Origin of the sequence: Leifsonia poae (assembly GCF_050632195.1) — a bacterium.
Lineage (GTDB): Bacteria > Actinomycetota > Actinomycetes > Actinomycetales > Microbacteriaceae > Leifsonia > Leifsonia poae_C.
Window position 1 is genome coordinate 1,008,911 of the sequence record NZ_CP192580.1, and the last position, 907,001, is coordinate 1,915,911.

The window sequence follows — 907,001 nt, forward strand, 5'->3', positions numbered from 1 at the left end:
GAACCCGTACTTCGCGCCGTACCCCAACCCGGTGGTGGCGCTGAAGCTCAAGCCGACCTCCTGATCGGCTGACACCGTGGGCGGTCCGGATGCTCGGACCGCCCGCGGTGTGCAACCTCTGCGCCTCGCAGTTCCAGACTTTCCGCACTTTCCGCACTTGCCGAACTCAGAAATCGAGAGATGACCGACACCCGCAACGCCCTCGTCGTCGTGAACGGCGACGACATCCACCACGACCTCCTGAGCGCCTCCCAGGTGTTCCAGCAGCTCGGCATCGAGGCGGGCCTGGTGACCCGCCGCTCGATGGGCCTCAACCGATTCGTCGACGCGCGTCCGGAAACCGCTGACGCCGATGTGTACCTCTTCTACACGGCGGGCGGGCAGTTCCCGACCGCGCAGCAGGAGGCGCTCGCCGCGGCGGTCGCCGCCGGCAAGGGACTCGTCGGCGTGCACGGAGCCAACATCATGGGTTGGGCCGGGGACGGTATCGACCCCGCCGACCGGCCGTACTTCGACCTGCTCGGCAACCGGTACCTCTCGCACGGCCCCGACCATCACGAGGGCCGGCACACGATCGAGATCGTGGGCGAGCATCCCATCACCGAAGGGCTCGACGACTTCGAACTGTTCGACGAGTACTACGAATTCGAGTTCGCGGACGACGACGTGCAGGTGATCGCTCAGCGGCACCGGGCCGACGGCGAGGTGATCCCGGTCATGTACGTCCGCACGGTCGGGAAGGGCCGGGTCGTCTACCTGGCGCTCGGGCACGACATGCGGTCGTGGGGTGAACCCGCGGTGCGTACCCTGGTTCGGCGCGCGCTGGCGTGGGCTGCGGGCATCCTGTGACCGGATCGCGCCCCGGCCTCGCGGTGATGGCCTACACCGTGCTGGAACAGGCGAAGGCCGATCTGGAGGGCACGCTCGCGCGGGTCGCCTCGATCGGGTACCTGGGTCTTGAGACGTACGGTCTCGTCAAGACGTTCGGACCGACTCGGGTTCGGGATGCTGCGGCCGCCGCGGGCCTGACCATCACGAGCGCGCACACGCCGTTCCCCGCGGGCGCCGAAGCCGAGCGGTTGCTCGACGAGAGCGCGGAGCTCGGTGCGACGACTCTGGTGTGGAGTCTCGAGCGCGAGGAGTTCGACTCCCCGGCGACCATCGCCGCGGGTGTCGTGCGCGTCAACGAAGCGGCCGCGCTGGCCGCCGAACGCGGACTCACGATCGGCTATCACAACCACTTCGCGGAGTTCCAGAACTCCTTCGACGGACGTCAGGCATACGATCTGCTGCTCGAGCTGCTCGACCCCCGGGTCGTCGTCGAACTCGACGCGTACTGGGCCCGGATGGGCGGAGCGGACCCCGCCGAGGTGCTCACCCGGCTCGGCGACCGCGCCCGCTTCGTGCACATCAAAGACGGGCCTGCCGTCAGTTACGAAGACGATGTGATGGTCCCGATCGGCGAGGGCGCAATCGACTGGGCCGGGGCGCTCACAGCGCCATCCGGGCTGCAGTGGCACATCGTGGAACTCGAAAGACTGCACGTCGACACCTTCGACGCGCTCGAATCCAGCTACCGCTACCTCGTCGGGCACGGCCTGTCGCGGGGGAGCGTCGAGGTCGAGGAGGCCACGGTATGAGCACGCGCATCCTGTTCCTAGGCGGTGCCGGGATGATCGGCTCGGCCGCCGCGCGCGAAGCGGTGGCGCAGGGGGCCGAGGTCACCATCGTGACCCGGTCGGAGCCGCGCCGCCCGGTCGCCGACGGCATCCGTCAGCTGCGCGGAGATGTGCGCGATCCCGAGTTCGTCACATCGCTCACCACGGGCAAGGCCTGGGATGCCGTGGTCAACTGGGTGGGCTTCACCCCCTCCGACGTCGAGGGGCACATCGATCCGTTCCGGGAGGCGACGGCGCAGTACGTCTTCATCAGCACCTGCTCGGTGTTCGCCCGCCCAGTGCCGAGCCTCCCTATCACGGAGTCGAGCCCGCGCAAGCAGCCCGTGTTCGGGTACGCACGGGACAAGGTCGCGACGGAGGTCTTCCTCGAGGAGGCGTATCGGTCCGACGACTTCCCGCTCACGATCGTGCGGCCCTTCCACACGTACGACAGCACGACCATCCCGATCCTCTCGGGGTGGACCGCGATCGACCGGATGCGCGCCGGCAAAGGTGTCGTGGTGCACGGTGACGGCACCTCCCTGTGGTCGCTCACGCACTCCAGCGACTTCGCACGGGCGTTCGTACCGCTGCTCGGCAACCAGCACGCGATCGGTGAGAGTGTGAACGTGGTGAGCGGCGACATCCTGACCTGGGATCAGATCCACCTGACGCTCGCCGCCGCAGCAGGTGTTCGATCGCCGCGACTCGTGCACCGGTCGAGCGAGTCGATCGCGACCGAGGTGCCCGGATGGGGCGAGGTGCTGGAGCACGACTTCCGGCACACGATGCTCTTCGACACCTCCAAGCTGCGCCGGCTGGTCCCCGACTTCGCGCCGCGGGTGAGCTTCTCGCAGGGAGCGCGAGAGATCATCGAGCACCACGAAGCGCATCCGGATGCCCGGGGGATCGACGAGAAGCTGGCGGCGGCGTTCGACCGGCTGATCGAGCATCCCTGAGTCGTGTCGGGCGGCCGGGCCGCTGCGGCGCCGGAATATTCCTACGCCGGACGGCGCCGACGCCGATCACCAGAGGTAACAAGTGGTATGAATGAGGCGTGCATTGGGCCAGTGGAGGGTGTCGCCTGTGATCGACGAACTGAGTGACGGGGGCGGAACCGCCACCGCAATCCGCCCTGACTACCCGGAACCCCTGTGGATCCAGGCGGTCAACCTGATCAACCGTGAAATCGCGAGCGGGGTACTCAAGCCAGGGATGCGATTGCCACCCGAGCGCGAGCTCTGCCTGCAGCTCAACATCTCCCGGGTGACACTGCGCAAGGCGCTGAACAAGCTCGTCGAAGACGGGGTGCTGAGCGCATCGCACGGTCGCGGGTGGTACGTGGCCGAGACGGCGGGGACGGCAGGCAAGGAATTCCCGAACAGTCTCGAGTCGTTCACCGAAACGGCAGCACGGATGGGTCTGGTCGCGTCATCCCGGGTGCTGCGGGCGGAGACCAAACCGGCCTCGCTCGACCAGGCCGAAGAGCTGTCGATCGCCCCGGGGACGCCGCTCTTCCATCTGGAGCGCGTGCGACTGCTGAACGATGTGCCGATCGCGCTGGACGTGACGCGCATCCCGGCCCAGTTGGCGCCGACCCTCACAGACGCGGACTTCTCGGTCGACTCGCTGTACGAGAAGCTGGCCGAGGCGGGCATCGAACCGCTGCGCGCCGATGCCACGATCGAGGCGCGGGAGGCCGATCCTGAGGCCGCGGAGAATCTCGACCTGGCCGTCGGAAAGCCGGTGCTCGTGATGCGGCAGCTCGCGGTTGACCGGGCCGAGCATCCCCTCTTCGTCTCGACCATCACCTACGCCGGCGACCGCTACCGCCTGCGCACCTTCTTCGCACGCTCGCGCTGACCCCGCACCCCCGGTCCAACGCAATCGACTCCGGGAAGAATCCCCGTTTCACGTCGTGAAAACGGGATTCTTCCCGGAGTCGATCGCGTTGGGGTGGACCAAGAGGTAGCAGGAGGTATTTATTTAGGGAGCAATTGCGGGCTGGATGTAGACCAATGACGTACCACCTGGGTACGATGTGAATCACAGCTTCAGTTGGAGGAAATGTGATTCGTGTCGGTCTGCTCGGTTCCGGGTTCATCAGTGACACCTACGCGGATGCGCTTCAGGATGTGCGCAACGCCGAGATCGTCGCGAACTACTCGCGAGACCTGCAGCGCGCGGAGGACTTCGCCGAGACGTGGGGTCCGATCCCGAACCAGTACGACTCGATGGAGGCGCTCTGTGCGAATCCTGATGTCGACCTCGTCGTGATCGCGCTGCCCAACGAAGTGCACGTAGAGGCTGTACGCATCGCCGCCGCGGCGGGCAAGGGCGTCGTGTGCACGAAGCCGCTCGCACGCACAGGCGCAGAGGCGGCCGAGATACTGAGGATCGTCACCGAGGCCGGCGTCTGGCATGGCTACGCCGAGAGCTCGGTGTTCTCGCCGAACATCGCCAAGGCCCACCAGATGGTCGCGGCGGGCGCTATCGGCGACGTATTGACGATGCGTGCCCGCGAGGCCCACTCGGGCCCGCACGCACCGCACTTCTGGGACGCCGAGACCGCCGGCGGGGGCGCCCTGCTCGACATGGGCTGCCACACGGTCGAGTCGGCCCGGCACTTCTTCGGCAAGGACAACCCCGTCACCGAGGTGTTCGCGTGGGGCGCCACGATGGCCCACGCCGACAAGACCACCGGTGAGGACACCGCCATCGCCCTGCTCAAGTTCGCGGGCGGCCAGCTGGCGCAGATCGAGTCCTCGTGGATCGAGAAGGGCGGCATGCAGCTGCGCCATGAGCTCGTCGGGAGCGCCGGTCGCATCGTGACCGACACCTCGCAGACTCCGGTCTGGGGTTTCATCGAGAACCCCGCAGGCTACCTTGTCGAGAAGGCGGACGCGGACACCGGATGGGTGTACCCGGTTCCCGAAGAGGCGCGCGCCTACGGTTTCAGCCAGGAGATGCGGCACTTCGTCGACAGGTTCGCCGCGGGGAGGCCCCGATCGAGACGTTCGACGACGGATTCGTCGTGAACTGCATCCTGGACGCCTGCTACGCCTCGATGAAGACGGGCACCTGGGAGAAGGTGAGTCTCGACCGATGAGCACCACGCCCCCCATCACTCCGTCGCCGTCCGTCGGCGAGGTCACGATCCGCACCGACTACCCCGACCCGCTTTGGGTGCAGGCGGCGGATGCGATCCGCGACCAGATCGCATCCGGCTCGCTGCGCGCAGGCTCGCGACTCCCACCCGAGCGCGAGCTGTGCCTGCGCCTCGGGATCAGCCGGGTCACCCTGCGCAAAGCTCTTCAGACCCTCGTCGAGGACGGGGCGCTCACCCCCTCGCACGGTCGCGGCTGGTACATCGCAGGGGCGACGGATGAGCGCAACGAGTGGCCGAACAGCCTCGAGTCGTTCACCGAGACGGCCGACCGGATGGGACTGGTCGCGTCTTCGCGTGTCCTCCGGGCCGAGGTGTCGAGCTCGTCCATCGACGAAGCCGAGAAGCTCGGCATCGCGCCGGGCACGCCTCTGTTCCGGCTGGGGCGCGTGCGCATGCTCAATGACGTCGCCATCGCGGTGGACCTGTCGTTGGTTCCCGCGTCCCTGATCCCGAATGCTGCGCGGCACGACTTCCGCGTGCACTCGCTCTACGGCGCCCTCGCCGAGGCGGGTCACGACCTCGCGAACGCGGAGACCACCATCGAGGCCCGGGAGGCCACCAGCGAGATCGCCGCGCAACTCGACGTGATCGTCGGCACGCCGACGCTCGTGATGCATCAGATCGTCAGTGGTCGCGCCGACCGTCCGGTGCTCGCGTCGACCATCCAGTACGCGGGCGACCGCTACCGTCTGCGCACCTACTTCGCCCGCCACAACCGAACGGAGCTCCAGTGACCGACACCGCCACGACCGGCACCGCCGCGACCGGCACGGCCGCGACTGCAGCCCACGCCGCTCCGCCGACCACTGCCGCCGCCCTCGCGTCGATGCAGCCCGCCGAGATCGCCGCCGCCCGAGCCATCCTCGTGCGCGAAGGCCTCATCGGCGAGAACACGCATGTCTCCTACTTCGGCCTCCTCGAACAGGACAAGCGCACCCTACTCGGCCCGGGCTCCGCCCCCGACGCCCGACGCTTCCGCGCCATGCTCGTCGACTTCGGGTCGGGCGCGTCGCACGACGTGGTCGTCTGCCCGGCCGAGGACAGCATCCTGTCGGCCCGCGAGCTCGACCCGGCCGAGGGGCAGGTGCCCGTGGTGCTGGCGGAGTTCGGTCTGGTCGAAGAGATCGTGCATCAGGATGAGCGCTGGCTCGCCGCCATGGCGAAGCGCGGGCTCACCGACCTGAGCACGCTGCGGGTCAACCCGCTCTCTGCGGGAGTTCTGACTCCGGATGAGCAGGGTCGCCGCATCCAGCGCTGCTTCACCTTCGTGCAGAAGACGCCCGACGACCTCGGCTGGGCGCATCCTGTCGACGGCGTGACGGTGATGGTGGACGTGGTCACGCGCGAGGTGCTCGACGTGATCGACTACGTCGACTTGCCGGTGCCGCAGGAGGACGGCAACTTCCACCTCGCCGACTGGGTCGGCCAGCCGTCGCGCGCGGGTCTCAAGCCGATCGAGATCACCCAGCCGGGGGTCCCAGCTTCACGATCGACGACGACGGCGTGCTCTCCTGGGCGGGCTGGAACCTGCAGGTCTCGTTCGACCAACGCGAGGGTCTCGTCTTCCACAACATCTCGATCGACGACAACGGTGTGCAGCGCCCGATCGTGTACCGCGCATCCATCGCCGAGATGATGGTGCCGTACGGCGACCCGAGCCCGCAGCGCTGGTTCCAGAACTTCTTCGACTGCGGCGAGTACCTGCTCGGCGGGTTCGCGAACTCGCTCGAGCTGGGCTGCGACTGCGTCGGCGACATCACGTATCTGGATGCGGTGCTCGCGGACAACGCCGGCAACCCCCGCGTGATCCCGCAGGCGATCTGCATCCACGAGGAGGACACGGGCATCCTCTGGAAGCACTTCGACAACTGGAACGGGTCGAGCGACTCCCGCCGCAACCGCCGCCTGGTGGTCTCCTTCTTCGTCACCGTCGGCAACTACGACTACGGCTTCTACTGGTACTTCTCCCTCGACGGGACCATCGAGCTGGAGGTCAAGGCGACCGGGGTGGTCTTCACCTCGGCGTACCCCGGGCCCGGCTATCCTTACGCCTCGGAGCTCGCGCCGGGCCTCGGCGCCCCGTACCACCAGCACCTGTTCAGCGCCCGCCTCGACATGATGGTCGACGGTGTCGCGAACGCCGTCGACGAGTTGGAGGCCGTGCTCGTGCCGCGCGGCGACGCCAATCCGACCGGCACCGGCATCACGCAGACGGTCGAGCGGCTCCGCACGGAGTCGGAGGCTCAACGGATGGCCGACAACACCCGCGGGCGGGTCTGGCTCGTCTCGAATCCCGGCGTGAAGAACCGCCTGGGCGGTAGCGTCGGCTACGTGCTGTATCCGGAGGGCAAGCCGGCACTGTTGGCGGATGAGCAGTCCGACATTTACGCGCGTGCCACGTATTCGGCCAACCACCTGTGGGTGACGCCCTACGAGCCGAGCGAGCTGTACCCGGCCGGCGACTTCGTGAACATGCACCCCGGTAGAGCGGGCCTTCCGGCCTGGACCGCCGCCGACCGCAATGTCGACGACACCGACATTGTGCTCTGGCACACCTTCGGGCTGACACATTTCCCCCGCATCGAGGACTGGCCGATCATGCCCGTCGACTCGACAGGTTTCGTGCTCAAGCCCCACGGATTCTTCGGCCGCAACCCCACACTCGACATTCCCGCCTCGACGAGCGACCATTGCGCGCCCGGCGAGACGCACCACCACCACCACGAAGGACACCACTGATGACCGGTCCCCTGGGCGTTCAGCTCTACAGTGTCCGCGACGACATCGGCCCGGATGCGCTCCCCGCCACCCTCGGCCGCCTCGCCGCCGCGGGCTTCACGCACGTCGAGCCGTACGACATCCTGAGCGACACCGAAGGGCTTGCGGTCGCACTCGACGCGACGGGCTTGCGTGCGATCACGGCGCACTCGAAGATCACCGAGCTGGATCGGGATGCTGTGCTCGCCGCCGCGACCCGCCTCGGCATCGAGACGGTCATCGTGCCCTGGGTGCGTCCCGATTCGATCTCGACGCGGGAGGGTGTGGAGGCGCTCGCCGCGGCGATCAACGACGCGGCTGCATACGCTGCAGGCCACGGCATCCGGGTCGGCTATCACAACCACGATTTCGAGTTCGCGCAGAAAATCGACGGGGTGCCCGCATACGAGCTGCTCGTCGAGCTGCTCGACCCGGCCGTGGTGCTCGAACTGGACACGTACTGGGCTGCGGTCGGCGGCGCAGAGGTGACCGAGCTCATCCCGCGCCTGGGAGATCGCGTGCGCTTTCTGCACGTCAAGCACGACGATGAGAACCCGTTCGATATCGCCGAAGTGTTGCCGCTCGCGGGCAGCCTTGAGCTCGCGGTCGTGGAGGTCGTCGTGCACGAAGGCGACGTGTTCCCGCTCGTCGATCGGAACGCGGCCTACTTTCTCGGGCTGGTGACCGCATGAGCGCCGTCGGCATCGGCATCATCGGGGCAGGCAACATCTCCGACGAATACCTGCGTTCGCTCACCTCGTATCGGGATGTGCGGGTCGTCGCGATCGCGGATCTCGACGTCGCGCGCGCCGAGGCCCAGGCCGCCGAGTACGGCATCCCGTTCGCCGGACCGGTGGATGCGCTGCTCGCGCTCGAGGCGGTAGAGATCGTCGTCAACCTCACGATCCCCGCGGCACATGCCGAAGTCGGCATGAAGGCCGTCGCCGCCGGCAAGCACGTCTGGGGGAGAAGCCGCTCACGCTCGACCTCGCCAGTGCGAAGGAGTTGCTCGCCGCCGCTGAGAGCCGGGAGGTCGTCGTTGCGAACGCGCCGGACACCATCCTGGGCGAAGGGATCCAGAACTCGCACCGGCTGCTCGCCGACGGTGCGATCGGCACCCCGCGCACCCTGCTCACACTCATGCAGGGACCGGGTCCGGATGCGTGGCACCCGCGCCCGCAGTTCCTCTTCGCCCGCGGCGCCGGCCCGCTGTTCGACATCGGGCCGTACTACGTCAGCACGATGGTGCAGCTGCTCGGCCCCGTCGAATCGGTCGAAGCCGTCGGCCAGACTCCGCGCGCAGAGCGTGTGATCGGGTCGGGTCCGGATGCGGGGCAGACCTTCCCGGTCGAGGTCAGCACCCACGTCAGCGTGCTCACGCGCTTCCGCTCGGGAGTCGTCGGAACGTCCATCTACAGCTTCGACTCCCCGCAGCGGCGGCAGACGTTCGAGATCACCGGCTCGACCGGCGTTCTCGGCGTGCCGGTCAGCGGCTTCGATGGCCAGACACGGCTGCTCGCGGGTGACGACAGGGAGACGGACTGGGTCGAGATCCCGCCGCCCGGCGCTCACCGCGACCGTGGGGTCGGGGTGCTCGAGATGGCGCGCGCCATCCGGGACGGTCGGAAGCCACGCGCCAGCGGCGAGCTCGCCTACCATGCACTCGAGGTCATGCTTGCGATCGAGGAATCGATCGAGACAGGGCTGCCCGTGCGCATCCGGAGCACCGCTCCCGCGGTCGAGCCGCTGCCTGCGGACTGGGACCCGACGGTTCTGACCGTTGCGCCGGGAACCACCGAGAGCGCACCCGATTCCGCCCAAGCTTCCGCGGCAGGCATCGCCGCCGCGGGCACGACGACCGCCTGAAGGGGACAAGCATGAATGGGTACAACACGTTCGCGGCCGCGCGAGCGACACAGGCCGAGGAACTGGGCAGAGCCATCCCGCTGATCGCCGCACAGATCGCCGATCGTCAGGCGGCCGGTGAACTTGAGGGCCCCGGGCCCGTGTTCGTCGGGATCGGCGCGAGCCTCGCCGCTGCCTGCGCGGCGGTCTGGGAGCTGCGCTCGCGCGGCATCCACTCCTGGCGGCTCGGCGCGGGCGATCTACCGCTGCCCTTTCCCGAGAGCACGCATCCGATCGTCGCCATCTCGCAGAGCGGCCGCAGCGCCGAGACGCTCGCCGTTCTCGAGTCCGTCGCGCCGGAGTTGCGGCTCGCCGTCGTGAACACCGAGCCGTCGCCGATCTCGCAGATCGCCTCGAGCATCGCGCTGGGCAACCTCGCCGACAGCTACGCATCCACGATCGGCTACACGGCGACGGTGGCGGCCCTCGGGATGCTCGCCGACGCCTGGGACGGCGGTCGCATCGACCCGGCGTGGTTCGGCCTGCACGAGACCTTCGCCCGTGTCGAGGCGCAGCTCGCCGACCGCGTGGATGCGCTCGCCGAGCTGTTCCGAACGGTCGCGTCGAGCGACTTCGTCGGCGCTGGACCCGCTGTGGGCTCGGCCGAGGCCGGTGCGCTCCTGTTCCGTGAGGTCGCGCGCATCCCTGCCACGGGCATGAGCACACGTCAGTACCTTCACGGCTCGATGGAGTCGGCAGGCGGCGGGGTGCACGTCGTGTTCGGCGATAGCCGCGAGCTCGATCTGGCGACGACGCTCTCCGAGGCGGGACACCACGTCATCCTCATCTCGGGCGAGCCGGTCGACTCCACCGCGACCCTGCACGTCGTGCAGGTGCCCAAGCTCCCCGCCGCTCAGCGGGCCGTGATCGAGGCGCTGGTCATGCAGCTCCTCGTGGGCGCGGTCGCCGCCGTGCGCGGGATCGAGGTCGAGGAGTTCGTCTTCCACAACGAGGACACGAAGGTTCCGGTCGACGCAGGCGGTGCCGCGTGACCGATGTGATCGTGGGCTTGGATGCCGGTGGCACCAAGCTCGGCGTGCGGGTCGTCTCACTCGACGGCTCGCGGATCGCCGACGTCTCCCTGCCGGCCGAGGATTGGAGCGCCTCGCCGGCAGGGGACGCCGCTCGCTGGCTGATCGCCCGCATCGAGCGGGTCGTCGCATCCGGAGACCGGGTGGTCGCCGTCGGTGTCGGGGCCCAGGGATGCGACACGGTCGAGCACTGCCACGAGCTCGCACACGAATTGACCGCGCTCGGATACTCGGCGGTGGTCGTCAACGACGCCGCGCTGCTCGTTCCGGCGGCGGGGTTGCAGGCGGGGATCGGCGTCATCGCCGGCACCGGATCGATCGCGGTCGGGCAGGACGAGACGGGGAGACCCTTTTCGCCGGCGGCTGGGGCTGGGTGATCGGCGATGAGGGCGGAGCACCCGCGCTCGTTCGCGAGGCGACCATCGCAGCGCTCGCCGCTCGGGACGAGGGGCTTCCGGATGACGGACTCCTGCCGGCCTTGCAGCAAGCGTTCGGCGTCGGCTCGGCACCGGCACTCGCGCGAGCCGTCAACGACACTCCCACTCCGGAGAACTGGGGCCCGCGCGCGATCGCCGTCTTCGCCGCTGCAGACGCGGGGTCGGCGCTCGCGGTCGAGGTCGTAGAACGCGCGGCCGATCAGTTGGCTGTCCTTGTAGACCGGCTGGTTCGGCGGGGGGCTGTCGGGAATTCCGTGGTGGTGGCGGGGAGTGTCATCGCGAACCAGCCGCGGTTGTTCGCGGCGCTCTCCGCTCGGGTCGCGGCCGCGCATCCGTCGCTCGATGTCGTGCTGCTGGAGGATTCGCCCGTGGCCGGCGGGGTGGAGCTGGCGCGGCGGCTCGTCGCGGGCGGCTGAGCGGACCCCCGTAGCCGCCGTCGGAGCGTCACCGAGAATTCCCCCCAGCAGTACCAGCACCATCGCAGCACCATCGCAGCACCATCGCCAACCGCAGAACAAAGGAGTCAGCATGGCCATCGCCACCGTCAACCCGACCACCGGCGAGACGCTCAAGACGTTCGAACCTCACACGGCCGAGCAGATCGAGGCGATCGTCGCCGCGGCGCACGACACCTACCGTGCCCTCTCCGCGACCACCTTCGCGCAGCGGGCCGAATGGATGCGCGCTGCAGCCGACCTGCTCGACGCCGAACTCGACGAGGTCGCCTCGCTCGTATCCACCGAGATGGGCAAGACGATCGGAACGGCCAAGTACGAGGTGTCGAAGTCGGCCCGCGGGATGCGCTGGTACGCCGATCATGCGGAGGAGTACTTGGCCGACGAGCATCCTGTGCAGCCCGGGGATGTGGGTGCTTCCGCCGTGAGCGTGCGGTACCAGCCGATCGGTGCGGTGCTCGCGGTCATGCCGTGGAACTACCCGTTCTGGCAGGTGATCCGCTTCGCGGCGCCGGCGCTCATGGCCGGCAACACGGGCATCCTGAAGCACGCTTCGAGCGTTCCGCAGAGCGCGCTGTACCTCGGCTCGTTGTTCGCGCGCGGCGGGTTCCCGGTCGGCGCGTTCCAGACGCTGCTCGTGGAGGGCGGGGCGGTTGCTCCGCTGCTCGACGACCCGCGCATCCGTGCCGTCACATTGACCGGTTCTGTCGGCGCTGGATCGTCGGTGGCCGAGGCAGCCGGGCGGAACATCAAGAAGTCGGTGCTCGAACTCGGCGGCACGGACGTGTTCGTGGTCATGCCGTCGGCGGATGTCGCCGCGGCCGCGACCGCCGGGGTCAACGCCCGCGTGCAGAACTCGGGACAGAGCTGCATCGCCGCCAAGCGCTACTACGTGCACGAAGATGTCTACGAGGAGTTCGAGGCGGCGTTCGTCGCCGGGATGCGTGCGCAGGTCGCCGGGGATCCCTTCGACCCTGAGACCTCGTTCGGACCCCTCGCGACCGAGCAGGGCCGCCGCGATGCCCACGACCTGGTTCAGGATGCGCGCGACCGCGGGGCCGACGTCCTGACCGGCGGTGCTGTACCCGAGGGTCCCGGCTGGTTCTATCCGGCGACTGTGCTGACGGGGGTGACGCCCGAGATGCGGATCTACCGCGAGGAGTGCTTCGGACCGGTCGCCTGCCTCTACAAGGTCTCGAGCGCCGCGGAGGCAATCGCTCTGTCGAACGACAGCGACTTCGGGCTGAGCTCCAGCGTCTGGACCACCGACGACGCCGAGGCCGAGCTGTTCCAGAACGGGATCGAGGCGGGAGGCGTGTTCGTGAACGGACTCACGGCGTCGTTCCCGCAACTTCCGTTCGGCGGCGTTAAGGACTCCGGCTACGGCCGCGAGCTCTCCGCTCTCGGGATCCGCGAGTTCACCAACGTGAAGACCCTCTGGCGCGCGTGAGCGTCGCCGCGCGTCCTGTCGTGCGAAACGTGGGGTTGCGGGGTGTTGGGCCGCACTTTTTGCACGACTCGACGCCGGGCGCGGGTGCGGCGGCGCATCCTGTCGTGCGAAAAGTGGGGTTGCGGGATGTGGGACCGCACGTTTCGCACGACTCGACGCCGGGAGGGGAGGCGCGAGCGGTGGGGTGGGCGCTGGCGCACGAAGTGATTCCGGCGGGCGTGATGGTGTGGGCCGTGCTCGCCGGCCACACGCCGGCGCCTATGGTGGTCGCGGCTGTGACGCTTGCGCTCGTGTCATTCGCCTACGCGCCGTTCGCCCGCACCCGCGCCTGGGCGCGCGAGCACGTCGTGGACCTCTGGGCGATGCTCCTCCTCATGTCGGTCATGGCAGTGGGGGTGTCGAGTCGCGTCGAGAGCAGCTTTCCCGGGGCCGCGAACCTGCAGTCGACGCGACTCACCGACCACGCACACAGGATGGGCGGGATGGGCGCGGGAGCGGGAGCGGGCGTGGGCGCAGCGGCAGCGGCGGCAGCGGTGATCGTGGTCGCGTGGGTGCTTGCCCGGGTGCTCCTCGCACGGCGCGGCTGGCGCATCCACTCGATCGTCTCGTTCGGGATGTGCGGGGCCGGCCTCGCGTGGATGCTCGCCACCTGAGCCGCCCGATCCCGTCTCCTACCCGCCCATATGACACTTGTCGTCGTTCTCACGCGCTGAGAGCGACGACTACTGGCAAACGGAGGCCGTGCGGCCCGCGCGAGGCCGAGGCGAGCCGCGCGCAACCCGCCCAGAAACGCGCGGGCATCCGCATTCCCGCGGGCCGCGAGGTTCGGTAGGCTGGGGCCGTGACCGAGACTCAGAGCGACGCAGGGCCGCGCCGGCCGGTCACGCTCGACGACGTCGCACGGCACGCCGGGGTATCGCAGCCGACCGCATCCCGGGTGCTCAACGGCAGCGATCGCAAGGTGGCCGAGAGCTATCGCAAGCGTGTGATGGATGCCGCCGACGAACTCGGGTACACGCCCAACTTGGCGGCGCAGGCGATCGCGCGCGGCACATCCCGTACCGTCGCCCTGGTCATCAGCGGGATCTCCGATCCGTACTTCTCCGCGATGGCGGCCGCGATCATGCGGCAGGCCGAGTCCGCGGGCCTGCGGGTCTCGATCGCGGTGACCGAGCGCAGCGTCGACCGCGAGCTCGAGCTCGTGCGTGAACTACGTGGACAGCAGCCGCGGGCGATCATCCTCGCCGGCACCGGCTACGTCGATCCGCCGTCCGGCGACCAGCTCGTCGAGGAGCTGCGGCGCTACGAGGAGACCGGCGGCCGGGTCGTGCTGATCAGCCGCAGCGACCTGCCCTTCGAGACGGTCACGTTCGACAACCACGAAGGCGCCCGCCAGCTCGCTGTCGAACTCGCGGTGCTCGGCTACCGGCGCGCCCTGGTGCTCGGCAGCGCCACTCCGCTGCTGTCGATGCAGCAACGCGTGGAGGGGTTCGTCGCCGGGCTCGCCGAGTCGGGCGCTGACGGCGTCGAGACCGTGGTGCGGCATCCGGAGTTCAGCTGGCAGGGAGCGCGGGAGCACATCCTGAGCCTCGACGAGAACGAACTCCAGCGGCTGCAGCTCGTGTTCGCGATCACCGACGACATGGCGCTGGGGGCGATCGCCGGTCTGCGCGACCGCGGTTTGCGCATCCCTGACGACATCGCGGTCGCCGGTTTCGACGACATCACGACTTTGCGGGATGTGGTCCCACCGCTGACCACAGTGCACGTCGCCCTCGACGAGGTGGCCTCCGAAGCCATCGAGCGCGCACTGAACCCCGCCTCGAGCGATCGCACGGTTCCGGCATACCCGATCATCCGCGCCAGCACCCCGGCCATCGAAGCACCCGCTCTGTAGGGTTGAGCCGTGACTGAGACCGCGGCGACCCTGGCGCAGGTCGCTGCGCATGCGGGGGTGTCGCTGGCGACCGCATCCCGGGCCCTCAACGGCAGTACGCGCAAGGTCAACGCCGAGCTGCAGGATCGTGTGCTCGCTTCAGCTGCGGCGCTCGGCTACAGCGCGAACGTGCAGGCCCAGGCGGTCGCCCGCGGGACGACGAACACTGTCGCGATCGTGGTTGGAGACATCGCCGACCCGTACTTCTCGAGCATCGCCGCGGGCGTCATCCGGGTCGCTGACGAGCGCGGCCTGATCGTCACGCTCACCGCAACCGGCGCCGACGCCGCGCGCGAGGTGGCGACGCTCAGCGCCCTCAAGGGTCAGCGACCTCGTGCCGTCATCCTTGCCGGCAGCCGCCACGCGGATGCCGTCGGTGCGCCGTCGGGGAGCGCCGCCGAACTCGTCGCCATCGAGCGCGGTGGGGCGCGGGTCGCCATCATCGGTGCGGCCGCCCCCGGGCTGCGGTCGGTGCCGGTGCAGAACCGGGAAGGCGCAGCATCCCTCGCCCGCGCCCTGGTCGAGCGCGGCTACACCGACTTCGTCGTGCTGGCGGGCCCCGAGAACCTGCTCACGGCGCGTGATCGGGCGGACGGCTTTCGAGATGTCATTCCGGATGCGCAGCTCATCCCGGGCGCCTTCACCCGTGACGGCGGCTACGAGTCCACGGCGGCGCTGCTCGCGACGGGTGCGCGTCCAGGCTGCATCTTCGCCGTCACCGACGTGATGGCGCTCGGCGCGATGACCGCGATGCGAGACGCCGGACTGACCCCGGGCGTCGACATCGCCGTGGCCGGCTTCGACGATATTCCGCTGGTTCAGGATGTGACGCCCTCGCTGACGACCGTCGCCCTGCCGCTCGCCGAGATCGGCGCGCGGGCGCTCGAGTTGGCGCTCGCCGATTTGCCGCAGGCCGTCTCCTCGCTCGCCTCGCCGGTGGCCGGAACGGTCACACTCCGCGCGTCGACGCCCTGACCCGATAGTGTCGGGGCGTCCACTGTCGGGACGCCCAGAATCGGAGCGCCCGCAATCGGGGCGTCCGCGGTCGCGGCGTCCGCCAACGAGGAGAACCCATGCTGACGTCCTTCCCGCTCGACGACCTGATCACCACCCAGAGCACCGCGTTCAACCCGGTGCCGTCGTTCACCGGTGGTCTCATCGGATACCTGCTCGTCGTGCTGGCGCTCTGGCCCGTGTTCACGAAGGCCGGAAAGCCCGGCTGGGGTGCGCTCATCCCGATCTACAACACGTACCTGCTGGTGAAGATCGCCGGGTACCACGGCGCGCTCGTCATCCTCTACTTCATCCCGCTCGTGAACATCGTCGTGGCGATCATCGTCGCATTCGGGGTGGGTCGTGCGTTCGGCAAGGGCGGAGCGTTCAGCTTCTTCCTGCTGTGGCTCTTCGCGATCATCGGCTACTTCATCGTCGGCTACGGCCGCGCACAGTACGTCGGCCCCGGCGGCAAGCGCGACACGTACCCGGGCGGCAGCCCGTCCATCGCCTGAGCGGCGTTAGATCTTCACGCCGCCCGAGATGAGATCGATCTTCCAGTAGCGCTGCAGCGACAGGAACAGGATCGCGAGCGGCACGATCGATACCAGCACACCGGCGATCACGATCGAGTATTGAGCCGCTTGACCGCCGGTGATGATCATCAGCCCGTACAGGCCGAGGGTCAGCGGGTAGAGCTGGTCGTTGTTGAGCATCACGAACGGCAGCAGGAAGTTGTTCCAGATGCCGATGAACTGCAGCAGGAACACGGTCACGAGGGCCGGCATCATCAGCCGCGACCCCACGGACCAGAAGATGCGCCACTCGCTGCCGCCGTCGATACGCGCCGCCTCCATGATCTCGTCGGGCACGGATGCCTCGGCGTAGATCTTGCAGAGGTAGATCGCGAACGGCGAGACCAGCTGCGGGAGGATCACCGAGGCGTAGTTGTTGGTCATCCCGAACTTGGCGAGCAGCAGGAACTGCGGGATGGCCAGCATGATCTGCGGCAGCAGCACGGCGGCAACGATGAGGCGGAAGATCCACTTCGACCCGCGGAAGCTGTACTTGCCGAGCGCGTATCCCGCGGCCCCGGCGACCACGGTCGACAGCACGCCGCCGCCGATCGCGTAGATCACCGAGTTGAACGCCCAGCGCCCGAAGATGCCGTTGTTGTAGGTGAACAGCGCCTGCATGTTCGTCCAGAACCCGCCGTTGAACACCGGGAGGAACGGGGGAGTGGAGAACAGCTCGTCGTTGGTCTTGGTCGCGGCGATGACGATCCAGAGCACCGGCAGAACGCAGTACAGCGCACCGACGATCAGGATGAGCGTGGGGACGATGTGCAGTCCCCTGCGGGTTCGCAGCGGCCGCGCATCCTTCGCCACTGTTCGTCCAGCGGTGGACGTGAGCGTGGTCATTTGGTTTCCCTCCGCGCGAAGCGCCGGCCGATGACGTTGACGAGCACGGTGGCCGCGACGGTCATGATGATGAGGATGAACGAGGTCGCCGCCCCCTCGTAGATGCTGTTGTTGACGAAGGCGTCGGTGTAGACCCGCATCAGCGGGACCCAGGTGGACGAGATGGCGTTCGCGAGGGGCTTGAGGGTCGTGGGCTCGTTGAAGAGCTGGAGTGCGCCGATCACCGAGAACAGCGCGACCATCGTGATGGCGGGTGCGATCAGCGGCAGCTTGATGCGCAGGGCGATCTGCAGCTCGGAGGCGCCGTCGAGCTCGGCCGCCTCGAAGAGGTCCTTCGGGAGGCTGCGCACGGCGGTGTACAGGATCACCATGTTGAAGCCGACGACACCCCACACGGCCACGTTGGCCACGGAGAAGAAGATGCCGGTCGCGCCGAAGTAATCGATCACCTTGCCGCCGATCGGGCTGGTCGCCGGCAGGTACATGAAGCCCCACAGCAGCGAGGCGACGACGCCTGGAACGGCGTACGGCAGGAAGATCGCGAGGCGGGTGAATCCGACGAGTCGAGCCTTCTTGGCGTCCAAGCACAGGGCGAACAGAGTCGCGAAGAAGATGGTGAGGGGAACGCCGATGACTGCCACGATGAGCATGCGGCCTATGCCCGCCCAGAACTCTGGATCGCCGAGGGTCGAGATGTAGTTGGCGAACCCGGCGAAGACCTCCACCGTTCCGCCGGCACCGAGCAGACCGCCGCCCACCTTCACCTGAAGGAAGCTGAGGATCACGGCATAAACGCCGGGGGCGATCGTGAACAGCAGCAGCAGGATGACGGCGGGCGCGACGAGCAGGATCGGCAGGATGCTGCCCCGGGGTTTGCGACGTCGCTCGGAGGTGGGCGTTCGCGACGCCGGGCTCGTTCGTGCTTCTAGGACGGCCATGAGGTGATTCTCCTCGAACGGGGAAGGGAGCGAAGGCGGGAGAGGGGGTGCGGAGGCACCGGCGCCCCCTCCCGCCTGATCGTGGGATCGGTCGGCGATCAGCCGGTGACCTTGAAGCCGATCTTCTTCATGTCGGTCACGGTGTCGGTCTGCATCTTGTCGAGCGCGGCCGACAGCTGCGTCTTGTTCTGCAGTGCGGCGGCGAACGAGTTCGAGTACGAGTCGAACGTCACGTTGGCGTTCGGTCCCCAGATGTCGAACGTGCGCACGCCCTTGGCGGCCGTCGCCATCAGGGTGTTGTAGTCCGGCTGGTTGGACATGAACGGCGGCGGGGTCTCCAGGGCGGGCAGCGTCTGGTTCGGGATGCTCGCGGGGAAGACCTGCACGTTCTTGATCAGCGAGTTGACGCCGTCTTTCGACGAGTTCATCCACTTCACGAACTTGGCGGCCTCGGCAGGGTGCTTCGAGTTCGAGGTCACAGACTCGGTCTCGCCGCCCCAGATGCCGACGGTGTCGTCGCCGGCGGTCCAGGCGGGGAGCGGTGCGGCCTCCCACTTGCCGGCGGTGTCCTTCGCGATCGAGGGGAGCTGGTTGGGGCCCCACTGCGCACCGACCCAGCCGACGAGCGTTCCGTTGTTCATGTCGGTGTTCCACTGAGCCGACCAGTTCGGCTCCGGGCTGACGACACCCTTCGTGATCAGGCCGTCCCAGTAGTCGGCGACCTTCTTGCTCGCGGCGTCGTTGATCGCGACGGTCCACTTGTCGCTGCCCGAGGTGGTCCACCAGTTGGCGCCCGCCTGCTGCGCCAATCCGGCGAACCAGCCGGGGTCGGCCGCGGTGAAGTTGCCGATGTACTTGCTCGGGTCGGCGGCGTGGATGGCGGCGGCGTCGGCCGCGTACTCGTCCCACGTCGTCGGGGCCTTGAGCCCCAGGGAGTCCCAGATGTCCTTGCGGTAGAAGAACACCATCGGGCAGACGTTCTGCGGAACGCCGTACGTCTTGCCCTCGAACTGCACCTGGGCCAGCGTCGACTTGGAGAAGTCGCTGGAGAGGTCGCCGACGTACTTGTCGATGGGGATGACGACGTTGTTCGCGATCAGGGCGGGGAGCGCCTGATACTCAACCTCGGTGACATCCGGGTTCGTACCGGCCTTGTTGTTCGTGATCAGCTTGTTGTAGAGGGTGTAGCCGGTTCCGGATGGCTTCGTCAGCTTGACCTGGATGTTCGGGTTGGCCTTGTTCCATTCGTCGACGACGGCCTGCATGCCGCCGTCCCAGTTGACGTAGTTCAGGGTGACCTTGCCGCCCGAGGTGTCGCCGGATCCTGAGCCCGAGGCCGAGCATCCGGTCAGGACCGTGGCCGCGGCGGCGAGAACGCCGACCGTGGCGCCGAGGGTCCTCAGCGTTGTCTTTCTCACTGTGTACATCTCCTTTGATGGGGTTTCGTGTTCGTGGTGCTGATGGGGGTGCGGAATGCGGGTGGTGCAGGCGTCGGGCGGGTACGTCAGGCCTCGGCCCATGCGGGGTAGCTCGTCGGCGTGGTCTGGATGCCGATCCACTGCCGATGCGTGAACCCGGCGAGCTGTCCCTCGCCGCCGTGTCGGGCGTATCCGTCGTTCACGTGCACCTCGTTGCTCTTGACCTGTTCGGCGAAGGCGAGCCCCCGCATCGGGTCACCGGTGAAGACCGAGTTCATGAGCGAGCGGTGCCGGTTGACGAGGGCCAGCGCTTCGGCCTCGCTGTCGACCACGGTGATCGGCATCACCGGGCCGAAGATCTCTTCGGTGAAGACCGGCATCTCCGGGGCCACCCCGGTGAGCACGGTCGGCTGGTAGAACAGGCCGTCGTAGCCGCCGCCGATGGCGACCCGCGCCCCTGCGGCGAGCGACGGCTGCACGAGTCCGTCGTGGAACCGGCGCAACTGCGTCTCGCTGATGATCGGCCCCAGGTCGACGTCGTCGTCCAGCGGGTTGCCCACCCGCAGCTTGCTCACGCGTTCGACGACGGCCTCGGTGAACGCATCCGCGACCGATCGGTGCACGATGTGCCGGCCGGCGCTGATGCAGGTCTGGCCCTGATACCAGAGGGAGGACCACACGGCGCAGCTGGCCGCCTGGTCGATGTCGGCGTCGTCGAGCACGACGAAGGCGTTGTCGCCCCCGAGCTCGGTGGCCACCGGCTTGAACGAGCGAGCGGCGAAGTTGGCGATCTGGTGGCCGACCTCGAACGAGCCGGTGAAGTGCACCAGGTCGAGCTCAGGATGCTCGGAGAGCGTTCGCCCCGTCGTCGGCCCGTCCCCGGGCACCACGTTGAAGACCCCGGCGGGAACACCTGCCGCCTGCGCGGCCTCGGCCAGGATCTGCCCACCGGCGAACGGCGTCAGCTCTGCCGGTTTCAGCACGACGGCGTTGCCATAGGCGAGGCCGGGCGCGAGCGCCCGCATCGCGAGGCTCATCGGGTAGTTCCACGGCACGATCAGGCCGATGACGCCGAGCGGCACCGCCCGGGAGAGGGAGATCTTGCCGTCCTTATAGGGAGGCAGGATCGCGCCGGCGTTCTCGGTGAGCTGCGTGGCCGAGTTGTTCAGCTGCGTGATCGCCTGGCCGAGTTCTTCTTCGGCCTTCTCCGTCGTGCCGCCGGTTTCGCGGATGATCAGAGTGATCAGTTCGTCGCGCCGTGCCTCGAGCTGCTGCCCGAACGCCCGGATGATCTCGCTTCGGCGGTTGGCGTTGACGTCAGCCCATCCGGGCTGCGCCGCCTTGGCCACCCGGACGGCGCGATCGACCTGCGCGGCCGAGGCGTTACCGTACGTGCCGAACGGAACTCCGGCGGCCTTGTCGAGCACGGGAAGGTCGCGGTCGCCTTCGGGCGCCTCGAACCGGCCGTCGATGAAGACGTCTGCCTGGTAGTCGCGGAGTTGGTGCATTCGGGCCTCCTGGCGCTCGGATGAAAGGGGTCGGTTCACAGTCTGAGTCAGGTTCTCAAGCAACGGCGATCAGAGCTTCTTTCGTGACAGGATGCTCAGCCGGTTTCCCAGCCACGAACAGTTCGACCTCGCGACGGGCGCACTCGCCGAGCCTTCTCAGCTCGGTGCCGAGGGCGCCCGCGACGTGCGGGGTGATGACGACGCCCTCGAGCGCCCGCAACGGATGATCCGCCGGCAGCGGCTCGGGATCGGTGACGTCGAGGATCGCGCGGAGCCCGCGCTCGCGCACGGCGGCCTCGAGCGCATCCTGATCGACGATGGGCGCCCGGGCGGTGTTGATCACGGTCGCGCCATCGGGGAGGAGGGCGAGCTGGTCGGGGCCGACCATACCCACTGTCTCCGGCAGCAGAGGGGCGTGGATGCTGACGATGGTCGACGTGGCGAAGAGCTCGTCGAGGGTCACCTGCCGGGCGGCCGTGTGCACGGCGTCATCGGCGGAGAGGTACGGGTCGTAGAGAAGCACCTCGACATCGAACGGCTGCAGGAGTTCGATGACCCGCCGCCCCACTCTCGAGGCGCCGACGATGCCGACGGTGCGGTTGAAGTTGCCGATCTCGGGATTCGGGGACTCCTCGTAGAGTGCGGGGTCGGCCGCATAGCGACGGATGTAGTCGGGCACGCGTTTGCCGGCGAGCAGGATCATCGCGAGCGTGTACTCGGCGACGGGATACGCGTTGGCGCTGGCCGCGCTGGTCACGCGGATGCCACGGTCCCAGGCTTCGTCGTCGAGGTGGTCCTTCACGGTTCCGGCCGCGTGCACGATCGCACCCAAGCGGGGCATCGCGGCGAGTTCTGCCCTGCCGATCTGCGGCGAGCCCCAGCCTGTGATCAGCACGTCGATCTCGGCGAGGGTCGCGGCGTCGACGGCGGCGAAGTCCTCGATGGTCGCGGTCGTGTCGAGGCTCAGGATGTCGGCCAGCGCCACGAGGTCGGCCTGCGAGAACAGCAGGGCCGGCAGATCGGGGCGCATCGCGAACGCGGCGACGGGTTTGCGTCGTGTTGTCAACGTCGACTCCTTGGGCTCCGGTGCTTGGGATTGCGCATTCCCAGAATGCGCATTCCCCATCATGCGTCTTCGTTCCGGATCCGTCAAGCGCGAATTCCGATCGCGCTGGCCAAGTCCCGAGAAAGCGCTTACCATGTGCGTATTGTCGCGGCGCCGTTCGCGAACGTCACACCATGGATCGACCCGCCGGGAGGCCCTGCTTTGTCCAGTCGAGCTCTCATCCTCAGCGGTGCCGGGCGCTACGGCGACCCGTGGCATCCGTTCCCCGACACTTCTGCTCGGCTGGAGGGCATCCTTCAGGCCGAAGGCTACGAGGTCGAGGTGTCCGAGGATGTGGATACGCGACTGGCGACTCTCGGCGGCCCCGACGCCCCCGACCTGCTCGTGCTCAACTTCGGGGATCCGTCGCTGACCGACCCCGAGCATCCGGAACCCGTCGCCGAGCGCCGCGGCCGCGACGGGTTGCTGGCCTACCTCGCCGACGGCCGGCCGCTGCTCGCGATGCACGTGACCTCGACGTCGCTGCGCGGGGTTCCCGAATGGGAGGGGATCCTCGGCGCGGTCTGGGTGCGCGGAACCACGATGCACCCGGACTATTCCACGGCGAGCATCCACGTGCATCCGGATGCCCACCCGATCGTCGCGGGCCTCGCCGATTTCGAGGTCGAGGATGAGCGCTACACCTACCTGCGTACGGCTCCGGATCTCGTCCCGCTCGCGAGCCACGAGCACGAGGGCGCGGAGTACCCGCTGCTCTGGGCGCGCACCTACGGGGACGCCCGCGTCGTCTACGACGCGCTCGGCCACGACACCGCGTCCTACGACTCGCCGACGCACCGCGCGATCATCGCGCGCGCCGCCCGCTGGCTCACCGACCGCTCGGAGTGAGTCGCGGCGAACGCAGGTGCGCGCTCATCCGGAAGCTGCGTTTGACGCGACTCACGGTTCGTGATTAGGCTGGTAAGCGCTTTCCCGCGCACATCGCGCCACACGCTACGAAGGAGTTCCCGTGTCAGAGTCGACCATCGGCATCATCATGAACGGCGTCTCGGGGCGCATGGGGTACCGGCAGCATCTGCTGCGGTCGATCCTCGCGATCCGCGAGCAGGGCGGCGTGCTCCTCGCCGACGGCAGCCGGGTGCAGGTCGAGCCGATCCTGGTCGGGCGCAGCGAGGCCAAGCTGGCGGAGCTCGCGGCAAAGCACGGCATCGAGAACTACACGACCGACCTGGATGCGGCACTGGCCGACGACCGGTGGCAGATCTACTCCGACTTTCTCGTGACCAAGGCCCGGGCATCCGCCATCAAGAAGGCGATCGCGGCGGGCAAGGCGATCTACACCGAGAAACCGACGGCGGAGTCCTTCGAGGAGGCCCTCGAACTGGCTCGCCTCGCCCAGGCCGCCGGGATCAAGAACGGCGTCGTGCACGACAAGCTCTACCTGCCCGGCCTGCGCAAGCTCAAGCGCCTGATCGACTCCGGCTTCTTCGGACGCATCCTGTCGGTGCGTGGCGAATTCGGCTACTGGGTGTTCGAGGGCGACTGGCAGGCCGCTCAGCGCCCCAGCTGGAACTACCGAGCCGAAGACGGAGGCGGCATCGTCGTCGACATGTTCCCGCACTGGTCCTACGTGCTCGAGAACCTGTTCGGACGCGTCGAGTCGGTCTACGCTCGCGCCGTCACCGAGATCCCCACCCGCGTCGATGAGGCAGGCAACGAGTACACCGCGACCGCAGACGACGCGGCGTACGCCATCTTCGAGCTGGAGGGCGGCATCACGGCCCAGCTCAACTCATCCTGGACCACCCGGGTAAACAGGGATGAACTGGTCGAGTTTCAGGTGGACGGCACCCTGGGCAGCGCCGTCGTCGGGCTCTTCGGCTGCAAGATCCAGCCGCGGAACGCCACGCCGAAGCCCGTGTGGAACCCCGACATCGCCGACGAGCACGACTACGACACCGACTGGATCGAGTCGCCCGCCAACGACGTCTTCGAGAACGGCTTCAAGACCCAGTGGGAGGAGTTCATCCGTCACGTCGCCGAGGATGCGCCCAACCCGTACGACTTCCTGGCCGGGGCGCGCGGGGTGCTCCTCGCCGAGCAGGGCTTGATCTCCTCTCGCGAGGGCCGTCGCATCGAGCTGCCCGAGGTCGGGATCTGATGAGCGACCTGGTCCTGCTGAACGGAGACGGCACCACCGCATCCGTCGGGCTGGGGGAGGCGCCCGCGTACTCGAAGCCGACCGGTGCGCTGACCTCGCGCACCGCATTCGCCGCCGCGCACGTCGTGCCGAAGCCGTGGGCAGAGAACGTGCCCGGGGCACCGGCCGATATCGACTGGGATGCGACCCTCGCCTTCCGCCGCCACGTCTGGTCGTGGGGCCTCGGCGTCGCGGACGCGATGGACACCGCCCAGCGCAACATGGGGCTCGACGCCCGCGCCACCCGCGAACTCATCACGCGCAGTGCCGCAGAGGCGCGGGCGGTCGGCGGAGCGATCGTCGTCGGCGTCAACACCGACCACGTCGACGACGAGGTCATCTCGCTCGACGCGGTGATCGACGCATACAAGGAGCAACTGCATTTCACCGAGGACGCGGGGGCGGGCGTCGTCCTGATGGCCAGCCGGCACCTCGCACGGGCCGCGACCTCGGCGGCCGATTACGAGCGCGTCTACCGCTCGGTGCTGGAGGCGGCGACGACTCCGGTCATCCTGCACTGGCTCGGTGCCGCCTTCGATCCGGTGCTCGCCGGCTACTTCGGTTCGCACGACTCGGCGGTCGCGAGCGAGACCGTGCTGCGCATCATCGGCGACAGTGCCGACCGCGTCAGCGGCATCAAGATGAGCCTTCTGGATGCGCAGGCCGAGATCGCGCTGCGCGCACGCCTCCCGAAGACCGCGGCGATGTTCACGGGCGACGACTTCAACTACGTCGGCCTCATCGAGGGCGACGACTCCGCGCACTCGGATGCGCTGCTCGGGGCCTTCGCGGCCCTCGCACCGAGTGCATCCGTCGCCATTCAGGCGCTCGATGCGGGGGATAAGGAACGGTACCGTTCGGTGCTCGCGCCGACCGAGGAGCTCTCCCGGCAGATCTTCGCGGCACCGACCTTCTATTACAAGACGGGCGTCGCGTTCCTGTCGTGGCTGAACGGGCACCAGGATTCCTTCAGCATGATCGGTGGTCTTCATGCCGCGCGGAGTCTGCCGCACCTGTCGGAGATCGTGCGGCTTGCGAATGCGTCGGGGGCTCTTGAGCGGCCTGAACTCGCGGCGGCGCGCTGGCGAGCGTTGCTCACACTGAACGGGGTGCGGGCGTGACCGCGGGGCCGGTCGGGGCGCCGGACGCGGAGGCGCAGACTCAGGCGTTCCCGCCCTCGCAGCCGCATTCTCGGTTGTCGATCAACCAGGCGACCGTGAAGTACGCGGACCTGCCGACCGCTCTCGACGTGGTATCCGCGGCGGGGGTGCAGAGCATCGGGCTGTGGCGAGAGCCCGTCGCTGAGGTTGGGCTGCAGCAGGCCGCGGCACTCGTGGCCGACTCGGGGTTGCGAGTGTCGAGCCTGTGCCGAGGCGGTTTCTTCACCGCCGTCGAGGGGCCCGAGCGGCGCGCGTCGATCGACGAGAACCGGCGCGCCATCCACGAGACCGCGACTCTTGCGGCTGCCGGTGCCGACGGATCCGCCGCCGTGCTCGTCCTCGTGGCCGGCGGCCTCCCGGCCGGATCGACCGACCTGCGCGGTGCCCGCGAGCGGATGCGCGACGCGATCGCCGAGCTCGAGCCCGAGGCCCGCGCATCCGGAGTCACACTCGCCCTGGAACCCTTGCATCCCATGTACGCCGCCGACCGTGCCGTGCTGTCGACGCTGGGGCAGGCCCTCGATATCGCCGACCAGTTCCCGGTCGAATCGGTTGGCGTGGTCGTGGACACGTTCCACATCTGGTGGGACCCGCAGGTGTTGGAGCAGATCGCCCGAGCGGGCGCATCCGGACGCATCGCCAGTTACCAGGTCTGCGACTGGGTAACGCCGCTGCCTCAGGATGTGCTGCTCGCGCGCGGCATGATGGGCGACGGTCACATCGACTTCGCGGCACTCACCCGCGCTGTGAACGACGCCGGGTACCGGGGCGACGTCGAGGTCGAGATCTTCAACCAGGCGATCTGGGATGCGGACCCCGCGTCCGTGGTCGCGCGGACCGTGCGGGCATTCGCCGACCACGTGCCACTCGGTGACGTGCCACTCGGCGACGTGCCACTCGGCGACGTGGCACTGTAGAGGGATGCCGACCACCGTTCTCATCGCGCCCGACTCCTTCAAGGGGTCGGCGTCCGCCGCGACGATCGCCGGAGCGCTCGCCGCTGGCTGGACGTCGGAGCGTCCGGCGGACCACGTTCTGCTCGCGCCGATGGCCGACGGCGGCGAGGGAACGCTCGACGCGTTCGAGGTCGCCGTGCCGGGAGCCGTGCGGCATCCCGTCACCGTGCTCGGGCCTGCGGGGCGAGAGGTCGACGCGTCCTGGCTGCAGTTGCCCGACGGTACCGCCGTCGTCGAGTTGGCGGAGACCAGCGGGCTCGCGCACATGCCCGAGCTCGCGCCGCTCGACGCACACACCTTCGGCTTCGGGCAGGCGATCGGTGCCGCCCTCGACGCTGGGGCGACCGGGCTGCTCCTCGCGATCGGCGGCAGCTCGTCGACTGATGGCGGGGTCGGCGCGCTCGCCGCACTCGGCGCACGGTTCACGGATGCGTCGGGCCGCCCCATCCGTCTCGGCAACCGTGGCCTCGGGGCGCTCGCCCGGGCCGACCTGAGCGGACTGCCGCCGTTGCCGGCGGGTGGGGTGCGCATCCTGAGCGATGTGACGAACCCGCTTCTCGGACCGTCGGGCGCCGCGGCGGTCTTCGGCCCGCAGAAGGGCGCGAACGCCGACCAGGTCGTCGGCCTCGAGTCGAACCTCGTTCGGCTGGTGCGGGTACTCGGGCGTCGTCCCGAGGTCGTGGGTGCGGGTGCTGCGGGCGGAACCGGGTACGGCCTGCTCGCGTGGGGAGCGCAGCTCGCTCCTGGAGCGGCGGCGGTCGGGGCGGCCTTGGGCCTGCCTGCTCTGATGGAGGGGGCGGATGTGGTGGTCACCGGCGAGGGGCGCTTCGACTCCCAATCGGCAGCGGGCAAGGTTCCTGCTTACGTAGGTGAGCTGGCGCGCGCGGCGGGAGTGCCCGCGCTGCTCGCGGCCGGAGCGATCGACGCGCCGACCGACGACTTCGTCGGCGCGGTGTCGCTGAGCGGCCTCGCGGGCGGCTCCGCCGCCGCGATCGCGGACGCGCCCCGCTGGGCACGCGCCGCCGGCGCCCGCCTCGCGGCGCTGTACGCCGCGCGCTGACCGCGCGACCGCGCCGCCGCGACGCGTCGCGCTGCCCGCGTCGACGCGCGCGCGGGCGTCGAGTTGCGGCGAATCGACCTTCCGGATGCGCGGGAGGGTCGATTTGCCGCAACTCGCGGCGCCGGGCGCGCGGGCGGTCCGGCGCGGGTCAGGGGGTGGCGGAGGCGTACTGGGCGCGGATGTGCGGGCGCGCATCCGGGGCCAGCTCGGCCGCGAGGGGAGAGGCCAGGCGGGGCGCGTGCCGGTCAGGGCCCAGGCCGCCTGCACGGCCGCGCCGTCGGCGACGTACTCGCCCGGGGACGGGACGACGATCGGCGCGTCGAAGACCTGCGATGCAACGGTCGCGACGGCAGGGTTCTGCGCAGCTCCGCCGATCAAGAGGATGCGCTGCTCGCGCACGCCGACCGCGCGCACGGCGTCGAGTCCGTCGGCGAGGCCGCACAGCATCCCCTCGATGGCGGCGCGCGCGAGGTTCTCGGGACGGGTCGAGGCGATGGTGAGGCCGTGGATGCTCGCGGTCGCGTCCGGCAGGTTCGGTGTGCGTTCGCCCTCGAAGTACGGGACGAGCACGACGCCGTCCGCGCCGGGCGAGGCGGTGAGGGCGAGGCTCGCGAGGCCGTCGTGGTCCACGGAGAGAAGGGATGCGATCGATGAGAGCACGCGCGCTGCGTTGAGCGTCGCGACGAGCGGCAGGCTCAGGCCGCTCGCATCGGCGAAGCCGGCGACCGCGCCGCTCGGATCGGCGACGGGTGCGTCTGTGACGGCGAACACGGTTCCGCTGGTTCCGATCGAGACGACCACGTCGCCGTCGGCCGCACCGAGTCCGAGCGCCGCGCCGGCGTTGTCCCCGGCGCCCGGGCCGACCAGAACCCCGGCCGGCGTACGCCCAGCGGCCTCGCCCGGGCCGAGCACGCGCGGCAGCACCACCGCGGCACCAGCAACACCAGTACCATTACCAGCACCAGCATCGGCCTCACGCCCCGCGCGCCCCAACGCCAACTCGAACAAACCCATGTCGTACGCGCCGCTCACTGCGCTCCAGTACGCTGTCCCGCTGGCGTCCGACCGGTCGGTCGTGAGCTCCTCCAGCACGGGGCCGAGCTCGCTGTCGTCCGCGGGCCCGTAGCCGCGAAGTCGCCACGTCAGCCAGTCGTGGGGAGTGCCACGGCGGCGACGCGGGCCGCATTCGCGGGCTCCGCATCCCGAAGCCAGCGCAGCTTCGTCGCGGTGAACGACGCGACCGGCACGACGCCGACGCGCGACGCGTACTCCTCCGCCCCGACGGCGGCGATCAGGTCGAGGGCGGCCTGGGCGCTGCGGGTGTCGTTCCAGAGCAGTGCGTCGCGGATGACGCGGCCCTCCGCATCCAGAACCACCATGCCGTGCTGCTGGCCGGCGATCGAGATCGCGTCGACGTCGGAGAGTCCACCGGCGTCGGCCAGGGCCGTGCCGAGCGCGGTCCACCAGGCGGCCGGGTCGACCTCGGTGCCTTCAGGATGCGCGGCACGCCCGGTGCGCACGACCTCTCCCGTCGCGAGGTCGCGAACGACCACCTTGCAACTCTGCGTCGACGAGTCGACTCCGGCCACGAGCGTCATCGCTCTCACTCTCTTGCTGAAAAACGGAAACGGAACCAAACAAACAGAACTGACAAAACAGAACTACAGAACTAAGCAACCCGGTGAGGGACGCGCTGAACGCATCCCTCACCGGGTGGCGCGCCTAGCGGGCGCCGACGAGGTGCTCGAGGGCGAGTTGCTGAAGGCGAACGAAGCCGAAGCCCTTGCCGCCGAAGTACGCGTCGGCGTCGAAGTCTTCGTAGGCGGAGCGGTCGGCGAGCAGGTCGTCGTACGACTCACCGGCCGACAGGGTCGACTCCGAGAGCTGGGTGACGCGCGAGGCCTCGAGCGCAGCCTGCACCTCGGGGTCGGCGCGGAACGCGGCAGCGCGCTCCTTGAGCAATAGGTAGGTGCGCATGTTCGCGGCGGCCGAGTCCCACACGCCGGTGATGTCCTCGGTTCGCGACGGCTTGTAGTCGAAGTGGCGCGGACCCTCGTACGACGGGCCGCCGTTGGGGCCGCCGTTCTCGAGAAGGTCGACGAGGGCGAACGCGTTCTGCAGGTCGCCGTGACCGAAGACGAGATCCTGGTCGTACTTGATGCCGCGCTGGCCGTTCAGGTCGATGTGGAACAGCTTGCCCTGGTAGAGGGCCTGAGCGATGCCGGCCGCGAAGTTGAGGCCCGCCATCTGCTCGTGTCCGACCTCAGGGTTGACGCCGACGAGTTCCGGGCGCTCAAGGGTCTCGATGAAGGCCATCGCGTGGCCGACCGTGGGCAGCAGGATGTCGCCGCGCGGCTCGTTCGGCTTCGGCTCGATCGCGAACTTGATGTCGTAGCCCTTGTCGGTGACGTACTGACCGAGCAGGTTGACGGCTTCGCGGTAGCGCTCGAGCGCGGCCCGGATGTCCTTGGCGGCGTCGTACTCGGCACCCTCGCGGCCACCCCACATGACGAACGTCTTGGCGCCGAGCTCGGCGGCGAGGTCGAGGTTGCGCAGCACCTTGCGGAGTGCGAAGCGACGAACGGCGCGGTCGTTGGACGTGAAGCCGCCGTCCTTGAAGACCGGTGCGCTGAAGAGGTTGGTGGTGACCATCGGGATGATGAGGCCGGTGTCGCTGAGGGCCTGCTTGAGGCGGTCGATCTGCTTCTGGCGTTCCGCATCCGTCGACCCGAAGGCGAACAGGTCGTCGTCGTGGAAGGTGAGGCCGTATGCGCCGAGCTCGTTGAGCTTCGTGACCGCCTCGACCACGTCGAGCTGCGGGCGGGTGGGGCCGCCGAACGGGTCGGTGCCGTTGTAGCCGATGGTCCAGAGGCCGAATGAGAACTTGTCGGCGCGGGTGGGTGTGGTGCTCATGGTTTTTCCTTCAGCATCGTTGATGATTTGTTGTGGCAGTAAACTTATCAGCTAACGGGCGCTGCCGAAACCCCGAAGCAGCCCGGCGACTTGCGGGCGCTTTCTCGGCGGCGTTACCGTCGTGAGCCCGATGCGCGAAGGAGCGACGATGAACGCGAACACGAAGAAGACCCTCGGCGTGGCCATGGTGGGCTACGGCTTCATGGGAGCCGCCCACTCCCAGGGCTGGCGCGTCGCGCCCCGGTTCTTCGACCTGGACGCCGAGCCGATCATGCACACGATCGTCGGCCGCGATGCCGCGCGAGTCGAAGAGGCGAGGGAGAAATTCGGCTGGCAGTACGCACAGACCGACTGGCGTCGGGTGATCGAAGACCCGGCGATCGACATCGTCGACATCTGCTCACCGGGCGACTCGCACGCCGAGATAGCGATCGCCGCCCTCGACGCCGGCAAGCACGTGCTCTGCGAGAAGCCGTTGGCGAACACGGTCGCGGAGGCCGAGCGGATGGCCGCGACCGCCGAGAAGGCCGCCGCATCCGGAGTCCGCGCGATGGTGGGTTTCAGCTACCGCCGCGTGCCCGCGATCGTCTTCGCGCGGCAGCTCGTTCAGGATGGCCGTCTCGGCGATATCCGCCAGGTGCGCGCGCAGTACCTGCAGGACTGGCTGACGGATGCGGACGGCCCGATGACCTGGCGCCTCGACAAGAAGCTGGCCGGCTCGGGTTCCCTCGGCGACATCGGTGCACACGCGATCGACCTCGTCGAGTACCTCAGCGGTTCGCAGTTGCAGAGCGTGAGCGGCACCCTCGAGACTTTCGTGACCGAGCGCCCCTCCTCGGCGAAGGTGTCGGACTCTCGGGTACCGCGTCGGACAAGCGCGGACAGGTCACCGTCGATGATGCGGCGTGGTTCACGGCCCGTCTGGTCGGCGGCCGAGCCGATCGCGCGATCGGCGCGTTCGAGGCCACACGCTACGCGACCGGTCGCAAGAATGCCCTCCGGGTCGAGCTCAGCGGATCCCTCGGAGCGATCGCCTTCGACCTCGAGGCGATGAACGAGCTGCAGTTCTACGACGCGACCGCGCCGGCGGGGGAGCAGGGATTCAAGCGGATCCTCGTGACCGAGCCCGAGCATCCGTACATGGCCAACTGGTGGCCCACCGGGCACGCCATCGGCTACGAGCACGCCTTCTCACACGAGATCAAGGACTTCGTCGACGCGATCACGCGCGGGGTCGACCCCGACCCGTCGTTCGCCGACGGACTGCACGTGCAGCGGGTGCTCGCGGCCGTCGAGAAGAGCGCCGCCCACGGCAGCGCGTGGACGGCGACGACCGCGTGAATGAGACGAACGGCCGGCCGAGTCCTGGACTCGGCCGGCCGTTCGTTGGTTCGTTCCAGCTAGCGAAGCTCGATGTTGTCGACAAGCAGTCGGGTACCGCCGTTGGCGGGCGGTGCCGTGAGCGTCAGATCCTGGATCCCGGCTGTCTGCTTGAGGGATCCGGAGACCGCGGTGAAGTAGGACGCCGAACCCCCTGCAGGCACTGTCAGCGTCGCCACAATGCCGCCGTCGACTGTCACCGTGATGTGTTGTGTCGATGCCGATGGATTCTTCACGGTTGCCACGATCGTGCTGGGGCCCACGCCGAAATCGACTCCCGACAGCTTGATCGGATGGCCCACCTTCAGACTGGCCCCGGCGCCGGTGCCGCCGGGGGCGACGTCGAGATGACCGTTCGTCGTCCCGCCTTCTGCCTCTGCCAGCACCCCCGCCCGGGTGAATGAGAAGTAGTCCATGTTGCCGAAGCCCGGCTGCCCGCCCGGAGCCACCAGGTAGACCGCGTGGTGGCCGCTCGTCGGAGTGATCGACGCAGACTGGAGCGACAAGGTGTCGAAGCCACCCGTTCCCGATGGGTACAACGTCCCGATGAGTGTGCCCGTGAGGCTGTCGAGATGGATCTCGACCGGCTTGTTCGCGTACACGTCGTCGACGCCGAAGAACGCGGTGAAGAGGTTCGCGGATGTTCCGAAATCGACGTCCGCGTAGCCCATCCAGTCGCCCCCGTCGAAGCTGCCGACGACTGTGCCGGTGCCGGCGGGGTGGGGCGCGACGCCGTTGCTCAAGGTGTATGACTCCGCTTCCACCTGTGCTCCGACCCGCGACGAACCGGCGGTCCACTTCGGAGCTCCGTATTGGTATGCGCCGATGCTCGGGTGCGGGTCGGTGAACCCGTCCGTCGCCGGTGACTCCACGATGCCTGCGTTGCGGGCCGGTGATGTCGCCGTCAGGGTGAAGTCGTCGGCCGCCGGGTTCGTGAACTGCGCGCTGCTGACGGGCGTGAGGTTGTTCGAGTTGGTGATGCCGGGATCAGCTCCGGTGACGCCCACGTTGTTGATGATCTGGGTGTCGGTGTAAGTGCCTCCGAACGTGCTCGCGACGTTGGTATCCGTCCCCGAGGTGTTGTTGAAGATCCGATTGCCTGAGGTGCTGGCCCCACCGGGGTTGATCAGCACGGCACCGTAAGTGGTGCGGTTCCACGCGACGTTGTCGTAGACGGTCGCGTTATACGTGGCGTTGTCGAGATACACCCCGGGCGCCGGGGCCGTGTGTGCGAAAGGCGACGGGTCGTGGAATTGGTTGTGGTGGATGACCGTGCCCGCGAGGTCCACGGAGCAGCATACGTAGATCGCGCCGCCGTCGACGACGAGATTGCCGTAGTTGGACAGGTCGTTGTACGAGATGTTGTGTCCGGCGGCGACGGAACCGGCGACCTTGTTGTCGATGTTGATGTCGCTACGGCCTGAGCCCTGAATGGTGTTGTGGGTGATCGTGTGCCCTGTGCCCAAGAGGTTGACGCCGGCGGCATAGCTGCCGAGCGTGTCGACGTGGAGGATCGTGTTGTTCGTCACAGTGTTGCCCGTGCCGAAGACCGCTACGCCATTGCCGGTGCTGCCGTCGATGAGACTGTTGCGCAGCACATTGCCGGTGCCTTTGAGCAGGATTCCGGATGTCGTCTCGCCCGCGGTGAGCACGGCACATCCGTCGGGCGCGGTCACCATGTTCGGGTCGGGCTGAAGCTGCGCGTCAGCAGAGATGTCTTTCGCCACGATCCCGTCGAGGACGTCGCCCGTGGACGATGATGAGGTCTGTGCGGTGGCGCCACGGATCCCGAGGCCGACCACCGAGACATAGGAACGGCCACTGAGATCGATCGCAACCTGACGCTGCTTCGCCGCTACGTGCGTTCCCGGGCTCGATCCGGTCGGGGAGTACACGTAGAGAGTGTGACTCGAGGCCTGGTAGAACCACTGGCCGGGGTGGCCGAGGGACTCGATCTTGCCCTTTAGCGAGTAGTTGGTGCTCTGGTTCGGGCTGAGGCCGACGCAGGTGGGAAGGCCGCTGGAAGTAATGGTGCCGACTTGCGAGTCGGTGACTACTCCCGTCTCGCTGACGAACCAGTTGTGCGCCGTAAGCAGCGCACCGTTCCAGTAGCCGGCCGGCTGCGTGAGCGCCGAGTCGGACAGGCTGTCGGTCGTGCCGGACTGCGCCGACGCCAGCTGGGGCACGCTGACATTCGCGCCGGGGTATGGCCATTGGGCCTCGATCTGTGCTTCCCCATCCCAGAACACCTGGTTCCCCGGCAGGCTCGGATTGAGTGTGACGTTCGCCTGGTAGACGTTGCCGGTACCGACCGCGTTCGCGAAATCCGACCCGGCGATGAAGGCATCGTGCGCTTCAAGCGATGTGAGGTCGGATCCGGCGACCGCGCTCCAACCGGTGACCGTGTCGGCGCCATCGACGATGACCTGAGCGCCTGGGGCGGCGGTGTATGTGATGCGCGAGCTCGCGGTACCGCTGTGCGTCGGCGCCAGCGTCTCCCGGTAGGTGCCCGAAGCGATCACACACGTGTCCCCGGCACCCATCACTGTCGAGCACTTCTGGATCGACTTGAATGGCGCGGCCTGCGTGCCGGCGTTCGCATTCGATCCCGTGGGCGAGACGTAGTAAGTAGTCGGACTTGCGGATGCACTCGCTGCGGTTGCGACACCGCCGATCCCCAAGATCATCACGGACGTGGCGACAATGGCCAGTCGTGATCCGAAACGGTTCTTCATCATCTTTGACTCCGATCGACAATCGATTATCGCGACTATATCGACAGAGGCGCAGCTTCGCCATGTCGGCATTCAGGGGGACACGGCGACGTCGACGAGCGTCGACCTGAAACGGAGTCAGGTGTGCGGGAGCGGGTCGGACATCTGAGTCGTGCCGTCCATGCCCCACACCAACGGGAGAAGGGCTGACGCGTCTTCCGAGGGGTCGATGAGTGTCGCGATCAGCGCATCCCAGTCCGGATCGATCGGGCCGAGCGCGGCCATCTTGCGCCCCATCTCGTCGCGGCCGCGCGTCGTCTCGATCATATGAAAGAGCGTTTGCCCGTCGCGCCAAATGCGCCATTGCACGACCCCGGCACTCCTCAGCGCGGAGGCTATCGGATCGGCAAGTCGGCTGTGGACGCGCGAATAGAGCTCTTCTGCGCCGGGGAGAAGTCGGGTGCGCCACCCCACAATCTCAGTGCGCGTCGGCTTGCCGGGCACGAGGGCCCTCCTAACTGGACTAGGTTTGTCGATTATCGATTCAACGAGGAGCAGCATGCCCGGCCTTACCAGGGAACTTCTGTCGGACCAGGTCTACGACCTCATCCGCGCCTCGATCCTAGACGGGACCCGGGCGCCGGGATCCCGTGTGGTCGAGTCCGAGATCGCTCGTGGTCTCAACATCAGTCAAGCGCCGGTCCGCGAGGCCGTGAAACGACTGGCCCACGCCGGCCTCGTCATTTCCGAGCCGCGCCGGGGCAGCTACGTCACCAATATCACCGCAGGCGAGTTTGCCATCGCGCGTGAGCTCAGGGCTGCGGTCGAGCGCATCGGAGCGCGGGCCGCGGTGGAGAAGGTGCGCCCTGAGGACCTCGTTGAGCTGCGGCAGCTCGTTTCCCGGATGCAAGCAGCGGTGGACGCGGGGAGTCCGCAGAGTTCAGGTCTCTCGACATGCAGTTTCACCGTCGGGTGCTCCTGATCGGCGACGGGGCGGTCCTCGGCCGCGTCTGGGATGCGCTCGAACCGCTCCTCATCAGTCAACGCGCGATCGGCGACCCCGCGTATGCGGGCGACCGGGCAAAGGTTGTTCAGTGGCACGCCGACTTGGTCGACGCGCTCGAGACCGGAGACCCCGAAGCCGCCGCAAACCTCTTCTTCGTGCACGCCTCGGGCGCCTTGAGCTGACGCTCGCCACGCGAGCTTTGACAGCGAGCTTCGCCCCGGAGTACCATCGCCATACAATCGGCTATCGATAGTCGATTACATAGGTCAAGGAGGATCATTTGAGACACAGCACCCGGGCGGTCAGAACCGCTCTCGCGATCGGTCTTGTGGCCGCATCCGCAATCACACTCTCGGCCTGTTCAGCGTCGGGTTCTGCCGACGACGGCAAGGCCAACATCCGCGTTCTCGCCAACATCACACCGGTGTTGACGAAGGCCTACTACCAGAAGCTCGTGGATCCGTTCGTCAAGAGCCACCCCGGAGTGACGGTCACGATCGAGTCGCCGTCGGGTAAGGACGTCGTCTCGACCCTGCAGCAGGAGCTTGCATCCGGTGACACGCCGGATGTGGTTGCGAGCAGCCTCGACCCTGTGCTGGCACCGCAGATGGTCGCGTTCCCGGACGAGAAGTGGGTCAAGGACACCCCGCTCGTCGACAGCAACACCGTTGACGGGAACATCTGGTCCGTCGCAACGGGCGTTCAGATCAAGTCGCTCGTCTTCTACAACGAGACCGCGTTCGAGAAGGCCGGGATCACGACCCCGCCGAAGTCGCTCGACGAGTTCACTGCCGATCTCGGAAAGCTCAAGGATGCCGGTTACGTGGGGCTTCAGACCTCGGGCGAATGGGCTACGTCAGCACAGTTCGGCATGATGGCCGACCCGGCAGTCCTGGGCAAGAACTTCAACTGGTTCGTCGACCGCAACAAGAAGAAGGTGACCTTCGCCTCGAGCGCGTATGACACCTATCTGAAGGCGTACTCGGGCTGGATCGAGAGCGGAGTGGTACCGAAGGACTCGCTGGGTCTCACCTACCAGAACTCCATCGATGCGTTCCTCGCCGGGAAGTCCGGGACCTACATCATGGGCAACTGGTTCGTCGCCAGTGCCGACCAGGCCAAGAACCTGCCGTTCAAGATCGGTGTGTTCCCGACGCCGACGCCGGACGGTTCCACGCCGAAGCAGGAGGGTGGCACGGCTCAGCCGTACTCGATCCTGAAGACGTCGAAGCACCAGGACATCGCGATGGATCTCGTCAAGTACCTCGTGACGGACAAGGATGCGGTGGAGGCCTCGCTGAAGTCCGAGGGCAACTTCCGTCCCGGCTTCAGCTACGCCGGCAGTGAGTTGAACACCGCCGTGGGCAAGCTCCTCGACGATGCGCCGGGAACCTTCAACGGCACTGCCCCTGGCCAGATCCCGGCCTTCGGGAACCAGCTGAACACGGTGGTCCAGTCGCTGTACACGGGCACGTCAGCGACCGATGCGGCCTCTGGACTCGACACGTGGTGGGATGCAAATGCCAACCAGTAGTTCGATCATCGACGGGGCGGCCGTGCTTGCGGCCGCCCCGGCGGTCGCCGCCAAACCGCGACTCGGAGCCAGGCGGGCCCGTCGGCGTGAGACGTTGGCCGACCTCGGCATGATGGGGCCCGCGCTGTTCCTCGTCGTCGGCCTGATCATCATTCCGATCTTCATCGCGATCTACCTGAGCTTCACGAACTGGGACGGCTTCACGCTCCCCGCCAAGCTGGTCGGCGCGCGCAACTACATCCACCTCGTGCAGGACCCCGCTGTGATCCGAGCGGCCGGCGTGACACTCCTCATCACCGTCATCGGGGCGGTCGCTTGTAACGTCCTCGGACTCGGTCTGGCCATTCTGCTGAACCGCAACACTCGGCTGAACTCGTTCCTCCGGGTACTGGTCTTCTATCCCTATGTGGTCGGCCCGGTCATCCTGGGGTTCCTCTGGTCGTCCATCCTCGGCACCAACGGCGCCGTCAACTCGCTCCTCAACTCGATGAAGCTGGAGTCGCTTCCGTTCCTCTCCGACCCGACCTGGGCGATGACGACTCTCATCGCCGTGATCGTGTGGTCGAGCTTCGGCGTGAATGTCGTGCTCTACCTCGCAGGACTTCAGACCGTCCCGGATTCGTTGATCGAAGCCGCGACCATCGACGGCGCTACGCCGTGGCAGACCTTCTGGCAGGTCAAGCTCCCGCTGCTCGCTCCGACCGTGACGCTCAACGTCGTGTTGACGGTGATCGGGCTCTTGCGGGTCTTCGAGCTGATCCTCGCTCTGACCAAGGGCGGTCCCGCCGGCACGACGCAGAGCTTCGTCTACAGCATCCTGACCTCGTCGTTCCAGAACTACCAGCTCGGATACGGCGCCGCGCAGTCGATCGTCCTCATGATCGTCATCGTCATCGTCACGGTCGGCATCACACTCGCCCGTCGACGGAGTGAACAGGCGGTCGCCGCATGATCGCCCGCAGAACCGGTCGCACCATCATGGTGGTGCTCGTGGTACTCGTCATGGTCGTCCCGCTCTATCTCTTGGTGACGAACGCCTTCAAGTCCCAGCACGACATCACGACCCAGCCGTTCGGATGGCCTTCTGAGGGCTTCTCCTTCGAGTACCTGTGGCGCGCGCTGACCTCGCCCGACTTCAACGTTGTGGCAGCCTACGGAATCACGCTCCTGTTCGTCGTGGTCGTCAACGTCTTGTGCCTCGTGATCGTCGGGCCGGCGGCCTACGCCATCTCCCGGGGGACGGCCAAGTATCACCGCGCGGTCCTTCTGGTGCTCCTGGCAGGACTGTTCATCCCCGGGTCGACGATCGTCATCCCCGTGATATTCGTGTTGAAGACCATCGGGCTGATCGGCACGGTCGCCGGATTCTTCCTCTTCGAGGTGACGCTGACCATCCCGACGACCCTGTTCCTCTTCGTCGCGTTCATCCAGAGCATTCCCCGGGAGCTCGACGAGGCAGCGCGAATCGATGGGGCAAGCCGTGTCGGCACGTTCTGGCGGGTGATCTTCCCGCTGATGAAACCGGTGGTCGCGACGGCGGTGATCCTGAACTCGATGTTCGTCTGGGGCGACTTCGTCAACCCGCAGTTCCTTCTCGGGCCGACGTCCGGCGTCTACACGGTCACCACGGGTATCTACGCTGCGATCAGCAAGCTCTCCACCGACTTCACGATGGTCTACCCGAACATGCTGTTGGCGGCTGCGCCGGTCGTCATCTTCTACATCTTCATGCAGAAACGCATCATCGGCGGGCTGACGTCCGGCGCGATCAAGGGGTAGCACGTGAACGACGAGAACCAGATCCCGCGTATCGCGGCGACCGTACCGGCGCGTGAAACACCACGGTGGGCCGTCCTCCAACGTCGGCTTTTCGACATGCTCGACGGTGCGTGGCGCGAGTTCGCCGCAACCTACTGCGAGCCCGACGGTCGGCTCAAGTACGCCGGCCGGATGTTCCACCGCGACGGAGTCGACGACTTCTACGAACCCTTCTTCAACTGGCCGGTGCTGTATCGGTTGGGCGGTTCAGCGGACCTTCTTCCCGCAGTCAAACATCACTGGGCGGGTGTGACCGCCCAGATGACTGAATTCGGTTTCGTGAAGGACGAATACGAGCTCGGCTACGACTGGTTCCACCAGGGGAGTCGCTCATCTTCTTCTACGCGATCTGCGCCGCCGATCCCGATGACGCTGAATTCCGCGAACGCGCACTGCGCTTCGCGCGGCTCTACTCCGATCCGTCGTCGGGCAACTACGACCCGGCGACGCAGATCGTCGTCGCACCTCACACCGGCTCCGGCGGACCGCGCCCGGGGCTCGGAACCGAGTGGATCGAGTACCGCGCAAGCCAGACCGGAATGAAGCCGTATGGTCTTCCCCTCGACGACCTCGAGGGAATCGAGGAATGGGATGACCTCGCGACAGACGAGAACGCGCGCCGCATGGGTGACGCGATCCAAGAGCGATTGGGTCGCGGAGACACAGCCGCGAACCTCTCCTCGACATCGCTCGTCACCAACGCCTGGCTTTACGACCACGATCATGAATTCGCCGCCTGGGTACTCGAGTACGTGGCCGCGTGGAGGGAGCGCGCCGAGTCGAACGGCGGCTTGATCCCCGACAATGTCGGTCCTTCCGGCGCTGTGGGTGAACTGCATGACGGCCGGTGGTACGGCGGCCACTACGGCTGGGCTTGGCCGCACGGGCTCCCCACTGTGGAGACCGGCGCTCTCGTGGCGGTGATCAACGAATCGATCATCACGGGAAGGACCGACCAGCTCGACCTGGCCCGTGCGCCCCTCGACACCGTGATTGCCGAAGGCATCGTCACGACGGGCGCCGAGGCCGCGAAGAAGATGGGCTGGGGCTGGGTGCAGAAAGTCGGGTTGGAAGAGGATGCACCGATCCAGCTCGTGCCGTACCGGCACAACACGAGTGGTTGGTTCGACTTCAACCCGGTTCAGCTGAGCTTTCCGGTCTGGTTGTGGTGGCTTTCCAACGAGGCATCCGATCTCCATCGTCTCGAGTCGATCGAGGCTGAGTCCGGCTTCGACTGGCGAGCGACCCGGTGGTTCCACGACAAGGAGGAGCAGGGACACGAGGCACCGTGGGTGTCGTACCTCCTCGGACGCAACCCCGGTTACCCGGAGGACGCCCTCGAGATGGCGCTCGGCCAAGTGACCCGACGCCTGGCGATGATGCGGGCGACCCCTTATGGGCCGTCGGACGATGACATCCATTGGTGGCAGCGACTGAACCCCGTCGCAACGGAGGTACTCACCCAACTGACCACGGGCGCGCCGCCGGCGCTCTACAACGGCGGACTCTCGGTGGCCCGCGTCGTCTTCGGCGACGCCGCAGCCGCCCGCCCCGGATTGCCGGCTGATGTGGCTGCACTCGTCAGCGAAGTCGACGCGCACGGTGTCCGCCTCGAACTGGTGAACCTCAGCGAACACCAGCCACGCGAGGTCATCGTGCAGGCAGGCGGTTTCGGTGAAGACCGCATCGATGCCGTCACCTACGACGAGCTCATTGACGGATACCCGGGTAGCGCACGCGACTACCTGATACCGCAACCGAGCCTGGGTTCGACCACTCTCACCGCGTCGACCTCGAGAATCACGGTGGTCCTCCCACCCCTGAGCGCGATCGGGATGCGGCTCGACATCACTCGCCGCGCCTACGCACCAGCCCACCGCAGCTTTTCCCGTCCGAACACCTGGAGTACTTACTGATGGACACTGAGAACCCAACTTCCGCCTGGCCGATCCCGGTCCGAGGACCGAGCTTCGAGCGCGCCGGCGCCGACATGCTGCGACGTATGGATGCGATCAGCGCCGCCACGGCCTGCGCGAAACTGCACGGAATGGGCATCACCCGCACCGCGGTGCAGGGCCCGACCGCGCTCGAGACCGGCAGTCGCGTCGTCGGATCCGCAGTCACACTGCAGTTCATGCCACAGCGTGAGGACGTCGCCAGTGGCCTCGGCCAGGAGTATGTCGAACGCACCACGGCCCTGTGGGCGGTGCTCGAGACCATCCAGCCAGGTGACGTGCTCGTCGTGCAGGCGTGGGGCAGCTCGTTCACGGGCTGTTTCGGCGACATGCTCGTGCGCTATTTCAAGCGCCGTGGCGGTGCCGGCATCGTGGTCGACGGTCGCATCCGCGATGCCGCGCGTGTGCGTGAGCTCGGTGTTCCGATCTGGTGCACCGGCACCACCCCGCACTACGCCTCGCAGACCGACCTGTTCCCGTGGGCTTACGACGTGCCTGTCGCCGCGGGCGGTGTGCTGTGCCTTCCCGGTGACGTGGTCGTGGCTGACGATGATGGCGCCGTCATCGTGCCGGCGACGCGTGCACTCGAACTCGTCCAGGATGCCGAAGACCACGAGGATTGGGAGTCGTTCAGCCGGATGCGGCTCGAGGAGGGCGCCAGGCTCTCCGACTACTACCCGCTGACCCAGGACAGCCGCGCCGAGTACGAGGCATGGCGGGACAGTCAGGTGAGCGTTCCCGCGCGATGATCGACGCCCACATCCATCTCTGGGGAGCCGAGGTCGCCGCGGCCGGTTGGCTGGCCGGAGAGCGCACCGCGGCGATCCGTCGCCCGATGGCGATCACCGAGTACGTGGCGGGCGCGGGTCCTGAGGTCGAGGGGGTCGTGCTGGTGACGGCCGAGCAGTCCGTAGCAGAGTCCGCGCGGCTCATCGCGACGGCCGCAGCAGAACAGCTCGTTCTGGGTGTCGTGGGCTGGGTCGATCTGGCGGGCGGGTTCAACCCAGACGATCTCGCTGGTCTGGTCGGCATCCGGCATTCCGTTTCCGCGGAGGATGCAGGCTGGCTGGGCCGTTCCGACGTCAGGACGGGAATCGCGGCGTTCGCCGTCACTGGACTCGTACTCGAGGTTCTCGTCGCCGCCCGCGATCTCGCCGACGTTGCTGCTCTCGCGGCCGAGCATCCGGCCCTCGCGATCGTGGTGGACCATCTCGGTGACGCGTCCGTCGGCGGCCCGGCTTGGGAACTCGGCATCGAAGCACTCGCAGCGTGCCCCAACGTGCGCGTGAAGCTCTCAGGAGACCACGCGACCTCCCCGGCAGCGCGCGTCGTGCTCGACAAGCTCGGTGCCGGCCGTGTGATGATCGGATCCGACTGGCCGGTGTCATCGCTACGGCAGCCGGTCGACACGGAGATCGCGTCGCTCGTTGCGCTCCTTGACACACTCACTCCCGAAGACCGGGACCGCGTGCTCACCGGCACAGCGCTCGACACGTACAGGCTCGGGTCGTGAGAGCGAACCGATTGGGAACGTCAGGCGTGCGGGTCACAGCGATGGGCCTCGGCACGGCCCAACTCGGCGACCTCTACGAGACGATGAACCAGGAGCGGGCGACGGCGATCGTGGACGCGGCGTGGGACGCCGGGATTCGCTATTTCGACACGGCACCGCACTATGGAGTCGGTCTCGCCGAGAAGCGGCTCGGCGTCGCCCTGAGCGGCCGCGCGCGTGATGAATACGTGCTGGGGTCCAAGGTCGGCAGACTGCTTGTACCCGGCAAAGACGGCGACCTGGTCCGCGAGTGGGACTTCAGCGCCGATGGTGTCCGGCGAAGCGTCGAAGAGTCGTTGACCAGGCTCGGGCTCGACAGGCTGGACTTCGCCTTGTTGCACGACCCGCAAGAGCGCCTCGGCGTCGCTCTGCAACACGGCCTTCCGGCGCTCGTGAAGCTCCGCGACGAAGGCATTGTCGGAGCGATCGGCGTCGGCACCGGAGACGTCGACGCACTCACCGCGTTCGCTGACCGAGGAGAACTCGACGCGCTCATGATCGCGGGCCGATACACACTCCTCGAGCACCCCGTCGTCGCCGAGGTGATTCCCGCGGCTCGTGCCGCCGGAATCTCGGTGATCAACGTCGGGGTGTTCAACAGCGGCCTCCTCGCCCAAGTCCAGCCAACCGTCGACGCGCACTACGAATACGGTGCCGCACCCTCAGAGGTTCTTGCACGGGCCCAGCGCCTCGCCGAGCTTGCGCTCGCTGCCGGAACTACGCTGCCTCGCGCCGCACTCGCGTATGCAGCTCTCGATCCGCTCGTCGCATCCGTCGTGGTGGGGGCGGACAGTCCCGAGCAGATCGCTGCGAATGTGCGGATGGCGAGCGATTCCCATCCACTCGACGACCTCTGGGCCCGGCTATCGGCCCTCGGCCTGCTCACCGACTAGACCACCCCGACCAGGAAGACCACTCATGAGATTGATGCGTATCGGCGACCCCGGATCAGAGATCCCGATCGTCGAGCACGAAGGCGTTCACTACTCACTTCAGAGTCTCACCGCAGATTTTGATGGTGGGTTCTGGGCCGATGGCCCGCATCGCGTGCGCGCCGCCCTGGACGCGGGAGACCTGAAGACGATCGATATCTCCGGCCGACGGATCGGGTCCCCCATCCCCAGGCCAGGCGCCGTGATCTGCGTGGGCCTGAATTACGCAGCACACGCGGCGGAGTCGGGCGCACAGCCGCCCACGCACCCTGTCATCTTCCTCAAGACTCCGAACACGGTTGGCGGTCCGAACGACGACGTCGAGATTCCCGAAGACTCGATCAAGACCGATTGGGAGGTCGAACTCGGCGTCGTGATCGGCACCACCGCCGCCTACCTCTCGTCGCCCAACGATGCTCTCGCTTCCGTTGCCGGCTTCGTGCTCATCGATGACCTCTCCGAGAGGACCTATCAGATCGAGATCTCCGGTGGCCAGTGGAGCAAGGGCAAGTCCCTTCGGGGGTTCACGCCGACCGGCCCGGTGCTGGTGACGCGGGATGAGCTCGACCACCACGACCTGCGGCTGCGCAGCTTCGTGAACGGTGAGCCGCGGCAGGACTCCTCGACACGGGACATGATCTTCGGTGTTGCCGAGCTCGTTCAAGACCTCAGCCGCTACATGCAACTCGAACCGGGCGACCTCATCATCACGGGCACTCCGGAGGGCGTCGCGCTCTCAGGCCGGTTCCCCTACCTCGACGATGGCGACGTGGTCGAGGTCGAGATCGAAGGCCTGGGACGACAGCGGCACCGCATTGTGCGCCGCGCCACACACACGACGGAGAACTGAAGCATGGGCGATTTCAATGGACTACGCGCCGTGATAACGGGAGGCGCATCGGGTATCGGGGCAGCGACCGCCCGCCACCTGCTCAACCAGGGCGCCACGGTAGCGGCGCTCGACATCGCACCGCAGAACGCGCCTGTCGGCGTTGCGGGCGTGCGCTGTGATGTGGCCGACACCGAGTCCGTGGAGGCCGCGATCGCCGAGGCAGTCGAACGACTGGGCGGCATCGACATCCTCGTCAACAACGCCGGCATCGGCGCGCAGGGCGACATCGCGGCGAACTCCGAGGAAGAGTGGCGCCGCGTGTTCGAGATCAACGTGCTCGGGATCATGCGCGTCACCCAAGCTGCGCTGCCGCATCTCCGCATCTCCGCGCATCCGGCCATCGTCAACACTTCTTCGATCGCCGCAACGGCCGGCTTGCCGGAGCGTGCGCTGTATTCGGCGAGCAAGGGCGCGGTCCACGCGCTCACGCTGGCCATGGCAGCCGACCACCTCCGCGAGGGAATCCGCGTCAACGCCGTGGCACCCGGCACAGCAGATACGCCGTGGGTGGGGCGTCTGCTCGACAACGCGGCGAACCCCACGGCCGAGCGCGCCGCACTCGCGGCGAGACAGCCGCACGGGCGCCTGGTATCAGCCGACGAGATCGCAGCCGCCGTGGCCTACCTCGCAAGCCCTGTCAACGGATCGACAGCGGGAGTCGTGCTTCACGTCGACGGCGGCATGGACTCGCTGCGACTGCGGCCGTAACGTGGTTTCTTGAGATCAGGCGAAAGGTTTCGCCACCTTTGTGGGACAGTGTGAGCATGTCCGATCGAAACCGACCGACACTCGCGGCGGTGGCACGCCAGGCTTCCGTCGCATTGTCGACCGCTTCGAAAGTGCTCAACGGTCGGCCAGGGGTTTCCGCGGCTACGCGACAGCGGGTAGAGCAGCTGCTGCGTGAGTCTGGATACGCCAGGCGCAGCCTCGATCCCGAGCCTGGCGGATTGGTCGAGCTCGTCGTCGAAGACGTGCTGAGCGAGTGGTCGATCGAGATCATCCGCGGCGTCGAGAGGATCACTCGCGAATCCGGGTACGTGCTCGCCCTTGCCAGCCTCGGCGATCAGCACGCGCCCCACGACGAGTGGATTACCGGCGTGCTGCAGCGCAAACCGGTCGCGGTCATCCTGCAGTTCTCCGACCTCACCGCCGAACACCGGCAGCAGTTGCGCACGAGGAACATCCCCTTCGTGGTGGTGGATCCGGCGGGCGACCCTCCCGCGGACGTTCCGGCCGTCGGGGCGACCAACTGGGCGGGCGGCGTCACGGCGACCAGGCACCTGATCGGACTCGGCCACAGGAGGATCGGCGTGATCTCCGGTCCGACCGACCTGATGTGCTCCCGCGCGAGAGTCGCTGGATACCAATCGGCACTCGCGGAGGCCGGCCTCCCTTATGTGGTGGAGCTGGCGGGATCCGGCGCGTTCAGCCAAGCCGACGGCGAACGAGAGGCGAGACGGATGCTGGCCCTCCGCGACAGGCCGACGGCGATCGTCGCCGGCAACGATCTGCAGGCGCTCGGCGTCTACGACGCCGCTGCTGCGCTCGGCCTGGAGATCCCAGCGGATCTGTCCGTGGTCGGCTTCGACGACGTCCGGCCGGCACTGTGGGCCAGGCCACCGCTCACGACTGTCAAGCAGCCGCTGCAGGAGATGGCGGAGGAGGCGACGAGGATGGCGCTGCGCCTGCGCTCAGGTGACATCGACAATGCGCGCCTGGAACTCGCGACGTCACTTGTGGTGCGGCAGTCGACCGCCGCACCCGCATCCTGAATCACGAAAGTTTTCTAATCATCCACCGAAACTTGTGAGCGAAGCGCGGACCCGCTTAGCGTCGAACAGCGGGCTCGGACGAACGCAGAACGGATGGAAAGGACCAGATGACCAAGCAGGCCCTGATCGTGCGAGGCGGGTGGGACGGGCACATGCCGGTCGAGACCACCGACTCGTTCATCCCGTTCCTGGAGGCGAACGGATTCGTCGTCCGCGTTGAGGAGTCCCCGGCGATCTACACCGACGCCGACTTCATGGACACCGTCGATCTCGTGCTCCAGATCAACACCATGAGCACGATCGAACCAGAGGAGTTCGCGGAGCTGCAGCGCGCCGTACTGAACGGCACCGGGATGGCCGGCTGGCACGGCGGGATCGCCGACTCGTACCGCGACAACGCCGACTACCTGCACATGATCGGCGGCCAGTTCGCCCACCACGCGGGCAAGGATCCGGCCGAGCGCATCGGCGAGCAGTCCGACAACTACATCCCGTACACCGTGCACATCACCGAGTACGGCAAGACGCATCCGATCACCGAGGGCATCGCCGACTTCGACCTCGTCACCGAGCAGTACTGGGTGCTGAGCGACGAGTACAACGACGTGCTCGCGACGACGACTCAGGATGCGCGCCCCTGGGATGCCTGGAACCGCCCGGTCACAGCGCCCGCCATCTGGACTCGCCAGTGGGGCGAAGGTCGCGTCTTCGTCTCGGCACCGGGGCATCGCCTGGAGATCGTCGAAGACCCGAACGTCCGCACCATCATCGAGAGGGGCCTCCTGTGGGCAGCACGTTGAACATCGGCGTCGTCGGCGTCGGCAACATCAGTCAGCAGTACTTCGCACAGCTCCCGAAGCTGCCGAACCTGTCGCTGACCGCGGTCGCCGACCTCGACCTCGCCCGGGCCGCCGCAGTCGCGCAGAGCCAGGGCGTCGAGTCGCTGAGTGTGGATGCGCTCCTCACCGACCCGCGCATCGACGTCGTGCTCAACCTGACCATCCCCGCTGCGCACACCGAGATCGCCTTGCGTGCCCTCGACGCCGGCAAGCACGTCTATGGCGAGAAGCCGCTGGCCCTGGCGACGGCGGATGCGGCGCCCGTGCTGGCACGCGCGGCCGAAGCCGGCCTGCGGGTCGGCAGCGCCCCCGACACCGTGCTCGGGACCGGCATCCAGACCGTCCGCGCCCTGCTCGACGACGGACGCATCGGATCCCCGGTCGCCGCCGCGGTGGCGTGGACAGCTCCGGGGCACGAGCTGTGGCATCCGGCACCCGCGTTCTACTACCAGCCGGGCGGCGGCCCGCTGTTCGACATGGGGCCGTACTACCTGACAAGCCTGGTGACGTTCTTCGGGCCGGTCGTGCGCGTATCCGGAGCCGTCGGACGCTCGTCGCGCGAGCGCACCGTCGCGACCGGCCCGCTCGCAGGCACGCCCATCCCGGTGGATGTGGACACCCACGTCACTGCGATCCTCGAGCACGCGAACGGCGTCATCTCGACGGTGACCGTGTCGTTCGAGGTGTGGGAGAGCCGAGTCCCGTTGTTCGAGGTCTACGGCACCGCCGGGACCATCTCGGTGCCCGACCCGAACATGTTCTCCGAGAGGGTCGCGATCGCGACCGTGGCGGATCGCACCTGGCAGGACGTCCCGGTTGCGGCGGGCTATGCCGATGCGGGTCGCGGCGTCGGCCTCGCCGACCTGGCGCGGGCCGTCGAGACGGGGCGGCCGCATCGCGCATCCGGCGAGCTCGCGTTCCACGTGCTCGAGATCATGGAATCGGTCATCCGTGCGGGGCGGAGCCACGAGGTCGTCACGCTGACGTCGACGGTCGCGCGCCCTGAACCGGTCGGGTTCGGCACGCGTCCCGAGAGCTGGTGACGATCGGTCAGAGAGCCGGGCGTTCGATCCGGATCTCTTGGCGCTCAGTCGCGATGGTGAACGGGAGAGATGCGCCACCCGAGCGCAGCTCGTAGCCACCGCGGAATCCCCCGACCGTGATCCGGCCGTTCGCGTCGGTGACGACGGTCGTCGGGGCGAGCCACCACTCGTCCTTGATCAAGCGGCGCAGCGCGTCGTATGCGGGTTTCGGTGTGCCGTCGGCATGAACGAGGCCGATCGGCGCGCCGAGCCAGGCGCCCGCATCCGTGATTCCCCAGTATGTGATCGCCTCGACCGACGGATGCGACACGAGCGACCGGTAGTGCCGCTCGATCTCGTCGGCTTGTCGCGCCTCACCCTCGGGCGTCGACGGCCACTCGGGCACCCGGTAGTCGTTGAGGTCCACGATGTCCGCGGGCATCAGCTGCCCCGACACCAGGGACGACTCGGTCAGGTGCAGAGGCAGACCGTACCGGGCGAAACGGTCGACCATCTCGAGCATCGCATCCTCGCCCCAGTAGCCCTGGTGCATGTGCGTCTGCAGCCCGATCGCATCGATCTCGATACCGGCCTCGAGCACGCCCTCGATCAGGCACTCGTATGCGCTCGACAGGTCGAAGTCGTTGAGCAGCAGGCGGGCATCCGGATTCGCGGCCCTGGCCTCCTCGAACGCCAGCCGGACCATCGGGATGCGCCCTTTGGCGCGGGCGAGCGGCGTGATGCCGTTCTCCCCGTTGGCGAACACGGGCATGATGACGACCTCGTTGATCGCATCCCAGGTGTCGACGAGGCCGGCGAAAGCGCTCACGTCGCGGCGGATGCGCTCGCGCTGCAGACTCTCCACCTCCTCGAGCGGAAGGCCCAGCAGCCAGTCGGGCTGAACGGTGTGCCAGACGAGCGGATGGCCTTTCAGGGCGACCCCGCGATCGTGGAACCAGCGCGCGGTCTGCATCAGGCGGGCAGTGTCGGGTTCGCCCCGGCGCGGCTCGAAGCGGCCCCAGTAGAACGGCAGCGTCGCGGTGTTGAAGACGTCGGTGTAGAGCTCGGCAAGTCGCTCCGCAGCGGCGGTGCCGCCGGTGGTCTCCTCCGGCTCGCCGTTCGCCAGGCCGATGAAGTCGAAGCCGATGTTTCCGAAGGTGAAGTCGTGGGAGGTCTGGGCGACGACGACCTCGGTGTGAGGCAGGGGAGTGTCGGACGCATCCGTCACCGTGATGGAGGTTTCGCCGATCCGATGACGCGGCACGGAGGTCGGTGCCGAACGCACGGAGCGCGCGTCGGTCACTGTCCGGGCACCGGGCCGGTGCTCCCGCGGACCACGAGTTTCGCGGGCAGGTGCACGCGCTCGGGAACGTCGCCGCCGCCGAGAAGCTCGATGAGCATCCGGAGTGCCTGGGCCCCGATATCGTGCAAGGGCTGTGCCATCGTCGTCAGCGGCGGAGTCGCTCTGGCGGCTTCGGGGATGTCGTCGAAGCCGATGACGGACAGGTCTTCGGGAACCCGCAACCCCAGCTCGTGGGCCGCCTGGAGCACGCCGATGGCCGACATGTCGTTCGCTGCGAAGACGGCGGTCGGCCGGTCTGCCCGGGTCAACAGCTCGAGCGCCGCCGCGGCCGTCTGTGCGGTCTGATAGCCGCCGTCGAGCACCAGCGTCGGGTCGAACTCGATTCCGGCCTCGGCCAGGGATTCGCGGTAACCGGCCTCGCGGAGCTGCGCCGACGCGAGGTCGCTGCGGCCACGGAAGTGGGCGATGCGGCGATGGCCGAGCTCGATGAGGTGCCGGGTCGCGACCCGCGAGCCGCCGAGGCTGTCCGAGTCGACCGTCGCCGGGCCGCCCTGCCCGGTGTGCGGATCGATCGCGACGACGGGGATGGAGGTGGTCGGGATGAGCACGGTCGGCGTGACGATGACCGCGCCGTCGATGAGGGTTCCGGCGAGCCGGGACAGGGATCGGCGTTCCCAGCCGACGGAACCGTTGCCGGCGACGAGGCCCGAGTATGCAAGCAGTTCGTAGCCGGCCTCGGCCGCCGCGGCGGATGCGCCCTTGAGCAGCTCGACGGAGAACGACTCGAACTCGGCGACGAGGATGCCGATGACGTTGGTGCGCTGACGGCGCAGGCTGCTGGCCACGAGTGAGGTCTCGTAGCCGAGTTCTTCGACGACGGTCATCACGCGTTTCAGCGTGGCGGGGGCCACGCCGTAGCGACCGTTCACGACCTTGGAGACGGTCGGAACGGAGACCCCGGCCGCCCGCGCGACGTCGCTGATCGTCACCCGCCCGAACGTGGGGGCGGGGATGGCATCGGCTGGCATGGTGTCACCTTACCTCTCGTGGCGGCGCCGACACGGCGTTGCGGTTACAGTTGACACTGCTTTGGACATCGTTGTCGACATCGATGTCGAAATCGTTATCGATATCGTTGTCGATATCGATTGACAAACAACATATCCGGGTGCGAGGCTCTGTGCTGCGGCAGGTGGCTGCCGCAGTGTCTCCAATCACTACCAAGGAGTTTCCACAATGAAGAGGAAAATTCGAGTCGCGGGCGTGCTCGCCCTTGTCGCGGGTACCGCGCTACTCGCCACGGGCTGCAGCAGCAGCGGCGACAGCTCATCGAGTGACGGCAAGGTCAGCATGACCTTCTGGCACAACTCGACCACCGGCCCCGGTGCGGAGTTCTGGAAGACGACAGTCGCCGACTTCGAGAAGGCCAACCCGAACGTCACGATCAAGATCCAGGCGATCCAGAACGAGGACCTCGACGGAAAGCTCCAGACGGCGCTCAACTCCGGCGACGCCCCCGACGTCTTCCTGCAGCGCGGTGGCGGCAAGATGGCCGCGATGGCCGACGCCGGCCAGCTGATGGACCTCACCGGTTCGATCGACGCCGCGACGAAGTCCGTCGTCAGCGATGGCGCGATCAAGGGTTCGTCGTACGACGGCAAGGTGTACTCGATGCCCGTCGACGTCCTCCCCGAGGGCATCTACTACAGCCAGGATCTGTTCAAGGCCGCAGGCATCGACGCTCCGCCCACCACGATGGATGAGCTCAACGCCGACATCGCCAAGCTGAAGGCAACGGGTGTCGCACCTGTCGCCGTCGGCGCCAAGGATGCCTGGCCCGCCGCGCACTGGTACTACAACTTCGCGCTGCGCGAGTGCAGCGAGGACACCCTGGCCAAGTCGGCCAAGGACCTCAAGTTCGACGACTCGTGCTGGACCAAGGCCGGAAACGACCTCGACGCGTTCAACAAGACCGAGCCGTTCAACCAGGGCTTCCTCACCACGGCCGCCCAGCAGGGCGCCGGCAGCTCGGCCGGTCTCGTGGCCAACCACAAGGCGGCCATGGAGCTCATGGGTGCCTGGGACCCGGGAGTGATCGCATCCCTGACCCCCGACCAGAAGCCGCTGCCCGACCTGGGCTGGTTCCCGTTCCCCACCATCGACGGTGGCAAGGGCGACCCGGCCTCGATGATGGGCGGAATCGACGGGTTCTCCTGCTCGGCCAAGGCGCCGAAGAAGGAGTGCACCGCGTTCCTGAACTACATGACCACGAAGAGCGTGCAGGAGGCGTACTACAAGGCCTTCAACGCGATCCCCGTGAACAAGGATGCTCAGAGCATCATCACCGAGCCCTACCTCAAGTCGGTTCTCGAGGCGTACAACAAGGCTCCGTTCGTGTCGCAGTACCTCGACACCCTGCTCGGCCAGAACGTCGGAAACGCGATGAACACCGGTGTCGTCGACCTGCTCGCAGGCAAGGGTGACGCCGCAGGCATCATCAAGGGCGTCAACGAAGCCGCAGCAAAGGGATAACCAGCACCATGAGCAGTTCCCTGGGAACGCAGCCGATGACCGAGCAGCAGCCGCCACAGGGCACGCAGAAGGTCGGGGGCGACGCCATCACCGCGTCGTCCCCGGCCCCACGGCGGCCCAAGCGCGTGGCTGACTGGCGCAAGCGCTTCGAGATCACGATCCTCTCGGGGCCCGCGATCGTCGTCTTCGTCGCTTTCGTCATCTTCCCGGTCGTCCTGGCCGCCTATTACGGCTTCTTCCGCTGGAAGGGCTACGGAGCGCCGACCGACTTCATCGGACTCGGCAACTACGCGATCATCTTCGCCGACACGGCGTTCCATGAGGCGCTCCTGCACAACGGCATCATCGTCGTGCTGTCGCTGATCATCCAGGGGCCGGTCGCGATCGCGCTGGCACTGCTCCTCAACCAGAAGATCCGCGGCCGCACGATCATCCGCATCCTGATCTTCGTGCCGTACGTGATCTCCGAGGTCATCGTCGGAACCGGCTGGAGCCTCATGCTCCAGACCTCGGGTGCGGTCAACGACCTGCTGGAGACGATCGGTCTCGGTGCGTTCAAGGCCGACTGGCTGTCCGACCCGAAGATCGCCATCTGGTCGCTGATGGTCATCATCTCGTGGAAGTACATCGGCTTCGCCGTGATCCTCTTCCTCGCCGGGATGCAGTCCATCCCCGAGGAGCTCAACGAGGCCGCGCAGATCGACGGCGCGAGCTACTGGCAGATCCAGCGCCGCATCACGCTGCCGCTGCTCGGCCCGACCATCCGCATCTGGGCGTTCCTGTCGATCATCGGCTCCCTGCAGCTGTTCGACCTCGTCTACATCATCTGGGGCCAGTACGTCGCATCGACGGCGGGCACCTCCACCATGGCGACGTACATGGTCGCCAACAGGCGCACCTCGGGCAACTACGGCTTCGGCAACGCCGTCGCCGTGGTGATGTTCGTGATCTCACTCGTGATCGCCCTGATCTACCAGCGATTCGTGCTGCGGCGCGACATGGCCGGCGCAATAACCGAGAGGCAGAAGTGATGTCAGCAACGACGCTTGCCAGGGCACCACGTGCCACGCAGAAGTCCCGATCCCGAACCGGCGACAAGTGGGGCAGCCCCGTCACCTACTTCATCGCGCTGATCTTCATCGCGGTGTGCCTCGCCCCGATCCTCTACATCGTGCTCGGTGGTTTCCGCGATAACTCGCAGATCACCTCCTCGCCCGCAGGTCTGCCCAACCCGTGGCGGATCGACAACTACCTCAGCGTCCTCACCGGGTCGACCTTCTGGATCGAGATCGGCAACTCGGTCATCGTCGGTGTCACCACGACGGTCGTCGTCGTGGTTCTCGGACTCATGGTGAGCTACGTGCTCGCCCGTTACGAGTTCAAGGGACGTGGTGCGATGTACGCCCTGTTCGCGGCGGGCCTCATGTTCCCGCTGACGGTCGCGATCACGCCGCTGTACATCCTCGTGAAGGATCTCGGCCTCACGAACAACCTGGGCGGCGTCATCCTCCCGCAGATCGGGTTCGCCCTGCCGACCACGGTGATCATCCTGGTCCCATTCATCAAGGCGATCCCCGTCGAGCTCGAGGAGGCCGCAGCCCTCGATGGGGCGAGCCGTCTCGGATTCTTCTTCCGGATGGTCATGCCGCTGTCGATCCCCGGCGTCGTCACGACGGGCATCCTCGCGTTCATCGCCAGCTGGAACAACTACCTGCTGCCGCTGTTCATCCTGAACGACCAGTCGACGTTCACGCTGCCCCTCGGCGTTCAGGCGTTCTCGTCCCAGTACTCGGTGGACACGGCCAAGGTTCTGGCTTTCACCTCCCTCTCCATGCTCCCTGCGCTCATCTTCTTCGCTCTGTTCCAGAAGCGCATCGTGGGCGGACTGACCGGAGCCGTCAAAGGGTGAGCCCGCCGGCGCCGCACGAATCCGCCCCCGGGCGTCGTGCCGGTGCCGACCGGCTCCCCTCCTGGCCCTGTGAACGAAAGTGAAGAATCCGTGACCGTTGTCGTCCCCGCCATGCCCGAGGTGTCCGAGCGCGTTCGTGCGCTCCACGCCCGCATGACGCTCGAAGAGAAGCTCGCCCAGATCGTCGGGTACTGGCTCGACCAGAACGGCGTCGTCGCGCCCATGCAGGGCGAGATGGCCTCGGCTCAGGATGCCCGGGGCGACCTGACCGAGGTGACCAGGCACGGCATCGGTCACTACACCCGTGTCTACGGCACCCGACCGGTCGAGCCGGCGGAGCGCGCGGCGTGGCTGTGGGCCGAGCAGCGCCGGCTCAAGCGCGAGACGCGCCTCGGCATCCCTGCGCTCGTGCACGAGGAGTGCTTGACCGGGCTCGCCGCGTGGAAGGCGGCGACGTTCCCGACCCCGCTCGCCTGGGGCGCATCCTTCGACCCCGAGCTGGTCGAGGAGATGGCCCAGGCGATCGGCTCCTCGATGCGCGAGCTCGGCATCCACCAGGGCCTCGCGCCCGTGCTCGACGTGATCCGCGATCCCCGGTGGGGCCGGGTCGACGAGTGCATCAGCGAAGACCCGTACCTCGTGGGCACCGTCGGCACCGCGTATGTTCGCGGGCTTCAGGATGCGGGCGTGCACGCGACCCTCAAACATTTCCTCGGGTACTCGGGGTCACGCGCCGGTCGCAACCACGCTCCCGTGCAGGCCGGTCCGCGCGAGATCGCGGACGTCTTCCTGCCCCCGTTCGAGATGGCGATCCTCGACGGGGGAGCTAAGTCGGTGATGAACTCGTACACCGATGTGGACGGCATCCCGATGGCGGCGAACCCCGACTACTTCACCGGAGTGCTGCGCGAGAAGCTGCGCTTCGACGGCGTCGTGGTCGCCGACTACTTCGCCGTCGCGTTCCTCGAGGTCATGCACGCCGTCGCCGCCGATCAGGGCGGGGCCGCAGCGCTCGCGCTCGAGGCCGGCATCGATATCGAGCTGCCGACGGGCAATGCCTACCTCGAGCCTCTGGCGGAGCGCATCCGCTCGGGCCAGTTCGACGAGGCGTTCGTCGACCGCGCCGTGCTGCGTGCCCTCGCTCAGAAAGAGGAGCTGGGGCTGCTCGACGTTGGAGCGTTCGAGGGTGCCGCGCCGACCGAGATCGACCTGGACTCGCCACGTCACCGCGAGCTCGCCCGCCGGCTCGCCGAGGAGTCGGTTGTGCTGCTCTCGAACGACGGACTCCTTCCGCTCGGCGCGCGTTCAGCACCGCTCTCGAAGGTCGCGGTCATCGGCCCGAACGCACACCGCGCCGAGGCGCTCCAGGGCTGCTACTCGTTCGCGAATCACGTTCTCGCGACCCACCCGGAACTTCCGCTCGGCTTCGAGATCCCCACCGTTCTGGAGTCCCTTCCGTCTGCGTTCGCCGCAGCAGAGCTGCCCGTGCCCGAGTTCGTCTACGCCGAGGGTTGCGAGGTCGAAGGCGACGACGAGTCAGGATTCGCGGCTGCTGTCGCCGCCGCATCCTCGGCCGAGCTCGCGATCGTCGTCGTCGGGGACCAGGCAGGGCTCTTCGGTCGAGGAACCGTCGGAGAGGGAAACGACTCGGAGTCGCTGGAACTCCCGGGAGTGCAGCGCCGCCTCGTCGAGGCGGTCGTCGCATCCGGAACCCCCGTCGTGATGGTGCTGCTGACCGGACGGCCCTATGCGATCGGCTGGGCCCTCGGCGATGACGACAACGCGCCCGGGGCCGTGCTCCAGGCGTTCTTCCCGGGCGAGGGCGGCGGTCTCGCGATCGCCGACATCATCACCGGCACGGTGAACCCCTCCGGCCGCCTCCCCGTCTCGATGCCGCGCTCGGCGGGCGCGCAGCCGTACTCCTACCTGCACCCGATCCTCGGCGGCCCATCGGATGTGACCGCGACGGATTCGACGCCGCTGCTGCCCTTCGGGTTCGGGCTGTCGTACACCTCGTTCGACTACACCGACCTGGTCGTCGATCCATCGGTCCAAGCCGGGGGCACGTTCACGGCGGCGGTGACGGTCACGAACACTGGAGTCGTTCGCGGGACCGACGCGGTTCAGCTCTACGGGCACGATGTTCAGGGATCGGTGACCCGTCCGGTCGCTCAACTCCTCGGCTACGCGCGTGTGGACCTCGAGACGGGGGAGTCGCGCCGTGTGACGTTCACGGTGCCCACGACCCGGTTCGCCTTCAGCGACCGCCGCATGGTCAGGATTGTCGAACCCGGCGATGTGAGCGTCTGGGTCGCCTCCCACGTTGCGGCCTCCTCGACCGCTCGGGCGATCGACGAGACCACGGGTGGCGCGATCGTCAGCGAGAAGCGTGCCACGGTACGGAGCCTTGCGGGTGCCTCGACCGCACGCGTCTCCGTCGCGATCACCGGGGCCGTGTATGAGGTCACCCCGGCGTCCGCCCGCCTCGTCACGGTCGAGCAGGAGTCGCCGGCGCTGGTCATTCTCTGACGCTCTCGCCGCAAGGGAGTGAGATGTCGGCGGATGGTTCGATGGTTCGATGGTTAGCGGAAGAGCGCCTTTTCCTGTGCTCGCGGGCTGGGCTGTAGGGTGCGAGTGAGATGAAGACTTCGGGTGGGATCAGCGCGGGCACGAATCTGGACGCGATGCGCAGGCACAACCTCGCAACGGTTCTCCGGATGGTGCACCGCGCGGGCGCGATCCCTCGGTCGGCGCTCACGCAGGCGACCGGTCTCAACCGGTCGACCGTCGGCGCGCTCGTCGGTGAGCTGGTCGAGCTCGGCCTCGTCGCCGAGCGGGAGCCCCAGACCAGCAACCGGGTCGGACGCCCGAGCCCGGTTGTCGCGGCCGACGCCCGCGTTGTCGCGCTCAGCGTGAATCCTGAGATCGATGCGGTCACTGTGGGTGTCGTCGGCCTCGACGGATCCGTGCTGCACCAGGTGCGCTCGGCGACCGATCACGTGCCGTCCGCTACGGAGGCAGCAGCCATCGCCGCCGCCGTGATCGACGACCTCCGCCCCGACCTCACCGAAGCGCGAGTCGTCGGAATCGGCGTCGCCGTGCCGGGGCTCGTACGGGGGAGCGACGGCGTCGTCCGTCTCGCGCCGCACCTGGAATGGGTGGACGAACCGTTCGCTGCCCAGCTCGCCGAGGCGACCGGTTACCCGGTGCACGCGGCGAACGACGCAAGGCTCGGCGCCAACGCAGAACGGCTCTTCGGAGCAGGCCGGGGCGCGAGCCACCTCGTCTACCTCAACGGCGGTGCCTCCGGTATCGGCGCGGGCGTCATCGTCGGCGGCGAATCGCTGACGGGCGTCTCCGGATACGCGGGGGAGCTGGGCCACACTCTCGTCAACTCGGCGGGCATCCGGTGCCACTGCGGCGCGATCGGCTGCCTCGAGACCGAGGTCAGCCAGCACGCTCTGCTGGCCGTGCTCGGCCTGACCGCTGCAGACCCCGACGAGCTCGACCGTGCGCTCGCCGCCGCGGTCGAAGCGGGTGAGACGGATGTGCTGGCCGAGATCGAGCGGCAGCTCGGCTTCCTCGCCACCGCGCTCCGCACCGCGACGAACGTCTTCAACCCCGAGCTGATCGTGCTCGGCGGATTCCTGGGCTCGCTGCACGCCGTCGCGCCGGACCGCCTCCCCGCCCTGGTCAGCGCGCAGGCACTTCGCGCCTCGGCCGAGAACCTCGCGATCGTCCGCGCCGAACTCGGCTCCCGCATCCTGACCATCGGAGCCGCCGAGCTCGCCTTCGCGCCCCTCATCGCCGCCCCCTCCGGCCCGCCGGCCGTCTGACGCTCGCGTGCGCGCGCTTCGCGCCCGCCCGCACCTCCCGAGTTGCGCCAAATCGACCTTCCGGAAGCCCGGGAAGGTCGATTCACCGCAACTCGCTCCCTGGCGACCGCATCCTGAGACCGGTCGCGCACCGTGAGTCGCGGCGTGGAGCGCGCATCCCGAGGCCCGGTCCCGACGCGCCCGCGCGCGGTGAGTTGCGTCAAGTCGACCTTCGGAAGCCCGGGAAGGTCGATTCGCCGCAACTCACACGGGTGGGTCGCATTCCGAGGCCCGTCGCGCACCGTGAGTCGCGGCGAACGCACCTTCCGCGGCCCCGGGAAGCCGTTCTCGCCGCGACTCGCCACCTGACGACCGCATCCTGAGCCCAAGACCGCGGGTGGGACCGCGGCCAAGTGAGTTGCGCCAAATCGACCTTCCGGAAGCCCGGGAAGGTCGATTCGCCGAAACTCGCGACCTGGCGACCGCATCCGGGGCCCAAGACCGCGGGCAGGAGTGAGTCGCGGCGAACGCACCTTCCGCGGCCCCGGGAAGCTGCTCTCGCCGCGACTCGCGGCGAGGAGCGCGCATCCTGAACCCAAGACCGGCGCGACTCAGCACCGCGCACCCAGCGCGAAGTGACCAGAAGTAGGGGGATGTGCACGGTAACATTGCGCGCCTGTTTCCGATAGGATTGCAAGTGTTCCGCACTCGAATCGATTCGATCGGTCCGGAACGCGCTCCGCCGAACTCCGGCACCACCCCAGCACCTCCCTTCCCACCGCGGCCCCGACCGCGGTGTTCGTTTTCTCCCTGCAAGGATTTCTGTGACTACCGTCGTTCACCCCGGTGACTCGCTCTCCGGCCGTCAAAGGCTGGCCTACATCCTGATCCTGGGCGCTCTGACCGCGCTCGGGCCGTTCACCATCGACACCTACCTCCCGGCACTGCCGACCCTGGAGAAGGAGTTCGACGTCTCGACGGCAGCGATCCAGCTCACTCTCACCGCCACGACGATCGGCTTCGGCGTCGGACAGCTCGTCGTCGGCCCTTGGAGCGACAAAGTGGGTCGCCGGCTGCCGCTGATCCTCGCGACGATCGTGCACATCGTGTCGTGCCTCGGCGCTGCCGTCGCCCCGAATGTCGAACTGCTCGGCGTCGCGCGCGCGTTCCAGGGAATCGGCGCTGCGGCGGGTGGTGTCGTCGCGATGGCCATGGTCCGCGACCTCTTCGGCGGACGGCCTCTCGTGCGCATGCTCAGCCGGCTCGCACTCGTCAACGGTCTAGCGCCCGTGCTCGCCCCGGTTCTTGGCTCGCAGCTCCTGCTCATCATGCCGTGGCGCGGCATCTTCGTCGTGCTCGCGTTCTACGGCCTCTTCGTGGTGATCTGCGTATCCCTGTGGATCGTCGAGACTCTCCCCAAGGCACGGCGTCAGGATGCGGGCCACTCCACTGTCGGGCAGCGCTACAAGTCGGTGCTCAGCGACCGCGTCTTCGTGGGAATCGCCATCGTCGGCGCGATGAACTTCACCGGACTCTTCTCCTACCTGTCGTCGAGCTCGTTCGTGTTCCAGGATCTCTACCAGTTCGACGCCCAGCAATACGGACTGCTGTTCGCGGTGAACTCCATCGGCATCATCATCGGCGTGCAGTCGGCGGCGCGCCTGACCAAGTACTTCGGGCCGCAGTGGATCCTCGCCGTCTCGACGATCGTCATGTTCGTCTCGGCCGTCACGATCGTCGTGCTCGATCAGGCCCACGCCGGCCTGTGGGGTGTCGTCATCCCGCTCTGGTTCTTCATCGCCGCGTGTGGATTCGGCTTCCCGTGCGTTCAGGTGATCGCGCTCAACGGCCACGGACACGAGGCCGGCACCGCTGCATCCCTGCTCGGAGCGGTGAACTTCGGCCTCGCCGGAATCATCTCTCCCGTCGTCGGCCTGCTGGGCGTGGCCAGCGCCGCGCCGATGGGGCTCGTCATGGCGATCTGCTCGGCGATCAGCATTGCCGCGCTCTGGCTCATCGTGCGTCCCCGAACCGTGCCCGAACTGGCTCACTGAGCCGACCGGGCCTCACTGAGCCGACCGGGGATGCGCGTGCGGTGCCGAAGAGACACCGCTCCGCGCCGACCGGCATGCCATAAAACCGCCGACAGACCGTGCATCCAAACCGCCGACGGGTACCGTTGACGGCATGGAAGAGCACACCGACGTCGCGCAAGCAGCGAGAATCGCCCGCCGGTGGCCGGTGGTCTCCGCCTCGGTGGCCGTCGGGCTCGTCGTACTGCTGGGTGTGATCATCGCCTTCCGACCCACCGAGCCTTTCGCGATCGATGCGGAGTGGATGGGCGAGATCGTCGAACACCGGTCGCCTTTCTGGCTCGGTCTGTCGCTGTTCTTCAACTACGCGGGCGGCGGGATCATCGGCTCGATCGTGATCCCGGTGCTGATCTTCCTGACACTCCTGGCTTTCCGACGGCCGTGGGGCGCTACCTACTTCGCGATCGCGAGCATCCTGTCGGTGCTGTGCGTGCAGATCCTGAAGGTCACGGTCGGTCGCGCGCGGCCGACGGACATCCTGGTGCAGTCGGACACGGGTTCATTCCCGTCGGGGCATACAGCCAATGCGGCCACCATGGTCGTCGTGCTCGGGATCATCTTTCCGCGGGTCTGGGTGTGGGCCGCGGGTGCCGCTTGGGCCCTCCTGATGGCCTTCAGTCGCACCTATCTGGGCGCGCACTGGCTGAGCGACACGATTGCCGGTCTGTTGATCGGCTCCGGTATAGCGGTCATCGTCTGGGCGCCGTTGGCGTACCGGATCGCTCGCGAACGCTTGGCACCGCATCCCTTCTTCCTGGTGAAACCGAAGCCGATACCGGAACCATAGGATGTGCGAATGAGCACCCCGGCCGCCCCGGATTCCACGGTCGTCGGCAGCGCGGCACGGGTGATGCTCGAGATCCTGATCCACGGCCCGCTCTCCCGCGTCGAGCTCGCCGAGCGGCTCGGCCTCTCGGGCCCCAGCCTCACCCGGCTGACGAAGCCGCTCATCGCCGAGGGTCGTCTCTTCGAGGGCGCGCCGCAGGCGCGACCGGCCGGTCGGCCGCTGCAGCCGCTCGACCTCGACCCCGCCTCCGAGCACTTCGCGGGCGTGAAGCTGACGGCGGATACGGTCTACGCCGTGATCACCGACCTGCGTGGCGCGGTGCGCGCTGAGGAGGAACAACCCCTCACCGACCACGCGCCCGACGTCGTCGCTGACGCCGTAGCTGCACTCGTCCGTGGTCTCGGCGCCCCCTTCGGCCGGATCAGCGGCGTCGGGATCAGCCTCGGCGGGAACAGCGCCGACGGCCGAATCGTGGGGAGTCACAGTTTCTCGACTGGACCGGCGTTCCCCTCGCCGACCTCGTCGAACAGCGGCTCGGCCTGTCGGTCGTGGTCGCCAACGACGTCAACGCCCTCACGCAGGCCCAGCACTGGTTCGGCGCCGGCCGCGGGCTCGACACTTTCGCGGTTGTGACCATCGGCGCGGGCATCGGGATGGGTCTGGTCGCGGGCGGCGAACTGGTCACGGGCGCGCACGGCGCTCTCGGCAGCATCGGCCATCAGCTGCTCACCCACTCCGACGCGGTCTGCCGGCTCGGTCACCGCGGCTGCGCGAGCGCCCTGCTGACGACGGATGCGATCGAGCGCGCGGCCGCGGCCGTCACCCCGGGCGCGCCCACCGACCCAAACGCGTCGGATGCGGCCGTCGCGTCGGACGCGACCGCCGCACTCGACTTCGCCGCCATCCTGCGCGGCGCCGAGCAAGGCGACCCGCAGCTTCGCCTCGTCGTCGAGGAGGCGGGCACCGCCCTCGGGCTGCTGCTCGCATCCGTCGCCAACACCGTCGACCCGCAGAAGATCCTGCTCGCCGGAGAGGGGGCCAGGCTCGGCATCGTCGCCGAACCCGCCATGCTGACCGCGTTCGCCGACGCGACCGTCTGGAACAGCGTGACCGCCCCCATCGAAGTGCAGCCCTTCGCTTTCAACGAGTGGGCCCGCGGCGCCGCCGCCACCGCGATCCGCACCCGCATGCTCCGCGCGTACCCGGCCTCCGAGCCCATCCGCGATCGCTGACCACATCCGCAATTCCGGAGGTTTCACCCCCTCAGGCGCGTTTCCTCCGTAATTACGGACACCGCCCCGGCGCGCCGCGCAAACCTTCCGGAGTAACGAACGCGGCGCCCGCCCGCGCGCCGGCCCCTCAGACCGCAGTCACCTCGATCAGCCAAGCCTGCTCCGGATACGACATCGGCGCCTGCAGGCCCGCCACCTCGAGCGCGCGCCCCGTCATCACCACTCCGGAGGGCACAGCCCCCTTCGGGATCGCCACCGACCGCGGCGCCAGGCCCTCCGTCGTGACCGCGCCCGCAGCATCCGGAACCCCGAACCACGGAGGCACCCGGTACCCGTGCGCAGGGTCGCCGATCGTCAGCGGTCGCACGCGGTAGCGGCGCTCGGGGTCGAGCCCGCGCAGGGTGAACCGCCCGAGCGGGGCCGCATCCGACCGTCCGAGATACGCCAGCGAGAACAGCGCCGCCGAGCGGTCTTGCGCGACCACGCCACTCACCCAGAAGGTCGGGTCGACCTCGTCCATGCGCACGATGTCGCCCGTATGCAGCAGGTCGCGCCGCGAGCGGTACAGCGCGATCCACTCTGCGAGTTGCGAGAGCTCGGCAGGCGACGCCTCCGACAGGTCCCACTCGATGCCCAGGTGTCCGAACAGCGCCGTCGCCGCTCGAAAGCCGAGGTCGTGCACGCGCCGCGTCGTGTGCGAGCGTCCGGATGCGATGTGCGAGCCGAGCAGTTCGGGCGGAAGCAGCTGCAGGGTCCAGCGGTTCATCTGCTGCCGATCGAGCGGGTCGATGTTGTCGGAGACCCAGACCCGGTCGGTGCGCTCGATCACCCCGAGGTCCACACGCGCACCGCCTGACGAGCACGACTCGATCTCGAGCCCGGGGAAGCGCTCCTTCAACTCGTCCATCAGCCGGTAGGCGGCGAGCGTCTGCAGGTGCACGCCCGGCTCGCCGCCGGGCCAAGTACCCGCATCCACCAGGTCGCGGTTGTGATCCCACTTGATGTACGCGATCTCGTTCGTGCTCAGGATGTCGACCATCCTGTCCCGCACATAGGCGTAAGCCTCGGGCAGCCCCAGGTTCAACACCTGCTGGTGCCGCGACGCCACCGGGATGCGCCCACCGGTCTGCATCACCCACTCCGGACGCGCGCGCGCCAGGTCGGAGTCGAGGTTCACCATCTCCGGTTCGAACCACAGCCCGAACTCCATGCCGAGTCCGCGCACCCGCTCGATCAGCGGGGTGAGCCCGTTCGGCCAGACCGTCTCGTCCACGTACCAGTCGCCGAGTCCGGCGCGGTCGTGGCGACGGTGCCGGAACCAGCCGTCGTCGAGTACGAACCGCTCGACGCCGATCGCCGCGGCGCTCTCCGCGAGGGCGAGCAACCGGTCGAGGTCGTGGTCGAAGTACACCGCCTCCCACACGTTCAGTGTCATCGGCCGGGGACGTCGGGGATGCTGCGGCCGGGCCCGCAGGTGCCGGTGCAGCCGCCGAGCCTGGTCGTCGAGCCCCTGACCGTAGACGGCGTAAACCCACGGGGTGCGGTACCTGTCGCCCGGGCCGAGGATGATCTCGCCGGGCAGAAGCAGCTCGCCGCCGCCGGACACCTGCTCGCCGGTCGGCAGCCGCTCCGCGTAGTGGCGATGGTTGCCGCTGTAGCCGACGTGCACGCCCCACACCTCACCGTGCGCGAAGCCGAACCCGGGCTCGCCGACACTCAGCAGGGTCGCCGCATCGGCGCCGGTGCGCCCCTTGCGACCCTCGCGCAGGTGGATGCCTACGCCGAGCTCGCGACGCTGCGGCGTGCGTTCCTTGCCCCAGCGCCCCGCGAAGTCGAGGATCTCGCGGGCGCGCGGCGGCACGGGGAAGGCCAGGGCGAGGTCGTCGAGCCGGTAGACGTCGCCTTGGTTCTGGAGCTCGGCGGAGGCGCGCAGCACACCGGCGGGGGAGAGCTCGAGCTCGATCGTCACGGCGAGTTCGGCTTCCGGATCGACGGCCTCCACGCGCAGGCGGCCACCCGTTGCGAGGGTGCTGAGCCGCGCATCCGTGCCGTCGGTAGTGTCAGTGATTTCGGCGGTCGTGCCAGCGCTGGCCTCAGGACGCAGCCACAGCCCGGTCGTCCTGAAGCGCGGGGCCCAACCGCGACCGTCGCGACTTCCGCTCACGCCGGGCCTGCCGGTCCACCCGGTGAGCGACTCGGGCAGGATCGCCACGCGCACCCGCTCGTCGACCGCGTTGCTGATGTGGGGCTGCATGTCGGCCAGCGCGAGCGCGACGGCATCGTCGGCGCTGACCTGGCCCAGGTCGGCTCCCCAGTGCACGACGGATGGCAGCAGTCCGCCGCGCAGGTCGAGCAGAACGCTCACTCCGCCCGCACGCAGGTGCACGAGGCGGTCGGCATCGCGCATCCCTGCTCCCGCCTCGTCGTCGGCGATCGGTTCGGCGGATTCGGGGCGAGAGTCTTCGGGCAGCATCGGTGCTCCTGATCGATTTACTTTCTTGGCAGAAGTATCGTACGCCCTGGTTGGCGTCGGTCGGGGGCGATAGCGTTGCGCCCATGAGAATCCTGCTCGTGGGCGCCGGCGGCGTGGGCGACGCCATAGCCAAGATCGCCGCGCGACGTTCGTTCTACGAGACCATCGTCGTGAGCGACTACGACGTCGCGCGCGCCGAGCGCACCATCGCCTGGATCGCGGCGAAACACGGTGACGAGACCGCTGCCCGGTTCACCGCGGCCGCGATCGACGCCTCCGATCCGGATGCGGTCGCCGCCGTCGCGCGCGAACACCGCATCACCCACGTGATGAACGCCGTCGAGCCGAAGTTCGTGCCGACCATCTTCGCGGGAGCGCTCGCTGCCGACGCCGACTACCTGGACATGGCGATGAGCCTGTCGGAGCCGCATCCCACAGACCCCTATTCGCGAACCGGGGTCAAGCTCGGCGACGACCAGTTCGCCCTCCGCGGCGACTGGGAGGCGGCGGGCCGGCTCGCGCTCGTCGGCATGGGCGTCGAGCCGGGGCTCAGCGATGTGTTCGCCCGCTACGCGTCCGACAAGCTGTTCTCGCACATCGACGAACTCGGAACCCGTGACGGCGCCAACCTGGTCGTGCGCGACTCGGAGGGCAACGAGATCTTCGCGCCGTCGTTCAGCATCTGGACCACGATCGAGGAGTGCCTCAACCCACCCGTGATCTTCGAGAAGGATGCCGGGTGGTACACGACCGAGCCGTTCAGCGAGCCGGAGGTGTTCGAGTTCCCCGACGGGATCGGGCCCGTCGAGTGCGTGAACGTCGAGCACGAGGAGGTGCTCCTCATGCCGCGCTGGATCGACGCCGAACGGGTGACCTTCAAGTACGGTCTCGGCGAGGAGTTCATCGGCATCCTGCGCACCCTGCACCAGCTCGGCCTCGACTCGACCTCGCCCATTCGGGTGCGCAGCGACAAGGGACCGGTCGAAGTCGCGCCTCGGGATGTGGTGGCCGCGGCCCTGCCCGACCCCGCGACCATCGGCCCTCGGATGACCGGCAAGACCTGCGCCGGAGTGTGGGTCACGGGCACCGGTCTCGACGGCAACCCGCGCGAGGTGTACCTGTACCACGTCAGCGACAACGAGTGGACGATGCGAGAGTACGAAGCCCAGTGCGTCGTGTGGCAGACCGCGCTGAACCCGGTGATCGCCCTCGAACTGTTGTCGACCGGCACCTGGAAGGGCACGGGCGTCCTCGGCCCCGAGGCCTTCGACGCCGAGCCGTACCTCACCCTGATGGCCACCCCCGTCGAAGACGGCGGTTACGGCCAGCCCTGGGGCCTCCGCGAGGGCTGACCCGCCCTTTTGGCACGACTCGCCGCGCGTGCGGCCCTGTGCTGGGTGTCGAGTCGTCCGAAAAGTGCGTTGCGGCAGCCGCGAAGTGCACTTTTGGCACGATTCGCCGTGCGCGCGGGCCTGCGGTGGCTGTCGAGTCGTGCGAAAAGTGCGGTGCGGTAGCCGCGAAGTGCACTTTTCGCACGATTCGTCGCGTGCGGCCCTGCGGTGGGTGTCGAGTCGTGCGAAAAGTGGGATGCGGCAGCCGCGAAGTGCGCTTTTCGCACGACTCGCCGCGTGCGGCCCTGCGGTGGGTGTCGAGTCGTGCGAAAAGGGCTTCACGGCAGCCGCGAAGTGCACTTTTCGCACGACTGGGCAGCGGTCGTTGGGGGCATTCGGTGCCTATCGGGGCATTCGGAGGCGTGGCTAGAGTGAGCGCATGAGTGACGCCGACGCACTTGCGAAAGCCCAGGCCGACGCGGCAGCCGCCGCCGATAGCGCCGCGAAGTTGCAAGCCGAGGCCGCCGAGGCGTTGAAGCGGGCTCAGGATGCGGCAGCCGCCGCCCAAGTGCAGGCCGAGGCCGCGCATGCAGCAGTGGCCGCGGCGCAGGCACAAGCCGCCGCAGCCACGACCGCCTCCGAGGCCACCGCGCCACCCGCCGCGCCCGCCGCCCCCTCACCCGCTGCCACCACCCCACCCGCCGCGCCCACTCCCGCCTCACCCACCCCACCCGCCGCGCCCACTCCCACCGCAGCCACCTCACCCACCACCCCCACCACCCCCACCGCCCCGCTCTCCGCAGACCAGGTCGCGGTGATCCGCGACGGCTACGCCTTCGCCGGCGCAGCGCTCGAGATGGGGGCGCTCGTCAACGGGGACGCGCAGCCCGACGTGCCCGTGCGCATCCCTCTGGCCATGACGAACCGCCACGGACTCGTCGCCGGCGCCACCGGAACCGGTAAGACGAAGACCCTCCAGGTGCTGGCCGAACAGCTGGCGGCGGCCGGCGTGCCCGTCTTCGCCGCAGACATCAAGGGCGATCTTTCGGGGATCGCCAGCCCGGGCGAGCCTAATGAGAAGCTGCTCGAGCGCACGAAGGGGATCGGTCAGGACTGGACGCCGCGCGCATCCGTCACCGAGTACTTCTCGCTCGGCGGAGTCGGCAAAGGCATTCCCATCCGGGCGACCGTCGCCGGATTCGGGCCGCTCCTGCTGTCAAAAGTGCTCGGTCTCAACGACACGCAGGAGTCGAGTCTCGGGCTCGTCTTCCACTACGCCGACAAGGCGGGGCTCCCGTTGCTCGACCTCAGCGATCTGCGAGCGGTGCTCACCTTCCTGAACAGTGCCGACGGCAAAGCCGAGCTCACCGATCTGGGCGGTCTCTCGAGTGCGACGGTCGGGGTGATCCTGCGCGAACTGATCACGTTCGCCGACCAGGGCGCCGACACGTTCTTCGGCGAACCCGAGATCGACACGTCCGAGTTCCTGAAGATCGCGCCGGACGGGTCGGGCGTCGTCAGCCTGCTCGAGGTCCCGGGCGTGCAGGACAAGCCCGCGCTGTTCTCCACCTTCCTGATGTGGCTGCTCGCAGACCTCTTCAACGACCTGCCCGAGGTCGGAGACCTCGACAAGCCCAAGCTCGTCTTCTTCTTCGACGAGGCGCACCTGCTGTTCAAGGATGCGTCGAAGGACTTCTTGGCGTCGATCACCCAGACCGTGCGGCTCATCCGGTCGAAGGGAGTCGGCATCTTCTTCGTCACGCAGACGCCGAAGGATGTGCCGTCCGAGGTGCTCGCGCAGCTCGGCTCGCGGGTGCAACACCAGTTGCGCGCCTTCACTCCGGATGACGCGAAAGCACTCAAGGCCACGGTCTCGACGTACCCGAAATCGGGCTACGACCTGGCCGAGGTACTGCAGTCGCTCGGCACCGGCGAGGCGATCGTGACGGTCATGAATGAGAAGGGAGCGCCGAGCCCCGTCGCGTGGACACGCCTCCGCGCACCTCAGGGTTCGATGTCGCCGACCCCCGAGGCGCAGATCGACGCGACCGTCGCCGCTTCACCGCTGATGGCGAAGTACGGCGCGGCCATCGACCGCGACTCCGCCCGTGAGATGCTCGGCCGCAAGCTCGATGCGGCGGCGGCCGCGGCCGAGGAGCAGGAGCGCATCCTGGATCAGGCGAAGGCTGCCGTGGATGCGCAGAAGGCGGCCGACAAAGCGGCGGCCGCGCAGGCCAAGGCTCAGAAGGCGGCGGAAGCCGAGTATAACCGCCTGCTCAAGGCCACCGGACCGACGGCCCGCGCCAAGCGCACGACCTCGAAGCCGCAGCCGAACATCCTGGAGCAGGTGCTCGGCTCGAAGGCGACCAGCAGCATCCTGACCGGCGTCGTCGAAGGCATCTTCGGCACCCGTCGCCGCCGCTGACCGGGCGCCCGCCCGCCGGCCGCGCCTCGGGCCCTATTTGCCACTATCCGTCACTCTCAGCCGCTGAGAACGACGACAGGTGGCAAACGAGCGCGCCCGACCGTCAGTTCAGGATGCGCTGGGCGTGCATCCCGAGCGCAAGCGTGTGCTCGACGTCGAGACCAGAACCCTCCGACCAACACGACGACAGTCCGGTCCAGGCGACGGCCCACCGCAGCATCCGGTCGCGGTCGATGCCCGTCTCGTCGCTGATCACGGCGAGCTGCCGCTCGAACCGGCCCGGCGTCAGCGCGACCTCAGCAGACGGGTTGCACAGGATGTTCGCGAAATCGAACCCCGGATCGCCCACCACGTGCTTCGGGTCGATAGCGAGCCAGCCGTCCACCCCGAAGTCGAGCACGTTGCCATGGTGCAGGTCGCCGTGCAGCACGACGTCACCCGTCGGTGCTTCGAGCAGCTCCCGCGCGACAACCGCCGCTCGCGCATAGAAGCCTTCCCGGGCTTCCGGATGCTCGGCCGCGAGCTCGAACAGCTCACGGAACCACCGGTCCAGCCCGACCACCCCCGCAGGCAGCGGCCGGTCGTCGACGGCGTGCAGTCGCAGCCCGGCACGGCACAGGATGCGTGTGGCCTCGTCGTCGCCTTCGGCGCTCGCCGTCGCAAGCCGCTCCAGACTCCGCGAGCCCGTCGCGCGTTCGATCACCAGCGCGTCGCCCTCCGACGCGAGGACCGTTGCGGCCCCACGCCCAGCCCACCACACCATCACGCGCCCGCCGGCGCTCTCCTCGTCGACGGTCGCGACCTTGAGGAACGCCTCGCGCCCGGCGAACCGCACGGGCTGCAGCACGCTGCTCGGTGTCGCGAACGCATGGCCGTCGGGGATGAGTGCCCATCGGCTGATCCACGGCGCAAGCAGGCCTGTGGTCGCCTCCGCTCCCATCAGCGCGCCCGAGCCGAATGCGCTGGAGCAGCATCATCCGCGCCAGCCGCCCCAGCCACCCCAGCCGCCTCCGCGAGATATGCTCCCGGCGTCCACCCGATCACGCTTTTGAACTCGCGCCCGAAATGCGCCTGATCGGCATACCCGAGCTCCACGGCCAGGTCCGCCAACGCCGGCGGCGAATCCGACCGCAACGCGGCCGCGGCCTCCTGCAGCCGGTACCGCTGGATGAGCCACTTGGGCCCGAAGCCGATGTGTCCGGCGACGAGTCGCTGCAGGTGCCGCACCCCGATCCCGAACCGGTCGGCGAGCTGCTCGACGCGGGTGATGCCGCGGTCGTTCTCGACGGCGCCCACGATCGCGTCGACGAGCACCGCATCCGCGCCGGGTGACGGGATGCTCGCGACCAGCCAAGCTTCGAACGCCGCGATCGCGCCCGCGTCGTCGCCCGCCGCCATATGCGTTCTCACCGCGTCGACCGCATCCTGAACCCCAGGGACTCTCAGGGCGCTCAACGGTATCGACGGCGGGAGAGTGCGCACGCTGACGTCGACGAGCGAGCGTCCGGTTCCCGGTCGCAGCATCGCCCCGAACGCCCAGCTCTGGCCGGTGAGGATGCGCGCGCTGCGTCCTCGACGGGCGCGGTGCAGCATGGCTTCGCCGGGTTCAATCACGAGATTGCTGGTCGGATACTCGAGCACGTCCTGCCGCAGGGTGGAACCGGCGGGGAGCTCCCAGCGCGGCAGCCAGTAGTGGCGCACGAGGGGTGCGAGCTCGTCGCTCGGCCAGTAGCGCGCGATCCTGACCGGCCTGGCCGCGTCATCCGGAGTCAGCAGGCCGTTGCTGCGCGGCCCGGCAGACCCGGCGGAGGCTGCAACAGAGCTCTCGGCGGTGGCGGCAGCGGTGGGGACGGGCACGCTGCAATACTTTCACGGTGACTGCGATCCGTGCCTACCGTCCGAGCGACCGCGACGCCGTCGACGAGATCTGCGTGCGAACCGGCGCGAGCGGCAAAGACGCGACCGGTTTGTACAGCGACGACAGCCTGCTGCCCGACATCTTCGCGGACCCGTATCTGACCTACCAGCCCGACCTCGCGTACGTGGTCGACACCGGCGATCACGTCGCGGGTTACATCATCGGCGTCGCGGACACGGTCGCCTTCGCAGACTGGTACAAGCGCGAATGGCTCCCCGGATTCACGAAGCGGCACCCACTCGAAGCCGCGGCGACCGACGACGAGCGCGAGATGATCCGGTACGGCCTGAGCTACGGCAGCCGCTTGGTTCCCGAGCTGGGGGAGTATCCCGCGCACCTGCACATCGACCTGCTTCCCGAACTGCAGGGTCAGGGATTCGGTCGGGCGCTCATCCGTCGACTGCTCGCCGAACTCGAAGCGCGTGGCGTGCCTGCCGTTCACCTGGGTGTCTCGGGCTCCAACAAGTCGGCGCGCGCTTTCTACGACCGGCTCGGCTTTCACGAGCTGCCGTCGAGCAGCCCGGAAGGTCCCTCGCTCGGGATCGCCACCAGCGCCGTCGTCTAGCGCTAGAGCTGCCCCTATCGGCTGACGCGAGGAAAGCGCTCGAACCAGTACAGCAACTCGGGCGACGTACGTCGAAGCTCTGTGAGGGTGACGGATTCGGCGCGCTTCGTGATCGGCACGTCGAGCTCCTCGGCCACCCGCTCCATGTCGGCCAGGGCCCAGAACTGCCCGCGCATCCGGATGAGCACCCGCCCGTCCGTTCCCGTCACGAACAACTGCGGCTGGGTGTCGAGTGTGCTGCCCTCGTACAGATCGATGAGCACGATCGCGCCGACCATCGAGTGCCGCACCTCGATCGTGCGTCCGAAGAACCCGCGTTCGCGGACGCCGTCGTGGACGAACTGGATCGTGGTCGAGAAGTACGAGAGAACGGCCAGGGTGACGACGACCACGACGAGGATGTGGATTGCGAGCACGAGCGGCCAGACCCCATCCGGAATCGTCAGCCAGTACAGCACCGCGAAGACAGGGGTGGTCAGCGCGAAGATCGCGATCAGCCCACGCTTGAACAGGTGCGCGTGAGGGCGCAGCACGGTGCGCGACGGCGTCACGACCTTCTCCTGCTCAAGCGATTGCCCCTTCATTCCACTGAGCCTCGCTTATTCGCAAGCGCGCCGGTAGCGGCATTTTGGGGGACATGACCCCTTTTTCTGGCCCGTAACCAGGGCACACCGAGGGGAGGCGTCAGGGTGTGACGACCACCTCGACGACCTCGACACCGGCGAGACGGATGCGCTGCAACTCCTCCTGATCGGCCGTGCTGTCGGTGATCAGCAGGTCGATCTCCTGGATGGGGCAGCACTGCGCGAGGGCGGCTCGGCCGATCTTGGACCCGTCCGCGACGACCACGGTGCGCTGGGCCTTGCTCACCATCGCATGATTGGTTCGCGCCTCGGTCTCGTCGTGCGTGGTCACGCCTGCGGCCGCAGTGATGCCGTCGGCGCCCAGGATGGCCGTGCCAACGTTGACCGAGTTGAACGTGCTCTCGGCGAGGGCTCCGACCAGTTCGAGCGACTGCGGTCGCAGAAAGCCGCCGGTCATGATGACGCGCACGCCCGGATACGCGCTGAGCAGTCCGGCGATGGTGAGGGAGTTCGTCACGACCGCGATGTCCCGGTGGCCCGCGAGCTCGCGGGCGACGCTGGCCGTCGTGGTGCCGCCGCAGAGGGCGATCACGTGGGGCTCGGCGGGCAGTCGCGCGATGAGGGCGCGGGCGATGGCTCGTTTCGCATCCTGGAACCGGGTATCACGCAGGGCGACGGGTAGCTCGCGCCCGCGGCTGAGAATGGACGCCCCGCCGTGGGTGCGCAGGATCAGGTTCTGGTCGGCCAGGTCGGCCAGGTCGCGTCGCGCCGTCGCGGGGGAGATCGAGAGCGTCGTCGACAGCTCGTCGATGCTGAGCGACCCGCGCTCCTCGATCAGGTCCAGGATGCCCATCATCCGCTTCGCACGTTTGCCGGAGGTCACGCGCGCGAGCAGCGTCTCCGTGGCGGGTGTGACCATCCGGAATCCTCTCGTTGGCGGTCTCAAATGATCAGTCGAAATGACCACTTTTGCCGCGATTCGCTCATTCTATTGTGCAAATCGCGAATTCGGCATCATGATCTGTTCATGCCTCAGATTGTCTTCCTCGGCGCGGGAAGCGTCGTCTTCACCCGCCAGCTGCTCGCCGATCTCTACCGCTTCGACGACCTGCCATCGCTTCGCATCGTGCTGCACGACATCGATGCCGAACGCCTCGCCGTCGCCGTCGGCACGGCCGAGCAGGTCGCCGCCCGCTTCGGCCGCGAAACCGAGATCGTCGCGACGGAGAACCGGCGGGATGCGCTGCGCGGCGCCGACTTCGTCATCAACATGATCCAGGTGGGCGGCATCGACGCCACCCGCAAAGACCTCGAGATCCCCGCTGCGGCAGGGTTGCTGCAGACGATCGGCGACACGACCGGCGTCGGGGGCGTCTTCCGCGCCCTCCGCACGTTCCCGGTGCTGTCGGGGATCGCCGCCGACATGCTCGAGTTGTGTCCTGACGCGTGGTTCCTCAACTACACGAACCCGATGGCCATGAATGTCTGGTGGCTCTCGGTCGTCGCGCCGCAGCTGAAGGTCGTCGGCCTGTGCCACAGCGTGTACTGGACCGTGCACGACCTCTGCGAGCTGATCGGCGTCCCGCTGGAGGGCACGCACTTCCGTGCCGCCGGCGTGAACCACCAGTCGTGGCTCGTCGAGTGGTCGCGCAACGGGGAAGACCTCTACGGGCGGCTGCGCGAGCGGATCGCCGCCGATCCCGAGCTCGAACGCCGGGTGCGCGTCGAGATCTTCAAGCGCATCGGCTTCTACCCGACCGAGACCAGCGAGCACTCCTCCGAGTACCTCTCCTGGTTCCTGCGCTCGCCTGAGCAGATCGAACGGTTCCGCCTGCGGCCGCTCGAGTACGTCGGCATCTCCGAGGAGAACGTGGCCGAGTTCGAGCACGCGAAGGCCGCGCTCGCGACGGGCGAGCCGCTCGAACTCGAGGAAGGCGCCGCCGAGTACGCGCCCCAGGTCATCCACTCGATCCTCACGGGAACCGAGCGGGAGATCCACGCGAACGTCGTCAACCGCGGCCTGATCGACAACCTGCCCGAGGGCGCCGTCGTCGAAGTGCCGACCCTCGTGAACGCATCCGGCCTGCACCCGCAGGCGGTCGGCCGCATCCCGGAGCAGGGCGCTGCCCTCAACCGCACTTACCTGTCCGTCGCGGGCCTCACGATCGAGGCGGTGAGAACCGGCAACCCGGAGCTCGTGCGCCAGGCCGTGCTCATCGACCCGAATGCCGCATCCTCGCTCACGCCCGAGGCGATCTGGGCCCTGTGCGACGGTTTGACCGCCGCTCACGCCGACGTGCTCCCCACTGCGCTCGGCGGGCGGCTCGAGGCCACTCTCTGACATCTGTCTGTAACAAACGATCAACCGAACTGATCGATGTGGGCAGTTTTCTTGTCAAACGCTCACAGTGAGCCAATGATGAGTCAACGGCTTTGCACATCGCCCGGCAGTACCCGAACACAGGAGTTCACGTGTCCTTGACCCGCACCGAAATCGACAGCCAGCCCGCGATCTGGCGACAGGCCCTCGAAAGCCATTCCGAGCGGGCCACCGAGCTGCTCACGCTCCCGGGCGCCAGTGTGCTCGTGCTGGGCTGCGGAACGTCGGCGTACGTCGCCGAGTCGTTCGCAGCGCTTCGCGAGACCGCCGGCTTCGGCGTGACCGACGCCGCTTACGCATCCGAGCCGTGGCCATGGCGGAACTACGACGCGGTCATCGTGCTCAGCCGCTCGGGCACCACCACCGAGGTCGTCGAGGCGCTCGACGCCCTTCCCGAGGGCGTGCGGAAGATCGCGGTCACCGGGGTCGCGGACTCGCCCGTCGCCGACCGCGCCGACGACGTGCTCCTGCTCGATTTCGCCGACGAGGAGTCTGTCGTGCAGACGCGCTTCCCGACGACGTTCCTGCTGCTCGCTCGCGCGGCGCTCGGCGAAGACGTGACCGCACTCCCCGACCTGGCAGAGGCGGAACTCGCCCGGCCCCTCGGCATCGACCCGGCGAACTACGGGCACTTCGTCTACCTGGGCAGCGGATGGACGTACGGACTCGCGCAGGAGGCCGCACTCAAGATCCGCGAGGCCGCCCAGGCGTGGTCGGAGTCGTACCCCTGCTCGACTACCGTCACGGCCCGCTCGCCGTCGCCGACTCGAGGTCGCTCGTCTGGATCATCGGCCGTGTTGAGCCGTCCCTGGTCGACGACATCGAGGTGACCGGCGCGAGCGTCGTCGCGGGCGCGAACGACCCGCTCGTCGAACTGGCTCGGGCGCAGCAGCTCGCGGTCGCGATCGCCGAGCACCGCGGGCTGAACCCTGACAGCCCCCGCAACCTCACGCGTTCCATCGTTCTCGGCTGACCCCGCCGAATCACAGCACCAAGAGAGGAACTGAAGATGACTAGTCCACTCCGTAAGCGGGCGAACCTCAGACGAGCACTCCGCGTCTCCGGCATCGTCGCCGCGACGTCTCTCGCGGTCGCGCTCGCCGGTTGCAGCGGGTCGCAGGGCGCCACGACGCTCGACACCAAGGCGAACGTGAAGATTGAGGTCTGGTCGGGCCAGGCCGACGAGGCCGAGAAGCTGATCGAAGGCCTCGCCAAGGACTTCGAGAAGCTGCACCCGAATGTCACCGTCGACCTCTCGCCGGGTGCCTCCTCCACCGACCAGCTGCTGCAGAAACTCTCCGCAGGGTTCGCCGGCAACCAGTACCCCGACATGTCGTATGCGTTCGGTTCCTGGGCGGGCCAGCTCGAAGCATCCGGTCGCACCCTCGACATCTCGGATGCGATCAAGAAGCCCGACGTCAACTGGGACGAGTTCACCGCGGCTGCCCGCGGCACCGCGCAGCCGACCGGCAAGAAGGTGATCGGCTTCCCCGCCGTCGTCGACAACATCGGCCTCCTCTACAACAAGACGTTGTTCGACAAAGCGGGCCTCGCCTACCCGACGAATGACTGGACGTGGGACGACTTCCGCTCGGCAGCGAAGAAGCTGACCGACTCGGCCAACCACGTCTACGGCTACGGATACTCGGTGTCCGGCAGCGAGGAGACGACCTGGCAGTTCTGGCCGCACCTTTGGCAGAACGGCGGGAGCATCCTGTCGGCCGACGGTAAGAAGGCGGAGTTCGCTTCGCCCGCCGGTGACGACGCGCTCTCCTTCCTGCGCTCGATGGCGGTCGACGACAAGAGCGTCTACCTCGACCAGACGGACACGAAGTTCGGCCAGCTGTTCGTCAGCGACCGCATCGGGATGATCACCTCCGGGCCCTGGCAGCTCTCCGACCTGAAGACGGGCGGCACCAAGTACGGCGTGGTCAACCTCCCCGGAACGGATGGCGACCACCAGACCGTGTCGGGCCCGGACATCTGGGCGCTCTTCGACCACCACGACAAGAACCGCGAGTACTGGGCGACGCAGTTCGCCAGCTGGCTGACCTCGGCCGAGCAGGACGCGAAGTTCAACGTCGCAGTCGGAAACCTGCCGCTGCGGTCGTCCGAGGCGGGATCGGAAGCCGTGAAGAAGGAGGCGGCGCAGTATCCCGGATACGACGTGTTCGTCGCCAACTCCAAGAACGTGAAGCAGACCCGCCCGACGACGAAGGGATACGCAGCCCTCTCGGTCGAGATCGGCAAGGCGATCTCCTCGGTCCTGCAAGGACAGGGAGAGCCGGGGCCCGCGCTCGACGACGCCGCGAAGGCGGCTGACAGTCAGATGACGAAGTAGCCGTGGGCCAGGCGACACTCATGGCCGAAACGGTCAGCCCACCGATCAGGCAGCAGGAACCGGCGCGGGAATCGAACCCGCGCCGGGTCCGCCGCCGGCAGGGTCTGAAAGCGGCGCTCACAGGATGGGGGTTCGTCGCCCCGGCGACGATCATCATCCTGGGGCTCTCGATCTTCCCTGCGGTGTGGGCGTTCATCCTGTCGTTCCAGAGCTGGGACGGCTTCAGCCAGGCCACCTGGGTCGGCGGCGCGAATTACGCCCAGCTGGTGACCGACGCCGACTTCTGGAACGCGGTCGGCAACACGTTCGGCTTCACCCTGCTGTTCGTTCCGTCCTCCGTGCTGCTCGGGCTCTTCCTCGCGGTCGCCCTCAACCGGCGGATCCGCTGGATGGGGTTCTACCGGACCGCGATCTTCGTGCCGTTCGTGGCGTCGGCGGCGTCGACGGGCATCCTGTCGACTTACCTCTTCAGCCCGCAGTTCGGCCTAGTCAACAACGTGCTCCGGATACTGCACCTGCCGCAACAGGGCTGGCTCGACGACCCCAAGCAGGCGATGCTGGTCATCGCGATCATGTCGTTGTGGGGATCGGCCGCGTTCACGACGGTCATCTATCTTGCGGCGCTTCAGGATGTTCCGTCCGACCTCATCGAGGCGGCGCGCATCGACGGCGCCAACCCGTGGCAGACCTTCTGGCGGATCGTCTGGCCGCAGCTCGCGCCGGTGACCGTCTTCGTGACGATCTGGCAGACCATCCAGGCGATCCAGCTGTTCGACCTCGTCTACACGACCACGCGGGGTGGTCCGCTCGACGCGACGAAGACGATCGTCTACTTCCTCTACGAGAAGGCGTTCCGCTCCCTGCAGTTCGGGTACGGATCCGCGGCGGCATACGTGCTCTTCGCCGTCACGCTCCTCATCACGATCATCGTCGTCGTCTACTCTCGGCGCCGCGGAACGGAGGCCTTCTGATGGCAACGGTTTTCGACGAGGTCTCCGGATCGTCGCTCGAGGTCGCCTCGCGCATCGGAGCCGACCGCGGTCGGCACAAGCACAGGATGAGCGGATGGCACTTCGTGCTGTTCCCGATCGCCATCCTGTTCCTGGTGCCCTTCCTGCAGATGGCACTCGCATCCTTCTCGCCGGCCAAGGAGCTGGTCGCGTTCCCGCCTCCGTTCATCCCTTCGCACTTCACGATCGACGGCTATGTCCAGCTGTTCGGTCAGACGGACATCCTGCTCTGGCTGGGCAACACGGTCGTCGTGTCGACGACGGCCATCGTGTCCAATCTCGTGCTGTGCTCGCTGGCCGGGTACGGGTTCGCCCGTCTGAAGTTCGCCGGGCGCAATCTGGGATTCCTGATGATCCTCGCGACCATCATGATCCCGACCCAGTTGCTGATGATCCCGACCTACATCCTCTTCGCCAACCTGGGTCTCCTGAACGGGCTCGGAGCGGCGATCGTGCCCTGGCTCGCCACGGCGTTCGGCATCTTCCTGATGCGGCAGTTCTTCCTGTCGCTTCCCGCCGAACTCGAGGAGGCCGGCGCGATCGACGGCTGCAACCGCTGGCAGATCTTCTTCCGGATCGTGCTGCCGCTCGCGCGCCCCGCGCTGGCGACGCTCGCGATCTTCACCCTGCTCGGCGCCTGGAACGACCTCGTCTGGCCGCTGATCGCGATCAACAACCAGCAGGCGTTCACCCTGCAGCTCGGCATTGCGAACTTCCAGGGGATGCACCAGACCAACTGGAGCCTCATCATGGCCGGCAACGTGGTCGCGACGCTTCCGCTGATCCTGTTCTTCCTGTTCGCACAGCGTCAGTTCATCGCGACGATGACCTTCTCTGGTCTGAAGGGATGAGCGGGATCGACGTCCTCGTCGTCGGCGACGCGAATCCTGACCTCCTTCTCACCGGTGATGTCGTGCCTCGATTCGGGCAGGCGGAGCAACTGCTGGACACCGCCGACCTCGTGCTCGGCGGCAGCGCGGGAATCGTGGCGGCGGGGCTCGCCCGACTCGGAGTTGCGACCGCGCTCGCCGCGGTGGTCGGCTCCGACCAGTTCGGGTCGTTCGTGCTCGATCGGCTGAACGAGCGCGGGGTCGACACCTCGGCCGTCACCGTTCGCGACGGCATCGCCACAGGTGTCTCGATCGTGCTGTCTCAGGAGAACGACCGGGCGATCCTGACGTTGCCCGGTAGCATCCCGATGCTCGGTGCGGATGCGGTGCGCGAGGCGGTCCGCCGCCTCCGTCCCCGGCACGTGCACGTCGCGTCGTACTTTCTGCAGCCCTCGCTCGCACGCGCGCTTCCGGTGCTCATCGACTGGCTCGCGGGCGAGGGGATCACGACCAGCCTCGACACGAACTGGGATCCGGCCGAGCGCTGGGAAGGCGTCGGCGATCTCCTGCCAAAGGTCAGCTGCTTCCTGCCGAATCGCGAGGAGGCTCTGGCTGTGTCGAGCGCCGTCGCCGGTCGCGCGATCTCGGACATCGACGAGGCCGGCGCACTTCTCTCGGCGCTTGGCTGCCGGGTGGTCGTCAAGGCCGGATCCGACGGCGGCATCGCCTACGAGGCTGGCGCCCGGTCGGCAGAGGCGCCAGGACTGATCCTGGATGTGGTGGACACGACCGGCGCGGGCGACAGCTTCGACGCCGGCTACCTGGCGGCCATGCTCGGCGGCGTCGATTCCGAGCGCGACCGCCTGCGCTGGGCTGCCGCATCCGGATCCCTCTCGGTTCGCGGCCTCGGCGGCACGGCGGCGCAGGCGACGCGGGCGGACCTGGAAGCGCTGCAGGCGGCCTGACCCGGCCGACAGGATAGGCCACGTCGGGACCAAGAACGGAGCGCAAGCCCTCGCGCGCGCCTCGGGTGTTCAGGATGCTGAGCCGCGGGATGCCGCGCCCGTCGCGTCATCCCTCCAGGAGGTTCAGCCGCACGACCTTGCGCACGGCGTCGATCCGCGAGGTGGCGCCGAGTTTGGCGTAGATGTTCGAGGTGTGCCGTTTGACGGTGCCTTCGGTGATGTTCAGCCGTTCGCTGATCTCGCGGTTCGTGTATGCGTGGGCGATCATCCCGATCACCTGGAGCTCGCGGTCGGTGAGCACCCTTGTCGCAGAGGCCGGTTCCGGTTCGTCGGTCACCCCTGATACCGGCCGGACGGAGGAGATGAGTTCCCTGAGCGAGCGGTCGTCGATGCTCTTGTCAGCGAACGCGGAAGCACCGGCGCGCAGCAGTCGACGGCGGAGCACCGCATCCGTGTGCATGGTCAGGATGATCACGGCCGTCGACGGGGAACGGCGGCGGACCCGGCCAAGCGTCTGCTCGGCCGAACTTCCCGGCATCTCCACGTCGAGGAGGAGAACGTCGGGTGCCTCGCGCTCGACGAGGGCGATCGCCTCGTCGCCGTCGCTGGCCTCCCCGACGACCAAGAAGTGAGGCTCGATGAGGGCGCGCACGCCTTTACGGAAAAGCGAGTGGTCGTCGGCGAGCACGATCCGGCGCGTCATCCTCGCTCGCCCGTCATTCTCGCTCACCCTTCAGTGCGATCGTCAGCGTCACCGTCGTGCCCGTCCCCGGTCGGGTCTCGATCGCGAGGTCGGCGCCGATGAGTTCCGCTCGTTCCTGGGCGGCGATGAGCCCGAGCGCGCCCGGTCGGATCGTGTCGCGTTCGAATCCTGTGCCGTCGTCCGCGATGGCGATGGTGAGCCGGTTGGGCGTCCAGATGGACGTCACGCGGATGCGCTCGGCGCGGGAGTGGCGACGCGCGTTGTGGATCGCCTCCCGCACGATGACGAACGCCTCCTCCTGAACCCCGGTCTGGAGCGTGGCGCGATCGCCTTCGCTCCGCGCCTCGACGACGGGCGGGTCGGCGCCGAGGTCGGCGACATAGTCGGCGATAGCCTCGTCGAGGTGCTTGTCGCCGACAGAGTGACGCAGGTCCAACGCGAGGAAACGCGTCTCGTCGAGCGCCGACTCGAGGAGCCCGAGTGCTTCGGTGATGCGATCGTGAGCCGAGTTGGCCGGTTGGCGGCTGAGCTGGATCCTCTGGATGCCCGCCGCGATGCTGTGGGCGACCCGGTCGTGGAGTTCGCGCGAGATCCCGAGCCGCTCCTCGCTGTGCGCGACAGCCAACCGTTCGAGCAGGATGTCGACGTAGGACAGGGACGCGGGAACCACCTGTTCCATGATCGACGCATTGAGCGCGCGCGCGACGTCAGCTGGATCGTGGTCGGCGAGTTCGGCTTGCAGCTCTCCGAGGGCGATGTCGAAGAGAAGAGTGGCGGCGGCGAGGCTGTCTGCCGGGTGGATGTTCTGGCGTGCCCGCGCGCGTCCCACCGCTGACCCGCTCGCCGGATCCTTCCGCGCCTCTTGGGGGTGGCCCAGCCGCTCGAACGTCCGACGCAGAATGGTGTGCACCTGCGACCTCAACTGCGTGACGACGGTCGGGTCGGCAGTCAGCGCGCTGCCCTGCTCTGCCAGCCGCCGGACCAACTCTTCGACGACCCGCACCTCGCCCTCGACATCATTCGAGGGCGGTTTCGGACTCACACGACAATCATGGATGCTCGGACCGCCCACAACCGGTTGCCACAGATGTGACTTTCGGTACATTCCAGCCCGATTGGACGGGAAATAGCCTCGGTGTGTGCGTCGATTCGGGGGAACGCGACGCAAGGGTGGCAGGACTCCGGGGGAGCCTGCCGCCCCACCCTCCGGCCGCACGGCATACTCACTCCAGCGATTACGCGCGACACACCGCGTCATCAAGGCCCTGGCGGGAGCCGGGATGCGGTTGACTGTGGCCGCTCCATCTAGAAGCCACCGCTCGGAAGGACCCACTCGTGACCACACCTCAGAACTCCGAAACCCCGCTGTGGTTGCCGTTGTACGGCGCCTCGTTCGGCGACGCCGTCCGCCGGTTCTTCCGGAAGTACACCGACTTCACCGGACGCGCGAGCCGCAGCGAATTCTGGTGGTGGTGGCTGCTGTCCGTGCTCATCGCCGTCGTCTTCGAGATCCTCCTCCTGACGCTCGGGAACGTCGGCGGAGTAACGACCAGCGACGGCACGCGGGCCCTCGGCCCGATCTCCTGGATCCTGCTGGTGGCCTACCTGATCTGGGTGGTCGTGATCGTCACGCCGTCCATCGCACTCATCTGGCGACGACTCCACGACGCCAACCTGGCCGGCCCGTTCTTCTTCCTGGGATTCATCCCGGTAATCGGCGGCATCCTCTTGCTGGTCTTCTACCTGCTGCCGTCCAAGCCCGAGGGTGCGAGGTTCGACAGGCAGCGCTGACGCCGCCTAGTCTGCGCGATGCGGCGCGTCGGATGATTCCTTGAGCACCTTCAGAAGCGCATCCAGCTGCGGTTTCGGCTGCAGGTCCGCGTTGTAGAGGTCGGCGGCGCCTTCCCCTTTGAAGGTGTTGGGCACCCATGACGTGCCGTCGTCGAAACCCCACACCGTGAACGAGACGCATCGCCGCACCGCGAGGCAGGCCTGGAGCGAGCGGCTGTATTCGGCGACCTGCGCGGCCTGGGCCTCGGGGGTGACCGGCAGTGGCGTGCGCACGTCGACCTCGGTCTCGGCCACGTCGAGGTGGAGGTCGGCGAAGCGCTGCATGTTCTTCTGCAGATCCGGTACGCCGTAACGCGTGTCGAGATGGGTCTGAAACCCGACCCCGTCGATCGGTACGCCATCGCCCTTGAGCTTCTTGATCAAGGCGTATGCGGCATTGCTTTTGGCGCCCGAGAACTCCAAGTCGTAGTCGTTGTAGAAGAGGAGTGCATCAGGATCGGCGTCCCGCGCCCACCGGAAGGCATCCGCAATGTAGTCGGGGCCGAGCTTCTGCAGCCACAGGTTGTCGCGCAGGTTGCCTTTGTCATCGAACGCCTCGTTGACGACGTCCCACTGCCAGATCTCGCCCTTGAAGTGCTTCATCTCGTCGAAGATGTGCTTTTTCAGGATGGCGCGGGTGGCGTCGGGTGTCAGGGTCGCGGCTTGGGCAGTCAGCCAGCCGGGGAGTTGCTTGTACCAGACGAGGGTGTGCCCGCGGACGAGCTGGTCGTTCTGCTGGGCGAACGCGACCAGTTCGTCAGCGGCCGCCCAGTTGTACTTCCCCTGCACGGGTTCGACCGCCGACCACTTCATGGCATTCTCAGCCGTGACGGATGAGAACTGCCCGGCTGCGATGGACCGGTACGCGGTGCTGCGCGCGAGGGTGTCGTTGTTGATCGCGGTGCCGATGCGCAACCCGATCGGAGCGGCGAGGTCGCGAAGCGACAGCGCGGTCGGGGTGGGAGACGGGGTGAGCGTGTGCGGAGTCGGCTTCGGCGTCGGCGTGCTCGAGCATCCTGTCATCACCAGTGCGAGCGAGGCGCAAACCGCGACAGCCCCGGCAAGGAGAAGGCGGGAAGGATGAGGGGGCACCCCTTGATTCTGCACGGTCAGTCGTCCGGTGGTCGACGGAGGCGCTTGACGTCGGTGCGTCGCTTCTTCTCTTCTAAGCGCCGGAGCTTGGAACCACGGCTCGGCCTGGTCGGTTTTCGCGACGGTGCCGGTGGCAGGAGGGCCTCTGCCACGATCTCGGCCAGGCGTGCGAGCGCAGCTTCCCTGTTGCGCAATTGCGCGCGGTGCTCCGATGCGGCAATCGTCAGCTTCCCGTCGACGACGCGACTGCTCAGACGTTCGAGGATTCGCTCCCGTTGGAGCGCCGAGAGAACGGTGGAGCCTGCCACATCCCACACCAGTTCCGCGCGAGAGTCAGCAGTGTTCACACCCTGTCCGCCGGGCCCGGATGACCGCGAGAACCGCCAGGTCAGCTCTGCCTCGGGGATCGTCAGCCCGGCGTCGACCCGAAGACCGGGACGGTGTGCAGCAGGCATGGTTCCATCATCCCGGAGAATGCAGGATTCGAACCGGAAGGAGCGGCCTGTTCGTCACCCCACCTCACTGTGTTCAGTGGTCGTACTGTTCCCAGCGCCCTTCGCTGATCACCTCGACGCCGTCGCCGATGACGGCGATCGCCGTCTGGTCGTCGATCGCATACGAGCGGCCTGGGATGCGCTCCGCCCAGCGCCGCGCGGCATCAAGCGTGTTGGCCGACCATCCCGGGTATTCCAGGTGCGGGAACATCGAGAAATCGACGAGCCCCAGGGTGTCGTCGGGTCCGTCGGGCTGCCAGTCGAGAAACTCCTTGCCGACGCGCGGAGTCATCACCATGCTGCCGGCACTCACCCCGACCCAGACCGTGTCAGGGAGTTCGGGTAGCAACGCGGCCAAGCCCGACTCTTTTATCCAGTTGTAGAGATATCTCGCCTCACCGCCGTCGACCAGCAGCACATCGGACTCACGGACCCACGGCATCCAACGCTCAGTTGCGAGGCTCGGCAGGGCGGTCAGCTCGAGCACCCCCACCGACTTCCAGCCGAGGCCGACGAGGCCAGGATCGTCGTCCCAGCGCCCCGCAGTCGATCTCCAGACGCTTTCGGGGCCGCACGCGGGCTGCCCCCATTGCGCGGTAGGGATGAAGAGCGCGTTGCTGTCAGCGATCGGTTTGCCGAGCATCCGGACCAGAGTCTCGCGGATGCTTGCGTTGGTCACACCACCCGACGTGAGTAACAGCTTCATCTTCGCCCTCCCACCGCGCTGAACCGCCCCCACTGTAGGCCAGTTCGAAGGGACGACAAAGCGGTTGCTCCGGCCGAAGATACGAATCTGCCCGAGCGAGGAGCGGGGGCCACAGCTTTCGCGAAATCACGCGAACCTCAGAGCCCTCGACGATGGGGATAACTGGCGGAGAATGGGGGATTCGAACCCCCGAGGGCTTGCACCCAACACGCTTTCCAAGCGTGCGCCATAGGCCACTAGGCGAATTCTCCAGGCGATTGTCGTTCCTGTCCGGAACAACGCCAGATAGCATCCTACCGGTTCCCGAGGGCGCCTCGTGACACGCGAATCCGGTAGACTTTCCGAGGCTCCCCACGTGGCGCCATCCAGGCCAACTCCCCCAGGGCGGAAACGCAGCAAGGGTAACCGGGCTCTGGCGGGTGCGTGGGGGGTCTTTTCTTTTGCGTCTGCGCGCAGCGCCCGCACCACGCGGTCCGGTCGAACGGGTCTGCGCTTTCCCGGCCGTCTCCCGGCTGCACGACGATAGATTTGCGTTGTGGCGCGTTCCCTTTACATCACATCGGCCGAGGGTCATACCGGCAAGTCCACCGTCGCCCTCGGCGTCGTCGAGGCGCTGTTGCGCGCGGTCGGCCGGGTGGGCGTCTTCCGCCCGATCGCCCGGTCCACCGAGGAGCGCGACTACGTGCTCGAGCTGCTGCTCGACCGCATCACCGTTCCGCTCGACTACGACGAAGCCATCGGCGTCACTTACGACGATGTGCACACGGATGCGGACGCAGCCCTCTCCGAGATCGTCAGCCGGTTCCGTGCGGTCGAGGCGAAGTGCGACACCGTCGTGATCATCGGGTCGGACTACACGGATGTGGGCAGCCCGACCGAGCTCGGCTACAACGCGCGAATCGCGGCCAACCTGGGCGCACCCGTCCTGCTCGTGCTCGGCGGCCGGATCGGTCAGGGTCTCGGAGAGCGTCTGGGTCAGGCCGCTCCGCGCACCCCCGAGGACCTGCGCCAGCTGACCGACATCGCTATGGCGGAACTGCGCGACGAGCACGCCTCCCTGCTCGCGGTGATCGCGAACCGCGCCGATCCTGACAACCTCGAGGCCACCATCGCGGCCGTGTCGGCCGCGGTGAGCTCCGCATCCGTCACCTCCGCACCGGTGATCTCAGGATCGTTCGAGGGCCGACGGGATGTGCCGGTCTGGGCGATCCCGGAGGATCCGTTCCTGGTCGCGCCGAGCATCCGGTCGGTCATGGAGGCCACAGACGGCACGCTGCTCGCCGGCGACGAGGCGCTGCTCGCCCGCGAAGCGCTTGGCGTCGTGGTCGCTGCGATGTCGATGAACAACGTGCTTCCGCGTCTCATCGAGGGTGCCGTGGTCGTCGTGCCGGGTGACCGCACCGAGGTTCTGCTTGCCGTGCTGATGGCGAACGCCTCGGGTACCTTCCCGTCGATCTCGGGCATCCTGCTGAACGGCGGGTTCGATCTGCCCGAGCCGATCGAGCAGCTCATCTCGGGTCTGCGGTCGACGCTTCCGATCATCAAGACCGACCTCGGCACCTACGACACCGTGGTGCGCATCACGCATGCTCGAGGCCGGCTGGCGGCGGACTCGCAGCGCAAGTACGACACCGCGCTCGCCCTGTTCGAGCGCAACGTCGACGCCGAAGCACTCCTCGCCCGACTCGATGTCAGTCCGCGTGACGTGGTCACCCCGCTCATGTTCGAGTACGACCTGCTCGAGAGGGCACGCGCCGCGAACAAGCACATCGTGCTCCCCGAAGGTGAGGACGACCGCATCCTGCGCGCCGCCGCGACACTGCTCGCACGCGGGGTCGCCCGGCTCACGATCCTCGGCGAACCCTTCGAAGTGCGGGCACGCGCGGTCGAGCTCGGTCTGGACATCTCTGCCGCCGATGTGCTCAGCCCCTTCGACGACGTGCTCCGGATGCGCTTCGCCACCGAGTACGCCAAGCTGCGGGCCCACAAGGGCATCACTCTCGATCAGGCGTCCGACACGGTCACAGACGCGTCGTACTTCGGCACGATGATGGTGCACCTCGGACTGGCCGACGGGATGGTGTCCGGTGCGGCGCACACGACGGCCCACACCATCCGGCCGGCCTTCGAAATCATCAAGACCCGTCCGGAGGTGTCGGTGGTGTCGAGCGTCTTCCTGATGGCGCTCGCCGACCGGGTGCTGGTCTACGGGGACTGCGCGGTCATCCCCGACCCGACCTCGGAGCAGCTCGCGGATATCGCTATCTCGTCCTCCGAGACCGCCGCCCAGTTCGGGATCGAGCCTCGCGTCGCGATGCTCTCGTATTCGACCGGCGAGTCCGGAACAGGAGCCGACGTCGACAAGGTGCGTTCGGCAACGGCCCTGGTTCGCGAGCGCGCTCCCGAGCTCCCCGTCGACGGTCCGATCCAGTACGACGCGGCAGCGGATGCGGCCGTCGGCGCCGCTAAGCTCCCCGGTTCTGTGGTGGCTGGCCGGGCGACGGTGTTCATCTTCCCCGACCTCAACACGGGCAACAACACGTACAAAGCCGTTCAGCGAAGCGCCGGCGCCGTGGCGATCGGCCCGGTGCTGCAGGGTCTGCGTAAACCGATCAACGACCTCTCTCGAGGCGCGCTCGTCGACGACATCGTCAACACTGTCGCGATCACGGCGATCCAGGCGGAACTGTCATGAGCGCCGTCCTCGTCATCAACAGCGGCTCGTCGTCGTTCAAGTACCAGCTGATCGACATGGACACCGAGCGCCCGCTCGCGAGCGGACTGGTCGAGCGCATCGGCGACAGCTCGGGTCACACCACCCATGAGGGGCCGAACGGAAAGTCCGAGCGCACCGTGGACATCCCGGATCACACCGCCGGCTTCCGCGCGATGCTCGATGCCTTCGAGGCGAACGGTCCGAGCCTCGACGAGTTCCCACCCGTCGCAGTCGGACACCGGGTGGTACACGGCGGCAAGCGGTTCTTCGAGCCGACCGTCGTCACCCCGCTCGTCGAAATCAACATCGAAGACCTGGCCGATCTCGCGCCACTGCATAACCCCGCGAATCTCGAGGGCATCCGGGCGGCCGAGAAGGCGTTTCCGGATGTGCCGCACGTCGCGGTCTTCGACACCGCCTTCCACCAGACCCTGGCCCCGGAGGCGTTCACTTACGCGATCGACGCCGACCTCGCCGAGAAGCACCGGGTGCGGCGCTACGGTTTCCACGGCACCTCGCACAAGTACGTGTCCGAGAAGGCCGCAGAGTTCCTGGGACGCCCTCTCGGCGAGCTGAAGCAGATCGTGCTCCACCTCGGAAACGGCGCGTCGGCGTGCGCGATCGACGGTGGCCGCTCGGTCGACACCTCGATGGGGATGACTCCGCTTGAGGGGCTCGTCATGGGCACTCGGTCTGGCGACATCGACCCGGCCGTTCTCATCCATCTCGCGCGTCGGGCGCACCTCGACACGAACGGGCTCGACGAACTTCTCAACCGCAAGAGCGGCTTGCTCGGCCTCTCGGGCCACGGCGACATGCGCGACGTGCAGGCGACGGCAGACGCTGGTGATCCGGATGCGCGGCTCGCGCTCGACACGTACTCGCACCGCCTCAAGCACTACATCGGCGCGTACATCGCGATCCTCGGCGGGCTCGACGTGCTGAGCTTCACCGCCGGCGTCGGCGAGAACGCACCGGCCGTGCGCGCCGGGGCCGTCGCGGGGCTGGAGGGCCTCGGGATCCGGCTCGACGCATCCCGAAACGCGGAACGGGGGAGTGGCGTGCGCGTCATCTCCACCGACGACTCGCCCGTCACCGTGCTCGTGGTGCCGACGAACGAGGAGCTGGAGATCGCCCGGCAGACGCTTGAGGCGATCGACGCCGGGTAAAGCCGGGCGGCCCGAGAGGATGACGGTGAGGTCATGCGGTGGCGACGGGATGCGCGGCGGGCGGCGATAGCGGCCGCCTTCGCGCTCGTTGCCGGCCTCGTGCTGAGCGGATGCTCGGCCCCGAGCACGCCCGCCGGCGGGATCGGCCCGCGCTTCGTCACGCCCCCGCTCATCCACTACACGTCGGTGCTCTGGCCGGTGCCGCTCCAGTTGGTCGGCGCGGAGCCGGGGAGTCGCGTACAGCTGGTGGCGTCGATGCCCACCCCGCGCGGTCGTTGGTCGTCCGAGGCGACGTACACGATCCCGGTCTCGGGCGTTCTCGACCTCGCTCGTGCGCGCCCGCAGCTCGCACCGTTCTCGAGCCCGGACTCGGCCGGCTTGTTCTGGTCGTTGCGCGGCCCGGAGCTCAGCGTCTCGGATCAGATCGGAATCTGGATGGGGTCAACCTCGAAGGTGACGATCGAGGCCGTGCAGGGCGGCCGGATCGTCGCGAGTCGGCTCTTCCGCCTGGACGGTCTCGGTGCGACCTCGGGGCCGTCCCGCGTGTCCGACCGGGCGTTCGTCGCGGCCGCCGTCGCCGCGGGGGATGAGGAACCACCGCATCCCGGAGCCGACCCATTGGTGGGCGCGCGAGAGAACGGACCCGTCGCCGACTTCTACAGCGCCCGCTCGATCGAGCGCCCCCGCACGCCGGCGGTCATCGTCTTCGACGACACCTCGGCCGGTGCCTCCTCCGACTTCGTCGCCCCACTCATCGCGGAATTCGGCTCGTCGGTGCTCGTGCTTCCCGCGGGGGGCGCGGCCAACGGTGCGCAGACCGTGAACGCCATCAACGCGTCGACTGTGAGTGCCGCGCTCGACTGGCTCGACCAGCGTGAGGACATCGACTCGCGCAACATCTTCGTCTACGGCACCGGGCAGGCCGAGCAGTTCGCACTGTGGTCCGCTGTGAGATTCAGCGATCGGGTCGCGGGCGCCTTCGGTGCGGGAGGATCGACGGCGTTGCTCTGTCTCGCGGGAGGCACGGTCTCGTCGGCCTTCGAAGACGGGATCGGCGTACCGTGCGAGGCGGATGCGGGCAAGGTCGACCGCTCGGCCGTCTTCCCGCTCGACGCCGTGCGCGGCCCGGTGGTGCTCGGCTGCGGGACGAACGACGAGGTGCTCCTGAACGCGTGCCGCTGGCTCGACGCGGCGGCGGACGCCCGGGGCCCGCGCGCCGGCGACGGGATCGTGCGAGCGGAGGGGGCAGCGCATCCGATCACCGTGCCGCCTGGGTTGCCGATCGATCTGCCCGACGCCGCGAGCGCCGAGGCCACGGAACACGCGCGGATCGCCTTCTGGAATGCCGTTGCCCGAGTCCTCCTCAGGGCGGCGAGAGAATGATGCGGCACCGGAGGCTGGTGGCGGCTGCCGCCGTGCTCGTCACCACGGCGCTGGCTGCAGCGCTGTCCGGATGCGAGTCGACCGGCGGGCTCGGCTCGGCCAGGTTCGTGGTGACACAGCTTCGTTCGGGGATCGCAGATCCTCTGGCCGTCTCCGTCGACGGGCTCCAGCCCGGCCAGACGGCTGTGATCTCGGCCACCGCCGATGTGGAGAGCGGCAGATATCATTCCCGCGCGGTCTACACGGTCCCGCCCGACGGCGCTGTCTCGCTGTGGAACGCCCGCCCGCTGCTCGCCCCGTTCTCGAAGCCCGATCCGGCGGGCCTGATCTGGAGCCTCGACGGCCCGTCCCAGAGCCAAGGCGAACTCGAAGCGGCCTGGGCGAACGACGACGTGAACATCCGTCTGACCGCGACGCAGAACGGACGCCAGGTCGCCGCGACGACGATCCATCGCACCGGGTTCGCACACCAGATCTCGACCCGTGCGATCTTCGCCGGCGACCTCATCCGCACGACCGACGGAGGGTCACCGGGCGGCACGACCTACGACGTCAGGATCGGGACGTACTACGAGCGCGATCCGAATCCAGCGGCGAGTCGGCCTGCGGTCGTGCTGATCGACGGTGACGACGGAGGTGGGTCGGCGGCGTTCACCGCAGCACAGCTCGCCTCGATCGGATTCTCCACGTTCGTGCTTCCCGCCTTCGGCCCCGAGGGGCAGATCCCCGGATCGTCCGCCCTATCCGTGGAATCATTCGACCTCGCGGTCAGCTGGTTGCGGTTGCAGCCGACCGTCGATTCGGCACGCATCTTCACGTTCGGCACTTGGCGTGCCTCCCAACTGGCGCTGTGGTTCGCGTCCAACCAGCCCGAGCAGATCTACGGTGCCATCGCCGCTAGCGGCACGACCGCGCTCCTGTGCACCTCGTCCGCGCTCACTCCGGTGCTCACGGCCAACGGGCTCCCCGTGCCGTGCGAAGACCCCTCACGCACGATCGCCGACACGGCTCAACTGCGGCTCGACCGCATCCGGGGCCCCGTCATGCTCGCCTGCGGTGAGAAGGATGAGATCCTCGCCAACGCCTGCGACTGGCTGGCCGCAGGCCGCACCGTTCGCGGCGGCAGGCCGGGTGACGTCTTCACGGTGGAGCCCGGGGCAGCCCACTCGATCAGCACACCCCCGATCGTTCCCGTCGGGCTGCAGAACCTGTCGACGGCGACCGCCCAGGCGACCGAGGACGCCCGCGTCGAGTTCTGGGCGCGTGTCACCGAGGTCCTGCAGTTCGCCGCGCGATGATGGCCCGTACGATGAAACGTTCTGTGGTCCGGATGCTGGCGGCGCTCTCCGCGGTACTACTGAGCACTGCGGCGGTCTCCGGATGCGCGGCCGCCTCCGGCCGAGTCGGCCCCCGCTTCGTCGTCGGCGGCAACCCGAGCGACGCATGGGATCCGGTGCACATCCGGATCCGCGCGCTCCCGCCCGGACAGCTCGTCACGATCACTGCGACGACGACCGAGGGCTCCGTCTGGTCGTCGCGTGCCGTCTACGCCGTGCCCGCCGATGGCATGGTCGACCTCTCGACCCAGGCTCCGGTCGAGGCGCCGTTCACGGGCGCGGACGGAATGGGACTGTTCTGGTCGCTCGCCAACGAGTCGGGGGCGCCGGCGACGTCGGAGGAGATGTGGGGAGAGTCGACGCTCACGGTCGACCTCGCGGCGACAGTCGGGGCCAGGACCGTCGCGAAGACCGCGCTGCGCCGCGTCGGCCTGGCCGCATCCGTGCAGTCTCGTGCCGTCTTCGACGACGGGGTCACCGGGTCGCTCTTCGAGCCTCCGATGCGCGCTACCGGTTTGAAACCAGCCGTGATCGTCTTCGACAACACCGACAACGGCACGTCGACGGGCGGGCTCATCGCCTCGCAGCTTGCGGCGCTCGGCTACCCGACGCTCGCGCTCTCGACCTACGGGTCCGCGGGCCAGCTCAATCCCGCGCGCACCCTCGAGGCGGAGACCGTGGTCTCGGCCGTATCGTGGCTCCGGTCGCAGCCGGGCGTCGACCGCGATCGCATCTTCACCTTCGGCAGCTCGCGGGGCGCCCAGTTGGCGCTATGGGCGGCCGTCGCATACCCGAACCTCGTCTACGGCGCCATCGCGCCGGCGGGCACGACCGGACTGATCTGCAACTCCCCGGTTCCCAGCCCCGCTGTTACCGTCAATGGCAGCTGGGTGCCCTGCGCGTCCGGAACCGACGACGTCAATTCGGCGGCGGTTCTCGCGCTCGCCCGCATCCGGGGCCCGCTCGTGCTCGGTTGCGCCGGTCACGACGAGCAGCTGGCCAACGGATGCGCGTGGCTCGACGCCGGACGCAAGGCGCGCGGCGAGCACTCCGGCGACCAGTTCGTGGTCGCGCCGAACGCGACGCATCTCTTCTACGTGCCGCCGTACTCCCCGCTCTACCTCCCCGGCGCAGAACGTGCGCAGGCTACGGAGGATGCACGCGTGGCCCTGTGGAAGGCGATCGCGGCCGCCCTCGCGGCGCCGTCGAGCATCCCCGGCCGCTGAGTACTGATCCCGACCGGGATGTCAGCCGCGGGAAGTAGCATGAGGGGGTGGTTACCGCACTGTATCGCCGCTATCGGCCAGACACCTTCGCCGAGATGATCGGGCAGTCGCAGGTGACCGAGCCGCTCATGACCGCGCTCCGTACCAACCGGGTGAACCACGCCTATCTTTTCAGCGGCCCGCGCGGCTGTGGAAAGACCACGTCGGCCCGCATCCTGGCCCGCTGCCTCAACTGTGCAGAGGGCCCGACAGACACTCCCTGTGGAAAGTGCTCGAGCTGCATCGAGCTCAGTCGCGACGGCAGCGGTTCGCTCGATGTCGTGGAGATCGACGCGGCCAGCCATAACGGCGTCGACGACGCGCGCGACATCCGCGAGCGGGCCATTTTCGCCCCGGCGCGCGACCGTTACAAGATCTTCATCCTCGACGAGGCGCACATGGTCACGCCGCAGGGCTTCAACGCCCTGCTCAAGATCGTCGAAGAGCCGCCGGAGCACGTGAAGTTCATCTTCGCGACCACCGAGCCCGAGAAGGTCATCGGCACGATCCGCTCGCGCACCCACCACTACCCGTTCCGCCTGGTGCCGCCGGCGCAGATGCTTGAATACGTGCAGACGCTCTGCGACACCGAGGGCGTCTCCGTTGCTCCCGGTGTACTGCCGCTCGTTGTCCGAGCCGGCGGGGGATCGCCGCGCGACACACTGTCCCTGCTCGACCAGCTCATGGCCGGCTCAGACAACAACTCCGTCGACTACGAGCGCGCCGTCGCCCTTCTCGGCTACACGCACGCTGCCCTCCTCGACGAGGTCATCGACGCCATCGCGGCTCGGGATGCGGCGGGCGCGTTCAACGCCGTCGATCGCGTCGTGCAGACCGGCCAAGACCCACGCCGCTTCGTCGAAGACCTGCTCGAGCGCCTTCGCGACCTCATCGTCGTCGCGGCGACGAGCGCCGAGGGAGCAGCTGCGGTCCTCCGCGGAATGCCTCAAGACGAGCTCGATCGGATGAGCGTTCAGGCCATGAAGTTCGGCGCGGCCGAGCTCTCCCGGTCGGCCGACATCGTCAACGCCGCGCTCACCGAGATGACGGGCGCCACCTCTCCGCGGCTTCACCTCGAACTGATGATCGCGCGCGTGCTCGTGCCGTCGAGTGACGAGACCGAGCGCGGCGCGCTCGCCCGCGTCGAGCGGCTGGAGCGCCGGGTCGGTGTGAGCGACGGGGCCGTGGCGGATGCAGCGCCCGCTGCTGTGCCGGGTGCCACACCGGTCACTGCTCCGCGTCCGGCCGAGGCTCCTCGAATTGCTGCGGCGACACCCGCGAAGGCTCCCACGGTAGATGCTCCGGTCTCTTCGGAGAAACCCGCCGCAGCCGCTCCGGCTTCGGCCCCCGCAGAGCCCGCAGCGGCTGCAGCGCCGGTCGGACCGGTCACCACGCAGCAAGTGAAGGATGCCTGGCCACAGATTCTCGACGCCGTGCAGAAGGCCAAGCGCAGCGCCTGGATGGTCGTCTTCACCGCCCAGGTGCGCTCCCTCAACGGCGATGTCCTCACCCTTTCGTTCCCGAGCGACAACGACGTGGCGAACTTCAAGCAGCAGGAGTCCGGCGGAGCGCTCGGCGTGAGCGAGTACCTTCGCCAGGCGATCGTCGACGTCCTCGGCATCCGGGTCAAGTACATCGCCCGGGCCGACGGCGCCTCGTCGGGTTCTGCCGGGGGTGCCGTTCCGCCGGCGTCGCCGACCGCGCCCGCAGGGTCCTCGCCGGTTCCCGCCTCGACTCCGACGCCACCTGCACCCTCGGCCGCTCGGTCGACGCCGCCTGCCGCGTCGTCTCAAGCGTCGTCTTCCGTTTCGGCTTCCTCCGCGCCGTCTTCGGCGTCGTCTTCTTCGACGAAGCCCCCGGTCACCTCGGCCTCGACCACAGAGTGGGCGACCGTCGCGATTCCGGGAGCGGGCGCATCCGGAGCCCCTATCGACGCCTCGGCACCGACCGGCCTCGCCGCGGCCCCTACAGCTTCACCCGTTGCCGTCGCGTCGGCGAGCCCGACCCGCTCGGGTGTGGGAACACTCGAGCGCGAGCCGGAGCCGCCCTACGACGACATGGCCCCGCCGGAGGAGACCGAACCTCCCTTCGAGCCGCCTCTCCCCGACGAGCCCGCGGGCGACTGGGCAGCGGCACCCACCGAGACGGCAGGGGGCGGCGCTCCGGCAGTCACCAGTGCGCCGGCGGCCACGCGCGCACCGGCCCGGGAGGCTGCTCCCGCGCGCCAGGCGGCATCGGCGGCTCCCGCATCCGGTGCCCGAACCCCCACTTTCCAGGAGCCTCAGCGGTACGGCGAGGCGGTCGTGCGCGAGATCCTCGGCGCCACCTTCATCGAAGAGCAGGCCGCGCCGCCTGCCGGATCGAGGTAGCTCGTGTACGAGGGCATCGTCCAGGAACTCATCGACGAACTGGGCCGGCTTCCCGGTATCGGACCGAAGTCGGCGCAGCGGATCGCGTTCCATATCCTGCAGACCAAGACCTTTGACGTCACCCGCCTGGCCGAGGTGCTGCTCGAGGTGCGTGACAAGGTGCGCTTCTGTGAGATCTGCGGCAACGTCTCGGAGCAGGAGACGTGCTCGATCTGCCGTGACCCGCGCCGCAATCCGGCCCTGATCTGCGTGGTCGAGGAGGCGAAAGACGTGGTCGCCATCGAGCGCACCCGCGAGTTCCGCGGCCTCTACCATGTGCTCGGCGGGGCGATCAGTCCGATCGACGGCGTCGGCCCCGACGACCTCAGCATCCGTCAGCTCATGCAGCGCCTCGCCGACGGCACCGTGCAAGAGGTCATCATCGCCACCGATCCCAACCTCGAGGGCGAGGCGACGGCCACCTACCTGAGTCGCCTGCTGACCACGATGGAGATCCGCGTCACCCGGCTCGCCTCAGGCCTCCCCGTCGGTGGCGACCTCGAGTACGCCGACGAGGTCACCCTCGGCCGCGCCTTCGAGGGCCGCCGCCTCGTCACCTGACCCCGCGGCCCCTCACCACCTCTCAGCCCGTTCGCAAATCCGGAGAAAACGGCCCACGAGGCTGGGAGTCTCCGTCATTACGGAACAATCGTCGGCGCGTCGCCCGAACCCTCCGACATTGCGAACGCCCCGCTCCGTCATATTCCAGGAGGGGCACGCCCCGCTGGCTAGAATGGGATTTCCGGCTTTGACAGCCACCAATCCCAGGAGTGTCCGTGGCCCTTATCGTGCAAAAGTTTGGCGGATCGTCCGTCGCCAACGCTGAGAGCATCAAGCGTGTGGCGAAGCGGATCGTCGAAACCCGCAAGGGCGGCAACGAGGTCGTGGTGGCCGTTTCCGCCATGGGCGACACGACGGATGAGCTGCTCGACCTCGCGCACGACGTCACGCCCATCCCCGCCCCGCGCGAACTCGACATGCTGTTGACCGCGGGCGAGCGCATCTCGATGGCACTGTTGGCGATGGCCATCCGCAGCATGGGCTACGACGCCCGCTCGTTCACGGGCAGCCAAGCCGGCATGATCACGGATGCGCAGCACGGCGCCGCGCGCATCGTCGACGTCACGCCCGGCCGCATCCGCGACGCCCTCGACGAAGGGGCGATCGCGATCGTCGCCGGCTTCCAGGGTTTCAACCGCGATACCAAAGACATCACCACGCTCGGCCGTGGCGGCTCCGACACGACCGCCGTCGCCCTCGCGGCCGCCCTCGGCGCCGAGGTTTGCGAGATCTACACAGACGTCGACGGAGTGTTCACCTCCGACCCGCGGGTGGTTCCGAGCGCCCGCAAGATAGACCGCATCACCAGCGAGGAGATGCTCGAACTCGCCGCCGCGGGCGCGAAGGTCCTGTATATCCGCGCGGTGGAATATGCCCGTCGACACAACGTCACACTGCACGTGCGCTCGTCGTTCAACAACAACGAGGGCACGCTCGTTCTCAATGAAGCTGCGGTCGAAGCCGCGAAAACCAAGGGAGAGCACGTGGAAGAGCCCATCATCGCCGGGATCGCCACCGACCTGAGCGAAGCCAAGATCACCGTCGTCGGTGTTCCGGATGTTCCGGGCAAGGCCGCGCAGATCTTCAAGATCGTCGCCAAGACCGAAGCGAATGTCGACATGATCGTTCAGAACGTGTCGGCCGCATCCACCGGTCTCACCGACATCTCGTTCACCCTGCCCAAGTCGGAGGGCCAGCGCGTGCTCACCGCTCTCAAGGCCGATCAGGCCGAGGCCGGCTTCCAGACCCTGCAGTACGACGACCAGATCGGCAAGCTCGCACTGGTCGGCGCCGGGATGCGCACCAACACCGGCGTCTCCGCCAAGCTCTTCTCCGCGCTGTACGAGGCGGGCATCAACATCGAGATGATCTCCACCAGCGAGATCCGCATCTCGGTCGTCACCCGCGCCGACAGTGTGAACGAGGCAGCCCGCGTCGTCCACTCCGCGTTCGGGCTCGACGGCGACACCCAGGCCATCGTCTACGCCGGCACCGGCCGCTGAGCTGGTGAAAACCGCCGCGGTGGGAATCCTCGCGGCGTCTCCATCGTTCGAATCTGCAAGACCACTGATCTGAAGGGCACCATCGTGACCGACACCACAGGACTGACCGTCGCCGTCGTCGGCGCCACCGGCCAGGTCGGCAGCGTGATGCGCCGCCTGCTCGAGGAGCGCGACTTCCCGGTCGGCCGCATCCGTTTCTTCGCGTCCGCCCGTTCCGCCGGCACGACGCTGCCGTTCAAGGGCGAGCAGATCGTCGTCGAAGACGCCGCGACGGCCGATGTCGCCGGCATCGACATTGCCCTGTTCTCGGCCGGAGCAACCGGCTCCAAGGCGCAGGCGCCTCGCTTCGCCGAGGCTGGCGCGATCGTCATCGACAACTCGAGCGGCTGGCGCATGGACCCGGACGTTCCGCTGGTCGTGAGCGAGGTGAACCCCGAGGCGATCCAGGATGCACGCAAGGGCATCATCGCGAACCCCAACTGCACCACGATGGCCGCCATGCCCGTGCTGAAGGTGCTGCACGAGGAGGCCGGCCTCGAGCGCCTCATCGTGAGCACATATCAGGCGGTCTCGGGATCCGGTCTGGCCGGTGCCGAGGAGCTCGCAAGCCAGATCCGTGTCGCGGTCAACGACGAGAACCTGCTGCAGCTCGTGCACGACGGCTCGGCTGTGGAGCTGCCCGCCCCGGTGAAGTACGTGCGCCCGATCGCGTTCGACGTCATCCCGCTGGCCGGCTCGATCGTCGAAGACGGCGCCAACGAGACCGACGAGGAGAAGAAGCTCCGCAACGAGAGCCGCAAGATCCTCGACCTGCCGGAGCTGCTGGTGAGCGCGATCTGCGTGCGCGTCCCGGTGTTCACCGGTCACTCGCTCTCGATCAACGCCGAGTTCTCGAAGCCGCTCTCGCCCGCCCGCGCGGAGGAGCTGCTGGCCGACGCTCCGGGTGTCGTGCTGACGGATGTCCCCACGCCGCTCGAGGCCGCAGGCAAGGACCCGAGCTTCGTCGGCCGCATCCGTCAAGACGAGGGTGTGCCGAACGGTCGCGGTCTCGCGCTCTTCATCAGCAACGACAACCTGCGCAAGGGTGCAGCCCTGAATGCCGTGCAGATCGCCGAACTGGTCGCCGCGCGTCTGGCCTCACCCGTCGCCACCGTCTGAGCCGGGCGTGCGCGCCGTCGATTCGTGGCGGTCTACGAGCGCATCCGGTGAACGTAGGATTGTCTGGTGAGTAATTCCCCCATCGACGTCGTCTTGATCGGCGGCGGCATCATGAGCGCCACCCTCGGAGCCTTCATCCAGCGCGTTCAGCCCGACTGGAGCATCCGTCTGTACGAGAGCCTGGGTGAGGTCGCCCAGGAGAGTTCGAACCCGTGGAACAACGCCGGAACCGGTCACGCCGCCCTCTGCGAACTCAACTACATGCCCGAGGCGCCGGACGGGTCGGTCGACCCGGCCAAGGCGATCAGCATCAACGAGCAGTTCCAGCTGAGCCGTCAGTTCTGGTCGAGCCTGGTCGAGGCGGGAGACCTCCCGGAGCCGTCGACGTTCATCAACACGGCACCGCACATGACGTTCGTGCATGGCCGCGACAACGTGACCTACCTCCGCAAGCGCTTCGAAGCGCTCAAAGACCAGCCGCTGTTCGAGGGCATGGAGTATACGGAAGATCCCGCTGTGATCGCCGAGTGGACCCCTCTCATCACCAAGAAGCGCAATCCCAAGCAGCGCGTCGCGGCCACCCGCGTACCCGCTGGCACGGATGTGGACTTCGGAGCGTTGACCCGCTCGCTCGTCGACAACATGCAGAGCCGCGGCGCGGTCATCGCGCTGAACCACAAGGTGCGTTCGATCAAGCGCACGAAGGACGGTCTCTGGCGCATCAAGGTTCTTCACCAGGTCGGCCACACGCCGCACGAGGTCACCGCCCGTTTCGTGTTCGTCGGTGCGGGCGGCGGCGCCCTGCACCTGCTTCAGAAGTCGGGTATCCCGGAGATCGACGGATTCGGCGGCTTCCCGATCTCTGGGCAGTTCCTCCGCACGAGCGACCCGAAGATCGTCGCCCAGCACCAGGCAAAGGTTTACGGCAAGGCTGCCGTCGGTGCCCCGCCGATGTCGGTCCCGCACCTCGACACCCGTGTTGTCGACGGTCAGGCCTCCCTGCTGTTCGGCCCGTACGCGGGATTCAGCCCCAAGTTCCTGAAGACCGGCACGTGGTGGGATCTTCCCGGCTCGATCCGCCCGAAGAACCTCATCCCGATGCTCGCGGTCGCGCGCGACAACTTCGACCTGATCAAGTATCTCGTCACCGAACTGCTCGCCAACCGGGCCAAGAAGGTCAAAGCTCTGCAGGAGTTCATGCCCACCGCCAAGAGCGAGGACTGGGAGCTGATCACCGCGGGCCAGCGCGTTCAGGTGATGAAGAAGGATGCGAAGAAGGGCGGAGTGCTGCAGTTCGGCACGGAGGTCATCGCGTCCGAAGACGGCAGCATCGCGGGCCTGCTCGGGGCGTCCCCGGGCGCTTCGACCGCCGTCCCGATCATGCTCGACGTGCTCCAGCGGTGCTTCCCGGATCAGTACGCCGGTTGGGAGCCTACGTTGAAGGCGCTCATCCCGACCCTCGGAACGACGCTCAACGACCGACCCGCCGAGGCCACCAGAGTCATCACCTCGACGGCGGAGGCCCTCAAGATCTCGCTCTGAGCTGATTGCGGGCGCGCCGGACGGCTGGTATGGTCGTCAGCGCTATGAAGTAGAAAACCCCTTTCGTCCCGCGTCCGAGGCTCTGTGTACTCGTTGACGCCGTCGACAAAGCGGTTCGGGTGCTCCGGCGCTGACTGTCGACGGGCATGCCCGCGCGGGAACCGGCTCTTCGGAGCGCTCGAAAGGCGGTTCTCTTGACCCAGGCATTCTCATCCCCACTCACCGCATCCGTCGCCGACTATCTCAAGGCTGACGGCATCTCGCAGAGCTACGGCGATCATCGCGTGCTCACCGACGTCTCACTCACCATCGCTCCGGGCGCTCGCCTCGGGCTCATCGGCGAGAACGGCGTCGGAAAGTCGACGCTGCTGCGCATCCTTGCAGGTGCTGAAGCGGCGGATTCCGGTGTACTGACGCGACCCCTGCGCACGGGCATCCTCTGGCAAGAGGTGCGCGCCGAGCCGTCGGATACGGTCGGTTCGGTGATCGAGCGCGCCCTCGCCGAGGTGCGCGAGATCGAACGCACCCTCGAGCGCTCGGCAGCCGAGTTGTCGGGAGACGATCCGAGCGCCGCAGCCGCGTACGAGAAGGCGCTCGACGCCGCCGAGCGTGCCGACATCTGGAGTGTGGACGCGCACCGCGACGAACTGCTCGACGGTCTCGGCGTCGGGCATCTCGCGCTCGATCGCAAGCTCTCCGACGTCTCCGGTGGCCAGCGCAGCCGGTTCGCGCTGGCGGCACTGCTGCTCGAGCGTCCGGATGCGCTGCTCCTCGATGAGCCGACCAACCACCTCGACGACGCCGCGGCTTCCTTCCTGGAACGGCAGCTCGTCGCATGGCGGGGACCGGTCGTCTTCGCGAGTCACGACCGCGCCTTTCTCGACGCGGTCGCGACCGGTCTGCTCGACCTCGACCCGTCGCGTTCTGGCACGACGGTGTTCGGCGGAAACTACAGCGCATACCTCACTGCGAAGGCAGACGAGCGGGCGCGCTGGGAGAAGCAGTTCGCCGATGAGCAGGACGAGCTCAAGGCGCTGAAGTTCGCGGTCGACGTGACCGCGCGCGGTATCGCTTGGTCGGGAAAGGTGCGCGACAACGACAAATTCACCAAGTCGTACAAGGGCAACACCCTCGATCGTCAGATCAGTCGACGCATCAAGAACTCGACGGGCCGCCTCGAGGAACTGAAGGAGAACCAGGTGCGCAAGCCCCCGGCGATCCTCAGCTTCGCGGGCATCCCGAGTGGGTCGCAGGCACTCGGCGAGGAGACGGGACTGCTGCTGCAGGCGACGGATGCGCGAGTCGGCGACCGCATGAACGTCGCGACGTTCCGGGTGGAGCCGCAGTCGCGCATCCTGATCACCGGTCACAATGGAGCGGGTAAGTCGACGCTGCTCACGGCGCTCGCCGGCGGGCTGGCGCTCGACGGCGGTTCGATCACGCGCCGGAAGGGCCTGCGCGTCGGGCTGCTCGAACAGGACGTCCGTTTCGCCGATCCGACGTCGAGCCCCCGCCGCATCTACGAGCAGATGCTCGGGGAACGGCGCGCGGAGAGCGTTCCGCTCACCGGGCTCGGTCTGATCGCGCCGAGGGACGTCGACCGGCCGGTCGGTCGGCTCTCGATCGGCCAGCAGCGGCGGCTCGCGCTGGCGCTCATCCTGGCCAAGCCGCCGCACGTGTTCCTGCTCGACGAGCCGACCAACCACCTCTCGCTGTCGCTCGCGACGGAGCTGGAGGAGGCTCTCGGCGGATACCCCGGCGCGGTGGTCGTGGCAAGTCACGACCGCTGGTTGCGGTCGAACTGGACGGGCGAACGCGTGGCGATGGCCGACGGACGACTCGTGGCGTGAACAGCGTGAACAGCGTGGCGCGAGCCGCGCGTCGTGGGCCGCGCGTCGTGGGCCGGAATGGGTGCGCTCATCCGGCCCACGACCGCCCGTCGCCTTGACGAATATTCGAACGTATGTTCGAATGAAGACATGAGATGGAGCGGGCAAGAACTGACGACGGAGGAGCCGTCGACGCTGCCCGGGCTCGCGCGGCTCAACAACCTCGTGCGCTCGGTGCGCACGCCGGAATTCGCGGGAATCACCTTTCACGAGGTGCTCGCCAAGTCGGCGCTCAACAAGATCCCGGGCGGGGGCGGGCCGATGCCGTTCGGCTGGACGATCAATCCGTACCGAGGGTGCAGTCACGCCTGCGTCTACTGCTTCGCCCGCCCGACGCACGCCTATCTCGATCTCGACGGAGGCAAGGACTTCGACAACGAGATCATCGTCAAGGTGAACGTAGCCGAGGTGCTGCGCAAAGAACTGACCAAGCCGAGCTGGGGGCATCACGCGGTAGCGCTCGGCACCAACACCGATCCGTATCAGCGCGCAGAGGGACGGTATTCCTTGATGCCCGGCATCATCGAAGCGCTGGCCGATACGCGCACGCCCTTCAGCATCCTGACCAAGGGGTCGCTGCTGCGGCGGGATCTCGACCAGTTGGCAGATGCCGCGCGGTTCGTGCCCGTCGATCTCGCGATGTCGATCGCCGTGTACGACGACGAGCTGCAGCAGTCGGTCGAGCCGGGCACCCCGTCAACGAAGGCAAGACTGGCTACGGTGACGGCGGTGCGGGAGCACGGTCTGAACTGCTCCGTTTTCCTGATGCCGATCCTGCCCTACCTGACGGATACCCGGGCGCACCTCGACGAAGCGCTGCGACAGGCGGCGGAGGCCGGCGCGACGTCGGTCCTGTACACCGCGCTTCATCTCAAGCCGGGCGTGAAGGAGTGGTACTACCTCTGGCTCGAACGCGAGCATCCACAGCTGCTTCCGGTCTACCGGCGCATGTACGGGGGCGGGGCACACGCGCCCAAGGGATACCGGCAGTGGCTCGCCGCCAAGATCAAGCCGCTCATCCGTGCGCACGGGCTCGAACAGGGGCGGGAAGATCCTGTCACCGGGGGAGTGCGATCGACCGCGCTCAGGATGCTCCGCGACGGCGACGGCGAACGCCGCGCCGTCGGGTCGGCCGGCTCAGCGACAGCAACACGGGTCGGCACGGCTTCCGACGGCCCGGCGTCCGCCGTCGCCGGCCCCGCCTTCGCCGGCCCTGCCTTCGCCGCTGAGGAGGTGCCCGGCGAGGCGATCGGCGTGACGATGCTGGGGGTGCAGCCCACGCTCTTCTGATGAGCTCTCGCCCCCCTGCGTTTCGGGGTACATGTGCCCATAAGTCGGGGTACAGGCGCGCTCGGATCGGTGTCATAATCGCGAGGGGCATGACCATGCCCACAGCGAGAGCCGACGGGAGTGCACATGTCTCTCGGCCTTCCGAGCCATCTGTCTCGCGCCGCCAATTCGCGAGCACTCGCGGCGGCGGCGTGCTGGGCGGCGCTGGTCTGCCTCGGTGCGGCTGTGATCAACATCGCGGTCTCCGGAGTGGGCAAGGGCGATCCGCTCGCGTGGTTGATGGTCCTTGTGCTCGCGCCGATGATCGCGCTGCTCATCCTGCTGGCGCGCCGACGAACGCTGGTGCTCACGATCGCGTATCTCGCGGTCGGAACGCTGGGCACGTACTTCTACGTCCTCACCCTCCTCACCGAGAACGTCAGCTATCGCGACACGAACCTGTTCGTCGTGGCCCTTCCGATCGTTGCCATGACCCTGGTCGGCGGCACCGGTACCGGTGCACTGGTGGGCGTTCTCTGGGGCACCCTCGGGTTCGCGCTCGCGGAGGCCGCCGTCTTCTTAGCGGCGCACAACGCCGGTCGTGAGTTCCGCACCGATGCGATCTCGCTCGGCGCCTACCTGCTGCTCATCGGCATCCTCACCTTCGACGGCCTCACCCGCACCGGGCGGAGCCGCCCGCAGTCGGCGATCCATCGTGCGGTCCGGGATTCGCGGCTCGTCGAGATGCGCCGCGATCTGATCGCAGACTCGACCGCCGACCTCCACGACACCGTCCTGAGCGAACTCGTGGCCATAGCCAACGCCGAACCCGGACCGTTGTCGCCGAAGCTGCGGGACCGGCTCGAAGCCGACCTGCGTACGCTCGGGCGGGATCCCAGTGACTCCGCCCATGGCGAGGAGCCGAGCATCCCGGGCCCGTCAAATCCGCCGCCGACGCCGAGCCGACCGCGTCCTGGATTCAGCCCCGGAGAGACCGTCGGCGCGACACCCGGTGGCACGGACGCGGGCGGCGCTGTCCTCCCGCTGATCCTGCACCTGGCGGTCCCCGCCGAATTCTCGTTGCCGTTGGCGCCGTTGTCGAACGTGACGACCGATGCTTGGTTCGACAGTGAGCTCCACAACGCGATCGAGCTCGCCCGCGATGAGGGGCTGTCCGTCGATATCTCGGGTGACCGAGACGCGCTGGCGCAGTTGAGCCTCGACCGTCGCCGGGCCATCGGCCTGGCGACGAGGCAGTGCCTCGTCAACGTGCTGCGCCACTCGGGCAGTGCGACCGCCGAAGTCGCGGTGTCCGCATCGTCGGATGCGGTGTCGGTGATGGTGGTCGACAGTGGCCGAGGGTTCGTGCAGTCGTCGACCGCGTCCGACCGCCTCGGACTGCGACAGTCCGTGCAGGACCGCATCGAACGGGTCGGGGGCACGGTCACGGTGTACTCGATTCCGGATGTCGGCACCACCGTGTTGATGATCGTGCCCACCGGCGAAGACGAGGCGTCATCGTGACGGCGACAGGCGAGACCCCGATCGTGCGGCAGCGGTCGCTGCCGTTCGAGCGAACCCCTCAGCGACTCGACCCGCTCGGCGTGCAGTCGGCATGGCTGCTCGTGCCGATTCTCAGCGTGGTCGCCGTTGGATATGCCACCTATTCGACGATCAACCACCTCGATCAGATCCGCGACCCCGTACTCGCCTGGCTTGCACTCGGAACCCTCGTGCTGGCATCCGTCGTGTTCATGATCCGCACTCATCCGGCGCGGGCGCCGTTCGGCCTCTGGTCGCACGTGTCCATCATCGGAACGAGCGTGATCGCGGCAACACTGTTCTCGCTATCCGTCTGGGGGGACAACGACCGCATCCAAGACGACTGGGGACAGGTGGTCGTCGCCATGTTCCTCACGGCGATGGCGCTGTACCGACCGATCCCCGAAGTGATCGCGGTCGCGGTGCTTTCGGCTTTGGTGCTCGGAGCGACGGCGGCGCTGGAGGCGCGGTTCCTGGAGATCGGCAACCTCCCCATCGTCTACTTCCTCGTGGCGGCGACGCCCGTGATCGCGCTGGCCTGCGCAGGATGCGGGTACGCCTGGACGATGACGGGGAGACCCTGGCCTGGCGCGAGGTCGCCAAGGCCAGTCAGGCGAGACTCGAGCCCGAGCTGCGCGAGACCGCGCGCCGGATGGTGAACCAGGAACGCATCACCACGCTCAACCAGGCCACCGTCCCCTTCCTGGCCGACCTGCTGCGGCGGGGAGAGGTGACCGAGGAGGATGCGCGCCGAGCTCGTGAGCTCGCCGACGGCTTGCGCGACGCATCCGTCGCCGCGGTGAACCGCACGTGGCTGGGGGAGACGTTGGCACAGGTTCTCGCCGCTCGAGGCGAGGAGGCATCCGCGTTGCAGACGGCAGCGCGGGTGACCGATCCGCACCGACTGGAGCGCAACTTCACCAGCGAGCAGCGGGCCGTGGTCGGTGCTCTTCTGAGCACGATCGCCAAACTTCCGGGACTCGACCCCGGGTCCGTGCTGATCGAGGCACGGGACCCTGAATACCCGGCATTCGAGCTGACCTGCCGGGCCTCCGACGGGCGGCGCCGGCTCCGTCGCGAGCTGCTGCCGTTCCTCAGCGTGCTCCGCTCCGTGGGAATGGCGGCGTCGATGCGGGTCTCCAATGACAGATTGTCCGTGCGTTTCTCGTACCCTGGAGGGGAGAACCGATGAGTACCAGTACCACCGCCCCCGCATCCCCGACCGTCCCGCCCGCAGCGCCGATCCGTCTGGCCCTGCTCGACGACCACGAGCTTTTGCTCGACAGCCTCGCCAGTTGGATCGAGAAGCACGCGCCCGAGTTCGATCTTGTCGTGCGCGCAAGCACCTGGCTCGAACTTGTGCACAGCGACGCGTTCCCGACCGACCTGGTGATCATGGACTTGCAGTTGCGCGAATCCGTGTCCATCGGTGCTCGGGTGCGAACCTGCCGAGCGGCTGGCGCGAAGGTGATCGTGCTGAGCGCCGTCGATACCCAGGAGGACAGGGATGCGGCACGCGCGGCTGGCGCCGTCGCCTACCTCACGAAGACTCAGCCGATGGTCGAGGTGCTCGATGCGGCGCTCGCCGCGATGGGACGCGGAAGCGCCTCCGAGACCGGCTCGACAGAGGCGGCCGGAGAGCAGACCGCCGAGGCGTGGCGCCCGCGGCCGAGCATCCCCGAGTCGGCGAAGCCGCACCTCAGCGACGGCGAACGCCAGGCTCTGACCCTCTACGCCGACGGGCGGACGACGTCCGAGGTCGCGCGGGAGATGAACGTGCAGTACGAGACCGCCAAGACCTACCTGCGCCGGGTGCGCGAGAAGTACGGCAAGGTCGGACGGCCGACCAGTTCGCGCTCGGACCTCATCCGTCGGGCCGCCGAAGACGGCTACCTGACCTGAGCCCGGGCGCTTGAACAGAGCCCCGTCCCTGAACGATGTCATCAGGTCCACCCCGTAGGATCGACGCGTGGCAAAACTGTATTTCCGCTATGGCGCGATGAACAGCGGCAAGAGCACTGCGATGCTCCAGGCTGCCTATAACTATGAAGAGCGCGGTCACCGGGTTCTGCTGGCCAAGCCGGCGATCGACACCAAGGGCGACATGGGCATCCTGTCCCGCCTCGGTGTCACGCGCGAGGTCGATTTTCTCGTCGGACCCGAGACGGATGCGTTCGGCAAGTTCCAGCAGCACCGCGAGCGCACGATCAAGCGCTACGACGTCGATGTGAGCTGCCTGCTGGTCGATGAGGCCCAGTTCCTCACCGAGGCGCAGGTTGACGACCTGCTGCGCATCGCCATCCTGGAGAACATTCCGGTGCTGGCATACGGAATCCGCACCGATTTCCAGACCGTCGCCTTCCCGGGCAGTCGGCGACTGCTCGAGGTCGCGCACAGTCTCGAAGAGCTGAAGACGATCTGCCGCTGCGGCCGCAAGGCGATCTTCAACGCCCGCAAAATCGACGGGATCTTCGTCTTCGACGGCGACCAAGTCGCCATCGACGGCGCCTCGGTGAGCTACGAGTCGCTGTGCGGGGCCTGCTACCTGCAGGAGAGCCAGGGCGTGCTGAACAACGGCCGCCGCCGTTGGCCGCTGGAGGCCGCATACGTGGCCGAGCCCGACGTCGACTTCACCTGATCCGACGATTGCCGCAGAAACGGCGAGACTACGGAGTGCGACCATGAGAATCTCGGTCATCGGATGCGGCTATCTCGGCGCCGTACACGCTGCGGCCATGGCCGAGCTGGGCCACGAGGTCGTCGGGATCGACGTCGACGCGGCGAAGATCGCCATGCTCAGTGCGGGAAGGCCGCCGTTCTTCGAGCCGGGGCTTCCGGAGATACTGGCGTCGTCCGTCGCGAGTGGACGCCTTCGCTTCACGACCGACATCAGTGCGGTCGCTGACGCCGACGTCCATTTCGTCGCCGTGGGAACACCGCAGAGCGCGGATGGAGACGCAGCAGATCTTCGCTTCGTCGATGCGGCGTTCCGTTCGCTCGCCGACCATGTGAAGGCCGGCGACCTGATCGTCGGCAAGAGCACGGTGCCCGTCGGCACGGCCGCTCGCCTGGCCGAGGAACTTGCTGTCGCCGCCCCGGGAGTGACCCTCGTCTGGAATCCCGAGTTCCTCCGCGAAGGTTTCGCTGTGCAGGACACGATCGGCCCGGACCGGCTCGTCTACGGAGTCCCTGACGGCGACGCCGGAGAGCGCGCTGCGCGCATCCTGGACCATGTGTATGCCAACGCGGTCGCCTCGGGCACCCCGGTCATCGTGGCCGACTACGCTACGGCCGAGCTCGTGAAGGTCTCGGCCAACGCCTTTCTCGCCACGAAGATCTCGTTCATCAACGCGATGGCCGAGATCGCCGAGGTCACGGGTGCAGATGTGACCAAACTCGCGGATGCGATCGGCCACGACGCGCGTATCGGGCGTCGCTTTCTCAACGCCGGCGTCGGTTTCGGCGGCGGTTGTCTGCCGAAGGACATCCGTGCCTTCAGCGCTCGTGCGCGCGAACTCGGCAAGGGCGAGGCCATCGCCTTCCTCGACGAGATCGACAAGATCAATCTCCGCCGACGCTCCCGTGTGGTCGAACTGGTCGAGCAGCAGTTGGGCGGCGATATCGTCGGCAAGCGCGTGGCGATGCTAGGTCTGGCCTTCAAGCCGCACTCCGACGACGTGCGCGATTCGCCGGCCCTCGAGGTGGCGATCCGTCTCGTCGAGGCGGGGGCGGATGTCGTTGCGACCGATCCGCAGGCCATCGAGAGTTCGCGTTTGCGCGCGCCCCAGCTGAAATTCGAACACTCCCTCGAGTCGGCCTTGCGGGGCGCTGAGATCGTCGTCCTCCTCACCGAGTGGCCGGAGTTCGTGAGCCTCGACCCCGACGAGGCGGGCGATCTCGTCGCGAGCAAGCGAGTCGTCGACGGGCGCAACAGCCTCGACCCCGCGCGCTGGCGTGCGGCCGGGTGGCAGTACACCGGCCTCGGGCGCTGATTCGCAGTCGGCGACCCCCGCTTACGGGTGCAGGAAACTCAGCCGAAAAAGTGAGGAATTGTTAGATTAGACGCATGGCGTCTTCCGAACCCACCGACCCGGCGCGCGCGAGCGCGCTGAGCACGTCCCGTGACCCCCGGCGGCGCACGCGGATGATCGTCGGCTGGAGCGTCGCGGGCGTCGTTCTGGTGCTGTTGATCGCAGGGGCCTGGGTGGGCATCCGGGGCCTGCTGGCGAGGAACGCGCTCGAGAGTGCGGTGCCGGATGCGAAGATCGTCCGTTCATCCATTGCCGCCGGGGATGTCGAGAAGGCGTCGGCGGCCGCGGCCAGACTGAGCGATCGAGCACGGGAGGCCGCCGCGCTCACCGACGATCCGATCTGGCGGATCGCGGAGACGTTCCCGGTGCTCGGCTCGAATCTGACGGCCGTCCGGGTGGCTTCATCATCAACCGCTACGATTGCGGCCGACGTGATCCAGCCGCTCGTCGGAGTCGCGAAGCAGGTCGACCCCGCACGGCTGAAGCCGGTCGACGGCGCCGTGAACCTCGCCCCGCTCATCCAGGCCCAACCAGCAGTGGCGCGCGCTCAGAAGGCGTTCGACGGAGCCTCCGCTGCGGTCAGGGGTATCGACGACAGCGCCACGATCGGGCCGGTGACCTCGGCCGTCGAGCAACTGAAGCAGCTGCTCGCTACGTCGACGCCTGCGATCGAGGCGGTCGGCAACAGTGCGAAGCTGCTGCCCGGGATGCTCGGAGCCGACGGACCACGCACCTACCTCCTGCTCATCCAGAATCCTGCGGAGCTGCGTGCGACCGGTGGACTCGTCGGCGCGCTCGCGCTCGTGACCGCCGACCACGGCAAAGTGTCTCTTGCTGCTCAGACCTCGGGCACAAGCATCCAGCCGACCGTGGAGCCCGTCGTCGCGATTCCTGCTGCGACCCAGGGGCTCTACGGCCCGCTGGTCGGCCGCTTCATCCAGGATGTGAACCTCACGCCCGACTTCCCCTCGCCGCTTCGACAGCGACCGCGATGTGGAAGGCGAAGTTCGGCGGCGTCGTCGATGGAGTCGTCACCGTCGATCCGGTGGTCCTGTCGTACCTCCTGAAGGCCACTGGTCCGGTCTCCGTGTCGACGGGGGACACACTGACGTCCAAGAACGCCGTGCCCGTCCTGCTCAGCGAGACCTACTCGCGCTGGTCGAATCCCGAAGACCAGGACAGGTTCTTCGCGGCGGCGGCCAGTGCGGTCTTCTCCAAGGTCGCCTCGGGTTCCGGCGACGGCACGGCCCTCGTCAAGGCGCTGGCTCGTGCGGGCGAGGAGCGACGGATGCTCGTGTGGAGCGCGCATCCGGATGAGCAGAAGGTGCTCGCCACCACGACGCTCGCTGGCACCCTGCCGGCCTCGACGACCTCCGCGGCTGCGCTCGGCGTGTACTTCAACGATGCGACCGGCGCCAAGATGGATTACTACCTCAAGACCCACGTCGAGGCAGGAACCGCGTTCTGCCGAGCCGACGGCATCCCCAGCAGCAAGGTCACGGTCACACTGACCAACACGGCTCCGGCGGACGCAGGGACGGCGCTCCCCGCCTATGTGACCGGCGCGGGCACATACGGAGTGCCGCCGGGAACCATCCGCACGCGGGTCGCGGTCTACGGACCGGCGGGTGGGCTGCTCGCCGCCACCACCACCAGCAGCGGCGACGACTATCCCGCACTATCGGGCACGGACGGGGCCCGACCGGTCAGTCTTTTCACTGTCGATCTCGCACCGGGTGAGTCGAAGACAGTCTCCGTCGACCTGCTCGACGTCAAGCAGAAGACCCCCGGAATGACGGTCGCTGTCACCCCGACCCTCTCCGGCGCGACCCCCGATGTGGGGGCATCCGCGGGCGCGTCGATCATTGCCCTCGACTGCGCGACGACGGTAAACTGAGAAATAATCACATTAGGCTCCCGGGGGTATCGCACCGGGCTGTCGGAAGGCTCCCGAATGGCCAAGAAGAAGGTTCTCGCGGCACTGCTCGTCGGTGTTGTCATCGCGCTGGCGGCGCCCGCCGCAGCGAACGCAGTTCCGTACACCAAGGGCAGCTCGTGCAGCCTCAGCCCCACGACCGTCACAGCCGGCGGAACGGCGACCCTCACCTGCACGGCCGGAACCTTCCAGGGATCCGAGCCTGTGCAGTACACCGTCTCCGGTGAGAACGGCGCGAACGCCAACCTCGCCTCGTACCGCACAGCGACCAGCAGCGCGCACGCCACCAAGGTCGCAGCGGCCGACGGCGGTGCGGTGCTCATCGTCACCGTGCCGAAGGATGCGAACGGCGCGTACACGATCACAGGAACGGGCTCAACGAGCAAGGCCGCGTCTGCAGCGACCGTCACCGTTCTTCCCGCTGACGCTCCTGCGGCCGCCACGTCCAGCTCGACGGGCAGCAGCACGATCGCGAAGACCGGGTCGAACATCGCCGGGTACATCGCCTGGCTGGGCGGTGCGCTGGTCGTCGCAGGTCTGATCGTGCTCGCCGCACTGGCCGGCTCGCGCCGGCGCCGCACCACACCCTGATCGCACCAGGCCCGGCGCATCCGGCACTCGTCCGGGTCCACCGAGCCACTCCGCTCGTCGAGGCGGCCCTTCCGAACCCCTGGAGGGTCGCCTCGTCGCTGCGTTGACGGCGCCCGGAAACGCATCCTGAGTGGAATCATCTGCCACCCGCGGTGGTTGGGATGAGGGTGAGTACTGAGCCCCGCATCCCCCTCAACGTTCTCGATCTGGCCAACCGCCCCCACGATGGCACCAATGCGGATGCCGTGGCCGGCACCATCCGGTTGGCGCAGGCCGCAGAGCAGCTCGGCTACCAGCGCTTCTGGGTGGCCGAGCACCACGGAATGCCGGCGATCGCGTCCAGTGCACCCGCGGTGCTGATCGCCGGAATCGCCGGCGCGACGTCGCGCATCCGGGTCGGCAGCGGTGGCGTGATGCTGCCCAACCATGCCCCGCTCGTCGTCGCCGAGCAGTTCGGCACGCTGCGCGCTCTCTACGGCGACCGCATCGACCTCGGGATCGGTCGAGCGCCCGGTACGGACGGCGCGACCGCGATGGCGCTTCGCCGCAGTACCGAGGGCCTCAGCGTCGACGACTTTCCGCAGCAACTCCTCGACCTGTTCGGATTCTTCTACGGCGGGATGAGCGACGCGAACCCGCTGCACACGATCACCGCCGTCCCCGGGCTCGGAGATGCGCCCCAGGTCTGGCTGCTCGGATCGAGCGGCTACAGCGCCCAGGTCGCGGCCGCGCTCGGTCTCCCGTTCGCCTTCGCCCACCACTTCGCCGGTGAGAACACGGAGGCAGCGCTCGACCTCTACCGGTCGCGTTTCGAGCCGAGCGACATCCTCACCGAGCCGCACTCGATGATCGCGGTCAACGTGATCTCTGACGACGACCACGAGCGCGTGCGGGCGCTGTCGCTGCCGGGCCAGCTGTCGTTCCTTCGGATGCGCCAGGGCGCCAAGCCGCAGCCCGTCAGCATCGAGGAGGCTTTGGCCTACGACTTCTCCCCGCTCGAGCAGGAGTTCATAGCTACGCGTAACGCGCGTCAAGCGGTGGGGACCCCGGATGAGGTCAAGTCCCGTCTCGAGTCCCTTCTCGCCTCGACCCAGGTGGACGAGCTGATGGTGTCGTCGGGTGCGGCGACGATCGAGGGGCGCATCCGGTCGCTCGAGGTCGTGCGCGAGGTGCTGAGCTAGAGCAGACTGGGCGAATGCCGATCCTGCCGAAGGAGCGAGACCCTCGTCTGATCACCATCCGTCGAGGCGGGACGTTGACGGATGAGGATCATCGCCTGCTGGCCGAATGGTCGGTGGCGTGTGCCGAGCACGTGCTCCATCTCTTCGAGGCGGAGGCGCCCGACGACCCTCGCCCGCGACATGCGCTGGATATCGCTCGCGCCTGGATCAGGGGTGAGGTGCCCATGACGGTCGCGCACGACACCGCTTTCACCGCGAATGCGGCCGGCCGCGACCTGACGCCGCCCGCCAAGTTCGCCGCGCTCTCCGCGGGCCAGGCGGTCGCGGTCGCGCACGTCGCCGCCCACGATCTCGGCGCGGCGGCGTACGCCATTCGTGCCGCGCAGGCGGCAAGTCCCGGGGCGCTCGCTGAACATGCGAGGATCGCCGAGCGTGATTGGCAGCGCTCACAGTTGCCCGCTCCCGTTCGCGCTCTGGTCCTCGAGGATCAGGGCCTGCGGAGCGCCATCTGCTGGAACGTCTTCGACGACTGACGACCCGCAGAGCTCATCGTGCGGATTAGCGCTGACTGCCGCCGCTGCCACCGCTGCCGTCGGGAGTCGGCGTTATGACCTGACCCGCTCCGCGTCTCCTAATGGTGAACGGCATCAATGCTGTTTCGGTCGTCGGCAACGATCCTTTGTCGCAGCGGATCGGGTCCACGCCGTGTACTAACGAGAGTTGGAGCGGTCAATGAGTCTGAGAACACCAACAAGGCGCCTTGGGGCGAGCGCAGTCGCGATCGTGGTTGCCACAGCGCTTGCGCTGACGGGTTGCGTAGCGACCTATAACGAGGCGGATCATGGCGGATACAAGAGCTGCTCGCCCGCGTACAAGGCGGACTCGCAGATAGGCAACTTCACAATTCAGCAGTCCGCACCGGGACGATCACTACAGTGGGGCGCCTATCCATACAAGCAATACAGCGGTACCTGGTACAACGTGATCGTGTACGCCGGCGGCGTCAAAATCGACGCGAAGTCACAACCCTATGCACCTCACGGTTCGGTCGGCCAGGACCGGAGAGACTTGACTGGTTCGCAGCCTTCGATCGAGGATTCATGATGACTCTGGCAGGGATGCTAGTTGCGTTGCGCGATGACATCGCGACCATCGATAGTGAGACATCCGAGTTCACTGTTTGGGACCTGCGAACTAGGCAAGTCGTCGACGGCTTCGCCGGCGCCGCAGCGACGCTTGATGGTTTCGCTGCTGAGGGTTATGCCGTCCAGGTCGCGGGCAGCATTACTGATGTAGGCGATGGCACACCCGCCGAAGTGGCCGTTGCGGTCGCGGCGGCGATACAGGGTCATGTGATCGACCAACTCGGGCAAGGATGGCCTGAAGTCCATCGAAATGGACGTTTCATCGGTCTGATACAGCCGGGTGTATACGAGAGCCAGCCCGCCTGGGTCCTCCGAAAGGAACGGTGTGAATTCGGTGCGCTCTCCCACGCGTTCGGCGCAGACATTCGCCCTACGAGGTAAGCAACTAAGCGCGCGTCTCCCGGAATTCGGGCTCGCCGCCTTCCTTGCCAGCCTCGCATTTAGTAGCACAACGTTCGTCACAGCTCTGATCGGGGTGGCCATCCTGATTCTTGAACGGCGATTCCCCGTGCGGCTTCTTATTGCGGTAATCAGCACGGGCGTTTTGCTTGCGGTCCCATGGATTGCGGTGGCCTTCGTAGCTGGTGTGAGCTGGCTCGTAGCATCCGAGCCGACCGAGAGGTTAGCTGCACGACAAAACCCCGACTAGGGATCTTGGCTGGAGTATCCGTAGCGGGACTGCTAGCGGGCGCGATCGCTTCCTCTATTGCTCTGGGATGGATGATCGCCAACCCAATCGTGCTTCCATTTCCAACCCCTCCACCCTTTGTCGTGTTCCCTGCTATAGCTGGACTTGCAGCGGCGAACGCCATCGGTGAGGAACTCGTCTGGCGAGGGGCGTTGGCACAACAACTCCGAGCGGCTCCGCTGTCTTGGCAATACGCAGCGCAAGCCTTGACCTTCGGGCTGGCCCACTACGCAGGAATCCCAGCCGGCCCTCTGGGTGTGCTAGCTACGGGCGTATTCGGCATGGCAGCTTTCTACACGCGCAGAAGATACGGCCTCCGTAGCGCGATTCTCCTGCACTTCAGCGCAGACCTCGTGATCTTCGGCACGGCTCTAACTCAGATTCACAACGAATACATTCTCATTAGGTGAGGCCGCCAGCCCGCATGAACTCGGTGTTCGCGCGCTGATTTGTGTCCAACTTTGGGACATGTCGCGGGCACACGATCTCGGCTGTGCCGCATATGCCGTTCGTTCTGCGCAAGCAGCGAACCACGCGGATCAGCGCTGGCTGCCGCCGCTGCCGCCGGGGGCGGGATCGCGGAGCATGTCGAACGCGCGGGGGTCCATGCCTGTTCCGGTCCAGGCGACGGAGGGGCGTGGATTGGGGGAGGGCGGCACGACACCGAACTCCGCACTCGGCTTGCCCGGTGCAGGACGGGCCAGTCTCCGAGCGGCGGCGACGAAGCATGCAACGGTCGCGACAGCGAAGACGCTGCCGAGAATGACGAGCACCCACCCCAGGGCGTTGCCCCTGGTGACCTCGATGATGCCGATCGGACCGGTCAACCAGATGGCGGCGAGACCGGCGACGCCTCCGACGAACAACAGCGCGGTGGTGCGTTGGTACTTTCCTTGAGCCTCGAGTCGTTGCATCAGCGTCATGATGACCCCTTTGCATCAGCATAGGGGCGCCGAACGACGGGGAGAAGGATCGTGAGCCGCGCAGATACGACAGAGGGCCGGAGCAATAACGCTCCGGCCCTCTGCGTGGTCGGGGTGACAGGATTTGAACCTGCGACCTCTTCGTCCCGAACGAAGCGCGCTACCAAGCTGCGCCACACCCCGAGTGGCCCGAAGGCCTCAATAAGAATACACGAGGCTGGAGGGAGCCGTTGACCACCTCTGCACGAGCATCCTCAGGATGAAGGGGTCAGGGTGACCAGGGTGGCCTCAGGCCGACAAGCGAATCTCACCGGGGCGTAGATCGAGGTGCCGAGGCCGGCAGACACGTTGAGAAAGGCGGAGCGGAACGCGTGACGCCAGATGCTCAAGCCCTTGACCTGCTTGCGCGGGATGTCGCAGTTCGTCACGAGTGCGCCGAAGCCCGGGACGCAGACCTGGCCGCCGTGCGTGTGCCCGGCGAAGATCATGGCAGCGCCATAGGTGACGAATGCGTCGAGGACGCGGCGATACGGGGAGTGGGTGACGCCGATCGTGACGGTCGGGCGATCGGCACGGGGCGCATCCTCAGGCCATGTCGCATCGTCGGAGTACGGGTCGTTCTCGCGCAGTTCGTCGAGGGCGCCCGGAATGGCCTCCACCCGGTCGAACCCGATGTGCGGGTCGTTGACGCCGAAGAACTCGAGGTGGGTGCCCTTGACGTCGACGGCACCGGCGGCATTGTTCAGGTCGAGCCAGCCGAGTCCGCCGAAGTACGCGTTGAGCGCTCCGTTGTCGAGTCGGGGAGCGGTGGACGATCCCTTCTTCGACGGCCCGGTGAAGTACTTGAACGGATTCTTCGCCTGCGGTCCGTAGTAGTCGTTCGAACCGTGGGCGAAGACACCAGGAATGCCTCGGAATCGCTCGAATGCGCGCTCGATGCCTTCGAGTCCGCGTTCATGACCCAGATTGTCTCCGGTGTCGACGATCAGGTCGGGCTTCAGATCGGCGAGCGAACGGACCCATTCCTGCTTGTCCCGCTGCCACGGAGCCATGTGCAGGTCGGAGAGGTGCAGGACCCGGATCGGGTCGGAGCCGGGCGGCAGAACCGGAACGCTGACGCGACGCAGAGTGAAGAGCCTGCGCTCGATCAGCGAGCCCCACGCGAACGCACCGGCACCCGCAACGGCGAGCACCGCCAGAGCGGTGCCCGCCGTAGTACGTCGGGGGGCGGGTGCCACTGCTAGCCGCCTGCCGGTGGCGATGCCTTGGTCGTCAGGACGACCTCGGAGCCAGGCTTCACGGGTGTGCCGGCCGCAGGGTTGGTCGATTCGACGATGCTGTCGCCGTTGCCGTTGCCTCCGTTGCCACCGCCGCCTCCGCCGCCGTTCGCGACCGTGACGGTGAACTGCGAGAGCGCCTTCTGCGCGTCGGACACCTTCTGCCCGACCACGTTGGGCAACGCGACGAGCGCGCCGTTGCTGGTGTAGACGGTGACGACCGTACCCTTACCGACGCTCGCGCCGGCAGCCGGGTTGGATCCCGAGATGGTCCCTGCCGCCTGGGTGCCGTCCTGCTGGCCGCCGTCCGCGAAGTCGAGGCCGAGGCCCTGCAGGATGTTCTGCGCGTCAGCCGGAGACTTGCCTGTCAGGTCGGGGATGGTGACCTGAACACCCTGGGTGAGCTTCTGCGTGGGACTCGCGAACTTGTCTCCGCCGTACTTGGCGACCGCGGCACTCATCATCGTTCGCATCACGGAAACACGCGCGAGTGCGGGTGTCGTACCGTGGGACGGACGGATCTTACGCATGTCGGCCTTTCCGACCCAGTTACCGACCCAGTACGCGCCGGCGACCTTGGTGGTCGCGGCAACGAGCCAGAGCTGCGTGCTCTTGTCGGTGGTACCGGTCTTGGCGAGCATGTCCTTGCCGGTCGTGTTCATCCCGCTGGCGGTGCCGCCGCCCTTCGTGACGCCCTGCAGGGCGTACGCCATCGCGTTCGCGACAGCAGGCTCGACGGACTGGGTGCACTTCGAAGCCGGCGGCGTCAGTTCCTTGCCCTGCGAGTCGACGATCTTGTCGATAGCGATCGGCGTGCAGGTCATGCCGTTGTTGGCGATGCCGGCGAAGGCCGTCGCCATCGTGAGCGGTGCGATGTTGTTCGTACCGAGAACGCTCGCCGGGTTGGTGGCAAGCTCACCGCCGCCCGCCGGATGCACGTCGAACGACGCGGCTGTGTTCCTGATGCCGCAGAGGTCGAGCTGGAAGGCCATGGCGACGAACGCGGTGTTGATCGACGCAGCGGTGGCGTTCATGGCCGTCCGCGGGCCTTCTTCGCCCGGAGAGTCGTTCGTGGGCTTGTACGGGCCGGTCCACGGGCCGTTGCACGAGTCCTTGAACTGGGCCGAGTTGTACGTGCGGACGTTGGCGTTCACCGACTCGTTCAGTGAATGACCTTCTTTGAGCCATTCGGCGAGGGTGAAGGCCTTGTACGTCGATCCGACCGGGAAGCCGGACGAGCCGCCGTACTCCTTGTCGGTGCTGAAGTTGATCGACGAGTACTTGTCGCCGCCCGTCGCGATGACGTCAGGGTCCTGCGTGTACAGCTTGTTCTGGGCCATGTAAAGCACGCGACCAGTGCCCGGCTGCACTCCGACGAGCGAACCGCCGAGCTTCGCACCGCCGTACTCCATCGGCACATAGCTGTCGAGAGTGTTCTGCGCGGTGCCCTGCAGGTCGAGGTCGAGCGTCGAATAGATCTTGTAACCGCCGCGGTTGAACGCAGCGATCCGGGTGTCCTGGTCCTTGCCGAAGTTCGGGTCGTTGAGGAAGACCTTCTGCACGTAGTCGCAGAAGTATGCGGCGTTGCCGGCGGTCTGGCAGCCGCGGACCGACGGCGTGATCACGGGGGTGATCGGGGTCTTGAGCGCCTCGTCGTACTGCGCCTTGGTCAGCTTCTTGTACGTGTACATCTTGCCGAGGATGTAGTCGCGGCGGTCCTTGTTGGCCTTGTAGCCGTTGGCGGCGCCGTTCGTCTTGCTGGCTGGGACGTCGAGTCGGAGACTGGTCGGCTCGTTCACGATCGCGACGAGGCTGGCGGCCTGGGCCGGCGTGAGTGCTGCCGCGGTGACGTTGTAGTAGTAGCGCGCTGCGGCCTCGATGCCGTAGACCGTGCCACCGAACCCGGCGATGTTGAGGTAGCCCTCGAGGATCTTGTCCTTCGAGAACTTCTTCTCCAGACCGATGGCGTACTTCATCTCCTTGATCTTCCGATCGGGGGAGACGCCGGTCGAGTCGTCGACGCAGGTGGCCTTCTTCTTCTTCTCCTCGTCGGTCTTGACCGGCATCGCCTCGCACTTCTGCAGGAGGACGTTCTTGACGTACTGCTGGGTGATCGAGGATCCACCCTGCACGTCGTGCCCGACGACCGTGGAGAGGGCGCCGCGGATGGTGCCCTGGATGTCGACGCCGCCGTGGCTGTAGAAGCGAGGGTCCTCGCCGGCGATCGCCGCATCCTTCGCAGCCTGGGAGATCGCATCGAATCCGACAGGAAGACGGTTCTGGGAATAGAAGGTCGCCAGAGCGACGTCCTGGTCGCCCTGCTTGGCGTAGATGGTGGTCGGCTGAGCGAGGTTGTCGACCGAGAGATACTCGGGCAGACCCTCGAAAACGCCGATGCTGTCGTTGGCGGCCATGCCTGTCACCGCGATGGCGGGGGTGACGGCGGCCGTGACCAGGAGGCCGGCAACGGCGCTCATTCCGATGAATGCGCCGAGTGCGCCGAGCACAACTCTAGCCTGTGGTTTTTTGGCAGACATATGATCAAGCGTAGGTGACAAACCTGATAAACCCCCCGAACGCTAGGAGCACAATGCCGCGCTGGGAATACCTCACGACCCCGCTGATCATCCACAACACCGCCGCGATCCTCAACAACTGGGGCTCGGAGGGCTGGGAGCTCGTCCAGGTCGTCGCCGGTCCGGAGGGGGGCCTCGTGGCCTACCTGAAGCGTCCGGTGGCCGACGAGGCGGGCGCCTGATGGGCGCCGTCGAGACCCGCCTGGCCGAGCTGGGCATCCTGATCCCGGAGGTCGTCCCGCCTGTTGCGGCCTACGTCCCCGCCGTGATCGATGGCAACCACGTCTACACCTCGGGGCAGCTCCCGATGGTCTCGGGCTCCCTTCCGGCGACGGGCAAGGTCGGCGACGGACACGGACTCGTGCCGGCCGCCGACGCCAAGGAATACGCGCGGATCAGCGCCCTCAACGCCCTCGCGGCGGCGAAGAGCGTGCTCGGTTCGCTGGACCGCGTCACGCGGATCGTCAAGGTCGTCGGCTTCGTCGCCTCCGACCCAGCGTTCACCGGGCAGCCGGGCGTGATCAACGGGGCGAGCGAGGTGCTGGGCGAGATCTTCGGTGACGCGGGCATCCACGCGCGGTCCGCTGTCGGCGTCGCGGCACTCCCGCTCGACGCGCCGGTCGAGGTGGAGTTGATCCTCTCCTTCGAGTAGATCGGTCAACGCGCGAAAGGGCGGCGGATCCGGTCGGGTCCGCCGCCCTTTCGCGTCGCGCCCGACTCTTAGGAGAGCTTCTGCTGGATCGAGCTCATCACGGCCGTGTCGGCCAGCGTGGTCGTGTCGCCGACCTCTCGACCCTCGGCCACGTCTTTCAGCAGGCGTCGCATGATCTTGCCCGAGCGCGTCTTCGGCAGCTCGTTGACGATGAAGATCTCCCGCGGGCGGGCGATCGCGCCGATCTGCTCGGTGACGTGCTTGCGCAGCTCGGCGGCCACATCCAGCGACTCGGCGGTCTTCAACTGGCTCTGCTTGATGATGACGAACGCGACGACCGCCTGGCCCGTCGTCTCATCGGCAGCACCCACGACCGCTGATTCGGCGATGAGGGGATGCGCGACGAGCGCCGACTCGATCTCGGCGGTCGACAGGCGGTGGCCGGAGACGTTCATGACGTCATCGACCCGCCCCATCAGCCAGATGTCGCCGCTCTGGTCGTAGCGGGCGCCGTCGCCGGCGAAGTACTTGTCGCCAAACTTCTCCCAGTACGTCTCCTTGAAGCGCTCCGGGTCGCCCCAGATGCCGCGGAGCATCGACGGCCACGGTTCCGTGGCGACGAGCAGACCGCCCTGGTCTTTGCCGACGGGCACGCCCTTGTCGTCCAGGATGTCCATGGCGATCCCGGGAAGGGGTACCTGCGCCGAGCCCGGCTTCAGCGTGGTGATCCCCGGCAGGGCGGACACCATGATCGCGCCCGTCTCGGTCTGCCACCAGGTGTCGACGATCGGGGTGTCGCCGCCGCCGATGACCTCGCGGTACCACATCCATGCCTCGGGGTTGATGGGCTCGCCCACCGACCCGAGCACACGCAGGCTCGAGAGGTCGAAGTTCTGCGGGATCTGACGTCCGAGCTTCATGAACGAGCGGATCGCCGTGGGCGCGGTGTAGAAGATCGAGACCTTGTACTTCTCGATGATCTCCCACCAGCGTCCCGGATGCGGGGTGTCAGGGGTGCCCTCGTACAGCACCTGGGTGGCGCCGTTCGCGAGCGGGCCGTAGACCACGTAGCTGTGGCCGGTGACCCAGCCGACGTCGGCGCTGCACCAGTAGACGTCGGTCTCAGGATGCAGGTCGAACACGTTCTTGTGCGTGTACGCGGTCTGCGTCAGGTAACCGCCCGACGTGTGGAGGATTCCCTTCGGCTTTCCGGTGGTGCCGCTCGTATAGAGGATGAACAGCGGCTGCTCGGCCTCGAACGCCTTGGCGACGTGGTCGGCATCGACCTGGGCGATCTCGTCGTGCCACCAGAGGTCGCGCCCGTCTGTCCACTCCACGTCGTTCTCGCCGCGCTTGACCACGAGCACGTGCTCGACCGTGGACTCGCCGTTCGCGAGTGCGGCATCCACCGCGTTCTTCAGCGGGAATACCTTGCCCTTGCGCCAACCGCCGTCGGCGGTGATGACCAGCTTCGCCTCGGCGTCGTCGATGCGCGAGCGCAGGCTCTCGGCGCTGAAGCCGCCGAAGACCACGGAGTGCACGGCGCCGATGCGCGCCACGGCGAGCATGGCGATGACGGCCTCGGGGATCATGGGCAGGTAGATCGCGACGCGGTCGCCGGCCTGGATTCCGAGGCTGGTGAGCAGGTTCGCAGCCTTCTTCACCTCGGCGGTGAGCTCCGCGTACGTGATCGAGCGGCTGTCGCCGGGCTCGCCCTCCCAGTGGATAGCGACCCGGTCGCCGTTGCCTGCCAGCACGTGCCGGTCGAGGCAGTTGTATGCGACGTTCAGCTCGCCGTCGTCGAACCATTTCGCGAATGGAGGATTCGTCCAGTCGAGCGTTCGGGTGAACGGCTTGTGCCAGTGGAGGAGTTCGCGGGCCTGGTCGGCCCAGAACCCGAGTCGATCCTCCGCTGCCCGCTCGTACAGGTCGGCTTGTGCCACTGCGTTCGCGGCGAACTGATCGGTCGGCGGAAAGCGCCGTACTTCGTGGAGCAGGTTGTCGATTGTGTTGCTCATGGGGAGTCTGTTCGCTCCTTTGCGATGCTGGAATTCGAGTCGTGGCGCGACAATGCCTGACTCTACAACGTGCCGGTGACGAGCTTCGGCCAGACTTGCGTTTGCATCGATTCCGCGTAAACTAATCCACGGCCGAATATTAATTCTGGCGTGCGGCGCAAACGATTCCCCCCAATCATGTGCCGTAGTGGCCGCACCTGTTCCCCCCAATAGGTGCGGCCCCCTTTTAACTGCGCGTCTGATCGTGCGCCTGTGACCGGCTCGTCGGGATCCGTCATCCCGTGTTCGACCTTCCTCCCCAGGTTCGTTTTGCGAACGTCTGTCCACCGACTTCGCCACGCCTGCTCGCAGAAGTTCTTCCCCTTTACTGTCGGCTCATGGAAAGTTCAGAGCCACGCCAGAGTTCGTCGACGGATGCGCCTCCCGGGCTCGACCCTCCCACGCCTTGGCAGACCTTCGGCCCGCTCGCGCCCTACCTGATGCGCGGCGGGATCACCGACCTCTTCATCAACGGCGCGGGCGAGCTCTGGGCCGACGGGGGTCCATCCGGACTCCGTCGTGTCGATGGCTGGAGCGCAGACGAACGCTCCACCAGAGAGCTCGCTGTGCGGCTCATTGCACGAGGCGGCCGGCACGTCGACGAGGCGACCCCGTTCATGGACGTCCGGCTCGACGGAGGTGTGCGGGTGCATGCCGTGCTGCCTCCCATTTCCACCGGCGGAACCCTGCTGTCGATCCGCATCCCGAGCCCGCTTCGACCACAGCTGAGCGACTTGGTGGCAGCCGGCTCGATCTCGCCCCCGCAGTACGGTGTGCTCGTCAATGCCATCGCCGCGCGCACGAACCTGCTCATCACGGGCGCGGGCGGTGCGGGCAAGACGACCATGCTCGCGGCGTTGCTCGCCCATGCCCCGCCAGAAGAGCGGCTCGTGCTCATCGAAGACGTCGCCGAGCTGCGCGTCGATCATCCGCACGTCGTGGGACTCCAGACCCGCCAGCCCAATCTCGAGGGCGCCGGTGGCGTCGACCTGCGCCGCCTCGTTCGCGAAGCGCTCCGAATGCGCCCCGATCGTCTTGTTCTCGGTGAGTGCCGCGGAGCCGAGGTCCAGGATCTCCTCTCAGCGCTCAACACCGGCCACGACGGGGGAGCGGGAACCCTCCATGCCAACTCGCTCGCTGATGTTCCCGCTCGGCTGGAGGCGCTCGGCTCTCTGGCCGGGCTCGGCGAGCGTGCCCTCGCCCGACAAGCCGTCAGTGCGATCGGACTGGTCATGCACCTGGAGCGCGTCGGCGGGATGCGCAGGATCGCCGGATTCGCACGCCTCTCGATCCGCGACGACGGGCGACTGGGGGTGGCCGAGATTGCCACTGGGAAAGTTTCGCAGTGAGAAGTTCGGCAAGGAGAAGCCCGGTCAGGAGAGCGACGAAGTCGCCGGGGTCGTCGAGCGTCTGGCGATGTTGCTCGAGGCAGGGATCGCGCCGGATGCGGCCTGGGGCTACGTGGGTGAGTTCAGTTCGCATCCGGTCGCCGGCTCCGTCGCGAGATCGGTCGGTCTCGGCGCGCGGCCGGTCGATGTGTTCAGTGCGAGCAGCGCATTCCGGCGGAGTGGAGCCGGGGCGTGGCGAACGCTCGCGACGGCCTGGGCGGTCGCCGACGCATCCGGAGCCCCTCTGGCACCGAGTCTGCGTCAACTGGCGAGCGCTCTGCGGGACAGGGCAGAGACCGAGCGGGACATCGAAGTGAGTCTGGCGGGACCGCTCGCGACGGCTCGCCTCGTCGGATGGTTGCCGATCGTGGGATTGGGGTTCGGGATGCTCATGGGTGTGGATGTGATCGGCACCCTGCTGGGCGGGATCCTCGGCTGGGGCGTCCTCGTGGCCGGGATTGTCTTGCTGGTGGGCGGTCGTCTCTGGACTCGGCGACTGGCCCGGCGTGCCGCGCCCGAGTCGGCGGTGGCCGGGGTCGATCTCGATCTCGTCGCAGTCGCGCTCACGGGCGGAGTGTCGGTCGCGCGGGCCAAGGCGATGGTGCGCGACGTCTCGATGACGTATCGGGTCGGGGCGGCGACCGAATCCGGTCTCGACCGAATACTCGGGCTGGCTTCGCGAGCGGGTGCACCGGCCGTCGACCTGCTGCGGAGCGAGGCGCAGCAGGTGCGCAGGGATGCGCGGATCGAGGGTAAGCGCGCGGCCGCGACGCTCGCGGTGCGGCTCATGCTGCCGCTGGGTGTGTGCGTGCTGCCGAGCTTCATGCTCCTCGGGGTCGCGCCGGTCGTTCTCAGCATCATCTCCTCCACACTTCGCGGATTCTGAATGTTCTCCACCGGTTCTCGTCGGCTCGGGGGATCAGGTGTGCGTCCCGCGACCATGAAGCGAGACATCAGAGGCGGGCAGCTGGGGATGTCGCACGAATCGCAAAGTAAAGAAGGGGAAGAAATGGGAGTGACCAAGCTGATTCTCGACGAGAGAGGGTCTGCGACGGCGGAGTACGCCGTCGCCACCATGGCCGCAGTGGGGTTCGCCGGACTCCTCGTCGTGCTGCTGCGCGGGCAAGAGGTTCGGGCGATGCTCACCGACTTGATCAAACGTGCCCTGTCGACGGCCGGATGATGCGAACGGTGAACGGGGCAGCGTCACCGCCGAGTTCGCGGTTGCTCTGCCGGCGGTGCTCCTCTGTCTTGCGCTGTGCCTCGGCGCGGTTCAGGTTGCGATGCAGCAGATCCGCCTCAGTGGCGCGGCCGCCACCGCCGCCCGGATGATCGGCCGAGGGGACGACGCCGCTGCGGTCCTCTCCCGCTCGGGCGCAACCTCATTCGACTCCGTCGGAAAGGGAGGCCTCCGCTGTGTGCGCTTGTCGGCCGACACCTCGGTGGCCGGAATCGGGGCGCTGGGCGTGAGTCTCACGGCGCGGGCGTGTGCCATCGACGAAAGAACAAACGTGAACCTGAGTCAAGAGAGTGGGGAATGACGATGAAGGAGCTGCGACCGGACAGTCAGCGCGGATCAGCCACGGTGCTGGCACTCGGCATCGTCGCCGCGCTGACCTGCCTCACCGGAGGAGTGATAGCGGTTGCCGGGGCCACGGTAGCGAAGCAGCGAGCGATGGGTGCCGCCGACCTCTCGGCACTCGCGGCGGCAGATGTCGCCAGCGGGGCGCATCCCGGCTCGCCTTGTCCAGAAGCGGAGAGGGTTGCGAGGGCGAACGGTGCGATGCTCGCCGCATGCGACGTTGTAAGGGGAATCGCGACAGTGACGGCGTCGCTCGATTATCTGGGATTTGGAGTCGACGCCCAGGCGCGAGCGGGGCCGAGTCAGTCGAAGACAGCCTCGAGGTAGCGATACTCGACCGCGCTGGGTCGCTCGTCGAGCCCGTCGTCGGAGGCGAATTCGATGCCGGAGGAGCGCACGTAGACATAGCGCTTGGAGTCCGAAGCAGAGGGGAGTTCGATGCGCGGGCGGGGGACACCCGCGTCGAGGAATTCGGTGGTGACGGTCGAGCCCTCGAGAGGGCCGTCGGTGAGCTTGGCGGTGTACGTCGTCGTTGAAGTGGTTGCCATGCTCCTCATTTTCCTCCGGCGCCGGGCAACCGCAAGGTCTGCGCCGAGGGCGAACGGGACGGGAAGGATTAGGCAGACAAGCGGCTCAGGTGTGTATGGTGTGCCTGACGGGCCGTGTGGCCCAGCCGGCCGCGGGGATGCGGCGCTCGGGGGAGCGCGCTTTCAAACTTCCACTGTTTAATGCAGTGCGTATATAAGAGGGATCAGGTGTCTGACACGAAGAAACTCGTCATCGTCGAGTCGCCGAACAAGGTGAAATCCATTGCCCAGTACCTGGGTGACGGATACGAGGTCATGGCCTCGGTCGGACACATCCGCGACCTCATCGAGCCGAAGAACCTGCCGCCGGAGCTGAAGAAGGGCTCACTCGGCAAGTTCTCGGTCGACGTCGAGAACGACTTCGAGCCTTACTACGTGGTCTCCGATCAGAAGAAGAAGACCGTCGCCGACCTCAAGCGCGCGCTGAAGACGGCCGACGAGCTCGTCCTCGCAACTGATGAAGACCGCGAAGGGGAGGCCATCGCGTGGCACCTCATCCAGGAGCTCAAGCCGAAGGTCCCGGTCAAGCGCATGGTGTTCCACGAGATCACCCGTGAAGCCATCGAGAAGGCTCGTGACAACACCCGCGAGATCGATATGGCTTTGGTCGACGCTCAGGAGACCAGGCGCATCCTGGACCGTCTGTACGGCTATGAAGTGTCGCCGGTGCTCTGGCGCAAGGTCGGACCTGGACTGTCCGCAGGGCGAGTTCAGTCCGCTGCCACCAGACTGGTCGTCGACCGCGAACGCGAACGTCTCGCGTTCGTCGCTGCGTCGTACTGGGGACTCACCGCGCATTTCTCGCCCGAAGCCGAGGCTGCGGCCACGACTCAGGGGCCAACCGGCTTCGAGGCCCGACTCGCACGGCTCTCCGGCGAACGCGTCGCCACAGGGCGCGACTTCGACGACCGCGGTCAGCTGACATCGTCGGCTCGCACGCTCGACGAGGCGGCGGCCAACGCGCTCGCCGAGTCGATCGCGCTCGCCAGCACCCGGATCACGGTGAGCAAGGTCGAATCGAAGCCATACTCGCGTCGCCCGGCGGCTCCGTTCACGACGTCGACCATGCAGCAGGAGGCGGCACGCAAGCTGCGCTTCTCTGCTCGTCAGACGATGAGCGTCGCGCAGTCGCTGTACGAGAACGGCTACATCACTTATATGCGTACCGACTCGGCCTCGCTCTCGCAGCAGGCGACGAACGCAGCGCGATCGCAGGCGGCCAAGCTGTACGGCCCCGAGACCGTTCCCGAGAAGCCGCGCACCTACGCCTCGAAGAGCAAGAACGCTCAGGAGGCGCACGAGGCGATCCGTCCGTCGGGCGAGACGTTCCGCACGCCCTCCGAACTCTCCTCCGTTCTCCGCGGCAACGACTTCAAGCTGTACGACCTGATCTGGAAGCGCACCGTCGCCTCGCAGATGGCGGACGCGAAAGGTCAGACCGCATCCGTCACCGTCGAAGCCGCGATCGCTGAAGGCGTCAACGACGGAACCGTCGCCGAGTTCACGGCGAGTGGCACGGTGATCACGTTCCGCGGATTCCTCAACGCCTACGAAGAGAGCAGAGACGAGGAGCGCAACGCGAACGCCGAGCCGAGCGAGGCGAAGCTCCCGCCGCTCGAGGTCGGTCAGTCGCTGAACGTCGAGGACATCGAAGCCGACGGTCACGAGACGACCCCGCCGCCGCGCTACACCGAGGCGAGCCTGGTCAAGACGCTGGAAGAGCTCGGCGTCGGGCGTCCCTCGACGTTCGCGAGCATCATCTCGACGATCGTCGACCGCGGGTACGTCACCCCGCGCGGTCAGGCACTCGTGCCGAGCTGGGTCGCCTTCTCGGTCGTGCGGCTGCTGGAGGACTACTTCGGCGACCTCGTGCAGTACGACTTCACCGCCGAGATGGAGAACGACCTTGACCGTATCGCCGACGGCGAGGCCGAGCGGGTCGACTGGCTGAACAGCTTCTACTTCGGCAGCGACAAGCACAAGGGCCTGCGTCGTGTCATCGACAACCTCGGCGAGATCGACGCCCGGGGCATCAACTCGATCGCGATCGACGACGGCATCACGCTGCGCATCGGCAAGTACGGTCCCTACCTCGAAGTCGCCGAAGAGGGCGCAGCTGAGGATGCGACGCCGCGCCGGGTGAACATCCCGCCGGAGCTCGCCCCCGACGAGCTCACCCCGGCCAAGGCCCACGAGCTGATCGAGGCGCCGGTGCAGACGGACCGTGTGCTCGGCGTGAACCCCGACAACGGCAAGAACATCGTCGCCAAAGACGGTCGGTTCGGCCCGTACGTGACCGAGCTCGATCCTGAGCCCGAGACTCCCGAGGGCTCGCAGGTCGACACGGCGACCGGTGAGGTCACCGAGGCACCGAAGAAGAAGACCACGAAGAAGGCGGCGGCGGTCAAGCCGCGCACCGCATCCCTCTTCAAGTCGATGGATCTCGCGTCACTCGACCTCGCCACCGCGCTGAAGCTGCTCGACCTGCCCCGCACCGTCGGGGCGGACCCCGAGAGTGGAGAAGAGATCCAGGCCCAGAACGGGCGCTACGGTCCCTACCTGAAGAAGGGCACGGACACGCGGTCGCTGACGAGCGAGGACGACATCTTCGACGTCGATCTGGCGGGTGCCCTCGAGCTCTTCGCACAGCCGAAATACGGCAACCGCCGTGCGTCGAGTGCGCTGAAGGAATTCGAGGCCGACCCGGTGAGCGGCAAGCCGATCAAGATCAAGGACGGCCGATTCGGACCGTACGTGACCGACGGCGAGACCAACGCGACGATCCCGCGCGGCGAGATGGTCGAAGAGGTGGACTTCGACCGCGCCGTGCAGATTCTCGCCGACAAGCGCGCGAAGGGGCCGGCCAAGAAGGCTCCCGCCAAGAAGGCGCCGGCCAAGAAGGCTCCGGCGAAGAAGGCTCCCGCCAAGACGACCGCGGCCAAGACGACCGCCGCTAAGACGACGGCCGCCAAGAAGCCGGCGGGCGAGTGACCGAACAGCACAACGGTCCCGGGCTCTTCATCACCCTCGAGGGCGGCGACGGATCCGGTAAGTCCACCCAGGCTGCGCTCCTCGAGCAATGGTTGATCGACCTTGGCCGCACCGTCGTGCGCACGCGCGAGCCCGGGGGCACGGATGCTGGAGTCGAGATCCGAGAGATCGTTCTTCACCACCGCGGCGACATCTCGCCGCGCGCCGAAGCACTTCTCTATGCGGCTGACCGTGCGCACCACGTCGCAACGCTGGTGCGTCCGGCGCTCGCGCGTGGAGAGGTCGTGCTGCAAGACCGCTACCTCGACTCGTCGGTCGCTTATCAAGGTGCCGGGCGTGTTCTCGACGCCGATGAGATCCGCAGACTCTCGCTCTGGGCGGCCGAAGGCCTGCTGCCCGATCTGACGATCCTGCTCGACCTCGACGAGACGTCCGCGCGGGCGCGACTCGACACATCCCGCACCCGGTACGACCGGCTGGAGGCCGAGAAGAGCGAGTTCCATGCCCGTGTGCGCGCCGCTTACCTCGACCTGGCCGCGGCCGAGCCCGAGCGGTTCCTCGTGGTCGACGCTTCCCGTCCCGTCGAAGAGATCGCCGCCGACATCAGGCAGCGTCTCGCTCCCCGCCTCTGAGCCGGTCAGTGTCCGCGGCGAACGCTAGCCTGGAAGGCATGGCAGTGTGGGACGACCTGACGGGTCAGGATGACGCCATTGCCATCTTCAAAGCGGCAGCGGCAGGCGGCAGCCGCAGTGGCGCAGCCGGATCGACGGCGGTGTCCGGCAGCGCGATGACCCACTCTTGGCTGATCACCGGTCCTCCTGGCTCCGGCCGCTCGAACCTGGCGTTCGCCTTCGCCACCGCACTGCTGAGCCCGGGCACCCCCGAGGGCGACCTTGCAGCACAGCGGCAGGTGGAGGCCCGCACGCATCCCGACCTCGCCGTGCTGAGCACCGAGCGGGTCATCATCTCCATCGAGGAGGTGCGTTCCCTCGTCGCGAGCTCGCAGTTCTCGCCGTCGGTCGGCCGTTACCGGGTGATGATCATCGAAGACGCCGACCGGATGAGCGAGCGAACCTCGAACGTGCTGCTGAAGGCACTGGAGGAGCCGCCGGAGCGCACCGTCTGGATCCTCTGCGCACCGAGTGACGCCGACCTCATCCCCACGATCCGCTCCCGCGTGCGCACCGTGCGTCTGCGGGTGCCGAGCGTGGCCGATGTCGCCCGCCTCATCGAACGTCGTGACGGTGTCGACTCGGTCGCAGCTGAGCGAGCGGCACGCCACGCGCAGAGCCACATCGGCATGGCGCACCGTCTTGCGACCAACGAGGAGGCGCGGCGTCGCCGAGATGACACGCTGAGACTGGCTCTCGACATCCGGACCGTATCGAGTGCCGTGCAAGCGGCCGCGACCATGCTCGAGATCGCGGGCGCCGACGCCAAGGCCATCACCGAGGAGCGGGACGCGGAGGAGCGCGAGCACGCCCTGCGCTCGCTCGGCATCGAACCCGGTGGCACGATCCCGCCGGCGCTCCGCTCGCAGATGCGTCAGCTCGAAGAAGACCAGAAGCGGCGGGCGACGCGCAGCCTCCGTGACGGGATCGACCGCATCCTGGTCGACCTGCTCTCCCTCTACCGCGATGTCATGATGGTGCAGCTCGGAAGTTCGAGCGAACTCGTCAACCTCGAATTGCGCGACAGGCTCGACCTTCTCAGCACTCACACGAGTCCCGCCGCTACGCTCGCCGCAATGGATGCGATCGCCACGGCGCGTGAGCGGATCGAGTCCAACGTCGCGCCGGCTCTCGCACTAGAGGCGATGCTCACGAGCATCCTGCGGGGAGCCACTGGAAAGGGGACTACTCAGTGACCACCCGACCCGACCGCCGGGGTCCGAGCCGTCTCGGTCTGAGCCGTCGTCCGAAAGGCCGCGCCAACCGCGCCACGCGCACCGCACTCGTCGCGATCGCTGCGATCACCGCGCTCACCCTGACCGGATGCGTGACCTGGTTCATGCCCTCCAAAACCTCGCAGACCTCATCCCCGGTCAAAGAGAGTGTCGCCCCCGACCTGAAACCGTTCTATGACCAGGTTTTGGAATGGAAGAGCTGCTCCAACGGCAAGCAGTGCGCGACCGCCAAGGCCCCGCTCGACTGGTCCAACCCGTCGGCCGGAGAGGTCGATCTCGCCCTCATCCGTCAGACGGCGAAGGGCACCAAGCAGGGCTCGCTGCTCGTCAACCCCGGCGGGCCGGGCGGCTCCGGATACGACTTCGTCGCGAACTCGGTCAACTACGCGACCGACGCCAAGCTGCAGGATTCGTTCGACGTGGTGGGCTTCGATCCGCGCGGGGTCGGACGTTCGTCGGCGGTCAAGTGCTACGACGCCAAGCAGATGGATGACTATCTGTACGGGATCACGCCCGGTGTTCGTGGCTCCGACCAGTGGATCGCGAGCAACGCGGCCAGCTCCAAGGAGTTCGGCGACGCCTGCAACAAGAACACCGGCGCTCTGCTCGAGCGCGTCGACACGATCAGCGCGGCTCGCGATCTCGACCTGCTCCGCTCGATCCTCGGCGACAAGAAGCTGAATTACCTGGGCTACTCCTACGGCACGTACCTCGGTGCGATCTACGCCGACCTCTACCCGGGCAAGACCGGGCGGCTCGTCCTCGATGGCGCGCTCGATCCTGCAGCGAGCAACTTCGACGTCACCAAGGTGCAGGCGCAGGGATTCGAGAGCGCACTGCGCGCCTACCTCGCCGAGTGCCTCAAGCAGAAGAACTGTCCGTTCACGGGCAGCGTCGAGAACGGGATGTCGACGATCTCCAGCCTGCTCGCCGCGGTGGAGCGGAGTCCCATCCGCAACAGCGACGGGCGTGAGCTCGGCGCGAACACCCTCGTCACGGCGATCATCTACCCCCTCTACGACGCGACCGCCTGGTCGTACCTGACCGATATGTTCACCTCGGTGATGAAGGGCGACGCCAAGTTCGCGTTCACCCTCGCGGACGCGTACAACAACCGGCAGGAAGACGGAACGTACGGCGACAACTCCACCGAGGCGTTCATGGCGATCAACTGCCTCGACTACACCTACGACGACGATCCTGCGCTCATGCGCCAGCAGGCCGCCGAACTGACGAAGGATGCACCGGTGATCGGCCCGTACATGGCATACGGCGACATCGGCTGCAGCAACTGGCCGTTCAAGAGCACGTACGAGCGCGGACCGATCGCTGCGAAGGGGTCGGCCCCGATCCTCGTGGTCGGAACCACGAACGACCCGGCGACTCCTTACGTGTGGGCCAAGAACCTCGCCGGCGAACTCGAGAACGGCCACCTGCTCACCTACAAGGGCGAGGGTCACACCGCTTACAACAAGTCCAATTCCTGCGTGAACGACAGCGTCGACGACTTCTTGCTGAAGGGCACGCTCCCTCCTGACGGTAAGACGTGCTGAGCGTCCCGACGAAGGCTGAACATCTCAAAACTAAGTGGTGCAAGTTTGCACCGGATGCAATAATTGCATTATGAGTGTGGCTGAGGAAGAGCTGGGTCTCCGCGAACGTAAACGCCTGGCGACCCGTCGGGCCATCCAGCTGGCTGCCGTCGAACTTGCGAGCCAGCGCGGCTTCGACCGGGTCACCATCGATGAGATCAGCCATGTGGCCAATGTCTCCCCGCGAACGTTCTTCAACTACTTCCCGTCCAAGGAGTCAGCGATCATCGGCGAGCTCCCCGAGCTGCCGGACGAGGCGCGCATCGAGCGCTTCGTGAATGCGGGGCCGGAGCCGATCCTCGACGGCATCAGCGAACTCCTCATCGCGGCGATCGACACGGGCGAGCTCGCCGGCGACGTCGACGCGTCGAGCGACACGGCGCGAACGGTTCAAGAGCTCCACAAGCTCCGCCGCGCCCTTCTCAAGGACAATCCCGAGCTCTTCGCCCAGCGCATGGCCAGCATGCATCAGTTCGAGGATGCGCTCAGTACGATCGTGCAACGCCGCCTCGCTGAGGACGATCCTTCGCTCCTCAGCGACCCCGAGGTGCTGCATCAGCGCGCACGACTTGTCACCTACGTCTCGTTCGCCGGCATGCGGCATGCCTGGTCGTGCTGGGCCGACCATGGCGGTATGGAGCCACTCGCCGACCGCCTCCGCAGCTCGTTCGCCGAACTCCAGGCCCTCGGCGCACACGTGCGCTGAGGTGGTCCAGACCGGTCCCTCGGATCGGGTAAGCTATCTAGCTGTGCGTCGCGCTCGCGAGAGTAGACCCACGCCGCCCTAGCTCAGTCGGCAGAGCATCTCACTCGTAATGAGAAGGTCAAGGGTTCGATTCCCTTGGGCGGCTCCACCAGAACCCCGGTCATCACTTGGCCGGGGTTTTTCGCGTCCGCGGTTCGCGCGGTTGCGGGATGCGTTCCGACCGAGCAGTTCTGAAGAAGCGCCCGACTGTCATAGCTCTCTACCATGGGAGCATCAGTTCGCGCAGAAGGGAACCTCCGATGGCCGGCACGACGAAGTCCACCAACGACGGTGAACCCGAGGGGTTCTCCGCCGAGGAGCGGGATGCGATCAAGGAACGCGCCAAAGAGCTCAGGAAGGCGTCGCGGCGCAAATCCGCCACCGCAAACGTCGACACTGAGAGCGAGGTGCTCGAGACAATCGCCGCACTGCCGGACAATGACCGTGCCATAGCCGAGCGGTTGCATGCGATCGTCAAGGCGGCCGCTCCAGGACTCGTTCCGAGGCTCTGGTACGGGATGCCCGCATACGCGAAGGGCGGCAAGGTGCTCTGCTTCCTGCAGCCGGCCAGCAAGTACAAGACCCGGTATTCGACGCTGGGATTCAACGATCTCGCGCCCCTCGACGACGGCATGATCTGGCCGACGGCCTTCGCGATCACCGAGATGAACGCCGACGTCGAGAAGAAGCTCGGCGATCTCATGAAGAAGGCTGCCGGATAACACCCCGCGCAGTTCGGATGCACAGGTGCGGTACGCCGGAAAGAAGCGTACCCTCGACATATCAAAACCTGAGAAACATTCACGTTTGAGACCTATGCATCCGAGGTTGTCATGCGCAGCACAACGAAGTCCATCCCACGCTCGCTCGGCGTCCTGACCGCGGTGATCACCGCGATCGGCCTCGTCTTCGGAGGATTGGCGCTCGCGACGCCGGCTGTCGCCGACACCGCGCCCGTGGATCCGAACAATCCGGCGACACCACCGACGGTGAGCGCGGATGCGCTTCCCACGACCCAGATCGACGGCGTCGCCTGGGCGCAAGTCGTGGTCGGGAACACGGTCTACGTCGCGGGCAAGTTCACCACCGCACGCCCCACGGGGGCTGCAGCCGGAACGAACACCACCCCGCGCAGCAACCTGCTCGCGTACAACGTCACCACAGGAGCTCTGATCAGCTCGTTCAACGTGCCGCTGAACGCACAGGCGCTGGCGATCACCGCATCCCCCGACGGATCACGGGTCTACGTCGGTGGTGACTTCACCACGGCCGGGGCAGGCAACTACTACCGCATCGTCGCGATCAGCACCGCTACAGGCCAGGTGATCAGCTCCTTCCGGCCGATCATGGAAAGCCAGGTCAGAGCGCTCGCTGCGACGAACACGGCGGTGTACGCCGGTGGAACGTTCTCGAGTGTCAACGGCACAGCTCGAGGATTCGTCGCAAAGATCAATGCCTCGGACGGCTCGCTCGACACGGGCTGGAACGCCAGCACTGACGCCGTCGTCGACGCGATGGCTGTCAGCCCCGACGGCACGAAGGTCTATGTCGGTGGTCGCTTCAAGAACGCGAACGGCGCCGCCCACTACGGACTGCTGATGACGAACGGTACGAACGGCAGCGCCCTCCCGTTCGGAGCAAACTCGCTCATCCGGGATGCGGGCACCCAGGCCGGCATCACGGCCCTCTACGCGACTGCAGACCGCGTTTACGGCTCCGGATACGTCTTCGGCGCCGGCGGCAACCTGGAGGGAATCTTCTCGGCCGACGCAGCCGGCAACCTTCAGTGGGTCGAGGATTGCCACGGTGACACGTACTCGGTCTTCCCGCTCGGGGATGCCGTCTACGGCGCAGGTCACCCGCACTACTGCGGGAACATCGGCGGGTTCCCGCAAACCGACCCGTGGACGTACCACCACACCATCGGCTTCTCTAAGGCGACTACAGGCACGGTCCGTCCGAACTCCGAGGGCAACTACTTCAACTTCGGCGGTCAGCCCGCCCCGAGCCTGCTCAACTGGTTCCCGCAGTACGTGACCGGTTCGTACACCGGCCAGGGCCAGGCCGCCTGGAGTCTCGCAGGCAACAGCCAATACCTGGTCGCAGGAGGCGAGTTCCCCTACGTCAACGGTGTCGCCCAGTACGGCCTCACCCGTTACGCGATCAATTCAGTGGTCAAGAGCAAGGTCGGACCGAACGTCAACACGCCCCTTACGCCGAACGCGGCATCCTTCGCGGCAGGTCAGGCGAGGGTCTCCTGGACCGCGACCTACGACCAGGACAACGTGAACCTGAACTACAAGCTGGTGCGCGACGGCAACACAGCCAGCCCGGTCTACCAAACCAACCTCGTCTCGACCTTCTGGCAGCGAGCGGCGATGGGCTTCGCGGACAACGGGTTGGCGCCAGGCAGCACGCACTCGTATCGCCTGTATGTGACGGATCCGGATGGTAACCAGATCTCCCGGCTCGGAAACACGGTGACGATCAGCGCCAGCAACTCGGGCGGTCCATATGCCAATTCGGTGACGGCCGCGGGAGCGTCCTCGTACTGGCCGCTCGATGAGTCCAGCGGTGCGACCGGGTTCGATCACGTCGGGTTCAACGACCTGCAGGTTCAGGCCGGGGTGACACGCGGGGCAGCGGGCCCGATCAGCGGGGTGACCGCGTCGAACTTCAGCGGCGGGTCGACCGGCTGGGCGGTGACCCCGTCGAGCGTGCCCGGACCGAACACCTTCACCGCGGAGGCCTGGTTCAAGACGACAAGCACCAGCGGCGGCAAGATCATCGGATTCGGTAACGCCAACGTCGGAACGTCGTCGTCGTACGACCGCCACGTCTACATGGACAACGCCGGCAGGATCTACTTCGGCGTGTATCCCGGAGCCGTCCGAACCGTGAACACGACGGCCTCGTACAACAACGGGCAGTGGCATCAGGTCGTCGCCTCGCTCGGCAGCAACGGCATGCACCTCTACATCGACGGAGTGGAGCGGGCGAGCAGAACGGATGTCACGACCGGGCAGTCGTACTCCGGATACTGGCGGGTCGGCGGCGACAGTCTGGGCAGCTGGACAGCCCAGCCGAGCAGCAACTTCTTCGCCGGAGGCATCGGTCAGGTCTCGCTGTACCCGACGGTGCTCTCGTCCGGGACGGTAGCCAACCAGTACGCCGCAGCCACGAGCGCACCGCCGCCCAACCAGCTGCCGGTCGCGTCGTTCACGGCGACGCCGAGCGGGCTCACCGCCTCGGTCGACGGCACGGCATCGAGCGATCCCGACGGTTCCATCGCCTCGTACGCCTGGAACTTCGGCGACGGCGGCACCGCAACGGGCGCCACGGCGAGTCACCTGTACGCGGCAGGCGGCACCTACACGATCGGCCTGACCGTGACGGACAACAAGGGGGGCCAGGGCTCGACGACCCGATCGGTGACGGTGACGGCGCCCGCCGGCAACACTCTGGCTCAGGATGCGTTCACGCGCACGATCAGCAACGCATGGGGCACTGCTGATGTGGGTGGGGCGTGGACGGGAGCCGGTGCCGCCACTGCTTATGGGGTGGCTGGCGGCACCGGGCAGATCGTCGATCCTGCCGGCTCGACCAAGACGCAGACGCTGAACGGCGTCACCGCCACCAGTACGGACACCTCGGTCAGTTTCACGACCGACGGGGTGCCGACCGGCGGCGGAACGTTCGTCTCGGCGATCGGACGTCTCGTGGGCTCGACCGCATACGAGGGACGCGCCCTCCTGCAGGCGAACGGGGCAGTGCAGCTGCAACTGCTGCAAAGCGGCAACGCATTGCAGGTGCTGACCGTCGCCGGTCTGACGTACACGCCGGGGCAGCAGCTCAGGATGCGCGTGCAGGTGTTCGGCACGTCGCCGACGACCGTGCGCGCCAAGATCTGGCAGGCCGCGCAGGCAGAGCCGGCGGCATGGCAGGTCAGCGTGACCGATTCGACCGCAGCATTGCAAGCCGCGGGAACGATCGGACTCCGCAGTTATCTCTCCGGGACCGCTACAACGACGCCGGTCACGGTCTCGTTCGACAACTACGCGGTGATCGTCGCTCAGTGACGACCGGTCTCCTGAACCTGCCCGTAGTTGCCCGGGCAGTGCAGGTAGGAGTGTTCGCCGTCCCGTTCGACCTCGTGCTCGCGCATCGGCGCGCTGCAGAGCGGACAGGTGGCGTCGAGCGGATCCTGACTGGCCGCGTCGCCGTACGGGCCGAGCGGTGGTGGCCCGAGCACGGGCATGAGTTTTCCGTCGAGCCAGTCGCTCGCCCGCCAGAATCGTCGTCCCTTGGACGCGGTGGGCGGGTCGTTGTTGCGCGCCATCGTTCTCTCCTCCGTTTGCCCGGTCCCAGTCAGGGGCCGGGATGGCCCCTTGGGGGCATCGGAGGGTCAAGGCGTCGAGAGAGGCGGTCGCCAGTTCGATGTCCGCCTGGCTCAGACAGTAGCCGCGAGGGGGCTGAGAAGCTATCCCTTCGACGTAACGATAAGCGTCACAGCGTCCGCATCAGACCGCGACGTGCACGGCCTCCTCTGCGTGGTGGCAGGCGACCGTCCGGGTGTCGCCACCCGGGCCCCCGAGGAGCCGCAGTGCCGGAATGACGGTGCGACACTCATCCGTCGCCATCCAGCACCGAGGATTGAAGCGGCACCCCGCCGGCGGGTCGACGGGTGAAGGGGGTTCGCCCCCGAGCACCCGGCGTTGGGCGAGCCGACCGCGCTCGGCGCGGGTGGCGGTCGGCGTGGCCGACAAAGAGCCTGCGTGTACGGATGCGATGGCTCGTCGTACAGCGTGTCGGTGTCTCCCAGCTCGGCGATGCGGCCGAGGTACATGACGGCGACGCGGTCGGCGATGTGACGGACGACGGACAGGTCGTGGGCGATGAAGACGATGGCGACGCCCAGACGCTTCTGGATGTCCCCGAGAAGGTTTATCACCTGAGCCTGAACCGAGACGTCGAGGGCCGACACGGGCTCGTCGCAGACCAGCACGTCGGGGTCCAGCGCGAGCGCTCGGGCGATCCCGATGCGTTGACGCTGGCCGCCGGAGAACTGGTGCGGGAACCGGCTGAGCATGTCCGCGTTCAGGCCGACCAGCTCGAGCAGTTCGGCCGCGCGGTCGCGTCGGGCGGCCCGACCCATCTTGTGGGCGGCGGCGATCGGTTCGGTGATGATGTCCTGCACCGTCATACGCGGATCGAGGGATGCGTACGGATCCTGGAAGATCATCTGCACCCCCTCGCGCAGGCGCTTGCGATCGCCGAGCCGGCCGCGGGTGACGTCGCGGTCGCGGTAAGTCAGGGTGCCGGCGTCGGGCTTCTCGAGGCCGACGAGCATCCTGGCCAGCGTCGACTTGCCGCAGCCGGACTCGCCGACGATTCCGAGTACCTCACCCGCGTGCAGCTGCAGGCTGACCCCATCGACGGCCGAGACCGACGCAGGTTTCAGCCGCGACCCGGTCGCGAACGTTCTGGTGAGTCCGGATGCCTCGAGAACGACAGGTCGCGCATCCGTCGCCGGATCGGTGAAGGCGCCCCGGGCCGGGCCCCCGGAGGATTCGGGCACGTCGATGGATGCGCTTGTCACGCCGGATGCGCGGGTGTCAGTGGACGGGTTCACCGATGAGCTCCTCGGATCGGAGGCAGGCGGCGCGCCTGCCGGGGGCGACCTCCGTGAGGAGGGGACGGGTGGTGGCGCAGGCGTCGACGGCCCAGTGGCAGCGGGGGTGGAACGAGCAGCCCTGAGGGATGCGCGCCGGGCTCGGCGGCGACCCGGGAATGGTCAGCAGGTCTGACCCGCGCATGGCGGCCTGCGGCACCGAGCGCAACAATGCCTCGGTGTACGGATGCGCGGGGTGCCCGAGCACGGAGTCCGCGTCGCCGCTCTCCACGATCCGCCCGGCGTACATCACGGCCAGGCTGTCGGCGACCTCCATCACAACGCCGAGGTCGTGGGTGATCAGGAGCACGCCCATCCCGAGCTGGTCGCGCAGCGAGCCGAGCAGGTCGAGGATCTGCGCCTGCACGGTCACATCGAGGGCGGTGGTCGGTTCGTCCGCGATGAGGAGCGAGGGCTCGAGGGCGATGGCCATCGCGATCAGGATGCGCTGCCGCATCCCCCGGAGAACTGGTGCGGGTAATCGTTGACCCGCTTGGCCGGTGCCGGGATGCCCACAAGCCCGAGCAGTTCCGTCGCCTGGGCGCGCGCCTGCTTGCGACTGGCGCCTCGGTGGACCCGGAAGAGCTCACCGATCTGGTCGCCGATGGTCATCACGGGGTTGAGGGAGGAGAGCGCATCCTGAAGCACCAGGCTCATGCTCTCGCCGCGCAGCCGCCGTCGCTTGTCTTCGCTGAGGGTGAGGAGGTCGGTGCCGGCCAGACTCAACTCGTCGGCGGTGACCCGCGTGTGCTCGTCGGCGAGGCCCATGATCGCGCGGGCCGTGACCGACTTGCCCGAGCCGGATTCACCGAGCAGGGCCACGAACTCGCCGTGGCCGACGGTGAGGTCCACCTCGCGCACGGCAGGGATGTCGCGCTCGCCGGTGAACGTCACCGAGAGATTGCGTACGCGCAGCGCGGGGAGGGCGCTCGCCGAGATCCTGTCCACTTCTTTGCTGTCCACAGGGCCATCCTTGCACGGGAGTCGTTACCGGAATGTTTCAATCAGAAAACATTTATGCCGATTTTCTAACACAGTGTTGACATTGTTGCCGAATATCGGCGAGATTGTGTCCTGTTGCGCCTGATTGCGCAGCGCAAACACCAACCGCACCACGAAGGAGAGACGCGTGCTCGAACCAGCAGAGCGCTACACGGGCTACACGGCCTACGACTATCTCGAGGCCGGCAAGGACTACCGCCCGTTCACCTACGCGAAGCAGATCAACCGGGTTCCCGAGTACGCGGGCCTCGAGCTGAGCGACTCGCAAGCCGAGCGCACGACGACCCTCCTGCGCGAGTCGACGGTCATCTCGCTGCATGACCACGTGCAGGTGTTCCCCGACGACATGACGCAGCTTCGCGACCACATCCGTCAGGGCCGCGAACCAACCGGCTACCAGGGCCTCTCGCGCTCGGGCATCACCGCCGTCTTCGACAACGGGATGGACGGCACCTGCTGCATCTCGAGCGACGCGGGCTGGAAGTACCAGGATGTGCTCTTCGACCTCGGCGTTCGCATGGCCGACATCGCGCACCAGGACTTCGTCATCAAGGGCGAGACGATCAAGGACATCGAGTACGCGGCGGCCACCGGTCGCATCGCCCATGTCTTCGCACTGGAGGCGGCCACCCCGATCGAGAACGAGGTGGACCGGCTCGACGTGCTCTACGGGTTCGGCGTACGTCAGATGGGCATCGCATACTCCGAGGCGAACTACCTCGGCTCCGGCCTCAAGGAGCGCGGCGACGGCGGACTCACCTACTTCGGCGAGCGCGCGATCGAGCGCATGAACAAGCTAGGCATCGCCATCGACGTCTCCCACTCGGGTGACCGCACGGCAGTGGATGCCATCAAGGCGTCGACCAAGCCGGTGTTCATCACCCACGCGGGTGCCCGCGGCCTGTGGCCGACCAACCGGATGAAGACCGACGAGACGATCATCGAGGCCGCCAAGCGCGGCGGCGTGATCGGGATCGAGGCGGCGCCGCACACGACGCTCTCGCCCGCGCATCCCCGTCACTCGCTCGAGTCGGTCATGGACCACTTCAGCTACTGCGTCGACCTGGTCGGTCTGGAGCATGTCAGCTTCGGTCCGGACACTCTCTTCGGAGACCACGTCGGACTGCACGACGCGTTCGCGTCGAACCTGTCTCTCGGGCAGGCGCACGGCAAGGTCGAGTACGAGAAGGTCGCGTACGTCGACGGCATCGAGAACCCCGCCGAAGAGTTCTACAACATCATCGGCTGGCTGGTGAAGCACGACTACTCCGACGATGAGATCCGCGCCGTCGTGGGTGGCAATACTCTGCGGGTCCTGAAGGAGGTATGGGTGTAATGAAGTCTCGAAAACTCGTGCTCGCAGCGGCCACCCTGGCTGCCGCGGCTCTGGCGCTCAGCGCCTGCGCACCGAGTGGGCCGACCGGGGGTGGCGGGGGAGCGACGACGAAAGCCGGCTCCGAGACGCTCACGGTCGCCACCACCACGGACGTGGTGAACTACAACCCGCTCATCGGCAACAGCCGCAGCGACTACTGGATCACCAACCTGATGTACCCGCACCTGCTCGGGATCGCCAACGACGGCTCGAAGGAGCCTCAGGTCGCAACCAAGTGGGGCTACGTCAACGACACGACCGGGTTCTACGACATCCGCAGTGACCTGAAGTGGAGTGACGGCGAGCCGCTCACCGCGGAGGACGTGGCGTGGACCATGAACGCGGTCAAGAAGGACAAGCCGTCGGGCACCTTCTACGGTCAGCTCACGAACCTCGACGAGGCCAAAGCCGTCTCGAAGACCCGCGTCGAGTTCACGCTCACCAAGCCGGACTCCAGCATCGTCGAGGAGATCGGGTTCTGGGGCAACGTCGTTCCGAAGCACGTGTTCGAGAAGGCGCCTTCTGTCGCCACGTTCGCGAACGACGGCAAGGACGGCGGCTGGGTCAGCTCGGGTCCGTACGTGCTCAGCACCGTGCAGGTCGGCCAGAGCTACACGCTCGACCGGGTCGACGACTACCCGCTCGTCGAGGGCGGAACCCCGCTCTCGGCCAAGGTGGTCTACCGCGTCTTCCCCGACGTGAACACGGAGATCCTGGCGCTGCAGAGCGGCGAAGTGGATGCGATCGCCAACGCGCTCCCGCCGGCGCAGGTCGCGAAGCTGCGGAGCACATCCGGAATCAAGGTCGAAGAGTCCGTCGGTCTCGGCTACGCGCACATGACCTACAACATGAAGAATCCGGATCTGGCCAAGCTCCAGGTGCGTCAGGCGCTCGCGCAGTCGGTCGACTACAACGCGATCCGCAAGGTCGTGCTGCAGGGTCAAGCCGTCTCGACCGGGTCGAGCCCGCTCATGCCGGTGCTGAAGGACTACTACGACGACTCGATCAAGGAGTACAAGTTCGACACCGACGCCGCTCGCTCTCTCATGGAGAAGGCGGGATACACGGCAGGGGCCGACGGGATGTTCCCGGTCAAGTTCCGTCTGATCTACTCGCTGCAGGACAGTGTGACCAGCCAGTGGGCGACCCTGGTGAAGGACAGCGCTGCAAAGGCGGGCATCCCGATCGAATTGCAGGGTACGGAGCGCAACACGTACCTCGCGATGACGGCCAAGGGCGACTTCGACATCTATGCCGGCAACTTCGCCATCATGGACGACCCGGTCACCAACATGACGCTCACCTACCTGCCCGGAGGGGTCATCAACTACAGCTACGTGGATGACGCAAAGCTGAACACGTTGATCCAGAAGGGCACGGCGACGACGGACAAGAAGGAGAAGGTCTCGCTGATGCAGGATGCGGCGAAGATCGTCCGGGACAACGTGTACGACAACATCATGTACACGCAGAACCTCTACTTCGCGCACAGCGACAAGTGGACCGGGTTCGTCAGCAAGCCGAGTGAGCTCCTCTCCATCGTCAACCCGGTGTCGCTGGCGAGCGCCCACCTGGTCGGCAGCAAGTAAAGACAGAAAGGCAGGTACGCCCGCGTGTCACGTTTCATGTTCCTTCTCCCCAGGCTCGGGAGGGGTCTGCTCACGATCTGGTTCGCCGTGACCGTGACCTTCCTCCTCCTCCGACTCCTCCCGGGGGACCCGGCGCTGGCGATAGCCAGCCCCAACATGACCGAGGACACGCGGGCGGCCCTGCTCAAGCAGTACGGGCTCGATCAGCCGCTGATCGTGCAGTACGGCCTCTATCTGTGGCAGTTGCTCCAAGGCAATCTGGGGGTGTCGTTCACGCAGTCGATTCCTGTGCTCGACGTGCTTCTGCAACGCCTCCCGTGGACGCTGCTGCTCACGGGCACCGCGCTCGTGGCCACGGTGGTCGTCGGCATCCCGCTCGGGGTGCTGGCGGCCTCCCACCGCGGCAAGTTCCTCGACAAGCTCGTGCAGGTCATCGGTGTCACGGGTCAGTCGCTCTTCGTCCCGAGCATCGGCGTCTTCCTGCTCTTCGTCTTCGGCCTCATGCTCCACTGGCTGCCGATCGGCGGCGCATACGACACGGATGCGTACGGCCTGGCCTGGTACGGCAGCGTCGCGACCCACCTGATCCTACCGGCGCTCTCGCTGATGCTGATACAGCTCGGTTCCTACGTTCTGACCATGCGATCGACTCTGATCGACGCGCTTGGCGAGGACTACACGACTCTCGCCAAGGCCAACGGCGTCCCGTATCGCCGTGTGCTCTGGAAGCACGCGCTGCGCAACGCCCTCTTGCCCACCACGACCCTGATCGGCCTGCAGCTCGGCTTCCTCGTCGGCGGCGCGGTGCTCACCGAGACCGTCTTCGCTTACCCGGGCATCGGCCGAGGGATCTACGAGGCCGTCACGCAGCTCGACTTCCCGGTGCTGCAGGGTGCGTTCCTGATGCTCGCGGCCACCGTGGTGGTCGCCAACATGCTCACGGACACCGTCTACGGTTTCCTCGACCCGAGAGTGAAGACCTCATGACGACGGTCGCGATCTCCGACATCAACCCCGACCTGGAGCCGGTCGCCACCGAGAGCGGCCGAGCGGGACTCCACACCTGGCGCGCGTTCCGGCGCGAGCCGCTCGGGCTGATCTCGCTCGGCATCCTGATCCTCCTCGTGCTCGTCGCAATCTTCGCGCCGCTGATCGCGCCGTATCCGCCAAGCTACGGCGACCCCGTGCTCGCGCCGCCGAGCGCTGCGCACTGGTTCGGCACGGACAGTCTTGGCCGCGACGTCTTCGGCGAAGTGGTGTGGGGATCCCAGCAGAGCATCATCGTCGCCGTCGCCGCATCGGCGATCGCGATCATCGTCGGCACGATCGTCGCCGTTGTCGGCGCGTACTTCCGTAAGCTCGACGGATTCGTCGGCGTGATCGTCGACCTCACCCTCTCGCTCCCGGTACTGCCGCTGATGATCCTCATCGCCGCACTCGTGGGGCCGAGCACGACCACGATCATCCTGGTCGTCGCCGCGTTCTCGTGGCCCGAGGTCACGCGGCTGGTGCGCTCCCAGGCGCTCACCGTTGTCGGACTTCCCTACGTCGACGCGGCCCGACTGATGACCACCTCGCCGTTCTGGATCATCGCGCGGCACATCGTCCCCGCGGTGACGCCCGTCATCGTGGTGTCCGTGGTGGTGACCGCATCCCGTGCCGTGCTGTCGGCCGCTGGACTCGCCTTCCTCGGACTCGGCGACCCGAACGTGTGGTCGTGGGGCCGCATCCTGTACGAGGCTCAGCAGTCGGGCGCCATGTCGAGTGCCTGGTGGCTGACGCTGTTCCCGTCGATCGCCATCCTCCTGCTCGTGCTGTCGGCCACGCTGCTCTCGATCGCGTACAACGACGCGCGCAACCCCAAGTCGCGCCGCCGATGAGCTCGACGACGACAGCGACCACGCCGACCACGCCCGCGAACGCGCCGAAAGGGCAGCCCATGTTCTCGACCCGCCTTGCTCTTCCCGTTCTCGACCGGCTGCAGGAGCGACTGCGCGACCGGATGATCGAGGCGGGTTTCGACGCGATCCTCACCGATTCACCGGAGGACGTGGCATACCTCACCGGCTTCTTCCACCATCCGTGCGAGCGACCCGTCGCGGTCTGGCTCGGCGCGGACGGGGAGCGGGTGCTGCTCGTTCCCGAACTGGAGCGGGAGAACGCCGAACGGCAGCACGCCCGAGCGGAACTCGTGTCGTACCCCGAGTTCCCGGGAGTCGTGCCGCCGTTCAGAGCGCTCTCCCAACGAGTCGGGTCGGCCGGTCGGTTCGGGCCGACCGGCCGGGTCGGCTTCAGCACGAGCATGACCTGGGAGCGGCAGGCCGCCGCCATGGCCGAGTTCGACGGCGCGCGCTTCGAGGCGACCGATCTCGTGACGGTCGCGCGGTTCGTGAAACTGCCCGAGGAGATCGAGCTCCACGCCGAGGCGGCGCGGATCACCGACCTGATGCTCGACTCCGGGGTGGCGCTCATCCGGGATGCCATCGCATCCGGTGGTCGCATGCCGAGTGAGGCCGAGCTCGCCTCGCACGTCGGCGGTGTCGGGGTGAGCACGATGTACGCGGAGCACGATGACGTGGTCGTCGTGTCGCCGCTCGCCGGCGGTCTCGTCTACGCGGGCGCCAACTCGGCGTACCCGCACGGCCTCCCCTCCGGCTACCGTCTACAGCCAGGGGACACGTTCATGCTGTCGCTCGGCTGCGCCGTCGGCGGGCGCTTCGTCGAAGGCGAGCGCACCTTCGTGCTGGGCGAGCCGACCGCCGATCAGCGCCGCTACCACGACGCCGTCCGTGAGGCACAGGCGATCGGGGGCGCCGCCATCCGTCCGGGGGTCGAGTGCCGCTCGGTCAACGCGACCTGCCTGCAGGTGATCCAGGATGCTGGGCTCGGCCAGTTCCTGCGGCACCGCCAAGGACACGGCATCGGGCTCGGGATGCACGAACCGCCGTGGCTCGAGGGCGGCGACGCGACCCTGCTCGAACCGGGCATGATCGTCTCCAACGAGCCGGGCATCTACATCCCGGGTCACGCCGGCTACCGGATTTCCGACAGCATGGTCGTCACCGAAGACGGCTCCCGGCCGCTCACGGCGTTCCCCCGGGGACTGGACGTGTGCGCGATCGAGCTGTGACCGCATCCGGAACCCCCAGACCATCAGAGACACGACATTCAGAGACACGACACGCAGAGAAAGGACAGCCGATGACGGAACAGAAAGAGGTCTCGCCCGAGTTCGCGGCGGCGACCACCACGGCCCAGCTGGTCGAGATCAACGGGAACCGCCTCGCCGTCGAGGTGCTCGGCCCGGAGGGCGCGCCCGTGATCATCACCCACCACGGCGCACCGGGTCTCGGCTCGCGCGCCGAACCCCGGGCGAGTTTCGGCCGGCTGGCCGACGAGTATCGCGTCGTCGTCTTCGACGCCCGCGGTTCCGGCGAGAGCGAGGGCAACGGCGAGTTCAGTCACGAGCAGTGGGCGGCCGACATCGACGGATTGCGCGAATGGATCGGCGCGGAGACGATCATCATGGCTGGCGGATCGTACGGCGGCTTCATGTCGCTCGAGTACGCCACCCGCTACCCGGAACGCGTGCGCGCTCTGGTTCTGCGTGACACCGCCCCGGACAACACGCATGCCGCGCTGGCCCGAGCGAACGCGCTCGCGAGCGACCGTGTCGTCGTCGACATGGAGAAGTTCGACCGGATCGACGACGGCAGAGTGCGCGACGATGACGACCTGCGCGACTGCTGGCGCGAGATCCTGCCCCTCTACGACTTCGTGTACGACCCCGAAGCCGTGGAGCGCAAAGTCGCCGCCACGCCATACCGCTACGAAGCGCACAACTACGCCTTCTCCAAGAACCTGCCCAACTATGATCTGAAGGGCGTTCTTCCCGGCATCACTGCGCCGACCCTGGTGACCGTGGGCCGCACGGACTGGATCACCCCGGTGTCGTGCAGCGAGACGATCGCGGAGTTGATCCCGGATGCCCGGCTCGCGATTTTCGAGAAGTCGGGACACTCCCCACAGATCGAGGAGGCGGAAGCATGGACGGCCACCGTTCGAGCGTTCCTGGCAGAGGTCATTCCGACCTCGGAGATCCCGGCGACCCGGGAGTGAAGACACTCGACGCCCTCGACGACCTCGATCGCAAGATCATCGTCGCCATGCAACACGACGGTCGGGCCAGCTGGACGGCGATCGCCGAGATCGTGGACAGTTCGGTAGCCACCGTCGCCCGACGGGGACAACAGCTTCTGCACGACGGCGTGCTGCGCATCGCGGTCGTGCCCGCGCTCGGCAGCACCGGCGACGTCGACTCGTTCCTCGTTCGCATCAACTGCAGGCCGGGCTCGCAGCTCGACGTCGCCGCAGCCCTGGTCGAGCACGAGGATGTCCGGTTCGTCACGCTGGTGACCGGGCAGTACGACATCATGGCCGAGCTCATCGTGCGCGGGGGAGCGACGCACTACCCGCAGCTCATCCAGCAGCTCCAGTCCATCTCAGGCATCAAGCGCTGGCGCAGCGACCTCATCATGCACGTCTATAAGGTCGGACACGACTGGAGTCGGCAGCTCTACGCCGAGACGATGAACCTTCCCCGCGACGAGCTCGGATCGCTCACCCTGGTCGACTCGGACTATTGCGAACCCGACCACCTCGACGATGCCGACCACAAGATCATCGCGGCCCTCCGCGACGACGGCCGGGTGACCTTCCAGGCCGTCGCCGATCAGGTCGGCATGAACGAGAGCAGCGTTCGCCGCCGCTTCGACCGGATGCGCACCAACGGCTGCCTTGACGTGCTCACCCTGGTTCCCGCTCCCGCCCTGGGCATGGGCGCGGAGACGCTGCTCCTTGTAAAGGTCGACCCGGCGAGACTGGATGCTGTGGCGAGAGAGCTCTCGCAGTATCCGGCCGTGCGCTACCTCGCGGCCACGCTCGACGAGAACTCCCTCTTCTGCGAGCTGATCATGCCGTCGGCGCGGGATCTGTACGGTTTCGTCACACAGGCCGTGGCCACACTCGAGGGTGTGCAGGGTTGGAACGCCTCGATGGAACTGCTCTTCATGAAACGCGGCTTCGTCGAGACACCCTGGTGGCGCTCGCAGGTCGGGTTGGAGTGAGGGCGCAGGTCCGTGCCCGGGAGGTGACGCTCCCAGAGAAGGCCTGTACTATGCCCGAATGCGCGAATCGGACCAGCCCGACCCTGGCCTGCCCGGCGACAGCTCGAACGAGGCCGGTGAACCGGTGACTTCTTCGCGACGCCGAGCGGCCGAGCCCAGCGAGAACGCGGGGGCGAAGTCTTCGCCGCTCACGGGCATCCTGACCGCCATCCGGAGCCACCCCCGCGCGTGGATCATCGCGGGCGCTTCGGCGGCGTTCGTCCTTCTCGGCGGCGGAACAGTCGCCCTCGGGGCCACCGTCGGCGCGTCGGCCGAGGCGGTGCCGACCTCGAGTGTCTCGCCGAGCGCAACCAAGACCCCCGTGCCGACAAAATCGGCAGCGCCCGTGCGCCCGGTTCCGGCCAACGCGCCCGCAGCGAGCAGGATCCGCACGTGCTCGGTGGCCGGCCTGTCGCAGGATCGTCGTCTCGGGAACTTCGAGGGTCAGGTCGTCAACGCGAAGACCGGCGAGGTGCTGTTCGACCGCAACGGTTCGCAGCCCGCACCGACCGCGAGCGTGCTGAAGACGCTCACCTCGGCCGCCGCCCTCAAGATCCTCGGCCCCGACTATCGCGTCTCGACGACGGTGGTCCGCGGTTCGACACCGGGCCAGATCGTGGTCGTGGGCGGTGGGGATGTGACCCTGTCGCGTCTGCCCGCAGGCCAGGCCTCGTTCTACCCGGGCGCTCCGAAGATCCAGGATCTCGCGGACCAGGCCAAGGCCGCCATGAACGGTGAGCCGATCACCTCCATCGTGGTCGACACCTCCCTGTTCGGTGGACCCGTCTGGGAGCCCAGCTGGAACGAGCAGTCGGAGCGCATCGGCGAAGGCTCCACTTCGTACATCACCGCCCTCCAGGTGGACGGCGACCGCAACAACCCGACCGCGATCGAGTCCCCGCGCAGTGCTGACCCGGTCGGCCGCGCGATGCAGTTCTTCCAGCAGTACCTCGGCACGAACGTCCCGGTCACCGAGGGCAAGGCCCCGGCGGGCGCTCAGCAGATCGCCGCGGTGCAGTCCCAGCCGGTCACGGCCCTGGTCGACCAGGCCATGCGGGTCTCCGACAACACGATCATGGAGGAGCTCGCGCGCCTCGTCACGATCAAGACCGGCGCGGGCAACACCTTCACGGCTGAGAACGCTGGAGTCACCTCGGCGCTGAAGGCGTACGGGATCGACACCGCGGGCATCCACATCGCCGACGGTTCAGGGCTCAGCCCGAACAACGCCGTGCCGCCGTCGTACCTGACCCGCCTCTTCATCAAGGTCATGAACCGCGAAGACGGCCTCGGCGTCGTGTACGACGGCCTCCCCGTGTCGGGCAAGTCGGGAACCCTCGCCCCCAGCTACGCCCGGTTCACCGGCGCCAACGCCGTCGCTCGCGGAGCAGTGCACGCGAAGACCGGGTGGATCACCCACGGTTACACGCTGTCCGGCATCATCAACTCGGCCGACGGCACCCCGCTGACCTTCGCTGTGTTCGCACTCGGACCGGTCAGCGATAATGCTAAGCAGGCGATCGACACGCTCGTCACCGGCATCTACAAGTGCGGTGACAACCTCTCCAACAACTGACGGAGGCGGCCATGAGCAGGGCACTGTTCATCATCGACGTGCAGAACGACTTCACCGAGGGCGGTGCGCTCGGAGTGACCGGGGAGCCGCGGTTGCCGAGGGGATCACGAGCTACCTCGCCGAGCACGCCAAGGACTACAAGATCATCCTGGCGAGCCGCGACTGGCATGATCGCGACAACGACAACGGCGGACATTTCGCGACGGATGCGGAGCCCGACTTCGTCGACACCTGGCCTGTTCACTGCGTGGCCGGCACGACCGGTGCCGAGTACCACCCCGCGCTCAAGACGGACAAGGTGAGTTACCACATCCGCAAAGGCCAGGGGTTCCGGCGTACTCGATCTTCGAGGGCCGCACCGAGGCCGGCTCCACGGTGCACAACCTGCTCGACGAGCACGGCATCGACTCGATCGACGTCGTCGGAATCGCCACCGACTACTGCGTGCGGGCATCCGCTCTGGATGCGCTCTCCCACGGCCAGCGCGTCCGCATCCTGACCGACCTCGTCGCGGGCGTCGCTCCGGCATCCTCGGAAGCCGCCCTCGCGGAGCTGGTCCACGCGGGCGCCGAACTGGTCGACACCGGCGCCTGACTGCGAGGATAAAGTCCTGGCTGTGCCGTCGCTAGCTGGCGCGGGCGACTCGGATCGGTCCGCCAGTTCAGGGTCGTCGATGGCGTCGCATATCGCGGGAGGGGCGGGGCCGTCGCTCCTGCGGTGCTCGATTCCTTGCCCTCGGATCGCGCTACCGCGCTCCCAAGTTATGTTGCGTATTCAAGTAAAGTCGGCACTTCGCGCCGAACTCACCTCGCGGGCAGCCCACTAGTCCGATTCAATGCCATCTTCCTCCTCTTGAGGCTCTACATCCGCAGGATCGACGTTTTGAGCGGCGATCAGCCTCCGTCTCTTAGACCATCTCAAAAACTCGGTACCGAAAGGTGTCAACGACCAGTATTCGCTGGTGTCCTTCAACGAGTGCTTGAGAGACGAGGGTGCGACCAGGTCGAGTGCCATCAGGTCGGCGAAGAGGTCCTTCATCAGATTTATGGGAACGATATCGGTAGCCCTGGAGTTATCTGACCGCACATGGATTGCGAGCAAATGCGCGCAATCTTCAACAGAATACTCTGGAATCAGTGACGCGCCGAGGACGTTGAAAATCCAACGGAGCGACACCTTTTCAGCGTCTTCCATCCACTTGGCCGAATTCCTGTATCGGTATGTGATATCCCGTTTTTGATGGCTGAGAGTTGCCCGCATCTCCTGCATGGCCCGGTTCTGATCGGCGCTCGACTCTTGGTTGAGCGCGTCCACCTCGCGTCGCAGGCGAGCGTTCTCAGCGCTTAGGCGGGAAAGCTCAGCGGTCACCTCTGGTCCAGTTGAGGCTGAGGCCCGCACCCATCCGTCGCGCGGAGTTGCAGTAAACGCCTTCATCAACGCGACGACTGCCTTTGAGTGTAGGTCCTCGGCGTTCTTCCAAAAGCCAATCGGGCGCTTACCTGCCTGAGCCTTAAATTCATCCAGCAATAGTTTGGTCTCGCCATCGGTGTCAATTCGATCCGCGGGCCAGCTGGCGGTCGGCTCAATAACAAACCCGAGTGCCGGGACGCCTGTGGCCACGGCGTAGTCATACTCCTTGCGGGTGTAGCTAATCCCGTCCGTGATGGATCCGTACCGATGGGCAATAATCACGAGGTAGTAATCACTCTCGTCAATATGGCGTTGAATGATCTTCCACTGTTCTTCGTCGGCCGCGCTAAACATTTCCATGCCGACAGGAATATGTCCCATCTCAAGGATTGCCTTAATTACGGCGTCGCGTTCGTCGACGAGGTCTTCGTAGGTGGAACTCACGAAGATCTGATATTTGGTCGCCACTGGTCTCCTTTACTCAGTCCTTGGTTTACCACGCGATGATGGCAGGTCTGCACTGGCGCGCAGCTCCTACGCTGCGAAACATGACCTTTGTGCGCCGAACACTGTTCATATCTGTGCCTCCACTAACTCGCAGGGACGGTATTAACGATTTGTTCCGTTGCCGAGGCGAGGCCAGCCAAGGGGGACCTACTAACTGATGTGGGGGGATTGGGCGTAAGTGTGTGGGCGATTTCCGTTAGGTGCTGCAGAGGTGGCGCCGAATGTGGGGACATTCCTTCCCGAGTTGTGGTCGAGCGGCCGGTGGGTAGGCTGGCGGGGATGGTTCGGGCGCCGACAGGCTCGAAGCATCGGCGAGGCTTGACGTCGACGAGGGGGTGACCGGCCGTGGCGGCACCGACCTGCGAGAGCTGCGGGCGACCCACGAAAGCGGTGACCAATCCGTACTACGGAAAGTCACTTGCGGTGCACGATCACATCTTGGTGTGCCCGAGCTGCGGTCATGTGCAGTTCGAGGCGACGGACCGGGAGCGGCCGCAATCTCCCTCGCGCAAACACCGCGGACTCTTCGCTCGACTCGGCGACTGGTTCTCACGCTAAGCTGTTTACTATCTAAGCTAGCTAAATCAAGGAGTCGCCGATGTCCCCTCGCACCGACTGGACTCCCGCCCGGTGGCTGCGGATCGTTCTTCCCGCGGTCGTCATCCTCATCTGGTTCGCCGCCGCGAGCTTCGGCGGCCCGACGTTCGGCAAGCTCTCGTCAGTCTCGAGCAACGATCAGGCGTCGTTCCTTCCAGCCAGCGCGGAGTCCACCGAGGTGCAGGACTGGCAGAAGAAGTTCACCGACTCCGACGCGCTACCGGCGATCGTGGTCATCGAATCCGAGTCGACGATCACCCAGAGCGACCTCGCGGGCTACGCCGCGCTGGGCGAGAAGCTCGGCGCCGTCGACGGTGTTCAGGAGCCGGCCGGGGATGCGAAGACCAGTGTCGCCGGTCCCATCCCGTCCAAGGACGGCAAGGCCGTCGAGTTCGTTGTACCGATCACCGACACCGAGAACGTGAAGACGGTCGTCGCCGACCTCCGCAAGGTCGTGGACGACAACCTGCCCTCCGGAGCCCAGGGCTGGGTGACCGGACCGGCCGGGCTCACGGCCGACCTCGTCAGCGCGTTCGGAGGGATCGACGGCATCCTGCTGCTCGTCGCGGTCGGCGCCGTCTTCGTGATCCTGCTGCTCGTCTACCGATCGCTCGTGCTGCCGTTCCTGGTGCTCTTCACGTCGATTTTCGCGTTGTGTGCGGCGATTCTGGTCGTCTACCTGTTCGCGCTCTGGGGCTGGATCAAGCTGAGCGGGCAGAGCCAGGGCATCCTGTCGATCCTGGTGATCGGCGCCGCCACGGACTACTCGTTGCTGCTTGTCGCCCGGTTCCGCGAGTCCCTCGAACACGTCGAATCGCGGTGGGCGGCTATCGGGCGAGCTTGGCGCGCGGCCCTGGAACCGATCGCGGCCTCCGGAGCGACGGTCATCCTGGCGCTCCTCTGTCTGCTGTTCTCGGACCTCAACTCGAACAAGAGCCTCGGACCGATCGCTGCGATCGGCATCGTGTTCTCGCTGCTCTCGGCCCTGACCCTGCTGCCGATGCTGCTGGCGGTGTTCGGGCGGGTCGCGTTCTGGCCGTTCCGTCCGAAGTTCGTCGGTGAGCATCCCCACGAGCACAAGCACGCCAACGAGGCGCAGATCGCGGGGCTCGAGGATGTGCGCGGGCTTTGGCGCCGTGTCGGTACGCTCATCGCGCGTCGGCCCCGGGTCACCTGGATCGCCGCCCTGGTTCTGCTCATCGCCTGTGTGGCCGGTTTGACCCAGCTCAAGGCGAACGGCGTTCAGCAGACCGACGTCGTTCTGACGCAGTCCGACGCCGTGGACGGCCAGAAAGTCGTCGCAAAGCACTTCGACGCCGGCTCGGGCAGTCCGGTGGTGATCGTTGCGACAGAGGACAACGCGGATGCGGTGCTCGACGCGGTCAAGGCCACCGACGGCATCAGCACGGCCACGATCTACGTCGGCAATGTGAACCCGACCGTTACCGGGGGAGCGGCGCCAGCCCCGTCGTCAAGGACGGGCACGTGCTGATCAACGCCACACTCGCGTCCGAGGCCGATTCCGCCGAAGCCGAGCAGGTGGTGCGCGACCTGCGCGAATCCCTGCCCAAGGTCGACTCGACCGTGCTCGTCGGCGGCGTGACGGCGATCGCGCTGGACACGAACGTGACAGCGCAGAGCGACCTGATGAAGATCATCCCGATCGTGCTCGCGGTGATCCTGATCGTGCTGATGCTGCTGCTGCGGTCGATCCTCGCGCCGGTGCTGCTGATCGCCAGCGTCGTGATCTCGTACGCTGCCGCGCTCGGAGTGTCGGCGCTGGTCTTCAACAACGTGTTCCACTTTCCGGGGGCGGATGCGGCGGTGCCGTTGTTCGGGTTCGTCTTCCTCGTCGCGCTCGGGGTCGACTACAACATCTTCTTGATGACGCGCGTGCGGGAGGAGTCTCTGAGGATCGGAACACGACCGGGCATCTTGCGCGGGCTCGGTGTGACGGGCAGCGTGATCACCTCGGCCGGTGTCGTGCTCGCGGCGACCTTCGCCGCACTCGCGGTCATCCCCATCCTGTTCCTCGTGCAGATCGCGTTCATCGTGGCCTTCGGGGTGCTGCTCGACACCGTGGTCGTGCGGTCGCTGCTCGTTCCGGCGTCGGCCTACGACATCGGCAAGGCGATCTGGTGGCCGTCGCGGCTGTGGCGGGACAATGTGCACAACAATCTGCCTCGCGGATCCGTCGAAATGGACAGAGTGAGCAGCTCGAACTAGGCGGGTTGCCCAGTGTCATCCTCGCTGCGAAAGTGGCGGGATGACCCTGATGACTCCCAGCCCGACGGCCGGGACCCCCGACGCGACGGCGACCACCGGCGAGGACGCAGCGCTCCTGCGCCGTCTCTATCGCACGATGGTCACCGTGCGCAGTCTCGACCTCGACGGCGTCGCGATGCAGCGCCAGGGGATCGTGCCCGGATACGCGCCGATGCGAGGACAGGAAGCTGCCCAGGTCGGCAGCGCAGCGGCGCTCGATCTCGCCCGCGACTTCGCCTTCCCGACCTATCGGGAGCTCGGCGTGGCGGTGACGATGGGCATCGATCCGGTGGCCTATCTCGCCTCGCATCAGGGCGCTTGGCACGGCGGGATGTGGGATGCGGCCGCCGCTCGTCTCGCTCCGATCAACGCGGTGGTCGGTGGGGCCGTGACCCACGCGGTCGGCTGGGCGCTCGGTGCCAAGCTCGACCGCTCGGGCGGCGTCGCGGTGGCCTACTTCGGTGACGGCGCCAGCTCGCAGGGCGACATCCACGAGGCCATGAACACGGCGGGTGTGTCGCGTCTCCCCGTCGTCTTCTTCTGCCAGAACAACGGCTGGGCGATCTCGGTCCCCACGGAGAAGCAGGTCGCGGGCGGTTCCGTCGCAGCTCGAGCAGCGGGCTACGGGATGCCCGGCGTGCGCGTCGACGGCAACGACGTTCTCGCGGTCTACCGCGCCACCCGCGAGGCACTCGACCTGGCGCGTTCCGGCGGCGGACCGACGGTGATCGAGGCCATGACCTATCGCTCCGGCCCGCACTCCACCTCGGACGACCCGGGGCGCTACCGCTCGCTCGACGAGGAGCAGAGCTGGTTGGCCCGCGATCCACTCGCGCTCTGCGAGGAGATCCTGCGCGCGACCGGAACGGTCGGCGACGACTTCTTCGCCGAGGTCTCGGACACGGCCGCCGCGCTGACCGAGCGCGTCCGGGCCGACGTCGCCGCTCTGGGCGGGCGCCCGGGCGAGGAGATGTTCGACTTCGTGTTCACGAATCCGCCGGCCGCGCTGCTCGGTCAGAAGCGCGCCTGGGAGGAGAGCCGCCGTGGCTGAAGTCACCACCATGCAGCGCGCCCTGAATCGCGCGCTCGACGAGGCCCTGGCATCCGACGACCGCACGCTCGTCTTCGGTGAGGACGTCGCAACACTCGGCGGTGTCTTCCGCGTGACAGACGGGCTCAAGGACAAGTACGGCGACGAGCGCGTGTTCGACACGACGCTCGCCGAATCGGGGATCATGGGCATGGCCGTCGGCCTCGCGATGGCTGGCTGGCGCCCGGTTCCCGAGATCCAGTTCGACGGCTTCTCGTATCCCGCGATCGATCAGATCGTGAACCAGGTCGCGCGGATGCATTACCGCAGTCGCGGGGCGTTCAGCATGCCGATCACGTTGCGGCTGCCGAGCTTCGGCGGCATCCGCGCACCCGAACACCACGGCGAGAGCCTGGAGGCCTTATTCGCGCACGTGCCGGGACTCAAGGTGGTCGCGCCCTCGAGCCCGGCCGAGGCGTACACGCTGCTCCGCCAGTCGATCGAGGATCCCGATCCGGTGATCTTCATGGAGCCCAAGTCGCGGTACTGGCACAAGGCAACCGTCGAGGAGGCCGAGTGGGACGAGCGCCTGCCGATCGGCACCTCGCGGGTCGTCCGCTCTGGAAAGCACGTGACCCTGATCACGTGGGGCGCGATGGTCGCGCGCTGTCTGCAGGCGGCGGAGCTGGGCGCCGAAGACGGCGTGGAGATCGAGGTGGTCGACCTGCGCTGGCTGAAGCCGATCGATGTGGCCGGGCTGACCGCATCCGTCGCCCGAACGCGTCGAGCGGTGGTCGTGCACGAGGCGCCGCTGACCGCGGGCCTCGGAGCCGAGGTGAGCGCGCTGGTCACCGAGAACTGCTTCGGCGAGCTGCGGGCGCCGGTTCAGCGTGTCGGCGGGTGGGACGTGCCCTATCCGTCTCCCGTGCTCGAAGACGAGTACCTGCCGAGCATCGACCGCATCCTGGAAGCCGTTCAGAAGACCCTGGAGTACCGCCGTGGCTGAGATCACTTTCGCACTGCCCGACCTGGGCGAGGGACTGCAGGAAGCGACGGTGCTGGAATGGCTCGTCGCCGAGGGCGACTTCGTCGAACGCAACGCTCCGCTCGTCGAGGTTGAGACGACAAAATCGGCTGTCGAACTGCCGTCGCCGCAGTCGGGCACCGTTGCCCGCTTCCAAGTGGAGGAGGGAACCGCGCTCGATGTCGGGGCGCCCCTGATCACGTTCACGGTGAGTGACGACCAGGCCGGCATCGTTGGGACGGTTCCGGTCGAGGCGGCGCCCGAGCGCCGCGTGCGGCTCCAGCTGCCGGAGGACTGAATGAGCGTGACGATGCGGGAGGATGACAGGGTGACCTCCTTAGCGCAGACCACCGATGGGCTCAGGATCGCCTACGAGCGGCATCCGGGCGAGAATCCCGTTCTCCTCGTGCACGGTTTCGCAACGACCGGCGACCTCACCTGGGGCGCAACGGGATGGGTGCGGGCACTCGCCGAGGCGGGTCGCGGTGCGATCGTGGTCGACCTCCGCGGGCACGGCGCGAGTTCGTCGCCGCACGACCCCGCCGCATACTCACCCGATCTGCTGGCCGGCGATCTCGTCGCGGTGCTGGACGCCGAAGACCTCGACAGGGTCGACGTGATGGGCTACTCCATGGGCAGCTGGGTCGCGTTGGCGCTCGTCGGCCTGGCTCCCGCCCGCGTTCGACGCGTCGTCGTCGGCGGCGTTGGAACGGTCGAGCAGTTCGCACGCTGGGGGTGGATGCGGTGCGAGCCGCGCTGCTCGACGGCGCCGACCCGGCCACGCTGGGCGACTCACCCCTTGCTCCGCTGCTCGCCTCCATCCGTCAGGCTCCGGGGGTCGACCGGGAGGCGCTCGCAGCGTGCGTGGGGGCATGGCCGCGCATCCGTTGCCCCTGGCCTCGACCGTGCCCACGATGTTGGTCGTCGGCGACGCGGATCCCGTGACGGAGGGCCGCGACGAAGCTGCCGCAGCACTCGGCGCAGAGCTGGTCGTGCTGCCGAAGCGCAACCACGTGACGACTCTGAGTGCGCGCGGATTCAAGCAGGCTGCGCTGCCCTTCTTGGAGGACGCTGTCAGGGTGTAGTCGTTCCGGGTCGATGGACGTACGCTGTGCAAGGACCATCGGCGAGGACCGCGGAAGCGGCCGAGCGGGGCCGCACGCACGGAACGCACGCAGGGCGAGGGAGGCCGCATGGCGATCGACAAGCTGGACGCCGACCTGATCTCCCTGCTGACCGACGAACCGCGCCTCGGCGTGTTCGAGGCATCCCGCCGTCTCGGTGTGGCTCGCGGAACGGTGCAGGCGAGACTCGACCGGCTCCAGCGAACCGGGGTGATCAGGGATTTCGCGCCGACGGTCGACAGCGAAGCGCTCGGATATCCCGTCACAGCCTTCGTGACCGCTGAGATCGCGCAGGGGGACGGGGACGTGACGGTCGTCGAGCATCTGCGCAGCATCCCCGAGGTGCTTGAAGTGCACACGATCACGGGTGCCGGCGACCTCATGATCCGTGCCGTCGCCCGTTCGAACGCCGACCTGCAGCGGGTCATCGACCGGATCGTCAGCGACCCGAACATCACCCGCACGTCGACGGTCATCGCGCTGGCGACGAAGATCGTCCACCGCTCGGTGCCGCTGGTGGCGGCATCCGTCGAGGTTTGAAAGGAAGAGGAAGCATGACTGACAACGCTCCGCGCGAGAAGGCTCTGCTCGAGAAGGTTCCCGACGGCTTGTTCATCGGGGGTGACTGGGTGCGGGGGAGCTCGGGACAGTTCGATGTGACCGACCCCGCGACCGGAGACGTGATCAAGACGATCGCGGATGCGTCGGTCGAAGACGGCAAGGCCGCCCTCGACGCCGCCGTCGCCGCGTCGGCTGAGTGGGCGGCGACCGCGCCCCGGCAGCGAGGCGAGATCCTCCGTGGGGCGTTCGACCTCCTGCAGGAGCGCCGCGACGAGTTCGCGCTGCTCATGACGATGGAGATGGGCAAACCGCTGGCGGAGTCCAACGGCGAGGTCACCTACGGGGGCGAGTTCCTGCGGTGGTTCAGCGAGGAGGCCGTGCGGATCACGGGACGGTACGGCGTGAATCCTGAAGGCACCGGACGGATGATCGTTTCGCAGCATCCCGTCGGTCCCAGTTTCTTGATCACCCCTTGGAACTTCCCGCTGGCGATGGCCACTCGCAAGGTCGCTCCGGCGCTCGCCGCCGGATGTACGGTCGTCGTGAAGCCCGCAGGCCTGACGCCCCTGACGACCCTCTACTTCGCCAAGCTGCTTCAGGATGCGGGACTGCCCGCCGGAGTGCTCAATGTCATCACAACCTCGTCCTCCGGCAAGGTCTCGGGCGCGATCATCAGCGACCCGCGGCTGCGCAAGCTCTCGTTCACGGGGTCGACCGAGGTCGGCCGCAAGCTCCTCGAGCAGTCGGCCCAGAACATCCTGCGCACCTCGATGGAACTCGGCGGTAACGCCCCGTTTGTGATCTTCGAGGATGCGGACCTCGACAAGGCGGTCGACGGCGCGATGGTTGCGAAGTTCCGCAACATCGGCGAAGCCTGCACGGCTGCCAACCGCTTCATCGTGCACGCGTCCATCGCGGACGAGTTCGCCTCGCGCGTCACCGAGCGGGTGAAAGCCATGCGCATCGGGCGTGGCACGGAGGAGGGCGTGACCATCGGCCCTCTCATCGACGAAGACGCCGTAGAGAAGGCGTCGACGCTGCTTCAGGATGCGGTCTCACGGGGTGCGAAGGTGCTCACCGGCGGCTCGCGGACCGATGGTCCGGGCACGTTCTTCGAGCCGACCGTCGTGACGGATGTGCGCGTCGGCAGCGACATACTGCACGAGGAGATCTTCGGCCCGGTGCTCTCGATCGTGACGTTCGAGGACGAGGACGAGGCGGTGCGCCTGGCGAACGACACAGAGTTCGGACTGGTCAGCTACGTCTTCACCCGCGACCTCGCTCGCGGGCAGCGGATGATCGACCGCCTCGAGACCGGGATGATGGGCCTGAACGTCGGCGTGGTCTCGAACGCGGCGGCGCCGTTCGGTGGCATCAAGCAGTCGGGCCTCGGTCGCGAGGGCGGATTCGAAGGGATCCACGAATACCTCGAGACGAAGTACACGCTGACCCCGAGCCCGTTCGGAGCGTGACCATGGCCGGCACAGACGCAGTGATCGTCGACGTCATCCGCACCCCGTCGGGTCGGGGCAAGCCGGGCGGCGCGCTCTCGGACATCCACCCCGCCGACCTGCTCGCGGGTGTGCTCGTCGAGCTGCTGCACCGCAACGACCTCGACCCCGCCCTCGTCGACGATGTGATCGGGGGATGCGTCACCCAGTCGGGCGAGCAGGCCGGCAACATCACCCGCACGGCCGTGCTGAGCGCGGGCTTCCCCGACAGCGTTCCTGCCGTGACCGTCGACCGGCAGTGCGGATCGAGTCAGCAGGCGGCGGCGTTCGCGGCCCAGGGGGTGCAGGCGGGCGCCTACGACATCGTGATCGCGTGCGGTGTGGAGTCGATGAGTCGCGTGCCGCTCGGGTCGAACCTGGGCAGCGCATCCCTCGGCGGGGCATTGCTCGCGCACCGCTACCCCGACGGTCTCGTGAATCAGGGCGTCTCGGCCGAGCTCATCGCTCAACGCTGGGGGCTCGAACGGGCGGAGTTGGATGCGTTCGCCGCCCGGTCGCACGCGCACGCGGCCGCGGCCGCCGCATCCGGAGCCTTCGAGAACGAACTCGTGGCGGTGCCGACACCCGACAGCGGAAGCGTGACGGCCGACGAAACGGTTCGCCCGTCGACGACGGTGGATGGCCTCGCCGGCCTGAACCCGTCGTTCCGCACGGATGCGCTCGCTGCTCGGTTCCCGGAGCTCGACTGGCGGATCACGCCGGGCAACTCGTCGCCGCTCACCGACGGGGCGTCGGCGGCCCTCATCATGAGCGCGGCAATGGCGGAGCGGCTCGGCCTGCGCCCCCGCGCCCGCTTCCACACGTTCGCCGTCGCCGGGAGCGATCCGCTGCGGATGCTGACGGGCATCCTGCCGGCCACCCGCAAACTGCTCGACCGCAGTGGCGTGCGCCTCGACGAGATCGACGCGTACGAGGTCAACGAGGCGTTCGCGCCCATCCCGTTGCTGTGGCAGCGTGAGTTCGATGCCGACCCCGACCGGCTCAACCCGCACGGCGGCGCGATCGCCCTCGGGCACGCGCTGGGGTCGTCGGGGACGCGGCTTCTCGCGACGCTCGTGAACGAGCTCGAGGCATCGGGTGGCCGGTATGGGCTGCAGACGATGTGCGAGGGCGGCGGCACAGCCAACGCGACGCTCATCGAAATCCTCCGCTGACCTGGATTTTTCGCTCTCGCTCTCGCTCGCTCTGGAAAGGAACCCCATGAACATCGACGGATGCTCGGCCATCGTCACCGGCGGCGCCAGCGGCCTCGGCAACGCCACCGCTCACGCCCTCACGGATGCGGGAGCGCATGTCGTCGTGCTCGACCTGCCCACCTCGGAGGGCGAGAAGGCGGCGACGGCGCTCGGTCCGACGGCGCGCTTCATCGCCGCGGATGTGTCGAACGAGGAGCAGGTCCAGGCAGCCGTCGATCTGGCTGCAGAGCTCGGCTCCCTGCGGGTCGTCGTGAACTGCGCGGGAATCGCGACTCCGGGCAAGGTGCTCGGCCGCGAGGGGATCATCCCGCTCCAGCAGTTCGAGCGTGTGATCAGGGTCAACCTGATCGGAACCTTCAACGTCATCCGCCTGGCCTCCGCCGCAATGGTCAAGACCGACCCGGTGGGGGAGGAGCGCGGCGTCATCGTGAACACCGCATCCGTCGCCGCATTCGACGGCCAGATCGGTCAGCCGGCGTACTCGGCATCGAAGGGCGGAGTGGCCGCGATGACCCTGCCGATCGCCCGTGAACTCGCCCGCGACCTCATCCGGGTGATGACGATCGCGCCGGGCATCTTCGAGACTCCGATGATGGCCGGCCTGCCGCAGGCGGCGCAGGACTCCCTGGCTGCGCAGGTGCCGCATCCGTCGCGGCTCGGCAAGCCCGCGGAGTACGCGGCCCTCGTGCGCCACATCGTCGACAACCCGATGCTCAACGGCGAGGTCATCCGCCTCGACGGCGCCATCCGGATGCAGCCCAAATAGCCGCTCGCCCGGCCCAACGCAATCGAGTCCGGCCAAAATCCCCACTTCACCCTCTCGATGACGGGATTTTGGCCGGAGTCGATTGCGTTTTACGAGGCGGAGTGCGCCTCGAGGAACGAGTAGACCTCGGTGTCGTCGACGCCCGGGAACGAGCCCGACGGCAGCGGCGACAGGATGTGCGCGTGCAGCCGCGCGCTCGGCCACGCGTTCCCGGCCCAGCGGTCCGCGAGCCCCTCGGCGGGCCGTTTGCAGCACGACTCGTCGGGGCAGCGCGACTCCGCACGGGCGACCGTCTCGCGTCCGCGGAACCATTTCGCCTGGGCGAACGGCACGCCGACCGAGATCGAGAATCCGCCTGCGGAGGTCGTTCCCGTCTGGGTTGCACACCAGTACGTGCCAGCGGGAGTGTCGGTGTACTGGTACATCTCGGTTGTTCGGTTCGTGTGCGTGAAAGCGCTACGGGCGCCCCACTTGCGGCAGACGATCTGGCCTTCGATCGACCCGGTGACGTCGGTGGGCAGGGGAGCCCGTCGTTCTCGTACCCCTTGTAGAGTGCGCCGTCGTCGCCCACCCGGAGGAAGTGCAGCGTCATGTCGAGGTGGCTGGTGGCGAGGTTCGTGAGGCGCAGGGCGGCCGCTTCGTGTGTGACGCCGAACGCATCCCTGAAGTCCTCGACGGCGAGGTCGCGGTCGTGTTTCGCCTGCTGCAGAAACTCGACCGCCGCATCCCGAGGCATCAGACAGCATGCCGCGAAGTAGTTGATCTCGAGGCGCTGACGCAGGAAGTCGGCGTAGCTGTCGGGTCGCTCATGGCCGAGCAGGCGATGCGCCATCGCCTGCAGAGCCATCGAACGCAGACCGTGGCCGCCGGGGATGCTCGCCGGGGGCAGGTAGATGCGTCCGTTCGCAAGGTCGGTGATCGATCGAGCGGAGTGCGGGAGGTCGTTGACGTAGAGCAGATCGAATCCCAGCTGCTCGGCCATGACGCTCACCTCGCGGTGGGTGAGGGCGCCGTGCGTGTGTCCGGATGCGCGTACGCGCTCCTCGGCCAGCTGCTCGATCTCGGGGATGTAGTTGTTCTGCGCCCGCATCCGTTCGCGCAGTTCGGTGTTGGCGCGGCGGGCTTCTTCGGGCGTTGCGATCGCCTCGTTCGCTCGGCGGGCGAGTTCGCGGTGCAGTCCGACAACCGCTTCGAGGGTCTCGGTCGGAGTCCCCTTGGTCGGTTTGATGGCGGGGAGCCCTAGGGAGGCATAGAGGCTGCCGCGCTGCGCACGGGCGAGCTCGATCTCGAGCGCGGCACGGGCATCCGGCGGCTCTGCCGAGAGCAGGTCGGCGAGCTGCACGCCGAGCGCGCCGGCCAGGGTGGTCAGCAGCGAGATTCGCGGCTCGCGCTTGCCGTTCTCGATGAGCGAGAGCTGGCTCGGCGCGACCCCGGAGGCGGCGCCGAGGTCGTCGAGGGTGAGCCCTGCCTTTGTACGGAAGTGACGGATGCGGTGGCCGAGCGTCGTCGCGTCGGCGGTGGACGAGTCCATCCCTTCACGATAGCTAAAGAATGCCGATTCTTTCCAGAGAATTCTTCCGTCGGTCCGTCATTTCCTCTCGCATGGTGGATGTACAGACATTCTTGCGATCGAGAGGAACCGGAATGACCATCGCCGAGCTGCCGCTCACGGATCTCGACTTCGAACCCGAATCCCGAGGACTCGAGGCCCTGCGCGCCTGGGTCGCCGACATCGCCGCACTCACCGAGCCCGACTCGGTCGAGTGGTGCGACGGGTCGCTCGTCGAGGGTGACCGCCTCACCAAACTGCTCGTGGCGGAGGGCAAGCTCATCCGGCTGAACCCCGAGTGGCGGCCGAACAGCTTTCTGGCGCGCACCGATCCGGGCGACGTGGCCCGGGTCGAGGACCGCACCTACATCTGCTCGACGGACGAGGCGGATGCCGGCCCGACCAACAACTGGCGAGCCCCGGCCGAGATGCGCGCAGAGCTGCGAGGCGTCTTCGAGGGGAGCATGCGCGGACGCACGATGTACGTGGTCCCGTTCTCGATGGGTCCGCTCGGCGGCCCGATCTCGCAACTCGGGGTTCAGGTCACCGACTCGGCTTACGTCGCGGTCAGCCTCGGGATGATGACCCGCGTCTCATCCGGAGTGCTCGACCTCATCGACGCCGGGCAGCCGTGGGTCGCCACCGTGCACAGCGTCGGGTACCCGCTGACGGATGCGCGCGACCGGCAGCGCGACGACGTCGCGTGGCCGTGCAACGAGACGAAGTACATCGTTCAGTTCCCCGAGTCGCGCGAGATCTGGTCTTACGGATCCGGGTACGGCGGCAACGCCATCCTGGCCAAGAAGTGCTTCGCGCTGCGCATCGCCTCGGTGATGGCGAGGGATGAGGGCTGGCTCGCCGAGCACATGCTGATCGTGAAGGTCACCTCGCCCGAGGGCAAGGCGTACCACGTGGCCGCGGCGTTCCCGTCGGCGTGCGGCAAGACGAACCTCGCGATGCTGCGGCCGAGCATCCCGGGCTGGACGGTCGAGACGATCGGGGACGACATCGCCTGGCTGCGGCAGGGCCCGGACGGGCGTCTGCGGGCGATCAACCCCGAGGCCGGATTCTTCGGCGTCGCGCCTGGGACCGGGCCGGGGACGAATGCGACCGCAGTGGACACCCTCTGGGGCAACACGATCTTCACCAACGTCGCTCTGCGCGACGACGGCGACGTTTGGTGGGAGGGCCTCAGCGAGGAGCCTCCTGCGCACCTGATCGACTGGCGCGGCGAGGACTGGACGCCGGAGTCGGGACGGCCGGCAGCGCATCCCAACTCCCGGTTCACGGTCTCGGCGGCACAGTGCCCGGCGATCGCGGACGACTGGGATGCGTTCGACGGCGTGCCGATCGACGCGATCCTGTTCGGCGGGCGGCGCGCCACGAACGTGCCCCTGGTCGCGCAGGCCCGCGACTGGAAGCACGGGGTCTTCCTCGGAGCGACGATCTCGTCGGAGCAGACCGCGGCGGCCGAGGGCACGGTCGGCGAACTGCGCCGCGACCCCTTCGCGATGCTGCCGTTCTGCGGCTACAACATGGCCGACTACTGGGGCCACTGGCTCAGGATGGGCGACAAGCTCGGGTCGAACGCGCCCGCGGTGTTCCAGGTGAACTGGTTCCGCAAGGGCGAGGGCGGTTCGTACCTCTGGCCGGGATTCGCCGAGAACGCGCGCGTGATTGAGTGGATCGTGCGTCGGGTCGAGGGCTCGCTGGGGGCGATGGATGCGCCGATCGGCCGCCTGCCGATCCCCGGCGATCTGAACGTCGACGGGTTGGACCTGCCGACTGCGGATGTGGACGCGCTGTTCGCGGTGGACCGTGCATCCTGGCTCGCCGAATGCGACCTCACCGAGGAGTTCTTCGCCCGCTTCGGCACCCGCGTCCCGCCCGCCCTACGCGCCGAACTCGCCTCGCTGCGCTACCACCTCCGCGCGTGACCGCTCGCGCTCGCTCCGCTCCGCGTGCTGCGCTCGCGCCGCTCTCGCTCCGCTCGCGCTCGCAAACGCAATCGAGTCCGGGAGAAATCCCGCTTCGGGAGCCCCGATAGCGGCATTTCTCCCGGACTCGATTGCGTTGGACGCGAGCGCCGCGCCGCGGAGCGGAGCGGAGCGAGCGCGAGCAGGCGCTAGACGAGGAGCTGGTGCTTCGCGAGGTCGCGGTAGAGCGGCGTCGAGACGACGAGTTCGGAGTGCGTTCCCGAGCCGATGACCTGGCCGTGGTCGAGCACGACGATCTGGTCTGAGTCGACGACCGTCGAGAGACGGTGCGCGATCACGATCAGCGTGCGATCCACCGCGACGGCGTCGATCGCCTCCCGCATCATCTGCTCGTTGCGTCCGTCGAGGCTGGACGTCGACTCGTCGAGCAACAGCACGGGCGCGGCCGAGAGCAGCGCGCGAGCGATCGCCAGGCGCTGACGCTCGCCGCCCGAGAGCATGATGCCGTCTTCGCCGACGGGCGCGCTCAGCCCGAGGTCGTTCCGCTCGAGCACCTCGGTGAGGTTCACAGCGTGCAGAACGTCGATGCAGTCGGCGTCGGTCGCATCTGGAGCAGCAAGCGTGAGGTTGTCGCGCAGCGAGCCGGCCAGCACCGGTGCGTCCTGCTCGACGTAGCCGATCTGCGCTCGCAGAGCGGTTCGGTCGAGCGTGCGCACGTCGAGCCCGCCGAACCGCACCTCACCGGCGGTGGGGTCGTAGAAGCGCTCGACGAGGGCCAGGATGGTCGACTTCCCCGCCCCGGACGGCCCCACCAGCGCAGTGCGCTTGCCCCGAGGCGCCGCGAAGCTGACCCCGTGCAGAACGCCGCCGTGCGGTCGCGCGTCGGCATCCGGAGACCCGAGCCCTGCCGCCGCTTCGGCCTCCGCCACGGTGTCTGCGCCCTCGAAAGCCTCGACGACCGCGCGCTCGACGGATGCGTTCGCACCGCGCGCCACCCGCGCACGTGCCCCGCCATCCAAACCATCCGCCGCGCCGCCATCCGCTGCGCCGTCAGCTGCACCGCTCCGAACCGCGCCGTCAGGATACGCGAACCGCACGTCCACGAACTCGATAGCCGGGGCCTCGGGCGCTAGTCCCTCGTTCGCAGCACCCACCGTCATCGCCAACGGAGCGATCTCGCGGTCGAACTGGTCCTCCGACGGAAGGTCGATGATCTCCTGGATCCGTCCCAGCGCGCCCAGCGCCGAGTTCACCGCCGTGAGCGCTCCGAACGCCTGTCCGAGCGGCAGGATCATCATGAACAGGAACAGGATGAACGCCACCAGGTTCGCGACCGTGATCGCCCCGCTCGCGACGCGGTATCCGCCGACACCGAGCACGACCAGGAACGAGACCTGCATGGCGATCCCCGCCACCGGAACCACCAGCGATGAGATCTTGGCCACCTTGATGCCCATCTGCCACGCGCCCTGGGCGTCCGCCTCGACCGCCGCGATCTCGCGTTCGGTCGCGTTGGATGCGCGGATCGTGCGCACCGAGCTGATCGCCCGCTCGACGGACGCCGCGAGGTCGCCCACCTTGGTCTGAGCCTTCTGGCTGGCGACCCGGATGCGCCCCGACAGCAGGGTGACGACCACGATCGACACCGCGATCACCAGCACCGTCAGCCCCAGCAGCACCGGGTCGATGATGAGCATGGCGATGAGCGCTCCGATGAACGTGAGCGCCCCGCCGATCGCCTCGACGAGACCCTGCGTCAGCACGGCGCGCAGCAGCGTCGTGTCCGAGCCGACCCGCGAGACGAGGTCGCCCGTTCGCCGGGTGTCGAACTCGCTGATCGGGAGGCGCAGCATCCGGCCCACGAGCCGGCGCCGGGAGGAGAGCACCACTCCTCACCTGTGCGCTGCAGCAGGTAGTGCTGGTAGCCCGAGATGAGGGCCGAGACCACGACGAGGGCCACCAGCAGCCAGACCAGAGGGCCAAGCGGATCGCCCTTGCCGACGATGTCGATCACCTGCGAGACGAGCAGCGGCTGCGCGAGGCTCGCGGCGGCGCCAAGGATGCTCAGCACGACGACGACCGCCAGTACGCCCCGATGTTCGAACAGGTAGGGCAGCAATTGGCTGAATTTGGCGCGCGGTCCTTCGTCGCCGTCCTTGCCCGGGCGGCCGAGTCGGCGGCGCGATCGTGTGGTCTGTTCGGTGCTCATGGGGTTCTCGTTCGTTTCTGGCTCGGCGGTTTCGAGTGCTGGGTTCAGGATGCGGGAGCTTCCGGATGCGTGGGTTCGACGCCCGGGTTCAGGATGCGCGCATCCCGCTACATTCGACCGTACTTCTTATGGACCGCTTGTTTGCTGACACCGAGTGCGAGCGCGATGAGCTGCCAGGTGGCGTTGGCGTTGCGAGCGCGCCGCACGGCGACCGATTCGACCCGGTCGAGCTCCCGGTGCAGCTTGGCGATCGCCCGGAGGGCGACGATCGGATCGTCCGACCCGGCGTCGCCGGCGAGGGTGTGTATCGTGCTGACGTCCATGTCGTCAACGTTAGTTGACCGCCGAGCACCCCGTCAACTCTGGTTGACTTCGCCTCTGGCGAACGCGGCTCCGGGCGGTGTAGGTTCGCGTCAACCGGTCGAGAGGGGTAGACGTGAACGGTGTCATCGGCGACATACTGCCCAGTGCTCTGGGAATCGCGATCAGCCCCATCCCGATCATCGCGGCGATCCTCATGCTGCTGTCGCCGAAGGCCCGCGGCACGAGCGTCGGGTTCATGGTCGGTTGGATTCTCGGCATCGTCGTAGCGGTGGTCGTCTTCACCTTGCTCTCGGCGATCATCCCGGCCGCCGATCCGTCGGCGTCGAAGCCGGTCGCGGGGGTCATCAAGATCCTGCTCGGGCTCGGGCTGCTCCTGCTGGCGTGGAGTCAGTGGCGCAAGCGTCCTCATGCGGGTGAGGCGGCCGCGACGCCGAAATGGATGTCCGCCATCGACACGATGAAGCCGGTCGCTGCGCTCGGGCTGGGCTTTTTGCTGGCCGCGGTCAACCCGAAGAACCTGCTGATGGCGGTCGCCGGAGGCCTCGCGATCGGCGCATCCGGACTCCAGGCGTGGCAGCAGACGATCGCGATCGTCATCTTCGTGCTCGTCGCTGCCTGCACCGTCGTGGTTCCGATCGTCGCCTATCTCATCGCCGCGAAGCGGATGGCCGGCCCGCTGGACGCCCTCCGCGGCTGGCTGCTCGCCAACAACGCCACGATCATGACCGTGCTGCTCCTCGTCATCGGCGTCGTACTCATCGGCAAGGGGATCGCCAGCTTCTGAGCCGAGCCGAGCCGAGCCGAGCGGAGCCGCACCGGGCAGCCCTGACAATGTCGTCGGCGCGGGCTACAGTTCTGAACTATGCCGACGCCCGTCATCACAGCGAACAACCTTGTCAAAAAGTACAAGGAGTTCGCCGCCGTCAACGGAATCTCCTTCGAGGTGGCTCCGGGGGAGTCGTTCGGGCTGCTCGGTCCGAACGGGGCAGGCAAATCGACGACGATGCGGATGGTCGGGGCGGTGTCGACGCGCACGGAGGGCGATCTGAGCATCCTGGGTCTCGACCCCAACAGATACGGTCCCGAGATCCGTTCGCAACTGGGCGTCGTGCCCCAGGCGGACAACCTCGACATGGAACTGCGCGTACGCGACAACCTCATCGTCTACGGCCGGTACTTCGGTCTGCCGACCTCGCACGTGCGCAAGCGGGCGGATGAGCTGCTCGCGTTCGCTGAGCTCGAAGACAAGGCGAAGGCAAAGGTCGACGACCTGTCCGGCGGCATGAAGCGAAGGCTCACGATCGCGCGAGCGTTGATCAACGATCCTCGCATCCTTCTGCTCGACGAACCGACCACCGGCCTCGACCCGCAGGCGCGGCACATCCTGTGGGACAGGCTGTTCCGGCTCAAGGAACAAGGCACCACGCTCGTGCTCACCACGCACTACATGGATGAGGCCGAGCAGCTCTGCGACCGTCTGGTCGTGGTGGACAAGGGCACGATCATGGCCGAGGGATCGCCGGCCACGCTTATCCGTCAATACTCGTCGCGTGAAGTCCTCGAGGTGAGGTTCGGATCGGAGCGTAACGCCGAGGTCGCTCAGCAGCTGGAGGGGATCGGCGAGCGGGTGGAGGTGCTGCCCGATCGCATCCTGGTCTACAGCGACAACGGCGAGGCCGAGCTCGTGAAGATCACCGAGCGCGGCCTGCATCCGATGACGAGCTTGGTGCGTCGTTCGAGTCTCGAAGACGTCTTCCTGCGCCTGACAGGCCGGAGCCTGATCGAATGACCGAGACGACCACAACGCTCGCCGAGGAGACGCGAGAGGCGCTCGTCGGCGCTGTGAAGCCGCGGCGATTCGGTGCCTGGTACATCGCCGAGCATCGCTTCCGCGTGATGCGCTCGTACTTGCAGACGCTCCTGCTCACCGCTTTCGGCTACCCGCTGCTGTACCTCTTCGCGATGGGCATCGGCCTGGGCGGGCTCGTCAGTCAGAACCTCGGCGACGAGGGCGTCGGCGGGGTGAGCTACCTCGTGTTCGTCGCGCCGGCTCTGCTCTGCACGGCCGCCGTCACGGTCGCGAGCGAAGAGTTCACCTACCCGGTGATGCTCGGCTTCAAGTGGAATCCGACCTTCTACGGGATGAACGCGGCACCGATCGCGCCCGGCCAGATCATCGACGGCATCGTCATCTCGGTGGCCGCGCGCCTCCTCACCGCAAGCGTGATCTACTACGTGATCATGCTGGTCTTCGGCGCGTCGCCGTCGCCGCTCGGCTTCCTCGCGATCCTCGTCGCAACCCTCGGCGGCCTGGCGTTCGGCACCCTGATCATGGCCTACGTGTCGACGCTCGAGCAAGACACGGGGCAGCTCGCGCTGGTGATGCGTTTCGTCCTCCTGCCGATGACGCTCTTCTCGGGAACGTTCTTCCCGCTGAGCGCGATGCCGTGGTTCCTCCAGTGGATCGGCTGGCTCTCGCCCTGTGGCACGCAGCCCAGCTGTCGCGCGTCTTCACCTACGGGGCCGCCGAGCCGATCTGGTTGACCGTGACGCACATCCTGTACCTCGTCGCGCTCTTCGTGGTCTTCTGGATGTGGGCCCGCCGGATCGCTGCGAGGAGGCTGAACAAGTGACCTCCACCGAGCAGCAGCTGATTCCCGCGGTCGCCGGTGTTCGGCCGATGCGTTCGCTCTACGCCGGCAACGCCACCTCCGTGATGCAGCGCGGCTGGTTGGCGACGCGCAGCACCAACTGGCTCGTCGTGGTGAGCGGCTTCTTCGAGCCGATCTTCTACCTGCTCTCGCTCGGGATCGGTCTGGGCTCGCTGGTGGGAACGGTCACGACCTCGTCGGGGGAGCCGGTGCCGTACGCCGCGTTCATCGCGCCGGCGCTGTTGGCCACATCTGCCATGAATGGAGCGGTCTACGACTCGACGTGGAACGTCTTCTTCAAGATGCACTTCGCCAAGCTCTACGAGGGGATGCTGTCGACCTCGCTTGGTCCGCTCGACGTAGCGCTCGGCGAGATTCTGCTTGCGCTGCTGCGAGGTGCGTTCTACGCGGTGGGCTTCATGCTGGTGATGCAGCTGCTCGGACTGAACCTGTCGTGGTGGGCAATCCTCGCTCTGCCCGCCGTACTGCTGATCGCCTTCGGCTTCGCCAGCTTCGGGATGGGCGTCACCAGCTACATGAAGACGTTCCAGCAGATGGACTGGATCAACTTCGTCATGCTGCCGATGTTCCTGCTCTCGGCGACGTTCTACCCGATCACGGTCTACCCGCAGTGGGCGCAATACTTCATCCAGGCGATGCCGCTCTGGCACGGCGTCGAACTCGTCCGCGGCCTGACGACCGGGGCGGTGAACATCGGGATGCTCTGGCACGTGCTGTACTTCGCCGTGATGATCGTGCTGGGGCTGGTGCTCACCACACGGCGGCTTCGGGCACTGTTCCTCGACTAGCTTCCGTCGCCCTCGCCGTCGATCTCCAGATGCATCACATCGGGCGGGGATGCGCACCACACGTCGAACGGGTCGTCGGCCACGACCGCGAACACCTGGTCGTGCGACGCCTCGAAGGCTTCGCGAGACTCCCAGAGAGCGATGCCGACCATCCTGTCGCCGTCGGATTCGTCCCACGCGTCGACCCGGACGATTCCCGGGCACGCGCGAGCCGCCGCATCCACCCGCCGCATCGATGCTCGCAACTCGTCGCGGTACTCGGGTCGCGGAAAGTGGATCGCCAGGTGGGTGAACATCAGGCCGCGCCGGCGTTCGCCTCGTCGACGAACCAGCCCAGCAGCTCGTTCCAGCCCGCCGTGTAACCGCCCGCGCCGGCGTTCGCCTGCGTAATCGTGCCCCATCCACCGTGGCGCACGGTCACGGCCGTGCCACCGTCGACGGCCTCGAACCGCACGTCGACGGTCGTCACGCCGTCGACGTTCCAGGATTGCTCGCGCCAGGTGAAGGTGAGGCGTTCGCCGGGCTCCCAGGCCGTCACCCGGCCGATCTCGTATGCGCCGTCTTCGTAGATCTCCTGGAGGCGTCCGCCGACACCGGGTTCGAACTCGAGCCGTTGCCCACGTTCGCTGTCGTTCCAGTAGATCGTCCCGCGGTGCCACCACGTGCCGATGTTCTCCGTGAAGACGCGGAACGCTCGGTCGGGGTCGGCCGTGACGGTCGTGGTGGCGACGGCTTCGTCGCTCGTCGTGGTGTCGCTCATTGCTCTGTCCTTCCCAGTTCGCCGGCTTCGGATTCGTCGACTGCCCGGCTGAACGCATCCAGCCGGTCCCGCCAGAACGCCTGCACCTGGTCGAGCCAGGCGCCGAGGTCGCCGAACGGTTCCTGCCGCAGTCGATACACCTTGACGCGAGCGTCGTCGTCGACCCGGACCTCTTCGATGAGTCCGGCCTGGCGGAGCACACGCAGGTGACGGCTGATGGTGGGCGCGGCAACGGGGAAGCTGTCGGCGACGGCTCCTGCGCGCATCGGCTGCTGGACCAGAAGTTCGACTATGCGCCTCCTGGTCGGGTCGGCCAGCGCATCCCACACCACATCATTAGCCACATCGTTAATATATAGCGACTTGGCTAAGTATGTAAGAGGTCAGCTCACATTCTCGGCGAAGTCGATGTCGCGGGTCTCTTTGCTGAGCAGCAACGCGATCAGGGTGAGCACTCCAGCGAGACTGAGGTAGATGCCGACCCAGATCGTGCTGCCGTCGGCGAGGGTCCACAGCCAGACCGCGATCGTGGGTGCGACCGCTGCACCGAGCACGCTCGAGAGGTTGTAACTGATGGCTGAGCCGGTGTAGCGCACGTTCGTGGGGAAGAGCTCGGGCAGCTCTGCGCCCATCGGGCCGAACGTCAGCCCCATGAGTGTGAATCCGACGATGAGCAACGCCATGGTCCCGATGAAGCCGCCGCCGAAGAGGGGCACGAAGAGGAGGCCGAACACGATGATCCCGATCGTCACCCAGATCAGCGTCTTGCGCCGACCGTACCGCTCAGCCAGCGGGCCGGCGACCAAGGTGAAGATGCCGAAGAACACGACGCCGACGATGAGCATGATGAGGAACTCGTTGCGGCTGTAGCCGAGACCCGCGGGCTTCGCGGACGTGCCGTAGGTGAGCGTGAAAGCGGTCATCAGGTAGAAGAGCACATACGTCGCGAGCATGATGAACGTGCCCAGGATGATCTGCCGCCAGCTGGTTCGGAAGACCCGGGCGAGAGGCAGCTTGGCGACCTCGCCGGTGTCGACCACCTTCTGGAACGCCGGCGTCTCGACGAGCTTGAGCCGCACGTAAAGACCGACGATCACGAGCACGGCGCTCAGCAGGAACGGGATGCGCCAGCCCCACGCCGCGAAAGCGTCCGCGCTGATCGTCAGGTTCAGGATGAGGAACAGCACGTTCGCGACGATGAACCCGATCGGCGCGCCCATCTGCGGGAAGGTCCCGTAGATCGCGCGCTTCCCGGCGGGAGCGTTCTCGGTGGCCAGCAGGGCCGCGCCGCTCCACTCGCCGCCGAGGCCCAGGCCCTGGCAGAACCGCATCACGACGAGCAGGAACGGAGCCCAGAACTCCCATCCGGGGGCCTGTGCCGTGGGCAGGCATCCGATCAGCACCGTGGCGATGCCCATCGTCAGCAGGGAGCCGACGAGTGTGCCCTTGCGCCCGATCCTGTCGCCGAAGTGACCGAAGAGAATCGACCCGATCGGTCGCGCGATGAACGCGACACCGAAGACCGCGAACGAGGCGAGGAGGGCGGTGGTCGGGTCCTCGTTCGTGAAGAACAGCGACGGGAACACGAGCACGGCGGCGGTCGCGTAGACGTAGAAGTCGTAGAACTCGATCGAGGTGCCGATGAGGCTGGCGAGGACGACCCGGCCGCGGGTGTTCGCGGTGGCCGGGGTGGTCGAGGTGACGGAGGCCGTCGAAGACATGCGGAGCTACTTCCAGGTACGGGTGCGGACGGCCGGACGAGTACGGGCGTCGGTCGGGCGTCGACTCGAATCCGGCGGTGGAGAAGAAGAGCTGCTTGTGGCGGCATTTCAGCCTACGTCACCCATTCGAGGGTCGCGAAATCACGTCGCTCGCTAGGCTGGATGCATGGATACTCTGTTCGCGATTCTGCACGTCGTCACGGCCGTCTTCATCGTCGGTCCGATGGCGATCATCCCCATGACGGCGATGCGCGCTGTTCGCGCGGGCAATGCTTCGCAGGTGCGCACGCTCGCGAAGTCGACGAATCTGCTCTCGCTGCTGTCGTTGCTGACGGTGCTGTTCGGCTTCGCGGTGATGGGAATGAGCGACCCCAAGTTCAATCTCTCGGTGACGACCCCGTGGATCCTGTGGTCGATCATCGCCTACCTCGTGGCGCTCGCCCTGACGCTCTTCGTGGTCGTCCCGACCATGCGCAGGGCCGCGGATGCGCTCGACTCCGTCCCCGCCGCCGCCGCTCCCGCCGCCGCCGCCGCCGCCGCCGCGGCACCTGCTCCCGCCGCTGCCGCTACCGCTGATTCGCGCGGCTACCCCGCGATCGCCGCCGCCTCCGGCGTCGCCTCCCTGCTCCTCCTCCTCGTCGTAGTCCTCATGGTCTGGAAACCCTGACGCTCTGCTCCGCGCTCTCGCGCTCGCGCTCCGCGCGCTCGCGCTCGCGCTCCGCGCTCCGCGCTCGCGCTCCGCGCTCCGCGCTCGACAAACGCAATCGAGTCCGGGAGAAATGCCCCTAAATCCACGATTTAGCGGGCTTTCTCCCGGACTCGATCTCAATTAGGCCGCGAACGCGCGCGACTCGATTCGATTCGACGCACTCGTCTCGGGAAAGCAATCGAGTCCGGGAGAAGTCCCCCTAAGATCGCGGTTTAGCGGGATTCTTACCGGACTCGATTGCGTTTCGAACGCGAGCGCAGCGAGCGGAGCGCGAGCGCGCTAGCGCAGCGAGCGCAGCGTCAGCGCCGTCGTCAGCGCAGCGTGGGCGGCCTCGGCGCCCTTGTCCTCGCGGGAGTCGGGGAGGCCCGCGCGGTCGAGGCCCTGGGCCTCGTCGTCGAGAGTGAGCACGCCGAAGCCGACGGGCTTGCCCGTGTCGAGCGCGACGCGCGTCAGGCCGTCGGTAGCAGCCGACGACACGTACTCGAAGTGGGGTGTGCCACCGCGGATGATCACGCCGAGCGCGACCACCGCATCCGCCCCCGACTCGAGTGCCACCTTGCTGACCACGGGGAGCTCGAAGCTTCCCGGAACCCGCACGACGCTGTAGTCGGCACCGGATGCGCTGAGCGTGCGCTCGGCGCCCGCGATCAGCCCGTCGGTGATCTCTTCGTGCCAGGTTCCGGCGACGACGACGACCCTGAGGCCGCTCCCGTCGATCTGTTCTTCGCTGTTCGGGGCTCCTGCTCCGCTCATCGTGTGGTCCTCTCCGCTGCGATCTCTTCTTGGGGGATGTCGTGACCCATACGGTCACGCTTGGTCTCGAGGTAGCCCTCGTTGTACACGCCCACGCCGACGACCAGGGGAACCCTGTCCGTGACCTCGATGCCGTGCTCTTCTAGCTGGCGCACCTTCTCGGGGTTGTTGGTAAGCAGGCGCACCGACTCGATGCCCAGGTCCTGCAGGATGGCCGTGGCGGCGCGGTAGTCTCGCGCGTCGATCGGCAGGCCCAGGGCGAGGTTCGCATCGAGCGTGTCGAGGCCTTCCTCCTGCAGCTTGTACGCGCGGAGCTTGTTGATGAGCCCGATGCCGCGGCCTTCATGCCCGCGCAGGTATACGACGACTCCGCCCTCCTGCTGGATCGTGTCGAGTGCGGCATCCAGCTGCGGTCCGCACTCGCACTTGAGCGATCCGAAGGCTTCGCCGGTCAGGCACTCCGAGTGGACGCGCACCAGCGTTCCATTCGCCGACGGGTTGCCCGCGACGATCGCGACATGGTCGGCCCCGGTCATCCGGTCGCGGTACGCCCGCAGCTTGAACGGCCCGTGCGTCGTCGGCACGGTCGTCTCGACCTCGAAGATGACCCTCGAGGTCTCCGGGATGGGCGTCACCGTTTCCAGAGGCTGGTCGCAGTGGAACTCCTGCAGGTACGCGATCAGGGCTTCGATCGTGATGACCAGCACATCCTCGCGCTCACCGAGTTCGATGAGTCCGGGGAGGCGCATCATCTCGCCGTCGTCGGCGACGATCTCGGCGATGGCCGCGACCGGTGTGAGCCCGGCGAGCTTCATCAGGTCCACCGCAGCCTCCGTGTGCCCGTCGCGTTCCCGGACGCCGCCTTCGACCGCCCGGAGGGGCAGGATGTGCCCCGGCCGGTGCAGACTGCCAGGCGTCGAGTCGAGGTCGGCCAGAACGCGCAGGGTGTGCGCCCGGTCGGCGGCGCTGATGCCCGTGCTGAGCCGGTCGGCGGCGTCGACGCTCACGGTGTAGTTCGTCCCGCGCGAGTCCTCGTTGTTCGCGACCATGACGGGGAGGTTGAGGCGGTCGGCGATCTCGTTCGTCATCGGCGCGCAGATGAACCCCGACGAGTTCTTGACCGTCCAGGCGATCCATTCCTGGCTGGCGAGTTCGGCGGCGATGATCACGTCGCCTTCGTTCTCACGGCTCTCGTTGTCGGCGACGATGACCGGCTTGCCGGCACGGAGGTCGCTGAGGGCCTGAGGGATGGTGGCGAGACTCATGATGCGCTCCGCTCGGTGGCAGGGACAGGGGTGGGGTCGCTGAGCGACGACGGCAGCACGGATTCGCGTGCACCGTAGCCGAGGCCGAGCATCCGCTCGACGTGGCGGGCGAGGATGTCGGTCTCGATGTTCACTCGGTCGCCGACGGTGCGGTCGCCGAGGGTGGTGGCTTCGAGGGTCTCCGGGATGAGCGACACTTCGAACCAGCCGTCGTCCAGTCCTCCGCCGACCTCGCTCACGGTGAGGGAGACTCCGTCGATGGCGATGGACCCCTTGCGTGCGACGAGCGGGGCGTGCTCGGGGTCGAGGCTGAGCCGGACGACCCGCCACGCGCTGCCCTCGGTGATGGCGAGCACGGTGGCCGTGCCGTCGATGTGGCCCTGCACGATGTGCCCGCCGAGGCGGTCGCCGACCTGCGCCGCGCGTTCGAGGTTGACCCGACGTCCCGGCTGCACGCCGTCGAGGGTGCTCATCGCGAGTGTCTCCGCCATCACGTCCGCCGTGAAGCTCTGGGCGTCCTGGTCGATGACGGTGAGGCAGACGCCGCTGACCGAGATCGAGTCCCCGTGTTTCGCGTCGCTGACCGCGAGCGGTCCGCGGACGGTGACGCGCGCGGCATCGTCCGCCCAGTCGACCGCGGTGATCTCGCCGAGCTCTTCGATGATTCCGGTGAACATGCTCAGTTTCCTTCTTTCTGCGCCGACCCGTTGTGGGCCGGCACGGCACGGATGAGAAGATCGGCGCCCAACTGCTCGATCGACAGCACCTGGAGCTTGCGCTGCTCGTCGATGCTCGTCACCTCGATGTCGGTGAGCGCAACTCTCGGGCCGCCCAGCAGGGTCGGAGCGAGATAGATGGCGTATTCGTCGACGAGCCCCGCGGCGACGAATGCGCTCGCCAAGGTGGGACCGCCTTCGACGTAGACGCGGCGGAAGCCGCGCCCGTGGAGGTCGCGCACCAGCTCGGCCACGTCGTGGGTTCCCTCGAAGATCACGGGATGCGGGTGGTGGAACACCGCCGCTTCGCGCGGGATCGCGCGCACCCCGACCACGACCGGCGTCGGCTGCGTGGCGAGGAGCTCGCCCGCATCGCCGCGCGCCGTGAGACTGGGGTCGTCGGCCAGCACGGTTCCGGTTCCGACCACGATGGCGTCGGATGCCGCACGCTGTTCGTGCACGCGCTGGCGGGCCGCAGCGCCCGTGATCCACTTGCTCGTGCCGTCTGCCGCTGCCGTTCTGCCGTCGAGGCTGCTCGCCCACTTGACGGTGATGTACGGACGGCCGAGGGCTGCGGCGGTGAGCCAATCACCGAGAAAGGCTTCGACCTCGTCAGCGAGCACTCCGCCGACGACCTCGACGCCGGCCTCGCGCAATCGCGCGGCCCCGCCGCTCGAGGCGTGTCCCGGATCGCTGACCGCGTAGACGACGCGTGCGACTCCCGCCTCGATCAGTGCTTCAGAGCAGGGGCCTGTGTGACCGGTGTGATTGCACGGCTCGAGGGTGACGACAGCGGTCGCGCCGGAGGCTCCGCCCTCGGGAAGCTTGCTGAGCGCATCCACTTCGGCGTGCGCTGTTCCGACTCCGCGGTGCCAGCCTTCGGCGATCACCTCGCCGTGCTCGTCGAGGATGACGCAGCCCACTCGAGGGTTCACCCCGGTCGCCGGACCGTTGTGCGCCAGCTCGATCGCGGTGCGCATGTTCGCAACCCAGCGGATCGTATCGGGCGCTGCCGCATCCCACGTCATCCCAGTCGGTCCCGTCTCTCGTTCCGAGACGTTCTCCGGGGTCGAGCGACAGGAGTCACCCGCGCAGGGCGGTCGCGAACGACGCCCTGCCGTGCTGCCTCCCATCCGGACTGAGCGATCAGGCTGCTGCCTGACCCCATTACCGTCGGTGCCGGAATTCCACCGGCTCAGCAGGCCTGCTCTCGCAGTCCCGCTCGCGGACTATCACCGCCGGTTCGGACTTTCACCGACCCCGGAGCACGTTTTATGTTGTCGAGTCTAGATCAACGCGTTCGGGGGCGGTCTATTCCCACAGACTGTTACAGCGGGTGGCCGACCTGTTACGCCGGGGTGCCGACCCAACCCGAGGTGAGCCCCTGAACCGCCGACCCGTCGAGATCGGCGAGCTTGACCCCCGCGAAGCGGGTGGCTCCGACGGACGTCTGGATGCGCGCCGGCGGCTCCGCAGCGCTCAGCACGTCGATGATGACATCGGCCACGCCCTCCGCGGTCTGCGCGTTCGTCGGATCGAAAGCGGCCGCGGTGCGCTCAAGATAGGCGCGGAACGCCGGCTCGTATGGTGTCCCATCGGTCGGCTGTGCTCCCGTTGCTCCCACGTTCGCCACGAACTCCGTCGTCACCGCGCCCGGCTCGACGATCGTCACGCGCACGCCGAGGGTTGCCGCCACCGGGGTCAACGATTCGAGAAAGCCCTCGACGGCGAACTTGGCGGCGCAATACGCCTCGTTGAACGGCTGTCCGACCACGCCGCCGACGCTCGAGACGCCGATCAGTCGTCCGCGGCTCTCGCGGAGCAGCGGCATCGCGGCCTTGGTCACGGCGGCGACGCCGAAGAAGTTGACCTCCATCACGGAGCGAAGCACGTCGAGGTCTTCGACCTCCACGGTGCCGACGTGCCCGGCTCCCGCGTTGTTGAGCACTGCATCCAGTCGCCCGTATGTCGAACGGATGTGCGCGAAGCAGGCTGCGATGGAATCGGCGTCCGTCACATCCAGAGCCCGAATGTCCAGTTCGACGCCTGCTTCGGCCGCGGCCGACTCGAGTGCCGCTGCCTTGCCGAGGTCGCGCATGGTGGCGACGACGGTGAATCCGGCGCGAGCGGCTGCGACCGCGGTCGTGAGGCCGATGCCCGTCGAGGTGCCGGTGATGAGAAGGACGGATGCTGTCATGACGTCAGTCTTGCACCGGCCGCGGCGAAGTGGTCAGGCCAGCGTGACGAGTGCCCGTGCCGTTCCCTCATCCACGATCAGGTCCGTGATCAGTTCCGCCGCCAGGGCGCCACGCAGACTGTGGACCTTCGACGGTCCCGACACCACGCACACGCGCCGCGGCACCCGCTTGATCAGGTCGATATCGGGACCGCTCGCGCGCTCGTTCAGCGGAATGCCGTGGTGGCTGCCGTCCTCGCGGAAGAAGACCGTAGCAACATCCCCGACGACACCGGATGCGTCGAGCGAGGCGTAATCGCGCGGCTCGAGGTAGCCACCCGCGTACACGTGCGAACGCACCTCGGAGAACGGAGAACCGAGACCGAAGATCGCCGCATCCATCCTCTCCTGGATGTCGAGGATGCGTCGGGTGCTGCGCTCGCGCCACATCGCGATCTTGGTCTGAGGGTCGTCGAACAGCGCAGGTACAGGAAACTCCTGAATCGTGCCAGAGAATGTGTCTCCGAACCGGCGCAGGATCTCGCTCGCGTAGAGCACACCGGTCGTGTACGTGTTGCCGGCGCCGTTGAGCTGAACGAACTCCACGTTGTGAAGATCCTTCGGGATGAGGTGCCGGCTCAGGGCGCTCATAGTGGAGCCCCAGGCGAGGCCGACCGTCATATTCGAGTCGATGAAGCGGTCGAGAATTCGTGCAGCGGAGATGGCGACGCGCTCCAGACGGTCGACGTCGCTGATGGCGCTCGGCATCGGCACGATGTGGGCGGCGATGCCGTACCGCTCGTGGATCTCCTGCTGGATGCGCGTCGCACCTTCGTGCGGCTGAGCGATCTGGATGGTGACCAGCCCCGAGGCCCGCGCGTAGCTGAGCAGCCGGGACACGCTCGATCGCGAGGTGTGCATCTCGTGAGCGATGGCCTCCATCGTGAGGTCCTGCATGTAATAGAGGTGTCCGGCCTTCAGGGCGTCGCGCGTCTTCTCGGGGAGGTTCTCGGTCTCGGGCTGGACCATGGCAAACCTTTCTCATCGCTGCGCGGGATGCACGTATGTGCACCGAGCTTGAACATTGTGTCCACGCATCGAAAACTATAGCTGCACCAGTAACAACCGCCACAGATGTACAGGAGAGTCCCGTGACGACGCAGTCGAACACATCCGGTTCCCGCAGCGAGGTCGAGCGGCTTCGCGAACGCCCCAATGCTCAGGTCCTGGTCGTCGGCGGCGGCATCAACGGCATCGGCACCTTCCGCGATCTCGCGCTGCAGGGCGTGGACGTCGTGCTCGTCGAGCGCAACGACTTCGTCTCCGGCGCGTCCGCCGCGTCGAGCCACATGATCCACGGTGGGGTGCGCTACCTCGAGAACGGCGAGTTCCGGCTCGTCAAGGAGTCGGTCACCGAGCGCAACGGGCTGCTGAAGATCGCGCCGCACTACGTGAAGCCGCTTCAGACGACGATCCCGATCTTCTCGACCTTCTCGGGCATCCTGGCGGCGCCGCTGCGCTTCCTCACGCACAAGCAGGGCAAGCCGAAGGAGCGCGGCGCGTTCCTCATCAAGACCGGCCTGACCATTTACGACGCGTTCTCGCGCGACGGCGGCACGGTTCCGCGCCACCAGTTCCACGGGCGCAAGAAGTCGCTGCAGACGCAGCCCGAGCTCAACCCGGGCATCAAGTACACGGCCACCTACTTCGACGCGTCGGTGCACGATCCTGAGCGGCTCGCGCTCGATGTGCTCGCCGATGGTCTCGCCGCAGGGCCGCACGCCCGCGCCGTGAACTACGTCGAGGCGATCGGCGTGCGCGACGGGGGAGTGCTCGTGCGCGACCGCGAGACCGGCGTCGAGTTCTCGATCGTCGCGGATGTGGTGGTCAACGCATCCGGACCGTGGACCGACCTCACCAACCAGGCTCTCGGCGAGCCCACCGAGTACATGGGCGGCACCAAGGGCTCGCACATCGTGCTCGACAACCCGGAGCTGCTCGCGGCATGCCAGGGGCGTGAGATGTTCTTCGAGAACAACGACGGACGTATCGTGCTGATCTACCCGCTCAAGGGGAAGGTCATGGTAGGCACCACCGACCTCGAGGCCGACATGTCGGAGCGCGCCGTCTGCACCGATGAGGAGATCGACTACTTCATCGAGCTGGTCTCGCACGTTTTCCCACAGATCCCGGTCACCCGGTCGCAGATCGTGTACACGTTCTCGGGCGTTCGCCCCCTCCCGCACCACGACGACACTCAGCCCGGATTCGTCTCCCGCGACTACCGGATCGTCCCCGGCACCATCCCGGGGCTCGGAACCACCCAGGTGCTGTCGCTCGTCGGCGGGAAGTGGACGACCTTCCGCGCCCTGAGCGAGCACCTCGCGAACGAGACGCTGCAGGCGCTCGACCTGGAGCGCACCGTCTCCACGGCTGGTCTCGCCATCGGCGGAGGGGCCGGATTCCCAGCGACCCCGACCGCCGAACGCGACTGGATCGCGCGCTACGGGGCCGACGTCGGAACAGAGCGCGCGAGCCAGTTACTGCACCGCTACGGCACCAAGGCGACCTATGTGATCGACGCGATCGCCGGATACGACGGCGATGACGTGCCTCTCACCGCCGCCCCCGAGTTCTCGCGCGCCGAGATCGAGTATCTGGTGCGAACGGAGCATGTCGTGCACCTTTTGGACGTCTTCCTGCGCCGGACGAGCCTCGCGTTCACCGGTTCGATCTCGGGCTCGCTCGTGCGCGAGATCGGGGAAATCGCGGCTGCAGCGCTCGGATGGTCGCCAAATCGACGTACGGAGGAGGAAGATGCTGTCATAGCGGACCTCGCCGACGCCCACCGGGTGCACCTCGAGTCGGAGGACGGGAGCGAAGCCGCGGCGCTCCGATAATGCACAGACGTGCATAGCACGGTCCTTGTCCCGGTGGACCGGACGCGAATAGCGTTCAATTGCCCACCCTGACAAGTACCACCGGTAATCGCACAACAGGGTGCGGATCAACTGAACAACTGGAAGGTCAACGTGGACAATATCGGTGTAGATTTCCTGTCGGAGTTGGTGGGCACGGCAATGCTCGTCCTCCTCGGTACCGGCGTCGTAGCGAACGTCGCACTCATCAAGAACAAGGGCTTCAACGGCGGGTTCTTGATGGTGAACATCGGCTGGGGCCTCGCGGTCTTCTCCGGTGTGACGGTCGCCTACAACTCTGGTGCGCACCTGAACCCAGCAGTGACGCTCGGTCTGGTCGCCAACGGCGCAAAGACATTCGGTAGCGCGGCGACGCACACACTGGTGGCGGTGAACCCGGGAACGATTCTGTTGTACATCCTGGCGCAGATGCTCGGCGCGATCATCGGCGCCGTCTTCACGTGGCTGGCATACAAGCAGCACTTCGACGAGGAGCCGGAGCCCGCCAACAAGCTCGGCGTGTTCTCGACCGGCCCGGCCATCCGCAGCTACGCCTGGAACCTGGTGACGGAGATCATCGGTACCTTCGTGCTGGTGTTCGTCGTCATCGCGTTCGGCAAGCAGCCCGGTGTCTCTGGCCTCGCGGCCCTGGGCGCATTGCCCGTCGCCCTGCTGGTTATCGTCATCGGTACCTCGCTCGGTGGTCCTACGGGGTACGCCATCAACCCAGCCCGTGACCTCGGTCCTCGTATCGCCCACGCGATCCTGCCGATCAAGGGCAAAGGCTCGAGCGACTGGTCGTACTCCTGGGTTCCGGTCGTCGGCCCGATCATCGGTGGTCTGCTGGCCGGCTGGTTGGCGCTCGTACTGCTACCCGTCATAACCAAGTAGTCCTCAGTATCAGCGCGCCGGCCCCGATCGGCGAGGCCGGCGCGCCACGCCCCACCCCCAAACAAAGGAGTTACCTATGGCCGACTATGTTGTCGCCATCGACCAGGGCACGACCAGTACCCGGGCGATCATCTTCGACAAGTCCGGATCGATCGTCTCGTCCGGCCAGTTGGAGCACGAGCAGATCTTCCCGAAGGCGGGGTGGGTCGAGCACAACCCCGTCGAGATCTGGAACAACACCCGCGAGGTGATCGGCCAGGCTCTCTCCAAGGCCGACCTGACGCGCCACGACATCGCCGCGGTGGGCATCACCAACCAGCGCGAAACCGCTGTGGTGTGGGACAAGAACACCGGCGAGCCGGTCTACAACGCCATCGTCTGGCAGGACACCCGCACGCAGCCGATCGTCGACCGCCTGGCGGCTGACGGAGGCGTCGAGCGCTTCAAGCAGATCGTGGGCCTTCCGCTCGCGACCTACTTCTCGGGCACGAAGATCGTCTGGATCCTCGAGAACGTCGAAGGGGCGCGTGAGCGCGCCGAGGCGGGCGACCTGCTCTTCGGTACGACGGACAGCTGGGTGCTGTGGAACCTGACCGGTGGCCCGGACGGCGGCGTTCACGCCACCGACGTGACCAACGCATCCCGAACCCTGTTCATGGACCTCGAGACGCTCAGCTGGCGCGACGACATCCTCGAGGTGTTCGGCGTTCCGAAGTCGATGCTCCCGGAGATCAAGAGCTCGTCCGAGGTCTACGGCCAGGTCGAGGCGTCCAGCCTGCTGCGCGAGGTGCCCGTCGCGGGCATCCTGGGCGACCAGCAGGCGGCCACCTTCGGCCAGGCGGCGTTCGACACCGGCGAGTCGAAGAACACCTACGGCACGGGCAACTTCCTCATCTTCAACACGGGTGAGGAGATCGTCCACTCGAAGAACGGTCTGCTGACGACGCTCGGCTACAAGCTCGGCGACGCCAAGCCGCACTACGCGCTCGAGGGCTCGATCGCCGTGACCGGTTCCCTCGTGCAGTGGCTCCGTGACAACCTGGGCCTCATCTCGAGCGCCCCGGAGATCGAGGAACTCGCCAAGACGGTCGACGACAACGGCGGTGCGTACTTCGTGCCGGCGTTCTCGGGACTCTTCGCGCCGTACTGGCGGCCGGATGCGCGCGGCGCGCTCGTCGGCCTCACCCGGTACGTGAACAAGGGCCACATCGCCCGCGCAGTGCTGGAGGCGACAGCGTTCCAGACCCGCGAGGTGCTGGAAGCCGTCAACGCCGACTCCGGCGTCGACCTGACCGAGCTGAAGGTGGACGGCGGCATGATCGCCAACAACACTCTCATGCAGTTCCAGGCCGACATCCTCGGTGTCCCCGTTGTGCGTCCGGTCGTCGCCGAGACGACCGCGTTGGGTGCCGCTTACGCGGCGGGCCTGGCGACGGGCTTCTGGGAGAACCTGGACGACCTGCGCAAGAACTGGCAGGAGGACAGCCGCTGGACCCCGCAGATGGACGAGGGTGAGCGCGACCGCCAGATCCGCCTCTGGAAGAAGGCCGTCACGCGCACGTTCGACTGGGTCGACGACGACGTCCGCAACGCCTGACCTGCACCACCGTTGAAGCGCCGCCCGGCCTCGCCGGGCGGCGCTTCCGCGTTTCCCCGGGTGCCGGCGTCGCGCTTCAGCGGGTGAGCAGCGCGGGCAGCTCGGCGAGGGATGCGATTTCGAGCACGTGTGCGGCACGCGCCTCCGCGGCCTCGTCCTCGGCGGCCACGACGCCGGTGCGGTTCAGCCACACGCCCGTGAGGCCCGCATTCGCCGCCCCGATCGCATCCGTGCGCAGGCGGTCGCCGACGTATGCGCCCTCCGCGGGTTCGACGCCGAAGACCTCGCACGCGTGCAGGAAGATCGCGCGGTCGGGCTTCACGATTCCCAGTTCGCCGGATGTGATGACGTGCTCCACGCGCTCGTCGAGCGCGACGGTCGTGATCTTGCGGGTCTGAAAGGCGAGGTCGCCGTTCGTGATGAGACCGAAGCGTACGCCGGGGATGCGCTCGGCCAGCTCATCGAGGCAGGGCAACGCATCCTCGTGCAACGCCCAACTCTCGACGTACCGCTCGAAGTAGGTCGCGAACCAAGCGCTGGCGGCTTCGTCGTCGAGCGCGACGCCGTGACGGGCGGCGAAGTCGCGGGCGCGTGCCTGCCGTTGGCCTTCGTAGTCGAGCGTGCCGGCGAGGTACGAGTGGTAGTGCCGTTCCTCCAACTCGTGCCAGAAGTCGACCGTGGATGCTGTCGGCAGCGACCCGTAAGGCTCACCGAGAGCGGCGACATGCGCCTCGATCCCGCGCGCCACCGCAGCGCGGTGTGCGAACAGGGTGTCGTCGAGGTCGAACAGGACGACACGCGGAGCAGTCATGGGCGAGGGGACTCCACCTGTACGTAAGTCTCGTCGGGCCAGTCGCTCACCGGATCGCGCGGGTCGTCGCGCAGCAGGGCGGCTTGCCAGTCATCGAGGCGGCGTCCGCGCTGGATGCCGCCGAGACGTCGAGTGCCCTCGTAGCGGAAACCCGCTCGGCGGGCGACGGATGCGCTGGCTGCGTTGCCGACGAAGGCACGCCAGACGAGACGGTCGAGCGCCAGTCCAGAACGACCCTCTGCGCCGCGCTGGGCGAACCCGTAGTCGACGGCCAGCGAGACGGCCTCGCTCATCAGCCCCTGTCGACGGGCCTCGGGCGCCAGCCAGAAGCCGATCTCCGCGTCACCGTCGCTGATCCCGTCGATGCCGATCATTCCGACGAGCGGACCGCCGGATTCGCGGCGGATCGCCCAGGTGCAGTGGGTGCCGTGCGCCCAGCCCCGCGTGACCATGCCGAGCACGAAGTTCTCGGCATCGCCGCGCGAATACGGCACTGGGACTGTTGTCCACGCTGCGACGGCAGGATCTCGGCACAGCTCCGCGATGCGATCGATGTCAGCTTCGCCGGGGATCGAGAGCACCACACGGGAGCCCGTCAGCACGACGGGCTCCCGCGGCGGCACTGGCGTCATTGCTCTGCGCTCATCGAGCCGGACGCAGCAGCCCGACGCGGTCGTAGACCTTGGCGAGCGTCGCCTCGGCGATCTCGTTGGCGCGGTCGGCATTGCGGGCCAGGATACGGTCGAGCTCGGCCGGGTCGGCCAGCAGTTCGAGGGCACGATCGCGCACGGGCGCGAACGTCTCAACCACGACCTCTGCGAGGCCCTTCTTGAAGTCGCCGTAGCCTTTGCCGTCGTACTCGAGTTCAATGGCCTCGATCGGGCGCCCGCTGAGCGACGAATAGATCGTGAGCAGGTTCGAGATGCCGGGCTTGCCCTCGCGATCGAACGAGACCAGCCCGTCGGTGTCGGTGACGGCGCGCATGATCTTCTTCGCGCTCTTCGACGGTTCCTCGAGCATCTGGATGAGTCCGGCGGGCGACTCGGCCGACTTGGACATCTTCGAGGTCGGGTTCTGCAGGTCGTAGATGCGGGCGCTGTCCTTGAGGATCATCGCCTGTGGAACCACGAAGGTGTCGCCGAACCGGCTGTTGAATCGCATCGCGAGATCGCGGGTGAGCTCGACGTGCTGGCGCTGGTCGTCACCGACCGGCACGACCTCGGCGTCGTAGAGCAGGATGTCGGCCGCCATGAGAACCGGGTAGCCGAACAGGCCGACCGAGGCCGCATCCGTGCCCTGCTTCGCCGACTTGTCCTTGAACTGCGTCATGCGCGACGCCTCGCCGAACCCTGTGATGGTGGTCAGGATCCACTGCAGCTGAGCGTGCGCCGGAACGTGCGACTGCACGTAGAGTGTCGACGCCGACGGGTCGATGCCGGCGGCGATGTACTGCGCGGCGGTGCGTCGGGTCTTCTCGCGGAGCTCGGCGGGGTCTTGCGGAACGGTGATGGCGTGCAGGTCGACCACGGAGAAGAAGGCGTCGTGGTTGGACTGCAGTTCTTTCCACTGGAGCAGCGCGCCGATGTAGTTGCCGAGGTGCAGCGAGTCGGCGGATGGTTGCATGCCCGAATACAGGCGGGGGAGTGCGGTCATGGGATTACCTCGAGACGAGAGTCGGATGGGTTAGATGGCGTAGTCGACGACCACAGGAGTGTGATCGGACCATCGCTCGTCGTAGGCCGCAGCGCGGTCCACCGCGTATGACGTGGCCGTTGCCGCGAGGGCGGGAGTGGCGAGCTGGTAGTCGATGCGCCAGCCGGAGTCGTTGTCGAACGCCTGGCCGCGCCAGGACCACCAGGTGTACGGACCGTCGACGTCGCCGTGGAACTTGCGTCCCATGTCGACCCAGCCGAGGCCGGCTCCGGCGTTGTAGTCCGCATCGCCTTCGGCTCCGACGAAACGGTCGAAGTACTCGCGCTCCTTCGGCAGGAAGCCTGCTCGCTTGACGTTGCCCTTCCAGTTCTTGATGTCGAGGGTGCGGTGCCCGACGTTGAGGTCGCCCATCACGACGGCGTACTCGCTGTGCGCCTGAAGCTGCGGGAGGCGTGCCTCCATCGCATCCAGGAACTTGTACTTCTCGACCTGCTTGGGGGTGTCTGCCTCGCCGGAGTGCACGTAGGTGCTCACGACGGTGATGATCTTGCCGCCCACCTCGTAGTCGGCCTCCAGCCAGCGGCCGGCGCTGTCGAAGTCGTCTGATCCCAGCTCGACGCGGTGAATGGATGCGCGGTGCCGGCTCGCGATCGCCACGCCCGCCCGGCCCTTCGCCGTCGCCGGGTCGTGCAGGATGTCCCACTCCTCGCCGAGCAGCTCCTGGATGTCTTCGGTCGACGCCCGAACCTCTTGGATCGCGAGGATGTCGACGTCACGCGTCTCGAGCCAGCCGCCCATGCCCTTGCGGAAGGCGGCGCGGATGCCGTTGGTGTTGATCGTGGCGATTCGCAGGGGCTTCGAGGGCATGGAATCAAGCCTAGCGGGGACTCCCGACGGTTCCCTCGTCGAGGATGTCGTTGAGCCGGTTCTGCGCTTTCTCGACCTCGCGCTGGGCGGCGAAGCGGGTGAGCCAGCGGGATTTCGCGAGGTCTGCCTGCGCATCCTTCAACTCGGCTCGGGCCACGATGACTCGCGCGTCGTGCTCGGCCGCTGCCTTCTCAGCCGCGATCTGCTCGGGCGTCACCAGCCGCGGCGACAGTCCGCGGTCGAACATCCCAACGGCGATCCAGGATGCGCTGAGCAGGATCACGCGTGCAACCAGGTTGAACCAGAGCAGCAGCCCGATGAACACCGTGAAGGTGGCCAGCAACGGGTTTCTGGTAGCGCCGCCGAGCAGAACGCCGCCGAGCGCGCTGAGGCCTGCGAGAGCGGAGGCGCCGAGAAGCGAGCCGAAGAACAGGTTGCGCCACGGGATGGCGACGCGCGAGAGCACCCGGAACATCGAACCCAGCGTGAAGATGTTGAGGATCACCGAGACGAAGAGGCCCGAGACTCGCGCGACGAATGCCGTCCAGAACGAGTCGGCCAGGCCCATCAGCCCGAGGAGGAAGGTGAGCGCTTCGGTGCTTGCTATCGTCAGGAGCGCTGAGACGATAAGTACGATTCCGAACGCCAGAGCGAGTCCCAGGTCGCGGATCTTCTGCAGCACGTAGTTCGTGGTGTCGCGCTGCAGGCCGAACACTGCGCGCACCGCCTGACGGGTGTAGTAGAGCCAGCCGATCGCCGTCCAGAGCAGACCGATGGCCGCGACGATACCGGCCCAGCCGAAGCCCGACGCATCTTGGAGTTCTGCCGAGTTGATGGCCCCGGGTTGCTCCGGCGTGGAAATGAGGCCGGGGACGGCGCGATTGATGATGGAGACGAGCGCTTCGTACAGCTCGGGATTCGAGCTCAGCCAGATACCCAGCACCGAGAAGCCGAGCCAGATCGCCGCGAAGATCGCGAAGATCGACTGGTACCCCATCCCGCCGGCCCGCAGATTGCCGTCACTGTGCGAGTAGTTGATGTAGACGCGGTACGGCCGGAGCTCTTTGATCCACTTGACCCAGCCGGTCACCTTGGCAACCGGCTTCTCGAACCGCTCCCGCAACGGTTCGAGGGTCCCTGCGGCGCGCTGAACAGACGGATCGGGATGCGTGCGCTGCACGTCCTTCTTCGTCTTCTTGGCGGCCACGGCCTCAGCCTAGCGACCGCGGAACCGCCTGCCGATAAGGGTTATCGGCTGCCGCGCATGATCGCCTGCTTGACCTCGGCGATGGCCTGGGTCACCTGGATGCCGCGGGGGCAGGCGTCGGTGCAGTTGAAGGTGGTGCGGCAGCGCCACACGCCTTCCTTGTCGTTCAGGATGTCGAGACGCACCTGCGAGTTGTCGTCACGCGAGTCGAAGATGAAGCGGTGTGCGTTGACGATCGCTGCCGGGCCGAAGTACTGGCCGTCCGTCCAGAACACCGGGCACGACGAGGTGCACGCGGCGCACAGGATGCACTTGGTCGTGTCGTCGAAGCGAGCGCGGTCCTCGGGGGACTGGATGCGCTCCTTGTCCTTCGGCGGCGTCGAGTTCGCGACGAGGAAGGGCTGCACCTCGCGGAAGGACTCGAAGAACGGGTCCATGTCGACGATGAGGTCCTTCTCGAGCGGCAGGCCCTTGATCGCCTCGACGTAGATCGGCTTCGAGATGTCGAGGTCCTTGATCAGCGTCTTGCAGGCGAGGCGGTTGCGGCCGTTGATGCGCATGGCGTCGGAGCCGCAGACGCCGTGGGCGCACGAGCGGCGGAAGGTGAGCGAACCGTCCTGCTCCCACTTGATCTTGTGGAGGGCATCCAGGATGCGGTCGGTCGGGAACATCTCGACGTCGAAGTCCTGCCAGCGCGGCTCGGTGTCGGTGTCCGGGTCGAACCGGCGGATGATCAGGGTGACCGTGAACGACTGGATCGGCGCTTCGGGGGCCGGAGGAGTCTCGAGAACGGCTGTCGACATCAGTACTTCCTCTCCATCGGCTCGTAGCGGGTCACGACGACCGGCTTCCAGTCGAGACGAATGTGGTCGGCCGCGTCGGACGAGTGCGGGTCGCCAGACAGGTAGGCCATGGTGTGCTTCATGTAGTTCTCGTCGTCGCGCTTCGGGAAGTCGTCGCGCATGTGACCGCCGCGGCTCTCCTGACGGTTGCGGGCCGAGAAGACGACGACCTCGGCGAGGTCGAGCAGGAAGCCGAGTTCCACGGCTTCGAGCAGGTCGGTGTTGAACCGCTTGCCCTTGTCCTGCACGACGATGTTCTTGTAGCGCTCGCGGAGGCTGTGGATGGTCTCGGTCACCTTGGCGAGGGATTCGTCGGTACGGAACACCTGAGCGTTCTTGTCCATCTCATCCTGCAGCTCCTTGCGGATGGCCGCGATGCGCTCGGTGCCGGTGCCCCCGCGGAGCCCCTCGAGCAGGCCGCGCACGTAAGCGGCCGGGTCTTCGGGCAGCGGAACGGCGGTGGCGGTCTTGACGTACTCGACCGCGTTCCGACCGGAGCGCTTTCCGAACACGTTGATGTCGAGCAGCGAGTTGGTGCCGAGACGGTTGGAGCCGTGAACGGAGACGCAGGCGCACTCGCCTGCGGCGTAGAGGCCGGGGACGACCGTGGTGTTGTCGCGCAGCACCTCGGCGTTGTTGTTGGTGGGGATGCCGCCCATCGCGTAGTGCGCGGTCGGCATCACGGGCACCGGCTCGACGACCGGGTCGACGCCCAGGTACGTGCGGGCGAACTCGGTGATGTCGGGGAGCTTTGTCTCCAGCACCTCGGCGCCCAGGTGAGTGCAGTCGAGCAGCACGTAGTCCTTGTGCGGACCGGCACCGCGGCCCTCCGCGACCTCCTGCACCATGCAGCGCGCGACGATGTCGCGGGGTGCCAGGTCTTTGATGGTGGGGGCGTAGCGCTCCATGAAGCGTTCACCGCTCGCGTTGCGAAGGATCGCGCCCTCGCCTCGGGCGCCCTCGGTGAGCAGGATGCCCAGCCCGGCCAGTCCGGTCGGGTGGAACTGGAAGAACTCCATGTCCTCCAGCGGGAGCTTCTTGCGCCAGATGATGCCGACGCCGTCACCGGTGAGGGTGTGGGCGTTCGAGGTCGTCTTGTAGATCTTTCCGAAACCGCCCGTGGCGAAGATGATCGCCTTCGAGTGGAACACGTGCAGCTCACCGGTGGCGAGTTCGAACGCGACGACACCGGCGGGCTGGTCGACCCCGTCCACCTCGTTCATGATCACGTCGAGCACGTAGTACTCGTTGAAGAAGTTGATGCCGAGCTTGACGCAGTTCTGGAATAGCGTCTGCAGGATCATGTGGCCGGTGCGGTCGGCCGCATAGCAGGCACGGCGAACCGGGGCCTTGCCGTGGTCGCGGGTGTGTCCGCCGAAGCGCCGCTGGTCGATCTTGCCCTCGGGCGTGCGGTTGAACGGCAGGCCCATGTTCTCGAGGTCGATGACCGCGTCGATCGCCTCTTTGGCGAGGATCTCGGCGGCATCCTGATCGACGAGGTAGTCGCCGCCCTTGACCGTGTCGAACGTGTGCCACTCCCAGCTGTCCTCTTCGACGTTGGCCAGCGCGGCGGCCATGCCGCCCTGTGCGGCGCCGGTGTGGGAACGCGTCGGGTACAGCTTGGAGATCACCGCGGTCTTGGCGTGCGGACCCGCTTCGATCGCCGCTCGCATCCCCGCGCCGCCGGCGCCGACGATGACGATGTCGAACTCGTGGTAGTGGACGCCGTCGATGACGGTGGATTCAGACGTTTCAGTTGTCACAGCGTTTTCCGTAGTCGTTGGCTACTTGAGGGAGTTAGTTGACCGGGCAGAACGACGGCAGAAGATCGGCCGGTGCGCCTGCGGGGCAGGGTTCGAAGGTGAAGATCACGAGCGTGCCCAGAACGACGAGCACGACGACGGCAGCGGCGATGGCCCACTTCAGGATGCGGTTGACCGTCTTGTTGTGTGCGTAGTCGTTGACGAGGGTGCGCATCCCGTTACCGCCGTGGATCAGTGCGAGCCACAGCATCAGCAGGTCCCAGACCTGCCAGAACGGCGTGGCGTACTTGCCGCCGATGAACGCGAAGTCGATCTGCTTGACGCCCTCGCCCATGACCAGGTTGACGAAGAGGTGGCCGAAGATGAGGACGATCAGGATGATTCCCGAGATCCGCATGTAGATCCAGCCCCACTTCTCCCAGTTCACGCCCTTGCGGCGCGCGGGACGGGCGGGGCTGCGGGGAGCTTCGATGGTCGTCATGACTAGTTGGCCTCCCCGAAGATGTGGATGAGCTGAACCGGCACGAAGCCGGCCATCAACACGACCCAGAGCACGATGACGATGTAGAACATCGCCTTCTGGTACTTGACGCCCTTGCTCCAGAAGTCGATCGCGATGATCCGGAGCCCGTTGAAGGCGTGGAAGATGATGGCGCCGACGAGAGCGATCTCGCCGAGACCCATGATCGGGTTCTTGTATGTGCCGATCACCGCGTTGTACGCCTCCGGGCTGACCCGGATGAGCGAGGTGTCGAGAATGTGCACGAGAAGGAAGAAGAAGATGGCGACGCCTGTGATGCGGTGCAGCACCCAGGACCACATTCCCTCTCGGCCCCGGTACAGTGTTCCGCCCGGCCGGTTCTTGGTCGGTTGCAGGGTTCCTGCCGCTTGGTCTGGCACGAACAACCCTCCCTGGTTGTGATCGCAAAGAACGCGCGAGAGCGCAGTGCAAGTGTATGCCGCCCACGCTGGAGCCGCTGGTTAGGGATGCCTAACTATCTCGACGTCAAGAGATATTGAGGGGTCGCAGGGGAGGCTTGCGCGGCCCCGTGAGGGGCGTACCGTCCGTCGCATGACCCAAGACGAACCGATCATGGACGGAAGCACGGAGGCCGGCGAAGACGCCAGAGTGCAGGGGATCGTCGACCAGTTGACGGCCGACATGCAGCTGCGTCCGCAGGAGGACAGCGAGAAGCTGCTGCGGCAGCGGCTTCAGGATGCGGGCATCCAGCTCGGCGACGACGAGATCCACCGCATCGCTGCGAGCGTGCAGCAGGGCCCCTCCCAGGTGGACTGACGCTCCCGCATCAGAGGACGTCGGTGGAGCCGGTGAGCTTCAGGGCGTCGACGACGGCCTTCACCCGCTGGGCGTTCTCGCTCGTGGTGACGAGCAGCGCGTCCGGGGTGTCGACGACGACGATGTCCTTCACGCCGATCAGGCTGATCACGCGCCCGGACTGGCTGATCACGATGCCGCTCGACGCATCCGAGAGCACCCGGGCGTTCTCGCCCAAGATGGCCAGGTCCGACTTTCGGCCGCCCGAATTGAGCTTGGCGAGGGATGCGAAGTCGCCGACGTCGTCCCAGTCGAAGTACCCGGGGATCACCGCGAGATTCCCTTCGGCCGCTGCCGGCTCGGCCACGGCGTAGTCGATGGCGATCTTCTTGAGCCCGGGCCAGATGCGGTCGACCGCTGGTCCCCGAGTGGCGGGGTCGTCCCAGCCATCCGCCAGTTCGAGCAGGCCGGCGAGCAGTTCGGGCTCCGACCGTCCGATCTCTTCGAGCAGTCGGTCGGCGCGAGCGATGAACATCCCCGCGTTCCACAGGTACGAGCCGCTCGCGACGTAGCCCTCGGCTGTCGCGAGGTCGGGCTTCTCGACGAATTTCGTGACCGACAACGCGCTCGGGGCGCCCTCGATGATCATCTCGGCGCCGGTGTGGATGTACCCGAAGCCGACGGCCGGCTCGGTCGGCCGGATGCCGATGGTGGTGATGTAGCCCGCATCGGCCGAGGCGACGGCCTCGCGCACCGCGGTGGCGAAGAGCCGCTGGTTCTTGATCACGTGGTCGGCGGCGAATGATCCGATGATGACGCCGGGTTCGCGCTTCTCCAGGATGGCCGCGGCCAGCCCGATGGCTGCTGTCGAGTCGCGCGGCTCCGACTCGAGCACGACGTTCGGGTCCGCGAGCGCCGGAAGCTGGGCCTCGACGGCCGCTCGGTGTGCGCGCCCCGTGACGACCATGATCCGCTGCTCGCCGGAGAGCGGGGCGAGCCTGTCCCAAGTGTCGCGCAGCAGCGTCTGTCCCGACCCCGTGAGGTCGTGCAGGAACTTCGGCGCGTCGGCGCGCGACAGCGGCCACAGCCGGGAGCCGATGCCGCCGGCGGGGATGACGCTGTAGAAGCGATCGATCGGGTTGTGTGCACGAGCCATGCCGAAAGGATACAGAGCGGTGCCGGACACCCACTGTTCACGGGTCGGCCACTCGGCCGCCGTAGCGTGCGAAGCATGCGGATCGCCGTCGTCAGCGAGAGCTTCCTCCCCACGGTCAATGGGGTCACCACGAGTGTCTGCCGGGTGCTCGATCACCTGGCCGACGAAGGTCACGAGGCCATTGTGATCTGTCCCGACGCGGGAGCGCCGGCCGAGTACCGCGGCTTCCGCGTGCACCAGGTGCCGTCGTTCGCGTACCGGCAGTTCCCGGTGGGGCTGCCGAGCCCGCAGGTGCAGCGCATCCTGAGTTCGTTCGGCGCCGATGTGCTGCACGCGGCCTCTCCGTTCCTGCTCGGCGCGCAGGGGATCGCCGCGGCGAATCGACTGGGCATCCCGTCGGTCGCGATCTACCAGACCGACGTCGCGGGATTCGCCCGCCGCAACGGTCTCGGGATGACCTCGGCAATTGCCTGGAAGTACGTGCGGTGGGTCCACGATGGAGCCGACCTCACGCTCGTGCCGTCGTCGGCGTCGGAGTACGACCTCCGTACGGCGGGCGTGCAGCGGCTCGCGCGCTGGGGCCGCGGCGTCGATCTCGAGCGCTACCACCCCAATAACCGCCGCACCCGCGCGGCAAGCGACCTGCGCGAACAGCTCTCGCCCGACGGCGAGCTGGTCGTCGGCTATGTCGGCAGGGTCGCTCCCGAGAAGCAGGTCGAACGCCTGGCGGCGCTCCGCGGGATGAGGGACGTGCACATCGCCATCGTCGGCGACGGTCCCGCTCGCTCGACGGTCGCCTCGGCGATGCGCGGGATGCCCGTGACCTGGCTCGGACGCCTCGGCGGCGCCGACCTCGCGGCCGCATATGCCGCGTTCGACATCTTCGCCCACACGGGGTCGGAGGAGACATTCGGCCAGACGATCCAGGAGGCCCACGCATCCGGTCTCCCCGTTGTCGCTCCGCGGGCGGGGGGCCCGATCGACCTCGTCGAGCACGGTGTCGACGGCCTCCTCTTCCCCTCGGGCGACGACAGTGCGCTGAGGGCGGGCGTCGGGATGCTCGTCTCCGACCCCGGACTCCGGCTCAGGATGGGGGAGGCGGGCCGTCGTGCCGTCCTCGGCCGCTCGTGGTCGGTCATCTGCGAGGAGCTGGTGCACCACTACGAACAGGTCATCGTGACGCGGGCGGACGCGATCCAGCGCATCGGCAGGGAGCGCGCGTACAGTTAGGTGGCTCTTCAGAAGGGCCGACCACCGCACTGTCGAACACCTGATCCACGGAGGTGACCCATGGCCCCCAACACCAACCGACGCATCCCGATGCCGTTCGTCTCCCGGGCACGACGCGTGGATCCTCCATCAGACCAGGCGGCGACCGACCTCGAGCCCCGCGACCAGCGGCCGAGCATGGTCGACAGTGCCATCTACTCACAGGGACGTCGCGTCGCTTCGCCGCGCTCGCTGGCTGAGACCTACCGTGCGCTCGACGCCACGCCGGACGGCGTCGCCTGGATCGGTCTCTACCGTCCGAGCGCTCAAGAACTCATGTCGCTGGCCGACGAGTTCGGACTGCACCAGCTGGCCATCGAGGATGCGATCGTCGCCCACCAGCGTCCCAAGCTGGAGCGGTACGACGGCGTTCTCTTCGTCGTCCTGAAAGCGGCGAACTACCTCGACGTCCCCGAGGAGGTCGACTTCGGCGAGCTGCACCTCTTCGTCGGGCCGAACTTCGTGATCACCGTCCGGCACAGCGAGTCGCCCGACCTCTCGCATGTCCGTCAGCGCATGGAACGCGAACCGGAGCTTCTCGCTCTCGGCACCCAGGCCATCCTGTACGCCATCATCGACGCGGTGGTGGATGCGTACAGCCCCGTCGTCGCCGGTCTCGCCAACGACATCGACGAGATCGAGACGCAGGTGTTCGGCGGGGATGCGCTGGTGTCGCGACGTATCTACGAACTGTCCCGCGAGGTGATCGACTTCCAGCGGGCGACGCATCCGCTCACCTCGGTGATGATCGCGCTCGAGCACGGGTCGGAGAAGTACGGCGTCACGCAGGAGCTGCAACGTGCGCTGCGTGACGTTGCCGATCACCTCATCCTGGTCAACGAGCGGGTCGACGGATTCAGGCAGCTGCTGCGCGACATCCTCACCGTGAACTCGACCCTGGTGTCCGAACGACGCAACGAGGAGATGGCGCGGCTCGCGCACTCGACGCATCGGCAGGGGGAAGAGGTGAAGAAGATCTCGTCCTGGGCGGCGATCCTCTTCGCGCCGTCGCTCGTCGCGGGCATCTACGGCATGAACTTCACCCACATGCCAGAACTCCAGTGGCAGTTCGGTTACCCGCTCGCCGTGCTCGCGATGCTCGGGTTGAGCAGCGTCCTCTACCTGGTGTTCCGCAAACGCGGCTGGCTGTAACCCGGGCAGGGGACAGCCGATTGTCGCCTGCTCAAATGAGCAGGCGACAATCAGGCGCGCGTTTGTAACGCTTACATGAAGATGCCGAATATTCGAACAAGGCAGTTCGTCACATTCGGTAACGTGAAACCAAATGGCCTCACCCGTAGGCCTGCATCTTGGAGGACACCACCTTGACAACCACAGCGCGTAAGGCCGGCCTGCTCGGCCTTGCGGCGATCGGCGTTATGTCGCTGCTCGCCGCTTGTTCGTCGGCACCGTCGGACACCTCGACGTCCGGCGCAGCGAAGAGCGACTTCCTGCCCTGCATGGTCTCCGACTCCGGCGGATTCGACGACCACTCGTTCAACCAGCTCGGCTTCGAAGGCCTCAACCAGGCGGCGGACAAGCTCGGCGTGAAGCCGAAGTCGGCCGAGTCGAAGAGCGAGAACGACTTCGCTCCGAACATCCAGAGCATGGTCGACGCCAACTGCAACCTCGTCGTCACCGTCGGCTTCCTGCTCGCCGACGCCACGAAGAAGGCTGCCTCGGCCAACCCCGATGTCAACTTCGCCATCATCGACGACAGCTCGATCACGGCTAAGAACGTCAAGCCGATCATCTTCGACACCGCTCAGGCCGCGTTCCTCGCGGGCTACGCATCCGCCAGCTACTCGAAGACCGGCATCGTCGGCACCTTCGGCGGCATGCAGATCCCGACCGTCACCATCTTCATGGACGGCTTCGCCGATGGCGTGAAGTACTTCAACGAGCAGAAGGGCAAGTCCGTCAAGGTCGTCGGCTGGGATGTCGACGCACAGAACGGGCTCTTCACCGGTGGCTTCGACGCCAACGAGACCGCAAAGAACACCGCGCAGGGCGTCATCGACCAGAACGCCGACGTGATCATGCCGGTCGGTGGTCCGATCTACCAGAGCGCCGCAGCGGCGATCAAGGACTCGGGCAAGCCGATCGCGATGATCGGTGTCGACGCCGACGTCTTCCAGTCCGACCCGAGCGTGAAGGACCTGCTCCTCACCTCTGTCATGAAGGGCATGAAGCCGGCCGTCAACGACGTCGTCACCACGGCCGCCGACGGCAAGTTCGACAGCGCCCCCTACGTGGGAACGCTGAAGAACGACGGCGTCGGGATCGCCCCGTTCCACGACTTCGAGTCGAAGGTCGACCCGGCGCTGCAGGGTGAGCTCGACAAGATCAAGGCCGGCATCATCGACGGCTCGATCAAGGTCACCTCGCCGTCTTCGCCGAAGTAGCCAGTAGCACCGAGAGTGTCGGGGAGGTCAGCGAAAGCTGGCCTCCCCGCATTTTGTCCCTCTTACTGTGTTTACCCTTGTGATGGTTGCTCAAGTGAGCACACACTGACATATGTGCAAAAGGTTAGGGTGAAGACGCGCATCGAGGCCCACCTGCCGTTTCGCGCGCTTTCGCTCCACCCGGGCGAGTAGAGAAGGAACCCCACCCGAATGAAGCTCGAACTTCGCGGCATCACCAAACGGTTCGGTGCCCTGGTCGCGAACGACCATATCGACCTGGTCGTCGAACCCGGCGAGATCCACTGTCTCCTCGGAGAGAACGGCGCCGGCAAGTCCACCCTCATGAACGTCCTCTACGGCCTGTATCAGGCGGAAGAGGGGAGATCCTGCTCGACGACGTCGTCCAGCACTTCTCCGGCCCCGGTGACGCCATGAAGGCGGGCATCGGCATGGTGCACCAGCACTTCATGCTCATCCCCGTGTTCACCGTGGCCGAGAACGTCATGCTCGGCCACGAGCAGACCAAGTTCGGCGGCCGACTCGACCTGCCCGCCGCCCGCAAGCGTGTGCGTGAGATCTCCGCCCGCTTCGGCTTCGATGTCGACCCCGACGCCCTCGTCGAAGACCTGCCCGTCGGTGTCCAGCAGCGCGTCGAGATCATCAAGGCCCTCTCACAGAACGCGAAAGTGCTCGTGTTCGACGAGCCGACCGCCGTGCTGACCCCGCAGGAGACAGACGAGCTGATGGGCATCATGCGCCAGCTCAAGGAGCAGGGCACGGCCATCATCTTCATCACCCACAAGCTGCGCGAGGTGCGCGAGGTGGCCGACCGGATCACGGTCATCCGTCTCGGCAAGGTGGTCGGCGAGACCGAGCCCACCTCGACCAACGCCGAGATGGCGTCCATGATGGTCGGCCGTGCGGTGTCTCTGACAGTCGAGAAGCAGCCGGCCACGCCCGGCGACGCCGCACTCGTGGTCGAGGACCTTTCGGTCATCGACCCGATCGGGCAGTTGGTCGTCAACCGGGTGAGCTTCGAGGTCCGCGCCGGGGAGATCCTGGCCATCGCCGGAGTTCAGGGTAACGGCCAGACCGAGCTCACCGAGGCGATCCTCGGCCTCCAGCCCCGCGTCGAGGGCAAGATCCAGCTCGACGGTCAGAGCATCCAGGGGCGCAGCGTTCGCCGGGTGCTCGATGCGGGCGTCGGCTTCATCCCCGAAGACCGCAACGAGGACGGGCTCGTCGGCGAGTTCTCGATCGCGGAGAACCTCATGCTCGACCGGTCGAGCGGTGCGCCGTTCGTCAAGGGCGCGAACCTGCAGCTCGGCTACCTCAACGAATTCGCCGACGAGAAGGTGCGCGAATTCGACGTGCGCACCCAGTCGATCGAGACCAAGGTGGGTCGTCTGTCGGGCGGTAACGCCCAGAAGGTCGTCCTGGCGCGCGAGCTCAGCCGTGACCTGCGGCTCTTCGTCGCGGCTCAGCCCACGCGCGGTCTCGACGTCGGTTCGATCGAGTTCGTGCACAAGAGGATCGTCGAGACCCGCGACTCGGGCATCCCCGTCATCGTCGTCTCAACCGAACTCGACGAGGTGGCCGCCCTGGCCGACCGCATCGCGGTGATGTACCGCGGCGGGATCGTCGGAATCGTACCGGGAGACACCTCGCGCGAGGTGCTCGGCCTGATGATGGCCGGCGAGTCGCCGGCCGACGCACAAGCAGCAGTGAACGGAGCGGCAGTATGAGCGGGACCGAGACGGCCCCGGGCCTGACCAAGCAGGAGACGCCTGGCGAGGAGCCATCGCGCTGGAACAAGGCCGCGCGCGAGATCATGGGCGGCCCCGTCGTCATCTCGATCCTCGCGGTCGTGCTCGCGCTGATCGTGGGCGCGATCCTGATCGCGATCACCGATCCTGAGGTTCAGAAGGCAGCCGGATACTTCTTCGCTCGCCCGGGCGACACGTTCGTTGCGATCTGGAACTCCGTGTCGAGCGCGTACACCTCGATGTTCCAGGGCGCCATCTACAACTTCCGCCGTCCGTCGTTCTCGGCGGGCATCCGGCCGCTGACCGAGACGCTGACCTTCGCCACCCCGCTGATCGTGGGCGGCCTCGGCGTCGCCCTCGCGTTCCGCGTCGGCCTGTTCAACATCGGCGGCCAGGGACAGATCCTCATCGCCGCCGCCTGCGCGGCATGGGTTGGGTTCTCGTTCGACCTGCCTCCCGTGCTCCACCTGGTCCTCGCCGTGCTCGCCGGTATCGCCGGTGGTGCGGTCTGGGCCGGAATCGTCGGTCTGCTGAAGGCGAGAACGGGCGCGCACGAGGTGATCGTCACGATCATGCTCAACTACATCGCGTTCTACCTGATCTCGTACATGCTGCGCACGAAGGGCCTGCTGCAGGCTCCCGGTTCGAACAACCCGAAGGCGCCGCCCATCAAGGACAACGCGATCTTCCCGCCGCTGTTCGGGCCGCAGTACAACCTGACCTGGGCCCTCATCGTCGTCATCGGCGCGACGGTCTTCGTGTGGTGGCTGATCAACCGGTCGAACCTCGGCTTCCGCTTCCGCGCGGTCGGCGAGAACCCGAACGCCGCCCGCGTCGCCGGTATCAACGTCAAGAACATGTACCTCTACTCGATGCTGATCGCCGGTGGCCTCATCGGCATCGCGGGTGCGAACCAGGCGCTCGGCGTGTTCCCCTCGGGCATCAGCTCGGGCGTGGATGCGGGGATCGGCTTCGATGCGATCACCGTCGCGCTGCTCGGGCGGTCCCGGCCGTGGGGCGTGTTCGTCGCCGGCCTGCTCTTCGGCGCTCTGAAGGCCGGTGGCTACACGATCCAGGCGGCCAACGACATCCCGATCGACATCGTGCTCGTTCTGCAGTCGCTGATCGTGCTGTTCGTCGCCGCGCCGCCGCTCGTGCGCGCGATCTTCCGTCTCCCCACTCCGGGGCAGACGCCCCGGAGAGAGTCCCACCGTCACGAAGGAGGTGGCGGCCAAGTGAGCACCGCGACACCGGTCATCCCCGACTCGTCCCCGATCGTTCTCGAGAAGGCGCAGATCCGCAGCTGGAAGGCGCCGATCGCTTTCGGCATCTTCGTGCTGATCAGCCTGATCCTGTTCTTCGGCTTCCCGCGCCACGGAACCAGCACATTCAAGTTCACCGAGACCACCGACAAGGTCGCCCTTCCGAACCTGGTCGTCGACACCTTCAGCACGACGGTGATCGTCACGATCATCCTGGCGATCCTCACCGCAGTCGCCTTCTACCTCTCGTGGCAGGCCCGCAAGGTGAGCCTGTGGCTCGTCATCGGCTTCGCGCTGGTCTTCATGTTCGGCTTCCTGGCCTGGGCGGGTTCGGGCGAGCTGCCCGTTCCCATCACCGGCCTGCTGCTCGGAACCGTCAGCCTCTCGGTGCCCCTGGTGTTCGGTGCCCTCGGCGGTGTGATCTCCGAGCGCGGCGGCGTCGTGAACGTCGCGATCGAGGGCCAGCTGCTCGCCGGCGCGTTCGTGTCCGCCATGACCGCCACGCTCACCGGCAGCTGGGCCGTCGGCCTGATCGCCGCGATGGTGGCCGGCGTACTGGTCTCCTTCGTGCTCGCCGCGTTCTCGATCAAGTACCTGGTCGACCAGGTCATCGTCGGTGTGGTGCTGAACGTGCTCGTCACCGGACTCACGAGCTTCCTCTACTCGAAGGTGCTCGCTCAGGATGCGGCACTGCTGAACCACCCGCCGCGCCTGCCCGAGTGGCCGATCCCAGTGCTCAGCGACATCCCGATCATCGGGCCGGTGCTGTTCCAGCAGTCCATCATCGAGTACCTGATGTACATTGCGATCTTCGTGGTGTGGTTCGGGCTGTTCCGCACGCGGTGGGGTCTGCGCCTGCGGTCGGTCGGCGAGCATCCTGAGGCCGCTGACACCGTCGGCATCAACGTGAACAGCACGCGGTTCTGGAACGTCTCGCTCGCGGGCGCCGTCGCCGGCCTCGGCGGTGCGTACTTCACCCTCGGATCGGTCGGAGCGTTCTCGAAGGAGATGACGGCCGGTCAGGGCTTCATCGCGCTCGCCGCGGTCATCTTCGGACGCTGGGATCCCATCAAGGCCACGCTCGCGGCCCTGCTCTTCGGCTTCGCGACGAACCTGCAGAACGTGCTCGGGACCATCGGCTCGCCGGTGCCCAGCGAGTTCATGCTCATGCTGCCGTACATCGTGACGATCTTCGCTGTCGCCGGTCTCGTCGGGCTCTCCAGAGCTCCGGCGGCCGACGGCAAGCCGTACATCAAATCGTGACGGCCGTGACAGCTCCCGGCAGCATCGCCGTCGATTGGGATGCGCTGCGCGCGGCCGCTTCCGAGGCGATGACGCACGCATACGCGCCGTACTCGAACTTCCCGGTGGGCGTCGCAGCACTCGTCGACGACGGGCGGGTGATCGTCGGCTGCAACGTGGAGAACGCCAGCTACGGCGTCACGCTCTGCGCCGAGTGCGGGTTGGTCTCGCAGCTGCACATCTCGGGCGGCGGCCACCTCGTGGCGTTCACCTGCGTCGACGGGCACGGCAACATCCTGATGCCCTGCGGCCGGTGCCGGCAGCTGCTGTACGAGCACTCGGTCGAGGGGATGCTGCTCGAGACGGTCTCCGGCATCCGCACCATCGACGAGGTGCTTCCGGATGCGTTCGGTCCGCGCCAGCTCGTCGAGTACGCGGCGGAGGAGATCGCGGAAGACATCGCCGATGTCATCGCTGAAGAGATCTCCGAAGACACCGCAAAGAACAACGATTAAGGACACTCCGACTTGACCAGCACCTCCGGTACCGTCGAGGCTTTCGACGCCGTCGACCTCATCCACGCCAAGCGCGACCGCGGCGAACTGTCCACGGCCGAGATCGACTGGCTGATCGACGCGTACACGCGCGGATACGTCGGCGATGAGCAGATGGCCGCGATGACGATGGCGATCTTCTTGAACGGCATGACCCGTCGCGAGATCAAGGACCTCACGATGGCGATGATCGCCTCGGGCGAGCGGATGAGCTTCGAGGGTCTCGGCAAGCCGACCAGCGACAAGCACTCCACCGGTGGCGTCGGCGACAAGATCACCCTGCCGTTGATGCCGCTCGTCGCGACGTTCGGCGTCGCCGTGCCTCAGCTGTCGGGCCGCGGGCTCGGGCACACGGGCGGCACGCTCGACAAGCTGGAGAGCATCCCGGGCTGGCGAGCCAACCTCAGCAACCAGGAGATGTTCGACCAGCTGCGCGACCAGGGCGGCGTGATCTGCGCCGCGGGTTCGGGGCTCGCCCCGGCCGACGGCAAGCTGTACGCACTGCGCGACATCACCGGAACGGTCGAGGCGATTCCGCTGATCGCCTCCTCGATCATGAGCAAGAAGATCGCCGAGGGCACGAGCGCGCTCGTGCTCGACGTGAAGTTCGGCTCGGGAGCATTCCTCAAGGACATCGAGAAGTCGCGCGAACTGGCGCGCACGATGGTGGCTCTGGGCAAGGATGCGGGCGTCGCGACCTCCGCGCTGCTCACCAACATGAACGTTCCGCTCGGACTCGCGATCGGCAACGCCAACGAGGTCCGCGAGTCGGTCGAGGTTCTCGCCGGCGGCGGCCCCGCCGACGTCGTCGAGCTGACGGTCGAGCTGGCTCGCGAGATGCTCGCCCTCGCAGGCAAGACCGACGTCGACGTCGAGGCCGCCCTCAAGGACGGCCGGGCGATGGACAAGTGGCGCGAGGTCATCCGGGCTCAGGGCGGCGACCCCGATGCCGCGCTTCCCGTCGCGAAGGAGACGCACACCGTCGTCGCCGAGCGCGACGGCGTGCTCGTCGAGCAGCAGGCGCTCCCGTTCGGCATCGGCGCCTGGCGTCTCGGAGCCGGTCGCGCACGCAAGCAGGACCCCGTGCAGCACGCCGCCGGCATCGACCTGCACGCCAAGCCGGGCGACACGGTGGTCGCGGGCCAGCCGCTGTTCACCCTCTCCGCTGACGAGCCGGCGCGCTTCGAGCGCGCCCTCGAGGCCATCGAAGGCGCGTACCGCATCGGCGACGCGGGCGACCCCGTGCTCACCGGCGGCCCGCTCATCGCCGACCGCATCTCCTGACACATCGCCGACCGCGTCCCTGATCGCATCTCCTGACACCTCCGCGCACCGATAGATTGAAGACCATGACCGACGAGAACGAGAACTACCGGCTGGCCGACGGAACGGACATCCTGTCCCTGCCGAAGGTGTCACTGCACGACCACCTCGACGGCGGGCTGCGGCCGGCCACGATCGTCGAACTGGCGGGCGGGATCGGCCTCGATCTTCCGGCGACGGATGCGGGGAGCTCGGCGCCTGGTTCGCCGAGAAGTCGAACTCGGGTTCGCTCGTCGAGTACTTGAAGACCTTCGACATCACGACCGCGGTCATGCAGACCCGCGAAGGCCTTTCCCGCGTTGCCCGTGAGTTCGTTCAGGATCTGGGTGCCGACGGCGTCGTCTACGGTGAGATCCGCTGGGCGCCCGAACAGCACCTCGGCGCGGGTCTCAGTCTCGACGAGACCGTCGAAGCCGTGCAGGACGGCATCGAGCAGGGCATCGAAGACGTGCGCGGCACGGGGAGCCCCATCCGGATCGGCCAGCTCGTGACGGCCATGCGCCACAACGACCGCGGCCTAGAGATCGCTGAGCTCGCCGTGCGTCACCGCGAACGCGGCGTGGTCGGCTTCGACATCGCCGGACCGGAGGCGGGCTTCCCGGCCTCGAACCACCGGGCGGCTTTCGACTACCTCGCGTCGCAGTTCTTCCCGACAACCGTTCACGCCGGCGAGGCCGACGGGCTCGAGAGCATTCGCGGCGCTCTTCTCGACGGGCGGGCCCTGCGGCTCGGCCACGGCGTGCGCATCGCCGAGGACATCGTCATCGAGCGCCAGGACGACGAGAACACCTACGTCACGCTCGGCCTGCTCGCCCAGTGGGTGAAAGACCGGGAGATCGCACTCGAGACCAGCCCCTCGTCGAACCTGCAGACCGGCGCGATCGCCGCGTGGGGCGACGACATCCTGGACCACCCGTTCGACCTGCTCTACCAGCTCGGGTTCCGCGTCACGGTGAATACGGACAACCGCCTGATGAGCGGAACGACACTCACCCGCGAGCTGAGCATCCTGGCCGACGCATTCCAGTACGACCGCACGGATCTCGAGGTCTTCCAGCTGAACGCGGCAGCGTCGACGTTCCTCTCGCTGGAAGAACGCGAAGAGCTCGCCGACATCATCACAGCGGGTTTCGAGGGTTCCTAGTTCTCCGACCGATACGCTGAATGCATGCCTCTTCCTCCCCTCCCCGATTCCGCCATCACCGTCGGAGCCCACGCGTCCGACTGGCGTGAAGCCGTGGAGCTCGCGGGGGAGGCGCTCGCCCGGTCCGGCGCGACCGAGGAGGGCTACGCGGCCCGCATGATCCAGGTCATCGACGAGTACGGCGCGTACATCGTCATCGCACCGGGGCTGGCGCTCGCGCACGCTCGTCCGGGTCCGGATGTGCTCACCGACGGCCTCTCGGTCGTCACCCTCGCCGAACCGGTCGTCTTCGGGCACCCGCACAACGATCCGGTGGGCGTGGTGATCGGTCTAGCCGTCGCGACTCCGGATGCGCACGTGACCTCGGTCGCCGAGCTCGCGAACATCTTCAACGACCCGGGCGCGATCCCGGCGCTCGCCGGCGCAGCCGACGTCGCCGAGGTGCAGCGCATCATGGCCGCCAGCGGCGAGGGGGCTACCCCATGAAGATCGTCGCGATCTGCGGTGCCGGAGTCGGCACATCCGGAATCCTCAAGGTCAACGCGGAGCGCGTGCTCAACCGGCTCGACATCGACGCCGACGTGACCGCCTCGGACCTCGACAACGTGGCCAGCGCGGCGGCGAACGCCCAGGTGATCCTGACGTCGCCCGAGCTGGTGGACCGGATCGGTCCGACGAACGCCGACGTGGTCGTCGTCGACAACTACTTCGACCTCGACGAGATCGAACGCAAGCTGGAAGAAGCGCTCGGTTAGACCGCGCCCGCGATCAGTGCGTCGACCAAGCCAGGAAACCGGTCGTCGAGTTCGCGGCGGCGCAGCTGGATGGCGTGGGTGCGCCCGCTGACGATCGTCAGCGTGACGCCTGCCTCGCGCAGAGCTTTGAAGTGGTGGGACAGCGTGGACTTCTGCACGTCGAAACCCCATTCGGCGCCGCTCTTCGAGTGCGGCTCACCGTCAGCGAGGACGCGCACGATCTGCAGCCGGATGGGGTCGGCCAGGGCTCGAAGCACGTCGACGAGCTGCACGTCTGACATCTCGGGCGCCGGGTAGTCGGCCGACATCGTTCCTCCGTCGGGGTCGGTTCGCGAACGGGATCTCCGAAATAGTTTGACAATCATCGAACTATTCTCTACAGTCATCGTATGATCTCCGTCGAACAATCATATCGCAGATCCACTCTGAGCCTGCTCGTGCTCGCACTCGCCATGTTCGTGGTCGGCACGAACGCCTTCGTCATCGCCGGCCTCCTCCCCGACATCGCCGACAACCTCGGCGCAACGCCCACGGATGTGAGCTACTCGATCACGTCGTACTCCCTCGTCGTCGCGATCGCGGCTCCGATCATCTCGATCCTGCTGCCTCGCGTGCCGCGCGCCATTCTGATGGCGGCCGGGCTCGCCGTCTTCGCCGTCGGGGGCGCGATCGCCGTGTCGGCCGCGTCCCTACCACTCTTCATCGCAGGACGGACACTGTCCGGAATCGGCGGTGCCGCGCTCGTACCGACCGCGACCGCGGCAGCGGCCTCGCTCGCGCGCCCCGAGCAACGCGGGCGCGCTCTCGCCATCGTCGGAGCGGGATTCACGCTCGCGACAGCGATCGGCTCGCCCTTCGGCACGGCCCTCGGGGGAGCGGCCGGTTGGCGGCTTCCGCTCTGGCTCCTCGTCGGCATCGCCGTCGTGCTCGTCGTCGCGATCCCGTTGGTCGTCCGCGGCGTGCCGATCGCGCCGGCCGTCACCATCCGTCGCCGCCTCGCCCCGCTCGTCGACCCGCGGGTGCTCGCGCCATTGGGCACGACACTCCTGATGATCGCCGGCTTCAACATCGTGTACATCTTCAGCGCATCCGTCACCCACGCATCGACCGGCGGATCGGGCGCCTTGCTCGCGACGCTCCTCCTCGCCTACGGAGTTGCCGGGATCGCAGGGAACATCTTCGCAGGGCCGCTCACAGACCGGTTCGGCAGCCGGAAGACCGCCGTCATCGCGCTGGCGGGCCAGATCGTCGCGCTGGCCGTGCTTCCGTTCGTGGAGTCGTCGTTCGCGGCGTCGATCGTCGTCTTCGCGGTCTGGGGGATCGCGGCGTTCGCGATCGCGATTCCGGTGCAGCACAGGCTCGTCACGGTTGATCCGGCCTCGTCGGCTCTCGCGTTGTCGTGGTACTCGACGGCTATGTACGTCGGGATCGCCGTCGCACCGCCGATCGGCTCTGCCGCGCTCGCAGTGGGCGGGCCGGCCGCCGTGCCGGCTGTCGGGGCTGTGGTGACCGCGCTGGCACTGGTGCTGTTCCTCGCGGGATACGCGCGGCGTCGGGCGGGAGTGCCCGCGCCCGCCGCCGCGCCCGAGACGTCGCCCGAGCCCATCGCATCCTGAGCGACGGCGACGGCGACGCCGACGCAGCGCCGACCTCGGCTAGGCCGCGGTGAGCTCGCGCATCGCGGCTCCGAGAGCGACGACACGCGCTTCGGCGATCGCCTTGCGCTCCGCAACCGAGCCCTGGTCGCTCGAAGCGTCGATGTAGATCTTGAGCTTCGGCTCGGTGCCGCTCGGTCGCACCATCACTCGTGAGCCGTCCTCGAGCAGGATGCGCAGCACGTCGCTCGGGGGAGCGAGCCGAAGCCGTCGGACAGGTCGTCGATCTGGGTGACCTTCACGTCGCCGAGGGCCGCCGGCGGGGTCGCCCGAAGCGAAGACATGATGCGGTCGATCTCGCTGAGGTCGGTGACGCGGATCGAGATCTGGTCGGAGGCGAAGAAGCCGAACCTCTCGGCGAACGCCCCCAGCCGGCCCTCGACACTGTCGCCCTCGGCGGCGAGGGTCGCCGCGAGATCGAGAAGCGCTGTGGCGGCCGAGATGCCGTCTTTGTCGCGGACGGTCTCCGGGTTCACGAGATAGCCGAGCGCCTCCTCGAATCCGTAGATGAGGCCGGGAGCGCGCGAGACCCATTTGAAACCGGTGAGGGTGTCCTGGAAATCGAGACGGTATGCATCCGCCACCGCCTTCAACGCCGGAGACGACACGATCGAGCACGCCAGGGCACCGAACGCAGCGCCGTCAGACGAGGACGCGGCCGCAGACTCGGCGAGTTCGGCAGCGCGCCAGCCGAGCAGCGCGCCGACCTCGTTGCCGCTGAGGCGACGGTATCCGGCCTCGCTCGACGAATCCGGAATCGCCACGGCGAGCCTGTCGGCGTCAGGGTCGTTCGCGATCACGAGAGCCGACCCGGCCGCTCTGGCGGTCTGGAACGCGAGGTCCATCGCACCCGGCTCCTCGGGGTTGGGGAAGGCCACGGTCGGAAACGCGGGGTCGGGATCGATCTGCTCCGCGACGAGCGTGGGCTCAGCGAATCCCGCCTTTGCGAAGACCTGCTGAGCGGTGCGCCAGCCGACGCCGTGCATCGCGGTATACGTGAACGAGACCGCATCCCGAGGCGCCGACGATGTCGCGACGGCGGCCGTGGCGGCGATGTAGTCCTGCTCCACCGACTCGGGCGCGATCTCGTAGGTCTCGGCCCGCGGCAGGTCGCTGATGCTTCCGGCGGCGACCTCCAAGATGTGGGCGGCGATCTCCGCGTCGACGGGCGACACGATCTGGGAGCCGTGGTCCTCCCCACCCAGGTAGACCTTGTATCCGTTGTCGTTCGGCGGGTTGTGGCTCGCCGTGACCATGACGCCGGCGCTGACGTCGAGGTGTCGTACGGCGAAGGCCAGCACGGGGGTGGGCATCAGCCGGGGAGCAGGATGGCGCGCACGCCCGCGCCCGCCATCAACTCCGCCGTGTCGCGGGCGAACACGTCGGAGTTCTTGCGCCCGTCGTAGCCGATGACGACCGACGGGGTCGAGCCTTCCGCGTGCTCGAGGAGGTAGCGCGCGAATCCTGCCGCCGCCTGGGCGACGAGCACCCGGTTCATCCTGTTCGGGCCACCCGCGATCTCGCCGCGGAGACCCGCAGTACCGAAGGCGAGGCGGGTGTCGAAACGCGAGTGCAGGTCGTCGAGCGCCGGCTGCGAGCCGCTCTCGGCTGCGACGGCGAGCTCCTGCAGCTCGTCGCGGGTCTCAGGATCGGGGTCTTGCGCGATCCAAGAACGTACCTGTTCGAGCAGATCTGCGTTGCCGTCGACAGCGGCGTCTCCGGAGTGCGCGGCGCTCACAGTGCGCCCACGATCTTCGCGAGGAGCGCCCCGATCACGGACTCGGCTTCGCGGCCGGCCTCGATGACCTCCTGGTGGCTGAGCGGGGTCTTCTGGATGCCCGCGGCCAGGTTGGTGATCAGCGACATCCCGAGGATCTCCATGCCGGCCTGACGCGCGGCGATCGCCTCGAGCGCGGTCGACATGCCCACGATGTGGCCGCCGATGGTCTTGGCCATCTGCACCTCGGCCGGGGTCTCGTAGTGGGGGCCGCGGAACTGCGTGTACACGCCCTCGTCGAGGCTCGGATCGATCTGTTTCGCGATCCCGCGCAGTCGCGCCGAATACAGGTCGGTCAGGTCGATGAAGGTGGCGCCCTCGAGCGGGGAATCGGCGGTGAGGTTGATGTGGTCGCTGATCAGAACGGGCGTACCCGGCTTCCACGTCTCTTTGATGCCGCCCGCTCCATTGGTGAGGATCATCGTCTCGACACCCGCCGCAGCCGCAGTGCGCACGCTGTGGACGACGCGGCGCACACCATGGCCTTCGTAGTAGTGGGTGCGTGCGCCGATCACCAGGGCGCGCTTGCCGTTCGGGAGCAGGATCGAGCGCAACGTTCCGACGTGGCCGGCGAGTGCGGGCGCGCTGAAACCGATGATCTCGGTGGCCGGGATGGTCGCGGTCGTCTCACCGATGAGGTCGGCCGCCTTCCCCCATCCGCTGCCCAATGTCAGAGCGATGTCGTGCTTGGTGACGCCGGTCTTCTCGGCGAGCTGTTCTGCCGCCTGCCGTGCGACCTCGAAAGGGTCGGTAGCCAGGTCGTCCAGCGGGTTCGTGATCGTGTCAGACATGCACCAACTCTATTCGGAGGCCGTCGGTGATCGCCTCTGCGAGCGGATGCGCATCGGCGCGGGAACGTGCAGGAGAACACCCGAACGTGCGAGACAATAGAGGCATGGCCTATGAATTCGAGCGCAAGCAGAGAATCGCTGTACTCGGAGGAGGACCCGGAGGTTACGAGGCGGCCCTGGCCGGCGCGCAGCTCGGGGCCGAGGTCACCATCGTCGAGCGCATCGGTGTCGGCGGCTCCGCCGTCATCACGGATGTCGTGCCGTCGAAGAGCCTGATCGCCACCGCCGAAGCAGCCAACGCGATCGGCGAGGCCGCCGACCTCGGCGTGCAGTTCTTCAGCCGGGGCGACCACGGCAAGCCGGTGCGTCCGGATGTCGCCGTCAACCTCGCCGCGGTCAACAAGCGACTGATGGGGCTGGCGCGTCAGCAGTCGGAGGACATGAAGGCCGAACTCGTGCGCTCCAACGTGCGCATCGTCACCGGTGAGGGGCGGCTCGACGGGTCGAGCGCCATCATCGTGTCCACCGCCGCGGGTGACACCGGCACCGACTTCGACCGGATCGAGGCGGACACCATCGTCATCGCGACCGGCGCCAGCCCGCGCATCCTGGCGTCGGCGGTTCCGGATGGGGAGCGCATCCTGACCTGGACGCAGCTGTACGACCTGCCCCACGTGCCCGAGCATCTCATCGTGGTCGGATCGGGCGTCACCGGTGCCGAGTTCGCATCGGCATACACGGCACTCGGCTCGAAGGTCACGCTGATCTCCAGCCGCGACCAGGTTCTCCCCGGCGAAGACGCCGACGCGGCCCGGGTCATCGAGAACGTGTTCAAGCGCAACGGGATGCAAGTGCTCTCGAAGTCCCGCGCCGAGTCGATCAAGCGCACTCCGGATGGCGTGGTCGCCACCCTCACAGACGGACGCACCATCGAGGGCAGCCACTGCCTGATGGCCGTCGGCTCGGTGCCCAACACGGCGGGCATCGGTCTCGAGGAGGCCGGCGTGCAGCTCACCGATTCGGGCCACATCCGGGTCAACCGCGTCGCGCGCACTTCGGTGCCGAACATCTACGCCGCGGGCGACTGCTCCGACCTGATGCCGCTCGCTTCGGTGGCGGCTATGCAGGGACGCACCGCGGTCTTCCACGCGATGGGGGATGCGGTCAACCCGTTCGAACTCCGCAACGTCACCTCGAACATCTTCACCCAGCCCGAGATCGCGACCGTCGGCTGGAACCAGAAGCAGATCGAGGAGGGCATCGCGCAGGGCGACATCTACAAGCTGCCGCTCAAGTCCAACCCGCGAGCCAAGATGCTCGGCATCAAGGACGGCTTCGTCAAGCTCTTCGCCCGCACCGGGTCGGGAACGGTCATCGGCGGCGTGATCGTCGCGCCGCGCGCATCCGAACTCATCTTCCCGCTGGCGCTCGCCGTCGAGCACCGCCTGACGGTCGACCAGGTCGCCCGCGCCTTCACGGTCTACCCCTCGCTCTCCGGCTCGATCTCCGAGGCCGCCCGAGCGATGCACATCGTCCTATAGCCCGCCCGGCCCACCGCCCCACCCCGCCCGCCGGTCCGGAACTCCGGAGAGGTGCGGTGCATTCAGTCGTCGACCCCGGAATTCCGGACTCCGAATCGGCGTGTCGTGCGAAGTCTCCGGAATTCCGAAACCACTCACAGACGTGATCTCTCCACGGGATTCACGCGCGAGCCCCGGCTGATCATCCGTACCTTCACAATCGGTCCATGCAGACCTGGATCGATCGCATCGCCGAGCTCGGGGAGTGGTCAAACTCGCGCAGCTCATAGCGGCCGGAGCAACCTCGCAGCAGTTGACGCGCGCTGTCCGCTCGGGGCAGCTTCTTCGCGTACGGCAGGGAACCTATGCACTGCCGACAATCGCAAGATCCACATTGGAGGCCGCGCGGCTCGGCGGGAGGCTCAGTTGCGTCTCCGCGGCTAGAACATATGGACTTTGGGGCGGGTTGGATGGACGCACTCACGTCACGGTGCAGCCTCACTCCACCCGATTGCCTGCGGTTGCTCCCACCACGGTGACGCATTGGACCCGATCGGCGGCCCACGAGGAAGTATGGAGGGTCTCGCTGGTCGACTGTCTTCGTAGCGTGGTTCGATGCGCCGGCAGAGAGACTGCCGTCGCGGTGATCGATACGGCACTTTCGGCCGGCGCTGTTCGCTACTCCGACGTAGGCGACATCTTCGCGACCGAGCCGAAGTGGGCGCAGGCGATCGCGGCCGCGGCCAAGCCCGGATCGGATTCGGGCGTCGAGTCACTCACCCGTCAGAGGTTGAGCGCGGCCGGGCACCTCGTGGAACAACAAGTGTCGGTGCCCGGGGTTGGCCGCGTCGACCTCAGGATAGACGGACGCCTTTACCTGGAAATCGACGGCTTCGCGTACCACTCGAGCCCCGAGGCTTTCGATCGCGACCGTGCTCGCGATACAGCGATCGCTGTGCGCGGCTCTCGTCGGCTCAGGTTCTCTGCCAATCAAGTGCTGCACGACTGGCGGTGGGTCAGTGACAGCATCGAGACGATGTTGCTGATTCCGGATGTTTCGACAGACTCGCCGCGGAACGCTCCGGAATTTCGGAGCGTTCGGGCGTGAGCGGGTTACGTATCCGGAATTCCGGAACGATCCCTTTGGGCGGTCGTCCGGTGGCTAGACGATGTTGAGCAGGAGGTGACCCGACGACACGGTCTCGCCGACGTTCGCGTTGAGGCCTGCGACGGTGCCGTCCTTGTGGGCGGTGAGGGGCTGCTCCATCTTCATGGCCTCGAGCACCAGCACCAGGTCGCCCTTGACGACCTCGTCGCCGTCCGCGACAGCGAGCTTGACGATCGTGGCCTGCATCGGAGCGGTGACGGAGTCGCCGGTTGCGGTGTCGACGGCGTGTGCTCCGCCTCGGCGCCGCGGTGCAGGAGCGGTAGGTGCTGCGGCCGAGCCGCCGCCGGTGAGGAGCTTGGCGGGCATCGACACCTCGATGCGCTTGCCCTCGACCTCGACGACGACGCTGCTGCGCTGCGCTTCGGGTGCCGCGTCTCCGAGCGACCCAGACCACGGGTCGATCTCGTTGACGAACTCAGTTTCGATCCAGCGCGTGTAGATCGAGAACGGCTCGCCGTCCTGCGGTGCGAAGGCCGGGTCGCGCACGATCGCGCGGTGGAACGGGAGAACGGTCGGCAGACCGGCGACCTCGAACTCGTCGAGGGCGCGTCGCGCACGCTCCAGCGCCTCGTCGCGGTTCGCACCGGTGACGATGAGCTTGGCGAGCATCGAGTCGAAGGCTCCGCTGATCACGTCGCCGGCCTGGATGCCGCTGTCGACACGAACGCCGGGGCCGCCCGCCGGCTTGAAGACGTGAACGGGTCCGGGCGACGGGATGAAGCCGCGGCCCGCATCCTCACCGTTGATGCGGAACTCGAACGAGTGCCCGCGAGCGATGGGGTCGTCGTAGTCGAGCTCGCCGCCCTCGGCGAGGCGGAACTGCTCGCGGACCAGGTCGATGCCCGTGACCTCTTCGGACACAGGATGCTCGACCTGCAGTCGCGTGTTCACCTCGAGGAACGAGACGGTGCCGTCCTTGCCGATGAGGAACTCGCAGGTGCCGGCGCCCAGGTAGCCGACCTCCTTGAGGATGGCCTTGGATGCGCTGTACAACTGCTCGGTCTGCTCAGCAGTGAGGAACGGCGCAGGTGCCTCTTCGACGAGCTTCTGGTGGCGACGCTGCAGCGAGCAGTCGCGGGTGGAGACCACGACGACGTTGCCGTACGCATCCGCCAGGCACTGGGTCTCGACGTGGCGCGGCTGGTCGAGGTACTTCTCGACGAAGCACTCTCCGCGGCCGAATGCTGCGATGGCCTCACGCGTCGCCGACTCGAAGAGTTCCGCGACCTCGTCGCGGGTGCGGGCGACCTTCAGGCCGCGGCCTCCTCCGCCGAACGCGGCCTTGATGGCGACCGGCAGACCGTGCACGTCCACGAAGTCGAGAACCTCGGAAGCGTCGGCCACCGGGTTGAGCGTGCCGGGGGCGAGCGGTGCGCCCACCTTCTCGGCGACGTGCCGCGCGCTGACCTTGTCACCGAGACGTTCGATGGCCTCCGGCGACGGGCCGATCCAGGTGAGGCCGGCTCCGATGACCGCGCGCGCGAAGTCTGCGTTCTCGGCGAGGAATCCATATCCCGGGTGCACGGCGTCGGCGCCGGAACGGCGGGCGACGGAGAGCAGCTTCTCGATGACCAGGTAGGTGTCGGCGCTCGTCGAACCGTCGAGCGCGTACGCCTCGTCGGCGAGCTTCACGTGCATCGCGTCGCGGTCCTGGTCGGCGTAGACGGCGACGGCGGCTATTCCGCTGTCCTTCGCCGCTCGGATGACCCGGACGGCGATCTCGCCCCGGTTGGCGATGAGGACCTTGGTGATACGTGGCACAGTTCTTTAGCCTATTCGTCCGTGAGGGTCCCCTTTTGGGTGAACCCGACAAAAATCATGGGGCCGCTAGTCGGGATGCCTACAAAACTCGGTTCCACAGGCTCGGCCAGTCGACGCCCAGTTCCCGAAAGAGATCGCGCAGCGTCGCGAGCGACAACCCTACGACAGTACTCGGGTCGCCCTCCACCCGCGTGATGAACGGACCGCCCAGGCTGTCGATCGTGAACGCACCCGCTACCTCGAGGGGTTCTCCGCTCGCCACGTACGCGTCGATCTCCGAATCCGTCACGTCGGCGAAGGTGACCGCCGCGACCGCCGTGCGACCGACGGACACGTTCTCCACGCCGCCGCGGTGATCGATCAGGTAATGCCCCGAATGCAGAAGGCCGGTCCGTCCGCGCTGCGCACGCCAGCGGCCACGGGCCACCTCGGGCTCGTGCGGCTTGCCGTAGATCTGTCCGTCGAGCTCGAACGCCGAGTCCCCGCCGAGGATGAACCCGTCGATCGGGGAGCCGTCGAGGTCGCCGCGCACCGCCTCGGCCTTCAACCGGGCGAGCAGTTGGACCATCGCGTCCGCAGGCAACGGCCCGTGCTCGGCCTCGGCCGCGGCGACCGCCGCCTCTTCATCGACGTGCGAGGGGACGACGACGGGTTCGATGCCCGCGGCACGCAGCAGCGCGAGGCGGGCCGGCGAGGTGGAAGCGAGGTAGAGGCGCATGGATTCCTGTGGGATGCTCGACGGATGCCCCAGAACGATCAGGCCCGGGAAGTCCAGAAGGTGGACGTGGTCGACCTCGACATTACCAACGTCGCCCACGGCGGTGTCTTCGTGGCCCGGCATGAGGGCCGCGTCGTCTTCGTGCCCGACACGATGCCGGGGGAGCGCATCCGTGCACGGGTCACCGATCGCAAGCACGACAGCTTCTGGCGGGCCGAGACGCTCGAGGTGCTCGAAGCGTCTCCCGAGAGGCAGCAGCACGTCTGGTCTGCCGCATCCATCGACCGGGCTCCGGATGTGCGTGCGGGTGGCGCGGAGTTCGGCCACATCCGCCTGCCCCACCAGCGAGAGCTGAAGCGGCAGGTGCTCGCCGACGCGCTCCAGCGGATGGCGAAGCTGGAGTCCGACGTCACGGTCGAGCCCGTGGGCGACGAGACCATCGACGGCACAGGATGGCGCACCCGCGTGCGACTCCAGGTCGACCGCGCCGGCACGTTCGGCCCGTATGCGGCCCGGTCGCACACGGTCGTCCCGGTCACCGACCTGCCGCTCGCGACCGAGCTCGTGCAGGAGACCGTCCCGTTCGGCCAGTCGTTCCCCGGCGCCGAGTCCATCGACGTGATCGCGACCGGGACGGGCGCCGCGCACGTCATCGTCAACGAGCCCGCGGTGAAGCGTGGCAAGCGCACCGTGCGACCGCGGCACCGCCCCATGCCCATCCGCGAGGTCGTCGGCGACCGCGAGTTCCAGCTCGACGTGCGCGGCTTCTGGCAGGTGCACCGTCGTGCCGCCGCCACGCTGACCGAGGCCGTGCAGTCGGCCGTCGACGAGGCTCTCTTCGACCCGCGGGCCGCAAACCTCGATCTCTACGGCGGCGTCGGCCTGCTCGCGGCCGCCCTCGGCGACCGCTTCGGCAGCACCCTCCGCATCACCTCGGTCGAGAGCGACGAGGCCGCCACCGACAACGCGGCCGAGAATTTGGCCGAGTGGTTGGGCGCATCCGTCGTCACCGATCGGGTCGAACGGTTCGTGTCGCGACTCGCCGCCGATTCATCCGCGACCGACCGGTCCCGGCTGCGCGCCGCGACGGTCATCCTCGACCCGCCGCGCTCGGGCGCCGGACGCCCGGCCGTGGATGCGCTCGCCTCGCTCGAACCGGCTCAGATCGTCTATGTGGCCTGTGATCCCGTGGCGTTGGCCCGAGACGTCGCGCTCTTCGGCGGCCACGGGTACGAGCTCCGCACCCTCCGCGCCTTCGACCTCTTCCCGAACACCCACCACGTCGAGGCGGTCGCCACGCTCACGCGGTGAGCGCTTGGTAATACATGCATCCCACTACGATGGACAGCATGGTACGCGTGGCAATCGTCGATGATCACGAGTCTGTGCGCCTGGGGCTCAAAGCGGCCTGCCAGGACGCCGGCTACGAGGTGCTCGTCACCGCGGCCACCGTCGACGAGTTCGTCGAACTGCTCGGCTCGCAGGAGTGCGACGTCGTCGTGCTCGACCTCTCGCTGGGCGACGGGTCGCGTGTCACGGACAACGTGAAGCGGGCTCAGGCCACCGGCGCAGCCGTGCTGGTGCACAGCATCGCCGACCGGGTCGCCAGCGTTCGTGAGGCGCTCGCCGCGGGTGCGGCAGGCGTCATCCCGAAGTCCTCTCCGACCACCACGGTCATGAATGCGATCAAGACGGTCGCGAGCGGTGACGTGCTCAACAACCTCGAGTGGGCGACGGCTATCGACGCCGACAGCGACTTCGCGAAGGCCCAGCTCGGTCGACGGGAGAGGGATGTGCTGCACCTGTACGCATCCGGGCTCCCGCTCAAGGCGGTCGCCGCACAGCTCGGCATCGCGAACTCGACGGCTCGCGAGTATCTCGACCGTATCCGCGTGAAGTACGTCGAGGTCGGGCGTCCCGCGCCGACCAAGGTCGACCTGCTTCGCCGTGCCGTGGAAGACGGCATCCTGCCCGGGCTCGACCCCGACACGGGCAATGAGCGCAACTAACGCGGTCGAGAGGTCCCTGCCGGGGGCCACCCAGCCACGGAATCCGATCAGCCGAGCGCGCTTCGAGCGCATCGCCGGCCGCAGCGTGTCCGCCTTCGGGCTGGTCTTCGGACTGCAGACGTTCCCCGCGGCGCTGTCGCAGCTCGGCAGCGTCAAGGAGCCGTGGGGCGTAATCGAGGTGACTGTCGTCTTCGCCGGGCTGGCGATCATCCCCGTGCTCGCCATCATCCAGAAGTTCGTCAAGGCGGCGATGGGCACCCTGTCCATCGTGTTCCTCATCGCGATCGTGACCTGGCCGCTTCTCGCTCTCGATCCGAACGCGATCGGCGAGAAGCCCTGGGTGTGGTTCCTCTGTTCTGTGTTCACCGCCTTCGCAGCAGTGGCCTTCCCGCTCTGGCTGGCGACGGCGTACACCTTCGTTGTCCCGATCGCCTACGGTTTCGTGCGAGCGTCGCCATCTGGCGGAGGCGTCGGAGCCGAGATCGCCGGCCTGGACGCGCTCTACGCGATCATCCTCGGCGGTGTCATCCTCGTGATCATCGCCATGCTGCGACAGGCGGCGTCCACGGTCGACGCCGCGCAGAGTCAGGCACTCGCCAAGTACGCGAACGCCGTGCGGCAGCACGCGACGGAGGTCGAGCGGGTGCAGGTGGATGCGATCGTCCACGACAGTGTCCTGACCACCCTCCTCTCCGCCGCCAGCGCGCGCACCCCCGAAGCGAAGGAACTCGCCGCGAGGATGGCGTCCGACGCGATCGGCCACCTGCACGCGGCCGAGGCATCGAGTCCCGAAGACCAGTCCCTGGTGGGGCTCGACCGGCTGAGCGAGCGCATAACGACCGCCGCCGAGGCCTTCTCGTCGCCGTTCAAGCTCGACGTTCGGGATGTGGAGGTCCACACCCTGCCCGTCAACGTCGCTGAGGCGGTCTATTCGGCGACGGTGCAGGCGATGGTCAACAGCATGCAGCACGCCGGCGGCCCCGAGGTCGGTCGCACGCTCGCGATCCGAGGCGGCAGTCCGCTCGCTACGGTGCACATCGTCGTCGCCGACACCGGGCGTGGCTTCGACTACCGCGAGGTGCCGGCCGAGCGTCTGGGGCTGCGCGTGAGCATCCGGGAACGTCTGTCGAAGGTCGGAGGCCACGCCCGTATCGACTCCGAGCCCGGCGGCGGCACGACCGTGACCATCCTGTGGCCGTCGTCCGAAGTGGATGCGGAGGTCGGCTCGTGATCACCCTTCCCCGGTTCCTCTTCCTCGGCCTCGGGGCCCTGTTCTCGGCGTACCACCTCTTCCTCGGGCTCTCGTCGCTGTCGATCCCCGTGAATCCGGGACCGCCGATCGCCGCGATGATCCTGTACGCGATCGCCACCGTGATCAGCCTCTGGCCGACCAGCCCCACCAAGATGCCCCTCTGGCTGGCGGCGTTCGATCTCGCCGTCTGTGTGGCCATCCCCATCCTGGTCACGAGCCAGCTCGACCCCACCAAGGACAACGGGTACGGCACCTGGTACGTCGCGGCCGTCGGCACCCTGATGACTATCGTCGCTGTGCGCCGCCAGCAGTTCGCTGCGTGGATCGGCGTCGCCTACCTGGCCGTGCAGACGATCGTCTGGGCAGGTGTGCCTGCTCTTGCCGGACTCGGAGTGATCGGCTCGGTCGTCTGGGTCGGCGTCGCCGTGGTGATCTCCGGATCGCTGGCCAAGGCCGGGCGGGATGCGCTGCAGTTCGCGCGAGCGGAACGCGAGGCCACGGAGTGGCAGGCCGCCCAGGAGGCCCACGTGATGGAGCGCCAGATGCGGCTGCGGCAGACCTACCGGGTCGCCGCCCCCATGCTCGCGGAGATCGTGCGCCGCGGGGGCGACCTCACCGAGGCCGAGCGCCGGGAATGCCGCTACCTCGAGGGTGCGATCCGCGACGAGATCCGCGGCCGCCGCCTCCTCAACGACGACGTGCGCCGTCAGGTGATGGATGCGCGCCGCCGTGGCGTCGTCGTCAGCCTCCTCGACGAGGGCGGCATCGACGACCTCGACGACCGGTCCCTCGGCGTCGTGCTCAAGCGGCTCGCCGACGCGATCCGGGGGACCACGACCGACAAGCTCATCGTGCGCACCGTGCCCCGCTCGTCGAAGACCGCGGTCACCGTCGTCGGCCTCAGGATGTTCGACGACGGCAACGCGAACGCCCTCGGCGCCGACACGGAGGACGACGAGGTCGACCTCTGGCTGGAGATCCCGCGCCCCGTGCGCGAGCCCTGACGCCTCTCGCGCCCGCCCGCTCGCGCCTGCCTCGCGATCTGAGCACGAGGGGTCGCGACACGCCGTTGGCACGCGGCCACTGACGGCGCGTTGCGACCCCTCGTTGGTCTGCCGACGATGAGTGGTCCCGAATTGCCGTGTAATCACGTGATTACACGGCAATTCGGGACCACTCAGTCAAGTGCCGGGGCAGCAGCGTGCGGGAGTGCGAAGCGAGCGAAAAGCCCCCGGACATGGAGAAAGGGGCCGGCACCCGAATGGCCGGCCCCTTTTCAAACCCCGAGTCAGGGCGACAACCCGAATATCGCCCTGACTCGCCCCCAAAACACTCGCCCGCTTACCCTAGTCGGCGAGTGATTGGCGGTGTAACTCACGAGGAGAGACACCTAGCAATAACAATATTGGCGTCGGGGCAAGAAATTGCAAAGTCGTCATTTTGGAGGACACGTGGGGGACAATTTCCAGAAGTCCGCCCCGTACTGCCGCGAATTGCAGGCTACCCCGCCAACGGGGGTCACTCAATCGGGGTACAACGCGGACAATCCGCTAGGCGAACGACCCACCCCTGAGACCGCGGTTCAGCCCGAGAACGAACGCCAGGATCCGGCTTCAGGATGCACGGGCTCGCGCAACGCTCGCTGGGTCCGCGACCACCCGTCCACACCCTCCGACGCCTGCTGCTCCGCAGCTGCCGCCTGCTGCTCCGCAGCCGCCGCCGTGAGCACAGCAGTCACCGCGGCGATCTCCTCCGGCGTCACGCCACGCGTGACGAACTGGATCTGCTCGGCCGACAGCTCCGGCTGCTCGCTCACAGGGGGATGTTCCCGTGCTTCTTCGGCGGCATCGACGAACGCTTGGTCCGCAGCGCGCGCAGCGCCTTCACGACGGACACGCGGGTTGCGGCAGGCTCGATGACTCCGTCGAGCTCACCGCGCTCGGCGGCCAGGAAGGGGCTGGCCACGTTGTACGTGTACTCGTTCGCGAGCTTGGTGCGCACGGCTGCGACGTCTTCGCCCGCCTCTTCAGCGCGCTTGATCTCGCCGCGGTACAGGATGTTCACCGCACCCTGCCCGCCCATGACCGCGATCTCGGCGGTGGGCCAGGCGAGGTTGATGTCGGCGCCGAGCTGCTTCGAGCCCATGACGATGTACGCGCCGCCGTACGCCTTGCGCGTGATGATCGTTACGAGCGGAACGGTGGCCTCGGCGTATGCGTAGAGGAGTTTCGCGCCGCGGCGGATGACGCCCGTCCACTCCTGGTCGGTTCCGGGCAGGTACCCGGGAACGTCGACGAGGGTGAGGATCGGGATGCTGAACGCGTCGCAGAAGCGCACGAACCGCGAGGCCTTCTCGCCGGCGTCGATGTTGAGCGTTCCGGCCATGGCGTTGGGCTGGTTGGCCACGATGCCGACGGAGCGTCCCTCGACGCGGGCGAATCCGATCACGATGTTCGGGGCGAACAGCGGTTGGACCTCGAGGAACTCGCCGTCGTCGACGATGCCCTCGATGATCGACTTCACGTCGTAGGGCTGGTTGGGCGAGTCCGGGATGATCGTGTTGAGCTTGCGGTCCGCATCCGTCGTCTCGAGCTCGGGCTCGGTCGCGTAGACGGGGAGCTCGGCGAGGTTGTTCTGCGGCAGGTACGAGAGCAGCGTGCGAGCGTAGTCGAGCGCATCCTCTTCGTCGCTGGCGAGGTAGTGCGAGACGCCGGAGATCTTGTTGTGGGTGAGCGCGCCGCCGAGCTCCTCCATGCCGACGTCTTCACCGGTGACGGTCTTGATGACGTCCGGTCCGGTCACGAACATCTGGCTCGACTTGTCGACCATGATGACGAAGTCGGTGAGGGCGGGGGAGTAGACCGCGCCACCTGCGGCCGGGCCCATGACGATAGAGAGCTGGGGGATGACGCCGGATGCTGCTGTGTTGCGCCGGAAAATCTCGCCGTATTTGCCGAGCGCGACCACACCCTCCTGGATGCGCGCGCCGCCCGAGTCGAGGATGCCGATGATCGGCACGCCGGTCTTGAGGGCGTGGTCCATGACCTTGATGATCTTCTCGCCGGCGACCTCGCCGAGCGAGCCGCCGAAGATGGTGAAGTCCTGGCTGTACACCGCCACGTTGCGGCCGTGGATCGTGCCGACGCCGGTGACGACCGCGTCGCCGTAAGGGCGCTTGCTCTCCATGCCGAAGGCGTGGGTGCGGTGGCGCACGAACTCGTCGAACTCGACGAAGGATCCCTGGTCGAGGAGCAGGTCGATGCGCTCGCGGGCGGTGAGCTTGCCCTTGGCGTGCTGCTTCTCGATCGCTGCCTGGCCGCTCGCGGTCACGGCCTCGTGGAACCGCTCCTTGAGGTCGGCCAGCTTGCCGGCGGTCGTGTGCAGATCAGGGGCCGAGGGCGCAGGGGCGCTCTGTCGCGGTTCAGTGTCGGTCACGCGTTTCACTCTACCGGCCAGCGGATGGGCCGTGCCGTTGAGGATTCCCTACAAAAACCAGCCCGCCCGCTGGCAGACTGAGGCAATGGAGTTCCGTCGTAGTCGCGCCGTCGTCCCCGTCCTCGAATACCTGGAGGAGGCAGGGTCGACCAACGACGTGCTGGTGGCGCGTGCATCAGGGCTGCCCGATCTGTCCGTCATCGTGACCGCGAACCAGACCGGCGGCCGGGGAAGGCTCGGGCGCGTGTGGGTGTCGCCTCCCGGCAAAGCGCTCGCGATCTCCATCCTGCTGAAGCCGACCGGCCTGTCCGTCGAGAGCTTCGGCTGGTTCCCGTTGCTCGCCGGTCTCGCGATGAGCCGTGCGGTCTCGACGTTCGTGTCTGCGCCGGTCGCGGTGAAGTGGCCGAACGACGTGCTGATCGACGGCGCGAAGGTGAGCGGCACGCTCGCCGAGTTGCTCCCCGATCTGTCCGGCGTGGTCATCGGCGCCGGACTCAACCTGAGCCTCGGTCGAGACGAGCTGCCCACCGACACATCCACGTCGCTGACCCTTGCCGGCGCATCCGGCGACCTGGACCCGGATGCGGTCCTCTCGGCCTACCTGACCGCCTTCAGCACCCTCTACCGCGAGTTCCTCACCGCGGGCGGCGATCCCGTCGAGAGCACACTCCTCGATTCCGTCCTCGAGGGATGCGACACGATCGGCCGTTCGGTCCGCGTCGAGTTGCCGGGGGCGCAGAATCTGCTCGGAACCGCGACGGGCATCGACGAGCAGGGCCGCCTCCTGGTGCGGACGGATGCGGGCATCACGGCTGTCGCGGCCGGCGACGTCACGCACCTGCGGTATTAATAGGGCATGAGCAACACGCCTGAGGGAGCTCCCGCCCAGCCTCCCGAGAGAATCGTGGCGCGTCTGCGCCCGAACGCTCGCGTCTTGTTCTGGCCGAGCATCGTGCTGATCGCCACCTGTGGCGCCCTGGGCTATTTCGCCGGGCAATTCGACGAGGTGTGGGAGATCGTGCTGCTCTGGTCTGCGGCGGCGGCACTCGTGCTGCTGTTGTTCCTCCTCCCGCTCGCGTTCTGGCTCAGCAAGCGGTACACGATCACGACGCGCCGAATCATCCTGAGGCACGGATTCTTCGTTCGCGTTCGGCAGGAGCTGTTGCACAGCCGCGGGTACGACGTGACGCTCAAGCGCAACTGGCTGCAGAGCGCCTTCAGGTCGGGGGATGTGCGCATCAACTCGGGGCTGGAGCGCCCGGTCGTGCTCAAAGACGTTCCCAAGGCCGACACTGTGCAGCGCGCGCTCAACGATCTGATGGAGCACTCGCAGACGGTCGTCGCGGTGCGACGTCAGCAGAGCGAGTCAGTCTCCGATGAGACCACGGTCTGGGGTTCCCGATAGCGAGGTCGGCAGGGTCGTCGTGACCGTCGCCGCGTTCGGGCGCGCTGCCGGTACGTTCGCCTCGCGGCGCGCGGCCCGCTTCGGTGAGAACACCCACCACCGGTAGAACGCGAACCGGAACAGCGTGCCCAGAACGAGGCCGATCACATTGTTGGCGATATTGTCCGCGAGCAGCGAGGTGAAGCCGAGCACGTAGTGGGAGATCCAGACGCAGAAGAGCGGGATGCCCATCCCCGCCAGGCTGACGATGAAGAATTCAACGCCCTCGCGCGCCGTGTTGCTCTGACGCTGGGCCGCGAACGCCCAGTATCGATTGCCCACCCAGTTCGTGCCGATGGCGACGACGGTCGCGATCACCGTGGCGTAGATGGTCCCGTGGTGCACTCCGCTGAAGACCGTGAGCATCAGGCCGTTGAACACGACGAGGTTCACGACGAATCCCACAGCGCCGACGGCGCCGAATTTCACGAGCTGCGGCAGGAGTCGCGAGCGTCGGACGGGACTTGAATCCAGGGCCATGCTTCCAACCGAATCGAATGCGCGAAGATAGGGAGTGCACAGCGAGCGTACGCGAGAATGCGGTTCGCAATCTGGGAGTTCCCCCTCCCCAGCCTGAAGGATATCGAGGAGAAGACGGTCGATGACTAAGAACACGGTGGGCGTGATCGGCGGCGGGCAGCTGGCCAGGATGATGATCCCTCCGGCGATCGAGCTCGGCATCGACATCCGCGTGCTCGAAGAGGCCGAGGGGATGAGCGCCGAGATCGCCGCGAGCGGGGTCGGCGACTACCGCGATCTCGACACGGTGCTGGCGTTCGCCGAGACCGTCGACGTCATCACGTTCGACCATGAGCATGTGCCGCCCGCGATCTTGCGCGAGCTCGTCTCGCGCGGCATCCCCGTGCATCCGGGGCCCGATGCGCTGCTCTACGCCCAGGACAAGCTCCAGATGCGGGCCAAGCTCAGCGAGCTCGGGGTTCCCGTGCCCGACTGGGCGGCGGTCGAGTCTGCCGACGAGCTCGGCGCCTTCCTCGACGACCACGGCGGTCGCGCGGTGGTGAAGACGGCTCGCGGCGGCTACGACGGCAAGGGCGTGCGCGTGGTGACCGAAGCATCCGGAGCCGACGACTGGTTCCTCGCGCTCGCCGAAGACGGCCGCGGCGGAGCCCTGCTGGTCGAGGAGCTCGTCTCCTTCCAGCGCGAGCTCGCCCAGCTGATCGCACGCCGACCGTCGGGGGAGACAGCGGTCTGGCCCGTCGTGGAGACCATCCAGCGCGACGGCGTGTGCGCTGAGGTCATCGCGCCGGCCCCGCAGTCGGCCGAACGGGTGGTGGAGCTGGCCGCCGAGATCGCCCGCACGATCGCGACCGAGCTCGGTGTCACGGGTGTTCTCGCCGTGGAGATGTTCGAGACGACCGACGGCCGCGTGCTCGTCAACGAGCTGGCCATGCGACCGCACAACAGCGGGCACTGGTCCATCGAGGGCGCCGTCACCAGCCAGTTCGAACAGCACCTGCGAGCCGTACTCGACCTGCCCCTCGGGGCACCGGATGTCCGCGACGAGTGGGCGGTGATGGTCAACATCCTGGGTGGGCCGGCCGAGGGCACGCTGCAGGACAGGTACCCGGCGGCGCTCGCCGCGCATCCCTCGGCCAAGCTGCACGGCTACGGCAAGGAGCCGCGCCCCGGCCGCAAGGTGGGCCACGTCACGGTCTGCGGGGACGACCTCGACGACGTCGTGTACAACGCGCGCGGGGCGGCTTCTTTCTTCATCGACTAGGGCCGGCGTGCGTGGCGCAGCACGGTTGCGCGCGAGCTGCGCCCTAGCATTGACGCCATGCCCGTCACGTCCGAGAACCCCGCGTCGCGATCTACATGGGGTCGGACTCGGACTGGTCGGTGATGCAGGATGCGTCGCAGGTCTTGACCGAGTTCGGCGTCGCCCATGAGGTAGAAGTGGTTTCCGCGCACCGCACGCCCGACAAGATGATCGAGTTCGGGCGCAAAGCCGCCGGTCGCGGAATCCGCGTGATCATCGCCGGTGCCGGCGGGGCCGCGCACCTGCCGGGCATGCTCGCGGCGGTCACGACTCTCCCGGTCGTCGGCGTACCCGTGCCGCTCGCCCGACTCGACGGTCTGGACTCGCTGCTCTCCATCGTGCAGATGCCGGGCGGGATCCCCGTCGCCACCGTGTCGATCGGCGGGGCCAAGAACGCCGGGCTCCTCGCTGTGCGCATCCTCGCCACCGCGGACGAGCAGCTGGCAGCAGCCCTCGACAAGTACGCCAGCGACCTCGAAGCCGCTGTCGAGCAGAAGAACCAGGCGCTCAAAGACCGACTATGAGTATTGCCAGCCCGATCCGTTTTCCGGACACAGCATCCGCGCACACGATGACGAAGCGGGGATGGTGGCTCGTCGGCCTCAACGTGCTGCTGCCGGGCTCGGCGCAGGTCGTGGCGGGCGACCGGAGGCTGGGCCGGGTGGGCATCTTCGCCACCCTGCTGCTGTGGCTGCTCGTCCTCGTCGCGTTGGTCGTCTACCTGATCTGGCCGACCGTGATCTACACCCTCTTCACGCAGGCGGTGAGCCTGTGGGTGGTTCAGATCGCACTCGTGCTCTACGCGGTGCTCTGGGTTGTGCTCACTCTCGATACCCTGCGGCTCGTGCGACTCGTGAGGACGAAGTCGAACGCCCGGGGATGGATCGCAGCCTTCGCGGTTCTGATCATGGTGGGGCTGACCTGCACGGCAGGGTACGGCTCGGTCGTCGCGGGTTCGGCCCGTGGCGCGTTGGGCGACATCTTCTCGGCGGGCCCGTCGCAGGCGCCGATCGACGGCCGCTACAACATCATGCTGCTCGGCGGCGATGCGGGACCGGATCGCGAGGGACTCCGCCCCGACTCCATGTCCGTGGTGAGCATCGACGCGAACACGGGTCAGGCGGTCACGATCGGTCTGCCGCGTGACCTCGACCCCGTGCCGTTCTCGACCGACTCGCCGATGTACGCGCTCTACCCGAACGGCTACGGGTACAAGGGCCGGTGCGACGTCGACGTGTGCCAGCTCAACTCGATCTATACCGAGGCGACCGTCTACAAGTCCGCGCTGTATCCCGACGCGAAGCAGCAGAACAGCGATCCGGGCATCGAATCGATGCGGGATGCACTCGAGGGAGCGACCGGCCTCAAGATCCAGTACTACGTGCTCATCGACATGCAGGGCTTCGCCGACCTGGTCGACGCGCTCGGCGGAGTCGACGTCACGGTGAAGGACAAGCTGCCGATCGGCGGCGACGAGAACCTCAACGGGGTCATCGACTGGATCCAGCCCGGCAAACAGCACCTCAACGGCTACTACGCGCAATGGTTCGCGCGGTCCCGCCACGGCACGAGCGACTACGACCGCATGGCGCGTCAACGTCAGCTTCAGGATGCGATCCTCAAGCAGGTCAACCCGGTCAACGTCGTCTCGAAGTTCCAGGGGATCGCCGCGGCGGGCACTCAGGTCGTGAAGACGGACATCCCGCAGTCGATGCTCGGGTATTTCGTCGACCTCGGCATGAAGACGCGCAAACTGCCGGTGAAGCAGCTGGAACTGGTGCCGCCGACCATCGATCCGGCGCATCCGGACTACACCCAGATCCACCAGCTGGTTCAGGATGCGGTGGCTCCCGCGACCCCGTCGCCGACGTCCGCGAAATAGCCGTTCCGCGGGCGTTCCGCGGGCGTTCCGCCCTGCATTGCCGCCCGCGTCGTACACACCTGACCCCTATTCGAGGCACAGAGTCTCCACAGTATCCAGGGGTACCGTCTTACGCCTATGTCGAGTACTGGTGTGAAGATGAATGCGAAATCAGGTGGGCGGCTCGCCGCTCTGGATGGTGTGCGCGGGCTAGCTGCGCTGATCGTCCTCGCCCATCACTCCCTCTACACGAACCCTCTTTTCCCGGGAACTCCCGGCGCAGGAAACGTCCAGGTCGGAACGCCGATGTGGTGGATCAGCTACACGCCGCTGAAGCTCGCCACGGCCGGCTGGGAGTCCGTGATCATCTTCTTCGTGCTGAGCGGGCTGGTGGTCACTCTGCCCGTCGTGCGCAGGGCCGGGTTCGACTGGATCGCCTACTTCCCGCGTCGCGTCGTGCGACTCATGGTGCCGGTCGTCGCATCCGTGATTCTCGCAGCGGTCTTCGTGATGGCGATCCCGCAGATCAGCACGCAGGCCAAGGGCACCTGGCTGAGTGACTCGTCGACGCCGAACTTCGGCTGGGAGTACATCGTCAAGGCCTGGGATCTGCTCGGCGGTGACGGCCAGATCAACAACCCGCTCTGGTCGCTGCGCTGGGAGCTGATCTTCTCGCTGGCTCTTCCCGTGTTCGTGATCGCCGCCCTGGCGATGCGCAAATGGTGGCTCGGCGGCCTGGCGGGCGCAGTCGTGCTCACCTGGCTGGGCGTGCGCACCGATGCAGGCGCCCTGAGCTATCTGCCCGCGTTCTTCGTCGGCGCCGTGCTGGCCGTGCGACTGGATGCCGTGCGCAACTTCGCCGATCGGATGAACACGCGCAAGGTCCGCCACCTGTTCTGGTTCGTGATGGCGTTCGGCGGCGCGATGCTGATGATCGCGCCCTGGCTGTTCGGACCTGACATCGCCGACATGAAGGAGCTGACCTTCGCCCTCAAGGGTCTTGCGCCTCTCGGTGCTGCCGCGATCGTCGTGGCCGCCATCGGCTGGGCTCCGCTCCGGGCGCTGTTCGAGTCGAAGCCGCTGCAGTTCGCGGGCACGATCTCGTTCAGCCTGTATCTGGTGCACGTGCCGATCATCATCTTCAGCACCTACCTGTTCGCCGGTGCAGTCTGGTACGTGCCGCTGCTGTTCGCGATCCCGGTGGCACTCCTCGTCGCCGTCGGATTCACGTGGCTCGTCGAGAAGCGCAGCCACGGCTGGTCGCGCGCGATCGGCTCCTGGGCCTCTGAGCGCTATCGCGCGTCGTTCGGCCGGTCGGAGCAGCCCGAGGAGGCATCGACCTCCGTCGAGCGGCCGAGTCGCGCATCCGTCGACGCCGGCTGAGCGGCCTGGTCGTGGAACGCTTGAACGGCCTGCTCAGAGGTCGGCGTGCAGCTGCCAGACACGCTCGGCGGAGTCCCGCCAGCTGAAGGCACGCGCACGGTCGGCGGCGAGCACCGCCAGCCGGGTGCGGAGGGCGTCATCGGTGAGGACACGTCCGATGGCCGCGGCGAGACGCTCCGAGTACGCGTCTTCGTCTTCCTGGGTCGGCGAGACCGGGGGCGCTCGACGATCAGGCTTGCGCCGGCCGCGACCTCGACCAGTGCGGGATCGTCCGAGTGGATGACCGGGGTGCCGAATTTGAAGGCCTCGACGATGGGCAGGCCGAAGCCCTCCGCGACACTGGGGAACACGAAGACGGTTGCGCGGTCGAGCGCGACGGCGAGATCGTCGTCGTCGAGCTGACCGAGGGCGCGCACGCGGTCTTCGGGGAGGCCGGCCGCGGCTGCGACGCCCGTCGCCGATCCGTCGCCATAGCGATCCGGCCCGGCTATGAGAAGCGGAATGCCGAGTGCCTCCGGCCTCGCGACCGCACGGATGAGTGGAGCGATACCCTTGCGCGGCATGATCGACCCCAACGTGAACGCGTACTGCGCGGGCAGGCCGAGGCGCTCAGCGCGCTCGTCGGCGTCGGCCGGCAGCCTCAGCGTGCTCGCGGGTGCACCGCCGATGACGCGGATGCGGTCGCCCAGGTCGACGAACTCGGCCAGTCGGTCTGCCACGGCGTGCGTGGGGACCACGACGGCATCTGCGAACTTGCGGGCGCGCTTGGCCATCGCCTTGTGCCACATCACGCTTCCCGACGGGAGCGACTCCGGATGCGTCCACGGCAGCACATCGTGGATCGTCACCGTCGTCTGGTCGCCCTCGCCGCGGTCGTGCTTGCGGAGCGGGGCGAAAAGCGTCGGCGCGTGGATCATGCCGCTCGCTCCCGGAACGGCGAGCCCCGACTGCCAGGCCACGGTCAGTTCGCGTCGGGCGAGCGGAAGCTTGGTGAGTCGCGCGATGCCCGGCAGGCGTGCGCTGAGCTCGTCGATGGCCTCCTGCGGGAGGTTGGACACGATCCCTTCGACCTCGGTCCCTGCCGGTGCTGTCGCGATGATCTGCCGAGCCAGCTCTTCGGCATAACGCCGGGATCCCGAGGAGCCGTCGACGATGAGCTCATCAACGACCACTCTGAGGGTTGTCATTCTGCTTCCAAGACTCCATGACGTGAGGCGTCGGCCAATGCTTCCTTCCACTCCCGCATCGGCGGGAGCCCGACGGCCTGCCACGCAGTGTGGCCGAGCACAGAGTATGACGGGCGAGCAGCGGGTCGCACGAACTGTGCACTGTCGGTGGGTGTGACCCTATCAGGGTTCAAACCGGCCTCGCTGAACACGGCTTTGGCGAACTCGTACCAGGTCGCTTCGCCCGAATTCGTGCCGTGATAGATGCCGGCCGGGGCGTCCGCGTCGAGCAGAGCCACGATGCGTACGGCCAGATCTCCGCTCCAGGTCGGCTGGCCGAGCTGGTCGGCGACGACGCCCACCGTGTCGTGGGAGCCCGCGAGACGAACCATCGTCTTGGCGAAGTTGGGGCCGCCCGCGCCGTACAGCCACGCCGTTCGCACGATGTATGTGCCTTCGGGATGCGCGGCAAGAGCGAGCTCCTCGCCCGCCGCCTTGGTGCGTCCGTACGCGTTGATCGGGTCGCGCGGCGCGTTCTCCTCGTACGGAGAGGTCGCCGCGCCGTCGAAGACATAGTCGGTCGAGATCGTCACCAGCTTGGCGCCGTTCTCCGCCGCGGCGATGGCGAGGTTCTGAGGACCGGTGGCGTTGACGGCGTACGCCTGTTCTTCGTGCGTCTCGGCGTCGTCGACCTTCGTGTACGCGGCTGCGTTGATGACGGCGTCGTGGCCGGCGACGGCGGCGCGGACGGCGTCGAGATCGGTGACGTCGAGGTCGGCGCGGCCGAGCGCGGTGACATCACGACCGGCGAGCGCTCGCTGCAGATCGGCTCCGAGCATCCCGGACGCGCCGGTGATCAGGTAACGCGTCACGTCAGTTGTCCAGTGCCGCGCGAGCCTTCAGCGGCTCCCACCAGGAGCGGTTGTCGCGGTACCACTGCACGACGTCGGCGAGACCCTGCTCGAACGGAACGAGCGGTTCGTAGCCGAGCTCCGACCGGATCTTCGAGATGTCGACCGAGTAGCGGAGGTCGTGGCCGAGACGGTCGGCGACGCGGTCCACGTAAGACCAGTCCTTGCCGGTGGCGTCCAGCAGGAGCTGGGTGAGCTCCTTGTTGGTCAGCTCGGTGCCGCCGCCGATGTTGTAGATCTCGCCGGCCCGGCCGTTGACCAGCACCATCGCGATGCCGCGGGTGTGGTCGTCGACGTGCAGCCAGTCGCGGATGTTGTTGCCCTCGCCGTAGAGCGGCACGTGCTTGTCATCGATCAGGTTCGTGACGAACAGCGGGATGACCTTCTCCGGGAAGTGGTACGGGCCGTAGTTGTTCGAGCAGCGCGTGATGGACACGTTCAAGCCGTGGGTGCGGAAGTAGCTGCGGGCGAGCAGATCGCTTCCTGCCTTCGACGCCGAGTACGGCGAGTTCGGCTCGAGCGGCCGGTCCTCGGCCCACGAGCCCTCGGCGATGGAGCCGTAGACCTCGTCGGTGGAGACGTGCACGAAGCGCTTGAGGTTGTTGCGCAGCGCCGCGTCGAGCAGCTGCTGCGTTCCGAGCACGTTGGTCTCGACGAAGATCGACGCGTCGCGCACGGAGCGGTCGACGTGAGACTCGGCGGCGAAGTGCACGACCGCATCCACCGACGGGAAGAGCTCGTCGAGCAGGCCGCCGTTGCGGATGTCGCCCTTGATGAACGTGTAACGGGGGAGTCGGCGACGGGCGCCAGGTTCTCCAGGTTGCCCGAGTAGGTCAGCGCGTCGAGCACGACGACCTCGGCGCCCTCCAGGCCGTGGTAAGCATCCTGGAGCGTGCGACGGACGAAATTGGAGCCGATGAAACCGGCGCCGCCGGTGACGAGAATCTTCATGGTGATGGGTGCTTTCTGTCGACAAACGCGTCAGAGTCTACCGTCGGCACCTGATTGGTAGACTCCGTGGGTGCAAATTCGTGAACTCGCAATCCCCGACGCATACGAGATCACTCCCAAGCAGCACGCGGACGACCGTGGCCTGTTTCTGGAGTGGTACCGCTTCGACCGACTGGAGGAGACCGTCGGGCACAGCCTGAGTCTCCGGCAGGGCAACACCTCGGTCTCGAAGCGCGGGTCCGTTCGCGGCATCCACTTCGCGGACATCCCGCCGAGCCAGGCGAAGTACGTGACCGCGCCGTACGGGGCCGTGCTCGACTTCGTCATCGACATCCGTGTCGGATCGCCGACGTACGGCAAGTGGGACAGCGTGCTCCTCGACGACAAGGACCGTCGGGCCATCTACGTCGCCGAAGGTCTGGGGCACTGCTTCGTCGCGCTGACCGAGAATGCGACCGTCAGCTACCTCGTGTCCGACGTCTACAACCCGACCGCCGAGCACGGGATCAACCCGCTCGACGAGGAGATCGCGCTGGTCTTCCCCGCCGAGGCGGGCGACCTGCTGCTGTCGCCGAAGGACACCGACGCCCCCGGTCTGGCCGAAGCGGCCGCCGCTGGGCTCCTGCCGACCTGGGATGCCGCTCGCGCGTTCTATGCCACCCTCGACAACGGAGGTAAGTAACCGCATGCGCGGAATCATTCTGGCCGGCGGCTCCGGCACCCGGCTCTGGCCGATCACCAAAGGCATCTCCAAGCAGTTGATGCCGATCTATGACAAGCCGATGATCTACTACCCCCTGTCGACGCTGATGATGGCGGGCATCCGGGAGATCCTCATCATCACGACCCCGGAGTACAACGAGCAGTTCCAGGCGCTCCTCGGTGACGGATCGAGTCTCGGCATCCGTCTCGAGTACGCGGTCCAGCCGTCGCCCGACGGTCTTGCTCAGGCGTTCATCATCGGCGAGGAGTTCATCGGCGACGAGTCGGTGGCCCTGGTTCTCGGCGACAACATCTTCCACGGGGCGGGTCTCGGGTCTTCGCTGCGCGACCACAACGACATCGACGGCGCCCTCATCTTCGCGTACCACGTCAGCAACCCGACCGCCTACGGCGTGGTCGAGTTCGACGACGATTTCAAGGCGCTCTCCATCGAAGAGAAGCCGACTCGACCGAAGAGCAACTATGCGGTGCCGGGTCTCTACTTCTACGACAACTCGATCGTCGAGCTGGCGAAGACCATCGAGCCGAGCGCGCGGGGTGAGCTCGAGATCTCGACGGTCAACGAGCGCTACCTCAACGACGGCAAGCTTCAGGTTCAGGTACTCGATCGGGGCACGGCGTGGCTCGACACCGGCACATTCGAGTCCATGATGCAGGCATCCGAGTACGTTCGCGTGATCGAGGACCGTCAGGGCTTCAAGGTGGGCTGCATCGAGGAGATCGCCTGGCGTGCGGGCTGGATCGACGATGCCCAGCTGGAGAAGCTCGCAAAGCCGCTGGTGAAGAGCGGGTACGGAACCTATCTGATGGTGCTGCTGGCCGCCGACGCGTGAACTACCGGGAGCGCCGGCTCTTGGCGATGAGGTAGCGGGAACGCACATCCAGCCCGACTCGGAGCACCCAGCGCAGCGGCGCCAGAGCGGCCCCAGAGTACTTCTTGCTGAGATACCGGTAGGCGCTGTCGTGATGCACCTGGATCATGCGGGCTGATTCGGTGGTCGTCGAGTGGGCGCCCGTGTGCACGACCTCGGCGCTCGGCACGTACACCGACCGGTAGCCGTGCTTGCCGAGCCTGTACCCGAGATCCACATCCTCGAAGTACATGAAGAAGCCCTCATCGAACCCACCGAGGTCGTCGAAAGCTTCGCGGAGACCATCACGAAAGATCCGGAGAGCCAGCCGACCTCGCGCTCGCGCTCGGATCCTTCCTGATCTTCGCGGTAGGACCGGGTCCACGGGTTCGAAGGCCAGAGGCCGCCGAACAGGGCGTGCCCGACACCCGTCCGCAGCGAAGGCAGCTTGCGGGCAGACGGATACACGGTGCCGTCTTCGTTCAGCACCCGGGGGCCGACAGCGCCCGCCTCGGGGAGCCGCTCGAGGGCGCGCACGAGCGCGGTCACGGCACCGGGCTCGATCAGGACGTCGGGATTCGATACCAGCACGTATCGGATGCGTTCCGGCATGGCCCGCACGGCCGCGTTCACCGCGCCGCCGTAGCCGAGGTTCTGGTCGAGTTCGAGGAGCTGCGCCCCGTACTCCCGGGTGAACTCCCGCGTCTGCTCGATGTCGCGTGAACCGTTGTCGGCGACGATCACTGTGAGACTCGCGTCCTCTCCCTCACGCAGGGATGAGAGAAAAGGGCCGAGGTGCGAACTCGAGTTGTATGCGACCGTGGCGACCGCGACAGACTCGAGGGAGGTGGGAGACATCGCACACAAGCATATGGTGCCGAACGGCCGTCGCCCGCTGTTACAGATCGACCCTCGGCGAACGCACAAGGCGCGATTGCTAGACTTACACGCTGTCCGGCTCACGGCCGCCGGGCTGCCAGTCATTGAGTAGGGGAGACGATTGAGCGCGTTCGGCAGAGGATACAGAGTGCTCCGCGAGCAGGGCCCCCGTGCTCTTTTCGCCAAGACGGCGAGGCTCACGTTGCGTCCGTTCCGCATCCTGAGAGATGAGGGCCCCAGGGCGCTGAGCGCTCGAGTGCTCCGCAAAGCGCACACACGCCTCACCGTCAACACGCCGATGATGCTCGTCGCCTCCGCCGATGCCGAAGCGGTCGACTGGACCGTTCCTGCACCACAGCTCGCCGACCCCATCGTCGTCAAGGAGGGGCCGGTCGACATCTCGTGGATCATGTCGCCTCCGGGCAAGGAATCCGGCGGACACCAGAACCTCTTCCGATTCATCGAATTCGCCGAGCGGGCGGGCCACCGCTGCACGATCTACCTGTACACGTCGAGTGAGGGCCAGGTGAGCATCCCCGAGGTGAGGGCGATGCTCTCGTCGACGGATGCGTACCCGCACCTCGACGCAGACATCCGCATGTTCAACCGCGATACCGGCGTGCACCGCGAGACACAGGCGCTCTTCGCCACCGGCTGGGAGACGGCGTACCCTGCCTACCTCGACAGCAGCCTCGCGCGTAGGTTCTATTTCGTGCAGGACTTCGAATCATCCTTCTACCCCTCGGCAGCGAGTCGTTGCTCGCCGAGAACACCTACAAGTTCGGCTTCCACGGCATCACGGCCGGCGGGTGGCTTTCGCACAAGCTCAGCTCCGAGTACGGCATGACCACCGATCACTTCGACTTCGCGGTCGATAAATCGCGCTACCACGTGACCAATTCGGGCCGCCGCAGCGAGATCTTCTTCTACGCCCGCCCGGTGACCCCGCGACGCGCCTTCGAGCTGGGCCTGCTCTCTCTCGCCGAAGTTCGCCAAGGAGAAGCCCGACATCACGATCAACCTGGCGGGATGGGATGTCTCGAATTGGAACATCCCCTTCGAGCACAACAACCTGGCGAGCCTCGAGATCTCCGAGTTGAACAGCGTCTACAACCGCTGCGCCGCAGGCCTCGTCATGTCCCTGTCGAATATGTCACTGCTGCCGCTGGAGCTCCTGTCGAGCGGTGTGGCCCCGGTCGTCAACGACGGTCCCAACAACCGGATGGTGTCCGACAACCCATTCATCGAATACGTCCCGGTGTCGCCGCGGGCTATCGCTCGTCGCCTGGTCGAGGTCGTGGACCGTGAGGATGCCCCCGAGCGGTCGGTCGCCATGTCGGAGTCGGTGTCGACGATCGACTGGAAGGACTCGGGCGACCAGTTCGTGGCCGCGTTCGAGAGGGCGATGCGTGGCTAAGGCAGTCGTCATCGGGGCGAACGGTTTCATCGGCTCCCACCTCGTCGACGGACTGTCGGCTGCGGGCCATGAGGTGCGCGCGTTCGACCGGTACAGCTCCCGACGCCCCACCTTCCACTCCCCGGACGCGGAGGTCCGAGTCGGCGAATTCCTCAGCCGTTCCGACATCGACAGTGCCGTCCAAGGCCAGGACCATGTCTTCCACTTCCTTTCGACGACGACGCCGGCGACCGCGGAATCCGACCCGACGCTCGATATCCGAACCAATCTCGCGCAGTCCGTCGAACTTCTCGAGTCCTGTGCCGCCGCGGGGGTGAAGCACGTCTACTTCGCGTCCACCGGTGGAGCCATCTACGGCCAGCAAGGAAAAGGGGAGTACTCGGAGGACGACAGGACGTTGCCCATCTCGCCGTACGCCATCGGCAAGCTCGCGATCGAGCGATACCTCGGCTACTTCAAGGCGACGCACGGGGTGGACTCGACGATCTTCCGCATCTCGAACCCATACGGCACGCGCCAGCACCCCAACAAGAAGCAGGGACTCATCCCGATCGCGCTTCGGCAGATCCTTTCGGGCAAGCCGGTCATGCGTTTCGGAGACGGTTCGATGGTGCGCGACTACGTGTACGTCGAAGACCTCGTCGACATGATCGTTCCGATGGTCGGTCGCCAGACGGTCTATGACCTCTATAACCTCGGCAGCGGCGCCGGGCACTCGGTTGCGGGGGTGCTCGACTCGTTGCGGCGGGTCACCGGCATTGATTTCGACATCGAGGAACGCCCGACTCCGCCGACATTCGTCGACAAGGTCGTGCTCGACACGAGCCGTTACCGGACGGAGTTCGGTGACCAGCCGTTGACGTCGCTCGACGACGGCATCCGCAAGACATTCGAAGAGATGAAAGAAGAGACCGGTGCCTGATTCGCCCGTGGCGACCGTTGCCATCCTCACCTACAACGGCGAGAAGTACATCGACAGCATTCTGCGCAAGCTGCAGAAGCAGGAGATCGACGGCGAGTTCGAGGTGCTCGTGATCGATTCCGGCTCGACCGACAAGACCCTCGATATCGTCAGACGGTATCCGGATGTGCGGCTTCACAGCATCCCGAACGACGAATTCGGCCACGGTCGCACCAGGAACCTGGCGGCACAGCTCGCCAACGGCGAATTCGTCGCCTTCCTGACGCATGATGCGGTGCCGAGCACCAAGCACTGGCTGAGTGAGTTGCTCGAACCGTTCGAGCGCTTTCCCCAGGTGGTGGCGGTTCTCGGCAAGCAAGTCGCTCGGCCGAAGGCCTTTCCTCTGCAGCGTTACGAGATCCACGGTATGTTCCGGAATCTCGGGCCCGATTATGGCACTACGCTCTTCTACCGCACTCCCGCGCTGGCTAAGAAGCCCGCTGTGCTGGACGCCATGTCGTACTACTCCGACGTGAACTCGGCTGTACGTCGCGATTTCCTGCTGAACGTCATCCCGTATCGCGACGTGCGCTACGCGGAGGACCAACTGTTCGGGCGGGACGTGATCGACGAGGGCTACGTGAAGGCGTACGCGCCCCGCGGCGCGGTCGACCACTCCAATGACCTCACCCTCCAGGAGTACGGTCACCGCATTTTCGACGAGACTGTCGGCCTGCGCCAGAACGGGCATGACATCCCCACGATCAGTCGTTTAGCCGTCGTGAGGTATGCCTTGCACGGCACCCTCGGCGATGCGCTGCGAATTGTGCGCGACCGGGCTTACAGTCCGCAGCGCAAATTGTTCTGGTTGGTCGTGAACCCGATGTACCACCTGAAGAAGTGGAACAGCTATCGCGCATCCACTCTGGTCGATCTCGACGACCACGGCGCCATCAAGGCGGGCTCGCTGGAACACAAGCGCAAGCTGCACCACGAGTCGCGGCGGAGTGCCGAGGCGACGACAGGCGGTCCGGCCTCCTGACACGAAGGAGAAACGCGGCCGTCCCAGGAGGGCGGCCGCGTTTTCTTGTGGCTGGGGCTCAGCTGCCGGTATGCACCGTGACGTCGGCCGTCACCGACGGGGTCAAGCGCAGAACCCCGTTGCCGTAGTCATTTCCCGGGATATCGAATGTGCCCGCGGGGGTGGCAAGATCGAAGTTCTTTCCCGCTTTGTTGCCGAGTCCGATGTTGATGAGGTACTTGCCCGGGCCGAGACGCACATCCGGGATCTCGAAAACGAGTTCGTGCCGCCCCGGGGTGTTCGGAAGAGCCGGGCCCTCGAACGTCGTCATGTTGTAAAGACGCATGCCGAGCGGCGTCTCGATCGAGAACCCGACGCCCCAGTCCTGCGTCGGCTCGTTGATGTCGACGCCGAGGCGGGCGGTCAGGTGGGCCGTGTCGCCGCGCATATCGGTCTCGACGTCGAACGAGCCGATCTCGTATGCGAGCCTGCGCCGGGTACCGTCGGGGTTCTGCAGCAGAGCACGGCGCTCGCCCTCATAGCCATCGCGCAGGATGCGGATACCCTCGCCCGGATCTCCGTCGTGCTGCACCCTGCCTCCATCGAGCACGACCACACGGTCGCACAGGGAGCCGACCTGCTCAGCCGAATGGCTGACCAAGATGATCGTGCGTCCCTCGTTCTGGAACTCTGCGATCTTCTCCATGCACTTGCGCTGGAACGGTTCGTCGCCGACGGCCAAGACTTCGTCGACGAGGAGCAGATCGGGGTCAACATGGACGGCTACGGCGAAAGCGAGCCGCACGTACATGCCCGAGCTGTAGAACTTGACCTGCGTGTCGATGAAGCTCGCGATACCGGAGAAGTCGACGATCGCATCGAAGTATCGATCCGTCTCTTTGCGTGTCAGTCCCAGGATCGCCGCGTTCAGGTAGACGTTGTCGCGACCCGTGAGGTCGGGATGGAACCCCGCACCCAGTTCGAGCAGGGCCGCCATCCGCCCACGACGATAAACGGAACCCGACGACGGCTGGATGATCCCACCGATGACCTTGAGCAGGGTGGACTTTCCGGAACCGTTGTGACCGACGAGGCCAACGGTGCTGCCCGACTCGATGTCGAGGTCGATGTCGCGCAGGGCCCAGAAGTCGTCGCGATGCTTGCGCGACGCGCCGAAGTTGACGATGCGCTCCTTGAACGACTTGTCCTTGTGCAGCAGGAAGCGCTTCGAGACGTCGTTGACGCTTGCGATGACAGTGGCGGGCATGGGTCAGAGCTCCTGTGCGAAGTTGCCCTGGAGGCGCGCGAACGCAGCGCTGCGCGAGCCAGAGGAGGACGAGGCTGACGGCAAGGGCGATGAAGAGGCGCAGGCCGAGTTCTGGCGGCCAGACCTGGGCCATGGGGCCCGTCGTGGTATCGCCTGCGGCCCAAAGAGCGCGCTGCATCCCGAGGATGGCGATGGTGACCGGGTTGGCGAGGTAGAGCTGCTCCAACCAGTTGCCCTGCAACAGATTGTGCAGGTAGGTGTACGAGTAGACGACCGGCGACGCCCAGAACAGGATCACCAGGGCGATCTCAACGAGGTGCTGCACGTCACGGAGATACACGTTGACGGCCGAGAGGAAGAGCCCGATCGCCGTCGAGAAAACGACCAGCATCACGACCGCCAGCGGTGCGTAGAGAATCTGGGCGCCCCAGTCGAACGGCACGCTCGCGAGGAAGACGATCGCGAGCACGAGTACGACGAGCTGGACCAGGAAGTTGAAGAGAGCGCCGCCGATGGAGCTGAGCGGGAAGATCTCCCGCGGAAGGTAGACCTTCTTGACCAGCCCGGAGTTGGAGAGGATCGAGGTGGTGCTGCTTTGCACGATCTCAGCGAAGAGACCCCACATGGTGAGACCGATGAAGACGAAGATCGCGAAATCGGGAGTGGCTCGAGCGGCGCCGAGGATCTGACCGATCGCGAAGAAGTAGATGAGCAGCTGCGCGAGCGGCCGGAACAGGCTCCAAACGACGCCGAGGCTGCTGTCCTTGTAGCGAGCCTTGAGCTCGCGGCGCACCAGGAGGCCGAGAAGCTCGCGATGAGCCCAGATGTCGGCAAGGGAGCCGAAGGTGCCGCGGAAGAGTCCTGAACGCTGGCCGACAGCCTCAAGCGGTTGGCTCTCGATGAGCGCTGCGCGCGATTGAGCCGCAGTTGTAGTCATAGTTGTCCTCGGGCAGACATTTTCCGGCGGCCGCAGCCAAGTGCTGCGTGATACCAGCCGGAGTCCATGGGACATGTTAACCCAGGCTTCCTGGAGAATTGCGCCGCGTTGTCCCCGTTCTGGGGGCCCGAACGAGCCGGATTCGCCCCCACAGGCGAGCGCGTGGCCGATAGCCTGGACGGGTCCGACGCCCATCCGTGCGCACCTCCGACCAGGAAGCCGTCGTTTTGAGACTCCCGCGCCAGAAACCTCTCGCTGCGCTCGCGCTGCTCGTGGGAACCGTCGCGCTCGCCGCAGGCCTCTCCGCCTGCACCACGGAGACGCCCAGCCCGAGCGGCTCCGCGACTCAGTCCATCTCTTCTCCGACCAGCGCGACACCGAGCGGCACGCCGACGCCGACTCCTGTCATCGAACCAGTGCTCGTCGTCGCGAGCGTCGACGTCGACGGGAAGAACGTCTCGGCATCCGGATATGTCCAGGGTGTCGTGGAGGACGGCGGCTCTTGCGTCTTCTCCTATGAGCGAGAGGGTGCGACGGTGACAGCCGATCATGAGGGTGCCGCTGACAGGATGACGACCTCGTGCGGGCTCGTGCAGTCGCCGATCGACGAGTTCGTTCGCGGCACGTGGAACTTGACCCTCTCGTACGCGACTCAGGGGAAGACGTACACCTCGCAGCCGACCACCGTGGAGATCCCGTGAAGCGCCGACTCGTCGTCATCCCCACCGTCGCGATCCTCTCGCTCCTCGCCGGTCTGCTCGGTGTGTTCACGATCACGCCTGCCGAGCCCGCGTCCGCCGCGGTGGCCTCCGAGTTCGACGCCGGCAACATCATCTCCGACGCTCTCTTCTTCGACGGCGCCGCTCTGTCGGCCGGCGACGTGCAGGCCACCCTCTCGGCCAAAGTCCCGTCCTGTCGCGCGGGTTACACCTGCCTGAAGGATTACCGCCAGACCACGACATCCCGCGCGGCCGTCGCCGGTCGCTGCGACGCATACACCGGCGCGGCCAACGAACTCGCCTCATCGATCATCGCCAAGGTCGGCGCCGCCTGCGGGATCAGCCAGAAGGCGATCCTTGTGCTGCTCGAGAAGGAGCAGGGGCTGGTCAGCGACACGTTCCCCGACAGCGGACAGTACCGGTCCGCTACGGGATACGCCTGTCCCGACACCGCAGCCTGCGACTCGCAGTACTACGGCTTCTTCAATCAGGTCTACAACGCCGCGCTGCAGTTCAAGAGGTACGCAGCGAACCCGGCGGGCTGGAACCACGTCGCCGGTCGCGTGAACGCCATCCGGTACAACCCCAACGCCGCTTGCGGCTCGTCGAACGTCTTCATCCAGAACCAGGCGACCGCGGGGCTCTACAACTACACTCCGTACCAACCGAACGCCGCCGCACTCGCGAACCTCTATGGAACGGGCGACGGATGCAGCGCCTACGGAAACCGCAACTTCTGGCGCATCTACACCGACTGGTTCGGCTCGACGACCGCGGGCACCAGCCTCGTGCGAACGTCGTCGAACGCGACCGTCTACATCGTGTCGGGAGCCAACAAGTACCCGTTGACGAGCCAGGCCATGCTCACGGCGTACGCGCCGCTCGGCCCGGTCGGCTTCGTGTCGCAGGCCTACCTCGACGGCTTCTCGACGATGCAGGCCGCCGGCCGGGTCATGCGCTCCCCGGGCGGCACCATCTACTTCACGGATGCGAGCATCAAGCTCCCGTTCGGCTCGTGCGGTCTCGTCGTCGACTACGGCGGAAAGTGCGACGTCAGCGGGTTCGTGCAGCTCACCGACGACCAGCTCTCGGGATTCGCGAACGGCCCGCTGATGGGGCCCGTCCTCGGCACGACGGCGGGATCACGGTACTACGTGACGCTCGGCACCAAGCGCGAGATCCTCGACAACACGTCGCAGGCCGCCGCGGGGCTGCCGAGCGGGTTCAACGTGCTGACGGAGGACGCCGTCTCGGCGCTGCCGTATGCCAAGCCGATCGTGCGCGACGCCGTCTTCGCCACGCAGCGCGGCACCGCGAACTACAGCTATCTCGGCAACAGCGCGGCCTACCCGGTGGATGCGGGCGCTGTCGCGGGCGCGCGTCTGCCGAGCGCATCGGTCGGCTCGCTGAGCGCTAACAGCCTCGCGATCATCCCGAAGGGCTCCACGTTCAACGGGATCGTCCAGGTGCCGGGCGCGGCAACCAAATACGTGCTCGCCGACGGCGGAAGCTACGTCTGGAACACGGGGTCGACGGCGGCGCTGCCGGCTGTCGCCGTTCCGCAGACATTCCTCGACGCGTATCCGGTCAAGGGGACGATCGTCGCCGGGTCGATGATCAAGACGCAGACTTCGGCGACGGTCTACATCGTCATGGCCGACAAGCTGTTCCCCGTCGGGGCTTGGGAGTCTCTGGTGGCCCTCGCCGGCGGCAAGGACCCGGTCATCTCGACGGTGCCGAATTCGCTCGTCGCCGCGATCCCGAAGGGGCCTGTGGCGCTCACGAGCAACACGCTCGTGCTGTCCACGAACAATGCGACTGTCTACCTCGTCAACGGCGTGACGAACAAGATCGCACTTTCCAACTTCGCCTTCGCGAACGAGGCCGGGATCACCGGATACAGCTTCACTACCCAGGAAAGGCTCGACGCTTACCCCACCTCGACGACCCTGCTCGGTTTCGGTCTCACCTGCGGCTCGACGGATTACGTCAGCGCCGGCGGGAGCGTGCACAAGCTCGACCCGAGCCTGAAGGCGTTGTACCCGTTCACGTTCGTAGCGCTCGACCAATACACCTGCCAGCTGCTCTCGGTGGGAACTCCCGCGACCAAGTTCATCCGCACGCCCGACGGCTCCATCTACTGGCTCGATGCCGGAAAGAAGCGTCCGATCTCCTCGATGCAGCGCTTCGCGGAACTCAGCCAGGGGGCGACCTACCTCAACGTGCACCCTCTCTTTGCCTCGGCGATCCCGACGGGTCCAGCGGCCTGACCATCCGCGACGGATGGACCGGCGAAAGCCCCGGAAGTCGCTCATCCGGTGGTGACGCGCGTCGCCGGTTGCCTTGGCGGAGTTCGGCTGCGAGTCGGCAGCCCGTAGGATTGTCGAGCTTGGTTCGCAATCAGCGGGAGTAATGAACAGATGAAGATCGCCGTAGTCGCCCTGGGAAAGATCGGTCTCCCACTCGCCGTCCAGTTCGCGTCGAAGGGCCACGAGGTGGTCGGCGTCGACGTCAACGCCGCGCTGGTCGACCTCGTGAACGCGAGCACACCGCCCTTCCCCGGTGAGGCCGGGCTGGCCGACGGCCTCGCGTCCGTGGTGGCCTCCGGGTCGCTCAGGGCGACGACGGACTATGCGGAGGCCGTTCCCGGCGCCGATGCCGTCGTGATCGTCGTCCCGCTCTTCGTCGATCAGGATGCGCGGCCCGATTTCACCTGGATGGATGCCGCCACCGCGTCGGTCGGAGAGCACCTCACAGCTGGGACGCTCGTGTCGTATGAGACGACGCTTCCGGTCGGAACGACACGTGAACGGTGGACCCCGCGGCTCGAGCAGGAATCTGGTCTCGTCGAGGGCACAGACTTCGACGTCGTCTTCTCGCCCGAGCGAGTACTGTCCGGCCGCATCTTCGCCGACCTGCGCAAATACCCGAAGCTCATCGGCGGCCTCAGCGAGGCCGGTGCGCGCCGCGCCAAGGACTTCTACGAGGCCGTGCTCGACTTCGACCAACGCGAAGACCTCGTCCGGCCCAACGGCGTCTGGGACCTGGGGTCCGCCGAAGCCGCGGAGTTCGCCAAGCTGGCCGAGACCACGTACCGCGATGTGAACATCGGGCTGGCCAATCAGTTCGCCCGCTATGCGGAGCGCGCCGGCATCGACGTTTATCAGGTCATCGAGGCGTCGAACTCTCAGCCGTACAGCCACATCCACCGGCCCGGGATCGCGGTCGGCGGCCACTGCATCCCGGTCTATCCTCGCCTCTACCTGTGGAACGACCCGGAAGCGACGATCGTGCGTGCGGCTCGCGAGGCCAATGCCGGCATGCCGTCACACGCGGTGAGCATGCTGGAAGGGGCGTACGGCGATCTGTCTGGTGCGCGGGTGGTCGTTCTCGGCGCCGCCTACCGTGGCGGTGTGAAGGAGACTGCGTTCTCCGGCGTCTTCCCCACTGTCGAGGCGCTCCAGGCGCGTGGAGCCGTCCCACTGGTGCACGACCCGCTGTACACCGACGAGGAGCTTCGCAAACTGGGCTTCGAGCCGTACACGCTCGGCGCTCCCGCCGATGCAGCGCTCATTCAGACCGACCACGCCGAGTATCGCGAGCTGGGACCGGCCGACCTGCCCGGCATCACCGCGCTCATCGACGGCCGACGCCTCAGCTCGGCCGAAGCCTGGCCGGGCGTGGTGTACCGGGTCATCGGCGTCGCCTGAGCGACAGCCTCCGGGCGCTGCCGCCCGGGCGACAACGTCCGGGCGACGGCCGGCTGAGTCTCAGGCGAACGTCGGCGAGAACGCCAGGACGACGCCAAGCACGAAGAGGGGATAGGCGACGATCAAGCCGATCGCCAGCCTGCTTCTGATGATGAGTCCGGCCGCAAGCAGGAACGCGGGCAGCAGTGCTGTGCCGTAGCGCGGCGGAATCGGGAAGTACGTGCCCTGCAGGTCCAGTGCGACGGCCAGTAGCGGAGCACCGAGGATCGCCAGAACGGCGATCGAGTACACCAGGGTGGCGTTCGCACGTCGCCAGGTGTAGATGGCGACCGCGCCGACAACGCCGCCGATCGTGATCCAGGCCAGGGGTTCGACGATGAACGGCTGGATCGGCAGGCCCAGCGTGGTGCGGCCGGTGATGTTGACGTTCGAGATGATCGTGCCCGGCAGGAAGTTGACGAACTGGGAGCCGAAATCCTTCAAGGACATCTGGCCGGTCACCCCCTGGTTCGCCGCCGGACCGATCGCGATCGCCGCACGCAGGGCCAGCCAGCCGATCTCGGCGACGAGCGCCGCGATCACGCTGCTCGCAGCGATGACGAGATAGCCGTCGTCGCCCCGGCCCGCGAACGCCGCGCGCCACTCGAATCCGCGGCGTCTCGGGTTCTCCCGGATGCGCCTGATCACGAGTTCGAGCACCAGGTAGAGCGCAACGAGAAGCACCGCGAGGATACTCGTGATCTTGAACAGCGTGGCCACGCCCCCGATCAACGGGAGCCACCATCCCGACCAGTGACCGCGCACGAATTTGATCGCGGCGATGAGCATCAGGGCGCCGAGCGCGAGCACCGGCGCATCGGTACTGACGAAGGTGAAGGTCCACCACGCGAACGGCGACGCGATCACCGCTAAGCCGAGACCGAGGATGATCACCGGTTTGATCCTGAACAGACTCAACAGCCACGCGAAGAGGAGCATCCCTCCCGCCAACCAGAAAGCACCCGTGAAACGGGCCGCCTCGACCAGGGAGGTGTGCGTGACGGCCTGGATCACCTTCGCCGCCGGCCAGGTGATCAGGAAGTACAGGGGGTGTAGCCGTCGGCGGAGGTGATGCCGCCCTGCGGGAACTCGTCGAGGTGGGCTGCGTAATCCGATCCGCACTCCGGTCCCATCGGACCGTATTCGCGCACGCCGGTGCAGGCCATGAGCTTCAACGCCTCCGGGCCGATCTCCTGCCCTCGCGGGATGAGGACCTGCTGGGGGAGCTTGTAGAGGTAGTCGGCGTAGACCCACTCGTCGATCGGCGAAAGCGCCTCAGTGTGGTGGGCTGTCACGGTGAATCCCATGACGAAGGAGGCGAACACGAGCAGCAGCGGAACCCACCGTCGCCGGGTCGCCGCCCACGTGCGTCGAGTCCACGACGGCCGGACGGTCTGCTGCTCGATGGTGTTCTGCATGGATGCTCCCCGATTCGGTTGCTGTCGACGAGCGCGCTGCCCTGATACCGCGATCGATACTATTACAGCTCCGCACGCGGGCGCGGTAAGGCCGCGCGAGGGTGCGGGCCGGGTGAAGAAGGGCTCAGTCCCCGAACGGCGGGAGATTCGGCGTGGACGGACTCGCCTGGATGTCGAGCTGCAGCGCGCTGATCAGCATCTGCGAGCCCAGGATCAGCGGGAGCGCGGCGAGCATCACGGTCGCGGCGGTGGCGACGGCCGAGGCCGCGATCTGGAAGCACACCCAGATGGCCACGCCGAGCCCCACCACGAACAGGATGAGACCGAGGAAGAGCAGCAGGGCGATGGGCGAGAACGACCAGAGCACATAGCGGTACCAGATGCGACGCCAGAACCCGCGCGTGAGCAGGGCGAGCAGTTCGGGCACCACCTTCGACAGACGGATGCTGGACACCTCCTCGCCGTAGACCGCGGGGATGGGGACGTCTGTGGCGGGAACCTGCAGGATGTTGAGGTGGATGAGCAGGTCGTTCTCGAAGCTGTAGCGCTTGGACACGTTGTCGAGCGGCACCCGCTTGAGCACCTCGGTGCGAATGGCGGTGTACCCGTTCTGCGGGTCGAACAGATTCCAGTACCCGGAGGCAAGTTTCGTCATGAACGACAGCACGATGTTGCCGAAGACGCGGTGTCCCGGCATGCCGTGGAACGACTCCGGGGAGAAGAACCGGTTCGCCTTGGCGAAGCCGTAGCCGTCGGTGGTGACCGCATCGAGGAGAGGCGGGAGGTAGTCGGGGTCCATCTGCGCGTCGCCGGCCATGATGACGTTCACGTCGGCGCCGAGCTCGATGGCCACGCGGTGCCCGGTGATGATCGCTCCGCCGACGCCCTGATTGACCTCGTGCCGAACCAGCGTGACACGAGGATCGTCGACTCGGCGCACGACGTCGCTCGTCGCGTCGGGGCTGTGGTCGTCGACGATCACGATGTGATCGACGATCTCCGGCATCGTCTCGATGACCGTCGCGATCATCGCCTCTTCTTTGTAAGCGGGCACGACCGCAGCGATGCGGGCTCCGTTGTACACGGTCAGGTCCTCTCGGTCGATGCCTGATCGGCATCGGTGGTCTGCTTCCTGGGATCGACGAAGACCCAGTATCGGTATGCGAAGTAGTTCCAGACGGTCGTGACGATCGTGGCCACGACCTTGCCGCCGATCCATCCGAGCGCGGAGCTGTTGATCAGGGAGACGATGGCGATCGTCGCCAGGGTGTTGAAGATGACCAGGATGGTATATCGCAACACGGCGCGACCGTGCGGTGCGCTCGAGAGGAACGAGAACATCCGTTGGATCGTGTATGTGAAGGCGAAACTCAGCAGGAAGGCCACCCCGCTCGCGAGCCAGACCGGCCAGAGGAGCACGTTGTGCAGGAGGGCGAGCAGCCCGAAGTCGACGAGGAAGCTGAGGCCGCCGGCGATCAGGTACCGCACCGCCGAGTGGGAGAGGAGTCGCCTCATCGTGTTCTTCCGTCGGAATCGCTGCCCTGGTCGTCGCCGCTGCGGTCGTGTTCGTTCGTCTGGGGGGCCGGTCGGGGAGTCCCTTCGAGGGCTGCTTCGAGTGCCTTCTCGAGCTGCAGGATGCGGAGGTCGTGCATCACCGCAGTCTCGGCCAAAGTGCGGTTCTGGCTCTCGAGATCCGTCAGCTCGGCGCTGTGCTGCAAGCACACCAGGAAGAGGATGGCGACGCTGACGAAGAAGACCAGGTTGGTCGGGATGGCGATGCCGACGAGATCCGCAGCCCAGCGCAGGGTCTGCGGGAAGATCCCGATGATCAGTGCCAGCACGCCGGCCAGCAGCCACCAAACCGCGTGCCGCTCGCGCAACCGGCGACGGCGGAGCATCTCGATGACGATGACGAGGGTCAGCAGGGCCGCCAGGATCCCGAAGATGTAGCTGGCTACGTTCAAGGTCGCTCCCCGATCCCCTCGCGGAGCGGGATGTTCGGCCGGATGAAGGCGAACATCACCGCCATGCCCACCCTGGCGAGGAAGACGGCGGCCTTGATCGGGTTGTGCGAAGGGACGCCCGCGGCGCGAGGCCGCATCGACACGGGGACCTGGGCGACGACGCAGCCGGCGCGGGCCGCGATCACGAGCGACTCGATCGTGTCACCGAGGTACTCAGCGGGGTAGTGCCGGGCGAACAGGCGAACGGCGCGCGGTCCTGACGCCCGGAAGCCGGACGTCGTGTCGGTTAGTTTGACCTTAGCCGTGCGGCTCAGTACCCGCGCCAGAACGACCATCGCCCATCGCCGCGGGCCCGCGGCGGCGTAGTCGCCTTCTCCCGCGAACCGGGCCCCGAGAACGATATCCGCCGCGTCTAGTCCAGCGAGCAGCTTCACGACGTCGGCCGGGTCGTGCTGACCGTCGGCGTCGACCTGCACGACGTTCCGGTAGCCGTTCGAGAGCGCGTACTTGAAGCCCAAGCGCATCGCGCCGCCGACGCCCAGGTTGAACGGGAGTTGGGCCACCGCGGCGCCCGCCTGGCGGGCCGTGGCGGCTGTGTCGTCGGTCGATCCGTCGTCGACGACCAGACAGCCGACGCCGGGAAGATGGTTCAGCACCTCGGTCACGACTTCGCCGACGGAGGCCGCCTCGTTGTATGCGGGCATGACGATGAGAGTCTCACTCAGGGATGCCGGCATGTCGGAGAGCCTATCAACGGTCGCCGTGCTCACTTTGAGCGCAGCGACTCCAGGTGGCCGAGATACCACTCGTAGGTGTTGGCGATGCCGTCGGGGAGCGCCATCCGCGCCCTCCAGCCGAGGTCGCTCAGGCGCGACACATCGAGCAGCTTGCGTGGCGTTCCGTCGGGCTTCGACGTGTCTTGGACGAGCGCTCCGGTGAACCCGACGGCCGACGCGATGGTCTCGGCGAGTTCGCGGATCGAGACGTCGTCGCCAACGCCGACGTTGATCGTGTCGGGTGAGTCGTAGTTCTCGAGCAGGAACAGGGTGGCGTCGGCGAGATCGTCGACGTAGAGGAACTCGCGGCGGGGCGTGCCGGAGCCCCAGATGGTCACCTCGTCGACACCGTCCCGAGCGGCCTCGTGCAGACGACGCATCAACGCCGGAAGGACATGCGAGTGCTCGGGATGGAAGTTGTCGCCCGGCCCGTAGAGGTTGGTCGGCATCGCGGAGATCCAGTGGCGTCCGTACTGCCGGCGAGAGGCCTGCACCTGCATGATCCCCGCGATCTTGGCGATCGCGTATGCATCGTTCGTGGGTTCGAGGGGACCGGTGAGCAGCGAGTCCTCTCGGATCGGCTGCGCCGCGAACTTGGGATAGATGCAGGACGAGCCGAGAAAGAGGAGACGGTCGACAGACACCGCATTGGCAGCATCCATCACGTTGACCTGGATCTGCAGGTTGTCGCTGAGGAATTCGGCCGGGTAGGTGTTGTTGGCGAGGATGCCGCCCACCCTTGCCGCGGCGTCGATCACGACATCGGGCCGGGTGCGCTCGAAGAAGGAGAAGACCGCCGCGCGGTCGCGCAGGTCGACCTCGGCCGAGGTCGCTCCGACCAGGTCGGTGAAGCCCGCTTCGGCGAATCGTCGCCAGATGGCGCTCCCGACGAGTCCACGGTGCCCGGCGATGTATACCCTTGCCGACCGGTCGAGAGAAAACGGGGAGGTTGTGCTGGCTATACTCACTGGGACCTATCTGGGCAGGCAACTGCATCGAACGTGGAGCTACTTTAGGATAATGCCTCGGCCTGAGATCCTCGTCGTCCTTCCCACCCTGGGCGACCGCATCGACACCCTGCGCGAAACGCTCGACTCGGTCGACGCTCAGCGGGCGGATGTCGCTCTCACCCTGGTCGTCATCGCACCGCCTTCAGCGACGGAAGCGCGCGCGCTCGCCGCCGAGCACGGAGCCGTGATCGTCGACGACCCGAAGACGGGGATCTCGGCGGCGATCAATCGCGGAGTCGCTGCGCGCGACGGCGAGAGCTACTACGCCTGGATCGGCGACGACGACATGTTCCGGGCGGGCGGCCTCGCCCGTCTCAAGGCGATGCTCGACAAGGACGAAAGCGCAGTGCTCGCGTACGGCGGCTGCGAGTACATTGATCCCTCCGGCAAGATCCTCGCCACGAGCAACGCCGGCGGTCTCGCGAAGGTCCTCCTGGCTTGGGGACCGGACCTCATCCCGCATCCGGGGACCATGATCAGGCTCGACGCGCTCGACGCGATCGGGGGCTTCGACGAAGACCTCAAGTACTCGATGGACCTCGACGCCTTCCTCAAACTGCGCCGGCACGGCCGTTTCATCTGGACGAGGGTGCCCGTCTCGGCGTTCCGCTGGCATCCGGACTCGCTGACCGTCGCGAACCGCCGGGCTTCGAGCCTCGAATCGGAAGGCGTCAAGCGGAGGCACCTGCCCGCGGTGCTGCGGCCGCTCAGTCCGCTGTGGAACCATCCGATCCGCTGGGCCTCGGCATACGCGGCCGGTCGCGTGAACGCCCAGGCTCGCTGAACGGCGCTGCGTTAGGCTCGGATCATGACCGAAACCCGTCCGAAACGCGCGCTGATCACCGGTATCACAGGACAGGACGGAAGCTATCTTGCGGAGCTGCTGCTCAGTAAGGGCTACGAGGTGCATGGACTGATCCGTCGCGCCTCCACGTTCAACACGGCGCGCATCGATCACCTCTACACCGACCCGCATGTCGCGGGCACCCGGCTGTTTCTGCACTACGGCGATCTCAGCGACGGCTCGCGGCTGGTCACACTGCTCAGTACCGTCCAGCCCGACGAGGTCTACAACCTCGCCGCGCAGTCGCACGTGCGGGTGAGTTTCGACGAGCCCGAGTACACCGGCAATTCGACCGGCCTCGGCACCATCCGGCTCTTGGAAGCGATCCGGATGGTCGGGCTCGAGTGCCGCTTCTACCAGGCGTCGAGCTCGGAGATGTTCGGCGCCACGCCGCCGCCGCAGAACGAGGAGACGCCGTTCTACCCGCGCTCGCCGTACGGCGCCGCGAAGCTCTATTCGTACTGGGTCACCCGCAACTATCGCGAGGGCTATGGATTGTTCGCCGTCAACGGCATTCTCTTCAACCATGAGTCGCCCCGGCGCGGAGAGACTTTCGTCACGCGCAAGATCACGCGGGCGGTCGCCCGGATCAAGGCGGGCGTGCAGTCGGAGCTCTTCATGGGCAACCTCGATGCCGTGCGGGACTGGGGGTACGCGCCCGAATACGTCGAGGCGATGTGGCGGATGCTCCAGCACGACGACCCGACCGACTACGTCGTCGCCACGGGCGCCGCGTACACGGTGCGCGACTTCCTCCAGATCGCGTTCGAGCACGCGGGGCTCGACTGGGAGCGTTACGTCCGGTTCGACGAGCGGTACCTGCGGCCGACCGAGGTCGACGCGCTCGTCGGTGACGCGAGCCGTGCCCAGGAGCTGCTCGGATGGACACCGAAAGTGCACACCCCGCGCCTTGCCCAGCTCATGGTGGATGCTGACATCGCCGCCCTCGACGCCGCGGGACGGCCCTGGATCGACACGGTCGTCAGTGCCTAGGCGGCGCTAGCTCGAAGATTCGGCTCAGAAGCACTGCGATAGTCTTTACCAATGCTCAGAGCCGTTCGCACCTCCCTGGGCTTCATGACCCCCTCCGAGCGGTTGAAGTTCATCGTCCTCGTCGTCGGCCGCACACTGTCAGGGCTGCTGGATGTCGTCGGCATCGCGCTCATCGGCGTGATCGCGGCCGTCGGAACGGCGCAACTCGACAGCAAGGCCTCCTCTACGGGCCCGATCGAGATCGCCGGTGTGCGGCTCCCTTTCTCCGGACCGTATGCTCTCCTTTGGCTCGCGGTCATCGTGCTCGTCGTCTTCGTGGGTAAATCGTTTCTCGCGGTCATCCTCACCCGCAGGCTCGCCTTCCTGATCGCCTCAGTCGAGGCACGGAACGCGATTGACGTCGCCAGGCTCCTTCTCTACGGCTCGCTCGACGAGTCGAACCGCTACTCCAAAGCGGAGTACCAGTTCACGATCACCGGCTCTATGACCGCTGCGTTCACGAGTCTGCTGAACAGCATTGCCATCATCATCAGCGAGGGATTCCTGCTGATCCTGATCTGCGGGTCGTTCTTCTTCGTCGATCCGGTGGCCGCCGTCTTCGCGCTCCTCTATTTCGCCGCGGTGGCCGTGGTGATCCAGCTGGTGATCGGCCGGAGCCTCAAACGGGCCGGTCGCGCCGCTGCGGAGGGCTCGATCATGACGAACTCCCTGGTCAGCGACAGTCTCGACACCTTCCGCGAGCTGTCGGTGCTCGGCAAGCAAGAGCTCTACATCAACCGGATGCACGACGCGCGGACACGCCTGTCGCAGAGCAGCGCGACGACCACGTTCCTCTCGGGCATGCCCCGCTATGTCATCGAGACCGCACTGATCGTCGGCGTCGTCGTGCTCGTCGCGCAGCAGCTCACGACGAACGGTCTGGTCAGCGGCGTGGCCACTCTGGGCGTCTTCCTCACCGGTGGCACCCGGATCATGGCATCGCTGCTTCCCTGCAGAATTCGGTCGGACAGATCAAGACCAACGTCGAACAGTCCAGGCTGGCGCATACCCTCCTGACGGAGCACCACGAGCTGCAGGCGCGGAGGCCGGCGCGCACGCAGATCGATCGTGCGCAGTTCGGCGCGGCCGGGTTGTCGGTCGACATCCAAGACGCCGATTTCGCCTACCCGGGCTCGGACGTCAAGGCGCTGAACTCGATCTCGCTCACCGCTGATCCGGGCGAGTTCGTGGCCATCATCGGTCCGTCAGGAGCGGGCAAGACGACCCTCGTCGACATGCTGCTCGGCCTAGTCCCCGGCCAGCAGGGCACGGTGCGCATCGGCGGCGCCGACCCGCTCGACGTACGTTCCTCTTTACCCGGTCTCGTCTCCTACGTGCCGCAGCGCCCCGGGATGGTGTCCGGGACGATCGCCGAGAACATCGCCCTCGGTGTCGCCGGTCCCGACATCGATCGTGCGCGACTGTCTGCCGTCGTGCGCGCCGCCTATCTCGAGGACTTCATCGCCAGCCTTCCCGACGGCATCGACACGTCGGTGGGCAAGCAGTCAAACGCGTTGAGCGGTGGGCAGGTGCAACGGATCGGGCTGGCCCGCGCTCTCTACACGCAACCGAAGCTGCTCATCATGGACGAGGCGACGAGCGCGCTGGATGCGGCTTCCGAAGCATTCATCAGCGAGAGCCTCCGCGAGCTGCACGGCAGTGTCACCGTGATCGTGATCGCGCACAGGCTGTCCACAGTTCAGCACGCAGACGATGTCTACCTGATCGAGTCGGGGCGAGTCACGGCGCGAGGCGACTTCCAGACACTCACAGCGACGGTGCCGACGGTCGCCGAGTACGTCAAGCTCATGTCCTTCGACGAGGTCGCGGCCGATGACTGATCTCCGCGCCCCCGAGTACGATGCCACCGCCGGGGACCCCGGTGATTCCGGCCCGGCCGCTCGGCGCCCCGTGAGAGCCGGTGGGTCGTTCCGCCTGATCTTCCTCGCGCCGGCCATCGCGCTCATCGCGCTTCTCGCCTGGGTACTCGCGTCGCCGGTCGGCGCCAGCCCCGACGACGACTTCCACCTGGTGAGCACCTGGTGTGCGCTCGGTGATCGCCCGGGACTCTGCGAGCCCGGTGACACGGCCGGCGAGCGCACCGTGCCCGCCTCCCTTGTCTCAGGTGCCAAGTGCTACGTGGGAAAGCCGACCGTGAGCGCGGAATGTCAGGAGCGTGCGCTCGCGTCGACGGCGACGGTGTCCTCAGACCGCGGCAACTTCCGAAACTCGTATCCGCCCGTCTACTACGCGGTGATGGGCGCGTTCGCCAGTCCGAACATCGTGGGGTCGATCCTCGTCATGCGGGTGCTCAATGTGCTCATCTTCATCGGGATGGGGACGGCCCTGTACGCCCTGCTGAGTCCGTCCCGGCGGCGCACCCTGCTCTGGATGTGGCTCATCTCCACGGTGCCTCTCGGGCTGTTCATCATCGCGTCGAATAATCCGAGCTCTTGGACCATCACGGGCCTCGGCGGGGCGTGGCTGGCCCTCCTCGGCTACTTCGAGTCGGGCGGTCGCCGAAGAGTGCTCTTCGCGCTCCTGTTCATCGTCTCCGTCTTCCTCGCCGCGGGCTCACGGGGTGACGGCGCCATCTACATCGTGATCGCTATCGGGGCTGTCCTGGTCCTGACCGCACGCCGGGCGCGGGCCTACTGGATCAGTGCGATCCTCCCGGCGGCGATGGCCGTCGTCGGTCTCGCGTTCTACTTCACGACGACGACGGGCGCCATCGCGTCGACCGGCCTCAACGACGGAAACCCCGACGTCGTCGTGCACGATGCGATGACCGTCTTCGTGCGCAACCTCGCCCAGGCGCCCTCTTTGTGGGCGGGAGCGTTCGGAACCTGGCCGCTCGGCTGGTTCGACACCGAGATGCCCGCCATCGTCACGCTCGGCGCCACCGGCTGCGCCTTCGCCCTGGTGTTCGTCAATCTCGCCTCGATGAATCGTCGAAAGCTGCTCGTGCTCATCGGCGTCGGCTTCGTGTTGTACGCTCTGCCCGTCTTCGTGCTGCAGCGCAGCCTCAACGTGGTCGGAACGCAGGTGCAGCCACGCTACCTCCTTCCGCTCTTGATCCTGTTCCTGGGCGTCGCGATGCTGCAGGTCGGGCGTCGCGAGATCTCGCTCACGCGCTTGCAACGCGTCGTCATCATGGCGACGCTCGCCGTCGCCCAAGCGGTCGCCCTGTACTACAACATCCGTCGCTACACTGTCGGCGATACCGCGACGGGCTGGCGGCTGAGCGGCGAAGGCAGCTGGTGGTGGTCGACAGCGGTCACCCCGACGGCGGTCGTCCTGATCGGCTCCGTCGCTTACGCCCTCCTGGTCTTCGTCTTGGTGCGGGAAGCCGCTCTTGTGCGCCCCCGTCGCGACGACGGCGCATCCGGAGACCGTCCACGAGAGATTGCGAACGCCCTATGACCTCGCCCGGCCGCATCCCGTTCAACGACCTGTCGCGCATGCCGACCGACCTCTCCGCCGCCATAGCGTCGGCCGTCGCCGGAGTGATCGAGAGCGGCTGGTTCGTTCTCGGACCCAACCACGCGGCCTTCGAGACCGAGTTCGCCGCCTATCTCGGCGCCCGTGAGGCGGTACTGGTGGCGAACGGCACCGACGCGCTGGAGCTGGCGCTAGCGGCCGTCGGCGTCGAGGCGGGCGACTTCGTCGTCACCGTCGCCAACGCGGGGGCTTACACCAGCGTCGCGACGCGACTCCTCGGCGGTGTTCCGGTGTACTGCGACATCGACCCGTCCACTCTGCTCATGAGCGCCGAGACCTTCGAGGCCGCGATCGCCGGGCTTCCCATCGCGCCGAAGGCGGTCGTCGTCACCCATCTCTATGGTGCGCTGGCGCCGACCGGCGCGATCGCGGCCGTGGCGGCCAGGCACGGCATCCGGGTAGTCGAGGACTGTGCGCAGTCGATCGGAGCCCGAGCGGGCGAGCGCATGGGCGGCCTGGCCGGCGACATCGCCACGACGAGCTTTTACCCCACCAAGAACCTCGGCGCGCTTGGCGACGGCGGGGCCGTCTTCACCGACGACTCCTCCCTCGCGGAAGCGGTGCGGCAGATGCGGCAGTACGGCTGGACGGCCAAGTACCGCATCGGGCGGGCGCATGGGCGCAACAGTCGGATGGACGAACTCCAGGCGGCGATCCTCCGGGTGAAGCTGCCGCTGCTCGACGCGGCCAATGAGCGCAGACGAGCCATTCACACTGTTTACGAGTCGGCTGCACCGATCGGCGCCCGCCTCGTGAACTCGTCGTCGCCGGCGTTCACGGCGCACCTCGCTGTGCTCACGACCGAGCACCGGGCGACGGCGCGCGAAGCCCTCGACGCCGCGGGCATCGGCACGGATGTGCATTATCCGATCGCCGATCACCGTCAGGCCTTCCCCGATTTCACGCCTCTGCCCGCCGAGCTGCCCGTCACCGACTGGGCGACGGAGAGCGTGTTGTCCATCCCGCTGTTCCCAGAGCTCACCGACGACGAAGTGGCTCGTGTCCGCGACGCCATCGACGGGCTGTGAGGGCATGACAAAACCGGAACGGCCGTGGCCCGGACTCGTCGACCTCGCGGAGATCGTCGATGCCAAAGGATCGCTGGCGGTCGGCGAGATCGGCAAGCAACTCCCGTTCAGGGTCGAGCGCGTCTTCGTGATCTCCTCGGTGCCCGAGGGGGAACCGCGCGGCATCCACGCTCACCGCGAGTGCCAGCAGTTCCTCATCTGCGTGAGCGGTTCGGTGAAGGCTATGGTCGACGACGGCGAGCGACGAACGGTGGTGACCCTCGACCGGCCGTCTGTCGGGCTGTACATGCCGGCGCTCACCTGGGGGACTCAGTACGACTATTCGGATGACGCCGCGCTCGTTGTGCTCGCATCGCACCCCTACGACCCCGAGGACTATGTGCACGAATACGATGAGTTCGTGACGCTGGTCAACGCCGAACCCGAGACGCCTCGGGAGCAGCACCCCCGACGAAGGAGAACTAGGTGTCAGTCCTGTCCCGGCTCGTTCCGATCGCGTCGCAGCGTTTCCCGAAGCTGTCCAGCCGGGTCCTCGCATCCAGCGGTTACACGCTCGATGTCGACTCGTTCGGCGACGGCGCGTTCTCCGTGTGGAGCGACGCCACCGCACGACGGCAGGACAGGGCGTGGCAGCCGATCATCGCCGACGCGCTAGCCGGAAATCCCCGGGAGGACGTCGTTTCGCTGCACGCCGCGGTCGACGCGCTGCCGGCGCGGCCGTCGAGCCTGCTCGAGTCGGGCTGCGGCGGCGGCTACAACTCGGCTGTCCTGACCGCGTGGCTTCCGGAAGCCGACTACCTCGGGATCGACATCTCGGCGTCGATGATCGCGCTGGCGACCGAGCACTACCCGGCCCAGAACTTCGAGGTCGCCAGTGCATACGATCTTCCCGCCGCCGACAGCAGCCGTGACGTCGTGATCGACGGTGTCGCGCTCATCCACATGCCCGACTGGCAGCGCGCCGTCTCCGAATACGCCCGCGTGACCCGGGGACACGTCATCCTGCACGGCGTCACCGTGACGGAGCTTCCGACGACCAGGTTCGCGAAGTACGCGTATGGGCAGCCGGCGCAGGAGTTCGTGTTCAACCGCGCTGAGCTCCTCGGCGTGGCCGAGAAGAACGGTCTACGGCTCATGAGCACCCATCCGGGGCTCGACTACGACCTTGCCGACTACCTCGGGATCCCGTCTGTCTCCGAAGCCTGGGTGCTCTCGCTCGCCTGAAGCGCGGACGCACGGAGGGCGTTCCCGGACACGATCGAGAGAGCGTCGATCAGTCCGCGCTGAGCACGGAACAGCAGTCCGCGGAGACCGGCGCCCCGTTTCGCTACGGCTCGTGCGGGGGCGTTCGCGGCGGCGAACGACTCCCATTCGAGCAGTCGTTTCAAGTAGGGCACGTATGCGCCGTGACGCAGCGCGGAGGTCATGGGACTGCGGTAGAGCAGCTGGCTCGTGATGAACCAGTCGCCGCGGCGACGGATGCCGTGGAAGTGCATGAAGACCAGCGGATCGTGGCCGTCGACCAGCCAGGCGCCTCCGGAGGAGCCGAGGCGGGTGCGGCTGGTGTTCCACGGTGCCAGGTTCAGGCCGCCTCCAGTGAGCGAGACGACACCGTCGAACCGTGCCGGGAACTGGTCGAGGTACCCCTGGTCGGCGTACTTGCCGTCTTCGGGAGTGTCGGAACACCAGTCCAGGCAGCTCGCCGCCCACCAGTCGACGCAAGCCCGGCCGTTGGGGTCGTCACGGATGCCTACCCAGCCGACGTTGTATTTGCCGTACTTCGCCAGCTTCTTCTCGAGCTTCGCCGGGTAACGGTGCTCGATGATGCCGACCGATCCTCGCCGAGGGCATCGAGCACCCGGATGGGCGAATCGAAGAAGAAGAGATCGGCGTCGAGGTAGATCGCCACGCTGCCAGGCGTGCCGAGCACATCCAGCACATACCGCATCAGAAGCGGTGTCTGCGTGAAGTAGTACTCCATCCGGGTACGCTTCGCCCGCAGCGGGGCCAGTTCGGGGACGGCCGCCTCCAGATCGCGCGCCGTGATCACGTGCAGCCCGGCGCGATCGAGCGCTCTCAGCGTGTCGGCCGTCTCATCGTCGAGGGCCAGAACCCAGATCGGCGAATCGTCGCCGTGCCGCTGCAGCGAGTCGAACAGAGCAAGGGCACGCGGCAGATACCCGCTGTCGAAATAGGTGCAGTATGCGTGAGCCCGCACGGTGATGTTGTCAGCCATGTGTTTCCATCGTATGCGTGGGAGCGAAACCTAGGACAGACGTCGCGAGTGAGATGTCCGCACAGCTGTAGCTGGGCGGAGCGTTCTCGACGCGGTAGGCCGCCGGGTCGATAGTGAGGAGATCGATCAGTCGTCGATTGCTGGTCGCCTGTCCCGAGCCGACATTGAGCACTCGCGGAAGCGAAGGAGTCCGGAGCGCCCGAGCGATCAAATCCGTCGTATCGTCGACATGGACGTAGTCGCGAACATACCCGTCTAGGCCGTACAGTAGCGCAGGCCGATCCGGTGTCGCCCGCTCCAGGCGCGAGACCAGGGAATCCGTGAACCCGGGGCCGAAGAGATTGAAGACCCGGAGGGAGACCACGTCGAGGTCGGCGCCGTTCGCCAGGTCATCGAGCACGAGCTCGGCCTCGCGCTTCGACCGCGCGTATGCGCTGCCCAGATCGAGGGGGCCATCCTCGTCGACAGGTGTCGTGTATCCGGTGCCGTAGACCGCGGAGGTCGAGACGAAGATCAGCCGGGCCGCCCGCTCGGCCGCGACGAGTCCCAGGGCACGGGTGGCTTCGATATTGACCGCTCGAGTCGCAGCCGGATCGGCTTCACAGGCAGCGCCTACGATGGCGCCGACATGGACGATTGCTTCCGGGCGCGCTTCGCGGGCGCGGCTCGAGACCGCTGCGGTGTCGGCCAGGTCGAGGCGGACCCGGGCGGCGTCGTCAGGTGACCGAGGACTGACCACGGCGGTGACCTCGTGATCATCCCGTTCCAGGCGAGCGACGAGGGCCGTTCCGAGACGCCCGCCGGCGCCGGTGACGAGGATCCTCATTTGATGGGGAACCCGAACCCGCGAAGACGCTCGATGGCCTCGGCCGGACCGATCCGGTAGGCCCGTGCGTCGTCGACGAGAGCCTCGATCTCCCTCAGCGTCGTCTCGGGGTCGTTCACGACGGCATCCCGCACCACGAAGATCTTCTGATTGCCCGTGCGTTCGACCTTGTCCGGCTCGTAGCTCAGCTCTTCGTACATCTTCTCGCCGGGACGCAATCCCGTGATCTCGATCGTCAGCGACGGATCGACCACCTTGATGAGACTCCGGGCGAGGTCCATGATCTTCACCGGTTCGCCCATGTCGAGCACGAAGATCTCGCTCTCGTTGCCGATCAACGCCGACTGGATGATCAGTTGGGAGGCTTCGTCCACCGTCATGAAGAAACGCGTCACGTCGGGATGGGTGACGGTAAGCGGGCGGCCGTTCGCGATCTGGCCGCGGAAGATCTGCATGACACTGCCATTGCTCTGGATGACGTTCCCGAAGCGCACGGCGTTGAATCGGGTCTTCCCGCCGCCGGTGGAGAGGATCTCGAGGATCATCTCGCCAAGCCGCTTGGTCGCTCCCATCACGTTGACCGGGTTGACAGCCTTGTCGGTCGACACATAGACCACGTTCGCCACGTCGTGCTTCTGCGCGAGGCGGAGGATGTTCAGCGAGCCCCAGACGTTGTTGGTGATCGCTTCGAGGGGGTTGTCCTGCATGAGCGGAACATGCTTGTAGGCGGCCGCGTGGAAGACGATGTCGGGCTGGACCTCGGCAAGGATGCGATCCATGAGCGGTTCGTTCTTCACGTCGGCGATTCTGAACGACACGGCGCGCTGATCGCTGAGCTCCTGGCCGAGGAAGAACATCCCGTTCTCCCACCAGTCGACGCAGACGACTTCCGCGGGTTGCATCCCGACGAGCTGCTGCACGAGGCGGGAGCCGATGGAGCCTGCCGCGCCGGTGACGAGCACCTTCTTGCCGGCGATGAACGCCCGCGAGCTGAGGAGGTCGTGTTTCACCGGTTCCCGGCCGACGAGGTCGAGCACGTCCACGTCGGTGAGGTCGTCGATGTCGACCGTCTCCTTGGTGAGGATCGCATAGGTGCGCGGAACGATCGCGATCTCGACGCTGTCGGAGCGAACCAGGTTGACGAAATTCCGGACAGCGGCCGCGTCGACCGAAGGGATCGCGAAGTACACGACTTCGACGCCGGCGCGGTCGATGACCTCGTTGATGTCGGCGAGGGTACCGAGAACCTCCGGCGAGGTGTCCCGATCATCCAGGTACCCGACGACTGTTCCGCCGCGGCGCTTGACGTCCGCTCCGAGGGCGCGTCCTGCTGTGCCGTGGCCGACGATCAAGACTCTCGGGCTCACGATGGAGCACCGCTCGACGACTGGGCGGCCTCGGTGACGATCGCGCGCGGAACGTACGTGCCGTCGACGACCGAATCGAGGATGCGGTTCAGGAGCGCACCCGCGCGGGAGCGCGATCCGTTCTCGAACGCCCACTCCTCGCCGCGCCGGGCGAGAGGCTCGATCCTTTCGGGGTGGTCGAGCAGTGACTTGAGCTTCTCGTAGACCTCGAAATTCTTCGTCACGAGCCAGGCTTCGTTCGCACCGGCCTGGAGATCTTTCTCGATCGTGCCGTCAGCGCTCATCAGCACGGCGCAGCGGGCCGCGAGGGCCTCCATCCCGAAGACTGCTGTGCTGAAACCGTAGAACTGGTTCAGCGCGATGTGGGCGCGGGAGAGCTCCTCCCTGATCTCGTCGTGCGAGACGCCGATGAGTTCCCGGTATTCGAACTCGTAGCCATCCGCTCGCAAGCGACCGACCGCAGAGCGGACGAGCTGCGTTCCCTTGATGATCGGCGAGGTCGTGGCATGGACGAGGACGAGGGGGAGAGGGACTCGAACTTGGTGGAGTCCGTGGCGAACTCCTCATCGGGGATGAAATAGAGGAACGGCTCGGTCGGCCGAGTGAGGTAGGAGAGATGGTCGGTGCCGTTGTTGAACATGGCGTCGGCGTATTCGTCGGCCACCGCGGCGATCCTGCGCAGGGTGTCCTCGTGCCGATCGGTGCCGAAGACCGGGTTGACGAGCGCGATGTACGTCGAGATGTTCGCCAGGCCCGTCCTCTTCTCGAGCTCGTTCATCTTGCGGGTCGAACGGATGTCGCTTCCGGTCCAGTAGCAGACGATCTTCAGGCCGTGCTTCTTGAGGAACGCCATCTCGAAACGGCGCTGATCGAACTGATCGAGCAGAAAGCCCGTCGATCCGACATAGATGAAACCGCGCGCTAGCACCATCAGTCTGGCCAGTTCGAGGGGCGCCCAGACGACCCGGCGCAGCCCGACGATGCGGGCGGGGCCCGTTACTTTTAGCTGGCTGTCGTAGTGATACCCGTATTGGCGACTTCCCGACAACGAGACGGAATGAGCGCCGGGAATGGCGTTCGTGATCTGGTGCACCATCGAGGCGATCTCATTCGGCCCGACGACCCACGTGATCGGCGGCTCCAGCCGGCTTGCGCCGGGAATAGTACCAGTGCCCGAGCCGCAGCAGCATCTTCTGAACTGTGAAGAGGAAAGGGGTGAGCGCGCTCATGATCCGGACCATGCTTCCAGGGCCGAGACAACCCGCTCTGCGGCGTGTCCGTCGCCGAAGGGCTGTGCCGTCTGGGGCGGGTGGGCCCGGCGGAAGTACTCCCGGGCGTCGATCGTGAGGTCGGGATCGATCGTGTTCCAGCCGTCGGTGAGTGTCTCCGGCCACTCCGTCTCGGAGCGCACGGTGAGGGTCGGCGTGGTGAGCAGATACGCCTCCTTCTGCAGGCCGCCGGAGTCGGTGACGACGCCGACGGCGCTGTCGACCGCCAGCACCATCTGGCTGTAGGACATCGACGGAATCGGAACGATGTTGTCACGACGCAACGCGATATCGAAGTGCTCGGCGCGGGAGACGAGGCGCGGGTGGGCGACGAGCAGGACGCGCTCGCCGAGGCCGTCGAGCCGGCTCAGCACCCGCTCGAGCCGGACAGGGTCATCGGTGTTCTCCGCGCGGTGGATGGTGGCCAGCACGGTCTCGTGGTCGGGCGACCACTCGACGGGCATCGACGGCGGCCGGAGCCGGACTGCGTCGCGGACACGGAAGCAGACATCGGTCATCACGTCGCCGACGTCGATCGATCGAGGTCCGAGCCCCTCCGCGGCCAGGTGCTCCATCGCCGTCACGGTTGGGGCGAGCAGCAGATCCGCGACGTGGTCGGTGACGATCCGGTTGTGCTCCTCGGGCATCAGCCGATTGCCCGACCGGAGGCCGGCCTCGAGGTGCGCGACGGGTTGGTGCAGCTTCACGGCGGCGATGGCCGCAGCGAGCGTCGAATTGGTGTCGCCGTACACGAGCACCCAGTCCGACCGCTCCTGTTCGAAGACCTTCTCCAGGCCGATCATCATCGTCCCGGTCTGCACGGCGTGGCTACCGGAACCGATCTCGAGGTTGATGTCAGGCGAGGGGATGCCCAGGTCGGTGAACAGTGAGTCCGAGAGCTCGGGAGCGTAGTGCTGGCCGGTATGCACGATGACGTGCTCGTGGCCGGCCGCCCGTAGCGCACGATCCACGGGGAGAGCTTCACGAACTGCGGCCGCGCGCCGACGACGCTGATCACCCTCACGCGTTCACCCCGGCGATGCTTTCGAGGAAATGGGCCTTCTCCGTGCCCGAATTGAGCACGTGGGCGCAACGGTCGGAGCCGCGTTTGAAGCCGTCGATCTGTTCGGCGGTGAGGGCGTTGAGCCCCGCTGCGAGATCAGCGGCGGTCCAGCCCGGAACGATCGCGCCGTTCCCGAACTCGTTCACGACCGCCGTCATGCTCGGGCTCTCGCCGACGACCACCCCGATGCGTCCCTGCACCGACTCGAAGAACTTATTGGGGAACGAATAGAGGAAGTTCGGACTCGTCGGGGGATAGAAGATTACTTCCAGGTCGAAGGCATTGAGTGCAGTCGCCACCTCGCGCATCGGGACTGCGTCGCGGAACTCGATGCGATCCGCGAGGCCGTGGGTGAGCTCTCGCAACGTGCGCTTGCCTTCGTCGTGTCCCGTCAACATGAACGTGAGAGTGAACCGTTCATCGACCATCCGGAAAGCCTCGACCAGAAGCCCGAGCCCGCGCGTCATCTCGGCGTTGCCGTGATAGATGAGCCGAATCCGGTCGGGATCGACCGGGGTCGGCGACAATTCCACATACGCAGGGCTGTTGCGCACGATCAGCGGGCGCTCGATCTGGAACTCGGCAGCGTACAGGTCGGCGATGCCATCGGCGACCGTGGAGCGCGTGGCGAACACCGGGGACGCGATGTGCCCGCGGAGCCAGCCGTGGTAGCCGCGCAGCGAACGCTCCTGCAACCGGGGCAGATTCTCGTCGGCGGCCCAGAGATGAAACTCGTGCACGTCGAGATGAATGCGCGCTCCGGGATTCTTCGACAGGAGCGACGGCCCGCTCCGCACGGCCCAGGGGAGGAGGTCGATGTCGTTGACGATGATGAGGTCGTAACCACCGCTGGACGCATCCTGGGAGAGCTGCTTCGGGATGCGCGACTCCAAGAGCAGACGGAAGCGCCACGAGTACGGCAGCAGTGTGTGGATCAGCGCCCTCACCGGCATCGGTCGGATGAGCGTGGGGACTGCGGTCATCTCGTAATGCCGGTGGACGTCAGGGGTGGGTTTCGGGCCCAGCCCCAGGCTGTCGACCTCCCAGCCAGCGGAACTCAGCCAATCGATCTGGCGGGTGACCCGAGGGTCGGTCTCCAGGTTCGAGAAACAGACGACAAGGGCACGCCTGGGGCGCTGGTTGTTCACGAAGTGCTCGGCCTTTCTGACACGGGTCAGCCCGCCCGGATTGAGTTTTGAGTTTACACGGCGCTTTCGGGCGATCGCCTAAGGTGGATGATCATGGGTCATCGTTCGGGGCGCGGCGTGCGAGTGTTCCTCGGCCCGCAGGAGATCTCGGGGCTGTACAAGAATCTCGAGGCTGGCATGGTCGCCAACGGGGTGGCCGCCCGGCTCATCCAGACGCACCCGCACCCTTTCGACTACGGTCAACGCAGGCAGAACCCTTGGCCCGCACGCTGGGCGTCGGCGGCCGTTCTGCGGCATAGGAAGAGTGCGGGCGCCGCGCGCGTGCTCTGGGCGGTGGCCTATGCCGCGTCGTCGGTTCTGCTGTTGATCTGGTGTCTGCCGCGCTTCGACGCGTTTCTGTTCGGCTGGGGGATCTCGATCCTGCCGGGCAACCTCGACATCCCGGTGCTCAGACTGTTTCGCAAGCGCGTGGTCGTCGTGTTGGGGCACGGCTCGGAGGCGCGCCCGCCGTATATGGCGACCCCCGCCGACGACGTGACCTTCCCGCTTTCCCGTGAGGCGATCGACGAACTCGCGGCCCGAACCGCGCGCGTCGCAGCGAAAGTGCGACGCCTGGAACGCTGGGCGAGTGCGACGATCGGGATGCGCATGACGGCGCAATTCTTCACTCGGCCGTTCATCGAGTTCTATGGCATGGGCGTCGCGACCGCAGTCGACAATGCTGCGACGACCGACGATGCTGCTACGACCGACGACGCTGCGGCGACCGACGATGCTGCGGCGACCGACGTTGACCGCATCGTGGTACTCCACGCGCCCAGCAACGAGAAAGTGAAGGGCACGGCGATCATCCGCCGGATCATGCGCGAGATCGTCGCCGAGAATCCTGGAGTGGAGTTCCGCGAGCTCACCGGGGCCCTGCACGAGGAGGTGCTGGCCGCGCTGGCGGACTGCACCTTCCTCGTCGACCAGATGTGGTCCGACATCCCCCTGGCCACGGTTGGCGCGGAGGCGGCTGCGAATGGAAAGGCTACGGTCATCGGGGGCTACGGCTGGGACATCTGGCGCGAAGCGGTGGACGAGGGCGACCTGCCCCCGGCGCTTCTGGCCGACCCCGACTCCATGAAGGAGGCGATCCTCGCTGCGGTCGCCGACCCGGGGCGGATGGTCGCGCTCGGCGAGGAAGCGCGTGCATTCGTGCGTTCGCGCTGGAGTGCCGAGGTTGTCGCGGCCAACTACCTGGCGGTCCTGACGAACGACTTCCCAGAGAACTGGATTGTTCGTCCCGAAGATGTCCGCTACGCCTGGGGTACCGGCGTTCCCCGCGAACAGGTCAGCGCCATGGTCGCCGGCCTCATCGCCCACCACGGTGAGGCGTCTCTCGAGTGGAGGAACGGCGTGCGGGAGTACGCCGACTGACCCGCCGAACCCGACTGACCAGCCTGACCCCCCGAAGAGCCCCTACCGGAAAGCCGCAGCGATCGCGGGTTGCACCTGGTGGCCGTGCACCGCAGCCCTGAGAGCGTCATACAGGGGGCCCGTCAGTGTCTTCGAGTACGTCTTCGTCATGTGATAGGGATCCGTGTGCACGGCGACCCCGCCGATGACCGCTTTGCACACGTCCGGCGTGCAGAACTTGTCGGTGAGGTCGGTGCGGAGCGCCCCATCCATCCCGGCCGCGGCGTCGTACTGCAGATCGGGGCGGGCGGTCGCGGCGGCGCGGGCCACGTCGCAGCTCGAGGAGGTCCCCTCGGTGGCGACGCAGACCGTCGTACCGTCGGTCATGTGCGGGGTGTCGCGGAGCGCCAGCACGGTTCCACCTCGAGCGACGATCGGCTTCCAAGCGCTCTGGAAACCGGCGATCGCCGCAGCGGTGCTGACGGCGCCCTTGTCGACCTCGAGGTCGAGGTTCTCGGCGAAGAAGCTCGTGATCACCAGTCCCATCGGCTTCTCGGCAGCGAGTTTCTTCTGCACCCCGGCCGTCCACGTCGCGCAGGCGTCGTACTGTTCGGTGCGTTCGACCTCGGTGAAAGCACAATTGGTCTTGAGGTAGAGCTGCAGATCCCAGTGGTGCTCCTCGGCCAGTGCGCGTAGCGCCGGCTGCCATTGCGCCGCGTGCGAGTCGCCGATGAGGGCGATGCGCGTCGGGGAGTCCGGATCGCCGAACGAGCAGGAGACGATGGTGCTTCCCGTCGTGAAGCAGGGCGGATCGGTGAAGTAGATGTCCGGCTGATCCTGAGGCGCGAGCGCCGGGTCGGGGCTCAGAACCGGGAAGGTGGCGCTGGTGCAATCGCGCGCCGGGTCCATCGACCCCGCGCCGAAACATTGGTCGCTCGTCAGAGCAGCGCGCACCGACGCATCCTCGGCCTGCTTCGCCTGCACGATGGTCGTGCCGGCGATGGAAGGCACGATGACGAGGATCATTGCCACGACGGCGGCCAAAAAGTCCAACGCGGCTTCCGGGCGGTGAACAGGCGCGCGCGGCGCACGGGATCTTCCACCCACCGCTTCGTCGCCCAGGCCAGCACCACGGTGAGGGCTAGGAGCGCGACCTTCTCGATGAGAGTGAGGCTCGCATGCCCCACGACGTATGGGGCCACGATCAGCAACGGCCAGTGCCACAGGTAGATCGAGTACGACACGTCGCCCACCCATTGCACCGGGCGGATGCCGACGATCGAGGTGGGCGCCCACCAGCGCGCCGGACTTCCCGCGGCGATGACGAGCAGCGCGCCACCTACAGGCAGGAGCGCCGTGTACCCGGGGAACGGCGTCGCGGCAGAGAAGCGGAACACCGCGTATGCAATGGCGATCCAGCCCGCCCACGCCAGGATCGGACGGACCTTGTCGATGCGCTGGCCGATCCGCCGGCCCATCCCTTCATCAAAAGTGCCGAGTGCGAGCGCGAGCAGGCCGCCGAGGCCGAACTCCCAAGCGCGCGTGGGGGTGATGAAGTAGGCGACCGAAGGACTGCTCGTCGTGAGCGCGACCGATGCTGCCAAGCTCGCCGCGGTGACCACCGACAGCACGACGAAGATGACTCGACGGCGGGAGAAGCGGCGGACCCGGGTGGACGCCCAGAGTCCCGCAAGGATCACCAGCGGCCAGATCAGGTAGAACTGCTCCTCGGCTGAGAGTGACCAATAGTGCTGCACGGCGGTCGGGACGGCGTTCGCGGCAAGGTAGTCGACGGAGTCCGCCGCCAGCGTCCAGTTCTCGACGTACAACGCCGAGGCGATCGTCTCGCGGAAGAACGGCAGCCAGAAGATCGACGGCACCCAGACGAGAACCGCGATCGCCGTGACGAGCAGCACGAGCAGGCTGGCGGGGAGCAATCGACGGGCACGGCGCGCCCAGAACTGAGCGAGACCGATCCGGTCGGTGGCGGCCACTTCGCGGAGCAGATGACCCGTGATGAGGAAGCCCGAGATGGCGAAGAACACGTCGACACCGACGTAACCGCCCGTCACCACCGGGGGCCAGAAGTGATAGAGCACCACGGCGGCGACCGCGACGGCCCGCAGCGCCTGGATCTCCGGTCGAGTGCGGCGTCCGGCGGGCCGGCGATCGGGGGAGGGGCCGGGGGCGGTCGCCTGGATGGTGCTGTCTGTCACGGGCGTCGCCCGCCGAAAGACGCTTCGATCAGCTCTCCAAGCGTCCGGGCCCGGTGGGCGTAGGTGTGCGCCCGCAGGGTCTTGGCCTGGCCCGCGGCGGCGATCCGGTCCAGACGGGCGGGATCGGCGACGAGACCGGCCGCCAGCTCGGCCGCCTGCTCCGGCGAATCGTAGGCGAGGACCTCCGTCTCGGGCTCGAAGAGAGTCGCGAGATTGCTCTTGTTCTCGGTGATCAGCGCCGCGCCGGAGCCGGTTGTCTCGAACATCCGCATGTTCACCGCATAGTCCCCGGCGATCGATCCGTGCCGGTTGATGACCATCTTGGCCTCGCCGAGCAGCCTGAACATCTCGGCACCCCACGCGGGTCCGACGTAGTTCTGGGTCAGCCCGTGTTCGGCGAGCACGTCTGGCGTGACGGAGCCGTAGATCTTCAAGCCCGGCACCTGCTCCGCCACCGCCCGCAGCAGCGGCGCGGTGGTGGGTTGCAGCCGGGAGAAGCTGCCGATGAAGATGGCGTCGATCGGCCGCGTCGATGCCGGCGAGCGGGTGGCCCAGCGCTCATCGAACGCCAGAGGGATGCCCGTGGCCGGGATGCCCCAGGAGGAAGCCGTCTCGACGATGCTGGGCAGCGCGGAGACGATGTGGTCGTAGCCGGTGAGGAACGGCTTGGGCGGCAACGGAGAGGCGATCTCGCCGATCAGGAGCCGAGTGTGCCGACGGAGGGCTTTGGCGAAGCCCGGCGGCACCAGGTTGAGGTCCTGGACGACGATCGCGTCGGGCTGGAGTTGCCTGGCCTGTTCGAGCAGCACGCTGTGCAAGTGCCTCACCCGGTGGAGGTGGTCTCGGGCGACCGGGAGCCGGGAGAGGTGTGCACCGTACGCCCAGCCCTTTCCGAGCGGGTCGCGGAGCCCGTGGTCCCGCGCCCACTGGGTCTGAAGGCTGAGCGAGTTGGGGATGACGATGTTCGTCTCCCAGCCGAGTCTGGCGAAGTTGCGGGCGTAGGCCGCGCCCGTGCCGAAGCCGAAGTCGAGGAGCTCGTCGAGCTTCGCACGGTAGTCGAAGCCCTTGTCGGGCACGACATCCAGGCCGAGGGTGTGCAGGACGGCCGAATAGTACGAGTCGACGAAGAGGACGGACCGGGTCATATCAGGTGAGGCGGTGGGACTGACCGTCGGCGACGAGTTTCTCAGCCGTCACGACGACTTCCGTTCCCTCCGCGAGGGTGACGATCCCGGAGGTGTCTCCCGAGAGGACCGCGTCGCGGAACGCCTCCGCTTCGGTGCGGAGCGGTTCGCGCTTGTCGAGGGCGAACCGCGTGACGTCGCCCTCGGTGACGCCGCGGAACGACGAGACGCCCTCCCAGGCCGCACCGGTGGTGCCGTTGGCGTAATAGGTCAGGTCGGCCGTGAGGGTGTCGGCGACGAGCGCGCCGTTCTCGCCTGTGACGACGGTCGTGCGCTCTTTGAACGGGCTGAGCCAGTTCACCGTATGGCTGGTGATCGTCCCGTTCGACAGGGTTCCGACAGCGACCACCATGTCCTCGTGCTGCCGGCCGCTGCGGTGCGTCGTGCGCGCGTTCACGGTGACGTAGGTTTGCTGGCTCACCCAGGCGGTGAGGTCGATGTCGTGGGTGGCGAGGTCCTTCACTACCCCGACGTCGGCGATCCGACCGGGGAACGGGCCCTGCCGGCGCGTGACGATCTGGTAGATGTCGCCGAGGAGTCCGTCTTCGATCCGCTGTCGCATCGACTGCAGCGCAGGATTGAACCGCTCGATGTGGCCGACGCCGCCGACCAGGCCGGCCTCGTCGAAAATCGCGCGCAGTTCCCTGGCCGAAGCGGCGTCCGAGGCGACCGGCTTCTCGATGAGGGCGTGGACGCCCCGCTCGGCCAGAGCCCGGCCGAGCTCGAGGTGGTACACGGTGGGAGCGGCGACGACCGCGTAGTCGAGCCCCATATCGAGAAAGCGGTTGAGGTCCTTCGTGACGTCTTTGCCCTGGATGGACGACGGAACGCCCGTTCCCGGATCGTAGACACCCACGAACTCGACCCCCTCGAGTGAATTGAGCACGCGCGAGTGGTGCCTGCCCATGACCCCGAGCCCGATGACTCCCGCCCTCAGCACGATCAGCTCCCCGCCCGCGCGACGGCGTTGACCGCGTCGGCAATGGTCTCGAGCTCGTCCTGGCCGAGCGCGGGATGCACGGGCAGCGACAGGCACTGCGCGGCGACTTGTTCCGTGGCCGGGAGGTCGAGCTGCAGTTCGAACGACGGCAGCCGGTGGATCGGTGTGGGATAGTACACGCCGCTGCCGACGCCGCGCGATGCGAGCTCTGCCGCGAACGCGTCGCGATCGTGGCCTTCGATGCGCACCGTGTACTGGTGGAAGACGTGCACGGCGCCGGGGGCCGTCGGCGGGGTCACGACCTCGGTGATCGCCTCGTTCAGGAATGCGGCGTTCTTCTGCCGGGTCTCCGTCCAGCCCGCGAGCTTGCCGAGCTGCACGCGTCCGATGGCGGCGTGCAGATCGGTCATGCGCGTGTTGAAGCCGACGATCTCGTTCGCGTACCGCTTCTCCATGCCCTGGTTGCGCAGCAGACGGAGCCGGCGCGCCACCTCCTCGTCGGGGGTGGTGACCATGCCGCCCTCGCCCGCCGTCATGTTCTTGGTCGGGTAGAAGGAGAACGAGCCTGCGATTCCCCATGCGCCGACGGGCTTGCCGTCGAACGAGGCGGCGTGCGCTTGGGCGGCGTCCTCGAAGAGGAGGAGATCGTGCTTCTCGGCAATCGCTGCGAGCGTGGGGAGATCGGCCGGGTGGCCATAGAGGTGCACCGGCATGATGGCACGGGTGCGAGGCGTGATCGCAGCCTCCACCGCGGCCGGGTCGAGACAGAAGAAGTCGGGCTCGACATCGGCGAAGACCGGGGTGGCACCTGCCAGGGCAACGGCGTTCGCCGTGGCCGCGAAGCTGAAGGACGGGACGATGACCTCGTCTCCCGCACCGATTCCCGCCGCCAGGAAGGACAGGTGCAGAGCGGAGGTGCCGGAGTTCACCGCGACGCAGTGCAGACCGTCGACGATCGAGGCGAACTCGTTCTCGAAGGCGGCGACTTCGGGGCCCTGCGCGAGCATCCCGGACCGCATCACTCTGTCGACGGCGGCGCGTTCTTCGTCACCGATGATCGGGTGGGCAGCAGGGATCATTGCTCTTCCTTTTCCACCAGGAGGTCTGGTCCGACCTGCCGGTACTTTCTCGACGTTCTCGGGCACGCCCACTCGTCATCGGAGACGTTGACGAGAGGGACGCCCTCCTGACCAACCCAGCCGACGCGCCGCGCCGGGTTTCCGACGACGAGGGCGAAGTCCGGCACGTTCTTGACGACGACCGAGCCGGCGCCGACGAGGGCCCACCGCCCGATGGTGACCGGTGCGATGCAGACCGACCGTGCTCCGATGGAGGCGCCGTGCTCGATCGTCACTCCGACCGGTGTCCAGTCGTCGGCCGATTTGAGCGATCCGTCCGCGTTGATGGCCCGCGGGAATTGATCGTTGGTGAGCACGACGGCCGGTCCGATGAAGACGCCGTCGGCGATCGACGCGGGCTCGTAGACGAGTGCGTTGTTCTGCACCTTGCAATTGTCGCCGAGTCGCACGCCTTCGCCGATGTACGCACTTCGACCGATCACACAGTTCTCGCCGAGGACGGCATGCTCGCGGATCTGGCTGTAGTTCCAGACCTTGGCCGAAACGGGTACGGTCGCGGATTCGGCTACATCCGCTGTCGGGTGGATGTGTCCGCTGGCTTGTGACATAGGGGCTCCGCGTCCGCAAAGTGTGGGGGTCTCCGACATCCTATCCGCTGGTCCCTGGGCATCGACGGTGGCCTATTTGCCGCGGGCTCGCACGTCGCTTCGATCGCCGGTTGCCGATGCCCTAACGTGAAGCGCGTGCCCATCACCGAACTGCCGGCCCGCGCCGACCGCCGTCGCACCGCGTCCGCGTTCTGGATTCCGTTCGCCTTTCTCGCGCTGCTGTCGACGCTCTGGGCGCTCGCGAGCCCGCTCTTCTCCGTCCCGGACGAGAACGCCCACGCGGCCAAGGCCATCGCCCAGGTGCGTGGTCAGGTGATCGGCGCGGTCGAGCCCGGGGCGAAGTACCTGGTCGTCGATCTGCCGCCGGGGTACCACTACAACCATTCGGCGATGTGCTTCCTGTTCGTACCGGAAGACTCCGCCCACTGCGCCGCTCATTTCGGCGATGGCACGGGATCGGCGACGTTCGACACCTGGGTGGGCGCGTACAACCCGATCTACTACTACCTCGTGGGGTGGCCGACCCTGCTCACCGACCATGGTGAGGCCGGCGTGTACGGGATGCGCATCGCGAGCGCCCTGCTCTGCTCGGCAATGCTCGCCTTCGCTTTTCAGGCGGCCCTGTCGTCGCGCCGCGCGCGGTGGCTGCCGCTCGGGCTGATGCTCGTCGCCGGTCCGATGGTGCTGTACCTGGCCGGGTCCGTGAATCCCAACGGACTCGAGATTGCTGCCGCAGCCGCCCTGTGGGCCGCGCTGCTGCGCCTGCTCGAGCGGCACGATCCGCGCATCGACGACGTGGGGCTCTCCCGAGGTTCGCTCTGGGGGATCGTCACGGTGTCCGCGATCCTGCTCGCCAACGCGCGCTCCGTCGGGCCGCTGTGGGTGGTCATCGTGCTCGCCGCGTGTCTCGCCGTCAGCGGCCTCGCCGCGACGAAGGCGTTCTTCATAAGGCCGCGCACTTACATCTGGGTGGGCATCATCGCCGTTGGGATGCTCTTCTCGGGTGTCTGGACGCTCGCGACGAACGGTGCAGGGGGCCAGGCCGGCGCGAACGATGCACCACTGGTCGGCGCGAGCGTCGTGTCTGGTGTCGCCGGGATGCTGCGCCGCACGCCGGGCTACCTGCAGCAGGGGCTCGGCGTTTTCGGCTGGCTGGACACCCCGCTGCCGTGGATGCTGTACGCGCTGGTCGTGGTGGCCCTCGGCGTGCTCGTGATTCTCGCCGTCACGGGGGCGGGCCGGCGGGCGACGGTCGTCGTGGTGTGCGCGCTCACCGGTGCTGTGCTCGTTCCCGCGATCGTGCAAGGCGTCACCATCTCGCGCACCGGGCTCATCTGGCAGGGCAGGTACGGGCTCTTCCTCTACATAGCCGTCCCGCTGCTGGCCGCGTGGATGCTCTCCCGGCCAGCCGGCCGACGGCTCGACTTCCTGTCCGCCCGGGTGTCCTGGATCGGTCTCGGTCTCTGCGCCCTGTTCGGTCCGCTGGCGTTCTTCACCGTCCTCCGTCGCTTCACCACCGGTTTCGGCCACGGAATCGGCGCTATGTTCTCGCCCGAGTGGCAGCCGCCCCTCGGCTGGTTGGCGCTGCTGATGATCTACGCGGTGGTGACGGCCGGCTTCGCCGTGTGGCTCGGCTTCCGGGCGCGGGATGCGGCGAACCCCGCCGACGACCTCGAAGCGCCCGCGGGGTTGCGCGCCGACGAGCGAATCGCTTCGAACCCGGTCGGGGCGTGACGTGCGGATCGCGATCGTCTACGACTGCCTCTTCCCCGTGAACACCGGCGGCGGCGAGCGGGTCTACCGCCGCGTCGCCGAGCTGCTCGTGGCGCGCGGCCATTCGGTCGACTATCTCACCCGCGACCAGTGGGGAGACGGAGCGGTGCCGCGCACGAACTTCGCGGTGGTGCCTGTCTGGACGGGAGAGATCGCCGATGCTTCCGGTGCTCGCCGCATGGCAGCGGCGGTCGGGTTCGCCCGGGGCGTCTTCCGCGAACTCCGTAGGCGGCGCGGCGACTACGACCTCGTTATCGTCAGCGCGCTTCCCGTGCTCAACGTCTTCGCCGCCCGCGTCGCGACGTTCGGTCGGCGCACCCGGATGCTGAGCGACTGGCTCGAGGTGTGGACGTGGCGCAAATGGCGGGAGTACTCGGGCGCGCCGGTGGGCACCGTCGCATGGGTGCTGCAGTGGCTCGCGCTACGGCTCACCTCCGACGTCACCGTCAACAGCTCGTTCACCCGAGCCCGGGTGCTCCGGCATCGGCGAGGGCTCGATCCGATCGTGCTCGGGCTGCTGGATCTGGCCGGGAAGCCGGCTGAGCTCGACTCCGATCGAAGTGAAAGGGCAGATGTCGAGCCTGGACTCGTGCTGTTCGCCGGCCGGCACATCCCCGACAAGCAGCTCACCGCGCTGCCCGCCGCAGTTGCCGTCGCGCACGCCGAGGACCCGTCGGTCCACGCGGTCGTGGTTGGCTCCGGGCCCGAGACCGAAGCGCTCCGTCGGGCCATCGCGGAGGAGGGAGCCGGTCGGCTGTTCGACATCCGTGGCCGCGTCGACGACGATGAGCTGGAGCGACTGTTCGCCGAGGCGGCGGTGCTAGTGAACCCGTCTCGCCGCGAGGGCTTCGGTCTGGTCGTCGCCGAGGCGGCGGCGCTGGGAACGCCGAGCGTCGTAGTCGCGGGCGACGACAACGCGGCGGCCGACCTCATCAAGCAGGGTGTCAACGGATTCGTCGCCGCCGACGCGGGCCCGGCGGCTCTCGGCGGAGCGATCGTCGACGCGATGCGTGGTGGGGCGGAACTGAGGAGATCGACGGCGGACTGGTTCGCCAGCGCGAGCCGCACGCAGAATCTGTCGCACTCTGTGGACGAGATCCTACGGCGTTACCGGTCGAGCGCCCGCTGAAAGCTCCGCGCGGTCAGCCGCGCCGTCTGCGACCACGACAACTGCGCTGCCCGCCCGAGCCCGGCGGCCGAGCGGCGAGACTGCTCGGCGGGGTCGGCGAGCAGCCGGCGGATCCGCTCCGCGATGGCGTCCGGATCGCGGGGGTCGACGTAGTCCGCCGCCGTGCCGCCGACCTCGTGCAGCACCGGGAGGTCGGAGCAGATCACGGGGCAGCCGCGCGACATCGCCTCCAGGACCGGCAGGCCGAAGCCTTCGAACAGGGTCGGCACGACAACGACGGTTGCCTCTGCGTACAGTCGCTCGATCTCGTCGTCGTCGACCCATCCGAGGAGGGTCGTCGTGGTGCCGATGCCGAGCTCGGACACGAGCGGCAGCAGGGGGTCATCGCCGTGCGAGCCGGTGACGACCAGGCGCGGGCGCTCCGCCTGGGGGATGCGCGCGACGGCCCGCAGGAGGGTCTCGAAATTCTTGTGGGGCATCCGATTGCCGAGGGCCAGCACGAGGTCGGGGAGCGGCGCCCGCCGGCGTCCCGCGGAGTCGATGGATCGCCGACGAGCGACGGCCGGCCGGCCAGCGGAACGACGTCGATGCGCTTCTTGTCGATCCCGAGCACGGTTTGCACATCGTCCGCGGACTGCGCGCTGACCGTGATCACCCGCCGCGCCCGATGAGCCGCCCCGGAGATGAGTGCTCGCAGAACAGGCGCGTAGGGCCCCGGAACCCATTCCGGGCGCACGAACGGAAGCAGGTCGTGCACGGTCAGCACGACGGGGACGCGCGACCGCCACGGCCCGATGTTCGCGGGCGCGTGAATGAGATCGGCGCCCATGCGACGGGCGGTTCGGGGAACGGTCGTCAATTCGCCGCGCGCCCAGGAGGCGCGCTTGTCACCGTCGATCGGTGCTTGCACGAGTTCACCGGGGAACCAGCCAAGGTCGAGCTTTCGTGCCTCGCGAGGGATCAAGGCAACGTACTCGAACGCGCCGTCGACGGTGCCGAGTTCGCGGTAGAGGTTGCGCGCATACGACTCCATGCCCCCTTGGTGCCGGTGTAGAAGAGCAGGTCGACGAGCACCCGTGGCACCGCGGTCACGTCCCCTCGGCGCGCGCGGTCTTGCGGCGCCGTGCCGCCTCGTAGAGCGCAGCCTGCAACAGCTCGCCGAGGAGCAGCACGGCGAAGATCCAGCCGAGCTGCTGGGTCGCCACGACCGCGGCGGCGCCCGCGAACGTGATCACGGCCACGACCCCGCGCAGGATCGTGAGCAGCTTCGCCTCGCCCATCCGTCGCAGCGACGCGAACGGGATGGTCGTGGCGAGCGATGCGGCACGCCACAGGCAGGCGATCAGCAGGGGGAGCGCTGTGGCCTCGAGTGTCCAGCTCTGGGCGAAGATGTAGCTGAACACACCGAGGAACTCGCAGACGAAGATGACGACCACGGCCCCGATCACGGCGGCGGCGGACACCACGATGTCGAGGGTGGAGTGCTGTTTCAGCAGGCGGAGCCGCAGAAAGTTCAGCGGAATGGCCAGCACGCCGGAGACGGTCGAGATCGCGGTGAACAAGACCGACTGCAGCGGACCCAGGAAGGCCAGGATCATCCCGTTCAGCAAAGGGTAGACGCTTCCCGTGATGGCGACATCGGTCACGACCCAGCCGAGGACCCGCGGCTCGGGCGCGCTGGCCTTGTGCTGCACGGGGAGCGAGCGGATGAGAGTCGCGACGAAGATGCCGGCGACCAAAGGGATGAGCGCCCAGCGCAGCCCCGCGAATCCGGCGAGCACGCCGGCCAGCGCGCCGACGCCGACCGCAACCGCCGCCCCGATCTCGCGGGTGTCGAGTCGTTCCGCGACAGAGACGCCACGGCCGACCTCGAGAGAGGCGAGCAACACGGGGAGGGCGATACTGAGCACGACAGCGTTCTCGAACTGCACCGCGACCGCAATCGAGGCGAGCAGCGACAGCCCGGCCAGCCAGAGCGGAAAGGTGACACGGCGCTCGGTCGCCGCCGAACTCAGGCGGGATTCGACGACCACCGCGAACGTCAATTGCCCGACGAAGGTCGCAACCATCACCATCACCGCGATGCTGCCCTGCTCGGCGAGCGAGAAGACGCGGGACGAGATCGAGATCGTGGCCGCAGGGATCACCGCAAGCGAGACACCGCCGACGAGTGTGATGAGCGACATCGCCGCCTGCTTCAGGCGGAGCTCTGGGGGAAGCTCGGTGGTCACCGGTCAGGCCCGCCTGTCGCCGACACGCAGGCGGAGCGACCGGACGAATCCGATGCCTCGGTCGACGCCCGGGATGTGGCGCGGGCGCGCCGCTGCCGCCCGTCCCGCCCGCCAGCCCGCGAGGCGGCCACTGGTCGAGGCGAGATCGCGGCTGAGCACGAGGTCGCCGGCGCACACGATCGCCTCGGTGATGAGGGCCCGGGGCGCCTGGCCGGTGCGCATCACGCCGTAGGCCCGGAGCAGGTAGCCGCGACCGAACCCGGCACGGCGACGCTGCTCGGCCGAGCCGCGCCCCGACGTCGCGCCGCCGAGGTGGATCCCTCGCGCCTCGGGCACGGCGACGGTCGCCCAATCGCCAGCGCTGAGGCGCAGGGCGAGGTCGAGTTCTTCGCCGTACATCCGGATGCCCTCGTCGAACGGTCCGACCGCATCGATCGCCGCCCGCCGGTATGCGGCGACCGCGCCGTACGGCCCGAGCAGTTTCGGCGCCTTCGTCCCCATATCCACGTCATCCGGGTCGGCGCCGTTGAAGCGCACGAAGCCGGCCACGGTGGCGTCGGCGCAGATACCGAAGGCATCGACCCGGCCGTCGGGTTTCAGGAGGAGCGGAGTGGTGCTCCCGACGCTCGCATCGGCCACAAGCGGGGCGGTCAGCAGTTCGAGGAGATCGGGCTCGGCCTCGACATCGTTATTGACGAGCACCACGATGTCACCGGTGCCTGCCGAGATACCGCGGTTGCACGCGCCGGCGAAGCCGAGGTTTCGCTCGAGCGCCACGACAGTGACGTCCGGGTAGCCGTTCCGCAGCCGATCCGCGGTGTCGTCTGGCCCGGCGTCGTCGACGACGATGACGCGGTGCGGCACCGTCTGCGCGGCGAGAGTCGCGAGACAGCGCTCCGTGAGGTACCACTTGCCGTAGACGGGGACGACGACGTCGATGGTCGGTCTGTCCTCGGTTGTCACCCGTCAACTATCGCAGAAACCGACAGGCTGACGAGCACGCCGCCGGGTTGTCGATATGATCGGCTCATTCACCCCGACTGAGCGAGGATCAGGCATTCATGACGACCGTCCAGGCGATAGAGCTCTCGATCCTGATGCCGTGCCTCAATGAGGCCGAGACTCTCGCCGTCTGCATCGACAAGGCGCAGGCGTACCTCGAGCGGAGCGGCATCGTCGGCGAAGTTGTGATCGCAGACAACGGCAGCACTGACGGCTCGCAGGAGATCGCGATCGCTCACGGCGCGCGCGTCGTGGATGTGGCGGAGAAGGGCTACGGCGCAGCCTTGCTGGGTGGCATCGCGGCAGCCAACGGAACCTACGTCATCATGGGCGACGCCGACGACAGTTACGACTTCTCGAATCTCGACCCGTTCGTCCAGCGCCTCCGGGCCGGCGACGAGCTCGTGATGGGTAATCGCTTCCTCGGCGGCATCGAACCCGGCGCCATGCCTCCGCTGCACAAATACTTGGGAAACCCGGTGCTGTCGACGATCGGCAAAATCTTCTTCCGGTCCCCGATCTCGGACTTCCACTGCGGCCTGCGCGGTTTCAACCGGGAAGCGATCAACAGGCTCTCCTTGCAGACCACCGGAATGGAATTCGCCAGCGAGATGGTGGTGAAGGCATCGCTCGGCGGTAGCAGGGTCAGTGAGGTCCCGACCACACTGAGCGTCGACGGCCGTTCCCGGCCGCCGCACCTGCGGAGCTGGCGCGATGGCTGGCGTCACCTGCGGTTCCTGCTGATCTTCAGCCCGCGTTGGCTGTTCCTCGTGCCGGGCAGCGTCGCCTTCATCATCGGCATCCTCGGTGCGTTCTTCCTGAGCCTCGGTCCGCTGGTCATCGGAGATGTCGGGTTCGACGTCTCGAGCCAGGTCTATCTCGCCGCGCTCGCAGTGGTCGGCTACCAAGCGATCCTTTTCGCCATTCTCAGCAAGATCTACGCTCAACACGAGGGTTTCCGAATACCGCGGAGCCGCAACTTCGACCGACTCGAGCGAAGGATCAGTCTCGAGTCGAGCGCCATCGCCGGGGTCATCGTCTTTCTCGTCGGCCTCGCGATCGCTGTCGTTCAATTCGCGACGTGGGCCGGTTCGGGGTTCGGCGCCCTCGACGCGACCGACACCTTGCGGGCTGCCGTCCCCGCGTCGCTGCTGATGATCATCGGCGCACAGACGATCATGGCCGGGATGTTCCTCGGTGTGCTGTCGGTGGTCTTGAAGCGACGATGACCGACGGACTTCGGGTGAGTGTGGCCCTCTGCACGTTCAACGGCGCGCGCTTCGTGCGGCAACAGGTGGAGAGCATCCTGGCTCAGAGGCCCGGGCCGGCGCAGCTGGTCGTGTCGGACGACGGATCCCGCGACGACACTCTGGAGATCGTGCGTGACGTTGCGGGATCGCAGCGTGCAGCGGCCGTCGAAGTGGTTGTACTTGCCGGTGAGCAGCCGGTCGGGGTCACCCGCAATTTCCAGCGAGCCGTGACGGCTGCCGACGGCGACCTGATCGCGCTGAGCGACCAGGACGATGTCTGGCACGAGGGACGTCTCGAGCGCATCGCCGCACGATTCGCGGACGACCCAGCACTGCTCCTCGTCCATACCGACGCCGACCTCGTGGACAGTACCGGCCGGCGGCTCGGGCGAACCCTGTTCGAGTCGTTGGAGATCTCGCCCGATGAGTTCGCCGCGGAGGAGTCTGGGCGAGCGTTCGACGCGTTCATCCGTCGGAATCTGGCCACGGGGGCCACCGTCGTGTTCCGGCGCGAACTCCTGATGGCCGCGCTACCGTTCCCCGACGGCTGGGTTCACGACGAGTGGCTGGCGGCCGTGGCCGCAGCGACCGGGCGGGTGGATGTGCTTCGCGAGGCCACGATCGACTACCGGCAGCACGAGTCCAATCAGATCGGCGTCGCGGCTCCGAGCCTCCGGGGCAAGATCAAGCGGGTGCTCGAGCCGAGGGGCAGCCGTAACACCGTGCTCGCCGAGCGTTTCGCCACACTGGCCGACCGGCTGGCCGGGCTGGGGGATGCCGTGGCTCGCGAGAAACTCGACATGGCGCGGGAGAAGGCACGGTTCGAAGCGGAGCGGGCGGCCTTCCCGACGAATCGGGCGCGTCGCGCGCTGCCCGTGCTGCGGCTTGCATCGTCCGGACGCTACGAACGCTTCGCCAGCCGAGGGCGAGGCGACGTCGTGAGGGACCTCCTTCAGCCGGCTTGACGTCAGTTGCGGTGCGGCAGCCGCATCCGCCAGCTCATCCCCTGCGACGCCTTGACCGCGCAGATCACGAGCAGCAGCCAGCCCGATTCGACGAGGATCGAGCTCTCGAACACGCTCGTCACGAGAAGGGCCACGAGCACCAGGGGAGCCCACGCGTAGACGACGCTGCGTTTGGTCGATGCGAGCACCCACGACCGCCCGAACGCCAGTGCCACCAGCGCCACGAACAGGATGAGGCCGACCAGGCCGACCTGCAGGTACAGGTCGAGGTACGCGTTCAGGCCGTTCGAGTGGAAGACGCCCGTAGCGTCGTTGATGGCGATGAACGGGTACAGCTCCGTCGGCCACTGGCCCACCCATCCCCATCCCTCCAGCTGGTTGATCGGTATGAGCTCCCAGATCTGGATCCACAGCTTGTAGCGCACCTGGAAGTCGGCGCGAGCGTTCAGCAGGTCGATGACCCGCGTGCGGTAGATCCACCCGACGACCAGCACGAGCACCGTGAACAGGCCGAGCGCCCACTGGTAGTACCGACGGTACGGCGGCTTGATCTGCCGGATGGCGTACAGGGCCAGAGTCGCGAGTCCGACCACGACGGAGACCGCGGCGATGACGGGGGAGTGGGCGAGCAGGATGCACGCGACAGCCAGCGTGATGGAAACGGCGGCGACGGCCGGGCGCACCGACCGCGTGCGCAACTCGACGAGGAACGTCACGAAGGCGATCAGCGCGACGATGCTCAGCTGGTTGCGGCTGCCGAACAAGCCCTGGATGGGGCCGCCGAGGGCGATGTTCCCCTGGATCGCGAGGAATTTGATCGGCATGTCCAGCAGGAGCCCGCTGAGCACCTCGAGGCCGAGCGAGACCGTGAGGAGCACGCGCAGAACGTCGCCGACGACGCGCACGATCTGGATCGCATCCCGAACCAGGGCGATGTACACCGCGAGGAAGGCGAAGCTGATCTGGTACGCGACCCCGCCGACCGTCGCCCACTGGTAGTCGCTCCAGAGCAGGGAGAGGGCGCACCAGCCCATGAAGGCGAGGATCGTGATCGGCAGCAGCCCGTGCCACTCGACCAGTTTTCGTTGCGCGATGAACGAGAGCGCGGCCAGCAGCACCAGACCGCCCAGCGCGCCGATCAGTCCGGGCCAGCCGATGACCGCACGGATGGCGTGTGTCGAGAAGCCGACACCGACCGCGACGAGCGACAGAACCGAATTGAACCGCGCGGATCCGAGGAACTCGGTCACGGAGACGGGGACCAGGGGTCTACGCGTCGTGGCCATGAGGCAATCCTAGGGCGCGGCCTGTTTCGTCTTCACGGAGATCAGCACCAGCAGGGTGAACCCTGCTTCAAGAATCAGGCGGCTCTCAGCTGCACTCTGCGCGACGAAAGCCGCGAGCACGAGCAGCGGGAACAGCGTGAGCGCCGTGAACGGTCTGTCGTCGGCGATCCCGTCGCGCGGCCGGTCGACCGCGAAGAACCAGGCTCGGCGCAACGTGGTCAGAACCAGGAGGATGAACACCACGAGACCCACGATGCCGAGCTGCAGCCAGACGTCGAGCCACGCGTTGTGCGCCTGCAGGTACTGCACGCCGTTGCGGACGGCCAGGCCGTCGAACGGCTTCACCCACGGCGCCCAGTAGCTCACCCAGCCCCAGCCGAAGGCGGGCCTCTGCTGTGCGAGTTCGATCACCGATTTCCAGATGTCGAGGCGGCCGGTCAGGTCTTCGCTCTTTCCGAAGAGCGCAGGGATGCGGCTGGCGAACACCGTCGCGAGCACGGCGACGACGACGATCAGGCCGGCACCCGTGAGGTAGACCGGCAGTCGCTTTCCCGGGTCGACCCTCCGCGTCCAGACCGCGAACAGGAAGACGACGAGCATGAAGACCCCGGCCAGGATGACCGTGGATGACCGCGTCAACGCCATCGTGAGCACCGCGATGACCAGCCAGGTGATCCCGGTACCGCGGCGAACCGTGCGGTCGGCCAGCTGAACGCCGAACACCGCGATCGCCAGCAGCGCGACCATCGCCAGCAGGTTGCTGTTGCCGAGGATGCCCTGGATCTGTCCGCCGTGGAAAAGCAGGTCACGGCTCCAGTAGAAGGCAGCGGGTTGCTTGCCGGGCGGGTACGTCGCCCACGGCGGCAGGATGGGCTGTCGCACGAACAGGGACACCACGAGTTCGAACACGAGCGACAGCCCGAGGATCCATTTGAAAGCGTTCGACAGCGCCCGCAGCAACTGCGGCCACGTCAGGCACAGAGCGAGGAACACTGCTCCGGCTGTGGTGCTCAACTGGGCGAGAACGCCCAGCGCGCTGGCTCCCGGATACGCCGACCACGCGATCGACACGACGGCCAGCGCGAGGAACAGCACGAGCATCCGGGGCGACCGTCGCCAGTTGAAGGCGGGACGGATGCGAACCAGCAGCACAACGCTGACCACGACGAGTGCGAACGCGAGCACGAAGTACCCCGGCCAGCTGATCAGGTTGCGCCAGAAGTCGCCGGCGAACAAGGTGAACAGCAGAAGCGTGGCGAAGGCGACGAGGCCCGAGCCCGCGGGAACGGTCCGTCGCGGCGCCCGGACCGGGGAAGGGGTACTCACGTCCACAGAGTAACGGACCGTTTCGGGCGAACGGTGGGCCTCGCGTCAGGCGTTGGGCGTCGCGACGAACACCGTGCCGTCGCCCGTGACCGTCAGCGCGCCCTCGTCGGGCGTTACGAAGACCGATTCGCCGCGGGCGAGGTCGATCGACCCCGCGGCACCGGCGAGCGAGACCCGGCCCGCCGTGCAGAGCGCGATAGCGGCACCCGGGAGGGGCAGGGATGCGGTCGACACCTCGCCTCCGACGACGACGTGATCGAGTGTGAAGTCGGGCACGTCCGGCCGGAACACCTCGACGTTGGGCGCCGGTCGCTCGGGGGCCAGCGGCGTCGCAACGATCGGGGAGAAGTCGAGCACGCTCACCAGTTCGGGCACGTCGATGCGCTTCGGCGTGAGTCCGCCGCGCAGAACGTTGTCCGACGCTGCCATGAGCTCGATGCCGAGGCCGCGAAGGTAGGCATGGATGTTTCCCGCCGGCAGGTACAGCACCTGTCCGGGCCGCAGGGTCACCCGGTTCAGGAGAAGGGCGAGCACGATCCCGGGGTCGCCGGGGAACGCCTCGGCGAGCATCAGCACGGTGCTCGCGGCGACCGCGAGGTCGACGTCGGACGCGGAGTGCGCAGTCGAATCCGGCTCGACGGATGCGGCCGTCGCGACGACGGCGCTGACGAGCGCAGCCACATCCGGATCGCCGCCGAGCAGCCACTCGGTAGCCGCGCGGAGCACGGCGGACGGCTCACCGGTGAGCGTCTCGGCGAACGACGCGATCGTGGCACTGTCGGAGTCTGACGCTCCGGGAACCTCGGCGAGGCGGCGGAAGAGCTCGTGGCTCGCCGTCACATCCCGGAACCCGCAGAGCGCGTCGAAGGGATCGCTCAGGGCGAAGATCAGCTCGGGCTTGTGCGCTGCATCCTTGTAGTTGCGGTCGGGGGAGTCGACCGGGATGCCCGCCGCGTTCTCGCGCGCGAATCCGGCCTCCGCCTGAGCGGTCGACGGATGCGCCTGCAAGGACAGCGGACCGGCGGCAGCCAGCACCTTCAACAGGTACGGCAGCCGCGTCCGACCATCGCCGAGGGCGGTCTGCGGATCGCGGGCGATCCACTCCGCTAGGTCGTGCGCTCCTCCGGCGACGTCGGGGTCGAGGATGACCGCGGGCGAGCCCGAGTGGGCCCCGAGCCAGAGTTCGGCCTCAGGATGCCCGGACGCATCCGTGCCGAGCAGCCCCGCGATCGCGGTGGTCGAGCCCCAGGCGTAATCACGCGGGGTATTGCCGATGCGCACAAACATCCGTCGAAGTCCCTTCGAAATCGTTAGACCAAACTACCAATCGCTTTGAACGGCCCGCGCACGCTGCCTAGGCTGGCGCTGGTCCTCATCGGACGCATCCGCCCACCAGCACGCAATGGAGCAGACATGGCTTTCGAGACCCTCGCCAGCGACTTCTACGGCTACGAGAACCTCCTCCCGGAGCGCGAGAAGGACTTTCTCGCCGACCTGCGCGCCCACCTCGAATCCGAGGTGAAGCCGCTCGTCAACGAGTACTGGGAGAAGGCGGAGTTCCCCCACCAGATTCGCGAGGGCCTGCACCGCACCGGCGTGATCGGGCTCGGCTTCCCCGAGACGGCGCCGTTCGAGAACTCGGCGGTGTTCCGCGGCTGGGTCGCACTGGAGCTCGCCCGGGTAGACGCATCCGTCAGCACCTATGCGGGTGTGCAGAACGGGCTGGCCCTGGGCGCGATCGGTGTCACGGGATCGGCCGAGCAGCGTGCGGAATGGCTGCCGAAGCTCGCGTCGGGCGAGGTGCTCGGTGCGTTCGGTCTCACGGAACCGCTCTCGGGCTCCGACTCCGCTCGCGGACTGCAGACGATCGCCACCCGTGACGGGGACAACTGGGTGCTAAACGGCTCCAAGCGGTGGATCGGCAACGCCACCTTCAGCGACATCACGATCATCTGGGCGAAGAGCGCCGATGACGGTCAGGTCAAGGGCTTCATCGTTCCGACGTCGACGCCCGGATACACGGCGACCAAGATCGAGGGCAAGCAGTCGCTCCGCATGGTGCAGAACGCCGACATCGTGCTCGAGAACGTCGTCGTGCCCGACTCGCTTCGTCTTCAGAACGCGAACTCGTTCAAGGACACCGCCGCTGTGCTGCGGCTCACCCGTGCGGAAGTGGCCTGGGCGGCGATCGGTGTGGCGATCGGCGCGTACGAGGCGGCCGTGAAGTACTCGAAGGAGCGCATCCAGTTCGGCAAGCCGCTCGGAGCTCACCAGCTCATCCAAGACCTTCTCGTCAAGGCGCTCGGCAACATCACCTCGTCGATCGGGCTCTGCACCCGCGTCTCTGAGATGCTCGACCGGGGTGAGCAGCACGACGAGCACTCGGCGCTCGCAAAGGCGTTCGCAACATCCCGGATGCGCGAGACCGTCGCCTGGTGCCGCGAGATCCTCGGCGGCAACGGCATCGTGATCGACTACGACGTCGCCCGCTTCTTCGCAGACGCCGAGGCGCTCTACTCCTACGAGGGCACCCGTGAGATGAACACGCTCATCGTCGGCCGTTCGATCACCGGTCACGCCGCGTTCGCCTGACCTCCGGCGCCCGTCGTCCGGGCCGTTCCGCGTCCCGCGATAGGGTGGCGGAGACCGGCTTCGAGGTGCCGGAAAGGCTGACGAGAGGTGCGACGCGTGGCGTGGTTGGTGACCGGAGGGGCCGGATACATCGGCTCGCACATCGTTCGGGCGTTCCTCGCCGAAGGGATCGAGGTCATCGTCGTCGACGATCTCTCCAGCGGGCATGAGGAGTTCGTTCCGACGGACGTGCCGTTCTACCGCGGCAGTCTGCTCGACGGTGCGCTTCTCGAGCGGATCTTCGTCGAGCATCCTGTCTCCGGAGTGGTCCACGTGGCGGGCTACAAGTACGCCGGCGTCTCCGTGCAGCGCCCGCTGCACACCTACGAGCAGAACGTGACCGCTACCGCTGTGCTGCTTGCGGCCATGCAGGAGGCCGGGGTCGATGCAATGGTCTTCTCTTCCTCCGCCGCTGTTTACGGCACCCCGGATGTCGAGCTCGTCACCGAGACCACGGCGAAGAACCCGGAGTCGCCGTACGGCGAATCCAAGCTGATCGGGGAGTGGCTCCTGCGCGACCAGGCCGTGGCCGCCCAGCTGCGCCACACCTCGCTGCGCTACTTCAACGTGGTCGGATCGGGCGACCCCTCGCTGCGCGACACGAGCCCGCACAATCTGTTTCCCCTGGTGTTCGACGCTCTCGTCGACGGACGCACCCCGCGGGTCAACGGCGACGACTATCCGACCCCCGACGGCACCTGCGTGCGCGACTACATCCACGTCGCCGACCTCGCAGCGTCGCACGTGGCGGCGGCGAAGCGACTGGATGCGGGTGAGTCGATCGAGCCCGTGTACAACCTGGGCAGCGGCGACGGCGTCTCCGTCGGCGAGATCATGACGACGGTGGCCGCAGTGACGGGCATCTCGTTCACCCCAGAAGTGGGGCCGCGGCGGCCCGGAGATCCTGCGAGGATCGTGGCGTCGGGTGAACTCGCCGCCCGTGATCTGAACTGGGAAATGCGACACACGCTGGACCAAATGGTCCGCAGCGCCTGGGAAGCACGGCAGAAAGCATCCTGAGTGCGCTGAAACGGGGGTAGAACGCCCGGGCGTGTCGTTTTCGTTGTACGCCTCCGGCGCGTCGCGAACTCTCGACTCACGGTTAAGGCTTTACGATTCGCGACTTGACGTGAGCGAATGACAACGGTGTAATTATCACAACACGTTGTCTTGCGTGTCTTATGCAGTTAATGGGTGGGAGACCGATATGACAGTTCCTGAATATCGCTCTGGGGTACCCGACGATTGGTTCATCGATCCGGTCAAGCTGGGAGTCCCGGGAGTCCGGGCGAATGTCGACGACGACAATCCGCTTGCTTGGCAGTCCGACTCGCTGTGCGCTCAGACCGACCCTGAAGCGTTCTTCCCCGAGAAGGGCGGCTCCACGCGGGATGCCAAGCGCATCTGCACCTCGTGCGAGGTTCGGTCCCAGTGCCTCGAGTACGCCCTGGCGAACGACGAGCGTTTCGGTATCTGGGGTGGCCTCTCCGAGCGGGAGCGCCGCAAACTCCGCAAGCGCGCCGGCTAGCCGGCCGGGCTCCGACGCGGTTCGTTCCGCCGATGTTCGTCGAGCGCACGTAAATATGCGCCGCGCCCGACGCACTTCCCCGCATCCGTCGAAGCCCAACTTAGGCTGACTCCCGATGTATCCGAGAGTCACCGCCATCGTCGTCGCCCACAGTGGCGGCCCCCGCCTTCAGCGCACTCTCGACGCCCTCGCAGCCCAGACCAGGCAGCCGGATGTCGTGATCGCCGTCGATTGCGCGTCGACCGACGACACCGCAAAGCTCTTCGCCGATTCCCAGCCCACCCACCTGCTCTCGGTGCCGGAGAAGGTCTCGTTCGGCGACGCGGTCGCGACCGCTGTGCGCGTGACCGCGCCCCCGGCCTCCGATCACGAATGGCTGTGGCTGCTCGCCCAGGACACTGCGCCGGAACCCGGAGCGCTCGAGGCGCTTCTGGCCGCCGTCGAGGTCTCGCCGTCCGTGGCCGCCGCAGGCCCGAAGCTCGTCGACTGGGACGACCCCGCCTTCATCCGCGAGTTCGGTGAAGCGGTGACTCCGTTCGGTGCCGCCGTGCCGCTCGTCGAGAACGAGATGGATCAGGCGCAGCACGACGGTCTCACCGATGTGCTGGCCGTGTCGTCGGCCGGGCTCATCGTGCGCCAGACCCTGTGGGACAAGCTCGGCGGTTTCGACCGCGGCCTGCCGACAGCCGACGACGGACTCGATTTCTGCACCCGCGTGCGTCTGGCGGGTTTCCGGGTCGTGCTGGTCGCCCAGGCGCGAGTCGCCATCGCCGGCGACGGCATCGCAGGGCCCAACCTGTCGAGCAAGTGGCGCGTGCGCCGTCGCCTCGCGAAGGAGCGCCGCGCAGCGCAACTGCACCGCCGGATGGTCTACGCTCCGGCAGCGGCCGTGCCCTTCCACTGGCTCAGCCTGGTTCCGCTGGCGATCGCCCGCTCGATCGGTCGGATCGTGCGAAAAGAACCGGGCTCGGTCGGGGGTGAGCTCGCAGCGGCGTTCCGCGTGGCCTTCTCCGGCATCCGAGTGAGCAACGCTCGCCGGATGCTCGCCAAGAACAAGGCCGTCGGCTGGGCGGCGATCGCGCCGCTCCGCATTCCCTTCGCCGAGGTGCGGCGCGCCCGTGCGCTCAAGCGTGAGGCGGCACTCGTCGGCCAACAGGGCGAACGCCAGGAGCTCGACTTCTTCGGTACTGGCGGTGGCTGGACCGTGCTCGGCGCCCTCATCATCGGCTTCGCCATCTTCTTCCCGCTGCTCGGCAGCGGATCCATCTCGGGCGGCGGTCTCCTCCCCCTGAACAGCTCGGTCGGAGAGCTCTGGGCCAACCTCGGCTACGGCTGGCGAGACGTCGGTCTCGGTTTCGTGGGTGCTGCCGACCCGTTCTCAGCCGTGCTAGCGGTTCTCGGCACGATCACGTTCTGGCAACCGTCGTTCGCGCTAGTCGTCCTCTACTTCGTCGCACTCCCGCTCGCTGCGCTCGGCGCGTGGCTGGCGGCGGCGCGGCTGACCAACCGCACCCTCCTCCGTGTGTTCGCGGGCCTGGCATACGCGGTCGCGCCGACGCTGCTCTATGCGATGCAGAACGGACGTCCGGCGGCTGTGCTCGCGCACATCCTGTTGCCGTGGCTGTTCTTCGCGGGCCTTGCGGCGCGGCGCTCGTGGGCGGCCAGTGCCGTCACGGCTCTGCTGGCCGCTGCCACTGTCGCGTGCGCGCCGATCCTGATCCCGGCGCTCGTCGTGGCCTGGATCGCTGCCCTCGCCTTCTCGGGCCGCCGAATCGTGCGGGTCGCGTTCATCCCGCTTCCGGCGATCGTGCTGTTCGCGCCCCTCGTCTGGCAGCAGATCAACCGCGGCGCGTGGCTGTCCATCTTCGCCGATCCGGGCGTGGTCCAGGATGCTCGTCAGACCCCCGCTTGGCAGCTCGCGCTGGGCTTCCCCGACGGGACGCTGGGTGGCTGGCACACGATCGCCAAGGCATGGGAGATCTCACCCGCGGCCCCGAACATCCTGGTTCCGCTCCTGCTGTTGCCGATCGGAGCGCTGGCGCTTCTGGCGCTGTTCCTCCGCGGATCGAGTCGCGCGATCGTCGCCCTGCTGGTCGCGCTCGTCGGCTTCCTGACGGCGGTCGTGGCGCTGCACGTTCAGGTGGCGACCGTGGGCTCGACCGTGGCGCCGATCTGGCCGGGCACGGCCATCAGTCTGTATTGGCTCGGGATCATCGGTGCGGCGGTTCTCGCGCTCTCGGCTGTCGGACGCGCCGCGGTCTATCCGGCGTGGGTGGCCATCCTCGCGCTGGGTCTCGCCGTCGTCCCGCTAGCTGTCGCGCTGCCGTTCGGGCACTCGAGCGTGACCGCGAGCAACGGTCGAACGATGCCCGCCGTCGTCACGGCCAAAGCATCGACCCAACCGCGTATCGGAACCCTGCGGATCACTCCAGAGCCCGACGGCGGGATCGGGGCCGAGCTCATCCGTGGATCCGGTCCGACGCTCGACTCGCAGAGCACACTCAGCTCGACCGACCGGGAGCTCTCGGCGGATCAGCGGTCGCTGGCCGCCCTTGCCGGAAACCTGGCATCGCGGAGCGGATTCGATGCGACAGCACGGATGCGCGAACTCGGTGTCGACTTCGTGCTGCTCGCGCCGCCGACGGTCGCGCTCGACGCGGACGAGGCGAGCGGACAGGCGGAGGCGACGACCACTCGCGCATCGACCGCACTCGACTCGAATCCCATCCTCGTCTCCGTGGGTACGACGGCAAATGGGCAGCTCTGGGCCTTCGACTCCGGAACCACAGCCGTGCCGCCTGCCGCGAGGATTCCCGCGGACGCGGGTGGAAGCTGGCGCGTGATCGTTTTGATCGTGCAGGGCATCGTGATCGGTCTGGCGCTACTGATCTCGCTTCCGACGGTGCGCTCGGCCGATCGGGTCGCCGAGCTGAACGCACGCCGTCCCAAGCGACGGGGAGGGGCGGAGGATGCCGCCGTCATGCCGGACGACGAACCCGACGGTGACGACGATCCCTCGGTGCCCGACGAAAGCGTGCCTGACTACGACGGGGAACCGGAGGAGGAGGCGGCCGTCGAGTCCGCCGACGAGATCCCCGAGGCCGAGCCGCAAGAGGCCGAACCCGAGCCTGAGCCCGAACCCGAGCCTGAGCCTGAACCCGAACCCGAACCTGAACGCGAACGCGTGACCACACCGACCACCCTCGAGGAAGGCCTCGACGAGACGATCATCCGCCCGCGGCGCGGACCGGAAGGAGGCACTCGTGGCTGACGGACGTGGCATCGCCCGGGTGAGCATCCGGGTCGTCGGCGGGCTCGTGGGGATGGCCGTCGCCGCCGCCGTGGTGATCGGTGCGACTCTGCTGCCGATCCCGACGTTCGCGATCTCGGCGCCGGTCTCGACGGTGAAGCCCGTCCCCACCGACCAGCAGCGTGTCTGCCCGGGACCGCTCGTCTCGCTCGCCTCCGACGCGGGCGCAGCGACGGCGTCGACCGCTTTCGGCAGCGCGGGCGCTGTCTACGGAACCGATGGGGCCGACCTCCAGACTCGCCGCCTGAAGTCCGGCGCCGAGACAACGAACCGGGACCAGGCGCCGCTGGCCGTCACCGTCGCGACGCCGAGCGGTGCGAGCGAACCACCGCTGGTGGCGGGGGCTCAGACGCAGCAGGCCGCCGAGGACGACATCACGGGTCTCGCAGCGGCAGCGTGCGGCGAGGCGGTCGCGGACAGCTGGCTGGTGGCCGGCTCGAACTCCCTCGGCCAGACGAGCCTCGTTTACCTCTCCAATCCGACCACGGTGCAGGCGACCGTGAACCTCACGATCTTCTCCGAGGCCGGCGCTGTCGACGCCCCCGGGGCATCCGGAATCGTCGTGGCGCCCGGTGCGCAGAAGATCGTTCCGCTCTCGGGTCTCGCACCGAACGCCACCGCCCCGGTGGTGCACGTGCAGAGCGCGGGCGGTCAGGTGCTGGCCTCGCTGCAGCAGAGCTTCGAACAGGGCATCGACCCGCGAGGCGTCGAGTTGACCGGAGCGACGGGATCGCCCGACCGCACACAAGTGATCTCAGGGATGACGATCGCAACGCTCGCAGCAGTATCCGCGGGCCAGTCGGGCGAGGGGTACAGCGCCGACCTGCCCGCCGTGCGCGTGTTCGTGCCCGGCACCCAGGATGCCGAGGTGACGGTCGGTGCGGTCGGTGAGAACGGCACGGCTGCCGGCAACTCGTATTCGACGACCGTGAAGGCCGGCGTGGTCTCCGAGGTGCCGCTCGACGGGCTCGTCGACGGCAGCTACACGGTCACGGTGCGTTCGAGCGTGCCGATCGTCGCCGCAGCTCGGACCTCGGTCGCCGCGACCAAGGTGCGTGACTTCGCGTGGTTCGTCTCGTCGCAACCGATGAACAGCAAGTTCCTGGCGGCGATCCCGACCGGACCGGGGGCCGTCATCCACCTGGCGAACCCCGGCGACAAGGACAAGACCGTCACCCTGACGACCAAGGAGGGTAAGGCCAGCAAGGTAGCCGTACCGGCCGAGGGTTCGGCGAATGCGGCGGTCGGCCGTGGGATGCTGACCGTCACCGGTGCCGACGGACTCGTGGCGAGCGTCAGCCTCGCCGGGCCTGGGCTGACGACGAGTTTCGCGCTCAGTCCCCCCGGTCCTCTCGCGGCGCCCCTGGACGTCTACCCCCGCTGACGCGAGCGATGAGTTGCGCTGACGCCGGCGCTCAGAAGTGACGGAAGCGGTCCGGCGCGAGATCCCAGGGGTCTTTGCCGAGCAGTTCGGCGACGGCGCGGAAGACGCATCCCTCCACGTACATCCGTCGGTGCAGGTCGTCGTTGCGATGCAGCTTGGCCAGTCGCTGGATCGGCACCCGGTAGAGCACGATCCGTCGGCGCGCGTGGTCGACCTGCCAGCGGTCGACTCCGTCGTTCCCGGAGACGCCGATCGGGGTCGCCGCGACCTCGAAGTGCACGTCGGCCAGCTCGCGTGGCCAGATGCCCTTCAGATAGTCGGCCGTCGAGGCCACCGTCATGTCGAACGCGTCGATGCGGTTGTTCAGCATCGGGAGGTGCGGCCCGGTGACCGGACCGCGGGCCCCGCGTCCGTGCCTGCTGCGCCAGCGGGAGGTCGCTGGCGGCTCACTGCTGGTGCGGCGGTTGCGGGGCATGTCGTCATCCTACGACGCCCCCGCTCCGGTAGTCTGAGCCCGATGTTGAGCCGCCCCTGTTCCCGCGTGGCGTGCCCGCGCGACGCCGTGGCCACGCTCACTTACGTCTACGCCGATTCGATGGCCGTGCTCGGACCGCTCAGTCACACGCACGAGCCGCATGCCTACGATCTGTGCGCGATCCATGCCGAGCGTCTCTCGGCCCCGCAGGGCTGGCAGATCGTGCGGCACGAGGTGTTCGGTGAAGTAGGTTATGGGGCGTGAGCAGCTCCAGCATCGACCAGATCCGCGCATCCCTCGACCAAGTCGTCAAGACCTACGACGTGCGGGGTCTCGTCGGTGAGAATCTGACCGAGGAGATCGTCACCGCCATCGGCGCGGCCTTCGTCGACGAGGTCGGCGCCGCGGGCCGCGATGTCGTCGTCGGGCACGACATGCGGGACTCGTCTCCGGCCTTCGCTGCGGCTTTCGCTCGCGGTGCGCAGGCGCGCGGAGGCAACGTCGTCTCCATCGGGCTGTGCTCGACGGATGAGTCGTACTACGCATCCGGAGCCCTTCAAGCAGACGCGGCGATGTTCACGGCGAGCCACAATCCCGCGACGTACAACGGCATCAAGCTCTCCCGTGCGGGTGCACAGGGACTCAGCCGCGAGACAGGTCTTGCCGCTGTGAGCGACCGGGCCGCGGTCTACTTGCACGACGGCATCGACGCCGTCGATGAGACCGGCACGATCCGGGCTCAGGATGTGCTGGCCGACTACGCCGCCTACCTGCGCTCCCTTGTCGACCTCTCCACAATCCGGCCGATCACGGTCGTCGTGGATGCAGGCAACGGGATGGGCGGGCTCACCGTTCCGGCCGTGCTCGGCGAGGCCGCGGGGCTGCCCGCGCTGCCGATCGCGATCGTGCCGATGTACTTCGAGCTCGACGGCTCATTCCCGAACCACGAGGCGAACCCGCTCGAGCCCAAGAACCTCGTCGACCTGCAGAAGGCCGTCGTCGAGCATGGCGCCGACCTCGGTCTCGCCTTCGACGGTGATGCCGATCGCTGTTTCGTCGTCGACGAGAAGGGCGACGCGGTCACACCGTCGGCTGTCGCGGCCATCGTCGCACTGCGCGAGATCGCCCGCGCCCAGGTGGCGGATCCGGATGCCGAGATCACGGTCATCCACAACCTGATCACCTCGAACATCGTGCCCGAGACCGTCGAGGCCGCGGGAGCCACGCCGCTCCGCACCCGGGTCGGTCACTCGCTGATCAAAGACGCGATGCGCGAATCCGGAGCCGTCTTCGGCGGCGAGCACTCCGCCCACTACTACTTCCGCGACTTCTGGAGCGCCGACAACGGAATGCTCGCGGCGATGCACCTGCTCGCAGAATTCGGGAGCCAGGAACGCCCGCTCTCCGCACTCTCGACAGAATTCACGCCGTACCCGATGTCGGGAGAGATCAACTCGACGATCGAGGATGTTCCGGCCGCTTTCACCCGCATCGTCGAAGCCTTCACGGGCCGCGGGGAGTTCGACGAGCTCGACGGACTCACCGTGATCGGTCTGGTCGGAGGGGACGAACCGTTCTGGTGGTTCTCCGTGCGGTCGTCGAACACCGAACCACTTCTGCGCCTGAACGTCGAGGCCGGCGACCGGCCGACGATGGAGCGTCTCCGCGACGAGGTGCTCGCGCTCATCCGCGCCTGAACGGGCCATATCCAGCTATCGGGGCCGTCATCTGCGGCCTGAGGCCGCAGTGGATGCGAGAATGGAGCAATGGCCTCCTCCATCGTCGCTGATACAGCCACCGCCCAGCCGTTCGCCGTCGCCGATCTCAGTCTCGCCGAAGCCGGCCGGCATCAGATCCGTCTCGCCGAGAACGAGATGCCCGGACTCATGTCGCTCCGCGAGGAGTTCGGCGCCTCTCAGCCGCTCGCCGGCGCCCGCATCGCCGGTTCGCTGCACATGACCGTGCAGACGGCGGTGCTGATCGAGACCCTCGTCGCCCTCGGTGCGCAGGTGCGCTGGGCGAGCTGCAACATCTTCTCGACTCAGGATGAGGCTGCCGCAGCCATCGCCGTCGGCCCGCACGGAACACCGGACGCCCCCGCCGGCGCACCTGTCTTCGCGTGGAAGGGCGAGACCCTCGAAGAATACTGGTGGTGCACCCAGCGGATCTTCGACTGGACCGCCGAGGCCGAGGCCGCCGGTGCGGAGTGGACGGGACCCAACCTCATCCTCGACGACGGCGGCGACGCCACGCTGCTGGTGCACAAGGGCCGCGAGTTCGAACTCGCAGGCGCCGTGCCCGAGCCGGCCGCTGGCGACAGCCACGAGTACCGCGTCATCCTCGCCGCCCTCAAGGCCTCGCTGGCCGAGTCGAGCGACCGGTGGAGCAAGGTCGCCGACGGCATCATCGGCGTGACCGAGGAGACCACGACAGGCGTGCACCGCCTGTATGAGCTGTTCCGCGACGGTGAGCTGCTGTTCCCGGCGATCAACGTCAACGACTCGGTGACCAAGAGCAAGTTCGACAACAAGTACGGCATCCGTCACTCGCTGCCCGACGGCATCAACCGGGCGACGGATGTGCTGATCGGCGGCAAGATCGCCTTCGTCGCCGGCTACGGCGACGTCGGCAAGGGCGCGGCTGAGGCGCTGCGCGGCCAGGGCGCACGCGTCATCGTGAGCGAGGTGGACCCGATCAACGCGCTGCAGGCGGCGATGGACGGGTACCAGGTCGCCCGCATCGAGTCGGTCGTCGACCAGGTGGACATCTTCGTCACCGGCACGGGCAACCTCAACGTGATCACTGTCGACCACATCCTCGCCATGAAGCACCAGGCGATCGTCGCGAACGTCGGCCACTTCGACAATGAGATCGACATGGCCGGTCTGGAGACCCTCGAGGGCGCTCAGAAGGTGGAGATCAAGCCCCAGGTTCACGAGTGGCGGCTCCCCACCGGACGGAGCGTCCTCGTTCTGTCCGAAGGTCGTCTCATGAACCTCGGAAATGCCACCGGTCACCCCAGCTTCGTGATGAGTAACTCGTTCACCAACCAGGTACTCGCCCAGCTCGAACTTTTCGTCTCTCCGGAGAAGTACCCGGTCGGCGTCTACGTGCTGCCCAAGCACCTCGACGAGAAGGTCGCGCGTCTGCACCTCGACGCACTGGGCGTCGAACTGACAACCCTGACCGACGAGCAGGCGAGCTACATCGGCGTACCCGTGGAAGGCCCGTACAAGGTCGACCACTACCGCTACTGATGGCGCTCGAGTTCCGCGACCGGGAGCTGCCGGGCGGCCTCGTCCTCCGCGTGCTTCGGGAGGACGACGCGGCCGAACTCGCCGCTGCCTATGCCCGCAACCGCGGTCACCTGGCGCAGTGGGATCCGACGCGCACCGAGGAGTTCTATACGGAGGCGGGCCAGTTGGCCCGCACCCGCGAATCACTCACGCTTCGTGACGTCGACACGGCGCTTCCCCTGGTGCTCATCGATGGAGACAGCATCGCGGGCATCATGAACCTCACGTCCATCGTGCGGGGAGCGTTCCAGAGCGCCATGATCGGCTACTGGCTCGACCGCGACCACACCGGTCGCGGCCTCGCATCCGCTGCCCTCAGCGCCGTCGTGGAAGCGTCGCGCGACGACTTCGGGCTGCACCGCATCCAAGCGGCCACTCTGCTCCACAATCACGCCTCGCAGACGGTGCTGACCCGTGCGGGCTTCGAGCGGATCGGCGTCGCGCCGGCGTATCTGAACATCGCGGGGCGCTGGCAGGACCACGTGCTGTTCCAGCGCATCCTGCACGACTGACGACTGCCGGCTGACGTCTGCCGGGTGGGTGCCCGTCAGCCGAGTTCGGCGAACGCCCGCACCGGGAACGTCCCGAAGCGCTCGACGGCCGGCGGGGCGGCGGTGAAAGTCGCTCCCTGCGCCGGTAGCTCGTCAAGGTTGGTGAGGTGTTCCACGACGCGGATGCCTGCCTTCAACAACAGCGTGTGAGCCGGCCGTTCGCCGCCGGATTCCGTGTCGTCGATGTTGAGAGAGTCGATGCCGACGAGGGTGACGCCCGCCTCCACGAGGTGGCGTGCGCCGGCTTCCGTGAGATAGGGCGCGCCGGTCAGGTATGCGGGGGTGCCGAAGTACGCATCCCACCCCGTGTGGAGGAGGACTGCCGAGCCGGCGAGGTCGCGATCCCAGAAGACATCGGCCGGGATGCCACGATCGGTGGCGTCGGAGAGATGGAAGACCTCAGCCGGCAACCCCACCAGGGATGCCAGGTCGAGGGATGCCAGGTCGCCGCCGTCCGGGTACCGGTGATACGGGCTGTCGAGATAGGTGCCCGTGTTGCCGATCATCGTGATGATGTCCATGGCGAACTCGGTTCCGGGCGCGTACTTCGCGCGCGAATCCTCCCGCGTGAGGTGAGGTGTGATGACGGGCGCAGGCAGCCCCGGGTAGGTGATCAGTCCGGCCCGGATGCGGTGGCTCAGGTCGATGACCTGCCTGCGGCCGTTCGGCTGCTTGCCGACCGTATCCGCAGAGACGCCTCTGCTGCCGCGGTGCTGCTCCTCGACGATCGCGAGGTTGCTCAGACGCACATCCCCGACCAGTGCCAGGCCGAGGTGGCGCACGAAGAGTTCGGCGATCTGGGAGGAGTCGAGCGCATCCGTCGGCAGGTCGAGGCGAAAGCCGGTCGCCTCGAGGCCGCCACCGTTGGCGAACGTCACGCTCGCGTCGAAGTGGGCACGGTAGTCGGGCATGGTCATCGCTCCGGGAAGTCGTGGGGGAGGCCGGCGAGGGTCGGCCGGAGTCGCTCGAGGCGTTCGTGCTCCAGGCTCAGTGCCGTCGCATCCCGATCGCGCCGGAGCACGGCCACGACGAGCAGGAAGGTCTCCGCGTCGGCGGGCGGCAACGGCGAGACGAAAGCGGCTGCCTCCTGCGCGAGCTCACTGCTGAGCCCAGCGCGCGCGGCCGGCGTGAGATATGCCGCCTGGCGCACGTACTGGGCGATCCGGCGCGAGAGACGATCGGGCAGCTTGCCGACATCGGCGGTCGACGCCCAGGCGGCGAGGTGAGGCGGGATGCCGTAGACCGGCGTCGCGACCTTCGGCACGCGCTCCATCTGGCTGTATGTTCCGGCCAGGAGGTCCCCCAGCCGCTTCGAGCGCGCGTTGAGCAGGCCGGTCAGCGCTGCGATGCCCCCGACGGTCATGAAGATCTCGAGCACGCCGGTGAGCGCACGGATGAACGAATGGCGGAATCCGATCGCTCCGCCGTCGTCGCGCACGATGCGGGCTCCGACGGCCAGCTTGCCGAGGGAGCGCCCGCGGGTGGCGAGCTCGACGGTCGTCGGGAGCACCACCATCCCGAACACCAGGATGAGCACGACGAGCGTGCGTCCGAGCGCCTCGTCGAGGCCGCTGCCCGTCCACACGAGCACAAGAATGGCCCCGAACATGACGAGCATGTATGTGAGCCAGTCGATGGCCGTGCCCGCGGCGCGGAGGATGTAGCTCGCGGGCTTCACGTCGAGCGCGACGGCCTCCCCGGTGACGAGTTCGCGCTCGCCGGGAGTCTCGAAGGGCGCAGCAGCCGGTGCCATGGCTATCATCTAACCAGATGGATCTCGACGCATATACGGCAGCCCACAGTGCTGACTGGGACAGGCTTGCCCAGCTGGCCAAACGTCGGCGTCTGGACGGTCGCGAGGCCGACGAACTCATCGACCTCTACCAGTCGGGGGCCACCGATCTGTCGGCCATCAAGACCCTCGCGGGCTCGACCGCCACGGGCGACCGGCTCTCGGTCGCGCTCGCCTCGGCTCGGCTGCGATTCACGGGCGCGGGCGCCAACTTGTTCTCGCAGATCCCGCAGTTCTTCGTGCTGCAGCTGCCCGCCGCGCTGTACCGCATCCGGTGGGTCGTGCTGGCGGTCGCTCTCGGCACCATCGTCGTGTCGACGCTGTACGCGATCTGGATCGCGGGCAATCCGGATGTGCTGGCCAACCTCGGTCAGGACGCGCAGCTGCGCCACTACGTGGAGCACGACTTCATCGACTACTACTCGAACAATCCGGCGGCATCCTTCTCGGGCCAGGTTTGGACGAACAATGCCTGGATCGCCGCGCAGTGCATCGCGTTCGGCATCACCGGCGTGTACGTGCCGTACGTGCTCATCCAGAACGCGATCGGTGTGGGTACGGCGGCCGGGGTCATGTTCGCCTACGGCCGCGGTGACGTCATGTTCTCGTACATCCTGCCGCACGGGATGCTGGAGCTGACCAGCGTCTTCGTGGCAGCGGCGGCGGGGCTCCGCATCTTCTGGGCCTGGATAGCGCCGGGTGCAAGAACCCGCGCCCAGGCGCTCGCCGAAGACGGTCGCGCCCTGTTCACCGTGGCGATCGGATGCGCGATCACCCTCTTCGTGTCCGGCCTGATCGAGGGCTTCGTCACCCCCTCGTCGCTCCCGGTGTGGCTGAAGATCACGATCGGCGCGCTGGCACTGGCGGCGTTCCTCGCCTACATGCTCGTCCTCGGCCGTCGCGCCGTGCGAGCGGGCGAGACCGGTGACCTCGCCGAGTTCGACGCCGGCTCCCGCCGCGTCGTCGCCGGCTGACGCTCCGCTCGCTCGCGCTGCCCACGTCGCTCCCGCGGCGCCGTTGCCAAACGAGGGGTCGCAACACGCCGCTGGCGCACGGGGCGTGACGGCGTGTTGCGACCCCTCGTTACGCATCCTGAAACGAGTGGTCTGTTCAGGACGCAAGCGCCTACAGCCGGCCTGCGGCTTTCAGCGCGAGGTAGCGGTCGCTGAGGGCGGGCGGGAGGTCGGCGGGGGAGCCGGTGACCACATCCGCGCCCGACCGCTGGATCGCGGCAGTCACGCGCGAGACATCGAGCAACGAACGCTCGGCGGCGGCGGCGCGGTACACCCCGTCGCGGTTCGAGCGATCGACCGTCGCGCGCAGCGTCTCCGGGTCCGTCACGGACGCGACGACGACCGTGTGCTTTCGCGCCAGCTGCGGCAGCACCGACAGCAGGCCTCGGGATGCGCCGGGCGCCTCGATCGAGGTCAGCAGTACGACGAGCGAGCGCTGGCTGGTGATCGCCGCGACTTGGGTGGGCACGGCGCTCCAGTCCATCTCGATCAGGGCGGGCTCGATGCCGGCCATGACGTCGACCATGCGTGCGAGCAGATCGCCTCCGGTCGCGCCCTGAACGCGGCCGCGTACCGTGCGGTCGTACGCGAGCAGGTCCACGCGATCGCCGGCGCGGCTGGCGAGCGCCGCAAGAAGCAAGGCCGACTCGAACGCAGTGTCGATGCGCGGTTCGTTCTCGATTCTCGCGGCCGAAGTGCGCGCAGTGTCGATGACGAGAATGACGCGTCTGTCGCGTTCCGGACGCCACGTGCGCACCATGACGCGGGCACCGCTCCCGGAGGTCGGGTCGTGTCGACGTGCCGTCGCGCGCCAGTCGATCGATCGCACGTCATCGCCGCGCACGTATTCGCGAAGGGAGTCGAATTCCGTTCCCTGACCGCGAAGCTGCACACTCGTCATTCCGTCGAGCTCACGCAGCCGGGCCAGACGCGACGGCAGGTGTTTGCGGGATGCGAACGGCGGCAGCACCCGGATGCGCCCGGGCGCGCTCAGGGTGGCCTGTCGCGCCCAGAGATGCAGCGGTCCCCAGGATCGGATGGTCACGTCGGAGACACGCCGCTCGCCGCGCCGCCACGGGGTGAGGGTCTCGGTGATCCGTCGGCGCTCCCCGGACGGGACGACCAGCGGGTGCCGTGAGCGGTCGAGCCCGGCCGACGGCTCCCACGCATCCCGCAGCTGCCCGCGGATTGTGCGCCTTCCCGTGTTCGTGACGAGCAGTTCGGCCGCCCCCTCCGTACCGAGCCGTACGCGCGCGGGCAGTCGACGCTCCAGGATGACGCGGCGCGGGGATGCGGCGAGCAGTAGATCGAGCACACCGAGCACCACGCTCAGCACCACCCATGCGGCGAACGCGAGGTACGCCGTGCCCGCCTGCGCGCCGAACAGCACCACGGGCACGATCCCGAGACAGAGGAGGGCGACGAATCGTCCCGAAAGGGTCATGGCGCCTTCCTAGATCGGAACCTGGACCTGCTGAACGATCGAGCGCAGGATGGCGTCGACCCCGACCCCCTCGAGCTCGGCTTCCGGTCGCAGCTGCACGCGGTGCCGCCAGACCGGGAGCAGCATGGCCTGCACGTGATCGGGCGTGATCGACTCGTATCCGGAGAGCCACGCCCAGGCCTTGGCGGCCGCCAGCAGGGCGGTGGTGCCGCGCGGGCTGACACCGAGCTTCACGGACGGGCTGGACCGCGTGGCGCGAGCCAGGTCGACGATGTAGGCGAGCACGTCAGCGGTCGCGCCGACAGCTGCCGCCGAGGCGCGAGCAGCTTCGAGGTCTGCCGCGCTGAGCACAGGCGTAACGCCCGCCCCGGCCAGGTCGCGCGGATTGAAACCCGCCGCGTGCCGACGCAGCACCTCGACCTCCGAGTCCCGCTCCGGAACCTCGAGCGTCAGCTTCAGCAGAAAGCGGTCGAGCTGGGCTTCGGGGAGCGCGTACGTGCCCTCGTATTCGATCGGATTCTGCGTCGCAGCGACGATGAACGGGTCGGGAAGCTGCCGGCTCACGCCGTCGACGCTGACCTGACGCTCCTCCATCGCCTCGAGCAGGGCAGACTGCGTCTTCGGGGGCGTGCGGTTGATCTCGTCGGCGAGCAGGATGTTCGTGAACACCGGTCCCTCGCGGAACTCGAAGCCGCCATTCTTGCTGTCGTAGACCAGCGATCCGGTCACATCGCCCGGCATGAGGTCGGGGGTGAACTGGATGCGCTTGGTGTCGAGGCTCAGGGCGTGGCTGAGTGATCGCACGAGCAGGGTCTTAGCGACACCCGGCACACCCTCCAGCAGTACGTGGCCGCGAGCGAGCAGCGCGATGATGAGGCCGGACACCGCGCCGTCCTGTCCGACGACGGCCTTCCCGACCTCGGTGCGCACGCGGCTGAGCGATTGGCGCAGCGCGGCCGGGTCCTGAGCGGCTCCGGCCGCGACGGCGTGTGCCGGTGCAGGGATCGAGGGCGGTGTCGTCGCGGCGTTGTAGCCGTCGGCGCCCGCTGTTGTTCCGGTGGTGACGTCGGTCATGCATCCATTCTTCCGGTCGGTCCGCCCGCGGTGGGGGAGACGGCTGCCGCGGTGGCTCGTTCGAGCTCCGCCAGGTGGTCTGAGAGGGCGATCAATTCGGCATCGGTGCCGGGAACGCCGTCGATGAGGAGTGTGCGAATGGCGTGTCTGTCGCGGCCGGTGAGCGCGGCGACCGCGTCCGCGATCTCGGTGGTCGTCGCGGCCTGCGGAAGCCCGCTGAGCCCGGCGAGCCGGCCGAGCGCTCCGATGCGCAGCGCGTCCGCGGCGCGGAGGCGGGCGGACGATCGTTGATAAAGCCGAGCTCGACCCTCTCGGGTCTCGCCGGCGTGTACGACGACCGGAAGGTTCTCGACGACGAGCGGCCCGAAGCGCCGACCCCGCCAGAAGGCCGCCGCGATCGCGACGAGCAAGAGCAGGATGACGACGGGCGTGACCCAGCCCGGCGTGAGCGCCGAGAGGTCGGGCGGACCGGTGACGGGCCGGTCGAGAAGGCTCGGCAGATACCAGACGAGCGTGCGGTGCTCGCCCAGCATGTTCAGCGCGAGGGCGGCGTTTCCCGATCGGGCGGCGCCATCGTTCATCAGGATGCTCGCCGAACCGAGGGCGAACACCTTACGCCCGTCGGTGGTCGCCTCCACGAGCGAGTACTGCTTCGTGCCCGTGCGGAAGCATCCGGTGGCCGCCGTGTCGCCGAGGCGGAAGGTGCTCGGCACGGTCGCGCCTTCGGTGTTGGTCGACGGATGCGGGTCGATGCGCCCGGCGGCGACCGCGGCGGGCAGGGAGCATCCAGCGGCGACAGGGCCGGCGCCCGCCGGCGCGCCCGCCGCATCCACCCCGGGCGCGAGCGAACTCAGCGCCTGGAATCCCGGTTCGACGGCGACGATCGTCGATGCCACAGACATGAGTTCGTCGTATCCGGCGGAGTCGAGGTTGGCGTCGGGGTCGTAGACGAGCACCGTGGTGTCGTCGGTCGCGTGGTCTTGTACTTCACTGAGAGTGGTCGCTGTGAAGACGGTCACGCCCTGCTGGCGGAGCACCTCGGCGACCGCGCGAGCTCCGACCGGACCCGGGTTGGTCGTATCGAGTGGCGTTCCGGCGTTCACACCTCGACCCGAAAACAGGATGCCGAGCAGCGTGACGAGAAGAGCGATCACCGCGAGAACGATCCACGGGATGCTCCGCCTGCCCGCTTGCCGGATCGTGGGCGAGACCGCGGTCGCCTCCGCCGGGCGCGCAGAATCGCTGCCCGCCCCGCCCGCACTGTTCGGGCCTGCGTTGCTGCGCTCGAGCGTGTCGGTCATCCGGCCATCGCCGCCTGGTCGGCCTTGGCCTGCTGAAGGCTTGTGTCGAGAGCGACGAGCTGCTGGTACTGGGATTCGGTCCCCGGCCGATCGAGGTAGCGCACGCCGTCGAAGACGCGAGCCGCCGAGACGAGCCGCTCCCGCTCGTGCGGGAGAGCGCCCGCGGCGAGCAGCGCGAACTCCGTAGCCGTCGTGCCCGGCGAGACCGTGACGATCGTGCGTTCGTCCAAGCCCTGCGCGATTGCCCGGAACTGCTCCTCGACGGCCAGGACCCAATCGCCTGCGCGCGCGGCACCCGCGGCGGATATGCGGAGCTGCTCCGCCGTTCGCGCGTCATCGGAGCCGAACACGGATCGACGTTCCGCGGTGCGACGGTTGAGCCTCGGTCGCCCGAAGATGAAGAAGGCCGCGACGATCAGCCCGGCGATGAGCAGCACGATCACAGTCAGCAGCACCGGTCCCGCGTTTCCGCCCGGGCCCTGGAAGAGAGAGCCGATCCAGTCCATGACCGCCTTCGAGGCGATGTCGAACCAGGTCGGCTTCGCAGCCTGATATTCCGGCTTGGCAAGCTCCTCCTGGATCCAGCGCTGCGCTTCCGGCGAACTGGGGTCGACGGGGACGTCGACAGGGAAGACCCCGGCGGTCGACAGGATCATGCGGAGGGCGGGGGATACGAGCCCGGCGGGGGACCGGGCGGGCTGTAGTACCCGCCGGGTGCCGTCGGTCCGTACCCGGGCGCGGGCTGTAGCGGTGGGAGGTAGGGATCACGGACATCCGTGCGCCCGGCCTGCCGGGCCTCGACGAAACGCACCAGCTCCAGGTCGAGGCCTTCTTTGCGCATCCTGAGGTCGAGATAGAGGAGGGCGATGGTCGCCGTCTGCACGACCGACATGATCGCTCCGACGATCGCTCCGACGACGCTGGCCAGGATGTTCACGCCGAGCTGAGTGACGAGCAGCTGCGAGAACCCTGCGGGGTTACCCGACGAGAGGGAGGTGGGGGCGAAGATCCCACCGAGCAGGCCGCCCAGGATGCTGAACGGCGTCGAGATGATCTGCACGACCGCGTAGACGATCACCGCGATCAGGGCGATGACGCCGAACGTCTTCCAGAAGTATCCGCGGGTGAGCGTCCACGACCGTACGACGGCCTGCCTGATGGTCAGCCGCTCCAGAACGAGTGCGCTGGGGACCATCACGAGCTTGGTGTTGATCCAGATGGCGAGAGCGATGAGGCCGAACCCGCCGAAGATGATGACCGCGATTCCGCCGCCGATGCCCGGACCGCCGCCGAGGGCGAACAGGGCCACTGCCACCAGGATCACCAGCCCGACGGCCACGATCCAGCCGATAGAGAGGAGGAACGTCCAGCCGATCAGCGCCCCGATGCGACCCTTCACGAGCTGCCAGAGCGAACGGAACGACAGCTTCTCGCCCACCGTGCCGCGCGCGACCTCGCCGACAACGACGCCCTGCAGGAGCGCGCCCGAGATCGCGGAGATGGCGATCGAGAGCAGCCCGAGCACGATCGAGCCGCCGATCGCGCCGGCGGTGATGGCCGCTTGGTCGCTGCTGTCGGCATTGGCGACCCTGCTGAAGAGCAGCGCGGCGCCGCCGACGATGAGCAGACTGACCACGATCGACGGGATGGTCTGGATCAGCAGTGCTGCGCCGACCGTGATCTTGGGGTTACGCCGCAAAGCCTGGAAGGGTGCGCCGATCAGGGTTCCGAAGCTGAGCGGGCGCAGCGGGATCAGGCCCGGCTTCGGAGGGGAGTCCAGCCGGGCTGCTGCCCGTACGGCTGCTGCCCGTATCCGCGCGGCGGTGCGTACCCCGGCTGCTGCTGCCCGTAGCCGTACGACGGCGGCTGCTGCCCGTACTCGCCGTACTGCGGCGGAGGCGGTGGCGTACCCGGAGCAGGCTGTGGCGCACCCTGTGCAGGCGGCTGTGTCCCCGGTGCCTGCCAGTTCTGTTCGTCGGTCACGCCGTGCTCCTCACTCCCCGCGCGCGGTGCGTAGTCGTCCCATGCTGGCACAATCGCGCCGGTCGCACTGTCCCGCCCACAGGGTACTTTTTGCTTGCATTCGGGGGGAGCGCAGGTGTCTCGGCTACTGTTATGCCAGACATCCGCGTCGCTCGCCGCGGGGAACGGGTTGTGGGAAACGGGGACATGAACAGTCGCATCCTGGTTGTCGACGACGACACCGCGCTCGCCGAGATGATCGGCATCGTGTTGCGAACCGAGGGTTTCGATCCGGTCTTCTGCGAAGACGGCGCGCTCGCCGTCGACACGTTCCGTTCCACCAAGCCCGATCTGGTGCTGCTCGACCTCATGCTGCCCGGTCTCGACGGCATCGAGGTGTGCGCGCGCATCCGGGCCGAGTCCGGCACTCCGGTGATCATGCTGACCGCGAAGTCCGACACGGCGGATGTGGTCAAGGGCCTGGAGTCCGGCGCCGACGACTACATGGTCAAGCCGTTCAACCCGAAGGAGCTGGTCGCCCGCATCCGCACGCGACTGCGTCCAGCATCCGCCTCGGCCGCTGCCGAACTGCTGCGCATCGGCGACCTCGTCGTCGACGTGGCCGGCCACGAGGTGAAGCGCGGGGATGCGCGCATCAACCTCACCCCGCTCGAGTTCGACCTGCTGCTCGCGCTCGCCTCCCGGCCGCAGCAGGTCTTCACCCGCGAGATGCTGCTCGAGCAGGTCTGGGGCTACCACTACAAGGCCGACACGCGACTCGTGAACGTGCATGTGCAGCGCCTGCGCGCAAAGGTCGAGCAGGACCCGGACAACCCCAAGATCGTCATGACGGTGCGCGGCGTCGGCTACCGCGCCGGCGCAGTCACGTAGCGCGAGCCTTCTCATGCGGTACCGGTGGATGGACGGACAGTGGTGGCGGCAGGTGCCGTCGCAGCTTGCGCGGCTCTGGCGCACCTCCCTTCAGGTGCGCACGGTCGCGATCACCCTGCTGCTGACCGGCGCCGCCATCCTCGTGACCGGCATCTACATGTCTCTCAGCATCAGCAACGACCTCTACCAGTCGCGACTCGACCAGGCGCTGCGTGACTCCAGCAGAGCGACGACGACCGCACAGTCGACACTGAACGCCTCGGACGCATCCACTGGCGACGCGGGTAGGAACCTTCTGAATTCCGCGCTGCAGTATGTGCAGTCGGCCACATCCAGTCGTCTCATCGCAGCATTCCGCGTGCCCGGTCAGGATGCGGCGACGCCATCGCCGCCGGACAGGTCGAGCCCCGGCCTCACCAACGTCATCTCCGACGAACTGCGCGCACAGGTGCAGAAGGGCGGAACGAAGCAGTACTACCAGTCGGTCGCGCTGCCCGGCGCAGACGGCGGAACAGACCCCGGCATCATCGTCGGCACCCAGATCACGCTCCCGAGCTACGGGCACTACGAGCTCTACATCGGATACGACCTGCGCGACGCCGAGAACACCCTGGTCTTCGTGCAGGGGACGCTCGCGCTGGCCGGGCTCGCGCTCATCCTGCTCATCGGGGCGATCACGTGGGTGATCGTGCGATTCGTCGTGCAGCCCATCCGGGTCGCCGCCGAGACGAGCGAAAGGCTCGCTGCAGGAGATCTCGCCGTGCGAATCCCGGAGCGGGGCGAAGACGTCTTCGCGTCGCTCGCGCGCTCGTTCAACGGGATGGCCGACAGCCTCCAGAGCCAGATCACTCAGCTCGCAACGCTGTCACAGCTCCAGCAGCGTTTCGTCTCGGATGTGTCGCACGAGTTGCGCACGCCGCTGACGACGATCCGTCTCGCGGGCGACGTCATCTACGACCAGCGGGAGACCTTTCCGCCGGCGACCGAGCGCACCGCTGAGCTTCTGCACACCCAGATCGAGCGCTTCGATCGACTGCTCTCCGACCTTCTCGAGATCAGCCGGTACGACGCCGGCTCCGTCGCGCTCGAACCAGAGCCCACGAACCTCGTCCGCCTCGCCGACGACGCCGTCGACGAGATGCGCACCCTGGCAGATCAGAACGGCACTGAGCTGCGACTGGACGCGCCGGGCGGCTACTTCGATGTCGGGATGGATCCGCGGCGCATCCGTCGGGTGGTGCGGAACCTGCTCGGCAACGCGATCGAGCACGGTGAAGGCAAGCCGGTGATCGTGACGGTCGACAGCAACGAGAGCGCCGTCGCCCTCACGGTTCGCGACTACGGGCTCGGCATGAGTCAGCAGGAGGTCAATCACGTGTTCGACCGCTTCTGGCGAGCCGACCCGTCCCGCAAGCGCACCATCGGCGGCACCGGCCTCGGGCTGGCCATCTCTCTCGAAGACGCCACGCTGCACGCCGGGTGGCTGCAGGTGTGGTCGGCGCCGGGCGCCGGCTCGTGCTTCCGGCTGACCCTGCCTCGGGTCGCAGGGCGTGAGATCGCCTCATCACCACTGCCGCTGCCGCCGTCCGACGCCGGAGCGACGGATGTGCGGTCCGGCTCCGCCGTCGGCACCGAGACGGAGGCCCGCGCATGAGCAAGAGCACACTGTCGGGTTGGCGGACCCGGGGCCGCGCCGCGCGCATCCTGACCGCCGGGCTCGCTGTATTGATGCTCTCCACACTTGCCGCTTGCGCCAGCATCCCGCAGGCCGGACCGGTGCGTCGAGGCGCACCGATCGCCCAGGTCACCGATCCACTCGACCTCGACTTCAATCCGTCGCCTCCCGAACCCGGCGCATCCCCGCAACGCATCGTGCAGGGTTTCATCGACGCGGCATCGAGCCCGAAGAACGGGTTCCAGATCGCGCGCGAGTACCTGACGTCCACCATGTCCGCCAGCTGGAATCCGGATGAGTCGGTGACGGTCGACGACGGACGCAGCCGCACGCTCGAGAATGACGGCACTCAGTGGACGCTGGACGTGGCGCCCGTGGCGAACGTCGACAGCGTCGGCGCCTATCATCCTGTCGCCACATCGGCTCCGGTCACGCTGGAGTACCAGGTGCGCAAGGAAGGCGGTGAGTGGCGGATAGCCGTCGCGCCCAACGGTGTCGTGATCGACGACCCGACGTTCCGCGCGGTGTACTCGCAGCAGACGATCTACTTCTACAGTCCCGACTCGCGCTACGTGGTTCCGGATGCGCGCTGGTTCCCCGCCCGCGTCGCCACAGCGGCGACCCGGGCGACCAAGGCGGTGCTCGCCGGCCCATCGAAGTGGCTCGCCGGCGCGGTGATCAGCGCCTTCCCGCAGGGCACAGAACTCTCGGTGCCCGCGGTCACCGCCGTCGGCGGTGAGGCCAGGGTCGATCTCAGCGCTGAGGCGGGGCGTGCCGACTCGCTGACCTTGCAGCGGATGCAGCTCCAGCTCGAGCTGAGCCTCGGCACGCTCGCCCAATCGGTGCAGCTCTCGATCGAAGGCAGCGTGCAGCAGATATCGCCGCTCAGCGCCGCCAACACACCCACCCAGGATCCACCGGTCGACTCCCACCCGATCGTGTATCGGTCCGGCTCCTTCGGGCTGCTCAGCGGAACCACGGTCACCGACATCAGCGGTCTCAGCGATCGGATCGTCGCGCTGCAGCCGTCGGCCGTCGCACTCGACGCGTCACGTGATCAGGCCGCGGTGCTCTCACAGCAATCCGCGTATTTCGTGCGCAAGGGCGCCGATGCGCTCAAGGTGGACTCGCGTGCCGGCTTGATCGCGCCTGCGATCGACAACAACGGGTGGCTCTGGTCGGTGCCGTCGGCGACGCCCGGTGCCCTGCAGGTCTACGGTCAGGATGGCGCCGCCCACGCCGTGAAGACCGAATGGCCGGGGGCGACCCGCATCGTCTCGTTCGCGGTGTCGCGCGACGGTACGCGCCTGGTGGCTGTTCTCCAATCCGGAAGTGTTTACTCGCTCGTGACCGTCGGCATCACCCGAGGCGAAAACGGACTCCCGACCGCGCTCAGCGAACCACTGGAACTCGCCATAGGCCCGGGCACCCCGCAATCGGTCGCCTGGACAGGTGAACTGGGAGTCGTGGTCCTCAGTACGACAGGCGCGGACGGGACATCGATCTCCGAGCAGACCATCGGGGGCCAGCTCACGTCGACGGCCGGGCCGGCAGGTGGGGTCACGATCGTCGGTGCGGGCGGACTGTCCCGCTACCTCGTGCTGACCTCGGGTGGGTCTCTTCAGGCGCCGACGGGAACCGGGTGGCAGGCCCAGGCCGACAAGGTCGGAGCCGTCGCCGTCCAACTGGGTCAGCCGTAGGGCACCCTCCCCAGGGACGTCATTTCGAGAGTTCTCCACGGGTCCAGGGTGGGCGCATTGTCCGGCATCGCGGTCGGGGATGCTCGACCCATGCCCCTTGAAGAAGTCCTGACAATCGCCATCCCGCTCATGCGAACAGCGGTGCTCGATGCGCTCGCCGTCCTGCTGCCCGTTGCGTGCAGCGGCTGCGGAGGCGCAGACCGGTCGCTCTGCGGCACCTGTCTCCGCGCCCTGGCTCCAAAGCCGGCGGCCGTCCACGACAGCGGCGCCGGGCCTCCGGTCTGGGCATCGCTCGACTACTCCGGTGTGGCACGGGCCGTTCTCGTCGCTTACAAAGACGGCGGCCGAACGGATGCGGTCGCTCCGCTGGCCGTCGCAGTTCGAGCATCCGTCGCCGCAGCTCTTGCGTCTCTGCCGGCTGTTGACCGTGCCGCGGGCGTCGTGCTCGTCACCATTCCGTCGACGCGAGCCGCCCTTCGGAAGCGTGGCTACCATCCGACGGCAGCTGCCCTTCGTCGCGCTGGGCTTGCACCGGCTCGGCGCTCGCTGACCCTGAAACGACAAGGTTCCGATCAGGTCGGATTGACGTCGCGGCAGCGCGAGCGCAATCGAACGGGGTCATTCGTCGCATCCCAGAAGCTGTCGGGGAGACTCTGCCTGATCGTCGACGACATTGTCACGTCAGGGGCGACCGTGCGAGAGGCGGCGCGGGCAATCGAGGCCGTGGGCGGTCGCGTCGTCGGGGCCGCCGCCATCGCCCACACCGCACTTCGGCGAGCTCACAGGCAGACTCGGGATTCGCGAAGCGAACCTTCCGGAGATCCACCGACTTTGCAGGTTCACATCGAGGCAGGAGGGCACTACGGTAGTCGAAAAGGCGTGGATGACCCGCCCTTCGTGATTCGGGCGAGAGACACGTCAGATCAGGGAGGTCGGAATGGACATCAACATCGTCGGACGAAACCTGGACATCACTGATCGCTTCCGCGAATACGCGACAGAGAAAACCGCAAAGGTCTCACATCTCGCCGAACGGGCCATCTCGTTCGAGATCAAAGTGAGCCGTCACAGCGAGAAACTCGGCGGCCAGCTCGGCAACGACCGCGTCGAACTCACTCTCGTGGGTCCTGGGGCTGTCGTACGCGCAGAAGCGACGGGAACAGACAAGTACGCGGCATTCGACGTCGCGATTCAGAAGCTCCTCGAACGGGTGCGCCGCGCCAAGGATCGTCGCAAGGTCCATCGCGGTCAACGTCGGCCGACCTCGCTCCGCGAAGCGAGCACCGACGGCTTCAGTGCTGTGGGAATCGCGGCCGCTCCGGTGGCCGTGCTCGACCAGGTTCGCACGGGGAGCATCCCCGTCGTGTCCGGCGAAGCGGAGGCGGCCCCCGAGGCCGAAGACGACTACAGCCCCGTCGTCATCCGCACGAAGGTCTTCGCCTCGATGCCGATGAGCGTCGACGACGCCCTGTATTACATGGAATTGGTCGGTCATGACTTCTACCTCTTCATCGACCACGACACCGAGCGCCCCAGCGTGGTCTATCGCCGCAAAGGCTGGGACTACGGCGTGATCTCGCTCGACGAGGAGGCGGAGGAGCTGCAGGAGGCGGCGACCGCGAGTCGCAAGCTCAACAGCTGAGAACACATTCATCCGCAGTGTCGATGGATGCCGCCCAGGCGGCGGCATCCATCGACTTGTGCTCTCAGGTAAGCACCCGTTTGACCGACTAGCATGGGAGAGTTTCGACACGGGCGATCGTCGCCCTGAACAGACCAAGTGGAGTGCATAGGTGGCCTCAGTACTGGAAAAGGTTCTTCGCGTCGGCGAGGGCCGCACCCTTCGTCGGCTGGAGGCATACGCCAAAGCCGTGAACGCGCTCGAAGATGACTTCAGCGAACTGACCGACGACGAGTTGACGAACGAGACCGTCGAACTGCGCGAGCGGTACAGCAACGGCGAGTCCCTCGACGATCTGCTGCCGGAGGCATTCGCCGCGGTTCGCGAAGCGGCCAAACGAACCCTGGGAATGCGTCACTTCGACGTCCAGATCATGGGTGGCGCGGCCCTGCACCTCGGCAACATCGCCGAGATGAAGACCGGTGAGGGCAAGACCCTGGTCGCCACCACCGCCGCATACCTGAACGCCATCGCCAGCCGTGGCGTGCACGTCATCACGGTCAACGACTATCTCGCGAGCTACCAGTCCGAGCTGATGGGCCGCGTCTTCCGCGCCCTCGGCATGTCGACCGGTGTCATCCTCGCCGGTCAGACACCGGAAGAGCGCCGCGAGCAGTATGCGGCCGACATCACCTACGGCACGAACAACGAGTTCGGCTTCGACTACCTGCGCGACAACATGGCGTGGCAGGCCAGCGACATGGTGCAGCGCGGACACTTCTTCGCGATCGTCGACGAGGTCGACTCGATCCTCATCGACGAGGCGCGTACCCCGCTCATCATCTCGGGTCCATCCTCAGGCGAGGCGAACCGCTGGTTCAACGAATTCGCGAGCCTCGCCAAGCGCCTCGAGCCCGAGGTCGACTTCGAGGTGGACGAGAAGAAGCGCACGGTCGGCGTGCTCGAGCCTGGTATCGAGAAGGTCGAGGACTACCTCGGCATCGACAACCTGTACGAGTCGGCCAACACCCCGCTCATCTCGTTCCTCAACAACGCGATCAAGGCCAACGCCCTGTTCAAGCGCGACAAGGACTACGTCGTGATGAACGGCGAGGTGCTCATCGTCGACGAGCACACCGGCCGCATCCTGATGGGCCGTCGGTACAACGAGGGCATTCACCAGGCGATCGAGGCCAAGGAAGGCGTCGAGGTCAAGGCGGAGAATCAGACCCTCGCCACGGTCACGCTGCAGAACTATTTCCGCCTCTACAAGAAACTCTCCGGCATGACCGGAACGGCCGAGACCGAGGCCGCGGAATTCATGAGCACGTACAAGCTCGGCGTGGTGCCCATCCCCACCAACAAGCCGATGCTGCGCAAAGACCAGTCCGACCTCGTCTACAAGAACGAGCAGGCCAAGTTCGCCCAGGTCGTCGAAGACATCGCCGCTCGCCACGAGAAGGGCCAGCCTGTCCTGGTCGGTACGACGAGCGTCGAGAAGAGCGAGTACCTGTCGCGCCTGCTCGCCAAGAAGGGCGTGCGTCACGAGGTCCTCAATGCGAAGAACCACGCCCGTGAGGCCGCGATCGTCGCGCAGGCCGGTCGTCTCGGCTCCGTCACCGTCGCCACCAACATGGCCGGCCGCGGAACCGACATCATGCTCGGCGGCAACGCCGAGTTCCTCGCCGTCGCCGAGATGAACAACCGTGGCCTCTCGCCGGTCGATACTCCCGACGAGTACGAGGCCGAGTGGGACCAGGTCTTCACCGACGTCAAGGCGAAGGTGCAGGAAGAGGCCGACAAGGTCATCGAGGTCGGCGGCCTGTACGTTCTCGGCACGGAGCGACACGAGTCGCGCCGAATCGACAACCAGCTGCGCGGTCGTTCCGGGCGCCAGGGCGACCCGGGAGAGAGCCGGTTCTACCTGTCCCTCACCGATGACCTCATGCGTCTCTTCAATGCCGGCGCCGCTGAGAGCCTGATGGGCCGTGGAAACGTGCCCGACGACCTCGCCATCGAGTCCAAGGTCGTCAGCCGTGCCATCCGGAGCGCCCAGTCGCAGGTCGAGGCCCGCAACGCCGAGATCCGCAAGAACGTGCTCAAGTACGACGATGTCCTCAACCGCCAGCGCGAGGCCATCTACGGCGACCGCAGGCACATCCTCGAGGGCGACGACCTGCATGAGCGCACCCAGCAGTTCCTCACCGCGGTGATCGACGACATCCTGGACGCCCACACCGGTGACGGCAATGGCGACGACTGGGACTTCGACGCCCTGTGGAGCGAGCTGAAGACCCTCTATCCGGTGGGTGTGACGATCGACGAGGTCATCACGGAGGCCGGCAACAAGGGCAAGATCAATCGCGACTTCATGCGTCGGGAGATCCTGTCCGACGCCCGCATCGCGTATCAGAACCGCGAGGAGTCGCTCGGTTCGCCCGCCATGCGCGAGCTCGAGCGTCGCGTCGTGCTCTCGGTGATCGATCGCCGCTGGCGGGACCACCTCTACGAGATGGACTACCTGAAGGACGGCATCGGTCTGCGGGCGATGGCTCAGCGCGACCCGCTGGTCGAGTACCAGCGCGAGGGCTATGCCATGTTCCAGCAGATGATGGGCTCCATCCGCGAGGAGACCGTCGGCTTCCTGTTCAACCTGGAGGTCGAGGTCAACCAGGCTCCTGGAGAGGTCGAGGCTCCCAACGTCGCGGCCAAGGGGCTCGGCCGCGGCCAGGGCGATACCGCACTCAGCTACTCGGCTCCCAGCGATGACGGCGGCGTCGAGGTGCGCAATCAGCGCGGCCAGATCGAGCAGGCTGCCACGGCTCGCGCTCAGCGTGCCGCGCAGCAGCAGGCGGCTCCGGCCGCTCCGCCCGCGCAGGGTGCGACCCAGCGCGGCGCGTTCGGTCAGAAGATCGACAGCGACGAGGCAGCTCCGGCCAACCGTGCCGAGCGGCGCGCGCAGGGCAAGAAGCGCTAGTCGAGCATCCTGAAACCACCTGTGGCCGTCCCGAGAGGGGCGGCCACAGTGCGTTCCGCCCAGGATGCGAGCGGGCGGCACCCCCTACAGCACAGTGATCACGCTGGCGCGCCAGCGACCGTGGACGGTCTCGAGACGGATGGCCACCGCTCTGGAGCGGGCGGGCTGGTGCACCATGACCACCGCCTCGACGACCCCGCCTGCAGGATGCGTGACCCGCGGATCCCCGATCGTGATACGGGGACGCCGGGCCTGCCCGCCCGTGATCGCTCGCGACCGTGCCGCGATGGTGACGCGGCGGAGGAGCGTCAGATACACGTCGTCGGACACCCAGCGTGCGAGTTGGTCGAGCGACCGCACCCCGGCGATGACTTCGGTGACGCAGCGGGCGAGATTGACGAGCAGCGGCGTCGGGTCGACAAGTTCGCCGGACCGTCTCACGCGCCCGTCGAAGTCGAGCACATGCTGGCTGGGTTCCTCGACCGTGCGCGGCGGCGGGGTGACGTGGCGGAAGCGTCTCTGCGTCGACTTGATCGGCGCCGTCGTTGCGCTCGCCTGCGTCGCCGGGTGGAGGCTGCGGTCGAGCTCGAGTGGTGTGCTCATCGAAAGGATTCCCCTCAATCGGATGCCGCGCTGCGGCGCTGTCGCACGACTCCGGAGAACCACCCCGCTCCCGTCGGACGTCGCGTGGCAGTAACTCAATCAGGGGGCGCTGCGGAGTGTCCAGGGCACCAACGCGGTGTGGATAACTTTCGTCATTGCTTCGGGGATCTGCCTAGACTAGAGGCCGTGTCGACGCTCAGTGATCTCGTGCTTGCCCAAGGCCGCTCCTCGGAGGCCGACGTCGAATGGCTGCACGGTCTCGTCGGCGATTGGCAGCTGCTGGCCGACTTGGCGTTCGCCGACATCGTGCTGTGGGTTCCGACCTCGGATGACAGTTTCGTCGCCGTCGCGCACGCGCGTCCGTCCAGTGCCGCGACGCTTTTCTACCGGGATTTCGTCGGGCAGCGGATCAAGGCCGAGTGGCAGCAGCAGGTCACTCAGGCTTACGAGACGAAGCAGATCATCGACACCTCTGCACCGGACTGGTTCGAGGAGACACCGACCAGGGTCAGAGCGGTTCCCGTGATCCGTCGACTCACCATCAACTCGCAGAAGACCGCAGACCTCCCTGTCGCGGTCATCACGCGGCACACCAACCTGAGCGAGGCACGCACGCCCGGCCGCCAGGAACTGACGTTCAACGACTGCGCGAACGACCTGTTCAACATGATCGCCACCGGCGACTTCCCCGACCTCGGCGCACCGACAGGCCCACGCCGGGGGCTCCTCGTGCCTCGGACGGTCTGATCCGGCTCGACGTCGACGGCGTCACGACTTTCGCGAGCCCGAACGCGCTGTCGGCGTTCAACCGGATGGGCTTCACCGATGAGCTGGAGGGCGAATCGCTCGCCACCGTCACCACACGCCTACTGACGGGCCGGATGACGGTGGATGAGTCGCTCCCGCTCGTCGTGACGGGCCGCGCGCCCTGGCGGACCGACATCGAGGCCCGTGGCGTCACCGTGTCGCTCCGCGCCATCCCGATCCGCAACCACGGGGAGCGGGTGGGCGCGATCGTGCTCTGCCGCGATGTCAGCGAGATGCGTCACCAGGAGCGCGAGCTGATCACCAAGGATGCGACCATCCGCGAGATCCACCACCGGGTCAAGAACAACCTGCAGACCGTGGCCTCCCTCCTGCGCATCCAGGCCCGCCGTACTCACTCCGAGGAGGTGCGTGAGGCGCTCAGCCAGGCGATGCGCCGTGTCGCCGCGATCGCCGTCGTGCACGACACGCTCTCAACCGGTCTCGCGCAGATCGTGGACTTCGACGACGTCTTCGATCGCGTGCTGCTCCTCGTGGCCGAGGTGGCGTCCAGTCACAACACGACAGTGCATCCCAAATCGTCCGGCAGTTTCGGATCGCTGCCCAGTGAGTATGCGACGCCGCTCGCCCTCGCCCTCACAGAGCTCGTCACCAACGCGGTGGAGCACGGCCTGGTCGGCCGAGAGGGTCAGGTCGAGATCATCGCCAAGCGCTCGGAGGATCTGCTCACCGTCAAGGTGGTCGACAACGGCTCCGGGCTGCCCGAGGGCAAGGTCGGCAGCGGACTCGGCACGCAGATCGTCCGCACGCTCATCCAGGGCGAGCTCGGTGGAACGATCGACTGGCACACGATGATGGGGCAGGGAACCGAGGTGACCATCGAGGTTCCGCTGCGGTATCTCACAAAGCTCTGAGCCCGTATGTATCCGGGGTGACCGATTCCCCTGCGCTCCCTCGGTCGCTAGGTGTGTGAGGGAGCCGCAGAGTAGTCGGGATGCGGCCTAGGAGGCGCGGCGGGCGCGAGCGGCGCGGCGCTTGAGGGCGCGTCGCTCGTCTTCGGACAGACCGCCCCAGACGCCCGAGTCCTGACCGGTCTCGAGGGCGTACTGCAGGCAGATCTCTGTGACGGTGCACCGGGCGCACACGGCCTTCGCCTTGTCGATCTGGTCGACGGCGGGCCCGGTGTTCCCGACAGGGAAGAAAAGTTCGGGGTCCGCGGTGAGGCAGGCAGCTTTATCGCGCCAGTCCATGGGGGTGCTCCTTCAGTTGCTGTGTGCATGGCCGATCGGCCTAGAATGCGTGGTAAGCAGTCGAGCTACAGGGTTCAGTGATCCGTGGGGAATAGACCTGCCCACGACCCTGTGAGCGCTAACTCGACCTCAAATATGCTCCCATAGCAGTTAACTCGAATCAATAGTTTTGTATGAGATAACGCTGTGAACACGAGTCGGAAACCCATGAATGATATAGTCCCGACCCCCAGCGGGGCGAATCCACCCGGCCGCCGCTGCTGATCGCACTCGCGGTCATCCTCTTTCTCGAGGCCGTTCTCGTCGCCGGTGTGGCGGTCTGGTTGCTCGTCGAGCTCCTGACCGTGGTTCCGGAGTCGTACGCGAGCGCCATCGCGATCTTCGCCCTGGTCGTTCTCACCGCCGTGTGGGTCACGGCGACCGCGATCGCGGCACTCCGAGGGCGCGGCTGGTCGCGTGCGTCGGCAGTGACCATTCAGATCCTCCAGATCGCCGTCGCCGTCGGCAGCTTCCAGGGCTTTTACGCGCGCGCGGATCTCGGCTGGGCGCTCCTCGTACCGGCGGTCGTCGGGATCGTTCTCGCGCTCACTCCGCAGGTGATCCGGGCGACATCGCGCAACACCACGCAACACGAATAGCGATTTGTGGGAACAAGATCGAAACTGGGCACGTTATGGCCCTTATCGTGACTGAATCGCTTTCCCTCGCCCCCGCATCCCCGCTCGCCAGTGCCGAAACCGTCGAAGCCGCCCACGTCGCATACGCTGCCTGGCGCGCAGGACGGCTCGACTCGGTCGTCGGTCCCACCGGCAATCTGAGCCTGATCGAGACGCGCTGGCTCGAGCCCGGCGACGAGACTGTGGCTCAGGATGCCCTGGCCGGTCTCCCCGCGACCGTCACCGCGACCGAGTTGTCGCGCACCAACCTCGAGACCGGCGATCGTGAACGCGGCATCCGGCTCTGGGACGCGAACTCGCCCGCGATCCGCGCCTTCGAAACCATCACGGCGTTCCCGTTCAACCCCGACTGGGTCATCGAGGCCGAGTTCACCCCGGTCGACGGGGACCGTAAGGTGCCCTTCGAGCACATCCGCGACAACGGCGGAACGCGCGACCTCGTCGTTCCCGGCGACATCACGTTCAGCCGCGACGGTGTCGACTACAGCCTGAGCGCCTTCGACGACGACGGAACGCTTCTTCTGGTGTTCGGCGACGAGACGAACGGCCAGGACGGCGCCACCGGCACGTACGCATCCGGTCGCTTCCTCTTCGTGAAGCGCGACGGCGACCGCGTGATCCTCGACTTCAATCAGGCATTCGTGCCGCCGTGCGGCTTCAGCGACCAGTACAACTGTCCGCTGCCGCCGCGGAACAACCGCTTCGCCCTGGCACTCGAAGCCGGCGAGAAGCGGGTCGTCTTCCGCGACGGCTACGCCCACTGACCGCTACACCTTCACAGCATCATTGACACAGCACACAGGAGAACTCCGTTGAGAAAGACCCCCTTGATCGCCGTGCTCGCCACGGCCGTTGCGACGACGCTCGCACTGGCCGGCTGCTCCGGCGCATCCTCGTCCGGCGGTTCGGGTGCCGACGCCTCGATCGCCGTCGGCTCGCTCTACGAGCCGCAGAACCTCGACAACACCGCCGGTGGCGGGCAGGGAGTGACGGAGGCCCTCAACGGCAACGTCTACGAAGGCCTCTTCAAGCTGACGGATGCGGGCAAGCTCGAGCCGCTGCTCGCCACGAAGTACGAGATGAGCCCCGACGGCCTCACGTACACGTTCACGCTTCGTGACGGCGTGAAGTTCCACTCGGGCGACCCTCTGACGAGCGCGGCCGTGAAGTCGAGCATCGAGAAGGTCACGGCCGACGACTCGCAGTCCGCCCGCAAGTCGCAACTCGCCGTGATCTCGAAGATCGACACTCCCGATGACAAGACCGTCGTCATCTCGCTGAAGAGCCGCTCGATCTCGCTTCCGTACAACCTCAGCTACGTGTGGATCCTCGGCCCCGGCACGAAGAACTACAAGACCGCCGAAGACGGCACGGGACCGTACAAGCTCGGCACCTGGAAGCGCGGCAGCTCGCTCAGCCTCGAGCGTTCGAGCGACTACTGGGGAACGAAGGCCAAGAACAAAGAGGTCGTCTTCGACTACTTCACCGACGCCACTGCTCTTTCCAACGCACTGCTGACGAACCAGGTGGACATCGTCACGAGCATCCAGAGCCCCGATGCGCTGACCCAGTTCACCGGCAACAAGGACTACAAGATCAGCGACGGCAAGTCGACGACCAAGGAGCTTCTCGCGTTCAACGATCGTGTCGCGCCGTTCGACAAGGTCGAGGTCCGCAAGGCCGTGTACTCGGCCATCGACACGAAGAAGCTGCTGAACTCGATCTGGGGCGACTATGGAACCCTCATCGGATCGATGGTTCCGCCGAGCGACCCCTGGTATGAGGACCTCACCAAGGTGAACCCGTACGACGTCGACCTCGCGAAGAAGGAGCTCGCTGAAGCCGGCTTCCCGAACGGCTTCACGTTCACGCTCGACACCCCGACGTACGACCCGCACCCGGCCGTCGCCGAGTTCCTGAAGAGCGACCTGGCCAAGGTCGGAATCACCGTGAACATCAACTCGATCTCGGCCGACGAGTGGTACTCGAAGGTGTTCAAGGAGCAGAACTTCCAGGCGACCTTGCAGGAGCACGTCAACGACCGCGACGTGGTCTGGTACGGCAACCCCGACTTCTACTGGGGCTACAACAATCCGCAGGTGACGCAGTGGGTGAACGAGGCCGAGCAGGCGACGAGCACCGATGAGCAGACCGCCAAGCTCAAGCTCGTCAACGAGCAGATCGCCAAGGATGCCGCCAGCGCGTGGCTCTACCTCTACCCGCAGATCGTGGTGGCATCGAGTTCGGTGAGCGGCTACCCCGTCAACGGGCTGAACTCGCAGTTCTTCGTCTACGACATCGTCAAGAAGTAGTCCACAGAGAGCGCGTATCCACAGGATGCTCGGGGGACCGCCCTGCGGTTCCCCGAGCATCTACGCTTAAACGATCATGGCAATTTACATCCTGCGACGCTTCGCCTTCCTGGTGGTGTCGCTCGTGCTCGCCATGATCATCCTGTTCCTGCTTCTCCGGGTGCTTCCCGGCGATCCGTCCAACGCCCTGCTGTCGGTCAACGCGACGCCCGAGCAGATCGAGGCCGCGAAGCGCCAGGTGGGCAGCGACCAGCCGCTGCTCACCCAGTTCTTCAGCTGGGTCGGCGCCATGCTGACGTTGAACCTCGGCCAGTCGTTCATCTCTTCGTTGCCCGTCGCACCCGAGATCTCCGCTCGTCTCGCGGTTACGATCCCGCTCACGCTTCTCGCTTTCGTGATCGCGTTGGCGCTCGCGCTCGTGATCGGGTTCGTCGCGGCGTGGAAGTCCGACACCTGGTACGGGCTCGCGCTGTCGGCGATATCCCAGCTCGGAATCGCGGTCCCGGTGTTCTGGGTGGGCATCCTTCTCGTGAGCACCTTCTCGATCAATCTGCGCTGGTTCCCATCGGGCGGCTTCCCGCGCGACGACTGGGCCGACCCGGGTGCTGCGCTCACTTCGCTGGCCCTGCCCGTGATCACCGTCGCGATCGTGATGAGCGCGTCGATAGCGCGCTACGTACGCAGCGCCACCCTCGACGTCATCAGCAGCGACTACCTGCGAAACTCGCGGGCCCTCGGGTCGAGCTTCGGGCAGGCCATGCGCCGCCACGGTGTGCGCAACGGCGCGGTTCCGGTGATCTCGATCCTGGGCATCGAGCTGGCGACCACCTTCCTCGGTGCCGTTGTCGTCGAGAGCGTGTTCACCCTGCCCGGGCTCGGCAGCATGCTTCTCCGCGCGATCGAGCAGCACGACTACCCGAACATCCAGGGCATCCTCTTCGTCAGCACCTTCGCGGTACTGCTGATCGGATTCGCCGCCGACATCGTTCAGCGACTGATCGACCCGCGGCTGCGGCAGAGCATCTCGGGTAATCGATGAGCGCGATCGTCGAAGAGGCCGCGGGTCACGCGGGCCAGACAGAGCCCACCGCAGGGGCGCCGCGCATCCGTCGCCGCCGGTCCCTGACTCTGACGGTCGGAATCGTGTTGTTCGGGATCGTCGTGGTTGTCGCCCTGGTCTCGTTCTTCTGGCTGCCGTTCCCGTCGAGCGACACCTCGGGTGGCCGGCTCGAGCATCCGGATGCCACCCATTGGCTCGGCACCGACAAGCTCGGTCGCGATCTGTTGACCCAGCTGATGATCGGCGCCCGCATCGCTCTCGCGGTCGGCATCGGCTCGGTCGCCATCGGCGCCCTGATCGGCATCACGCTCGGTCTGCTCGCCGCGTTCGCGACGACCTGGCTCGACGACACGATCTCGGCCGCGCTCGACATCCTGATCGCGTTTCCCACGCTGCTGCTCGCGATGCTCATCGTCGCCGCGCAGGGCGCGTCGCTCGGCACGGCCATCCTCGCGATCGGCCTCGCGATGTCGGCGGTCATCGCCCGCTTGACGCGGGTGCTCGCCAAACGAGTGCTGTCGCAGCAGTACGTGACCGCGGCGCGCACGTCGGGAACGAGCTGGTTCGGCGTGATCGGGCGGCACATCATGCCCAACATCTGGCCGACCCTCGAGGTGAGTCTCGCGCTGCAGTTCGGTGTCGCGGTTCTGGCCGAGGCGAGCCTCTCGTACCTCGGTCTCGGCGCACCGCCGCCCAACGCATCCTGGGGACGGCTGCTCCAAGAAGCGCAGGGCACGGTGGCCGTCGCGCCGGTCGGCGCCATCGCACCGGGCGTGGCGCTGGTCGTGCTGGTCATCGGCGTGAACCTCATTGCCGACGGGCTTCGGGATGTTGCCGACCCGACCCGAAGGAGGGCGCGATGAACGCGGCTGCTCCCATCCCCGAGTCGACGGACTCCCGTGGGCCGCTCCTCGACGTCCGCTCGCTCAGCGTTTCGACGGCCGACGGAGCCGCGTTGGTGAGCGACGTCTCGTTCTCCGTGGCACCGGGGGAGAGGCTCGGCCTGATCGGCGAATCGGGCTCGGGTAAGTCGTTGACCTCGTTCGCGGTGACCGGTCTGCTGCCGGGCGGCCTGGTCGCATCCGGGAGCGCGATGCTCGATGGGCTCGAGGTGATCGGTGCGCGCGAGAAGGAACTCGTCGGCATTCGCGGCAGTGTCGCGTCGGTCATCTTCCAGGAGCCACTGACCGCCCTCGACCCGCTGATGCGGCTCGGCAAACAGGTGGCGGAACCGCTGCGCCGGCACCTCGGTCTGCGTGGAGGCGCGCTCCGCTCGGCCGTGCTCGAGGCTCTTGCCGAGGTGCGGCTGCCCGAGCCCGAGCGGATCGCTCGTGCGTACCCGCATGAGATCTCCGGCGGCCAGCGGCAACGCGTCGCCATCGCCGCTGCGCTCGCGTGCAAGCCCCGCCTGCTGATCGCGGACGAGCCGACGACCGCGCTCGATGTGACGGTGCAGGCCGAGATCCTCGCCCTTCTCGATTCGCTCGTCTCCGACCGACGGATGGCCCTCATCTTCGTCAGCCATGATCTGGCGGTCGTCTCCCGGATGACGGACCACGCCCTCGTGCTGCGCCACGGCCGCGTGGTGGAGCGGGGGCCGATCGACCGCATCCTGAGCGCTCCCAGCGACCCGTACACGATCGAACTCGTGCAGAGCGCCCGAGAGCTCGATGCAGCCCTGGAGGTGTCATGAGCGCCGTCCTCGAGCTTCGCGAAGTGGGGTTCACCTACCGACGCAGCAGCAGCGCTGCCCTCGAAGACGTGTCGTTCACCGTCGAGCAGGGGCGCAATGTCGGCATCGTCGGGGAATCGGGTGCGGGTAAGACCACCGTGCTCTCTTTGCTCCTGGGGCTCAGCAGCCCGACGAGCGGCGACGTCGTCTTCGACGGTGCGCCGCTCGACCGGGGCGACAGAGCGATGATGCGGGAGTTCCGCCGCAGCGTTCAAACAGTGTTCCAAGATCCATACTCGTCGCTCGACCCGCGCCAGAGCGTCGGGCGCATCATCGCAGAACCGCTCCGCTCGCTCGGGATCGCCAAGGGTGCCGATGCGACCGAGCGCGTTGCCAATGCTCTCGGTGCAGTGGGGCTGCCCGCGGATGCCGCGCGCCGGTATCCGCACGAGTTCTCGGGCGGTCAGCGGCAGCGCATCGCGATCGCGCGCGCGGTGGTGTCGCGGCCGCGCATCCTGCTCGCCGACGAGCCGGTGAGTGCGCTCGACGTGACCACCCGCATCCAGATCATCGAGCTGCTCGCACAACTCGGCGAACGAGAGGGGATGACCGTGGTCATGGTCTCTCACGACCTCGGCGTCGTCGCATCGCTGTGCGAGCAGACCGTTGTGCTCCGCGGAGGCCGTGTCGTGGAGCAGGGCGACACGCGCGCGGTGCTGGGCTCACCCGCCGATCCGTACACCCAGCGCCTGCTCGACTCCGTCCCGCGGTTGCCGACGCCGGCGTCTTAGCCCGCGTGGCGACGCCGAGCCGGTCGACTCGACGGGTCGGGGTCAGCCATCCAGGTGGAGCTTCTTGCGCAGGCCAGCGACGTGGCCGGTGGCCTTCACGTTGTAGAGCGGCAACCGAATGCTGCCGTCGGGGTCGACGACGAACGTCGAACGGATCACGCCGGTCACGGTCTTGCCGTACAGCTTCTTCTCGCCATAGGCGCCGTACGCCTGGTGCACGGCGAGATCCTCATCCGAGAGCAGGGGAAGTTGAGGTGCTCCTGCTCCTGGAACTGCTTGTTCTTGGCAGGCGCATCCTTGGAGATACCGAGAACCTGGTACCCGGCCGACGCGAGCGAGTTGAGGTTGTCGCGGAAGTCGCAGGCCTCCGTGGTGCAACCCGGGGTCATAGCGGCCGGGTAGAAGTACACGATGACGTTCTTGCCGGCGTAGTCGCCGAGCGAGACGGCCTCGCCGTTCTGATCGGTGAGGGTGAAGGTGGGTGCGGGGGTTCCGGCTTCGAGTCTGGTCTCCATGGCTCTATTCTCCCGGATGCCCGGCCTTGCCGGCGAAGGTCGCGAGCAACCGTTGCAGGGAGTCGAGCCGAGCACGCCCGGTCTCGCCGAGCCGTCCGGCCTCGACGGCTTCGATGATGGCGCAGTCGGGGGCGTCGGGCAGGTGGGTGCATCCGCGCGGGCAGTCCTCGGCGATCTCGGCGAGGTCGGCGAAGGCCTTCAGGATGCTGTCGCTGTTGATGTGCCCCAGCCCGAATGACCGCACGCCCGGGGTATCGATGACCCAGCCGCGCCCTTCGCCGTTCTCGACGCGCAGGGACACGGTGGACGACGACGTGTGTCGCCCGCGACCGGTCACGACGTTGACGTGACCCGTCGCGCGCTTGGCCCCGGGACGATCTCGTTCACGAGGGTCGATTTGCCGACGCCTGAGTGGCCGACGACCACCGTGTCGTGTCCGACGAGCGCGGCCTTGATCTCGTCGACGGGGATGTGGTCCTCACGGCTCGTGAAGACCGGCAGGTCCAGCCCGGCGAAGTTCTCGAGAAACGGCCCGGGGTCGGCGAGGTCGATCTTGGTGACGCACAGCATGGGCTCGATGCCTGCGTCGTAGGCGGCGACGAGGTAGCGGTCGACCAGCCGGGTGCGGGGCTCGGGATTCGCGGCGGCCACGACGATCAGCATCTGATCGGCGTTCGCGACGATGACACGCTCCACCTCGTCGGTGTCGTCGGCGCTCCGTCTCAGCAGAGTCGTGCGCGGCTCGATCCGGACGATCCTCGACAGCGTTCCCTCGTCGCCCGACGTATCACCGACGACGGCGACACGGTCGCCGGTCACGATCGCCTGGCGCCGCAGTTCGCTGGCGCGAGTCGAGGTCAGCTGGCGTTCTTCGGGAGTGTTCTCGTCAAGGAGCACCGTGTAGCGACCGCGGTCGACGCCGAGCACACGCGCGATCTGCGCATCCGCGTGCTCCGGGCGCTGCTTGCTGCGCGGGCGGTTGCCCTTCGGGTTGGGACGACTGCGGATGCTCGCCTCGTCGTAAGCGTCGAGCACGTCCTCATCGTCGTCTTCGTCCGCCCACCACGACATCTATGCGGTGCCTTCCTCGACCATGCGCTGCCAGAGCTGCGTGAACTGGGGAGTGTCTTGGCCGTCGTGGCGACGTTCTCGATCTCGACGCCGTCGACGGCGAGACCGATGATCGCGCCCGCCGTCGCCATCCGGTGGTCCTCGTAGCTGCGCCAGACGCCACCGGTCAGCGGCTTCGGGTCGATCCGTAGCCCATCCGGAAGCTCGGTGACAGCCCCGCCGAGCCCGTTGATCTCAGCCGCGAGGGCGGCGAGCCGGTCGGTCTCATGGTGACGGATGTGCCCGATCCCGGCGATCTCGCTCGGCCCGTCCGCCAGGGCGGCGATCGCGACGAGCGCCGGCGCGAGTTCGCCACCGGTGCTGAGGTCGACGGTGATGCCCCGGATGCTCTCGCCTCCGGTGACCGTGAGGCGGTCGCCGTCGCGCGTGACGGTCGCGCCGAAGAGCGGCAGCAGGTCGGCCAGGTCGGCGCCGACCTGAGTGGTCTCCTCCGGCCAGCCCGTGATCGTCACGGACCCGCCGGTGACGACGGCGGCGGCGAGGAAGGGCGCAGCGTTGGAGAGGTCGGGCTCGATGTCGACGTCGAGCGCGCGGATCGGGCCCGGAGCGACGATCCAGCGGCCGACCTTCGGGGACTCGACGACGACGCCGCGGGCTGCGAGCGTCGCGATCGTCATCTCGATGTGGGGAGACTCGGAAGGCGCTCGCCGGAGTGGGTCAGGTCGAGGCCGTTCTCGAAACGGGATGCCGACAGCAGCAGCGCGCTGACGAACTGGCTGGACGAAGAGGCGTCGATCGTGATCGACCCGCCCGCCACCGATCCTGTGCCGTGAACGGTGAACGGGAGCGAACCGCGGCCGTCGTCGTTGATGTCGACGCCCAGAGCTCGCAGCGAGGAGATGATCGAGGCCATCGGGCGTCCGCGCGCGGAGTCGTCGGCGTCGAACATGGTCGGGCCGAGCGCGAGACCCGCTACCGGAGGCACGAACCGCATGACGGTGCCGGCCTGGCCGCAGTCGATAGTGGTGCTGCCGAGCAACTCCTCGGGGGAGTGATCAGCAGGTCGGCGCCGAACTCTCCGCTGCCGGGCTTCTCCTCGATGACGACCCCGAGCGAGCGGAGCGATTCGACCATGTTCACCGTGTCTCGCGAGTGCAGCGGTGCGCGCAGCAGCGACGGGCCGTCGGCCAGCGCCGAGAGAACGAGCTCACGGGCGGTCAGCGACTTCGATCCCGGTAGGGAGACGGATGCGTTCAGCGGGCCGCGCGCGACGGGCGCGGGCCACAGCGTATTCGGCTCGTCGTGGCGATTATCGCCGTAAGGATCGAACTCTGGCGCGGAATATTTCGAGATCAGCATTGTTGTCAAGATTATCCGCGTTTTCGACCGAAGGAAGGACCGTCGTGGTATCTGTGACCGCCGTTCTGGACTCTCCCAGTGTGGACACACTGGCAGAACTAGACTGGCCGGTGATGACCACCACCGACGAGACCGTTTCCGACGACCTGGGCCCCCTTTTCGAGGAGCAGGCCCTGCCGTTCATGGACCAGTTGTACGCGGCCGCACTCCGCATGACGAGAAACCCGGCCGACGCGCAAGACCTGGTGCAGGAGACCTTTGTCAAAGCGTATGCCGCTTTCCGGCAGTTCCAGCAAGGCACGAACCTGAAGGCGTGGCTGTACCGCATCCTCACCAACACGTTCATCAACACCTATCGCAAGAAGCAGCGCGAGCCGTACCAGGGCACGATCGACGAGCTCGAGGACTGGCAGCTCGGCGGTGCGGAGTCGTTCACGTCGTCGACGACCCGGTCCGCTGAGGCCGAGGCGATCGACCACCTGCCCGACAGCGCCGTCAAGGACGCGCTGCAGGCCATCCCGGAGGATTTCCGGATGGCCGTGTATTTCGCCGACGTCGAGGGATTCTCCTACCAGGAGATCGCCGACATCATGAAGACCCCTATCGGCACCGTGATGAGCCGCCTCCACCGCGGTCGCCGGATGCTCAGGGAGCTTCTCTCCGACTACGCGCACGAGCGGGGCCTCTCCGCCGTGCAGACCCCCGGGAGCAAGAAATGACCGACTGCGGCTGCGACAAGGCCAAACAGGATCTGGAAGAGTACCTTCGCAACGAGCTGCGCAGCGAAGATGCTGCGGACATCCGCGAACACCTCGCGAGCTGCGACGGATGCTCGGACGAGGCTCACCTGAGCGTCGTGCTCACCGAAGTGGTGCAGCGCGCCTGCAAGGAGACCGCTCCGGCGACTCTCCGCGCCGAGGTGCTGCTGAAGATCCGCGCCATCCAGGCAACGCACTAGCCGAGGCGGACGGGCCGCCTGCGCATCACTGGATGTGCTGGATGAGGAACATCCCGCCGAGCGGATCGTTTGCCTGAGCGAAGCGGCCGAATTCGCTGTCCCACGGGTCGCGGATGACGGTCCCGCCCAGTTCGACGACGCGTGCACAAGCGGCGTCGGCGTCGTCGACGCCGAAGTAGATCGTCCAGTGCGACGGCACGGCTTCGGGGAGCACCTTGTCCGCGTCGTAGACCCCGCCGACGGGCATCCCCTCCGGGCCGAAGGTGCTGTAGCGGAAATCGGCGGTGTCGCCGAGCACATCCGTCTTCCAGCCGAACGTCTTCGTGTAGAAATCGACCTGATCCGCATAGCTGCGCGCATAGAGCTCGTGCCACGCAGGCGCGCCGGCTTCTCCGACGACCTCGAAGCCGCGGAACTGGTCGGGCTGCCAGAGCCCGACTGCGGCTCCGCCAGGATCCGCGATGACGGACATCGTTCCCTTGTCGCCGACCGTCATGACGGGCGCGTAGACCTCGGCGTCGGCCTCGACAGCCTCGCGTTCGGTCTTGGCGGCATCCTCGACCAGGAGGTAGGTCGTCCAGGTATTCGCTTGCATGCCTTCCATCGCTGAGCCCATCCCTGCGACAGGATGGCCGTTCGAGTGGAACGTGATGTAGCCGCCGTACTCGGGCGGCGCCACATCCGTCGTCCAGCCGAAGAGGTTCGTGTAGAAATCGCGGGTCACGTCGATGTCTGAACTCGCGTAGTCGACCCAGCAGGGTTCGCCCAGGCGGTGGTTCGTCAGCACGGTCATGGTCGCAGCCTACGTCCGCGCCCTCGACGGCGAAAGGGCCTCGAACCGTGTGGTTCGAGGCCCTTTCGCATGTACCGCCTACAGGGTGAGTGCGCGCTGCACGAGCGCACTCTGCTCCTGTGCGTGACGCTTCGCGGAACCGGCCGCCGGGGAGGCGGACGCGGCGCGCGAGATCACCGTGAGCGGGCGCGGGCCGAGCTTCGACGTCTCGAGGATCATGTACGGCCAGGCGCCCTGGTTCTCAGGCTCATCCTGGGCCCACACCAGTTCGGCGTTGGGGTACGAGTCGACGACGGCCTTCAGCTCGGCGGCGGGCAGCGGGTAGTACTGCTCGACGCGGACGAGCGCGATCTCCGGGTTGGGCTTCTTCTCCAACTCGTTGAGCAGGTCGTAGTAAAGCTTGCCGGCGAGCAGCACCACACGCTTGACGGCGTTGCGGTCCTGGATGCGCGCATCGTCGATCACGGGCTCGAACTTGCCGCTCGTGAAGTCTTCGACCGAGCTGGTCGCACCCCGCAGTCGCAGCATCGCCTTCGGCGTGAACACGACCAGCGGACGGCGCGGACGGGCGTATGCCTGACGACGCAGCAGGTGGAAGTACGAGGCCGGGGTCGACGGACGGGCGACGGTCATGTTGTTCTCGGCGCAGAGCTGGAGGTAGCGCTCGATACGGGCGCTGGAGTGGTCCGGCCCCTGGCCCTCATAGCCGTGCGGCACCAGCAGCACGACGGAGGAGCGCTGGCCCCACTTCTGCTCGGCCGACGAGACGAACTCGTCGATGATGATCTGGGCGCCGTTGGCGAAGTCGCCGAACTGGGCCTCCCAGAGCACGAGCGCATCCGCCCGCTCGACCGAGTATCCGTATTCGAAGCCCATCGCCGCGTACTCGCTGAGCAGGGAGTCGTAGATCCAGAACTTGGCCTGGTTCTCGCTGAGGTTCGCGAGAGGCAGCCACTCCTGCCCGTTGAAGCGGTCGTGGAGCACGGCGTGGCGCTGCACGAAGGTGCCGCGACGCGTATCCTGACCCGCCATGCGAACCGGGGTGCCCTCGAGGAGCACGGAACCGAGCGCGAGGAGCTCGCCGAAGCCCCAGTCGATGGAGCCGTTGCGGCTCATCTCGTGGCGCTTGGTCAGCAGCTGCTGCAGCTTGGGGTGAACGCTGAAACCGGCGGGCGGGTTGTCGAAAGCGTCACCGATGAGGTGGATGACCTGCTCGCTGACACCCGTCGTCTCGGGCTCGCCGGCGCCGTCGTCCTGCTGAGCGGCGGGCAGTTCGAGGTCTGCGACCGCCTCCACGTCGTCCGAGACGACAGGCATCGAGTTGGTCTGGGCCGCGTGCGTCTCCATGAAGGCGCGCTCGAGGCGCTCCTGGAAGTCACGGTGGGCCTGCTCGAACTCCTCCTGGGTGATGTCACCGCGGCCGACGAGTGCTTCGGTGTAAAGGCGACGTACCGAGCGCTTCGCCTCGATGAGGTTGTACATGAGCGGCTGCGTCATCGAGGGGTCGTCGCCCTCGTTGTGCCCGCGGCGGCGGTAGCAGACGAGGTCGATGACGACGTCGCGCTTGAACTCCTGGCGGTAGTCGAAGGCGAGCTGCGCGACGCGCACGACGGCTTCCGGGTCGTCGCCGTTCACGTGGAAGATCGGGGCCTGGATGGTCTTGGCCACATCCGTCGAGTACACCGACGAGCGGGACTCGCTGGGTGAGGTGGTGAATCCGACCTGATTGTTGATGTTGACGTGGATCGTGCCGCCGACCTTGTAGCCGCGCAGCTGCGACATCTGCAGCGTCTCGACGACGACACCCTGGCCGGCCATCGCGGCGTCGCCGTGGATCAGGATGGGCAGGGTGAGGAACGTCATCGGTGGGCGCCTGTCCTGCTTAGCGCGCACGATGCCCTCGACGACTCCGTCGTTGGCCTCGAGGTGCGAGGGGTTCGCCGCGAGGTAGACCGGGATCTCCTCGCCGTCGGCACCCTTGAACGTGCCCTCGGTGCCGAGGTGGTACTTGACGTCGCCCGAACCCTGAACGGTGCGCGGGTCCTGCGTTCCCTCGAACTCGCGGAAGATCTGACCGTATGTCTTGCCGGCGATGTTGGTGAGCACGTTGAGGCGACCGCGGTGGGCCATGCCGATCGCGGCCTCTTCGAGCCCGGCCTCGGCCGCGGCCTGGAGGATGGTGTCGAGCAGCGCGATGGTCGACTCGCCGCCTTCGAGGCTGAACCGCTTCTGACCGACGTACTTGGTCTGCAGGAACGTCTCGAACGCCTCGGCCTCGTTCAGCTTGCCCAGGATGCGCAGCTGCTCGTCGTGCGACGGCTTCTGGTAGCCGCGTTCGAGCCGGTCCTGGAACCACTTGCGCTGGGCCGGGTCCTGGATGTGCATGTACTCGACGCCGACGGTGCGGCAATAGGAGTCGCGGAGCACACCGAGGATGTCGCGCAGCTTCATCTGCCGCTTGTCGCCGCCGAACTGGCCGGTGACGAACTCGCGATCGAGGTCCCAGAAGGTGAGACCGTGGCTGGCGATGTCCAGGTCGGGGTGCGACCGCTGCACGTACTCGAGCGGGTCGATGTCGGCCATCAGGTGGCCACGCACGCGGAACGCGTTGATGAGCTCCTGCACGCGGGCAGTCTTGTCGACGGCGGAGGCAAGGTCGACGCTGATGTCGGGTGCCCAGTGGATGGGGTCGTAGGGGATGCGCAGAGCCGCGAAGATGTCTTCGTAGAAGCTGCGCTTGCCGATCAGCATCTCGTGCACGATCTTCAGGAACTCGCCGGAGCCGGCTCCCTGGATCACGCGGTGGTCGTATGTGCTGGTGAGCGTGATCGTCTTGCCGATCGCGAGGCCGGCGAGGGTCTTCTCGCTGGAGCCCTGGAACTCGGCCGGGTACTCGAGGGCGCCGGCGCCGATGATGCAGCCCTGGCCCTTCATCAGCCGGGGCACGGAGTGCTCGGTGCCGATGCCGCCCGGGTTGGTCAGCGAGAGTGTCGTTCCGGCGAAGTCGGCCGCGGTCAGCTTGTTCGTGCGGGCCTTGGTGACGAGTTCTTCGTAAGCGGAGAGGAACTCGCCGAAGCCCATCGTGTCGGCGCGCTTGATGCTCGGCACCAGGAGCGCACGGGTGCCGTCGGGCTTGGGCAGGTCGATCGCGATTCCGAGGTTGACGTGGGCGGGCGCGACGACCGAGGGCTTGCCGTCGGTCTCGTCGTAGTAGACGTTCTGGCTCGGGAACTCCTTGAGCGCTTGAACGAGGGCCCAGCCGATGAGATGGGTGAAGGAGACCTTGCCACCGCGCGCACGCTTCAGGTGGTTGTTGATGACGATGCGATTGTCGATCATCAGCTTGGCCGGGATCGTGCGGACGCTGGTCGCCGTCGGGATCGACAGGCTCGCGTCCATGTTCGTCGCGAGGCTCTTCGCCATGCCACGGAGTGGCGTGACCTTGTCCTGCGGCTCTTCGGCCGCGCTGTCGGCGTCGCCGGCCACGACTGTCTGCGGCGCGGTGACCGGAGCGTCTGCCGGAACCGGCTGCGGCTTCGGCGCGATCGACGTCGTGCGGGCTACCGGCTGAGTGCCGATCACAGGGATGGGCGCGGTGACAGGGCGCGGCTCGGACGCTGCCGCCACGGGTGCTGCCTCGCTCGCGGCAGCTGCCTCCGTCGAGGGGACCGACGGCGTCGTCGGCTCGGCGGGCGCCGGGGGATTGGGCTCGGACGGCGCCGGCGGGTTCGGTTCGGTCGGAGCAGGCGGGTTGGGCTCGGCGGGGTTCGGTGCCGGCGTCTCATCCGGGGACGGGATCGATGCCTGCGTTCCGTCGTCCTTGACCGTCGGCCGGTAGCTCTCGAGGATCGGCCACCAGGACTTGTCGACCGAATTCTTGTCGACGACGAACTGCTCGTACAGTTCGTCGACGAGCCATTCATTGGCTCCGAATTCGCCCGACGATCCGTCGTCGGTTCCCACTCCGGTCAATTGGCTCGACACAGCCGATCGCCCACTCTCTCCATTGATCTCGTTACGTGCGGACGACTCGTGACCGCCGCATCCATCCAGTCCTCAAGCCTAATCCCATCGGAGGACGGGTGCGGGCGATCGGCCCGGAGGGATACCGTTATTCCCATGCAGTTCTATGGAACGACCCCGCTCAATGACCTCACGTATTCCGACGTGTTCCTCGTGCCCTCGCGGTCGTCCGTGACGAGTCGGCTGGACGTGTCGCTCGCGCCGGGCGACGGCACGGGTGCGACCATCCCGATCGTTTCCGCGAACATGAACTCGGTCACGGGCAAACGGCTCGCGGCCACCCTGGCTCGGCGGGGCGGTCTCGGGGTGCTCCCTCAGGACATGCACCTGCAAGACCTGGATGACGCGATCCGCTGGGTGAAGGCGCAGCCGGTCGCCTTCGACACCCCGTTCATCTTCGGTCCCGACGAGACGGTGGCCGATGCACTGCGCCGGGTTCCCGCCGTCGAAGGCCAGGGCATCGTCATCCGCGACGCCGACGGTCGTTACCTCGGCGCCCTCGCGGCACCGCAACTCGGTTCAGCGCTTCCGGATGCGCGACTCGGCGACCTCCTGCACGGCGCGCTCACCTCGCTCGACGCCGAGGACATCACCGACGGCCGCGCCGCCTTCGACGTCATGAGCGCTGCCGGGCTCGAATTCGCACCGGTGCTCGACCACGGGAGGGTCGTCGGAACGCTCAGCCAGCGCAGCGCCCTGCGCTCGACCATCTATCAGCCGGCGGTCGACGCGAACGGACGCCTTCGGGTCGCCGCCGCCATCGGCATCAACGGCGATGTCGCGAGCAAGGCGAAAGCGCTCGCTGCGGCCGGGGTCGACGTTCTCGTCATCGACACGGCCCATGGCGACCAGGACGGGATGCGGAACGCGATCCGCACCGTCAAGGACCTGAACCTGGGTCTGCCGATCGTCGCGGGCAACGTCGTCACAGAGCAAGCCGTGCGCGACCTCGTCGAGGCGGGCGCGGACATCCTGAAGGTCGGCGTCGGTCCGGGCGCCATGTGCACCACGCGCATGATGACGGCAGTGGGCCGCCCGCAGTTCTCAGCCGTGCTCGAAACCTCGGAGACCGCTCGGGAACTCGGGGCGCACGTGTGGGCGGACGGGGGCGTGCGGTATCCCCGCGACGTCGCGCTCGCGCTCGCGGCGGGTGGCGCATCCGTCATGATCGGCTCGTGGTTCGCGGGCACCATCGAGGCGCCCGGCCTGCTGGACACGGATGCGAAGGGCAGGCTCTACAAGGAGAGCTGGGGTATGGCGAGCACCAAAGCCGTGCAAGGGCGGTTCGAGCGCCTCGACGCGTACGAGCTCGCGCGCAAGACCCTCTTCGCCGAGGGCATCTCCAGCTCGCGCATCTACCTCGACCCGCTGCGGCCGTCGGTGGAGGACCTGCTCGACATGATCACGACCGGTCTGCGCAGCTCGTTCACCTATGCGGGTGCTCGCTCCGTGCCCGAGTTCCACGACCGTGCACTCGTCGGCATCCAGTCGGCGGCGGGCTACGAAGAGGGCAAGGCGCTCCCAGTTTCCTGGTAGCTCTCTGGCGGTATAGTTGGCGGGGAAATGGACGACCCTCCTTCTGCCGCCAGCCCATTCCCTTCCGCTCTAGAGCGCGAAACCCCTCCGGGGGTGACAAGCGTGGTCTATGAGTGGGTGATGCTCGGCGTCGGCCTGCTGCTGACGATCGGTACCGGCCTCTTCGTGGCGAGCGAGTTCGCGCTCGTCAACCTCGACCGTGGCGAGCTCGAAGCCCGACGCGAGCGCGGTGAATCCCGGCTGTCGATGACCATCGCCGCTCTCAAGATCACCTCGACGCACCTGTCGAGCGCGCAGCTCGGCATCACGCTCACAACGCTGCTCACCGGTTACACGATGGAGCCGGCGATCAGTTCGCTGTTGAGTGGCCCGTTGATGAGCATGGCGGTTCCGCAGGCGGCGATCGGGCCGATCGCGACGACCGTGGCCATCGTCGTCGCGACGCTCCTGTCGATGATCCTCGGCGAGCTCGTGCCCAAGAACTTCGCTCTGGCGCTTCCGATCGCGACGGCGAAGCTGGTGATCCCGTTCCAGACCGTGTTCACGGTGGTGTTCCGGCCGTTCATCGCGCTGCTCAACGGAACGGCCAACGGCGTGCTGCGCCTCTTCGGCATCGAGCCGAAGGAGGAGCTGTCGGGCGCGCGAACGGCCGAAGAGCTCTCGTCGCTCGTGCGTCGCTCGGCGAGCGCCGGCCTCCTGGAGGAGGACACGGCCACGCTGCTGAGTCGCACGCTCGCGTTCTCCAGCCGCACCGGCGACGACGTGATGACTCCGCGACCGCGCATTGCCACCGTTCAGCGGAACGAGAAGGCGCAGGCCGTGATCGACCTCGCGCGCAAGACCGGGTATTCGCGCTTTCCTGTCATCGACGAAGACATCGACGACATCGTCGGCATCGTTCACATCAAGCAGGCCGTCGCCGTGCCACGCGAACGCCGCTCGCGCGTCCCGGTCTCCGCTCTGCAGACGGATGCGCTCCGCGTTCCCGAGACCATGAGCCTCGACACCCTGCTCGGCGAGCTGCGGGCCCGCGGCTATCAGATGGCGATCGTCGTCGACGAGTACGGCGGAACATCCGGGATCGCCACCCTCGAAGACCTCGTCGAGGAGATCGTCGGCGAGGTCGCGGACGAGCACGATCGCACGCGCGCCGGCGTCGTACGCGGGCGGGACTCGTTGACGTTCCCCGGCATCCTGAGGCCCGACGAACTGCTGGAACGGGCGGATGTGACGGTGCCCGAGGACGGCCCGTACGAGACGGTCGCCGGATTCGTCATGAACGAGCTCGGGCGGCTCCCTGTGGTGGGCGACGAGGTGCCGATCGACGGGGGAACCCTCCGCGTCGAGCGCCTGGACGGAAGACGGGTGGACCGCATCCGGTACACGCCGGATCCGGAACCGACAGGAGAGGAGGGCGACCATGAGTGATTGGGCGGGAATCGTCTGGCTTGTCGTACTCCTCGTCGTCAACGCCTTCTTCGTCGGCGCCGAGTTCGCGGTCATCTCCGCGCGGCGTTCGCAGATCGAACCGCTCGCCGAGCGCGGGCAGCGGAGCGCCAAGACGGCGCTCTATGCGATGGAGCACGCCACGCTCATGCTGGCGACCACGCAGCTCGGCATCACGGTCTGCTCGCTGCTCATCCTGAACGTGTCCGAGCCGGCGATCCACCATCTGCTCGAGGGACCGTTGCACCTGACCGGCTGGCCCGACGAGGTGATCGGGACGATCGCGTTCATCGTGACGCTGGTGCTCGTCTCGTTCCTGCATGTCGTGTTCGGCGAGATGATCCCGAAGAACATCTCGTTCTCGATGCCCGACAAGGCCGCACTGCTGCTCGCGCCCCCGCTGGTCGGGATCGGACGCGCTGTGCGGCCGATCATCGTCGCCCTGAACGCGACAGCCAACGGTGTGCTCCGGCTCTTCCGGGTCGAACCCAAGGCCGAGGCGGCGAGTACCTTCACCCTCGATGAGGTGGCGACCATCGTCACCCAGTCGACCCGCGAAGGCGTTCTGACCGACCGCACAGGAGCACTCACGGCGGCGTTCGAGTTCACCGGCAAGAAGGCGCGCGACGTCGCGCTCGGCCTCGACTCGCTCGTGAGCCTGCCGCCGTCGCCGACTCCGTCGGACGTGGAGAAGGCGGTCGCGAAGCACGGGTTCTCGCGCTACGTCGTGCCCGACTCCTCCGGCGAGCCGACGGGCTACCTGCACCTCAAGGATGTGCTCGACCTGGAGGAGACCGGGTTCAAGCTGCCCGTGCCCGCCAAGCGCATCCGTCGCCTCGTGACCGTTTTCGTCGACAGCGATCTCGAGGATGCGCTGGCGACCATGCGCCGCTCGGGCGCCCACCTCGCCCGGGTGGTTGACGCGGAGGGGAGACCACCGGCGTGCTGTTCCTCGAGGACATCATCGAGGAGCTCGTCGGCGAGGTTCAGGATGCGACCAGGCGCGCCTGACGCCGGTCCAGACTGGCGCCGCCCGCCGGGGCTACTTGCGCCAGCGTGCCCGGAGGTACTGCGCCGGCCAGTAGTCGATCTCAACGTCGAGCTCGTGCGCAGCGCGCAGCGTGAAGTGCGGATCGCGCAGGATCTCGCGGGCGAGCATCACGGCGTCGGCCCTGCCGCTCTCGACGATCTCGGAAGCCTGCTGCGGGGTCGTGATGAGGCCGACGGCGCTCACCTCGACCTCGGCCGCAGAACGCACGTGTGCGGCGAAGGGCACCTGGTAGCCGGGTTCGAGCGGGATACGGATCCCGGTCTGGATGCCGCCGGAGGAGATGTCGAAGAAGTCGGCCCCCGCTTCTTCGGCCCAGCCGGCCACGGTCGCGGTCTGCTGCTCGTCCCAGCCACCCGGGGTCCAGTCGCTGCCGGAGAAGCGGACGAACAGGGGGACGCCGTCGCCGACCTCGGCGCGCACCGACTCCACGATGCGCAGTAGCAGTCGTGCCCGGTTCTCCAGTGACCCGCCGTACTCGTCTGTTCGATGGTTGGCGATCGGGGAGAGGAATTGGTGGAGCAGGTACCCATGCGCTCCGTGCAGTTCGATCACCTGGAAGCCGGCGTCGACCGCCCGCCGTGCGGCCGATCGGAAGTCGTCGACGATCTTGTCGATGCCGGCGAGGTCGAGCTCCTGCGGCGTGTCATCGTCGCCGAACGGGATGGCGGAGGGGCGACCGTGCTCCAGCCGCCTTCTTCGACGGGGACGCTGCCGGTACGGTCTTCGTACCCCCAAGCCGGCCAGGTCGAGGCCTTGCGGCCCGCGTGGCCGAGCTGGATGCCTGGTACCGCGCCCTGTGCGGCGACGAACGCGACGATCGGCTTCCACGCATCCCGCTGCTCGTCGTTCCAGATGCCTGTGTCTCGCGGGGAGATTCGACCTTCCGGGCTGACCGCCGTCGCTTCTGAGAAGACGAGCCCGCTCCCGCCGACCGCGAACGATCCGAGGTGCACGAGGTGCCACTGCTGCGGGATGCCCGAGTGGTCGAGCACCGAGTACTGGCACATCGGCGATGTCCAGATGCGATTGCGCACCGTCACGTCGCGAATCGTGAGCTGATCGAAGAGCGAGGGCATGAAGCGCCTTCCTATCGTGGGGCCGGTGGCGCCGGCTTATCGTGGCGCCGGTCGTGACGGGAGCGTGGAGCTCCCACTTGTCTCAAGCCGCGAGGGACTCGAGATATGCCCGGAGGTCGGCAGCGGAGGTGAACACGTGCCCCGCGATGCCGAGGGCTTCGGCGCCGCGCACGTTGACCTCCTTGTTGTCGACGAAGACCATCTGCTCGGGTGCGATGCCGAGTTCGCCGAGAACGACCTCGAAGATGTCGGCGTTCGGCTTGACGGTGCCGAGCTCGCCGCTCACGAAGACCTGCTCGAAGAGGTCACCGAGCGTTCCGTGTCGGAAGTACGAGCCGAAGTCGCGCCCAGCGTTAGACAGCAGGGCCATGCGGGTACCGCCGTCGCGGAGGTCGATCAGCACGTCGAGGGTGTCGTGGTCGATGCTCAGCCAGCTGCGGAAGTCGGCCAGCCACAGCCTGTGCACCGTCGCATCGCCCCAGTTCTCGCCGAGCTCGCGTTCGATGCCGCGCCAGTACTCCTGGATGCTCACGGTGCCTTGGTCGAGCGCATCGCGGTGGCGCCAGTACGCCGGCCAGAAGACCTCCGCCTCGCCGCCGGCGATCTCGGTCAGCTGCGCGCGGTCGGCCTCGGTCGGAGTGACCGAGATCACCTCGCCGTAGTCGAACACGACGACCTTGCCGGGGATGCTGATGCCCATGCTGCTGTCCTCTTTTCCTCGTTTTCAACCTATCGTGAAGGCATGGGCGAGGATGCGCGGAGCGGAGAAACAGTGGACAAGTGGCAGAACTGGGGTCCTGTGGAGGCCGCTCGGTGGATTGCTGTGCCTGACGCATCCAGCGACAAGTACAAACGCGGCGTTCTGGGCGTCGTCACGGGTTCCGATCTCTATCCCGGCGCCGCCGTGCTCGGAGTCGAGGCGGCGGCACGCACCGGTCTCGGCATGATCCGGTACGTCGGCGCGCAGCGGGCAGCCGACTTCGTGCTGCACCGCCGCCCGGAGGTGGTGACCGCGCCGGGGCGCGTGCAGGCCTGGCTCATCGGCAGCGGGATGGACGCCGGATCGCGTCCGCAGGACGACGCCGTGCGGCTCGGCGCCGCTCTGCGCGACGGAACGCCGATCGTGATCGACGCCGGCGCGCTCGATCTGATCGGCGACGCTTCGGGACCCGTCGTCGTCACTCCGCACTACCGCGAGCTCGCCGGCGTCCTGGCGAGCCGTGCCGATGACGATCCCGATGCCGTCACAGCGGACGACATCGCCGCCGACCCGGGCGGATGGGCGGTTCGAGCCAGCAGCATCCTGGGGGTCACCGTGCTGCTCAAGGGGCACACGACCTACGTCGCCAGTCCCGAGGGTGCGAGGTTCGCGGTCACTGCCGGTCCGGCCTGGCTGGCGACTGCCGGGAGCGGGGATGTGCTGGGCGGAGTTCTCGGCGCACTCGTGGCCACGCACGCCGACGCCGCAGGCCGTGATGCATCCGTCCTTCCAGCCCTCGCGGCGACCGCGGCATACGTCCATGGGCGGGCCGGAGAGAGAGCGTCGTACGGCGGCCCGATCGCGGCGCTCGATATCGCGGAGGCGCTGCCCGAGGTCGTGCGGGAGCTGCTCAATCGGCACGACTAGACGGTTCCTGCTCCCGACTGACTGCTACTTCTCCAGGTTGAGCAAGAACTCCACCGACCCGGTCTTCTCCACCGTGACGAAGCCGAGGCTGGGTGCGTCGACTCCGAAATCGGCGAATGTGATCGGGATGCTGCCGCTCAGCTGACCGGAGTTGCCGTTGAGGCCCACCTGGAGCTCCAGGGTGACCGGCTTGGTCACGCCATGCAGGGTGAGGTCGCCCTGCGCCTGCAGCGTCTGGGCCTCGCCGGGCTTCGGGGTTCCCGTGGCCGTCACCGGCGAGGTCAGCTCGAAGGTGGCCTGCGGATACTTGTCGGTCTGCAACGCGGTCGAGCGGAAGTAGGCGTCCCTGGCCGATTCGTCGGTTGCGATGCTTGCCACATCCACAGTCACCTTCGCCTGGGTGAGGGTGAGCCCCTTGACCGTGAGCGTCCCGGTCACCTTCGAGGTGCGTCCAGTGACGGTGACGTCGACGCCGTTCAGCACCTCCTTGACCCGATAGCCGGCGAACGAGTCGGCACCGACCGTCCACTCACCGGAGAGGTCCGCCGTGTCGAGGGTGGTCTCGGCATTCGGGTCGGTGGTGAGGGCTACTGACGGCACGGCTGCCGGCGGCCCTGAGACGAGGTCACGATACACGTAGGGTCCTGCGACGGCGGCGACGACCCCCACCACGACGACTCCGGCGGCGACGGCGATCCAGATCTTCGACGACTTGCGCAATGGGGACATGTCATCGACCCTAGGGACGGGGCATTGCCGCTTCCTGGGAGTTGTCGATGGTGAATCTGTGAGCCGCTGAGGCGTGTCCGGGGCCGCTACGATGGGCGACTATGGGGAACGATCCGGCACCGAAACCGGCGCCGGCAGGCTCGACGACGCTGTGGAGCGTCGCGGCCAACCCGCTGAGTCTTTGGATCGCGTTCCTGCTCGTCCACATCCTGATCGGCTTCCTCGGTCTGCACTCGGTCGGGATGCCGCTCGGCGACGTCTTCCTGGTCTACAAGCCATGGGCGCAGCTCGCCGGGCAAGGGACCGCCGTCGTCGGGATCGACACCGACTGGGTGTATCCGATCTTCGCGATCGTGCCGATCATGCTCCCTCTCGTCCTCGGACCGGAGAACTACACCGGGGCGTGGCTGACCATGGTGCTGCTGCTCGACGCGGCGGCGTTCGCCGTGCTGATCATCGGGCGCGACCCGCGTCGCATCAAGGCCGCGTGGTGGTGGCTCGCGTTTCTGGCGCTTCTCGGCCCGATCGCGGTGGGACGCCTGGATGCGGTCTCCGTCGCTCTGTCGATCATCGGCCTCCTCTGGCTGACCCTGAACGAGAGGGTCGCTGTCGTCGTGCTGACGCTCGCGACCTGGATCAAGGTGTGGCCGGCGGCTCTCATCGCGGCCGCGATCATCGGGTTCAAGTCGCGCTGGCGCATCCTGACCGCTGCGGCCGCCACGAGTCTCGTCATCGTGATCGTGGCGCTGACCTTCGGCTCGGGGATGCACGTGCTCAGCTTCATCACCATGCAGACGGGGCAGGGCCTCCAGATCGAGGCGCCTGTGAGCACGATCTGGATGTGGCAGGCCGCGGCCAAGGTGCCCGGCTCGTTCGTCTATTACGACCGTGACCTGCTCACCTTCCAGGTGACCGGATCGGGAACGGCGACGGCGAGCTCGCTGATGAGTCCGCTGCTCGCGATCGCGGTCGCGGTGGTCGTGCTGATCGGGGTGCGTGCGGTTCGTCGCGGGGCGCCGGTGACCCGCATCCTGCCGGAGCTCTCACTGGGCTTCGTCGCCGCCTTCATCGCCTTCAACAAGGTGGGGTCGCCGCAGTACGTGGCGTGGCTGGCCGCGCCGGTTCTGATCGGGCTGGTCTATCAGGGGCGCGGATTCCGCGCGCCGACGATACTCGTCACCGTGACGGCGGCGCTCACGCAGATCATCTACCCCTTCTTCTACGACTATGTGCTCTCGGTCCAGCCCGCGATCCTCGTCGTGCTCACCGCGCGCAATCTCATGTTCTTCGTCATTCTCGGGTGGGCGATGGTCGCGCTGTGGCGGGGTGCGCATCCGTCGGACAGCGAACTGGACACCCTTCCGCAGAAGGTGTGGCCGTTCAAAGCGGAGCCGGTTGCGCAGGACGCCTAGAGCGCAGGCCGGTAACGGCACTCGACGGGCCGGATCGTCGTGGCGTGGTTAGGCTGGGGACAAGCGTTCGAACCGGAGGAGGAACGATGCTGGTTGCATTCTCGGTTGCCCCGAGCGGGGGAGAGGGCCCTGACGCATCGGTTCACGATGCCGTGGCCGCGGCGGTTCGCGTGGTGCGCGAATCCGGTCTCCCGAATCACACCGACGCCATGTTCACCACCATCGAGGGTGAATGGGACGAGGTGTTCGACGTCATCAAACGGGCGACGGATGCGGTGGGCGCCTACGGCACGCGCGTCTCCCTCGTGCTCAAGGCCGACATCCGGCCGGGCTACACCGGGGAGCTGACCGGCAAGGTCGACAGACTCGAGGCTGCGCTGAACGGTTCCGAATAGTGGGTGACGACACCTGGGGCTGGGTCGTCGTCGCGACCGTCTGGCTCGGCTGGCCGGTCATCCTGCTCATCTTCGTGCTCGTCGCCGGACCTCTGCTCGGTGCGGTCATCGTCGCGATCGTCGGTGCGACGAGCCGGACCCTGCGTCAGGGCGACGTGTCGGAGGGCCAAGGCGTCGAAGACGAGCAACCGGCCGAGGCGTTCCCCGAACTGTTCGCCCCGTTGGCGTCGGATCGAAACGATTCGATATAAGCTGACGCGGTGACCCTCACTTCTGACGGGCCGACGAAGATGTCGTCGGCCCGTATTCGTTTTGCGCTCCTGGCGCTCGCCCTCGGCGGATTCGGCATCGGCTCGACCGAGTTCGTCGCGATGGGGCTGCTGCCCAACATCGCGCACGACCTCTTCCCGGCGCTGTACGCATCGTCGCCGGCCGAAGCCAACGCACAGGCGGGATGGCTGATCTCGGCGTACGCGCTCGGCGTCGTGGTCGGCGCGCCCACGATCGCGGCGTTCGCCGCGAGGCTGCCCCGTAAGCAGCTGCTGCTGTGGCTGCTCGTGGCGTTCACGCTCGGTACGATCGCGTCGGCCCTCGCGCCCACGTTCCAGCTGGTTCTGCTGGCCCGGTTCGTGAGCGCGCTGCCGCACGGCGCGTACTTCGGGATCGCATCCCTCGTCGCCGCCTCCCTCATGGGGCCCGGCAAACGCGGGCAGGGCGTGGCGTTCGTGCTCTCGGGATTGACGATCGCGAACGTGATCGGCGTGCCGCTCATCACCTGGTTGGGCCAGGCTCAGGGCTGGCGCGCCGCCTACCTGGTGGTGGCAGGGATCTTCGCCCTGACGTTCCTGGCGGTCGCGTTGCTGGTGCCGTGGCAGGCAGGCAACCCGGCGGCGACGATGAGGAACGAGCTGAAGGCGTTCACGCGACTCCAGGTCTGGCTCGCGCTGCTGATCGGTGCGGTCGGGTTCGGCGGCTTCTTCGCCGTTTACACGTATGTCTCGCCGCTCGTGACCACGGTCACCGGGCTGCCCGAGTCTGCGGTGCCGCTGGTGCTCATCCTGATCGGTATCGGGATGACTGTGGGCAACCTGTTCGGCGGCTGGATGGCCGATCGGAACCTCAAGCGAGGGATGCTGCTGTTCTTCGGGCTGCTGCTCGTCGGGCTCGCCGCACTCTTCTTCACGGCGTTCAGTGTTCCCGGACTGCTGATCTCACTCTTCGTGATCGCGGCTGCGTGCGCGGCGCTGTCGCCGACCATCCAGACCCGGCTGATGGATGTGGCGCACGACAGCCAGTCGATCGCTGCGGCCCTCAACCACTCGGCCCTCAATATCGCGAACGCGGCAGGGGCTTTCCTCGGCGGGCTCACGATCGCCGCTGGATTCGGGTACCTGTCGCCGATCGTCGTCGGCGCGGTGCTCTGCATCGGCGGAATCGCACTGGCCTTGATCGCCTTCGGGATCGACCGCTCGCGCATCCACCGCGGCGTCGACACGGGCGTCGTGCACGCCCAGCGCCCCGAGCCGCTCCCGATCGACTAACCCCCGCCTGCCCTTCCTGCCCCCTCCTGCCCCCTCCTCCCACATCGGGACGCCGTCGAATGTGGAGTATCTACGGTTTCGGGCACCCGAAAACGGTAGATACTCCACTCTCGACCTCGGGTGGAGGCGGGGGTGTGGAGAGAACTCCGGGGGTGTGGAGAAAGCTCGGGTGTGGAAAGGGCGGGAAAGGCTAGTCGCCCTGGAGGAGGATGCCGTCCTGGATGGCGCGCTTGCGCAGTGCCACCTTGGTGCCGACGTCGTACCCGGCCACGCGGTACTTCTCGCGGATGCGCTTGAGGTAGCTCTTCGCGGTCTCGTCGGAGATCCCCAGCTGGAAGGCGACGGCCTTGACGGGCTCGCCTGCGCCGTAGAGGGCCATCACGCGGCGCTCCTGGGCACTGAGCTTGGGGGCTCCGCCGACTTCTCCCGCGTTCAGCGCGAGGTCGAGCTCGGCCGAGATGAAGGACTCGCCCTTGCTGGCGGCACGGATCGCCTCGACGATCATCTCGGCGTCCTCGCTCTTCACGAGGTAGCCGAGCGCGCCGGCGGCCAGCGCCTCGCGGACGACGGCGGGCTCCGAGTACGTGCTCATGAGCACGGTGCGCACGCCCGTGGTCTTGAGCGTCGACAGCTTGAGCGACACCGGGATGTTGTCCTTCAGGTCCAGATCGAGAAGCACGACATCGACGGGGAACTCGGGGCTCGTCAGGAGCTCCGGCCAAGTGGCGACGGCGGCGACCATCCGGATGTCGTCCGCAGCGTTGCGGATCCATTCGGTCAGCGCGCCGAGCAGCATCTTGTGATCGTCGACGATCGCGATTCTGATGGGGGTGCCTCACTCACGTAAGTCGCCTTTCTAAGCTCTCTGTGGCCGACTTCTCGGGATCTGCTAGAAGTCGGCCGGGTTGTGACTCAGGCTGTCGATCTCGATCCGGAGCGTCGAACCGGAGAACGATTCGACGTGCCGGCCCACCTTTCTGATAGCTTGCCACGCTGCGGGGTCCACCCCGTTTCGCGGCACACCGGTGGCCGAGATCACGATAGGTATTCTGGCACCCGCAGTGGGGTCAAGCGGGTCTGGCGCGCTGGAACGTATCAGGTCGAGTTGCAGAGTGCGGGTCTGGACCGCTCCCTGCCGCACGGGGTCGCTGATCAGAAGCCAGACCGCGGTGAGCAGCCCGTCGCGCTGATCGCGGGTGAGCAGCCCGGCGAGACCCTCGGGATCGTTCAGGGTGACGGAAGGTCCGAGCAGGGCCGATTCGGTGATCGCGTGGTAGAGCCAGGTCTCGCGGCGACCCTGGATGAGGTGCAGCCGGAGCTCAGTGGCGATCGAGGCTGCGGTGGATGCCGTGGCGTCGTCGAGAGGCAGCGGTGTGCGTCCGGTGGCGACACCGTCGAGCAGACGCTCGGCGGCGAGGTCGAGCCTGGCGAGCTCCTCCGATGCCATCATGCCGACTGCGTACGCCGGCGCGGTCACCGTGCTCTGCACCTGCACGAGGTCGAGCTCCAACTGCACGAGGGTGCGCAGCGAGCGCACGATCTGCACCCCGAGAAGCGGTGGCGCGAGCGAGAGCGCGATCGTGACGAAGGCAGGGCCGAGGGCGAAGGCGTCGTGCTGTCCACGAAGTGCGAACGCGCTAGCGAGGGCGACTCCCAGCACGACCGAGGAGATGACGATGTCCCGAGGCGGCCTGACCGGTGCGCACAGGAGCAGGGCTGAGCCGACCGCGACCGCTGCCGTGAGGGGGCGCCCGCGTCCCCGGTGCCCCAGGTGCCGGCGATGTCGAGTGCGACCACCAGGGCCCACACGACGAGCCCGCCGTAGAACAGCCAGTCGGGAAGCTCACCGGGCAACCTCGGGTGCAGGATGAGCGCGACGACCAGGGTCGCGATCAGCAGTCCCCAGGCCGCGCAGCTGAGCGGCAGGAGCGGATACGTGCTGAGGTTCAGGATCATCACCACGAACTGGTACGCGATGAGGGCGAGCGCGGTGACGTTGAAGCCGAGGTCGAGGCGCGCCCGGCCGAGCGCATCCCGTTCGCTGGTCGCGGTGCTCGTCGTCGACGTCGGATGCGGGAGGGTCTGCTCGGGGACGTGCCTCATTTCGGTACCTCCAGAACCACCGTCGTGCCGGAACCGGGGAGGAGAACAGGCGCGCGTTGCCGCCGACGTCGCGGAGCCGAGCGACGATCGACTCGGTGAAGCCGAGCCGGCCCTCTTCAATGGACGCGACGTCGAATCCCTTTCCCGCGTCCGTCACCATCGCGCGCACCGTGGTCTCGTCGTCGGTGATCGTCACGTGTGCCTCGCTGACCCCGGAGTGGCGACGGACATTCTCGAGGCATTCCGCGAGAGCGAGGAGGAAGTCGTCGAGGACATCGCTCGGCAGCAGCACCTGGCCCGTGCCGTGCCAGTTGACTTCGAGTCCCATGCGGCGAAAGCGCTGCTTCACCGATTCGAGGGTGTTGCCCAGCGTCGACTCCTCGACCGGTTTGAGCTTGTAGTCACCCGAGGAGGTCGGGTCGGGGGTGAAGCCGAGTCGCAGCTGGCGCAGAAGCGCAGCATCCTCGGCCGCCTGCTCGCGCAGCGCAGCCACGCTCACACCGACGCCGGAGTGGGCCAGCAGGGTGAGGGTGGCGAGCACCGTATCGTGCAGGAGGCGCGCGCCCTGGCGGCGCCGGGCCTCCGTCTCGCTTGCTTGCCTCTCGACACGGTACGCGCGGCTCATGGTCGAGATGCGCTTCAGCGTTCGCGGAACCGTGCGGGACAGCCAGATCCCGGTGGCGGTCAGGGCGACCCAGCCGGCGAGGGTGAAGACGAGCGGCTCCCACAGCCGCGATCCGGTCGCCATCAATGTCGCGATGACAGCTGCCAGCGTCACGACGCCGGCGACGCCGAGCATGACCAGCCGACGCGTCGAGGTCACAGAGAGGATGGACACGCAGGGGATGGCAGCGCCGGCCAGGATGCCGACAGCGCTGAGTGCAGCAGGGTTCAGTGCGGTCGCCGGGAGCAAATGGACCAGGATGAGCGCCACGCCCGCGATCAGGATGGTCACGATCCACGGCGTCACATGGTTCGACGGCAGCTGGAACTGCGCGTATGCGAGGGCGGCGAGCATGACGACGGACGCGAGATAGAGGGGGAGCGGGAGAGTTCCGGGGATGCTCAGGCAGAACAGTGCTGTTGCGGTCGCAGTGAGCCCGACGTTGCGCGCTGTGACGGAGAGTAGGCGATCACGCTCCTTCTGGATGCGCGACATACTCCTCCGTTCCGTCAGCTGTCGAACAGGCGGCGCAGCTGCTGGCTCACGGCATCGTTCTCGATCAAGAAACCGTCGTGTCCGAAATCTGACTCTATTACCACCGGAGTCTTACCGTCGATCGTGTCGGGCAGGTGTCGCGCTATCTCTCGCTGGCCGTCGACCGGAAAGAGACGATCGCTGTCGATGCCGACGACGAGGGTGCGCGCGGTCACCCGTGAGAGGGCCTCAGCGAGTCCGCCGCGGCCGCGGCCGACATCGTGGGAGTTCATCGCCTGGACGAGGGTGATGTAGCTGTTCGCGTCGAACCGTCGGGTGAACTTGTTTCCGTGGAAGTCGAGGTACGACTCGACGGCGAAACGTCCCTCCGCGCCCAGTGGGCTGATCTCGCTCTGCCAGGTGCGCTCGAACCGGTCGTTGAGCTCGGACGGACTGCGGTAGTTGAGCAGGGCCATCCGTCGGGCGAGAGCCAGTCCCTGGTGAGGACCCTCGCCGTCCTCCGCGTCGTAGTAGAGCCCACCGCGAAAGTTGGGGTCGGTCCGCAGAGCCTCGATCTGTACCGAGTTGAGGGCGATCTGATCGGCCGTCGTCACCGGGGGAGCCGCGATCACGGCAAGTCGCTCGACGCGCTCGGGGTAGGTGACCGCCCACTCCAGCGCCTGCATGCCGCCCATCGACCCGCCAACGACTCCCGCCCAGCGATCGATGCCGATCGCGTCGGCGAGGGCGGCCTGGGCGCCGACCTGGTCCCGGATGCTCGTGAACGGGAACCGCGGCCCCCACTCCGAGCCGTCGGGCGCGATCGAGGCCGGGCCGGTCGTTCCCTGGCAGCCGCCCAGCATGTTGGGGACCACCACGAAGTACCGGTCCGTGTCGATGGCGAGGCCCGGTCCGACGATTCCCTGCCACCACCCCGCGGTGGGCTGGCCCGGTCCCGAGCTGCCGATCACATGGCTGTCGCCGGTGAGCGCGTGGAGTACCAGCACCGCATTGTCGCGGTCGGGCGAGAGCGTACCCGCGGTCTCGTAGGCGACGCGCACGAACGGGAGCCGCTCGCCGCTCTCGAACTCGAACGCTCCGATGCCGGCGAACTTCCGCTCGCCGACCGGGTCGCTCTCTTTCCACGCCCCGCTCGCCGGGGGCTTGCCGAGGAGCGACCGTGCTTGCGCCTCCGTGATGAAACTCGACGGGACGGTATCGGCGGATGTCTGCCACTCCATGGGTCAATTCTGTCTGACCGAGTCGCGCAGCGTGACCGTGTTACGTACTCGACCGATCGTGCTCGTCGTTCCTCTGCTCCCGCTCTTCCCGGAGGTGCCGGGTGCGGTCGTTCAGGTAGGAGACGATGGTGGCGCTCGCCGTTCCGACGATCCCCACCCCGCCGATCATCAGCAGCACCGCGAAGATCCTGCCGGGCACGGTTACCGGGTAGTAGTCGCCGTATCCGACAGTGGCCATGGTGACGCACGCCCACCAGACAGCGTCGCCGAACGACGTGATGTTCCCGTGGGGGGCGGATCGCTCGACCGAGTACACCGCGAGAGCGATCACGTAGATGAACATGACGACGAAGGATGCGGCGATGATGATGACGCGGCGTCGCAGGTGCATCCCCGTGTTCCCTCGAAGGGCCGGCACTCGCCCGAGGTCGGCGATCAGCCGGAACGGCCGCGCGAGGGGAACGAGGATGGAGGCGAGATCGATCAGGTTCGCGCGGACGAATGCGCCCTTCTTCGGGCTGAGTCCGAGCCGAATGAGATAGTCGACGAGGAAAGCCACCCACACGAGCGCGAGCAGCAGCAGGATGACCGCGTACTGCAGGCGGGGCATGTCCGGCTGAAGGATGAGCCAGGAATAGCCGATCAGAAATGCGACCGACGACCCGATCAGGGGCCAGATCGTTGCCTTCTCCCAGCGCTTCAGCGCCTCCTCGTTGCCGGCCATGTCAGTCTCCGCGCACGTGCAGGTCGCCTTTGTGGAAGAGATGCGGCGCGGCCTGAGCGACGGGCTTGATCACGATCAGATCGAGATCGACGTGGCGGGGGCGTTCGAGAGCGTTCACGATGGCGTCCGCGATGTCGTCCGCGGTCAGCGGCTCGGGCACATCCTGATACACGGCGTCGCGTCTGGCCTGGTCGCCGCCGAACCGCACCAGCGAGAACTCCTCGGTCGCGACCATCCCGGGCGCCACCTCGATGACGCGGATCGGCTCGCCGTTCAGTTCGAGCCGCAGCACCTCGGTGAGGGCGCGCTCCGCGAACTTCGCCGCGTTGTATCCGCCGCCGCCAACGTATGCGGTGTGGCCGGCGATCGATGTGACGTTCAGGATGTCCGCGTGGCCGGTCGCCGAGGCGCCAGCCCGCAGCAACGGAAGCAGCGCCTCGATCACTCGCTTCGTCGCGATGACGTTGACGTCGAACATCCACACCCAGTCGTCGACGCTGGACTTCTCGACCGAGTCGAGTCCGCGCGCCCCGCCGGCGTTGTTGACGAGGGCGTGGATGGGGCCGGTCGCCTCGAGGTGCGCTCGGAGCGCGTCGACGTCATCCTGAACCGTGAGATCGGCGACGAACACACTCGCACCTGTCTCCTCGGCGAGTGCCTGCAGTCGATCGGCCCGGCGGGCGACGCCGACGACGTCCCACCCGTGGGACCGGAACAGGCGAACGGTCGCCGCCCCGATACCCGAACTCGCACCCGTCACGACCACACGTCTCGTACTCATGATTCCTATTGTGGCCGAGGATGCGCCCGTTACGCCCTGTTGCGCGCGCATTGTGGGCGTGGGCGCGCGAGCATAGCCTGCTTCAAGGAGAAAGTCCGCCCGGCGGTAGCCGACAAGCTCGCCCCCACCATCCACCCGAAGGAGCAACGCCATGACCGACGCCGCCGACTGGCAGTTCGAGACCAAGCAGATCCACACCGGTGCTGCGCCCGACCCCGTGACCAACGCTCGGGCGACGCCGATCTACCAGACCACGTCGTACGTGTTCAACAACGCTGAGCATGCCAAGAACCTGTTTGCGCTCGCCGAGTTCGGCAACATCTATACGCGCATCCAGAACCCGACGCAGGCCGTCGTCGAGGAGCGCGTCGCCGCGCTCGAAGGGGGCACCGGAGCCCTCCTCGTCGCATCCGGCCAGGCCGCGGAGACCTTTGCCGTGCTGAACATCGCGCAGGCGGGCGACCACATCGTCTCGTCCAGCTCGATCTACGGCGGAACGTACAACCTCTTCAAGTACACGCTCGCCAAGCTCGGCATCGAGACCACGTTCGTCGAGAACCAGGACGACGCCGAGGAATGGCGCCGCGCGGTCCGCCCGAACACCAAGCTCTTCTTCGCCGAGACCATCGGCAACCCGAAGATCAACATCCTCGACATCTCGCTCGTCGCCGACATCGCGCACGAGGCCGGGGTTCCGCTGATCGTCGACAACACGATCGCGACGCCGTACCTGATCCGCCCGTTCGAGTTCGGCGCCGACATCGTCGTGCACTCCGCCACCAAGTTCCTCGGCGGTCACGGCACGGTCATCGGCGGCGTGATCGTCGACGGCGGCAAGTTCGAGTGGTCGAAGAACGTCGAGAAGTTCCCGGGCCTCACCGAGCCCGACCCGTCGTACCACGGAGCCAGCTACACGGCCGCGGTCGGGGACGGTCTCGCGTACATCATCAAGGCCCGCGTGCAGTTGCTGCGCGACCTCGGATCGGCCATCGCGCCGGCCAGCGCCTGGCAGCTCATCCAGGGCATCGAGACACTCTCGCTCCGCGTCGAGCGTCATGTGCAGAACGCCCAGGAGATCGCCGAGTACCTCGAAAGCCACCCCGACGTCGCGACGGTCAACTACTCGGGTCTGCCCACCAGCCCCTGGTATGCGGCCGCCAACAAGTACGCGCCCAAGGGTGTCGGTGCGGTGCTCTCCTTCGAGCTCAAGGGCGGTGTGGATGCGGGCCGTGCCTTCGTCGACAACCTTGCCCTGTTCAGTCACCTCGCCAACATCGGAGACGTGCGGAGCCTGGTGATCCACCCGGCGTCGACCACACACTCGCAGCTCACCCCCGAGCAGCAGCTGACCGCGGGCGTCACTGCCGGTCTGGTGCGTCTTTCGGTGGGTCTCGAGAACATCGACGACCTGAAGGCCGACCTCGAGGGCGGCCTCGCCGCAGCCCGCGCGGTCGTGGAGGCCGCTCGGGTCTAGCGCCCGCTGGGCTCGTCGTTTGACAGAAGATGCCGCTCTCCTCACGGGAGAGCGGCATCTTCTGTCACATGGGCGCTGCGAACGTCAGACGACGGGGTCGATGGCAGCCTCGACGACCGGCTCCGCATCCGCGAACGCCAGCTTGGGTACGAAGAACAGCAGCACCGCGGCGACGGCGGCACCGAGGCCGCAGATGGTCCAGACGAGCATGTAGCCGAACAGGCTGGCGGCCGTGGTGGTGACCGTCGCCGCCCCGGCTAGGAGAACCACGCCGAACACCGCGGACGCGAACGATCCACCGATCGTCTTCGTGGTGTTGGTGAGCGCCGTGGCGATTCCGGTCTGTCCGCGGGGCGCGGCTGCCGCGGCGGCTGCAGGCAGAGCGCCGACCAGCGCGCCCGATCCGATGCCCGCGATGGCCATGTTCGTGAACACCTGCCAGGTCTCCTGATGGAACGGCAGGAACAGCAGGTAGCCGATCGCCACGAGGAAAGAAGCGACGATCAACGTCACCCGCGGCGTCAGCCACGACGAGACGACGGGGAAGAGCACGGCTCCGACGATCATCGAGATCAGATACGCGCCGATCAGGATGCTGCGCTGGCCGGCCGACAGACCGAGCCCGTATCCGTTCACCGGGTCCGTACCCGCGAAAGTGCTGAGCGGCGCCTGCGCGCCAAGAAGGCTGATGCCGATGAGTCCCGCCGTGAGCTGCACCGGCCACATGTTCGGTCGGCGAAGCACCCGGAGGTCGATCGCCGGATCCTCCTGCTTGAGTTCGTAGCGGCCGAACGGGATGAACGTGAGGATGCCGGCGGCGATGAGCACCCAGACCCACCAGGTTCCGACGCCGTTGATGCGGAGGAAGGTGAGCCCCGAGGTGATGAGCAGCAGACCGAGGGTCAGGATGCTGAAGCCCACCGCATCGAGACGCCGCCCGGGGCTCGGCTCCGACTCGGGGACACCGAACAGGATCGCGAAGAAGACGAGCGTGACGGCGATCGCGGGCACGATCAGGGTGAGTGTCACGTTTCCGCCCAGCGCCTCGAAGAGGAGACCGGCACCGACGGCGCCGATGATCGCCCCCAATTCGAGGGCTACGACGAGCAGGCCGGCCGCCTTGCGGGTCTGCGAAGCTGCGGTGCCGGTGCGACGTCCGCGGTCGAAGATCAGGGCCACTTCGAGCGGCAGCCAGACGACGTAGAAGCCCTGCAGAGCGAACGCGATGAGGAAGGTCACGAAGTTGCCCGAGAAGGCGAGCGCCCACGTCGAGAGGGCGGTCAGCACCGTGGCGATCAACAGGATGCGCTTGTGCCCGAACATGTCGCCGAGCTTCGCGAGCACAGGCACGACAAGGGCGGAGAGCAGAAGCTGCGCTGCCTCGAACCAGTTGTAGTCCGCGTCGTGGATCCCGAGGTGCTTGACGATGTCGGAGATCAGGGGCACGTAGTAACCCTGCAGAATGCCACTCGTCAGCTCGACGAAAGCGAGCCAGCCGATGAGGCCGGCGGTGACCCCGATCGTCACGGCGCCGCGGCGGTTGATTCGGGTGGGGGCGCCCTCAGCGCGCGTCCTCTGTGACGTCATTGCTGGATGCTAACACCCGCGGCACGCGGGTACGGTAGAGGGATGGCCAGCCAACTCGACGACTCAGGTTCCACCGTTCTCGCGGACACGGAACGGGAGGTTCTCGGCTGGCTCGAATTCGGCGAGGCTTCGCGCCATCTCGCCGGCGAGGTCGTGGAATCCGGCTTCGAACCCGATGTCGTCGTCGCCATCGCGCGCGGTGGTCTGCTGCTCGCCGGAGCAATGTCGTACGCGCTCGGGATCAAGACCTGCGGCGCCCTCAACGTGGAGTTCTACACCGGGGTGGACGAGCGCCTCCCCGAGCCCGTCGTGCTGCCGCCCCTGCTCGACGAGGCATCGCTCGCGGCCAAGCGGGTGCTGCTCGTCGACGACGTCTCCGACTCGGGCCGCACGCTGGCGATGGTCGTCGACCTGATCGCCGCATCCGGTGCCGAGGTGCGCACCGTCTGCCTCTACAGCAAACCGCGCACGGTGCTCGAGCCCGACTTCATCTGGCGCCGCACCGACCGTTGGATCACCTTCCCCTGGTCGGCGCTCCCTCCTGTGACGGCCGGCGAGTAGTCCGACGGACTCCGTTGCCCGAGACGACAGCGCCCGAGACGACCGTGCCGAAAACCCTCGCCGAGCTCGCCGCCGACGGCTCGATGGACCCGGGATGGGCGGCCGTCCTCGAACCCGTCGCCGACCGCATCGCGGACATGGGCTCCTTCCTCCGTGGTGAGGTCGCGGCTGGTCGGCACTATCTCCCCGCCGGGCCGAACGTGCTCCGGGCTTTCCAAGCGCCGCTCGACGACGTGCGCGTTCTCATCGTCGGCCAGGACCCGTATCCGACTCCCGGACATCCGATCGGCCTCTCCTTCGCGGTGGAAAAGGATGTGAGACCGCTGCCGCGCAGTCTGCAGAACATCTACAAAGAGCTGCGAGACGACCTCCAGGTCATGCCCCCGCCCCACGGCGATCTGAGCGCATGGTCGCGGCACGGGGTCATGTTGTTGAACAGGGTGCTGACCGTGCGGCCGGGGGAGCCGGGGTCGCATCGCGGAAAGGGGTGGGAGGCCGTGACCGAGCACGCCATCCGCACACTGGTGCAGCGGGACCGTCCGCTCGTGGCCATCCTGTGGGGCAGGGATGCGTCGACGCTGAAACCGATGCTGGGAGCGACCGCGGTCGTCGAGTCCGCGCATCCGAGCCCCCTGTCCGCGTCGCGTGGCTTCTTCGGATCGAGGCCCTTCTCGAGAGCGAACGCCCTGCTCGAGTCGCTCGGAGAGAAGCCCGTCGACTGGTCGCTGGAGCCCGCGCTTTAATCTCGGCGAAACATCCGGCGGCGTAGGCTTGTCGTCGTGCTTGAAGAGGAATACGAGACGCGCCGCCAGCTGCCCCCGCACCTGCGCAAGGCGGAGCCTGCTCCGGCTCCGTTCGAGTACAGCATCCGGGAGGCGGAGCCCGCCGATCTGCCCTGGATCCGCGAGATCTACAACCACTACGTGGCCAACAGCACCGTGACCTTCGACGAGGACGCGATGACGCTGCGCGAGTGGAAATCCAAGTACGCATACCTGCACAAGCTCGGCATGCCCTTCATCGTGGCCGTGTCCCCGAGCGGGCAGATCCTCGGCTACGCACTGGTCAGCCCGTGGAAGCAGAAGCGCGCGTACCGCTTCACCGTCGAGAACTCGATCTACCTGGGCGCGGCCTCCACCGGTAAGGGTCTCGGACCCGTGCTGATGCAGGAGCTGATCGACCGCTCGAAGGCAGCCGGCCTCAAGGAGATGATCGCTGTCATCGCCGACAAGGGTGCCGAGGCCTCCATCAAGATGCACGAGAACTTCGGCTTCACGGAGATCGGTCGCATGGGCCGCGTCGGCTTCAAGTTCGATCGGTGGCTGGGAACGGTCCTGTTGCAGAAATCCCTGAAATAACGATTCGGCTTTTCGGCCCTTTCGGCCCCTCCTGGGCAGCTACTGTGGCGCTAGCAGCACCTGTACCTGTTCATACTTTGGGGGGAATATGCGCTCGAAGAGCGTTGCCTCGGTTGCCGCCGTCGCGCTGGCGACGGTCGTCGCGCTGACCGGATGCGTCTCGGCGGAGCCACCCGCGGCAGCCCACGCATCTGCACCGTCGCAGACAGCGAAACCGACGCCAACTGTCGCAAGCGCGCCGAGTGTTCGCGTGCCGACGACGTGCGACGCGCTGGTGCCTCGTGACGCCGCGAATGCGGCGGCCGCAACGCCTGTGCTTCCTTCCACCCCACGCCGCTCTCCACTACCGGTCGCGTATGCCGATGACCGCGTCGGCGCGCTCAGCTGCGAGTGGAAGGCGGATGTGGCGGCCGACTGGCCCGACACGTCGATCGTCGGGATCACCGTCATTCCGGATGTGACCAAGGCGGCCTTCGACGAGGTGCGGAACGGCAGCATCTCGTCGCTAGTCCGTCCAGGCAAGTACGGTGCAGACTCATACACGCTATGCGAATTCGGGGGTTATGGAACCGCCTGTTCGTTCTCCGAGTTGGCGAACGGCTACGCAGTTGTCGGGAGCATCTTCCGGGTCGGCAAACAGGAGGACTCGACGGTGAGTGCGGCGAACGATGCGTTGTTCGATCGGGTTCACGCGGTCGCAGCCTCGCTCGCGCCGCCTGCGGCTCGGTGGGAACCCGCGAGCGCATCCATTCGCGGGGCGTCGACGTGCGATGACCTCGCGACCATCCGTCAGATCACCGCTGTGTTCCCGGGGACGGACCCGAACGAGTACAGGTCCGAGGGCGGCGAGGACGCATACTCCACTCTGAGCACGGCGCAGGCAGTCGGTTCCTATTACTGCGTGCTGGCGGGCTCGGATGGGACTTGGAGTCTGCAACTCGCGGTTCTGCCCGGAGGGGCGTCATACGTCCACACCGCGGAGCAGTCCCGAGCCGACCTCGCATCCGTCCAATCGATCGCGGGTGTCGGGGACAGTGCTTCGTACTTTCCGACGACGGGGACGCTGGACATCGTCGCCGGAAACGGCTGGGTGCAGCTCGAGTCCAAGGGCGCGCCGCTCGACAAGATCAAGGCGATGGCGGCAACCGTACTGACCAATCTCGGGTACGCCGGCTGACGACCGATCAGCGGTTCGCTCCTGCGTGATCACCGTCCCAGTCACTAATGTTTCTCGAGTGACCACAGTCAGCCCCGATCAGGCACCGGTCGCGTCCGTCGCCCCCGCGAAGCCCGCGAACCTGCCCTTGCGCAAACGTCCCGTCGACATCTTCTTCCTCTGCGTCTTCTCGCTCTTCATCGTGACGTGCATCATCAGCGACTCGGTTGAGGGGCTCGGACTCGACCAGGTAGCCGATTCGAAGAACATCCTCGTGCAGTGGAACTACACGTACTCGTCCAACTTCGATCCGCTGTACCAGTCGCATCCGCTGTGGTTGCGCTTCATCAGCGGAACGTCGGCGTTCGTGTACGTGGGGTTCTACGTGCTGCTGATCGTGGCGCTGGTCAAGGGTTTCAACTGGATCCAGCTCTACGCCGTGATCTACGCGACGATGATCATCTCGTTGACCGCCATCCCGATCTTCGGGGTCGAGTTCTTCGGTCCGGTCGGGGAGCGCACGCCGAACCCGGGAGTGTTCCTGCTCTACAACGTGCCCTATGTGCTCATCCCGCTGTTGCTGCTCATCCGGATGCGGAAACCCCTGCCGTTCACGCGCAAGTTCTGACCCCGCGGGTCAGGCGTGCTTGCCGCCGAGTTCGAGGAGACCGACGCCGGCGATGACGAGCACGATGCCCGCGATCTGCACCCAGGTGAGCGACTCCTTGAAGAAGACCCAAGAGATCAGCACGATAGCGACAACACCGATCGCCGACCAGATCGCGTAGGCGATGCCGAGGGGGACACCGCGGCTCAGCGACTGGGAGAGCGCGGCGAACGAAGCGACATAGCCGACCACCACGATCACGAAGGCCCACCACTTGGGGTTGTCCGCGGAGGTGAACTTGAGGAAGGTCGTGGCGACCACCTCGGTGGCGATGGCGATCGCGAGGAAGAGGTATCCGAGCATTGCTGGTTGCTCCCGTCGGCCGGCGCACGCCAGGCTCAGAACAAAGGTAGCGACCGAAGGGGACAGGGATGAGCGACACGGGTGCGAACGCGAACGGTACAGCAGGCGACGATTCGCGGGTGCGTCAGCTGCGCATCGTGGTGGAGGCGGAGGACTACGAAGCGGCGCTGAGCTTCTACCGTGACGTGCTCGGGCTCCCCGAGCAGGAGTCGTACTCGGGCGATGGTGGGGCAGAGGTGGCGATCCTCGATGCCGGGCGTGCAACCCTCGAGATCGCGAACCCCGCGCAGAAGGCGATGATCGACGAGGTGGAGGTTGGGCGGCCGGTCGCTCCGCACATCCGTCTGGCCTTCGAAGTGGGCGACACTCGCACTGTGACCGCGCGACTCGTCGCGGGCGGCGCAGAGCTCATCGCGGCACCGACGCTCACACCGTGGAACTCGCTCAACGCGAGGCTGGCGGGGGCAGCGGATGTGCAGCTCACGGTCTTTCAGGAGCTCGCGGATGAGGGTGGCCCGGGCGCTTCCTGAGGGTCCGCTATGACGTCCTTTTGGAACCCGTGAGCGTTTCGTCGCAGGGTGTCCGGCCCGACTTACAGTGAACCTGACGTCATCAACGGCGGGTTCTGCGGACACATCGCGGGGGCCGGCCGCGACGAGGCAGATGAACAACCGTGGCCGGGAACCCTGGGGTCCCCGGCCACGTCCATGTCTGCGGTGCGATCAGCTCTTGGGGGTTGCGCGGCGGAGGACGAAGAACCCGGCAAGTGCCGAGATCACCGTCGGAACGAGCAGCCAGGCGACCACCCCGACCGGTCCCATGTCGGCGAACCAGGTGCCGACAGCGGGCCAGCTCTGCGTGAACGTGACGAGAGCGACCAGTCCGACGATCACGATGGCGAGCACGGCACCGGCGACGAGCAGGCCCGCCATCCGCCACCGCATGAACAGCGTCGCGCTCGCTGCCCCGAGGAAGAAGACGAAGAGCAGCATGACGAAGACCACGAAGAAGCGAGTGAAGAATCCGCCGGTGCTGAAGTAGACCGAGGTGAAGAGGTGGCCGCCGAGGCCCCAGCCGTTCGTCCACTCCTCGATGAACGAGAGCACGCTGAAACCGATCGCGTACCCGACAGACAAGAGAAGGAAGGTGAGCGAGGCCCCGAACCAGAAATCGCGGCGGGTGACGCTGTACCCGAGCGCGAACGGGAATGTCGCGCTGACCACCGTGATGCCGACGATGAGCATGTAGACGAAGATGTAGAACCCGCCACCCGCCCACTCGGTGCCCTCCATCGCCTTGGCCCGGCCGCTCTCCGGGGTGGCAACGTAGATGATCCACCAGATCACGTAGTTCACCAGCCAGATGAACGCCATCACCATGATCGGCGTCCAGACGGTCGACCACTTGTTGACGAGTGCCAGCCGGACGACGCGCCAGGTGCGCTGGGCGGATGCGGGGGTGGTGCGGAGGATCGCTGCCTCCGGTGCGATGGCGGTCATGCGCTCTGCTCGAATTCTGTCGCGCGGACGTTGGTCTTGCGGATGATGAGCTGCTGGAGGGAGACGGGCGAGAGCTCGAGGCCGGAGGCCACGGCTTCGGCCCGCTGGGCGGGGCTGAGCGCCCCAACGGTCACGGAGGCGAGGCCGCCGATCCCGTCGCGGTGCAGTACATCGAGGCCGGCGACGAAGGCGTCGACCGCGGCACGCTGGCCGACGACGGTGCTCGCCGAGCCGCGCATCTCCTCGGCGTCCTGGTCCATCAGGATGCGCCCCTGGTCGATCACGATCACGTGCTCGAGCAGGTTGGCCACCTCGTCGATCAGGTGGGTCGAGAGGATCACCGTGCGGGGATGCTCGGAGTAGTCCTCGAGGAGGCGATCGTAGAAGATCTGCCGCGCCACCGCATCCAGACCCAGATACGGCTCGTCGAAGAACGTCAGCGGCGCGCGCGAAGCGAGCCCGACGATGACCCCGACCGCGGAGAGCTGGCCCCGGGACAGCTTCTTGATGCGCCGGTTCAGCGGGAGGCGGAAGTCGTCGATGAGCTGCTCGGCGAACTCGGCGTCCCAGTTCTCGAAGAACCATGGGGCGCTGCGGAAGACGTGCTTCGGCTGGAAGTCGTCGGGGTAGCGCTGGCTCTCCTTGATGAAGCAGATGTTCTGCAGGATGCGTGCGTTCTCGACGGGCTTCTCACCGAACACCCGCACGTCGCCGCTCGTGGCGAAGTCCTGCCCGGTGAGCAGCTGCATGATGGTGGTCTTGCCTGCGCCGTTGCGGCCGAGGAGGCCGTAGATCTTGTTGGGCTTGACGGTGAAGCTCACATCGTCCAGCGCGGTGAACGATCCGAATCGCTTGGTGAGGCCTTCGACGTGCACGGCGGGCGCGATCGAGGTCGGCTGCTGTGCGGACGTGGTGTGGGTGGCGGTCATGCGCTGACTCCTTCCTTGGCGATCATGTCGGTCAATTGGCTGGGGTCGATCCCGAGCTTCGCCGCCTCGGCGAGCAGGGGTCGGAGGTACTCGTCGCGAAACGCGTCGCGCCGTTTGGCGATGAGGCGCTCGCGGGCGCCGTCGGCTACGAACATGCCGATTCCTCTCTTCTTGTAGAGAATCCCGTCGTCCACCAGGATGTTGACGCCTTTGCCTGCGGTGGCGGGGTTGATGCGGTAGAAGCTGGCGAACTCGTTGGTCGAGGGCACCTGGGTCTCGGTGGGGTAGACGCCGTCGATGATGTCGTTCTCGATCTGTTCGGCGATCTGCACGAAGATCGGCTTGCCTTCTTCGATCATTCGCACCTCCCTCGGGTCGGTCTAACCTCGTCGGTTAGTTACTCATGTAACTAACCAACCAGGCTACGCGAAGATTGTCAAGCACCGATCGGCACTCGACTCGAATGGAGGGGGTGTCAGACGATGTTGATCGTGACGTCGTCGATGAAGAGCAGCAGAGCGACGATCACGGCGAGGCTGCCGGTGATGCCGAGCAGGGCCGGGTGAGCGAGCCCGATCAGCAGGCGGTGCGTTCGGGGTTCATCGGTGAGGAATGTCTTCGGGATGCGCGTGCGCGTGGGCTGCGCGCGCCAGCCCCGCAGTCGCGACAGGTACCACGCGTAGCGGAAGATCAACCAGAGCCAGAGGACGAGGATGACCACGGGAACGATCTCGACGAGCAACTGGAGCCCGACCCCGAGCGTGTCGACCTCGTTGTCGTGCCCCTCGGTCTGAAGCTGCACGGCGATCGTCGAGCTCAGCACCACTGAGAGCGTCCAGGCGAAGAAGGCGAAGACGTAGGCGGAGAACCGCGCGAAGAAGTGCCCGAGCACGGATTCGCTGCGCCGGAGGTGCGAGTGCGGAGTCTGCGAGAGGACGATCACGGTGGCGGTGAACGTCGGCAGAACGGCGACCACGACGATCGCGATCACGATCGAGGCGTGCCAGTTGTAGTGATCGGCCGGCACGAGCAGCAGAATCCAGAACGCGGCCCAGATCCAGCCGGCGGTCAGTGCGTGCTCGACGAGCCAGACCGGGTGTCTGTTCTCGTAGTGAGCCGCCGCCCGCAGAACGGAGCGTCGCGCCACGACCTGCTCGACCGGTTCCCGCTCCTCCATTCGATCACTGTACTGCGAGTCAGGATTCGGGGCTCCGCGCTCGGCCGGGCACGGGCTAGCCTCGGATCATGGCCGAACTTCACGAGCTGACCGCGCTCGCCCTCTGGCAGGAGTTGCAGAGCGGCGGGGTCTCGCCCCGAGAACTCACGGAGCACTACCTCGCCAGGATCGAACGGGCCAATCCCCAGCTCGGTGCGTTCGTGACCGTGACGCGTGAGGCCGCACTTGCTCGCGCCGACCATGTCGCCGAGGAGGTGCCGCGCACCGCGCCGCTTTGGGGCTTCCCGATCGGCGACAAGGACCTGTGGATGCGCGCCGGCGTGCACACCGGCTTCGGCTCCCGCCTCATGGCCGACTTCGTGCCCGACACCTCGGATGAGATCGTGGAGACGATGGATGCGGCCGGCGCGATCAGCCTCGGCAAGACGAACGCGCCCGAGTTCGGCCTGCCCGCGTACACCGAGTCGCTCGCCGCGCCGCCTGCTCGCAATCCGTGGAATCCGGATCTCGGCGCAGGTGGATCGAGCGGGGAGCAGCGGTCGCCGTGGCAAGCGGAATGCTGCCGTTCGCGCCGGGGTCCGACGGCGGCGGATCCATCCGCATCCCTGCCGCCGCATGCGGTCTGGTCGGCCTCAAACCCTCGCGCGGGCTCGTGCCGGCGGGGAGCGGCATCGGCTCCCTCGGCGGTCTCGTCGTGCAGGGCCCGTTGGCGCGCACGACCGCTGACGCCGCACTCCTGCTCGACGGGATGATCGCCAAGCGTGACGGCCGCATCGACCACCACTACACACTGCGCGCACCCTACGAAGACGAAGGACCCTTCCTCGGCACCGCGGTGCGTGGCGAGGGCCGCTTCCAGCTCGGCGTGATGACGACCTCCGCCTGGGACGACGCATACGAGATCGTCGTATCGCCCGAGGCTCGTGCAGCGCTGGATCAGGCTGTCGCCGCCTTTGCTGAGCTGGGTCACGGCATGGAGGAGACAGCCCTCGTTCCGGATGCGACGTACGCGCCTGCATTCCGCACGATCTGGCAGGCGGGTGCGGCGAGCATCCCTGCCGAAGGTGAAGCGGAAGACCTGCTCGAGCCGCTGACGAAATGGCTGCTGCACCGGGGCCGGGCGCTGTCGGCTCGCGAGCTGGGGGAGGCGCTCTCGGCCCTCACCGCGTACGAGCGTTCGATGATCAAGCAGCTGTCGTCGTTCGACGCCGTGCTGACTCCCGCAATGGCGATGACCCCGCGACCGGTCGGCTGGTTCGACCAGGAGGACGGCGAACGCAACTTCGAGCAGCAGGTGCAGTACACGCCGTTCACGTCGATGCTCAACGTGTCGGGACTGCCCGCGATCGTGCTCCCGGTCTCCCAGACCGACGACGGGCTGCCGATGGGCGTTCAGATCATCGGTCGCCCGGGCGGTGAGCGCACGCTGCTGTCGCTGGCCACGCAGCTGGAGCGGCGCATCCGGTGGCAGTTCCGGCATCCGTCGACCTGGTGATGTCGGGGAGCGCGAGGATTCTCGAGCGCACCTGTGACGTGTCCACGCGGCCAGCGTACAATCCCCACCGTGGATGGCAACGGCGACGATCCTCGGTCCGACACGTACGACGGTGCGCTCGGTGAGGCGGCGGCGCTCGCACACCGCTGGCTGAGCGGAATGCGTGACGCGCCCATCCCGCCGTCCGCGACCATCGAGCAGGTGAAGGATGTGCTCGGGCGCACCCTGCCCGACCGCGGGCCCGCTGCTCCACTGGTTTTGAGCCGGCTCGCCGAGGCGGTCGAACCCGGACTGATCAGGATGCACTCGCCCCGGTTCTACGGCTGGGTCATCGGCGGCGCGCAACCGGCCGCGCTCGGAGCCGACTGGCTCGTCTCGTCGTGGGATCAGAACTCCGCTTTGCGCAACGTAACGCCCGGTGTCGTCGCCGCGGAAGAGGTCGCCGGGGAGTGGCTGCTCGACCTGCTCGGCCTTCCAGAATCTGCGGAGGTCGGATTCGTGACCGGAGCGACCATGGCCACGTTCGTGGGAGTGGTGACGGGCCGGGATGCGGTGCTCCGTGCGGCAGGCTGGGACGTGCGCGCGAACGGACTCACCGGAGGTCCCCGGGTGAGATTTCTCGCGGGCGAGGAGCGGCACGGCTCGGTCGACGACGCCGGGCGCTTCGCGGGGCTGGGGACCCCATCCCTCGTCGCCGCTGACGAGCAGGGCCGGATGCGCACCGATGCCTTGCGAGCGGCCCTGACGGCAGGGGACGGACCAACGGTCGTCTGCCTGCAGGCGGGAAACGTGCATTCCGGGTCGTTCGACGACCTGGCCGGCGCGATCGACGTCGCCCACGAGGCAGGTGCCTGGGTTCACGTCGACGGTGCCTTCGGTCTCTGGGCAGCCGCTGCTCCCGGTCTCCGGCATCTGACCGCCGGGCTCGCCGGCGCAGACTCCTGGGGCACGGATGCGCACAAGACGCTCAACGTGCCGTACGACTCGGGGGTCGCTATCGTCGCTGAGGCGATGGCGTTGCACTCGTCGTTCTCGCAGCAAGCGGCCTATCTGCCCTCCTCGACGGAGGGCTCGGATCCGAGCGACCGCGTGCCCGAGCTCTCCCGACGGGCTCGGGGAGTGCCGGTGTGGGCTGCGCTCGCGCGGCTCGGCCGCGAGGGTGTCGCGGAGCTCGTCCAGGGGCTCGCGGATGCGGCGGCGGCGCTCGCCGCGGGACTCCGTACGGTGCCAGGGGTGAGCATCCTGAACGAGGTCGTGTACACACAGGTGTGCGTCTCGTTCGGTGACGATGAGACGACGCGTCAGGTCGGTGCGAAATTGGATGCAGCCGGAGTGGTTTTCGCTTCGCCGTCACGCTGGCAGGAGCGCGCGGTTCTGCGATTCTCGGTGAGCAACTGGCTCACCGATGCCACCGAAGTGGAGCGAACCGTGGAGGCCGTTCGAGCGGCGGTCGGTGCGGTGCGCTAGCCCTCGAGACCTACCGACCGGCTGCGTAGCCCTGCACCCCGCGCGGATTGGCCGCTGCGGTGAGCACGCCCCTCTCGAGATCGCGACCGACCGACGAGAGACGTCCGAGCGCCCAGTCGCCCGCCCGGGTCACCACGTGCCCACGGGCCTCGAGGTCGGAGATCACGTGGTCGCCCAACCGGTTCTCGACCACCGCTCCCGCCGGCTCCCACGTGCGCGGCCAGAACGATCCGGGAACCGAGGTCGTGTGCAGGGCCGGTGCGTCGATCGCCTGCTGCGGGGTGTACCCGCCCACGATCGTGCGCAGCAGATAGAGCAGCTGCCACTGATCCTGCTGATCGCCGCCGGGGGAGCCGAGGGCGTTGACGGGATGCCCGTCCTTCAGCACCAGGGTCGGAGTGAGCGTCGTCCGGGGTCGCCTGCCAGGGCGCAGCGTCGACGTCGCACCGTCCTCCAGCCACGTCATCTGCAGTCTCGTGCCCAGACAGAACCCGAGCGCGGGAACGGTCGGCGACGACTGCAGCCAGCCGCCCGACGGAGTGGCCGACACGATGTTGCCCCAGCGGTCGACGACATCGATGTGGCAGGTGTCGCCCCGCGTCTCGCCGGTCGGACGCACGGTGGGCTCGCCGACCCCGGCGGCCTCGACGGGCGCGTTGTACTCGGTTCGGAGCGGCGGGATGAACGGGGTACTGCCCGGCACGACGCCGGGACGGAACTCGGCGGAGGCGCGGTCTCCGATCAGTGCCCGACGCTTTTCGGCGTACTCGCGGGAGAGGAGCACGTCGAGCGGCACCTGGCCGTCGCCGTAGTAAGCCTCGCGGTCGGCATAGGCGAGCTTCTGAGCCTCGAGAATGGTGTGGGCGCCGATCGCGGTCGATGGGTCGAGTCGCTCATCCTCGAACCCGTCCAGGATGGCGAGGGTCTGCAGAAGCGCGGGGCCCTGCCCCCAAGCGCCCGTCTTCGCGATCGTGTGCCCGCGGAATTCGAGCGTCGTCGCGGACTCGTACGAGGCGCTGTACGCCGCGAAGTCGTCGATCGTCATGACGCCGGCGTGGTCGGTTCCCGACGAGTGCCGGTGCGGCGCCGATAGGAACTCGACGGCCTGCTGCGCGACGAATCCGGTCTTCCATTCGGTGCGGGCGGCGTCGATGCGGCTCTCGCGATCGGGTGCGTCCTCGCCCGCAGTGATGAGCCGATCCAGCACGGCGGCGTACGCCGGATTCGTGATGAGCTCGCCCACCTCGGGCAGCCGGCCGCCGCTCAGCCAGTGCTCGGCAGAGCTGGTCCAATGGTCGGTGAACAGGCGCTCGACGGTGGCGATGGTGGCCCGCACACGTTCGAGCACCGGATGCCCATCGCGCGCATACCCGACGGCGAACGCGAGCGCGTCAGCCAGCTCCCAGGTGCCGTGGTCGCGCAGGAGCAGGAGCCACGCATCCACTGCGCCCGGAACGGCGGCAGCGAGAGCGCCGGAACCCGGCACGAGCTCCAGACCCTCGGCCAGGTAATGCTCGCGGGTCGCGCCGGCGGGCGCTGGCCCCTGTCCGGAGAGCACTGTCGGCGTCGGGTCGTCGGCGGTCGCGAACAGCGCGACCATGTCGCCACCCGGACCGTTCAGGTGCGGCTCGACGACGTGCAGCACGAACGCGCCGGCGAAGGCCGCGTCGAACGCATTGCCCCCGCGTTCTAGGACGGACTGCGCGCTCGCCGTGGCGAGCCAGTGCGTGGACGCGGACATCCCGAAGGTGCCCTCGAGGGTCGGGCGGGTGGTGAACGACGACGGCGGCGTGAAGCTCATCGCTTCAGGCTAGCGACAGGATGCGACCCGCTAGTTCACCGGGCCGGTGTACTTCTCGCCCGGTCCCTTGCCGATTTCGTCGGGGAAGGGGGAGGCCTCGCGGAACGCCAGTTGCAGCGAGCGGAGTCCGTCGCGGAGGCTGCGGGCGTGCTGGTCGCCGAGGTGCGCAGCGCTCGCGGTGACCAGACCGGCGAGGGCGTCGATGAGCTTGCGGGCCTCGTCGAGGTCGGTCTGCGAATCCGGGTCGTCGGCCAGCCCGCACTTGACGGCCGCCGCGCTCATGAGGTGCACCGCCGTCGTCGTGATGACCTCGACCGCGGGGACCTCCGCGATGTCCCGGGTTGCTTCGTCGTATGCTTCCTCGGTGGCCTCGACGTAGCGCCGAGCCTCGGGTGTGTCGCTCACTGCATTCCTCTGCTAGAATCGTTCGGGCTCCGGGACTTCTGTTCCGGTACGAAAGTGGAGATTCCTCCCACCCGCGCTTGACCGCTTCATTAGGTTACCGGGTTGTTGCACTCCGCCGTCGCGCCGCCAGCGCGAGGGTAGTCAGGGTGCTGTACCAGCTGTGCGAGAAATCGCAGAGCGACGTTGGTGCGTGGAAAATCCTCTCTCGCCGTGACTGTCAACCGACAGGAACGAGGCTGAAGACATCGCTAGATCAGAGGAGAAACGCATCAGCGATCCCCGTACCAATGACCGTATCCGCGTCCCCGAAGTTCGACTTGTCGGCCCCAGCGGTGAGCAGGTCGGCGTCGTCAAAATCGAGGTCGCCCTCCGACTCGCGCAGGAAGCAGACCTGGATCTGGTTGAGGTTGCTCCCAACTCCAAGCCGCCTGTCGCGAAGATCATGGACTACGGCAAGTTCAAGTACGAGGCTGCGCAGAAGGCGAAGGAAGCCCGGCGCAACCAGGCGAACACGATCCTGAAAGAGGTTCGTTTCCGCCTCAAAATCGACAAGCACGACTACGAGACCAAGCGCAAGCGCGCCGAAGGCTTCCTGAAGGCCGGCGACAAGGTCAAAGCCATGATCCTGTTCCGCGGTCGCGAGCAGTCGCGCCCCGACCAGGGCGTGCGCCTGCTGCAGCGCTTCGCGGAAGACGTGGCCGAGTTCGGCTCCGTCGAGTCCACCCCGACCATCGACGGTCGCAACATGGTCATGGTCATCGGCCCCCTGAAGAACAAGTCAGAGGCCAAGGCCGAGGCCAACGCACAACGTGCCGCTTCGAAGGCGCGGGCTCACGCCCCCGCCGAGGAGCCGGCTGCTGCCGCAGACGACTCTGCGCAGTCCGAAGAGAGTTCGCCCGCCCAGGCGACGAATGAGGAGAAATAATGCCCAAGCAGAAGACCCATTCCGGGGCCAAGAAGCGCTTCAAGATCACCGGTACCGGCAAGATCATGAAGCAGCAGTCCGGCATGCGCCACAACCTTGAGGTCAAGTCGAGCGACCGTAAGCGCCGCCTGAACGCGGAGCAGGTCATCGCTCCGGCCGATGTCAAGAACATCAAAAAGCTGCTCGGCAAGTAACCCCACCCGACTTTAAGGAAGTAAAGAGAAATGGCAAGAGTAAAAAGGGCGGTCAACGCTCACAAGAAGCGTCGGGTCATCCTCGAGCGCGCCGAGGGCTATCGCGGTCAGCGTTCGCGCCTCTACCGCAAGGCCAAGGAGCAGGTCACTCACTCGCTGGTCTACAGCTACCGTGACCGCCGTGCGCGCAAGGGTGACTTCCGTCGCCTGTGGATCCAGCGCATCAACGCTGCGAGCCGCGCGAACGGCCTCACGTACAACCGTCTGATCCAGGGTCTGGGTCTTGCCGGTGTCGAGGTCGACCGTCGCATCCTCGCCGAGCTGGCCGTCAACGAGCCCGCCACGTTCGCTGCCCTGGTCGAGACGGCCAAGAAGGCTCTTCCCGCCGACACGTCGGCACCGAAGGCCGACGCCGCTGCGTAAGTTTTCTTTGCATCACTAAGCTGGTGCCATGCTTGACAACCCGCGCTCACCGCGCGTTCGAGCCGTGGCCAAACTAGCGAAGAGAGGAGCCCGGTCTGAGACCGGGCTCTTTCTCTTGGAAGGGCCTCAGGCTGTCGCCGAGGCACTGACCTTCCGCCCCGAACTGGTGGTGGAGCTCTACGCGACCCCGACCGCCCTCGAGCGGTACAGCGACATCGGGCAGACGGCCGTGGATGCAGGCGTCGACGTCGAGTTCGTCACCGAGCAGGTGCTCGAGGCGATGGCCGACACGGTCACCCCGCAGGGGTTCGTGGCGGTCTGCCGACAGTTCCCGACGTCGATCCGCGACATCTTCTCCGGCGAACCGCGCTTGGTCGCGGTGCTGGAGGAGGTGCGCGATCCAGGAACGCGGGCACGATCATCCGGGCCGCCGACTCGGCCGGCGCCGACGCGGTCGTGCTGACCGGGCGCACGGTCGATCTCTACAACCCGAAGGTCGTGCGGTCGACGACGGGCTCGCTGTTTCATGTGCCGGTCGCTGTCGGGGCGAGCCTCGACGATGTCGTCGAGCGCGCTCACGGTGCCGGACTGCAGGTGCTCGCTGCCGACATCAAGGGCGAGGATCTGCTCGCCGCTCGCACCGATGGACAGTTGGCGCGACCGACCGCGTGGGTCTTCGGTAATGAGGCCCACGGGCTGGCCGACGATCTGCTCCACCTGGTGGATCGGGTCGTCACCGTTCCCATCTATGGGCAGGCCGAGTCGATGAACCTGGCGACGGCGGCATCCGTCTGCTTGTACGAGTCGGCGTTCGCTCAGCGGTCTTCGGAGCTTTTTGATTAACCCTTGCGTTATATAACGCTTGCTTGATACGTTCGGTCCATGGATGCGCTTGAGGCGATCGGCGACCCCGTGCGGCGCCGCTTCGTCGAATACCTCGCAGCGGGGGATGCGCCTGCCGGCGCTCTCGCCGACCTGGCTGCGGCGGAGTTCGCCATCAGCCAGCCCGCCGCGTCCCGACACCTGCGCGTGCTGCGTGAGACGGGCGTGGTGACGAGCCGGGTCGACGGCAAACAGCGCGTCTACACGCTCGACGGCGCCGCAATCGAGGCGGCGGCCGACTGGTTCGACCGGCTGCGGGACTTCTGGCCGCAGCGTCTCGATGCCCTCGAGACGGAGCTTGCACGGGGAGGCGGAACGGAGCGTCGGGGCGTGGGGCGACGGACCGCGGAGCCGCGAACGGAAAGGAAGCATCGTGACGATCTGGGGAGACATCGCGCTCGATGGCGCGCGGCGCACGGTGACGGTGGAGCAGAGCTCCACGCCACGCCGGCCGAACTCTGGAGCGCTCTGACCGAGCCCGAGCGGCTGGCGCGCTGGATCGGCCGGTTCTCGGTCGACGGTCACGAGTACCGACTTGAGATGGGCGACGACAGCAGTGGGGGTGTGGTTTCCGGACGCGTGCTCGCGTGCGAGCCCGAGCGGCGCATCCTGGTGCTCTGGCAATTCAGCGGTGAAGGACAGGTGGAGGCGACCACCGAGCTCGAGGTCGCGATCAAGCCGGTCGAGGACGACCGAGTGAGCATGTCGTTGACCCACCGCCGCGTGCAAGCGGTCTCCGCAGCGGCATACGGTGCCGGCTGGGAGGACGTGCTCACCCACCTCGCACGCGAGGTCGGCGGCGACCCGTCACCGATCGGCGATCGCGGGTATGTGGGGGAGGCGGCCGATCCGGCGGCGTTCGACAGTGCCCTGGATGTGTATCGCCGCGTCGAAGCCGGGCTCGTGCGCGCGCAGATGATTCGTTCGAGCGGGAAGTCGGGTGTCCATCTCGAACGGCATCTCGATGCGCCGGTGTCGACCGTTTGGGACGCGATCACCCTCCCGGACCGGATCGGTCGCTGGCTCTGGCCGGTGGTGGAGTGGCCCGACGATCCCGAGCGGACGAGAGCGCTTCAGCTCGGGGACGCATTCGTGCTGGGCGACGCGAACGTCCCTGACAGCGCTCACGCGATGGAGGTACTCGCGCTGGAGCACGAGCGGCTGCTGTCGTTCACGTGGGGTCCGGAGCGATCGGCCGTGACCATCCGGTTGGCGGCAGACGGCGGCGGGACGCTCTTCGTACTCGATCAGGATGGGATCCCCGACGTGTTCGGGGCTGGTCGCCTGCGTTCGGCACCCGATTTCGCCGCCGGCTGGCACTCGCTCGTGGACGGGCTCGTCTTGCTGCTCGCGGGGCTCAGCGTGCCGAAACCGGAGGGGCTTTGGGATGCCGCGTACGAGGTCTACGCGGAACTCGACGCCCGCGAAGGCTCCTCCACAGGCGGGTGAGCGGCAGGTTTCCCCACCGACCTGCACGACGGGGATGCGCGCTCCGACGGCGCACTAAACTTGGGTACCGTGTCTGATCCCACCGAAATCTCCGAAGCAACCGTCGAGGCCGCCGTCGCGGATGCGCTGGCCGCCATCGAAGCAGCGGCCGACTCCGCCGCGCTGAAGGTCGTCCGCCACGACCACACGGCAGAAGGCTCGCCGCTCGCGCGGCTGAACGCGAGCCTTCGCTCCGTCCCCAACGATCAGAAGGCCGCCGCGGGCAAGCTCGTCGGCCAGGCGCGCGGACGGGTGAACCAGGCTTTCGCCGCCAAAGAGGAGCAGATCGAGGCCGCGGAGACCGCCGCGCAGCTCGCCGCCGAGACGGTGGACGTGACGGCGGTACCGGTGCGCTGGCAGCCCGGCGCACGGCATCCCCTCTCCCTGCTGCAGGAGCGCATCGCCGACGTGTTCGTCGGCATGGGCTGGGAGGTGGCCGAGGGGCCGGAGCTCGAGAGCGAGTGGTACAACTTCGACGCCCTCAACTTCGACGAGGACCACCCGGCGCGAGCGATGCAGGACACGTTCTTCGTCGAGCCGACGAACGCGCACATGGTGATGCGCACGCACACCTCGCCCGTGCAGCTGCGTGCGCTGCTCGGCAACGAGCTGCCGGTCTACCGCATAGCGCCCGGGCGCGTGTTCCGCACCGACGAGTTCGATGCGACCCACCTGCCGGTGTTCCACCAGACCGAGGGGATCGCGGTCGACAAGGGCCTCACGATGGCTCACCTGCGGGGAACGCTCGACCACTTCGTCAAGACCCTGTTCGGCGACGAGGCCAAAGTGCGTCTGCGTCCCAACTACTTCCCGTTCACCGAGCCGAGCGCCGAGCTCGACCTGTGGCACCCGACCTTCAAGGGCGGCGCCCGCTGGATCGAGTGGGGCGGCTGCGGCATGGTCAACCCGAACGTGCTCCGCTCGGCGGGCATCGATCCCGAGGTCTACTCGGGCTTCGCTTTCGGTATGGGGGTCGAGCGGGCGCTGATGTTCCGCAACGACGTCAAAGACATGCGCGACATGGCCGAAGGCGATGTGCGTTTCTCACAGCAGTTCGGAATGGTGGTCTGATGCGCGTCCCTCTGAGTTGGCTCGGCGAGTACGTCGACCTCGAACCGGGAACCACGGCGGAAGACGTGCACGCTGCGCTCGTCTCGGTCGGTCTCGAAGAAGAAGACGTGCACACCTTCGAGATTTCGGGGCCCGTGGTCGTCGGCCAGGTGATCGACTTCGTCGAGGAACCCCAGTCGAACGGCAAGACGATCCGCTGGTGCCAGGTGCGCGTCGCGCCCGAGGGTGAGACGGCGGCCGATGGCGGGGATGCGGTGCACGGCATCGTCTGCGGCGCCCGCAACTTCTTCATCGGAGACAAGGTCGTCGTCACGCTGCCGGGCTCGGTGCTGCCCGGCCCGTTCCCGATCGCGGCTCGAAAGACGTACGGACACGTCTCCGACGGCATGATCGCCTCGGCGCGCGAGCTCGGTCTCGGCGACGAGCATGACGGCATCCTGCGCCTGGCGACACTCGGTCTCGACCCCGAGGTCGGCACGGATGCGATCTCGCTGCTCGGCCTGGACGACACGGCTGTCGAGGTGAACGTCACGCCCGACCGCGGCTATGCGTTCTCGATCCGCGGTATCGCCCGCGAGTACTCGCACGCCACGGGTGCGGCGTTCCGCGACCCGGCCGAGGCGGCGGGCATGCTGCTCGACGGTGCGCACGCCGCAGGCTTCAGCGTCGCGGTGGACGATCGCGACCCCATCCGGGGCCGTGCCGGGGCGAACGTCTTCGTCACCCGCGTCGTCCGCGACATCGACGGCAGCCGAACGACTCCGGCCTGGATGATCGCGCGGCTCAAGCTCGCGGGCATCCGGTCGATCTCGCTCATCGTCGACATCACCAACTACGTGATGCTCGAACTCGGCCAGCCCATCCACGGCTACGACCTGGACAAGCTGCGCGGCGGCATCGTCGTGCGTCGTGCGCATTCCGGAGAGACCCTCGTAACGCTCGACGATCAGACCCGCGCTCTGCACATCGAAGATCTGCTGATCACCGATGAGTCCGGCCCGATCGGACTCGCCGGCGTCATGGGCGGGGCGTCCACCGAGATCGGCGCCGACACCCGCAACGTACTCATCGAGGCGGCCAACTTCGATCCCGTGTCGATCGCCCGCACCGCGCGGCGGCACAAGCTTCCGAGCGAGGCGTCCAAGCGTTTCGAACGAGGCGTCGATCCCCGGGTCGCTGTGGCTGCAGCCGCACGGGTGGTGCAGCTGCTCGAGCAGCTCGCCGGCGGCCACGCGGATGCACTCGGCTCGCTCCTCGACGACGCCGGTGCGCCGGAGGCCATCGTGCTTCCGAAGTCCTACATCTCGTCGCTGGTCGGAGTGGACTTCACCGACGACGAGGTGCGCGGTGCGCTCGCGGAGGTCGGCGGAACAGTAAGCGAGTCCGGCGACAACCTGCTCGTCGTGCCGCCGAGCTGGCGCCCCGACCTGAGGGACAAGTCCGACCTCGCCGAAGAGGTGGCGCGCATCGTCGGCTACGACCGCATCCCCTCCGAGCTGCCCGTCGCACCCCCTGGCCGCGGACTCTCCCGGGAGCAGAAGCTGCGCCGCGCGGTCGCGCAGATCCTGGCGGACAACGGTGCCACCGAGGTCATGGCGTTCCCCTTCGTCAGCGAGAAGGCGAACGACACGTTCGGCTCGCCGGAGGCGGGCTCCGTGCCGGCCGTCAAGCTCGCGAACGCGCTCGACGCCACCGCGCCGTACCTGCGCACGACGCTGCTCGCGGGGCTGATCGATATCGCGAAGCGCAACCTCGCACGCGGACTCGTCGACCTCACGATCTATGAGCTCGGCACTGTGTTCCGTCCGGTTGCCGGAGCCGAGTTCGGCAGCGAGACGCTGCCCGTCGGCGCCGCGCTCCCGAGCGACGACGTGCTCGCATCGCTGAACGCGGGCATCCCGCCGCAGCCCCGGTATCTCGCCGGGCTCGCGGTCGGGCATCCGATCCTCAAACAGCCCGGTCAGGATGCGGTAGCAGCGGGCATCGCGGATGCGCTCGCCATGGTGGCGCAGACCGCCGCAGCCGTCGGCGTGACCGTGGAGCCCGTGCAGAGTGAGCACCAGGCGCTGCACCCGGGACGCACGGCTCAGCTGATCGCACGCGACCAGAACGGCGAGGGCATCCCCGTCGGTTTCGCGGGTGAGCTGCATCCGGCACTCGCGGCGGAATTCGATCTGCCGCGCGTGGTCGGTGTCTTCGAGCTGGACCTCGACGCTCTCGTCACGGTCGCACCCGCGGACATCGTCGCCGGCGTGATCGCCGGTTTCCCCGCGGCGACGCAGGACCTGTCGCTCGTCGTGCCCGACGGTGTCCCCGCGGGAGATGTCGAGAAGGCTGTGGCCGACGGCGCAGGTGGACTGCTCGAGCACATCCGTCTGGTCGATGACTACCGCGGAACGGGGCTGCCCGAGGGAACGAAGAGCCTGACGTTCGCCCTGCGCTTCCGCGCCGACGACCGCACGCTTACCGCCGCCGAGGCCAGCGAGGCCAAGCTCGCCGGCGCCGCCCGCGCCGCCGACCTGTTCGGCGCGCACATCCGCGAGTAGCCCGCGCACCCCATCCCGCCCCCGTCCTTGCGCGGCGGCGGGAAGGGGCGCACTAATTCAGGAGATATCGACCCGCAACGGCCGCATTCTCCGTAATTCCGGACAGAACAGCGGCGCGTCGCCCGAAGTCTCCGGAATTGCGTTGGCCGCCGCCGTCACCCCGGCGGATTCGCGTCGGGCGGTCCGCGCACGCTAGGGTTGCGGCATGCTTTCTCGGTGCATCACGGACTCGCGCTCGGCCTCAGCCGCCCGCGCCCTGCGCCGACGCCTCCGCGACCGCCGAATCTAGGCGGCGCTGACGCGACCCTTTGCGGGGCCGTCGTGGGTGCCGCCGTCGATCGGCCCCTGTCGTCCACTCAATAAGGTAGAAGCATGACTTTCTCGGTAGCCGTCGCCGGAGCATCCGGCTACGCGGGCGGGGAGATCCTCAGGATCCTCGCCGACCATCCCGGGTTCGAGGTGCGCACCGTCACCGCGCACCAGAACGCGGGGCAGCCCCTCGTCGCCCACCAGCCGCACCTCCGCTCGCTGCGGCATCTCACGCTCAGCGACACAAGCGTCGACAACCTCGCCGGTCACGACGTGGTCTTCCTCGCGCTGCCGCACGGCAAGTCCGGCGAGATCGCATCCCAGATGCCCGAGGGCACCCTGGTGGTCGATTGCGGCGCGGACCACCGCCTCGAGAGCCCCGAGTCGTGGGCGGCGTTCTACGGCGGCGAATACTTCGGTGCCTGGACATACGGCGTGCCCGAACTCCCCATCGGCGATGGCAAGCAGCGCGACCAGCTCGTCGGCACCAAGCGCATCGCGGCTCCCGGATGCAACGCCAGCGCCGTCTCACTGGCCCTCGCCCCCGGGATCGCCGCGGGCCTCATCGAGGAGGAGGACATCGTCGCGGTTCTGGCCGTCGGCCCCTCCGGCGCGGGCAAGAACTTGAAGACGATGTATCTGGCGAGCGAGGTCCTCGGCTCCGCGAGCCCGTACGCCGTCGGCGGCACTCATCGGCACATCCCCGAGATCCAGCAGAATCTGCGCAAGGCCGGGGCAGCGCATCCGACCGTCTCGTTCACCCCGATGCTGGTGCCGATGTCGCGGGGCGTGCTCGCCACGTCCACCGCCCGCCTCAAGCCGGGCGTGACCGCCGAGCAGGTTCAGGATGCGTGGGAGACCGCGTACGCCGGCGAACCGTTCGTGCAGGTGCTGCCGGCGGGAAGCGTGCCGCGCACGGCAGACGTTCTCGGCGCGAACACCGCGCTGATCGGCCTCGCGGTGGACGCGGAGGCGGGCCGGCTCGTGACCGTGCTCGCCCTCGACAATCTCTACAAGGGGACGGCCGGCGCTGCCATCCAGTCGGCCAACATCGCCCTCGGCCTCGAGGAGACCGCCGGACTCAACGTGAATGGAGTGGCCCCGTGAGTGTGACCGCAGCATCCGGATTCGCAGCCGCCGGCGTCGCGGCCGGCCTCAAGTCGAGCGGCAAGCGCGACCTCGCCATCGTTCAGAACCTGGGTCCGCTCAACTCCGCCGCAGCCGTCTTCACGACGAACCGGTGCAAGGCCAACCCCGTTCTCTGGAGCGAGCAGGTCATGGCCGACGGCGTCGTCTCGGCCATCGTCCTCAACTCGGGCGGCGCCAACTGCTACACGGGATCCCGCGGCTTCCAGACCACTCACGAGACTGCCGAGGCGGTCGGAGAGCGGCTGGAGATCAGCGCCGGCGACGTGCTCGTCTGTTCCACGGGCCTGATCGGTGAGCAACTCGATCTCGACCTGCTCAAGGCCGGGGTGTGGGATGCGACGCTCGCCATCTCGGCCGGCGATGCCGATTCCGACGACGCCGGTCTGGCGGCGGCCGAGGCGATCATGACCACGGACACCCGCCCGAAGCAGGCCGCTCGCACGTCTCCCGCTGGTTGGACCGTCGGGGGCATGGCGAAGGGCGCCGGGATGCTCGCGCCGGGGCTTGCCACGATGCTCGTCGTGATCACGACCGACGCCATGCTCGACTCGAAGCAGCTCGACTCGGCGCTGCGGAGCGCCACGCGGGTCACCTTCGACCGGCTCGACTCCGACGGCTGCATGTCGACGAACGACACCGTCGCACTGCTCGGATCCGGGGCGAGCGCGGTGCCTGCCGACCTCGACGAGTTCACCGCTGCGCTGACGGCCGTATGCCAAGACCTGGCCGAGCAGCTGCAGGGCGACGCGGAGGGCGCATCCCACGACATCGCCATCGAGGTCATCAACGCCGCATCGGAGGACGACGCGGTCACGGTCGGCCGCTCTGTCGCGCGCAGCAATCTGTTCAAGGCGGCCGTGTTCGGCAACGACCCGAACTGGGGCCGCGTTCTCGCGGCGGTCGGTACCACCGACGCGGAGTTCGATCCATACGGCATCGACGTCGCGATCAACGGGGTGCAGGTCTGCACCGCGGGGAGCCGGACCAGCCGCGCGACCTCGTCGACCTGACGCCCCGCGCCGTGCACGTGCTCATCGACCTGCACGCCGGCTCGACGACCGCGACCATCCTGACCAACGACCTCACCCACGACTACGTGCACGAGAACAGTGCATACGCGAGCTGATGACTGACACCGAGACCGATACAGATATCGACGCCGAGCAGGCCGACCAGCAGCTGGCCGCCGTCAAGGCCGCGACCCTCATCGAGTCGCTGCCCTGGCTGAAGCAGTTCCATGAGCAGATCATGGTCATCAAGTTCGGCGGCAACGCGATGGTCAGCCCCGACTTGCAGCGCGCCTTCGCCGAAGACATGGTCTACCTCCGCTACGCGGGCATCCACCCTGTCGTCGTGCACGGGGCGGCCCGCAGATCTCCGCGATGCTCGACCGGCTCGGCATCGAGTCCGAGTTCCGTGGCGGCTATCGCGTGACGACGCCCGAGGCGATGGATGTGGTGCGCATGGTGCTCACCGGCCAGATCAGCCGCGACCTCGTCGGCAACATCAACCGGCACGGTCCGCTCGCCGCCGCGATCTCGGGTGAGGATGCGGGGCTCTTCCAGGGCCGCAAGCGCGGCGTGGTGGTCGATGGCGAAGAGGTCGACCTCGGACTCGTCGGCGACGTGATCGGCGTGAATCCCGAGGCCGTACACGCGCAGATCGCGGCCGGGCGCATCCCCGTCGTGTCGTCGATCGCGCCCGACGTCGACGATCCCGGCCACTCGCTCAATGTGAACGCGGACGCGGCTGCCGCGGCCCTCGCTGTTGCACTCGGAGCGGCGAAGCTCGTGATCCTCACCGATGTGGCGGGCCTCTACCGCGACTGGCCGAACAGGGATTCTCTGGTGTCGATGATCGACTCCGACGAGCTGCGTTCGCTGTTGCCCGAACTCGAATCGGGGATGATTCCCAAAATGGCGGCCTGCCTCGACGCGGTCGACGGCGGCGTCGCGAAGGCGGCCATCATCGACGGGCGGGTGCAGCACTCGATCCTGCTCGAAGTCTTCACTCAGAGCGGGATCGGAACGGAGGTGGTGCCGTCGTGAGCACCCAGCAGGTGACTCAGGGCTGGACCGACCGGTTCGGCAACACGATGATGCGCACGCTCGCCACCCCGCAGCTGATGCTCGCGCGCGGTGAAGGCTGCTACGTCTGGGACGTCGACGGCAAGGAGTACCTCGACTTCCTCGCGGGTATCGCCGTGAACTCGCTCGGGCACGCGCATCCTGTGCTCGTGGATGCGGTGAGCCGCCAGATCGCGACCCTCGCGCACGTCTCCAACTACTTCGCCACGCCTCCGCAGCTGGAGCTGGCCGAACGGCTCACTCGCCTGACCGGTGCGGGCGCCGCCGGGCGCGTCTACTTCTGCAACTCCGGCGCCGAGGCTAACGAGGCGGCCTTCAAGCTGGCCCGACTCAACCGCGGCGCGAGCGGACGCCGCAAGCGCATCCTGGCCCTCAACAACGCCTTCCACGGTCGCACGATGGGGTCGCTCGCTCTCACCGGCAAGCCTCCGATGCGCGAACCGTTCGAACCCGTGCCGTCGGGCGTCGAGCACATCGAGTCGACGATCGCGGCCCTCGAAGCGGCCATCGACGACCGGGTGGCCGCGCTGTTCATCGAGCCGATCAAGGGTGAGGCCGGTGTGATCGATCTGCCCGAGGGCTTCCTCCGTCGTGCACGCGAGCTCACCGAGCAGCACGGCGTACTGCTCATCATCGACGAGATCCAGACCGGCATCGGCCGCACGGGCAAGTGGTTCGCGTACGAGCACGCCGGCATCGTTCCGGATGCGGTCACCATCGCCAAGGGGATGGCCGGCGGTGTGCCGATCGGCGCGCTGGTGACCTTCGGCTGGGCCTCCGAGCTCTTCTCGCGCGGCCAGCACGGGTCGACGTTCGGCGGCAACCCGCTCGCGACCGCCGCAGGCAACGCGGTTCTGGGTGAGATCGAGAACGCCGGCCTCGTCGAGAACGCCGCTCGCCGCGGTGAAGAGCTGCGCGCGATCATCCACGGCTTCGACTCGCCCCTGATCAGTGTGGTGCGCGGGTCTGGCCTGCTCGTCGGCATCGGTCTCACCGAGGGCGATGCGCACCGGCTCTCGGACGCCGCACTGCACCACGGGCTGATCGTCAACGCCCCGAACGAGTCGAGCATCCGTCTCGCCCCGCCGCTCATCGTCGGGGACGCGGAACTCGCGGGCTTCCGCGACCGCTTCGGGCGAGCCTTGGCGGACGTCGCGCCGCACCGCTGACGCCCGCCGCCTCCGCGCCCACTGACAACAGAACGAAAGAATCTCATGACCAGGCATTTTCTGCGCGACGACGACATCAGCCCCGCCGAGCAGGCGGAGATCCTCGAGCTGGCGGAACAGCTCAAGGCCGACCGTTTCGGCACCAAGCCGCTCGAGGGCCCGCAGACCGTCGCGGTGATCTTCGACAAGTCCTCCACCCGCACCCGGGTCTCGTTCGCGGTCGGCATCGCCGACCTCGGCGGCAGCCCGCTCATCATCTCGACGGCGAACAGCCAGCTGGGTGGCAAGGAGACCCCCTCCGACACCGCCCGCGTGCTCGAGCGCATGGTCTCGGCGATCGTCTGGCGCACTTACGCACAGTCGGGACTGGAAGAGATGGCAGCAGGCACGACCGTGCCCGTGGTCAACGCCCTCTCCGACGACTTCCACCCCTGCCAGCTGCTGGCCGACCTGCTGACCATCAAGGAGAAGCGCGGAAAACTCGCGGGTCTCACGATGACGTTCTTCGGCGACGGTGCGAGCAACATGGGGCAGTCGTACCTGCTCGCGGGCGCGACCGCCGGTATGCACGTGCGAATCGCATCCCCGGCCGACTACGCCCCGGCTCAGGATGTGGTGGCCGATGCCGAGAGAATAGCCGCGAACACCGGGGGCTCGGTCGCGCTCTTCACCGACCCGAGCCAGGCGGCTGCCGGCAGCGACGTGATGATCACCGACACCTGGGTGTCGATGGGCAAGGAGGACGAGAAGGCGGAGCGCATCGCCGTCTTCGGCGGGTATCGCGTCGACGCCGAGCTGATGGCGCTCGCCGCATCCGATGCCCTCTTCATGCATTGCCTCCCCGCAGACCGCGGCTACGAGGTGACGGCCGACGTCATCGACGGCCCGCAGTCCGTCATCTGGGACGAAGCCGAGAACCGGCTCCACGCCCAGAAGGCCCTGCTCGTCTGGCTTCTCGCCCAGAACGCGGCCTAGCCGCAAACTCTAAACTCGTTACGAAACACAAGCTGAAGGAGAATCATGGCGGAACGTGTTGTTCTCGCGTACTCGGGCGGTCTCGACACCTCGGTCGGCATCGGCTGGCTGCAGGATGCGACGGGTAAAGAGGTCGTCGCCCTCGCGGTCGACGTTGGCCAGGGTGGCGAAGACATGGAGGCCATCCGTCAGCGCGCGCTCGACTGCGGCGCCGTCGAGTCGATCGTCGTCGACGCGAAGGACGAGTTCGCCGACGACTACCTCATGCCGGCGCTGAAGGCCAACGCCCTCTACCAGAAGCGCTACCCGCTGGTCTCGGCGCTGAGCCGTCCGGTGATCGCCAAGCACCTCGCCGCCACCGCCAAGGCGCTCGGCGCCGACAGCGTTGCCCACGGATGCACGGGCAAGGGCAACGACCAGGTGCGTTTCGAGGCGGCCGTGGCCGCACTCGCGCCCGACCTGACCTCGCTCGCCCCGGTGCGCGACTTCGCGCTCACCCGCGACAAGGCGATCGTCTACGCGGCGGAGCACAACCTGCCGATCGTGCAGTCGAAGAAGTCGCCGTACTCGATCGACCAGAACGTCTGGGGTCGTGCGGTGGAGACCGGCTTCCTCGAGGATCCGTGGAACGCTCCGATTGAAGACCTCTACACCTACAGCGAAGACCCGGCGATCACGCGCGACCCTGTCGAGGTCGTCATCGCGTTCAGCGAGGGCATCCCCGTGTCGATCGACGGCAAGCCGGTCAGCCCCCTCGAGGCCGTGCAGCTGATGAACACCATCGCGGGTGGACAGGGCGTCGGCCGCATCGACATCGTCGAGGACCGTCTCGTCGGCATCAAGAGCCGCGAGGTCTACGAGTCGCCGGCCGGCATCGCACTGATCGCGGCGCACGAAGAGCTCGAGAACATGACCGTCGAGCGCGATGTGGCCCGCTACAAGCGCACGGTCGAGGCGAAATGGGCCGAGCTGGTCTACGACGGCCTCTGGTTCTCCGGACTCAAGCGCGCGCTCGACGTCTTCATCGATGAGACCCAGAAGCACGTCACCGGCGAGATCCGCCTCAAGCTGCACGCGGGCACCGCTGTCGTCACGGGTCGCCGCAGCGGCGAGAGCCTGTACGACTTCAACCTCGCCACTTACGACACCGGAGACACCTTCGACCAGTCGCTGGCGAAGGGCTTCATCGAGCTGTGGTCGCTGCCGAGCAAGATCTCGGCACGCCGCGACCTCGCCGGCGAGTAGGCAGCGGATGACCGACAACGAGCAGCCCGGCAGCCGGGCCGGCGAAGCGGGCGCCCTCTGGGGCGGCCGCTTCGCCGGCGGCCCGTCGCCCGAGCTCGCCGCCCTGAGCAAGTCGACGCAGTTCGACTGGCAGCTCGCGGCGTACGACATCGCCGGATCGCGGGCGCACGCCCAGGCGCTCGCCGGCGCCGGTTATCTCAGCTCCGAGGAGCTCGACGGGATGATCGCCGCGCTCGACAAGCTCGACCGCGACGTCGCATCCGGAGCCTTCGTCGCAGCCGAGACCGATGAGGATGTGCACTCCGCCCTCGAGCGCGGTCTGATCGAGCGCGCCGGGGAGAGCTCGGCGGCAAGCTGCGAGCCGGCCGCAGTCGGAACGACCAGATCGCCACGCTCGTTCGGCTGTACCTGCGGGATCACGCCGGCGCAATCGCTGAGCGCCTGATCGCGCTCATCGACGCGATCGCCTCGCAGGCGGACGCGCATCCCACGGCCATCCTGCCGGGCCGCACTCATCTGCAGCACGCGCAGCCGGTTCTGCTGGCGCACCATCTGCTGGCTCACTGCTGGCCCCTGGTCCGCGACCTGGAGCGGTTCGCCGACTGGGACAAGCGTGCGAACGTCTCGCCGTACGGTTCGGGTGCGCTCGCAGGATCGACCCTCGGTCTCGACCCGTTGCTCGTCGCCCGCGACCTGGGCTTCGCGCGCAGCTCCGAGAACTCGATCGACGGCACGGCGGCTCGGGATGTGGTTGCCGAGTTCGCGTTCATCGCGGCTCAGATCGGCGTCGACCTCTCCCGTTTCGCCGAGGAGGTCATTATCTGGAACACTCGCGAGTTCGGGTTCGTCACGCTCGACGACTCGTACTCGACCGGTTCGTCGATCATGCCGCAGAAGAAGAACCCCGACATCGCCGAGCTCACGCGCGGCAAAGCCGGGCGGCTGATCGGCAATGTCACCGGACTGCTCGCCACCCTCAAGGGCCTGCCGCTCGCGTACAACCGCGACCTGCAGGAGGACAAGGAGCCCGTCTTCGACTCGGTGACGACGCTCGAGGTGCTGCTGCCCGCCTTCACGGGCATGGTCGCGACGATGCACTTCCACACCGACCGGATGGCCGAGCTGGCGCCGCAGGGCTTCTCGCTCGCCACCGACGTGGCCGAGTGGCTCGTCAAGAAGCACGTGCCCTTCCGGGATGCGCACGAGATCACGGGCAACCTGGTCAAGTTCGCGGAGACGCGCGGGGTCGAGCTGAGCGAGGTCGATGACGAGGGTCTCGCATCCGTCTCGCCGCTCCTCACTCCGGATGTGCGTTCGGTGCTGACCATCGAAGGGTCCGTCGCGAGCCGGGACAACGTCGGCGGAACCGCGCCGACGCGCGTCGCCGAGCAGCTGGCGGAGCTCACCAAGCGAGTGCGCGAGATCGCGACGTCGCTGCCGAGCGTGAAGCGGGACCTCGTCTGATGGCCGCGCGCGAACGCCCCGAGAAGAAGGCGCCACGCTATCCGTGGATCATTCCGACGATCGTCGTCGTCGCGGTCGCCATCATCGTGGTCGGGCTGATCGTCGCGGTGGCCAGCGGCATCCGGATGTTCTGACGTGGCTGCAGGCGACGACGACGGGCTGTACCGCCCCGACCGGGAGTTCTTCCTGGCGTCGTCGCTCGAGGTCGCGCCGCTGCTGCTCGGGGGAGTGCTGCGGCACGAGACGCCCGAGGGGACGGTCGGGCTGCGGATCACCGAGGTCGAGGCGTACGTGGGAGACGGCGTCGACCCCGGCTCGCACGCTTTTCGCGGCCGCACGAGGCGTAATGCCGTGATGTACGGTCCGCCCGGCTACCTGTACGCCTACTTCACCTATGGGATGCACGTGTGCGCGAACTTCGTCTGCTCGCCGGAGGGCGAGGCGACGGCCGTGCTGCTGCGCGGGGCCGAGGTGGTCGAGGGACACGCGCTGGCGCTGGCGCGACGCTCGGGTGCGGTGGGCTCCGCAGCTTCGGCGCGGCCGGTGCGGGACGTCGCGGATCGCGACCTCGGCCGCGGGCCCGCCCGTCTCGTGGTGGCGGCAGGCATCACTCTCGAAGAGAACGGGGCCGACCTGTTCGCCGCGCCGTTCTCGCTGCAGCTGCCGCGCATCCCGCTGCCGTACGTCACGGGACCGCGCACCGGAATCTCAGGCGCCGGTGGTAGCGAGGCGTTCCCCTGGCGGTTCTGGTTGCCGGGCGATCCCACGGTCTCGCCGTACAAGCGGCACCCGAAGTCGCACTGAGTCTGCATACGCGGACTCAGCGCGCAACGCGGGCGATCGGAGGGTCAGGCGAACGACAGGCTGAAGATCGCTGCGCAGGCGGTGGCCCAGATGAGGCTGGTCAGGGTTCCGATGATGAAGCGCTCGCGGGCCTCGGGCTGTTCGAGCTCCGTGAACCGGCCGACGCCCTTGACGGCGACGATCACGGCGATCGCCTCGGGGAAGCCCGCCATGATCGTCGCCGTGGTGGCTAGACGCTCCAGGAAGCCGATCGTGGCTCCGCCGCGGAGAACCTCACGGGTGGGTTGGACTCCCTCCGCCCGGTCTTCGGCGGTCGCCCGTTCGGCGACGACGATGCCGCCGTGCATCCCGGGCACCCCGCCGCCGCCGGAGGCGAGCGCGAACACGAGCTGCGACGCGGGACCGCCCCCGAGGACGCTGAGCGCGAGCGCCACGATGCCGATGAGCGCCCGGAACAGTGGAGGCGCATCCGGAACCGGCAGGGCCGAGATCAGCACGGCCAGCGCGAGCAGGCCCGCGGCGACGTAGACCAGCGGACGGCGCGGGCTGCGCAGGGCGAACAGTACGCAGCACAGGGAGGCGATCGAGAGGATCAGCACCGAGCACCACGCCAGCACGGGGCCGATCGCGCCGAGGAAGAGGGGGAAGTGGGGGATCATGCAGTGTCCGTTCGCAGCTGGGCGTCGTCGAGGCTCTTCAACAGCCTAGTCAGCGGTCCGATCGCGGCGAACTCGGTTCGGAGCGCGCCCGCCCGCGCGCGGTCGCTGGCCGACTGCGGGGTGATGCCGAGCCTGGCGCCCGCCTCCGCCTGGGTGAGCCCCGAGGTCACGAGGTCGTACAGTTCCCAGCCCGCAGGGGAGCGGCTCTCCCGGATGCTCAGCAGCAGGTTGACGAGCGCCTCCGCGTCCTCGGCGGGCTGGGGGGCGACCACCGCGTTCGCGGCGAAGCGGGTGGGTGCGCGTTTCGCCCGCGTGACCGCCTCGCGTGCGGCGATGAACGCATCCCCGCTCGCCTCCCTCGTCTCAGCGGGCAGCGGCGTTCGGACGCTGCCCGCGCCGAGCCCGACGCTCCACTGGCCGCGGCGGGTCAGTTCGAGGACGAGGTCGAGCGCGGTACCCGCATCCGCGGTGAGCGCCTGGATCTCGTCGCCGGCATTGCGGTCGACGGGGAGTTCGAGGCGGTCGCGATAGCGGTGGTTCAGGTCGTCGAGGGCACCCGCCACGATGTCGGGGCCGGTTCTCGAGTCCACCTGGTCGGCGGTGACGACGAACATGGATGCTCCTCTCAGCCTGCAAAATAAGGCTTGGAAACCTGATGAATACCGTATCAGGCCTCCATCCCTGATGCAAGTATGATCAGGCTTGTAAGCCTGATAAAGGGGAGATCAGGGCTGCAGCCCTCCCGCTGATACCCTGAATCCGTGTCCGACTCCGAAACCCTCCAAGCACAGTCCAACGACCCGTCTTTCGACGACGTCTGGGATGAGCTGAAGTGGCGCGGGCTCATCCACGTCTCCACGGATGAAGCAGCGCTGAAACAGCTCCTCGCGGGCGAGCCGGTCACCTATTACTGCGGGTTCGACCCGACAGCGGCCAGCCTGCACCTGGGCAACCTGGTGCAGCTGCTCACCATGCGCCGCCTGCAGCTGGCCGGTCACAAGCCGCTCGGGCTCGTCGGCGGATCCACCGGCCTGATCGGCGACCCGCGGCCCAGCGCCGAGCGCACGCTGAACACAAAGGAGACGGTGTCGGAGTGGGTCGGCTACCTGCAGGCGCAGGTGTCGCGCTTCCTCAGTCCTGAAGGCGACAACGCCGTACGGCTGGTCAACAACCTCGACTGGACGGCGCCGCTGTCGGCCATCGACTTCCTCCGCGACATCGGCAAGCACTTCCGGGTCGGCACCATGCTGAAGAAGGATGCGGTCGCCGCGCGCCTGAACTCGGACGAGGGCATCAGCTACACCGAGTTCAGCTACCAGATCCTGCAGGGCATGGACTTCCTGGAGCTCTACCGCCAATACGGCTGCGTGCTGCAGACCGGCGGCAGCGACCAGTGGGGCAACCTCACGAGCGGAACCGACCTCATCCGCAAGGTCGAGCGCGCCAGTGCGCACGCCATCGGCACGCCGCTAATCACCAACAGCGACGGCACCAAGTTCGGCAAGAGCGAGGGCAACGCGATCTGGCTCGATGCCAAGCTCACCAGCCCGTACGCGATGTACCAGTTCTGGGTGAACACCGACGACGCCGACGTGATCGACCGCATCAAGGTGTTCACCTTCCTGACCAGGGCAGAGATCGAGCGCCTCGCGAAGGCGGTCGCCGACGAGCCGTTCCGCCGCGAGGCGCAGCGCCGGCTCGCGTTCGAGGTCACGAGTCTCGTGCACGGCGTCGAGGCGACCGAGGCGGCCATCGCGGCCGCGCAGGCGCTGTTCGGCCGGGGCGAGCTCGGGGCGCTCGACGAGTCCACCCTCGAAGCGGCCCTTCGCGAGCTTCCGAACACGACCACCTCGCCGACCGCGACCGTCACCCAGTCGCTCGTCGACACGGGGTTGACGACCAGCCTGGGAGAGGCGCGCCGCGCCATCGCGCAGGGCGGGGTCTACCTCAACAACGTCAAGGTCGAAGACGGGGAGATCCCCGTCGGCGAGACCCTTCTGCTGGATCGGATGGCGGTGCTGCGGCGCGGCAAGAAGACCCTGGCAGGACTCTTCGTCGAGTGACCCGGGCGGGCGCCGTGTTTCGCGTACCGTAGAGACATGGATGCTCAGGAGAAGAACGGCGCGGACGACGCGCTCGTTCCGCGGCTCAACCTGATCGAGGATCAGCCGCTCGCGGCGCGCGCGGATGCTTATGCCCAGGTGCACGACGAGCTCCGCGACCAGTTGGAGGGCGGCGACGTCCCGCGGAATGGCTGACGACGCAACGGGCGCCGGCGACTCTCTCGCCGCGGGCGACTCCGAGGTCAGGCTGGACGTGGCGCTCGCCGCACGCGGTCTGGCGCGGTCGCGCACGCACGCGGCCACGATCATCGCTGAGGGTCTCGTGACGGTGGATGGCCGCGCCGCGGTGCGCCCCTCCGTCAAGGTGCGCGACGCCCAGGTCATCGTCGTCGCAGGCGTAGACGCCTACGTCAGTCGCGGCGCCCACAAGCTCATCGCCGCCCTGGATGCGTTCGACGTACTCGTCGAGGGGCGCACGGCGCTCGACGTCGGCGCCTCCACCGGCGGGTTCAGCCAGGTGCTCCTCGAGCGCGGCGCCGCCCAGGTGATCGCGATCGATGTGGGCCATGGACAGCTGGCACCATCCCTCGCTCTGGAGACCCGGCTGCTCTCGTTCGAGGGGATCAACGCCCGCGCTCTCACGGCCGCGGCGCTGGAAGGGCTCGTCGGCCGTGCCGTCCGTCCCGACCTCGTCGTCGGCGACATCTCCTTCATCTCCCTCACCCAGGTGCTCCCCGCGCTGGTCGAGACGGCCGCCGACGGCGCGGACTTCGTTCTGCTCGTCAAGCCGCAGTTCGAGGTCGGCCGAACGGGCATCAAAGAGGGGATCGTCCGCGATCCTGTCCTCCGGAGCGAGGCCGTGACGAACGTGCTGTGGTCCGCACACGATCTGGGGGTCGGCACGGCCGGATTCGTGGCCTCCCCGATCGCGGGCAGCCAGGGCAACCTCGAGTACCTGGTGTGGCTGAGCGCGACGGTCGGCACGAATCCGACCGAGTGGTTGCCGATGGTCGAGGTGGTGACCTCACGGAACTGACGGTCTCAGGATGCGCGGCGAGCCTCGGTCACGTCCGCTCCGCTCATCCACAGCCCCCGTTCATCCACACCCTCAGGCACCGTTCACCCACGAACGCGCTCGATCAGACAGAATGGGTAGACCGTATCGACGTGAGGATGGGAGCGTGACGCCTATGGGTGCACCCGAGCGGTACATCCTCGTCGTCGCGCACACAGGTCGCCAAGATTCACTCGCAGCCGGGGTGGAGGTCTGCGCCCAGCTGATCGATGCCGGTGTCGTGCCTGTGCTGAGCGCCGACGAGCGACGCGACCTCCTGGCTGCCGAACCGAGCTTCGGCCGCGTCGCTGTCCTCGGCGTCGACGTGCAGCCCAACGAGCTCGAACTCGTGATCGTGCTGGGCGGCGACGGCACCATCCTGCGCGCAGCAGAACTCGTACGCGGGTACTCGGCGCCGCTGCTCGGCGTCAACCTCGGTCACGTCGGCTTCCTCGCCGAGAGCGAGCGCGACGACCTCGAGCTGGCCGTGGCCAGGGGGCTCGCCAAAGACTACGAGGTCGAAGAGCGCATGACGCTCTCTGCCCGGGTCAAGGTGGGCAAAGAGGTCGTCTACGAGAGCTGGGCGCTCAATGAGGCCACGGTCGAGAAGGCGAGCCGCGAGCGGATGCTCGAAGTCGTCATCGAGGTCGACGGCCGCCCGATGTCGAGCTTCGGCTGCGACGGCGTCGTGATGTCGACGCCGACGGGCTCCACCGCATACTCGTTCTCCGCTGGCGGCCCTGTCGTCTGGCCCGGCGTCGCCGCGCTGCTGCTCGTGCCGCTCAGCGCGCACGCCCTCTTCGCGCGTCCCCTCGTGGTCGACGCCGATTCCTCGCTCGCCGTCGAACTGCTCGAGCGGGCCGGCGGGTCAGGCATCCTCTGGTGCGACGGACGACGCGCATACGACCTGCCGCCGGGTGCGCGCGTGGTCGTGCGGCGCTCGCCGATCCCTGTGCGACTGGCCCGACTGCATCCTGGACCGTTCACCGATCGCCTGGTGCAGAAGTTCAACCTGCCCGTCACGGGATGGAGGGGGCCGGCAGGACGTGACTGAGCACCGCGCAGGCATCGAAGAGATCTCGATCAAAGACCTGGGCGTCATCGCCGACGCCTCCCTGCCCCTGGGCCCCGGATTCACGGCCCTCACCGGCGAGACCGGCGCGGGCAAGACGATGGTCGTCTCCGCCCTCGGGCTATTGCTCGGCGAGCGGGCCGACACCGGGGCCGTGCGCCTCGGTAGCCCGCAGGCCTGGGTCGAAGGCCGGTGGCGCGTCGCCGACGGCGGCGAGGTCGTCGAACGGGTTCGGGATGCGGGCGGCGACGTCGACCCTCTCGGCCAGGGTTCCGCAGAGCTCGTGCTCTCACGCTCCGTCTCGGCGGAGGGACGTTCGCGTGCCGTCGTCGGCGGCCGGAGCGCCCCGGTCAGCGTGCTCACGGAGCTCGGCGGCCAGCTGGTCGTCGTGCACGGTCAGTCCGACCAGATCCGGTTGCGGTCGGCGGTCGCCCAGCGCGAAGCCCTCGACCGCTTCGCTGGAAGCCCGCTGGCCGACGCGATCGAGACGTACTCGCACGTGTTCCACCGCTGGCGCGACAACCGGGCCGAGCTCGAAGAGCTCGTTGCCGATCAGGACAGACGTGCTCGTGAAGCCGAGGATCTTCGCCTCGCGATGGCCGAGATCGAGGCCGTGGCACCGCAGCCGGGCGAAGACGTCGAGCTCGCCGAGCGTGCCGAACGCCTCTCGAACCTCGAAGATCTGCGCCTCGCCGCTGCTGGCGCCCGGGAACTACTTTCGGCCGAGGAGTCGGAGGGCGCGGATGCGCTCGGACTGCTCGACAACGCGCGTCGCCAGCTCGAACGCGTCTCGAGCCACGATGCGCAACTCGTCGCTGTGGCCGAGGCGGTCGCGAACGCCAACTACCTGGTGTCGGATGTCGCCGCGCAGCTCTCCACATATCTCGCGACCCTCGACACAGACGGTGCCCGCGAGCTGGAGATCGTGCAGGAGCGGCGCGCCGAGCTCGCGACGCTCATCCGCAAGTACGGACCGGGTCTCGACGATGTGATCGAAGCCCTCGATACGGGCAGCTCCCGGCTGTTCGAACTCGACGGCGACTCCGAGCGCATCGACCAGCTGCGCGCCGAGGTCGAGGCCGATGCCGTGCTGGTCGCGGAACTGGCGGACGACCTCAGCGCGCGTCGCCGCGAGGCTGCGGAGCGGTTGAGCGACGCGGTCTCTGAAGAACTCACCGCCCTCGCGATGGCCGACGCGCGTGTGGTGGTCGAAGTGACCGAGCGCGACGAGTTCACCGCGATCGGGCGCGACCAGATCTCCATCCTGCTGCAGCCTCATTCGGGCGCAGAACCCCGCGCTCTCGGCAAGGGCGCCTCGGGCGGCGAGCTCTCCCGGGTCATGCTGGCGATCGAGGTCGTCATCGCGGGGAGCGATCCGGTCCCCACCTTCATCTTCGACGAGATCGATGCGGGGGTCGGCGGGGCCTCGGCCATCGAGATCGGGCGTCGTCTGGCGAGACTCGCGGAGACTTCCCAGGTGATCGTCGTCACCCACCTCGCGCAAGTCGCCGCGTTCGCGAACAACCACCTCACGGTCGTGAAGGGCAGCGACGGATCGGTCACGGAATCCAGTGTCCGCCAGCTCACGGGCGACGAACGGATCGCCGAGATGGCGCGGCTGCTCTCGGGGCTTCCCGATTCGGAGAGCGGGCTAGCCCACGCCCGCGAACTCGTCGACATGGCTTCGGCCAAGCGCTGAGCCGTTCTGCAGCCGTTCTGCGGCCGTTCTGCGGCCGTTCTGCGCGCACGGGAGCGATCCGGAAGCGCTGCGACGCTCATCCTGAGCACCGAGCATCCCGAATCGGGTGATAGCATAAAAGCCCGTGGTGGATAATTCAGACGCGGGCATTTCAAACGGCATTACCAAGCACATCTTCGTGACGGGTGGTGTCGTTTCTTCGTTGGGCAAGGGCCTGACAGCGGCCAGCCTGGGCAACCTTCTGACGGCTCGCGGACTCCGCGTCGTCATGCAGAAGCTCGACCCATACCTGAACGTGGATCCGGGAACGATGAACCCGTTCCAGCACGGCGAGGTCTTCGTCACCGACGACGGGGCTGAGACCGACCTCGATATCGGTCACTACGAGCGCTTCCTCGACATCAACCTCGGGCAGTCGGCCAACGTCACGACCGGCCAGATCTACTCGAACGTGATCGCCAAGGAGCGCCGCGGCGAGTACCTCGGCGACACAGTGCAGGTCATCCCGCACATCACCGACGAGATCAAGCGCCGGATGCGGCTGCAGGCGCAGCCCGGACCGAACGGCGAGCCGCAGCCCGACGTGATCATCACCGAGATCGGTGGCACGGTCGGCGACATCGAGTCGCAGCCGTTCATCGAGTCCGCCCGTCAGGTTCGCCACGAGCTCGGCCGCAAGAACTGCTTCTTCGTGCACGTCTCGCTCGTGCCGTACATGAACGCGTCGGGCGAGCAGAAGACCAAGCCGACGCAGCACTCCGTCGCAGCGCTGCGGTCGATCGGTATCCAGCCGGATGCGCTGGTGCTCCGCAGCGACCGCCCCGTCTCCGAGTCCAACAAGCGCAAGATCGCGCTCATGTGCGACGTCGACGAGTCGGCCGTGGTGAACGCGGTCGACGTGCCGAGCATCTACGACATCCCGACGATGCTGCACGACCAGGGCCTCGACGCGTACATCATCGAGCAGCTCGGACTGGACGCCGGCGACGTGAACTGGGACGGCTGGAGCGACCTGCTGCGCGCTGTCCACGACCCCAAGCACGAGGTCACGATCGGCGTGGTCGGCAAGTACATCGACCTTCCGGATGCGTATCTCTCGGTCACCGAGGCGCTGCGCGCCGGCGGGTTCGCACACAACGCCAAGGTCAAGCTCAAGTGGATCGCCTCGGACGAGTGCCAGACCGCCGATGGTGCCGCCCACATGCTGTCCGACGTCGACGCGATCTGCGTTCCCGGCGGGTTCGGCGTGCGCGGGATCGAGGGCAAGGTCGGTGCGCTGCGCTTCGCCCGCGAGAACGGGATCCCTGCGCTCGGACTGTGCCTCGGCCTGCAGTGCATGGTCATCGAATACGCCCGCCACGAGACCGGACTTCTCGGCGCATCCTCGTCTGAGTTCGACCCCGACACCGAGTTCCCGGTGATCGCGACGATGGCCGAGCAGGTTGAGATCATCGCCGGCGGCGACCTGGGCGGCACCATGCGCCTCGGCCTCTACCCGGCGACGCTCGCCGAAGGCTCCATCGTGGCCGAGGTCTACGGCGCGCCCGAGGCATCCGAGCGCCACCGTCACCGCTACGAGGTCAACAACAACTACCGCGAGCAGATCGCTGATGCCGGCCTGTGGTTCTCGGGCACCTCGCCCGACGGACACCTCGTCGAGTACGTCGAGCTGCCGCGCGAGGTGCACCCGTACTACGTCGGCACGCAGGCGCATCCGGAACTGCGGTCGCGGCCGAACCGCGCGCACCCGCTGTTCCGCGGGCTCGTGGGCGCCGCCCTCGACCGCCAGAAGGCCAGCCGGCTGTTCGAAGTCGCGGCCGAAGCCTGATGCCGGAGCTCATCGCCGACGAGCCGTTCTCGCCGGAGATCCTCTCGACGGAGGTTCCTTTCGAGGGCGCGATCTGGAACATCCGTCGAGACAAGTTTCCGTACAACGGTGCCGAGATCACACGCGAATACGTCGACCACACGGGAGCCGTCGCGGTCGTCGCGCTCGATGATGACGGCCGGGTGCTGCTCATCAAGCAGTACCGTCACCCGGTTCGCCAGCGCGAGTGGGAGATCCCGGCCGGGCTGCTCGATGTGCATGGTGAGGCACCATTGGCCGCCGCGAAGCGCGAGCTGGCCGAGGAGGCCGACCTGCAGGCCGACCAGTGGCACGTTCTCGCCGAGTTCTTCACGACGCCCGGCGGCAGCGACGAGGCCATCCGCATCTACCTGGCCCGCGGTGTGCATCCTGCGGACGAGGTGTTCGCGCGCACCGACGAGGAAGCCGACATGGAGGTGCGCTGGGTTCCGCTCGACGATGTCGTGGATGCCATCCTCGCGCGTCGCGTGCAGAACCCGTCGTTGATCGTGGGCGCTCTCGCGGCCCGCACCGAGCGGGAGCGGGGATGGGCGCAGCTGGCACCCGCGGACGAGCCCTGGCCGCGGCATCCCAAACTCCGATCGTGATCGTCGAGCGATGACGACCGAGACGGCTGTGGACTCGTACCTGCGGCACGTCTCGATCGAGCGCGGGCTCTCGGCGAACACCGTGGCCGCCTATCGGCGTGACCTCGGTGTGTACGCGGCGTGGCTCGCATCCCGCGACATCGGCTCGTTGAACGACGTCACGAGCGGGACGATCTCCGAGTTCGCGATTCACCTCGGATCCCGCGAGGAGTCGCCGCTCACCGCCTCTTCGATGGCCAGGATGCTGTCGACGGTTCGCGGGTTCCACCGGTTCCTGCTCGACGAGGGCCTGGTCGAGACGGATGCGTCCCACGAGGTGAAGCCGCCCAAGCTCAAGAGCCGTCTGCCGAAGGCGATCACGGTCGACCAGGTCGGAGCACTGCTGGCCGCGACCGACGGCGAGGGGTTGCAGGCCCTGCGGGACAAGGCTCTGCTCGAACTCCTCTACGCGACGGGCGCGCGGGTGAGCGAAGCGGTCGCGCTGAACGTCGACGACGTGATCGACGACGACATCGTCCGACTGACCGGCAAGGGCAACAAGCAGCGGATCGTGCCCCTCGGCAGTTACGCGCGCGCAGCGATCGACGCTTACCTGGTGCGCGCCCGTCCCGCTCTGTCGACGCGGGGCAAGGCGACACCCGCTTTGTTTCTCGGGATGCGCGGGGCGCGGGTCTCCCGGCAGAACGCTTGGCTGATCATCCGTGCCGCCGCCGAGCGCGCTCACCTGACCGTCGAGATCTCACCGCACACGTTGCGCCACTCGTTCGCGACGCACCTGCTCGCCGGCGGGGCGGATGTGCGGGTCGTGCAAGAGCTGCTCGGCCACTCGTCGGTCGCGACCACCCAGATCTACACACTGGTCACCGCGGACACCCTGCGCGACGTCTACACGTCCGCCCACCCCCGCGCCCGCTGACGCCGCGCACGCCGGCGCGGGCGCGGGTGAACGGGGCGGAAGCGCTCGGTGGCGCGCGGCGGTGCGGCCCGCGAACCGGGGGAGCGCCGTTAGACTGGGGCGCGGTAGGGTCCGCGAGAGTCGGGCACGACGACGGGGCTAGAGGGACGAGGAACACGCAGGTGACGCGCAACGACGAGGTCAGGACCGAGCTGCCGGGTATGGATAGCGCATCCCTCGCCGTCCGCCTCGGGCCCACCGGGCGTCCGTTCCACACCTTCGCCGAGCCGAAGCCGCTCAAGCAGCACGGCCCCGCGCGCATCATCGCCCTCTGCAACCAGAAGGGCGGCGTCGGCAAGACGACGACGAGCATCAGCCTGGGCGCATCCCTGGCCGAGTACGGCCGCCGGGTGCTCGCGATCGACTTCGACCCGCAGGGCGCGCTCTCCGCCGGCCTCGGCGCCCAGACGCACGACGTCACCACCATCTACGACCTGCTGCTCTCGCGCAGCAAAGACCCGGTCGAGGCTATCCAGCACACCGGAACCCCGGGGCTCGACATCATCCCGGCGAACATCGACCTGTCGGCCGCCGAGGTGCACCTGGTCAACGAGGTCGCCCGCGAGCAGATCCTGGCGAGCGTGCTGCGCAAGGTGAGCGGCGACTATGACGTGATCCTGATCGACTGCCAGCCATCGCTCGGCATCCTCACGGTCAACGCGCTCACTGCCAGCCACGGCGTGCTCATCCCGCTCGAGTGCGAGTACTTCGCACTGCGCGGTGTCGCCCTGCTCATCGAGACGATCGACAAGGTGCGCGAGCGCCTGAACCCCGCGATCGAGCTCGACGGCATCCTGGCCACCATGTACGACTCGCGCACCCTGCACTCGCGTGAGGTGCTGGAGCGCGTCGTCGACGCGTTCGGCGACAGCGTTCTCGAGACGGTCATCTCACGCACGGTCAAGTTTCCGGATGCGTCGGTCGCGGCCACCCCGATCACCCAGTTCGCGCCCGAGCACGCAGCCGCCGAGGCTTACCGCCAGTTGGCGAGGGAACTGATCTCGCGTGGCGCCGTCGCCTAGCCAGGCTGCGAGCGGGCAGACGGCGAGCGAGCAGGCCGACACGGCGCCGGTCACGTTCCGTGTCGCGCTCGGGGACTTCGAGGGTCCGTTCGACCTGCTGCTGAGTCTGATCACGAAGCACGAGCTCGACATCACCGAGATCTCGTTGAGCCGGGTGACGGATGAGTTCATCGCCTACCTGCGCGGGCTCGATTCCGAAGACAGCCTCGATGAGGCGAGCGAGTTCCTGCTCGTCGCCGCCACCCTGCTCGACCTCAAGGTCGCCGGACTCCTTCCGCAGGGCGAGCTGGTCGACGCCGAGGATGTCGCTCTCCTGGAGGCGCGCGACCTGCTGTTCGCGCGCCTGCTGCAGTACCGCGCCTTCAAGGAGGCGTCGGCCTGGTTCCAGTCGGCCCTCGACGCCGAGTCCACCCGCCACACCCGCACGGTGCGCCTGGAAGACAAGTATCGCCAGCGCACTCCCGAGCTCGTCTGGACCCTGACGGCCGACGACTTCGCCGCGTTGGCGACCCTCGCGCTCACGCCGCGGGAGATCCCCGTCGTCGGGCTCGACCACCTGCACGCGCCGCTGGTGAGCATCCGGGAACAGGCAGCGCATGTCGTCGGGATGCTCCGCTCGGGCGAGACCCTCACCTTTCGCCAGCTCGTGGCCGGCGCCGACCAGAAGGGCGTGATCATCGCGCGCTTCCTGGCGGTGTTGGAGCTGTACCGGCACGCCGCGATCGCCTTCGAGCAGCTGGAGCCGCTCGGCGAACTGACCGTGCGCTGGACGGCCGAGCACTGGTCCCAAGAGAACCTGTCCAACCTGGGAGCCGATTATGACGGTTGAGAACGCAGAAGCAACCGAGAACGTGCAAGCGACCGAGAACGACGCGACACCCGCATTCTCCGCAGATCTGGACCTGGAGCGCGCCCTCGAGGCGATACTCATGGTCGCCGACGAGCCGATGAGCGTGGTCACCCTCGCGACCGCTGTCGGTGCGCCGGTGAAGCGCGTGAAGGCAGCGGTGGATGCGTTGGTCGCGGACTTCGACGGTCTCGGCGGCGAGGGGACCGGCAGCATCCGGCGCGGCTTCGAGCTGCGCGAGGTCGGCGGCGGCTGGCGCATCTACGTTCGCGCCGAGTACGACACCGTGGTGACCGACTACGTGCTCGCGCAGAACCCGACGAAGCTCTCGCAGGCGGCGCTCGAGACGCTCGCCGTCATCGCGTACAAGCAGCCGATCAGCCGCGGCGCGATCGCCTCCATTCGTGCAGTGAACGTCGACTCTGTTGTGCGCACCCTGCTCGGCCGGGGGCTCATCACCGAGATGTTCACCGATAGCGAGACGGGCGCGATCAACTACGGCACCACCGATCTGCTCCTCAGCCAGCTCGGCGTCAACTCGATCGACGAGCTGCCGAAGATCTCGCCGCTGCTCGCAGACGGCACCGAAGGGTTCGACGCCGATGTCCGCTAAGCAGCACTCCCCGAGACCCGAGTCCGGCAAGGCGGGGTCGCCCGACGCAGCGCCCGAGGGCGAGCGTCTCCAGAAGGTCATGGCCGCCGCGGGAGTGGCGTCGCGCCGGGTCTCCGAAGATCTCATCTCCGCCGGTCGCGTCACGGTCAACGGGACGGTCGTCACCGAGCTCGGCCGACGGATCGACCCCGAGCACGACCTGGTCGCGGTCGACGGCACCGCGGTGCAGCTGGACACGAGCCGCCGCTATGTGATGCTGAACAAGCCGGTCGGCGTCGTCAGCTCCATGCGCGACGAGCAGGGCCGGCCCGACCTGTCCGAGTTCACTGCGGGCTACGAGGAGCGTCTCTTCAACGTCGGGCGACTCGACGCCGAGACCTCGGGGCTGCTGATCCTCACGAACGACGGCGAACTCGCGCACGTGCTCGCACACCCGAGTTTCGGCGTGACGAAGACGTATATCGCCCGCGTGCGTGGCGTCGTCACGCCCCAGGCGATCGCAACGCTGACCCGCGGCGTCGTGCTCGAAGACGGACCGATCGCCGCCGACAAGGCGCGACTCCTCGAGCGCAGCTCGGCCAGCCGCGACAGCCTCGTCGAGCTGACCCTGCACTCCGGCCGCAACCGGATCGTGCGGCGGATGATGGCGGAGGTCGGGCATCCGGTGATCGAACTGGTGCGTCGGCAGTTCGGCCCGCTGCACCTGGGCACCCTTCGGGTGGGTGAAATGCGCGACCTGACTAAGGTGGAACTCGGCAATCTGCTGACCATCTCGCGCCAGAAAGACACCAAGTGAACGACAGCACCTCCCGGCTGACCGGACCCGTCCGTGTCGTCGGCGCCGGTCTGCTCGGCGCCTCCGTCGGCCTCGGGCTGCGCGCACGGGGTGTGGATGTGCTGCTCGCCGATGCTTCGCCGGCACACCTCAGCCTCGCCGCCGATTACGGCGCGGGTCGTCCCGACGACGGCTCCGCCGAACCCGCGCTGATCGTGGTGGCGGTGCCGCCGGACCTCGTGGGGTCGGTCGTGCGTGCCGAGCTCGCCGCGCATCCTGACGCCGTGGTGACGGATGTGGCCAGCGTCAAGGTCGCGCCGCTCTCCGAACTCGAGGCCTCGGGTGCCGACCTGTCCCGCTATGTGGGATCGCATCCCCTCGCCGGACGCGAACGCGGCGGACCGAGCTCCGCCCGCGCCGACCTCTTCATCGGGCGGCCGTGGGTGGTCTGCGCCCGGCCCGAGAACGACCGCGCGGTCGTCACGCTCGTCGAGTCGCTCATCCTGGACCTCGGTGCGACCCCGGTCGAGATGGAGACCGCCGAGCACGACGCCGCTGTCGCGCTCGTCTCGCACGCTCCCCAGATCGTCGCGAGCCTCATGGCCAAGCGGCTGGAGGGATCGACGGATGCGGCACTCGCGCTCGCCGGGCAGGGCGTGCGCGACGTGACCCGAATCGCCGGCAGCGAGCCGGAGCTCTGGGTGCAGATCCTCGGGGCGAACGCGCCCGCCGTGGTGGACATCCTGCGCGCCTACCGCGACGACTTGGATCGCGTGCTGGTCGCGCTCGGCGACATCGACGTGCCCGGTTCGCGCCGCGTGCTCGCCGAGGAGATCGCGGGCGGAAACGTCGGAGTCTCGCGACTGCCGGGCAAGCACGGGCAGAGCAAGCGGTACGCCTCGATCGTCGTCATGGTCGACGACAAGCCCGGAGAGCTCGCCCGCCTGCTCAACGAGCTGGGTGAGATCGACGTGAACCTGGAAGACCTGCGACTCGAGCACTCGCCGGGCGCCCAGGTCGGCCTGGCGGAGATCGCCGTGCTGCCGGAGGCGCTGCACCGCACGATCGACGACCTCAGCAGCCGAGGATGGAGAATCGCCGGATGACGGATGCGAACCAGAACCCACTAGTCGGGACGACCGTCGTGGCGGTGGACGGGCCGGCCGGCAGCGGCAAGTCCAGCGTCAGCAAGGCGAGCGCGCGCAGGCTCGGCTTCGCCTACCTCGACACCGGTGCCGCGTACCGCGCGCTCAGCTGGTTCGTGGTGCAGCGACAGCTCGACCCCACCGATTCGGCGGCCGTGATCGACGCGCTGTCTGACTTCGACTACCGCATCGGCACCGATCCCGACGGCTACCACGTGCTCGTCGGCTCGCACGACGTGACCGAGGCCATCCGGGAGCCGGGGGTGACGGCCGTAGTGAGCGCCATTGCGCGCGTTCCCGAGGTGCGCACTCACCTCACCGAGCTGTTCCGCGACATCATGCGGCACACCGAGCGGCCGGGAATCGTGGTCGAAGGTCGGGACATCACGACGGTGGTGGCGCCCGATGCCGACGTGCGCATCCTTCTCACAGCAAGCGAAGAGGCTAGAATAGCCAGGCGTTCCGCGGAACTCGTCGGCCAGACGCCCGACAATGTCGGCGAACAGCTTCACCGGCGTGACAAGGCCGACTCCCAGGTCGTGGATTTCATGAACGCCGCCGACGGTGTGACCACCGTCGATTCAACCGAACTCGACTTCGACCAGACCGTGGATGCGGTCATTGCGGTCGTGCAGCAGCAGAGAGATACGCGAGACGCCCATGTCTGACACCGTGCCCGAACAGGGCGATCTTCAGGAGCCGGAAGGCGCCGACGACCTCGTCGAGCGCCTCATCGACCTCGACGAGGAACTCGCCACCCAGCGGGCCGCCGCACTGCGTTCCGGCCTCGACGAGTACGAGCTCGACGAGGAGGACCTCGACCTCCTCGAGACCGTCACCGACGATCCGGATGCCATCACCTATCTGCCAGCACTGCCCGTGCTGGCCATTGTCGGGCGCCCGAACGTGGGCAAGTCCGCGCTGGTGAACCGCATCCTGGGCCGCCGCGAAGCCGTCGTGGAGGACACCCCCGGTGTCACCCGCGACCGCGTCTCGTACCAGGCCGAATGGAACGGGCGCCGCTTCACGCTGGTGGACACCGGCGGCTGGGAGCCCGACGCCAAGGGGATCGACGCCTCTGTCGCCGCCCAGGCCGAGGTCGCCATCGATCTGGCGGATGCCGTGCTCTTCGTGGTGGACGCCAACGTCGGCGCCACCTCGACCGACGAGCACGTCGTGCGCATGCTCCGCAAGACCAAGAAGCCCGTGTTCCTCGCCGCCAACAAGGTCGACGACGTGCGGCAGGAGCCGAACGCCTCGAGCCTGTGGTCGCTGGGCCTCGGCGAGCCGATCCCGGTCTCCGCGCTGCACGGTCGCGGCGTCGCGGACATGCTCGACAGCATCCTGAAGGTGCTTCCCGAGGTCTCGGCCGTCGCCAAGCGCGAGGTCGGCGGCCCCCGTCGCGTCGCGATCGTCGGCCGACCGAACGTGGGCAAATCGTCCCTGCTGAACAAGGCAGCGGGCGAGGAGCGAGTCGTCGTCAACGAGCTCGCCGGCACCACCCGCGACCCCGTGGACGAGCAGGTCGAGATCGCCGGAAAGGTCTGGCGTTTCGTCGACACCGCCGGCATCCGTCGTCGCGTGCACCTGCAGCAGGGCGCCGACTTCTATGCCTCGCTCCGCACATCCACCGCCCTGGAGAAGGCCGAGGTCGCCGTCGTCGTTCTCGACGTGAGCGAGCCGATCAGCGAGCAGGACGTGCGGATCATCGACCTCGTGCTCGAATCGGGCCGCGCGCTCGTGCTGGCCTTCAACAAGTGGGATCTGCTCGACGATGACCGTCGCCGCTACCTCGAGCGCGAGATCGAGCAGGACCTCGCGCACGTCTCGTGGGCGCCCCGCGTCAACATCTCGGCCCGCACCGGCCGTCACCTGGAGAAGCTCGTCCCGGCACTGGAGCTCGCGCTCGAGTCGTGGGATACGCGCATCCCGACCGGCAAGTTCAATGCGTTCCTCGCCGAGCTCACGGCCGCGCATCCGCACCCCGTCCGCGGTGGCAAGCAGCCGCGCGTGCTGTTCGGCACGCAGGCCACGAGTCGTCCGCCGACATTCGTGGTGTTCACGACCGGATTCCTCGACCCGGGCTACCGCCGGTACATCGTTCGGCGCCTGCGCGAGGTCTATGGCTTCGAGGGCACGCCGATCCAGCTCAACATGCGCGTGCGGGAGAAGCGCAAGCGCTAGCGCTCGCGCGCGAAGGTGCGGTCGAGGCTGCTACAGCTCGGCCGCGGCGTAGCGTCCGCTGACCACCGCGGCGCCGAGCGCCTGGAAGTCGACGAAGGACTGGTCGGCGTAGCTGTGCGACCAGGCGACCACCGCATCCGTGAACGATGAGCCCTGGCCGATGTAGCCGGCGATGAAGGCGCTCTCGGGGCTGCGCGCGTGCGCCCGGGCGAGGATGATGGCGCATGCCGTCGAGTAGTCGATGAACGCCTCCGCAGACAGCTCGGGGATCTCGAACGACACGTTGCGGTCCCGGAACTGCCGCACGTAGAAGCCGCGGCCTTCGACCGTCACGTAGCCGAGGAAAGGGTCGGAGACGGCCTGGAGGATGCGCTGGTTGGCCGTGACCCGGTAACCGGCGTTCGCCGCCAGGATGCCGACGTCCACGCCGCTCACCGCGCCGATGGGCACCTCGCCGAACTCGTTGACCACGGAGTCGCTCGCCTCCTTCACCTGGAGCACGAGCGGTTCGCCGAGCGGTCCCGTCAGAACGACGATGTAGCACCGCGTGCCGACGCTGCCGACCCCGACGACACGGCGGGCCATGTCCGTGATCGTGTGCTGCGAGAGGAGCAGCGAGATGTCGGGCGAGACCGTGGTGCGGTAGCTCTCGATCACATCGCTGACCCGCTCCTCGATCTGGCGGCTGACGTGGGTCATCCGAGGGGGACTCTCGACGATGTGGATCGAGCCGTCGGCGGCGACCTCGGTGATGCGCGCGATCAGACGTGCGGCCGTGCGCTTCTCGGCCGACTTCACAGCCGCCTTGACCGCGGCCTGGGTGTCCTTGCGGAACTGGCGACCGTCCTCGACGACCGCGGCACGGAAGAATCGCTCGACGGCGACCTGGCTGAGGGATTCGCGCAGCGCGTTGCGATAGGCCCTCGCGGCCCTCCTCGCGGCCCGGTTCGCAAGCTCGTCGCTGTCGCCGCGGACGCGCGCCGCGATGATGACGCTCGTGACCAGGCGTTTGACGTCCCACTCCCACGGTCCGAGCGTCGCCTCGTCGAAGTCGTTCAGGTCGAACACCATGGCGCGCTCGGGGAGGAGAAGAGTCCGAAGTTGCTGATGTGCGCATCCCCGCAGATCGCGACCTGGGCACCGGTGGTCGGTGCGCCGGCGAGGTCGGCCACCTGGAGCGCGGCCGTGCCACGGTAGAAGGCGAACGGATCCTGCAGCATCCGGGCGATCCGGAACGGGACGAGCTCCGGCACCCGCGTCGCGTGCTGCCGGTCGAGCACGCCCAGGGGGTCGCGCGCAGCATCCGGTTCGTAGAGAGCGTGGGCCGAGCGGGGGAGGCGGGCTCGTGCCGCGCGACCTTCCGCGTACCGTTCCTCGTTCGTGACGACGTGGGCGTGATCAAAGCGCAAGCGTCCGGGTGCACGGTCCATGGGCTCAGACTAGCGGCCGTCGTGTCGCGTGCGAAGTGCGGAAAATAGCGTCGAATCGGTGACGTGGCAATACGACTCGCGGGGGTCAGGATACGCACATCCCGGAGTCACCGAATGTTCGTTTTCGAGATAGTTGACGCGACCACAAAGGGGGTTTGTACCCCGGTCTGTCCTCACTAATGTGGACAAGGTAAGAGCTACCCGACTGCGCGACCCGAAAGCGCAGGGCTCTGACAAGTACAAGGACGCATACCCGACCATGAGTTCTACAAGTTCATATTCCCCTGCCCGGAAACGCCAGTGGGGCGCAGAGCGCCGCACCGAGCCGCTGCCGACCGTTCACCCCGCTCCCTCCGACCGCAAGATCACGTTCAGCCGTGTCGCCATCGTGCTCACGATGCTGTTCTGGGCGATCTACGTGGTCACCACGATCATCCGTCAGTTCCTCGACAGCGGAACGCAGAACTTCCGCTTCACGATGGAGGCCGTCGGTTACCTGGTCGTCGTCACCTTCCTCACCTTCTCGGCGCTGATGTACCTGGTGGCACGCCAGGGAGCGCTCCAGCGGTTCAAGAAGCACGTCCGGGTTCCCCGTGCGGAGCTCGACCGTCACTTCGCGACGAGCCAGCCGTCGATCACGGTGCTCGTCCCCTCGTACGCCGAGGAGCCGGAGGTCGTGCGGATGACGCTGCTCTCCGCCGCCCTGCAGGAGTACCCGTCGATGCGCGTCGTGCTGCTGCTCGACGACAACCCCAACCCGAAGGACGCGGCGGTCGCCGAGCGGCTGAACGCGACCCGCGCTCTCGCCGACGACATCAGCGGTCTGCTGGCCGAGCCCCGCACCCGGTTCACGGATGCGCTGCTCCACTTCGAGCTGAGCGCTCCCGACAGCTTCGTGGCACCCCACGAGGCACTCGAGCTCGCCGCCGAGTACGCCTGGGCCGCAGCGTGGCTCCACACCGAGGCGGATGCGCACAGCATCGACGACCACGTCGACCTGTTCTTCGCCGACCAGGTTCTCCGCGGTCTGGCGGACGAGCTCGCTCTCGTCGGGAAGGCCGTCGAGGCCGCCGTCGAGGAGGGCGTCTCGCTCAGCTCCGAGCGCATCGCGCAGCTGTACCGCCGCCTCGCGTGGACCTTCGACGCCGACCTCGCGGTCTTCGAGCGGAAGCAGTGGGCATCCCTGTCGCACGAGGCGAACAAGGCGATGAACCTGAACGCGTACATCGGTCTGATGGGCGGCACCTACCGCGTCGAGGAGACGCCGGAGGGCCCCATCCTGACCCCCGTCAGCTCGCGTCGCCCGGGCGACATCGAGATCCCCGACAGCGACTTCCTGCTCACGCTCGACGCCGACTCGATCCTGCTCCGCGAGTACTGCCTGCGACTCACGTACTTCCTGCAGCAGCCGGACAATGCCCGCGTCGCCGTCACGCAGACGCCGTACTCGTCGTTCCGTGGCGCAGGCACCCGCATCGAGCGTCTCGCCGGTGCGACCACCGACATCCAGCATGTGCTGCACCAGGGCATGAGCTACTTCGGCGCGACGTTCTGGGTCGGTGCGAACGCCGTGATCCGCAAGCGTGCGCTCGAGGACATCGTCGAGACCGAGTTCGTCGGCGGGTTCGAGGTGCGCCGCTACATCCAGGACCGCACGGTCATCGAGGACACCGAGTCGAGCATCGACCTCGGCACCCACGGCTGGACCCTCGTCAACTATCCCGAGCGCCTCAGCTACTCGGCCACTCCGCCCGACTTCGGCTCGCTCATCGTGCAGCGCCGCCGCTGGGCGAACGGCGGACTGCTGATCCTGCCGAAGCTCTGGCGTCAGATCCGCGAGCGCAAGCGTCGCGGCGAGATCGTGTCGCGCACCGAGCTGCTGCTCCGCATCAACTACATGTCGTCGATCGCCTGGGCGAGCTTCGGCCTGATCTTCCTGCTCGCGTACCCGTACGACGGTCGCCTGCTCAGCCCGATGGTGCTGCTCGCCGCCCTGCCGTACTTCCTCGCGATGGCCAGCGACCTGCGCTATGCCGGCTACAAGGGGTCGGACGTGTTCCGGATCTACGGCTTCAACCTCATCCTGCTGCCGGTGAACCTCGCCGGTGTGCTCAAGTCGATCCAGCAGTCGCTGACCGGCAAGAAGATCCCGTTCGTGCGCACCCCGAAGGTCAAGAACCGCACGGCATCGCCGCTGCTCTACGTGGTCACGCCGTTCCTCATCGTCGCGTTCTCGCTGTTCACGCTGTGGCGCGACGTGAACGCGCAGAACTGGGGCAACGCCGCGTTCGCCGCCTTCAACGCGACCCTCGCCATCTGGGCGATCGTCTCGTACATCGGCATCGGCAACGCGATCGTCGACATCTGGCTCGGCATCACCAAGCCGCTGTACGTCGACAAGGGCAAGCGGGCGAAGACCGAGGCTCTGAAGCCGGAGTCCGACGCGATCGACTGGCGTTCGGTGCTCTACCACGGCCACGCCGGCGGACACGTTCCGCGGGTCGAGCACGCCCTCGCCGGTACCGCATCCGTCACCGAGTCCGAGAAGCAGGCTGCCTGATGGCCCGGCGCAAGAAGGAGTCCGCGACTCCCGAGATCCGTGACGCCCAGGCTCCCACCGGCGGCAACGCCGAGGGTGGCCGCAAACTCTCACCGATGCGCGTGATCGGCGCCGCCCTGGTCGCTGCCGTGGTCGTGAGCGGTGGAGTCGTCGGCTTCCAGTGGTGGAGCGCCCAGGCATCCGTCGACTCGAAGCCGTGGTTCGCCTCGTACGTCGATGTGACCGCCACCCCGCGATTCGCGTTCGAGAACCTCGGCACGTCGAAGACGAAGGACGCCATGCTCTCCTTCGTCGTCTCGGACAAGGCTGAGGCGTGCACCCCGAGCTGGGGCGGCGCGTACACCCTCGACCAGGCCCGCGGATCCCTCGACCTCGACCGTCGTATCGCCCGCCTGCAACAGCAGGGCGGCACCGTCGCGGTGTCGTTCGGCGGCCTGGCGAACGACGAGCTGGCCGTGGGATGCGACGATCTAGCAGCCCTGAAATCCGCGTACTCGACCGTGGTCGACCGCTACGACGTCGGCACCATCGACCTCGACCTCGAGGGCAACGGACTGACCAACGCCGCCGCGAACGAGCGTCGCGCTACCGCCATCTCCGACCTGCAGAAGGAGCGCCGCGACGCCGGGAAGAGCCTGGCCGTTTGGCTGACGCTGCCCGTCGCCCCGAGCGGCATGACCAGCGACGCGACCGATGCGATCGCCGCCATGCTCAAGGCCAAGGTCGACATCGCCGGCGTCAACGTCATGACGATGGACTTCGGCAGCTCGAAGTCCGCCAAGCAGACGATGGCGGTCGCGGCCGAGAGCGCCGTGTCTTCCGCTCAGCGTCAGCTCGGCGTGCTCTACGACCGTGCCGGAACCCACCTCAGCGACCCGAGCCTGTGGGCGAAGATCGGCGCCACCCCGATGATCGGTCAGAACGACGTCGAGAAGGAGATCTTCTCCTCGCCGACGCGAAGACCTTCAACGCCTGGGCCGTGTCCAAGGGCGTCGGCCGCATGTCGATGTGGTCCGCGAACCGCGACAAGACCTGCGGTTCGAACTACGTCGACACCTCCGTCGTCTCGGATGCGTGCAGCGGCATCAAGCAGGGTAAGACCACCTTCGCGTCGCTGCTGGCCAAGGGCTTCGACGGTCACATCTCGCTGGGGGAGTCGGCCGTGACCACTCCCGAGCCCGTCTCGACCGCAGCGAAGGACGACCCCGCGAAGTCGCCGTACGCGATCTGGACCACGACGAACTCGTACCTGAAGGGCACCAAGGTCGTCTGGCACCACAACGTCTACGTCGCCAAGTGGTGGACGAAGAGCGACGTGCCCGACAACCCCGTGCTGAACTCGTGGGAGACCCCGTGGGAGCTCGTCGGACCGGTGCTGCCGGGCGAGACGCCCATCCCTCAGCCGACCCTACCGTCGGGGACATACCCCGACTGGGCCGGAACGTCGCAGTACGACAAGGGCGACCGCGTGCTCTTCGACGGCACTCCCTACGAGGCCAAGTGGTGGACCCAGGGCGACAGCCCCGAGGCCGCCAGTGCGAATCCCGACTCGTCCCCCTGGACCCCGTTGACCCAGGACGAGATCGACCAGCTCCTTGGTGGTGTCAGCACCACCAAGTGACGAGACAGGCGGCGGGGTGCTGCGCTACGCGCATCCCGTCGCCCCCTGGCCTGGACTCCGCTGCGGGGTGGAGTTCCGGGCGTCGCCTGCGGGCGAACGCCGTGTCGGCGGGGAGTGCGCTTTCGGGTAGTGCGCGTTACACCCCGCCGACACGTATCGGCTTGTGCGAGTCGCATCGGCTCTGCGTGAGTACTGTTGGGCCAGCAGAAAGGAGCACCGCACGTGACCCGGGTGACCATCGCCGGCCTCGCCTCGCAACTGCGGTTGTCCAAGGCCTCCGTCTCGTACGCGCTGAACGGACAGCCGGGCGTCAGCGACGAGACGCGGCGCCGCGTTCTCGAGCTGGCCGCCGAACTCGGCTGGCATGCGAGTTCCAGCGCGCGTGCGCTGTCCCGCTCGCGAACGGATGCGATCGGTATCGTTCTCCGCCGCGACCCGAGCCTGCTCGGCACCGAGCCGTTCTACATGAACCTGCTCGCCGGCGTCGAGAGCGTACTGGCCGAGACCGATAAAGCGCTGCTGCTCAGGATGGTCGGCACCTCGCCGGGCCTCGAAGTCGCGACCTACCGCCGCTGGAGCGCCGAAGGACGCGTCGACGGCGTGATGCTGTTCGACATCCGGATCGACGATCCGCGGCCTGCCCTGCTCGAGAGCCTCGGCCTGACGTTCGTGATGCACGGCGACAGAGCCGCACTCGCCCCCGGACGCGTGCTCTACTACGACGTCGAGCACGACGCAGAGCTGATCATGGACAGCCTCGCCGCCCTCGGGCACCAGCAGGTGCTGCACGTGGCGGGGCCGCTGGAGTTCGCGCACGAGAACGATCGCCGTGACGCGATCGCCACGAAGGCGCAGGAGCGCGGGATGGTGCCGCGATTCGTGACATCGGACTACTCGATGGAGAACGGCGAGCGGGCCGTGATCCAGGCGCTCGGCGAGCATCCTGAAACCACGGCCGTGATCACGTCGAGCGACCTCCTCGCGCTCGGTGCCGCCACGGCCTTCAAGCGGATCGACCGCGAAGACGTCGCGTTGATCAGCTGGGACGACTCCCTGCTGTGCAGCCTCAGCGCGCGACCGATCACTGCGCTCGCGCGGTTTCCGGAGGAGCAGGGCAAGCGCAGCACGAGGCTGCTGCTCGATCTGCTCGCCGACGTTCCGCCGTTCCAACCCGCGGCGAAGCGCAGTGAACTCGTGATCCGCGCGACGAGCGTTCCGCCTCAGCACGCTCCCGACGCCCGCCGCTGACGCCCGCCGCTGACGCCGTGCGCGTTCGGCGCTTCATTTCAAGGCCTTGACAACTGAACCGGTTAAGTTAGCATCGGTCGGGCGGCACTGTGCGCCGACACCAAGAGACGAGGGAGTCACTATGAGAAAACGCGCCATCTTTGCGGGGGCCATTGCTGCCGCGATCGCGCTCGTCGCTGCAGGATGCAGCGGTTCCGGAGGGTCGGGCGACTCGGCGAGCGGATCGACCATCACATACTGGGCCAGCAACCAGGGGACCAGCCTCGACAACGACAAGCAGGTTCTCACCCCGGTGCTGAACGATTTCACCAAGCAGACAGGCATCAAGGTCAAGCTCGAGGTCATCGGCTGGAACGACCTGCAGACCCGCATCCAGACGGCGGTCACCAGCGGACAGGGGCCGGATGTGCTCAACATCGGTAACACCTGGGCCGCATCCCTGCAGGCGACCGGCGCGTTCATGCCGTTCGACGACGCAGCCATGAAGTCGATCGGCGGCAGCGACAAGTTCGTCAAGACGGCGCTCGAGACCGGCGGTGTCGCAGGCAAAGACGTGACGAGCGTTCCGCTCTACGGTCTCGCATACGGCCTGTACTACAACAAGGCCATGTTCACCGCCGCCGGTGTTCAGCCGCCGACCACGTGGGAGGAACTGGTCACCGACGCCAAGGCCCTCACGAACGGCAGCCAGTACGGCTTCTCGCTCGCCGCCGGCAGCTACACCGAGAATGCGCACTTCGCGTTCATCAACGCCGCCCAGAACGGTGCGGAGTTCTTCGACTCGAAGGGCAACCCGACGTTCACCACCTCGGGCGCGGTCGACGGCATCAAGCGCTACCTCGACCTGATGCAGACCGACAAGGTCGTCAACACCTCGAACGCCCAGTACGACAACGGCGTTCAGGCGGTGAACGACTTCGCCACCGGCAAGGTCGCGATGATCCTGAGCCAGAACAACGCCGACTCGTCGATCAACGCCAACGGCATGAAGACCGACGCGTACGGTGTCGTCCCGTTCCCGGCGCCCAAGGGCGGCGAGGCTGTCGCCAGCCACGTGGCCGGCATCAACCTGTCGATCATGAAGAACACCAAGAACAAGGATGCGGCGCTGAAGTTCGTCAAGTACATGACGAGCGCTGACACCCAGACCACCCTGGGCAAGCCGTACGCCACCCTCCCGGTGCTGAACGGTGCGAAGGCCAACTTCACCGACAACGCCGAAGAAGCGGCCACCTTCCAGAAGATCTACAACACGATGTCGAAGCCGCTGCCGCTGGTGCCGGCCGAAGACCAGTTCGAGAACACCGTCGGCAAGGCGATGAACGACATGTTCGCCAAGATCGCCACCGGCGGCACCGTCTCGGACAGTGACATCAAGTCCGCGCTGCAGAACGCGCAGGACCAGGTCAAGCAGTCCATGGGCGGCTAACGAGCCATCCCCACCGGAGGCGGCCCGCTGTGCCGCTCGCCAGCCGCACCGCAGGCCGCCTCCGCTCTCAGACCTGAACAGCTTCACCAGATCAGACAGGGTTCACCATGTCAGCGACGACATCAGCTGAAAACCCCGGCAACGCCCGGGTGCTCGCCCAGCGCGAGACAGCCGTGGCAGCGCCACCCAAACGGCGCAAGCGACCGAAGGGCTGGTGGGTGCCGTTCGTGCTGCTCGCCCCGGCCATCATCTTCGAGATCATCATCCACGTCATCCCGATGCTGACGGGCATCTGGATCAGCTTCCTCCAGCTCACCAAGTTCTACATCGCCAACTGGGGCGCCGCCCCGTTCGTCGGACTCAAGAACTACGCGGTCGCCCTCGACTTCAACAGCTCGATCGGCGCGGGGCTGCTCAGCTCGTTCACCGTCACGGTCGGCTTCACCATCCTGGTCGTCGGCATCTCCTGGGGCCTCGGGATGAGCGCAGCGGTCGCCCTGCAGCGCCGGTTCTGGGGCCGCGGCTTCTTCCGCACGCTCTTCCTCGTGCCGTACGCGCTGCCGATGTACGCCGGCATCATCGCCTGGAAGTTCATGCTGCAGAAGGACACCGGCGCGGTGAACCACTTCCTGTTCGACAACCTCCACCTGAACGGCGACAAGCCGTTCTGGCTGATCGGCGGCAACGCGTTCTGGTCGATCGTCATCGTCGCCATCTGGCGGTTGTGGCCGTTCGCCTTCCTGATGCTGATGGCCGGACTGCAGAGCGTTCCCGAAGAGGTCTACGAGGCATCCGCGGTCGACGGCGCCAGGCCTTTCCGGCAGTGGCGGTCGATCACCCTCCCGATGCTGCGCCCCGTGAACACCGTGCTGCTGCTCGTGATGTTCTTATGGACGTTCAACGACTTCAATACGCCGTTCGTGCTCTTCGGTAATGCTCAACCCGCATCCGGTGACCTGATCTCGTTCCACATCTACAACGCCTCGTTCCTCACCTGGAACTTCGGCTCGGGCGCAGCGATGAGCGTGCTGCTGCTGATCTTCCTGCTCATCGTCACCGGCATCTATCTGATGGTCATCAACCGGAGGTCGCGTCGTGCGTGAGACATCCCCCTCGAAAGCTTTCCGCATCGTCGTGCTGGCGGTGCTCACGGTCTTCACGGTCGTCCCCATCTACGTGATGGTGACGACGTCGATGAAGTCGCTTCCGGATGTGCAGGGCGCGTTCACCTGGTGGCCCACCCAGATCACGTTCCAGCCCTTCATCGACATGTGGTCCACCGTGCCGCTCGCCTCGTACTTCGTGAACAGTCTGATCGTTGCCGGTTCGGCGACCATCCTGAGCGTCGTGATCGCCATCTTCGCGGCCTACGCCGTGTCGCGGTACCGGTTCAAGGGGCGCACGGTGTTCACCACGACCGTGCTCTCGACGCAGATGTTCCCCGGCGTGCTGTTCCTGCTGCCGCTGTTCCTCATCTTCGTGAACATCAACCAGGCGGTCGGCATCCAGCTGGTCGGCACACGGTTCGGGCTGGTCATCACCTACCTGACCTTCGCCCTGCCGTTCGCGATCTGGATGCTCGCCGGCTACTTCGACGGCATCCCGCGCGACCTCGACGAGGCGGCGATGGTCGACGGCAGCGGACCGATGGGCGCGCTCTGGCACGTCGTCCTGCCCGCTGCGCGGCCCGGCATCATCGCTGTCGCGATCTACGCGTTCATGACCAGTTGGGGTGAAGTGCTGTTCGCATCCGTGATGACGACGGATGAGAACCGAACGCTCGCGGTCGGCCTGCAGCTCTACTCGACGCAGACCAACGTGTACTGGAACCAGATCATGGCGGCCTCGCTCGTGGTGAGCATCCCGGTGGTCGTCGCGTTCCTGCTCCTGCAGCGGTCGTTCGTGGCCGGGTTGACGGCGGGTGCCGTGAAGTAGCGCTTCGCCGGGCTCGCCCGGATTCTCCACTGTTCTCCTCTTGTTCTTCGTTCCTCCTGAAAGGCCATCATGGAACGTCCTTCCCCCTGCTCTCCGTCGCCGAGGAGTCGCCCGCGATCTGGCTCGGTGCAAACTTCTGGTCCCGCACCGGCGGCCCGCTGATGTGGACCCGCTACGACCCGGAGATCGTGCGCCAGGAGCTGCGCGTGCTCTCGGAGCACGGCCTCAACATGACGCGCTCGTTCTTCTACTGGCCGGATTTCCACCCGACGCCCGACACGCTCGACGAGCAGTGCATCGCCAACTTCCACGACTTCCTGGATGCACACGAGTCGCTCGGCATGACGACCGTGCCGACCTTCCTCGTCGGGCACATGTCGGGTGAGAACTGGGATCCCGTGTGGCGCGGCGACCGCGATCTCTACAGCGACGTCTGGTTCGTGGGACGGCAGGCGTGGTACGTGCGCGAGCTGACCGCGCGGTTCGCCTCGCATCCTGCGGTGTCCGGATGGCTGCTGACGAACGAGGTGCCGATCTACGGCGGGGAGGCACCGCGTCCGATCGTCGAGGCGTGGGCATCCCTGCTCGTCAACGCCGTGCGCGCCGGAGGCGGAACCCAGCCCGTGTCGGTCGGTGATGGTGCCTGGGGCATCGAGACGACAGGCCACGACAACGGCTTCTCGAACACCGACCTCGCCGCCTTCACGGACTTCGTCGGCCCGCACGTGTACCGGATGGAGAGCGACCAGATCCGGCAGCACCTCAAGGCCGCGTACATCGCCGAGCTCTGCCACATCGCCGGGCTCCCGGTGATCATGGAGGAGTTCGGGCTGACCAGCGATTTCGTCTCGCCTGAGGGTGCCGCGACCTACTACCGGCAGCTGCTCTACAACACCCTGCTCGCGGGCGCGACGGGCTGGATCGCCTGGAACAACACCGACTACGACGACCTGATCGATCAGCGTCCGTACTCCCACCATCCCTTCGAGATGCATTTCGGGATCACCGACTCGACCGGCGCGCCCAAGCCGCCCCTGCTCGAGTTGGCGAGTTTCGCATCCGACCTCGCTGCCATCGACATCGCCTCGGTGACGCGCTCGTCGGTGGATGCGGCGCTCGTCGTCCCCTCGCACCTGGCCGCGGACTACCCGTTCACGCAGGAGCCCGAGCGCGCACTGATCGTCGCGGTCGGCGAGCAGGCGTACGTCGCCGCCCACGAGGCTCACCTGCCGGTCGCCGTGGTGCGCGAGTCCGAGGACGGGGAGTGCCGGCCGGCTACGGCCTCTACATCCTCCCCTCCGTCAAGCAGCTCTGCGGCCCGACCTGGAAGCAGCTGCAGTCGCTCGCGTCGGGAGGCGCCACCGTCTACGCCTCATACTGCGTGGGCGACATCGGCGTTCAGCGCGGCCCGTGGTGGGCGTACACGGACGAGCTTTTCGGCATCTCGCACGACTCGGCCTACGGCCTGGTCTCGCCGGTGCTCGACTCTGAAGTCGTCGTGCGGTTCATCGAACCGTTCGGTTCGCTGGCCGCCGGCACCGAGCTGCGGTTCACGACCGCGGGCAACGAGCACTCCCGGTCGTTCCTCCCCGTCACCGCTACAACCGGCACTGTGATCGCCGTGGATGCGCACGACCGTCCCGTCATCGTTTCGCAGCAGCACGGCGCCGGCCGTGCGGTGCTCTCGACCTACCCGCTCGAGTACTTCGCCTCGGCTCTGCCCCGGGTGAACCCCGAAGAGACGTGGCGCCTCTACGACGCGCTGGCCGTGGTCGCGGATGTGGAACGCGACGTCATCCTCGACGACCCTTCGGTGTTCGTGGATACACTCGTGCACCTCGACGGCCGCCGCTTCGTCTTCTTCGTCTCCCAGCATCCGTCGCCCACCGCGGTGTCGCCAACGGTTCTCGGCGGCTCGCTGCGCACTCTGGGCGGGGATGCGGCTGCGACGGTCTCCCTCGACGCCTACGGTGTCGCGGTACTCGAGCTCGTCTACGAATAAGGGTTGTCTGTGTTGCTTGCCCCCGTGGCGTTCGCGCCCGCGCGGACACGCTAGTATGGTCAAGTTGCTTTGGGGCTCCACCCTCAAAGCGACATCGGGCTGTGGCGCAGCTTGGTAGCGCACTTGACTGGGGGTCAAGGGGTCGCAGGTTCAAATCCTGTCAGCCCGACCGATAAAAGCTCCCGGAATCACGCGGAAATCGCGTGGTCCGGGGCTTTCTCTTTGCCCTGTCAGCGGCCTTGTGTGTGCACTGTGTGTGCATCCACCGTTTGGCGGGGCACGGACTGGCTTGCCTTCTCAGCCGCGTCACGCGACGCGGAACCGATCAGGTGGCCGTAGATGTCGGACGTGATGCCGATTGATGAGTGCCCGAGACGTTTGGACACCACCGCGATGTCGACGCCTTCAGCAATCATCAGGGACGCGTTCTCGTGACGCTGTCCGTGGAAGGTGAGCTTGGGCAGTTCGGCTTTGGTCCGGATCTTGTCGAACAGCCGGGTTGCGTACTGCGGCTTGAGGGGCTGGCCGCTCTCGTAGGTGAACACATACCCGGTATCCGCCCACGCCTCACCCCATGACGCCGCCTCCTGCTGTTGCGTGAACTTCCACGCGATGAGCACTCCCGCAACGTGATCGTCAAAGTCGAGCACACGCCTCCCGGAACTTGATTTCGGTGAGCCCTCCGCGATGTGCCGATCTGCCTGAGTGCGGTTGTTGCGGACGTTGATGACGCGACGCGTCATGTCGACATCAGCCCAACGCAGGCCGATCGCCTCACCGCGCCGAAGCCCTGTGAACATGACAACCTCGAACAGCGCGCCCAAGCGGTGACCCACAGCTACGTCGAGGAAGTGCCCCACCTGCGCCGGCTCCCAAACACCAACCTCCTTCTTCTCAACATCCGGTATGTGGATGCCGAGACTCGGATTGTGGTCGATCAGGTCATCGTGATCAGCAGCCTTCAACGAACCCTGGACAACCGCCGCGATACGGCGGACTGTCGTCGCCCCACGACCGCTCTCCGTCAGCTCATCAACGAATGCGTTGACGTGGTGACGACGAATGTCCGTGAGCTTCATGCGGCCCAGCGTGGACGGCTGTATGTCGTTCCGGATGTACCTGGCGTAGTTGCCTGCCGTGGTGTCTTTGAGCACGTCTACGGTCGTTGTGCGGCGTTTGAACCATACGTCGAGGTAGTCGGCATAGGACTGGCGGGTCGGTTTGACGTAGGCGCCGCTGTCAACTTTGATTGCCTGCTTGTTGCGTTCGGTTTGCGCCTCCCGCCTGGTGCTGAAGCCGGCCTGCCGGATCTGCAGCCGCCTGCCCGTCTTCGGGTCGACACCGGCCGAGAGGTAGAAGCCCCACGTGCCGTGTTTGTCGTCCGTCAGCATCCTGGGGCATGCTCGCGTCTTCTGTGCGTCAGAGGCCCCCGAGGGGAGCGACGGAAACTGTTTGCCCCCGCTGTCGCGGCATCCGCAGCGGCGGTAGATGTCATTCGCCATTGGGTATCCCTACTTCCGTTTCACGTTGTTGTAGATCCAACTCCCGTTGCCGGCGTGGTCGATCACGAACTGGTCGGGTGAAATTCCGAATGCGGTGGACAACCTCTCGAGGTCATCAGTGCCGATCCTGCGGTGACCGTTCCAGACTTTCCCCGCAGTCGCGATCGATACCCGCAGAATCTCGGCGAGCTCGCGGCGACGCATGTCCTGGTACGCGAACAGCCACCGGATGTTCTGGGCAGTGATGTCGGTGAGCGTGTGACGCGCCTTAATTGAGCTGAGCAAGAGGGGCCGGCTCGCCATGACGGTGGTCATTTTTCACCAGCGTTCCCGAGCACCGCGAGCGCGACGGTTGTCCAGTCGACACCGCGATCTTTTGCCGCGTAGTAGAGATCGGACACTGACGATTCGGTGGTGAACTGTGCCACGAGCGCCTTAGTTTGCCGGGTTTCGATTTCGTCCGCGTACTGACGCATAAGCGTCGGCAGGTCTTCGTAGAGGTCGGCCTTGGACCGCAGGTCCGATGGGCTCATGTCGTCCGAGGTTCCCTGGAGAAGAACAGAGCCGCTGTATTTGCCTTCGCTGACGATCGCCTCGAGGACGACTTCACCTTCATCGAAAGATGTCCGCGAGAACCGATGCGCATTGGGTTCGCCGAACGGCTCGTGCAACCAACCGTCGCAACCTTCGATGTCGCATGGTGTGGCCCGTGCAATCTCCGCTGCCGCGTCATACTGCGCAAGCAGTTCTGACGCCGAAGGTTCCGTGCTGTCACGGTTTTCGCTGGCAGGGATTCCAGTATTCTTGTTCTCGTTCATGATGGTTCCTTTCAGGGGTACATCGTGGATAGCCTCCGATCTGTTCGCGCAGACCGGGGGCCTTTCTTATGTCACGGCTGTTCGGCCGTCACGTCATTCAATTCGCCGCCCTTGGAGCCATCTGCTGGCCCCAAGAAGCCGCGTTCTCGAGCAAGTCCCACCCATCGGGCGCTTGTCGAATACGCCTTGTAAAAGTGCTTCTGTACGGATTGAGTCGGATTCTCCCCGTCCTCCCACGCCTTCCGGTAAACGTCAGCAACCTCCTTGAGTAAGGCATCCGTGATCCGATCGCGGCGTCTGGTGGTCGGGACGGTACGCACCCGCGCGGCAAGCGCTGGGTCCGCAGAAATGATCGAATCCCATTCACTTCTAGACATGCCTTCCGGACGCGTGCTCGTAGAAATGATGTTGTCGGCACTGATGTTGTAGTAGTCCATTTGCTGCACGGCTTTGCGCTTCCACCAGGGGAACGAGCGCAGAGCCTTCAGGCGGTTGACCGTCTCGTCCACGTCCAAGCCAACGGAGTGGGTACTGGCTAGAGACAGCTCACCGTCCGCTGCCCAGAACTGCACGCAAATCATTACCTGAGTTCCGCCTTCGGCGATCCACATCTCAAACAGACGAGGCAATTGGTAAATCCCTACCTGCTCGATTGGCAGCTTCGCTATCAGTTCCAGGCTGTACCCACTCCACCCCGCGCGCACCCACGCAACGTGCCAATTCTCGGGCATTCTCAGGTCGTCCAACGACGATTCGCTTTCCGTCACGTATCAAGTAAACCACAACCGGTAACGAACTGACAAGGGCCTTATCGCCTACGTGAGCCTGAAAAGGTAAGCCCTTCTGGTGCACGAACGGTAGGCAATCGGTAAGATAGTGGTATGGACGTTCAAGATGCCATGAGGATCGCCAGGGCACGTGAGGCTCTCGCCCTGGGCGAGGCACGCAAGTTGCGCCTGGCCTCTCGGCTGTCTCTTGCCGACATGGCCGCTAGCTGCGGCACAAGTGCGGCTTCGGTTTGGCGGTGGGAAAACGGCCAGCGAACCCCTCGCGGCCCACTGGCAATTAGGTACGGCCGAGTCCTCGATCTCCTGAGGGGAATGCAGCAATGACGCTACAAGAGATGACCGCCGCCGAGATCCGGGCGTACAAGACCCGCCCAACCAACTCGGTGAAAGACACGGCGCGGTTCATGGGTGTCGGGATCAAAGAGACGTACTCAGCGATCCACCGCAACGAACTGCCCGCCCTTCGGCTGGGCCGAACGATCCTGGTGCCCACCGCAAAGATTCTCGCGCTACTTGGCGCGGACGAAACGTAAGACCCGCACTCCACGCAGGTGGTCAACTCTTCACCACCTGAACCCAGTCCCACTTTTGCTAGACCGTTGAGATCCACCATGACCGAACTGGTGTCAGATGCCCTCAGAAGTTGCTCCCACCCACCCCACAACATCAGCCAACAGCCGCCTACAAGACATTCGAGTCGACCCGAACGAGTTCGACGGCCTAACACCCGCTGACCTCACACCCGCCACCATCCGCCGCTACATTGCAGCGCGCAACTGGCGCGAGAGCCACGTCGCTGACCGCGGCGCATACGCCGATCCCACATGGCGTGAAGTCCTCCGAAACATCGGCGACTGGCGATCGAAGTACTTCGCCGGCCAGGGTGATCAGTGAGCACCGGCACGACTGCGGTCACCGAACCGACCATGCGCGTTCGTCGGGCGATCGACCTTCCCCCGCGAAGCCCCCGACATGGTTGGCACGCGGGTTCCTGCCGCGCGGCGAAATCGCTGTACTCGTTGGCGAAGAGGGCATCGGCAAATCCCTCACCTGGGTAGTGATGGTCGCCCACATCACCACGGGCGCACCCTTCAAGCCGTTCAACATTCCCAAGCGTGAACCGCAGGATGTCGTCCTGATCATCACTGAGGACAGTTGGGCGGAAGTGTCGGCCCGCCTCACAGTGGCCGGCGCGGATATGGCGCGCGTCCACCTGATGTCCGAAGCCGACGACGGTTCCGGAACCCCTATCTTCCCCGAGCACATGCCTCCACTGCTCGAGGCGATCGAAGCCGAAGCAATCAACCCTGCACTGATCGTTGTCGACGCATGGTTGGACACGGTCGAGGCCGGCCTACAGGTTCGGAACACCCAGCACGGCCGTCAAGCGCTCGCCCCATGGAAGGCAACCGCAACGCAGCTCGACGCCACCGTGTTGCTGATCACGCACACCAACCGGATGGACACGGCAAACACCCGTGACCTCCTAGGGTCGACCGTTGCGCTTCGCCAGAAGGCCCGCATGATCCTGTTCGCTGCGAGGGCTCCGCACGATGGTGAGAACGGCACGGACACTCACGTGTGGATCGGCCCGGAGAAGTCAAACACCACCGGGGTGCACGACGCTGTGCGCTTCACCATCAACATTGAGCAGCATCGCCTGGAAACCGACGACGACCCCGGAACCGTGGCAACCCTCATCAACGCCTCAAGCGCCGGTGCATCCATCAAGCAATTGCTGCAGGAATGGCGCGACGAACAGCAAGCCGATGAGCACACCCCAACCCAGCCCGAAAAGGCAGAGCAATTCGTGCGCGACTACATGCTCGGCAAAGAGATAGTCCTAGCGAACGAAGTACACGCCGCCGCACAAGCAGCCGGGTACGGCCAGAAGGCCGTACGCACCGCCATGAAAAACATCGGCACATCCCGTCCCGCGTCGCCAGGAGCCCCATGGCTCTACTCACTCCACACGCAGTCTCGGCAATCGACTGCCACTACTTTCAAATCTACCGACACTGCCCAGACTGCCGAAACAGGCCTATTCCTTACTAGTCACGGCGAAAAAACTAGCAAGACAACCCAGACAGACACTAAGTTTCGGCAGTTTCGGCAGTCCGAGCAGACCTGGAACCAATACGCGGGCAATGCCGACACTGGTGCCAACACTGGCGGTGAACGATGAAAACCTACCGCCTGCACAAATGCCACAGCCAGCACAGGACCGTCAAAACCTTCCTGAGCTGCGCCATCCCCAGAGCCGCGTGGGTCATCGGTCAAGGCAGATACGCCGTCATCGCCTGGTGCAACGTCCCAACCATCACCCTCTGGGAAGTCGCCACCCCCGCGTACGACGCACTAGACGACCTCAACGAAACCGCATGCGGCAGCCGGTGCAGAAAACGACACGAGCTCGTGTACATCGCAGGGGGCACCCATGAATGAGATCCGCTTCGAAGACCTCACTCTCCGGGAGTCCAGGATCTTCGCCTGCGGGTACGCGGAAGCCCTTGACGACCTCACCCCACAACTGGACGAAGCGATCGCCATGTGTAGGCAACGCACAGCACAACTCGTCCAAGCACAACGCGACCTCGCCAACGCGGAAGCCGGCCACTGGGAACGCATCCACAACACCCATCAGCAAGCCGCAGAAGCCGCAGCACGAAGCATCGAAATCAAAAAAGCCCGTGCCGCCCACGCCGCCAAATACGCCAAAGGAAAAGCAGCATGAACCTCAACAACATCGAAGCAGGAAACATCACCAGCACCACCTTCTACCAACTCGCCAACACCTTCATGGACCAAGGCTTCAGAAGCGGCGACCTCGCAACCCTCATCAACGCAACAACAACCACCCTCGAAACATCAGAAGACCCCCTACAGACGGCAGCCGAACTTGTCCTCGCAGCCGTAGTCATCTACACCCATCAGACGGCCAACTACATCGGCGACCACCAAACCCGCGCGCTCATCAAAGGCTGCATCGCCGCAGCTCAGATTGACGATGCACTCGAGGACGCCAAATGACCCACCCACTCGTCATCACCTACGACGCGCTGCTCAAACTCTCACAAGGGACAACCGACCGAGACCTCGCCGACCACATCGTCAGCCACATCAACAGTCAGCCCAACAAAGCACAAGCAGCAGCAGACCTCGCAACCGCCACAATCATCGCCTTCCACCAACGTCTCACCGAAGACCACGGCGACGAACAAGCCCGACAACTCATCGAACAGACCTACACCAGCCTCATCCTCGAAGACACAACCGGAGACATCAATGACCTACACAACCAGTCGTGATCGGTCTGTTCGTGCGCTCTCGATGATTCACGGGAACTCGCCGCGCGCGCATGAGGCCGGCGTGCCCGCGGTGCACACACGCTGCACACTCGGAGGAAAGTTCCCAGTGGTTGCGGGGGAGTCAGCCTCATCCCTTGTCGCTGTGTCAAGTGCGCGGGTGATCTCAGGTGGCTAGCGCAATTCGTGTGGCAGTGGATGCCCAACAGGATCTCTACCCGCGGTACGCCAACGCTATGGCTGCGCTGCGAGCTACCGACCCAGGCGCAGTGCAGGTGGTAGCCGACTATGTGCACCTACTGCGCGAAGAGAACGCAGCTCGACGTGTGGCCGCCCGCGACCGGCTTGAACGAACGACAGGAGAGCGATGATGCACGACCTGAACACCACCCCCCACCCCCTTTTTCGACGTTGGGCGGCCCCCGCTATACCCCGAGAAATATTGGGGGAGTTTTCAGATTCCGGTTTTTGGGTGCTGCTCGTGGTTGAGGGGATGGTTTACCTGAATTCGGATGGGTCGCGTTGGGTGCCGGCGTTTTAAGGGGCAGCGTCCGCCGTTTCAGCGGGGTAATCGGGTGTCTGTGGGGAATCGGGGGCCGATGTCGCATGGTGTGTATTCGTCGCGCCGGTTTTTGCCGCTTGCGGATGAGATTGCTCGTGAGTTGCGGGGGACTGTGGGGCTTGAGTGGTTGGATACTCCGCGTTTCGTTGAGCGGTTGCGCCGGTATTCGATTGCTGCGGCGCAGCTGGAGCTTTTGGAGGCGTGGATTGATCAAATTCCGTTTGTTGAGGCTGCTTCGGTTCCGATGAGGGATGGGGGCACGCAGACGGCGTTGGATCTGCAGTTGGATTTGATGGCGACGGTTCACACGTGGGCGAAGCGGTGTGGTTTGTATCCGAGTGTTGGTGCGGATGTTCAGGCGGATATTGATGCGTCGTTGCGGACTGTGGTGAAGCGACGTGAGCGCGAGGCGTTGCAGGCTGCGTTGCTCGAGGACGTAGGAAAGCAGATGGCTGCTAATCCGGTGGCGTGGACGATCCCGTGGAAACGGTTCACGGATCCTCGGGGTCAGGGTTGATGGTGGGACTCTCCTGCTCTGTGGGATTCAATAGCGACCCGGGGAGCGCACCTAGTTCGTTGGCGGTCTGTTCGCGCGTCCATCGCCCGCTGCGCCATTCTGCGATTGTTGCGGTGACTTGCGAAAGTGCTGCCATTTGGGTGTCGATGCGTTCTTGTTCGATGCGACTGATGGATTCGCGGAGCGCAATCGCTATTGGTTCGTCTTTGCCCCGAGCGAGCATTGCGACATGGTTCGCTGCGATGTTCAGGGCAAAGGTGATGGGTTGGAATATGGCGTGCACAACTGCCGCCGTGCTTTGGGTGATTTTGATCTGGTCGAGTTTGTATTTGATGAGCTCATCCAGGTGCTTCCCCACGGCCTCAACAAAACGTTGCAGCGCGTTGTCAAGAGACTCGTTGTATCTCGCCGCCCGGTCCCCTCTGAATAGGAGCCACGCAAGAAATCCGCTGATGGCTGCGCCAAACAGTGTCGCTACCACCGTTGACCAGAAGGCGTTCCAATCCCACGAGTTCAAAGTCTCGACGAGGCGCGCAAGTTCGCAACCAATGTCATCCGTTGTGCACATCATGAGCGGCACTCTATCTTCGGGGACCTTGCTGGCGTATCCCACGTTGGGGGTGACAAATGTTTGAAGGCCTGCCTGTTGAGGTTCGCGCTCTTTTGAAGCCGGATGGGTCCGTTATCGTCCCGCCTGCAGTGGTGCCGTGGCTTGAGTTGCAGCTGCGTGAGCAGCTCAAGAAGGCGCGCGGGAACCCGTCTTCGCCGGCCGTTGCTTTATTGAAGGCATTCACTGTTGCAGCGGAGCGGTTTGAATCTGCTGGTCAGAGTTCCTTTTCCGGAACCACTGAGCGGCCGGCTGGGAGAATTGATGTATCGGGAGTTGAGGGTTCGTTTCTGACTTCTGCGCAGGCCGCTGAGCTTACTGAGCGGTCTGAGCGTGGGATTCGTAAGGCTTGCGAGCGACAGAAGTTGCCTGCGCAGAAGGTCGGGAATCTGTGGCATATCGCCCCGAAGGATCTTGATAACTACATTTACCGAAGGGTGCGCCCGATGGCGACGAAGAAGGATGAGCTGGTGCCGGTCACGGCTGAGGATGTGGCGCAGGCGTGGACTGACGTCGAGAACGCGAAGACTGCGGCGGCTGAACTCCGCACCCGGGTCGTCAACGGCGACGACACGATTACTCAGTCGGATATTGCGTCGCAGCAGGGTGTCGTGGAGTGGCTCGAGCTGGTTGCGCATCGCACCGAGAACCAGCGGGAGCGGTATGAGGAAGCGTATGCGATTCGGGCTCGTAAGGATCTCAAGGCAGAGATCCTTGCCTCTCAGGTCGGTGACAGCCAGCAGTTGCTTCAGTCCCTGAATTCATTGTTCGCGTACGTGCGAAGCATTGAAACGCTTGGCGCCGAACATGATGCGCGGTACAAGGACTGGGGTAACCGACTGCGTGCCCTGGGTGTGCCTGAACTTGGTGTTGTGTCGGAAGATCACGACGGGATGGGCATGGAGTCCGGTGGGTCCGCGATTCTGATCGACTCTGTACGGTTGGCGCCAGTGAACGCACCGAACCTTCTGCGGTTGATCTTCGATGTGGGAGAAACCGGGATCGCGATGACGAAGGACGAGTCACGTCTTCGCATGGCGATCGAGATTGTTGAGCCGGTTGGCAAGGCGGTCGCGTGATGTCCTCCGACCGTGAGATCGAAGAGTGGCTGAAGACGGCGACACCTGAACAGGTCGTCGCTGCACGTAAGTCGGGACAGCTAAACACCTACCTTGGCCGCGCCGACACCCCACCCTTCCCAGACAGCGTGGCTTCAACAAGCTGACCGCGCCTATCTCTTTGGCCCCTAGCGGGGCCTTCCGCATTGAACGGGCCCCCGCTGGGGGCTTTTCGTATTTAAGGACCATGGCCCCGGAAGGGCCTTGGCATTTAAAGGGCAACTTCATGACCTCAGGAAGTAACAACTTTGAAGGCGGCTCGAACGGTGTCGCTATCACGAACGCCAACTCCGGGGGCGCTTCTGGTACCGCGTTCGATAGCGCCTTCGGTGCCGGTTTTCTCTACAGCGCATCGGACGCCACGCAGGGGACGATGGGTGCTTCTGTCGCCGGTGGCACGTTCGGCGCTGGCCAGTGGAACCTGCCGAATTCGACCAAGTTCTCGGCGAAGATGAAGTTCACTCCGAAGGCTTCTCCTGCCACATCCGATGCGCATTTGATGCGGGCTCACAACGGGTCTGGCGGACGCCTTTTCACCGTGCACATCAATACGGCCGGCAAGCTCCGCGTCGATGACGCAGTTGGCACTTCGGGTGTGTTTACGTTCTCCAACGTTCTGGCGGCGAACACCACGTATCGGCTCGAGGCGTATGTGGTTGCGGGCACCACAACTTCTAACGGCACGATCAAGGTCGCGTATTACACCGGCAACTCAACAACCCCGGTGGAGTCGACCTACCTGAATTCGGCGGCGAACGTTGGCGCGGCAAGCAACTTCACATCCCTCTATATGGGCAAGTACACGAACACTGCCGAGGCCTACGGCTTTGACGAGTTCGCATTCGATACGAGCCTCACCGACTTCATCGGGGTTGGCACGACTACACCTCCCATGGTGTCGACGCCACCGAACCAGAACGTGGCTGTTAGCGCCGCGGTGACCGCTGCCGTGGTCGCGTCTTCCTCGAGCGGCACGATCTCGTCGTATGCGTGGTCTTACGTGTACCCGGTGTCTGGCACGGGTGCTCCCACCCTCTCGGGCACAACGACGAACACGGTTAGTCTGACGGCCGGTTCCGCAGGGAGCCTTTACACGTTGCAGTGCATCGTTACCGATTCGAACGCGCTAACCACCACGGTGTCCACCGAGGTGCGCGTACCGACCACGGGCAGCGCGTCGGCTCTTCCTGGTCCGCCGACTGCTGTATCCGGTTCGTGGTCGAACGTGGGTGGCGCCGCAACAGAGGGCGAAGCGCTTTCGGATGCGTCGTCAACGACCTATGTCGAGTCGTCCAATCTGAGTGGCACTGGTCAGTCTGAGCGGTTCCGTATGGTGCCGATGGTGGCGCGCAGTTCGCTTGATATCGCATCGCAGCTTTGGTTGGGAACTAGTGGTGCTGCTACTGCCAAGGTGCGGCTGTATCAGGGCTCCACGCAGCTTCAGGAGTGGACCCAGGCGCTTACAACGACGACGCCGACCATTTACACGTTCTCGGCGTCGTCAGGGACGGTCACCGCGATCACGGACTGGGGCAACTTGTACCTCGAGTCCTATGCGACATCGCCGTAAGGAGGGATTCGTCAATGACAACGCTAAGGGTCGGAGGGGTTCAATTCCTCGCTGACAAGAAGCTCCGGGTCGGTGGCGTGACGTTCACCGGCACGGGTACGACTCCAACGCTACGGTTCGGGGACGTCGTCTTTAGTGGCAACGCCGCGTTGACGGTCCGACCGTTCCCTGACGTCACGGTAGAGGCGTTCGATGCCGTGACTGTGACCGCCACGGTGGGTGCAACCTCGCCGCCCGCAACGGGGTACCTGTGGCGTCAAGTTTCGGGACCGACGACCCTGTTCCAGGACAACGGGTCATCCATCACGTTCACGGCCCCAGCTGCTGTGGCGGGTACGACCGTTGTGTTCGGTGTGACGGCCTTACTTGACACCCAATCGTCGCCGGAAACCGTAGCGACCGTGAACGTGATCCCGCACCTGTACTGGATAGCTGGCTCGAGCGGTTGGATCCCCCTCACCCGAACCGCGACCGCGTAGGCCGCGGTACCGAATTCCCATCCCCGTCCGCGGGGATTCATTATTTAAAGGAGCAGGCCGGCTATGGCTGAAGAAGGCCCGACGACGACCGGCAGTATCAACGCGAAGCTGACGCTTGATGATTCTGATTTCATGGCGAAGCTTGCCGCGGCAGATGCTGCTGCACGCAAGCTGGGGTCCGTTGATCCTCGGATCAGTGTCGATGTTGACGACAATGGTGCGATCACGAAACTCGCTGCTGTTGATGAGGCCGCGAAGAAGCTCGATGGTTCCACGAACCGGCTGAATCTGTCTCAGAAGGCACTGAACGACACCAATGGTGGCGGCGTGCAGCGGTGGCAGCTCATTGCTGCTGCGATTGCCGCGCTGATTCCGCTGCTGGCACCTCTCGCCGGGTATGCGGTCGGCGTAGCGGGCGCTCTTGCTGGTATGGGTGCCGCGGGTGTTCTCGGCATTTACGGCATCATCCAGGCGATCAAACAGGCAACCGTTGTTGGCGGACAGTACAAGTCCGGGCTGGCAGAACTGAAGTCCAGCCTGGACGCTCTCGGTTCGACTGCGGCGAACGCCATGCTGGGTGCGTTTCAGACGGCTATCAAAACGATCAATGGTGCGCTCCCGGAACTGAACTCGCAGATTCGGACGTTTGCTTCGATCCTCGGCGCGGTGGGGAACGCTCTGCTCACAGGTGTGGTCTCTGCTCTGCGGATCCTGAACCCGTTGTTTGTGCAGGCGTCGAAGTATGTGCTGGATCTCGCTAAGGGGTTTCAGCAGTGGACGCAGGACGGAAGCCTTCAGAAGTTCGCTAATTATGCGATCACACAGTTGCCGATCGTCGCGCAGACCCTTGGTTCGTTGGCTGCTGCGGCCCTGCATATTGTGGAGGCGTTGGCCCCTCTCGGAACGGTTGTTCTGCAGGGGCTGACCCTATTCGGTGCCGCCATCAACGCCATCCCGTTGCCGGTGCTATTGGATGTTGCGACTGCGGCTGCTGCCGGGTTCGCCGCGTTCAAACTGTGGGGGCTGATCCAGCCGATCCTCTCAGCCGTGGCCGCGGCCATTGGTGCAGTCGGGGTGTCAACACAATTGGCTGCCGGGCCGATCGGGTGGATCACTGCCGGGATCTCGGCCCTGGCTGCGGTCCTCGGTGTGAACGCTGTTGCGTCTCAACAGGCAGCTCAGGCGGCATCTGAATATGCGCAGGCCATCAAAGAGGACAACGACGCCATCGGCGAGAGTACCCGTGCAGTGGCGGCGAAACGGTTGCAGGATCTGGGCGCACTCGACGCGGCCAAGAAGATCGGCGCTTCGCTGAAAGACGTCACCTCCGCGACGCTGGGGAACAGTACCGCGCAGTACAACCTTGCGCAGACAATGCAGCACACCCGCGACAACATCATGGAGCAGTCGAAAGAGACTGGTCACCTGACGACGAAGCAGCAGGAACAGATTGCTGCTCTCGAATTGCTGGGTCCGGTAATCGGTGGGCAGAACGCCCAGATCAACGAGCAGGTCGCTAAGGCCAAGCAGTTGTCCGCGGCGACTGAGGGCGCGAACTCGAATATCGCTACGAGCACTGATGTGATCACGGCGATGAAGAACGCGACTGATGCCGCAGCCGAGTCGACGGACAGTTTCGCGAAAGAGTTGGCTGGCCTCGGTCAGGTCAACTTGGATGCGTCGCAGGCGAACATTCAGTATCAGCAGTCGCTCGCTGACGCGGAGGCGCAGGTCAAAGCCAACGGTAGGTCACTTGATGTGACTACGGAGGCCGGCCGGAAGAACATGTCCGCGTTGAACGACATTGCGTCGTCCGCGATCAAGGTTACTTCTGCTAATGCACAAGCGGGGGCATCTTCCGCCGATTTGACGACTCAAATGGCGGCTTCTCGGCAGGCGTTCATCAACGCTGCGATTGCTGCAGGGGCCACGGCTGACCAGGCGAACAAGCTTGCTGATCAGTACGGGTTGATTCCGGCGAACGTGAATACTGCGTTCCACACTTCGGGACTCGATGAGGCGGTGAAGAAGGTTCAGGATCTTCAGAACTGGATCGACAACCTGCACGGGAAAACGGTGACTATCGCTGCGCGTGCGCGGGCGGGTGTGGCTGGCGGGCCGTTGCAGGCGTTCGCTGATGGTGGAACGGTTCAAGGCGCAGGCGGCCCGAAGTCGGACAAGGTGCCGGCTTTGCTTTCTCCTGGAGAAGAAGTTCTGTCGAACCCGTACGCGGGGGCGTGGCGTCCGGTGGTGAAGTTGATGAACTCTGGCGCATCGAAACTGCAGGTAGCGCAAATGGTGAACAACATTTCCGGCGCGCAGGCGGCACCCGCAAGTGTTGTGCGTCCGGTGTTCAACGTGCAAGTTATCTCGAACGGGGTTGACCTGTCGAAGTTCATCGATGTGCGTATCGACGCTGCTGAGGCGTCCACGTTGACGACCGTGAATGGGGGTGGGGTGTTGTGAGCTCGGTGAACCTTATCCGCGACCCGGCCGGATTCAACAGCAGACTGCTACGAGAACGAATGGGAGGGCTGCTGTATGACTTCGGTGGACCGGGCTCGCTTTAGACGCATCGCGGGCTTCTCGATCAAATACCAGCTGAGTGACGCGACTGCCAACGTCACGACGATGGCGGCCACCGCGAAAAGCGGGACACCGAGAACGTAGAGGCCGGCGCATGCCAACACCTGTTGCAGCGGGAACGCGTAAATGTAAGTGCCATAACTGATGTCGTTTTCGAGCCGGAGGCGACGAACTTTGACCATTGCTCCCGTCGCGATGAGAAGGTACGCGAGGGGCAGCGCAGCTAGCACCCGGTAGTCGGGAAGTACTGACGCAACGACGGTCAGTCCCGCGGATACGGCTACTAGTGACCAGCGTGCGGGCAGCCAGTGCCGCAGTTGGTAGATGAGCGCGCCGGCCGCGAACATGAGGCCGAATCTCGACGCGTTGACCAGGTAGAAGTTGGTCAAGGCCCCGGTGTCCGCAAGGATCACCCCGGTGAGGCATCCGGCGAAGATGGCGGGGATGGTTGCCCTGAATTTGAGTAGCCGTGTGAGCCCGAGTGCGAGAACCGCGAGATAGCAGAGGAACTCCCACCAGAGCGTCCACAGTGACCCGTTCCACACCCCGGGGTAGGGCACAGCGGTCAGGTTCCCGCGATACCGAATTCGGTGATTCGTAGGCCGGCGTTCTTCACCACGTACATTGCTGCGTCGGTCAGGTAGGTGTGAGGGAATGCCTGGTGCGCGAGCAGGATCCCGATGGGCGCTACGACGACCGCTGTCACGACCAAGCAAACCCAGAACGCCGGCAGGATGCGAAGGAACCGCGCCTGAAGGTATGGCCACCAGTGCGGGCGGCGCATCCAGCTCGACACGATCAGGAACCCCGAGATCGCGAAGAAACCGTCAACCCCGCCTTCCCCCAGCAACTGTGTGACGGCGGGGGCAGGGTGCGCAGCGCCAGTAATAGGGAAGGAGTGCCACACGATGACGCTCACGGCCAGTAGCAGCCGCACAGGCGTTGAGTGCGTTCAACTTCGGATTGAATACGTTCTCGAGCGTCATAGCGCTCCCCCGGCGCTCAGTCACCCTTGCGTCATTAGTGACACTTGCTCATCTTTGACGTGTCTGGACGAAGACTATGCCTCAAGTGGCCACAAAAGAAATGGATGACCGTTTTAATAACAGACGCTTTAAGCTCCGTCATGCCGAGGGTTCGGCGGGCCGTTCCAGTATCCGGTCGGATTTCGGTTGTCGTACAACACCAGGCGATCTGCTTTCTCGAGCGAGTCACACACCGCCATGAGCACCTGTTTCGCGGGGTCGAGATCCCAGAGGATCAACAAGTACTGATCGACCTTCCTGCGGTCCACGAACCGCTTGATGACCGCTTTCGGCAACACATCACTGTCACGCATCACCAACCAGGTGTCGTGGTCGTAACGGATCGGGCGCGGACGGGTCACATCAACATTAGAACATACGTTCGAATGTCAGACTTGATTCACCTTTCTTCGAGGACATCGCCGAGGTACTGCCGGACCTCGCCGGTGTCCTCAAATAACACTGAATACACCGCGTTGTTGTACTCGCCTCGCACTTTGTAGTACTCGTACGTCCCGCCGCTGTTTCGGGTCACGATTACTCCGTCGCGTCCCTCAACCGTCACCTCAGTTCCTTCAATCAATTCAGCCTCCTCAAGTTCGTTTGCGGGGAGCTCGAAATCCACTCGAGCAGGCGCCAATCACTTCGCCGAGACCGATCTTGGGATCGAATGCATTGCTCAGCCTCGGACGAACGCGGTACCGTTCGCCCATGAGCCTAGAGGAAGCCGTTCCCCGGCACGACGCCACCAAAGACCTGGTGTTTGCAACAGGATTTGCGTCAATTTCGACGCTCCCCTCGTGGGCGGCGCGGCGGTAGAGATAGCTTCAGGCCTAATCGCTTCCAGGCAAGCCGAGCGGCAGTACGACTTCGATATCAAGATCGCACGTGCCGTCGACAACATCCTTGCGAATAGCTCCGGGCTGCAGTCGGCCGACATCCTCAACTCTGACGAGTTCATGGCGTCTTACGAACGGGCCGCGAGACTGGCGGCGGAATCGGCCTCACAAGAACAACGAGAGCGCCTGGCATGGGCCGCTGCTCAAATGGGCGACTGGAGCACAGTCCCGCAGGCAATCCGTCAACAGCTCTTTCACATGCTAGGAGAAATCCAAGATATCCACGCCCGCACCCTTGCGTTCCTCGACGATCCGCAATCGTTCATTGCGAAGACCCAACCCAATTGGCAGACCGAGGCCGGCCCATTCGTGCCCACCACTGTGCCCCAACTCATCAAGCAATGGATTTTCGATAACGAACCGGGTTCAGCGGACCTAACCGACATAGTCATCGATTACCTCGAGTCCCACAGACTCGCGAACGTACCAACGCAGATGATGAGTACCGAAGGTGCCTATTCCACCCACACCACTCGGCTCGGAAGAGATCTACTCCACCTCATATCCTTTCCTCAGTCGTGATCGCCCCGCCGTCACAGACTTCGGCTGCAAGTCGGGCCAGCTACGCTCTCGCTTGTGGCCAGTGTGACAGCGCGGGGAGAGTCGTGGCGGGTTCAAGCTCGTGACCGGACGGGGCGAATGCGGCAGGTGACGTTTCCGTTGCGTGCGGATGCTGATGATTTTGGTGACACGGTGGATCAGCTTGGCTGGGAGCTCGCCTTCGCAAGTTTGGGAAGCGATGAGGGCGCATCTATGACTGGTCAGATGAGTCTTGAAGGGCTGCGCGAGCTCGTAATGAAGTCCGTCGAATCCGACTGGCACATGCCTGATTTCATGGGCGATGCCGCCGTTCTCAAGTCGAATCTCTCGGTGGCTCTGAACTGGGAGGCGGAAGGGACTCCAGAGTGGCGCGACGACGACGCATATTCGTGTTACCCGGAGCGAGTTCCCGGGATCGAAGTCGTGCGCGTTCTGTTTCAGGGTCAGGAGGTCATTCACGAGACATTGCTGACCGTCAGGATTGAGCCCAATCGCCGCCGCCGGGAAGAGGTGCTTTTCGTCCCTCGACCGTACCGACCGGGCCGCAAGTGGTATGCAGAAGAAGTTGCCTTCGCGCTTGCCGGTCTAGTGAACAATCTCCGGTGGTGCTACAGCTACGAGGGGTATATGGAGGAAGTTGGCGTTCACCAAGCTGTCCGATAGAAGAGCCCACGTCACTCCGCCGGCACATTCCCGCCAGTCCGCTGTAACATTCCCGCCAATCCGTTCGTGTACACGATTTGAGTACGCAACCACACGGAAGCATTCGTGTTTACGACCGCGTGCGAAACACGTCAAGACGAGGTGACTGGCGGCCTTTAGCTTCGGTTCATGAGTGCATTCGAATTCAAGCCCCAACCCCTCGCCTACACACTCGAAGGCGCCGCTGAAGCCACCGGACTATCACTGTCTGTAATCAAACAGTCTGCCGCTCGCGGCGAAATCACCCGGCGCTATTACGGACGAAAACCCGTCATCCTTGCCACCGACCTCCTCGCGTTTCTCGAATCATTGCCATACGAACCACCAGGCGCCGTCAGGCCGTAGCCATTCCGCGAATGTGTGTGCAGTTGTGTGTGCGCACCGCGCGGAAGGGACCGGAACGGAGCGGATTTGAGTCATGTGTCCTGCGCCCGGATCCCCAGCGATTTAGTCCCATCCGGGGCAGGTCGGAACGCAGCGGAACAGGGGCCTTATTACTGGGGGTCAAGGGGTCGCAGGTTCAAATCCTGTCAGCCCGACGTATCGAAAAAGGCGGGGCATCGAGTCGCAAAGCGACTGGATGCCCCGCCTTTTTCGGTACTCGCTGCTGTCTATTGGGGTCCCCGCCGCGCGGGGCCCCAGGCGCTGCAAACGCGAAGCGTGCGGCGGCGCTTGGGGAAGCGGTGGGGCGCAGCCCGCGGTGACATACCCTCAAGGCGGGACGCGCAGCGTTTCGCCGAATGCCACCGCGGATGGTTGTCTCCCAAGCCTGCCGTTTAGTCGCTATGAAGAATGCCCAGCGACCTCATGCCGACAACTTTCATTGGTGCGGTTGGAGCGCGCCGCTCAGAGGGTAGTCGCTGTGTCACCGTGACGAGTACCATCGTGGGAAAGATCGGGGTGCGGATGTCTGATCGTTCAGTGCTGTCGCTGTGGTCCACGGGCTCGGTGTTGTCCATCGCGTCGAAGAATTCTGTGCTGTCGATCGGCAGCGTAGGCTCGGCATTCTCGATCGGATCGATTGGCTCGTTCGCATCCGTCTTGGCCATTGGCTCTGCCGTGTCGGCCGTCGCGGTGTTGTCATGGGTTTCGGTCGCTGCGGTGATGTCTGCGGTGTCGAAGGGCACCGTGATGCAGAGCGCGATCAAGGTCGACGAGCGCTACGCATGGCGGGACAAGCGGCACGGTGTGACCCACGGTCCCCGATGAGGTGAACCCGCCGCTGAACCACCGATGCACGTAAATCTGTCCTCACAAGCTCGTAGATTGCCGTGCGCGTGGTTCAGTGTTGCCGGAGTACTCTCCGGTGCATGGGCGAAGACCGTCAGCGACAACCTTGGTGGGTCATAGGTCGTACGGCCGCGTCGTCAAAGCTTTCGGCGGTGGCGTTCGGCGTGCTAATCCTGCTCTTCGCGTGGACAGCTATCGTCGATAGTCACTGGTGGACATGGGTGGGCCTCGCCGTGTGGCTAGGGGTGGAAGTGCTCGCCATTGTGAGCGTGCGCTTTCATCGCCGACGGGGAAACACTGACGTCGAATGACCCCGACGTGGCAATGAAAGACTCGCTCCTTGTGGCAGCTTTTGCATCCCACGGGCCCTACCCGTGAAGTCAGGACGTGAGCGCCGCGCAGGTGTCTACGCGCTCCTCGCCGGGGAAGTATGTCGACCACTCCTCCTCGGTCAGTTCGCGCCCCGCCAGCGCGCACGCCTGTGACGCCTGCTCAGCCAGGCGCAGGTCCCAGACACGGATACCGTCGGGGAGCGCCTCGAGCAGGGTCTCGCCGTCGGCGGTGAGGTATCCACCCCGCAGGCGCGCCCCAGGAGCATCGCTGTCGAGAGGGGTGGCGAGCGCAATGTCTGCCGTCAGGTCGTAGAGCGTGAGTGCGTTGTTGAAGCCGACGTTGAGGAGGGTGCGGCCGTCGGTGCTGACTGACGTCAGCTGACTACCCCCGATCGCTCGGGCGAGGGCCGAGATCGGCTTGAGCGTGTGGATGTCATAGCGGCGCGCATAGTCCGGCGCGACACCGATCAACTGATCGCGGTCGAGCGCGTGGCTTGAATCGAGGTCATACAGGCCGCGCACGAGCAGCTGTCCGGTCGAGATATCGAATACACCGGTCTCCGAATGAGGCGCATCGACCGACCACGTCACCACGGCGAGTGCCGAGTCGGGTGTCTCGCTCGCCGAGAGGACATCGAGCTGAACGCCCGGCACTGTCATGACGGGTCCCAGAGGCTTGCCCGTGGACGGGTCGAAGGCGACGATGCCGTCAGACCACCAGGCGAAGGCGGGAGGATCCCATCCGCCAGGGAGGACGTTGAAGGATCTCGGCAACCCGGGGATTCGAAGGGAAATCCTTTCGCCCGTCAATTGGCGCTCCAGCTGCGGTTCGCCCGACTGGTTCTCCGAGTCATAGCGGGAGTACTTCGCCACGACATCCGAGCCGAGCGGAACGATCAGATCCTCCTCCTCGCCGACCGGGGCGTCGCGCTTCAGGTCCCACAGTTGCATGCGCCCGCCACCGCCGACGGGCTGCGTGACGACGAGCGATCCTCCCTTTTCCGGGCCGTCCACGAGTTCGCGCCCCTTGGCAACGACGTCCGAGCCGGTGCCACCGCCGTCGACCCGCCAGCGCATCCAGGTCGGAGGGACGGTCACGGTCACGAGAAGGGATCCGTCATCGATCGTTTCGAACGTCGGAAATTCATTCAGCTGAAGCGAGGCCTGTGCACTCCTCGTTTCGCCGGTCGCAAGATCGACGAGGGCAACTCCTTCGTAGGACCCGCACGCCACGCTCGTGTCCGTTGCGAGGTGCAGGGAGTAGCAATTTCGCGTTGGATCCGGGAACCGTCGCCAGAGGTTTCGCCCGTGGCGAGGAGGACGCGTACCGTGCCCTCCCATCCCGTTGCCACGATGCCACCCTGGCCGTCGGCGATGACATCCATACTCGACACGTCCCCCTCGAGCGGGATGGTTCGGACGAGCGCGAGCGTCGCGCGATCGTACAGGCGGAGATGGTCGCCGGCACCCACAGCGACAAGGCCGTCGTCAGCGAGCGTCACGCCGTAGAAGTTCTCGATCCCACTCGGATGGTCATCGAAGGTGGCAGCGCTCGAGCGCACCTCGCCCGTTGTCGTGTCGACCGCGATGATGTCGGCGGTGACCGATTGCGCGATGTACAGAGTCCGCCCCGCTGCATCGAAGGTCATGGTCGGCGACATCTGCGAGCGAACGAGCCCCGTACTGGGCAGCGGCTCACCGGTGGTGAGATCCAAGAACGTCAGGTGAATCCAGCAGCACTCCTTGGTGTTCGAGGGATCCGGGTAGACGGGCGATTGGATCGCCGCGACGGATCCGTCGGCACTCACCTCGACGGAGCGGCCCCAGCCTGGCGCCGTGTCAGGGAGACCGAGATCGAAAGTTCGGAGGACGTCGCCCGTGGCGACATCGACCACCTCGACGGCGGGCTGATCCGTACGGTCCTGGCCGGACGAGACGTGCAGCGCTGTCTCGGTGCCCGGGAGCATGTCCATCGAGGGGAAAAGAGCACCCTCGTCATGGTGTGTGTCGACGAGACCGACCGTGCTCGTCATGACGCCCCAGAGCGCGGAGCGCACCCGGGCATCGTCGGGCCACCGTCGGTACGTCTCCGCCGCGAGCAGAGCTGCCGTCTCCCGGTCGTTGTCGAGCAGTGAGAGCGACGTCGCCACGAGCGCCTCGATGCGAGCGTCCTCTGCAGCACGCTCCGCCTCTCCGCCACGCACCGCGGCAAGTCCGCCGCCGAATATCGCCGCGACCAGAAGCGCGCCCGCACCTGCCATCGCCCACCGCAGCCAGCGGTTGATGCGCTTGTCACGGGCAGCGCGCCCCGCAAGTTCGCGGATCTCGTCCTGCTCCCGTTCGGCGGACGCATCGAGAAACTCGCGTTCCACCGTGGTGAGGGCCGGCTCGGACCCGTCTCGCCAGTCCAGCGCTGCCTGCAGCCGGGCACCGCGCAAGAGGTCATCGTCCCGACGACCCGAACCGTTCCACAGTTCGGCCGCGGAGGCGACGGTCGCGACGAGGCGAGCGCCCTCGGCATCCTCTTCCAGCCATTGATCCAGGCGCGGCCACGCCGTCGCCAGTGCCTCGTGAGCGACCGTGACCTCGTCGCCGTCGATCGTGAGCAGGCGGGCGGCCACGAGGCGGTTGAGTACCCCACGCCACGCCGGGTCGGCGACGAGTGGCGCGAGCGAGGCGGTGCGTCGGACGGACGCGCCATCGGCTCCACGGTGCACCAGGCGGAGTATGAGCGAGCGGCATGCGCCGGCGTTGTGGGCGTCGAGGGAGCGGTACAGCGTCTCGGCCGACTGGGCGATGGCGCCCGCGATGCCACCGGATGCCTCGTACCCGGCCACCGTGAGGGTCGCTCCTTCACGTCGGACCCAGGTCTCCTCCAAGGCGTGTGAGACGTGGGGGAGGGTGGTGCGCCGGTCAGCGGCATCCCGCACGATCAACTCAACCAGCCCCGGCTCGAGCCGCAGGCCGGCGCGGGCGGCCGGGCGCTCGATCGCCTCACGCAGACCATCGGCATCGAGCGGTCCGATGGCATATACGCCACGGCCGATCAGAGAGCCAATGTTCGGAAGGCCCGTTGCGCGGTCGAGGAAGTCGCTGCGCAACGTCATGAGCACGGTCGATCCGCCGGCGAGCACCTCTGCGACGATCCTGCACAATTCATCGCGTTCGCGCTCGGGTAGCTGGAGGACCGCTTCCGCTTGATCGACGACCACGATATCGGCGGGCCCGCCAAGTTCGATCCGAGCGCGCAGATCGATCGCGGCATCCCGACCCCCGGTGATCACCGCGATGCGTCGTCCGTCGACGATGCGCGGAAGCACCCCGGCCAGCACAAGCGAGGACTTGCCCGACCCGGATGCGCCCACGACGACGGTGAGCGATCCCTCGCGTACGCGTTGGCGCAAGGCATCGATGTCGGCATCTCGTCCGAAGAAGTCCTCCGTGTCGGCTGGCGAGAAGGGCTGGAGTCCGCGGTAGGGGCAGGTGTCGCTCACGCGATGCAGCAGCTTGGTCGGCGTCAGTGCCGGATCATGCTGCAGCATCGACGATTCGAGCGCGCGCAGTTGGTCACCGATGTCGATGCCGAGGTCGTCCGCGAGTCGCGCCCGCGCCGTCCGGATGCTCGACAGAGCCTCGGCTTGCCGGCCGGCACGGTAGTTGGCGATCGCGAGGATCGCCCAGCGGTTCTCGCGCAGCGGTGACTCGCGCACCAGCCGCTCCGCGTCGGCGACGACGGCGCTGTCCTCACCCTCCGCGAGCCTGGACTCGAGCAGCTCCTCCTCGATACTGCGGCGGATCTCGACCAGCCTCTCGGCCTCGACGGCGGCCGGTTCCCAGTCGGCCAGCTCGGGGTACGGTGCGCCGCGCCACAGCGCGAGCGCCCGCCGGTACGCGGCCACCGCCCTGTCGTGTTCGTCGTGGATCGCGTGCTTGCGGGCGCCGGACACCAGGCGTTCGAATTCGAACGCGTCGATCGTCGCAGGGTCGAGTCCGAGGCTGTACTCCGAGCCTCGGGTGATTACCGCGCCGGGCCCGAGGTCGGCACGGATTCGCGCAACCGATGTCTTGACTTGCTGCGTCCACGTGCGCGGGAGGTCCGCTCCCCAGTAAGCCTCGGCTAGCTCGCCGGTGGCGACGGCACGACCCGCCAGCACGATAAGTGCGGCGAGCACGACGCGCTCTCGCGGACTCAGGGTGTGCTCGGTCCCGATATCCAATGGACCGAGCACCTTCACGGTCATGAGGCCAGTGTGGGCGCGATCCGACAGGCCGTCAACGCTCTCCGCTCTCGGCGAGTATCGGACGAGTACCGGCCGAGGAGGGATCGAGTACCGCGCTACGTGATGGTGGACGCATGCACACCTCACAGTCACGTCGCCGACCGCAGCAGTCGTCCTGCTGTTCCGCTTGTAGAAAGGAATGATCATGAACTACGACACTTTCGTCGCGTTCCGCATGGACTCCGGACGCGCGGCGACCTTGGCGCGCGAGAACGAACTACGTCGCTCGCAGGCCGACCGGGGCGCGACCGCATCGTCCCGCCAACCCGTCGTCGTCGCACGGCGCAAGTTGAGCGTTGCGTGGTCGGCGGTTTTCGGCAGAACTAACCACGGCCACCGTCCCGTGGCGCACCTGTGAGCCCTCTCCGAAGGCAGCTCTCAAGCACACGCGTAGATCACGTAGTAGCCGGTCATATCAGTATGAGCAGGCGTACAGGTCACCGACTTGTGTTTGTACCGACCCGGTTCCCCCGACGATGACCACGGAGGTCGCGTGCAGGCTGACGATGTCTTTGATCACATCCTGGGGCACGCAAGTTCCGTCCGTCAGATAGAGCGGCGAATGCTCCCTGCCCGCGGCGGCGCCCGCGCTCAGTCCGTCGGGATAGTTGAGGCCGGTCACCAGGAACACCTTCGGCGCCGTCGCGAATGCGCTTCGACTGACCGAGACGGCCGCCGCATAACGATCGGAGCCCGACGCCCGAGTTACGTCTATCCCCGCGCCCAGCGTGGTCGCGAGACCCTGCGAAACCGAACCGGGGCCACCAGCGATCGTGACGTGGGTCACGTGGAGCGATCGGAGCTCGGAGACTGTTCCCTGATCCGCAGTCGGGCGGCTCCCGGGGGTGAGGAGTACAGGCTCGCCTGCGCTGGCAGCCGCACCGCTCGCCGACAACGCGTCCGGGTATTTCTCTCCTGTCACGAGGTAGAGCGACGGCGCCCCGTCGGGGAACGCGTAATCGATGAGCGCACGCGAGACGGCATAGCGGTCAGCGCCGCCGATGCGAATTGTCGGCGCGAGCCCGTTCAGCGCGTCGAAGACCGCAGGGCTGACGGATGCTGGACCCCCGACGACGACCACCTTGTCCGGGTGGAGTCGCGTGATCTCGCTGGAGACGGCCGCTGGGAGCTGCCCCGGTGTCGTGAGCAGCAATGGGCCGCCCTCCTTCGCCGCGGCGGGCCCTGCCGAGAGAGCGTCGGGGAAGTTCGCTCCCGACGCGACGTACACGACTCTGGCGCCGGCGTTCGCATCGGGGAACTCTTCGGTTGAGATTCCCACCGATGCGGCATAGCGGTCACTCCCGCCGATCCGAGATGTGGAGACGCCAGGAATGGTGACGCGCTGGGTCTCCCGACTGAAGCTCTGCCCGAGGAAACCGTCTGCGAAGACCGTGTCGGATGCGACGATTCGGTGCCCGACATCCCCGGCGGCCGGCGTGTATTGGCGTCCGCCGGGACCAGGGATGAGAGTGCTCGACATATCTGAATAAGGGACACCGGCGCTGAAGACCAAGTCGACGCGTTTCCAGGTCACATCTTCTGCTGACGGGACGGGCGTGAAGGTGCCTTGGGTCAGTTGGAGGGTGGTGCCGAGGGACCCGTCTCCGACGAGTGACGGCGCGGTGGTGACGGCCATCTGGTTGAACGCACCAGACACGCATCCGATGCCGGTGCTCCCTGCGCCGAAACTCAGATCAGTGGGCGAGATGGTCCCGCAGAAGGAGTAGATGCCGTCAGTGGCGTCGGTGTACTGCCCTTCGAAGCTCAAAAGGCCGACCGCACCCGGGTGGGCCGCTGCGAGTGCCGCGCTGGGCGCACCGGGACTCGCCCAGGCGTAACCCCTCCGAGAGCTGTCTTGTTGTCGAGGGAGCGATGCTCGACCTGGAAAGTGATCGACTCGTCATAGTACGGGTAGGCCCAACTGTCGGTGAGCCACCCTGCGACGGAGATGCCGAGCTTGTGCTTCGGGGTGCCGACGGCGACGGAATCGATTCCACCTGCGAGCTTGCGGACGGGAATGACGAACGTTGCGCACCCGATCTCGAAATACCCCCAGTGGTCAAGGTTCTGGGCTCCGGAAAACGAGCCCTTCGGGGTCACCTCGGCGCACCAGTGGTAGGTGCCGGGAAGGTACCAACCCATTTCGAAGACGAACCCGTGATTCGATCCGTATCCGGGATAGGCGGCGTTCACGTCGGGGCGCGGCGATGTGAAGTCCCAAAGGTATGGGCCATAGGCCGTGTCGGCAGTTTGGCTGGTGCGGATCTGAAGTTGGAAGTCGGTTGCGCTGGGATGGTTGGCATCGAGCGCCCAGCCGACAGCGACGACACCCTTGCCCGGCACAAACGACAGCGAGTCGAGGTGGCCCACCATTCGCATGCCCGCTAAGTCCGCGATGGCGGCACCCGGCGTCAGGGTGACGGACAGCATTGCCGCGACGACGATCGCTCCAATGGCCATCAGCGTTCGTCTCATGTGCGCCCCTCCGCCTCGGCAGCCGATGCTGTGCGAAGCAAACGCTTCACTGTATCGATTCGGTGTTCTACGTGTTTGCCCCCTTACGGGTGGCGGAGGGATCAACCGCACCTCGCCCGATCGTGCAGAATCGAAGCGACCCGACGACGCTACCCAGTGAGGTTGACCAGATGACGATCGACGTTCGACCTGCAGACTTCGCGGATACGCGGCTGTCCGATTTCCTCGCGGCGTACCTCGACGAGCTGGCGCCGACCGCCCCACCCGAAAGCCGTCACGCCTTCGACTTCGGAGCCCTGCAGCAGCCCAGCGTGCGGATGTTCGTCGCGTACGACGGCGACGACATCGTCGGCACGGGCGCGCTGTCGACGATCGAGCCCGGCCATGAGGAGCTGAAGAGCATGCGTACCGCGCCGACGCATCGCGGCAAGGGCATCGCATCCCTCATGCTCACTCATCTGCTTCAGGATGCGCGAAGCCGCGACATCGCGCGCATCTCGCTCGATACCGGCAGCATGGACTTCTTCCGCCCAGCCAGGGCCCTCTACGCGAAGTCAGGATTCGTCACCAGCGAACCGTACGGACGGCACGTCGTCGACCCGAACACCGTCTACATGACACTCGCGCTCTAAGCCCCAGCGGGTCCGACAGCTTCGGCCTATCGCGTCACACCTCGTCGGTGGGCCGGATCAGGATCTCGCTCACGGAGACGTGCTCAGGTTGGGTCACGGAGTACCGGATCGCCTCTGCGACATCCTCCGGCCGCAGAAGCCGCATCGATGCCGCAAGTCCCTTCGCCATGTCCTGCATCGCGGGGTTGGTGATGTGCGACGTCAACTCGGTCTCCGTGAATCCGGGCTCCACGGTGATGACTCGAACGCCTCGAGAGGTCACTTCCTGCCTGAGTGCCTCGGCGAACGCCGTCACCCCGAACTTGGTCGCTGCGTAGACGGCGCCACCCATTCGCGCGAATCGGCCAGATGTTGACGAGACCTGCACGATCGCGCCCTTGCGCGACAGGATGCTCGGGAGCGTCTCGTGCACGAGGTACAGCGAGCCGAGCAAGTTCGTCTCCACCATCCGAGTCCACTCCTCGACATCCGCTCCCTCGACCATGCCCGACAGCATGATGCCGGCATTGTTCACGAGGATGTCGACGCCGCCGAACTTCTCGACCGTGGCCGCGACCGCGGCGGCGACGGAAGCGCGGTCGGTGACGTCGAGGCGAACGGCGAGCGCTTCGTTGGGGAGGCTCTCGGCAAGCGACTCCAGCTGTTCGATTCGACGGCCTGTGAGGACGACGTTGGCGCCGGCCTCGGAAAGCGTGCGCGCTGTGGCTGCGCCGATACCCGAGGATGCGCCGGTGATCAGTGCGGTCTTGCCGGCAAGTGTGATGCTCACGGAATGGTTCCTTTCTGCGCTCGAGGGCGCAGCTCAAAGTGACTGTTCGGTCATGTTACCTCACCAAAATGACCGCATGGTCACTATCGCTAGACTGAGGCCATGGTCACGCCAGACGAGAACCCCTCCCAGCGGGCAGACGCTGTTCGCAATCGGTCGGAGATTCTGAGCGCCGCCAGGGCGGAGTTCGCCGAGCACGGCACAGCGGCCTCGATGGATGCCATCGCGAAACGCGCGGGACTCGCAAAGGGCACCCTGTTTCGTCACTTCACTTCGAAAGAAGACCTGATCGCCGCACTCTTCGCCAGTGTGACCCTCCGCCTGGAGGAGGCCGCGCGGTCCGCAGCCGATGAGTCCGATCCGCTGGAGGCGCTCACGACGTTCATGCTCGCCGGCGCCACGGTGCTCGCCGAGGATCCGCTGTTCTGCGAGACGATCGGGCGGCCCGCATTCCAGAGACAGGGCGGTGCAGCCGCGCTCTCCACACTTCACGCTCTTGTCGATGGCCTCGTGACGTCAGCGCGCAAGACCAAGCAGATCAGGTCGGAGATCACGGCCGACGACGTGCTGCTTCTCATGGTCGGCGTGCAGCAGGCCACCGGCCCCCTGGGGGATCAGGCGTCCAGCGCTCGCCGGCGCTACGCGGATCTGATTTTGAGCGGCATGCGCAGCACCGGGGACGTCGCGCTCCGCGGCCCTGCTCCCTCGATCATCTGAGAAGGCTGCTCGCCTCCTCGGGGTCAACCTCTGAGCGAGCATTTATGCGAGCGAGCGCAGCCTCCACGTCCTCCTTCACGAGGTCGGCGTTGATCGCTCCGGCGATCAGTGCGCCCGCGCCGAGGGAGACCGGGACGTTCGCGCGCGGGTCCACCACGTTGCCGACCGCCCAGACGTTCGGGACGCTCGTGCGGCCGTCTGCATCGATCGCGACCCAGCGAATCCCGTGCGCCCCGGTCGTTGTCGCGCCCAGCGAGAGGAGAAGCTCGTCGAGGGGGTACATCGTGGGTCCGGTGAAGATCGCGCCGACATCGACGATTTCGCCGTCGGTCAGCTCGACACCGGTGAGGCGGTCATCCTGATCGGTCCGGATGCGCGCGACTTCACGACGCTCGATGCGGATGCCGCGAGCGACCAGGCGGCGCTCGGCGTCCGCATCCGGTTCGCCGATGAGGTTGGCGAAATAGACGATCCGGTCGGACCATTGGCGCAGCAGCTGGGCCTGGTCGACGCTCTGCGGCGAGGTCGCGAGGATGCCGATGACGCCGTTGCGGCGCTCCCAGCCGTCGCAGTACGGGCAGACCACGACACCGCGACCCCACTGTTCGCGCAGTCCTTCGATGTCGGGGAGTTCGTCGCGGAGGCCCGTCGCGGCCAGGAGGCGACGAGCGTGTACGACTTCGCCTCCGGCCGAGATCAGGATGCTCCCCTCCTCGACCGAGACGGACGTCACGTCGCCGTCGACGAAAACGCCGCCATAGCCCTCGATCTCCGCGCGCCCGCGTCGGAGCAGTTCGGTCGGCGGCAGGCCGTCGTGTCCCAGCACGCCGTGCATGTGGGGCGCGAAGCGGTTGCGCGGCTGACCGCCGTCGATGACAGTGACCGCGCGCCGGGCGCGAACGAGTGCCAGGGCCGCGCTCAGGCCGGCCGGTCCGCCGCCGACGATCGCGATGTCGACGTCGGTTGTTGTGTCGTTGTCTCGGTTCTCCATGCCCCGACTCTGGCGCGGCTCCGTCCAATCTGGCAAGGTTGGTTGCTGAAACAGCAAACCGAGAGACGAGACAGTGGCCATGACCGACGACATCCAGGCGGTGCTCGCGTCGGCGGGTGCGCGCATCCGGGCCATCAGGGAGAGCCGGAAGCTGACTCTGTCGGCTGCCGCGGAGGCGAGCGGGATCTCGACAAGCACCCTCTCGCGGCTCGAATCGGGGAGTCGCCGCGCGACGCTCGAACTGCTGCTTCCCTTGGCTCAGCTGTACCGCGTGCCTCTCGACGACCTGGTCGGTGCGCCAGCGACGGGCGACCCACGCGTGCATCCGCGCCCGGTGCTTCGGAACGGCGTCACGACCATCCCGCTGTCACGGACCACGGGGGAGTGGAGCGCCTTCAAGCAGATCCTGCCGCCGAAGCCCGACGCCGAATACACCCAGCGCGTGCACGACGGCTGGGACTGGCTCTACGTGATCTCGGGCCGGCTGAAGCTGTGGCTGGGCGACGAGTTCTTCATCCTGGAGGAGGGCGAGGCGGCCGACTTCGACACCCGCACGCCGCACGCGTTCGGCAATCCGGGGCCGGGCGTGCTCGAGGTGCTCTGCCTGTTCAACAGCCAGGGCGAGCGGATGCACGTGCGCGCGGCCGCTGCCGCTTCGGTGGGGTAGGAGCGCCCACCTTCGCGTCTCCTGAACGACACCCGATTTCGCTCGGAACCCCTTTCGCCATCTTCACGAACGATATATCGTTGAGTATCGTTGACGAAACCAGGAGGACATCATGAGCGGTTCGTTTCCGGCCGGCGGCTTCGGCGCCGGCATGACAGCCGACAGCATCTGGGAGGCGATGGAGCAGTTGCGCTCGACGTTCGAAAAGCGCGTCGGCACGCGCATGGGCCGCGGTGACGTTCGCGCCGCAGTGCTCTCGCTCCTCGCCGAGAAGCCGATGCACGGTTACCAGATCATCCGCGAGATCGAAGAGCGAAGCGGCGGCAGTTGGAAGCCGAGCGCCGGCTCGGTCTACCCGACCCTGCAGCTGCTGGCCGACGAGGGGATCATCAGCTCCGAGGAGTCGAACGGTCGCAAGACGTACGCGCTGACCGAGGCAGGTCGCGAAGAGGTCGCCGATTCCGGCACGTCCGCGCCGTGGGAGACCGCGGGCAGCAACGAGAGCACAGGATTCGGCGCGCTCCCCAAGGCCGGCATCGACCTCGCGCAGGCCGCCGCCCAGGTGCGCCGCACCGGAACCCCGGAGCAGGTGCAGCAGGCCGTCGTGGTCCTCGAAGAGGCACGGCGCAAGCTCTACGCGATCCTCGCGCAGGACTGAAGCGGGTGACGTCGGTCCGTCCGGGTCGAGGGGACTCGGCCGGTGCGGGGGACACCCGCGCCCGCTACCGCCGCATCCTGCGCTTCGCGGGCTGGAACCTCTCGGTGACATGGTGGTACGAGCTGTTCCTCCCGCGCATCGGGCTCGCCAAGATCGCTGAACGCACCCGGTCGAAACGGATGCGGCGCTTCGCGCAGCGCTTCCACGCGCTCGCGATCGACCTCGGCGGGCTGATGATCAAGGTCGGGCAATTCATGTCGTCCCGCCTGGACGTGCTTCCGCCCGAGATCACGAGTGAGCTCGAGGGGCTTCAGGATGAGGTGCCTCCCGTCGCCTTCGCGGCCATCCGTTCGCGCGCCGAGGCAGAGCTGGGCGTGCCTCTGGCGCAGGCGTTCGCGAGGGTTGATGAGACGCCGGTCGCAGCCGCATCCTCGGCCAGGCTCACCGAGCCCGCCTCGCGCCGACCGATGCAGCGGACACCGGACTGGACGGCGTCGTCATCAAGGTGCAGCGACCGGGCATCGACGCGATTGTCGACGTCGACCTCGCGGCGCTGCGCCGAGTGGGCGGCTGGCTCAGCCACGTGCGGCTCGTGTCCGATCGCGTCGACATGCCCGCGCTGATGGAGGAGTTCGCGGAAACCAGTCTCGAAGAGATCGACTATCTGCACGAGGCCGCGAGCGCCGAGCGCTTCGCCGCCGAGTTCGAGGGCGACGAACGCGTGGCCGTGCCGGCGGTCGTCTGGGAACGCACGACCAAGCGGGTTCTCACGCTGGAAGACGTGACAGCGATCAAGATCACCGACACCGACGCGTTGCGTGCGGCAGGCATCGATCCTGCTGAGGTCGCACCGCTTTTCGCCTCGGTGATGTTCGACCAGCTGTTCACGAACGGCTTCTTCCACGCCGACCCGCATCCGGGAAACATCTTCGTCACGCCGATTGCGGCCGAGCCGGACGGGCGACCGTGGAAGCTCACATTCATCGACTTCGGCATGATGGGGGAGGTCCCGTCCAGCACCCGCAGCGGCCTGCGAAAGCTCCTGATCGCGGCAGCGTCGCGCGACGGCAAGGGGCTGGTCAACGCGATGCGGGATGTCGGGGTGCTGCTGCCCTCGGCTGAGACGACCGACCTCGAGCGGGCGATGACGCAGCTCTTCTCCCGGTTCGGCGGCATGGGCTTCGCCGAGCTGCGCGAGGTGGATCCCCGCGAGTTCCGCGACTTCGCGGTGCAGTTCGGCGACGTCGTTCGGTCCTTGCCGTTCCAGTTGCCCGAGCACTTTCTGCTCATCATCCGGGCGATGTCGCTCACGTCCGGAGTGTGCAGCGCTCTCGATCCCGAGTTCAACGTGTGGGACTCCATCGAGCCGTACGCGACCCAGCTCATCCGCGACGAGCGAGGAAACGTCGTGCAAGACCTCGCTCAGCAGGCGTTGGAGGTCGCCGGTCTCGCGTGGCGGCTGCCCAAACGGCTGGACGCTCTCATCACCCGATTCGAAGACGGCTCCGTCGAGGTCTCGACCCCGCGCCTCGAGAAGCGGGTCGCCCGGCTGGAACGAACGGTACGACGCCTGGCCTCCGCTCTCGCACTCGGGGGTGTAGTCATCACCGGTGGCCTGATCCTCTTCTTGCGACGCGGTCGGGGCCCTCTCTAGTCCTCCCTTACGACCGCGTACGCGACGTAGCTGAGATTGCCGCCGACGGGCTTGGCGTCGAGTAGGCGCAGAGCCTTCGGATCGAAGGTCCCGCCGAAGAGGCGTTTGCCGCTGCCGAGCACGACCGGAAAGACGATCAGCCGGAGCTCGTCGACGAGGTCGCGGGCGAGCAGCGTCTGCACGAGCTCCCGGCTGGCGTACACGACGATGTCGCCGTCGATCTCGTCCTTCAGCCGCGACACGTCGTCGCCGACGTCACCGCTGAGCACGGTCGAGTTCACCCACACCGGATTCTTCAGCGTGGACGAGACCACGTATTTCGGCAGTGCCCTCAGGCGGTCGGCCCAGTCGCCCGTCGCATCATTCCACCGCGACCCGAAATAGTTGTCGCTGCGGCGTCCCAGCAGCAGCGCCTTCGCGCTCTGCGCCTCGGCGAACTCGATCGCAGCCCAGGCCGGACGGTCGTCGGCCGTCATGAAGCGGTCGAACCAACCGCCGTGCTCGAAACCGGATTCGCCGGTCGGGTCTTCGACGACCCCGTCGAGTGAGACGTTCTGGCTGATCACGATGTTTCCCATGTCACTTCTCCCTATCGTTAGCGTTGTCACGAACACCGATATAGACACCGGCGGGTTCGAGAATCGGGCGCTGACGACCGCCCAGTTCGGTGCCCGGGCGGTGTCTGTATGTGTGATCGCGCGACGACGCGGAGAAGAGGGGCATCGGTGGCCACTGCGACAGACGATCTGATCGGGCGAGCGCGAGCCGGGGACGACGCTGCCTTCCGCGAGCTGACCGCGCCGCACATCCGGGAACTGCAGGTGCACTGCTACAGGATGCTCGGATCGCTGCACGACGCCGAGGACGCCCTGCAGGAGACGCTGCTGACGGCGTGGCAGGGTCTCGCCGGCTTCGAGGGGCGTTCCTCCTTGCGCACCTGGCTCTATCGGATCGCGACGAACCGCTGCCTGAACGTGCTGCGATCGGCCAACCGGAGGCAGGCGAAGGAGTGGAACATCCCCGGGGTGCAGCCGCCGGAGCCGACTCGACACGGTGAGGTCGTCTGGCTGGAGCCGTATCCGGATGCACTCTTGGCGGGAGTCAGCGACCCCTCCTTCAGCCCGGAGGCCCACTACGAACAGCGAGAGTCGATCTCGCTGGCGTTCGTGACCGCCCTTCAGCTGTTGCCGCCCCGCCAGGTCGCCGTGCTCATCCTGCGTGACGTGCTCGGGTTCCCTGCCAAAGAGGTGGCGGGGATGCTCGACTCGTCAGTCGAGTCGGTCACGAGCGCGCTCAAACGGGCCCGCGCCAACCTGCACGGCCGCCTTTCGCGTGACGACGCTCGCGACCCTGCCCCGAGCCCGGGATCGCTGACCGAGAACGCGGTCGTTGCGAGATTCGTCAACGCCTACGGGTCGGGGGACCTCGACGCCCTGGTGACCCTGCTGACCGACGACGTGTTCATGTCGATGCCGCCGATGTCGCTCGAATACGTCGGCTCCGAGCTCGTCGCCACCTTCTGCGGACTGCTCTTCTCCGCCGGACGCGAGTATCACCTCGTTCCGACGAGGGCCAACGGCCAGCCGGCGCTCGGACTCTACGTGCTCGCTCTGGACGGCAGTCGACGCGGCACCGGGGTCATCGTGCTCACGCTGAGCGGCGACCGCATCGCGGCGATGAGCCACTTCGAGAGCGAACTCCTCCCTGCGTTCGGGATGCCGCCGCAGCTTGCGCGCGCCTAGGGTGCCGCGCAGCGCATCCTGAACCTGAATGAATGCCGCGTGCAATTTCGGCGTGATCGGCGTAGGTTTGCGAAACGCGATACATCGCGTTATTGCGCAATTCCGCGAACGATCGATGGAGGGGCGGACTGATGGACGTGACCAACGTGGGACGGCAGGGGCAGCCATGTCCGTGATCGCAGGCGTGCTCGTCTCCCTGCTCGTGATCGCACTGCTGGGCATCCTGACCGCGGTGCTCATCGTGCGGGCGATCTACAAGCGCATCCGTCGGAGCCGCGCCGTAAACAGCGCGGTGCTCCGCTCGCGCGCCGCCTTCGCCTCCGGGCCGCAGTACAAGGTGCTGAAGCTCCGGATGCGCCTCGACGACTCGCTGAGGAGCGGTCGCGCGGCCGTCGATCTCGCCCTGCACAGCCCGGGCCCCCGGGGTGAACTCGTGCGGCTGTTCAGGCGCATCCAGGCCGAAGGCAGCACGCTCGAAGCCCAGTTGCGGTTGATGGGTAGTGAGACCGACGCGACTGTTCTCGACACAGAGATCCCGCTCGCCCGACGACGTGTCGAACAGCTCGAGGGGATCGTGCGTCGGCTGCGTTCGGCCGTCGCATCCGGAATCTCGGGCCTCAGCGACGACGCGCTCGCCGAACTCCGCGCCGATGTGGACCGCGAGGTCACCGCTCTGGACGCGGGAATCCAGGAATTGCACGCACTCAACGGATACGACGCCTGGCCTCACGCTTCGACGTCGACGAATCGCCTGTACAGGGGGACCGAATCATGAGCAACACATCACGGATGCGCGACATCTTCCGCATCAAGACCTCGAAGGCACTCGACCACCTGGAGGACCCGCGCGAGGCGCTCGACGACAGCTACGACCAGCAGGTCAGGATGCTCCACCAGGTGCGGCAGGGACTGGCCGAGATAGCGACGGCGAGAAAGCGGATCGAGCTGCAGGGCCAGGAGATGGGCGCGCGTTACGCGAAGCTCGCTCAGCAGGCCCAGGAGGCGCTGAACCAGGGCCGCGAGGACCTCGCGCGCACCGCACTTCAACGGCGCTCCCTGCTCGAAGCGCAGGTCGCGACCCTGCGGGAGCAGCACGCGAACCTGCAGAAGCAGCAGTCGCAGTTGCAGGAGAACGAACGTCGTCTCGCCGAGCGGATCGAAGCGTTCCGCGTCGAGAAGGAGACGATGAAGGCCACGTACACGGCCTCGCAGGCGCAGGCCAGGGCCAACGAGGTCGCGGCCGGCATCAGCACGCAGATGAACGATGCCGGCGCCAGCCTCAACCGGGCGAAGGACAAGATCGCGCAGATGCAAGCGCGGGCAGCGGCCACCGAGGAGTTGATCGCGAACGGCACGCTCAACGACCTGACTGCCCCCGCAGACTCCGATCTCGACCGGCAGCTGTCGGCGGGGATGACGCGAGCCGACGTCGAGCGTCAGCTCGAAGCGATGAAGAAGGCGGGCCAAGGCGGCTCCGGCGCCCCTGACCCGGGCGACGGGCAGGACGGCTGGCTGAGCATCGGGCGTGGGCCGGTCACCAGCTGACGCATCCGCGTTGACGTTCTCGCGCATCACCGCAAGGCTGGTGGTTCACTTTGTCCCACGCCTCGAGGAGTTCCCATGCCGGTCGTCGTCGCCACACTCACCCCGCTCGACGGGCACACGCAAGACGTGCTCGACGCGTTTGCCACAGCATCCCCTCTGGTTCAGGATGAGCGGGGCTGCGAACTCTACGCCGTGCACACAGACGGCACGCGCGTCGTCGTCGTCGAGCGGTGGACCGAGATCGGCGACCTGCAGGCCCACTCCGAGGGCGCGGCAATCGCCGAGCTCAACCGCCTCAACGCCGGACACCTCGCCGGGCCGGCCGAGGTACTCGTAGTCGAGAACGTCCCGATCGGCGATCCGCTCAAGGGGACCATCCAGTAGCGGAAAGGATGGCGGGCACGCTCCCATAGAGCATCCATAGGTGACGCGCAGCGGTTCCACAGCCCAAGTAAGAATGCCTCAAGAATCCGGGGGCATCGTTGGGGCATGGAGATCAGACGATGAGCGCGATAGCGGCCCCCGCCGGGTCGATGTGCGGTCGGCGAGCGCCGTGTCGCATCGGCGCCGTGCACGGACCGTGCGCGTGGTCCTCGCCGCCGGGCTGGTCGGCGTGTTGTGGATGTGGTGGGCGAGCGTTCCCGCATCCTTCGTGACCACGCCCGCCAGCGTCGCCACCACGGTCGGCGAGCTCAGTGGGATGGTGGGCGCCTACCTGGTCTGCGCCCAGGTTCTGCTGATCGCGCGGGTTCCCTGGTTCGAGCAGGCCGTCGGACTCGACCGACTCGTCTCGTGGCACCGGTCGCTCGGGGCGTCGGTGGTGTTCCTCATCATCACCCACGTCGTCTTCATGGTGGTCGGTGCAGAGTTCGTCGACCAGAAGCTTCCGTGGTCCGAGTTCGTGTCGATGCTGCAGGACTATCCCGACATGCTGACCGCGCTCATCGGCACGATCGCGTTCCTCGTGGTCGGGCTGAGCAGCGCGCGCTGGATCCGCTCGAAGCTGTCGTACGAGGTCTGGTACTGGCTGCATGTCACAACCTACGTCGCGATCTTCCTCACCTTCTTCCACCAGCTGAGCGGCGGCGCGCACTTCGTGGACCAGCCGCTCAACCGCATCCTGTGGCTCACCCTCTATCTAGGCACCGCCGCCGCCGTACTCACCTGGCGGTTCGTGCTCCCCGGCATCGACGCTTGGCGGCACCGGATGCGCGTGGTCGCGGTCGTTCCCGAGGGCGACGGGATGACGAGTGTCTGGCTCTCCGGCGCACACGTCGACGAGCTGGGTGCGAAGGCGGGCAACTTCCTGAGCTTCCGGTTCCTGTCTCGGGGACACCTGCTCACCGCGCACCCGTACTCGCTCTCGAGCGTGCCCGCCGACGGGCGTCTGAGGATCACCGTGGGAGCGCTCGGCGACCATTCGACGATGGTGCGCGACCTGGCGCCGGGCACGTTGGTCTTTACCGAGGGGCCCTTCGGGCACTTCACCGCCGACCGGGCGTCCCGCGAGCGCATCCTGCTGATCGCAGGCGGAGCCGGCATCGGCCCGATCCGGGCGTTGGCTGAGGACTTGGCCGCGCGTGGCGCCCGACCCGTGGTCGTCTACCGAGCGCAGTCGGCTTCGCGACTGGCATTGCTCGGTGAACTGGAGGCGATGCCGGATGTCGCGGTGGTCCCCGTGATCGGCAGGCGGACCGAGCTGGGCTACGACCCGCTCGCTGTGCCGGCCATGCACACCTTCATTCCCGATCTGGCGGACTGGGAGGCGTTCATCTGCGGGCCGACCGGGATGGCCGACCGGGCCGAAGAGACCCTGCGAGCGCTCGGCATGCCGAGTCGCTTCATCCACCGAGAAGAATTGAGCATGTCATGAGACGGAACAGATGGCGCGGCACGATCCTCTTCGCCGTGATCCTCGTCGTGATGGGTTCCACCGTCGGTCTGCGGCTGTATGGGGTCGGGGAGACGGTCGGTGCGGCAACGGGAACGAGCACGACCACGTCGACCTCGTCGGCGGCGACCGGTACCGATTCGTCCGGCTCGAGCTCGTCTGACTCGTCGAGCTCGACCTCAACGGCCACCCCGTCTCCGTCGGCCTCTGCGTCGACCTCCACAGCATCCGCCACGAGGGTCATCACCGGCGACGTCGAGCAGACCCGGTACGGACCGATCCAGGTACAGGTGACCTTCGAAGGCACCAAGATCACGGCGATCACCGAACTGCAGTACCCGAGCGATGAGCGTCGCAGCGTCTCGATCAACGAGCAGGCCGCGCCCATCCTGGCCCAGGAGGTTCTGGCGTCGCAGTCCGCGAACATCGACACCGTGTCGGGTGCGACGTACACCTCCGATGGCTACAAGCAGTCGTTGCAGTCGGCGATCGACCAGCTGTGAGGTATCTCGAGACAGTGATGGGCATCCCGATGTCGATGGACGTCCGGGATCCGGGGGATCACGGCGATGTAGCTCGGGCGGCATTCGCGTCGCTTCGGGATGCGGATGCGCGCTTCAGCACCTACCGCGCAGACAGCGAGGTGAGCCGGGCCAACCGCGGCGAGCTGAAGGCCGCCGACTTCAGCGTGGACCTCCGAGAGGTCATCGGGATCGGGGCAGCGGCGGCCGAGTGGTCCGGCGGCGCGTTTCGCATCCGGAACCCCGACGGAACGCTCGACCTCGATGGCGTCGTGAAGGGCTGGGCGGCGGCGCGGGCTGGCGACATCCTTAAAGCCGCAGGGTTGCACGACTTCTGTGTGAACGCGGGTGGTGACGTCGTCGTTGCCGGGGCTCCGATCGCAGGGGAGCGCTGGAACGTCGGGGTGCGGTCGCCCGACGACCCGAACCGGATGCTCGCCGTGCTCGCGGTGACCGATGCCGCAGTTGCGACATCCGGTGCGTACGAGCGGGGACAGCACATCGTCGACGGGCGACAGGGTGAGCCCGCACGAGGAATGCGGAGCGTGACCGTCGTCGCCGATGACCTGACCACAGCCGACGTGCTCGCGACAGCGGTCTTCGTGCTCGGTCCCGACGGTCTGCCGTGGGCGCTCGACCGGGGCGCCCGCGGCGTCCTCGCGGTGACGAGCGACGGCGAACTGCTCGGAGCCGGCGATCTCGCGTTCGCCGGGGCGGGCGCGTGACCGGCTCCTATACTGCGACAGTGAGCGAGAACCCGCGCGTGCTGGTGGCTGAGGACGACCCTCGCCTCGCCGCGATGCTCACTGAGCTTCTCGAGTCCGAGGGCTACGACGTGCTCGTCGCGTCGGACGGTCAGGGTGCCCTGCACGCCGGCCTGACCGAAGCCGTCGACGTGATCGTGCTCGATCGGGGCATGCCGGTGCTCGATGGTCTGGAGGTGCTGCGCCGCCTCCGCGAGAGCGGTGTCACCGTGCCGGTGCTCGTGCTGTCGGCGCTCGGGAACGCGGCGCATCGGGTCGAGGGGCTGGACGGCGGCGCGGAGGATTACCTGGCCAAGCCGTTCGATATCGACGAGCTGCTGGCGCGACTCCGGGTGCTCAGGCGTCGCGCGACGGCCATCGTTCCGACCGTCCGCTTCACCGGGGGTGCGCTCGAGGTGGACAATCGCACGGTCGTTCTCGCGGACGGCGCACGTGTCGCGCTCTCCGAACGCGAATCCGCGCTGCTCGAACAGTTGGCGAGACGGCCGACGCAAGTGTTCTCGCGCGCATCCCTGCTCGAGAGCGTCTTCGCCGACGCGGACGATCCCGGCGTGGTCGACACCTATGTGCACCACCTGCGCAAGAAGTTCGGCCGGGAACTCATCGAGACGGTCCGCGGGGTCGGATACCGGATGGGGGCGGCAGCGTGACGTCCGTCGACGAGCGTGAACTGCGGTCGGCTTCCAACCGGCTCGCCGTGCAGTTCGCGGCGATCATCGTCGTGCTCTTCACGCTTCTGGGTCTCGTCGTCTACCTCGTGGTGTCGGCAGGGCAGGCGGAGGCGGCCAAGCGGGCCCTCGCCGACGCGTCGATGGTCGATTCGGTTCACGACGCGCCCCGCGACCTGCTCATCACCGTTGTGACCGACCAGGGGAGGGACACGTCGCCCGGCATGCCGAAAGGCCTTCCCGACGAGGCCGCGATCTCCCGGGTTGCCGCCGGCGGTGCGCCGGAGACATCGACGGTCAGCGCGGGTGGACAGAGCTACCTGACCCAGACGGATGTGCGGCGGGGCAAGGTGGTCCAGGTCTCCTACGGCCTGCAGGAGCAAGCGGAGGAGCTCACCCGCCTGCTCGTGGCGCTCGTCGTCTCAGGCATCATCGCCGCTGCGGCGGCGGCCGTCGTCGCGGTGTTCATGGCGAGGCGCGCCATGAGACCCCTCGCCGACGCCCTAGCGCTGCAGCGACGATTCGTGGCGGACGCGAGCCATGAGCTCCGAACGCCGTTGACCCTCTTGAGTACCCGCGCGCAATTGCTGCGGCGGCGCATCCGGGACTCCGCATCGCCCGTCGAGGAGGACGTGAGCTCGGGGGTGGACGAGATCGTCGATGACAGCAAGGCACTGACCGAGATCGTCGAGGATCTGCTCGCGGTCGCCGATCCGCGTCAGGATGCGGTCACAGAGCAGGTGGACCTGGGGGCGCTCGCCGTGGCGGTCGCTCGCGCAGCGGAGGCGCGGGCGCTCGAACGCGACGTCCGCATCGAGGTCGACGCCGCCGTGAACGGCGTGGTGCCGGGCGCGGCCGTCTCGCTGCGCCGGATGATCGTCGCGCTCGTCGATAACGCTGTCGATCACGCCCGGTCGCGTGTGCTCGTGTCTCTCACGGCGGCTGGGCGCGAAGTCGTGCTGAGCGTCAGCGACGACGGGTCGGGATTCGAGCCGGCCTCGGAGAGCAGGGTCTTCGAGCGGTTCTCCTCGACGCGGGCCCAGCCCGCGGCGGTCTCGGAACCGCGTCACTACGGACTCGGTCTGGCGCTCGTCTCGGAGGTCGTCGGACGGCACCACGGCGTCGTGTCGGCATCGAACGATGGCCCGGAAGGTGGCGGACGCGTGACGGTTCGACTCCCGGCGGACCGGGTCGAGTAGGCGGCCGAGTCACATTTCCTGCCGCTGTGTCGTCGGTGAGGTAGAGAATCAGACCTCTCCGGAAGGAACACAATGACTTCGGTACCAGAGACGCTTCGCATCGGCTTCGGCGGCGACATCATCGAGCCGGGCGACACCGAGTACGAGGCGGCCAGCCGTACGGTCTTGGCCGCGGGCAGCCCCGTCTACGTTCTGCGGCCCGCGAGTGTCGCAGACGTCCAGGCCGCTGTGCGCTTCGCAGCCGACGCGGGACTCGTTCTGTCGGTGCGTGGAGGTGGCCACAGCTTTCCAGGATTCGGCACGAATGACGGCGGCGTCGTGATCGACCTCAGCAGGCTGGCAGACGTGGAGATCGTCGACGACGCATCCCACCTCGTGCGGGTCGCCGGCGGCGCTACCTGGGGTGTGGTCGCCGCAGCCCTGGCACCGCGCGGCCTCGCGATCTCGTCGGGCGACACGAAGAGCGTCGGGGTCGGCGGCCTCACGCTGAGCGGCGGCATCGGCTGGAAGGTAAGAAAGTACGGCCTGGCGCTGGACAGTGTCGTCGCAGCAGAGGTGGTCACCGCGGACGGCGAGCTCGTTCGCGCGACGGCCCGTGAGCATCCGGAACTCTTCTGGGCGATTCGCGGCGGCGGTGGCAACTTCGGGGTCGTGACCGCGTTCGAGTTCACGGCGCACCCGACGACATCCGTCTTCTTCGGCACGATCGCTTTTCCGGCGGCGGAGGCGGCGACCGTGCTCCCCGCGTGGGCGGAGTACCTTCGCACGGCACCCGAGGAGTTGACGTCGGTGGCGGATTTCGCGAATCCGTTCGCCGGGGGCCCCGACGCGCCGGTCGCGATCCATGTCGCCTTCGACGGAGACGACCCGGAACTCGCCGCGCAGGCCATCGACCTGATCCGCTGGCTCGGAACAGTCGTCGCCGACGAGATCGAGCTCAGGCCGTACGCGGACATCCTTGTCGACGCTGCGACCCACCGCCCGGTCTCCTGTTCGTGACCAGGAACGCCTTCGTCGACAGGGATGCGGTGCCCGACGTTCTGCGGATCCTCGCCGAGGTGGGCACCGCGCCGGGCTCGCCGTTCATCTCTGTCCGCAGTGTCGGGGGCGCGATTTCCCGGGTCCCTGTCGACGCCACCGCATATGCGCATCGGCAGGCAGAGCTGATGTTCGTGACCACCATCGCGGGGCCGCCACCGGTCGTCGATGCCGCTCGGCCGGCCTTCGACGCGCTCTGGGCTCGGCTCGCACCGCACGTCGACGGCGCCTACGCGAACTTCCTTGCTTCAGCGACCGACGAGGACGTCGCGGCGATCTATCCGGAGCCCACGTACCGACGGCTCGCCGCTGTCAAGCGCGAGTACGATCCCGGCAACCTGTTCAGCCGCAACCACAACGTCAAGCCGCAGTAGCCTCCGGAGGGCGCGTGTCTACCGAGGCTCTCACCAGGGCACGGGTCCGTGCAGCGAAGAGTACGTTCCGGTCGGGCCGTCGGGCGTCACCTGCGCCCGCTGCACGATGATCGCCGCGCCCTCCTCGACGGTCTGCGTACCGGTGCGTCCGTTGAGGTCGGTCTTCGTGTATCCGGGTTCGACCGCATTGACCCGGATGCCCGGGAACTGCTTGGCGAACTGGATGGTGACCATGTTCACCACGGCCTTCGACGCCGGATACGCCACGCCCGGATAGAAGTAGGTCGGCGCTTCGGGGGAGGAGATCAGGCTCAGCGATCCGAGAGCGCTGCTCACGTTGACGATGACCGGGGCGGCCGATCGGTTCAGCAGCGGAAGGAAGGCGTGCGTCACCCGCACGAGCCCGAAGACGTTCGTATCGAAGATCTCGCGCATCGAGTCCGCGGTGAGGTCGGCGGCCCCGACGATTCCGTTGTCCGCGATGCGTCCCTCGATGCCGGCGTTGTTGACGAGCACGTCGAGTCCGCCGTCGGCCTCGATCTGGCGGGCCGCTGCCTGGACCGAGGCATCGTCCGTGACGTCGAGCGAGACGAAACGCGCCCCGAGCTCATCGGCCGCGCGTTGGCCGCGCTCCGCATCCCTGCTGCCGATGTACACCGTGTGCCCGGCGGCGATCAGTTGTCGTGCCGTCTCGAATCCGAGACCCTTGTTCGCTCCTGTGATGAGTGTCGTTGTCATGGTCTCAGGATGCGCGAGCGCGCGGCCCCTAGCCAGTGGTGCGATTTTCCTATGATCGCGAGACCCGGCCTATGCTCGCAGTGTGGTGGACGAGACCGCACTGGGAGCCTTCCTCAAGGCGCGCCGCGGCAGACTGCGCCCGGCGGACGTCGGGCTGGCGTCGAGTTCGCGACGGCGGGTTCCAGGTCTGCGCAGGGAAGAATTGGCCGCTCTCGCCGGGATCAGCACCGACTACTACCTGCGCATCGAGCAGGGGCGCGTCGCGCATCCGTCGGCCCAGGTGCTCGATGCGCTGGCCCGCGTGCTGCGCCTCGATGAGCGTTCGGCTGTGCACCTTCGGCAGCTGGCGGGGCTCGGCGAGCCGATCGCGACCGATGAGGCGGACCTGGTCGAGCCGGGACTCCAGGAGCTTCTCGATCAGCTGGACGTGCCGGCTTACATCGTCAGTCGGTATCTGGATTGCCTGGCTTCCAACGCGTTGGCGCGGGCGCTCTCCCCGAATTACGCGCCCGGGCACAATCTGCTCCGCCAGCTCTTCGTCGACCCGGCGGAACGCGCGCTGCACCTCGACTGGAACGATGCCGCGGCGAGTGTCGTCGGCGGGCTGCGTCAGGTGGCGGGCGCCGCATCCAGCGACCCCCGGCTGAACGGCATCGTCTACGACCTCTCCGAACGCAGCGACGAGTTCAGGATGCTGTGGTCGCGGGCCGAGGTCGGCTACCGGCCGAGCGGCGACAGCCACATGCTGCACCCGCTGGTCGGCGAGCTGCACCTGCAGCGGCGCCGGTTCGACCTACCGGAGTCGGGCGGTCAGCACATCCACCTCTACTTCGTCGAGCCCGGCTCAGAGTCTGCCGAGCGCCTGAACGCGCTTCGGGGGCGTTAGACGCTCGGCGTCGGTCGCTGCGTCGGAGCCGGGCTCTCGGTCTTGCCCAGCGCGAGTTCGACGGCATCCTTGACGCGCGCGTCCTCACGCACGCGCTGCTGCGCGAGGACGCGTTTCCGCAGACGGAGCGCCCCGAAGACGAGGGCGGCCAGGATGAGGACGATCAGCAGCAGCATCCAGGGCACCGCCCATCCGGTGGCCGTGCCGGTGATCGGTGCCAGCGGGGTCGTCGAGCCGGATGCGTCGGTGACGATGGGAGTCACCGTCGCGGTGGATGCGATCCAGACGCTGGCGGGAACGTCGCGCAGAGGCACCGTCACCTCCCACCGCTCGCCAGGTAGCAGCTGCGGCGGAGCCTTGATCGTCGCGGCGTCGGTCGGGAACCACCCGAACGGACCGGTGACACCGGCGGCCTGCTTGGCGGAGAGCAGGGTGTTGCCCGTGTTGTGGATCGTGTACGTGAAGGATGCGTCACCGCCGGCGAACGGGTTGAGCCCGCCGTTCCAGCCGACGTGGGGGTTCTCGACGGCGAGCCCCGGCTTGAGGTCGCCGCCGACCCGCAGGGCGATCCGGATGCCGAGGCGGCGGTCGACGTTGATGCCTTCCGCGTCATCGGGCTGCACGAGTGAAGTCAGGATGCCGCCGGCGTAGTCTCCCGGCGTCGCATTCTTGGGCACCGTCACGGTGAAGGGCACCTCGACCGTCTTGCCCGGCTCGACGGTAATGCGGTCGGATGCGCCGTGCACCCAGGCGCCCACGTTCACCGACTTCGCCCCGCCGACGACGAGGTCGAACTGCCCGCTGTCGGTCGTGTATCCGTCGGCGGCGTACACGCCGAGGTCGAGCGCAGTGTCGCTCTTGTTGGCGATCACCAGGGCGTCATCGACCGTGGAGCCCGGATTGACGGTGTAGCTGTAGTTGGTGCGCTCCGCTCCGAAGCCGTTGGACGCCGTTCGGACCGTCCAGGTGACGTCGTCCCCGGCCGCGTGGGCGGAGCCGGCGGGCAGCAGGGCGAAGCCGAGCACACAGAGCACGGCGAGCAGCGCGCTGAGGGAGGCGTGGACGACTGCGCGGGAGGATTTCGTGGCGAGAGCGGTCATGGTGTTTCCTCGACGTTCGGAGTGGAGCCGGTGATGCCCGATGGGGCGAGCACGGGATCGTGCCCACCCCACCGGGGTTGTGCTGTGTTCAGTTGTGCTGTGGTCAGTTACTGAGCGCGGTGATCGTCATCGTCGCGCGGTAGCTTCCCTTGTCGACGCTGCCCGGGATCTTCAGATCCAGGTCGGCACCGAGCTTGGCCGTTCCGCGTGCGTGTCCCTGCGCGGCCGAACCGAGCTCACGGGAGACGGACAGACCGTCGCCACCGTCGTATCCGGAGCGCACCGAGTCACCGGCTGTGGCACCTGCGCCCGTCTGGACGACCTTCGGAGCCCAGCCGAGGTTCTTGCCGGAGAAGGTGTTGCTGCCGTCGCGGAAGTCTCCGACCGAGGCCGCGATCGACCACGGAGCGACCGAGTGACGCGTGTCCGAGACAGTGATCGGGTTGAGCTGACCGTTCGCCTCGAAGTACGCGCCGTCGTGCTCGACGGCGGTGCCGAGGTCGACCAGGCCGTTGTGGCCGTCGATCGTCCAGCCGAACTCACCCGGAGCGGCGGTCGGGACGGTCACGCCGATCTCCTGGCCGTCGCCGTGGTTCGGGTGGATCGAGACGGAGTCGACGATCGAGCCGACCGGCTGGGCCGCGGTCGCGCCGCTGTTCGGACCGCACCACGGGACCTTGCCGAGCTCGACCGCGGCGTTCGGAGCGGCACAGGTGCCGCTGCGGACGTTCTCGACGACCAGTTGGTCGTTCTGCACCTGAACCTTGACGTACGTGCGCACGTGCTCCTGGTTCTGCACCGAGTTGTACCAGTAGCTGCTCGGGTTGAGCGGGTCGGCACCGTTACCGGCGCCACTGGTCCCGCTCGCATCCGGAGCCGTGATGTCGTAGTACTTCGACCCCGAGGCGGAGTTGGCCGTCACGTAGATGACGCCGCCGGGGCCCGGGTACACGTCAGCAGCGCCCGGCTGCTCGTCGGGGTTCGCCTTCGCGCCGTTCTTGATCTCGTAGCTGCGCGAGTAGCTGTGGTCGTGGCCCTGCAGAACGAGGTCGACGCCCAGCTTGGAGAACGTGGTCGGGAAGTCGACACGACGGGTCTTGTTGTCGCCGTCCTTCGCGTGGTCCGCCGGGGAGTAGATCGAGTGGTGGTACACGAGCACCGTGTACTTGGCATCCGCGCCGTGCTGGTTGACGACGTCGGTGACGTAGCCGACGTGCGCTGCGTCGCCGCCGCCGCCCTGCGAGGTGGCGTAGCTGTTGCTGTTCAGGTCGATGAAGAGAACATCCTTGTAGATGTACCAGTAGTCGCCACCGGACGTGTTCGAAGCGGGGGTGCCGTTCGAGTAGTACGCGCCGCTGCGATCGGTGTTCGGCGTGTACAGGTGCTGCTCGTACGCCTTTCCGCCCACGTCGTGGTTTCCGATGGTGGCTGCCCACGGGTACTGGCGCAGCTTCTCGGGGGCGAGGAACGCATCCCAGTGCGACTCGGTGTTGGCCGTCTCGACCTGGTCGCCGCCCGACACGAGGAGCTCGGCGTTCGGGTTGGCCGCGAGGGCGACGTTCAGGGTGTCGTTCCAGCCCTCGCCGTCCTTGGCCGTGTTGCCGGAGGAGCCGATCTGCGGATCGCCGAAGAACAGGAAGTCGTACGCGCCGTCGAACGACTGCGTCTTGAACGCGGCGGTCGTCGACCAGTTGCCCTCGGAGCCGACGCGGTACGAGTACGACGTGTTCTCCGAGAGTCCGGAGATCGTCGCGTGACGGTTGAATCCGCCGCTCGTCGCGATGTTCGCGCTGCCGGCAGCGGTGAAGGTGACCGCGTCGGCCGGGAACTCGCCCGCGACGAGCGCGGAGGTCGGCGCGACCTGCACCGACTGGGCGGTGTCGGTCGAGGAGTACCAGGTGACGATGCGCTGGGTCTCGTTCGCTCCGACGCCGAGGATGACGCCGGTCAGAGTCGCGGAGTCGACGGCCATGGCGGGCGCGGCCGCGAAGCCGCCGATCGCCGCCGACGTGCCGATGGCGATGGCCGATAACCACACAGTGGCGCGATGACGACTGCGCCACCGCGGTTGTGTCGATGAAGTGGGGGAAGACATAGATCGTCCATTTCTCTCAGGGGTTCCCGGATGGGAACGGGCAGCAGTTAGCAACATCCGCCCGACGGATGAACTCCTGTTGAATTCGCGATTCTGCGTTCGTGGCAAACATGAGAACACTCACATGATTCACAGCTCGAACACACGTTGGACGAACCAGATCAGGCCGGCGGCTGACACCGAGACAGCCAGCGCACCCGTTGCCCACAGGCCGATCCGGGGGTCCGCCGCCGCAGAACCATCAGCAGCGGAAAGAGCGCGGCGATGATCGTGAGTTGCACGGCTTCGATTCCGAGGTTGAAGACGAGGAGCGACCACAACAGGGTCCACGACCACGGTTCGTCGATGCCGAGTGCGCTCGCGAAGCCGAGCCCGTGCACAAGACCGAACAGGAATACGACCGCGAGCCGCAGCCAGCCTGCACGGTCCAACCCCAGCGGGCCGCTCGTCGCATCCAGGGTGTTCGCCGCTTCGCCCCGTCGCCAGATCCGCCACAGATACCAGGCGGCGACGACGGCGATCGACAACGCGATGATGGGCTCGACGATGCGGGCGGGCACCGAGACAACTCCGGTGGCAGCGAGGATGAACGTCACCGAGTGCGCCACCGTGAACGCTGTGGCCGCGAGCACCACCTCGCGGAGTCGGCGCGAGCCGGCGATCAGTGCCAGCAGGAACAGGATGTGGTCGATGCCGGTCAGCAGGTGCTCAGCACCGAGGTGGAAGAACTCCCAGAAGCGCTCCCCGGCGCTCTGCTCGGTGGAGAAGGACGGCTGCGCCGCATCCAGTGCCGCACTGCCCGACCGGGAGTCGATCTCGTACGTGAGGATCGTCTTGGTACCGGTGACGTACCCTTCCGAATCGGGGAAGAGCTTGCTCGTCACAACGTGCGCGTCGCTCGGTGCCGAACAAGTGCTGTCGAGCGCGAGCACTGCATATGGTGCTCCCTGGCGCTCGGTCATCGTGACGTCGCCCGACCGTTTCAGGATGCACTCCTCACCGCCCGAGGAGACGCTGAAGCGGTCGGCCACATACGCGAGAACCGTGTCGGAGTGCTGCTCGATCGCGGCCGTCTGGGCCGCTGTGTCGCCAGCGTCGAAAGCCGCGGTGCCCTCCTGGAACAGAGGATCGTCGTGTTCGGCATCGGCTGCGGAGACCACGAGGAGGTCGTACTCGAGTTGCAGCTCCGTGCGCACGTGCCCGGCCTCGCCGTGTGTGACATCGACGTAGACCACCGATGAGAATCCATGAGCGGACGCGGGGCTCGCGGCTGAAGCACCGACCATCACGGCCGCGGCGGCGGCTAGCGCTGCGAGCGTGATGCGGCGTGCGCCGTACGACATGGATCTCCTTCGGTGAACGGGCATCTGAGTACGGTGTCGGGACTCTGTGAACATCAGAAGGATTGCCGTCGAACGGCGGGGGAACAGTGCCGTCGGCGGCTGGTGCGCGGCCCGGATCTGACGCAGACTGCGGTGGCACCATTCGCATCGAGGGCGTTCACGCGCCGCTCGTACCCATCGCATCCGGAGGACGATTCCCTTGCGCCCCCGCCGGCGAACCGCCGCACCACTCACGATCGCGGCGCTCACGGCCGTGCTGCTCACCGGATGCATGGCCGACAGCTGGACCGAGCCGCATCCGGCTCCCACCGCGATCGGCAACCTCGGCGTCGGCTTCGAGCCCTCGGCCTCACCGAGCCCGGAGGCGACCGTCGTTCCCGCTGCCGGATCCTGGGACGACGTGCGCCCTTCCCCGGGCTACCGGGTCGTGCTGCTCACCGCGGGCGATGACAAGCCGACGCGGACGCTCGTCGACGCCGTGCGCAAGTGGGCCGATGCCGAGAGCGTGGACCTCCGGACCGTCACGGCAGATGACGACCTCATCGACGGGATCGTGCGAGCGATCGACTTGCGACCCGACCTCATCCTGAGCGTCGGCAACGATCTCATCGACCCACTGGCGACGGTCACCGCCAGCCATCTCGACCAGAAGTTCCTCGTGGTCGGCGCCGAGGTGGCCGAGCCCACCCACAACGTCACCGCGGTCGACTGGACCGGCGCATCCTTTCGGGGCGAGGGGTTGGGAGCCTCATCGACCTACGACCCGCGCTCCTTCACGGCGAAGCGGTGCGCGACGGCCGTGCGCGCGGGGGTCGCGGCCGTGCTCCACGATATGACCGGCATCGTGCTCTGGATCGACTGATCGCGACCGACCGGTCGCTGGGTTCAGGCGCGTCTCGGTCGTTCTCGGGTTTTCTGCACGACGGTGACCGTGGTCGGGATGTCGCGGGTGAGGAACAGCGCGAGCCCGGCGATCACGGTCAGCACGAAGAACGACACCCGGAGCGCGCCGATCTGCGCCTCCGAGTAGACCTCCTCCAGTGTCGTGCCGTCGGAGGAGCTGAGCCCCGCGTCTTTCGCGATCGACGGGACGCTCGAGGCCGGGACGATATCGACGCCCGACTGCGTCGCTTCCGACACGGCCGTCTTCGCCGAGTCAGGGAGATCGCTCGAGTTGACGCCCGAGAGGAATGCCGTTCCGAGGGATGCGATCAGTACCGAGCCGATCAGCGCTGTGCCCAACGACGATCCGAGGTTCTGGAAGACTCCCTGCAGGCCGCCCACCTCGCTGGACTCGCGTTCGGACACGCTCGACATGTTCACGTTTCCGAGCTGGGAGGCGAGGAGACCGAGTCCCGTGCCGGCGAAGAACATCCCGGTGCCGAAGGCGATGCTCCGCAGATCGGTCGATACCGCTGCCAGGAGAACGAGACTGCTGAGCACCAGGATGACCTGCCCGATCCGCACGATGCGCCTCGGGGACCAGCGACGGCTGAGGATTGTTCCGACGATCGAGAACAGGATGAGCGCGACCGACAGCGGGAAGATCCTGATCCCGGTCGACAATGCATCCAGGCCCAAGGTCATCTGCAGGTAGATCGGCACCATGAAGAAGAGCCCGGCGGTGACGGCATACTGAGCCCCCAGAACGCTCAGACCGCTGCGAAGCTGCGCGATTTTGAACAGCGACACCTGCAGGAGTGGAACCCGCCCGGTGCGGGTCAGATAGACCTGGCGCTTGAAGAACAACCAGACCACTGCCGCGCCGGCCGCGATCAGGTACGGAACGAGCGAGAGGCCCAGTGGTGTGATCGGGAACCCGCCGTCGTCCGCAGGAACGATCGGGAGGATCCAGCCCCACGTCTTCGACTGCAGCATCCCGAACACGATGAGAATGAGCCCGACGGCCGAGAGGAGCACGCTCCACACGTCGATCCTGATGCGGGCAGGCTTGCTGCGGTCGGCCACGAACCGCGTCAGCAGCAGCACGCCGATCATCACGACGGTCTCGCCGATGAACACGTAGCGCCAGCTGGCGTACGTCGTGATCAAGCCGCCGATGAGCGGGCCGGCAGCGACCGCACCACCAGAGATCGCACCGATCGCAGCGAACGCCGTCACCCGATCGCGGCCGGTGTAATTGTCGGCGACGAGCGCCGCGATCGCCGGGATGACGAGAACAGCGCCGAGGCCCTCGATCACTGCCCAGCCGATGAACAGCAGCACGATATTGGGGCTCAGGCCGGTCAGCAAGGATCCGATGCCGTAGACGATCGAGCCGACGATGAAGGCCCGGCGGCGGCCCCAGACGTCGCCGAGCTTCGCGCCGAGGAGCATCACCGCGGCCATCGTCAGCGTGTAGAACGTGATGGTCGCCTGCATCGCGGCGACGGTCGTGTCCAGGTCGGAGACGACCTGGGAGATCGAGACGTTCATCACCGTGCTGTCGAGCACCATCACGAACTGTGCGCACCCGAGGATGCTGACTGCCGACCATTTCGCCATGTGCTCATCCGCCCACGTTGCCGCTTTGCCGCGTTTCTGCCGAACATATTGCACCCGCTGGGGCAGCACAAGAGCCGTCCGGCCGGCGGGAGTAGCGTGACCGCCAACAGACCGAAGGAGCACGGATGAGCGACCGATCCGAACCTCAGCACGACCAGCCTCAGCACGACCAGCCTCAGCACGACCAGCCTCAGGACTACGCGCCCGGCGAGACCATCGCGGTCGTGGGCGCGACGGGAAAGCAGGGCTCCGCAACCGCGCGCGAACTGTTGGCGCACGGCGCGCGTGTGCGTGCCCTCACGCGCGATATCGGGTCAGAGGCCGCGCAGGCACTGGTGCGCGAGGGTGCCGAGGTTGTCGCGGCGGATCTCGACGACCTGACCAGCGTGCGCCGCGCCTTCGATGGCGCTTCCCGCGTGTTCGGCATGGCGACCATGGCCGGGGTCGGGCCCGAAGGGGAGACGCGTCACGGCGTCGCGTTCGCCGATGCGGCACGGGATGCGGGGGTCGGCTACCTCGTCTACAGCTCGGTCGGCGGCGCCGAACGTCACACCGGCATCCCGCATTTCGAGAGCAAACGCCGGATCGAGGAGCACATCGTTGCGATCGGTTTGCCGGCCACGTTCGTGCGGCCGGTGTTCTTCATGGAGAATCTGCTCGGCACGTCGGTGGAGGGCGGCGAGGTGGTCGTGCGTTTGCCGGTGCCCGACGGCATCCCGCTCCAGATGGTGGCCGTGCGCGATGTCGCGCGGGTGTCGGCGGCTCTGCTCCTGCATCCGGATCTCGTCGGGGGTGCGGTCGAGATCGCCGGCGACGAGCTCACGGGGTCGCAGATCGCGGACGTGTTCGGGCGGCAGGCCGGGCTTCCGGCGCGATACGAGGCGATTCCGACGACCGGGTTCGACGCCGACCCCAAGGCGATGTTCGACTGGTTCGCGGGCCCCTCCGCCTACCAGGCCGACTTCGAGGCTACGCGCGCTCTCGATCCGCAGCTGCTCGACCTGCCGGCATGGCTGGCTCAGAGCGGGTGGCAGCCTCGCCCGCAGTGAGTCGCGGCCTGCGCGGTAAGCCGAGCGGGACGCAGGTGCCGTCGCTTCCGCCCGGGTCTACCATCGGCACATGAGCGAACGCACGTACACTGCTCGTCTGCACCGCCCGAGAGCTCTGACCTGCCGTAACGGATCCGAGGAATTCGAGGCTTGACATGGCTGATCTCCGCATCGAGGGCAGACTGGGGTCGTTCTCCGGCGCATCCGGATGGCTCAACTCGCCGCCGCTGACCGCCGAGGAGTTGCGCGGCAAGGTCGTGCTCGTCGACTTCTGGACGTACACCTGCATCAACTGGCTGCGCACCCTCGCCTACGTGCGGGCGTGGGCCGAGAAGTACAAGGATCAGGGACTGGTCGTGATCGGCGTCCACACTCCGGAGTTCCCGTTCGAGGGCGACCCGGACAATGTGCGCCGGGCCGCGAAAGACATGACCGTCGAGTATCCGGTCGCGCTGGATCCCGACTACGCGGTCTGGCAGGCCTTCGACAACCATTACTGGCCGGCCGTGTACATCGCCGACGCGGAGGGGCGCATCCGGTACCACCACTTCGGCGAGGGCGAGTACGAGGAGGGTGAACGCGTCATCCAGCAGCTTCTCCGCGAGGCGGGAGCCGAGAACGTCGGCCACGAGCTGGTCGCCATCATGCCGGACGGGCTCGAGGCTCAGGCGGACTGGTCGACCCTCGGCTCGCCCGAGACCTACCTCGGTTACGAGCAGGGGCGCAACTTCGCATCGCCGGGCACTGCAGAGTTCGACGTTCCGTTCACATACTCCGTGCCGACGCCGCTGGGGCTCAACGAGTGGGCCCTCGACGGCGAATGGGAGATCGACGGGGGTGCGGCGGCCGTCACGCGGGCCGGCGGACGGATCGTCTACCGCTTCCACGCGCGGGACGTGCACCTGGTGCTGTCGCCCGGTGAGTCGGGCGCGCCCGTGAGGTTCCGCGTGCTCATCGATGGGCAACCACCGGGCGCGGCTCACGGTCTCGACACCGACGAGGAGGGCAACGGCACCGTCGTGGAGCCGCGGCTCTACCAACTCGTGCGGCATCCCGAGCCGGTCACCGACCGCACGTTCGAGATCGAGTTCCTCGATCCCGGCGCCGCTGCCTACGTCTTCACCTTCGGTTAGCCCGCTGCCAGCCGCCGCGCGGCGTCGGCGATGTGGTCGGCGTCGATGCCCGCCCAGGCGAGCAGTTCCTCACCGGTTCCGGAACCTGGCATGCCGCTCACCGCCAACCGCACGATCTCGAGCGGCGTCTGTCCTGCCTCGAGCAGAGCATCCGCGACCGCAGACCCGAGGCCGCCCTCGGGATGGTGGTCCTCGGCGACGACGATGCGTCCGGATGTGGCGACCGCTGCCTCCTGCAGGGTCGCGGTGTCGATCGGCTTGATCGAGTACGCATCGATCACCCGAGCCTTGATACCGTTGTCGGCCAGCGCATCCGCCGCAGCCAGACAGGCATGCAGGGTGACGCCGGCGCCCACCAGGGTGACCCCGTCGTCCTCGCTGGAACGCAGCACCTTCGACCCGCCGACGGGGAACTCCTCGCCGCTCGGATAGAGCACCGGGAATGCGCCGCGCGTGGTGCGCAGGTAGCTGATTCCGGATGTGCGGGCCATCTCCCCGACGAGGGCGGCGGTGCTCGTGCCGTCACTCGGGTAGAGAACGGTCGAGCCGTGCACCGCTCGCATCATGGCGAGGTCTTCGAGAGCCATCTGCGACGGTCCGTCCGCGCCGATCTCGACGCCGGAGTGCGATCCGACCAGTCGGAGGTCCACACCTGAGATGGCGCCCATCCGGATGAAGTCGTATGCGCGGGTGAGGAAGGCCGCGAAGGTCGAGGCGTACGTGGTGAAACCGCGCACCGAGATCCCTGTGGCGGCCGCGACCATCTGCTGCTCGGCGATGTACATCTCGAAGTACCGGTCGGGGAAGGCGTGCGCGAATTCAGAGGCGTAGGTCGAGTTGCTGACCTCGCCGTCCAGAGCGACGACCAGGGGATCCCGCGTGCCGAGCACGGCGAGCGCATCGCCGTAAGCCTTGCGCGTCGCCACCTCGTCGCCGACCTCGTATTCCGCCGACGGCATATCGCCCGACGGAGTGGTCGATGGTTGAGCCGGGGTCCCGGCCTCGGGGAGCGGGCCCCGGATGGTCAGATCGCGTTCACCGCCCAGTTCGGCGATCGCGCGCTCGGCCATGTCTTCGGGGAAAGGCTTGCCGTGCCAGTCCGGCTTGTTCTCGACTTCGGAGAACCCGCGCCCCTTGATGGTCTTGGCGAGGATCACGGTGGGCCGGCCGTCGCTCGTCTCGGTCGCAGCGGCGAGCGCCTCGTCGATCTCTGTCACGTCGTGACCGTCGATCACGATCGTGCGCGCGCCGAAGGCCTCGGTCCGTCGAGCGTATGCTTCGACATCCCAGCCGAGGTCGGTCTCACCGCGCTGACCGAGGCGGTTGACGTCGACGATGGCGATCAGGTTGGAGAGTTCGTAGAACGACGCCTTGTCGAGCGCCTCCCAGATCGATCCCTCCGCCATCTCCGAGTCGCCGCAGAGCACCCACACGCGGTAGGGCAGCTTCTCGAGGTATTTGCCGGCGATGGCGACACCGACCGCATCCGGCAACCCCTGACCGAGTGAGCCGGTGGCCACGTCCACCCACGGAAGGATGGGAGTGGGATGGCCCTCCAGCCTCTGCCCGAACCTCCGGTACCCCGTCATCAGCTCGTCGTCGGAGACCACGCCGACCGCTCTGTAGATGGAGTAGAGCAGCGGGGAGGCGTGGCCCTTGGAGAAGATCAGGTGGTCGTTCGTCGCGGTCTCGGGATTGTCCCAGTCGTAGTGCAGGTGCCGTGCGACGAGGTCGGCCAGCAGGTCGGCGGCTGACATGCTCGAGGTGGGATGCCCCGATCCGGCGCTGGTCGAGCTGCGGATCGAGTCGACCCTGAGTTGAGCGGCGAGTTCGCCGACGACATCGAGCCCGACGGGGAGTGCGTTTCCGTGCTGGTCATGGGACTTCTACTCCACTTCGACGGTCCAGATCGTCAGTCCCTCCGGTGAGAGCCTGTCCGTCTCCAGATAGGTGACCTGTCGACCCTGCTCGTCGACCAGCTCGGCTTGTAGTTCGTATTCGGACACATCCCAGGTGCGACCATCAAGCGGGCCGCCCTCGAGCTGTGCGATCTTGGCATCCATTCCCCAAACGCTACGCCGCATTCCCTCGATTGCGAGGGGCCGATCGTGAGAGGGTGGATGGATGACAGGGGATGGGTCAGAGGGAGTCCTGAGCGAGCGGCGACAACTGATCAACGTCGCGTACCGATTGCTCGGTTCTGTGGCCGAAGCCGAGGACGTCGCGCAGGAGACGTACGCGCGCTGGTACGCCATGAGCCCCGAGCAACAGGCCGCGATCGTGTCTCCCGGCGCTTGGCTCACGACGGTCGCAAGCCGCATCTGCCTTGACGTGCTCGGCTCTGCGCGAGCGCGACGCGAGCGCTATGTGGGGGAGTGGATCCCTGAGCCGGTGCCCGACCAGACGGAGTGGCTGAACGGACGCGCCGGTGGGGCGTCGGTCGACCCGGCCGACCGGGTGACCCTGGACGAGTCGGTCAACATGGCCTTCCTTGTCGTGCTCGAGTCGATGACGCCGGCGGAACGCGTGGCGTTCATCCTGCACGACGTCTTCCGGTATTCCTTCGCCGAGGTCGGTGAGGTGCTCGGCCGGTCGCCGGCGGCGTGTCGTCAGCTCGCCACGAGCGCTCGCCGTCGCATCCGGGTCTCGCATGCTCCCGCGGCGCCGACGGCGCAGCAGGCCGAGCTCGTCAGAGGCTTCAAGCGGGCCTGGGAGTCGCAGGACATCGACGCGCTCCTCGGACTCCTCGACCCGGACGCCACGTCGATCTCCGACGGCGGCGGGATCGCGAGGGCATACTTGCTGCCGATCGAGGGTGCGGCGCAGATCGCCCAGGCCTTTACGTCGATCGCGGCCACGGCTCCCGACGCTTTCCGGATCCTGGAGCGTACGGTCAACGGTCAGCCCGGGCTGGTCGTGCAGCAGGACGGATTCACCGTCACCGTGATGGCCTTCGACGTCGAAGACGGGCGCATCAAGCACATCTGGGCGGTGCGAAATCCCGAGAAGCTCCGAGCCTGGACCGTCCCGCTCGAGTAGTTCTGCGGCGGGGGACGCCCGCAATGTCGGGGCTTGCGCGTCCATCGATCCGGCCCGTAAATTGAATCGTCTCATTGAATCGTCTCAATCCGAGATTGAATCGTTACATTTTGCCAGTTGACGCAGTCGCCGGTCCCCACCTATCTTCGGGTGAAGCGCTTCAATGCCAACCCGAATCCCCGCCGGGAGCTGCGGCGCCAATACAAGGAGGTATTAATGTTCTCTCGAAGGACGGCAACTCGCGTTGCCGCTACTCTCGCGGGCGCCGCTCTGCTCGGCGTCTCTCTCGCAGCATGCAGCACCAGCGGTAGCTCGGGTGGCGCATCGACGATCCGGCTGATGGCCGGAGGCAACGACCCGGTGGCCACCAAGTTCGCCAACGATCTGGCGGCCGGGTTCCACAAAGCAAACCCGTCGATCACGGTCAAGGTCGACACCCGCCCGGGAGGCACGGACGGCGACAACCTGATCAAGACCAAGCTGTCCACCGGCACCATGGACGACGTGTTCCTCTACAACTCGGGATCGCTCTTCCAGGCCCTGCACCCGGACAGCCAGCTCCAGCCGCTCACCGACGAGTCGTGGGTCAAAGACCTGACCAAAGACTTCAAGGCAGCCGTGAGCACGGACAAGGGCACATACGGAGCGCCGTGGGGCACCACGTTCGACGGCGGTGTCATGTACAACAAGAAGGTCTATGCCGACCTCGGGCTGAGTGTTCCCAAAACGTGGGACGAGTTCATCAGCAACAGTGAGAAGATCAAGGCCGCCGGTAAGACGCCGGTGCTCGTGTCCTACGGTGACACCTGGACGAGCCAGCTGTTCGTGCTCGCCGACTTCGCCAACGTGAGCGCGCAGGACCCGAACTGGGCAGATGACTACACCGCCAACAAGTCGTCCGCCAAGTACTCCAAAGAGCCTGCGCTTGCCGGATTCACCCACACCCAGGAGATCTTCGACAAGGGCCTGATGAACAAGGACTACGCATCCTTGACCAACGTCAACGCTCTGAAGGCGCTCGCTACGGGCGAGGGCGTTCAGTACCCGATGATCACCACGGTCATCGGAAACGTGGTGCAGTCCAACCCCGACCAGGTCAACGACATCGGCTACTTCGCGATGCCGACCGAATCGGGCGACCCGCACGCGACTGTCTGGGAGTCCAACGGCGCATACATTCCCAAGTCGACGACCGGGGACAAGCTCACGGCGGCCAAGAAGCTCATCGCCTTCCTGAACACGCCGGCGGGCTGTGACATCCAGAACGGAACTGGTGTTCCTGCCGGCCCGTTCGCGATCAGCACCTGCAAGGTGCCGGACGATGCACCGGCGCTCGTCGCAGACGAACTCAAGTACCAGGAAGACAACAAGACGGGCCTCGCGCTCGAGTTCATCTCGCCGATCAAGGGCCCGAACCTGGAGAAGATCCTGATCCAGGTGGGATCCGGAATCTCGCAGGCTCCGGCCGGCGCCGCCCTCTATGACAACGATGTGAAGGCGCAGGCTCAGCAGCTCGGACTCAAGGGCTGGTAAGCACACCGGCGCGCCGCCTTCGGGCGTAGCGTCTCAGCACAAGGGGGCCACGACCACCGCCGTGGCCCCCTTGCGCAAACGAACCAGAGAAACATACTCGACGAGGAGTAAACATGTCGACGGCCACCCCCGCGACCGCTATCCAAGCGGCCGACATCGTCACCGAGGGTAAGGACACCCGGGCACCGAACAAGCGGCGCCTGATCAAGTCGTTCTACCCGACCTGGTTCTTCATCCCGGCTCTTGTGCTGTACGTCGTATTCTTCGCACTTCCGACGTTCTCGTCGTTCTACTTCTCGCTCACGCGGTGGTCGCTATTCGACTCGCAGTTCATCGGGTTCGCGAACTACGTTCAATTCTTCAGCGACCCGCAGCTCTACACGAGCTTCATTCACACCCTGATCTACGCGGTGATCACATCGGGGGTGAAGGTGATCCTCGGGTTCCTCCTGGCGCTCCTGCTCACCGCTCCGATCATCGGCCGCGGCTATCTGCGGGCCGTTGTCTTCTTCCCCGTGCTTCTGTCGACGATCGGGGTCGGGATCATGTGGAAGTCACTGCTCGACCCGTTCCATGGAATGGTCAACGGGGTCCTCGGATTCTTCGGGTTGCCGCAGCCGGGCTGGCTGACGGATCCCAACCTCGCGCTCTACAGCATCGCGGGGATCGATATCTGGAAGGGCGTCGGGATCGCGACGCTGATCTTCATGGCCGGAATCGTCGCCATCCCCAACGAATACTTCGAGGCGGCTCGGATCGACGGCGCCGGGGGATGAAGATTCTCCGGCAGATAACCATCCCACTCACCCGGGGAGCGACCGCGACGGTCATCATCCTGTCCCTGATCGGCGGCCTGCGGTCGTTCGACATCATCTGGGTGACCACCGGAGGCGGGCCGGGCTTCACGAGCGATGTTCTCGCATCCGTCATCTACAAGCAGTACCAAGCCGGATTCTTCGGTTTGTCCACGGCGGGCAACGTCGTGCTGTTCCTTCTGGTCACGGTGATCATGGTGCCGCTGTCCTACTTCCTCAACAGAAAGCAGGTGGAACTGTGATCCGCGAACGCCGCCGTGCCTGGATCGTCGGCATCGTCGCGATCCTGGTCTCCTTCGTCGTCTTCCTCGTCCCGTTCGCGTTCGTGCTGCTGCAGGCGGCGAAGACCCCGGCCGAGGCATCCAACCTTGCGTTCTCCTGGCCGTCACAGTGGCAGTTCTTCCAGAACTTCTGGGAGACGCTGAACTCGAACGACGGTGTCATCTGGCGAGCGATCATCAACAGCACCGTGCTGACCATCGGGTCGGTTCTGCTGATGGTGATCATCGGGGCGATGGCGGGTTACGTCCTCGCCCGCAAGAGGAGCAAGTGGGGTCCGGTCGTCAACTTCTTCGTCCTAGCCGGACTGATCGTGCCACCCGCGGTCGTGCCCACGATCTGGGTGCTGCAGGGACTCAAGCTGTTCGGCACGATGCCGGGCATGATCCTGATCGAGACCACCTTCGGGCTCTCGTTCTGCATCCTGCTCTTCCGGGCATTCGTCGGGAACATCCCGCGCGAACTCGACGAAGCGGCAGTGCTCGACGGCGCCGGGCCCATCCGGCTCTTCGTCCGCGTCGTCCTGCCGCTGCTGAGACCGGTCATCGTCACCGTGGTCGTCGTGCAAGCCGTTTTCGTGTTCAACGACTTCGCCGGACCGCTCTACTTCCTCCCCGGCGACCAAGTGACCGTGCAGCTGGCGCTCTACACGTTCTCCGGCCAGAACCTGAGCTTCTACAACCTGCTCTTCATGGCGATCTTCATCATCACCATCCCACCCCTGATCGCCTACATCTTCTTCAACCGACAGATCCAAAGCGGCATCACCAGCGGCGCAGTCAAAGGCTGACGCTGAGCCGTTGACAATCGGCTGTTTGTGCAATGAAGACCGCGCAACGCACCACACGAAACAAGACGGAGATACTTCTATGAACTGGCAAGCTCGCATGATCGCCGCCGACCAGGACTTCGACGGGGCGCCACTGCTCCGCACCGAGTTCGCGCTCGAGGACGGTCACGGTGCCGTTGCGAGTGCGCGACTCCTCCTCAGCGCCCACGGCGTCGTCGAGGGTTGGATCAACGGCAAGCCCGTTTCCGACGCTGTGCTCACGCCCGGCTGGAGCAGCTACGAGTGGCGGCTGCGGTACGTTGCGTACGACGTCACCGACCTGCTCGAGTCGACCACCGTGGTCGGCCTCGCCCTCGGCAAGGGGTGGTTCGGCGGCCGCCTCGGCTGGTCGGGCAAGGGCAGCTTCTACGGCGACACCCTCGGCGCGTTCGCGCAGCTCGAGATCACCTTCGCCGACGGTGCGACCCAGGTCGTCGGTACCGACGAGTCGTGGACCGCCGGCCCGAGCGCCGTACTCGCCAACGACCTGTACGACGGCGAGACGATCGATGCGCGCAAGCGGGACGACGCCTGGCTGGCCGCCGGATTCGCGGGTTCGGGCTGGGGCGGCGTCCACGCCGTCGAGTTCGACACGGCCGAGCTGACCGAACAGACCAGCCCCGAGGTCAAGCGCTGGGACGAGCTCCCGGTGCAGAAGATCTGGACGTCGCCGTCGGGCAAGACCCTGGTGGACTTCGGCCAGAACCTGGTCGGCTGGGTGCGCGTCCGCGTTTCCGGCGCCGCCGGCACCGAGGTCGTGCTGCGTCACGCCGAGGTGCTCGAGAACGGCGAGTTGGGCATCCGTCCGCTGCGGACGGCTCAGGCGACCGACCGGTTCATCCTGAGCGGTGGCGACGACGTCTTCGAACCGACATTCACCTTCCACGGCTTCCGCTACGCCGATGTCACCGGATGGCCGGGGAGCTGACCGCCGACGCTCTGACCGCGGTCGCGATCGGTTCAGAACTCACCCGTATCGGCACCTTCCGCACCTCCGACGCCCTGCTCAACCAGTTCCACGAGAATGTGGTCTGGGGGATGCGCGGCAACTTCGTCGACGTGCCCACCGACTGCCCGCAGCGCGACGAGCGCCTCGGCTGGACCGGCGACATCGCCGCGTTCGCGCCCACGGCCGCGTACCTGTTCGACGTCGACTCGTTCCTCTCGGAGTGGCTGCGCAACGTCGCGGTCGAGCAGAAGCACCACGACGGTATCATCCCCTTCGTCGTCCCCGACGTGCTCAAGTACCTCGAGAAGCCGGGCGGCGAGGACTTCCCCGACGTCGAGTCCACCGCCATCTGGAGCGACGCCGGCGTCTGGGTTCCCTGGACGCTCTACCAGGCATACGGCGACAAGGATGTGCTGAAGGCCCAGTTCGAGTCGATGACGACGCACGTGCGTCGCGTCGGATCGCTGCTGTCGCCCAACGGCCTCTGGGACACCGGCTTCCAGTTCGGTGACTGGCTCGACCCGGATGCTCCGCCGGAGGACCCGGCGAAAGCCAAGGCCGACAAGGGCGTCGTCGCGACCGCGTGCGCGTACCACTCCGCCTGGATCGTCGCCGAGACGGCCGCCGTGCTGGGCCTCGAGGCCGAGCGGGCGGAGTTCGCCGAGCGCGCCGCATCCCTGCGTGCCGCGTTCAACGAGCACTACGTCGACGGCGGCCGCGTTTTCAGCGACTGCACCACGGTCTACTCTCTCGCGATCGTGTTCGGCCTCCTCGACGAGGCCGACGAGGCCGCTGCCGGTGACCGGCTCGCCGAGCTCACCGCTGAAGCCGGCTACCGTATCTCGACGGGATTCGCGGGCACCCCGTTCATCACCGACGCCCTCACCCAGACCGGCCACCTCGACGACGCGTACAAGCTCCTCCTCGAGAAGGAGTGCCCGTCGTGGCTGTACCCGGTGACCATGGGGGCGACCACCGTGTGGGAGCGCTGGGACTCGATGCTGCCCGACGGCACGATCAACCCTGGCCAGATGACGTCGTTCAACCACTACGCCCTGGGCGCTGTTGCCGACTGGATGCACCGCGTTGTCGGCGGCCTTTCGGCACTCGCTCCCGGATACTCCGAGGTGCTCATCGCCCCGCAGCCGGGTGGCGGCCTGACCGAGGCGGAGACCGCGCTCGAGACCGCGCACGGCCGCATCGCGGTGAAGTGGGCCCTCGAGGGCGATCAGCTCACCGTGGAGACGGATGTGCCGGCGGGAGTCGGGGAGTGTTCCGTCTTCCGGGCCAGGACGACCAGCCACTTCCGACCGGTCACTCCTCGGTCACCGTGGCGCTCCCGGTCCGCGCGGGCGTGGGCAGCTGAGAACGGGAACCACCTTGGAACACCATGAGCAGGCGCTCGCGACGTTCACCGCGACAGCGTTGGAACAGGGGCGCTCGCCGTCATCCTGACCGGCTCTGTCGCGCGCGGCACCGAGCGTCCTGACTCAGACGTCGACGTCTACGTCGTCGTCGACGACGATGCCTTCGCCGCTGCGGTGGAAGAGGATCGGCTGAGTTACGTCGTCACCGACGGCGTCGACTACGACGGCGGGTACATCGACATCAAGGTCGCAACGTTGGCGTACCTCACCCAGGCGGCGGACGCTGCGGACGACCCGACCCGAGCCTCGTTGCTCGGAGCGCGGGTCGCCGCGGCGACCGTGCCGGGCATCCCGAGCCTCATCGAGCAGATCACCGTGCCGTCCGAGACCGTGTGGGATGAGAAGGCTGCGTCATTCATCGCGCAAGCGCAACTGTACGGCGAGTACTTCCTCCCGCACGGCGAGTCTCACGCCGACCACTTTCTGCTCGCGCATGCATCGACGCACCTCGCTCTCGCCGCAGCCCGGGCGATGTTCGCCCACAACAGGATGCTGTTCCGCGGACCGAAGTACGTCTCGGCGATGCTGCGCGAGGCTCCGGACGCTCCGCCCGGGTTCGCGGAGGCGATCGACGCGCTGGTCGAACATCCCAGCACCGGAACGGCTGCGATCGTGCTCGACAAGCTTTACCGGTTCCGCACCTGGCCGCTCGAACGCGAGAAGGCCCTCTCGCGCTTCGTCGAAGACAACGAGCTGCCGTGGCTCCACCGACGCCTGCCGCCCGAGTACGGATAGCGGGTCGGCCGATGCGAATCCGGGCTATCGTCCAATGGTGACGAGTGTGAATGGCCGCGTTCCCAGCATCAGCGATGTCGCTGCCCATGCCGGGGTCTCCTTGGGGACGGTGTCCAACGTGCTCAACTACCCCGAGAAGGTGTCCGAGTCGACGCTGGCCAAAGTGGTGGCGGCCATCGAGCAGCTCGGCTTCGTACGCAACAACAACGCCCGCGCGCTCGCGGTGGGGTCCTCGCGGTTCATCGGTCTCTCGGTGCCCGACATCGCCAACATGCTGTTCGTCGACGTCGCTCGCGGAGCCCAGAATGCGGCGCGGGATGCAGGGATGAGCTTCATGCTGTCGAACAGCGACACCTCGGCCGAGCAGCAGGACGAGAACCTGGCGATCTTCGATGAGGTGCGCGTCGCCGGCATCCTCCTCGCGCCGATGCAGGATTCGCACGCCAGCGTGGAACGGGTGCGCCGTCACGGGCGGCCCGTCGTCATCCTGAACTACGTCACGGGGAGCGACGACGCCTGTCACGTGCTCGTCGACAACGAGAAAGTCGGATATCTGGCGGCACGCCACCTGATCGACCTCGGCCGAACCCACCTCGCCTTCGTCGGCGGCCGCGACGACCTCCAGCCGGTGCATTTCCGCCGGATGGGGGCGCGTCGGGCCGTCGCCGAAGAGGGCGGGAGGGTCACGCTCGACGAGATCCACACCGAAGACCTCAACCAGCCCGGCGGCAACGAGGCCGCGCTCATGCTGGCCTCGCTCCCGGCCGAGCAGCGGCCGGACGGACTGATCGCGGTCACCGACCTGATCGGGGTGGCGATCACCCAGGTCTTCAATGAGCGGGGCATCTCCGTGCCCGAAGACGTCGCGGTGATGGGCTGCGACTTCAACTCGGCGGCCTGGGGCGGCGCCATCCCTCTCACCTCGGTGACGATGCGCGGCTACGACATGGGACTCGAGGCGACCCGCCTCCTGATCGAGGAGATCACGCTTCCGCCCGAGGAGCACGTGCACGTCACGGTCACTCTCGAACCCTCGGTCGTCGTTCGCGAGAGCACCGTGGGACGGGCGCCGTCCGGCCGCTGACGCCGTGACCGCCGTCAGACACGCTCGACGGGCACCTGGAGTTCGGTGACCCAGTCGGGCTGCGGGATGTGACCGTCGGCCCGCAGATAGACCTCGCGGCTCGGGCCGGTCATCCGGTACCCGTCTGCGACGAGCTGATCGACGAGTGCCGACCAGGTGTCGCCGATGCCGGACATGTCACCGCGGTGGATGAGCGTGGCAGCCGTGGGCACTCGCGGAAGGTCGACGACCGCGTATCCTTCTCCCGCGCGCGGCTCGGACTCGGCCGTGTACGAGACGTGCACCGCGAGGCTGTCGCTGCCGTCGACGGATTCGTACCAGAAGATCGCTGGCGGGACGATCTCGCGACCCGCAGTCGCGAGCGCCTGGTCGAGTCCGCCGATCAGTGGTCCGATCATCGGGCCGACGTTCTCGGGACCCATCCCGGGAGCCACCCCGGTGACGGCATAGACGGAGACGGGCTCGATCGCCCGGTAGTTGACGGATTCGGACATGGTTTCTGTTCCTTCCAGGAGCCGGAGTCGTCGACGGATGCGGGCGAGCCGTGCGGTGTCGTCGGCCACCGACGTCTCGAGCTCGCCGAGGCGTGTCTCGAGTGCGACCCGCAGCGCGGCGGGCTCGTCGTCGGTGACGAAGACGGCGGCGATGCTGTCGAGGCCGACCCCCAGCTCGCGCAGCTCGACGATCCTCAGCAGACGGTGCAGCTGATCGTTCGAGTACTGGCGGTAGCCGGTGCGGTCGTCGACGTGCGCGGGCGTCAGCAGCCCGATCGCGTCGTAGTGCCGCAGCATCCGCACGCTCACTCGCCCGAAGGCGGCGAATTCTCCGATGGTGTACATGGTGGAAACCACGCTCGACCATGACACAGTGTGAGAGTCAAACGGAAGTAACTCCGGAGACTTCGGGCGACGCGCCGCTGAAACATCCGTCGTTACGGAAGGATCGGGCGGGCTCGGGCGAAATCTCCGGAATTGCGAACGCGCTGCGCCGGGCCGCGCGGCCGGACGGCTAGCTGTGGCGGGGCTTGCGCGGCGGGCGGTCGTCGCGCTCCTTGCGGCGGGCTCCCGGGCCGCGGTCGGGGCGCAGCTCGATCAGCTTGCCGCTGATACGGGTATCGGTGAGCTTGTCGAGGACGTCCCGGGGCAGGTCGGCCGGCAGTTCGACCAGGGAGAAGTCCGGCTGGATGCGGATGGCGCCGAAGTCCTCGCGGCTCAGCCCGCCCTCGTTCGCGAGCGCTCCGACGATCTGACGGGGCTCGACCTTCTGCCGCTTGCCGACCTCGATCCGGTAGGTCGCCATCGGTCCGCTGTTCGGTCGCGTCCGCCGCTCGGGACGCTCGCTCCGCCCCGGCCGGTCGCCGCCGCGGCTTCCGCGGTCGTCGCGACCCCTCGCTCCGGACGACCGCCACGGTCGTCACGACCGCGGTCATCGCGACCGCGGTCATCACGGTCGTAGCGCTGCACGATCGCGTCTTCGGGGAGAGGAGCAGCGGGGTGTCGCCTTGGGCCACCACGGCCAATGCCGCGGCGACGTCGGCCTCGGGCACGTCGTGGTGCTCGACGTAGTGCCCGACGATGTCGCGGAACGCGCTGATGCGGTCGCTCTGGCTCAGGGCTTCCGTGATCGCGTCGTCGAAGCGCGCCAGTCGCGTGACATTCACATCGTCGACGCTCGGCAACTGCATCTGCGTGAGCGGCTGACGGGTCGCCTTCTCGATGGCCGTGAGCAGTCGACGCTCGCGCGGTGTGACGAAGCTGATCGCCGCACCGCTGCGCCCGGCACGACCGGTGCGGCCGATGCGGTGCACGTACGACTCCGTGTCGATCGGGATGTCGTAGTTGACCACGTGACTGATCCGCTCGACGTCGAGACCGCGCGCAGCCACATCCGTCGCCACCAGGATGTCGAGCTTGCCCGACTTGAGCTGATCCACGGTGCGCTCCCGTTGAACCTGCGCGACATCGCCGTTGATCGCCATGGCAGAGTAACCGCGCGCTCGCAGCTTCTCGGCGAGCGTCTCGGTCTCGTTCTTCGTGCGGACGAACACGATCATCCCCTCGAAGTTCTCCACCTCCAGGATGCGCGTGAGCGCGTCGACCTTCTGCGGGTACGACACCATCAGGTAGCGCTGCGTCGTGTTGGCGGAGGTCGTCGTCTTGCTCTTGACCGTGATCTCTTCGGGATCGTGCAGGTATTTCTTGGAGATCCGCCGGATCTGCGCCGGCATGGTGGCCGAGAACAGTGCGACCTGCTTGTCGTCCGGCGTGTCGGCGAGGATCGTCTCGACGTCTTCGGCGAAGCCCATCTTGAGCATCTCGTCGGCCTCGTCGAGCACAAGGTACTTGAGCTGCGAGAGGTCGAGCGTGCCCTTCTCGAGGTGGTCCATGATGCGGCCGGGGGTTCCGACGACGATGTGCACTCCGCGACGCAGCGCCGAGAGCTGGATGCCGTAGCCCTGACCGCCGTACACCGGAAGCAGGTGAACGCCGCGCATGTGCGCCGCGTAGCTCTCGAACGCTTCGGCGACCTGCAGCGCGAGCTCTCGCGTCGGGGCGAGCACGAGCGCCTGCGGGCTCTTCTGCGACACGTCGAGGCGGGACAGGATGGGCAGGGCGAACGCCGCCGTCTTGCCGGTTCCTGTCTGGGCAAGTCCCACGACATCGCGGCCGGCGAGCAGCAGGGGGATGGTCGCGGCCTGGATCGCGGACGGCGTCTCGTAGCCGACATCCTTCAGCGCCTTGAGCACCGCGCCGTCGAGTCCGAGCTCCGAGAAGGTCGTGGTGTCGGAGGCGGCCTCGGCCTCAGCGGGTGTCGTCGTGTCTGGAGCGCTCATCCCTCAACGGTAGTCCCCAGGCGGGTCCTCGTGTTCGGCGCCCGCGAGGGCCTCGGCGACCGCCTGCTCGACCGTGAGCGCGCGGCCCGCCGTGATCGCTTCCTCCAGCTGCTCGCCCTTTCCGTCCTCAGCGAGCCTGTCGAGGTATCTCTGATGGAAGGTGAACATCGGGCCGTTGTGCGTGCCGCTCCGTTCACGCAATGCCCGCGCCGCTCCAGCGAGGCGACCGGCTCGCACGGCATCGCCCGCCAGCGCCGCCACGGCGACCATGCCCTCGATCCCGTACGCGACGCCCTCGGCGTGACCGAGGCTCGCCGAGAGGGTGACGCTCAGTGCGAAGTCGGCGCGAGCCTCGTCCACCTGGCCGAGCAGCAGCAGCGCCCAGCCGAGGTGGTACGACGCGATCCGCTGGCCGACGATGTCGTCGGTCCGCCGGGTGATCGCGAGGCTCTGCTCGAAATGGTCCCGCGCCTCCGGAACCTTCCGCTGCAGCAGGGCGACGCGTCCCAGCAGCACGAGCGCCATCGACTCGCCCCAGAGGCTCCCACTCCCGCGGAAGAGGCTGAGGCTCGTGTCCATCACCTCACGGGCGCGCTCGGTGTCGGGCTTGCCGCCCGCGAGCAGGGCGAGCGCGAGCGAGATGCGGGTGAGGCCCTCGCCATCCGGGTCGCCGACGCGGTGGAAGAGGTCTGCGCTCTCGGTGAGGTCCGCGGCGACGCTGCCGTCCGGATCCTTCCAGAACATGATCGTGCGAGTGAAGTAGAGAGCGATGGCCCGGGTGTGGTCGCTGAGCTCGTCCCGGGAGTCGAGCGCCTCGTCCATCCACGTGCGCACCTCGCCGAGGAGTCCAGCCACCCACCAGTAGAGGTAGAGGCTGAAGGCCAGGCGGGCGGCGCGATCCCAGTCGCGGCTGCTCAGCAGGAAACGCTCGGCAGCGCGCAGGTTGTCGCGCTCGTCGCCGAGCCGCCTCATCCACTCGCGCTGACGTTCCCCCTTCAGCTGCGACTCGACACGGTCTCCGAGTTCGAGGAAGAAGCGCGCGTGCGCGTCGCGGATCCGGTCGCTCTCGCCCGATGCCGCCAACTGCTCCCGCGCGTACTCGCGCACGATGGCCTGCATCGAGAACCCGGGGCGCTCGCCGCTGTCGTGCGGCCCGACCAGGCTGTTGTCGACCAAAGCGGTGAGGTCCGTGAGCACATCGCCGCCCGCATCCGCATCGCCTGGCGCCGCTGTTGCACCGACGAACTCGGCCGCCTCCAGGGTGAACCCGCCCTCGAAGACGCCCAGCCGGGCGAGGAGGCGCCGCTGCCCGGCGTCGAGCAGTTGCGTGCTCCATTCGATCGTGCGCCGGATGGTCTGCTGCCGTTCGGGCAGATCGCGTCCGCCGCCGACGAGCACGGCGAGGCCCCGGTCGAGGCGGTCGAGCAGGTCGGCCGGCGAGAGAACCCGGATGCGCGCCGCGGCCAGCTCGATGGCCAGCGGAGCTCCGTCGACCGCCGTGCACACCCGCGCGATCGTGTCCGAGTTCGCGGCGGTCAGCTCGAAGTCGGGCTTCGCCGCCTTGGCGCGCTCGACGAAGAGATTCAGTGACGAGTCATCGGCGAGCGGCCCGACCTCGTAGCTCTGCTCCGCACTCACCCGCAGCAGCGAACGGCTCGTGACGATCGCGGCCACGCCCGGCGCGGCCGCGAGCAGCGCTGTCAGCACCGGCGCAGCATCCAGAACCTGCTCGAAATTGTCGAGCAGCAACAGGATGCGCCGGTCACCCAGAGCCGTGTCCAGATTCTCCAAGACGGGCGCGTCGCCGGTGTCGCGCACACCGAGGGCTTGAGCGATCGTGTGCGCAACGCGGTCGGGGTTGTGCACCGCGGACAGATCGACGAAGACCGCGCCGTCGGCGAATTGTGATTCCGCCGCGCGGGCTGCCGCGATCGCCAGGCGGCTCTTACCGATGCCGCCGGGGCCGGTCAGGGTGACGAGCCGGGTTCCGGATGCGAGCATCCCACCGATCGCCGCGATGTCACGGTCGCGCCCGATCAGGTCGGTAAGCGCCACGGGCAGTCGCACCGGCTCGACGACGCGATCGGCATCGCTCAGCACATCGGCCGTCAGGAGCACCCGACTCTGGTCGAACCGTTCGGCGAGCAGCGTCGCCAGGTCGGCCTCGACGAGCCGCCCGAGTTCCTTCGCGGTCTCGAAGTACTTGTACGCAGCGCGGTCGTCGTCGCGGATGCGGCCGAGCAGCTCGGTGAGCTTCGGCTCGCGGTTCGCCGGGCTCTTCACGTACAGCAGCCGGGGCAGGTCGGGCGGGCAGAGGTTGTACTCGTCCTCGAGTCCAGACACCGACTCATCCGGAGCGACCCAGCCGTAGCGCTCCCAGTAGACGCCGAGGAAGACATCGCTCTGGTCGAGGTATGCACGATAGAGCTCTCGCGGCGGATGCGGGCTGGCACCCAACTCGAACATCACGGGGGCGAGATGCAGCCGCTCGATGGCGGCACGGGTGGCTCTGCGCTCGGCCGCGAGCTCCTGCAGAGTGGAGCTGACGAAGATCCGCAACTGCTGATCCGGCGTGCGGATGACATGAGCAGTTCTCATGTTTATGCATTCTCTCAGCCACCGTGCGCAATAGTCCAGTGCTCGGTCGACCGGGAGTTTTCTCAGACCCGACAGATCGGGTCTGAGCGGGGTTAGCCTGGAGAGGTGAGCACCCCGGTGAGCCAGGCTCCCAAGATCAGCACGCTCGGAGAGCTGCGCGCCTCCGGCCATGTCCAGAAGCCGTTGCGGGTCGAGATCCGCGACAATCTGCTGGCGAAGCTCCGAGTGGGTGACGATCCCTGGCCGGGGCTGCACGGATTCGAGTCAACGGTCATCCCGCAGCTCGAGCGGGCACTCATCGCCGGACACGACGTGGTGCTGCTCGGCGAGCGCGGCCAGGGCAAGACGCGCATCCTGCGCACGCTCGGCGGACTGCTCGACGAGTGGACGCCGGTGATCGACGGGGCGGAACTCGGCGAGCATCCGTACGAGCCGATCACGCACGCATCCCGACGCCTCGCCCTCGAACTGGGTGATCGTCTGCCGGTGGCCTGGCGGCATCGGGATGAGCGCTACGTGGAGAAGCTCGCGACTCCCGACACATCCGTGGCCGACCTGATCGGCGACGTCGATCCGATGAAGGTCGCCGAGGGCCGCTCGCTCGGCGATCCGGAGACGATCCACTTCGGGCTCATCCCGCGCAGTCATCGCGGGATCGTCGCGATCAACGAGCTGCCCGACCTCGCCGAGCGGATCCAGGTCGCGATGCTCAACGTCATGGAGGAGCGCGACATTCAGATCCGCGGCTACGTGCTGCGACTGCCGCTGGACGTACTCGTCGTGGCCACGGCCAACCCGGAGGACTACACGAACCGTGGTCGCATCATCACGCCGCTGAAAGACCGCTTCGGTGCCGAGATCCGCACGCACTACCCGACCAGGCTCGACGCCGAGATCGCGGTGATTCGGCAGGAGGCCGACCTGGTGGCGGAGGTGCCCGACCACCTGGTGGAGATTCTGGCGCGCTTCACGCGCAACCTGCGGGAGTCCTCGTCGGTCGATCAGCGCAGCGGTGTGAGCGCGAGGTTCGCCATCGCGGGCGCTGAGACGATCGCCGCTGCCGCGCTGCACCGTGCCACCGCACAGGGCGAGGACGAAGCCGTCGCGCGAGTGGTCGACCTCGAGACCGCGGTGGACGTGCTGGGCGGCAAGATCGAGTTCGAGACGGGCGAGGAGGGCCGCGAGTCGGACATCCTGACCCATCTGCTGCGGACGGCGACGGCCGACACGGTCCGCGAGCATTTTCGCGGCGTCGACTTCGGGCCGCTCGTGGCGGCTATCGAGAGTGGCGCGATGGTCGTGACCGGCGAACAGGTGACGGCCCGCCAGTTCCTCGACGAGCTGCCGATGCTCGGCGAGTCGGAACTCTACGACGACATCTGCGACGCACTCGACGCCGACAGTGACGGCGAGCAGGCGGCGGCCATCGAACTCGCTCTCGAGGGCCTCTATCTGGCACGCAAGGTCGGCAAGGACACCGACGGCAGCGAGACCGTCTATGGCTAGACGCGATGGCTAGCAGCCATGCCTAGAAGCCGCACCCGGTTCCGCCGCTACGACGGCGGCGATCCGCTGGCCCCACCCGTCGACATCGCCGAGGCGCTCGACGCGATCGGCGAGCGCGTCATGGAGGGCTCGTCGCCCGAACGGGCGATGGGCGAGTTCCTGCGTCGCGGTGGCCGCAACCAGACCGGGTTGGACGACCTCGCCCGCCGGGTGTCCGAGCGCCGACGAGAGCTGCTGCATCGGCACAATCTCGACGGCACGCTCAAGCAGGTGAAGGAACTGCTCGACCGGGCCGTGCTCGAAGAGCGCAAGCAGTTGGCTCGGGATGTGCGGATGGACGACGACGACCGCGCCTTCGCCGAGATGAGACTGGACAACCTGCCCGCTTCGACATCGGCCGCCGTGACCGAGCTCGGCGACTACCAGTGGCAGTCGGCCGAAGCGCGCGCGGACTACGAGAAGATCAAAGACCTGCTCGGCCGCGAGATGCTCGACCAGAGGTTCGCCGGCATGAAGCAAGCGCTCGAAAAGGCCACCGACGAAGACCGCGCGGCCATCAACGAGATGCTGACCGACCTCAACGCACTGCTGGAGAAGCATCGCCTCGGCGAGGACACGCAGCAGGACTTCGACGACTTCATGCAGAAGCACGGTGACTTCTTTCCCGAGAATCCCCAGAACGTCGACGAGCTGATCGACACCCTCGCCCAACGCTCGGCGGCGGCGCAACGGATGCTCAACTCCATGACCGCGGAGCAGCGGGAGGAGCTGATGCAGCTCTCCGCCCAGGCCTTCGGCACGCCGCAGCTGATGGATGCGCTCTCGCAGCTCGACTCCAACCTGCAGGCCCTGCGCCCCGGGGAGAACTGGGGCGGCTCCGAGCGCTTCGACGGCGACGAGTCGCTCGGCCTCGGCGACGGAACCGGCGTGCTTCAGGATCTCGCCGACCTCGACGAACTCAGCGACCAGCTCTCGCAGTCGTACCGCGGGGCGCGGATGGACGACATCGATCTCGACCGGCTCGGCCGTCAGCTCGGCGAGGAGGCCGCCGTCTCCGCCCGCACCCTGCGCGAGCTGGAGAAGACGCTGCGCGAGAGCGGAACGCTCCGACGCGATTCGACGGGCAAACTCAAGCTCACACCGAAAGCGATGCGCCAGCTCGGCAAGGCCCTGCTACGGGATATCGCGACCCGGATGTCGGGGCGGCAGGGGCAGCGCGAGCTTCACCAGGCGGGCGCTGCAGGGGAGAGCTCCGGTGCGACGCGGTCGTGGGAATTCGGTGACACCGAGCCGTGGGACATCCCTCGCACGGTGCTGAACGGTGTTCGGCGGCGAGTCGGCGAAGGCGGCGGCCGTCTGATCGCTGTCGAAGACATCGAGGTGGCCGAGACCGAGGCGCGGACGCAAGCGGCGGTGGCGTTGCTCGTCGACACGTCGTTCTCGATGGCGCTCGACGACCGGTGGGTGCCGATGAAGCGCACGGCTCTTGCACTGCACACGCTCATCCGGTCGCGGTTCCGGGGCGATCACCTGCAGCTGATCGGGTTCGGGCAGCATGCCGAGGTCATGGACATCGAGCAGCTCACCGCGCTCGACGCGGTGTGGGACAAGGGGACGAACCTGCACCACGCGCTGCTGCTCGCCAACCGGCACTTCCGCAAGCATCCCAACGCCCAGCCCGTGCTGTTGATCGTGACCGACGGCGAGCCGACCTCGCACCTCGAGGCCGACGGTTCTGTGAGTTTCTCGTACCCGCCGCATCCCCGGACCATCGAGCACACCCTGCGCGAGCTGGACAACTCGATGCGGTTGGGAGCGCAGACAACGTTCTTCCGGCTCGGGGCCGACCCGGGTCTCGCCCGGTTCGTCGACTCGATGGCGCGACGCGTGTCCGGGCGGGTAGTGGCGCCCGAACTCGACGACCTCGGCGCTGCGGTCGTCGGCTCCTACCTCGGCACCCGGGGATCGTCGCCGATGGACGACATCGCGGGGGAGTACGGGGACTGGTTCGGAGGCCGGGGTTTCTGGGTCGGCGGCTGACCGCGGCGACGCGTTGACCGCGCCCGGCGGCACAGGAGTTGCACAGGTGGCTTCGCGCCCCTTCTCATGACAGGGCAATAGCTTTCGTGGTAGACGCACAGCGCGTCGACAGAGCGGAGTGATCACCATGGGATTCCTCGACCGACTTCTTGGCCGTGAAGAGCCGCAGCAGGCTCCCCGGCCCGCGCCGCAGGCCGCGGCACCGCAGCGCAGCGACGACGAAATCGCTGTCGAGCGCTACCGCTATCTGCTGCGCACGGCCCCGCCCGAGACGATCGAGCAGGTTCACGAAGAGGCTTTCGCGAAGCTGACTCCAGAGCAGCGCGCGCTGGTCTTCCAGGAGCTCAGCCAGAACGCGCCCGCGGGCGAGCAGCCTCGTGGCGACGACCCGCGCTCGCTCGCTCAGTCGGCCACACGCTCCGAGCTGCGTCAGCCGGGAACGCTCGAGCGCTCGCTCGGTGGCGGCAACCGCGCCGGCGGTGGGGTCGGATTCGGTGGCATGTTCGCGAGCTCCCTCCTCGGAAGCGTCGCCGGATACGTCATCGCCTCCGCGATCGTCAGCTCGTTCCTGCCCGACCAGACCGACCAGCAGGCGGCGGACGGCAGCGACAACTCCGGTGACGGGAACGACGGCAGTGGGAACGACGGCAGCGGGAACGACGGCGGCGGAGACTCATCGGGAGCTGACGCGTCCGGCGCCTACGCCGCGGGTGACGCATCCGGAGACTCGAGCGACGGTTGGGGCGGCGGCGACTGGGGCGGCGGCGGCGGCGACTTCGGTGGCGGAGACTTCGGCGGTGGCGGAGACTTCGGCGGGTTCTGACCCGGTGGTCGCGGCGAAACCTGAGGTGCGTTGAGCCGACCGCCGACGGATGCGGTGTGCCAGAATGGCTGATCAGCGCAGTATCCGCGATGGAGGTGCACGGTGGCCCAGTCCAAGCTCGAGAAAGCCGCAAGAAGGACCCTGAAGGCGGCTGAGGAGGCGCTCGCCGATGCGAAGCGCGCCGCTAAGAAGGTCGACAAAGACACTCGTCAGAAGCTGAAGAAAAGAGCTGACGAAGTGGCTGCCGGCATGAAGAAGCTGCAGGCGTCGGCGACGCCCGCGAAGCCGAAGGCCTCCGCCGCTAAGCCCAAGGCGAAGTCTGCCGCCAAGCCGGCCAAGAGCAGTCCCGCTAAGTCGTCCGCGACCAAGGGCACCGCGTCGACGTCGTCAGCGACGAAGACTGCCGCTGCCAAGCCGTCGACGACGAAGGCGGCAGCGGCAAAGCCGGCCACGCCGAAGCCCGCTGCGACCAAGCCCGCCGCGACGTCTGCCGCGAAGAAGCCCGCCGCCAAGAAGCCTGCCGCGACCAAGCGCCCAACGCCGAAGACGGGTTCGACCCGGCCCTCAGCCTCGAAGCCGGTCGCCGAAGTAACACCGGCGCCGACGTCGACCGTGCTGGCATCCCTGACGGTCGCAGAACTCCGCGCCCGCGCCCGTACCCAGGGCGTTCGGGGGTACTCCGGCCTCAACAAGGCCGCCCTCGTCGCGGCGCTCTCCGACGGCGGTCGCTGACCGCGTGTTAACCTCCCGGCTACCAGGGCCGGTTAGGTTCGGGATTCGCGTTCCCGGGGTTCTCCGGGCGCGTTTCTGCGACCGGAGTTGACACGTGACCGAACCCCGAACCGGTGTGCTGACCCGCAGTGAGTGGGCTCCCGGGCCCCGTACGCTGCTCGACGTTCTGCGCGAGACGGCGGCGACATATCCGGATGCCTCGGCACTCGACGACGGTCAGGGTGCGCTGAGCTATCGCGAACTGATGGCCCGTGTCGTGACCGTCGCCGCGCGCCTCACGCTCGATGGGGTCGGCCGCGGCGATCGCGTCGGCATCCGACTGACGTCGGGTTCCCGCGAGCTCTACATCTCGATCCTCGCCGTGCTCGCTGCCGGCGCAGCGTACGTCCCGGTCGACGCAGACGATCCGGAGGAGCGCGCCGAACTCGTCTTCGGTGAGGCGCTCGTGCGTGGCGTCATCACCGGCGCGGGCGAGTACGTCCCTTCCGACCGTGCCGTGACGGATGCGCCCGTTCCGCTGTTCGAGGGAACGCCCGCGCATCCGAGCACCGCCACCACCCCGATCGTCTCGGCACCGACGCCCGCGGATGACGCGTGGATCATCTTCACCTCGGGATCGACCGGCACGCCGAAGGGTGTCGCGGTCAGTCACCGCTCCGCCGCAGCGTTCGTGGATGCGGAGGCGCGCCTGTTCCTGCAGCAGGAGCCCATCGGGCCGGGCGATCGGGTGCTCGCGGGCTTGTCCGTGGCCTTCGACGCCTCCTGCGAGGAGATGTGGCTGGCCTGGCGTCACGGCGCCTGTCTGGTTCCCGCGCCCCGGTCCCTCGTGCGCAGCGGCATGGATCTCGGCCCCTGGCTGACCACGCGAGGGGTCACCATCGTCTCGACCGTCCCGACTCTCGCCGCACTGTGGCCAGCCGAGTCGCTCGAGAACGTTCGCCTGCTGATCTTCGGCGGCGAGTCGTGTCCGCCCGACCTCGTCGATCGGTTGGCCGTCGACGGCCGAGAGGTGTGGAACACTTACGGCCCGACAGAGGCCACGGTCGTCGCGTGCGCACACTTGCTGCAGCCGGGGGAGCCCGTGCGGATCGGGTTACCGCTCGACGGCTGGGATCTGGCCGTCGTGGATCCCGACGGCGAGCCTGTCGAGGAGGGCGGCATCGGCGAGCTCATCATCGGCGGCGTCGGGTTGGCCCGCTACCTCGATCCGGCGAAGGATGCGGAGAAGTACGCTCCGGCCCCGAATCTCGGCTGGGAACGTGCGTACCGCAGCGGTGACCTCGTGCGCTTCGACCGCCGCGGCCTGCTCTTCCAGGGTCGCGCCGACGATCAGGTCAAGGTCGGCGGCCGCCGCATCGAGCTCGGCGAGATCGAATCGGCGCTCCAAGGGCTCGCGGGGGTCTCGGGCGCGGCAGCAGCGGTGCGGACGACGGATGCGGGTAACCACGTTCTCGTCGGCTACCTGTCCGTCGCCGATCCGGATGCGTTCGACCGGTCGGCGGCGCTCGCAAGGCTCCGCGAGGAGCTTCCGGCTGCCCTCGTCCCGCTGCTCGCCCTCGTGGGGGAGCTGCCGACGCGCACGTCGGGCAAAGTCGATCGCGCGGCACTTCCCTGGCCGCTCGCCGACCTCGACGGGGGCGACGTCGACCTGGATCCCGCGCTCCGCGAGCTCGCCGAGGACTGGCAAGCCGTTCTTGGCCTCCCGGTGTCGAATCCCGATGACAACTTCTTCGACCTGGGCGGCGGGTCGCTGCCCGCGGCTCAACTCGTGACGCGCATCCGGCAGCGGGATCCTGAATTCACGGTGGCCGACATCTATTCGCATCCGCGGCTCGGTGCGATGGCGGCAGCGCTGACGTCGCGTGAATCCGGGAGCAAGCGGAAGGCGGAGTCGACGCACACCGTTCCACCGACGCCAGCCCGGATGCAGTGGCTGCAGACCGTGCTCGGCGTGCCCCTGTTCGTGCTCAGCGGCATCCGCTGGCTCCTCTACGTGCTGACCGCCTCGGCGATCCTCGCCAACTTCGACGGCTTCGCGTTCCTGCCACAGACCTCGCCTTGGTTCCTGATCATCGGTCTGCTGATCTTCTCGACGCCCTTCGGACGCATGGCGATCTCGGTGGTCGCAGCGCGCCTCCTGCTCTCGGGTGTCCGCGCCGGTGACTATCCGCGCGGAGGCGGGGTGCACCTGCGGCTGTGGCTCGCCGAGCAGGTCGCCCATCAGGTCGGCGCCGTGAGCCTGGCCGGAGCTCCGTGGATCTCCTACTACGCCCGGGCGCTCGGTGCGCAGATCGGTGAAGACGTCGACCTCCACGCCCTGCCACCGGTCACCGGGATGCTCCGCATCGGCTCAGGGGCCGCCATCGAACCCGAGGTCGACCTGTCCGGTTACTGGATCGACGGCGATCTGCTGCGCATCGGAGCCGTCCGCATCGGTGCGAACAGCACCGTCGGCGCGCGCAGCACCCTTCTCCCCGGGGCGCGCATCGGCAAGAACGCCGAGATCGCGCCGGGCTCGTCGGTGTTCGGTCGCGTTCGCGCAGGGGAGCGCTGGGCTGGATCGCCGGCCACCCGGGTTGGCGCTGCATCGCACTGGTGGGACGCGGAACGTCCCGAGCGCCGCACGCGCTGGCTCATCGCCTATGCGGTGTCCGCGGTGGCGATCGCGCTGACACCAATCGTCGCGTTCGTCGCAGGTGGCGTGCTCGTCGCGGTGTTCATCGCGGGCTCGCACTCGCTCGGTGAGGCAGCGCTTCGGACGCTGGCGGCGCTCATCCCTGCCACTCTGGTGTCCGGGCTGGTGCTGGCGGGCCTGGTCGTGGCGGGCGTCCGGCTGCTCGGGATCGGTCTCGCCGAGGGTATCTATCCGGTGCGCAGCAAGGTCGGCTGGGAGGTGTGGACCACGGAGCGGCTCCTGGATCTCGCGCGCACGCTGCTCTTCCCGCTGTACGCATCCCTGTTCACACCGGTCTGGCTCCGGCTGCTCGGCGCGAAGGTGGGCCATGATGTCGAGGCGTCGACAGTGCTGCTCATCCCGAAGATGACCACGATCAAGGACGGTGCGTTCCTGGCTGACGACACGCTCGTGGCGTCGTACGAGCTCGGCGGGGGGCGCGTGCGAGTGGCGCGCGCCGAGATCGGCTCCCGTGCGTTTCTCGGCAACTCGGGGATGGCCGGGGCCGGTCACCGTGTACCGCGTGACGGTCTCGTGGCCGTGCTGTCGGCGGCGCCACGCAAGTCCAAGCCCGGATCGTCCTGGCTGGGATCCCCTCCCGTTCGACTCCGGCGTACCGCGGCGAGCGGAGACGACAATCGCACGTACAACCCGTCGCCCGGGCTGCGCGTGGCGCGGACCCTCTGGGAGCTCTGCCGGATCGTGCCGGTCTTCATAACCTGCGCCGTAGGACTCGCCGTGCTCTTCGCACTGGCGGCCATCGACGAGGCCTGGGGACTCCTCGCGGCCGTTCTGCTCAGCGGCGTGGTCATGCTCATCGCCGGGGCAGTCGCAGCTGGGGCGAGCACCGTGGCCAAGTGGGCTCTGGTCCAGCGGATCCGCGTGGGCGAGCATCCCCTCTGGTCGTCGTTCGTCTGGCGCAGCGAAGTCTCCGACACCTTCGTGGAGATGACCGCGGCTCCCTGGTTCGCGCAGGCCGCCGCGGGAACGCCCGCGCTGGTCTGGTGGCTGCGCAGCCTCGGGGCCTCGATCGGCCGCGGAGTGTGGTGCGACAGCTACTGGCTTCCCGAAGCCGATCTCGTGCGGCTCGGCGACGCATCCACTGTGAATCGGGGCTGTGTGGTGCAAACGCATCTCTTCCATGATCGAATCATGAGTATGGATACGGTCACTCTGGAGACGGGCGGAACGCTGGGACCCCACAGCGTCATCCTCCCGGCCGCTCGAATCGGCGAGCACGCGACCGTCGGTCCAGCCTCGCTGGTGATGCGCGGAGAGCTGGTGCCCGACCGCAGTCGCTGGAGCGGCAACCCCATCGGACCCTGGCGCGAGGTCTCCATCGCCGACTATCACGCGACCACCGCATGACGTCCCCGAGAAGCGCTGGAGCGCGCAACGCGGGCGACCCGTACCTTCCCCACTCCGGTAACGGCGGCTATGGCGTCGACCTGTACGACCTCGATCTCCGCTACCGCGTGGCGACGAACCGGCTGGACGGCAAAGCGACGATCACCGCGACCGCCACCCAGGAGCTGACCTCCTTCAGTCTCGACCTCGTGCGTCTCCGGGCGAGCAAGGTGCGGGTCGACGGAGCCAAGCGCACGCGCTTCACTCAGACGCAGTCGAAGCTCGTCATCACTCCCGAGCATCCGATCGCCGAAGGATCCGTCTTCACCGTCGAGGTGGAGTACGCGGGTTCGCCCGCCCCACGTCGCAGCGCTTGGGGGCTCGTCGGCTGGGAGGAGCTCACCGACGGAGTCATCGTCGCGGCGCAGCCGTCCGGTGCGCCGACGTGGTTCCCCTGCAACGACCATCCCTCCGACAAGGCGGGCTATCGCATCCGGGTCTCAGCCGAGGAGGGCTACACGGTCGTCGCCAACGGCACCCTGACCGAGCACTCGTTCGCCTCGGGTCGCGGGACCTGGCTCTACGAGTGCGCCGAGCCGACGGCCACTTACCTCGCGACCGTGCAGATCGGGCGGTACACCAGACGGCGCCAGACGCTTGCGGAGACGACGATCGAGTTCGCGTTCCCGGGTGAGCTGGAGAGCCGGATGCAGGCAGACTTCGCACCGCTCCCCGCCATGCTGGAGTTCTTCTCGAGCGTGTTCGGGCCGTATCCGTTCCCCGAGTACCGCGTTATCGTCACCGACGATGAACTCGAGATCCCGCTCGAGGCTCAGGGTGCTGCGATCTTCGGTGAGAACCACGTCGACGGCGAGGGCGGATCGGAGCGGCTCATCGCCCACGAGCTCGCCCACCAGTGGTTCGGCAACAGCGTCGGGCTGGCCGCCTGGCAGCACATCTGGCTCAACGAGGGCTTCGCCTGCTACGCCGAGTGGCTCTGGTCGGAACGTGCGGGAGAGAGTCGGCGGATACGCTCGCGCGCCGGTATCACGCTGGTCTGCGTCGGCTGCCTCAGGATCTGGTGGTCGCCGATCCCGGACCCGCCCTCATGTTCGACGACCGAGTCTACAAGCGCGGGGCATTGACGGCGCACGCGCTTCGGCTCACGGTCGGAGACGAAGCGTTCTTCGACCTGCTGCGAGCGTGGACGGACGAGAATCGTTTCGGGAGCGTGACGACCGACGATTTCCGCGGGTTCGTCGCGGAGAAGACCGGTGCCGACCTCGATGCGTTGTTCACCGCATGGCTCGACTCGGAGCCGTTGCCGAACTTGCCGGCGAGCCGGCCGCTCAGAGCTCCAGCGCGAGGGTGACGATCAGGTCGTCGCCTAGCGGAACATCCCGAACCTCATAGTGCCGAGGATCGTCGGGGGCGCCGGCGACGAGCTGCTCGCCACGGTCATAGAAACGCACACGGTGCGGTTCGACCCTCAGGCCGCGCCCGTCCGCCTTCAGTACCGCTTCGATGCGGGTCCACCGGATGAGCGGATCGCCGTCTCCCGGCGCGAGCGACAGGATGGCGCGCCGCTTGTCATCGGCGTTCGCGGAGTGTCCGTCATCGGCGAGCTCTGCGTCCACCCCTACCGAGCGTCCCGGGCATGCCGCGACGACGGCGCTCGCGCCCGCATAGGCGAGGCTGATCCGGATGCCGCGGGCCGCATCCGGAGCCATCACCACCGGGCGCCCATGTGGGCCGCCGCAGTCGGGACAGCGGGACTCGATGAGGATCCCCGAAGGGTTCACGCCGCTGAGGTCGCCGACGAGCTCGCGAAGGGCCGCGCGACCCGCCAGCGAACGATCGGCGCGTGAGCCCGGCGCATCTACGCGCCTCACGGTCGCGTCGCCGACGATCTCTTCCACGCAGCAAGTCTCGCACCGTGTCGACCCGATCCGGGTTTCACAGGATCTTGTTACTTTGCCCCGCCACTCTGTGGCTGTGGCTGAGAAGAAGAGCGAACGCGAAGCTATCGACGATGTCGTCAAGCGACTCAAGAAGAAGTATCCGGATGTGACGGGCAAGCACATCGAGAAGATCGTCGAAGACGACTACGAGACGTTCAAGAACGCCAAGCTGCGCGACTATATCGCGGTGCTCGTCGAGCACAGCGCGAAGGCGCAGATCGTCGGCGAGAAGCACAAGCACCACTAGCCCGGCCCGCGGACGCTATCGCGCCTTTCGGACTTCGTCCGCGATTCGGCTGCTGAGCCGGTCGAGCTCGGCCAGTACCTCGGACGCAGCCCACACCTTGTCGCGTTGGCGGGAGGTCACTTCGTGGACCACGCCGTCTCGTTCAAGTCGACGCATGGCCTCATAGGCGCTGGTGGAGGAAGCGCCTGTGAGGCGGACAGCATCCTCTGCGGACAGGACCGGGTGGTCGAGGAGCTGGTCGATGATCTTCGCGGTCGCGCTGCCCTTACGAGGCCTCGTCAGTGTTTCCCACAGTGCTGGCAGCTCCGCGAAGGCAAGGGCCGATAGCTGGCCGGCCCGGCTTGCGATTCGAGCCGACTGCGCAAGGCTGCGAACGAACGGGTCGATGTGGCCGTCGCGATAGCTGTTGACGAGGTCGAAGTACTCCTGGCGCTGTGCGGCCATCGCGGTAGCGATCGGCGACACGGTAGTCGTGGTGAGGCCGCGTCGTCGAATGATCGCGTTGATCAGACCTCGCCCGATTCGGCCGTTGCCGTCGGTGAATGGGTGGATGGACTCGAACTGAGCGTGCGTGATCGCGGCTTGTGCGATGACCGGCACGTCGTCTCGGTTCGCGAATTCGAGTAGATCGTCCATGTAGTCGGCAACGGCGCCTGGGGGAGGAGGAACATGGATAGCACCGAGAGGGGAGTAGTCGCTTCCGCCGATCCAGTTCTGCTGGGTGCGCAACTTGCCGGCGAACTGGCCGTCGAATGCGTCGTCGTGCATCAGAATCTCGTGGGCCTCGAGTATGGAGCGAAGTGTGATCGTCCCGGATCCTGCGCTGTCGATCATCGCGGCGAGCGCTCTGGTTGCGGCGACCATCGAGGTAGCGTTCTCATTCGCTCGGATCCCGACCAATGCGCGCGCGTAGTCGTCGGTGCTGGCCTCGATGTACTCGATCTTGGAGGAGGCGACCGATTCGGTTCGGAGCAGGAACCCGCCAAGTGCATTGGTGACCTGGCCAGGACCGGCATCAAGTGCGGTGATCGCACGGCCCGCGTTTTCCAGCTCGGAGATCAGTTCCGGCGGGGTCACGTAGTCCAATCGAGCGATCGACGGGGGAAGCGCGACGGTCACCTCAGCGAGCATTCGGTCGGCGCGCGAGCCGCCCCGGGACAAGGATCGCCAGGCGGTTCTCTCATGCTGGTGTGCCGGCCATGTCGGCGTTGAGCTGCTCATTTATGCTCCTAACCCGGAATAAGGTTAGCACTATTCCGGGTTTTGGCATTAACCCGGAATAACAAGGTCGCTATTCCGGTTTTTGCGTTAATAGGCAACCGATGGTTGCATGACGCGCCGTTCTGATCTATCTTGATATGCAACCAAACGTTGCAGGAGGTAGACATGGAATTCGGAAGCATCGAGCGCGAACTCTACATCGACGCGTCGCCCGAGATCGTCTTCGACGTGATCAGCAGTCCTGAGCACATCCGGGAATGGTGGAACGGTGCGGAGACCGAACTGTCCCCGACGTCCGGGTCCGTGTCGTACGTCGCGTGGGGGCGAGGCACCGCGGAGGAGGACGTTCAGCCGCTGACGGTCGTCGAAGCCGACCGGCCCCGCTCGTTCTCGTTCCGCTGGGTGTACGAGGGCGAACCCGAGGCCACCGCGACCAACTCGCTGCTCGTGACCTTCGAACTCATCCCGAGAGGCGATGGCACGCTCCTGAAACTCGTCGAGACGGGATTCCGCGAGAAGGGATGGGAGATCGCCGTTCTGGAAGAGGCGTACGCCGACCACTCGCGCGGCTGGGACATCTTCGTTCCTGCCATCGGCGCCTACGTCACCCGGCTGGTGTCGACCCCATGAGCGCGGTCATCGACGACGACCTGTGGTCTGCGATCGGCGAGCCGACGCGGCGACGGATGCTCGACATCCTGCTCGCCGAAGGCCCCGGCACCGCGACCACGCTGAGCGAGCGTCTGCCGGTGACCCGTCAGGCCGTCTCGAAGCACCTGACGGTGCTCGATCGCGTCGGCCTGATTCACGGCGCCCCCGAAGGACGTGAACGGCGCTATCGGGTGGACGAGGCACAACTCGCCCGCGCGGTCGCTCAGTTGGCAGAGGTCGGCGCGACCTGGGATGCCCGTCTGCAGCGCATCAAGCGGATCGCCGAGGCGATCCAACGCAAGCAAGAGAAGTAAGCACCTCAACGACCGATACGCGAAAGAGGAATCGACATGGTGAACATCCTGCACAGGGTCGGCATGAAGTCGGCGACGGTGGACGACGTCTACTCAGCCCTGACGACAGTCGAAGGGCTGTCTGGTTGGTGGGCGACGGACACGAAGGGGAAGCCCGACATCGGTGGGATCCTACAGTTCAGGTTCGCGCCCGGCGGCTTCGACATGAAGGTGCTCGAATCGGAGCCGGGCCGCGGGGTGCTCTGGGAGGTCGTCGACGGGCCGGCCGAATGGATCGGCACGACCGTGCGGTGGGAGCTCAAACAGGAGGGCGACTACGCGATCGTCCTGTTCGCCCACGAAGGGTGGAGCGAGCCGGTCGAGTTCATGTACCACTGCAGTACGAAGTGGGCGACCTACCTCGTGAGCCTCAAGCAGCTGGTCGAGACGGGCACCGGGGCGCCCGACCCGAACGATCTCGTGATCTCCGACTGGCACTGACCGCCTCCAAGGCAGCGTTCGTCGTCACGGCCGTCAGTGCAGCGAGTACTCGAGGACGATGATCGCGACGCCGAAGAGGGCGGTACAGATCGTGCCGACGATCCGGATCCACCACTCCCGGCGACGCAGAGTGAACGCCAGGTAGCCGAGCACAGCGAGGGTGACGACGCCGACGACCAGCGAGATCCGGATGGACGCCTGCGGTTCGAGTATGCCGAGCGATCCGAGCACAAGGGGGATGCTCATGATCGCCGACGTCTCGAGCATCCCGCTGGAATGGTCGACCGCTCCTTTGATCGACGCCCACGGGCTGTCGACGGTCACCTCATCGTCGCCGTGGCGGGCCAGCGCCACGGCGAAGATGTGGGCGAGCCAGAAGACGACGATCGTGACGGCGCAGAACGTCAGCACCGGGAGCACCGGGTCGGTGTCGTGGAGGTGGAGTCCGGTGGCCGCGATCAGACTCGCGTAAACGATCGTGCCGTACACGGCGGCGGAGGTGCCCAGATGCTGCCAGAGCCGGTGGCGGAACGACATCGAACGCTAACGGCCGATTACGGCCGCGGCGGGCGCGGACACCAGAGGTTGCGTTGACGGCGCGGGGTCCCCGGACGTCCCCGTCACGATCGGAGGCGTCCAGCGCTGCTTGATCAACCCCAACTGCACCGCCTTCGTGATGGCCCCGCTCCGGTTCGAGACGTCGAGTTTTCGGTAGATGTGCGCCATATGCGTCTTGATCGTGTTCACCGAGACGACGAAGCGATCGGCGAGCTCCGTGTTCGTGAGCCGGGTGGGCAGCAGCGCGAGCAGTTCCAGCTCGCGGTCGGTGAGGCTGTCGACGAGTTCGCTGGGCACGGGGATCTCGAGGGCGTCGACCGCGGTGTCGAGAACGGATTCGCGGATCCGGGGCAGAGAGTCGTCAGCGAGGCCCGCCATCCGTCTGACCGTGACCGGGCCGGCCTCGACGAACACAGTGACGAGGGAGTACTCGTCGGCGAGTGCGAGCGCCTCGGCGAGCAGGGCGTCGGCACGCGCATCCATGCCCGCCGTCGCCGAGCACCACGAGTTCAGGATGAGCTCGCGCACGCGGGCGATCGGCTCGCTCGCGTCGGACAGGTCGGCAAGGCTCTTCACGACCTCCTGTGCCGTCTCGTGCTGGCCGAGCATGAGCGCTGCTGCGGCGTGCTCGAAGGCCACGGAGCTGGTCAGGGCGACGTTGCCCCCGAGGAGTCGGAGCGCGCCATCCGATGAACCGCTGAGGCGGAGTGCACGGCTGCGACGTGCGAGCAGCGTGTCGGCGACGACGGGGGGCGGGGGACCTGCCGGAAGTCGCTGTTCGTGAACGTCTGCGCTCAGGTCGCTGAGCGCGCCTCCTTCCGCATACGCGATCCAGGCGAGGAGGTCGCGCCCCATGGCGTGAGCGCGGATCGACCCCTCGCGAAGGCTGGTCTGCGCGTGGTCCGTGTCGGCGCGCATGATCGCGACGAGCGCGTTCGCCAGGTGCGTCTCGGCTGTCGCCGGGTGGTACCAGTTCCCCATCTCCCGGGCGAGCGCGAACGCCTCCGTGATGATCTGCTCCGCGTCCCGGATGCGCCCGCCCCAGGCGTCGAGCAGCGCGAGCGATCCGAGGGCGCTGATCCGCCACGCGGAGTACCCCGCGCCCTCCGTCGCGAGGGCGTCTTCCAGCCATCGTCGCGCGTCGGGGAGGTCGCCGTCGAGAAAGTGGGCCCGTCCGCGGGCGATCATCGCGATCGTCCTGAGAACCGAGGTGTCCGGCAGGTGTCGCGGCGTGGGGGTGTCGCCGAGAGCGTCGATCGCGGCGAGCGCGCGCTCGGCCCACTCGATCGACACCCTCGGCCGGGGACGCCAATGGACGAGCGCCGCGAGGAAGGTCAGTGCGCAAGCGGCCAACGGAGGCGTGATCAGCGGATGACCGATAACCGATCGCAGCCGGTCCTCGCCGAGTGCGGCCGCCCCGCTCATCCCGGTCAGGATGCCCCGCATCAGCAGCACGTCGACCCGGTCGGCGATCGCGTTCTCCGGAAGTGCGTTGAGCCAACGGGCCACCGTCGCCACATCCCCGCGCTCGAACACGTCGGAGCACCGGGCGAGGATCGCGTCGATCGCGCCGTCCCAGTCCCGAGCGCGCAGCAGGTAGTCGATGGCCGCGCCCGTATCGCCCCGATGCAGATGCCACTGAGCGGCTCTGGTCAGGATGTGGTGCTCTGCCGCTGGATCGTCCGACCGCTTTCGATATCGCAGAAGGTCGCGGAAGAGCGGGTGGAACCGGTACCACTCGCGAGACTCGTCCATCGGGATCAGGAACATCGAGTGGTTCTCGAGCTGGGAGAGCAGCTCGGAGGACGACGGGGCGTCGGCGATCTCCGCGATCAGTTCGGAGCTCATCCTGTCCAGCACGGAGATGTCGAGGAGGGATGCCCGCTCGCTCGCGGGCAGCGCGGTGAGTACCTCCTCGCTGAGGTAGTCGGCGACCAGCCGGTCCGATCCGCTGAACTCCGCGATGAACTTCTCCGGATCGTGGCTGAGGCGCAGGGTCATTCCGGCCAATTGCAGGCCCGCCGCCCATCCCTCGGTGCGGTCGAGCAGTACGGCGACGCTGGCCGGGTCGAGCTCGTGGCCGGTGATCGACGCGAGCAGCTCGGCGGACTGCTCATAGGTCATCGCGAGCGCCGCCTGCCGGATCTCCGGCACGTCGTGCCGCAGACGGTTGCGGCTCCACGCGATGGGGAAGTCCACTCGGCTCGAGACCACGACATGGATGTTCGCGGGCAACGCCTCGATCAGCACCCCGAGGGCACGCACGAGCGGCTGATTCGAGAGGTAGTGCAGGTCGTCGAGAACGAAGACCGTCTCGCCCATCGTGCGCAACTGACCGGCCAGAGGCGTCAGAAACTCCGGATCCACGTCCCGTCCGGCGGTCTCGACGACGACAGAATTCGCGGCGAGAATCGGGTCGATCGTGGCGAACTCGTCAATGAGGTGGCGTTCGAACCAGCCGGGATCGTTGTCGGCTTTCGACACATCCACCCAGGCACACTGGGTCTCGGGATGCGCGGCGACCCACTGGCTGAGAAGCACCGACTTGCCCGACCCGGCCTGGGCTGTGACGAGGGTCAAAGGCCGCTCGAGGGCGATGTCGAGGTCATCGCGCAACTCCGGCCGGTCGACGGCATGAGCTGGAATGAACTGGCCTGTGACCATATTCCTTCGCCCTCTCTCGAAGGACTTCAGTCTGACACCGAAGGGATGTTTCGGCTATACCCGGCAATCACCCTCCGGGGATGACGACGCTACGGGCTGATCGGCGCATGATGAACGCACCGTGTTCTCCTCTCGCATTGTGACGGAAAGGCCGATCGTGAACACCTTCGAGATCGTGGTCAAGGGCACTCTGAGCCCGCCGTTGATCACCGCCCTCGAAGGATTCTCGGTCGACCACGTCGAGAACGGGAGGACGCATCTGATCGGCGAGGTTCCCGATCAGGCACGGCTTCTCGGTCTGCTCGACCTGCTCCGCGATCTGACGGTCGAGCTGGTCTCCGTGAACCCGATCGACAGCGGCTGAGCTCCGGCATCACGCGGCAGCTGGAGCCCTCCGGCTCAGGAGTGCGGCCGTGAGGAAGCAGGCGGCGCCGAGGAAAGTGCCGAGGTTCGCCCAGAACAGGCTGAGGAGGTCGGTCGTCGAGGGGATCACGTACGCTCCGATCGCGGAGAGTCCGAAGAACACCGACCCGAGCATGTTGAGCCACGTGCAGCGCCAGGTTCGTGCACTCGGATCCCAGAGCCTGTCCCGCTTCGTGGTTGCCGCGACGGCGAGGCCGCTGGAGAGGAGGAAGCAGACCGAGCCGAACGCATCCGGGCGCCAGCCGCTGTTCACGCGGGTCTCGGGATCGAGTGCGGTGATCAGTGCTTCCGTGGTGCTGACGTTGAAGAACAGGGTGCCCACGAACTGGATCGCAGCCGCGTACCAGTCGTACAGGTCTGCGCGGTTCGTTGCGCGACGCGGCGGCCGTCGACCGCTCAGAGCCAACTGGACGAAGGCCGCAGCGGTGAAGAACAACGCCCCCACGAAGAACGTGAGGTTGTCGAACGGTACTCCGACAGCCGTTGCGTAGAACGGCACCGCACCGACGAGGAAGAAGAGCGAGCCGATCGCGAAACCCCAGGCTTCGCGCCGGAGACGGATCGCTCGGTCAGCCGACATGGTTCGAGCGTATGAATCCGGGTCGCCGGCTACATCACCCCGAATGGATGACGACTCAGGATGCGCGCCTTTCTACCGTGGAAGCCATGACCACCAAGCCACCAGAGAATTCCATCGAGTCCGTGCACGCGTTCACGGGCATCGGCGACCAGAACCAGCTCAACCCGCTGTTCGCCCGCGAGGGCGAGTCGACCGACTTTCCGCTGAACCAGCTGCCGGAGGGCGAGTCCCTCCCCGAGACGGCCTATCAGGTCGTGCACGACGAGGCGATGCTCGACGGCAACTCCCGTCTCAACCTCGCCACCTTCGTCGGGACCTGGATGGACCCGCTCGCGAACCGGATCTACGCCGAATCCGCCGACAAGAACATGGTCGACAAAGACGAGTATCCGCAGACCGCGGCCATCGAGACGCGGTGCTGGAACATGCTCGCGCGCCTGTGGAACGTTCCGGATCCCGACAACACGATAGGCACCTCCACGATCGGCTCTTCCGAGGCCTGCATGCTCGGTGGCCTTGCGCTGAAGCGCCGGTGGCAGCAGGCCCGCCGCGCTGCAGGCAAATCCACCGAGAAGCCCAACCTCATCCTCTCGAGCGCCGTTCAGGTGTGCTGGGAGAAGTTCTGCAACTACTGGGACGTCGAGGCCCGGTATGTGCCCATCTCCCTCGAGCACCGGGTTCTCGACGGCTTCGAGCTCGAGAAGTACGTCGACGAGAACACGATCGGTGTCGTCGCGATCATGGGCGTGACATACACGGGCATGTACGAACCGGTCGCCGAGATCGCCAAGGCGCTCGACCGCATCCAGGCTGACACGGGGCTGAACATTCCGATCCACGTGGACGGCGCATCCGGGGCCATGATCGCGCCCTTCCTGCAGCCGGACCTGAAGTGGGACTTCCGTGTGGAACGGGTGGCCTCGATCAGCACCTCCGCCCACAAGTACGGGCTCGTCTATCCGGGGCTCGGCTGGGTGATCTGGCGCACCATCGACGACTTGCCGAAAGACCTGGTCTTCGACGTGACGTACCTCGGTGGCCACATGCCGAGCTTCGCGCTCAACTTCTCGCGCCCCGGAGCCCAGGTTCTGCTCCAGTACTACCTGTTCCTCCGGCTCGGGTGGCAGGGGTACTACAAAGTGCAGAAGGCGTGTCAGGATGTCGCGGTCTACCTCTCCGGCGAGATCGCGAAGATGCCGGCGTTCGAGCTCTGGAACGACGGGACGGATATCCCCGTCTTCGCCTGGCAGCTGAAACCAGGGCACACCGACAAGTGGAACCTGTACCACCTGTCGGAGCGACTTCGGCTGAAGGGGTGGCTCATTCCCGCGTACCCGATGCCCGACGACATCTCCGACCTGGTCGTTCAGCGGATCGTCGTGCGCAACGGGTTGAGTCGCAATCTCGCCGAGAGCCTGGTGCTCGACATCGCGGAGGCGGCGGACTATCTCGACGCGCTAGAGGCCCCGATGCCGACCGAAGGGCTCGTGTCGACCTTCACCCACTAGACGCGGACTTCTCGGCGCGACGCTCTTTGCGGTCGCTCTTCGCGGCCACTTGGCTGCTCTTGAGCAGTTGGCGCGTCTCTTCGGTGGGGCCGACGACCGGCTGCCACCAGCGCGCATCCGGATTCGCGTCGATGAGGAACGTCTTGCCCATCAGCGTGAGCGGCACGGCCAGGATGGCGCCGATCGGCCCGATCACGAGAGCCCAGAAGAGCACCGAGAAGAAGGTGATGGTCTGGCTGAGCGAGACGGCCTGCCCGACCACGCGGGGCTGGATGATCGACTGGACGACCGCGTTGATGATGCCGTAGATCACGACGACGGCGATGGCGGTGCCCCAGCCGCCGACGAGGAACCCGAAGACGAGGGGCGGGATGAGGGCGAAGAAGTAGCCGATGTTCGGGATGAAGCTGCACAGGAAGGCGAGGAGGCCCCACAGCAGCGCGGCCGGCACACCCAGGATGTACAGCGCGATCGTGTTGAGCGCGCCCTGTGCAACACCGAGCACGGTCGTCACGACCATGTAGCGGCGCACGTTGTGCGCGAAGCTGTTGAGCGCAGTCACAAGGTCGGGCTTGTGCGTGCTGAGCTGGGCGAGGATCGTTCGCGCGTATGCCGCATCTGCCGCCATCAGGATCATCATCGTCAGCACGATCACCAGCGCGCCGGTGATGCTGAAGACGCTCCCGAGCGCACCCGTGATGACCCCGACGAGATTGGTCGGGTTGAGATCCGACTGAACCGAGTGGATCTGTTCCTCGCTGATGCCGATGCTCGTGAGCCACTTGCCGATGTTGGCCCCGATCTCGGCGAACTGCTTCGCGTAGTCCGGCAGCATGTTCACGAACTGGGCGAACGCGATGATGAGCGTGTATGTGAAGCCCGCGAGCAGACCGAACACGACGAGGATGACCGACCCTGTGGCGAGGCCGCCGGGCACTCCGCGCTTGAGGAGCCCGGTGCGCACGGGGTTGGCGCAGATCGTGAGCACGAGAGTAAGCAGCACCGGCGCGAGGATGCCGCGGATCGCACTCAGGCCGATTGCGGTCACGGTGGCCGCAGCCAAGCCCACGAGGATCGTCGTCCCCCGCGGGAGTCCGGATTCTCGGCTCATCGTGACCCCATGCTCATGGCCTCACGCTAGGGACTCGGGGGCCGCCTGGGCATCATCCCATCAGGGTGATGTGCGCGACCGTGGTTCCGACGCGCGTGCGCGCGGTCACTGCAGTGCGGACGTCAGCCGCGCGACTCCGTCGAGGAACGTGGCCGACGCCGGCTCCTTCTCCCACTCCTCGAGCGTGAGTTGGCGACCCGCATCCCGATACCCCTGTTCGACCTCTCGCATCTGGGCGACGAACGAGTGGCCACGCACGAGCAGTGTCACCTCGGAATTGAGAGCGAAAGAGCGGATGTCCATGTTGCTCGACCCGATCACGGCGACGTCTTCGTCGATCGACAGGTGCTTGGAGTGAAGGATGAACGGCGCTGGGTAGAGCCAGATCTTCACTCCGGCGCGCAGCAGCGGCGTGTAGTAGGAACGTTGCGCATGCCAGACGGAGCCCTGGTCGCCGATCTCCGAGACGAACAGCTGCACGTCGAGCCCGCGCTGGCATGCGGAGGTGATCGCGTACATCATGGCCTCGTCCGGCACGAAGTACGGGCTCGTGATGATCACCTTGCTCTGTGCGGACGTGACCAGCGTGAGGAACTGCCGCAGGTTGTTCTCGCCGTCGTAGCCCGGCCCGCTCGGCACGACCTGACAGACGAGGGAGTCGGCCGACGTCTCAGCGGGCACGTCGGCCGCGGTCGAGTTCGCCTCCTCACCGAGGAGCTCGTCGGTCTCGAGGTACCAGTCGGAGAGGAAGACGGCGTTGGTCGCGGTGACGATCGGACCGGTGACTCTGGCCATCAGCTCTTGCCACTGAAGCCCGCGCTTCAGGTTCTTCGGCGAGTTGTAGCTGCGATCGATGAGGTTCTGCGACCCCATGTACGCGACCAGGCCGTCCACGACGAGGAGTTTGCGGTGATTCCGCAGGTCGGGCCGCTGGTACTCGCCCTTGAACGGCCGAACCGGCAGCATGTAACTCCACTTGACGCCGATGCGGTCGAGCTCTGCGAACGTCTCCTCGTTGCCCGCCACTCGGCGGGAGGCGACGTAGTCGGCCAGCAGGCGCACGGGCACGCCTCGGTTGACGGCCCGTTCGAGAGCGGCGAAGAACACCTTCGTCGTCGCGTCGAACGACACGATATAGAACTCGACATTCACGAACTTCGCCGCTTTGTCGATGTCGGCGGCCATCGCCTCGATCGACGCCGGGTAGACGCCGAGGAGCCTGCCCGTGTTCCCGCCGATCGCCGGGAGCGCGCCGAGGGCCTGGTTCTGTCTCACCAGAGACGAGAACCAGGCCGGCCAGTCGGAGCGGTCCTCGGTCACACCGAGAGCCACGACCCGCTCTGTGATCATGCGGTTGAGATCGGCCTGCTTCTGCCTGCGCTTCTTGGGCAGCTTCGAATTGCCGATGATCAGGAACAGGATGATCCCGATGAAGGGGATGAGGAAGATCGCCAGCAGCCACGCCATCGCGGCGGTCGGCTTGCGGTCGCGGGGCACGATGATGAGCGCCGCGATCCGGATCGCCAGATCCGCCACGATCAGGATGCCGCCGATGAACGCGACAAGATCCCCGTTCATCGGGGCGCCACTACCCCAGCAGTTTCGCTTTGGCGGCCGCGAACTCCTCGTCCGAGAGGATCCCCTGCGAGTGCATCGAAGCCAGATTCTGGAGCTGCGCCATCATGTCTCCACCCGGCGCTGCCGCCGGCGCGGGCGGAGCTGCATACGCCGGCTGCGCTGCCGCCTGCTGGGCGGCGACCGCCTGAGCGGCTGCCGCATCCATCTGCGCCTGCTGCTGCTGTTGTTCGTAGGCCTGGGCCTCCGCTGCCTGCTGGGCGCGCGCATCCTGGCGCCCTCTGATCCCACCGGAGACGGCCGTCGCGGTTCCTGCGACGACCGCGGTGGTGGCGGCAGCGCGCAGGAGTCCTCCGCGGCCTGCTCTTCGTCCGAGCATGTTCGTTGTTCCTAACTTCTCAGGTCGACGTCACGCGCTCGTGGCGTCGACGACTGCATTGACGATGGGTGCGGGGATCTGCTCCGTCTGAAGTACGCGTCCGCCGGCGCTGAAGAGCGCCTGGGCGAACTCACGCGCCCAGATGTGCTCCACGACAAGGAGCGCCGCCGACGTTCCCGGCTCGATGGCGCCTGACAGGTCTTCGACATCGTCTTCGCCCGCCAATCCGAGCTCCGCGATCTCGAGCTCCGCGAGCCCGTACTCATCGACGATCTCATCGATCTCGAGAACGGTCACGTCGCCGTCGACCGAGCGCGACACGAAGAGCAGGTCGAGCAGCCGCACGATGTCTGATTCGACGAGTTTCACGATCTCCTCGACGACGCCCTGGCCCGGACGATCCCCGTCGAAACCGATCAGATAGAGCTGGACGGGGCCGTACTGGAATTCAGCCACGATCGTCCCCTTCCGCGGTGCCCGAGGATCCTGCCTCATACCTCATGAGTTCTTCCTTTCGCGCATGGTCAACGTGATCTGACGCTATTCCGCCGTGGCGGGCATGGCAATCACCCTGTTGGAATGATGCGGCGATGACCGAAGCACATCATCCCGACAGGATGATGCCCTCGGCCGTTGCGCGGCGCTAGCTTGGCGACATGAACTTCTGGGATTTCGCAGGCTACTTCTTCTGGACATTCATCTTCATCGCCTACCTGATGGCTTTGTTCACGATCATGGCCGACCTCTTCCGCGACGATTCGGTCAGCGGCTGGGGCAAAGCGGTGTGGATCATCTTCCTGATCTTCGTGCCCTTCCTCACGGCGTTCGTGTACCTGATCGCGCGTGGTCGCGGGATGGCGGAGCGCCAGGGGAGAGCGCGGCAGGTCCCCTCCGAGACGGATGCGTACCTTCCGCCCGTGCCGAGCTCGCCCTCGGAGGACATCGCGAAGGCCAAGGCTCTCGCCGACGCCGGTACGATCACGCCGGCCGAATATGAGGCTTTGAAGGCGAAGGCGCTCGGCCAAGTGCGTCCCTGGGCTCAGTAGCTCGCACTGCAAACTCCGCACTGCAAGGGGCGCAGGTCGGCGACGGATCATCCCGCGCGGGTGACGACTCCGCGCATCCGGATGCCTAGCCTGAGCCCATGAAATGGGTGGAAGAAAGAGAGTTCATCGGCCACGAAGCCCGCAAATCGACACCGCGGTCGTTAGGTGCGGTGTGGGAGCCGCCGGACGACCGCGCCGATCCGGTTGCGCTGATCGAGGAACAGAACAGGACACGGGTTCCCGAACTCGTTCCGATCCGGCACGGCCGCATGATGGTGTCGCCGTTCACGTTCTATCGGGGTGCGGCCCTCATCATGGCCGCCGACCTCGCTCGCACGCCGAGTTCGGGATTGATATCCCAACTCTGCGGTGACGCGCACCTCTCGAATTTCGGTGTCTTCGGCACCCCAGAGCGCTCGCTGATCTTCGACCTCAACGACTTCGACGAGACCTCGCCCGGGCCGTGGGAGTGGGATCTCAAGCGCTTGGCGACGAGCTTCGAGGTCGCCGGGCGCAACGCGGGACTCTCGCCGGCCGACCGTCGAGAAGCGACGGTGACGGTGGCCCGGGCGTATCGACAGAAACTGAGAAAGCTTGCCAAGGATACGGTGCTCGGCGCCTGGTATGACCGCCTGGACGCCGATGCGGTCGTGGCGCGCGTGCGGGCGGAACGTGCCAACCGCCGGGCAGGGGCGCGCCAGGTGGAGCGCGGCGACGAGTTGATCGCGAAGGCGCGCACGCGCGACAACCTTCAGGCGTTCAAGAAGCTCGTCTCCACGGTGGACGGTGAGCTGCGGATCATCGCCGATCCGCCGCTGATCGAACCGATCGAGGACCTGATGCCCGACCCTGCTGCGACGGGAGCCATGCTCGACGGGATTCGTGCACTGATCGCCGACTATCGCTGGACGCTCCCGTTCGAGCGGCACCCGCTCGACGAGTTCGAGCTGGTCCACATGGCCCGAAAAGTCGTGGGCGTCGGAAGTGTCGGGACGCGGGCCTGGATCCTGCTCTTCCGGGGGCGGGATGACGACGACCCGCTGCTGCTCCAGGTCAAGGAAGCCGAAGCATCCGTCTTGGAGCGCTACACGGCGCCGAGCCAGTACAAGAATCACGGCGAGCGCGTGGTGCGCGGTCAACGGACGATGCAGGCGGCGAGCGACATCTTCCTCGGCTGGCAGCGTGCCGAGGGCGTCGACGGGGTCGCGCGCGACTTCTACCTGCGGCAGCTTCGAGACTGGAAAGGCTCCGTCGACACCGAATCGATCAAGCCCGCCGGCGCCCGGATCTACGCGGAACTCTGCGGAGAGACCCTTGCGCGTGCGCACTCGAGGTCAGGGGACCGGATTGCCGTCTCCGCGTATCTCGGCGGAAGCGATCGGATGGACGAATCCATCGCCGACTTCGCTGTGGCGTATGCGGACCAGAACGAGCGCGACTATGCGGCCTTCATCGAGGCGATCGCATCCGGTCGCCTTGAGGCTATTCCCGGACTGTAGCCGGAGTCTCGAAACCGATCGCCGAATTCTCGATCGCGTCTGCGGCGAGGATGATGAAAGGAACGAGCTGAACGAGGAGTCTGCATGGTCACGGGTGTCAACGGTCTGTTCGGAGTCGAATCGCCGATCGTGCTGGGGCCGTTCGGCGGGCTCTCGTCGACGGAGTTGACGGCGACGGTGAGCAACCTCGGCGGGCTCGGGTCGTTCGGGCTCTACGGCTACGAGCCCGAACGGATCCGGCAGACCGCTCGAGCGCTACGTGAGCTCACGCCGAAGCCCTTCGCGCTCAATCTCTGGGTTCCGCGCGACGATGCGGTGCCGGCCGATATCCCTTCGGAGGAGTACGAGAGGTTCGCGGCGGTTCTCGAACCGTTCTTCCGCGAGGTCGGCGCTGAGGTGCCGTCACGTCCGGAACGATTCCTGCCATCGTTCGACGAACAGATCGAGGCCGTGCTGGAACTCGCGCCCGCAGTGGTGAGTTTTGTATTCGGCCTCCCGTCGGCGTCCCTCGTCGAGGCGGCGCAGTCGAAGGGGATCGTGGTCGTCGGCACGGCCACCACGGTCGACGAGGCGCGATACCTCGAGGAGGGCGGGGCGGATGCGATCGTCGCGACGGGCCTCGAAGCCGGCGGACACCGCGTGTCATTCCTCCGCGGAGCCGAGGAGTCGCTGGTCGGGAGCTTCGCGCTCATCCCTCAGGTGGCGGATGCCGTGAGCGTGCCCGTCATCGCTGCCGGCGCGATCGGCGATCGGCGGAGCGTTGCGGGTGCCTTCGCGCTCGGGGCATCCGGGGTCCAGGTGGGGACGGCGTTCCTCGCGACAAGGCAGTCGGCCACGAACGACACCCACCGCGAAGCGATCCGCGTCGCCACGGCCGACGGGACCGTCCTGACACGTGCCATGAGCGGTCGACTCGCCCGCGGCATCCCGAACCGGGCGATCCGGACGATCGAGCAGAGCGGCGTGATCGCGCCGTTCCCGCTGCAGAACTGGCTGACCGGGCGCTTCCGGGCGGAGGCGAACAAGCAGGGCAACGGCGAACTGCAGTCGTTGTGGGCGGGGCAGGCAGCCGCGCTCGCGCGGCACACGGATGCGGCAGACGTCTACGCGGAACTGCTCGCGGGCGTGCCCCGCTGACGTTCGGCCCGCAGAACCGACCGCACACTCACATCCGGTCGCAGATCCAGTCGGCGGAGCAACTGGGCGTTCACCGCCACCACGATCGTGGAGAGGGACATCAGCAGCGCACCTACCTCCATCGGCAGCACGAAACCGATCGGGGCGAGCACCCCCGCCGCGAGCGGCACCGCGATCAGGTTGTAACCCGCGGCCCACCAGAGGTTCTGCTTCATCTTGCGGTAGCTCTTGCGGGAGAGATCGATCACCGAGATCACCGAACGCGGATCGTCGCTCGCGAGGATCACGCCCGCTGAGGCGATGGCCACATCCGTGCCGGCGCCGATCGCGATCCCGACATCGGCCTGAGCGAGCGCCGGGGCGTCGTTGACGCCGTCGCCGACCATCGCGACCTTGCGCCCCTCCCGCTGCAGCGCGTGAACCTTCTCGGCCTTGTCCTCAGGATGCACGCCCGCGAAAACGCGGTCGATGCCGAGTTCTGCCGCCACCGACTTCGCGACCGCCTCCGCGTCACCGGTGATCATCACGACCTGCACACCGAGAGCGTGCAGCGCATCGACGGCCTGACGCGACTCCTCCCGCACCTCGTCGGCCAGGCCGACCGCCCCGATGACCTCGCCGTCGACGAGCACGTGCAGGATGATCGCGCCCTCGTCGATCCAACGGGCCGTAACGGCGAGTGGTTGCGCCGAGTACTCGCGCAGCATGCTCGGACCGCCGACGCTCACCCGTCGGCCGTTCACGGTCGCCGTCACTCCGACGGCGGTCGCCGCCTGGAATCCGGATGCGCGCGGCACATCGAGTCCGCGTTCGCGCGCTGCCAGCACGATGGCCTTGGCCAGCGGATGCTCGCTGTCCGCCTCCGCGGCGGCCGCGACCGCGAGCACATCGTTCTCTGTCCCGGTTCCGGATGAGCTCACGAGCGACACCACCGGCTCGCCCTTGGTCAGTGTGCCGGTCTTGTCGAAGAACACCGTGTCGATCGTGCGCATGCTCTCGAGTGCGAGCCGATCCTTGACCAGTACCCCGCCCTTCGCGGCCCGCTCGGTCGAGATCGAGACAACGAGGGGGATGGCGAGTCCGAGGGCGTGCGGGCAGGCGATGACGAGCACGGTGATCGTGCGCACGATCGCGTCGTCGGGACTGCCGACGAGCGTCCAGACGATCGCGGTGAGGACGCCCGCGCCGAGCGCGAACCAGAACAGCCAACCGGCGGCTCTGTCCGCGATCCGCTGCGCGGGGGAGCTGGAGTTCTGCGCCTCCGTCACGAGCCTCTGGATGCCTGCGAGAGCGGTGTCCGCGCCGACAGCTGTCACCCGCACGCGGATGGCGTTGTCGGTGGCGACGGTACCCGCGACCACATGGTCTCCGGGCGCGCGGGTGACCGGTCGCGACTCCCCGGTGATCATGGACTCGTCCACATCCGCGACCCCGTCGATCACGTCACCGTCGGCAGGCACCCGGCCGCCCGGGCGCACGATGACGGTATCGCCGACGCGGAGTTCGGCGGGGGAGACCACCACCACGGCGTCGCCGTCGACGCGTTCGGCTTCATCGGGGAGGAGTGCGGCAAGAGACTCCAGGGCAGAAGACGTCTGCGCGAGCGAGCGCATCTCGATCCAGTGGCCGAGGAGCATGATCACGATGAGCAGCGCCAGCTCCCACCAGAAGTCGAGTCCCCTATCGAGGAGGCCGAGGCTCGCGCCCCATGAGGCGACGAACGCGACGGTGATCGCCAGGGCGATGAGCAGCATCATGCCGGGCTTGCGCATCCTGAGCTCGGAGACGGCGCCGGTGAGGAACGGTCGGCCGCCCCAGAAGAACATGACGGTGCCCAGGATGGGCGAGACCCAGGCAACCCAGGCCGCGTCGGGGAGCGGGTACCCGAGGATCTCCGCGAACATGTGGCTGAAGCCGACCACGGGAACGGCGACGATCAGCATGATCCAGAACAGGCGGCGGAACTGGGCGACGTGATCGCCGTGTCCGGCGTGGCCACCATGACCCATCGCGGCGTGGTCCATGGTGGCGTGATCCATCGCACCGTGGTCCATCGTGGCGTGGTCGGTCGACTCGTCCGCATGGTCGTGCTGGTGCTCGCTCATGCCCGTCAAGTTATACCCCTAGGGGGTATACTGTCAATCCTCCCGAAACAAGGGCCGGACCGATTTGCGCAGTACCAGGAGGGGGTATAGTTTCATACCGGCCAGGGGTATCTCCCTCGTCTCACGCAGACCACACGAAAGGACTCCGCCATGAGCGCCGCCGCCACCTATCTCGTCAGCGGGATGACTTGCTCGCATTGCGTGACGAGCGTCACCGAAGAGCTGACAGCCCTGGATGGCGTCGAGTCGGTGTCTGTCGACCTGCGGGCGGGCGGTACCTCGACCGTGGCCGTCGCATCCGTCGGCCCGCTCGATCGCGTCGCCGTGCGCGCGGCCGTCGAGGAAGCGGGATACGCGCTGGTCGACGCGTGAGCCTCGTGGACGTCGAGCTCGACATCGGCGGTATGACCTGCGCATCCTGTGCCACCCGCATCGAACGCAAGCTCAACAAGCTGCCGGGTGTCGAGGCGACCGTGAACTACGCCACCGAGAAGGCGCGCGTTCAGGCGCCGGCGGGCACTGGGACGGACCAGCTGATCGCGACGGTCGAGGCCGCGGGGTACAAGGCCGAACTGCCGTCCGCGCCTGTTTCCTCGAGTGGGGTGACCTCCGCAGGCCCGGAAGATGAGACCCGGGAGCTACGTCAGCGCTTGGTCATCAGCACCGCCCTGACGGTGCCGGTTGTGCTGCTGGCGATGATTCCCGCGCTGCAATTCACCAACTGGCAGTGGCTCTCGCTCGCCCTCGCAGCCCCCGTGGCGCTGTGGGGTGCGTGGCCGTTCCACCGTGCCGCAGCGATCAACGCCCGGCACGGCGCGGCAACGATGGACACCCTGATCAGCGTCGGGGTGCTCGCCGCGCTCGGCTGGTCGCTGTACGCCCTCTTCTTCGGCACGGCCGGCGAGCCCGGGATGCACATGACCTTCGCGCTCTTCGGCGCACCGGCCAGCGGTGCGAGCGAGATCTACCTCGAGGTCGCCTCGGCGGTGACCGTCTTCATCCTGGGCGGCCGCTACCTGGAGGCGCGCGCGAAGAAGCAGTCCGGCGCCGCTCTGCGTGCGCTGCTGGAATTGGGGGCGAAGGATGCGTCGGTGCTGCGCGATGGCGTCGAGTCACGCATCCCTGTGGCCGCGTTGGCCGTCGGTGACAGGATCGTCGTTCGGCCCGGCGAGAAGATCGCCAGCGACGGGCTCGTCGTCGACGGCTCCTCGGCCGTCGATCTGAGCATGCTAACGGGCGAGTCGGTTCCCGTGGAGGTCGGTCCCGGGGATCGAGTCGTCGGCGCCACGGTCAACGCGGGTGGACGACTCGTGGTCGAGATCACCCGTGTCGGCGCCGACACCGAGTTGGCTCGAATGGGCCGCCTCGTCGAGGAGGCGCAGACCGGTAAAGCGGCCGTTCAGCGCCTGGCCGACCGCGTCTCCGCGGTGTTCGTGCCGATCGTCATCGCGCTGTCGCTCGTCGCCTTCGCCGCCTGGCTCATCTCGGGCGCGCCGGTCGAGCTCGCCTTCACGGCCGCCGTCGCCACGCTGATCATCGCGTGCCCGTGCGCACTGGGCCTCGCGACCCCCACCGCGCTGCTCGTCGGGACGGGTCGGGGATCGCAGCTGGGCATCCTCATCCGGGGCCCTCAGGTGCTCGAGCAGACCCGGACCGTCGACACGATCGTGCTCGACAAGACCGGCACGGTGACCACGGGATCGATGACGGTCATCGAGGTCGTCGCGTTCGACGAGGTGACGGACAGGGATGTGCTCGCGATCGCTGCCGCTGTCGAGGACGGCTCCGAGCATCCCATCGCCCGCGCTGTCGTCGAGCGATCGCGTGCTCTCGTGGACGGATCCGAGGCGCTGGAGGTTGCCGAGTTCGTCTCGCACGCCGGACAGGGAGTGCAGGCGATGGTGGGCGGTCGGCTCGCGCTCGTCGGGCGTGCATCCTGGCTCACCGAGTCGTGGTCGATCGACGTTTCGCCCGCAGTCTCGGATGCCGTCGCTGCGGCGGAGTCGGCCGGCGGAACCGTGATCGCGGTCGCGTGGGACGGTGCGCTCCGTGGCCTGATCACGGTCGGCGACACGGCGAAGGCCTCGAGTGCTGAGGCGATCCGCCGGTTCAGGGCGCTCGGCTTGAACCCGGTGCTCCTGACCGGCGACAACGCGGGCGCCGCCGACGCCGTCGCGGCCGAAGTGGGAATCGACGAGGTTCACGCGGGTGTCACTCCGCAGGGCAAGCTCGACCTCATCAGGACGCTGCAGGATGAGGGTCGGGTCGTGGCGATGGTGGGCGACGGGGTGAACGACGCGGCGGCTCTGGCTGCTGCCGATCTGGGCATCGCCATGGGCGGCGGCACGGATGCGGCGATCGCGGCGAGCGACATCACCGTCGTCAGCGGAGACCTGCTCGTGGTGGCGGATGCGATCCGGCTCTCCCGCAGAACCCTCGCAGTGATCAAGGGCAACCTGTTCTGGGCGTTCGCGTACAACGTCGCGGCGATACCTGTCGCCATGCTCGGACTGCTCAACCCGCTGCTCGCGGCCGCGGCGATGGCGTTCTCGTCGGTGTTCGTGGTGACCAACAGTCTGCGGCTTCGCCGGTTCGCGCCACGAATCTGAGGTCTGCTGCAAGCGAACTGGGGCCATAGGCGTCCCGCCCCGGACGTACGCTCTGGTTCCATGAACGATCTGCCGGCGATGGATGACGACGGGCTGCTCGACGCATACTCGCGCACCGTCATGGCCGTCGCGACGCGCGTGCTGCCGAGCGTCGCGAGCGTCAGTGTGCGCAGCGCCCGCGGAGCCGGCTCGGGGAGCGCGAGCGTGATCACGCGAGACGGTTTCCTGCTGACAAGCGCGCACGTCGTGGCTGGGGCGAACTCTGCCGAAGCAGCCTTCTCCGACGGCACCACCACGCAGGTCGATGTCGTCGGCCGCGACACCCTGTCGGATCTGGCGGTACTGCATGCGCGTGGTCCGGTTCCGCATCCTGTGGAGCTCGGGGATGCGTCGCACCTGCATGTAGGACAGGTCGTGGTCGCTCTCGGCAACCCGCTCGGTCTCGCCGGAAGCGTCACCGCGGGCATCGTCTCGGCGCTCGGGCGCTCGCTGCCGACGCAGTCGGGCCGAGTGATCGACGAGGTCATCCAGACCGACGCGGCGCTCAACCCGGGTAACAGCGGGGGAGTGCTCTCGGACAGCGCGGGCCGGATGGTCGGGGTCAACACCGCCGTCGCCGGAATCGGTGTCGGCCTCGCCGTGCCGATCAACGCCACCACGCGCGAGATCATCACCGCTCTCATGACGAAGGGCAGGATGCGTCGCGCCTGGCTCGGCATCGCCGGCGCCCAGGTGCCGCTCTCGCCCGAACTGGCCGCCCGCATCGGCTCGCCCACCGGGCTGCAAGTTGCCGGCGTCTCGCCGGGGAGCCCAGCCGCGGAGGCCGGTCTCAGGCGCGGCGACATCGTCGTCGAGCTGGCCGGCAAGCAGGTGGTCACGGCCACGGCCGTGCAGCAGCTCATGGTCGAGGATGCGATCGACAAGCCCATCGAGATCACCGTCTGGCGGAATGGCGCCCTGGTCGACGCGATCACCGTGCCGCGGGAGCTCGACGAATCCTGAGCCTCGCGCACCCCGCGCTCTGGGGCTCCCGGGCGCCGTACGAACGCGAATACCGTTGGGTGCTCCCGAAATGAGGCCGCCCATGACCGACACCCGTCTGCCCGAAGCCGGCTGGTTCCCCGACCCCGCAGGATCGCTCGGGATGCGCTGGTGGACCGGCACCGGATGGAGCGAACACCTTCGCCCGTTCGATGCGCCGGTCGTGGCCGCGCCAGCCTCGGCAGCGGTTGCCGCCCCGGTCGCGCCCGTAGCCACGCGTGCACCCGTGCGCGTGCCCGACCGCGGACAGCTGACCACCTCCAGCTTCCACCCGGGGACGCAGCCGATCGACACGGTCGTCGCGCCGGTCTTCGGTGGGCCGCTAGGTCCCTCCCTCGGGAACGTCGGCCACGGTGCCCTGCGGAACGTCCTCGCCTACCGGAGCGTGAATTTCGGGGCGACGGCGGCGATCCTGTTCGTTTTCGCGGTCATCAGTGCGGATCTGGCCGTGCACGCGCTGCCATTCGTCTGGGTGATCTTCCTGTCGCTCGTGCTCGTCATCGTGGGCAGCGCTCTCGCCGTGACAGCGGCCATCCTCGCGATCATCGCCCTCTGCCGGGTGCGAACTTACCGAGGGCTCGGGCCCGCGATCACCGGCCTCGCTTTCGGAATCGTCTTCTGCTTCACCTTCCCGCTCGTCCGCCTCACGATGCAATTCCTGCTGACGTTCCTGGGCTAAGCGTTCGGGTGCGGGGCTTGGGTGCGGAGCGCGCCTAAGACAGCTTGTCGCCGCTGGCTCTGCCTGTCTTCAGCAACTCGGCGGTCGCCGGGCTGAGATCGTTCCACGAGCCGAGCATCCTGAAGACCGCGATTCCTGACGTGCGCAGGGTGACCAACTCGCCGGCGAGCGCGGATGCAAGGTCTTCCATTCCCGGATTGTGTCCGACCAGCACGAGGGTTTCGACATCGTCGGGTATCTCGCGTAAGACCGCGAGAAGTTGCCCCGCCGTTGCGGCATACACGCGATCGTCGACGAGCACCTGCGGGGGAGTGCTGAGTCGGACGGATGCGAGCTCCCACGTCTGTCGGGCGCGATTCGCGGGCGAGATGACGGCGAGTCCGATAGCGGCAGCGTGTTCGGCGAGCCAGAGCCCTGCCTGACCGGCCTGGCGGACTCCGCGCTCGGCGAGCGGCCGCTCGATGTCCGCCTCGGGCCCCGACCAGTCCGACTTCGCGTGCCGCAACAGCACCAGCGTGCGCCCAGAACCATTCGTCATCCCCCCAGTCTGCGCCTCACTCTCCGCCCGCGCACGTCCCGCCCAACGCAATCGACTCCGGGAAGAATTCCCTCATCCGCGCCGGAATAGGGTGATTTTGGCCGGAGTCGATTGCGTTAGGGGGCGGCGGGGGCGGCGGGGGCGGCGAAGCCGCGGAGCATCGCGGCGAGCATCCGCGTGAGGCGCGGCTCGAGGTCGAGCACGGAGTGCATCAGCCGCGGGTCGCTTCGATAGAGCTCCTCCAGCTCGGGCCCGGGCGTGGCGATCTGGTACAGGGCTCCTGCCAGCGCAACCGCGGCAGCCATGAAGTCGGCCGCGTCGTCCTCGCTCACGGGTACGACCCGCGTCAGCACCTCGACGATCCTGCCGAACTCCTCGATCGACGTGAGCTTGAAGGTGCGCACGCCCTCCACCGAGACGTTGCGCTCGAGGTTGAGCGGGGTCTGCGCCAACAGGTCGCAGAACAGCGGTCGCGAGGTCAGCGACGAAGCGATCACGCGGGCGACGGATGCGGGCGACCGGTCGTCCAGTCCCTCCAGGGTCTCGCATACGGCCGGCGACCACTCCCGCCAGGACGCCGCGGTCAGGCGCAGGAAGATCTGCTCGCGGGTCTCGAAGTAGCGCAGCAGCGCCGACTTGTGCATCCCGACCGCTTCGGCGATATCGGTGAGTGTCACGCGACGGATCCCGTTGGCGAGCCCGAGCGCGCGTGCGGCGTCCAGGATCGCGGCCTCCCGTTGGAGTTTCGCGTCGGTGCTGCGCGCCCGCTGGAACCCTGTCGTCGTCGTCATGGGAACATCCTAATACAACCGGGTTGCGTAAATAAGAGAACAGTGTTGTACTAAGTGCATGACAAAGCCACAAGAACAGATTTGGTTCATCACCGGCTCCTCGCGCGGCTTCGGGCGCGCCCTCGTGCGAGCGGCCCTCGAAGCGGGCGACAGCGTCGCGGCAACCGCACGCAAGCCCGAGCAGCTCGACGACCTGGTGCAGGAGTTCGGTGACCGTGTGCATCCCATCGCCCTCGATGTGACGGATGCGCAAGCCGCCCAGCGCGCGATCGCCGAAGCCCGAGAGACCTTCGGCCGCCTCGACGTGATCGTGAACAACGCGGGATACTCCAACGTCTCGCCGATCGAGTCGACCGACGACGACGACTTCCGCACCCAGTTCGAGACGAATTTCTGGGGCGTCTACAACGTCACGAAGGCAGCGATCCCGGTGCTTCGAGAGCAGGCGGGCGGACTCGTGATCCAGTTCTCCTCCGTGGGCGGACGGGTCGGCGGGTCGCCGGGCATCGCGTCGTATCAGGCGGCCAAGTTCGCGATCGACGGCTTCAGCCGGGTGCTCCAGACCGAGACGGCTCCGTTCGGCGTGAAGGTCCTCGTGGTCGAGCCGAGCGGATTCGCGACCGACTGGGCGGGCTCGTCGATGACGGTGCGAGACATCCCTGAGGCGTACGAGCAGACCGTCGGAGCGATGAATTCCAGGATGCGCCAGAACACGCAAGGACCGGCGGGAGACCCTCAGCGGGCCGCGGAAATCCTCGTCCGAGTCGCCAAGCGCAGCGACATCCCGTACCACCTGCCGCTCGGTGTCAACGCGGCCGAGATGTCCATTGCTCAGGATCGCGCGGCTGCTCGCGGAAGACGAGAAGTGGCAGCTGGTCAGCCGTTCGGCCGACTTCGACGAGCCGTACCCGGCCGACTTCCCGGCCGATTTCCCGGCCGACGACCCCGCAGAAGCGGCCTGACCGCTACCCGCAGAGCCCGACGCCCGCCGACGTGAGGATCACCGAGCGGTTCTGCTCCGCGAGCGCATCGGAGTACGCGCCGCCGGCATCCGTCTCGCTCTTCCACCCGCACCAGTCGTAACCCACTCCCGCCGTCGTCAACAACGACGCGGGTACACCGAGCCCGACGAGCGCCGTCTTCACCGCATCCGCCCGCCGGAGCGACAGGGCGGTATCGGCCGTGTTGTTCGTCGCCTGGTCTTTCGACGCGGTCCCGGTGATCGTGACGGCGGCGCCGTTCTGTTCGATGGATGGCACCAGCTGCTGCAGCACGGCCGAAGCCGCCGCGGGATCGGAGAACGTCGCGGTGTCCTTCGTGAAGAGCAGGTCGCTGTTGCGGATCACGATCGGGTGCGTCCAGTCCGTCTTGGTCTGCACCGCCTCGACCGGCACAGCCGTAACAGCGGGCAGGCCAGAAGCGGCTGCGCCCGACGACGGCTCGGGAAGCAACGAGAGCGTTCCGCCCGCAGCCTTGATGATCGCGGTCCAGATCGCGGTGAGATTGCTGCGGGCGGGGACGGTCAGGGGCGTCTGCGCGCCGGCGACGTCGCCCATCCCGGACCAATACACGGTGACGCCCTTGAGGTCGGTCGGAAGCAGGCCCCGCGACTGGAGGTCGCTCACGACCTGGGCCGGGTCGGCGTAGAGCACGCCGCTTGCTGCAAAGTTCAAGGGATCCGTGGTCTGCAGGCCGCTTCCCGTGACGAGAACGCCCATCGGGTTCGTTCCGAGGTTGCGCGCGGCCTGATCGATGGAGGCGAGGAAGTCCACCTGGGGCGACGTCGCCTTCAGCGCGTTGATGTACGACGTGATCTGCGTGAGCTTGTTGCGCTGATCGCTCTGGCAGACGACCCCATCCTGAGCCGTTGAACCGATCACCGTCGTGCCCATCACCTGCGGCGTTCCCGACGGGACCACGACCGTCACGCTGCCGTTGCTCTGCCCGACGGCCTTCAACTGGGCGACTGCAGACGCGGCGAGTGCCGTCGTCGGGGCGTTCGCGGTGCTTCCGGCGACGACTCCCATGTTGCGCTTGTTCGACTGGTCGCATGACTGACCGGATGCGGTCGCCGAGGCACAGGCGGTGAGCGCAGCTGCGAGGGCGACGACGGTGGCGGCGGCGAAGCCGACACGGGCGAGGCGGAAAGTCACGGGCGGGTCCTTTCGGGTCCGAGATGGGGGAGGCGGGCGAGCCGCTGACAACGGGAGAGGCGGGAGAGCGGATGCGGGTGGGGGTGCAGCCGAGGGTGGGCGAACCTCAATCGCTCAACTGTCGCGGAGGGATCGACGGCGAGATCTCCGACGGCTCGGCCACATGCCGTGCCCGTAGCTCACGGATGATCTGACTCGTGCTGGCCGGGTCCCGTTCGAATTGCGCGAGTTTCGTCGCGAGTTGCGCGCGCAGCAGATCGACTCGCGACGCGAACGTGATTCGTGCGCCGGTGTAGCGCACCGCATCCTCGTGATCGAGTCTCATCGCTTGCTGGGTCGCCTCGCGTGCGGCCACCGCTTCGCCGAGCAGCCGATCGCGGTGCACCCGAAGCTTGTCGACGTGCGCGTGCGCCTTCTCGGTCGCACTCAGCAGCGGACGTGTCGTGAGCCAGGCCACGATGAAGCTGATGGCTCCGGATGTGGCGAGCACCCCCAGCATCAGGAACGCCATGATCGTGTCCGGCGACGACCACGAGAAGCCTGCCGCCGTCGTCGTCGCGGGAGCGCCGGCGAGCCCGGTCAGGCCACCCGCGTTCTGCGCGTCGATGCCGGCCTTGATCCGGGCGATGGTGATCGCCGCGAGCAGGGCCGCCCAGATGAGCGCGAGGGCGACGGCGACGATCGACCAGCGTCGCGACATGACGCCCGCCTGGATGCGACGCATCACCACGGCGACGACGTGCGGCAGCGTCACCACGGCGAGCGAGATGCCCAGCGTGATGATGTACATCTGCGTGCCGATCGCCCCGTACTGGCTGTCGTTGCGGAGCAGCAGAGTGAGCGCCTGCGACAGCAGAACGTAGTCGACGGTGATCATACCGAGCAGCAGCAGATACACGAGAACGTGCACGATCGGCGAGATGTGGCCGACCTGCGAACGGATGCGCGGCGGCTTCAGGACGATGTCTCTTGCCATGTCAGTTCCCCCGATCCTCAGGCGTAGTTGTGGAATTGGGGGTCGTGCCCCGCGAGTTTGGTGTCGAGCCGTTCGGCGGCGATCTCCGCGCGCCGGATGTCGATCTCGGAGCGGAGCAGTGCGTTCCGGATGAGCTCCTCCCGCGTCTGCGCCTTGGCGACCCGGGCTGCAGCGATCGCGACGTTGCGTGTGCGCTGGCGGTCGATGTCAGCGACGCCCGCCCGCTCATAGGCGGCCAGTTCGTGCTCGAAGACCTCGAGCGTCTCCACGTCGACCGCGTCACGCATCCGTCTGAGCTGCCAGAGCATCCGGCGCCTCAAGCGGCTCGGTTTGCGCACCTTGTAGTCGGCAAGCGGTTTGTCACGCTTCGGCATCGTTTCTCCCCTGCCAGAGTTCGAGAAGCTGAGTGTTCTCTTGTGTCGTCAGCCATTCCACGCGGCGCAGCGCGGGTGCGCGCTCGTCGAGGCGGCTCGCCGTACCGGAGCGCCGGTACGCGCCCCAGTAGATCGCGATCTTCTCGTCCGAGTGGTCGTAGTACCTGCTGGCCCGCAGTTTCGCGGAGGTGAACCGGGAGTGGATGAGGGCCGACAGTTCGTCGGCTCGACGCCGGCCGCGCGCGATCCGGCGTTCCAGACGACGGTACTCCTCGAAGGCCGGTCCGCGCCCTTCGCCGATCGCCTCGCGCTCCGCGAGACTGAGCGTGTCGGTCTTGTTCTCGTACGCGGCGGTGTCTGTGTCGAGCGCCCGCACGAGAACGCGGTACTCGGTCAGCTCGCGGTTGATGTTCGCGAAGAAACGCTGCTCCTCACGGCGCGCATACGCGTTCGCGTGCGCCTGGATCGCCTGCACGGTCGGCGTGGACGTCTCTCGCGTTTCGTTATCGAATTGCGATCCGGATGCGCTGCTCGCGGCGTCGTTCAACGCCAGGCGCTCGAGGCGCTTGCGGGCGAGCATCCCGACGCGAAAGGGCGAACGCGCCGCGCTGCGTGCGCTCTGCGACCGTGTCGCCATGAAGACCCCTCCCGAACGTCGCCGTCTATCGGCGAACACGGAGCGTACGCACACCTCCTGGCAAACCTCTAGGGGAATGTCGAATGGTTCCCGATAGTCTCCTTGCGGAGGCGCGTGGGGATGCGCGCCGGACGTTGCGCGAAAGCCGGCACTCGGCCGGAGAACGGACCTCGGGGGATGAGCGACCAGAACGATGCCTTCGCATCGCTTTTCGAGACGAACTACCAGCGGGAGAAGCCGCGACGGCGGGGGCGCGGCTGGATCATCGCAGGGTCGGTTATCGCGATCCTGGTCATCCTGGGCTGGGTCGCCTTCACATTCACGGACAGCGGGCTGCGGGCTACGGCCGAGACCGTCGCCGCGCAGCAGGTTCAGAGTCGGCTGCCCGAAGGAGCCACCGGAGACGTGACCGTCACGATCGGTGGCGGTCCGGTGATTTCGCAGTATCTGAACGGATCGTTCGACGACGTGACCGTCAGCGTCCCGGCGCTGACCGCCGACGGCGCCACCTCCGCCCTCGAACTCCGTGCCAAGGGCGTGGCAACCGACATCACAAAGCCGGTCGAGCAGCTCAGCGGCACCGTGACGTTCGGACCGGCGGCGCTGACGACGGTGGTCCCGTATCCGGGAACCACCAAGGTCGCACTCGGCGACGGGTCAGTGACGTTCTCGGGGACGCAGGGGGATGCGGGTCGAGCGATCGCATACGACGTGACCGCCACCCCATCGCTCGTCGGGCAGAGCATCGTGATGACGCCGACCGCCGCGACCGTCACCTCCGGCGCCGCAGCCGAGCAGCAGCCGGCGATCGTTGCGCAACTCATGGCGCAGAAGCCTGCCGTGTGCCTCGCGAAGTATGTGCCGAAAGGAACGACGCTGACGGGGGTCACGGTGACGCCCGCAGGGCTCGCACTCGCGTTCGGCGGCAAGAACGTGACCCTGTCGAGCCAGACGTTCCGGTCGACGGCCACCTGCACTCCGTGATTCGCCGGGGACGGCGACTCTGCCGTCGGCAGATCTGCTGACGGCAGACAACGACCCGCTGAGCGGTGCCGCTGGGGCAGTCTCGTCCCATGACTGACGACGAGAAACGACCGCAGTTCGACGACCGGATGCGACAGCAGCTCCTGTTCCGCCGCATCCTGGTGCTCGACGGTGCGCTCGACGACGACAACGGCACGATGCTCGCGTCCCAGCTGCTGACTCTGGCGGCCGAGGATGCGCGGGCCGACATCGCGCTCTGGATCCATTCCCCGGGCGGCTCGGTCCCGTCCATGCTCGCGATCCGCGACATCATGCGGTTGGTCCCCAACGATGTGAGCACCTTGGCGCTCGGGCTGGCCTGCAGCGCCGGGCAGTTCCTGCTCTCATCCGGCACCAAGGGGAAACGGTTTGCTCTGCCGCACTCGCGCATCCTGATGCACCAGGGATCGGCCGGCATCGGCGGCTCGGCGGTCGAGGTGGAGGTGCAGGCGAACGACCTGCGCCTGACCAGGGATGTGGTGCTCGGCCTCATCTCGGACGACACCGGCCAGCCGGTCGAGCGCATCTTCGAGGACTCGCTGCACGACCGGTGGTACACGGCCGGGCAGGCGCTCGACTACGGGTTCGTCGATCACGTCGTGGACTCGTTCGAGCAGGTCATGCCGTCAGCAGCATCGAGGGGAGGTAGACCCATGAGCAGTTACACGATCCCCAACGTCATCACGCAACATCCGCGCGGCGAGCGGATCATGGACGTCTACTCGCATCTGCTCTCCGAGCGGATCATCTACCTCGGCACGGCCATCGACGCGGGCGTCGCCAACGCGTTGATCGCGCAACTGCTGCACCTAGACGCAGACAACTCCGACCTGCCGATCAACCTCTACATCAACTGCGAGGGCGGCGACCTGACCTCGATGCTCGCGGTCTACGACACGATGCAGTACATCCAATCGCCAGTCGCGACGACGTGCGTGGGACAGGCGATCGCCGCTGGCGCCGTGCTGCTCGCGGCCGGAACGCGGGGGAGACGTGCCGTGCTCCCGCACACGCGCGTCGTGCTGCACCAGCCGGCCGCCCGAGGGCAGGGCACCATTCCCGATCTGATCCTGCAGGCCGACGAGGTGGTGCGCATCCGCGCCGAACTCGAGTCCATCCTCGCCGAGCACACGGGCCAGTCGGTGGAGACCCTGCGCCACGACACCGACCGCGACCGCGTCTTCACGGCCGACGGGGCTCGCGATTACGGCCTCGTCGACGAGGTGCTCGGGGGCGACACCCGCAGGCGTGAGCGGGTACTCGCCTATCCTGAGGGCATGGTCGGGGATGTGCCCGGGCGAGACCCCGTGGAACCTGCTGTCGAGCTCGCGCTGCCGTTCACAGGCCGGTGGGTGGCCCGCAACAGTCCCGCGCGTCGGATCCCCAGCCACGGCAGCGACCTCTTCGGCGAGCGGTACGCGGTGGACTTCGTCGCCGTGGACGAGCGCGGACGCACCGCAGGCATCCGGGACGCGGGAACGTTGTTCGGCACCGAACCGCCCGACCGCTTCTTCGCCTTCGGACAGCCGATACTGGCGCCTGCTGGCGGTGTGGTCGTTGCGTCGCACGACGGCGAGCCCGATCATCCGGCTCGCCGATCCCAACTCTCGCTTGTGGGCTACATGCTCGGGCAAGCGGGGCGAGTTCGCCGCGGGGTCGAGGCGATCGCCGGGAACTACCTGGTGATGGCACTGCCCGACAGAACGGCCTTCGTGGCACTCGTCCATCTCCGTGCGGGAACGTTGCGCGTCGCGGCCGGCGAGACCGTTGTCCAAGGCCAGCAACTCGCGACCTGCGGCAACTCGGGAAACTCGACCCAGCCGCATCTGCACATTCAGGCGATGGATAGCGCTGATCTCTCCGTTGCGCGAGGCGTGCCGATGACGTTCCGCAGCTTTCGAGAATGGCCCCGTGGTGCCACGAATGCGCGGTTCAGGGAGTGGGGGATGCCCGGCGAAGCCTCCGTGATCGAACCGCTGGCGAGCTAGCGGGTTCCCGCCCGCTTCTTCCGGCCGTCGAGTTTGTTCGGCAGCACCGCATCCGTCGCACTGTCGCTGGAGCCGCGTACGTATACGCGAGGGGAGCCGATGACGGGCGCCTGCAGCCACATCGGGACCTTCGCGATCCATCCGATCACGAAGAAGCCGAGAACGGCGAGCGCCATCATCGTGATGCCGCCCCAGAACGCCCATGACGACCAGACGGGCCCGAGCGCATCCTGGCCCATCTCGGTGCTCCCGGCGACGGTCGCAAAGAGGCCGACGATGAGCAGGAACCCGATGATGCCTCCGCCGGCACGGATGGCCTCGCCACCTAGCACTGCAGCGATCAGCAGCGGTAGTGCGATCCCTCCGATGATGAGCCAGATGGCCACCGAGGAGGCGACGTCGGCGGCGTCACTATCGAGCGAATCGCTGACGAAACCGAGGATGAACCCCGCCGCGATCATGACCAGCATCACGGTGATCAGGATGGTCGTGGTGACGCTGATGAACTTGTCGCTGAACCGATACGTCGTGGTTCGCTTCTTCGTCTTTTCCCCCATGCGTCCCAGATTATCCGGTTCAGGGTGAGGGTATTGAGGTCAAGAATTGTCCGTTGGCGTGCGTAGTGTGAAAGCGAACCAGGCAACCAAAGGGGAGAGAAGATGACTGAAACGACCGGATACACGACGGTGGCGCCCTGGATCGTCACGGACGACACCGGTGCGCTGCTCGACTTCATCTCGGAGTCGTTCGGCGGCATCGAACTCGCGCGAGTGGCGGTCGAGGACGGCACGATCGGCCACGCGGAGATCCGTGTCGGCGACACCGTGTTGCTCGCGTTCGATCGGCGCGCCGATTGGCCCGTGATGCCGTCGCTGTTGCGAGTTTTCGTTCCGGATGCCGACGTCGCGTTCGGGAACGCGGTTGCCGCCGGCGCACGCGTCGTCACACCGTTGTCCAACAGTGCTTGGGGCGACCGTGGAGGCCGGGTTCGCGATCCGTTCGGCAACATCTGGTGGGTGATGGCGCACGTCGAGGATGTTCCCGAAGCACAGACCTGGACTCGGATGTCCGAGCCCGAGTTCGCCGAGTCGATGCGCGTCGCCCAAGAGACCCTTGACGTCGAACTGAGCGGTCGTGCAACGGGGACAGCGAGCGCGCCGGTCGCACCGGTCGCACCTGTCGAGCCGGTCGCTCCTGTCGCGCCGAACTAGTCGGTCTGGGAGCGCCGGATCAGCGCAGGGTCTTGCGTGACGTGATCTGACCGGTGTCGAAGCCTAGGAGGTGGAGCCCGCCGTGGAAGCGTGCGTGCTCGACCTTGATGCAGCGGTCCATGACCACCGTCAGGCCCTTCGACTCGCCGTACTCGGCCGCATCCTGGTTCCAGATGCCGAGCTGAACCCAGACGGTCGGTGCTCCCACCGCGACGACATCGTCGATGACGCTCGGGATGTCACTCGCGCGACGGAAGACGTCCACGATGTCGGGAACCTCGGGCAGTGAGGCCAGGTCGGGGTAGGCCTTCTGGCCCAGGATGGTGTCGGCGTTCGGGTTCACGAAGTACACGCGGTAGTCGCTCGACTGCTGCAGGTACGTGCCCACGAAGTAGCTCGAACGTGTTGGGTTCGGGGATGCGCCGACGATCGCGATCGACTTGGCCGCGCGCAGGATCTTCAGACGCTCTTTTGCGTCCGGGCCGACCCAGGTGCGCTGCGACTTCAGCAGCTTGGCGAGGGGAGTCGGCGGGGACCGAGCAGCTCAGGCCGTTCGCGAGCTGGACGTCGGCCGTGTCAGCGGCGCCTGCAGCGGCAGGGGCATCCGTGATCGTCATGCGTTGGTCTCCTTCACAGCGGCGGTGAGAGCCTGGTCGAGGTCGTAGATGATGTCATCAACGTCTTCGATGCCCACGCTAATCCTCACGACGCCGGGAAGCACGCCCGCGTCGAGCAACTGCTGCTCGGTGAGCTGCGCGTGCGTCGTCGATGCGGGGTGGATGACGAGGGTCTTGGCGTCGCCGATGTTCGCGAGGTGGCTGGCAAGGTCGACGTTCTCGATGAAGGACTGGCCGACCTCGCGGCCGCCCTTGACGACGAAGCTGAACACGCTGCCGGCACCCTTCGGCAGGTACTTGAGCGCGCGGTCGTGGTGTGGATGCGCGGGCAGCCCGGCCCAGAACACCGCTTCGATGCGCGGGTCCGCATCCAGCCACTCCGCCACGATCTTCGCGTTGTCGACGTGAGCCTGGATGCGGTACGGCAGCGTCTCGACGCCCTGGGCGAGGAGGAACGCGGAGTGGGGTGCGAGCGACGGGCCGATGTCGCGCAGCTGCTCGGCGCGAAGTCTCGTCAGGAACGCGTACTCGCCGAAGTTGCCCGACCACTCGAGTCCGCCGTACGAGGGGACAGGCTGGCCGAACAGCGGGAACTTCTCGCTGTGCCACTCGAAGCGGCCGCTCTCGACGACGACGCCGCCGAGGGTGGTGCCGTGACCGCCGAGGAACTTCGTGGCCGAGTGGATCACGATGTCCGCGCCCCACTCGATCGGCCGATTGAGGTACGGGGTCGCAATCGTGGAGTCGATGATCAGGGGGATACCGGCCGCGTGCGCGACCTCGGCGAGCCCCTCGATGTCGGCGATCTCACCGGACGGGTTGGCAATCGTCTCGGCGAAGACCAGCTTGGTCTTGTCGGTGATCGCGGCGGCGTAGTCGGCGGGGTCGGAGCTCTGCACGAAAGTCGTGTCGACGCCGAAGCGGCGCAGTGTCACATCGAGCTGCGTGATCGATCCGCCGTAGAGATTGGCCGAGGAGACGATGTGATCGCCGGCGCCGACGAGGGACGCGAAGGTGATGTACTGCGCGCTGAGGCCGCTCGCTGTCGCGACAGCACCCAGACCGCCCTCGAGGCTGGCGACGCGCTCCTCGAACGAGGCGACGGTCGGGTTTGCAAGGCGCGAGTAGATGTTGCCGTACTTCTGCAGCGCGAACCGGGCTGCCGCATCCGCCGTGTCGTCGAACACGAACGCGCTCGTCTGATAGATCGGCAGGGCGCGGGCGCCGGTCACCGGGTCGGGGATGTTGCCCGCGTGAATCGCACGCGTGCGGAAGCCATATTCGCGATCAGCCATGAGGTCACGCTACCGGAGCGCGCCTGCCTCCCCGACCGGGTCGCGTAACACGCCGCAACCCCTGCTCTGGTACACTTGTACTAGGGCGTGGATACACGACCCCGGACGACGGATCAGTACCCGGAACGCGACAAGACTGGCCAGTGGAGATAACCATGGTCGCCTGGATCGTACTCATCGCATCCGGAATCCTCGAAGCAGTCTGGGCGACGGCCCTCGGCAAGGCGGAAGGCTTCACCAAGCTGTGGCCGACCGTCATCTTCGGTGTCGCCCTGCTCGCCTCGATGGGCGGACTGGCGTTCGCGATGCGCGACATCTCGACCGGCACTGCATACGCGGTCTGGGTCGGGATCGGAGCTGCGCTCACCGTGGCCTACGCGATGGCGTTCGGCGGGGACGGGTTCTCGCTGGTGAAGGTTCTGCTCATCCTCGGGCTGGTCGGCTGCGTGGTCGGCCTCAAGCTCGTCGACTCGCACTAGAGGCTTCTGGCAGTTGTTCGCCCGACGCGGGATCACCGACCGGTCAGCTGGAGATCCACACAGCGCCGAGCGCGAGGGCGGCGATGAGCACCCAGGAGAGCAGGCCGACTGCGAGAGCGCGCCATCCTGTGCCCAGAAGAGTACGGAGCCGCACAGCCGTGCCGAGCCCGAACAGGGCCATCGCCAAGAGCACCGTCTGGAGGGTGTCCGCACCGGCGATGACCGCATCCGGCAACGGGATGAACGACCGCACGAGCATCGCGACGATGAACCCGGCCACGAACAGCGGCACGATCGGCGGGCGCTTAGCCGCGGGGTCGGGCTCGACGTTGCGACGGCGTTCGACCACGGAGGCGATCGCGACCATCGGCGCCAGCATCAGCACGCGGGTGAGCTTGACCACAATCGCGACGGCGAGTGCCGCCGAGCCCGCGATCTGGGCGGTTGCCACGACCTGCCCGACGTCGTGGACTCCCGCGCCCACCCAGTGCCCGAACTGTAGCGAGCTCAGCCCGAGGGGATGCCAGAGCACGGGCAGGACGAAGATCGCGAGCGTGCCGCACAGCGTCACGAGGGCGACCGGGGTGGCCGTCTCCTCGTCCTTGGACTTCACGATCCCGCTCATGGCGCCGATCGCGGACGCGCCGCAGATGGAGAAGCCCGTGGCCACAAGCAGCGGCTGGTGCCCGGGCAGCCTGAACAATCGCCCCAGCCAGATCGTGCCGACGAACGTGACCAGAACGATTACCACGGTCGTCAGGATGCTCACCCAGCCGAGCCCGGCGATGTCGCCCAGGCTCAGCTTGAGCCCGAGCAGCACGACGCCGATCCGCATCAGGCGCTTCGCGGCGGTCGAGAGACCCGGCTTCAGGATGCCCGTCACCGCCGGTCGCGCCAACGGCACCTGACCCACGATGATCCCGAGCACGACCGCAGCCGTGAGCAGTGGCACCGCCGGGACGAGCCAGTGGATGCCCCAGGCGACCAGGGCGGCCAGCCCTGCCGCGACCACCCCCGGCAGCCAGGGGAACGTTGTGCGGGAGGTGGGTGCGACAGAACTCATCGCTCCTATTCTGGCGTGCTGCCGCCCGCCGCACTTGCGTGGACCGCGAGCAATGCGGTCCCGTCCGGCACGCCGAGGCCGGTGCACGCATCCCACCCCGGTCCGGCCTGGAACGCACCGTTGTCGCCCGTCGTGATGTCACGAAAGCCCGCCGCCACCTGACCTTTTGCGATCGAGTCGTAGAGCGCGGGCTGAGCGAGGCCGAGGGGTTTGCCGGTCGACTGCACGATGCGAGCGATGAGCGCCGCCCACAGCGGTGCGACCGCGGAGGTGCCGCCGATGACGAGGTCCTTACCGTCGACGCGCACGCGATAGCCGGTCTGCGGGTCGGCGACGCCGGCGACATCCGGGACTCCGCGTCCGCTTGGACCGTTGGTCGAGCCGCCCGCGTCCACACCCTCGGCGCCGGCGGGCACACCCACTTTCGCCTGCCACGTCGGTTGCGGGAACGTCGCGCTCACCCCGCCGCCGGTGGCGCCTCCGCCGGCGCCGTTGTTCCACACCGTCTCCGACTGAACGACGCCCGTCGCAGGGTCCGCCGCGAGTCGGGTTCCGCCGCACGCGAGCGCGTGGGGGACGACGCGGGGAAGTCCACGTGCGCCCTGCCGTCGGAGACGCGGTCAGTGCTGCCGTCGTCTCCGGCCGCAGCGGTCGTCGTCGCGCCGAGGGCGGCGGCATCCACGAGCGCCTCATCGAATGCTGCGCGCGCCTGCTGAGTCCATGCGTCCTCGCTCTGCCCCCAGCTGATGCTGATGGCGGCAGGAGTCGGGGTCGCGTGCGAGGCGGCGATGACCGCATCCACGAAGCCCGCGTCGGTGTTCGGTGCGAAATAGACGATGATGTGGGCGCCGGGGGCGAGGGCACCCGCCACCTCGATGTCGAGCATGACCTCGCCGTCCGCACCGTTCGGATCGGAGCCGGGATCGTTCTTCCCGCCGTCGACCCCGACCGCCGTCACTTTCGGGCCGGTGATTCCTAGGCCGGCGAAGTATGCGTCGAGATCCTCCTGCACGAAGCCTCCGCCCAGTTCGATGATGGCGATGGTCTGGCCGGAACCGTCCGTCCCCTCGGGGAACTTGTAGATCGTGCCGAGCTCGAGCGGCGTGTAACTCGTGCTCACCGCGCGCGGCATGGCGACTCGGAAGAGGGCACGTGCCTGGGGGCGGTCGTCGAGGCCGAGCACTGCTGTCACAACCCCATCGAGGGCGGCAGGGATGCTCAACCCGCCGCTGCGATGGCGGTGCGTCACGCCCGCGGCCGCCGCATCGCTCTCCGCTTCGATCAGGTCGGTGCCGAAGACTCGGGCCATGACCCGAGCCGGCCCGGACACGCGCACCCGTCTCTCCGCCGTGCTGGTGCTCTCGATCGTCACCCCGAGCGGCTTCAGCGTCGACGTCACGAGCTCGATGTCCTCGTCGGAGGCGCCGTAAGTGCTCGCGAAATCGGCGCGGCTCAGGGGTGAGGTGAGCGCAGCATCCGGAACCGCATCGCGACGGCGCAGGATGAGCGTCGCCTCGACCGGTGCGTCCGGGGCGAGGGCGCCGTGGGGCCGCACGCCAGGGGAATCCGGCCGTTCACTGCCGGCGAGGGGTACGAGGTCGAGGGGCTGCTCTGCATCCGTCATACCCCACGGTCTACCACCAGGAACCGACGCTGCAAGGTGCGTTGAACGGTTCTCAGACCCAGCTCGGCAGCCACATATGGATCTGCCAGAACCAGAACGGCACCGTCTGTGCGGTCCAGATCGGGTAGAAGAAAGCGCTCACGCCGAGAACGAAGACGAGATAGATGCCGACGACCCAGATTCCCCGCAAGCGTCGCCATGACGGATCCGCCCGTTTGCCGATGATCAACCCGATAGCGAAGGTCAGAGCCAGGATCAGGTACGGCTCGAAGGCGATCGAATAGAACTGGAAGATCGTGCGGTTGATGTAGAGGAGCCACGGCAGATACCCGGCGGCGAGGCCGGTGAGAATGAGACCGACCTGCCATTCCCTGTACCGCACGATGCGGTACACGAGGTAGAACACAGCGGCTGCGGCCCCCACCAGATCAGCGGATTGCCGAGCGAGGTGATCGCCGAGGAACAGGCGTTGGCCATACAGCCGTGCTGCCCGGCCGTCGAGCCCTCGTAGTACATGCTCGTCGGTCGGATCATGAACAGCCAGGTCAGCGGGTTGGACTGGTACGGATGCGAGACGTGCAGATTGATGCTGTAGTTGTACATCTCGGTCTGGTAATGCCAGAGGTTCTGCACCCACAACGGCACCCAGCTGAAGGCGCCCTTCCACTCGAGCTGGGTCGCCTGCGCCCAATGACGGTAGTAGCCGCCGCTCGTGAAAATCCAGCCCGCCCAAGTCGAAACGTAGGTGACAAGCGCGAGGGGCACCATCAGCACGAAGGTCGCGGGTGCCTGCTTCAGCACGGCTCCGCTAATCCAGAACGGGAGGCCCACGCGTCGTCTGGCCACCGCATCCACGACGACCGAATAGACCGCGAAGAAGGCCAGAAAGTAGAAGCCGCTCCACTTCACGCCCGCGCAGGCACCGGTGAGGATCGCCGCAGCGAGCAGCCACGGTCGCCACCACAGAGCGGGCCCCCACGTCGGATCACGGCCGTGCTCACGGTTTCGCGCTACAGCCGCCGCCAACCTTGTGGCGTGCCAGTCACGGTCGAGCAGGATGCAGCCGAAAGCGAGCAACGCGAGGAACATCACCGAGTTGTCGAGAAGGGCGACGCGGCTCATCACGATGGCGTGGCCGTCGACGGCCATGAGCACACCGGCGACGGTCGCCAGAATCGTGGACTTGAACAACTTGCGGGCGAGCAGGAACACTACGAGTACGGCGAGTATGCCCACGATCGCCGTCGTGATGCGCCAGCCGAACGAGTTGCCCGCGCCGAACGCGGCCAAGCCGAGCGCGATCATCCACTTACCGAGCGGGGGATGCGCGACGAACGACGGATCGGACGAGAAGATGTTCGTGTTCCCGGCGTTGAACTGCTGATCGGCCTTGTCTGGCCAGCTTCCCTCGTAGCCGAGGTGCATCAGCGTGTACGCGTCCTTCACGTAGAAGGTCTCGTCGAACACGAGCGAATGCGGATTGCCGAGGTTCCATAAACGCAGCACGGCGGCGAGCAAGGTGACGCCAAGCGGAGCCCCCAGTACCAGAGCTTCATCCGCAACGGCGTGCGCAGGCGCCGCGCCCACCAGTCGTCGAGGCGGCTACCTGTCGGCTCGGACCCGTGTGCCGGCTGATGCGCAGGCGAACGCGCGGGTTGCGGCGCAGCGCCGAGGGCGGGGGTCGTGGTCACCAGAACATGCTAGGGGTCGAAACCTTTGCGAAGGCTTCCGACCGCCCAGTCACTGACAGACTGGAGACATGATCATCCTGGCCGCGACTCCGATCGGCAACCTCAAAGACGCATCGTTGCGCCTGATCGAGGTGCTCGGGTCGGTCGCGATCGTCGCCGCTGAGGATACTCGCGTCACTCAACGGCTTCTCGCCGGGCTGGGCATCGAGAACCGACCGCGTCTCATCGCGCTGCACGACCATAACGAACGGGACCGTGCAGCCGACCTGGTCGAGCTGGCCCGCGAACAGGATGTTGTGCTCCTCAGCGACGCCGGAATGCCGACAGTGTCTGACCCAGGCTTTCACCTCGTCGAAGCCGCCGCTGCCGCGGGTGTCGCCGTTACTGCTTTGCCGGGGCCGTCAGCGGTGATAACGGCCCTCGCTGTCTCGGGACTCCCCACTGACCGGTTCACCTTCGAGGGCTTTCTTCCACGCAAGCACGGTGAGCGGATGAGCTCCCTCCGTGCGCTCGCCGCCGAACCCCGCACGATGGTCTTCTTCGAATCCCCGAACCGCATCGCCGCCTCGCTGGTCGATATTGCCGCCGCTCTCGGCGACGACCGCCGCGTGGTCGTCGCGAGGGAGCTCACCAAGATGTTCGAGGAAGTGAAGCGGGGGACCGCGTCCGAGCTCGCTGAGTGGGCTGAGGCCGGCGTACGCGGCGAGATCGTCGTCGTCATCGATGGCGCACCCGAACGAACAGTCGACCTTGAGACCGGCGTCACGCAGGTGCTCGAGCTGGTCTCATCCGGAACGCGACTGAAGGACGCTGCCGCCGAGGTCGCAGAAGCAACAGGCCTTGGGAAGAGGGACCTCTACCAGGCCGCTCTCGACCGCCGCACGGGCACGACGCAGAACGGACACTAAAGACATGCGCGGTCCGCGACGTCGCTCATGACGTGCGAGCCATGCGGATGCGTCCGCCGGGGCGGGGTCGTTGGTGGGGGTCGATGTGTGGGGGTGGGGTGAAGTAGGGCACGTTGTCGCGTACGTGTATCTGCCACCCGTCGTCGTGTACTCGGTGGTGGTGGGTGCTGCAGAGCAGGATCCCGTTGGACAGGTCGGTTGGTCCTGTGTGGGCGTCCCACCAGCGGATGTGGTGGGCTTCGGTGTAGGAGGGTGGGTGTGGGCAGCCGGTCCAGGCGCAGCCGTCGTCGCGTTCGGCGAGGGCGAGTTTTTGGGCGGGGCTGAAGAGGCGTTGGCGGCGGCCGAGGTCGAGGACTTCGCTGGCTCCGCCGAGTACTACGGGGATGAGGTCGGCGTCGGCGGCCATTCGTCGTGCGGTTCCTGCGCTGATGGGGGAGCGGATGCCGTCGATCGAGGCGGTGCCGAGCCCGGTCTGCAGCGTCTCCAGGTCGACGCGAACCACAACTGCCACCGGCGCCCGTCCGGCCGGGCCGGTCTGACTGCACCCGGCGAAATGCCGAAACGCCTGCACAGCCATATCGGACCGAAGCTGCGGCAGGCTGCGCCTGTCCTCCATTCCGTCCATCCCCGATACCTCAGTCTGGGGCTGCCCTGACTCCGGAAAACGGACACGGCGCAGTTCGTGCCCGACCAGGCTGTCGATCGCAGTGACGACGAATCCGGCGGACTCCGGGTTCAGGTACCAGTCGAGGTGCGTCATCCCGTCGCTGGTGGTGCCGATCGTCAGCGACCGACGCATCCGTTGACGTTCCTCGCCGGGCACAATGCCGCCTTCGTCGAGCTCGTCCCGGATGCGCTCGGCCAGCGCCCGCAATTCGAGATAGGTCAGGTCCGGGGCACGTTCCACGAGTACCCGTTCACCGGCGTGGAGCGAAGCGGGCGTGCATCCTGATGCTGCCTTGTCCAACTCCCGCACGATCACGGCCGCCTGATCGACGCTGACCCAGCCGGACGACGCTTCGATCGCCGCAGCCACTGCAGGGAACCGCGCCGCGCCCGCCGCGTCGTCCGGGCCGATTACGGGGGCCGTCGCCTCGCCGACTTGGCAGTACTGTCGCGCCGCCGGCATCGAGATCTGCCACTGCTCCGCGATCAGGTTCGCCGCAGACGAGTGTCCTGTCCGCAGAACCGGGTTGGTCGCACCCGCGCCCGTCGAGCGGGCCACCAGTTCGCGTGCCAGCCCGACCTTGACGGCATCCAACGCCGCCTGCAGATCGCCGACGGCCGCGAGTGCAGCGGAAAACTCGTCCTGACCCAGCGAGGCCGGGGTGGCGAACGGTTGGAGCGCCTCCCGTAATAAGGCGACTGACTCAGTGGCGGTCATGGATCGATTCCGCCACACTTCCGAAGAAAGAGCACCTGACCGGCCAATTGGGTGGATAACTCGCAAAAGTGCGCGCCTGGGGAGGATGGCCACGACGACGGCGGGGCCAGTGAGAACGGCCGCTCGCGCGAATCCGACGCATCCCGCACCCCGCCGTAGTAACAAGCAAAACCACTCCACAGCGCGCCCGTAGGATAGACAGCATGTCCGACGGCTCTTCGTTCTACATCACCACGCCGATCTTCTATGTGAATGATGTCCCGCACATCGGGCACGCATACACCGAGGTGGCTGCCGATGTCCTCGCCCGCTGGCACCGTCAGGCCGGCGATGACACCTGGCTGCTGACCGGCACGGACGAGCACGGTCAGAAGATCCTGCGCACGGCGACGGCGAACGGCACGACACCGAAGGAGTGGGCTGACCGTCTGGTGTCCACCGAGTGGCTGCCGCTGCTGAAGACCATCGACATCGCGAACGACGACTTTATCCGCACCACGGATGAGCGGCACGAGAAGAACGTTCAAAAGTTCCTCCAGAAGCTCTACGACGACGGCTTCATCTACGCGGGGGAGTACGAAGCGCTCTATTGCGTGGGCTGTGAGGAGTTCAAACCGCAGTCCGAGATCGTCGACGGCACGGGTGAGTACGAGGGTCAGAAGGTCTGCGCGATCCACTCCAAGCCGCTCGAACTGCTGCAGGAGAAGAACTACTTCTTCCGCATGAGTCAGTTCGCCGACAAGCTTCTGGCTCTCTACGAGGAGCGCCCCGAGTTCGTGCAGCCGGAATCGGCGCGCAACGAGGTCGTATCGTTCGTCAGGCAGGGCCTCAGCGACCTGTCGATCTCCCGGTCGAGCTTCGACTGGGGCATCAAGGTCCCCTGGGACGAGTCGCACGTCGTCTACGTCTGGTTCGACGCGCTCCTCAACTACGTCACGGCGGTCGGCTACGGCCAGGACGACGCGACGTTCGATCGGCGCTGGCCCGCGACGCACATCGTCGGCAAGGACATCCTGCGATTCCACGCGGTGATCTGGCCGGCGATGTTGATGGCTGCGGGCGTCGACGTTCCGCATCGTGTGTTCGGCCACGGCTGGCTGCTGGTGGGCGGCGAGAAGATGTCCAAGTCGAAGCTCACCGGTATCGCTCCGACCCAGATCACGAACACGTTCGGGTCCGATGCCTTCCGCTACTACTTCATGCGCGCGATCAACTTCGGCCAGGACGGCTCGTTCAGCTGGGAGGACCTGTCCGCCCGCTACCAGGCCGAGCTCGCCAACGGTTTCGGCAATCTCGCTTCGCGCGTGATCGCGATGGTCACCCGCTACTTCGAGGGAATCGTGCCCCCGCCGTCCACCTATCTCGAGGCCGACTTCACGGTTCAGGATGTGGTGGCCAAGGCGACCGCGAACGCCGACGATGCGATCGGGCGCCTCGCCATCCACGAGGCCATCACCTCGATCTGGACGGTCGTCGACGAGCTGAACGGCTACATCACGACCCACGAGCCGTGGACGCTCGCGAAGGACGAGTCGAAGCGCGAGCGCCTGGCGACCGTGCTCTACACGGCCGCCGAGGGTTTGCGTGCGCTTGCGGTGCTGCTCTCGCCGGTCATCCCGCGAGCGACGCAGAAGCTGTGGGAGTCGCTCGGTGCGGAGGACGAGCTCGGCGGCCTCGACGAGCAGCGCATCCGTTCGGCCGGCGACTGGGGCCAGCTGCCCGCGGGCACGACGGTGAACGGGCTCGAGGCGCTGTTCCCGCGGATCGAAGCGGACGCGGTGCCCGGGGCATGACCGATCCGGCGTTCATCCGCCAACGTCATGTCACCGACGGACGCGATCTGGAGTATCCGCCGCTTCCGGAGGCGCTCGTCGTCCCGGTGTACGACAACCACACCCATCTCGAGATCTCCGACGGGCATGACCCGCTCGACTATCGTGAGCAGCTCGACCGCGCCTCGAGCGTCGGCGTGCGCGGGGTCGTGCAGGTCGGCAACGACGTCGAGACCTCGCGTTGGTCCGCCGCGATGGCGGCTGTGGAGCCCCGGATGCTCGCAGCCGTGGCTCTGCACCCGAACGACGCGCCCGACTACGCCGAACGCGGCGAGCTTGACGACGCTCTCGCTGTGATCGCCGAGCTCGCTGGGCGCCCGCGTGTTCGCGCGGTCGGCGAGACCGGTCTGGACTTCTTCCGCACCGAGGACGGCCCCCGCCGCGATGCGCAGTTCCGCTCGTTCGAGGCCCACATCGAGATCGCCAAGCAGAACGACCTGGCGCTGCAGATCCACGACAGGGATGCGCACCGCGACGTCATCGCGACGCTCAAGCGGGTGGGTGCGCCCGAGCGCACGGTATTCCACTGCTTCTCCGGCGACGCCGAGATGGCGCAGATCTGCGCCGACAACGGCTGGTACATGTCGTTCGCAGGCAACGTGACGTTCAAGAACGCTGCCAACCTCCGCGAGGCCCTCGTCGCGGCGCCGCGTGCTCTGATCATGGTCGAGACGGATGCGCCGTTCCTCACGCCCACTCCGTTTCGCGGCCGGCCCAACGCGCCGTATCTGATCCCGCATACGCTGCGTGCCATGGCCGAGACGATCGGAACGGACGCGTCGACGCTGGCCGCGCAGATCAGCTCCAACACCGAGTTGGTCTACGGACGGTGGGATGCCGAACCGGTCGCCGCCCCACCGACGACCCCGATCGGGATCATCGCGTGAGCGCCGTGCGCCTGCTCGGGCCGGCCGAGATCCGGGATCTCGCGGAGTTGCTCGACGTCACGCCCACGAAGAAGCTCGGCCAGAACTTCGTCATCGACGGTAATACCGTGCGCCGTATCGTGCGCGTCGCGGGCGTTCAGCCGGGCGACACGGTCGTCGAGGTGGGCCCGGGCCTCGGCTCCCTGACATTGGGCCTCCTGGAGGCCGACGCGAGCGTCGAGGCGATCGAGATCGACAAGCGACTCGCGGCTCAGCTGCCGACGACCGTGCGTGAGCTCGCCCCCGACGTCGCGGACCGGCTGACCGTGCTCCGGGCGGATGCGCTGAGCGTGACGGAACTGCCGAGCGCACCGAGCCGGCTTGTCGCCAACCTCCCGTACAACGTATCGGTGCCGGTTCTGCTGCATTTCCTCGAGCACTTCGACAGCATCCGGTCGGGCGTCGTCATGGTCCAGGCGGAGGTCGGCTACCGGGTTGCCGCCGAGCCGGGGTCGAAGGTGTACGGCGCGCCGAGCGTGAAGGCAGCCTGGTACGGGTCGTGGCGCACGGCCGGAACGGTGAGCCGTCAGGTCTTCTGGCCGGTGCCCAACGTCGACTCGGTGCTCGTCGCTTTCGAGCGCCACGAGGTCGAGCCGGGCGACGAGGCGCTCCGACGACGCACCTTCGAATTGGTGGATGCGGCGTTTCAGCAGCGTCGCAAGATGCTGCGGCAGGCGCTCTCCAGTGTGTTCGGTGATTCGGCCACGGCGTCCGCGACGCTCGAGGCAGCGGGCCTTGCACCGACACTGCGCGGGGAGCAATTGGGCATCGCGGAATTCGTTGCGCTCGCCCGAGCATCCTGAACGCGCCGCTCGACAGGTTGCGGAACAGTGCAGCCGCCAACCCCCTGTAGGTTGGGAGCATGACCTCGTCGGCTGCTCCTGCGGTGCACGTCAGAGCACCGGGCAAGATCAACGTGTTCATGCGCGTCGGCGCCGTGATGGATGATGGCTACCACGACGTCGCGACGGCGTATCAGGCGGTTTCGCTCTACGAAGATGTGCGTGCGTATCCTGCCGATGACTTCTCGGTGGGTTTCTCGGGCTCGATCGACACCTCGGGTCTCGTGACCGACGACACGAACCTGGCTATCAAAGCCGCCAAGATGCTGGCTCGCAAGGCCGGATACAAGGGCGGTGTGCGGCTCGAGATCGAGAAGCACGTTCCGATCGGCGGCGGCATGGGCGGCGGCTCGGCCGATGCGGCGGCCACGCTTGTCGCCTGCGATGCACTCTGGGGCACCGAGGCGACCAAGGACGACCTGCACGCCCTGGCGGCACGGCTCGGCGCCGACGTGCCGTTCGCGCTCCTTGGAGGCACCGCCATCGGAACGGGACGGGGCGACAGGCTCAGCCCCGCGCTCGCCACCGGAAGCTTCCACTGGGTGCTTGCGCTGCCAGAGGCGCAACTGAGCACCCCAACGGTCTACACCGAGCTCGACAAGCACCGCGAGCGGCACTCGCACGACATCGCACCTGCCCAGCGCAAGCCGAGCGTCGACACCGCTGTGCTGCAGGCACTGCGAGCGGGCGACCCGCAGATGCTCGCCGAGTCGTTGACGAACGATCTGCAGGCTCCCGCCATCCACCTCTCACCGGAGATCGGGGATGTGCTCGAGCTCGGCGAGATGAACGGGGCGCTGGCGGGGATCGTGTCAGGCTCCGGGCCGACAGTCGCCTTCCTCACGCCCGACCTCGACGGCGCCCTCGACCTGCAGATCGCGCTGAGCGCAGCCCGGCTGACCGCCGTGCGGGCGACGGGGCCGGTGCACGGCGCCCGAATCATCGGAGACTGAGCTTCGCCCCTCAGTCGATCCGGCTCCGGATGCGCGTGCCGATACCCAGGGATGCCCTGCTCGAGTGTCGGCATGTCGGGTGTTGAGACGATTCGTAACGAGAAGCGTTTCCATGCTTTACCGGGAGCGGGCATCCCAGGGTGTGGTTCAAAAATAGCGAGCCCGTCAGCGACTCACCCAATCGTGAGGCGAAAACCGTCAACAGTTGACGGGGTGCATCTGCTCACCCCTCATGGGCAACCGCGAGAGGTCTTTCTCGGGCTCTTACAACGTCGCCTGGAGTCACCGCGAGACCGTCCGAAGTCGATCCCGGTCGCACCCCAAGAGGTTCAGCGGGAAACGCGCCGGAGGCCTGTCGTGCGCAGACCCCGAGAGGCCACGCTCAGCTTGCGCAGGTCGCGCCGCGACGTCAGCTCGAGCTTCGCGAGGATGTTCCGCACGTGGAAGTTCACGGTCGTCACCGACACGTACAGGCGCTCGGCGATCTCCTTGTTCGTCATGCCGGCGGCGATGGCGTGCGCTACCTGACGTTCGCGCGTCGTGAGCGGGGCGAAGGGGTCACCAGGCTCCGTTCGGGTTTCGGATGCGCCCGCATCCGCAAGGTCGTCGAGGAGGCGCGCGCAACGCTCCAGGTACGCGGCGGCTCCCACGCGACGGAAAGTCTCCGAGGCTTGCTCGGCCAGAGCGCGCACGGTGGCAGTGTCGCCGCCGGTTGCGGCGAGCAGACGGGCTGCGTCGAAGGCCGCTATAGCGTGCGGGAAGGGGAACCGGGCGGATCCAGGGTCGCTCAGGGATGCGCGATAAGCGGCCGTGGCTGCGCCGAGGTCACCCTCGGCCTCGAGCACCCGTCCCTCCAGCCAGCCGAGCGAGCCGTAGAACGGGCGCCACAGTCGCTGCGGGTCGGTGCACAGCGCGAAGGCCGCACGCGCCTCGTCGGCGCGTCCCAGGGTGGCGAGCGCGTCGATCCGGTAGGTCAGCCAGCCGAGCGACGAAGCACCGATCGCGCCCGCTTCAGCCGATTCAGTCGCGGCGAGCTGCGCATCCGGACGCCCGAGGGCTCGCGCCAGCTCTGCCCGGGCGAGGTGCGGGATGTCGCCGTCGTAAGAACCGGCGATGCTCAGCTTGGCCTGGGACGCGGAGGTGAGCCGTTCATCGACGGCCGAACTCTCACCGCGACCGGCGCGGACGAGTGTGGAGACAGTGAGGGCGATCGGCCAACCGGACAGGTCGGTCTCGTCGAGGGCGAGCGCGACTGCGGCGTCCGCGAGAGTGACGGACTCGTCCCACTCGCCGACCAGGAACAGAACGTGGGCGTAGATCGTGCGGGCGAATCCGGCCGTCCAACTCGACGGGAAACGGTGGACGAGCACGTTGGCGCGGGCGAGGTCGTCGCGGGCACGGCCGATGTCACCCATGAAGATGAAGACTCGCGCTCGGGTGACGAGAGCGTCAACGGCGGCAGCGGACTCCGTCGTGCCGAGGAGGGTGTCGAGCTCGGCGATCAGGGATCCGATCAGGTCGACCCGGCGAGAGTGGAGGGATGCGGTCAGCGACCAGCCGAGTAGCCGCATGAGGTCGTCGCGGGGCTGCGCGAGCCAGCGGAGGGCGGGATCGTTCAGTTCGTCCGGGTCGCTCGGAGCCTCCTCGATGTGCTGTCGGCCGATCTCGAGGTGGTCAAGGGCCGCTGGGAAGTCGCGCATCGCCATCAGGACCTTCGGGATGGCCTCGGCGACGTGAGCACGGATCGCCCGTTCCTCGGGGGTGACCGCAGGGGCAGCCTCGAGAGCGAGCGCGAGGGCGAGGGCGCCGGGGATGTCGCCGGTGAGGGTGCGCAGTTCGAGGAGCACCACATCCCGAACCACGGAGGCGGGCAGTGCCTCGATCGCCGGAGCGAGGTCGAAGATGCGCTCGTGCTGGCGCGTGCGCATGGCGAGAAGGCCGATCTCGATCAGCGCGCGTTCGTGTTCTGCCCCGGCAGCGGCGAGGTGCACGGCAGACCGCGCGTAGCTCATCGCCTGGTCGGCCTGCCCACGGTCGGCGGCCAGTCGGCTCGCCGCCAGGAGCTCGGCCACCAGTGTGGGGTCGGCCTGATCGGCGGCCTCGACCCGGTGACGCAGCGCGCGGTGACCGGTCAGCACCGCGGCGGCGACGCGATGGATCTCCACGCGCCGCTGGACGGTCAGCTCGCTGGTGAGCGCGTCGGCGAGAATCGCGTGCGCCGGCTCGACCCAGACCACCCCGTCGCGTTCGGTCGAGCGCACCAGACCACGGGACACCGCGCCCGAGATGTCGACCTGCAGGCCGAGTGTGCTCGCGATCGTGCCGAAGAGGGGGAGGGGAGTGGGTCGCGGAGCACGGCGACGATCTCCGCAGCGTCGCGCACCGACGCATCCGCCCCCTCGAGCGCCGACGAGATCGCGGTCGAGAGCGGTGTGATCGCGGCGATCGGCAGGTCCCAGCCCGCCGGGTGCAGCGCGGCGGCGAACGTCTCGCGCAGCTGACCGAGCAGGACGCTCAGCAGGAGCGGTGAGCCCTGCGTCGCTTCGGTGAGGCGGGTGGCGGTACGCCGCGAGATCGCGTGCCCCAGGATGTGCTGCGCCAGCTCCTGGGTGTCGCTGACGGTGAGGGGTGTGAGGTCGATGCGCGCGTGATTGACCGTCGTGGCCGCGACGTCCTCGAACAGCGCGACGACGCTGTTCGCGAGCGGGCGCGTCGCCGCGATGAAGAGGAAGGCCTGGTCGGAGAGTCGGCGCACCACGAACCGCAGCGCACGGGCCGACGCCTCGTCGACCCACTGCGCATCGTCGACGATGACGCACACCGGCGACGAGACGCTGTCGATGGCGTCGAGCAGGAGACGCCCGACAGCGATCGGCTCGTCCGTGGGCTCCGGCGGCCGGATGCGCGTACCGCTGACCGCGTTCAACCCGCGCACCAGGCGTTCGACGGTCGAATAGCTGAGGTCGGATTCGAAGGAGTCCGCGTGGACGCGCAGAACGGTCCAGCCGTCGAGTCGGTCGGCCGTATCCGCGAGCAGAGCCGTCTTACCGAGGCCCGCCTCGCCGGTCACCAGGGCGGTCCCGCCCTGCGTCAGTGCACGTCCGGCCACCGTGAGGAGCGCATCGCGCGCAGGATCACGGCCGAAGAGCGGCGGAGACGACGGCGCCGCAGAGTTTTCGGTCACGAACAAACCCCATCCTGACCAGTCCGGAGATGTCGGGCGGGTACAGCGCGGGACCGATCTTAGCGATCCTCGCACATCGACGACACGTCGGGGAGCACCCGTTGGAGGGGCGGCGAGGGGCGGGAAGGGGCGGAGAGGGGCAGGAGAGGCAGCGAGGCGGCGAGGGGCGCTGAACCGCCGAAAGGCGACGCACCCGACCGCCGGTAGGCTGGAAGCCGTCATGGCACACCTCCTCGGCGCTGAGTCGCTGCACCTCGAATACCCGACCCGCGTCATCTTCGACAGCGTGACCGTCGGCATCAATGAGGGCGACCGCATCGGCGTGGTCGGCCGCAACGGCGACGGCAAGTCGACGCTGCTCTCCCTCCTGTCCGGTCGTCTCGAACCCGATCAGGGGCGCGTCACGCGACGGCGCGATGTCAGCGTCGGGATGCTCGACCAGGGTGACGAGCTCGACCCCACCCTCACGGTCGGTGCCGCGATCGTGGGCGGGATCGACGAGCACGTCTGGGCCGGGGATGCGCGGGTGCGCGACGTGCTCGGCGGACTCGTCGCCGACATCCGGTGGGATGCGACGGTCGCCGACCTCTCCGGAGGGCAGCGGAGGCGCGTGGCACTGGCTGCGCTTCTGGTGCAGGACCACGACATCCTGTTCCTCGACGAGCCCACCAACCACCTCGACATCGAGGGTGTCGCGTGGCTCGCCGCGCACCTCAAGAAGCGGTGGCCGGCGGGTTCCGGCGGCCTGGTGGTCGTCACGCACGACCGGTGGTTCCTCGACGAAGTGTCGACGGCCACCTGGGAGGTGCACGATCGCATCATCGAGCCGTTCGAGGGCGGCTATGCGGCGTACATCCTGCAGCGCGTTGAGCGGGACAGGATGAATGCCGTCATCGAGAGCAAGCGCCAGAACCTGATGCGCAAAGAGCTCGCTTGGCTTCGTCGCGGTGCGCCCGCCCGCACGTCGAAGCCGAAGTTCCGCATGGATGCGGCGTACGAGCTGATCGAGAACGAGCCGCCGCCGCGCGACACCGTCGAGCTCAAGCAGATGGCCTCGTCGCGCCTCGGCAAAGACGTCGTCGACCTGCTCGACGTATCCGTGGTCTTCCCTGTGCGCGGGGATGCAGAGGCACCCGATCACAAGACCGTGCTCCGTGACATCGAGTGGCGCATCGCACCCGGCGAGCGCACGGGCGTGCTCGGCGTGAACGGCGCCGGCAAGTCGACCCTTCTGAACCTGATCGCGGGATCCCTCGAGCCGACGAGCGGACGCGTCAAGCGCGGCAAGACGGTCAAGATCGCCACGCTCACGCAGCAGCTCGGCGAGCTCGACGACGTGATGGACGACCGGGTCAGCGCCGTGATCGCGGGCAAGCGCACCACCTACCTGGCGGGCGGCAAGGAGATGACGCCCGGTCAGTTGCTGGAGCGGCTCGGCTTCACGACCGCGCAGCTTTCAACCCCGGTCAAAGACCTGTCGGGCGGTCAGAAGCGACGCCTGCAGCTGCTGCTGATCCTGCTCGACGAGCCGAACGTGCTCATCATGGACGAGCCGACCAACGACCTCGACACCGACATGCTCGCCGCGATGGAGGACCTTCTCGACTCGTGGCCGGGCACACTCATCGTGGTCTCCCACGACCGGTACCTGATCGAGCGCGTCACCGACCAGCAGTACGCGGTGATGGATGCGAGCCTCCGGCACCTTCCAGGAGGCGTCGACCAGTATCTGCAGCTGCGCCGAGCGCAGGGTTCGTTGAACGGTGGCGGGGCCACCGCGCTCGAAGGCAACGCGCCAAGCGGCGCACCCGGGGCAAGCGGCGCATCCGGAGCCGCCGGCTCGTCGTCGCCGTCGCTGAGCGGAGCCGACCTGCGAAACGCCCAGAAGGAGGTCGCCTCGATCGATCGTCGCCTCGGCAAGCTCGCCGACCAGGTCGCTGCGAAGCACGAGAAACTCGCCGAGTTCGACCAGAGCGATTACGTCGGAGTCGCCGCGATCACGGACGAGCTCCGCGGCCTCGAAGACGAGATCGCCACGCTGGAGACCCGCTGGCTCGAACTGTCGGAGCAGTTGGAGGATTAGCGCATGCGCACTCACGATGTGACCAACCAGCCGCCTGCGCGGGTCGACGTCGATGAGTTCGCTGCGAACATCCCTCTGGCCGAAGCGGTCGAACGTTACGACGCTTCATGGGCTGCGCCGGCGCTCGGCGAGGTCGGCCGGTTGGTCGGGAGTGCACGGTTTCAGGATGACGCCGAGCGCGCGAACGTGCACGAGCCCGTCCTGCGTGCTTTCGACCGGTGGGGCACCAGGATCGACGAGGTCGAGTACGACCCGTCGTACCACCGGATCCTCGGCGAAGCGGTCGCCGCGGGAGCGCACACCGCGGCGTGGGCCGCGCCTCGACCGGGTGCGAATGTCGCTCGCGCTGCCACGTTCATGCTCTTCGCGCAGGTCGAGCCCGGTCACGCCTGTCCGATCTCGATGACCCATGCGGTCGTTCCGGCCCTCGCGGCGTCACCGTCCCTCTCGGCGGAGTGGCTGCCTCGCCTCCTGAGTCGCGAGTTCGACAGGCGACTGGCGCCGAACAAGCGTTCGGCGCTCTTCGGCATGGCGATGACCGAGAAACAGGGCGGGTCGGATGTGCGGGCCAACACGACGCGCGCGGTGGCCGCAGGCGATGGACGCTACCTCCTCACCGGGCACAAGTGGTTCTGCTCGGCGCCGATGTCCGACGGTTTCCTGGTCCTCGCCCAGACCGACGCAGGGCTGAGCTGCTTCCTCGTGCCCCGGATGCTGGAGGACGGCACTCGGAACACGTTCCTCATCCAGCGCCTCAAGGACAAACTGGGCAACCGCTCCAACGCGTCGAGCGAGGTCGAGCTCGACGGAACCGTCGGTCATCTGCTCGGTGAGGAGGGCCGCGGCGTCCGCACCATCCTCGAGATGGTCAACCGCACCCGGCTCGACTGCATCCTGGGCAGCGCAGCGGGAATGCGGCAGTCCGTCGCCGAGGCCGCTTGGCACGTGCGGCACCGGCGCGCGTTCGGCGGGCTTCTCGTCGACCAGCCAGCGATGACAGCCGTGCTCGCCGACCTCGCGCTCGAGTCGGAGGCTGCGACGGCTGTGTCCCTCCGGCTCGCCCGAGCGCACGATGACGACGCCCCAGACACCGACCGCGCCTTCCGTCGGCTGGCGACCGCGGTAACGAAGTATTGGGTCTGCAAACGCGGGCCCGGACACGCCTATGAGGCGCTCGAATGTCTGGGCGGCAACGGGTACACAGAGTCGTTCCCACTTGCGCGTCGGTATCGCGAGCAGCCCGTGATGGCGATCTGGGAGGGCTCCGGCAACGTGATCGCCCTCGACGTGCTGCGCGCTCTCGGTCGTGAGCCCGACAGCGCCGAGGCGTTCGATCTCGAGCTGTCCGCTGCGCGCGGCCTCCACCCCGTCTTCGATGCGCACCACGATCGGTTGCGTATCCGGCTGCGCGAGCTCAGCGCGGCGATGGCAGGCGCAGCATCCGTCGACCGTGCATCCGTCGACCGTGCATCCGTGGACCGTGCATCCGTCGACCGTGCATCCGTGGCCCAGGTGCGCCCGCTCGTCGCCGGGCTCGCGGCGGCATTGCAGGCGGCACTGCTGCTGACAACGGCTCCGGATGCGGTCGGCCGCGCCTACGTGGAGGCTCGCCTCGGCCCCGACCGCGGTTCCCTCTACGGGGAGTTGCCCGCCGGATTGGACCTCGCCGCGCTCGTATCCCGCGCCTGACTCAGCCGACCGATGCGTCGGCCGTGGCCCCGATGGCGTGGAAGAACTGTTCGACCGCCTTGCGGTTGTACGCAGCGAAGTCGAACGCGCTGGCCGGCACCTCGCCTCGGATGAAGGCTTCGAGGCCCGCGGCGACGCCTTCGTCCGACTGCGGGACGACGAGCCCCGAGCCGGCGGGGAGCGCGTTCTTGGCCGAGGCGAACTCGACGGTCACGATCGGCAGGCCGAGGACGAGCGCTTCGAGGATGACCATCGGCTGGCCCTCGTAGTCGCTGGAGAGCACGAAGCAGTCGGCGTGGGCCATGATCGCGTGCGGGTTGCGCTGCATCCCGGTCAGGAAGACAGCGCCCATCAGGTCGAGGGAGGCGATCAGTGCTTCGAGCTCGGCGGCGAGCGGTCCCGAGCCGACGATCACGAGGCGCGTCTTCGGATGCCGGGCGTGCGCCTCCGCGAAGGCGCGGATGAGCCGCGCGTGGTTCTTCTCCGGCGAGAGCCGTCCGACGCAGACGAAGGTAGTGACGTCATCGTCGGCGAGGAGTGCCTCGGCCCACTCGGGATTCGTGCCCGTCTCTTCGTCGAACGTGATCTCGTGGAGATCGGCTTGCGCGTTCTCCAGGATGTGCTCGGCGTCGACCGTGTTGAGGGCCGAGACGAACTTCTCGGGAGCCGAGTACTCGGCCAGTCCCTCCCTGTTGATGTCGGCGAGCGTGGGCGACACGGAGACGAGATGGTCGTACTGCGGATAGAGCGTGAACACCTGGGTGAGGCTGTGCAGCATCTTCTTCTCGCCGCCCACCTCGCGGTGGGCGTCCGCAGCCAGGTCGTTGTGCAGCCAGATCGAGCGCACGGCTGGCGGGGAGTGCAGGAGCAGGATCGCCCAGAACGGTCCGTAGCCGGAGAAGTCGATGACGTAGTCGAACTTGCTGTCGCCGAAGCAGCGTTGCCATTCGTCGTCCCACAGCTGGTTCTGCGCGGGAACGTTCCCGTGCTCTGCGGTGCGCCCGCGGCGGAACTCGAGGTGGCGCGCCAATTGGCGCAGCTTGGCCCCGTTCATCCCGCCGACCCGGGGGAACTGACGCACGTTCGGGTTGATCTGCTTCTGCTTGGCGATCGTCGCTCGTGCACGGCTCTGCGCGAAGAACGCTGAGACGTCGTATCGCGTGTGATCGATGTTGTTGAGGAGGTTGAGCGCTGAGGTGGTGATGCCGTTGGGGCGCATCCCGCCGAGGTAGAGAAGGATTTTCTCGCGACCGTCCTCGTACACGTCGGTGCGCAGGCGGTACCCCTCCCGAGCCCCGCGGAAGACGATGTCCACGATGCGCTTCGAGGCCGAGCCGTCTTCGTGCGAGGTGAACCGGCGCTTCATCGCGAGGTAGCGCTCGCGCGATTCCTCCGGGATGGCGTCGCCGTCCTCGGCGATGCGCGCGAGTTCCTCGCCGAGTTCACGCGCCGACATGAGCACGGGACCGGGCCACTCCTCGGGCTCGAAGTAGAGTCCGCGCGTGCCCGCATAGTCGGCGAGGTCGGGCGTGAAGAACAGGATCGGCCGACCGGTCTGCAGAAAGTCGAAGAAGATGCTCGAGTAGTCGGTGACGAGCATGTCCGTGACGCCGAGCACGAGGTTGGTGGGGATCTCGTTGGGCACGAGCATCCGTTTCAGCTCCGGTCGGTGCTTGGCCAGCTTGTGCACGCTCTGGTGTGTCTTCAGCAGCACCGCGTACCGACTGGTGTCGATACGCTCTTCGATGACCGCGATGTTCTCGAGGATCTCGTCGAGGTCGTCGGTGGGTCGGCCGAACGACGCGCCCTTCCAGGTCGGCGCGTACAGGATGATCTTGCGATCGCCGAGCGGAAGGCCCGAGTCGACCAGCAGGCGGCGAGCGGATGCGCGTCCGGCGTCATCGAGGAATTGCCGGTCGATGCGCGGGTACCCCTCTTCCACGAGCGTGCCCCGGTAGATTCCCGTCAGCTTGTACGCCGATTCGTACATCTGGTCGGCCATGAAGGCGTTGGCGGCCAGGAGGTAGTCGGCGGCGACGAAGTTGCGCACGATGTTCGCGGTGGCCAGCGCGCCCTCTTCGATGTCGTAGCCCATGCGCTTCAGCGGGGTGCCGTGCCAGGTGTTCAGGTACACCTGACCCGGGCGCTTGCCGAAATCGGGCGGGAAGGTGGCGTTGTTGACGAGGTACTGGCTGGTCGCGAGAGCGCGGTAGTAGGCGGCCGAGCCGTAGCGCACGAAGCTGACCCGCGGGTCGTCGGCGAACTCCTCGACGGCGGCCTTGTACTGGTGCAGGTCGGACAGAGCCCAGATGTGAGTCAGGTGGCCGAGGTCGGGCGCGGCGAGAAGCTCGCGGAAGATCGCCTCGGGATTGTCGAGCATCCCGTTGCCGGAGAAGGACTCGTAGAAGACGGAGCCGACCACGATGGGCTGCCGACGGTAGTAGGCGTGGATCTCGAACCGCGCGGCACGTTTGGCGCGGGATGGGAGGCGCATCAGTCGGGAGAGTCTCATCGCCAGCGAGCATATGTGAGGCGGATAACAGAGTGCTGGGAGCGCACTTTCAGCCTTCTGAACGTATTACGACGTTGGGCCGCTCGCCGGGGCGAGAGAGGTCAGCTCTCGGAGTCGAAATCGAGGCTGAGCTTGCGCAGCAGCCCGGCAAGACGTTCTTGGTCCGCAGTCGACAGCGAGGCGAGAAGTTCGGATTCGGCGTCGACCAGACGCGTGATCGCCGCATCCACCCGGGTCAGCCCCGAGGAGGTCATCTGCACGAGGATTCCGCGGCCGTCGTTCGGGTCGGTGCGGCGTTCGACAAGCCGCCTCGTGACCAGGCGGTCGATCCGGTTCGTCATGGTGCCGCTGGAGACGAGCGTCTGCTGGAGGAGCGCCTTCGGGCTGAGCTGATAGGGCGCACCGGCACGGCGGAGTGCAGCCAGCACATCGAACTCCCACGACTCGAGGTCCGAGCGCTCGAAAGCCGTGCGTCGGGCACGGTCGAGGTGACGCGACAGGCGGGCGACCCGCGACAGCACCTGCAGCGGCGAGAAGTCGAGGTCCGGGCGCTCGCGCAGCCAGGAGTCGACAATGCGGTCGACCTCGTCGCGTGCGTCAGCCATCCCCCCATGCTATTTGTTCGGGATGCGGTTATTCGCCCGGGATAGGCCAGGATGGCCGCCCGCTCACCAAGGTCTGGCAAACTGTACGAGCGCATTGTCGCGGTCCGCCTTGGTGTAATGGCAGCACGACAGCCTTTGGAGCTGTTAGGTCTAGGTTCGAGTCCTGGAGGCGGAGCGAACTCGTCACCGATCTCCGGGAGAACCATGACCGACCAGAACCTCGCCATCGTCGTGCTCGCGGCCGGCCAGGGAACGCGGATGAAGTCCGCGACTCCCAAGCTGCTGCACCCCCTCGCGGGCATGCCGATCATCGGGCACGTGCTCGCCACGGCGCGGGAGCTCGACGCGGCCCACGTCGTCTCCGTGGTCCGCCACGAGCGGGACAGGCTCGTCGAGGTGATCTCAGCAGACATGCCGGAAAGCGCCATCGTCGACCAGGACGAGGTTCCCGGCACCGGACGCGCGGTCGAGCTCGCTGTCGCCGCGCTGCCGGCTGACTTCGACGGCGACGTTCTCGTCGTCAATGGCGACGTCCCGCTGCTCGACGCCGAGACGCTCCGCGGCCTTCTCGCGAAGCACCGGGCCGGGTCGGCTGCGGCGACCATCCTGTCGTCCTTCCCGGCGGATGCGACCGGATACGGCCGCATCGTCCGTACCGAGTCGGGCCACCTCGACCGCATCGTCGAGCACAAGGATGCGACCGACGAGGAGCGCGGCATCGGCGAGATCAACGCCGGGATCTACCTCTTCGGCCTCGCGCAGCTCCGCGATCAGCTCGCCGCGCTCACGACCGACAACGTGCAGGGAGAAAGTACCTCACCGATGTGATCGGTCTGCTGCGTCAGGCCGGGTTCGACGTCGACGCCCTGCCCGTGGCCGAGTCCTGGCTCGTCGAAGGCATCAACGACCGCGCCCAGCTGAGCGACGCGGCCGCCAAGCTCAATGCCCTGTTGGTGCGCACCTGGCAGCTGGCCGGCGTGACCGTGCAAGACCCCGCGACCACCTGGATCGACGTCAAGGCCAAGCTCGCTCCGGATGTGACGTTGCTTCCCGGCACGCAGATCCGCGGTGCGACTCTGGTCGAGTCCGGTGCGGTCATCGGGCCGGACACCACGCTGCTCGACTGTGAGATCGGCGAGGGCGCCACCGTGAAGCGCACGGATGCGACGCTCTCGGTCATCGGCGCCGGCGCCACGGTCGGGCCTTTCGCCTACCTCCGCCCGGGAACGATCCTCGGCGCCGACGGCAAGATCGGAACCTTCGTCGAGACGAAGAACGCGAAGATCGGTGCAGGAACCAAGCTCGCGCACTTCAACTACGTGGGCGACTCGGAGGTCGGCGAGAAGTCGAACCTGGGCGCCGGAGTCATCACCGCCAACTACGACGGCGTGAACAAGCACCGCACCGAGATCGGCTCGCACGTTCGGGTTAGCACGAACACCGTGTTCGTCGCGCCGGTTAGGATGGGTGACGGAGCGTACACCGGAGCCGGAACCGTCGTCCGCAAGGACGTCCCGGCGGGGGCCCTCGCCCTCACGGTCGCACCGCAACGGAACATCGAGGGTTGGGTCGCGCAGAAGCGACCGGGCACCGACGCCGCCAAAGCTGCGGAAGAGAGCGGAGAGTAAGTGTCAGGGATAACCACCACCGGACAGAAACGCCTGGTTCTGATTTCGGGGCGTGCGCATCCCGCCCTCGCCGAGCAGATCGCCGAACACCTCGGCAGCGAGCTCGTCCCCACCGACTCCCGCACCTTCGCCAACGGCGAGATCTATGCGCGATTCGACGAGAGCGTCCGCGGTTCGGATGCGTTCGTCATCCAGTCGCACACCTCGCCGATCAACGAGTGGCTGATGGAACAGCTGATCATGGTCGACGCCCTGAAGCGCGCGTCCGCCAAGCGCATCACCGTCGTCGCCCCCTTCTACCCGTATGCCCGTCAGGACAAGAAGGGCCGCGGCCGCGAGCCGATTTCGGCCCGCCTGGTCGCGGACCTGTTCAAGGCCGCCGGCGCCGATCGCATCATGTCGGTCGACCTGCATGCCGCTCAGATCCAGGGCTTCTTCGACGGCCCGGTCGACCACCTCTTCGCCATGCCCGTGCTCCTCGAGCACATGCGCAACGAGCTCGACGCGTCGACGCTCACCGTGGTCTCGCCCGACATGGGCCGCGTTCGTGTCGCCGACAACTGGAGCGACAAGCTCGGCGTTCCGCTGGCGATCATCCACAAGCGCCGCGATCCGCTCATCCCGAACCAGGTCTCCGTGCACGAGATCGTCGGGGATGTCCGCGGCCGCGTCTGCCTGCTCGTCGACGACCTCATCGACACCGGCCGTACCATCGTGAAGGCCGCCGAGGCCCTCAAAGCCAACGGCGCCCTCGGTGTCGTGGTGGCTGCCACGCACGCCGTGTTCAGCGACCCGGCCGTCGAGATCCTGCAGAGCGACTTCATCGACTCGGTCGTCGTCACCGACACGCTGCCGCTCCCCGAGCACAAGCAGTTCGAGAAGCTCACGATCCTCCCGATCGCGCCGCTGCTCGCCAACGCGATCCAGCAGGTCTTCACCGACGGCTCGGTCACGTCGATGTTCGACGGGGCTGCTTAGGCGGTGACCGACCGGCGCAGCGAGCTCGCGCCCGGCTATGCGCAGATCGTGCTCGACAACCTCGGGCGCGAGTATCCGTATGCCGCGCACCACGTCGCCTCGAGCGATCAGGATGCGCGACGCACGCCCCGTGAGCTGCACCCGGCGTTCGCGACCTCCTTCGACTGGCATTCGTGCGTGCACATGCACTGGCTCGGCGTCTCGCTGCTCGAGTTCGGCGTCGACGGTGATCTCTCGACGCGACTGCGCGAGGCGCTCGGGGCTGACCTGACCGCGAGCAAGTTGGCGGTCGAGGTCGAGTACTTGCGCGAGCACCCGGGCTGGGAACGTCCGTACGGCTGGGCCTGGCTGGTGCGGCTCGCGGCCCTCTGCGGCTCGTCGCAAGACGCGGAGATCAACGCATGGGGTGCGGCGCTCCGTCCTGCGGTCGACGCCGTCGCCGAGCTGGTCGCGGGATGGGCGGAACGCACCGAGTGGCCCGTGCGTCACGGCGTGCACACCAACTCCGCCTTCGGGCTCGGGATGCTGCTCGACGCGTTCCGCGAGCTCGGTCACGCCTCCGGGGCAGCGGCGTGCAAGGTCGCGGCGCTCCGGTGGTTCGGTGACGACGCGGCTCTGGACCACGAGGGCGAACGCAGCGGACAGGACTTCCTGTCGGCATCCCTCAGCGAGGCCGACTTGCTGCGGCGGGTGCTGTCGCCGAACGAGTTCGCGTCGAAGTTCGAGACGCTCCTGCCTGACTTGACCAGCAGATCGGCCGTGCTGACCCCCGCCACGGTGCTCGACGAGACCGATGGCTACCAGGTGCATCTGCACGGGCTGAACCTGTCGCGGGCCGCGCAGGTCGCCCGGATCACGGCGGCGCTGGGGGACACAGTGTCGGCGTCGGTGCTCCGGGATTCGCGGAGCCCGCTCCTCGACGCGGGCCTCACCGCGGTCGTGTCCACCGAGTACCTGTCGTCGCACTGGCTCGCATCGTTCGCGTGGGACGCGCTGAGCGCATCCGTCGATCACCGTGGCTAGGAAGTTCGGGTACGCGCGTTAGTACCTCGGAGTCAGTGGGTCTTCCTCTCTGAGCACACCGGCGCACCGTCGGGTGCGACCGCCGACTCAGCCCGAGAGGTTCCCCGTGCCGTCGAGACACATCGTTCCCGCGATTCGTCCCCTTACCGCATACAGCGCGGCTCTCACGACCGCCCTCGTCGTCTTCGCGGTGCTCGTTCTGGCTGGTGCGGGCATGCCAAGCTGCGTCTTCTGGGGCGCGCTCGCCCTGGCGTCAGGGCTGCTCGCCGTCTCGATGCTGCGAGTTATGCGGCTTGGCGGAACTGGTGCGGCGTCGAAGGAATGAGCCCGAGTGGCGCGACGAATGACGCATCGCCCTCGGTGTTCAGCGCGTAGCACTGCCAGCCCGGCCCGACCGGACCCATGAGCTCGAAGCGCGCCGACGACGACACGGCGTCGGGCTTGTACTGCCTGACGTAGACCGCGCACGTGTTCGACGCCGTGGTCGAGGCGATGCTGATGGTGACAAGAACCCCGGGCAGAATGAGCGCCACGAGTCCGATGACCACGACCACCCGGGTGGCGATGACCATCCGTCGCCCCCGCAAGGGGCGCTCGTCGAGCGGCTCGTAGCCGGCGAGCTCCGGATGGTCATCTAACGTCACAGTACGAGTGTCGGCGTCCTCGGCCCCGTTCGCAACCGGCGACCCGCGGCGAATCGACCTTCCCAGCAGTCCCGAAGGTCGATTCGGCGCCACTCACTCGCCGGAGTTGTGGGGAAGGGAGGAGCGGTCGGCCGCGACGAGCGGCGGTCGGACTAGTGCGCGACGAGCACGGAGGCCACGCCCGTGGCGCAGGCCAGGAGTGTGATGACCGCGGTGAGGACGATCGCGAGGGCGGGAGCGGCCGGTGGGATGTGGCCGGTCAGGCCCGCCAGCGCCCGGCCGCGGAGCGTGCCGTAGACCATCGTCGCGATCGCCGCGAGCACCAGGACGATTCCGGCCGCCGTCAGCACCGGCTGACCAGACACCCATCCCGTGCGCAACGCCAGCAACGCATTCACGACGATGACGAGTGCCGTGCGCGTCCAGGACAGGGCCGTGCGTTCACCCTGCAGGCCGGGATCGCGCGCGGCATCGCGGCCGTGATCGGAGGCGGGCGGGATGCTCATGGCTGGCCGCGCATCCGTCTCAGTGCACCACGAAGAGAACGGCGATGACCGCCGCGGTCAGCAGCACGACGGCGGAGAGCAACGGGATGGCGACCGTGGTCGGCAGGCGCCGGTTGTTTCGCATCGCGATCTCGTTGGCACGCCACCGCACGTAGGCGATCACGCTCAGCACGGCGGAGAGCACACCGAGCGCGACGGCGAGAATGACGACGACGACGTGCGGGCCGAGTTGGGTGGAGAACTGTTCCAGCACCACGGCTCCCGCCAGCAGGGCGAGCGCCGTGCGCACCCAGGCCAGGAAGGTGCGCTCGTTGGCGAGCGAGAACCGGTAGTCCGGCTCCTCACCTTCCTGGCGCCAGGCGGGCTCGCGCACGGTTAGTGGCTCGAGCCTTCGGTCTCGATCTCGCTGCGGTCGCCCGACCAGAGCGTGTGGAAGACACCGTCAGCGTCGACGCGCTTGTAGGTGTGCGCTCCGAAGAAGTCGCGCTGCCCCTGCACGAGGGCGGCGGGGAGCCGCTTCACGGCGAGGGAGTCGTAGTAGCTGAGCGCTGCGCCGAATCCAGGGATCGGGACGCCCGACAGCGCGGCCGTCGCGACGACACGGCGCCAGGCTGCCTCGCCTTCGGCGACGGCGTCGGCGAAGTACGGCGCCTCGAGGAGCGTGGCGATGTCCGGGTTCTCGTCGTAGGCGTCGGCGATGCGGTTGAGGAACTGGGCGCGGATGATGCAGCCGCCGCGCCAGATCTTGGCGATCTTGTCCTTGTTGATGTTCCAGCCGTACTTCTCGGCGCCGGCGATGATCGCGTCGAAGCCCTGCGCGTACGCGACGACCTTGGAGGCGTAGAGCGCCTTGGAGACATCGTCGGCAAACGAGGAGTCGACCTTCTGCACGTCGGGGCGCGAGGTGACGACCGCCTGCACGGCCTCGCGCTGTGCGGGCTTGGAGGACACTGCCCGAGCGAACACGGCTTCGGCGATGCCGCCGACGGGAACACCCAGGTCGAGTGCGTTCTGCACGGTCCAGACGCCGGTGCCCTTCGACCCGGCCTGGTCGAGCACGATGTCGACGAACGGCTTGCCGGTCTTGGCGTCCACCTGACGGAGCACCTCGGCGGTGATCTCGATCAGGTACGACTCGAGGTAGCCCTTGTTCCATTCGGTGAACACGTCAGCGATCGCGGCGGGCTCGAGTCCGCCGACCGTGCGGAGCAGGTCGTATGCCTCGGCGATGAGCTGCATGTCGGCATACTCGATGCCGTTGTGGATCATCTTCACGAAGTGGCCGGCGCCGTCGGTGCCAACGTGGGTGACGCACGGCTCGCCTTCGGCGATCGCGGCGATGGAGGCCAGGATGGGGCCGAGGGTCTTGTACGACTCTTCCGACCCACCGGGCATGATCGACGGACCCTTGAGCGCGCCCTCTTCGCCGCCGGAGATGCCGGCGCCGACGAAGTGGATGCCGGTGGGGGCGATGCGCTTCTCGCGTTCGATCGTGTCCTGGAAGTTTGCGTTGCCGCCGTCGACGATGATGTCGCCCGGCTCGAAGCGCTCGACGAGCTGGTCGATGACCGCATCCGTGCCCTTGCCGGCCTGCACCATGATGATCGCGGTGCGGGGCTTGGCGAGCGACGCGACGAAGTCGTCGATGGCCTCGCTGGAGACGAAGTCGGCCTCGGGATGCGCGTTGATCAGTTCATCGGTGCGCGCCCAGGTGCGGTTGAAGACCGCGACCTTGTTGCCCTCGCGCGACGCGAGATTGCGGGCCAGGTTGGAGCCCATCACCGCCAGACCGACGACTCCGATGTTGGCAGTTGCTTCGGTGTTTTCCGGCACGATCTCTCCTTCGAAACTGACTTTTCTCCAGCGTAGCGGGCGGCGCGGTGCGCCCCGGTGAATGTTTCGCCGTGCTCAGCCGAGACGGAACGTGGCCCGCGGGATGTCCGAGACGAGACGGCCCGCGATGGTGAACGCATCCTCTTCGGCGAGCTGGTGAGTGGCGACGAGGGAGGCGAGGAACGACGCGTCGACCCGGCGGGACATGTCGTGCCGGGCCGGAATCGAGCAGAACGCACGGGTGTCGTCGATGAAGCCGCTCGTCTTGGTGAATCCGGCGCTGTCGGTGATCGCCTGCCGGTAGCGCAGGATTGCAGCAGGAGTGTCGATGAACCACCAGGGAGCGCCCGCGTAGACGGAGGGATAGAAGCCGGCGAGCGGCGCGATCTCCCGGGAGAACGTCGTCTCGTCGACGGTGAAGAGAACGAGTCTGAAGGTGGGGTTGGTGCCGAAGTCTCTCAGGATGGGCGTCAGAGGAGTCGTGAACGATCCCACGGCGGGCAGATCGTGCCCCGTGTCCGACCCGAAGGCGTCGTAGGTCGGTCGGTGGTGGTTGCGGATCACTCCCGGATGCAGCTGCATCACGAGGCCGTCTTCGCTGGCCATTTCGGCAAGCCGGTAGAGCATGTTGCGGCGGTAGGCGACTCCGTCCGCGGCAGTGAGCTTTCCGTCCAGAGCGGAGCGGTGGATGCGCTCGGCGTCGGCCGTCGTCAGCGGCTCGCTGCCCGCATCCAGCACCCCCGTGTCTGTCGAGGTGCCTCCGGCGGCGATGAAAGCCTGCCGCCGCACCCGCAGCGCTTCGAGGAGCCCCGTGTATGTGCCGGTGTCGACGCCCGAACGGGCTGCCAGGGCGTCGAGCTTGCCCGCCCACGTCGGCTCGTCCGGATGCATGTAGCGATCGGCGCGGAAGGTTGGAAGTACCCGGCCGGCGAAAGTCGGGTCGTCTCGCAGCGCGAGATGCGCTGCGAGGTCATCGGCGGGGTCGTCTGTCGTGGCGAGCACCGCGATCCGGAATCGCTCGAACAGAGCCCGGGGCCGGAACTCCGGACGGGAGAGGGTCTCGCTCAGTTGGTCATACAGTTCGTCGGCGTTGGAGGCCGACGGTTGCGAGGTCAGCCCGAAGACCTCGCTGAACTCCGACTCGAACCAGAACCGCACGGGGGTTCCGAGGAAGACGTCCCAGTTCTCGCAGAGCTTGCGCCAGATCGAGCGTCCGGATGCGGTGGGCGCGGCGCCGTCGCGCGACAGTCCCAGCTCGTCGAGCGGCACTCCGACCGCGTGCAGCATCCGGGTCACGTAGTGATCGGGGGTGATGAGCAGGGCGGCCGGATCCGGGAATGGCTCGTCGTCGAGGAGCATGCGCGCGTCGATATGGCCGTGCGGGGAGTAGATCGGAGAGTCGGCGACGGTCGCGTGAATCCGCCGCGCCAGGTCGCGCTCGCCGGGGTCGGCGGGGAACAGGCGGTCGGGGTGGGGTGCGAGCGTGGTCATGCGCATCCTTTCGGGGAGGCTACGGGCGTACCGGACCGGTGGAGGCCCGCACGGTGAGGTGAGTGGGGAGGGTCGCGGTCTGACGCATGCCGACGGCGGCATGTTCGTCGAGCCGGCTCAGGAGCATCGAGACCGCGGTGCGACCTGCCTGCTCGATCGGTGCCGTCAGAGTGGTGAGCGGCGGATTGCAGAAGTCGGCGCCGAAGATGTCGTCGCAGCCGACGATGCTGATGTCGCCGGGGATGCTGACCCCGCGTTCGTGGAAACGCGCGAGCATACCGATCGCCAGGAGGTCGTTGAAGGCGATACAGGCCGTGACGCCCGCGTGCATGATCGCGTCCGCCGCAGCGGCGCCCGCGTACTGTCGGGGCGCGAAAGGGCCCAGTCGGGTCGCTGTGACGCTGTACCGTTCGGCAGCGCGAGCCATCGCCCGCCAGCGGCCCTCGTTGGGCCAGGATGTCTCGGGTCCCGAGACGTAGGCGATCTCCCGGTGACCGAGCGAGACGAGGTGCCCGATGGCTTGCTCGATGGCGCTCGGGGTGTCGATGAAGACGCTCGGAACCCCGCGCGTCTGGCGGTTGATGGCGACGAGGGGAATCTCCGCGGCGAGAGCGGTAAGCCTCCGGTCGGTGAGGCGGGAGGCGGCCAGGATGGCGCCGTCGAAGGAGCGGCGGAGCTTGTGCAGCATCCCGTCCTCGAGCTCGTCGGACTCCTCGGTGTCGACCAGGATCTGCGTGTATCCGCCCGCCTTCAACTGCTGCTGCGTGCCGCGGATGATGCCGAAGTAGAACGGGTTCGTCACATCCGAGACGAGCACCGCGATCGCGCGGGTCTTTCCGCCGGTGAGCGCGCGGGCGTGCGAATTCGGAACGTAGTTCAGTGCCCGGGCCGCCTCTTCGATCCGCTCCCGGGTGAGGGGTTCACGCGACCGGGGTTCGAGAGCGCGCGGGAGACCGTCGACGTGGCGAGTCCGGTCGCGGCGGCGACGTCCGCGAGGGTCGCGGGGCGCTCTGACCCCGCTCCAGCGAGAGGTTGCATGACAGCATTTCAGCACAGTATGGCAATTTTTGGCAAACGTTTGCCTCGTCTTGCCAACGTGCATAGAGTCCTCAGCAGTCATCCTCGCCTGCACCGATTCAGAGGGTGTCGACTTCACGTCCCGTCTCAAAGGAGAGTCAAGATGAGATCACGTATCGCGCTCGGCGCGGTCGCCGGCCTGGCCGTCATCGGCCTGGCCCTGAGCGGTTGCTCTGCAAGCAGCGGCTCCAACTCCAGCTCGAGCGCAAGCCCGGGAAAGGTCGACGGCAAGGGAAAGACCCTCGACGTCATGATCGCGGCCAACGGCCTCTACCCCACGCAGCAGCAGCAGTGGTTCAAGGATGTCTCCGCCCAGTTCGAGAAGGAGACCGGGGCGACGGTCAAGTTCGAGACCTTTGCGTCGGCGAACGACGAGCTCACCAAGATCCAGACCTCGGTTCTCTCGGGCCAGGGCCCGGACATCTACGACCTCGGCACCACGTTCACCCCGACCGCGTACTCGACGGGCGCGTTCGTCAAGCTGACCTCGGCCGACTGGGACAAGGTGGGCGGTCGCGACAAGTTCGTTCCCGCGACGCTGGGCATCTCGGGACCGGATGAGAAGAACGAGGTGGGCATCCCGTTCCTCAGCCGTCCGTTCGTCATGGCGTACAACAAGGATCTGCTCGCCTCCGCCGGCATCGACAAGCCCGCCACGACCTGGGACGGCCTCGCCGACCAGGCGAAGAAGCTGACGACCGGAGACCAGTACGGCATGGCCGTCGCGTATGCCGACAGCTTCGACCCGTGGAAGTTCATCTGGGCGATGTCGAACCAGCAGGGCAACCCGCTGATCGACCCCGCGACCAAGAAGGCGACGATCGACGACCCGGCCGTGAAGAAGTCGTACCAGACCTACTTCAACTGGCTGACGAAGGACAAGGTGGTCGACCCCGCTGCGATCGGCTGGAAGAACCCCCAGGCCGTCGCCGCGTTCGCGAGCGGCAAGGCCGCATTCCTCCCGATGGTCTCATCGTCGTCGCAGGTCTCGCTCGACGCGTCTCCGATGGCAGGCAAATACGCGTACGCCGTGATGCCGACGATCCCGCCGGGTGCCACCAAGCTGCCGAGCAAGGGCAAGGCCGCTGCCACGATCATCTCGGGCGACAACATGGTGGTCGCCAAATACTCCAAGAACCAGGACCTCGCCTTCGCACTCGTCAAGATGCTCACCAGCACCGACAACCAGGTGAAGTACACGAAGACCTTCGGCGACCTCCCCACCAACAAGGACGCGGCCGCGAAGATCGAGCAGGGCAACGATCTGATCGCCCCGATCCTCGAAGCCGGCACCAAGGCCGTGGGCACCCCGTTCTCCGGAGCCTGGGGTGACACGCAGCTGGCCCTCGTCAACGTGGTGGTCCAGTCCATCCCCGCTCTCTCGAACGGGTCGGTCTCCTCGTCCGACCTCGACGCGAAGCTGAAGACCGCGCAGGACACGGCTCAAGGCGCGCTCAACAAGGCGAAGTAGCCGGGAGCTCCAACCATGTCGAACTCGACTCTGGCCGCGCCCAACGGCTCGGCCGGCGAAAAGGGCGGATCGCCCGCGGGGACCATCCCCGCGGGCGGCCGCCCCGGCCGCACCAGTCCGAAGCGCAAGGGCACGAAGCCCATGCACCTTCGCAACCGTCCACTCTGGATGCTGCTCCCCGGCGGCATCCTGATGATCCTCATCATCGTCATCCCGCTGCTCGTGGCGGTGCTGATGTCCACGCTCGACCTCGACCAGTACACGCTGCAGAGCTGGTTGCAGGCGCCGTTCATCGGACTGCAGAACTACGTCGAGGCGATCGTCTCGTCGTCGCTGCTCCGCTCGATCGGTATCAGTGTCTCGTTCGCGGTCATCGCTTCCGTCGTCACGATGCCGATCGGTCTACTCGCCGCGTTGGCCACTCAGAACAAGTTCCGCGGCAGGGCGCTCGTCCGCTCGCTGTTCCTCATCCCGTACGTGCTCCCGGCGTTCGTCGTCGGCACACTCTGGCGCACGATGCTGCAGCCCGGTGGTGTCGTCGACTCCACGCTCGGGGCGGTCGGGATGAATCCCGGACTCTTCCTGAACGGCCCGCTCAGCTACTGGTCGCTGATCGTGGTGCAGATCTGGACGTCGTGGCCCTTCTTCTACCTGCTCGTGCTGGCGGGTCTCCAGTCGGTCGACCACGAGGTGCACGAGGCTGCGGCCATCGACGGCGCGACCTGGTGGATCAAGCTGCGCTACGTGATCCTGCCCTACCTGCGCGGTCCGATCTTCCTGGCGCTGATCATCGCGTTCCTGCACAACATCAACGCGTTCACGCTGCCGTTCGTGCTGTTCGGCGTTCCGGCGCCGCAGGATGTGGAGGTGCTCCCGGTGCTGACGTACGTGACCAGCTTCCAGAGCTTCCGCTTCGGGCTGAGCGCCGCGATGGCGATCTGCTCGCTCATCCTGATAGCGATCCCGCTGTTCGTCTACCTACGGGCTGTGAAACTCGACTCCGGCGATGAGGGAGAGAAACGATGACTTCGGCCACAACCACCGCGGCCGCTGCGGCCGCCACCGCCAAGCGACGTGCCAACGGCATCCGACAGGGCGACATCACCCGCCTGCTGCCGCGACCGCTGCTCATCACCGTCATCACGGTATTGCTCGTCATCGTGCTCGGCCCTGTGATCTACATGCTGTTCTCGTCGGTCAACTCGGACGTCGCCGTCGCGGGCGGGGCCTTCTTCCCGACAGAGCTCCACTTCGACAACTACATCAAGGTGTGGTCGACGGTGGATCTCGGCAACGGGCTCATGAACAGCGTGATCGTGTGCGTGTCGGTCGCCGTCGTCTGCGCGTTCCTCGCCGTCGCAACGGCATACGTGCTCGTGCGCTACGAGTTCCGCGGGCGGCTCACGTTCCTGCGCAGTCTGCTCGGCCTGCAGTCGATCCCCGGCACGCTGATCCTGCTCCCCGTGTTCGTGCTCTTCTCGAGCCTGGCGACGATCCTCGGCATCCAGATCATCGGCACGCGCCCGGCACTGTTCATCACGTACCTCACTTTCGCGCTGCCGTTCTCGACCTGGGTCATGGTCACCTACCTGCGCGGCCTGCCCAAGGCGCTCGAGGAGGCGGCGCGCATCGATGGTGCGTCGTCGTGGCGCATCCTGACCCGCATCGTCGTGCCGCTCAGCTGGCCAGGCATCGTCGTGTCAGGGATCTTCGCGTTCCTGCTCGGCTGGAACGACGTTCTGTTCGCCTCTGTTCTGACCAACCCCGAGACCCGCACGGCCGCTGTCGCCCTGCAGGTGTTCGGAGCCACACAAGAGGGTGGCGCGATCCCGCTGTACGGGCAGATGATGGCAGCGTCCCTCATCTGCGCGGTTCCGGTGGTCGCGCTGTACCTCGTGTTCCAGCGCTACCTCGTGGGTGGCCTGACCTCTGGAGGAGTCAAGTGAGTGACGTCAAATGGGCGTTGTCCGGTTTCGGCGATGAGATCGATCCCGATCCCGTCGTGCAAGTCGCGGTCCTCCAAGCGCTCGGCGCGAACCACATCGAGGTCCGCAGCGCTTGGGGTATGAACATCGTCGACCTCGACAGCGAGCAGCTCGATCGCCTCGCCGGCATCTTCGAGGAGCGCGGGATGGGCGTCTCGGCCATCGCCTCGCCGATCGGCAAGGTGGATGTGTCGCTCCCCGTCGAGCACGAGGTCGAGCGGCTGGGTCGCGCGATCGCAGCTGCCAAACGTCTCGGTGCCCGCTACATCCGGCTCTTCTCCTTCTACCGCGGAGAGGGGTTCCGGTCGAGAGCATCCGTGATGATGTGATCGTCCGGATGCGCGCCCTCGCGGACGCCGCCGAAGCCGGCGACGTGATCCTTCTGCACGAGAACGAGAAGGACATCTACGGCGACACCCCCGAGCGCTGCCTCGACATCGTCGAATCCGTCGGCTCGCCCCACCTCAAGCTCGCCTGGGACAGCGCCAACTTCGTCCAGGTCGGTGTGGCGCGTCCGTTCGACGACGGCTACGCGGCGCTGCGGCCGCACTTCGAGTACCTGCAGGTGAAGGATGCGCTCAGCGCGACGAGCGTGGTCACCCCCGCCGGCGAGGGCGACGGCCAGGTGCTCGAGACCCTCACCGCTCTCCGCGACGACGGGTACACCGGGTTCGCCTCCCTCGAGCCGCACCTCACCGACGTGAACGCCCTCGGCGGCTTCTCCGGACCGGAGGCCTTCGGTCGCGCGGGCCGGGCCCTCCGCCGCCTCACCGACAAGATTGGAGTCGAGCTCGTATGACCGACGAACCCACCACCGCATCCACCTCAGCTTCGCCCTCCGCACCGCTCGCCGTCGCCATCGTCGGCTGCGGCATCATCGGCCTCAACCACGCACGTGCGATCGCCCGCCACCCGCACCTCGCGATCACCGCCCTCGTGGATGCGGTACCCGCCGCAGCCACGGCGCTGGCCGATCAGGTCGTCTCCGAGCTGGGCATTCTTCGTCCCGCCGAGTTCGAGTCGCTGCCTGCCGCCTTGTCCGCCGCTCCGGTCGACCTCGTCGTGATCTGCACTCCGAGCGGTTTGCACGTGCAGCTCGCGGAAGAGGCGCTCGCCGCCGGAAAGCACGTGGTGATCGAGAAGCCGCTTGACGTGTCCATGGATCGCGCTCGGCGCATCCTGGAGCTCGCCCGTCATGCCGAGAAGCACGGTCTCGTCGTGTCGGTGATCAGCCAGCACCGATTCGACCCGGCGTCGGTCGTCGTCGCCGAAGCTGCGCACACGGGAACGTTCGGTCGCGTGACCAGCGGGCTCGCATCCGTCGCCTGGTGGCGCAGTCAGGAGTACTACGACTCCGGTCAGTGGCGCGGCACGTGGGAGCTCGACGGCGGTGGCGCGGTGATGAACCAGGGCGTGCACACGGTCGACCTCCTGGTCTGGTTCCTCGGCAAGCCGGTGGAGATCTTCGCACAGACCGCACTGCTCGCCCACGATCGCGTGGAGATCGAAGACATCGCCGTGGCGACGGTGCGGTTCGAGTCGGGCGCTCTCGGAGTGATCCACGCGACCACCGCCGCGTATCCGGGCCTCTCGGTTCGCGTGCAGGTGCACGGCGACCACGGCTCGGCCATCATCGACAACGACCAGCTCGAGTACTTCGGTGCCGCCGATCCGGATGCGGTCGACCAGAGCGGCGCGAGCGTCACGAACCGCGCCTCCGAGGTCGTGCCCGCCGCGGAGGTGCGCGGCGGAGACCGCGGACCCGACCGCTTCATCGAGGGGCATCTGCGCCAGTACCGGGACGTGGTCTCGGCCATCGAGGAGCACCGCGCCCCGGGCGTCACCGTCGAGGACGCGTTCACCTCCCTCGCGGTCGTGAGGGCCCTCTACCTCTCGGCAACGCTCGGCCGGCCCGTGGGCATCGACGAGGTCACCTCCGGGGCACTCGACTCTGTGACCGTCAGCACGGGCGGCGCCCAGCGCGCCCAGAAGGAAGCAAGCAAATGAAGTTCTCCGTCTTCACCGCATCCACCCCCGACTGGGCACCCGAAGAGGCCGCTCAGCAGCTGGCCGCGCAAGGCTGGGACGGGATCGAGTGGCGCGTCATCGACCAGACCGAGGCGACCCCACCGGGGTTCTGGGCGGGAAACCGCTCGACCTGGCCGCTGACGGGGCTCGAGGATTCGCTCGACGACATCGCCCGCATCACTCGCGAGGCGGGTCTCGAGTTCTCGGGCATCGGCGGCTACGCCCGCAGCGACGACCACGAGAACGTCGACAGGATGCTCGCAGCGACCGCGGCGCTCGGCGCCCGCCAGGTGCGCGTCACCATGCCGCGCACCGACTCGGGCGAGTACCGCGAGCTCTTCGCGGCCACCCGCCGCGATCTGGAGTGGGCTGCGTCGCGCGCCGAAGTCCTCGGAGTGAAGGCGCTGGTCGAGCTGCACCACGAGACGATCACGCCGTCTGCCTCGGCTGCCTTCCGGCTGGTCGACGGCCTCGATCCCGAGCATGTCGGGGTGATCCACGACCTCGGCAACCTCGTCGTCGAGGGGCAGGAGAGGCACCTCTCGGCGTTCGAGCTGCTCGGCCCGTACCTCGCGCACGTGCACGTCAAGAACGTGCGCTGGGTCGCGGGGAGCCCGAGGCCGACGGCACCGTGCGCTGGCACAACGAGTGGGCGCCGATGCGCACGGGTCAGGCCGACGTCGAGGCGTACTTCACCGCGCTCCACGAGTTCGGCTACGACGGCTGGGTCACGTCCGAGGACTTCTCGACAGAACTCCCGCTCGCTGAGCGCACCCGCGACAACCTCGAGTATCTCCGCGGAGTCGAGTCGCGCACTCGCGCTCTCGTCTCGACGGCCGGGGCATGACGCCGCCACGACGCACCGTGCGGCATCCCGTCCGCATCGTGCACCTGGGCTTGGGGGCTTTTCACCGCGCCCACCAGGCCTGGTACACACAGCGGGCGAATGAGGCGACCGGCGGCTGGGGATGGGGGATCGCAGCGTTCACCGGACGAAGCCCCGACGCGGCCCGCATCCTCGCGGCTCAGGATGCGGTCTACACGCTGGTCGAGCGCGGCCCCGAGTCAGACACCACGAGCGTCATCGAGAGTCTCAGCGTCGTCGCCGACGGCGCCGACGCGGAACGCTGGCGTCGAGCGGTGGCCGACCGTGCTGTCGGGGTGCTGACGCTGACCGTCACGGAGGCGGGCTACCGCCCGTCGACGGCCGCGCTGGACGCCGACCTCTCGGCGCTCCGCGCCGGCGAAGTCACTTTCACGGCGCCGGGCAGGATCGTCGACGGTATCCGGGCGCGCAGGCTGGCTGGTGCCGGGGGCCTAGCCGTTGTGAGCTGCGACAACCTCCCCGACAACGGCCGCGTCACCCGCGACGCGGTGCTCGGGCTCGCCACCGCGCTGGACCCGTCGCTCGCCGAGTGGATCGACACTGAGGTCTCCTTCGTGTCCACCATGGTGGACAGGATCACGCCGGCCACGACCGGCGCCGACCGCGAAGCGGTGCGCGAACTGACGGGCTACGACGATGCCGCGCCGGTCGTCACCGAACCGTTCAGCGAGTGGGTGCTGAGTGGCGACTTCCCGGCGGGTCGGCCGGATTGGGAGTCCGCAGGAGCCCGCTTCGTCGACGACATCGAGCCGTTCGAGCGTCGCAAGCTGTGGTTGCTCAACGCCGGGCACTCGCTGCTCGCGTATCTCGGGCTGCTTCGCGGTCACGTGTCGATCGCCGACGCCATGGGCGACCCGGTGTGCGTCGCGGCGCTCGAAGACCTCTGGGCAGAAGCGCGCACCGAGCTCCCATTCGATGATGACGCCGTGGATGCGGCCCTCGACGCGCTCCGCGCCCGCTTCACCAACGCGCGCATCGAGCACCGGCTCACGCAGATCGCGACCGACGGATCGCAGAAGCTCGGTCCGCGCATCCTGGACCCGCTGCGGTCGCGCCTCGCAGCCGGTCGCGCCCCTGGTCGAGCCGAGACCGGAGTGCTCGCCGCGTGGATCCTGCACCTGCTCGACGGGTCGTTCGCCGACGCCGGAGCCGTCGACCTCGCCGCCCGGCTGGGCGAGCATCCGGATGACGACGCACAGCTCGCGGTGGACGCCGTGAGCGCCTTCGCGCCCGAGCTGGCCGACGATCCCGCCGTGACCGAATCCGTGCACCACCAGCTCGGCGCCCTGCGCGCCGCCCGATCCTTCGCCACAGAAGAACCATCAAGAGGAGCCCACTGACATGCGAATCACTTCCGCCGACGTCCTCGTCTCGAGCCCCGGCCGAAACTTCGTCACGCTGCGCATCACCACCGAGGACGGCTTCGTCGGCCTCGGCGATGCGACGCTGAACGGACGCGAGCTGGCGGTCGCCGCCTACCTGAGCGAGCACATCGTGCCGCTCCTGATCGGGCGGGACGCCCACCAGATCGAGGACACCTGGCAGTATCTCTACCGCGGGGCGTACTGGCGCCGCGGCCCGGTCACGATGGCCTCCATCGCCGCGGTCGACACGGCTCTCTGGGACATCAAGGCCAAGGTCGCCGGTCTCCCGCTCTACCAGTTGCTCGGCGGGCGCAGCCGCCGGGGGTGTCTCGTCTACGGCCACGCGTCTGGCGCCGAGCTCCCCGAGCTGTTCGATTCGATCCGCGACCACCTGGAGCAGGGCTACAAGGCCATTCGCGTGCAGACCGGCATCCCCGGTCTGGGTTCGGTCTACGGCGTCGCATCGTCGGCCAACGCGGCCGCCGGCGATGGTGGCACGACGGCCCGGTACGACCATGAACCCGCCCGCCGCAGCGCTGTGCCCGTCGAGGAGGAGTGGGACACCCGTGCGTACCTCCGCCACGCTCCCACCGTTTTCGAGGCGGTGCGCAACGAGTTCGGGCCCGAGCTGCCGCTGCTGCACGACGCGCACCACCGGCTCACGCCCATCCAGGCCGCCAAGCTCGGCAAGTCGCTCGAGCCGTACGACCTGTTCTGGCTCGAGGATGTGACGCCGGCCGAGAACCAGGCCGTGCTGCGCCGCGTGCGCGAGCACACCACCACCCCGCTCGCCATCGGTGAGGTCTTCAACACGATCTGGGACTACCGCGAACTGTTCGAGGAGCAACTCATCGACTACGTGCGCAGCCCAGTCACCCACGCGGGCGGCATCACCGGTCTGCGGCGGATCTTCGACTACGCCGCCGTCTATCAGATCAAGTCAGGCGTCCACGGCCCGACCGACGTCTCGCCGGTCGGCCTGGCAGCGGCCGTTCACCTCGGTGTCGCCATCCCGAACTTCGGCATCCAGGAGTACATGAAGCACAGTGCCGCGACGCACGAGGTCTTCCGCACGACGTACTCCTTCGAAGACGGGATGCTCATCCCCGGCGAGACCCCCGGCCTCGGCGTCGACTACGACGAGGTCGTGGCGAACTCCTTCCCGTACAAGGCGGCATACTTGCCGGTGAACCGTCTGCTCGACGGTTCCATGCACGACTGGTGATGCGAAGAGGAGGGGCGCTGATGGGATCTTCGGCGCCGCTCGTCGTCGTCATGGGCGTCTCGGGTTCGGGAAAGAGCACGGTCGGAGCGCTCCTGGCCGAGCGCCTCGGCGTGCCGTTCGTGGACGGCGACGACCTGCATCCTGAAGCCAATGTCGCGAAAATGGCCTCGGGCATCCCGCTGGATGACCACGACCGGTGGCCCTGGCTCGCGAACGTCGGACGCACTCTGGCTACCGCGACCGGCACTGGGATGGTCGTGGCCTGCTCGGCCCTGAAGCGCGAGTACCGCGACGCGATCCGCGCAGAGGCCCCGAATGCGGTCTTCGTCGAACTCGACGGCAGCAGCGACCTGCTCGGCGAACGCATCGGAGCCCGCCGCGACCACTTCATGCCGCCGACGCTGCTCGCGTCGCAGCTGGCGATACTCCAGCCTCTCGCCGCAGACGAGCGGGGCGTCCGGGTACCGATCGACGGAGCCCCCGGCGAGATCGCGAGGGTCGCCGCCGCGCAGCTCGAGACCCCCTCGTCACCGGCCACCGAACCGCGGTCGTAGCGGCGCGACGCATCCGGTAGACTGTTCCACTGAACTTCGGCGAGGGATGCGCGCCTCACAGCGCGCAGTCCGTTATCGACGCGGTGGAGCAGGGCTTCGCAGTCTTTCCTCACACGTCTTTCATCTGAACGATGCGTTCGAGTCGACACACAACCAGACACTGCGAGCAACGCTCGCCCGACAGCCGGCCCCGCCGGCAAGGAGTTACTCATGGCTGACGAGTCCAACAAGGTCGTCGCGGAAGTCCGCGAAAGCTTCGGCAAGGGTGCGGCGCGCAAGATCCGCGCCGCCGGCAAGATCCCCGCCGTCATCTACGGCCACGGCACCGAGCCCGTGCACATCACCGTTCCCGCGCACCAGGTCGGCCTGCTTCTCCGCAAGGCGAACGCTGTGCTCGACATCGAGATCGCCGGCAGCAAGAACCAGCTGACCCTGGTCAAGGATGTGCAGAAGGACCCGGTGCTGCAGATCATCGAGCACCTCGACCTGATCATCGTCCGCAGCGGCGAGAAGGTCTCCGTCGAGGTACCGGTCCACGTCGTGGGCGAGACCTTCCCGGGCACGATCGCGGTTCTCGACGTCAACACCCTGCGTCTTGAGGTCGAGGCGACCCACATCCCCGAGAACATCGTTCTCGACGTGACCGACGCCGTCGAGGGAACGCAGTTCCACGCGAAGGACTTCACGCTGCCGAAGGGCGCCGTGTTGGCCGAGGACGAGGATCTGCTCATCCTGAACGTCATGATCCCGGCCGCCGCACGCGGTGAGGAAGAGGAGACCGCAGAGGCCGCCGAGGGCGCCGAAGAGGCTCCCGCCGAAGACGCCGAGTAGTACCGGGCGCATCCCTTCGATGGCCTCTTCTTCTCTCACGGATAGGCCCTGGCTCGTGGTCGGGCTCGGTAACCCCGGGCCCGGCTACGCGGCCACGCGTCACAACGTGGGCCAGATGGTGCTGGACGACCTCGCCGAGCGCGGTCGCCTCACTTTCAAGACCCACAAGACGAACTCGACCGTCGCCGAGGGTCGGCTGACCCCCGGCGGCGAGCGGTTCGTCCTGGCCAAGCCCAACACGTTCATGAACGTGTCCGGCGGGCCGGTCGCGCAGCTGCTGCGCTTCTACTCGCTCGATCCGTCGCGCCTGATCGTGGTGCAGGACGAGATCGACATTCCGTTCGACACGATGAAGCTCAAGTTCGGCGGTGGCCATGGTGGCCACAACGGCGTGCGCGACGTCATCGCGGCGACCGGCACCGGCGACTTCACCCGCGTCCGCGTCGGCGTGGGTCGCCCGCCGGGCGCCCAGGCCGCAGCCGACCACGTGCTCAAGGGCTTCTCCAGCGCCGAGCGCAAAGTGCTCCCCAACCTGATCTCTGACGCTGCGGATGCGGTCGAGCAGATCGCCACGGAGGGCCTCACCGCCGCCCAACTCCGCTTCCACACCGGCCGCTGAGCCGCTGCGCTCGCGGCTCGCTGCGCTCGCTCTGGCGGCTCGCTGCGCTCGCTCTCGCGGCTCGCTCCGCTCAAACGCAATCGAGTCCGGGAGAAGTCCCGAAAACGCGGCGCTGAAACGGGATTTCTCCCGGAGTGGATTGCGTTGGAGTGGGCGCGGAGGGTCAGGCGGGGGTGCTCGCGGCGATCGCGGCGATGTACACGATGAACGAGATGATCGGGGCGGCAGCGGCGACAACGATCGCGATCACGCCGTAAGCCCGCCCTCGTTTTGTCGCGGCGGCGATGATGCCCTGGATGAGCGCCCAGAGGCCGATCACGGTGCCGCCCGCGAGCTGGGCGAGGATGAGCAGCGCGGTTCCGCCGAAAGCGGCAGCCTGCTCCGCCGTCATGGTGCTCGTGCTGTAGCTGAAGCCTGTGCTGGAACGGTCCGCGATCGGGCCGACGCTGTTGCCCACGACGATCGAGGCGATCACCGAGAGGACCAGCACGACGATCGCCCCGTACATCGCGACCACGCCGAGAACCTTCGACTTGGGAGCCGCGGCGTAGCCCGCTCCGTAGCCGGGATAGCCCGCGGGAACGCCCGCGTACGGCTGCACGTACGCCTGCGCGGCAGGGTAGGCGCCAGGCTGCTGGTAAACCGGCTGCTGATAGGCGGGCTGCTGATAGGCGGGCTGCTGATACGACGGCGGGGGCGTGACGGGCGGTACGGGCTGGCTGTTCTCGGGCGGCGGGACGCTCGTCATCGGTGTCGCTCTCTGTCGATTCTTTCAGGGTCTGGCCAGAGCGTAGTGGATGCGCGCGCCGCGAGGCCATCACCGCGTATCCCCGGCCGGTACACAGCAGGACGGCAGTACTGTTCCCAGCATGGAGTTGTTCACACGCGAGTGGGGGAGCGGCGACCGTCGTGCGGTGCTGGTCCACGGAGCGATGTCCGATTCGCGCAACTGGCGCACGGTCGGTCCCGCCCTTGCCGAGCGTGGCTACCACGTGGTCGCCGTCGACCTTCGCGGCCACGGGCACAGTCCTCGCGCGGAGTCGTATACGGCTGAATTGTTCGCTCAGGATGTGGTCGACACCGTCCCCGCGCATCCCGAGCTCGTCCTGGGTCACTCACTCGGCGGCCTCACCGTCAGCCTCGCCGTCGAGCGCCTCCGCCCGCAGCGCGCGATCTACGTCGACCCCGCCTTCTCGGGGCCCGCGCTCACCCGGTGGCAGCGGATGCTTGCCCCGGCTTTCCTGCGCAACCTCACCCGCGCCTCGGCCGCCCGCATCGCCAAGCGGAACCCGCGCTGGGATCCGGCCGATGTGGCGATCGAGGTCGAGACCTTCAAGGCGTTCGATCCCGCGGTCATCCCTGTGCTGATCACCCCGGGGTCCTTGCGCGCTCCTGAGCAGATGCACGTGCCGTCACTGGTCGTGCTGGCCGACAAATCGCAGCTCGTGAAGCCCGCTCTGGCCGACCGGCTCGAAGAGGCCGGCTTCGAGGTGCGCATCGTGCGCGGCAGCGGCCACACCGTGAACCGCGACGACTTTCCGGGCTTCATGACCGCGCTCGACGGCTGGATCTGACCCTTTTACCCTGATCCCGGTGCAGTGTCGGCGGGGGACCGTAGACTTGGGCGAGTGATACTGCAGGGCTTGATCGCAGCGCTTTCGCGCGCCTCCACGTTCGATGACGCCCTGGCGTCCGCGTCTCGCGACGCCGACTTCTCCCTGACCGACGGATTGAGAGCGCCGCTCATCGCCGGGCTGCTGAAGAAGCGGGCCGAGGCGGATGCGTCGCAGGCGTTGCTCGTCATCACCGCGACCGGCCGTGAATCCGAGTCGATCCGCGGCGCACTTGGTGCGGTGGTGCCGAACGCCGAGGTCATCGAGTTCCCTGCCTGGGAGACTCTGCCGCACGAGCGTCTCAGCCCGAGTGCCGAGATCGTGGGCAAACGCCTCCTCGCGCTGCGCCGGCTTGCCGCTTGGGATGCGGGCGAGCGGTCGCATCCGATCATCGTCGTCGCTTCTGTGCGTGCGGCTCTGCAGCCGCTGGCCGACAACCTCATCGACTACCAAGCGGTCGAACTGGCCGCGGGCGGCCGCGGGTTCGACCTCGGCCGGCTTGCCGCGGAACTGGTCGACCTCGCGTACGGCCGCGTCGACATGGTCACTCGCCGCGGTGAGTTCGCCGTGCGCGGCGGCATCCTCGACGTGTTCCCGCCGACGGCAGAGCATCCGTATCGCGTCGACTTCTTCGGCGACGAAGTGGACCAGATCCGCGCGTTCTCCGTGGCCGATCAGCGGTCCCTGCCCGACCCGATCCCTTCGGTCACGCTGCCGCCGAGCCGTGAGCTGCTGCTCAGCGAGTCGGTGCGTCAGCGTGCCCGCGAGATGGAGCACGAGTTCCCGAGCCTCTCGCAGATGCTCGCCAAGATCGGCGAGGGCATCCCGGTCGAAGGCATGGAATCGCTGGCGCCCGCCCTGGTCGACCGCCTCGTGCCGCTCACGCACTACCTGCCAGACGGCGCCGCGGTGGCGGTGCTCTCACCCGAGCGCGTGGCCAGCCGCGCGGTGAGTCTGGCGGAGACCAACCGCGAGTTTCTGACGGCGGCCTGGAGTGCTGCGACGGTCGGGGCCGCCGCACCGATCGACCTCGCCGCGGGCGACTTCCTCACCCTGCAGCAGCTGAAGGACTCCGCCAAGTTCAGTGCTCCCGGGCAGAAGGCACCTGACCACCCTTGGTGGACCATGACCGGGTTCCGGGCCGACGAGATCCTTCCGGAGCACCGCGAGATCGAGGAGCTCCTGCAGGTACGGGTCGCTGCCGAGGCGGTCCCCAGCTTCCAGGGCAACGTGTCGGGCGCGATCGAGCACGTCGCGGCACGGCTGCGCGACGGCTGGAGGGTCGCGATCGTCACGGAGGGAGCCGGGCTCGCGGAGCGCACAGTGGATGTGCTGGGCGAAGCCGAACTGCCCGGACGGTTGGTCGAGGAGTACCCGGCCGATCCTGAACCCGGCATCGCGTACATCCTGAAGGCAACCGTCGAGCACGGCTTCGAGCTGGAGGAGACCAAGCTCGCGCTGCTCAGCGAGAGCGAGTTCTACGGTCGCACGATCGGCTACGACTCGCGTCAGGTCAAGAAGCTGGCCACTCGTCGCAAGAACGTGGTCGACCCGATGCAGCTGAAGCCCGGCGACCACGTCGTGCACCAGACCCACGGCATCGGCAAGTTCGTCGAGCTCACCCAGCGCGAGGTCTCGAGCGGTGGACGCAACCCGGTCAAGTCGAAGCGCGAGTACCTCGTGCTGGAGTACGCGCCGTCGAAGCGCGGGTATCCGGGTGACAAGCTCTTCGTGCCGACCGACCAGCTCGACCTGCTGACTCGTTACGTCGGGGGCGAGGCTCCTGCGCTCAGCAAAATGGGCGGTAGCGACTGGTCGGCGGCCAAGGGCCGCGCTCGCAAGGCCGTGCGCGACATCGCCGTCGAACTTGTCAAGCTGTACTCGGCGCGCATGGCGAGCAAGGGCCACGCGTTCGGACCGGACACCCCGTGGCAGCGTGAACTCGAAGAGGCGTTCCCGTTCGCGGAGACCCCCGACCAGTTGCAGACCATCGACGAGGTGAAGGCCGACATGGAGCGGCCCATCCCGATGGACCGTCTTATCTCTGGCGATGTCGGGTTCGGCAAGACCGAGATCGCGGTGCGCGCCGCGTTCAAGGCCGTGCAAGACGGAAAACAGGTCGTCATGCTCGTGCCGACGACTCTGCTGGTCAAGCAGCACTTCGAGACGTTCCAGGAGCGCTTCGCCGGCTTCCCGATCCACCTGCGGGCGCTCAGCCGCTTCCAGACCGACAAAGAGGCGCGCGAGACGATCAGCGGGATGGCCGACGGCACGGTCGACGTGGTCATCGGCACGCACCGCCTGCTCGCCGACGGCATCGTGCTCAAAGACCTCGGGCTCGTGATCATCGACGAGGAGCAGCGCTTCGGTGTCGAGCACAAGGATGCGCTCAAGAAGTTGAAGACCAACGTCGACATCCTCGCGATGAGCGCGACGCCCATCCCGCGGACCCTGGAGATGGCAGTCACCGGCATCCGCGAGATGTCCACGCTCGCCACCCCGCCCGAGGAACGACACCCGATCCTCACCTTCGTGGGACCGTACTCGGAGAAGCAGGTCGCCGCGGCGATCCGCCGCGAGCTGCTGCGCGAGGGTCAGATCTTCTTCGTGCACAACCGCGTCGGCAGCATCTCGGGCGTCGCCGCCAAGCTGGCGGAACTGGTTCCGGAGGCGCGCATCGGCGTCGCCCACGGCAAGATGAACGAGACGGCGCTGGAGCAGGTCGTCGTCGACTTCTGGGAGCGCAAGTTCGACGTACTGGTCTCGACGACCATCATCGAGACCGGACTCGACATCGCCAACGCGAACACGATCATCATCGACCGAGCTGACAAGTACGGGCTCAGCCAGCTGCACCAGCTGCGCGGTCGTGTCGGCCGTGGCCGCGAGCGCGCGTACGCGTACTTCCTCTGGGATGAGAACAAGCCGCTCAGCGAGACCGCCCACGACCGCCTCTCCACCATCGCGGCGAACAACGATCTCGGCAGCGGGATGCAGGTGGCACTCAAAGACCTGGAGATCCGCGGTGCGGGAAACCTCCTGGGCGGCGAGCAGTCCGGTCACATCGCGGGCGTCGGGTTCGACCTCTACCTGCGGATGATCGGCGAGGCCGTGAGCACGTTCCGCGGCGAGGTCGCCGAGGGGCAGACCGAGCTGAGGCTCGAGCTGCCGGTGGATGCGCACATCCCCGAGGAGTACGTCGACAGCGAGCGGCTGCGCCTCGAGGCCTATCAGAAGCTCTCGACCGCCAGCTCGCCGAACGCGAAGACCGGTCAGATCGACGCGGTGCTGGAGGAGCTCACCGACCGTTACGGCGAACCGCCCGTTCCGGTCTTGAACCTCATCGCGGTGTCGCGACTGCGCCTGGCCGCCCAGCGCGCGGGCCTCGGCGAGGTCGTGGCGATGGGCTCGAACCTTCGGTTCGCGCCCGCGATCCTGCCGGACTCGGTGCAGGTGCGGTTGCAGCGAATGTACCCAGGCTCCAAGTACCACGCCGCGCCCAAGGTTGTCACCGTGCCGCTGCCGCGCGTGAACGGTGAGGCGCCGGACGATTCGGACCTCATCGGCTGGGTGGCGTCGCTGCTCGGCGCGATCTTCCCGGCGCCCGAGCCTGCCGAACTCGAGGCCGAGGCGTCCGCCTGAGCCGGGCCGCGCATGCCGACCCGTCGGTGCCTAGAGCAGCGTCTCGATTCCGATCCTGACCACATCCCCGAGCCCGACGCCCTCCTTCTTTCGCACCGAGCCCTTGATCGCGAGCGTGTATGCGCCGTCGGCCGACTCGGGGAAGATCGAGGTCGACCAGCGCGAGCTTCCGAGGGTGGCCACCACTTTCACCGACCCGAATCCGGCTGGGGGATGCGGCTGGTCGTGGATCTCCTGGGAGATGTCGAGCGGCAGGCGTGCGAACACCCACAGGTCGCGCCGCGCTTCCCAGCGCCACAGGTCGGCCTCGAACTCGTATCGGATTCCTGCCATGACCTCACTCTGCCGCAGATCGCGCTCCCGCGTCAGCCGTCGTGCCGACCGATCGCCCGGCCACCTGAAAGAATGGGTCGAGCAGGGCGACGACGTCTGGTCGCCCGGACCCGAGGAGACGGATGCGCTGGCCGAACTGGTTTCGCAAGCGGGCTGACAAGGCCGTGATGCGTCCGTTCGACGAGAACGCCCTCGTGGAGCTCGCCCCGCCGAGCCTCGACCAGTCCGTCGAAGAAGGCATGATGCTCGCGGACTACGCCACCCGCATGGCGGTGAAGAACCACATCGTCGTCGACACGATCCAGCTGGGGAACGCCTTCGATCCCAGCCGGCACACGGGTGCCGCTGCCGAGACGCTGCGCGAGCTAGCCGACGAACAGGACCAGGCTGCCATCCGTGTGGCCGTGGCTCGCGAAGACGTCGAGGGTCTCGGCGGTGATGCCGTTCATCCCCACGACTATCGCGACGTCGACGTCGACAATCTTCGGCGCCGCGAGGAGGCCGCGACGGTTCTCGGTGCGGCTCTGCGCGAGCGCGCGGCCTCGGAGGAGGAGCTGCTCGCCATCGTCGAGCGCGCCCGGGTCGAGGCCTGGGGCGAGGTCGGAGCGGCGATCGAAGCATCTCTCTACGCGTTCTCGGGCGCCGAGGCGCTCAAAGCGAACTACGAGGCTGAGCGTCCCGCCCGGCTGCGGCTCCTCATCCAGCGCGACCTCGCCAGGCTCGAGGAAGAACGCGGCGGCTACTGAGGCCGCTCGTGTCGCTCGGGGAGGGCGACCGGTGCGACCAGGGTTCCCACCTCCACGCGGATCCAGCGCATCCCGGTCTCGCGCTTCTCCGCGCGTGTGGAGTACCGATAGAGGAAGGTGCGCGCCCGCACGGCAGTCGGCTTATCGCGCCCGAACGGAGCCCTCCGGATGAGACGCAGCGTCGGCGCGTCGGCCTCGAGCAGGCGTAGCAGGAACACCTCGAACCAGCGTGTGTCCCGAGAGCCCAGCGCGAGGAACCACATCAGCCAATCGAGCCGAAGATGGTACGGCGCGACCTGCGGTGGCAGCCTTCTCGCATCGCCCGGTTTGCCCTTGAATTCGTATTCTCGCCAAACCGCCGCGCTCGATCCCGCGTCCTCGATCGTGCCCTCGACGATGATCTCGTAGCGCTCCTTCGTCACACTCCCGAAGGCGCCGTATGCGTTGACGAGGTGCCAGCGGTTGAAGCTGGCGTTCATCAGCTGATGACGCGAGAACAGGTTCGCGAGCGGTCGCCAACTGAGCACGATGAGCAGGATGCTCGCCGCGAGCGCGACCACGGCGAACCACGCCGGCACGCTGCCGGCTCCGATGTCGCCGACAGTGCCGACGGGAAGCGCGCCGAAGACCGTGGACAGCACCGTGTCGCTGACCGCGGAGAACGCCAGCACGATCGTGATCACGTTCAGCCAAGCGAAGTTGCCTGTTGCGACCAGCCAGAGCTGCGTGAGGATCACGATCGCCGCGGCACAGCTCGCCACCGGCTGCGGAGCGAACAGGAACCAGGGCACGACGAGCTGGGCGAAGTGGTTTCCGAGCACCTCGACCCGATGCCACCACTTCGGCAGCAGGTGCGCCGTTCGACTCAGCGGGTTCGGCATCGGCTGGGTCTCGTGGTGGTAGTAGAGGGCGGTCAGGTCGCGCCAGGACCGGTCGCCGCGCATCTTGATCATCCCGGCCCCGAACTCCAGCCGGAACACGAGCCAGCGCAGCAGCAGGATGATCGTGATCGGCGCCGCGGTGTCGTGCGAGCCGAGAAAGCCCACGGTGAACCCGGCCTCAAGCAGCAAGCTCTCCCAGCCGAACGAGTAGAACGTCTGGCCGACGTTCACGATCGAGAGGTAGAGGCCCCAGACGACGAGAAATACCAGGAGCAGCGCCCACGAAGGCGCGAACTGAGGGATGCCGGCGACGACCAGGGCGGAGAGTGCCGCGCCGGTCCACGCCACCGCGCGCAGCAGCCGGTCCGAGTAGCGCCAGCGGAACAGGGTCGGCTGTCGACGCGCGTAAGCCAGGCGGAGAAAGCGTGGGACGGGGAGAAGCCCGTGTTCGCCGAGCAGCGCCGGGAACTGGTTCACCGCGCTGATGAAGGCGATCAGATAGAGGGCGGCGATCCCGCGCTGCAGCACCTCGCGCGCCACGCTGTAGTCGGTTGCCGCCAGCCAGCCGAAGACGTCCATCTCGCATCACCGCCCTGAGATGCGCCCACCATACGCCGCCGAGGCTCGCGCGTTCGAGCCCTGGCCCGTCCGGATCCCCGCGGCTACGGTGGGAGAATTCAATATTTCACGGAGGGGAATCGGTGCAATGTTACGCATCTCATTGGTCGGCGACGGATTCGCGGACGTCGACGCATCGCTGGTGACGATCGACGAGGAGGCGTTGTTCTGCTGGCGTCCTGAGGCTGAAGAGGCGATCGCCCGCTATCCGCTCGGTCAAGTGCAGAGCATCCAGGTCGCCGCGGGCGGAATGGGGTCACGACTGCGTCAGGAGCATCCGAATGCGTACCGACGCTGGGATCGCGAAAGCGAGGAGGCCGTGGTCGAGGCGTACAAGCGCGGCGAGTCGTTCAAGGACATCGCGGCCGCGGCCGGGCGCCGGGTGGGCGGGATCAGGTCGCGACTCGTGGCACTGGGTGTGATCGATCCGGAGCCGGGGGATCGGGTGAGTTTCCAGACCTCGCTGGCGCTCGCCGAAGGTGCTGGCGCCGGTGCTGGTGCTGGTGCTGGTGCCGCCGAGGCTGCCGAGCGTTCGGACCAGCCCGACCGATCAGGCGGCGAGGTGAGCGTCGAGGCTGATCGCGCGGTGGTCTGACGCCCCGGCGGGGAGCACGTCCACCTGGCTGATCTCAAAACCGGTCGAGGTCACGAAGTCGAAATACCCCGTGAAGAACTTGTAGCGGAGGTAGGTCGGCTCGGTGCTGCGCATCAGCGCGTAGCCCGTGGTCGTCAGGCGCCGTTCCAGCCCGCGAATGAACCAGGGGTAGTTGAAATCGCCGACCATGACGGCGGGGATGTCGTCGGCGAGGGAGCGCATCCCGACATGTGCAGCCGCGATCTGCTTGCGGCGCAGGGAGTTGGATGCGGTGAGCGGCGCGGCGTGGAAGGAGCCGACCAGCACATCCTCGTCCTTCTCTCGATCGTGCAGATGTGCCGCGAGAAGGCGCTCGTGAGCGGGAGCGAGCACTCGGTCGTGAACCGATTTCTGCACCGCGAACACCTCGGTACCGAGGATGTCGTAACGGCTCTCCCGCACGTAGATGGCCAGGCCGAGACGGTTGGCCTTGGTCGCGTCGGCGAGCACGAGATGGTGAAGGCGCTGCGGAAGGGCCTCGGCATCGCACTCCTGCAAACAGAGAACGTCGACGTCGTGCGCCGCCGCGATGTCGGCCAATTCGTGACCGGCAGCGTGTTTTCGCAAGTTGTAGCTGACGATTCGCAGTTGAATCCCTCTTCTCGCACATCCCGGTCGGGAGGGATGCGACAACATTCTTCACCAGAATCTTCACACGAAACGGAGAACGAGCGGTTCGCACACGCAATTCACAAGAGAGTCATCGGCGAGACACGGCCCGTTCCCGGCGAGTACGGTGGTGGCATGGCGAGCGAAGCAGTTGTCATCACCGTCCCCGGTCCGAACGGCGATCGCGAGGTTCGCATCTCCAGTCCCAGCCGGGTTCTGTGGCCCGAGCTCGGCATCACCAAGCTCGATCTGGCGAACTATCTGGTCGCCGTCGGCGACGCGTTCGTCCGGGCGAACGGCGACAGGCCGGTCTCTCTCGAACGTTTCCCGGAGGGAGTCGGGGGCGAGGTCTTCTTCTCGAAGAACCCTCCCCGCGGTGCTCCTGACTACGTGCGGGCGGTGCCCGTGGTCTACCCGAGTGCACGATCGCATCCCCAACTCGTCATCGACGAGCCGGCTGCAGCAGTGTGGGGAGCGCAGATGAACACGATCGTGTTCCATCCGTGGGCGTCGCGCGCCGAGAACTCGGACAACCCCGACCAGCTGCGTATCGATCTCGACCCGCAGCCGGGGACGGATTTCTCCGACGCCGTTCCCGCGGCGATCGAGTTGCGCAAGGTGCTCGCCGAGGCGGGGCTCGACGCGTTCATCAAGACCTCCGGCAACCGCGGGCTCCACGTGTTCGCGCCGATCGAGCCGACTCACGAGTTCCAGGATGTGCGTCACGCCGTGATCGCGGCCGCCCGTGAACTCGAACGGCGCATGCCCGACAAGGTCACGACGAACTGGTGGAAGGAAGAGCGCGGCGAACGCATCTTCGTCGACTTCAACCAGGCCAACCGTGACCGCACGATGGCCGGCGCATACAGCCCGCGCGCCCTCGCGCACGCTCCGGTCGCCACACCCGTCACCTGGGACGAGCTCGAGACGGTCAACCCGCGGGACTTCACGATTCTCACCGTGCCCGATCGGCTGGCGACCGTGGGAGATCCGTGGGAACACTTCGGCGAGAAGCCGGGCACGATCGACCAGCTGCTCGGCTGGTGGCAGTGTGACCTCGATGCCGGGCTCGGCGAACTGCCCTTCCCACCCGACTATCCGAAGATGCCCGGCGAGCCCCCGCGCGTGCAGCCGAGCCGCGCGAAGAAGGACTGAGGCGGCTCAGCTCAGCACATCGGCCAGGTCGTACGCGACCGGGCGTTCGAGCTGTTCGAAGGTGCAGGATGCGGGGTCGCGGTCGGGGCGCCAACGCTCGAACTGCGCGGTGTGGCGGAACCGCATCCCCTCCATCTGGTCGTAGCGCACCTCGAGAACCCGCTCGGGTCTCAGCCGGATGAACGAGACGTCTTTGCCTGACGAGAATCGACTGCGGTCGGTCTCGCCTTTGGCCGCGTTGCCGCTGTCGTCGCGGACGACGAGCGGATCGAGTTCATCGACGAGTTCGAGGCGGCGCACGTCGCTGAAAGCCGAGACACCGCCGACGTTCCGGAGCACACCCTCCGAGTCGTAGAGCCCGACGAGCAGCGATCCGACGCCCCGCCCGCTGGCGTGGACGCGATATCCGAGCACGACGACGTCGGCGGTGCGGTGGTGCTTGATCTTCAGCATCGTGCGCTTGTTCGGGGAGTACGGCGCCGCGAACGGCTTGGCGACGACCCCGTCGAGCCCCGCACCCTCGAACTCTTTCAACCACTTGCGGGCGAGGTCGACGTCGGTCGTCGTGCGGGTGAGCTCGATCGGGGCGGGCAATGCTCCGGCGAAGTCTTCGAGGGCGGCCCGGCGTTCGGCGAACGGGCGGTCGAGCAGCGATTCGCCGCGGAGGGAGAGCAGATCGAAGGCGACGAAGGTTGCGGGCGTCTCCTTCGAGAGGAGGTCGACGCGGCTGGCGGCGGGGTGGATCCGCTGCGACAACGCCTCCCAATCGAGGCGCTGCTTGCCCGGTTCGCCGGTCGGCACGACGATCTCGCCGTCGAGCACGCACGGGCCGGGGAGGATCTGTTTGAAGGCTTCGACCAGCTCGGGAAAGTATCGCGTCAGCATCTTGGACCCGCGGCTGCCGATCTCGACCCGCTCGATGTCGTCCCCTGACCCCTCGGCGTAGACGATCGCACGGAAGCCGTCCCACTTGGGCTCGTAGCTGAGGCCGCCCTCGACGGAGTCCGCTTCGGGGACGGTCGGAACGGCTTTGGCCAGCATCGGCGCGACGGGGGAGTCCGAGGTGGGGTTCATGGTTCGATCATGCCCTCCGGCGGCGTCCCGGGGAAGTCTTGGCTCCGCTGAGCATCCCCTTCGAACCGGCTGGGGTTAGGTAAGCCTGCCCTATACTCGAAGCGAGATGTATCGACCCGATCACGCGAGCCACACCGCGACCACCGCCCACCACGACGACCGTGTGCAGTTCCTCGTCGTCGCCGATGAGTCGTCGCTTGCGGAGCTGGAAGCCGAGCTCGCGCTCCTGCCGCTGTGCGCCCGAGGGCGGGTCTTCGTCGAGGTCGAGCATCCCGAGGATGTCGTGGCTCTGTCGACGCCGATGCGGATGACGGTCACCTGGCTGGCGCGCTCGCACCGGAGTGGACGCCCCGGCAGCGGCGAGCGCTGCGCCCGCGGCGAGGCCGCGACCCGTGCGGTGCGGGCCTGGACAGCGGAGATGCTCTGCGACGGCCCGGGCGAGACCCGCGCCATCGTGCTCGGCGGATTCGCGCTCGTGTCCGAGGTGCAGGAGCACCTGACGGCCGAGGTCGGCATGGAGCCGTCCGCCGTCACTGTCGCTTCGTACCGCTAGACCGTTGCGCTGACCCCGGTGAGCTCGGCGGTCAGTGCCCACAGATCGCGGCCCAGCTGGGCGTCGTTCGCCTGCTGCCGCACGCGGCCGTTCGCCTTGAGCTGGTCGAAGTATGTTCCGCTCGGGGCGCCTACAGGTGACTCCGCGGTCAGCGCGATCAGCGGCGCCGCGCCCTGTTCGACGCTGATGCCGTAGCCGCCACGGGTCACAGCCGAGCCGAACCGGATTAGCGGGGACGACATCCCGAAGTTCGTGGCGATGGTTCCCGGATGGAAGGAGAACGCGTCGATGCCCGTGCCGGTCAGGCGTTCGGCCAGTTCTCGGATGAACAGGATCGTGACCAGCTTGGCGGTGCCGTACGCCCGCCAGCCGCCCAGCCACGGCCGCTCGGTGAAGTCGAGGTCGTCGAGTCGCACGTGCCCGAACAGGTTGGCGAGGCTCGCGGTGGAGACGACGCGCACCGGATGTCCCAGCTCGGCCGTGGCTTGCAGTCGGGGCAGGAGCAGATTAGTCAGCAGGAACGGGGCGAGGTGGTTCGCCTGAATGGTGCGCTCATGTCCGTCGACGGTCAGCTCCCGCTTGGAGTACAGACCGCCCGCGTTGTTCGCGAGTACGTCGATGCGGTCGTAGCGACCGAGGAGCGCGTCGGCGAGCGACCGCACGTCGTCGAGCCGCTCGTAGTCAGCGAGGAACGGCGTCGCCCCGATGCGCTGGGCGACGGCGCGGGTGCGCTCCGGATTGCGGCCGACGACGGCGAGTTCGTTGCCCTGCGCGGCCAGCTGTTGCGCCGCGACCACGCCGATGCCCGAACTCGCTCCGGTGAGGATGATCGTGCGACGGCTCCCGGTCGGTGCGCTCACAGGTATCCACCTTTCTCGAGGCCCGCCTCGATCTCATATCGGTTCTTGAGCGGGTCGCGCCCCGCCAGCAGGTAAAGAAACGGGAAGAGCATCCCGTAGCGCTGCCACTGGCGCTTGTGCACAGCCTCGTGTTCGAGCACGTCATCGCTGACGTTCTGCTCGGTGAGATAACACCCGCCGACGCACGACCCGCCACGCCCGAACGTGCGCTGCGGCATTCCACGGAACACGAACAGTCCTTGGCGACGCTCGACCCGCCCGGTGCTCCAGAGGAAGCCCCAGGCGAGCCCGACCGCCGTGGCGTACAGGTAGCCGAGCCAGCTGATCGGCGAGTCGAGGAACAGTGTCTTGAGGGGGCGCATCCCTACTCCTCCGGCCGACCGTATGCTTCGAGCAATCGCAGCCAGACCTCGCTGACGGTCGGGTAAGACGGCACGGCGTGCCAGAGCCGCGCGAGCGGCACTTCGCCGACGACGGCGACCGTGGCCGAATGCAGCAGTTCGCCGACGTCCTGCCCGACGAAGGTCACACCGAGGACGACCTGCCGCTCCTCATCGACGACCATCCGTGCATGGCCGGTGTAGTTGTCGGCCGCGATGCTCGCACCGGCGACGCTGCCGATCGGGTAGTCGACGATGCTGATGCGGTACCCGGCTCTGTCGGCCTCGGCCGAGGTGAGTCCGATGGTCGCCACTTCCGGATCGGTGAACACCACCTGGGGGACGGCCCGATGGTCGGCCGTGGCGACGTACTTCCCCCACGGTTCCATGTGCACGGTCTTGCCTTTCGCTCGCGCAGCGATCGCATCGCCTGCGGCCCGAGCCTGATACTTGCCCTGATGGGTCAGCAGGGCCCGGTTGTTGACGTCGCCGACGCCGTAGAGCCAGCCTCCGTCGACCGGCTCGCCGTCGCTGGCGAGCACGCGCATGGTGTCGTCGACGTCGAGCCACGCGCCTTCTTCGAGACCGAACGCGTCCAGACCGATTCCAACGGTGTTCGGGATGCGCCCGGTTGCCACGAGAAACTCAGCGGCTCGCACGGTGGTGCCGTCGTCGAGGTCGACGCGGAACCCGTTCTCATCGGTCCGCTCCACCGCGGTCACGGTTGTGTCGAGATGCAGCGTCGCGCCGAGCTCACGGAGCGAGTCGGCGACCATCTCGCCCGCGAAGGGTTCGCTCGTGGTGAGTAAGCCGTGCCGGGTGATCAGGTCGACCCGGGTGCCGAACCCCGCGTACGCCGTCGCCATCTCGACGGCCGTGACACCTCCGCCAAGGATGGCGAGGGAAGCCGGCACGTGCTGCGCACTTGTCGCGTCCCGGCTCGTCCAGGGCTCGCTCTCGCGGAGGCCGGGGATGTCGGGAAGCAGCGAGGCCGAGCCGCTCGTGACCGCGACCGCGTGCCGCGCGGTCAGCACCGTCACTGTGCCGTCCTCTGCGGTGACGGTCACCTCCCGCGGCGCGGTGATGACACCACGTCCTCGGACCAGATCGATGTTCGCCCCGGACAACCAGTCGACCTGCCCGTCGTCCTTCCAGTCGTGCGCCATGTGGTTGCGACGCTTGAGCACCGCCGCGACGTCGAGCATCCCGGTGACGGCCTCACGCGACCCGCCCACGCGCTGCGCCTCGCGCAACAGGGCCCCGCTGCGCAGCAGTGCCTTCGACGGCATGCAGGCCCAGTACGAGCACTCGCCACCGACCAGTTCGGACTCGATGATGACGGAGGTCATGCCGCCCAGCCTGGCCCGGTCTGCCACGTTCTCTCCGACGGCGCCGGCTCCGATCACGATGACGTCGTACTCGGTGATCATGTTCTCCCCGTCTCGGCGGTTCAGCGGCCGACGAATTCGGCTTCGGTGCGAGTGAGGAAAGCTTGCATGCCGATAGCGGCATCTTCGCTGGCGACCAGTCGCACGAGTGTCGGCTGCAGCTCCGACTCGGCCGCGGCATCCCCTCGCGGATCGCCCGTTTGGCGTTGGAGAGCGCAGCCTGAACGGCGAGCGGCGCTTGCGCGGCGACTCGCTCGGCAATGGCGAGTGCGCGGTCGAACTGCTCACCGTCTTCGACGACTTCTTGCACCAGCCCCATCCGATACGCCTCGGCGCTGTCGAACGTGTCGCCCGTGAGGATCCAGCGCATCGCGTTTCCCCACCCGACTGCGCGGGGGAACCGCAGCGTCGCGCCGCCGAACGGCAGGATCCCGCGGGTCACCTCGATCTGGCCGAAGGTGGTGGAGCGAGCGGCGACGGTGATCTCGGACGCGAGCATCAGCTCGATTCCGAGTGTCAGGCAGGTGCCGTGCACAGCGACGACGACGGGCTTGGTGAGCTGCTGCCCGGACACCTGCCACGGGTCGATGCCGCCTTCTACGGTGAAGCTGAGACCGTCGGCTCCGATGCGCGGTCCGAGATCGGCGAGATCGAGCCCCGCGGTGAAATGATCCCCGACCGCGTAGACGAGACCGACCCGCAGCTCGGGATCGCGTTCGAGTTCCCCGTATGCCGTGGTCAGCTGGCTGAGCAAGTCGTAGTCTGCTGCGTTGCGCTTCTCGGGACGGTTGAACGCGATCAGCAGGATGTGCCCACGCCGCTCGGTGAGGATCTTGGGTTCGGTCATGTGTCCCAACGTACCTCGACGCTCACAGTGCGTCGTCGGCGGAGCGCTCATCGGCGGAGCGCTCATCGGTGGAGAGATGCCTGCCGTTCCCACTCACGTTCAGCGGCGCCGTGAGCGCCCCGAGGATACGCAGGATCACCGGGAGGTCGTGCTCGGCGGCCTCTGGCGATTCGGGAGCGAACTCGGTGATCGCGGCTCCGGCCAGCTCGAAGCGCCCGCGAAGTGCGCGGATGGCGTCGGCCAGCTCCTCGGGCTGCACGCCGAACGGCTCCGGATAACCGATCCCACTGATCGTCGCGGGATCGAGAACGTCGAGGTCGATGTGCAGGTAGACCGCGGTCGCCCCGGTGGCTGCGACCGCATCCACGAGCTCCTCGGGATTCGAGAGAGACTCGGCGGACAGCATCCTGAGACCGGTTTCGGCGACGAACGCCTCTTCGCCCTCGTCGAGCGCGCGCGTGCCCGCGAGCACGAGCTTGTCGGTCCCGAGCAGAGACGCACCCGTCGACGTGAGCCCTTCCGGACCTTGGCCGAGCAGTGCCCGCACGACCATGCCGTGGAAGGATCCGGATGGCGACGACTCCGCCGTGTTGAGGTCGCCGTGCGCATCGAACCAGACCAGCGCCACCGACCCCGGTTCCCGAGTGGCCACCGCGTGCTGCACGCTGGCGAGGTCGGCCCCGCAGTCCCCGCCGATCGTGACGACCGGGGATTCCAGCACCATCAGTTCGGCCGTGACGGCCTCCCGGATGCTCACGAGCGAAGAGAACCGGTGCACGCCCGTGCCGAGCGAGTCCCCCGCCGAGGCGGGCACGGTCACGACGGTCGTCACCGCAGACGGCAGGTCGCCCCGGATCGCCTCGGCGCCGTCGATCAGACGCATCGCGCGAGAGGATCCCGAGCCCTGCCACTGCGGGACGACGAGGAAGGCCGCTCCGCTCAAGAGCCCGGCGTGTACGGCGCCGACGGCGTCGCATCGGCCGTGACGGCCGGCTGTGCCGGAGCGCCGCCCGTCTTGAGCGCTGCGAGCCGTGCCTCCACCTCGGTCATCTCGCCGAGGTCGTCCAGTTGATTGAACTGGGCGTCGAGGCTCGAGGCCGCGAGCTCGGACGCGCCGCGGACCTTCGCCTCTTCGCGCTTGATCTTGTCTTCGAACCGGCCGACCTCGCTGGTGGGGTCGAGGATGTCGACGCTCTTGACCGCATCCATCACCTGCTGCTGCGCCTGGGCGCTCTTGGCCCGCGCGATGAGCTCCGACCGCTTGGTCTTCAGCTGCTCGAGCTTGCCCTTCATGCCGTTCAGGCCGGACTTCAGCTTGTCGACGACCTCGGTCTGCGAGGCGATCTGCGGCTCGGCCGTCTTGGCCTCGTTCTCCGACGAGATCTGGCGCTGCAGCGCGACCTTGGCCAGGTTGTCGAACTTGTCGGCGTTGGCGGTGTCGCCGCCCGACCGGTACACGTCCGCCTGCTTGCTGGCGGCGAGCGCCTTCTGGCCCCACTCGGCCGCGGCCTCGACGTCTTCGCGGTGGTCGTCCTCGAGCAGCCGCAGGTTGCCGATCGTCTCGGCGATGGCGCTCTCGGCGTCGGCGATGTTGTTGGTGAAGTCGCGGACCATCTGGTCGAGCATCTTCTCCGGGTCTTCAGCCTGGTCGATGAGTGCGTTGACGTTCGCCTTCATCAGCTGAGAGATCCGGCCGAAAATCGACTGTTTTGCCATTGTGCTTCCTTTCGCTGGGGCCCCCACGAGGCCTTAGAACCTGCCACCTCCGCGACGGGAGCGAGTGCCGCCCCCGCCGAAGCTTCCCGGGCTGAACCCGCCGCCGCCACGGCTCCCGCCGCGACCGCCGCCGCCTCCACCGCCGAAGAGTCCGCCGCCTCCGCCGCCCCCGCCGCCCAGAACCGAGTTGATCAGGATGCCGCCGAGGATCGCGCCCATGGCGCCGTTTCCACCGCCGCCTCCGCCGCTCGTTCCGCCACCGAACATGCCACCGAGCCCGCCCGAGTCGGGCTGGAACCCGCCGACATCCTGCTGGGCGAGCTGGATGGCCTCCTGAGCGAGCTGGTCGGCGCGCTGCGCCTGCGTGAGTGCCGTGACAGGATCGGCAGCCGCGGTCGACTCGGCCTGAACGACCAGCCGCCCAGCCTCGGCGAGACGCGTTCGCGCCTCGGGTCCGACGGCTCCTCGGCGGGCAGTGATGAAGTCCTCGCCGGCAGAGACACGACTCTTCGCGGAGAGCAGGGTCTGGTCGAGGGATGCTTGGGCGCGCTGGGTCTGTTGGCGCGCATCCCGAACACCCTGGAGAACCCCGTCGATGCTCTGGTTGGCGGCTTCGAGGCGTTGGGCGATCTCGAGCGGGTTGATCTTGCCGGCGGCGATCTTGCTCTTGACGTCGCCGAGCGTCTCGTCGGTTGCGGCGACGATGCCGGCGATGCTGCCCTGAGGGTCGTCGGCGGCCGCGAGAGCGCGCGCCTCGGCGACGTCCCGATCGAGTTCGGCGATGGTCGCGTCGATCGTCTGCTGGGTCTTCGCCAGGTCTGCGCCGAGCCTGTCTACAGCGTCGAGGAGAAGCTTGGCCTGGTCCACCGATTCCTCGGCGGCGCGAACTCCGATGGCCGCCGCGCTCGCGTCTCCCGCGTCGCTCTTCTGCTTCGCGCCGGTCAACGCCGTGGTCACGAAGTTCAGCCGATCGGTGGCCTGGGCGATGTTGTCGTGCACCGTGGCGAGTGACGCATCCGAATACCGCTCGGCGAGGGCAGCGAGAGCGGCGGTGGATGCGGCGATCCGGGACTGCTGTTCGCCGGCCGCCGCCTGGATCTCGGTACTGGCCTGAGGGATGCGCTTCTCGAGCGAGCGCAGATCGTCGAACGCATCCGCCTGCTTGTCCAACGCATCGTTGGCCGAGGTCGTCAGCTGCACGATCTGCACGTTCCAGTCGCGTGTCTGCTGTTCGGAGTCGGGCTCGGCATCGTCGAGCTTTTGCTTGAGCTTGAAGGCGTCGCTGAGTTGGGCCTTGGCGGCGTCGAGGGCGGCTTGGAACGGCACGACGGACTCCGCGCCATACTGTGCGGTGGCGAAGCCGAGTTCTTCCTCGCTCGTCCGGATGGCGTCGTCGGTCTGCACGAGTGCCGAGCCCGCGCGGCGCTCGAGGTCTTTGAGCGGCATCGCGTGCAGCTCGTCCTGCGGCGGAGCCTGTGTCTGTCCGCCCGGCTCGGCCGCGCCCGCTCCGACCTTCTTCTTCGCCCTGTTCCGGACGACGAAGAAGATGATGAGTCCGACGACGAGGATCGCGATGAGGAAGAACCAGAAGAATCCCGACCCGCCGCCTCCGCCGCCGACCGCGTCGCCCAGCCCGTTCGCCGCCGCCACGGCCGCTCCTGACCAGTCGCCGGCCTTCAGCTTGGGCTCGATGTCGTTCGACTCGATCTGCGCGAGCTGTTCGTCGCTGACCGGTCCGGCGGAGTCGCCGGACAGGTAGTACGCGCGCCCATCCGTCGCCACGGCGAGAAGGTAGTCGGTCGGACCGAGGTTGTTGCGCGACGCCGTCTCGTTGGCCCAGTCGGCAGCATCCGCAGGATTCGTGAAGCGGTCGACGTAGACGACGTACAGGTCGATGTTGTGGTCCTTGTACAGCTGCGCGGCAGCGGTCTCGATGGTGTTCTCGTCACCCGAACTGACGACGCCCGCCTGGTCGACGACGTGCCCGCTGCCGAGGTCCACGGGGTCAGCGGCGAGTGCTCCGGATGCGGGCCCGACGACGAGACCGATCGCCAGAAGAACCCCGCCCAGCACTGTTTTGACGCCCATCGACTCACTCTCTCGAGCTCAGTGGTACCGCTCCCGAGTCTATTGGCGGCGCGTTCCGCCGCGCCACACTCTGGGAACCGGCTGAGAGCCGCGCCCGCTCTCGGTGTGTGTCACCCTGTTACGCCCGGGATGCGACTTAGCAGACGACTCGCTCAGAATGGGGCGACGGCACGCAAGCGGAGAGGGGACCCGGATGAGCATCCTGCGCCCTGAGACCGCGTACCGGCCCCGCACCCTCGCCGTCGTCGAGGCCACTCGCTTCCGTTCACATGACCCCGAGTACCACGCGTACGTGCAGTTGCTGGTCGGCGGCGCAATCGCCGAGGCCGAGCGCCAGGGCTGGAACGTCGTCCGTCTCGCCGCCGACGAGGGTCAGGATGCGCTCCTCGCCCGTACAGAGCGCGCGGACGCCGTGCTCATCATGGGCGGCGAGGACATCGCGCCCCGCTTCTACGGCGCTGCCGCGGGATACGAGGGCGAGAGCCGACACCTCGAGCACGCCGATGCGGCGCAGGTCGCCCTGGTGCTCAGCGCGATCGAGCGCGGGATCCCGCTGCTCGGGATCTGCCGCGGACTCCAGATCATCAATGTCGCGCTCGGCGGAACCCTCATCCAGCATCTCGGCGACGGCAGCGAGCACAAGAACCACGGCGTGCCGATCCGGGACATCATGGCGTCGCATCCGGTGCAGCTCACAGCTGGCAGCCTCGTCGCGGACCTGCTGCAGAGCGAGACCGTCGACGTGCAGAGCGCGCACCATCAGGCGGTCGATGCCCTCGGCTCCGGACTCGTGGTGACCGGTCGCTCCGCGGACGGTCATGTCGAGGCGCTCGAACACGAGAGTGCTCCCGTGCTGGGTGTGCAGTGGCATCCCGAAGACCCGGGTGCGCCTGCTGGACAGCTCTCTCTGCTCCTCTCCGCGCTCGATCGTGTGAGCGCACGAGAGACCGTCGCCGCCTAGGCGTCGCCGTTCTACGCGTCCTCCACCGGCCAGCCCTGTTCGCCGAGCAGCGGCACGAAGGCGACCGCGCCCAGGTTCGTCTCCGTCAGCATCCCGTCGGCCCGGCGCTCGAACAGCGCGAGGTGCTGGGCGCCCCGGGTGCGGCCGATCGGCACGACGACGCGACCGCCGACGGCGAGCTGGTCGCGCCAGGCCTCGGGGACGGCCGGGCTCGTCGCGGCCGCCACGATCGCATCGTATGGCGCTGCTTCCGGCCAGCCGAGCGAGCCGTCCCCGGTCACGACCGAGACGTCGTATCCGAGTGCAGCGAGGGTGGCGGCAGCGTCGGAGGCCAATGCGGGATGCCGTTCGATGCTCACGACGCGGGCCGCCAGCTCGGCGGTGACCGCGGCCGCGTATCCTGAGCCCGTCCCGACGTCGAGGACCGTGTCGAACGGGCCGATCCGTGCCTCCTGCAGCATGAGCGCCACGATGTACGGCTGCGAGATCGTCTGACCGTCGCCGATCGGCAGCGGATGGTCGTCGTACGCGTACGCCGCCGCATCCGGAGGCACGAAGAGGTGCCGGGGCACGCGCGCCATCGCGTCGAGGACCCGCTGGTCCACGATCCCGCGGGGGACGAGCTGCCGCTCGACCATCCGCCTGCGCTCGAGCTCGAAGTCCGTTCGCGTACCGCCTCCCGATGCCAGTGAACCACGCTAACGGGAGGCACGCACCCTGTGCGAGGCGCGATCGCGGCTACGCCACAGGCACCGCTTGCCGCGATTCGAGCTGTTCGCGCGCCCGGCTCAGCGCCGAGTGCGCGCCCGCGCCTTCGAGCGCGAGCAGTGCCGCCCCGAGGATCGGCGCAGCGGTCACCAGCTCGATGTGGGCGAGCGGGGCCTCCGCCGCCAGTCCGCTCACGATCGCCGCCAGCAGTCGTTCGTCCCTGGCGCCGATCACCCCGCCACCGAGGACGACAGGAACCGGTCGGTCGAGCCGGTCGAGGCGGCGCAACGTGGTGGCAGCGAAGGTGACTATCTCGTCGGCTTGGCGGTCGACGAGCGAGCCGGCGACAGCATCCCCGGCCCGTGCCGCATCGAACACGGCGGGCGAGATCTGCGCGAGGTCGGAGTTCGGGATGCGCTCGAAGTGCAGGCCTTCGATCACGTCCTGCAGGGTGTCCAGCCCGTACACCGCGGGAATCGCCGCGACGAGCGAGGTCTCGGGGCCCCGTCCGTCGGCAGCGCGGGCCGCGTGCCAGAGCGCCTGCTCACCGAGATGCCAGCCGCCTCCCCAGTCTCCCGAGATGATTCCGAGCGACGGATAGCGGATCACCAGACCGTCGGCGCGGACGCCGACCGCGTTGATGCCGGTGCCGCAGACGACAGCGACCGCATCGGGCTCGCCCGTGCCGGCTCTGAGGAGCGCGAACAGGTCGTTGTCGACGACGGCGTCGGCCCAGGCGCTGCCGACCAGAGCCGTCTTGAACGCCGCGACCTCGGCGGGGAGGTCGAGTCCGGAGACGTAGACATTCGTCTGGGCGATCGTCCGCGGACCGGTCTGCGTAAGGAGTTCGTCGATCAGACCGTCGATGAGTTCGACCGCCCGAGGCATCCCGATGATGTGCGGGCTCGACGTCGTGCCGCGCGCGCTCGCGATGAGCGTTCCGTCGAGGTCGATGGCGACGGCATCCGTCTTCGATCCGCCGCCGTCGACGGCGATGACGATGGGCAGCGGTGTGGCCCCGCCCGCAGCGTGCCCGGTCATTTCGCCCAGGCCAGGTGATCGCGATTGCCCGCGATGAGCAGATCGGTGAGCTTCTCGGCACGGTCGAACTGCCCGACCAGGGGTGGGCCATCATCGCTCGCAAGACCCGTTCGCGTCCACCGCTGACGGCGGCATCGAGCGCGAGCCTCTCGTAGCCGGCGACGTGCGAGATGAGGCCCCGGATGTCGTCGGCCACCGGTTCGATCGGCAGCGCCTCCAGCCCGTCGGCGCCGACGATCGCCGGCACCTCGATCACGTGGTCGTCGGGCAGGAAAGGAAGCGAGCCGTTATTCCGCAGGTTCACGACCTGGGTGTCTCGCCGGTCGCTCCGCAGGGAGGCGATCAGGTCGACCGCGGCCTCAGAGTAGAACGCGCCACCGCGCTGAGCGAGCGCCTCGGGCTTTGTGTCGACGGCGGGATCGGCGTACAGCTCGAGGAGGGCATGTTCGACCTCGAGCACCGCCTCGGCCCGGGTGGGCGCACCGAGCTGTTCGCGCAGCACCTCGTCGTGCGCGTAGTAATAGCGCAGGTAGTACGAGGGAACGTTGCCGAGCATCGAGATGAGGGATGCGGGCAGCTCGATCTCCTCGGCCAGCAGCCCCAGTTGCGTGTCGATGAGGGCGGGCAGCGCGTCGTGCGTGCCGTTCGCATCCGTCACATAGGCTGCCCGTTCCCAGGTGAGGTGGTTGAGGCCGACATGCCCGAGCGTGATCGCGGTGTGGTCGACGCCGAGCAGGTTCGCGAACCGGCGCTGGAATCCGATCGCGACATTGCAGAGTCCGACGGCGCGATGGCCTTCCTGCAGGAGCGCGCGCGTGACGATGCCGACGGGGTTGGTGAAGTCGACGATCCAGGCGTCCGGCTTGGCGTGCTTGCGCACGGTCTCGGCGACCCGCAGCACGACCGGGACCGTGCGCAGCGCCTTGGCGAAGCCGCCGGGGCCCGTGGTCTCCTGGCCGATGGTCCCGCATTCGTGCGGGAACGTCTCATCCCCGTGGCGGGCGGCCTGGCCGCCGACCCGCAGCTGGATGAGCACCGCATCCGCGTCGGCGACACCCGCCACGAGGTCGCTGGTCAGGACGATGCGGCCGGTGTGTCCCGCGGCTCGGAACATCCTGTCGCTCATGCCGCCGACCAGGCGCAGGCGCTCGGGGTCGGTGTCGACGAGCCAGAGCTCCTCGATGGGGAGGATGTCGCGCATCCGGGCGAACCCGTCGATGAGTTCGGGGTGTAGGTGGAACCTCCACCGACGACGGCTAATTTCACGGCTATCCCTTCACGCCGGTCAGAGTGATGCCCTCGACGAAAACGCGTTGGGCGAAGAAGAAGATGATGACGACGGGGATCGTGACGAGCATCGTCATCGTCATCGTCAGGCCCCAGTCGGTGCCGTGGACGCCTCGGAAGGACGCCAGACCGTACGCGACGGGCCAGTTGTCGGGGTTCTCCGAGGTGTAGAGCAGCGGACCGTAGTAGTCGTTCCACGAGTTGAAGAACATGAAGATCGCGGTGGCCGCGATGCCCGGCTTCGCCATCGGCAGCACGACGCGCCAGAGCACGCCGAACTCGCCGTTGCCGTCGATGCGGGCCGCATCCGCGTACTCGCTCGGGATCGTCAGGAAGAACTGCCGCAGCAGGAAGATCGAGAACGCGTCGCCGAGCAGGTTCGGCAGGATGAGCGGCCACAGCGTTCCGGTCAGGTTCAGCTGCGACCACATCACATAGATCGGGATGGCGGTCACCTGGGGCGGCAGCAGCATCGCGATGATGATCACGGTGAACAGCACGTTGGCACCCCGGAACTTGATCTTCGCCAGCGCGTAGGCAGCCGGAACGCTCGAGGCGAGCATGAAGACCGTCGCCAGCACGGCGTAGATCGCCGAGTTGCCGAACCACTGCAGCAGCGGGACCGTCGTGAAGACCTTGACGTAGTTGTCCCACTTGAACGGCTGGGGCCAGAGCGACGCCGTCAGCGTCTGCTCGCTCGACATCAGCGAGGTCAGGAACACGAACACGATCGGCGCGATGAAGAGGATCGCCAGTACGACGAGCACGGCGTTCTCGCCGATCCAAGCGAGCGTGCGCCGGGTGCGTAGCGACCTGGGTGTCGGGATGCGGCTGGGTCCACGCGGGGTCGGTGACGCTTTCGGGGGCGTCAGGGTTGCGGAGGTCATTGTGCGCCTTCCGGGGTGAACGCCTTGAAGCGGCGGAGCAGGAGGATGAGGATGACCGCGGCGACCACGAACAGCAGCACCGCGAGAGCCGAGGCGTAGCCGAGCTGGTAGGTACCGAAGCCGCGGACGTAGAGCCACTGCGTGTACGTGAGCAGCGAGCCCTCGGGGTAGCCCAGGTTGTTGCTGATCCCTTCGCCGATCACGGCCTTGCCCGAGGCGACCCCGGATGCGACGGCCGCTTCGGTGAAGTACTGGATCGCCGCGATCACCCCGGTCACGAGCGAGAACAGCAGCACCGGGCCGATGCTCGGCAGCGTGACGTACCGAGCTTTCTGGATGCCGTTGGCGCCGTCGAGCGATGCCGCTTCGTACTGCTCCTTCGACACGTCGAGCAGCGCGGCCAGGAAGATGATCATGATGTCGCCCATGACCCACACGCCGAGCAGTACGAGGGACGGCTTCGACCAGGCCGGGTCGTTGAACCAGAGCGGTCCGTCGATCCCGAACACCTTGAGGATCTGGTTCACCGGGCCGGTGCCGGGGTTGAACAGGAACACGAACGCCACGACCGAGGCGACCGGGGGCACGAGGGCCGGCAGGTAGAAGATCGTGCGCCAGATTCCCGAAGCACGCTTCGCCCGGGCGAGCAGGCCCGCGACGAGCAGGGCGAAGATGAGTTTCACCGGCACCCAGATCACAACGAACCACAGCGTGTTGAGGGTCGCCTCGACGACCTTCGGGTCCTGCGTGAAGAGGTACTGGTAGTTGCGGAGACCGATCCACTGCGGCGCCGACACGAGGTCGTACCGGGTGAACGAGTAGTAGACGGATGCGATCAGCGGGTAGACGAAGAAGATCGCGAGTCCCAGCAGGGCCGGCGCCAGCAGCGCCAGCGTGACGAGTTTGCGCTTGGTGCGCTCCCGCGAGGGCGGACGGCGACCGTCCGCCCCTCGCGTACAGCAGTGCTCGTCATCGTCACGGACCGGTGGTCAGGGCGAGGGCGTCGTTGATCTGCTTGTCGACGTCCTTCAGGCCTGCCTGGAGGTCGCCGCCCTGGGTCTGGTACTTGTTCCAGAAGTCCTGGAACGACTGCTGGTAGCCGGCGCCGAGCGGGCTGGCGGGCGTCGTCGCGACGTTCTTGTTGGACGCGATGTCGAGGAATGTCTTGTACTGGTCGGAGACCTCGAGCTTTGGCGAGTTGAGCGCGTCGGTCGTGGTCGGCACGTTCTTGAGGCCGTTGCCGAGCTTGACCAGCGCATCCGTGTCGGTCGTCAGGTACTTGAGCAGGGCCCAGGCGAGCTCAGGCTGCTTGGAGCCCTTCGAGATGCCGATGATGTTGCCCGTCATGTACCCGCCGCCGTAGAGCTCGGTGTGGTTGTCGGTCGTCGGGAAGGGCGCGGTGCCGTAGTTCAGGTCTTTGGCCTGATCGTCGATGAACGCGGTGCGGTACTCGCCATCGAGGTTCATGGCGACCTGACCGGTCTGGAACGCGTTGTCGGCGGAGAACTCCTGGCCGAGTCCCGACGTGAACTTGTTCAGTTTGTCCCAGCCGATCTTGTCGACGTAGGCCTTCTGCCACTCGATGAGGTCGGTCCAGCCGGGGCTGGCGCTGATCGCGCTGGTGCCGTCGGACTTCAGCCACTCGGCTCCCGCCGACGGTCCGTAGTGGGCGGCTGCGTTCTCATACCAGCCCATGGTCGGGTTGAAGCCGAGGGTCTTGATCGAGCCGTCGGCGTTGTACGTGGTCAGCTTGTCGGCCATCGTCTCGAGTTCGGTGAGCGTCTTCGGCGCCTCGGTGTACCCGGCCGCTGCGAGCAGGTCCTTGTTGTAGTACAGGCCGTAGACGTCGGCGAGCATCGGCATCGCGCAGCGCGTGCCGTTGAACTCCGTGTACGACTTCACCGTTGGCGAGAACTGGCTCATGTCGACGCCGTCGCGTTCGATCACCTTGTTGAGGCTGCGGAACGCGCCGTTCGAGCAGAAGTTGCCGACGATGTCGGTCGAGTACGAGAGGCCGACGTCGACCTTGCTGCCGGTGGCGATGGCCTTCTGCAGCTTCTCGTCGTCCTGGCCGGCGTGCACGTCCACCTTGACCTTCGGGTACTTCTTCTCGAAGTCGTCGACCACCGATTGGATGACCTTGGCCTCCCGGTCGGAGAAGAAGTGCCAGAACGACACGTTTCCGGAGAGTTCTTTCGGAGCGCTCGCCTCGAAGGAGGCGCTGCTGCCCCCGCCGGAGCAACCGGCCAGGGCCAGGGCCGCGACGGCGGTGAACGCCGCGGCGGCGAGAATGCGTTGAGAGCGGTGTTTCACGGTGGTGTCCTCACTGATTCCGGTTCGTGATGGTGCTTCAGGATGTGGTGGGTTGCGGGATGGTGTCGGTGCGGTGTTCGGGTGGAGCTTGCCGGTGATCCGCTAGGCGGAGATCCTCGACACTTCGGCGAAGAGCGCGGTGCGCACCTCCGCGAGCAGGTGTTCCCGGGCGCCGCGGAGCACAGGATGCTCCGGAACGCCCGTCACGACGACTTTCGACGAGCCCCACGCCTTGCGGAGCTGCTTGCCGACCAGCTCGGCCAGCCGAGCACCGCCGGCGCTCCCCGTCGGTCCGCCCAGCACGACCAGTTCCGGGTCGAGGAGCGCGAGAACGGGAACCACCCCGACGGCGACGCGCGGTGCCAGTTCCGCCAGGAGGGTCTCGCGCTCGGCGCTGGGGGCGGCCGCGATGGACTCGACGAGGGCCGCGTAAGTGCGGCCGCGCATCCCGAGCCCCCGGGCCAGGCGGGCGACGGTCGGGCCGCCGATGAGGTCTTGCAGGTCGGCGGCGGCGGGGTCGAGCTCAGCGGCGCTGCGGGGGATGGGCAGGTAGCCGATCTCGCCGGCGCCTCCGGATGCTCCGCGATGCACCGAGCCGCCCTGGTCGACCGAGAGGCCGAGGCCTTCGCCCATCCAGAGGAGCGCGAAACCGCCCGTGTCGCGGCCGGCGCCGTCGGTGCGTTCGGCGATCGCGGCCAGATTCACGTCGTTGTCGATGTGCACGGCCAGGCCGAGCGCGTCTTCGAGGTGCTTGCGGATGCCCTTCTTGGGCCAGCCGGGGAGCGTCTCGATGAAGCTGAGTTCGTCGGTTCGCGGATCGAGCGCCCCCTGCACGCCGATGCAGACGGCACTCACAGTGGCGCTGGCGATTCCGGCAGCGGCGCAGGCCGCGTCGACCGCCGTTCGCACATCCGCTTCGGGGGAGCGCTCGCGTGCCGCGCGTGCCAGGGGAGTGGTGGCGATGGGATGCTCGTGACCGCTCGCATCCACGACCGTCGACCGCATCACGTGGTAGTCGATGTCGATGGCGACACCGAGCATCCTGTCGGTGCGCACGGCGTAACTGGCCGCGTTCGGACCGCGTCCTCCAGAGACCTCGCCGACAGCGTGGATGAGCCCGGCGGTCTCGAGGCGCGACACCATCTGAGCGGCGGTCGGCTTCGAGAGTCCCGAGAGCTCGCCGATGCGGTTGCGGGTCAGGACGCCATGCTCCAGGAGGAGCGAGAGCGCTGTGCGGTCATTGGTCTCGCGAAGCCAGGAGGGGGTTCCCGGTACCGGCTTAGACGCCATGACAGCACATCCCTTCGTTGGAACAAGTGTGTGGGACGAATGTATCAGGAAAGTTTCTTATCAGTAAAGAGCCTGTTTCGGGAACGGCACCGGGCGCAACGACGACAGGGCCCCCGTGATGGGAACCCTGTCGGTGGAGAACGTTCGAAGCGGGAGGTCTACCCGAAGGCGCGCGCGTGATCGGCGAGGCGATCGAAGGCGGCGTCGAGGTCGCGGTCGACGTGCTGACGCGAGGCGTCGGCGAGATACCACTCGACGATCTCGCCGGCACCGTGCGCGAAGGGAATGCGCGCCTGGAACTCGGGGACGAGCGCCTTCACCTTGCTGTTGTCGAACACCATCGAGTTGGCTTTGTCGCCGATCAGGCCCGGGCCGAGAGACGGGACGACAGCGGCGATGGATTCGCTGGCCACGTGCACGAGGTCGGCCTCGACGCCGAGGCCCTCCGCGAGGTAGCTGTAGATCTGGTTCCACGTCGGGGCCTCGTCGGAGGTGATGTGGAACGAGTCGCCGATGGCGGCGGGCAGGCCGAGGAGGCCGACGAAGGCGACAGCGAAGTCGGTGTTGTGCGTGATCGTCCAGAGGCTCGTGCCGTCGCCGTGCACGACGACGGGCGCGCCGCGGCGCATCCGGTCGAGATCGGTCCAGCCGCCGCTCGTCGGGATCATCGTCTGGTCGTAGGTGTGCGACGGGCGCACGATCGTGATGGGGAAGCCGCGCTCGCGATACGCCTCCACGAGCAGGTCCTCGCAGGCGATCTTGTCGCGCGAGTACTGCCAGAACGGGTTGCGCAGGGGAGTCGACTCGGTGACGGGCATTCGCTGGGGCGGCGTCTGGTACGCCGACGCCGAACTGATGAAGACGTACTGTCCGACGCGTCCCTCGAAGAGCTCGAGATCGGTGCGGATGTGCTCGGGCGTGAACGCAAGGAACTCGGCGGCGACGTCGAAGCTGCGCTCGCCCAGCACCGCGTGCACGGACTGCGGGTCCCGGATGTCCGCGTGCAGCACCTCGACGCCGGCGGGAAGCGGCCGCAGGCTCGAGGTGCCCCGGTTGATCACCGTGACCTCGTGCCCCTTCTCGAGCGCCTGCGTCACACAGGCCGAGCTGATGACTCCCGTGCCGCCGATGAAGAGTGTCCGTGTCACTGCCATCCCCGCTCCTTTGCTCGTGCCTTCCGGGGTTCAGCGTAGCGAGCAGACGGGAGGGTTCGCACACGCGTACACTTCGCGGCACAGCCATCGACCCGAAGGAGTCCCTCTACTGTGTTCGTGTTGCGTTCCTGGCCCGGTTTCGCGGTGGCCTGCATCGTCGCGATTCTCGTGGCCGTCGTCATCACCGCGATCGTCAGCATCCCGTTCCGGGTGGCTGCGCGACGCCAGGAGTGGGCGAAACTGCTGATCAGGCGGGTGCGTATCCCGTTCCGCGGCTTCTTGCTCGTCGTGGTGCTCTGGATCGCGCTGACGATCTCGCTGCCGGCGGATGTGGATGAAGGATGGCGCGACAACCTGAATCACGCCTTCCTGATCGCCGCGATCACGACCGGTGTCTGGCTCGGCGCCGCACTGGCCGTGTACGTGGAAGATCTCGGGCTGGCCCGGTACCGCCTCGACGTTCCCGACAACCGCTACGCCCGCAAGGTGCGCACCCAGGTGCTGATCATCCGGCGGCTCACGGTCGTGGCCGCCGTCGTGATCGGTCTGGGCGCCGTGCTCCTGACCTTCCCCGCCCTGCAGGCCGCCGGGGCGAGCCTGCTCGCGTCCGCGGGCGTCATCGGGATCATCGCCGGTGTCGCGGCCCAGTCGTCGCTCGCCAACCTGTTCGCCGGCATCCAGATCGCGTTCAGCGACGCGATCCGCATCGACGACGCCGTCGTGGTCGAACAAGAGTGGGGCACGATCGAGGAGATCACCCTCACCTACGTGGTCGTGCACATCTGGGACGACCGGCGCCTCGTGCTCCCTTCGACATACTTCACGACCAAGCCGTTCCAGAACTGGACGAGACAGCACAGCGAACTGCTCGGCTCGGTCGAGTTCGACCTCGACTGGCGCGTCTCGCCGGGAGGGATGCGGTCGGAGTTGAACCGCATCCTGGCCGCGACAGACCTCTGGGACGGTCGGACGAGCGTGCTGCAGGTGACGGATGCGGTCGGCGGCTTCGTCCGGGTGCGCGCGCTCGTCACGGCCAAAGACGCTCCGACGCTGTTCGACCTCCGCTGCCTCGTGCGGGAGCGCCTGATCGACTGGATGCAGCGGTACAACTACGCGTCGCTGCCGCGCACCCGTGTCGAGGTGGTCGACCCGCCGCAGCAGGTGCCACCGCCCCCGCGGGCGCGTACGCAGGACGAGGGACGACTGTTCAGCGGCACCCCGGACGGCGAGCAGAGGGCCGCCCAATTCACGGAATCCATCCCCGTTCAACGCGAGGAGGACGGCGACCTGACCACGGGGTCAGAACGAGGAACTTAATCGGTCGACACCTTGTTATATCAACCAGAGTGCGTCGCAGCCAGCGGCGCCGTCCCGAGGAGGACAAGTGACTCAGGAGTATCGCAAGGACCCGCAGGCTGTCTCCAAGCTGACGCCGAGGCAGTACGAGGTCACCCAGGAGGCGGCGACAGAGCCGGCCTTCCGCAACGAGTTCTGGGACAAGAAGGACGCCGGCATCTACGTGGACATCGTGTCCGGGGAGCCGCTCTTCGCATCCGTGAACAAGTACGACAGCCGTTCGGGCTGGCCGAGCTTCACGGTCCCGATCGACCCGGCGAACATCGTCGAGAAGAAGGACCGCAGCTGGGGCATGACCCGCATAGAGGTTCGCTCGGCGAACGGTGACAGCCATCTCGGCCACCTGTTCGACGACGGCCCCGCCGAGGCCGGAGGGTTGCGCTACTGCATCAACTCCGCCGCGCTCCGTTTCATCCCGCTCGCCGGCCTCGAGTCCGAGGGCTACGGCGACTACCGCAAGCTGTTCGAGGCCGAGGAGGCAACCCGATAATGACCACCACTGAGAAGGCGATCCTCGCCGGAGGATGTTTCTGGGGCGTCGAGGACCTGGTCCGCAAGCTCCCCGGCGTCGTGGACACCCGCGTCGGATACACCGGGGGCGAGGTGGCGAACGCCACGTACCGCAACCACAAGGGGCACGCCGAGGCGCTCGAGGTGATCTTCGACCCCGAGAAGACCAGCTACCGCGATCTGCTGGAGTTCTTCTTCCAGATCCACGACCCGTCGACGAAGAACCGTCAGGGCAACGATGTCGGCACCAGCTACCGCTCGGCGATCTTCTACGAGAACGAGGAGCAGAAGCGCATCGCGGAGGACACCATCGCGGACGTCGACGCCTCCGGCCTCTGGCCGGGCAAGGTCGTCACCGAGGTCACCGCTGCCGGACCGTTCTGGGAGGCCGAGCCCGAGCACCAGGACTACCTGGAGCGCATCCCGTGGGGCTACACCTGCCACTACGTGCGTCCGGGTTGGAAGCTTCCGCACCGCGAAGAGGTAGCCGGCTAGTCGCTACTGGTTCGTTCCAGGCCCCGGCGTCGCGACCGGCGGTTCCACAGGATCCGTCGGTTGAGGCGTCGGGGTCGTCGCGTTTCCGGGATCATTCGTTGCTCCGGGGGATGGCGTCGATCCCGTGCCGTTCGACGTGCTGCCGCCGCCACCACCGCCGAGCATCGAAGAGGGCGGGGCCGTGAATTTCGCGCCGGGGAAGGCCGCATCCAGTGCACCGAGGATCGGCTTGGCGATCGAGAACTTCACGTTTCCGCCGCCGACCCCGAGGAACGTCTGCCGACGGAGGGCGACGTGTCCGGATACGTTGCCCACCCAGAGTGCGTTGGTGATCGTCGTCGACGAGGTGACGAGCCAGTTCTGCTCGGAATTGTCGGTCGTTCCGGTCTTGCCCATCAGCTGCGTGCCGTCGTGCGGGTTCGCCGTCGTCGCCGTGCCGTGCGTCATGACGCCTTGGAGCGCGTAGTTCACGCCGGCGGCGATCTCGGGGGAGATCGCCTGGGTGCACGTCGATGCGGGCACCGCGTGGTCCTTGCCGTCGGCCATCACGATCCGATCGATCGCGATAGGCGTGCACACAGTGCCGCCGTTCGCGATGCCGGCGTATGCCGTCGCCATCGTGAGCGGGGAGATCGTGTTGACGCCGAGGATCATCGATGGCAGCAGTTGCCAGGCCTCCGACGGGGAAGCCGTGTGCAAGCCCAGGCTCTTCGCGGCGTCCGAGATGTTGCAGAGGTCGAGCTGCGTGGCCATGTCGGCGAACGCCGTGTTCACCGAGTCCGCGGTCGCCTTCAGCACCGTCATCGAGCCCGACTCGTTGCTCTCGTCGTTCGTGACGTTCCAGGGCCTGCCGCCGAGGCTGGTGCAGCTGGCAGGGAAGTCGGCGTACGAATACGTGTGCTGACTTGCGTTCACCGTCTCGTTGAGGGTGTGCCCCGCCTGAAGCCATGCGACAAGGTCGAAGGCCTTGAACGACGAACCGGTCTGGAATCCGCCGGATCCGCCGTAGGCGTAGTCGGTCGAGTAATTCACCGCTGTCGTACCGGGTGACGGCGTCGAACTGTCGTTGAACGACCGGTTCTGCACCATGTTGACGATCCGCCCCGATCCTGGTTGCATCGCTACGTCGGCGGCTCCGAGATCGAGTTTCGAGCTGGTCGCGGGGATGTACTTGCTCAGCGCCGCCTGCGCGGTGTTCTGCAGGTCGAGATTCAGCGTCGTGTACACCTTCAGGCCGCCCGTGCGGAAGAAAGCGGAGCGGTCGTCGGCGCTCGCTCCGAAGGTGGGGTCGTTGAGGATCACGTTCTGCACGTAGTCGCAGAAGAAGCCGGCGTCGTACGCGGTCGCGCTCTGGCATCCGGAACTCACCGGAGTGATCGTCGGGGTGATCGGCGTCGCGACGGCCGCGGTGTACTCGGCCTGCGTGATCTTCTTCGTGGTGAGCATCCGCTTGAGCACGTAGTTGCGACGGTCGAGCGTCGCCTTGAACTTGTTGTCGGCGTTGCTGCTTGGATTGGCAGCCGCCGACTGGTCGAGCCGTAAATTCGCCGGGTTGTTCAGGATAGCCACGAGCGTGGCCGACTGCTCCAGGGTGAGCTTGTCGGCGTCGACACCGAAGTAGTAGTGCGCCGCGGCCTGGATGCCGTAGACCTGGCCGCCGAACCCGACGATGTTGAGATAGCCGACCAGGATCTGCTGCTTGCTGTATGTCTTGTCGAGGCCGATCGCGTAGCGCAGCTCCTGCACCTTGCGCGCGACGGTCGGACCGGCAGCGTCGTCATAGCACTTCTGGTACGCCGCCTGCTGCGCAGCGACCACCTTCTTGTCCGCGCTGGGATTCACCCGCATCGTGGTCTCGCAGCGCTGCACGAGCACGTTCTTCACGTACTGCTGCGTGATCGAGGAACCACCCTGAGTGTCGCCGCCGGTGGAGTTCGAGACGAGGGCTCGCACCGTCCCCGTGACGTTGATGCCGCCCTCCTGGTAGAAGTTCGGGTCCTCGGTGGCGAGCAGCGCATCCGTCAGCACCGATGGGATCTGTGCGGCGGTGACGTCGACCCGGTTCTGGTCGTAGAACGTCGCGATCGGCACCTGCTGGCCACCTTGGGTCGCGTAGAACGTGGTGGTCTGGTCGAGCGGCTGGATCTTCAGGTAGCTCGGCAGATTGTTGAACGCCGCCGCTCCCGTGTCGGCCGACAAAGACGTCATCGCGATCGACGGAGCGACGCCCGCGACCACGAGAAGGGCGGCGACCACACATCCGCCGATGAACGCCAGCCACGCCCCGAGTACCTCGGTACCCCTCGCACCGCTCCCCGCCACACGCATCCCTTCCCACGCCGAACGGCCCGGAGTTCCGGGCCACAGGGAAGTCTCGACGACCGGCCTCCGAGAACGTTAGGAGGAACATGTATGAATCAGAAGGCGGGTCTGGACGTCGACCCGTCGTGCGACCTGGTTCTACTCCTCCAGCAGGCCGCGGATGTCGTCGGCGCTCAGGGACGAACCGAACGCCGACCCGGGATCGTCCATCAGGGCGTCGAAGAGTCGGGCTTTCTGATCCTTCAGCGCCAGCACCTTCTCTTCGATGGTGTCGGTGGCGATCATCCGGTACACCATCACGTTCGAGGTCTGGCCGATGCGGTGGGCGCGATCGATGGCCTGCGTCTCGGCAGCGGGATTCCACCACGGGTCGAGCAGGAAGACGTAGTCGGCCTCGGTCAGGTTCAGTCCGAATCCGCCGGCCTTCAGGCTGATCAGGAAGACCGGGGCATCGCCCGTGCGGAACCCGTCGATCACCTCGGCGCGCCGTCGCGTCGACCCGTCGAGGGACGAATACGCGATGCCGCGCTCGTCCAGTCGGCTCTTGAGCCGGTCGAGCAGCGAGGTGAACTGGCTGAAGATCAAGGCGCGGTGGCCGCCCGCGATCACGTCGTCGAGCTCCTGGAGCAGCACATCCAGTTTCGCCGATGCGACTCCGGCGTACTGCTCGTCCACAAGCGAGGCGTCGAGGGCGAGCATCCGGAGCAGGGTCAGCGATCGGAAGACGATGAAGCGGTTGCGGTCGAGGTCTTCGACCAGCCCGAGCAACTTCTGGCGCTCGCGCTGCAGATACAGGTCGTAGAGGCGGCGGTGCCGCGGCGAGAGCTCGACCCGGAGAATCTGCTCCTGCTTCTCAGGCAGCTCAGCGGCGACGGCCTCTTTGGTGCGTCGCAGCATGAGGGGCCGGATGCGCGTGCGCAGCCGGGCGAGCACATCCGGCCGCTCGCCGGCAGCGAGCGGTTTCAGATACCGCTCCGTGAATCCGAGCCGCGGAGGCAGGAGTCCGGGGAGACGACCCGGAACAACGACCAGATGTCGAGCAGGTTGTTCTCCATCGGGGTGCCCGTGATGGCGAGTTTGAACGGAGCGTTCAGGTTCACGGCCGCCTCGTGCGCCTTCGAACTGCGGTTCTTGATTAGCTGGGCCTCGTCGAGGATCAGCCCGGCCCAGTCGACTGCCTGATAGGCGGCGAAGTCCAGCCGGAACAGGGCGTACGACGTGACGACCAGATCGGCGCCCTCAGCCAGCGCCTTCAGCTTCGCGCGACTCTTCGCCGCCGTGGCCGTGATGCCGCGCACGACCAGGTCAGGCGCGAATCGCGCGGCCTCGGACTGCCAGTTGGAGACGACGGAGGTCGGCGCGACCACGAGGAACGGTCGGCGATCGGCCGGGAGTGTGACATCCCGCGTGTGGGCGATCAGCGCGAGGGTTTGCAGCGTCTTTCCGAGACCCATGTCGTCCGCGAGGATGCCGCCCAGTCCGTGCTCCCAGAGAAAGGCCAGCCAGCGGAATCCGTCGACCTGATACGGGCGCAGGTCCGCCTGAACCGATACGGGCACCGCGAGCGCCTCGAGCGACTCACCGTCACGGATGCCGCGCAGCCCGTCGACGGTCCGTCGCCAGGCCTCCGCCTGATGCGCCTCGTCGGCGAGCTCGACGAATTCCGACCACAGCGCGGTCTGGTACCGACTGATCCGAAGCCCGCCCGGCTCCCACTCGTCGAGCTCCTGGGCCTCGTCGATCAGCCGCTTCAGTTCGTCGAAGACCGGCTGGTTGAGGGAGAGGTACGACTTGTCGACGAGCAACAGCTTCGGGCGGCCCTTCGACAACGCCGAGAACAAAGGGGTGAAGGGGATCGTGCGGCCGGCGACCGTGACCATCACGCCGAGATCGAACCAGTCGCGCTTGTCCGTCTCGACCGTGGTGACCACGAGCTTCGGGGTCTCGGTCAGCTCGCGGTACTCGGGACGCTCGCCGAACACATCGACCCGTAGGTCGGTGCGTTGCTCGAGCACGGGCAGCACCTCGGCGGCGAACTCCGCGGCTGCGACGCCCGACAGCACCGCGGTGCCCGGTTCCTCTCCCAGCGCAGCGGTGATGCCCGGGGGTACCGGATGCGCGGCGAGCGCCTCGTGCGCACCGGCCGACTCCCATCCCCAGCCGAGCTCCAGCCGATCGTTCTCGCCGAAGGTGGCGGAGAGCACGAGCAGCGGTGGAAGGATCTCGGGGAAGGCGACGGACGCATCCGTGCTCACCACGTCGATCACGCTCTGCAGTCGAGGGTAGTAGTCGCGCAGGAATTCGCCGGCCTCAGCGGCGGGCACATCGATGACGGCCGGTCCGGAGAGCAGGCGGCGCTGCTCGGTCGAGAGCGGCGCGGCCGTGCGGGCGAGCGTGAATCGTGGCTCCGGCGCGAACTCCCACACATACAACCCGTGGTCTGCCACAGCGGCCGCCCGGGTCACCGGATGCGCTCGATCGCCGACCATGGCCACGGTGCGCAGCCGCAGCGTCGCATCCCGATCGGAGCTCGCATCGACCGTGACCCGTGCGCCGTCGGCTACGGTCACATCCGTCTCCCGTTTGCCGGTCACGAAGGCGATGCCGAGCTTCTCCGCGTCGGCAAGGAGCGGCCAGAGCAGCGGAGAGGCGAACTCGTCGATGAACAGCCAATCCGCCTCGCCGGGTACATACACATCCCGCCCCGATCGGTGCAGGGCGGCGAACTGGCCGAACCAGTGATGCTGCTCGCGGCTGACGCCGAGCCGGTTGAGCAGATGGGGGAGGGTCGTCCAGGTGAGGCTGCCCCGCACCCAGTTGCCGGTCTCGCTGAGCGTCACGGGTCGCACGCCGAGGCGCAGCATTCCACGTCCGGCGTCGGCGGTCGCGGTGCGCGACTTCGGCGCATCCCATCGCCCCGATGATGCACGCGTGCGCTCCCGCAACTCGAACTGCAAGCCCATCCGAGTCGTTCCCGTCGCCGGGGCGGGAGCCGACTGCGACAAAGCAGAGACGCTCGCCTTCCACCCGGTGGTCGAGGCGGCTTCAGGCATGGGTCCACCTTCTCATGCGCGGCCGACAGCTCTGCAGGCCCGGTCGAGCCGCCGGCAAACAACGCGTCATTGTGTGCGGAGCGACGAAGCGCCAGACTCGGTCACGGAAGGGAACGCACATGGACGATCTCACTGGAAGCGCCGGGGAACGAACTCGGCAGCTGATCCGACTCGAATCCGAAGCCCTGCTCGAGGCGGAGTGGCTGAGACGCCAGCTCGCCCTCGTTCTCGACGCGTGGGCCGCCGACGAGAAGACACTCGATGTCGAGGCCGAGGGGCGCGAAGACTTCTGAGGTGCCCCCAGCAGGATTTGAACCTGCGGCCTTCTGCTCCGGAGGCAGACGCTCTATCCCCTGAGCTATGGGGGCCAGGAGTGCCCGTCAAGGCTAGCATCCCCGACGGGTGTCGTTGTGACGCCGTCAGCCCTGGGGCAGGTTCGACAGCACGTCTTCCATGAGCGGAGCGGCGTCGCCCGGCTCGAAGAAGGCCGTCGATGTCGCGACGACCCAGTACTTCCCGGTGAAGATCTGCACCTCGCCGGCGGTTCCGGGCTTGAAGTACCCCTCCACCTGCGGAGGCACTCCGTAGGTGGGGACGGGCTGGCTCGTGGTGACCGCCGCGTTCTTCAGGCCCTCCATGGCGCTCGCCGGCGGCTGCCCGACGGCGACCTCGATCAGCTCATTGCTGGTCTGGTTCATCCGCCCGCAGGCGACGCCCTTCCAGTCCGCGATCTGCTTCTCCAGCGACCCTGATTTCGGCGCATAGTCGGGAGCGACGCCCACATTCGGGTTGTATGCATAGACCTGGTCCGGGGTGAGGATCTGGTCGCACGTCAGGGTGACCGGTGTGGGCGGGTCGCTCGGCGTGGGGGTCGCCGTTGGCTCGGCCGCGGCGTCCGCGGTCTTGGTCGGCGACGGTGTGGCGGAATTCGCCGCCTTGCCGCCGTCCGCGCAGCCGCTGAGTACCAGTCCGGCGACGAGCACGGCACTGAGAGCGGCACCGGCTCGAAGGGATACGGTGCGACGGATGCGGGATGATGCGACCATGGCGGCTTATTCCTCTTGGTGCTGTGGGCGGATACGCGAAGCGAACGAGAGCGCCTCGGCGCGCGTCGCGTTGACTGTATCAAAGCGACGTGGATCGCATCCGTGCCCCCGATGCCTTCGTTGGTGCAATCGATGCCTGACACCTCCCCATTCGTGTCCCCGGTAGAATCGTTGATCGTGACTCCTGCTGACCTCTCCGCCGCCCTGCTCGATATCGTGACGTCGATCGTCGACCGGCGTCGCGCGGCGAACGCCGACCTGGGCGAGGTCACCGTCACCATCGACGACGTTCCGCTCGAGCGCCCCAAGAACCGCGAACACGGCGATTGGGCCTCCAACGTGGCCATGCGGCTGGCGAAGCGCATCGACGCCAACCCCCGCGAGCTTGCGGCCGAGATCGCCGAGGCGGCGGCCTCGATCGACGGTGTCGCGTCGAGCGAGGTCGCCGGTCCCGGCTTCATCAACTTCCGTCTCGACGCGGCTGCTGCCGGCCTCCTCGCGAAGACGATCGTGGACGCAGGCGATGCGTACGGCGACGGGCACCTCTACGACGGCCTCACCGTGAACCTCGAGTTCGTCTCGGCGAACCCCACCGGCCCGATCCACATGGGCGGCGTGCGCTGGGCCGCCGTGGGCGACAGTCTCGCGCGCATCCTGCAGGCCGAGGGCGCCGAGGTGACGCGGGAGTACTACTTCAACGATCACGGTTCGCAGATCGATCGCTTCGCGCGGAGTCTGCTCGCCGCGCACCTGGGTGAGCCCACTCCGGAAGACGGGTACGGCGGCGCATACATCGGCGAGATCGCCGACCAGGTGGTCGCGGCGTACGACGGCGACCTCGCCGAGCTGCCGCGCGACAAGCAGCAGGAGGTGTTCCGCTCGATCGGGACCGAGCTGATGTTCGCGGAGATCAAGGCGAAGCTCCACAGCTTCGGCGTCGACTTCGACGTGTACTTCCACGAGGACTCGCTGCACGAGTCCGGCGCCGTCGAGCGCGCCATCGAGCGGCTGCGCGAGCAGGGCCACATCTTCGAGGAGGACGGCGCGATCTGGCTGCGCACCACTACCTTCGGCGACGACCGCGACCGCGTCATCATCCGCAGCAACGGCGAGCCGGCGTACATCTCGGGTGACCTCGGCTACTACCTCAACAAGCGCGAACGTGGTTTCGAGCAGAACCTGATCATGCTGGGCGCCGACCACCACGGCTACGTCGGCCGTCTGATGGCCGCGGTCGAGGCGTTCGGGGACGTGCCGAACGTCAACTTGCAGATCCTCATCGGTCAGATGGTCAACCTGGTCCGCGACGGACAGCCGGTCAAGATGTCGAAACGCGCCGGCACGATCGTCACCCTCGACGACCTGGTCGACGCCGTCGGCGTGGACGCGGGGCGTTACGCCCTCGTGCGCTCGTCCAGCGACTCGCAGCTCGACATCGACCTCGACCTGCTGAGCAAGCGCAGCAACGAGAACCCCGTGTACTACGTGCAGTATGCGCACGCCCGCACCCGTTCCGTCGAGACGAACGCGGCTGCTGCCGGCGTCGACCGCAGCGCCTTCGCGCCCGAGCTGCTCACCCACGAGAGCGAGTCCGCGCTGCTCGGCGGGCTCCAGGAGTTCCCGCGGGTCGTCGCCCAGGCGGCCGAACTGCGCGAACCGCACCGCGTCGCTCGCTACCTCGAGGAGATCGCCGGGCTCTACCACACCTGGTACGCCGCGACCCGGGTGATCCCCCTCGGCGAGGAGCCGATCACCGACCTGCACCGTACGCGCCTCTGGTTGAACGATGCGACCGGTCAGGTCATCCGCAACGGGCTCGGTCTCCTCGGGGTATCGGCTCCCGACCGGATGTGAGGTGACGCATGAGCGACACGCAACCGACCGAACCGCTGAACACCGGCCTTCCTGAGCCCGAGCAGCCGCCCGCGGGTGCGCCCGAGCCACCGCATCCGGGCGGGGATACGGTCGCGCAGCCTCGCGCCAAGCGTCGCTGGCTGCGCATCCTGCTCTGGGTGCTCATCCCGATCGTCGCGCTCGTCGCCCTGTTCTTCGTCGCAGACGGGATCGCGCGAGCATACGCGCAGGATCGCGTCGCCTCCGAGATCGAGAAGGGTTTTCCGGACACCGTCTCGGGCGACGTCTCGGTCAGCATCGGCGGTGCCTCCGTGATCCAGCAGTACCTGAGCGGCTCGTTCGACAGGGTGGAGCTGGATGCGCCGAAACTGATGGTGCAGGGCGCGCCGATCAGCGCATCCGTCGTCGCCACGGGTGTGCCGACCGACTTCTCGAAGCCGGTCGCGAACCTCGACGGCACCCTCGGGGTCTCGCAGGACTCACTGAACAAGCTGGTGTCGATCCCGGGCATCACCGGCGACCTCAAGCTCGGCGACGACGTCGTCACCTATGACGGCACGGCCGACATCCTCGGACTGCCGATCGGGTACCAGGTGAGCGTCAGTCCGGAGGCGGCGGGCAAGACCGTGCTGCTTCAGCCGGTCGACGCCAAGGTCACCGCCGGATCGGGCGCCATCGACCTCTCGACGCTCGTGAAGGCGCTGACCGACCGCGGCCCCATCCCCGTGTGCGTCGCGCAGTACCTTCCGGAGGGTGTTCAGGTGAACGAGATCACCGTCACGCCCGGTCATGCCACCGTGCAGCTCTCCGCCGAGGACTTCGTGCTGGACGACAAGACGCTCCAGAGCAAGGGAAGCTGCTAGCGCGTCGAGTCGCGCGCCCGGCGGATGCGCGCCCGGCGGATGCGCGCCCGGCGGATGCCCTCCGGCGGCCGGCGTAACGAAGTCGAGCGGCCCTGCGCATCCTGGATAGAATCGCCATACCGCGCGCCTTGCCGCGTGCGCCGTTTTCTCTGTCGGCTTCAGGGGCCAATCCGGGTCCGCTCGCCCCGAGAGACCCCCACTCGTCTGATCCCGTGAGGTTTTCGCCGTGGCCACTCCCGCCAATCCGCTTGCCCCCGACTGGTTGCGCGAGCCCGCAGACGCCAACGAGCTGCATCCTGGCCTCTGGTCACGAACGGTCGACCGCATCGACGGCCGGCTCGTCGTCGGCGGCGTCTCGGCCGACGATCTCGCCGCGCGGTTCGGCACCCCTCTCTATGTGGTCGACGAGACGGAAGCGCGACAGCGCGCGGCCGAGGTGCGCGCTGCGTTCGCGGACGCCTTCGCCCGAGTGGGATCGAACGCCAAGGTCTACTACGCGGGTAAAGCGTTCCTCAGCATCGAGATCGCGCGCTGGATGGTCGACGCCGGCCTCAACATCGATGTCTGCAGCGGCGGCGAGCTCGCGGTGGCGGTGGCGGCCGACGTCGATCCCGCTCGGATCGGGTTCCACGGCAACAACAAGTCGCTCGCCGAGATCGACCGGGCTGTCGCGCTCGAGGTCGGCACGATCATCCTCGACAGCGTTCAGGAGATCGAGCGCGTCGCCGAGGCCGCGGCTCGGCACGGGCGCACCCAGCGCGTGCGGCTCCGGGTCAACAGCGGCGTCCACGCCCACACCCACGCCTTTCTCGCCACGGCCCACGAAGACCAGAAGTTCGGCATCACGCTGACGGACACCCCGGCGGCGGTCGCGCGCATCCGGGAGTTGGACGGTCTCGACTTCCTCGGACTGCACTGTCACATCGGGTCGCAGATCTTCGGGGCCGACGGCTTCGCCGAGTCGGCCGCGCGGTTGCTCTCCGTGCACAAGCAGCTTCTCGACGACGGTCCGGTGCCCGAGCTCAACCTCGGCGGTGGTTTCGGGATCGCGTACACGGCCGCCGACGACCCGTCTCCGATCGACGAGCTGGCGACCCGCATCGCCGAGACCGTGGCTTCAGGATGCGCCGAGCTCGGCATCCCGATCCCCGTCGTCGCCTTCGAGCCCGGCCGGTCGATCATCGGCACCGCAGGCCTCACCCTCTACACGGTCGGCACCACGAAAGACGTCACGGTCAGCTACCAGGACGACGGCGAGACCGCTGTGCGGCGCTACGTCAGCGTCGACGGCGGCATGAGCGACAACGCACGGCCTGCGCTCTACGGCGCCGACTACTCCGTGCGGATCGCCAACCGGGCGACGGATGCGGCTCCCGCGCTCGTACGCGTCGCCGGCAAGCACTGCGAGAGCGGCGACATCGTCGTCGACGCCGACTACCTGCCGAACGATGTGGCTCCCGGCGACCTTCTGGCCGTGGCCGCGACCGGCGCGTACTGCTGGTCGCTGTCGAGCAACTACAACTACGTCGGCCGCCCCGCGGTGGTCGCCGTGCGCGACGGAGAGGCGCGGGTGATCGTGCGCGGCGAGACCGAAGCCGATCTGCTCGCGCGCGATGCCGCTTACGCCGTGAACAAGGAAGACATCGCATGATCGAATACCGCAGCCTCCGTGTCGCCCTGCTGGGCGCTGGATCCGTCGGCGCCCAGGTGGCTCGTCTCCTGCTCGAAGAGGGGGAGGAGCTCGCGTCACGCGTGGGAGCCAACCTCGAGCTCGTCGGAATCGCCGTTCGCGACGTCGATGCCGACCGTGATGTCGAGCTTCCGCCCCACCTCTTCACGACGGATGCGTCATCGCTGATCCTCGGCGCCGACATCGTCGTCGAGTTGATGGGCGGCATCGAGCCCGCCCGCGGCTACGTGCTCCAGGCGCTCAACTCCGGAGCCGATGTCATCACCGCCAACAAGGCGCTGATGGCCACCCACGGCCCTGAGCTGTTCGAGGCAGCGGAGCAGGTGGGAGCGCAGCTCTACTACGAGGCGGCCGTCGGCGGGGCGATCCCGATCATCCGGCCGCTTCGCGACAGCCTCGCGGGAGACAAGGTCAACCGCATCCTCGGCATCGTCAACGGAACCACGAACTTCGTGCTCGATCGCATGGACGTGAACGGCGAGACGCTTCAGGATGCGCTGGCGACGGCCACAGACCGCGGCTACGCCGAGGCGGACCCGACCGCGGACATCGGCGGATACGACGCCGCGCAGAAGGCTGCGATCCTCGCCAGCCTCGCCTTCCACACGACGGTCCCTCTGGAGTCGGTGTACCGCGAGGGGATCACGAGCGTCAGCAAGGTGCAGGTCGACGCGGCTCGCGAGAACGGTTCCGTCATCAAGCTCCTCGCCATCTGCGAGCGCCTCACCGATCCGGAGACCGGGCAGGAGGGCGTCTCGGCGCGGGTCTATCCGGCGCTCATCCGTCGCGACCACCCGCTCGCGGCCGTGCACGGCGCGCACAACGCGGTGTTCGTGCAGGCCGCCGCAGCCGGCGACTTGATGTTCTACGGCGCGGGCGCCGGGGGAGTGGAGACGGCATCGGCTGTTCTCGGCGACCTCGTCTCGGCCGCGCGGCGGCACGTCGTCGGAGGTCCCGGCGTCGCCGAGTCCACGCACGCCCAGCTTCCTGTGCTCGAGGTGGGGCGCGTCGTCACGAAGTACCAGATCACGATGGATGTGGCCGACCAGCCGGGCGTGCTCGCCGCGGTCGCGCGCATCCTGAGCGACGGCGGGGTCAGCGTCGAGACCGTGCAGCAGTCGATCGGTACGGCGACCGGAATGATTACGCTGCCGGTCGCGGCCGGTCATTCCGACGCACCGCCCACCGCTACCCTGGTTATCGGAACCCACGAAGCCGAGGAGGCCGCGTTGGCGGCCACCGTCGAGTCGTTGGCAGCCAGCGATGTCGTGAAAGCAATCTCATCCGTTCTCCGAGTCGAAGGATCGTAATGCCCCAGAAGCCGAACAGTCGCCAGTGGCGGGGAGTGCTCCGCGAGTACGCGGACCGCCTCAACATCAGTGACGCGACGCCGATCGTGACGCTCGGCGAGGGCGGAACGCCCCTGCTGCCGGCCCCCGCCCTCTCCGCCCGCACCGGAGCGAACGTCTTCGTGAAGTTCGAGGGAATGAACCCGACCGGTTCGTTCAAGGACCGCGGCATGACGATGGCGATCTCGAAGGCCGTCGAGCACGGCGCCAAGGCCGTCATCTGCGCCTCGACCGGAAACACCTCCGCGTCGGCGGCGGCATACGCCACGCACGCGGGCATCCAGGCGGTCGTGCTGGTTCCCGAGGGCAAGATCGCTCTGGGCAAGCTCAGCCAGGCGATCGCGCACAACGCGCAGCTGCTGCAGGTGCAGGGCAACTTCGACGACTGTCTCGAGATCGCCCGCGACCTCGCGACGCACTACCCGGTCCACCTGGTCAACTCCGTCAACCCCGACCGCATCGAGGGTCAGAAGACGGCCGCGTTCGAGGTCGTCGAGGTGCTCGGGGATGCGCCGGACTTCCACATCGTCCCCGTCGGCAACGCGGGCAACTACACCGCCTACCACCGCGGATACACCGAGGAGCTGCAGCGCGGCGAGGCCACGAAGCTTCCCCGGATGTTCGGCTTCCAGGCTGCAGGCAGCGCTCCCATCGTGCTCGGTCACCCCGTGAAGGACCCGGAGACGGTCGCCTCGGCTATCCGCATCGGGAACCCCGCGTCGTGGGAGCTCGCGCTCAACGCGCGCGACGACAGCGACGGCTACTTCGGCGCCATCGAAGACGCCGCGATCCTCGAGGCCCAGCGCATCCTGTCGGCCGAGGTCGGCATCTTCGTCGAGCCGGCGTCGGCGATCAGCGTCGCCGGTCTGCTCGAGCGATCCGCCGCCGGAGTCATCCCCGCCGGTGCGACCGTCGTGCTCACGGTCACCGGTCACGGTCTGAAGGACCCGCAGTGGGCCCTGCGCACGGCCGATGGCTCCGACGTGCAGCCGACCGTGGTGCCCGTCGACACCGCGACGATCGCCGATGTCCTCGGTCTGGAGGCCACCGAGCCCGTCGGAGTCGAGGCGTGACCTTCTCCGCCGGCGACCTGCGCGGACGCGCGGTCACGGTCAAAGTCCCGGCGACGAGCGCCAACCTCGGGCCCGGTTTCGACACGCTCGGTCTCGCGCTCGCCCAGTACGACGAGCTGAGCGTGCGTGTTCGCGACGAGCCGGGAGCGACCGTCGAGGTCATCGGGGTCGGCGCCGGCGAGGTGCCGACCGACGAGACCAACCTCGTCGTGCGGGCGATCGCGCACACCTTCTCGGCTGTCGGCCACCCGATGCCCGGTCTCGACCTCGTCGCCCGCAACAGCATCCCGCACGGCCGAGGGATGGGGTCCTCCGGCGCCGCGATCGTGTCCGGCATCATGGCGGCCAAGGGACTGCTCGAGGGCATCGTCGACATCGACGCTCAGGGCCTGCTCGCCCTCGCCAACGACATGGAAGGCCACCCCGACAACGTGGCACCCGCCCTGTTCGGCGGCCTCACCATCGCCTGGGTGACGCCCGAGGGCCCCCGCTTCAAGAAGTTGATCGTGCACCGCGGCGTCTCACCGCTCGTGCTCGTGCCGGAGCACGTCATGTCGACGGCTCTCGCCCGTAGCCTGCAACCCGACTCCGTGCCCCACGAGGACGCGGTGTTCAACCTCTCCCGCTCGGCCCTGCTGGTCGCGGCTCTCATCCAGAGCCCCGAACTGCTGCTCGCCGCCACCGAGGACAAGCTCCACCAGAGCTACCGCGCCTCGGCGATGCCCGAGACCGACCGACTGATCACGCTCCTGCGGGACAACGGATTCGCGGCGGTCGTCTCCGGAGCGGGCCCGTCCATCCTGGTGCTGTGCAACGATCCGAGCCAGCGTCTCGCTGCGGCGGAGCTCGTCGCGCAGAAGGCGGAGACGCGATGGCAGCCGCTGATGCTCGCCGTCGACTTCAAGGGTGCGACGGTGACTCCGCAAGCGGAGATCCAGTCGGACACACCCGCCGCCTAGCGTCAAGAACGCGCTGATAAAGGTGGTAAACTGTGCCTGCACCCGCAAGAACCGCGTCACGAGCGAATCTGATCTTCGGGTGATTTCCAGCAATCATGCCGTCATTCCTGCCTGCGTACTCGAGACCTAGTCGAGTACCGACGTCGAGCGGATCAGAACGCATCGCGCCAGCTCCATCAAGCACAGTGCCCTCAAGCATCGTGGTGATGAGCACAGGTCAGTTCATATGACGAGCGCTTATACGACTGCGAACGATCGCATGTCGGGGGAAAGGAATCCTCTTCAGTGACTGATGTCAATCTCCGCGCCGGGGGCGCGGACACCAACGACCTGACGTCCCTCAAGGTAGCCGAGCTTCAGGCTCTCGCTGCCGGCCTGGGAATTCAGGGCGTCAACAAGCTTCGCAAGGGCGAACTGGTGGAGGCTGTCGCCTCCGCTCGGGCCGCCGCCGGAGGCGCCGAAGACGGCGTCGCCGTGGTGGCCGAGCCCGTCTCGGACGAGTCCGTGTCGGACGCGCCCGTGTCGGACGAGCAGAGCGCCGCCGCATCGCAGGTTCTGATCGAGCCGCTCATCGCCGAGCCGCTCTCGTCCGAGCCGCACGTAGGCGAGGCTGTGCTGCCTCCTGCTCTGCAGGCCGCAACCGCACCGCCCGTAGCCCGTAAGCGGGCACCGCGCCGCGCGACCAGCGCCGACGCTCTCGTGCCGGCCGCTACGCACGTCAACTCCGGCGCCACCGGCGTCGACTCGCTCATCCCGGATGTGGATGCGCTGCTCGACTCCGCACTCGCGTCCCGTGAGTCGGCGGCCCAGGGCGCCTCGGCTCAGGATGCGGACGCATCCGTCGAGCAGAACGGCGACGCCGAGCAGGCGCCGCGCCAGGGCGAGAACGGTCAGCGCGGCGGACGCCGCCGCGGCCGTGGCAACCAGGGCGGCCAGAACGGTCAGTCCGACAACGCCGGCACCGAGAACGCTGCCGCCGACAGCGCATCCGAGAACACGACGGACGAGAACTCCGACGACGCTCAGGGTGAGCAGAACGGCGAGCAGGGTCAGCAGCGCCAGGGTCGCAGCCGCAACCGCAACCGCAACAAGAACGCGGGCGGAGCGGACAACCAGCAGGGCCAGCAGAACCAGGGCCAGCAGGCGCAGGGCGACCGCGACGAGTCCGGTCGTGGCCAGAACGGCCAGCAGAACCAGAACCGCGGCAACCAGAACCAGAACCAGAACGGCCAGCAGAACCAGAACCGCAACAACGGCCCGCAGAACGACGCGCAGCCCGACGGCGAGCGTTCGGGTCGCAGCCGTTACCGTGACCGCAAGCGTCGCGGCGGCACCGGCACCGACGAGCTCGACCCCGAGATCGCCGACGACGACGTACTGATCCCCGTCGCGGGCATCCTGGATGTCCTCGACAACTACGCCTTCGTGCGCACCTCGGGCTACCTGCCGGGCACGAACGACGTGTACGTCTCCCTCGGCCAGGTCAAGAAGTACAACCTGCGCAAGGGCGACGCCGTGGTCGGTGCCATCCGCCAGCCGCGTGAGGGCGAGAACAACAGCCGTCAGAAGTACAACGCGATCGTCAAGGTCGACTCGGTCAACGGTCAGACGATCGAAGAGGCCGCGAGCCGCGTCGAGTTCGGCAAGCTCACCCCGCTCTACCCGCAGGAGCGTCTGCGCCTCGAGACCGAGCCCACCAAGATCACGCAGCGCATCATCGACCTGGTCGCCCCGATCGGCAAGGGCCAGCGCGGTCTCATCGTCGCGCCGCCGAAGGCCGGCAAGACCATCGTGATGCAGCAGATCGCGAACGCCATCACCACGAACAACCCTGAGGTCCACCTCATGGTCGTCCTGGTCGACGAGCGTCCCGAAGAGGTCACCGACATGCAGCGCACGGTGAAGGGCGAGGTCATCGCCTCGACCTTCGACCGTCCGGCCGAAGACCACACCACGGTCGCCGAGCTCGCCATCGAGCGCGCCAAGCGTCTGGTGGAGCTCGGCCACGACGTCGTCGTGCTGCTCGACTCGATCACCCGCCTGGGCCGTGCGTACAACCTGGCCGCGCCCGCATCCGGACGCATCCTCTCCGGTGGTGTCGACGCCTCGGCGCTGTACCCGCCGAAGCGCTTCTTCGGTGCTGCCCGCAACATCGAGCACGGCGGATCGCTCACGATCCTCGCCTCGGCCCTGGTCGAGACCGGATCCAAGATGGACGAGGTCATCTTCGAGGAGTTCAAGGGTACCGGCAACATGGAGCTCCGCCTGTCGCGCCAGCTGGCCGACAAGCGCATCTTCCCCGCGGTGGATGTGAACGCATCCGGAACCCGTCGCGAAGAGATGCTGATGGCTCCGGATGAGGTCAAGGTCACCTGGAAGCTGCGTCGCGCCCTCGCCGGGCTCGACCAGCAGCAGGCGCTCGAGATGGTTCTCGGCCGTCTGAAGGAGACCTCGAGCAACGTCGAGTTCCTGATGCAGGTGCAGAAGTCGATGCCCGCCGCCACGACCAACGGTCACGGCACGGCGCACTCGCACGGCAACGAGCACGACCACCGCTAGCTGTCCCAGTGCCCGCGCGACCGGTTTCGACCGGTCGCGCGGGCACTTTTCTTGCCCTGACGGTTGCTACCCAGAAAGAAGAGACGATGTTCGAATCGGTGAACTCCCTGATCGCCGAGCACGACGACCTGCAGGAGCAGCTCGCCGACCCGGAGCTGCACAGCGACCCCGTGCGCTCCAAGAAGGTCAACCGGCGCTACGCCGAGCTCAGCCGCATCGTCGCGTCGTACAACCACTGGAAGCAGCTCGAAGACGACCTCGCCGCAGCACGGGAACTGGCAGCAGAAGACGAGGCGTTCGCCGAGGAGATCCCCGGACTCGAGGAGAACCTCGCCGAGTCGGGCGAGAAGCTGCGCCGTCTGCTCATCCCGCGCGACGAGAACGACAGCCGCGACGTCATCATGGAGATCAAGATGGGCGAGGGCGGGGCCGAGTCCGCGCTGTTCGCCGCCGACCTGCTGCGCATGTACCTGCACTACGCCGAGTCGAAGCGGTGGAAGACCGAGATCCTCGAGCAGACCTCGAGCGACCTCGGCGGCATCAAGGATGTGCAGCTCGCGATCAAGGGCAACTCGTCCGACCCCGCCGAGGGCGTCTGGGCGCACCTGAAGTACGAGGGAGGCGTGCACCGCGTACAGCGTGTGCCGGCAACCGAGTCGCAGGGACGCATCCACACCTCCGCCGCCGGCGTGCTCGTCTTCCCCGAGGTGGACGAGCCCGAAGAGGTCGAGATCAGTCCCAACGACCTCAAGATCGACGTCTACCGCTCGAGCGGCCCCGGCGGCCAGTCTGTGAACACCACCGACTCCGCCGTGCGCATCACGCACCTCCCGACCGGCATCGTCGTCGCGATGCAGAACGAGAAGAGCCAGCTGCAGAACCGCGAAGCGGGATGCGCGTGCTGCGCGCCCGCGTGCTCGCACGTCAGCAGGAGGAGATCGACGCGGCCGCGTCCGCGGTGCGCAAGAGCCAGATCCGCACGATGGACCGATCCGAGCGCATCCGGACGTACAACTTCCCGGAGAACCGGATCGCGGACCACCGCACCGGCTACAAGGCCTACAACCTCGACGCCGTCATGAACGGCGCCCTCGAGCCCGTCATCGAGTCGTGCATCCTGGCCGACGAAGAGGCCCGCCTCGCCGACCTCGCCACCGACTGACCCTCCGCCCCGCACCTAACACAATCGACTCCGGGAAGAATCCCGCTTCAGCACTGCTGAAGCGGGATTCCTCCCGGAGTCGATTGCGTTGGGGCCGGGGAGTCGAGTGCACGCGGTCAGATGTAGATGGCGGGGTCGATCCAGTCGTCGCCCGGGATCTGCTCGTTGCCGGTCCGGTGGTGGGCGCGGGCAGGAACGCCCGTGAGTACCGAGTCGGAGGGCGCGTCGTGGATGACGACGGCGTTCGCACCGATCACCGAGCGGGCGCCGATCGTGATCGCGCCGAGCACTTTGGCCCCGGCTCCGACCGTGACACCGTTTTCGATGGTGGGGTGCCGCTTGCCGTGGCCGCTGCCCTTTCCACCCAGTGTCACGCCGTGATACAGCATCACGTCGTCACCGACCCACGTCGTCTCACCGATGACCACGCCCATCCCGTGGTCGATGAAGAAGCGCCGGCCGATGGTCGCACCGGGGTGGATCTCGATGCCGGTGAGGAACCGGGTGAACTGCGAGAGGAAGCGGGCCGGCGTCTTGAGCCCGGCCCGCCACATCCGGTGCGCCACACGGTACGACCAAACGGCGTGCAGGCCCGAGTACGCCACATAAACCTCGAAACCGCTACGCGCCGCCGGGTCGTGCTTGCGCGCGTTCGTGATGTCTTCGCGGGTGCGGGAGAAGAACGCCATGGAGGAGGTCAGACGGATGCGTCAGTCGAGCAGGTCGGCCCAGAGCGCCGTCGAGATGTACCGCTCTCCGGTGTCTGCGACGACGGCGACGATGGTCTTGCCGGCGTTCTCCGGACGCTGGGCCACCTCGAGCGCCCCCCACACGATGGCTCCGGACGAGATGCCGGCGAGGATTCCTTCTTCGCTCGCGAGCCGCTTGGCCACCTCGATCGAGTCCTCGAACGTCACGTCGATCACCTCGTCGTAGACGGTGGTGTCGAGGATCTCCGGCACGAAGTTGGCGCCGAGCCCCTGGATCTTGTGCGGCCCGGGCTTTCCGCCGTTCAGGATGGGGAGTCCTTCGGCTCGACCGCGATGATCTGCACGCCCGGCTTCCGCTCCTTGAGCACCTGGCCGACGCCGGTGATGGTGCCGCCCGTGCCGATCCCCGAGACGAAGATGTCGACGCCGCCGTCGGTGTCCGCCCAGATCTCCTCGGCAGTGGTGGCGCGGTGGATGGCCGGGTTGGCCTCGTTGGCGAACTGCTGCGCCCAGATGGCATTGTCGGTGTCGGCGACGATCTGCTTGGCCGTCTCGACTGCTCCGCGCATGCCGTCGGGTCCGGGGGTCAGGACGATCTCCGCGCCGAATGCGCGCAGGAGGACGCGGCGTTCCTTGCTCATGGTCTCAGGCATGGTCAGGATCACCTTGTAGCCGCGTGCAGCGCCGACCATCGCGAGTGCGATACCCGTATTGCCGCTGGTGCCTTCGACGATGGTGCCCCCGGGTCGCAGTGCGCCCGATTTCTCGGCCGCGTCGATGATCGCGACGCCGATGCGGTCTTTGACGCTCCCCGCCGGGTTGTAGAACTCGAGCTTGACGAGAACCGTAGCGTCGGAGCCTTCGGTGAGGCGGTTCAGCTTCACCAGCGGGGTGTGTCCGACCGCTTCAGCGATGTTGTCGTAAACGTGACCTGTCATGGCCTCTTCCTTGTGGCGCGGGATGGTGGCGCGGGATGGTGGCGCGGAGATGATGTCTGAGCATCACCACTCTAATCTTCAGCGCACTCCCGAGACGCCGTGTGACGGTCCGTGGCCTCGCTGTGCCGCTAGGCTCGACGGGCGATGACCCCACCCGAATCCTCCCCGAACGACGTCCCGACACGGCCCGCCGGCACCGTCGCCGCACTGCGCGACGAGCTGATCGGTGTGCTCGAGCGCGCCGGCGTCCCCGACCCCGCTGTGGATGCCGAGCTGCTGATCGGGCACGTGCTCGGCGAGGGGCGCGGACGCGTCCAGGCCCTCGCGCTGATGGGTTCGACCATCACGGCTCAGGACGCTGCGCGGGCTCGCGAACTCGGCCAGCGTCGAGCGACGCGAGAGCCCCTGCAGCACATCACCGGACGCGCGCCCTTCCGGTCCCTGGAGCTCGCCGTCGGCCCGGGCGTCTTCGTCCCGCGTCCGGAGACCGAGCAGGTCGTGCAGTTCGCGATCGACGCGCTGCGCGCGGTTCCGAGCGCCGAGCCGATCGGCGTCGACCTCGGCACCGGCAGCGGTGCGATCGCCCTGGCGATGGCGACCGAGGTGCCGCACGCCCGCATCCTGGCTGTCGAGAATTCGCCGGAGGCGTTCATCTGGGCGCGCCGCAACGTCGAGGAGTCGGGCGCCACCAACGCGCGGGTCGTCTTCGTCGATCTGGCCGACGCGCTGCCCGACCTCGACGGAACCGTCGACGTCGTCATCTCCAACCCGCCGTACATCCCGGCCGAGGCCATCCCGCGCGACCCCGAGGTTCGGCTGTTCGACCCGCCGGCCGCGCTCTACGGCGGCGAGGACGGTCTGGATGTCGTGCGCACGATCTCCCGTGTCGCCCAGCGACTGCTCCACCCGGGCGGCACCCTCGTTCTCGAGCACGGCGAGCTGCAGGGTGCGCAGATCCGCGACATCCTGACCGCCGACGGATGGCGCGCGGCGGCGACGCACCGCGACCTCACGACGCGGGACCGCACGACGACGGCGGTACGCTAGCCCTTCCCTCGCGCCGCCTTCTCGTCGGCCGCCGCCTGACGCTCCCGTGCCTTCGCGATCGCCTCACGCTCCCGTTTGCGAGCTTCACGCAGCCGGCCCTCCGCCTCACGACGGGCCTTGGCGGCCTCGCGCACCGCTTTGTCGCGCGGCACTGCCTCTTCGCGTGGCATCGCGGCGACGATCGGCTCGCCGCTGGTGCGAGCGTCCACGTAGCGCTGGATCCCGTCCAGGATTCGCTCGAGCCCCCACGCGTAGTCGTCCTGGTCGTCCTCGCCGTCGGAGTAGACGCCGGAGCGCACGAGCGGTGCGAGGTACGGGAAGCGTTCGTCCGTGACGAGCTCGCTCATTGCCTCTGCGAACGCCGGTCCGCTCTGCAGGGGCGCGCCGACCTCTTCGCGGGAGCGGTTCATATCCCGTTCGACGAGTCCGAACGCGCGCGCGTACGAGCTCAGCGTCAGGGCGGTCGACATCTTCTCCTGGTCGTTGAGCGGGAGGTTCTTCATCACCCGCAGGCCCCAGTCGAGCACGGCCAGGTTGTTCGGCATGAGAGGGATGCTCGAGATCGGGATGTCGGTGAACCACGGGTGGGCGCGCATCACCTCGATGGTGGCCCCGGCCCAGCGCCGCAGACCGTCTCGCCAGGGCACCTCGTCGTCCTCCGGCGGGATCGGGATGTCGCACGCGGCATCCTGCATCAGCAGCAGGATGTCGTCCTTGCTGGTCACATACCGGTAGAGCGACATCGTGGTGAAGCCGAGCGTCGTCGCGATCTTGCTCATCGAGACGGCGGCAAGGCCTTCGTCGTCGGCGAGCTGGATGGCCGTCTCGATGATGCGCTCGATGCTGAGCTCGCGCTTGGGGCCGCGTTGCGGGCGCTCGGCGACGCCCCAGCTCAGCGCGACGGCGCGGGGAGTGCCTCTTCGACGGCGTCTGCCATGTTCTGGCGCCCTTCCGGTTGGTTGTTGACACCCATCCTAGAACTGTGTATAGCTTATACAAAACCGTATGCGACGTAAACAGTTTGCGGCATACTCAGTTCAACCAACGACCCGATCCACTCGACACGGAAAGGAACCACCATGGCTACAGCCATCGAAGTCGCCAGTCTCCGCAAATCGTTCGGCGACCAGCGTGTGCTCGACGGCATCGACCTGCGCGTGCGGGCCGGAACCGTCTTCGCCCTGCTCGGCCCGAACGGGGCGGGCAAGACAACGCTCATCAACATCCTGTCCACCCTGGTGCTGCCCGACGACGGCACGGCGAGCGTCGCCGGCTGCGACGTGGTCTCCGACCGCGAGGGCGTGAAGCGCGCCATCAGCCTCACCGGGCAGTCGGCAGCCGTCGACGAGGTGCTCACCGCGGAGGAGAACCTGCGGATGATGGCCAGGCTCTCCGGCTACACCGCCGCCGACGCGAAACGCCGCGCGACTGAACTGCTCGCTCAGTTCGATCTCGCCGATTCCTCGCGCAAGAAGGTCAAGACGTACTCGGGCGGCATGCGCCGCCGCCTCGACCTGGCGATCAGCCTCGTCGCCACGCCGCCGGTGATCTTCCTCGACGAGCCGACAACCGGCCTCGACACCCGCAGTCGTCAGACGCTCTGGGGGATGATCCTCGAGCTCGCCGCTCAGGGCATCACCATCTTCCTCACCACGCAGTACCTGGAAGAGGCCGACCAGCTCGCCGACCGCATCGCGGTCATCGACCGCGGCGTCGTGGTCGCCGAGGGCACGGCGGCCGAGCTCAAGGCCCGGGTCGGGGGAGAGGTCGTCGAGCTGCGCGACGCGAACGACGAGGTCGTACGCGAACTCCCCACCGACGGCAGCGTGCACGGACTGCGCGAGGCCATCGACCTGCTCGACGCGGCCGGCCTCCCCGGTGGCAGCGTAAGCATCCGCAAACCGAGCATGGACGACGTGTTCCTCGCTCTCACCGCACAGGACCTGGAGGTCACCCGCTGATGTCTACCGCACTGCTCCCCGGCCGCGTCATCGCCGCCGTGCCGCCCGCCGATCGCGCCGTCTCCGGCGTGACCAGCGCCGGCGTCTTCATCGGCCGCAGCATCCGTCACACGCTGCGCAACACCGAAGCCCTGATCATGGCGATCGTCCTGCCGATCATGCTCATGCTCCTGTTCACCTACGTGTTCGGCGGAGCGATCGACTCGGGCGGCGACTACGTGAACTACGTCGTGCCCGGCATCATCCTGCTCTGCGCAGGTTTCGGCTCCTCCAGCACCGCGGTCGACGTCGCCGACGACATGACGAACGGGATCGTCGATCGCTTTCGCACGATGCCGCTCCGCAGCAGCGGCGTGATCACCGGGCACGTCGTCGCGAGCCTGCTGCGCAATCTGTTCGCCACGGGTGTGGTGATCGGGGTCGCGCTGCTCGTCGGGTTCCGGCCGACCGGCAACGCGCTGCAGTGGATCGGGGCCATCGGGATGATCGCCCTCTTCATCCTCGCGATCACCTGGCTCTACGCCGCGCTCGGTCTGGCTGCGCGCACTCCGGCGGCGGCGAGCGGCTACGGGTTCGCGTTGCTGTTCCTGCCCTACTTGTCGAGCGCGTTCGTGCCGACGGACACGATGCCGACTTGGCTGCAGTGGATCGCGGACAACCAGCCGATCACTCCTGTGATCGAGACCATCCGCGGACTGCTGTTCGACACCGCCATCGGGGATCGCGCGTGGTGGGCGGTGGGCTGGTGCCTCGCGATCATCGTCGGTTCGTACATCTGGGCGGCCATCCTCTTCCGCAGCAAGGCCGGCCGCCGCTGACCCCTGTCGTCCCTGACCGGGTCGCCGCGCCATCGACTGGTCCCGAATTGCCGTGTAATCACACGATTACAACGGCGATTCGGGACCACTCGTGCGTTGTCCCTGGCGCGAGGCCGGAGGCCGGCGGCCAGCGGTCAGCGGCCGCGGCCGGCGAAGGCGTGCATGGCGTCGACGAGACCGTCGACGTCGAACGAGCCGTCGGCGTTCTGCGTGAGCTGGTGGGCGTGCATCCCGACCTCGATGGCGCCGTCGACGTTCGCCTTCGAATCGTCGAACAGGATGGCGTCGCCGGGCTCGACGCCGAACCGGCCGAGGGCGCGTGTGTAGATGCGGCGTTCCGGTTTTCGCGCGCCCAGCACAGCCGAGACGAGATCGTTACCTTGCAGCACGTCGATGATCTCCGCCGTGAGCACGGGCAGCGAATCCTTGAACGGGATCGGGTTGTTCGACAGCAGCGAGACGGTGCCGAGTCCGGCCGCCTCGTGGAGGGCGGCGATGGTTCCGGGGATGGGGGTCATCGCCGCTTTGCGGGCCTGCTGCCACTGCTCGAGGGTCAGGCGGGCGCCCGTGACTTCGGCGAAAGTCTCGAGGTATTCCTCCGTCGTCGAGTACTCGCCGATCTCGGCGGCGCGCTCGTGCCCGCCAGCCCACCAGGACGATGCCAGCTGGTATTGACTGACACCCCCGAACTCGGCGAGCAGTGGCAGGCGCTTGTGGAAGTCGTAGTCGTAGAGGGTCTTATCGCAGTCGAAGAAGTAGACGTCCATCGGCTCCAGTATCGCCCTCTCTGCGGCCTATCCGCAGCGAACGGGGCGATGGCTCAACTATCATTGTGGCGACATGTCTCCCATCTACGACTGCTCTGTCGACTCCGAACTCCTCACCGGCATGAGGCTGGCCCGCGCCGCCATCGGCCGGGGCGAACTCGTCGTCCTCCCGACGGACACGGTCTACGGGGTCGCCGCCGACGCCTTCAACCCGGCCGCGGTGCAGCGGCTTCTGGATGCGAAGGGCCGCGGCCGTCAGTCGCCTCCGCCCGTGCTCATCCCGGGCATCCCCACGCTCGCCGCACTCGCCGAGGTCGTGCCGCAGGCCGTCACCGATCTCGTGCAGGAGTTCTGGCCGGGCGGCCTCACGGTCGTCCTTCCCGCGCAGCCGTCGCTCGTCTGGGATCTGGGGAGACCCGCGGAACCGTCGCTCTCCGGATGCCCAGCGACACGATCGCCCTCGAGCTGCTGTCCGAGACGGGGCCGCTCGCCGTCTCGTCCGCCAATCTGACCGGCCGTCCGGCCGCCCGCACGGCCGCCGAGGCCGAAGCGATGCTCGGCGACTCCATCGAGCTCTACCTCGACGGGGGAGAGGCCGGCGCCGGGTACAACCGGGTGGAGGGACGCGACTCGTCGTCCACCATCGTCGACGCGACGGCACTCGCCGCGGGCACGGGGCCGTTGCGCATCCTGAGGCACGGCGTGATCTCCGAGGAGCGCATCCGCTCCGTCGTCGGCGACCTGCTGGCAACCAGCGACGACAATACCCAGAATCACAGCGACGCACCGAGCGAGGCCGACAGCGGCGCCGAGGTCGAGAGCGCACCGGACGCCCGCCCGTGATCCTTCTCATCGCGCTCGCCCTGATCTCGGCCGTCATCACGTTCGGGATGTCGCTGGTCGTCTACAGGCTCAGCCTCAAGTACCGGCTGTACCCGAAGATCCGGGCCCGGGATGTGCACACCACGCCGACTCCGCGCCTCGGCGGGATTGCGATGTTCCTGGGCATCCTGGTCGCGTTCGGAGTCGCCTATCTGCTCTCGGGGCAGTTCGGCGTGCTGAAACTGATCTTCTCCGACTCCGGGCCGATCCTCGCGATTCTCGGGGCGTCCCTCCTGATCGTGGTGATCGGTGTCGCCGACGACATCTGGGACCTCGACTGGATGACCAAGCTGGCGGGCCAGTTCGTGGCAGCGGGACTCGTGGCGTGGCTCGGCGTGCAGATCTATTCGCTGCCGATCGGCGGCCTGACCGTCGGATCGCCGGTGATGAGCATTGTGATCACCCTGTTCGCGATCGTGCTCGTGATGAACGCCATCAACTTCATCGACGGGCTCGACGGCCTGGTCGCCGGTGTCGCCCTGATCGCCAATGGCGCGTTCCTCGTCTACACGTATCTGCTTCAGCGCGAGATCAGCCCCCAGAACTACTTCAGCCTCGCCGGTGTCATCGCGGCCATCCTGGTCGGAGCCTGCGCGGGGTTCCTGCCGCTCAATTGGCACCCGGCCAAGATGTTCATGGGGGACGCGGGCGCCCTCCTGATCGGGCTGCTGATGGCGACCTCGGCGATCTCCGTCACCGGAACGATCAACCCGGAGGCGCTCCAGACGCTCGGCCGGTCGTCGCTCGTGCCGGCGTTCATCCCGATCATCCTTCCGTTCGCCGTGCTCGTCGTTCCGCTGCTCGACTTCGGCCTCGCCGTGATCAGGCGACTACGAGCGGGCAAATCGCCCTTCAGCGCCGACCGCAAGCACCTTCACCACCGCCTCCTCGACATGGGACACAGCCACCTGCACGCCGTGCTGATCTTCTACGCGTGGACGGCAGTGCTCTCGATCGGCTGCCTGCTCTTCTTCTTCGATCCGTACTGGATGGCCATCGTGTTCATCGCGATCGGCCTCGTGGTGTGCACCGCGTTCACGCTCGCCCCGCTCAGTCGCCGCAAGGCGAATGAGGCTGCCGCAGAACTCGCCCCTGCGGGAAGCGACGAGGCGGACGCGACCGCTCACTACGACCAGCTCGACGCCGCTAGCGAGCAGCCGGCCTCCGAGGCCGCGCTCGAAGAAGCTCGGGCAGGCAAGACCACCCCCGTCACCAAGGAGACCCCATGACCGACCACGAAAGCGACAAGCCTTCGGCCGGCCAGTCCCGGCAGCCGATCGCGCAGCCGAGCTCGACGCCGGTGCTCAAAGACGTCCTCAAGTACGGCGCGATCCTCGCCGTCGTGATCGCAGTCGTCGGCGCTGTGCTCGGCGGTGTCTTCGCGGGCTGGATCGGGGTCACGAGTGCGCTCATCGGCACGCTGATGGCTGTGATCTTTCTCAGCATCACGGCCCTCAGCATCCTGATCGCGAACCGATTCATCGGCAGCGACCTCTTCGTCGGCCTATTTTTCGGGATCGTTCTGGGCGGCTGGCTGCTCAAGTTCGTGCTGTTCATCGTGCTCGCGGTGCTGCTCAAGGACCAGCCGTGGATCAACCCTGTCGTGCTGTTCCTGAGCCTGATCGCGGGGGTCATCGGGTCGCTCGTGGTCGACATGATCGTCGTCTTCCGGTCGCGCGTTCCGTATGTCAGCGACGCGACGCTCCCGGGCGACGAGCGTTGAGCCGTATCCGATTCGTTACCCTGCGAAAACTCTTGTAGAGTTGAGGAAGTTCCCCCACCCCGCGCTCGCCAGAGTGAATTTCTCACGGCGCGCAAGAGCGCAGGGTGTTCACATGTTCGTCGTCGCGAGAGCTGATGCTCGACGCCCCGAAACAGGAGATAGCGCTGTTAGCTAACGCTGTGAACCTGCTGGTCCAGACCGCAAGCTCCGATGATGGTAGCTTCCACGGTCCGTCGATCGATGAGTTCTTCCCGCCCACCCTTTTCTCGATCGGTGACTTCCAGGTCAACCGGATCATGCTGGTCCGCTTCATCGCGGTTCTCGCCATCGTCCTGGTCTTCTGGATCGGCACCCGACGCATGAAGATCGTGCCCGGCCGCTTCCAGTCGGTCGTGGAGATGGGGCTCGACTTCACCCGGGTCAACATCGCCGAGGACCTGCTCGGCAAGAAGGACGGCACGCGCTTCCTTCCGCTGATCACCAGCATCTTCTTCATGGTGTTGTTCATGAACCTGACGGGTGTCATCCCGTTCCTGAACATCGCCGGAACCTCGGTCATCGGGGTCCCTCTGGTTCTCGCCGTCGTCGCGTACATCGCCTTCATCTACGCCGGCATCAAGAAGAACCCGGGCAACTTCTTCAAGAACGCGCTGTTCCCGCCCGGTGTGCCGAAGGCGCTCTACATCATCGTGACGCCGATCGAGTTCATCTCGACCTTCGTCCTGCGCCCGATCACGCTGACGCTCCGACTCCTCATGAACATGGTCGTCGGCCACCTCCTGCTCGTGCTCTTCTTCAGCGCGACCGCGTTCTTCTTCTTCACCGCCGGTGGCTGGTGGTCGCTCTTCGGAATCGGCACCTTCGCCTTCGGTTTCGTCTTCACCCTGTTCGAAATCCTGGTGGCCGTCCTCCAGGCTTACGTCTTCGCACTGCTGACCGCTGTCTACATTCAGCTCGCGGTCGCCGAGGAACACTAATAACGGTTCGCGCACCCGCGCTGATCGCCATCACGGAAGGAAACACATAACGTGGACATCGCTGCTATCAACGGCAACATTGCCACCGTCGGATACGGCCTCGCGGCCATCGGCCCCGCCATCGGCGTCGGCATCGTGGTCGGCAAGACCATCGAAGGCGTCGCCCGCCAGCCCGAGCTGGCCGGTCGACTCCAGGTCCTGATGTACATCGGTATCGCCTTCACCGAGGCGCTGGCGTTCATCGGTATCGCGACCTACTTCATCTTCGTCTAAGCCCTCTTTTCTCTCTCAGTAAGGAGGAAGCATGATCCACTCAGTGGTGAAAGCTGCAGCGGAAGCGGAGAAGATCAACCCGCTGATCCCACAGTGGTACGACATCGTCGGCTCACTGATCTGTTTCGCCATCATCCTGTTCTTCTTCTGGAAGCTCGTCCTTCCCCGCATGAAGAAGCTTCTGGATGAGCGTGCAGAGGCGATCGAGGGAAACATCGCCAAGGCCGACGAGGCGCAGCACAAGGCGGAGGCTCTTCTCGAGGAGTACACCGCCCAGCTCGCCGACGCGCGTACCGAGGCGGCGAAGATCCGCGAGCAGGCCCGCAACGACGGTCAGAAGATCGTCAGCGAGGCCAAGGAGACCGCGACGGCCGAGGCCGCCCGCGTCACCTCGAGCGCTCAGGCGCAGATCGAGGCGGAGCGTCAGTCGGCGCTCGTCTCGCTGCGCGGTGAGGTCGGCTCGCTTGCTCTCGACCTCGCATCCGGTGTCATCGGCGAAGCCCTCACCGAGGACAAGAAGTCGCAGGCCATCGTCGACCGGTTCCTGGCCGACCTCGAGGCCAGCGAGAAGGCCCAGTCCACCGAGAAGGCAGGGACGAGCAAGTAATGGGAAGCGCCACCAGAGAAGCTCTGGCCAAGTCCGTGTCGGCTCTTGCCGCGCAGGGGACCAAGGCCGATCTGGCGACGGCTGAAGACCTGTTCGCCGCAGGACGAGTCGTCGCCGACTCCGCCCAGCTCCGCGCGGTCGTCAGCGATCCCTCTGCCGACCCGAAGGGCAAGGCAGCGCTCGTCGCCAGTGTGTTCGGTCGTCAGCTCTCCGCCCCGGCGGTCGAGCTGCTGTCCGCGATCGCGGCTGAACGCTGGTCGAAGCCCCGCGACCTGCTCGCGGCCATCGAAGAGCTCGGCATCCGTGCCATCGCCCAGTCGGCCCCGAAGAACGTCGACATCGCGTCGGAGCTCTTCACGTTCGGAGGCGCCGTGACCTCCAACGCAGATCTCGAGCTCGCGCTGCGAAGCAAGCTCGCCGACCCGGCCGCCAAGGGCGCCCTGGTCGATCGGCTGCTGAACGGCCGGGCCTCGGCGCAGACCGCGGCGATCGTGCGTCAGCTCGTGGTGCAGCCCCGTGGGCGCAGCATCCGCGAGTCGCTGCGCGAGGCGGCACGCGTCGTCGCTGCCCAGTCGGACCTCGTCGTCGCAACCGTGTTCACCGCGCAGGCTCTGCCTGCCGCGCAGGCGGAGCGGCTCGGCGAGGCGCTGTCGACCAAGTACGGCACGCAACTGAAGATCAACCAGGTCGTCGATCCCAGCCTCCTCGGCGGCGTGCGGGTGCAGATCGGCGACGATGTGATCGACGGCAGCATCGCTTCACGCATCAACGAACTACGACTTCAGTTGGCGGGCTGACCGAGAGGTCGCCGCCGCACACAGGCATTCAGGGACATCCAAGTCCCGCACAGATAGGGAACAACGATGGCAGAACTAACGATCAGCCCCGACGAGATTCGGGATGCGCTGAAGGACTTCGTCTCCAACTACGAGCCGTCCAAGGCAGACACCACCGAGATCGGCCACGTCATCGACGCGTCCGACGGTATCGCGCACGTCGAGGGACTCCCCGGCGTGATGGCGAACGAGCTCATCCGGTTCTCGAACGGTGTCGCGGGCCTGGCCCAGAACCTCGACGAGAACGAGATCGGCGTGATCATCCTCGGTGAGTTCGACGGCATCGTCGAAGGCATGGAGGTGACCCGCACCGGTGAGGTTCTCTCGGTGCCCGTCGGCGACGGCTACCTCGGTCGCGTCGTCGACCCGCTCGGCAACCCGATCGACGGCCTGGGCGAGATCGCCACGGTCGGTCGTCGTGAGCTCGAGCTGCAGGCACCGGGCGTCATGCAGCGCAAGAGCGTGCACGAGCCGCTGCAGACCGGCATCAAGGCGATCGACGCCATGATCCCGGTCGGCCGTGGCCAGCGTCAGCTGATCATCGGCGACCGCCAGACCGGCAAGACGGCGATCGCGATCGACACGATCATCAACCAGAAGGCCAACTGGGAGTCGGGCGACGAGAACAAGCAGGTTCGCTGCATCTACGTCGCCATCGGTCAGAAGGGCTCGACCATCGCCTCGGTGAAGGGCGCGCTCGAGGACGCCGGCGCGATGGAGTACACCACCATCGTCGCGGCCCCCGCTTCCGACCCGGCCGGCTTCAAGTACCTGGCTCCGTACACCGGCTCGGCGATCGGCCAGCACTGGATGTACGACAGCAAGCACGTCCTGATCATCTTCGACGACCTGTCGAAGCAGGCCGAGGCCTACCGCGCCGTGTCGCTGCTGCTGCGTCGTCCGCCGGGACGCGAGGCGTACCCCGGTGACGTGTTCTACCTGCACTCCCGTCTGCTGGAGCGTTGCGCGAAGCTCTCCGACGAGCTCGGCGCGGGCTCGATGACCGGTCTGCCGATCATCGAGACCAAGGCGAACGACGTGTCGGCGTACATCCCGACCAACGTGATCTCGATCACCGACGGCCAGATCTTCCTGCAGTCCGACCTCTTCAACGCCAACCAGCGTCCGGCGGTCGACGTGGGCATCTCGGTCTCGCGAGTCGGCGGTGACGCACAGGTCAAGTCGATCAAGAAGGTCTCGGGAACGCTCAAGCTCGAGCTCGCCCAGTACCGCTCGCTCGAGGCGTTCGCGATGTTCGCGTCCGACCTCGACGCGGCCAGCCGTCGTCAGCTCGCCCGTGGCGCACGTCTGACCGAGCTGCTCAAGCAGCCGCAGTACTCGCCGTTCCCGGTCGAGGAGCAGGTCGTCTCGATCTGGGCCGGAACCAACGGAAAGCTCGACGAGGTTCCCGTGGAAGACATCCTGCGCTTCGAGTCGGAGCTTCTCGACCACCTGCGTCGCAACTCCGACGTCCTCGACGTGCTCCGCGAGACGAACCAGCTCTCCGACGAGACCGTCGACAAGCTGGCCTCCGAGGTCGACAAGTTCAAGCTCGAGTTCCAGACCGGTGAGGGCAAGCCCCTCGCCTCGGTCGGCCGCGAAGAGTTCGAAGCGATCGCCCAGGAAGATGTCAACCAGGAGCAGATCGTCAAGGCGAAGCGCTGAGCGCGACGCACGAGCAGATAGGTACGTAGGAGACACATGGGAGCGCAACTTCGGGTCTACCGGCAGAAGATCAGGTCTGCCCAGACGACCAAGAAGATCACTCGGGCCATGGAGCTGATCTCCGCCTCACGCATCCAGAAGGCGCAGGCGCGGGTCGCTGCATCCACCCCGTACGCCCGCGCGATCACGCGCGCGGTGTCGGCGGTTGCGACGTACTCGAACGTCGAGCACGTTCTGACCACCGAGCCGGAGAAGATCGAGCGCGCAGCGATCGTCATCTTCTCCTCCGACCGCGGCCTCGCGGGCGCGTTCAACTCGAACGTGCTGAAGGAGTCGGAGCGTCTCGCCGAGCTGCTGCGCAGCCAGGGCAAGGATGTCGTCTACTTCCTGGTCGGACGCAAGGCGAGCGGATACTTCAGTTTCCGCCGCCGTGCCTTCGAGCGGGTGTGGACCGGCGGAACGGATGCGCCGGAGTTCGAGCAGGCCAAGGAGATCGGCGACGCGATCCTCGAGTCCTTCCTGCGCGACGCCTCGGATGGCGGAGTCGACGAGATCCACGTGATCTACAACCGCTTCGTCAGCATGCTCGTGCAGGAGCCGCAGGTCATCCGCCTGCTCCCGCTCGAGGTCGTCGAAGGTGTCGAGGAGCCGGACGACAAGACGGTGCTGCCGCTCTACGAGTTCGAACCCGACGTCGAGACCGTTCTCGACTCGCTGCTGCCGGTGTATATCGAGAGCCGCATCTTCAACGCCATGCTGCAGTCGGCCGCCTCGAAGCACGCCGCAACGCAGAAGGCGATGAAGGCGGCGAGCGACAACGCCGACAAGCTCATCACCGACTACACCCGGTTGGCGAACAACGCTCGCCAGTCCGAGATCACCCAGCAGATTTCCGAGATCGTCGGCGGTGCAGACGCACTGGCTACCACCGACTGACCCCGACGACATACGTTTACGTAGAACGAGAAGAGAAGACACATGACTACCGCAACCGCCGAAGCCCAGGCTTCGACCGCGCAGCCGGCCGGCATCGGGCGCATCGCCCGCGTCACCGGCCCGGTCGTGGACATCGAGTTCCCGCACGACTCGATCCCGGGTATCTACAACGCCCTGAAGACCACCATCACCATGGGCGAGACCTCGACCGAGATCACCCTCGAGGTCGCTCAGCACCTCGGTGACGACCTGGTCCGCGCCATCGCTCTGAAGCCGACCGACGGACTCGTCCGCGGCGGCGAGGTGCGCGACACCGGCGGCCCCATCACGGTGCCGGTCGGCGACGTGACCAAGGGCAAGGTGTTCAACGTCACCGGTGACATCCTGAACGGCGAGCCCGGCGAGACCATCGAGATCACCGAGCGCTGGGGCATCCACCGCGAGCCCCCGCCCTTCGACCAGCTCGAGTCGAAGACGCAGCTGTTCGAGACCGGCATCAAGGTCATCGACCTGCTCACCCCGTACGTGCAGGGTGGAAAGATCGGCCTGTTCGGCGGTGCCGGTGTCGGCAAGACCGTGCTCATCCAGGAGATGATCCAGCGCGTCGCTCAGGACCACGGTGGTGTGTCTGTGTTCGCCGGTGTTGGTGAGCGCACCCGTGAGGGCAACGACCTCATCCACGAGATGGAAGAGGCGGGTGTCTTCGACAAGACCGCCCTGGTCTTCGGCCAGATGGACGAGCCGCCGGGAACGCGTCTCCGCGTCGCGCTGTCCGCCCTGACCATGGCGGAGTACTTCCGCGATGTGCAGAAGCAGGATGTGCTGCTCTTCATCGACAACATCTTCCGCTTCACCCAGGCCGGTTCCGAGGTGTCGACCCTTCTCGGTCGCATGCCCTCCGCCGTGGGCTACCAGCCGAACCTCGCCGACGAGATGGGCGTTCTGCAGGAGCGCATCACCTCGACCCGTGGACACTCGATCACCTCGCTGCAGGCGATCTACGTTCCCGCCGACGACTACACCGACCCGGCGCCCGCGACCACGTTCGCGCACCTCGACGCCACCACCGAGCTGTCCCGTGAGATCGCGTCGAAGGGCCTCTACCCGGCCGTCGACCCGCTGACCTCGACCAGCCGCATCCTCGACCCCCGCTACTTGGGCGCCGACCACTACCGTGTTGCGACGACGGTCAAGCAGATCCTTCAGAAGAACAAGGAACTGCAGGAGATCATCGCCATCCTCGGTGTCGACGAGCTCTCCGAGGAAGACAAGATCACGGTGTCGCGTGCGCGCCGCATCCAGCAGTTCCTCTCGCAGAACACCTACATGGCCAAGAAGTTCACGGGCGTCGAGGGTTCGACCGTTCCGCTGAAGGACACCATCGAGTCGTTCGACGCGATCGCCAAGGGCGAGTTCGACCACGTGGCCGAGCAGGCGTTCTTCAACGTCGGTTCGATCTCCGACGTCGAAGAGAAGTGGGCCCAGATCCAGAAGGAGAACGGCTAACAATGGCTGTCCTCAACGTCAGCGTCGTCGCCGCCGATCACGAAGTGTGGTCGGGGGAGGCGAACATGGTCGTCGCTCGGACCGTGGAGGGTCAGATCGGTATCCTCCCCGGTCACGAGCCGCTGCTGGCCATCCTCGCCCAGGGCGAGGTGCGTGTGACCGTCAACGGCTCCGAGTCGATCACGGCTCAGGCCGACGACGGCTTCCTCTCGGTCGAGAACAACACCGTCACGATCGTGGCCCGGCAGGCTGAGCTGGTCTGAGTTTGGCTGAGCTGGGGGGAACGATGGATCGGCAGTTCGGGGATGTTCGCGTCCCCGTTCTGATCGCAATGGCGGGCTTGCCCGGTTCGGGCAAGTCCACTCTCGCCGAGATCATCGGCGCCCGGCTCGGAGCGACGACGGTCTCGGTCGACCCGATCGAGGCCTCGATCCTACGTGCCGGGATCGAGTCCGACCAGCCCACCGGGCTCGCCGCCTACCTCGTCGCCGAGACCATGGCCGAGCAGGTGCTGCTCTCCGGTCACTCGGTGATCGTGGATGCGGTCAACGCGGTCGAACCGGCCCGGCTCCAGTGGCGAGACCTCGCCGAGCGCTCCGACGTCAAGCTGCGCGTGATCGAGGTCGTCTGCTCCGACGATTCCCTGCACCAGGAGCGGCTGGCGAAGCGCAGTCCACTGCTGAGCGCATACGCCGTCGAGCAGAGCATCGAGGAGTACTCCGAGTGGCGGGGAGCCTGTGCGGCCATGCCGCGCATCACCCTCGACACGGTTGCTCCGCTGGGCGAGAACGTCGAGACCGCGTTGGCCTTCCTGGAAGGCTGACGTGCTCATCCTTCTTCCTCCCTCCGAGACCAAGCGCGACGGGGGAGCGGGGGATCCGCTCGCGCTCGATTCGCTCGCCTTTCCCGAGCTAACGCGCGTCCGGCGGTCGGTGCTTCGAGCCGTCGCTGCGCTGTCGCGCAATCGCGAGGCGACCATCCGGGCACTCAAGCTCGGACCCAAGCAGGCCGGCGAGGTCGACCGCAACCGGGCCATCCCGAAGGCTGCGACGATGCCAGCGCTCTCGCGGTACACCGGGGTGCTCTATGACGCTCTCGATGCGGGTGCTCTGACCTCTGACCAGCGCGACTTCGCGCACGCGAACGTCGCAGTCCACTCGGCCCTGCTCGGTCTCGTGGCCGCGGGGGACGAGATCCCGGCCTACCGGCTGTCCTTCGACTCGCGACTGTCGGTGACCAAGGACGTGCCCACGCTCAAGAAGCAGTGGGCCCCAGCGGTGGCGAAAGCACTCGCCGATCGTGATGGTCTCATCCTCGACCTGCGGTCGGAAGGCTATGCAGCGCTCGGTCCGACGCCCGTGCGTGACCACGTTCACTATGTGCGAGTTCTGGCTCGGGATGCGGGCGGAGCCGTGCGCGCGCTCAACCACTTCAACAAGCAGGCCAAAGGCCTGTTCACCCGCGCTCTCATCGAGGCGGGCGTCGACTTCAGCACGACGGACGAGCTTCTATCCTGGGCGCGGGCGGAGGGTTACGACCTCACTGTCGCCGCCGACGGCGGGGAACTCGAGCTCGTCGTCCCGGAAGTCGCGGGCGAGCCGGGCAAGCTGATCGCGGTTCTGCGCTAGTCGGCAGTCGCTTCGGGTGCGCTCTCAGCACCTCACCCCCGAATTGGTCACCGGAAATTGCTGCATCGACGCAATGTGTTGCGCGAATCAGTGGTGGACCTGAGGAAACTGAGATAAACTCATACATAGGTGAAGCTCAATCACAGCTTCGTATCGGGCAATGCGAGCCAGAGGAGGAGCTAGCAGCCGAGGTGGTGTAGCGCTTTCGCACAGTCGCGAAGTGCTCTGCCCCGCCGAACTGTCGGGCCGACGTAGCGGTAACCCGGCGTGAATCCCCTCACGCCGACCTCGAACGTTTGGATTCGCGAGATCAATCATTTCCGCCTGCGGTCGGGCACGTGCGGACTGGGCCTCGCGAGCGAGAATCCGAACCGGAGAACCGAGTGCCGTCGTCGGCCCGACCCATTCACCTCCAGCCCCGTGTCGGACGAGCCCAGCGTCAGGATGCGCGGAAGCAGCCCACGAAATGGTCGTCGACCATGCCGGTCGACTGCATCAGTGCGTACATGGTCGTGGGCCCGACGAACTTGAATCCCCGCTTACGCAACTCTTTGCTCATCGCGGTGGATTCGACAGTGACGGCAGGCACGTCGCCCCACTCCTTCGGGCGCGGCAGGATTCCCGGCTGCGGCGCGAAACCCCACATCAGGTCGGTGAGGCTCTCGTCGAGCGCCAGGACGGCTCGGGCATTCGCGATGGTCGCCTCGATCTTGCCGCGATGGCGGATGATCCGCGCATCCTGGAGCAGTCGTTCGACATCGCTCTCTTGCATGGCCGCGACGTCGGTGACCTCGAAGTTGTGGAACACCTCACGGAAGGCCGGGCGTCTGCGCAGGATCGTGATCCAGGAGAGCCCGGCCTGGAACCCCTCCAGGCAGAGCTTCTCGTAGAGAGCGCGAGGGTCGCGCTGCTCCACGCCCCATTCCTCGTCGTGATACCGCCGGTACTCAGGGTCGGTGGCCGCCCAGGAGCAGCGGGCGAGGCCGTCTTCTCCAGTGATGACTGCGTCGCTCATGCGGCCAGCATGATCCCCTCGTGGGACAGCAGCCACAGTTTGGTGGGGACTCCCTCACCGCCGCTGTAGCCGGTGATCTTGCCGTTGGAGGCCAGGATGCGGTGGCAGCCGATGATGATCGGGATCGGGTTGGCGCCGACCGCGCCGCCGATGGCTCGGCCGGAACCCGGGCGCCCGATCTCGGCGCCGAGCTCGCCGTACGACAGGAACTGGCCGTACTGCAGGTCGGAGAGGCGCTGCCAGACCGCGCGCTGGAACTCCGACCCGGCCGGCTCCACCGGCAGCTCGAAGTTCTTGCGGTCGCCCGCGAAGTATTCGGTGAGCTGCTGAACGGCGAGCTCGAGAACCGCGGTGCTGCGCTCGGGATGCTCTTCGAGCGGCAGGTGACCGCCGCGTTCGATCGACAGGGAGGTGATGGACTGACCGTCGCTCGTAATTTCGAGGCGCCCGATCGGGCTGCTCATGCGTGTGAGATAGGCGAAGGAAGTGCTCATGTTCCGACTCTAGGGGCTGCCACCGACGCTCACTCGCGGAAATCGGACATTGGGGACAACCTCACTTTTCGCTGCCCTGGGGAGGAGCGTTCGCGAGGGCAAATAGACTCGAAGCATGGCAGAAATCGACTATCGCACACTCGGAAACTCGGGGCTCATCGTCTCGACCATCGGCCTCGGCTGCAACAACTTCGGACGCACGGGCACCGCATCCGAAAGCCAGGAGGGAACGGATGCGGTGATCGACGCGGCCGTCGATGCGGGGGTCACCTTCTTCGACACGGCGGACATCTACGGCGCGGAGCGCGGCCTGTCGGAGACGCTGATGGGCAACTCGCTTCGGGGCGGCAAGCGCGAGAAGATCGTGCTCGCGACGAAGTTCGGGATGGACATGGCGGGCGCCAACGGACCGGATTGGGGCGTGCGCGGATCGCGCCGGTACATCCGTCTCGCCGTCGAGGCGTCGCTTCGCCGGCTGCAGACCGACTGGATCGACCTCTACCAGCTGCACCAACCTGACCCGATCACGCCGATCGAAGAGACCCTGGCGACGCTGGAAGACCTCATCGCTGAAGGCAAGATCCGCTACATCGGCCATTCCAACCTGGCCGGCTGGCAGATCGCCGAGGCCGAGTTCACGGCCCAGCTGAACGGCCACCCCAGGTTCATCTCCTCGCAGAACGAGTTCAGCCTGCTCGCTCGGGATGCCGAGAGGGAGGTGCTGCCTGCAGTGAACAAGTACGGGCTCGGGTTCCTGCCGTACTTCCCGTTGTACAACGGTCTCTTCACCGGCAAGTTCACCCGCGAAGGCGGCCCCGCCGACAGCAGGATCATGATGATCCGCAAGCACCTCGTCGACAATGCTCCGTGGGACGTCATCGAGCAGTACCAGGCGTTCTGCGACGAGCGCGGGGTGTCGATGCTCGAGGCGACGTTCGCCTGGCTTCTCGCCCAGCCGGGGCTCACCAGTGTCATCGCAGGAGCCACAAAGCCCGAGCAGATCGTGCAGAACGCCGAGGCGGCAACGGCCTGGCGTGCGACCGACGAAGACATCGCGGCCATCACCGCTCTGTTCTCCGCCGGTTCGCCTGCCTGACGACGACAGCGCCGGATCCGTTCGCGCCGAGCGAACGGATCCGACCTTGTGAGTGAGCACTCACTCCGCCTAGGATCACCCCTGTGGATAGTGCAGCTCAGCCGACGAACGACCCGTCGGACAAGCCCGGAGCCGGTCGTCGAGCGCAGCCGCTCTCCGTCGAGGAGCGGCAGGCGATGATCATCGACGCCGTCATCCCGCTCCTCATCGAGCACGGTCGGGCGGTGACGTCCAAACAGATCGCCGAGGCGGCGGGTGTCGCCGAAGGCACGATCTTCCGAGCGTTCGGCGACAAGGAGACGCTCGTGCAGGCGGCGATCGAGAAATACCTCGATCCCGAACCCCTCCGGGACGCCCTTCGCGCGATCGACCCGGCGTTGCCGCTCAAGCACAAGGTGCGAGCGATCATCTTCCTCCTGCGCGACCGCTTCCAGAGCGTGATGCGTCTGATGGCCGTCATCGGCGGTCAGCGGCCGCCGGTACCTCAGGAACGGCACTACTTCGCGCAGATCATCGGCAGCATCCTGGAACCCGACATGCACAGGCTCAACTGGCCTGCGGAGCGCATCGGCTACATCCTGCGGCTGATCAGCTTCGCCACCGCCTTCCCTGCACTCAACGAGGGCGTCGAGTTCAGCATCGACGAGCTGGCGCGCATCGTCCTCGTCGGGATCGCGGGCGACGCGCCCGAGGATCTCGATCTCACCGCGCCGGCCGCATCTTTTCCGGCAAACGCTTCGGCAACCGCTTCGGCAACCGCACCAACCTCCGCACCAATCGCATCCTCAGCACTCTAGGGAGACCCATGCTGCTCAAATTGCTCGGCCAGTTCTTGCGGCCGCACTGGCCGCTCCTCACGGGGGTGATCATCTTCCAGCTGGCGCAGTCGCTGCTCTCGCTGTGGCTGCCGACGCTGAACGCCGACATCACCGACAACGGCATCGCCAAGGGCGACACCGGCTACATCATCATGGTGGGCGCCGAGATGCTCGGCGTGACCCTGCTGCAGGTCGCCTGCTCGATCACCGCGGTCTACTTCGGTGCCAAGGTCGCCATGCGGGTCGGTCGCGACCTGCGCGGTGCGATCTTCCAGAAGGTGGGCGTCTTCTCCGAGCGAGAGGTGTCGAAGTTCGGGGCGCCCTCGCTGATCACCCGCAACACGAACGACGTGCAGCAGGTGCAGATGCTCGTGCTGATGACGTGCACCCTCCTGATCTCTGCGCCGATTCTCGCGATCGGCGGCATCATCCTCGCGCTGCAGCAGGATCTGACGCTGTCGTGGCTGATCGTCGTGAGCGTACCGGTGCTGCTGATCGCCGTCAGCCTGATCATCTCGCGCATGATCCCGCTGTTCCGCAAGATGCAGACCCGCATCGACAGCGTCAACCGTGTGCTGCGCGAGCAGCTGACCGGAATCCGGGTCGTTCGCGCGTTCGTGCGCGAGGACATCGAGACGAACCGGTTCAAGAAGGCGAACGAGGACGTGACGGATACCGCCCTCCGCGCCGGCCGTCTGTTCGCCCTGATGTTCCCGATCGTCATGCTCGTGCTGAACGTGTCGAGCGTTGCCGTGATCTGGTTCGGCGGATTCCGCGTGCAGGACGGCTCGCTGCAGATCGGAACGCTGACCGCGTTCCTGCAGTACCTCATCCTGATCCTCAGCTCGGTGATGATGGCGACGTTCATGGCCGTGCTGGTGCCGCGCGCATCCGTCTGCGCCGATCGCATCGGCGAGGTGCTCGGCACAGAGTCGTCGGTGCGCGCTGTCGAGAACCCGGTGACGACCCTAGAGTCCCACGGGACACTCGAGTTCGTCGACGTCGGCTTCTCGTATCCGGGAGCCGAGCAGCCGGTGCTCAGTGACGTGACCTTCCTCGCCGAGACCGGCAAGACGACGGCGATCATCGGGAGCACCGGCGCCGGCAAGACGACGCTCGTCAACCTCATCCCGCGGCTGTTCGACGCCACCAGTGGCATCGTCCTCGTGGACGGCGTCGACGTGGCCGAGCTCGACCCCGACCTGCTCTGGTCGCGCATCGGGCTCATCCCGCAGAAGCCGTACCTCTTCTCGGGCACGGTGGCGAGCAATTTGCGGTACGGCAAGCCCGACGCAACCGACGAGGAACTCTGGCACGCCCTCGAGGTCGCCCAGGCCAAGGACTTCGTCGAAGCAATGACCGACAAGCTCGACGCGCCGATCGTTCAGGGCGGCACGAACGTCTCCGGCGGTCAACGACAACGGTTGGCGATCGCGAGAGCGCTCGTGAAGCGGCCCGAGATCTACGTCTTCGACGACTCGTTCTCGGCTCTCGACACGGCGACGGATGCGCGGCTGCGGGCAGCGCTCAGCCGCGACGTCGCCGACGCCACCATGATCGTCGTCGCGCAGCGGGTGTCGACCATCGTCGACGCCGACCAGATCATCGTGCTGGACGACGGCCGCGTGGTCGGCCGCGGAACGCACGAAGAACTCTTCGAGACCAATGAGACGTACGCAGAGATCGTCTCCTCGCAGCTCACCGCGGAGGAAGCAGCATGAGCGACACCGAGACCGACACCGAGCAGCAGGCTCCCGTCCGTCCCCCGCGCGTCGCGGTCCCGGCGGCGGTGGACCGTTCGGCGGGATGCAGGGCCCCGTCGAGAAGTCGATGAACTTCTGGCCGTCAGCCAAGCGCCTCGCCGGTCGGCTGCGTCCCGAGGCCTGGGGCATGGTCTTCGTGACACTGCTCGCGATCGTGAGCGTGCTGTTCGCGGTGCTCGGGCCGAAACTGCTCGGCAACGCGATCAACCTGGTCTTCGCCGGGGCGCTCTCGATGCAGTTCCCGAAGGGGATGACGCAGGAGCAGGTCATCGAGGGACTTCGCGCAGCGCACCAGACCCAGTTCGCGGATCTGCTCAGCGGCACAACTTTCACGCCCGGCGCCGGAATCGACTTCACGGCTGTGGGCACGATCCTGATGTGGGTGCTCGCCCTGTACGTGCTGTCGTCGGTGTTCAGCTATCTCCAGGCATACGTGCTCAACGGGATCACCCAGCGCACGGTCTACCGTCTGCGCGAAGAGGTCGAGACCAAGATCAACAAGCTTCCCCTCAAGTACTTCGACGGGATGCAGCGCGGCGAGCTTCTCAGCCGGGTCACGAACGACATCGACAACATCTCGCAGACCCTGCAGCAGACGATGAGCCAGTTGCTCACGTCGCTGCTCACGGTCATCGGCGTGGTCGTGCTGATGTTCGTCATCTCCCCGCTGCTCGCGGTGATCGCACTGATCACCATCCCGCTCACCCTGGTGGTGACGATGCTGATCGCGAGGCGCTCGCAGAAGCTGTTCGTCGCCCAGTGGAAGAACACCGGCGAGCTCAACGGGCAGATCGAGGAGGCTTTCACCGGCCACGCGCTCGTCAAGGTCTTCGGTCGCCACCGCGAGGTCGAGGAGCAGTTCCGGCTGAAGAACGAGGAGATGTACGAGGCCAGCTTCGGCGCCCAGTTCATCTCCGGCATCATCATGCCGGCGATGATGTTCATCGGAAACCTGATGTACGTCGTGATCGCGGTGGCCGGCGGACTGCAAGTTGCGACCGGCGCGATGCAGCTCGGTGACGTGACCGCGTTCATCCAGTACTCGCGTCAGTTCACCCAGCCGCTGACCCAGCTGGGGTCGATGGCGAACCTGCTGCAGTCGGGTGTCGCGTCGTCCGAGCGGGTGTTCGAGCTCCTGGATGCGGACGAGCAGTCCCCGGATCCCGAGCACCCCGAGAGCCCCCAGGGCACGAAGGGCCGCTTGGCCTTCGAGGACGTGTCGTTCCGGTACGTCGAAGACAAGCCGCTCATCGAGGACCTCTCCCTCGTGGCGCAGCCGGGACAGACGGTCGCGATCGTCGGACCGACGGGCGCCGGCAAGACGACCCTCGTCAACCTGATGATGCGCTTCTACGAGCTCGACAGCGGCCGGATCACGCTCGACGGCGTCGACATAGCGTCGATGACCAGGCGTGACCTGCGCGGCCGAATGGGGATGGTGCTGCAGGACACCTGGCTGTTCAACGGGACGATCCGCGACAACATCGCGTACGGGCGTCCGGATGCGACGGAGGAGGAGATCCTCGACGCGGCCCGCGCCACGTACGTCGACCGCTTCGTGCACTCCCTGCCCGATGGGTACGACACTGTGCTCGACGACGAGGGCGGCAACGTCTCCGCCGGTGAGAAGCAGCTGCTGACGATCGCACGGGCGTTCCTCGCCCGGCCGAGCGTGCTCATCCTGGACGAGGCCACGAGCTCGGTCGACACACGCACCGAGGTTCTGGTGCAGAAGGCGATGGCAGCTCTGCGGTCCGATCGCACGAGCTTCGTGATCGCGCACCGCCTGTCGACGATTCGGGATGCGGACCTCATCCTGGTCATGGAGGCCGGCCGGATCGTCGAGCAGGGCACCCACGCCGAGCTGCTCGCCGCCGGCGGCGCGTACTACACGCTCTACAACGCGCAGTTCGCGGCGCCCGTCATCGACGAGGTCTGACCCGAACCCGAGCCCAACCCATCGAGGGGTCGCAACACGCCGTCAGCGCCGAGCGCGTGACGGCGTGTTGCGACCCCTCGTTGTTTCGGGGTGCGCGGCACGCGGGATGCGCGGGGCGCCGGGGGCGTGCGGCGTCCGCGGCAGGCGTCAGTGGCCGGTGAAGGGCGCGATGATGCGGGAGATGACGGAGGGGCGGCGCGTGACACGCTCCTCGATGTCGGCGAACTGCATCCCGACGAGACCGGCGTTGGCGGCGGCGAACCGGAGCGGCTCGGGTTCCCAGCGCGGGGAGCGGTGACCGACCCACGGCAGGCGGGTGAGTGCGGTGCGCTTGCCGCCGAGCAGGTCGGCGACCGTGCGCCCGGCGAGGTTCGTCGTGCTGAGCCCGTCGCCGACGTAGCCGCCCGCCCAGGCTTCGCGACGATCCGCATCGAACCCGACGCTCGCGTGCCAGTCGCGAGGGATGCCGAGCGGGCCGCCCCAGTGGTGGGTGATGCGAGCATCCGCCACATCCGGGAAGAGGTCGACGAGGGCGTGGCGCAGGTGTTCGCGCACCCGCTCGACCCGGTCGTAGCCCGGACGGATCGCGCTGCCGGCGTGATAGAACGCACCACGGCCGCCGAACGCTATGCGGTTGTCGGCGGTGCGTTGACCGTAGATGATCAGGTGCCGGAAATCCGCGAAGGTCTGACCGTGCTGGATCCCGATGCGCTCCCAGGTCTCCTCCGAGAGCGGCTCGGTCGCGATCATCAGGGAGTACAGGGGCAGGATGCGCCGACCGACCTGTGCGATGCCCGAGCCGTAGCCCTCGGTGGCGTTGACGACCGTGCCCGCCCGGATCGTGCGCGGAACACCGCCGGAAAGCACGGACACCCGCCCCTGCTCCCAGGACAGCACCTCGATACCCTCGTAGATGGTCGCCCCGTGCCGTTCGACCGCTCGCGCAAGTCCCCGCACGAGCTTGCCGGGGTGGATGCGTGCGCAGGCCGGTGTGAATGTCGCGGCCAGCGCATCCTGAGCCCCGAAACGGCTGCGCACGGTCTCGGTGCCGAGCAACGCCACCCGGTCGACGCCGTAGCGCTCGGATTCCTCGAACTCGGCTCGGGCCCCGGCGATCTGCACGCGAGTCCGCGCGAACGTCACGGTTCCGCCGCGGACGTAGTCGCAGTCGATGCGTTCGGCCTCGGCGGCGCGACCGACCTCGTCGACTGTGTCGACCATCGCCTGCCGTTGCTCGACAGCCGCCTCGAAGCCGTAACGGCCCTCTAGAGCGGTGGCCGAGAGCGGGAAGAGGGCCGAGCACCAACCGCCGTTGCGTCCGGATGCGCCGAACCCGGCGATCTCTTTCTCCAGTACCGCGATCTTCAGGGTCGGGTCGGCCAGCAACAGGTAGTACGCCGACCACAGCCCCGTGAGGCCGCCGCCGACGATAGCCACGTCGACGTCGATGTCGTCGCCGAGCCCCGGCCGTGCAGGGAACCCGTGCTCAGGCTCGCTGATCGACTCGAACCAGAGCCCGACCCGCTCGTATCCCGTCGCCACCGTCGTCGATCAGAGGTGGTTGGACGCTTCGGTGAGGACGGATTCGAGGATCTGACGGATCTCGGTGAACTCGGCGGGGCCGATGGTGAGCGGCGGAGCGAGCTGCACGACGGGGTCGCCGCGGTCGTCGGCACGGCAGTACAGCCCGGCCTCGAAGAGCGCCTTGGAGAGGAATCCGCGGAGGAGACGCTCGGACTCGTCGTCGTCGAAGGTCTCCTTCGTCTTCTTGTCCTTGACCAGCTCGATGCCGAAGAAGTAGCCGTCTCCGCGAACGTCCCCGACGATCGGGAGGGTCAGCAGCTTCTCGAGCTCCGCACGGAACAGCGGCGAGTTCACGCGAACGCGATCGTTCAGCTTCTCCTCCTCGAAGATGTCGAGGTTGGCGAGGGCGACGGCAGCCGAAACAGGATGCCCGCCGAACGTGTAGCCGTGATAGAACGACGTGTTGCCGTGCTTGAACGGCTCGTAGAGCTTGTCGCTGATGATCGTCGCGCCGATGGGGAGTACCCGCTGGTCATGCCCTTGGCGCAGGTGATCATGTCGGGCACGTAGCCGTACTCGTCGCAGGCGAACATGTGGCCGATGCGGCCGAAGGCGCAGATGACCTCGTCGCTCACCATGAGCACGTCGTACTTGTCGCAGATCTCGCGGACGCGCTGGAAGTATCCGGGAGGCGGAGGGAAGCATCCGCCCGAGTTCTGCACCGGCTCGAGGAAGATCGCCGCGACGGTCTCCGGACCCTCGAACTGGATCATCTCCTCGATGCGGTTCGCCGCCCAGACGCCGAACGCCTCGATGTCGTCACTCGGTGCGCCCATCTCGGCCGCGCGGTAGAAGTTGGTGTTCGGCACGCGGAACCCGCCCGGGGTCACCGGTTCGAACATCTCTTTCATGGCGGGGATGCCCGTGATCGCGAGCGCGCCCTGAGGAGTGCCGTGGTAGGCCACGGCACGCGAGAGCACCTTGTGCTTGGTGGGACGCCCCTGCAGCTTCCAGTAGTACTTGGCGAGCTTGAAGGCGGTCTCGACCGCCTCGCCGCCGCCGGTGGAGAAGAAGACGCGGTTCAGATCTCCGGGCGCGTAGTGGGCGAGGCGGTCGGCGAGCTCGATGGCGTTCGGATGCGCGTACGACCAGATCGGGAAGAACGCCAACTCCTCGGCCTGCTTGGCCGCCGTCTCGGCGAGGCGCTTGCGACCGTGACCGGCGTTCACCACGAAGAGCCCGGAGAGCCCGTCGATGTACTTGCGGCCCTGGGAGTCCCAGATGTGATGACCGACGCCTTTCGTGATGATGGGCACGCCGGGGCCGTCTTCCATGACGGACTGGCGGGCGAAGTGCATCCAGAGGTGATCCCTGGCCTTGGCCTGCAGTGCGGCGTCTGCCGCGGTGGACGAAGCGTCGACCGTTTCTACGGATGTCATGGTTACCGTGTTCCCCAGTTGTAGAACTGTTTGTGGAGTTTGAGATAGACGAACGTCTCGGTCGACAGCACGCCGTCGAGGGTCCGGATCTCGGAGTTGAGCATGTTGATCAGATCGAGGTCGTTCTCGCAGACGACTTCGGCCAGGATGTCGAAGCTCCCTGCAGTGAGGACCACGTAGTCGACCGCAGGCATCGAGGCGAGCTTGTCGGCGACGGCGCGCGTGTCGCCTGTCACCCGCACGCCGATCATCGCCTGCCGGTAGAAGCCGAGCTGCATCGGATCGGTGACGGCGACGATCTGCATCACGCCCGACTCGGTCAGCTTCTGCACGCGCTGACGTACCGCCGCTTCGCTGAGACCGACGGCCTTGCCGATCTCCGCGTACGACCGACGACCGTCGACCTGCAGCTGCTCGATGATCGCCTTGGAGACCTCATCGATCTGCGCATGCTTGGCCGGCGACGTGGCGCGGGGGTGCTCATGGAGCGATTGTGTCAGCGGAGACGGCCTCCTGCAAGGGAATCCGCACATTTCTGTTCACTTCGCTGTCGAAATCAGTAGACTCCCGGCATGACCACGCGCGAACTCCGCAATTTCGTCAACGGTGACTTCTCCGACTCGCGCGCGACCGAACGCATCGAGCTCGTCGATCCCGCCACCGAGGAGGTCTACGGGACATCGCCCGTCTCGACGGCTCAGGATGTCGCCGACGCGTACACGGCGGCCCAGAGCGCTTTCGAGGTGTGGGGCGAGACCACCCCGGCCGAACGACAGCTCGCATTGTTCCGGATAGCCGACGCCATGGAGGCGCGGGCCGAGGAGTTCGCCGACGCGGAGTCGCAGGACACCGGCAAGCCGCGTGCGACGCTCGTCGACGACGAGATCCTGCTGTCGGTCGATCAGATCCGCTTCTTCGCGGGCGCCGCCCGCAGCCTCGAGGGCAAGTCGGCCGGCGAGTACATGAAGGACCACACCTCGTTCGTCCGCCGCGAGCCGATCGGCGTGGTCGGGCAGGTCACCCCCTGGAACTACCCGCTCAACATGGCGGTGTGGAAGTTCGCCCCGGCGCTCGCCGCGGGCAACACCACGGTGCTGAAGCCGTCGGACACGACCCCGCTGTCGACACTGCTGCTCGCCGAGGTGGCCGCCGAGTTCCTGCCGCCGGGCGTGCTCAACGTCGTCACAGGCGATCGCACGACCGGTGCTGCGATGACGGACAACCCCATTCCGCAGATGATCTCGATCACCGGGTCTGTCCGAGCCGGGATGGAGGTCGCGCGCGCCGCATCCTTCGATCTGAAGAGGGTGCACCTGGAGCTCGGCGGAAAGGCGCCCGTGATCGTGTTCGACGACGCCGACATCGAGTCGGCCGTCGAGGGGATCGTCGCCGCCGGATACTTCAACGCCGGCCAGGATTGCACGGCGGCCACCCGGCTACTCGTCCAGGCGGGCATCCACGACGAATTCGTCGCCGCGCTCGCCGAGTACGCACGGGCGAACGCCCGCACGGGCGGACCCCAGGAGGACGGCATCCTGTTCGGTCCGGTGAACAACGCCAACCAGCTGGCTCAGGTTTCGGGATTCGTCGACCGGCTCCCGGACCACGCCACCGTCGAACTGGGCGGTCACCGCCAGGGCGATCGCGGCTACTTCTACGAGGCGACGATCGTGTCGGGACTGACCCAGACCGATGAGGCGGTGCAGAACGAGATCTTCGGGCCGGTGCAGACGGTTCAGCGGTTCACCGACGAGGCCGAAGCGCTCCGGTGGGCGAACGACGTCCAGTACGGACTGGCCTCCTCTCTGTGGACCACCAACCACGGCCGGGCGATGCGGATGGCGAAGAACCTCGACTTCGGCTGCGTGTGGATCAACACCCACATTCCGATCGTGGCCGAGATGCCGCACGGCGGGTTCAAACACTCCGGCTACGGCAAGGACCTGTCGTCGTACGGGTTCGAGGACTACACGCGCATCAAGCATGTGATGAGCTACATCGGGTAGCTTTTGCGCCAACAGACACGCAAGACCGAACGAGACTGCGAGAGCTGAAAGGGACTGCCATGAGCATCCGGGAACTGAAGAACTTCATCGGTGGCGACTACGTCGACTCGGCCGCGACGGAGCGGCTGGAGATCATCGATCCGGCGACAGAAGAGGTCATCGCCACCACGCCCGTCTCAACCGAGGCGGACGTCGCCGACGCGTACCGCGCTGCGGCGGGTGCGTTCGCGACGTGGAAAGAGACCACCCCAGGAGAGCGTCAGCTCGCCCTGCTCAAGTTCGCCGATGCGCTCGAGGAGCGCGCGGAGGAGCTAGCCGACGTCGAGGTCAGCAACACGGGCAAGCCCCGCGCCGGGGTCGTGCCCGACGAGGTCGATGTGATGATCGACCAGGTGCGGTTCTTCGCGGGCGCCGCCCGCAACCTCGAGGGCAAGTCAGCCGGCGAGTACATGAAGGACCACACCTCGTTCGTGCGCCGCGAGCCGATCGGCGTGATCGGTCAGGTCACACCGTGGAACTACCCGATGATGATGGCGATCTGGAAGATTGCGCCCGCTCTCGCAGCCGGAAACACCGTCGTGCTGAAGCCGAGCGACTCGACGCCGTCGTCATCGCTCCTGATGGCGGAGATCGGCTCGGAGTTCTTCCCTGCCGGAGCGTTCAACGTGATCACCGGCAACCGGGACACCGGTCGCGCGCTCGTGGCCGACCGCATCCCGCAGATGGTGTCGATCACCGGCTCTGTCCGTGCCGGAATGGAGGTCGCAGGCTCGGCAGCGCTCGATCTGAAGCGCGTCCACCTCGAACTCGGTGGCAAGGCGCCCGTCGTGGTCTTCAATGACGCGGATATCGCAGCCGCGGCTGAGGGTATCGCGACGGCCGGCTTCTACAACGCCGGCCAGGACTGCACGGCGGCGACCCGCGTGCTCGTTCAGGAGGGCATCCACGACGAGTTCGTCGCCGCGCTCGCCGAGTACGCCCGCGACAATGCCAAGACCGGTGCGCCCACCGACGACGGCATCCTGTTCGGTGCGCTCTCCAGCGCCGCCCAGCTCACGAAGGTGCAGGGTTTCATCGACCGGCTGCCCGACCACGCGACCCTGGCGCTCGGCGGTCACCGTCAGGGCGACCGCGGCTACTTCCACGAGGCCACGATCGTCTCGGATCTGGTTCAGGATGACGAGGCCGTGCAGAACGAGATCTTCGGCCCTGTGATCACGGCGCAGAAGTTCGGCGACGAAGCCGAGGCCCTGCGGTTCGCGAACGGCGTGCAGTACGGGCTGGCCTCATCCGTCTGGACACAGAACCACTCCACCGCGATGCGGATGGCGAAGAACCTCGACTTCGGTTGCGTGTGGATCAACACGCACATCCCGCTCGTCGCGGAGATGCCCCACGGCGGGTTCAAGCACTCCGGCTACGGCAAGGATCTCTCGGCGTACGGCTTCGAAGATTACACTCGGATCAAGCACGTCATGAGTTACATCGGCTCGTAGCCCACTCGGGGTCGGCGGCCGGACAAGAAAGCGGGAGGGCCAGGGGTGACTCCCGGTTTCACCAGGTACGCGCCGTCGACCGGTTCGCGTGACTTGCTCCTCGTCGCGGGCAAGAGGTTCGTCGCCGCGTTCGAGAGCTCGGTCTCCGACGAGATCCTCGAATCGCTGTGGTGGCTGGCTGAGTCGGAACTCGCGACGATCGAGTCCGTCGTCGGCGCTTTCCCTCTCACGGGTCCGGATGCGGTGCGCTCGTTCGCGGTCGCCGAACTGGGCGAGCCGAACGCGGCGGGCGAGATCGTCGTCACCGCCGTCGTGCGCGGCGCTGCCGTGGTCGACGTCTTCTCCGTGGGTGGGTCGCGGCGGTTCGCGGCCGGTGGCGTTCAGCCGTGGGTGCTCGCCGAATTCCGTTCGGTGACCGGATTGGTCGTCGGCGGCGATGATCTCGTGACCGGTCCCGTCGCGCAGGCGACCGTCGATTCGCTTCCGCTCGGAACAGGCATCGTCGATGGCGAACTGCTCGTCTGGTCGTCGGCCGTTCTCAAGAGAACAGCCCGGGAGGCCGTCGCGCCGGCGGCCAGGGAGAGCCTGGCGCCGCCAGAGAGCGCGGCGCCCGAAGAAAGTGCAGACGAGACCATCATCCGGCCGCGCGGCGGCGTGAGCCTGTTCGCGCATCCCGAAGCCGACGTCCCCGACGCGCACGAAGTCCCCGATGCGCACGAGCTGCCCGGTGCCGTAGACATCGAACCGCCCGCCGACACGCCGAGGGCGACCACCGCGTTCTCGGATGTGGACAGCTTCCCGGCCACGCAGCCCGTCGCCCTGCCCGCGCCACCGCCCCGGTTCTCGATCCGACTCGGTTCGGGGGACAGTTTCGCTCTCGACGTCCCCGCCCTGGTCGGGCGGCGTCCGGCGCCGCTCAGGGTCGCATCCGGTGCCCAGCCGAGGCTCGTCGCGGTCTCGTCGCCGGACCACCAGGTCTCGTCGACGCACGTGCAGATCGAGCAGGTGGGGGACGCCGTCGTCGTCACCGACCTGCGATCGACCAACGGCACGGTGGTGAGTCCGCTCGGCGGTACGAGCTCCCGGCTGCGTCCCGGCCAGTCGATGGTGGTGCTGCCCGGTGCCATCGTTGAGATCGGCGACGGTAATATCATCGAGATCACCGCCGCTCCGGATGAATCGTGAAAACCGGTTCTCCCGTCACGACTAGAAGAGGACGCGAGTGACCCAGATCGGTCGCAGCAACAGACGCCACAACGTGGTCGTGCCTGGTGCCCCAGACGCGCGCATCAGCCTGTCCTGGGCAGCTCTCAGCGACAAGGGATACCGGAGATCGGTCAACGAGGACAGCCTGCTCGCGCGGTCTCCGATCTTCGCTGTCGCCGACGGCATGGGCGGCCACACCGCCGGTGACTTCGCCAGCACCGCCGTCGTCACACGGCTCGCCGAACAGGTCTCGGTCGACTTCGTCGGCGAAGAGGCTCTGACCTCGGCACTCCGCTCGGCCGTCGATGACATGGGCCGCGGGGTCGGGCACACCGACCTCGGAACGGGGACGACGGTCACCGGCATCGCTCTGACCCTCGTCGACGACGCACCCTATTGGCTCGTGTTCAACATCGGGGACTCCCGGGTGTACAACTTTCGTGACGGAGCCCTCGAGCAGCTCACGCTCGACCACTCGATCGTGCAGGAACTGCTCGATGCGGGCGCGATCACGCCGGCCGAGGCCGAGGTGCATCCGCACAGCAACGTGATCACGCGGGCCGTCGGTTTCAACGAGGACCCTGTGCCCGACTTCTTCCTCTTCCCGATCGTCGCGGGATCGCGCCTTCTGGTCTGCTCGGACGGTCTCACGAAGGAGCTGACCGAGCACGGCATCCGTCATTTCCTCGGCGAGGGAAGTTCCCCACTCGACGCAGCGCAGCAGTTGATGGACGCGGCGCTCGGGAACGGCGGCCGCGACAACGTCACCGTTGTCGTCGTCGACGTGCTGGCGACGCCGGAGAGCGGCACGCATCGAGAGGGTGTTGCCCGCCGGGCAGCTCGCCGCCACTGACGTTCGACCCTGATCGGGGTACAAGGTGTCCCCCGAGTTGGGGGTGCGATAACTGCCCCCAGTCCGGGCGAAGGGCCTCGGCAGGCCCTGAGGCGCTGCCTACAATGGGGAAACCATTGCCGGAGAAGCCCGAGTGGCGTGCGCGGCGTACTTGACACCCACGTCCATCAGCATCGAACGGTGCACCAGTCGAACCGGGAGGCGATATGGCCCGGCGCTTGCCGTCACAGCCGCCGAACCTTCCCGGGTTCTCTTATGTCCGCGTGCTCGGGTCCGGCGGTTTCGCCGACGTCTTCCTCTATGAACAGAACCTTCCACGGCGTCAAGTCGCGGTCAAGGTGATGCTGGCCGAGGTGGTCACGAGCCAGGTCAAGCAGATGTTCCAGGCCGAGGCGAACCTGATGGCTCAGTTGAGCACGCATCCCTCGATCCTGACCGTCTACCAGGCCAGTGTGTCCGCCGACGGGCGTCCGTATCTGGTCATGGAGCTCTGCTCCGCGGCGATCGGGCAGCGCTACCGCATGGAGCCCCTCGCCGTCCCCGAGGTGCTCAGCATCGGGGTACGGATCGCGAGTGCGGTCGAGACGGCGCACCGCGCGGGCGTACTGCATCGCGACATCAAGCCGTCGAACATCCTGACGACCGCTTACGGGCATCCTGTGCTGAGCGATTTCGGGATCGCAGCGACGCTGGGCGAGGCGGACGTCACCGAGGCGATCGGGCTCTCGATCCCGTGGTCCGCTCCCGAAGTGCTGCTCGACGAGACGAGTGGGACGATCGCGAGCGAGGTGTGGGCGCTAGGCGCGACCCTGTATTCGATGCTCGCCGGACGGTCGCCGTTCGAGTTGCCGGGGCGTGAGAACACCTCCTCGGAACTCATCCAGCGCATCACCAAGGGGCGCCCGCAGCCGATCGGGCGTGAGGATGTGCCCGCGCGGCTCGAGCAGGTGCTGTTGCGCGCCATGTCCAAGAAGCCCTCCAACCGCCAGCGCAGCGTGCTCGAGTTCATCCGCGAGCTGCAAGCGGTGGAGACGGAGCTCGGACTCGCACAGACTCCGATCGAGGTGGCCATGGACGACTGGGCCATCGCCACCGCCGACGACCCGGAAGACCGCACCCGGATCAAGGGTGTCGTCTCCATCGACCCGTCAGGGGCTCGGCGCAGGCGTCGGCAGTCCGTCTCGCAGACTCTCACGCGCGCGCCCACGAGCACGGTCGTTCGAGAGAGCGTCGGGAGTCAGCCGAGCGGGCCCGGGCCGGCCCGGCGCCGCTGGTCGCGACCCCTCGTGCTCGCTGTCTCGGTCTGCGCGGTGCTCGTCGCAGCTCTCGTGGTCACGGCGACGCTCGTACTCGTCAAGGTCTCGAGCAACAGCGAGATCCCGACGGTGCGCGACCTCTCCGGACGCGTCTCCAACAGCACGATCGTCTTCACGTGGAGCGACCCCGGACTGCAACCCGACGACACGTATCAGGTGGCGGTGGGGGATCAGCCGCCGAGCATCCAGCACGCCACCGAGTTCCGGGTGGACGCGAAGGAGGGCGAGACCGTCTGCGTGACCGTCACGGTGAACCGGGACGGCAAGACCGGCGCGCCCAGCGGACAGAAGTGCGTCGAGAGGGCAGGCAGCTCGTGATCGGCCGGTGGCTGGCCGCCCACAAGTCGCTCGTCGCCACGGCGACGAGCGGTACGGCAGTGGTCGCCCTGGTCACCACACTCGCCGTCGTCTCGGGCGGGTACAGCGCTCAGCGGATGCAACTCGGTGACGCCGCGGTGTGGGTCGCGAGTGACACGAAGAAGGCGCTCGGCCGGGCCAACACCGAGATCGAGAAGCTGAACTCTGTCGTCTCGGGCACGGGCGAGGCGCTGAACGTGGTGCAGGACGGCGCGAATGTGCTCCTGATCGACCAAGAGGCGAACACGCTCGCCGTGGTCGACCCCGCCACGTCGGAAGCGGGCAAGACGGTGGCACTGCCCCCACGGGATCCTGCCGTGCAGCTCGCCGGCAACCAAGTCTCGCTCCTCTCGCAGACGACAGGCCAGCTCTGGTTGACGACCGTCTCGCAGCTCGAGGATTTCAACGCCGGATCTGCGCCGACCATCGATCTCGGCGGCCGGGCGGTCGCCGCCCTCGACCCCGCCGGGGTGCTTTACGCGTACCTGCCCGACACCCGCATGGTCACCCGCATCGACATCAGCGGGGATGAACCGGCGACGAGTTCGCAGAAGGTCGCGACCACCGGTACGGGCACTAACGCCGTGATGACCGTGGTCGGCGGGCAGTGGGCCCTCTTCGATCCCGATCAGCGCATGCTGTACACCGCGACCCGATCCGTCGACCTCACCGATGTGCTCCCGACGGGCTCGACAGCCGTCCTCCAGCAGCCCAGCGCGGCGGGGGACAGCGTTTCGATCGCTACGTCGACAGGTCTGATCCGCGTGCCGCTCGAAACCGGCCGTGCGACACGAGCGGTCACAGGTCAGACGGGCTCGCCCGCAGCCCCGATCACGGTCGCCGGATGCACGTACGCGGCTTGGACGGGCGGTACCACCTGGCGGGACTGCCCGGCCGCGGGCGGCACCCAACGCGGAACGCTGGGCGAGGTTCCGACCGGCGCCGCATTCGCCTTCCGGGCGAACGGCGACCGGGTGGTTCTGAACGACGCGAAGTCGGGTGTGTCATGGGCCGTTCAGAGTGGCAACACGCGCATCGACAACTGGGACGACCTGGTCTCGAAGAAGGACACCCAGGAGCAGGTCGACCAGAGCAAGCAGGACACCCCGCCGCAGTACGAGAAGCAGCAGCAGCCGCCGGTCGCCGTCGACGATTCCTTCGGCGCGCGGCCCGGGCGCGTGACACCGCTGCCCGTGCTCCTCAACGACTACGATCCCAACGGCGACGTGCTCGTTATCGACTCGTTCACGGCCATCGCCGACGACCAGGGAACGCTCGAACTCACCAATAGCAATCAGCAGCTGCAGATCACCCTCCCGGCGAGTGCTAGCGGATCCATCGCCTTCGACTACACGATCTCCGATGGGCGTGGCGGCACCGCCAGCGCGCACGTGGTCGTCTCGGTTCGGCAGCCGACCGAGAACTCGCCTCCCATCTGCACGCGCACGGCCAAGGCCGTCGTGCAGACCGGCGGCCGCGTGACCGCCCAGGTGCTGGGTGACTGCTACGACCCCGACGGGGATTCGTTCTTCCTGGCCGGTGCGGCCGCGGTCGCCCCGGACACCGTGACGTACACGCCGCAGGGCCAGGTGGCGTTCTCCGACCATGCGGCCGGCGGCGATCTCAAGGACGTCTCGCTCGTCGTCTCCGATGCCCGCTCACAGGGCACCGGAACCCTCGCGGTGACTGTGCGCGCTCCCGGCCAGGTGCCGATCATCGCGGACCCGTTCGCGGTGCTCGCGTACCAGGACCAGGAGATCACGGTTCAGCCGCTCGACCACGTGCGCGGCGGATCCGGGACCGTGCGCCTGAGCAGCGTCCCGACCAAGGCCGATGCGACGACGACGCCCGACTACCAGGGCGGCACCTTCCGGTTCGAGAGCGGGCAGGTCGGCACGCACAACATCGAGTACACGGTGACGGATGGGGTCATCACCACCACTGGAACCGTGCGCATCGACGTCACGGCCCCGCCCGGCGCCAAGACCGCACCGATCGCTGTGCCGCACACCGCGTTCATCCGGGAGCAGAGCACGCAGGACGTGGATGTGCTCTCGACCGACATCGACCCGTCCGGCGGCGTGCTGCTCGTCACCGGTGTGACGGCCCCGCCGGTCTCCACCGGTGTGCGCGTGGAGATCCTCGGGCAGCGCACACTGCGGGTGACCCTCGGCCGGCCGCTCGACGGCCCCATCGACTTCCACTACACGCTGAGCAACGGGCTCGCCGACGTGCAGGGAACGGTGACGGTCGTGCAGTTGCCTTCGCTGACCGTGCATCAACCGCCGATCGCGGCCCCCGACTCGATCTCTGTGCGTGTCGGCGACGTCGTCGACATCCCGGTGCTGACCAACGACATCCAGCCCGACGGCGACAAGCTCACCCTCGATCCCGCTCTGGCGACACCGCTGCCGGCCGGGGCCGGCCTGCTCTTCGCGAGCGGCGACTCCCTGCGCTATCTCGCTCCGTCGAAGCCGGGAAACTTCACAGCGGCGTATCGCGTCACCGGTGAGGACGGGCAGTGGGCGACCGCGGACGTGACGATCTCCGTGCGCGAACGCGACGAGGCCACGAACAATCCACCCGTGCCGAAGACGGTCACCGCGCGCGTGCTCGCCGGCGACACTGTGCGCATCACCATCCCGCTGTCCGGGATCGACCCTGACGGCGATTCGGTGCAGTTCATCGGGCAGGAGACGAACCCGCAGAAGGGTGCGGTCGTCGCATCCGGACCCGATTGGATGGACTTCCAGGCCGGTGAGTACGCCGCGGGCACCGACACGTTCACTTACGCCGTGGTGGATGCGCTCGGGGCGCGGGCGACCGGAACGGTGCGCATCGGCATCGCGGCCCGGGTGGACGGCGCTCGCAATCCGGTGGCGATCGAGGACGATGTCAGCGTGCGTCCGGGCAAGACGCTGTCCATCCAGGTGCTCGCCAACGACAGCGATCCCGACGGCAGCCCGCTGACCGTCACGAAGGTCAGTTCGCTCGACGGCAATGCCAAGGCCAAGATTCAGGGCGAACTCGTCGTCGTGACCGCGCCGAAGGAGGAGGGCGTCTACTCGTTCCTCTACACGATCCAGAACGAGCGGGGCGGCACGAGCGAGAACTTCGTGCGGGTGAGCGTCTCCAAGACCGCTCCGCTCGCGCGGCCCGTCGCCGACGACACCGTGCTCGGCCTTTCCGAGATCCTCGGCAAGCAGCACGTGAACGTGAACGTGCTGGCCAACGTGTTCTTCGCCGACGGGCCGGTCTCGAATCTCAAGCTCGAGGTGGTTCCCGGGTATTCGAGCTCGGCGCAGGTGACAGCGTCGAAGCGCATCAGGGTCACGGTGGGCGCTCAGAGCCAGATCATCCCGTTCAAGGTCACCAACCCAGACGACGCGTCCCTCTCGGGATACGCCTTCGTCCGAGTTCCCGGCTACGACGACGCTCTGCCCCAGTTGAAGCGCGGTGCTCCGAAGCTCTCGGTGTCGAGTGAGAAGTCGCTGACGATCAAGCTCAACGACTACATCGTCGCGGTCGGAAATCGCAAGGTACGACTCACCGACGCGGCCACCGTGCGGGCGACCCATGCGAACGGCGACGACCTGGTCGTCAGCAACGACACGCTGCAGTTCACCAGCAGCCCGCGGTACTTCGGGCCGGCCTCGATCTCGTTCCAGGTGACGGACGGAACCTCGGCGACCGATCCGAAGGGGAACGTCGCGACGATCGTGCTGCCGATCACGGTGACACCGCGCAAGAACCAGCCGCCTGCGTTCACGGGCGCCCTGATCGACTTCGAGCCGGGGCAGTCCAAGACGGTCGACCTCACCAAGCTCACGAGCTACCCGTACGCGAAAGACCAGGGCGAACTGCAGTACACGATCCAGGACCCGAAACCGGACGGTGTCGCCCTGTCGCTGAAAGGGCAGAAGCTGACGATCGACGTCGCGGAGGGGACGGCCAAGGGTGCGCAGCCGTCGATCGCCATCGGCGTGAAGGATGCGGTGAACACCGGACAGGCGGGACGCATCGACCTCAACGTCGTGCCGTCGACCCGCCCCCTCGCCTCCCCGCAGGCTGACAGCGTCATCGCGCCGAGGGGGAAGACGACGACGTACGACGTGCTCGCGAACGACGCGGCGACGAACCCGTTCCCGGGCAAGCCGCTCAAGGTGATCGGCGTGCGCGGACTCGACTCGGGCAACCTGCCCGCGGGCGTGCAGATCACGCCGAGCGCAGACAAGTCGACGTTGAACATCCAGGTGTCCGACTCGGCGGCCGCCGCCGACACGACACTGCAGTACGAGGTGGCGGACGCGACCGGGGACAGCGACCGGTACACCTGGGGGACCGTGACGATCTCGGTGCAGGACAGGCCCGAGCCTGTCTCCACCGTGCAGGTCACCTCCTTCGCCGACCGCGCTCTCGGGTTCTCGTGGATTCCTGGTGCATTCAACAATTCACCCATCACCGGATTCCAAGTGACGGTGACCCGCGCCGACACCGGCCAGGTCTTCTCGACGACGCAGTGCACGACGACCTCCTGCACCGTTCCGACCCCCGGAAACGGGCCGACGAACGCGGTCACGGTGGCCGTCAGTGCTCGCAACGCGCTCGGGCTCTCCGATCCGACGGCGTATTCCGAGCCGGTGTGGTCGGATGTGGTGCCGAACGCGCCGACGAACGTCTCGTGGACCCCGCTCGACCACGGCCTGCGCTTCACCTGGACGAAGCCGGCCGACGTTCCGGGTTCCAGCCCGATCACGTCTTACCTGATCACCGTCGGCGGTACGACCGCGTCGCAGATGGCGCTGCGCAGCGACCCCGTCGGAACGCAGTACTCGCTGAACGTCACCGACGCGGGCATCGCGAACGGTGCCCCTATCGGCTTCGCCATCGCTGCGCGCAACGACTTCTACGCGGGGCGCACCACCTGGAACCAGACGCAGGGGAGCGCGGTACCCGCCGGCGCGCCGCTCCTGACGGGCACAGCGCCCGTCGTCACACCCAGCATCACCGACGGACGGTCGGCGACCCTGAGCTGGCCGGGGGTGTTCACCGACAACGGTCAAGGCATCAGCTCGTTCTACGCCGCGGTCTATGAGGGCGGCGCCCAGCCGAGTTGTTCCGTCTCCGGCGTCGAGAGCGGAAGCCCCGTGCTTCACGTCGACCCGCAGAGTTCCCGGTTCAAGCAGACCAGCGCCGGGCAGGTGTCGTTCAGCGGTCTCACGCCGGGTCGCGACTACACATTCATGGTCTACGCGTACAACGGTCAGGGATGCACGGCCAGCGGCGTCGTGACGGCCACACCGCGACAGGCCCCCAGTACGCCGACGAACGCCACGTTCAGCGCGTTGCCGAACGATGACGACAACAACGGGCTGTACGACTTCACCCTGACCGGCCTCACGTACACGCCCGGCAGCGGTGGGGGCAGCACGGTCGTGAACTATCAGCTCGACGGCGACAACGGCGTCTCCGAGACCGGTTCGCTGAACGGCACGACAGGCGCTCTGATCGGCTCGCTCGGCGATCACTACGGAACAGGATTGACGTTCACCGTCCTGAGCGTGTGCGAGCTTTATCCGGGCGGAACGCAGATCTGCAACAGTGACACCGATCCGAAGTTCAGCAAGCGGATCAACGGGGTCGCCGTGAGCACCGCCCTCGGCAACACGCACTACGACGCGCCGAGCAACACGTTCACGTGGACGAGTTGGCCGACCGGCTCGTACACAGCGGTCACGTACAGCTGCGACGGCGGCGCCGAGAACCCGATGCCCGCGCCAGGCCAGACGGCGAGCTGCGTCGCGACCCAGGCATCGCCGGTGCTGCGTGTCACAGTGGTGGCCAACGGAACGACATATGTCCGCAACTACCCGAGTGGCACCTTTGGATAGCCCGGGAAACGCCATACTGAATGGCGGCACAGCAGCAGCAGGCAGCATCCCCGAACGATCCGCGACCCCGATGTCCCAGAGAGGCCAGAGCATGACGATGACCCCCGAGCAAGCGAGTTGGTTCTCGGGCGTGTTCGAACGCCTCGTGACGAACATCGACAGCGTGCTGCTCGGCAAGGCCCACATCATCCGCCTGGCCCTGACCGCGCTGTTCAGCGAAGGGCACCTGTTGCTCGAGGACTATCCCGGCACAGGAAAGACCTCGCTCGCCCGGGCGATCGCCGAGAGCGTCCGCGGCACGAACAACCGGGTGCAGTTCACGCCCGACCTGCTGCCCGGGGACATCACGGGTGTCAACATCTTCGACCAGCGCACCGGAGCCTTCGAATTCCACCGCGGCCCGATCTTCGCGAACATCGTGCTCGCCGACGAGATCAACCGCGCGAGCCCGAAGACCCAGTCCGCCCTTCTCGAGGCCATGGAGGAGGTGCAGGTCACGGTCGACGGTGTGCGGCATCCTGTCGGCACGCCGTTCATGGTGATCGCGACGCAGAACCCGATCGAGCAGGCCGGCACCTACCGGCTGCCGGAGGCGCAGCTCGACCGGTTCCTGATGAAGGCGTCGATCGGCTACCCCGACCACGAGGCGACCCTGCGCATCCTCGAGGGCTCCGAGCGCAAGCCGCACGAGATCGTGGTCCCCGAGGTCATCTCGGCAGCGACGGTCGTGGAGATGGGGACGATGGCGCGGAGCGTGCACGTCGACGCGACCATCAACGACTACGTCTCCCGCCTGGTCGACGCCACCCGCAACGCCGACGAGGTCCGCCTCGGAGTGAGCGTGCGCGGCGCCCTCGCACTGCTGCGCGCCTCGAAGACGCTCGCCGCATCCCTGGGCCGCTACTACGTGACGCCCGACGATGTGAAAGCACTCGCGGAGCCGGTGCTCGCACACCGGTTGGTGCTCGACCCCGAAGCCGAGTTCGAGGGGGTCACCACCTCGAGCGTCATCGCTCAGCTGCTCATCGAGACGCCGCCGCCGATCGATCGGCCCGCCGTGTGACCAACACAGTCAGCAGAACCCAAGTAGAGCTCACCAACGCCAGGGCCAAGATCGTCGGCAGCCGCGATGGCGTGCTGGCGGATGCGATCGTCTGGCTGGTCCGCACGACGCGTGTCGCCTGGTCGGGTGTCGCCGTCGGCTGGCGCTGGCTCACGGCCGTCATTACCCCGCTCGGCTGGTCGATGATCGCGGTCGTCGTCCTCGCCCTGGTCGCCGGATACGTCTTCGGCTGGACCGAGGCGGTCGTGATCGGCTGGACGGCGCTCGCGATGCTGCTCGTCGCCACCGTCTACCTCGCGGGTCGCAATGCGTACCGGGTGCACCTGTCCCTGCCCGCTAACCGGGTCGTTGTGGGCGACAAGGCGCCGGGCGAAGTGCAGATGACGAATCCCACGCGCCGACGGCTTGCGGGAGTGCGGGTCGAGGTGCCGGTCGGACAGGGGCTCGCCGAGTTCGCGTCGCCGTCCCTGGCCGGCGGGGAGACGCACTCCGACGTGTTCGTGGTCCCCACCACGAGACGGGGCATCCTGCCGATCGGACCGGTGCGCACCGTTCGGGCTGACCCGGTGGGTCTGCTCCGCCGCGAGATCGTTTGGGCAGAGTCCCTCGATCTGTTCGTACATCCGCGCACCATCGCTATCCCGAGCATGAGCACCGGTTTCGTGCGCGACCTCGAGGGTGCGCCGACGCGCGACCTCACCTCGAGCGATGTGTCCTTCCATGCGCTCCGCGAATACGTGCCCGGTGATGAGCGGCGCAACATCCATTGGAAGAGCACCGCGAAGACGGGCAGCTATATGGTGCGGCAGTTCGAGCAGACGCGCCGCAGCCACCTGCTCGTCGCGTTGAGCCTGTCGGCCGCCGACTACGCGAACGAGGAGGAGTTCGAGCTGGCGGTCAGCGCCGCGGGTTCGCTCGGTGTTCGCGCGATGCAGGACTCGCGCACCGTCGCCGTGGTCGCGAGCGCGCTCACACCAGACTTCGCCAAGCGCACGATCCACAGCGTGCGCAGGATCAGCACGGTCAACCGCGGCCGTCTCCTCGACGACCTGGCCGGGGTCGAGACCGCTGAAACGGCGCTCCGGATGCCCGAGCTGGCGCAGATCGCCTCGGAAGGGGCGGCCGGCACCTCGATCGCCTTCCTCATCTGCGGTTCGACAGTCGGCCCCGCTCAATTGCGTGCGGCGGCAGGTCACTTTCCGCTCGGCGTGGATGTCGTCGCCATCGTCTGCGACTCCGGCGCCGTTCCGTCGCTCCGCCGGGTCACCGACCTGAGCGTCATGACGATCGGCTTCCTCGAAGACCTGCAGAAGAGCCTCGCGAAGCGGATGGCCGCCTGAGATGACCACGAGACGCGCCGGCTTCGCCATCCCGAGCATCCTGTTCGCCCTTGCGGCGACGGGTCTCGCAGCATGGTCGTTCTGGGGCGTGTACCAATCGGCCGCCTTCATCCTGATGCTCGCGGTCACCCTGGTCGTCGGCGGTGCCGTTGCGGTGCTCGGGGCGCGCTTCCGCTGGCCGAGCATCGTGGTCGCCGCGCTCGTCGTGGTGGTGTTCCTCGGACTCGGCGTTCAGCTGGCGATCCCCGGCGAGGCGACGGCGGGTGGATTCCTCCCGACCGCCAACGGTTTCTGGGAGTTGGTGCAGTCGACCTGGCTGAGCTGGAAGCAGCTCGTGACGATCTCGCTTCCCGTCGGTTCGTACCAGGCGCTGCTCGTTCCCGCGTTCATCCTGACCCTGCTCACGATCGTCATCACCCTCTCGATAGCCCTGCGGGCCAAGCGCGGGGAACTCGCGGCGCTGCCTCCCGTGCTGCTGCTGGTCGCGGGCATCCTGCTCGGTTCGGGAGTGTCCGCGGTGCCCCTGTGGCTCGCTCTCACACTGTTGGGCGTGCTGCTCGCGTGGATGATCTGGTTCCGCTGGCAACGACGGTCCGCAGCTCTGCGAGACCTGGCCGAACAGAGCGGGCTGGGCGTGGAGACACCTCGCGAGCGCCGGTTCCTCGGCGCGCGCACCGTGGCCGGAGCGGCGGTCATCCTGCTGGTGGCGGGCGTGGCAGGCACGGCCGCGAGCATCGCGCTGCCCGCGCACACCGACCGCCAGGTGATCCGTACGGCGGTGGACCAGCCCTTCGACCCGCGCGACTACCCGAGCCCGCTCAGCGGGTTCCGCTCATACCTCCAACAGCCGCGCGTCGACGAGGCGATGCTCACGGTCAGCGGGTTGCCCGACGACGACCGCATCCGGATAGCCACTCTCGACACCTACGACGGCGTGACGTACTCGGTCGGCACCGACAAAGTGACGAGCGCCTCGGGTTCGTTCACCCGGATGCCGTACCGCCTCGACCAGACCGGTGTCGTCGGTCAGCACGACAGCCTGTCGGTCACGGTGCGGGGCTACCGGGGCCCCTGGGTTCCGGGAAGCGGTCAATTGCAGAACATCACGTTCGGGGGAGTTCGGCCGCCGCGCTCACCGCATCCTTCTTCTACAACGACGTGACGGGCACAGCGGCAGTCACCGATGGACTGGGCAGCGGCGACACGTACACGATGGACTCCGTCGTCAAGCCGCTCGTATCGACCAGCCAGCTCGGCCGGCTGCAACCGGGAAGCGCCTCGGTGCCCAAGCCGACGGTGATCCCGGATGAACTCGCCCTCACCCTGCAGAAGTACACCGCCGGTGCGAGCGGACCGGGCGCCAAGCTCGCCGCCGCCCTGCGCGGGCTCGCCGAGAACGGATACATCAGCCACGGCGTCGGTCCGGACGAGCCCGCGAGCCGTTCCGGGCACGGCGCGGACAGGATCACGGAGCTGCTCACCGACATCCCGATGCTCGGCGACCAGGAGCAGTACGCGGTGACCGCCGCCCTCATGGCCGGGCAGTTGGGCTTTCCCGCGCGGGTGGTCGTCGGTTTCGTCGCCCCCGCCGATACGGACCGGGCGCAGCCGGTAACGCTGACGGGTTCGGACATCTCGGCGTGGATCGAGATCCAGACCTCCGACGCCGGCTGGGTGACCGTCGACCCGACGCCGCCTGTGCGGCCAGTGCCCCCGAAGCAGCCCGATCAGCCGACGCAGATCTCGCGTCCGCAGACGAACGTGCAACCACCGGTGGACGAGAATCCGCAGCAACGCGTCGAGCCGCCGCAGGCGCAGGTCGACACCGCCGACCAGCCGCAGCCGAATCCGGTACTGGATGCGGTCATCGGTGTGCTCGTGGCGATCGGCTGGGTTCTGCTCGTCCTCGCGATCCTGGCCGCTCCGTTCCTCGCCGTGATCGGCGCGAAGTGGCGCCGACGTGCTCTGCGGAGGAGCGCATCCACCTCGGTCGAACGGATCGAAGGCGGGTGGCGGGAGTTCGCCGACTCGGCCATCGACCACGGCTACGACCCCGCCCCGTCATCGACGCGGAAGGAGGTGGCGACGACCATCGGGGGCGCCCGAGCGGCCGCCTTGGCGTCGGTCGCCGATCGAGCGGTCTTCAGCCCGACCGCGCCGACCCCTGAAGAAGCGGATTCGGTCTGGACGGCGGTCGACGACCTGCGCAGGGCGCTCGCCAAGCGCGAGACCCGGTGGAAGCGCTTCGTCGCAGCCATCTCTTTGCGTTCGCTCGGCTACCGTGGGTGGGGAAGCAACAGGAAGAGGGGTCGGCAGTGAACTGTCGAGTGTGTGGCAGCGAGTTGTCCGAGGGGACACTGTTCTGCGGATCCTGCGGGAGCTCGGTGACGGCCACCCGTGTGCGCCCGCCGAGCGTCGCCGACGCGCGTCCATCGGACACCACGGTGGTCGAGCGTCTCCCGAAGCCCGCGGTCGCCGGACGTTTTCCGAGCGACGAGCTGGTCGAAACCCAGGCGATGGTCATCGAGCCGATCGAGGCGGCACCGCCGGTCGAGGCTCCGACCGCGCAGTTCACGCTCAGCTTCTCGACCGGGGAGACGGTCGTCGTCACCGGAACCGGTCTGGTCGGGCGCCGTCCGGTCACACAGCCGGGGGAGCAGGTCGACCAGCTGGTGGCGGTCCAGGATCCGGCGCGCTCTGTGTCGAAGACGCACCTCGAGTTCGGTCTCGAGGGCGGAGAGCTGTGGATCTGCGACCGGTACTCGGGCAACGGAACCGTCGCGCACCCGCTCGGCGGTGTCGCCCGGCAGTGCGAGGCGGGACGTCGCTACCGCGTCACCCCTGGCACGCGTGTGGAGATCGGCGACCAGTGGTTCGACGTGAGCTGATCCGGATTCTCAGGCCAATGCCTCGTCGAGGCTGACCGCCGTGAGTCCGTGCGCTCCCGCGACCGCTGCGTTCGTGACCTTGCCCCCGTGCACGTTCAGGCCGAGTGCGAGCGATGGGTCGGCGATGAGCGCATCCCGCCACCCGCGTGACGCGATCGCCCGAGCGTACGGGAGGGTCGCATTCGTGAGGGCGTACGTGGAGGTGTGCGGCACGGCGCCCGGCATGTTCGCGACGCAGTAGAAGAGCGACTGGTGCACGGTGAACGTGGGGTCTGCGTGGGTGGTCGGATGCGAGTCCTCGAAGCAGCCGCCCTGGTCGACCGCGATGTCGACGAGCACACTGCCCGGGCGCATCCGGGACACCAGCTCGTTGCTTACGAGTTTGGGAGCCTTCGCGCCGGGCACGAGCACCGACCCGATCACGAGGTCGGAGGCGACGACGGCCTTGTCGATCTCGAAGCTGTTGGACGCGATCGTCTTGATGCGGCCCGCGTAGAGCGCGTCGAGTTCACGGAGGCGGCTGATGTTGGTGTCGAGCACGGTCACCTCGGCGCCGAGGCCGACGGCCACGCTGATCGCGTTCGTGCCGGCGACTCCTCCGCCGAGCACGGTCACGACCGCGGGGTGGGTTCCCGGGACGCCGGGGATGAGCAGGCCCGGCCCCCGTTCGGCTTGAGCATCGTGTTGGCGCCGACGATCGGCGCCAACCGGCCGGCCACCTCGCTCATCGGGGCGAGCAGGGGGAGGGCACGATTCGGGAGCTGAACCGTCTCGTAGGCGATCGCGGTGACCTCGGACTCGATGAGGGCCCGGGTGAGCTTCTCCTCGGCGGCGAGGTGCAGGTACGTGAAGAGCACCAGCCCCGGGCGGAAGTACCCGTACTCGCTCTCGATCGGCTCCTTCACCTTGAGCACCAGGTCGGCGATCTGCCAGATGCTCGCCGCGTCGGGCAGGATCGTCGCACCCGCAGACGCGTAGAACTCGTCGGGGATCGATGAGCCCGCGCCCGCATCCTGTTCCACGAAGACCTCGTGACCGTTCGCCACCAGGTCGTGCACACCCGAAGGAGTGATCGCCACCCGGAACTCGTTGTTCTTGATCTCGCGGGGGATCGCGACCTTCATGAGGCTCCTAACACGTCGACGATGAGCGTTCAGCACCATCACCCTAGTCGCAAGCACGGATGTTTTCGACTGGATTCCGTGCGCATTCGTGCTGATTTCGTAAATTCTGTGTGACGAGATCGCTGATTTCGCCAGGATGCGGCGAGCCGTCGTGCGGGAGAACGATGAGTCGACCTCACACAACGGTTTTCGCCGTGGATCGGCGATATCGGAACGGATTTCGTAAAGATTGTGTTACCAGATTGCCGATTTGCCCTTCGATTGCTGCGCTTCGCCCCGGCTTATGCCAGGATCGTCCCACCGTAAAGACGCGGCAAGGTAGAGCCACCTCGTGACCCTGTACGACCCTGAAGGAGCCTCCGTGAACTCGAGACAGCTTCCGCAAGACCCGATGATCCAGAAGCTCATCCAGGCCTCAAGGCAGGCTCAGATGACGAGGCGCGGTGTGCTCGCCGGTGTGGGCGCCAGTGCTGCCGCCCTCGCTCTCGCGGCGTGCTCGACCGGCGGCGCCTCCGGCAAGCCGACGCCCGCCAAGGATGTGTCCGCCACGGACAAGACGATGACGTGGGCCAACTGGCAGGCATACCTGGATCAGGACGACGCGGGCAAATACCCGACGCTCGAGGCATTCGAGAAGCAGAGCGGCATCAAGGTCAAGTACGACGTCGCCGTCGACGACAACAACACGTACTACGCAAAGGTCAAGGACCAGCTGGCGCTCGGCAAGGACATCGGCGCCGACACGGTTTGTCTGACCGACTGGATGGTCGCGCGACTCATCCGCTTCGGCTACGTGCAGAGCTTCGACGAGGCGAACATCCCGAACAAGAAGAACGTGTCGCCCGCGCTCGAGAACGCCGACTTCGACCCGGGCCGCAAGAAATCCCTTCCGTGGCAGAGCGGGTTCGCCGGCATCTGCTGGAACAAGTCGAAGATCCCTGCCGGCCTCAAGTCGGTGGACGACCTCTGGAAGCCGGAGCTCAAGGGCAAGGTCGGCGTGCTCAGCGAGATGCGCGACACCATGGGGCTGATCATGCTGCAGCAGGGCGTCGACATCTCGAAGGACTTCAGCGACGACGACTACAACAAGGCCATCGACAAGATCACCAAAGAGGTCAGCGACGGCCAGATCCGCAACATCAAGGGCAACTCTTACCTCAACGACCTGAAGAGCGGCGACACCCTCGCGGCGATCTGCTGGTCGGGGGACATCACCCAGCTGAACGCCGAGGCAGGCGACAACTGGGAGTTCATCCTTCCTGAGGCCGGCGGAACGCTGTGGAGCGACAATTTCGTCATCCCCATCGGCTCGCCCCGCAAGGCGAACGCCGAGAAGCTCATCGACTACTACTACCAGCCGGAGGTCGCCGCTGAGGTGGCCGCCTGGGTGAACTACATCACCCCGGTCGTCGGCGCCAAGGAAGCAGCCGTGAAGATCGACCCCGATCTCGCCGACAACCAGCTCATCTTCCCCGACGACTCCACGCTGGCGAAGGCCAAGATCTTCCGCACCCTGACTCCTGCCGAGGAGCAGAAGTACCAGGCGGCGTTCCAGAAAGTCATCCTGGGCGCCTGATGCCGAAGGGAGAGTTCGCCGAGTCCGGCGCCGACCTGCAGCTGGTCGGGATCAAGAAGCGCTTCCCGGGGTTCACTGCGATCGAGCAGCTGGACCTCACCATCCCCGCAGGCTCGTTCTTCGCGCTCCTCGGACCGTCCGGATGCGGCAAGACCACGACCCTGCGCCTGGTCGCGGGCCTGGAGGAGCCGACCGAGGGGCAGATCCTCATCGGCGGCAAGGATGTGACGAAGACCAAGCCGTTCCAACGGCCCGTCAACACCGTGTTCCAGAGCTACGCGCTCTTCCCGCACATGACGATCCTCGAGAACGTGGCCTTCGGGCTGCGGCGGCGCAGGATCGCCGATCCGGTGGGGAGGGCGCATGAAGCCCTGCGCCTGGTCGAGCTGGACCACCTCGCGGCGCGTCGCCCCGCATCCCTCTCCGGTGGTCAGCAGCAGCGCGTCGCGCTCGCACGCGCCATCGTGAACCGCCCGGCGCTTCTGCTGCTCGACGAGCCGCTCGGCGCGCTGGACCTGAAGCTTCGACGCCAGATGCAGCTCGAGCTCAAGTCGATCCAGACCGAGGTCGGACTCACGTTCGTGCACGTCACCCACGACCAGGAGGAGGCCATGACCATGGCCGACACCGTCGCGGTGATGAACAAGGGCGCCATCGAGCAGATGGGCGCCCCCGAGGTTCTCTACGAGCTGCCGTCGACCGTGTTCGTCGCGAACTTCCTCGGCCAGTCCAACCTCTTCCTGGGACCGGTTCAGGATGCGTCGGGCGACTACCTCGGGGTCGAGATCGCCGGTCAGCGGCTCACGGTGCCGAAGTCGCGTGCTCAGCGCCAGAGCGGAACCGTCACCATCGGAGTGCGGCCGGAGAAGCTGACCCTGCACGACTCGGCCGCATCGATCCCGTCCGGACGCAACGTGCTCGGACCGGGTCGTGTCTTCGACGTCTCGTTCAGCGGGGTGAGCACGCAGTATCTGGTCGACGTCCCCGGGGTCGGCACGGTGATCGTGTTCGCGCAGAACCTCAGCGCGGGCGCAGTGATCTCCCGGGGTGACGAGGTCTGGGTGGCCTGGGATCCCGCGCACACCTTCGTGCTCGCCGACGACATGCCCGTCGCGAGCCGGTTCGACGACGACACCGACACGCAGATGATCGCGGCCCAGGCGAAGCAGAGCCTGCTGACGGAGCTCGAGGAGGCCTAATGGCTCTCGCCGCCTTCTCTACGGCTGCGCCGCCGCAGCAGCAGGACCAGGAGCCCGCGCAGCGCAGACGCAGCGGCATCGCACTCGTGCTGCTGCTGCCCGGTGTGCTGTACCTCGTGCTGTTCTTCCTGACGCCGCTGGTCTCCCTGATCATCACCTCGTTCCAGGCTCCCGTCGTCGACGGCGACATCGGTCAGTATCAAGCGGCGTTCCGCTGGGAGAACTACACGGAGTCGATCGCGGAGTACTGGCCGCAGATCATCCGGTCGTTCATCTACGCGCTGCTGGCAACCGCGGCGGCGCTGCTGATCAGCTATCCGCTGGCTTACTTCATCGGCGTGAAGGTGCGCAAGTATCCGCTGGTGCAGAACCTCCTGATGACCCTCGTCATCGCGCCGTTCTTCATCAGCTTCCTGCTGCGGACTCTGGCGTGGAAGCAGCTGCTCTCCGACGACTCGTGGTTCACGACCTCGCTGAAGGCGCTGTCGATCCTGCCACCGGACGCGCACGTCACCGGAACCGCGTTCTCGGTCGTTTTCGGTTTGACGTACAACTTCATCCCGTTCATGACGCTGCCGCTGTACGCGACCCTCGAGCGCCTCGATACGCGCTACCTGGAGGCGGGGAGCGACCTGTACGCGAGCGCTTTCACGACCTTCCGCAAGATCACGCTTCCGCTGTCGCTGCCCGGAATCGTCTCCGGAACGCTGCTGACGTTCATCCCCGCGGCCGGCGACTACATCAACGCCTCGCAGGACTTCCTCGGAGCCGCGGACACGTCGATGATCGGAAACGTCATCGAGACCAACTTCCTCGTGCTTCAGAACTACCCGACGGCCGCGGCCATGTCCGTGATCCTGATGGCGGTCATCCTGGTCATCGTCGGCGTGTACGTGAGGCGGAGCGGAACGGAGGACCTGCTGTGAAGAAGTTCCGGTTCAAGGGGCTGGGACTCGGCATCTACACGTTCCTCGCCCTGTCGTTCCTGCTCATCCCGATCGTGTACACGTTCATCTTCTCGTTCAATGCGTCGCTCAAGAACAACATCTCCTGGCGCGGGTTCACGCTGCAGAACTGGACCAACGTGTGCAGCGCGCCAGGCATCTGCGACGCCTTCGCGGCCAGCATCATCATCGGGCTCATCTCGACCGTGATCGCGACGGCGCTCGGCACGATGATCGCCATCGCCCTCATGCGCTACCGGTTCCGCTTTCGGTCGCAGACGAGCCTGCTGCTCTTCCTGCCCATGGCCAGCCCGGAGGTCGTGCTCGGCGCCGGTCTCGCCGCACAGTTCCTCAGCCTGAGCGTGAACAAGGGCTTCGGAACGATCATCATCGCGCACGTCATGTTCTGCATCAGCTTCGTCGTAGTGACGGTCAAGGCGCGGGTGGCCAGTCTCGACCCGGCGCTCGAGGAGGCAGGACGCGACCTCTACGGTTCGCCGATCGCGGTGTTCTGGCGCATCACGTTCCCGCTGCTGCTCCCGGGCATCCTGTCGGCCGCGCTGCTGTCGTTCTCGCTCAGCTTCGACGACTTCATCATCACGAACTTCAACGCCGGTGCTGTGACGACGTTCCCGATGTACATCTACATCGCTGCGTCGCGTGGTATCCCCGCCCAGGCCAACGTGATCGCCTCGGCGGTGTTCATCATCACGATCCTCGTGGTGCTGATCTCGCAGATCACCGCGGCGGCCCGCGCGAAACGGCTCGCTCGCATGTCCTAGACCCCGTCGCTAGCGCCCCGGCGCGCACGACCTGAGACCCCCAAAACCATACGGCCCGACACCATCCAGGTGCCGGGCCGTTATGGTCTGCGGAGTTCGCGGAGTCCGGGGGAGTCAGGCGGCGTACGAGGCGCGGATCTCGCCGACCGGCACACCGCGGCCGAACACGGCGAGATCGAGCTCGGGGACCAGCGCGTCGACGGCCGAGCGCTCAACGGCGCCCGCGTCGGCGAGCAGCGAGAGGGCGACGATCGTCGCCGCGCGGAGGCTCCCGTCGAGCACCTTGAGTGTGACGGTGGTGCCGTCGGGTGCCGCCATGACCATGACGCCTTCGGCGCCGCCCTTGGTGAAGACTCCGAGCTTGTCGATGACGACCGTGTTCGCGCGACCGGGACCGTCGATCGCCCAGCCGTTCGCGAGCACGGCGTTCTTGAGGTTGGCGGCGTTGCGGTACAGCGCGAAGGGCGAGCCCTCCGATGCGGTGGCGATGCGCTGGATGCCGCGTGCGAGGGTGGTGAGCGCCATCGCGTGAACGGGTGCACCGCATCCGTCGACCCCGGTGGCCACGACCTTCTCGCCGGTGAGCCGCTCGATCGTGTCGCGGATGAGCAGCTGCAACGGATGCTGCGGGTCGAGGTAGTTCTCGGTCGACCAGCCGTTCACGGTGCAGGCGAGCAGCATCGCGGCGTGCTTGCCCGAACAGTTCATGAACAGCGGCTTCTTGCTCTCGCCCGCCCGGATCGCGTCGTCCCTGGCCGCCGAGTCGAGCGGCCAGTCGGCGGGGCACTGCAGAGCGTCCTCGGTGAGCTGCGACTGGGCGAGGAGTCCGCGTACGACCGACAGGTGAGCGGGTGTGCCGCCGTGGCTGGCGGTCGCGAGCACGGCTGCGGTGCCCTCGAGCGGCACCCCGGCGCCCATGATCGCGATCGCCTGGAACGGCTTCATGCTGGATCGCGGGAAGATCGGCTCCGTCGGCGCGCCGAGCGATCGCACGACCGACCCGTCAGGGCCGAGCACGACAGCCGAACCGACGTGCCGCGACTCCACGAAGCCGCTGCGCTCGACGACGGCCAGCTCGACGGCCTGGGCGCCGGTGAAGACGGCCGGGCTCACAGGGCGGCGAAGGCGTCGTCGAGAACGGAGACCGCGTCGGCGATCAGCTCGTCGGAGACCGCGAGGCTCGGGAGGAAGCGCAGGACGTTTCCGTATGTACCCGCGGTCAGGACGAGAACGCCCTGCTCGGCCGCGTACGCCGCGATCGCCGAGACGGCTGCGGCGTTCGGCTCCTTGGTCGTGGATGCGGTGCCCGGCTGCACGAGTTCGATCGCGATCATCGCGCCGATGCCCCGCACATCCCCGATGATGTCGTACTTCTTCTGCAGGTCGAGCAGGGCCGGCTTCAGCGCGTTCTCGATGCGCTTGCCCTCGGCGAGCAGGTTGTTCTTCTCGATCTGCTCGAAGACGGCGACGGCGGCGGCTGCGGCCACCGGGTTTCCGCCGAAGGTTCCGCCGAGGCCGCCCGGCTGCGCGGAGTCCATGATCTCGGAGCGGCCGGTGACGGCGGCGAGGGGCAGGCCACCGGCGATGCCCTTCGCGCTCAACACGAGGTCGGGGACGAGGCCGAAGTGCTCGCTGGCGTAGTACGCGCCGGTGCGGGCCATGCCGCTCTGGATCTCGTCGGCGATGAACACGACGCCGTTCGCCGTGCACCACTCCTGGAGTGCGACGAGGTAGCCGTCGGCGGGCACCATGAATCCGCCCTCACCCTGGATCGGCTCGACGACGAGGCAGGCCAGATCGGAGGCGCCGATGACCTTCTCCAGGTAGCCGATGGTGCGAGCGGCGGCCTCGGAGCCGCTGAGGCCGTCGTGATACGGGTACGAACTCGGTGCGTGATAGACGTCGCCGGCGAAAGGACCGAATCCGGTGGCATATGGCATGGCCTTGAAGTTCATCGCCATCGTGAGGTTGGTGCGGCCGTGGTAGGCGTGGTCGAGCACGGCGACGGCGCGGCGGCCGGTGTGCTTGCGGGCGATCTTGACGCCGTTCTCGACGGCTTCGGCGCCGGAGTTGACCAGAACGGTCTTCTTGGCGTGGTTGCCGGGGGTGTGCTCGGCAAGCAGCTCGGCTACACGCACGTACTCCTCGTACGGGGTGATCGTGAACAGCGTGTGGATGACATCCTGCAGCTGCGCGGCCGCCGCCTCGACCACGGCGGTCTCGGTGTGACCGATCGTCGTGACGCCGATGCCGGCGCCGAAGTCGACGAACTGGTTGCCATCGACGTCGACGAGGATGGCGCCATTCGCTTTCGCGATGTAGATCGGAAGCGTCGACGACACTCCGGTCGGGACGACCGCGAGCCGGCGCTCGTGGAGTTCCTGCGACTTCGGTCCGGGGATGGCGGTGACGATGCGGCGTTCTTGGGCCACGGTGTGGACGGGTGCGTCCGTGCGCAAAGTGTCAGTCATGATGAAAAGAGTTTAGCCGCGGTGCGAGAATCGAACTATGAAGCTTGAGCACCGCTACGCGATCGACCTGGAGTGGACAGGAAACCGAGGAGAGGGCACATCGGGCTACAAGAGCTATGGGCGCGACCACGTCGTCTCGGCGGAGGGCAAGCCGTCGATCGAGGGATCCGCTGACCGGGCCTTCTTCGGCGACCGCGATCGCTGGAACCCCGAGGAGATGCTGCTCGCCGCCCTCAGCCAGTGCCACATGCTCAGCTACCTTGCCGAGGCTGCTCTCGCCGGCGTTGTCGTCGTCGGATACACGGATGCGGCTACGGGCGTCATGGAGCAGACCTCGAACGGCGGCGGTCACTTCACTAGCGCATTGCTGCGACCGCGCGTGACCCTCGCCGACCCTGCGCAGGCCGAGCTCGCCGCATCCCTGCACGGCCCCGCCGCAGCCAAGTGCTTCATCGCTGCCTCCATGAACTTCCCCGTCACTCACGCCCCCGAGATCTACACCCTCGCCTGACCGCTCCGCGCGTCTCGCGCTCCGCGCGCTCGCGCTCCGCGCGCTCGCAAACGCAATCGAGTCCGGTCAAAATCCCGCTATTCAGGTGCGAATAAGGGGATTTCGGCCGGACTCGATTGCGTTCAGGCGCAGCCGAGGCCGACAGCGGCGCGCGGAGCGAGCTGCGCGGCGGCGGCGCGCGGAGCGGAAGCGGGCTGCGGTGCGGGCGCGGCGGCGCGCGGAGCGGGAGCGGGCTGCGGTGCGGTGCGGGCCTGCTCGGCGAGGCGGTGCATGGTGGCGGCCCAGCGGCTGTCGCGTTGCTGCGGGGACTCTTCGCCGCGCGTCTCGCGCTGACGGCGCACGATCGCGCGGTCCCTCTCCTTCTCACCCAGTTCGGCGATGCTCGTCAACCAGAGTGTTAGCGGATGCATGATGTCCTCCCTCGGACGTAACCAGCTATTTGGTTTCACTGGTTAGAGCTTACCGTAACCCGCTATGGGGTTACAATGGTTACATGCGTACGAATGCACCGGATCTGGGAGCCGATCTGCTTGTCGACTTCCTGAACACGCTCGACGTCGAAGAGGGCACAGACGCCATCGACGATCGGGGAGAGTTCGCGGCCTGGGCAGCCAAGCACGGTGTCGCACCAGGCGATCCCGCCGAGACGAAGCGGGTTCGGGATGCGCTGCGCGACGTCATCGACGGAGAGGGCGCATCCCTGCCATCGGTCGAACTCGTCACGTCGTGCGGTGAGCGCACCGTCGGTCTCACCGCCCGCACCGCGGCCGAGGCGGCCGTCGCGTCGTCGGTCATCCTGAGCATCCAGGGAAAGTTCGAGCGGGTGAAACTCTGCGGGGCCGACGATTGCCGCTGGGCGTTCTACGACCAGTCCCGCAACGGCTCGCGCACCTGGTGCAGCATGGGCGTCTGCGGCAATCGTCAGAAGGCCCGCACCTACCGTGCCAAACAGGGCGACGAGGTCGAAACGGCCAACGAGGCCGAGAAAGCCCGCAACGCCGAATAAGCCCTAGAGACGCTCCGGCCGCAGCGCGCGCTTGACGCGCTCGACCGCTCCCGCGGGGGAGCCTCGTTGTACTTCTCCGCGAGTTCCTGCCCGGTGAGTCCGTGGATCGCGGCCATGATCTCATCCGTCGCCTGGCGCCTGGCACGTCCCGAGTCGGCGCTGCCGTAGTGGCTGACGTCGATCGGCTCGCCGAACGCCACGGTGATCCGCTTGATCCGGGGGATCCTGGTGCCGATCGGCTGCAGCTTGTCGGTTCCGATCAGCCCGACAGGCACGACCTTCGCTCCTGTGGTCAGGGCCAGCCAGCCCACACCGGTTCGGCCCTTGTAGAGGCGTCCGTCGAGTGAGCGAGTGCCCTCTGGGTAGATCGCGAAGGCGGCGCCGGTGTCGAGGATGCGCTTGGACTGGTCGAGCGCATCCTGTGCCGCCTGGCCCGCGCCGCGCTGAACCCCGACAGCGCCGATCGCGGTGAAGAACGACCGCGACAGTGCGCCCTTGAAGCCCTTGCCCTCGAAGTAGTGCGACTTGGCCAGGAACTGAACCCGGCGCGGAGCCATCAGCGGAATGACGATGCTGTCGATGAACGACAGATGGTTGCTGGCCAGGATGATCGCGCCAGTCCGCGGCACGTTCTTGCGCCCGATGACACGCGGCCGGTAAAGCAGCCGCGCGATCGGGGCCATCACCAGACGACCGAACAGGTAGAGGGCTCCGGGACGCTTCACCGCGTCGGGGCCGGCCGCCCCGTCCGGGGTCGACCCGTCATCGGGCACGGTCGCTGTCACCCTGTAGAGCGTAGTCGCGTGTGTATTCCGCGTCGCGTATGTGCGCGATCACATCCCGTCGAAGGGGTTGAGCGGCACACAGCCGAACCCGCCCTCGTAGTTGAGGCACGGCGGAATCAGTCCAACAAAGCGCACGGTGAGCGGCGACCCGAACCACTGGTTGTACAGCCGCGAGAAGTTCAGATTCCCGAAGGTCGAGCATGCGCCCGCCGGGCCTTTGGGGTGGGCAAGCGTCTCGTCATTCGGCTGATACGGGGTGTAGTTGTACAGGTTGGCGGTCGCCTGGTTCACAATGCGCACCTTGCTGGTACCGCAGGCGGCGTTCGGGTGGAACTGGATGTCGTTCGACCCGATCCGGTAGCGCCAGTCATCGGGGTGCACGGTGTATTCGCGGAACTGCCACGCCGCCTTGTACACCTGGTTGAAGAACCCGAAGTACTTGCGGTCGCACGCGGCGGTGTCCGGGCACGCGTATCCGGTGGCCTTCTGGTATCCGGATGCGCTCGGCGCGGTCAGCAGGGACTGTTCCTTCTGCAGCAGCACCAGCAGCACCCGGGGGCTGATCGTGCACGCCTTGGCCACGCGGGCGATGATGCTGCTCGCCGCTTCGTCCCGCTGACCCCGCATCGCCGTGCAGCGCTCTTTCGACGCGGCGACGTCAGGGGTGTCCGTCCGGTACCGCGATAGGCAGGGCGAGTCGTCTGCCGGCTTGCAGGTGCGATTCTCCAGGAATTCCTGGATGTCGGCAGCGGTCATCGAGTCGGGGTTGAAGAAGCTGTCGTCGCTGATGATGTCGCCGGGGTTGAAGGTGTGCTTCGCCTCGGCGAACACTCCGACGGCAGGCGCGAGCGTAAGGGCCGCGGCGACCACCGCGACCCCGGCGAGCGTGCGCCAGCGCATGATCCGCATCCTGCTGCCGTCTCCGGCTCAGTTGAACCGGGCGAGCGCCTCTTCGAGCACCGTCGCGGCGTCGTCGATCAGCTCTTCGCTGATCACGACCGACGGGAGGAGTCGCAGCACGCTGTCCCAGCTGCCGGCGTCGAGCGGGATGACGCCGTTGCTGGTGGCGTGCGCGAGCACGGCCTTGAGAGCCTCGGGGTGGGGCTTCTTGGTTCCCGGATGCACGAGCTCGATGCCGAACATCGCGCCCTTTCCGCGCACCTCGCCGACCACCGCGAACTTCTCCGCCCAGTCGCCGATCCGCGCCCAGAGCGCCTTCTCGACCCGCTGCGCCTCGGCGAGGAGGTTCTCGCTCTCGATCACCTCGAAAGTGGCCAGTGCGGCCGCGGTCGAGACCGGGTTTCCACCGAAGGTGCCGCCGATTCCGCCCGGCTGCACCGCATCCATGATCTCCGCGCGGCCCGTCACCGCTGCGAGCGGGAAGCCGCCCGCGATGCCCTTGGCGCTCGTCACGAGGTCGGGAACGACGCCGTGGTGCTCGATCGAGTACCACGTTCCGGTGCGGCCCATGCCGGCCTGGATCTCGTCGGCGACGAAGACGATGCCGTTCTCGGTGCAGAACTCGGAGAGCCGCTTGAAGTATCCCGGGGCGGGGATGACGATGCCGCCGTCGCCCTGGATCGGCTCGACGAACAGCGCGGCCAGTTCGGTGGCGCCGATGTGGGTGTTGATGTAGTCGATGGTGCGCTCGGCAGCCTCTTCGCCGGTCATCCCCTCGGGGTCGCGGAAGGGGTAGCTGATCGGCACGCTGTAGATCTCGCCGGGGAAGGGCCCCATTCCGGCGCGTTCCGGCCACGGGCGGTACGTCATCGCCATCGTGAGGTTGGTGCGGCCGTGGAAGGCGTGGTCGAGTGCTGCAATCGCGCGGCGCCCTGTGTACTTGCGGGCGATCTTCACGGCGTTCTCGACGGCCTCGGCGCCCGAGTTCACCAGGATGCTGTGCTTCTCGAAGTCGCCGGGGGTGATCTCCGCGAGCTTCTCGGCGACGCGCACGTAGTTCTCGTACGGGGTGACCGTGAACAGGGTGTGGGTCAGCTTCGAGGCCTGCTCGGCGGCCGCAGCGGCGACGGCGGGATGCGCGTGCCCGATCGTGGTCACGCCGATTCCGCAGCCGAGGTCGATCAGCCGGTTGCCGTCGACGTCGACCAGGATGGCGCCCGATCCGTGCTCCATGTAGATGTTCGCAAGCGTTCCGGCTCCGCGGCTGACGGAGGCGACGCGGCGCTGCTGCAGTTCCACGGAGCGGGGGCCCGGGAGGGCGGTGAGGAGCTGGCGGGTCTGCGGCACGGAGAATTCGCGAGTCATGACTCCATCGTAGGTCGCCCGGCTGTCAGCTTTCGCTGGCGGGCTGTCAGCTAGGGCAAAGCGGGATGCGGCAGACTGGTGCAACCCGTGCCCGTAATCTGAAGGTGTCAACTGTGCGCAAAACCCTCTCCGTTCTCGCTGCCGGCTTCGTCGTCGCAGCCCTCGCCGCCTGCAGTTCGGGTGCGCCGACGGCCACCCCGACGCCGACGGCGTCCGCTGCCTCGCTCAAGTGCCAGAACGTGAAGTCGGGCTCCGCGTCCGACTCGATCAAGGTCGCCAGCGCCTTCGGCGCCGACCCCAAGGCCACGTTCACCACCCCGCTCAAGACCACGAAACTCGAGCGCACCGTGCTGACGAAGGGTGACGGCGAAGAGGTCAAGGGAGGCGACTCCGTCGACATCGCTCTGGCCGCGTACAACGGCACGACCGGTGCCGAAATCGCTGCCTCGGCCGGATTCGACGGCCAGGCGGCGCAGACGGTCAAGGTCGACGCCAACGCCTTCGTCCCCGGCATCGTGCGCGGCGTCGAGTGCCTGCCGCTCAAGTCGCGGATCGCGATCGCGGGACCGGCCAAGGAGATGTTCGGCAACGTCGACCTCACGCAGTTCAAGCTCAAGGACACCGACTCCGTCGTGTTCGTCATGGACACCGTCAGCAAGGCGATCACTCGCGCGAACGGAACACCGGTCGCTCCCACGGCAGGTTTCCCGACGGTCAAGCTGGCCTCCGACGGTGAGCCGAGTATCACCATCCCGAAGACCGACCCGCCCACGGAGACCAAGGTCGCCGTGCTCAAGCAGGGCGACGGAGACGTCGTGCAGTCGGGCGACACGGTCACTGTTCAGTACCGTGGGGTCCTCTGGCGCAACGGTGCGACCTTCGACTCGAGCTGGGCGAGCGGCACCCCCGCCAGCTTCCAGACGACCGGCGTCGTCGTCGGCTTCAAGAAGGCGCTCGAGGGACAGAAGGTCGGCACGCAGGTGATCGCGATCGTCCCGCCCGCCGACGGCTACGGCAGCAAGGGCAACGGCGATGTCAAGGCGACGGACACCATGGTGTTCGTGGTCGACATCCTGAAGACCACTCGCTAGGCGGTATGGCCCGTGCCACAGCACGGGCCGCCGCATACGATGAGGGGATGCGCAGAGTAGTCATCCTCGGATCCACCGGTTCGATCGGTACGCAGGCACTCGACGTGATCGCGGCGAACCGCGAGCGGTTCGAGGTCGTCGGGCTCAGCGCAGGGAGCAATCGCGACGAGTTGGCCGCACAGGCCGAGCGGTTCGGGGTCGCCGACACGGCGCTCGGGGCGGACGATTCCGAGCGACTGGTCCGGTCCGTCGAGGCGGATGTGGTGCTGAACGGCATCACCGGCTCCGTCGGACTCGGCCCGACTCTCGCGGCACTCGAGACCGGAACGACGCTCGCGCTGGCCAACAAGGAATCCCTGATCGTCGGCGGCGAGCTCGTGAAACGCGCGGCCTCTCCCGGCCAGATCGTGCCGGTCGACTCCGAGCATTCGGCGCTGGCGCAGGCGCTCCGGTCAGGGACGGCCGGTGAGGTGCGTCGGCTCGTGCTCACCGCATCCGGGGGCCCTTTTCGCGGTCGTAGCCGTGCGTCGCTCAGGGATGTGACGCCCCGCGAGGCGCTCGCCCACCCCACCTGGGACATGGGTCTCGTCGTCACCACGAACTCCTCCACGCTCGTCAACAAGGGCCTGGAGATCATCGAGGCGAGTCTGCTCTTCGACGTGCCGTACGAGCGCATCGAGGTGACCGTGCATCCGCAGTCGGTCGTGCACTCGATGGTCGAGTTCATCGACGGCTCCACGATCGCGCAGGCGTCGCCGCCCGACATGCGCCTCCCGATCTCGCTCGGGCTGGACTGGCCGAACCGGGTCGCCGGAGTCGGCGCCCCGCTCGACTGGACCAAGTCCCACGCCTGGGTGTTCGAGCCGCTGGACGACGACGCTTTTCCCGCGGTCGCCCTCGCTAAGCGGGTCGGGATCGCCGGGGGAACGTACCCGGCGGTGTTCAACGCGGCTAACGAGCAGGCGGTCACAGCGTTCCACGCCGGCGCCATCGGCTACCTCGACATCGTCGACACGATCGAGCGGGTCGTGGATGCGCACCAGCCGTCGGGTGAGCTGAGCCGCGAATCCCTCGCCGAGGCCGAGCGCTGGGCGCGCGCCGAGGCCGACCGGCTCATCGCTCGCTGACGCTCGTCCGATCCCGCGCGAGCGGTCGGCGCGCATAGCATTCGTGCGGCCCACTCCAAGGTGGGCGAAGCTACTGTTATCCCGTGGAAACCGTGCTTCTCTTCATTCTCGGCGTGCTCATCGTGCTGGTGGGTATCGCCGTGTCCATCGGTTTGCACGAGATCGGCCACCTGGTTCCGGCCAAGCTGTTCGGCGTCAAGGTGACCCAGTACATGATCGGCTTCGGCAAGACCCTTTTCTCGTTCCGCCGCGGCGAGACCGAATACGGGTTCAAGGCCATCCCGCTCGGTGGCTACATCTCGATGATCGGGATGTTCCCCCGGCCAAGGGCGACGAGCACGGGCGCAACGCCACGACCGGGTTCATGCAGTCGATGGCTCAGGATGCGCGCGTAGCCAGCATGGAGACCGTCGCCGTCGGCGAGGACGAGCGCACCTTCTACAAGCTCCCGGTCTGGAAGCGCATCATCATCATGTTCGGCGGACCGTTCATGAATCTGCTCATCGGCGTCGTGCTGTTCGGCGTGCTGCTGATGGGTTTCGGAACACCCCAGGCGTCCACGACGGTCGGCTCGGTCAGCCAGTGCGTGCTGCCGTCGACCAGCGCGCGGCAGACCTGCGAATCCGGCGATCCTGCAGGCCCCGCGGCCGGCGCCGGCATCAAGCCGGGCGACAAGATCATCAGCATCGACGGCACCACGATCACCAGCTGGAGCCAGTCGACCTCGATCATCCGCACCTCCGCCGACCGCACGTTGTCGATCGTGATCGAACGCGACGGCGTCAAGAAGACGGTCGCCGTGACCCCGAAGACGAACACCGTCGCCAAGACCGATTCGAACGGCGTCGTCCTGAAGGATGCATCCGGTGCGGTTCAGACGCAGAGCGTCGGCTTCCTCGGCATCGGCACCGAGCAACAGCTCGTGCCGCAGCCGCCCACGGCGGTGCTGCCGGCCGTCGGCGCCCAGGTCGGAGCGGTGACCGGCGTGATCATCAACCTCCCGCAGCGTCTTGTCGACGTGTGGAACGCGGCCTTCGGGCCGGGGGAGCGCGACCCGAACGGACCGATGAGCATCGTCGGCGTCGGCCGGGTGGCAGGCGAAGTGACCGCGCTCAACGGTGTTCCCGTCGTCGACAAGGTCTACTCGATCCTCGGACTGCTCGCCTCGCTGAACATCGCACTGTTCGTCTTCAACCTCATCCCGCTGCTCCCGCTCGACGGCGGTCACATCGCCGGCGCACTGTGGGAGGGCATCCGTCGCACCTGGGCCAAGCTGTTCAAGCGTCGCGATCCGGGGCCCGTCGACATGGCGAAGCTGATGCCGCTGACCATGGCCGTCGTCGTCGTCCTCGGTGGGATGAGCCTGCTGCTCGTCTACGCGGACATCGTCAAGCCCGTCGGCATCGGCTGAGCCGTCGGCATCCGTCGGCATCCGTCGGCACCTGCCGCTCTCGGCCGTCGCCCAGCCGGCTCTCAAACAGCCGCGTAGGATTGGTGTCGTGGCAGCAATCAACTTGGGAATGCCCAAAGTCCCGGAAACCCTCGCACCGCGACGCAAGTCCCGGCAGATCAAAGTCGGCAAGGTCCTGGTCGGCGGTGACGCTCAGATCAGCGTTCAGTCGATGACGACGACGCCCACCACCAACATCAACGCGACGCTCCAGCAGATCGCCGAGCTGACGGCATCCGGATGCGACATCGTTCGCGTCGCCGTGCCGAGCCGCGACGACGCGGAGGCCCTGCCGATCATCGCCAAGAAGAGCCAGATCCCGGTCATCGCCGACATCCACTTCCAGCCGAACTACGTCTACGCGGCCATCGACGCGGGATGCGCGGCTGTGCGCGTGAACCCCGGCAACATCCGCAAGTTCGACGACCAGGTCGGCAAGATCGCCGCGGCCGCGAAGGCGGCTGGCGTCTCGCTCCGCATCGGCGTCAACGCAGGATCGCTCGAGCCGAGCCTGCTGCAGAAGTACGGCAAGGCCACTCCCGAGGCACTCGTCGAGAGCGCCGTCTGGGAGGCGAGCCTGTTCGAGGAGCACGACTTCCACGATTTCAAGATCTCGGTCAAGCACAACGACCCGATCGTGATGGTGAAGGCCTACCGTCTGCTCGCCGAGCGCGGCGACTGGCCCCTGCACCTTGGAGTCACCGAGGCCGGCCCCGAGTTCCAGGGCACGATCAAGTCGGCGACGGCGTTCGGCATCCTGCTCTCCGAGGGCATCGGCGACACGATCCGTGTCTCGCCGTCGGCGCCGCCCGCTCAGGAGGTCAAGGTCGGACTGCAGATCCTGCAGTCGCTGAACCTGCGCGAGCGCAAGCTCGAGATCGTCTCCTGCCCGAGCTGCGGCCGTGCCCAGGTCGACGTGTACAAGCTCGCCAACGATGTCACCAGCGGGCTCGAGGGCATGAGCGTCCCGCTCCGTGTCGCGGTCATGGGCTGCGTCGTCAACGGGCCGGGGAGGCCCGCGAGGCCGACCTGGGCGTCGCATCCGGAAACGGCAAGGGCCAGATCTTCGTCAAGGGCGAGGTCATCAAGACCGTTCCCGAGTCGGAGATCGTCGAGACGCTCATCGCCGAGGCCAACCGCCTCGCCGCCGAGATGCCGGAGCTGACCTCGGGTGAGCCGACGGTCACCGTCGGGGCTCACTGACCCGCGCTGCGGCTGACCCGCTTCGACGCTCAGGCCGCGGTGAACGTGAGCCGACCCGACGGGATGTCGGCAGCCGTGAGCCGCAGACCGACGACGGTTCCAGGACGCTCCGAATCGGTGCGCGGGCAGGACGCCACGACCGCCGGATCCGCCAACTGAACCGTCATGGTGTCGCCACGCACCGACAGAACCGTCGCATCGAATCGGTCGCCGACCCGGTCGATGAGCAGTGCGGCCTCCACCCGGTCGACGGATGCGGCGTTCAGTTGCGAGGCGAGCCGTGAGGACGCGCCCATGATCGACGGGAGCTCGCCGAGCGACTGGCGCGCCCATCCGGGAACCTCCACGCCCGCCGACAGCGCCTCGCAGATCACGAGCACCCAGCGGTCGACCAGCCGCCGCAGAGGGGCGGTCGCGTGCGCGTACGGCGCCGCCACCGCAGATTGGCGCGGGTCGGCCGGCGCCTCGCCGTCCATCACGACGTAGCCGGCCCCGCGGAAGAGTCCCGTGGCCGCCTGCATGACCGCGAGGGCGCGGGGATCCGAGTGGTCGAGGGTGCGCAGATACTCGCCGTACGGCGCATCCTCGGGCCAGGGGAGCCCCAGTGCGGTCGTCTGCGCGCGAAAGGCGGCGACCGCTTCGTCGCTCGGCGGCGGCATGGTGCGCAGGATGCCCACCCGCGCCTCGAGCATCAGGCTCGCGGCCGCCATCCCGGTGAGCAGGGAGATCTGCGCGTTCCACTCCTCGACGGGCAGGGGAGCGCGCCGCTCGAGGGTGTATCCGCCCTCGCGGAGCACGACCTCCTCGTCGGGGGCGTTGAGGCTCGCCCCGCCGCGCTCCCGCTCGAGCTCGATCCTCGCGATGCCGATCGGCTTGAGGAGCAGCAGCGTCTGCGGGGCGCTGCCGTCGTCGATCGCTGCCTGCGCATCCGGGTAGGTCCACTGACGGCGGGAGCGGATGCGCGCTCGCGCGACGGACACGGTCTGCTCGCGTCCCTGCGCATCCAGCACCAGGTCCCACACGAACGCTCCGCGCTCGACGCCCGCCAGCAGGGATCCCGCGTTCTCGCCGATGGCCGCCGGATGCAGCGGGACGCGGCCGTCGACGGCGTAGATCGTCTGGCCTCGCTTGCGGGCTTCGGTGTCCACGGCGCCATCGGGTCGCACCAGCGCCGGCACATCGGCGATCGCGTAGCGCACGCGGTAGCCGTCGTCGGCGGCCTCGATGTGCACGGCCTGGTCGAGGTCGGTGGAGCCCTCCGGGTCGATGGTGAGAAACTCGATCGCGGTGAGGTCCGCATCCGGAAGCTCGAGCGTTCGGGCCGCGGACTGCGCCTCTTGCTCGACCGGCTCCGGGAATCCGTCGGGCAGGTCCAACCCCGTGCGCAGGGCGGCGAGCGCGGCGGCCAGCTCGCTCTGGGCGACGGATGCGGTGACGTGCGTTCGACGGTCCGGCATGCCGTCAGCCTATTCCGCGGCCGCCTCCGTGCTCGGGTTCTTCGTCTCGCGCATCGAGTGCCCGATCAGGGCAAGGATCAGCGCGATCCCGCCCGCGACGCACAGTCCGAGCGGGACGCCGACGCGCACGAGGAGTGCGCCGACAAGCGCGCCGACGAGGACGAGTATCACCGCGAGCGCGCGGCGTTGCCAGCGGGCTCCGGTGCCGCCCGCGATCCGGGAGTCGGCTGCGAAACCGGTCAGCGTCGACGTGACGACGACCGTGGTGATGTCGGCGACGGCGAGGCGGCGGGCTGTCGCCGCCTGCAGTCCCATGGTCACGGCGAGCACGGTGGTCAGGATGTACGTGAAGACCGTTCCGTGGACCGGCGGGATGAAGATGCTGATCATACCGAGCGCGAGGGTGATGGACGCCGAGACGACCAGCGCGGCGGTGGTGGCCCGACCCCATCCTGTGCGCGACTTCGACAGCGACCGACCGCCGATCGCGGCGCCGAGCAGGAACCCGCCGAGAGCGAGCGTCGGGCCGAGCACAGGCAGGCCCTCGGCGCCCGTGATGGCCATGCCGAGGATGACGACGTTTCCGGTCATGTTCGCGGTGAAGACCTTGTCGAGACCGAGGTAGCCGACGGCGTCGATGATGCCGGTGGTGAAGGTGAGCCCGAGCATGAGGGCGAGGTGGAGGCGGGCGGAGTCCTGGGAGCGCATGAACCCAGTGTGCCGTGCCCTCTAACATGGAACGGTGCCTACACGCCTGACGAACTACTTCCTCCGCACTCTTCGTGAAGACCCCTCCGACGCCGAGGTAACCAGCCACCGGCTGCTCGTGCGCGCCGGCTACATCCGGCGCCAGGCGCCGGGCATCTTCGCCTGGCTGCCGCTGGGGCTCCGCGTGAAGGGCAAGATCGAGGCGATCATCCGCGAGGAGATGACGGCCGCGGGAGCCCACGAGGTGCATTTTCCTGCACTGCTGCCGCGTGACGCCTACGAGGTCACGGGCCGCTGGGAGGAGTACGGCGACGGACTCTTCCGGCTGAAGGACCGCAAGGGCTCCGACATGCTGCTCGCGCCGACCCATGAGGAGGCGTTCACCCTTCTCGTGAAGGACCTCTACTCGAGCTACAAAGACCTGCCGCTCGCGATCTACCAGATCCAGGACAAGTACCGCGACGAGGCGCGCCCTCGTGCCGGCCTCGCTGCGCGGCCGCGAGTTCACGATGAAGGACGCGTACACGTTCGACTACACCGACGCGGGGCTCGACGTCAGCTACCAGGCGCAGCGCGACGCGTACGAGCGCATCTTCACGCGGCTCGGGCTCGAGTACGTGATCGTGAAGGCGGATGCGGGCGCCATGGGCGGATCCCGCAGCGAGGAGTTCCTGCACCCCACACCCATCGGCGAAGACACCTTCGTGCGATCGGCCGGGGGATACGCGGCCAACGTCGAGGCGTTCACCACGCTCGCGCCGCCCACCCGCTCGTACGAGAAGCTCACGCCGCAGGAGGTGCTCGACACACCGAACACACCCACCATCCAGAGCCTCGTCGATGTCGCGAACGAGAAGCACCCGCGGCCCGACGGCAACCCCTGGACGGCCGCGCACACGCTCAAGAACGTCGTGCTGGCGCTCACGCACCTCGACGGCACCCGCGAGATCGTCGTCGTCGGCCTGCCCGGCGACCGCGACGTCGACGAGAAGCGTGCAGAGGTCGCCTTCGCACCAGCTGAGGTCGAGGCGGCCACAGAGGCCGACTTCCAGCGCAACCCCGGCCTGGTCAAGGGCTACATCGGCCCCTGGTCGGCCGACGGTCCGGTACTCGGGGAGGACGGCAGCACCCACCTGCGCTACCTCGTCGACCCGCGCATCGTCGACGGCTCAGGGTGGATCACCGGCGCCAACATCGACGGTAAGCACGTCTTCGGGCTGGTCGCCGGACGCGACTTCAGCTGGGACGGAACAGTGGAGGTCGCCTCCGTCGTGGCCGGCGACCCGGCACCCGACGGCTCCGGCCCGGTCGAACTCGCCCGCGGCATGGAGATCGGTCACGTCTTCCAGCTCGGCCGCAAGTACGCCGAAGCTCTCGGACTCAAGGTGCTCGACGAGAACGGCAAGCTCGTCACTGTCACGATGGGCTCGTACGGAATCGGTGTCACCCGCATCCTGGCGATCATCGCCGAGCTGAACAACGACGACAAGGGCCTCATCTGGCCCGAGACGGTCGCGCCGTTCGACGTCCACGTGGTCGCAGCCGGCCGCGAGCAGGTCGTGTTCGATGTGGCTGAGGAGCTGACCGCATCCCTCGAGGATGCGGGGCTCGATGTTCTCCTCGACGACCGCCCCAAGGTCTCGCCCGGTGTGAAGTTCGGCGACGCGGAGCTGATCGGCGTTCCGAAGATCGTGATCGTGGGGCGCGGCGCTGCCGACGGCGTCGTCGAGCTGTGGGACCGGCGCACCGGCGAGCGCAGCTCGGTGGCGCTCGGCGACGCCGTCGCCGCGCTCGCTGCGGCTCCCGCTGCCGCCTCCGGCTCCTAGCGTCGAATCGTGCGAAAAGTGCGGTTGGGGCAGCCCCAACCGCACTTTTCGCACGATTCCACAAGCGCCCTTATCCACAGATCGCAGGAAGCCCGTCCGTCGAAGCGGTGATGACGCGATCGTGGAGTCATGGGTCACGCACAACCGCTTCCGCCGTCGCTCCGCGACGCACCTTTCGCCACGCATCGAGCCCTCGCCATCGGTGTCGCGCCCGGTCGGCTACGTGCCCGCGAGGTCGAGCATCCCTTTCACGGCGTGAATACCGCGCGTGCGCCGGCCGGGCTTCTCGAGCGCTGCGCTGCATACGTCGAACGGATGCTCGACGACCAGGTGTTCAGCCATGTCACGGCGGCCGCCCTCTACGGGATGCCGTTGCCTCGGGGAGCCGTAGACGGTCCGTTGCACGTGAGCGTGCCGTTCCCGCGAACTCCGCCGCGCTCGCGAGGAGTGAGAGGACACAGCGTCCGCGATATCGACGTGCGCGAGGTCTCTGGCTTGCGGGTGTGCTCGCCGCTGCAGGTCTGGCTGCAACTGGCTGCCATCCTGCCTCGGGAAGAACTGGTCGTGACCGCGGATCACATCGTGGGCGCGAGAGGTCGGGATGCGCTCGCGAGCCTGAGCGAGCTCCGTCGAGTCGCCCTGGCGCTGGGCAGCGTCAAGGGAGTCGCGTCAGCGCGCTGGGCCGCGGATCAGACTCGGTGGGGTGCGGATTCACGCCCGGAGACACTCCTTCGCCTCGCGCTGGTCGACTACGGCTTCCCGGAGCCGCGGGTGAATCCGGCAATCTCTCTGCCGGATGGGCGGGTCGTGCATCCGGATCTCGTCTTCGCTGACGAAAGGGTGATCCTCGAATACGAGGGAGACGGACACCGCACGGATGCGGACCAGTGGATGTACGACATCCGTCGCCATGACGACATGGTCGTCGCCCGCTGGCGCGTGATCCGGGTCACCCGCCGCGACCTGTTCGTCGCGCGCGACGCGTTCATGCGACGCCTCGTTCCGGTCATCCGCCCGGGACCGCGCCCGGGTCCGCGACCTGGATTGGGACCTGGGTTGGGACGCGGATCCGGACCGGTATCGCGACCGTGGACGGTCGCCCGCGTGCCCTAGAGGCGGATGGCGACCGAGCGCACGCACCAGAAGACGCCGTAGGCGATCAGACCGAGGCCCATCGCGATGAGGAGGAAGACGCCGTACGGAACCTGAGTGAGAGACTTGAGGGCGCCGTCGAGGCCGCCGGCGAGTTCGGGGTCGTAGCTGATCGCTCCTGTGACGACGAGCGCGCCCACGATGCCGAGGGCGATGCCTTTGGCGATGTACCCGATGCGACCGAGGGTGACGGTGGCGGGCGCGAGTCCGTTCGCGGGGAGGGCGAGACCGCGGGCGAAGGACTTCCGGATGCCGATGACGAGGAATCCGACTCCGATTCCGAGCACGATGAGGCCGATGAGGCCGAGCACGAAGACGCCTCCGGGTTGGGCCAGCAGGCGTGCGCTCGCCGTCTTCTCCGTGGTGGAGGCGTCGTGGCCGCTTCCGGCGGCGATCGAGATGGCGGTCACGGCAAGTACCGCGTACACCACGCCCTTCGCAATCTCGGACACACGCTGGCCGGCCTTGTGCGCGACCACCGCCTGCAGGATCTGCCACAGGGTGAGCGCGATCAGGCCGACGATCGCGGCCCAGACGACGAACAGTCCGCCGGGGACATCCACGAGCGCCTGCAGCGCGCCCGACTGGTCGGCGTTGCCGCCCGCTCCGAAGGCGACCGCTATCGCGATCGCGCCGATCAGGATGTGGAGCAGTCCGATCGTCGCGTTACCGACTCGGGCGAGCACGCGGACGATGGGGTTGCGCTCGGCCGTTCGGGCGACGGCCTGGGGAGTCGACATGTCGCATACGGTACCCCCGTTCCGGGAGGGCTCAGGATCGGGTACCGTAGTTAGCTGAGTCCGTCGCGCAGTTCGCGTCGGCAAGATCTGAATAGAGGAGGCCGGCATGGACATCGACCTCAGCGTCTTACGTCTCATGGAACGTGAGCGAGAGATCCCCTTCGACGAGCTGGTGCAGATTATCGAGCAGGCGATTCTGACCGCCTACCTGAAGCACACCAACCAGGCCGACCACCGACACGGACACACCGAGGAGCCGCCCGCAGCGCGGGTACACCTCGACCGGAAGACCGGCCACGTGTCGGTCTTCGTCCCGGAGAAGGACGAGGAGGGCAACGTCGTCGGCGAGGCCGAGGACAGCCCGAGCGACTTCGGTCGTATTGCGGCGTTCGCCGCGAAGCAGGTCATCAATCAGCGGCTTCGCGACATCGCGGACGACGCCGTGCTCGGCGAGTTCCGCGGACGCGAGGGCGACATCGTCGCGGGCGTCATCCAGCAGGGTCCCAACCCGCGGATGATCCACGTCGACCTCGGCAGCGTCGAGGCGATCCTCCCGCCCGAGGAGCAGGTGCCGGGCGAGGAGTACACGCACGGTTCGCGCATCCGGGTCTACGTCACGAGCGTGTCGAAGGGACTCAAGGGTCCGTCGATCACCGTGTCGCGCACGCACCCGGCCCTCGTCCGCAAGCTGTTCGCGCTCGAGGTCCCCGAGATCGCGAGCGGCGTCGTCGAGATCGTGTCATTGGCTCGCGAGGCCGGGCACCGCACGAAGATCGCCGTCAGGGCGACCGAACCGGGCGTCAACGCGAAGGGCGCCTGCATCGGGGAGCTGGGTCAGCGCGTCCGCGCGGTCACAGCAGAGCTCAACAACGAGAAGATCGACATCGTCGACTACTCGCCCGACCTGGCCACGTTCGTCGCCAGCGCGCTCTCGCCCGCCAAGGTGACGAGCGCCTTTGTGATCGACGAGTCGCTCAAGGCCGTGCGCGCCCTCGTGCCCGACTACCAGCTCTCCCTGGCCATCGGCAAAGAAGGTCAGAACGCCCGTCTCGCGGCCAAGCTGACCGGCGCGAAGATCGACATCCAGCCGGATTCGATTCTCGACAAGGAGTAGGTGCGCCCAGCCGGGCTGGCGTGCGGGTGTAAGATGGAAGCTGTTAGAACGTGCGTCGGATGCCGTTCTCGCGCACCCCGATCCTCACTTCTGAGGGTCGTCGCCCAGAATTCGGAAATCGTGGTGGACCCGTCTGCCACTCTTCCCGGGCGGGGCGCGTGGCTTCATCCGACTGGCGAGTGTCTCGACAAAGCCCTGCAGAGGCGCGCCTTCGGGCGGGCATTGCGGGTCGACGGGATGCTCTCGACCCAGGCCATCCAGGACGCACTACGAGAGAACAGGCTGAACGGCACAGTGAACTCAAATGAGTGACAACTAATGAGCGGCTCGAAATGAGACCCGTCCGTAACTAACGGTCTGCCCTGCTAGGGGTAGGCCCCCTAGACAGGAGAATTGTGGCTGCAAAACCACGCGTACACGAGGTCGCTAGCGAACTCGGAGTCGACAGCAAGGTAGCCCTTGCGAAATTGAAGGAAATGGGCGAGTTCGTCAAGGGACCGTCCTCTAGCATCGAGCCGCCCGTGGCGCGCAAGCTTCGTGCTGCGCTCGAGGCGGAAGGCTTCACGGCCGACAAGGCGGCAGCGTCCAGCGCCGCCCAGGCACCGAAGGCGGCCGCGCCGAGCGCAGCCCGCCCGGCAGCGCCTGCCCCCGCACCGACCGCATCCGCGACCCCGGAGCCCGCGAAGTCGTCGGCTCCCGTCCCGGCTGCGCCGCTCTCCGTTGCCGAGCGCCAGGCGCTCGCCGAGCAGAAGGCAGCCGCTGAGGCCGCCGAGGCCGCGGCCGCTGCGAAGGCAGCCCAGGCCGAGGCCAAGTCGGCGCCCGCGAAGTCGGACGGCGAGACCCCGTCTGCCGCCGCTTCGCCGTCCGCGCCGCGTCCGGCCGGAGCCAACAGCAGCATCCCGCGCCCCGGTGCGCCGCGTCCGGGCAACAACCCGTTCGCATCGAACCAGGGCATGGGCCAGCGCCCGACCACTCCTCGCCCGGGCAACAACCCGTTCGCGAGCTCGCAGGGCATGGGCCAGCGTCCTTCGCCCGGCAACATCCCGCGTCCGACCCCGCCGCGTCCCGGTTCGCCGCGTCCCGGCGCAGCCGGCGCGGGCGCCGGAAACCGTCCGGCCCGTCCGGGTCAGGGCGGCGGCAGCCGTCCCGGCTTCCAGCAGCGTCCCGGTAGCGGCGGCGGTGCAGGTGCAGGTGCAGGTGCCGGTGGTGGCTTCCAGCGTCCCGGTGGCGGCTTCGGCGGCCCCCGTCCCGCTGGTGGCGGCGGTCGCGGCCGCGGTCCCGGTGGTGGAACCGCCGGAGCGTTCGGTCGCGGTGGCGGCAAGAGCAAGGCCCGCAAGTCGAAGCGCGCCAAGAGGCAGGAATTCGAACTGAGGGAAGCCCCGTCGCTGGGCGGCGTGAGCGTACCCCGCGGCGATGGCAACACCATCGTGCGGCTGCGTCGTGGCGCCTCCATCTCGGACTTCGCCGACAAGATCGACGCCAGCCCCGGAAACCTCGTGACCGTGCTGTTCCACCTCGGTGAGATGGCGACGGCGACGGAGTCTCTCGACGAGGCGACCTTCGGCATCCTGGGCGATGAGCTGGGCTACAAGGTCCAGATCGTCTCCCCGGAGGACGAGGACCGCGAGCTGCTCGAGGGCTTCGACATCGACCTCGACCAGGAGCTCGAGGACGAGACTGACGAAGACCTGGAGATCCGCCCGCCGGTGGTCACCGTCATGGGTCACGTCGACCACGGTAAGACGCGACTGCTCGACGCCATCCGGAAGGCCAATGTGGTCGAGGGCGAAGCCGGTGGCATCACCCAGCACATCGGTGCTTACCAGGTGTGGACCGAGCACGAGGGCATTGAGCGCGCGATCACGTTCATCGATACCCCGGGCCACGAGGCGTTCACCGCCATGCGTGCCCGTGGTGCCCAGGTCACCGACATCGCGATCCTCGTGGTCGCGGCCGATGACGGCATCATGCCGCAGACCATCGAGGCGTTGAACCACGCCCAGGCTGCCAACGTGCCGATCGTCGTCGCGGTCAACAAGATCGACAAGCCGGAGGCGAACCCCGCCAAGGTGCGTCAGCAGCTCACCGAGTTCGGCCTCGTGGCCGAAGAATACGGTGGAGACGTCATGTTCGTCGACGTGTCGGCGCGCAACGACATCGGCATCCAGGATCTGATGGACGCCGTGCTCCTCACGGCAGACGCCGGGCTCGACCTGCGCGCCAACCCGAACAAGGATGCGCGCGGTGTCGCGATCGAGGCCAAGCTCGACAAGGGCCGTGGTGCTGTCGCAACCGTGCTCATCCAGTCGGGTACGCTCCGCGTCGGAGACGCGATCGTCGCCGGAACGGCTTACGGCCGCGTCCGCGCCATGGTCGACGAGAACGGCGACACCGTCCACGAGGCATACCCCTCGCGCCCGGTGCAGGTCCAGGGTCTCTCCAGCGTTCCGCGAGCCGGCGACACCTTCCTCGTCACAGAGGAAGACCGCACGGCCCGTCAGATCGCCGAGAAGCGCGAAGCTGCAGAGCGCAACGCCATGCTGGCGAAGTCGCGTAAGCGCATCTCGCTCGAGGACTTCACCCGTGCTCTGGAAGAGGGCAAGGTCGAGGCGCTCAACCTCATCATCAAGGGCGACGTGTCCGGTGCCGTGGAGGCGCTGGAGGAGTCGCTCATGAAGATCGAGGTCGACGACTCGGTTCAGCTGCGCATCCTGCACCGCGGTGTCGGTGCGATCACCGAGTCGGACATCGACCTGGCGACCATCGACAACGCGATCGTGATCGGCTTCAACGTCCGCCCGGACGTCAAGGCCCGCGAGCGTGCGGCCCGCGAGGGTGTGGATGTGCGCTTCTACTCGGTGATCTACAACGCGATCGACGACATCGAGAGCTCGCTCAAGGGCATGCTCAAGCCGGAGTTCGAGGAGATCCAGTCGGGTGTCGCCGAGATCCGCGAGGTGTTCCGTTCCTCCAAGTTCGGAAACATCGCCGGTGTCATCGTGCGGTCGGGAACGATCACGCGAAACGCGAAGGCTCGTGTCATCCGCGACGGCGTCGTGGTGGGGGACAACCTCACCATCGAGTCGCTGCGTCGCTTCAAGGACGACGTCACCGAGGTGCGGACGGACTTCGAGGCCGGTATCGGTCTCGGCAAGTTCAACGACATCCAGATCGGTGATGAGATCGAGACGACCGAGATGCGGGAGAAGCCCCGCGCCTAGTCGATGAGCGGAGGTCCGGGGCGTCATGCCCCGGGCCTCCCGCTCTTCCACCCCGGTGTTCCGGGACGGCAGAAGGAGAGACAACATGGCTGATCCGGCACGCGCGAGAAAGCTCGCGGACAGAATCAAGGTCATCATCGCCAAGCGCCTCGAGCGTGGCGTCCGCGATCCCCGCATGGGTTTCGTGACGATCACGGATGTGCAGGTGACCGGCGACCTGCAGCACGCCTCGGTCTTCTACACCGTCTACGGCACCGACGAGGAGCGCGCGGATACCGCGGCCGCCCTCGCGGCCGCCACCGGCATGCTCCGCAGCGAGGTGGGCAAGAACATCACCGCGCGCCTCACGCCGTCGCTCGAGTTCATCCTCGACGCGATCCCGGAGAACGCCGCGCACATCGAGGACCTGCTCCGCGAGGCGCGCGAACGCGATACCGAGGTGGCCGGTCTGGCCGCGGGCGCGCAGTACGCGGGCGACGAGGATCCGTACGTGAAGCCGCGCGAGTTCGACGACGACGAGGACGACGAGGAGGCCGTCGAGAACGACGAGGCCGAGGGCGCGAGCAAGTAGGCGCTGGAGGGCGCTGCCCGCAGCATCCTGGGCCAGCAGTATCCTGACGGCATGTACGCCGTCTCGTTCTACGATCCCGATCCGGATGCGACCCCTGAGCACTTCCAGAAGCTGATCGACACGTATCCGCGCCATCGCGCTTATCTCGACGAGTTCGCGCTGAGCGGTGACGTCATGATGATCGGCACCTTCGGCGATCCCGCCACACAGGGTTCGATGGCGATATTCCGCTCCCGAGAGGCAGCGGAGCGATTTCGCGCGTCCGACCCGTTCTGGACCGACGGGCTCGTCTTCCGGTCGCGCATCCTGGACTGGGACCCCCTCGTCTTCGCCGAGTCCTAGGGCAGCACGTAGCCGTCCGTGGTCGCGACCGCGAGTCCGTCGGCGAGCAGGCCCGCCAGTGCGCGATCGCGCTGCGCCGCATCCGGCCACACACCCGTGAGCTCAGCGGCAGTCACCGGGATGTGCGACGCGCGCAACTCGGCCATGATCAGCCCGCGAACCTGTCGGTCGGAGCCCTCGAACTTTTTCTGAACCGCCTTGCGCGGCCCGTCGTACGCCGGGTAACCGTCCAGTCGCCAGGCACACACGTCGCGGAGCGGACACTCCTCGCAGCGCGGGGTTCGCGCAACGCACACCAGGGCGCCGAGTTCCATCATGCCCGCGTTGAAGGCAGCCGCGGCCGCGCGGTCGTCGGGGAGCAATGCCTCCATCGAGGCGAGGTCGCGTTTCGATGGCGGCCCCGGCTCGCCTTGTCCGTCCACTGCTCGGGCGATCACGCGACGGATGTTGGTGTCGACCACCGGGTGTCGGTCGCCGTATGCGAACACGGCAACAGCGCGAGCCGTGTAATCGCCGATCCCCGGGAGCGCGAGCAGTTCGTCCACATCGTCGGGCACGATGCCGCCATGGCGTTCGGTGATCGCGACCGCGCAGGCGTGCAGCCAGAGCGCACGACGCGGGTAGCCGAGCGACTGCCAGGCTCTCACGGCCTCGCCCGGGGGCACGGCGGCGAGTGCCGCGGGCGTCGGCCACCGCGTCAACCATTCTTCGAGCCGCGGGATGACGCGGCTCACCGGAGTCTGCTGCAGCATGAACTCGCTCACGAGCGTCCCCCACGGGGTGAAGCCCTCGCGGCGCCACGGGAGGTCGCGCTTGTTCTCGTGGAACCAGTCGACGACGGTGCCGGCGAACGTCACGGATGCGTGCCCTTCTGTTGTGAGACACCCGAGCTTAAGCCACGACGGATGCCGTGCGACGCCAGGGAAGCATAGGCTCGACTCATGCAACTGGCGCCGACTCCTCGCGTTGTGTTCCTCCGCGGCCTCGTGGCGGAGATCGCCCACAATTACGGCCGCGGCCGCACGATCGTGGCGGTCGACGGGATCGACGGTGCGGGCAAGTCCGCCTTCGCCGACGACCTCGCCGCCGTGTTTCGCGAGGCGGGGCACGATGCCTACCGAGCGTCGATGGAGAACTTCCATCGACCGCGAGCCGAGCGCTGGCGACTCGGACGCGAATCCCCGGAGTCGTTCTACCGCGATTCGTTCGACTACGGCACGTTCCGCCGTGTGCTCGTCGACCCGTTTCGGATGGCGGGCAGCACCGGCTTCCAGACCGCTGCCTTCGATGTGCGACGGGATGCGCCGATCGAGAGCCGTTGGCTGACCGCGCCCGCAGACGCGGTGCTCATCGTCGACGGCGTGTTCCTTCTCCGTCCCGAGCTCGTCGGCCTCTGGAACTACAGCGTGCTGCTCGAAGTACCGTGGGACGAGGCGTATGCCCGGCTCGCAGCCCGCGACGGCGTCGATCCCGATCCGGATGCATTCTCGAACGCGCGGTATCGCGAGGGCCAGGATCTGTACTACGCCGAGGCGAATCCGCGGCCGTGGGCCAGCGCGCTGGTGGACAACGCTGATCCCGAGCATCCGCGCCGGGTGTTCGCCGACAGCTGCTGAGCGTGATGCGCCGAGCGGTCGCAGGGCGCTGATCAGACCAGCGCGCGCATCCGTTCGACAACCGTCTCAGCAGGCAGGAAGCGGCGCGTGCGTTCGACCTCGTGCACGAGCTCGACGAGCGCTGCGTTGATCGGGGCCTCGCGTCCCAGCTGGGCGGCCTCCCCGACCACGGCGCCGTTCAGGTAGTCGATCTCCGTCGCCTGACCCCGCCGGATGCTCTGCAGCGTCGATCCCGGGTTCGGTGTCTCGCCCATCCTGCGCCGCATCATGAGCGGCACGATCTGGCCGGCCCAGGCGGGTGCGGAGGCAACGAATCGCAGGAGCCCGTTGGTCAGGCCCTGGATGCTGCCGTAGTGCACGCCGGCGTCGAATCCGACCCGGGTGGCTTCGCGCATCCCCGCGGTGATGATATGACGCAGCCGTCTGTCGCCGAGCGTGTCCTGAGCACTGAGGCCGGTGATCGCGGGCATCGCATTGATCTGGTTGACGATCAGTTTCGTCCACTGCGCGCCGGAGAAGTTCTCGATGGCGACGGCCGGCATCGCGGCGTTCAGGATGCGCGTCGCGGCCACCGCAGCCTCGGGTGCGGCACCGCTGCCCGCCCCGAGGTAGGTTGTGGCCGGCGTGGTCACCGACACGGATCCGGGGGAGAGGAAGCTCGCGGCGTAGAGAGCGAGCGCCCCGACGCAGTCTGAGCCGGGGAGGAGGGTGCGCGCCTGCTCCAAGCCTGCCAGGCCGTTCTGCACGACCACAAAGGGGATCCCAGTGAGTTGAGCGCGGTTCTCGCGGATCGCGGCAGCCGCATCCTGAGCCTTCGTGCAGAGGAAGACGAGCTCTGGCTTGGTGTGGAGGGTCTCGGCGGCGTCTACCCGGGCGACATGGTCGCCCCAGGCGCCGGAGAGGCGCAGGCCGGACGATCGGATCTTCTCGAGGTGCTCGCCCCGGGCGGTGACTTCGACGAGGTGACCGACGCGGTCGAGCAGTGCGGCGATCGTGCCGCCGATGGCGCCCGCCCCGATCACCCCGATTCGCATGACTTCAGCGTACGGGGTGATCGGGGTGGCGCCGTGCGCTACGGCGCGGGCCTCGGCTCAGCGGGCGCGAGTGGCGTCGTCGACGAGCGCTCCCGCCTCCGCGGAGCCCTCTGCCGCTGCCGACTCTTCGAGCTCGGCGGTCACGGCGTCCGAATCCAGTCCGCTGCGGCGGGCCCGGCGGATCCCCGAGGGCAGCGCGAGTGAGATCACCGCGGCGAGGGCGAGAACGCCGGCAGCGACCCATACGGCGGGGATGGCCGCGTCGACGTAACCGGTCGGGGTGAGCGTGCCACCGGCACCGGTAAAGACGGCGGTCAGTACAGCAACGCCCAGGGCGACACCGATCTCCCTCAGCGTCGAGTTGGTTCCCGATGCCTTTGCGTGGTCGGCCGGCTTCATGTTGACGAGCACCGCGGTGGAGCTCGGAGCGAAAACCAGACCCATGCCGACTCCGGCGAGCAGGAACGGCTCCCACATCTGCGAGTAGGGCAGGGTGGCCGACAGTGTTAGCGCGATCCAGGCCATCGAGACCGTCAGCAGGACGAGCCCGAGCAGGATGGGCAACCGCGTTCCGGTGCGCGGCGACAGCAGGCCGGTGAGCGGCGCCACCACCATGGGTGCGAGCGTCCAGGGCATGGTCATCACGCCGGCCCCCAGCGGGGTGTGCCCCTGAACCACTTGCAGGAACTGGATCAGGATGAAGACGGCTCCGAAGATTCCGAAGCTGAAGGTCACACCCACCAAGTTGGTCACCGTGAAGCTGCGGTCGCGGAACAGCCGCAGCGGAAGAAGCGGGGCCGGGCTGCGCTGCTCCCAGAACAGGAACGCGACGAGAAGAGCGGTGCCGCCGATCAGCGAGCCGAGCACCTCGAAGCTGTCCCAGCCCGCCGGATTGCCCCGGACGATCCCGAAGACGACGCCGAGTACGCCCAGGCTGGCGAGCACGAGACCGACGACGTCGGCACGCACCTTGGCCCCGAAGCTGTTGGGCAGCGCGGCGAGTACGAGCGGCACGGCGATCACGCCGAGCGGCACGTTCAGCCAGAAGATGGCCTGCCAGTTCCAGCCCTGAACGACCGCGCCGCCGATGAGCGGGCCGGTGGCGACACCGAGGCCGGAGATGCCGCCCCAGATGCCGATCGCGGCAGGGCGGAGTTTCTCGCTCACGCTGCCGACGAGCAGGGTCAGCGAGAGCGGCATCAGGGCCGCTGCTCCCACGCCCTGCACGGCCCGGGCCAGGATGAGCATCCACGGCTCGGTGGCCAGTGCGCTCGCCGCGGACGCGAGCGTGAAGACGGTGATGCCGGCAAGGAACACCGTGCGACGGCCGAAACGGTCGCCCAGCGCGACCGCCATGAGCATGAACGCGGCGAAGCTGAGGGTGTACGCGTTGACGACCCACTGCAGCTCTTCGATGGTCGCGCCGAGGTCTTTGGAGATCACCGGCAGTGCGCTGGTGACCACAAGGTTGTCGAGTGTCGCCATGAACATCGGCAAGGATGCGGCGACGATCGCGAGCCAGACGGGGATCCGCCGGGTGCTGGAGGTCATGAGACCCGCCCTCTCGTAGTTATCGGATGATTACAAGAGGCGACATTAGTAATCAACTGATAACATGTCAAGCGTGACCGAGAAGATCAGCGAACGAATCCCCGCAGACAAGCGACGGGAGCAGATCCTCGCAGCCGCGAGCCTGGTGTTCGGGGAGAGGGGCTACTTCGGGGCCACCACCGATCAGATCGCCAAAGCGGCAGGCATCAGCCAGCCATACGTCGTGCGGATGTTCGGCACGAAGGAGAACCTGTTCCTCGAGGTCCTCGGGCGGGCTCTCGACAAGCTGATCCGGTCGTTCGACGAGACGATCGCGGGCTGGAAGGCGAACGGATCGCCCGACGACGAGATCGGCCGCCTCCTCGGAACCGCGTACGTGAACCTCATCGAAGACCGCGGCATCCTGCTCTCCCTGATGCAGGCGTTCAGCATGGGCCACGACCCGGTGATCGGCAAGAAGGCTCGCGACGGCTTCATGACGATCTACAAACTGCTCCGCGAGGACGCGGGGTTCGAACCGGAGACCGTCCGGTCATTCCTCGCCGAGGGGATGCTGCTGAACACTCTGCTCGGCCTCCAGCTCCCCGAGCAGTACGGTCTCGACCAGGCGTCCACCGAGCTCCTCGAGTGCACGTTCCAGACCAAGCTGCAGCTCGTGCTCGACGTCGTCGCCGAGAAGAGCGCATGACCGGCAGCGGCATCCTGCTCGTCGACAAACCAGGGGTGGACCAGCCACGACATCGTGGCGCGCACGCGGCGACTCGCGGGCACCCGCAAGGTGGGCCACGCGGGAACGCTGGATCCGATGGCCACGGGGCTGCTCATCCTGGGCCTCAACTCCTCGACCAGGCTGCTGACGTACATCGTCGGCACCGACAAGGAGTATCTGGCGACGATTCGCCTGGGCTCGTCGACCACGACCGACGACGCGGAGGGCGAGCTGGTCGAGCAGGCGCCCGCCGAGAGCGTCGCCGCCGTGACCGAAGAGGCGATCCGCGCGGGCATCGAGAGCCTCACCGGCGAGATCGAGCAGATCCCGAGCTCGGTGAGCGCGATCAAGGTCGACGGCAAGCGGGCGTACGCACGCGTTCGCGCGGGCGAGGAGGTCGTGCTCGAGGCGCGTCCTGTCACGATCGCGGAGTTCGAGGTACTCGATGTGCGACGTGAGGCCGAGGCGATCGATGTCGATGTGCGCGTCGTCTGCTCGTCGGGAACGTACATCCGCTCGCTTGCGCGCGACCTGGGCGCAGCGGTAGGTCTTGGCGGTCATCTCACCGCTCTGCGGCGCACGCGAGTTGGACCGTTCGCAGTCGAGGATGCGCGGCCGATCGAGGGTCTGGACGTCGAATCCCGGCTCGTCCCCGCGGCCGACGCCGCCTCCATCCTGTTCGAGCGCTTCGAGCTGACGGAGCAGCAGGCCATCGATCTGACCCACGGGAAACGCATCCACGTTCCGGACAGGCAGAATGGAAGCGGTGTGCCCGTGGCGGCCATCGCCCCCACCGGCCATCTGGTCGGACTCATCGAGTTCCGTGGAAAGGAAGCCAGAACCCTCGTGAACTTCCCGTCAGACGAGATCGCCACCGCATGATCGAGTGGTTCACGACGGTCCAGGTGATCGTCGCGTGCGCCGCCGGCGTGCTCTGCATCGTGCTCGGTCTCGCCAAGAGACTCCCCGGCGACCTCAGCATGGGAGCGGTCGCGCTCGTGGAGCTGCTCCTCATCGTGCAGCTCGTGATCGCCATCGTCGCACCCGCAGTCGGCAACGAGCCGTCCGGCAGTCTCGCCGAGTTCTACATCTACCTGATCTCCGCGCTCATCCTGCCGTTGGCCGGCGGGTTCTGGGCGCTGATCGAACGCAACCGCTGGAGCACGATCATCCTGGGCGGGGTCTGTCTGGCGATCGCCGTGATGGTCTACCGGATGAGCCAGATCTGGTTCGTCCAGGGCGTTTGAACAGCAACACGAGAATAGAATCATCTGCGATGTCACACCACACCATGTCCGCGCGGGAGCACGGCACCAGCCCCGAGCCCCGACGCAGGATGACCGGCATCGGACGGGTCCTCGTCTTCGTATACGGAGTCCTCGCTCTGGCCGCCACCGGCCGCAGTGTCTTCCAGATCATCGACCGGTTCGGTGAGGCGCCCATCGCGTTCACGCTCTCGGCCGTCGCCGCCGTCGTCTACATCGTCGCGACGATCGCGCTCGTGGCGCCCGGCCGGGTCTGGTACCGGGTCGCCGTGATCACGATCACGTTCGAACTCGTCGGCGTGCTCGTGATCGGCTCGCTCAGTCTGTTCGCGCCGGAGGTGCTGGGGCTGCACGATATCGACCCGTTCGGCCGCGACGCAACGGTGTGGTCGGTCTACGGGATGGGGTACCTCTTCATCCCGCTCGCCCTGCCGATCCTCGGCCTCCTCTGGCTGCGTAAGCATCGCCCGCGCGCCGCCGACGAGGTCGCGTCGTGAAGATCTTCCGTTCGCTCGCCGAGGTGCCGGACGGCTTCGGCCCGAGCGCGGTCACCATCGGCAAGTTCGACGGCGTGCACACCGGGCACCGCGCGGTCATCGCGCGGCTCTGCGAGGTGGCTGCCGAGCGCGGACTCGTGTCGACCGTGATCACCTTCGACCGCAATCCGCTGGAGGTGCTGGCGCCCGAGAAGTGCCCGGTCTCCCTCGTCAGCATCGAGCAGAAGCTCGACCTCCTCGCCGGCACGGGGGTGGAGGCGACGCTCATGGTCGCATTCGACCGCGCGCTCGCGTCGCTCGATCCCGAGGAGTTCGTGCGGCGCATCCTGGTCGATCGGCTGCACGCCGAGGCGGTGCTTGTGGGCAGCGACTTCCGCTTCGGTGCGAAGGGTGCGGGCGACGTCGACATGCTGCGCATGCTCGGCGCCCAGTACGGATTCACGGTTTACCTGATCGACGACGTGCGGCCCGAGCACGGCCGGCGAGTCTCGTCGACGTGGATCCGCGAGCTGCTCGCGGCCGGCGAGGTCGGCCACGCGGGGGAGTTGCTCGGACACGTGCCGACCCTCCGCGGCATCGTGGTGCACGGCGCGAAGCGTGGGCGCGAGCTCGGCTTCCCGACCGCGAACCTGTCGCCGGAATCCGAGGGGCTCATCCCAGCGGACGGCGTCTACGCGGGCTGGCTGACGGATGCGGGCGAGCGGTACCCGGCGGCCATCTCCGTCGGCAACAACCCGACCTTCGAGGGCGTGCCGCAGAAGCAGGTCGAGGCGTACGTACTCGACCGCGACCTCGACCTGTACGACCACCACGTGGAGATCTCGTTCGTCGAGCGCATCCGGGGCATGGTGGCGTACGCGGGGATCGAACCGCTGAAGGCGCAGATCGCGGACGATGTTGCGGATGCGCGGCGCATCCTGGGCGGCCTTACGTCGTAGCCGGGCCCGCTGCTTCCGGGCCGGCGGCTTCCGGCCGCGGGATAGGGTTGAGTAATGCCACAATCCGCGTCACGTCCACTCTGGCGCGGTCGAACCATCGCCCTGCTCGGCATCCTGCTCGTGGCAGCCAACCTGCGTACCGCGGTCGCCGCCCTGTCGCCGATCTTCGCGGAGATCCGCACCGAGTTCCCCATCTCGAGCCTCGGTGTGGGACTGCTCGGGATGCTGCCCCCGGTCTGCTTCGCCGTCTTCGGAATCATCGCGCCGTCGTTCACGCGCCGCGCGAGTCTCGAGACCGTGATGGTCGTCGCGCTCGGGGTGATATTCGCTGGCCATGTGCTGCGGGCCACGGCCGGTTCGTTCGCGGTCCTCGTGATCGGCTCCGCCATCACCTTCGCTGGGATGGGTGTGGGCAACGTGCTGCTGCCGCCACTCGTGAAACGGTACTTCCCCGACCGGATCGGGCTCGTCACATCCCTGTACGCCACGATCATGTCGGTGAGCACGCTGCTGCCGCCGCTGATCGCCGTGCCGGTCGCGGATGCCACGAACTGGCACGTGTCTGTGGGGATGTGGGCGCTCGTCAGCGTGGTGGCCATTCTGCCGTGGCTGCGGATCCTGTTCGTTCGGCCCGCGCATCCTGAACACGATGTCGAGGTCGAGGAGGCGGCGCCCTCCGTGCTCGGGCGGGTGTGGCATGCGCCGCTCGCGTGGGCGCTGGGGATCGTGTTCGCGGCGTCGTCGCTCAACGCTTACGCGATGTTCGCGTGGCTGCCGGAGATCCTGCAGGACGTCGCGGGAACGACGGCGGCGCAGGGCGGGGCGCTGCTGTCCCTGTATGCGGCGATGGGAATCCCTGCGGGGCTGCTCATCCCGGTTCTCACGTCGCGGATGAGGAACGTCGGGCTGCTGATCTACCTCGGCGTCGCCTTCTTCGTGATCGGGTATCTGGGGCTCATCCTCGCGCCGGGAACGGCGACCTGGCTGTGGGTGGTCTTCGCGGGGCTCGGCCCGCTGCTCTTCCCGCTCTGCCTGGTGCTCATCAACCTGCGCACTCGCACGCACGAGGGCTCGGTCGCGCTGAGCGGCTTCACGCAGGGCCTGGGATACACGCTCGGCGCCCTCGGACCGCTCGGCGTCGGCCTGCTGCACCAGCTGACGGGCGGCTGGACGGCCGCCCTCATCGCGCTCACCGTCACCGCCCTCGCCGCAGCCGCCGCGGGCGCCGTCGTCGCCCGCCCCCGCGCCCTCGAGGACTCGTTCCGCGCATAGCGCCCCGCGCCTCTCGGCGCCGCTTCGCTGCCGCTCCGCTCGAACGCAATCGAGTCCGGGAAGAATCCCGTTCTCGCGCGCTCAGAAGGGGCTTTTGGCCGGAGTCGATTGCGTTGGAGCGGAGCGCGTGAGCGTGCGGAGCGCGCAGCAGCGGCAAAGCGCGCGGCGAGCGGGCGCTACGGGAGGAGGTGGGCGCGGTGGATGAGGGCGGCGGCGCCGATGAGGGGGCCCTCGCTCGAGAGGGCGCTCGGCACGATGCGGACCTTGCGCACGTACGGGAAGTAGTGGTTCGCGATGACCGCACGCATGTGGTCGAACAGGTCGGGTGTCGCGTGCGAGAACCCGCCGCCGATCGCGACGAGCTCGAGGTCGAGGAGCGCCGTCGCCGAAGCGATCGCGCGGCCGACCGCCTCACCGGTGCGCGCGATGGCCCGACGGGCGATCTCGTCGCCGGCGGCGTATGCGGCGGCCAGATCCTCGCCGGTGGTGCCCGTGAATCCCTGCTGGCGTGCCCAAGCGACGGTGTGCGGCCCCGAGGCCATCGCCTCGAGCGCGCTCGGGTTGCCGAACGTGTTCTCGCCGACGATGTCGCCGACCTCGATATGGCCGATGTGGCCGGCATTGCCCGTGGGTCCGGTGATCACGCGTCCGCCGACGATGAGCCCGCCGCCGATGCCTGTCGAGATGACCATCCCCATCACGTTGTCGACGCCCTGCGCCGCGCCCACCCAGTGCTCGGCCAGCGTGATCGCCACGCCGTCCATCTCGAGGGTCACAGGGATGCCGAGGCCGGCATCCGCGACGACGCTCGCGATGTAGTCGCGCAGCGGGTAGTCGCGCCAGTGCGGAACGTTGAGGGGGAGACGAGGCCCCGGATGCGGTCGATGGGCCCCGCGCACCCGATCCCGAGACCGACGAGCTCGGCGCCGTCGGGCAGCGATGCGATGGCGTCGCGGACGACCCCGCCGACGGAGGCCTCCAGCTCGGGGATGGTCGCGGTGCGTCCGGTGGGCCGCCGGTGGCGGGATCCTTCGACGAGGCGGCCGTCGGAGTCGACGAGCGCGGCTTCGACCTTGGTTCCGCCGAAATCGACGGCGATGGCGAGGGGAGTGGGCACGACCTTTACCCTAAACGAATCCGGCCCCGCTCATATGAGCAACAGACGCTCACACGTTGCTCAACCGTGTGGACCTTCCTAAGCTGGAAGCGTGGCCCTGAACGACACTGATGAGATCCTCGCCGTCAAAGCCGCAGAACTCTATTACGAGGCCGGCAAGACGCAGGATGAGATAGGGCTCGCCCTCAGCGTGAGTCGCTGGAAGGTGGGCCGGCTTCTCGTCGCCGCCCGCGAGAACGGCTTCGTCCGCATCGAGATCGTGCATCCGAGCGCCCGGCGGTTCTCGCTCGAGCGCGAGCTCTGCGGGTTCTACGACCTGGCTGACGCCGTGGTCGTTCCGGCGACCGACAGCGAGTCCGACGTGCAGGGCCGTGTCGCCCAGGCCGCCGCCGATTACCTCACCACCTACCGTCCGGTGCCGCGCACGCTCGGCGTCAGCTGGGGTCGCACCCTGCACGCTGTCGCCGCACGCCTCAGACCGGGCTGGGCCGTCGGCGTCAACCCCGTCCAGATCAACGGAAGCGTCTCGAGCACACGCCAGGCGACCGCAGCCGCCGACACCGCCGTGGTGATCGCGCGCAAGGCACAGGGCACCGCGACGCTGCTGCCGAGTCCGGCCATCTTCGAGCAGGCGGCCACCCGTCGCGCCATCGAGGCCGACCGCTCGGTACAGAGCGTGCTCGAACTCGCGCGCAACGCATCCGCATACCTCTTCAGTGCCGGCGTCGTCGACGACAGCTCCGTGCACGTCGACAGCGGCTATCTGACTCCGGATGATGTGGCCAGCCTCGCCGCCAAGGGAGCCGTCGGCGACGTGGTCGGCCGGTTCATCACCGAGAGCGGTCAGGTCGCCGACGAGGAACTCAACAACAGGACCCTCGGCATCTCCCTCGACGAGCTCCGCGCCGCGCGCACGAGCATCGCGGTCATCGCCGGCGCGACGAAGCACCGGGTCGCGCACGCCGTCGTGTCGAGCGGGCTCTGCACGACGCTCATCACCGACGAAACGACGGCCAATCACCTGCTCGGCCGCAGCCTGCCTGCGCACCGAGACATCCCAGTCACCGAGACAACACCGTAAAGGAGTGACGTGACCATCGAAACGACGCCGCCCGTGCGAACCCTCGCACCGGCGGCCCGGGCAGTGGAAATACTGGGGGGCGACCTCACCGAGGCCAGCCTGCGCCGGTACCTGAACGGCATCCCGGGGGTCGACGCGGTCGGCCTCGAACAGCGCGCCGCCGGACTCGGCACCCGCTCCATCAAGACGACCAGCAAGGCCTGGGCGCTCGACAAGATCATCGAGCTCATCGACCTCACGACCCTCGAAGGCGCGGACACGCCCGGCAAGGTGCGCTCGCTCGCCGCCAAGGCGCTCACGCCCGACCCGAGCGACCTGACCACACCCCGCCCCGCTGCGGTCTGCGTCTACGGCGACATGGTCCCGTACGCGGTCGAGGCGCTCGGCGCTGCGCATGCCGCCAAGCTGCCCGGTGGCGTGAACGTGGCCGCGGTCGCGACTGCATTCCCGAGCGGGCGCGCATCCCTCGCCGTCAAGCTCGCCGACACGGCCGATGCTGTGGCCGCGGGCGCCGACGAGATCGACATGGTCATCGACCGCGGTGCGTTCCTCTCCGGCCGCTACGGTCTGGTCTTCGACGAGATCGTCGCCGTCAAGGAGGCCTGCCGCCGGCCCGACGGCAGCTACGCCCACCTCAAGGTGATCCTGGAGACCGGCGAGCTGAACACGTACGACAACGTGCGCCGCGCATCCTGGCTCTCCATCCTGGCCGGTGGCGACTTCATCAAGACGTCGACGGGCAAGGTGTCTCCCGCGGCGACCCTCCCCGTCACGTTGTTGATGCTCGAAGTCGTGCGCGACTGGCACAAGCTCACGGGCGAGGAGATCGGCGTGAAGCCGGCCGGTGGCATCCGCACCTCGAAGGATGCGATCAAATACCTCGTGACGGTCGCCGAGACCGCGGGCGAGCAGTGGCTGCAGCCGCACCTGTTCCGGTTCGGCGCGTCCAGCCTGCTCAACGACGTGCTCCTGCAGCGGCAGAAGCTGAAGACCGGACACTACTCCGGCGCCGACTACGTCACGATCGACTAACCGAAGGCACAGACAGATGAGTTTTCTCGAATACGCACCGGCCCCCGAGTCGCGGTCGATCCTGAACCTGCGCGACCAGTACGGCCTGTTCATCGACGGTGAGTTCGTCGACGGCAACGGCACCCCTTCCAGACCATCTCGCCGGCCAGCGAAGAGCGCATCGCGACCATCGCGACCGCGAACACGGCCGACGTCGACAAGGCCGTCGCGGCAGCGCGCCGCGCATACGAGCGCACCTGGTCCCGGATGAGCGGCAGCGACCGCGGCAAGTACCTGTTCCGTATCGCCCGGCTCGTGCAGGAGCGCGCCCGCGAGCTCGCCGTGGCCGAGAGTCTCGACAACGGCAAGCCGATCAAGGAGAGCCGCGACGTCGACGTCCCCCTCGTCGCCGCCTGGTTCTTCTACTACGCGGGATGGGCCGACAAGCTCGACCACGCCGGCCTCGGTCCGGCGCCCCGCGCCCTCGGCGTCGCCGCTCAGGTCATCCCGTGGAACTTCCCGCTGCTCATGCTGGCGTGGAAGATCGCTCCGGCCCTCGCCGCCGGCAACACCGTGGTGCTGAAGCCCGCCGAGACCACACCCCTCACGGCCCTGCTCTTCGCCGAGATCGTGCAGCAGGCCGGGGTGCCCGCGGGTGTCGTCAACATCGTCACGGGCGCCGGTGAGACCGGACGCGATCTCGTGAATCACCCGGATGTGAACAAGGTCGCCTTCACGGGCTCCACCGCCGTCGGGCGGGAGATCGCTCGCGCGGTCGCCGGCACCGACAAGAAACTGACCCTCGAGCTCGGCGGCAAGGCCGCGAACATCGTGTTCGACGACGCGCCGATCGACCAGGCCGTCGAGGGGATCGTCAACGGCATCTTCTTCAACCAGGGTCACGTCTGCTGCGCCGGATCCCGCCTGCTCGTACAGGAGAGCATCCACGACGAGGTCGTCGACCGACTGAAGACGCGGCTCTCGACGCTGCGCCTCGGCGACCCGCTCGACAAGAACACCGACATCGGTGCGATCAACAGCGCCGAGCAGCTGCAGCGCATCCGGGAGCTCTCCGACATCGGCGAGGCCGAGGGTGCCGAGCGCTGGACGGCCGACTGCGAGATCCCGGAGAACGGCTTCTGGTTCGCGCCGACCATCTTCGACAACGTGTCGACGAGCCACCGCATCGCCCGCGAGGAGATCTTCGGTCCGGTGCTGTCGGTGCTCACGTTCCGCACGCCGGCCGAGGCGATCGCGAAGGCGAACAACACGCCGTACGGACTGTCGGCCGGCATCTGGTCAGACAAGGGCAGTCGCATCCTCGCCGTCGCCGACAAGCTGCGCGCCGGCGTCGTGTGGGCCAACACCTTCAACCGCTTCGACCCGGCCAGCCCGTTCGGCGGCTACAAGGAGTCCGGCTACGGACGCGAGGGCGGTCGTCACGGACTGGCGGCGTACCTCAAGCCGGGCCGCGAGCTTCCCGCCGCGCTGAGGAGCGCATCCCCGTCAACCGCCAAGGCCGTCAAGGCCCGCAAGGGAGCCACGAAATGAGTCGCCTGACCGTTCCGAAGACCTACAAGCTGTACATCGGCGGCAAGTTCCCGCGCAGCGAGTCGGGTCGCACTTACGAGGTCGTCTCGGCCAAGGGCGCCTTCCTGGCGAACGCGGCCAAGGGCTCCCGCAAAGACGCCCGCGACGCCGTCGTGGCCGCCCGCTCAGCGCTCTCAGGATGGGCGGGAGCGACCGCGTACAACCGCGGCCAGGTGCTCTACCGCATCGCCGAGCTGCTGGAGGGCCGTCGCGCCCAGTTCGTCGACGAGATCGTGCAGGCCGAGGGCGTGTCGGCTGCCGCCGCAGGCGCGCAGGTCGACGAGGCGATCGACCGCTGGGTCTGGTACGCGGGATGGGCGGACAAGTTCGCGCAGGTCGTCGGCAACGCCAACCCCGTCGCAGGTCCCTACTTCAACATCTCTGTGCCCGAGCCGACCGGCGTCGTCGCGATCATCGCCCCGCAGGACGACAGCCTGCTCGGCTTCGTCAGTGCCGTCGCTCCGGCCCTCGTCACCGGCAACACCGTCGTGGTCGTGGCCAGCGAGCGGTTCCCGCTGTCGGCGATCAGCCTCAGCGAGGTGCTCGCGACGAGCGATGTTCCGGGTGGCGTGGTGAACATCCTGACCGGTTCGCCGGCCGAGATCGCCCCGTGGCTGGCATCGCACGCCGACGTCAACGCGCTCGACCTTGTGGGCGCGGGCGACCTGGAGTGGGTCGACCTGCAGATCACGGCCGCCGACACGCTGAAGCGCGTTCTGCAGCCCGAGAACGGGTCCGACGCGGCAGCGCCCTCGCTCGACCGCATCGCGTTCTTCACGGAGACGAAGACCGTCTGGCACACGAAGTCGCTCATCTGACCTGAGCCGCGCATCCGGATCGAGTGGTCCCGAATCGCCGTGCGGTCATGTGATCACACGGCGATTCGGGACCACTCGTGCGTGCTGGCGTGGCGCGCGACCCGACTGCGGGTGGCGCGGAGGAGCATCACGGGGGAGGATGGAGTTCAGAACTTCAGGAGGTGCGATGTCGGATCCGGCACCGACGGCGCTCGTCGGAGACAGTCTCGTGCAGGGCGGGGACTGGCAGGCGTGGCTACCAGGCGAGACCATCTACAACTTCGGCGTCGGCGGTGACACGACCGATGACGTGATCGCCCGGCTCTGGGATGTGATCAACGCGCAGCCGGCGATCGTCGCGGTGCTGATCGGCACGAACGACCTGGCCTGGCGTCGCTCCGTCGAACACGTCGTGCGCAACGTGGAGACCATCCTCGTGACGCTGCGGCGCGAGTTGCCCGAGGTCCGCATCCTGCAGCAGTCGGTGCTTCCGCGTGGGCATGAGTTCGCCGACCAGATCCGCGACATCAACCGCCACCTGTGGCAGTTCTCGCCGACGGTGCACGCCCAGTGGCTCGACCTCTGGCCAGCCCTCGCGCTGGAGGACGGCGAACTGAACCCGCTCTACAGCGACGATCGTCTGCACCTGAACGAGGAGGGTTACCGCGTCTGGGTCGGTGAGCTCGTCCCCGCCCTGGAGCGTCTCCGACAGCAGGCGCCCTCCAGTCGCGCCATCACGCTGCCCGATCTGGGCTGGCGAGAGTCGAACGACCGCTCGGCCTCCAGTTCGGACTAGCCCACGTCACCGCGAGCGCAGTAGCGCCGCGTAGAAGTCGATTCCACGCAACCAGGTGCGAACGTGGATGCGCTCATTGCGGGCGTGCAGCGTGCCGCGTTCCTCACCGCTCATCTCGAACGGTGTGAACCGGTAGACCGCGTCGCTGATGGTGGTGAAGTGACGGCTGTCGCTCGCGCCGAGCATGACATACGGCGTGACGACGACCTCCGGATGCACGGCCACGATGCTGCGCGCCACCGACTCCCATTCGGGACCGGTGGTGGGGGAGACGGGCGATGGCTCGCTCGCATCGACCGCTTCGACGTGCACGAGTGGGTCGCGCACGGCCTTCCGGATGTGCGCGAGCGTGTCCGCCACGCTCGATCCGACCGCGATGCGCACGTTCACGATCGCCTCCGCCGTCTCGGGGAGGGCGTTCGCGGCGAGGCTGCCGCGGAGCTGGGTCACCGCCGTCGTCGTGCGGACGATCGCCCGCGTCTCGTCGCTGACGCGCCCGAGCACCATGACAAGCGCCGGTTTCAGCCGCCGCGCCCGCACGAACACCGCACGGAGCGGCCCCGTCGCGTGGGCGCCGAGCGTCTCGACCATCTGCAGGTTCGTCTCGGTGAGCCGGGCGGGGAAGGGCTTGGCATTGAGCCGAGTGATCGCGCGAGCGAGCCGCACGGTCGCGGTGAGTTTCGGCGGAGTGGAGGCGTGCCCGCCGTTCTGCTCGACGGTCAGCCTGACAGTCGTGATGCCTTTCTCGCTGACGCCGACGACCGCGATCTGCTTGGTCACGCCAGGGAAGATCCCCTCGACGACAGCACCGCCCTCGTCGACGACCAGGCTCGGGCGGATACCTCGCTCCCGCAGCGCGGCGACGATCGCCTGGGCACCGGAGCCGACCGTCTCCTCGTCATGCCCGAAACTCAGGTAGACGTCGTTCGTCGGTGTGAACCCGTCGAGCACGAGGGCCTCGACAGCCTCGAGGATCGCCACGAGCGCGCCCTTGTCATCGAGCGTTCCCCGGCTCCAGAGCACGCGCTTCTCTCCATCGCCCGTCAGTTCGGCTCCGAAGGGAGGGTGGTGCCACCCGTCCGCGGTCGCCGGAACGACGTCGTAGTGGGCCATGAGGACCGTGGGTGCGCCCTTGTCCGGTCCGGATGCGCCGGGCCAGCGGTAAAGCATCGAGTGCCCGTGCAGTTCGCGGTCGAGCACGGCGTGCAGCGCCGGGTAGAGCTCGGGGAGCAGCTCGACGAATCGGTCGAACGCCGACCAGTCGGTCTCCTCGACGGCGTTGCGGGACATGGTGGGCACGCGCAGCAGCGTGCGGAAGCGGTCGAGGGAGGCGTCCTCGTCGAGTGCGGTCATCGCCGCCTATTCTGGTCTATTCGCCGGCGGCCGAGCGGAACGCCGCGAGCGCTTCATCCGAGAAGAGCACGAATCGCACTTTCTCCACCGGGCCGAAGGATGCGGCGAGCACCGCCCGCACGGTGCTGACGGCGATGCGCGCGGCGTCCTCCATCGGCCAGCCGTACACACCTGCCGAGATGGCGGGAAACGCAACACTTGTCGCCCCGAGTTCGCGAGCGACCCGCAGCGAGGAGCGGTAGGCGTTCTGGAGCAGGTCGGTGCGGTCCTCGGTCGCCGACCAGACCGGTCCGACCGTGTGGATGACCCAGGTCGCAGGCAGGTCGCCCGCGGTCGTGGCGACCGCCTGACCCGTCGGTAGTCCGTCGGGAAGGGTCGTGGCGCGAAGCTCGCGGGTGGCCTCGAGGATGGCCCGCCCGCCCGCGCGGTGGATCGCGCCGTCGACCCCGCCACCGCCGAGCAGGGAGTTGTTCGCGGCATTGACGATCGCATCCACTCGCTCGTCGGTGATGTCGCCCCGGACGATCTCGATGACGTCGTCCACACTCAGCCCCGGTTGTTCGAGAGTTCGTACACCTTGAGCAGTTCGACGATCGCGTCGTCGCGTTCGCTGCCACCCTCCTCGAACATCTCGGAGACGTGCGTCTTCAAGTGGTTCTCCACGAGCAGCTTGTTGAGGGAGCCGAGCGACTTCTGAATGGCGAGGGACTGCGTGATGATGTCGATGCAGTAGTCCTCGCTCTCGATCATCTTCTCGAGGCCCCGCAACTGGCCCTCCAGGATGCGCGTGCGGTGGAGTGCGCGTTTCTTGATGTCTGCGATCACCCCACAAGGATAGCCCTCGGCACCGCATACCCCTCTGGGGTACGAATCACGTCGACGGAGCAATCACTGCGGATTCAATCCTGTATCAGAAATCACCCCTGAAATGAGAGCGCTTTCACGGCGCGTCCACAGGATTACCCCAGAATGGGGGTGGGGGAGGACATACTGGTGGGTCTATCCTCCAGGGAGGGGTTGAGAAATATTCGTTTTACAGGAAAGGCCCGACTTTGCTGAAGAACCTCAGCCCGCTGCTGTCCGGTGCGCTCTTGAGCGCGCTCGATTCCATGAACGATGGCGACATGCTTACCCTTGTCGGCAGCGGCTATCCAGTGCAAGAAATTGTTTCACCCGTCATTCATCTAGGGGAGGTGACCACAGAGGCCGCGGCGGACGCGATCCTCAGTGTGCTGCCTCTCGACAACGACGACCCGTTCCCGATCAAGTTCCTCGATCTGGGCGGTGAACCCTACGATGTCCCAGACGTGGCCTTCGCGGTGAACGGTATCGCTTCCGATGCCGAGCTCCGCCGCGTGGCGATGACACGTCTCGAGCTCGACGATTTCGTCGCGCTCGCCAGTCAGTCCGTCGTGACAGTGCGGGTGGGGTCGGACGCTCCGCCCTGCGCTTTCCTCCTGCGGAAGGGCTTCTGCTAGGCACCTGCTCGACACAGCCAGGTCACTGCGCCCGTGGAGGGTCCCCCACGGGCGCAGTGATGCCGAGGCACCCGGGTTCGGCGGGTGCTGACGTGCGGGGCGCTGACGTAGACTCGGTTCTCGTGTCCCGCCCAGCGTCCCAGCAGCCCGCGTTCAACCGTACGGCGCTCGCGCCCGGGATCCTCGGCGCGATCGTCCTGATCGCCGGTCTCGCCCTGGTCGGGGGCGAGTGGTACCTCTACGTGCGCTACGCGGTGAGCATTCTCGCGCTCATCCTGTGCGTCTTCGCCGGCCAGGCGAAGCAGTGGTGGTGGTTCGCCGGCCTCATCCCGATCGCAGTGATCTGGAACCCGGTGTGGCCGATCTCGATGGACGAGCTCGTGCTGCGCGGCCTGCACATCGCGGGCGCCGTGTTCTTCATCGCGGTCGCCGTGAACGTGAAGGTACCGGTCGAGCAACGCCGGTAAGGCCGAGGTGTGGCCTCCGGGCCGGATCGTCGCGTAAACTGTCGGTGTGCCACGTTCTGTGGTGCGCACGTCGGCGTTCGCATCCGGATTCTGCATCCGGCCGCCGCGTCGAACCTCTTACGTCTACCGGCGTCCCCGCCCTTCGCGGCAGCGGCGCACGCGGTCTCGGCGACCGCCCTCTCCCACTGGAGGACCATGTCTCGTTCCGGTCAGCGCACGTCATCGACGCGCCCGCAGCAGCAACGCCGCACGCGGCATGCGAACAATGACGGGCTCATCCCCGTGCTCGCCCGCAAGGTGCGTGAGGTCGAGGCCAAGGCCGCTGACGGAAAGAAGCTGGGCCCGACGAATCGGACCAAGTTCCAGGTCATAGCGTTCCTCATGCGTGAGGAACGCGCGCGGGCGAAGTCCGACACCGAGCTGAGCGACGCCGCGCGGGCCGAGCAGCTGAAGCGCCTCGACGGGATCGCGACCATCCTGGCCAAGACGGCTGCCCGCGACACGTCCCTGATCTCGCTGTTGGAGAGCGAGGCACCGCCGACGGCGACCGCGCAGAAGATGCGCCGCGACTGGCTGCTCGAGTCTGGCACGGAGTTGAGCCCCGACGACCTGATCATCACGATGGAGCGGCCCGCCGCGAAGCAGGAGAGCATGATCCCGGCGGAGCTCGCCGAGAAGCAGGTCATCCCGCAGTCCGTGCGCGCTCGCCAGCTGTCGAACCCGTTCCTCGCTCCCGACTTCTCGAAGGCGGCCACCGCGGCTCCGCTCCGCGGCGTCGGCTTGACTCGTGGGAGCTGCTCGGCCCGCTCTTCAAGTCGTTCGAGTACGGCGCGGGCGGCCAGGCGGCCAGCATGGACCTTCCGCCCGCACCAGCGATCGACCGCTACTCGCCTCCCGGCATGGAGCTCATGCACCACCAGGCACGCTTCGTGGAGAGCGCCCGCCTCGGCCACCGCAGCTTCCTGCTCGCCGATGAGCCGGGTCTCGGCAAGACGGCGCAATCGCTGCTCGCAGCATCCGTCGCCGGAGCGTATCCGCTTCTCGCCGTCGTGCCCAACGTCGTCAAGATGAACTGGGCCCGCGAGGTCGAGCTCTGGACCCCCCATCGTCGCGCCACCGTCATCCACGGCGACGGCGAGGGCCTGGATGCGTTCGCCGACGTCGTCATCGTCAACTACGAGGTGCTCGACCGTCACCTCGCCTGGCTGAGCACCCTCGGCTTCAAGGGCATGGTCGTCGACGAGGCGCACTTCATCAAGAACCTGCACTCGCAGCGCTCCAAGTACGTGCTCGGGCTGGCCGACGCCATCCGCAAGACCGGCGACCCGCTGCTCATCGCGCTCACCGGAACGCCGCTGATCAACGACATCGACGACTTCAAGGCGATCTGGCAGTTCCTCGGCTGGATCGACGGAAACAAACCGACCCCCGAGCTGATGGAGCGTCTGGAGGAGACCGAGCTGACGCCGGCCGATTTCGGCTTCTACAGCGCAGCCCGCGAATCCGTCATCGACATGGGCATCGTGCGCCGCCGCAAGCTCGATGTGGCCGCCGACCTGCCGAGTCGTCGTGTGGTCGACCTGCCCGTCGAGCTCGACGACGACCTCGGTCGCTCCGTGCGTCAGGCCGAGAAGGAGCTCGCCGCGCGCCTCGTCGCCAAGTTCCGTCGGGCCGCCGCGGCCGGTCGGCCTGACAGCTTCGACGGTGACGACGAAGCACACCGCAAGCACCTCATCCGTCTCGTCGCCCAATCGGAGCTCGAGGAGTCGAAGTCGGCCAAGTCGGGCGACAACGTGTTCACGATGGTCCGCAAGATCGGCCAGGCCAAGGCGAACCTCGCCTCCGACTACGCGGCCCAGCTGGCGCGTTCGGTGGGCAAGGTCGTGTTCTTCGCGAAGCACATCGACGTGATGGATGCGGCCGAAGACCACTTCGCCGCTCGCGATCTGAAGACCGTGTCGATCCGCGGCGACCAGTCGGCCATCGCCCGTCAGCGGGAGATCGACGCGTTCAACAATGATCCCGACGTGTCGGTCGCGGTGTGCTCCCTGACCGCAGCGGGTGTCGGGCTCAACCTGCAGGCCGCGTCGAACGTCGTGCTCGCCGAGCTCTCCTGGACCGCCGCCGAGCAGACCCAGGCGATCGACCGCGTGCACCGCATCGGCCAGGAGGAGCCGGTCACGGCCTGGCGCATCATTGCCGCGCAGACGATCGACTCGAAGATCGCGGAACTCATCGACGCCAAGCAGGGTCTCGCAGCCCGGGCGCTCGACGGGTCGGACGTCGAGCCGGGCTCGGCGGACTCCGTGCAGCTGGATGCGCTCATCCACCTGCTCACCGAAGCGCTCGACTGACCGCGGTCAGCCGGGTCCGGTTCAGGAGTCAGGCGATCTCGGCGTCGTCGGGGTCGAGGGGGACAGGTCTGTCCTCGTCGGGCACAGTGCCGTCGTCCTCGTCGAGTTCGTCGGGATTGGTCGGCAGGTCGTCCTCGTCGCGGATCTGCGGCGCAGGCTCGTAGTCGGCTGCCTTCGCCTCGACGAACGCATCCAGGTCTTCGTCGCCATCGCGACGCGGGTCGCTCTCGCTCATGCTGCGAGGGTACGCCTGGGGCGCGGGTCAGGCCAGAGTGAAGAGAAAGTACGGGCCGTCGTCGTCGTGCAGGATGCGCGCGCTACCGGCGAATCCGGAGAAGTCGTCGGTTCCCGTGCCGGGGATGATGTACCCGAACGCGGAGTCGTCACTCGGATGCTGCAGCGCACCGTGGTGCACGGTGAACGACCCGGAGCGGCCGTCGTCGAGCGTTCCCGTAATCCGTTCCGCGGCCAGGTAGCCCCGACTCTCCTCGGTGCCCGAGGAGATGAAGTGGGCGACCGAGTCTCCCACGAGACCGCTGGTGTACGTCTTGCGCATGACGACCGCTCCCACCCAGTCGCCGCCGACGCCGGCGGCGTCGAGGCCGGTGAGCTCTGCCGGATCCCAGCCGGTCACGTCGAAGCGGGCGATGATGGTCTCTGCGTTGGTCATAGTACGAAGATACGGGCGCATAACGATCCGGTCTTGTAATTTCGCGACAGGGCCCTCTCTGCACTAAACAAGGGGGATGCACCACTCCCAGATCGAAATCGAACGCAAGTACGACGTCGACGAGAACGCGACCCCACCTCGGCTCGTGGGCGCAGGGGCGGTGGCGATCGAAAGCGAACCGTCGACGGCCGAGCTCGTCGCGCTTTACATCGATACGGACGAGCTGGCGCTTGCGCAGCAGAAGGTCGCGGTGCGCATCCGTCGCGGCGGCGCGGACGAGGGGTGGCACGTCAAGCTTCCGGGCGACGAGGGCCGCATCGAACTGCACTGGCCGCTGGGCGACGCCGACGAGCCTCCGGCCGAACTGCTCGACATGCTTCGCGAGCGGATCGGGGATGCGCACCTGCAGCCGATCGCACGGGTCACCAACCGTCGCATCACGACGATCCTTCAGGATGCGGCCGGCTTCGCCCTGGCGGAGTTCTGCGACGACCACGTCGAGGGCGAGAACCTTCGCAACGGCAATACCGGATCCTGGCGTGAGTGGGAGGTCGAGCTGCTCGGCGGTGCCCCCGACACCCGGGAGGCTCGCACGGCGCTCCTCGACGAGATCGAGCGGCGGCTGTTGGACGCCGGCGCCGTCGTCTCGGCCAGCTCGTCGAAGCTGGCACGAACACTCGGCCTCTGATCGAGCCCACGCACCCGCTGCACGCGTCCGGCCCGATGCGTTTTTGTACTGGGGGCAGGCGTCGGGCATGATTCACACGTAGAAGAAAAGATCCCAGGGAGCAGTATGAAAATCGGCATTCTCACCAGCGGCGGCGACTGCCCGGGACTGAACGCGGTCATCCGCGGCGCTGTCCTCAAGGGCGACCGTGTGTTCGACTCTGAGTTCGCCGGTTTCCGGTACGGCTGGCGCGGGGTCGTCGACGGCGACATCATGCCGCTCGACCGGCACAGTGTGCGCGGCCTCTCCCGCCAGGGCGGCACGATCCTCGGCTCCAGCCGTACGAACCCGTTCGAGGGCGAGCGAGGCGGCCCCGAGAACATCCAGCGGATGATGGATGAGCACGGCATCGACGCGATCATCGCGATCGGCGGCGAGGGCACCCTCACCGCAGCGCGTCGTCTCACCGACGCCGGCATCAAGATCGTCGGCGTTCCGAAGACCATCGACAACGACCTCGCCGCCACCGACTACTCCTTCGGCTTCGACACCGCGGTCGAGATCGCCACCGAGGCGATCGACCGTCTGCGCACAACCGCCGAATCCCACCAGCGGTGCATGGTCGTCGAGGTCATGGGACGCCACGTCGGCTGGATCGCACTGCACTCCGGCATGGCGGGCGGCGCGCATGCCATCCTGATCCCCGAGCAGCCCCAGTCGATCGAACAGGTCGTCGAGTGGGTCGAGTCGGTGCGCGACCGCGGCCGCGCACCCGTTCTCGTCGTCTCCGAGGGCTTCCACCTCGACACGATGGAGGAGGCGCACTCCCACAAGGGGCTCGACGCCTTCAACCGCCCCGTCTCGGCGGCATCGGCGAGATGCTCGCCCCGATGATCGAGGAACGCACCGGCATCGAGTCTCGGGCCACCGTATTGGGTCACATGCAGCGCGGCGGCGTGCCGAGCGCGTTCGACCGCGTGCTCGCGACGCGACTCGGCATGGCCGCGATCGACGCGGTCTACGAGGGCCGGTGGGGATCGATGGTCTCGTTGCGCGGTACGGATGTCGTGAACGTCTCGATCGCCGACGCGACCGGTGGCCTGAAGACCGTGCCGCAGGCCCGCTACGAAGAGGCCGCACTGCTGTTCGGCTGAGTCACGGACTAAGCTCTGCCGAACAGGCGGAAGGAGCTCACGTGCCCAGGTTCGTTCAGTTCGACGAGTTCGGTTCGCGCGAATACCTGAAGATCGTGCGCCGCGAACGACCGTGGCCGGGACCGGGTCAGGTGCTCGTACGCGTGATGGCGGCCGGCTTGAACATGTTCGACTGCACGGTGTACCGGGATGAGAAGGCCGCCGGGATGTTCGGAGTGACGGTACCGAGCGGCATCGGCCACGACTTCTCCGGTTTCGTCGAGGAGATCGGCGAGGGTGTGACCCGTTTCGCCGTCGGAGACGCGGTGTTCGGCACAGCGCCGTTCTCGTCCCTCGCCGACTTCACGATCGTCGCTGAGAACGGACAGGTCGTCCACAAGCCCAGTCCGCTCACGTTCGAGGTGGCCGGGGCTCTCGGCACGGTGGGCCGTGCGGCGATGGCGAGTGTCGCATCCCTCGCTCTGAGAGAGCACGATACCGTGCTTGTGAGTGCAGCATGCGGAGGCGTCGGGGTACTGGCGGCACAGCTCGCGGTGCGCGCGGGGGCCGAGGTGATCGGCACGGCCAGCGAGGTGAACCACGATTACCTCTCCGGTCTCGGGGTGATCCCCGTCGAGTACGGCGACGGTCTCGTCGAGCGCGTGCTGGAGGTCTTGGACGACGGCGACAGGATCACCGCCGTGCTCGACAACCACGGAGCCGACACGATCGACGCCGCTTTCGAGCTGGGTGTGCCGCCGGAGCGGATCAACACGATCGCGGCGTACGGACCCGAGGCCCGCGGGGCGAGCACGATCGGCGGAACGCACGGCACGAACGAGGATCTCGTGGCGCTCGCCGAGATGCTGGCCGAGAACGAACTGGTGCTGCCGCTCGACTCCATCTACCCGCTCGAGCGGGTGGCCGAGGCGTACGAACGGCTCGAGGCCGGGCACCTGCGCGGGAAGATCATCCTGGTCACCGACTGATCGGCGTCGCAGGGCTGCAATAGACTCCGACCACGACAGAGGAGGACACGTGGTTCCTGCCATCAACTATTGGGCCGTGCTGATCGCAACGGCATCCAGCATGGTCATCGGCTCCATCTGGTACGCGCGCGGGGTGTTCGGCAAATACTGGATGAAAGCCGTGGGCCACGACGAGGAGTCGATGAGGCAGGGGGCGGTATTCCCCATCATCATCACCGTCGTCGTCAGCTTCATCACCGCCTGGGTGCTCGCGGGCGCCACCGACATCACGTTCAACTTCTACGGTGGGTCGTTCTTCTGGAACGCGGTCCTCACCGGGGTGATCCTCTGGGCCGGGTTCACGGCCGCGCGCATGGTCACGCATGACGCGTTCGATCGACGGCCGAGCGGGCTGACCATCCTGAACCTGGCTCACGAGTTCGTCACGATCGTCGTGATGGCGATCATCATCGGCGTATGGCCGCCGGCCGGCGCATGATCGCCGACGAGCTGGCCCGCGAGCTGCGGGCGGCGGGACTGCGCTGGACACCGGCATCCGGAGACACCTTCGCCATCGACCGGGAAGAGCTGGCCGGCGACCGCTTCACGGTCAGCGATATGACCATCGAGCCGCACGAGTTCGACACCGGCACGATCCTCGGCTTCAACGGCACGACCGAGTGGGCGCTGGACTCTCTCGCGGTCGAAGACGCGCTCTGGATTCCGCGGGAGGACCAGTTGCGAGAGCTTCTCGGTGGGGCTTTCCGGCATCTCGCGCGCACGGCGGACGGCTATCGGGTGAGCATCGTGGTCGGCGGCGAAGAGCGGATGTTCGAGCACGATGACGCGGCGACGGCGTACGGGCAGGCGCTCCTGGCGCTGATCGGCGCATCCGTCACCTGAGGTCGGCTGAAGACGACGGTTTCGTCAGCGCGATTCCAGGATGCCGGGACCGAGCTCCGAGATGTTGCGGGCGCCCGCGAGGCCTAGCGTGATGTCGAATTCTGCCAGCGTGTTCCGCAGGAGTTCCTTGACGCCTGCCTCGCCGCCGACGGCGAGAGCGTAGACGTATGGGCGACCGAGTGCGACGGCTGTGGCGCCGAGCGCCAGGGCGATGAGCGCATCCGCGCCACTGCGAACACCGCTGTCGAAGAGGACGGGGATGCGCGCGGCGACACGGTCGATGATCGCCGGCAGTGCGTCGAGGCTCGCGATCTCGCCGTCGATCTGCCGACCCCCGTGCGTGGAGACCTGAACCGCGTCGACGCCGGCGTCGATGGCGCGCTCGGCGTCGTCGGGATGAAGAACGCCCTTCAGCACGATCGGCAGCCGGGTGCGTTCGCGGAGGAACGCGAGATCGTTCCAGGTGAGCGCAGGGTTGGCGAACACGTCGAGGAAGGTCTCGATCGCAGCGAGCGGCTCGGGCGACCGGAGATTCTCTCGCAGGGATCCCGGATGGTGGCGCAGGATGCTCGCGAACGAGGCGATGGTCTGCGGCGTGATCGGCGTGCGGGCCCGACGATAGCCGGAGGCGAGACGTTCCTGCACCAGTCGGCGGAAGACGGGGTCGCTCGTGTACTGCGCGATTCCCCGTCCCCGGCTGAATGGCAGATAACCGAGGTCGAGGTCGCGGGGGCGCCAGCCGAGCACATGCGTGTCGAGCGTGACGACGATCGCCTCGCATCCTGAAGCCTCGGCCCGCGACACGAGACTCGCGACCAGCTCGTCCGACGAGCTCCAGTACAGCTGGAACCAGCGACTCGCACCCGGTCGCACGCCGTCCATGGCCGCGGCGACGCTCTCCATCGGGGTCGATGCCTGGTTGGAGAGCACGGCCGGGATGTCGAGAGCGGCGGCGGCTCGCGCGGCGGCGACATCGGCATCCGGATGCGCCAGGTCCAGCACGCCGATCGGCGCGAGCAGCAGCGGGGTCGCCCGGCGCTTACCGAACAGGTCGATGCTCAGATCTCGATCGGCCACGTCACGGAGCACGCGCGGCACGATGCGGTGGCGGCGGAACGCGGACGTGTTCGCCGCATCCGTTCGCTCGAGGCCAGCTGACCCGGCGACATAGGCGAAAGCGGCGCGCGTCATCTTGCGCTCGGCCGCGCGCTCCAGCGACGGGAACGAGGTGGGGATGCGCGGCGTGCGGCCGGCGACACCGGCTCGGTAGATCTCGGACTGGGTCTCGCGTCCGGCGCTGGCGGTCATGCTGCACATTCTGCACCGTTCGGCGCCGACGGTGTGGGAGCATGATGCCATGTTCGGTCAGGCGTTCTTCGAGACCATCGCCGTCGCCTTCGAGGTGGTGGGCGTCCTGTCGATGCTCGTCGGCTTCATCGTCGCCGTGGGGATCTCGATCCGGGTGTGGATCCGTTCGCGCAGCGGGGCGACGGCGTACCGAACCCTGCGGGAGAGCTTCGGCGGTGTGATCCTGCTCGGGCTGGAGGTGCTCGTCGCGGCCGACCTGGTCAAGACCGTGACCTCGACACCGTCGCTGACCGACGCGGTCGTGCTGGCCCTCATCGTGCTCATCCGAACGGTGCTGAGCTTCTCGCTGCAGATCGAGATCGACGGAGTCGCACCCTGGCGTCGGGCGCTCGTCACCGGGCCCGAGGTGCTCGCACGCGCAGCTAGGAGATCGGGTGACGGCACGACGGAAACGCCCGACGCGCGAGCCTAGTTCCGACTCTCGAAGCTAGTCCTGCGGTGCCCGTGCGGCGCGCTCGGCGTTCCGGGCCTTGACCCGCGCGTTCTCGGCGTGCACCTCGGACTGGGTGGCGCGCTCGGTCACGAGCCAGGCCGGCGGGGCCGCTAGCAGCTCTTTGATCTGGGCCGTGGTCAGCGCCTCGTCGATGCCCGCGCGACCGAGGCCGCTGATCGAGATGCCGAGCTTCTGGGCGACGACGTCGCGGGGATGCGGGCCGTCGGCGCGGAGGGTGGCGAGCCACGCGGGCGGCTCAGCGGTCAGCTCGGCGAGCTCGGTTCGGCTGATCTCGCGGTCGCGGAACTCCTCAGGAGCCGCCGGGAGATAGATCCCGAGCTTCTTGGCCGCAGTGGCCGCCTTCATCATCTGGGGTTTCTTCTCCGAGCTCATGTGTCCAGGGTATCGTCCGGCGAGCCCGGTACCCTTACGAGCATGGCGTCACCCTTCACGATCGCGTTCCCGCTCGGTGTCACGATCGGTAAATGGACCCGCGTGTTCGAGGAACGGCATCCGGATGTGGAGCTCACGGTCGTGCGCATGGAGGTCGCCGACCAGCGTGCGACGATCGACGGCGAGGCCGACATGGCGTTCGTCCGCGAACCCCTCGACGCGGATGGGCTCCACGTCATCCCGCTGTACGAGGAGAACATCGTGGCGGTCATGCACCACGAGCACCTGCTCACGCTGGAGAAGAAGCTGCAGCTGGCCGACATCGCGGGGGAGCCACGCGTCGAGGGCGCGGACCCCGAAGCCGTGATCCGCAAGGTTGCGGCGGGCGAGGGGATCGCGGTGTACCCGCAGTCGATCGCCAAGGCCTTCCGCCGCAAGGATGTGACGGCGATGGTCCTGGAGGATGCCGAGCCGAGCAGGGTGGCGCTCGCCTGGTCGCGCGACGCGCAGCATCCGATGGTCGACGAGTTCATCGGGATCGTGCGCGGACGGTCCGCCCACAGCTCGCGCAATCCCGAGGTCGCCGCCGGTGAGGCGGCGAAGCGCCAGGAGGCCGAGCGCAAAAAGAGGAACGGCAGCGGGCGGCGCGTCAGGCGTCAGCGCGCGAGGCCGCGGCGAAGCGCAAGAAGCACGGCGGTCAGTTCAAGCGACGTGCACGGCGGGGCGGCGCTTGACGTCCTTCTCCGCCTCGCGCAGCACCTCGCGCGTGACCGGGGCGACCTCGCCGACGCCGGTGATCAGGAAGCGGAACATGTTCGAGATCGGGTTGCCCTCGGTCCACTCGAAGTAGATCGTCGGCACGATGCCCGTGACATCGCGGATCTCCAGCAGGACGGCCGCGATCGTATTGGGCACGTTGCCGCTCTTGATCTGAAGCACTCGGTAGCCGTGCTTGACGACACCGTGCACCACGAGATCCTCCTCGAAGTCGGAGGAGTCCGACGGGTACACCTCGATGAAAATGGTGCGAGCGCGCTGGGGGATGTGGCTGTACTTGCGCTCGTCCTTGTTCTTCTGGGCGTACTCCTTGTCGGTGTCGACGTCGGGCTCGTGCGAGATGATCCGGATCTCGCCCTCTTCGGCGTCTTCGAGCACGAAGTCGAGGGCGGTGACGTCGAGGCTGACGGATGTGGCGCGCAGCTGGAAGGACCGCCCGATGCGCGAGACGATCGAGATCACGATGATGCCGATGATGAAGAGGCTGGCGATGCGCAGTCCGTCGGGCCGCTCGATGATGTTGTCGATCGTCGTGTAGACGAAGATCGCCGTGATGATCGCGAAGACCCAGGTGCGCTTCGGCTGCTTCTTGCGCCAGGCGGAGAGGGTCACGGCGAGGGAGGCCGAGGTGATCAGCACGAGGACGCCGGTCGCGTACGCGCCGCCCTGCGCATCCACGTTCGCCTCGAAGATCAGGGTGATCAGAAAGCCGATGGCCGTGAACACCAGCACGAGCGGCCGCACGGCGCGTGCCCACTGCGGCGCCATGCCGTAGCGAGGCAGATAGCGCGGCACGAGGTTCAGCAGCCCGGCCATCGCCGAGGCGCCGGCGAACCAGAGGATGAAGATCGTGCTGAGGTCGTAGACGGTGCCGAAGCCGTTGCCCAGGTACTCGTGGGCGAGGTACGCGAGCGCACGGCCGTTCGCCGCGCCGCCCGACTGGAATTCCTTCTGCGGGATGAGCAGCGTGGTGGTGAAGCTCGACGTGATGAGGAACGCACTCATGATCAGAGCGGCCGTCGTGAGCAGTCGTCCCGCGCCCCGGATACGACCCTTCGGGTTGTCGGGGTCGTCGTCCGGCTTGCCCTTGATCTGCGGCATGACCGCGACGCCGGTCTCGAACCCTGACAGACCCAGCGCCAGCTTAGGGAAGACCAGCAGCGCGATACCGACGACCACGAGCGGATCGCCGTGCTGCGTATTGAGCGCCTCCCACCAGTCGGGGATCACCGTCGCGTGTTGGAAGACCTCCACGATCGAGGTGGTCACCACCACCACGTTCAGCGCGAGGTAGACCGCCACGAGAATGACGGCGATGCCGATCGCCTCCCGGAACCCCTTGAGGAACACCGCGGACAGCAGTGCAAGCAGGAAGAGTGTGATGCCGACCTGGTTGCCCTGGAACCAGCTCGGGGCGAAAGGATTCTCGATGGCGTGGGCCGTGGCATCCGCAGCCGAGAGCGTCATGGTGATCATGAAGTCGGTCGCCGCGAACCCGAGCAGCACGAGCACGAGCAGCTTGCCCGCCCACCAGGGGAGGAAGCGCTCGAGCATGGCGATCGACCCGGATCCCTTGAAGCTCTCGCGGGCGACGCGGCGATAGACCGGGAGCGCGCCGAGCAGTGTCAAGGCGACGAGCACCAGCGTCGCGAACGGCGAGATCAAGCCGGCCGCGAGTGCCGCGATCGCGGGCTGATAGCCGAGCGTGGAGAAGTAGTCGACACCGGTGAGGCACATGACCTGCCACCACGAGTGCTGGCGCTCGGGCTTGCGTGCGTGCGGGCCCTGGTGCGTGCCGCGCTCGTCGATCAGGCCGGACAGCAGCCAGTGCCGGAACACCCCGCCTTTGGCCGGTTTCGGGATCACATGGGTTTGGCCGGGAACGGGCCGCTCTGCTGGTTGGGCAGGAGTGCTGGACATCGGGATCCTTCGTCTACCGGCAACTACTGAGGTTCACAGTACCGGTCACCACGCGGAGACGCGGTAGTCCTTCAGAAACACTCCGTGCAGGTCTTCGCCGGCCTCTCCGCGCACGATCGGGTCGTAGACGCGGGCCGCGCCGTCGACAAGATCGAGGGGGCGTGGAAGCCCTCCTCGGCGAGACGGACCTTCGTGTAGTGCGGGCGCTCGTCCGTGATCCAGCCGGTGTCGACACTGGTCATCAGGATGCCATCGGTCTCGAACATCTCGCGCGAACTCGTGCGCGTAAGCATGTTCAGAGCGGCCTTCGCCATGTTGGTGTGGGGATGCCCCGGGCCCTTGTACTGCCGGCCGAACACGCCCTCCATCGCGGACACGTTCACCACGTACGAGCGTCCGGAGGGAGCCGCGGCCATGGATGCGCGCAGGCGGCTGATCAGCAGGAAGGGGGCCGTGGTGTTGCAGAGCTGCACCTCGAGCATCTCCAGCGGGTCCACATCCTGAACGGCCTGGGTCCAGCTGTTGACCACGTTCACGTCGGGGACCAGGCCGCCGGCGTCGATGGCCGTGCCGTCGGCGTGCTTGGCGAGAGACGAGGATCCCGGCGCCATGGCCAGTTCGGCGAGCTCGTCGGCGGTCACAGCGACCGGATGCGCGAGCGCGCCCACCGTGCCTGCAAGGCTGGCGACCGAGAGAAGCGGATGCGCCGCCACCGACGCCTCCAGGGCGTGCGGGTGCGGATCGTTTGTATGCCCGAAGGTCACCATCTCGGGAAGCGGCCCGTCGGGCAGCGGCTGCGACTCGGCCTCGGCGAGGAGGGAGTACGCACCGGGGGAGCGGCGCACCGTCTGGGCCGCGTTGTTGATGAGGATGTCTAGTGGGCCCTGCGCGGCCACGGAATCGGCCAGCGCGACCACCTGCGACGGATCGCGCAGGTCGATGCCGACCACGCGGAGCCGGTGCAGCCACTCGGAGGAGTCGGGCAGCGAGGAGAAGCGGCGCACCGCATCCCTCGGGAAACGGGTGGTGATCGTCAGGTGCGCGCCGTCGCGCAGCAGACGGAGGGCGATGTGCATCCCGATCTTGGCGCGGCCACCGGTGAGGAGCGCGCGCTTGCCGGTGAGGTCGGTGCGGGCGTTGCGCTTCGCGTGGCTTGAGGCGGCGCAGTCGGGACAGAGCTGGTGGTAGAACGCGTCGACCTGCGTGTAGTGCTGCTTGCAGATGTAACAGGCTCGCGACTTGAGCAGAGTTCCCGCGGTCGCACCGGAGACGCTCGTGCTGAGGTCGAGGCCGCGCGTCTCGTCGTCGATGCGGTCGGGTGCGCCGGTGGCCGTCGCAGCGACGACGGCGCGGTCGTTCTCGGCGACGGCGTCGCGGATCGCCCTGCGCCTTGCCTGCTTGACCGACTTGAACATGTGCGCGGTCGCCCGGCGCACCGTGATGAAGTCGGGGTGCTCCTCGTCGAGCTCGTGAAGGGTCTCGAGCACGCGCAGAGCGGCAGCGAGATCGTCTGGATCGATCGAGGGGGTATCGGGAAGCACCGGAGAATTCTAGGCGAGGATGCTGGACGCTCCTACTCGGGGCCGGTGGACTCCGCCGGATGCGCCTGGTCGTCGACCGCGAGCTGCAGCCAGATCATCCCCTGCATGTCGATCGAGACCTTGCCCGGCTGCTCCACCAGCATGGCGAGAACGTCGCCGCAGGCGGAGCAGCGCAGCACCATCCCGTGCTGGTCGACGTAGACGCGGGCCTTGGCCACGACGGTCACGTCGCCGCAGTGGGCGCATTCGCCGCGCGCGCTCGTGACGTCGACGGCGAAGACCTCGGAGAGGAGCCCGGCGGCCGCGTTGCCGTCGAGGTAGTTCATGTCGGCCATGTCGGTCATGTCGTGCCTCCGAGTCCGCCGTAGCGTTCGGTCTTGATGCGGTCGGGGTCGTACCCCGCGGCGACGAGCCAATCGGCGACGGACTCGACGAACGCGGTCGCCCCACAGATGAAGAAAGTTGCCGCCGCCTCCGGGGGCAGGATGTGCTGCTTCAGCGTGTCCTCGGTGAGCCGCCCCGCGGCGACAGGCCAGTTCGCCGGTGCCGACCGCGTGTAGACGTATGTGATCTCGAGGGGGATGCGGCATCCTGCTCGAGCTTGGCCAGCTCTTGCTTGTAATACACCGACCCGGGCATCCGCACCGAGTACAGCAGTCGGAACGGCGCCGTGTTGGGCATCGCCGCGTGCGCGCGCGCCATCGAGACGAGCGGCACCACGCCGGAGCCGCCGCCGATAAGCTGCACGGGCCCCTCGTCGCTCGGCCGCCAGACGAACCATCCGCCGACCGGGCCGCGCACCTCGAGCTGGTCGCCGACGGCGATGCCTCGCACGAGGTAAGGGGAGACCTCACCGTCGGCCAGCTCCTCGACGGTCAGTTCGAGTTCATCTCCGGGCAGGGCGGACGCGATCGAGTACGAACGGACAGCCTGATACCCGTCGGGCGCGGTCAGCCGGATATCGACGTGCTGACCGGCGACGTGGCCGTGAAGGCCGGGGATGCGAATCCTGAGCGTGCGAGCGGTCGGCGTCTCGAACTCGGCGCCGACCAGTTCGGCGACCCGCCAGACACTGCTCACCCGTAGCGCTCTTCGCGCCAGGGGTCTCCGTACATGTTGTAGCCGTTCTGCTCCCAGAACCCGGGAGCGTCACGAGCCATCATCTCGAGCCCGCTCACCCACTTGGCGCTCTTCCAGAAGTACAGATGGGGAACGAGCAGGCGGGCGGGGCCACCGTGCTCAGGGGCCAGATCGGTGCCATCGAAGGTGTGCGCCACCCAGGCCTTGCCGTCGAGCAGGTCGGCCAGTGGGACGTTGGTCGTGTAGCCGCCGTACGAGTGGGCCATCGTGTACTCGAAGTCGGTGTCGACATCCTGGAACAGCGTGTCGAGCTTCACCCCGCGCCATGAGGTGCCGAGCTTCGACCAGCTCGTGACGCAGTGGATGTCGGTCGATACATCGTCCTGAGGCAGCGCCATGAACTCTGCCCAACTCCAGCGGTGCACCACGCCCTTCTCGGTCGTGATCGTGAACGCCCACTGGTCGTGAGGGATGCGCGGCGTCGGCCCCGCCGAGAGCACGGGGAAGCCGTCGGTCAGGTACTGTCCGGGTGGTAGCCGGGGATCCTCGGCGCGGCGGCGTCCGAGGAATCCGGAGGAGATGATTCCCATACTCGGAGCCTATTCCCGGATGCGTCGGCGGTCTACGGTCCGTGCCGGTCTAGGGTGAAGAGGTGACCGCCGTCAACCTCGGACTTCCCGCCCGCCCGGCAGGGTCGAACGCGCTCGGCGCGCCTGGCGCGAGTGCGCCGAGTACGGCCGGCCGCCCGGATGTGCCCGGCCTCGTCGACCGCTTCGGCCGCGTGGCCCGCGACCTGCGGGTGTCCGTCACCGAGAAGTGCTCGCTGCGGTGTACATACTGCATGCCCGCGGAGGGTCTGCCGAGCATCCCGCGGGAACAGCTGCTCACCGCGGCCGAGATCGGACGGCTGGTCGGAATCGGCGCGCGCGACCTGGGGATCACCGAAGTGCGCTTCACCGGGGGCGAACCGTTGATGCGAGCCGACCTCGCCGAGATCGTGGGCCTCTCCGCTGACGCGGCACCTGGTGTCGATCTCTCGATCACGACCAACGGGATCGGGTTGGACCACCGCATCCGGAGCCTCGTGGATGCTGGGCTCACCCGGGTGAACGTGTCGCTCGACACGGTCGACCGTGCGCATTTCGCCTCGCTCACTCGCCGCGACCGCCTGCCGGCCGTGCTCGCCGGGATCCGCGCGGCGCACGACGCCGGGCTCACCCCGCTCAAGGTCAACGCTGTGCTGATGCGCGAGACGCTTGCCGGTGCCCCGGACCTGCTCGCGTGGGCGATCGAGAACGACTGCCGTCTGCGCTTCATCGAACAGATGCCGCTCGACGCCGACCACAACTGGGCGCGCGACAACATGGTGCCGGCCGCTGAGCTGCTCGACGTGCTCGGCACCCGGTTCACGCTCATTGAGAAGGGCCGCGACGACCCGTCGGCCCCGGCCGAGGAGTGGTTCGTGAACGGAGGACCGGCGACCGTCGGGATCATCGCATCCGTCACCCGCTCGTTCTGCAGCGCGTGCGACCGCACGAGGATCACGGCCGAGGGCACGGTGCGGTCGTGCCTGTTCGGCGACCAGGAGACCGACCTGCGCGGCCTGCTGCGCGGCGGGGCCGACGACTCGGAGATCGCCCGGTGGTGGCGCGGAGCAATGTGGAACAAGCAGGCGGGGCACGGCATTGACAGCGCCACTTTCGCGCCGCCGCAGCGGAGCATGGGGGCGATCGGTGGCTGAGACCGTGCTCGTGCGCTACTTCGCCGCGGCCGAAGAGGCGACCGGTCGCGCCGAGGAGCGCATCGCCCTCGACGAGCCGACGCTCGGTGCTCTGCGTGCCGAGCTGCTCGAACGATACGGGTCCGGCATCGAACGGGTGCTGCGGTCGGGCTCGTTCCTCGTGGACTCGGTCGTCTCCCGCGATCCCGCCAAGCGGATCACCGCGAGCGTCGACGTGCTCCCGCCCTTCGCCGGCGGCTGATCCGGTCAGGCGCGGTAGAGCGAGACGGCGGTCGCCGGAAAAGTGAGCGTGACCGGGACGCCCGGCCCCAGGCCGAGATCGGCGACGGTCGCCGGGGTGGCCAGCGCAGGGTACGAGTCGGTGCGGACGCGGATAAGGTCGCCGCGGGGTTCGAGGTCGACGACGACGGCGGGCACGTGGTTCTCGAACTCCGAGGCGGGCAGCCTCCCAGACCGCGTGAGGCTCACCTCGGCAGGGCGGAGCGTGGCGGCGACGCGCGCATCCGTCGACACGGGTTCGATCGCGGTCGCCAAGAGCGAGTTCCCGTTGTCGGTGACGAGACCGGATGCTGTGCGCCGGCCGGTGAGCAGCGTCACCCCGGTGAGCTCCGCGGTGAACGCGTGGCGCGGTCGCTCGAGCACGGCGCGGGTGGGGCCTTGCTCGACGATGCGTCCGCTGTGCAGCACGATCACACGCTGAGCGAGCAGGTACGCGTCGAGCGCATCGTGGCTGACGATGACGGCGGTGCGGTCGGCGAGCACGCGCGAGAGCATCTGGCGAGCTGCGGAGGTGCCCGTCACATCCAGTGCCGATAGCGGCTCGTCGAGCAGCAGCAGGTTGGGCTCGGCGGCCAGCGCCCGCGCTATCGCGACCCGCTGCGCCTGGCCGCCCGACAGCTCCGAGGGGTGGCGATCGCCGAACTCGGTCGCATCTGCCTCGGCGAGCCAGCGCTCTCCGACGCTCTTGGCCTCGGTGCGCCCGAGCCCTGCCGTGCGCGGGCCGAACTCCACGTTGTGCCGAACGGTGAGGTGCGGGAACAGCAGCGGTTCCTGCGCAAGCAGCGCGATCCCGCGCTTGTGCGGCGGCAGCCAGGTTCGGGGAGGTCGAACAGGGTGCGATCGCCGAGCGAGGCGGCGCCGGTGTCGGGGCGCACGAGACCGGCGAGCATCCCGAGCAGCGTCGACTTGCCGGCACCGTTCGGGCCGAGCACGGCGACGGTCTCGCCGGTGGCCACGTCGAGAGAGAGCTCGATGTCGCGCTCGGCGAGTGTCGCCTCCAGATGCACGCTCACAGGGTCGCCCTCCGGCGGCGACGGGAAGGCTCGCCCGCGCCGTGCGCGACGGCGACCACGACCACGGCGACGACGATCAGCACCAGGGAGAGAGCGACGGCGGCATCGGGGTCGGTCTCGCGCTGCAGATAGATCTCGAGCGGCAGCGTCCTAGTCACGCCTTGCAGGCTCCCCGCGAAGGTAAGCGTCGCACCGAACTCGCCGAGCGCCCTCGCGAACGACAGAATGGCACCCGACAGCAGGGCCGGAAGCACCAGCGGCAGGGTCACCCGCAGCAGCACCGTGCTCGGCCGTGCACCAAGTGTGGCAGCGACCGCTTCGTAGCGTGTTCCCGCCGTCCGCAGTGCGCCTTCGAGGCTGAGCACGAGAAAGGGAAGGGCCACGAAGGTCTGCGCCAGGATGACCGCCGTCGTCGAGAACGCCACATCGAAGACGCCCCCGAGCAGGCCGCGCCGCCCGAACAGGTAGAGCAGCGCGAGACCGCCGACGACCGGCGGCAGCACGAGCGGCAGCAGCACGAGTGCCCGAAAGATTCGCTGGCCGGGAAACGAAACGCGCGCGAGCAGCGCTGCCATCGGAACGCCGAGCACGACGCACAGGATGGTCGCGGCAACCGACGTGCGCAGGCTCAGCAGCAGCGCATCCACCGAAGAGGGCGACGTGACCAACGGGATGAAGTCCGCCCAGTCGACGCGCGCGATCAGAGCAACGAGCGGCAACAGGACGAACAATCCGCCCACGACTGCGACGGCTATCAGCCAGCGCGGTACTCCCAACCCGCTCGACGACGTGCTCAAAGCTTTACGGTGCCCCGAAGCCGGCGGCCTCGAGCACCTTGCGGCCATCGGGTCCGGTCACGAAGTCGACGAAGGCGGACGCCAGTTTCGCGTCTTTCGCATCCTTCAGTGCGACGATCGGATAGGTGTTGACGGTGCTGGCCGCCTCGGGGAACGGCACCGAGTCGACCTTCGATCCCGCGCCCTTGACGTCCGTGACGTAGATGATCCCCGCATCCGCCTCGCCCGAGCTGACCTTGCCGAGCACGTCGGTGACCGACGACTCCTGGCTCACCGGCGTCAGGGTCACTCCGCTCGATGCCTCGACTTTGGCGGTCGCTGCGCCGCAAGGGACTTGTGGCGCGCAGATCACCGTCTTCACGCCGGGCTTGGCGAGATCGGAGAACGACTTGATGTTCGCAGGGTTGCCCGGCGGGACCGCGATCGCGAGCACGTTCGTCGCGAAGTCGACCGGATCATCGGCTGTGACCCCGGCATCGGTCGCCTTCTTCATGTTGGCCTCGTCGGCCGACGCGAACACGTCGGCGGGAGCGCCCTCGGTGATCTGCGTCACCAGGTCGGACGAGCCGGCGAAGCTGAAGGTCACCGTGGTTCCCGGATGCGCCTGCTCGAACTTCTTGCCCAGTTCGGTGAACGTCGCGGTCAGCGATGCCGCGGCGAAGACGGTCGCGGTGCCGCTCAGGTCGTCGGTGGCGGAGGCGCTGGACGTCGGGCTCGACGCGTCCGAGCCCGCGCCCGCGGAGCATCCTGAAGCGGTCAGAGCCAGGGCGATGGCTCCTGCGATGGCGATGCCGGCGGTTCGGGTGCGCATTCTCAGTCCTTTGCGGGGGTCTCGACGATGACGGTCGTGGCTTTGACGACGGCGACGGCGACGGACCCGAGTTCGAGGCCCAGTTCGCGCACGGCCTCGGAACTCATGAGCGAGACGACCCGGTGCGGACCGCACTGCAGCTCGACCTGCGCCATGACCTTGTCGGCGACGATGTCGGTCACGATGCCGACGAAACGGTTGCGGGCGGATCGCCCGATCGACGACGGGTCTGCCGGGAGGATCGCGTTCTGCTTGGCGAGCTGCGCCAACTCGAGCCCGTCGACGACGGCTCGACCGGACTCGTCCTTCTCGCTCGTCAGCATCCCGCTGTCGATCCAGCGGCGCACGGTGTCGTCGCTGACACCTAAGAACTGAGCGGCGTCCTTAACCCGAATCTGCGGCATGAATCACATGTTACAGGCGCATCCGCGGATTTGGGCGCTTCGGATGGTCAGAGACCGACCCACTCCGACGCGCCGTCGGCGAAGTGCTGGCGCTTCCAGATCGGAACGCGCGCCTTGATGAGCTCGACCAGTTCGGCGCAGGCGGCGAAGGCCTCGGCGCGGTGCGGCGCCGCGACGGCCGCGATCAGGGCCAGGTCGCCGACCGTGAGCGAGCCGATGCGATGCTCGGCCGCCACGCGCAGCCCGCTGCGTTCGGCGATGGTCTCGCAACATTCGAGCAGGAACCGCTCGGCTTCGGGATGCGCGCGATAGTCGAGCGAGACGACCCCGCGGCCGTCGTCGTGGTCGCGCACGATGCCCTGGAACGCCACGACGGCTCCCGACTCCGAGCTCCAGACGAACTCGTCGACCGTGGAGGTGTCGAGCGGGTCGCTGCTGATGCGCGCGAAGACGGAGCTCATGCGCTGTGCTCCGCATGACCGTGAACCTGGTCGACGAGATGGGGGAGGAGGTCGCCGAGCACGGCCAGGCCGTCGGCGACTCCGCCGCGCGAGCCGGGCAGGTTGACGACGATCGTCTCGCCCGCGACACCTGCGAGTCCACGGCTGACCGCGGCGAGGGGCGTGTTGGCGAGGCCGCGGGCGCGAAGCGCTTCGGCGACGCCGACGAGCTCGCGATCGAGGACGGCAGCGGTGGCTTCCGGTGTGCGGTCGGTCGGTGAGACCCCCGTTCCGCCGGTGGTGATCAGGACGGCGGGATGCGCGGCCACGGCCTCGCGCACGGCCGACGCGATGTCCGCGTCGGCGACGACCCGGACCTCCGCGTCTGCGAAGCCGTTCTCGGCCAGCCAGGCGGCGATGACCGGACCGGTCGCATCCTCGCGGACTCCGGAGGCCGCGCGTGTCGAGGAGACGAGCACGATCGCCGAAGGTGCCGACTGCGCGGGTGCGGCCTGCGCCGGCGCGGCCTGCGCGGGCGCGGTGGGTACCGCATCCTGAACCACCTCGCCGGTACGTCGCCACTCGCCGCGCTTGCCGCCGCTCTTGAACGCGAGTCGCACATCGGTGAGGCTCGCCGCCGGGTCGACCGCTTTGACCATGTCGTGCAGGGTCAGCCCGGCGACCGCCACGGCTGTGAGGGCCTCCATCTCGACGCCCGTTCGGCCCGTGGTCTTCGCGGTGACCTCGATGTCGATGGTTCCCGCATCCTGATCGAGTTCGAAGTCGACGTTCACCAACGTGAGCGGCAGGGGGTGGCACAGCGGGATGAGGTCGGACGTGCGCTTCGCGCCGCCGATGCCGGCGATGCGAGCTGTCGCCAGTACGTCCGCCTTGGGTAGATCGTCGGCCCGCACCAGGCGCACGACCTCGGGGGTCGTCACGAAGCGGCCCCGAGCAACGGCGACGCGCGCAGTTTCGGGCTTGCCGCCGACGTCGACCATCCTGGCGCGTCCGTCGCTGTCGAGATGGCTGAGCTCGCTCATAGTGTCCAGACTGTCACGTCGGCGCCGGCGGCGAGGTCGACGGCCTCGGCAGGTACGTCGATCAGCACATCGGCCCGGGCCATCCCCGCGACCAGGTGCGAGCTCGGCCCGGAGACCTGCTCGACGAGGCCGGATGCGGTGAGCCGGCCTCGCAGGAACTGCCGCTTGCCGTCCACCGAGTGGATCGCCGTGGCGAGGCCGGTGCGGAGGGTCTCGGCCGCAGGCAGCCCGGCGGCCTCCCGCAGAAGCCCGCGGAGGAAGACCGTGAAGGAGACCTGCGTGCTCACCGGATTGCCGGGAAAGCTCACGATCGGCACACCGGCGACCACGGCCGTAGCTTGCGGTCCTCCCGGCTGCATGGCGACCGTCGTAACCTCGGCGCCGAGCGGTTCGAGAACATCGCGCACGACCTCGTAAGCGCCCTGGGAGATGCCTCCCGAGGTGAGGACGACGTCGCTCGCGGCGACCGCGTCATCCAGGATCGTACGGAACTCGGCGGGATCGTCGTCGCTCGTGCCGCGGAACGACACGACCGCGCCCGCCTGCTCGACCAGCGCCGCGAGGGCGATCCCGTTGGCGTCGAACACCTGCCCGAACTCCACCGGTCGGTCGTCGCGCACGAGTTCGGTCCCGGTCGTCAGGATGCCGACCCGCACGCGGGAGAGCACCGTCACCTGCGCGATCCCCGCCGCGGCCAGAGCCGCCAGGTGCCGCGGGTCGAGGCGGGTCGAGGCCGGAACGATGACCTCGCCCTGACGGAGGTCGCTGCCGCGCTCGCGCACGTACTCGCCGACGCTGCGCGAGCGTCTGATCTCGACGACGGCCCCGTTGAGGTCGTCGTCGCGGCCGAGCACGAGTTCGGTGTCCTCGACGGGCACGATCGCATCCGCACCAGAGGGAACGGGAGCGCCGGTCATGATGCGGATCGTGGTGCCCGGGATGAGCGCGACAGGAGTGGTGTGTCCCGCGGGTATGTCCCCGCTCACCTCGAGAGCCACGGGCACCGTCGCGATGTCGGCCGCTCGCACCGCGTAGCCGTCCATCTGCGAGTTGCGGAAGAACGGGAGGTCGACGGGGGAGAGGACGTCGTCGGCGACGAGTCGCCCGAGCGCATTCTCGATCTCGACGCTCTCTGAGGCGCGGGCGGCGAGCGCCGGCGCCAGCAGGGCCGCGATCGTGGCGGCGTGCTGGTCGACCGTTGTCCGGGAGGTCATGGGTTCAGTATCGCGCCAGGTCGCGGTCGATGTCGCGTGCCCAGGCATCGATGCCGCCTGTGAGCACCCGGCCCCTCGCACCCGCGGCCGCCAGCAGTTCGCGCGCGAACTCCGCTCGCGGGCCGTGATGGCAGACGATCACGAGAGGGTCTTCGCCGAGCCGTTCCGCAACTCCGCGCGCATCGCGCTGAACGACGGCGAGCGGGACCAGGAGGGACCCCGGGATCTCCACCACGTCGGCCTCCCAGGGATCCCGCACGTCGATGATGGTGACGGGAGCGTCGGCGAGCAGCAGCGCCTGCAACTCGTCGGGAGTGATTGCGCCGGGCCCGACCACATCGGCTGGGGCGTCGGCGATCGACGTCGCCGCGAGCGTCGTCACCGGGACGCCTTCGGGATCGCGCTCGTAGCGCAGCTCGCGGAAGCTGCCGCGCAGGGCGTCGTGCACGAGCACGCGGCCGAGCAGCGCATCCCCGACCCCGGTCACCAGCTTGATCGCCTCGCTGAGCATGACCCCGCCGACCACTGCGCACACCGACGGCAGGGCGCCCGCCTCGGCGCAGCTGAGCACGCTGCCAGGCTCGGGCGGAACGGGGAACAGATCGCGGTAGTGCGGGCCGTGTACCGCCCAGCTCACCCCGACCTGTCCGCCGAATTGGTCGACCGCGCCCCAGACCACGGGAACTCCGATGAGCACCGCCGCATCGTTGACGAGATAGCGCGTCTCGAAGTTGTCACTGCCGTCGAGCACCAGGTCGAAGTCGCTCAGGATGCGAAGCGCGTTATCCGCGGTCAGCATCGTGTCGAAGGTGCGCACCACCGTGTCGGAATCGAGCGCGGTGATGGCATCCGCCGCCGACTCGACCTTGAGCCTTCCGACCTGAGCGGGCGTGTGGATGCTCTGCCTCGGCAGGTTGCTGGCCTCGACCCGGTCGCCGTCGATGACGCCGACCGTTCCGAATCCTGCTGTGGCGAGCGTCGGGAGCACGGCGCTGCCGAGCCCGCCTGCGCCGACCACGAGCACGCGCGCGTTGCGGATTCGGCGCTGGGCGAGCATCCCGAAGCCGGGGAGGATGGCAGTGCGGGCGTAGCGCTCGTGCCGATCGGGCGAGAGCTCCGGACCGGGCTCGACGAGGGGCGGAAGGGCCATTCGTCCAGGCTACCGACTACGCGACCGTGACGCTGATCTGGTGCAGTCCGGTCGCGCCGTTCGGGACGACGTCGGCGACTTTCGAGGTCTGGACCTTGCCGTTCGCGTCCGTGGCACGCACCCGGATGCTGTGGCTGCCCTTCGTCGCCGCCCACGCGTACTTCCATTGCCGCCAGGTGTCGATCGAGATCGCGTCCGCCAGGTCGGCCTGCTGCCAGGGACCGTCGTCGATCTGCACGTGCACGGCGCTCACTCCGACGTGCTGCGACCAGGCGACGCCGGCGATCGCGACCGTCTTCGCGGCGACCTGCGTTCCGGCGGCGGGGACGTCGATGCGCGACTCCAGCTTGACGGGACCGCGCTCCGACCAGCCGCGGTCGACCCAGTACGAGGTGGCCTGGTCGAAGCGCGTGACGTTGAGCTCGACGACCCATTTGGTGGCCGAGACGTAGCCGTAGAGCCCGGGGACGACCATCCTGACGGGGTAGCCGTGTTCGAGCGGGAGGGGTTGCCCGTTCATCCCGACCGCGAGGATGGCGTTGCGGTCGTCGGTGAGCGCCTCGATCGGCGTGCCGGCCGTCCAACCGTCCTGACTCTTCGACAGCACCATGTCGGCGTCTGCCTTCGGCTTCGCGCGGGCGAGGAGGTGACGGATGGGGTAGCCGAGCCAGGTCGCGTTGCTGATGAGGTTGCCGCCGACCTCGTTGGACACGCAGGCGAGCGTGGTGGTGCTCTCCTCGAGCGGCAGCTTCAGCAGTTCGGCGAAGCTCAGCTCGATCTCCTCCTCGACCATGCCCGTGATCTTGAGCCGCCAGTTCGCCGGGTCGATCCCGGGGACCTGCAAGGCTGTGTCGATCCGGTAGAAATCGGCGTTGGGCGTGATCACCGGCGACAGCCCCGGGACGTCGAAGGATGCGCCCGGCGGCACGGGAGGCGCCGTGACGGTCGGTTGGGGAAGATGGAACGCGGCGCGCGCGGTCGCGGCCGCACGGTAACCGGATGCGACGACCTGCCCCACGACGACGGCCAGAACGCCGCCGGCCGCGGTCGCGCCGGTCGCGGTGACGAACCTGCGTCGAGTGACGGCCCCGTTCGGCGCGACGCGGCTCGGGACGGTGGCCCGCAGCATCTTGATCAAAGTGCCGAGCACGAGGATGCCCACCACGGCCGTGATCACGGACGGCACCGCATCCAGCCAACCGGCCCCCGAGCGCGTGAGCGCCGCAAGTACGCCGACCGCGCCGCCGACGCCGATCAGGATGCGTCCCACCGGTGGTCGTATCCACTCCAGCCAGCCGGCGACAGCGGCCCCGACGAGGAGCACGAGCGCGAGGCTGATGATCAGCACCGCCTTGTCGCCGGTTCCGAAGAGGCCGATCACGGCCTCCTTGAGCCAGGCGGGGACCAGATCGATGACCAGCGCGCCGACGACGAGCACGGGGCTGCCGTTCTGGACGAAGAATGCGCTGACGAGCTCACCGGCACCGACTCCTGCGAGAACGCTCGCGACTCCCGTGAATGCCGGGCGCCAGAAGGTCGCCCGATCTGAATTCGCCACGTCGTGAGGCTATGTCCGCAACCTGGGACTCAGGCGTAAGACGCGCGCGGCGCGGCGTGGGAGGCTTGGTGCACCATGCCAGATGCAGATCAGTCCGTCTCCGCACGCCGACTCCGCGTAGAGGACATTCCCGGGTACGCCGGCCCGGGCTCGTACGACGACGACGCAGCGTACGAGACGTTCGTCGCCTGGGTGGAGGCGGGCGGGCTCAGCCTCTATCCCGCGCAGGACGAGTCCCTGATCGAGATCGTGTCGGGCGCGAACCTCATCCTGAGCACCCCCACAGGAACCGGCAAGTCACTCGTCGCCGTCGGTGCGCACTTCACCGCGCTTGCGCGCGGCGAGCGCAGCTTCTACACCGCACCGATCAAGGCGCTGGTGTCGGAGAAGTTCTTCGCGCTCGTCGAGATCTTCGGCGCCGAGAACGTCGGCATGATGACGGGGGACTCGGCCGTGAACGCGGATGCGCCGATCATCTGCTGCACAGCGGAGATCCTGGCCAACCTCGCGTTGCGTCACGGCGAGGACACCCCCGTCGGGCAGGTCGTGATGGACGAGTTCCACTTCTACTCCGATCCCGACCGGGGCTGGGCCTGGCAGGTGCCGCTGCTGACTCTGTCGCGCGCACAGTTCATCCTGATGTCCGCGACCCTCGGCGACGTGACCGCGCTCGCCGCGGACCTCACTCGTCGAACCGAACGCGAGACCGCAGTCGTCACCGGGGTCGAGCGTCCCGTTCCGCTGCACTACTTCTACGAGGTCACGCCCGCGCACGAGACGGTCGAAGATCTGCTCGGCACCGGTCAGGCACCGATCTACATCGTGCACTTCTCGCAACTCGCTGCCTTGGAGCGTGCACAGGCCCTGTCCAGCGCGCGCATCGCATCCCGCGAGCAGAGGGATGCGATCGCCGACCTGATCGGCGAGTTCCGGTTCACGACCTCGTTCGGCAAAACCCTCTCGCGGTTGCTCCGGCAGGGGATCGGCGTGCACCACGCGGGCATGCTGCCCAAGTATCGCCGCCTCGTCGAGCAGCTCGCCCAGCGGGGGATGCTGCGGGTCATCTGCGGCACCGACACCCTCGGGGTCGGCATCAACGTGCCGATCCGCACCGTCATGTTCACGGCTCTGACCAAGTTCGACGGTGTCAGGATGCGCCAGCTCAACGCCCGCGAATTCCACCAGATCGCGGGCCGTGCCGGTCGCGCGGGCTATGACACGGCGGGAACGGTCGTCGCCCAGGCGCCGGAGCACGAGAGTGAGAACATCAAGGCGATCGAGAAGGCCGGGGACGACCCCAAGAAGCGCCGCAAGATCGTGCGCAAGAAGGCGCCGGAGGGCTTCGTCTCGTGGGGGGAGCCGTCGTTCCGCAAACTGATCGACGCCGAACCGGAGACCCTGACCTCGTCGATGCAGATCACGAGCGCGATGCTCATCAACATCGTCGGGCGCGGGGGAGACGTCTTCGAACACGTGCGCTCGCTCGTCTTCGAGAACCACGAACCGTGGAAGCGGCAACTCGCCCTCGCCCGGCGCGCGCTCGGGCTCTACCGATCGCTGCTGACGGCCGGGGTCGTCGAGAAAGTGGGTGGCCAGATCCGTCTCACCGTCGACCTGCAGCCGAACTTCGCGCTCAACCAACCGCTCTCGCCGTTCGCGCTCGCCGCCTTCGAGCTCTTCGACGTCGAGTCGCCCGAGTTCGCGCTCGACATCGTCTCCGTGGTCGAGGCCACGCTCGACGACCCGCGTCCCGTGCTCTCCGCACAGCAGTTCCAGGCGCGTGGCGAAGCTGTCGCCGCCATGAAGGCGGAGGGGGTGGAGTACGACGAGCGGATGGAGGCGCTGGAGGCGGTCACGCATCCGAAACCCCATGATGAGCTGCTGCACGAGGCCTTCGTCACCTACGCGGGCAGCCAGCCGTGGGTCACCGACTTCGAGCTCAGCCCGAAATCGGTCGTGCGCGACCTGTACGAGCGGGCGATGACCTTCGGCGAATTCATCGCGTTCTACAAGCTCGCCCGCTCGGAAGGGGTCGTGCTCAGGTACCTGTCGGATGCGTACCGGGCGCTCGGTCAGACGGTTCCGCTCGAGCTGCGCACCGACGATCTGCGGGATCTCATCGAGTGGCTGGGCGAACTGGTACGTCAGGTGGACTCGAGCCTGCTCGACGAGTGGGAGGAGCTCATCCACCCGGATGCCGCAAAGCACGCCGCCGAATCGACGGAGATCGCGCCGCCCGCGCCCCGCAACGTGACCACCAACCGGCGTGCGTTCTTCGTGCTCGTGCGCAATGAACTGTTCCGCCGGGTGCAGCTTGCGGCCCTCGACAAGGTCGAGGAGCTCGGGGCGCTCGAGGCCGAGGCTGCGGGGCTCGCCGGCGAGGCCACTCCGTCGTTCACCGCGCTGGCCTGGGACGAGGCGCTCGAGGCCTACTACGACGAGCACGACGCGATCGGCACGGATGCGACGGCCCGCTCGGCCGCCATGCTGGTCGTCGACGAGGCTCCCGCCGCGACCGAAGGGGTCTGGCGCGTGCGTCAGATCCTCGCCGACCCGGCGGGCGACCACGACTGGGGGATCAGCGCGGATGTGCTGCTCGGCGCCTCGGCGGAGGCCGGTGTCGCCGTGTTGCGCGTCACGGCTGTCAACCGGCTCTGACGAGCCAAGTTGACCTGTGCCCGAAGGCGTGTGATTATCGTCGTGGTCGCGCATGAGCGCCAGGTCGATCGCATGAAATCCCGAGGAATTCTTGTCTCGGGGCGCACTATGTTCCAACACGAGACTGCACCCTAGAAAGGCGCCGGTGGATCTCACCCTGATTGTCGTGCTGGTCATCGCGCTGGCCCTGTTCTTCGACTTCACGAACGGTTTCCATGACACCGCGAACGCGATGGCCACGCCCATCGCGACCGGGGCCATGCGACCGAAGGTCGCCGTCGCGCTGGCAGCGGTCCTGAACCTCGTCGGGGCATTCCTCTCCACGGAGGTCGCCAAGACGATCTCGGGCGGCATCATCAAAGAGGGCGACGGCGGTGTGCAGATCACTCCGGAGCTGATCTTCGCGGGGCTCGTCGGCGCCATCATCTGGAACATGGTCACCTGGCTGCTCGGCCTGCCGTCGTCGTCCAGTCACGCCCTCTTCGGCGGTCTGATCGGCGCCGCGATCGTCGGGGTCGGCTTCGGAGCCGTCGACTTCCTCGTCGTGCTCGACAAGGTCATCCTGCCGGCCGTGATAGCCCCGGTGACGGCCGGAGTCGTCGCATACAGCGCCACCAAGCTCGCGTACTGGATCACCCGCCGCTACGACGGTCGACCGGATGGCCGCGGCGGGTTCCGCTACGGCCAGATCTTCTCGTCGTCCCTGGTGGCGCTCGCCCACGGCACGAACGACGCCCAGAAGACGATGGGGATCATCACTCTCACGCTGATCGCCGCGGGCCTGCAGACGGCCGGCAGCGGTCCGGAGCTGTGGGTGATCGTGTCGTGCGCGCTCGCGATCGCGATCGGAACGTACTCGGGCGGCTGGCGCATCATCCGCACCCTGGGCCGCGGACTCACCGAGGTGAAGCCCGCGCAGGGCTTCGCAGCCGAGACGGGCACCGCGGCGACCATCCTGGCCTCCAGCCACCTCGGCTTCGCCCTCTCGACGACGCAGGTCGCCTCCGGATCGGTCATCGGCTCCGGGCTCGGCCGGCGTGGGGCATCCGTCCGCTGGGGCACGGCAGGCCGGATCGCGCTCGGCTGGTTGCTGACGCTGCCCGCGGCGGCGATCGTCGGCGGCGTCGCAGCGTTCCTCGCGGGATTCGGCCCCGTGGGCATCCTGATCGACCTGGTGATCGCCGTCGCCATCATCACGACGATCTTCGTCCTCTCCCGTCGCAACAGCGTCGACAGTGAGAACGCGGTCGCGCCGCTGCCCGTTCAGGGTGCCAGCGAGGTGGCCGCATCCGGTCGCGCGGTCAGGATCAAGAAGGTCAAGCCGCTGAAGAAGCCGCGCGACCCCAAGAAGGAGTCAGCATGATCGACTGGGGAGCCTTCCTGATCGTCTTCGCCGCCTCCCTCATCGGGTCGTGCGTCGTCGTCGGCTTCTACGCCCTCGGCACGCGTCTGCTGGCCGTCGCCGGACGCGCGCTCTTCGTCGAGCCGGTCGAGTTCACGGATGCGATCACCGTCATCTCGCCGGAGGAGGCGGCCCGCGCCGCCAAGAAGGCCAAGAAGGCCCGCAAGCGCAACCCGCTCACGGATGGTCAGAAACGCGCCGCGCTGACCGGCGCGTACGCGTGCTTCACGGTCTGCGGAGCCGCCGTGCTCTACGGGCTGTACCTGATCATCCCGTTCTTCCACCAGTAGGCAACACCGGCCGGATGTCTCACCGGCACCGGCCGGCCCCCGGACACAACGGAGCCGCGCGGACAATGGCGTCCACGCGGCTCCGTTGTAACTTCTGCTGTTTCGTGTTCCTCGTCGTCAGTCCGTTCCCCGCCAGCGCGCCACCGTGCGCATCAGGTGGTAGACGACGATCGCGGCGATCGTGCCGAGCGCGATGCCGTTGAAGGTGAGCTGGCCGATGTTCAGCGTGAAGTCCGCGATGCCGACGATGAGCGCCGTCGCCGCGGTGAACTGGTTGACCGGCTTCGAGAAGTCCACCTTGTTGTCGATCCAGATCTTCACGCCGATGATGCCGATCAGGCCGTAGAGGGCCGTCGTCACGCCGCCGAGCACGCCGGCGGGGATCGTGTTGATCACGGCGCCGATCTTGGGGGAGAGGCCGAGCAGCACCGCGACGATTCCGGCCACCCAGTACGCCGCCGTTGAGTAGACCTTCGTCGCTGCCATCACGCCGATGTTCTCGCCGTATGTCGTCGTTCCGGAACCGCCGAAGAGACCCGCGAGGGTCGTCGCCAGACCGTCGGAGAGGAGCGCGCGTCCGGTGAGCTTGTTCACGGAGGGATCGGTCAGCTGGGCAACTCCGCGGATGTGTCCGACGTTCTCCGCCACGAGCACGAGCACGACGGGCAGGAAGGCGGGCAGGATCCCGAACGTCTGAGCCGGGTACTGGAATGGGTTCGTCGCGAGCGCGAACTGCGGGAGGCCGATCCAGTCCGCCTTCGCGACCTGGGAGAAGTCGACCTGGCCGACGATGACAGCGAAGACGTAGCCGACCACGACCCCGACGAAGATCGCCAGTCGCCCGAGCAGACCCTTGAACAGGACCGTGCACAGGATCACGGCCAGCAGGGTCACCAACGCGGTCCACGGCGCCTTGACGAAGTTGTCGCGGGCCGCAGGCGCCAGGTTGAAACCGATCAGCGCGACGATCGCACCCGCGACGACCGGTGGCATGAGCGCGTCGATCCAGCCGGTTCCGGTGAGGATCACGATCGCGCCGACGATCGCCAGCAGCACGCCGACCGCCGCGATCCCGAAGAGGGCGCTCCCCATCCCGTTGCTCGCCGTCGCCGCCGTGATGGGCGCGATGAACGCGAACGAAGAGCCGAGGTAGCTCGGCAGTTTATTGCGGGTGATCAGGAGGAAAAGTATGGTTCCGATGCCCGAGAAGAGCAGCGTGGTGCTCGGCGGGAAGCCGGTGAGGACCGGGACGAGGAACGTGGCGCCGAACATCGCGACGACGTGCTGGGCTCCGAGTCCGATGGTCCTCGGCCAGGTGAGCCGCTCGCCCGGAAGGACGACCTCGGACGCCCCCACGTTCTTTCCGTCACCGTGCAGTTTCCAGGGCAGTGCCATTGACGTCCTTCGTGTCGAGTTGGGCTTTAGGCTTGACGGGCGCGATTCGCACACGACAAGCCCTCCGAGATACTACGGGAGACCATCATTTCCGCTCCGGCCAAACCCACGACACCCGCCCCGACGTTCAAGGGGCGTCTCGACGGCTTCTTCGAGATCACCAAACGCGGCACGACCTGGGCCACCGAGGTGCGCGGCGGTGTGCTGACGTTCGTGACGATGGCGTACATCGTCATCCTGAACCCGCTCATCCTAGGCGGCACTCCGGATGTGGCGGGCCACTCGCTGCAGGGAGCCCAGGTCGCCGCGGTGACCGCGCTCAGCGCCGGCTTCATGACGGTGCTGTTCGGCCTGGTGGCGCGGCTGCCGTTCGCATTCGCGGCTGGGCTCGGCATCAACTCGTTCCTCGCGGTCAATGTCGTGCAGATCCTGACCTGGCAGGAGGCTATGGGTCTCGTCGTCATCAACGGCCTGATCATCGTGCTGCTGGCGGCTACCGGCCTGCGGCGGCTGATCTTCAATGCGGTGCCCGCACCGCTGAAGACCGCGATCACGGTCGGCATCGGTCTCTTCATCGCGTTCATCGGATTCGTCGACAGCGGTTTCGTTCGTTCGACGAACATGTCGTCGCCGCCGGTCCAGCTGGGTGAGGCCGGCTCGATCGCCACGGCTCCGACCCTGATCTTCCTACTCGCCCTGGTGATCATGGGCGTGCTGATGGCGCGCAAGGTCAAGGGCGCCCTCCTGATCGGCATCGTCGCGGCGACCGTGGTGGCCATCATCGTCGAGGCGATCTTCCACGTCGGCCCGTCGCTCGGCGGCAAGAACCCCGCCGGCTGGAACCTGACGGTACCGCAGCTCCCGTCGTCGCTCGTCTCGCTGCCGAACCTGAGCCTTGTCGGTCAGTTCGACCTGTTCGGATCGTTCGGCCGAATCGGCGCCCTGGCCGCGATCATGCTCATCTTCACCCTGGTCTTCACGAACTTCTTCGACGCGATGGGATCCATGACCGGGCTCGCCCGATCTGCCGGACTCGCCAACGAAGACGGAACCTTCCCGCGCCTGCAGTCCGCGTTGATCGTCGAGGGCGTCGGTGCTGTGGTCGGTGGTGGCACGTCGGCGTCGTCCAACACGGTGTTCGTCGAGTCCGCATCCGGAATCGGTGAGGGCGCCAAGACAGGGTTCGCGAGCGTCGTCACCGGCGTGCTCTTCCTGCTCGCGATGTTCTTCACGCCGCTGACCCAGGTCGTCCCGCTCGAGGTGGCCGCCGCCGCGCTCGTCGTGGTCGGTTCGCTGATGGTGTCGCAGATCCGCTACATCGACTTCAGCGAGTTCTCCGTCGTGCTGCCCGTGTTCCTCACGATCATCGTCATGCCGCTGACGTACTCGATCGCGAACGGCATCGGCGTCGGCTTCATCAGCTGGGTGCTCGTCCGCTCGCTCGCCGGAAAGGCCCGCGAGATCAGCCCGCTGCTGTGGATCGTCGCAGCCGGGTTCCTGATCTACTTCGCCCGCGGTCCCATCGAAGCCGTGCTGCCCCAGTAGCAGCACCCGGGGGATTCCGGGGGTTTCCCTGAGCTGAATCGGGGGATATCCCGATGGTGGCCTGCACGCGCTCCCGGTTGACTCGGTAGTACCAGATCAACCGAGGAGAACCACCATCATGACCAACTTCGCAGGCCCCCAGACAGCCTCCACCGCGTACGCGGCGCCCACCGGGCCGATCGCCCAGCCGGCGAGGACGCTCAGCATCACGAGCCTCGTGCTCGGGCTCGCTTCCATCGTCTTCAGCTGGACCTTCGTCGCCCCGATCGCAGGACTCGTCGTCGGCATCCTGGCGCTCAAGCAGGAGCCGGCAGGCAGGACGATGGCCATCTGGGGCATCGTGCTCAACGCCGTCATGCTGGCGGGTGCCGCGTTCATCGCCTTCGCTACCATCGTCGGCGCCGGCATCGGCCTCGCCTTCCTCCCGCTTACCTGGCTGTAGCAGGTACCTCCCACCGCTTCCCCGTCCCGACGGCTTCCGGGCCGGCCCGGAGCGCTGGGATGAGGGGTCGCAACACGCCGTCCGTGGGCTTCGCGGAGCGGCGTGTCGCGACCCCTCCTTTCGTTCTGGCTCGGGATGCGTGGGCGATGGGGGAAAATAGGGTGTGGAGAACCAGACCCGACCCCGTAGTTTCGTCACCCGTGGACGCCGAACCGAGGCGCAGCAGCGCGCGATCGACAAGCTCTGGCCGGTGTACGGGATCGACCTGGGCGATGTCCCGCTGAACCTCGACGAGGTCTTCGGGCGGCGCGCTGAGCGCGTCGTGGAGATCGGCTTCGGCGATGGTGAGAACCTGCTGACACTTGCGGCCCGGCATCCGGAGCGCGACTTCGTCGGCATCGAGGTGCACGGCTCCGGGATCGGGCGCGTGCTCAACGAGGCGAGCATCCGGGGCCTCACGAATCTGCGGGTGATCCGTCACGATGCGGTCGAAGTGCTCGAGGAGAGCCTGCCCCCGAAAGCATCGACGAGATCCTGATCTTCTTTCCCGACCCGTGGCCCAAGCTGCGGCACCACCGGCGACGGATCGTGCAGCCGGCTTTCGCCGAGCTGCTCGTGCGGGTGCTGAAGCCCACCGGTGTACTGCGGCTCGCCACCGACTGGGAGCACTACGCCGACCACATGATCGTGGTTCTGGATGCCGCACCCGGCCTGGTCAACGCGGCCGGTCCCGGCGGCTTCGTGGCGCGCCCCGACGACCGCCCGATCACCAAGTTCGAACGCCGGGGCGAGCGTCTCGGACACACGATCAAGGACCTGGAGTATCGCAGGGTCGCGCAGCCTTAGGATGGCGGAATGACCCTGGCTCAGACCGTCGAAGCTCTCCGCCGCACCTACGATTCGGGCATCACGAAGCCCCTCCCATGGCGGTTCGCCCAGCTGGCGGCCCTGCGCAGGATGCTCACCGAGCGTTCCGCCGAGTTCGAGGATGCGCTGCTCGCCGACCTCGGCAAGAACCCCACGGAATCTCAGATCGCCGAGCTCGGGTTCGTCGTCGGCGAGATCGACCACGTCGTGCGCCACCTTCGCCGGTGGTTGAGGCCGCGGCGCGTGTCGGTGCCGGGCGCTCTGCTGCCGGCCCGGGCATCCGTCGTCCGCGAACCGCTCGGCGTGGTGCTCGTGATCGCACCGTGGAACTACCCGGTGCAGCTGCTGCTGGCCCCTGTCGTCGGTGCTCTCGCCGCGGGGAACGCCGTGCTGGTGAAGCCGAGCGAGCTCGCTCCGGCGACGTCGGCCGTGATGGCTCGGCTCATCCCCGAATACCTCGACCCGCGGGCGGTGTCCGTCGTCGAGGGCGGGGTCGAGGAGACCACCGAGCTGCTCGAACAGCGCTTCGACCACATCTTCTACACGGGCAACGGACGCGTCGGCCGGATCGTCGCTGCCGCAGCCGTGAAGAACCTGACCCCGGTCACCCTCGAGCTCGGCGGCAAGTCGCCGGTCTACGTCGACGACAGCGTCGATGTCGACGCGGCGGCTCAAAGGATCGCCTGGGGCAAGTTCATGAACGCCGGCCAGACGTGCGTCGCGCCGGACTACATCCTGGCGACCGCTGCGGTCGCCGAGCGTCTCGCCGGCGCCCTCGAGCGTGCGGTGCGCGCGCTCTACGGCGACGACCCCGCCACGAGTCCCGACTACGGCCGCATCGTCAACGACCACCAGTTCGACCGGCTCAGTGGGCTTCTGGATGCGGGAACCACCGTCACCGGCGCGACCGCCGATCGCGCATCCCACTACCTAGCCCCGACCGTGCTCAGGGACGTGCCGCGCGACGCCCCGGTCATGCGCGAGGAGATATTCGGGCCGATCCTCCCCATCGTCACAGTCTCGGGGCTGGACGACGCGATCTCGGTCATCAACGGTGGCGACAAACCACTCGCGCTCTACGTGTTCAGCGATAGCGCGCGCGTTCGCAGGCGCATCCTGACCGAGACGAGTTCGGGAGCGGTCGGGTTCGGTGTGCCGGCCGCCCACCTCGCCGTGGGCGGACTGCCGTTCGGCGGCGTCGGCGACAGCGGCTCCGGCGCGTATCACGGCGAGAATTCGCTGCGTACGTTCAGCCACGAGAAAGCCGTGCTCACGAAGTCGTTGAAACCCGACACGATGAAGCTCATCTACCCGCCGTACACCGAGGCGAAGGACAAGTTCGCACGTGGTCTGCTGCGCAAACTCGGCTGACCAGGAATCCTCCCGTGTCTACCAGGGGAGGGCGGTAACCTAGAGGGGTCGACGGCCACGAACCAGTCGACACCTGCAGGATGCCACCGCACAACGAGAGGCAATGGAGCCACCGTGATTTCCCCCAGCTCAACGATGGAAGAGCCCAAGACCCGCCCGATCCCGGTTGTGGATGCCAGTGAGAACGTCTCCGACGTTCCTCCGCCCACCGCCGATGGCGGCCCCGTCAGAACCGAGAGCGACTCGCTCGGCACCCGAGATATTCCGGCCGACGCATATTGGGGCGTTCACACCTCCCGAGCGCTCGAGAACTTCCAGATCGCCAAGCGGCCGATCTCCGTGTATCCGGATCTCATCGTCGCCCTCGCGAGTGTGAAGCAGGCGGCCGCGCGCGCCAACCTCGAGATCGGTGTTCTGGATGCGCACAAGGCCGACCTCATCGACCGCGCCTGCCAGCTCATCATCGACGGCAAGTTCCACGACCAGTTCGTGGTCGGCGTCATGCAGGGCGGTGCGGGCACCTCGACCAACATGAACGCGAACGAAGTGATCGCCAACGTGGCGCTCGAGCTCGACGGCCACGCCAAGGGCGACTATCAGTTCATCAGCCCGATCGACGATGTCAACCGCAGCCAGAGCACGAACGATACGTACCCGACGGCCATCAAGATCGCTCTGACCTTCGCTCTGGGGCACCTGCTCGACCAGCTCGCGCTGCTGCGCGACTCGTTCGCGGCGAAGGGCGTTGAGTTCCGCCACGTCCTCAAGGTCGGCCGCACGCAGCTTCAGGATGCGGTCCCCATGACGCTCGGCCAGGAGTTCCACGGTTTCGCGACCACGCTCACGGAAGACCACGCCCGCCTCACCGAGACAAAGTGGCTGCTCGCTGAGATCAACCTGGGCGCCACCGCGATCGGCACCGGGATCACGGCCGACCCCGGCTACGCCGAGGCCGCGGTGCGTCACTTGAACGCGGTCACGGGCCTCAACCTCGAGACGGCGCCCGACCTCATCGAGTCGACCAGCGACGCCGGTGCGTTCATGTCGTTCTCCGGATCCCTGAAGCGCAGCGCCATCAAGCTCTCCAAGATCTGCAACGACCTGCGCCTGCTCTCGAGCGGCCCGCAGGCGGGCCTCGGCGAGATCAACCTCCCGCCGCGCCAGGCGGGTTCGAGCATCATGCCCGGCAAGGTCAACCCGGTCATCCCCGAGGTCGTCAACCAGGTCGCCTTCTCGGTGGCCGGCGCCGACGTCACCGTCACGATGGCGGCGGAGGGCGGCCAGCTCCAGCTGAATGCCTTCGAGCCCGTGATCGCCCACTCGCTGCTGCAGAGCATCACCTGGATGACCCAGGCGTTCCACACCCTCCGGGTCAACTGCGTCGACGGCATCACCGCCAACGAGGAACGCCTCGGAGCGATGGTCGGCTCGTCGGTGGGCGTGATCACGGCACTCATGCCGCACATCGGCTACTCCGCTGCGGCCGCGCTCGCGAAGACGGCTCTGCTCACCGGTGCCAATGTGGCCGACATGGTCGTCGACGCCAAACTGATGAGCCGCGAAGAGGTCACCAAACTGCTCTCGCCGGCCCGCCTCAGCGGCATCGAGACGATCACGAGCGCGATCCCCGTCGTCACCCCGACCGACCTCGAGTGAGCGGCGGGCTCGGCTGACGTTCCCCGGCACGCCCTGCCCGCCCTTCTTCTGCGCACCTTCCCATCCCGCGCGCCGAGTGTGGAGTTTCTACCGGGACACGCCCGGGAAAACGGTAGAAACTCCACACTCGATGCGCGCGGCCTGTGGAAGGCGTGGGTGTCGGGGGGTGGGGGAGACTCGGGGGAACCGAGGAAGGGAACTCATGATGAGCAGTGAAGCCACACCGGTCGACCCGCCGGAGTTGTATCGCAGTCCTGCCTTCGCGCAGGGAATGATCCTGCCTGCAGGGCGCACGCTCTACGTCGGCGGCCAGAACGGAACGGACAGTTCGGGCGAACTGCTCGACGGCCTCGGGCCGCAGACCGAGCAGGCGCTGCGCAATCTGCTCGCCGTACTTGCGGCGGCGGGGAGCGGACCGGAGTACGTCGCGAAGCTGACGATCTACCTCGCCGCAGGGATCGACCCTTCCGACGGCTATGCCGCGACAGCCTCGGTCTGGGGCAACCGTCGCACGGCAGTCACCGTGCTGGCCGTGACACCTGCGCGACCCGGAGCCCTCGTCGAGATCGACGCGGTGGCGGCGGTTCCCGACTAGGCGTCAGCGACGCTCCTCGGCCCGCTCGGATCGGTGGAAGAGGGCGAGCATGTCTCGGGCGAGCTGGTGCGGGGCTGTCTCGCACGGGCTGTGGCCCGTGGTGTACACCGCGAGTGTGGCGCGGAGCGCCTGCGCGTTTTGCGCGTGCAGGTGCGTCGGCCAGAGGTCGTGGTTGCCGGTGGCGACGAGGATCGGGACGGTGCTCTGCGCGACGCGCTCACGCACATCCGGAACCCGCTTCATCAGCCCGACGATGTCGTCGACGCTCGAGCGCCGGGTGAGCGAGAATCGCGACCGCACGAAGGCGAGACGCGACGCCGGAACCTTGTTCTTGTTGGTGACGATGCCCCAGATCATGAGACCGGCGCCCTGGTGGCCGTTCAGGAACCAGCTCAGCCAGCCGATCACGCGCACACCGCGGAAGGCCTGACCGGGCTCGGGCGGGGTCGTCAGCAGCGTGAGGCTGCGAAAGAGTTCAGGATGTTCGGTCAGCGCGAGCTCGGAGAGCACGCCCGCGAACGAGTAGCCCAGAACGTGGGCGGGCTCGCCCGACCGCAGGAACGCCAGGACATCGCCGACGAGCAGCTCGTACGTGTAGTGGCCGCCCGCCACCGGCCCGGCATCCGCCGATTCGTATTGGCCCGCGAGATCGAAGCTCTGCACGAAGTACCCGCCGGCGACCAGAATGGGCGCGAGCAGGTAGAAATCCTCTTTCGACCCGGTCACGCCGGGAATCAGAACGACGCGCGGGTCGGACGGATCGCCCAACTCGACCACGGCGAGCTCGCCGCTCGGCGCGGGGAAGCGTGAGAATCGCGCACCGACGGGCGCGATCGACCAGTCGATGTCGGGAAGCCCGGCATCCAGACGCGCAGCGTCGTCGTCGCCTCCGGCGACTCCGGGTCGCCTCTCACCGATGGACACAGCACCACGCTAGCCGACACTCACGACGTTTGCAGTCACCGCCCGCGCGAGCGCGCGATGCACGAACATCCGACTGCGGCAGATAGCCTTGACCGGTGAGATTCTCGCACCTCAGTTCCACATCAGACCCGACGCCGCGTCTGGCAGCCATCATCGGCGATGGCGCCCTCTTCCTCGACGAGGTGATGGACGAGGCCCCGCGCGATCTGCAGGACCTCATCGAACGCGGCGATGCAGGACTCGCACACGTGCGTGCCGTCGTCGACAACGCGATCGCGCAGCACACCTCGCTCACGCCCGTGCGCGGCCTTCGACACGCCTCCGCCGTGCTGCGACCGCCGCAGGTGATCGCGATCGGCGCCAACTATGCGGCGCACGCCTCAGAACTCAAGCTGCGCACGGAGAAGGCCGCGACCGTCTTCTCCTCTGGCCCAACTCGCTTGCCGGCCACGAGGGCACCACGACCTGGCCCGAAGACCTCACCACGCAGGTCGACTACGAGGCCGAGCTCGGCGTGATCATCGGCAAGCCGGCTCGGGATGTGCCGGTGCGCGACGCCCTCGACTACGTCTGGGGTTACACGGTGGTCAACGACATCACAGCGCGCGACCTGCAGTTCTCCGAGGCGCAGTGGTCGAGGTGCAAGTCGTTCGACGGATTCACGCCCAACGGCCCCGTCGTCGTCACGGCCGACGAGATCAGCGACCCTCAGGATCTGTGGCTCACGACGAACGTGGACGGAACGATCCTGCAGGACTCGTCCACAGCCGACATGGTGCGGTCGGTGGCGGAGATCATCGAGTTCCTCTCGCGCTCGGCGACCGTGCAACCCGGAACGCTCATCTCCACGGGCAGCCCGGGCGGCGCCGGATACTCGCGCACCCCGCCCGTCTTCCTTCGCGACCGGTCGACCGTCACAGTGTCGATCGGCGGGATCGGCTACCTCACGACCTACTGCCGCGTCAGCTGACCTGAGCCGGCTGACCTGAGCCAACTGACCTCGGTCAGGCGACGGCGCCCGGCAGGTCCTGGGCGTGCTCCTCTTCCCAGCGGCGGCGAGCGGCGCGGCGGCGCCACGGAGACTCCTCCGGCAGGTGCATCCTGAGCGTCGTGTAAGCCCAGCCCAGCCGGCGACCGAAGCCGCGCCAAGTGGAGAACGGTCGCGCCGAGATGCCGACAGTGAGGCGCTCGTCGTAGCGGACGACCTGATCGGGGTCGAGGTGGATGGCGAGGTCGAGGTCGTCGTGGATCGCGCGCAGTCCGCGGTGCACGCGGCCGCGCATCCTGTCCCAGACGTCTCTGCGCATGGCGAAGTTGGATCCGAAGATCGGCGGATGCCCGAGCCAGATCTCCATCGACCAGAAGTAGCCGCTGATGTAGAGGGTCTGGCCGAGTCCGGCGATGATCGTGTTGCCGTCGTAGAAGATGCCCGGGCCGGTGAGCACGCTGATGTCGGGGGAGTCGACGAACTCCGCCTCGATGTGCAGGAGCCAGTCCACCGGGGGCCGGGAGTCGGCGTCGAGGCGGGCGATGATGTCGCCGGTCGCTGCGTCGTAGCCCGCCGAGGTCGCGGGCCAGATTCCCCGCGTGGTCTCGGTGATCACGCGGGCGCCCCCGGCACGCGCCACGGCAGCGGTGTCATCGGTGCTGCCGTTGTCGACGACCACGATCTCGTCGGCCGGCCGCAACTGGGCCGCCAGATCGTCGAGACACCGCGCCAGCATCTCGGCGTCGTTCAAAGCGGGAATGACTACGGTGATGGAGGGCACGCCTCGTCGTCCTCCTTCACCGATCCCACGGTTTCTTCACAGAAAGCCTACGCCTGGGAGGACCGCCAGAGATGCATTCCGGCGTAGCTGCGCCACGGTGCCCACCTCGCGCCGTACCCGGCGAGTGCCCGAGCGTCGCTCGGCAGACCGAGTTTGGCGGCGCCCTGCCGGATCACGAGGTCGCTCGTGAGCAGGATGTCCGGGCTTCCGAGCACGCGCATCGCGACGTAGCCCGCCGTCCACGGCCCGATCCCGGGGCGCGCCATCAGCCTCGCCTCGAGCTCCTCCCGCGACTCGCCGACATCGATCACGAGCTCGCCGGTGGCCAGCGCTCGCGCTGTGTCGACGATCGTGTCGATGCGCTTTCCCGGACCGCGCAGCACATCGCGTCCGTGCTCGGCGATCTGCGTCGCCGTGGGGAAGAGCCGGGTGAAGCCGCCGATGTCGACCGGCTCGCCGAGCGCATCCGTCACCCGGGCCAGCGCCGTTCGAGCGGCGGGAACCGAGATCTGCTGGCCGATCAGGGCGCGGAACAGGATCTCCTCGGCGTCGACGGCACCGGGAACGCGTCGGCCGGGCGCGGCGGCGACGCTCGGCGCGAGCGCGGGATCCGACGCGAGCGCTTCGTCGATCGCTTGGGCGTCCGCATCCAGATCGAGCAGTCGACGGATTCGCGCGACCAGGGGAGCGAGGTCGGCCACGTCGGTGAGTGTGGTGTCACACACGACGTGCGGTGACGTATCCGTGCCGCCGAGGCTCAGCCGCACGACGGCCGGGCCATGCGGGAGCGCGAGCACGCGGGCGTATGTGCCGTCGACTGCGAGCTCGACTCCAGCAACCGCGCGCGCCGCGAGGAAACCGAGGATCGGGGTTCCGTCGAAGGGTGCCCGAGCGGGCAGCCGCAAGGTGAGGGATGCGGCGCGCGACTCGCCGGGATGGGTGCGCACCGCGGGCCGCCCTTTCGCAGCCGCGCGGATGTCGCCCGGCGTCGTCCGATAGATGTCGGCCATGGTCTCGTTGAACTGGCGCACGCTGGTGAACCCGGCCGCGAACGCGACATCGGTGATCGACAGCTCGGTTCCGGCGAGGAGGAGCCGGGCGGTCTGCGCGCGGTGAGTGCGGGCTAGTGCCAGCGGTCCCGCCCCGAGTTCGGCTTGGAGTACACGACCGAGGTGGCGCGGCGTATAGCCGAGTCGGTGAGCGAGCCCGGGGACGCCCTCGCGCTCGACCGTGCCGTCGGCGATGAGACGCATGGCCCGGGCGGCGAGGTCATCGCGCACGTTCCACTCGGGGGAGCCGGGCACGGCATCCGGAAGACACCGCTTGCAGGCGCGCAGCCCGGCCTCATGCGCCGCGGCGGCCGTGAGGTAGAAGGTGACGTTCGTGGGTTTGGGTGAGACAGCCGGGCAGCTCGGACGACAGTAGATGCCGGTCGAATGCACGCCGGTGATGAACTGGCCGTCGAAGCGCGCATCCCGAGCGCTCATCGCCCGGTAGCGTTCGGCGAAAATCGGGTCTGCGAGCTTGTCTTGTTCTGGTGCCACGACCTCAGTCTGACACCGGCCACCGACCCGAGATAGCGGAATTCGGACATCACCGCAGAGCCGAGCGCAGGCTCAGCGCAGGCCGAGCGCGAGGCGGGATGCCCACCGATTGGGCCGGACGCCGACGACCTCCGTAAGGTGAAAGCCATGGATGTTCTTGAGTGGCTCGCAGCCGCCCTCGGTGACGAGGCCGTGGCCGCCGGAGTGCTGACCGTCGACGACGCGGAGCTCGAAGCCGCCCGCACGGACAAGTCGGGCTGGATCGCCGACGGCCGCCCTCTAGCCGTGGTCAAGGCCACGACGGTCGCGCACGTGCAGGCGGCCCTGCTGGCCGCGAGCGAGTTCCGAGTGCCCGTCGTTCCGCGCGGTGCGGGCACAGGTCTCGCAGGCGGCGCCAACGGTACGGACGGCGCGATCGTGATCAGCGTCGCCGGCATGAACCGCATCCTGGAGATCTCGGTGGAGGACGAGCTCGCGGTCGTCGAGCCCGGTGTCATCAACGCCGACCTCAACGCGGCGCTGGAGCCGTTCGGCCTCTGGTTCGCGCCGGATCCGGCGAGCAAGGCCATCTCCACGGTCGGCGGCAACATCGCCACCAACGCCGGCGGCTTGCTCTGCGCGAAGTACGGCGTGACGCGCGAGGCCGTGCTGGCCCTCGATGTCGTTCTCGCCGACGGCCGGCTCATCAAGACCGGTCACCGAACGGTCAAGGGGGTCACCGGCTTCGACCTGACCGCGCTGTTCGTCGGATCGGAGGGGACGCTCGGCGTCATCGTCGGCGCGACCGTGCGCGTGCTCCCGGTGCCGCCCGGCACGGCCACGACGATCGGTGCACTGTTTCCGGATGTGCGCAGCGCGGCGTCCGCATCGGCCGCGGTCACCGCATCCCGTCTCCGTCCCGCTGTCATGGAGTTGCTCGACGGGCCATCGCTCACGGCGATCGCCGCGTTCCTCGGCGAGCAGACCATCCTGGACGCGTTCGGTGCAACGGGAGGCGGCAGCTACCTGCTCGTGCAGTTCGACGGACTGAGTTCGGCGGCCGACGCTGCTGCCGCAGCCGAGGTCATCCGCGACGCGGGCGGCACGGTGCGCGTCTCCGCCGATGCCGAGGAGGGCGAGCGACTGCTGGCCATCCGTCGAGCGTTCCACCCCGCTCTCGAGGCGACCGGCGAAGTGCTGATCGAGGACGTCTCGGTGCCCCGCTCGAAGATGCCCGAGATGTTCGCCGCGATCGAGAGCATCAGCGAGCGCTACGGCATCCCGATCCCGACCGTCGCGCACGCCGGTGACGGCAACCTGCATCCGAACTTCGTCTTCTCGGGCACGGATGTTCCCCCCAAGGTCTGGGATGCGGCCGGCGACCTCTTCCGCACGGCCATCGAGCTCGGCGGCACCCTGACCGGCGAGCACGGGGTCGGCGTGCTCAAGCGACGGTGGCTGGCCGACGAGCTCGGCCCCGACTCCTACGATCTCCAGGTCAAGCTCAAGTCGGTCTTCGACCCCATGGGCATCCTGAACCCGGGCAAGGTCTTCGGCTGACGCTCGCCCGATCGCGAGAACCCCGCGCGCCCGCTGAAAGGGTCGGGCGCGCGGGGTGGCAGACGGCGGCGCTGGGCGCCGGACGTCAGGCCGTGACGGGCTCCGTCAGCAGCACCTCTACGTCGGCGTAGCCGTCGTTGTCGGTATGCGACGGCACGTCGAAGACCCGCGTGCTCCCGGTTGCCTCGTCGAACGCCGTCCACCCGGGGTTCCCGCCGGTGATGAACGCGACGGCGGCGCCGTGCACGTCATCGGCGAGCGCCTGGGGCGGGTTCGCTCCGGCGATGTTCTCCACGCGCTCGGCATCGAGGCAGTCGAAGAAGAACGGCATGTCGAGGCAGTGGCAGGCTCCGCCGATCGTGGGTGACGGCCACGAGAAGCGGTACAGCCAGGTCGGGGCGCCCTGCCGTGCACGGGCGGTGGCGAGCGTGACGGCGGTGACCCGGAACATCCGGTCGGTGATGTACTGCCCGATGAGGTCGGCGGTGCCGCGCTCAGGATGCGATGCCACGTACGCCTCGACGGTCGCGTCCGGCAGTCCGAACTTTCCGAGGATCGCTGCCGCGGGCACCGCCGAGAGCACCTCCGCCTGCGGGGCGAGCGCCATATTGAACTCGTCGTCCGTCGCGCCGAGAACGAGTTCCTTGTCGGCGGCGACGCCCCGGGCGAGGGCGTCGGCCACGGATTCGGGGAGCACATCGCCGTCGACGACGGGTCCCCAGGTGAGGCCGCCCGCAGCGAGCTGCACCAGTGGTGCGAGCGGGTCGCCCTCGGGGTCGGCTTCCGCGATGGGGGAGGCCACCCGATCCTGAAGCCCCAGGATGGTCTTCTCGTCGAGGGTGCTGAGGCCGGCCCTGGTCGGGGCGACACCGGCAAGCGCCGCGAGCTGGCGTCCGAAGGTTTCGGCGTCGGCGAGCGGGAGGTCGCTGGTCGCACCCGAGATGCAGATCGCGCGGTTGAAGAGGGATGCCGCCGCCGGGACCGCGAGCAACGACAGCACGGCGCCGCCTCCCGCCGACTGGCCGGCGATGGTCACTCGCGCGGGATCACCGCCGAACGCGGCGATGTTGTCGCGCACCCACTCGAGAGCGAGGATCCAGTCGAGGATCGCGCGGTTGTGCGGAGCGTCCTCAATCCAGCCGAAGCCGTCGAAGCCGAGACGGTACGAGACGGAGACCGTCACGACCCCGTCGCGGTTGAATGCGGCGCCGTCGTACCAGGGGCTCGCGGGTGATCCGGCGACGAACCCGCCGCCGTGGATGTAGACGAGAACCGGGAGCAGCGCATCCGTCGAGCCCGCCGTCGGAACTGTCGGCGTGAACACGTTGACGTTGAGCGTCGACTCACCGGCGATCGACGGCTCCGGGATGAGCGTGATCTCCGACAGGGCGGCCCGCTGCGGCGTCGCACCGTACGCCGTCGCATCGAGCACGCCCTCCCAGGGCGAGTGCGCGACAGGGGCGGCGAACCTCAGATCGCCGACCGGCGCCTCGGCGAACGGGATGCCGAGAAACGCGGCCGATCCATCGCGCTGCACGCCGCGCACGCGGCCCGCTGCGGTGACGACCTCGGGGGAGTCTGTGCTGGGGATTGTCATGGTTCTGCTCCTATCTAACGCTCTTGATGGGGATGAGCGCGAAAGCCGCGAGCGCGACGGCGATCATGCCGAAGATGAAGAGGGCCTGGTATCCGCCGAGCGCACCGATCAGCAGGGCAGCGATCGACGGGCTGAGGGCCTGCGGGATGTTCGTCGCCACGTTCAGGATGCCCAGATCCTTCGCCGCCGCAGACCCGCCACCGGGCAGCACCTCGGTCATGAGCGCGGTGTCGCAAGCCATGTACAGGCCGAACCCGAACCCGTTGATGGCGCTCATGACGAGCATCCCGGTGAGGTTCGGCATGATGAGCGGCGCGGCAAGGCCCAGGATCATCAGCACACTGGCGACGTAGATGAACACCTTGCGACGGCCGAGCTTGTCGCTCAGCCAGCCCGCGAGGGAAACGGAGACGATCGTCGTGATCAGGGAGGCGACGCTGAGCAGGGCGATCGCCGATGTGGCGGCGGGGATGCTCAGCTTGATGTAGTCGGTGAGGATGAACAGCTGGTACCCGAAGGTGACGAAGTAGCCGAGGATGAACAGGAACCGGGCCGCGAACGCCCACGCGAAGTCGGGGTTCTGACGCGGGTTGATCCAGAATCCGGCGAGGAACTGCTTCCAGCTGAACGGCGGGTGCACGGCGTTCTTGCTGGAGTAGTCGCGGTTGATGAGCACGAACGCGAGGGTGACCACGAGCACGGTGACGCCGAAGATCGTGTACCCGACGCCGAAGTTCGCGGCGAACTGCCCGGCCACGATCACGCCGATGGTTCCGCCGGCCATGGTGCCGATCCCGACCATCGCGGAGGCGACACCGCGCTTGCTGCGCGGGAACCGGTCGGGCGTGATCGCGGTGAGCGGCCCCTGCATCGCGTTCAGCGAGACCTGGATGACGACCCAGAAGATTGTGATCCAGAGGATCGAGCTCAGAGTGCCGAGCCCGGCCAGCAGCACTGCGCCGATCGCGGCGCCGATGATCATCCAGGGCGCCCGTCGACCCATCCTGCTGCGGGTGCGGTCGCTGAACGCTCCGACGATCGGCTGCGCGAACAGCACGAAGGCGAAGGATGTGGTGGTCACGATCGCGAGGTTGCCGATCTTGTTGGCCGGGTCGATCGCGGTGACCTGCAGCGGCAGGAGCACGGCGATGAGGCCGGAGTATGTCGCGAAGAGCACGAGGGATGTGATCGCGAGCGAGGGGAGCAGTCGGCGTGTGGCGGAGGGGGATACGGGGACGGTGCCGAGGTCGGCGGCGCCGAGATGGGTGGGGGCGGGGGAGGCGGCCGACGCGGTGGCGGCAAGGGGTTCGACGGCGTCGAACTCGGGGGGAACAGTGGACACAACACTCCTCTTCGTTGAGTTTGCTGTGGCTCATCGGGGAGCCGGGCGACAAAAACCGAGTGTCGCTAGGTATCGAGTATCACCGGTTCTCTCGAATAATTCAACCCCCGAACCAATGTGGGATGCGTCGAGTTGCGCTGAATCGACCTTCCCGAGCGCCACGAAGGTCGATTTGCCGCAACTCGACGGCGCGGAGACGGGATGCGGCGGCGCGCGCTAGTGCGCGTCGGCGAGGGCGAGCGGGTCGGCGAGGAGGGCGTCGCGCAGCAGGGAGAGCGCGCCGAGCAGTGCGGCATCCGGGCCCAGGCGTCCGGCGACCACGGCGGGGGAGTCGACGCCCGAATCGGTCGGTGCCAACCGCATCCGCCGCTCCGCCGCCTCCGAGATGATGTCTGCGAGCTCGGCCCAGTATCCGCCGAGAACGACGAGTTCGGGGTCGACCGTCATCCTCAGGATCGCGATCGTGCGCGCCACCCACTCTGCAGCGGTCGCGAACGCAGAAACCGCCGCGGAGTCGCCGGAACGCACCCGCTCGACCAGAACCTGCAGGGCTCGCGTGAGACCCTCGCGCTCGAGAACGTCGTCCAGTCCCGCTTGCGCGAGCACCGCATCCGGACCCGCCACCGTAACGAGGCAGCCGTGCTGGCCGCACTCGCAGAGCAGGCCGTCGTGGTCGACGGCGACATGCCCGATCGCGCCCGCGAACGAGTGCGCGCCCTGGAGGAGGGTGCCGTTCGCGATGATCGCGCCGCCGATGCCGCTGTTGCTCTTCAGGTACAGCACGTCGCGCACGCCGGTGAGAAGGTCCGCTTCGGCGAGTGCGGCCGGGGCGTCAGAACTGAGGGTCGTGTTCGTCGGGAGCTTCGGCAACCGCGCCCGCAGCCCGGCGAGAACGTCGACGCGTCCCCAGCCGAGGTCGGTGTCGGCGAGCACGACCGGCGGTTCGCCGACCACGGGCGCAAGCACGACGACTGTCAGACCCGCCACTTCGCGGCCCGCGACGCTCAGTGTCTGCATCGCGGAGGCGAGCACACGGGCGGCGACGTCGAGCACCGCATCCGGTCTCCCCATGGGCCGGCCGTGGTGTTCGGATGCGCGCAGCAGCTCGGCGCCCGCCAGATCGTGTGCGAGGAAGATCACCTGGTCGGCGTCGATCTGCACGGCGGCGAGGGCGATTCGATCGGCCGTGACGCTCAACAGCGTCTTCGGCCGTCCAGCCCCTCGCTCGGGACGACCTCGGCTTCCCGCACGAGTCCGGATGCCGTGAGCAGGCCGACCAGAGCGGTCACCGATCCGCGCGCGAGGCCGGTGGCGGTCGCCAGCTCGCTCCGTGCGCTCGGGCCGTCGGCGATCAGCCGGCGCAGCAGCAGGGAGAGGTTGTGGGTGCGCACGTCCCCGCTGACGAGGCTGGCGGGCGCGGGACTGCTCATGTCTGAAAGCCTGTCACAGGCCGAAGCGATGCGGGGGCGAAACCGGCGCGATCCGGCAGCGACCCGCCCGTTGAACAGACTCATCGCCCGGTGGTGCGGCGATGCCTGCGACTCTCCCGGGCGACGAGTTGATCTGTTGATCTACCTCCAGGGTGCCCCGCATCGTCGAGGAGCGCAAGAGGTAGTTTGCGGTCGCCGCCGCTGTGACGCGCTCAGCGAACGCGCTTTGACGCGTCAGCCGTGACCGAGTTGGATGGAGCCATGTCAGAAAACACCAACCAGAAGCCCGAAGTCGACGCCCCCGAGGGACCGGCGCCCGAGCAGCTCGAGATCGTCGACATCGTCGAGGGATCCGGCGACGTCGCGACCGCCGGTTCGAAGGTCGATGTCCACTACCTCGGCGTGGAGTACGAGACCGGCGAGGAGTTCGACTCGTCGTGGAGCCGCGGGCAGTCCATCAACTTCCCGCTCAACAACCTCATCAAGGGCTGGCAGGACGGCATCCCGGGCATGAAGGTCGGCGGTCGCCGCAAGCTGACCGTTCCGCCCACGCTGGCGTACGGCCCCGTCGGCGGCGGTCACCCGCTCTCGGGCAAGACCCTGATCTTCGTGATCGACCTCCTCGGCGTCTCCTGACCCGCTGACCCGCTAACGCGATCGAGCCGACCCGCTAACGCGATCGAGTACAGGAGAAATGCCCCCTCAGCCGCGGCTGAGGGGGCATTTCTCCTGTACTCGATCGCGTTGCTGACTCTCGCGTGCGGTGGGGGCGCGGGCGTATCGTGTGGGCCATGCCGATCATCGACTCCTTCCCGCAGGGCACACCGATCTGGGTCGACCTGCAGAGCACCGATCAAGCGGGGGCGGCTGCGTTCTACCGGCAGCTCTTCGACTGGGAGGCGCCACCGGCGTCGGCGGAGACCGGCTGGTACTCGGTCGCCACGATGCGCGGGGTCCCCGTGACCGCGATCGGCCCGTTGCCCGAATCCTTCGGAGAGAACGGCCGGTCCGTCTGGACCACGTACTTCAGCGTCGACGACATCGATGCGTCGGCCGCTGCCGCAAAAGCATCGGGCGGGCAGGTGCTCCTCCCTCCCGGCGAGCTCGCCCCGGGGTGCAGCTGTCCATCGTCGCGGATCCGGCAGGTGCCGTCTTCGGTCTCTGGCAGAAGGTGAACGACTCGCCCTGGCTGCGCGAGGAACCCGGCGCCGTCGACTGGCTCGAACTCGTCGAGGCGGGATGCGAGGACGCGTTCGACTTCTATGAGAACGTCCTCGGCGTGGGCACGAGCCAGATGGCCATGGGAGACGGGGTCTACTCGCTCTTCGACGTCGGCGAGACCAGCGTGGCCGGCGCGATCGAACCGGTCGCGGACATCCCGCCCCACTGGCTCGTGTACTTCAACGTGGCCGACCTCGACGCGGCCGTCGTGCGACTGACCGAGCTGGGCGGGGCCGTTCGAGGCGAGCACGCGTCGGCGCCGGGCGTCGGTCGCTGGATCGGCGTCGTCGATCCCTATGGCGCTGCCTTCGCGCTGCTCGAGCCCGAACCTGAGGCCGCGTGACCCGAGCCCGAGGCCGCCTGAGCGCGGGGCCGTCGCCAGTCTCCGTCTGGTAAGCTTTCCAGGTTGCCGTTTGAACGGCCGCGGATAAAGAGAGCCCAGGCATCCTGCCCAGGGCACCGCGCAACGAGAGAAAGGGGATCCCCTCTATGGCACTTGATGCAGACGTCAAGAAGGCGATCATCGAAGAGTACGCGACCCACCCCGGTGACACCGGATCCCCCGAGGTCCAGGTTGCAATCCTGACCAAGCGGATCAAGGACCTCACCGAGCACCTCAAGGAGCACAAGCACGACCACCACTCGCGTCGTGGCCTGCTGCTCCTGGTCGGCCAGCGTCGCCGCCTCCTCGGCTACCTGTCGGACATCGACATCAACCGGTACCGCGCGCTCATCGAGCGTCTCGGACTGCGTCGATAACCTCAGGAGCCGAAGCGGCAGCAGCTCATCGCTGATTCCGCGAGCTTCTTCAAGACGGGCCGTCACCTTCGGGTGGCGGCCCGTTTTCGTTCGTCCCGGGCTCTAGAGTCTTCCTGTGGCTCTCCCGTTCCTGCCGTACACCGTTGTCGGCATCCTGCACCTGGTCGCGCTCTTCGTCGGAGCCGATTCCGTCAGCACGCTCACGAAGCCGCTGCTCATGCCCGCCCTGCTCATCGCGTTTCTGTGGGCGCTGCCGAAGCGCCGCGGGGAGGTCGCTGTGCTGGGCTCGCTGGCCATCCTCTTCGGCTGGCTCGGTGATGTCTCGCTCCTGGATGCGGGCGCAGGCTTCCTGATCGGCCTCGGCTTCTTCCTGCTCGGCCACCTCGCATACGTCGTACTCTTCGCGCGCAGGATGCGCATCCGTCGGCGTCCGCGCTGGTGGGCCGCCATCTACCTGGTGTGGTGGGTGGCGCTGGTCGGTATCCTCGCCCCGCACGCCGGCGCCCTGCTCGCCCCTCTCGCCGCCTACGGGATCGTTCTGGGCGCGCTCGCGGTCACCGGATCGGCCTGCAACCGCTGGATCGCCGTCGGCTCGGCCTCGTTCCTCGTCTCCGACACACTGCTCGGGCTCGACCGGTTCCTTCCGGGCTTCGCCCTCTGGCAGGTCGACTTCTTGATCATGCTGACCTACCTGGCGGGGCAGGGACTCATGGTCTGGGGTATCGTCCGGCACGCGAAGTCGGCGTCCGGAGCCCGCGGCTTGCTCTCTCGCGCCGTTCAGCAAGCGTCGTAAAGCAAGAACTCAGGCGGCTGCCGCCCCGGTCACGCGGGTTCCGGATGCGCGCAGGTGCACGTCGAGCAGCGTCGCGGCGACCAGCGCAGACGCGACCACTGCCACGCCGATGATCACCCCGCCGAGCCCGATCAGCGGAGCCGCGAGCGGGAGCAGGAGCAGCAGCACGACCGCGATCAGCGTCTTGAGCGGCCGGATGACGACGTCCGGCACGAGCGGCGCGTGCAGCACCCAGAGCATCGCGAGGAACACCGCGACCGGAACAGCGACCGAGTATCCGATGGCCGCCGCCGGAACCTCCCCGTGTCCGGCACCCGGCTGCACTGCGACCTCGAGCCCCGCACCGATCGCGGCGAGGGAGGCGAACACGAGGTAATGCCCGTACCCCCAGTAATACGATCGGTTGCGGTGGCTGCTGAGTCCCTCGGCCGCCGGCTCGAGAAAGTACAGCCACCAGAGCGCGAAGAGCAGCACGAGCCCCGCCACCGCGATGACGATCAGCTCGCCACCGAACCCGTCGTTCGCTAGCGAACGCTGCACGCCGATCGTCGCGGCTGACACCGACTCGCCGAGCACGATGATCGTGAACAGTCCGTAGCGCTCGGCGATGTGGTGCGGGTGCCACGTGGTCTTGCCCGTCCGTTCCGCCCAGATCGGCACCGAGAGGTCGAGCAGGGCGAGCACGATGAACGTCCAGAGACCCCACGACTCCGGCATGGCGAGACGGCTCACCCAGCCCACCTGAACCACCGAGATGCCGATCGCGTACCGCAACGCCGTCGCGCGGCCTTCAGGATGCTCGACCGCCGCACGCACCCATTGGGTCACCAGTCCGACGCGCATGACCAGGTAGCCGATCGTGATCGCGGTGTAGTTCTGCTCGTCGAACGCCGAGGGGACCCCCGCCGCGAGCACGAGCACTCCGGCCATCTGCACGAGAGTCGTCAGCCGGTACGGCACGTCGTCTGTGTCGTACGCGGACGCGAACCAGGTGAAGTTCATCCACGCCCACCAGATCGCGAAGAAGACCATGAGGTACGGGCCGAGCCCGCTCAGGGCCTGGCCAGCCTCGGTCTTGTGCGCCAGCTGGGCCGACACCTGGGCGATCGCGACCACGAAGGTGAGGTCGAACAGCAGCTCCAGGGGGCTCGAGACGCGATGCGACTCGTCGGTGGAGCGGCCCGTCATGCGGATGCGGAAGGCGGAGGTCATAGGAACATTGTTGCGGTCTCGCGGCGCGGATGCGCCACGATGAGGGATGACCCGCCGCCATCCCGTGCTCAGCATCCTGACGGTGGCGTATCTGCTCGCCGTCGGCTGGCTCACGCTCGGGCCGCAGCCGGTGGATGCCGGACCGAACGGTTTCGTGCGCCAGATCCTCGCCCTGATGCGGCAGAGTCCGGTGACCTCGTGGCTGACGTACGACGGCGTCGAGTTCACTGCGAACGTCGTGCTGTTCGTGCCGATGGGCGTGCTCTTCACCCTGCTGTTCGGACTGCGCCGCTGGTGGATCGCCCTGGTGATCGGTGTCGCGGCCACCTGTCTCATCGAGGGTGTGCAGCTGTTCATCCCGACCAGAGTGAGCGACGTGCGCGACCTCGTCGCGAACACACTCGGGACCCTGTTCGGCATCGCGATTGTGGCTCTTATCGCTCGCGTGAGACGCCCATCACCGGCCCGGGAATACTCCGGGACCGATCCCCGTTGAAGCCGATATCCATGCAAACGCATTGAATGGGAGCAGGCAAAATGCAGTTCGGTATCTTCAGCGTCGGCGACATCACCACCGACCCCACCACCGGTCAGACCCCGACCGACGCTTCGCGGTTGCAGGACGTCTTGACGATCGCCCAGCATGCCGAAGAGGTGGGACTGGACGTGTTCGCGATGGGCGAGCACCACAACCCGCCGTTCTTCCCGTCGAGCCCGGTCGCGATCAACAGCTACCTTGCGGCGAAGACCAACCGCATCATCCTGTCGACGGCCACGACGCTCATCACGACCAACGACCCGGTGCGCATCGCCGAGGAGTACTCGATGCTGCAGCACCTCTCCGGCGGCCGCATGGACCTCACGCTCGGCCGCGGCAACACCGGCCCCGTGTATCCCTGGTTCGGTGAGGACATCCGCCAGGGCATCCCGCTCGCCATCGAGAAGTATGCTCTGCTGCGCAGGCTGTGGACCGAGGACTTCGTCGACTGGGAGGGCAAGTTCCGCACCCCGCTGCAGGGCTTCCAGTCCACTCCGCGCCCCCTCGACGACGTGCCGCCTTTCGTCTGGCACGGCAGCATCCGGAGCCCTGAGATCGCCGAGCAGGCCGCGTTCTACGGCGACGGATTCTTCGCGAACCACATCTTCTGGCCCGCGTCCCACACCGCTCAGATGATCGCGCTCTACCGTCAGCGGTTCGAGCACTACGGACACGGCACCGCCGCGCAGGCGATCGTCGGCCTCGGCGGGCAGGTGTTCATGCGCAAGAACTCGCAGGACGCCGTCAGCGAGTTCCGCCCGTACTTCGACAATGCCCCGGTCTACGGCCACGGCCCGTCGCTCGAGGAGTTCACCTCGCAGACGCCGCTCACCGTCGGCAGCCCGCAGGAGGTCATCGATCGTACGCTCGGCTTCCGCGACTACGTCGGCGACTATCAGCGCCAGCTCTGGCTCATGGACCACGCCGGTCTGCCGCTGAAGACCGTGCTCGAGCAGCTCGACATCCTCGGCGCGGAGGTCGTGCCCGTGCTCCGCAAGGAGTTCGACGCGCTGCGTCCCGCCGGGGTTCCGGATGGGCCCACTCACGCCGCCATGGTCGCCGAGCGCGACGCGGCCGAGCTGGCCGACGCCGAAGCTGCATCCACGCCCACGTCCGCCGCGTCGGACACCCTCGCTTCGGAGGTGAAGTGATGACCACCCGTAAGATCGCCGTCGTCTCTGCCGGCCTCAGCCAGCCGTCGTCGACCCGGCTCCTGACCGACCGGCTCGCAGAGGCGACGGTCCGCCGGCTTCACGAGCAGGGCATCGAGACCGAGGTGAAGGTCATCGAACTCCGGGATGTGGCGGTCGACGTCACGAAGAATCTCCTGGCAGGCTTCCCCAGCCCGGCCCTCGCCGACGTCATCGAGACGGTCACCGGGGCTGACGGACTCATCGCGGTGTCGCCGATCTTCACCACGAGCTACAGCGGGATGTTCAAGTCGTTCTTCGACGTGATCGACCCGACCGCCCTCGAGGGCATGCCGATCGCGCTGGGTGCGACGGGCGGAACCGAACGTCACTCCCTGGCGCTCGAGTACGCCATGCGCCCCATGTTCACCTACCTCCACGGCGTGGTCGTGCCCACCTCGGTGTACGCGGCCTCCGCCGACTGGGGGAGCGGGGCGGACACGGTGAAGGCGCTTCCCGACCGCATCGAGCGCGCGGCGGGTGAGCTCGCGGCCCTGGTTGCGGCATCCGACCGCTCGGAGCTGGTGAAGGATCCGTTCGCCCTCGACGGCGACTTCGCGACAATGCTCGGAGGGTTCTCGGCTGACTAGAGCCGAGTACATTCGGGGCATGCCGGCGGAGACCCTCGTCAAGCAGCGAATCGACGCCCCGCCTCGCTTCTTCGAAGCGGAGGCCGCGGGGCTGAACTGGCTCGCAGCGGCGCGGGGCGCTCGTGTCGTCGAAGTGATCGACGTGTCGCCAGGGCGCATCGAGCTGGTGCGCATCCGGGAGACACAGCCGGCTCGGGATGCGGCACGAGCGTTCGGTGCGGCGCTCGCCGTGACCCACACGGGCGGCGCCGACGCTTTCGGTGCGCCGCCGACAGGCTGGGACGGGCCGCTCTTCATCGGAAAGCGGCCCCTTCCCGTTGCGGACGAGAGCAGCTGGGGGCGGTTCTACGCGCGCGACCGCATCCTGCCGTACCTCGGCATCGCCGCGCATGCGGGAGGAGTGTCCCGCGACGAGGCGACCGTCGTCGAGCTCGCTGTCGATCGGATCGACGCGGGCGAGTTGGACGACGGGGAGCCACCGGCGCGCATCCACGGTGACCTCTGGCACGGGAACCTGCTTTGGGATGCGCACGGCGGCATCCTGATCGATCCTGCGGCCCACGGCGGCCACCGCGAGACGGACCTCGCGATGCTCGCGCTCTTCGGTGCGCCGTATCTCGACGACATCGTCGCCGCCTACGATGAGTCCCGGCCGCTGCGTGCGGGCTGGCGGCAACGCATCCCGCTGCATCAGCTGCATCCGCTCGTCGTGCACGCGGCGTCTTACGGGCCGTCGTACGGTCGTGCCCTGGCGGAAGCGGCGCGCGAAACCCTGGCTCTGCCGTAAATCCGGCCCCACCTGTTAGGATTCATGAGGTTGGCTGTATGCCGACACAACTGAATACCGAGCACTATACGGAGCAGGCTGGCAGGAGCTGGTCCTCGGTGGTGGTATCCGGATGCGCGCAGTGACATCACTGGCAGGCGCAACCGTGTATTTCTACTGATGGCCAGACGGGCACCGACCCCCGACGTACGCACGTCGCGAGGTGAGCCGCACGTTCACGCTGCACAAGCGTGTCGATCTGCCTGTTCCCCTGCTCCGATGTATGAGTCGCCGCCCACACGGGGCTGCGACGTAAAACAAAGGAGAAAGACCTCTTGGAAGGTCCCGAAATCAAATTCGCCGAAGCCGTTCTCGACAACGGACGCTTCGGCACTCGCACGGTCCGGTTCGAAGCCGGCCGTCTCGCCCAGCAGGCTCAGGGCGCCGTCGCCGCCTACCTCGACGAGGAGACCATGCTGCTGAGCGCGACCAGCGCCAGCAAGCACCCGAAGGACAACTTCGACTTCTTCCCGCTGACCGTCGACGTCGAGGAGCGGTCGTACGCGGCCGGCAAGATCCCCGGCTCGTTCTTCCGTCGTGAGGGACGTCCCTCGACCGAGGCCATCCTCGTGTGCCGTCTGATCGACCGGCCCCTGCGCCCGTCGTTCGTCGACGGCCTCCGCAACGAGGTGCAGATCGTCATCACAGTTCTGAGCATCGCTCCGGACGAGTTCTACGACGCTCTCGCGATCAACGCGGCCTCGATGTCGACCCAGATCTCCGGCCTGCCCTTCAGCGGCCCGATCGGTGCTGTGCGCCTCGCGCTCATCCCCGGCAACGGTGCTGCCGAAGACCAGTGGATCGCGTTCCCGAAGGCTTCGCAGCTCGAGGAGGCCGTCTTCGACATCGTCGTCGCCGGTCGCGTGATCACCGACGCCAACGGCAACGAAGACGTCGCGATCATGATGGTCGAAGCCGAAGCGACCGAGGGCAGCTGGAACCTCATCCAGGGCGGCGCCACCAAGCCGAACGAAGAGGTCGTGGCCCAGGGCCTCGAGGCTGCGAAGCCGTTCCTCAAGCAGCTCGTGGGCGCGCAGAACGTGCTCGCCGAGCAGGCTGCTAAGGCGATCGCCGAGTACCCGGTCTTCCTGCCGTACTCGCAGGACACCTACGACAACGTCGCGGGCCTCGCCTACGACGAGCTCGTCAACGTGTACCAGATCGCTGACAAGATCGAGCGTCAGAACGCCGACGACGCCCTCAAGGACCGCGTCAAGGTCGCTCTGACCGAGAAGGTCGAAGCCGGTGCGCTCGACGCCGAGGTGCTCACGCAGTTCTCGGCCGCGTACAAGTCGGTCTCGAAGGTCGTCATGCGTGGCCGCGTGCTGCGCGAGGGCATCCGAATCGACGGTCGTGGCCTCACCGACATCCGTCCGCTCGACGCCGAGGTGCAGGTCATCCCGCGCGTTCACGGTTCGGCGATCTTCCAGCGCGGTGAGACCCAGATCCTGGGCGTCACCACGCTGAACATGCTCAAGATGGAGCAGCAGATCGACTCCCTGTCGCCGGTGACGAAGAAGCGTTACCTGCACCACTACAACTTCCCGCCGTACTCGACCGGTGAGACCGGCCGCGTCGGTTCGCCGAAGCGTCGCGAGATCGGGCACGGCTTCCTGGCCGAGCGCGCCCTCGTGCCGGTTCTGCCGAGCCGCGAGGAGTTCCCGTACGCGATCCGTCAGGTGTCCGAGGCTCTCGGCTCCAACGGCTCGACCTCGATGGGTTCCGTCTGCGCCTCGACCCTGTCGCTGCTGAACGCCGGTGTGCCGCTGCGCGCACCCGTCGCCGGCATCGCCATGGGCCTCATCTCCGACACCGTCGACGGTGAGACGCGCTACGCGGCTCTCACCGACATCCTGGGTGCCGAGGATGCGCTGGGCGACATGGACTTCAAGGTCGCCGGAACGAGCGAGTTCGTCACCGCGATCCAGCTCGACACCAAGCTCGACGGCATCCCGTCGGCCGTGTTGGCCGGTGCGCTGAAGCAGGCGAAGGATGCTCGTACGACCATCCTGAGCGTGCTGAACGCCGCGATCGACCAGCCCGACGAGATGGCCCCGACCGCGCCCCGCGTGATCTCGGTGCAGATCCCCGTCGACAAGATCGGTGAGCTGATCGGCCCGAAGGGCAAGACGATCAACGCGATCCAGGACGAGACCGGCGCCGACATCTCCATCGAGGAGGACGGCACCGTCTACATCGGTGCTGTCGACGGCCCGTCGGCCGAGGCTGCCCGTGCCCAGGTGAACGCGATCGCGAACCCCACCAACCCGGAGGTCGGCGAGCAGTTCCTCGGAACCGTCGTCAAGATCGCCGCGTTCGGTGCGTTCGTCTCGCTGCTGCCCGGCAAGGACGGCCTGCTGCACATCTCCGAGGTGCGCAAGCTCGCCGGTGGCAAGCGCGTCGAGAACGTCGAGGACGTGCTCGGCGTCGGCCAGAAGATCCTGGTCGAGATCACCAAGATCGACGACCGCGGAAAGCTGTCGCTCGCCCCGGTTCTCGCCGAGGCTGACGAGGCTGACACGCACGGCCGCGACGCCGCCAGCGAGGGCCCCACGGCTCCCGCCGAAGGCGAGTAGCCACACCCGCACGACCCGAAGGCCGCGCCGACTCCCGTCGACGCGGCCTTCGCCGTCTCCGCTCCGCGCCGCTCCGCTGCTCCGACTCCGTCGTCGCTCAAACGCAATCGAGTCCGGGAGAAATCCCGCTAACCGCCCAGCGGTAGCGGGATTTCTCCCGGACTCGATTGCGTTAGGGGTGAGCTAGCGGAGGGCGTCGCGGGCGAGGAGGGGGTGGAGGCGGAACGGGATGAGCTCGCCCATGTCGAGCGCGGTCTCGGCGCGCTCGACGCCGTCGCAGGCCTGGATCGCGCCCGTGATCCGGAAGAGATCCTCGGCGTCGGTGCAGACCACGCGCACGAGCAGATCCGACGGTCCGCTGAGCCCGTGAGCCTGCACGATCTCCGGGATGGTCGACAACTGCTCCACGATCGTGGCCAGCTTCTGCTGCTGCACGTGCACCGTCACGAACGCGGCGAGCGGGTACCCGGCCGCGTTCGCGCTGATGCGCCGATCGAACGACAGGAACACCCCCGATCGCTCGAGTGCGGCCATCCGCGACTGCACCGTGTTGCGGCTCAGTCCGAGCCGGTCGGCGAGGGTCACGTTGGTCGATCGTGGGTCGTCCGTCAGGGCGACCAGGATGCGCCGGTCCGTGCTGTCGATGCTGGGCATAGTGCGAAACGTAGCACGACGCGACACGCCGGGATAGTGCATCCTGCTCACTCGACACGCCGAGAGTTGTGCTGGGTGACCTCTCGGCGTAGCGTTCGAGGTAATTCCGGCAAAGAGGCCGGAAGCCGGTTCGCGGTGCCAAAAGCATGCGACCGGGCTCGAGTGTGAAGGTTGCGTGAACCGTGACGATCGACAATCAGCCTGATATCAGAAGCCGCGATGAGAACATCCGGATGGACGACGTTCACCTGGGCGAGTTGAGCCTCGGCGAGATCGACACGGTGCAGCTCCTGACCCCCTCCGGGGAGCGGTTGAGCGACGTGCGCTACGACGCCTGGGTCTCCGACATCGGCGACGACCAACTGCTCTCGCTGTACGAGGACATGGTCGTCGTACGCCGCATCGACACCGAGGCGACCGCCCTGCAGCGCCAGGGCGAACTCGGCCTGTGGCCGCCGCTCCTCGGCCAGGAAGCCTCCCAGATCGGCTCCGGCCGCGCCCTGCGCGCCGACGACTTCGTCTTCTCCAGCTACCGCGAGAACGGGGTCGCATACTGCCGCGGCGCCGGCCTCACCGACCTCGTACGCGTCTGGCGCGGCACGACCCAGTCCGGCTGGAACCCTTACGACATCAACATGGCGACACCACAGGTGATCATCGGCGCTCAGACCCTCCATGCGACCGGATACGCGCTCGGGATCCAGGCCGACGGCACCGACTCCGTCGCTGTCGCCTACTTCGGCGACGGCGCCACCAGCGAGGGTGACGTGACCGAGGCCATGATCTTCGCCGCAACGTATTCCGCACCCGTGATCTTCTTCTGCCAGAACAACCAGTGGGCGATCTCCGAGCCGGTGGCACTGCAGGCGCAGCGGCCGATCGCCGAGCGGGCACCGGGCTTCGGCATCCCGAGCGTCCGTGTCGACGGCAACGACGTGCTCGCGGTGATGGCCGTGACGCGCTCGGCGCTCGACCGCGCCCGCAACGGCGGCGGTCCCACGTTCATCGAGGCCGTCACCTATCGGATGGGACCGCACACCACGGCTGACGACCCGACCCGTTACCGCGACCCGGCCGAGCTCGAGCAGTGGAAGGGCAAGGATCCGATCGCGCGCGTCGAGGCCTATCTCGCCGCCCGAGGGATGCTCACGGCCGAGAACACCGAAGCCGTCGCGGCGACCGCCGATCATGTCGCGGCAGAGCTGCGTGCCGGATGCGTCGCGCTGCCCGACCCCGACCCGATGACCGTCTTCGACAATGTGTACGCCGAGAGCCACACCGGTATCGCGCGCCAGCGCGATCACTACAGCCGCTACCTGCGTACGTTCGTCGGGGGTGACAGTCGATGACGACCCTGACCATGGCCAAGGCGATCAACGCCGGCCTCCGCAAGGCGCTCACGAGCGACGACCGCGTCGTGCTCATGGGTGAGGACATCGGCACGCTCGGCGGCGTCTATCGCGTCACAGACGGCCTGCAGACCGAGTTCGGACCTCGCCGCGTGATGGATTCGCCGCTCGCCGAATCCGGGATCCTCGGCACCGCCGTCGGCATGGCATACCGCGGCTACCGACCGGTCGTCGAGATCCAGTTCGACGGCTTCATCTACCCCGCCTTCGACCAGATCGTCAGCCAGGTCGCACGGATGCACTATCGAACCAGCGGTGCGGTCAAGATGCCGATCACCATCCGAGTCCCCTTCGCGGGAGGGATCGGTGCGGCCGAGCACCACTCCGATTCTCCCGAGGCGTACTTCGCTCACGCGGCAGGCCTGCGCGTGGTCAGTCCGTCCGATCCCGAGGATGCGTACACGCTCATCCAGCAGGCCATCGCCTCCGACGACCCCGTGCTCTACTTCGAGCCCAAGCGCCGCTACCACGTGAAGGGCGAGGTGGACGAGGATGCGCCGCTCGCCGACGCCCGCCCGATGGGCACTGCACGGGTCGTCACTCCAGGCACGGATGTCACTCTGGTCACCTACGGCGGTGTCGTGCAGATCGCGAAGGATGCGGCGGTCGCCGCGGCCGACGACGGCGTCTCCGTCGAGGTGATCGACCTGCGCTCGCTCTCGCCGCTCGACCTCGACACAGTGATCGCCTCTGTCCGCAAGACCGGCCGTCTTGTCGTCTCGCACGAGGCCCCTCTCTCCGGAGGTATCGGAGCCGAGGTCGCCGCGGCGATCACCGAGCGCTGCTTCTACCACCTGGAGCACGCGCCGGTTCGCGTGACCGGCCACGACATCCCGTACCCCGCAGCGAAGCTGGAGAGCGCGCACCTTCCCGACCTGGACCGCATCCTGGACGGCATCGATCGCGTGCTCGACCGCCCGAACTCGCTGACCGGGGTGGAGGACTGATGACGATCATCAAAGACTTCGCTCTGCCCGACCTCGGCGAGGGTCTCACCGAGTCCGAGCTGGTCAACTGGCTGGTCGCCGTCGGCGACACCGTGCGGCTGAACCAGATCATCGCCGAGGTGGAGACCGCGAAGGCCCTCGTCGAGCTGCCAGCACCCTGGGCGGGAGTCATCTCGCGCCTGTACGTCGAGCCCGGCGTGACGGTGTCGGTCGGCGAGCCGATCGTCGCGTTCGAGGTGGAGGGGATGCGCCGGCCACGGCGCCCGCTCCTGTCACCGAAGCCGCGGCTTCGGCCGAGGTCGCTGCGCCGGCTGTCGCGGACCTTCCCGAACCGAATCTCGTCGGCTACGGTGCGAAGGCCGACTCCGGCGCTCGCCCGGCCCGGCGCGCCCGCCCGGGTCTCGCCGGCGCGCCGGTCGTCACGGCTCCGGCTCAGGTGTCCGCTCCGACTACCGTGTCGGCTCCGGATGCGCCGGAGCGGCCGCGCTCGACCCCACCCGTGCGCAAGCTGGCCCGCGAGCGCGGAATCGATCTCGCCGCCATACCCGGGACCGGTGACCGCGGGCTCGTCACCCGCCACGACGTCGAGTCCTTCGCCGCCCAAGGCGATGCGCCCGCCCCGCCCCCAACGGCGACCGCGACCACCCCCTCCGGTGGCAACCGCGAGCGACGCATCCCGATCCGGGGCGTCCGCAAGCTCACCGCCGACGCGATGGTCCGCAGCGCCTTCACCGCCCCGCACGCCACCGTGTTCCTCACCGTCGACGTCACCCCGACGACCGACCTTCTCGACCGTCTGAAGGCTCGTCGCGAGTTCGCCGACAGCCGACCGGGTCTGCTGGCAGTCGTCGCCAAGGCTCTCTGCCTCGCTGTCCGTCGCACGCCGTCGGTGAACGCGCGCTGGGAGGAGGACGCGCAGGAGATCGTCGAGTTCGGCTACGTGGATCTCGGGATCGCGGCTGCGACGCCGCGCGGGCTCGTCGTGCCGAGCATCCCCGACGCCGACGCGCTCAGCCTCGCGGAGCTGGCTTCGAGCATCCGGGAACTCGCCGAGACGGCCCGTGCCGGGCGTACCAAGCCCGAGCGGCTGGCCGGCGGCACGATTTCGATCACCAATGTCGGGGTGTTCGGCGTCGACGCAGGCACGCCCATCCTGACGCCGGGTGAGGCAGCGATCCTCGCGCTCGGGGCGGTGCGTCGCCAGCCGTGGGAGTTCAACGGTGAGATTGCGCTGCGGAATGTCGTCACGCTCGCCCTCTCGTTCGACCATCGGGTGGTCGACGGCGAGCAGGCGGCGCGGTTCATCGCCGACATCGGCCAGATTCTGTCCGACCCCGCGGCCGTGCTCACGATGATCTGAAGGGCGTCAGGCGCGGCGCACGCGTAATGCGCCTCAGGCGTGCAGCGCCGCGTTCAGCTCGATGCCGCCGCCGGAGCGCTGGAGCACCTCGACGGCGCCGCTGATCGAGTTGCGCCGGAAGAGCAGTCCGGGAACGCCGGACAGCTCGAGGGCCTTCACCGTCTGCGGGCGGCCATCGGCGGTCGGCGCTCCGCCGACCACGACGACCTTGGTGCCCGCGGTGACATAGAGGCCGGCCTCGACCACCGTGTCGTCGCCGATCGAGATGCCGATGCCGGAGTTGGCCCCGAGGAGCGCTCGTTCGCCGATCGCCACGCGCTGCGATGCCACCGCCCGACAGAGTGCCCATGATGGATGCGCCGCCACCGATGTCCGAGCCATCGCCGACGACGACGCCCTGCGAGACGCGTCCCTCGATCATCGAGGTGCCGAGGGTGCCCGCGTTGAAGTTCACGAAGCCCTCGTGCATGACGGTGGTGCCGGGAGCGAGGTGCGCGCCAAGGCGGACGCGGGACGCATCCGCGATCCGCACCCGCTCGGGCGTGACGTAGTCGAGCAGCCGCGGGAACTTGTCGATCCCGGTCACGGTGATGCCCGCACGCTGCAGCTGTGGCCGCAGGCGGTTGAAGTCGGCGGGATGCACGGGGCCGGCGTTCGTCCACGTCACGATGGGCAGGTGGCTGAAGATCCCGTCCAGGTTGATGGTGTTCGGGGCGACGAGCAGGTGCGAGAGCAGGTGCAGGCGCAGGTAGGCGTCGGGGGTGGATGCGGGGGCTGCATCCAGGTCGATGTCCACCGTCACGATGTCGATGCGCACGTTTCGGCGTGCGTCGTCGCCTGCGAGCGCTTCGAGCTCGGCCGGTGCGATCCAGCGGTCGCGTCCGGCGGGCAGACCGCCGAGCTTCGGCTCCGGGAACCAGGTGTCGAGCACGGTGCCGTCGCCGGCGACGGTGGCCAGTCCATAGCCCCAGGCGTGGCGTGAGGCGGATGCGGGCGCGGCGGATTCGGAGGAAACGTCGGAGGGCATGCCCCTAGATTAGTAGGGTGCCTCTCGACCTCACCGCTTCCTCGATCGACATCACCCGCCAGATCTGCGACATCGAGTCGGTGTCCGGCAATGAGAAGGAGCTCGCCGACGCGATCGTCGCTGCTCTCGAGGGCTTCGACCATCTGGAGATCATCCGCGACGGCGACACCGTGGTGGCCCGCACGAATCTGGGTCGCGACCGTCGGGTCGTCATTGCGGGACACATCGACACCGTGCCTCTCAACAACAATCTGCCGACCCGGTTCGAGACCGAGAACGGCATCGAGTACCTCTGGGGCCGCGGCACGGTCGACATGAAGTCGGGTACCGCCGTGCAGCTGAAGCTCGCCGCCGAGCTCACGAACCCCGCCATCGACGTGACGTGGATGTGGTACGACCACGAAGAGGTCTCGAACGACCTCAATGGGCTCGGCCGCCTCGCTCGCAACCGCCCCGACCTGTTCGTGGGCGACTTCGCGATCCTCGGCGAGCCGAGCAACGGCGTGGTCGAGGGCGGCTGCAACGGCAACCTCCGGGTGGAGGTGCGCACCTACGGTCTGCGTGCACACTCGGCGCGCGGCTGGATCGGCGACAACGCGATCCACAAGGCTGCGGCGATCCTCGACAAGCTGGCAGCATACGAGGCACGTGAGGTCGAGGTCGACGGGCTGGTGTACCGCGAGGGCCTGAACGCGGTCGGGATCTCCGGGGAGTGGCGGGCAACATCATCCCCGACGAGTGCATGGTGCACATCAACTACCGTTTCGCTCCTAGTCGCAGCTCGGAGGAGGCGATCGCGCACATGCACGAGCTGTTCGGCGAGTACGACATCACCGTGGTCGATCGTGCGGACGGCGCCCGGCCCGGCCTCGACGCTCCGCTCGCGCAGGAGTTCCTCTCTGCAGTCGGCGGTGTCGCGAAGCCCAAGTACGGCTGGACGGATGTGGCACGCTTCTCGGCCCTCGGCGTCCCCGCGGTCAACTACGGCCCGGGCGACCCACTGAAGGCGCACGCCGACGACGAGCAGGTCGAGGTCGAGCAGATCACCGCCGTCGAGGCCGGTCTGAGGGCCTGGCTGACCGGTGTCCCGCGCAGCTGACGGGCCGAGCGCCGGGGAGGTGACCGCGGCCGGTGATCTCGCCGAGGCCGATGTCGTCGATCGCGGCGGCTCGGCCGACGGTCGGGCATCGTGGTGGTCGCGCTGGTGGGTGCGGGTGCTCGTCGTCTACGCGGTCAGTCGCGTCGTCACGACGACTGTTCTGCTGATCCTGGCGAGCGTTCAAGGCGCGAATCCCTGGACGGCCGCGCGGCCCGGCTACTTCGACTTCGCCGCGATCTGGGACGGCCGGTGGTACAACATCGTCTCGATCGCCGGATACCCGAGCACGCTCCCGATCGTCGACGGCCACGTGACCGAGAACGCCTGGGCTTTCCTGCCGGTCTACCCGGCGCTCGTCAATGTCGTCCAATTCGTGACCAGGATGCCGTGGCAGGTCGCCGCGGTACTCCTGTCGGTCGTGTGCGGTGCTGGTGCAGCCCTGCTGTTCTACCGGCTGCTGCGACGCCTCGCATTCTCGGCCTCGACAAGCCTTTTCGCTGTGGTTCTCTTCTGCGTCGCCCCCGTGTCGCCGTTGTTCCAGCTCGCATACGCCGAGTCGCTGTACATCTTCCTGTTGGCGGCGGCTCTGCTTCTCGTGGTCGAGCGGCGGTACGGGATGCTGTTCCCCGTCGTCGCGATCATGGCGTTCACGCGGCCGAGCGGCCTCGCATTCGCGCTCGCGCTGGGCCTCCATGTGATCTACCGCTGGGTCGTCCGCCGAAAGGACCCGTTCCCGCTCAGGGAACGCGTACTGAGCGTCTCCCTGACCGTCTTCAGTGCGATCGCCGGGCTCGCCTGGCCGGCGATCGCCGGACTCGTCACGGGAGACCTCACGGCATACACCGACACTGAGCTGGCCTGGCGGTCCGTGTACATCGGCTGGGTCCACCTCGTTCCGTTCGCGCCGTGGTTCCAGGGTGCGGACTGGTGGTTCGTGACCATGCTCGGCCTGCCGTCGTGGCTGGGCATCCTGACACTCGTCGTCGTCATCGTGCTGTTCGCTGTAGTGCTGTTCGCTCCTGCTGTGCGGCGGCTCGGGGTCGACGTGCGGTTCTGGCTGATCGCGTACTCGGTCTACCTGTTAGCCGTCTTCTTTCCGCAGTCGAGCACGTTCCGGCTGCTGATGCCGCTGTTTCCGCTGCTCGGCGTGCTCGCCCTGCCGAAGAACAAGGTGTACCGGGGCGGGATCGTCGTGCTTTTCCTCGCGTTGCAGGTCGGCTGGCTGCTGATCGCGTGGGGGGTCGACGGCGCCGACTGGACACCCCCGTGATCGCGTCGCCTGATGTCGGGGTAGACACACGATTTCCGCGCTCTGGCACCGATGACAGATAATAGAAGGACATCCACGAAAGGGGAGCTGCATGGCGGCCATGAAGCCGAGGACCGGGGACGGGCCAATGGAGGCTGTGAAGGAGGGTCGGCTCATCATCGTGCGAGTACCGCTCGAAGGTGGCGGAAGACTCGTCGTCTCGGTTAACGACGCGGAAGCGAAAGAGCTGCACGACGCGCTAGCCAGCGTCGTAGCTTCCTCATAGAACGCACCCGAAAGAACGGGCCCCGCTGGGGCCGTTCTGTGTATCCCGAGGGCGTGGTTGCCTGGTCCGCTACGGCGCGAGTTTCGTGATCTGCAGCAGTCCGTCGCCCGCGAGCGACAACGCACTGATGACGGCTCCGGATGCGGCGGTCTCGGTGATCAACGTGCGGAACCCGGTCGCGACGTCGTCCCGCTGAGCAGGGTCAGAGACGCGGCCTTTCCAGAGAGCGTGAGCGACGAGCACGGTGCCGCCGGGTCGCGCCAGGCGCAGACCGTGCTCCACGTACTCGATGACCGACTGCGGGTCGGCGTCGATGAAGACGATGTCGTACGAGTTCTCGTTCATCCTGGGCAGCACATCGAGTGCTCGGCCGGTGATCAGCCGCACCCGGTTGGACGAGATGCCCGCCTCGGTGAAGAGCCCGCGCGCATACTGCTGGTTCTCGAGCTCGGAGTCGATCGAGGTGAGCTGCGCACGTGTCCCGCCCGTGAGAAGCCACAGGCCGGACACTCCCGCGCCGGTGCCGATCTCGACGATGTTCTCGGCGTTCGTCGCGGCAACCACGACGGCGGCCTGAGCGCCGACGCTCGGCGCGATGGGCTCGATTCCGAGTTCCAGCGACTGCTGTCTCGCGCGGGCGATGACCTCGCTCTCGACGATGACGTCGTCGGCGAATTTCCAGTTCGAATCTTTGTCCGACACAGTGCTCCCGATGGTCTCGTGCCCCAGGATACGGCGAAGCCTCGCGGCTTTCGCGCAGGCGATCCGCGTTACTCTTATCTCGTGTTTGGATTGACCTTCGAGAAGCTGCTGATCATCGGTGTGATCGCTGCGTTTCTGATCGGTCCCGAACGCCTTCCGCTTTACGCGGGCAAGCTCCGTCAGTTCGTGCGTTCGCTGCGCGATTTCGCCGACGGTGCCAAGGTCCGGATGCGCGACGAGATGGGCCCCGAGTTCGACGAGGTCGACTGGAAGAAGCTCGACCCCCGGCAGTACGACCCGCGCCGCATCATCCGCGAGGCCCTGCTCGAGGACGGCCCCGCATCCGGTGCCGGCGGTACGGTCGCGGCCACCGCGATCAAGCCCGTCACCGAGTCGGCGTATGCGCAGCGCAAGCGCAAGCTGCAGGAGGGCGCTGTTCCGCCGTTCGACACGGAAGCGACATAGCCGCAGCCGAACGCCGCGAGGCCCCCGCATCCAATAGCATTCGGGAATGATCGCAACGGAGCAGTTGCTCACCCGACGAACGATCGCGCAGTACGCCATCGGCTCCCTGGGAACGGGCGGCTTCGCCACCCTTCCCGGGCTCGTGCTCGTCTACTATCTGACCGACACCCTCGGGGTAGCGGCCCTCGTGGCGGGCGTCGTCGTCACGGTCGCCAAGATCTGGGACGTGATCATCGACCCCGTCATCGGCGCCCGCTCCGATCGGATGCTCCTGCGCCGTGGCACTCGACGCCCGATGATGATGCTCGGGGCAATCACACTGCCGGTGTTCTTCATCGTCACCTTCGCTGTTCCGCCGGGCACGGCGACGGTGGCCGCCGCGATCTGGGTACTCATCTCGTTCGTGCTCACGGCGACCGCGTTCAGCCTGTTCCAGGTGCCGTACATCGCGCTGCCGGCCGAGCTCGCCTCCGGATACGACCAGCGCACGCGCCTGCTCACCTGGCGCGTCGTCGTACTGACGTTCGCGATCCTCCTCTTCGGCGCGGGTGGCCCGGCGCTGCGGTCGCTCGGCGGCGACAACAAGTTCGCGGGCTACCTGCTGATGGCGCTCGTCGCCGGCGTGGTCATCGGCGTCGGGATGTTCATCTCGAGTTTCGTCGCACCGCGCGGGCGACCGGCTGAGGTGCTGCCGCCCAAGGAGAGCATCCTGAGCACGCTGCGCTCGAACTACGCGGCAGGTATCAGGGTGCTGCGGGACAGCCAACCCTTCCGGGCTCTGCTGCTGACCTTCCTGCTGCAGGGGCTCGCCACCGGCGTGATGTTGGCCGGCGCGAACTACGTTGCCACCTGGGTGCTGCACTCCGAGGATGCGGTCACGTTCCTGTTCGTCGCGCTGATCGGTCCGGCGCTGGTCGTCACCCCGCTCTGGGCTGTCGTGTCACGGCGGATCGGCAAGGAGCAGGGATTCGTGCTGGCGAGCATCCTGTTCGGCGTCGCGGCACTCTCGATGATCGTGCTGCTCTGGGCGCCGGGACCCTGGGTGTACCTGCCTGTCGCCCTCGTCGGCGCCGGGTACGCCGGTATGCAGTCGTTGCCGATGGCGATGCTGCCCGACGTCATCTCGCACGACGCAACGGTGAACGGCGAAGGCAGAGCCGGAACGTTCGGCGGCATGTGGACGGCTGGCGAGACAACGGGGATGGCGCTGGGTGCGACCGTGCTCACCGTCGTGCTCGCTGTCACCGGCTACATCGCCCGCAGCGCCAGTCCGGCGGTTGTCGCAGCCGGGGAGACCCAGCCCGCCAGCGCCGTCGCGGGGATCGTGCTGAGCTTCAGTCTCGTGCCCGCCGCGATCGTCGCACTCAGCCTCATCCCGCTCGCCCGCTACCGTCTTCGCAAGGAGGACATCGATGGTCGCCTTTGACTCTGCCGCGATTCTGTCCCGGCTCGCCGCGCTGAGGGCAGGCGACGCACCGACCCACGGTGGGCGCGTGCTCAGCTACGTCTACGACTCGGGGCTCGCCGAGGTGGACGAGCTCGCCGCCCAGGCCGTGCGGCTCGTGCAGCCGGTCAACGGGCTCGATCCGACGACCTTCACCTCCGTCGCCGTCATGGAACGCGAGGTGATCGGCTTCGCGCGCGAACTGCTCCACGGCGCCGACGATGTCGTGGGGTCTGTGACCACCGGTGGGACCGAATCCTGTCTCCTGGCGGTCAAGACCGCACGCGATGTCTGGCGGGCAGCCGGAGGCACGGGCCGGGCACGTCTGATTGCGCCGGTCACGGTGCACGCGGCGTTCCACAAGGCCGCGCACTACTTCGATCTCGAGCTCGACCTGGTGCCGGTCGACCCAGCGACGGGGGCGCTCGATCCCGATGCCCTCATCGCGCGGTTGGGTCCGGATGTGGCGCTCGCGGTGGTCTCGGCCCCCTCGTACCCGTTCGCCGGGCTCGATCCGGTGGAGGTCGTCGCAGCCGCCTGCGACGACGCCGGGGTCGCTTGCCACGTCGATGGCTGCATCGGCGGCTGGATCCTTCCGTTCTGGCGCGCAGCCGACGGATCGCCGCTGCCGCTCTGGGACTTCCGAGTTCCCGGGGTGACGAGTGTCTCGGCAGACCTGCACAAGTTCGGCTACGCGCCCAAGGGCGCCAGCGTGCTGCTCCAGCGAGGGCGCGATCGCCAGCGCACGCAGTACTTTGCGACCACCGGATGGCCCGGCTACCCGGTGGTGAACCCGACCATGCTCGGCTCCAAGTCCGCGGGCGCGCTTGCCGCATCCTGGGCCATCGTGCAGGCGCTGGGCGCGAGGGGCTTTGCGGAGCTCGCAGAATCGTGCCGCCGCGCCACCGCGGCGCTGACCGACATCATCTCGGACATCGAGGGCCTGCGGATCGTGGGGGACCCGGTCGGGCCGCTGCTTGCCGTGGCGACCGACGAATCCGTGCCGGAGGATCGACGCGTCGACCCGCACCACTGGGCCGACCGCGCCCATCGCCGGGGCTGGCAGCTTCAGCTGCAACCGGGGCTCGCGCAGGCGGACGGCACGCGCCTTCCGCACACCACGCATCTCACGATCACGCCGGTCACGGAGCAGCGCGTCGACGAACTCGAGGCGGCGCTCCGCGCATCCGCCGATGAGGTGCGCGGTGTGCCGAGAGCAGATGCCTCGGCCGTACTCGGGGCGTTGCCCAGCGGGCTGGCGGATGCGCCCCTCGACTCGGAGACGGCAGCAGGCCTCCTCGAGGCGATCGGCCTCGCCGGCTCGGGGATGCGACCGGCGCGCGTCTCCCGGACGAGCTCGCGCCGTTCCTCGCCCTCGTCGAGGCCCTCCCGCAGGCGCTCACCGAGCGGCTGCTGATCGAGCTGCTCGCTCGGATCGTGGAACCGACGTCCGACTAGCGGGGTTGCGACTGCCGGGCCGCTCGGCCCCGGTTCAGGTGACCGTCAGGCCCAGCTTGCGACCCGCGAGGCCGCGGCCGCGAGTGGCGAGGCGGTCGGCGACGGCGCGGATGGCCAGGGCCGCCGCGTCGGCCGGATCGGTGACGACGATGGGCGCTCCCTGGTCGCCTCCGGCGCGCAGCGGGATGCTGAGGGGCACGGATGCGAGGAGCGGCACGGCCTTGTCCTGACCGACCGACAGTCGCCGGGCGACCTCCGCGCCGCCGCCCGAGCCGAAGAGCTCCAGCACCGTGCCGTCGGGCTGTGGGAGGCCCGCCATGTTCTCGATGACCCCGACCACGCGCTGGCCGGTCTGCCGCGCGACGACGCCGCTCCGCTCGGCAACGTCGGCCGCTGCCGGCTGGGGCGTGGTCACCACGAGGACCTCCGCGTTCGGCAGCAGCTGTCCGATCGAGATCGCGACGTCGCCGGTGCCCGGCGGGAGGTCGAGGAGGAGCACATCCAGATCGCCGAAGTAGACGTCGCCGAGGAACTGCTGGATAGTGCGGTGCAGCATCGGACCGCGCCAGGCGACGGCCGCGGATGACGAGTCGACGAACATCCCGATCGACACGACCTTCACGCCGTAGGCGATCGGGGGCAGGATCATGTCGTCGACGCGCGTCGGGCGCGGCGCCGCGCCCGAGGCATCGACGAGTCCCAGGATGCCCGGGATCGAGAAGCCGTGAACGTCCGCATCCACGATCCCGACGCGGAGACCCCGCTCGGCGAGCGCGACGGCGAGATTGGCGGTGAGTGTGGACTTTCCGACGCCGCCCTTGCCGCTCGTGACCGCGTAGACGGTCGTGAGCGAGTCCGGTCCGAACTGCTGGACCCTGGCCGCGCGCCCGCCGCGGAGCTTTTCGGTGAGCGCTGCTCGCTCCTCGCGCGTCATCACCGAGACGTCGACGGAGACATCTGTGACACCGGGCACGCTCGCGGCGGCCGTGCGCACATCCCGTTCGATCGTGTCGGCGGCCGGGCAGCCCACGATGGTGAGCTTGACTGCGATCGACGCATGGCCGGCATCGTCGACGCTGATCGCGCCGAGCATGTCGAGGTCGGCGATGGGCTTGCGGATCTCAGGGTCGATCACGCCGCCGAGCGCGCGCTCCACGGCGGTCGTGAGCTCGGCGGCCGTGCGATCGTCGGCAGCGGAGTCAGGCACGGGCGTTCTGGTCCTCGTCGTCGTCGCGCTTGTCGAGGTCTTCGAGCAGCGCCCGCAACTCGGCACGGATGAAGTCCTTCGTGGCCATGTCCTTCACGGCCAGCCGCAGGGCGACGACCTCACGGGCGAGGTACTCCGTGTCGGCGAGGTTGCGTTCTGCGCGCTGCCTGTCCTGTTCGATCTGCACGCGGTCGCGGTCGTCCTGACGGTTCTGCGCGAGCAGGATGAGCGGAGCGGCATACGACGCCTGCAGTGACAGGACGAGGGTCAGCGCGATGAACCCGAGCGCGAACGAGTCGAAGCGCCAGGCCGCCGGCGCGAGCGTGTTCCAGAGGATCCAGAACGCCACGAAAACGGTCAGGCCGAGGATGAACCATGGCGTGCCCATCGCCCGTGCGATCCACTCGGTGAAGCGGCCGAACCGATCGCTCGGCTCGAGGGTGCCACGACGCGGGAGAACGCGGGTGCGCAGGCCCTTGGGCGAGTCGAGTCTGGTGTCCTGCTTATCTCGGGCCATTGCCGCTCCTCCTTCCGTTCGTGATCGGGATGCTGCCGGTCTGATCGCTCACCGCCGGGCGTTTCAGCAGGCGTTCGTCGTCTTCGTCGTCACGACTTCGCCAGTCGTCGGGCAGCAGGTAGTCGAGGATGTCGTCAATGGTCACCACCCCGACCAGGCGATGGTTGTCGTCGACAACGGGGACGGAGACGAGGTTGTAGCTCGCCAGGATGCGGGACACCTCGGCGGCGCTGGTGTCGGCCTTGACCGGCTCCAGACTCGGGTCGAGCAGCGTGCCGAGCCGCACGTGCGGCGGATAGCGGAGCATCCGCTGGAAGTGCACCATGCCGAGAAAACGGCCGGTCGGAGCCTCATACGGAGGCAGCGTAACGCAGACCGCCGCGCCGAGCGCGGGAGCGAGCTCGTGGCGCCGGATGAGCGCCAGCCCCTCCGCGACGGTGGCGTCGGCCGAGACGATGATCGGCTCGGTCGTCATCAGACCACCGGCGGTGTCGGGGGCGTAAGTCAGCAGCATCCTGACGTCCTCGGCCTCTTCGGGCTGCATCAGCTCGAGCAGGTGCTCGCCGCGCTCGTCGGAGAGCTGGGCGATGAGGTCGGCGGCATCGTCGGGCTGCATCTGGTCGAGCACATCCGCTGCCCGGTCGTCGTCTAACTGGGCCAGGATGTGCACCTGCTCGCTTTCGGGCATCTCCTCGAGCACGTCGGCCAGACGGTCGTCGGGGAGTTCTTCCGCGACCTCCAGCATCCGCGCCTGCGGCAGGTCGAGCAGGGTGTTCGCGAGGTCGGCGGGCTTCAGCTCCGAGAAGGTCGCGATGAGCTGTTCGGCGGACTGCGCCTCGCCACCGACCTGCTTCTCGCGCACCTCGTCCCAGGTGACGAACGCGGTCGGGCCCTTGCCGAACGGCGACGAACCGGTCTTCGGGCGGCGCACGAAGAGCTGGCCGATCGCCCACTCGCCGGTGGGGGACTCCTCGATCGCAACATCCTCGATGGTGGCCTCGCCGCTGCCGTCCGTCAGGACGACCCGGCGGCCGAGCAGTTCGGCGATCACCCGCACCTCGCCGCCGCGCTGCTCGAAGCGACGCACGTTGATGAGTCCCGTCGTGATGATCTGCCCGCTGCCGATGCTGGTGACCCGGCCGATCGAGACGAACACGCGACGCTTGCCGGGGATCTCGACGATGAGTCCGACGACGCTCGGCGGATCGCTCTTGCGGTAGACGACCAGGACATCGCGCACCTTACCCACGCGATCGCCGGTGGGGTCGAAGACGGTGCTCCCGGCGAGACGGGCGACGAAGACTCGGGTTGCACTCACATGTAACAACTTAAGCCCTCAGAGGTTGCTTCACGGGCCCGGGTGTCAGAATGGTGCGATGACCACACCGAGTCCGATGAACGGACGAAACCGCGGCCTCTTTCCCACCCTGCCCCGGGGCGAGATCATCGCCACGTACGAGACGTACCCCGAGGCGCAGCAGGCCGTCGATGTGCTCGCCCGCGCGGACTTCCCGGTCGATAAGGTCTCCATCGTCGGCAGCGACCTGAAGAGCGTCGAGCGCGTCACCGGCAAGCTCAGTTGGGGACGCGTCGCGATCGCGGGTGCCGCATCCGGTGCCTGGCTCGGAATCTTCTTCGGACTGCTCCTCGTGATCTTCTCGCCGAGCGTCAGCTATGCGTTCGTGATCGCCGCCGTGCTGATCGGCGCCGGCTTCGGGATGCTCTTCGGCATCGTCTCGTACTCGATCAACCGTCGCAGGCGCGACTACACCTCGGTGATGCAGGTTCTCGCAACGAGCTACTCCGTGCTGGTGGACCCGGAATTCGCCAACCGGGCGCGCAACCTCGAGCAGAACGGCGCGTCGAGCGGCGCGTACGTGCACCCGTCCGACGTGCCGGTGGCACCTCATCCGTCTGACCCGCCTCCCGCTCCGGCGCCGCCGGCCGCAGCCCTGCCCGCGGGTGCTCCGCAGCCGCCGTATGGCGAAGCGCAGCCCCAGCCGCCGTACGGGCAGCCCGAGCCGCCGACGGCGCCTCCCGGCGCACAGCCCTCGGACGGTCAGAACAGGTCGTAGCCACGAGCGCGCCCGGCATTGTCCCGGGGCGCGTGCAAGGCGCATGATGAAGACGCACGCCTGACCCGCAGACGTCGATGAGGACCGTCATGAAGGCCGAGAACCCGATCGAGCATTCCAGCGCGGACAGCGTCCGCGCGCAATTCGACACTCTGGCTGCGATGGCCGGCGACCTCGCCGGGCACTTCGCCCTCGAACCGTTGCTCGAGCGCATCCTGCGTCATACGCTCGCGCTGCTCGGTTGCGAGAACGGGTCGATCTGCACGGTCGACGAGGCGGCGGGAAGCTACCGCAAAGAAGTGGACCTCGGCGTCGGGTGCCAGTCGGGGCAGGTCTTCCCGCTCGACGAGGGCGTGACGGGGGAGGTTGTCCGGGCTCGTGGCTCCGTGATCTTCGCCGAGTACGCGCAGGTGCGCGGCGGACACATCGACGGGCCGGAACGGTCGCTGTTGCACGGGACGATCGGCGTGCCCATCCGGTGGAGCGGATCGATCATCGGGGCCTTCGTGCTCTTCAGCCGCGACCCGGAACGGAGGTTCACGGCTGCCGATGCCCTGCTGCTGGAGCGCTTCGCAGCTCACGCGGCGATCGCGATCACGAACGCCCGCCTCCATGCGGTCGCCGAGGCGCGGGCACGCGAGGCGGCTGTCGCCGCCGAGCGCGAGCGGGTGGTTCGGGATGTGCACGACACGGTCGGCCGCGGGCTGGCCGACATCCTGCTCAACGTCGACGAGGCCGACCGTCGGGTGGCGACCGGGCTCGACCCGCGAGCAGCCCTCGCGCAGGCGAGGACGGCGGCGCGTTCCGCGCTCAGCGAGACGCAGCGCACGGTGCTCGGGCTCGGGCCGGAGCCGCTCGACAGCCACTCGCTGAGCGAAGCGATCGCGTTGGAGCTCGGTTGGGCCGAATCGGCGGCAGGCCTGCAGACGCGACTCGTCGTCGTCGGCGAGCCCGGTGCGCTGGCGGCCGAGACGGTACGGCAGGTGTTCCGGATCGTGCAAGAGTCTCTGACCAATGTGGTCGAGCACGCGGCGGCCAAGAGCGTACGGGTCGGGCTCGTCTATGGAGACGGCGAGGTCACGGTTCTCGTCGACGACGACGGTCACGGTTTCGATGTGGCGAGTCTGACTCAGGCGCCGCGCCGGCCCCTTCGCGGGCTCGGGCTCCAAGGTCTGGCAGCGCGCGCTCAGCACCTGGGCGGAACCGTGCACATCGAATCGACGCCGCAGTGGGGGACCAGGGTGCGGGCGGAGCTGCCCGTCGAACCGCCGACGCGGGATGACGCGGCTCATGCGCGCTGGCAGGTGCTCGTCGTGCACTCGAGCGCGATCATCCGGTCGGGGCTCGTGCGCATGCTCGGTCTGTCCGAGCCGGACATCCAGGTGGTCGGGGAGGTCCCCGACGCCAAGAGCGCCGTCGAGGCGTACGACCTGCTGCGTCCGAACGTCGTGCTCGCCGACCTCGACCTGCCGCACATCGACGGGGTGCAGCTCACTGCGCATCTGCGTGCCGCCGACCCCGGTGCCCGCATCGTGCTGCTGATCGGGTCCGTCACCGACGACCGGTTGCTCGGAGCGACCGGGGTGGGAGCAGCGGGCTTCGTCGAACAGGATTCCGATGCCGCCGCGATCGCCCGCAGTGTGGTCGCTGCCGCTCGCGGTGACATCCTCCTGAGCCCAGCGTTCCTCAGCCGGTTCACGGTCGCGCTCACCGGTGGCGCCGCCGATGCCCTGACCGCCCGAGAGCGCGAGGTCAGGGCTCTCGTCGAGCTCGGGATGCCCGACAAACTGATCGCCGGCGAGCTCGGGATCTCCGTGAAGACCGTCGAGAAGCACGTCGGCTCCGTGCTCAGGAAGACCGGTGCAGCCAACCGCACCGAGCTCGCCGGGCGCTCCTCCTCCCACCGCTGACGGCCGCCGCCGTCCGCCCCACCGGCGGCCGCTTGCGGGGAATCCCTACCGTCGGATGGGGAAGCTCCCGTGGTGCGCCGACCGGCGGCCTGCATACGCTGGCCGCGGAGCAAGGAGGTTCCCATGCCCGTCGTGTCCCTGAAGGAGATCGACGACCGCGCATTCACCGAGCGGTACGGCGTGCCGGCGATCAACATCGTCAACGACCTCACGCTCGAGGCGGTCCTGGCGGGCGCGGCGGAGGCCCGATCCCCGGTGATCGTGCAGACCTCGGTGAAGACCGTCAAATCCATCGGCTCGGATGTGCTCTTCGCGATGTGGACCGCGATGACGAAAGACATCGACGTACCGGTCACCCTGCACCTGGATCACTGCCCCGACCGGGCCGTGATCACCGAATGCCTCGAACGCGGCTGGAATTCCGTACTCTTCGACGCCTCCACGCTCTCGGTCGAGGAGAACCAGCGGCAGACCGTCGAAGTGGTCGCAGAAGCCCGCCGCTACGGCGCCCATGTCGAGGGCGAGATCGAGGCCATCAAAGGGGTGGAAGACGGCATCGGAAGTGACACCGAGCCGGCCCGGCACAGTCTCGACACCGCGCTCACGTTCATCCGGGAGACGGGTGTCGATGTGTTCGCGCCCTCGATCGGAAATGCCCACGGAGTCTATTCGGCGACACCGGAACTCGACTTCCAGCGTGTGACCGACATCGTGGAGGCCACCGGAGTGCCCATCGCCCTGCATGGCGGGAGCGGCATGACCGACGACCAGTTCCACGACCTGATCTCGCGCGGGTGCGCGAAGGTCAACATCTCGACCGCTTTGAAGATCGAGTTCATGAAGTCGAGCCTCGCCTTCCTGAAGGGCGCGGAGGATGCGAACAAGTGGGACCCGCCGTCGTTGTTCAAGGAGGTGCGCTCGAACATCGTCGACCTGACCACGGGACTTGCCGCCACCTTCGGCAGCGCGGGAAAGGCGTGGTGAGCCGTGCCGACCCTGATCTTCGACTGCGACGGCGTTCTGGCGGACACCGAGCGCAACGGACATCTGCCGGCGTTCAATCAGACGTTCGCCGAGGAGGGCATCCCGGTGCACTGGAGCGACGACGACTATCGCGTGAAGGTGCTGATCGGCGGCGGCAAAGAGCGGATGGCGAGCATCCTGACCCCCGATTTCGTCGCCGCGAACGGCCTGCCGTCCGATGAGGAGGGGCAGCGCGAGCTGCTCGCCGGCTGGCACAAACGCAAGACGGCGATCTATACCGAGCTCGTGGCATCCGGAGCCCTGCCCGGTCGGCCCGGGATCGAACGTGTGGTGGCGGCGGCGGATTCGGCCGGTTGGGGGCTCGCCGTCGCCTCCACCTCTGCAGAGCCCTCGGTGCGAGCGGTGCTTGAACATGCCGTTGGCCCGCAGCTGGCCGCGAAGTTCGCGGTATTCGCGGGGGACATCGTGCCGCACAAGAAACCGGCACCGGACATCTACCTGCTCGCCCTCGACCGGCTCGGCCTCGGCGTCGACGACGCGATCGTGGTCGAGGACAGCAGCAACGGGACGCGCGCGGCCATCGACGCAGGTCTCCGCACGGTCGTGACCGTCAGCGCGTACACGACCGACGAGGATTTCACGGGAGCCTCCCTCGTCGTCAGTTCGCTCGGCGACCCCGGCGAGCCGGCGGAGGAGTTGGCGGCCGCGGCCGGTGTGCATCCGGGACCGCTCGTCACCGTCGACGACTTCGCCGCGATTCTCGAGAGGCCGAGACCGTGACCGACCACATCCATTCCCGCAATCGCCCGAAGGAGCAGCGATGACGACCCAGAGTTTCAGCGACACCGAGTTCGTGGTCCGCACGATCGCCCAAACGGCGGTCGACAACGAGAAGGAATTCGGCGATCTCGACTCGGTCGTCGGCGATGGGGACTTCGGATTCTCCTTGGCCCGCGGATTCGAGATCGTCCTCGCCGACTGGGACAGCTACGACCGCACCAACATCGGGGTGTTCCTCCAGAAGATCGCGATGGTCATCACCGGCCGGATCGGCGGGACCTCCGGACCCATCTGGGGCACCGCGTTCCTCCGCGCCGCGACCGTGACGAAGGGGCGCGACGAGATCACGGGTACGGATGCGGTCGCCATGCTGCGCGCCGCGATGGACGGCATCAAGGCCCGCGGCAACGCGGAGCTGGGGGACAAGACCCTGCTCGACGCCCTCGCGCCGATGACCGACACGATCGAGGAGAAGCTCGCCGCCGGCGCGTCCAGCGACGAGGTCGTTGCCGCAGCGGCAGCGACCGCCCGGACGGCAGCCGATGCCACGGTCTCGATGCAGGCGCGTCGGGGCCGCGCCGCGTACACGGGCGAGCGCAGCATCGGCTCGCCCGACCCCGGAGCGGTGGCGGTCGCGGTCATCCTCGAACGGCTCGCCTCGGAGTGGGGGAGCCGGCCCGGGGCGTCCTGACTCGTCAACAGTGAAGCACCGAAACAAGCCCTCGATACAAACCCGATGTGGAGAAGAAAATGAAGAAGTTCGTCAACGACCCACTGAAGTACGTTCCCGAGATGCTGGAAGGCATCGCGCTCTCCAACCCGGACACGTTGCGCTACGTGCCCGACTACAACCTCATCATGCGCAAGGATGCGCCGCGAGATGACAAGGTGTCGATCATCCAGGGCTCCGGCTCCGGCCACGAACCGGCGCACGTGCTGACCGTGGGCAAGGGGATGCTCGACGGCGCGTGTCCGGGGGATGTCTTCGCCGCGCCCCCCATGGACTACGTCTACGAGACGACGAAGCTGCTCGCCTCGCCGAAGGGCGTGCTCCTCCTCGTGAACAACTACACCGGCGACAAGATGGCGTTCGACATGGCTCAGGAGATGAGTCTCGCTGACGGCGTCACGGTCAAGACCCTGTTCATCGACGACGACGTCTCCGTTCAGGACTCGACGTACACGGTCGGTCGTCGTGGTGTCGCCGGCAACTTCTTCGTGATGAAAGCCGTCGGTGCCGCGTCCGAAGCGGGGGCTGACCTCGACGAGGTCGTGCGAATCGGTGAGAAGGTCAATTCCGTCACCAGGACGATGGGGCTGGCCCTGACAGCCTGCACGCCTCCAGCCAAGGGCTCGCCGCTGTTCGAGCTGGGCGACGACGAGATCGAGATCGGTGTCGGGATCCACGGCGAGCCCGGGCGCCGCCGCGCGAAGATCGAGCCGGCGGATGCACTCGTCGACGAGATCCTGGAGCCCGTGATCGCGGACCTGCCGTTCAAGAGCGGCGACCGGGTGGCGCTGATGATCAACGGCCTGGGTGGCACACCGATCAGCGAGCTGTACATCGCCTACCGGCACGCGCACAAGCAGCTGGCGGATCGCGGCATCACGGTCGGGCGCAGCTACGTCGGGGAGTACTGCACCTCGCTCGACATGGCCGGCGCATCCGTGACCCTCGTCCGTCTCGACGACGAGATCGAGTCGCTGCTCGCGGCTCCTGCAGAGATCGGCCTGCGGATCTTCTGACCCGCATCTGGAAAGGACCGGGCCCGCTTCGGCTGCGGGGCCCGGTCCTTATCCGTTCGGCTGCGACGGGCTGCGACGCTGTTCAGCTGAGGCGCTGCACCCAGGCCTCGACGTCTTCGGCCGTGCGCGGGATCGCGATCGACAGGTTCTCGGCGCCGTCTTCGGTGACCAGGATGTTGTCCTCGATGCGCACGCCGATGCCGCGGAACTCTTCGGGCACGGTCAGGTCGTCGGGCTGGAAGTACAGACCCGGCTCGATGGTGAAGGTCATACCCGGCTGCAGGATGCCGTCGAGGTACAGCTCGCGGCGAGCCTGCGCGCAGTCGTGAACGTCAAGCCCGAGGTGGTGGCTCGTACCGTGCACCATGTAGCGGCGGTGGTGCTGGTTGTCCGTCTCGAGCGCTTCCTCGGCGGTCACGGGCAACAGACCCCATTCGGCGGTGCGGCGCGCGATGACCGCCATCGCGGTCGCGTGGATCTCGCGGAACCGGATGCCCGGGCGCACGATCGCGAATGCTGCGTCCGCCGCCTCGCGTACCGTCTCGTACACGAGTCGCTGGGTCTCCGTGAAGGTGCCGCTGATCGGGAAGGTGCGCGTGATGTCGGCCGTGTAGTAGCTGTCGACCTCGACCCCGGCGTCCAACAGGATCAGGTCGCCCGGCACGACGGGTCCGTCGTTGCGAGTCCAGTGCAGGATGCACGCGTGCGGGCCGCTGGCGGCGATCGTGTCGTAGCCGACCGCGTTCCCGTCGGCGCGGGCGCGCCCGTTGAAGACACCCTCGACGAGCCGTTCGCCGCGTGGATGCGCGGTGATGCGGTCGAGGTCGCCGATCACGTCGTCGAAGCCGCGCGCGGTCGCATCCACAGCGCTGCGGAGTTCGGCCACCTCGTAGGCGTCCTTGACGAGGCGCAGCTCCGAGAGGTCGCGGGCGAGTTGGTCGTCGTCGGCGTGGTCCTCTGCCGTGGCGTCGTCGCCGGCCCGCACGATGCGCAGCGCGTCGACCTGGTCGGTGAGTGCCGCATCCGCCTCCCGCACGATGAGGGTGTTCGCGTCGGACGCGTCGATCACGTCGGTCAGGTCGGCGATTCCGCGGGTCGGCAGGGCGAGGTCGCCGGCGACCTGCGCGAGCGACGGGCGGGGGCCGATCCAGAACTCGCCGATCTCCGGATTCGCGTAGAACTCGTCGGAATCGCGCCCGGCGCGCTCGCGGAAGTAGACGGTGGCCTCGTGGCCGGCATCCGTCGGCTCCAGCACGAGCACCGACCCGGGCTCGGAGTCGGAACCCCACCCGGTCAGGTGCGCGAAGGCCGAGTGCGCGCGGAAGGGGAAGTCGGTGTCGTTCGAGCGCTGCTTGAGCGACCCGGCCGGGATGATCAGCCGCTTGCCGGGGTGGAGCTCGGAGATCCGAGCCCGTCGCACGGCGGCGTACGCCGCTTGTTCGCGGGGGAGGGGACGGGCTCGGCCCGGTCGGCCCAGCCGCTGCCGATGTACTCCTTGAATCCCTCGGAACCCGGTGTCGTCGAGCGATTGCTCGTGGCGCGAGGCTCGGCGGCGGGCGTGGTCTGCTGACTGGTGGACTGCGAAGACATGGCTCCCATTCTTCCACTCCTAGGATGGACTGCATGGCTGATGCGCGACGCTTCCGGGGTCCCATCGATCTGCACACCCATTCGAGCGTTTCCGACGGCACCGAGACACCCGGCGAACTCGTCCGCGCCGCCGCGGCGGCCGGACTCGGAACCGTCGCTCTCACCGACCATGATTCGACGGCGGGCTGGCTGGATGCGGCCGCTGCCAGCGTCGAGGTCGGGGTCACCGTCATCCCGGGCATGGAGCTCAGCACCCGGATCGAGTTCGCCAGCGTGCACATGCTCGGCTACCTGTTCGACCCGGCGAACGAGGCGCTCGTGGCCGAGACGGAGCGCATCCGCACGGGTCGGTTGAAGCGCGCAGAAGACATGGTGCGCCACATCTCGCAGGACTACGACATCACCTGGGACGACGTGATGGCGCAGGCGACGGATGGCGCCACCGTCGGCCGCCCCCACATCGCAGACGCCCTCGTGGCACGGGGCCTCGCACCCGACCGCAGCGCTGCGTTCGCCGGCATCCTGCACTGGCGCGCAGGCTACTACCTTCCCCACTACGCACCCGATCCGCTCACCGGGGTACGGCTCATCCGGGGCGCTGGCGGGGTGCCCGTGCTCGCGCATCCCGGAACCGGCGGGCGGGGGAGGGTGATCCCCGACGACCGACTCAAGCGGCTCGTGGATGCGGGCCTCTTCGGCCTCGAGATCGACCACCGCGAGAACACTGAGGACGGCAAGGCGCGGCTGCACGAACTCGCCGCCCGCTACGGCCTCGCGATCACCGGTTCGAGCGACTATCACGGCTCCGGCAAGCCGAACCGGCTCGGGGAGAACACCACTGCGCCGGAGGTTCTCGACCGCATCATCGAAGAAGCGACAGGCGCGGCACCCTTCTACGCCTCGTGAAACTTCTGCCCTAGCCTGAATCGGGGCGACGGAGTGAGGTGTGTGTGAGACGGACGGCCTGGAGCGTCGGCGCGGTGGCGACCGTACTCGTCGCCACCCTGGTGACCGCATCCGGAGTCGGTGCCGCGATCGCCGCGCCCTCTTACCCGTCGTGGGGGGATGTGCAGGCGGCGAAGGCGAATGCCGCCGCCACTCAGGCGCAGGTCGACCGGATCAACGGTCTGCTCGCCGGGCTGCAGACCGCGTCGAACGCTGCGAGTGAGGCCGCGGTCAAACGTGCCGGCGAATACGGACTTGCCGAACTGAACCTGCAGAAGGCGACGGCCAAGGCCACGGATCTGCAAGCGCGAGCGGACTCAGCGAAGAGCGAGGCGGACACGCTGCGGGCGCAGAGCGGCAAGCTGGCCGAACAGATGGGGCGTGCCGGTGGTTCGGACTACGCCCTGAGACTGTTCCTCACCAGTGACGAACAAAAGACCTCAGACAGCCTGCTCTACCAACTCGGTGCTGTCGCCAAGCTCGGCGCCAACGCGACCAAGCTGTTCGCGGCGGCCGACGAGCAGAAGAACCTCGCGACATCGCTCAGCGCCCAAGCCGACACGGCCCAGAAGATCAGGGACCAGCTGGCTGCGAAGGCGAAGTCGGCCCTCGAAGCCGCGCAGGCAGCTCACGCGGCGGCGGAGGCGGAGCTCGCGAGTCAGCAGGAGCATGCTTCCACGCTCTACGCGCAACTCGCGCTGCTGAAGAACACCGCGGCATCCTTCGAGCAGCAGTACGCGCAGGGCGTTGCCGCCGCCGCGGCTGCCGCGCAAGCGGCCAACGGGTCGGCGGGAGCGGGCACCCACTGGGTTTCCGCTCCGACGGGGATGACCGTCAACCCGGCCGCCGCGCAGGCATACGCCGCGGGCCAGCTCGGCAGATACGGCTGGGGCAGCGACCAGATGAGCTGCCTCGTGCGCTTGTGGAACCAGGAGTCGGGATGGCGCGCCAACGCGGTCAATCCCTCGAGCGACGCGTACGGCATCGCACAAGCGCTTCCGCCCGAGAAGATGTCGTCGGCGGGGCCCGACTGGCTGACCAACGCGAACACCCAGATCGACTGGGGCCTGACGTACATCAAGGGTCGCTACGGCTCACCCTGCGGTGCCTGGGCGCACGAGGTCAGCAACAACTGGTACTGACCCCGCGCGCAAACCTGTGCGCGCGGGATCCGGTCGACTCGACCCGCTAGTTAGCGGGAGCGGTCGGTGCGCCACCGCGCGAGCGACGACGACGGCGCGGTGCGCTGTTTCCGTCGTGGTGCTCCGAGCCGCCTCCGTCGTGCGTGCCAGCGGCCTGCGTCGACTCGCCCGCGGGGGCGGTGTCGCCACCTGCGGCACCGGACGGGCGACCGCCGCGCGTGCGACGGCGGCGCTGGCCGCCCTCGCCACTGCTGGAGCGGGGGAGTCGGATGCGGGGCGCGAGCCTGCAGCGCCCTGACGACGCGGCCCGCCCTCCGCGGCGGGGGTCTTGACGGCGGGCGTGCTCTTCAGGCGCCCCTTCGACCCGGCGGGGATGTCGAGATCGCTGAACAGGTGCGGCGACGACGAGTACGTCTCGGTCGGCTCGGGCTGGCCGAACTCGAGAGCGCGGTTGATGAGCGCCCACTTGTGCAGGTCTTCCCAGTCCACGAACGTGACGGCGATACCGGTCTTACCTGCGCGGCCGGTGCGGCCCGCACGGTGCAGGTAGGTCTTCTCGTCGTCCGGGATGGTGTGGTTGATCACGTGGGTGACGTCGTCGACGTCGATGCCGCGCGCAGCCACATCCGTCGCGATGAGGATGTCCTTCTTGCCGGCCTTGAACGCGGCCATGGCGCGCTCGCGCTGCTCCTGGTTGAGGTCGCCGTGCACGGCCGCGGCGTTGAAGCCGCGGTCGTTCAGCTCTTCGACCAGCTTTGCGGCGGCGCGCTTGGTGCGGGTGAACACGACGGTCTTGCCGCGGCCCTCGGCCTGCAGGATGCGGGCGACGACCTCGTCTTTGTCGAGCGAGTGCGCGCGGTAGATCAGGTGCTTGATGTTCGCCTGGATCTGACCCTCGTCGGGGTCGGTGGCACGGATGTGGATCGGGCGCGTCATGAAGCGGCGGGCCAGCGCGACGATCGGGCCGGGCATCGTCGCGGAGAACAGCATGGTGTGGCGGGTGGCCGGCGTCTGCGCGAACAGCTTCTCGATGTCGGCGAGGAAGCCGAGGTCGAGCATCTTGTCGGCCTCGTCGAGCACCATCTCGCGCACGTTGCCGAGGTTCAGGAGACGCTGGCTGGCGAGGTCGAGCAGGCGACCGGGGGTGCCGACGACGATCTGCGCGCCGGACTTGAGCTGAGCGATCTGGCCCTCGTACGCCTTGCCGCCGTAGATGGCGACCACGCTGGTGTCGCGGTTCTCCGCGGCCTGGGAGAGGTCTTCGAAGACCTGCACGCAGAGCTCGCGGGTGGGCACCACGACGAGAGCCTGCACGCCCGGCTCCGGGTGGAGGCCGAGACGCTGGATGATCGGGAGGCCGAAGCCGAAGGTCTTGCCGGTTCCGGTCTTGGCCTGTCCGATGATGTCCTGCCCGTCGAGGGCGAGTGGAATGGTCTGTGCCTGGATGGGGAACGGTTCGATGATGCCCTTGCTGGCGAGGGCGTCGACCATGTCCTGTTCGATATTGAGTTCGGAAAAAGTCACGAAGATATGCCTGTCGATTGAGAAGCGGATGGGTCTACGCCCTGTTCTCTTCTCAGGCGTAGGGCCGTCGTTCCATCGCCGACGGCAGATCAAGCCTACCGGACGCTCCCCGTTACACTGCTGTACGTGGCAACCTGGTTATCCCGACGACGGCCCCCGGTCGAGCTTCCGCGACTCCGATCCCGGGATACCCCGACCCCGGCGACGAGGGTCGACCTGCACGAGGTGATGCCCGATCTCCTGCCGTATCTGGGGCAGGCGGCTTACCTACAACTCGAGACGTTCCAGACCCTGTCCCGTGTGGTGGGCGAGGTCGACGACCTCGGCGCCAAAGAGAAGGTCTCGGCCGCGGCTGGCGCGTCGCTGTCGAAGCACCAGGGAATCGTGGCGGAGATCCGGCGGCGCGGCGATGACCCCGCCGAGGTGATGCAGGCGTTCGCAGATGAGATCGACGGTTTCACCGCGCTGACCACCGGCGCCGACTGGCAGGAGTCGCTACTCGCGGTCCTGGTGACGAGCGGTCTGCTCGACGACTTCTTCATCCGTCTCGCCGCCGGACTGCCAGGTGATGTCGGGCCCAGGATCGCGGCGCTTCTCGGCTCAGACGGCGGCCAGGAGGGCATCATCGACGTTCTGCGTGATGCGATCGGGAGCGATCCCAAGCTCTCGTCGCGCCTGGCGCTGTGGGGGCGTCGTCTCGTCGGCGACACCCTGCTCGTGGCCCGTTCGGCTCTGCAGCTCTCGGGCAACGCGGCCAGCGACGAAGAGCGGACCGAGCCGATCTTCACCGAGCTCATCGCCGCGCACACGCGCCGGATGGACGCGCTGGGACTCACCGCCTAGCGGCGGCGACGCGACACAGCCGCTCAGCGCGCGATCGCGCCCTTGGTCAGGTTCGCCAGCAGACGGTCATCGCTGTTCGTCCGGATGCGCCCCAGGAGCAGGTCGACAACGGTCACGACGACAGCGGTTCCGACGAGCGTGATCCACCAGATCCAGCCCCCGTTCCACTTGAGCCCGGCCCAGGTGAGGGCGACCCAGAGCACGCTGGAGACCATCACGCCGATCGCGGGAACGAGAACGGACCCGTGCGTGTGGCGACCCGGCAGGAAGTACCGGGCGGCGAGGCCGAGGATGGCCTCGCCGAGGGCGACGAAGAGGAGTTCCACGGTGGACTAGCCGACGAAGCCGATGCGACGGGACTCGTCGCTGCCGATCTCGATGTATGCGATGCCGGCGACGGGCACGAGGTAGACCTTGCCCTTGTCGTCGGTGAGGCGGAGGAATCCGGTTCCGCTGGTGAGCGAGGCCTGAGCCTGCTCCGCGATCTCGTCGACCGTCTGGTTCGACTCGAAGCTGAGCTCGCGGGGGCGTTGACGATTCCGATGCGGATCTCCACGTGTGGTGCCTTTCGACTCTGTACCGGCGGTGTGAGTTCAGACTACGACACTCGGCTCACGGCGCTGCGACGCGTTCTCTGTCGGCGGACGCCGGTAGCGTTCTTGTCATGACGATCCGTGGTTTCCTGCCTCGCCCGACGGCGGCCGGCGACCCGATCGACCTCGCACTCGACGAGGCTCAAGAGCGCGTGCTGAGCTTGCCCGACGGCTCATCGGCGGCCGTTCTGGGGGCTCCGGGAACAGGCAAGACCACGACGCTGGTCGAGGTGCTGGCGGAGCGGGTGCTGGGCCGCGGCTACGCGACAGGCGAGGTGCTCGCGCTCACCGCATCCCGAGCCTCCGCCACTCGGTTGCGCGACCGCATCGCGCTGCGGATCGGCGTGCCGACCAACGGGCCACTCGCCCGCACGGCCACCTCGCTCGCCTTCCAGATCGTGGGGGAGCGGGCCCGCGCGACGGCCACGGAGCCGCCTCGCCTCCTGACGGGCGGCGAGCAGGATCAGATCATCGCGGAGCTGCTCGCCGGTCACGTCGAAGACGCAACGGGCCCGGTATGGCCCGAGCCGCTCGGCGAAGAGGTGCGCGCCCTCCGCGGGTTCCGAACGGAGCTCCGCGAGCTGATGGCCCGCTGCGTCGAGCACGGCGTCACCCCGAGCCGCCTGTCCGAACTGGGCGCGATCGCCGACCATCCCGAGTGGCGGGCAGCCGCACGCTTCATCCGCGAGTATCGCGAGGTGGTGGCGAACTACCGCGACTCCTTCGTCGATTCCGCCGAGCTGATCGACAACGCGGTCACGATCGTGACACGGGACGGTGCCCTCGATCGCTTTCGCCTGATCCTGGTCGACGACCTGCAGGAGGCCACCGTCGCAACTCTTTCCCTGCTGCGTGCGTTCGCGGCGCGCGGGGTGGCGGTGGTCGCCTTCGGCGATCCGGATGTCTCGTCGACCGCCTTCCGCGGCGCCGAGGCAGCGGCGCTCGGGCAACTGGACGTGCGGCTCGGCGTTCCCGTCACCCGCTTCGTGCTCGCCACGGCCCACCGGCAGTCGCCCGCGCTGCGAGAGCTGACGGCCGCGGTGACCGAACGGATCGGCACCGCCGCGGCGGGCGTGCAACGGCTCGCCGCAGCCGGTCGCACGCGCCCCGAGGTCGGTCCGCCGCAGATCGTCACGATGGAGGCGTCATCGGCACCGGCGGAGTCCGCGCGCTTGGCTCGCAAGTTGCGCGAGCGTCACCTGCTCGACGGTGTTCCCTGGGGGAGCATGGCCGTGATCGTTCGGTCCGGGGCGCACGTACCGCCGTTGGCGCGTGCACTCGCCGTCGCCGAGGTTCCCACCAAGACCTCGGTTGCGGGCCGCGCGCTTCGCGACGACTTCGCCGCCCGGCAGCTGCTGAACGTGATCGGTGTCGAGCTGGGCTCGGTCGAGTTGACCGCCGCGCTCGCCGCCGACCTCCTCGTCGGGCCTTTCGGCGGCCTGGACGGCGTGAGCCTGCGGCGCCTGCGTCTTGCATTGCGGCAGGAGGAGATCGCCGGCGAAGGCAATCGGCCAGCCGATGAACTGATCGTGGAGGCGCTCGGCGCACCCGGACGGTTCGCGACCATCGACTCGTCGCCGGCGCGACGGGCAGGGCGGCTCGCCGAGACCCTGCGTTCGGGCAAGGAGAAGGCAGCGGCGGGAGCCACGATCGAGGAGCTGCTCTGGCACGCCTGGGAGCGCAGCGGCCTGGCGAAGCGCTGGCTCGAACAGTCGGAGCGCAGCGGCATCGTCGCCGACGAGGCGAATCGGCACCTCGACGGGGTTGTGGCTCTGTTCACGGCGGCACGCCGCTTCGTCGAGCGCTACCCGGAGAAGCCGGCCGCCCTCTTCGTGCGCGAACTCCTCGATGCAGAGGTTCCTGAAGACACGCTCGCGGCCCAGACCGCGTCCGATGCCGTGCTGGTCTGCACACCGAGCGCGACGATCGGCGCTGAGTACGAGGTCGTCGCCGTCGCGGGCCTGCAGGAGAGCGTCTGGCCGAACCTCCGTCTGCGGGGGTCGCTGCTGCATCCGCAGAAACTGGGCGAGGTCGTCGCGGGTACCGCATCCGAAACCGCCGATGAGCGTGCGCAGGTGATGGGCGACGAGCTCAGGATGTTCGCGCTCGCCGTCTCCCGCGCGCGCGGGCAGGTCATCCTCACGGCCACCGCGAACGACGACGAGCAGCCGTCGCCGTTCCTCCGCCTCACTAGCGGCAACGCGGTGCAAGACGCCGACGATGCGGCGCATCCGCTCTCCCTGCGCGGAATGGTCGGCCGCCTGCGCCGCCGACTCGTGACCACCGGGTCTCCGGACGCCGCCGACGCTTTGGCGAGGCTCGCCGCGGCCGCGGTCGACGGCGCCGATCCCGCCGACTGGTACGGCCTGACCGAGCCGTCGACGGTCGAGCCGCTCGTCGACCTGTCCGACGACGAAGCGCGGGTGCGCGTGTCGCCCTCGCGGCTCGAGACGTTCGAGAAGTCGCCGCTGGCCTGGTTCGTGGATGCGATGGCCTCGTCGCCGAGCGGGCTCGCCGCGGGCATCGGCACGGTAGTGCACGCCGTGATGGAGCAGGTGAGCACTGAGCCGGAGGGCGACCTCAGCGTCGAGCACATCTGGCAGGGCGTCGAGGAGCGCTGGGGTGAACTGCAGTTCGAGTCGCCGTGGCTCGAAGAGAAGGAAAGGCGACGCACTCGGCGGTTGGCCGAGGGGCTCTCCGAGTACCTGCGCGACTTCGATCGCGACGGAGGCGTGCTGCTCGGCTCTGAAGGCGAGTTCCAGCTCGAGCTCGGGCAAGCACTCGTCAGCGGAAAGATCGACCGCGTCGAACGCACGCCCGACGGCACGATCGTCATCGTCGACCTGAAGACCGGCAAGACCGTGCCGTCGGCCGCCAAGGTGGCCGAGCACGCACAGCTCGGGGCGTACCAGCTCGCCCTCGAACACGGCGCGATCGCCCGGCCAGAGGATGCGGAGCTCGCATCAGGCGGCGCCAAGCTGCTCTTCGTGAGCACCGGCATCCGGGGCAAGAACTACCGTGAGGTGGCGCAGGAACGTCAGGACGAAGACGGGTTCGTCCGCCTTCGCGAGCGCGTGGCGGCCGCCGCAGAAGGCATGGCCGACAACACCTTCCTCGCTGTTTTGAACCTCGAGGAGCGCGACCCGCATGCCAAGTACGAGTACCGCATCCACCTGGTGCCGGCGGTGAGCGCATGACCGAAGACGACGGCGGCAACATCTCCGAGGCGGCGCTCGACGGAGTGTTCGACTGGGAGGTCGACGAGACCCTCGACCTGGTGGAGCTGGCGCTCGCAGAAGAGCGCCTGCATCCTGAACCGCGCCCTGAGGGTCGGCAGCTCAGCGCGGTTCAAATCGCCGAGACGCTCGGCCTGCCCACACCGACCGGCCAGCAGCAGGCGGTGATCGAAGCGCCGCTGGGGCCGGCGATCGTCGTGGCCGGCGCCGGCAGCGGCAAGACCGAGACGATGGCCAACCGCGTGGTCTGGCTCCTGGCCAACGGCCACGTGCGGGTTCCGGAGATCCTGGGTCTGACGTTCACCCGCAAGGCGGCGGGGAGCTGGCCCTGCGCATCCGGAAACGCATCGAACAGCTCGTGGACTCGGGGCTCACCGCTATCGAGTTCGATCCCTTCGATGCGCCGACGGTCGCCACATACAACTCGTTCGCGAACGCCATCTTCCGCGAGAACGCACTGCTGATCGGCCGCGAGCCGGAGTCGGCTGTGCTCAGCGAGGCATCGGCCTGGCAGATCGCGCGCCGGCTGGTCGTGACGAGCACCGACGACCGACTCGTCGAGCTCGAGAAGAGCGTCGATGTGGTCACCAGCGCGGTCATCGCGCTCAGCCGGGCGCTGAGCGAGAACGTGGCCGATGCTGCCGACGTCGAGCGGATGGTCGATCGATTCGGCGGTCTCCTCGATCTGCCGACCGGCAGCAGGCAGGTGAAGGAGGCGTACAAGTCGGTTCGCGACGCGGTCGCCGTCGTCGGCTCCTGCCGCCGTTGCTCGACCTCGCCGAGCAGTTCGCCGCCGAGAAGGTGCGTCGCGGGTTCGTCGAGTACTCCGACCAGGTCGCGCTCGCACTGCGCGTGAGCGAGAAGCTTCCCGCCGTCGTCGAGGACTATCGCGAGCGCTATCGGGTCATTCTGCTCGACGAATACCAGGACACCTCGGTCGTGCAGACGCTGCTGCTGTCGCGCCTCTTCGCAGGCCAGGCGGTGATGGCCGTCGGCGACCCGCACCAGTCGATCTATGGCTGGCGTGGTGCGAGTGCGGCCAACCTCGGCCGCTTCTCGCTCGACTTCACCGGCTCTCGGGATGGCGCTGCCGAGTACGCGCTCTCGACGAGCTGGCGCAACCCGACGCGGGTGCTCGATGCGGCGAACGCATTGGTCGGTCCGCTGTCGACAGGGTCTCCGGTGCGTGTCGAACGACTCGAATCGCGGCCCGGCGCATCCCAGGGCCGGCTCGATACCCGGTTCGAGCAGACCGTCGCCGACGAAGCGGCCACGGTGGCCGACTGGCTGGGGGAGCGACTCGCGGCGAGAGACGATCGGGGAACGGTCCGAGCGCGGCCTTGCTGTGCCGCTCGCTCAAGAAGATCGATCCGTTCATCGCCGCGCTGGCCGAGCGGAACATCCCGTACCACGTGCTCGGTCTCGGGGGCCTGCTGGAGCAGCCCGTGATCGCCGACCTGGTGAGCGCGATGCGGGTCATGCACGACCCGACCGCCGGTTCGGAGCTCATTCGCGTGCTCACCGGTGCGCGGTGGCGGATCGGCCCGAAAGACATCGCCACACTTCGCGGTGTCGCATCTTGGCTGGCCGCTCGGGACCATCGCTTCCAGGAACTCGACCCTGCGGTGCGCGAACGGTTGCGGCAGTCGGTCGCCGGTGACGAGTCCGCGTCCCTGGTGGATGCCCTCGACTTCGTCGTCGAGGCGCCCGAAGGCCACAGTCAGCTCGCCGGCTTCAGCCCGATCGGGCTCGACCGGATGCGCAACGCGGGCCGTCGCCTCGACTACCTACGTTCCCGGGTCGGCCTCGACCTACTCGACCTGGTCACGCTCGTACAGCAGGAGCTCTTGCTCGACATCGAGGTGGCGGCCAACGAGTCCGCCCAGCTCGGGCAGGCGAGCCTCGACGCCTTCGCCGAGCAGGTGTCCTCCTATCTGGCGAGCGACGAGCAGGCCACGCTCGGGTCGTTCCTCTCCTGGCTCGCTGAGGCGGAGCGGCGCGACAACCTCGCTCCGCGAAGCGAGGAGCCCGAGCCCGGAACCGTTCAGATCCTCACGATCCACGGCTCGAAGGGGCTCGAATGGGATGCGGTCGCCGTGCCGAGGATGGTCGAGGGCGAGTTGCCGGGAGGCCCGCTCAGCAAGAAGGGGTGGCTGTCGTTCGGCGAGTTGCCATACGAGTTCCGCGGAGACGCGACCGAGCTCCCGCTGCTCGCCTGGCGCACGGCCGAGACCCAGAAAGACATCGACGAGGCGGTGAAGGCTTTCGAGCAGGAGGTCGTCGATCGTCACGCCGCCGAGCAGCGGCGTCTGGTCTACGTCGCCGTGACGCGTGCTCGCGAGAGCCTGCTGCTGTCCGGTTCATACTGGTCGACTCAGACGAAGCCCCGCGGCCCGGGCGCGTTCCTCCTCGAGTTGCAGGCGGCGGGACTGCTGGCCGAAGACGCGTTCCCGGCCTGTGACGAGCCGGACGAGAATCCTTACGCCCTCGCGACGCAGACGGTCCAGTGGCCGCTCGATCCCCTGGGCGGCAGGCGGGACAGAGTGCTCGCCGCCGCTGACGCGGTGCGTTCGGCCGCCGAACGAGGTTCCCGAGGGGGCGGCGTCTACGCCCACGACATCGACCTGCTCCTTGCCGAGCGCTCGCGCAGGCAGGAAGAGGCCGAACTCGTGGAGCTGCCGACGCGCATCCCGGCATCCCGGTTCAAGGACTATGTCACCGATCCCGCATCCGTCGCCGCCGCGCTACGTCGCCCGATGCCGGAGCGCCCCTACCGGCAGACGCGCCTCGGCACGCTCTTCCACGGCTGGGTCGAGCAGCGATACGGCACGGTCGGCGGTGCTTCGGATGTGATCGACGCCACCGCGGCGGAACTCGACGACCCCGCGGGCGAGCCCCTGGAGGCCGAGGCGCTCGCCGAGCTTCAGCGCACGTTCGCCGCGAGCGAGTGGGCCGACCGGCGCCCCGACGAGGTCGAGATCGAGATCCATGTCACGCTCGCCGGTCAGGTCGTCGTCTGCAAGCTCGACGCCGTCTATCCCGCCGTCGACGGCGCGCACACGCACCAGATCGTCGATTGGAAGACCGGCAAGGCACCTCGGGATGCCGCGGACCTCGAGCGCAAGCAGCTCCAGCTGGCCCTGTACCGGCTGGCATATGCGCGGTACGCGGGCGTGGATCCGGAACTCATCGACGCGGTCTTCTACTTCGTCGCCGACGACCGCGTCGTGCGCCCCGAGCGCATCTACTCCGAGGAGGAGTTGCGCTCGCTCTGGTCGTCGACCACGGGCTTCATGCCGCCGGCGTGACCGTAGTCGTCCGAGCTGCGGTCGCCGGGCGTCCGGTCGAGCATGGCCTCGACGTCGTCGATCGCCATGATCGGACCGGTCGCGGTCGACAGCGGGGTGGCGGAGTTGGTGTGCACGCGGTCGACGAGGCCGTCGAGCATCGCGACCGCATCGTCCACGATCGACTGGTTGCGCACCTCGCGGCCGTGGAGCAGCCACCGGGCCACTTCGAGCTCGGCATAGAGCATCGCGCGCTGCGTGAACTGACGGTCAGTGGCGACCTGCCTCGTCGACGCGTACGCCCCGAGGGCGCCGTCGGTGGCGTCCGCGTTCATCGCGAGCAGCCAGTGCAGGTCGCGCGCGGGGTCGCCGACGCGCAGCGCCGACCAGCCGAGCACCGCGGTGACCGACTCCTCCTCGATGAGGAAAGAGTCAGCGGTCAGCGCGCCGTTGATCACGGTGGGCTGGAACTGCCAGAGGGAGGTGTCGGCGGAAGCGTCGCGCCACCGGTCGCGCAGAGCGCTCGGCAGCAGGCCTGTCGCGGCCGCCTGCTCGATGAGGAGGTCGTCGCCGTGTGCGACTCGCCCGCGCTGAGCACGGGCAGCCCTGCCTCACCGACGAAGTTGGTGGGGAGCTTGTGGATTGCCGCGATCGCGTGACCGATCGAGCCCGCAAGACCATCACCCGGCGGAACATCGTCGACATCGATGTGATGGCCCGGAAGGAAGTCGTACACCAGGGCGCGGGTACCTCCGACGGGCGATTGCCCGCGGTACGTCGGCACGTCGAACGGAAGACGGCTGCGAATGCCGGTGGTCAGCGCGCGCAGCGCGACCAGGTCGGCACTCTGCTCGGTCTCGGCCGCCTGGGAGGTGGGAACACGGATGATGTACGTCTGCCCGTCGCGTCCGCTGAGCAGCGCGGAGTCGAATTCGGCCGCCCCGCCCTGGCTGAAGCTGCGGGCACCGGAGACCTCGAGTCCAGCGACGGCCGAGGTGGCCAGCGCGGCTAGAGTGAGATGGGATCTGGCCATGCACCTAGGTTAAATGGCTTCCCCGCGTGGGCCCGTTAGCCACGCCTTGAAAGGACCCTATGTCGAGCATTCCTCTCTCTTCGCTGCCACTTTCGCGTCACGCCGTCGACCGAGACCATGTGTCGCGGTCCCGTCCGGCTCTGTTCGACGAATTGTGGGAGGAACCCGGGACGCGTGTGTTGCCCTTGTGGAAGGGCCGCGCGCTGCTGACAGCGGAGAGCGTCGAGGCGGCGACGCCCGCGGCCGACGGCTGGGGTGCATCCGGGGCCGGGGCGGCAGAGCTCGAGCTGCTTCCGGTCGAGCAGGTCACGGCGGCGCTGCTGCGCGTCTACCTCGGGCGCACGCTGACCGCGACAGCGAAGGAACCAGCCGGTTCCGCGATCGTGCTCGAGGTGCTGACGGATGCGGCAGCCACCGAACTCGAGCCCGACGAGGCCCGCTGGGGCAACCTGCGCACGGTCGCCACCGCTCTGAGCGACCGCGACGCCGGCCTGTTCACCGAGGCGCTGGCGATCGCAAACTGGCACGCCACCCACACCAACTGCCCGCGGTGCGGAACCCCCACGGTCGTCGAGGAGGCCGGATGGGTGCGCAAATGCTTCGAAGACGGCTCCCAGATCTTCCCGCGCACCGACCCCGCCGTGATCGTCACCGTGCTCGACGCCGACGACCGGCTGCTGCTCGGCTCGAACGCCATGTGGGAGAACTCCCGCTACTCCCTGCTGGCCGGTTTCGTCGAGCCGGGCGAGTCGTTCGAGTCTGCTGTCGAGCGCGAGATCTTCGAGGAGGCCGGCGTCCGCGTCGTCGACGCGCGGTACCGCGGCTCGCAGCCGTGGCCCTTTCCCGCGTCGGTGATGGTCGGTTTCACCGCCAGGCTCGCCGACGATCAGGCTCCGGATGCGCTGAATCCCGACGGCGAGGAGATCCTCGATCTCCGCTGGTTCAGCCGTGACGAGTTGTGGGCCGCTCGCGAGCAGGTCATTCTCCCTGGCCGGTCCTCCATCGCGCGTGCGCTGATCGAGGAGTGGTACGGCGGATCGCTCGACGAGGCGCCGGTCGCACCGTGACCCCGGAGAGCCTCCTCGACGGCCTCGACGCCCAGCAGCGGGTCGCGGCCGAGGCGCTTCTCGGGCCGGTGTGCATCCTTGCCGGTGCCGGAACGGGTAAGACGCGGGCGATCACGCACCGCATCGCCTACGGCGTCGCCACCGGAGCGTACGCGCCCAATCGGGTGATGGCGCTGACGTTCACGAACAGGTCGGCCGCCGAGCTGCGCGGGCGACTCCGTCAGCTGGGCGCCGGGGGCGTCGCCGCCCGCACCTTCCACGCCGCAGCGCTGTCGCAGCTCAACTTCTTCTGGCCCCAGGTGGTGGGCGGAAACTTGCCGAGCGTGCTCGACAGCAAGGGTCGCGTCCTGGGCCACGCGGCCGAACGGCTGGGGCTGAAGCTCGACACAGCGACGCTCCGTGACGTCGCGGCCGAGGTGGAGTGGCGCAAGGTATCCGGCCTGAGCATCCAGGAGTACGCGGGCAAGCTCGCCACGCGAACGATCCCGGGCTCGCTGACCGCGGAGCAGCTCCCGCTCATGCTGCAGACCTATGAAGACCTGAAAGACGAGCGCAAGCAGTTCGACTTCGAGGATGTGCTCCTCGCCTGCGCAGGCATGATCGAGATCGAGCCCGCGGTCGCCATGCAGGTGCGCGAGCAGTACCGCTTCTTCGTCGTCGACGAGTACCAGGACGTCTCGCCGCTGCAGCAGCAGCTGCTCGACCTCTGGCTCGGCGGTCGTCGCGACCTCTGCGTCGTCGGGGACGCGAGTCAGACGATCTACTCGTTCGCCGGCGCCCGCAGCGAGTACCTGCTCGACTTCGAGCGTGCGCATCCGGGAGCCACGGTCGTGCGGCTCGAGCAGAACTACCGATCGACGCCTGACGTCGTGGATGCCGCCAACCGGTTGATGCGGGGACGATCCGGCGCGCTCACCTTGCATTCGGCGGTCGATACGGAGCGGGCCGACTCGACGGCTTCCGACGTGCCGGAGCCGGTCGCGTACCCGGACGATCGCGCCGAAGCGCGCGGCGTTGCACAGTCGATCGCCGCCGAACTCGCAGCGGGAGCGAAGCCCGAGGACATCGCCGTCCTCTATCGCGTGAACGTGCAGGCGGCGGCGATCGAGCAGGCGCTCGGCGACCTCGGTATCAGCTACCAGATCCGCGGGGCGAAGCGCTTTTTCGACCTGCCCGAGGTTCGGCAGGCGATCATGTCGCTGCGTGCCGCCAGCGTCTCGATCGGCGACGAGCCGTTGTTCAAGTCGGTCAGCGACGTTCTCCGCTCGCTCGGCTGGAGCCAGCAGGCGCCGGAAGCGCGTGGGGCCGTGCGGGACCGCTGGGAGTCGCTCAACGCGATCATGGGTCTCGTCGATCAGGCGCCGGCGGGCACCACGTTCCGTCGCTTCACCGACGAGCTCCTCGTGCGTCAGGCCGGCCAGCACGAGCCGACCCTCTCGGCGGTGACCCTGGCCACCCTGCACTCGGCGAAGGGACTGGAGTGGGAGTCGGTGCACCTGGTCGGGTTGAACGAAGGTCTCGTGCCGATCAGCTACGCGAAGAGCTTCGAGCAGATCGACGAGGAACGCCGGCTCCTGTACGTCGGCATCACCCGTGCTCGACGCCGCCTGAGGCTCAGCTGGTCGCAGGCGGGAAATCTGGGCGGTCGTGCTGCGGCGCGTCAGCCGTCTCGGTTTCTGGCAGAGCTCGGCACCCGCACTCCTCGTGCGGCCGGTGCTCCCGCTCGCTCGTGACACCGGTCGCGTAGTCGACAGCAAGACTGCTCGCGCTGATTCCCCGGATCGAGTTGAGAACTCGATCCACGACCGCCCGGGCGGCAAGCGAGGCGACCGCGCTGCTGACCAGACTTGTCTCGTAGCGCACGGGGCGGGTGCTCAGCTGGCTCGCCATCGCGGGCCAATCGGGATCCTCGTCGGTGCGTCGCCGGTCGACGCAGCCGACGCACGGCCCGCTTCCCGGTTCGACGAAGGGGCCGATCGTCGCCGTCCGATCGCCGAACACGATGGGGAGATGAGGGATGTCGCGGCGAAGCCAGCGCTGATGGCGCTCGGGTTCGATGGCGAACGAGCCCACGATCACGGCCGCGCGAGACTCTGCGATCGCGGGGTCGTCCCACCGCAGCCCCGCTCGCACGTCGATGCCGCTCTCGGCCAGCACCTGCATGAGACGCGCCGCGGTCGAGCCTCGGCCGTCGAGCACTACCATCGGACGGGCCGCCTGGCCCGCGCCCGCAGAGTCGTCGGCCGGCAGAAGCACCGGCTCGACCCGCTTCAGAAACGGGGCGATACAGGCCGGATCGCCGCCCGCCCGCGCAGAGACCAGGTGGAGTCCGCTCAGGGTGACGCCTGATTCGAGCGCGACGAGCATCCGTTCTTCGGCATCGCTCAGACCCGAGAGCGTGAGCACGGGGCGCTCGACCCCGAATTGCAGGATGCTCGGCGTGCGCCAGACACGGTGGATGCGGTGATCGAGGACGAACGTCATCCCGGCATCCTGCCGTGAAACCCGACACCCCTGCAGAAGTTATCCACAGGGGCTCGGCGGTCAGTCCTCTTTCGGCCGCTCGGTGTCGCCGCGAAGCAGGTCTTCGAGCGCCTGGTCCAGCGCGTCGTACTCCGGCTCCTCGCCGTTCGCGGTCGCCGTGAGGCGGGCCACCAGCTTCGCCGGGTCGTCGAGATCCGCCGACTGGGGGAGCAGGTCGGGGTGCGACCAGAGGTCGTCGCGCGCATCCGGACCCACGGCGTCGGTGACGGCCTGCCACATGGCCGCGGCATCGCGGAGACGCCGCGGACGCAGCTCCAGACCGACGAGGGTGGCGAACGCCGACTCGGCCGGGCCGCCCGAGGCGCGGCGTCGGCGAACCGTCTCCGCGACGGCGTCGGCCTTGGGCAGGAGCTTGGTGGCGTTGGCTGTGACCACGTCGACCCAGCCTTCGACGAGCGCGAGGCTCGTCTCAAGCCGGGCGAGCGCCTCCTGCTGTTCCTCCGACTTGGGCGGGATGAGCGCACCGCTGACCATCGCCTCGCGCAGCTCTTCGGGGTTCGACGGGTCGAATCCTTCTGCGAGTTCTTCCAGACGCTCGGTGTCGATCGTGATGCCCTTGGCGAAGGCGGTGATCTGAGTGATCAACTGCAGGCGCAGCCACTTCGCGTGCCGGAACAGGCGGGCGTGTGCGAGCTCGCGCACCGCGAGATACAGCTGAACCTGATCGATCGGGATGTCGAGGCCGTCGCCGAACTCGTCCACGTTCTGCGGGATCAGGGCCGCCGTGCCGTCTTCCATCAGGGGGATGCCGATGTCGCCGCCAGAGACGACCTCCTTGGCCAGTTGCCCGACCACCTGGCCGAGCTGCATGGCGAACAGGGCGCCACCGATCGAGCGCATGACCTGGCCGGCGTTGGCGATCATCCCCTGCATCTCTTCCGGCGCCTGCTCGGTGAGAACGCGGGTGAGGGCATCGGAGATGCTGAGGGCCACCGGCTCGGCGAGCTGCGACCAGATCGGCATCGTGCGCCTGGCCCACTCGGCACGGCCGATGAGCAGGGGCGGGTTGGTGAGTTCGGCGACCGAGGTCACGCTGTCGAGCCACAGTGCGGCGACGTTGAACGCCTGGTCGAGGGTGGCGCGCTCCGCCGGCGTGACCGAGTGCGCATCCTGAGCCGCGAGAGTGCGGGCCTGCTCGAGGGCGACGTCCCAGTTGATGCCGCCGTCGCTCGAACGGATGGCGTTCTGCAGTTGGCCGAGGAGTGCCTGGATGCTCGCCGGATCGTTGGGCAGTCCGGCGGCTCCCGCCAACTGGCTCGGGTCGATGGACGAGTTGCCGGACAGGAACTCGTTCAGCATGTCGCGGAACTCGTCGTCCGGTTCCTTGTCGGGATTCCGGTTCGGTTCGTCGGCCATCGTCATGCCTCTTTCGTGTGTTCGGCTTTCAGGCTTGGAATCTACGCTAGCCCGTGTACTCCGGCCCTTGGTGAGAATTGGCCTAGGCTCGGGGGTCGGGCTGTGCGCCCGTGGCGAACAAGCGAAAGGGACCCCTGTGAGCCTCTTCACCGACGACGACCCGCTGCTCCCTCCGGGTCCGCGTCCGGAGCGCGTGGCGCCGCCGAAGCGTGTGATCGTCGGCTGGTCCCTGGTCGCCGTCGCGGTCGTCGCGACCCTCGTGCTCGCCCTCGTTCCCGCTCCGTATGTCATCGAACAGCCAGGACCCGTCTACAACACGCTCGGCACGGATGAGCAGGTGGGCGGCGCATCCGACGGTGAGGCCAAGCAGCTCATCACGATCCCCGGGCAGAAGACGTACCCGACCAAGGGCTCGCTCGACCTGCTGACCGTCTCGGTGGTCGGCAACCCCGACTCCCGGCCGAGCTGGCTCGAGATCGCCGCGGCCTGGTTCGATCCGTCGCGAGCGGTACTGCCTGTCGACGTCGTCTTCCCACCGGGAACCACGACTGAGCAGTCGAACGCCGAGAACGCCGCGCTGATGGTCAACTCCCAGCAGGATGCCATCGCGGCCGCCCTGAACAAGCTCGGCTACGAATTCCCCGAGGCCGTCGCCGTGAAGCAGCTCATCAAGGGATCGCCGGCCGCGACCGTGCTGAAGGTCGACGATGAGATCGTCACCGTCAACGGCGAGCCCGTTCCCGGGGTGGCGACTCTGCGCCGCCTGATCACAGAGAACGGCACGGACAAGGCGGCGAAGCTCGGTATCGTCCGCGGCGGCGTCGCGTCGACGGTCGAGGTCAAGCCGATCAAGACGGCGGGGCAGACCGTGGTCGGCATCGGCGCGGGCATGGACTACACGTTCCCGTTCGACGTGAAGATCCAGCTGAACAACGTCGGCGGTCCGAGCGCCGGCCAGATGTTCGCCCTGGGCATCATGGACAAGCTCACCCCCGGTTTCCTGAACGGCGGCGAGCGTGTCGCCGGAACCGGCACCATCGACAACGAGGGCAACGTCGGCGCGATCGGCGGCATCCGTCAGAAGATGTTCGGTGCGAAGGGTGCGGGTGCGACGATCTTCCTGGCGCCCGCCTCCAACTGCGACGAGGTGACCGGCCACATCCCGGGCGGCCTCGACGTGTTCGCGGTGAAGACGCTCGACGATTCGATCAAGGTCCTGGATGCGGTGAGCTCGGGGGGCAGCACGTCCGACCTCGCCCGCTGCCCCGCTTCATAGCGTTCGCATAGGCTCGCCGACGTTCAGCGCGGGCGCAGCTTTCTCCAAGCGGGCCGCGCCTAGGATGGTTATCTGACCTTGCCACGCGAGAGCAATGAGGGCCCAACACGTGAGTTCAACAGCCGCAGTCCGCCCACCAGCGCGCCGTCGGGCCGCCATCTGGATCACCCTGGGTGTGATCGTCGCCCTCGTCATCCTGTTCTTCGTCTTCGCGGGGCTGTACGCCGACATCCTGTGGTACCAGCAGCTCGGCTTCCTCAACGTTCTGACGACGCAGTGGCTCGCCGCGGGCGTGATGTTCTTCATCGGCTTCCTCGGCATGGCCGTGCCGCTGTGGCTCGCGATCCAGCTCGCTTACCGGCTGCGCCCCGTCTATGCGAAGCTCAACAGCCAGCTCGACCGCTACCAGCAGGTCATCGAGCCGCTGCGGCGGCTCGCGATGTACGGCATTCCGATCGTGTTCGGAATCTTCGCGGGCGTCTCGGCGGGCAGCCGCTGGCAGACGGTGCTGATGTGGATCAACGGCACCCACTACGGCAAGACCGACGCGCAGTTCCACCTCGACATCGGCTTCTACCTCTTCGACCTGCCGTTCCTGCGCAGCCTCGTCGGTTTCGCCTCCGCGGTCGTCATCATCTCGCTGATCGCCACCCTGGCCACCTGCTACCTGTACGGATCCATCCGGATCAGCGGGCGCGAGGTGCGCATCTCTAAGGCTGCGCGCGTTCAGATCGCGGTCATCGCGGCGCTGTACCTGCTGCTGCAGGCCGTCAGCATCTGGCTCGACCGGTACGCCACCGTCACGGACTCGAACGTCAACGACATGATCAACGGAGCCGCGTACACCGACGTGAACGCGACGATACCCGGCCGCGCGATTCTCGCCGGCAGCGCGATCTTCGTGGCGCTGTTGTTCCTGCTGACGGCGTTCATCGGCCGCTGGCGCTTCCCGATCGTCGGCACCGCGCTCCTCATCGTCACCGCGCTCGTCGCGGGCGCTATCGTTCCCTGGGTCGTGCAGCGCTTCCAGGTCGAGCCGAGCCAGAAGACGCTCGAGACTCCATATATCCAGCGGGGGATCGATGCCACCCGGGATGCATACGGCCTGAGCAACATCGAGATGACGCCGTACAACGCCAAGACGACCGCCGAGCAGGGCGCCCTGCGTGAAGACGCTCAGACGACGGCCCAGATCCGCATCATGGACCCGGCCGTCATCAGCCCCTCGTTCCGTCAGCTGGAGCAGTTCAAGCAGTACTACGCGTTCCCGAACAACCTCGCGGTCGACCGGTACAACATCGACGGCAAGGATCAGGATGCGGTGGTCGCGGTGCGCGAGCTCCAGCAGTCCGGCCTCGGCAACGCCCAGAACTGGTACAACGACACGATCGTGTACACCCACGGCTACGGCGTCGTCGCCGCCTACGGCAACCAGCGATCGAGCGACGGCCAGCCGGTCTTCCTCGAGTCGGGCATCCCCACCACCGGTTCGCTCGGTGAGTACCAGCCGCGGATCTACTTCGGGCAGCAGTCGCCGACGTACTCGATCGTGGGCGCCCCGAAGGGCACGAAAGACGTCGAACTCGACTACCCGGGCGGCTCGAGCGAGGCCCAGCAGACGGCGACCACGTTCGACGGCAACGGCGGACCCAAGCTCGACAACATCTTCAAGCGCCTCGTCTACGCCCTGAAGTTCCAGGACGAGCAGATCGTGCTCTCGGATGCGGTCAACAACGACTCGCAGATCCTCTACGACCGCGACCCGATCAAGCGCGTGCAGAAGGTCGCCCCGTACCTGACGCTCGACTCGCAGGCGTACCCGACGGTCGTCGACGGTCGGGTGAAGTGGGTGATCGACGGCTACACGACGAGCGACCAGTTCCCGTACTCGCACGTCGGCAGCCTGAGCGACGCCATCGCCGACACGGAGACGCCGAAGCCTGCATACGCGTTCGACGACATCAACTACATCCGCAACTCGGTCAAGGCCACGGTCGACGCCTACGACGGCTCGGTCACCCTGTACGCCTGGGATGACACCGACCCGGTTCTGAAGACGTGGGAGAAGATCTTCCCGACCACCGTCAAGCCGATGAGCGACATGAGCGCGCAGCTGATGAGCCACGTGCGCTACCCGGCCGACCTGTTCAAGGTGCAGCGGTCGGTGCTCGGTCAGTACCATGTCACTGACGCCGGGTCGTTCTACTCGCGCGACGATGCCTGGACGACGCCGGCCGATCCGACGGCCGAGGCCGGGACGGCGACGCCGCAGCAGCCCCCGTACTACCTCACTCTGCAGATGCCGGGTCAGGATAATCCGGAGTTCTCGCTGTACACGACGTTCATCCCGCTGGCATCCGGTGATTCCACAAGATCGGTGCTGCGCGGCTACCTCGCCGTCGACTCGAATGCGGGGTCGACAAAGGGCAAGAAGGCCGACAGTTACGGCAAGTTGAGACTCTTGACCCTGCCATCGAGCGATACCGTTCCTGGCCCGGGTCAGGTGCAGAACAGTTTCAACTCCGATCCGACAGTCTCGGCCCAGCTCAACCTGTTGAGACAGGGCAAGACGGATGTGATCAACGGCAACCTGCTGACGTTGCCGGTCGGTGGCGGTCTGCTCTACGTGCAGCCGGTGTATGTCAAGTCCACGGGCGAGACGAGCTATCCGCTGCTGCAGAAGGTGCTCGTTGCCTTCGGCGACAAGATCGCGTTCGAAGACACGCTCGACCAGGCGCTCGACGTGCTGTTCGCGGGTGACTCGGGTGCAAGTGCCGGTGATACCAACCTGCCCCCGACCGGCGTTACGGTGCCCACGACCCCTGGTGGAACCGGTGGCACAACGGGCACGCCGACGAACAATGCCGCACTGCAGAAGGCCCTGGCCGACGCCCAGTCGGCGATCAACGACAAGGAAGCGGCTCTGAAGGCCGGCGACTGGGCCGCTTACGGAGCGGCGGACACCCGTCTCTCGCAGGCCATCGCCGACGCCCTGGCAGCCGAAGGCAAGTAGCCAGCTCCATTACAGCGAGGCCCGCACGAGAATCGTGCGGGCCTCGCTGCCGTAAGGGGCGGGGGATTGCCTCTGAATGTTCGGTTTCTATACAAAGTAAGATCGCGCATCGCTCCGGGGGCGCATCCGAATGCCGCAGAATCACGCGGGGGAGCGAGAAAGTGCTTGCGAAAACTTTGATTGTCGACTTTACTAACAAACATGTTGGTGGAAGAGGGACGGCGTTCGACGCTCAGTGACACGGGTCCGCTTCCGGCCGATCGGGGGATGCTTCCCGGCCGCGCGTTGCGCCCCAGCGCCAAGGTTCTGCCCGAGCATGCGCGCAACCACAACAGGTCCCTCGTCCTTCAGACCCTCTACAGGTCGGGCCAGGTCAGCCGTGCCGATCTCGCCCGGGCAACCGGGCTCACCCGCGTGACGATCTCCGATCTGGTCGCCGGTCTCATCGCCGAAGGGCTGATCGTCGAGCTCGGTCAGCGCGACGACGTCCGTCCTGGTAAGCCGGCTGTTCTGCTCGATATGAACCGCGGTGCCACCCAGATCATCGGTGTCGACCTCAGCGAGCACTCGGTCTTCCGTGGGGCGGTGCTCGACATCGACGGTCGTATTCTTGCCAGCGCCGAGATCGCGCTCGCAGGGAGTCGCGGAGACGAGGCTACGGCAAAGGTACTGACACTGGTCGACCGGCTCATCGCCCTGACCACCGCACCCATTCTTGGGATCGGCATCGGTTCGCCCGGCATCGTCGACGCATCCGGAACCGTGAACGCCGCGCCGAACCTCGGCTGGAGCGACGAACCGTTGCAGCGGCTGATCGCCGAGCACACCTCCCAGCCCGTCTTCGTGGCGAACGACGCGAATGTCGCGGTGCTCGCCGAGCACGGCTTCGGGGGAGCGCACGGCGACATGATGCTCGTCAAGGTCGGTCACGGCGTCGGGTCCGGGCTGCTCGTCGCGGGTGCCCTGGTGCTCGGCAGCCGCTTCGCGGCGGGTGAGATCGGGCAGGTCATGGTCGGCACCGACGACGGCGCCGACACTCCGTACGACCGTGAGAAATGCTTGGAAGCGTGGCTGGCGGTTCCGCGCCTCGAATCGCGCGTTGCCGCAGCGGCCATCGCCGGCGAGTCGATCGCCCCCGTTCTCCGTGAGGCCGGTCAACGGCTGGGAGTTGCGCTCGCTCCGATCGTGGGCGCGCTGAACCTCTCCGAAGTCGTGGTGAGCGGCCCGGAGGAACTCCTCGACGGTCCCCTTCTCGAGGCGGTGGGGGAGACGCTGCGCAACCGCACGATGGCCGGCTTCCATTCCGATGCCACCCTCCGGATGACCAGTCAGGGCCGTGACATCGTCGTGCGCGGCTGTGTGGTCATGGTCCTCTCAGCGCAGCTCGGGGTGTCCTGATGACGATGCTGCTCGAGCGTCCGGCGGCCGCGATCGCCGAGTCGTTCGCGCTCGGCCTCGGGGTCAGGGATGCGCTGCCGCGCTTCCAGGGGCGCTGCACCGTCGTGCGCCTGGCGACGATCGACAACGAGGTACTAGACGTTCCGCGCTGGTCGACCCTCGCCGAGGCGTGGGCCGACCCCGCAGACGCCGCGTGGCGGCGCTGGTCGGACAACCCCGTAGTGACGGTCGGTCCCGCGGACGACCCGAATCTCGTGCTCGCAACCCTCACGCCGGTGATCGTCATCGGGGTGGACAACGAGGCCAACGGATACGCGAGGAGCGTCATCGACGCCGTCCGGGCATCCTGCGCCTCGGTGCTCGTCGTCGACATGGGTCTGCGCCTCACCGACCACCGCTACGCCGACATCGCCACCTTCGGGTTCGATCGCGCGCGCGGTGGCGCGCTGCTCGACCTGCTCACGCCCGCGCGCTGAGCGCAACGACGACGAACGTGGCTCAGAGGGCCCAGGAGACGCCGAGCGTCGACTGGAGCGCGTGCTGGGCCGCGCCACGGAAGGGCTGCTCCAGCGCGACCTTCGCGTAGCGGAAGCTGAGCGGCATCGCCGCACGAACGGTGTGTCGTGCCGCCTCGGCGCGCAAGTGGGCGATGAACTCGTCTCCGAGTTTCGGGGCCGTGCCGCCGAGCACGACGTTGGGAACGTCGAGCGCCGCGCCGGCGAGGAGCAGGGCCCTCGCCAGCACGCGAGCCCCGAAGGCGATGCGTTCTCGCGACTCCGGCTGCGCAGCCAGTGACTGCACGTCCACCGATTCGAGGTCGGTGCCGTGCGGGAGCCCGAGCAGGGACGTCACCGAGACGATCTCTTCGAGGCAGCCGCGGTTGCCGCAGGCGCAGAGCGGAGCATCCGGCCCGAAGAGCACCGGGACGTGCCCGATCTCGCCCGCACGGTGCGCGGCCCCGGCCAGCAGGCTGCCGTCGACGATGAAGGCCGCCCCGACACCCGTGCTCAGGGAGACGAACATCTGGTTGGCGCCGAACTGGTCGGAGGTCGAGTAGTCGGCGAGGGCCTCGGCGTCGGCATCGTTCACGAGGTGCACGGGGGCGTCGACGATACCGCGCAATTCGTCGGCCAGATTCAAGTCGGTCCAGGCCAGCTGGACGCTCTCGCGGATGAGCGGCCCGTCGACGATTCCGGGCACCTGAACGCCGACGGCCAGGACCCGTGCGTTCGTGGCCGCGACCAGACGGCGGGCCATGCTGCGCACATCCTCGATCGCACCGGGGGAGTCCGGACGCTGCGAGAGCGTGGCGAGTTCGGTGCCCAGCAGGTTGACCACGGCACCCCGGATGAGGCCCGGCTGAACGACGATCGAGAGCAGGACGTGCTGCGCGGAGTCGATCTGCAGGGTCGTCGCACGCTTTCCGCCCGTGCTCTCGGCCCGTTGCCCTTCGAGCACGAGCCCCTCGGCCAGCAGGCCGGCAAGCAACGACGACACCGTCGCCGAGGTCAGGCCGGTGCGACGGGCGATACTCGCCCTCGTCGCTGTCCCGTTGCCCGACAGCACGAGCTGCAGCGCGTTGGTGAGATTGCGCTCACGAACGGCAGCCTGTGTCGCCTTGTTGTGATCGTCTGCCACTGCTGTCCGCTCCTCGACGCGCGTACTCCCCGCCCTCGACCCTAGCGAATCCGCGACGATTCGCACCGGAGGCCGGGCTGGGCAGATTCCGCCTGGGAGTCCGTGGATCGCTGCACGGCCAAGCCCTGGCGATTGTCAGCGGAGCGGCGCAGTATGGCGGTATGGGCAAGGGGCTGATGCTGGTGGACGTTCAGCGCAACATGCTGGATGGCGAAGGCGCCATCGAGGGCGCTGTCGCCTTCCGCGAAGCCCTGGCGGATGTCCTCGAGCGCGCCCGCGAGGCGCGTGTGCCGATCGTGCACGTCAGAAACGACGGCAATGCCGGCGATCCGGACGAGCCGGAAACGAACGGGTGGGAATTCGTCTTCCCGCCGCTCCCCGGCGAACCCGTGGTGCGCAAGGATGTGGGCGACACCTTCCAGGCGAATCCCGCTCTCGCCGACGTGCTGCGGGCGATGGGGGTGGACTCTTTGGTGATCGTCGGGCTCCAGAGCGAGTACTGCATCCTGGACACGAGCCGCGGAGCTCTGCTGCGGGGGCTAGGCGTGATCCTCCCGTCGGACGGCCACGCCACCTACGACGCCGACGAGCCGGCAGCAGCCATCTCGGCCCGGGTGACCGGAGAGCTCGCCGACGATGGGGTGACGATCGTCGAACTCGCGTCGGTGGATTTCACCGATTAGCGCCGGCACCGCGGACGCCCAGCCGGATGCCCGGCTAGGCTCTCGGTGCACGAGGGAGATCGAGATCGCGATGGATGCCGCCACGCCCGGAATCGAGCTGTCGCACGCCTACTTCGACGACATCGTGCAGCCGATCCTCGCGGAGGCACTGTCAGGGACGCCGTATTCGGCGGGTCGTCTCGGCGGCGGTTCCGATGTGCTCGGGCTCGACGATGCGACATCCCGCGACCACGACTGGGGCCTCCGGGTGAACCTCTTCGTGCCGACTGAGTCGGTCGACGCGGTCGCCGCAGAGCTCGAACGCCGACTTCCAAGCAGTTTTCGCGGCCATCCGACGCGATTCCCGTTCACGGGCGAGACGGATGCACGCCACCACGTCGACGTCGACACCGTTTCGCGCTTCGCCCATTCGCGGCTCGGCTTCGATCCCCGCGACGGAGTGACCGTCGACGATTGGCTCTCGCTGACGGGGCAGGCCGTGCTCGAGATGGTAGCTGGTCCGGTCTTCGCAGATCACAGCGGAGAGCTCGCAGCGGTGCGGGCGCGGCTCGGCTGGTACCCCGACGATGTCTGGCGGTACGTGCTGGCCTGCGACTGGATCCGGATCGCCCAGGAGCTGCCGCTGATGGGACGGGCTGCGGACGTGGGGGATGAGACAGGCTCGCGCATCATCGCCGCTCGCTTGGCGCATACTGTGGCGCACCTCGCGTTCATGGTGGAGCGCCGCTGGCCGCCATATGCGAAGTGGTTCGGTACCTGTCTTCGGGAGCTCGCGGGCGCGGACGAGCTCGGCGCCGCCATCGACGAGGTGCTCGCCGGAACCGATGTGGGAGTTCGGCAGCGCGGGATCGCCCGTGCTCTGGATTCGCTGCTCGACCGTCAGAACGCGGTCGGCCTGACCGACGCGCCGGTCGCGACGGTCCCGTTCTGGGATCGGCCGTATCTGCATCCGGACCCGGTGATCGTCGAGCAACTGCTCGATCCGATCCGGGATCCTGTCGTGCGGGCGCTGCCGCACGGTCACGGCTCCATCGAGCAGCGGACCGACACCGTCGACATCCTCGTCGACGCGCGAGCACGCCGCCGGATGATCGGCTGACGACCGCAAACCGACCGCACAGCGAAAGGCCCTCTGATCAGAAATCTCTGATCAGAGGGCCTTTATTGTTGCGGGGACAGGATTTGAACCTGCGACCTCTGGGTTATGAGCCCAGCGAGCTACCGAACTGCTCCACCCCGCGGCACAAGAATTGACTCTAGCACGGACTCGGCCGCCACGAAAATCGACGCAGCCCCGTCCCGTTGAAACCGACGCTGCGACCCCGAAACTCTTGTCCGACGTGCCCCGCAAGGGGTCGGCGATTGCACGCACCGCGGGCTCGACCGCCGATAGAGTCGTACACAAGAAGGGGAGTCTATGCCGAACTCGACACAGAAGTACCGGGTCTGCGTCATCGAAGACGATCCAGACGTCGCGTTCTTCATGAAGACCGTGCTCGAGAAGCGCGCCGACTCCGTCGTTCTCACGATCACCGCCCCCGCGACTGCCATGCAGCAGATCGCGGAGTTCGAGCCCGACCTGGTGCTCACCGACATCGAGATGCCCGGGGTCTCCGGTCTCGACATCCTCAAGCAGCTCCGTGTGGAGTACCCGGGCATGCCCGTGGTGGTCATGACAGCCCACGTCTCCGTCGACTACGCGGTCTCGGCGCTGCGATCGCAGGCAGACGAGTTCCTCACCAAGCCGGTCGCCTCCGCCGACCTCGTCTCGATCGTGACGAGGCTGGCCGAAGAAGGGCGCACGAGGATGGCGGCATCGGCGCCACTCGTCGTGCTCGCGATCGGCGCGCATCCGGATGACGTGGAGATCGGTGTCGGGGGCATTCTGTCCGCGCACCGCGACGCCGGCAACAAGGTCGTCATCCTCACGATGTCCCGGGGCGCCCGGGGCGGGGATGCGCAGAACCGGCAGCACGAATCTCTCGCGGCCGCCGAACTGCTCGGCGCCCGCTTGTTCATGGAGGATCTGGAAGACACCCAGATCTCTGCCGCCGACCCGACCGTCGGGATCATCGAACGCGTGGTAGCCGAGGTCCGCCCCGACATCGTGTACACGCACTCGGCCCACGACCGACACCAGGATCATCGAGCGGTGCATGCCGCGACGCTGGTCGCTACGCGCTCGGTACGAACCGTGTGCTGCTACCAGAGCCCGTCGGCCACCATCGACTACCGTCCGACCCGCTTCGTACCGATCGACGGGTTCACGGATGCGAAGCTCGCGCTGATCGACTGCTTTCAGTCCCAGACCGAGCTGCGCGCCTACCTCGAGCCCGACTTCGTGCTCGCGACGGCACGGTACTGGTCGCGCTTCGGTGGTGGCCAGAACTGCGAGCCGCTCGAGGTCATCAAAGACACTGCCGACATCTCCATGCCCGTCTCCTCGATGACACAGGGCACCCGATTCAAAGGAAACAACGCGTGACAAGAGTTCTCGTGACCGGTGCCGGTGGTCCGGCCGGCGTCGCCGTCATCCGCTCGCTGCTCGCTCGTGCCGATGTCGAGGTCCTCGCGGCGGACATGGACGGCTGGGCAAGCGGTCTCTACCTCGTTCCTGCGGAGAACCGCCGGATCGTCCCGGCGGGGCGCGCGGAGACGTTCGTCGACGACCTGATCGCGATGTGCTCGGCGGATTCCGTCGACGTGCTCTTCTCCACGGTCGACGTGGAGCTTCCAGGACTCGCGGCGCGACGGGATGAGCTGGTCGCCGTCGGCACGGCCCTGGCCGCACCGAGCTACGAGACTCTCACAGTCTGCCTCGACAAGTACAAGCTCGCGAAGCGCTGCGCACCTTCGACGGCTGTGCCGGAGACCCGGCTCCTCAACCGCGAGGGCGTCGGCCACGACTGGGAGTTCCCCGTCATCGTGAAGCCGCGCAGCGGCGCGGGATCCCGAGGGGTCAAGCTCATCGCCGACCGCGGAGCGCTCGAGGCGCTCGGCACCGACGAGAGCATCCTGATTCAGGAGAACCTGCCGGGGGAGGAGTTCTCGGTCGACGTGCTAGCCGCCCTCGACGGCAGTGTGATCGCGGCCGTCCCGCGCTCGCGCGAGCGCGTCGATTCCGGTGTCTCGATCGCCGGTCGCACGGTCCGCCGCGACGAGTTGATCGACACGGCTTCGGAGGTCGCGCGGGCCATCGGGCTGACCGGGGTGGCGAACGTGCAGCTCCGGTACAGCAAGGCCGGGATTCCCGCGCTGCTGGAAGTGAACCCGCGATTCCCGGGCGCAATGCCGCTCACCATCGCCGCCGGCGTCGACATGCCGTCGCTGTTGCTCGACCTCGTGCTGGGGCAGCCCGTCCCGAGCACGGTCGACTTCGTCGAGCTCGCGAACGTGCGGTACCTGGAGGACGTCTTCCTCGACCCGTCGGATGTGCTCGTCTCCGAGAACGCCGCCCACGGCGAAGGGCCCGGCGAGGAATGAGCTCGGCTGGGTCGACGCCGACGCGAAGCGCACTGTTGCGCGGCGACTTCCACGTGCATTCCACCTTCTCCGATGATGCGAAAAGCACGTTGGCCGAGAACCTGGCGGCGGCAGAGGCCGTGGGCCTCCGCGAGATCCGCCTCACCGACCACGTCCGTTCGGCGACCACTTGGGTGCCGGAGTTCCTCGCGGCGGTGGCGGCCGAGCGCATCCCGAGCGGTCTGACCGTGTTGAGCGGTGTCGAGACGAAGCTGCTTGATGTGACGGGAGCCGTCGACATCCCCTCCGACTTGCTGGTCGGGGAGGCCGGGGGAGTCGACGCGATCGTGATCGGCGACCACCAGTTCCCCGGTACCGACGGACCGTGGTCTCCGCGAGCGACTCGCGAGCGGTTGGATGCGGGCCTTCGCCGACGACGACGCTTTCGACCTTCTCATCACGGCGAGCGTGCGCGCCATGGAACGCACGCCGCACGCGCAGCTCGCCCACTGGTTCTCGATCCTGCCCAAGGTGGGCCTTTCGGAAGACGGGCTGGGCGCATCCCGCCTCGCCGCCTGGGCCGATGCCGCCGCCCGAACCGGAACCATCGTCGAGGTCAACGAGAAGTGGGGCTGCCCCGGTCCGGCGGCTGTCGCCGCTCTGATCGCCGCAGGTGCGCGCATCGTCGCCTCCACCGACAGCCACGACGCCGCAGATGTGGGTCGCTACGACCGGGTCGCGGCGATCCTCTCCGAGGCCGGAGTGCCCGAATGACCGCAGCGCCCGACATGAACCGACCGAACGCGAACGACACCTGGAGTGACGAATGAGCCCCGCAGACCTCAACGCGGACCTGCGCGCCGAACTGCAGAACGAGATCGACGACGACCGCCGCTGGGAACTGCGGTTGCTGCCGTTCGCCGGTATCGCTGTCGTCGTGATCGCCGCGATCGTGGTCGTTCGTGTGGTGTTCTTCTCGTGACCGAGCCGACGATGAAACGGGTCGTGATCGCCGACGACGACGCGGACATCCGCGCGCTGATGGTGATTGCCGCCAAGCGGGCCGGCGTTGAGATCGTCACGGCCGCCGACAACGGTCTGAGCGCCCTTGAGAGCGTCCGCGACGGCGGTGTCGACCTTGCGATCCTCGACATCTCCATGCCGGGGATGAACGGGGTAGACGTGGCCACGCGCATCCGGGAGGACGCTGCCACCAGTTCGACACTCATCCTGATGATCTCTGCCTCCGTGCAACTGCTCACCGACCACGGAGTCGTCGCCGACCGATCCGACGCGTTTCTGATCAAGCCGTTCAGCCCGAAGGCGCTGTCGCTGCGTATCCGCGAGATGCTCGGATTGGAGGCGACCGCATGACGCTCGACCGCTGGCTCCGACGGATCTCCCTCGATTCGCCATCGCCGTCCATCAAGCAGCTCCCGACGATCGGCGGGTTCGTCCTGGCGATCGTGCTGGTGATCCTCCCCGTCGGGCAGAGCGTCGAGAGCATCCCGTTACTGATCATCTCTGTGGCGATCGTGACTCTCGCATCGATTCTGGCCTTCGCTCTGCCGTGGAAACGATTCGCCACCGAGTGGTCGATCATCATTCCCGTGCTCTCCCTGGTCGCGGTCGGGTTCTTCCGATTGGCGACGGGAGGGTCGAACTCGCCGTTTGGCGCCCTCCTCCTGCTGCCTTTCGTCTGGATCGCGACGGAAGAGGGCCGGATCAACGTGCTGATCGCGGCGCTCGGCACTTTCCTGGTGCTCTTCGCGCCCGTCGTCTTCGACCCCACCCCCAGAGCTCGATCGGTGACCTGGTTCGGGCTTTCTTCTCGCCGATCATCTACCTGATCGTCGCTGCGGTCATCAACGAGATCGCTCACCGGGTGAGACTTCAACTGGCGGCCGCCCAGGCCAACGCCGCGCAGCGCAAGCAGCTTCTCGAGGAAGCGGTGCTGGCAAAGGACGAACTTGCACTCAACGAGGCGAGACTCAAGACCGCGAACCGCCTCATCCGGAGCATTTGGAACGCGGTAACCGAGCAGTCGGTCATCGGAACCGACCTGGACGGCCTGATCGACGTCTGGAACCCCGGCGCGGAGAAGATGTTCGGCATCACCGAGAAAGAGGTGCTCGATGCGCATCGGCACGTCGTCGACTTCCATCTGACCAGCGAGCTGGAACAGCGACTGCGCGACATGGACGCGACGCTCACCACTGTGTCGAGCGCCGAGGACTTCTCCGCCCTCGTGGACGCCGTCCGCTCGGGGTATGCGGACGTGCGGGACTGGACATACGTCCGCCCCGATGGCAAACAGGTACCGGTGCAGGTGGCCGCCACACCGCGAATCGACGAGAACGGGCACCGTGTCGGATTCATTTTCGTGGCGACCGATATGACACAGGCGCGCGAGTTCGCGAGGCTTAAAGACGAGTTCGTCGGGCTCATCTCGCATGAGCTCCGCACGCCGCTGAGTTCCATCCTGGGCTATCTCGAGCTGATGAAGGACGACGAAGACGATCCTCTGTCGGAGGAACAGCTCACCTACCTGGCCGTCGCCGAGCGCAATGCGCACCGGCTGCTCCGCCTGGTCGGCGACCTGCTCTTCACCGCTCAGGTCGAGTCCGGCCGGTTCCCGCTCACTATCGGCGAGGTCGACCTCAGCCACGTGATCGTGTCCTCGATCGAGTCGGCCAGGCCGGTGGCAGACACAGCGTCGGTCTCGCTCGTCGCCGAGACTCCGCCCGATTCGGTCATCGTGCGGGGAGACGCGCTTCGACTCGGTCAGGCGGTCGACAACCTGATCTCGAATGCGATCAAGTTCACGCCGGCGGAGGGTCGCGTCACCGTGTCGCTCCGCAGGGACGACGACCAGGTGGTCATCTGCGTGACCGACACCGGCATCGGGATTCCCGCCGTCGAGCTCAGCAAGCTCTCGACTCGGTTCTTCCGTGCGTCGACGGCAACCCGCAACGCGGTGCCCGGAGTGGGGTTGGGACTCACGATCACCAAGGCGATCGTGACCGCGCACGGCGGAAGCGTCGATATCGCCAGCGAAGAAGGTGTCGGCACGACGATCAGCGTGCGACTACCGTTGGAGGCGGAGGCCGCTGAAGCGGAGCAGGCGGCCGCGCACTCCGGCGGCCCATCTTGAGGGAGTGACCGATGACTGAGACGGCCGCGAACATCCTGGTCGCCGTCGTGCAGTTCGCCCCGACGGACGACAGGATGCACAACCGCGACCGAATCGCCGCGTTCGTCGCCGTCGCGGCTGCTCGCGGTGCCCGGCTGATCGTGTTCCCCGAGTATTCGTCGTACTTCGTGCATCCCCTCGGCGAAGGATTCGTCCACAACGCCGAGTCGGTGGACGGCGATTTCGTCGACACCCTCCGGGGTGCGGCGCGCGAGCACGACGTCTACGTCGTCGCCGGGCTCGTCGAGGAGACGGATGTGCCGCGGCGGTTCTCGAACACGCTCGTCGCGGTGGACCCGCTCGGGGATGTCGTCGCCACCTACCGCAAACAGCACCTGTACGACGCCTTCGGCGCCCGAGAATCGGACTGGGTCGTTCCCGGCGAGCTGGGGCGGCCCCAGATCTTCCACGTCGACACCATTCCGGTCGGCCTGCAGACCTGTTATGACATCCGTTTCCCCGAGGTCAGCCGTACGGTGGTGGATGCGGGAGCCGAGCTCATCGTCGTTCCCGCCGAGTGGGTTCGCGGTCCGCTCAAGGAGCACCACTGGCAGACCCTGGTGACCGCGCGCGCCATCGAGAACACCGTCTACATCGCGGCTGCGGATCACACGCCGCCGATCGGCGTCGGCACCAGCCTCATCGTCGACCCGATGGGAGTCGCCCTGGCTGCACTGGGTGAGACGACCGGTGTGGCCGTGGCCGAAGTATCCAGGGCAAGGGTCGCGGAGGTGCGGGAGTCGAATCCGAGTCTCGCCCTGCGCCGCTATCGGGTGGAGCCGATCGACTGAGGCGCTAGCGCCGGATGTCCGCCAGCTGCGCCGCGGCACGTTCCAGCACATCGATGCGTTTGCAGAACGCGAACCGCACGAGCGAGGCGGTGCTGTCGGCATAGTCGTCTTTGCAGAACGCCGAGAGGGGGACGGCGACGACTCCCGCGAGGTCGGGAAGGGCCAGGCAGAATTTGACGGCGTCGCGGTAGCCGAGGGGCGCGGCGTCGGCGACGACGAAGTACGTGCCCGCCGACGGCGAGACGTCGAATCCGGCCGTGCGGAGACCGTCGCTCAACAGATCCTTCTTGACGCGCAGATTGTCGGCGATGCCGGTGAAGTACTCTCGCGGCAATCGCAAGCCCGCGGCGATCGCCGGCTGGAACGGGGCGCCGTTCACGTAGGTCAAAAACTGTTTCACGGCCAGTACGGCTGTCACGAGCTCCGTGGGTGCGGTGAGCCAGCCGATCTTCCACCCCGTGGTGTTGAACGTCTTGCCGCCGGACGAGATGCTGATCGTGCGTTCGCGCGCACCGGGCAGCGTGGCGATCGGCACGTGCGGGGGTCCGAAAGTGAGATGTTCGTACACCTCGTCGGTGACGACGATCGCATCGTGCCGGTGCGCGAGCTCGATGATCGTCTGGAGGACCTCGTTCGAGAGCACGGTACCGGTGGGGTTGTGCGGGGTGTTGACGAGGATGATCCTCGTGCGGTCGGTGACGGATGCGCGCAGTTCGTCGAGATCGGGCTGAAAGTCCGGTAGGCGCAGTGGCACCGTGCGATGGATGCCGTCGGCCAGCCCGATCAGGGCACCGTATGCGTCGTAGAAGGGCTCGAACGTCACGACCTCGTCACCCGGTTCCAGAAGGGCGAGCAGGGTGGCTGCCAGCGCTTCGGTGGCCCCCGCGGTGACGAGAACCTCGCGGTCGGGGTCGAAGCGCAGACCGTAGAACCGCTCCTGATGTTCCACGATCGCTTCGCGCAGGTCTCGGATGCCGATTCCCGGCGGATACTGATTCTCGCCGTCCCGAATGGCGGCGATCGCAGCATTCAGGACCTCGGTCGGTCCGTCCTCGTCGGGAAAGCCCTGGCCGAGGTTGATCGCACCGGTGCGAGCGGCCAGCGCGCTCATCTCCGCGAAGATCGTCGAGGCGATGGAGCCGTCGTCGCCGAGCAGCCCGGCTCCGCGCGCTGCGCGCCGCCAGGATCCGTTGACCGTCATGCCATTCCTTCCATCGGGTGAGACCAACCTACTTCGGTCACACTCGACGGATGCATTCTGTACGTTAAGGAGAGTCATCGGTAGGCGGTAGGTCGTCCACAGGGTGCGCAAATAGAACGTCCAGGTTCGCAGCCCAAGCTTTGAGTGCTTGGAAGGAGCAACACCATGACCGACACCCCGAACACCCCGGAGGCCGCGAAGGCCCACGACGCCGCGACCGAGTCGGCCGTGGACGCTGCAGCCGAGAACACCAGCCACATTCCCGCTGAGCCCGCCGCTGCGGCACCCGAGGCGCCGGCGGTCCCGGCACCCGCAGCACCCGACGCGCCGGCAGCTGCGGCACCCGCCGCTCCCGCACCTCAGGAGGCTGCAGAAGACACGGCGGCGCAGCAGACCCTCCCGCAGCCGGCGCCCGTCGCGCCGGTCGCCTCCGCGCAGCAGACCCAGCCGACACAGCCCGTTCCGCCGCAGCCCTACGGCCAGCAGCCCCAGCCGAACTACGGCCAGGGCGCATTCGGCCAGCCGGCGCCGCAGCCGCACCAGGGCATCCCGCAGCAGCCGTACGCGGCTCACGCGCAGCAGAACCCGTACGCCACGCACAACGGCGCACCCCAGCCCGGAGCCGCGCCGACCACGAAGAAGCGCAACACCGGCATGATCGTCGCCACTCTGGCCATCGGCGCCCTCATCGGCGGCATCGCGGGAGCGGGAGCCGGCGTCGGCATCTACGCCGCAACGGGCGCGAACAACTCTGTCGTCAGCACGGCCACCGGCCCGCAGAACGTCACCGTCAACAACTCCAACGACGCGACGACGGTGACAGCGGTCGCCGCGAAGGCGTCGCCCAGCGTCGTCACCATCTCGGTGACCGGCGGCCAGTCCGGCGGCACCGGATCGGGCATCGTGCTCACCTCTGACGGCTACATCCTCACCAACACCCACGTCGTCACGCTCGACGGCCAGGCGTCCGATGTGACCATCTCGGTGCAGGACAACGACGGCAAGCTCTACTCGGCGAAGATCGTCGGGACCGACCCGACGACCGACCTCGCCGTGATCAAGCTCGACGGTGCATCCGGTCTCACCCCGATGAACTTCGCCGACTCGAGCAAGCTCAATGTCGGCGACACGGCGGTCGCCATCGGCGCCCCGCTCGGCCTCGCGGGCACCGTCACCGACGGCATCGTCAGTGCACTCAACCGCAGCATCAGCATCGCCTCGTCGGCGGCGCCGAACAGCAGCGACGGCAGCGACGGAAGTGACGGAAGCCAGGGCGGCCAGACCCCGTTCAACTTCGACTTCCCGGGTCAGGGCGGCAGCGGGAGCCAGTCGCAGACCCAGTCGCAGGCGACCATCTCCCTGCCCGTCATCCAGACGGATGCGTCGATCAACCCGGGCAACTCGGGTGGCGCGCTGCTGAACTCCAAGGGCGAGCTCATCGGCGTGAACGTCGCGATCGCCAGTGCCAGCGGCACCTCGTCCGACGGAACGCAGTCGGGCAGCATCGGCGTCGGCTTCGCCATTCCGGCGAACCTGGCCAAGCGTGTCTCCGACGAGCTGATCGCGAACGGGAAGGCCACCCACGGCCTCCTGGGTGCCTCGGTCGTCGACTCGAGCAGCGACAGCAAGGCGACCACGGTCGGCGCGCAGATCAAGGAGGTCACCGGCGGTGGCGCAGCGGCCTCGGCCGGACTGCAGGCCGGTGACGTGGTCGTCGGTTTCAACGGCCTGCCGATCACCAGCGCGACCGACCTGACCGCTCAGGTGCGGGCTCTCGCATCCGGTGCCAAGGCCGACGTCACCTACATCCGTGGTGGACAGACGAAGACCACGACCGTCACCCTCGGATCGCTCCCCGCGAGCTGATCCAGAACGACACGACTGAGGCCGTCCCGCACTCGCGGGGCGGCCTCAGCTGTGCGCCCTCCAAGGCCCGGCGGACACTCGGCTGATAAGCTCGATCGACCCGAACGACGAATGGAACAGATGCCGGACGAAGCAACACGGAGCACCCTCCCGGGAGTGTCGTATGTGATGCCCGTTCTGAACGAGGTCACGCACGTGCGCGCCGCCGTCGACAGTCTGCTCAATCAGGATTACGAAGGTCCGTTCGAGGTCAACCTCGCGCTCGGCCCGAGCATGGACGGCACGACCGAACTCGTCGAGGAGCTCGCTGCCGTGGATCCACGCATCCACGTGCTCGACAACGAAGTGGGCTCGACACCCGCCGGGCTCAACCTGGCGATCCGCGCATCCCGATACCCCGTCGTCGTCCGGGTCGATGCACACTCGGTTCTCCCGCCCGATTACGCGCGCATCGCCGTCGAGACCATTCTCGAGACCGGTGCCGCCAACGTCGGCGGTCTGATGGATGCGCAGGGCACGACTCCTTTCGAGCGTGCGGTGGCGCGTGCGTACGGCAGCCGAATCGGTCTCGGCGGCACCAAACTGCACGTCGGCGGCGAAGCGGGTGCGGCGGAGACCGTGTATCTCGGCGTCTTCCAACGAGACCGGCTACTCGACGTCGGTCTGTTCGACGAGGGAATCAAGCGCGGGCAGGACTGGGAGCTCAACCGTCGGCTGCGGGCTAGCGGTGGAACCGTCTGGTTCACCCCCGGCTTAAGGTCACCTATCGTCCGCGCCCCAATCTCTACCGGCTGGCTCGCCAGTTCGTCTCCACGGGAGTCTGGCGCGGTGAGCTCGCCCGCCGTTTTCCCGCCTCGAACGGCGTGCGCTACTTCGTGCCGCCGGCGATGGTCATCGCTGTGGCGATCGGGCTCATCCTCGGCATCATCGGAGTCGTGCAAGCAGCCGTCGGTGCAACACCGTGGCTGCTGATCGGTTTCGCAGCCCCGCTCTTCTACATCCTCATCGTCATCGTCTCGGCGTTGCTCTGGGGCCGGCGTGACGGCTTTCGCTCGTTCCTCTGGTTTCTCGTAGTCTTGCCGTGCATCCATTTCTGCTGGGGGATCGGCTTCGTGCTCGGCTACCTCTCCCTCACGCGGAACATCACCGCCCACACGGGAAGGTAGTCATGTCGTCTCCAGACAGCGGAGCCAGCGGCGTTCCCGACCACGGCGCGCGCCCGACCTCCATCGCCGAGCTTCGTGCCGTCGCGCAGCCGCCCGAGGTGCGCGGGCGGCGCAACGCCGAGCACTGGACAGCGTCGCTCTACCTTCGCAACCTCTCGCCGTACCTCACCTGGCTCCTGCTGAAGACGTCGATCTCGGCGAACGGCGTGACCGGGTTGATGATCCTCACCGGATGGGCGACAGCGGCTGCCCTGCTCATCCCGGGATTCGGGGAGCGGCCCTGGCGCTCATCCTGGGTCAGCTGCAGATGCTCGTCGACTGCTGCGATGGTGAGGTCGCCCGCTGGCGCAAGACATCGTCGCCTGCGGGCATCTTCCTCGACAACGTCGGCCACTACTCCACCGAGACCCTCATCGCGATCGCCCTGGGCATCCGTGCCGCCGGCTACCCGCTCGATGCCCCGGCCGACTTCCTCTGGACCAATCTCGGTACGCTGCTCGCCCTCATCATCGTGCTCAACAAGGCACTCAACGACATGGTGCGTGTCGCCCGTGCCAACGCCGGTCTTCCGAAGCTGGCCGACACGCAGAGCGAGTACATGCCGACCCACGGCATCGTGGCCCGGCTCCGACAGGTTGCCCGGTTCGTGCCGTTCCACCGGCTCTACCACTCGGTGGAACTGACGATCCTCATCTTCGTGTTCGCGATCGTGGGCCTCTTCATCGGCGATGTGCTCGCCGACCGGATCCTGCTCGTCGCGCTCGTGCCGCTGGCGCTCCTCGCGCTGGTCGGGCACTTCGTGACCATCATGGCGTCCAAGCGAGTCCGTGGCTGAGCCGCGGGTCGGCGTCGTCGTCCTCACCCAGGGGACGAGACCGGAGGACCTGCATCGCGGCCTCGCATCGGTGCTCGCGCAGACGGGTGTGAAGACGGATGTCGTCGTCGTCGGGAACGGCTGGGACCCGGCGACCGCCGAACCCGCCCTGCCCGCGGGTGTTCGCGCAGTGCACCTCGAGGAGAACCTCGGGATTCCGGCCGGCCGCAACCAGGGAGTTCCCCTCGTCGAGGGAGACATCCTGCTGTTCCTGGATGACGATGCGAGCATCCCGTCGACGACATTTCTCAGCGACGCGATAACGCTGCTCGAACACGACAAGGGCGTCGGGATGATCCAGCCGCGCATCGTCGACCCGTCGGGAGAGATGTCGCCGCGCCGCTGGATTCCGCGCATCCGCAAGGGTGACCCAGGCCACTCCAGCAACGTGTTCTCGGTATGCGAGGCCGTCATCGTGATGCCACGGCGGGTATTCGACGCGGCGGGTGGCTGGGCGGCGCCGTTCTTCTACGCACACGAGGGCATCGACCTCGCCTGGAAGGTCTGGGATCAGGGACTGCGCACGTGGTACGCCGGCGACCTGATCGCCAACCACCCGGCGGTCTCTCCGACCCGTCACTCGTACTACTACCGGCTGAACGCCCGGAACCGGGTCTGGCTTGCCCGCCGGAACCTTCCGGCGGTGCTCGTCCCGTTTTACGTCGGGTCCTGGACGGGGATCCAGATCCTGCGCTGGTTCCGTCAGCCCGCCGTGCTGCGTGCCTGGTTCGCCGGCTGGTCAGAAGGGTGGCGCAGCGATCCGGGGAGCGTCGGCCGCTGCGCTGGTCGACGGTCTGGCGGATGACCATCGCCGGTCGCCCACCGATCGTCTGAACGTGCGTAGCGCGCCCCGCTGAGGCCAGGGTCAGTCTTCGGGACGCTCGTCGACGTCCATCGCGTCGACATCCGTCTCGACATCATCGGACTGGGCAGGGACCCGCGGCTTCGTGCGTTCGATCGCTTTGAGAGGGATGGCCCCACGGAGCGCTCGTCCGGCCTTGCCGGCTGCCTTTCCTGCGCCGCTGCCGAGTCGCCTGGCGCTGTCCGTCGCCGCAGAGAGCGACCGCGAGGCGATCCCACCGCCCTCGGGCTTCACGCGGACCGTGCGGGCCGTCAGGGTCAGCGCTGGGGCGAACTCCATGGGCGCAACGCCGAAGGCCAGTCGCGAGTTCTGCACGACCCGGCGTCCGAGGATGTTGTTGCCGGCACCCCCGATCACGGCACCGACTCCGAACGGGATGGCGCGGGCGATCATGGTCGTTCCGCCGCGCACCGCGAACTGCCGGATGAACACGCTCTTGAGACGATCGACGAGGGGACCGACCACCATCGTGGGCAGGCTGGCTGTGACCAGCTCGCCCCAGTACGTCGACCGGCTGCTTCCGGCTCCGGTCAGTTGGCCGGCGAGTTGCCTGACGAGGTCGGAGCCTTCGCGGCCGAGCATCATCGTCAGCACGAGCGCGCGAGCACGGTCGGGATCGTCGACGGCAATTCCGTGGAGCTCGCTGAGCGACTGCGCGTAGAGGGCGGTCGCTTCGAGGAAGGCGACCGTCTCGACACCCGAGAGGGCGAGCGTGACGCCCGTGCCGATCGCTGGGATGACCGCGGTCACGCCAACCGCCGCACCCCCGGTCGTGACCGCCGCCAGATAGCGGCGCTGAAGGATGATCGCCAACTGCGCCGGCGTCGCCTCGGGATTCCGGCGACGGATGCTGCGGAGATGCGCGAGCACCGCCGGCCGTTGAATCGCAAGGAATCTGTCAAGCGACGTGTTGAGCGCGCGCGGTGTGTCGCCGCCCTTGGGAGGGCCGCCGGTGACCGAGATGATCGGTTTCTCCTGTTTTGCCATCGTCAGACGAGTGTAGACGCCGTCCCTTAATGCACGCATTTTCTCTACTCTGAACCGGAGGCCGCAAGGCTTGAGTCGATGCGACTCTGGATAAGGAAGCTTGATACCCGTAGCTATGGTGTATGCCTGAAACACACTCGCAAGCAGCCCAGACATTCGGGGAACGCGTCCGGAGCGCCCGCGTGGACTTGGGTCTCAGTCAGGAGAGTGTCGCGGAGCTCGCCCAGATGCACGTGACCAACTTCGGCAAGATCGAACGCGGCTCGGCCAACCCCAGTCTGCACACGATCATCCGGATCGCGAGCGTGCTCGGTGTCGACCCGGCGACCCTCGTCGACGGGATCGGCGTGAGCCAGCTTCCGCCCAACTTCCACGTTCTGACCGCGGCCGAGTTCGTGCGTGAGCGCCGCATCCGCCAGTGAGCGGGAGGAGGGATGCCGTGACAGCGCGTCACACACGGCCACGGCATCCCTCGTCTAGAAGCTCACGTGCCAGAGGTACTCGAGGCCGTCCGGCTGAAACCAGCGGACGACCATGACGGAGTCACGCTCCAACTCGGTGCCCGTGACCGTGGCGGAGACGGCGTCTCCGGGCACCACGGCAGTCGGAGCGGTCACTCTCAGCCGCGCACGGCCTGACACGCTGATGCTGACGCCTCGAAGCACATCGCCACTCGTGTTGACGAGCCGGTACATCGGCGGTGCGCTTCGGTCGACTTGCCACGGCACCCGGTAGGCGAACTCCCGGTCGGAGCGGACGGACAAAGGACGACGAAGAACTCGAAAACGAACCATACCCAGAAAGTAACCAGCCCAACCGACGCTCCAGCCCACCCCCAACCCCGAACCGGGTCTTTTCGGGGATAACTCCGCGCGCCCCCATCTTGTGGAGGAACGTCAGGTCAGCGGCAGCAACGTTCGCGCCACGGAATCGCTCAGGATCCGTAGTCCTGGTTGTACAAGTCGAGTACTTCCTCGATCGGCCCGTCGAGAACCAGTGCGCCCTTGTCGAGGTAGAGCCCGCGTGTGCAGAATCGCCTGAGATCGCGCTCGTTGTGCGAGACGAAGAACAGGGTCCGACCGCCGTCGAGCAACTCCTCGATGCGGCGGTAGCACTTCTCGCGGAACCCACGGTCACCGACGGCGAGAACCTCGTCAACGAGGATGATCGGCTCTTCCAGCTGCGAGATGACGGAGAAGGCAATACGCACCTTCATGCCGCTCGAGAGGTGCTTGTACGGCGTGTCGACGAAGTCCTCGATCTCAGCGAAGCCGATGATGCTCTCGAAGCGCTCGTCGATCTGCGCATTCGACATTCCGTGGAGGCCTGCCGTGAGGTAGACGTTGTCACGCACGGTGAGGTCGTCGACGAATCCGCCGGTGATCTCGATGAGGGAGCGACCCCGTCTGCGACGTTCACCGTTCCCTCGTCGGCCAGCATGACGCCGGCGACGAGCTTCAGCAGGGTCGACTTGCCCTGTCCGTTGCGCCCGACGACGCCGATCGACTCGCCGCGCTGCACGTTGAACGAGACGTCGCGCAGCGCCCAGAAGTCATCGGGGCGGGATCGACGCTGTCGCGACGAGAACAGGTCTTTGAAGAGCCGGCGCCCGCCCCGGTTGCGGCGGAAGCTGATGCCGATCTTGTCGGCCGTGATCACCGGCGCGGTCGTGACAGTCGTCGACATCAGATCTCTTTCAGGACGGCGCGTTCGCAGCGACGGAAGACGAGAAGACCGATCACCAGCAGGATGGCCGACACGAGCGCGCTCATCCCGACGAGGTACCAGTCGAGCTCCTGAGGGAAGAACGTCGAGCGGTACAGGCTGAAGAGCCCCGTCAGCGGATTGAAGGCCGCCAGGTCCCGCAGAAAGTGCAGGTGCTCGAGATCGCGGGCGCTGTAGATGATCGGAGAGGCGTAGAAGAGAAAGCGCAGCATGAGCTTGATCGCCCGTTCCAGGTCGCGGAAGAACACGACGAGCGGCGCGACGATCAGCCCGATGCCGACCAGGAGGACCGTCTGGATGACCACGGCGAGGGGGAAGAACAGGATATCGATGTTGACCTTTGCCCCGCTGATGATCGCGAAGAAGGCGAGCACGGGCAGCGAGGCCAGAAACTCGATCCCCTTGGACATCACGATGCGGTTGACCCAGATCGTGCGCGGGATCATCGTGGACCGGATGAGCTTCGACTCCCGGAGGAAAGCACGCGTGGCATCCGACACGGTCCCGTTGAACCACATCCACGGGAGCAGTGCCGCGAGCAGGAAGACGATGTACGGATCTTCGCCGACCGAGCGCTTGAAGACCTGGGTGAACACGAACCAGTAGATACCGCTCATGACGAGCGGATCGAGGATCGACCACAGATAGCCGAGCGCGCTTGTCGAATAGCGCACGCGGAGGTCGCGCTTCGTCAGCAACCAGAGGGAGTGGCGGTACCGCGCGAACTTCGTTCGCTGGCCGGGGCGCACCTCGGAGAATGTACTGGTCACGGAACCCATCGTATTGATCGACACCGCGTGCTAACTGACGCGGACGATACGACTATACGAAAAGATTGGCCCTCTCGAGGTCTTCGGCGAAGTCGACCTCGACCGCGTACAGGTCGGAGATGTCGATCGGCTCGACCAGCATCTTGTCCTGCTCGATCGCGAGCTCGATGCCGCGCTCGAAGTAGTCCTGGTCTCCGACGCGCTGCAGCTGGCGCAGCAGCGCCGCCTTGTCTTTGCTCGAGATGTAGTTGATGCCCACGGCCTCGCCGAGACCGTTCTTGACGGTCTTGGAGAGCTCCAGGATGTACCCCTCGGCTCCGGTCGTGTACTTGACCTCTTCGTCGGCGACCGACGAGGTGTTGACCGTCACGAAGGTCTGGTCGCGGTTGACCGTCGCGGCGGCGCGAACGAGGACGGCCGGGTCGAAGACCACATCGCCGTTCATCCAGAGCACGCCGCCGTTGCCGGAGGCCTGCAGAGCGCGCATGAGGCTCTTGGACGTGTTGGTCTGGTCGTACTGCTCGTTGTAGACGAAGGACGCATCGGGGAAGGCCTCGATGATGTGCTCCAGCTTGTAGCCGACGACGATCGTGACCTTGGCGTCCTTGCCGAAGGCGGCGTGGATGTTGTCGAACTGCTGCTGCATGATCGTGCGGCCGTCGTTCAGTTCGGTCAGCGGCTTGGGAAGGCTGCGTCCGAGGCGGCTGCCCATGCCGGCGGCCAGAATCACTACCTGGGTCGTCACAATTGTCTCCTTGGGTTTCGTGCGGATGGATTCCCAGTGGTGTCATTGCCACCGGTACGCCGACCTGGAGGAGAATTTCGCCCAGGCCCGAACAATCGAGTTCGGCCCGCACTTACGCGTATCGACACGCCGTTATGCCTCCCCCAGAGTACCCGGCACCCCTTTCGAGGGGCAGGGGTTGACGTGGGTCGTTGTGGGGTCGTTACGTTCTTCACAGGACTTTCCTAGGCTCCGATTTCACCGGATTGCGGCTGGTGTATCCCCGCCAGGGGACGGCTTGGTACGGTAGCGAGGTGAGTTTCGAGCGTGCGTCATCCGAGAGTCCAGAGTCCACCGAGGCCCTGGACGCACCGGTTGCGGACACAGCACGGGGCGCTGCGAAGCAAGCGGCACCACGGTCACGCACAACCGCTTCGGGAGCGGGAATCACGGGGGAGCAGACGGGGGACGAGATGGCTGCCGAGGGCAGTGAAGGGCAGGCGGTGACGCCGAAGGCGCCGACGCGGACGACGAAGCGCCGACCGGCGGCGAGTACGGCGAAGACTGCTGCCGCCGCCATTGGAACGAGCACGACGGCGCGAGGCACGAGGTCGACCACGGGCAAGACCACGGCGCCCAAGTCCACGGCGGCCAAGACGACTCCGGCGGCCAAGTCGACGACCCCGCGCACGACGAAGACGCCGTCGCGGGCTCCGAAGACCGCCGCAGCGACAGTCGCGACCCCCTCGTCGTCGAGACGACGGCGAGAGTGGATGCGGTCGACGTGATAGCTGTCGTCGACACGAGCGCCGAGACGGTCGAGGCTGCCGAGGTCGTCGAGACTCCCGCGGTCGTCGAGACTCCTGCGGCCGTCGAGGTCGCGGAGCCGGCGACGACAGCGGCTCCCGTGACATCCCGTGCACCCAGCGTTCTCTCCCTGTCCGGGCTCCACAAGCGCTTCGGCGACATCGTCGCGGTCGACGGTGTCTCGCTCGAGGTCGCCGAGGGCTCCTTCTACGGCATCGTCGGCCCGAACGGGGCCGGCAAGACGACGACCCTGTCGATGGTCACTGGTCTGTTGCGTCCCGATGCAGGCACGGTCCTCGTTCACGGCGTCGACGCGTGGCGAGACCCGGTCAAGGCCAAGCGCACCGTCGGAGTCCTTCCCGACAAGCTTCGGATGTTCGACCGCCTTACGGGTGCGCAGCTCCTGCACTACGCCGGCTCGCTTCGCGGGCTCAGCGCCAAGACGGTGCGAAACCGCTCGGCCGACCTCGCCCAGGCCTTCGGTATCGAGGACGCGCTCGACCGCCTCGTCGCCGACTATTCGGCGGGTATGACGAAGAAGATCGCGCTGGCGGCCGCCATGATCCACTCGCCCCGGCTTCTGGTGCTCGACGAGCCATTCGAATCCGTCGACCCCGTCTCGGCCGCGAACGTGATCGACATCCTCCAGCGCTACGTGTCCGCGGGTGGAACAGTCGTGCTCTCGAGCCACGGCATGGACCTCATCCAGCGGGTGTGCGACAGCGTCGCGATCATCGTGCGCGGCAAGGTGCTCGCCGCAGGAACGATCGACGAAGTCCGCGGGGAGCAGACCCTCGAGGAGCGCTTCGTCGAGTTGGCCGGTGGACGCAAGGCTGCGGAAGGCATGGAGTGGTTGCACAGTTTTTCGGACTGAAGCTCCGGCTGATGGGGAACGCCTTCCGGCGCAGCCCCTGGCAGGTATTCGGCCTCGTCATCGGGCTGCTCTACGGGCTCGCGATCACGATCGTGGTCGTCGGTGTGTTGTTCGCCGCTCGGTTGATCCCGGATGTCTCGTCGCTGCACAGCGTACTTGTCGTGATCGGCTCGATCGTCGTCGCCGGTTTCGCCGTGCTCCCGCTGATCTTCGGCGTCGATGACACGCTCGATCCCCGCAAGTTCGCGCTTTTCGGGCTGCCCAATCGTCAATTGTCGACGGGGCTCGCGCTCGCGGCTTTGATCGGCATCCCCTCTGTCGTGTTGATCGTCTGCACGTTCGCGACAATCGTGACCTGGTCGCGAGACCCGGGAACGACGCTGCTCGCCGTGATCTCGTTCGCTGTGATCGTCGCCACGTGCGTGCTCGTCGGCCGAGTCACGACCACTCTCGCGTCCTTCCTCTTCTCCTCACGCCGTTCGCGCGAATTCGGCGGCGTCGTCGGGATCATCGTCATCGTTCTGCTTGCGCCGGTCGCCTTTCTCCTGCTCACCATCGATTGGGGGCGCGACGGCCTGAGCACGGTGACCGGATTCGCATCTTGGCTCGCCTGGACGCCGCTCGGCGCAGCATGGTCGGTCCCGGGCGAGGCGGCGCAGGGCGACTGGGGAGCGGCGATCCTCCAACTCCTGATCGCCCTCGCAACGCTCGGCTTGCTCTGGGTGGCATGGAACGCGCTTGTCGCCAAGGTGCTCGTCACGCCGTCCCGGGAGGCCGAGGCCAGGGCTTATGCCGGTCTCGGCTGGTTCGGCAGGCTCCGCGGCGGCCCGACCGCAGCCATCGCCGCTCGCTCGATGACCTATTGGGCGAGGGATCCGCGCTACTGGGTGTCTCTCGTGCTGATTCCCCTGGTGCCTGCGTTCGTGATCGTCGCGCTCACTCTCGGAGGCATTCCGGCGCACTACGCCTCGCTCGTTCCGCTCCCGCTCGTCTGCCTCTTCCTCGGGTGGACGATCCACAACGACGTCGCGTTCGACAACACGGCGATCTGGTTGCATGTCGTGTCGGGCACGCGGGGAGTAGCAGACCGCGTCGGCCGGATGTTCCCCCCGATCCTTCTCGGCATCCCTGTGATCGCGATCGGGTCGATCGTCACCGCGGCAGTGTTCGGCGACTGGGTCATCCTTCCGACCGTGGCCTCGCTGAGCGGTGCGATCCTGCTGATCGGCATCGGTCTGTCGAGTGTGGCGTCGGTGCTCTTCCCGTATCCGGCGACGAAACCGGGGGACAGCGCGTTCGCTCAGCCCCAGACGTCGGGCGCGTCGGCTGCGCTGGCACAGGCGCTGAGCTTCTTCGCGATCGTGGTGCTCGCATCCCCGATCATCGTCTTTCTCGTGCTGGGGCTCACAGTCTCACCGGTGTGGCTCAGCGTCGCACCGGTCGCGGGCGTCGTGCTCGGGTTCGGTTGCCTGTTCGGCGGACTGTATCTCGGTGCGTGGGCGTACAACCGGCGTCAGCCGGAGTTGATGGCGTTCGCCAACCGCAACGACTGATCCACGCGATCGAGTTCCGCGAGCCGATCTAGACTGGAAGCATGCACGAAGCGAGCATCTCCGAACCCGGTGGCATCCCCGACGGCGGCGGCACAGCGACGCTGGATCGCGAACTCGAGGAGCTCCTCGAGAACCAGAACATCGACCCGGGCGATCACGAGCGCTTCTCGCACTACGTGAAGAAGGAGCAGATCCTCGAGTCCGCCATGACCGGCAAGCCGGTGAAGGCGCTGTGCGGCAAGATGTGGACTCCCGGCCGAGACCCGGAGAAGTTTCCGGTCTGCCCGACCTGCAAAGAGATCTACGAGAAGCTGCGCGACGAGTAGGCGTCGAACGAAGATCGTCGGCAGCACGGGGTCGCCCCGGCCGACCCGGAACGCCTGATCGGGCAGCTCGGCCATCGCCATCTCGCGGTGAGCCCGGGCGGCCGCCGTCCCTGCCGCCCCGATGTGCTCGCGATGCACCTCACCGTCGGTGATCAGCGGCACCAGCAGACCGCGGCCCCTGTCGTCGACCTTGGCGCCGTGCTCGACGATGTGGATCGCCTCGGCCACAGCCTGCCCGTTCTCGTCCACGCGACGGACCGGATGCTTGCGCCCGCCCACGCTCGCCTTGCCTTCCGATTTCTTCGCGACCGGGATCCACTCGCCGTCGCCCGCGTGGCTGCGGTGCGCGACGAGTTTGTAGACCATGCCCGAGGCGGGATATCCGGATCCGGTCACGACCGCTGTGCCGACCCCGTACGAGTCGACAGGGGATGCAGAGAGGCAGCGATGGTGAACTCGTCGAGGTCGTTCGTGACCGTGATTCTCGTCTTGGTCGCTCCGAGCCGGTCGAGCTGATCGCGCACGCGGCGCACGAGATGGGGCAGGTCGCCCGAGTCGAGGCGGATCGCCCCGAGCTCCGGACCCGCCACCTTCACGGCCGTGTCGATGGCCCGCTCGACGTCGAACGTGTCGACGAGCAGGGTCGTTCCCGGGCCGAGCGCCTCCACCTGAGCGCGGAACGCATCCTCTTCCGAGTCGAAGAGCAGGGTGAAGGCGTGGGCGGCGGTTCCCATTGTCGGAACGCCCCACCGGCGCCCGGCCTCCAGGTTGGAGGTCGCGCTGAACCCGGCGATGAAGGCGGCCCGCGCGGCGGCGACAGCAGAACGCTCGCTGGCGCGGCGGGATCCCATCTCGGCCACCGGCCGGCCGTTGGCCGCCGTGACCATTCGGGCGGCTGCGCTCGCGACAGCCGAGTCGTAGTTGAAGACGCTGAGGATGAGGGTCTCCAGGATGACCCCTCGGCGAACGGGGCATCCACGACGAGGAATGGCGAGCCCGGGAAGAACACTTCACCCTCGCGGTAGCCGGTGATGGTTCCCGAGAACTTGTAGTCGGCGAGCCAGTCGAGCGTCGCATCCCGAACCACATGGTTCTCGCGAAGCCACTCGAGCTCGGGCTCGCCGAAACGGAAGCGCTCGATCAGTTCGAGCAGGCGGCCTGTGCCGGCGAGGATCCCGTAGCGCCGGCCGGCGGGCAATCGGCGTGTGAACGCCTCGAAGACGCATTCGCGGTCGTGCGTACCCGCGAGCAGTGCGGCGTCGAGCATGGTGAGCTCGTAACGGTCGGTCAGCAGAGCGGTTGAGCCGGTCACCCGTTCAGCCTAGCGTCGGCACCGGAGCCACAGCATGCACGTTGTATGGTGGCTTCTTGTGACCGATGCACCGATTGGGATTTTCGACTCGGGAGTGGGCGGGCTCACCGTGGCGCGCGCCATCCGCGACCAGCTCCCGAACGAGTCCATCCTGTACGTCGGCGACACCGCTCACTCGCCGTACGGCCCTAAGCCGATCGCCGACGTGCGCCGCTTCTCGCTCGAAGTGCTCGATTTTCTGGTGGAGCAGGGCGTCAAAATGCTCGTGATCGCCTGCAATACGGCATCGTCGGCCATGCTTCGGGATGCGCGCGAGCGCTATTCCGTTCCCGTGATCGAGGTCATCCAGCCCGCCGTGCGCCGCGCGGTCGCCGCCACCCGCACGAACCGGGTCGGCGTGATCGGCACACTGGGCACGATCAATTCACGGGCATACGAGGACGCGTTCGCGGCTGCCCCGAATCTGGAACTCTTCACCCAGGCGTGCCCGCGCTTCGTCGAGTTCGTCGAGGCCGGTCTCACCAGCGGCGATGAGGTATTGCGGGTGACGGCCGAGTATCTGCAGCCGCTTCGCGATGCTGACGTCGACACCCTGGTTCTCGGATGCACGCACTACCCGTTCCTCAAGGGTGCGATCTCCTACGTCATGGGCGAGGGAGTGTCGCTCGTGTCGAGCGACACCGAGACCGCCAAGGACGTGTACCGCACGCTCGTTGGGCAGGGGCTCGAGCGCACCGCATCCGCCCCGCCGACCATCCGCTACGAGGCGACCGGTGCCGACGCCGACGACTTCCTTCGTCTGGCTCACCGCTTCATCGGGCCCGAAGTCTCCCGAGTCGATCTTGTGCAGACCGGCGTCATCGAACTCCCGCGCCTCTGACAATCACGTCCGTCAGTCGCCTCGACAACAGCAGAACAGCACCACAAACACGCAGCACCACGACAAGGAGACCCTCCGTGACCGATATCGTCCGCGCCGACTCGCGCACCCCCGACCAGCTCCGTCCGGTCACGATCGAGCGCGGCTGGAGCAAGCAGGCCGAGGGTCGGCGCTCATCTCCTTCGGCAACACGCGGGTACTGTGCACGGCATCCTTCACCAACGGCGTGCCCCGCTGGATGGCAGGCAAGGGCAAGGGCTGGGTCACCGCCGAGTACTCGATGCTTCCCCGCTCGACGAACAGCCGGATGGACCGCGAGTCGGTCAAGGGCAAGATCGGGGGCCGCACACACGAGATCAGCCGGCTCGTCGGCCGCAGCCTGCGCGCTGTCGTCGACATGAAGGCCCTCGGGGAGAACACGATCGTCCTCGACTGCGATGTGCTCCAGGCCGACGGCGGAACCCGCACCGCTGCCATCACCGGCGCCTATGTGGCGCTGGCGGATGCGCTCGAGTGGGGTCGCGAGCACCGCTTCATCGCACAGCGCGCGACGCCGCTGATCGACTCCGTCTCGGCCGTGTCGGTCGGCATCATCGACGGCACCCCGATGCTCGACCTCGCATACGTCGAGGATGTGCGGGCGGAGACAGACATGAATGTGGTCGTCACCGGTCGCGGCCTTTTCGTCGAGGTGCAGGGCACCGCCGAAGGGGCACCGTTCGACCGGCGCGAGCTCGACTCGCTTCTCGACCTGGCGCTCGGCGGCGCGGAATCCCTGAAAGAGATCCAGAGCAAGGCGCTCGCGGGGAGCTCTGATGGTGCGTGTCGTCCTGGCCACGCACAATCAGCACAAGGCGGCCGAGTTCCAGCAGATCCTCGGGGATGCGGTCCCCGGGCTCGAGATCGTGGCCTACGACGGCCCCGAGCCCGTCGAGGACGGCGTGACCTTCGAGGCGAATGCGCTCATCAAGGCGCGCACCGCCGCGGCGCACACCGGCCTTCCAGCGCTCGCCGACGACTCGGGCATCTGTGTCGATGCGATGGGCGGGGCGCCCGGCATCTTCTCCGCCCGGTGGGCCGGTACGCACGGCGATGCGGAAGCCAACCTGCGACTGCTGCTCGATCAACTCGCCGACCTGCCCGACGCATCCCGAACCGCGCACTTCACAGCCACGCTCGCGCTCGTGACACCGGAGGGCGCCGAGACCGTTGTCCAGGGCGTGTGGCCTGGGCGGATCGCTCGTGAAGCCCGTGGCGGGCACGGCCATGGCTACGATCCGATCTTCGTCCCCGATGGCCACGACGAGACCGCCGCCGAGCTCGGACCCGCGGTCAAGAACGCCGAGAGCCACCGCGCGAGAGCTTTCGCCGCGGCGGTCCCGGCCCTATCCGCTCTCGCCGCAGGCTGAGAATGAGAACGGCACTCATTCCTATCTAGCCCGACCGCCTGGCGGGGAGCGTCGGCGCGCTTACCGTTGATGGTGATGAGTCACAACCACGGCCATGCCGCCAACCGCAACCGCCTCCTGATCGCGATCGGGATCGTGGCGACCGTTCTGGTCGTCGAGGTGGTCGGCGCGTGGCTGAGCGGTTCGTTGTCGCTGCTCGCCGACGCCGGGCACATGCTCAGCGACCTGACGGGCCTCATCGTCGCGCTGATGGCGACAGTGGTCGCTGCCCGCCCGCCGAGCGACCGGCAGACCTTCGGCTACCAGCGTGCGGAGGTCTTCGGCGCCCTCATCAACGGGCTCATCCTGCTGGTGGTGGCCGTCACGGTGACGATCGGCGCGATCACGCGCCTGGTAACGGTGGCTGACGCCGAGGTGCAGAGCGTTCCGATGCTCATTGTCGCGGTCATCGGCCTGGTGGCGAATGCGGGAGCATTGTTGCTGCTCCGGCCGGCGGCAGAGCACTCCATCAACATGCGCGGCGCCTACCTCGAGGTGCTGGGCGACCTCATCGGCTCGGTGACGGTGATCGTGGCCGCGGTCGTCATCCTGTTCACCGGCTTCGTTCCTGCCGACGCGATCGCGTCGCTGCTGATCGCCGTGCTGATCGTGCCACGGGCATTCATGCTGCTTCGGGATGTGGTGCGCGTGCTCAGCGAGGCAGCTCCCGCCGACACCGATGTCGCCGAGATCAGGGACCACATCCGGAGCACGAAGGGTGTCGTGGCAGTGCACGACGTGCACGTGTGGGCGATCACCTCGGGCGCACCGGTGTTCACGGCGCACGTCGTGGTCGAACCGGAGATCTTCCGATCGGGCAAGACCGGCGAACTACTCGACGAACTTTCCGGATGTCTGTCGAAACACTTCGACGTGGAGCACTCGACGTTTCAGCTCGAGCCTGCGGAGCACGCCGCCCACGAGGACGAGTTTCACCAGTAGGGCCGGGCTCAGCTCTCGGAAGGCTTCTTCTGGAAGACGCTCGGGTCGAGGCTGACATCGGCGTCGCTCGGGCGCTCCGCCTGGGCCGCCGCATTCTTCTTGGCCTTCCGGGTCGACTGGACGTAGTGGAAGATCGTCGGAACAAGGGTGATGACCACGGCCGCGATCAGGATGATGTCGATGTAGTTCTCGACGAAGGTGGCGACCGGGGGGATGTAGCCGAGCAGAAATCCGAAGTACGTGAGACCGGCGCCCCAGATGAACGCGCCGATGGCGTTGTACAGCGAGTACTTCTTGTAGTTCATGTGGCCGACGCCCGCCGCTACGGGGGCGAACGTGCGTACGATCGGCACGAACCGGGCCAGGATGACGGCGAGCGGGCCGAACCGATCGAAGAACGCGTTGGTGCGTTTGACGTTCTCCATGCTGAACAGACCGGTCTCTTTGCGTTCGAAGATGCGTGGGCCGGCCTTGTGTCCGATCAGATAGCCCACCTCACCTCCGAGGAACGCAGCGAAGCCGATCGCGAGGCACACCCACCAGATGTCGAGGTGGATCACGCTCGAGAAAGTGAGGATACCGGAGATGATCAGCAGGGTGTCGCCGGGGAGCAGGAAGCCGATCAGCAGCCCGGTCTCTGCGAAGACGATCGCGCAGACGACAAGCAGCGCCCACGGTCCGACGCCGGTGATGATGGCGTGCGGATCGAGCCACGGGATGAGGGCAGCGTGATGGATCAAGATTCTCCAGGGGAGTCGATTCAGCGGATGCTCCCGAGTTTAGCGAGGGGCTCCTCCGGAAACGCTAAGAATGTGCACGGCGAGGGAAAGATCATCCTCTGGTGCTAGCTGGTGCTAGCTGGTGCGGGAGAAGGGACTTGAACCCTCACGCTCGAAAGCACAGGAACCTAAATCCTGCGTGTCTGCCAATTTCACCACTCCCGCGGTCGCGCCAGGCGCGGCTACGACAATAGCTCATCCACACGCGGGGCGACCTCGGTGCCGTAGAGCTCGATCGCCTTCATGAGGTGGTCGTGCCCGAGCGTTCCGTTGCTGAGCTTCAGATCGAAACGCTCGATCCCGAGCCCCTTGGCCGTGTATGCGATCTTCTTCGCGACGGTCTCCGGCGACCCGACGAAGAGAGCTCCGTCGTCACCCGCGTCGTGTTCGAAGCGGGCGCGTGACGCCGGCGGCCAGCCGCGCTCGCGCCCGATACGGTTGGTCATCGCCTCATAGTGCGGCCACAGCGTCTCCTTCGCCTCTTCGTCTGTCGCGGCGATGAAACCGGGGAGTGCACGCCGATCGGGAGGTTCGCATCCTGATCGAACTGCTCGAGGGCGCGGTGGTAGAGGTCGGTGAGCGGCTGGAAACGCATCGGACCGCCGCCGATGATGGCGAGCATCAGGGGCAGGCCGTAGTGGGCCGCGCGGATGACCGACTCGGGACTTCCGCCGACGCCGATCCAGGTCTTGAGGGGACCGTTCTCGAGGTGCGGGTACACCGACTGGTTCTCGAGGGATGCTCGGAGCGACCCGGTCCAGGTGACCGGCTCCTGCTTGCGCAGCTCCGCGAAGAGGTTCAGCTTCTCGTCGAAGAGTTCTTCGTACTGCGCGAGGTCGAATCCGAAGAGCGGGAACGACTCGACGAAGGATCCGCGGCCCAGAATGACCTCGGCACGCCCGCCCGAGACCCCGTCCAGGGTGGCGAATCGCTCGAAGACGCGGACGGGATCGTCCGAGCTGAGTACGGTGACCGCAGTGCCGAGGTGGATGTTCTCCGTGCGTCCGGCGATCGCGCCGAGTACGACTTCCGGCGCGGAGACGGCGAAGTCTTCGCGGTGGTGTTCGCCGATGCCGATGAAGTCGAGACCCACCTGATCGGCCAGCACGCCCTCCTCGACGACGTTCCGGAGAACCTGGGCGTACGGGAGCAGCGCGCCGTCGGCGCCGACCGTGACATCGCCGAAGGTATCGATCCCGAGTTCGATTGTTGCCGCCATGAGTGTCGTCCCGTCTCTATTCCATGCGTTTGCATGAAACCGAACCGCTGTCGGTCCGACCCTATTCCCGTCAGGCGGGGCGCGGGCGTTTTGGGACGTAGCGGGGGATGTATCGGGCGAGGATCCCGGCGCCGACCAGGCCGAGGACACCGATGACACCGCTGGCGAAAGCAATCGAGACAAGGGCGGTCAGCAGCGACACGAGCAGGGGAGCTGCGGCCTGGCCGGCGTCGCCGGCGAAGCGCCAGGCTCCGAGGAAGGGCGCGGGCGCATCCTTCGGGGCGAGGTCGGCGCCGAGGGTCATGATGATCCCCGAGCCGATGCCGTTCGCGACCGAGAGCCACATCGACACCGCGGTGTACCAGCCGACGTTGGTCGGGAGGTCGTGGGTGAACGTGAGCACGAGGAACCCGGCGCTGAGGCCGAGCATCGACGGAAGTGCGCTCCACATCCGGCCCCAGCGGTCCATGATCTGGCCACTCGCGTAGAAGAGGGCGAAGTCGATCGAGCCGGCGATGCCGATGATCAAGGCGGTGTTCGACTCGCTGAGTCCGATGCTGACGGCCCAGAGCGGCATGAGCACCGTGCGGGCCGACCGGATGGCGCCGATCAGCGCGACGCCCGTCCCCATCCGCGCCAGCACCCCGCGGAACGACCAGATCGTGCGGAACAGGCCCTTCGTACGCTCTTCGGCTTCTTCTTCGCCCGCGCTGAACTGCTCGCTTCCCTCCGCGGCCACGACGGGTGTCGGTCCGAACATCTTCTCCGGGTCGGGCAACGCGATCAGCACGATGACCGAGCCGAGGCAGCTGACGATGAAGATCCAGAAGACGGACTGCGTGGAGCCGGTGATCGCGATCACCGCGGAGGCGATCAGCGGTCCGATGAACCAGCCTGCGCGGAAGATACCGCCGAGCGTGGACAGTGCGCGAGCCCGGTACTTGGCCGGAACGTACGAGGTCATGAACGCGTGACGCGCCAGAGCGAACACGGCCGTCGCCAGACCCACGACGAAGATCCCGACAAGCAGAACCCAGTAGTTCGGCGCGACGAGGCAGACGATCACACCGGCGATGGCGACAACTGCGGCCGCGATCATCGACGGGCGTTCGCCGAACCGCGAGACGACCCAGCCGCTCGGGATGTCGCCGACGAGCTCGCCGACCATCACCATCGCGGAGATCAGTCCGGCGATCGCCAGGCTCGCCCCGAGGTTGCCTGCGGCGATCGGGATGATCGGGATGATCGCCCCTTCGCCGATCGAGAAGAGCAGCGTGGGGAGGAAGGCGGCGAGGGCCACGGAGCGGAAACTGAACGGGCGCTCGACAGATGACATCGTTTACACACTACAACTTTCAGTACCGTCATCCGGTGCCCAGAGCCCGGGCGCGGTGCGCACGGGTAGGCTGTTGGGCGACATGATTGAACTCGATCTTTCGCAGCAGATCGCCGAGCTGCGCTCCACTTTCTCCGACATCCGATCGGTGGTCGACGTGGATGCGCTGACGGCCGAGATCGCCGACCTCAGCGAGCAGGCGGGCGTGCCCGACCTCTGGGATGACACCGAGCGTGCGCAGAAGGTGACGAGCGCGCTCAGCCACCGCCAGTCCGAGCTCGCCCGCATCACCTCGATCGCGCAGCGTCTCGACGACCTCGAGGTTCTCATCGAGCTCGCCAACGACGGCGAGGGCGATGAGGAGACGGCCGCGGAGGCGCGAACCGAACTCGAGTCCCTGCAGAAAAGCCTCGGCGAGCTCGAAGTACAGACCCTCCTGAGCGGCGAGTACGACCCGCGACCGGCCGTCGTGACCATCCGCGCCGGCGCCGGCGGCGTCGACGCGGCGGACTTCGCCGAGATGCTACTGCGCATGTACCTGCGCTGGGCGGAGCACCACAAGTATCCGGTGACAGTCATGGACACCAGCTACGCGGAAGAGGCCGGCATCAAGTCGGCGACCTTCGAGGTGGATGCGCCGTACGCCTTCGGCACGCTCAGCGTCGAAGCGGGAACCCACCGCCTGGTGCGGATGAGTCCGTTCAACTCGGCCGGAAAGCGTCAGACCTCCTTTGCTGCCGTCGAGGTCATTCCGCTGATCGAGGAGACCGAGTCGATCGAGATCCCGGACAACGACATCCGCGTCGACGTGTTCCGCTCGTCCGGCCCCGGCGGCCAGTCGGTCAACACCACCGACTCGGCCGTGCGCATCACCCACCTTCCCACGGGAACGGTGGTCTCGATGCAGAACGAGAAGAGCCAGATCCAGAACCGTGCTGCGGCCATGCGCGTGCTGCAGAGCCGTCTGCTCCTTCTCCAGCGCGAGCAGGAGGCGGCCGCGAAGAAGGAGCTCGCCGGCGTCATCACCGCCAGCTGGGGCGACCAGATGCGCAGCTATGTGCTCGCGCCTTACCAGATGGTGAAAGACCTGCGCACGGACTACGAGGTCAACAATCCCTCGAACGTGTTCGACGGCGACCTCGACGGGTTCATCGCCGCGGGCATCCGGTGGAAGGCCGGCGCGAAGGCCGACGCCTAGAGTTCACTCAACGGGCTATCAGGGTTCGGGAGTCGGGCATGTCGCTGCTGCGGAACGCGCGCAGGTTGCTTAGTCTCTAGAAGTCATGATCCGGTTCGAACAAGTATCCAAACAGTACTCGGGCACGTCGCGCCCGGCGCTCAACGCCATCAACCTCGAAGTGCTGCGGGGAGACTTCGTGTTCCTCGTCGGTGCCTCCGGCTCCGGCAAGTCGAGCTGCCTGCGGCTGATCCTCAAGGAGGAGAAGCCGACCAAGGGGAAGATCCACGTGCTCGGGCAGGATCTGGGCACCATCTCCAGCCGCAAGGTCCCATACTTCCGCCGCAACATCGGCGTGGTGTTCCAGGACTTCCGCCTGCTGCCGAACAAGACCGTCTTCGAGAACGTCGCGTTCACGCTGCAGGTCATCGGCAAATCCCGCGGTTTCATCCAGGAAGCTGTTCCGGATGTGCTCAAGATGGTCGGCCTCGACGGCAAGGCCCAGCGCCTTCCGCACGAGCTCTCCGGTGGTGAGCAGCAGCGCGTCGCCATCGCCCGCGCGGTGGTGAACAAGCCGCAGGTACTTCTGGCCGACGAGCCGACCGGAAACCTCGACCCGGCGACGAGCGCCGGGATCATGGCCGTTCTCGAACGGATCAACGCCGGCGGGACGACCGTGCTGATGGCGACACACGAGGCCGCGATCGTCGACCAGATGAAGCGCCGCGTCATCGAGCTCTCGAACGGCCAGATCGTTCGCGACGAGCGCCACGGCGGCTACGGATTCACGGCTGCGATCCCGACGGCCGCTCCGCTCGTCGCCGAGCCCAAGATTGCAGGCCAGTCGGATGAGGATGCCGCGGCCTCGCGCCCGGCCCAGTATTCGGCCGACCAGTCCTTCACGCGATCGAACACCGGGCCGATGGCGCGACCGCAGGTCCCGACGTCGCAGCCGCAGGGGCCCGTGTCCGTGCCAACTCAGACCGTGCCAACTCAGGCCGTGCCGACCCAGGCCGTGCCAGTGCAGCCCGCGCCCGTGCCCGAAGCGGAACCGGTCGCTCAGGCGGCTCCGCCGATTCAGCCCGAGCCCGTGCATCCGGCGACCCCCGAACCCGTCGCCGCTCCCGTCGGACACCAGCCCCCGCCACCCGGCGAAGGCCTGCCCGACCACCTCAACTTCACCGCCAACCTCGACCTTCGCGGCCTCCGTGCCGACAGCGAGAAAAGCGGCGAGCAGAACGTGGGACCCACCAAATGAGATTCGGCCTGATCCTCTCGGAGGCCGCAAGCGGACTCCGTCGCAACCTGTCGATGGTCGTGTCGGTCGTGCTCGTCACGTTCATCTCGCTCACCTTCGTCGGTGCCGCGATCCTGCTGCAGATGCAGATCGGCCAGATGAAGGACTACTGGTACGACCGCGCGCAGGTGGCGGTCTACCTCTGCATCGACTCCGACGGCTGCCAGGCCGGACCGGCCAACGATCAGATGATCGCCGCGGTGAAGACGCAGCTTCAGTCGCCCGAGCTCGCTCCGTACATCAAGAAGTTCTACTTCGAGAACCAGGAGCAGGGCTTCGCCCACTTCAAGCAGCAGTTCAAGGGCAACCAGATCTCCGACTTCGTGACGCCACAGATGATCCAGCCTGCCTTCTGGGTGAACCTCAAGGATCCGAGCAACTCGGCTGTGCTCACCGAGACCCTCTCCAGCGCGCCCGGCGTGCAGAGCGTGGTGGACCAGCGAAGTTACCTGGATCAGATCTTCTCGATTCTCAACGCAGCGAGTTTCACGGCGATCGGCATAGCCGCGCTGATGCTCGTCGCGGCTGCCTTGCTGATCGCGACGACCATCCGTCTCTCCGCGTTCTCGCGAAGACGGGAGCTCGGGATCATGCGATTGGTGGGTGCGTCGAACAGGTTCATCCAGACGCCGTTCATCCTCGAGGGCGTGTTCGCTGCTCTGATCGGGTCGGTGCTCGCTGCGGGGGCGGTCTATGCCCTCGTCACGTTCTTCGTTCGCGGGTATCTGAGCGACCAGATACGATCCATCAACTTCGTGGGCACGGACAATGCCCTCCTGGTTGCGCCGATCCTGATCCTCGTCGGCATCGTCCTGGCGGCCGTATCGGCCAACTTCGCGATCAGTCGCTATCTGAAGGTCTAGTTCGTAATAGACTGATCTGCTGCCCCGCGAGACGTGCGGGACATCCGTCGATCAGATTTGTCAGGAGTGCGCTGTGCCCAGGGAACGTGGCCAGAAAGTGGTGGCCACCAATCGCCGAGCCCGCCACGACTACACCATCGAAGACACCTACGAGGCCGGCCTGGTCTTGACGGGGACCGAGGTGAAGTCGCTGCGGGCCGGTCGTGCATCCCTCGTCGACGGGTATGCGTTCGTCGATGGGGAGAGGCGTGGCTCGATGCCGTGCACATCCCCGAGTACGCCGACGGCACCTGGAACAACCACGCGCCGCGGCGCAAGCGCAAGCTGCTGCTGCACAAGGCGCAGATCGTCAAGATCCACAACAAGGTGAAAGAGGGCGGGTACACGATCGTCCCGCTGTCCATCTACTTCTCCGACGGCCGCGCCAAGGTGGAGCTCGCTGTGGCGAAGGGCAAGCGCGAGTACGACAAGCGACAGGCGCTGCGTGAGCGTCAGGACAAGCGCGAGGCTGATCGTGCGATGTCCAGCAGGCAGCACCTCGGCGAGTGAGGCGTCCCGGCCGGGGATGACAGACTAAGGCTCATGACGAGCACGACCAATCTGATCCCCGTTGCCGGCACATACAACTTCCGCGATGTCGGGGGATACCAGGCCGATGGAGGCACCGTCCGCTTCGGCAAGCTCTTCCGGTCTGACGGATTGCACTCGATCGGGGATGCGGGCAAGCGGAAGCTGCGTGAACTCGGCGTGAAGGTTGTCATCGACCTGCGGGACGACTTCGAGATCGAGGCGGCGCCCGACGACCTCGACGGACTCGATGTCGATGTTCTGAACCTCCCGGTCTTCGAGGGATCCGGCGCGTCGCAGGCGACGATCGGTGCCACGATCGCCGACCTGTACGCGAAGATCGTGCTCCAGCACACTGACGTCGTTGCCAAGGCGCTTCGCGAGATAGCGGACACCGGGGATGCGGGTGTCGTCGTGCACTGCACGGCCGGCAAGGACCGCACCGGAATCGTCGTCGCGCTCGCGCTGCTTGCAGTCGGTGTCGACCGCGAGACGGTCATCGCCGATTATGCGCAGACCGAGGGCAACCTGCAGGGAGCGTGGCTCGACAAGATGCTCGAGCTCGTCGCGGAGCACGGAGTCGAGGTGACGCCGGACATCCGCGTGATCATGGGCGGCAGCCCGCCGGAGGCGCTCGAGGGCGTACTCGACCTCATCGACCGTGAGCGCGGCGGCGTGCACAAGTACTTGCTCGACGCGGGGGTCGATGAGCTAGAACTGGCGAAGCTGCGATCAGTATTGGTCAAGCCGGCCTGACGCTTCGGGCTCGGGATGCGCGCGACGGTCAGAACTTACGACGCCGCGAAGCGAGCGTGCACCTGCACCGCGATCGTGATGTCCTCCGGCTTGAGCGCGAGGGTGCTCCCGCCGCCCAGGTCCGCGGATGCGGCGCGGGCGAACAGGGGCTGAACCGGCTGGCCGGGCGATGATACGTCGCCGAGCATCCCCGGGTCGCTGAGAGCGAGCGGCTTGACGCTGCCGAGGCCCAGGCTTGTGGCGTAGACCGTGGCCTTGGCCACGGCGTTCTCGACCGCTCGACGCCTGGCCTCCTGCACGAGCGACTGCTTGCGGGCCTCGGTTAGTGCCCAGGTGACACCCGAGACGCTCACTCCGTCGAGGAGCGACACCACGCCGACCCAATCGGAGAGCGCGGCCAGGTCGCTGAACTTCGCGTCGAGACCGACCTGCGCGTGGAAGACGATCGGCAGTTGCTCACCGTTCTGGTTCCACGGCCGCTCGCCCCAGACCCGCAGCTGATCCGAGGCCCACCAGGTGACGGGACCGCCCTGAGGGTTGTGGATGTCACGGAGCTCACTCGCTAGGGAGGCGTGACGTTGCGTCGTGCGGGAGAGCACGTCATCCCGCTGCTCTCCCTCGTAGGAGATCGTGAGACGCACAGTGCCCCGCTCAGCCGGCTGGTGTAGTTCGTACTCGCCCTGGACGGTGATGATCGTGTCGGCCATTCCTCGATCGTGGCATAGAACGCGCCCATGCGGTGTTGTATGCTTGGAAGCTCGTCATAACGGCGATCGCAGTGCAAGAACTCAACAGCGCGTGACAGTGACCCGGCCTCACGGCCGTCGCATGGGGATGATCGGTTTCGACATTGTCTGCGAGAGTGTGAGAAGCGGGTCGAGGATGCAGCCTTATCTCGTAAACGATGACTGCAAAACAATAAGTGCCAATTCAAACCGCACTGTCTCTGCCAAGGCAGACTTCGCCCTCGCGGCGTAAGTTCGCTCTTCGCAACTTATAGAGACCGTCAGACCGGGAATGCTCTCTACCCGGATCCTGGCGTTATTTAGAGAGATTGCTTCTATGTTTCGTCTGAGGGCGTAGAGGGACTTCAACTGAGACTGGGCTCGTCGGATTAGGTGCCAGTGGCAAATTCCGGAGCCGAGTAGAACGCTTGTACTGGCTACACCCGTAGAAGGCATATGACCACAGCAGTGGACGGGGGTTCAATTCCCCCATCTCCACCATCAGGTCGCTGTCACGCGTTGTTTGAGATCCGCGTGATTACGCGGAAGTTTGGGGCCTTTTCCGCTTGCGGAGGAGGCCTCAACTCTTTCTGGTGCCCATATTTTGGCCACGCTTTTGACCTCGTCCAGGTCGTCTTCGAAGAGGTCGACGTACGTGTCGAGCGTCATTGCCGCCGACTTATGGCCGAGCATTGACAACGGTGCAAATCTCCGGATACTTAAGCACATGCTTAAGTATCTGGACGACGTGTTCCATGCCTTGGCAGACCCGAGCCGACGGCTGATGCTGGAGCGCCTGGGCCGCGGCCCGGCGACGGTAAGCGAGCTCGCGCGGCCGCTGCAGATGTCGCTGCCGGCGGTCGTCCAGCACCTGGAGGTGCTGCAGAACAGCGGCCTCGTGCACAGCCGCAAGACGGGGAGGGTACGCATGTGCCGACTCAACCGCGACGCGCTGGGTGAGGCGGAGTCCTGGTTCGCTGGTCAGCGGCAGCAGTGGGAGAAGCGATTGGACAGCCTAGGGGAGTTCCTCGACACCTCGGGCGACGAATGGGAGAACAGCAAATGAGCAACAACGGCACGAAACACGACACCATGGTCCTCGAGCGGGAGTATCCCGCCGATGTCGCCCGGGTCTTCGCCGCCTGGGCCGACCCTGCAGCAAAGCGGCTCTGGTTCACCCGAGGCGATGACGAAGGCGAGTACTCGCTCGACTTCCGGATCGGCGGGCGGGAGTTCTCGCGGGCGGCGTTAGCGGACGGAGGCGACGTGTACACCTACGACGCCGTCTTCCAGGACATCATCCCGGAGCGCCGCATCGTCTACACGAACCACATGCTCCGCAACAGCGACCGCATCTCCGTCTCACTGACCTCGGTCGAATTCGCAGTAGTGCCCGGAGGCACCCGTTTGACCCTCACTGAACACGGCGTGTACCTCGACGACCTCGACCAGCCGGAGTATCGCCGGCAGGGCATCGCCGAGCAGCTGAACGCGATCGCATCCGTGCTTGGCGAGAGCGAGGCATGATGATCACGACCAGGGTGCTCAGCGTGAGCATCCCCGTGCCAGATCAGGACCGGGCACTGGCGTTCTACCGCGATGTCCTGGGTTGCGATGTGCGCTACGACGGCGAACCGTGGCCGGGTGCGCGCATGGTGGAGGTGGTGCCGCCCGGCTCCTCGGTCGGCATCGTCCTGCTCCCGGCCGACAGCGAGATCCCCGTCGCCGTCCGGCTCGGCACCGCCGACGCCGGGCGGGCCTTCTCCCGGGTCGACGCGGCGGGTGTCGACCTCTACAACGACGCCCCGCTGACGATCGGTGGCGGCTCTCCGATGTTCTTCTTCGACGACCCGTTCGGCAACGGACTCGTCTTCATCGAAGAAGAGGGTGTGGCCCTTCCTGAGCTTGCGACCACTCAACGTGCGGAATGTCGAGACGTTCAGCACTCGACTGCGAACCTCGAACTCGACAGCCCCAGTTCGAACAAATAGCGAGAAGAGTTGTGCGACAGGCGCGGTGCAATCCCGTGCGCACACTTTGCCCACAAGAATTTGAGAACGTAGGAGATCTCTGTCATCTCATGTGATCAGAAGTCTCTGGAATTATGCGGATTTGGGGCCGTTGTCGCTGCCTGACAAGAGCCAAAATAGGGTTCAATTCCCCCATCTCCACCATCAGGTCGCTGTCACGCGCTGTTGATCACCCGAGGTGTCAGTTCCACATCGAGAGCTTGTCGGGGTTGAGCACCAAGCGCACATTCGTGATCAAGCCGTCGATGACCTCGATGGTGACGACGCCGGTGATCCGGCCCTCCTCCCAGAGCGCGAAGCCGAGACCGTCGCTCGTCTGCTGGTCGAGGACCTCGGTGTTCGCGTTCTTGGTGAGCGCGCCGACAAGGAAACGTGCCACCCTGTCCCGGCCGAAGACGGGGTTCCTGGCTGCGTGAACGATTCCACCGCCGTCGGAGCTGAGGACGACACTCGGGTCGAGCACGGATACGAGTCCGGCGAGATCGCCGTTGCGTGCGGCCGCGGAGAAAGCTTGCACGACTTGATCGTGTTCGGCCCGCGGAACCTGCCGCGACGTCGTCTCGTGCACCCGGCGTCTGGCGGAGGTGGCGAGTTGCCGGCACGCGGCGGGCGTGCGACCGACGATCTCTGCGATCTCGTCGAACGGCATCGCGAACACGTCGTGGAGGACGAAAGCGACCCGTTCGGCGGGGGTCATCGCTTCGAGGACGACGAGGAGCGCGGTACTGACGGATTCGTCGAGGGTGACCCTGTCGATCGGGTCCGCAGTCGACGCTGCCGCGGCAGCCGCAGGATCGACGAAGGCCGAGGTGGGCACAGGCTCCGGCAGCCAGGGCCCGATGTAGCGTTCGCGCCGTGCGCGTGCCGAGGCGAGGACGTTCAAGCACACGCGACTCGCGGCCTTGGTCAGCCAAGCGCGCGGGATGTCGATAGCCTCGCGTTCCGCCTCGCTCATCCGGTACCAGCGCACGTACGTTTCCTGAACGGCGTCCTCTGCCTCGGCGACGGTGCCGAGCATCCGGAATGCGAGCGCCATCAGGTGCCTGCGCTCGCCGAGGACCTCGGCCCGGAGCTCGTCGGTGGCGTTGCCGGACATGCGTGTGAACCTTTCTCCCTTTGCCTATCAAGACCGGACACGGGCTGCTTTTGTGAGGCGGCACCTCACAAAGCGCTCGCGCATCCGGTCCTGGTCAGTATGAACACACCTTTCCGCCGCGTGCTGTTGGCGATCACGATAGCGCTCGGGATCTATGTCGGGGTCTGGGCGCAGTTCTTCCCCGAACAGTTCTACCGGTCGTTTCCCGGATTCGGGCTGCACTGGATCGATCTGGATGGCCCCTTCAATGAGCATCTGATCCGCGACGTCGGAAGCGCATACCTGGGCCTTTCGGCGGCCAGCATCGTCGGAGTGTTTCATCGAAGCGCTCTGCCTGGCCGTGTGGCCGGCGTCGCCTGGGGGTCTTCGGGGTGCTTCATTTCGGCTATCACGCACTTCATCCCGAAGGGACCGCGCTCGATCTCGCCGTCAGTCTGCTCTTTCTCGGTTTGAGTGCAGCGCTCGCCGTTGTCCTCGCCTTCCCGTCCCGTCGCCGCGTGATCGCGACGGAGGGTCTGGCATGAGAATCGCGGTCGCGGGTGGAACAGGAGCGGTCGGCCGCCATGTCGTCGAAGCCCTTCGGGAAGCGACCCACGATCCCGTGGTGCTGAGCCGATCGACCGGAACCGACCTGCTCACCGGCGTGGGGCTCGTCTCGTCTCTCCGTGGCGCAGCGGCGGTCATCGACGTCTCGGGAACGAACAGCACCTCCACCGCGGAATCGGTTCGGTTCTTCGGAACGGTCACGACCAACCTGCTCGAGGCCGAACGCGAAGTCGGGGTGCCGCACCATATCGCGCTGTCCGTGATCGGCGCCCGCCGCGTGAACTCCAACTACTATGCGGGGAAGACCGTGCAAGAAGAGATTCTCGAGTCGAGCCCTGGTGGGTGGTCTCTGCTGCGCACGACCCAGTTCCACGAGTTCGCGGTGCAACTGCTCGAACACGGGAAGCTCGGCCCGGTGCAGATCGTCCCGACGATGCGATCGCAGCCGATCGCGGCCGCCGAGGTGGCCGCAGAACTCGTCGGTATCGCCGTCTCGGGTCCACGAGGGTTGGAACCCGATCTCGCCGGTCCCCAGGAGGAGAACATGGCGAACCTCGTGAGGCGCTACCTGGTCGCTTCGAACCGGACTGTCCCCGTTATCCAGCTTGCACTGCCAGGCGCCTGGGGCCGAGGGATGCGCGACGGATCGTTGCTCCCAGCGGCGGACACGAGGCTCGGAAGGCAGACTTTCGACGAATGGCTCGCGGAGCAATCCTGAACCGGATACGGGAGGAATCAACCGCGAACGGCGGTTTGGTGCCACCATAGGTGCACTCGGAGGTTTCAGATGACGAAGTCACACCACCACTGGCCGTGAGTCCCAGGCGGAAGCTGAGCGGGCTGGTTCCGATCCTGGGTTGGATTCGCACCTATGATCGACGCTGGCTGCGCGGGGACCTGATCGCCGGAGTGACGGTCGCGGCCTTGATTGTTCCGAAGAACCTCGGCTATGCGGGCATCGCGGGCATCCCGTTGCAGAACGGTCTCTACGCTGCTGCTGCCGGCGCCATCCTGTACGCGATCTTCGGTACGAGTCGTCAGATCTCGATGGGTCCGAGCTCGGGATTGGCCGCGGTGGCAGCCAGCGCGGTGTTCGTCGTCGGATTGACGGATCAGGGCGACATCGCATCCTTTGTTGCTGGTATCACCCTCGCATCGGGCATCCTGTTTCTGCTGATCGCTGTGCTCAAGATGGGGTGGATCGCGCAATTCCTCTCCCGTGCCGTCGTGACGGGCTTCCTCTTCGGGGCGGCCATCGATGTCGTCATCGGCGAGCTTCCCAAGCTCACGGGCAGCAAGACGACCGGTACCAACTCGTTTCAGGAATTGTGGTCGTGGCTGGGCACCGCGGGTGAGTGGAATCTGGCAACGGTGATCGTCGGCCTCATCTCGTTGGTCGTGGTTTTCGGGCTGCGACGGGTCGCACCGCAGGTGCCGGGCGCCCTGGTGCTGGTCGTGGGCGGCCTGCTCGCTTCCTGGCTCTTCCAACTTGGAGACCTCGGGGTGTCGCTCGTCGGAGAGGTGCCGCGCGGACTGCCGTCGTTCGCGCTTCCGAACCTCGGCCTGATGTGGGATCACGCGGGAACCGTGGCCATCGCTGCTGTCGCGCTGGTGCTGATCGGGTTCTCGCAGACCGCCGGCGATTCCCGGTCGTTCGCGGCGAAGCACGGATACCAGATCGACATCGACCAGGAGTCAGTCGCTCAGGGGCTCGCGAACACAGGCGCCGGGCTGTTTCAGGGCATGCCGGTCTCCACCAGCCTGTCCGCGAGTTCGCTCAACGACCGCTCCGGTGCTCGCACGGGCTTGGCCTCGCTGACATCAGGCGTCACGGTTCTGCTCACCCTGCTCGTTCTGGCACCGCTGTTCTCCGCCCTGCCCAAGCCGGTGCTCGCTGCGCTCATCATCGAGGCCGTCGTGATGGGGATGATCAACATCCCCGAGATGCGGCGTCTCGCCCGTGTTCAGCCGTTCGACTTCTGGGTGGCGATCGCCGCGATCATCGGCACTCTGGCGTTCGGGGTTCTGGCCGGGGTGATGATCGGGATCGGGCTGTCGCTGCTGTGGCTGATCGGGGTGGCCACCCATCCGAACATCCCCATCCTGGCCCGCAAGGCGAAGACCGACGTCTTCCGAGACCTGAGCGACTTTCCCGACGGCGAACTGACTCCGGGTGTCGTCGTGCTGCGCATGGACGGCGGCCTCTTCTTCGCCACGTCGGACGCGCTCGAGGATCGACTCCGCGAGATCATTCACTCGAACACGGGGTTGACCGGCGTGGTCCTGGACTGCGCGGGCTTGAACTTCATCGACTCTCAGGGCACCGCTGCGCTGGGCGACATCGTGACCCTCACCCGCGACGCGGGGATCACGCTTCGCCTCGCCCGTTTGAAACGGACGGTCAGAGCGACACTCGATCGGGACGGCGTGCTGGAGCGTATCGGGGCGGACAACATCCACGGGAACGTCTCCACGGCGGTGCAGGCACACCAGAAGGCATCGGGGCCGCCGCCTCCGCCGCCGGGCGTCGGCTAGTCTGTCCGGCGTGACCATGGACGACTGGATCGAGCACCGGCGAGGCGACGGCGAACTGGTCGGGTGGATGCGTCCCGAGGGGATGGCTTCGTCCCGATCGACCTTCTGGGTCGTGAGGTCGCGCGCGAGATGGACTGGCTCGCGGCGGAGGAACTGCTCGAGGAACGCGGGTTGGGCTATCTCGCCGAACCATTCAGCCTTCGCTTCGACGACGGCAGCCGTCTGCGGGTGCGCATCGTCGAGGTGAGCCGTGAGCGCATCCGGGTCAAGAAGGACGATTTCGGTGACATCCGGGCGACGCGGATGGACTACGTGCTGCCGTTTCCGGTGCCCGCTGAGCTCCTGACGGTCGACACGTCGTACGACGGGGTCTTCCCGGGCCCTTAGGCTGTCAGCGTGCCAGCGTCGCCGACTTCACCCAGGATCGAGCTCACCCTCGTCAAGCCGTGGCTCGGATGGTATCCGAAGCCGACCGTCGTCTACGGCGGTCACGGGCATCCCGCGCAGTGGGGCACCGGAACCTGGCAGATCTCGGCCGAGTCGCCGACACCGATCAGCGTCTACCTCTACAACCGCGTCTGGAAGTTCGGCGTCGCGGACATCGAGGTGGGTCCGGATGGGCCGCTCAAGCTGATCTATCGCGCGCCTCGGCTGCCTTTCGGTCGGGGACGGCTGACGGCCGCGTAGCTCGCTCAGGCGATCCAGGCGTCGATCTCGGCCAGCAGCTCCGTCTTGCGCTTCTCTGAGGCGAACGAGGCGGCGACCGAGTTGCGCGCGTACCGCCGTGCATCCTCTTCGCTCATGCCCAAAGCGTCGCGGACAGCGATGAAGTTGTCGCCGACGTAGCCGCCGAAGTATGCGGGGTCGTCCGAATTGATCGTCACCCGGACGCCGGCGGCATCGAGGCGCCGGAGAGGATGGGCGGCCAAGTCCGACACCGTGCGCAGCCGCAGGTTCGACAGCGGGCAGATCGTGAGCGGGATGCGCTCACGCGCGAGACGTTCGACAAGGGCAGCGTTCTCCGCCGAGCGGATTCCATGGTCGACCCGCTCGACCTTCAGAAGGTCGAGCGCCTCGACGACATACGCGGGCGGACCCTCCTCACCGGCGTGCGCGACTGCGTGGAGCCCCGCCTCGCGCGCCCGAGCGAAGACCTGTTCGAAGAGTCTCGGCGGGTATCCCACCTCCGCGGAGTCGAGGCCGACGGCGATGATCCGGTCGGTGCGCTGCAACCCCGCGGTGAGTGTGGCTTCGGCCTCCTCGACAGGACGGTCGCGGAGGAAGCTCAGGATAATGCCGCTCGTGACTCCGAGGTCACGCTCGGCCTCGTCGAGGGCCGCCGTGATGCCGTCGAGCACCGTCTCGAGAGCGATCCCGCGAGTGGTGTGGGCCTGCGGGTCGAAGAAGAGCTCGACATGGCGCAGTCCCTGGCCCGCTGCCGTACCGAGGTACCGTCGCGTGAGTTCGGCGAAGTCGTCCTCGGTGCGCAGCACATCGACTGTCTCGTAGTAGAGGTCGAGGAACGACTGCAGGTCGCTGAAGTCGTACTGTCTGCGGAGGTCGTCGACGGTCTCGTAAGGGAGACGGATGCCGTTCCGCGCCGCGAGCTCGAAGGCAAGGTCGGGTTCGAGGGTCCCCTCGATGTGGAGGTGGAGCTCGGCCTTCGGCAGGGAATGCAGAGCAGCGTCGGAGGGGGAAGCCGGCGTATCGGTCATACCTCGATCCTCCCATCCTGATGGCGTCCAAGTATCCATCCGATGACGGATGCGGTGCGACAGACGGCCACTTAGCGTGGATTCGTACGAGCTGGGCGGGATGAGGGAGGCGCATGTCAAGGCGAGTCGGAGCAGCGATCGCGGCGGCGGGCATCCTGATAGCAGGGTTGCTCGTGCACTCGTTCGTCGGGGGAGCGGTGGGCGGTTTCGCCGGTGACGCCCTGTATGCCGCGTTCGTCTACACGCTGGTCGTCGTGCTTGTGCCCCGAGCGCGTATCACCGTAACCGCGGCCGCCGCGGCAGCGTTCTGCGCGGCCATCGAATTTTTGCAGCTGACTCCACTGCCTGCGGCCCTGAGTAGGTCAGTGCCCGGTGCGTCGCTCGTCTTCGGGTCGACTTTTCAGTGGATCGACCTCGTCGCCTACGCGGTGGGCATCGCGATCGTGGCGATCGTCGACTTGTCGATCGGGCGCCGGGCTACGAGACCTGGAGCAGGATCTTCCCGAGGTGCGTCGACGACTCCATCCGCAGATGAGCCTGGGTCGCATCCTCCAGCGGGAACACCGAGTCGATGACAGGATGCACACGGCCCGACTCGATGAGCGGCCAGACGTGCTCCCGCACCGCGGCGATGAGGGCGACGCGTTCGTCGAGGGGGCGAGCCCGAAGCGTGGTTCCCCAGAGCTTGGCGCGCTTGTGCATCAGCTTGCCGACGTCGATCGTGCTCTGCGCGGAACCGCGATTGGCGATCGACATGATGCGTCCTCCGGTCGCCAGCGCCTCGAGGTCGCGCGCGATGTAGTCGCCACCGACGATATCGAGCACGACATCCACACCGTGGCCGTCGGTGGCGTCACGCACGATCTCGACGAAGTCCTGTTGCTTGTAGTCGATCGCGACGTCGGCCCCGAGCGCACGGCAGAACGCCGTCTTCTCCGCGCCACCGGCCGTTGTCAGCACCTGCGAGCCCAGAGCCGAGCCCAGCTGGATGGCCATCGAACCGATGCCGCTGGAGCCGCCATGGACCAGGAGGAACTCACCCCGCCGCAACTCCGCGAGCTGGAAGACGTTCGACCACACCGTCGCTACGACTTCGGGGAGGCCGGCAGCCTCGACCAGGTCGACACCGGGCGGAACGGGGAGCACTAGTCCTGCGTCGACGGTCACGTACTCCGCGTATCCGCCTCCGGGGAGAAGCGCGCAGACCAGATCGCCGATCTGCCACTCGGTGACGGATGAACCGACTTCCGCGATCTCGCCCGACACCTCGAGGCCGGGCCACTCCGGCGCTCCGGGCGGGGGAGCGTAGTACCCGCGGCGTTGCGACAGATCGGCTCCATTGAGCCCGGCCGCTGCGACACGGATCAGCACCTCGCGATCGGACGGAACAGGGTCGGGCACCTCGGCGAGCTCGAGAACGTCGGCGTCGCCGGGGACGGGCACGATGATCGCGCGCATCAGCGCTCTGACTGCAGCTCGGCGGGGGCTCGGCGACCGAGCACATCCCGGATCTTCACCTTGTTCGTGTACTCGATCGAGCCGTACCGGAACAGCCGCACCGCCAGCCTCAACACGATCGCGGCAAGCACGAAGAGCTCCAGGATGATGATGATCGCCTGCCAGACGGGCAGGTTGCCGAACGCGTTGAGGATCAGCGCGGTGACGGGCGCCGTGTATGGGAAATAAGCCAGCACCTGCACGATCGGCGACTCCGGCGAGCTGACCGCGAAACCTCCGGCGTAGAGCGGGATGATCAGGGCGAAGATGACAACGGAGAACACGGGAGCAGCATCCTTCGCCGTCGGCATGATCGCGCCGATCGCCACGAGAGTGCCGGTGAAGAGCGCGAATCCGCCGATCAGGATGAGCGCGCCGATGATCATGCGCTGCGGATCGAAGACGAGGCTGGAGATGTCGAGCTCGGGGATGGAGAGCTGGGTTCGGAAGAACAGGTAGCCGATGATCACGGGCAGAGAGAACACGATCATCTGGATGATGCCGATCAAGAACAGCGAGATGACCTTGCCGAGCAGCAGACTCGTCGGGTTGATCGTGGTCAGGATCATCTCGGTGACCCGGTTCTCCTTCTCCTCGAGCGTCGAGTTGAGCATCTGATTGCCGAGGAACACGAACACGACGAAGAAGATCACGATGAAGAAGAGGGGCGGGATGATCGCATCGAAACCGGCCGAGACCTGCCCGTCTTTGAACGTGGTCGTCGTCGTGGAGACCTGGTCGCGTAGGACAGCGACGTAGGTCGCCGAGTCGATGCGCTCCTGTACGCTCGCCGACAGGAGCGACTGGGCGACCGACGAGTACTTGCCGTTCTGAAACAGGCCCGAGTCCGCACCGTAGACCTTGATGGGCTCCTTGGCGGGGTCGGCGGGATACACGAAGAACGCATCCGTCGTCCCCGACTTGACCGCGACGACTCCGGCGGCGTCGGAGGTGATCAGTTGGCCGCCGAACTTGGTGGCGACGTTGTGGTCGATCAGGTCGGACGCATCCGTGTACTCGAACGAGAAGCGCGCGTCCTTCTGGGCATCGGCCGTCTTGGCCGTCGAGACGTTGGACGCGGCGATGAGCGTGATCAGTCCGATCATCACGATCGGGATGAACAGGGTGATCGCCCAGAACCGGCGCTTGCTCACGGTGCGCAGGAACTCGAACGAGATGACGGTTCCGAGGTTGTGCTGGGACATGGTCAGACGAGCTCCCTGTTCTCGGCTCCGTAGACCTCGACGAAGATGTCGTCGAGCGACTTGCGGGTGGGGGTGAAGCGGCCGACGTCGAGACCTGCGTCGACGAGTCGGCGCAGGATGGCGGCCGGATCGGCGTCGTTCGCGACCTCCAGCACCGCGTGGCCGCCCGCATCCTGAGCGATCGAGTAGTCGGAAGATGGCGGGATCGTGCCGTCGTGATCGACGAGGATGACGGTTCCGCCGAACTGCTCCTGCACCTGGGCGACGGTGCCGTATGCCCGCGAGACGCCGTCTTTGAGCAGGATCACCCGGTCGCAGAGGCGCTCGACCTCCTCCATCTGGTGGGTGACCATCATCACGGTCGATCCGGCCTTCTTCTGGTCGTCGATGATGTCCATGAGCAGGCGCCGGTTGACCGGGTCGAAGCCCTTGGTCGGCTCGTCCAGGATGAGCAGCTCGGGGTCGTTCATGATGGTCACGCCGAGCTGCACCTTCTGTTGCTGACCGCCCGAGAGCTTGTCGAGGCGCACCTTCTCCTTGTCGCCGATCTCGACCCTGGCCAGGTAGTCGCGCGACCAGCGGCGGGCGTGCTCCGCCGACAGCCCCTTGAGCTTGCCGAAGTAGACCATGACGTCGATCACGGACTCCTTCTTGTAGAGCCCGCGCTCCTCGGGGAGGTAACCGAGACGGATGCCGGCCTCGGGACTGAACCGGCGACCGTCGATGTGCAGCGTGCCGCCGGTCGGCTGGTAGATGCCGAGAAGCGCGCGGATCGTCGTGGTCTTACCCGAGCCGTTGCTGCCCAGGAAGCCGAAGGTCTCGCCTCGCTCGATGTCGAACGAGAGGTCGCGGATGACGGTCGTGCGCCCGAAATCCATCCGGAAATGGTCGATGTGCACGAGGGGAGGCGCGGAAGGGGTGCTCACTGTCCCCAACTTATCGACAGGCGGCCCGGGCGGGAACCCTTGACACGGGCATCCGGAGCATCTATCGTATTCAACGTAAGTGTTGATAAAGGAATGAGTTGAGTATGGATGAGGTCGGCGGCGTCGAAGATCGGCTGGACAGGGCGTTCCAAGCGCTCGGCGACCCGGTACGGAGAGCGATCGTCGCCCGTCTCAGCCGGGGGCCGGCCACCGTGAACGAGTTGGCCGAACCGTTCGCGATCACCACGCAGGCGGTCTCCCGACACATCCACGTGCTCGAAGAAGCGCACCTTGTGACGCGCACCAAGGAGGCCCAGCGCCGCCCGGTGCACCTGAACGCGGATGCGCTCGAAGAACTGACCGCGTGGATCGACGAATACCGGCTGATCCACGAACAGCGATTCCGGTCGCTGGATGCAGTACTGGCCGAACTCGGAGACGCTGAGCCCGGCGACAACGCCACACCAGGCGACGACATCAAAACAAGGGAATGAGGAACGATCATGAGCAACGCACTCAAAGTAACCGCACCCGAGGGTCTTCCGTATGTCGAGTTCGAGCGAGAGTTCGACGCACCCGTCGAGGCCGTGTTCCGTGCCCACAAGGATCCTGAGCTCTACAAGCGCTGGGTCGGTCCGCGCGGCTACGAGATGGACCTGCAGGAGTACGACTTCTCGACAGGCGGCGGCTACCGCTACATCCACAAGGACGGACAGGGAGGCGAGTACGGGTTCCGCGGTGTCTTCCATGTCGTGCGAGACAACGATTTCGCCATCCAGACGTTCGAGTTCGAGGGCTATCCCGATGTGGTCAGCATCGAGTCCATCAAGTTCGAGGACCTGGGCAACGGCCGCTCGCGCCTGGTCGGCAAGGCCGTGTATCCGACGCTCGAAGCCCGCGACGGCATGGTCTCGTCCGGAATGGAGTCGGGCATGACCGACGGCTATGACCAGCTCGAGGAGCTCGCCGTCACGCTCTGACCTCGACTAAGCGAGGGCTGCCAGCAGCGCGTCGTGCAGGATGCCGTTGCTGGCGAGGGAGGACCCGTTGCCGGGGCCGGCCTCACCCGTCACCGAGGTGAGGCGGCCGCCGGCTTCCTCCACGATCGGGATGAGGGCGGCCAGGTCGTAGGTCTTCACACCGAACTCGCCCACCGCATCCACGAGCCCCTCGGCCAGCAGCATGTACGACCACATGTCGCCGTAAGCGCGGTCTCGCCACACCTGGCGCGTCAGCGCGATCAGGCGGTCGAGGTATCCGGCCTCGTCCCATTGGGCGATGCTCTGAAAGCTGATGGATGCGTCGGCGAGCTCGGCGACGCCGGACACTCGCAGTCGATGCGGCTCGGCGCCGTTCTCGGAGAGCCACGCGCCCGCATCCTTCGCCGCCCACCAGCGCTTTCCGAGCGCGGGGAGGAGACGGCGCCCACCACTGGTACGCCATCGACGGCTAGGGCGATGAGAGTTCCCCAGACGGGGACGCCCCGGAGGTAGTTGGCCGTGCCGTCGATCGGGTCGATGATCCACTGACGGCGGGCGTCGCCCTCGACGCCGTACTCCTCACCGAGGATGCCGTCGTCCGGTCGTTCGGACGCGAGGATCTCGCGGATGGCGCGCTCGACGGCGAGGTCGGCCTCGGTCACATGCGTGCGATCCGGCTTCACGTCGATGTGCAGCCCGCGGCTGCGGAACTTGTCGATGGAGATCGCATCGGCGGCATCGGCCAACCGGAGGGCGAGGGCGAGATCGTCGGCGAGAGGAGAGCTGCTGGCGGCGTCGAAAGTCACCCGTCGAGCCTATCGGGAGCCGAGCGATGCTCGATTGGCGCGCGGCGCAAATCTGATGCTAATGTTGGACCTCGGTTCGGGTGTCCGAATCGAATACGCACCTCTAGCTCAATCGGCAGAGCAACTGACTCTTAATCAGTGGGTTCTGGGTTCAAGTCCCAGGGGGTGCACCCCAGAAAGAGCCCCTGACCGGGAGTTTAGGTCAGGGGCTCTTGTCGTTCGCGAGGCGTGCGTTCGCGGAATTCGTGGCGACGGGTCGAGGGGGCGTTCCTTGCGCAGGAATTCTGAAGCGGCACGCGGCGTGTCGGTGCACAACGCAGGAAAACCGGGCCAGTTCGCACCGATTCTTCCTGCGCCGGGCGCGCGTCAGCCATCGAAACCGCGGCTATCCGCGTGACCCGTAGACGACCGGCCCCCCGTCCCCATACGCTCAGCCCATGGATCTCGGACTCTCAGGAAAACGCGCCGTCGTCACGGGCGCGAGCAAGGGCATCGGACTCGCCATCGTGCGGGGGCTCGTCGCCGAAGGCGCGCACGTGATCGCGGGTGCGCGGTCGATCACGCCGGAGCTCTCGGAGCTGGTGGATGCGGGGAGCGTCGAGTTCGTCGCGGCCGACCTCGCCCGGCCCGATGCGGCAGGGATTCTGGCAGGTGCGGCCGGACCGGCGGTGGACATCCTGGTGAACAACGTCGGCCTGGCGAAGACCCGGGTGGACGGCTTCCTGAGCGTCACGGACGAGCAGTGGTACGCATCCCTCGACCTCAACCTCATGGCGGCGGTGCGCACGACCAGGGCGCTCCTGCCGGGGATGCTCGCGGCCGGCCACGGCACGATCGTGAACACGAGCTCGGTCAACGCGTTTCTTCCCGACCCGGATGTCATCGACTACAGCGCGGGCAAAGCAGCGATGACGAGCTTCGCGAAGTCGCTGTCGAAGGAGTTCGGTGCGCAGGGCATCCGCGTCAACAGCGTGTGCCCGGGACCGGTCGAGACGGCATTGTGGCTGGGGGAGGGCGGCGTCGCGCAGACCGTCGCGAACGCCACGGGGCAGCGGCCGGAGGATGTGGCGAAGGGAGCGGCGGCAGCATCCGCGACCGGACGTTTCACGCATCCGGAGGAGGTCGCCGATGTTGTGCTCTGGCTGGCGAGCGAGCGCGCGACGAACATCACGGGCGCGACTGTCGTCATCGACGGCGGCCTGATCACGACCCTCTGACCGACGCCAGGCGCTCCGCGATCTGACGCGGCACGGTCTCGTCCTGCAGGGAGGTCGTGTCGCCGAGGGTGCGGCCCTCGAAGAGGTCGACGAGCAGGCGGCGCATGATCTTGCCCGACCGGGTCTTCGGCAGGTCGGGTACGACCACGATCTCCCGGGGCTTGGCGATGGGGCCGATCTCGTGGCTGACATGGGCTCGCAGGAGTGCGGCGAGCTCTTCGTGTTCGGCCTCCGCGACCTCGCGGGAGGGGATGACGAACGCGGCGATCGCCTGCCCGGTGGTCGCATCGCTGACACCGACGACTCCGGCCTCACCGACCGCCGGATGCGAAACCAGGGCCGACTCGATCTCGATGGTGGAGAGGCGGTGGCCCGAGACGTTGATGACGTCGTCGATGCGGCCGAGGAGCCAGATATCGCCGTCGTCGTCGTACTTGGCGCCGTCGCCCGCGAGGAAGTAGCCGCGGTCGGCGAAGCGGCGCCAGTACGAGTCGAGGTAGCGCTGCGGGTTGCCCCACACAGTGCGTGCCATCGACGGCCAGGTGCCGTCGATCACGATGATTCCGCCCGAGCCGTTCGGCACCTGGTCGCCGTTCTCGTCGACGATCCGCACCGTGACGCCGGGAATCGCACGGGTGGCCGATCCAGGCTTCAGGGTCGAGACGCCGGGCAGAGGAGCGACGATCGCCGACCCGCTCTCCGACTGCCACCAGGTGTCGACGATCGGTGCCCGGGATGCGCCGAGCTGCTCGCGGAACCAGACCCAGGCCTCTGGATTGATCGCCTCGCCGACGGTGCCGAGCAGGCGGATGCTGGCGAGGTCCCACTGCGCGGGGACGCCATCCGGAAACCAGGTCATGAAGGTGCGGATGAGGGTGGGCGCCGTGTAGTAGGTAGTGACGCCGTACCGCTCGATGATCTCGAAGTGACGGCCGGGATGCGGTGTGTTGGGGTGCCCTCGTAGATCACCGAGGTCGCGCCGTTGGCGAAGGGTCCGTAGAGCACATACGTGTGCGCCGTGACCCAGGCCAGGTCGGCCGTGCACCAGTACACATCGGAGTCCTTCGCGTCGAAGAGCGCCCAGTGGCTCCAGGCGGCCTGGGTGAGGTAGCCGCCCGTCGTGTGGACGACGCCCTTCGGCGTTCCCGTCGTGCCCGAGGTGTAGATGATGAACAGCGGCGTCTCGGCGTCGAAGAACCGGGGGGAGTGCTGCGTAGACGCGGTGTCGACGACGTCGTGCCACCAGACGTCTCGCCCGGGAGTCCAGGGGATGTCGGGAGTGAGGTCGCCGGTCCGGCGCACCACGAGCACGTGCTCGATCGCGTCGGAGCCCGAAACGGCCTCGTCGGCGGCGGCTTTGACCGCGACCGCGCGACCGCGCCGGAACTGGCCGTCGGAGGTCACAAGAAGCTTCGCCGCCGTGTCTTCGACCCGGAACCTCAGCGCCTCCGCGGAGAAGCCGCCGAAGACGAGGAGTGGATCGCACCGATGCGCGCGATCGCGAGCGTGATCACGATCGTCTCGGGGATCACCGGCAGGTAGACGACGACGCGGTCGCCCTTCCCGACACCGAGGCTTTCGAGTGCGTTCGCCGCCTGCGCGACGCGGCGCTGGAGGTCGGCGTATGTGATGGTTTCGCGGTCGCCGGGCTCGCCCTCGAAGTGGATCGCGACACGGTCTCCGTTGCCGGCGTCGACGTGGCGGTCGACGCAGTTGACGGCCGCGTTGAGCCTGCCGCCCTGGAACCACGTCGCCTGGGGGACGGTGAGGATCGCGTCGCCGTTCGCATCCTGAGCACCGGTGTCGGTGGCGGGCTCCCAGGTGTGCGCCGTGGCCCAGCGCTCGTGCCAGTCGAGCCTGTCGGCCTGCTTCTCCCAGAACGCAACCGGATCCGCTGCCTGCTCCCAGGCGTCGGCTCCGATGTTCGCGTTCGCGGCGAAGTCGGGGTGGGGCGGGAAGACCCGGGTCTCCCGGGAGAGGTTCTCGATGGTCGACGTCACTGATCGGACGATACCCGGATGCGCGCGCGGACGCCGTGGAGGGCGACGCATTCCGAAACGAACGCTCTACTACGCAAACGGCTTTAGTTCTATTCGGATAACCTTTGACCCCGCCATTCCTGCCGTGCTTTACTGACCGCTAGTAATTACGCAATGCAATTTCGTTGTAACAGTGATGGAGCTGAATCAATGGCAGGTGTCGACCGCACCCCCGAGCCGGCGGCCTCGCGCCTCAGGGCGGGGAACGCCGCGCGGTGCGCGCTCGCGTTGCGCGACGGAGGCAGGGCGACGGTCGCCCAGGTCGCGACCCGAACGGGTCTGTCGCGTCCGACGGTCGAGGCGGCACTGCTGCAGATGAGCGACCGGGGCATCGTGCGCGAGGTCGACGAGCACACTCTCGGCGGTCGCGGCGCCGGACGACCCGCACGCATCTATGAGTTCTCCAGCGACTCCGGTTATGTGATGGGCGTGGATGTCGGCATCCACCGAATTCGCGCGGCGGTCGCCGATCTGGCCGGGCACATCATCGCCTGGACCGACGAGACGGTCGATGAGACGATCGGCGGGGCCGGCCGCATGCTCGGTGTCAAACGCATCATCGGCCGCTGCCTCGACGAGAGCGGGATCGACCGCCGACGGCTGCTCTCGATGACGGTCGCCGTGTCGGGTCTCGTCGGCGAAGACGGCCGCCTCGTCGTCTCTCGCAACTTTCCCGACTGGGAGGGCGTCGACGTGTCCGGCCACCTCGGCGCCGAGTTCGGTTGCGAGGTGACGGTCGAGAACGATATGCGGCTCGCCGCCCTGGCCGAGCACCGGATGGGGTCGGCCCGGCTCATGAACGACGTCGTCTACTTCTTCGCCGGGCACCGCATCTCCATGGGCTTGATCATCGGCGGACGCCTGCGACGCGGCAGCCACAGCGCCGCGGGCGAAGTCGGCGACATCGTCTTCTCGAAGCAGGTGAACGCCCGCGGACAGCTGCGCTGGACGAGCGGCGAATCCGGCGAAGACGTGTTCCGCCGCGCCGCCGAGGAGAGCCCGAGTCGACCGAGGAGGTCGAGCGCTTCGTCGGCGGGCTCGCCACCGGCATCGCAACCGTCACGATGGCGATCGACCCCGACGTCGTCGTGGTCGGCGGTGGCCTCTCCCGTGCGGGAGATGCGCTGCTGGAGCCCCTGCGCCGCGCCGTGTGGGGAGCGATCCCGCTCCCCATCCGGCCGTCGATCATCGCCTCGGAACTGGGCGCCGAATCGGTGGTTCTGGGGGCCGTGGCGCTCGCATACGTCGAGTCGGCCCACCGCGTCTACGGGATCGCGGACGTCGCGGAACCGCACATCGATGTCGCCGGTGCCCGCGCGCTGGCAGAGAGGGTCGCACAGTCATGAACCAAGGGGAAACGCGCAGGCAGCTTCGGCTCGCGGTCATCGGTGCCGGGGCTCGGTCGAGCATCGCGCAGCACGCCGTGGACTCGGGGAGCGGAGCGGTCGTCGCCGTCGCAGACCCGAGTGAGGCGTCTCGCGAACGTGCTCGCGCATCCTTCGGCGCCGGCGTCGCCCTCTTCTTGGACCACCGCGAGCTGCTGGCGAGCGGCCAGCAGATCGATGCGGCCTTCGTCACGTCGCCCGATCACACCCACGCCGAGATCGCGATCGATCTGCTCGGCGCCGGCGTGGCCGTCTATCTCGAGAAGCCGCTCGCGATCACGGTCGAGGATGCCGACGCGATCCTCGAAGCCGCCGCGGACAGCGGGAGCAAGCTCTACGTCGGTCACAACATGCGGCACATGGCCGTCGTGCGACTGATGAGGGAAATCATTCAGCGCGGCGACATCGGCGAGGTCAAAGCAGTCTGGTGCCGCCACTTCGTCGGCAACGGCGGCGACTACTACTTCAAGGACTGGCACGCCGAGCGGGCCAAGTCCAACGGCCTGCTGCTGCAGAAGGGCGCGCACGACATCGACGTGATCCACTGGCTCGCCGGCGGGTACACCACCCTGGTCACCGGAATGGGCGAGCTCTCCGTCTACGGCGACATCGCCGACCGCCGCGACAACTCGGATCGCACGATGCCCGAGTGGTTCTCGTTCGACTCGTGGCCGCCGCTCAGCCAGACCGAGCTCAACCCGGTGATCGACGTCGAGGACCTCTCGATGGTGAGTATGCGCCTCGACAACGGGGTGCTGGCCTCGTACCAGCAGTGCCATTTCACACCCGACTACTGGCGCAACTACACCGTCATCGGCACCGAGGGACGGCTCGAGAACTTCGGCGACTCCGATGGCGGCGTGGTGCGGGTGTGGAACCGGCGCACCACCTACGACGCGGCCGGCGATGTCGAGTACCGGGTGCGCGGCGACAACGGCGGCCACGGGGATGCAGATCGGCTCACCGTCGCCGAGTTCATCGACTTCGTGCTGAACGACGCGCCGACCGAGACATCGGCGCTCGCGGCGCGCAACGCGGTAGCGACGGCCGTCGCGGCGACCGAGTCGCTGCGCGACGGATCGCGGCCGCGTGCGGTTCCCGCTGTGAAGGAACGGGTCGCGCTCAGGCTCTAGCGACCAGGATTCCCGGGTCGGCGAAGGCAATCGCCGACCCAGGAGGCATCAGAAACACCAACCCCCACATTCAAAGGAGATCCAATGCGAAAAGCACTGCTTGCCGCTGGGGCCACGGTCGCTGCCGCCGCCCTGTTAGCCGGCTGTTCATCCAACACTGGAAGCGGGTCCACCGGGGCCACTGCCGATCCTAATCTCTCGGCGACGATCTCATACGCCTTCTGGGATTCGAACCAGAAACCGGCCATGGACGCGCTGATCAAGGACTTCAACAAGGAGTATCCGAAGATCAAGGTGACCGAGCAGATCACGCCGTACCAGAACTTCTTCACGAAGCTCCAGACACAAGGGTCGTCGAAGACCCTGCCCGACGTCTTCTGGATGAACGGCCCCAACTTCCAGCTGTATGCCTCGAACGGCATGCTCGAGCCGGTGAGCTCTGCCGTTGACCCGGCGAACTACCCCGCATCCCTGAACGAGCTCTACTCCTACGACGGCAAGCAGTACGGCGCCCCGAAGGACTTCGACACGATCGGCGTCTACTACAACAAGGCACTGTTCGACAAGGCCGGTGTCGCCTATCCGACCGACGGCTGGACGTGGGACGAGTTCCACCAGAAGGCCAAGGCGATCTCGGACAGGCTCAAGGGCGACGGCGTCTTCGGTGTGGCCAGCGGGCTTGCGGGCGGCCAGGAGGTCTACTACAACACCGTCCTGCAGGCCGGTGGCTCGATCATCTCGAAGGACGGCAAGAAGTCGGGCTTCGACGACCCCAAGTCGATCGCGGGTCTGCAGTTCGTGCGCGACCTGGTCGCCGACGGATCGTCGCCGACACCGTCGCAGCTCTCCGACACCCCGCAGGACCAGTGGTTCATCAACAGCAAGTCGGCGATGTTCTGGTCGGGCACCTGGTCGAACGCCGAGCTGCTGAAGTCGCCGATCAAGGATTCGATCGCGCTGGCGCCGTTGCCGAAGGGCGAGCGCAACGCGACGGTCATCCACGGTCTTGCGAACGTCGTCGCCAAGGACTCCAAGAACAAGCCGGCGGCCGTCGCCTTCCAGAACTACCTGGCCGGCAAGAAGGCCGCTCAGATCCAGGCCAAGCTGGGAGCGGCGAACCCCGCGTTCAACGACACGCAGCAGGCCTTCGTGAAGACGGCCCCGTGGGACCTCAACATCTTCCTGACGGAGGCGAAGGATTCGTCCTTCCCGTACCCGATCTCGAAGAACACCGCCGCGTGGAACAAGTTCGAGAGCGACCTGCTCCCTGACGCCTTCGACGGCAAGCGACCGGTGGCCGATGTGGCCAAGGAGCTCGCGGACAAGATGAACGCGGCACTCGCCAAAGAATAATGTCCACGCAAACGATCATCGAGAAAGCGGGTGCCGCCACACGTGCGGCGGCACCCGCCCGGGTCCTGCGCGCCGGAAGCGGCCGCTCGCGTCGGAACACGAAGGCGAAGCGCAAGGAATGGTTGTGGGCGGCACTCTTCGTTCTGCCGCTGCTGTTCGGCGTCATCGTGTTCTACATCTGGCCCATCATCCGCAACGCCTACTTCAGTTTCACGACCTGGGGCGTGTTCGGCGGGGCCACCTGGAGCGGGCTGACCAACTACGAGACGATGCTGTCCGATCCGATGTTCTGGCGCTCCATCCTGAACACCCTGATTTACGTCGGCTTCCTGCTGCTGGGCATCCCTCTGGCCGTCGTCTTCGCCAGCCTGATCAACCGACCGGGCCTGAAGTTCGCGAGCCTCTACCGCACGGCATTCTTCCTGCCGTACGTCGCGATGCCGGCGGCCGTGTCGATGGTCTGGCGAATCATCTTCAACGGCGACTTCGGGATGCTCAACTACCTGCTCTCGCTCGTCGGCATCTCGGGCCCCAACTGGCTCTCCACCGAGTGGTTGGCCCTGATCGCTGTCGGCGTCGTCGGCATGTGGATCTCGGTGGGCTTCAACCTGATCGTGCTCTCGGCGGGGATGAAGGGAATCCCGCCGGAGATGTACGAGGCCTCGTCGCTCGACGGCGCGAGTCGCCTGCGGCAGTTCTTCTCGATAACGGTTCCGCTGCTGAGCCCGTCGATCTTCTTCGTGTCGGTCATGACCGTCATCACCGGCTTCCAGCTGTTCGACCTGCTCTACGCACTGATGGGAACGCAGAACCCGGCGATCAACCAGACGCAGTCGATGGTCTATCTCTTCTTCGCGCACCAGCAGACCGGTGACAACGGATACGCGGCCGCCGTGGGCGTCGCCATCCTGCTCCTGGTCGGCGTGTTCACGATTCTCCAGTTCCGCATGCAGAAGAGGTGGGTCAACTATGTCTAGTGCCGTTGAAGTGCGCCCCAAGGGCGGACGGGCCTGGCTCGGAACGAGCGTGACCCACATCGTCCTCATCGTCGCGTCCGTGTTCATGATCTTCCCGTTCGTCTGGCAGATCCTGATGTCGCTGTCGACCAACGCGCAGGTCACCAGTGTGCCGCCGACCGTCTGGCCGGGGGAGCTGCACTGGGAGAACTTCGCGCACGTGTTCGATCAGCTGCCGTTCCTCAACCAGTTGTGGGTCTCGGTGGCGGTCACGATCATCCGGACCGTCGGACAGTTGCTGCTCTGCTCGATGGCGGGCTACGCATTCGCCCGGATGGAGTTCCCCTTCAAGCGGACGATCTTCGGTCTCGTGCTCGCGATCCTGATGGTGCCGCCGCAGGTGTACCTGCTGCCGCAGTACCAGATCGTCCAGGGCCTCGGCTGGCTGAACACGATAGCGGGCATCGCGGCGCCGGGCATCTTCAGCGCCTTCGGCACGTTCCTGATGCGGCAGTTCTTCCTCGGCCTGCCCGACGAACTCGCCGAGGCCGCGCGGCTCGACGGCGCGAACCACTTCCAGACGTTCTGGAAGGTGATGCTTCCGTTGGCCAAGCCGGGCCTGTCGGCCCTCGCGATCATCACCGTGCTCGCATCCTGGAACGATCTGCTCTGGCCGCTCATCGTCGCGACCGATTCGACCCAGATGCCGCTCTCGGCCGGTATCGCGACCCTCACCAGTCAGCGGTCCATCCCGGACTACCCGCTGCTGCTCGCGGCGAGCCTCCTCGCGATGGCTCCCGTGCTCATCCTGTTCCTGATCATGCAGAAGCGCGTCATCGACGGCATCGCATTCTCGGGTATGAAGTAGACGTACACACAGTGGAAAGGCAAGCAGTGAACACACTCCGAGTCGGCCTGATAGGCGCCGGCGGGATCTCGCACGTGCACGCGGCGGGCTGGCGCGAGCTGGGAGCGGACGTCACCGTCTACTCGCACGACGGAGCCGCCGCGCTCGCCGACGCCCACGGGTTCTCCTTTGCGGACGACCTCGACGAGGTGCTCGCGGCGGTGGATATCGTCGACATCGTGACATCGAGCCGTTCGCATCGGGACTTGGCGCTCGCAGCCATCGCGGCGGGCAAGCACGTCGTCTGCGAGAAGCCGCTCGCGGCCACCTCCGAGGCGGCCCGCGAGATCGCGGCAGCGGCCGAGGCGGCCGGAGTGCTCGTCTTCCCGGCGCACGTGGTGCGATTCTTCCCCGAATATGCGCGGATCAAGGAGCAGGTGGACGCGGGACGCATCGGCACTCCCGCCGTGCTGCGCTTCGTCCGCGGCGGCGAAGCCCCCGCGCGGGTTCGTGGTTCTTCGACGAAACGGCCGGCGGTGGGATCGTGCTCGACCAGATGATCCACGACCTCGATCAGGCGCTCTGGCTCGCCGGCGACGTCAGCCAGGTGTACGCGGTGCAGGGACCGCCGAGCATCGACGGGATCGTGCCCGCGCAGGTCACCGCCCACGTCGTGCTCACCCACACGAGCGGTGCGCTCAGCCGCATCCAGGGAACCTGGGGCGCGAAGGGCATGGCGTTCCGCACCAGCGCCGACATCGCGGGAACCGACGGCGTGCTCGCCATCGACTCCGCCATCGACACGGCGGTGGTCGTCGACCTGCCGGCGAGTGGCGACGCCGACGGTTATCTGCCGCCCGCCGCGCATGCCGAGAGCCCATACACGACCCAGCTCCGCGAGTTCGCGGAGGCATTCGCCGGTGGATCGCTGCCGCGGGTGACGGCGGCCGACGGCATCCGGGCTGTCGCCCTGGCCGAAGCCGCAGCAGAGTCGATCCGCACCGGCCTCGCGATCGACGTCGACCTGGCCGCGTTCGTCGAGTTCGAGACCGTCGGGGTGAACGCATGACCGAGATCCGGAGACCAGAGATGACCGATCGACCGAGACTCCGCGTTGCCGTGCTCTCGTTCGCGCACACCCACGCGATCGGCTACTGCCGACTGCTGGCGGACCGCGACGACATCGAGCTCATCACGACCGATCCCGACGGAGCGGACGCTCCCGACGATGCACCCCGCGGTGCAGAGCTGGCCGCGATCCTCGGAGTGCGGTACGTGGCGAGCTATGACGAAGCTCTCGCCTGGGGTCCGGATGCTGTCGTCGTCACCGCCGAGAACTCGCGTCATCGAGACCTCGTCGAACGCGCTGCGGCCGCGGGAGCGCACATCCTGTGCGAGAAGCCGCTTGCCACCACCGTCGAGGACGCGATTGCCATGGTCGCCGCCGCCGAACGAGCGGATGTCTCCCTGATGACCGCGTATCCGGTTCGATTCGCTTCGTCGTTCGCGGATGCCCTCGCCCGAGTGCGGTCGGGGCAGCTCGGTTCGGTGATCGGTGTGAAGGGGACGAACAACGGCAAGCTGCCCATCGCCAACCGGGCCTGGTTCACAGACCCGGTCTTGTCCGGCGGTGGCGCGCTCGTCGACCATGTCGTGCACTGCGCAGATCTGCTCGACGAGCTCTTCGGCGCCCTGCCCACTTCTGTTCGGGCTGTGACGAACCGGATGCTGCACGCCGACTCCGGAGTCCAGGTCGAGACGGGTGGCCTGGTCACCGCGATCTACCCGGGTGGTGTTGTCGCGACGATCGACTGCTCGTGGAGCGTGCCCGACAACGCCCCCACCTGGGGCGGGCTGACGCTGCAGATCACGGGTACGCGCGGAACCGTCACACTCGCCCCGTTCGCTCAGCACGTACGCGGTCAGGATGCGAACGGCGAGGTCTGGGAGAGCGTCGGCGACGACCTCGACCGGGCGATGCTCGACGAGTTCCTCGCGGCCGCGCGGGAGGGCCGACCGGCCGCCCCGAGCGGCCAGGTCGGCGTTCGCACACTTCGTGTGGTCGACGCCGCGCAGCGTTCCGCTCGCACGGGCCAGCCCGTACTGCTCTGACGCCGATCGGCTCGCCCGAGGGTGACGAGCGACGTCAGTCGTCGGTCGTCACCCTCGGGCGAGCACGGCGATGTCCTTCTCGCCGTCACCGGCGGCGATCGCGCGATCCAGGATGCTCGCGACGAGTTCGACACCGGGCAGAGCCTTCTTGCTCGTGGCCAGCATCAGGCGGGCGTCCTTCGCCAGGAGCGCGGCCGAGAACTGCGTGTCGTCGTAGTTGCCCGAGATCACGGCTTCGCCTTTCAGCGCCGCGATCGGGGCGATCGTCGTGATCCCGAGCGTGTCGAGCACCTCTTCTGGAGCGAGCCCGCCGGATTCACCCAGGCGCAGCGACTCGACCAGTGCCTCCATCGACATCGCGAGGGCCAGGTTGGCCACCAGCTTGCCGGTGGCGGCGTCGGCGGGCGACACGAGGTTGCGGAGCTTGTTGGGGTCGGCCCAGAGGGCGACGAGTTTGCGGGCCTCGCGCGCCGCATCCGGATCGCCGCCGATCAGCACGCCGAGCGTTCCTGCGCGTGCGGGTGACAGCGAGCCGATGACCGGCGAGTGCACGTAGCGCACCCCGGCATCGGCGGCCCATGCGGCGAACTCGGTGGCGTCTGCCGGGGAGACCGTCGTGACGTCGATCCACAACGCGTCGTTGGAGAACGGCAGGTCGCCCTTGACGATGATCTCGCGCACGACATCGGGACCGAAGAACACGGAGATCACCGCTTCCGCGCCCTCGATGGCCGCGGCGGCCGAGTCGGCGACGTGTGCTCCGCGTCTGCGGACGACCTCGGCCGGCTCTGGCGACCGGTTCCAGACGGTGACGTCGTGGCCGGCGTCGATGAGGTGGACGACGAGTTCGCGGCCCAGCCGGCCGAGGCCCAGAAATGCGATCTTCATGCGTCCACTGTGCGCCGATCCGCGCGTCTACGGAAGACTCGATCCTCTCGGAGAGTGAAGGGATGCCCGCGCCCGCACGAGATGGACCCGCTCGGCTTCGTTGTCGGTGAGGGCGATCGACGCCTCGTATGCGTGAGCGGCCTCGAGCGGGCGATCGAGGCGGCGCAGGAGTTCGGCGCGGATCGAGTGGAAGAGCGCGAGCCGGGGCAGCGACGGGGCCGCAGCGCCGAGATCCTCGACGAGTGCGAGACCGGGTGCCGGTCCGTCGAGCTCGGCGACGGCGACCGCTCGATTGAGCGCCCCGACCGGGCTCGGCTGGATGCTCAACAGCTGGTCGTAGAGAGCGACGATCTGTGCCCAGTCGGTGCGCCCGTCCACGCGGGCCTCGCAGTGCACCGCCTGTATCGCCGCCTGGATTTGGTACGGACCAGGGCGATTGCGGCGCAAGCACTCGCGCACCAGGTCCTGGCCCTCGGTGATGAGTGCCGCATGCCACCGGGAACGGTCCTGATCGCCCAGCAGGACGGGCAGGCCGTCTGCGCCGACGCGGGCGTCGCGGCGTGACTCGATGAGCAGGAGGAGCGCGAGCATCCCGAGTACCTCCTCCTCATCGGGCATGAGCGCTCGGAGCAGACGCGCGAGGCGTACGGCTTCTGCGCAGAGGTCGGCGCGCACGAGGTCGTCTCCAGCGCTCGCCAGATAGCCCTCGTTGAAGATGAGGTAGACGACGGCAAGCACCGAGTCGAGGCGGTCGGGCAGGTCGGCGTCGCGGGGGACGCGGTACGGGATGCGCGCATCCCTGATCTTGCCCTTCGCTCGTGAGAGACGCTGCGCCATGGTGGCCTCGGGGACCAGGAACGCGTGTGCGATCTCGGCCGTCGTCAGCCCGCCGAGCAACCGCAGGGTGAGTGCGACGCGGGTCGTCGGCGCCAAGGCGGGATGGCAGCAGGTGAAGATCAGGCGCAGGCGGTCGTCGTGCACGGGAGACTCCTCGGGATCCGACCCGGAACCGAGTGACGGTGCAAGGCTCTGCTCGTGGAGCAGCGCCGCCGCGGCATGTCGATCGTCACGTCTCGCCTCGCGCCGCAGCCTGTCGATGGCGCGCCTGCGGGCGGTGGTGATGATCCAGCCGGCAGGGCTCGGTGGGATGCCGTCGGCGGGCCAGCGCTCGAGCGCGGTCGCGAACGCATCCTGAACCGCGTCTTCGGCGATGTCGAGATCGCCGAAGACGCGGTACAGCACGGCGACCGACCGCCCGTACTCGGCACGGAACACCCGGCCGATCTCCGTCGTGTCCACCGGGCTCGTCAGCCGGCGAACGGACGTACTTCGATCGGCAGAGTGGTCGCGGTAGCCATCCGCCGGCCCCATTCGAGCGCCTCGTCGAGGTCGGCGGCTTCGATGACGGTGAATCCGCCGAGATGCTCCTTGCCCTCTGCGAAGGGGCCGTCCGTGATCAGGACGTCACCTCGCGACTCGGGTGACGGCCTCAGAGTGGTGGCCGAGGTGGGCGGCAGAAGACCGTTCGAGAAGACCCAGACGCCGGCCGACCGCATGTCGGTGTTGAGGGCGTCGAGGTCTGCGCCGATGGCGGCGAGCACGTCGGGCTCCGGGATGGGGCCGTCGGGCTGGTAGACGCTGAGCAGGTACTGAGTCATGATGTTCTCCGTTTCTCTCACCATCTACACGAACGGGCATCGCCGTTCTCGACATCATTCCTCAGATCGGATGTTCCGCTCCAGCCGGGCGACGCCGATCTTCGAGTCGGCCATGCCGTAGAACACGAAGGTCTGTCCCTCGACTTCCTCGATCGCCGTCGGGAAGACCACGTTCGGTACGATTCCGCTGCGCTCGTCCTCGGTCTCGGCGGCCAGCAGCGGAGCGCTCGTGCGGTCGAGCACGCGCCACGGCTGATCCCCGTCGAGGATCATGGCGCCGGCGCCGTAGTTGACGTTCTGTTGCTGCGCCATCGAGTTGACGATGACGCCGGTCACTCCGTGGTGGAGCAGCAGCCAGCCCTCGGGAACGCGGATCGGTGCGGGCCCCGCTCCGATCTTGAGTTCCTCGAAGGGATACTCCGGCCCGGCGAGAAAGCGATTCTGTCGCCAGCGGGCGAGTTCGCGCTGGTCGGTGAGTGCAGCCTCAAGAGGCACGAACGCGATCCAGATGCTGGGGCGGGATTCCGCAACCGTTGCGGGCGGACGGTTGCCTTCGCCCGGGCGCACCTCGCCGAGCTCCCAGACCGGGCGGTGGAGTACCGCGAGGCTGGGGGTGCCGTCGGGGGCGATGACGGGCTCGGGAAAGAAGACCGTGTCCTTGTTGTGGTACAGCCCGAGATCGACACCCAGGTCGTCGTCGTACTCGAACGTCACCGGTCCGAGCCGACGCCACTCCCGCAGGTTCGTCGACGTCGCGACGGCGGTGCGCGGGCCGAGCGGGCCGAACGCGACGTAGGTCATGACGTGCAGCCCGAGCGCGGGGATGAACGTGACACGCGGATCCTCGACGCCCGAGTTGTTAGCGCCCTTCTCCCACTCGCGCTCGGGTTCGAGTACGACCGCCTCCCGTTCGACCGAGGTCGGAACGCCATCTTCGACGACAACCCGGGCCAGCCCGACTCGGGAGACGTTGCCGTCGGCGACGAGCCGCGGGAGCAGGTAGAGCTCGCCATTGGGGCCGCGACCGCTTGCGGGATTGAGCACGCCCTCCACCTCGAGCGGATTGCCCGGCTCGGGGGTCATCACGACTCCCGCCCGGATCAGCGCGTACGGGAATGCTTCGGGGGAGCTCATGATGGTGCTTTCTGGTTCGATCGGTAGAAGTACATCTCGCGGGAGGAGGCCGGGGCATCCCAGCCCTGCGCGAAGGCCCAGTCGCCGTCAAGCTTCTGGAGCCCGCCCCAGGCGAGCGATCCGCCCCGGTTCAAGGCGAGCTGCTGGAACGGTTCGTCGGGGGAGTAGAGGGCTTGGGCGGCGGAGAAGTCGCCGTTCTCGTCGCCGTAGAAGAAGTCGAGCACGAGGTTGCCGTCGTCGACGACGGCGCACGCGACTTCGTGAAGGGATCCGCGCAGCGGAGTGAGGTCGAGGTACGGCTGCTCCGCGAAACGCCACGTGATCAGGTCGTCGGAGTGGCCGACCATCGGGCGGCCACCGCATCCCTCGGACAGGAACATCAGGTACTCGCCACGGATGCGCACGGCGTTGCCCGCCGCATCCCTCGGCACCACAGCGCCCTTGGCCCAGTTCTGCGACACGTCGTAGGGCACCGCCAGGCCCAGTTTCTCCCAGTTCTCCAGGTCGTCGGAGACGGCGGACATGATGTCGCAGCCGACGTCGCCGCTCGGGGTGCGCCAGATCGCGTTGTAGAAGAGCACGTAGCGACCGTCGACCGCGTAGATCTTCGGGTCTTCGCAGCCCAGCACTTCGTTCTCGAGCGTCGGGTAGATGACGGGGTTCGCGGGGAGTCCGTCCACTCGCCGTTCCGGCGCACGGCGTGGCCGATCCGGCTCGCGGTCGATTCCTTGCGCGGGGATGCGCGGTAGAAGAGGTGCAGTTCGTCGCCGCGTTCGATCGCGGTCGGGTTGAAGATCGAGTCGCTCGTCCAGCCGATGCCGGTGGGGTCGTCCCACTGGCCTTCGAGCCGGAAGGTGAGCGATTCATCCCGGGCGAACGGTCCGATCGCCCAGGCGGGTCGCTCGGGATACGCCGCCGAGAACTGGTCGGTGGAGATGACGTCGGTGAGCGCATTCGTGTGTGTCAGCGCCTCCGCGTAGCTCGCGCGGAGCCCGTCGGGGTCGACCGGGCCGAGAGGGGTTGTCATGTGGTCCTATCCCTTCACCGACGAGCCGATGTCGGTCGAGGTGAAGTAGCGCTGGAAGACGATGAAGAGCACGACGACGGGCGCCGCGAGCACGACAGCGCCCGCGAGGATCGCGCCGTACGGGTTGGTCGTCGAGGCCGCGACCGTGCTGATGTAGTTGGCCAGGGACACGGCGAGCGGCTGCATGCTGGCCTCCTTGGTGATCAGGAACGGCCAGAGGAACTCGTTCCACGGTCCGATGAACGTCAGCAGCAGCACGGTGACGAGTGCGGGACGCACGAGGGTAGGGCGATTCGTCGAAGGATGGCGAACTCGCCTGCCCCGTCGATCCTCGCCGCGTCGAACAGCTCCTTCGGTATCTGCAGGAAGTACTGCCGGAAGATCAGCACCGCCGTCGAGTTGATGGCGAAGGGCAGGATCATGCCGAGGTAGTTGTCGGCGAGTCCGTAGTTGCGCGCGATCAGCACATAGAGCGGCACCATGAGCAACTGGAACGGGATGACCTGCACCAGGAGTGCCAGGGCGAACGTCACGCCTCGACCGCGCCACTGAAGGATCGACAGCGCGTAGCCGGCCAGGAGGCCGAACACCACGGTGCACAGGATCACCCCGCCGGTGAAGATGCCCGAGCTGGCGAGTCCGCTCCACAGGTTGATGCGGTCGTTGATGTTGACGTAGTTGTTCAGAGTGATGTTCCCCGGGCTCGGGAAGGCGCCGGCGACCGTCGTGTCCGGGGCGGCCTGCAGCGATCCGACGAGCATGTAATAGAACGGGAACAGGAACGCGATCGCACCGATGGTGAGCACGATCCCCTGGAGGATGGCCTGACCCCGGGTGAGCTGCCGGGGCGACGAGAGCAGATCGCGCTTGCGACGGCGACGCTGCTCCTTCTTGCTGAGGGTGGCACCGGATGCGGGTGCTGCGGTTGTGGTCATGAGTCTCGGTCTCCCGCGAATCGGTTCTGAAGGAAAGCGATGATGAGCACGACGATCACCAATACGATGCCGATCGCTGCCGCGTATCCGGGATGCCCCTGCTGGATACCCTGTTGGTAGATGAGCAGCACGGGCGACGTCGATGCGCCGTTCGGTCCGCCACCGCCGGTGAGCAGGTACGGCTCGGTGAAGAGGTTCGCACCGACCACGGTCGACAGGAGGAGGACCAGCACGGTGGCCGGGCGGACGCCGGGGACCGTGACCGAGAAGAACTGCCGGACACGTCCCGCTCCATCGGTCGCCGCCGACTCGTACAGCTCGGTGGGCACGTTCTGCAGCGCCGCGAGGTACAGCAGAATGTAGAACCCGAGCTGCTTCCAGGTGACGTAGATGGCGATCATCGGCATGGCGAGCGTCGGGTTCACGAACCAGCTCGGGTTGGGCGCTAGCGGGCCGAGGATCTGGTTGACGAGTCCGTCACCGTTGAACAGGAACAGCCAAACGCCGATGATCGCGACGCTCGCGGTCACGTACGGAACGTAGTAGCTGACCCGGAGGAAGGTGCGGAATCGCTTGATGCTGTTCAACCCGCTGGCGAGCACCAGGCTGAGCACCACCGTGAGCGGCACGTTGATCACGAGGAAGATCCCGACGTTCGCGAACGACTGCAGGACGGCCGGATCGGTGAACGCAGTGATGTAGTTGTCGAGCCCCACGAACGGGCGGTCCACGACCGCCCCCGGCGCCGCGAAGAAGTAGTCGAAGAACGACATGTAGACCGCGAACACCAGCGGGTACGCGAAGATCACGATCACGAAGATCAGGTACGGCGCCGCGAATATCGAGCCCATCGGGTTGCGGCCGAGGATGCGGTTGCGCAGCGGTTTGACAGCCTGGTTCGGCCGCTTACCGCTCCGAGCGGGTTTCCGCCCGGCGGCGGGGGCGTTGCCGCCCCCGGCCGACGGGTCCGTGCGGAGTGTCGACATGATTACTTCTTGGTCTGCAGCTGGTTGATCTTGTCAGCGGCCGCCTTGAACGCGTCTTCCACACTGCCGGATCCTGAGATCACGGACTTCGTGTAAGCGTCACGCAGGGCCTGGAGCTGTGCGATCGTGTTCGGCCCGGTCGGGTCGTCCACGGTGCGCTCGGATGCCGAACCGAACTCCTTGTACGCGGGGTGCGCGGCGAAGTAGTCGGCGAACACGGTGGCGAGGTTCGAGCGGATCGGCATCTGACCGCTGACGTTCAGCAGCTTGCCGTCCTGGTCCTTGCTGGTGGCGAACTTCAGGACCTCCCACGCGGTGCCCTGGTTCTTGCACGAGGTGTACATGCCGATGTTCTTCGCATCCGGGAACGTGTACGTCTTGTCGGGAGCTATGCCGTCCTTGGTGGGCACGGGCACAGATCCCCAGTTGACCTTGTCGCCGTAGTACGCGATGGCCCACGGGCCGACGATCGCCATGGCCGACTTGCCGTCGGCGAACGCGTCGCCCTGGTACTGCTCGTTGCCGGCGAGGCCGTCGGCGTAGATGCTGCGCCAGAAGTTCGCGACCTCGAGGCCGTCGGCGTTGTCGATCGTGGCCTTACCGTCTTCGATCATGCCCTTGCCGCCGGTCTGCGCTGCGAGAAGGGGGAGGTAGTCGAAGTTGGGCTGGAAGAACTCGCTGGTCGGTGCCGGGTAGATCGCGTACTGGGCTGCGCCGCTCGCCTTGATCTGCTTGGCCGCGGCCAGGAACTTGGCGTAGGTCGAGATATCGGGCGCGTCGGGGTTGAGGCCGGCCTTGGCGAACAGGTCCTTGTTGTAGAAGATCTGCACGGGGTTCTGCTTCCACGGCATCTGGTAGAAGCTGCCGTCGGCAGACTTGTACTGGTCGGCGGATGCGCCGCTGCGGGCTTCGATGTACGAGTCGCCGTCCGAGAACTTCGACAGGTTGACGAGACCGCCCTGCTTCTGGAACTGACCGGTCGCCGCCGGCAGGTTGTTGAACACGAGGCACGGGGTCGTGCCGGCCGTGATCGCCGCGCCGAGCACCTCCTCGGTGCTCTTGCCCGCGGGAACCTCCTGGGCCTTGATCTGCTCGTCGGGATGCGCGGAGTTCCACTCCTTCACCATCGCCTTGCCCCACGCCACCTCCTGCTCGTTGTTCGAGTACCAGATGGTGATCGGACCTTTCGCCTTCATCGCGTCGGCCGAGCCCCCACCGCTGGAGCCGCAGGCTGCGAGTGCGCCTGCGATCGCTCCTGCGGTGAGGATGCTGACGAGGATTCTGCGTCTTTGCATGGTTGTTCCTATCTCTACTTTCGGATCTGGGCAGCGTCCGCGAGGTTCGCGGGAGCGGCCGTGGAGGTGCGCACGACGAGTCGTGCGGAGGGGAGTGCCACGTCTTCGGATTCGCCGTCCTCGACGAGACGCAGCAGAGCTTTAGCGGCCGCGATCCCCCATTCGGTCGGGTCGTTGTCGAGGGTGGTCAGGGAGGGGTAGATGTACGTGCCGATCTGCGAGCCGTCGAGGCCCGTGATCGACAGGTCGGCGGGGAGCTTCAGCCCGCGTTCGTGGGCGACGCTCATCCCCGCGACGGCCATCGGGTCGTTGCCGTAGACGATCGCCGTGGGACGCCGGGGTCCGTCGAGGAGTGTCTTGGTCGCTTCGGCGCCCTGCTCGGGCGAGAAGTCGGTCGTGATGACGAGTGGCTCGAGTCCGGCTTCGGTCATCGCGTGGTCGTAGCGCGAACGGCGGAGGCGGCCGTGGAGCATCCGCTCATCACCCGCCACGTGTGCGATCTCACGGTGGCCGAGCGAGAACAGGTATTCCATCAGCGCATCGATCCCCTCGTCGTAGTCGCGGGAGATGACGGGGAACGGACTCTTCGTGGTCGGCACCCCAAGCGAGACGGCCCGTGTGCCGAGCGACTCGAGCAGGCGGATGCGATCGTCGTCGGTGAGGAGATCGGTGAGCAGGAACCCGTCCACCCGGTTCTCGGCCGCCAGGCGCGTGTACGCGCTCGCCTCCGCATCGTGATCCCGCACGACGCTCAGCACGAGTACCTGGCCGCGGTCGGAGAGCGCGGTCTCGATTCCTGCGATGAACGCGGGGAAGAACGGGTCGACCTCGATCGTGCGCGGGTCGCGCCGGAGAATGAGCCCGAGCGCGTACGCGCGACGCGTGGTCAGCCCGCGCGCGCTCGGGTTCGGGTTCCAGCCGAGGTCTTGAGCCGCGGCAAGGATGCGGTCCCGCGTCTCCGGCGACACGCCGCGGCGGTCGTTGAAGGCGAGAGAGACCAGACCCTTGCTCACACCGGCGACGCGGGCGACGTCGTTGATGGTTACCCGTTCGCCGCTCATCGGGTGGTCACCGTGGTGAACCCGCCGGGCTCGATGGCGATCGCACCGTGGGCGCCGGCCCGGGTCGGTGCCGTCACCTGCTTGCCGTAGCGGTCGAAGCGCGTGACCGTGACCGGTCCGGTGGTCGGGAGCTGCTGGATTGCCTGCCGATTCGTCCCGTTGATGTAGACGTCGAGTCCGGCGGTCGCGCCCGACAGGCCGAGGTGCGAGACGACGGGCTGCAGGAGGACAGCATCCAGTTGCACCGACCCGCGGACGGTGGCCTTGAGGGTGACGGTTCCGGTGGGCGCCTGGGTGCGGAGCGATTGCGGCAGGAGGAACACGGTCGTGGGAGCGATCCCCTGACGCGCGGCCCGCGCGTTGTCGGAGGAGCCGAGCGAGATCGTCCTTCTTCCGGATGTCGCGGTCCAGTCGGTGCGGCCGGATCCCGAACCGAGGTTGGCGATCGGCATCACGGTGACCGGACCGGCCGTCGCCGGAATGGTCAGGGTGATCGTGTCGCCCGATTTCGCCTGCACGTACTTGCCGCCCGACCAGTTGGCCGATCCGGTCCACGCGGAGGGTGGGGTGACGATGGTGGCCGAGCCGGCCAGGGTGCCGTTCTCCGCCTCGGCGACGGTGAGGCCCTCGGTCGCGGTGGTCTTGGTCAGCGCGGTCGCAGCAGCGGCAACGGCGGGATGCGCATCCAGAGCCAGCATGGACAGCTCGGTGTGGATGCTCGACTCGGCGCCGCAGTTCCGGTTGACGGTCTTGTCGCCGCCGATCCCGTCGACGCACACACCGGTCGCCGGATCGTAGACCGGCACGCCGGCAGGGTTCGCTCCGAAGTACCAGGCGGCCTGGGCGCCGGCGAGCTGGGTCAGACCGCTTGCGCCCGTGGCATCGGCCACGGCAAGGAGGCCTTGCACGCGGGAATCGACGCCGTAGGCGATCTGGGTCTGATCCGCCGGTGTCGGGGTCCAGCCGTTGACCGGGCCGCCGGTGGCGAGGAGTTGCGCGGTGAACTGGGCGGCGTCCGTCGCGGCGATCCGCTGGTAGTCCGCGCGGTGGAGCACGGTCGCGGCCGTCGAGAGCGCGGCGGGCTCCATCCCACCCCAGGCGTGCCAGAACGTCGGGGAATTGGCTTCGGGAAGCAGGGCGCCGAACGGCCACTGGCCGACTCCGCCGCTCGACAGGCGGGCGATGCCCTCGCTGTATCGCGCCAGCGCCGTGACTGCCGTGCGGTCTCCCGGCTCTGCCTTCACATATGCGCTCAACCCGAGCACGGCCTCAGAGGTCGCGCTGGCGCTACCGACGAGGAGCCAAGACGGAACGCGTACTCCGTTGGCGACATCAGTGCGGCCGTACTTCGCGAGCGACTGCCGGTCCAGCGCGCCGAGCGCGAGTGTCATGCGCTGCTGCAGGAACGAGGCGAAAGTGGGGTCGGTCTTTTTGAAGCCCGCGTAGCCCTCTCCGAGCGCCCAGACGGTGCGAGCCAGCCAGAAGGACTCCGCGGAGTCGCTCGGGTCGGGGAGTTCGACCGGAATGGCGCTCGGGTTGAGGGTGCCGTCGGACTGCTGCCAGAGGACCACATTGCCGGCATTCGGCCCCGAACTCGTCTGCAGATACGTCAGCGAGCGGAGCAGCTCGTACGCGGTCTGCTTGCTCGTGGCGGTGCCGTTCTGGGCCCAGTCGCGGAGGTACACGACAGCCGAGCGCGAAATGTCGTCGGCGTCGAACGCGCCCTGTGCGTACCAACCCTTGGCCGCATCCGTGATGGGTCCGCCGCCGACGCGCTTGAAGCTGCCGTCGCTCTGCCGGTCGGCATAGACCCACGGTGCGCGCGCGGTGGGTTCCGCATCCTGACGGTATGTGGTGTGGCCCGCGATGTTCGGAAGCAGAGGCACGTCGTCGAGCAGGAAGTCGAGATGATCGAGGTTCGTCAGCTTGGCGGTTCCGGATGCCGGAGCCGCCTCTGCGGTCGTCGTCGCGGTCGTCGAGGGGTCGCGGCCGCGCCGAGCGGGCCCGTCGTGGCCGCGAGCGCGGCGCCGAGAACGAGGGCCGCCGAGCCTGCTGCACGGCGGAGGGAGGGGAGTCTGTGAAGCTGCGCATCCTTGCGCTCCTTACGTCTAAACCGGTTTAGCCCACGCTAGGCGCGTTTTCAGGGCTTGTCAACGAGGCCTGTCGCGAAGAGACTGGCGGGACCGGACATCGAGGACCGAGGGAGCCGTTCATGGAATACAAAGACATCCCGACGAAGGCCGACATCGAGAGGATCTCGGCATACAAGGAATCCGGATCGGTGTCGATCTATCTGCCGACGGGCACCACCCCTCCCGAAGCCGATCGGGCCAGGATCGAGTTCAAGAACCACCTCGCCCTCGCTGCCAGACAGCTCGAGGCCGACGGCGTTCCGAAACAGCGGATCGCCGCCATCCAGCGCGAGGGGGAGACCATCCTGGAGGATCGCGACTTCTGGCGTTACCAGTCGCGCTCGCTCGCGGTCTTCCTCAACGGAGAGCTCAGCGAGACCTTTCGTCTTCCCAACCGGCTGAGCTCGTCTTGCGACATCGCGGACCGCTTCTACGTCAAGCCGTTGCTGCGGGCGACGACTTTTCCGCAGACCGCGTACATCCTGGCGTTGGCGGGAAACTCGGTGCGGCTGATCAGGGTTTCGCCCGAGGCACCCGCCACGATCGTCGACGTACCAGGCCTCCCGAAGGACGTCGCTTCGAGTGTGGGCAAGACGTCGGTGAGCGGGCGCAGTGCCGAGGGCCGCATCCAGGGCTCGGAGGGGCAGAAGGTGCGGATGCTCGAGTACGTGCAGGCGATCGACAGAGCGCTGCATCCGTTGCTGGCGAACTCGACGGATCCGCTCATCCTGGCGGCCGCCGAGCCGCTGATCGGCATCTATCGCGGAGCGAGCACCTACCCGCACCTCGTCGAGGAGGTTATCACCGGGAACCCGGAAGAGAAGACCGAGGAAGAGCTCGCCACGGCAGCCCGGCTGGTGCTCGACAAGGTGTACGCGGCGAAGATCGCCAAGCTCAAGGAGGACTTCGAGGCTCGAATCGCGGCCAAGACGGCACTCGTCGACCTGAGCGACATCGCCAGAGCAGCCACTTACGGTGCCGTCGAGATCCTCGTGGTCGACATCGACCGTCGCGTGCCCGGCACGATCGACGACGAGACGGGCGTCGTCACTCTCGCCGACGACGACGAGCCGAGCAACTACGGTGTCGTAGACGAGATCATTCGCCGGTCGTTCGCCTCGAAGGCAAAGGTCTACGCGCTGCGGGCCGAAGATGTGCCGGGCGGCGGAGCGGCAGCGGCTGCGGTGCGGTTCCCGGTCTAGCCGGTTTTACCGGACTGGCCCCATTCGCCCCATCCGGTCGCCTAGCGGCGGGTGCTGAGCGCGAGCACGAGGGAGTCCTGCACGTAGGCGAGCCAGTCGAACACGGCGCGCATCAGGGCGGACTCCTCGTCGTGGATGTCGCCTTCGTCGCCGTCCTGCACGATGCCGAGCCTCGCACCGATCACGAGCCGGATGTCGGTGATCGCGCGCAACCAGGCAGTGCTGCCCGCCTCATCCAGCCGTACTTCGACCGGCCCGTGGTGCTGGTGCGCGAGCGTCTCGATCACCAGCCGGGCGTTGAGGGCCTTCCGCTCGGCCAGCCCGCCGGTCGTGAACCGCCTGAACTCGGCGGAGGCTGCAGGATCGTCGGGGTACGCATCCGGCAGCAAACGGATCAGGGCGGGGTCGGCCCGCAGTTCAGCGCCTTCCTGCGCCGCCCGCGCGAGCTCACCGCTCTCGGTCGCGAGCTGCACGACGATCTCGACTTCTTCGGGTTCGAAGACAGCGGAGACGCAGCCGTCCTTCTCGCGCCGGAAGTCCCTCACGCGTCGGCCCTCGTCAGAGTGGCCCAGAGCCCGTAGTCGTGCATCGCCTCGACGTGACGCTCCATCTCCTCACGGGACCCCGTGGCGACGACCGCGCGACCCTCGCCGTGCACGAGCAGCATCAGCCGTTCGGCCTCGGTGCGCGGGAATCCGAAGTAGGTCTCGAACACGTATGTCACGTACGACATGAGGTTGACCGGGTCGTTCCAGACGATGGCCACCCACGGCGAACCCAGTTCGATCCGCTCGCTGAGATCCGTCTCCTCGAGCGTGCGTGGATCCGTCGGCACCGCCATCAATCCCTCCCCGACGCGGGGCCTCGGCCGGCCACCTCGGCCATCGCGTCGGCCGCGCGCACGAGCGTCAGGTGCGTCAGCGCCTGCGGGGTGTTGCCCACGTGCGTGTGGGCCTTGACGTCATATTCCTCGGAGAGCATACCGACGTCGTTGGCGAAGCCGACGAGCCTGTCCATCAGCTCGCGGGCGTCGTCCTCGCGGCCCGAACGGGCGTACTGCTCGACGAGCCAGAACGAGCAGGCGAGGAACGGATGCTCGCCCGGCGGCAGCCCGTCGACTCCTGTCTCCGTGCGGTAGCGCACGAGCAGCCCGTCGCGCAACAGGTCTTCCTCGATCGCGCGGACGGTGCCGAGCATCCGGGGATCGTCCCAGTCGCAGTAGCCCACCTGGGCCAATTGGAGCAGGGATGCGTCGACTTCGGTGCTGTGGAACGCCTGCACGTACGTGTTGCGCTCGTGGTCGAACCCGTTCGCCTCCACATCGGCGGCCACCTCGTCGCGCAGCTTGCGCCACTGGTCGACGGGGCCCTCCAAGCCGTGCTCCTCCACCGCGCGCACCGCCCGGTCGAAGGCCGCCCACACGAGGACCCGGGAGTGGGTGAAGAACTTCGGCTCCCCGCGGATCTCCCAGATGCCGTGGTCGGGCTCGCGCCAGTGCTCCTCGAGGTAGCCCATGAGTGCGCGCTGGAGAGCCCAGGAGAAGCGTGTCTCCTCGACGCCGTTCAAGCGCCCGTGGTCGAGGGCGAGCATCACCTCGCCGATCACATCCGCCTGGAACTGGTTGGACGCCTCGTTGCCGATCCGCACAGGGGAAGCGCCCTGGTAGCCGGGAAGGCTCGTGATCAGCCGCTCGGCGAGGTCGCGTTCCCCCGAGAGTCCGTACATGATCTGCACATCGGCGGGGTCGCCCGCCACAGCCCGGAGCAGCCAGCCGCGCCAGTGGTCGACATAGTCGTTGTAACCGTGCGCGAGGAGCACGGAGATGGTGAGCGACGCATCCCGAAGCCAGACGTAGCGGTAGTCCCAGTTGCGCTCGCCGCCGAACTGCTCGGGGAGGGATGTGGTGGCCGCGGCGACGATGCCACCCGTCTGAAAATGGGTCAGCGCGCGCAGGATGAGCAGCGACCGCACGACCTCTTGTCGGTAGTGGCCTGTGTGGATGTCCTGCTTCGCCCACTGGATCCACCACGCGCGCGTCTTTTCCAGTGCGACATCGATGTCGAGCGGTTTCGGGGTCTTCCGGTGCGACCGGAACCAGGTGAGGCTCAGGTCGACCGTTTCGCCGGCCTCGATGTCGAAGACGCCTGCGTGACTGTGGTCGGTGGGGTGCAGGGCCGCGCCACGCACGACGACGGCGTCCGGCCCGGCGACGGCGATCAGCGACGGCGGATGCTCGGTGTGGTCCTTACGCACCCACGGGATGGCCGTGGCATACCCGAAGCGCAACCGGAGGTCCTGCTCCATGCGAACGGTGCCCTTGATGCCGCGCACCCGGCGCACCACATCCGCCCGTCCGTCGCCCATGGGCATCGCGTCGGTCACCTCGACCTCGCCGTCGGGCGTCGTCCAGTGGGTGACGAGGATCATCGTGTCGCCGTCGTAGTGGCGCGTAGAGCTGGCATCCGGGTCGGCGGGTGCGAGTTGCCACCGGCCGTGGTCCTCCGTGCCGAGCAGTGCGCCGAAGAGCGATTGCGAGTCGTAGCGCGGCAGACAGAGCCAATCGATGCTGCCGTCCTTGCCGACGAGCGCCCCCGTGAAGCAATCACTGATCAGGGCATAGTCCTCTATCGGTAGTGACACTCCTCCAGTATGGACGTACTGTTGCGGGCATGACGCAGTCGGTGTCCACTCTCGTTATTCTCGGAGCTACCGGAGATCTCACATCCAGGCTGCTCCTCCCGGCACTCGGTCAGCTCCTGACCAATGAGCCCGAACGCCGGGTGAAGCTGGTCGGCTCGGGCATGCAGGAGTGGACGGATGCGCACTGGCGGTCGGTCATTCGCGCATCCTTCAAGACGGTGAAAGCGTCCGGACCGGCGGTGGATGCGGCGCTCAAGGCCGTCGAATACGTGCAGGCGGATGCGACGAGCGCCGATGACCTCAAACGCATATTCGACGCCGGGACGGGGAAGACCGCCCTCTATTTCGCGGTGCCGCCCGCGGTGGCCGCGCGCGCCTGCGCGGCGATGGAGAAGCTCGATCTGCCGACGGGTCTCGTCCTCGTCCTGGAGAAGCCGTTCGGCACTGACGAGAAGAGTGCCATCGCTCTGAACAAAGAGCTCGCAAAGCTGGTGCCCGAGAATCAGATTCACCGGGTCGACCACTTCCTCGGCCAGTCGACCGTTCTCAACCTGCTCGGCCTCCGGTTCGCGAACCGGATCTTCGAGCCGCTCTGGAGCTCGGAGCACATCGAGCGCGTCGACGTGATCTACGACGAGACCCTGGCGCTCGAGGGCCGTGCGCGCTACTACGACCAGGCCGGTGCGCTCATCGACATGATCCAGAGCCACCTGCTGCAGGTCATGGCGGTGATCGCAATGGAGCCGCCATCAACCCTCGGAGCTCAGGATCTCTGGGATGCGAAGGCCATCGTGCTGCGGGCGACCCGGAGCATGAACGGCGATCCGGTCGCTTCGAGCCGCCGCGGCCGCTACACCAAGGGGACCATTGACGGTCGCTCCCTGCCGTCGTATGTGGACGAGGAGGGCGTCGATCCGTCGCGCAACACCGAGACGCTCGCCGAGGCGACCTTCGAGGTGCAGAACTGGCGCTGGGCCGGAGTGCCGTTCACGCTGCGCTCGGGAAAGGCGCTCGGCGAACGGCGCCGGGAGATCGTCATCACTTTCCGGCCGGCACAACATGTGCCGACGGGCCTCAAAGGAGTGGAGCAGCCGACGAAGCTGCGGATCATGCTGGGCCCGGACGCGATGGAGCTCGAGCTCAACATCAACGGACCGGGTGACCCGTTCCACCTCGAACGCGCCGAGCTGACGGTCGAATTCGGCCCGGGGCAGCTGGTGGCATACGGCGAGGTGCTCGCCGGCGTGCTCGACGGCGACTCGTCCCTGTCGGTGCGCGGCGACACGGCCGTGGAATGCTGGCGGATCGTCGGGCCGATCGTCGACGCCTGGGCGAAGAACAAGGTGCCGATCGACGACTATCGAGCTGGGTCGGCCGGACCGAAGTCGTGGCCGCCCCTCGGCTGAGAGGACCTAGGCGGCTGTGCGGTGGGGGAGGATCGCGGGGATCTCGCCGGTGACAGGCTTACGCAGGTCGGTCCAGACGGTGATCGGGGCGGGCTCCCAGCTGAAGGCGGCCGGCTCGCCGATCTCGGCGTCCTGCTCCTCGTGCGACGTTTCGGCGGAGGCCTCGATCGGTGCCATCTCGGACACCGCGGTCTCGGTCACGGGCTCTGCCTCGGGCGCGAGGTGCTGGGGCGTGCTCGCGAGCTCGTGAGCGGCTTCATCGAGGACGGCATCGCCCGCCTCGAGCCGACGCTGAGCGTCGAACAGGGCGGTAGCGATCGTCAGGGTGACGGATTTGGCCAGCACGGAGTGGAAGATCGTGTCGGTGTCGTCCTGGGAGCGGCGTGAGACAGTCCATTCGCCGCGCTCGCCGATGAGTTCGGCGACCTTCTCGTGCACCAACTCGAGGATCTGCGCCTCGCTCAACTGCGGAACCGGCGCCGCCGGCACAGCGGCGGCATGCCGCCTACGACCAAACATCGCGCATCCCTTTCCAGGTTGTTCACACTTCGTGGTACCAGTGTCCTGGACGTTTGCTGCGAAGAAGGGCGGACACGCCGCGTGATCAGCGCGATTTCTCGCTGATTTCCGCTTCTTTCGAGTCCTGCACCACGGTTCCGATCGCGATGGCCAACGAGATGCCCGCATTCACCCAGCCGAGGATGATGCGCCAGTCGCGCGGGCCGCTCCTCGCGGCCTGGATCGTCGACCACAGACTGAACGCCGCACTGATCACCGCGCCGTTGAATATGAACTTGCGCATCCGCATCCTCTCGGTTCGTCCCCACCGTACCCCGCGGTCTAAAGTCGGACCAGCCGACGCGAGAGGGGATGGGATGCGCACTGCCCTCGTCGGCCTCGTTCTGCTCGTGCTCGGCGGTATCGCGGTCGCTACGGGACTGCTGCCGGTGGCGGACGTCTCCGTGCTGTGGGACCGGGTCTGGCCCATCCTGTTGTTCGTCATCGCTGTGACGGTGGTGACCGAGCTGGCCGCGGAGGCGGGCGTCTTCACCGCACTCGCGCAGCAGACCGCGCGCTGGGGCCGGGGTCGCGCATGGCTGCTCTGGCTGCTCGTGGTCCTGGTCGCCACACTGAGCACGATCTTCCTCTCGCTAGATACGACGGCTGTGCTGCTGACTCCGGTCGTGATCGTGCTCGCGCGCCATGTCGGCCTGAGTCCGTTGCCGTTCGCCCTGACGACCGTATGGCTGGCGAACACGGCGTCGCTCCTGCTTCCGGTCTCGAACCTGACGAACCTGCTCGCGCAGCACGCGATGGGCAACCCCAGCCCGCTTGAGTTCGCGGCGCTGACGGCGGCCCCGGCGGCCGTGGCGATCGTGGTGCCGGCCATCGCCGTGTTCCTGATCTTCCGCAAACCGCTGATGCAGCGCTACACCCCGGATGCGCGCGATCCCATCGAGGACGACGTGTTGTTCTGGTGCAGTGCGGCCGTCGTGATCGCCCTGCTTCCCGCCCTCATCTCAGGCCTGCCCGTCTGGCTGTCGGCCAGCGCGGCAGCGATCGTGCTGGTGGTGCTGTTCGCCGTGCGCCGCCCATCCGTTCTGCGGTTCGGGATGCTGCCCTGGCAGCTGATCGTGCTCGCCTCCGGTCTCTTCCTGTTCATCGAGGCGTTGCACTCGATCGGTCTGGCCACCGTGCTGGCCACGATTTCGGGCTCGGGGGAGTCGCCGCTGGCACTCCTGCGGCTCGCCGGCACCGGGATGGTGGGCGCCAACGTCATCGACAATCTTCCGGCGTACCTCGCGCTCGAACCCGTAGCCGATACGCCCATCCGTCTGGTCGCGCTGTTGATCGGCGTCAACGCCGGGCCGCTGATCACGCCGTGGGCGTCGCTTGCGACCCTGCTCTGGCATCAGCGGTTGAGCGCGCTCGACGTGGAGATCTCCTGGCGCCGGTACATGCTGCTCGGGCTGGTGATCGCACCGCTCACCGTCGGGCTCGCGACGCTCGCGCTCGCGCTGACGGTGTAGCGGTCCCGGCTACTCGGCCGGGAGCAGCTGGGAGACGCGGACTATTCGCTTGCGCGCCACGGCGATCAGCGCGAGCACGAAGCCGAGCCCTGCCCAGACCAGGAGGCCGCCGAGTCCCTGCCAGACCCCATCCGTCGACTCCACGACACCACCGAAGGCAGTGATCGCGGCTGACGTCGGTAGGAACTGCATCGAGGTATCGAAGAAGCCGGGAACCGTCGAGATGATGCCCGACGCGAGGGTGATGACGACGACGAGCATCGACAGGAACCGACCGATGCCGCCCAGCAGTGCGACGAGCCCGTGGTTGACGGCCGCGAACGCCACACCGGCGGCGATCGCGATGCCGGCGAAGCCGAACCAGTGACCGACGTCGAGGTTGAGCGCGAACTGCATGATCCCAGCCACGAGCACGCCCTGGAGTGCGCCGATGGCGGCGGCCGGTACGAAGCCGTCGAGGGCGATGCGCCCGGATGCCCGGGTCGTCAGGATCGCGCGGCGCGAGACCGCCTGCAGCACCAGGAAGGTCGCTAGCGCGCCGAGCCAGAGTGCGACAGCGGCGAAGAGAGCAATGCTCGATCGGCCGAACCCGCTGGCGTCGGTCGCGGCGGTCTTCTGGGTGACCGGTTCGGCGGCCACCGATGCCAGGTTGGAGCGATCGCCGCTGGAGTAGCTGGGGAGCTTGGCAGTGGCGGTCTGCAGACCGGAGGCGAGGGATGCCGCACCCGTGCTCGTCTGCTCCGCTCCCGAGGCGAGCGGCGCCAATCCGGAACTCAGCTGCGACACACCTGACGACAGTTGCGCTGCGCCCGTCGCTGACTGTGCCGCGCCGCTCGAGAGCTGCGTTGCTCCGGATGCGCTCTTCGCGATCCCGTTCGTCAGCGCAGGCATCCCTGCGGCCAGTTGCGAGGTGCCCTGCGCAGTAACGCCCGCCAGAGCCACGAGGCTGGGGTTGCCACCCTGGCCTGTAGTCATGCCGCCGGCGGCTGCCGCGAGCTGCACACAGATCGGATCGGTCGCGCCGTGAGCCGCATCGCAAGCCGCGGAGAGTTGCGTCAAACCGCTGGCGACCTGGTTGACGCCCGTGTTGACGCCAGCCGCTGCCGCAGACAGCTGCTGTGTCTGTGCGGGAAGTCCGCTGGTCTGGTGGCTCAGTTGCGAGAGCCCTCCAGCGAGCCCGGATACGCCGCCCGACAGTTTCGTGATCCCCGATGACAGCCCGGAGGCGCCGGTCGCCAACTGTGCGCCCGCGGCCGCGACCTGTTGGGTGCCGCTTGCAAGCTGCGCCGCTCCACCCGACAGGGCCGAAGCGCCCGATGCTGCCTGCGCGATCTGATCGTGAAGCGTATTGAAGCCGACGTAGACGTTCTCGAGGTAGGTCGACGTGAGTTGCTTGTTGAGTACCGAGGTGGCCGTCGCGGTGACGGTCTGACTGATCGCGGGGTCGACCAGCTTCGACGCATCGCTGGTCTGCACGTCGATGGTCGCCTGGGTCGCGTCGGCCGCCGGGCCCGACGGCGATGTGGCCGCCTTCGAGAAGTCCTTGGGAATCGTGACGACGGCGACGTAAGAGCCGTCGGCGAGGCCGCTCGCCGCATCCTTCTGGTCCGTCAGAACCCAGCTGAAGTTGTCGTTCTTGCCGTCGAGCAGACCCGCGGAGAGCTGACGCCCGAGCGGAACGGTCTGACCGCTCACGGTCACCGGCTGGTCGAGGTTGACGACGGCCGCCTTCACGTCGCTGAGGCGCTCGGTCGGGTTCCACAGGGCCCAGACGAGCAGTCCGCCGATCACGAGCGGGACCATCAGGATGCCCACCAGGGTGAGCCAGGTCACGCGACGCTCCGAGCGCATCCGCTCGAGCGAGAACAGGGACCGCGGGCGGCGCAGGGGAGAGGGGGAAGTGGACATCAGACGGTCGCCTTCTCGGTCGAACGGTGGGGGTGAACGGGGGAGGCGGCCGAAGCCGGGCCGGCGAGGTGCACGGAACTCGGCTCCGCGCTCTCGGGCAGCACGTCGTCGAGGCCGTCGGGCTCGACGCAGCTGACGACGAGGGCGAACGGGCGCTCCTCGATGCGGGCGCGGCTGAGCGCATCCGTCAGCTCGAACCGGATGCGTCGACGCTCGACCGGATCGGTGACGGTGTCGATCGAGTCGAGCGCCAGCAGCTGCGGCCGTCCTTTCAGCGCTCGCCGCAGATCCTCGACCGGGGTCTCGGTGGTCCCGAGCCGCACGACGGCCGTGCGCGAACGGACCGCCGCGCCGCGGGTCGGCAGCACGTAACCGGCGACCTTCAGGATGCCCGTGTCGGGCTTTGTGCGCCCGCTCACACTCATCAAGAGCGCCGAGGTGGCGGTGCGGTCGCCACCGTGCACGACGAGCACGTCGCCGTCGCCGAGGCGGAACGACACGTCGCCGAAGACGCGACGCTTCTTCGCGCTGATGCCGAGTCCGTCGGCGGCCGCAATGTAGCGGCCTGCGGGCTCAGGCCAGTCTGCGAGATCGAGCTCCTTCTGCAGGCCGTCGCCCTCGACGTCGAACGACGGCAGGACGCGGTCGAGCCAGCGCGGCATCCACCACGCCTTGTCGCCGAGCAGCTGGAGCACGGCGGGAACGAGCGTCATGCGCACGATGAACGCGTCGACGAACACACCGACGGCGAGGCCGAGCGCGATCGGTTTTATCGAGGTGTCGCCCTCGGGCACGAACGCGGCGAACACGGAGATCATGATGATCGCCGCGGCCGTCACGACCTTGGCGGAGCCGACGAACCCGCTCTCCACTGCGCGCCGCGCGTTGCCGCCGTGCACGTAATCCTCGCGGATGCGGCTGACCAGGAACACCTCGTAGTCCATAGCCAGGCCGAACAGCACGCCCATCAGGATGATCGGCATGAAGCTGATCACCGGGCCCTCCTTGGCGACGTTCAGCGCATCCCCGAACCAACCCCACTCGAACACCATCGTCACCGCACCGAACGCTGCGCCGACGGAGAGCAGGTAGCCGAGTGCGGCCTTGATGGGCACGGCGATCGAGCGGAACACCATCGTGAGCAGCACGAGCGACAGGCCGACGACGAGGATGCCGAACGGCAGCAGGGCTCCGCCCAACCGATTCGACACGTCGATCTGCGCCGCCGTATTGCCCGTGACTTTGAGATCGACGCCGTACTCGTCGAGGAAGTGCTGATGCTTCGCGCGGATCTCCGACACGAGCTGAGCGGTCTTCTCCGAGTCCGGTTCTGTCGTCGGGATGACCTGGACGATCCCGGTGTCCGCCGTCTGGTTGGGGGTGGCAAGGGGAACGGACGCGACGCCCGGGAGCTCGGCGATCTCGGCACCGAGCTTGTTCATCAGTCCGACAGGATCGGTGCTCTGGATGATCGATCCCGTCACGATGAGCGGCCCGTTGTATCCCGGGCCGAAGTGCTCGGAGATGAGGTCGTAGGTCACGCGGGCCGGATCGCCCTCGGCGTGCGAGCCCGCATCCGGAAGCGCGAGTCGGAGCTGGGCCGCGGGGATGGCCGCGATGCCGAGCAGCGCGATCACACCGACGATGGTGACGATCGGCAGGCGCGTGACGGTGCGCACCCAGCCTCGGAAGAATCCGGGCGGCACATCGGCCTTAGCCGCGTGAGCGAGCGTGGGGACGGCGGCCTTGGTCGGGGTTTCCGCCTCGACATCACGGCCGTCTGCAGCGGCGGTTGCCGCGGCCTTGCGAGCCGCGCGCTTGGCCTTGCGTCGTCCCGGTGTAATGCGGGACCCGGCGAAACCGAGAAGGGCGGGAGTGAGCGTGAGCGAGATCAGCACGGCGATCGCGACGGCGGCGGAGGCGGCGATTCCCATCGTCGTGAGGAACGGGATGTTCGCGACCGACAGCCCGACCAGCGCGATGATCACGGTGATCCCGGCGAAGAGCACCGCGGAGCCCGCGGTGGCGACAGACCTGGCCGTCGACTCCTCGGGGTCGACCCCGGCCTTCAACTGGCTTTGATGCCGGGAGATGATGAAGAGCGAGTAGTCGATTCCGACCGCGAGCCCGAGCATCAGCGCGAGCAGGGGCGTGGTCGATGAGATCGGCCCGAAGAGTGTCGCGATGAAGATCAGCGCCATCGACAGGCCGACGCCGAGTAGTGCGGTGAGCAGCGGCATCCCCGCGGCCAGGAAAGATCCGAAGGTCAGGATGAGCACGACCAGGGCGATCCCGACACCGAGCAGCTCCGTCACGCTGAGCGTGGGCAGGCTCTGCGAGAACAGGGCACCGCCGACCGCTGTCTGCGAGCCATCGGGCAGCTGCTTCTGCAAGGCGGTGCCCGCATCCGTCAGCGCCGTCTTGGTCTCCGCCGGCACGGTCGTCATCTGGCCCTTGAGCTGCACGGTGACGATCGCGGCCGATCCGTCGTCGGAGATCGAGCCCTTGACGGTGTCGTCGTACGGGGAAGTGACGCCGGAGACGCCGTCGAGCTGCTTCAGCTCTGCAACCGTCGCTTCGACCGGCTTCTGGATGCTCGTGTCGGTGACCGTGTCGCCCTTCGGCGCTACGACGACGAGCTGCGCCGACGTGCCGCTGACCTGCGGGAACGTGCGGCTGAGCGTGTCGAGGGCCTCCTGCGACTCCGTTCCCGGGATGCTGAACGTGTTGTCTGTACCTTGGTTCAGAAGCACCGCGCCGCCGCCGAGGGCGACGAGGAGGATGATCCAGAGCGAGACGACCAGCTTGCGGGCGCGAAAAGCCCAACGGCCGATCGAATACAGAATCGAGGACACGCGTTCTCCTACTTATCGGTCACACAACAGGGTCAAGGAAGTGAGTTTCGATACACCGTCGTATCCGATACTCGAATGTATCGAATACACTGATGTATGCGAAACGAACTCAGGAAGGTTTCAGCTTGGACACGTCAGCTCTCAGAACGGCGGGGGTAGCAGAGGACGCGCCGACCGAATCGGCTCGCCGGCAGAAGACGCGATCGCGCCTGCTGGATGCCGCGTTCGAGATCTTTGCCGAGCACGGCGTGCACGCCGCGAGCGTGGAGATGATCACCGAGGCCGCCGGATTCACGCGCGGCGCCTTCTACTCCAACTTCTCGACCAAAGAGGAACTCTTCTTCGCGCTCATGGAGCGCGAGAAGACGATGCGGATCGAGCAGCTCAACGAGGGCGTCGCCCAGTTCCTCACGCCGCTCACCGATGAGGGCGCGGGCATCGGTGACGACCAGGTCGTCGAGATCATCACGAAGGTGCTCGAACTGCAGTCCGACGATCGCCGCTGGTGGCTCGTGCAGTCGGAGTTCCTGCTGCTGGCGCTGCGCGACCCACAGATCTCGAAGGGGTTCCTCGAGTACCAGGACGGGTTCTTCCGCGACCTCACGGCCATCGTCGTCGATGCGCTGACTTCCGCATCCCGCCGGTTCACCATCGATCCCGAAGAGGGTGTGCGGGTCATCGCCGAACTGTGCGCGAACGGAGAGGCACGTGCGCTTCTCTCCGGCGATGAGCGCAAGTTCTCCGAGCGGCTCTCGAGCAGCCTTCCGGCGGTGCTGCTGGCGCTGACCGAACCCGTCTGAGCACGTGTCGTGGCTCTGAGCGGGCGCGCGGCCTGCATCGAGCCTGCGCCAAGCATGCGGCGGTAAAGTATCGCGGATGCGACGCAGAACCTACCTGATCCCGATCGTCGCCGTCGTCGTTGTCGGTGCCCTGGCCGGCGTCGGCGCCATCGCCTGGGCGGCGAGCTCCGACAAGCCGGAGCAGCCGCGCGCCGTCGCAAGCGCGACACCGACTCCCGTCCCGACATCGACGCTCCCGCCGTTCCCGAAGCGACCGCTCACTGCCCAGACGCGGTACGTAGCGCTCGGTGACAGCTTCGCGGCCGGGATGGGCGGCGGTGGCGAGCAGGGCCGATGCGTCATGAGCGACAACAGCTACCCGGATGTGTTCTCGGCCGTCGCCGGCGTCGACCTCATCACCAACGCGGCCTGCAGCGGTGCCACCACCGCGGACCTGCTCAAGCGCCAGCTCTTCCCGCTCGATGCGAACACCGATCTCGTCACTCTCAGCATCGGCGGCAACGACCTGGGCGTGGCAGCGATCGCCTCGGACTGCGCCGCGGGCAAGTCGGTTCCCTGCCGAAACGGGATCTCCTCGGCGCTGTCCCTCCTGAACCTCCTGCCGAACAGACTCGACCAGGTCTACACGGCGGTCGCGAAGGCCGCCCCCAATGCGCGCATCGTCGTCACCGGATACGCGACCCTCTACGACGCCTCCGATCCGTCCTCGAAGGACTTCGGGATCGCCGCGGCGATCAACGCCGCCACGATCGGCCTCAACGAAGTGATCAAGGATGCGATCGACCGGCAGCGCGCAAAAGGCGTTCCGATCACCTACGTCGGCGTCGATTTCGACGGGCACGGCATCGGTTCGGCGAAACCCTGGGTCAACACCGCCGGATACACGGCATTCCACCCGACGGCCACCGGCTATCGCGAGTACTCGACCGAGCTCGTGCGACTGCTCGGCCGCGCGGTCAACTAGCCCGGGCGCCGGGTCACCTGGCGGGAGAGCCGTCAGCTGGCAGGGAGCGCGGTCACCTCGCCGGCCGCACGGGCAGCAGCGAACCGAGCGCGCGGCGCGAACGCGAGAAGCGGGGATGCCGGGGGACACCGGTGTGCTCGCGAGCGAAGGCGAGGGTCTCGGCGAGCATCCCGAGCCGTTCCTCCTCCGTGCGCGACTTGCGGGTGTTCACCTCGGCGATCACGGTGCCCGACCAGTGTCGCCGGGCGAGCATCCTGAGCACCTCGGCGACCGGCTGGCCGCCGCGTCCGGGGAGCAGGTGCTCGTCGAAGACCCTGCCCTCGTCGAGGGAGCCCGACCCGTCGCAGAGGTGCACGTGGCGGAGCCTGTCGCCGAGCGCGTTCGCGAGGTCGAGCGAGTCGAGCCCGCTGAGGGCCGCATGCGAGAAGTCGAGCGTGACGGCGTCGCAGTCCATGGCGGTCGGGTCCCAGCCGGGGGAGTACGCCGCGACCGCGCGGCCGGCCATCTTCCACGGGAACATGTTCTCCACGGCGATCTCGACGCCGCTGGCGGTGGCGGTCTGCCGGACGATCTTCAGGAAGTTCTCCGCGTATCCCGACTGCCAGCGGAACGGCGGATGCACGACGACCGTCGACGCGCCGACCGCGCCCGCCAGGCCGGCGGCCCGCTCGAGCTTGATCTGCGGATCCCGACCCCAGACGAAGTGCGTCAGCAGCAGCACGGGCGCGTGGATCGAGAAGATCGGCATCCCGTAGCGGCTCGACAACTCGAGCAGCGCATCCGGGGACTGAGTGACTTCGTCACGGGTGACCATGACCTCGACGCCGTCGAAGCCGGCACGGCGAGCAAGGCGGAAAGCGTGCTCCGTCGACAGCGGATACACGCAGGATGTACTCATTCCGATGCGCATCATCGCGGCAACTCTAATCACGCGCGCTGAACGTGGTGTGACCTTGCGGCAAACGCCCGGCAGACGTTCAGTCGAGGGACGCTGGTACCCTGGACAGCAGCGCAGAAGCCGAAGCCAGCGACGGATAGGACTCACCATTTCAGCACAGCCCGAACCCTCCCCGAGCCCGGAATCGACCCCGGACGGCGACCACTACGACCTGGTGATCGTCTCGAACCGTCTCCCCGTCGACAGGGTCACCGACGAGGAGGGCAATGCGTCCTGGCGACCGTCGCCGGGTGGTCTCGTCGCCGCTCTCGAACCGGTCATGCGCGCCGAGGACGGTATCTGGATCGGCTGGGCGGGCGTTGCCGACGAAGAGTTCGAGCCGTTCGAAGCCGACGGGATCAGCATCCACCCGGTCCGTCTCTCCGAGCAGGAGCTGCAGGAGTACTACGAGGGTTTCTCGAACGACACGCTCTGGCCGCTCTACCACGACGTCATCGCGCCGCCGAGCTTCCACCGCGAGTGGTGGGACTCCTACGTGAAGGTCAACCAGCGGTTCGCGGATGCGGCTGCGGCAGTCTCCGCCAAGGGTGCTGTGGTCTGGGTGCACGACTACCAGCTGCAGCTGGTGCCCGCGATGCTGCGTGCCGTGCGACCCGACCTGGTCATCGGCTTCTTCAACCACATCCCGTTCCCGCCTTACGGGATCTACTCGCAGCTGCCCTGGCGCCGCCAGATCATCGACGGCCTGCTCGGCGCCGACGTGATCGGCTTTCAGCGGGTCGCGGATGCGGGCAACTTCTCCCGCGCGGTGCGTCGGCTCAAGGGATATGAGACGCGCGGTCCGATCATCGAGGTCCCGATCGACACGGATGATCCGGAAGCAGGATCGCACCGTCACGTCACGGTCAACCGCCACGGCGGGCTCGTGCGCACAGTGCTCGCGCGACAGTTCCCGATCTCGATCGACGCGGCGAAGTACCAGGAGATGGCGAAGCGCCCCGAGATCCAGGCCCGGGCGCGCGAGATCCGCGAGGAGCTCGGCAACCCGAAGACGATCATGCTCGGCGTCGACCGGCTCGACTACACGAAGGGCATCGGGCACCGGTTGAAGGCGTTCGGCGAGATGCTCGCCGAGGGGACGATCTCCGTCGAGGATGTCGCGCTCATCCAGGTGGCGAGTCCCAGCCGCGAGCGCGTCGAGACCTACCGCCAGCTGCGCGACGAGATCGAGCTGACCGTGGGCCGCATCAACGGCGATTACGCAACCCTCGGCCACACCGCGGTCTCGTATCTGCACCATGGCTACCCCCGCGAGGAGATGGTGGCGCTGTACCTGGCGGCCGACGTCATGCTCGTCACGGCCCTGCGCGACGGGATGAACCTGGTTGCGAAAGAGTACGTGGCGACGAGGGTCGACGACGACGGCGTCCTCGTGCTGAGCGAGTTCGCCGGTGCGAGCGACGAGCTGCGCCAGGCGCTTCTCATCAACCCGCACGACATCGAGGGGCTCAAGGAGACCATCCTGCAGGCCGTGGCGATGCCGAAACGCGAGCGGACCAGACGGATGCGCTCCCTGCGCAAGCGCGTCCTCACGAACGACGTCGCGCGCTGGTCGGCCTCGTTCCTCGACGCCCTCACACGCAGCGCCCACGGCGACCACCCGCTTCAGAACCCGCCGGTCAACCGGCGCTGACGTTCCGCACCGGCGCTTCGCCACCGTCCATTCGCCGCTCAAACCACCGTGAAAGCAGTATGACCGACACCTCTCGTCCCACGTCCACTGAGTCCGCCGTCGCCCTCGCCGAGAGTCTCAAGAAGTTCGCCGCAGCCGATCGGGTGCTCATCGCGCTCGACTTCGACGGCACTCTCGCGCCGTTTGTCGACAAGCCGAAGTCGGCCAGGATGCTCCCGGATGCGAAGGCCGCGCTCGAACGCCTCGAGAAGCTGCCGAACACCTGGGTCGCCTACGTCTCGGGCCGTCCGCTGTCGAGCCTCGAGATCGTCACAGAAGCAGACGCCGACGCGTTGCTCATCGGTTCGCACGGCGTCGAGATCCGGTTCGGCCGTGACGGCGTCTCGCTCGACCTCAGCGTGGACGAGCAGGAGACGCTCCAGCGTCTCGGCGATGTGCTCGGCGACCTCGTCAAGGCGAACCCGGGCACACGCCTCGAGGTCAAGCCGGTCGGATTCGGCGTGCACTACCGCAAGCTCGAGAAGGGCGACGGCGCGGATGTGGTCGCCGCCGCGTACAAGGCCGCCGCGACGGTGAGCGATGAGCTGACCATCCGGGACGGCAAGGACATCATCGAGTTCTCGGTGCGCGGCGCCAACAAGGGGGACGGGATCGAGCGCCTCCGCGAGTACACCCACGCGACCGCTGTGCTGTTCGCCGGCGACGACGTGACCGACGAAGACGCGCTGCGGGTGCTTCGCCCGGCCGACGGCGACATCGGCATCAAGGTCGGCGAAGGCGAGACGGCCGCACAGTTCCGCGTTTCAGACGAGAAGGCCATCGCCACCGTGCTGACCCTGCTGGCCGGCGCGCGCGAGGCCCACCGCTGAGCTGAGCCCGCCGTTGACCTGGCGGACACATGAACGGAAGGGCATCCTGAGCGTTCTAGAGTTGTCACATGCCTGACATCGATTGGAAACCGCGCTCGCGCGTTGTCACCGACGGAATCGAAGCCACCACCAGCCGCGGAATGCTTCGCGCGGTCGGCATGGGTGACGCCGACTGGGAGAAGCCGCAGATCGGCATCGCGAGCTCGTGGAACGAGATCACGCCGTGCAACCTGTCGCTCGAGCGCCTCGCGCAGGGCGCCAAAGAGGGCGTCCACTCCGGTGGCGGGTACCCGCTCCAGTTCGGCACGATCTCGGTGTCCGACGGCATCTCGATGGGCCACGAGGGGATGCACTTCTCGCTCGTCTCGCGCGAGGTCATCGCCGACTCGGTCGAGACCGTCATGATGGCCGAGCGCCTCGACGGCACCGTCCTCCTCGCGGGCTGCGACAAGTCGCTGCCAGGCATGCTCATGGCGGCAGCCCGCCTCGATCTCTCGGCGGTGTTCCTGTACGCCGGATCGATCGCGCCGGGCTGGGTGAAGCTCTCGGACGGCACCGAGAAGGACGTCACGATCATCGACTCCTTCGAAGCCGTCGGCGCCTGCAAGGCGGGCAAGATGAGCGAGGAAGACCTCAAGCGCATCGAGTGCGCGATCGCTCCGGGCGAGGGCGCGTGCGGCGGCATGTACACCGCCAACACGATGGCTTCCGTGGCAGAAGCGCTCGGGATGAGCCTCCCCGGCTCGGCCGCGCCGCCCTCGGCCGACCGTCGCCGCGACTACTTCGCGCACCGCAGCGGCGAGGCCGTCGTCAACCTGCTGAAGCTCGGGATCACGGCCCGCGACATCCTGACCAAGGAGGCGTTCGAGAACGCGATCGCGGTGGCGATGGCGTTCGGCGGTTCCACGAACGTGGTGCTGCACCTGCTGGCGATCGCCCGCGAGGCCGAGGTCGACCTCACGATCGACGACTTCAACCGCATCGGCGACAAGGTGCCGCACATCGGCGACCTCAAGCCGTTCGGCAAGTACGTCATGAACGACGTCGACCGTCACGGCGGCGTCCCCGTCGTCATGAAGGCGCTGCTTGATGCGGGCCTCCTTCACGGCGACTGCCTCACCGTCACGGGCAAGACCGTCGCGGAGAACCTCGCCGAGATCAACCCGCCCGAGCCGGACGGCGAGGTGCTGCGCAAGCTCGACAACCCCATCCACGCCACCGGCGGCATCACCATCCTGAAGGGCTCGTTCGCCCCCGAGGGTGCTGTCGTCAAGACGGCCGGGTTTGACGCCGAGATCTTCGAGGGCCCCGCACGCGTGTTCGAGCGCGAGCGCGCCGCGATGGATGCGCTCACCGAGGGCAAGATCAACGCCGGCGACGTGGTCGTCATCCGCTACGAGGGTCCGAAGGGCGGACCGGGAATGCGCGAGATGCTCGCGATCACCGCCGCCATCAAGGGCGCAGGCCTCGGCAAGGATGTACTACTATTGACGGACGGACGATTCTCAGGCGGCACAACCGGCCTCTGCATCGGCCACATAGCACCCGAAGCGGTGGACGCAGGTCCCATCGCCTTCGTGCGCGATGGTGATCTGATACGGGTCGATATCGCGGCTCGCTCCCTCGACCTACTTGTCGACGAGTCTGAGCTGACCGCCCGCCGCGACGGCTGGGCTCCACTGCCCCCGCGCTATACCCGTGGCGTTCTCGCAAAATACTCCAAGCTCGTGCACTCCGCCGCGGAGGGCGCGATCACGGGGTAGCTTGCGCTCTCTGCATCATCCGTTTCGTACTAAGGGACGTTCCCACACATGTCTTCGGAACCAAGTACCGTGTTGCCATCCGCGACGCCAGGCAAGGCGTCGCCCGAACTCCTGACGGGCTCCCAGTCCGTCGTCCGCACCCTCGAACTGCTCGGCGTCGAGAACGTCTTCGGACTCCCGGGCGGAGCGATCCTCCCGATCTACGACGCGATCATGGACTCCACCAAGATCCGTCACATCCTCGTCCGGCACGAACAGGGCGCGGGTCACGCTGCCGAGGGTTACGCCTCGGCGAGCGGCAAGGTCGGTGTGGCGATGGCCACCTCCGGGCCCGGCGCCACCAACCTGGTCACGGCCATCATGGACGCGCACATGGACTCGGTGCCGGTGGTCTTCATCACCGGGCAGGTGTTCTCGACCCTGATGGGAACGGACGCCTTCCAGGAGGCGGACATCGTCGGCATCACCATGCCGATCACCAAGCACTCCTTCCTCGTGAAGGATGCGGCCGACATCCCGTCGACGATCGCTGCCGCGTACCACATCGCGGGAACAGGTCGCCCGGGCCCCGTGCTCGTCGACATCACCAAGGACGCGCAGCAGAACCAGGTGCCGTTCGTGTGGCCGCCGAAGATCGACCTTCCCGGCTACCGCCCGATCACGAAGGCGCACGGCAAGCAGATCCTCGCGGCAGCCCAGCTGCTCGTCGAGGCAAAGAAGCCGATCCTCTATGTCGGCGGCGGAGTCATCCGCTCGAAGGCCTCGCGGGAGCTGCTCGAACTGGCCGAGGCGACCGGAGCGCCGATCACCACGACGCTGATGGCGCGCGGAGCGTTCCCGGACTCGCATCCCCAGCACCTGGGTATGCCCGGAATGCACGGAACGGTGCCGGCGGTGCTCGCGCTGCAGGAGTCGGACCTCATCGTGTCGCTCGGCGCGCGGTTCGACGACCGCGTCACGGGCAACACGTCGCTGTTCGCGCCGAACGCGAAAATCGTGCACGTCGATGTCGACCCGGCCGAGATCTCCAAGATCCGGGTCGCCGACGTCCCCATCGTCGGCGATGCCAAGGACGTCATCGTCGATCTGACCGCGGCCTTCCAGGAGGCAAGCCGGGAGACCACGCCCGACACCGTCGAGTGGTGGACGTACCTGAACGGGCTCCGCGAGGAGTTCCCGCTCGGATTCACCAAGCCGAGCGACGGGCTGCTCTCCCCGCAGCACGTCATCCAGCGCATCGGCGAGCTCACCGGACCGGAGGCCGTGTACACCGCGGGCGTCGGTCAGCACCAGATGTGGGCCGCGCAGTTCATCAAGTACGAACGCCCCAACGCGTGGCTCAACTCGGGTGGCGCGGGCACGATGGGCTACTCGGTCCCGGCGGCGATGGGCGCCAAGGTCGCCCAGCCCGAGCGCGTGGTGTGGTCGATCGACGGTGACGGATGCTTCCAGATGACCAATCAGGAGCTCGCCACCTGCACGATCAACAACATCCCGATCAAGGTCGCGATCATCAACAACTCGTCGCTCGGCATGGTGCGGCAGTGGCAGACGCTGTTCTACGACGGCCGGTACTCGAACACCGACCTGAACACCGGACACGACACCATCCGCGTCCCCGACTTCGTGAAGCTGGCCGAGGCGTACGGCGCCCTGGGCATCCGGGTCACGAAGGAAGAAGAGGTGGACGCCGCCATCAAGCTCGCGCTCGAGACGAACGACCGACCCGTCGTGATCGACTTCGTGGTGAGCGCAGACGCGATGGTGTGGCCGATGGTGCCGCAGGGCGTCAGCAACAGCTACGTGCAGTACGCCCGTGACCACAGCCCCGCATTCGAGGAGGAGTAACCGATGAGCACACACGTCCTTTCCCTCCTCGTCGAGGACAAACCGGGTCTGCTGACCCGCGTTGCCGGCCTCTTCGCCCGCCGAGGGTTCAACATCGAGTCCCTCGCGGTCGGCACCAGCGAGGTGGACGGCCTCTCCCGCATCACCGTCGTGGTGGATGTGGAAGAGCTTCCGCTCGAGCAGGTCACCAAGCAGCTCAACAAGCTGATCAACGTGATCAAGATCGTCGAGCTCGACCCCGCTCAGTCCGTGCAGCGCGAGCACCTCCTCATCAAGGTCCGGGTGGACAACACCACTCGCTCGCAAGTACTCGAGGCCGTCAACCTGTTCCGTGCCCGCGTCGTCGACGTGGCGACGGATGCGCTGGTGATCGAGGTCACCGGCGACAGCGGCAAGACCCAGGCGCTGCTCAAGGTGCTCGAGCCGTACGGCATCAAGGAGATGGCCCAGTCCGGGCTGCTCGCGATCGGCCGCGGCTCGAAATCCATCACCGAGCGCGTTTTCAAGAACTGACTCTTTTAGCTGAACCACACGAACAAGGAGATACATCAAGTGGCTGAGATCTACTACGACAACGACGCTGACCTGTCGATCATCCAGGGCAAGAAGGTCGCCGTCATCGGTTACGGCTCGCAGGGTCACGCGCACGCGCAGAACCTCCGCGACTCGGGCGTCGAGGTCGTCATCGGCCTGAAGGAGGGCTCGAAGTCGAAGCCCAAGGCCGAAGAGGCCGGCTTCCAGGTGCTGAGCGCTGCCGAGGCGTCCAAGTGGGCTGACGTCATCGTCATCCTCGCTCCCGATCAGGTGCAGCGTCACCTCTACGCCGACGACGTGCAGCCGAACCTGAGCGAGGGCAACGCGCTCGTCTTCGGTCACGGCTTCAACATCCGTTTCGGCTACATCGAGGCGCCCGAGGGCGTCGACGTGATCATGGTCGCCCCGAAGGGCCCGGGCCACACCGTGCGCCGCGAGTACGAGGCCGGCCGTGGCGTCCCCGTCATCGTCGCCGTCGAGAAGGATGCGACCGGCAACGCCTGGCCGCTCGTCCTCAGCTACGCCAAGGGCATCGGCGGCCTGCGCGCCGGCGGCATCAAGACCACTTTCACCGAGGAGACCGAGACCGACCTGTTCGGTGAGCAGGCCGTTCTCTGCGGCGGTGTCTCGCAGCTCGTCCAGTACGGTTTCGAGACCCTGACCGAGGCCGGCTACCAGCCGCAGGTCGCCTACTTCGAGGTGCTGCACGAGCTCAAGCTCATCGTGGACCTCATGTGGGAGGGTGGCATCGCCAAGCAGCGCTGGAGCGTTTCCGACACCGCCGAGTACGGCGACTACGTCTCCGGACCGCGTGTCATCGACCCCCACGTCAAGGAGAACATGCAGGCCGTTCTCGCCGACATCCAGTCCGGCGCCTTCGCCGAGCGCTTCATCGCCGACCAGGACGCCGGCGCGCCGGAGTTCCTCGCCCTCCGCAAGAAGGGCGAGCAGCACCCGATCGAGGCCACCGGCCGCGAGCTGCGCAAGCTGTTCGCCTGGAACGCCTCGAACGACGACGACTACGTCGACGGCGAGGTCGCGCGCTAACTCCGCGCCCACGCATCCCTTCGTGTGAAAAGCGCGGTTCGACACCCTCGAACCGCGCTTTTCGCACGATTCGACCTCATTCGAAGAAGATCGGGTAAACGCATGCAGCAGGCACTCGCGATAGAGATCGCGGTTCAGGATCCGGCGGGCGTGCGCATCGCGCTCGACGCCGGCGTCGACAGGATCGAGCTGTGCGCGGCGTTGAGCACCGGCGGGCTGACGCCATCGGCCGGTCTGATCGCCGCCGCGGTCGCGCAAGCCGAGGCCGCTGAGCGCCCCGGCTTCGTGCACGTCCTCGTTCGCCCGCGCGGTGGCGGCTTCGTCTATTCGGCGGACGAGCTCGACGTGACCATCGCGGACATCCGTGGTGCCAAGGCGGTCGGGGCCGGAGGTGTCGTGATCGGCGCGCTCGACGCATCCGGAGCCATCGACCTCGACGCCACGGCCCGCCTCATCGAGGCCGCCGACGGGATCGAGGTCACGTTCCACCGGGCGATGGATGCGGTCGCCGACCCGCTCGGCGCGCTCGAGTCACTCATCGGGCTGGGGATCACGCGCATACTGAGCTCGGGCGGCGAACCCCGCAGCGTGGACGGTGTCGGGATGCTCGCGGCCCTCGCAGCAGAGGCCTCGGGACGGATACAGGTCATGGCCGGCGGGGGAGTGCGGGTCGAGGACCTGCAGGCGATCGCGGCCACCGGCGTCGATGCCGTGCATCTCTCGGCGCGCGCATCCGTCACCGGCACGATCAGCGGCCCGGGCGGCGGCGATGACTCGTACGACGTCACGTCGCCCGACGTGGTGCGCGAGGCGGTGGCGGCACTCCGCGTGTCCTGACGTCAGGATCGTGCGCAGCTCAGAGCACGATGACGATGCAGAGCGCGATGAGCACGAGCTGCCCGATCAGGCGCGGGATGAGCGGCGTTGCCAGCTTGCCGAAGCGTTCCGGATTGCGGGCGGCATAGGCGTTGGCGGGAAAGACCGCGACGAGGAAGACGGCCAACGCGATGGCGGCTGCGACGTAGGTCCAGGGGAGGAGCAGGCCGATTCCGCCCGCGATCTCGCAGACGCCCGTGAACGCGACGAGCACCGCAGGGCGGAGCATGCCGTTCCAGCGCATCCGCGGCGGGATCATCTTGGCCATCACGCGGCGCGGACCGGGCAGGAAGTGGCTGACGCCCATCCCGATGAAGACGCCCGCCAACGCGATGCGCAGGATGAGCTGGACGATCTCGAAGGCGGTCACACGCTCCAGTCTGCCGGTTCACCGGGCGTAACGCGGCCAAGGGCACCCCTCCGCAGCCGGTAGAGTGTGTGCTGATCGCGCCCCATTGATCGTGGCGCTCGCCTCCCAAGCCTGCTCCCATCTCAAAGGAACTGCCACGTGACAAAGCCGGTCGTGCTGATCGCCGAAGAACTTTCGCCCGCCACTGTCGACGCCCTCGGGCCGGACTTCGAGATCCGTTCCGTCGACGGAACCGACCGTCCCGCGTTGCTCTCCGCGGTCGCCGATGCGGATGCGATTCTGGTGCGTTCGGCCACGAAGGTCGACCAGGAGGTCATCGCCGCCGCACCCAAGCTGCGGGTCGTCGCGCGCGCGGGCGTCGGTCTCGACAACGTCGACATCAAGTCGGCGACGACCGCGGGCGTCATGGTCGTCAATGCGCCGACCTCGAACATCATCTCGGCCGCGGAGCTCACGGTCGGTCACATCCTGAGCCTCGCCCGGCACATCCCCGCCGCGCACAACGCGCTGGCGCAGGGTCAGTGGAAGCGCTCGAAGTACACCGGCACCGAGGTCTACGAGAAGACCGTCGGCATCATCGGTCTCGGCCGCATCGGCGCGCTCATCACGGCCCGCCTGCAGGCATTCGGCACCAAGGTGATCGCGTTCGATCCCTACGTGACCTCCGCCCGGGCTCAGCAGCTCGGCGTGCAGTTGGTGACGCTGGACGAGCTGCTCGCCGAGGCCGACTTCATCACGATCCACATGCCGAAGACGCCCGAGACGACCGGCATGATCAGCGACGACCAGCTCGCGCTCATGAAGCCGACCGCCTTCATCGTCAACGTCGCCCGCGGCGGTCTGATCGACGAGGACGCGCTCTACCGGGCGCTCTCGACCAAGACGATCGCCGGCGCCGGCCTCGACGTGTTCGTCAGCGAGCCGCCCACGGAGTCGCCGCTGCTCGCTCTCGAGAACGTCGTCGTCACGCCGCACCTCGGCGCGTCGACCGACGAAGCCCAGGAGAAGGCAGGCGTCTCGGTGGCCAAGTCGGTTCGCCTCGCACTGTCGGGCGAGCTGGTTCCGGATGCGGTCAACGTCGCCGGCGGTGTCATCGACCTGTACGTGCGCCCGGGCATCCCGCTCGTCGAGAAGCTCGGCCAGGTGTTCTCGGGTCTGTCGCACAGCCCGCTGACCAGCGTCGATGTCGAGGTGCGCGGCGAGCTCGTCGACTACGACGTGAGCGTACTGAAGCTCGCAGCACTGAAAGGCATCTTCACCAACGTCGTCAGCGAGACGGTCTCCTACGTCAACGCGCCGCTGCTCGCTGAGCAGCGTGGCATCGAGGTGCGTCTGCTCACCGACTCGGTGAGCGAGGAGTACCGCAACCTGATCACCCTGCGCGGCGCCCTGAGCGACGGCTCGCAGATCTCGGTCTCGGGAACGCTCACCGGTACCAAGCAGATCGAGAAGATCGTCGAGATCAACGGCTACGACGTCGAGGTCCCGATCGCCGAGCACCTCATCGTCATGATCTACGACGACCGCCCCGGCATCGTCGCGATCTATGGGCACGAGTTCGGCGAGGCCGAGATCAATATCGCAGGGATGCAGATCGCTCGCACCTCGGCCGGCGGCAAGGCGCTCAGCGTGCTCACCGTCGACTCGCGCATCCCCGAGGGGCTGCTCGAGAAGGTGCGAGTGGCGATCAGCGCCGATCTGATGCACGAGATCGACATCACCGAGTCGTAGCCCCGGGGTTCCTGGCCCACCGGCCAGAGCGGTCAGCGCAGGATGCCCTTCTGGCGCGCCGCGGAGACCGCCGCGGTGCGGGAGCTCACGTCGAGCTTCGAGAAGATGTGCGCGAGGTGCGACTTCACGGTCGTCTCGCTGAGGAAGAGCTCGGTGGCGATCTCGGTGTTCGCTCGACCGGCGGCGACGAGGCCGAGCACCTCGATCTCGCGCGCGCTGAGGCTGACCCGCGGCGCACGCAGGCGATCGAGCAGACGTGACGCGATGACCGGGGCGAGTGCACTCTCGCCGGCCGCGGCAGCTCTCACGGCGGCGATCAACTCGTGCGGTGGGGCGTCTTTCAGCAGGTAGCCGCTCGCTCCGGCCTCCACGGCTCCGATGATGTCGCCGTCGGAGTCGTAGTTGGTGAGCACGAGCACGTACGGGGCAGCCTCCAGCGTACGGATGCGACGGGTCGCATCCGCCCCCGTCATGCTGCCGGGTGCGCCGAACTGGAGGTCCATCAGCACGACGTCGGGGTTCTCGCGTTCGGCCGCTGAGACGGCCTGACCGGCCGTGGATGCCTCGGCGACGATCTCGATGTCCGCTTCCGAGCCGAAGAGCGCAACGAGACCTGCGCGAACGATGGGATGGTCGTCGGCGATCACCATGCGGATCATGGCGCCGCCACCGGGGAGAGCGTGACCGTCAGCGTTGTGCCGCTGCCGGGTGCGGATTCGACACTCACAGTGCCACCCAGCTGCTGCACGCGCTCCCGGGTGGCTTGGAGCCCGAACGAATCGGAGGTGCCCTGGTTCGCATCCGCGGCTGCCAGCGGGTCGAAGCCGATGCCGTCGTCGACCACGGTGAAGTGCAGCTCATCCCGATCGACCGTGAGAGTGATCGTCGCGGTGCTCGCGTGCGCGTGCTGGATGACGTTGGCGATCGCCCCCTGAGCGATGCGCAGCAGGGCCGTCTGCAGGTGCATCGGCAGCTTGACGGTATCTGACACGCGCACCCGTACGTCGAGACCCTGCGCCGACCACTGCGACTCCGCGAGTCGACGAAGCGCGCCGCCGAGACTCTGGTCGTCGAGCTGCGGTGGAGTGAGTTCCCGGATGAAGCGGCGGGCGTCGGCGAGGTTGGCCGCCGCCGTCTCTCGGGCGAGCCGGATGTGCTCCACGCCGGGACGATCGGGATCCGCGCGCTCGGCCGCGTGCAGCAGCATCTGGATGCTGGAGAGCCCTTGCGCGAGCGTGTCGTGGATCTCCCGCGCGAGTCGCGCCCGCTCGGCGAGCACACCGGACTCGTGCTCGGTCGCCGCCAGCTGATCGCGGGTCTCGAGAAGCTCGCGCATCAACTGCTCCTGTTCTGCGGCCTCGCGAGCGAGAGCCTGGTAGCCGAGGCCGATCAGCAGCGCGACACCGGCGCCGACAAGCGGCCCGACGACACCGCCGACGGTCCATCCGCCGTGCACGCCCAGCGCGACGATCGCCGCAAGCGTCGACACGAGGATCGTGACCGCTCCCCACCACCGGCCGAGGAGATGCAAGTAGAGGAAGAAGAGCGGAAACACCAGGTATGCGGCCTCGGGGATGAGCCATAGCAGCACGAGCCACTCGAGGCTCAGCATGCCCAGCCAGCCGAGGGCGAGCGCGCGACGCGCACGCGGACGCGCGGAGCGGGTGAAGAAGGCTCCGCATCCGTAAGTGATGAGCAGGAGCACGCAGAGGGCGATGACGACGCCGCTGGCAGCCGTCGGGGCGAGGACAGCGCGACCGATCACCAGCACCGTGAGCAGCACGAAGAGAACGTGGAGGCCCGTGCGCAGACCCACGAAAACCGGGGTCAGGGCGGAGTGGGGCATGGCTCGAACTTTACGCGCCCGGGTGCCGGGGCTCATCGTCCGAAAGGACGAATCCGGGTTCGACCGTTCGGTCGGCGAAAGCCGTGCGCACGAGCGATGACCCGAGCGGAGATCGAAGCGACAGTGGAGAGTGCCATCGCATCCGGTGGACAGAAAGGAACACACCATGTTCGTCGCCCTGCGCGACCTCCGCTTCGCCCGGGGCCGGTTCATCCTGATCGGTTCCGTGGTGGGCCTCATCACAGTGCTCGTCGGCTTCCTCAGCGGCCTGACCGGCGGACTCGCCACCCAGAACATCTCGGCCGTGCTCTCGATACCGGCCGACCGGATCGTGTTCTCCGCACCGGCGGCGGGGGATTCCGGCGCGAGCTACTCCGACTCCGCTGTCACCGAGAAGCAGGCGGCGGAGTGGAAGGCGACGGATGGAGTCAGCTCGGTCGAGCCGCTCGGCATCAGCCAGACTAGGGCCGAAGCCGGGGACATCCGGACCGCCGTCGCCGTCTTCGGCGTACAGGAAGGTTTCGATGCGACCGCGCCCCCGGCGAACGGACTCCTCGACCTGTCAGAGCCGGCCGCGAAAGCGCTTGACGTGACAGTGGGAGACAAGGTGACGATCGCCGGTAAGGAGTACGCCGTCGCAACCGTCGGCGGCGACAGCTGGTACAGCCACACGCCCGTGGTGCGGATGACCCTTCACGACTGGCAGGCATACTCGGGTGCTACGGGAAATGCCGACGCTTTTGCGACCGTCCTGGCCGTCAAGGGCGATCCCGACTGGGGTGCTGCGGACGCAGCGAACGCCACCGTCTCGGAGACTCCGATCGGATCTCTGACAGCGCTCAGCGCCTTCCGCTCGGAGATCGGGTCGCTGCTCCTGATGGTCGCCATGCTGTTCGGCATCTCCGGGCTCGTCATCGGCGCGTTCTTCACCGTCTGGACCATGCAGCGCAAGAGCGATATCGCGGTGCTCAAAGCCCTCGGGGCCAGCACAGGCTCTCTGGTTCGGGATGCACTTGGTCAAGCACTCATCGTGCTGGTCCTCGGCATCGGGGTCGGGCTGGCCCTGGTCGCCGCCTTCGGCGCACTCGCCGGCGGTGCGCTCCCGTTCCTGCTGAGCCCGATCACCACCCTCGTCCCCGGCGCGATCATGATCGTGCTCGGGCTCGGAGGCGCGGCCTTCGCCCTCCGATCCGTCACCTCCGCCGACCCCCTCACCGCACTCGGGAGCAACCGATGATCATCCTCGACGACCTCACCCTCACGTTCCCCGACGGGAATGAACGGATCACCGCCATCGACCGGGTGTCGCTGACCGCGCATCCGGGAACCGTCACCGGCATCACCGGACCGAGCGGCTCCGGCAAGTCGAGCCTGCTCGCCGTGGCGGCGACGCTCATCCGTCCCGACTCCGGGCGGGTCATCATCGACGACGTCGACGCGACCCGGTTGAACCCCGGCGAGGCCACAGAGCTTCGACGGAGCAGCATCGGCATCGTGTTCCAGCAGTCCAATCTGATCCCGTCGCTCACGGCGCAGGAGCAGTTGACCGTGATGAACGAACTCGGCGGTCGGCACCGGGGACTCACCCGCGCGCAGGCATCCTTGCGGGCCGACGAACTGCTCGACGAGGTCGGTCTGTCGGCCCAGCGCGGGAAGCGCCCGCACCAGTTGTCGGGCGGCCAACGGCAGCGGGTGAACATCGCCCGCGCCCTGATGAACGACCCCAGCGTTCTGCTGATCGACGAACCGACGAGCGCCCTCGACCAGGAACGCGGAGCCAGCATCATCGACCTGATCCTCCGGCTCACGGATCAGCTGAACACCTCGACGTTGCTCGTGACGCACGACCTCGTGCACCTGCCGCGCATGCAGGGCATCGTCCGACTGGTCGACGGCAGAATCGTCGACGAAG

815 protein-coding genes, 9 tRNA genes, 2 other RNA genes, 77 pseudogenes and 2 riboswitches (2 of these 905 running past the window's edge) are annotated in these 907,001 nt (G+C 67.3%); of the genes and pseudogenes, 566 read left to right on the top strand and 337 right to left on the bottom strand.

What is annotated here, in order from left to right; genetic code table 11:
- The 18 genes and pseudogenes from ACQ86A_RS05210 to ACQ86A_RS05295 all read left to right on the top strand — a co-directional run.
- Window positions 1-64 carry the 3' end of an ABC transporter substrate-binding protein gene (locus ACQ86A_RS05210; protein ID WP_431279541.1) on the top strand. The gene continues 1,598 nt to the left of window position 1, outside the view, so the window shows 64 of its 1,662 coding nt (coding positions 1,599-1,662); its start codon lies beyond the left edge, outside the window; the stop codon is at window positions 62-64.
- Window positions 65-180: 116 nt separating this feature from the next.
- The gene (locus ACQ86A_RS05215) at window positions 181-849 is read left to right on the top strand and encodes a ThuA domain-containing protein (protein ID WP_431279542.1); all 669 of its coding nucleotides are present in this window, start codon (window positions 181-183) and stop codon (window positions 847-849) included.
- Window positions 846-1,640: a sugar phosphate isomerase/epimerase family protein gene (locus tag ACQ86A_RS05220; protein ID WP_431279543.1), complete on the top strand. Its 795-nt coding sequence runs from the start codon at window positions 846-848 to the stop codon at window positions 1,638-1,640. Before ACQ86A_RS05215 ends, ACQ86A_RS05220 begins: the two co-directional genes overlap by 4 nt.
- On the top strand, window positions 1,637-2,617 hold the full coding sequence (locus tag ACQ86A_RS05225) for an NAD-dependent epimerase/dehydratase family protein (protein ID WP_431279544.1): 981 nt from the start codon (window positions 1,637-1,639) through the stop codon (window positions 2,615-2,617). The genes ACQ86A_RS05220 and ACQ86A_RS05225 overlap by 4 nt, the downstream gene beginning before the upstream one ends.
- Before the next feature lie 127 nt (window positions 2,618-2,744).
- On the top strand, window positions 2,745-3,521 hold the full coding sequence (locus ACQ86A_RS05230) for a GntR family transcriptional regulator (protein ID WP_431279545.1): 777 nt from the start codon (window positions 2,745-2,747) through the stop codon (window positions 3,519-3,521).
- 206 nt (window positions 3,522-3,727) lie between these two features.
- Complete coding sequence (locus tag ACQ86A_RS05235) at window positions 3,728-4,696, top strand: Gfo/Idh/MocA family protein (RefSeq protein ID WP_431279546.1); 969 nt, start codon at window positions 3,728-3,730, stop codon at window positions 4,694-4,696.
- Between the two features lie 67 nt (window positions 4,697-4,763).
- The gene (locus ACQ86A_RS05240; RefSeq protein WP_431279547.1) at window positions 4,764-5,561 is read left to right on the top strand and encodes a GntR family transcriptional regulator; all 798 of its coding nucleotides are present in this window, start codon (window positions 4,764-4,766) and stop codon (window positions 5,559-5,561) included.
- A 92-nt stretch (window positions 5,562-5,653) separates the two neighbouring features.
- Window positions 5,654-7,566, top strand: a pseudogene (locus tag ACQ86A_RS05245) (primary-amine oxidase).
- Window positions 7,566-8,276, top strand: a complete 711-nt coding sequence (locus tag ACQ86A_RS05250; protein ID WP_431279548.1) for a sugar phosphate isomerase/epimerase family protein — start codon at window positions 7,566-7,568, stop codon at window positions 8,274-8,276. Before ACQ86A_RS05245 ends, ACQ86A_RS05250 begins: the two are co-directional and overlap by 1 nt.
- Window positions 8,273-9,450: pseudogene (locus ACQ86A_RS05255) on the top strand (Gfo/Idh/MocA family protein). The gene ACQ86A_RS05250 and the pseudogene ACQ86A_RS05255 overlap by 4 nt, the downstream one beginning before the upstream one ends.
- A gap of 11 nt (window positions 9,451-9,461) precedes the next feature.
- On the top strand, window positions 9,462-10,481 hold the full coding sequence (locus tag ACQ86A_RS05260) for an SIS domain-containing protein (RefSeq protein ID WP_431279549.1): 1,020 nt from the start codon (window positions 9,462-9,464) through the stop codon (window positions 10,479-10,481).
- Window positions 10,478-10,897, top strand: a complete 420-nt coding sequence (locus ACQ86A_RS05265; protein ID WP_431279550.1) for a hypothetical protein — start codon at window positions 10,478-10,480, stop codon at window positions 10,895-10,897. The genes ACQ86A_RS05260 and ACQ86A_RS05265 overlap by 4 nt, the downstream gene beginning before the upstream one ends.
- The gene (locus ACQ86A_RS05270; protein ID WP_431279551.1) at window positions 10,894-11,373 is read left to right on the top strand and encodes a hypothetical protein; all 480 of its coding nucleotides are present in this window, start codon (window positions 10,894-10,896) and stop codon (window positions 11,371-11,373) included. Before ACQ86A_RS05265 ends, ACQ86A_RS05270 begins: the two co-directional genes overlap by 4 nt.
- Before the next feature lie 112 nt (window positions 11,374-11,485).
- On the top strand, window positions 11,486-12,862 hold the full coding sequence (gene aldh / locus ACQ86A_RS05275; protein WP_431279552.1) for an aldehyde dehydrogenase AldH: 1,377 nt from the start codon (window positions 11,486-11,488) through the stop codon (window positions 12,860-12,862).
- A 179-nt stretch (window positions 12,863-13,041) separates the two neighbouring features.
- The gene (locus tag ACQ86A_RS05280; RefSeq protein ID WP_431279553.1) at window positions 13,042-13,515 is read left to right on the top strand and encodes a hypothetical protein; all 474 of its coding nucleotides are present in this window, start codon (window positions 13,042-13,044) and stop codon (window positions 13,513-13,515) included.
- Between the two features lie 188 nt (window positions 13,516-13,703).
- The gene (locus tag ACQ86A_RS05285) at window positions 13,704-14,759 is read left to right on the top strand and encodes a LacI family DNA-binding transcriptional regulator (RefSeq protein WP_431279554.1); all 1,056 of its coding nucleotides are present in this window, start codon (window positions 13,704-13,706) and stop codon (window positions 14,757-14,759) included.
- Window positions 14,760-14,768: 9 nt separating this feature from the next.
- On the top strand, window positions 14,769-15,773 hold the full coding sequence (locus ACQ86A_RS05290) for a LacI family DNA-binding transcriptional regulator (protein WP_431279555.1): 1,005 nt from the start codon (window positions 14,769-14,771) through the stop codon (window positions 15,771-15,773).
- Between the two features lie 98 nt (window positions 15,774-15,871).
- Window positions 15,872-16,306: a DUF5684 domain-containing protein gene (locus ACQ86A_RS05295; RefSeq protein ID WP_431279556.1), complete on the top strand. Its 435-nt coding sequence runs from the start codon at window positions 15,872-15,874 to the stop codon at window positions 16,304-16,306.
- 6 nt (window positions 16,307-16,312) lie between these two features.
- Here ACQ86A_RS05295 and ACQ86A_RS05300 read toward each other — a convergent pair whose 3' ends face one another.
- The 5 genes from ACQ86A_RS05300 to ACQ86A_RS05320 form a co-directional block, all read right to left on the bottom strand.
- The gene (locus ACQ86A_RS05300; protein ID WP_431279557.1) at window positions 16,313-17,212 is read right to left on the bottom strand and encodes a carbohydrate ABC transporter permease; all 900 of its coding nucleotides are present in this window, start codon (window positions 17,210-17,212) and stop codon (window positions 16,313-16,315) included.
- Window positions 17,209-18,150, bottom strand: coding sequence for a carbohydrate ABC transporter permease (locus ACQ86A_RS05305; RefSeq protein WP_431279558.1), 942 nt, complete (start codon window positions 18,148-18,150; stop codon window positions 17,209-17,211). Before ACQ86A_RS05305 ends, ACQ86A_RS05300 begins: the two co-directional genes overlap by 4 nt.
- 98 nt (window positions 18,151-18,248) lie before the next feature.
- Entirely contained in the window at window positions 18,249-19,568 is a 1,320-nt protein-coding gene (locus tag ACQ86A_RS05310; RefSeq protein WP_431279559.1) for an ABC transporter substrate-binding protein, read from the bottom strand.
- 86 nt (window positions 19,569-19,654) lie between these two features.
- The gene (locus ACQ86A_RS05315) at window positions 19,655-21,076 is read right to left on the bottom strand and encodes an aldehyde dehydrogenase family protein (RefSeq protein ID WP_431279560.1); all 1,422 of its coding nucleotides are present in this window, start codon (window positions 21,074-21,076) and stop codon (window positions 19,655-19,657) included.
- A 55-nt stretch (window positions 21,077-21,131) separates the two neighbouring features.
- Entirely contained in the window at window positions 21,132-22,142 is a 1,011-nt protein-coding gene (locus tag ACQ86A_RS05320; RefSeq protein WP_431279561.1) for a hydroxyacid dehydrogenase, read from the bottom strand.
- Window positions 22,143-22,343: 201 nt separating this feature from the next.
- On the opposite strand from ACQ86A_RS05320, the gene ACQ86A_RS05325 reads away from it, so the two are divergent.
- The 5 genes from ACQ86A_RS05325 (at window position 22,344) to ACQ86A_RS05345 (ending at window position 27,518) form a co-directional block, all read left to right on the top strand.
- On the top strand, window positions 22,344-23,030 hold the full coding sequence (locus tag ACQ86A_RS05325; RefSeq protein ID WP_431279562.1) for a ThuA domain-containing protein: 687 nt from the start codon (window positions 22,344-22,346) through the stop codon (window positions 23,028-23,030).
- Between the two features lie 148 nt (window positions 23,031-23,178).
- A complete protein-coding gene (locus ACQ86A_RS05330) occupies window positions 23,179-24,303 on the top strand; it encodes a Gfo/Idh/MocA family protein (RefSeq protein WP_431280374.1) in 1,125 nt (374 codons plus the stop codon).
- Window positions 24,303-25,463: a dihydrodipicolinate synthase family protein gene (locus ACQ86A_RS05335; RefSeq protein ID WP_431279563.1), complete on the top strand. Its 1,161-nt coding sequence runs from the start codon at window positions 24,303-24,305 to the stop codon at window positions 25,461-25,463. Before ACQ86A_RS05330 ends, ACQ86A_RS05335 begins: the two co-directional genes overlap by 1 nt.
- 74 nt (window positions 25,464-25,537) lie before the next feature.
- Window positions 25,538-26,419: a sugar phosphate isomerase/epimerase family protein gene (locus ACQ86A_RS05340; protein ID WP_431279564.1), complete on the top strand. Its 882-nt coding sequence runs from the start codon at window positions 25,538-25,540 to the stop codon at window positions 26,417-26,419.
- Window positions 26,420-26,423: 4 nt separating this feature from the next.
- The gene (locus tag ACQ86A_RS05345) at window positions 26,424-27,518 is read left to right on the top strand and encodes a glycerate kinase (protein ID WP_431279565.1); all 1,095 of its coding nucleotides are present in this window, start codon (window positions 26,424-26,426) and stop codon (window positions 27,516-27,518) included.
- A 148-nt stretch (window positions 27,519-27,666) separates the two neighbouring features.
- On the opposite strand, the pseudogene ACQ86A_RS05350 reads toward ACQ86A_RS05345, so the two are convergent.
- Window positions 27,667-29,116 (bottom strand): annotated as a pseudogene (locus ACQ86A_RS05350) (xylulokinase).
- A gap of 124 nt (window positions 29,117-29,240) precedes the next feature.
- Complete coding sequence (xylA, locus tag ACQ86A_RS05355; protein WP_431279566.1) at window positions 29,241-30,431, bottom strand: xylose isomerase; 1,191 nt, start codon at window positions 30,429-30,431, stop codon at window positions 29,241-29,243.
- 184 nt (window positions 30,432-30,615) lie between these two features.
- Here xylA and ACQ86A_RS05360 point away from each other — a divergent pair.
- Window positions 30,616-31,772 (top strand): annotated as a pseudogene (locus ACQ86A_RS05360) (Gfo/Idh/MocA family protein).
- 59 nt (window positions 31,773-31,831) lie between these two features.
- Here ACQ86A_RS05360 and ACQ86A_RS05365 read toward each other — a convergent pair.
- Window positions 31,832-34,549, bottom strand: coding sequence for a carbohydrate-binding protein (locus ACQ86A_RS05365; protein ID WP_431279567.1), 2,718 nt, complete (start codon window positions 34,547-34,549; stop codon window positions 31,832-31,834).
- Between the two features lie 114 nt (window positions 34,550-34,663).
- Entirely contained in the window at window positions 34,664-35,086 is a 423-nt protein-coding gene (locus tag ACQ86A_RS05370) for an L-rhamnose mutarotase (protein ID WP_431279568.1), read from the bottom strand.
- Here ACQ86A_RS05370 and ACQ86A_RS05375 point away from each other — a divergent pair.
- The 14 genes and pseudogenes from ACQ86A_RS05375 to ACQ86A_RS05440 all read left to right on the top strand — a co-directional run bounded on the left by ACQ86A_RS05375 (window position 35,085) and on the right by ACQ86A_RS05440 (window position 47,868).
- Window positions 35,085-35,713, top strand: a pseudogene (locus ACQ86A_RS05375) (GntR family transcriptional regulator). The gene ACQ86A_RS05370 and the pseudogene ACQ86A_RS05375 sit on opposite strands and share 2 nt — an antisense overlap.
- Before the next feature lie 98 nt (window positions 35,714-35,811).
- Complete coding sequence (locus tag ACQ86A_RS05380; protein ID WP_431279569.1) at window positions 35,812-37,065, top strand: ABC transporter substrate-binding protein; 1,254 nt, start codon at window positions 35,812-35,814, stop codon at window positions 37,063-37,065.
- Window positions 37,052-38,017 carry a carbohydrate ABC transporter permease gene (locus ACQ86A_RS05385; protein WP_431279570.1) on the top strand — a complete coding sequence of 322 codons (966 nt, stop codon included), beginning with the start codon at window positions 37,052-37,054 and terminating at the stop codon, window positions 38,015-38,017. The genes ACQ86A_RS05380 and ACQ86A_RS05385 overlap by 14 nt, the downstream gene beginning before the upstream one ends.
- On the top strand, window positions 38,014-38,844 hold the full coding sequence (locus ACQ86A_RS05390) for a carbohydrate ABC transporter permease (RefSeq protein WP_431279571.1): 831 nt from the start codon (window positions 38,014-38,016) through the stop codon (window positions 38,842-38,844). The genes ACQ86A_RS05385 and ACQ86A_RS05390 overlap by 4 nt, the downstream gene beginning before the upstream one ends.
- A gap of 3 nt (window positions 38,845-38,847) precedes the next feature.
- Entirely contained in the window at window positions 38,848-39,426 is a 579-nt protein-coding gene (locus ACQ86A_RS05395; protein WP_431279572.1) for a hypothetical protein, read from the top strand.
- Entirely contained in the window at window positions 39,423-40,799 is a 1,377-nt protein-coding gene (locus ACQ86A_RS05400) for a hypothetical protein (protein ID WP_431279573.1), read from the top strand. Before ACQ86A_RS05395 ends, ACQ86A_RS05400 begins: the two co-directional genes overlap by 4 nt.
- Window positions 40,799-41,587 (top strand): ribonuclease activity regulator RraA, encoded by a 789-nt coding sequence (locus ACQ86A_RS05405; RefSeq protein WP_431279574.1) that lies wholly within the window; start codon window positions 40,799-40,801, stop codon window positions 41,585-41,587. Before ACQ86A_RS05400 ends, ACQ86A_RS05405 begins: the two co-directional genes overlap by 1 nt.
- A complete protein-coding gene (locus ACQ86A_RS05410; protein WP_431279575.1) occupies window positions 41,551-42,351 on the top strand; it encodes an amidohydrolase family protein in 801 nt (266 codons plus the stop codon). Before ACQ86A_RS05405 ends, ACQ86A_RS05410 begins: the two co-directional genes overlap by 37 nt.
- Window positions 42,348-43,283: an aldo/keto reductase gene (locus ACQ86A_RS05415; protein WP_431279576.1), complete on the top strand. Its 936-nt coding sequence runs from the start codon at window positions 42,348-42,350 to the stop codon at window positions 43,281-43,283. The genes ACQ86A_RS05410 and ACQ86A_RS05415 overlap by 4 nt, the downstream gene beginning before the upstream one ends.
- Before the next feature lie 25 nt (window positions 43,284-43,308).
- Window positions 43,309-44,172, top strand: a complete 864-nt coding sequence (locus ACQ86A_RS05420; RefSeq protein ID WP_431279577.1) for a fumarylacetoacetate hydrolase family protein — start codon at window positions 43,309-43,311, stop codon at window positions 44,170-44,172.
- Window positions 44,173-44,175: 3 nt separating this feature from the next.
- Window positions 44,176-44,922 (top strand): SDR family NAD(P)-dependent oxidoreductase, encoded by a 747-nt coding sequence (locus tag ACQ86A_RS05425; RefSeq protein ID WP_431279578.1) that lies wholly within the window; start codon window positions 44,176-44,178, stop codon window positions 44,920-44,922.
- 56 nt (window positions 44,923-44,978) lie between these two features.
- Window positions 44,979-45,986: a LacI family DNA-binding transcriptional regulator gene (locus ACQ86A_RS05430; RefSeq protein ID WP_431279579.1), complete on the top strand. Its 1,008-nt coding sequence runs from the start codon at window positions 44,979-44,981 to the stop codon at window positions 45,984-45,986.
- A gap of 107 nt (window positions 45,987-46,093) precedes the next feature.
- A complete protein-coding gene (locus ACQ86A_RS05435; RefSeq protein WP_431279580.1) occupies window positions 46,094-46,786 on the top strand; it encodes a ThuA domain-containing protein in 693 nt (230 codons plus the stop codon).
- A complete protein-coding gene (locus ACQ86A_RS05440) occupies window positions 46,771-47,868 on the top strand; it encodes a Gfo/Idh/MocA family protein (protein WP_431279581.1) in 1,098 nt (365 codons plus the stop codon). The genes ACQ86A_RS05435 and ACQ86A_RS05440 overlap by 16 nt, the downstream gene beginning before the upstream one ends.
- Before the next feature lie 7 nt (window positions 47,869-47,875).
- On the opposite strand, the gene ACQ86A_RS05445 is transcribed toward ACQ86A_RS05440, so the two are convergent.
- Both ACQ86A_RS05445 and ACQ86A_RS05450 read right to left on the bottom strand, forming a co-directional pair.
- On the bottom strand, window positions 47,876-49,150 hold the full coding sequence (locus tag ACQ86A_RS05445) for an endo-1,4-beta-xylanase (RefSeq protein ID WP_431279582.1): 1,275 nt from the start codon (window positions 49,148-49,150) through the stop codon (window positions 47,876-47,878).
- The gene (locus tag ACQ86A_RS05450) at window positions 49,147-50,178 is read right to left on the bottom strand and encodes a LacI family DNA-binding transcriptional regulator (RefSeq protein WP_431279583.1); all 1,032 of its coding nucleotides are present in this window, start codon (window positions 50,176-50,178) and stop codon (window positions 49,147-49,149) included. Before ACQ86A_RS05450 ends, ACQ86A_RS05445 begins: the two co-directional genes overlap by 4 nt.
- A 208-nt stretch (window positions 50,179-50,386) precedes the next feature.
- On the opposite strand from ACQ86A_RS05450, the gene ACQ86A_RS05455 reads away from it, so the two are divergent.
- The 9 genes from ACQ86A_RS05455 (at window position 50,387) to ACQ86A_RS05495 (ending at window position 61,518) form a co-directional block, all read left to right on the top strand.
- Window positions 50,387-51,682, top strand: a complete 1,296-nt coding sequence (locus tag ACQ86A_RS05455) for an ABC transporter substrate-binding protein (RefSeq protein WP_431279584.1) — start codon at window positions 50,387-50,389, stop codon at window positions 51,680-51,682.
- A 35-nt stretch (window positions 51,683-51,717) separates the two neighbouring features.
- On the top strand, window positions 51,718-52,713 hold the full coding sequence (locus tag ACQ86A_RS05460) for a carbohydrate ABC transporter permease (protein WP_431280375.1): 996 nt from the start codon (window positions 51,718-51,720) through the stop codon (window positions 52,711-52,713).
- A complete protein-coding gene (locus ACQ86A_RS05465) occupies window positions 52,713-53,591 on the top strand; it encodes a carbohydrate ABC transporter permease (protein ID WP_431279585.1) in 879 nt (292 codons plus the stop codon). The genes ACQ86A_RS05460 and ACQ86A_RS05465 overlap by 1 nt, the downstream gene beginning before the upstream one ends.
- A gap of 111 nt (window positions 53,592-53,702) precedes the next feature.
- Window positions 53,703-56,120, top strand: coding sequence for a beta-glucosidase family protein (locus ACQ86A_RS05470; protein WP_431280376.1), 2,418 nt, complete (start codon window positions 53,703-53,705; stop codon window positions 56,118-56,120).
- A gap of 110 nt (window positions 56,121-56,230) precedes the next feature.
- Entirely contained in the window at window positions 56,231-57,427 is a 1,197-nt protein-coding gene (locus tag ACQ86A_RS05475) for an ROK family protein (RefSeq protein ID WP_431279586.1), read from the top strand.
- An 803-nt stretch (window positions 57,428-58,230) separates the two neighbouring features.
- Complete coding sequence (locus ACQ86A_RS05480; protein ID WP_431279587.1) at window positions 58,231-59,460, top strand: multidrug effflux MFS transporter; 1,230 nt, start codon at window positions 58,231-58,233, stop codon at window positions 59,458-59,460.
- Window positions 59,461-59,593: 133 nt separating this feature from the next.
- The gene (locus ACQ86A_RS05485) at window positions 59,594-60,286 is read left to right on the top strand and encodes a phosphatase PAP2 family protein (RefSeq protein ID WP_431279588.1); all 693 of its coding nucleotides are present in this window, start codon (window positions 59,594-59,596) and stop codon (window positions 60,284-60,286) included.
- Window positions 60,287-60,295: 9 nt separating this feature from the next.
- Window positions 60,296-60,919, top strand: a complete 624-nt coding sequence (locus tag ACQ86A_RS05490) for a hypothetical protein (RefSeq protein ID WP_431279589.1) — start codon at window positions 60,296-60,298, stop codon at window positions 60,917-60,919.
- Window positions 60,835-61,518: an ROK family protein gene (locus tag ACQ86A_RS05495; RefSeq protein ID WP_431279590.1), complete on the top strand. Its 684-nt coding sequence runs from the start codon at window positions 60,835-60,837 to the stop codon at window positions 61,516-61,518. Before ACQ86A_RS05490 ends, ACQ86A_RS05495 begins: the two co-directional genes overlap by 85 nt.
- 127 nt (window positions 61,519-61,645) lie before the next feature.
- On the opposite strand, the gene ACQ86A_RS05500 is transcribed toward ACQ86A_RS05495, so the two are convergent.
- Window positions 61,646-63,925, bottom strand: a complete 2,280-nt coding sequence (locus ACQ86A_RS05500; RefSeq protein ID WP_431280377.1) for an alpha-galactosidase — start codon at window positions 63,923-63,925, stop codon at window positions 61,646-61,648.
- 149 nt (window positions 63,926-64,074) lie between these two features.
- On the opposite strand from ACQ86A_RS05500, the gene ACQ86A_RS05505 reads away from it, so the two are divergent.
- A complete protein-coding gene (locus tag ACQ86A_RS05505) occupies window positions 64,075-65,343 on the top strand; it encodes a saccharopine dehydrogenase family protein (protein ID WP_431279591.1) in 1,269 nt (422 codons plus the stop codon).
- Window positions 65,344-65,761: 418 nt separating this feature from the next.
- Window positions 65,762-67,747, top strand: a complete 1,986-nt coding sequence (locus tag ACQ86A_RS05510; protein WP_431279592.1) for a helicase HerA-like domain-containing protein — start codon at window positions 65,762-65,764, stop codon at window positions 67,745-67,747.
- A gap of 103 nt (window positions 67,748-67,850) precedes the next feature.
- Here ACQ86A_RS05510 and ACQ86A_RS05515 read toward each other — a convergent pair whose 3' ends face one another.
- Together ACQ86A_RS05515 and ACQ86A_RS05520 are read right to left on the bottom strand one after the other, a co-directional pair.
- The gene (locus ACQ86A_RS05515; RefSeq protein WP_431279593.1) at window positions 67,851-68,687 is read right to left on the bottom strand and encodes an aminoglycoside phosphotransferase family protein; all 837 of its coding nucleotides are present in this window, start codon (window positions 68,685-68,687) and stop codon (window positions 67,851-67,853) included.
- On the bottom strand, window positions 68,687-69,604 hold the full coding sequence (locus ACQ86A_RS05520; RefSeq protein WP_431279594.1) for a helix-turn-helix domain-containing protein: 918 nt from the start codon (window positions 69,602-69,604) through the stop codon (window positions 68,687-68,689). Before ACQ86A_RS05520 ends, ACQ86A_RS05515 begins: the two co-directional genes overlap by 1 nt.
- Window positions 69,605-69,621: 17 nt before the next feature.
- On the opposite strand from ACQ86A_RS05520, the gene ACQ86A_RS05525 reads away from it, so the two are divergent.
- On the top strand, window positions 69,622-70,230 hold the full coding sequence (locus ACQ86A_RS05525) for a GNAT family N-acetyltransferase (protein WP_431279595.1): 609 nt from the start codon (window positions 69,622-69,624) through the stop codon (window positions 70,228-70,230).
- Between the two features lie 14 nt (window positions 70,231-70,244).
- On the opposite strand, the gene ACQ86A_RS05530 is transcribed toward ACQ86A_RS05525, so the two are convergent.
- Both ACQ86A_RS05530 and ACQ86A_RS05535 read right to left on the bottom strand, forming a co-directional pair.
- Complete coding sequence (locus tag ACQ86A_RS05530) at window positions 70,245-70,814, bottom strand: hypothetical protein (protein ID WP_431279596.1); 570 nt, start codon at window positions 70,812-70,814, stop codon at window positions 70,245-70,247.
- Window positions 70,815-70,914: 100 nt separating this feature from the next.
- A complete protein-coding gene (locus tag ACQ86A_RS05535) occupies window positions 70,915-71,733 on the bottom strand; it encodes a DeoR/GlpR family DNA-binding transcription regulator (protein ID WP_431279597.1) in 819 nt (272 codons plus the stop codon).
- A gap of 108 nt (window positions 71,734-71,841) precedes the next feature.
- Between ACQ86A_RS05535 and melA the strand changes: the two genes are divergently transcribed.
- From melA to ACQ86A_RS05570, 7 genes are all read left to right on the top strand, one after another.
- Complete coding sequence (gene melA / locus ACQ86A_RS05540; RefSeq protein ID WP_431279598.1) at window positions 71,842-73,155, top strand: alpha-galactosidase; 1,314 nt, start codon at window positions 71,842-71,844, stop codon at window positions 73,153-73,155.
- A 137-nt stretch (window positions 73,156-73,292) separates the two neighbouring features.
- Window positions 73,293-74,024 (top strand): SIS domain-containing protein, encoded by a 732-nt coding sequence (locus ACQ86A_RS05545; RefSeq protein ID WP_431279599.1) that lies wholly within the window; start codon window positions 73,293-73,295, stop codon window positions 74,022-74,024.
- The gene (locus ACQ86A_RS05550; protein ID WP_431279600.1) at window positions 74,021-74,167 is read left to right on the top strand and encodes a hypothetical protein; all 147 of its coding nucleotides are present in this window, start codon (window positions 74,021-74,023) and stop codon (window positions 74,165-74,167) included. Before ACQ86A_RS05545 ends, ACQ86A_RS05550 begins: the two co-directional genes overlap by 4 nt.
- Window positions 74,168-74,203: 36 nt before the next feature.
- Window positions 74,204-75,535, top strand: coding sequence for an ABC transporter substrate-binding protein (locus ACQ86A_RS05555; protein WP_431279601.1), 1,332 nt, complete (start codon window positions 74,204-74,206; stop codon window positions 75,533-75,535).
- A gap of 20 nt (window positions 75,536-75,555) precedes the next feature.
- The gene (locus tag ACQ86A_RS05560) at window positions 75,556-76,506 is read left to right on the top strand and encodes a carbohydrate ABC transporter permease (protein WP_431279602.1); all 951 of its coding nucleotides are present in this window, start codon (window positions 75,556-75,558) and stop codon (window positions 76,504-76,506) included.
- The gene (locus tag ACQ86A_RS05565; protein ID WP_431279603.1) at window positions 76,506-77,396 is read left to right on the top strand and encodes a carbohydrate ABC transporter permease; all 891 of its coding nucleotides are present in this window, start codon (window positions 76,506-76,508) and stop codon (window positions 77,394-77,396) included. The genes ACQ86A_RS05560 and ACQ86A_RS05565 overlap by 1 nt, the downstream gene beginning before the upstream one ends.
- Window positions 77,393-78,340, top strand: coding sequence for a carbohydrate kinase family protein (locus ACQ86A_RS05570; protein ID WP_431279604.1), 948 nt, complete (start codon window positions 77,393-77,395; stop codon window positions 78,338-78,340). Before ACQ86A_RS05565 ends, ACQ86A_RS05570 begins: the two co-directional genes overlap by 4 nt.
- Before the next feature lie 106 nt (window positions 78,341-78,446).
- Here the strand turns inward: ACQ86A_RS05570 and ACQ86A_RS05575 are convergent, their stop codons facing one another.
- Window positions 78,447-79,043 (bottom strand): response regulator transcription factor, encoded by a 597-nt coding sequence (locus ACQ86A_RS05575; RefSeq protein WP_431279605.1) that lies wholly within the window; start codon window positions 79,041-79,043, stop codon window positions 78,447-78,449.
- A 13-nt stretch (window positions 79,044-79,056) separates the two neighbouring features.
- A complete protein-coding gene (locus tag ACQ86A_RS05580) occupies window positions 79,057-80,085 on the bottom strand; it encodes a sensor histidine kinase (protein WP_431279606.1) in 1,029 nt (342 codons plus the stop codon).
- Window positions 80,086-80,378: 293 nt separating this feature from the next.
- Here ACQ86A_RS05580 and ACQ86A_RS05585 point away from each other — a divergent pair, with 293 nt between their 5' ends.
- Window positions 80,379-80,834: a DUF805 domain-containing protein gene (locus ACQ86A_RS05585; protein WP_431279607.1), complete on the top strand. Its 456-nt coding sequence runs from the start codon at window positions 80,379-80,381 to the stop codon at window positions 80,832-80,834.
- Between the two features lie 6 nt (window positions 80,835-80,840).
- Here ACQ86A_RS05585 and ACQ86A_RS05590 read toward each other — a convergent pair whose 3' ends face one another.
- The 4 genes from ACQ86A_RS05590 to ACQ86A_RS05605 all read right to left on the bottom strand — a co-directional run bounded on the left by ACQ86A_RS05590 (window position 80,841) and on the right by ACQ86A_RS05605 (window position 83,416).
- On the bottom strand, window positions 80,841-81,965 hold the full coding sequence (locus tag ACQ86A_RS05590) for an endo-1,4-beta-xylanase (RefSeq protein ID WP_431279608.1): 1,125 nt from the start codon (window positions 81,963-81,965) through the stop codon (window positions 80,841-80,843).
- Between the two features lie 17 nt (window positions 81,966-81,982).
- Window positions 81,983-82,420 carry an alternative ribosome rescue aminoacyl-tRNA hydrolase ArfB gene (arfB, locus tag ACQ86A_RS05595; RefSeq protein ID WP_431279609.1) on the bottom strand — a complete coding sequence of 146 codons (438 nt, stop codon included), beginning with the start codon at window positions 82,418-82,420 and terminating at the stop codon, window positions 81,983-81,985.
- Between the two features lie 73 nt (window positions 82,421-82,493).
- On the bottom strand, window positions 82,494-83,165 hold the full coding sequence (locus ACQ86A_RS05600; RefSeq protein ID WP_431279610.1) for a Type 1 glutamine amidotransferase-like domain-containing protein: 672 nt from the start codon (window positions 83,163-83,165) through the stop codon (window positions 82,494-82,496).
- 163 nt (window positions 83,166-83,328) lie between these two features.
- A tRNA-Ser gene (locus ACQ86A_RS05605) sits at window positions 83,329-83,416 on the bottom strand.
- A 91-nt stretch (window positions 83,417-83,507) separates the two neighbouring features.
- Between ACQ86A_RS05605 and ffs the strand changes: the two genes are divergently transcribed.
- The 24 genes and pseudogenes from ffs (at window position 83,508) to ACQ86A_RS05725 (ending at window position 111,749) form a co-directional block, all read left to right on the top strand.
- Window positions 83,508-83,604, top strand: an RNA gene (gene ffs / locus ACQ86A_RS05610) — signal recognition particle sRNA small type.
- Between the two features lie 96 nt (window positions 83,605-83,700).
- Window positions 83,701-85,860 (top strand): phosphate acetyltransferase, encoded by a 2,160-nt coding sequence (gene pta, locus ACQ86A_RS05615; protein WP_431279611.1) that lies wholly within the window; start codon window positions 83,701-83,703, stop codon window positions 85,858-85,860.
- Complete coding sequence (locus ACQ86A_RS05620) at window positions 85,857-87,050, top strand: acetate/propionate family kinase (protein WP_431279612.1); 1,194 nt, start codon at window positions 85,857-85,859, stop codon at window positions 87,048-87,050. The genes pta and ACQ86A_RS05620 overlap by 4 nt, the downstream gene beginning before the upstream one ends.
- Before the next feature lie 33 nt (window positions 87,051-87,083).
- Complete coding sequence (locus tag ACQ86A_RS05625) at window positions 87,084-88,433, top strand: acyl-CoA thioesterase/BAAT N-terminal domain-containing protein (RefSeq protein ID WP_431279613.1); 1,350 nt, start codon at window positions 87,084-87,086, stop codon at window positions 88,431-88,433.
- Entirely contained in the window at window positions 88,430-89,731 is a 1,302-nt protein-coding gene (locus ACQ86A_RS05630; RefSeq protein WP_431279614.1) for an acyl-CoA thioesterase/BAAT N-terminal domain-containing protein, read from the top strand. Before ACQ86A_RS05625 ends, ACQ86A_RS05630 begins: the two co-directional genes overlap by 4 nt.
- Before the next feature lie 11 nt (window positions 89,732-89,742).
- On the top strand, window positions 89,743-90,996 hold the full coding sequence (locus tag ACQ86A_RS05635; protein WP_431279615.1) for an acyl-CoA thioesterase/BAAT N-terminal domain-containing protein: 1,254 nt from the start codon (window positions 89,743-89,745) through the stop codon (window positions 90,994-90,996).
- Window positions 90,997-91,043: 47 nt separating this feature from the next.
- A complete protein-coding gene (locus tag ACQ86A_RS05640; protein WP_431279616.1) occupies window positions 91,044-93,404 on the top strand; it encodes a DNA polymerase III subunit gamma and tau in 2,361 nt (786 codons plus the stop codon).
- 3 nt (window positions 93,405-93,407) lie between these two features.
- On the top strand, window positions 93,408-94,004 hold the full coding sequence (gene recR, locus ACQ86A_RS05645; RefSeq protein WP_431279617.1) for a recombination mediator RecR: 597 nt from the start codon (window positions 93,408-93,410) through the stop codon (window positions 94,002-94,004).
- 215 nt (window positions 94,005-94,219) lie between these two features.
- Window positions 94,220-95,506, top strand: coding sequence for an aspartate kinase (locus tag ACQ86A_RS05650; protein WP_431279618.1), 1,287 nt, complete (start codon window positions 94,220-94,222; stop codon window positions 95,504-95,506).
- Window positions 95,507-95,653: 147 nt separating this feature from the next.
- Entirely contained in the window at window positions 95,654-96,664 is a 1,011-nt protein-coding gene (locus ACQ86A_RS05655; RefSeq protein ID WP_431280378.1) for an aspartate-semialdehyde dehydrogenase, read from the top strand.
- 66 nt (window positions 96,665-96,730) lie between these two features.
- Window positions 96,731-98,206 (top strand): malate:quinone oxidoreductase, encoded by a 1,476-nt coding sequence (locus ACQ86A_RS05660; RefSeq protein WP_431279619.1) that lies wholly within the window; start codon window positions 96,731-96,733, stop codon window positions 98,204-98,206.
- Between the two features lie 194 nt (window positions 98,207-98,400).
- Window positions 98,401-100,056, top strand: a complete 1,656-nt coding sequence (locus ACQ86A_RS05665) for an ABC-F family ATP-binding cassette domain-containing protein (RefSeq protein WP_431279620.1) — start codon at window positions 98,401-98,403, stop codon at window positions 100,054-100,056.
- A 129-nt stretch (window positions 100,057-100,185) separates the two neighbouring features.
- Window positions 100,186-101,385, top strand: coding sequence for an Rv2578c family radical SAM protein (locus ACQ86A_RS05670; RefSeq protein WP_431279621.1), 1,200 nt, complete (start codon window positions 100,186-100,188; stop codon window positions 101,383-101,385).
- 126 nt (window positions 101,386-101,511) lie between these two features.
- The gene (locus tag ACQ86A_RS05675; protein ID WP_431279622.1) at window positions 101,512-102,888 is read left to right on the top strand and encodes a sensor histidine kinase; all 1,377 of its coding nucleotides are present in this window, start codon (window positions 101,512-101,514) and stop codon (window positions 102,886-102,888) included.
- Window positions 102,885-103,565, top strand: coding sequence for a hypothetical protein (locus ACQ86A_RS05680; protein ID WP_431279623.1), 681 nt, complete (start codon window positions 102,885-102,887; stop codon window positions 103,563-103,565). Before ACQ86A_RS05675 ends, ACQ86A_RS05680 begins: the two co-directional genes overlap by 4 nt.
- The gene (locus ACQ86A_RS05685; protein WP_431279624.1) at window positions 103,559-104,098 is read left to right on the top strand and encodes a hypothetical protein; all 540 of its coding nucleotides are present in this window, start codon (window positions 103,559-103,561) and stop codon (window positions 104,096-104,098) included. The genes ACQ86A_RS05680 and ACQ86A_RS05685 overlap by 7 nt, the downstream gene beginning before the upstream one ends.
- On the top strand, window positions 104,095-104,808 hold the full coding sequence (locus ACQ86A_RS05690) for a response regulator transcription factor (RefSeq protein WP_431279625.1): 714 nt from the start codon (window positions 104,095-104,097) through the stop codon (window positions 104,806-104,808). The genes ACQ86A_RS05685 and ACQ86A_RS05690 overlap by 4 nt, the downstream gene beginning before the upstream one ends.
- 67 nt (window positions 104,809-104,875) lie before the next feature.
- Window positions 104,876-105,544 carry a thymidine kinase gene (locus ACQ86A_RS05695; protein ID WP_431279626.1) on the top strand — a complete coding sequence of 223 codons (669 nt, stop codon included), beginning with the start codon at window positions 104,876-104,878 and terminating at the stop codon, window positions 105,542-105,544.
- 43 nt (window positions 105,545-105,587) lie between these two features.
- Window positions 105,588-106,898, top strand: a complete 1,311-nt coding sequence (locus ACQ86A_RS05700) for a UDP-glucose dehydrogenase family protein (protein ID WP_431279627.1) — start codon at window positions 105,588-105,590, stop codon at window positions 106,896-106,898.
- Between the two features lie 746 nt (window positions 106,899-107,644).
- Window positions 107,645-108,834 (top strand): annotated as a pseudogene (locus ACQ86A_RS05705) (DUF4012 domain-containing protein).
- A gap of 57 nt (window positions 108,835-108,891) precedes the next feature.
- Entirely contained in the window at window positions 108,892-109,464 is a 573-nt protein-coding gene (locus ACQ86A_RS05710; protein ID WP_431279628.1) for a hypothetical protein, read from the top strand.
- Window positions 109,465-109,631: 167 nt separating this feature from the next.
- Window positions 109,632-110,645: an LLM class flavin-dependent oxidoreductase gene (locus ACQ86A_RS05715; RefSeq protein ID WP_431279629.1), complete on the top strand. Its 1,014-nt coding sequence runs from the start codon at window positions 109,632-109,634 to the stop codon at window positions 110,643-110,645.
- 14 nt (window positions 110,646-110,659) lie between these two features.
- Window positions 110,660-111,178 (top strand): putative immunity protein, encoded by a 519-nt coding sequence (locus tag ACQ86A_RS05720; RefSeq protein ID WP_431279630.1) that lies wholly within the window; start codon window positions 110,660-110,662, stop codon window positions 111,176-111,178.
- A gap of 199 nt (window positions 111,179-111,377) precedes the next feature.
- Complete coding sequence (locus tag ACQ86A_RS05725) at window positions 111,378-111,749, top strand: hypothetical protein (RefSeq protein WP_431279631.1); 372 nt, start codon at window positions 111,378-111,380, stop codon at window positions 111,747-111,749.
- A 17-nt stretch (window positions 111,750-111,766) separates the two neighbouring features.
- Here ACQ86A_RS05725 and ACQ86A_RS05730 read toward each other — a convergent pair whose 3' ends face one another.
- On the bottom strand, window positions 111,767-112,138 hold the full coding sequence (locus tag ACQ86A_RS05730; protein ID WP_431279632.1) for a hypothetical protein: 372 nt from the start codon (window positions 112,136-112,138) through the stop codon (window positions 111,767-111,769).
- Window positions 112,139-112,510: 372 nt separating this feature from the next.
- Here ACQ86A_RS05730 and ACQ86A_RS05735 point away from each other — a divergent pair, with 372 nt between their 5' ends.
- Window positions 112,511-112,888, top strand: coding sequence for a CPBP family intramembrane glutamic endopeptidase (locus tag ACQ86A_RS05735; protein WP_431279633.1), 378 nt, complete (start codon window positions 112,511-112,513; stop codon window positions 112,886-112,888).
- A gap of 129 nt (window positions 112,889-113,017) precedes the next feature.
- Here the strand turns inward: ACQ86A_RS05735 and ACQ86A_RS05740 are convergent, their stop codons facing one another.
- The 4 genes from ACQ86A_RS05740 to ACQ86A_RS05755 form a co-directional block, all read right to left on the bottom strand.
- The gene (locus ACQ86A_RS05740) at window positions 113,018-113,401 is read right to left on the bottom strand and encodes a hypothetical protein (RefSeq protein WP_431279634.1); all 384 of its coding nucleotides are present in this window, start codon (window positions 113,399-113,401) and stop codon (window positions 113,018-113,020) included.
- A 106-nt stretch (window positions 113,402-113,507) separates the two neighbouring features.
- A tRNA-Pro gene (locus ACQ86A_RS05745) sits at window positions 113,508-113,584 on the bottom strand.
- 71 nt (window positions 113,585-113,655) lie between these two features.
- A complete protein-coding gene (locus ACQ86A_RS05750) occupies window positions 113,656-114,639 on the bottom strand; it encodes a metallophosphoesterase (protein ID WP_431279635.1) in 984 nt (327 codons plus the stop codon).
- Window positions 114,640-114,641: 2 nt separating this feature from the next.
- Window positions 114,642-117,185: a transglycosylase domain-containing protein gene (locus tag ACQ86A_RS05755; RefSeq protein WP_431279636.1), complete on the bottom strand. Its 2,544-nt coding sequence runs from the start codon at window positions 117,183-117,185 to the stop codon at window positions 114,642-114,644.
- A gap of 83 nt (window positions 117,186-117,268) precedes the next feature.
- On the opposite strand from ACQ86A_RS05755, the gene ACQ86A_RS05760 reads away from it, so the two are divergent.
- Together ACQ86A_RS05760 and ACQ86A_RS05765 are read left to right on the top strand one after the other, a co-directional pair.
- A complete protein-coding gene (locus ACQ86A_RS05760) occupies window positions 117,269-117,436 on the top strand; it encodes a hypothetical protein (RefSeq protein WP_431279637.1) in 168 nt (55 codons plus the stop codon).
- Window positions 117,436-117,906, top strand: a complete 471-nt coding sequence (locus ACQ86A_RS05765; RefSeq protein ID WP_431279638.1) for a RidA family protein — start codon at window positions 117,436-117,438, stop codon at window positions 117,904-117,906. The genes ACQ86A_RS05760 and ACQ86A_RS05765 overlap by 1 nt, the downstream gene beginning before the upstream one ends.
- Before the next feature lie 68 nt (window positions 117,907-117,974).
- Here ACQ86A_RS05765 and acs read toward each other — a convergent pair whose 3' ends face one another.
- Complete coding sequence (gene acs / locus ACQ86A_RS05770; RefSeq protein WP_431279639.1) at window positions 117,975-119,924, bottom strand: acetate--CoA ligase; 1,950 nt, start codon at window positions 119,922-119,924, stop codon at window positions 117,975-117,977.
- Window positions 119,925-120,301: 377 nt separating this feature from the next.
- Between acs and ACQ86A_RS05775 the strand changes: the two genes are divergently transcribed.
- The 5 genes from ACQ86A_RS05775 to ACQ86A_RS05795 all read left to right on the top strand — a co-directional run bounded on the left by ACQ86A_RS05775 (window position 120,302) and on the right by ACQ86A_RS05795 (window position 123,260).
- Window positions 120,302-121,312 carry a TadA family conjugal transfer-associated ATPase gene (locus tag ACQ86A_RS05775; RefSeq protein ID WP_431279640.1) on the top strand — a complete coding sequence of 337 codons (1,011 nt, stop codon included), beginning with the start codon at window positions 120,302-120,304 and terminating at the stop codon, window positions 121,310-121,312.
- Window positions 121,287-122,237 (top strand): type II secretion system F family protein, encoded by a 951-nt coding sequence (locus tag ACQ86A_RS05780; protein ID WP_431279641.1) that lies wholly within the window; start codon window positions 121,287-121,289, stop codon window positions 122,235-122,237. Before ACQ86A_RS05775 ends, ACQ86A_RS05780 begins: the two co-directional genes overlap by 26 nt.
- Before the next feature lie 129 nt (window positions 122,238-122,366).
- Window positions 122,367-122,534: a DUF4244 domain-containing protein gene (locus tag ACQ86A_RS05785; protein WP_431279642.1), complete on the top strand. Its 168-nt coding sequence runs from the start codon at window positions 122,367-122,369 to the stop codon at window positions 122,532-122,534.
- A 55-nt stretch (window positions 122,535-122,589) separates the two neighbouring features.
- Window positions 122,590-122,892, top strand: coding sequence for a hypothetical protein (locus ACQ86A_RS05790; protein WP_431280379.1), 303 nt, complete (start codon window positions 122,590-122,592; stop codon window positions 122,890-122,892).
- Between the two features lie 2 nt (window positions 122,893-122,894).
- Window positions 122,895-123,260 carry an Rv3654c family TadE-like protein gene (locus ACQ86A_RS05795; protein WP_431280380.1) on the top strand — a complete coding sequence of 122 codons (366 nt, stop codon included), beginning with the start codon at window positions 122,895-122,897 and terminating at the stop codon, window positions 123,258-123,260.
- Here the strand turns inward: ACQ86A_RS05795 and ACQ86A_RS05800 are convergent.
- Window positions 123,236-123,481, bottom strand: a complete 246-nt coding sequence (locus tag ACQ86A_RS05800; protein ID WP_431279643.1) for a hypothetical protein — start codon at window positions 123,479-123,481, stop codon at window positions 123,236-123,238. The genes ACQ86A_RS05795 and ACQ86A_RS05800 overlap by 25 nt on opposite strands.
- Before the next feature lie 207 nt (window positions 123,482-123,688).
- Here ACQ86A_RS05800 and topA point away from each other — a divergent pair, with 207 nt between their 5' ends.
- The 8 genes from topA to ACQ86A_RS05840 all read left to right on the top strand — a co-directional run bounded on the left by topA (window position 123,689) and on the right by ACQ86A_RS05840 (window position 134,833).
- Window positions 123,689-126,511 carry a type I DNA topoisomerase gene (topA, locus tag ACQ86A_RS05805; RefSeq protein ID WP_431279644.1) on the top strand — a complete coding sequence of 941 codons (2,823 nt, stop codon included), beginning with the start codon at window positions 123,689-123,691 and terminating at the stop codon, window positions 126,509-126,511.
- Complete coding sequence (gene tmk / locus ACQ86A_RS05810) at window positions 126,508-127,143, top strand: dTMP kinase (RefSeq protein WP_431279645.1); 636 nt, start codon at window positions 126,508-126,510, stop codon at window positions 127,141-127,143. Before topA ends, tmk begins: the two co-directional genes overlap by 4 nt.
- Window positions 127,144-127,181: 38 nt before the next feature.
- The gene (locus tag ACQ86A_RS05815; RefSeq protein ID WP_431279646.1) at window positions 127,182-128,378 is read left to right on the top strand and encodes a DNA polymerase III subunit delta'; all 1,197 of its coding nucleotides are present in this window, start codon (window positions 127,182-127,184) and stop codon (window positions 128,376-128,378) included.
- Window positions 128,375-129,970 carry an alpha/beta hydrolase gene (locus ACQ86A_RS05820; RefSeq protein WP_431279647.1) on the top strand — a complete coding sequence of 532 codons (1,596 nt, stop codon included), beginning with the start codon at window positions 128,375-128,377 and terminating at the stop codon, window positions 129,968-129,970. Before ACQ86A_RS05815 ends, ACQ86A_RS05820 begins: the two co-directional genes overlap by 4 nt.
- Window positions 129,971-130,040: 70 nt before the next feature.
- On the top strand, window positions 130,041-130,715 hold the full coding sequence (locus ACQ86A_RS05825) for a TetR family transcriptional regulator (RefSeq protein WP_431279648.1): 675 nt from the start codon (window positions 130,041-130,043) through the stop codon (window positions 130,713-130,715).
- A gap of 72 nt (window positions 130,716-130,787) precedes the next feature.
- Window positions 130,788-130,863: transfer RNA gene (locus tag ACQ86A_RS05830), tRNA-Thr, on the top strand.
- Between the two features lie 151 nt (window positions 130,864-131,014).
- Window positions 131,015-131,476, top strand: a complete 462-nt coding sequence (locus ACQ86A_RS05835; protein ID WP_431279649.1) for an iron chaperone — start codon at window positions 131,015-131,017, stop codon at window positions 131,474-131,476.
- 111 nt (window positions 131,477-131,587) lie between these two features.
- Window positions 131,588-134,833, top strand: a complete 3,246-nt coding sequence (locus ACQ86A_RS05840; protein WP_431279650.1) for a PKD domain-containing protein — start codon at window positions 131,588-131,590, stop codon at window positions 134,831-134,833.
- Here ACQ86A_RS05840 and ACQ86A_RS05845 read toward each other — a convergent pair.
- The 5 genes and pseudogenes from ACQ86A_RS05845 to ACQ86A_RS05865 all read right to left on the bottom strand — a co-directional run bounded on the left by ACQ86A_RS05845 (window position 134,827) and on the right by ACQ86A_RS05865 (window position 137,388).
- Window positions 134,827-135,093, bottom strand: a complete 267-nt coding sequence (locus ACQ86A_RS05845) for a hypothetical protein (RefSeq protein WP_431279651.1) — start codon at window positions 135,091-135,093, stop codon at window positions 134,827-134,829. The two genes, ACQ86A_RS05840 and ACQ86A_RS05845, sit on opposite strands and share 7 nt — an antisense overlap.
- 181 nt (window positions 135,094-135,274) lie before the next feature.
- Window positions 135,275-135,463: an oligopeptide/dipeptide ABC transporter ATP-binding protein gene (locus tag ACQ86A_RS05850; RefSeq protein ID WP_431280381.1), complete on the bottom strand. Its 189-nt coding sequence runs from the start codon at window positions 135,461-135,463 to the stop codon at window positions 135,275-135,277.
- 332 nt (window positions 135,464-135,795) lie between these two features.
- Window positions 135,796-136,386 (bottom strand): annotated as a pseudogene (locus tag ACQ86A_RS05855) (ATP-binding cassette domain-containing protein); the annotation flags it as partial.
- Entirely contained in the window at window positions 136,370-136,882 is a 513-nt protein-coding gene (locus tag ACQ86A_RS05860; RefSeq protein ID WP_431279652.1) for an ABC transporter ATP-binding protein, read from the bottom strand. The pseudogene ACQ86A_RS05855 and the gene ACQ86A_RS05860, both read right to left, overlap by 17 nt.
- The gene (locus ACQ86A_RS05865; protein ID WP_431279653.1) at window positions 136,864-137,388 is read right to left on the bottom strand and encodes an ATP-binding cassette domain-containing protein; all 525 of its coding nucleotides are present in this window, start codon (window positions 137,386-137,388) and stop codon (window positions 136,864-136,866) included. Before ACQ86A_RS05865 ends, ACQ86A_RS05860 begins: the two co-directional genes overlap by 19 nt.
- 166 nt (window positions 137,389-137,554) lie before the next feature.
- On the opposite strand from ACQ86A_RS05865, the gene ACQ86A_RS05870 reads away from it, so the two are divergent.
- The 9 genes and pseudogenes from ACQ86A_RS05870 to ACQ86A_RS05910 all read left to right on the top strand — a co-directional run bounded on the left by ACQ86A_RS05870 (window position 137,555) and on the right by ACQ86A_RS05910 (window position 147,726).
- Window positions 137,555-138,763: a dipeptidase gene (locus ACQ86A_RS05870; protein WP_431279654.1), complete on the top strand. Its 1,209-nt coding sequence runs from the start codon at window positions 137,555-137,557 to the stop codon at window positions 138,761-138,763.
- On the top strand, window positions 138,763-140,391 hold the full coding sequence (locus ACQ86A_RS05875) for an ABC transporter substrate-binding protein (RefSeq protein WP_431279655.1): 1,629 nt from the start codon (window positions 138,763-138,765) through the stop codon (window positions 140,389-140,391). The genes ACQ86A_RS05870 and ACQ86A_RS05875 overlap by 1 nt, the downstream gene beginning before the upstream one ends.
- 24 nt (window positions 140,392-140,415) lie before the next feature.
- Window positions 140,416-141,378 carry an ABC transporter permease gene (locus tag ACQ86A_RS05880; RefSeq protein WP_431279656.1) on the top strand — a complete coding sequence of 321 codons (963 nt, stop codon included), beginning with the start codon at window positions 140,416-140,418 and terminating at the stop codon, window positions 141,376-141,378.
- Window positions 141,375-142,271, top strand: a complete 897-nt coding sequence (locus tag ACQ86A_RS05885; RefSeq protein WP_431279657.1) for an ABC transporter permease — start codon at window positions 141,375-141,377, stop codon at window positions 142,269-142,271. The genes ACQ86A_RS05880 and ACQ86A_RS05885 overlap by 4 nt, the downstream gene beginning before the upstream one ends.
- Window positions 142,268-143,521 (top strand): M24 family metallopeptidase, encoded by a 1,254-nt coding sequence (locus ACQ86A_RS05890; RefSeq protein ID WP_431279658.1) that lies wholly within the window; start codon window positions 142,268-142,270, stop codon window positions 143,519-143,521. The genes ACQ86A_RS05885 and ACQ86A_RS05890 overlap by 4 nt, the downstream gene beginning before the upstream one ends.
- Before the next feature lie 71 nt (window positions 143,522-143,592).
- Complete coding sequence (locus tag ACQ86A_RS05895; protein WP_431279659.1) at window positions 143,593-144,510, top strand: alpha/beta fold hydrolase; 918 nt, start codon at window positions 143,593-143,595, stop codon at window positions 144,508-144,510.
- Window positions 144,438-145,517 (top strand): Lrp/AsnC family transcriptional regulator, encoded by a 1,080-nt coding sequence (locus tag ACQ86A_RS05900; RefSeq protein ID WP_431279660.1) that lies wholly within the window; start codon window positions 144,438-144,440, stop codon window positions 145,515-145,517. Before ACQ86A_RS05895 ends, ACQ86A_RS05900 begins: the two co-directional genes overlap by 73 nt.
- Before the next feature lie 58 nt (window positions 145,518-145,575).
- Complete coding sequence (locus ACQ86A_RS05905; RefSeq protein WP_431279661.1) at window positions 145,576-147,132, top strand: D-alanyl-D-alanine carboxypeptidase/D-alanyl-D-alanine-endopeptidase; 1,557 nt, start codon at window positions 145,576-145,578, stop codon at window positions 147,130-147,132.
- Between the two features lie 11 nt (window positions 147,133-147,143).
- Window positions 147,144-147,726 (top strand): annotated as a pseudogene (locus ACQ86A_RS05910) (isochorismatase family protein).
- 228 nt (window positions 147,727-147,954) lie between these two features.
- On the opposite strand, the gene ACQ86A_RS05915 reads toward ACQ86A_RS05910, so the two are convergent.
- Complete coding sequence (locus ACQ86A_RS05915; RefSeq protein ID WP_431279662.1) at window positions 147,955-149,010, bottom strand: DUF4062 domain-containing protein; 1,056 nt, start codon at window positions 149,008-149,010, stop codon at window positions 147,955-147,957.
- Between the two features lie 637 nt (window positions 149,011-149,647).
- On the opposite strand from ACQ86A_RS05915, the pseudogene ACQ86A_RS05920 reads away from it, so the two are divergent.
- The 10 genes and pseudogenes from ACQ86A_RS05920 to ACQ86A_RS05965 all read left to right on the top strand — a co-directional run bounded on the left by ACQ86A_RS05920 (window position 149,648) and on the right by ACQ86A_RS05965 (window position 159,123).
- Window positions 149,648-151,872: pseudogene (locus tag ACQ86A_RS05920) on the top strand (MMPL family transporter).
- Window positions 151,873-151,921: 49 nt separating this feature from the next.
- Window positions 151,922-152,962, top strand: coding sequence for a thiamine pyrophosphate-dependent enzyme (locus ACQ86A_RS05925; protein ID WP_431280382.1), 1,041 nt, complete (start codon window positions 151,922-151,924; stop codon window positions 152,960-152,962).
- Window positions 152,963-152,972: 10 nt separating this feature from the next.
- Complete coding sequence (locus ACQ86A_RS05930; protein ID WP_431280383.1) at window positions 152,973-153,947, top strand: alpha-ketoacid dehydrogenase subunit beta; 975 nt, start codon at window positions 152,973-152,975, stop codon at window positions 153,945-153,947.
- Window positions 153,940-154,263, top strand: a complete 324-nt coding sequence (locus ACQ86A_RS05935) for a biotin/lipoyl-containing protein (protein ID WP_431279663.1) — start codon at window positions 153,940-153,942, stop codon at window positions 154,261-154,263. Before ACQ86A_RS05930 ends, ACQ86A_RS05935 begins: the two co-directional genes overlap by 8 nt.
- A 12-nt stretch (window positions 154,264-154,275) precedes the next feature.
- A pseudogene (locus ACQ86A_RS05940) lies at window positions 154,276-154,788 on the top strand (alpha/beta fold hydrolase); the annotation flags it as partial.
- 37 nt (window positions 154,789-154,825) lie between these two features.
- Window positions 154,826-155,050, top strand: coding sequence for a hypothetical protein (locus ACQ86A_RS05945; RefSeq protein WP_431279664.1), 225 nt, complete (start codon window positions 154,826-154,828; stop codon window positions 155,048-155,050).
- A gap of 108 nt (window positions 155,051-155,158) precedes the next feature.
- Window positions 155,159-155,629 carry an Lrp/AsnC family transcriptional regulator gene (locus ACQ86A_RS05950; protein WP_431279665.1) on the top strand — a complete coding sequence of 157 codons (471 nt, stop codon included), beginning with the start codon at window positions 155,159-155,161 and terminating at the stop codon, window positions 155,627-155,629.
- 14 nt (window positions 155,630-155,643) lie between these two features.
- Window positions 155,644-157,122, top strand: a complete 1,479-nt coding sequence (locus tag ACQ86A_RS05955; protein WP_431279666.1) for an NAD-dependent succinate-semialdehyde dehydrogenase — start codon at window positions 155,644-155,646, stop codon at window positions 157,120-157,122.
- A gap of 2 nt (window positions 157,123-157,124) precedes the next feature.
- Window positions 157,125-158,315: a thiolase family protein gene (locus tag ACQ86A_RS05960; protein WP_431279667.1), complete on the top strand. Its 1,191-nt coding sequence runs from the start codon at window positions 157,125-157,127 to the stop codon at window positions 158,313-158,315.
- 46 nt (window positions 158,316-158,361) lie between these two features.
- A complete protein-coding gene (locus ACQ86A_RS05965; RefSeq protein ID WP_431279668.1) occupies window positions 158,362-159,123 on the top strand; it encodes a 3-hydroxyacyl-CoA dehydrogenase in 762 nt (253 codons plus the stop codon).
- Window positions 159,124-159,212: 89 nt separating this feature from the next.
- On the opposite strand, the pseudogene ACQ86A_RS05970 reads toward ACQ86A_RS05965, so the two are convergent.
- Window positions 159,213-160,654 (bottom strand): annotated as a pseudogene (locus ACQ86A_RS05970) (helix-turn-helix domain-containing protein).
- Window positions 160,655-160,767: 113 nt separating this feature from the next.
- Between ACQ86A_RS05970 and ACQ86A_RS05975 the strand changes: the two are divergent.
- A complete protein-coding gene (locus tag ACQ86A_RS05975) occupies window positions 160,768-162,609 on the top strand; it encodes a phosphoenolpyruvate carboxykinase (GTP) (protein ID WP_431279669.1) in 1,842 nt (613 codons plus the stop codon).
- A gap of 188 nt (window positions 162,610-162,797) precedes the next feature.
- Here the strand turns inward: ACQ86A_RS05975 and ACQ86A_RS05980 are convergent, their stop codons facing one another.
- From ACQ86A_RS05980 to ACQ86A_RS05990, 3 genes are all read right to left on the bottom strand, one after another.
- Window positions 162,798-164,462 (bottom strand): ABC transporter ATP-binding protein, encoded by a 1,665-nt coding sequence (locus ACQ86A_RS05980; protein ID WP_431279670.1) that lies wholly within the window; start codon window positions 164,460-164,462, stop codon window positions 162,798-162,800.
- Window positions 164,366-164,818 carry a hypothetical protein gene (locus ACQ86A_RS05985; RefSeq protein ID WP_431279671.1) on the bottom strand — a complete coding sequence of 151 codons (453 nt, stop codon included), beginning with the start codon at window positions 164,816-164,818 and terminating at the stop codon, window positions 164,366-164,368. Before ACQ86A_RS05985 ends, ACQ86A_RS05980 begins: the two co-directional genes overlap by 97 nt.
- Before the next feature lie 107 nt (window positions 164,819-164,925).
- Window positions 164,926-165,141, bottom strand: a complete 216-nt coding sequence (locus tag ACQ86A_RS05990; protein WP_431279672.1) for a hypothetical protein — start codon at window positions 165,139-165,141, stop codon at window positions 164,926-164,928.
- Window positions 165,142-165,254: 113 nt separating this feature from the next.
- Between ACQ86A_RS05990 and ACQ86A_RS05995 the strand changes: the two genes are divergently transcribed.
- From ACQ86A_RS05995 to ACQ86A_RS06010, 4 genes are all read left to right on the top strand, one after another.
- Window positions 165,255-165,926 (top strand): GAP family protein, encoded by a 672-nt coding sequence (locus ACQ86A_RS05995; protein ID WP_431279673.1) that lies wholly within the window; start codon window positions 165,255-165,257, stop codon window positions 165,924-165,926.
- Window positions 165,927-166,004: 78 nt separating this feature from the next.
- Entirely contained in the window at window positions 166,005-166,931 is a 927-nt protein-coding gene (locus tag ACQ86A_RS06000) for an ABC transporter ATP-binding protein (RefSeq protein ID WP_431279674.1), read from the top strand.
- The gene (locus tag ACQ86A_RS06005; RefSeq protein WP_431279675.1) at window positions 166,928-167,686 is read left to right on the top strand and encodes an ABC transporter permease; all 759 of its coding nucleotides are present in this window, start codon (window positions 166,928-166,930) and stop codon (window positions 167,684-167,686) included. The genes ACQ86A_RS06000 and ACQ86A_RS06005 overlap by 4 nt, the downstream gene beginning before the upstream one ends.
- 136 nt (window positions 167,687-167,822) lie before the next feature.
- A complete protein-coding gene (locus ACQ86A_RS06010; protein WP_431280384.1) occupies window positions 167,823-168,602 on the top strand; it encodes an ABC transporter permease in 780 nt (259 codons plus the stop codon).
- On the opposite strand, the gene ACQ86A_RS06015 is transcribed toward ACQ86A_RS06010, so the two are convergent.
- The 4 genes from ACQ86A_RS06015 to ACQ86A_RS06030 are packed head-to-tail and all read right to left on the bottom strand — an operon-like array spanning window position 168,599 to window position 171,083.
- A complete protein-coding gene (locus tag ACQ86A_RS06015) occupies window positions 168,599-168,898 on the bottom strand; it encodes a putative quinol monooxygenase (RefSeq protein ID WP_431279676.1) in 300 nt (99 codons plus the stop codon). The genes ACQ86A_RS06010 and ACQ86A_RS06015 overlap by 4 nt on opposite strands.
- Window positions 168,898-169,362 carry an SRPBCC domain-containing protein gene (locus ACQ86A_RS06020; protein WP_431279677.1) on the bottom strand — a complete coding sequence of 155 codons (465 nt, stop codon included), beginning with the start codon at window positions 169,360-169,362 and terminating at the stop codon, window positions 168,898-168,900. The genes ACQ86A_RS06015 and ACQ86A_RS06020 overlap by 1 nt, the downstream gene beginning before the upstream one ends.
- On the bottom strand, window positions 169,359-169,706 hold the full coding sequence (locus ACQ86A_RS06025; RefSeq protein ID WP_431279678.1) for an ArsR/SmtB family transcription factor: 348 nt from the start codon (window positions 169,704-169,706) through the stop codon (window positions 169,359-169,361). Before ACQ86A_RS06025 ends, ACQ86A_RS06020 begins: the two co-directional genes overlap by 4 nt.
- Window positions 169,707-169,745: 39 nt before the next feature.
- Window positions 169,746-171,083 (bottom strand): MFS transporter, encoded by a 1,338-nt coding sequence (locus ACQ86A_RS06030; RefSeq protein WP_431279679.1) that lies wholly within the window; start codon window positions 171,081-171,083, stop codon window positions 169,746-169,748.
- 166 nt (window positions 171,084-171,249) lie between these two features.
- Here ACQ86A_RS06030 and ACQ86A_RS06035 point away from each other — a divergent pair, with 166 nt between their 5' ends.
- A complete protein-coding gene (locus tag ACQ86A_RS06035) occupies window positions 171,250-171,750 on the top strand; it encodes a DUF2269 family protein (protein ID WP_431279680.1) in 501 nt (166 codons plus the stop codon).
- Between the two features lie 321 nt (window positions 171,751-172,071).
- Here the strand turns inward: ACQ86A_RS06035 and ribH are convergent, their stop codons facing one another.
- From ribH to ACQ86A_RS06065, 6 genes are all read right to left on the bottom strand, one after another.
- Window positions 172,072-172,545, bottom strand: coding sequence for a 6,7-dimethyl-8-ribityllumazine synthase (gene ribH / locus ACQ86A_RS06040; protein WP_431279681.1), 474 nt, complete (start codon window positions 172,543-172,545; stop codon window positions 172,072-172,074).
- Window positions 172,542-173,810: a GTP cyclohydrolase II gene (gene ribA, locus ACQ86A_RS06045; RefSeq protein WP_431279682.1), complete on the bottom strand. Its 1,269-nt coding sequence runs from the start codon at window positions 173,808-173,810 to the stop codon at window positions 172,542-172,544. The genes ribH and ribA overlap by 4 nt, the downstream gene beginning before the upstream one ends.
- The gene (locus ACQ86A_RS06050) at window positions 173,807-174,487 is read right to left on the bottom strand and encodes a riboflavin synthase (RefSeq protein ID WP_431279683.1); all 681 of its coding nucleotides are present in this window, start codon (window positions 174,485-174,487) and stop codon (window positions 173,807-173,809) included. The genes ribA and ACQ86A_RS06050 overlap by 4 nt, the downstream gene beginning before the upstream one ends.
- A 2-nt stretch (window positions 174,488-174,489) precedes the next feature.
- Window positions 174,490-175,506 (bottom strand): bifunctional diaminohydroxyphosphoribosylaminopyrimidine deaminase/5-amino-6-(5-phosphoribosylamino)uracil reductase RibD, encoded by a 1,017-nt coding sequence (gene ribD, locus ACQ86A_RS06055; RefSeq protein WP_431279684.1) that lies wholly within the window; start codon window positions 175,504-175,506, stop codon window positions 174,490-174,492.
- 135 nt (window positions 175,507-175,641) lie between these two features.
- Window positions 175,642-175,799: riboswitch (FMN riboswitch) on the bottom strand.
- Window positions 175,800-175,874: 75 nt separating this feature from the next.
- Entirely contained in the window at window positions 175,875-176,723 is an 849-nt protein-coding gene (locus tag ACQ86A_RS06060) for an SDR family NAD(P)-dependent oxidoreductase (RefSeq protein WP_431279685.1), read from the bottom strand.
- A gap of 33 nt (window positions 176,724-176,756) precedes the next feature.
- On the bottom strand, window positions 176,757-177,731 hold the full coding sequence (locus ACQ86A_RS06065) for a sugar-binding transcriptional regulator (RefSeq protein ID WP_431279686.1): 975 nt from the start codon (window positions 177,729-177,731) through the stop codon (window positions 176,757-176,759).
- Window positions 177,732-177,853: 122 nt separating this feature from the next.
- Here ACQ86A_RS06065 and ACQ86A_RS06070 point away from each other — a divergent pair, with 122 nt between their 5' ends.
- The 3 genes from ACQ86A_RS06070 (at window position 177,854) to glpK (ending at window position 182,108) form a co-directional block, all read left to right on the top strand.
- Window positions 177,854-179,602 (top strand): glycerol-3-phosphate dehydrogenase/oxidase, encoded by a 1,749-nt coding sequence (locus ACQ86A_RS06070; protein WP_431279687.1) that lies wholly within the window; start codon window positions 177,854-177,856, stop codon window positions 179,600-179,602.
- Window positions 179,603-179,782: 180 nt separating this feature from the next.
- Window positions 179,783-180,511, top strand: coding sequence for an MIP/aquaporin family protein (locus ACQ86A_RS06075; protein WP_431280385.1), 729 nt, complete (start codon window positions 179,783-179,785; stop codon window positions 180,509-180,511).
- Window positions 180,512-180,587: 76 nt separating this feature from the next.
- A complete protein-coding gene (glpK, locus tag ACQ86A_RS06080) occupies window positions 180,588-182,108 on the top strand; it encodes a glycerol kinase GlpK (RefSeq protein WP_431279688.1) in 1,521 nt (506 codons plus the stop codon).
- Between the two features lie 76 nt (window positions 182,109-182,184).
- On the opposite strand, the gene ACQ86A_RS06085 is transcribed toward glpK, so the two are convergent.
- Genes ACQ86A_RS06085 through sdhC form a run of 9 tightly spaced genes read right to left on the bottom strand, consistent with a single transcriptional unit; the run spans window position 182,185 to window position 190,073 of the window.
- Window positions 182,185-182,919 carry an HAD family hydrolase gene (locus ACQ86A_RS06085; protein WP_431279689.1) on the bottom strand — a complete coding sequence of 245 codons (735 nt, stop codon included), beginning with the start codon at window positions 182,917-182,919 and terminating at the stop codon, window positions 182,185-182,187.
- Entirely contained in the window at window positions 182,916-183,551 is a 636-nt protein-coding gene (locus tag ACQ86A_RS06090; RefSeq protein ID WP_431279690.1) for a GNAT family N-acetyltransferase, read from the bottom strand. The genes ACQ86A_RS06085 and ACQ86A_RS06090 overlap by 4 nt, the downstream gene beginning before the upstream one ends.
- Window positions 183,552-183,561: 10 nt before the next feature.
- A complete protein-coding gene (trpS, locus tag ACQ86A_RS06095) occupies window positions 183,562-184,572 on the bottom strand; it encodes a tryptophan--tRNA ligase (protein WP_431279691.1) in 1,011 nt (336 codons plus the stop codon).
- Between the two features lie 30 nt (window positions 184,573-184,602).
- Window positions 184,603-185,439 (bottom strand): exodeoxyribonuclease III, encoded by an 837-nt coding sequence (locus tag ACQ86A_RS06100; RefSeq protein ID WP_431279692.1) that lies wholly within the window; start codon window positions 185,437-185,439, stop codon window positions 184,603-184,605.
- Between the two features lie 10 nt (window positions 185,440-185,449).
- Window positions 185,450-186,646, bottom strand: coding sequence for a YihY/virulence factor BrkB family protein (locus tag ACQ86A_RS06105; protein WP_431279693.1), 1,197 nt, complete (start codon window positions 186,644-186,646; stop codon window positions 185,450-185,452).
- Between the two features lie 41 nt (window positions 186,647-186,687).
- Window positions 186,688-187,449, bottom strand: coding sequence for a succinate dehydrogenase iron-sulfur subunit (locus ACQ86A_RS06110; RefSeq protein ID WP_431279694.1), 762 nt, complete (start codon window positions 187,447-187,449; stop codon window positions 186,688-186,690).
- A complete protein-coding gene (gene sdhA, locus ACQ86A_RS06115) occupies window positions 187,449-189,251 on the bottom strand; it encodes a succinate dehydrogenase flavoprotein subunit (RefSeq protein ID WP_431279695.1) in 1,803 nt (600 codons plus the stop codon). Before sdhA ends, ACQ86A_RS06110 begins: the two co-directional genes overlap by 1 nt.
- Window positions 189,252-189,285: 34 nt before the next feature.
- On the bottom strand, window positions 189,286-189,732 hold the full coding sequence (locus ACQ86A_RS06120) for a succinate dehydrogenase hydrophobic membrane anchor subunit (RefSeq protein WP_431279696.1): 447 nt from the start codon (window positions 189,730-189,732) through the stop codon (window positions 189,286-189,288).
- A gap of 2 nt (window positions 189,733-189,734) precedes the next feature.
- Window positions 189,735-190,073 carry a succinate dehydrogenase, cytochrome b556 subunit gene (gene sdhC, locus ACQ86A_RS06125; RefSeq protein WP_431280386.1) on the bottom strand — a complete coding sequence of 113 codons (339 nt, stop codon included), beginning with the start codon at window positions 190,071-190,073 and terminating at the stop codon, window positions 189,735-189,737.
- A gap of 250 nt (window positions 190,074-190,323) precedes the next feature.
- On the opposite strand from sdhC, the gene ACQ86A_RS06130 reads away from it, so the two are divergent.
- Entirely contained in the window at window positions 190,324-190,548 is a 225-nt protein-coding gene (locus ACQ86A_RS06130) for a hypothetical protein (protein WP_431279697.1), read from the top strand.
- A 10-nt stretch (window positions 190,549-190,558) separates the two neighbouring features.
- Here the strand turns inward: ACQ86A_RS06130 and ACQ86A_RS06135 are convergent, their stop codons facing one another.
- The gene (locus ACQ86A_RS06135; RefSeq protein WP_431279698.1) at window positions 190,559-191,683 is read right to left on the bottom strand and encodes a mannose-1-phosphate guanylyltransferase; all 1,125 of its coding nucleotides are present in this window, start codon (window positions 191,681-191,683) and stop codon (window positions 190,559-190,561) included.
- A gap of 75 nt (window positions 191,684-191,758) precedes the next feature.
- On the opposite strand from ACQ86A_RS06135, the gene ACQ86A_RS06140 reads away from it, so the two are divergent.
- From ACQ86A_RS06140 to ACQ86A_RS06190, 11 genes and pseudogenes are all read left to right on the top strand, one after another.
- Complete coding sequence (locus ACQ86A_RS06140) at window positions 191,759-192,913, top strand: glycosyltransferase family 4 protein (RefSeq protein ID WP_431279699.1); 1,155 nt, start codon at window positions 191,759-191,761, stop codon at window positions 192,911-192,913.
- Window positions 192,914-192,973: 60 nt separating this feature from the next.
- The gene (locus ACQ86A_RS06145; protein ID WP_431279700.1) at window positions 192,974-194,104 is read left to right on the top strand and encodes a magnesium and cobalt transport protein CorA; all 1,131 of its coding nucleotides are present in this window, start codon (window positions 192,974-192,976) and stop codon (window positions 194,102-194,104) included.
- Between the two features lie 173 nt (window positions 194,105-194,277).
- On the top strand, window positions 194,278-195,357 hold the full coding sequence (locus tag ACQ86A_RS06150) for a BMP family lipoprotein (protein WP_431279701.1): 1,080 nt from the start codon (window positions 194,278-194,280) through the stop codon (window positions 195,355-195,357).
- 210 nt (window positions 195,358-195,567) lie between these two features.
- Window positions 195,568-197,102, top strand: a pseudogene (locus ACQ86A_RS06155) (ABC transporter ATP-binding protein).
- Between the two features lie 260 nt (window positions 197,103-197,362).
- Window positions 197,363-198,202 (top strand): annotated as a pseudogene (locus ACQ86A_RS06160) (ABC transporter permease); the annotation flags it as partial.
- A 156-nt stretch (window positions 198,203-198,358) separates the two neighbouring features.
- Window positions 198,359-199,648: an ABC transporter permease gene (locus ACQ86A_RS06165; protein WP_431280387.1), complete on the top strand. Its 1,290-nt coding sequence runs from the start codon at window positions 198,359-198,361 to the stop codon at window positions 199,646-199,648.
- A 68-nt stretch (window positions 199,649-199,716) separates the two neighbouring features.
- A complete protein-coding gene (locus ACQ86A_RS06170; protein ID WP_431280388.1) occupies window positions 199,717-200,142 on the top strand; it encodes a cytidine deaminase in 426 nt (141 codons plus the stop codon).
- Between the two features lie 12 nt (window positions 200,143-200,154).
- Window positions 200,155-201,465 carry a thymidine phosphorylase gene (locus tag ACQ86A_RS06175; protein ID WP_431279702.1) on the top strand — a complete coding sequence of 437 codons (1,311 nt, stop codon included), beginning with the start codon at window positions 200,155-200,157 and terminating at the stop codon, window positions 201,463-201,465.
- A 65-nt stretch (window positions 201,466-201,530) separates the two neighbouring features.
- A pseudogene (locus ACQ86A_RS06180) lies at window positions 201,531-202,648 on the top strand (adenosine deaminase).
- Between the two features lie 24 nt (window positions 202,649-202,672).
- Window positions 202,673-203,134 (top strand): PTS sugar transporter subunit IIA, encoded by a 462-nt coding sequence (locus ACQ86A_RS06185; protein WP_431279703.1) that lies wholly within the window; start codon window positions 202,673-202,675, stop codon window positions 203,132-203,134.
- Window positions 203,131-203,403, top strand: coding sequence for a PTS sugar transporter subunit IIB (locus ACQ86A_RS06190; protein WP_431279704.1), 273 nt, complete (start codon window positions 203,131-203,133; stop codon window positions 203,401-203,403). The genes ACQ86A_RS06185 and ACQ86A_RS06190 overlap by 4 nt, the downstream gene beginning before the upstream one ends.
- On the opposite strand, the gene ACQ86A_RS06195 is transcribed toward ACQ86A_RS06190, so the two are convergent.
- The gene (locus tag ACQ86A_RS06195) at window positions 203,400-203,711 is read right to left on the bottom strand and encodes an ArsR/SmtB family transcription factor (protein WP_431279705.1); all 312 of its coding nucleotides are present in this window, start codon (window positions 203,709-203,711) and stop codon (window positions 203,400-203,402) included. The genes ACQ86A_RS06190 and ACQ86A_RS06195 overlap by 4 nt on opposite strands.
- A gap of 81 nt (window positions 203,712-203,792) precedes the next feature.
- On the opposite strand from ACQ86A_RS06195, the gene ACQ86A_RS06200 reads away from it, so the two are divergent.
- Window positions 203,793-205,019, top strand: a complete 1,227-nt coding sequence (locus ACQ86A_RS06200; RefSeq protein WP_431279706.1) for an MFS transporter — start codon at window positions 203,793-203,795, stop codon at window positions 205,017-205,019.
- Window positions 205,020-205,058: 39 nt separating this feature from the next.
- Here ACQ86A_RS06200 and ACQ86A_RS06205 read toward each other — a convergent pair.
- Together ACQ86A_RS06205 and ACQ86A_RS06210 are read right to left on the bottom strand one after the other, a co-directional pair.
- A pseudogene (locus ACQ86A_RS06205) lies at window positions 205,059-206,748 on the bottom strand (phospho-sugar mutase).
- 44 nt (window positions 206,749-206,792) lie between these two features.
- Window positions 206,793-207,626, bottom strand: a complete 834-nt coding sequence (locus ACQ86A_RS06210) for a purine-nucleoside phosphorylase (protein WP_431279707.1) — start codon at window positions 207,624-207,626, stop codon at window positions 206,793-206,795.
- A 104-nt stretch (window positions 207,627-207,730) separates the two neighbouring features.
- Here ACQ86A_RS06210 and ACQ86A_RS06215 point away from each other — a divergent pair, with 104 nt between their 5' ends.
- The 3 genes and pseudogenes from ACQ86A_RS06215 (at window position 207,731) to ACQ86A_RS06225 (ending at window position 210,254) form a co-directional block, all read left to right on the top strand.
- Window positions 207,731-209,167 carry an NAD(P)H-quinone dehydrogenase gene (locus ACQ86A_RS06215; protein ID WP_431279708.1) on the top strand — a complete coding sequence of 479 codons (1,437 nt, stop codon included), beginning with the start codon at window positions 207,731-207,733 and terminating at the stop codon, window positions 209,165-209,167.
- 244 nt (window positions 209,168-209,411) lie between these two features.
- Window positions 209,412-209,462, top strand: a pseudogene (locus ACQ86A_RS06220) (hypothetical protein); the annotation flags it as partial.
- A 327-nt stretch (window positions 209,463-209,789) separates the two neighbouring features.
- Window positions 209,790-210,254 (top strand): endonuclease domain-containing protein, encoded by a 465-nt coding sequence (locus ACQ86A_RS06225; RefSeq protein ID WP_431280522.1) that lies wholly within the window; start codon window positions 209,790-209,792, stop codon window positions 210,252-210,254.
- Window positions 210,255-210,308: 54 nt separating this feature from the next.
- Here the strand turns inward: ACQ86A_RS06225 and ACQ86A_RS06230 are convergent, their stop codons facing one another.
- Window positions 210,309-212,075 carry an acetyl/propionyl/methylcrotonyl-CoA carboxylase subunit alpha gene (locus ACQ86A_RS06230; protein ID WP_431279709.1) on the bottom strand — a complete coding sequence of 589 codons (1,767 nt, stop codon included), beginning with the start codon at window positions 212,073-212,075 and terminating at the stop codon, window positions 210,309-210,311.
- A gap of 79 nt (window positions 212,076-212,154) precedes the next feature.
- Entirely contained in the window at window positions 212,155-212,793 is a 639-nt protein-coding gene (locus ACQ86A_RS06235) for a Maf family protein (protein ID WP_431279710.1), read from the bottom strand.
- A 24-nt stretch (window positions 212,794-212,817) separates the two neighbouring features.
- Between ACQ86A_RS06235 and ACQ86A_RS06240 the strand changes: the two genes are divergently transcribed.
- The 4 genes from ACQ86A_RS06240 to ACQ86A_RS06255 are packed head-to-tail and all read left to right on the top strand — an operon-like array spanning window position 212,818 to window position 217,058.
- Window positions 212,818-214,104: a class I SAM-dependent RNA methyltransferase gene (locus ACQ86A_RS06240; protein WP_431279711.1), complete on the top strand. Its 1,287-nt coding sequence runs from the start codon at window positions 212,818-212,820 to the stop codon at window positions 214,102-214,104.
- Window positions 214,105-214,142: 38 nt separating this feature from the next.
- Entirely contained in the window at window positions 214,143-214,802 is a 660-nt protein-coding gene (locus tag ACQ86A_RS06245) for a response regulator transcription factor (RefSeq protein ID WP_387061546.1), read from the top strand.
- Window positions 214,789-216,033, top strand: a complete 1,245-nt coding sequence (locus ACQ86A_RS06250) for an ATP-binding protein (RefSeq protein ID WP_431279712.1) — start codon at window positions 214,789-214,791, stop codon at window positions 216,031-216,033. The genes ACQ86A_RS06245 and ACQ86A_RS06250 overlap by 14 nt, the downstream gene beginning before the upstream one ends.
- The gene (locus ACQ86A_RS06255; RefSeq protein ID WP_431279713.1) at window positions 216,030-217,058 is read left to right on the top strand and encodes a hypothetical protein; all 1,029 of its coding nucleotides are present in this window, start codon (window positions 216,030-216,032) and stop codon (window positions 217,056-217,058) included. The genes ACQ86A_RS06250 and ACQ86A_RS06255 overlap by 4 nt, the downstream gene beginning before the upstream one ends.
- A 578-nt stretch (window positions 217,059-217,636) precedes the next feature.
- Here the strand turns inward: ACQ86A_RS06255 and ACQ86A_RS06260 are convergent.
- Together ACQ86A_RS06260 and ACQ86A_RS06265 are read right to left on the bottom strand one after the other, a co-directional pair.
- Window positions 217,637-217,870 (bottom strand): acyl-CoA carboxylase epsilon subunit, encoded by a 234-nt coding sequence (locus tag ACQ86A_RS06260; protein ID WP_431279714.1) that lies wholly within the window; start codon window positions 217,868-217,870, stop codon window positions 217,637-217,639.
- Complete coding sequence (locus tag ACQ86A_RS06265; protein ID WP_431279715.1) at window positions 217,867-219,498, bottom strand: acyl-CoA carboxylase subunit beta; 1,632 nt, start codon at window positions 219,496-219,498, stop codon at window positions 217,867-217,869. Before ACQ86A_RS06265 ends, ACQ86A_RS06260 begins: the two co-directional genes overlap by 4 nt.
- A gap of 76 nt (window positions 219,499-219,574) precedes the next feature.
- Between ACQ86A_RS06265 and ACQ86A_RS06270 the strand changes: the two genes are divergently transcribed.
- On the top strand, window positions 219,575-220,339 hold the full coding sequence (locus tag ACQ86A_RS06270) for a biotin--[acetyl-CoA-carboxylase] ligase (protein WP_431279716.1): 765 nt from the start codon (window positions 219,575-219,577) through the stop codon (window positions 220,337-220,339).
- A 6-nt stretch (window positions 220,340-220,345) separates the two neighbouring features.
- Window positions 220,346-220,894, top strand: coding sequence for a PH domain-containing protein (locus ACQ86A_RS06275; protein ID WP_431279717.1), 549 nt, complete (start codon window positions 220,346-220,348; stop codon window positions 220,892-220,894).
- On the opposite strand, the gene ACQ86A_RS06280 is transcribed toward ACQ86A_RS06275, so the two are convergent.
- A complete protein-coding gene (locus tag ACQ86A_RS06280) occupies window positions 220,856-221,413 on the bottom strand; it encodes a GtrA family protein (protein WP_431279718.1) in 558 nt (185 codons plus the stop codon). The two genes, ACQ86A_RS06275 and ACQ86A_RS06280, sit on opposite strands and share 39 nt — an antisense overlap.
- 121 nt (window positions 221,414-221,534) lie before the next feature.
- On the opposite strand from ACQ86A_RS06280, the gene ACQ86A_RS06285 reads away from it, so the two are divergent.
- From ACQ86A_RS06285 to ACQ86A_RS06300, 4 genes are all read left to right on the top strand, one after another.
- Window positions 221,535-222,674, top strand: a complete 1,140-nt coding sequence (locus ACQ86A_RS06285; protein WP_431279719.1) for a 5-(carboxyamino)imidazole ribonucleotide synthase — start codon at window positions 221,535-221,537, stop codon at window positions 222,672-222,674.
- 95 nt (window positions 222,675-222,769) lie between these two features.
- Entirely contained in the window at window positions 222,770-223,237 is a 468-nt protein-coding gene (gene purE / locus ACQ86A_RS06290) for a 5-(carboxyamino)imidazole ribonucleotide mutase (RefSeq protein ID WP_431279720.1), read from the top strand.
- Complete coding sequence (locus ACQ86A_RS06295; RefSeq protein ID WP_431279721.1) at window positions 223,234-224,595, top strand: LCP family protein; 1,362 nt, start codon at window positions 223,234-223,236, stop codon at window positions 224,593-224,595. Before purE ends, ACQ86A_RS06295 begins: the two co-directional genes overlap by 4 nt.
- Window positions 224,596-224,733: 138 nt before the next feature.
- Entirely contained in the window at window positions 224,734-225,957 is a 1,224-nt protein-coding gene (locus ACQ86A_RS06300; protein WP_431279722.1) for an acyltransferase family protein, read from the top strand.
- Here the strand turns inward: ACQ86A_RS06300 and ACQ86A_RS06305 are convergent.
- The 3 genes and pseudogenes from ACQ86A_RS06305 to rfbB form a co-directional block, all read right to left on the bottom strand.
- Window positions 225,867-227,144 carry a glycosyltransferase gene (locus ACQ86A_RS06305; protein ID WP_431279723.1) on the bottom strand — a complete coding sequence of 426 codons (1,278 nt, stop codon included), beginning with the start codon at window positions 227,142-227,144 and terminating at the stop codon, window positions 225,867-225,869. The two genes, ACQ86A_RS06300 and ACQ86A_RS06305, sit on opposite strands and share 91 nt — an antisense overlap.
- The gene (rfbD, locus tag ACQ86A_RS06310) at window positions 227,141-227,995 is read right to left on the bottom strand and encodes a dTDP-4-dehydrorhamnose reductase (RefSeq protein WP_431279724.1); all 855 of its coding nucleotides are present in this window, start codon (window positions 227,993-227,995) and stop codon (window positions 227,141-227,143) included. The genes ACQ86A_RS06305 and rfbD overlap by 4 nt, the downstream gene beginning before the upstream one ends.
- A gap of 1 nt (window position 227,996) precedes the next feature.
- Window positions 227,997-228,985: pseudogene (gene rfbB / locus ACQ86A_RS06315) on the bottom strand (dTDP-glucose 4,6-dehydratase).
- A gap of 70 nt (window positions 228,986-229,055) precedes the next feature.
- On the opposite strand from rfbB, the gene ACQ86A_RS06320 reads away from it, so the two are divergent.
- Together ACQ86A_RS06320 and rfbA are read left to right on the top strand one after the other, a co-directional pair.
- The gene (locus tag ACQ86A_RS06320; protein ID WP_431279725.1) at window positions 229,056-229,667 is read left to right on the top strand and encodes a dTDP-4-dehydrorhamnose 3,5-epimerase family protein; all 612 of its coding nucleotides are present in this window, start codon (window positions 229,056-229,058) and stop codon (window positions 229,665-229,667) included.
- Window positions 229,668-229,671: 4 nt separating this feature from the next.
- Window positions 229,672-230,541, top strand: coding sequence for a glucose-1-phosphate thymidylyltransferase RfbA (rfbA, locus tag ACQ86A_RS06325; protein ID WP_431279726.1), 870 nt, complete (start codon window positions 229,672-229,674; stop codon window positions 230,539-230,541).
- A 1-nt stretch (window position 230,542) separates the two neighbouring features.
- Here rfbA and ACQ86A_RS06330 read toward each other — a convergent pair whose 3' ends face one another.
- Both ACQ86A_RS06330 and ACQ86A_RS06335 read right to left on the bottom strand, forming a co-directional pair.
- The gene (locus ACQ86A_RS06330) at window positions 230,543-230,689 is read right to left on the bottom strand and encodes a hypothetical protein (RefSeq protein ID WP_431279727.1); all 147 of its coding nucleotides are present in this window, start codon (window positions 230,687-230,689) and stop codon (window positions 230,543-230,545) included.
- The gene (locus tag ACQ86A_RS06335) at window positions 230,686-231,417 is read right to left on the bottom strand and encodes a glycosyltransferase (RefSeq protein WP_431279728.1); all 732 of its coding nucleotides are present in this window, start codon (window positions 231,415-231,417) and stop codon (window positions 230,686-230,688) included. Before ACQ86A_RS06335 ends, ACQ86A_RS06330 begins: the two co-directional genes overlap by 4 nt.
- 169 nt (window positions 231,418-231,586) lie before the next feature.
- Between ACQ86A_RS06335 and ACQ86A_RS06340 the strand changes: the two genes are divergently transcribed.
- From ACQ86A_RS06340 to ACQ86A_RS06355, 4 genes are all read left to right on the top strand, one after another.
- Complete coding sequence (locus tag ACQ86A_RS06340; protein ID WP_431279729.1) at window positions 231,587-232,285, top strand: hypothetical protein; 699 nt, start codon at window positions 231,587-231,589, stop codon at window positions 232,283-232,285.
- 204 nt (window positions 232,286-232,489) lie between these two features.
- On the top strand, window positions 232,490-232,855 hold the full coding sequence (locus ACQ86A_RS06345) for a hypothetical protein (protein ID WP_431280389.1): 366 nt from the start codon (window positions 232,490-232,492) through the stop codon (window positions 232,853-232,855).
- A complete protein-coding gene (locus ACQ86A_RS06350) occupies window positions 232,848-233,777 on the top strand; it encodes an NAD-dependent epimerase/dehydratase family protein (protein ID WP_431279730.1) in 930 nt (309 codons plus the stop codon). The genes ACQ86A_RS06345 and ACQ86A_RS06350 overlap by 8 nt, the downstream gene beginning before the upstream one ends.
- Window positions 233,770-234,798, top strand: coding sequence for a glycosyltransferase family A protein (locus tag ACQ86A_RS06355; protein WP_431279731.1), 1,029 nt, complete (start codon window positions 233,770-233,772; stop codon window positions 234,796-234,798). Before ACQ86A_RS06350 ends, ACQ86A_RS06355 begins: the two co-directional genes overlap by 8 nt.
- A gap of 58 nt (window positions 234,799-234,856) precedes the next feature.
- Here the strand turns inward: ACQ86A_RS06355 and ACQ86A_RS06360 are convergent, their stop codons facing one another.
- Window positions 234,857-236,044, bottom strand: coding sequence for an ABC transporter ATP-binding protein (locus ACQ86A_RS06360; RefSeq protein WP_431279732.1), 1,188 nt, complete (start codon window positions 236,042-236,044; stop codon window positions 234,857-234,859).
- Between the two features lie 229 nt (window positions 236,045-236,273).
- A pseudogene (locus tag ACQ86A_RS06365) lies at window positions 236,274-237,176 on the bottom strand (ABC transporter permease); the annotation flags it as partial.
- Between the two features lie 2 nt (window positions 237,177-237,178).
- On the opposite strand from ACQ86A_RS06365, the gene ACQ86A_RS06370 reads away from it, so the two are divergent.
- The 3 genes from ACQ86A_RS06370 to ACQ86A_RS06380 all read left to right on the top strand — a co-directional run bounded on the left by ACQ86A_RS06370 (window position 237,179) and on the right by ACQ86A_RS06380 (window position 241,410).
- Window positions 237,179-237,682, top strand: a complete 504-nt coding sequence (locus ACQ86A_RS06370) for a hypothetical protein (RefSeq protein WP_431279733.1) — start codon at window positions 237,179-237,181, stop codon at window positions 237,680-237,682.
- Complete coding sequence (locus ACQ86A_RS06375) at window positions 237,679-239,970, top strand: hypothetical protein (protein ID WP_431279734.1); 2,292 nt, start codon at window positions 237,679-237,681, stop codon at window positions 239,968-239,970. The genes ACQ86A_RS06370 and ACQ86A_RS06375 overlap by 4 nt, the downstream gene beginning before the upstream one ends.
- Window positions 239,971-240,120: 150 nt before the next feature.
- Entirely contained in the window at window positions 240,121-241,410 is a 1,290-nt protein-coding gene (locus tag ACQ86A_RS06380; protein WP_431279735.1) for a nucleotide sugar dehydrogenase, read from the top strand.
- Between the two features lie 60 nt (window positions 241,411-241,470).
- Here ACQ86A_RS06380 and ACQ86A_RS06385 read toward each other — a convergent pair whose 3' ends face one another.
- From ACQ86A_RS06385 to ACQ86A_RS06415, 7 genes are all read right to left on the bottom strand, one after another.
- Entirely contained in the window at window positions 241,471-242,463 is a 993-nt protein-coding gene (locus ACQ86A_RS06385; protein ID WP_431279736.1) for a hypothetical protein, read from the bottom strand.
- Window positions 242,464-242,483: 20 nt separating this feature from the next.
- Window positions 242,484-242,867, bottom strand: a complete 384-nt coding sequence (locus tag ACQ86A_RS06390; RefSeq protein ID WP_431279737.1) for a hypothetical protein — start codon at window positions 242,865-242,867, stop codon at window positions 242,484-242,486.
- A 124-nt stretch (window positions 242,868-242,991) separates the two neighbouring features.
- Window positions 242,992-243,951: a glycosyltransferase family 2 protein gene (locus ACQ86A_RS06395; RefSeq protein WP_431279738.1), complete on the bottom strand. Its 960-nt coding sequence runs from the start codon at window positions 243,949-243,951 to the stop codon at window positions 242,992-242,994.
- Window positions 243,952-243,953: 2 nt separating this feature from the next.
- A complete protein-coding gene (locus ACQ86A_RS06400; protein WP_431279739.1) occupies window positions 243,954-244,382 on the bottom strand; it encodes a GtrA family protein in 429 nt (142 codons plus the stop codon).
- A complete protein-coding gene (locus ACQ86A_RS06405; protein ID WP_431279740.1) occupies window positions 244,379-244,831 on the bottom strand; it encodes a DUF2304 domain-containing protein in 453 nt (150 codons plus the stop codon). Before ACQ86A_RS06405 ends, ACQ86A_RS06400 begins: the two co-directional genes overlap by 4 nt.
- On the bottom strand, window positions 244,828-245,568 hold the full coding sequence (locus tag ACQ86A_RS06410) for a glycosyltransferase family 2 protein (protein ID WP_431279741.1): 741 nt from the start codon (window positions 245,566-245,568) through the stop codon (window positions 244,828-244,830). Before ACQ86A_RS06410 ends, ACQ86A_RS06405 begins: the two co-directional genes overlap by 4 nt.
- 29 nt (window positions 245,569-245,597) lie before the next feature.
- Complete coding sequence (locus ACQ86A_RS06415; protein WP_431279742.1) at window positions 245,598-246,575, bottom strand: GDP-L-fucose synthase family protein; 978 nt, start codon at window positions 246,573-246,575, stop codon at window positions 245,598-245,600.
- Window positions 246,576-246,627: 52 nt separating this feature from the next.
- On the opposite strand from ACQ86A_RS06415, the gene ACQ86A_RS06420 reads away from it, so the two are divergent.
- The 8 genes and pseudogenes from ACQ86A_RS06420 (at window position 246,628) to ACQ86A_RS06455 (ending at window position 254,246) form a co-directional block, all read left to right on the top strand.
- Window positions 246,628-247,401 carry a glycosyltransferase gene (locus tag ACQ86A_RS06420; RefSeq protein WP_431279743.1) on the top strand — a complete coding sequence of 258 codons (774 nt, stop codon included), beginning with the start codon at window positions 246,628-246,630 and terminating at the stop codon, window positions 247,399-247,401.
- 24 nt (window positions 247,402-247,425) lie between these two features.
- Complete coding sequence (gmd, locus tag ACQ86A_RS06425; protein ID WP_431279744.1) at window positions 247,426-248,454, top strand: GDP-mannose 4,6-dehydratase; 1,029 nt, start codon at window positions 247,426-247,428, stop codon at window positions 248,452-248,454.
- A 51-nt stretch (window positions 248,455-248,505) separates the two neighbouring features.
- The gene (locus ACQ86A_RS06430) at window positions 248,506-249,510 is read left to right on the top strand and encodes a hypothetical protein (protein ID WP_431279745.1); all 1,005 of its coding nucleotides are present in this window, start codon (window positions 248,506-248,508) and stop codon (window positions 249,508-249,510) included.
- Window positions 249,511-249,584: 74 nt separating this feature from the next.
- Window positions 249,585-250,334: an ATP-binding cassette domain-containing protein gene (locus tag ACQ86A_RS06435; protein WP_431279746.1), complete on the top strand. Its 750-nt coding sequence runs from the start codon at window positions 249,585-249,587 to the stop codon at window positions 250,332-250,334.
- The gene (locus tag ACQ86A_RS06440; RefSeq protein WP_431279747.1) at window positions 250,327-251,916 is read left to right on the top strand and encodes a DUF2142 domain-containing protein; all 1,590 of its coding nucleotides are present in this window, start codon (window positions 250,327-250,329) and stop codon (window positions 251,914-251,916) included. The genes ACQ86A_RS06435 and ACQ86A_RS06440 overlap by 8 nt, the downstream gene beginning before the upstream one ends.
- Entirely contained in the window at window positions 251,913-253,022 is a 1,110-nt protein-coding gene (locus ACQ86A_RS06445; RefSeq protein ID WP_431279748.1) for a DegT/DnrJ/EryC1/StrS family aminotransferase, read from the top strand. Before ACQ86A_RS06440 ends, ACQ86A_RS06445 begins: the two co-directional genes overlap by 4 nt.
- Window positions 253,023-253,026: 4 nt before the next feature.
- Window positions 253,027-253,374, top strand: a pseudogene (locus ACQ86A_RS06450) (sugar 3,4-ketoisomerase); the annotation flags it as partial.
- 113 nt (window positions 253,375-253,487) lie between these two features.
- Complete coding sequence (locus ACQ86A_RS06455; protein ID WP_431279749.1) at window positions 253,488-254,246, top strand: class I SAM-dependent methyltransferase; 759 nt, start codon at window positions 253,488-253,490, stop codon at window positions 254,244-254,246.
- Here the strand turns inward: ACQ86A_RS06455 and ACQ86A_RS06460 are convergent.
- The 9 genes from ACQ86A_RS06460 to ACQ86A_RS06500 form a co-directional block, all read right to left on the bottom strand.
- Entirely contained in the window at window positions 254,195-254,518 is a 324-nt protein-coding gene (locus tag ACQ86A_RS06460; RefSeq protein WP_431279750.1) for a hypothetical protein, read from the bottom strand. The two genes, ACQ86A_RS06455 and ACQ86A_RS06460, sit on opposite strands and share 52 nt — an antisense overlap.
- 254 nt (window positions 254,519-254,772) lie before the next feature.
- A complete protein-coding gene (locus tag ACQ86A_RS06465; protein ID WP_431279751.1) occupies window positions 254,773-255,258 on the bottom strand; it encodes a hypothetical protein in 486 nt (161 codons plus the stop codon).
- Window positions 255,251-256,084: an NAD-dependent epimerase/dehydratase family protein gene (locus tag ACQ86A_RS06470; protein WP_431279752.1), complete on the bottom strand. Its 834-nt coding sequence runs from the start codon at window positions 256,082-256,084 to the stop codon at window positions 255,251-255,253. The genes ACQ86A_RS06465 and ACQ86A_RS06470 overlap by 8 nt, the downstream gene beginning before the upstream one ends.
- Complete coding sequence (locus ACQ86A_RS06475) at window positions 256,081-257,451, bottom strand: polysaccharide biosynthesis protein (protein WP_431279753.1); 1,371 nt, start codon at window positions 257,449-257,451, stop codon at window positions 256,081-256,083. Before ACQ86A_RS06475 ends, ACQ86A_RS06470 begins: the two co-directional genes overlap by 4 nt.
- Window positions 257,448-257,900, bottom strand: coding sequence for a hypothetical protein (locus tag ACQ86A_RS06480; protein WP_431279754.1), 453 nt, complete (start codon window positions 257,898-257,900; stop codon window positions 257,448-257,450). The genes ACQ86A_RS06475 and ACQ86A_RS06480 overlap by 4 nt, the downstream gene beginning before the upstream one ends.
- Window positions 257,804-258,547: a hypothetical protein gene (locus ACQ86A_RS06485; protein ID WP_431279755.1), complete on the bottom strand. Its 744-nt coding sequence runs from the start codon at window positions 258,545-258,547 to the stop codon at window positions 257,804-257,806. The genes ACQ86A_RS06480 and ACQ86A_RS06485 overlap by 97 nt, the downstream gene beginning before the upstream one ends.
- Window positions 258,548-258,557: 10 nt before the next feature.
- Complete coding sequence (locus tag ACQ86A_RS06490) at window positions 258,558-258,680, bottom strand: hypothetical protein (protein WP_431279756.1); 123 nt, start codon at window positions 258,678-258,680, stop codon at window positions 258,558-258,560.
- On the bottom strand, window positions 258,677-259,690 hold the full coding sequence (gene wecB / locus ACQ86A_RS06495; RefSeq protein WP_431279757.1) for a non-hydrolyzing UDP-N-acetylglucosamine 2-epimerase: 1,014 nt from the start codon (window positions 259,688-259,690) through the stop codon (window positions 258,677-258,679). Before wecB ends, ACQ86A_RS06490 begins: the two co-directional genes overlap by 4 nt.
- A gap of 49 nt (window positions 259,691-259,739) precedes the next feature.
- A complete protein-coding gene (locus ACQ86A_RS06500; protein WP_431279758.1) occupies window positions 259,740-260,765 on the bottom strand; it encodes a glycosyltransferase in 1,026 nt (341 codons plus the stop codon).
- Window positions 260,766-261,023: 258 nt separating this feature from the next.
- On the opposite strand from ACQ86A_RS06500, the gene ACQ86A_RS06505 reads away from it, so the two are divergent.
- Window positions 261,024-262,349 (top strand): hypothetical protein, encoded by a 1,326-nt coding sequence (locus ACQ86A_RS06505; protein WP_431279759.1) that lies wholly within the window; start codon window positions 261,024-261,026, stop codon window positions 262,347-262,349.
- 42 nt (window positions 262,350-262,391) lie between these two features.
- On the opposite strand, the gene ACQ86A_RS06510 is transcribed toward ACQ86A_RS06505, so the two are convergent.
- From ACQ86A_RS06510 to ACQ86A_RS06535, 6 genes are read right to left on the bottom strand one after another with little or no spacing between them, the layout of a single operon-like run.
- A complete protein-coding gene (locus tag ACQ86A_RS06510) occupies window positions 262,392-263,339 on the bottom strand; it encodes an SGNH hydrolase domain-containing protein (RefSeq protein WP_431279760.1) in 948 nt (315 codons plus the stop codon).
- Window positions 263,340-263,350: 11 nt separating this feature from the next.
- Window positions 263,351-264,544 carry an acyltransferase family protein gene (locus ACQ86A_RS06515; RefSeq protein ID WP_431279761.1) on the bottom strand — a complete coding sequence of 398 codons (1,194 nt, stop codon included), beginning with the start codon at window positions 264,542-264,544 and terminating at the stop codon, window positions 263,351-263,353.
- Window positions 264,541-265,689 carry a glycosyltransferase family protein gene (locus tag ACQ86A_RS06520; protein WP_431279762.1) on the bottom strand — a complete coding sequence of 383 codons (1,149 nt, stop codon included), beginning with the start codon at window positions 265,687-265,689 and terminating at the stop codon, window positions 264,541-264,543. Before ACQ86A_RS06520 ends, ACQ86A_RS06515 begins: the two co-directional genes overlap by 4 nt.
- Before the next feature lies 1 nt (window position 265,690).
- A complete protein-coding gene (locus ACQ86A_RS06525) occupies window positions 265,691-266,674 on the bottom strand; it encodes a Gfo/Idh/MocA family protein (protein WP_431280390.1) in 984 nt (327 codons plus the stop codon).
- A complete protein-coding gene (locus ACQ86A_RS06530) occupies window positions 266,671-267,747 on the bottom strand; it encodes a DegT/DnrJ/EryC1/StrS family aminotransferase (protein WP_431279763.1) in 1,077 nt (358 codons plus the stop codon). The genes ACQ86A_RS06525 and ACQ86A_RS06530 overlap by 4 nt, the downstream gene beginning before the upstream one ends.
- A complete protein-coding gene (locus tag ACQ86A_RS06535) occupies window positions 267,744-268,355 on the bottom strand; it encodes an acyltransferase (protein WP_431279764.1) in 612 nt (203 codons plus the stop codon). The genes ACQ86A_RS06530 and ACQ86A_RS06535 overlap by 4 nt, the downstream gene beginning before the upstream one ends.
- Window positions 268,356-268,490: 135 nt before the next feature.
- Here ACQ86A_RS06535 and ACQ86A_RS06540 point away from each other — a divergent pair, with 135 nt between their 5' ends.
- Both ACQ86A_RS06540 and ACQ86A_RS06545 read left to right on the top strand, forming a co-directional pair.
- On the top strand, window positions 268,491-270,089 hold the full coding sequence (locus ACQ86A_RS06540; RefSeq protein WP_431279765.1) for a DUF2142 domain-containing protein: 1,599 nt from the start codon (window positions 268,491-268,493) through the stop codon (window positions 270,087-270,089).
- Window position 270,090: 1 nt separating this feature from the next.
- Window positions 270,091-271,257, top strand: a complete 1,167-nt coding sequence (locus ACQ86A_RS06545) for a glycosyltransferase family 4 protein (RefSeq protein ID WP_431279766.1) — start codon at window positions 270,091-270,093, stop codon at window positions 271,255-271,257.
- Here the strand turns inward: ACQ86A_RS06545 and ACQ86A_RS06550 are convergent.
- The 4 genes and pseudogenes from ACQ86A_RS06550 to ACQ86A_RS06565 all read right to left on the bottom strand — a co-directional run bounded on the left by ACQ86A_RS06550 (window position 271,236) and on the right by ACQ86A_RS06565 (window position 274,451).
- Window positions 271,236-271,736, bottom strand: a complete 501-nt coding sequence (locus tag ACQ86A_RS06550; protein ID WP_431279767.1) for a glycosyltransferase family 4 protein — start codon at window positions 271,734-271,736, stop codon at window positions 271,236-271,238. The two genes, ACQ86A_RS06545 and ACQ86A_RS06550, sit on opposite strands and share 22 nt — an antisense overlap.
- A 152-nt stretch (window positions 271,737-271,888) precedes the next feature.
- Window positions 271,889-272,290: pseudogene (locus tag ACQ86A_RS06555) on the bottom strand (glycosyltransferase); the annotation flags it as partial.
- A gap of 55 nt (window positions 272,291-272,345) precedes the next feature.
- Window positions 272,346-273,443, bottom strand: coding sequence for a hypothetical protein (locus tag ACQ86A_RS06560; protein ID WP_431279768.1), 1,098 nt, complete (start codon window positions 273,441-273,443; stop codon window positions 272,346-272,348).
- A 48-nt stretch (window positions 273,444-273,491) separates the two neighbouring features.
- The gene (locus ACQ86A_RS06565) at window positions 273,492-274,451 is read right to left on the bottom strand and encodes a glycosyltransferase family 2 protein (RefSeq protein ID WP_431279769.1); all 960 of its coding nucleotides are present in this window, start codon (window positions 274,449-274,451) and stop codon (window positions 273,492-273,494) included.
- A gap of 98 nt (window positions 274,452-274,549) precedes the next feature.
- Between ACQ86A_RS06565 and ACQ86A_RS06570 the strand changes: the two genes are divergently transcribed.
- Together ACQ86A_RS06570 and ACQ86A_RS06575 are read left to right on the top strand one after the other, a co-directional pair.
- A complete protein-coding gene (locus ACQ86A_RS06570; RefSeq protein ID WP_431279770.1) occupies window positions 274,550-275,719 on the top strand; it encodes a glycosyltransferase family 2 protein in 1,170 nt (389 codons plus the stop codon).
- The gene (locus tag ACQ86A_RS06575) at window positions 275,716-276,705 is read left to right on the top strand and encodes a glycosyltransferase family 2 protein (protein ID WP_431279771.1); all 990 of its coding nucleotides are present in this window, start codon (window positions 275,716-275,718) and stop codon (window positions 276,703-276,705) included. Before ACQ86A_RS06570 ends, ACQ86A_RS06575 begins: the two co-directional genes overlap by 4 nt.
- 2 nt (window positions 276,706-276,707) lie before the next feature.
- Here the strand turns inward: ACQ86A_RS06575 and ACQ86A_RS06580 are convergent, their stop codons facing one another.
- Genes ACQ86A_RS06580 through manA form a run of 3 tightly spaced genes read right to left on the bottom strand, consistent with a single transcriptional unit; the run spans window position 276,708 to window position 280,604 of the window.
- Window positions 276,708-277,991 carry an O-antigen ligase family protein gene (locus ACQ86A_RS06580; protein WP_431279772.1) on the bottom strand — a complete coding sequence of 428 codons (1,284 nt, stop codon included), beginning with the start codon at window positions 277,989-277,991 and terminating at the stop codon, window positions 276,708-276,710.
- 9 nt (window positions 277,992-278,000) lie between these two features.
- Window positions 278,001-279,317, bottom strand: a complete 1,317-nt coding sequence (locus ACQ86A_RS06585; RefSeq protein ID WP_431279773.1) for an O-antigen ligase family protein — start codon at window positions 279,315-279,317, stop codon at window positions 278,001-278,003.
- A gap of 45 nt (window positions 279,318-279,362) precedes the next feature.
- Window positions 279,363-280,604, bottom strand: coding sequence for a mannose-6-phosphate isomerase, class I (manA, locus tag ACQ86A_RS06590; protein WP_431279774.1), 1,242 nt, complete (start codon window positions 280,602-280,604; stop codon window positions 279,363-279,365).
- Window positions 280,605-280,730: 126 nt separating this feature from the next.
- Between manA and ACQ86A_RS06595 the strand changes: the two genes are divergently transcribed.
- From ACQ86A_RS06595 to ACQ86A_RS06615, 5 genes are all read left to right on the top strand, one after another.
- Window positions 280,731-281,909, top strand: coding sequence for an acyl-CoA dehydrogenase family protein (locus ACQ86A_RS06595; RefSeq protein ID WP_431279775.1), 1,179 nt, complete (start codon window positions 280,731-280,733; stop codon window positions 281,907-281,909).
- A 96-nt stretch (window positions 281,910-282,005) separates the two neighbouring features.
- The gene (galE, locus tag ACQ86A_RS06600) at window positions 282,006-282,968 is read left to right on the top strand and encodes a UDP-glucose 4-epimerase GalE (RefSeq protein WP_431279776.1); all 963 of its coding nucleotides are present in this window, start codon (window positions 282,006-282,008) and stop codon (window positions 282,966-282,968) included.
- A gap of 187 nt (window positions 282,969-283,155) precedes the next feature.
- On the top strand, window positions 283,156-283,476 hold the full coding sequence (locus ACQ86A_RS06605) for a WhiB family transcriptional regulator (RefSeq protein ID WP_431279777.1): 321 nt from the start codon (window positions 283,156-283,158) through the stop codon (window positions 283,474-283,476).
- Between the two features lie 115 nt (window positions 283,477-283,591).
- Window positions 283,592-286,747 carry a glycosyltransferase gene (locus tag ACQ86A_RS06610; protein WP_431279778.1) on the top strand — a complete coding sequence of 1,052 codons (3,156 nt, stop codon included), beginning with the start codon at window positions 283,592-283,594 and terminating at the stop codon, window positions 286,745-286,747.
- The gene (locus tag ACQ86A_RS06615; RefSeq protein ID WP_431279779.1) at window positions 286,740-288,170 is read left to right on the top strand and encodes a DUF5719 family protein; all 1,431 of its coding nucleotides are present in this window, start codon (window positions 286,740-286,742) and stop codon (window positions 288,168-288,170) included. Before ACQ86A_RS06610 ends, ACQ86A_RS06615 begins: the two co-directional genes overlap by 8 nt.
- A gap of 31 nt (window positions 288,171-288,201) precedes the next feature.
- On the opposite strand, the gene ACQ86A_RS06620 is transcribed toward ACQ86A_RS06615, so the two are convergent.
- Window positions 288,202-288,645: a metallopeptidase family protein gene (locus tag ACQ86A_RS06620; protein WP_431279780.1), complete on the bottom strand. Its 444-nt coding sequence runs from the start codon at window positions 288,643-288,645 to the stop codon at window positions 288,202-288,204.
- Window positions 288,646-288,687: 42 nt separating this feature from the next.
- Between ACQ86A_RS06620 and ACQ86A_RS06625 the strand changes: the two genes are divergently transcribed.
- From ACQ86A_RS06625 to ACQ86A_RS06640, 4 genes are all read left to right on the top strand, one after another.
- The gene (locus tag ACQ86A_RS06625) at window positions 288,688-288,909 is read left to right on the top strand and encodes a DUF3499 family protein (protein ID WP_431279781.1); all 222 of its coding nucleotides are present in this window, start codon (window positions 288,688-288,690) and stop codon (window positions 288,907-288,909) included.
- Window positions 288,906-290,342 carry a phosphomannomutase/phosphoglucomutase gene (locus ACQ86A_RS06630; RefSeq protein ID WP_431279782.1) on the top strand — a complete coding sequence of 479 codons (1,437 nt, stop codon included), beginning with the start codon at window positions 288,906-288,908 and terminating at the stop codon, window positions 290,340-290,342. The genes ACQ86A_RS06625 and ACQ86A_RS06630 overlap by 4 nt, the downstream gene beginning before the upstream one ends.
- A gap of 69 nt (window positions 290,343-290,411) precedes the next feature.
- Entirely contained in the window at window positions 290,412-291,902 is a 1,491-nt protein-coding gene (gene ahcY, locus ACQ86A_RS06635) for an adenosylhomocysteinase (protein WP_431279783.1), read from the top strand.
- Window positions 291,902-292,453: a GNAT family N-acetyltransferase gene (locus ACQ86A_RS06640; RefSeq protein WP_431279784.1), complete on the top strand. Its 552-nt coding sequence runs from the start codon at window positions 291,902-291,904 to the stop codon at window positions 292,451-292,453. The genes ahcY and ACQ86A_RS06640 overlap by 1 nt, the downstream gene beginning before the upstream one ends.
- 35 nt (window positions 292,454-292,488) lie before the next feature.
- Here the strand turns inward: ACQ86A_RS06640 and ACQ86A_RS06645 are convergent, their stop codons facing one another.
- Together ACQ86A_RS06645 and ACQ86A_RS06650 are read right to left on the bottom strand one after the other, a co-directional pair.
- The gene (locus ACQ86A_RS06645) at window positions 292,489-293,403 is read right to left on the bottom strand and encodes a cyclase family protein (RefSeq protein ID WP_431279785.1); all 915 of its coding nucleotides are present in this window, start codon (window positions 293,401-293,403) and stop codon (window positions 292,489-292,491) included.
- A 2-nt stretch (window positions 293,404-293,405) separates the two neighbouring features.
- On the bottom strand, window positions 293,406-294,245 hold the full coding sequence (locus ACQ86A_RS06650; protein ID WP_431279786.1) for an RDD family protein: 840 nt from the start codon (window positions 294,243-294,245) through the stop codon (window positions 293,406-293,408).
- Window positions 294,246-294,262: 17 nt separating this feature from the next.
- Between ACQ86A_RS06650 and ACQ86A_RS06655 the strand changes: the two genes are divergently transcribed.
- Window positions 294,263-295,258, top strand: coding sequence for a stage II sporulation protein M (locus ACQ86A_RS06655; protein ID WP_431279787.1), 996 nt, complete (start codon window positions 294,263-294,265; stop codon window positions 295,256-295,258).
- A gap of 151 nt (window positions 295,259-295,409) precedes the next feature.
- Here ACQ86A_RS06655 and ACQ86A_RS06660 read toward each other — a convergent pair whose 3' ends face one another.
- The 6 genes from ACQ86A_RS06660 to ACQ86A_RS06685 are packed head-to-tail and all read right to left on the bottom strand — an operon-like array spanning window position 295,410 to window position 301,099.
- Window positions 295,410-296,741 carry a DUF58 domain-containing protein gene (locus ACQ86A_RS06660; protein WP_431279788.1) on the bottom strand — a complete coding sequence of 444 codons (1,332 nt, stop codon included), beginning with the start codon at window positions 296,739-296,741 and terminating at the stop codon, window positions 295,410-295,412.
- A 9-nt stretch (window positions 296,742-296,750) separates the two neighbouring features.
- Window positions 296,751-297,815, bottom strand: a complete 1,065-nt coding sequence (locus ACQ86A_RS06665) for an AAA family ATPase (RefSeq protein WP_431279789.1) — start codon at window positions 297,813-297,815, stop codon at window positions 296,751-296,753.
- Window positions 297,812-299,116, bottom strand: coding sequence for a DUF4350 domain-containing protein (locus ACQ86A_RS06670; RefSeq protein ID WP_431279790.1), 1,305 nt, complete (start codon window positions 299,114-299,116; stop codon window positions 297,812-297,814). Before ACQ86A_RS06670 ends, ACQ86A_RS06665 begins: the two co-directional genes overlap by 4 nt.
- A complete protein-coding gene (locus ACQ86A_RS06675; RefSeq protein ID WP_431279791.1) occupies window positions 299,113-299,772 on the bottom strand; it encodes a DUF4129 domain-containing protein in 660 nt (219 codons plus the stop codon). Before ACQ86A_RS06675 ends, ACQ86A_RS06670 begins: the two co-directional genes overlap by 4 nt.
- On the bottom strand, window positions 299,769-300,815 hold the full coding sequence (locus ACQ86A_RS06680; protein ID WP_431279792.1) for a hypothetical protein: 1,047 nt from the start codon (window positions 300,813-300,815) through the stop codon (window positions 299,769-299,771). The genes ACQ86A_RS06675 and ACQ86A_RS06680 overlap by 4 nt, the downstream gene beginning before the upstream one ends.
- A 53-nt stretch (window positions 300,816-300,868) precedes the next feature.
- The gene (locus tag ACQ86A_RS06685) at window positions 300,869-301,099 is read right to left on the bottom strand and encodes a hypothetical protein (protein WP_431279793.1); all 231 of its coding nucleotides are present in this window, start codon (window positions 301,097-301,099) and stop codon (window positions 300,869-300,871) included.
- Between the two features lie 186 nt (window positions 301,100-301,285).
- On the opposite strand from ACQ86A_RS06685, the gene mtrA reads away from it, so the two are divergent.
- The 6 genes from mtrA to secA all read left to right on the top strand — a co-directional run bounded on the left by mtrA (window position 301,286) and on the right by secA (window position 309,942).
- Window positions 301,286-301,969: an MtrAB system response regulator MtrA gene (gene mtrA / locus ACQ86A_RS06690; RefSeq protein WP_431279794.1), complete on the top strand. Its 684-nt coding sequence runs from the start codon at window positions 301,286-301,288 to the stop codon at window positions 301,967-301,969.
- A gap of 28 nt (window positions 301,970-301,997) precedes the next feature.
- Window positions 301,998-303,623, top strand: a complete 1,626-nt coding sequence (gene mtrB, locus ACQ86A_RS06695) for an MtrAB system histidine kinase MtrB (protein ID WP_431279795.1) — start codon at window positions 301,998-302,000, stop codon at window positions 303,621-303,623.
- Window positions 303,620-305,344, top strand: coding sequence for a GerMN domain-containing protein (locus ACQ86A_RS06700; protein WP_431279796.1), 1,725 nt, complete (start codon window positions 303,620-303,622; stop codon window positions 305,342-305,344). The genes mtrB and ACQ86A_RS06700 overlap by 4 nt, the downstream gene beginning before the upstream one ends.
- A gap of 129 nt (window positions 305,345-305,473) precedes the next feature.
- Window positions 305,474-306,322, top strand: a complete 849-nt coding sequence (locus tag ACQ86A_RS06705) for a ComF family protein (protein WP_431280391.1) — start codon at window positions 305,474-305,476, stop codon at window positions 306,320-306,322.
- A complete protein-coding gene (gene hpf / locus ACQ86A_RS06710; RefSeq protein WP_431279797.1) occupies window positions 306,282-306,986 on the top strand; it encodes a ribosome hibernation-promoting factor, HPF/YfiA family in 705 nt (234 codons plus the stop codon). The genes ACQ86A_RS06705 and hpf overlap by 41 nt, the downstream gene beginning before the upstream one ends.
- Before the next feature lie 151 nt (window positions 306,987-307,137).
- Window positions 307,138-309,942: a preprotein translocase subunit SecA gene (secA, locus tag ACQ86A_RS06715; RefSeq protein ID WP_431279798.1), complete on the top strand. Its 2,805-nt coding sequence runs from the start codon at window positions 307,138-307,140 to the stop codon at window positions 309,940-309,942.
- 84 nt (window positions 309,943-310,026) lie between these two features.
- Here secA and ACQ86A_RS06720 read toward each other — a convergent pair whose 3' ends face one another.
- Window positions 310,027-310,545, bottom strand: coding sequence for an Rv3235 family protein (locus ACQ86A_RS06720; RefSeq protein WP_431279799.1), 519 nt, complete (start codon window positions 310,543-310,545; stop codon window positions 310,027-310,029).
- 186 nt (window positions 310,546-310,731) lie between these two features.
- Between ACQ86A_RS06720 and ACQ86A_RS06725 the strand changes: the two are divergent.
- A pseudogene (locus tag ACQ86A_RS06725) lies at window positions 310,732-312,224 on the top strand (sensor histidine kinase).
- 87 nt (window positions 312,225-312,311) lie between these two features.
- Here ACQ86A_RS06725 and ACQ86A_RS06730 read toward each other — a convergent pair.
- Complete coding sequence (locus ACQ86A_RS06730; protein ID WP_018190103.1) at window positions 312,312-312,560, bottom strand: WhiB family transcriptional regulator; 249 nt, start codon at window positions 312,558-312,560, stop codon at window positions 312,312-312,314.
- Between the two features lie 311 nt (window positions 312,561-312,871).
- Between ACQ86A_RS06730 and ACQ86A_RS06735 the strand changes: the two genes are divergently transcribed.
- The 7 genes from ACQ86A_RS06735 to ACQ86A_RS06765 all read left to right on the top strand — a co-directional run bounded on the left by ACQ86A_RS06735 (window position 312,872) and on the right by ACQ86A_RS06765 (window position 319,072).
- Entirely contained in the window at window positions 312,872-313,198 is a 327-nt protein-coding gene (locus tag ACQ86A_RS06735; RefSeq protein ID WP_431279800.1) for a hypothetical protein, read from the top strand.
- A gap of 47 nt (window positions 313,199-313,245) precedes the next feature.
- Window positions 313,246-314,001: a DUF1684 domain-containing protein gene (locus ACQ86A_RS06740; RefSeq protein ID WP_431279801.1), complete on the top strand. Its 756-nt coding sequence runs from the start codon at window positions 313,246-313,248 to the stop codon at window positions 313,999-314,001.
- Window positions 314,002-314,049: 48 nt separating this feature from the next.
- On the top strand, window positions 314,050-315,549 hold the full coding sequence (locus tag ACQ86A_RS06745; protein WP_431279802.1) for an ABC transporter substrate-binding protein: 1,500 nt from the start codon (window positions 314,050-314,052) through the stop codon (window positions 315,547-315,549).
- Between the two features lie 76 nt (window positions 315,550-315,625).
- Complete coding sequence (locus ACQ86A_RS06750) at window positions 315,626-316,588, top strand: ABC transporter permease (protein ID WP_431279803.1); 963 nt, start codon at window positions 315,626-315,628, stop codon at window positions 316,586-316,588.
- Window positions 316,585-317,472 (top strand): ABC transporter permease, encoded by an 888-nt coding sequence (locus tag ACQ86A_RS06755; RefSeq protein WP_431279804.1) that lies wholly within the window; start codon window positions 316,585-316,587, stop codon window positions 317,470-317,472. Before ACQ86A_RS06750 ends, ACQ86A_RS06755 begins: the two co-directional genes overlap by 4 nt.
- Window positions 317,469-318,302 carry an ATP-binding cassette domain-containing protein gene (locus tag ACQ86A_RS06760; RefSeq protein WP_431279805.1) on the top strand — a complete coding sequence of 278 codons (834 nt, stop codon included), beginning with the start codon at window positions 317,469-317,471 and terminating at the stop codon, window positions 318,300-318,302. Before ACQ86A_RS06755 ends, ACQ86A_RS06760 begins: the two co-directional genes overlap by 4 nt.
- The gene (locus tag ACQ86A_RS06765) at window positions 318,299-319,072 is read left to right on the top strand and encodes an ABC transporter ATP-binding protein (RefSeq protein WP_431279806.1); all 774 of its coding nucleotides are present in this window, start codon (window positions 318,299-318,301) and stop codon (window positions 319,070-319,072) included. Before ACQ86A_RS06760 ends, ACQ86A_RS06765 begins: the two co-directional genes overlap by 4 nt.
- A gap of 42 nt (window positions 319,073-319,114) precedes the next feature.
- Here ACQ86A_RS06765 and bcp read toward each other — a convergent pair.
- The 3 pseudogenes from bcp to aroA form a co-directional block, all read right to left on the bottom strand.
- Window positions 319,115-319,587: pseudogene (gene bcp, locus ACQ86A_RS06770) on the bottom strand (thioredoxin-dependent thiol peroxidase).
- Between the two features lie 4 nt (window positions 319,588-319,591).
- Window positions 319,592-320,658 (bottom strand): annotated as a pseudogene (rsgA, locus tag ACQ86A_RS06775) (ribosome small subunit-dependent GTPase A).
- A pseudogene (gene aroA, locus ACQ86A_RS06780) lies at window positions 320,659-322,017 on the bottom strand (3-phosphoshikimate 1-carboxyvinyltransferase).
- Between the two features lie 113 nt (window positions 322,018-322,130).
- On the opposite strand from aroA, the gene ACQ86A_RS06785 reads away from it, so the two are divergent.
- Complete coding sequence (locus ACQ86A_RS06785) at window positions 322,131-322,736, top strand: sigma-70 family RNA polymerase sigma factor (protein WP_431279807.1); 606 nt, start codon at window positions 322,131-322,133, stop codon at window positions 322,734-322,736.
- Window positions 322,733-322,975: a zf-HC2 domain-containing protein gene (locus tag ACQ86A_RS06790; protein WP_431279808.1), complete on the top strand. Its 243-nt coding sequence runs from the start codon at window positions 322,733-322,735 to the stop codon at window positions 322,973-322,975. The genes ACQ86A_RS06785 and ACQ86A_RS06790 overlap by 4 nt, the downstream gene beginning before the upstream one ends.
- 25 nt (window positions 322,976-323,000) lie before the next feature.
- On the opposite strand, the gene ACQ86A_RS06795 is transcribed toward ACQ86A_RS06790, so the two are convergent.
- On the bottom strand, window positions 323,001-323,768 hold the full coding sequence (locus ACQ86A_RS06795) for a VOC family protein (RefSeq protein ID WP_431279809.1): 768 nt from the start codon (window positions 323,766-323,768) through the stop codon (window positions 323,001-323,003).
- A 78-nt stretch (window positions 323,769-323,846) separates the two neighbouring features.
- Window positions 323,847-327,752, bottom strand: a complete 3,906-nt coding sequence (locus ACQ86A_RS06800) for a multifunctional oxoglutarate decarboxylase/oxoglutarate dehydrogenase thiamine pyrophosphate-binding subunit/dihydrolipoyllysine-residue succinyltransferase subunit (protein ID WP_431279810.1) — start codon at window positions 327,750-327,752, stop codon at window positions 323,847-323,849.
- A 135-nt stretch (window positions 327,753-327,887) separates the two neighbouring features.
- On the opposite strand from ACQ86A_RS06800, the gene ACQ86A_RS06805 reads away from it, so the two are divergent.
- From ACQ86A_RS06805 to ACQ86A_RS06815, 3 genes and pseudogenes are all read left to right on the top strand, one after another.
- On the top strand, window positions 327,888-329,327 hold the full coding sequence (locus ACQ86A_RS06805; RefSeq protein ID WP_431279811.1) for a GuaB1 family IMP dehydrogenase-related protein: 1,440 nt from the start codon (window positions 327,888-327,890) through the stop codon (window positions 329,325-329,327).
- A gap of 120 nt (window positions 329,328-329,447) precedes the next feature.
- Window positions 329,448-330,755, top strand: coding sequence for a hemolysin family protein (locus ACQ86A_RS06810; RefSeq protein WP_431280392.1), 1,308 nt, complete (start codon window positions 329,448-329,450; stop codon window positions 330,753-330,755).
- Window positions 330,748-331,784: pseudogene (locus ACQ86A_RS06815) on the top strand (hemolysin family protein). The gene ACQ86A_RS06810 and the pseudogene ACQ86A_RS06815 overlap by 8 nt, the downstream one beginning before the upstream one ends.
- 31 nt (window positions 331,785-331,815) lie before the next feature.
- Here the strand turns inward: ACQ86A_RS06815 and ACQ86A_RS06820 are convergent.
- Together ACQ86A_RS06820 and ACQ86A_RS06825 are read right to left on the bottom strand one after the other, a co-directional pair.
- A pseudogene (locus ACQ86A_RS06820) lies at window positions 331,816-332,900 on the bottom strand (NADH:flavin oxidoreductase/NADH oxidase).
- Between the two features lie 82 nt (window positions 332,901-332,982).
- On the bottom strand, window positions 332,983-333,600 hold the full coding sequence (locus ACQ86A_RS06825; protein ID WP_431279812.1) for an HAD family hydrolase: 618 nt from the start codon (window positions 333,598-333,600) through the stop codon (window positions 332,983-332,985).
- 42 nt (window positions 333,601-333,642) lie between these two features.
- Here ACQ86A_RS06825 and ACQ86A_RS06830 point away from each other — a divergent pair, with 42 nt between their 5' ends.
- Entirely contained in the window at window positions 333,643-334,527 is an 885-nt protein-coding gene (locus tag ACQ86A_RS06830; RefSeq protein WP_431279813.1) for an ADP-dependent NAD(P)H-hydrate dehydratase, read from the top strand.
- Window positions 334,528-334,551: 24 nt separating this feature from the next.
- Here ACQ86A_RS06830 and ACQ86A_RS06835 read toward each other — a convergent pair whose 3' ends face one another.
- Window positions 334,552-335,247: a YceI family protein gene (locus tag ACQ86A_RS06835; RefSeq protein ID WP_431280393.1), complete on the bottom strand. Its 696-nt coding sequence runs from the start codon at window positions 335,245-335,247 to the stop codon at window positions 334,552-334,554.
- A 110-nt stretch (window positions 335,248-335,357) separates the two neighbouring features.
- Here ACQ86A_RS06835 and ACQ86A_RS06840 point away from each other — a divergent pair, with 110 nt between their 5' ends.
- The 4 genes from ACQ86A_RS06840 to ACQ86A_RS06855 all read left to right on the top strand — a co-directional run bounded on the left by ACQ86A_RS06840 (window position 335,358) and on the right by ACQ86A_RS06855 (window position 338,604).
- Entirely contained in the window at window positions 335,358-336,668 is a 1,311-nt protein-coding gene (locus ACQ86A_RS06840) for a glycosyltransferase 87 family protein (RefSeq protein ID WP_431279814.1), read from the top strand.
- 86 nt (window positions 336,669-336,754) lie between these two features.
- Window positions 336,755-337,063, top strand: coding sequence for a thiamine-binding protein (locus ACQ86A_RS06845; protein WP_431279815.1), 309 nt, complete (start codon window positions 336,755-336,757; stop codon window positions 337,061-337,063).
- Window positions 337,063-337,314 (top strand): hypothetical protein, encoded by a 252-nt coding sequence (locus ACQ86A_RS06850; RefSeq protein WP_431279816.1) that lies wholly within the window; start codon window positions 337,063-337,065, stop codon window positions 337,312-337,314. Before ACQ86A_RS06845 ends, ACQ86A_RS06850 begins: the two co-directional genes overlap by 1 nt.
- Before the next feature lie 9 nt (window positions 337,315-337,323).
- Window positions 337,324-338,604, top strand: a complete 1,281-nt coding sequence (locus ACQ86A_RS06855; protein WP_431279817.1) for an MFS transporter — start codon at window positions 337,324-337,326, stop codon at window positions 338,602-338,604.
- 190 nt (window positions 338,605-338,794) lie between these two features.
- Here ACQ86A_RS06855 and ACQ86A_RS06860 read toward each other — a convergent pair whose 3' ends face one another.
- The 6 genes from ACQ86A_RS06860 to ACQ86A_RS06885 all read right to left on the bottom strand — a co-directional run bounded on the left by ACQ86A_RS06860 (window position 338,795) and on the right by ACQ86A_RS06885 (window position 344,591).
- Entirely contained in the window at window positions 338,795-339,400 is a 606-nt protein-coding gene (locus tag ACQ86A_RS06860) for a LuxR C-terminal-related transcriptional regulator (protein WP_431279818.1), read from the bottom strand.
- 93 nt (window positions 339,401-339,493) lie between these two features.
- Window positions 339,494-340,264, bottom strand: a complete 771-nt coding sequence (locus ACQ86A_RS06865) for a hypothetical protein (protein ID WP_431279819.1) — start codon at window positions 340,262-340,264, stop codon at window positions 339,494-339,496.
- A 183-nt stretch (window positions 340,265-340,447) separates the two neighbouring features.
- On the bottom strand, window positions 340,448-341,866 hold the full coding sequence (locus ACQ86A_RS06870; RefSeq protein WP_431279820.1) for a sensor histidine kinase: 1,419 nt from the start codon (window positions 341,864-341,866) through the stop codon (window positions 340,448-340,450).
- Between the two features lie 14 nt (window positions 341,867-341,880).
- The gene (gene metX, locus ACQ86A_RS06875; protein ID WP_431279821.1) at window positions 341,881-343,086 is read right to left on the bottom strand and encodes a homoserine O-acetyltransferase MetX; all 1,206 of its coding nucleotides are present in this window, start codon (window positions 343,084-343,086) and stop codon (window positions 341,881-341,883) included.
- Window positions 343,087-343,126: 40 nt separating this feature from the next.
- Window positions 343,127-343,810 (bottom strand): potassium channel family protein, encoded by a 684-nt coding sequence (locus tag ACQ86A_RS06880; RefSeq protein WP_431279822.1) that lies wholly within the window; start codon window positions 343,808-343,810, stop codon window positions 343,127-343,129.
- Between the two features lies 1 nt (window position 343,811).
- A complete protein-coding gene (locus ACQ86A_RS06885; RefSeq protein WP_431279823.1) occupies window positions 343,812-344,591 on the bottom strand; it encodes an SDR family NAD(P)-dependent oxidoreductase in 780 nt (259 codons plus the stop codon).
- A gap of 151 nt (window positions 344,592-344,742) precedes the next feature.
- Between ACQ86A_RS06885 and ACQ86A_RS06890 the strand changes: the two genes are divergently transcribed.
- Window positions 344,743-346,065, top strand: a complete 1,323-nt coding sequence (locus tag ACQ86A_RS06890; protein ID WP_431279824.1) for a bifunctional o-acetylhomoserine/o-acetylserine sulfhydrylase — start codon at window positions 344,743-344,745, stop codon at window positions 346,063-346,065.
- An 84-nt stretch (window positions 346,066-346,149) separates the two neighbouring features.
- Here the strand turns inward: ACQ86A_RS06890 and ACQ86A_RS06895 are convergent, their stop codons facing one another.
- Entirely contained in the window at window positions 346,150-347,652 is a 1,503-nt protein-coding gene (locus ACQ86A_RS06895; RefSeq protein ID WP_431279825.1) for an MFS transporter, read from the bottom strand.
- A gap of 42 nt (window positions 347,653-347,694) precedes the next feature.
- Between ACQ86A_RS06895 and ACQ86A_RS06900 the strand changes: the two genes are divergently transcribed.
- The 5 genes from ACQ86A_RS06900 (at window position 347,695) to ACQ86A_RS06920 (ending at window position 351,355) form a co-directional block, all read left to right on the top strand.
- On the top strand, window positions 347,695-348,213 hold the full coding sequence (locus ACQ86A_RS06900) for a phosphoribosyltransferase (RefSeq protein WP_431279826.1): 519 nt from the start codon (window positions 347,695-347,697) through the stop codon (window positions 348,211-348,213).
- Between the two features lie 44 nt (window positions 348,214-348,257).
- Window positions 348,258-348,956, top strand: coding sequence for a uracil-DNA glycosylase (locus ACQ86A_RS06905; protein WP_431280394.1), 699 nt, complete (start codon window positions 348,258-348,260; stop codon window positions 348,954-348,956).
- A gap of 36 nt (window positions 348,957-348,992) precedes the next feature.
- The gene (locus ACQ86A_RS06910) at window positions 348,993-349,571 is read left to right on the top strand and encodes a GNAT family N-acetyltransferase (RefSeq protein WP_431279827.1); all 579 of its coding nucleotides are present in this window, start codon (window positions 348,993-348,995) and stop codon (window positions 349,569-349,571) included.
- An 88-nt stretch (window positions 349,572-349,659) separates the two neighbouring features.
- Window positions 349,660-350,748 carry a hypothetical protein gene (locus ACQ86A_RS06915; protein WP_431279828.1) on the top strand — a complete coding sequence of 363 codons (1,089 nt, stop codon included), beginning with the start codon at window positions 349,660-349,662 and terminating at the stop codon, window positions 350,746-350,748.
- 58 nt (window positions 350,749-350,806) lie between these two features.
- Window positions 350,807-351,355, top strand: coding sequence for an EXPERA domain-containing protein (locus tag ACQ86A_RS06920; protein ID WP_431279829.1), 549 nt, complete (start codon window positions 350,807-350,809; stop codon window positions 351,353-351,355).
- A gap of 9 nt (window positions 351,356-351,364) precedes the next feature.
- Here the strand turns inward: ACQ86A_RS06920 and ACQ86A_RS06925 are convergent, their stop codons facing one another.
- Window positions 351,365-351,697, bottom strand: coding sequence for a DMT family transporter (locus tag ACQ86A_RS06925; protein ID WP_431279830.1), 333 nt, complete (start codon window positions 351,695-351,697; stop codon window positions 351,365-351,367).
- 68 nt (window positions 351,698-351,765) lie between these two features.
- On the opposite strand from ACQ86A_RS06925, the gene ACQ86A_RS06930 reads away from it, so the two are divergent.
- The gene (locus tag ACQ86A_RS06930; protein WP_431279831.1) at window positions 351,766-352,227 is read left to right on the top strand and encodes a VOC family protein; all 462 of its coding nucleotides are present in this window, start codon (window positions 351,766-351,768) and stop codon (window positions 352,225-352,227) included.
- 192 nt (window positions 352,228-352,419) lie between these two features.
- Here the strand turns inward: ACQ86A_RS06930 and ACQ86A_RS06935 are convergent, their stop codons facing one another.
- The 4 genes from ACQ86A_RS06935 to ACQ86A_RS06950 all read right to left on the bottom strand — a co-directional run bounded on the left by ACQ86A_RS06935 (window position 352,420) and on the right by ACQ86A_RS06950 (window position 355,302).
- Complete coding sequence (locus ACQ86A_RS06935) at window positions 352,420-353,196, bottom strand: hypothetical protein (RefSeq protein WP_431279832.1); 777 nt, start codon at window positions 353,194-353,196, stop codon at window positions 352,420-352,422.
- Window positions 353,193-354,125 (bottom strand): ABC transporter ATP-binding protein, encoded by a 933-nt coding sequence (locus tag ACQ86A_RS06940; RefSeq protein ID WP_431279833.1) that lies wholly within the window; start codon window positions 354,123-354,125, stop codon window positions 353,193-353,195. The genes ACQ86A_RS06935 and ACQ86A_RS06940 overlap by 4 nt, the downstream gene beginning before the upstream one ends.
- On the bottom strand, window positions 354,122-354,484 hold the full coding sequence (locus ACQ86A_RS06945) for a GntR family transcriptional regulator (RefSeq protein ID WP_431279834.1): 363 nt from the start codon (window positions 354,482-354,484) through the stop codon (window positions 354,122-354,124). The genes ACQ86A_RS06940 and ACQ86A_RS06945 overlap by 4 nt, the downstream gene beginning before the upstream one ends.
- A gap of 116 nt (window positions 354,485-354,600) precedes the next feature.
- A complete protein-coding gene (locus ACQ86A_RS06950; protein ID WP_431279835.1) occupies window positions 354,601-355,302 on the bottom strand; it encodes a hypothetical protein in 702 nt (233 codons plus the stop codon).
- 68 nt (window positions 355,303-355,370) lie between these two features.
- Between ACQ86A_RS06950 and ACQ86A_RS06955 the strand changes: the two are divergent.
- A pseudogene (locus ACQ86A_RS06955) lies at window positions 355,371-356,797 on the top strand (amidase).
- A gap of 69 nt (window positions 356,798-356,866) precedes the next feature.
- Window positions 356,867-358,264, top strand: coding sequence for a pyridoxal phosphate-dependent decarboxylase family protein (locus ACQ86A_RS06960; RefSeq protein WP_431279836.1), 1,398 nt, complete (start codon window positions 356,867-356,869; stop codon window positions 358,262-358,264).
- 10 nt (window positions 358,265-358,274) lie between these two features.
- On the opposite strand, the gene ACQ86A_RS06965 is transcribed toward ACQ86A_RS06960, so the two are convergent.
- Both ACQ86A_RS06965 and ACQ86A_RS06970 read right to left on the bottom strand, forming a co-directional pair.
- On the bottom strand, window positions 358,275-360,065 hold the full coding sequence (locus tag ACQ86A_RS06965) for a gamma-glutamyltransferase family protein (protein WP_431279837.1): 1,791 nt from the start codon (window positions 360,063-360,065) through the stop codon (window positions 358,275-358,277).
- A gap of 30 nt (window positions 360,066-360,095) precedes the next feature.
- Complete coding sequence (locus ACQ86A_RS06970) at window positions 360,096-360,470, bottom strand: DUF1844 domain-containing protein (protein WP_431279838.1); 375 nt, start codon at window positions 360,468-360,470, stop codon at window positions 360,096-360,098.
- Between the two features lie 268 nt (window positions 360,471-360,738).
- Here ACQ86A_RS06970 and infC point away from each other — a divergent pair, with 268 nt between their 5' ends.
- The 16 genes and pseudogenes from infC (at window position 360,739) to ACQ86A_RS07050 (ending at window position 377,201) form a co-directional block, all read left to right on the top strand.
- Complete coding sequence (infC, locus tag ACQ86A_RS06975) at window positions 360,739-361,395, top strand: translation initiation factor IF-3 (RefSeq protein ID WP_431280395.1); 657 nt, start codon at window positions 360,739-360,741, stop codon at window positions 361,393-361,395.
- Window positions 361,395-361,589: a 50S ribosomal protein L35 gene (gene rpmI / locus ACQ86A_RS06980; protein WP_431279839.1), complete on the top strand. Its 195-nt coding sequence runs from the start codon at window positions 361,395-361,397 to the stop codon at window positions 361,587-361,589. Before infC ends, rpmI begins: the two co-directional genes overlap by 1 nt.
- Before the next feature lie 30 nt (window positions 361,590-361,619).
- Window positions 361,620-362,012 (top strand): 50S ribosomal protein L20, encoded by a 393-nt coding sequence (rplT, locus tag ACQ86A_RS06985; RefSeq protein ID WP_387061220.1) that lies wholly within the window; start codon window positions 361,620-361,622, stop codon window positions 362,010-362,012.
- Between the two features lie 28 nt (window positions 362,013-362,040).
- Window positions 362,041-362,855: pseudogene (locus tag ACQ86A_RS06990) on the top strand (TrmH family RNA methyltransferase).
- Window positions 362,856-362,894: 39 nt separating this feature from the next.
- Complete coding sequence (locus tag ACQ86A_RS06995; RefSeq protein ID WP_431279840.1) at window positions 362,895-364,343, top strand: ArsR/SmtB family transcription factor; 1,449 nt, start codon at window positions 362,895-362,897, stop codon at window positions 364,341-364,343.
- Between the two features lie 69 nt (window positions 364,344-364,412).
- A complete protein-coding gene (gene pheS, locus ACQ86A_RS07000; RefSeq protein ID WP_431279841.1) occupies window positions 364,413-365,453 on the top strand; it encodes a phenylalanine--tRNA ligase subunit alpha in 1,041 nt (346 codons plus the stop codon).
- A complete protein-coding gene (gene pheT / locus ACQ86A_RS07005) occupies window positions 365,453-367,999 on the top strand; it encodes a phenylalanine--tRNA ligase subunit beta (RefSeq protein WP_431279842.1) in 2,547 nt (848 codons plus the stop codon). Before pheS ends, pheT begins: the two co-directional genes overlap by 1 nt.
- Window positions 368,000-368,371: 372 nt before the next feature.
- The gene (gene argC, locus ACQ86A_RS07010) at window positions 368,372-369,415 is read left to right on the top strand and encodes an N-acetyl-gamma-glutamyl-phosphate reductase (RefSeq protein ID WP_431279843.1); all 1,044 of its coding nucleotides are present in this window, start codon (window positions 368,372-368,374) and stop codon (window positions 369,413-369,415) included.
- Window positions 369,412-370,583 (top strand): annotated as a pseudogene (argJ, locus tag ACQ86A_RS07015) (bifunctional glutamate N-acetyltransferase/amino-acid acetyltransferase ArgJ). The gene argC and the pseudogene argJ overlap by 4 nt, the downstream one beginning before the upstream one ends.
- A pseudogene (gene argB, locus ACQ86A_RS07020) lies at window positions 370,583-371,505 on the top strand (acetylglutamate kinase). The pseudogenes argJ and argB overlap by 1 nt, the downstream one beginning before the upstream one ends.
- 47 nt (window positions 371,506-371,552) lie before the next feature.
- On the top strand, window positions 371,553-372,713 hold the full coding sequence (locus tag ACQ86A_RS07025) for an acetylornithine transaminase (RefSeq protein ID WP_431280396.1): 1,161 nt from the start codon (window positions 371,553-371,555) through the stop codon (window positions 372,711-372,713).
- Between the two features lie 45 nt (window positions 372,714-372,758).
- Window positions 372,759-373,688, top strand: coding sequence for an ornithine carbamoyltransferase (gene argF, locus ACQ86A_RS07030; protein ID WP_431279844.1), 930 nt, complete (start codon window positions 372,759-372,761; stop codon window positions 373,686-373,688).
- A 45-nt stretch (window positions 373,689-373,733) separates the two neighbouring features.
- Window positions 373,734-374,933, top strand: a complete 1,200-nt coding sequence (locus ACQ86A_RS07035; RefSeq protein WP_431279845.1) for an argininosuccinate synthase — start codon at window positions 373,734-373,736, stop codon at window positions 374,931-374,933.
- 7 nt (window positions 374,934-374,940) lie between these two features.
- A pseudogene (gene argH / locus ACQ86A_RS07040) lies at window positions 374,941-376,397 on the top strand (argininosuccinate lyase).
- Window positions 376,397-376,531, top strand: a complete 135-nt coding sequence (locus tag ACQ86A_RS07045) for a hypothetical protein (RefSeq protein WP_431279846.1) — start codon at window positions 376,397-376,399, stop codon at window positions 376,529-376,531. The pseudogene argH and the gene ACQ86A_RS07045 overlap by 1 nt, the downstream one beginning before the upstream one ends.
- A 1-nt stretch (window position 376,532) precedes the next feature.
- A complete protein-coding gene (locus tag ACQ86A_RS07050; protein ID WP_431279847.1) occupies window positions 376,533-377,201 on the top strand; it encodes a DNA-3-methyladenine glycosylase in 669 nt (222 codons plus the stop codon).
- Window positions 377,202-377,245: 44 nt separating this feature from the next.
- On the opposite strand, the gene ACQ86A_RS07055 is transcribed toward ACQ86A_RS07050, so the two are convergent.
- Together ACQ86A_RS07055 and ACQ86A_RS07060 are read right to left on the bottom strand one after the other, a co-directional pair.
- Window positions 377,246-377,860, bottom strand: a complete 615-nt coding sequence (locus ACQ86A_RS07055; RefSeq protein ID WP_431279848.1) for a hypothetical protein — start codon at window positions 377,858-377,860, stop codon at window positions 377,246-377,248.
- Window positions 377,857-378,474 (bottom strand): DNA-binding protein, encoded by a 618-nt coding sequence (locus ACQ86A_RS07060; RefSeq protein WP_431279849.1) that lies wholly within the window; start codon window positions 378,472-378,474, stop codon window positions 377,857-377,859. Before ACQ86A_RS07060 ends, ACQ86A_RS07055 begins: the two co-directional genes overlap by 4 nt.
- A 147-nt stretch (window positions 378,475-378,621) precedes the next feature.
- Between ACQ86A_RS07060 and tyrS the strand changes: the two genes are divergently transcribed.
- The 15 genes from tyrS to der all read left to right on the top strand — a co-directional run bounded on the left by tyrS (window position 378,622) and on the right by der (window position 393,743).
- The gene (gene tyrS, locus ACQ86A_RS07065; protein ID WP_431279850.1) at window positions 378,622-379,923 is read left to right on the top strand and encodes a tyrosine--tRNA ligase; all 1,302 of its coding nucleotides are present in this window, start codon (window positions 378,622-378,624) and stop codon (window positions 379,921-379,923) included.
- A 36-nt stretch (window positions 379,924-379,959) separates the two neighbouring features.
- Window positions 379,960-380,118 carry a hypothetical protein gene (locus tag ACQ86A_RS07070; protein ID WP_431279851.1) on the top strand — a complete coding sequence of 53 codons (159 nt, stop codon included), beginning with the start codon at window positions 379,960-379,962 and terminating at the stop codon, window positions 380,116-380,118.
- Entirely contained in the window at window positions 380,111-380,959 is an 849-nt protein-coding gene (locus ACQ86A_RS07075; RefSeq protein WP_431279852.1) for a TlyA family RNA methyltransferase, read from the top strand. The genes ACQ86A_RS07070 and ACQ86A_RS07075 overlap by 8 nt, the downstream gene beginning before the upstream one ends.
- Window positions 380,960-381,113: 154 nt before the next feature.
- Window positions 381,114-382,031, top strand: a complete 918-nt coding sequence (locus ACQ86A_RS07080) for an NAD kinase (protein ID WP_431280397.1) — start codon at window positions 381,114-381,116, stop codon at window positions 382,029-382,031.
- Window positions 382,024-383,748, top strand: coding sequence for a DNA repair protein RecN (gene recN, locus ACQ86A_RS07085; RefSeq protein ID WP_431279853.1), 1,725 nt, complete (start codon window positions 382,024-382,026; stop codon window positions 383,746-383,748). Before ACQ86A_RS07080 ends, recN begins: the two co-directional genes overlap by 8 nt.
- A 124-nt stretch (window positions 383,749-383,872) precedes the next feature.
- Complete coding sequence (locus tag ACQ86A_RS07090; RefSeq protein WP_431279854.1) at window positions 383,873-385,576, top strand: CTP synthase; 1,704 nt, start codon at window positions 383,873-383,875, stop codon at window positions 385,574-385,576.
- On the top strand, window positions 385,576-386,202 hold the full coding sequence (locus ACQ86A_RS07095; protein WP_431279855.1) for an NUDIX domain-containing protein: 627 nt from the start codon (window positions 385,576-385,578) through the stop codon (window positions 386,200-386,202). The genes ACQ86A_RS07090 and ACQ86A_RS07095 overlap by 1 nt, the downstream gene beginning before the upstream one ends.
- Before the next feature lie 10 nt (window positions 386,203-386,212).
- Window positions 386,213-387,118 (top strand): site-specific tyrosine recombinase XerD, encoded by a 906-nt coding sequence (xerD, locus tag ACQ86A_RS07100; protein ID WP_431279856.1) that lies wholly within the window; start codon window positions 386,213-386,215, stop codon window positions 387,116-387,118.
- Window positions 387,119-387,279: 161 nt separating this feature from the next.
- Window positions 387,280-388,179, top strand: a complete 900-nt coding sequence (locus tag ACQ86A_RS07105; protein WP_431279857.1) for a ParA family protein — start codon at window positions 387,280-387,282, stop codon at window positions 388,177-388,179.
- Window positions 388,163-389,008 (top strand): segregation and condensation protein A, encoded by an 846-nt coding sequence (locus ACQ86A_RS07110; protein ID WP_431279858.1) that lies wholly within the window; start codon window positions 388,163-388,165, stop codon window positions 389,006-389,008. Before ACQ86A_RS07105 ends, ACQ86A_RS07110 begins: the two co-directional genes overlap by 17 nt.
- A complete protein-coding gene (scpB, locus tag ACQ86A_RS07115; protein WP_431279859.1) occupies window positions 388,998-389,639 on the top strand; it encodes an SMC-Scp complex subunit ScpB in 642 nt (213 codons plus the stop codon). The genes ACQ86A_RS07110 and scpB overlap by 11 nt, the downstream gene beginning before the upstream one ends.
- A gap of 79 nt (window positions 389,640-389,718) precedes the next feature.
- Window positions 389,719-390,435 (top strand): pseudouridine synthase, encoded by a 717-nt coding sequence (locus tag ACQ86A_RS07120; protein ID WP_431280398.1) that lies wholly within the window; start codon window positions 389,719-389,721, stop codon window positions 390,433-390,435.
- Complete coding sequence (locus ACQ86A_RS07125; RefSeq protein ID WP_431279860.1) at window positions 390,432-391,520, top strand: prephenate dehydrogenase; 1,089 nt, start codon at window positions 390,432-390,434, stop codon at window positions 391,518-391,520. Before ACQ86A_RS07120 ends, ACQ86A_RS07125 begins: the two co-directional genes overlap by 4 nt.
- Complete coding sequence (cmk, locus tag ACQ86A_RS07130; RefSeq protein ID WP_431279861.1) at window positions 391,517-392,227, top strand: (d)CMP kinase; 711 nt, start codon at window positions 391,517-391,519, stop codon at window positions 392,225-392,227. Before ACQ86A_RS07125 ends, cmk begins: the two co-directional genes overlap by 4 nt.
- Window positions 392,220-393,743, top strand: coding sequence for a ribosome biogenesis GTPase Der (gene der, locus ACQ86A_RS07135; RefSeq protein ID WP_431279862.1), 1,524 nt, complete (start codon window positions 392,220-392,222; stop codon window positions 393,741-393,743). The genes cmk and der overlap by 8 nt, the downstream gene beginning before the upstream one ends.
- 30 nt (window positions 393,744-393,773) lie before the next feature.
- Here the strand turns inward: der and ACQ86A_RS07140 are convergent.
- A pseudogene (locus ACQ86A_RS07140) lies at window positions 393,774-395,173 on the bottom strand (DUF2252 domain-containing protein).
- A gap of 181 nt (window positions 395,174-395,354) precedes the next feature.
- On the opposite strand from ACQ86A_RS07140, the gene ACQ86A_RS07145 reads away from it, so the two are divergent.
- The 10 genes from ACQ86A_RS07145 (at window position 395,355) to ACQ86A_RS07190 (ending at window position 406,137) form a co-directional block, all read left to right on the top strand.
- Entirely contained in the window at window positions 395,355-397,733 is a 2,379-nt protein-coding gene (locus ACQ86A_RS07145; RefSeq protein ID WP_431279863.1) for a glycosyltransferase family 2 protein, read from the top strand.
- Window positions 397,733-398,899 (top strand): chitinase, encoded by a 1,167-nt coding sequence (locus ACQ86A_RS07150; RefSeq protein WP_431279864.1) that lies wholly within the window; start codon window positions 397,733-397,735, stop codon window positions 398,897-398,899. The genes ACQ86A_RS07145 and ACQ86A_RS07150 overlap by 1 nt, the downstream gene beginning before the upstream one ends.
- Complete coding sequence (locus ACQ86A_RS07155; RefSeq protein ID WP_431279865.1) at window positions 398,896-399,354, top strand: carbohydrate-binding protein; 459 nt, start codon at window positions 398,896-398,898, stop codon at window positions 399,352-399,354. Before ACQ86A_RS07150 ends, ACQ86A_RS07155 begins: the two co-directional genes overlap by 4 nt.
- Before the next feature lie 222 nt (window positions 399,355-399,576).
- Entirely contained in the window at window positions 399,577-400,602 is a 1,026-nt protein-coding gene (locus tag ACQ86A_RS07160; RefSeq protein WP_431279866.1) for a LacI family DNA-binding transcriptional regulator, read from the top strand.
- 121 nt (window positions 400,603-400,723) lie between these two features.
- Window positions 400,724-402,031: an ABC transporter substrate-binding protein gene (locus ACQ86A_RS07165; protein WP_431279867.1), complete on the top strand. Its 1,308-nt coding sequence runs from the start codon at window positions 400,724-400,726 to the stop codon at window positions 402,029-402,031.
- A gap of 107 nt (window positions 402,032-402,138) precedes the next feature.
- Window positions 402,139-403,134 carry a carbohydrate ABC transporter permease gene (locus ACQ86A_RS07170; protein WP_431279868.1) on the top strand — a complete coding sequence of 332 codons (996 nt, stop codon included), beginning with the start codon at window positions 402,139-402,141 and terminating at the stop codon, window positions 403,132-403,134.
- A complete protein-coding gene (locus ACQ86A_RS07175) occupies window positions 403,127-403,966 on the top strand; it encodes a carbohydrate ABC transporter permease (RefSeq protein ID WP_431279869.1) in 840 nt (279 codons plus the stop codon). Before ACQ86A_RS07170 ends, ACQ86A_RS07175 begins: the two co-directional genes overlap by 8 nt.
- 161 nt (window positions 403,967-404,127) lie before the next feature.
- On the top strand, window positions 404,128-405,582 hold the full coding sequence (locus ACQ86A_RS07180) for a cellulase family glycosylhydrolase (protein ID WP_431279870.1): 1,455 nt from the start codon (window positions 404,128-404,130) through the stop codon (window positions 405,580-405,582).
- Window positions 405,579-405,968: a hypothetical protein gene (locus tag ACQ86A_RS07185; protein WP_431279871.1), complete on the top strand. Its 390-nt coding sequence runs from the start codon at window positions 405,579-405,581 to the stop codon at window positions 405,966-405,968. Before ACQ86A_RS07180 ends, ACQ86A_RS07185 begins: the two co-directional genes overlap by 4 nt.
- 95 nt (window positions 405,969-406,063) lie before the next feature.
- A tRNA-Pro gene (locus tag ACQ86A_RS07190) sits at window positions 406,064-406,137 on the top strand.
- A 61-nt stretch (window positions 406,138-406,198) separates the two neighbouring features.
- On the opposite strand, the gene ACQ86A_RS07195 is transcribed toward ACQ86A_RS07190, so the two are convergent.
- The 4 genes from ACQ86A_RS07195 to ACQ86A_RS07210 form a co-directional block, all read right to left on the bottom strand.
- Window positions 406,199-407,359, bottom strand: coding sequence for a tyrosine-type recombinase/integrase (locus ACQ86A_RS07195; RefSeq protein WP_431279872.1), 1,161 nt, complete (start codon window positions 407,357-407,359; stop codon window positions 406,199-406,201).
- 120 nt (window positions 407,360-407,479) lie between these two features.
- Entirely contained in the window at window positions 407,480-407,785 is a 306-nt protein-coding gene (locus ACQ86A_RS07200) for a helix-turn-helix domain-containing protein (RefSeq protein WP_431279873.1), read from the bottom strand.
- Window positions 407,782-408,288, bottom strand: coding sequence for a hypothetical protein (locus ACQ86A_RS07205; protein ID WP_431279874.1), 507 nt, complete (start codon window positions 408,286-408,288; stop codon window positions 407,782-407,784). Before ACQ86A_RS07205 ends, ACQ86A_RS07200 begins: the two co-directional genes overlap by 4 nt.
- Window positions 408,289-408,359: 71 nt before the next feature.
- Window positions 408,360-409,055, bottom strand: a complete 696-nt coding sequence (locus ACQ86A_RS07210) for a hypothetical protein (protein ID WP_431279875.1) — start codon at window positions 409,053-409,055, stop codon at window positions 408,360-408,362.
- A 216-nt stretch (window positions 409,056-409,271) separates the two neighbouring features.
- Here ACQ86A_RS07210 and ACQ86A_RS07215 point away from each other — a divergent pair, with 216 nt between their 5' ends.
- The 7 genes from ACQ86A_RS07215 (at window position 409,272) to ACQ86A_RS07245 (ending at window position 413,460) form a co-directional block, all read left to right on the top strand.
- On the top strand, window positions 409,272-409,400 hold the full coding sequence (locus ACQ86A_RS07215) for a hypothetical protein (protein ID WP_431280399.1): 129 nt from the start codon (window positions 409,272-409,274) through the stop codon (window positions 409,398-409,400).
- An 11-nt stretch (window positions 409,401-409,411) separates the two neighbouring features.
- A complete protein-coding gene (locus ACQ86A_RS07220) occupies window positions 409,412-409,609 on the top strand; it encodes a hypothetical protein (protein ID WP_431279876.1) in 198 nt (65 codons plus the stop codon).
- Between the two features lie 350 nt (window positions 409,610-409,959).
- Entirely contained in the window at window positions 409,960-411,261 is a 1,302-nt protein-coding gene (locus tag ACQ86A_RS07225) for an AAA family ATPase (protein ID WP_431279877.1), read from the top strand.
- Between the two features lie 252 nt (window positions 411,262-411,513).
- Window positions 411,514-411,810 (top strand): hypothetical protein, encoded by a 297-nt coding sequence (locus tag ACQ86A_RS07230; protein WP_431279878.1) that lies wholly within the window; start codon window positions 411,514-411,516, stop codon window positions 411,808-411,810.
- Complete coding sequence (locus ACQ86A_RS07235; protein ID WP_431279879.1) at window positions 411,807-412,106, top strand: hypothetical protein; 300 nt, start codon at window positions 411,807-411,809, stop codon at window positions 412,104-412,106. Before ACQ86A_RS07230 ends, ACQ86A_RS07235 begins: the two co-directional genes overlap by 4 nt.
- Complete coding sequence (locus tag ACQ86A_RS07240) at window positions 412,103-412,384, top strand: hypothetical protein (RefSeq protein ID WP_431279880.1); 282 nt, start codon at window positions 412,103-412,105, stop codon at window positions 412,382-412,384. Before ACQ86A_RS07235 ends, ACQ86A_RS07240 begins: the two co-directional genes overlap by 4 nt.
- Window positions 412,385-412,992: 608 nt before the next feature.
- The gene (locus ACQ86A_RS07245) at window positions 412,993-413,460 is read left to right on the top strand and encodes a hypothetical protein (RefSeq protein ID WP_431279881.1); all 468 of its coding nucleotides are present in this window, start codon (window positions 412,993-412,995) and stop codon (window positions 413,458-413,460) included.
- On the opposite strand, the gene ACQ86A_RS07250 is transcribed toward ACQ86A_RS07245, so the two are convergent.
- Window positions 413,435-414,031: a hypothetical protein gene (locus tag ACQ86A_RS07250; protein WP_431279882.1), complete on the bottom strand. Its 597-nt coding sequence runs from the start codon at window positions 414,029-414,031 to the stop codon at window positions 413,435-413,437. The two genes, ACQ86A_RS07245 and ACQ86A_RS07250, sit on opposite strands and share 26 nt — an antisense overlap.
- Window positions 414,032-414,087: 56 nt before the next feature.
- On the opposite strand from ACQ86A_RS07250, the gene ACQ86A_RS07255 reads away from it, so the two are divergent.
- From ACQ86A_RS07255 to ACQ86A_RS07270, 4 genes are all read left to right on the top strand, one after another.
- Window positions 414,088-415,146, top strand: coding sequence for a helix-turn-helix domain-containing protein (locus ACQ86A_RS07255; RefSeq protein WP_431279883.1), 1,059 nt, complete (start codon window positions 414,088-414,090; stop codon window positions 415,144-415,146).
- 265 nt (window positions 415,147-415,411) lie between these two features.
- On the top strand, window positions 415,412-416,755 hold the full coding sequence (locus ACQ86A_RS07260) for a hypothetical protein (RefSeq protein WP_431279884.1): 1,344 nt from the start codon (window positions 415,412-415,414) through the stop codon (window positions 416,753-416,755).
- Between the two features lie 14 nt (window positions 416,756-416,769).
- Window positions 416,770-417,234 (top strand): hypothetical protein, encoded by a 465-nt coding sequence (locus ACQ86A_RS07265; RefSeq protein ID WP_431279885.1) that lies wholly within the window; start codon window positions 416,770-416,772, stop codon window positions 417,232-417,234.
- Window positions 417,235-417,297: 63 nt separating this feature from the next.
- Complete coding sequence (locus tag ACQ86A_RS07270; protein WP_431279886.1) at window positions 417,298-419,700, top strand: hypothetical protein; 2,403 nt, start codon at window positions 417,298-417,300, stop codon at window positions 419,698-419,700.
- Window positions 419,701-419,747: 47 nt separating this feature from the next.
- On the opposite strand, the gene ACQ86A_RS07275 is transcribed toward ACQ86A_RS07270, so the two are convergent.
- From ACQ86A_RS07275 to ACQ86A_RS07290, 4 genes are all read right to left on the bottom strand, one after another.
- Window positions 419,748-420,380 (bottom strand): acyltransferase family protein, encoded by a 633-nt coding sequence (locus ACQ86A_RS07275; protein WP_431279887.1) that lies wholly within the window; start codon window positions 420,378-420,380, stop codon window positions 419,748-419,750.
- A 5-nt stretch (window positions 420,381-420,385) separates the two neighbouring features.
- A complete protein-coding gene (locus ACQ86A_RS07280; protein WP_431279888.1) occupies window positions 420,386-420,739 on the bottom strand; it encodes an acyltransferase family protein in 354 nt (117 codons plus the stop codon).
- Window positions 420,740-420,934: 195 nt separating this feature from the next.
- Window positions 420,935-421,207, bottom strand: a complete 273-nt coding sequence (locus ACQ86A_RS07285) for a hypothetical protein (protein WP_431279889.1) — start codon at window positions 421,205-421,207, stop codon at window positions 420,935-420,937.
- A gap of 38 nt (window positions 421,208-421,245) precedes the next feature.
- Window positions 421,246-421,470 (bottom strand): hypothetical protein, encoded by a 225-nt coding sequence (locus ACQ86A_RS07290; RefSeq protein ID WP_431279890.1) that lies wholly within the window; start codon window positions 421,468-421,470, stop codon window positions 421,246-421,248.
- Window positions 421,471-421,645: 175 nt separating this feature from the next.
- Between ACQ86A_RS07290 and ACQ86A_RS07295 the strand changes: the two genes are divergently transcribed.
- The 4 genes from ACQ86A_RS07295 to ACQ86A_RS07310 all read left to right on the top strand — a co-directional run bounded on the left by ACQ86A_RS07295 (window position 421,646) and on the right by ACQ86A_RS07310 (window position 424,195).
- Window positions 421,646-422,266, top strand: a complete 621-nt coding sequence (locus ACQ86A_RS07295) for a hypothetical protein (RefSeq protein ID WP_431279891.1) — start codon at window positions 421,646-421,648, stop codon at window positions 422,264-422,266.
- A gap of 126 nt (window positions 422,267-422,392) precedes the next feature.
- Window positions 422,393-422,947: a hypothetical protein gene (locus tag ACQ86A_RS07300; RefSeq protein ID WP_431279892.1), complete on the top strand. Its 555-nt coding sequence runs from the start codon at window positions 422,393-422,395 to the stop codon at window positions 422,945-422,947.
- Window positions 422,948-423,115: 168 nt separating this feature from the next.
- The gene (locus ACQ86A_RS07305; RefSeq protein WP_431279893.1) at window positions 423,116-423,331 is read left to right on the top strand and encodes a hypothetical protein; all 216 of its coding nucleotides are present in this window, start codon (window positions 423,116-423,118) and stop codon (window positions 423,329-423,331) included.
- A 540-nt stretch (window positions 423,332-423,871) separates the two neighbouring features.
- Window positions 423,872-424,195, top strand: a complete 324-nt coding sequence (locus tag ACQ86A_RS07310; RefSeq protein ID WP_431279894.1) for a hypothetical protein — start codon at window positions 423,872-423,874, stop codon at window positions 424,193-424,195.
- Between the two features lie 401 nt (window positions 424,196-424,596).
- Here the strand turns inward: ACQ86A_RS07310 and ACQ86A_RS07315 are convergent, their stop codons facing one another.
- Window positions 424,597-425,652, bottom strand: coding sequence for a hypothetical protein (locus ACQ86A_RS07315; RefSeq protein ID WP_431279895.1), 1,056 nt, complete (start codon window positions 425,650-425,652; stop codon window positions 424,597-424,599).
- Window positions 425,653-425,696: 44 nt separating this feature from the next.
- On the bottom strand, window positions 425,697-428,789 hold the full coding sequence (locus tag ACQ86A_RS07320; protein ID WP_431279896.1) for a BTAD domain-containing putative transcriptional regulator: 3,093 nt from the start codon (window positions 428,787-428,789) through the stop codon (window positions 425,697-425,699).
- A gap of 184 nt (window positions 428,790-428,973) precedes the next feature.
- Between ACQ86A_RS07320 and ACQ86A_RS07325 the strand changes: the two genes are divergently transcribed.
- On the top strand, window positions 428,974-429,186 hold the full coding sequence (locus ACQ86A_RS07325) for a hypothetical protein (protein WP_431279897.1): 213 nt from the start codon (window positions 428,974-428,976) through the stop codon (window positions 429,184-429,186).
- A 57-nt stretch (window positions 429,187-429,243) separates the two neighbouring features.
- Here the strand turns inward: ACQ86A_RS07325 and ACQ86A_RS07330 are convergent, their stop codons facing one another.
- Both ACQ86A_RS07330 and ACQ86A_RS07335 read right to left on the bottom strand, forming a co-directional pair.
- Window positions 429,244-430,596 carry a cell wall-binding repeat-containing protein gene (locus ACQ86A_RS07330; RefSeq protein ID WP_431279898.1) on the bottom strand — a complete coding sequence of 451 codons (1,353 nt, stop codon included), beginning with the start codon at window positions 430,594-430,596 and terminating at the stop codon, window positions 429,244-429,246.
- Window positions 430,593-431,303 (bottom strand): hypothetical protein, encoded by a 711-nt coding sequence (locus ACQ86A_RS07335; RefSeq protein ID WP_431279899.1) that lies wholly within the window; start codon window positions 431,301-431,303, stop codon window positions 430,593-430,595. Before ACQ86A_RS07335 ends, ACQ86A_RS07330 begins: the two co-directional genes overlap by 4 nt.
- 170 nt (window positions 431,304-431,473) lie before the next feature.
- On the opposite strand from ACQ86A_RS07335, the gene ACQ86A_RS07340 reads away from it, so the two are divergent.
- Entirely contained in the window at window positions 431,474-431,935 is a 462-nt protein-coding gene (locus ACQ86A_RS07340) for a GNAT family N-acetyltransferase (protein ID WP_431279900.1), read from the top strand.
- A 34-nt stretch (window positions 431,936-431,969) separates the two neighbouring features.
- Here ACQ86A_RS07340 and ACQ86A_RS07345 read toward each other — a convergent pair whose 3' ends face one another.
- The gene (locus ACQ86A_RS07345) at window positions 431,970-432,704 is read right to left on the bottom strand and encodes an SDR family oxidoreductase (RefSeq protein WP_431279901.1); all 735 of its coding nucleotides are present in this window, start codon (window positions 432,702-432,704) and stop codon (window positions 431,970-431,972) included.
- Between the two features lie 102 nt (window positions 432,705-432,806).
- Here ACQ86A_RS07345 and ACQ86A_RS07350 point away from each other — a divergent pair, with 102 nt between their 5' ends.
- On the top strand, window positions 432,807-433,421 hold the full coding sequence (locus tag ACQ86A_RS07350) for a TetR/AcrR family transcriptional regulator (protein WP_431279902.1): 615 nt from the start codon (window positions 432,807-432,809) through the stop codon (window positions 433,419-433,421).
- Here the strand turns inward: ACQ86A_RS07350 and ACQ86A_RS07355 are convergent.
- A complete protein-coding gene (locus ACQ86A_RS07355; RefSeq protein ID WP_431279903.1) occupies window positions 433,414-434,412 on the bottom strand; it encodes an NAD(P)/FAD-dependent oxidoreductase in 999 nt (332 codons plus the stop codon). The genes ACQ86A_RS07350 and ACQ86A_RS07355 overlap by 8 nt on opposite strands.
- Before the next feature lie 79 nt (window positions 434,413-434,491).
- Between ACQ86A_RS07355 and ACQ86A_RS07360 the strand changes: the two genes are divergently transcribed.
- The 3 genes and pseudogenes from ACQ86A_RS07360 to ACQ86A_RS07370 all read left to right on the top strand — a co-directional run.
- Window positions 434,492-435,079 carry a helix-turn-helix domain-containing protein gene (locus tag ACQ86A_RS07360; protein ID WP_431279904.1) on the top strand — a complete coding sequence of 196 codons (588 nt, stop codon included), beginning with the start codon at window positions 434,492-434,494 and terminating at the stop codon, window positions 435,077-435,079.
- Between the two features lie 112 nt (window positions 435,080-435,191).
- Entirely contained in the window at window positions 435,192-435,737 is a 546-nt protein-coding gene (locus ACQ86A_RS07365) for a PadR family transcriptional regulator (protein WP_431279905.1), read from the top strand.
- A gap of 5 nt (window positions 435,738-435,742) precedes the next feature.
- Window positions 435,743-437,358: pseudogene (locus tag ACQ86A_RS07370) on the top strand (ABC1 kinase family protein); the annotation flags it as partial.
- Between the two features lie 29 nt (window positions 437,359-437,387).
- Here ACQ86A_RS07370 and ACQ86A_RS07375 read toward each other — a convergent pair.
- Window positions 437,388-437,969: a dihydrofolate reductase family protein gene (locus tag ACQ86A_RS07375; protein WP_431279906.1), complete on the bottom strand. Its 582-nt coding sequence runs from the start codon at window positions 437,967-437,969 to the stop codon at window positions 437,388-437,390.
- A 147-nt stretch (window positions 437,970-438,116) separates the two neighbouring features.
- On the opposite strand from ACQ86A_RS07375, the gene ACQ86A_RS07380 reads away from it, so the two are divergent.
- The 11 genes from ACQ86A_RS07380 to ACQ86A_RS07430 all read left to right on the top strand — a co-directional run bounded on the left by ACQ86A_RS07380 (window position 438,117) and on the right by ACQ86A_RS07430 (window position 447,133).
- Window positions 438,117-439,133, top strand: coding sequence for a sigma-70 family RNA polymerase sigma factor (locus ACQ86A_RS07380; protein WP_431279907.1), 1,017 nt, complete (start codon window positions 438,117-438,119; stop codon window positions 439,131-439,133).
- Window positions 439,134-439,299: 166 nt separating this feature from the next.
- Window positions 439,300-439,908, top strand: a complete 609-nt coding sequence (locus ACQ86A_RS07385) for a hypothetical protein (RefSeq protein WP_431279908.1) — start codon at window positions 439,300-439,302, stop codon at window positions 439,906-439,908.
- Window positions 439,905-440,678, top strand: coding sequence for a PspA/IM30 family protein (locus ACQ86A_RS07390; protein ID WP_431279909.1), 774 nt, complete (start codon window positions 439,905-439,907; stop codon window positions 440,676-440,678). Before ACQ86A_RS07385 ends, ACQ86A_RS07390 begins: the two co-directional genes overlap by 4 nt.
- Before the next feature lie 75 nt (window positions 440,679-440,753).
- Window positions 440,754-441,062, top strand: a complete 309-nt coding sequence (locus ACQ86A_RS07395) for a putative quinol monooxygenase (protein WP_431279910.1) — start codon at window positions 440,754-440,756, stop codon at window positions 441,060-441,062.
- 202 nt (window positions 441,063-441,264) lie between these two features.
- Complete coding sequence (locus ACQ86A_RS07400) at window positions 441,265-442,551, top strand: ferredoxin reductase family protein (protein WP_431279911.1); 1,287 nt, start codon at window positions 441,265-441,267, stop codon at window positions 442,549-442,551.
- Window positions 442,548-443,072, top strand: a complete 525-nt coding sequence (locus ACQ86A_RS07405) for an FMN-binding protein (RefSeq protein WP_431279912.1) — start codon at window positions 442,548-442,550, stop codon at window positions 443,070-443,072. The genes ACQ86A_RS07400 and ACQ86A_RS07405 overlap by 4 nt, the downstream gene beginning before the upstream one ends.
- On the top strand, window positions 443,069-443,815 hold the full coding sequence (locus ACQ86A_RS07410) for an FAD:protein FMN transferase (protein ID WP_431279913.1): 747 nt from the start codon (window positions 443,069-443,071) through the stop codon (window positions 443,813-443,815). Before ACQ86A_RS07405 ends, ACQ86A_RS07410 begins: the two co-directional genes overlap by 4 nt.
- 20 nt (window positions 443,816-443,835) lie before the next feature.
- Window positions 443,836-444,504 (top strand): response regulator transcription factor, encoded by a 669-nt coding sequence (locus ACQ86A_RS07415; RefSeq protein WP_431279914.1) that lies wholly within the window; start codon window positions 443,836-443,838, stop codon window positions 444,502-444,504.
- Complete coding sequence (locus ACQ86A_RS07420) at window positions 444,501-445,721, top strand: sensor histidine kinase (protein ID WP_431279915.1); 1,221 nt, start codon at window positions 444,501-444,503, stop codon at window positions 445,719-445,721. The genes ACQ86A_RS07415 and ACQ86A_RS07420 overlap by 4 nt, the downstream gene beginning before the upstream one ends.
- Before the next feature lie 72 nt (window positions 445,722-445,793).
- Entirely contained in the window at window positions 445,794-446,720 is a 927-nt protein-coding gene (locus ACQ86A_RS07425; protein WP_431279916.1) for an FAD-binding oxidoreductase, read from the top strand.
- Window positions 446,717-447,133, top strand: coding sequence for a BBE domain-containing protein (locus ACQ86A_RS07430; RefSeq protein ID WP_431279917.1), 417 nt, complete (start codon window positions 446,717-446,719; stop codon window positions 447,131-447,133). The genes ACQ86A_RS07425 and ACQ86A_RS07430 overlap by 4 nt, the downstream gene beginning before the upstream one ends.
- A gap of 30 nt (window positions 447,134-447,163) precedes the next feature.
- On the opposite strand, the gene ACQ86A_RS07435 is transcribed toward ACQ86A_RS07430, so the two are convergent.
- Complete coding sequence (locus ACQ86A_RS07435; RefSeq protein ID WP_431279918.1) at window positions 447,164-447,871, bottom strand: SDR family NAD(P)-dependent oxidoreductase; 708 nt, start codon at window positions 447,869-447,871, stop codon at window positions 447,164-447,166.
- A gap of 82 nt (window positions 447,872-447,953) precedes the next feature.
- On the opposite strand from ACQ86A_RS07435, the gene ACQ86A_RS07440 reads away from it, so the two are divergent.
- Window positions 447,954-448,757, top strand: a complete 804-nt coding sequence (locus tag ACQ86A_RS07440; RefSeq protein ID WP_431279919.1) for a helix-turn-helix domain-containing protein — start codon at window positions 447,954-447,956, stop codon at window positions 448,755-448,757.
- Here ACQ86A_RS07440 and ACQ86A_RS07445 read toward each other — a convergent pair.
- The 3 genes from ACQ86A_RS07445 to ACQ86A_RS07455 form a co-directional block, all read right to left on the bottom strand.
- A complete protein-coding gene (locus tag ACQ86A_RS07445; RefSeq protein WP_431279920.1) occupies window positions 448,754-449,857 on the bottom strand; it encodes a WxL protein peptidoglycan domain-containing protein in 1,104 nt (367 codons plus the stop codon). The two genes, ACQ86A_RS07440 and ACQ86A_RS07445, sit on opposite strands and share 4 nt — an antisense overlap.
- A 103-nt stretch (window positions 449,858-449,960) precedes the next feature.
- Window positions 449,961-451,895 carry a fibronectin type III domain-containing protein gene (locus ACQ86A_RS07450; RefSeq protein WP_431279921.1) on the bottom strand — a complete coding sequence of 645 codons (1,935 nt, stop codon included), beginning with the start codon at window positions 451,893-451,895 and terminating at the stop codon, window positions 449,961-449,963.
- 218 nt (window positions 451,896-452,113) lie between these two features.
- On the bottom strand, window positions 452,114-453,295 hold the full coding sequence (locus ACQ86A_RS07455) for a HupE/UreJ family protein (protein WP_431279922.1): 1,182 nt from the start codon (window positions 453,293-453,295) through the stop codon (window positions 452,114-452,116).
- Between the two features lie 199 nt (window positions 453,296-453,494).
- Between ACQ86A_RS07455 and ACQ86A_RS07460 the strand changes: the two genes are divergently transcribed.
- On the top strand, window positions 453,495-454,157 hold the full coding sequence (locus ACQ86A_RS07460) for a hypothetical protein (protein ID WP_431279923.1): 663 nt from the start codon (window positions 453,495-453,497) through the stop codon (window positions 454,155-454,157).
- 23 nt (window positions 454,158-454,180) lie between these two features.
- Here ACQ86A_RS07460 and ACQ86A_RS07465 read toward each other — a convergent pair whose 3' ends face one another.
- Window positions 454,181-455,800 (bottom strand): MFS transporter, encoded by a 1,620-nt coding sequence (locus ACQ86A_RS07465; protein WP_431279924.1) that lies wholly within the window; start codon window positions 455,798-455,800, stop codon window positions 454,181-454,183.
- Between the two features lie 125 nt (window positions 455,801-455,925).
- Between ACQ86A_RS07465 and ACQ86A_RS07470 the strand changes: the two genes are divergently transcribed.
- Together ACQ86A_RS07470 and ACQ86A_RS07475 are read left to right on the top strand one after the other, a co-directional pair.
- Window positions 455,926-456,849, top strand: a complete 924-nt coding sequence (locus tag ACQ86A_RS07470) for an NmrA/HSCARG family protein (protein ID WP_431279925.1) — start codon at window positions 455,926-455,928, stop codon at window positions 456,847-456,849.
- A 155-nt stretch (window positions 456,850-457,004) separates the two neighbouring features.
- Window positions 457,005-457,982, top strand: a complete 978-nt coding sequence (locus ACQ86A_RS07475; RefSeq protein ID WP_431279926.1) for a redoxin family protein — start codon at window positions 457,005-457,007, stop codon at window positions 457,980-457,982.
- Here ACQ86A_RS07475 and ACQ86A_RS07480 read toward each other — a convergent pair.
- Both ACQ86A_RS07480 and ACQ86A_RS07485 read right to left on the bottom strand, forming a co-directional pair.
- Window positions 457,979-459,784, bottom strand: coding sequence for a transketolase (locus ACQ86A_RS07480; RefSeq protein WP_431280400.1), 1,806 nt, complete (start codon window positions 459,782-459,784; stop codon window positions 457,979-457,981). The two genes, ACQ86A_RS07475 and ACQ86A_RS07480, sit on opposite strands and share 4 nt — an antisense overlap.
- 84 nt (window positions 459,785-459,868) lie before the next feature.
- Window positions 459,869-460,045, bottom strand: a complete 177-nt coding sequence (locus ACQ86A_RS07485) for a hypothetical protein (RefSeq protein WP_431279927.1) — start codon at window positions 460,043-460,045, stop codon at window positions 459,869-459,871.
- A 61-nt stretch (window positions 460,046-460,106) separates the two neighbouring features.
- On the opposite strand from ACQ86A_RS07485, the gene sigJ (ACQ86A_RS07490) reads away from it, so the two are divergent.
- The 10 genes and pseudogenes from sigJ (ACQ86A_RS07490) to ACQ86A_RS07535 all read left to right on the top strand — a co-directional run bounded on the left by sigJ (ACQ86A_RS07490) (window position 460,107) and on the right by ACQ86A_RS07535 (window position 468,672).
- Complete coding sequence (sigJ, locus tag ACQ86A_RS07490; RefSeq protein ID WP_431279928.1) at window positions 460,107-461,021, top strand: RNA polymerase sigma factor SigJ; 915 nt, start codon at window positions 460,107-460,109, stop codon at window positions 461,019-461,021.
- Between the two features lie 216 nt (window positions 461,022-461,237).
- The gene (locus ACQ86A_RS07495; RefSeq protein WP_431279929.1) at window positions 461,238-462,554 is read left to right on the top strand and encodes an ABC transporter substrate-binding protein; all 1,317 of its coding nucleotides are present in this window, start codon (window positions 461,238-461,240) and stop codon (window positions 462,552-462,554) included.
- Between the two features lie 113 nt (window positions 462,555-462,667).
- Entirely contained in the window at window positions 462,668-463,330 is a 663-nt protein-coding gene (locus ACQ86A_RS07500) for a carbohydrate ABC transporter permease (RefSeq protein WP_431279930.1), read from the top strand.
- Window positions 463,327-463,611 carry a carbohydrate ABC transporter permease gene (locus tag ACQ86A_RS07505; protein WP_431279931.1) on the top strand — a complete coding sequence of 95 codons (285 nt, stop codon included), beginning with the start codon at window positions 463,327-463,329 and terminating at the stop codon, window positions 463,609-463,611. Before ACQ86A_RS07500 ends, ACQ86A_RS07505 begins: the two co-directional genes overlap by 4 nt.
- Window positions 463,608-464,438 carry a carbohydrate ABC transporter permease gene (locus ACQ86A_RS07510; RefSeq protein ID WP_431279932.1) on the top strand — a complete coding sequence of 277 codons (831 nt, stop codon included), beginning with the start codon at window positions 463,608-463,610 and terminating at the stop codon, window positions 464,436-464,438. Before ACQ86A_RS07505 ends, ACQ86A_RS07510 begins: the two co-directional genes overlap by 4 nt.
- Window positions 464,439-464,517: 79 nt before the next feature.
- A complete protein-coding gene (locus ACQ86A_RS07515; RefSeq protein WP_431279933.1) occupies window positions 464,518-465,405 on the top strand; it encodes a family 78 glycoside hydrolase catalytic domain in 888 nt (295 codons plus the stop codon).
- Complete coding sequence (locus ACQ86A_RS07520; RefSeq protein ID WP_431279934.1) at window positions 465,390-466,820, top strand: alpha-L-rhamnosidase C-terminal domain-containing protein; 1,431 nt, start codon at window positions 465,390-465,392, stop codon at window positions 466,818-466,820. The genes ACQ86A_RS07515 and ACQ86A_RS07520 overlap by 16 nt, the downstream gene beginning before the upstream one ends.
- A 57-nt stretch (window positions 466,821-466,877) precedes the next feature.
- Window positions 466,878-466,925 (top strand): annotated as a pseudogene (locus tag ACQ86A_RS07525) (hypothetical protein); the annotation flags it as partial.
- Window positions 466,926-466,967: 42 nt separating this feature from the next.
- Window positions 466,968-467,588, top strand: a complete 621-nt coding sequence (locus ACQ86A_RS07530; protein WP_431279935.1) for a hypothetical protein — start codon at window positions 466,968-466,970, stop codon at window positions 467,586-467,588.
- A gap of 37 nt (window positions 467,589-467,625) precedes the next feature.
- Complete coding sequence (locus ACQ86A_RS07535; RefSeq protein WP_431279936.1) at window positions 467,626-468,672, top strand: LacI family DNA-binding transcriptional regulator; 1,047 nt, start codon at window positions 467,626-467,628, stop codon at window positions 468,670-468,672.
- A gap of 14 nt (window positions 468,673-468,686) precedes the next feature.
- Here ACQ86A_RS07535 and ACQ86A_RS07540 read toward each other — a convergent pair whose 3' ends face one another.
- The 3 genes and pseudogenes from ACQ86A_RS07540 to ACQ86A_RS07550 all read right to left on the bottom strand — a co-directional run bounded on the left by ACQ86A_RS07540 (window position 468,687) and on the right by ACQ86A_RS07550 (window position 474,103).
- Window positions 468,687-469,511, bottom strand: a complete 825-nt coding sequence (locus ACQ86A_RS07540) for a MerR family transcriptional regulator (protein WP_431279937.1) — start codon at window positions 469,509-469,511, stop codon at window positions 468,687-468,689.
- A gap of 169 nt (window positions 469,512-469,680) precedes the next feature.
- Window positions 469,681-471,505, bottom strand: a pseudogene (locus tag ACQ86A_RS07545) (DEAD/DEAH box helicase).
- 3 nt (window positions 471,506-471,508) lie between these two features.
- Window positions 471,509-474,103 (bottom strand): DUF4062 domain-containing protein, encoded by a 2,595-nt coding sequence (locus ACQ86A_RS07550; RefSeq protein WP_431279938.1) that lies wholly within the window; start codon window positions 474,101-474,103, stop codon window positions 471,509-471,511.
- A gap of 117 nt (window positions 474,104-474,220) precedes the next feature.
- Between ACQ86A_RS07550 and ACQ86A_RS07555 the strand changes: the two genes are divergently transcribed.
- From ACQ86A_RS07555 to ACQ86A_RS07585, 7 genes are all read left to right on the top strand, one after another.
- Window positions 474,221-475,609, top strand: a complete 1,389-nt coding sequence (locus ACQ86A_RS07555) for a magnesium chelatase (protein WP_431280401.1) — start codon at window positions 474,221-474,223, stop codon at window positions 475,607-475,609.
- An 18-nt stretch (window positions 475,610-475,627) separates the two neighbouring features.
- Window positions 475,628-477,649, top strand: coding sequence for a vWA domain-containing protein (locus ACQ86A_RS07560; RefSeq protein ID WP_431279939.1), 2,022 nt, complete (start codon window positions 475,628-475,630; stop codon window positions 477,647-477,649).
- 127 nt (window positions 477,650-477,776) lie between these two features.
- The gene (locus ACQ86A_RS07565; RefSeq protein WP_431279940.1) at window positions 477,777-478,472 is read left to right on the top strand and encodes a hypothetical protein; all 696 of its coding nucleotides are present in this window, start codon (window positions 477,777-477,779) and stop codon (window positions 478,470-478,472) included.
- A gap of 102 nt (window positions 478,473-478,574) precedes the next feature.
- Window positions 478,575-479,204, top strand: coding sequence for a hypothetical protein (locus ACQ86A_RS07570; RefSeq protein ID WP_431279941.1), 630 nt, complete (start codon window positions 478,575-478,577; stop codon window positions 479,202-479,204).
- Between the two features lie 94 nt (window positions 479,205-479,298).
- Window positions 479,299-483,246: a Pls/PosA family non-ribosomal peptide synthetase gene (locus ACQ86A_RS07575; RefSeq protein WP_431279942.1), complete on the top strand. Its 3,948-nt coding sequence runs from the start codon at window positions 479,299-479,301 to the stop codon at window positions 483,244-483,246.
- Entirely contained in the window at window positions 483,243-484,370 is a 1,128-nt protein-coding gene (locus ACQ86A_RS07580; protein WP_431279943.1) for a M1 family metallopeptidase, read from the top strand. Before ACQ86A_RS07575 ends, ACQ86A_RS07580 begins: the two co-directional genes overlap by 4 nt.
- Window positions 484,334-484,597, top strand: coding sequence for a M1 family aminopeptidase (locus ACQ86A_RS07585; RefSeq protein ID WP_431279944.1), 264 nt, complete (start codon window positions 484,334-484,336; stop codon window positions 484,595-484,597). Before ACQ86A_RS07580 ends, ACQ86A_RS07585 begins: the two co-directional genes overlap by 37 nt.
- Here the strand turns inward: ACQ86A_RS07585 and ACQ86A_RS07590 are convergent.
- Window positions 484,575-485,144 (bottom strand): 4'-phosphopantetheinyl transferase family protein, encoded by a 570-nt coding sequence (locus ACQ86A_RS07590; protein ID WP_431279945.1) that lies wholly within the window; start codon window positions 485,142-485,144, stop codon window positions 484,575-484,577. The genes ACQ86A_RS07585 and ACQ86A_RS07590 overlap by 23 nt on opposite strands.
- Window positions 485,145-485,220: 76 nt before the next feature.
- Between ACQ86A_RS07590 and ACQ86A_RS07595 the strand changes: the two genes are divergently transcribed.
- The gene (locus ACQ86A_RS07595; RefSeq protein ID WP_431279946.1) at window positions 485,221-485,433 is read left to right on the top strand and encodes a three-helix bundle dimerization domain-containing protein; all 213 of its coding nucleotides are present in this window, start codon (window positions 485,221-485,223) and stop codon (window positions 485,431-485,433) included.
- 15 nt (window positions 485,434-485,448) lie between these two features.
- On the opposite strand, the gene ACQ86A_RS07600 is transcribed toward ACQ86A_RS07595, so the two are convergent.
- The gene (locus tag ACQ86A_RS07600; protein ID WP_431279947.1) at window positions 485,449-486,552 is read right to left on the bottom strand and encodes a Fic family protein; all 1,104 of its coding nucleotides are present in this window, start codon (window positions 486,550-486,552) and stop codon (window positions 485,449-485,451) included.
- Window positions 486,553-486,819: 267 nt separating this feature from the next.
- On the opposite strand from ACQ86A_RS07600, the gene ACQ86A_RS07605 reads away from it, so the two are divergent.
- Genes ACQ86A_RS07605 through ACQ86A_RS07615 form a run of 3 tightly spaced genes read left to right on the top strand, consistent with a single transcriptional unit; the run spans window position 486,820 to window position 488,099 of the window.
- A complete protein-coding gene (locus ACQ86A_RS07605) occupies window positions 486,820-487,284 on the top strand; it encodes an SRPBCC domain-containing protein (RefSeq protein WP_431279948.1) in 465 nt (154 codons plus the stop codon).
- A complete protein-coding gene (locus ACQ86A_RS07610; protein WP_431279949.1) occupies window positions 487,281-487,619 on the top strand; it encodes an ArsR/SmtB family transcription factor in 339 nt (112 codons plus the stop codon). The genes ACQ86A_RS07605 and ACQ86A_RS07610 overlap by 4 nt, the downstream gene beginning before the upstream one ends.
- Window positions 487,620-487,655: 36 nt before the next feature.
- A complete protein-coding gene (locus tag ACQ86A_RS07615; protein ID WP_431279950.1) occupies window positions 487,656-488,099 on the top strand; it encodes an SRPBCC family protein in 444 nt (147 codons plus the stop codon).
- A gap of 33 nt (window positions 488,100-488,132) precedes the next feature.
- Here ACQ86A_RS07615 and ACQ86A_RS07620 read toward each other — a convergent pair whose 3' ends face one another.
- On the bottom strand, window positions 488,133-488,636 hold the full coding sequence (locus tag ACQ86A_RS07620) for a hypothetical protein (RefSeq protein WP_431279951.1): 504 nt from the start codon (window positions 488,634-488,636) through the stop codon (window positions 488,133-488,135).
- 6 nt (window positions 488,637-488,642) lie between these two features.
- Window positions 488,643-491,321 carry a LuxR C-terminal-related transcriptional regulator gene (locus ACQ86A_RS07625; protein ID WP_431279952.1) on the bottom strand — a complete coding sequence of 893 codons (2,679 nt, stop codon included), beginning with the start codon at window positions 491,319-491,321 and terminating at the stop codon, window positions 488,643-488,645.
- Window positions 491,322-491,460: 139 nt separating this feature from the next.
- On the opposite strand from ACQ86A_RS07625, the gene ACQ86A_RS07630 reads away from it, so the two are divergent.
- Window positions 491,461-491,685: a hypothetical protein gene (locus ACQ86A_RS07630; protein ID WP_431279953.1), complete on the top strand. Its 225-nt coding sequence runs from the start codon at window positions 491,461-491,463 to the stop codon at window positions 491,683-491,685.
- Window positions 491,686-491,694: 9 nt separating this feature from the next.
- Here the strand turns inward: ACQ86A_RS07630 and ACQ86A_RS07635 are convergent, their stop codons facing one another.
- Window positions 491,695-492,324, bottom strand: coding sequence for a hypothetical protein (locus ACQ86A_RS07635; RefSeq protein ID WP_431279954.1), 630 nt, complete (start codon window positions 492,322-492,324; stop codon window positions 491,695-491,697).
- Window positions 492,325-492,410: 86 nt separating this feature from the next.
- On the opposite strand from ACQ86A_RS07635, the gene ACQ86A_RS07640 reads away from it, so the two are divergent.
- Complete coding sequence (locus tag ACQ86A_RS07640; protein ID WP_431279955.1) at window positions 492,411-493,832, top strand: glutamate decarboxylase; 1,422 nt, start codon at window positions 492,411-492,413, stop codon at window positions 493,830-493,832.
- On the opposite strand, the gene ACQ86A_RS07645 is transcribed toward ACQ86A_RS07640, so the two are convergent.
- The 4 genes from ACQ86A_RS07645 to ACQ86A_RS07660 form a co-directional block, all read right to left on the bottom strand.
- The gene (locus tag ACQ86A_RS07645; protein WP_431279956.1) at window positions 493,822-494,943 is read right to left on the bottom strand and encodes an AI-2E family transporter; all 1,122 of its coding nucleotides are present in this window, start codon (window positions 494,941-494,943) and stop codon (window positions 493,822-493,824) included. The genes ACQ86A_RS07640 and ACQ86A_RS07645 overlap by 11 nt on opposite strands.
- 105 nt (window positions 494,944-495,048) lie before the next feature.
- Entirely contained in the window at window positions 495,049-496,521 is a 1,473-nt protein-coding gene (gene cls, locus ACQ86A_RS07650) for a cardiolipin synthase (protein WP_431279957.1), read from the bottom strand.
- A 10-nt stretch (window positions 496,522-496,531) separates the two neighbouring features.
- Window positions 496,532-496,897, bottom strand: a complete 366-nt coding sequence (locus tag ACQ86A_RS07655; RefSeq protein WP_431279958.1) for an SHOCT domain-containing protein — start codon at window positions 496,895-496,897, stop codon at window positions 496,532-496,534.
- A gap of 30 nt (window positions 496,898-496,927) precedes the next feature.
- Window positions 496,928-497,353 (bottom strand): DUF6325 family protein, encoded by a 426-nt coding sequence (locus ACQ86A_RS07660; protein ID WP_431279959.1) that lies wholly within the window; start codon window positions 497,351-497,353, stop codon window positions 496,928-496,930.
- Between the two features lie 200 nt (window positions 497,354-497,553).
- Here ACQ86A_RS07660 and ACQ86A_RS07665 point away from each other — a divergent pair, with 200 nt between their 5' ends.
- From ACQ86A_RS07665 to ACQ86A_RS07675, 3 genes are all read left to right on the top strand, one after another.
- Entirely contained in the window at window positions 497,554-497,943 is a 390-nt protein-coding gene (locus tag ACQ86A_RS07665; protein WP_431279960.1) for an SHOCT domain-containing protein, read from the top strand.
- 98 nt (window positions 497,944-498,041) lie between these two features.
- Window positions 498,042-499,442, top strand: coding sequence for a DUF2252 domain-containing protein (locus tag ACQ86A_RS07670; RefSeq protein ID WP_431279961.1), 1,401 nt, complete (start codon window positions 498,042-498,044; stop codon window positions 499,440-499,442).
- Window positions 499,443-499,526: 84 nt separating this feature from the next.
- On the top strand, window positions 499,527-500,579 hold the full coding sequence (locus ACQ86A_RS07675; protein WP_431279962.1) for an NAD(P)H-dependent flavin oxidoreductase: 1,053 nt from the start codon (window positions 499,527-499,529) through the stop codon (window positions 500,577-500,579).
- Here the strand turns inward: ACQ86A_RS07675 and ACQ86A_RS07680 are convergent.
- On the bottom strand, window positions 500,546-502,684 hold the full coding sequence (locus tag ACQ86A_RS07680) for a heavy metal translocating P-type ATPase (protein WP_431279963.1): 2,139 nt from the start codon (window positions 502,682-502,684) through the stop codon (window positions 500,546-500,548). The genes ACQ86A_RS07675 and ACQ86A_RS07680 overlap by 34 nt on opposite strands.
- Window positions 502,685-502,834: 150 nt before the next feature.
- Between ACQ86A_RS07680 and ACQ86A_RS07685 the strand changes: the two genes are divergently transcribed.
- The 4 genes from ACQ86A_RS07685 (at window position 502,835) to ACQ86A_RS07700 (ending at window position 507,013) form a co-directional block, all read left to right on the top strand.
- Window positions 502,835-503,056: a heavy-metal-associated domain-containing protein gene (locus ACQ86A_RS07685; RefSeq protein WP_431279964.1), complete on the top strand. Its 222-nt coding sequence runs from the start codon at window positions 502,835-502,837 to the stop codon at window positions 503,054-503,056.
- A complete protein-coding gene (locus tag ACQ86A_RS07690; RefSeq protein ID WP_431279965.1) occupies window positions 503,053-505,293 on the top strand; it encodes a heavy metal translocating P-type ATPase in 2,241 nt (746 codons plus the stop codon). Before ACQ86A_RS07685 ends, ACQ86A_RS07690 begins: the two co-directional genes overlap by 4 nt.
- A gap of 60 nt (window positions 505,294-505,353) precedes the next feature.
- A complete protein-coding gene (locus tag ACQ86A_RS07695) occupies window positions 505,354-506,295 on the top strand; it encodes a S1C family serine protease (protein WP_431279966.1) in 942 nt (313 codons plus the stop codon).
- Between the two features lie 82 nt (window positions 506,296-506,377).
- Window positions 506,378-507,013 carry a DUF2510 domain-containing protein gene (locus tag ACQ86A_RS07700; protein ID WP_431279967.1) on the top strand — a complete coding sequence of 212 codons (636 nt, stop codon included), beginning with the start codon at window positions 506,378-506,380 and terminating at the stop codon, window positions 507,011-507,013.
- Window positions 507,014-507,047: 34 nt separating this feature from the next.
- Here ACQ86A_RS07700 and ACQ86A_RS07705 read toward each other — a convergent pair whose 3' ends face one another.
- Both ACQ86A_RS07705 and ACQ86A_RS07710 read right to left on the bottom strand, forming a co-directional pair.
- Window positions 507,048-507,551, bottom strand: coding sequence for a SixA phosphatase family protein (locus ACQ86A_RS07705; protein WP_431279968.1), 504 nt, complete (start codon window positions 507,549-507,551; stop codon window positions 507,048-507,050).
- 116 nt (window positions 507,552-507,667) lie between these two features.
- Complete coding sequence (locus ACQ86A_RS07710; RefSeq protein WP_431279969.1) at window positions 507,668-508,342, bottom strand: TetR family transcriptional regulator; 675 nt, start codon at window positions 508,340-508,342, stop codon at window positions 507,668-507,670.
- A gap of 58 nt (window positions 508,343-508,400) precedes the next feature.
- On the opposite strand from ACQ86A_RS07710, the gene ACQ86A_RS07715 reads away from it, so the two are divergent.
- Window positions 508,401-509,339: an SDR family oxidoreductase gene (locus ACQ86A_RS07715; RefSeq protein ID WP_431279970.1), complete on the top strand. Its 939-nt coding sequence runs from the start codon at window positions 508,401-508,403 to the stop codon at window positions 509,337-509,339.
- Here ACQ86A_RS07715 and ACQ86A_RS07720 read toward each other — a convergent pair.
- The 4 genes from ACQ86A_RS07720 to ACQ86A_RS07735 form a co-directional block, all read right to left on the bottom strand.
- The gene (locus ACQ86A_RS07720; protein WP_431279971.1) at window positions 509,308-510,495 is read right to left on the bottom strand and encodes an OmpA family protein; all 1,188 of its coding nucleotides are present in this window, start codon (window positions 510,493-510,495) and stop codon (window positions 509,308-509,310) included. The genes ACQ86A_RS07715 and ACQ86A_RS07720 overlap by 32 nt on opposite strands.
- Window positions 510,496-510,601: 106 nt before the next feature.
- Window positions 510,602-511,471 (bottom strand): hypothetical protein, encoded by an 870-nt coding sequence (locus ACQ86A_RS07725; protein WP_431279972.1) that lies wholly within the window; start codon window positions 511,469-511,471, stop codon window positions 510,602-510,604.
- 17 nt (window positions 511,472-511,488) lie between these two features.
- The gene (locus ACQ86A_RS07730; protein WP_431279973.1) at window positions 511,489-511,845 is read right to left on the bottom strand and encodes a hypothetical protein; all 357 of its coding nucleotides are present in this window, start codon (window positions 511,843-511,845) and stop codon (window positions 511,489-511,491) included.
- Window positions 511,832-512,482, bottom strand: a complete 651-nt coding sequence (locus ACQ86A_RS07735) for a hypothetical protein (protein ID WP_431279974.1) — start codon at window positions 512,480-512,482, stop codon at window positions 511,832-511,834. Before ACQ86A_RS07735 ends, ACQ86A_RS07730 begins: the two co-directional genes overlap by 14 nt.
- A 177-nt stretch (window positions 512,483-512,659) precedes the next feature.
- Between ACQ86A_RS07735 and ACQ86A_RS07740 the strand changes: the two genes are divergently transcribed.
- The 4 genes and pseudogenes from ACQ86A_RS07740 to ACQ86A_RS07755 all read left to right on the top strand — a co-directional run bounded on the left by ACQ86A_RS07740 (window position 512,660) and on the right by ACQ86A_RS07755 (window position 515,493).
- On the top strand, window positions 512,660-513,466 hold the full coding sequence (locus ACQ86A_RS07740; RefSeq protein WP_431279975.1) for an LmeA family phospholipid-binding protein: 807 nt from the start codon (window positions 512,660-512,662) through the stop codon (window positions 513,464-513,466).
- Window positions 513,467-513,555: 89 nt separating this feature from the next.
- A pseudogene (locus tag ACQ86A_RS07745) lies at window positions 513,556-514,146 on the top strand (ClpP family protease); the annotation flags it as partial.
- Between the two features lie 66 nt (window positions 514,147-514,212).
- Window positions 514,213-514,674: pseudogene (locus tag ACQ86A_RS07750) on the top strand (ClpP family protease); the annotation flags it as partial.
- 516 nt (window positions 514,675-515,190) lie between these two features.
- Entirely contained in the window at window positions 515,191-515,493 is a 303-nt protein-coding gene (locus ACQ86A_RS07755; RefSeq protein WP_431280402.1) for a M23 family metallopeptidase, read from the top strand.
- On the opposite strand, the gene ACQ86A_RS07760 is transcribed toward ACQ86A_RS07755, so the two are convergent.
- Window positions 515,490-516,050 (bottom strand): hypothetical protein, encoded by a 561-nt coding sequence (locus tag ACQ86A_RS07760; protein WP_431279976.1) that lies wholly within the window; start codon window positions 516,048-516,050, stop codon window positions 515,490-515,492. The two genes, ACQ86A_RS07755 and ACQ86A_RS07760, sit on opposite strands and share 4 nt — an antisense overlap.
- 102 nt (window positions 516,051-516,152) lie before the next feature.
- Here ACQ86A_RS07760 and ACQ86A_RS07765 point away from each other — a divergent pair, with 102 nt between their 5' ends.
- Window positions 516,153-516,704 carry a VOC family protein gene (locus ACQ86A_RS07765; RefSeq protein ID WP_431279977.1) on the top strand — a complete coding sequence of 184 codons (552 nt, stop codon included), beginning with the start codon at window positions 516,153-516,155 and terminating at the stop codon, window positions 516,702-516,704.
- 19 nt (window positions 516,705-516,723) lie between these two features.
- Here the strand turns inward: ACQ86A_RS07765 and ACQ86A_RS07770 are convergent, their stop codons facing one another.
- Entirely contained in the window at window positions 516,724-517,092 is a 369-nt protein-coding gene (locus ACQ86A_RS07770) for a CoA-binding protein (RefSeq protein ID WP_431279978.1), read from the bottom strand.
- A gap of 225 nt (window positions 517,093-517,317) precedes the next feature.
- A complete protein-coding gene (locus ACQ86A_RS07775; RefSeq protein WP_431279979.1) occupies window positions 517,318-518,616 on the bottom strand; it encodes an O-acetylhomoserine aminocarboxypropyltransferase/cysteine synthase family protein in 1,299 nt (432 codons plus the stop codon).
- 81 nt (window positions 518,617-518,697) lie between these two features.
- A riboswitch (guanidine-III (ykkC-III) riboswitch) is annotated at window positions 518,698-518,761 on the top strand.
- A 10-nt stretch (window positions 518,762-518,771) separates the two neighbouring features.
- On the opposite strand from ACQ86A_RS07775, the gene ACQ86A_RS07780 reads away from it, so the two are divergent.
- Window positions 518,772-519,095, top strand: a complete 324-nt coding sequence (locus ACQ86A_RS07780; protein ID WP_431279980.1) for a DMT family transporter — start codon at window positions 518,772-518,774, stop codon at window positions 519,093-519,095.
- Between the two features lie 43 nt (window positions 519,096-519,138).
- Here ACQ86A_RS07780 and ACQ86A_RS07785 read toward each other — a convergent pair whose 3' ends face one another.
- From ACQ86A_RS07785 to ACQ86A_RS07805, 5 genes are read right to left on the bottom strand one after another with little or no spacing between them, the layout of a single operon-like run.
- Window positions 519,139-520,158 carry a YeiH family protein gene (locus tag ACQ86A_RS07785; protein ID WP_431279981.1) on the bottom strand — a complete coding sequence of 340 codons (1,020 nt, stop codon included), beginning with the start codon at window positions 520,156-520,158 and terminating at the stop codon, window positions 519,139-519,141.
- Window positions 520,159-520,163: 5 nt separating this feature from the next.
- Entirely contained in the window at window positions 520,164-520,661 is a 498-nt protein-coding gene (locus tag ACQ86A_RS07790) for a hypothetical protein (RefSeq protein ID WP_431279982.1), read from the bottom strand.
- The gene (locus tag ACQ86A_RS07795; RefSeq protein ID WP_431279983.1) at window positions 520,616-521,782 is read right to left on the bottom strand and encodes a S53 family peptidase; all 1,167 of its coding nucleotides are present in this window, start codon (window positions 521,780-521,782) and stop codon (window positions 520,616-520,618) included. Before ACQ86A_RS07795 ends, ACQ86A_RS07790 begins: the two co-directional genes overlap by 46 nt.
- Window positions 521,783-521,834: 52 nt before the next feature.
- Window positions 521,835-522,011, bottom strand: a complete 177-nt coding sequence (locus tag ACQ86A_RS07800) for a hypothetical protein (RefSeq protein ID WP_431279984.1) — start codon at window positions 522,009-522,011, stop codon at window positions 521,835-521,837.
- Window positions 522,012-522,037: 26 nt separating this feature from the next.
- The gene (locus ACQ86A_RS07805) at window positions 522,038-523,369 is read right to left on the bottom strand and encodes a dolichyl-phosphate-mannose--protein mannosyltransferase (protein WP_431279985.1); all 1,332 of its coding nucleotides are present in this window, start codon (window positions 523,367-523,369) and stop codon (window positions 522,038-522,040) included.
- 172 nt (window positions 523,370-523,541) lie between these two features.
- Here ACQ86A_RS07805 and rsmI point away from each other — a divergent pair, with 172 nt between their 5' ends.
- Window positions 523,542-524,381, top strand: a complete 840-nt coding sequence (gene rsmI, locus ACQ86A_RS07810; RefSeq protein ID WP_431279986.1) for a 16S rRNA (cytidine(1402)-2'-O)-methyltransferase — start codon at window positions 523,542-523,544, stop codon at window positions 524,379-524,381.
- A 25-nt stretch (window positions 524,382-524,406) separates the two neighbouring features.
- On the opposite strand, the gene ACQ86A_RS07815 is transcribed toward rsmI, so the two are convergent.
- The gene (locus tag ACQ86A_RS07815) at window positions 524,407-525,765 is read right to left on the bottom strand and encodes a DUF222 domain-containing protein (RefSeq protein ID WP_431279987.1); all 1,359 of its coding nucleotides are present in this window, start codon (window positions 525,763-525,765) and stop codon (window positions 524,407-524,409) included.
- Between the two features lie 203 nt (window positions 525,766-525,968).
- Between ACQ86A_RS07815 and metG the strand changes: the two genes are divergently transcribed.
- From metG to ACQ86A_RS07835, 4 genes are read left to right on the top strand one after another with little or no spacing between them, the layout of a single operon-like run.
- Entirely contained in the window at window positions 525,969-527,558 is a 1,590-nt protein-coding gene (gene metG / locus ACQ86A_RS07820; RefSeq protein ID WP_431279988.1) for a methionine--tRNA ligase, read from the top strand.
- Window positions 527,555-528,484 (top strand): TatD family hydrolase, encoded by a 930-nt coding sequence (locus tag ACQ86A_RS07825; protein ID WP_431279989.1) that lies wholly within the window; start codon window positions 527,555-527,557, stop codon window positions 528,482-528,484. The genes metG and ACQ86A_RS07825 overlap by 4 nt, the downstream gene beginning before the upstream one ends.
- Entirely contained in the window at window positions 528,481-529,326 is an 846-nt protein-coding gene (gene rsmA / locus ACQ86A_RS07830) for a 16S rRNA (adenine(1518)-N(6)/adenine(1519)-N(6))-dimethyltransferase RsmA (RefSeq protein WP_431279990.1), read from the top strand. The genes ACQ86A_RS07825 and rsmA overlap by 4 nt, the downstream gene beginning before the upstream one ends.
- Window positions 529,327-529,385: 59 nt before the next feature.
- Complete coding sequence (locus ACQ86A_RS07835; RefSeq protein ID WP_431279991.1) at window positions 529,386-530,318, top strand: 4-(cytidine 5'-diphospho)-2-C-methyl-D-erythritol kinase; 933 nt, start codon at window positions 529,386-529,388, stop codon at window positions 530,316-530,318.
- Between the two features lie 329 nt (window positions 530,319-530,647).
- On the opposite strand, the gene ACQ86A_RS07840 is transcribed toward ACQ86A_RS07835, so the two are convergent.
- Together ACQ86A_RS07840 and ACQ86A_RS07845 are read right to left on the bottom strand one after the other, a co-directional pair.
- Complete coding sequence (locus tag ACQ86A_RS07840; protein ID WP_431279992.1) at window positions 530,648-532,579, bottom strand: LuxR C-terminal-related transcriptional regulator; 1,932 nt, start codon at window positions 532,577-532,579, stop codon at window positions 530,648-530,650.
- Window positions 532,498-533,502: an AAA family ATPase gene (locus ACQ86A_RS07845; RefSeq protein WP_431279993.1), complete on the bottom strand. Its 1,005-nt coding sequence runs from the start codon at window positions 533,500-533,502 to the stop codon at window positions 532,498-532,500. Before ACQ86A_RS07845 ends, ACQ86A_RS07840 begins: the two co-directional genes overlap by 82 nt.
- 220 nt (window positions 533,503-533,722) lie before the next feature.
- Between ACQ86A_RS07845 and ACQ86A_RS07850 the strand changes: the two genes are divergently transcribed.
- Both ACQ86A_RS07850 and ACQ86A_RS07855 read left to right on the top strand, forming a co-directional pair.
- Window positions 533,723-535,585 carry an ABC-F family ATP-binding cassette domain-containing protein gene (locus tag ACQ86A_RS07850; RefSeq protein ID WP_431279994.1) on the top strand — a complete coding sequence of 621 codons (1,863 nt, stop codon included), beginning with the start codon at window positions 533,723-533,725 and terminating at the stop codon, window positions 535,583-535,585.
- Between the two features lie 3 nt (window positions 535,586-535,588).
- On the top strand, window positions 535,589-537,274 hold the full coding sequence (locus ACQ86A_RS07855) for an acyl-CoA dehydrogenase family protein (RefSeq protein WP_431279995.1): 1,686 nt from the start codon (window positions 535,589-535,591) through the stop codon (window positions 537,272-537,274).
- 1 nt (window position 537,275) lies between these two features.
- On the opposite strand, the gene ACQ86A_RS07860 is transcribed toward ACQ86A_RS07855, so the two are convergent.
- Both ACQ86A_RS07860 and ACQ86A_RS07865 read right to left on the bottom strand, forming a co-directional pair.
- On the bottom strand, window positions 537,276-539,786 hold the full coding sequence (locus ACQ86A_RS07860) for a CDP-glycerol glycerophosphotransferase family protein (RefSeq protein ID WP_431279996.1): 2,511 nt from the start codon (window positions 539,784-539,786) through the stop codon (window positions 537,276-537,278).
- 101 nt (window positions 539,787-539,887) lie between these two features.
- The gene (locus ACQ86A_RS07865) at window positions 539,888-540,391 is read right to left on the bottom strand and encodes a MarR family winged helix-turn-helix transcriptional regulator (RefSeq protein WP_431279997.1); all 504 of its coding nucleotides are present in this window, start codon (window positions 540,389-540,391) and stop codon (window positions 539,888-539,890) included.
- A gap of 103 nt (window positions 540,392-540,494) precedes the next feature.
- Here ACQ86A_RS07865 and ACQ86A_RS07870 point away from each other — a divergent pair.
- From ACQ86A_RS07870 to ACQ86A_RS07890, 5 genes and pseudogenes are all read left to right on the top strand, one after another.
- A tRNA-Gln gene (locus tag ACQ86A_RS07870) sits at window positions 540,495-540,566 on the top strand.
- Between the two features lie 29 nt (window positions 540,567-540,595).
- Window positions 540,596-542,019 (top strand): annotated as a pseudogene (gene glmU, locus ACQ86A_RS07875) (bifunctional UDP-N-acetylglucosamine diphosphorylase/glucosamine-1-phosphate N-acetyltransferase GlmU).
- Window positions 542,020-542,997, top strand: a complete 978-nt coding sequence (locus tag ACQ86A_RS07880; protein ID WP_431279998.1) for a ribose-phosphate diphosphokinase — start codon at window positions 542,020-542,022, stop codon at window positions 542,995-542,997. It abuts the pseudogene before it with no gap.
- Between the two features lie 3 nt (window positions 542,998-543,000).
- Window positions 543,001-544,020 (top strand): DUF2891 family protein, encoded by a 1,020-nt coding sequence (locus tag ACQ86A_RS07885; RefSeq protein ID WP_431279999.1) that lies wholly within the window; start codon window positions 543,001-543,003, stop codon window positions 544,018-544,020.
- Window positions 544,021-544,126: 106 nt separating this feature from the next.
- Window positions 544,127-544,345 carry a hypothetical protein gene (locus ACQ86A_RS07890; protein ID WP_431280000.1) on the top strand — a complete coding sequence of 73 codons (219 nt, stop codon included), beginning with the start codon at window positions 544,127-544,129 and terminating at the stop codon, window positions 544,343-544,345.
- On the opposite strand, the gene ACQ86A_RS07895 is transcribed toward ACQ86A_RS07890, so the two are convergent.
- The 6 genes and pseudogenes from ACQ86A_RS07895 to ACQ86A_RS07920 all read right to left on the bottom strand — a co-directional run bounded on the left by ACQ86A_RS07895 (window position 544,305) and on the right by ACQ86A_RS07920 (window position 549,532).
- Entirely contained in the window at window positions 544,305-544,664 is a 360-nt protein-coding gene (locus tag ACQ86A_RS07895; protein WP_431280001.1) for a hypothetical protein, read from the bottom strand. The two genes, ACQ86A_RS07890 and ACQ86A_RS07895, sit on opposite strands and share 41 nt — an antisense overlap.
- Window positions 544,665-544,816: 152 nt before the next feature.
- Window positions 544,817-545,170: a DUF202 domain-containing protein gene (locus ACQ86A_RS07900; protein ID WP_431280002.1), complete on the bottom strand. Its 354-nt coding sequence runs from the start codon at window positions 545,168-545,170 to the stop codon at window positions 544,817-544,819.
- A gap of 19 nt (window positions 545,171-545,189) precedes the next feature.
- The gene (locus ACQ86A_RS07905) at window positions 545,190-545,543 is read right to left on the bottom strand and encodes a YidH family protein (RefSeq protein WP_431280003.1); all 354 of its coding nucleotides are present in this window, start codon (window positions 545,541-545,543) and stop codon (window positions 545,190-545,192) included.
- A gap of 2 nt (window positions 545,544-545,545) precedes the next feature.
- Complete coding sequence (gene gndA, locus ACQ86A_RS07910) at window positions 545,546-546,949, bottom strand: NADP-dependent phosphogluconate dehydrogenase (protein ID WP_431280403.1); 1,404 nt, start codon at window positions 546,947-546,949, stop codon at window positions 545,546-545,548.
- Between the two features lie 129 nt (window positions 546,950-547,078).
- Window positions 547,079-548,494: a glucuronate isomerase gene (gene uxaC / locus ACQ86A_RS07915; protein WP_431280004.1), complete on the bottom strand. Its 1,416-nt coding sequence runs from the start codon at window positions 548,492-548,494 to the stop codon at window positions 547,079-547,081.
- A 19-nt stretch (window positions 548,495-548,513) separates the two neighbouring features.
- Window positions 548,514-549,532, bottom strand: a pseudogene (locus tag ACQ86A_RS07920) (LacI family DNA-binding transcriptional regulator).
- A 142-nt stretch (window positions 549,533-549,674) separates the two neighbouring features.
- Between ACQ86A_RS07920 and ACQ86A_RS07925 the strand changes: the two are divergent.
- The 11 genes and pseudogenes from ACQ86A_RS07925 (at window position 549,675) to pth (ending at window position 560,534) form a co-directional block, all read left to right on the top strand.
- Window positions 549,675-551,042 (top strand): ABC transporter substrate-binding protein, encoded by a 1,368-nt coding sequence (locus tag ACQ86A_RS07925; protein WP_431280005.1) that lies wholly within the window; start codon window positions 549,675-549,677, stop codon window positions 551,040-551,042.
- Window positions 551,043-551,057: 15 nt separating this feature from the next.
- Window positions 551,058-552,068 carry a carbohydrate ABC transporter permease gene (locus ACQ86A_RS07930; protein ID WP_431280006.1) on the top strand — a complete coding sequence of 337 codons (1,011 nt, stop codon included), beginning with the start codon at window positions 551,058-551,060 and terminating at the stop codon, window positions 552,066-552,068.
- Entirely contained in the window at window positions 552,065-552,988 is a 924-nt protein-coding gene (locus ACQ86A_RS07935; RefSeq protein WP_431280007.1) for a carbohydrate ABC transporter permease, read from the top strand. The genes ACQ86A_RS07930 and ACQ86A_RS07935 overlap by 4 nt, the downstream gene beginning before the upstream one ends.
- Window positions 552,985-553,826: pseudogene (locus ACQ86A_RS07940) on the top strand (sugar phosphate isomerase/epimerase family protein). Before ACQ86A_RS07935 ends, ACQ86A_RS07940 begins: the two are co-directional and overlap by 4 nt.
- Window positions 553,823-555,034, top strand: a complete 1,212-nt coding sequence (locus tag ACQ86A_RS07945) for a Gfo/Idh/MocA family protein (RefSeq protein ID WP_431280008.1) — start codon at window positions 553,823-553,825, stop codon at window positions 555,032-555,034. Before ACQ86A_RS07940 ends, ACQ86A_RS07945 begins: the two are co-directional and overlap by 4 nt.
- Window positions 555,031-555,902, top strand: a pseudogene (locus tag ACQ86A_RS07950) (sugar phosphate isomerase/epimerase family protein). The gene ACQ86A_RS07945 and the pseudogene ACQ86A_RS07950 overlap by 4 nt, the downstream one beginning before the upstream one ends.
- Window positions 555,899-557,281, top strand: a complete 1,383-nt coding sequence (locus ACQ86A_RS07955) for a mannitol dehydrogenase family protein (protein ID WP_431280009.1) — start codon at window positions 555,899-555,901, stop codon at window positions 557,279-557,281. The pseudogene ACQ86A_RS07950 and the gene ACQ86A_RS07955 overlap by 4 nt, the downstream one beginning before the upstream one ends.
- A gap of 1 nt (window position 557,282) precedes the next feature.
- The gene (manD, locus tag ACQ86A_RS07960; protein WP_431280010.1) at window positions 557,283-558,530 is read left to right on the top strand and encodes a D-mannonate dehydratase ManD; all 1,248 of its coding nucleotides are present in this window, start codon (window positions 557,283-557,285) and stop codon (window positions 558,528-558,530) included.
- 20 nt (window positions 558,531-558,550) lie between these two features.
- Window positions 558,551-559,084 (top strand): gluconokinase, encoded by a 534-nt coding sequence (locus ACQ86A_RS07965; protein ID WP_431280011.1) that lies wholly within the window; start codon window positions 558,551-558,553, stop codon window positions 559,082-559,084.
- Window positions 559,085-559,294: 210 nt separating this feature from the next.
- Complete coding sequence (locus ACQ86A_RS07970) at window positions 559,295-559,915, top strand: 50S ribosomal protein L25/general stress protein Ctc (RefSeq protein WP_431280012.1); 621 nt, start codon at window positions 559,295-559,297, stop codon at window positions 559,913-559,915.
- A gap of 19 nt (window positions 559,916-559,934) precedes the next feature.
- The gene (gene pth, locus ACQ86A_RS07975) at window positions 559,935-560,534 is read left to right on the top strand and encodes an aminoacyl-tRNA hydrolase (protein WP_431280013.1); all 600 of its coding nucleotides are present in this window, start codon (window positions 559,935-559,937) and stop codon (window positions 560,532-560,534) included.
- Window positions 560,535-560,697: 163 nt separating this feature from the next.
- Here the strand turns inward: pth and ACQ86A_RS07980 are convergent, their stop codons facing one another.
- Window positions 560,698-561,282, bottom strand: a complete 585-nt coding sequence (locus ACQ86A_RS07980) for a hypothetical protein (protein WP_431280014.1) — start codon at window positions 561,280-561,282, stop codon at window positions 560,698-560,700.
- A 121-nt stretch (window positions 561,283-561,403) separates the two neighbouring features.
- Here ACQ86A_RS07980 and ACQ86A_RS07985 point away from each other — a divergent pair, with 121 nt between their 5' ends.
- Both ACQ86A_RS07985 and mfd read left to right on the top strand, forming a co-directional pair.
- Window positions 561,404-562,108: an alpha/beta fold hydrolase gene (locus ACQ86A_RS07985; protein ID WP_431280015.1), complete on the top strand. Its 705-nt coding sequence runs from the start codon at window positions 561,404-561,406 to the stop codon at window positions 562,106-562,108.
- A 54-nt stretch (window positions 562,109-562,162) separates the two neighbouring features.
- A complete protein-coding gene (gene mfd / locus ACQ86A_RS07990; RefSeq protein ID WP_431280016.1) occupies window positions 562,163-565,789 on the top strand; it encodes a transcription-repair coupling factor in 3,627 nt (1,208 codons plus the stop codon).
- Between the two features lie 30 nt (window positions 565,790-565,819).
- On the opposite strand, the gene ACQ86A_RS07995 is transcribed toward mfd, so the two are convergent.
- Window positions 565,820-566,122 (bottom strand): DUF1905 domain-containing protein, encoded by a 303-nt coding sequence (locus ACQ86A_RS07995; protein WP_431280017.1) that lies wholly within the window; start codon window positions 566,120-566,122, stop codon window positions 565,820-565,822.
- Here ACQ86A_RS07995 and ACQ86A_RS08000 point away from each other — a divergent pair.
- Together ACQ86A_RS08000 and ACQ86A_RS08005 are read left to right on the top strand one after the other, a co-directional pair.
- Window positions 566,121-566,279, top strand: a complete 159-nt coding sequence (locus ACQ86A_RS08000; protein ID WP_431280018.1) for a hypothetical protein — start codon at window positions 566,121-566,123, stop codon at window positions 566,277-566,279. The genes ACQ86A_RS07995 and ACQ86A_RS08000 overlap by 2 nt on opposite strands.
- Complete coding sequence (locus tag ACQ86A_RS08005) at window positions 566,245-566,868, top strand: hypothetical protein (RefSeq protein WP_431280019.1); 624 nt, start codon at window positions 566,245-566,247, stop codon at window positions 566,866-566,868. Before ACQ86A_RS08000 ends, ACQ86A_RS08005 begins: the two co-directional genes overlap by 35 nt.
- Here ACQ86A_RS08005 and ACQ86A_RS08010 read toward each other — a convergent pair.
- Window positions 566,862-568,328 (bottom strand): lipase maturation factor family protein, encoded by a 1,467-nt coding sequence (locus tag ACQ86A_RS08010; RefSeq protein ID WP_431280020.1) that lies wholly within the window; start codon window positions 568,326-568,328, stop codon window positions 566,862-566,864. The two genes, ACQ86A_RS08005 and ACQ86A_RS08010, sit on opposite strands and share 7 nt — an antisense overlap.
- Window positions 568,329-568,455: 127 nt before the next feature.
- Here ACQ86A_RS08010 and ACQ86A_RS08015 point away from each other — a divergent pair, with 127 nt between their 5' ends.
- On the top strand, window positions 568,456-568,962 hold the full coding sequence (locus tag ACQ86A_RS08015) for a hypothetical protein (protein ID WP_431280021.1): 507 nt from the start codon (window positions 568,456-568,458) through the stop codon (window positions 568,960-568,962).
- Here the strand turns inward: ACQ86A_RS08015 and ACQ86A_RS08020 are convergent.
- Window positions 568,918-569,637, bottom strand: a complete 720-nt coding sequence (locus ACQ86A_RS08020; protein ID WP_431280022.1) for an endonuclease/exonuclease/phosphatase family protein — start codon at window positions 569,635-569,637, stop codon at window positions 568,918-568,920. The two genes, ACQ86A_RS08015 and ACQ86A_RS08020, sit on opposite strands and share 45 nt — an antisense overlap.
- A 108-nt stretch (window positions 569,638-569,745) precedes the next feature.
- On the opposite strand from ACQ86A_RS08020, the gene ligD reads away from it, so the two are divergent.
- Window positions 569,746-570,765 carry a non-homologous end-joining DNA ligase gene (gene ligD / locus ACQ86A_RS08025; protein ID WP_431280023.1) on the top strand — a complete coding sequence of 340 codons (1,020 nt, stop codon included), beginning with the start codon at window positions 569,746-569,748 and terminating at the stop codon, window positions 570,763-570,765.
- A 6-nt stretch (window positions 570,766-570,771) separates the two neighbouring features.
- On the opposite strand, the gene ACQ86A_RS08030 is transcribed toward ligD, so the two are convergent.
- Window positions 570,772-571,839, bottom strand: coding sequence for an ATP-dependent DNA ligase (locus tag ACQ86A_RS08030; RefSeq protein WP_431280024.1), 1,068 nt, complete (start codon window positions 571,837-571,839; stop codon window positions 570,772-570,774).
- 106 nt (window positions 571,840-571,945) lie between these two features.
- On the opposite strand from ACQ86A_RS08030, the gene ACQ86A_RS08035 reads away from it, so the two are divergent.
- Entirely contained in the window at window positions 571,946-572,392 is a 447-nt protein-coding gene (locus ACQ86A_RS08035) for an SIP domain-containing protein (RefSeq protein ID WP_431280025.1), read from the top strand.
- Here the strand turns inward: ACQ86A_RS08035 and ACQ86A_RS08040 are convergent.
- From ACQ86A_RS08040 to ACQ86A_RS08070, 7 genes and pseudogenes are all read right to left on the bottom strand, one after another.
- Entirely contained in the window at window positions 572,389-573,252 is an 864-nt protein-coding gene (locus ACQ86A_RS08040; RefSeq protein ID WP_431280026.1) for an SDR family NAD(P)-dependent oxidoreductase, read from the bottom strand. The genes ACQ86A_RS08035 and ACQ86A_RS08040 overlap by 4 nt on opposite strands.
- On the bottom strand, window positions 573,249-573,614 hold the full coding sequence (locus ACQ86A_RS08045; protein ID WP_431280027.1) for a Fe-S oxidoreductase: 366 nt from the start codon (window positions 573,612-573,614) through the stop codon (window positions 573,249-573,251). Before ACQ86A_RS08045 ends, ACQ86A_RS08040 begins: the two co-directional genes overlap by 4 nt.
- A 2-nt stretch (window positions 573,615-573,616) precedes the next feature.
- Window positions 573,617-575,062, bottom strand: coding sequence for a dihydrolipoyl dehydrogenase family protein (locus ACQ86A_RS08050; protein WP_431280028.1), 1,446 nt, complete (start codon window positions 575,060-575,062; stop codon window positions 573,617-573,619).
- 20 nt (window positions 575,063-575,082) lie between these two features.
- Window positions 575,083-575,867 (bottom strand): annotated as a pseudogene (locus ACQ86A_RS08055) (crotonase/enoyl-CoA hydratase family protein).
- 22 nt (window positions 575,868-575,889) lie between these two features.
- Complete coding sequence (locus ACQ86A_RS08060; protein ID WP_431280029.1) at window positions 575,890-576,810, bottom strand: arginase family protein; 921 nt, start codon at window positions 576,808-576,810, stop codon at window positions 575,890-575,892.
- A complete protein-coding gene (locus ACQ86A_RS08065) occupies window positions 576,807-577,583 on the bottom strand; it encodes a PspA/IM30 family protein (protein WP_431280030.1) in 777 nt (258 codons plus the stop codon). Before ACQ86A_RS08065 ends, ACQ86A_RS08060 begins: the two co-directional genes overlap by 4 nt.
- Window positions 577,584-577,616: 33 nt before the next feature.
- Window positions 577,617-579,671, bottom strand: coding sequence for a TPM domain-containing protein (locus tag ACQ86A_RS08070; RefSeq protein WP_431280031.1), 2,055 nt, complete (start codon window positions 579,669-579,671; stop codon window positions 577,617-577,619).
- Between the two features lie 193 nt (window positions 579,672-579,864).
- Between ACQ86A_RS08070 and ACQ86A_RS08075 the strand changes: the two genes are divergently transcribed.
- A complete protein-coding gene (locus tag ACQ86A_RS08075) occupies window positions 579,865-580,632 on the top strand; it encodes a gamma-glutamyl-gamma-aminobutyrate hydrolase family protein (protein WP_431280032.1) in 768 nt (255 codons plus the stop codon).
- 11 nt (window positions 580,633-580,643) lie between these two features.
- Here ACQ86A_RS08075 and ACQ86A_RS08080 read toward each other — a convergent pair whose 3' ends face one another.
- Together ACQ86A_RS08080 and ACQ86A_RS08085 are read right to left on the bottom strand one after the other, a co-directional pair.
- Window positions 580,644-581,270, bottom strand: a complete 627-nt coding sequence (locus ACQ86A_RS08080) for a protein-L-isoaspartate(D-aspartate) O-methyltransferase (protein ID WP_431280033.1) — start codon at window positions 581,268-581,270, stop codon at window positions 580,644-580,646.
- A 100-nt stretch (window positions 581,271-581,370) separates the two neighbouring features.
- Window positions 581,371-582,381, bottom strand: coding sequence for an N-acetylglucosamine kinase (locus tag ACQ86A_RS08085; RefSeq protein ID WP_431280034.1), 1,011 nt, complete (start codon window positions 582,379-582,381; stop codon window positions 581,371-581,373).
- Between the two features lie 14 nt (window positions 582,382-582,395).
- Between ACQ86A_RS08085 and ACQ86A_RS08090 the strand changes: the two genes are divergently transcribed.
- Entirely contained in the window at window positions 582,396-582,536 is a 141-nt protein-coding gene (locus tag ACQ86A_RS08090; RefSeq protein ID WP_431280035.1) for a hypothetical protein, read from the top strand.
- Here the strand turns inward: ACQ86A_RS08090 and ACQ86A_RS08095 are convergent.
- From ACQ86A_RS08095 to ACQ86A_RS08120, 6 genes and pseudogenes are all read right to left on the bottom strand, one after another.
- Window positions 582,521-583,582: pseudogene (locus tag ACQ86A_RS08095) on the bottom strand (6-phospho-beta-glucosidase); the annotation flags it as partial. The gene ACQ86A_RS08090 and the pseudogene ACQ86A_RS08095 overlap by 16 nt on opposite strands.
- Window positions 583,583-583,649: 67 nt before the next feature.
- Window positions 583,650-584,555 (bottom strand): carbohydrate ABC transporter permease, encoded by a 906-nt coding sequence (locus ACQ86A_RS08100; protein WP_431280036.1) that lies wholly within the window; start codon window positions 584,553-584,555, stop codon window positions 583,650-583,652.
- Entirely contained in the window at window positions 584,552-585,352 is an 801-nt protein-coding gene (locus tag ACQ86A_RS08105) for a carbohydrate ABC transporter permease (RefSeq protein WP_431280037.1), read from the bottom strand. The genes ACQ86A_RS08100 and ACQ86A_RS08105 overlap by 4 nt, the downstream gene beginning before the upstream one ends.
- A 178-nt stretch (window positions 585,353-585,530) precedes the next feature.
- Window positions 585,531-586,868 (bottom strand): ABC transporter substrate-binding protein, encoded by a 1,338-nt coding sequence (locus tag ACQ86A_RS08110; RefSeq protein WP_431280038.1) that lies wholly within the window; start codon window positions 586,866-586,868, stop codon window positions 585,531-585,533.
- A 102-nt stretch (window positions 586,869-586,970) separates the two neighbouring features.
- Window positions 586,971-588,158, bottom strand: coding sequence for an ROK family protein (locus ACQ86A_RS08115; protein ID WP_431280039.1), 1,188 nt, complete (start codon window positions 588,156-588,158; stop codon window positions 586,971-586,973).
- Between the two features lie 158 nt (window positions 588,159-588,316).
- Entirely contained in the window at window positions 588,317-589,312 is a 996-nt protein-coding gene (locus tag ACQ86A_RS08120; RefSeq protein WP_431280040.1) for an SDR family oxidoreductase, read from the bottom strand.
- A gap of 111 nt (window positions 589,313-589,423) precedes the next feature.
- Between ACQ86A_RS08120 and ACQ86A_RS08125 the strand changes: the two genes are divergently transcribed.
- The 3 genes from ACQ86A_RS08125 (at window position 589,424) to msrA (ending at window position 591,673) form a co-directional block, all read left to right on the top strand.
- Window positions 589,424-590,629, top strand: a complete 1,206-nt coding sequence (locus ACQ86A_RS08125; RefSeq protein WP_431280041.1) for a mechanosensitive ion channel family protein — start codon at window positions 589,424-589,426, stop codon at window positions 590,627-590,629.
- 67 nt (window positions 590,630-590,696) lie between these two features.
- The gene (gene msrB, locus ACQ86A_RS08130) at window positions 590,697-591,158 is read left to right on the top strand and encodes a peptide-methionine (R)-S-oxide reductase MsrB (RefSeq protein WP_431280042.1); all 462 of its coding nucleotides are present in this window, start codon (window positions 590,697-590,699) and stop codon (window positions 591,156-591,158) included.
- Window positions 591,158-591,673 carry a peptide-methionine (S)-S-oxide reductase MsrA gene (msrA, locus tag ACQ86A_RS08135; RefSeq protein ID WP_431280043.1) on the top strand — a complete coding sequence of 172 codons (516 nt, stop codon included), beginning with the start codon at window positions 591,158-591,160 and terminating at the stop codon, window positions 591,671-591,673. The genes msrB and msrA overlap by 1 nt, the downstream gene beginning before the upstream one ends.
- A gap of 3 nt (window positions 591,674-591,676) precedes the next feature.
- Here the strand turns inward: msrA and ACQ86A_RS08140 are convergent, their stop codons facing one another.
- The 3 genes from ACQ86A_RS08140 to ACQ86A_RS08150 all read right to left on the bottom strand — a co-directional run bounded on the left by ACQ86A_RS08140 (window position 591,677) and on the right by ACQ86A_RS08150 (window position 597,048).
- A complete protein-coding gene (locus ACQ86A_RS08140; protein ID WP_431280044.1) occupies window positions 591,677-593,995 on the bottom strand; it encodes a transglycosylase domain-containing protein in 2,319 nt (772 codons plus the stop codon).
- Between the two features lie 138 nt (window positions 593,996-594,133).
- Window positions 594,134-594,928: a DEAD/DEAH box helicase gene (locus tag ACQ86A_RS08145; RefSeq protein WP_431280045.1), complete on the bottom strand. Its 795-nt coding sequence runs from the start codon at window positions 594,926-594,928 to the stop codon at window positions 594,134-594,136.
- Between the two features lie 29 nt (window positions 594,929-594,957).
- Window positions 594,958-597,048 (bottom strand): DEAD/DEAH box helicase, encoded by a 2,091-nt coding sequence (locus ACQ86A_RS08150; protein ID WP_431280046.1) that lies wholly within the window; start codon window positions 597,046-597,048, stop codon window positions 594,958-594,960.
- A 119-nt stretch (window positions 597,049-597,167) separates the two neighbouring features.
- Between ACQ86A_RS08150 and ACQ86A_RS08155 the strand changes: the two genes are divergently transcribed.
- Window positions 597,168-597,341 (top strand): hypothetical protein, encoded by a 174-nt coding sequence (locus ACQ86A_RS08155; protein WP_431280047.1) that lies wholly within the window; start codon window positions 597,168-597,170, stop codon window positions 597,339-597,341.
- A 2-nt stretch (window positions 597,342-597,343) separates the two neighbouring features.
- On the opposite strand, the gene ACQ86A_RS08160 is transcribed toward ACQ86A_RS08155, so the two are convergent.
- Both ACQ86A_RS08160 and ACQ86A_RS08165 read right to left on the bottom strand, forming a co-directional pair.
- Window positions 597,344-597,416 (bottom strand) — tRNA-Arg (locus ACQ86A_RS08160).
- A gap of 51 nt (window positions 597,417-597,467) precedes the next feature.
- Entirely contained in the window at window positions 597,468-598,094 is a 627-nt protein-coding gene (locus tag ACQ86A_RS08165; RefSeq protein WP_431280048.1) for an iron ABC transporter ATP-binding protein, read from the bottom strand.
- A gap of 177 nt (window positions 598,095-598,271) precedes the next feature.
- Between ACQ86A_RS08165 and argS the strand changes: the two genes are divergently transcribed.
- The 8 genes from argS to ACQ86A_RS08205 all read left to right on the top strand — a co-directional run bounded on the left by argS (window position 598,272) and on the right by ACQ86A_RS08205 (window position 609,523).
- Complete coding sequence (gene argS, locus ACQ86A_RS08170) at window positions 598,272-599,948, top strand: arginine--tRNA ligase (RefSeq protein ID WP_431280049.1); 1,677 nt, start codon at window positions 598,272-598,274, stop codon at window positions 599,946-599,948.
- An 8-nt stretch (window positions 599,949-599,956) separates the two neighbouring features.
- The gene (locus ACQ86A_RS08175; RefSeq protein WP_431280050.1) at window positions 599,957-600,811 is read left to right on the top strand and encodes an LmeA family phospholipid-binding protein; all 855 of its coding nucleotides are present in this window, start codon (window positions 599,957-599,959) and stop codon (window positions 600,809-600,811) included.
- Between the two features lie 226 nt (window positions 600,812-601,037).
- The gene (lysA, locus tag ACQ86A_RS08180) at window positions 601,038-602,462 is read left to right on the top strand and encodes a diaminopimelate decarboxylase (RefSeq protein WP_431280051.1); all 1,425 of its coding nucleotides are present in this window, start codon (window positions 601,038-601,040) and stop codon (window positions 602,460-602,462) included.
- Window positions 602,459-603,811, top strand: a complete 1,353-nt coding sequence (locus ACQ86A_RS08185) for a homoserine dehydrogenase (RefSeq protein ID WP_431280052.1) — start codon at window positions 602,459-602,461, stop codon at window positions 603,809-603,811. Before lysA ends, ACQ86A_RS08185 begins: the two co-directional genes overlap by 4 nt.
- Window positions 603,811-604,923, top strand: coding sequence for a threonine synthase (gene thrC, locus ACQ86A_RS08190; protein ID WP_431280053.1), 1,113 nt, complete (start codon window positions 603,811-603,813; stop codon window positions 604,921-604,923). Before ACQ86A_RS08185 ends, thrC begins: the two co-directional genes overlap by 1 nt.
- Entirely contained in the window at window positions 604,920-605,882 is a 963-nt protein-coding gene (gene thrB, locus ACQ86A_RS08195; RefSeq protein ID WP_431280054.1) for a homoserine kinase, read from the top strand. The genes thrC and thrB overlap by 4 nt, the downstream gene beginning before the upstream one ends.
- Window positions 605,883-606,167: 285 nt before the next feature.
- Window positions 606,168-608,441, top strand: coding sequence for a transcription termination factor Rho (gene rho / locus ACQ86A_RS08200; protein WP_431280055.1), 2,274 nt, complete (start codon window positions 606,168-606,170; stop codon window positions 608,439-608,441).
- An 86-nt stretch (window positions 608,442-608,527) separates the two neighbouring features.
- Entirely contained in the window at window positions 608,528-609,523 is a 996-nt protein-coding gene (locus tag ACQ86A_RS08205; protein ID WP_431280056.1) for a PCRF domain-containing protein, read from the top strand.
- Window positions 609,524-609,719: 196 nt separating this feature from the next.
- Here ACQ86A_RS08205 and epsC read toward each other — a convergent pair whose 3' ends face one another.
- Complete coding sequence (epsC, locus tag ACQ86A_RS08210; RefSeq protein ID WP_431280057.1) at window positions 609,720-610,292, bottom strand: serine O-acetyltransferase EpsC; 573 nt, start codon at window positions 610,290-610,292, stop codon at window positions 609,720-609,722.
- A 21-nt stretch (window positions 610,293-610,313) separates the two neighbouring features.
- Window positions 610,314-611,251: pseudogene (gene cysK / locus ACQ86A_RS08215) on the bottom strand (cysteine synthase A).
- A gap of 144 nt (window positions 611,252-611,395) precedes the next feature.
- Between cysK and prmC the strand changes: the two are divergent.
- Window positions 611,396-612,298 carry a peptide chain release factor N(5)-glutamine methyltransferase gene (prmC, locus tag ACQ86A_RS08220; protein ID WP_431280058.1) on the top strand — a complete coding sequence of 301 codons (903 nt, stop codon included), beginning with the start codon at window positions 611,396-611,398 and terminating at the stop codon, window positions 612,296-612,298.
- Here the strand turns inward: prmC and ACQ86A_RS08225 are convergent.
- A complete protein-coding gene (locus ACQ86A_RS08225; protein WP_431280059.1) occupies window positions 612,295-613,077 on the bottom strand; it encodes a TetR/AcrR family transcriptional regulator C-terminal domain-containing protein in 783 nt (260 codons plus the stop codon). The two genes, prmC and ACQ86A_RS08225, sit on opposite strands and share 4 nt — an antisense overlap.
- Before the next feature lie 300 nt (window positions 613,078-613,377).
- On the opposite strand from ACQ86A_RS08225, the gene ACQ86A_RS08230 reads away from it, so the two are divergent.
- Entirely contained in the window at window positions 613,378-614,259 is an 882-nt protein-coding gene (locus tag ACQ86A_RS08230) for an ATP-binding cassette domain-containing protein (protein WP_431280060.1), read from the top strand.
- A complete protein-coding gene (locus ACQ86A_RS08235; RefSeq protein WP_431280061.1) occupies window positions 614,259-615,077 on the top strand; it encodes an ABC transporter permease in 819 nt (272 codons plus the stop codon). The genes ACQ86A_RS08230 and ACQ86A_RS08235 overlap by 1 nt, the downstream gene beginning before the upstream one ends.
- Before the next feature lie 134 nt (window positions 615,078-615,211).
- On the opposite strand, the gene ACQ86A_RS08240 is transcribed toward ACQ86A_RS08235, so the two are convergent.
- A complete protein-coding gene (locus ACQ86A_RS08240) occupies window positions 615,212-615,844 on the bottom strand; it encodes an HAD-IA family hydrolase (RefSeq protein WP_431280062.1) in 633 nt (210 codons plus the stop codon).
- 73 nt (window positions 615,845-615,917) lie between these two features.
- Here ACQ86A_RS08240 and ACQ86A_RS08245 point away from each other — a divergent pair.
- From ACQ86A_RS08245 to ACQ86A_RS08305, 13 genes and pseudogenes are all read left to right on the top strand, one after another.
- Window positions 615,918-616,687 (top strand): annotated as a pseudogene (locus tag ACQ86A_RS08245) (L-threonylcarbamoyladenylate synthase).
- Window positions 616,684-617,955 (top strand): MraY family glycosyltransferase, encoded by a 1,272-nt coding sequence (locus ACQ86A_RS08250; protein WP_431280063.1) that lies wholly within the window; start codon window positions 616,684-616,686, stop codon window positions 617,953-617,955. Before ACQ86A_RS08245 ends, ACQ86A_RS08250 begins: the two are co-directional and overlap by 4 nt.
- Window positions 617,952-618,449 (top strand): hypothetical protein, encoded by a 498-nt coding sequence (locus tag ACQ86A_RS08255; protein WP_431280064.1) that lies wholly within the window; start codon window positions 617,952-617,954, stop codon window positions 618,447-618,449. The genes ACQ86A_RS08250 and ACQ86A_RS08255 overlap by 4 nt, the downstream gene beginning before the upstream one ends.
- 179 nt (window positions 618,450-618,628) lie before the next feature.
- Entirely contained in the window at window positions 618,629-619,426 is a 798-nt protein-coding gene (gene atpB / locus ACQ86A_RS08260; protein WP_431280065.1) for a F0F1 ATP synthase subunit A, read from the top strand.
- Between the two features lie 51 nt (window positions 619,427-619,477).
- The gene (atpE, locus tag ACQ86A_RS08265; protein ID WP_064111451.1) at window positions 619,478-619,699 is read left to right on the top strand and encodes an ATP synthase F0 subunit C; all 222 of its coding nucleotides are present in this window, start codon (window positions 619,478-619,480) and stop codon (window positions 619,697-619,699) included.
- A 31-nt stretch (window positions 619,700-619,730) separates the two neighbouring features.
- Complete coding sequence (locus tag ACQ86A_RS08270; RefSeq protein ID WP_431280066.1) at window positions 619,731-620,306, top strand: F0F1 ATP synthase subunit B; 576 nt, start codon at window positions 619,731-619,733, stop codon at window positions 620,304-620,306.
- A complete protein-coding gene (locus ACQ86A_RS08275) occupies window positions 620,306-621,103 on the top strand; it encodes a F0F1 ATP synthase subunit delta (protein ID WP_431280067.1) in 798 nt (265 codons plus the stop codon). Before ACQ86A_RS08270 ends, ACQ86A_RS08275 begins: the two co-directional genes overlap by 1 nt.
- Before the next feature lie 66 nt (window positions 621,104-621,169).
- Window positions 621,170-622,807 (top strand): F0F1 ATP synthase subunit alpha, encoded by a 1,638-nt coding sequence (gene atpA / locus ACQ86A_RS08280; RefSeq protein ID WP_431280068.1) that lies wholly within the window; start codon window positions 621,170-621,172, stop codon window positions 622,805-622,807.
- 36 nt (window positions 622,808-622,843) lie between these two features.
- On the top strand, window positions 622,844-623,743 hold the full coding sequence (locus ACQ86A_RS08285; RefSeq protein ID WP_431280069.1) for a F0F1 ATP synthase subunit gamma: 900 nt from the start codon (window positions 622,844-622,846) through the stop codon (window positions 623,741-623,743).
- A gap of 42 nt (window positions 623,744-623,785) precedes the next feature.
- Complete coding sequence (gene atpD / locus ACQ86A_RS08290) at window positions 623,786-625,249, top strand: F0F1 ATP synthase subunit beta (protein WP_431280070.1); 1,464 nt, start codon at window positions 623,786-623,788, stop codon at window positions 625,247-625,249.
- Window positions 625,250-625,251: 2 nt separating this feature from the next.
- Window positions 625,252-625,512, top strand: coding sequence for a F0F1 ATP synthase subunit epsilon (locus ACQ86A_RS08295; RefSeq protein WP_431280071.1), 261 nt, complete (start codon window positions 625,252-625,254; stop codon window positions 625,510-625,512).
- Window positions 625,513-625,535: 23 nt separating this feature from the next.
- Window positions 625,536-626,072: an AAA family ATPase gene (locus ACQ86A_RS08300; RefSeq protein WP_431280072.1), complete on the top strand. Its 537-nt coding sequence runs from the start codon at window positions 625,536-625,538 to the stop codon at window positions 626,070-626,072.
- A gap of 1 nt (window position 626,073) precedes the next feature.
- Window positions 626,074-626,877: a YaaA family protein gene (locus ACQ86A_RS08305; protein ID WP_431280073.1), complete on the top strand. Its 804-nt coding sequence runs from the start codon at window positions 626,074-626,076 to the stop codon at window positions 626,875-626,877.
- A 439-nt stretch (window positions 626,878-627,316) separates the two neighbouring features.
- On the opposite strand, the gene ACQ86A_RS08310 is transcribed toward ACQ86A_RS08305, so the two are convergent.
- On the bottom strand, window positions 627,317-627,892 hold the full coding sequence (locus ACQ86A_RS08310; RefSeq protein ID WP_431280074.1) for a DNA-3-methyladenine glycosylase I: 576 nt from the start codon (window positions 627,890-627,892) through the stop codon (window positions 627,317-627,319).
- A complete protein-coding gene (locus tag ACQ86A_RS08315; protein ID WP_431280075.1) occupies window positions 627,889-628,386 on the bottom strand; it encodes a methylated-DNA--[protein]-cysteine S-methyltransferase in 498 nt (165 codons plus the stop codon). The genes ACQ86A_RS08310 and ACQ86A_RS08315 overlap by 4 nt, the downstream gene beginning before the upstream one ends.
- A gap of 115 nt (window positions 628,387-628,501) precedes the next feature.
- Between ACQ86A_RS08315 and ACQ86A_RS08320 the strand changes: the two genes are divergently transcribed.
- The 4 genes from ACQ86A_RS08320 to ACQ86A_RS08335 all read left to right on the top strand — a co-directional run bounded on the left by ACQ86A_RS08320 (window position 628,502) and on the right by ACQ86A_RS08335 (window position 634,002).
- Window positions 628,502-629,482 (top strand): aldo/keto reductase, encoded by a 981-nt coding sequence (locus ACQ86A_RS08320; protein WP_431280076.1) that lies wholly within the window; start codon window positions 628,502-628,504, stop codon window positions 629,480-629,482.
- Between the two features lie 83 nt (window positions 629,483-629,565).
- On the top strand, window positions 629,566-630,279 hold the full coding sequence (locus ACQ86A_RS08325) for a TetR/AcrR family transcriptional regulator (RefSeq protein ID WP_431280077.1): 714 nt from the start codon (window positions 629,566-629,568) through the stop codon (window positions 630,277-630,279).
- Between the two features lie 8 nt (window positions 630,280-630,287).
- Complete coding sequence (locus ACQ86A_RS08330) at window positions 630,288-632,021, top strand: ABC transporter ATP-binding protein (RefSeq protein ID WP_431280078.1); 1,734 nt, start codon at window positions 630,288-630,290, stop codon at window positions 632,019-632,021.
- An 85-nt stretch (window positions 632,022-632,106) separates the two neighbouring features.
- A complete protein-coding gene (locus ACQ86A_RS08335) occupies window positions 632,107-634,002 on the top strand; it encodes an ABC transporter ATP-binding protein (RefSeq protein ID WP_431280079.1) in 1,896 nt (631 codons plus the stop codon).
- A 147-nt stretch (window positions 634,003-634,149) separates the two neighbouring features.
- Here the strand turns inward: ACQ86A_RS08335 and ACQ86A_RS08340 are convergent, their stop codons facing one another.
- From ACQ86A_RS08340 to ACQ86A_RS08350, 3 genes and pseudogenes are all read right to left on the bottom strand, one after another.
- Window positions 634,150-635,544, bottom strand: a complete 1,395-nt coding sequence (locus ACQ86A_RS08340; protein ID WP_431280080.1) for an NAD(P)/FAD-dependent oxidoreductase — start codon at window positions 635,542-635,544, stop codon at window positions 634,150-634,152.
- Between the two features lie 9 nt (window positions 635,545-635,553).
- Window positions 635,554-636,965, bottom strand: a pseudogene (locus ACQ86A_RS08345) (aspartate aminotransferase family protein).
- A 2-nt stretch (window positions 636,966-636,967) separates the two neighbouring features.
- Window positions 636,968-637,498, bottom strand: a complete 531-nt coding sequence (locus ACQ86A_RS08350; protein WP_431280081.1) for an Lrp/AsnC family transcriptional regulator — start codon at window positions 637,496-637,498, stop codon at window positions 636,968-636,970.
- Between the two features lie 39 nt (window positions 637,499-637,537).
- Here ACQ86A_RS08350 and ACQ86A_RS08355 point away from each other — a divergent pair, with 39 nt between their 5' ends.
- From ACQ86A_RS08355 to ACQ86A_RS08405, 11 genes are all read left to right on the top strand, one after another.
- Window positions 637,538-638,971 carry a gamma-aminobutyraldehyde dehydrogenase gene (locus tag ACQ86A_RS08355; protein ID WP_431280082.1) on the top strand — a complete coding sequence of 478 codons (1,434 nt, stop codon included), beginning with the start codon at window positions 637,538-637,540 and terminating at the stop codon, window positions 638,969-638,971.
- Window positions 638,972-639,030: 59 nt separating this feature from the next.
- Window positions 639,031-640,467 carry a gamma-aminobutyraldehyde dehydrogenase gene (locus tag ACQ86A_RS08360; protein ID WP_431280083.1) on the top strand — a complete coding sequence of 479 codons (1,437 nt, stop codon included), beginning with the start codon at window positions 639,031-639,033 and terminating at the stop codon, window positions 640,465-640,467.
- A gap of 45 nt (window positions 640,468-640,512) precedes the next feature.
- Window positions 640,513-641,652: an FHA domain-containing protein gene (locus ACQ86A_RS08365; protein WP_431280084.1), complete on the top strand. Its 1,140-nt coding sequence runs from the start codon at window positions 640,513-640,515 to the stop codon at window positions 641,650-641,652.
- Between the two features lie 37 nt (window positions 641,653-641,689).
- Window positions 641,690-642,526 (top strand): PP2C family protein-serine/threonine phosphatase, encoded by an 837-nt coding sequence (locus tag ACQ86A_RS08370; protein WP_431280085.1) that lies wholly within the window; start codon window positions 641,690-641,692, stop codon window positions 642,524-642,526.
- A gap of 263 nt (window positions 642,527-642,789) precedes the next feature.
- Window positions 642,790-644,160, top strand: a complete 1,371-nt coding sequence (locus tag ACQ86A_RS08375) for a serine/threonine-protein kinase (protein ID WP_431280086.1) — start codon at window positions 642,790-642,792, stop codon at window positions 644,158-644,160.
- On the top strand, window positions 644,133-650,090 hold the full coding sequence (locus ACQ86A_RS08380) for an Ig-like domain-containing protein (protein ID WP_431280087.1): 5,958 nt from the start codon (window positions 644,133-644,135) through the stop codon (window positions 650,088-650,090). The genes ACQ86A_RS08375 and ACQ86A_RS08380 overlap by 28 nt, the downstream gene beginning before the upstream one ends.
- Window positions 650,091-650,181: 91 nt before the next feature.
- Entirely contained in the window at window positions 650,182-651,153 is a 972-nt protein-coding gene (locus ACQ86A_RS08385) for an AAA family ATPase (RefSeq protein WP_431280088.1), read from the top strand.
- Window positions 651,150-652,493, top strand: coding sequence for a DUF58 domain-containing protein (locus tag ACQ86A_RS08390; RefSeq protein ID WP_431280089.1), 1,344 nt, complete (start codon window positions 651,150-651,152; stop codon window positions 652,491-652,493). The genes ACQ86A_RS08385 and ACQ86A_RS08390 overlap by 4 nt, the downstream gene beginning before the upstream one ends.
- 1 nt (window position 652,494) lies before the next feature.
- A complete protein-coding gene (locus ACQ86A_RS08395) occupies window positions 652,495-653,655 on the top strand; it encodes a transglutaminaseTgpA domain-containing protein (protein WP_431280090.1) in 1,161 nt (386 codons plus the stop codon).
- The gene (locus ACQ86A_RS08400; RefSeq protein ID WP_431280091.1) at window positions 653,652-654,812 is read left to right on the top strand and encodes a transglutaminase domain-containing protein; all 1,161 of its coding nucleotides are present in this window, start codon (window positions 653,652-653,654) and stop codon (window positions 654,810-654,812) included. Before ACQ86A_RS08395 ends, ACQ86A_RS08400 begins: the two co-directional genes overlap by 4 nt.
- Before the next feature lie 65 nt (window positions 654,813-654,877).
- Window positions 654,878-655,381 (top strand): hypothetical protein, encoded by a 504-nt coding sequence (locus tag ACQ86A_RS08405; RefSeq protein WP_431280092.1) that lies wholly within the window; start codon window positions 654,878-654,880, stop codon window positions 655,379-655,381.
- A 9-nt stretch (window positions 655,382-655,390) separates the two neighbouring features.
- Here the strand turns inward: ACQ86A_RS08405 and ald are convergent.
- Window positions 655,391-656,505 (bottom strand): annotated as a pseudogene (gene ald, locus ACQ86A_RS08410) (alanine dehydrogenase).
- 391 nt (window positions 656,506-656,896) lie between these two features.
- Between ald and ACQ86A_RS08415 the strand changes: the two are divergent.
- From ACQ86A_RS08415 to ACQ86A_RS08430, 4 genes are read left to right on the top strand one after another with little or no spacing between them, the layout of a single operon-like run.
- Entirely contained in the window at window positions 656,897-658,081 is a 1,185-nt protein-coding gene (locus ACQ86A_RS08415) for an ABC transporter substrate-binding protein (RefSeq protein WP_431280404.1), read from the top strand.
- A complete protein-coding gene (locus ACQ86A_RS08420) occupies window positions 658,081-659,280 on the top strand; it encodes an ABC transporter ATP-binding protein (protein WP_431280093.1) in 1,200 nt (399 codons plus the stop codon). Before ACQ86A_RS08415 ends, ACQ86A_RS08420 begins: the two co-directional genes overlap by 1 nt.
- The gene (locus ACQ86A_RS08425; protein WP_431280094.1) at window positions 659,280-660,206 is read left to right on the top strand and encodes an ABC transporter permease; all 927 of its coding nucleotides are present in this window, start codon (window positions 659,280-659,282) and stop codon (window positions 660,204-660,206) included. The genes ACQ86A_RS08420 and ACQ86A_RS08425 overlap by 1 nt, the downstream gene beginning before the upstream one ends.
- Window positions 660,203-661,006 (top strand): ABC transporter permease, encoded by an 804-nt coding sequence (locus tag ACQ86A_RS08430; RefSeq protein WP_431280095.1) that lies wholly within the window; start codon window positions 660,203-660,205, stop codon window positions 661,004-661,006. The genes ACQ86A_RS08425 and ACQ86A_RS08430 overlap by 4 nt, the downstream gene beginning before the upstream one ends.
- 114 nt (window positions 661,007-661,120) lie before the next feature.
- Here ACQ86A_RS08430 and ACQ86A_RS08435 read toward each other — a convergent pair whose 3' ends face one another.
- Complete coding sequence (locus ACQ86A_RS08435; RefSeq protein ID WP_431280096.1) at window positions 661,121-662,119, bottom strand: asparaginase; 999 nt, start codon at window positions 662,117-662,119, stop codon at window positions 661,121-661,123.
- Window positions 662,116-663,477 carry a 4-aminobutyrate--2-oxoglutarate transaminase gene (gene gabT, locus ACQ86A_RS08440; RefSeq protein WP_431280097.1) on the bottom strand — a complete coding sequence of 454 codons (1,362 nt, stop codon included), beginning with the start codon at window positions 663,475-663,477 and terminating at the stop codon, window positions 662,116-662,118. Before gabT ends, ACQ86A_RS08435 begins: the two co-directional genes overlap by 4 nt.
- 37 nt (window positions 663,478-663,514) lie before the next feature.
- On the opposite strand from gabT, the gene ACQ86A_RS08445 reads away from it, so the two are divergent.
- On the top strand, window positions 663,515-663,988 hold the full coding sequence (locus ACQ86A_RS08445) for an OsmC family protein (protein ID WP_431280098.1): 474 nt from the start codon (window positions 663,515-663,517) through the stop codon (window positions 663,986-663,988).
- A 122-nt stretch (window positions 663,989-664,110) separates the two neighbouring features.
- Here the strand turns inward: ACQ86A_RS08445 and ACQ86A_RS08450 are convergent, their stop codons facing one another.
- The gene (locus ACQ86A_RS08450) at window positions 664,111-664,398 is read right to left on the bottom strand and encodes a hypothetical protein (RefSeq protein ID WP_431280099.1); all 288 of its coding nucleotides are present in this window, start codon (window positions 664,396-664,398) and stop codon (window positions 664,111-664,113) included.
- 83 nt (window positions 664,399-664,481) lie between these two features.
- Here ACQ86A_RS08450 and ACQ86A_RS08455 point away from each other — a divergent pair, with 83 nt between their 5' ends.
- The gene (locus ACQ86A_RS08455) at window positions 664,482-664,994 is read left to right on the top strand and encodes a CGNR zinc finger domain-containing protein (RefSeq protein ID WP_431280100.1); all 513 of its coding nucleotides are present in this window, start codon (window positions 664,482-664,484) and stop codon (window positions 664,992-664,994) included.
- A 3-nt stretch (window positions 664,995-664,997) separates the two neighbouring features.
- On the opposite strand, the pseudogene ACQ86A_RS08460 reads toward ACQ86A_RS08455, so the two are convergent.
- The 3 genes and pseudogenes from ACQ86A_RS08460 to ACQ86A_RS08470 form a co-directional block, all read right to left on the bottom strand.
- Window positions 664,998-665,779: pseudogene (locus tag ACQ86A_RS08460) on the bottom strand (lysophospholipid acyltransferase family protein).
- Window positions 665,780-665,827: 48 nt separating this feature from the next.
- Window positions 665,828-666,679, bottom strand: a complete 852-nt coding sequence (locus tag ACQ86A_RS08465; RefSeq protein WP_431280101.1) for a hypothetical protein — start codon at window positions 666,677-666,679, stop codon at window positions 665,828-665,830.
- Between the two features lie 27 nt (window positions 666,680-666,706).
- Window positions 666,707-668,044: an aminotransferase class III-fold pyridoxal phosphate-dependent enzyme gene (locus tag ACQ86A_RS08470; protein WP_431280102.1), complete on the bottom strand. Its 1,338-nt coding sequence runs from the start codon at window positions 668,042-668,044 to the stop codon at window positions 666,707-666,709.
- Window positions 668,045-668,157: 113 nt separating this feature from the next.
- On the opposite strand from ACQ86A_RS08470, the gene ACQ86A_RS08475 reads away from it, so the two are divergent.
- From ACQ86A_RS08475 to ispG, 5 genes and pseudogenes are all read left to right on the top strand, one after another.
- Entirely contained in the window at window positions 668,158-669,135 is a 978-nt protein-coding gene (locus tag ACQ86A_RS08475; protein WP_431280103.1) for an FKBP-type peptidyl-prolyl cis-trans isomerase, read from the top strand.
- A gap of 47 nt (window positions 669,136-669,182) precedes the next feature.
- Window positions 669,183-670,262 (top strand): 1-deoxy-D-xylulose-5-phosphate reductoisomerase, encoded by a 1,080-nt coding sequence (locus tag ACQ86A_RS08480; RefSeq protein ID WP_431280104.1) that lies wholly within the window; start codon window positions 669,183-669,185, stop codon window positions 670,260-670,262.
- A gap of 83 nt (window positions 670,263-670,345) precedes the next feature.
- Window positions 670,346-670,657 carry a site-2 protease family protein gene (locus ACQ86A_RS08485; RefSeq protein ID WP_431280105.1) on the top strand — a complete coding sequence of 104 codons (312 nt, stop codon included), beginning with the start codon at window positions 670,346-670,348 and terminating at the stop codon, window positions 670,655-670,657.
- The gene (locus tag ACQ86A_RS08490; protein ID WP_431280106.1) at window positions 670,627-671,673 is read left to right on the top strand and encodes a M50 family metallopeptidase; all 1,047 of its coding nucleotides are present in this window, start codon (window positions 670,627-670,629) and stop codon (window positions 671,671-671,673) included. The genes ACQ86A_RS08485 and ACQ86A_RS08490 overlap by 31 nt, the downstream gene beginning before the upstream one ends.
- A gap of 88 nt (window positions 671,674-671,761) precedes the next feature.
- Window positions 671,762-672,915, top strand: a pseudogene (ispG, locus tag ACQ86A_RS08495) (flavodoxin-dependent (E)-4-hydroxy-3-methylbut-2-enyl-diphosphate synthase).
- Between the two features lie 29 nt (window positions 672,916-672,944).
- Here ispG and ACQ86A_RS08500 read toward each other — a convergent pair.
- On the bottom strand, window positions 672,945-674,372 hold the full coding sequence (locus ACQ86A_RS08500) for an RNB domain-containing ribonuclease (protein ID WP_431280107.1): 1,428 nt from the start codon (window positions 674,370-674,372) through the stop codon (window positions 672,945-672,947).
- A gap of 9 nt (window positions 674,373-674,381) precedes the next feature.
- Window positions 674,382-675,080 carry a YoaK family protein gene (locus ACQ86A_RS08505; protein ID WP_431280108.1) on the bottom strand — a complete coding sequence of 233 codons (699 nt, stop codon included), beginning with the start codon at window positions 675,078-675,080 and terminating at the stop codon, window positions 674,382-674,384.
- A 34-nt stretch (window positions 675,081-675,114) separates the two neighbouring features.
- Here ACQ86A_RS08505 and ACQ86A_RS08510 point away from each other — a divergent pair.
- Window positions 675,115-676,906 (top strand): annotated as a pseudogene (locus ACQ86A_RS08510) (proline--tRNA ligase).
- Between the two features lie 129 nt (window positions 676,907-677,035).
- Window positions 677,036-678,019 (top strand): hypothetical protein, encoded by a 984-nt coding sequence (locus ACQ86A_RS08515; RefSeq protein ID WP_431280109.1) that lies wholly within the window; start codon window positions 677,036-677,038, stop codon window positions 678,017-678,019.
- On the opposite strand, the gene ACQ86A_RS08520 is transcribed toward ACQ86A_RS08515, so the two are convergent.
- Window positions 678,016-678,798: a DUF1206 domain-containing protein gene (locus tag ACQ86A_RS08520; protein ID WP_431280110.1), complete on the bottom strand. Its 783-nt coding sequence runs from the start codon at window positions 678,796-678,798 to the stop codon at window positions 678,016-678,018. The two genes, ACQ86A_RS08515 and ACQ86A_RS08520, sit on opposite strands and share 4 nt — an antisense overlap.
- Before the next feature lie 106 nt (window positions 678,799-678,904).
- On the opposite strand from ACQ86A_RS08520, the gene nusA reads away from it, so the two are divergent.
- The 5 genes from nusA (at window position 678,905) to ACQ86A_RS08545 (ending at window position 684,046) form a co-directional block, all read left to right on the top strand.
- Window positions 678,905-679,912, top strand: a complete 1,008-nt coding sequence (gene nusA, locus ACQ86A_RS08525; RefSeq protein WP_431280111.1) for a transcription termination factor NusA — start codon at window positions 678,905-678,907, stop codon at window positions 679,910-679,912.
- A gap of 33 nt (window positions 679,913-679,945) precedes the next feature.
- Window positions 679,946-680,224, top strand: a complete 279-nt coding sequence (locus ACQ86A_RS08530; RefSeq protein WP_431280112.1) for a YlxR family protein — start codon at window positions 679,946-679,948, stop codon at window positions 680,222-680,224.
- A gap of 83 nt (window positions 680,225-680,307) precedes the next feature.
- On the top strand, window positions 680,308-683,133 hold the full coding sequence (gene infB / locus ACQ86A_RS08535) for a translation initiation factor IF-2 (protein ID WP_431280113.1): 2,826 nt from the start codon (window positions 680,308-680,310) through the stop codon (window positions 683,131-683,133).
- 85 nt (window positions 683,134-683,218) lie between these two features.
- On the top strand, window positions 683,219-683,704 hold the full coding sequence (gene rbfA, locus ACQ86A_RS08540; RefSeq protein WP_431280114.1) for a 30S ribosome-binding factor RbfA: 486 nt from the start codon (window positions 683,219-683,221) through the stop codon (window positions 683,702-683,704).
- Between the two features lie 51 nt (window positions 683,705-683,755).
- Entirely contained in the window at window positions 683,756-684,046 is a 291-nt protein-coding gene (locus tag ACQ86A_RS08545) for a YciI family protein (protein WP_431280115.1), read from the top strand.
- Here the strand turns inward: ACQ86A_RS08545 and ACQ86A_RS08550 are convergent.
- On the bottom strand, window positions 684,043-684,903 hold the full coding sequence (locus ACQ86A_RS08550; RefSeq protein ID WP_431280116.1) for an A/G-specific adenine glycosylase: 861 nt from the start codon (window positions 684,901-684,903) through the stop codon (window positions 684,043-684,045). The genes ACQ86A_RS08545 and ACQ86A_RS08550 overlap by 4 nt on opposite strands.
- An 84-nt stretch (window positions 684,904-684,987) precedes the next feature.
- Here ACQ86A_RS08550 and ACQ86A_RS08555 point away from each other — a divergent pair, with 84 nt between their 5' ends.
- Window positions 684,988-685,662, top strand: coding sequence for a uridine kinase (locus tag ACQ86A_RS08555; RefSeq protein ID WP_431280117.1), 675 nt, complete (start codon window positions 684,988-684,990; stop codon window positions 685,660-685,662).
- Window positions 685,663-685,694: 32 nt separating this feature from the next.
- Here the strand turns inward: ACQ86A_RS08555 and ACQ86A_RS08560 are convergent, their stop codons facing one another.
- Complete coding sequence (locus tag ACQ86A_RS08560) at window positions 685,695-686,696, bottom strand: ketopantoate reductase family protein (protein WP_431280118.1); 1,002 nt, start codon at window positions 686,694-686,696, stop codon at window positions 685,695-685,697.
- A gap of 57 nt (window positions 686,697-686,753) precedes the next feature.
- Window positions 686,754-688,247 (bottom strand): MFS transporter, encoded by a 1,494-nt coding sequence (locus ACQ86A_RS08565; RefSeq protein ID WP_431280119.1) that lies wholly within the window; start codon window positions 688,245-688,247, stop codon window positions 686,754-686,756.
- Window positions 688,248-688,320: 73 nt separating this feature from the next.
- On the opposite strand from ACQ86A_RS08565, the gene ACQ86A_RS08570 reads away from it, so the two are divergent.
- The 6 genes and pseudogenes from ACQ86A_RS08570 to ACQ86A_RS08595 all read left to right on the top strand — a co-directional run bounded on the left by ACQ86A_RS08570 (window position 688,321) and on the right by ACQ86A_RS08595 (window position 692,928).
- Window positions 688,321-688,935 (top strand): TetR/AcrR family transcriptional regulator, encoded by a 615-nt coding sequence (locus ACQ86A_RS08570; RefSeq protein WP_431280120.1) that lies wholly within the window; start codon window positions 688,321-688,323, stop codon window positions 688,933-688,935.
- Window positions 688,932-689,838: pseudogene (gene truB / locus ACQ86A_RS08575) on the top strand (tRNA pseudouridine(55) synthase TruB). Before ACQ86A_RS08570 ends, truB begins: the two are co-directional and overlap by 4 nt.
- Window positions 689,835-690,203 carry a hypothetical protein gene (locus ACQ86A_RS08580; RefSeq protein WP_431280121.1) on the top strand — a complete coding sequence of 123 codons (369 nt, stop codon included), beginning with the start codon at window positions 689,835-689,837 and terminating at the stop codon, window positions 690,201-690,203. Before truB ends, ACQ86A_RS08580 begins: the two are co-directional and overlap by 4 nt.
- 29 nt (window positions 690,204-690,232) lie before the next feature.
- Window positions 690,233-690,718: a hypothetical protein gene (locus tag ACQ86A_RS08585; protein ID WP_431280122.1), complete on the top strand. Its 486-nt coding sequence runs from the start codon at window positions 690,233-690,235 to the stop codon at window positions 690,716-690,718.
- Entirely contained in the window at window positions 690,715-691,656 is a 942-nt protein-coding gene (locus ACQ86A_RS08590) for a bifunctional riboflavin kinase/FAD synthetase (protein ID WP_431280123.1), read from the top strand. Before ACQ86A_RS08585 ends, ACQ86A_RS08590 begins: the two co-directional genes overlap by 4 nt.
- A 54-nt stretch (window positions 691,657-691,710) precedes the next feature.
- Window positions 691,711-692,928 carry a CynX/NimT family MFS transporter gene (locus ACQ86A_RS08595; protein ID WP_431280124.1) on the top strand — a complete coding sequence of 406 codons (1,218 nt, stop codon included), beginning with the start codon at window positions 691,711-691,713 and terminating at the stop codon, window positions 692,926-692,928.
- Between the two features lie 176 nt (window positions 692,929-693,104).
- On the opposite strand, the gene ACQ86A_RS08600 is transcribed toward ACQ86A_RS08595, so the two are convergent.
- Window positions 693,105-693,755: an ROK family protein gene (locus ACQ86A_RS08600; RefSeq protein WP_431280405.1), complete on the bottom strand. Its 651-nt coding sequence runs from the start codon at window positions 693,753-693,755 to the stop codon at window positions 693,105-693,107.
- Entirely contained in the window at window positions 693,701-694,045 is a 345-nt protein-coding gene (locus ACQ86A_RS08605; RefSeq protein WP_431280125.1) for an ROK family protein, read from the bottom strand. The genes ACQ86A_RS08600 and ACQ86A_RS08605 overlap by 55 nt, the downstream gene beginning before the upstream one ends.
- Window positions 694,046-694,136: 91 nt before the next feature.
- Here ACQ86A_RS08605 and ACQ86A_RS08610 point away from each other — a divergent pair, with 91 nt between their 5' ends.
- The 5 genes and pseudogenes from ACQ86A_RS08610 (at window position 694,137) to ACQ86A_RS08630 (ending at window position 699,320) form a co-directional block, all read left to right on the top strand.
- Window positions 694,137-695,126: a sugar-binding transcriptional regulator gene (locus tag ACQ86A_RS08610; protein ID WP_431280126.1), complete on the top strand. Its 990-nt coding sequence runs from the start codon at window positions 694,137-694,139 to the stop codon at window positions 695,124-695,126.
- Window positions 695,127-695,135: 9 nt separating this feature from the next.
- Window positions 695,136-696,158 carry a deoxyribose-phosphate aldolase gene (gene deoC, locus ACQ86A_RS08615; RefSeq protein ID WP_431280127.1) on the top strand — a complete coding sequence of 341 codons (1,023 nt, stop codon included), beginning with the start codon at window positions 695,136-695,138 and terminating at the stop codon, window positions 696,156-696,158.
- A 16-nt stretch (window positions 696,159-696,174) separates the two neighbouring features.
- Window positions 696,175-697,688, top strand: a pseudogene (locus tag ACQ86A_RS08620) (aldehyde dehydrogenase family protein).
- On the top strand, window positions 697,685-698,545 hold the full coding sequence (locus ACQ86A_RS08625; protein ID WP_431280128.1) for an aldehyde dehydrogenase family protein: 861 nt from the start codon (window positions 697,685-697,687) through the stop codon (window positions 698,543-698,545). Before ACQ86A_RS08620 ends, ACQ86A_RS08625 begins: the two are co-directional and overlap by 4 nt.
- A gap of 166 nt (window positions 698,546-698,711) precedes the next feature.
- Entirely contained in the window at window positions 698,712-699,320 is a 609-nt protein-coding gene (locus ACQ86A_RS08630; protein WP_431280129.1) for a GDSL-type esterase/lipase family protein, read from the top strand.
- A gap of 6 nt (window positions 699,321-699,326) precedes the next feature.
- On the opposite strand, the gene ACQ86A_RS08635 is transcribed toward ACQ86A_RS08630, so the two are convergent.
- From ACQ86A_RS08635 to ACQ86A_RS08645, 3 genes are read right to left on the bottom strand one after another with little or no spacing between them, the layout of a single operon-like run.
- On the bottom strand, window positions 699,327-700,673 hold the full coding sequence (locus tag ACQ86A_RS08635) for a M20/M25/M40 family metallo-hydrolase (protein ID WP_431280130.1): 1,347 nt from the start codon (window positions 700,671-700,673) through the stop codon (window positions 699,327-699,329).
- A 16-nt stretch (window positions 700,674-700,689) separates the two neighbouring features.
- Window positions 700,690-701,217: an O-acetyl-ADP-ribose deacetylase gene (locus tag ACQ86A_RS08640; RefSeq protein WP_431280131.1), complete on the bottom strand. Its 528-nt coding sequence runs from the start codon at window positions 701,215-701,217 to the stop codon at window positions 700,690-700,692.
- Window positions 701,218-701,219: 2 nt separating this feature from the next.
- On the bottom strand, window positions 701,220-701,498 hold the full coding sequence (locus ACQ86A_RS08645) for a metal-sensitive transcriptional regulator (protein WP_431280132.1): 279 nt from the start codon (window positions 701,496-701,498) through the stop codon (window positions 701,220-701,222).
- 227 nt (window positions 701,499-701,725) lie between these two features.
- Between ACQ86A_RS08645 and ACQ86A_RS08650 the strand changes: the two genes are divergently transcribed.
- From ACQ86A_RS08650 to ACQ86A_RS08660, 3 genes and pseudogenes are all read left to right on the top strand, one after another.
- On the top strand, window positions 701,726-702,151 hold the full coding sequence (locus ACQ86A_RS08650; protein WP_431280133.1) for an RbsD/FucU domain-containing protein: 426 nt from the start codon (window positions 701,726-701,728) through the stop codon (window positions 702,149-702,151).
- Between the two features lie 122 nt (window positions 702,152-702,273).
- A complete protein-coding gene (locus ACQ86A_RS08655; protein WP_431280134.1) occupies window positions 702,274-702,618 on the top strand; it encodes a DUF6804 family protein in 345 nt (114 codons plus the stop codon).
- A 195-nt stretch (window positions 702,619-702,813) separates the two neighbouring features.
- A pseudogene (locus ACQ86A_RS08660) lies at window positions 702,814-704,972 on the top strand (DEAD/DEAH box helicase).
- Between the two features lie 28 nt (window positions 704,973-705,000).
- On the opposite strand, the gene ACQ86A_RS08665 reads toward ACQ86A_RS08660, so the two are convergent.
- Window positions 705,001-705,207 (bottom strand): hypothetical protein, encoded by a 207-nt coding sequence (locus tag ACQ86A_RS08665; RefSeq protein WP_431280135.1) that lies wholly within the window; start codon window positions 705,205-705,207, stop codon window positions 705,001-705,003.
- Between the two features lie 27 nt (window positions 705,208-705,234).
- Window positions 705,235-705,642, bottom strand: coding sequence for a DUF3224 domain-containing protein (locus tag ACQ86A_RS08670; protein ID WP_431280136.1), 408 nt, complete (start codon window positions 705,640-705,642; stop codon window positions 705,235-705,237).
- Between the two features lie 76 nt (window positions 705,643-705,718).
- Between ACQ86A_RS08670 and ACQ86A_RS08675 the strand changes: the two genes are divergently transcribed.
- From ACQ86A_RS08675 to ACQ86A_RS08695, 5 genes and pseudogenes are all read left to right on the top strand, one after another.
- Window positions 705,719-706,330: a CYTH domain-containing protein gene (locus tag ACQ86A_RS08675; protein ID WP_431280137.1), complete on the top strand. Its 612-nt coding sequence runs from the start codon at window positions 705,719-705,721 to the stop codon at window positions 706,328-706,330.
- 105 nt (window positions 706,331-706,435) lie between these two features.
- Window positions 706,436-707,463 (top strand): annotated as a pseudogene (locus ACQ86A_RS08680) (6-phosphofructokinase).
- Between the two features lie 41 nt (window positions 707,464-707,504).
- Complete coding sequence (locus tag ACQ86A_RS08685) at window positions 707,505-708,431, top strand: NADP-dependent oxidoreductase (protein ID WP_431280138.1); 927 nt, start codon at window positions 707,505-707,507, stop codon at window positions 708,429-708,431.
- Window positions 708,432-708,480: 49 nt separating this feature from the next.
- Window positions 708,481-708,909: a DUF1761 domain-containing protein gene (locus ACQ86A_RS08690; RefSeq protein ID WP_431280139.1), complete on the top strand. Its 429-nt coding sequence runs from the start codon at window positions 708,481-708,483 to the stop codon at window positions 708,907-708,909.
- Entirely contained in the window at window positions 708,906-709,313 is a 408-nt protein-coding gene (locus ACQ86A_RS08695; RefSeq protein WP_431280406.1) for a hypothetical protein, read from the top strand. Before ACQ86A_RS08690 ends, ACQ86A_RS08695 begins: the two co-directional genes overlap by 4 nt.
- A gap of 24 nt (window positions 709,314-709,337) precedes the next feature.
- Here ACQ86A_RS08695 and ACQ86A_RS08700 read toward each other — a convergent pair whose 3' ends face one another.
- Window positions 709,338-710,621: an alpha-hydroxy-acid oxidizing protein gene (locus ACQ86A_RS08700; protein WP_431280140.1), complete on the bottom strand. Its 1,284-nt coding sequence runs from the start codon at window positions 710,619-710,621 to the stop codon at window positions 709,338-709,340.
- On the opposite strand from ACQ86A_RS08700, the gene ACQ86A_RS08705 reads away from it, so the two are divergent.
- Complete coding sequence (locus ACQ86A_RS08705) at window positions 710,620-711,093, top strand: DUF1622 domain-containing protein (RefSeq protein WP_431280141.1); 474 nt, start codon at window positions 710,620-710,622, stop codon at window positions 711,091-711,093. The two genes, ACQ86A_RS08700 and ACQ86A_RS08705, sit on opposite strands and share 2 nt — an antisense overlap.
- A 15-nt stretch (window positions 711,094-711,108) precedes the next feature.
- Here the strand turns inward: ACQ86A_RS08705 and ACQ86A_RS08710 are convergent, their stop codons facing one another.
- Entirely contained in the window at window positions 711,109-711,507 is a 399-nt protein-coding gene (locus ACQ86A_RS08710) for a DUF5997 family protein (protein ID WP_431280142.1), read from the bottom strand.
- A gap of 147 nt (window positions 711,508-711,654) precedes the next feature.
- On the opposite strand from ACQ86A_RS08710, the pseudogene ACQ86A_RS08715 reads away from it, so the two are divergent.
- A pseudogene (locus ACQ86A_RS08715) lies at window positions 711,655-711,996 on the top strand (LysR family transcriptional regulator substrate-binding protein); the annotation flags it as partial.
- Between the two features lie 213 nt (window positions 711,997-712,209).
- Here ACQ86A_RS08715 and ACQ86A_RS08720 read toward each other — a convergent pair.
- The 5 genes and pseudogenes from ACQ86A_RS08720 to ACQ86A_RS08740 form a co-directional block, all read right to left on the bottom strand.
- Entirely contained in the window at window positions 712,210-714,204 is a 1,995-nt protein-coding gene (locus ACQ86A_RS08720; RefSeq protein ID WP_431280143.1) for an amino acid transporter, read from the bottom strand.
- A 45-nt stretch (window positions 714,205-714,249) separates the two neighbouring features.
- Window positions 714,250-715,745, bottom strand: a pseudogene (locus ACQ86A_RS08725) (SDR family NAD(P)-dependent oxidoreductase).
- A 32-nt stretch (window positions 715,746-715,777) separates the two neighbouring features.
- The gene (locus ACQ86A_RS08730) at window positions 715,778-716,089 is read right to left on the bottom strand and encodes a DUF6510 family protein (RefSeq protein WP_431280144.1); all 312 of its coding nucleotides are present in this window, start codon (window positions 716,087-716,089) and stop codon (window positions 715,778-715,780) included.
- A 151-nt stretch (window positions 716,090-716,240) separates the two neighbouring features.
- Window positions 716,241-716,825, bottom strand: coding sequence for an FAD-binding oxidoreductase (locus ACQ86A_RS08735; RefSeq protein ID WP_431280145.1), 585 nt, complete (start codon window positions 716,823-716,825; stop codon window positions 716,241-716,243).
- A complete protein-coding gene (locus tag ACQ86A_RS08740) occupies window positions 716,822-717,415 on the bottom strand; it encodes a sulfite oxidase-like oxidoreductase (RefSeq protein ID WP_431280146.1) in 594 nt (197 codons plus the stop codon). The genes ACQ86A_RS08735 and ACQ86A_RS08740 overlap by 4 nt, the downstream gene beginning before the upstream one ends.
- Before the next feature lie 62 nt (window positions 717,416-717,477).
- Here ACQ86A_RS08740 and moaA point away from each other — a divergent pair, with 62 nt between their 5' ends.
- Window positions 717,478-718,566, top strand: a complete 1,089-nt coding sequence (gene moaA, locus ACQ86A_RS08745) for a GTP 3',8-cyclase MoaA (protein ID WP_431280147.1) — start codon at window positions 717,478-717,480, stop codon at window positions 718,564-718,566.
- Window positions 718,559-718,807: a MoaD/ThiS family protein gene (locus ACQ86A_RS08750; RefSeq protein ID WP_431280148.1), complete on the top strand. Its 249-nt coding sequence runs from the start codon at window positions 718,559-718,561 to the stop codon at window positions 718,805-718,807. The genes moaA and ACQ86A_RS08750 overlap by 8 nt, the downstream gene beginning before the upstream one ends.
- 5 nt (window positions 718,808-718,812) lie before the next feature.
- On the opposite strand, the gene ACQ86A_RS08755 is transcribed toward ACQ86A_RS08750, so the two are convergent.
- The 10 genes and pseudogenes from ACQ86A_RS08755 to ACQ86A_RS08800 all read right to left on the bottom strand — a co-directional run bounded on the left by ACQ86A_RS08755 (window position 718,813) and on the right by ACQ86A_RS08800 (window position 727,275).
- Window positions 718,813-719,655, bottom strand: a complete 843-nt coding sequence (locus ACQ86A_RS08755) for a sulfate/molybdate ABC transporter ATP-binding protein (RefSeq protein WP_431280407.1) — start codon at window positions 719,653-719,655, stop codon at window positions 718,813-718,815.
- A 74-nt stretch (window positions 719,656-719,729) separates the two neighbouring features.
- A pseudogene (locus ACQ86A_RS08760) lies at window positions 719,730-719,858 on the bottom strand (ATP-binding cassette domain-containing protein); the annotation flags it as partial.
- Window positions 719,855-720,655 (bottom strand): ABC transporter permease, encoded by an 801-nt coding sequence (locus ACQ86A_RS08765; RefSeq protein WP_431280149.1) that lies wholly within the window; start codon window positions 720,653-720,655, stop codon window positions 719,855-719,857. The pseudogene ACQ86A_RS08760 and the gene ACQ86A_RS08765, both read right to left, overlap by 4 nt.
- Before the next feature lie 4 nt (window positions 720,656-720,659).
- Window positions 720,660-721,466: a molybdate ABC transporter substrate-binding protein gene (modA, locus tag ACQ86A_RS08770; protein WP_431280150.1), complete on the bottom strand. Its 807-nt coding sequence runs from the start codon at window positions 721,464-721,466 to the stop codon at window positions 720,660-720,662.
- Window positions 721,467-721,468: 2 nt separating this feature from the next.
- Window positions 721,469-721,870, bottom strand: a complete 402-nt coding sequence (locus ACQ86A_RS08775; protein WP_431280151.1) for a TOBE domain-containing protein — start codon at window positions 721,868-721,870, stop codon at window positions 721,469-721,471.
- A 47-nt stretch (window positions 721,871-721,917) separates the two neighbouring features.
- Window positions 721,918-722,331, bottom strand: coding sequence for a molybdenum cofactor biosynthesis protein MoaE (locus ACQ86A_RS08780; RefSeq protein ID WP_431280152.1), 414 nt, complete (start codon window positions 722,329-722,331; stop codon window positions 721,918-721,920).
- Entirely contained in the window at window positions 722,328-723,353 is a 1,026-nt protein-coding gene (gene moaCB / locus ACQ86A_RS08785; protein WP_431280153.1) for a bifunctional molybdenum cofactor biosynthesis protein MoaC/MoaB, read from the bottom strand. The genes ACQ86A_RS08780 and moaCB overlap by 4 nt, the downstream gene beginning before the upstream one ends.
- Window positions 723,350-724,567, bottom strand: a complete 1,218-nt coding sequence (locus tag ACQ86A_RS08790) for a molybdopterin molybdotransferase MoeA (RefSeq protein WP_431280154.1) — start codon at window positions 724,565-724,567, stop codon at window positions 723,350-723,352. Before ACQ86A_RS08790 ends, moaCB begins: the two co-directional genes overlap by 4 nt.
- A 4-nt stretch (window positions 724,568-724,571) precedes the next feature.
- Window positions 724,572-725,717, bottom strand: a complete 1,146-nt coding sequence (locus ACQ86A_RS08795) for a ThiF family adenylyltransferase (protein WP_431280155.1) — start codon at window positions 725,715-725,717, stop codon at window positions 724,572-724,574.
- Window positions 725,718-725,733: 16 nt separating this feature from the next.
- Entirely contained in the window at window positions 725,734-727,275 is a 1,542-nt protein-coding gene (locus ACQ86A_RS08800) for a molybdopterin-dependent oxidoreductase (protein WP_431280156.1), read from the bottom strand.
- A 75-nt stretch (window positions 727,276-727,350) separates the two neighbouring features.
- Between ACQ86A_RS08800 and ACQ86A_RS08805 the strand changes: the two genes are divergently transcribed.
- The 3 genes from ACQ86A_RS08805 (at window position 727,351) to ACQ86A_RS08815 (ending at window position 731,625) form a co-directional block, all read left to right on the top strand.
- On the top strand, window positions 727,351-729,933 hold the full coding sequence (locus tag ACQ86A_RS08805; RefSeq protein WP_431280157.1) for a DEAD/DEAH box helicase: 2,583 nt from the start codon (window positions 727,351-727,353) through the stop codon (window positions 729,931-729,933).
- Between the two features lie 145 nt (window positions 729,934-730,078).
- Window positions 730,079-731,296: an inorganic phosphate transporter gene (locus ACQ86A_RS08810; RefSeq protein WP_431280158.1), complete on the top strand. Its 1,218-nt coding sequence runs from the start codon at window positions 730,079-730,081 to the stop codon at window positions 731,294-731,296.
- On the top strand, window positions 731,293-731,625 hold the full coding sequence (locus ACQ86A_RS08815) for a peptidase (protein ID WP_431280159.1): 333 nt from the start codon (window positions 731,293-731,295) through the stop codon (window positions 731,623-731,625). Before ACQ86A_RS08810 ends, ACQ86A_RS08815 begins: the two co-directional genes overlap by 4 nt.
- 117 nt (window positions 731,626-731,742) lie before the next feature.
- Here the strand turns inward: ACQ86A_RS08815 and ACQ86A_RS08820 are convergent, their stop codons facing one another.
- Window positions 731,743-733,020, bottom strand: a complete 1,278-nt coding sequence (locus ACQ86A_RS08820; protein ID WP_431280160.1) for a uracil-xanthine permease family protein — start codon at window positions 733,018-733,020, stop codon at window positions 731,743-731,745.
- A gap of 87 nt (window positions 733,021-733,107) precedes the next feature.
- Between ACQ86A_RS08820 and ACQ86A_RS08825 the strand changes: the two genes are divergently transcribed.
- The 6 genes and pseudogenes from ACQ86A_RS08825 to ACQ86A_RS08850 all read left to right on the top strand — a co-directional run bounded on the left by ACQ86A_RS08825 (window position 733,108) and on the right by ACQ86A_RS08850 (window position 739,496).
- Entirely contained in the window at window positions 733,108-734,565 is a 1,458-nt protein-coding gene (locus ACQ86A_RS08825) for an NCS2 family permease (protein ID WP_431280408.1), read from the top strand.
- Window positions 734,566-734,683: 118 nt separating this feature from the next.
- Window positions 734,684-735,007, top strand: coding sequence for a DUF4190 domain-containing protein (locus ACQ86A_RS08830; protein WP_431280161.1), 324 nt, complete (start codon window positions 734,684-734,686; stop codon window positions 735,005-735,007).
- A gap of 322 nt (window positions 735,008-735,329) precedes the next feature.
- Window positions 735,330-735,853, top strand: a pseudogene (gene trmB, locus ACQ86A_RS08835) (tRNA (guanosine(46)-N7)-methyltransferase TrmB).
- Window positions 735,854-735,862: 9 nt separating this feature from the next.
- Entirely contained in the window at window positions 735,863-737,245 is a 1,383-nt protein-coding gene (locus ACQ86A_RS08840; protein WP_431280162.1) for an aldehyde dehydrogenase family protein, read from the top strand.
- Window positions 737,246-737,380: 135 nt separating this feature from the next.
- Entirely contained in the window at window positions 737,381-738,901 is a 1,521-nt protein-coding gene (locus ACQ86A_RS08845) for an aspartate ammonia-lyase (RefSeq protein ID WP_431280163.1), read from the top strand.
- Window positions 738,902-739,103: 202 nt separating this feature from the next.
- The gene (locus ACQ86A_RS08850; RefSeq protein ID WP_431280164.1) at window positions 739,104-739,496 is read left to right on the top strand and encodes a RidA family protein; all 393 of its coding nucleotides are present in this window, start codon (window positions 739,104-739,106) and stop codon (window positions 739,494-739,496) included.
- A 3-nt stretch (window positions 739,497-739,499) separates the two neighbouring features.
- On the opposite strand, the gene ACQ86A_RS08855 is transcribed toward ACQ86A_RS08850, so the two are convergent.
- Entirely contained in the window at window positions 739,500-740,420 is a 921-nt protein-coding gene (locus tag ACQ86A_RS08855) for an alpha/beta fold hydrolase (RefSeq protein WP_431280165.1), read from the bottom strand.
- A 95-nt stretch (window positions 740,421-740,515) separates the two neighbouring features.
- Between ACQ86A_RS08855 and ACQ86A_RS08860 the strand changes: the two are divergent.
- Window positions 740,516-741,390: pseudogene (locus ACQ86A_RS08860) on the top strand (fumarylacetoacetate hydrolase family protein).
- 34 nt (window positions 741,391-741,424) lie between these two features.
- Here ACQ86A_RS08860 and ACQ86A_RS08865 read toward each other — a convergent pair.
- The gene (locus ACQ86A_RS08865) at window positions 741,425-742,189 is read right to left on the bottom strand and encodes a glycosyltransferase family 2 protein (protein ID WP_431280166.1); all 765 of its coding nucleotides are present in this window, start codon (window positions 742,187-742,189) and stop codon (window positions 741,425-741,427) included.
- 47 nt (window positions 742,190-742,236) lie between these two features.
- Entirely contained in the window at window positions 742,237-743,733 is a 1,497-nt protein-coding gene (locus ACQ86A_RS08870; RefSeq protein ID WP_431280167.1) for an AlkA N-terminal domain-containing protein, read from the bottom strand.
- Between the two features lie 147 nt (window positions 743,734-743,880).
- Between ACQ86A_RS08870 and ACQ86A_RS08875 the strand changes: the two genes are divergently transcribed.
- Entirely contained in the window at window positions 743,881-745,272 is a 1,392-nt protein-coding gene (locus ACQ86A_RS08875) for an FAD-binding oxidoreductase (protein ID WP_431280168.1), read from the top strand.
- Window positions 745,273-745,357: 85 nt separating this feature from the next.
- On the opposite strand, the gene ACQ86A_RS08880 is transcribed toward ACQ86A_RS08875, so the two are convergent.
- The 4 genes from ACQ86A_RS08880 to ACQ86A_RS08895 all read right to left on the bottom strand — a co-directional run bounded on the left by ACQ86A_RS08880 (window position 745,358) and on the right by ACQ86A_RS08895 (window position 749,641).
- Window positions 745,358-746,869: a carboxylesterase/lipase family protein gene (locus tag ACQ86A_RS08880; RefSeq protein ID WP_431280169.1), complete on the bottom strand. Its 1,512-nt coding sequence runs from the start codon at window positions 746,867-746,869 to the stop codon at window positions 745,358-745,360.
- 10 nt (window positions 746,870-746,879) lie between these two features.
- The gene (locus ACQ86A_RS08885) at window positions 746,880-748,211 is read right to left on the bottom strand and encodes an MFS transporter (RefSeq protein WP_431280170.1); all 1,332 of its coding nucleotides are present in this window, start codon (window positions 748,209-748,211) and stop codon (window positions 746,880-746,882) included.
- A 216-nt stretch (window positions 748,212-748,427) separates the two neighbouring features.
- On the bottom strand, window positions 748,428-749,408 hold the full coding sequence (locus ACQ86A_RS08890) for an ROK family protein (protein WP_431280171.1): 981 nt from the start codon (window positions 749,406-749,408) through the stop codon (window positions 748,428-748,430).
- Window positions 749,405-749,641 carry a hypothetical protein gene (locus ACQ86A_RS08895; RefSeq protein WP_431280172.1) on the bottom strand — a complete coding sequence of 79 codons (237 nt, stop codon included), beginning with the start codon at window positions 749,639-749,641 and terminating at the stop codon, window positions 749,405-749,407. Before ACQ86A_RS08895 ends, ACQ86A_RS08890 begins: the two co-directional genes overlap by 4 nt.
- A gap of 261 nt (window positions 749,642-749,902) precedes the next feature.
- On the opposite strand from ACQ86A_RS08895, the gene ACQ86A_RS08900 reads away from it, so the two are divergent.
- The 5 genes from ACQ86A_RS08900 to ACQ86A_RS08920 all read left to right on the top strand — a co-directional run bounded on the left by ACQ86A_RS08900 (window position 749,903) and on the right by ACQ86A_RS08920 (window position 752,414).
- Window positions 749,903-750,277, top strand: coding sequence for an FKBP-type peptidyl-prolyl cis-trans isomerase (locus tag ACQ86A_RS08900; RefSeq protein ID WP_431280173.1), 375 nt, complete (start codon window positions 749,903-749,905; stop codon window positions 750,275-750,277).
- A 155-nt stretch (window positions 750,278-750,432) separates the two neighbouring features.
- Window positions 750,433-750,816, top strand: a complete 384-nt coding sequence (locus tag ACQ86A_RS08905) for a VOC family protein (protein WP_431280174.1) — start codon at window positions 750,433-750,435, stop codon at window positions 750,814-750,816.
- Window positions 750,756-751,205: a VOC family protein gene (locus ACQ86A_RS08910; protein WP_431280175.1), complete on the top strand. Its 450-nt coding sequence runs from the start codon at window positions 750,756-750,758 to the stop codon at window positions 751,203-751,205. Before ACQ86A_RS08905 ends, ACQ86A_RS08910 begins: the two co-directional genes overlap by 61 nt.
- A 146-nt stretch (window positions 751,206-751,351) precedes the next feature.
- On the top strand, window positions 751,352-751,621 hold the full coding sequence (gene rpsO / locus ACQ86A_RS08915) for a 30S ribosomal protein S15 (RefSeq protein WP_271178153.1): 270 nt from the start codon (window positions 751,352-751,354) through the stop codon (window positions 751,619-751,621).
- Window positions 751,622-751,736: 115 nt separating this feature from the next.
- Window positions 751,737-752,414: a lysoplasmalogenase gene (locus ACQ86A_RS08920; RefSeq protein ID WP_431280176.1), complete on the top strand. Its 678-nt coding sequence runs from the start codon at window positions 751,737-751,739 to the stop codon at window positions 752,412-752,414.
- 9 nt (window positions 752,415-752,423) lie between these two features.
- On the opposite strand, the gene ACQ86A_RS08925 is transcribed toward ACQ86A_RS08920, so the two are convergent.
- Complete coding sequence (locus ACQ86A_RS08925) at window positions 752,424-753,626, bottom strand: low temperature requirement protein A (RefSeq protein ID WP_431280177.1); 1,203 nt, start codon at window positions 753,624-753,626, stop codon at window positions 752,424-752,426.
- Window positions 753,627-753,672: 46 nt separating this feature from the next.
- Here ACQ86A_RS08925 and ACQ86A_RS08930 point away from each other — a divergent pair, with 46 nt between their 5' ends.
- From ACQ86A_RS08930 to ACQ86A_RS08950, 5 genes are all read left to right on the top strand, one after another.
- Window positions 753,673-754,122: a VanZ family protein gene (locus ACQ86A_RS08930; protein WP_431280178.1), complete on the top strand. Its 450-nt coding sequence runs from the start codon at window positions 753,673-753,675 to the stop codon at window positions 754,120-754,122.
- Window positions 754,123-754,163: 41 nt separating this feature from the next.
- Window positions 754,164-755,315 carry an LLM class flavin-dependent oxidoreductase gene (locus ACQ86A_RS08935; RefSeq protein ID WP_431280179.1) on the top strand — a complete coding sequence of 384 codons (1,152 nt, stop codon included), beginning with the start codon at window positions 754,164-754,166 and terminating at the stop codon, window positions 755,313-755,315.
- Entirely contained in the window at window positions 755,315-755,944 is a 630-nt protein-coding gene (locus ACQ86A_RS08940; RefSeq protein ID WP_431280180.1) for an FMN reductase, read from the top strand. Before ACQ86A_RS08935 ends, ACQ86A_RS08940 begins: the two co-directional genes overlap by 1 nt.
- Before the next feature lie 19 nt (window positions 755,945-755,963).
- Window positions 755,964-756,731, top strand: a complete 768-nt coding sequence (locus tag ACQ86A_RS08945) for a fructosamine kinase family protein (RefSeq protein ID WP_431280181.1) — start codon at window positions 755,964-755,966, stop codon at window positions 756,729-756,731.
- Between the two features lie 314 nt (window positions 756,732-757,045).
- The gene (locus ACQ86A_RS08950; protein WP_431280182.1) at window positions 757,046-759,346 is read left to right on the top strand and encodes a polyribonucleotide nucleotidyltransferase; all 2,301 of its coding nucleotides are present in this window, start codon (window positions 757,046-757,048) and stop codon (window positions 759,344-759,346) included.
- A gap of 183 nt (window positions 759,347-759,529) precedes the next feature.
- On the opposite strand, the gene ACQ86A_RS08955 is transcribed toward ACQ86A_RS08950, so the two are convergent.
- Window positions 759,530-760,000: an Lrp/AsnC family transcriptional regulator gene (locus ACQ86A_RS08955; protein ID WP_431280183.1), complete on the bottom strand. Its 471-nt coding sequence runs from the start codon at window positions 759,998-760,000 to the stop codon at window positions 759,530-759,532.
- Between the two features lie 233 nt (window positions 760,001-760,233).
- Here ACQ86A_RS08955 and pdhA point away from each other — a divergent pair, with 233 nt between their 5' ends.
- The 3 genes and pseudogenes from pdhA to ACQ86A_RS08970 all read left to right on the top strand — a co-directional run bounded on the left by pdhA (window position 760,234) and on the right by ACQ86A_RS08970 (window position 763,716).
- A complete protein-coding gene (pdhA, locus tag ACQ86A_RS08960) occupies window positions 760,234-761,349 on the top strand; it encodes a pyruvate dehydrogenase (acetyl-transferring) E1 component subunit alpha (RefSeq protein ID WP_431280184.1) in 1,116 nt (371 codons plus the stop codon).
- The gene (locus tag ACQ86A_RS08965) at window positions 761,346-762,356 is read left to right on the top strand and encodes an alpha-ketoacid dehydrogenase subunit beta (RefSeq protein WP_431280185.1); all 1,011 of its coding nucleotides are present in this window, start codon (window positions 761,346-761,348) and stop codon (window positions 762,354-762,356) included. The genes pdhA and ACQ86A_RS08965 overlap by 4 nt, the downstream gene beginning before the upstream one ends.
- Window positions 762,356-763,716: pseudogene (locus tag ACQ86A_RS08970) on the top strand (dihydrolipoamide acetyltransferase family protein). The gene ACQ86A_RS08965 and the pseudogene ACQ86A_RS08970 overlap by 1 nt, the downstream one beginning before the upstream one ends.
- 33 nt (window positions 763,717-763,749) lie before the next feature.
- Here ACQ86A_RS08970 and dapD read toward each other — a convergent pair.
- Window positions 763,750-764,743 (bottom strand): annotated as a pseudogene (gene dapD, locus ACQ86A_RS08975) (2,3,4,5-tetrahydropyridine-2,6-dicarboxylate N-succinyltransferase).
- Between the two features lie 17 nt (window positions 764,744-764,760).
- On the opposite strand from dapD, the pseudogene dapE reads away from it, so the two are divergent.
- The 3 genes and pseudogenes from dapE (at window position 764,761) to ACQ86A_RS08990 (ending at window position 767,377) form a co-directional block, all read left to right on the top strand.
- Window positions 764,761-765,842, top strand: a pseudogene (dapE, locus tag ACQ86A_RS08980) (succinyl-diaminopimelate desuccinylase).
- A complete protein-coding gene (locus ACQ86A_RS08985) occupies window positions 765,826-767,112 on the top strand; it encodes a hypothetical protein (RefSeq protein ID WP_431280186.1) in 1,287 nt (428 codons plus the stop codon). Before dapE ends, ACQ86A_RS08985 begins: the two are co-directional and overlap by 17 nt.
- Before the next feature lie 91 nt (window positions 767,113-767,203).
- Window positions 767,204-767,377, top strand: coding sequence for a DUF3117 domain-containing protein (locus ACQ86A_RS08990; protein ID WP_387060166.1), 174 nt, complete (start codon window positions 767,204-767,206; stop codon window positions 767,375-767,377).
- A 69-nt stretch (window positions 767,378-767,446) separates the two neighbouring features.
- Here the strand turns inward: ACQ86A_RS08990 and ACQ86A_RS08995 are convergent, their stop codons facing one another.
- Window positions 767,447-768,079, bottom strand: coding sequence for an O-methyltransferase (locus tag ACQ86A_RS08995; protein ID WP_431280187.1), 633 nt, complete (start codon window positions 768,077-768,079; stop codon window positions 767,447-767,449).
- Between the two features lie 81 nt (window positions 768,080-768,160).
- Here ACQ86A_RS08995 and ACQ86A_RS09000 point away from each other — a divergent pair, with 81 nt between their 5' ends.
- The 3 genes from ACQ86A_RS09000 to ACQ86A_RS09010 are packed head-to-tail and all read left to right on the top strand — an operon-like array spanning window position 768,161 to window position 771,405.
- Window positions 768,161-768,544: a Sec-independent protein translocase TatB gene (locus tag ACQ86A_RS09000; protein WP_431280188.1), complete on the top strand. Its 384-nt coding sequence runs from the start codon at window positions 768,161-768,163 to the stop codon at window positions 768,542-768,544.
- A gap of 46 nt (window positions 768,545-768,590) precedes the next feature.
- On the top strand, window positions 768,591-769,970 hold the full coding sequence (locus ACQ86A_RS09005) for an MFS transporter (RefSeq protein WP_431280189.1): 1,380 nt from the start codon (window positions 768,591-768,593) through the stop codon (window positions 769,968-769,970).
- A complete protein-coding gene (locus tag ACQ86A_RS09010; protein WP_431280190.1) occupies window positions 769,957-771,405 on the top strand; it encodes a pyridoxal phosphate-dependent decarboxylase family protein in 1,449 nt (482 codons plus the stop codon). The genes ACQ86A_RS09005 and ACQ86A_RS09010 overlap by 14 nt, the downstream gene beginning before the upstream one ends.
- Before the next feature lie 75 nt (window positions 771,406-771,480).
- Here the strand turns inward: ACQ86A_RS09010 and ACQ86A_RS09015 are convergent, their stop codons facing one another.
- From ACQ86A_RS09015 to ACQ86A_RS09025, 3 genes are read right to left on the bottom strand one after another with little or no spacing between them, the layout of a single operon-like run.
- Window positions 771,481-772,653: an Mrp/NBP35 family ATP-binding protein gene (locus ACQ86A_RS09015; RefSeq protein WP_431280191.1), complete on the bottom strand. Its 1,173-nt coding sequence runs from the start codon at window positions 772,651-772,653 to the stop codon at window positions 771,481-771,483.
- On the bottom strand, window positions 772,646-773,170 hold the full coding sequence (locus ACQ86A_RS09020) for a DUF1003 domain-containing protein (RefSeq protein WP_431280192.1): 525 nt from the start codon (window positions 773,168-773,170) through the stop codon (window positions 772,646-772,648). The genes ACQ86A_RS09015 and ACQ86A_RS09020 overlap by 8 nt, the downstream gene beginning before the upstream one ends.
- A complete protein-coding gene (locus ACQ86A_RS09025; RefSeq protein ID WP_431280193.1) occupies window positions 773,157-774,488 on the bottom strand; it encodes a magnesium transporter MgtE N-terminal domain-containing protein in 1,332 nt (443 codons plus the stop codon). Before ACQ86A_RS09025 ends, ACQ86A_RS09020 begins: the two co-directional genes overlap by 14 nt.
- Window positions 774,489-774,546: 58 nt before the next feature.
- On the opposite strand from ACQ86A_RS09025, the gene ACQ86A_RS09030 reads away from it, so the two are divergent.
- The 6 genes from ACQ86A_RS09030 to dhaK all read left to right on the top strand — a co-directional run bounded on the left by ACQ86A_RS09030 (window position 774,547) and on the right by dhaK (window position 780,665).
- The gene (locus ACQ86A_RS09030; RefSeq protein ID WP_431280194.1) at window positions 774,547-775,245 is read left to right on the top strand and encodes a general stress protein; all 699 of its coding nucleotides are present in this window, start codon (window positions 774,547-774,549) and stop codon (window positions 775,243-775,245) included.
- 89 nt (window positions 775,246-775,334) lie between these two features.
- Window positions 775,335-777,155 (top strand): ATP-binding protein, encoded by a 1,821-nt coding sequence (locus tag ACQ86A_RS09035; protein WP_431280195.1) that lies wholly within the window; start codon window positions 775,335-775,337, stop codon window positions 777,153-777,155.
- 69 nt (window positions 777,156-777,224) lie between these two features.
- On the top strand, window positions 777,225-778,139 hold the full coding sequence (locus tag ACQ86A_RS09040) for a class II fructose-bisphosphate aldolase (RefSeq protein ID WP_431280196.1): 915 nt from the start codon (window positions 777,225-777,227) through the stop codon (window positions 778,137-778,139).
- 3 nt (window positions 778,140-778,142) lie between these two features.
- On the top strand, window positions 778,143-778,919 hold the full coding sequence (locus ACQ86A_RS09045; protein WP_431280197.1) for an HAD-IA family hydrolase: 777 nt from the start codon (window positions 778,143-778,145) through the stop codon (window positions 778,917-778,919).
- Between the two features lie 40 nt (window positions 778,920-778,959).
- Window positions 778,960-779,610, top strand: a complete 651-nt coding sequence (gene dhaL, locus ACQ86A_RS09050; RefSeq protein WP_431280198.1) for a dihydroxyacetone kinase subunit DhaL — start codon at window positions 778,960-778,962, stop codon at window positions 779,608-779,610.
- 59 nt (window positions 779,611-779,669) lie between these two features.
- Window positions 779,670-780,665 carry a dihydroxyacetone kinase subunit DhaK gene (gene dhaK / locus ACQ86A_RS09055; RefSeq protein WP_431280199.1) on the top strand — a complete coding sequence of 332 codons (996 nt, stop codon included), beginning with the start codon at window positions 779,670-779,672 and terminating at the stop codon, window positions 780,663-780,665.
- A gap of 82 nt (window positions 780,666-780,747) precedes the next feature.
- Here the strand turns inward: dhaK and ACQ86A_RS09060 are convergent.
- Window positions 780,748-782,264 (bottom strand): annotated as a pseudogene (locus ACQ86A_RS09060) (aminopeptidase P family protein).
- A 24-nt stretch (window positions 782,265-782,288) separates the two neighbouring features.
- Here ACQ86A_RS09060 and ACQ86A_RS09065 point away from each other — a divergent pair.
- Both ACQ86A_RS09065 and ACQ86A_RS09070 read left to right on the top strand, forming a co-directional pair.
- A complete protein-coding gene (locus ACQ86A_RS09065) occupies window positions 782,289-783,161 on the top strand; it encodes a PHP domain-containing protein (RefSeq protein WP_431280200.1) in 873 nt (290 codons plus the stop codon).
- A 44-nt stretch (window positions 783,162-783,205) separates the two neighbouring features.
- A complete protein-coding gene (locus ACQ86A_RS09070) occupies window positions 783,206-784,342 on the top strand; it encodes a hypothetical protein (RefSeq protein ID WP_431280201.1) in 1,137 nt (378 codons plus the stop codon).
- Between the two features lie 46 nt (window positions 784,343-784,388).
- Here the strand turns inward: ACQ86A_RS09070 and ACQ86A_RS09075 are convergent.
- Window positions 784,389-785,833: pseudogene (locus ACQ86A_RS09075) on the bottom strand (DEAD/DEAH box helicase).
- Between the two features lie 159 nt (window positions 785,834-785,992).
- Between ACQ86A_RS09075 and ACQ86A_RS09080 the strand changes: the two are divergent.
- Entirely contained in the window at window positions 785,993-786,709 is a 717-nt protein-coding gene (locus tag ACQ86A_RS09080) for a ferritin-like fold-containing protein (protein ID WP_431280202.1), read from the top strand.
- Between the two features lie 23 nt (window positions 786,710-786,732).
- On the opposite strand, the gene ACQ86A_RS09085 is transcribed toward ACQ86A_RS09080, so the two are convergent.
- Entirely contained in the window at window positions 786,733-787,035 is a 303-nt protein-coding gene (locus tag ACQ86A_RS09085; protein ID WP_431280203.1) for a hypothetical protein, read from the bottom strand.
- 6 nt (window positions 787,036-787,041) lie between these two features.
- Entirely contained in the window at window positions 787,042-787,194 is a 153-nt protein-coding gene (locus ACQ86A_RS09090) for a DUF3107 domain-containing protein (RefSeq protein ID WP_431280409.1), read from the bottom strand.
- 179 nt (window positions 787,195-787,373) lie between these two features.
- Here ACQ86A_RS09090 and ACQ86A_RS09095 point away from each other — a divergent pair, with 179 nt between their 5' ends.
- From ACQ86A_RS09095 to ACQ86A_RS09115, 5 genes are read left to right on the top strand one after another with little or no spacing between them, the layout of a single operon-like run.
- Window positions 787,374-790,499, top strand: coding sequence for an ATP-dependent helicase (locus tag ACQ86A_RS09095; protein WP_431280204.1), 3,126 nt, complete (start codon window positions 787,374-787,376; stop codon window positions 790,497-790,499).
- Window positions 790,496-791,002, top strand: a complete 507-nt coding sequence (locus tag ACQ86A_RS09100; protein WP_431280205.1) for a UvrD-helicase domain-containing protein — start codon at window positions 790,496-790,498, stop codon at window positions 791,000-791,002. The genes ACQ86A_RS09095 and ACQ86A_RS09100 overlap by 4 nt, the downstream gene beginning before the upstream one ends.
- 23 nt (window positions 791,003-791,025) lie before the next feature.
- Entirely contained in the window at window positions 791,026-791,394 is a 369-nt protein-coding gene (locus ACQ86A_RS09105) for a hypothetical protein (RefSeq protein ID WP_431280206.1), read from the top strand.
- Entirely contained in the window at window positions 791,304-791,987 is a 684-nt protein-coding gene (locus ACQ86A_RS09110; RefSeq protein WP_431280207.1) for a UvrD-helicase domain-containing protein, read from the top strand. Before ACQ86A_RS09105 ends, ACQ86A_RS09110 begins: the two co-directional genes overlap by 91 nt.
- On the top strand, window positions 791,879-793,846 hold the full coding sequence (locus ACQ86A_RS09115; protein WP_431280208.1) for a 3'-5' exonuclease: 1,968 nt from the start codon (window positions 791,879-791,881) through the stop codon (window positions 793,844-793,846). Before ACQ86A_RS09110 ends, ACQ86A_RS09115 begins: the two co-directional genes overlap by 109 nt.
- Here ACQ86A_RS09115 and ACQ86A_RS09120 read toward each other — a convergent pair.
- On the bottom strand, window positions 793,783-794,283 hold the full coding sequence (locus ACQ86A_RS09120) for a hypothetical protein (protein WP_431280209.1): 501 nt from the start codon (window positions 794,281-794,283) through the stop codon (window positions 793,783-793,785). The two genes, ACQ86A_RS09115 and ACQ86A_RS09120, sit on opposite strands and share 64 nt — an antisense overlap.
- Window positions 794,280-794,858, bottom strand: a complete 579-nt coding sequence (locus ACQ86A_RS09125; RefSeq protein WP_431280210.1) for a phosphotransferase — start codon at window positions 794,856-794,858, stop codon at window positions 794,280-794,282. Before ACQ86A_RS09125 ends, ACQ86A_RS09120 begins: the two co-directional genes overlap by 4 nt.
- A 59-nt stretch (window positions 794,859-794,917) precedes the next feature.
- On the opposite strand from ACQ86A_RS09125, the gene nudC reads away from it, so the two are divergent.
- Both nudC and ACQ86A_RS09135 read left to right on the top strand, forming a co-directional pair.
- Window positions 794,918-795,925, top strand: a complete 1,008-nt coding sequence (gene nudC / locus ACQ86A_RS09130) for an NAD(+) diphosphatase (protein ID WP_431280211.1) — start codon at window positions 794,918-794,920, stop codon at window positions 795,923-795,925.
- Window positions 795,922-797,658 (top strand): ATP-dependent helicase, encoded by a 1,737-nt coding sequence (locus ACQ86A_RS09135; protein WP_431280212.1) that lies wholly within the window; start codon window positions 795,922-795,924, stop codon window positions 797,656-797,658. The genes nudC and ACQ86A_RS09135 overlap by 4 nt, the downstream gene beginning before the upstream one ends.
- Here ACQ86A_RS09135 and ACQ86A_RS09140 read toward each other — a convergent pair.
- Both ACQ86A_RS09140 and ACQ86A_RS09145 read right to left on the bottom strand, forming a co-directional pair.
- Complete coding sequence (locus ACQ86A_RS09140; protein ID WP_431280213.1) at window positions 797,540-798,409, bottom strand: TOMM precursor leader peptide-binding protein; 870 nt, start codon at window positions 798,407-798,409, stop codon at window positions 797,540-797,542. The genes ACQ86A_RS09135 and ACQ86A_RS09140 overlap by 119 nt on opposite strands.
- 60 nt (window positions 798,410-798,469) lie before the next feature.
- The gene (locus tag ACQ86A_RS09145; protein WP_431280214.1) at window positions 798,470-799,825 is read right to left on the bottom strand and encodes a zinc-dependent metalloprotease; all 1,356 of its coding nucleotides are present in this window, start codon (window positions 799,823-799,825) and stop codon (window positions 798,470-798,472) included.
- A 136-nt stretch (window positions 799,826-799,961) separates the two neighbouring features.
- Between ACQ86A_RS09145 and ACQ86A_RS09150 the strand changes: the two genes are divergently transcribed.
- The 4 genes from ACQ86A_RS09150 (at window position 799,962) to ACQ86A_RS09165 (ending at window position 805,988) form a co-directional block, all read left to right on the top strand.
- A complete protein-coding gene (locus ACQ86A_RS09150) occupies window positions 799,962-801,101 on the top strand; it encodes a YlbL family protein (RefSeq protein WP_431280215.1) in 1,140 nt (379 codons plus the stop codon).
- Between the two features lie 109 nt (window positions 801,102-801,210).
- Window positions 801,211-804,114 (top strand): UPF0182 family protein, encoded by a 2,904-nt coding sequence (locus ACQ86A_RS09155; protein ID WP_431280216.1) that lies wholly within the window; start codon window positions 801,211-801,213, stop codon window positions 804,112-804,114.
- Between the two features lie 267 nt (window positions 804,115-804,381).
- Complete coding sequence (locus ACQ86A_RS09160; RefSeq protein ID WP_431280410.1) at window positions 804,382-805,512, top strand: ROK family protein; 1,131 nt, start codon at window positions 804,382-804,384, stop codon at window positions 805,510-805,512.
- Window positions 805,512-805,988 carry a hypothetical protein gene (locus tag ACQ86A_RS09165; RefSeq protein WP_431280217.1) on the top strand — a complete coding sequence of 159 codons (477 nt, stop codon included), beginning with the start codon at window positions 805,512-805,514 and terminating at the stop codon, window positions 805,986-805,988. Before ACQ86A_RS09160 ends, ACQ86A_RS09165 begins: the two co-directional genes overlap by 1 nt.
- Before the next feature lie 22 nt (window positions 805,989-806,010).
- Here ACQ86A_RS09165 and ACQ86A_RS09170 read toward each other — a convergent pair whose 3' ends face one another.
- On the bottom strand, window positions 806,011-807,150 hold the full coding sequence (locus ACQ86A_RS09170) for an ROK family protein (protein WP_431280218.1): 1,140 nt from the start codon (window positions 807,148-807,150) through the stop codon (window positions 806,011-806,013).
- A 161-nt stretch (window positions 807,151-807,311) separates the two neighbouring features.
- On the opposite strand from ACQ86A_RS09170, the gene ACQ86A_RS09175 reads away from it, so the two are divergent.
- Window positions 807,312-807,833 carry an isochorismatase family protein gene (locus ACQ86A_RS09175; RefSeq protein WP_431280219.1) on the top strand — a complete coding sequence of 174 codons (522 nt, stop codon included), beginning with the start codon at window positions 807,312-807,314 and terminating at the stop codon, window positions 807,831-807,833.
- A gap of 70 nt (window positions 807,834-807,903) precedes the next feature.
- Window positions 807,904-808,932 (top strand): DUF4037 domain-containing protein, encoded by a 1,029-nt coding sequence (locus tag ACQ86A_RS09180; protein WP_431280220.1) that lies wholly within the window; start codon window positions 807,904-807,906, stop codon window positions 808,930-808,932.
- Between the two features lie 68 nt (window positions 808,933-809,000).
- Here ACQ86A_RS09180 and ACQ86A_RS09185 read toward each other — a convergent pair.
- Window positions 809,001-809,074: transfer RNA gene (locus ACQ86A_RS09185), tRNA-Met, on the bottom strand.
- Between the two features lie 176 nt (window positions 809,075-809,250).
- Between ACQ86A_RS09185 and ACQ86A_RS09190 the strand changes: the two genes are divergently transcribed.
- From ACQ86A_RS09190 to ACQ86A_RS09225, 8 genes and pseudogenes are all read left to right on the top strand, one after another.
- A complete protein-coding gene (locus ACQ86A_RS09190; RefSeq protein WP_431280221.1) occupies window positions 809,251-810,318 on the top strand; it encodes a response regulator in 1,068 nt (355 codons plus the stop codon).
- On the top strand, window positions 810,315-811,316 hold the full coding sequence (locus tag ACQ86A_RS09195; protein WP_431280222.1) for an ATP-grasp domain-containing protein: 1,002 nt from the start codon (window positions 810,315-810,317) through the stop codon (window positions 811,314-811,316). Before ACQ86A_RS09190 ends, ACQ86A_RS09195 begins: the two co-directional genes overlap by 4 nt.
- Window positions 811,313-812,069: pseudogene (locus ACQ86A_RS09200) on the top strand (PHP domain-containing protein). The gene ACQ86A_RS09195 and the pseudogene ACQ86A_RS09200 overlap by 4 nt, the downstream one beginning before the upstream one ends.
- 52 nt (window positions 812,070-812,121) lie before the next feature.
- Window positions 812,122-812,277, top strand: coding sequence for a hypothetical protein (locus ACQ86A_RS09205; RefSeq protein ID WP_431280223.1), 156 nt, complete (start codon window positions 812,122-812,124; stop codon window positions 812,275-812,277).
- Window positions 812,274-812,669: a response regulator gene (locus tag ACQ86A_RS09210; protein WP_431280224.1), complete on the top strand. Its 396-nt coding sequence runs from the start codon at window positions 812,274-812,276 to the stop codon at window positions 812,667-812,669. Before ACQ86A_RS09205 ends, ACQ86A_RS09210 begins: the two co-directional genes overlap by 4 nt.
- Complete coding sequence (locus ACQ86A_RS09215; protein WP_431280225.1) at window positions 812,666-813,145, top strand: hypothetical protein; 480 nt, start codon at window positions 812,666-812,668, stop codon at window positions 813,143-813,145. Before ACQ86A_RS09210 ends, ACQ86A_RS09215 begins: the two co-directional genes overlap by 4 nt.
- Before the next feature lie 35 nt (window positions 813,146-813,180).
- Window positions 813,181-814,449, top strand: a complete 1,269-nt coding sequence (locus ACQ86A_RS09220) for a sensor histidine kinase (protein WP_431280226.1) — start codon at window positions 813,181-813,183, stop codon at window positions 814,447-814,449.
- Window positions 814,450-814,460: 11 nt separating this feature from the next.
- On the top strand, window positions 814,461-815,279 hold the full coding sequence (locus ACQ86A_RS09225; protein WP_431280227.1) for a carbon-nitrogen hydrolase family protein: 819 nt from the start codon (window positions 814,461-814,463) through the stop codon (window positions 815,277-815,279).
- A 4-nt stretch (window positions 815,280-815,283) separates the two neighbouring features.
- Here ACQ86A_RS09225 and ACQ86A_RS09230 read toward each other — a convergent pair whose 3' ends face one another.
- Window positions 815,284-816,480 (bottom strand): pyridoxal phosphate-dependent aminotransferase, encoded by a 1,197-nt coding sequence (locus tag ACQ86A_RS09230; protein ID WP_431280228.1) that lies wholly within the window; start codon window positions 816,478-816,480, stop codon window positions 815,284-815,286.
- Between the two features lie 165 nt (window positions 816,481-816,645).
- On the opposite strand from ACQ86A_RS09230, the gene ACQ86A_RS09235 reads away from it, so the two are divergent.
- From ACQ86A_RS09235 to ACQ86A_RS09255, 5 genes and pseudogenes are all read left to right on the top strand, one after another.
- Window positions 816,646-818,346, top strand: coding sequence for a S1C family serine protease (locus ACQ86A_RS09235; protein ID WP_431280229.1), 1,701 nt, complete (start codon window positions 816,646-816,648; stop codon window positions 818,344-818,346).
- Between the two features lie 120 nt (window positions 818,347-818,466).
- Window positions 818,467-819,318, top strand: a complete 852-nt coding sequence (locus ACQ86A_RS09240; protein ID WP_431280230.1) for a glycosyltransferase — start codon at window positions 818,467-818,469, stop codon at window positions 819,316-819,318.
- Window positions 819,282-819,512 carry a hypothetical protein gene (locus ACQ86A_RS09245; RefSeq protein ID WP_431280231.1) on the top strand — a complete coding sequence of 77 codons (231 nt, stop codon included), beginning with the start codon at window positions 819,282-819,284 and terminating at the stop codon, window positions 819,510-819,512. Before ACQ86A_RS09240 ends, ACQ86A_RS09245 begins: the two co-directional genes overlap by 37 nt.
- 2 nt (window positions 819,513-819,514) lie before the next feature.
- A pseudogene (locus tag ACQ86A_RS09250) lies at window positions 819,515-820,347 on the top strand (CDP-alcohol phosphatidyltransferase family protein).
- Window positions 820,340-821,220, top strand: a pseudogene (locus ACQ86A_RS09255) (glycosyltransferase family 2 protein). The pseudogenes ACQ86A_RS09250 and ACQ86A_RS09255 overlap by 8 nt, the downstream one beginning before the upstream one ends.
- A gap of 31 nt (window positions 821,221-821,251) precedes the next feature.
- Here ACQ86A_RS09255 and ACQ86A_RS09260 read toward each other — a convergent pair.
- Window positions 821,252-822,235 carry a hypothetical protein gene (locus tag ACQ86A_RS09260; protein WP_431280232.1) on the bottom strand — a complete coding sequence of 328 codons (984 nt, stop codon included), beginning with the start codon at window positions 822,233-822,235 and terminating at the stop codon, window positions 821,252-821,254.
- A gap of 182 nt (window positions 822,236-822,417) precedes the next feature.
- Here ACQ86A_RS09260 and ACQ86A_RS09265 point away from each other — a divergent pair, with 182 nt between their 5' ends.
- Window positions 822,418-822,657, top strand: a complete 240-nt coding sequence (locus ACQ86A_RS09265) for a helix-turn-helix domain-containing protein (protein ID WP_431280233.1) — start codon at window positions 822,418-822,420, stop codon at window positions 822,655-822,657.
- A gap of 54 nt (window positions 822,658-822,711) precedes the next feature.
- Here ACQ86A_RS09265 and ACQ86A_RS09270 read toward each other — a convergent pair whose 3' ends face one another.
- The 4 genes and pseudogenes from ACQ86A_RS09270 to ACQ86A_RS09285 form a co-directional block, all read right to left on the bottom strand.
- Entirely contained in the window at window positions 822,712-822,999 is a 288-nt protein-coding gene (locus ACQ86A_RS09270; protein ID WP_431280234.1) for a hypothetical protein, read from the bottom strand.
- Window positions 823,000-823,169: 170 nt separating this feature from the next.
- A pseudogene (locus ACQ86A_RS09275) lies at window positions 823,170-823,921 on the bottom strand (ABC transporter ATP-binding protein).
- The gene (locus tag ACQ86A_RS09280; protein ID WP_431280235.1) at window positions 823,921-824,730 is read right to left on the bottom strand and encodes an ABC transporter permease; all 810 of its coding nucleotides are present in this window, start codon (window positions 824,728-824,730) and stop codon (window positions 823,921-823,923) included. Before ACQ86A_RS09280 ends, ACQ86A_RS09275 begins: the two are co-directional and overlap by 1 nt.
- Window positions 824,731-824,782: 52 nt before the next feature.
- Window positions 824,783-825,475 carry an NTP transferase domain-containing protein gene (locus tag ACQ86A_RS09285; protein WP_431280236.1) on the bottom strand — a complete coding sequence of 231 codons (693 nt, stop codon included), beginning with the start codon at window positions 825,473-825,475 and terminating at the stop codon, window positions 824,783-824,785.
- Between the two features lie 452 nt (window positions 825,476-825,927).
- Here ACQ86A_RS09285 and ACQ86A_RS09290 point away from each other — a divergent pair, with 452 nt between their 5' ends.
- From ACQ86A_RS09290 to ACQ86A_RS09305, 4 genes are all read left to right on the top strand, one after another.
- A complete protein-coding gene (locus ACQ86A_RS09290; protein WP_431280237.1) occupies window positions 825,928-826,242 on the top strand; it encodes a hypothetical protein in 315 nt (104 codons plus the stop codon).
- A 119-nt stretch (window positions 826,243-826,361) separates the two neighbouring features.
- Window positions 826,362-827,135: an ABC transporter ATP-binding protein gene (locus ACQ86A_RS09295; RefSeq protein WP_431280411.1), complete on the top strand. Its 774-nt coding sequence runs from the start codon at window positions 826,362-826,364 to the stop codon at window positions 827,133-827,135.
- Window positions 827,136-827,146: 11 nt separating this feature from the next.
- On the top strand, window positions 827,147-828,688 hold the full coding sequence (locus ACQ86A_RS09300) for a hypothetical protein (protein ID WP_431280238.1): 1,542 nt from the start codon (window positions 827,147-827,149) through the stop codon (window positions 828,686-828,688).
- A gap of 41 nt (window positions 828,689-828,729) precedes the next feature.
- Window positions 828,730-829,014, top strand: a complete 285-nt coding sequence (locus tag ACQ86A_RS09305) for a DUF3039 domain-containing protein (protein WP_431280412.1) — start codon at window positions 828,730-828,732, stop codon at window positions 829,012-829,014.
- Window positions 829,015-829,023: 9 nt separating this feature from the next.
- Here the strand turns inward: ACQ86A_RS09305 and ACQ86A_RS09310 are convergent.
- Window positions 829,024-830,281, bottom strand: a pseudogene (locus ACQ86A_RS09310) (nicotinate phosphoribosyltransferase); the annotation flags it as partial.
- 103 nt (window positions 830,282-830,384) lie between these two features.
- On the opposite strand from ACQ86A_RS09310, the gene murI reads away from it, so the two are divergent.
- The 4 genes and pseudogenes from murI (at window position 830,385) to ACQ86A_RS09330 (ending at window position 833,596) form a co-directional block, all read left to right on the top strand.
- Window positions 830,385-831,206: a glutamate racemase gene (gene murI, locus ACQ86A_RS09315; RefSeq protein ID WP_431280239.1), complete on the top strand. Its 822-nt coding sequence runs from the start codon at window positions 830,385-830,387 to the stop codon at window positions 831,204-831,206.
- A gap of 77 nt (window positions 831,207-831,283) precedes the next feature.
- A pseudogene (rph, locus tag ACQ86A_RS09320) lies at window positions 831,284-832,011 on the top strand (ribonuclease PH); the annotation flags it as partial.
- Window positions 832,012-832,021: 10 nt separating this feature from the next.
- Window positions 832,022-832,615, top strand: a complete 594-nt coding sequence (gene rdgB / locus ACQ86A_RS09325) for an RdgB/HAM1 family non-canonical purine NTP pyrophosphatase (protein WP_431280240.1) — start codon at window positions 832,022-832,024, stop codon at window positions 832,613-832,615.
- Between the two features lie 75 nt (window positions 832,616-832,690).
- Entirely contained in the window at window positions 832,691-833,596 is a 906-nt protein-coding gene (locus ACQ86A_RS09330; RefSeq protein ID WP_431280241.1) for a cation diffusion facilitator family transporter, read from the top strand.
- A gap of 8 nt (window positions 833,597-833,604) precedes the next feature.
- On the opposite strand, the gene ACQ86A_RS09335 is transcribed toward ACQ86A_RS09330, so the two are convergent.
- From ACQ86A_RS09335 to ACQ86A_RS09350, 4 genes and pseudogenes are all read right to left on the bottom strand, one after another.
- Complete coding sequence (locus ACQ86A_RS09335) at window positions 833,605-834,336, bottom strand: DedA family protein (protein ID WP_431280242.1); 732 nt, start codon at window positions 834,334-834,336, stop codon at window positions 833,605-833,607.
- A gap of 119 nt (window positions 834,337-834,455) precedes the next feature.
- Window positions 834,456-834,540 (bottom strand) — tRNA-Leu (locus ACQ86A_RS09340).
- A gap of 17 nt (window positions 834,541-834,557) precedes the next feature.
- Window positions 834,558-835,594, bottom strand: a pseudogene (locus tag ACQ86A_RS09345) (LLM class flavin-dependent oxidoreductase).
- 70 nt (window positions 835,595-835,664) lie between these two features.
- Window positions 835,665-836,930, bottom strand: a complete 1,266-nt coding sequence (locus ACQ86A_RS09350; RefSeq protein WP_431280243.1) for an MFS transporter — start codon at window positions 836,928-836,930, stop codon at window positions 835,665-835,667.
- 82 nt (window positions 836,931-837,012) lie between these two features.
- On the opposite strand from ACQ86A_RS09350, the gene prfB reads away from it, so the two are divergent.
- The 5 genes and pseudogenes from prfB (at window position 837,013) to ACQ86A_RS09375 (ending at window position 841,590) form a co-directional block, all read left to right on the top strand.
- Window positions 837,013-838,128, top strand: coding sequence for a peptide chain release factor 2 (gene prfB / locus ACQ86A_RS09355; RefSeq protein WP_431280244.1), 1,116 nt, complete (start codon window positions 837,013-837,015; stop codon window positions 838,126-838,128).
- An 85-nt stretch (window positions 838,129-838,213) separates the two neighbouring features.
- Window positions 838,214-839,365 carry a cell division ATP-binding protein FtsE gene (ftsE, locus tag ACQ86A_RS09360; RefSeq protein ID WP_431280245.1) on the top strand — a complete coding sequence of 384 codons (1,152 nt, stop codon included), beginning with the start codon at window positions 838,214-838,216 and terminating at the stop codon, window positions 839,363-839,365.
- A complete protein-coding gene (gene ftsX / locus ACQ86A_RS09365) occupies window positions 839,362-840,267 on the top strand; it encodes a permease-like cell division protein FtsX (RefSeq protein WP_431280246.1) in 906 nt (301 codons plus the stop codon). The genes ftsE and ftsX overlap by 4 nt, the downstream gene beginning before the upstream one ends.
- 73 nt (window positions 840,268-840,340) lie before the next feature.
- A pseudogene (gene smpB, locus ACQ86A_RS09370) lies at window positions 840,341-840,816 on the top strand (SsrA-binding protein SmpB).
- A 33-nt stretch (window positions 840,817-840,849) separates the two neighbouring features.
- Window positions 840,850-841,590: a tyrosine-protein phosphatase gene (locus ACQ86A_RS09375; RefSeq protein ID WP_431280247.1), complete on the top strand. Its 741-nt coding sequence runs from the start codon at window positions 840,850-840,852 to the stop codon at window positions 841,588-841,590.
- Window positions 841,591-841,625: 35 nt separating this feature from the next.
- Here the strand turns inward: ACQ86A_RS09375 and ACQ86A_RS09380 are convergent, their stop codons facing one another.
- Complete coding sequence (locus tag ACQ86A_RS09380; protein WP_431280248.1) at window positions 841,626-842,297, bottom strand: SIMPL domain-containing protein; 672 nt, start codon at window positions 842,295-842,297, stop codon at window positions 841,626-841,628.
- Between the two features lie 123 nt (window positions 842,298-842,420).
- Between ACQ86A_RS09380 and ssrA the strand changes: the two genes are divergently transcribed.
- The 4 genes from ssrA to ACQ86A_RS09400 all read left to right on the top strand — a co-directional run bounded on the left by ssrA (window position 842,421) and on the right by ACQ86A_RS09400 (window position 844,306).
- Window positions 842,421-842,816: a transfer-messenger RNA gene (gene ssrA, locus ACQ86A_RS09385) on the top strand.
- Window positions 842,817-843,042: 226 nt separating this feature from the next.
- Entirely contained in the window at window positions 843,043-843,381 is a 339-nt protein-coding gene (locus tag ACQ86A_RS09390) for an ArsR/SmtB family transcription factor (RefSeq protein WP_431280249.1), read from the top strand.
- On the top strand, window positions 843,378-843,842 hold the full coding sequence (locus ACQ86A_RS09395) for an SRPBCC family protein (protein ID WP_431280250.1): 465 nt from the start codon (window positions 843,378-843,380) through the stop codon (window positions 843,840-843,842). Before ACQ86A_RS09390 ends, ACQ86A_RS09395 begins: the two co-directional genes overlap by 4 nt.
- Complete coding sequence (locus ACQ86A_RS09400) at window positions 843,839-844,306, top strand: VOC family protein (RefSeq protein ID WP_431280251.1); 468 nt, start codon at window positions 843,839-843,841, stop codon at window positions 844,304-844,306. Before ACQ86A_RS09395 ends, ACQ86A_RS09400 begins: the two co-directional genes overlap by 4 nt.
- Before the next feature lie 220 nt (window positions 844,307-844,526).
- Here ACQ86A_RS09400 and sigJ (ACQ86A_RS09405) read toward each other — a convergent pair whose 3' ends face one another.
- Window positions 844,527-845,441 (bottom strand): RNA polymerase sigma factor SigJ, encoded by a 915-nt coding sequence (sigJ, locus tag ACQ86A_RS09405; protein ID WP_431280252.1) that lies wholly within the window; start codon window positions 845,439-845,441, stop codon window positions 844,527-844,529.
- Window positions 845,442-845,540: 99 nt separating this feature from the next.
- On the opposite strand from sigJ (ACQ86A_RS09405), the gene ACQ86A_RS09410 reads away from it, so the two are divergent.
- From ACQ86A_RS09410 to ACQ86A_RS09430, 5 genes are all read left to right on the top strand, one after another.
- Window positions 845,541-845,894 (top strand): hypothetical protein, encoded by a 354-nt coding sequence (locus ACQ86A_RS09410; RefSeq protein WP_431280253.1) that lies wholly within the window; start codon window positions 845,541-845,543, stop codon window positions 845,892-845,894.
- Between the two features lie 67 nt (window positions 845,895-845,961).
- Window positions 845,962-846,705: an SDR family oxidoreductase gene (locus ACQ86A_RS09415; RefSeq protein ID WP_431280254.1), complete on the top strand. Its 744-nt coding sequence runs from the start codon at window positions 845,962-845,964 to the stop codon at window positions 846,703-846,705.
- 95 nt (window positions 846,706-846,800) lie between these two features.
- Complete coding sequence (locus tag ACQ86A_RS09420; RefSeq protein ID WP_431280255.1) at window positions 846,801-848,522, top strand: SulP family inorganic anion transporter; 1,722 nt, start codon at window positions 846,801-846,803, stop codon at window positions 848,520-848,522.
- A gap of 63 nt (window positions 848,523-848,585) precedes the next feature.
- Entirely contained in the window at window positions 848,586-848,909 is a 324-nt protein-coding gene (locus ACQ86A_RS09425) for a hypothetical protein (protein ID WP_431280256.1), read from the top strand.
- A 9-nt stretch (window positions 848,910-848,918) separates the two neighbouring features.
- Window positions 848,919-849,209: a hypothetical protein gene (locus ACQ86A_RS09430; RefSeq protein ID WP_431280257.1), complete on the top strand. Its 291-nt coding sequence runs from the start codon at window positions 848,919-848,921 to the stop codon at window positions 849,207-849,209.
- Between the two features lie 5 nt (window positions 849,210-849,214).
- Here the strand turns inward: ACQ86A_RS09430 and ACQ86A_RS09435 are convergent, their stop codons facing one another.
- On the bottom strand, window positions 849,215-850,237 hold the full coding sequence (locus ACQ86A_RS09435) for an adenosine deaminase (protein ID WP_431280258.1): 1,023 nt from the start codon (window positions 850,235-850,237) through the stop codon (window positions 849,215-849,217).
- 113 nt (window positions 850,238-850,350) lie between these two features.
- Between ACQ86A_RS09435 and ACQ86A_RS09440 the strand changes: the two genes are divergently transcribed.
- On the top strand, window positions 850,351-850,812 hold the full coding sequence (locus ACQ86A_RS09440; protein ID WP_431280259.1) for a DUF2809 domain-containing protein: 462 nt from the start codon (window positions 850,351-850,353) through the stop codon (window positions 850,810-850,812).
- Here ACQ86A_RS09440 and ACQ86A_RS09445 read toward each other — a convergent pair.
- Genes ACQ86A_RS09445 through ACQ86A_RS09455 form a run of 3 tightly spaced genes read right to left on the bottom strand, consistent with a single transcriptional unit; the run spans window position 850,715 to window position 853,817 of the window.
- Complete coding sequence (locus ACQ86A_RS09445) at window positions 850,715-851,695, bottom strand: NAD(P)H-quinone oxidoreductase (RefSeq protein WP_431280260.1); 981 nt, start codon at window positions 851,693-851,695, stop codon at window positions 850,715-850,717. The genes ACQ86A_RS09440 and ACQ86A_RS09445 overlap by 98 nt on opposite strands.
- Entirely contained in the window at window positions 851,695-852,939 is a 1,245-nt protein-coding gene (locus ACQ86A_RS09450) for an ABC transporter permease (protein WP_431280261.1), read from the bottom strand. The genes ACQ86A_RS09445 and ACQ86A_RS09450 overlap by 1 nt, the downstream gene beginning before the upstream one ends.
- A 2-nt stretch (window positions 852,940-852,941) precedes the next feature.
- Window positions 852,942-853,817, bottom strand: coding sequence for an ABC transporter ATP-binding protein (locus ACQ86A_RS09455; protein WP_431280413.1), 876 nt, complete (start codon window positions 853,815-853,817; stop codon window positions 852,942-852,944).
- Between the two features lie 152 nt (window positions 853,818-853,969).
- On the opposite strand from ACQ86A_RS09455, the gene ACQ86A_RS09460 reads away from it, so the two are divergent.
- Window positions 853,970-854,359: an ArsR/SmtB family transcription factor gene (locus tag ACQ86A_RS09460; protein ID WP_431280262.1), complete on the top strand. Its 390-nt coding sequence runs from the start codon at window positions 853,970-853,972 to the stop codon at window positions 854,357-854,359.
- A gap of 9 nt (window positions 854,360-854,368) precedes the next feature.
- Window positions 854,369-854,845, top strand: coding sequence for an SRPBCC family protein (locus ACQ86A_RS09465; RefSeq protein ID WP_431280263.1), 477 nt, complete (start codon window positions 854,369-854,371; stop codon window positions 854,843-854,845).
- A gap of 6 nt (window positions 854,846-854,851) precedes the next feature.
- Here ACQ86A_RS09465 and ACQ86A_RS09470 read toward each other — a convergent pair.
- Window positions 854,852-855,651, bottom strand: a pseudogene (locus ACQ86A_RS09470) (inositol monophosphatase family protein).
- A gap of 97 nt (window positions 855,652-855,748) precedes the next feature.
- Between ACQ86A_RS09470 and ACQ86A_RS09475 the strand changes: the two are divergent.
- Window positions 855,749-855,821 (top strand) — tRNA-Lys (locus ACQ86A_RS09475).
- A 267-nt stretch (window positions 855,822-856,088) separates the two neighbouring features.
- Window positions 856,089-856,868, top strand: a complete 780-nt coding sequence (locus ACQ86A_RS09480) for an SDR family NAD(P)-dependent oxidoreductase (RefSeq protein ID WP_431280264.1) — start codon at window positions 856,089-856,091, stop codon at window positions 856,866-856,868.
- Here ACQ86A_RS09480 and ACQ86A_RS09485 read toward each other — a convergent pair.
- Both ACQ86A_RS09485 and ACQ86A_RS09490 read right to left on the bottom strand, forming a co-directional pair.
- Window positions 856,855-857,400 carry an AMP-binding enzyme gene (locus ACQ86A_RS09485; RefSeq protein WP_431280414.1) on the bottom strand — a complete coding sequence of 182 codons (546 nt, stop codon included), beginning with the start codon at window positions 857,398-857,400 and terminating at the stop codon, window positions 856,855-856,857. The genes ACQ86A_RS09480 and ACQ86A_RS09485 overlap by 14 nt on opposite strands.
- 57 nt (window positions 857,401-857,457) lie before the next feature.
- Window positions 857,458-858,919, bottom strand: a pseudogene (locus ACQ86A_RS09490) (AMP-binding protein); the annotation flags it as partial.
- Between the two features lie 138 nt (window positions 858,920-859,057).
- Between ACQ86A_RS09490 and ACQ86A_RS09495 the strand changes: the two are divergent.
- The 9 genes and pseudogenes from ACQ86A_RS09495 to ACQ86A_RS09535 all read left to right on the top strand — a co-directional run.
- Window positions 859,058-859,759 (top strand): annotated as a pseudogene (locus ACQ86A_RS09495) (ROK family protein); the annotation flags it as partial.
- A gap of 107 nt (window positions 859,760-859,866) precedes the next feature.
- Window positions 859,867-860,253, top strand: a complete 387-nt coding sequence (locus ACQ86A_RS09500) for an ROK family protein (protein ID WP_431280415.1) — start codon at window positions 859,867-859,869, stop codon at window positions 860,251-860,253.
- On the top strand, window positions 860,250-861,425 hold the full coding sequence (locus ACQ86A_RS09505) for a Gfo/Idh/MocA family protein (protein ID WP_431280265.1): 1,176 nt from the start codon (window positions 860,250-860,252) through the stop codon (window positions 861,423-861,425). The genes ACQ86A_RS09500 and ACQ86A_RS09505 overlap by 4 nt, the downstream gene beginning before the upstream one ends.
- Window positions 861,426-861,671: 246 nt before the next feature.
- Window positions 861,672-862,778 carry an ABC transporter substrate-binding protein gene (locus ACQ86A_RS09510; protein ID WP_431280266.1) on the top strand — a complete coding sequence of 369 codons (1,107 nt, stop codon included), beginning with the start codon at window positions 861,672-861,674 and terminating at the stop codon, window positions 862,776-862,778.
- Window positions 862,778-863,755 carry a carbohydrate ABC transporter permease gene (locus ACQ86A_RS09515; RefSeq protein ID WP_431280267.1) on the top strand — a complete coding sequence of 326 codons (978 nt, stop codon included), beginning with the start codon at window positions 862,778-862,780 and terminating at the stop codon, window positions 863,753-863,755. The genes ACQ86A_RS09510 and ACQ86A_RS09515 overlap by 1 nt, the downstream gene beginning before the upstream one ends.
- Complete coding sequence (locus ACQ86A_RS09520; RefSeq protein WP_431280268.1) at window positions 863,748-864,602, top strand: carbohydrate ABC transporter permease; 855 nt, start codon at window positions 863,748-863,750, stop codon at window positions 864,600-864,602. The genes ACQ86A_RS09515 and ACQ86A_RS09520 overlap by 8 nt, the downstream gene beginning before the upstream one ends.
- Before the next feature lie 74 nt (window positions 864,603-864,676).
- A pseudogene (locus tag ACQ86A_RS09525) lies at window positions 864,677-864,916 on the top strand (Gfo/Idh/MocA family oxidoreductase); the annotation flags it as partial.
- Window positions 864,917-864,996: 80 nt separating this feature from the next.
- Window positions 864,997-865,650, top strand: a complete 654-nt coding sequence (locus tag ACQ86A_RS09530; RefSeq protein ID WP_431280416.1) for a Gfo/Idh/MocA family protein — start codon at window positions 864,997-864,999, stop codon at window positions 865,648-865,650.
- A gap of 20 nt (window positions 865,651-865,670) precedes the next feature.
- A complete protein-coding gene (locus ACQ86A_RS09535) occupies window positions 865,671-866,693 on the top strand; it encodes a Gfo/Idh/MocA family protein (RefSeq protein ID WP_431280269.1) in 1,023 nt (340 codons plus the stop codon).
- Between the two features lie 48 nt (window positions 866,694-866,741).
- Here ACQ86A_RS09535 and ACQ86A_RS09540 read toward each other — a convergent pair whose 3' ends face one another.
- From ACQ86A_RS09540 to ACQ86A_RS09560, 5 genes are read right to left on the bottom strand one after another with little or no spacing between them, the layout of a single operon-like run.
- Window positions 866,742-867,581, bottom strand: a complete 840-nt coding sequence (locus ACQ86A_RS09540; RefSeq protein WP_431280270.1) for an NAD(P)-dependent oxidoreductase — start codon at window positions 867,579-867,581, stop codon at window positions 866,742-866,744.
- A 27-nt stretch (window positions 867,582-867,608) separates the two neighbouring features.
- The gene (locus ACQ86A_RS09545) at window positions 867,609-868,880 is read right to left on the bottom strand and encodes an RNA polymerase sigma factor (RefSeq protein WP_431280271.1); all 1,272 of its coding nucleotides are present in this window, start codon (window positions 868,878-868,880) and stop codon (window positions 867,609-867,611) included.
- Window positions 868,881-868,888: 8 nt separating this feature from the next.
- Window positions 868,889-869,239, bottom strand: coding sequence for a YciI family protein (locus tag ACQ86A_RS09550; protein WP_431280272.1), 351 nt, complete (start codon window positions 869,237-869,239; stop codon window positions 868,889-868,891).
- A 54-nt stretch (window positions 869,240-869,293) separates the two neighbouring features.
- A complete protein-coding gene (locus tag ACQ86A_RS09555) occupies window positions 869,294-870,373 on the bottom strand; it encodes a glycoside hydrolase family 130 protein (RefSeq protein ID WP_431280273.1) in 1,080 nt (359 codons plus the stop codon).
- Complete coding sequence (locus ACQ86A_RS09560; protein ID WP_431280274.1) at window positions 870,370-871,053, bottom strand: hypothetical protein; 684 nt, start codon at window positions 871,051-871,053, stop codon at window positions 870,370-870,372. The genes ACQ86A_RS09555 and ACQ86A_RS09560 overlap by 4 nt, the downstream gene beginning before the upstream one ends.
- A gap of 174 nt (window positions 871,054-871,227) precedes the next feature.
- Here ACQ86A_RS09560 and ACQ86A_RS09565 point away from each other — a divergent pair, with 174 nt between their 5' ends.
- Window positions 871,228-871,353, top strand: a complete 126-nt coding sequence (locus ACQ86A_RS09565; RefSeq protein ID WP_431280275.1) for a hypothetical protein — start codon at window positions 871,228-871,230, stop codon at window positions 871,351-871,353.
- Between the two features lie 53 nt (window positions 871,354-871,406).
- Here the strand turns inward: ACQ86A_RS09565 and ACQ86A_RS09570 are convergent.
- The 5 genes and pseudogenes from ACQ86A_RS09570 to ACQ86A_RS09590 all read right to left on the bottom strand — a co-directional run bounded on the left by ACQ86A_RS09570 (window position 871,407) and on the right by ACQ86A_RS09590 (window position 877,563).
- Window positions 871,407-872,161: pseudogene (locus ACQ86A_RS09570) on the bottom strand (carbohydrate ABC transporter permease).
- A 170-nt stretch (window positions 872,162-872,331) separates the two neighbouring features.
- A complete protein-coding gene (locus ACQ86A_RS09575; RefSeq protein ID WP_431280276.1) occupies window positions 872,332-873,321 on the bottom strand; it encodes a carbohydrate ABC transporter permease in 990 nt (329 codons plus the stop codon).
- Window positions 873,322-873,323: 2 nt separating this feature from the next.
- A complete protein-coding gene (locus ACQ86A_RS09580; protein WP_431280277.1) occupies window positions 873,324-874,616 on the bottom strand; it encodes an ABC transporter substrate-binding protein in 1,293 nt (430 codons plus the stop codon).
- A gap of 14 nt (window positions 874,617-874,630) precedes the next feature.
- Window positions 874,631-875,677, bottom strand: a complete 1,047-nt coding sequence (locus tag ACQ86A_RS09585) for a LacI family DNA-binding transcriptional regulator (RefSeq protein ID WP_431280278.1) — start codon at window positions 875,675-875,677, stop codon at window positions 874,631-874,633.
- Window positions 875,674-877,563 (bottom strand): hypothetical protein, encoded by a 1,890-nt coding sequence (locus ACQ86A_RS09590; RefSeq protein WP_431280279.1) that lies wholly within the window; start codon window positions 877,561-877,563, stop codon window positions 875,674-875,676. The genes ACQ86A_RS09585 and ACQ86A_RS09590 overlap by 4 nt, the downstream gene beginning before the upstream one ends.
- Window positions 877,564-877,889: 326 nt before the next feature.
- On the opposite strand from ACQ86A_RS09590, the gene ACQ86A_RS09595 reads away from it, so the two are divergent.
- Window positions 877,890-879,011 (top strand): hypothetical protein, encoded by a 1,122-nt coding sequence (locus ACQ86A_RS09595; RefSeq protein ID WP_431280280.1) that lies wholly within the window; start codon window positions 877,890-877,892, stop codon window positions 879,009-879,011.
- A 41-nt stretch (window positions 879,012-879,052) separates the two neighbouring features.
- Here the strand turns inward: ACQ86A_RS09595 and ACQ86A_RS09600 are convergent, their stop codons facing one another.
- From ACQ86A_RS09600 to ACQ86A_RS09610, 3 genes are read right to left on the bottom strand one after another with little or no spacing between them, the layout of a single operon-like run.
- Entirely contained in the window at window positions 879,053-879,556 is a 504-nt protein-coding gene (locus tag ACQ86A_RS09600; protein ID WP_431280281.1) for a DUF2017 domain-containing protein, read from the bottom strand.
- Entirely contained in the window at window positions 879,553-879,852 is a 300-nt protein-coding gene (gene clpS, locus ACQ86A_RS09605) for an ATP-dependent Clp protease adapter ClpS (protein WP_431280282.1), read from the bottom strand. The genes ACQ86A_RS09600 and clpS overlap by 4 nt, the downstream gene beginning before the upstream one ends.
- Window positions 879,852-881,651 (bottom strand): glycoside hydrolase family 15 protein, encoded by a 1,800-nt coding sequence (locus tag ACQ86A_RS09610; RefSeq protein ID WP_431280283.1) that lies wholly within the window; start codon window positions 881,649-881,651, stop codon window positions 879,852-879,854. Before ACQ86A_RS09610 ends, clpS begins: the two co-directional genes overlap by 1 nt.
- A gap of 29 nt (window positions 881,652-881,680) precedes the next feature.
- Between ACQ86A_RS09610 and ACQ86A_RS09615 the strand changes: the two genes are divergently transcribed.
- Entirely contained in the window at window positions 881,681-883,057 is a 1,377-nt protein-coding gene (locus ACQ86A_RS09615; RefSeq protein WP_431280284.1) for a glucose-6-phosphate dehydrogenase, read from the top strand.
- A gap of 6 nt (window positions 883,058-883,063) precedes the next feature.
- Here ACQ86A_RS09615 and ACQ86A_RS09620 read toward each other — a convergent pair whose 3' ends face one another.
- Window positions 883,064-883,576 carry a hypothetical protein gene (locus ACQ86A_RS09620; RefSeq protein WP_431280285.1) on the bottom strand — a complete coding sequence of 171 codons (513 nt, stop codon included), beginning with the start codon at window positions 883,574-883,576 and terminating at the stop codon, window positions 883,064-883,066.
- Between the two features lie 85 nt (window positions 883,577-883,661).
- The gene (locus tag ACQ86A_RS09625; protein WP_431280286.1) at window positions 883,662-883,859 is read right to left on the bottom strand and encodes a hypothetical protein; all 198 of its coding nucleotides are present in this window, start codon (window positions 883,857-883,859) and stop codon (window positions 883,662-883,664) included.
- Window positions 883,860-883,932: 73 nt separating this feature from the next.
- Between ACQ86A_RS09625 and ACQ86A_RS09630 the strand changes: the two genes are divergently transcribed.
- Window positions 883,933-885,087, top strand: a complete 1,155-nt coding sequence (locus tag ACQ86A_RS09630; RefSeq protein ID WP_431280287.1) for an SLC13 family permease — start codon at window positions 883,933-883,935, stop codon at window positions 885,085-885,087.
- Between the two features lie 9 nt (window positions 885,088-885,096).
- Here ACQ86A_RS09630 and ACQ86A_RS09635 read toward each other — a convergent pair whose 3' ends face one another.
- Both ACQ86A_RS09635 and ACQ86A_RS09640 read right to left on the bottom strand, forming a co-directional pair.
- Window positions 885,097-886,995: a YhgE/Pip family protein gene (locus ACQ86A_RS09635; protein WP_431280288.1), complete on the bottom strand. Its 1,899-nt coding sequence runs from the start codon at window positions 886,993-886,995 to the stop codon at window positions 885,097-885,099.
- Complete coding sequence (locus tag ACQ86A_RS09640) at window positions 886,995-889,850, bottom strand: MMPL family transporter (RefSeq protein WP_431280289.1); 2,856 nt, start codon at window positions 889,848-889,850, stop codon at window positions 886,995-886,997. The genes ACQ86A_RS09635 and ACQ86A_RS09640 overlap by 1 nt, the downstream gene beginning before the upstream one ends.
- Window positions 889,851-889,975: 125 nt before the next feature.
- Between ACQ86A_RS09640 and ACQ86A_RS09645 the strand changes: the two genes are divergently transcribed.
- Both ACQ86A_RS09645 and ACQ86A_RS09650 read left to right on the top strand, forming a co-directional pair.
- Window positions 889,976-890,650: a TetR/AcrR family transcriptional regulator gene (locus tag ACQ86A_RS09645; RefSeq protein ID WP_431280290.1), complete on the top strand. Its 675-nt coding sequence runs from the start codon at window positions 889,976-889,978 to the stop codon at window positions 890,648-890,650.
- Between the two features lie 76 nt (window positions 890,651-890,726).
- On the top strand, window positions 890,727-891,614 hold the full coding sequence (locus tag ACQ86A_RS09650; protein ID WP_431280291.1) for an SGNH/GDSL hydrolase family protein: 888 nt from the start codon (window positions 890,727-890,729) through the stop codon (window positions 891,612-891,614).
- A gap of 52 nt (window positions 891,615-891,666) precedes the next feature.
- Here ACQ86A_RS09650 and ACQ86A_RS09655 read toward each other — a convergent pair whose 3' ends face one another.
- Window positions 891,667-892,527, bottom strand: coding sequence for a sugar phosphate isomerase/epimerase family protein (locus ACQ86A_RS09655; protein WP_431280292.1), 861 nt, complete (start codon window positions 892,525-892,527; stop codon window positions 891,667-891,669).
- 199 nt (window positions 892,528-892,726) lie between these two features.
- Between ACQ86A_RS09655 and otsA the strand changes: the two genes are divergently transcribed.
- From otsA to ACQ86A_RS09690, 7 genes are all read left to right on the top strand, one after another.
- Window positions 892,727-894,205: an alpha,alpha-trehalose-phosphate synthase (UDP-forming) gene (otsA, locus tag ACQ86A_RS09660; RefSeq protein WP_431280293.1), complete on the top strand. Its 1,479-nt coding sequence runs from the start codon at window positions 892,727-892,729 to the stop codon at window positions 894,203-894,205.
- A gap of 59 nt (window positions 894,206-894,264) precedes the next feature.
- On the top strand, window positions 894,265-895,074 hold the full coding sequence (otsB, locus tag ACQ86A_RS09665) for a trehalose-phosphatase (RefSeq protein WP_431280294.1): 810 nt from the start codon (window positions 894,265-894,267) through the stop codon (window positions 895,072-895,074).
- 68 nt (window positions 895,075-895,142) lie between these two features.
- Window positions 895,143-896,837, top strand: a complete 1,695-nt coding sequence (gene ilvD / locus ACQ86A_RS09670; protein ID WP_431280295.1) for a dihydroxy-acid dehydratase — start codon at window positions 895,143-895,145, stop codon at window positions 896,835-896,837.
- Window positions 896,838-896,885: 48 nt separating this feature from the next.
- Entirely contained in the window at window positions 896,886-898,685 is a 1,800-nt protein-coding gene (locus tag ACQ86A_RS09675) for an acetolactate synthase large subunit (RefSeq protein WP_431280296.1), read from the top strand.
- Window positions 898,686-898,688: 3 nt separating this feature from the next.
- Complete coding sequence (ilvN, locus tag ACQ86A_RS09680; protein WP_387059837.1) at window positions 898,689-899,198, top strand: acetolactate synthase small subunit; 510 nt, start codon at window positions 898,689-898,691, stop codon at window positions 899,196-899,198.
- Window positions 899,199-899,237: 39 nt separating this feature from the next.
- Window positions 899,238-900,266: a ketol-acid reductoisomerase gene (gene ilvC, locus ACQ86A_RS09685; RefSeq protein ID WP_431280297.1), complete on the top strand. Its 1,029-nt coding sequence runs from the start codon at window positions 899,238-899,240 to the stop codon at window positions 900,264-900,266.
- A gap of 102 nt (window positions 900,267-900,368) precedes the next feature.
- Entirely contained in the window at window positions 900,369-901,103 is a 735-nt protein-coding gene (locus ACQ86A_RS09690; protein WP_431280298.1) for a copper homeostasis protein CutC, read from the top strand.
- A gap of 19 nt (window positions 901,104-901,122) precedes the next feature.
- On the opposite strand, the gene ACQ86A_RS09695 is transcribed toward ACQ86A_RS09690, so the two are convergent.
- Window positions 901,123-901,512, bottom strand: a complete 390-nt coding sequence (locus tag ACQ86A_RS09695; RefSeq protein WP_431280299.1) for a DoxX family protein — start codon at window positions 901,510-901,512, stop codon at window positions 901,123-901,125.
- Between the two features lie 138 nt (window positions 901,513-901,650).
- Between ACQ86A_RS09695 and serA the strand changes: the two genes are divergently transcribed.
- The gene (gene serA, locus ACQ86A_RS09700) at window positions 901,651-903,243 is read left to right on the top strand and encodes a phosphoglycerate dehydrogenase (protein ID WP_431280300.1); all 1,593 of its coding nucleotides are present in this window, start codon (window positions 901,651-901,653) and stop codon (window positions 903,241-903,243) included.
- Between the two features lie 32 nt (window positions 903,244-903,275).
- Here serA and ACQ86A_RS09705 read toward each other — a convergent pair whose 3' ends face one another.
- Both ACQ86A_RS09705 and ACQ86A_RS09710 read right to left on the bottom strand, forming a co-directional pair.
- On the bottom strand, window positions 903,276-903,902 hold the full coding sequence (locus tag ACQ86A_RS09705; RefSeq protein ID WP_431280301.1) for a response regulator: 627 nt from the start codon (window positions 903,900-903,902) through the stop codon (window positions 903,276-903,278).
- Window positions 903,899-905,089 (bottom strand): sensor histidine kinase, encoded by a 1,191-nt coding sequence (locus ACQ86A_RS09710; RefSeq protein WP_431280302.1) that lies wholly within the window; start codon window positions 905,087-905,089, stop codon window positions 903,899-903,901. Before ACQ86A_RS09710 ends, ACQ86A_RS09705 begins: the two co-directional genes overlap by 4 nt.
- Window positions 905,090-905,255: 166 nt before the next feature.
- On the opposite strand from ACQ86A_RS09710, the gene ACQ86A_RS09715 reads away from it, so the two are divergent.
- Complete coding sequence (locus tag ACQ86A_RS09715) at window positions 905,256-906,326, top strand: ABC transporter permease (protein ID WP_431280303.1); 1,071 nt, start codon at window positions 905,256-905,258, stop codon at window positions 906,324-906,326.
- A protein-coding gene (locus tag ACQ86A_RS09720; RefSeq protein ID WP_431280304.1) for an ABC transporter ATP-binding protein crosses the window boundary here: on the top strand, window positions 906,323-907,001 show its 5' portion. Its footprint extends 68 nt past the window's final position; the window shows 679 of its 747 coding nt (coding positions 1-679); it begins with the start codon at window positions 906,323-906,325; its stop codon lies beyond the right edge, outside the window. The genes ACQ86A_RS09715 and ACQ86A_RS09720 overlap by 4 nt, the downstream gene beginning before the upstream one ends.

Bases quoted from the DNA above. Each gene is read 5' to 3' on its own strand.
- ACQ86A_RS05215 (WP_431279542.1), top strand. From the start codon at position 181: ATGACCGACACCCGCAACGCCCTCGTCGTCGTGAACGGCGACGACATC.
- ACQ86A_RS05225 (WP_431279544.1), top strand. From the start codon at position 1,637: ATGAGCACGCGCATCCTGTTCCTAGGCGGTGCCGGGATGATCGGCTCG.
- ACQ86A_RS05240 (WP_431279547.1), top strand. From the start codon at position 4,764: ATGAGCACCACGCCCCCCATCACTCCGTCGCCGTCCGTCGGCGAGGTC.
- ACQ86A_RS05250 (WP_431279548.1), top strand. From the start codon at position 7,566: ATGACCGGTCCCCTGGGCGTTCAGCTCTACAGTGTCCGCGACGACATC.
- ACQ86A_RS05260 (WP_431279549.1), top strand. From the start codon at position 9,462: ATGAATGGGTACAACACGTTCGCGGCCGCGCGAGCGACACAGGCCGAG.
- aldh (WP_431279552.1), top strand. From the start codon at position 11,486: ATGGCCATCGCCACCGTCAACCCGACCACCGGCGAGACGCTCAAGACG.
- ACQ86A_RS05295 (WP_431279556.1), top strand. From the start codon at position 15,872: ATGCTGACGTCCTTCCCGCTCGACGACCTGATCACCACCCAGAGCACC.
- ACQ86A_RS05300 (WP_431279557.1), bottom strand. From the start codon at position 17,212: ATGACCACGCTCACGTCCACCGCTGGACGAACAGTGGCGAAGGATGCG.
- ACQ86A_RS05305 (WP_431279558.1), bottom strand. From the start codon at position 18,150: ATGGCCGTCCTAGAAGCACGAACGAGCCCGGCGTCGCGAACGCCCACC.
- ACQ86A_RS05315 (WP_431279560.1), bottom strand. From the start codon at position 21,076: ATGCACCAACTCCGCGACTACCAGGCAGACGTCTTCATCGACGGCCGG.
- ACQ86A_RS05330 (WP_431280374.1), top strand. From the start codon at position 23,179: ATGAACGGCGTCTCGGGGCGCATGGGGTACCGGCAGCATCTGCTGCGG.
- ACQ86A_RS05335 (WP_431279563.1), top strand. From the start codon at position 24,303: ATGAGCGACCTGGTCCTGCTGAACGGAGACGGCACCACCGCATCCGTC.
- ACQ86A_RS05345 (WP_431279565.1), top strand. From the start codon at position 26,424: ATGCCGACCACCGTTCTCATCGCGCCCGACTCCTTCAAGGGGTCGGCG.
- xylA (WP_431279566.1), bottom strand. From the start codon at position 30,431: ATGAGCACCACACCCACCCGCGCCGACAAGTTCTCATTCGGCCTCTGG.
- ACQ86A_RS05365 (WP_431279567.1), bottom strand. From the start codon at position 34,549: ATGATGAAGAACCGTTTCGGATCACGACTGGCCATTGTCGCCACGTCC.
- ACQ86A_RS05370 (WP_431279568.1), bottom strand. From the start codon at position 35,086: ATGCTGCTCCTCGTTGAATCGATAATCGACAAACCTAGTCCAGTTAGG.
- ACQ86A_RS05385 (WP_431279570.1), top strand. From the start codon at position 37,052: ATGCCAACCAGTAGTTCGATCATCGACGGGGCGGCCGTGCTTGCGGCC.
- ACQ86A_RS05390 (WP_431279571.1), top strand. From the start codon at position 38,014: ATGATCGCCCGCAGAACCGGTCGCACCATCATGGTGGTGCTCGTGGTA.
- ACQ86A_RS05400 (WP_431279573.1), top strand. From the start codon at position 39,423: ATGAAGCCGTATGGTCTTCCCCTCGACGACCTCGAGGGAATCGAGGAA.
- ACQ86A_RS05405 (WP_431279574.1), top strand. From the start codon at position 40,799: ATGGACACTGAGAACCCAACTTCCGCCTGGCCGATCCCGGTCCGAGGA.
- ACQ86A_RS05410 (WP_431279575.1), top strand. From the start codon at position 41,551: ATGGCGGGACAGTCAGGTGAGCGTTCCCGCGCGATGATCGACGCCCAC.
- ACQ86A_RS05420 (WP_431279577.1), top strand. From the start codon at position 43,309: ATGAGATTGATGCGTATCGGCGACCCCGGATCAGAGATCCCGATCGTC.
- ACQ86A_RS05425 (WP_431279578.1), top strand. From the start codon at position 44,176: ATGGGCGATTTCAATGGACTACGCGCCGTGATAACGGGAGGCGCATCG.
- ACQ86A_RS05430 (WP_431279579.1), top strand. From the start codon at position 44,979: ATGTCCGATCGAAACCGACCGACACTCGCGGCGGTGGCACGCCAGGCT.
- ACQ86A_RS05435 (WP_431279580.1), top strand. From the start codon at position 46,094: ATGACCAAGCAGGCCCTGATCGTGCGAGGCGGGTGGGACGGGCACATG.
- ACQ86A_RS05450 (WP_431279583.1), bottom strand. From the start codon at position 50,178: ATGCCAGCCGATGCCATCCCCGCCCCCACGTTCGGGCGGGTGACGATC.
- ACQ86A_RS05455 (WP_431279584.1), top strand. From the start codon at position 50,387: ATGAAGAGGAAAATTCGAGTCGCGGGCGTGCTCGCCCTTGTCGCGGGT.
- ACQ86A_RS05460 (WP_431280375.1), top strand. From the start codon at position 51,718: ATGACCGAGCAGCAGCCGCCACAGGGCACGCAGAAGGTCGGGGGCGAC.
- ACQ86A_RS05465 (WP_431279585.1), top strand. From the start codon at position 52,713: ATGTCAGCAACGACGCTTGCCAGGGCACCACGTGCCACGCAGAAGTCC.
- ACQ86A_RS05470 (WP_431280376.1), top strand. From the start codon at position 53,703: ATGCCCGAGGTGTCCGAGCGCGTTCGTGCGCTCCACGCCCGCATGACG.
- ACQ86A_RS05475 (WP_431279586.1), top strand. From the start codon at position 56,231: ATGAAGACTTCGGGTGGGATCAGCGCGGGCACGAATCTGGACGCGATG.
- ACQ86A_RS05485 (WP_431279588.1), top strand. From the start codon at position 59,594: ATGGAAGAGCACACCGACGTCGCGCAAGCAGCGAGAATCGCCCGCCGG.
- ACQ86A_RS05490 (WP_431279589.1), top strand. From the start codon at position 60,296: ATGAGCACCCCGGCCGCCCCGGATTCCACGGTCGTCGGCAGCGCGGCA.
- ACQ86A_RS05500 (WP_431280377.1), bottom strand. From the start codon at position 63,925: ATGCGCGATGCCGACCGCCTCGTGCACCTGCGTGCGGGCGGAGTGAGC.
- ACQ86A_RS05505 (WP_431279591.1), top strand. From the start codon at position 64,075: ATGAGAATCCTGCTCGTGGGCGCCGGCGGCGTGGGCGACGCCATAGCC.
- ACQ86A_RS05510 (WP_431279592.1), top strand. From the start codon at position 65,762: ATGAGTGACGCCGACGCACTTGCGAAAGCCCAGGCCGACGCGGCAGCC.
- ACQ86A_RS05515 (WP_431279593.1), bottom strand. From the start codon at position 68,687: ATGGGAGCGGAGGCGACCACAGGCCTGCTTGCGCCGTGGATCAGCCGA.
- ACQ86A_RS05530 (WP_431279596.1), bottom strand. From the start codon at position 70,814: ATGAAGGGGCAATCGCTTGAGCAGGAGAAGGTCGTGACGCCGTCGCGC.
- ACQ86A_RS05535 (WP_431279597.1), bottom strand. From the start codon at position 71,733: ATGGTCACACCCGCCACGGAGACGCTGCTCGCGCGCGTGACCTCCGGC.
- melA (WP_431279598.1), top strand. From the start codon at position 71,842: ATGCCTCAGATTGTCTTCCTCGGCGCGGGAAGCGTCGTCTTCACCCGC.
- ACQ86A_RS05555 (WP_431279601.1), top strand. From the start codon at position 74,204: ATGACTAGTCCACTCCGTAAGCGGGCGAACCTCAGACGAGCACTCCGC.
- ACQ86A_RS05560 (WP_431279602.1), top strand. From the start codon at position 75,556: ATGGCCGAAACGGTCAGCCCACCGATCAGGCAGCAGGAACCGGCGCGG.
- ACQ86A_RS05565 (WP_431279603.1), top strand. From the start codon at position 76,506: ATGGCAACGGTTTTCGACGAGGTCTCCGGATCGTCGCTCGAGGTCGCC.
- ACQ86A_RS05570 (WP_431279604.1), top strand. From the start codon at position 77,393: ATGAGCGGGATCGACGTCCTCGTCGTCGGCGACGCGAATCCTGACCTC.
- ACQ86A_RS05575 (WP_431279605.1), bottom strand. From the start codon at position 79,043: ATGACGCGCCGGATCGTGCTCGCCGACGACCACTCGCTTTTCCGTAAA.
- arfB (WP_431279609.1), bottom strand. From the start codon at position 82,420: ATGCCTGCTGCACACCGTCCCGGTCTTCGGGTCGACGCCGGGCTGACG.
- ACQ86A_RS05600 (WP_431279610.1), bottom strand. From the start codon at position 83,165: ATGAAGCTGTTACTCACGTCGGGTGGTGTGACCAACGCAAGCATCCGC.
- ACQ86A_RS05620 (WP_431279612.1), top strand. From the start codon at position 85,857: ATGAGCGCCGTCCTCGTCATCAACAGCGGCTCGTCGTCGTTCAAGTAC.
- ACQ86A_RS05625 (WP_431279613.1), top strand. From the start codon at position 87,084: ATGCGGTGGCGACGGGATGCGCGGCGGGCGGCGATAGCGGCCGCCTTC.
- ACQ86A_RS05630 (WP_431279614.1), top strand. From the start codon at position 88,430: ATGATGCGGCACCGGAGGCTGGTGGCGGCTGCCGCCGTGCTCGTCACC.
- ACQ86A_RS05635 (WP_431279615.1), top strand. From the start codon at position 89,743: ATGAAACGTTCTGTGGTCCGGATGCTGGCGGCGCTCTCCGCGGTACTA.
- ACQ86A_RS05655 (WP_431280378.1), top strand. From the start codon at position 95,654: ATGCGCCGCCTGCTCGAGGAGCGCGACTTCCCGGTCGGCCGCATCCGT.
- ACQ86A_RS05670 (WP_431279621.1), top strand. From the start codon at position 100,186: ATGAGATGGAGCGGGCAAGAACTGACGACGGAGGAGCCGTCGACGCTG.
- ACQ86A_RS05675 (WP_431279622.1), top strand. From the start codon at position 101,512: ATGTCTCTCGGCCTTCCGAGCCATCTGTCTCGCGCCGCCAATTCGCGA.
- ACQ86A_RS05685 (WP_431279624.1), top strand. From the start codon at position 103,559: ATGGTGAACCAGGAACGCATCACCACGCTCAACCAGGCCACCGTCCCC.
- ACQ86A_RS05690 (WP_431279625.1), top strand. From the start codon at position 104,095: ATGAGTACCAGTACCACCGCCCCCGCATCCCCGACCGTCCCGCCCGCA.
- ACQ86A_RS05700 (WP_431279627.1), top strand. From the start codon at position 105,588: ATGAGAATCTCGGTCATCGGATGCGGCTATCTCGGCGCCGTACACGCT.
- ACQ86A_RS05710 (WP_431279628.1), top strand. From the start codon at position 108,892: ATGGCCAAGAAGAAGGTTCTCGCGGCACTGCTCGTCGGTGTTGTCATC.
- ACQ86A_RS05720 (WP_431279630.1), top strand. From the start codon at position 110,660: ATGCCGATCCTGCCGAAGGAGCGAGACCCTCGTCTGATCACCATCCGT.
- ACQ86A_RS05725 (WP_431279631.1), top strand. From the start codon at position 111,378: ATGAGTCTGAGAACACCAACAAGGCGCCTTGGGGCGAGCGCAGTCGCG.
- ACQ86A_RS05735 (WP_431279633.1), top strand. From the start codon at position 112,511: ATGATCGCCAACCCAATCGTGCTTCCATTTCCAACCCCTCCACCCTTT.
- ACQ86A_RS05740 (WP_431279634.1), bottom strand. From the start codon at position 113,401: ATGACGCTGATGCAACGACTCGAGGCTCAAGGAAAGTACCAACGCACC.
- ACQ86A_RS05760 (WP_431279637.1), top strand. From the start codon at position 117,269: ATGCCGCGCTGGGAATACCTCACGACCCCGCTGATCATCCACAACACC.
- ACQ86A_RS05765 (WP_431279638.1), top strand. From the start codon at position 117,436: ATGGGCGCCGTCGAGACCCGCCTGGCCGAGCTGGGCATCCTGATCCCG.
- acs (WP_431279639.1), bottom strand. From the start codon at position 119,924: ATGAGCAACACAATCGACAACCTGCTCCACGAAGTACGGCGCTTTCCG.
- ACQ86A_RS05775 (WP_431279640.1), top strand. From the start codon at position 120,302: ATGGAAAGTTCAGAGCCACGCCAGAGTTCGTCGACGGATGCGCCTCCC.
- ACQ86A_RS05795 (WP_431280380.1), top strand. From the start codon at position 122,895: ATGAAGGAGCTGCGACCGGACAGTCAGCGCGGATCAGCCACGGTGCTG.
- ACQ86A_RS05800 (WP_431279643.1), bottom strand. From the start codon at position 123,481: ATGGCAACCACTTCAACGACGACGTACACCGCCAAGCTCACCGACGGC.
- ACQ86A_RS05815 (WP_431279646.1), top strand. From the start codon at position 127,182: ATGGCAGTGTGGGACGACCTGACGGGTCAGGATGACGCCATTGCCATC.
- ACQ86A_RS05825 (WP_431279648.1), top strand. From the start codon at position 130,041: ATGAGTGTGGCTGAGGAAGAGCTGGGTCTCCGCGAACGTAAACGCCTG.
- ACQ86A_RS05835 (WP_431279649.1), top strand. From the start codon at position 131,015: ATGGCCGGCACGACGAAGTCCACCAACGACGGTGAACCCGAGGGGTTC.
- ACQ86A_RS05840 (WP_431279650.1), top strand. From the start codon at position 131,588: ATGCGCAGCACAACGAAGTCCATCCCACGCTCGCTCGGCGTCCTGACC.
- ACQ86A_RS05845 (WP_431279651.1), bottom strand. From the start codon at position 135,093: ATGGCGCGCAACAACGACCCGCCCACCGCGTCCAAGGGACGACGATTC.
- ACQ86A_RS05860 (WP_431279652.1), bottom strand. From the start codon at position 136,882: ATGCGGCAGCGCATCCTGATCGCGATGGCCATCGCCCTCGAGCCCTCG.
- ACQ86A_RS05875 (WP_431279655.1), top strand. From the start codon at position 138,763: ATGAAGTCTCGAAAACTCGTGCTCGCAGCGGCCACCCTGGCTGCCGCG.
- ACQ86A_RS05885 (WP_431279657.1), top strand. From the start codon at position 141,375: ATGACGACGGTCGCGATCTCCGACATCAACCCCGACCTGGAGCCGGTC.
- ACQ86A_RS05890 (WP_431279658.1), top strand. From the start codon at position 142,268: ATGAGCTCGACGACGACAGCGACCACGCCGACCACGCCCGCGAACGCG.
- ACQ86A_RS05895 (WP_431279659.1), top strand. From the start codon at position 143,593: ATGACGGAACAGAAAGAGGTCTCGCCCGAGTTCGCGGCGGCGACCACC.
- ACQ86A_RS05900 (WP_431279660.1), top strand. From the start codon at position 144,438: ATGGACGGCCACCGTTCGAGCGTTCCTGGCAGAGGTCATTCCGACCTC.
- ACQ86A_RS05905 (WP_431279661.1), top strand. From the start codon at position 145,576: ATGCGCGAATCGGACCAGCCCGACCCTGGCCTGCCCGGCGACAGCTCG.
- ACQ86A_RS05925 (WP_431280382.1), top strand. From the start codon at position 151,922: ATGACTCCCAGCCCGACGGCCGGGACCCCCGACGCGACGGCGACCACC.
- ACQ86A_RS05930 (WP_431280383.1), top strand. From the start codon at position 152,973: ATGCAGCGCGCCCTGAATCGCGCGCTCGACGAGGCCCTGGCATCCGAC.
- ACQ86A_RS05950 (WP_431279665.1), top strand. From the start codon at position 155,159: ATGGCGATCGACAAGCTGGACGCCGACCTGATCTCCCTGCTGACCGAC.
- ACQ86A_RS05955 (WP_431279666.1), top strand. From the start codon at position 155,644: ATGACTGACAACGCTCCGCGCGAGAAGGCTCTGCTCGAGAAGGTTCCC.
- ACQ86A_RS05960 (WP_431279667.1), top strand. From the start codon at position 157,125: ATGGCCGGCACAGACGCAGTGATCGTCGACGTCATCCGCACCCCGTCG.
- ACQ86A_RS05965 (WP_431279668.1), top strand. From the start codon at position 158,362: ATGAACATCGACGGATGCTCGGCCATCGTCACCGGCGGCGCCAGCGGC.
- ACQ86A_RS05975 (WP_431279669.1), top strand. From the start codon at position 160,768: ATGACCATCGCCGAGCTGCCGCTCACGGATCTCGACTTCGAACCCGAA.
- ACQ86A_RS05980 (WP_431279670.1), bottom strand. From the start codon at position 164,462: ATGCTGCGCCTCCCGATCAGCGAGTTCGACACCCGGCGAACGGGCGAC.
- ACQ86A_RS05985 (WP_431279671.1), bottom strand. From the start codon at position 164,818: ATGAGCACCGAACAGACCACACGATCGCGCCGCCGACTCGGCCGCCCG.
- ACQ86A_RS05990 (WP_431279672.1), bottom strand. From the start codon at position 165,141: ATGGACGTCAGCACGATACACACCCTCGCCGGCGACGCCGGGTCGGAC.
- ACQ86A_RS06000 (WP_431279674.1), top strand. From the start codon at position 166,005: ATGCCGACGCCCGTCATCACAGCGAACAACCTTGTCAAAAAGTACAAG.
- ACQ86A_RS06005 (WP_431279675.1), top strand. From the start codon at position 166,928: ATGACCGAGACGACCACAACGCTCGCCGAGGAGACGCGAGAGGCGCTC.
- ACQ86A_RS06010 (WP_431280384.1), top strand. From the start codon at position 167,823: ATGCGTTCGCTCTACGCCGGCAACGCCACCTCCGTGATGCAGCGCGGC.
- ACQ86A_RS06015 (WP_431279676.1), bottom strand. From the start codon at position 168,898: ATGTTCACCCACCTGGCGATCCACTTTCCGCGACCCGAGTACCGCGAC.
- ACQ86A_RS06020 (WP_431279677.1), bottom strand. From the start codon at position 169,362: ATGAGCGACACCACGACGAGCGACGAAGCCGTCGCCACCACGACCGTC.
- ACQ86A_RS06030 (WP_431279679.1), bottom strand. From the start codon at position 171,083: ATGTCTTCGACGGCCTCCGTCACCTCGACCACCCCGGCCACCGCGAAC.
- ACQ86A_RS06035 (WP_431279680.1), top strand. From the start codon at position 171,250: ATGGATACTCTGTTCGCGATTCTGCACGTCGTCACGGCCGTCTTCATC.
- ribH (WP_431279681.1), bottom strand. From the start codon at position 172,545: ATGAGCGGAGCAGGAGCCCCGAACAGCGAAGAACAGATCGACGGGAGC.
- ribA (WP_431279682.1), bottom strand. From the start codon at position 173,810: ATGAGTCTCGCCACCATCCCTCAGGCCCTCAGCGACCTCCGTGCCGGC.
- ACQ86A_RS06050 (WP_431279683.1), bottom strand. From the start codon at position 174,487: ATGTTCACCGGAATCATCGAAGAGCTCGGCGAGATCACCGCGGTCGAC.
- ribD (WP_431279684.1), bottom strand. From the start codon at position 175,506: ATGCGCACCGCGATCGAGCTGGCGCACAACGGTCCGGCGACCGGGGTG.
- ACQ86A_RS06060 (WP_431279685.1), bottom strand. From the start codon at position 176,723: ATGACAGCATCCGTCCTTCTCATCACCGGCACCTCGACGGGCATCGGC.
- ACQ86A_RS06065 (WP_431279686.1), bottom strand. From the start codon at position 177,731: ATGGTCCAGCCCGAGACCGAGAACCTCCCCGAGAAGACGCGCGACGCC.
- ACQ86A_RS06075 (WP_431280385.1), top strand. From the start codon at position 179,783: ATGCTCGTCCTCCTCGGTACCGGCGTCGTAGCGAACGTCGCACTCATC.
- glpK (WP_431279688.1), top strand. From the start codon at position 180,588: ATGGCCGACTATGTTGTCGCCATCGACCAGGGCACGACCAGTACCCGG.
- ACQ86A_RS06085 (WP_431279689.1), bottom strand. From the start codon at position 182,919: ATGACTGCTCCGCGTGTCGTCCTGTTCGACCTCGACGACACCCTGTTC.
- ACQ86A_RS06090 (WP_431279690.1), bottom strand. From the start codon at position 183,551: ATGACGCCAGTGCCGCCGCGGGAGCCCGTCGTGCTGACGGGCTCCCGT.
- trpS (WP_431279691.1), bottom strand. From the start codon at position 184,572: ATGACCGCACTCCCCCGCCTGTATTCGGGCATGCAACCATCCGCCGAC.
- ACQ86A_RS06100 (WP_431279692.1), bottom strand. From the start codon at position 185,439: ATGCCCTCGAAGCCCCTGCGAATCGCCACGATCAACACCAACGGCATC.
- ACQ86A_RS06110 (WP_431279694.1), bottom strand. From the start codon at position 187,449: ATGTCGACAGCCGTTCTCGAGACTCCTCCGGCCCCCGAAGCGCCGATC.
- ACQ86A_RS06120 (WP_431279696.1), bottom strand. From the start codon at position 189,732: ATGACGACCATCGAAGCTCCCCGCAGCCCCGCCCGTCCCGCGCGCCGC.
- sdhC (WP_431280386.1), bottom strand. From the start codon at position 190,073: ATGTGGTCCTGGGTGCTGCACCGCATCACAGGCGTCGCCATCTTCTTC.
- ACQ86A_RS06130 (WP_431279697.1), top strand. From the start codon at position 190,324: ATGACCCAAGACGAACCGATCATGGACGGAAGCACGGAGGCCGGCGAA.
- ACQ86A_RS06135 (WP_431279698.1), bottom strand. From the start codon at position 191,683: ATGGCTCGTGCACACAACCCGATCGATCGCTTCTACAGCGTCATCCCC.
- ACQ86A_RS06140 (WP_431279699.1), top strand. From the start codon at position 191,759: ATGCGGATCGCCGTCGTCAGCGAGAGCTTCCTCCCCACGGTCAATGGG.
- ACQ86A_RS06145 (WP_431279700.1), top strand. From the start codon at position 192,974: ATGGCCCCCAACACCAACCGACGCATCCCGATGCCGTTCGTCTCCCGG.
- ACQ86A_RS06170 (WP_431280388.1), top strand. From the start codon at position 199,717: ATGACGCACGCATACGCGCCGTACTCGAACTTCCCGGTGGGCGTCGCA.
- ACQ86A_RS06185 (WP_431279703.1), top strand. From the start codon at position 202,673: ATGCCTCTTCCTCCCCTCCCCGATTCCGCCATCACCGTCGGAGCCCAC.
- ACQ86A_RS06190 (WP_431279704.1), top strand. From the start codon at position 203,131: ATGAAGATCGTCGCGATCTGCGGTGCCGGAGTCGGCACATCCGGAATC.
- ACQ86A_RS06195 (WP_431279705.1), bottom strand. From the start codon at position 203,711: ATGTCGGCCGACTACCCGGCGCCCGAGATGTCAGACGTGCAGCTCGTC.
- ACQ86A_RS06200 (WP_431279706.1), top strand. From the start codon at position 203,793: ATGATCTCCGTCGAACAATCATATCGCAGATCCACTCTGAGCCTGCTC.
- ACQ86A_RS06210 (WP_431279707.1), bottom strand. From the start codon at position 207,626: ATGTCTGACACGATCACGAACCCGCTGGACGACCTGGCTACCGACCCT.
- ACQ86A_RS06215 (WP_431279708.1), top strand. From the start codon at position 207,731: ATGGCCTATGAATTCGAGCGCAAGCAGAGAATCGCTGTACTCGGAGGA.
- ACQ86A_RS06235 (WP_431279710.1), bottom strand. From the start codon at position 212,793: ATGCGCCTCTACCTCGCTTCCACCTCGCCGGCCCGCCTCGCGCTGCTG.
- ACQ86A_RS06240 (WP_431279711.1), top strand. From the start codon at position 212,818: ATGCCCCAGAACGATCAGGCCCGGGAAGTCCAGAAGGTGGACGTGGTC.
- ACQ86A_RS06245 (WP_387061546.1), top strand. From the start codon at position 214,143: ATGGTACGCGTGGCAATCGTCGATGATCACGAGTCTGTGCGCCTGGGG.
- ACQ86A_RS06250 (WP_431279712.1), top strand. From the start codon at position 214,789: ATGAGCGCAACTAACGCGGTCGAGAGGTCCCTGCCGGGGGCCACCCAG.
- ACQ86A_RS06270 (WP_431279716.1), top strand. From the start codon at position 219,575: ATGGAGTTCCGTCGTAGTCGCGCCGTCGTCCCCGTCCTCGAATACCTG.
- ACQ86A_RS06275 (WP_431279717.1), top strand. From the start codon at position 220,346: ATGAGCAACACGCCTGAGGGAGCTCCCGCCCAGCCTCCCGAGAGAATC.
- ACQ86A_RS06280 (WP_431279718.1), bottom strand. From the start codon at position 221,413: ATGGCCCTGGATTCAAGTCCCGTCCGACGCTCGCGACTCCTGCCGCAG.
- ACQ86A_RS06285 (WP_431279719.1), top strand. From the start codon at position 221,535: ATGACTAAGAACACGGTGGGCGTGATCGGCGGCGGGCAGCTGGCCAGG.
- purE (WP_431279720.1), top strand. From the start codon at position 222,770: ATGGGGTCGGACTCGGACTGGTCGGTGATGCAGGATGCGTCGCAGGTC.
- ACQ86A_RS06295 (WP_431279721.1), top strand. From the start codon at position 223,234: ATGAGTATTGCCAGCCCGATCCGTTTTCCGGACACAGCATCCGCGCAC.
- ACQ86A_RS06300 (WP_431279722.1), top strand. From the start codon at position 224,734: ATGAATGCGAAATCAGGTGGGCGGCTCGCCGCTCTGGATGGTGTGCGC.
- ACQ86A_RS06305 (WP_431279723.1), bottom strand. From the start codon at position 227,144: ATGACAACCCTCAGAGTGGTCGTTGATGAGCTCATCGTCGACGGCTCC.
- rfbA (WP_431279726.1), top strand. From the start codon at position 229,672: ATGCGCGGAATCATTCTGGCCGGCGGCTCCGGCACCCGGCTCTGGCCG.
- ACQ86A_RS06330 (WP_431279727.1), bottom strand. From the start codon at position 230,689: ATGATCCAGGTGCATCACGACAGCGCCTACCGGTATCTCAGCAAGAAG.
- ACQ86A_RS06335 (WP_431279728.1), bottom strand. From the start codon at position 231,417: ATGTCTCCCACCTCCCTCGAGTCTGTCGCGGTCGCCACGGTCGCATAC.
- ACQ86A_RS06360 (WP_431279732.1), bottom strand. From the start codon at position 236,044: ATGCCCGCCACTGTCATCGCAAGCGTCAACGACGTCTCGAAGCGCTTC.
- ACQ86A_RS06380 (WP_431279735.1), top strand. From the start codon at position 240,121: ATGAAGATCGCCGTAGTCGCCCTGGGAAAGATCGGTCTCCCACTCGCC.
- ACQ86A_RS06390 (WP_431279737.1), bottom strand. From the start codon at position 242,867: ATGCAGAACACCATCGAGCAGCAGACCGTCCGGCCGTCGTGGACTCGA.
- ACQ86A_RS06400 (WP_431279739.1), bottom strand. From the start codon at position 244,382: ATGAGGCGACTCCTCTCCCACTCGGCGGTGCGGTACCTGATCGCCGGC.
- ACQ86A_RS06410 (WP_431279741.1), bottom strand. From the start codon at position 245,568: ATGCCGGCATCCCTGAGTGAGACTCTCATCGTCATGCCCGCATACAAC.
- ACQ86A_RS06420 (WP_431279743.1), top strand. From the start codon at position 246,628: ATGCCTCGGCCTGAGATCCTCGTCGTCCTTCCCACCCTGGGCGACCGC.
- gmd (WP_431279744.1), top strand. From the start codon at position 247,426: ATGACCGAAACCCGTCCGAAACGCGCGCTGATCACCGGTATCACAGGA.
- ACQ86A_RS06430 (WP_431279745.1), top strand. From the start codon at position 248,506: ATGCTCAGAGCCGTTCGCACCTCCCTGGGCTTCATGACCCCCTCCGAG.
- ACQ86A_RS06440 (WP_431279747.1), top strand. From the start codon at position 250,327: ATGACTGATCTCCGCGCCCCCGAGTACGATGCCACCGCCGGGGACCCC.
- ACQ86A_RS06445 (WP_431279748.1), top strand. From the start codon at position 251,913: ATGACCTCGCCCGGCCGCATCCCGTTCAACGACCTGTCGCGCATGCCG.
- ACQ86A_RS06460 (WP_431279750.1), bottom strand. From the start codon at position 254,518: ATGCACTTCCACGGCATCCGTCGCCGCGGCGACTGGTTCATCACGAGC.
- ACQ86A_RS06465 (WP_431279751.1), bottom strand. From the start codon at position 255,258: ATGGCTGACAACATCACCGTGCGGGCTCACGCATACTGCACCTATTTC.
- ACQ86A_RS06470 (WP_431279752.1), bottom strand. From the start codon at position 256,084: ATGAGGATCCTCGTCACCGGCGCCGGCGGGCGTCTCGGAACGGCCCTC.
- ACQ86A_RS06485 (WP_431279755.1), bottom strand. From the start codon at position 258,547: ATGGTGCACCAGATCACGAACGCCATTCCCGGCGCTCATTCCGTCTCG.
- ACQ86A_RS06490 (WP_431279756.1), bottom strand. From the start codon at position 258,680: ATGAGCGCGCTCACCCCTTTCCTCTTCACAGTTCAGAAGATGCTGCTG.
- ACQ86A_RS06500 (WP_431279758.1), bottom strand. From the start codon at position 260,765: ATGACCGCAGTCCCCACGCTCATCCGACCGATGCCGGTGAGGGCGCTG.
- ACQ86A_RS06505 (WP_431279759.1), top strand. From the start codon at position 261,024: ATGGGTCATCGTTCGGGGCGCGGCGTGCGAGTGTTCCTCGGCCCGCAG.
- ACQ86A_RS06520 (WP_431279762.1), bottom strand. From the start codon at position 265,689: ATGACCCGGTCCGTCCTCTTCGTCGACTCGTACTATTCGGCCGTCCTG.
- ACQ86A_RS06530 (WP_431279763.1), bottom strand. From the start codon at position 267,747: ATGATCCCTGCTGCCCACCCGATCATCGGTGACGAAGAACGCGCCGCC.
- ACQ86A_RS06535 (WP_431279764.1), bottom strand. From the start codon at position 268,355: ATGTCACAAGCCAGCGGACACATCCACCCGACAGCGGATGTAGCCGAA.
- ACQ86A_RS06550 (WP_431279767.1), bottom strand. From the start codon at position 271,736: ATGCCCCACAAGAATTTCGAGACCCTCCTGCGGGCCGTCGCGCGCATC.
- ACQ86A_RS06560 (WP_431279768.1), bottom strand. From the start codon at position 273,443: ATGTCGCTCATCACACTCGTCGGCGGTGTCTCGCTTGCGGTGATCCCT.
- ACQ86A_RS06570 (WP_431279770.1), top strand. From the start codon at position 274,550: ATGACGACCGTCCAGGCGATAGAGCTCTCGATCCTGATGCCGTGCCTC.
- ACQ86A_RS06575 (WP_431279771.1), top strand. From the start codon at position 275,716: ATGACCGACGGACTTCGGGTGAGTGTGGCCCTCTGCACGTTCAACGGC.
- ACQ86A_RS06580 (WP_431279772.1), bottom strand. From the start codon at position 277,991: ATGGCCACGACGCGTAGACCCCTGGTCCCCGTCTCCGTGACCGAGTTC.
- manA (WP_431279774.1), bottom strand. From the start codon at position 280,604: ATGTTTGTGCGCATCGGCAATACCCCGCGTGATTACGCCTGGGGCTCG.
- ACQ86A_RS06595 (WP_431279775.1), top strand. From the start codon at position 280,731: ATGGCTTTCGAGACCCTCGCCAGCGACTTCTACGGCTACGAGAACCTC.
- ACQ86A_RS06605 (WP_431279777.1), top strand. From the start codon at position 283,156: ATGACAGTTCCTGAATATCGCTCTGGGGTACCCGACGATTGGTTCATC.
- ACQ86A_RS06610 (WP_431279778.1), top strand. From the start codon at position 283,592: ATGTATCCGAGAGTCACCGCCATCGTCGTCGCCCACAGTGGCGGCCCC.
- ACQ86A_RS06620 (WP_431279780.1), bottom strand. From the start codon at position 288,645: ATGCCCCGCAACCGCCGCACCAGCAGTGAGCCGCCAGCGACCTCCCGC.
- ACQ86A_RS06625 (WP_431279781.1), top strand. From the start codon at position 288,688: ATGTTGAGCCGCCCCTGTTCCCGCGTGGCGTGCCCGCGCGACGCCGTG.
- ahcY (WP_431279783.1), top strand. From the start codon at position 290,412: ATGGCCTCCTCCATCGTCGCTGATACAGCCACCGCCCAGCCGTTCGCC.
- ACQ86A_RS06640 (WP_431279784.1), top strand. From the start codon at position 291,902: ATGGCGCTCGAGTTCCGCGACCGGGAGCTGCCGGGCGGCCTCGTCCTC.
- ACQ86A_RS06645 (WP_431279785.1), bottom strand. From the start codon at position 293,403: ATGCCCGACTACCGTGCCCACTTCGACGCGAGCGTGACGTTCGCCAAC.
- ACQ86A_RS06650 (WP_431279786.1), bottom strand. From the start codon at position 294,245: ATGGCACCGGCTGCTGCGCCCTTCGAGACTCCCGGCGAGCGCGAACTC.
- ACQ86A_RS06655 (WP_431279787.1), top strand. From the start codon at position 294,263: ATGGATCTCGACGCATATACGGCAGCCCACAGTGCTGACTGGGACAGG.
- ACQ86A_RS06660 (WP_431279788.1), bottom strand. From the start codon at position 296,741: ATGACCCTTTCGGGACGATTCGTCGCCCTCCTCTGTCTCGGGATCGTG.
- ACQ86A_RS06665 (WP_431279789.1), bottom strand. From the start codon at position 297,815: ATGACCGACGTCACCACCGGAACAACAGCGGGCGCCGACGGCTACAAC.
- ACQ86A_RS06670 (WP_431279790.1), bottom strand. From the start codon at position 299,116: ATGACCGACACGCTCGAGCGCAGCAACGCAGGCCCGAACAGTGCGGGC.
- ACQ86A_RS06675 (WP_431279791.1), bottom strand. From the start codon at position 299,772: ATGATCCTGTCGACCGCCGGGGTCTTCCCTGTCGACGTCCCCGTCGAC.
- mtrA (WP_431279794.1), top strand. From the start codon at position 301,286: ATGAACAGTCGCATCCTGGTTGTCGACGACGACACCGCGCTCGCCGAG.
- mtrB (WP_431279795.1), top strand. From the start codon at position 301,998: ATGGACGGACAGTGGTGGCGGCAGGTGCCGTCGCAGCTTGCGCGGCTC.
- ACQ86A_RS06700 (WP_431279796.1), top strand. From the start codon at position 303,620: ATGAGCAAGAGCACACTGTCGGGTTGGCGGACCCGGGGCCGCGCCGCG.
- ACQ86A_RS06705 (WP_431280391.1), top strand. From the start codon at position 305,474: ATGCGAACAGCGGTGCTCGATGCGCTCGCCGTCCTGCTGCCCGTTGCG.
- hpf (WP_431279797.1), top strand. From the start codon at position 306,282: ATGGACATCAACATCGTCGGACGAAACCTGGACATCACTGATCGCTTC.
- ACQ86A_RS06720 (WP_431279799.1), bottom strand. From the start codon at position 310,545: ATGAGCACACCACTCGAGCTCGACCGCAGCCTCCACCCGGCGACGCAG.
- ACQ86A_RS06730 (WP_018190103.1), bottom strand. From the start codon at position 312,560: ATGGACTGGCGCGATAAAGCTGCCTGCCTCACCGCGGACCCCGAACTT.
- ACQ86A_RS06750 (WP_431279803.1), top strand. From the start codon at position 315,626: ATGGCAATTTACATCCTGCGACGCTTCGCCTTCCTGGTGGTGTCGCTC.
- ACQ86A_RS06755 (WP_431279804.1), top strand. From the start codon at position 316,585: ATGAGCGCGATCGTCGAAGAGGCCGCGGGTCACGCGGGCCAGACAGAG.
- ACQ86A_RS06760 (WP_431279805.1), top strand. From the start codon at position 317,469: ATGAACGCGGCTGCTCCCATCCCCGAGTCGACGGACTCCCGTGGGCCG.
- ACQ86A_RS06765 (WP_431279806.1), top strand. From the start codon at position 318,299: ATGAGCGCCGTCCTCGAGCTTCGCGAAGTGGGGTTCACCTACCGACGC.
- ACQ86A_RS06785 (WP_431279807.1), top strand. From the start codon at position 322,131: ATGACCACCACCGACGAGACCGTTTCCGACGACCTGGGCCCCCTTTTC.
- ACQ86A_RS06790 (WP_431279808.1), top strand. From the start codon at position 322,733: ATGACCGACTGCGGCTGCGACAAGGCCAAACAGGATCTGGAAGAGTAC.
- ACQ86A_RS06795 (WP_431279809.1), bottom strand. From the start codon at position 323,768: ATGACCGTGCTGACGAACCACCGCCTGGGCGAACCCTGCTGGGTCGAC.
- ACQ86A_RS06805 (WP_431279811.1), top strand. From the start codon at position 327,888: ATGCAGTTCTATGGAACGACCCCGCTCAATGACCTCACGTATTCCGAC.
- ACQ86A_RS06810 (WP_431280392.1), top strand. From the start codon at position 329,448: ATGCTCGGCGTCGGCCTGCTGCTGACGATCGGTACCGGCCTCTTCGTG.
- ACQ86A_RS06825 (WP_431279812.1), bottom strand. From the start codon at position 333,600: ATGGGCATCAGCATCCCCGGCAAGGTCGTCGTGTTCGACTACGGCGAG.
- ACQ86A_RS06830 (WP_431279813.1), top strand. From the start codon at position 333,643: ATGGGCGAGGATGCGCGGAGCGGAGAAACAGTGGACAAGTGGCAGAAC.
- ACQ86A_RS06840 (WP_431279814.1), top strand. From the start codon at position 335,358: ATGGGGAACGATCCGGCACCGAAACCGGCGCCGGCAGGCTCGACGACG.
- ACQ86A_RS06845 (WP_431279815.1), top strand. From the start codon at position 336,755: ATGCTGGTTGCATTCTCGGTTGCCCCGAGCGGGGGAGAGGGCCCTGAC.
- ACQ86A_RS06860 (WP_431279818.1), bottom strand. From the start codon at position 339,400: ATGCTGCTCGGCGCGCTGACCGAATGGATCCGCAACGCTGCGGACGAC.
- ACQ86A_RS06870 (WP_431279820.1), bottom strand. From the start codon at position 341,866: ATGTCGCGCATCCAGAAGGAGCGTGATCGCCTACTCTCCGTCACAGCG.
- metX (WP_431279821.1), bottom strand. From the start codon at position 343,086: ATGGAGTGGCAGACATCCGCCGATACCGTCCCGTCGAGTTTCATCACG.
- ACQ86A_RS06880 (WP_431279822.1), bottom strand. From the start codon at position 343,810: ATGGCCGGCAACGAGGAGGCGCTGAAGCGCTGGGAGAAGGCAACGATC.
- ACQ86A_RS06885 (WP_431279823.1), bottom strand. From the start codon at position 344,591: ATGAGTACGAGACGTGTGGTCGTGACGGGTGCGAGTTCGGGTATCGGG.
- ACQ86A_RS06890 (WP_431279824.1), top strand. From the start codon at position 344,743: ATGACCGACGCCGCCGACTGGCAGTTCGAGACCAAGCAGATCCACACC.
- ACQ86A_RS06895 (WP_431279825.1), bottom strand. From the start codon at position 347,652: ATGACGTCACAGAGGACGCGCGCTGAGGGCGCCCCCACCCGAATCAAC.
- ACQ86A_RS06900 (WP_431279826.1), top strand. From the start codon at position 347,695: ATGGCCAGCCAACTCGACGACTCAGGTTCCACCGTTCTCGCGGACACG.
- ACQ86A_RS06915 (WP_431279828.1), top strand. From the start codon at position 349,660: ATGCGCTCGAAGAGCGTTGCCTCGGTTGCCGCCGTCGCGCTGGCGACG.
- ACQ86A_RS06925 (WP_431279830.1), bottom strand. From the start codon at position 351,697: ATGCTCGGATACCTCTTCCTCGCGATCGCCATCGCCACCGAGGTGGTC.
- ACQ86A_RS06930 (WP_431279831.1), top strand. From the start codon at position 351,766: ATGAGCGACACGGGTGCGAACGCGAACGGTACAGCAGGCGACGATTCG.
- ACQ86A_RS06935 (WP_431279832.1), bottom strand. From the start codon at position 353,196: ATGACCGCCATCGCACCGGAGGCAGCGATCCTCCGCACCACCCCCGCA.
- ACQ86A_RS06940 (WP_431279833.1), bottom strand. From the start codon at position 354,125: ATGACCGCCACCCACACCACGTCCGCACAGCAGCCGACCTCGATCGCG.
- ACQ86A_RS06945 (WP_431279834.1), bottom strand. From the start codon at position 354,484: ATGATCGAAGAAGGCAAGCCGATCTTCGTGCAGATCGCCGAACAGATC.
- ACQ86A_RS06950 (WP_431279835.1), bottom strand. From the start codon at position 355,302: ATGGAGGAGCGGGAACCGGTCGAGCAGGTCGTGGCGCGACGCTCCGTT.
- ACQ86A_RS06965 (WP_431279837.1), bottom strand. From the start codon at position 360,065: ATGAGCTTCACGCCGCCGTCGTCGTTCACCACCCGCCCGACCCTCGAG.
- rpmI (WP_431279839.1), top strand. From the start codon at position 361,395: ATGCCCAAGCAGAAGACCCATTCCGGGGCCAAGAAGCGCTTCAAGATC.
- rplT (WP_387061220.1), top strand. From the start codon at position 361,620: ATGGCAAGAGTAAAAAGGGCGGTCAACGCTCACAAGAAGCGTCGGGTC.
- ACQ86A_RS06995 (WP_431279840.1), top strand. From the start codon at position 362,895: ATGGATGCGCTTGAGGCGATCGGCGACCCCGTGCGGCGCCGCTTCGTC.
- pheT (WP_431279842.1), top strand. From the start codon at position 365,453: ATGCGCGTCCCTCTGAGTTGGCTCGGCGAGTACGTCGACCTCGAACCG.
- argC (WP_431279843.1), top strand. From the start codon at position 368,372: ATGACTTTCTCGGTAGCCGTCGCCGGAGCATCCGGCTACGCGGGCGGG.
- ACQ86A_RS07025 (WP_431280396.1), top strand. From the start codon at position 371,553: ATGATGCGCACGCTCGCCACCCCGCAGCTGATGCTCGCGCGCGGTGAA.
- argF (WP_431279844.1), top strand. From the start codon at position 372,759: ATGACCAGGCATTTTCTGCGCGACGACGACATCAGCCCCGCCGAGCAG.
- ACQ86A_RS07035 (WP_431279845.1), top strand. From the start codon at position 373,734: ATGGCGGAACGTGTTGTTCTCGCGTACTCGGGCGGTCTCGACACCTCG.
- ACQ86A_RS07045 (WP_431279846.1), top strand. From the start codon at position 376,397: ATGGCCGCGCGCGAACGCCCCGAGAAGAAGGCGCCACGCTATCCGTGG.
- ACQ86A_RS07055 (WP_431279848.1), bottom strand. From the start codon at position 377,860: ATGATCCCCCACTTCCCCCTCTTCCTCGGCGCGATCGGCCCCGTGCTG.
- ACQ86A_RS07060 (WP_431279849.1), bottom strand. From the start codon at position 378,474: ATGTTCGTCGTCACCGCCGACCAGGTGGACTCGAGAACCGGCCCCGAC.
- ACQ86A_RS07070 (WP_431279851.1), top strand. From the start codon at position 379,960: ATGGATGCTCAGGAGAAGAACGGCGCGGACGACGCGCTCGTTCCGCGG.
- ACQ86A_RS07075 (WP_431279852.1), top strand. From the start codon at position 380,111: ATGGCTGACGACGCAACGGGCGCCGGCGACTCTCTCGCCGCGGGCGAC.
- ACQ86A_RS07080 (WP_431280397.1), top strand. From the start codon at position 381,114: ATGGGTGCACCCGAGCGGTACATCCTCGTCGTCGCGCACACAGGTCGC.
- ACQ86A_RS07095 (WP_431279855.1), top strand. From the start codon at position 385,576: ATGCCGGAGCTCATCGCCGACGAGCCGTTCTCGCCGGAGATCCTCTCG.
- xerD (WP_431279856.1), top strand. From the start codon at position 386,213: ATGACGACCGAGACGGCTGTGGACTCGTACCTGCGGCACGTCTCGATC.
- scpB (WP_431279859.1), top strand. From the start codon at position 388,998: ATGACGGTTGAGAACGCAGAAGCAACCGAGAACGTGCAAGCGACCGAG.
- ACQ86A_RS07120 (WP_431280398.1), top strand. From the start codon at position 389,719: ATGGCCGCCGCGGGAGTGGCGTCGCGCCGGGTCTCCGAAGATCTCATC.
- cmk (WP_431279861.1), top strand. From the start codon at position 391,517: ATGACGGATGCGAACCAGAACCCACTAGTCGGGACGACCGTCGTGGCG.
- der (WP_431279862.1), top strand. From the start codon at position 392,220: ATGTCTGACACCGTGCCCGAACAGGGCGATCTTCAGGAGCCGGAAGGC.
- ACQ86A_RS07150 (WP_431279864.1), top strand. From the start codon at position 397,733: ATGGCCCGGCGCAAGAAGGAGTCCGCGACTCCCGAGATCCGTGACGCC.
- ACQ86A_RS07165 (WP_431279867.1), top strand. From the start codon at position 400,724: ATGAGAAAACGCGCCATCTTTGCGGGGGCCATTGCTGCCGCGATCGCG.
- ACQ86A_RS07170 (WP_431279868.1), top strand. From the start codon at position 402,139: ATGTCAGCGACGACATCAGCTGAAAACCCCGGCAACGCCCGGGTGCTC.
- ACQ86A_RS07180 (WP_431279870.1), top strand. From the start codon at position 404,128: ATGTGGACCCGCTACGACCCGGAGATCGTGCGCCAGGAGCTGCGCGTG.
- ACQ86A_RS07195 (WP_431279872.1), bottom strand. From the start codon at position 407,359: ATGCTGACGGACGACAAACACGGCACGTGGGGCTTCTACCTCTCGGCC.
- ACQ86A_RS07200 (WP_431279873.1), bottom strand. From the start codon at position 407,785: ATGACCACCGTCATGGCGAGCCGGCCCCTCTTGCTCAGCTCAATTAAG.
- ACQ86A_RS07205 (WP_431279874.1), bottom strand. From the start codon at position 408,288: ATGAACGAGAACAAGAATACTGGAATCCCTGCCAGCGAAAACCGTGAC.
- ACQ86A_RS07215 (WP_431280399.1), top strand. From the start codon at position 409,272: ATGGCCGCTAGCTGCGGCACAAGTGCGGCTTCGGTTTGGCGGTGGGAA.
- ACQ86A_RS07220 (WP_431279876.1), top strand. From the start codon at position 409,412: ATGACCGCCGCCGAGATCCGGGCGTACAAGACCCGCCCAACCAACTCG.
- ACQ86A_RS07230 (WP_431279878.1), top strand. From the start codon at position 411,514: ATGAATGAGATCCGCTTCGAAGACCTCACTCTCCGGGAGTCCAGGATC.
- ACQ86A_RS07235 (WP_431279879.1), top strand. From the start codon at position 411,807: ATGAACCTCAACAACATCGAAGCAGGAAACATCACCAGCACCACCTTC.
- ACQ86A_RS07240 (WP_431279880.1), top strand. From the start codon at position 412,103: ATGACCCACCCACTCGTCATCACCTACGACGCGCTGCTCAAACTCTCA.
- ACQ86A_RS07250 (WP_431279882.1), bottom strand. From the start codon at position 414,031: ATGATGTGCACAACGGATGACATTGGTTGCGAACTTGCGCGCCTCGTC.
- ACQ86A_RS07255 (WP_431279883.1), top strand. From the start codon at position 414,088: ATGTTTGAAGGCCTGCCTGTTGAGGTTCGCGCTCTTTTGAAGCCGGAT.
- ACQ86A_RS07260 (WP_431279884.1), top strand. From the start codon at position 415,412: ATGACCTCAGGAAGTAACAACTTTGAAGGCGGCTCGAACGGTGTCGCT.
- ACQ86A_RS07265 (WP_431279885.1), top strand. From the start codon at position 416,770: ATGACAACGCTAAGGGTCGGAGGGGTTCAATTCCTCGCTGACAAGAAG.
- ACQ86A_RS07270 (WP_431279886.1), top strand. From the start codon at position 417,298: ATGGCTGAAGAAGGCCCGACGACGACCGGCAGTATCAACGCGAAGCTG.
- ACQ86A_RS07305 (WP_431279893.1), top strand. From the start codon at position 423,116: ATGAGTGCATTCGAATTCAAGCCCCAACCCCTCGCCTACACACTCGAA.
- ACQ86A_RS07320 (WP_431279896.1), bottom strand. From the start codon at position 428,789: ATGACCGTGAAGGTGCTCGGTCCATTGGATATCGGGACCGAGCACACC.
- ACQ86A_RS07325 (WP_431279897.1), top strand. From the start codon at position 428,974: ATGAACTACGACACTTTCGTCGCGTTCCGCATGGACTCCGGACGCGCG.
- ACQ86A_RS07335 (WP_431279899.1), bottom strand. From the start codon at position 431,303: ATGAGACGAACGCTGATGGCCATTGGAGCGATCGTCGTCGCGGCAATG.
- ACQ86A_RS07340 (WP_431279900.1), top strand. From the start codon at position 431,474: ATGACGATCGACGTTCGACCTGCAGACTTCGCGGATACGCGGCTGTCC.
- ACQ86A_RS07350 (WP_431279902.1), top strand. From the start codon at position 432,807: ATGGTCACGCCAGACGAGAACCCCTCCCAGCGGGCAGACGCTGTTCGC.
- ACQ86A_RS07355 (WP_431279903.1), bottom strand. From the start codon at position 434,412: ATGGAGAACCGAGACAACGACACAACAACCGACGTCGACATCGCGATC.
- ACQ86A_RS07360 (WP_431279904.1), top strand. From the start codon at position 434,492: ATGACCGACGACATCCAGGCGGTGCTCGCGTCGGCGGGTGCGCGCATC.
- ACQ86A_RS07365 (WP_431279905.1), top strand. From the start codon at position 435,192: ATGAGCGGTTCGTTTCCGGCCGGCGGCTTCGGCGCCGGCATGACAGCC.
- ACQ86A_RS07375 (WP_431279906.1), bottom strand. From the start codon at position 437,969: ATGGGAAACATCGTGATCAGCCAGAACGTCTCACTCGACGGGGTCGTC.
- ACQ86A_RS07385 (WP_431279908.1), top strand. From the start codon at position 439,300: ATGTCCGTGATCGCAGGCGTGCTCGTCTCCCTGCTCGTGATCGCACTG.
- ACQ86A_RS07390 (WP_431279909.1), top strand. From the start codon at position 439,905: ATGAGCAACACATCACGGATGCGCGACATCTTCCGCATCAAGACCTCG.
- ACQ86A_RS07395 (WP_431279910.1), top strand. From the start codon at position 440,754: ATGCCGGTCGTCGTCGCCACACTCACCCCGCTCGACGGGCACACGCAA.
- ACQ86A_RS07405 (WP_431279912.1), top strand. From the start codon at position 442,548: ATGAGACGGAACAGATGGCGCGGCACGATCCTCTTCGCCGTGATCCTC.
- ACQ86A_RS07425 (WP_431279916.1), top strand. From the start codon at position 445,794: ATGACTTCGGTACCAGAGACGCTTCGCATCGGCTTCGGCGGCGACATC.
- ACQ86A_RS07435 (WP_431279918.1), bottom strand. From the start codon at position 447,871: ATGACAACGACACTCATCACAGGAGCGAACAAGGGTCTCGGATTCGAG.
- ACQ86A_RS07445 (WP_431279920.1), bottom strand. From the start codon at position 449,857: ATGACCGCTCTCGCCACGAAATCCTCCCGCGCAGTCGTCCACGCCTCC.
- ACQ86A_RS07455 (WP_431279922.1), bottom strand. From the start codon at position 453,295: ATGTCGTACGGCGCACGCCGCATCACGCTCGCAGCGCTAGCCGCCGCC.
- ACQ86A_RS07465 (WP_431279924.1), bottom strand. From the start codon at position 455,800: ATGGCGAAATGGTCGGCAGTCAGCATCCTCGGGTGCGCACAGTTCGTG.
- ACQ86A_RS07470 (WP_431279925.1), top strand. From the start codon at position 455,926: ATGAGCGACCGATCCGAACCTCAGCACGACCAGCCTCAGCACGACCAG.
- ACQ86A_RS07475 (WP_431279926.1), top strand. From the start codon at position 457,005: ATGGCTGATCTCCGCATCGAGGGCAGACTGGGGTCGTTCTCCGGCGCA.
- ACQ86A_RS07485 (WP_431279927.1), bottom strand. From the start codon at position 460,045: ATGGATGCCAAGATCGCACAGCTCGAGGGCGGCCCGCTTGATGGTCGC.
- sigJ (WP_431279928.1), top strand. From the start codon at position 460,107: ATGACAGGGGATGGGTCAGAGGGAGTCCTGAGCGAGCGGCGACAACTG.
- ACQ86A_RS07495 (WP_431279929.1), top strand. From the start codon at position 461,238: ATGTTCTCTCGAAGGACGGCAACTCGCGTTGCCGCTACTCTCGCGGGC.
- ACQ86A_RS07500 (WP_431279930.1), top strand. From the start codon at position 462,668: ATGTCGACGGCCACCCCCGCGACCGCTATCCAAGCGGCCGACATCGTC.
- ACQ86A_RS07505 (WP_431279931.1), top strand. From the start codon at position 463,327: ATGAAGATTCTCCGGCAGATAACCATCCCACTCACCCGGGGAGCGACC.
- ACQ86A_RS07515 (WP_431279933.1), top strand. From the start codon at position 464,518: ATGAACTGGCAAGCTCGCATGATCGCCGCCGACCAGGACTTCGACGGG.
- ACQ86A_RS07520 (WP_431279934.1), top strand. From the start codon at position 465,390: ATGGCCGGGGAGCTGACCGCCGACGCTCTGACCGCGGTCGCGATCGGT.
- ACQ86A_RS07540 (WP_431279937.1), bottom strand. From the start codon at position 469,511: ATGTACACCATCGGAGAATTCGCCGCCTTCGGGCGAGTGAGCGTGCGG.
- ACQ86A_RS07550 (WP_431279938.1), bottom strand. From the start codon at position 474,103: ATGAGAACTGCTCATGTCATCCGCACGCCGGATCAGCAGTTGCGGATC.
- ACQ86A_RS07560 (WP_431279939.1), top strand. From the start codon at position 475,628: ATGCCTAGAAGCCGCACCCGGTTCCGCCGCTACGACGGCGGCGATCCG.
- ACQ86A_RS07565 (WP_431279940.1), top strand. From the start codon at position 477,777: ATGGGATTCCTCGACCGACTTCTTGGCCGTGAAGAGCCGCAGCAGGCT.
- ACQ86A_RS07580 (WP_431279943.1), top strand. From the start codon at position 483,243: ATGACGTCCCCGAGAAGCGCTGGAGCGCGCAACGCGGGCGACCCGTAC.
- ACQ86A_RS07585 (WP_431279944.1), top strand. From the start codon at position 484,334: ATGTTCGACGACCGAGTCTACAAGCGCGGGGCATTGACGGCGCACGCG.
- ACQ86A_RS07605 (WP_431279948.1), top strand. From the start codon at position 486,820: ATGGAATTCGGAAGCATCGAGCGCGAACTCTACATCGACGCGTCGCCC.
- ACQ86A_RS07610 (WP_431279949.1), top strand. From the start codon at position 487,281: ATGAGCGCGGTCATCGACGACGACCTGTGGTCTGCGATCGGCGAGCCG.
- ACQ86A_RS07615 (WP_431279950.1), top strand. From the start codon at position 487,656: ATGGTGAACATCCTGCACAGGGTCGGCATGAAGTCGGCGACGGTGGAC.
- ACQ86A_RS07620 (WP_431279951.1), bottom strand. From the start codon at position 488,636: ATGTCGTTCCGCCACCGGCTCTGGCAGCATCTGGGCACCTCCGCCGCC.
- ACQ86A_RS07625 (WP_431279952.1), bottom strand. From the start codon at position 491,321: ATGGTCACAGGCCAGTTCATTCCAGCTCATGCCGTCGACCGGCCGGAG.
- ACQ86A_RS07635 (WP_431279954.1), bottom strand. From the start codon at position 492,324: ATGTCGGCTGACCGAGCGATCCGTCTCCGGCGCGAAGCCTGGGGTTTC.
- ACQ86A_RS07640 (WP_431279955.1), top strand. From the start codon at position 492,411: ATGACCACCAAGCCACCAGAGAATTCCATCGAGTCCGTGCACGCGTTC.
- ACQ86A_RS07645 (WP_431279956.1), bottom strand. From the start codon at position 494,943: ATGAGCCGAGAATCCGGACTCCCGCGGGGGACGACGATCCTCGTGGGC.
- cls (WP_431279957.1), bottom strand. From the start codon at position 496,521: ATGAACGGGGATCTTGTCGCGTTCATCGGCGGCATCCTGATCGTGGCG.
- ACQ86A_RS07655 (WP_431279958.1), bottom strand. From the start codon at position 496,897: ATGCTCGGACGAAGAGCAGGCCGCGGAGGACTCCTGCGCGCTGCCGCC.
- ACQ86A_RS07665 (WP_431279960.1), top strand. From the start codon at position 497,554: ATGAACTTCTGGGATTTCGCAGGCTACTTCTTCTGGACATTCATCTTC.
- ACQ86A_RS07670 (WP_431279961.1), top strand. From the start codon at position 498,042: ATGAAATGGGTGGAAGAAAGAGAGTTCATCGGCCACGAAGCCCGCAAA.
- ACQ86A_RS07675 (WP_431279962.1), top strand. From the start codon at position 499,527: ATGGTCACGGGTGTCAACGGTCTGTTCGGAGTCGAATCGCCGATCGTG.
- ACQ86A_RS07680 (WP_431279963.1), bottom strand. From the start codon at position 502,684: ATGAGCGAGCACCAGCACGACCATGCGGACGAGTCGACCGACCACGCC.
- ACQ86A_RS07685 (WP_431279964.1), top strand. From the start codon at position 502,835: ATGAGCGCCGCCGCCACCTATCTCGTCAGCGGGATGACTTGCTCGCAT.
- ACQ86A_RS07695 (WP_431279966.1), top strand. From the start codon at position 505,354: ATGAACGATCTGCCGGCGATGGATGACGACGGGCTGCTCGACGCATAC.
- ACQ86A_RS07700 (WP_431279967.1), top strand. From the start codon at position 506,378: ATGACCGACACCCGTCTGCCCGAAGCCGGCTGGTTCCCCGACCCCGCA.
- ACQ86A_RS07705 (WP_431279968.1), bottom strand. From the start codon at position 507,551: ATGACGAATGGTTCTGGGCGCACGCTGGTGCTGTTGCGGCACGCGAAG.
- ACQ86A_RS07710 (WP_431279969.1), bottom strand. From the start codon at position 508,342: ATGACGACGACGACAGGGTTCCAGCGGGCGCGCAGCACCGACGCGAAA.
- ACQ86A_RS07715 (WP_431279970.1), top strand. From the start codon at position 508,401: ATGACAAAGCCACAAGAACAGATTTGGTTCATCACCGGCTCCTCGCGC.
- ACQ86A_RS07725 (WP_431279972.1), bottom strand. From the start codon at position 511,471: ATGGCAAGAGACATCGTCCTGAAGCCGCCGCGCATCCGTTCGCAGGTC.
- ACQ86A_RS07730 (WP_431279973.1), bottom strand. From the start codon at position 511,845: ATGCCGAAGCGTGACAAACCGCTTGCCGACTACAAGGTGCGCAAACCG.
- ACQ86A_RS07735 (WP_431279974.1), bottom strand. From the start codon at position 512,482: ATGGCGACACGGTCGCAGAGCGCACGCAGCGCGGCGCGTTCGCCCTTT.
- ACQ86A_RS07740 (WP_431279975.1), top strand. From the start codon at position 512,660: ATGAGCGACCAGAACGATGCCTTCGCATCGCTTTTCGAGACGAACTAC.
- ACQ86A_RS07755 (WP_431280402.1), top strand. From the start codon at position 515,191: ATGGCACTGCCCGACAGAACGGCCTTCGTGGCACTCGTCCATCTCCGT.
- ACQ86A_RS07760 (WP_431279976.1), bottom strand. From the start codon at position 516,050: ATGGGGGAAAAGACGAAGAAGCGAACCACGACGTATCGGTTCAGCGAC.
- ACQ86A_RS07765 (WP_431279977.1), top strand. From the start codon at position 516,153: ATGACTGAAACGACCGGATACACGACGGTGGCGCCCTGGATCGTCACG.
- ACQ86A_RS07775 (WP_431279979.1), bottom strand. From the start codon at position 518,616: ATGGCTGATCGCGAATATGGCTTCCGCACGCGTGCGATTCACGCGGGC.
- ACQ86A_RS07780 (WP_431279980.1), top strand. From the start codon at position 518,772: ATGGTCGCCTGGATCGTACTCATCGCATCCGGAATCCTCGAAGCAGTC.
- ACQ86A_RS07785 (WP_431279981.1), bottom strand. From the start codon at position 520,158: ATGAGTTCTGTCGCACCCACCTCCCGCACAACGTTCCCCTGGCTGCCG.
- ACQ86A_RS07795 (WP_431279983.1), bottom strand. From the start codon at position 521,782: ATGACGGATGCAGAGCAGCCCCTCGACCTCGTACCCCTCGCCGGCAGT.
- rsmI (WP_431279986.1), top strand. From the start codon at position 523,542: ATGATCATCCTGGCCGCGACTCCGATCGGCAACCTCAAAGACGCATCG.
- ACQ86A_RS07815 (WP_431279987.1), bottom strand. From the start codon at position 525,765: ATGACCGCCACTGAGTCAGTCGCCTTATTACGGGAGGCGCTCCAACCG.
- metG (WP_431279988.1), top strand. From the start codon at position 525,969: ATGTCCGACGGCTCTTCGTTCTACATCACCACGCCGATCTTCTATGTG.
- ACQ86A_RS07825 (WP_431279989.1), top strand. From the start codon at position 527,555: ATGACCGATCCGGCGTTCATCCGCCAACGTCATGTCACCGACGGACGC.
- ACQ86A_RS07835 (WP_431279991.1), top strand. From the start codon at position 529,386: ATGACCTCGTCGGCTGCTCCTGCGGTGCACGTCAGAGCACCGGGCAAG.
- ACQ86A_RS07850 (WP_431279994.1), top strand. From the start codon at position 533,723: ATGGCACACCTCCTCGGCGCTGAGTCGCTGCACCTCGAATACCCGACC.
- ACQ86A_RS07855 (WP_431279995.1), top strand. From the start codon at position 535,589: ATGCGCACTCACGATGTGACCAACCAGCCGCCTGCGCGGGTCGACGTC.
- ACQ86A_RS07860 (WP_431279996.1), bottom strand. From the start codon at position 539,786: ATGAGACTCTCCCGACTGATGCGCCTCCCATCCCGCGCCAAACGTGCC.
- ACQ86A_RS07865 (WP_431279997.1), bottom strand. From the start codon at position 540,391: ATGGCTGACGCACGCGACGAGGTCGACCGCATTGTCGACTCCTGGCTG.
- ACQ86A_RS07900 (WP_431280002.1), bottom strand. From the start codon at position 545,170: ATGAGCATCCCGCCCGCCTCCGATCACGGCCGCGATGCCGCGCGCGAT.
- gndA (WP_431280403.1), bottom strand. From the start codon at position 546,949: ATGGGCTCCAACCTGGCCCGCAATCTCGCGTCGCGCGAGGGCAACAAG.
- uxaC (WP_431280004.1), bottom strand. From the start codon at position 548,494: ATGACCACGCTCGCACCCCACCCCGACCGCCTGTTCCCCGCCGACCCC.
- ACQ86A_RS07925 (WP_431280005.1), top strand. From the start codon at position 549,675: ATGAGATCACGTATCGCGCTCGGCGCGGTCGCCGGCCTGGCCGTCATC.
- ACQ86A_RS07930 (WP_431280006.1), top strand. From the start codon at position 551,058: ATGTCGAACTCGACTCTGGCCGCGCCCAACGGCTCGGCCGGCGAAAAG.
- ACQ86A_RS07935 (WP_431280007.1), top strand. From the start codon at position 552,065: ATGACTTCGGCCACAACCACCGCGGCCGCTGCGGCCGCCACCGCCAAG.
- ACQ86A_RS07945 (WP_431280008.1), top strand. From the start codon at position 553,823: ATGACCGACGAACCCACCACCGCATCCACCTCAGCTTCGCCCTCCGCA.
- ACQ86A_RS07955 (WP_431280009.1), top strand. From the start codon at position 555,899: ATGACGCCGCCACGACGCACCGTGCGGCATCCCGTCCGCATCGTGCAC.
- manD (WP_431280010.1), top strand. From the start codon at position 557,283: ATGCGAATCACTTCCGCCGACGTCCTCGTCTCGAGCCCCGGCCGAAAC.
- ACQ86A_RS07965 (WP_431280011.1), top strand. From the start codon at position 558,551: ATGGGATCTTCGGCGCCGCTCGTCGTCGTCATGGGCGTCTCGGGTTCG.
- ACQ86A_RS07970 (WP_431280012.1), top strand. From the start codon at position 559,295: ATGGCTGACGAGTCCAACAAGGTCGTCGCGGAAGTCCGCGAAAGCTTC.
- pth (WP_431280013.1), top strand. From the start codon at position 559,935: ATGGCCTCTTCTTCTCTCACGGATAGGCCCTGGCTCGTGGTCGGGCTC.
- ACQ86A_RS07980 (WP_431280014.1), bottom strand. From the start codon at position 561,282: ATGACGAGCGTCCCGCCGCCCGAGAACAGCCAGCCCGTACCGCCCGTC.
- ACQ86A_RS07985 (WP_431280015.1), top strand. From the start codon at position 561,404: ATGGAGTTGTTCACACGCGAGTGGGGGAGCGGCGACCGTCGTGCGGTG.
- ACQ86A_RS08000 (WP_431280018.1), top strand. From the start codon at position 566,121: ATGACCTCACTCTGCCGCAGATCGCGCTCCCGCGTCAGCCGTCGTGCC.
- ACQ86A_RS07995 (WP_431280017.1), bottom strand. From the start codon at position 566,122: ATGGCAGGAATCCGATACGAGTTCGAGGCCGACCTGTGGCGCTGGGAA.
- ACQ86A_RS08005 (WP_431280019.1), top strand. From the start codon at position 566,245: ATGCGCTGGCCGAACTGGTTTCGCAAGCGGGCTGACAAGGCCGTGATG.
- ACQ86A_RS08010 (WP_431280020.1), bottom strand. From the start codon at position 568,328: ATGGACGTCTTCGGCTGGCTGGCGGCAACCGACTACAGCGTGGCGCGC.
- ACQ86A_RS08015 (WP_431280021.1), top strand. From the start codon at position 568,456: ATGTTACGCATCTCATTGGTCGGCGACGGATTCGCGGACGTCGACGCA.
- ACQ86A_RS08020 (WP_431280022.1), bottom strand. From the start codon at position 569,637: ATGTTGTCGCATCCCTCCCGACCGGGATGTGCGAGAAGAGGGATTCAA.
- ligD (WP_431280023.1), top strand. From the start codon at position 569,746: ATGGCGAGCGAAGCAGTTGTCATCACCGTCCCCGGTCCGAACGGCGAT.
- ACQ86A_RS08030 (WP_431280024.1), bottom strand. From the start codon at position 571,839: ATGAACCCCACCTCGGACTCCCCCGTCGCGCCGATGCTGGCCAAAGCC.
- ACQ86A_RS08035 (WP_431280025.1), top strand. From the start codon at position 571,946: ATGTATCGACCCGATCACGCGAGCCACACCGCGACCACCGCCCACCAC.
- ACQ86A_RS08045 (WP_431280027.1), bottom strand. From the start codon at position 573,614: ATGCGCCCCCTCAAGACACTGTTCCTCGACTCGCCGATCAGCTGGCTC.
- ACQ86A_RS08050 (WP_431280028.1), bottom strand. From the start codon at position 575,062: ATGATCACCGAGTACGACGTCATCGTGATCGGAGCCGGCGCCGTCGGA.
- ACQ86A_RS08065 (WP_431280030.1), bottom strand. From the start codon at position 577,583: ATGGCAAAACAGTCGATTTTCGGCCGGATCTCTCAGCTGATGAAGGCG.
- ACQ86A_RS08070 (WP_431280031.1), bottom strand. From the start codon at position 579,671: ATGGGCGTCAAAACAGTGCTGGGCGGGGTTCTTCTGGCGATCGGTCTC.
- ACQ86A_RS08075 (WP_431280032.1), top strand. From the start codon at position 579,865: ATGAGCATCCTGCGCCCTGAGACCGCGTACCGGCCCCGCACCCTCGCC.
- ACQ86A_RS08080 (WP_431280033.1), bottom strand. From the start codon at position 581,270: ATGGTCGAGCGGCAGCTCGTCCCCCGCGGGATCGTGGACCAGCGGGTC.
- ACQ86A_RS08085 (WP_431280034.1), bottom strand. From the start codon at position 582,381: ATGACCGGGCACGCTGCGGGCGGGGCCACACCGCTGCCCATCGTCATC.
- ACQ86A_RS08100 (WP_431280036.1), bottom strand. From the start codon at position 584,555: ATGACCTCCGCAACCCTGACGCCCCCGAAAGCGTCACCGACCCCGCGT.
- ACQ86A_RS08115 (WP_431280039.1), bottom strand. From the start codon at position 588,158: ATGGCGTCTAAGCCGGTACCGGGAACCCCCTCCTGGCTTCGCGAGACC.
- ACQ86A_RS08120 (WP_431280040.1), bottom strand. From the start codon at position 589,312: ATGGCAGTGACACGGACACTCTTCATCGGCGGCACGGGAGTCATCAGC.
- msrA (WP_431280043.1), top strand. From the start codon at position 591,158: ATGACCACCACTGAGAAGGCGATCCTCGCCGGAGGATGTTTCTGGGGC.
- ACQ86A_RS08150 (WP_431280046.1), bottom strand. From the start codon at position 597,048: ATGCCTGAAGCCGCCTCGACCACCGGGTGGAAGGCGAGCGTCTCTGCT.
- ACQ86A_RS08155 (WP_431280047.1), top strand. From the start codon at position 597,168: ATGGACGATCTCACTGGAAGCGCCGGGGAACGAACTCGGCAGCTGATC.
- ACQ86A_RS08165 (WP_431280048.1), bottom strand. From the start codon at position 598,094: ATGGTCGCATCATCCCGCATCCGTCGCACCGTATCCCTTCGAGCCGGT.
- ACQ86A_RS08175 (WP_431280050.1), top strand. From the start codon at position 599,957: ATGAGCGACACGCAACCGACCGAACCGCTGAACACCGGCCTTCCTGAG.
- ACQ86A_RS08185 (WP_431280052.1), top strand. From the start codon at position 602,459: ATGATCGAATACCGCAGCCTCCGTGTCGCCCTGCTGGGCGCTGGATCC.
- thrC (WP_431280053.1), top strand. From the start codon at position 603,811: ATGCCCCAGAAGCCGAACAGTCGCCAGTGGCGGGGAGTGCTCCGCGAG.
- ACQ86A_RS08205 (WP_431280056.1), top strand. From the start codon at position 608,528: ATGTTCGAATCGGTGAACTCCCTGATCGCCGAGCACGACGACCTGCAG.
- epsC (WP_431280057.1), bottom strand. From the start codon at position 610,292: ATGGCGTTCTTCTCCCGCACCCGCGAAGACATCACGAACGCGCGCAAG.
- prmC (WP_431280058.1), top strand. From the start codon at position 611,396: ATGACCCCACCCGAATCCTCCCCGAACGACGTCCCGACACGGCCCGCC.
- ACQ86A_RS08225 (WP_431280059.1), bottom strand. From the start codon at position 613,077: ATGAGCAAGATCGCGACGACGCTCGGCTTCACCACGATGTCGCTCTAC.
- ACQ86A_RS08230 (WP_431280060.1), top strand. From the start codon at position 613,378: ATGGCTACAGCCATCGAAGTCGCCAGTCTCCGCAAATCGTTCGGCGAC.
- ACQ86A_RS08235 (WP_431280061.1), top strand. From the start codon at position 614,259: ATGTCTACCGCACTGCTCCCCGGCCGCGTCATCGCCGCCGTGCCGCCC.
- ACQ86A_RS08240 (WP_431280062.1), bottom strand. From the start codon at position 615,844: ATGGACGTCTACTTCTTCGACTGCGATAAGACCCTCTACGACTACGAC.
- ACQ86A_RS08255 (WP_431280064.1), top strand. From the start codon at position 617,952: ATGACCGACCACGAAAGCGACAAGCCTTCGGCCGGCCAGTCCCGGCAG.
- ACQ86A_RS08270 (WP_431280066.1), top strand. From the start codon at position 619,731: ATGATCCACTCAGTGGTGAAAGCTGCAGCGGAAGCGGAGAAGATCAAC.
- ACQ86A_RS08275 (WP_431280067.1), top strand. From the start codon at position 620,306: ATGGGAAGCGCCACCAGAGAAGCTCTGGCCAAGTCCGTGTCGGCTCTT.
- atpA (WP_431280068.1), top strand. From the start codon at position 621,170: ATGGCAGAACTAACGATCAGCCCCGACGAGATTCGGGATGCGCTGAAG.
- ACQ86A_RS08285 (WP_431280069.1), top strand. From the start codon at position 622,844: ATGGGAGCGCAACTTCGGGTCTACCGGCAGAAGATCAGGTCTGCCCAG.
- atpD (WP_431280070.1), top strand. From the start codon at position 623,786: ATGACTACCGCAACCGCCGAAGCCCAGGCTTCGACCGCGCAGCCGGCC.
- ACQ86A_RS08295 (WP_431280071.1), top strand. From the start codon at position 625,252: ATGGCTGTCCTCAACGTCAGCGTCGTCGCCGCCGATCACGAAGTGTGG.
- ACQ86A_RS08300 (WP_431280072.1), top strand. From the start codon at position 625,536: ATGGATCGGCAGTTCGGGGATGTTCGCGTCCCCGTTCTGATCGCAATG.
- ACQ86A_RS08310 (WP_431280074.1), bottom strand. From the start codon at position 627,892: ATGAGCGACGCAGTCATCACTGGAGAAGACGGCCTCGCCCGCTGCTCC.
- ACQ86A_RS08315 (WP_431280075.1), bottom strand. From the start codon at position 628,386: ATGAGCACTTCCTTCGCCTATCTCACACGCATGAGCAGCCCGATCGGG.
- ACQ86A_RS08320 (WP_431280076.1), top strand. From the start codon at position 628,502: ATGGCAGAAATCGACTATCGCACACTCGGAAACTCGGGGCTCATCGTC.
- ACQ86A_RS08330 (WP_431280078.1), top strand. From the start codon at position 630,288: ATGCTGCTCAAATTGCTCGGCCAGTTCTTGCGGCCGCACTGGCCGCTC.
- ACQ86A_RS08335 (WP_431280079.1), top strand. From the start codon at position 632,107: ATGCAGGGCCCCGTCGAGAAGTCGATGAACTTCTGGCCGTCAGCCAAG.
- ACQ86A_RS08350 (WP_431280081.1), bottom strand. From the start codon at position 637,498: ATGTGCGGATTCCCTTGCAGGAGGCCGTCTCCGCTGACACAATCGCTC.
- ACQ86A_RS08355 (WP_431280082.1), top strand. From the start codon at position 637,538: ATGACCACGCGCGAACTCCGCAATTTCGTCAACGGTGACTTCTCCGAC.
- ACQ86A_RS08360 (WP_431280083.1), top strand. From the start codon at position 639,031: ATGAGCATCCGGGAACTGAAGAACTTCATCGGTGGCGACTACGTCGAC.
- ACQ86A_RS08385 (WP_431280088.1), top strand. From the start codon at position 650,182: ATGACGATGACCCCCGAGCAAGCGAGTTGGTTCTCGGGCGTGTTCGAA.
- ACQ86A_RS08395 (WP_431280090.1), top strand. From the start codon at position 652,495: ATGACCACGAGACGCGCCGGCTTCGCCATCCCGAGCATCCTGTTCGCC.
- ACQ86A_RS08415 (WP_431280404.1), top strand. From the start codon at position 656,897: ATGATCCAGAAGCTCATCCAGGCCTCAAGGCAGGCTCAGATGACGAGG.
- ACQ86A_RS08420 (WP_431280093.1), top strand. From the start codon at position 658,081: ATGCCGAAGGGAGAGTTCGCCGAGTCCGGCGCCGACCTGCAGCTGGTC.
- ACQ86A_RS08425 (WP_431280094.1), top strand. From the start codon at position 659,280: ATGGCTCTCGCCGCCTTCTCTACGGCTGCGCCGCCGCAGCAGCAGGAC.
- gabT (WP_431280097.1), bottom strand. From the start codon at position 663,477: ATGACTGACACTTTGCGCACGGACGCACCCGTCCACACCGTGGCCCAA.
- ACQ86A_RS08445 (WP_431280098.1), top strand. From the start codon at position 663,515: ATGAAGCTTGAGCACCGCTACGCGATCGACCTGGAGTGGACAGGAAAC.
- ACQ86A_RS08450 (WP_431280099.1), bottom strand. From the start codon at position 664,398: ATGCATCCGCTAACACTCTGGTTGACGAGCATCGCCGAACTGGGTGAG.
- ACQ86A_RS08455 (WP_431280100.1), top strand. From the start codon at position 664,482: ATGCGTACGAATGCACCGGATCTGGGAGCCGATCTGCTTGTCGACTTC.
- ACQ86A_RS08465 (WP_431280101.1), bottom strand. From the start codon at position 666,679: ATGCGCTGGCGCACGCTCGCCGGGGTCGCGGTGGTCGCCGCGGCCCTT.
- ACQ86A_RS08470 (WP_431280102.1), bottom strand. From the start codon at position 668,044: ATGACTCGCGAATTCTCCGTGCCGCAGACCCGCCAGCTCCTCACCGCC.
- ACQ86A_RS08480 (WP_431280104.1), top strand. From the start codon at position 669,183: ATGCGCAGAGTAGTCATCCTCGGATCCACCGGTTCGATCGGTACGCAG.
- ACQ86A_RS08490 (WP_431280106.1), top strand. From the start codon at position 670,627: ATGCAGTCGATGGCTCAGGATGCGCGCGTAGCCAGCATGGAGACCGTC.
- ACQ86A_RS08500 (WP_431280107.1), bottom strand. From the start codon at position 674,372: ATGCCGGACCGTCGAACGCACGTCACCGCATCCGTCGCCCAGAGCGAG.
- ACQ86A_RS08505 (WP_431280108.1), bottom strand. From the start codon at position 675,080: ATGCGCTCCCAGGACTCCGCCCGCCTCCACCTCGCCCTCATGCTCGGG.
- ACQ86A_RS08515 (WP_431280109.1), top strand. From the start codon at position 677,036: ATGGGTCACGCACAACCGCTTCCGCCGTCGCTCCGCGACGCACCTTTC.
- ACQ86A_RS08520 (WP_431280110.1), bottom strand. From the start codon at position 678,798: ATGTCGACTCCCCAGGCCGTCGCCCGAACGGCCGAGCGCAACCCCATC.
- nusA (WP_431280111.1), top strand. From the start codon at position 678,905: ATGGACATCGACCTCAGCGTCTTACGTCTCATGGAACGTGAGCGAGAG.
- ACQ86A_RS08530 (WP_431280112.1), top strand. From the start codon at position 679,946: ATGGAAGCTGTTAGAACGTGCGTCGGATGCCGTTCTCGCGCACCCCGA.
- rbfA (WP_431280114.1), top strand. From the start codon at position 683,219: ATGGCTGATCCGGCACGCGCGAGAAAGCTCGCGGACAGAATCAAGGTC.
- ACQ86A_RS08545 (WP_431280115.1), top strand. From the start codon at position 683,756: ATGTACGCCGTCTCGTTCTACGATCCCGATCCGGATGCGACCCCTGAG.
- ACQ86A_RS08555 (WP_431280117.1), top strand. From the start codon at position 684,988: ATGCAACTGGCGCCGACTCCTCGCGTTGTGTTCCTCCGCGGCCTCGTG.
- ACQ86A_RS08560 (WP_431280118.1), bottom strand. From the start codon at position 686,696: ATGCGAATCGGGGTGATCGGGGCGGGCGCCATCGGCGGCACGATCGCC.
- ACQ86A_RS08565 (WP_431280119.1), bottom strand. From the start codon at position 688,247: ATGACCTCCAGCACCCGGCGGATCCCCGTCTGGCTCGCGATCGTCGCC.
- ACQ86A_RS08580 (WP_431280121.1), top strand. From the start codon at position 689,835: ATGATCGAGTGGTTCACGACGGTCCAGGTGATCGTCGCGTGCGCCGCC.
- ACQ86A_RS08585 (WP_431280122.1), top strand. From the start codon at position 690,233: ATGTCACACCACACCATGTCCGCGCGGGAGCACGGCACCAGCCCCGAG.
- ACQ86A_RS08595 (WP_431280124.1), top strand. From the start codon at position 691,711: ATGCCACAATCCGCGTCACGTCCACTCTGGCGCGGTCGAACCATCGCC.
- ACQ86A_RS08625 (WP_431280128.1), top strand. From the start codon at position 697,685: ATGAGTCGCCTGACCGTTCCGAAGACCTACAAGCTGTACATCGGCGGC.
- ACQ86A_RS08630 (WP_431280129.1), top strand. From the start codon at position 698,712: ATGTCGGATCCGGCACCGACGGCGCTCGTCGGAGACAGTCTCGTGCAG.
- ACQ86A_RS08635 (WP_431280130.1), bottom strand. From the start codon at position 700,673: ATGACCGCACTCGACGAGGACGCCTCCCTCGACCGCTTCCGCACGCTG.
- ACQ86A_RS08665 (WP_431280135.1), bottom strand. From the start codon at position 705,207: ATGAGCGAGAGCGACCCGCGTCGCGATGGCGACGAAGACCTGGATGCG.
- ACQ86A_RS08670 (WP_431280136.1), bottom strand. From the start codon at position 705,642: ATGACCAACGCAGAGACCATCATCGCCCGCTTCGACGTGACCGGCTGG.
- ACQ86A_RS08675 (WP_431280137.1), top strand. From the start codon at position 705,719: ATGCACCACTCCCAGATCGAAATCGAACGCAAGTACGACGTCGACGAG.
- ACQ86A_RS08695 (WP_431280406.1), top strand. From the start codon at position 708,906: ATGATCGCCGACGAGCTGGCCCGCGAGCTGCGGGCGGCGGGACTGCGC.
- ACQ86A_RS08705 (WP_431280141.1), top strand. From the start codon at position 710,620: ATGCTGCACATTCTGCACCGTTCGGCGCCGACGGTGTGGGAGCATGAT.
- ACQ86A_RS08700 (WP_431280140.1), bottom strand. From the start codon at position 710,621: ATGACCGCCAGCGCCGGACGCGAGACCCAGTCCGAGATCTACCGAGCC.
- ACQ86A_RS08710 (WP_431280142.1), bottom strand. From the start codon at position 711,507: ATGAGCTCGGAGAAGAAACCCCAGATGATGAAGGCGGCCACTGCGGCC.
- ACQ86A_RS08720 (WP_431280143.1), bottom strand. From the start codon at position 714,204: ATGTCCAGCACTCCTGCCCAACCAGCAGAGCGGCCCGTTCCCGGCCAA.
- ACQ86A_RS08730 (WP_431280144.1), bottom strand. From the start codon at position 716,089: ATGACCGACATGGCCGACATGAACTACCTCGACGGCAACGCGGCCGCC.
- ACQ86A_RS08740 (WP_431280146.1), bottom strand. From the start codon at position 717,415: ATGGGAATCATCTCCTCCGGATTCCTCGGACGCCGCCGCGCCGAGGAT.
- modA (WP_431280150.1), bottom strand. From the start codon at position 721,466: ATGCGCACCCGAACCGCCGGCATCGCCATCGCAGGAGCCATCGCCCTG.
- ACQ86A_RS08775 (WP_431280151.1), bottom strand. From the start codon at position 721,870: ATGCCGCAGATTCGGGTTAAGGACGCCGCTCAGTTCTTAGGTGTCAGC.
- ACQ86A_RS08780 (WP_431280152.1), bottom strand. From the start codon at position 722,331: ATGAGCTCCGTCTTCGCGCGCATCAGCAGCGACCCGCTCGACACCTCC.
- moaCB (WP_431280153.1), bottom strand. From the start codon at position 723,353: ATGAGCGAGCTCAGCCATCTCGACAGCGACGGACGCGCCAGGATGGTC.
- ACQ86A_RS08790 (WP_431280154.1), bottom strand. From the start codon at position 724,567: ATGACCTCCCGGACAACGGTCGACCAGCACGCCGCCACGATCGCGGCC.
- ACQ86A_RS08795 (WP_431280155.1), bottom strand. From the start codon at position 725,717: ATGGCCCTTCCGCCCCTCGTCGAGCCCGGTCCGGAGCTCTCGCCCGAT.
- ACQ86A_RS08805 (WP_431280157.1), top strand. From the start codon at position 727,351: ATGCCAGATGCAGATCAGTCCGTCTCCGCACGCCGACTCCGCGTAGAG.
- ACQ86A_RS08815 (WP_431280159.1), top strand. From the start codon at position 731,293: ATGATCGACTGGGGAGCCTTCCTGATCGTCTTCGCCGCCTCCCTCATC.
- ACQ86A_RS08820 (WP_431280160.1), bottom strand. From the start codon at position 733,020: ATGGCACTGCCCTGGAAACTGCACGGTGACGGAAAGAACGTGGGGGCG.
- ACQ86A_RS08830 (WP_431280161.1), top strand. From the start codon at position 734,684: ATGACCAACTTCGCAGGCCCCCAGACAGCCTCCACCGCGTACGCGGCG.
- ACQ86A_RS08840 (WP_431280162.1), top strand. From the start codon at position 735,863: ATGACCCTGGCTCAGACCGTCGAAGCTCTCCGCCGCACCTACGATTCG.
- ACQ86A_RS08845 (WP_431280163.1), top strand. From the start codon at position 737,381: ATGGAAGAGCCCAAGACCCGCCCGATCCCGGTTGTGGATGCCAGTGAG.
- ACQ86A_RS08850 (WP_431280164.1), top strand. From the start codon at position 739,104: ATGATGAGCAGTGAAGCCACACCGGTCGACCCGCCGGAGTTGTATCGC.
- ACQ86A_RS08875 (WP_431280168.1), top strand. From the start codon at position 743,881: ATGGATGTTCTTGAGTGGCTCGCAGCCGCCCTCGGTGACGAGGCCGTG.
- ACQ86A_RS08880 (WP_431280169.1), bottom strand. From the start codon at position 746,869: ATGACAATCCCCAGCACAGACTCCCCCGAGGTCGTCACCGCAGCGGGC.
- ACQ86A_RS08895 (WP_431280172.1), bottom strand. From the start codon at position 749,641: ATGAGCAGTCCCGCGCCCGCCAGCCTCGTCAGCGGGGACGTGCGCACC.
- ACQ86A_RS08900 (WP_431280173.1), top strand. From the start codon at position 749,903: ATGTCAGAAAACACCAACCAGAAGCCCGAAGTCGACGCCCCCGAGGGA.
- ACQ86A_RS08905 (WP_431280174.1), top strand. From the start codon at position 750,433: ATGCCGATCATCGACTCCTTCCCGCAGGGCACACCGATCTGGGTCGAC.
- rpsO (WP_271178153.1), top strand. From the start codon at position 751,352: ATGGCACTTGATGCAGACGTCAAGAAGGCGATCATCGAAGAGTACGCG.
- ACQ86A_RS08925 (WP_431280177.1), bottom strand. From the start codon at position 753,626: ATGACCTCCGCCTTCCGCATCCGCATGACGGGCCGCTCCACCGACGAG.
- ACQ86A_RS08930 (WP_431280178.1), top strand. From the start codon at position 753,673: ATGACCCGCCGCCATCCCGTGCTCAGCATCCTGACGGTGGCGTATCTG.
- ACQ86A_RS08935 (WP_431280179.1), top strand. From the start codon at position 754,164: ATGCAGTTCGGTATCTTCAGCGTCGGCGACATCACCACCGACCCCACC.
- ACQ86A_RS08940 (WP_431280180.1), top strand. From the start codon at position 755,315: ATGACCACCCGTAAGATCGCCGTCGTCTCTGCCGGCCTCAGCCAGCCG.
- ACQ86A_RS08945 (WP_431280181.1), top strand. From the start codon at position 755,964: ATGCCGGCGGAGACCCTCGTCAAGCAGCGAATCGACGCCCCGCCTCGC.
- ACQ86A_RS08955 (WP_431280183.1), bottom strand. From the start codon at position 760,000: ATGCCCAGCATCGACAGCACGGACCGGCGCATCCTGGTCGCCCTGACG.
- pdhA (WP_431280184.1), top strand. From the start codon at position 760,234: ATGGACGACGTTCACCTGGGCGAGTTGAGCCTCGGCGAGATCGACACG.
- ACQ86A_RS08965 (WP_431280185.1), top strand. From the start codon at position 761,346: ATGACGACCCTGACCATGGCCAAGGCGATCAACGCCGGCCTCCGCAAG.
- ACQ86A_RS08990 (WP_387060166.1), top strand. From the start codon at position 767,204: ATGGCGGCCATGAAGCCGAGGACCGGGGACGGGCCAATGGAGGCTGTG.
- ACQ86A_RS09005 (WP_431280189.1), top strand. From the start codon at position 768,591: ATGATCGCAACGGAGCAGTTGCTCACCCGACGAACGATCGCGCAGTAC.
- ACQ86A_RS09010 (WP_431280190.1), top strand. From the start codon at position 769,957: ATGGTCGCCTTTGACTCTGCCGCGATTCTGTCCCGGCTCGCCGCGCTG.
- ACQ86A_RS09020 (WP_431280192.1), bottom strand. From the start codon at position 773,170: ATGGCCCGAGATAAGCAGGACACCAGACTCGACTCGCCCAAGGGCCTG.
- ACQ86A_RS09030 (WP_431280194.1), top strand. From the start codon at position 774,547: ATGACCACACCGAGTCCGATGAACGGACGAAACCGCGGCCTCTTTCCC.
- ACQ86A_RS09035 (WP_431280195.1), top strand. From the start codon at position 775,335: ATGAAGGCCGAGAACCCGATCGAGCATTCCAGCGCGGACAGCGTCCGC.
- dhaL (WP_431280198.1), top strand. From the start codon at position 778,960: ATGACGACCCAGAGTTTCAGCGACACCGAGTTCGTGGTCCGCACGATC.
- dhaK (WP_431280199.1), top strand. From the start codon at position 779,670: ATGAAGAAGTTCGTCAACGACCCACTGAAGTACGTTCCCGAGATGCTG.
- ACQ86A_RS09065 (WP_431280200.1), top strand. From the start codon at position 782,289: ATGGCTGATGCGCGACGCTTCCGGGGTCCCATCGATCTGCACACCCAT.
- ACQ86A_RS09095 (WP_431280204.1), top strand. From the start codon at position 787,374: ATGACGATCCGTGGTTTCCTGCCTCGCCCGACGGCGGCCGGCGACCCG.
- ACQ86A_RS09100 (WP_431280205.1), top strand. From the start codon at position 790,496: ATGACCGAAGACGACGGCGGCAACATCTCCGAGGCGGCGCTCGACGGA.
- ACQ86A_RS09125 (WP_431280210.1), bottom strand. From the start codon at position 794,858: ATGGCCAGATCCCATCTCACTCTAGCCGCGCTGGCCACCTCGGCCGTC.
- nudC (WP_431280211.1), top strand. From the start codon at position 794,918: ATGTCGAGCATTCCTCTCTCTTCGCTGCCACTTTCGCGTCACGCCGTC.
- ACQ86A_RS09140 (WP_431280213.1), bottom strand. From the start codon at position 798,409: ATGACGTTCGTCCTCGATCACCGCATCCACCGTGTCTGGCGCACGCCG.
- ACQ86A_RS09145 (WP_431280214.1), bottom strand. From the start codon at position 799,825: ATGGCCGACGAACCGAACCGGAATCCCGACAAGGAACCGGACGACGAG.
- ACQ86A_RS09160 (WP_431280410.1), top strand. From the start codon at position 804,382: ATGCTTCCCGGCCGCGCGTTGCGCCCCAGCGCCAAGGTTCTGCCCGAG.
- ACQ86A_RS09165 (WP_431280217.1), top strand. From the start codon at position 805,512: ATGACGATGCTGCTCGAGCGTCCGGCGGCCGCGATCGCCGAGTCGTTC.
- ACQ86A_RS09175 (WP_431280219.1), top strand. From the start codon at position 807,312: ATGGGCAAGGGGCTGATGCTGGTGGACGTTCAGCGCAACATGCTGGAT.
- ACQ86A_RS09180 (WP_431280220.1), top strand. From the start codon at position 807,904: ATGGATGCCGCCACGCCCGGAATCGAGCTGTCGCACGCCTACTTCGAC.
- ACQ86A_RS09190 (WP_431280221.1), top strand. From the start codon at position 809,251: ATGCCGAACTCGACACAGAAGTACCGGGTCTGCGTCATCGAAGACGAT.
- ACQ86A_RS09205 (WP_431280223.1), top strand. From the start codon at position 812,122: ATGAGCCCCGCAGACCTCAACGCGGACCTGCGCGCCGAACTGCAGAAC.
- ACQ86A_RS09215 (WP_431280225.1), top strand. From the start codon at position 812,666: ATGACGCTCGACCGCTGGCTCCGACGGATCTCCCTCGATTCGCCATCG.
- ACQ86A_RS09225 (WP_431280227.1), top strand. From the start codon at position 814,461: ATGACTGAGACGGCCGCGAACATCCTGGTCGCCGTCGTGCAGTTCGCC.
- ACQ86A_RS09230 (WP_431280228.1), bottom strand. From the start codon at position 816,480: ATGACGGTCAACGGATCCTGGCGGCGCGCAGCGCGCGGAGCCGGGCTG.
- ACQ86A_RS09235 (WP_431280229.1), top strand. From the start codon at position 816,646: ATGACCGACACCCCGAACACCCCGGAGGCCGCGAAGGCCCACGACGCC.
- ACQ86A_RS09240 (WP_431280230.1), top strand. From the start codon at position 818,467: ATGCCGGACGAAGCAACACGGAGCACCCTCCCGGGAGTGTCGTATGTG.
- ACQ86A_RS09260 (WP_431280232.1), bottom strand. From the start codon at position 822,235: ATGGCAAAACAGGAGAAACCGATCATCTCGGTCACCGGCGGCCCTCCC.
- ACQ86A_RS09290 (WP_431280237.1), top strand. From the start codon at position 825,928: ATGGCTGCCGAGGGCAGTGAAGGGCAGGCGGTGACGCCGAAGGCGCCG.
- ACQ86A_RS09300 (WP_431280238.1), top strand. From the start codon at position 827,147: ATGGGGAACGCCTTCCGGCGCAGCCCCTGGCAGGTATTCGGCCTCGTC.
- ACQ86A_RS09305 (WP_431280412.1), top strand. From the start codon at position 828,730: ATGCACGAAGCGAGCATCTCCGAACCCGGTGGCATCCCCGACGGCGGC.
- rdgB (WP_431280240.1), top strand. From the start codon at position 832,022: ATGGTGCGTGTCGTCCTGGCCACGCACAATCAGCACAAGGCGGCCGAG.
- ACQ86A_RS09330 (WP_431280241.1), top strand. From the start codon at position 832,691: ATGAGTCACAACCACGGCCATGCCGCCAACCGCAACCGCCTCCTGATC.
- ACQ86A_RS09350 (WP_431280243.1), bottom strand. From the start codon at position 836,930: ATGTCATCTGTCGAGCGCCCGTTCAGTTTCCGCTCCGTGGCCCTCGCC.
- prfB (WP_431280244.1), top strand. From the start codon at position 837,013: ATGATTGAACTCGATCTTTCGCAGCAGATCGCCGAGCTGCGCTCCACT.
- ftsE (WP_431280245.1), top strand. From the start codon at position 838,214: ATGATCCGGTTCGAACAAGTATCCAAACAGTACTCGGGCACGTCGCGC.
- ftsX (WP_431280246.1), top strand. From the start codon at position 839,362: ATGAGATTCGGCCTGATCCTCTCGGAGGCCGCAAGCGGACTCCGTCGC.
- ACQ86A_RS09375 (WP_431280247.1), top strand. From the start codon at position 840,850: ATGACGAGCACGACCAATCTGATCCCCGTTGCCGGCACATACAACTTC.
- ACQ86A_RS09380 (WP_431280248.1), bottom strand. From the start codon at position 842,297: ATGGCCGACACGATCATCACCGTCCAGGGCGAGTACGAACTACACCAG.
- ACQ86A_RS09390 (WP_431280249.1), top strand. From the start codon at position 843,043: ATGCTTAAGTATCTGGACGACGTGTTCCATGCCTTGGCAGACCCGAGC.
- ACQ86A_RS09395 (WP_431280250.1), top strand. From the start codon at position 843,378: ATGAGCAACAACGGCACGAAACACGACACCATGGTCCTCGAGCGGGAG.
- ACQ86A_RS09400 (WP_431280251.1), top strand. From the start codon at position 843,839: ATGATGATCACGACCAGGGTGCTCAGCGTGAGCATCCCCGTGCCAGAT.
- sigJ (WP_431280252.1), bottom strand. From the start codon at position 845,441: ATGTCCGGCAACGCCACCGACGAGCTCCGGGCCGAGGTCCTCGGCGAG.
- ACQ86A_RS09410 (WP_431280253.1), top strand. From the start codon at position 845,541: ATGAACACACCTTTCCGCCGCGTGCTGTTGGCGATCACGATAGCGCTC.
- ACQ86A_RS09415 (WP_431280254.1), top strand. From the start codon at position 845,962: ATGAGAATCGCGGTCGCGGGTGGAACAGGAGCGGTCGGCCGCCATGTC.
- ACQ86A_RS09435 (WP_431280258.1), bottom strand. From the start codon at position 850,237: ATGACCGATACGCCGGCTTCCCCCTCCGACGCTGCTCTGCATTCCCTG.
- ACQ86A_RS09440 (WP_431280259.1), top strand. From the start codon at position 850,351: ATGTCAAGGCGAGTCGGAGCAGCGATCGCGGCGGCGGGCATCCTGATA.
- ACQ86A_RS09445 (WP_431280260.1), bottom strand. From the start codon at position 851,695: ATGCGCGCGATCATCGTGCCCGTCCCCGGCGACGCCGACGTTCTCGAG.
- ACQ86A_RS09450 (WP_431280261.1), bottom strand. From the start codon at position 852,939: ATGTCCCAGCACAACCTCGGAACCGTCATCTCGTTCGAGTTCCTGCGC.
- ACQ86A_RS09455 (WP_431280413.1), bottom strand. From the start codon at position 853,817: ATGGATTTCGGGCGCACGACCGTCATCCGCGACCTCTCGTTCGACATC.
- ACQ86A_RS09460 (WP_431280262.1), top strand. From the start codon at position 853,970: ATGGATGAGGTCGGCGGCGTCGAAGATCGGCTGGACAGGGCGTTCCAA.
- ACQ86A_RS09465 (WP_431280263.1), top strand. From the start codon at position 854,369: ATGAGCAACGCACTCAAAGTAACCGCACCCGAGGGTCTTCCGTATGTC.
- ACQ86A_RS09480 (WP_431280264.1), top strand. From the start codon at position 856,089: ATGGATCTCGGACTCTCAGGAAAACGCGCCGTCGTCACGGGCGCGAGC.
- ACQ86A_RS09485 (WP_431280414.1), bottom strand. From the start codon at position 857,400: ATGGCACGCACTGTGTGGGGCAACCCGCAGCGCTACCTCGACTCGTAC.
- ACQ86A_RS09505 (WP_431280265.1), top strand. From the start codon at position 860,250: ATGAACCAAGGGGAAACGCGCAGGCAGCTTCGGCTCGCGGTCATCGGT.
- ACQ86A_RS09510 (WP_431280266.1), top strand. From the start codon at position 861,672: ATGGACGCGCTGATCAAGGACTTCAACAAGGAGTATCCGAAGATCAAG.
- ACQ86A_RS09515 (WP_431280267.1), top strand. From the start codon at position 862,778: ATGTCCACGCAAACGATCATCGAGAAAGCGGGTGCCGCCACACGTGCG.
- ACQ86A_RS09520 (WP_431280268.1), top strand. From the start codon at position 863,748: ATGTCTAGTGCCGTTGAAGTGCGCCCCAAGGGCGGACGGGCCTGGCTC.
- ACQ86A_RS09535 (WP_431280269.1), top strand. From the start codon at position 865,671: ATGACCGATCGACCGAGACTCCGCGTTGCCGTGCTCTCGTTCGCGCAC.
- ACQ86A_RS09540 (WP_431280270.1), bottom strand. From the start codon at position 867,581: ATGAAGATCGCATTTCTGGGCCTCGGCCGGCTGGGCCGCGAACTCGTC.
- ACQ86A_RS09550 (WP_431280272.1), bottom strand. From the start codon at position 869,239: ATGACTCAGTACCTGCTCAGCGTCTACCAGCCCGACGGCCCCATCCCG.
- ACQ86A_RS09555 (WP_431280273.1), bottom strand. From the start codon at position 870,373: ATGAGCTCCCCCGAAGCATTCCCGTACGCGCTGATCCGGGCGGGAGTC.
- ACQ86A_RS09575 (WP_431280276.1), bottom strand. From the start codon at position 873,321: ATGTCGACACTCCGCACGGACCCGTCGGCCGGGGGCGGCAACGCCCCC.
- ACQ86A_RS09580 (WP_431280277.1), bottom strand. From the start codon at position 874,616: ATGCAAAGACGCAGAATCCTCGTCAGCATCCTCACCGCAGGAGCGATC.
- ACQ86A_RS09585 (WP_431280278.1), bottom strand. From the start codon at position 875,677: ATGAGCGGCGAACGGGTAACCATCAACGACGTCGCCCGCGTCGCCGGT.
- ACQ86A_RS09595 (WP_431280280.1), top strand. From the start codon at position 877,890: ATGGAATACAAAGACATCCCGACGAAGGCCGACATCGAGAGGATCTCG.
- clpS (WP_431280282.1), bottom strand. From the start codon at position 879,852: ATGGCGGTGCCGACGGATCCACGCACGCTCGAGGAGACGGATCTCAGC.
- ACQ86A_RS09615 (WP_431280284.1), top strand. From the start codon at position 881,681: ATGACGCAGTCGGTGTCCACTCTCGTTATTCTCGGAGCTACCGGAGAT.
- ACQ86A_RS09620 (WP_431280285.1), bottom strand. From the start codon at position 883,576: ATGTTTGGTCGTAGGCGGCATGCCGCCGCTGTGCCGGCGGCGCCGGTT.
- ACQ86A_RS09625 (WP_431280286.1), bottom strand. From the start codon at position 883,859: ATGCGCAAGTTCATATTCAACGGCGCGGTGATCAGTGCGGCGTTCAGT.
- ACQ86A_RS09630 (WP_431280287.1), top strand. From the start codon at position 883,933: ATGCGCACTGCCCTCGTCGGCCTCGTTCTGCTCGTGCTCGGCGGTATC.
- ACQ86A_RS09635 (WP_431280288.1), bottom strand. From the start codon at position 886,995: ATGTCCACTTCCCCCTCTCCCCTGCGCCGCCCGCGGTCCCTGTTCTCG.
- ACQ86A_RS09650 (WP_431280291.1), top strand. From the start codon at position 890,727: ATGCGACGCAGAACCTACCTGATCCCGATCGTCGCCGTCGTCGTTGTC.
- ACQ86A_RS09655 (WP_431280292.1), bottom strand. From the start codon at position 892,527: ATGATGCGCATCGGAATGAGTACATCCTGCGTGTATCCGCTGTCGACG.
- otsB (WP_431280294.1), top strand. From the start codon at position 894,265: ATGACCGACACCTCTCGTCCCACGTCCACTGAGTCCGCCGTCGCCCTC.
- ilvD (WP_431280295.1), top strand. From the start codon at position 895,143: ATGCCTGACATCGATTGGAAACCGCGCTCGCGCGTTGTCACCGACGGA.
- ACQ86A_RS09675 (WP_431280296.1), top strand. From the start codon at position 896,886: ATGTCTTCGGAACCAAGTACCGTGTTGCCATCCGCGACGCCAGGCAAG.
- ilvN (WP_387059837.1), top strand. From the start codon at position 898,689: ATGAGCACACACGTCCTTTCCCTCCTCGTCGAGGACAAACCGGGTCTG.
- ACQ86A_RS09690 (WP_431280298.1), top strand. From the start codon at position 900,369: ATGCAGCAGGCACTCGCGATAGAGATCGCGGTTCAGGATCCGGCGGGC.
- ACQ86A_RS09705 (WP_431280301.1), bottom strand. From the start codon at position 903,902: ATGATCCGCATGGTGATCGCCGACGACCATCCCATCGTTCGCGCAGGT.
- ACQ86A_RS09710 (WP_431280302.1), bottom strand. From the start codon at position 905,089: ATGCCCCACTCCGCCCTGACCCCGGTTTTCGTGGGTCTGCGCACGGGC.
- ACQ86A_RS09715 (WP_431280303.1), top strand. From the start codon at position 905,256: ATGTTCGTCGCCCTGCGCGACCTCCGCTTCGCCCGGGGCCGGTTCATC.